At 42.0% G+C, this 893397-nt stretch carries 976 protein-coding genes, 15 tRNA genes, 3 rRNA genes, 2 other RNA genes, 8 pseudogenes and 2 CRISPR repeat arrays (2 of these 1006 only partly in view); of the genes and pseudogenes, 422 read left to right on the forward strand and 582 right to left on the reverse strand.

The window, feature by feature from the left end; genetic code table 11:
* Positions 1-585, forward strand: partial view of a replication factor C large subunit gene (locus VFC49_RS02755; RefSeq protein WP_324736082.1) — the final stretch only. Its footprint begins 927 nt before the window's first position; 585 of the gene's 1512 nt are visible here — the last part of the coding sequence; its start codon lies off the left edge, out of view; it ends in the stop codon at positions 583-585.
* A gap of 33 nt (positions 586-618) precedes the next feature.
* Positions 619-984: a hypothetical protein gene (locus VFC49_RS02760; RefSeq protein ID WP_324736083.1), complete on the forward strand. Its 366-nt coding sequence runs from the start codon at positions 619-621 to the stop codon at positions 982-984.
* Here VFC49_RS02760 and taw22 read toward each other — a convergent pair.
* From taw22 to moaA, 3 genes are read right to left on the reverse strand one after another with little or no spacing between them, the layout of a single operon-like run.
* Complete coding sequence (gene taw22, locus VFC49_RS02765; RefSeq protein WP_324736084.1) at positions 971-1981, reverse strand: tRNA (guanine(37)-N1)/4-demethylwyosine(37)-methyltransferase Taw22; 1011 nt, start codon at positions 1979-1981, stop codon at positions 971-973. The genes VFC49_RS02760 and taw22 overlap by 14 nt on opposite strands.
* Positions 1982-2001: 20 nt before the next feature.
* Positions 2002-2874, reverse strand: a complete 873-nt coding sequence (locus VFC49_RS02770; protein ID WP_324736597.1) for a DUF835 domain-containing protein — start codon at positions 2872-2874, stop codon at positions 2002-2004.
* Positions 2875-2926: 52 nt separating this feature from the next.
* Positions 2927-3850 carry a GTP 3',8-cyclase MoaA gene (gene moaA / locus VFC49_RS02775; protein ID WP_324736085.1) on the reverse strand — a complete coding sequence of 308 codons (924 nt, stop codon included), beginning with the start codon at positions 3848-3850 and terminating at the stop codon, positions 2927-2929.
* 121 nt (positions 3851-3971) lie between these two features.
* Here moaA and VFC49_RS02780 point away from each other — a divergent pair, with 121 nt between their 5' ends.
* Together VFC49_RS02780 and VFC49_RS02785 are read left to right on the forward strand one after the other, a co-directional pair.
* Entirely contained in the window at positions 3972-4730 is a 759-nt protein-coding gene (locus tag VFC49_RS02780) for a hypothetical protein (protein ID WP_324736086.1), read from the forward strand.
* Entirely contained in the window at positions 4696-6111 is a 1416-nt protein-coding gene (locus VFC49_RS02785) for a ribonuclease E/G (protein ID WP_324736598.1), read from the forward strand. The genes VFC49_RS02780 and VFC49_RS02785 overlap by 35 nt, the downstream gene beginning before the upstream one ends.
* 39 nt (positions 6112-6150) lie before the next feature.
* On the opposite strand, the gene radB is transcribed toward VFC49_RS02785, so the two are convergent.
* Together radB and VFC49_RS02795 are read right to left on the reverse strand one after the other, a co-directional pair.
* Positions 6151-6816: a DNA repair and recombination protein RadB gene (radB, locus tag VFC49_RS02790; protein WP_324736087.1), complete on the reverse strand. Its 666-nt coding sequence runs from the start codon at positions 6814-6816 to the stop codon at positions 6151-6153.
* A gap of 11 nt (positions 6817-6827) precedes the next feature.
* On the reverse strand, positions 6828-7463 hold the full coding sequence (locus tag VFC49_RS02795) for an MBL fold metallo-hydrolase (protein ID WP_324736599.1): 636 nt from the start codon (positions 7461-7463) through the stop codon (positions 6828-6830).
* A 144-nt stretch (positions 7464-7607) separates the two neighbouring features.
* Here VFC49_RS02795 and VFC49_RS02800 point away from each other — a divergent pair, with 144 nt between their 5' ends.
* The 8 genes from VFC49_RS02800 (at position 7608) to VFC49_RS02835 (ending at position 15864) form a co-directional block, all read left to right on the forward strand.
* Positions 7608-7961: an ASCH domain-containing protein gene (locus VFC49_RS02800; protein WP_324736600.1), complete on the forward strand. Its 354-nt coding sequence runs from the start codon at positions 7608-7610 to the stop codon at positions 7959-7961.
* Positions 7958-8656: a DUF1614 domain-containing protein gene (locus VFC49_RS02805; RefSeq protein ID WP_324736088.1), complete on the forward strand. Its 699-nt coding sequence runs from the start codon at positions 7958-7960 to the stop codon at positions 8654-8656. Before VFC49_RS02800 ends, VFC49_RS02805 begins: the two co-directional genes overlap by 4 nt.
* 12 nt (positions 8657-8668) lie before the next feature.
* On the forward strand, positions 8669-9523 hold the full coding sequence (locus VFC49_RS02810) for a ribose-phosphate diphosphokinase (RefSeq protein ID WP_324736089.1): 855 nt from the start codon (positions 8669-8671) through the stop codon (positions 9521-9523).
* A gap of 364 nt (positions 9524-9887) precedes the next feature.
* A 16S ribosomal RNA gene (locus tag VFC49_RS02815) occupies positions 9888-11387 on the forward strand.
* 52 nt (positions 11388-11439) lie between these two features.
* Positions 11440-11516, forward strand: a tRNA-Ala gene (locus VFC49_RS02820).
* A gap of 120 nt (positions 11517-11636) precedes the next feature.
* Positions 11637-14666: ribosomal RNA gene (locus tag VFC49_RS02825) — 23S ribosomal RNA — on the forward strand.
* The 16S and 23S rRNA genes sit together here with 1 tRNA gene alongside, the layout of an rRNA operon.
* A gap of 158 nt (positions 14667-14824) precedes the next feature.
* Positions 14825-15298, forward strand: coding sequence for a magnesium-dependent phosphatase-1 (locus VFC49_RS02830; RefSeq protein ID WP_324736090.1), 474 nt, complete (start codon positions 14825-14827; stop codon positions 15296-15298).
* Positions 15298-15864 (forward strand): DUF366 family protein, encoded by a 567-nt coding sequence (locus VFC49_RS02835; RefSeq protein ID WP_324736601.1) that lies wholly within the window; start codon positions 15298-15300, stop codon positions 15862-15864. The genes VFC49_RS02830 and VFC49_RS02835 overlap by 1 nt, the downstream gene beginning before the upstream one ends.
* On the opposite strand, the gene VFC49_RS02840 is transcribed toward VFC49_RS02835, so the two are convergent.
* Together VFC49_RS02840 and VFC49_RS02845 are read right to left on the reverse strand one after the other, a co-directional pair.
* Positions 15865-16464 carry a hypothetical protein gene (locus VFC49_RS02840; protein ID WP_324736091.1) on the reverse strand — a complete coding sequence of 200 codons (600 nt, stop codon included), beginning with the start codon at positions 16462-16464 and terminating at the stop codon, positions 15865-15867.
* Between the two features lie 68 nt (positions 16465-16532).
* Complete coding sequence (locus VFC49_RS02845) at positions 16533-17432, reverse strand: PhoI (RefSeq protein WP_324736602.1); 900 nt, start codon at positions 17430-17432, stop codon at positions 16533-16535.
* Positions 17433-17553: 121 nt separating this feature from the next.
* Here VFC49_RS02845 and lysS point away from each other — a divergent pair, with 121 nt between their 5' ends.
* The 6 genes from lysS (at position 17554) to VFC49_RS02875 (ending at position 24048) form a co-directional block, all read left to right on the forward strand.
* Positions 17554-19134 carry a lysine--tRNA ligase gene (gene lysS / locus VFC49_RS02850; protein WP_324736603.1) on the forward strand — a complete coding sequence of 527 codons (1581 nt, stop codon included), beginning with the start codon at positions 17554-17556 and terminating at the stop codon, positions 19132-19134.
* A gap of 124 nt (positions 19135-19258) precedes the next feature.
* On the forward strand, positions 19259-19840 hold the full coding sequence (locus tag VFC49_RS02855; RefSeq protein WP_324736604.1) for an indolepyruvate oxidoreductase subunit beta: 582 nt from the start codon (positions 19259-19261) through the stop codon (positions 19838-19840).
* A 146-nt stretch (positions 19841-19986) separates the two neighbouring features.
* Positions 19987-20901: a phosphate uptake regulator PhoU gene (locus VFC49_RS02860; protein ID WP_324736092.1), complete on the forward strand. Its 915-nt coding sequence runs from the start codon at positions 19987-19989 to the stop codon at positions 20899-20901.
* A gap of 62 nt (positions 20902-20963) precedes the next feature.
* Positions 20964-21884: an isoaspartyl peptidase/L-asparaginase family protein gene (locus VFC49_RS02865; protein WP_324736093.1), complete on the forward strand. Its 921-nt coding sequence runs from the start codon at positions 20964-20966 to the stop codon at positions 21882-21884.
* A 2-nt stretch (positions 21885-21886) separates the two neighbouring features.
* Positions 21887-23092: an MFS transporter gene (locus VFC49_RS02870; protein WP_324736094.1), complete on the forward strand. Its 1206-nt coding sequence runs from the start codon at positions 21887-21889 to the stop codon at positions 23090-23092.
* Positions 23092-24048: a radical SAM protein gene (locus VFC49_RS02875; protein WP_324736095.1), complete on the forward strand. Its 957-nt coding sequence runs from the start codon at positions 23092-23094 to the stop codon at positions 24046-24048. The genes VFC49_RS02870 and VFC49_RS02875 overlap by 1 nt, the downstream gene beginning before the upstream one ends.
* Here the strand turns inward: VFC49_RS02875 and VFC49_RS02880 are convergent.
* Positions 24035-24562 carry a hypothetical protein gene (locus VFC49_RS02880; RefSeq protein ID WP_324736096.1) on the reverse strand — a complete coding sequence of 176 codons (528 nt, stop codon included), beginning with the start codon at positions 24560-24562 and terminating at the stop codon, positions 24035-24037. The two genes, VFC49_RS02875 and VFC49_RS02880, sit on opposite strands and share 14 nt — an antisense overlap.
* A gap of 28 nt (positions 24563-24590) precedes the next feature.
* Positions 24591-25526, reverse strand: coding sequence for a serine/threonine-protein kinase RIO2 (locus VFC49_RS02885; protein ID WP_324736097.1), 936 nt, complete (start codon positions 25524-25526; stop codon positions 24591-24593).
* 90 nt (positions 25527-25616) lie between these two features.
* On the opposite strand from VFC49_RS02885, the gene VFC49_RS02890 reads away from it, so the two are divergent.
* The gene (locus VFC49_RS02890) at positions 25617-26729 is read left to right on the forward strand and encodes an MFS transporter (protein ID WP_324736098.1); all 1113 of its coding nucleotides are present in this window, start codon (positions 25617-25619) and stop codon (positions 26727-26729) included.
* On the opposite strand, the gene VFC49_RS02895 is transcribed toward VFC49_RS02890, so the two are convergent.
* Positions 26716-27912, reverse strand: a complete 1197-nt coding sequence (locus tag VFC49_RS02895; protein WP_324736099.1) for a proteasome-activating nucleotidase — start codon at positions 27910-27912, stop codon at positions 26716-26718. The genes VFC49_RS02890 and VFC49_RS02895 overlap by 14 nt on opposite strands.
* A 197-nt stretch (positions 27913-28109) precedes the next feature.
* Between VFC49_RS02895 and cas6 the strand changes: the two genes are divergently transcribed.
* Positions 28110-28859 carry a CRISPR-associated endoribonuclease Cas6 gene (gene cas6 / locus VFC49_RS02900; RefSeq protein ID WP_013467226.1) on the forward strand — a complete coding sequence of 250 codons (750 nt, stop codon included), beginning with the start codon at positions 28110-28112 and terminating at the stop codon, positions 28857-28859.
* On the opposite strand, the gene VFC49_RS02905 is transcribed toward cas6, so the two are convergent.
* A complete protein-coding gene (locus VFC49_RS02905) occupies positions 28816-29721 on the reverse strand; it encodes a UDP-N-acetylglucosamine--dolichyl-phosphate N-acetylglucosaminephosphotransferase (protein ID WP_324736100.1) in 906 nt (301 codons plus the stop codon). The two genes, cas6 and VFC49_RS02905, sit on opposite strands and share 44 nt — an antisense overlap.
* Positions 29722-29776: 55 nt before the next feature.
* Here VFC49_RS02905 and VFC49_RS02910 point away from each other — a divergent pair, with 55 nt between their 5' ends.
* Both VFC49_RS02910 and VFC49_RS02915 read left to right on the forward strand, forming a co-directional pair.
* On the forward strand, positions 29777-31099 hold the full coding sequence (locus VFC49_RS02910) for an HAD hydrolase-like protein (protein ID WP_324736101.1): 1323 nt from the start codon (positions 29777-29779) through the stop codon (positions 31097-31099).
* Between the two features lie 6 nt (positions 31100-31105).
* A complete protein-coding gene (locus VFC49_RS02915; protein WP_324736605.1) occupies positions 31106-31471 on the forward strand; it encodes a DUF2304 domain-containing protein in 366 nt (121 codons plus the stop codon).
* Here the strand turns inward: VFC49_RS02915 and VFC49_RS02920 are convergent.
* Genes VFC49_RS02920 through VFC49_RS02930 form a run of 3 tightly spaced genes read right to left on the reverse strand, consistent with a single transcriptional unit; the run spans position 31468 to position 33215 of the window.
* Positions 31468-32013 carry a cytidine/deoxycytidylate deaminase family protein gene (locus VFC49_RS02920; RefSeq protein ID WP_324736102.1) on the reverse strand — a complete coding sequence of 182 codons (546 nt, stop codon included), beginning with the start codon at positions 32011-32013 and terminating at the stop codon, positions 31468-31470. The genes VFC49_RS02915 and VFC49_RS02920 overlap by 4 nt on opposite strands.
* Positions 32014-32064: 51 nt before the next feature.
* Complete coding sequence (locus VFC49_RS02925; RefSeq protein ID WP_324736103.1) at positions 32065-32844, reverse strand: M48 family metallopeptidase; 780 nt, start codon at positions 32842-32844, stop codon at positions 32065-32067.
* Between the two features lie 5 nt (positions 32845-32849).
* On the reverse strand, positions 32850-33215 hold the full coding sequence (locus VFC49_RS02930; RefSeq protein WP_324736104.1) for a BlaI/MecI/CopY family transcriptional regulator: 366 nt from the start codon (positions 33213-33215) through the stop codon (positions 32850-32852).
* A gap of 156 nt (positions 33216-33371) precedes the next feature.
* On the opposite strand from VFC49_RS02930, the gene pyrH reads away from it, so the two are divergent.
* From pyrH to VFC49_RS02945, 3 genes are all read left to right on the forward strand, one after another.
* The gene (gene pyrH, locus VFC49_RS02935; protein ID WP_324736606.1) at positions 33372-34055 is read left to right on the forward strand and encodes a UMP kinase; all 684 of its coding nucleotides are present in this window, start codon (positions 33372-33374) and stop codon (positions 34053-34055) included.
* Positions 34056-34095: 40 nt separating this feature from the next.
* Positions 34096-35415 (forward strand): NAD(P)/FAD-dependent oxidoreductase, encoded by a 1320-nt coding sequence (locus tag VFC49_RS02940; protein WP_324736105.1) that lies wholly within the window; start codon positions 34096-34098, stop codon positions 35413-35415.
* 134 nt (positions 35416-35549) lie between these two features.
* Positions 35550-36059 carry an RNA 2'-phosphotransferase gene (locus VFC49_RS02945; RefSeq protein WP_420719625.1) on the forward strand — a complete coding sequence of 170 codons (510 nt, stop codon included), beginning with the start codon at positions 35550-35552 and terminating at the stop codon, positions 36057-36059.
* A gap of 1 nt (position 36060) precedes the next feature.
* Here VFC49_RS02945 and VFC49_RS02950 read toward each other — a convergent pair whose 3' ends face one another.
* Positions 36061-37296 (reverse strand): MFS transporter, encoded by a 1236-nt coding sequence (locus tag VFC49_RS02950; protein ID WP_324736106.1) that lies wholly within the window; start codon positions 37294-37296, stop codon positions 36061-36063.
* A gap of 61 nt (positions 37297-37357) precedes the next feature.
* Here VFC49_RS02950 and VFC49_RS02955 point away from each other — a divergent pair, with 61 nt between their 5' ends.
* Positions 37358-38641, forward strand: a complete 1284-nt coding sequence (locus VFC49_RS02955; protein WP_324736107.1) for a C69 family dipeptidase — start codon at positions 37358-37360, stop codon at positions 38639-38641.
* A gap of 1 nt (position 38642) precedes the next feature.
* On the opposite strand, the gene VFC49_RS02960 is transcribed toward VFC49_RS02955, so the two are convergent.
* From VFC49_RS02960 to VFC49_RS02970, 3 genes are all read right to left on the reverse strand, one after another.
* A complete protein-coding gene (locus tag VFC49_RS02960; RefSeq protein ID WP_324736108.1) occupies positions 38643-39725 on the reverse strand; it encodes an ATP-binding protein in 1083 nt (360 codons plus the stop codon).
* Positions 39726-39842: 117 nt separating this feature from the next.
* On the reverse strand, positions 39843-40832 hold the full coding sequence (galT, locus tag VFC49_RS02965) for a galactose-1-phosphate uridylyltransferase (protein WP_324736109.1): 990 nt from the start codon (positions 40830-40832) through the stop codon (positions 39843-39845).
* A 62-nt stretch (positions 40833-40894) separates the two neighbouring features.
* Positions 40895-43084: a hypothetical protein gene (locus VFC49_RS02970; protein ID WP_324736110.1), complete on the reverse strand. Its 2190-nt coding sequence runs from the start codon at positions 43082-43084 to the stop codon at positions 40895-40897.
* Between the two features lie 137 nt (positions 43085-43221).
* On the opposite strand from VFC49_RS02970, the gene VFC49_RS02975 reads away from it, so the two are divergent.
* Positions 43222-44472 carry a glycoside hydrolase family 1 protein gene (locus VFC49_RS02975; protein WP_324736111.1) on the forward strand — a complete coding sequence of 417 codons (1251 nt, stop codon included), beginning with the start codon at positions 43222-43224 and terminating at the stop codon, positions 44470-44472.
* Here VFC49_RS02975 and VFC49_RS02980 read toward each other — a convergent pair.
* The 5 genes from VFC49_RS02980 to VFC49_RS03000 are packed head-to-tail and all read right to left on the reverse strand — an operon-like array spanning position 44469 to position 50078.
* On the reverse strand, positions 44469-45776 hold the full coding sequence (locus VFC49_RS02980) for a hypothetical protein (RefSeq protein WP_324736112.1): 1308 nt from the start codon (positions 45774-45776) through the stop codon (positions 44469-44471). The two genes, VFC49_RS02975 and VFC49_RS02980, sit on opposite strands and share 4 nt — an antisense overlap.
* Complete coding sequence (locus VFC49_RS02985; protein WP_324736113.1) at positions 45776-46600, reverse strand: PIG-L deacetylase family protein; 825 nt, start codon at positions 46598-46600, stop codon at positions 45776-45778. The genes VFC49_RS02980 and VFC49_RS02985 overlap by 1 nt, the downstream gene beginning before the upstream one ends.
* A complete protein-coding gene (locus tag VFC49_RS02990; protein ID WP_324736608.1) occupies positions 46587-47930 on the reverse strand; it encodes an MFS transporter in 1344 nt (447 codons plus the stop codon). Before VFC49_RS02990 ends, VFC49_RS02985 begins: the two co-directional genes overlap by 14 nt.
* A complete protein-coding gene (locus VFC49_RS02995) occupies positions 47917-49014 on the reverse strand; it encodes a hydrolase (protein WP_324736609.1) in 1098 nt (365 codons plus the stop codon). Before VFC49_RS02995 ends, VFC49_RS02990 begins: the two co-directional genes overlap by 14 nt.
* A gap of 5 nt (positions 49015-49019) precedes the next feature.
* A complete protein-coding gene (locus VFC49_RS03000; RefSeq protein ID WP_324736114.1) occupies positions 49020-50078 on the reverse strand; it encodes a galactokinase in 1059 nt (352 codons plus the stop codon).
* An 89-nt stretch (positions 50079-50167) separates the two neighbouring features.
* On the opposite strand from VFC49_RS03000, the gene VFC49_RS03005 reads away from it, so the two are divergent.
* Positions 50168-50255, forward strand: a tRNA-Leu gene (locus VFC49_RS03005).
* A 112-nt stretch (positions 50256-50367) separates the two neighbouring features.
* Here VFC49_RS03005 and VFC49_RS03010 read toward each other — a convergent pair.
* From VFC49_RS03010 to VFC49_RS03050, 9 genes are all read right to left on the reverse strand, one after another.
* The gene (locus VFC49_RS03010; RefSeq protein WP_324736610.1) at positions 50368-51537 is read right to left on the reverse strand and encodes an FAD-binding oxidoreductase; all 1170 of its coding nucleotides are present in this window, start codon (positions 51535-51537) and stop codon (positions 50368-50370) included.
* Entirely contained in the window at positions 51527-51820 is a 294-nt protein-coding gene (locus VFC49_RS03015; protein ID WP_324736115.1) for a (2Fe-2S)-binding protein, read from the reverse strand. The genes VFC49_RS03010 and VFC49_RS03015 overlap by 11 nt, the downstream gene beginning before the upstream one ends.
* On the reverse strand, positions 51817-52323 hold the full coding sequence (locus VFC49_RS03020) for a 4Fe-4S binding protein (RefSeq protein ID WP_324736116.1): 507 nt from the start codon (positions 52321-52323) through the stop codon (positions 51817-51819). Before VFC49_RS03020 ends, VFC49_RS03015 begins: the two co-directional genes overlap by 4 nt.
* Positions 52320-53756 (reverse strand): FAD-dependent oxidoreductase, encoded by a 1437-nt coding sequence (locus VFC49_RS03025; RefSeq protein ID WP_324736117.1) that lies wholly within the window; start codon positions 53754-53756, stop codon positions 52320-52322. The genes VFC49_RS03020 and VFC49_RS03025 overlap by 4 nt, the downstream gene beginning before the upstream one ends.
* A 174-nt stretch (positions 53757-53930) precedes the next feature.
* Positions 53931-55070 (reverse strand): FAD-binding oxidoreductase, encoded by a 1140-nt coding sequence (locus VFC49_RS03030; RefSeq protein ID WP_324736118.1) that lies wholly within the window; start codon positions 55068-55070, stop codon positions 53931-53933.
* Entirely contained in the window at positions 55060-55356 is a 297-nt protein-coding gene (locus VFC49_RS03035) for a (2Fe-2S)-binding protein (protein WP_324736119.1), read from the reverse strand. The genes VFC49_RS03030 and VFC49_RS03035 overlap by 11 nt, the downstream gene beginning before the upstream one ends.
* Entirely contained in the window at positions 55353-56567 is a 1215-nt protein-coding gene (locus VFC49_RS03040) for an FAD-dependent oxidoreductase (protein ID WP_324736120.1), read from the reverse strand. The genes VFC49_RS03035 and VFC49_RS03040 overlap by 4 nt, the downstream gene beginning before the upstream one ends.
* A 109-nt stretch (positions 56568-56676) precedes the next feature.
* Positions 56677-58284 (reverse strand): sodium/proline symporter, encoded by a 1608-nt coding sequence (locus VFC49_RS03045; protein ID WP_324736121.1) that lies wholly within the window; start codon positions 58282-58284, stop codon positions 56677-56679.
* A complete protein-coding gene (locus tag VFC49_RS03050) occupies positions 58281-58457 on the reverse strand; it encodes a hypothetical protein (protein ID WP_324736122.1) in 177 nt (58 codons plus the stop codon). The genes VFC49_RS03045 and VFC49_RS03050 overlap by 4 nt, the downstream gene beginning before the upstream one ends.
* 180 nt (positions 58458-58637) lie before the next feature.
* On the opposite strand from VFC49_RS03050, the gene VFC49_RS03055 reads away from it, so the two are divergent.
* Positions 58638-59093: a hypothetical protein gene (locus tag VFC49_RS03055; RefSeq protein WP_324736123.1), complete on the forward strand. Its 456-nt coding sequence runs from the start codon at positions 58638-58640 to the stop codon at positions 59091-59093.
* A gap of 5 nt (positions 59094-59098) precedes the next feature.
* On the opposite strand, the gene VFC49_RS03060 is transcribed toward VFC49_RS03055, so the two are convergent.
* The gene (locus VFC49_RS03060) at positions 59099-60262 is read right to left on the reverse strand and encodes a GTP-binding protein (protein ID WP_324736124.1); all 1164 of its coding nucleotides are present in this window, start codon (positions 60260-60262) and stop codon (positions 59099-59101) included.
* A gap of 141 nt (positions 60263-60403) precedes the next feature.
* On the opposite strand from VFC49_RS03060, the gene VFC49_RS03065 reads away from it, so the two are divergent.
* The 5 genes from VFC49_RS03065 (at position 60404) to VFC49_RS03085 (ending at position 63797) form a co-directional block, all read left to right on the forward strand.
* A complete protein-coding gene (locus tag VFC49_RS03065) occupies positions 60404-60856 on the forward strand; it encodes an Lrp/AsnC family transcriptional regulator (protein ID WP_048159929.1) in 453 nt (150 codons plus the stop codon).
* Between the two features lie 97 nt (positions 60857-60953).
* Positions 60954-61454 (forward strand): deglycase PfpI, encoded by a 501-nt coding sequence (gene pfpI, locus VFC49_RS03070; RefSeq protein ID WP_324736125.1) that lies wholly within the window; start codon positions 60954-60956, stop codon positions 61452-61454.
* Between the two features lie 111 nt (positions 61455-61565).
* Positions 61566-62027 carry a PspC domain-containing protein gene (locus tag VFC49_RS03075; RefSeq protein ID WP_324736126.1) on the forward strand — a complete coding sequence of 154 codons (462 nt, stop codon included), beginning with the start codon at positions 61566-61568 and terminating at the stop codon, positions 62025-62027.
* 4 nt (positions 62028-62031) lie between these two features.
* The gene (locus tag VFC49_RS03080; RefSeq protein ID WP_324736127.1) at positions 62032-62901 is read left to right on the forward strand and encodes a hypothetical protein; all 870 of its coding nucleotides are present in this window, start codon (positions 62032-62034) and stop codon (positions 62899-62901) included.
* 5 nt (positions 62902-62906) lie between these two features.
* Complete coding sequence (locus VFC49_RS03085) at positions 62907-63797, forward strand: triphosphoribosyl-dephospho-CoA synthase (RefSeq protein WP_324736128.1); 891 nt, start codon at positions 62907-62909, stop codon at positions 63795-63797.
* On the opposite strand, the gene VFC49_RS03090 is transcribed toward VFC49_RS03085, so the two are convergent.
* Entirely contained in the window at positions 63787-64071 is a 285-nt protein-coding gene (locus tag VFC49_RS03090; RefSeq protein WP_324736129.1) for a family 4A encapsulin nanocompartment shell protein, read from the reverse strand. The two genes, VFC49_RS03085 and VFC49_RS03090, sit on opposite strands and share 11 nt — an antisense overlap.
* A gap of 63 nt (positions 64072-64134) precedes the next feature.
* On the reverse strand, positions 64135-64530 hold the full coding sequence (locus VFC49_RS03095) for an OsmC family protein (RefSeq protein ID WP_324736130.1): 396 nt from the start codon (positions 64528-64530) through the stop codon (positions 64135-64137).
* Between the two features lie 61 nt (positions 64531-64591).
* On the opposite strand from VFC49_RS03095, the gene VFC49_RS03100 reads away from it, so the two are divergent.
* On the forward strand, positions 64592-65434 hold the full coding sequence (locus tag VFC49_RS03100; RefSeq protein WP_324736131.1) for an SPL family radical SAM protein: 843 nt from the start codon (positions 64592-64594) through the stop codon (positions 65432-65434).
* Here the strand turns inward: VFC49_RS03100 and VFC49_RS03105 are convergent.
* Positions 65400-66251 carry a gamma-glutamyl-gamma-aminobutyrate hydrolase family protein gene (locus tag VFC49_RS03105; protein WP_013467265.1) on the reverse strand — a complete coding sequence of 284 codons (852 nt, stop codon included), beginning with the start codon at positions 66249-66251 and terminating at the stop codon, positions 65400-65402. The genes VFC49_RS03100 and VFC49_RS03105 overlap by 35 nt on opposite strands.
* A 90-nt stretch (positions 66252-66341) precedes the next feature.
* Complete coding sequence (locus VFC49_RS03110; RefSeq protein ID WP_324736132.1) at positions 66342-67694, reverse strand: cyclic 2,3-diphosphoglycerate synthase; 1353 nt, start codon at positions 67692-67694, stop codon at positions 66342-66344.
* A gap of 213 nt (positions 67695-67907) precedes the next feature.
* On the opposite strand from VFC49_RS03110, the gene VFC49_RS03115 reads away from it, so the two are divergent.
* Positions 67908-68363 (forward strand): alanyl-tRNA editing protein, encoded by a 456-nt coding sequence (locus VFC49_RS03115; protein ID WP_324736133.1) that lies wholly within the window; start codon positions 67908-67910, stop codon positions 68361-68363.
* A gap of 14 nt (positions 68364-68377) precedes the next feature.
* On the opposite strand, the gene VFC49_RS03120 is transcribed toward VFC49_RS03115, so the two are convergent.
* From VFC49_RS03120 to VFC49_RS03130, 3 genes are read right to left on the reverse strand one after another with little or no spacing between them, the layout of a single operon-like run.
* Positions 68378-69130, reverse strand: coding sequence for a hypothetical protein (locus VFC49_RS03120; RefSeq protein ID WP_324736134.1), 753 nt, complete (start codon positions 69128-69130; stop codon positions 68378-68380).
* Between the two features lie 39 nt (positions 69131-69169).
* Entirely contained in the window at positions 69170-70318 is a 1149-nt protein-coding gene (gene thrC, locus VFC49_RS03125; RefSeq protein WP_324736135.1) for a threonine synthase, read from the reverse strand.
* Positions 70311-71429, reverse strand: coding sequence for an eCIS core domain-containing protein (locus VFC49_RS03130; RefSeq protein WP_324736136.1), 1119 nt, complete (start codon positions 71427-71429; stop codon positions 70311-70313). The genes thrC and VFC49_RS03130 overlap by 8 nt, the downstream gene beginning before the upstream one ends.
* 61 nt (positions 71430-71490) lie before the next feature.
* Between VFC49_RS03130 and VFC49_RS03135 the strand changes: the two genes are divergently transcribed.
* Positions 71491-73116: an acyl CoA:acetate/3-ketoacid CoA transferase gene (locus VFC49_RS03135; protein ID WP_324736137.1), complete on the forward strand. Its 1626-nt coding sequence runs from the start codon at positions 71491-71493 to the stop codon at positions 73114-73116.
* Between the two features lie 17 nt (positions 73117-73133).
* Here VFC49_RS03135 and psmB read toward each other — a convergent pair whose 3' ends face one another.
* From psmB to albA, 4 genes are all read right to left on the reverse strand, one after another.
* Positions 73134-73733: an archaeal proteasome endopeptidase complex subunit beta gene (gene psmB, locus VFC49_RS03140; protein WP_324736138.1), complete on the reverse strand. Its 600-nt coding sequence runs from the start codon at positions 73731-73733 to the stop codon at positions 73134-73136.
* Between the two features lie 123 nt (positions 73734-73856).
* A complete protein-coding gene (locus tag VFC49_RS03145; protein WP_324736139.1) occupies positions 73857-74396 on the reverse strand; it encodes a cyclic nucleotide-binding/CBS domain-containing protein in 540 nt (179 codons plus the stop codon).
* Positions 74397-74453: 57 nt separating this feature from the next.
* On the reverse strand, positions 74454-75131 hold the full coding sequence (locus VFC49_RS03150) for an ArsR/SmtB family transcription factor (protein ID WP_420719619.1): 678 nt from the start codon (positions 75129-75131) through the stop codon (positions 74454-74456).
* Between the two features lie 116 nt (positions 75132-75247).
* Entirely contained in the window at positions 75248-75523 is a 276-nt protein-coding gene (gene albA / locus VFC49_RS03155; protein WP_013467275.1) for a DNA-binding protein Alba, read from the reverse strand.
* Between the two features lie 175 nt (positions 75524-75698).
* On the opposite strand from albA, the gene purB reads away from it, so the two are divergent.
* The 7 genes and pseudogenes from purB to VFC49_RS03190 all read left to right on the forward strand — a co-directional run bounded on the left by purB (position 75699) and on the right by VFC49_RS03190 (position 83043).
* Positions 75699-77060 (forward strand): adenylosuccinate lyase, encoded by a 1362-nt coding sequence (gene purB / locus VFC49_RS03160; RefSeq protein ID WP_324736140.1) that lies wholly within the window; start codon positions 75699-75701, stop codon positions 77058-77060.
* 315 nt (positions 77061-77375) lie between these two features.
* Positions 77376-78774: pseudogene (locus VFC49_RS03165) on the forward strand (RsmB/NOP family class I SAM-dependent RNA methyltransferase).
* Between the two features lie 57 nt (positions 78775-78831).
* The gene (locus VFC49_RS03170) at positions 78832-79164 is read left to right on the forward strand and encodes a hypothetical protein (protein ID WP_324736141.1); all 333 of its coding nucleotides are present in this window, start codon (positions 78832-78834) and stop codon (positions 79162-79164) included.
* Positions 79165-79342: 178 nt separating this feature from the next.
* A complete protein-coding gene (locus VFC49_RS03175; protein WP_324736142.1) occupies positions 79343-79708 on the forward strand; it encodes a hypothetical protein in 366 nt (121 codons plus the stop codon).
* A 399-nt stretch (positions 79709-80107) separates the two neighbouring features.
* Positions 80108-80968, forward strand: a complete 861-nt coding sequence (locus tag VFC49_RS03180; RefSeq protein WP_324736143.1) for an ATP-binding protein — start codon at positions 80108-80110, stop codon at positions 80966-80968.
* A gap of 5 nt (positions 80969-80973) precedes the next feature.
* Positions 80974-81861: an ATP-binding protein gene (locus VFC49_RS03185; RefSeq protein ID WP_324736144.1), complete on the forward strand. Its 888-nt coding sequence runs from the start codon at positions 80974-80976 to the stop codon at positions 81859-81861.
* Positions 81862-81945: 84 nt separating this feature from the next.
* Positions 81946-83043 (forward strand): radical SAM protein, encoded by a 1098-nt coding sequence (locus tag VFC49_RS03190; RefSeq protein ID WP_324736145.1) that lies wholly within the window; start codon positions 81946-81948, stop codon positions 83041-83043.
* Here VFC49_RS03190 and VFC49_RS03195 read toward each other — a convergent pair whose 3' ends face one another.
* On the reverse strand, positions 83044-83397 hold the full coding sequence (locus VFC49_RS03195; RefSeq protein WP_324736146.1) for a DUF134 domain-containing protein: 354 nt from the start codon (positions 83395-83397) through the stop codon (positions 83044-83046).
* A 118-nt stretch (positions 83398-83515) separates the two neighbouring features.
* Here VFC49_RS03195 and VFC49_RS03200 point away from each other — a divergent pair, with 118 nt between their 5' ends.
* The 4 genes from VFC49_RS03200 to VFC49_RS03215 all read left to right on the forward strand — a co-directional run bounded on the left by VFC49_RS03200 (position 83516) and on the right by VFC49_RS03215 (position 84985).
* Positions 83516-83866, forward strand: a complete 351-nt coding sequence (locus VFC49_RS03200) for a hypothetical protein (protein WP_324736147.1) — start codon at positions 83516-83518, stop codon at positions 83864-83866.
* The gene (locus VFC49_RS03205) at positions 83832-83987 is read left to right on the forward strand and encodes a hypothetical protein (protein WP_324736148.1); all 156 of its coding nucleotides are present in this window, start codon (positions 83832-83834) and stop codon (positions 83985-83987) included. The genes VFC49_RS03200 and VFC49_RS03205 overlap by 35 nt, the downstream gene beginning before the upstream one ends.
* Positions 83988-84049: 62 nt before the next feature.
* Positions 84050-84505: a 6-carboxytetrahydropterin synthase gene (locus VFC49_RS03210; RefSeq protein WP_324736612.1), complete on the forward strand. Its 456-nt coding sequence runs from the start codon at positions 84050-84052 to the stop codon at positions 84503-84505.
* A gap of 57 nt (positions 84506-84562) precedes the next feature.
* Positions 84563-84985: a PPC domain-containing DNA-binding protein gene (locus tag VFC49_RS03215; RefSeq protein ID WP_324736149.1), complete on the forward strand. Its 423-nt coding sequence runs from the start codon at positions 84563-84565 to the stop codon at positions 84983-84985.
* Positions 84986-84999: 14 nt separating this feature from the next.
* Here VFC49_RS03215 and VFC49_RS03220 read toward each other — a convergent pair whose 3' ends face one another.
* The 5 genes from VFC49_RS03220 to VFC49_RS03240 all read right to left on the reverse strand — a co-directional run bounded on the left by VFC49_RS03220 (position 85000) and on the right by VFC49_RS03240 (position 87415).
* The gene (locus VFC49_RS03220) at positions 85000-85572 is read right to left on the reverse strand and encodes a DUF998 domain-containing protein (RefSeq protein ID WP_324736613.1); all 573 of its coding nucleotides are present in this window, start codon (positions 85570-85572) and stop codon (positions 85000-85002) included.
* An 86-nt stretch (positions 85573-85658) separates the two neighbouring features.
* Positions 85659-85958, reverse strand: a complete 300-nt coding sequence (locus VFC49_RS03225) for an antibiotic biosynthesis monooxygenase (protein WP_324736614.1) — start codon at positions 85956-85958, stop codon at positions 85659-85661.
* 101 nt (positions 85959-86059) lie between these two features.
* Positions 86060-86536, reverse strand: coding sequence for a NifB/NifX family molybdenum-iron cluster-binding protein (locus VFC49_RS03230; protein ID WP_324736150.1), 477 nt, complete (start codon positions 86534-86536; stop codon positions 86060-86062).
* Positions 86537-86600: 64 nt separating this feature from the next.
* Complete coding sequence (locus VFC49_RS03235; protein WP_324736151.1) at positions 86601-86819, reverse strand: hypothetical protein; 219 nt, start codon at positions 86817-86819, stop codon at positions 86601-86603.
* Positions 86820-86851: 32 nt separating this feature from the next.
* Positions 86852-87415: a NifB/NifX family molybdenum-iron cluster-binding protein gene (locus VFC49_RS03240; protein WP_324736615.1), complete on the reverse strand. Its 564-nt coding sequence runs from the start codon at positions 87413-87415 to the stop codon at positions 86852-86854.
* A gap of 123 nt (positions 87416-87538) precedes the next feature.
* Here VFC49_RS03240 and VFC49_RS03245 point away from each other — a divergent pair, with 123 nt between their 5' ends.
* Together VFC49_RS03245 and VFC49_RS03250 are read left to right on the forward strand one after the other, a co-directional pair.
* On the forward strand, positions 87539-89851 hold the full coding sequence (locus VFC49_RS03245; protein WP_324736152.1) for a DEAD/DEAH box helicase: 2313 nt from the start codon (positions 87539-87541) through the stop codon (positions 89849-89851).
* Positions 89852-90382: 531 nt separating this feature from the next.
* On the forward strand, positions 90383-90622 hold the full coding sequence (locus VFC49_RS03250) for a hypothetical protein (protein WP_013467292.1): 240 nt from the start codon (positions 90383-90385) through the stop codon (positions 90620-90622).
* 2 nt (positions 90623-90624) lie between these two features.
* On the opposite strand, the gene VFC49_RS03255 is transcribed toward VFC49_RS03250, so the two are convergent.
* From VFC49_RS03255 to VFC49_RS03265, 3 genes are read right to left on the reverse strand one after another with little or no spacing between them, the layout of a single operon-like run.
* The gene (locus tag VFC49_RS03255; RefSeq protein ID WP_324736153.1) at positions 90625-91467 is read right to left on the reverse strand and encodes a M55 family metallopeptidase; all 843 of its coding nucleotides are present in this window, start codon (positions 91465-91467) and stop codon (positions 90625-90627) included.
* A 56-nt stretch (positions 91468-91523) separates the two neighbouring features.
* Positions 91524-92285, reverse strand: coding sequence for a geranylgeranylglyceryl/heptaprenylglyceryl phosphate synthase (locus tag VFC49_RS03260; RefSeq protein WP_324736154.1), 762 nt, complete (start codon positions 92283-92285; stop codon positions 91524-91526).
* Positions 92282-92725 (reverse strand): GIY-YIG nuclease family protein, encoded by a 444-nt coding sequence (locus VFC49_RS03265; protein ID WP_324736155.1) that lies wholly within the window; start codon positions 92723-92725, stop codon positions 92282-92284. Before VFC49_RS03265 ends, VFC49_RS03260 begins: the two co-directional genes overlap by 4 nt.
* Before the next feature lie 61 nt (positions 92726-92786).
* Between VFC49_RS03265 and VFC49_RS03270 the strand changes: the two genes are divergently transcribed.
* Positions 92787-93185, forward strand: a complete 399-nt coding sequence (locus tag VFC49_RS03270; protein ID WP_324736156.1) for a DUF2095 family protein — start codon at positions 92787-92789, stop codon at positions 93183-93185.
* A gap of 11 nt (positions 93186-93196) precedes the next feature.
* Here VFC49_RS03270 and VFC49_RS03275 read toward each other — a convergent pair whose 3' ends face one another.
* The 6 genes from VFC49_RS03275 to VFC49_RS03300 form a co-directional block, all read right to left on the reverse strand.
* Entirely contained in the window at positions 93197-94708 is a 1512-nt protein-coding gene (locus VFC49_RS03275; protein ID WP_048159765.1) for an AMP phosphorylase, read from the reverse strand.
* A 136-nt stretch (positions 94709-94844) separates the two neighbouring features.
* Positions 94845-95096: a hypothetical protein gene (locus tag VFC49_RS03280; RefSeq protein ID WP_324736157.1), complete on the reverse strand. Its 252-nt coding sequence runs from the start codon at positions 95094-95096 to the stop codon at positions 94845-94847.
* Between the two features lie 128 nt (positions 95097-95224).
* Entirely contained in the window at positions 95225-95470 is a 246-nt protein-coding gene (locus tag VFC49_RS03285) for a hypothetical protein (RefSeq protein ID WP_013467299.1), read from the reverse strand.
* A complete protein-coding gene (locus VFC49_RS03290) occupies positions 95467-96249 on the reverse strand; it encodes a septum site-determining protein MinD (protein WP_013467300.1) in 783 nt (260 codons plus the stop codon). The genes VFC49_RS03285 and VFC49_RS03290 overlap by 4 nt, the downstream gene beginning before the upstream one ends.
* Before the next feature lie 305 nt (positions 96250-96554).
* Complete coding sequence (locus VFC49_RS03295; protein ID WP_324736158.1) at positions 96555-97379, reverse strand: slipin family protein; 825 nt, start codon at positions 97377-97379, stop codon at positions 96555-96557.
* Between the two features lie 3 nt (positions 97380-97382).
* Entirely contained in the window at positions 97383-98732 is a 1350-nt protein-coding gene (locus VFC49_RS03300; RefSeq protein ID WP_324736159.1) for a nodulation protein NfeD, read from the reverse strand.
* A 144-nt stretch (positions 98733-98876) separates the two neighbouring features.
* Here VFC49_RS03300 and VFC49_RS03305 point away from each other — a divergent pair, with 144 nt between their 5' ends.
* The 6 genes from VFC49_RS03305 (at position 98877) to VFC49_RS03330 (ending at position 103806) form a co-directional block, all read left to right on the forward strand.
* Positions 98877-99164, forward strand: coding sequence for a hypothetical protein (locus VFC49_RS03305; protein WP_324736160.1), 288 nt, complete (start codon positions 98877-98879; stop codon positions 99162-99164).
* The gene (locus VFC49_RS03310) at positions 99161-99982 is read left to right on the forward strand and encodes a DNA-3-methyladenine glycosylase (RefSeq protein ID WP_324736616.1); all 822 of its coding nucleotides are present in this window, start codon (positions 99161-99163) and stop codon (positions 99980-99982) included. Before VFC49_RS03305 ends, VFC49_RS03310 begins: the two co-directional genes overlap by 4 nt.
* 5 nt (positions 99983-99987) lie before the next feature.
* Positions 99988-100314: a hypothetical protein gene (locus VFC49_RS03315; RefSeq protein ID WP_324736161.1), complete on the forward strand. Its 327-nt coding sequence runs from the start codon at positions 99988-99990 to the stop codon at positions 100312-100314.
* Positions 100292-100687 carry a hypothetical protein gene (locus VFC49_RS03320; protein WP_324736162.1) on the forward strand — a complete coding sequence of 132 codons (396 nt, stop codon included), beginning with the start codon at positions 100292-100294 and terminating at the stop codon, positions 100685-100687. Before VFC49_RS03315 ends, VFC49_RS03320 begins: the two co-directional genes overlap by 23 nt.
* A 94-nt stretch (positions 100688-100781) precedes the next feature.
* Positions 100782-101891, forward strand: coding sequence for a hypothetical protein (locus tag VFC49_RS03325; RefSeq protein ID WP_324736617.1), 1110 nt, complete (start codon positions 100782-100784; stop codon positions 101889-101891).
* A gap of 22 nt (positions 101892-101913) precedes the next feature.
* Complete coding sequence (locus tag VFC49_RS03330; protein ID WP_324736618.1) at positions 101914-103806, forward strand: alpha-mannosidase; 1893 nt, start codon at positions 101914-101916, stop codon at positions 103804-103806.
* On the opposite strand, the gene VFC49_RS03335 is transcribed toward VFC49_RS03330, so the two are convergent.
* A complete protein-coding gene (locus VFC49_RS03335; RefSeq protein ID WP_324736163.1) occupies positions 103793-104284 on the reverse strand; it encodes a type II toxin-antitoxin system VapC family toxin in 492 nt (163 codons plus the stop codon). The two genes, VFC49_RS03330 and VFC49_RS03335, sit on opposite strands and share 14 nt — an antisense overlap.
* Positions 104285-104343: 59 nt before the next feature.
* Between VFC49_RS03335 and VFC49_RS03340 the strand changes: the two genes are divergently transcribed.
* Genes VFC49_RS03340 through VFC49_RS03360 form a run of 5 tightly spaced genes read left to right on the forward strand, consistent with a single transcriptional unit; the run spans position 104344 to position 107371 of the window.
* Positions 104344-105108 (forward strand): 5-oxoprolinase subunit PxpA, encoded by a 765-nt coding sequence (locus VFC49_RS03340; RefSeq protein ID WP_324736164.1) that lies wholly within the window; start codon positions 104344-104346, stop codon positions 105106-105108.
* Between the two features lie 33 nt (positions 105109-105141).
* Positions 105142-105333 (forward strand): antitoxin family protein, encoded by a 192-nt coding sequence (locus tag VFC49_RS03345; protein WP_324736165.1) that lies wholly within the window; start codon positions 105142-105144, stop codon positions 105331-105333.
* Positions 105320-105697, forward strand: a complete 378-nt coding sequence (locus VFC49_RS03350; protein ID WP_324736166.1) for a PIN domain-containing protein — start codon at positions 105320-105322, stop codon at positions 105695-105697. The genes VFC49_RS03345 and VFC49_RS03350 overlap by 14 nt, the downstream gene beginning before the upstream one ends.
* Before the next feature lie 4 nt (positions 105698-105701).
* On the forward strand, positions 105702-106379 hold the full coding sequence (gene pxpB, locus VFC49_RS03355) for a 5-oxoprolinase subunit PxpB (protein WP_324736167.1): 678 nt from the start codon (positions 105702-105704) through the stop codon (positions 106377-106379).
* Positions 106376-107371, forward strand: coding sequence for a biotin-dependent carboxyltransferase family protein (locus VFC49_RS03360; protein ID WP_324736168.1), 996 nt, complete (start codon positions 106376-106378; stop codon positions 107369-107371). The genes pxpB and VFC49_RS03360 overlap by 4 nt, the downstream gene beginning before the upstream one ends.
* A gap of 9 nt (positions 107372-107380) precedes the next feature.
* Here the strand turns inward: VFC49_RS03360 and VFC49_RS03365 are convergent, their stop codons facing one another.
* Positions 107381-107809: a UPF0179 family protein gene (locus VFC49_RS03365; protein WP_324736169.1), complete on the reverse strand. Its 429-nt coding sequence runs from the start codon at positions 107807-107809 to the stop codon at positions 107381-107383.
* A 29-nt stretch (positions 107810-107838) separates the two neighbouring features.
* Positions 107839-108879, reverse strand: a complete 1041-nt coding sequence (locus tag VFC49_RS03370; protein ID WP_324736619.1) for an NAD(P)-dependent glycerol-1-phosphate dehydrogenase — start codon at positions 108877-108879, stop codon at positions 107839-107841.
* Between the two features lie 96 nt (positions 108880-108975).
* Between VFC49_RS03370 and VFC49_RS03375 the strand changes: the two genes are divergently transcribed.
* The 4 genes from VFC49_RS03375 to VFC49_RS03390 all read left to right on the forward strand — a co-directional run bounded on the left by VFC49_RS03375 (position 108976) and on the right by VFC49_RS03390 (position 111448).
* Positions 108976-109782, forward strand: coding sequence for a DUF63 family protein (locus VFC49_RS03375; protein ID WP_013467319.1), 807 nt, complete (start codon positions 108976-108978; stop codon positions 109780-109782).
* Between the two features lie 2 nt (positions 109783-109784).
* Positions 109785-110540, forward strand: a complete 756-nt coding sequence (locus tag VFC49_RS03380; protein WP_324736170.1) for a bifunctional fructose-bisphosphatase/inositol-phosphate phosphatase — start codon at positions 109785-109787, stop codon at positions 110538-110540.
* A 230-nt stretch (positions 110541-110770) separates the two neighbouring features.
* Positions 110771-110878 (forward strand) — tRNA-Met (locus VFC49_RS03385).
* 78 nt (positions 110879-110956) lie between these two features.
* A complete protein-coding gene (locus tag VFC49_RS03390; protein WP_324736171.1) occupies positions 110957-111448 on the forward strand; it encodes a hypothetical protein in 492 nt (163 codons plus the stop codon).
* Here the strand turns inward: VFC49_RS03390 and VFC49_RS03395 are convergent.
* The 10 genes from VFC49_RS03395 to VFC49_RS03440 all read right to left on the reverse strand — a co-directional run bounded on the left by VFC49_RS03395 (position 111400) and on the right by VFC49_RS03440 (position 119601).
* Positions 111400-112056, reverse strand: coding sequence for a ScpA family protein (locus tag VFC49_RS03395; RefSeq protein WP_324736172.1), 657 nt, complete (start codon positions 112054-112056; stop codon positions 111400-111402). The genes VFC49_RS03390 and VFC49_RS03395 overlap by 49 nt on opposite strands.
* Positions 112040-112405, reverse strand: a complete 366-nt coding sequence (locus tag VFC49_RS03400) for a DUF86 domain-containing protein (RefSeq protein WP_324736173.1) — start codon at positions 112403-112405, stop codon at positions 112040-112042. The genes VFC49_RS03395 and VFC49_RS03400 overlap by 17 nt, the downstream gene beginning before the upstream one ends.
* A complete protein-coding gene (locus tag VFC49_RS03405) occupies positions 112402-112692 on the reverse strand; it encodes a nucleotidyltransferase family protein (protein ID WP_324736174.1) in 291 nt (96 codons plus the stop codon). Before VFC49_RS03405 ends, VFC49_RS03400 begins: the two co-directional genes overlap by 4 nt.
* Positions 112693-112697: 5 nt before the next feature.
* Positions 112698-113105 (reverse strand): nucleotidyltransferase domain-containing protein, encoded by a 408-nt coding sequence (locus VFC49_RS03410; protein ID WP_324736175.1) that lies wholly within the window; start codon positions 113103-113105, stop codon positions 112698-112700.
* Positions 113080-113496: a HEPN domain-containing protein gene (locus VFC49_RS03415; protein WP_324736176.1), complete on the reverse strand. Its 417-nt coding sequence runs from the start codon at positions 113494-113496 to the stop codon at positions 113080-113082. Before VFC49_RS03415 ends, VFC49_RS03410 begins: the two co-directional genes overlap by 26 nt.
* 1 nt (position 113497) lies before the next feature.
* Positions 113498-117025: a chromosome segregation protein SMC gene (smc, locus tag VFC49_RS03420; RefSeq protein WP_324736177.1), complete on the reverse strand. Its 3528-nt coding sequence runs from the start codon at positions 117023-117025 to the stop codon at positions 113498-113500.
* A 75-nt stretch (positions 117026-117100) separates the two neighbouring features.
* Positions 117101-117556 carry a DUF835 domain-containing protein gene (locus VFC49_RS03425; RefSeq protein ID WP_324736178.1) on the reverse strand — a complete coding sequence of 152 codons (456 nt, stop codon included), beginning with the start codon at positions 117554-117556 and terminating at the stop codon, positions 117101-117103.
* 210 nt (positions 117557-117766) lie between these two features.
* On the reverse strand, positions 117767-118168 hold the full coding sequence (gene mce, locus VFC49_RS03430; protein ID WP_324736179.1) for a methylmalonyl-CoA epimerase: 402 nt from the start codon (positions 118166-118168) through the stop codon (positions 117767-117769).
* Positions 118165-119124 (reverse strand): methylmalonyl Co-A mutase-associated GTPase MeaB, encoded by a 960-nt coding sequence (meaB, locus tag VFC49_RS03435; protein WP_324736620.1) that lies wholly within the window; start codon positions 119122-119124, stop codon positions 118165-118167. Before meaB ends, mce begins: the two co-directional genes overlap by 4 nt.
* A 45-nt stretch (positions 119125-119169) precedes the next feature.
* Positions 119170-119601, reverse strand: a complete 432-nt coding sequence (locus VFC49_RS03440) for a cobalamin-dependent protein (RefSeq protein WP_324736180.1) — start codon at positions 119599-119601, stop codon at positions 119170-119172.
* 249 nt (positions 119602-119850) lie between these two features.
* Here VFC49_RS03440 and VFC49_RS03445 point away from each other — a divergent pair, with 249 nt between their 5' ends.
* On the forward strand, positions 119851-120516 hold the full coding sequence (locus tag VFC49_RS03445; RefSeq protein WP_324736181.1) for a PHP domain-containing protein: 666 nt from the start codon (positions 119851-119853) through the stop codon (positions 120514-120516).
* Here the strand turns inward: VFC49_RS03445 and VFC49_RS03450 are convergent.
* From VFC49_RS03450 to VFC49_RS03460, 3 genes are all read right to left on the reverse strand, one after another.
* Entirely contained in the window at positions 120502-121062 is a 561-nt protein-coding gene (locus tag VFC49_RS03450; protein WP_324736182.1) for a Maf-like protein, read from the reverse strand. The two genes, VFC49_RS03445 and VFC49_RS03450, sit on opposite strands and share 15 nt — an antisense overlap.
* 94 nt (positions 121063-121156) lie before the next feature.
* Positions 121157-121384 carry a hypothetical protein gene (locus tag VFC49_RS03455; RefSeq protein WP_324736183.1) on the reverse strand — a complete coding sequence of 76 codons (228 nt, stop codon included), beginning with the start codon at positions 121382-121384 and terminating at the stop codon, positions 121157-121159.
* A 67-nt stretch (positions 121385-121451) separates the two neighbouring features.
* The gene (locus VFC49_RS03460) at positions 121452-123260 is read right to left on the reverse strand and encodes a PINc/VapC family ATPase (RefSeq protein WP_324736184.1); all 1809 of its coding nucleotides are present in this window, start codon (positions 123258-123260) and stop codon (positions 121452-121454) included.
* 105 nt (positions 123261-123365) lie between these two features.
* On the opposite strand from VFC49_RS03460, the gene minD reads away from it, so the two are divergent.
* The 5 genes from minD to VFC49_RS03485 all read left to right on the forward strand — a co-directional run bounded on the left by minD (position 123366) and on the right by VFC49_RS03485 (position 128947).
* Positions 123366-124103 carry a cell division ATPase MinD gene (gene minD, locus VFC49_RS03465; protein WP_013467338.1) on the forward strand — a complete coding sequence of 246 codons (738 nt, stop codon included), beginning with the start codon at positions 123366-123368 and terminating at the stop codon, positions 124101-124103.
* Positions 124103-124846 carry an ATP/GTP-binding protein gene (locus VFC49_RS03470; RefSeq protein ID WP_324736185.1) on the forward strand — a complete coding sequence of 248 codons (744 nt, stop codon included), beginning with the start codon at positions 124103-124105 and terminating at the stop codon, positions 124844-124846. Before minD ends, VFC49_RS03470 begins: the two co-directional genes overlap by 1 nt.
* A gap of 129 nt (positions 124847-124975) precedes the next feature.
* The gene (asnB, locus tag VFC49_RS03475; protein ID WP_324736186.1) at positions 124976-126418 is read left to right on the forward strand and encodes an asparagine synthase (glutamine-hydrolyzing); all 1443 of its coding nucleotides are present in this window, start codon (positions 124976-124978) and stop codon (positions 126416-126418) included.
* Positions 126419-126565: 147 nt separating this feature from the next.
* Positions 126566-127852: a hypothetical protein gene (locus VFC49_RS03480; RefSeq protein ID WP_324736187.1), complete on the forward strand. Its 1287-nt coding sequence runs from the start codon at positions 126566-126568 to the stop codon at positions 127850-127852.
* A 60-nt stretch (positions 127853-127912) separates the two neighbouring features.
* Positions 127913-128947, forward strand: coding sequence for a glycosyltransferase family 4 protein (locus VFC49_RS03485; RefSeq protein WP_324736188.1), 1035 nt, complete (start codon positions 127913-127915; stop codon positions 128945-128947).
* Here VFC49_RS03485 and VFC49_RS03490 read toward each other — a convergent pair.
* Positions 128928-129239: a hypothetical protein gene (locus tag VFC49_RS03490; protein ID WP_324736189.1), complete on the reverse strand. Its 312-nt coding sequence runs from the start codon at positions 129237-129239 to the stop codon at positions 128928-128930. The two genes, VFC49_RS03485 and VFC49_RS03490, sit on opposite strands and share 20 nt — an antisense overlap.
* Before the next feature lie 60 nt (positions 129240-129299).
* Here VFC49_RS03490 and VFC49_RS03495 point away from each other — a divergent pair, with 60 nt between their 5' ends.
* Both VFC49_RS03495 and VFC49_RS03500 read left to right on the forward strand, forming a co-directional pair.
* Positions 129300-130325: an L-threonylcarbamoyladenylate synthase gene (locus tag VFC49_RS03495; RefSeq protein ID WP_324736190.1), complete on the forward strand. Its 1026-nt coding sequence runs from the start codon at positions 129300-129302 to the stop codon at positions 130323-130325.
* A gap of 83 nt (positions 130326-130408) precedes the next feature.
* The gene (locus tag VFC49_RS03500; RefSeq protein WP_324736621.1) at positions 130409-131605 is read left to right on the forward strand and encodes a hypothetical protein; all 1197 of its coding nucleotides are present in this window, start codon (positions 130409-130411) and stop codon (positions 131603-131605) included.
* Here the strand turns inward: VFC49_RS03500 and VFC49_RS03505 are convergent.
* Positions 131595-131783, reverse strand: a complete 189-nt coding sequence (locus VFC49_RS03505; protein ID WP_081452204.1) for a helix-turn-helix domain-containing protein — start codon at positions 131781-131783, stop codon at positions 131595-131597. The two genes, VFC49_RS03500 and VFC49_RS03505, sit on opposite strands and share 11 nt — an antisense overlap.
* 97 nt (positions 131784-131880) lie before the next feature.
* Positions 131881-132300 (reverse strand): hypothetical protein, encoded by a 420-nt coding sequence (locus VFC49_RS03510; protein ID WP_013467346.1) that lies wholly within the window; start codon positions 132298-132300, stop codon positions 131881-131883.
* Positions 132301-132391: 91 nt separating this feature from the next.
* Here VFC49_RS03510 and VFC49_RS03515 point away from each other — a divergent pair, with 91 nt between their 5' ends.
* Complete coding sequence (locus tag VFC49_RS03515; RefSeq protein WP_324736191.1) at positions 132392-133099, forward strand: nucleotidyltransferase domain-containing protein; 708 nt, start codon at positions 132392-132394, stop codon at positions 133097-133099.
* Here VFC49_RS03515 and VFC49_RS03520 read toward each other — a convergent pair.
* A complete protein-coding gene (locus tag VFC49_RS03520) occupies positions 133096-133662 on the reverse strand; it encodes a cyclase family protein (protein WP_324736192.1) in 567 nt (188 codons plus the stop codon). The genes VFC49_RS03515 and VFC49_RS03520 overlap by 4 nt on opposite strands.
* A gap of 55 nt (positions 133663-133717) precedes the next feature.
* On the opposite strand from VFC49_RS03520, the gene VFC49_RS03525 reads away from it, so the two are divergent.
* Positions 133718-134983, forward strand: a complete 1266-nt coding sequence (locus VFC49_RS03525; RefSeq protein ID WP_324736193.1) for an adenosylhomocysteinase — start codon at positions 133718-133720, stop codon at positions 134981-134983.
* 48 nt (positions 134984-135031) lie between these two features.
* Here the strand turns inward: VFC49_RS03525 and VFC49_RS03530 are convergent, their stop codons facing one another.
* Positions 135032-136414, reverse strand: a complete 1383-nt coding sequence (locus VFC49_RS03530) for a hypothetical protein (protein ID WP_324736194.1) — start codon at positions 136412-136414, stop codon at positions 135032-135034.
* 129 nt (positions 136415-136543) lie between these two features.
* On the opposite strand from VFC49_RS03530, the gene VFC49_RS03535 reads away from it, so the two are divergent.
* The 3 genes from VFC49_RS03535 to VFC49_RS03545 are packed head-to-tail and all read left to right on the forward strand — an operon-like array spanning position 136544 to position 139090.
* Positions 136544-137314, forward strand: a complete 771-nt coding sequence (locus VFC49_RS03535) for a lysophospholipase (protein ID WP_324736195.1) — start codon at positions 136544-136546, stop codon at positions 137312-137314.
* 49 nt (positions 137315-137363) lie between these two features.
* A complete protein-coding gene (locus VFC49_RS03540) occupies positions 137364-138296 on the forward strand; it encodes a hypothetical protein (RefSeq protein ID WP_324736196.1) in 933 nt (310 codons plus the stop codon).
* Positions 138296-139090, forward strand: coding sequence for a DUF5700 domain-containing putative Zn-dependent protease (locus VFC49_RS03545; RefSeq protein ID WP_324736197.1), 795 nt, complete (start codon positions 138296-138298; stop codon positions 139088-139090). The genes VFC49_RS03540 and VFC49_RS03545 overlap by 1 nt, the downstream gene beginning before the upstream one ends.
* On the opposite strand, the gene VFC49_RS03550 is transcribed toward VFC49_RS03545, so the two are convergent.
* The 3 genes from VFC49_RS03550 to VFC49_RS03560 all read right to left on the reverse strand — a co-directional run bounded on the left by VFC49_RS03550 (position 139087) and on the right by VFC49_RS03560 (position 143504).
* Positions 139087-140106 (reverse strand): adenylosuccinate synthetase, encoded by a 1020-nt coding sequence (locus VFC49_RS03550; protein WP_324736198.1) that lies wholly within the window; start codon positions 140104-140106, stop codon positions 139087-139089. The genes VFC49_RS03545 and VFC49_RS03550 overlap by 4 nt on opposite strands.
* An 80-nt stretch (positions 140107-140186) precedes the next feature.
* A complete protein-coding gene (locus VFC49_RS03555) occupies positions 140187-141872 on the reverse strand; it encodes a M1 family aminopeptidase (RefSeq protein WP_324736199.1) in 1686 nt (561 codons plus the stop codon).
* Positions 141873-141875: 3 nt separating this feature from the next.
* Positions 141876-143504 carry a DUF4932 domain-containing protein gene (locus tag VFC49_RS03560; RefSeq protein WP_324736200.1) on the reverse strand — a complete coding sequence of 543 codons (1629 nt, stop codon included), beginning with the start codon at positions 143502-143504 and terminating at the stop codon, positions 141876-141878.
* Positions 143505-143603: 99 nt separating this feature from the next.
* Here VFC49_RS03560 and VFC49_RS03565 point away from each other — a divergent pair, with 99 nt between their 5' ends.
* Both VFC49_RS03565 and VFC49_RS03570 read left to right on the forward strand, forming a co-directional pair.
* Positions 143604-144530 carry an SDR family oxidoreductase gene (locus VFC49_RS03565; RefSeq protein ID WP_324736201.1) on the forward strand — a complete coding sequence of 309 codons (927 nt, stop codon included), beginning with the start codon at positions 143604-143606 and terminating at the stop codon, positions 144528-144530.
* Positions 144527-145300 (forward strand): hypothetical protein, encoded by a 774-nt coding sequence (locus VFC49_RS03570; RefSeq protein WP_324736202.1) that lies wholly within the window; start codon positions 144527-144529, stop codon positions 145298-145300. The genes VFC49_RS03565 and VFC49_RS03570 overlap by 4 nt, the downstream gene beginning before the upstream one ends.
* Here VFC49_RS03570 and pfdA read toward each other — a convergent pair.
* The 7 genes and pseudogenes from pfdA to VFC49_RS03605 all read right to left on the reverse strand — a co-directional run bounded on the left by pfdA (position 145290) and on the right by VFC49_RS03605 (position 150364).
* Positions 145290-145736 (reverse strand): prefoldin subunit alpha, encoded by a 447-nt coding sequence (gene pfdA / locus VFC49_RS03575; protein WP_324736622.1) that lies wholly within the window; start codon positions 145734-145736, stop codon positions 145290-145292. The two genes, VFC49_RS03570 and pfdA, sit on opposite strands and share 11 nt — an antisense overlap.
* Before the next feature lie 86 nt (positions 145737-145822).
* A complete protein-coding gene (locus VFC49_RS03580; RefSeq protein ID WP_324736203.1) occupies positions 145823-147841 on the reverse strand; it encodes a NosD domain-containing protein in 2019 nt (672 codons plus the stop codon).
* 292 nt (positions 147842-148133) lie between these two features.
* A complete protein-coding gene (gene rpl18a / locus VFC49_RS03585; RefSeq protein ID WP_324736204.1) occupies positions 148134-148370 on the reverse strand; it encodes a 50S ribosomal protein L18Ae in 237 nt (78 codons plus the stop codon).
* Between the two features lies 1 nt (position 148371).
* Positions 148372-149064 carry a translation initiation factor IF-6 gene (locus VFC49_RS03590; protein WP_324736205.1) on the reverse strand — a complete coding sequence of 231 codons (693 nt, stop codon included), beginning with the start codon at positions 149062-149064 and terminating at the stop codon, positions 148372-148374.
* A 152-nt stretch (positions 149065-149216) separates the two neighbouring features.
* Positions 149217-149486 (reverse strand): annotated as a pseudogene (locus tag VFC49_RS03595) (50S ribosomal protein L31e); the annotation flags it as partial.
* Between the two features lie 6 nt (positions 149487-149492).
* The gene (locus VFC49_RS03600; protein WP_013467366.1) at positions 149493-149648 is read right to left on the reverse strand and encodes a 50S ribosomal protein L39e; all 156 of its coding nucleotides are present in this window, start codon (positions 149646-149648) and stop codon (positions 149493-149495) included.
* A 110-nt stretch (positions 149649-149758) separates the two neighbouring features.
* Positions 149759-150364 carry a DUF7411 family protein gene (locus tag VFC49_RS03605; RefSeq protein ID WP_324736623.1) on the reverse strand — a complete coding sequence of 202 codons (606 nt, stop codon included), beginning with the start codon at positions 150362-150364 and terminating at the stop codon, positions 149759-149761.
* Between the two features lie 83 nt (positions 150365-150447).
* Between VFC49_RS03605 and VFC49_RS03610 the strand changes: the two genes are divergently transcribed.
* Positions 150448-150864, forward strand: coding sequence for a YhbY family RNA-binding protein (locus VFC49_RS03610; RefSeq protein WP_324736206.1), 417 nt, complete (start codon positions 150448-150450; stop codon positions 150862-150864).
* Between the two features lie 2 nt (positions 150865-150866).
* A complete protein-coding gene (locus tag VFC49_RS03615) occupies positions 150867-151319 on the forward strand; it encodes a 30S ribosomal protein S19e (protein WP_013467369.1) in 453 nt (150 codons plus the stop codon).
* A gap of 46 nt (positions 151320-151365) precedes the next feature.
* On the opposite strand, the gene VFC49_RS03620 is transcribed toward VFC49_RS03615, so the two are convergent.
* Positions 151366-153054 carry a hypothetical protein gene (locus VFC49_RS03620; protein ID WP_324736207.1) on the reverse strand — a complete coding sequence of 563 codons (1689 nt, stop codon included), beginning with the start codon at positions 153052-153054 and terminating at the stop codon, positions 151366-151368.
* Between the two features lie 105 nt (positions 153055-153159).
* Here VFC49_RS03620 and VFC49_RS03625 point away from each other — a divergent pair, with 105 nt between their 5' ends.
* The 3 genes from VFC49_RS03625 (at position 153160) to VFC49_RS03635 (ending at position 154811) form a co-directional block, all read left to right on the forward strand.
* A complete protein-coding gene (locus VFC49_RS03625; RefSeq protein WP_013467371.1) occupies positions 153160-153498 on the forward strand; it encodes a DNA-binding protein in 339 nt (112 codons plus the stop codon).
* A gap of 83 nt (positions 153499-153581) precedes the next feature.
* The gene (locus tag VFC49_RS03630; protein WP_013467372.1) at positions 153582-153860 is read left to right on the forward strand and encodes a hypothetical protein; all 279 of its coding nucleotides are present in this window, start codon (positions 153582-153584) and stop codon (positions 153858-153860) included.
* A gap of 51 nt (positions 153861-153911) precedes the next feature.
* Positions 153912-154811, forward strand: coding sequence for a transcription initiation factor IIB (locus VFC49_RS03635; RefSeq protein WP_013467373.1), 900 nt, complete (start codon positions 153912-153914; stop codon positions 154809-154811).
* 82 nt (positions 154812-154893) lie between these two features.
* On the opposite strand, the gene fen is transcribed toward VFC49_RS03635, so the two are convergent.
* Positions 154894-155922 carry a flap endonuclease-1 gene (gene fen, locus VFC49_RS03640; RefSeq protein WP_324736208.1) on the reverse strand — a complete coding sequence of 343 codons (1029 nt, stop codon included), beginning with the start codon at positions 155920-155922 and terminating at the stop codon, positions 154894-154896.
* Positions 155922-156341 (reverse strand): phosphate-starvation-inducible PsiE family protein, encoded by a 420-nt coding sequence (locus VFC49_RS03645; RefSeq protein ID WP_324736209.1) that lies wholly within the window; start codon positions 156339-156341, stop codon positions 155922-155924. Before VFC49_RS03645 ends, fen begins: the two co-directional genes overlap by 1 nt.
* Before the next feature lie 228 nt (positions 156342-156569).
* Between VFC49_RS03645 and acs (VFC49_RS03650) the strand changes: the two genes are divergently transcribed.
* The 4 genes from acs (VFC49_RS03650) to VFC49_RS03665 all read left to right on the forward strand — a co-directional run bounded on the left by acs (VFC49_RS03650) (position 156570) and on the right by VFC49_RS03665 (position 160413).
* On the forward strand, positions 156570-157958 hold the full coding sequence (gene acs, locus VFC49_RS03650) for an acetate--CoA ligase alpha subunit (RefSeq protein ID WP_324736210.1): 1389 nt from the start codon (positions 156570-156572) through the stop codon (positions 157956-157958).
* A 146-nt stretch (positions 157959-158104) separates the two neighbouring features.
* Positions 158105-159154: a hypothetical protein gene (locus tag VFC49_RS03655; protein ID WP_324736211.1), complete on the forward strand. Its 1050-nt coding sequence runs from the start codon at positions 158105-158107 to the stop codon at positions 159152-159154.
* Positions 159154-159594 (forward strand): hypothetical protein, encoded by a 441-nt coding sequence (locus VFC49_RS03660; protein ID WP_324736212.1) that lies wholly within the window; start codon positions 159154-159156, stop codon positions 159592-159594. Before VFC49_RS03655 ends, VFC49_RS03660 begins: the two co-directional genes overlap by 1 nt.
* 120 nt (positions 159595-159714) lie before the next feature.
* Entirely contained in the window at positions 159715-160413 is a 699-nt protein-coding gene (locus tag VFC49_RS03665; RefSeq protein WP_324736213.1) for a metallophosphoesterase family protein, read from the forward strand.
* A gap of 12 nt (positions 160414-160425) precedes the next feature.
* Here the strand turns inward: VFC49_RS03665 and VFC49_RS03670 are convergent, their stop codons facing one another.
* The 3 genes from VFC49_RS03670 to VFC49_RS03680 form a co-directional block, all read right to left on the reverse strand.
* Entirely contained in the window at positions 160426-160731 is a 306-nt protein-coding gene (locus VFC49_RS03670) for a PRC-barrel domain-containing protein (RefSeq protein WP_324736214.1), read from the reverse strand.
* 113 nt (positions 160732-160844) lie between these two features.
* Positions 160845-163349 (reverse strand): CDC48 family AAA ATPase, encoded by a 2505-nt coding sequence (locus VFC49_RS03675; RefSeq protein WP_324736215.1) that lies wholly within the window; start codon positions 163347-163349, stop codon positions 160845-160847.
* On the reverse strand, positions 163327-164112 hold the full coding sequence (locus VFC49_RS03680; protein WP_324736216.1) for a hypothetical protein: 786 nt from the start codon (positions 164110-164112) through the stop codon (positions 163327-163329). The genes VFC49_RS03675 and VFC49_RS03680 overlap by 23 nt, the downstream gene beginning before the upstream one ends.
* 115 nt (positions 164113-164227) lie before the next feature.
* Here VFC49_RS03680 and glp point away from each other — a divergent pair, with 115 nt between their 5' ends.
* Positions 164228-165430, forward strand: a complete 1203-nt coding sequence (gene glp / locus VFC49_RS03685) for a gephyrin-like molybdotransferase Glp (RefSeq protein ID WP_324736217.1) — start codon at positions 164228-164230, stop codon at positions 165428-165430.
* 7 nt (positions 165431-165437) lie between these two features.
* Here the strand turns inward: glp and VFC49_RS03690 are convergent, their stop codons facing one another.
* Together VFC49_RS03690 and VFC49_RS03695 are read right to left on the reverse strand one after the other, a co-directional pair.
* Positions 165438-165821, reverse strand: a complete 384-nt coding sequence (locus VFC49_RS03690; protein ID WP_324736218.1) for a HEPN domain-containing protein — start codon at positions 165819-165821, stop codon at positions 165438-165440.
* Complete coding sequence (locus VFC49_RS03695; protein ID WP_324736219.1) at positions 165814-166119, reverse strand: nucleotidyltransferase domain-containing protein; 306 nt, start codon at positions 166117-166119, stop codon at positions 165814-165816. The genes VFC49_RS03690 and VFC49_RS03695 overlap by 8 nt, the downstream gene beginning before the upstream one ends.
* Positions 166120-166215: 96 nt before the next feature.
* Here VFC49_RS03695 and serS point away from each other — a divergent pair, with 96 nt between their 5' ends.
* Complete coding sequence (gene serS / locus VFC49_RS03700; RefSeq protein WP_324736220.1) at positions 166216-167583, forward strand: serine--tRNA ligase; 1368 nt, start codon at positions 166216-166218, stop codon at positions 167581-167583.
* On the opposite strand, the gene VFC49_RS03705 is transcribed toward serS, so the two are convergent.
* Entirely contained in the window at positions 167574-167963 is a 390-nt protein-coding gene (locus VFC49_RS03705; protein ID WP_324736221.1) for a ribonuclease P protein component 4, read from the reverse strand. The two genes, serS and VFC49_RS03705, sit on opposite strands and share 10 nt — an antisense overlap.
* Before the next feature lie 10 nt (positions 167964-167973).
* The gene (locus VFC49_RS03710; protein WP_324736222.1) at positions 167974-169488 is read right to left on the reverse strand and encodes a hypothetical protein; all 1515 of its coding nucleotides are present in this window, start codon (positions 169486-169488) and stop codon (positions 167974-167976) included.
* A 55-nt stretch (positions 169489-169543) separates the two neighbouring features.
* Here VFC49_RS03710 and rrf point away from each other — a divergent pair.
* The 8 genes from rrf (at position 169544) to infB (ending at position 176166) form a co-directional block, all read left to right on the forward strand.
* Positions 169544-169665 (forward strand): 5S ribosomal RNA (gene rrf, locus VFC49_RS03715).
* A 165-nt stretch (positions 169666-169830) separates the two neighbouring features.
* Positions 169831-170202 (forward strand): 50S ribosomal protein L7Ae, encoded by a 372-nt coding sequence (gene rpl7ae, locus VFC49_RS03720; RefSeq protein ID WP_324736624.1) that lies wholly within the window; start codon positions 169831-169833, stop codon positions 170200-170202.
* A 91-nt stretch (positions 170203-170293) separates the two neighbouring features.
* On the forward strand, positions 170294-170503 hold the full coding sequence (locus VFC49_RS03725; RefSeq protein ID WP_013467393.1) for a 30S ribosomal protein S28e: 210 nt from the start codon (positions 170294-170296) through the stop codon (positions 170501-170503).
* A 5-nt stretch (positions 170504-170508) separates the two neighbouring features.
* Complete coding sequence (locus VFC49_RS03730; RefSeq protein ID WP_013467394.1) at positions 170509-170718, forward strand: 50S ribosomal protein L24e; 210 nt, start codon at positions 170509-170511, stop codon at positions 170716-170718.
* 161 nt (positions 170719-170879) lie between these two features.
* The gene (locus tag VFC49_RS03735) at positions 170880-171299 is read left to right on the forward strand and encodes a hypothetical protein (protein ID WP_324736223.1); all 420 of its coding nucleotides are present in this window, start codon (positions 170880-170882) and stop codon (positions 171297-171299) included.
* 16 nt (positions 171300-171315) lie between these two features.
* A complete protein-coding gene (locus VFC49_RS03740; RefSeq protein ID WP_324736224.1) occupies positions 171316-172035 on the forward strand; it encodes a hypothetical protein in 720 nt (239 codons plus the stop codon).
* 80 nt (positions 172036-172115) lie between these two features.
* Positions 172116-172622, forward strand: coding sequence for a nucleoside-diphosphate kinase (gene ndk / locus VFC49_RS03745; protein ID WP_324736225.1), 507 nt, complete (start codon positions 172116-172118; stop codon positions 172620-172622).
* 109 nt (positions 172623-172731) lie between these two features.
* Positions 172732-176166 carry an intein-containing translation initiation factor aIF-2 gene (gene infB, locus VFC49_RS03750; RefSeq protein WP_324736226.1) on the forward strand — a complete coding sequence of 1145 codons (3435 nt, stop codon included), beginning with the start codon at positions 172732-172734 and terminating at the stop codon, positions 176164-176166.
* Positions 176167-176171: 5 nt separating this feature from the next.
* Here infB and rlmD read toward each other — a convergent pair whose 3' ends face one another.
* Together rlmD and VFC49_RS03760 are read right to left on the reverse strand one after the other, a co-directional pair.
* Positions 176172-177434, reverse strand: coding sequence for a 23S rRNA (uracil(1939)-C(5))-methyltransferase RlmD (rlmD, locus tag VFC49_RS03755; protein ID WP_324736227.1), 1263 nt, complete (start codon positions 177432-177434; stop codon positions 176172-176174).
* 42 nt (positions 177435-177476) lie between these two features.
* On the reverse strand, positions 177477-178694 hold the full coding sequence (locus VFC49_RS03760) for a PLP-dependent aminotransferase family protein (protein ID WP_324736228.1): 1218 nt from the start codon (positions 178692-178694) through the stop codon (positions 177477-177479).
* 95 nt (positions 178695-178789) lie between these two features.
* Between VFC49_RS03760 and gyaR the strand changes: the two genes are divergently transcribed.
* On the forward strand, positions 178790-179800 hold the full coding sequence (gene gyaR / locus VFC49_RS03765) for a glyoxylate reductase (RefSeq protein ID WP_324736229.1): 1011 nt from the start codon (positions 178790-178792) through the stop codon (positions 179798-179800).
* Between the two features lie 104 nt (positions 179801-179904).
* Here gyaR and VFC49_RS03770 read toward each other — a convergent pair whose 3' ends face one another.
* Complete coding sequence (locus tag VFC49_RS03770) at positions 179905-180624, reverse strand: DUF72 domain-containing protein (RefSeq protein ID WP_324736230.1); 720 nt, start codon at positions 180622-180624, stop codon at positions 179905-179907.
* Between the two features lie 56 nt (positions 180625-180680).
* Entirely contained in the window at positions 180681-181358 is a 678-nt protein-coding gene (locus tag VFC49_RS03775) for a TIGR00289 family protein (protein ID WP_324736231.1), read from the reverse strand.
* Positions 181359-181456: 98 nt separating this feature from the next.
* Here VFC49_RS03775 and VFC49_RS03780 point away from each other — a divergent pair, with 98 nt between their 5' ends.
* A complete protein-coding gene (locus VFC49_RS03780; protein ID WP_324736232.1) occupies positions 181457-182743 on the forward strand; it encodes a bifunctional L-myo-inositol-1-phosphate cytidylyltransferase/CDP-L-myo-inositol myo-inositolphosphotransferase in 1287 nt (428 codons plus the stop codon).
* Here the strand turns inward: VFC49_RS03780 and VFC49_RS03785 are convergent.
* The 4 genes from VFC49_RS03785 to VFC49_RS03800 are packed head-to-tail and all read right to left on the reverse strand — an operon-like array spanning position 182740 to position 187287.
* Positions 182740-183822 (reverse strand): ABC transporter ATP-binding protein, encoded by a 1083-nt coding sequence (locus VFC49_RS03785; protein WP_324736233.1) that lies wholly within the window; start codon positions 183820-183822, stop codon positions 182740-182742. The two genes, VFC49_RS03780 and VFC49_RS03785, sit on opposite strands and share 4 nt — an antisense overlap.
* A 10-nt stretch (positions 183823-183832) precedes the next feature.
* Positions 183833-184702: a carbohydrate ABC transporter permease gene (locus VFC49_RS03790; protein ID WP_324736234.1), complete on the reverse strand. Its 870-nt coding sequence runs from the start codon at positions 184700-184702 to the stop codon at positions 183833-183835.
* Positions 184702-185649: a sugar ABC transporter permease gene (locus VFC49_RS03795; RefSeq protein ID WP_324736235.1), complete on the reverse strand. Its 948-nt coding sequence runs from the start codon at positions 185647-185649 to the stop codon at positions 184702-184704. Before VFC49_RS03795 ends, VFC49_RS03790 begins: the two co-directional genes overlap by 1 nt.
* Positions 185650-185661: 12 nt before the next feature.
* Positions 185662-187287 (reverse strand): extracellular solute-binding protein, encoded by a 1626-nt coding sequence (locus VFC49_RS03800; RefSeq protein ID WP_324736236.1) that lies wholly within the window; start codon positions 187285-187287, stop codon positions 185662-185664.
* 394 nt (positions 187288-187681) lie between these two features.
* Here VFC49_RS03800 and VFC49_RS03805 point away from each other — a divergent pair, with 394 nt between their 5' ends.
* Complete coding sequence (locus tag VFC49_RS03805) at positions 187682-188833, forward strand: inositol-3-phosphate synthase (protein WP_324736237.1); 1152 nt, start codon at positions 187682-187684, stop codon at positions 188831-188833.
* An 8-nt stretch (positions 188834-188841) separates the two neighbouring features.
* Here the strand turns inward: VFC49_RS03805 and VFC49_RS03810 are convergent, their stop codons facing one another.
* A complete protein-coding gene (locus VFC49_RS03810) occupies positions 188842-190770 on the reverse strand; it encodes a helicase C-terminal domain-containing protein (protein WP_324736238.1) in 1929 nt (642 codons plus the stop codon).
* A gap of 71 nt (positions 190771-190841) precedes the next feature.
* Between VFC49_RS03810 and VFC49_RS03815 the strand changes: the two genes are divergently transcribed.
* On the forward strand, positions 190842-191126 hold the full coding sequence (locus VFC49_RS03815; RefSeq protein ID WP_324736239.1) for a hypothetical protein: 285 nt from the start codon (positions 190842-190844) through the stop codon (positions 191124-191126).
* Here the strand turns inward: VFC49_RS03815 and VFC49_RS03820 are convergent.
* The 19 genes from VFC49_RS03820 to VFC49_RS03910 form a co-directional block, all read right to left on the reverse strand.
* A complete protein-coding gene (locus VFC49_RS03820) occupies positions 191116-192162 on the reverse strand; it encodes a M42 family metallopeptidase (protein ID WP_324736625.1) in 1047 nt (348 codons plus the stop codon). The two genes, VFC49_RS03815 and VFC49_RS03820, sit on opposite strands and share 11 nt — an antisense overlap.
* 124 nt (positions 192163-192286) lie before the next feature.
* Positions 192287-193849 carry a proton-conducting transporter membrane subunit gene (locus VFC49_RS03825; protein WP_324736240.1) on the reverse strand — a complete coding sequence of 521 codons (1563 nt, stop codon included), beginning with the start codon at positions 193847-193849 and terminating at the stop codon, positions 192287-192289.
* Between the two features lie 11 nt (positions 193850-193860).
* Positions 193861-194346 carry a Na+/H+ antiporter subunit E gene (locus VFC49_RS03830; protein ID WP_324736241.1) on the reverse strand — a complete coding sequence of 162 codons (486 nt, stop codon included), beginning with the start codon at positions 194344-194346 and terminating at the stop codon, positions 193861-193863.
* On the reverse strand, positions 194343-194756 hold the full coding sequence (locus VFC49_RS03835; protein WP_324736242.1) for a sodium:proton antiporter: 414 nt from the start codon (positions 194754-194756) through the stop codon (positions 194343-194345). The genes VFC49_RS03830 and VFC49_RS03835 overlap by 4 nt, the downstream gene beginning before the upstream one ends.
* Positions 194749-195519, reverse strand: a complete 771-nt coding sequence (locus tag VFC49_RS03840) for an MnhB domain-containing protein (RefSeq protein ID WP_324736243.1) — start codon at positions 195517-195519, stop codon at positions 194749-194751. The genes VFC49_RS03835 and VFC49_RS03840 overlap by 8 nt, the downstream gene beginning before the upstream one ends.
* Positions 195520-195774, reverse strand: coding sequence for a hydrogenase subunit MbhD domain-containing protein (locus VFC49_RS03845; RefSeq protein ID WP_324736244.1), 255 nt, complete (start codon positions 195772-195774; stop codon positions 195520-195522).
* Positions 195767-196126 carry a monovalent cation/H(+) antiporter subunit G gene (mnhG, locus tag VFC49_RS03850; protein WP_042681184.1) on the reverse strand — a complete coding sequence of 120 codons (360 nt, stop codon included), beginning with the start codon at positions 196124-196126 and terminating at the stop codon, positions 195767-195769. Before mnhG (VFC49_RS03850) ends, VFC49_RS03845 begins: the two co-directional genes overlap by 8 nt.
* Positions 196123-196407, reverse strand: coding sequence for a monovalent cation/H+ antiporter complex subunit F (locus tag VFC49_RS03855; protein WP_324736245.1), 285 nt, complete (start codon positions 196405-196407; stop codon positions 196123-196125). The genes mnhG (VFC49_RS03850) and VFC49_RS03855 overlap by 4 nt, the downstream gene beginning before the upstream one ends.
* Positions 196397-196975 (reverse strand): NADH:ubiquinone oxidoreductase, encoded by a 579-nt coding sequence (locus VFC49_RS03860; protein WP_324736246.1) that lies wholly within the window; start codon positions 196973-196975, stop codon positions 196397-196399. Before VFC49_RS03860 ends, VFC49_RS03855 begins: the two co-directional genes overlap by 11 nt.
* Positions 196968-197486: a 4Fe-4S dicluster domain-containing protein gene (locus tag VFC49_RS03865; protein ID WP_324736247.1), complete on the reverse strand. Its 519-nt coding sequence runs from the start codon at positions 197484-197486 to the stop codon at positions 196968-196970. The genes VFC49_RS03860 and VFC49_RS03865 overlap by 8 nt, the downstream gene beginning before the upstream one ends.
* A gap of 3 nt (positions 197487-197489) precedes the next feature.
* Entirely contained in the window at positions 197490-199103 is a 1614-nt protein-coding gene (locus tag VFC49_RS03870) for an NADH-quinone oxidoreductase subunit C (protein ID WP_324736248.1), read from the reverse strand.
* Between the two features lie 2 nt (positions 199104-199105).
* On the reverse strand, positions 199106-199987 hold the full coding sequence (locus VFC49_RS03875) for a respiratory chain complex I subunit 1 family protein (protein WP_324736249.1): 882 nt from the start codon (positions 199985-199987) through the stop codon (positions 199106-199108).
* On the reverse strand, positions 199984-201891 hold the full coding sequence (locus VFC49_RS03880; protein ID WP_324736250.1) for a proton-conducting transporter membrane subunit: 1908 nt from the start codon (positions 201889-201891) through the stop codon (positions 199984-199986). The genes VFC49_RS03875 and VFC49_RS03880 overlap by 4 nt, the downstream gene beginning before the upstream one ends.
* 215 nt (positions 201892-202106) lie before the next feature.
* Positions 202107-202301, reverse strand: coding sequence for a CooT family nickel-binding protein (locus tag VFC49_RS03885; protein ID WP_324736251.1), 195 nt, complete (start codon positions 202299-202301; stop codon positions 202107-202109).
* On the reverse strand, positions 202302-203108 hold the full coding sequence (locus VFC49_RS03890) for an ArsA-related P-loop ATPase (protein WP_324736252.1): 807 nt from the start codon (positions 203106-203108) through the stop codon (positions 202302-202304).
* Positions 203109-203183: 75 nt separating this feature from the next.
* Positions 203184-205085: an anaerobic carbon-monoxide dehydrogenase catalytic subunit gene (cooS, locus tag VFC49_RS03895; RefSeq protein ID WP_324736253.1), complete on the reverse strand. Its 1902-nt coding sequence runs from the start codon at positions 205083-205085 to the stop codon at positions 203184-203186.
* 10 nt (positions 205086-205095) lie between these two features.
* Positions 205096-205731: a 4Fe-4S dicluster domain-containing protein gene (locus VFC49_RS03900; RefSeq protein WP_324736254.1), complete on the reverse strand. Its 636-nt coding sequence runs from the start codon at positions 205729-205731 to the stop codon at positions 205096-205098.
* 103 nt (positions 205732-205834) lie between these two features.
* Positions 205835-206953: a winged helix-turn-helix domain-containing protein gene (locus VFC49_RS03905; RefSeq protein ID WP_324736255.1), complete on the reverse strand. Its 1119-nt coding sequence runs from the start codon at positions 206951-206953 to the stop codon at positions 205835-205837.
* Entirely contained in the window at positions 206953-207513 is a 561-nt protein-coding gene (locus tag VFC49_RS03910; protein WP_324736256.1) for a V4R domain-containing protein, read from the reverse strand. The genes VFC49_RS03905 and VFC49_RS03910 overlap by 1 nt, the downstream gene beginning before the upstream one ends.
* A gap of 78 nt (positions 207514-207591) precedes the next feature.
* On the opposite strand from VFC49_RS03910, the gene sfsA reads away from it, so the two are divergent.
* From sfsA to xerA, 3 genes are all read left to right on the forward strand, one after another.
* Entirely contained in the window at positions 207592-208287 is a 696-nt protein-coding gene (gene sfsA / locus VFC49_RS03915) for a DNA/RNA nuclease SfsA (protein ID WP_420719620.1), read from the forward strand.
* Between the two features lie 72 nt (positions 208288-208359).
* Positions 208360-209223, forward strand: coding sequence for a toprim domain-containing protein (locus VFC49_RS03920; RefSeq protein ID WP_324736257.1), 864 nt, complete (start codon positions 208360-208362; stop codon positions 209221-209223).
* 27 nt (positions 209224-209250) lie between these two features.
* Positions 209251-210081: a site-specific tyrosine recombinase/integron integrase gene (xerA, locus tag VFC49_RS03925; RefSeq protein ID WP_324736258.1), complete on the forward strand. Its 831-nt coding sequence runs from the start codon at positions 209251-209253 to the stop codon at positions 210079-210081.
* Positions 210082-210101: 20 nt separating this feature from the next.
* On the opposite strand, the gene pfkC is transcribed toward xerA, so the two are convergent.
* Together pfkC and VFC49_RS03935 are read right to left on the reverse strand one after the other, a co-directional pair.
* Positions 210102-211484, reverse strand: coding sequence for an ADP-specific phosphofructokinase (gene pfkC, locus VFC49_RS03930; RefSeq protein WP_324736259.1), 1383 nt, complete (start codon positions 211482-211484; stop codon positions 210102-210104).
* Positions 211485-211595: 111 nt separating this feature from the next.
* Positions 211596-212309, reverse strand: a complete 714-nt coding sequence (locus VFC49_RS03935; RefSeq protein ID WP_324736260.1) for an aspartate/glutamate racemase family protein — start codon at positions 212307-212309, stop codon at positions 211596-211598.
* Positions 212310-212405: 96 nt separating this feature from the next.
* Here VFC49_RS03935 and VFC49_RS03940 point away from each other — a divergent pair, with 96 nt between their 5' ends.
* From VFC49_RS03940 to VFC49_RS03970, 7 genes are all read left to right on the forward strand, one after another.
* Positions 212406-213011 (forward strand): nitroreductase family protein, encoded by a 606-nt coding sequence (locus VFC49_RS03940; RefSeq protein WP_324736627.1) that lies wholly within the window; start codon positions 212406-212408, stop codon positions 213009-213011.
* Positions 213012-213055: 44 nt separating this feature from the next.
* Positions 213056-213376, forward strand: coding sequence for a hypothetical protein (locus VFC49_RS03945; RefSeq protein WP_013467437.1), 321 nt, complete (start codon positions 213056-213058; stop codon positions 213374-213376).
* Between the two features lie 5 nt (positions 213377-213381).
* Positions 213382-214527: a tRNA uracil 4-sulfurtransferase ThiI gene (gene thiI, locus VFC49_RS03950; RefSeq protein ID WP_324736261.1), complete on the forward strand. Its 1146-nt coding sequence runs from the start codon at positions 213382-213384 to the stop codon at positions 214525-214527.
* Between the two features lie 20 nt (positions 214528-214547).
* A complete protein-coding gene (locus VFC49_RS03955) occupies positions 214548-215141 on the forward strand; it encodes a hypothetical protein (protein ID WP_324736262.1) in 594 nt (197 codons plus the stop codon).
* A gap of 67 nt (positions 215142-215208) precedes the next feature.
* Positions 215209-215334 (forward strand): hypothetical protein, encoded by a 126-nt coding sequence (locus tag VFC49_RS03960; RefSeq protein ID WP_256381350.1) that lies wholly within the window; start codon positions 215209-215211, stop codon positions 215332-215334.
* Positions 215306-216127, forward strand: coding sequence for a PLP-dependent cysteine synthase family protein (locus tag VFC49_RS03965; protein WP_324736263.1), 822 nt, complete (start codon positions 215306-215308; stop codon positions 216125-216127). The genes VFC49_RS03960 and VFC49_RS03965 overlap by 29 nt, the downstream gene beginning before the upstream one ends.
* A complete protein-coding gene (locus VFC49_RS03970) occupies positions 216124-216417 on the forward strand; it encodes a hypothetical protein (RefSeq protein WP_324736264.1) in 294 nt (97 codons plus the stop codon). Before VFC49_RS03965 ends, VFC49_RS03970 begins: the two co-directional genes overlap by 4 nt.
* Before the next feature lie 62 nt (positions 216418-216479).
* Here the strand turns inward: VFC49_RS03970 and VFC49_RS03975 are convergent, their stop codons facing one another.
* Positions 216480-217421, reverse strand: a complete 942-nt coding sequence (locus VFC49_RS03975; RefSeq protein ID WP_324736265.1) for a zinc ribbon domain-containing protein — start codon at positions 217419-217421, stop codon at positions 216480-216482.
* Between the two features lie 243 nt (positions 217422-217664).
* Here VFC49_RS03975 and VFC49_RS03980 point away from each other — a divergent pair, with 243 nt between their 5' ends.
* From VFC49_RS03980 to VFC49_RS04005, 6 genes are all read left to right on the forward strand, one after another.
* The gene (locus tag VFC49_RS03980; RefSeq protein ID WP_324736266.1) at positions 217665-218675 is read left to right on the forward strand and encodes a zinc ribbon domain-containing protein; all 1011 of its coding nucleotides are present in this window, start codon (positions 217665-217667) and stop codon (positions 218673-218675) included.
* Entirely contained in the window at positions 218672-218959 is a 288-nt protein-coding gene (locus VFC49_RS03985) for a hypothetical protein (RefSeq protein WP_324736267.1), read from the forward strand. Before VFC49_RS03980 ends, VFC49_RS03985 begins: the two co-directional genes overlap by 4 nt.
* 13 nt (positions 218960-218972) lie before the next feature.
* Complete coding sequence (locus tag VFC49_RS03990; protein WP_324736268.1) at positions 218973-221729, forward strand: hypothetical protein; 2757 nt, start codon at positions 218973-218975, stop codon at positions 221727-221729.
* 85 nt (positions 221730-221814) lie between these two features.
* The gene (locus tag VFC49_RS03995) at positions 221815-222924 is read left to right on the forward strand and encodes an MFS transporter (RefSeq protein WP_324736270.1); all 1110 of its coding nucleotides are present in this window, start codon (positions 221815-221817) and stop codon (positions 222922-222924) included.
* Positions 222921-223976 (forward strand): MBL fold metallo-hydrolase, encoded by a 1056-nt coding sequence (locus VFC49_RS04000; RefSeq protein WP_324736271.1) that lies wholly within the window; start codon positions 222921-222923, stop codon positions 223974-223976. The genes VFC49_RS03995 and VFC49_RS04000 overlap by 4 nt, the downstream gene beginning before the upstream one ends.
* Positions 223977-224107: 131 nt before the next feature.
* Positions 224108-225118: an HNH endonuclease signature motif containing protein gene (locus tag VFC49_RS04005; RefSeq protein WP_324736272.1), complete on the forward strand. Its 1011-nt coding sequence runs from the start codon at positions 224108-224110 to the stop codon at positions 225116-225118.
* Here VFC49_RS04005 and VFC49_RS04010 read toward each other — a convergent pair whose 3' ends face one another.
* From VFC49_RS04010 to VFC49_RS04040, 7 genes are all read right to left on the reverse strand, one after another.
* On the reverse strand, positions 225119-226114 hold the full coding sequence (locus VFC49_RS04010; RefSeq protein ID WP_324736273.1) for a hypothetical protein: 996 nt from the start codon (positions 226112-226114) through the stop codon (positions 225119-225121).
* Between the two features lie 81 nt (positions 226115-226195).
* Positions 226196-226903, reverse strand: coding sequence for an acetate--CoA ligase family protein (locus VFC49_RS04015; protein WP_324736274.1), 708 nt, complete (start codon positions 226901-226903; stop codon positions 226196-226198).
* A gap of 4 nt (positions 226904-226907) precedes the next feature.
* Positions 226908-228329 carry an acetate--CoA ligase family protein gene (locus VFC49_RS04020; protein WP_324736275.1) on the reverse strand — a complete coding sequence of 474 codons (1422 nt, stop codon included), beginning with the start codon at positions 228327-228329 and terminating at the stop codon, positions 226908-226910.
* Positions 228330-228496: 167 nt separating this feature from the next.
* The gene (locus tag VFC49_RS04025; RefSeq protein WP_324736276.1) at positions 228497-229258 is read right to left on the reverse strand and encodes a sugar phosphate isomerase/epimerase; all 762 of its coding nucleotides are present in this window, start codon (positions 229256-229258) and stop codon (positions 228497-228499) included.
* A 4-nt stretch (positions 229259-229262) separates the two neighbouring features.
* On the reverse strand, positions 229263-230438 hold the full coding sequence (locus VFC49_RS04030; RefSeq protein ID WP_324736277.1) for a magnesium transporter: 1176 nt from the start codon (positions 230436-230438) through the stop codon (positions 229263-229265).
* A 76-nt stretch (positions 230439-230514) separates the two neighbouring features.
* On the reverse strand, positions 230515-231225 hold the full coding sequence (locus tag VFC49_RS04035) for an endonuclease III (RefSeq protein WP_324736278.1): 711 nt from the start codon (positions 231223-231225) through the stop codon (positions 230515-230517).
* Complete coding sequence (locus VFC49_RS04040; protein WP_324736279.1) at positions 231188-231622, reverse strand: ATPase; 435 nt, start codon at positions 231620-231622, stop codon at positions 231188-231190. Before VFC49_RS04040 ends, VFC49_RS04035 begins: the two co-directional genes overlap by 38 nt.
* A 123-nt stretch (positions 231623-231745) precedes the next feature.
* Here VFC49_RS04040 and VFC49_RS04045 point away from each other — a divergent pair, with 123 nt between their 5' ends.
* Genes VFC49_RS04045 through VFC49_RS04065 form a run of 5 tightly spaced genes read left to right on the forward strand, consistent with a single transcriptional unit; the run spans position 231746 to position 234735 of the window.
* The gene (locus VFC49_RS04045) at positions 231746-232210 is read left to right on the forward strand and encodes a PadR family transcriptional regulator (protein WP_324736280.1); all 465 of its coding nucleotides are present in this window, start codon (positions 231746-231748) and stop codon (positions 232208-232210) included.
* Entirely contained in the window at positions 232203-232607 is a 405-nt protein-coding gene (locus tag VFC49_RS04050; protein ID WP_324736281.1) for a ferredoxin family protein, read from the forward strand. Before VFC49_RS04045 ends, VFC49_RS04050 begins: the two co-directional genes overlap by 8 nt.
* Positions 232608-232612: 5 nt before the next feature.
* On the forward strand, positions 232613-233605 hold the full coding sequence (locus VFC49_RS04055; protein ID WP_324736282.1) for an ATP-binding cassette domain-containing protein: 993 nt from the start codon (positions 232613-232615) through the stop codon (positions 233603-233605).
* Positions 233602-234417 (forward strand): ABC transporter permease, encoded by an 816-nt coding sequence (locus VFC49_RS04060; RefSeq protein WP_324736283.1) that lies wholly within the window; start codon positions 233602-233604, stop codon positions 234415-234417. The genes VFC49_RS04055 and VFC49_RS04060 overlap by 4 nt, the downstream gene beginning before the upstream one ends.
* Before the next feature lie 9 nt (positions 234418-234426).
* The gene (locus VFC49_RS04065; protein ID WP_324736284.1) at positions 234427-234735 is read left to right on the forward strand and encodes a hypothetical protein; all 309 of its coding nucleotides are present in this window, start codon (positions 234427-234429) and stop codon (positions 234733-234735) included.
* On the opposite strand, the gene VFC49_RS04070 is transcribed toward VFC49_RS04065, so the two are convergent.
* The 8 genes from VFC49_RS04070 to VFC49_RS04105 form a co-directional block, all read right to left on the reverse strand.
* Entirely contained in the window at positions 234721-235971 is a 1251-nt protein-coding gene (locus VFC49_RS04070; RefSeq protein ID WP_324736285.1) for a phosphoglycerate kinase, read from the reverse strand. The genes VFC49_RS04065 and VFC49_RS04070 overlap by 15 nt on opposite strands.
* A gap of 104 nt (positions 235972-236075) precedes the next feature.
* Positions 236076-236690, reverse strand: a complete 615-nt coding sequence (locus tag VFC49_RS04075) for a hypothetical protein (protein ID WP_013467460.1) — start codon at positions 236688-236690, stop codon at positions 236076-236078.
* A 90-nt stretch (positions 236691-236780) separates the two neighbouring features.
* The gene (locus tag VFC49_RS04080) at positions 236781-238760 is read right to left on the reverse strand and encodes a metallophosphoesterase (RefSeq protein ID WP_324736286.1); all 1980 of its coding nucleotides are present in this window, start codon (positions 238758-238760) and stop codon (positions 236781-236783) included.
* A gap of 95 nt (positions 238761-238855) precedes the next feature.
* Positions 238856-239467 carry a DUF447 domain-containing protein gene (locus VFC49_RS04085; RefSeq protein ID WP_324736287.1) on the reverse strand — a complete coding sequence of 204 codons (612 nt, stop codon included), beginning with the start codon at positions 239465-239467 and terminating at the stop codon, positions 238856-238858.
* A 33-nt stretch (positions 239468-239500) separates the two neighbouring features.
* A complete protein-coding gene (locus VFC49_RS04090; protein WP_324736288.1) occupies positions 239501-240562 on the reverse strand; it encodes an ABC transporter ATP-binding protein in 1062 nt (353 codons plus the stop codon).
* Positions 240563-240572: 10 nt separating this feature from the next.
* Positions 240573-242414, reverse strand: coding sequence for an iron ABC transporter permease (locus VFC49_RS04095; protein ID WP_324736289.1), 1842 nt, complete (start codon positions 242412-242414; stop codon positions 240573-240575).
* Positions 242411-243814 (reverse strand): ABC transporter substrate-binding protein, encoded by a 1404-nt coding sequence (locus tag VFC49_RS04100; protein WP_324736290.1) that lies wholly within the window; start codon positions 243812-243814, stop codon positions 242411-242413. The genes VFC49_RS04095 and VFC49_RS04100 overlap by 4 nt, the downstream gene beginning before the upstream one ends.
* Positions 243815-243904: 90 nt before the next feature.
* Entirely contained in the window at positions 243905-245032 is a 1128-nt protein-coding gene (locus tag VFC49_RS04105; protein ID WP_324736628.1) for a CGP-CTERM sorting domain-containing protein, read from the reverse strand.
* A gap of 222 nt (positions 245033-245254) precedes the next feature.
* Here VFC49_RS04105 and VFC49_RS04110 point away from each other — a divergent pair, with 222 nt between their 5' ends.
* Positions 245255-246382, forward strand: coding sequence for a tyrosine--tRNA ligase (locus tag VFC49_RS04110; RefSeq protein WP_324736291.1), 1128 nt, complete (start codon positions 245255-245257; stop codon positions 246380-246382).
* 2 nt (positions 246383-246384) lie between these two features.
* Here VFC49_RS04110 and VFC49_RS04115 read toward each other — a convergent pair whose 3' ends face one another.
* The 5 genes from VFC49_RS04115 to VFC49_RS04135 form a co-directional block, all read right to left on the reverse strand.
* The gene (locus VFC49_RS04115) at positions 246385-246744 is read right to left on the reverse strand and encodes a DUF86 domain-containing protein (protein ID WP_324736292.1); all 360 of its coding nucleotides are present in this window, start codon (positions 246742-246744) and stop codon (positions 246385-246387) included.
* Entirely contained in the window at positions 246707-247012 is a 306-nt protein-coding gene (locus VFC49_RS04120; RefSeq protein ID WP_324736293.1) for a nucleotidyltransferase family protein, read from the reverse strand. The genes VFC49_RS04115 and VFC49_RS04120 overlap by 38 nt, the downstream gene beginning before the upstream one ends.
* Before the next feature lie 143 nt (positions 247013-247155).
* The gene (locus VFC49_RS04125; RefSeq protein ID WP_324736294.1) at positions 247156-247530 is read right to left on the reverse strand and encodes a type II toxin-antitoxin system PemK/MazF family toxin; all 375 of its coding nucleotides are present in this window, start codon (positions 247528-247530) and stop codon (positions 247156-247158) included.
* Positions 247520-247798: a ribbon-helix-helix domain-containing protein gene (locus VFC49_RS04130; protein WP_056933993.1), complete on the reverse strand. Its 279-nt coding sequence runs from the start codon at positions 247796-247798 to the stop codon at positions 247520-247522. The genes VFC49_RS04125 and VFC49_RS04130 overlap by 11 nt, the downstream gene beginning before the upstream one ends.
* Before the next feature lie 240 nt (positions 247799-248038).
* Positions 248039-248126 (reverse strand) — tRNA-Leu (locus VFC49_RS04135).
* A gap of 99 nt (positions 248127-248225) precedes the next feature.
* Here VFC49_RS04135 and VFC49_RS04140 point away from each other — a divergent pair.
* A tRNA-Lys gene (locus tag VFC49_RS04140) sits at positions 248226-248303 on the forward strand.
* Between the two features lie 42 nt (positions 248304-248345).
* Positions 248346-249494, forward strand: coding sequence for a DEAD/DEAH box helicase (locus VFC49_RS04145; RefSeq protein WP_324736295.1), 1149 nt, complete (start codon positions 248346-248348; stop codon positions 249492-249494).
* 6 nt (positions 249495-249500) lie between these two features.
* Here the strand turns inward: VFC49_RS04145 and VFC49_RS04150 are convergent, their stop codons facing one another.
* The 4 genes from VFC49_RS04150 to asnS all read right to left on the reverse strand — a co-directional run bounded on the left by VFC49_RS04150 (position 249501) and on the right by asnS (position 253585).
* The gene (locus tag VFC49_RS04150; RefSeq protein ID WP_324736296.1) at positions 249501-250643 is read right to left on the reverse strand and encodes a transglutaminase-like domain-containing protein; all 1143 of its coding nucleotides are present in this window, start codon (positions 250641-250643) and stop codon (positions 249501-249503) included.
* 96 nt (positions 250644-250739) lie between these two features.
* Positions 250740-251810, reverse strand: a complete 1071-nt coding sequence (locus tag VFC49_RS04155) for a hypothetical protein (RefSeq protein WP_324736297.1) — start codon at positions 251808-251810, stop codon at positions 250740-250742.
* A 341-nt stretch (positions 251811-252151) separates the two neighbouring features.
* Positions 252152-252228: transfer RNA gene (locus VFC49_RS04160), tRNA-Arg, on the reverse strand.
* A 64-nt stretch (positions 252229-252292) separates the two neighbouring features.
* On the reverse strand, positions 252293-253585 hold the full coding sequence (asnS, locus tag VFC49_RS04165) for an asparagine--tRNA ligase (protein ID WP_324736298.1): 1293 nt from the start codon (positions 253583-253585) through the stop codon (positions 252293-252295).
* A gap of 260 nt (positions 253586-253845) precedes the next feature.
* On the opposite strand from asnS, the gene VFC49_RS04170 reads away from it, so the two are divergent.
* From VFC49_RS04170 to VFC49_RS04250, 17 genes are all read left to right on the forward strand, one after another.
* Positions 253846-255075 carry an amidohydrolase gene (locus tag VFC49_RS04170; RefSeq protein ID WP_324736299.1) on the forward strand — a complete coding sequence of 410 codons (1230 nt, stop codon included), beginning with the start codon at positions 253846-253848 and terminating at the stop codon, positions 255073-255075.
* 121 nt (positions 255076-255196) lie between these two features.
* Positions 255197-255517 (forward strand): helix-turn-helix domain-containing protein, encoded by a 321-nt coding sequence (locus tag VFC49_RS04175; protein WP_048159772.1) that lies wholly within the window; start codon positions 255197-255199, stop codon positions 255515-255517.
* A 10-nt stretch (positions 255518-255527) separates the two neighbouring features.
* The gene (locus VFC49_RS04180; protein ID WP_324736300.1) at positions 255528-256493 is read left to right on the forward strand and encodes a class I SAM-dependent methyltransferase; all 966 of its coding nucleotides are present in this window, start codon (positions 255528-255530) and stop codon (positions 256491-256493) included.
* Between the two features lie 158 nt (positions 256494-256651).
* Positions 256652-257311 carry a flagellin gene (locus VFC49_RS04185; protein WP_324736301.1) on the forward strand — a complete coding sequence of 220 codons (660 nt, stop codon included), beginning with the start codon at positions 256652-256654 and terminating at the stop codon, positions 257309-257311.
* Positions 257312-257372: 61 nt separating this feature from the next.
* The gene (locus tag VFC49_RS04190) at positions 257373-257864 is read left to right on the forward strand and encodes a flagella accessory protein C (RefSeq protein ID WP_324736302.1); all 492 of its coding nucleotides are present in this window, start codon (positions 257373-257375) and stop codon (positions 257862-257864) included.
* The gene (locus VFC49_RS04195; protein WP_324736303.1) at positions 257865-258665 is read left to right on the forward strand and encodes a FlaD/FlaE family flagellar protein; all 801 of its coding nucleotides are present in this window, start codon (positions 257865-257867) and stop codon (positions 258663-258665) included.
* 9 nt (positions 258666-258674) lie between these two features.
* The gene (locus VFC49_RS04200; protein WP_324736304.1) at positions 258675-259190 is read left to right on the forward strand and encodes a flagella; all 516 of its coding nucleotides are present in this window, start codon (positions 258675-258677) and stop codon (positions 259188-259190) included.
* Positions 259191-259192: 2 nt separating this feature from the next.
* A complete protein-coding gene (locus tag VFC49_RS04205; RefSeq protein ID WP_324736305.1) occupies positions 259193-259654 on the forward strand; it encodes a flagellar protein G in 462 nt (153 codons plus the stop codon).
* Positions 259655-259659: 5 nt separating this feature from the next.
* Positions 259660-260355, forward strand: a complete 696-nt coding sequence (locus VFC49_RS04210) for an ATPase domain-containing protein (RefSeq protein ID WP_324736306.1) — start codon at positions 259660-259662, stop codon at positions 260353-260355.
* A gap of 1 nt (position 260356) precedes the next feature.
* Positions 260357-261982 carry a type II/IV secretion system ATPase subunit gene (locus VFC49_RS04215; RefSeq protein ID WP_324736307.1) on the forward strand — a complete coding sequence of 542 codons (1626 nt, stop codon included), beginning with the start codon at positions 260357-260359 and terminating at the stop codon, positions 261980-261982.
* Positions 261983-261991: 9 nt separating this feature from the next.
* Complete coding sequence (flaJ, locus tag VFC49_RS04220) at positions 261992-263701, forward strand: archaellar assembly protein FlaJ (protein WP_324736308.1); 1710 nt, start codon at positions 261992-261994, stop codon at positions 263699-263701.
* Entirely contained in the window at positions 263698-265635 is a 1938-nt protein-coding gene (locus tag VFC49_RS04225) for a hypothetical protein (RefSeq protein WP_324736309.1), read from the forward strand. Before flaJ ends, VFC49_RS04225 begins: the two co-directional genes overlap by 4 nt.
* Positions 265636-265691: 56 nt before the next feature.
* Positions 265692-267584 (forward strand): phosphoadenosine phosphosulfate reductase family protein, encoded by a 1893-nt coding sequence (locus VFC49_RS04230; protein ID WP_324736310.1) that lies wholly within the window; start codon positions 265692-265694, stop codon positions 267582-267584.
* A complete protein-coding gene (locus VFC49_RS04235) occupies positions 267536-268468 on the forward strand; it encodes a helix-turn-helix transcriptional regulator (RefSeq protein WP_324736311.1) in 933 nt (310 codons plus the stop codon). Before VFC49_RS04230 ends, VFC49_RS04235 begins: the two co-directional genes overlap by 49 nt.
* Before the next feature lie 48 nt (positions 268469-268516).
* Positions 268517-269122 carry an HVO_0476 family zinc finger protein gene (locus VFC49_RS04240; RefSeq protein ID WP_324736312.1) on the forward strand — a complete coding sequence of 202 codons (606 nt, stop codon included), beginning with the start codon at positions 268517-268519 and terminating at the stop codon, positions 269120-269122.
* A gap of 40 nt (positions 269123-269162) precedes the next feature.
* Entirely contained in the window at positions 269163-269828 is a 666-nt protein-coding gene (locus VFC49_RS04245) for a protein-L-isoaspartate(D-aspartate) O-methyltransferase (protein WP_324736629.1), read from the forward strand.
* A 1-nt stretch (position 269829) separates the two neighbouring features.
* A complete protein-coding gene (locus VFC49_RS04250; RefSeq protein ID WP_324736313.1) occupies positions 269830-270468 on the forward strand; it encodes an HAD-IB family phosphatase in 639 nt (212 codons plus the stop codon).
* A gap of 131 nt (positions 270469-270599) precedes the next feature.
* Here VFC49_RS04250 and VFC49_RS04255 read toward each other — a convergent pair whose 3' ends face one another.
* Genes VFC49_RS04255 through VFC49_RS04265 form a run of 3 tightly spaced genes read right to left on the reverse strand, consistent with a single transcriptional unit; the run spans position 270600 to position 272122 of the window.
* On the reverse strand, positions 270600-271727 hold the full coding sequence (locus VFC49_RS04255) for an A24 family peptidase C-terminal domain-containing protein (RefSeq protein WP_324736314.1): 1128 nt from the start codon (positions 271725-271727) through the stop codon (positions 270600-270602).
* A gap of 9 nt (positions 271728-271736) precedes the next feature.
* Positions 271737-271910, reverse strand: coding sequence for a class III signal peptide-containing protein (locus VFC49_RS04260; protein WP_237702784.1), 174 nt, complete (start codon positions 271908-271910; stop codon positions 271737-271739).
* Between the two features lie 26 nt (positions 271911-271936).
* Positions 271937-272122, reverse strand: a complete 186-nt coding sequence (locus VFC49_RS04265) for a class III signal peptide-containing protein (protein WP_013467494.1) — start codon at positions 272120-272122, stop codon at positions 271937-271939.
* A 136-nt stretch (positions 272123-272258) separates the two neighbouring features.
* Here VFC49_RS04265 and VFC49_RS04270 point away from each other — a divergent pair, with 136 nt between their 5' ends.
* Both VFC49_RS04270 and VFC49_RS04275 read left to right on the forward strand, forming a co-directional pair.
* The gene (locus tag VFC49_RS04270) at positions 272259-272612 is read left to right on the forward strand and encodes an ASCH domain-containing protein (protein ID WP_324736315.1); all 354 of its coding nucleotides are present in this window, start codon (positions 272259-272261) and stop codon (positions 272610-272612) included.
* Positions 272609-273181 carry an ASCH domain-containing protein gene (locus VFC49_RS04275; RefSeq protein WP_324736316.1) on the forward strand — a complete coding sequence of 191 codons (573 nt, stop codon included), beginning with the start codon at positions 272609-272611 and terminating at the stop codon, positions 273179-273181. The genes VFC49_RS04270 and VFC49_RS04275 overlap by 4 nt, the downstream gene beginning before the upstream one ends.
* Here VFC49_RS04275 and VFC49_RS04280 read toward each other — a convergent pair.
* Positions 273178-273462, reverse strand: a complete 285-nt coding sequence (locus VFC49_RS04280; RefSeq protein WP_324736317.1) for an Lrp/AsnC ligand binding domain-containing protein — start codon at positions 273460-273462, stop codon at positions 273178-273180. The two genes, VFC49_RS04275 and VFC49_RS04280, sit on opposite strands and share 4 nt — an antisense overlap.
* Before the next feature lie 86 nt (positions 273463-273548).
* A complete protein-coding gene (locus VFC49_RS04285; RefSeq protein ID WP_324736318.1) occupies positions 273549-273836 on the reverse strand; it encodes a hypothetical protein in 288 nt (95 codons plus the stop codon).
* A gap of 200 nt (positions 273837-274036) precedes the next feature.
* On the opposite strand from VFC49_RS04285, the gene VFC49_RS04290 reads away from it, so the two are divergent.
* Positions 274037-274735, forward strand: coding sequence for a TIGR02253 family HAD-type hydrolase (locus VFC49_RS04290; RefSeq protein ID WP_324736630.1), 699 nt, complete (start codon positions 274037-274039; stop codon positions 274733-274735).
* 61 nt (positions 274736-274796) lie between these two features.
* Here the strand turns inward: VFC49_RS04290 and pgsA are convergent, their stop codons facing one another.
* Genes pgsA through VFC49_RS04310 form a run of 4 tightly spaced genes read right to left on the reverse strand, consistent with a single transcriptional unit; the run spans position 274797 to position 277924 of the window.
* Positions 274797-275357 carry an archaetidylinositol phosphate synthase gene (gene pgsA, locus VFC49_RS04295; protein WP_324736319.1) on the reverse strand — a complete coding sequence of 187 codons (561 nt, stop codon included), beginning with the start codon at positions 275355-275357 and terminating at the stop codon, positions 274797-274799.
* On the reverse strand, positions 275347-275886 hold the full coding sequence (locus VFC49_RS04300) for a tRNA (cytidine(56)-2'-O)-methyltransferase (RefSeq protein ID WP_324736320.1): 540 nt from the start codon (positions 275884-275886) through the stop codon (positions 275347-275349). The genes pgsA and VFC49_RS04300 overlap by 11 nt, the downstream gene beginning before the upstream one ends.
* Positions 275883-277487 carry a transglutaminase-like domain-containing protein gene (locus VFC49_RS04305; RefSeq protein ID WP_324736321.1) on the reverse strand — a complete coding sequence of 535 codons (1605 nt, stop codon included), beginning with the start codon at positions 277485-277487 and terminating at the stop codon, positions 275883-275885. The genes VFC49_RS04300 and VFC49_RS04305 overlap by 4 nt, the downstream gene beginning before the upstream one ends.
* 5 nt (positions 277488-277492) lie before the next feature.
* Positions 277493-277924: a RecB-family nuclease gene (locus VFC49_RS04310; protein WP_324736322.1), complete on the reverse strand. Its 432-nt coding sequence runs from the start codon at positions 277922-277924 to the stop codon at positions 277493-277495.
* A 59-nt stretch (positions 277925-277983) separates the two neighbouring features.
* Here VFC49_RS04310 and VFC49_RS04315 point away from each other — a divergent pair, with 59 nt between their 5' ends.
* Positions 277984-278751 carry an S-adenosyl-l-methionine hydroxide adenosyltransferase family protein gene (locus tag VFC49_RS04315; RefSeq protein ID WP_324736323.1) on the forward strand — a complete coding sequence of 256 codons (768 nt, stop codon included), beginning with the start codon at positions 277984-277986 and terminating at the stop codon, positions 278749-278751.
* Positions 278752-278755: 4 nt separating this feature from the next.
* Positions 278756-279319, forward strand: a complete 564-nt coding sequence (locus VFC49_RS04320; RefSeq protein ID WP_042681308.1) for a nicotinamide-nucleotide adenylyltransferase — start codon at positions 278756-278758, stop codon at positions 279317-279319.
* 12 nt (positions 279320-279331) lie between these two features.
* On the opposite strand, the gene VFC49_RS04325 is transcribed toward VFC49_RS04320, so the two are convergent.
* The 4 genes from VFC49_RS04325 to VFC49_RS04340 are packed head-to-tail and all read right to left on the reverse strand — an operon-like array spanning position 279332 to position 282910.
* Positions 279332-280132, reverse strand: a complete 801-nt coding sequence (locus VFC49_RS04325; protein ID WP_324736324.1) for an ABC transporter permease — start codon at positions 280130-280132, stop codon at positions 279332-279334.
* A complete protein-coding gene (locus VFC49_RS04330) occupies positions 280129-280884 on the reverse strand; it encodes an ABC transporter permease (protein WP_324736325.1) in 756 nt (251 codons plus the stop codon). The genes VFC49_RS04325 and VFC49_RS04330 overlap by 4 nt, the downstream gene beginning before the upstream one ends.
* A complete protein-coding gene (locus tag VFC49_RS04335) occupies positions 280884-281711 on the reverse strand; it encodes an ABC transporter ATP-binding protein (RefSeq protein WP_324736326.1) in 828 nt (275 codons plus the stop codon). The genes VFC49_RS04330 and VFC49_RS04335 overlap by 1 nt, the downstream gene beginning before the upstream one ends.
* Positions 281712-281746: 35 nt before the next feature.
* Entirely contained in the window at positions 281747-282910 is a 1164-nt protein-coding gene (locus tag VFC49_RS04340) for an MFS transporter (protein ID WP_324736327.1), read from the reverse strand.
* Between the two features lie 109 nt (positions 282911-283019).
* On the opposite strand from VFC49_RS04340, the gene VFC49_RS04345 reads away from it, so the two are divergent.
* The 3 genes from VFC49_RS04345 to VFC49_RS04355 all read left to right on the forward strand — a co-directional run bounded on the left by VFC49_RS04345 (position 283020) and on the right by VFC49_RS04355 (position 284978).
* Positions 283020-284327 carry an ATP-binding protein gene (locus VFC49_RS04345; RefSeq protein ID WP_324736328.1) on the forward strand — a complete coding sequence of 436 codons (1308 nt, stop codon included), beginning with the start codon at positions 283020-283022 and terminating at the stop codon, positions 284325-284327.
* A 70-nt stretch (positions 284328-284397) separates the two neighbouring features.
* Positions 284398-284691 carry an ArsR/SmtB family transcription factor gene (locus tag VFC49_RS04350; RefSeq protein WP_324736329.1) on the forward strand — a complete coding sequence of 98 codons (294 nt, stop codon included), beginning with the start codon at positions 284398-284400 and terminating at the stop codon, positions 284689-284691.
* Positions 284688-284978 carry a hypothetical protein gene (locus tag VFC49_RS04355; protein ID WP_324736330.1) on the forward strand — a complete coding sequence of 97 codons (291 nt, stop codon included), beginning with the start codon at positions 284688-284690 and terminating at the stop codon, positions 284976-284978. The genes VFC49_RS04350 and VFC49_RS04355 overlap by 4 nt, the downstream gene beginning before the upstream one ends.
* Positions 284979-284987: 9 nt before the next feature.
* Here VFC49_RS04355 and VFC49_RS04360 read toward each other — a convergent pair whose 3' ends face one another.
* From VFC49_RS04360 to VFC49_RS04370, 3 genes are all read right to left on the reverse strand, one after another.
* Positions 284988-286088, reverse strand: coding sequence for a GNAT family N-acetyltransferase (locus VFC49_RS04360; protein WP_324736331.1), 1101 nt, complete (start codon positions 286086-286088; stop codon positions 284988-284990).
* Between the two features lie 5 nt (positions 286089-286093).
* Positions 286094-286942: a hypothetical protein gene (locus VFC49_RS04365; protein ID WP_324736332.1), complete on the reverse strand. Its 849-nt coding sequence runs from the start codon at positions 286940-286942 to the stop codon at positions 286094-286096.
* 83 nt (positions 286943-287025) lie between these two features.
* The gene (locus VFC49_RS04370; RefSeq protein WP_324736333.1) at positions 287026-287448 is read right to left on the reverse strand and encodes a hypothetical protein; all 423 of its coding nucleotides are present in this window, start codon (positions 287446-287448) and stop codon (positions 287026-287028) included.
* Positions 287449-287484: 36 nt separating this feature from the next.
* Here VFC49_RS04370 and VFC49_RS04375 point away from each other — a divergent pair, with 36 nt between their 5' ends.
* The gene (locus tag VFC49_RS04375; RefSeq protein ID WP_324736334.1) at positions 287485-288210 is read left to right on the forward strand and encodes a GNAT family N-acetyltransferase; all 726 of its coding nucleotides are present in this window, start codon (positions 287485-287487) and stop codon (positions 288208-288210) included.
* Here VFC49_RS04375 and VFC49_RS04380 read toward each other — a convergent pair.
* Complete coding sequence (locus VFC49_RS04380; RefSeq protein WP_324736335.1) at positions 288207-289385, reverse strand: MFS transporter; 1179 nt, start codon at positions 289383-289385, stop codon at positions 288207-288209. The two genes, VFC49_RS04375 and VFC49_RS04380, sit on opposite strands and share 4 nt — an antisense overlap.
* A 78-nt stretch (positions 289386-289463) precedes the next feature.
* Here VFC49_RS04380 and VFC49_RS04385 point away from each other — a divergent pair, with 78 nt between their 5' ends.
* On the forward strand, positions 289464-289940 hold the full coding sequence (locus VFC49_RS04385; protein WP_324736336.1) for a hypothetical protein: 477 nt from the start codon (positions 289464-289466) through the stop codon (positions 289938-289940).
* Here VFC49_RS04385 and VFC49_RS04390 read toward each other — a convergent pair.
* From VFC49_RS04390 to VFC49_RS04410, 5 genes are all read right to left on the reverse strand, one after another.
* Entirely contained in the window at positions 289917-290735 is an 819-nt protein-coding gene (locus VFC49_RS04390; protein ID WP_324736337.1) for a GNAT family N-acetyltransferase, read from the reverse strand. The genes VFC49_RS04385 and VFC49_RS04390 overlap by 24 nt on opposite strands.
* Before the next feature lie 134 nt (positions 290736-290869).
* The gene (locus tag VFC49_RS04395; RefSeq protein WP_324736338.1) at positions 290870-291610 is read right to left on the reverse strand and encodes a class I SAM-dependent methyltransferase; all 741 of its coding nucleotides are present in this window, start codon (positions 291608-291610) and stop codon (positions 290870-290872) included.
* 21 nt (positions 291611-291631) lie between these two features.
* Positions 291632-291778, reverse strand: a complete 147-nt coding sequence (locus tag VFC49_RS04400; protein ID WP_324736339.1) for a hypothetical protein — start codon at positions 291776-291778, stop codon at positions 291632-291634.
* Between the two features lie 32 nt (positions 291779-291810).
* Complete coding sequence (locus tag VFC49_RS04405) at positions 291811-292641, reverse strand: hypothetical protein (RefSeq protein WP_324736340.1); 831 nt, start codon at positions 292639-292641, stop codon at positions 291811-291813.
* A complete protein-coding gene (locus VFC49_RS04410) occupies positions 292638-293351 on the reverse strand; it encodes a class I SAM-dependent methyltransferase (protein WP_324736341.1) in 714 nt (237 codons plus the stop codon). The genes VFC49_RS04405 and VFC49_RS04410 overlap by 4 nt, the downstream gene beginning before the upstream one ends.
* A 71-nt stretch (positions 293352-293422) precedes the next feature.
* Here VFC49_RS04410 and VFC49_RS04415 point away from each other — a divergent pair, with 71 nt between their 5' ends.
* Together VFC49_RS04415 and VFC49_RS04420 are read left to right on the forward strand one after the other, a co-directional pair.
* The gene (locus VFC49_RS04415; protein ID WP_324736342.1) at positions 293423-294043 is read left to right on the forward strand and encodes a class I SAM-dependent methyltransferase; all 621 of its coding nucleotides are present in this window, start codon (positions 293423-293425) and stop codon (positions 294041-294043) included.
* Between the two features lie 401 nt (positions 294044-294444).
* Complete coding sequence (locus tag VFC49_RS04420; protein WP_324736343.1) at positions 294445-295119, forward strand: DUF257 family protein; 675 nt, start codon at positions 294445-294447, stop codon at positions 295117-295119.
* A 16-nt stretch (positions 295120-295135) separates the two neighbouring features.
* Here VFC49_RS04420 and VFC49_RS04425 read toward each other — a convergent pair whose 3' ends face one another.
* The 3 genes and pseudogenes from VFC49_RS04425 to VFC49_RS04435 form a co-directional block, all read right to left on the reverse strand.
* A complete protein-coding gene (locus tag VFC49_RS04425) occupies positions 295136-296254 on the reverse strand; it encodes an MFS transporter (protein WP_324736344.1) in 1119 nt (372 codons plus the stop codon).
* A 101-nt stretch (positions 296255-296355) separates the two neighbouring features.
* Positions 296356-296918 (reverse strand): annotated as a pseudogene (locus tag VFC49_RS04430) (nitroreductase family protein).
* 105 nt (positions 296919-297023) lie between these two features.
* A complete protein-coding gene (locus VFC49_RS04435) occupies positions 297024-297776 on the reverse strand; it encodes a DUF2202 domain-containing protein (RefSeq protein ID WP_324736345.1) in 753 nt (250 codons plus the stop codon).
* 118 nt (positions 297777-297894) lie between these two features.
* Here VFC49_RS04435 and VFC49_RS04440 point away from each other — a divergent pair, with 118 nt between their 5' ends.
* The 4 genes from VFC49_RS04440 (at position 297895) to VFC49_RS04455 (ending at position 300376) form a co-directional block, all read left to right on the forward strand.
* Positions 297895-298584, forward strand: coding sequence for a carotenoid biosynthesis protein (locus tag VFC49_RS04440; RefSeq protein WP_324736346.1), 690 nt, complete (start codon positions 297895-297897; stop codon positions 298582-298584).
* Positions 298581-299258 carry a carbon-nitrogen hydrolase family protein gene (locus tag VFC49_RS04445; protein ID WP_324736347.1) on the forward strand — a complete coding sequence of 226 codons (678 nt, stop codon included), beginning with the start codon at positions 298581-298583 and terminating at the stop codon, positions 299256-299258. The genes VFC49_RS04440 and VFC49_RS04445 overlap by 4 nt, the downstream gene beginning before the upstream one ends.
* Positions 299259-299343: 85 nt before the next feature.
* Entirely contained in the window at positions 299344-300138 is a 795-nt protein-coding gene (locus VFC49_RS04450; RefSeq protein ID WP_324736348.1) for a hypothetical protein, read from the forward strand.
* A gap of 4 nt (positions 300139-300142) precedes the next feature.
* On the forward strand, positions 300143-300376 hold the full coding sequence (locus VFC49_RS04455; RefSeq protein ID WP_013467533.1) for a DUF4405 domain-containing protein: 234 nt from the start codon (positions 300143-300145) through the stop codon (positions 300374-300376).
* A 66-nt stretch (positions 300377-300442) separates the two neighbouring features.
* On the opposite strand, the gene VFC49_RS04460 is transcribed toward VFC49_RS04455, so the two are convergent.
* The gene (locus tag VFC49_RS04460) at positions 300443-301165 is read right to left on the reverse strand and encodes a DUF2202 domain-containing protein (RefSeq protein ID WP_324736350.1); all 723 of its coding nucleotides are present in this window, start codon (positions 301163-301165) and stop codon (positions 300443-300445) included.
* 109 nt (positions 301166-301274) lie between these two features.
* Between VFC49_RS04460 and VFC49_RS04465 the strand changes: the two genes are divergently transcribed.
* Positions 301275-301730, forward strand: coding sequence for a protein-tyrosine phosphatase family protein (locus VFC49_RS04465; protein ID WP_324736351.1), 456 nt, complete (start codon positions 301275-301277; stop codon positions 301728-301730).
* Here the strand turns inward: VFC49_RS04465 and VFC49_RS04470 are convergent.
* The 4 genes from VFC49_RS04470 to VFC49_RS04485 all read right to left on the reverse strand — a co-directional run bounded on the left by VFC49_RS04470 (position 301720) and on the right by VFC49_RS04485 (position 304184).
* Positions 301720-302478 (reverse strand): hypothetical protein, encoded by a 759-nt coding sequence (locus tag VFC49_RS04470; RefSeq protein ID WP_324736352.1) that lies wholly within the window; start codon positions 302476-302478, stop codon positions 301720-301722. The two genes, VFC49_RS04465 and VFC49_RS04470, sit on opposite strands and share 11 nt — an antisense overlap.
* 167 nt (positions 302479-302645) lie before the next feature.
* Positions 302646-303392, reverse strand: a complete 747-nt coding sequence (locus VFC49_RS04475; protein ID WP_324736353.1) for an MBL fold metallo-hydrolase — start codon at positions 303390-303392, stop codon at positions 302646-302648.
* Positions 303393-303426: 34 nt separating this feature from the next.
* Positions 303427-303783, reverse strand: a complete 357-nt coding sequence (locus tag VFC49_RS04480; RefSeq protein ID WP_324736354.1) for a nucleotidyltransferase domain-containing protein — start codon at positions 303781-303783, stop codon at positions 303427-303429.
* Between the two features lie 2 nt (positions 303784-303785).
* Positions 303786-304184: a HEPN domain-containing protein gene (locus VFC49_RS04485; protein ID WP_324736631.1), complete on the reverse strand. Its 399-nt coding sequence runs from the start codon at positions 304182-304184 to the stop codon at positions 303786-303788.
* A gap of 47 nt (positions 304185-304231) precedes the next feature.
* On the opposite strand from VFC49_RS04485, the gene VFC49_RS04490 reads away from it, so the two are divergent.
* Together VFC49_RS04490 and VFC49_RS04495 are read left to right on the forward strand one after the other, a co-directional pair.
* Positions 304232-304687 carry a Mut7-C RNAse domain-containing protein gene (locus VFC49_RS04490; RefSeq protein WP_324736355.1) on the forward strand — a complete coding sequence of 152 codons (456 nt, stop codon included), beginning with the start codon at positions 304232-304234 and terminating at the stop codon, positions 304685-304687.
* Positions 304687-305433, forward strand: a complete 747-nt coding sequence (locus VFC49_RS04495; RefSeq protein WP_324736356.1) for a 6-hydroxymethylpterin diphosphokinase MptE-like protein — start codon at positions 304687-304689, stop codon at positions 305431-305433. The genes VFC49_RS04490 and VFC49_RS04495 overlap by 1 nt, the downstream gene beginning before the upstream one ends.
* 70 nt (positions 305434-305503) lie before the next feature.
* Here the strand turns inward: VFC49_RS04495 and VFC49_RS04500 are convergent, their stop codons facing one another.
* Entirely contained in the window at positions 305504-306328 is an 825-nt protein-coding gene (locus tag VFC49_RS04500; protein WP_324736357.1) for a hypothetical protein, read from the reverse strand.
* A gap of 63 nt (positions 306329-306391) precedes the next feature.
* Here VFC49_RS04500 and VFC49_RS04505 point away from each other — a divergent pair, with 63 nt between their 5' ends.
* Together VFC49_RS04505 and mobB are read left to right on the forward strand one after the other, a co-directional pair.
* The gene (locus VFC49_RS04505) at positions 306392-306604 is read left to right on the forward strand and encodes an LSm family protein (protein WP_013467542.1); all 213 of its coding nucleotides are present in this window, start codon (positions 306392-306394) and stop codon (positions 306602-306604) included.
* A 5-nt stretch (positions 306605-306609) separates the two neighbouring features.
* Positions 306610-307338, forward strand: a complete 729-nt coding sequence (mobB, locus tag VFC49_RS04510) for a molybdopterin-guanine dinucleotide biosynthesis protein B (RefSeq protein ID WP_324736358.1) — start codon at positions 306610-306612, stop codon at positions 307336-307338.
* Here mobB and VFC49_RS04515 read toward each other — a convergent pair.
* The gene (locus VFC49_RS04515) at positions 307325-307726 is read right to left on the reverse strand and encodes a M67 family metallopeptidase (protein WP_324736359.1); all 402 of its coding nucleotides are present in this window, start codon (positions 307724-307726) and stop codon (positions 307325-307327) included. The genes mobB and VFC49_RS04515 overlap by 14 nt on opposite strands.
* Positions 307727-307872: 146 nt before the next feature.
* Here VFC49_RS04515 and VFC49_RS04520 point away from each other — a divergent pair, with 146 nt between their 5' ends.
* Positions 307873-308019, forward strand: a complete 147-nt coding sequence (locus VFC49_RS04520) for a hypothetical protein (RefSeq protein WP_324736360.1) — start codon at positions 307873-307875, stop codon at positions 308017-308019.
* A gap of 32 nt (positions 308020-308051) precedes the next feature.
* On the opposite strand, the gene VFC49_RS04525 is transcribed toward VFC49_RS04520, so the two are convergent.
* The 3 genes from VFC49_RS04525 to VFC49_RS04535 form a co-directional block, all read right to left on the reverse strand.
* The gene (locus VFC49_RS04525) at positions 308052-308759 is read right to left on the reverse strand and encodes a 2,3-bisphosphoglycerate-dependent phosphoglycerate mutase (protein WP_324736632.1); all 708 of its coding nucleotides are present in this window, start codon (positions 308757-308759) and stop codon (positions 308052-308054) included.
* Positions 308760-308837: 78 nt separating this feature from the next.
* Positions 308838-311252, reverse strand: coding sequence for a CDC48 family AAA ATPase (locus VFC49_RS04530; RefSeq protein ID WP_324736361.1), 2415 nt, complete (start codon positions 311250-311252; stop codon positions 308838-308840).
* A 77-nt stretch (positions 311253-311329) separates the two neighbouring features.
* Positions 311330-311833, reverse strand: coding sequence for an Hsp20/alpha crystallin family protein (locus VFC49_RS04535; protein ID WP_324736362.1), 504 nt, complete (start codon positions 311831-311833; stop codon positions 311330-311332).
* Between the two features lie 159 nt (positions 311834-311992).
* Here VFC49_RS04535 and VFC49_RS04540 point away from each other — a divergent pair.
* The 3 genes from VFC49_RS04540 (at position 311993) to VFC49_RS04550 (ending at position 312930) form a co-directional block, all read left to right on the forward strand.
* A tRNA-Phe gene (locus tag VFC49_RS04540) sits at positions 311993-312069 on the forward strand.
* A 7-nt stretch (positions 312070-312076) separates the two neighbouring features.
* Positions 312077-312154, forward strand: a tRNA-Gly gene (locus tag VFC49_RS04545).
* 29 nt (positions 312155-312183) lie between these two features.
* Complete coding sequence (locus VFC49_RS04550) at positions 312184-312930, forward strand: 5-formyltetrahydrofolate cyclo-ligase (protein ID WP_324736363.1); 747 nt, start codon at positions 312184-312186, stop codon at positions 312928-312930.
* A gap of 15 nt (positions 312931-312945) precedes the next feature.
* Here the strand turns inward: VFC49_RS04550 and VFC49_RS04555 are convergent, their stop codons facing one another.
* The 6 genes from VFC49_RS04555 to cgi121 all read right to left on the reverse strand — a co-directional run bounded on the left by VFC49_RS04555 (position 312946) and on the right by cgi121 (position 317911).
* Complete coding sequence (locus tag VFC49_RS04555) at positions 312946-314277, reverse strand: leucine/methionine racemase (protein ID WP_324736364.1); 1332 nt, start codon at positions 314275-314277, stop codon at positions 312946-312948.
* A gap of 68 nt (positions 314278-314345) precedes the next feature.
* Positions 314346-314672, reverse strand: coding sequence for a hypothetical protein (locus VFC49_RS04560; protein ID WP_324736365.1), 327 nt, complete (start codon positions 314670-314672; stop codon positions 314346-314348).
* Positions 314669-315862, reverse strand: coding sequence for an MFS transporter (locus VFC49_RS04565; RefSeq protein WP_324736366.1), 1194 nt, complete (start codon positions 315860-315862; stop codon positions 314669-314671). The genes VFC49_RS04560 and VFC49_RS04565 overlap by 4 nt, the downstream gene beginning before the upstream one ends.
* Positions 315863-315874: 12 nt before the next feature.
* A complete protein-coding gene (locus VFC49_RS04570) occupies positions 315875-316138 on the reverse strand; it encodes a TMEM165/GDT1 family protein (protein WP_056934073.1) in 264 nt (87 codons plus the stop codon).
* Between the two features lie 40 nt (positions 316139-316178).
* Positions 316179-317354, reverse strand: a complete 1176-nt coding sequence (locus VFC49_RS04575; protein ID WP_324736367.1) for an aminotransferase class I/II-fold pyridoxal phosphate-dependent enzyme — start codon at positions 317352-317354, stop codon at positions 316179-316181.
* A 134-nt stretch (positions 317355-317488) separates the two neighbouring features.
* Complete coding sequence (gene cgi121, locus VFC49_RS04580; protein ID WP_324736368.1) at positions 317489-317911, reverse strand: KEOPS complex subunit Cgi121; 423 nt, start codon at positions 317909-317911, stop codon at positions 317489-317491.
* 214 nt (positions 317912-318125) lie between these two features.
* Here cgi121 and VFC49_RS04585 point away from each other — a divergent pair, with 214 nt between their 5' ends.
* Genes VFC49_RS04585 through VFC49_RS04600 form a run of 4 tightly spaced genes read left to right on the forward strand, consistent with a single transcriptional unit; the run spans position 318126 to position 320735 of the window.
* Complete coding sequence (locus VFC49_RS04585) at positions 318126-318317, forward strand: ribbon-helix-helix domain-containing protein (protein ID WP_013467557.1); 192 nt, start codon at positions 318126-318128, stop codon at positions 318315-318317.
* A gap of 47 nt (positions 318318-318364) precedes the next feature.
* Complete coding sequence (ftsZ, locus tag VFC49_RS04590; RefSeq protein ID WP_324736369.1) at positions 318365-319597, forward strand: cell division protein FtsZ; 1233 nt, start codon at positions 318365-318367, stop codon at positions 319595-319597.
* A 42-nt stretch (positions 319598-319639) separates the two neighbouring features.
* Entirely contained in the window at positions 319640-320416 is a 777-nt protein-coding gene (locus tag VFC49_RS04595) for a ParA family protein (RefSeq protein ID WP_324736370.1), read from the forward strand.
* Positions 320397-320735: a hypothetical protein gene (locus VFC49_RS04600; RefSeq protein WP_013467560.1), complete on the forward strand. Its 339-nt coding sequence runs from the start codon at positions 320397-320399 to the stop codon at positions 320733-320735. The genes VFC49_RS04595 and VFC49_RS04600 overlap by 20 nt, the downstream gene beginning before the upstream one ends.
* A gap of 37 nt (positions 320736-320772) precedes the next feature.
* Here VFC49_RS04600 and VFC49_RS04605 read toward each other — a convergent pair whose 3' ends face one another.
* The 5 genes from VFC49_RS04605 to VFC49_RS04625 all read right to left on the reverse strand — a co-directional run bounded on the left by VFC49_RS04605 (position 320773) and on the right by VFC49_RS04625 (position 324754).
* Positions 320773-321225: an adenylyltransferase/cytidyltransferase family protein gene (locus VFC49_RS04605; RefSeq protein WP_324736371.1), complete on the reverse strand. Its 453-nt coding sequence runs from the start codon at positions 321223-321225 to the stop codon at positions 320773-320775.
* Positions 321222-321740 (reverse strand): RNA-binding protein, encoded by a 519-nt coding sequence (locus tag VFC49_RS04610; RefSeq protein ID WP_324736372.1) that lies wholly within the window; start codon positions 321738-321740, stop codon positions 321222-321224. The genes VFC49_RS04605 and VFC49_RS04610 overlap by 4 nt, the downstream gene beginning before the upstream one ends.
* Entirely contained in the window at positions 321727-322356 is a 630-nt protein-coding gene (gene pyrF, locus VFC49_RS04615; RefSeq protein ID WP_324736373.1) for an orotidine-5'-phosphate decarboxylase, read from the reverse strand. Before pyrF ends, VFC49_RS04610 begins: the two co-directional genes overlap by 14 nt.
* The gene (locus VFC49_RS04620) at positions 322353-322952 is read right to left on the reverse strand and encodes a DUF4443 domain-containing protein (RefSeq protein ID WP_324736374.1); all 600 of its coding nucleotides are present in this window, start codon (positions 322950-322952) and stop codon (positions 322353-322355) included. The genes pyrF and VFC49_RS04620 overlap by 4 nt, the downstream gene beginning before the upstream one ends.
* Positions 322953-323065: 113 nt before the next feature.
* Positions 323066-324754, reverse strand: coding sequence for a methylmalonyl-CoA mutase family protein (locus tag VFC49_RS04625; RefSeq protein ID WP_324736633.1), 1689 nt, complete (start codon positions 324752-324754; stop codon positions 323066-323068).
* 130 nt (positions 324755-324884) lie between these two features.
* On the opposite strand from VFC49_RS04625, the gene VFC49_RS04630 reads away from it, so the two are divergent.
* From VFC49_RS04630 to VFC49_RS04655, 6 genes are read left to right on the forward strand one after another with little or no spacing between them, the layout of a single operon-like run.
* Positions 324885-325754 carry an MBL fold metallo-hydrolase gene (locus tag VFC49_RS04630; protein ID WP_324736634.1) on the forward strand — a complete coding sequence of 290 codons (870 nt, stop codon included), beginning with the start codon at positions 324885-324887 and terminating at the stop codon, positions 325752-325754.
* 23 nt (positions 325755-325777) lie between these two features.
* Positions 325778-326194, forward strand: coding sequence for a hypothetical protein (locus tag VFC49_RS04635; protein WP_324736375.1), 417 nt, complete (start codon positions 325778-325780; stop codon positions 326192-326194).
* A 46-nt stretch (positions 326195-326240) separates the two neighbouring features.
* A complete protein-coding gene (locus tag VFC49_RS04640) occupies positions 326241-327599 on the forward strand; it encodes an ATPase domain-containing protein (protein ID WP_324736376.1) in 1359 nt (452 codons plus the stop codon).
* Complete coding sequence (locus VFC49_RS04645) at positions 327592-327891, forward strand: NitrOD5 domain-containing protein (RefSeq protein WP_324736377.1); 300 nt, start codon at positions 327592-327594, stop codon at positions 327889-327891. Before VFC49_RS04640 ends, VFC49_RS04645 begins: the two co-directional genes overlap by 8 nt.
* Positions 327892-327893: 2 nt before the next feature.
* Entirely contained in the window at positions 327894-328604 is a 711-nt protein-coding gene (locus tag VFC49_RS04650; protein ID WP_324736378.1) for a hypothetical protein, read from the forward strand.
* Between the two features lie 46 nt (positions 328605-328650).
* The gene (locus VFC49_RS04655) at positions 328651-329622 is read left to right on the forward strand and encodes a deoxyhypusine synthase (RefSeq protein ID WP_324736379.1); all 972 of its coding nucleotides are present in this window, start codon (positions 328651-328653) and stop codon (positions 329620-329622) included.
* Positions 329623-329854: 232 nt separating this feature from the next.
* Here the strand turns inward: VFC49_RS04655 and VFC49_RS04660 are convergent, their stop codons facing one another.
* Entirely contained in the window at positions 329855-331102 is a 1248-nt protein-coding gene (locus tag VFC49_RS04660; protein ID WP_013467572.1) for a PLP-dependent aminotransferase family protein, read from the reverse strand.
* Positions 331103-331390: 288 nt separating this feature from the next.
* On the opposite strand from VFC49_RS04660, the gene VFC49_RS04665 reads away from it, so the two are divergent.
* The gene (locus VFC49_RS04665; RefSeq protein WP_013467574.1) at positions 331391-332359 is read left to right on the forward strand and encodes a ribose 1,5-bisphosphate isomerase; all 969 of its coding nucleotides are present in this window, start codon (positions 331391-331393) and stop codon (positions 332357-332359) included.
* A gap of 63 nt (positions 332360-332422) precedes the next feature.
* Here the strand turns inward: VFC49_RS04665 and VFC49_RS04670 are convergent, their stop codons facing one another.
* Both VFC49_RS04670 and VFC49_RS04675 read right to left on the reverse strand, forming a co-directional pair.
* Positions 332423-333103: a fibrillarin-like rRNA/tRNA 2'-O-methyltransferase gene (locus VFC49_RS04670; RefSeq protein ID WP_324736380.1), complete on the reverse strand. Its 681-nt coding sequence runs from the start codon at positions 333101-333103 to the stop codon at positions 332423-332425.
* Positions 333104-333108: 5 nt separating this feature from the next.
* Positions 333109-334350 carry a C/D box methylation guide ribonucleoprotein complex aNOP56 subunit gene (locus tag VFC49_RS04675; protein ID WP_324736381.1) on the reverse strand — a complete coding sequence of 414 codons (1242 nt, stop codon included), beginning with the start codon at positions 334348-334350 and terminating at the stop codon, positions 333109-333111.
* Between the two features lie 154 nt (positions 334351-334504).
* Between VFC49_RS04675 and VFC49_RS04680 the strand changes: the two genes are divergently transcribed.
* On the forward strand, positions 334505-334933 hold the full coding sequence (locus VFC49_RS04680; RefSeq protein ID WP_324736382.1) for an OsmC family protein: 429 nt from the start codon (positions 334505-334507) through the stop codon (positions 334931-334933).
* 43 nt (positions 334934-334976) lie between these two features.
* On the opposite strand, the gene VFC49_RS04685 is transcribed toward VFC49_RS04680, so the two are convergent.
* The gene (locus VFC49_RS04685) at positions 334977-335645 is read right to left on the reverse strand and encodes a TIGR00266 family protein (RefSeq protein ID WP_324736383.1); all 669 of its coding nucleotides are present in this window, start codon (positions 335643-335645) and stop codon (positions 334977-334979) included.
* Between the two features lie 155 nt (positions 335646-335800).
* On the opposite strand from VFC49_RS04685, the gene VFC49_RS04690 reads away from it, so the two are divergent.
* From VFC49_RS04690 to VFC49_RS04700, 3 genes are read left to right on the forward strand one after another with little or no spacing between them, the layout of a single operon-like run.
* Positions 335801-336853 (forward strand): hydroxymethylglutaryl-CoA synthase, encoded by a 1053-nt coding sequence (locus VFC49_RS04690; RefSeq protein WP_324736635.1) that lies wholly within the window; start codon positions 335801-335803, stop codon positions 336851-336853.
* 10 nt (positions 336854-336863) lie between these two features.
* Positions 336864-338024, forward strand: coding sequence for a thiolase domain-containing protein (locus VFC49_RS04695; protein ID WP_324736384.1), 1161 nt, complete (start codon positions 336864-336866; stop codon positions 338022-338024).
* Between the two features lie 2 nt (positions 338025-338026).
* Positions 338027-338434, forward strand: coding sequence for a Zn-ribbon domain-containing OB-fold protein (locus tag VFC49_RS04700; RefSeq protein WP_324736385.1), 408 nt, complete (start codon positions 338027-338029; stop codon positions 338432-338434).
* Here the strand turns inward: VFC49_RS04700 and VFC49_RS04705 are convergent, their stop codons facing one another.
* Positions 338435-338959: a GNAT family N-acetyltransferase gene (locus VFC49_RS04705; protein ID WP_324736636.1), complete on the reverse strand. Its 525-nt coding sequence runs from the start codon at positions 338957-338959 to the stop codon at positions 338435-338437.
* Between the two features lie 90 nt (positions 338960-339049).
* On the opposite strand from VFC49_RS04705, the gene VFC49_RS04710 reads away from it, so the two are divergent.
* A complete protein-coding gene (locus VFC49_RS04710; RefSeq protein ID WP_324736386.1) occupies positions 339050-339583 on the forward strand; it encodes a multiprotein bridging factor aMBF1 in 534 nt (177 codons plus the stop codon).
* Positions 339584-339592: 9 nt separating this feature from the next.
* Here the strand turns inward: VFC49_RS04710 and VFC49_RS04715 are convergent, their stop codons facing one another.
* Positions 339593-339997: a DUF356 domain-containing protein gene (locus VFC49_RS04715; protein WP_324736637.1), complete on the reverse strand. Its 405-nt coding sequence runs from the start codon at positions 339995-339997 to the stop codon at positions 339593-339595.
* 264 nt (positions 339998-340261) lie between these two features.
* Between VFC49_RS04715 and VFC49_RS04720 the strand changes: the two genes are divergently transcribed.
* Positions 340262-340834, forward strand: a complete 573-nt coding sequence (locus tag VFC49_RS04720) for a TATA-box-binding protein (protein ID WP_013467585.1) — start codon at positions 340262-340264, stop codon at positions 340832-340834.
* A gap of 30 nt (positions 340835-340864) precedes the next feature.
* Complete coding sequence (locus VFC49_RS04725) at positions 340865-341869, forward strand: histone deacetylase family protein (RefSeq protein ID WP_324736387.1); 1005 nt, start codon at positions 340865-340867, stop codon at positions 341867-341869.
* Here the strand turns inward: VFC49_RS04725 and VFC49_RS04730 are convergent.
* The 4 genes from VFC49_RS04730 to acs (VFC49_RS04745) all read right to left on the reverse strand — a co-directional run bounded on the left by VFC49_RS04730 (position 341864) and on the right by acs (VFC49_RS04745) (position 346989).
* Positions 341864-342955: an ATP-binding protein gene (locus VFC49_RS04730; RefSeq protein ID WP_324736388.1), complete on the reverse strand. Its 1092-nt coding sequence runs from the start codon at positions 342953-342955 to the stop codon at positions 341864-341866. The two genes, VFC49_RS04725 and VFC49_RS04730, sit on opposite strands and share 6 nt — an antisense overlap.
* A 109-nt stretch (positions 342956-343064) precedes the next feature.
* Positions 343065-343676, reverse strand: coding sequence for an indolepyruvate oxidoreductase subunit beta (locus VFC49_RS04735; protein WP_013467587.1), 612 nt, complete (start codon positions 343674-343676; stop codon positions 343065-343067).
* Position 343677: 1 nt separating this feature from the next.
* On the reverse strand, positions 343678-345615 hold the full coding sequence (iorA, locus tag VFC49_RS04740) for an indolepyruvate ferredoxin oxidoreductase subunit alpha (RefSeq protein ID WP_324736389.1): 1938 nt from the start codon (positions 345613-345615) through the stop codon (positions 343678-343680).
* Positions 345616-346989 carry an acetate--CoA ligase alpha subunit gene (gene acs, locus VFC49_RS04745; RefSeq protein ID WP_324736638.1) on the reverse strand — a complete coding sequence of 458 codons (1374 nt, stop codon included), beginning with the start codon at positions 346987-346989 and terminating at the stop codon, positions 345616-345618.
* A 285-nt stretch (positions 346990-347274) separates the two neighbouring features.
* On the opposite strand from acs (VFC49_RS04745), the gene VFC49_RS04750 reads away from it, so the two are divergent.
* Complete coding sequence (locus VFC49_RS04750) at positions 347275-347952, forward strand: metal-dependent hydrolase (protein WP_324736390.1); 678 nt, start codon at positions 347275-347277, stop codon at positions 347950-347952.
* Between the two features lie 46 nt (positions 347953-347998).
* Positions 347999-349012, forward strand: coding sequence for a cell wall-binding repeat-containing protein (locus tag VFC49_RS04755; RefSeq protein ID WP_324736639.1), 1014 nt, complete (start codon positions 347999-348001; stop codon positions 349010-349012).
* Between the two features lie 100 nt (positions 349013-349112).
* Here VFC49_RS04755 and VFC49_RS04760 read toward each other — a convergent pair whose 3' ends face one another.
* The 5 genes from VFC49_RS04760 to VFC49_RS04780 form a co-directional block, all read right to left on the reverse strand.
* Positions 349113-349256 (reverse strand): C2H2-type zinc finger protein, encoded by a 144-nt coding sequence (locus tag VFC49_RS04760; RefSeq protein WP_324736391.1) that lies wholly within the window; start codon positions 349254-349256, stop codon positions 349113-349115.
* A gap of 218 nt (positions 349257-349474) precedes the next feature.
* Positions 349475-350023, reverse strand: coding sequence for an HNH endonuclease signature motif containing protein (locus tag VFC49_RS04765; RefSeq protein ID WP_324736392.1), 549 nt, complete (start codon positions 350021-350023; stop codon positions 349475-349477).
* A gap of 233 nt (positions 350024-350256) precedes the next feature.
* Positions 350257-350334, reverse strand: a tRNA-Val gene (locus VFC49_RS04770).
* Positions 350335-350376: 42 nt separating this feature from the next.
* The gene (gene dph5 / locus VFC49_RS04775) at positions 350377-351177 is read right to left on the reverse strand and encodes a diphthine synthase (protein ID WP_324736393.1); all 801 of its coding nucleotides are present in this window, start codon (positions 351175-351177) and stop codon (positions 350377-350379) included.
* Positions 351178-351196: 19 nt separating this feature from the next.
* Positions 351197-351274: transfer RNA gene (locus VFC49_RS04780), tRNA-Arg, on the reverse strand.
* Between the two features lie 113 nt (positions 351275-351387).
* On the opposite strand from VFC49_RS04780, the gene VFC49_RS04785 reads away from it, so the two are divergent.
* The 3 genes from VFC49_RS04785 to VFC49_RS04795 all read left to right on the forward strand — a co-directional run bounded on the left by VFC49_RS04785 (position 351388) and on the right by VFC49_RS04795 (position 355514).
* Entirely contained in the window at positions 351388-352506 is a 1119-nt protein-coding gene (locus VFC49_RS04785) for a tungsten cofactor oxidoreductase radical SAM maturase (RefSeq protein ID WP_324736640.1), read from the forward strand.
* Between the two features lie 226 nt (positions 352507-352732).
* Positions 352733-354550, forward strand: coding sequence for an aldehyde ferredoxin oxidoreductase family protein (locus VFC49_RS04790; RefSeq protein ID WP_056934097.1), 1818 nt, complete (start codon positions 352733-352735; stop codon positions 354548-354550).
* Positions 354551-354611: 61 nt separating this feature from the next.
* Positions 354612-355514 (forward strand): hypothetical protein, encoded by a 903-nt coding sequence (locus VFC49_RS04795; RefSeq protein ID WP_324736394.1) that lies wholly within the window; start codon positions 354612-354614, stop codon positions 355512-355514.
* Here the strand turns inward: VFC49_RS04795 and VFC49_RS04800 are convergent.
* Positions 355504-355956, reverse strand: a complete 453-nt coding sequence (locus tag VFC49_RS04800; protein WP_324736395.1) for a flavodoxin domain-containing protein — start codon at positions 355954-355956, stop codon at positions 355504-355506. The genes VFC49_RS04795 and VFC49_RS04800 overlap by 11 nt on opposite strands.
* A gap of 112 nt (positions 355957-356068) precedes the next feature.
* Between VFC49_RS04800 and VFC49_RS04805 the strand changes: the two genes are divergently transcribed.
* Positions 356069-357241, forward strand: a complete 1173-nt coding sequence (locus VFC49_RS04805; protein WP_324736396.1) for a nicotinate phosphoribosyltransferase — start codon at positions 356069-356071, stop codon at positions 357239-357241.
* Positions 357242-357292: 51 nt separating this feature from the next.
* Here the strand turns inward: VFC49_RS04805 and VFC49_RS04810 are convergent, their stop codons facing one another.
* The 11 genes and pseudogenes from VFC49_RS04810 to VFC49_RS04860 all read right to left on the reverse strand — a co-directional run bounded on the left by VFC49_RS04810 (position 357293) and on the right by VFC49_RS04860 (position 364777).
* On the reverse strand, positions 357293-357475 hold the full coding sequence (locus VFC49_RS04810) for a ferredoxin (protein ID WP_013467603.1): 183 nt from the start codon (positions 357473-357475) through the stop codon (positions 357293-357295).
* 353 nt (positions 357476-357828) lie between these two features.
* Positions 357829-358035 (reverse strand): ferredoxin, encoded by a 207-nt coding sequence (locus VFC49_RS04815; protein WP_324736641.1) that lies wholly within the window; start codon positions 358033-358035, stop codon positions 357829-357831.
* 132 nt (positions 358036-358167) lie between these two features.
* Positions 358168-358374, reverse strand: a complete 207-nt coding sequence (locus VFC49_RS04820; RefSeq protein ID WP_324736642.1) for a ferredoxin — start codon at positions 358372-358374, stop codon at positions 358168-358170.
* Positions 358375-358555: 181 nt separating this feature from the next.
* Positions 358556-358861: pseudogene (locus VFC49_RS04825) on the reverse strand (metal-sulfur cluster assembly factor); the annotation flags it as partial.
* Positions 358862-358958: 97 nt separating this feature from the next.
* The gene (locus VFC49_RS04830) at positions 358959-359699 is read right to left on the reverse strand and encodes an ATPase (RefSeq protein WP_324736397.1); all 741 of its coding nucleotides are present in this window, start codon (positions 359697-359699) and stop codon (positions 358959-358961) included.
* Positions 359700-359701: 2 nt separating this feature from the next.
* Positions 359702-360511 carry a hypothetical protein gene (locus VFC49_RS04835; RefSeq protein ID WP_324736398.1) on the reverse strand — a complete coding sequence of 270 codons (810 nt, stop codon included), beginning with the start codon at positions 360509-360511 and terminating at the stop codon, positions 359702-359704.
* A gap of 44 nt (positions 360512-360555) precedes the next feature.
* Positions 360556-361209: a hypothetical protein gene (locus VFC49_RS04840; protein ID WP_324736399.1), complete on the reverse strand. Its 654-nt coding sequence runs from the start codon at positions 361207-361209 to the stop codon at positions 360556-360558.
* Between the two features lie 11 nt (positions 361210-361220).
* On the reverse strand, positions 361221-361931 hold the full coding sequence (locus VFC49_RS04845; protein WP_324736400.1) for a creatininase family protein: 711 nt from the start codon (positions 361929-361931) through the stop codon (positions 361221-361223).
* Positions 361932-361942: 11 nt separating this feature from the next.
* On the reverse strand, positions 361943-363079 hold the full coding sequence (locus VFC49_RS04850; protein ID WP_324736401.1) for a glycosyltransferase family 4 protein: 1137 nt from the start codon (positions 363077-363079) through the stop codon (positions 361943-361945).
* Entirely contained in the window at positions 363076-363981 is a 906-nt protein-coding gene (locus VFC49_RS04855; protein WP_324736402.1) for a lysylphosphatidylglycerol synthase transmembrane domain-containing protein, read from the reverse strand. The genes VFC49_RS04850 and VFC49_RS04855 overlap by 4 nt, the downstream gene beginning before the upstream one ends.
* 1 nt (position 363982) lies before the next feature.
* Complete coding sequence (locus VFC49_RS04860; protein WP_324736403.1) at positions 363983-364777, reverse strand: UbiA prenyltransferase family protein; 795 nt, start codon at positions 364775-364777, stop codon at positions 363983-363985.
* A 91-nt stretch (positions 364778-364868) separates the two neighbouring features.
* Between VFC49_RS04860 and VFC49_RS04865 the strand changes: the two genes are divergently transcribed.
* A complete protein-coding gene (locus VFC49_RS04865; RefSeq protein ID WP_324736404.1) occupies positions 364869-365192 on the forward strand; it encodes a helix-turn-helix domain-containing protein in 324 nt (107 codons plus the stop codon).
* On the opposite strand, the gene speE is transcribed toward VFC49_RS04865, so the two are convergent.
* Positions 365189-366025 (reverse strand): polyamine aminopropyltransferase, encoded by an 837-nt coding sequence (speE, locus tag VFC49_RS04870; RefSeq protein ID WP_324736405.1) that lies wholly within the window; start codon positions 366023-366025, stop codon positions 365189-365191. The genes VFC49_RS04865 and speE overlap by 4 nt on opposite strands.
* A 108-nt stretch (positions 366026-366133) precedes the next feature.
* Between speE and VFC49_RS04875 the strand changes: the two genes are divergently transcribed.
* Positions 366134-366625 (forward strand): hypothetical protein, encoded by a 492-nt coding sequence (locus VFC49_RS04875; RefSeq protein WP_324736406.1) that lies wholly within the window; start codon positions 366134-366136, stop codon positions 366623-366625.
* Here VFC49_RS04875 and speD (VFC49_RS04880) read toward each other — a convergent pair.
* From speD (VFC49_RS04880) to VFC49_RS04890, 3 genes are all read right to left on the reverse strand, one after another.
* Entirely contained in the window at positions 366622-366996 is a 375-nt protein-coding gene (gene speD, locus VFC49_RS04880) for an adenosylmethionine decarboxylase (protein ID WP_013467617.1), read from the reverse strand. The two genes, VFC49_RS04875 and speD (VFC49_RS04880), sit on opposite strands and share 4 nt — an antisense overlap.
* 45 nt (positions 366997-367041) lie before the next feature.
* Positions 367042-367515 carry a pyruvoyl-dependent arginine decarboxylase gene (locus VFC49_RS04885; RefSeq protein ID WP_324736407.1) on the reverse strand — a complete coding sequence of 158 codons (474 nt, stop codon included), beginning with the start codon at positions 367513-367515 and terminating at the stop codon, positions 367042-367044.
* Between the two features lie 225 nt (positions 367516-367740).
* Positions 367741-368877 (reverse strand): cation:proton antiporter, encoded by a 1137-nt coding sequence (locus VFC49_RS04890; protein WP_324736408.1) that lies wholly within the window; start codon positions 368875-368877, stop codon positions 367741-367743.
* 149 nt (positions 368878-369026) lie between these two features.
* On the opposite strand from VFC49_RS04890, the gene VFC49_RS04895 reads away from it, so the two are divergent.
* The gene (locus tag VFC49_RS04895) at positions 369027-369434 is read left to right on the forward strand and encodes an ACT domain-containing protein (protein WP_324736409.1); all 408 of its coding nucleotides are present in this window, start codon (positions 369027-369029) and stop codon (positions 369432-369434) included.
* On the opposite strand, the gene VFC49_RS04900 is transcribed toward VFC49_RS04895, so the two are convergent.
* The 8 genes from VFC49_RS04900 to VFC49_RS04935 are packed head-to-tail and all read right to left on the reverse strand — an operon-like array spanning position 369417 to position 373279.
* Complete coding sequence (locus VFC49_RS04900) at positions 369417-370934, reverse strand: proton-conducting transporter membrane subunit (protein WP_324736410.1); 1518 nt, start codon at positions 370932-370934, stop codon at positions 369417-369419. The two genes, VFC49_RS04895 and VFC49_RS04900, sit on opposite strands and share 18 nt — an antisense overlap.
* Complete coding sequence (locus VFC49_RS04905; RefSeq protein WP_013467622.1) at positions 370931-371224, reverse strand: cation:proton antiporter subunit C; 294 nt, start codon at positions 371222-371224, stop codon at positions 370931-370933. The genes VFC49_RS04900 and VFC49_RS04905 overlap by 4 nt, the downstream gene beginning before the upstream one ends.
* Complete coding sequence (locus VFC49_RS04910) at positions 371217-371639, reverse strand: Na(+)/H(+) antiporter subunit B (protein ID WP_324736411.1); 423 nt, start codon at positions 371637-371639, stop codon at positions 371217-371219. Before VFC49_RS04910 ends, VFC49_RS04905 begins: the two co-directional genes overlap by 8 nt.
* Positions 371636-371881 (reverse strand): hydrogen gas-evolving membrane-bound hydrogenase subunit E, encoded by a 246-nt coding sequence (gene mbhE, locus VFC49_RS04915; protein ID WP_324736412.1) that lies wholly within the window; start codon positions 371879-371881, stop codon positions 371636-371638. Before mbhE (VFC49_RS04915) ends, VFC49_RS04910 begins: the two co-directional genes overlap by 4 nt.
* Entirely contained in the window at positions 371878-372126 is a 249-nt protein-coding gene (locus VFC49_RS04920) for a hydrogenase subunit MbhD domain-containing protein (protein ID WP_324736413.1), read from the reverse strand. The genes mbhE (VFC49_RS04915) and VFC49_RS04920 overlap by 4 nt, the downstream gene beginning before the upstream one ends.
* The gene (gene mnhG / locus VFC49_RS04925) at positions 372107-372421 is read right to left on the reverse strand and encodes a monovalent cation/H(+) antiporter subunit G (RefSeq protein ID WP_013467626.1); all 315 of its coding nucleotides are present in this window, start codon (positions 372419-372421) and stop codon (positions 372107-372109) included. Before mnhG (VFC49_RS04925) ends, VFC49_RS04920 begins: the two co-directional genes overlap by 20 nt.
* The gene (locus tag VFC49_RS04930; RefSeq protein WP_324736414.1) at positions 372414-372698 is read right to left on the reverse strand and encodes a monovalent cation/H+ antiporter complex subunit F; all 285 of its coding nucleotides are present in this window, start codon (positions 372696-372698) and stop codon (positions 372414-372416) included. The genes mnhG (VFC49_RS04925) and VFC49_RS04930 overlap by 8 nt, the downstream gene beginning before the upstream one ends.
* Positions 372674-373279 (reverse strand): Na+/H+ antiporter subunit E, encoded by a 606-nt coding sequence (locus VFC49_RS04935; RefSeq protein ID WP_324736415.1) that lies wholly within the window; start codon positions 373277-373279, stop codon positions 372674-372676. The genes VFC49_RS04930 and VFC49_RS04935 overlap by 25 nt, the downstream gene beginning before the upstream one ends.
* Positions 373280-373482: 203 nt before the next feature.
* Here VFC49_RS04935 and hypF point away from each other — a divergent pair, with 203 nt between their 5' ends.
* Together hypF and hypE are read left to right on the forward strand one after the other, a co-directional pair.
* Positions 373483-375795, forward strand: coding sequence for a carbamoyltransferase HypF (hypF, locus tag VFC49_RS04940; protein ID WP_324736416.1), 2313 nt, complete (start codon positions 373483-373485; stop codon positions 375793-375795).
* A gap of 86 nt (positions 375796-375881) precedes the next feature.
* Positions 375882-376892 (forward strand): hydrogenase expression/formation protein HypE, encoded by a 1011-nt coding sequence (hypE, locus tag VFC49_RS04945; protein WP_324736417.1) that lies wholly within the window; start codon positions 375882-375884, stop codon positions 376890-376892.
* Here hypE and VFC49_RS04950 read toward each other — a convergent pair.
* Entirely contained in the window at positions 376849-377586 is a 738-nt protein-coding gene (locus VFC49_RS04950) for a P-loop NTPase (protein ID WP_324736418.1), read from the reverse strand. The two genes, hypE and VFC49_RS04950, sit on opposite strands and share 44 nt — an antisense overlap.
* A gap of 133 nt (positions 377587-377719) precedes the next feature.
* Between VFC49_RS04950 and VFC49_RS04955 the strand changes: the two genes are divergently transcribed.
* A complete protein-coding gene (locus tag VFC49_RS04955; protein ID WP_324736419.1) occupies positions 377720-378043 on the forward strand; it encodes a NifB/NifX family molybdenum-iron cluster-binding protein in 324 nt (107 codons plus the stop codon).
* 17 nt (positions 378044-378060) lie between these two features.
* Here the strand turns inward: VFC49_RS04955 and VFC49_RS04960 are convergent, their stop codons facing one another.
* Positions 378061-378534, reverse strand: a complete 474-nt coding sequence (locus tag VFC49_RS04960) for a GbsR/MarR family transcriptional regulator (protein WP_013467633.1) — start codon at positions 378532-378534, stop codon at positions 378061-378063.
* A gap of 135 nt (positions 378535-378669) precedes the next feature.
* Between VFC49_RS04960 and VFC49_RS04965 the strand changes: the two genes are divergently transcribed.
* From VFC49_RS04965 to VFC49_RS04995, 7 genes and pseudogenes are all read left to right on the forward strand, one after another.
* Positions 378670-380277 carry a radical SAM/SPASM domain-containing protein gene (locus VFC49_RS04965; protein WP_324736420.1) on the forward strand — a complete coding sequence of 536 codons (1608 nt, stop codon included), beginning with the start codon at positions 378670-378672 and terminating at the stop codon, positions 380275-380277.
* A gap of 82 nt (positions 380278-380359) precedes the next feature.
* A pseudogene (tdt, locus tag VFC49_RS04970) lies at positions 380360-381361 on the forward strand (tellurite-resistance/dicarboxylate transporter).
* Positions 381362-381442: 81 nt separating this feature from the next.
* Positions 381443-381859, forward strand: a complete 417-nt coding sequence (hypA, locus tag VFC49_RS04975) for a hydrogenase nickel incorporation protein HypA (protein ID WP_324736421.1) — start codon at positions 381443-381445, stop codon at positions 381857-381859.
* Entirely contained in the window at positions 381856-382581 is a 726-nt protein-coding gene (locus VFC49_RS04980; protein WP_324736422.1) for an Mrp/NBP35 family ATP-binding protein, read from the forward strand. The genes hypA and VFC49_RS04980 overlap by 4 nt, the downstream gene beginning before the upstream one ends.
* A 26-nt stretch (positions 382582-382607) precedes the next feature.
* On the forward strand, positions 382608-383075 hold the full coding sequence (gene hycI / locus VFC49_RS04985) for a hydrogenase maturation peptidase HycI (protein WP_324736423.1): 468 nt from the start codon (positions 382608-382610) through the stop codon (positions 383073-383075).
* Between the two features lie 100 nt (positions 383076-383175).
* Positions 383176-384225 (forward strand): N(4)-bis(aminopropyl)spermidine synthase, encoded by a 1050-nt coding sequence (bpsA, locus tag VFC49_RS04990; protein WP_324736424.1) that lies wholly within the window; start codon positions 383176-383178, stop codon positions 384223-384225.
* A 92-nt stretch (positions 384226-384317) separates the two neighbouring features.
* The gene (locus VFC49_RS04995) at positions 384318-385049 is read left to right on the forward strand and encodes a helix-turn-helix domain-containing protein (RefSeq protein WP_324736425.1); all 732 of its coding nucleotides are present in this window, start codon (positions 384318-384320) and stop codon (positions 385047-385049) included.
* Position 385050: 1 nt separating this feature from the next.
* On the opposite strand, the gene VFC49_RS05000 is transcribed toward VFC49_RS04995, so the two are convergent.
* The 3 genes from VFC49_RS05000 to VFC49_RS05010 are packed head-to-tail and all read right to left on the reverse strand — an operon-like array spanning position 385051 to position 387904.
* A complete protein-coding gene (locus VFC49_RS05000; RefSeq protein ID WP_324736426.1) occupies positions 385051-385845 on the reverse strand; it encodes a 4-phosphopantoate--beta-alanine ligase in 795 nt (264 codons plus the stop codon).
* Positions 385838-387394 (reverse strand): CGP-CTERM sorting domain-containing protein, encoded by a 1557-nt coding sequence (locus VFC49_RS05005; protein ID WP_324736427.1) that lies wholly within the window; start codon positions 387392-387394, stop codon positions 385838-385840. The genes VFC49_RS05000 and VFC49_RS05005 overlap by 8 nt, the downstream gene beginning before the upstream one ends.
* Before the next feature lie 45 nt (positions 387395-387439).
* A complete protein-coding gene (locus tag VFC49_RS05010) occupies positions 387440-387904 on the reverse strand; it encodes a hypothetical protein (protein ID WP_324736428.1) in 465 nt (154 codons plus the stop codon).
* 229 nt (positions 387905-388133) lie between these two features.
* Between VFC49_RS05010 and VFC49_RS05015 the strand changes: the two genes are divergently transcribed.
* Entirely contained in the window at positions 388134-388724 is a 591-nt protein-coding gene (locus VFC49_RS05015; RefSeq protein ID WP_324736429.1) for a SagB/ThcOx family dehydrogenase, read from the forward strand.
* Here VFC49_RS05015 and VFC49_RS05020 read toward each other — a convergent pair whose 3' ends face one another.
* Complete coding sequence (locus tag VFC49_RS05020; RefSeq protein ID WP_324736430.1) at positions 388725-389030, reverse strand: thioredoxin family protein; 306 nt, start codon at positions 389028-389030, stop codon at positions 388725-388727.
* Positions 389031-389064: 34 nt separating this feature from the next.
* Entirely contained in the window at positions 389065-391470 is a 2406-nt protein-coding gene (locus VFC49_RS05025) for a heavy metal translocating P-type ATPase (RefSeq protein WP_324736431.1), read from the reverse strand.
* Between the two features lie 119 nt (positions 391471-391589).
* Between VFC49_RS05025 and VFC49_RS05030 the strand changes: the two genes are divergently transcribed.
* Complete coding sequence (locus VFC49_RS05030; protein WP_324736432.1) at positions 391590-392210, forward strand: TRASH domain-containing protein; 621 nt, start codon at positions 391590-391592, stop codon at positions 392208-392210.
* 261 nt (positions 392211-392471) lie between these two features.
* Here VFC49_RS05030 and VFC49_RS05035 read toward each other — a convergent pair whose 3' ends face one another.
* Positions 392472-394922 carry a hypothetical protein gene (locus VFC49_RS05035; protein ID WP_324736433.1) on the reverse strand — a complete coding sequence of 817 codons (2451 nt, stop codon included), beginning with the start codon at positions 394920-394922 and terminating at the stop codon, positions 392472-392474.
* 149 nt (positions 394923-395071) lie between these two features.
* On the opposite strand from VFC49_RS05035, the gene VFC49_RS05040 reads away from it, so the two are divergent.
* Both VFC49_RS05040 and VFC49_RS05045 read left to right on the forward strand, forming a co-directional pair.
* Positions 395072-395236: a hypothetical protein gene (locus VFC49_RS05040; RefSeq protein WP_324736434.1), complete on the forward strand. Its 165-nt coding sequence runs from the start codon at positions 395072-395074 to the stop codon at positions 395234-395236.
* A 133-nt stretch (positions 395237-395369) separates the two neighbouring features.
* Positions 395370-395740, forward strand: a pseudogene (locus VFC49_RS05045) (TRASH domain-containing protein); the annotation flags it as partial.
* Here the strand turns inward: VFC49_RS05045 and VFC49_RS05050 are convergent.
* The 3 genes from VFC49_RS05050 to VFC49_RS05060 are packed head-to-tail and all read right to left on the reverse strand — an operon-like array spanning position 395681 to position 397142.
* On the reverse strand, positions 395681-396415 hold the full coding sequence (locus VFC49_RS05050) for a cytochrome C biogenesis protein (RefSeq protein WP_324736435.1): 735 nt from the start codon (positions 396413-396415) through the stop codon (positions 395681-395683). The pseudogene VFC49_RS05045 and the gene VFC49_RS05050 overlap by 60 nt on opposite strands.
* 9 nt (positions 396416-396424) lie before the next feature.
* Complete coding sequence (locus VFC49_RS05055) at positions 396425-396772, reverse strand: hypothetical protein (protein ID WP_324736436.1); 348 nt, start codon at positions 396770-396772, stop codon at positions 396425-396427.
* Between the two features lie 37 nt (positions 396773-396809).
* A complete protein-coding gene (locus VFC49_RS05060) occupies positions 396810-397142 on the reverse strand; it encodes a hypothetical protein (RefSeq protein ID WP_324736437.1) in 333 nt (110 codons plus the stop codon).
* A gap of 153 nt (positions 397143-397295) precedes the next feature.
* Between VFC49_RS05060 and VFC49_RS05065 the strand changes: the two genes are divergently transcribed.
* The 6 genes from VFC49_RS05065 (at position 397296) to VFC49_RS05090 (ending at position 403235) form a co-directional block, all read left to right on the forward strand.
* Positions 397296-397913, forward strand: coding sequence for a class I SAM-dependent methyltransferase (locus VFC49_RS05065; protein WP_324736644.1), 618 nt, complete (start codon positions 397296-397298; stop codon positions 397911-397913).
* 1 nt (position 397914) lies between these two features.
* Positions 397915-399036 (forward strand): ABC transporter permease, encoded by a 1122-nt coding sequence (locus tag VFC49_RS05070; RefSeq protein WP_324736438.1) that lies wholly within the window; start codon positions 397915-397917, stop codon positions 399034-399036.
* Positions 399029-399817 (forward strand): ABC transporter ATP-binding protein, encoded by a 789-nt coding sequence (locus tag VFC49_RS05075; RefSeq protein WP_324736439.1) that lies wholly within the window; start codon positions 399029-399031, stop codon positions 399815-399817. Before VFC49_RS05070 ends, VFC49_RS05075 begins: the two co-directional genes overlap by 8 nt.
* Before the next feature lie 363 nt (positions 399818-400180).
* Positions 400181-401353 carry a PLP-dependent cysteine synthase family protein gene (locus VFC49_RS05080; RefSeq protein ID WP_324736440.1) on the forward strand — a complete coding sequence of 391 codons (1173 nt, stop codon included), beginning with the start codon at positions 400181-400183 and terminating at the stop codon, positions 401351-401353.
* Complete coding sequence (locus tag VFC49_RS05085; RefSeq protein ID WP_324736441.1) at positions 401350-402507, forward strand: cystathionine gamma-synthase; 1158 nt, start codon at positions 401350-401352, stop codon at positions 402505-402507. Before VFC49_RS05080 ends, VFC49_RS05085 begins: the two co-directional genes overlap by 4 nt.
* Complete coding sequence (locus VFC49_RS05090; RefSeq protein WP_324736442.1) at positions 402504-403235, forward strand: class I SAM-dependent methyltransferase; 732 nt, start codon at positions 402504-402506, stop codon at positions 403233-403235. Before VFC49_RS05085 ends, VFC49_RS05090 begins: the two co-directional genes overlap by 4 nt.
* Here VFC49_RS05090 and VFC49_RS05095 read toward each other — a convergent pair.
* The 26 genes from VFC49_RS05095 to VFC49_RS05220 form a co-directional block, all read right to left on the reverse strand.
* Positions 403232-403786, reverse strand: coding sequence for an SRPBCC family protein (locus VFC49_RS05095; protein ID WP_324736443.1), 555 nt, complete (start codon positions 403784-403786; stop codon positions 403232-403234). The two genes, VFC49_RS05090 and VFC49_RS05095, sit on opposite strands and share 4 nt — an antisense overlap.
* Before the next feature lie 56 nt (positions 403787-403842).
* Entirely contained in the window at positions 403843-404136 is a 294-nt protein-coding gene (locus tag VFC49_RS05100; RefSeq protein ID WP_324736444.1) for an SHOCT domain-containing protein, read from the reverse strand.
* 116 nt (positions 404137-404252) lie between these two features.
* The gene (locus VFC49_RS05105; protein WP_324736445.1) at positions 404253-406400 is read right to left on the reverse strand and encodes a heavy metal translocating P-type ATPase; all 2148 of its coding nucleotides are present in this window, start codon (positions 406398-406400) and stop codon (positions 404253-404255) included.
* Between the two features lie 109 nt (positions 406401-406509).
* Positions 406510-407076: a hypothetical protein gene (locus tag VFC49_RS05110; RefSeq protein ID WP_324736446.1), complete on the reverse strand. Its 567-nt coding sequence runs from the start codon at positions 407074-407076 to the stop codon at positions 406510-406512.
* A 5-nt stretch (positions 407077-407081) separates the two neighbouring features.
* Positions 407082-407816, reverse strand: coding sequence for a PP2C family protein-serine/threonine phosphatase (locus VFC49_RS05115; protein ID WP_324736447.1), 735 nt, complete (start codon positions 407814-407816; stop codon positions 407082-407084).
* The gene (locus VFC49_RS05120) at positions 407813-408994 is read right to left on the reverse strand and encodes an ATP-binding protein (protein ID WP_324736448.1); all 1182 of its coding nucleotides are present in this window, start codon (positions 408992-408994) and stop codon (positions 407813-407815) included. Before VFC49_RS05120 ends, VFC49_RS05115 begins: the two co-directional genes overlap by 4 nt.
* A gap of 2 nt (positions 408995-408996) precedes the next feature.
* Entirely contained in the window at positions 408997-410697 is a 1701-nt protein-coding gene (locus tag VFC49_RS05125) for a serine/threonine-protein kinase (RefSeq protein ID WP_324736449.1), read from the reverse strand.
* 137 nt (positions 410698-410834) lie between these two features.
* Positions 410835-411440, reverse strand: coding sequence for a hypothetical protein (locus tag VFC49_RS05130; RefSeq protein WP_324736450.1), 606 nt, complete (start codon positions 411438-411440; stop codon positions 410835-410837).
* Positions 411440-412036: a chromosome assembly protein gene (locus VFC49_RS05135; protein WP_324736451.1), complete on the reverse strand. Its 597-nt coding sequence runs from the start codon at positions 412034-412036 to the stop codon at positions 411440-411442. Before VFC49_RS05135 ends, VFC49_RS05130 begins: the two co-directional genes overlap by 1 nt.
* Positions 412037-412046: 10 nt before the next feature.
* Positions 412047-413870: a hypothetical protein gene (locus tag VFC49_RS05140; RefSeq protein ID WP_324736452.1), complete on the reverse strand. Its 1824-nt coding sequence runs from the start codon at positions 413868-413870 to the stop codon at positions 412047-412049.
* Between the two features lie 9 nt (positions 413871-413879).
* Positions 413880-414398 (reverse strand): hypothetical protein, encoded by a 519-nt coding sequence (locus tag VFC49_RS05145; protein ID WP_324736453.1) that lies wholly within the window; start codon positions 414396-414398, stop codon positions 413880-413882.
* A 148-nt stretch (positions 414399-414546) separates the two neighbouring features.
* Positions 414547-415086 carry a DUF302 domain-containing protein gene (locus VFC49_RS05150; protein ID WP_324736454.1) on the reverse strand — a complete coding sequence of 180 codons (540 nt, stop codon included), beginning with the start codon at positions 415084-415086 and terminating at the stop codon, positions 414547-414549.
* Positions 415087-415372: 286 nt separating this feature from the next.
* Positions 415373-417451 carry a heavy metal translocating P-type ATPase gene (locus VFC49_RS05155; protein WP_324736455.1) on the reverse strand — a complete coding sequence of 693 codons (2079 nt, stop codon included), beginning with the start codon at positions 417449-417451 and terminating at the stop codon, positions 415373-415375.
* A 2-nt stretch (positions 417452-417453) separates the two neighbouring features.
* Positions 417454-417801, reverse strand: coding sequence for an ArsR/SmtB family transcription factor (locus tag VFC49_RS05160; protein ID WP_013467675.1), 348 nt, complete (start codon positions 417799-417801; stop codon positions 417454-417456).
* 74 nt (positions 417802-417875) lie between these two features.
* Positions 417876-418955, reverse strand: coding sequence for an SLC13 family permease (locus VFC49_RS05165; protein ID WP_324736456.1), 1080 nt, complete (start codon positions 418953-418955; stop codon positions 417876-417878).
* A gap of 28 nt (positions 418956-418983) precedes the next feature.
* Positions 418984-419472 carry a hypothetical protein gene (locus tag VFC49_RS05170; protein ID WP_324736457.1) on the reverse strand — a complete coding sequence of 163 codons (489 nt, stop codon included), beginning with the start codon at positions 419470-419472 and terminating at the stop codon, positions 418984-418986.
* Between the two features lie 89 nt (positions 419473-419561).
* Complete coding sequence (locus VFC49_RS05175) at positions 419562-420464, reverse strand: DMT family transporter (protein ID WP_324736458.1); 903 nt, start codon at positions 420462-420464, stop codon at positions 419562-419564.
* Positions 420465-420550: 86 nt separating this feature from the next.
* Complete coding sequence (locus VFC49_RS05180; protein ID WP_324736459.1) at positions 420551-421492, reverse strand: FAD-dependent oxidoreductase; 942 nt, start codon at positions 421490-421492, stop codon at positions 420551-420553.
* Positions 421493-421496: 4 nt separating this feature from the next.
* A complete protein-coding gene (locus VFC49_RS05185) occupies positions 421497-421685 on the reverse strand; it encodes an FAD-dependent oxidoreductase (protein ID WP_324736460.1) in 189 nt (62 codons plus the stop codon).
* 139 nt (positions 421686-421824) lie between these two features.
* On the reverse strand, positions 421825-421950 hold the full coding sequence (locus VFC49_RS05190; protein ID WP_324736461.1) for an FAD-dependent oxidoreductase: 126 nt from the start codon (positions 421948-421950) through the stop codon (positions 421825-421827).
* A 53-nt stretch (positions 421951-422003) separates the two neighbouring features.
* A complete protein-coding gene (locus VFC49_RS05195) occupies positions 422004-422222 on the reverse strand; it encodes a YHS domain-containing protein (RefSeq protein ID WP_324736462.1) in 219 nt (72 codons plus the stop codon).
* Positions 422223-422429 carry a heavy-metal-associated domain-containing protein gene (locus VFC49_RS05200; protein WP_324736463.1) on the reverse strand — a complete coding sequence of 69 codons (207 nt, stop codon included), beginning with the start codon at positions 422427-422429 and terminating at the stop codon, positions 422223-422225.
* 94 nt (positions 422430-422523) lie between these two features.
* Positions 422524-422901 carry a DUF302 domain-containing protein gene (locus tag VFC49_RS05205; protein WP_324736464.1) on the reverse strand — a complete coding sequence of 126 codons (378 nt, stop codon included), beginning with the start codon at positions 422899-422901 and terminating at the stop codon, positions 422524-422526.
* A gap of 9 nt (positions 422902-422910) precedes the next feature.
* A complete protein-coding gene (locus tag VFC49_RS05210; protein ID WP_324736465.1) occupies positions 422911-423276 on the reverse strand; it encodes a CoA-binding protein in 366 nt (121 codons plus the stop codon).
* Between the two features lie 78 nt (positions 423277-423354).
* Complete coding sequence (locus VFC49_RS05215; RefSeq protein WP_324736466.1) at positions 423355-424209, reverse strand: FTR1 family protein; 855 nt, start codon at positions 424207-424209, stop codon at positions 423355-423357.
* Between the two features lie 271 nt (positions 424210-424480).
* On the reverse strand, positions 424481-425050 hold the full coding sequence (locus VFC49_RS05220) for a peroxiredoxin (RefSeq protein ID WP_324736467.1): 570 nt from the start codon (positions 425048-425050) through the stop codon (positions 424481-424483).
* A gap of 139 nt (positions 425051-425189) precedes the next feature.
* Here VFC49_RS05220 and VFC49_RS05225 point away from each other — a divergent pair, with 139 nt between their 5' ends.
* Positions 425190-425756 carry an NAD(P)H-dependent oxidoreductase gene (locus VFC49_RS05225; protein WP_324736468.1) on the forward strand — a complete coding sequence of 189 codons (567 nt, stop codon included), beginning with the start codon at positions 425190-425192 and terminating at the stop codon, positions 425754-425756.
* On the opposite strand, the gene VFC49_RS05230 is transcribed toward VFC49_RS05225, so the two are convergent.
* Positions 425753-426319, reverse strand: coding sequence for an Lrp/AsnC family transcriptional regulator (locus tag VFC49_RS05230; protein WP_324736469.1), 567 nt, complete (start codon positions 426317-426319; stop codon positions 425753-425755). The genes VFC49_RS05225 and VFC49_RS05230 overlap by 4 nt on opposite strands.
* Before the next feature lie 92 nt (positions 426320-426411).
* Between VFC49_RS05230 and VFC49_RS05235 the strand changes: the two genes are divergently transcribed.
* Positions 426412-426609: a DUF2892 domain-containing protein gene (locus VFC49_RS05235; protein ID WP_324736470.1), complete on the forward strand. Its 198-nt coding sequence runs from the start codon at positions 426412-426414 to the stop codon at positions 426607-426609.
* A gap of 9 nt (positions 426610-426618) precedes the next feature.
* Positions 426619-427242, forward strand: coding sequence for a cytochrome b5 domain-containing protein (locus VFC49_RS05240; protein WP_324736471.1), 624 nt, complete (start codon positions 426619-426621; stop codon positions 427240-427242).
* Positions 427243-427275: 33 nt separating this feature from the next.
* On the opposite strand, the gene VFC49_RS05245 is transcribed toward VFC49_RS05240, so the two are convergent.
* The 9 genes from VFC49_RS05245 to VFC49_RS05285 form a co-directional block, all read right to left on the reverse strand.
* Positions 427276-429273, reverse strand: a complete 1998-nt coding sequence (locus VFC49_RS05245; protein ID WP_324736472.1) for a hypothetical protein — start codon at positions 429271-429273, stop codon at positions 427276-427278.
* 137 nt (positions 429274-429410) lie between these two features.
* Positions 429411-429944, reverse strand: coding sequence for a DUF998 domain-containing protein (locus VFC49_RS05250; RefSeq protein ID WP_324736473.1), 534 nt, complete (start codon positions 429942-429944; stop codon positions 429411-429413).
* A 72-nt stretch (positions 429945-430016) separates the two neighbouring features.
* On the reverse strand, positions 430017-431117 hold the full coding sequence (locus VFC49_RS05255) for a SufD family Fe-S cluster assembly protein (protein ID WP_324736474.1): 1101 nt from the start codon (positions 431115-431117) through the stop codon (positions 430017-430019).
* Complete coding sequence (gene sufB, locus VFC49_RS05260) at positions 431117-432544, reverse strand: Fe-S cluster assembly protein SufB (RefSeq protein ID WP_324736475.1); 1428 nt, start codon at positions 432542-432544, stop codon at positions 431117-431119. Before sufB ends, VFC49_RS05255 begins: the two co-directional genes overlap by 1 nt.
* Positions 432522-433265, reverse strand: coding sequence for a Fe-S cluster assembly ATPase SufC (gene sufC, locus VFC49_RS05265; RefSeq protein WP_324736645.1), 744 nt, complete (start codon positions 433263-433265; stop codon positions 432522-432524). The genes sufB and sufC overlap by 23 nt, the downstream gene beginning before the upstream one ends.
* A 108-nt stretch (positions 433266-433373) precedes the next feature.
* Positions 433374-434471 (reverse strand): tRNA uracil 4-sulfurtransferase ThiI, encoded by a 1098-nt coding sequence (thiI, locus tag VFC49_RS05270; protein ID WP_324736476.1) that lies wholly within the window; start codon positions 434469-434471, stop codon positions 433374-433376.
* A gap of 2 nt (positions 434472-434473) precedes the next feature.
* The gene (locus tag VFC49_RS05275; RefSeq protein ID WP_324736646.1) at positions 434474-435433 is read right to left on the reverse strand and encodes a ThiF family adenylyltransferase; all 960 of its coding nucleotides are present in this window, start codon (positions 435431-435433) and stop codon (positions 434474-434476) included.
* An 89-nt stretch (positions 435434-435522) separates the two neighbouring features.
* Positions 435523-436047: a ferritin gene (locus tag VFC49_RS05280; RefSeq protein WP_324736647.1), complete on the reverse strand. Its 525-nt coding sequence runs from the start codon at positions 436045-436047 to the stop codon at positions 435523-435525.
* An 89-nt stretch (positions 436048-436136) separates the two neighbouring features.
* Positions 436137-436628 (reverse strand): NAD(P)-dependent oxidoreductase, encoded by a 492-nt coding sequence (locus VFC49_RS05285; protein ID WP_324736477.1) that lies wholly within the window; start codon positions 436626-436628, stop codon positions 436137-436139.
* An 89-nt stretch (positions 436629-436717) separates the two neighbouring features.
* Between VFC49_RS05285 and VFC49_RS05290 the strand changes: the two genes are divergently transcribed.
* The 3 genes from VFC49_RS05290 (at position 436718) to VFC49_RS05300 (ending at position 438565) form a co-directional block, all read left to right on the forward strand.
* Positions 436718-437071: a DUF302 domain-containing protein gene (locus VFC49_RS05290; protein WP_324736478.1), complete on the forward strand. Its 354-nt coding sequence runs from the start codon at positions 436718-436720 to the stop codon at positions 437069-437071.
* Between the two features lie 74 nt (positions 437072-437145).
* Complete coding sequence (locus tag VFC49_RS05295; protein ID WP_324736479.1) at positions 437146-437808, forward strand: SprT family zinc-dependent metalloprotease; 663 nt, start codon at positions 437146-437148, stop codon at positions 437806-437808.
* A gap of 1 nt (position 437809) precedes the next feature.
* Positions 437810-438565, forward strand: coding sequence for an MBL fold metallo-hydrolase (locus VFC49_RS05300; protein ID WP_324736480.1), 756 nt, complete (start codon positions 437810-437812; stop codon positions 438563-438565).
* 9 nt (positions 438566-438574) lie between these two features.
* Here VFC49_RS05300 and VFC49_RS05305 read toward each other — a convergent pair whose 3' ends face one another.
* From VFC49_RS05305 to VFC49_RS05315, 3 genes are read right to left on the reverse strand one after another with little or no spacing between them, the layout of a single operon-like run.
* A complete protein-coding gene (locus tag VFC49_RS05305; protein ID WP_324736481.1) occupies positions 438575-438988 on the reverse strand; it encodes a secondary thiamine-phosphate synthase enzyme YjbQ in 414 nt (137 codons plus the stop codon).
* A complete protein-coding gene (locus tag VFC49_RS05310; protein WP_324736482.1) occupies positions 438939-439265 on the reverse strand; it encodes a VanZ family protein in 327 nt (108 codons plus the stop codon). The genes VFC49_RS05305 and VFC49_RS05310 overlap by 50 nt, the downstream gene beginning before the upstream one ends.
* Positions 439262-440167: a thiamine-phosphate synthase family protein gene (locus tag VFC49_RS05315; RefSeq protein ID WP_324736483.1), complete on the reverse strand. Its 906-nt coding sequence runs from the start codon at positions 440165-440167 to the stop codon at positions 439262-439264. Before VFC49_RS05315 ends, VFC49_RS05310 begins: the two co-directional genes overlap by 4 nt.
* Positions 440168-440273: 106 nt before the next feature.
* Between VFC49_RS05315 and pyrB the strand changes: the two genes are divergently transcribed.
* From pyrB to VFC49_RS05335, 4 genes are all read left to right on the forward strand, one after another.
* Positions 440274-441206, forward strand: a complete 933-nt coding sequence (pyrB, locus tag VFC49_RS05320) for an aspartate carbamoyltransferase (protein ID WP_324736648.1) — start codon at positions 440274-440276, stop codon at positions 441204-441206.
* Positions 441203-441658 (forward strand): aspartate carbamoyltransferase regulatory subunit, encoded by a 456-nt coding sequence (pyrI, locus tag VFC49_RS05325; RefSeq protein ID WP_324736484.1) that lies wholly within the window; start codon positions 441203-441205, stop codon positions 441656-441658. The genes pyrB and pyrI overlap by 4 nt, the downstream gene beginning before the upstream one ends.
* A 62-nt stretch (positions 441659-441720) precedes the next feature.
* Complete coding sequence (locus VFC49_RS05330) at positions 441721-443268, forward strand: D-glucuronyl C5-epimerase family protein (protein ID WP_324736485.1); 1548 nt, start codon at positions 441721-441723, stop codon at positions 443266-443268.
* A gap of 8 nt (positions 443269-443276) precedes the next feature.
* Entirely contained in the window at positions 443277-444380 is a 1104-nt protein-coding gene (locus VFC49_RS05335) for a D-glucuronyl C5-epimerase family protein (protein ID WP_324736486.1), read from the forward strand.
* Here VFC49_RS05335 and VFC49_RS05340 read toward each other — a convergent pair.
* A complete protein-coding gene (locus VFC49_RS05340) occupies positions 444360-444944 on the reverse strand; it encodes a hypothetical protein (RefSeq protein WP_324736487.1) in 585 nt (194 codons plus the stop codon). The two genes, VFC49_RS05335 and VFC49_RS05340, sit on opposite strands and share 21 nt — an antisense overlap.
* 133 nt (positions 444945-445077) lie before the next feature.
* Between VFC49_RS05340 and VFC49_RS05345 the strand changes: the two genes are divergently transcribed.
* The 7 genes and pseudogenes from VFC49_RS05345 (at position 445078) to VFC49_RS05375 (ending at position 449855) form a co-directional block, all read left to right on the forward strand.
* On the forward strand, positions 445078-446268 hold the full coding sequence (locus tag VFC49_RS05345; RefSeq protein ID WP_324736488.1) for a cysteine desulfurase: 1191 nt from the start codon (positions 445078-445080) through the stop codon (positions 446266-446268).
* A gap of 72 nt (positions 446269-446340) precedes the next feature.
* Positions 446341-446616 (forward strand): hypothetical protein, encoded by a 276-nt coding sequence (locus VFC49_RS05350; protein ID WP_324736649.1) that lies wholly within the window; start codon positions 446341-446343, stop codon positions 446614-446616.
* On the forward strand, positions 446616-447416 hold the full coding sequence (locus VFC49_RS05355) for a hypothetical protein (protein WP_324736489.1): 801 nt from the start codon (positions 446616-446618) through the stop codon (positions 447414-447416). Before VFC49_RS05350 ends, VFC49_RS05355 begins: the two co-directional genes overlap by 1 nt.
* 14 nt (positions 447417-447430) lie before the next feature.
* Positions 447431-447994 (forward strand): annotated as a pseudogene (locus VFC49_RS05360) (AAA family ATPase); the annotation flags it as partial.
* Positions 447995-448560: 566 nt separating this feature from the next.
* The gene (locus VFC49_RS05365) at positions 448561-449016 is read left to right on the forward strand and encodes a flavodoxin family protein (RefSeq protein WP_324736490.1); all 456 of its coding nucleotides are present in this window, start codon (positions 448561-448563) and stop codon (positions 449014-449016) included.
* A 70-nt stretch (positions 449017-449086) separates the two neighbouring features.
* On the forward strand, positions 449087-449668 hold the full coding sequence (locus tag VFC49_RS05370) for a hypothetical protein (RefSeq protein ID WP_324736491.1): 582 nt from the start codon (positions 449087-449089) through the stop codon (positions 449666-449668).
* 7 nt (positions 449669-449675) lie between these two features.
* On the forward strand, positions 449676-449855 hold the full coding sequence (locus VFC49_RS05375; protein ID WP_324736492.1) for a hypothetical protein: 180 nt from the start codon (positions 449676-449678) through the stop codon (positions 449853-449855).
* Between the two features lie 10 nt (positions 449856-449865).
* On the opposite strand, the gene glmM (VFC49_RS05380) is transcribed toward VFC49_RS05375, so the two are convergent.
* From glmM (VFC49_RS05380) to VFC49_RS05390, 3 genes are all read right to left on the reverse strand, one after another.
* Positions 449866-451215: a phosphoglucosamine mutase gene (gene glmM, locus VFC49_RS05380; RefSeq protein WP_324736493.1), complete on the reverse strand. Its 1350-nt coding sequence runs from the start codon at positions 451213-451215 to the stop codon at positions 449866-449868.
* 108 nt (positions 451216-451323) lie between these two features.
* Positions 451324-452028 carry a hypothetical protein gene (locus VFC49_RS05385; RefSeq protein ID WP_324736494.1) on the reverse strand — a complete coding sequence of 235 codons (705 nt, stop codon included), beginning with the start codon at positions 452026-452028 and terminating at the stop codon, positions 451324-451326.
* A 306-nt stretch (positions 452029-452334) separates the two neighbouring features.
* On the reverse strand, positions 452335-453120 hold the full coding sequence (locus VFC49_RS05390; RefSeq protein ID WP_324736495.1) for a BtpA/SgcQ family protein: 786 nt from the start codon (positions 453118-453120) through the stop codon (positions 452335-452337).
* 357 nt (positions 453121-453477) lie between these two features.
* Here VFC49_RS05390 and VFC49_RS05395 point away from each other — a divergent pair, with 357 nt between their 5' ends.
* Positions 453478-456495: a PKD domain-containing protein gene (locus tag VFC49_RS05395; RefSeq protein WP_324736496.1), complete on the forward strand. Its 3018-nt coding sequence runs from the start codon at positions 453478-453480 to the stop codon at positions 456493-456495.
* Here the strand turns inward: VFC49_RS05395 and VFC49_RS05400 are convergent.
* Positions 456472-456780, reverse strand: a complete 309-nt coding sequence (locus VFC49_RS05400) for a hypothetical protein (protein ID WP_324736497.1) — start codon at positions 456778-456780, stop codon at positions 456472-456474. The genes VFC49_RS05395 and VFC49_RS05400 overlap by 24 nt on opposite strands.
* On the opposite strand from VFC49_RS05400, the gene VFC49_RS05405 reads away from it, so the two are divergent.
* Entirely contained in the window at positions 456779-457351 is a 573-nt protein-coding gene (locus tag VFC49_RS05405) for a PH domain-containing protein (RefSeq protein ID WP_324736498.1), read from the forward strand. The genes VFC49_RS05400 and VFC49_RS05405 overlap by 2 nt on opposite strands.
* Positions 457352-457394: 43 nt before the next feature.
* Here the strand turns inward: VFC49_RS05405 and VFC49_RS05410 are convergent, their stop codons facing one another.
* On the reverse strand, positions 457395-458003 hold the full coding sequence (locus VFC49_RS05410) for a class I SAM-dependent methyltransferase (RefSeq protein ID WP_324736499.1): 609 nt from the start codon (positions 458001-458003) through the stop codon (positions 457395-457397).
* 238 nt (positions 458004-458241) lie between these two features.
* On the opposite strand from VFC49_RS05410, the gene VFC49_RS05415 reads away from it, so the two are divergent.
* Complete coding sequence (locus tag VFC49_RS05415) at positions 458242-458430, forward strand: hypothetical protein (RefSeq protein ID WP_324736500.1); 189 nt, start codon at positions 458242-458244, stop codon at positions 458428-458430.
* Here the strand turns inward: VFC49_RS05415 and VFC49_RS05420 are convergent.
* The 4 genes from VFC49_RS05420 to VFC49_RS05435 all read right to left on the reverse strand — a co-directional run bounded on the left by VFC49_RS05420 (position 458404) and on the right by VFC49_RS05435 (position 464001).
* Positions 458404-460536: an alpha-amylase family glycosyl hydrolase gene (locus VFC49_RS05420; RefSeq protein ID WP_324736501.1), complete on the reverse strand. Its 2133-nt coding sequence runs from the start codon at positions 460534-460536 to the stop codon at positions 458404-458406. The genes VFC49_RS05415 and VFC49_RS05420 overlap by 27 nt on opposite strands.
* Positions 460537-460595: 59 nt before the next feature.
* Entirely contained in the window at positions 460596-461267 is a 672-nt protein-coding gene (locus VFC49_RS05425) for a DUF257 family protein (RefSeq protein ID WP_324736502.1), read from the reverse strand.
* 65 nt (positions 461268-461332) lie between these two features.
* Positions 461333-462637, reverse strand: coding sequence for a TldD/PmbA family protein (locus tag VFC49_RS05430; protein ID WP_324736503.1), 1305 nt, complete (start codon positions 462635-462637; stop codon positions 461333-461335).
* On the reverse strand, positions 462634-464001 hold the full coding sequence (locus VFC49_RS05435; protein ID WP_324736504.1) for a TldD/PmbA family protein: 1368 nt from the start codon (positions 463999-464001) through the stop codon (positions 462634-462636). The genes VFC49_RS05430 and VFC49_RS05435 overlap by 4 nt, the downstream gene beginning before the upstream one ends.
* Positions 464002-464122: 121 nt before the next feature.
* On the opposite strand from VFC49_RS05435, the gene VFC49_RS05440 reads away from it, so the two are divergent.
* Entirely contained in the window at positions 464123-464641 is a 519-nt protein-coding gene (locus tag VFC49_RS05440) for a winged helix-turn-helix transcriptional regulator (RefSeq protein WP_013467733.1), read from the forward strand.
* Positions 464634-464894, forward strand: a complete 261-nt coding sequence (locus tag VFC49_RS05445) for a hypothetical protein (protein WP_013467734.1) — start codon at positions 464634-464636, stop codon at positions 464892-464894. The genes VFC49_RS05440 and VFC49_RS05445 overlap by 8 nt, the downstream gene beginning before the upstream one ends.
* Here VFC49_RS05445 and VFC49_RS05450 read toward each other — a convergent pair.
* From VFC49_RS05450 to VFC49_RS05460, 3 genes are read right to left on the reverse strand one after another with little or no spacing between them, the layout of a single operon-like run.
* Positions 464891-465340, reverse strand: coding sequence for a universal stress protein (locus VFC49_RS05450; RefSeq protein WP_013467735.1), 450 nt, complete (start codon positions 465338-465340; stop codon positions 464891-464893). The two genes, VFC49_RS05445 and VFC49_RS05450, sit on opposite strands and share 4 nt — an antisense overlap.
* 2 nt (positions 465341-465342) lie before the next feature.
* Positions 465343-466620 carry an ArsB/NhaD family transporter gene (locus VFC49_RS05455; protein ID WP_324736505.1) on the reverse strand — a complete coding sequence of 426 codons (1278 nt, stop codon included), beginning with the start codon at positions 466618-466620 and terminating at the stop codon, positions 465343-465345.
* Positions 466621-466630: 10 nt separating this feature from the next.
* Positions 466631-467176 carry a universal stress protein gene (locus VFC49_RS05460; protein ID WP_324736506.1) on the reverse strand — a complete coding sequence of 182 codons (546 nt, stop codon included), beginning with the start codon at positions 467174-467176 and terminating at the stop codon, positions 466631-466633.
* Positions 467177-467307: 131 nt separating this feature from the next.
* Between VFC49_RS05460 and VFC49_RS05465 the strand changes: the two genes are divergently transcribed.
* The gene (locus VFC49_RS05465) at positions 467308-469236 is read left to right on the forward strand and encodes a S16 family serine protease (protein WP_324736507.1); all 1929 of its coding nucleotides are present in this window, start codon (positions 467308-467310) and stop codon (positions 469234-469236) included.
* Here the strand turns inward: VFC49_RS05465 and VFC49_RS05470 are convergent.
* Complete coding sequence (locus VFC49_RS05470; protein WP_324736508.1) at positions 469233-470504, reverse strand: phosphoadenosine phosphosulfate reductase family protein; 1272 nt, start codon at positions 470502-470504, stop codon at positions 469233-469235. The two genes, VFC49_RS05465 and VFC49_RS05470, sit on opposite strands and share 4 nt — an antisense overlap.
* Positions 470505-470650: 146 nt before the next feature.
* Here VFC49_RS05470 and VFC49_RS05475 point away from each other — a divergent pair, with 146 nt between their 5' ends.
* The 4 genes from VFC49_RS05475 to VFC49_RS05490 all read left to right on the forward strand — a co-directional run bounded on the left by VFC49_RS05475 (position 470651) and on the right by VFC49_RS05490 (position 472740).
* Entirely contained in the window at positions 470651-471358 is a 708-nt protein-coding gene (locus tag VFC49_RS05475; RefSeq protein ID WP_324736509.1) for a SagB/ThcOx family dehydrogenase, read from the forward strand.
* Positions 471358-471540 (forward strand): hypothetical protein, encoded by a 183-nt coding sequence (locus VFC49_RS05480; protein ID WP_324736510.1) that lies wholly within the window; start codon positions 471358-471360, stop codon positions 471538-471540. The genes VFC49_RS05475 and VFC49_RS05480 overlap by 1 nt, the downstream gene beginning before the upstream one ends.
* Positions 471541-471574: 34 nt before the next feature.
* A complete protein-coding gene (locus VFC49_RS05485) occupies positions 471575-472111 on the forward strand; it encodes a ferritin family protein (protein WP_324736511.1) in 537 nt (178 codons plus the stop codon).
* A gap of 122 nt (positions 472112-472233) precedes the next feature.
* The gene (locus VFC49_RS05490) at positions 472234-472740 is read left to right on the forward strand and encodes a ferritin family protein (RefSeq protein WP_324736512.1); all 507 of its coding nucleotides are present in this window, start codon (positions 472234-472236) and stop codon (positions 472738-472740) included.
* Here the strand turns inward: VFC49_RS05490 and VFC49_RS05495 are convergent.
* The 28 genes from VFC49_RS05495 to VFC49_RS05630 form a co-directional block, all read right to left on the reverse strand.
* A complete protein-coding gene (locus tag VFC49_RS05495; protein ID WP_324736513.1) occupies positions 472737-473195 on the reverse strand; it encodes a 4Fe-4S dicluster domain-containing protein in 459 nt (152 codons plus the stop codon). The two genes, VFC49_RS05490 and VFC49_RS05495, sit on opposite strands and share 4 nt — an antisense overlap.
* Positions 473196-474164, reverse strand: a complete 969-nt coding sequence (locus VFC49_RS05500; RefSeq protein ID WP_324736514.1) for a complex I subunit 1 family protein — start codon at positions 474162-474164, stop codon at positions 473196-473198.
* Positions 474161-475390 carry a nickel-dependent hydrogenase large subunit gene (locus VFC49_RS05505; RefSeq protein ID WP_324736515.1) on the reverse strand — a complete coding sequence of 410 codons (1230 nt, stop codon included), beginning with the start codon at positions 475388-475390 and terminating at the stop codon, positions 474161-474163. Before VFC49_RS05505 ends, VFC49_RS05500 begins: the two co-directional genes overlap by 4 nt.
* Positions 475383-475937: an NADH-quinone oxidoreductase subunit C gene (locus VFC49_RS05510; RefSeq protein ID WP_324736516.1), complete on the reverse strand. Its 555-nt coding sequence runs from the start codon at positions 475935-475937 to the stop codon at positions 475383-475385. The genes VFC49_RS05505 and VFC49_RS05510 overlap by 8 nt, the downstream gene beginning before the upstream one ends.
* Complete coding sequence (locus VFC49_RS05515) at positions 475934-476380, reverse strand: NADH-quinone oxidoreductase subunit B family protein (RefSeq protein WP_324736517.1); 447 nt, start codon at positions 476378-476380, stop codon at positions 475934-475936. The genes VFC49_RS05510 and VFC49_RS05515 overlap by 4 nt, the downstream gene beginning before the upstream one ends.
* A gap of 2 nt (positions 476381-476382) precedes the next feature.
* A complete protein-coding gene (locus tag VFC49_RS05520; protein WP_013467749.1) occupies positions 476383-476724 on the reverse strand; it encodes a hypothetical protein in 342 nt (113 codons plus the stop codon).
* A complete protein-coding gene (locus VFC49_RS05525; protein WP_324736518.1) occupies positions 476721-478274 on the reverse strand; it encodes a proton-conducting transporter membrane subunit in 1554 nt (517 codons plus the stop codon). Before VFC49_RS05525 ends, VFC49_RS05520 begins: the two co-directional genes overlap by 4 nt.
* Positions 478271-478642: a sodium:proton antiporter gene (locus tag VFC49_RS05530; protein ID WP_324736519.1), complete on the reverse strand. Its 372-nt coding sequence runs from the start codon at positions 478640-478642 to the stop codon at positions 478271-478273. Before VFC49_RS05530 ends, VFC49_RS05525 begins: the two co-directional genes overlap by 4 nt.
* Positions 478632-479102, reverse strand: coding sequence for an MnhB domain-containing protein (locus tag VFC49_RS05535; protein ID WP_013467752.1), 471 nt, complete (start codon positions 479100-479102; stop codon positions 478632-478634). Before VFC49_RS05535 ends, VFC49_RS05530 begins: the two co-directional genes overlap by 11 nt.
* Positions 479099-479374 carry a hydrogen gas-evolving membrane-bound hydrogenase subunit E gene (gene mbhE / locus VFC49_RS05540; RefSeq protein WP_013467753.1) on the reverse strand — a complete coding sequence of 92 codons (276 nt, stop codon included), beginning with the start codon at positions 479372-479374 and terminating at the stop codon, positions 479099-479101. The genes VFC49_RS05535 and mbhE (VFC49_RS05540) overlap by 4 nt, the downstream gene beginning before the upstream one ends.
* Positions 479371-479634, reverse strand: a complete 264-nt coding sequence (locus VFC49_RS05545) for a hydrogenase subunit MbhD domain-containing protein (RefSeq protein WP_013467754.1) — start codon at positions 479632-479634, stop codon at positions 479371-479373. The genes mbhE (VFC49_RS05540) and VFC49_RS05545 overlap by 4 nt, the downstream gene beginning before the upstream one ends.
* Positions 479631-479981 carry a monovalent cation/H(+) antiporter subunit G gene (mnhG, locus tag VFC49_RS05550; protein ID WP_324736520.1) on the reverse strand — a complete coding sequence of 117 codons (351 nt, stop codon included), beginning with the start codon at positions 479979-479981 and terminating at the stop codon, positions 479631-479633. Before mnhG (VFC49_RS05550) ends, VFC49_RS05545 begins: the two co-directional genes overlap by 4 nt.
* The gene (locus VFC49_RS05555) at positions 479978-480253 is read right to left on the reverse strand and encodes a cation:proton antiporter (RefSeq protein WP_013467756.1); all 276 of its coding nucleotides are present in this window, start codon (positions 480251-480253) and stop codon (positions 479978-479980) included. The genes mnhG (VFC49_RS05550) and VFC49_RS05555 overlap by 4 nt, the downstream gene beginning before the upstream one ends.
* Entirely contained in the window at positions 480250-480753 is a 504-nt protein-coding gene (locus tag VFC49_RS05560; protein WP_324736521.1) for a Na+/H+ antiporter subunit E, read from the reverse strand. The genes VFC49_RS05555 and VFC49_RS05560 overlap by 4 nt, the downstream gene beginning before the upstream one ends.
* 326 nt (positions 480754-481079) lie before the next feature.
* Entirely contained in the window at positions 481080-481652 is a 573-nt protein-coding gene (locus VFC49_RS05565) for a 4Fe-4S binding protein (RefSeq protein ID WP_324736522.1), read from the reverse strand.
* Positions 481649-482638 carry a respiratory chain complex I subunit 1 family protein gene (locus tag VFC49_RS05570; RefSeq protein ID WP_324736523.1) on the reverse strand — a complete coding sequence of 330 codons (990 nt, stop codon included), beginning with the start codon at positions 482636-482638 and terminating at the stop codon, positions 481649-481651. The genes VFC49_RS05565 and VFC49_RS05570 overlap by 4 nt, the downstream gene beginning before the upstream one ends.
* Positions 482635-483921 (reverse strand): nickel-dependent hydrogenase large subunit, encoded by a 1287-nt coding sequence (locus tag VFC49_RS05575; protein WP_324736524.1) that lies wholly within the window; start codon positions 483919-483921, stop codon positions 482635-482637. Before VFC49_RS05575 ends, VFC49_RS05570 begins: the two co-directional genes overlap by 4 nt.
* Positions 483918-484436 (reverse strand): NADH-quinone oxidoreductase subunit C, encoded by a 519-nt coding sequence (locus VFC49_RS05580; protein WP_324736525.1) that lies wholly within the window; start codon positions 484434-484436, stop codon positions 483918-483920. The genes VFC49_RS05575 and VFC49_RS05580 overlap by 4 nt, the downstream gene beginning before the upstream one ends.
* Complete coding sequence (locus VFC49_RS05585; RefSeq protein ID WP_324736650.1) at positions 484433-484888, reverse strand: NADH-quinone oxidoreductase subunit B family protein; 456 nt, start codon at positions 484886-484888, stop codon at positions 484433-484435. Before VFC49_RS05585 ends, VFC49_RS05580 begins: the two co-directional genes overlap by 4 nt.
* Before the next feature lie 50 nt (positions 484889-484938).
* Positions 484939-485286: a hydrogenase gene (locus VFC49_RS05590; RefSeq protein ID WP_324736526.1), complete on the reverse strand. Its 348-nt coding sequence runs from the start codon at positions 485284-485286 to the stop codon at positions 484939-484941.
* A 3-nt stretch (positions 485287-485289) separates the two neighbouring features.
* The gene (locus VFC49_RS05595) at positions 485290-486825 is read right to left on the reverse strand and encodes a proton-conducting transporter membrane subunit (protein ID WP_324736527.1); all 1536 of its coding nucleotides are present in this window, start codon (positions 486823-486825) and stop codon (positions 485290-485292) included.
* Entirely contained in the window at positions 486822-487184 is a 363-nt protein-coding gene (locus VFC49_RS05600; protein ID WP_324736528.1) for an NADH-quinone oxidoreductase subunit K, read from the reverse strand. Before VFC49_RS05600 ends, VFC49_RS05595 begins: the two co-directional genes overlap by 4 nt.
* Entirely contained in the window at positions 487181-487627 is a 447-nt protein-coding gene (locus VFC49_RS05605) for a Na(+)/H(+) antiporter subunit B (protein WP_324736651.1), read from the reverse strand. The genes VFC49_RS05600 and VFC49_RS05605 overlap by 4 nt, the downstream gene beginning before the upstream one ends.
* Entirely contained in the window at positions 487617-487919 is a 303-nt protein-coding gene (gene mbhE, locus VFC49_RS05610) for a hydrogen gas-evolving membrane-bound hydrogenase subunit E (RefSeq protein WP_013467767.1), read from the reverse strand. The genes VFC49_RS05605 and mbhE (VFC49_RS05610) overlap by 11 nt, the downstream gene beginning before the upstream one ends.
* On the reverse strand, positions 487916-488182 hold the full coding sequence (locus VFC49_RS05615; RefSeq protein ID WP_042681650.1) for a DUF4040 domain-containing protein: 267 nt from the start codon (positions 488180-488182) through the stop codon (positions 487916-487918). The genes mbhE (VFC49_RS05610) and VFC49_RS05615 overlap by 4 nt, the downstream gene beginning before the upstream one ends.
* Positions 488179-488553, reverse strand: coding sequence for a monovalent cation/H(+) antiporter subunit G (mnhG, locus tag VFC49_RS05620; RefSeq protein ID WP_148221122.1), 375 nt, complete (start codon positions 488551-488553; stop codon positions 488179-488181). Before mnhG (VFC49_RS05620) ends, VFC49_RS05615 begins: the two co-directional genes overlap by 4 nt.
* Positions 488554-488558: 5 nt before the next feature.
* Complete coding sequence (locus tag VFC49_RS05625) at positions 488559-488822, reverse strand: cation:proton antiporter (protein ID WP_013467770.1); 264 nt, start codon at positions 488820-488822, stop codon at positions 488559-488561.
* Positions 488819-489319 carry a monovalent cation/H+ antiporter subunit E gene (locus tag VFC49_RS05630; RefSeq protein WP_324736529.1) on the reverse strand — a complete coding sequence of 167 codons (501 nt, stop codon included), beginning with the start codon at positions 489317-489319 and terminating at the stop codon, positions 488819-488821. Before VFC49_RS05630 ends, VFC49_RS05625 begins: the two co-directional genes overlap by 4 nt.
* A 368-nt stretch (positions 489320-489687) precedes the next feature.
* Between VFC49_RS05630 and VFC49_RS05635 the strand changes: the two genes are divergently transcribed.
* From VFC49_RS05635 to VFC49_RS05680, 10 genes are all read left to right on the forward strand, one after another.
* Complete coding sequence (locus VFC49_RS05635; protein ID WP_013467773.1) at positions 489688-489915, forward strand: TRAM domain-containing protein; 228 nt, start codon at positions 489688-489690, stop codon at positions 489913-489915.
* A gap of 90 nt (positions 489916-490005) precedes the next feature.
* Positions 490006-490212, forward strand: a complete 207-nt coding sequence (locus VFC49_RS05640) for a hypothetical protein (RefSeq protein ID WP_324736530.1) — start codon at positions 490006-490008, stop codon at positions 490210-490212.
* 55 nt (positions 490213-490267) lie between these two features.
* Positions 490268-491542, forward strand: coding sequence for a tRNA (N(6)-L-threonylcarbamoyladenosine(37)-C(2))-methylthiotransferase (locus VFC49_RS05645; protein WP_324736531.1), 1275 nt, complete (start codon positions 490268-490270; stop codon positions 491540-491542).
* Between the two features lie 53 nt (positions 491543-491595).
* A complete protein-coding gene (locus tag VFC49_RS05650) occupies positions 491596-491826 on the forward strand; it encodes a hypothetical protein (protein WP_324736532.1) in 231 nt (76 codons plus the stop codon).
* 84 nt (positions 491827-491910) lie between these two features.
* Positions 491911-492186: a hypothetical protein gene (locus VFC49_RS05655; protein WP_324736533.1), complete on the forward strand. Its 276-nt coding sequence runs from the start codon at positions 491911-491913 to the stop codon at positions 492184-492186.
* The gene (locus tag VFC49_RS05660; RefSeq protein WP_324736534.1) at positions 492187-492657 is read left to right on the forward strand and encodes a DUF2178 domain-containing protein; all 471 of its coding nucleotides are present in this window, start codon (positions 492187-492189) and stop codon (positions 492655-492657) included.
* Position 492658: 1 nt separating this feature from the next.
* A complete protein-coding gene (locus VFC49_RS05665; RefSeq protein WP_042681714.1) occupies positions 492659-492856 on the forward strand; it encodes a helix-turn-helix transcriptional regulator in 198 nt (65 codons plus the stop codon).
* A gap of 1 nt (position 492857) precedes the next feature.
* Entirely contained in the window at positions 492858-493040 is a 183-nt protein-coding gene (locus VFC49_RS05670) for a hypothetical protein (protein ID WP_324736535.1), read from the forward strand.
* The gene (locus VFC49_RS05675; RefSeq protein ID WP_324736536.1) at positions 493021-493752 is read left to right on the forward strand and encodes an ABC transporter ATP-binding protein; all 732 of its coding nucleotides are present in this window, start codon (positions 493021-493023) and stop codon (positions 493750-493752) included. Before VFC49_RS05670 ends, VFC49_RS05675 begins: the two co-directional genes overlap by 20 nt.
* Positions 493749-495038, forward strand: coding sequence for an ABC transporter permease (locus VFC49_RS05680; RefSeq protein ID WP_324736537.1), 1290 nt, complete (start codon positions 493749-493751; stop codon positions 495036-495038). Before VFC49_RS05675 ends, VFC49_RS05680 begins: the two co-directional genes overlap by 4 nt.
* Positions 495039-495051: 13 nt before the next feature.
* Here the strand turns inward: VFC49_RS05680 and VFC49_RS05685 are convergent, their stop codons facing one another.
* Positions 495052-495459 (reverse strand): RNA-binding domain-containing protein, encoded by a 408-nt coding sequence (locus tag VFC49_RS05685; RefSeq protein ID WP_324736652.1) that lies wholly within the window; start codon positions 495457-495459, stop codon positions 495052-495054.
* A 94-nt stretch (positions 495460-495553) separates the two neighbouring features.
* Here VFC49_RS05685 and VFC49_RS05690 point away from each other — a divergent pair, with 94 nt between their 5' ends.
* Positions 495554-496363, forward strand: coding sequence for a ZIP family metal transporter (locus VFC49_RS05690; protein WP_324736538.1), 810 nt, complete (start codon positions 495554-495556; stop codon positions 496361-496363).
* On the opposite strand, the gene VFC49_RS05695 is transcribed toward VFC49_RS05690, so the two are convergent.
* Complete coding sequence (locus VFC49_RS05695; RefSeq protein ID WP_324736539.1) at positions 496349-496909, reverse strand: dephospho-CoA kinase; 561 nt, start codon at positions 496907-496909, stop codon at positions 496349-496351. The two genes, VFC49_RS05690 and VFC49_RS05695, sit on opposite strands and share 15 nt — an antisense overlap.
* A 92-nt stretch (positions 496910-497001) precedes the next feature.
* On the opposite strand from VFC49_RS05695, the gene VFC49_RS05700 reads away from it, so the two are divergent.
* Both VFC49_RS05700 and VFC49_RS05705 read left to right on the forward strand, forming a co-directional pair.
* On the forward strand, positions 497002-497229 hold the full coding sequence (locus tag VFC49_RS05700; protein ID WP_324736540.1) for an AbrB/MazE/SpoVT family DNA-binding domain-containing protein: 228 nt from the start codon (positions 497002-497004) through the stop codon (positions 497227-497229).
* Entirely contained in the window at positions 497217-497630 is a 414-nt protein-coding gene (locus tag VFC49_RS05705) for a PIN domain-containing protein (RefSeq protein WP_324736541.1), read from the forward strand. Before VFC49_RS05700 ends, VFC49_RS05705 begins: the two co-directional genes overlap by 13 nt.
* A 4-nt stretch (positions 497631-497634) precedes the next feature.
* Here VFC49_RS05705 and VFC49_RS05710 read toward each other — a convergent pair whose 3' ends face one another.
* Complete coding sequence (locus VFC49_RS05710; RefSeq protein ID WP_324736542.1) at positions 497635-498732, reverse strand: ATP-binding protein; 1098 nt, start codon at positions 498730-498732, stop codon at positions 497635-497637.
* A 27-nt stretch (positions 498733-498759) separates the two neighbouring features.
* Positions 498760-500982: an ATP-dependent DNA helicase gene (locus VFC49_RS05715; protein ID WP_324736543.1), complete on the reverse strand. Its 2223-nt coding sequence runs from the start codon at positions 500980-500982 to the stop codon at positions 498760-498762.
* 52 nt (positions 500983-501034) lie between these two features.
* On the opposite strand from VFC49_RS05715, the gene VFC49_RS05720 reads away from it, so the two are divergent.
* A complete protein-coding gene (locus tag VFC49_RS05720) occupies positions 501035-501604 on the forward strand; it encodes a hypothetical protein (RefSeq protein ID WP_324736544.1) in 570 nt (189 codons plus the stop codon).
* On the opposite strand, the gene VFC49_RS05725 is transcribed toward VFC49_RS05720, so the two are convergent.
* The 5 genes from VFC49_RS05725 to VFC49_RS05745 all read right to left on the reverse strand — a co-directional run bounded on the left by VFC49_RS05725 (position 501594) and on the right by VFC49_RS05745 (position 507973).
* Positions 501594-502568, reverse strand: coding sequence for an ABC transporter ATP-binding protein (locus tag VFC49_RS05725; protein WP_324736545.1), 975 nt, complete (start codon positions 502566-502568; stop codon positions 501594-501596). The two genes, VFC49_RS05720 and VFC49_RS05725, sit on opposite strands and share 11 nt — an antisense overlap.
* 9 nt (positions 502569-502577) lie before the next feature.
* A complete protein-coding gene (locus VFC49_RS05730; protein WP_013467787.1) occupies positions 502578-503558 on the reverse strand; it encodes an ABC transporter ATP-binding protein in 981 nt (326 codons plus the stop codon).
* The gene (locus tag VFC49_RS05735; RefSeq protein ID WP_013467788.1) at positions 503551-504708 is read right to left on the reverse strand and encodes an ABC transporter permease; all 1158 of its coding nucleotides are present in this window, start codon (positions 504706-504708) and stop codon (positions 503551-503553) included. Before VFC49_RS05735 ends, VFC49_RS05730 begins: the two co-directional genes overlap by 8 nt.
* Before the next feature lie 10 nt (positions 504709-504718).
* Positions 504719-505720 carry an ABC transporter permease gene (locus VFC49_RS05740; protein WP_324736546.1) on the reverse strand — a complete coding sequence of 334 codons (1002 nt, stop codon included), beginning with the start codon at positions 505718-505720 and terminating at the stop codon, positions 504719-504721.
* A gap of 72 nt (positions 505721-505792) precedes the next feature.
* Positions 505793-507973 carry an ABC transporter substrate-binding protein gene (locus VFC49_RS05745; protein ID WP_324736547.1) on the reverse strand — a complete coding sequence of 727 codons (2181 nt, stop codon included), beginning with the start codon at positions 507971-507973 and terminating at the stop codon, positions 505793-505795.
* Between the two features lie 339 nt (positions 507974-508312).
* On the opposite strand from VFC49_RS05745, the gene VFC49_RS05750 reads away from it, so the two are divergent.
* Positions 508313-508555 carry an Lrp/AsnC family transcriptional regulator gene (locus tag VFC49_RS05750; RefSeq protein ID WP_013467791.1) on the forward strand — a complete coding sequence of 81 codons (243 nt, stop codon included), beginning with the start codon at positions 508313-508315 and terminating at the stop codon, positions 508553-508555.
* Here the strand turns inward: VFC49_RS05750 and VFC49_RS05755 are convergent, their stop codons facing one another.
* Entirely contained in the window at positions 508556-508867 is a 312-nt protein-coding gene (locus tag VFC49_RS05755) for a signal recognition particle protein Srp19 (protein WP_324736548.1), read from the reverse strand.
* Between the two features lie 56 nt (positions 508868-508923).
* On the opposite strand from VFC49_RS05755, the gene VFC49_RS05760 reads away from it, so the two are divergent.
* The 4 genes from VFC49_RS05760 (at position 508924) to gltA (ending at position 512827) form a co-directional block, all read left to right on the forward strand.
* The gene (locus VFC49_RS05760; RefSeq protein ID WP_324736653.1) at positions 508924-509559 is read left to right on the forward strand and encodes a DUF257 family protein; all 636 of its coding nucleotides are present in this window, start codon (positions 508924-508926) and stop codon (positions 509557-509559) included.
* Positions 509556-510317, forward strand: a complete 762-nt coding sequence (locus VFC49_RS05765) for a tRNA (adenine-N1)-methyltransferase (protein ID WP_324736549.1) — start codon at positions 509556-509558, stop codon at positions 510315-510317. Before VFC49_RS05760 ends, VFC49_RS05765 begins: the two co-directional genes overlap by 4 nt.
* Positions 510318-510536: 219 nt before the next feature.
* Complete coding sequence (locus tag VFC49_RS05770) at positions 510537-511403, forward strand: sulfide/dihydroorotate dehydrogenase-like FAD/NAD-binding protein (protein WP_324736550.1); 867 nt, start codon at positions 510537-510539, stop codon at positions 511401-511403.
* On the forward strand, positions 511403-512827 hold the full coding sequence (gene gltA, locus VFC49_RS05775; RefSeq protein ID WP_324736551.1) for an NADPH-dependent glutamate synthase: 1425 nt from the start codon (positions 511403-511405) through the stop codon (positions 512825-512827). The genes VFC49_RS05770 and gltA overlap by 1 nt, the downstream gene beginning before the upstream one ends.
* Positions 512828-513080: 253 nt before the next feature.
* Here the strand turns inward: gltA and VFC49_RS05780 are convergent, their stop codons facing one another.
* The 3 genes from VFC49_RS05780 to VFC49_RS05790 are packed head-to-tail and all read right to left on the reverse strand — an operon-like array spanning position 513081 to position 514803.
* On the reverse strand, positions 513081-513422 hold the full coding sequence (locus VFC49_RS05780; protein WP_324734745.1) for a DUF7132 family protein: 342 nt from the start codon (positions 513420-513422) through the stop codon (positions 513081-513083).
* A 46-nt stretch (positions 513423-513468) separates the two neighbouring features.
* Complete coding sequence (gcvH, locus tag VFC49_RS05785) at positions 513469-513873, reverse strand: glycine cleavage system protein GcvH (protein WP_324736654.1); 405 nt, start codon at positions 513871-513873, stop codon at positions 513469-513471.
* Between the two features lie 45 nt (positions 513874-513918).
* Positions 513919-514803, reverse strand: a complete 885-nt coding sequence (locus VFC49_RS05790) for a DMT family transporter (RefSeq protein ID WP_324734746.1) — start codon at positions 514801-514803, stop codon at positions 513919-513921.
* A gap of 91 nt (positions 514804-514894) precedes the next feature.
* Between VFC49_RS05790 and VFC49_RS05795 the strand changes: the two genes are divergently transcribed.
* Complete coding sequence (locus tag VFC49_RS05795) at positions 514895-515488, forward strand: regulator of amino acid metabolism, contains ACT domain protein (RefSeq protein WP_324734747.1); 594 nt, start codon at positions 514895-514897, stop codon at positions 515486-515488.
* Here the strand turns inward: VFC49_RS05795 and VFC49_RS05800 are convergent.
* Positions 515485-515760 carry an acylphosphatase gene (locus VFC49_RS05800; protein ID WP_048159796.1) on the reverse strand — a complete coding sequence of 92 codons (276 nt, stop codon included), beginning with the start codon at positions 515758-515760 and terminating at the stop codon, positions 515485-515487. The two genes, VFC49_RS05795 and VFC49_RS05800, sit on opposite strands and share 4 nt — an antisense overlap.
* Positions 515761-515843: 83 nt before the next feature.
* Here VFC49_RS05800 and cutA point away from each other — a divergent pair, with 83 nt between their 5' ends.
* Positions 515844-516149 (forward strand): divalent-cation tolerance protein CutA, encoded by a 306-nt coding sequence (gene cutA, locus VFC49_RS05805; RefSeq protein ID WP_324736655.1) that lies wholly within the window; start codon positions 515844-515846, stop codon positions 516147-516149.
* A complete protein-coding gene (locus VFC49_RS05810) occupies positions 516146-516733 on the forward strand; it encodes a DUF99 family protein (protein WP_324734748.1) in 588 nt (195 codons plus the stop codon). The genes cutA and VFC49_RS05810 overlap by 4 nt, the downstream gene beginning before the upstream one ends.
* Here the strand turns inward: VFC49_RS05810 and VFC49_RS05815 are convergent.
* Positions 516705-517067, reverse strand: a complete 363-nt coding sequence (locus tag VFC49_RS05815; RefSeq protein WP_324734749.1) for a hypothetical protein — start codon at positions 517065-517067, stop codon at positions 516705-516707. The two genes, VFC49_RS05810 and VFC49_RS05815, sit on opposite strands and share 29 nt — an antisense overlap.
* 101 nt (positions 517068-517168) lie before the next feature.
* Here VFC49_RS05815 and ffs point away from each other — a divergent pair.
* From ffs to queC, 3 genes are all read left to right on the forward strand, one after another.
* An RNA gene (ffs, locus tag VFC49_RS05820) (signal recognition particle sRNA) lies at positions 517169-517481 on the forward strand.
* An 82-nt stretch (positions 517482-517563) separates the two neighbouring features.
* Entirely contained in the window at positions 517564-518463 is a 900-nt protein-coding gene (locus VFC49_RS05825) for a dihydroorotate dehydrogenase (RefSeq protein WP_324734750.1), read from the forward strand.
* A 2-nt stretch (positions 518464-518465) separates the two neighbouring features.
* Positions 518466-519194 (forward strand): 7-cyano-7-deazaguanine synthase QueC, encoded by a 729-nt coding sequence (gene queC / locus VFC49_RS05830; RefSeq protein WP_324734751.1) that lies wholly within the window; start codon positions 518466-518468, stop codon positions 519192-519194.
* Here queC and VFC49_RS05835 read toward each other — a convergent pair.
* Entirely contained in the window at positions 519191-519685 is a 495-nt protein-coding gene (locus VFC49_RS05835; protein WP_324734752.1) for a THUMP domain-containing protein, read from the reverse strand. The two genes, queC and VFC49_RS05835, sit on opposite strands and share 4 nt — an antisense overlap.
* Positions 519686-519750: 65 nt before the next feature.
* Between VFC49_RS05835 and VFC49_RS05840 the strand changes: the two genes are divergently transcribed.
* From VFC49_RS05840 to VFC49_RS05860, 5 genes are all read left to right on the forward strand, one after another.
* The gene (locus VFC49_RS05840; protein WP_324734753.1) at positions 519751-520959 is read left to right on the forward strand and encodes an AAA family ATPase; all 1209 of its coding nucleotides are present in this window, start codon (positions 519751-519753) and stop codon (positions 520957-520959) included.
* On the forward strand, positions 520956-521486 hold the full coding sequence (locus tag VFC49_RS05845; protein WP_324734754.1) for a metal-dependent hydrolase: 531 nt from the start codon (positions 520956-520958) through the stop codon (positions 521484-521486). The genes VFC49_RS05840 and VFC49_RS05845 overlap by 4 nt, the downstream gene beginning before the upstream one ends.
* A gap of 72 nt (positions 521487-521558) precedes the next feature.
* Entirely contained in the window at positions 521559-522548 is a 990-nt protein-coding gene (gene trxB, locus VFC49_RS05850) for a thioredoxin-disulfide reductase (protein WP_324734756.1), read from the forward strand.
* A gap of 104 nt (positions 522549-522652) precedes the next feature.
* Positions 522653-523990, forward strand: coding sequence for an ornithine aminotransferase (locus VFC49_RS05855; protein WP_324734757.1), 1338 nt, complete (start codon positions 522653-522655; stop codon positions 523988-523990).
* Positions 523991-524097: 107 nt separating this feature from the next.
* A complete protein-coding gene (locus VFC49_RS05860) occupies positions 524098-524700 on the forward strand; it encodes an ECF transporter S component (protein WP_324734758.1) in 603 nt (200 codons plus the stop codon).
* Here VFC49_RS05860 and VFC49_RS05865 read toward each other — a convergent pair.
* The 4 genes from VFC49_RS05865 to VFC49_RS05880 form a co-directional block, all read right to left on the reverse strand.
* Entirely contained in the window at positions 524697-524978 is a 282-nt protein-coding gene (locus VFC49_RS05865; RefSeq protein ID WP_324734759.1) for a family 4B encapsulin nanocompartment shell protein, read from the reverse strand. The genes VFC49_RS05860 and VFC49_RS05865 overlap by 4 nt on opposite strands.
* A complete protein-coding gene (deoC, locus tag VFC49_RS05870) occupies positions 524975-525637 on the reverse strand; it encodes a deoxyribose-phosphate aldolase (RefSeq protein ID WP_013467814.1) in 663 nt (220 codons plus the stop codon). Before deoC ends, VFC49_RS05865 begins: the two co-directional genes overlap by 4 nt.
* A gap of 110 nt (positions 525638-525747) precedes the next feature.
* Positions 525748-526680, reverse strand: coding sequence for a DUF4349 domain-containing protein (locus VFC49_RS05875; RefSeq protein ID WP_324736656.1), 933 nt, complete (start codon positions 526678-526680; stop codon positions 525748-525750).
* 79 nt (positions 526681-526759) lie between these two features.
* Positions 526760-527986: a CGP-CTERM-anchored Cys-rich protein gene (locus VFC49_RS05880; RefSeq protein WP_324734760.1), complete on the reverse strand. Its 1227-nt coding sequence runs from the start codon at positions 527984-527986 to the stop codon at positions 526760-526762.
* A 110-nt stretch (positions 527987-528096) separates the two neighbouring features.
* Between VFC49_RS05880 and eno the strand changes: the two genes are divergently transcribed.
* Together eno and VFC49_RS05890 are read left to right on the forward strand one after the other, a co-directional pair.
* Complete coding sequence (eno, locus tag VFC49_RS05885) at positions 528097-529389, forward strand: phosphopyruvate hydratase (protein WP_324734761.1); 1293 nt, start codon at positions 528097-528099, stop codon at positions 529387-529389.
* 503 nt (positions 529390-529892) lie between these two features.
* A CRISPR array of direct repeats spans positions 529893-532445; the repeat unit is 30 nt; unit sequence GTTCCAATAAGACTTTAGAAGAATTGAAAG.
* Between the two features lie 138 nt (positions 532446-532583).
* Positions 532584-533462: an ADP-dependent ribose-1-phosphate kinase gene (locus VFC49_RS05890; RefSeq protein ID WP_324736657.1), complete on the forward strand. Its 879-nt coding sequence runs from the start codon at positions 532584-532586 to the stop codon at positions 533460-533462.
* On the opposite strand, the gene VFC49_RS05895 is transcribed toward VFC49_RS05890, so the two are convergent.
* The 3 genes from VFC49_RS05895 to VFC49_RS05905 are packed head-to-tail and all read right to left on the reverse strand — an operon-like array spanning position 533459 to position 536046.
* Positions 533459-534280, reverse strand: coding sequence for an ABC transporter permease (locus VFC49_RS05895; RefSeq protein ID WP_324734762.1), 822 nt, complete (start codon positions 534278-534280; stop codon positions 533459-533461). The genes VFC49_RS05890 and VFC49_RS05895 overlap by 4 nt on opposite strands.
* A complete protein-coding gene (locus tag VFC49_RS05900; protein WP_324734763.1) occupies positions 534267-535070 on the reverse strand; it encodes an ABC transporter permease in 804 nt (267 codons plus the stop codon). Before VFC49_RS05900 ends, VFC49_RS05895 begins: the two co-directional genes overlap by 14 nt.
* A gap of 1 nt (position 535071) precedes the next feature.
* On the reverse strand, positions 535072-536046 hold the full coding sequence (locus VFC49_RS05905) for an ABC transporter ATP-binding protein (protein ID WP_324734764.1): 975 nt from the start codon (positions 536044-536046) through the stop codon (positions 535072-535074).
* Positions 536047-536203: 157 nt separating this feature from the next.
* On the opposite strand from VFC49_RS05905, the gene VFC49_RS05910 reads away from it, so the two are divergent.
* The 3 genes from VFC49_RS05910 to VFC49_RS05920 all read left to right on the forward strand — a co-directional run bounded on the left by VFC49_RS05910 (position 536204) and on the right by VFC49_RS05920 (position 537930).
* On the forward strand, positions 536204-536485 hold the full coding sequence (locus VFC49_RS05910; protein ID WP_013467822.1) for a hypothetical protein: 282 nt from the start codon (positions 536204-536206) through the stop codon (positions 536483-536485).
* A gap of 156 nt (positions 536486-536641) precedes the next feature.
* Positions 536642-537157: a transcription factor E gene (gene tfe / locus VFC49_RS05915; protein ID WP_013467823.1), complete on the forward strand. Its 516-nt coding sequence runs from the start codon at positions 536642-536644 to the stop codon at positions 537155-537157.
* 41 nt (positions 537158-537198) lie between these two features.
* Entirely contained in the window at positions 537199-537930 is a 732-nt protein-coding gene (locus VFC49_RS05920; RefSeq protein WP_324734765.1) for a DUF2110 family protein, read from the forward strand.
* Here the strand turns inward: VFC49_RS05920 and VFC49_RS05925 are convergent.
* The 9 genes from VFC49_RS05925 to VFC49_RS05965 all read right to left on the reverse strand — a co-directional run bounded on the left by VFC49_RS05925 (position 537917) and on the right by VFC49_RS05965 (position 545592).
* Positions 537917-538858: a hypothetical protein gene (locus VFC49_RS05925; protein WP_324734766.1), complete on the reverse strand. Its 942-nt coding sequence runs from the start codon at positions 538856-538858 to the stop codon at positions 537917-537919. The two genes, VFC49_RS05920 and VFC49_RS05925, sit on opposite strands and share 14 nt — an antisense overlap.
* A 132-nt stretch (positions 538859-538990) precedes the next feature.
* A complete protein-coding gene (locus VFC49_RS05930) occupies positions 538991-539869 on the reverse strand; it encodes an Mrp/NBP35 family ATP-binding protein (RefSeq protein ID WP_324734767.1) in 879 nt (292 codons plus the stop codon).
* Between the two features lie 136 nt (positions 539870-540005).
* Entirely contained in the window at positions 540006-540953 is a 948-nt protein-coding gene (gene porB, locus VFC49_RS05935) for a pyruvate synthase subunit PorB (RefSeq protein WP_324734768.1), read from the reverse strand.
* Positions 540954-540963: 10 nt separating this feature from the next.
* The gene (porA, locus tag VFC49_RS05940; RefSeq protein WP_056934408.1) at positions 540964-542148 is read right to left on the reverse strand and encodes a pyruvate synthase subunit PorA; all 1185 of its coding nucleotides are present in this window, start codon (positions 542146-542148) and stop codon (positions 540964-540966) included.
* 10 nt (positions 542149-542158) lie between these two features.
* Entirely contained in the window at positions 542159-542476 is a 318-nt protein-coding gene (porD, locus tag VFC49_RS05945; RefSeq protein WP_013467829.1) for a pyruvate synthase subunit PorD, read from the reverse strand.
* A 76-nt stretch (positions 542477-542552) separates the two neighbouring features.
* Positions 542553-543488, reverse strand: a complete 936-nt coding sequence (locus VFC49_RS05950; RefSeq protein WP_013467830.1) for a 3-methyl-2-oxobutanoate dehydrogenase subunit beta — start codon at positions 543486-543488, stop codon at positions 542553-542555.
* Between the two features lie 5 nt (positions 543489-543493).
* Complete coding sequence (gene porA / locus VFC49_RS05955) at positions 543494-544672, reverse strand: pyruvate ferredoxin oxidoreductase (RefSeq protein ID WP_324734769.1); 1179 nt, start codon at positions 544670-544672, stop codon at positions 543494-543496.
* 9 nt (positions 544673-544681) lie between these two features.
* Complete coding sequence (locus VFC49_RS05960; protein ID WP_013467832.1) at positions 544682-544999, reverse strand: 3-methyl-2-oxobutanoate dehydrogenase subunit delta; 318 nt, start codon at positions 544997-544999, stop codon at positions 544682-544684.
* Between the two features lie 35 nt (positions 545000-545034).
* Positions 545035-545592 (reverse strand): pyruvate/ketoisovalerate ferredoxin oxidoreductase subunit gamma, encoded by a 558-nt coding sequence (locus VFC49_RS05965; RefSeq protein WP_056935045.1) that lies wholly within the window; start codon positions 545590-545592, stop codon positions 545035-545037.
* 296 nt (positions 545593-545888) lie between these two features.
* Between VFC49_RS05965 and VFC49_RS05970 the strand changes: the two genes are divergently transcribed.
* On the forward strand, positions 545889-546851 hold the full coding sequence (locus VFC49_RS05970) for an inorganic phosphate transporter (protein ID WP_324734770.1): 963 nt from the start codon (positions 545889-545891) through the stop codon (positions 546849-546851).
* On the opposite strand, the gene VFC49_RS05975 is transcribed toward VFC49_RS05970, so the two are convergent.
* From VFC49_RS05975 to VFC49_RS06005, 7 genes are all read right to left on the reverse strand, one after another.
* On the reverse strand, positions 546829-548031 hold the full coding sequence (locus tag VFC49_RS05975; RefSeq protein WP_324734771.1) for a hypothetical protein: 1203 nt from the start codon (positions 548029-548031) through the stop codon (positions 546829-546831). The two genes, VFC49_RS05970 and VFC49_RS05975, sit on opposite strands and share 23 nt — an antisense overlap.
* 14 nt (positions 548032-548045) lie before the next feature.
* Positions 548046-549452, reverse strand: coding sequence for a hypothetical protein (locus tag VFC49_RS05980; RefSeq protein WP_324734772.1), 1407 nt, complete (start codon positions 549450-549452; stop codon positions 548046-548048).
* A gap of 146 nt (positions 549453-549598) precedes the next feature.
* Positions 549599-550885, reverse strand: a complete 1287-nt coding sequence (hflX, locus tag VFC49_RS05985) for a GTPase HflX (protein WP_324734773.1) — start codon at positions 550883-550885, stop codon at positions 549599-549601.
* Between the two features lie 65 nt (positions 550886-550950).
* Positions 550951-551283: a nascent polypeptide-associated complex protein gene (locus VFC49_RS05990; RefSeq protein ID WP_324736658.1), complete on the reverse strand. Its 333-nt coding sequence runs from the start codon at positions 551281-551283 to the stop codon at positions 550951-550953.
* Between the two features lie 87 nt (positions 551284-551370).
* The gene (locus VFC49_RS05995; protein ID WP_324734774.1) at positions 551371-552387 is read right to left on the reverse strand and encodes a tetratricopeptide repeat protein; all 1017 of its coding nucleotides are present in this window, start codon (positions 552385-552387) and stop codon (positions 551371-551373) included.
* Positions 552375-552902 carry a methylated-DNA--protein-cysteine methyltransferase gene (gene otg / locus VFC49_RS06000; RefSeq protein WP_324734775.1) on the reverse strand — a complete coding sequence of 176 codons (528 nt, stop codon included), beginning with the start codon at positions 552900-552902 and terminating at the stop codon, positions 552375-552377. The genes VFC49_RS05995 and otg overlap by 13 nt, the downstream gene beginning before the upstream one ends.
* Positions 552889-553605 (reverse strand): RNA methyltransferase, encoded by a 717-nt coding sequence (locus tag VFC49_RS06005; RefSeq protein WP_324734776.1) that lies wholly within the window; start codon positions 553603-553605, stop codon positions 552889-552891. Before VFC49_RS06005 ends, otg begins: the two co-directional genes overlap by 14 nt.
* Positions 553606-553678: 73 nt before the next feature.
* Here VFC49_RS06005 and VFC49_RS06010 point away from each other — a divergent pair, with 73 nt between their 5' ends.
* The 7 genes from VFC49_RS06010 to VFC49_RS06040 all read left to right on the forward strand — a co-directional run bounded on the left by VFC49_RS06010 (position 553679) and on the right by VFC49_RS06040 (position 559189).
* The gene (locus VFC49_RS06010) at positions 553679-554347 is read left to right on the forward strand and encodes a hypothetical protein (protein WP_324734777.1); all 669 of its coding nucleotides are present in this window, start codon (positions 553679-553681) and stop codon (positions 554345-554347) included.
* A gap of 4 nt (positions 554348-554351) precedes the next feature.
* Positions 554352-555257, forward strand: coding sequence for a 2-dehydropantoate 2-reductase (locus VFC49_RS06015; RefSeq protein WP_324734778.1), 906 nt, complete (start codon positions 554352-554354; stop codon positions 555255-555257).
* A 34-nt stretch (positions 555258-555291) separates the two neighbouring features.
* Positions 555292-555939 carry a TIGR00153 family protein gene (locus tag VFC49_RS06020; protein ID WP_324734779.1) on the forward strand — a complete coding sequence of 216 codons (648 nt, stop codon included), beginning with the start codon at positions 555292-555294 and terminating at the stop codon, positions 555937-555939.
* 1 nt (position 555940) lies between these two features.
* Positions 555941-556864 (forward strand): D-2-hydroxyacid dehydrogenase, encoded by a 924-nt coding sequence (locus tag VFC49_RS06025; protein WP_324734780.1) that lies wholly within the window; start codon positions 555941-555943, stop codon positions 556862-556864.
* 80 nt (positions 556865-556944) lie between these two features.
* A tRNA-Ala gene (locus VFC49_RS06030) sits at positions 556945-557021 on the forward strand.
* 132 nt (positions 557022-557153) lie between these two features.
* A complete protein-coding gene (locus tag VFC49_RS06035; RefSeq protein WP_324736659.1) occupies positions 557154-558257 on the forward strand; it encodes a M20 family metallopeptidase in 1104 nt (367 codons plus the stop codon).
* 68 nt (positions 558258-558325) lie between these two features.
* Entirely contained in the window at positions 558326-559189 is an 864-nt protein-coding gene (locus VFC49_RS06040) for a fumarate hydratase (protein ID WP_324734781.1), read from the forward strand.
* Here VFC49_RS06040 and VFC49_RS06045 read toward each other — a convergent pair.
* From VFC49_RS06045 to VFC49_RS06065, 5 genes are all read right to left on the reverse strand, one after another.
* The gene (locus VFC49_RS06045) at positions 559173-561449 is read right to left on the reverse strand and encodes an NB-ARC domain-containing protein (RefSeq protein WP_324734782.1); all 2277 of its coding nucleotides are present in this window, start codon (positions 561447-561449) and stop codon (positions 559173-559175) included. The two genes, VFC49_RS06040 and VFC49_RS06045, sit on opposite strands and share 17 nt — an antisense overlap.
* 169 nt (positions 561450-561618) lie before the next feature.
* Entirely contained in the window at positions 561619-567324 is a 5706-nt protein-coding gene (locus tag VFC49_RS06050; protein WP_324734783.1) for a NosD domain-containing protein, read from the reverse strand.
* Positions 567321-567473 carry a hypothetical protein gene (locus VFC49_RS06055; RefSeq protein ID WP_324734784.1) on the reverse strand — a complete coding sequence of 51 codons (153 nt, stop codon included), beginning with the start codon at positions 567471-567473 and terminating at the stop codon, positions 567321-567323. Before VFC49_RS06055 ends, VFC49_RS06050 begins: the two co-directional genes overlap by 4 nt.
* Positions 567470-568096: a hypothetical protein gene (locus VFC49_RS06060; RefSeq protein WP_324734785.1), complete on the reverse strand. Its 627-nt coding sequence runs from the start codon at positions 568094-568096 to the stop codon at positions 567470-567472. The genes VFC49_RS06055 and VFC49_RS06060 overlap by 4 nt, the downstream gene beginning before the upstream one ends.
* Positions 568096-569697 carry a cysteine protease gene (locus tag VFC49_RS06065; protein ID WP_324734786.1) on the reverse strand — a complete coding sequence of 534 codons (1602 nt, stop codon included), beginning with the start codon at positions 569695-569697 and terminating at the stop codon, positions 568096-568098. Before VFC49_RS06065 ends, VFC49_RS06060 begins: the two co-directional genes overlap by 1 nt.
* 112 nt (positions 569698-569809) lie before the next feature.
* Here VFC49_RS06065 and VFC49_RS06070 point away from each other — a divergent pair, with 112 nt between their 5' ends.
* The gene (locus VFC49_RS06070) at positions 569810-570331 is read left to right on the forward strand and encodes a FumA C-terminus/TtdB family hydratase beta subunit (RefSeq protein WP_324734787.1); all 522 of its coding nucleotides are present in this window, start codon (positions 569810-569812) and stop codon (positions 570329-570331) included.
* Between the two features lie 82 nt (positions 570332-570413).
* On the opposite strand, the gene VFC49_RS06075 is transcribed toward VFC49_RS06070, so the two are convergent.
* Positions 570414-571256, reverse strand: coding sequence for a universal stress protein (locus VFC49_RS06075; RefSeq protein ID WP_324734788.1), 843 nt, complete (start codon positions 571254-571256; stop codon positions 570414-570416).
* Positions 571257-571342: 86 nt separating this feature from the next.
* Here VFC49_RS06075 and VFC49_RS06080 point away from each other — a divergent pair, with 86 nt between their 5' ends.
* Genes VFC49_RS06080 through VFC49_RS06090 form a run of 3 tightly spaced genes read left to right on the forward strand, consistent with a single transcriptional unit; the run spans position 571343 to position 575086 of the window.
* The gene (locus tag VFC49_RS06080) at positions 571343-572038 is read left to right on the forward strand and encodes an ABC transporter ATP-binding protein (RefSeq protein ID WP_324734789.1); all 696 of its coding nucleotides are present in this window, start codon (positions 571343-571345) and stop codon (positions 572036-572038) included.
* Positions 572035-573873: a hypothetical protein gene (locus VFC49_RS06085; RefSeq protein WP_324734790.1), complete on the forward strand. Its 1839-nt coding sequence runs from the start codon at positions 572035-572037 to the stop codon at positions 573871-573873. Before VFC49_RS06080 ends, VFC49_RS06085 begins: the two co-directional genes overlap by 4 nt.
* On the forward strand, positions 573863-575086 hold the full coding sequence (locus VFC49_RS06090) for an ABC transporter permease (RefSeq protein WP_324734791.1): 1224 nt from the start codon (positions 573863-573865) through the stop codon (positions 575084-575086). The genes VFC49_RS06085 and VFC49_RS06090 overlap by 11 nt, the downstream gene beginning before the upstream one ends.
* A gap of 8 nt (positions 575087-575094) precedes the next feature.
* On the opposite strand, the gene VFC49_RS06095 is transcribed toward VFC49_RS06090, so the two are convergent.
* Positions 575095-576453 carry an ATP-binding protein gene (locus tag VFC49_RS06095; protein WP_324734792.1) on the reverse strand — a complete coding sequence of 453 codons (1359 nt, stop codon included), beginning with the start codon at positions 576451-576453 and terminating at the stop codon, positions 575095-575097.
* Between the two features lie 87 nt (positions 576454-576540).
* On the opposite strand from VFC49_RS06095, the gene gcvT reads away from it, so the two are divergent.
* The gene (gene gcvT / locus VFC49_RS06100; protein WP_324736660.1) at positions 576541-577737 is read left to right on the forward strand and encodes a glycine cleavage system aminomethyltransferase GcvT; all 1197 of its coding nucleotides are present in this window, start codon (positions 576541-576543) and stop codon (positions 577735-577737) included.
* Positions 577738-577894: 157 nt separating this feature from the next.
* Here gcvT and taw3 read toward each other — a convergent pair whose 3' ends face one another.
* Positions 577895-578533 (reverse strand): tRNA(Phe) 7-((3-amino-3-carboxypropyl)-4-demethylwyosine(37)-N(4))-methyltransferase Taw3, encoded by a 639-nt coding sequence (gene taw3 / locus VFC49_RS06105; RefSeq protein WP_324734793.1) that lies wholly within the window; start codon positions 578531-578533, stop codon positions 577895-577897.
* A gap of 142 nt (positions 578534-578675) precedes the next feature.
* Between taw3 and VFC49_RS06110 the strand changes: the two genes are divergently transcribed.
* Positions 578676-578752 (forward strand) — tRNA-His (locus VFC49_RS06110).
* Between the two features lie 246 nt (positions 578753-578998).
* Positions 578999-579745, forward strand: a complete 747-nt coding sequence (locus VFC49_RS06115) for a hypothetical protein (RefSeq protein WP_324734794.1) — start codon at positions 578999-579001, stop codon at positions 579743-579745.
* Between the two features lie 122 nt (positions 579746-579867).
* Here VFC49_RS06115 and VFC49_RS06120 read toward each other — a convergent pair whose 3' ends face one another.
* The 8 genes from VFC49_RS06120 to VFC49_RS06155 all read right to left on the reverse strand — a co-directional run bounded on the left by VFC49_RS06120 (position 579868) and on the right by VFC49_RS06155 (position 587035).
* Positions 579868-580077, reverse strand: coding sequence for a hypothetical protein (locus tag VFC49_RS06120; protein WP_324734795.1), 210 nt, complete (start codon positions 580075-580077; stop codon positions 579868-579870).
* A 210-nt stretch (positions 580078-580287) separates the two neighbouring features.
* Positions 580288-581406: an acetamidase/formamidase family protein gene (locus VFC49_RS06125; RefSeq protein ID WP_324734796.1), complete on the reverse strand. Its 1119-nt coding sequence runs from the start codon at positions 581404-581406 to the stop codon at positions 580288-580290.
* 19 nt (positions 581407-581425) lie between these two features.
* Entirely contained in the window at positions 581426-581590 is a 165-nt protein-coding gene (locus VFC49_RS06130) for a hypothetical protein (protein WP_324734797.1), read from the reverse strand.
* A 108-nt stretch (positions 581591-581698) separates the two neighbouring features.
* The gene (locus VFC49_RS06135; protein WP_324734798.1) at positions 581699-582523 is read right to left on the reverse strand and encodes a carbohydrate ABC transporter permease; all 825 of its coding nucleotides are present in this window, start codon (positions 582521-582523) and stop codon (positions 581699-581701) included.
* On the reverse strand, positions 582520-583398 hold the full coding sequence (locus VFC49_RS06140) for a sugar ABC transporter permease (protein ID WP_324734799.1): 879 nt from the start codon (positions 583396-583398) through the stop codon (positions 582520-582522). The genes VFC49_RS06135 and VFC49_RS06140 overlap by 4 nt, the downstream gene beginning before the upstream one ends.
* Positions 583399-583412: 14 nt before the next feature.
* Positions 583413-584732 (reverse strand): ABC transporter substrate-binding protein, encoded by a 1320-nt coding sequence (locus VFC49_RS06145; protein WP_324734800.1) that lies wholly within the window; start codon positions 584730-584732, stop codon positions 583413-583415.
* A 208-nt stretch (positions 584733-584940) separates the two neighbouring features.
* Complete coding sequence (locus VFC49_RS06150; protein ID WP_324734801.1) at positions 584941-585633, reverse strand: phosphatidate cytidylyltransferase; 693 nt, start codon at positions 585631-585633, stop codon at positions 584941-584943.
* A 67-nt stretch (positions 585634-585700) separates the two neighbouring features.
* A complete protein-coding gene (locus VFC49_RS06155) occupies positions 585701-587035 on the reverse strand; it encodes an NADP-dependent malic enzyme (protein WP_324734802.1) in 1335 nt (444 codons plus the stop codon).
* A gap of 187 nt (positions 587036-587222) precedes the next feature.
* Between VFC49_RS06155 and VFC49_RS06160 the strand changes: the two genes are divergently transcribed.
* Together VFC49_RS06160 and VFC49_RS06165 are read left to right on the forward strand one after the other, a co-directional pair.
* Positions 587223-587471 (forward strand): hypothetical protein, encoded by a 249-nt coding sequence (locus VFC49_RS06160; protein WP_324734803.1) that lies wholly within the window; start codon positions 587223-587225, stop codon positions 587469-587471.
* A gap of 1 nt (position 587472) precedes the next feature.
* The gene (locus tag VFC49_RS06165; RefSeq protein WP_324734804.1) at positions 587473-588828 is read left to right on the forward strand and encodes a tripartite tricarboxylate transporter permease; all 1356 of its coding nucleotides are present in this window, start codon (positions 587473-587475) and stop codon (positions 588826-588828) included.
* On the opposite strand, the gene VFC49_RS06170 is transcribed toward VFC49_RS06165, so the two are convergent.
* Positions 588829-589923, reverse strand: a complete 1095-nt coding sequence (locus tag VFC49_RS06170) for an Ldh family oxidoreductase (RefSeq protein WP_324734805.1) — start codon at positions 589921-589923, stop codon at positions 588829-588831.
* An 85-nt stretch (positions 589924-590008) separates the two neighbouring features.
* On the opposite strand from VFC49_RS06170, the gene VFC49_RS06175 reads away from it, so the two are divergent.
* The 3 genes from VFC49_RS06175 (at position 590009) to VFC49_RS06185 (ending at position 594128) form a co-directional block, all read left to right on the forward strand.
* A complete protein-coding gene (locus VFC49_RS06175) occupies positions 590009-591631 on the forward strand; it encodes an iron ABC transporter permease (RefSeq protein WP_324734806.1) in 1623 nt (540 codons plus the stop codon).
* Positions 591625-592626, forward strand: a complete 1002-nt coding sequence (locus VFC49_RS06180) for an ABC transporter ATP-binding protein (RefSeq protein ID WP_324734807.1) — start codon at positions 591625-591627, stop codon at positions 592624-592626. Before VFC49_RS06175 ends, VFC49_RS06180 begins: the two co-directional genes overlap by 7 nt.
* A gap of 137 nt (positions 592627-592763) precedes the next feature.
* Positions 592764-594128 (forward strand): NCS2 family permease, encoded by a 1365-nt coding sequence (locus tag VFC49_RS06185; RefSeq protein ID WP_324734808.1) that lies wholly within the window; start codon positions 592764-592766, stop codon positions 594126-594128.
* Here the strand turns inward: VFC49_RS06185 and VFC49_RS06190 are convergent.
* Complete coding sequence (locus VFC49_RS06190) at positions 594096-594560, reverse strand: metal-dependent transcriptional regulator (RefSeq protein ID WP_324734809.1); 465 nt, start codon at positions 594558-594560, stop codon at positions 594096-594098. The two genes, VFC49_RS06185 and VFC49_RS06190, sit on opposite strands and share 33 nt — an antisense overlap.
* Positions 594561-594658: 98 nt before the next feature.
* On the opposite strand from VFC49_RS06190, the gene VFC49_RS06195 reads away from it, so the two are divergent.
* Both VFC49_RS06195 and VFC49_RS06200 read left to right on the forward strand, forming a co-directional pair.
* A complete protein-coding gene (locus VFC49_RS06195; RefSeq protein ID WP_324734810.1) occupies positions 594659-595249 on the forward strand; it encodes a hypothetical protein in 591 nt (196 codons plus the stop codon).
* The gene (locus tag VFC49_RS06200; RefSeq protein WP_324734811.1) at positions 595246-595809 is read left to right on the forward strand and encodes an aldolase; all 564 of its coding nucleotides are present in this window, start codon (positions 595246-595248) and stop codon (positions 595807-595809) included. The genes VFC49_RS06195 and VFC49_RS06200 overlap by 4 nt, the downstream gene beginning before the upstream one ends.
* Before the next feature lie 16 nt (positions 595810-595825).
* Here the strand turns inward: VFC49_RS06200 and VFC49_RS06205 are convergent, their stop codons facing one another.
* The 3 genes from VFC49_RS06205 to VFC49_RS06215 all read right to left on the reverse strand — a co-directional run bounded on the left by VFC49_RS06205 (position 595826) and on the right by VFC49_RS06215 (position 598407).
* Positions 595826-596086 carry a UPF0147 family protein gene (locus tag VFC49_RS06205; protein WP_013467885.1) on the reverse strand — a complete coding sequence of 87 codons (261 nt, stop codon included), beginning with the start codon at positions 596084-596086 and terminating at the stop codon, positions 595826-595828.
* Positions 596087-596175: 89 nt separating this feature from the next.
* The gene (gene cobO / locus VFC49_RS06210) at positions 596176-596709 is read right to left on the reverse strand and encodes a cob(I)yrinic acid a,c-diamide adenosyltransferase (RefSeq protein WP_324734812.1); all 534 of its coding nucleotides are present in this window, start codon (positions 596707-596709) and stop codon (positions 596176-596178) included.
* 51 nt (positions 596710-596760) lie between these two features.
* The gene (locus VFC49_RS06215) at positions 596761-598407 is read right to left on the reverse strand and encodes a DUF4932 domain-containing protein (protein ID WP_324734813.1); all 1647 of its coding nucleotides are present in this window, start codon (positions 598405-598407) and stop codon (positions 596761-596763) included.
* Positions 598408-598527: 120 nt separating this feature from the next.
* Between VFC49_RS06215 and VFC49_RS06220 the strand changes: the two genes are divergently transcribed.
* Both VFC49_RS06220 and VFC49_RS06225 read left to right on the forward strand, forming a co-directional pair.
* Positions 598528-599613, forward strand: coding sequence for a P1 family peptidase (locus VFC49_RS06220; RefSeq protein ID WP_324734814.1), 1086 nt, complete (start codon positions 598528-598530; stop codon positions 599611-599613).
* The gene (locus tag VFC49_RS06225; RefSeq protein ID WP_324734815.1) at positions 599610-599735 is read left to right on the forward strand and encodes a hypothetical protein; all 126 of its coding nucleotides are present in this window, start codon (positions 599610-599612) and stop codon (positions 599733-599735) included. The genes VFC49_RS06220 and VFC49_RS06225 overlap by 4 nt, the downstream gene beginning before the upstream one ends.
* Here the strand turns inward: VFC49_RS06225 and VFC49_RS06230 are convergent.
* Genes VFC49_RS06230 through VFC49_RS06245 form a run of 4 tightly spaced genes read right to left on the reverse strand, consistent with a single transcriptional unit; the run spans position 599732 to position 603106 of the window.
* Positions 599732-600580, reverse strand: coding sequence for a deoxyribonuclease IV (locus VFC49_RS06230; RefSeq protein ID WP_324734816.1), 849 nt, complete (start codon positions 600578-600580; stop codon positions 599732-599734). The two genes, VFC49_RS06225 and VFC49_RS06230, sit on opposite strands and share 4 nt — an antisense overlap.
* A gap of 42 nt (positions 600581-600622) precedes the next feature.
* Positions 600623-601693, reverse strand: a complete 1071-nt coding sequence (locus VFC49_RS06235; protein ID WP_324734817.1) for a hypothetical protein — start codon at positions 601691-601693, stop codon at positions 600623-600625.
* Complete coding sequence (locus VFC49_RS06240; protein WP_324734818.1) at positions 601662-602786, reverse strand: DUF373 family protein; 1125 nt, start codon at positions 602784-602786, stop codon at positions 601662-601664. The genes VFC49_RS06235 and VFC49_RS06240 overlap by 32 nt, the downstream gene beginning before the upstream one ends.
* A gap of 17 nt (positions 602787-602803) precedes the next feature.
* The gene (locus VFC49_RS06245) at positions 602804-603106 is read right to left on the reverse strand and encodes an MTH1187 family thiamine-binding protein (RefSeq protein WP_324736661.1); all 303 of its coding nucleotides are present in this window, start codon (positions 603104-603106) and stop codon (positions 602804-602806) included.
* A 94-nt stretch (positions 603107-603200) separates the two neighbouring features.
* Between VFC49_RS06245 and VFC49_RS06250 the strand changes: the two genes are divergently transcribed.
* The 3 genes from VFC49_RS06250 to VFC49_RS06260 are packed head-to-tail and all read left to right on the forward strand — an operon-like array spanning position 603201 to position 605074.
* Positions 603201-603824 carry a TIGR00296 family protein gene (locus VFC49_RS06250; protein ID WP_324734819.1) on the forward strand — a complete coding sequence of 208 codons (624 nt, stop codon included), beginning with the start codon at positions 603201-603203 and terminating at the stop codon, positions 603822-603824.
* A 27-nt stretch (positions 603825-603851) separates the two neighbouring features.
* Entirely contained in the window at positions 603852-604316 is a 465-nt protein-coding gene (locus VFC49_RS06255) for an MFS transporter (RefSeq protein WP_324734820.1), read from the forward strand.
* A gap of 50 nt (positions 604317-604366) precedes the next feature.
* Complete coding sequence (locus VFC49_RS06260) at positions 604367-605074, forward strand: hypothetical protein (protein ID WP_324734821.1); 708 nt, start codon at positions 604367-604369, stop codon at positions 605072-605074.
* A 22-nt stretch (positions 605075-605096) separates the two neighbouring features.
* On the opposite strand, the gene VFC49_RS06265 is transcribed toward VFC49_RS06260, so the two are convergent.
* On the reverse strand, positions 605097-606452 hold the full coding sequence (locus tag VFC49_RS06265; protein WP_324734822.1) for an RsmB/NOP family class I SAM-dependent RNA methyltransferase: 1356 nt from the start codon (positions 606450-606452) through the stop codon (positions 605097-605099).
* A gap of 82 nt (positions 606453-606534) precedes the next feature.
* Here VFC49_RS06265 and VFC49_RS06270 point away from each other — a divergent pair, with 82 nt between their 5' ends.
* On the forward strand, positions 606535-611118 hold the full coding sequence (locus VFC49_RS06270; RefSeq protein ID WP_324734823.1) for a DNA polymerase domain-containing protein: 4584 nt from the start codon (positions 606535-606537) through the stop codon (positions 611116-611118).
* Positions 611119-611259: 141 nt separating this feature from the next.
* Here VFC49_RS06270 and VFC49_RS06275 read toward each other — a convergent pair whose 3' ends face one another.
* The 4 genes from VFC49_RS06275 to VFC49_RS06290 form a co-directional block, all read right to left on the reverse strand.
* Complete coding sequence (locus VFC49_RS06275) at positions 611260-612354, reverse strand: hypothetical protein (protein ID WP_324734824.1); 1095 nt, start codon at positions 612352-612354, stop codon at positions 611260-611262.
* A 124-nt stretch (positions 612355-612478) separates the two neighbouring features.
* Entirely contained in the window at positions 612479-613171 is a 693-nt protein-coding gene (locus VFC49_RS06280) for an HAD family hydrolase (RefSeq protein WP_324734825.1), read from the reverse strand.
* Positions 613168-614172, reverse strand: a complete 1005-nt coding sequence (locus VFC49_RS06285; RefSeq protein WP_324734826.1) for a DUF3226 domain-containing protein — start codon at positions 614170-614172, stop codon at positions 613168-613170. The genes VFC49_RS06280 and VFC49_RS06285 overlap by 4 nt, the downstream gene beginning before the upstream one ends.
* On the reverse strand, positions 614173-614649 hold the full coding sequence (locus VFC49_RS06290) for a DUF2391 family protein (RefSeq protein WP_324734827.1): 477 nt from the start codon (positions 614647-614649) through the stop codon (positions 614173-614175). It abuts the gene before it with no gap.
* A gap of 122 nt (positions 614650-614771) precedes the next feature.
* Between VFC49_RS06290 and VFC49_RS06295 the strand changes: the two genes are divergently transcribed.
* Positions 614772-616235, forward strand: coding sequence for an S-layer protein (locus VFC49_RS06295; protein WP_324734828.1), 1464 nt, complete (start codon positions 614772-614774; stop codon positions 616233-616235).
* On the opposite strand, the gene VFC49_RS06300 is transcribed toward VFC49_RS06295, so the two are convergent.
* Positions 616219-616821, reverse strand: a complete 603-nt coding sequence (locus VFC49_RS06300; protein WP_324734829.1) for a DUF998 domain-containing protein — start codon at positions 616819-616821, stop codon at positions 616219-616221. The two genes, VFC49_RS06295 and VFC49_RS06300, sit on opposite strands and share 17 nt — an antisense overlap.
* A 180-nt stretch (positions 616822-617001) precedes the next feature.
* Between VFC49_RS06300 and VFC49_RS06305 the strand changes: the two genes are divergently transcribed.
* The 4 genes from VFC49_RS06305 (at position 617002) to VFC49_RS06320 (ending at position 621952) form a co-directional block, all read left to right on the forward strand.
* Positions 617002-618174 (forward strand): MFS transporter, encoded by a 1173-nt coding sequence (locus tag VFC49_RS06305; protein ID WP_324734830.1) that lies wholly within the window; start codon positions 617002-617004, stop codon positions 618172-618174.
* 64 nt (positions 618175-618238) lie between these two features.
* A complete protein-coding gene (locus VFC49_RS06310) occupies positions 618239-619432 on the forward strand; it encodes an MFS transporter (RefSeq protein WP_324734831.1) in 1194 nt (397 codons plus the stop codon).
* Positions 619433-619457: 25 nt separating this feature from the next.
* The gene (locus tag VFC49_RS06315) at positions 619458-621683 is read left to right on the forward strand and encodes a DHH family phosphoesterase (protein WP_324734832.1); all 2226 of its coding nucleotides are present in this window, start codon (positions 619458-619460) and stop codon (positions 621681-621683) included.
* A gap of 50 nt (positions 621684-621733) precedes the next feature.
* The gene (locus VFC49_RS06320; protein WP_324736662.1) at positions 621734-621952 is read left to right on the forward strand and encodes a hypothetical protein; all 219 of its coding nucleotides are present in this window, start codon (positions 621734-621736) and stop codon (positions 621950-621952) included.
* Here VFC49_RS06320 and VFC49_RS06325 read toward each other — a convergent pair.
* The 3 genes from VFC49_RS06325 to VFC49_RS06335 form a co-directional block, all read right to left on the reverse strand.
* Positions 621949-623136: an MFS transporter gene (locus VFC49_RS06325; protein WP_324734833.1), complete on the reverse strand. Its 1188-nt coding sequence runs from the start codon at positions 623134-623136 to the stop codon at positions 621949-621951. The two genes, VFC49_RS06320 and VFC49_RS06325, sit on opposite strands and share 4 nt — an antisense overlap.
* Complete coding sequence (locus tag VFC49_RS06330) at positions 623129-623437, reverse strand: PadR family transcriptional regulator (RefSeq protein ID WP_324736663.1); 309 nt, start codon at positions 623435-623437, stop codon at positions 623129-623131. The genes VFC49_RS06325 and VFC49_RS06330 overlap by 8 nt, the downstream gene beginning before the upstream one ends.
* Positions 623438-623513: 76 nt before the next feature.
* A complete protein-coding gene (locus VFC49_RS06335; RefSeq protein WP_324736664.1) occupies positions 623514-623903 on the reverse strand; it encodes a PaaI family thioesterase in 390 nt (129 codons plus the stop codon).
* Between the two features lie 102 nt (positions 623904-624005).
* On the opposite strand from VFC49_RS06335, the gene VFC49_RS06340 reads away from it, so the two are divergent.
* Genes VFC49_RS06340 through VFC49_RS06350 form a run of 3 tightly spaced genes read left to right on the forward strand, consistent with a single transcriptional unit; the run spans position 624006 to position 625622 of the window.
* Positions 624006-624638 (forward strand): hypothetical protein, encoded by a 633-nt coding sequence (locus VFC49_RS06340; RefSeq protein WP_324734834.1) that lies wholly within the window; start codon positions 624006-624008, stop codon positions 624636-624638.
* A 45-nt stretch (positions 624639-624683) separates the two neighbouring features.
* The gene (locus VFC49_RS06345; RefSeq protein ID WP_324734835.1) at positions 624684-625082 is read left to right on the forward strand and encodes a DUF2240 family protein; all 399 of its coding nucleotides are present in this window, start codon (positions 624684-624686) and stop codon (positions 625080-625082) included.
* Positions 625083-625085: 3 nt separating this feature from the next.
* Positions 625086-625622: a nicotinamidase gene (locus VFC49_RS06350; protein ID WP_324734836.1), complete on the forward strand. Its 537-nt coding sequence runs from the start codon at positions 625086-625088 to the stop codon at positions 625620-625622.
* On the opposite strand, the gene VFC49_RS06355 is transcribed toward VFC49_RS06350, so the two are convergent.
* Entirely contained in the window at positions 625612-626595 is a 984-nt protein-coding gene (locus VFC49_RS06355) for an AI-2E family transporter (RefSeq protein ID WP_324734837.1), read from the reverse strand. The two genes, VFC49_RS06350 and VFC49_RS06355, sit on opposite strands and share 11 nt — an antisense overlap.
* A gap of 110 nt (positions 626596-626705) precedes the next feature.
* On the opposite strand from VFC49_RS06355, the gene VFC49_RS06360 reads away from it, so the two are divergent.
* Positions 626706-627026: a hypothetical protein gene (locus tag VFC49_RS06360; protein WP_324734838.1), complete on the forward strand. Its 321-nt coding sequence runs from the start codon at positions 626706-626708 to the stop codon at positions 627024-627026.
* Here VFC49_RS06360 and VFC49_RS06365 read toward each other — a convergent pair.
* Positions 627019-627480, reverse strand: coding sequence for a hypothetical protein (locus VFC49_RS06365; RefSeq protein WP_324734839.1), 462 nt, complete (start codon positions 627478-627480; stop codon positions 627019-627021). The genes VFC49_RS06360 and VFC49_RS06365 overlap by 8 nt on opposite strands.
* Before the next feature lie 107 nt (positions 627481-627587).
* Positions 627588-627983: a hypothetical protein gene (locus VFC49_RS06370; RefSeq protein WP_324734840.1), complete on the reverse strand. Its 396-nt coding sequence runs from the start codon at positions 627981-627983 to the stop codon at positions 627588-627590.
* Between the two features lie 70 nt (positions 627984-628053).
* On the opposite strand from VFC49_RS06370, the gene VFC49_RS06375 reads away from it, so the two are divergent.
* The gene (locus VFC49_RS06375; RefSeq protein ID WP_324734841.1) at positions 628054-628737 is read left to right on the forward strand and encodes a DUF4152 family protein; all 684 of its coding nucleotides are present in this window, start codon (positions 628054-628056) and stop codon (positions 628735-628737) included.
* Between the two features lie 9 nt (positions 628738-628746).
* On the opposite strand, the gene iorA (VFC49_RS06380) is transcribed toward VFC49_RS06375, so the two are convergent.
* Positions 628747-630597 carry an indolepyruvate ferredoxin oxidoreductase subunit alpha gene (gene iorA / locus VFC49_RS06380; RefSeq protein ID WP_324734842.1) on the reverse strand — a complete coding sequence of 617 codons (1851 nt, stop codon included), beginning with the start codon at positions 630595-630597 and terminating at the stop codon, positions 628747-628749.
* Between the two features lie 101 nt (positions 630598-630698).
* Complete coding sequence (locus VFC49_RS06385) at positions 630699-630968, reverse strand: hypothetical protein (protein ID WP_324734843.1); 270 nt, start codon at positions 630966-630968, stop codon at positions 630699-630701.
* A gap of 96 nt (positions 630969-631064) precedes the next feature.
* On the opposite strand from VFC49_RS06385, the gene VFC49_RS06390 reads away from it, so the two are divergent.
* Positions 631065-631352: a hypothetical protein gene (locus VFC49_RS06390; RefSeq protein WP_324734844.1), complete on the forward strand. Its 288-nt coding sequence runs from the start codon at positions 631065-631067 to the stop codon at positions 631350-631352.
* A complete protein-coding gene (locus tag VFC49_RS06395) occupies positions 631342-632091 on the forward strand; it encodes a YbaK/EbsC family protein (protein WP_324734845.1) in 750 nt (249 codons plus the stop codon). The genes VFC49_RS06390 and VFC49_RS06395 overlap by 11 nt, the downstream gene beginning before the upstream one ends.
* 8 nt (positions 632092-632099) lie before the next feature.
* Here VFC49_RS06395 and VFC49_RS06400 read toward each other — a convergent pair whose 3' ends face one another.
* The 3 genes from VFC49_RS06400 to trmBL1 all read right to left on the reverse strand — a co-directional run bounded on the left by VFC49_RS06400 (position 632100) and on the right by trmBL1 (position 635056).
* Positions 632100-632549 carry an HIT family protein gene (locus tag VFC49_RS06400; RefSeq protein WP_324734846.1) on the reverse strand — a complete coding sequence of 150 codons (450 nt, stop codon included), beginning with the start codon at positions 632547-632549 and terminating at the stop codon, positions 632100-632102.
* A 102-nt stretch (positions 632550-632651) separates the two neighbouring features.
* Positions 632652-634022 (reverse strand): glycogen synthase, encoded by a 1371-nt coding sequence (locus VFC49_RS06405; protein WP_324734847.1) that lies wholly within the window; start codon positions 634020-634022, stop codon positions 632652-632654.
* 11 nt (positions 634023-634033) lie between these two features.
* Positions 634034-635056, reverse strand: a complete 1023-nt coding sequence (gene trmBL1, locus VFC49_RS06410) for an HTH-type sugar sensing transcriptional regulator TrmBL1 (RefSeq protein WP_324736665.1) — start codon at positions 635054-635056, stop codon at positions 634034-634036.
* A gap of 98 nt (positions 635057-635154) precedes the next feature.
* Here trmBL1 and VFC49_RS06415 point away from each other — a divergent pair, with 98 nt between their 5' ends.
* From VFC49_RS06415 to glmM (VFC49_RS06450), 8 genes are all read left to right on the forward strand, one after another.
* Positions 635155-637134 carry an alpha amylase N-terminal ig-like domain-containing protein gene (locus tag VFC49_RS06415; RefSeq protein WP_324734848.1) on the forward strand — a complete coding sequence of 660 codons (1980 nt, stop codon included), beginning with the start codon at positions 635155-635157 and terminating at the stop codon, positions 637132-637134.
* A gap of 211 nt (positions 637135-637345) precedes the next feature.
* On the forward strand, positions 637346-638695 hold the full coding sequence (locus VFC49_RS06420; protein ID WP_324734849.1) for an extracellular solute-binding protein: 1350 nt from the start codon (positions 637346-637348) through the stop codon (positions 638693-638695).
* A gap of 43 nt (positions 638696-638738) precedes the next feature.
* Complete coding sequence (locus VFC49_RS06425; protein WP_324734850.1) at positions 638739-639632, forward strand: sugar ABC transporter permease; 894 nt, start codon at positions 638739-638741, stop codon at positions 639630-639632.
* Complete coding sequence (locus VFC49_RS06430; RefSeq protein ID WP_324734851.1) at positions 639629-640888, forward strand: ABC transporter permease subunit; 1260 nt, start codon at positions 639629-639631, stop codon at positions 640886-640888. Before VFC49_RS06425 ends, VFC49_RS06430 begins: the two co-directional genes overlap by 4 nt.
* Before the next feature lie 10 nt (positions 640889-640898).
* Entirely contained in the window at positions 640899-644954 is a 4056-nt protein-coding gene (locus VFC49_RS06435) for a glucodextranase DOMON-like domain-containing protein (RefSeq protein ID WP_324734852.1), read from the forward strand.
* A 114-nt stretch (positions 644955-645068) separates the two neighbouring features.
* A complete protein-coding gene (locus VFC49_RS06440) occupies positions 645069-646196 on the forward strand; it encodes an ABC transporter ATP-binding protein (protein ID WP_324734853.1) in 1128 nt (375 codons plus the stop codon).
* Between the two features lie 33 nt (positions 646197-646229).
* Positions 646230-646637: a UPF0146 family protein gene (locus VFC49_RS06445; protein WP_324734854.1), complete on the forward strand. Its 408-nt coding sequence runs from the start codon at positions 646230-646232 to the stop codon at positions 646635-646637.
* A gap of 30 nt (positions 646638-646667) precedes the next feature.
* On the forward strand, positions 646668-648023 hold the full coding sequence (gene glmM / locus VFC49_RS06450; protein ID WP_324734855.1) for a phosphoglucosamine mutase: 1356 nt from the start codon (positions 646668-646670) through the stop codon (positions 648021-648023).
* 16 nt (positions 648024-648039) lie between these two features.
* Here glmM (VFC49_RS06450) and VFC49_RS06455 read toward each other — a convergent pair whose 3' ends face one another.
* The 3 genes from VFC49_RS06455 to VFC49_RS06465 all read right to left on the reverse strand — a co-directional run bounded on the left by VFC49_RS06455 (position 648040) and on the right by VFC49_RS06465 (position 650440).
* Positions 648040-649335 (reverse strand): transposase, encoded by a 1296-nt coding sequence (locus VFC49_RS06455; protein ID WP_324734856.1) that lies wholly within the window; start codon positions 649333-649335, stop codon positions 648040-648042.
* The gene (locus tag VFC49_RS06460) at positions 649332-649487 is read right to left on the reverse strand and encodes a hypothetical protein (protein WP_324734857.1); all 156 of its coding nucleotides are present in this window, start codon (positions 649485-649487) and stop codon (positions 649332-649334) included. Before VFC49_RS06460 ends, VFC49_RS06455 begins: the two co-directional genes overlap by 4 nt.
* Positions 649488-649627: 140 nt before the next feature.
* On the reverse strand, positions 649628-650440 hold the full coding sequence (locus tag VFC49_RS06465; RefSeq protein ID WP_324734858.1) for an MBL fold metallo-hydrolase: 813 nt from the start codon (positions 650438-650440) through the stop codon (positions 649628-649630).
* 325 nt (positions 650441-650765) lie between these two features.
* Between VFC49_RS06465 and VFC49_RS06470 the strand changes: the two genes are divergently transcribed.
* Genes VFC49_RS06470 through VFC49_RS06480 form a run of 3 tightly spaced genes read left to right on the forward strand, consistent with a single transcriptional unit; the run spans position 650766 to position 654287 of the window.
* Positions 650766-652646, forward strand: a complete 1881-nt coding sequence (locus VFC49_RS06470; protein WP_324734859.1) for an OPT family oligopeptide transporter — start codon at positions 650766-650768, stop codon at positions 652644-652646.
* A 54-nt stretch (positions 652647-652700) separates the two neighbouring features.
* Positions 652701-653036: a PqqD family protein gene (locus VFC49_RS06475; RefSeq protein ID WP_324734860.1), complete on the forward strand. Its 336-nt coding sequence runs from the start codon at positions 652701-652703 to the stop codon at positions 653034-653036.
* Between the two features lie 12 nt (positions 653037-653048).
* A complete protein-coding gene (locus VFC49_RS06480) occupies positions 653049-654287 on the forward strand; it encodes a M20 family metallo-hydrolase (protein WP_324734861.1) in 1239 nt (412 codons plus the stop codon).
* A gap of 14 nt (positions 654288-654301) precedes the next feature.
* On the opposite strand, the gene VFC49_RS06485 is transcribed toward VFC49_RS06480, so the two are convergent.
* Positions 654302-654526: a hypothetical protein gene (locus tag VFC49_RS06485; RefSeq protein WP_324734862.1), complete on the reverse strand. Its 225-nt coding sequence runs from the start codon at positions 654524-654526 to the stop codon at positions 654302-654304.
* 127 nt (positions 654527-654653) lie between these two features.
* On the opposite strand from VFC49_RS06485, the gene VFC49_RS06490 reads away from it, so the two are divergent.
* Positions 654654-655379, forward strand: coding sequence for an RlmF-related methyltransferase (locus tag VFC49_RS06490; protein WP_324734863.1), 726 nt, complete (start codon positions 654654-654656; stop codon positions 655377-655379).
* Positions 655380-655471: 92 nt separating this feature from the next.
* Here VFC49_RS06490 and VFC49_RS06495 read toward each other — a convergent pair whose 3' ends face one another.
* Together VFC49_RS06495 and VFC49_RS06500 are read right to left on the reverse strand one after the other, a co-directional pair.
* The gene (locus VFC49_RS06495) at positions 655472-656932 is read right to left on the reverse strand and encodes a hypothetical protein (RefSeq protein ID WP_324734864.1); all 1461 of its coding nucleotides are present in this window, start codon (positions 656930-656932) and stop codon (positions 655472-655474) included.
* A 5-nt stretch (positions 656933-656937) separates the two neighbouring features.
* Complete coding sequence (locus VFC49_RS06500) at positions 656938-658128, reverse strand: class I SAM-dependent rRNA methyltransferase (RefSeq protein WP_324736666.1); 1191 nt, start codon at positions 658126-658128, stop codon at positions 656938-656940.
* A gap of 72 nt (positions 658129-658200) precedes the next feature.
* Here VFC49_RS06500 and VFC49_RS06505 point away from each other — a divergent pair, with 72 nt between their 5' ends.
* Positions 658201-658509: a DUF5748 family protein gene (locus VFC49_RS06505; RefSeq protein ID WP_324734865.1), complete on the forward strand. Its 309-nt coding sequence runs from the start codon at positions 658201-658203 to the stop codon at positions 658507-658509.
* Between the two features lie 2 nt (positions 658510-658511).
* Here the strand turns inward: VFC49_RS06505 and VFC49_RS06510 are convergent, their stop codons facing one another.
* The 4 genes from VFC49_RS06510 to VFC49_RS06525 form a co-directional block, all read right to left on the reverse strand.
* A complete protein-coding gene (locus VFC49_RS06510; RefSeq protein ID WP_324734866.1) occupies positions 658512-659669 on the reverse strand; it encodes a tripartite tricarboxylate transporter permease in 1158 nt (385 codons plus the stop codon).
* Positions 659639-660844, reverse strand: coding sequence for a hypothetical protein (locus VFC49_RS06515; protein ID WP_324734867.1), 1206 nt, complete (start codon positions 660842-660844; stop codon positions 659639-659641). Before VFC49_RS06515 ends, VFC49_RS06510 begins: the two co-directional genes overlap by 31 nt.
* 78 nt (positions 660845-660922) lie before the next feature.
* Positions 660923-661666 carry an RAD55 family ATPase gene (locus tag VFC49_RS06520; protein ID WP_048159974.1) on the reverse strand — a complete coding sequence of 248 codons (744 nt, stop codon included), beginning with the start codon at positions 661664-661666 and terminating at the stop codon, positions 660923-660925.
* A 49-nt stretch (positions 661667-661715) separates the two neighbouring features.
* Positions 661716-662465: an ATPase domain-containing protein gene (locus VFC49_RS06525; RefSeq protein ID WP_013467944.1), complete on the reverse strand. Its 750-nt coding sequence runs from the start codon at positions 662463-662465 to the stop codon at positions 661716-661718.
* 283 nt (positions 662466-662748) lie between these two features.
* Here VFC49_RS06525 and priL point away from each other — a divergent pair, with 283 nt between their 5' ends.
* Genes priL through VFC49_RS06540 form a run of 3 tightly spaced genes read left to right on the forward strand, consistent with a single transcriptional unit; the run spans position 662749 to position 665838 of the window.
* Positions 662749-663945, forward strand: coding sequence for a DNA primase large subunit PriL (gene priL, locus VFC49_RS06530; RefSeq protein ID WP_324734868.1), 1197 nt, complete (start codon positions 662749-662751; stop codon positions 663943-663945).
* Positions 663938-664975: a DNA primase catalytic subunit PriS gene (gene priS / locus VFC49_RS06535; protein ID WP_324734869.1), complete on the forward strand. Its 1038-nt coding sequence runs from the start codon at positions 663938-663940 to the stop codon at positions 664973-664975. The genes priL and priS overlap by 8 nt, the downstream gene beginning before the upstream one ends.
* Before the next feature lie 2 nt (positions 664976-664977).
* Positions 664978-665838: a DMT family transporter gene (locus VFC49_RS06540; protein ID WP_324734870.1), complete on the forward strand. Its 861-nt coding sequence runs from the start codon at positions 664978-664980 to the stop codon at positions 665836-665838.
* On the opposite strand, the gene rnpB is transcribed toward VFC49_RS06540, so the two are convergent.
* The 5 genes from rnpB to VFC49_RS06565 all read right to left on the reverse strand — a co-directional run bounded on the left by rnpB (position 665839) and on the right by VFC49_RS06565 (position 669541).
* Positions 665839-666163, reverse strand: an RNA gene (gene rnpB, locus VFC49_RS06545) — RNase P RNA component.
* A 39-nt stretch (positions 666164-666202) separates the two neighbouring features.
* Positions 666203-667828 carry a hypothetical protein gene (locus tag VFC49_RS06550; protein ID WP_324734871.1) on the reverse strand — a complete coding sequence of 542 codons (1626 nt, stop codon included), beginning with the start codon at positions 667826-667828 and terminating at the stop codon, positions 666203-666205.
* A 41-nt stretch (positions 667829-667869) separates the two neighbouring features.
* Positions 667870-668136, reverse strand: a complete 267-nt coding sequence (locus tag VFC49_RS06555; RefSeq protein WP_324734872.1) for a hypothetical protein — start codon at positions 668134-668136, stop codon at positions 667870-667872.
* A gap of 6 nt (positions 668137-668142) precedes the next feature.
* The gene (locus tag VFC49_RS06560; RefSeq protein WP_324734873.1) at positions 668143-668550 is read right to left on the reverse strand and encodes a DUF61 family protein; all 408 of its coding nucleotides are present in this window, start codon (positions 668548-668550) and stop codon (positions 668143-668145) included.
* Positions 668551-668584: 34 nt separating this feature from the next.
* Positions 668585-669541, reverse strand: coding sequence for an NAD-dependent epimerase/dehydratase family protein (locus VFC49_RS06565; RefSeq protein WP_324734874.1), 957 nt, complete (start codon positions 669539-669541; stop codon positions 668585-668587).
* Positions 669542-669830: 289 nt separating this feature from the next.
* Between VFC49_RS06565 and glnA the strand changes: the two genes are divergently transcribed.
* A complete protein-coding gene (gene glnA / locus VFC49_RS06570) occupies positions 669831-671153 on the forward strand; it encodes a type I glutamate--ammonia ligase (protein WP_324734875.1) in 1323 nt (440 codons plus the stop codon).
* Here the strand turns inward: glnA and VFC49_RS06575 are convergent.
* The 8 genes from VFC49_RS06575 to VFC49_RS06610 all read right to left on the reverse strand — a co-directional run bounded on the left by VFC49_RS06575 (position 671150) and on the right by VFC49_RS06610 (position 680828).
* Positions 671150-671998, reverse strand: coding sequence for a DMT family transporter (locus VFC49_RS06575; protein WP_324734876.1), 849 nt, complete (start codon positions 671996-671998; stop codon positions 671150-671152). The two genes, glnA and VFC49_RS06575, sit on opposite strands and share 4 nt — an antisense overlap.
* 9 nt (positions 671999-672007) lie before the next feature.
* Positions 672008-672772 carry an NAD+ synthase gene (locus VFC49_RS06580; protein WP_324734877.1) on the reverse strand — a complete coding sequence of 255 codons (765 nt, stop codon included), beginning with the start codon at positions 672770-672772 and terminating at the stop codon, positions 672008-672010.
* Between the two features lie 5 nt (positions 672773-672777).
* Positions 672778-673266: a hypothetical protein gene (locus VFC49_RS06585; protein WP_048159809.1), complete on the reverse strand. Its 489-nt coding sequence runs from the start codon at positions 673264-673266 to the stop codon at positions 672778-672780.
* A gap of 38 nt (positions 673267-673304) precedes the next feature.
* Positions 673305-674312, reverse strand: coding sequence for an ABC transporter ATP-binding protein (locus VFC49_RS06590; RefSeq protein ID WP_013467956.1), 1008 nt, complete (start codon positions 674310-674312; stop codon positions 673305-673307).
* A gap of 10 nt (positions 674313-674322) precedes the next feature.
* Positions 674323-675282: an ABC transporter ATP-binding protein gene (locus VFC49_RS06595; RefSeq protein WP_013467957.1), complete on the reverse strand. Its 960-nt coding sequence runs from the start codon at positions 675280-675282 to the stop codon at positions 674323-674325.
* 10 nt (positions 675283-675292) lie between these two features.
* Entirely contained in the window at positions 675293-676735 is a 1443-nt protein-coding gene (locus VFC49_RS06600; RefSeq protein WP_324734878.1) for an ABC transporter permease, read from the reverse strand.
* Positions 676736-676745: 10 nt separating this feature from the next.
* Positions 676746-677807: an ABC transporter permease gene (locus tag VFC49_RS06605; RefSeq protein ID WP_013467959.1), complete on the reverse strand. Its 1062-nt coding sequence runs from the start codon at positions 677805-677807 to the stop codon at positions 676746-676748.
* A 228-nt stretch (positions 677808-678035) separates the two neighbouring features.
* Positions 678036-680828: an ABC transporter substrate-binding protein gene (locus VFC49_RS06610; RefSeq protein ID WP_324734879.1), complete on the reverse strand. Its 2793-nt coding sequence runs from the start codon at positions 680826-680828 to the stop codon at positions 678036-678038.
* Between the two features lie 350 nt (positions 680829-681178).
* On the opposite strand from VFC49_RS06610, the gene VFC49_RS06615 reads away from it, so the two are divergent.
* The 7 genes and pseudogenes from VFC49_RS06615 to VFC49_RS06645 all read left to right on the forward strand — a co-directional run bounded on the left by VFC49_RS06615 (position 681179) and on the right by VFC49_RS06645 (position 685866).
* The gene (locus tag VFC49_RS06615; protein WP_324734880.1) at positions 681179-682402 is read left to right on the forward strand and encodes a dihydroorotase; all 1224 of its coding nucleotides are present in this window, start codon (positions 681179-681181) and stop codon (positions 682400-682402) included.
* On the forward strand, positions 682386-683132 hold the full coding sequence (locus VFC49_RS06620; protein WP_324734881.1) for a dihydroorotate dehydrogenase electron transfer subunit: 747 nt from the start codon (positions 682386-682388) through the stop codon (positions 683130-683132). Before VFC49_RS06615 ends, VFC49_RS06620 begins: the two co-directional genes overlap by 17 nt.
* A gap of 92 nt (positions 683133-683224) precedes the next feature.
* Positions 683225-684094, forward strand: a pseudogene (locus VFC49_RS06625) (radical SAM protein); the annotation flags it as partial.
* A 75-nt stretch (positions 684095-684169) separates the two neighbouring features.
* Complete coding sequence (locus VFC49_RS06630; RefSeq protein ID WP_324736667.1) at positions 684170-684346, forward strand: hypothetical protein; 177 nt, start codon at positions 684170-684172, stop codon at positions 684344-684346.
* Position 684347: 1 nt separating this feature from the next.
* On the forward strand, positions 684348-684710 hold the full coding sequence (locus VFC49_RS06635) for a hypothetical protein (RefSeq protein WP_324734882.1): 363 nt from the start codon (positions 684348-684350) through the stop codon (positions 684708-684710).
* A 79-nt stretch (positions 684711-684789) separates the two neighbouring features.
* Positions 684790-685017 (forward strand): hypothetical protein, encoded by a 228-nt coding sequence (locus VFC49_RS06640; protein ID WP_324734883.1) that lies wholly within the window; start codon positions 684790-684792, stop codon positions 685015-685017.
* 30 nt (positions 685018-685047) lie between these two features.
* A complete protein-coding gene (locus tag VFC49_RS06645; protein ID WP_324734884.1) occupies positions 685048-685866 on the forward strand; it encodes a 7-cyano-7-deazaguanine synthase in 819 nt (272 codons plus the stop codon).
* On the opposite strand, the gene VFC49_RS06650 is transcribed toward VFC49_RS06645, so the two are convergent.
* The 14 genes from VFC49_RS06650 to VFC49_RS06715 form a co-directional block, all read right to left on the reverse strand.
* Positions 685839-686264: a hypothetical protein gene (locus VFC49_RS06650; protein WP_324734885.1), complete on the reverse strand. Its 426-nt coding sequence runs from the start codon at positions 686262-686264 to the stop codon at positions 685839-685841. The genes VFC49_RS06645 and VFC49_RS06650 overlap by 28 nt on opposite strands.
* On the reverse strand, positions 686261-687481 hold the full coding sequence (locus VFC49_RS06655; RefSeq protein ID WP_324734886.1) for an alanyl-tRNA editing protein: 1221 nt from the start codon (positions 687479-687481) through the stop codon (positions 686261-686263). Before VFC49_RS06655 ends, VFC49_RS06650 begins: the two co-directional genes overlap by 4 nt.
* A gap of 58 nt (positions 687482-687539) precedes the next feature.
* Positions 687540-688187, reverse strand: coding sequence for a V-type ATP synthase subunit D (locus VFC49_RS06660; RefSeq protein ID WP_324734887.1), 648 nt, complete (start codon positions 688185-688187; stop codon positions 687540-687542).
* A 27-nt stretch (positions 688188-688214) separates the two neighbouring features.
* Complete coding sequence (locus tag VFC49_RS06665; protein WP_324736668.1) at positions 688215-689603, reverse strand: ATP synthase subunit B; 1389 nt, start codon at positions 689601-689603, stop codon at positions 688215-688217.
* Positions 689604-689608: 5 nt separating this feature from the next.
* The gene (locus VFC49_RS06670; protein WP_420719611.1) at positions 689609-691366 is read right to left on the reverse strand and encodes an ATP synthase subunit A; all 1758 of its coding nucleotides are present in this window, start codon (positions 691364-691366) and stop codon (positions 689609-689611) included.
* A 5-nt stretch (positions 691367-691371) separates the two neighbouring features.
* Positions 691372-691680, reverse strand: a complete 309-nt coding sequence (locus tag VFC49_RS06675; RefSeq protein WP_324734889.1) for a V-type ATP synthase subunit F — start codon at positions 691678-691680, stop codon at positions 691372-691374.
* Entirely contained in the window at positions 691677-692789 is a 1113-nt protein-coding gene (locus VFC49_RS06680) for a V-type ATP synthase subunit C (RefSeq protein ID WP_324734890.1), read from the reverse strand. The genes VFC49_RS06675 and VFC49_RS06680 overlap by 4 nt, the downstream gene beginning before the upstream one ends.
* A 6-nt stretch (positions 692790-692795) precedes the next feature.
* The gene (locus VFC49_RS06685; protein WP_324734891.1) at positions 692796-693407 is read right to left on the reverse strand and encodes a V-type ATP synthase subunit E; all 612 of its coding nucleotides are present in this window, start codon (positions 693405-693407) and stop codon (positions 692796-692798) included.
* 32 nt (positions 693408-693439) lie between these two features.
* The gene (locus tag VFC49_RS06690) at positions 693440-693925 is read right to left on the reverse strand and encodes a V-type ATP synthase subunit K (protein WP_013467973.1); all 486 of its coding nucleotides are present in this window, start codon (positions 693923-693925) and stop codon (positions 693440-693442) included.
* 18 nt (positions 693926-693943) lie between these two features.
* The gene (locus tag VFC49_RS06695; protein WP_324734892.1) at positions 693944-695923 is read right to left on the reverse strand and encodes a V-type ATP synthase subunit I; all 1980 of its coding nucleotides are present in this window, start codon (positions 695921-695923) and stop codon (positions 693944-693946) included.
* 1 nt (position 695924) lies between these two features.
* Complete coding sequence (locus VFC49_RS06700; protein WP_324736669.1) at positions 695925-696236, reverse strand: V-type ATP synthase subunit H; 312 nt, start codon at positions 696234-696236, stop codon at positions 695925-695927.
* Between the two features lie 136 nt (positions 696237-696372).
* The gene (locus VFC49_RS06705; RefSeq protein ID WP_324734893.1) at positions 696373-697053 is read right to left on the reverse strand and encodes a TrkA family potassium uptake protein; all 681 of its coding nucleotides are present in this window, start codon (positions 697051-697053) and stop codon (positions 696373-696375) included.
* Positions 697054-697057: 4 nt separating this feature from the next.
* Positions 697058-698581 carry a preprotein translocase subunit SecD gene (locus VFC49_RS06710; protein ID WP_324734894.1) on the reverse strand — a complete coding sequence of 508 codons (1524 nt, stop codon included), beginning with the start codon at positions 698579-698581 and terminating at the stop codon, positions 697058-697060.
* Complete coding sequence (locus tag VFC49_RS06715) at positions 698578-699504, reverse strand: protein translocase subunit SecF (protein WP_324734895.1); 927 nt, start codon at positions 699502-699504, stop codon at positions 698578-698580. Before VFC49_RS06715 ends, VFC49_RS06710 begins: the two co-directional genes overlap by 4 nt.
* A gap of 152 nt (positions 699505-699656) precedes the next feature.
* Here VFC49_RS06715 and speD (VFC49_RS06720) point away from each other — a divergent pair, with 152 nt between their 5' ends.
* Positions 699657-700073 (forward strand): adenosylmethionine decarboxylase, encoded by a 417-nt coding sequence (gene speD, locus VFC49_RS06720; protein WP_324736670.1) that lies wholly within the window; start codon positions 699657-699659, stop codon positions 700071-700073.
* A 3-nt stretch (positions 700074-700076) separates the two neighbouring features.
* On the opposite strand, the gene VFC49_RS06725 is transcribed toward speD (VFC49_RS06720), so the two are convergent.
* From VFC49_RS06725 to VFC49_RS06745, 5 genes are all read right to left on the reverse strand, one after another.
* Complete coding sequence (locus tag VFC49_RS06725) at positions 700077-701027, reverse strand: transcriptional regulator (protein ID WP_324736671.1); 951 nt, start codon at positions 701025-701027, stop codon at positions 700077-700079.
* Between the two features lie 13 nt (positions 701028-701040).
* A complete protein-coding gene (locus VFC49_RS06730; protein ID WP_013467981.1) occupies positions 701041-701784 on the reverse strand; it encodes a KaiC domain-containing protein in 744 nt (247 codons plus the stop codon).
* A 102-nt stretch (positions 701785-701886) separates the two neighbouring features.
* A complete protein-coding gene (locus VFC49_RS06735; RefSeq protein ID WP_324736672.1) occupies positions 701887-702399 on the reverse strand; it encodes an NIP7 pre-PUA domain-containing protein in 513 nt (170 codons plus the stop codon).
* Between the two features lie 31 nt (positions 702400-702430).
* Positions 702431-702787, reverse strand: coding sequence for a hypothetical protein (locus VFC49_RS06740; RefSeq protein ID WP_324734896.1), 357 nt, complete (start codon positions 702785-702787; stop codon positions 702431-702433).
* Between the two features lie 28 nt (positions 702788-702815).
* A complete protein-coding gene (locus tag VFC49_RS06745) occupies positions 702816-703325 on the reverse strand; it encodes a YkgJ family cysteine cluster protein (RefSeq protein ID WP_324734897.1) in 510 nt (169 codons plus the stop codon).
* A 64-nt stretch (positions 703326-703389) separates the two neighbouring features.
* Here VFC49_RS06745 and VFC49_RS06750 point away from each other — a divergent pair, with 64 nt between their 5' ends.
* Positions 703390-705072, forward strand: a complete 1683-nt coding sequence (locus VFC49_RS06750; protein ID WP_324734898.1) for a M1 family aminopeptidase — start codon at positions 703390-703392, stop codon at positions 705070-705072.
* Between the two features lies 1 nt (position 705073).
* On the opposite strand, the gene VFC49_RS06755 is transcribed toward VFC49_RS06750, so the two are convergent.
* Positions 705074-706843, reverse strand: a complete 1770-nt coding sequence (locus tag VFC49_RS06755) for a tRNA uridine(34) 5-carboxymethylaminomethyl modification radical SAM/GNAT enzyme Elp3 (protein ID WP_324734899.1) — start codon at positions 706841-706843, stop codon at positions 705074-705076.
* Positions 706844-706923: 80 nt separating this feature from the next.
* On the opposite strand from VFC49_RS06755, the gene VFC49_RS06760 reads away from it, so the two are divergent.
* A complete protein-coding gene (locus VFC49_RS06760) occupies positions 706924-707682 on the forward strand; it encodes a Nif3-like dinuclear metal center hexameric protein (protein WP_324734900.1) in 759 nt (252 codons plus the stop codon).
* On the opposite strand, the gene VFC49_RS06765 is transcribed toward VFC49_RS06760, so the two are convergent.
* The 3 genes from VFC49_RS06765 to VFC49_RS06775 all read right to left on the reverse strand — a co-directional run bounded on the left by VFC49_RS06765 (position 707614) and on the right by VFC49_RS06775 (position 711140).
* Positions 707614-708048 (reverse strand): hypothetical protein, encoded by a 435-nt coding sequence (locus tag VFC49_RS06765; RefSeq protein ID WP_324734901.1) that lies wholly within the window; start codon positions 708046-708048, stop codon positions 707614-707616. The genes VFC49_RS06760 and VFC49_RS06765 overlap by 69 nt on opposite strands.
* Before the next feature lie 21 nt (positions 708049-708069).
* On the reverse strand, positions 708070-710805 hold the full coding sequence (gene alaS / locus VFC49_RS06770; protein WP_324734902.1) for an alanine--tRNA ligase: 2736 nt from the start codon (positions 710803-710805) through the stop codon (positions 708070-708072).
* A 74-nt stretch (positions 710806-710879) separates the two neighbouring features.
* The gene (locus VFC49_RS06775; protein WP_324734903.1) at positions 710880-711140 is read right to left on the reverse strand and encodes an initiation control protein YabA; all 261 of its coding nucleotides are present in this window, start codon (positions 711138-711140) and stop codon (positions 710880-710882) included.
* Positions 711141-711465: 325 nt separating this feature from the next.
* On the opposite strand from VFC49_RS06775, the gene VFC49_RS06780 reads away from it, so the two are divergent.
* Entirely contained in the window at positions 711466-713013 is a 1548-nt protein-coding gene (locus tag VFC49_RS06780) for a sodium:alanine symporter family protein (RefSeq protein WP_324734904.1), read from the forward strand.
* Between the two features lie 67 nt (positions 713014-713080).
* Complete coding sequence (locus VFC49_RS06785; RefSeq protein ID WP_324734905.1) at positions 713081-714463, forward strand: acetyl ornithine aminotransferase family protein; 1383 nt, start codon at positions 713081-713083, stop codon at positions 714461-714463.
* A 183-nt stretch (positions 714464-714646) separates the two neighbouring features.
* On the opposite strand, the gene VFC49_RS06790 is transcribed toward VFC49_RS06785, so the two are convergent.
* The 8 genes from VFC49_RS06790 to dph2 all read right to left on the reverse strand — a co-directional run bounded on the left by VFC49_RS06790 (position 714647) and on the right by dph2 (position 719831).
* The gene (locus tag VFC49_RS06790) at positions 714647-714964 is read right to left on the reverse strand and encodes a hypothetical protein (protein ID WP_324734906.1); all 318 of its coding nucleotides are present in this window, start codon (positions 714962-714964) and stop codon (positions 714647-714649) included.
* Positions 714965-715020: 56 nt separating this feature from the next.
* Positions 715021-716334: a histidine--tRNA ligase gene (gene hisS / locus VFC49_RS06795; protein WP_324734907.1), complete on the reverse strand. Its 1314-nt coding sequence runs from the start codon at positions 716332-716334 to the stop codon at positions 715021-715023.
* Between the two features lie 52 nt (positions 716335-716386).
* Positions 716387-716998 carry a MarC family protein gene (locus VFC49_RS06800; protein WP_013467995.1) on the reverse strand — a complete coding sequence of 204 codons (612 nt, stop codon included), beginning with the start codon at positions 716996-716998 and terminating at the stop codon, positions 716387-716389.
* Positions 716999-717040: 42 nt separating this feature from the next.
* Complete coding sequence (locus VFC49_RS06805; protein WP_324734908.1) at positions 717041-717442, reverse strand: type II toxin-antitoxin system VapC family toxin; 402 nt, start codon at positions 717440-717442, stop codon at positions 717041-717043.
* Positions 717426-717668 carry an AbrB/MazE/SpoVT family DNA-binding domain-containing protein gene (locus VFC49_RS06810; protein WP_324736673.1) on the reverse strand — a complete coding sequence of 81 codons (243 nt, stop codon included), beginning with the start codon at positions 717666-717668 and terminating at the stop codon, positions 717426-717428. The genes VFC49_RS06805 and VFC49_RS06810 overlap by 17 nt, the downstream gene beginning before the upstream one ends.
* 117 nt (positions 717669-717785) lie before the next feature.
* A complete protein-coding gene (locus tag VFC49_RS06815) occupies positions 717786-718412 on the reverse strand; it encodes an METTL5 family protein (RefSeq protein ID WP_324734909.1) in 627 nt (208 codons plus the stop codon).
* A 2-nt stretch (positions 718413-718414) separates the two neighbouring features.
* Positions 718415-718792 (reverse strand): hypothetical protein, encoded by a 378-nt coding sequence (locus VFC49_RS06820; RefSeq protein WP_013468001.1) that lies wholly within the window; start codon positions 718790-718792, stop codon positions 718415-718417.
* Between the two features lie 4 nt (positions 718793-718796).
* Complete coding sequence (dph2, locus tag VFC49_RS06825; protein WP_324736674.1) at positions 718797-719831, reverse strand: diphthamide biosynthesis enzyme Dph2; 1035 nt, start codon at positions 719829-719831, stop codon at positions 718797-718799.
* Between the two features lie 98 nt (positions 719832-719929).
* Between dph2 and VFC49_RS06830 the strand changes: the two genes are divergently transcribed.
* From VFC49_RS06830 to VFC49_RS06840, 3 genes are read left to right on the forward strand one after another with little or no spacing between them, the layout of a single operon-like run.
* Positions 719930-721027, forward strand: coding sequence for a DUF3887 domain-containing protein (locus tag VFC49_RS06830; RefSeq protein ID WP_324734910.1), 1098 nt, complete (start codon positions 719930-719932; stop codon positions 721025-721027).
* Positions 721017-721388 carry a PadR family transcriptional regulator gene (locus VFC49_RS06835; RefSeq protein ID WP_324734911.1) on the forward strand — a complete coding sequence of 124 codons (372 nt, stop codon included), beginning with the start codon at positions 721017-721019 and terminating at the stop codon, positions 721386-721388. The genes VFC49_RS06830 and VFC49_RS06835 overlap by 11 nt, the downstream gene beginning before the upstream one ends.
* Positions 721375-722190: a DUF1648 domain-containing protein gene (locus VFC49_RS06840; protein ID WP_324734912.1), complete on the forward strand. Its 816-nt coding sequence runs from the start codon at positions 721375-721377 to the stop codon at positions 722188-722190. The genes VFC49_RS06835 and VFC49_RS06840 overlap by 14 nt, the downstream gene beginning before the upstream one ends.
* A gap of 18 nt (positions 722191-722208) precedes the next feature.
* Here the strand turns inward: VFC49_RS06840 and VFC49_RS06845 are convergent, their stop codons facing one another.
* Entirely contained in the window at positions 722209-723003 is a 795-nt protein-coding gene (locus VFC49_RS06845) for a nitrilase (protein ID WP_324734913.1), read from the reverse strand.
* A 56-nt stretch (positions 723004-723059) separates the two neighbouring features.
* Between VFC49_RS06845 and VFC49_RS06850 the strand changes: the two genes are divergently transcribed.
* The 3 genes from VFC49_RS06850 (at position 723060) to VFC49_RS06860 (ending at position 726161) form a co-directional block, all read left to right on the forward strand.
* Entirely contained in the window at positions 723060-724928 is a 1869-nt protein-coding gene (locus VFC49_RS06850; RefSeq protein WP_324734914.1) for a hypothetical protein, read from the forward strand.
* A gap of 190 nt (positions 724929-725118) precedes the next feature.
* Positions 725119-725772 carry a metallophosphoesterase gene (locus VFC49_RS06855; RefSeq protein ID WP_324734915.1) on the forward strand — a complete coding sequence of 218 codons (654 nt, stop codon included), beginning with the start codon at positions 725119-725121 and terminating at the stop codon, positions 725770-725772.
* Positions 725773-725828: 56 nt separating this feature from the next.
* The gene (locus VFC49_RS06860) at positions 725829-726161 is read left to right on the forward strand and encodes a transcriptional regulator (RefSeq protein ID WP_324734916.1); all 333 of its coding nucleotides are present in this window, start codon (positions 725829-725831) and stop codon (positions 726159-726161) included.
* Here VFC49_RS06860 and VFC49_RS06865 read toward each other — a convergent pair.
* Entirely contained in the window at positions 726158-727840 is a 1683-nt protein-coding gene (locus VFC49_RS06865; protein ID WP_324734917.1) for a DUF4910 domain-containing protein, read from the reverse strand. The two genes, VFC49_RS06860 and VFC49_RS06865, sit on opposite strands and share 4 nt — an antisense overlap.
* Before the next feature lie 57 nt (positions 727841-727897).
* Complete coding sequence (locus VFC49_RS06870; RefSeq protein ID WP_324736675.1) at positions 727898-728962, reverse strand: glycosyltransferase family 2 protein; 1065 nt, start codon at positions 728960-728962, stop codon at positions 727898-727900.
* Positions 728963-729032: 70 nt separating this feature from the next.
* Between VFC49_RS06870 and VFC49_RS06875 the strand changes: the two genes are divergently transcribed.
* A tRNA-Pro gene (locus VFC49_RS06875) sits at positions 729033-729110 on the forward strand.
* A 263-nt stretch (positions 729111-729373) separates the two neighbouring features.
* On the opposite strand, the gene VFC49_RS06880 is transcribed toward VFC49_RS06875, so the two are convergent.
* The 40 genes from VFC49_RS06880 to VFC49_RS07075 form a co-directional block, all read right to left on the reverse strand.
* The gene (locus tag VFC49_RS06880; protein WP_324734918.1) at positions 729374-729727 is read right to left on the reverse strand and encodes a hypothetical protein; all 354 of its coding nucleotides are present in this window, start codon (positions 729725-729727) and stop codon (positions 729374-729376) included.
* Positions 729728-729903: 176 nt separating this feature from the next.
* Entirely contained in the window at positions 729904-730293 is a 390-nt protein-coding gene (locus tag VFC49_RS06885; protein WP_324734919.1) for a hypothetical protein, read from the reverse strand.
* Positions 730286-730468 carry a hypothetical protein gene (locus VFC49_RS06890; protein WP_324734920.1) on the reverse strand — a complete coding sequence of 61 codons (183 nt, stop codon included), beginning with the start codon at positions 730466-730468 and terminating at the stop codon, positions 730286-730288. The genes VFC49_RS06885 and VFC49_RS06890 overlap by 8 nt, the downstream gene beginning before the upstream one ends.
* Positions 730461-730850, reverse strand: a complete 390-nt coding sequence (locus tag VFC49_RS06895; protein WP_324734921.1) for a hypothetical protein — start codon at positions 730848-730850, stop codon at positions 730461-730463. Before VFC49_RS06895 ends, VFC49_RS06890 begins: the two co-directional genes overlap by 8 nt.
* On the reverse strand, positions 730847-731041 hold the full coding sequence (locus VFC49_RS06900; protein ID WP_324734922.1) for a hypothetical protein: 195 nt from the start codon (positions 731039-731041) through the stop codon (positions 730847-730849). The genes VFC49_RS06895 and VFC49_RS06900 overlap by 4 nt, the downstream gene beginning before the upstream one ends.
* Complete coding sequence (locus VFC49_RS06905) at positions 731041-731628, reverse strand: hypothetical protein (protein WP_324734923.1); 588 nt, start codon at positions 731626-731628, stop codon at positions 731041-731043. Before VFC49_RS06905 ends, VFC49_RS06900 begins: the two co-directional genes overlap by 1 nt.
* Complete coding sequence (locus VFC49_RS06910) at positions 731625-731978, reverse strand: hypothetical protein (protein ID WP_324734924.1); 354 nt, start codon at positions 731976-731978, stop codon at positions 731625-731627. Before VFC49_RS06910 ends, VFC49_RS06905 begins: the two co-directional genes overlap by 4 nt.
* Positions 731975-732121 (reverse strand): hypothetical protein, encoded by a 147-nt coding sequence (locus VFC49_RS06915; RefSeq protein ID WP_324734925.1) that lies wholly within the window; start codon positions 732119-732121, stop codon positions 731975-731977. Before VFC49_RS06915 ends, VFC49_RS06910 begins: the two co-directional genes overlap by 4 nt.
* Before the next feature lie 2 nt (positions 732122-732123).
* Complete coding sequence (locus VFC49_RS06920) at positions 732124-732438, reverse strand: MarR family transcriptional regulator (RefSeq protein ID WP_324734926.1); 315 nt, start codon at positions 732436-732438, stop codon at positions 732124-732126.
* Positions 732438-732848 carry a hypothetical protein gene (locus tag VFC49_RS06925; protein ID WP_324734927.1) on the reverse strand — a complete coding sequence of 137 codons (411 nt, stop codon included), beginning with the start codon at positions 732846-732848 and terminating at the stop codon, positions 732438-732440. The genes VFC49_RS06920 and VFC49_RS06925 overlap by 1 nt, the downstream gene beginning before the upstream one ends.
* A 3-nt stretch (positions 732849-732851) precedes the next feature.
* On the reverse strand, positions 732852-733340 hold the full coding sequence (locus VFC49_RS06930; RefSeq protein ID WP_324734928.1) for a hypothetical protein: 489 nt from the start codon (positions 733338-733340) through the stop codon (positions 732852-732854).
* Positions 733337-733618, reverse strand: coding sequence for a hypothetical protein (locus VFC49_RS06935; protein WP_324734929.1), 282 nt, complete (start codon positions 733616-733618; stop codon positions 733337-733339). The genes VFC49_RS06930 and VFC49_RS06935 overlap by 4 nt, the downstream gene beginning before the upstream one ends.
* Positions 733615-733968: a hypothetical protein gene (locus tag VFC49_RS06940; RefSeq protein ID WP_324734930.1), complete on the reverse strand. Its 354-nt coding sequence runs from the start codon at positions 733966-733968 to the stop codon at positions 733615-733617. Before VFC49_RS06940 ends, VFC49_RS06935 begins: the two co-directional genes overlap by 4 nt.
* On the reverse strand, positions 733965-734609 hold the full coding sequence (locus VFC49_RS06945) for a hypothetical protein (protein ID WP_324734931.1): 645 nt from the start codon (positions 734607-734609) through the stop codon (positions 733965-733967). The genes VFC49_RS06940 and VFC49_RS06945 overlap by 4 nt, the downstream gene beginning before the upstream one ends.
* Before the next feature lie 10 nt (positions 734610-734619).
* Entirely contained in the window at positions 734620-734784 is a 165-nt protein-coding gene (locus VFC49_RS06950) for a ribbon-helix-helix domain-containing protein (protein WP_324734932.1), read from the reverse strand.
* A gap of 399 nt (positions 734785-735183) precedes the next feature.
* On the reverse strand, positions 735184-735603 hold the full coding sequence (locus tag VFC49_RS06955) for an AbrB/MazE/SpoVT family DNA-binding domain-containing protein (protein ID WP_324734933.1): 420 nt from the start codon (positions 735601-735603) through the stop codon (positions 735184-735186).
* A gap of 138 nt (positions 735604-735741) precedes the next feature.
* On the reverse strand, positions 735742-736059 hold the full coding sequence (locus VFC49_RS06960) for a hypothetical protein (protein ID WP_324734934.1): 318 nt from the start codon (positions 736057-736059) through the stop codon (positions 735742-735744).
* The gene (locus tag VFC49_RS06965; RefSeq protein WP_324734935.1) at positions 736056-736841 is read right to left on the reverse strand and encodes a hypothetical protein; all 786 of its coding nucleotides are present in this window, start codon (positions 736839-736841) and stop codon (positions 736056-736058) included. The genes VFC49_RS06960 and VFC49_RS06965 overlap by 4 nt, the downstream gene beginning before the upstream one ends.
* Positions 736842-736852: 11 nt before the next feature.
* On the reverse strand, positions 736853-738280 hold the full coding sequence (locus VFC49_RS06970) for a hypothetical protein (protein ID WP_324734936.1): 1428 nt from the start codon (positions 738278-738280) through the stop codon (positions 736853-736855).
* 143 nt (positions 738281-738423) lie between these two features.
* Positions 738424-739248 carry a hypothetical protein gene (locus tag VFC49_RS06975; RefSeq protein ID WP_324734937.1) on the reverse strand — a complete coding sequence of 275 codons (825 nt, stop codon included), beginning with the start codon at positions 739246-739248 and terminating at the stop codon, positions 738424-738426.
* 3 nt (positions 739249-739251) lie between these two features.
* Positions 739252-739689 carry a hypothetical protein gene (locus VFC49_RS06980; RefSeq protein WP_324734938.1) on the reverse strand — a complete coding sequence of 146 codons (438 nt, stop codon included), beginning with the start codon at positions 739687-739689 and terminating at the stop codon, positions 739252-739254.
* A 5-nt stretch (positions 739690-739694) separates the two neighbouring features.
* Positions 739695-740225 (reverse strand): hypothetical protein, encoded by a 531-nt coding sequence (locus tag VFC49_RS06985; RefSeq protein WP_324734939.1) that lies wholly within the window; start codon positions 740223-740225, stop codon positions 739695-739697.
* Between the two features lie 11 nt (positions 740226-740236).
* Positions 740237-741046 (reverse strand): hypothetical protein, encoded by an 810-nt coding sequence (locus tag VFC49_RS06990; protein WP_324734940.1) that lies wholly within the window; start codon positions 741044-741046, stop codon positions 740237-740239.
* Positions 741047-741307 carry a t26-9p gene (locus tag VFC49_RS06995; RefSeq protein ID WP_324734941.1) on the reverse strand — a complete coding sequence of 87 codons (261 nt, stop codon included), beginning with the start codon at positions 741305-741307 and terminating at the stop codon, positions 741047-741049.
* Between the two features lie 6 nt (positions 741308-741313).
* Positions 741314-741658, reverse strand: a complete 345-nt coding sequence (locus VFC49_RS07000) for a hypothetical protein (RefSeq protein WP_324734942.1) — start codon at positions 741656-741658, stop codon at positions 741314-741316.
* The gene (locus tag VFC49_RS07005) at positions 741658-742167 is read right to left on the reverse strand and encodes a hypothetical protein (protein WP_324734943.1); all 510 of its coding nucleotides are present in this window, start codon (positions 742165-742167) and stop codon (positions 741658-741660) included. The genes VFC49_RS07000 and VFC49_RS07005 overlap by 1 nt, the downstream gene beginning before the upstream one ends.
* A complete protein-coding gene (locus tag VFC49_RS07010; protein ID WP_324734944.1) occupies positions 742160-742672 on the reverse strand; it encodes a hypothetical protein in 513 nt (170 codons plus the stop codon). The genes VFC49_RS07005 and VFC49_RS07010 overlap by 8 nt, the downstream gene beginning before the upstream one ends.
* Positions 742673-742680: 8 nt before the next feature.
* On the reverse strand, positions 742681-744768 hold the full coding sequence (locus tag VFC49_RS07015) for a hypothetical protein (RefSeq protein ID WP_324734945.1): 2088 nt from the start codon (positions 744766-744768) through the stop codon (positions 742681-742683).
* Positions 744769-744774: 6 nt separating this feature from the next.
* Positions 744775-746745, reverse strand: a complete 1971-nt coding sequence (locus VFC49_RS07020; RefSeq protein WP_324734946.1) for a hypothetical protein — start codon at positions 746743-746745, stop codon at positions 744775-744777.
* Between the two features lie 3 nt (positions 746746-746748).
* On the reverse strand, positions 746749-747111 hold the full coding sequence (locus tag VFC49_RS07025) for a hypothetical protein (RefSeq protein WP_324734947.1): 363 nt from the start codon (positions 747109-747111) through the stop codon (positions 746749-746751).
* The gene (locus VFC49_RS07030) at positions 747108-747275 is read right to left on the reverse strand and encodes a hypothetical protein (protein ID WP_324734948.1); all 168 of its coding nucleotides are present in this window, start codon (positions 747273-747275) and stop codon (positions 747108-747110) included. The genes VFC49_RS07025 and VFC49_RS07030 overlap by 4 nt, the downstream gene beginning before the upstream one ends.
* Before the next feature lie 120 nt (positions 747276-747395).
* Positions 747396-748910: a transporter gene (locus tag VFC49_RS07035; protein WP_324734949.1), complete on the reverse strand. Its 1515-nt coding sequence runs from the start codon at positions 748908-748910 to the stop codon at positions 747396-747398.
* Positions 748907-749113, reverse strand: coding sequence for a hypothetical protein (locus VFC49_RS07040; RefSeq protein WP_324734950.1), 207 nt, complete (start codon positions 749111-749113; stop codon positions 748907-748909). Before VFC49_RS07040 ends, VFC49_RS07035 begins: the two co-directional genes overlap by 4 nt.
* A 6-nt stretch (positions 749114-749119) precedes the next feature.
* Complete coding sequence (locus VFC49_RS07045; protein ID WP_324734951.1) at positions 749120-749389, reverse strand: hypothetical protein; 270 nt, start codon at positions 749387-749389, stop codon at positions 749120-749122.
* Positions 749386-750156 carry an integrase gene (locus VFC49_RS07050; protein ID WP_324734952.1) on the reverse strand — a complete coding sequence of 257 codons (771 nt, stop codon included), beginning with the start codon at positions 750154-750156 and terminating at the stop codon, positions 749386-749388. The genes VFC49_RS07045 and VFC49_RS07050 overlap by 4 nt, the downstream gene beginning before the upstream one ends.
* A gap of 210 nt (positions 750157-750366) precedes the next feature.
* A CRISPR array of direct repeats spans positions 750367-751923; the repeat unit is 30 nt; unit sequence CTTTCAATTCTCTTGAAGTCTTATTGGAAC.
* Between the two features lie 486 nt (positions 751924-752409).
* Entirely contained in the window at positions 752410-753477 is a 1068-nt protein-coding gene (locus VFC49_RS07055; RefSeq protein ID WP_324734953.1) for a thiamine ABC transporter substrate binding subunit, read from the reverse strand.
* Positions 753478-753563: 86 nt separating this feature from the next.
* The gene (locus VFC49_RS07060) at positions 753564-754478 is read right to left on the reverse strand and encodes a calcium/sodium antiporter (protein WP_324736676.1); all 915 of its coding nucleotides are present in this window, start codon (positions 754476-754478) and stop codon (positions 753564-753566) included.
* 42 nt (positions 754479-754520) lie between these two features.
* On the reverse strand, positions 754521-755048 hold the full coding sequence (locus VFC49_RS07065) for a TIGR00288 family NYN domain-containing protein (protein WP_324736677.1): 528 nt from the start codon (positions 755046-755048) through the stop codon (positions 754521-754523).
* Positions 754999-755556 carry a TIGR00288 family NYN domain-containing protein gene (locus tag VFC49_RS07070; protein WP_324734954.1) on the reverse strand — a complete coding sequence of 186 codons (558 nt, stop codon included), beginning with the start codon at positions 755554-755556 and terminating at the stop codon, positions 754999-755001. The genes VFC49_RS07065 and VFC49_RS07070 overlap by 50 nt, the downstream gene beginning before the upstream one ends.
* A gap of 73 nt (positions 755557-755629) precedes the next feature.
* Positions 755630-758083: a tRNA(Met) cytidine acetyltransferase TmcA gene (locus VFC49_RS07075; protein WP_324734955.1), complete on the reverse strand. Its 2454-nt coding sequence runs from the start codon at positions 758081-758083 to the stop codon at positions 755630-755632.
* Between the two features lie 143 nt (positions 758084-758226).
* Between VFC49_RS07075 and VFC49_RS07080 the strand changes: the two genes are divergently transcribed.
* Together VFC49_RS07080 and VFC49_RS07085 are read left to right on the forward strand one after the other, a co-directional pair.
* Complete coding sequence (locus tag VFC49_RS07080) at positions 758227-760134, forward strand: S9 family peptidase (protein WP_324734956.1); 1908 nt, start codon at positions 758227-758229, stop codon at positions 760132-760134.
* A gap of 265 nt (positions 760135-760399) precedes the next feature.
* Positions 760400-760654 (forward strand): hypothetical protein, encoded by a 255-nt coding sequence (locus tag VFC49_RS07085; RefSeq protein WP_324734957.1) that lies wholly within the window; start codon positions 760400-760402, stop codon positions 760652-760654.
* An 18-nt stretch (positions 760655-760672) separates the two neighbouring features.
* Here VFC49_RS07085 and VFC49_RS07090 read toward each other — a convergent pair whose 3' ends face one another.
* Both VFC49_RS07090 and ppcA read right to left on the reverse strand, forming a co-directional pair.
* Positions 760673-761134: a DUF1931 family protein gene (locus tag VFC49_RS07090; protein WP_324734958.1), complete on the reverse strand. Its 462-nt coding sequence runs from the start codon at positions 761132-761134 to the stop codon at positions 760673-760675.
* A gap of 49 nt (positions 761135-761183) precedes the next feature.
* Entirely contained in the window at positions 761184-762614 is a 1431-nt protein-coding gene (gene ppcA / locus VFC49_RS07095) for a phosphoenolpyruvate carboxylase (protein ID WP_324734959.1), read from the reverse strand.
* A gap of 115 nt (positions 762615-762729) precedes the next feature.
* On the opposite strand from ppcA, the gene VFC49_RS07100 reads away from it, so the two are divergent.
* Positions 762730-763335 (forward strand): NTP transferase domain-containing protein, encoded by a 606-nt coding sequence (locus VFC49_RS07100; protein ID WP_324734960.1) that lies wholly within the window; start codon positions 762730-762732, stop codon positions 763333-763335.
* Here VFC49_RS07100 and VFC49_RS07105 read toward each other — a convergent pair.
* Entirely contained in the window at positions 763332-763847 is a 516-nt protein-coding gene (locus VFC49_RS07105) for a biotin transporter BioY (protein ID WP_324734961.1), read from the reverse strand. The genes VFC49_RS07100 and VFC49_RS07105 overlap by 4 nt on opposite strands.
* A gap of 243 nt (positions 763848-764090) precedes the next feature.
* Here VFC49_RS07105 and VFC49_RS07110 point away from each other — a divergent pair, with 243 nt between their 5' ends.
* The 3 genes from VFC49_RS07110 (at position 764091) to VFC49_RS07120 (ending at position 767105) form a co-directional block, all read left to right on the forward strand.
* A complete protein-coding gene (locus VFC49_RS07110) occupies positions 764091-765467 on the forward strand; it encodes a pyrolysin (protein ID WP_324734962.1) in 1377 nt (458 codons plus the stop codon).
* Positions 765468-765555: 88 nt separating this feature from the next.
* On the forward strand, positions 765556-766350 hold the full coding sequence (locus tag VFC49_RS07115; protein ID WP_324734963.1) for an energy-coupling factor ABC transporter ATP-binding protein: 795 nt from the start codon (positions 765556-765558) through the stop codon (positions 766348-766350).
* Positions 766347-767105, forward strand: coding sequence for an energy-coupling factor transporter transmembrane component T (locus VFC49_RS07120; protein ID WP_324734964.1), 759 nt, complete (start codon positions 766347-766349; stop codon positions 767103-767105). The genes VFC49_RS07115 and VFC49_RS07120 overlap by 4 nt, the downstream gene beginning before the upstream one ends.
* On the opposite strand, the gene VFC49_RS07125 is transcribed toward VFC49_RS07120, so the two are convergent.
* From VFC49_RS07125 to VFC49_RS07135, 3 genes are all read right to left on the reverse strand, one after another.
* On the reverse strand, positions 767097-767747 hold the full coding sequence (locus VFC49_RS07125; protein WP_324734965.1) for a hypothetical protein: 651 nt from the start codon (positions 767745-767747) through the stop codon (positions 767097-767099). The genes VFC49_RS07120 and VFC49_RS07125 overlap by 9 nt on opposite strands.
* A 171-nt stretch (positions 767748-767918) precedes the next feature.
* A complete protein-coding gene (locus VFC49_RS07130; RefSeq protein ID WP_324734966.1) occupies positions 767919-769100 on the reverse strand; it encodes a transposase in 1182 nt (393 codons plus the stop codon).
* Positions 769090-769254, reverse strand: a complete 165-nt coding sequence (locus VFC49_RS07135; protein ID WP_324734967.1) for a hypothetical protein — start codon at positions 769252-769254, stop codon at positions 769090-769092. The genes VFC49_RS07130 and VFC49_RS07135 overlap by 11 nt, the downstream gene beginning before the upstream one ends.
* A gap of 244 nt (positions 769255-769498) precedes the next feature.
* Here VFC49_RS07135 and VFC49_RS07140 point away from each other — a divergent pair, with 244 nt between their 5' ends.
* Entirely contained in the window at positions 769499-770293 is a 795-nt protein-coding gene (locus VFC49_RS07140) for a DUF63 family protein (protein WP_324734968.1), read from the forward strand.
* Here VFC49_RS07140 and VFC49_RS07145 read toward each other — a convergent pair.
* The 4 genes from VFC49_RS07145 to VFC49_RS07160 form a co-directional block, all read right to left on the reverse strand.
* A complete protein-coding gene (locus VFC49_RS07145; RefSeq protein ID WP_324734969.1) occupies positions 770290-772794 on the reverse strand; it encodes a DUF5814 domain-containing protein in 2505 nt (834 codons plus the stop codon). The two genes, VFC49_RS07140 and VFC49_RS07145, sit on opposite strands and share 4 nt — an antisense overlap.
* Before the next feature lie 5 nt (positions 772795-772799).
* Positions 772800-773300, reverse strand: a complete 501-nt coding sequence (locus VFC49_RS07150; RefSeq protein ID WP_324736678.1) for an Lrp/AsnC family transcriptional regulator — start codon at positions 773298-773300, stop codon at positions 772800-772802.
* A gap of 35 nt (positions 773301-773335) precedes the next feature.
* Positions 773336-774013, reverse strand: a complete 678-nt coding sequence (gene upp / locus VFC49_RS07155) for a uracil phosphoribosyltransferase (RefSeq protein ID WP_324734970.1) — start codon at positions 774011-774013, stop codon at positions 773336-773338.
* 75 nt (positions 774014-774088) lie between these two features.
* Positions 774089-774460 carry a cupin domain-containing protein gene (locus VFC49_RS07160; protein ID WP_324736679.1) on the reverse strand — a complete coding sequence of 124 codons (372 nt, stop codon included), beginning with the start codon at positions 774458-774460 and terminating at the stop codon, positions 774089-774091.
* Between the two features lie 74 nt (positions 774461-774534).
* Between VFC49_RS07160 and VFC49_RS07165 the strand changes: the two genes are divergently transcribed.
* The 4 genes from VFC49_RS07165 (at position 774535) to VFC49_RS07180 (ending at position 778435) form a co-directional block, all read left to right on the forward strand.
* Complete coding sequence (locus VFC49_RS07165; protein ID WP_324734971.1) at positions 774535-776184, forward strand: metallophosphoesterase; 1650 nt, start codon at positions 774535-774537, stop codon at positions 776182-776184.
* Between the two features lie 72 nt (positions 776185-776256).
* On the forward strand, positions 776257-776421 hold the full coding sequence (locus VFC49_RS07170) for a hypothetical protein (protein WP_324734972.1): 165 nt from the start codon (positions 776257-776259) through the stop codon (positions 776419-776421).
* A gap of 171 nt (positions 776422-776592) precedes the next feature.
* Positions 776593-777759, forward strand: coding sequence for an inorganic phosphate transporter (locus tag VFC49_RS07175; protein WP_324736680.1), 1167 nt, complete (start codon positions 776593-776595; stop codon positions 777757-777759).
* Between the two features lies 1 nt (position 777760).
* Entirely contained in the window at positions 777761-778435 is a 675-nt protein-coding gene (locus VFC49_RS07180; RefSeq protein ID WP_324734973.1) for a TIGR00153 family protein, read from the forward strand.
* Between the two features lie 12 nt (positions 778436-778447).
* Here the strand turns inward: VFC49_RS07180 and VFC49_RS07185 are convergent, their stop codons facing one another.
* Positions 778448-778675: an Lrp/AsnC family transcriptional regulator gene (locus VFC49_RS07185; protein WP_010884736.1), complete on the reverse strand. Its 228-nt coding sequence runs from the start codon at positions 778673-778675 to the stop codon at positions 778448-778450.
* 162 nt (positions 778676-778837) lie between these two features.
* On the opposite strand from VFC49_RS07185, the gene VFC49_RS07190 reads away from it, so the two are divergent.
* Positions 778838-779488 carry a serine/threonine protein kinase gene (locus VFC49_RS07190; protein WP_324734974.1) on the forward strand — a complete coding sequence of 217 codons (651 nt, stop codon included), beginning with the start codon at positions 778838-778840 and terminating at the stop codon, positions 779486-779488.
* Here VFC49_RS07190 and VFC49_RS07195 read toward each other — a convergent pair.
* Positions 779468-779782 (reverse strand): hypothetical protein, encoded by a 315-nt coding sequence (locus VFC49_RS07195; RefSeq protein WP_324734975.1) that lies wholly within the window; start codon positions 779780-779782, stop codon positions 779468-779470. The genes VFC49_RS07190 and VFC49_RS07195 overlap by 21 nt on opposite strands.
* A gap of 72 nt (positions 779783-779854) precedes the next feature.
* On the opposite strand from VFC49_RS07195, the gene VFC49_RS07200 reads away from it, so the two are divergent.
* Positions 779855-781756 carry a S9 family peptidase gene (locus VFC49_RS07200; protein WP_324734976.1) on the forward strand — a complete coding sequence of 634 codons (1902 nt, stop codon included), beginning with the start codon at positions 779855-779857 and terminating at the stop codon, positions 781754-781756.
* Positions 781757-781769: 13 nt separating this feature from the next.
* Here VFC49_RS07200 and VFC49_RS07205 read toward each other — a convergent pair whose 3' ends face one another.
* From VFC49_RS07205 to VFC49_RS07230, 6 genes are read right to left on the reverse strand one after another with little or no spacing between them, the layout of a single operon-like run.
* Positions 781770-785186, reverse strand: a complete 3417-nt coding sequence (locus VFC49_RS07205; protein ID WP_324734977.1) for an Eco57I restriction-modification methylase domain-containing protein — start codon at positions 785184-785186, stop codon at positions 781770-781772.
* Positions 785187-785221: 35 nt separating this feature from the next.
* The gene (locus VFC49_RS07210; RefSeq protein ID WP_324734978.1) at positions 785222-786094 is read right to left on the reverse strand and encodes a class I SAM-dependent methyltransferase; all 873 of its coding nucleotides are present in this window, start codon (positions 786092-786094) and stop codon (positions 785222-785224) included.
* A 1-nt stretch (position 786095) separates the two neighbouring features.
* Positions 786096-786575, reverse strand: a complete 480-nt coding sequence (locus tag VFC49_RS07215; RefSeq protein WP_324734979.1) for a PIN domain-containing protein — start codon at positions 786573-786575, stop codon at positions 786096-786098.
* On the reverse strand, positions 786566-786766 hold the full coding sequence (locus tag VFC49_RS07220; protein WP_013468053.1) for an antitoxin family protein: 201 nt from the start codon (positions 786764-786766) through the stop codon (positions 786566-786568). Before VFC49_RS07220 ends, VFC49_RS07215 begins: the two co-directional genes overlap by 10 nt.
* A gap of 48 nt (positions 786767-786814) precedes the next feature.
* Positions 786815-787750: a dipeptidase gene (locus VFC49_RS07225; protein WP_324734980.1), complete on the reverse strand. Its 936-nt coding sequence runs from the start codon at positions 787748-787750 to the stop codon at positions 786815-786817.
* 41 nt (positions 787751-787791) lie between these two features.
* The gene (locus VFC49_RS07230) at positions 787792-788871 is read right to left on the reverse strand and encodes a hypothetical protein (protein WP_324734981.1); all 1080 of its coding nucleotides are present in this window, start codon (positions 788869-788871) and stop codon (positions 787792-787794) included.
* An 83-nt stretch (positions 788872-788954) separates the two neighbouring features.
* Here VFC49_RS07230 and VFC49_RS07235 point away from each other — a divergent pair, with 83 nt between their 5' ends.
* The 5 genes from VFC49_RS07235 to VFC49_RS07255 all read left to right on the forward strand — a co-directional run bounded on the left by VFC49_RS07235 (position 788955) and on the right by VFC49_RS07255 (position 792487).
* Positions 788955-789497, forward strand: a complete 543-nt coding sequence (locus VFC49_RS07235; RefSeq protein WP_324736681.1) for a DUF531 domain-containing protein — start codon at positions 788955-788957, stop codon at positions 789495-789497.
* Positions 789482-789955 (forward strand): signal peptidase I, encoded by a 474-nt coding sequence (locus VFC49_RS07240; RefSeq protein ID WP_324734982.1) that lies wholly within the window; start codon positions 789482-789484, stop codon positions 789953-789955. Before VFC49_RS07235 ends, VFC49_RS07240 begins: the two co-directional genes overlap by 16 nt.
* A 297-nt stretch (positions 789956-790252) precedes the next feature.
* Positions 790253-791002, forward strand: coding sequence for a biotin/lipoate A/B protein ligase family protein (locus VFC49_RS07245; RefSeq protein ID WP_324736682.1), 750 nt, complete (start codon positions 790253-790255; stop codon positions 791000-791002).
* A 13-nt stretch (positions 791003-791015) separates the two neighbouring features.
* Positions 791016-791843 (forward strand): radical SAM protein, encoded by an 828-nt coding sequence (locus VFC49_RS07250; protein ID WP_324734983.1) that lies wholly within the window; start codon positions 791016-791018, stop codon positions 791841-791843.
* 11 nt (positions 791844-791854) lie between these two features.
* Positions 791855-792487, forward strand: a complete 633-nt coding sequence (locus VFC49_RS07255) for a hypothetical protein (protein WP_324734984.1) — start codon at positions 791855-791857, stop codon at positions 792485-792487.
* Here the strand turns inward: VFC49_RS07255 and VFC49_RS07260 are convergent.
* On the reverse strand, positions 792484-792777 hold the full coding sequence (locus VFC49_RS07260; protein WP_324734985.1) for a DUF2103 domain-containing protein: 294 nt from the start codon (positions 792775-792777) through the stop codon (positions 792484-792486). The two genes, VFC49_RS07255 and VFC49_RS07260, sit on opposite strands and share 4 nt — an antisense overlap.
* 96 nt (positions 792778-792873) lie before the next feature.
* Here VFC49_RS07260 and VFC49_RS07265 point away from each other — a divergent pair, with 96 nt between their 5' ends.
* Entirely contained in the window at positions 792874-794151 is a 1278-nt protein-coding gene (locus VFC49_RS07265) for a PEGA domain-containing protein (protein WP_324734986.1), read from the forward strand.
* Between the two features lie 27 nt (positions 794152-794178).
* Here VFC49_RS07265 and arcS read toward each other — a convergent pair whose 3' ends face one another.
* From arcS to coaD, 5 genes are all read right to left on the reverse strand, one after another.
* The gene (gene arcS, locus VFC49_RS07270) at positions 794179-795888 is read right to left on the reverse strand and encodes an archaeosine synthase subunit alpha (protein WP_324734987.1); all 1710 of its coding nucleotides are present in this window, start codon (positions 795886-795888) and stop codon (positions 794179-794181) included.
* Positions 795889-795891: 3 nt separating this feature from the next.
* A complete protein-coding gene (locus VFC49_RS07275; RefSeq protein WP_324736683.1) occupies positions 795892-796794 on the reverse strand; it encodes a coiled-coil protein in 903 nt (300 codons plus the stop codon).
* A 240-nt stretch (positions 796795-797034) separates the two neighbouring features.
* The gene (gene arcC / locus VFC49_RS07280; RefSeq protein WP_324734988.1) at positions 797035-797985 is read right to left on the reverse strand and encodes a carbamate kinase; all 951 of its coding nucleotides are present in this window, start codon (positions 797983-797985) and stop codon (positions 797035-797037) included.
* Positions 797986-798106: 121 nt separating this feature from the next.
* Complete coding sequence (locus VFC49_RS07285) at positions 798107-799366, reverse strand: NAD(P)/FAD-dependent oxidoreductase (protein ID WP_324734989.1); 1260 nt, start codon at positions 799364-799366, stop codon at positions 798107-798109.
* A 4-nt stretch (positions 799367-799370) separates the two neighbouring features.
* The gene (coaD, locus tag VFC49_RS07290; RefSeq protein ID WP_324734990.1) at positions 799371-799838 is read right to left on the reverse strand and encodes a phosphopantetheine adenylyltransferase; all 468 of its coding nucleotides are present in this window, start codon (positions 799836-799838) and stop codon (positions 799371-799373) included.
* Positions 799839-799908: 70 nt separating this feature from the next.
* Here coaD and VFC49_RS07295 point away from each other — a divergent pair, with 70 nt between their 5' ends.
* From VFC49_RS07295 to VFC49_RS07305, 3 genes are read left to right on the forward strand one after another with little or no spacing between them, the layout of a single operon-like run.
* Positions 799909-801015 (forward strand): CGP-CTERM sorting domain-containing protein, encoded by a 1107-nt coding sequence (locus tag VFC49_RS07295; protein WP_324734991.1) that lies wholly within the window; start codon positions 799909-799911, stop codon positions 801013-801015.
* Positions 801016-801019: 4 nt separating this feature from the next.
* The gene (locus VFC49_RS07300) at positions 801020-802351 is read left to right on the forward strand and encodes an acetate--CoA ligase family protein (RefSeq protein ID WP_324734992.1); all 1332 of its coding nucleotides are present in this window, start codon (positions 801020-801022) and stop codon (positions 802349-802351) included.
* A gap of 35 nt (positions 802352-802386) precedes the next feature.
* Positions 802387-802902: a flavin reductase family protein gene (locus VFC49_RS07305; protein WP_324736684.1), complete on the forward strand. Its 516-nt coding sequence runs from the start codon at positions 802387-802389 to the stop codon at positions 802900-802902.
* On the opposite strand, the gene VFC49_RS07310 is transcribed toward VFC49_RS07305, so the two are convergent.
* Positions 802899-803396: a DUF257 family protein gene (locus tag VFC49_RS07310; RefSeq protein WP_324734993.1), complete on the reverse strand. Its 498-nt coding sequence runs from the start codon at positions 803394-803396 to the stop codon at positions 802899-802901. The genes VFC49_RS07305 and VFC49_RS07310 overlap by 4 nt on opposite strands.
* A 166-nt stretch (positions 803397-803562) precedes the next feature.
* Positions 803563-804234, reverse strand: a complete 672-nt coding sequence (locus VFC49_RS07315) for a DUF257 family protein (protein ID WP_324734994.1) — start codon at positions 804232-804234, stop codon at positions 803563-803565.
* Positions 804235-804411: 177 nt separating this feature from the next.
* Here VFC49_RS07315 and VFC49_RS07320 point away from each other — a divergent pair, with 177 nt between their 5' ends.
* Together VFC49_RS07320 and VFC49_RS07325 are read left to right on the forward strand one after the other, a co-directional pair.
* Complete coding sequence (locus VFC49_RS07320; protein WP_324734995.1) at positions 804412-805386, forward strand: bifunctional N(6)-L-threonylcarbamoyladenine synthase/serine/threonine protein kinase; 975 nt, start codon at positions 804412-804414, stop codon at positions 805384-805386.
* Positions 805380-806129 carry a DUF835 domain-containing protein gene (locus VFC49_RS07325; RefSeq protein WP_324734996.1) on the forward strand — a complete coding sequence of 250 codons (750 nt, stop codon included), beginning with the start codon at positions 805380-805382 and terminating at the stop codon, positions 806127-806129. The genes VFC49_RS07320 and VFC49_RS07325 overlap by 7 nt, the downstream gene beginning before the upstream one ends.
* A 6-nt stretch (positions 806130-806135) precedes the next feature.
* Here the strand turns inward: VFC49_RS07325 and VFC49_RS07330 are convergent, their stop codons facing one another.
* From VFC49_RS07330 to VFC49_RS07365, 8 genes are all read right to left on the reverse strand, one after another.
* Entirely contained in the window at positions 806136-806972 is an 837-nt protein-coding gene (locus VFC49_RS07330) for an NAD(+) kinase (RefSeq protein WP_324734997.1), read from the reverse strand.
* Complete coding sequence (locus tag VFC49_RS07335) at positions 806941-807120, reverse strand: Trm112 family protein (protein WP_324734998.1); 180 nt, start codon at positions 807118-807120, stop codon at positions 806941-806943. The genes VFC49_RS07330 and VFC49_RS07335 overlap by 32 nt, the downstream gene beginning before the upstream one ends.
* Positions 807095-808120 (reverse strand): lysylphosphatidylglycerol synthase transmembrane domain-containing protein, encoded by a 1026-nt coding sequence (locus tag VFC49_RS07340; protein ID WP_324734999.1) that lies wholly within the window; start codon positions 808118-808120, stop codon positions 807095-807097. Before VFC49_RS07340 ends, VFC49_RS07335 begins: the two co-directional genes overlap by 26 nt.
* Positions 808117-809271 carry an RsmB/NOP family class I SAM-dependent RNA methyltransferase gene (locus tag VFC49_RS07345; RefSeq protein WP_324735000.1) on the reverse strand — a complete coding sequence of 385 codons (1155 nt, stop codon included), beginning with the start codon at positions 809269-809271 and terminating at the stop codon, positions 808117-808119. The genes VFC49_RS07340 and VFC49_RS07345 overlap by 4 nt, the downstream gene beginning before the upstream one ends.
* 9 nt (positions 809272-809280) lie before the next feature.
* A complete protein-coding gene (locus VFC49_RS07350) occupies positions 809281-809793 on the reverse strand; it encodes a DUF3201 domain-containing protein (RefSeq protein ID WP_324735001.1) in 513 nt (170 codons plus the stop codon).
* Between the two features lie 43 nt (positions 809794-809836).
* Entirely contained in the window at positions 809837-810730 is an 894-nt protein-coding gene (locus VFC49_RS07355; protein WP_324735002.1) for an LEA type 2 family protein, read from the reverse strand.
* A 69-nt stretch (positions 810731-810799) separates the two neighbouring features.
* The gene (locus VFC49_RS07360) at positions 810800-813550 is read right to left on the reverse strand and encodes a hypothetical protein (protein ID WP_324735003.1); all 2751 of its coding nucleotides are present in this window, start codon (positions 813548-813550) and stop codon (positions 810800-810802) included.
* Complete coding sequence (locus VFC49_RS07365; RefSeq protein WP_324735004.1) at positions 813547-815805, reverse strand: hydrophobe/amphiphile efflux-3 (HAE3) family transporter; 2259 nt, start codon at positions 815803-815805, stop codon at positions 813547-813549. Before VFC49_RS07365 ends, VFC49_RS07360 begins: the two co-directional genes overlap by 4 nt.
* 74 nt (positions 815806-815879) lie before the next feature.
* On the opposite strand from VFC49_RS07365, the gene VFC49_RS07370 reads away from it, so the two are divergent.
* From VFC49_RS07370 to VFC49_RS07390, 5 genes are read left to right on the forward strand one after another with little or no spacing between them, the layout of a single operon-like run.
* Positions 815880-816107 carry an Lrp/AsnC ligand binding domain-containing protein gene (locus VFC49_RS07370; RefSeq protein WP_324735005.1) on the forward strand — a complete coding sequence of 76 codons (228 nt, stop codon included), beginning with the start codon at positions 815880-815882 and terminating at the stop codon, positions 816105-816107.
* Between the two features lie 5 nt (positions 816108-816112).
* Positions 816113-816640 (forward strand): GbsR/MarR family transcriptional regulator, encoded by a 528-nt coding sequence (locus VFC49_RS07375; protein ID WP_324735006.1) that lies wholly within the window; start codon positions 816113-816115, stop codon positions 816638-816640.
* 33 nt (positions 816641-816673) lie between these two features.
* A complete protein-coding gene (locus VFC49_RS07380; RefSeq protein WP_324735007.1) occupies positions 816674-817180 on the forward strand; it encodes a CDP-2,3-bis-(O-geranylgeranyl)-sn-glycerol synthase in 507 nt (168 codons plus the stop codon).
* Between the two features lie 50 nt (positions 817181-817230).
* Positions 817231-817494, forward strand: coding sequence for a ubiquitin-like small modifier protein 1 (locus VFC49_RS07385; protein ID WP_324735008.1), 264 nt, complete (start codon positions 817231-817233; stop codon positions 817492-817494).
* Position 817495: 1 nt separating this feature from the next.
* Positions 817496-818194 (forward strand): ThiF family adenylyltransferase, encoded by a 699-nt coding sequence (locus VFC49_RS07390; RefSeq protein ID WP_324735009.1) that lies wholly within the window; start codon positions 817496-817498, stop codon positions 818192-818194.
* On the opposite strand, the gene VFC49_RS07395 is transcribed toward VFC49_RS07390, so the two are convergent.
* Positions 818191-819129, reverse strand: coding sequence for a hypothetical protein (locus tag VFC49_RS07395; RefSeq protein ID WP_324735010.1), 939 nt, complete (start codon positions 819127-819129; stop codon positions 818191-818193). The genes VFC49_RS07390 and VFC49_RS07395 overlap by 4 nt on opposite strands.
* A 253-nt stretch (positions 819130-819382) precedes the next feature.
* Here VFC49_RS07395 and VFC49_RS07400 point away from each other — a divergent pair, with 253 nt between their 5' ends.
* The 4 genes from VFC49_RS07400 (at position 819383) to VFC49_RS07415 (ending at position 823728) form a co-directional block, all read left to right on the forward strand.
* Positions 819383-820549, forward strand: a complete 1167-nt coding sequence (locus VFC49_RS07400; RefSeq protein ID WP_324735011.1) for an NAD-binding protein — start codon at positions 819383-819385, stop codon at positions 820547-820549.
* The gene (locus VFC49_RS07405) at positions 820546-822015 is read left to right on the forward strand and encodes a TrkH family potassium uptake protein (protein WP_324735012.1); all 1470 of its coding nucleotides are present in this window, start codon (positions 820546-820548) and stop codon (positions 822013-822015) included. Before VFC49_RS07400 ends, VFC49_RS07405 begins: the two co-directional genes overlap by 4 nt.
* Positions 822016-822247: 232 nt before the next feature.
* Entirely contained in the window at positions 822248-822682 is a 435-nt protein-coding gene (locus tag VFC49_RS07410) for a molybdenum cofactor biosynthesis protein MoaE (RefSeq protein ID WP_324735013.1), read from the forward strand.
* 113 nt (positions 822683-822795) lie between these two features.
* On the forward strand, positions 822796-823728 hold the full coding sequence (locus tag VFC49_RS07415; protein WP_324736685.1) for an SPASM domain-containing protein: 933 nt from the start codon (positions 822796-822798) through the stop codon (positions 823726-823728).
* Here the strand turns inward: VFC49_RS07415 and VFC49_RS07420 are convergent.
* Entirely contained in the window at positions 823717-824619 is a 903-nt protein-coding gene (locus VFC49_RS07420) for an Lrp/AsnC family transcriptional regulator (protein ID WP_324735014.1), read from the reverse strand. The two genes, VFC49_RS07415 and VFC49_RS07420, sit on opposite strands and share 12 nt — an antisense overlap.
* Positions 824620-824678: 59 nt before the next feature.
* Here VFC49_RS07420 and VFC49_RS07425 point away from each other — a divergent pair, with 59 nt between their 5' ends.
* A complete protein-coding gene (locus tag VFC49_RS07425) occupies positions 824679-825167 on the forward strand; it encodes an adenosine-specific kinase (protein WP_324736686.1) in 489 nt (162 codons plus the stop codon).
* Here the strand turns inward: VFC49_RS07425 and VFC49_RS07430 are convergent.
* Positions 825157-826050 (reverse strand): hypothetical protein, encoded by an 894-nt coding sequence (locus tag VFC49_RS07430; RefSeq protein ID WP_324735015.1) that lies wholly within the window; start codon positions 826048-826050, stop codon positions 825157-825159. The genes VFC49_RS07425 and VFC49_RS07430 overlap by 11 nt on opposite strands.
* 58 nt (positions 826051-826108) lie before the next feature.
* Here VFC49_RS07430 and VFC49_RS07435 point away from each other — a divergent pair, with 58 nt between their 5' ends.
* Together VFC49_RS07435 and VFC49_RS07440 are read left to right on the forward strand one after the other, a co-directional pair.
* Complete coding sequence (locus tag VFC49_RS07435) at positions 826109-826663, forward strand: XTP/dITP diphosphatase (RefSeq protein ID WP_324735016.1); 555 nt, start codon at positions 826109-826111, stop codon at positions 826661-826663.
* A gap of 63 nt (positions 826664-826726) precedes the next feature.
* Positions 826727-827179 carry an Lrp/AsnC family transcriptional regulator gene (locus VFC49_RS07440; protein ID WP_013468101.1) on the forward strand — a complete coding sequence of 151 codons (453 nt, stop codon included), beginning with the start codon at positions 826727-826729 and terminating at the stop codon, positions 827177-827179.
* Positions 827180-827306: 127 nt separating this feature from the next.
* Here the strand turns inward: VFC49_RS07440 and VFC49_RS07445 are convergent.
* Positions 827307-827446 (reverse strand) — tRNA-Trp (locus tag VFC49_RS07445).
* 97 nt (positions 827447-827543) lie between these two features.
* Between VFC49_RS07445 and VFC49_RS07450 the strand changes: the two genes are divergently transcribed.
* The 3 genes from VFC49_RS07450 to gor all read left to right on the forward strand — a co-directional run bounded on the left by VFC49_RS07450 (position 827544) and on the right by gor (position 831143).
* On the forward strand, positions 827544-827777 hold the full coding sequence (locus tag VFC49_RS07450) for a hypothetical protein (RefSeq protein ID WP_013468102.1): 234 nt from the start codon (positions 827544-827546) through the stop codon (positions 827775-827777).
* Between the two features lie 159 nt (positions 827778-827936).
* On the forward strand, positions 827937-829061 hold the full coding sequence (fbp, locus tag VFC49_RS07455; RefSeq protein WP_324736687.1) for a fructose-1,6-bisphosphate aldolase/phosphatase: 1125 nt from the start codon (positions 827937-827939) through the stop codon (positions 829059-829061).
* Between the two features lie 123 nt (positions 829062-829184).
* Complete coding sequence (gor, locus tag VFC49_RS07460) at positions 829185-831143, forward strand: glyceraldehyde-3-phosphate:ferredoxin oxidoreductase (RefSeq protein WP_324735017.1); 1959 nt, start codon at positions 829185-829187, stop codon at positions 831141-831143.
* A 13-nt stretch (positions 831144-831156) separates the two neighbouring features.
* Here the strand turns inward: gor and VFC49_RS07465 are convergent, their stop codons facing one another.
* From VFC49_RS07465 to VFC49_RS07475, 3 genes are read right to left on the reverse strand one after another with little or no spacing between them, the layout of a single operon-like run.
* Positions 831157-832401 carry a hypothetical protein gene (locus tag VFC49_RS07465; RefSeq protein WP_324735018.1) on the reverse strand — a complete coding sequence of 415 codons (1245 nt, stop codon included), beginning with the start codon at positions 832399-832401 and terminating at the stop codon, positions 831157-831159.
* The gene (locus VFC49_RS07470; RefSeq protein WP_324735019.1) at positions 832332-833579 is read right to left on the reverse strand and encodes a DUF5711 family protein; all 1248 of its coding nucleotides are present in this window, start codon (positions 833577-833579) and stop codon (positions 832332-832334) included. Before VFC49_RS07470 ends, VFC49_RS07465 begins: the two co-directional genes overlap by 70 nt.
* An 11-nt stretch (positions 833580-833590) precedes the next feature.
* Entirely contained in the window at positions 833591-834985 is a 1395-nt protein-coding gene (locus VFC49_RS07475) for a hypothetical protein (RefSeq protein WP_324735020.1), read from the reverse strand.
* Between the two features lie 253 nt (positions 834986-835238).
* Here VFC49_RS07475 and tpiA point away from each other — a divergent pair, with 253 nt between their 5' ends.
* Positions 835239-835916 carry a triose-phosphate isomerase gene (gene tpiA / locus VFC49_RS07480; RefSeq protein WP_324735021.1) on the forward strand — a complete coding sequence of 226 codons (678 nt, stop codon included), beginning with the start codon at positions 835239-835241 and terminating at the stop codon, positions 835914-835916.
* Between the two features lie 38 nt (positions 835917-835954).
* On the opposite strand, the gene VFC49_RS07485 is transcribed toward tpiA, so the two are convergent.
* The 7 genes from VFC49_RS07485 to VFC49_RS07515 all read right to left on the reverse strand — a co-directional run bounded on the left by VFC49_RS07485 (position 835955) and on the right by VFC49_RS07515 (position 843284).
* Entirely contained in the window at positions 835955-836980 is a 1026-nt protein-coding gene (locus VFC49_RS07485) for a TrmB family transcriptional regulator (RefSeq protein WP_324735022.1), read from the reverse strand.
* Between the two features lie 8 nt (positions 836981-836988).
* Positions 836989-838095, reverse strand: coding sequence for an ABC transporter ATP-binding protein (locus tag VFC49_RS07490; protein WP_013468107.1), 1107 nt, complete (start codon positions 838093-838095; stop codon positions 836989-836991).
* Between the two features lie 9 nt (positions 838096-838104).
* Positions 838105-838938: a carbohydrate ABC transporter permease gene (locus VFC49_RS07495; RefSeq protein ID WP_324735023.1), complete on the reverse strand. Its 834-nt coding sequence runs from the start codon at positions 838936-838938 to the stop codon at positions 838105-838107.
* Positions 838935-839780 (reverse strand): carbohydrate ABC transporter permease, encoded by an 846-nt coding sequence (locus VFC49_RS07500; protein WP_013468109.1) that lies wholly within the window; start codon positions 839778-839780, stop codon positions 838935-838937. The genes VFC49_RS07495 and VFC49_RS07500 overlap by 4 nt, the downstream gene beginning before the upstream one ends.
* Positions 839781-839789: 9 nt before the next feature.
* Entirely contained in the window at positions 839790-841127 is a 1338-nt protein-coding gene (locus VFC49_RS07505; protein ID WP_013468110.1) for an ABC transporter substrate-binding protein, read from the reverse strand.
* A 127-nt stretch (positions 841128-841254) separates the two neighbouring features.
* Positions 841255-842259: a Gfo/Idh/MocA family oxidoreductase gene (locus VFC49_RS07510; RefSeq protein WP_324735024.1), complete on the reverse strand. Its 1005-nt coding sequence runs from the start codon at positions 842257-842259 to the stop codon at positions 841255-841257.
* Positions 842256-843284, reverse strand: a complete 1029-nt coding sequence (locus VFC49_RS07515; RefSeq protein ID WP_324735025.1) for a Gfo/Idh/MocA family oxidoreductase — start codon at positions 843282-843284, stop codon at positions 842256-842258. The genes VFC49_RS07510 and VFC49_RS07515 overlap by 4 nt, the downstream gene beginning before the upstream one ends.
* 90 nt (positions 843285-843374) lie before the next feature.
* Between VFC49_RS07515 and VFC49_RS07520 the strand changes: the two genes are divergently transcribed.
* Positions 843375-844517 (forward strand): glycosyltransferase, encoded by a 1143-nt coding sequence (locus tag VFC49_RS07520; protein ID WP_324735026.1) that lies wholly within the window; start codon positions 843375-843377, stop codon positions 844515-844517.
* A gap of 63 nt (positions 844518-844580) precedes the next feature.
* Here the strand turns inward: VFC49_RS07520 and VFC49_RS07525 are convergent.
* The 8 genes from VFC49_RS07525 to VFC49_RS07560 form a co-directional block, all read right to left on the reverse strand.
* Positions 844581-844656, reverse strand: a tRNA-Gln gene (locus VFC49_RS07525).
* A gap of 82 nt (positions 844657-844738) precedes the next feature.
* A complete protein-coding gene (locus VFC49_RS07530) occupies positions 844739-845422 on the reverse strand; it encodes a hypothetical protein (RefSeq protein WP_324735027.1) in 684 nt (227 codons plus the stop codon).
* A 39-nt stretch (positions 845423-845461) separates the two neighbouring features.
* Positions 845462-849808 (reverse strand): DNA-directed DNA polymerase II large subunit, encoded by a 4347-nt coding sequence (locus VFC49_RS07535; RefSeq protein ID WP_324735028.1) that lies wholly within the window; start codon positions 849806-849808, stop codon positions 845462-845464.
* 6 nt (positions 849809-849814) lie between these two features.
* Positions 849815-850603, reverse strand: coding sequence for a TdeIII family type II restriction endonuclease (locus tag VFC49_RS07540; protein ID WP_324735029.1), 789 nt, complete (start codon positions 850601-850603; stop codon positions 849815-849817).
* A gap of 10 nt (positions 850604-850613) precedes the next feature.
* Positions 850614-851909: a DNA methyltransferase gene (locus VFC49_RS07545; RefSeq protein ID WP_324735030.1), complete on the reverse strand. Its 1296-nt coding sequence runs from the start codon at positions 851907-851909 to the stop codon at positions 850614-850616.
* A 15-nt stretch (positions 851910-851924) separates the two neighbouring features.
* On the reverse strand, positions 851925-853958 hold the full coding sequence (locus VFC49_RS07550) for a DNA-directed DNA polymerase II small subunit (RefSeq protein WP_324735031.1): 2034 nt from the start codon (positions 853956-853958) through the stop codon (positions 851925-851927).
* Complete coding sequence (locus VFC49_RS07555) at positions 853958-855223, reverse strand: ORC1-type DNA replication protein (RefSeq protein ID WP_013468145.1); 1266 nt, start codon at positions 855221-855223, stop codon at positions 853958-853960. Before VFC49_RS07555 ends, VFC49_RS07550 begins: the two co-directional genes overlap by 1 nt.
* A gap of 291 nt (positions 855224-855514) precedes the next feature.
* Positions 855515-856129 carry a DNA-binding protein gene (locus VFC49_RS07560; RefSeq protein ID WP_324735032.1) on the reverse strand — a complete coding sequence of 205 codons (615 nt, stop codon included), beginning with the start codon at positions 856127-856129 and terminating at the stop codon, positions 855515-855517.
* 686 nt (positions 856130-856815) lie between these two features.
* Here VFC49_RS07560 and VFC49_RS07565 point away from each other — a divergent pair.
* From VFC49_RS07565 to nucS, 3 genes are all read left to right on the forward strand, one after another.
* Positions 856816-857826 (forward strand): potassium channel family protein, encoded by a 1011-nt coding sequence (locus VFC49_RS07565; RefSeq protein WP_420719612.1) that lies wholly within the window; start codon positions 856816-856818, stop codon positions 857824-857826.
* A 186-nt stretch (positions 857827-858012) separates the two neighbouring features.
* A complete protein-coding gene (gene radA, locus VFC49_RS07570) occupies positions 858013-859080 on the forward strand; it encodes a DNA repair and recombination protein RadA (protein ID WP_324735033.1) in 1068 nt (355 codons plus the stop codon).
* A gap of 48 nt (positions 859081-859128) precedes the next feature.
* Positions 859129-859896 (forward strand): endonuclease NucS, encoded by a 768-nt coding sequence (gene nucS / locus VFC49_RS07575; protein ID WP_420719613.1) that lies wholly within the window; start codon positions 859129-859131, stop codon positions 859894-859896.
* Here the strand turns inward: nucS and VFC49_RS07580 are convergent.
* Together VFC49_RS07580 and VFC49_RS07585 are read right to left on the reverse strand one after the other, a co-directional pair.
* A complete protein-coding gene (locus tag VFC49_RS07580) occupies positions 859886-860266 on the reverse strand; it encodes a DUF473 domain-containing protein (RefSeq protein ID WP_013468149.1) in 381 nt (126 codons plus the stop codon). The genes nucS and VFC49_RS07580 overlap by 11 nt on opposite strands.
* A gap of 10 nt (positions 860267-860276) precedes the next feature.
* Positions 860277-860999, reverse strand: coding sequence for a proteasome assembly chaperone family protein (locus tag VFC49_RS07585; protein ID WP_324735034.1), 723 nt, complete (start codon positions 860997-860999; stop codon positions 860277-860279).
* A gap of 118 nt (positions 861000-861117) precedes the next feature.
* On the opposite strand from VFC49_RS07585, the gene VFC49_RS07590 reads away from it, so the two are divergent.
* The 4 genes from VFC49_RS07590 (at position 861118) to VFC49_RS07605 (ending at position 865501) form a co-directional block, all read left to right on the forward strand.
* Complete coding sequence (locus tag VFC49_RS07590; protein WP_324736690.1) at positions 861118-861891, forward strand: S-methyl-5'-thioadenosine phosphorylase; 774 nt, start codon at positions 861118-861120, stop codon at positions 861889-861891.
* An 80-nt stretch (positions 861892-861971) separates the two neighbouring features.
* On the forward strand, positions 861972-863249 hold the full coding sequence (locus VFC49_RS07595) for an amidohydrolase family protein (RefSeq protein ID WP_324735035.1): 1278 nt from the start codon (positions 861972-861974) through the stop codon (positions 863247-863249).
* A gap of 4 nt (positions 863250-863253) precedes the next feature.
* A complete protein-coding gene (locus VFC49_RS07600) occupies positions 863254-863835 on the forward strand; it encodes a [protein ADP-ribosylglutamate] hydrolase (protein ID WP_324735036.1) in 582 nt (193 codons plus the stop codon).
* Positions 863836-864058: 223 nt separating this feature from the next.
* Positions 864059-865501, forward strand: a complete 1443-nt coding sequence (locus VFC49_RS07605; protein ID WP_324736691.1) for an NAD(P)H-hydrate dehydratase — start codon at positions 864059-864061, stop codon at positions 865499-865501.
* A gap of 7 nt (positions 865502-865508) precedes the next feature.
* On the opposite strand, the gene VFC49_RS07610 is transcribed toward VFC49_RS07605, so the two are convergent.
* The 3 genes from VFC49_RS07610 to VFC49_RS07620 are packed head-to-tail and all read right to left on the reverse strand — an operon-like array spanning position 865509 to position 866987.
* Entirely contained in the window at positions 865509-866066 is a 558-nt protein-coding gene (locus tag VFC49_RS07610) for a winged helix-turn-helix domain-containing protein (protein ID WP_324735037.1), read from the reverse strand.
* Positions 866067-866074: 8 nt separating this feature from the next.
* On the reverse strand, positions 866075-866380 hold the full coding sequence (locus VFC49_RS07615; RefSeq protein ID WP_013468156.1) for a DUF211 domain-containing protein: 306 nt from the start codon (positions 866378-866380) through the stop codon (positions 866075-866077).
* Between the two features lie 28 nt (positions 866381-866408).
* Positions 866409-866987 (reverse strand): winged helix-turn-helix domain-containing protein, encoded by a 579-nt coding sequence (locus VFC49_RS07620; protein WP_324735038.1) that lies wholly within the window; start codon positions 866985-866987, stop codon positions 866409-866411.
* A 163-nt stretch (positions 866988-867150) separates the two neighbouring features.
* Here VFC49_RS07620 and VFC49_RS07625 point away from each other — a divergent pair, with 163 nt between their 5' ends.
* From VFC49_RS07625 to VFC49_RS07645, 5 genes are all read left to right on the forward strand, one after another.
* Positions 867151-868542, forward strand: coding sequence for an acetate--CoA ligase family protein (locus VFC49_RS07625; RefSeq protein WP_324735039.1), 1392 nt, complete (start codon positions 867151-867153; stop codon positions 868540-868542).
* 155 nt (positions 868543-868697) lie between these two features.
* Positions 868698-869855, forward strand: a complete 1158-nt coding sequence (locus VFC49_RS07630) for a tryptophan--tRNA ligase (RefSeq protein ID WP_324736692.1) — start codon at positions 868698-868700, stop codon at positions 869853-869855.
* A gap of 121 nt (positions 869856-869976) precedes the next feature.
* Positions 869977-871134, forward strand: coding sequence for an ATP-binding protein (locus VFC49_RS07635; protein ID WP_324735040.1), 1158 nt, complete (start codon positions 869977-869979; stop codon positions 871132-871134).
* Positions 871135-871184: 50 nt separating this feature from the next.
* On the forward strand, positions 871185-872534 hold the full coding sequence (locus tag VFC49_RS07640) for a hypothetical protein (protein WP_324735041.1): 1350 nt from the start codon (positions 871185-871187) through the stop codon (positions 872532-872534).
* Between the two features lie 17 nt (positions 872535-872551).
* Entirely contained in the window at positions 872552-873229 is a 678-nt protein-coding gene (locus VFC49_RS07645) for a fumarylacetoacetate hydrolase family protein (RefSeq protein ID WP_324735042.1), read from the forward strand.
* Here VFC49_RS07645 and VFC49_RS07650 read toward each other — a convergent pair.
* From VFC49_RS07650 to VFC49_RS07665, 4 genes are read right to left on the reverse strand one after another with little or no spacing between them, the layout of a single operon-like run.
* On the reverse strand, positions 873215-873607 hold the full coding sequence (locus VFC49_RS07650; protein ID WP_324735043.1) for a hypothetical protein: 393 nt from the start codon (positions 873605-873607) through the stop codon (positions 873215-873217). The genes VFC49_RS07645 and VFC49_RS07650 overlap by 15 nt on opposite strands.
* A gap of 40 nt (positions 873608-873647) precedes the next feature.
* On the reverse strand, positions 873648-874745 hold the full coding sequence (gene trm14, locus VFC49_RS07655) for a tRNA (guanine(6)-N2)-methyltransferase (RefSeq protein WP_324735044.1): 1098 nt from the start codon (positions 874743-874745) through the stop codon (positions 873648-873650).
* Between the two features lie 5 nt (positions 874746-874750).
* A complete protein-coding gene (locus VFC49_RS07660) occupies positions 874751-875821 on the reverse strand; it encodes a GTPase (RefSeq protein WP_324735045.1) in 1071 nt (356 codons plus the stop codon).
* Positions 875775-876110, reverse strand: a complete 336-nt coding sequence (locus VFC49_RS07665; protein ID WP_324735046.1) for a TIGR04076 family protein — start codon at positions 876108-876110, stop codon at positions 875775-875777. The genes VFC49_RS07660 and VFC49_RS07665 overlap by 47 nt, the downstream gene beginning before the upstream one ends.
* Positions 876111-876211: 101 nt before the next feature.
* Between VFC49_RS07665 and VFC49_RS07670 the strand changes: the two genes are divergently transcribed.
* Genes VFC49_RS07670 through VFC49_RS07690 form a run of 5 tightly spaced genes read left to right on the forward strand, consistent with a single transcriptional unit; the run spans position 876212 to position 882492 of the window.
* Positions 876212-877627, forward strand: a complete 1416-nt coding sequence (locus VFC49_RS07670; RefSeq protein ID WP_324736693.1) for a DUF515 domain-containing protein — start codon at positions 876212-876214, stop codon at positions 877625-877627.
* Between the two features lie 6 nt (positions 877628-877633).
* Complete coding sequence (locus VFC49_RS07675; RefSeq protein ID WP_324735047.1) at positions 877634-878674, forward strand: hypothetical protein; 1041 nt, start codon at positions 877634-877636, stop codon at positions 878672-878674.
* A complete protein-coding gene (locus VFC49_RS07680; RefSeq protein ID WP_324735048.1) occupies positions 878610-880505 on the forward strand; it encodes a CpaF family protein in 1896 nt (631 codons plus the stop codon). Before VFC49_RS07675 ends, VFC49_RS07680 begins: the two co-directional genes overlap by 65 nt.
* Positions 880506-880516: 11 nt before the next feature.
* Positions 880517-881578 (forward strand): type II secretion system F family protein, encoded by a 1062-nt coding sequence (locus VFC49_RS07685; RefSeq protein ID WP_056934564.1) that lies wholly within the window; start codon positions 880517-880519, stop codon positions 881576-881578.
* Positions 881579-881583: 5 nt separating this feature from the next.
* The gene (locus VFC49_RS07690) at positions 881584-882492 is read left to right on the forward strand and encodes a type II secretion system F family protein (protein ID WP_324735049.1); all 909 of its coding nucleotides are present in this window, start codon (positions 881584-881586) and stop codon (positions 882490-882492) included.
* 4 nt (positions 882493-882496) lie between these two features.
* Here VFC49_RS07690 and VFC49_RS07695 read toward each other — a convergent pair whose 3' ends face one another.
* Positions 882497-882976: a peptidylprolyl isomerase gene (locus tag VFC49_RS07695; RefSeq protein WP_324735050.1), complete on the reverse strand. Its 480-nt coding sequence runs from the start codon at positions 882974-882976 to the stop codon at positions 882497-882499.
* Between the two features lie 102 nt (positions 882977-883078).
* Between VFC49_RS07695 and VFC49_RS07700 the strand changes: the two genes are divergently transcribed.
* Positions 883079-883402: a hypothetical protein gene (locus VFC49_RS07700; RefSeq protein ID WP_324735051.1), complete on the forward strand. Its 324-nt coding sequence runs from the start codon at positions 883079-883081 to the stop codon at positions 883400-883402.
* Here the strand turns inward: VFC49_RS07700 and VFC49_RS07705 are convergent.
* The gene (locus VFC49_RS07705) at positions 883399-883896 is read right to left on the reverse strand and encodes a DUF2118 domain-containing protein (RefSeq protein ID WP_324735052.1); all 498 of its coding nucleotides are present in this window, start codon (positions 883894-883896) and stop codon (positions 883399-883401) included. The genes VFC49_RS07700 and VFC49_RS07705 overlap by 4 nt on opposite strands.
* A 73-nt stretch (positions 883897-883969) precedes the next feature.
* Here VFC49_RS07705 and VFC49_RS07710 point away from each other — a divergent pair, with 73 nt between their 5' ends.
* Genes VFC49_RS07710 through VFC49_RS07730 form a run of 5 tightly spaced genes read left to right on the forward strand, consistent with a single transcriptional unit; the run spans position 883970 to position 887830 of the window.
* Entirely contained in the window at positions 883970-884809 is an 840-nt protein-coding gene (locus VFC49_RS07710) for a DUF4129 domain-containing protein (protein ID WP_324736694.1), read from the forward strand.
* Complete coding sequence (locus VFC49_RS07715; RefSeq protein WP_324735053.1) at positions 884799-885233, forward strand: hypothetical protein; 435 nt, start codon at positions 884799-884801, stop codon at positions 885231-885233. The genes VFC49_RS07710 and VFC49_RS07715 overlap by 11 nt, the downstream gene beginning before the upstream one ends.
* Complete coding sequence (locus VFC49_RS07720; protein ID WP_324735054.1) at positions 885211-886164, forward strand: MoxR family ATPase; 954 nt, start codon at positions 885211-885213, stop codon at positions 886162-886164. Before VFC49_RS07715 ends, VFC49_RS07720 begins: the two co-directional genes overlap by 23 nt.
* An 11-nt stretch (positions 886165-886175) precedes the next feature.
* A complete protein-coding gene (locus VFC49_RS07725; protein WP_324735055.1) occupies positions 886176-887414 on the forward strand; it encodes a DUF58 domain-containing protein in 1239 nt (412 codons plus the stop codon).
* Positions 887411-887830: a hypothetical protein gene (locus VFC49_RS07730; protein ID WP_324735056.1), complete on the forward strand. Its 420-nt coding sequence runs from the start codon at positions 887411-887413 to the stop codon at positions 887828-887830. The genes VFC49_RS07725 and VFC49_RS07730 overlap by 4 nt, the downstream gene beginning before the upstream one ends.
* Here the strand turns inward: VFC49_RS07730 and VFC49_RS07735 are convergent.
* Positions 887827-888657, reverse strand: a complete 831-nt coding sequence (locus tag VFC49_RS07735; protein ID WP_324735057.1) for a carbohydrate kinase family protein — start codon at positions 888655-888657, stop codon at positions 887827-887829. The two genes, VFC49_RS07730 and VFC49_RS07735, sit on opposite strands and share 4 nt — an antisense overlap.
* A gap of 150 nt (positions 888658-888807) precedes the next feature.
* Here VFC49_RS07735 and VFC49_RS07740 point away from each other — a divergent pair, with 150 nt between their 5' ends.
* Complete coding sequence (locus tag VFC49_RS07740) at positions 888808-890307, forward strand: carboxypeptidase M32 (protein ID WP_324735058.1); 1500 nt, start codon at positions 888808-888810, stop codon at positions 890305-890307.
* On the opposite strand, the gene VFC49_RS07745 is transcribed toward VFC49_RS07740, so the two are convergent.
* The 4 genes from VFC49_RS07745 to VFC49_RS07760 are packed head-to-tail and all read right to left on the reverse strand — an operon-like array spanning position 890300 to position 892317.
* Entirely contained in the window at positions 890300-890623 is a 324-nt protein-coding gene (locus tag VFC49_RS07745; protein WP_324735059.1) for an ASCH domain-containing protein, read from the reverse strand. The genes VFC49_RS07740 and VFC49_RS07745 overlap by 8 nt on opposite strands.
* A 10-nt stretch (positions 890624-890633) precedes the next feature.
* Complete coding sequence (locus VFC49_RS07750; protein WP_324735060.1) at positions 890634-890981, reverse strand: DUF5615 family PIN-like protein; 348 nt, start codon at positions 890979-890981, stop codon at positions 890634-890636.
* Positions 890965-891189: a DUF433 domain-containing protein gene (locus tag VFC49_RS07755; RefSeq protein WP_324735061.1), complete on the reverse strand. Its 225-nt coding sequence runs from the start codon at positions 891187-891189 to the stop codon at positions 890965-890967. The genes VFC49_RS07750 and VFC49_RS07755 overlap by 17 nt, the downstream gene beginning before the upstream one ends.
* A gap of 12 nt (positions 891190-891201) precedes the next feature.
* Positions 891202-892317, reverse strand: coding sequence for an NAD(P)/FAD-dependent oxidoreductase (locus VFC49_RS07760; RefSeq protein WP_324735062.1), 1116 nt, complete (start codon positions 892315-892317; stop codon positions 891202-891204).
* A 63-nt stretch (positions 892318-892380) separates the two neighbouring features.
* Between VFC49_RS07760 and pcp the strand changes: the two genes are divergently transcribed.
* Together pcp and VFC49_RS07770 are read left to right on the forward strand one after the other, a co-directional pair.
* On the forward strand, positions 892381-892980 hold the full coding sequence (pcp, locus tag VFC49_RS07765) for a pyroglutamyl-peptidase I (protein ID WP_324735063.1): 600 nt from the start codon (positions 892381-892383) through the stop codon (positions 892978-892980).
* 87 nt (positions 892981-893067) lie between these two features.
* A protein-coding gene (locus VFC49_RS07770; protein WP_324735064.1) for a DUF460 domain-containing protein crosses the window boundary here: on the forward strand, positions 893068-893397 show its beginning. The gene runs 1656 nt beyond the window's last position; 330 of the gene's 1986 nt are visible here — the first part of the coding sequence; its start codon is at positions 893068-893070; the stop codon falls past the right edge of the window.

Below are 893397 nucleotides of genomic sequence, written 5' to 3' on the forward strand. Positions count from 1 at the left end.
GTTTCAGGAATGAAAAAGAAGGGCTTCCTCAAATTCTATCCTCCAAAGACTCTTAGAATGCTTAAGGATACAAAGGAAGAGAGGGGAATTAGGGATTCAATTATCAAGAAAATCATGAAGCAGATGCACATGAGCAAGCTTGAAGCTATCGAGACGATGCAGATATTCAAAACAATCTTCGAAAACAACTTAGACGTCGCTGCTCATATAGCTGTTTTTTTGGACTTGGGAGACAAAGAGATAGAGTTCTTAGCTGGAGACAAAGAAAAAGCAACGAAAATTAAGGGCAAAACACTCTCAATTCACAGAAAGCTCAAAAAAGCTGGAATTGAGATAAAAGTTGAGATAGAAGAAGAGGCCTCCAGAGAGATCGAAGAGGAAGAAATTAGAGAAGAACCCGAGGAAGAAACTGCAGAAGCAGAGAGTGAAGAAGTTTCTGAGGAAGGGGAAGAAAGCAAAGAAATCGAAAAGGAGATAGAAGAGGCAGACTGGGAGAAAGAAGAAAAACCCAAGAAGGAGGAGAAGATCGACAGAGCAAAGAAGAAAGGCAAGCAAGCAACACTGTTTGACTTTCTAAAGAAATGAGCTCTCTTTTATTTCTACTTCACGGTGGAATTCATGAATAAGCTCCAAAAGGTTTTTCTCATTTGTGGAATCATCGAGGTTCTTCTGGGAGCTGTAGCTATTTATAGTGCCTATATTAATACAAGAGAGAATCCAGAAGATTTTGATGAGGCTGGAGGTACTTGGGGACAGATGATGGTCTTTTTGGGAGCTTTAACGCTGTTTTCTATACCAGCCTATGATAGCAAGTTTGTTGTTTTTGTAATTCTCGGCATTGCAGGGCTAATTGGGGGTATGTTCTTTTATCTTGTCATTCAGGAGTTGTTAAAGGGAAGAATCCCATATACACCTTTTGTAGCCCATGCACTGCTGTTTTTCCTCGCCATATATGGCATCTTATTGAGCTTTAAAAAAGCTTAATATCAGCGCAAACCTTGTAAACATGCGGTTTATAGTCTGCTATTTTCTTTATCCTCACTTCGCACTGCTTTCCAAGCTTTTGACATTCCTTCTCAATCCGTTTCTTAAACTCATTAAATCTATCTTCATGAACAAAGTCATAATAGTGAACCCACTTCTCAGCTTTACTTAAAGCCAAACTCAGGGCATCAATGCCCTTCGGGGTTGGACTTATCACCCTGTCAAAAGTCCCAAGCTTGGGAACAACTTCAAAAACATCCCCATGAATTACCTTAATTTTACCCCTAAGTTTGTCCTTATTGAGTTCAATATTTTCCAACCCGAGTTTTACTGCATCCTCGTTAAGCTCTATCGCAACGATTTCAACGTTCCTAAAGCGGGCAATAACGAGTGCATAAGGCAATACACCTGCAAACATCAAAAGAATTCTCTCACCATCTTGAACAAGCTGAGCCAGTCTGTATCGTTCGCCTTTCATTCGTGGGTTGAAAAAAACTCTGCTTAAGTCAACCTTAATTTTAACACCATTCTCTTTATGAACTGTTGCCAGCCTTTTCTCACCCCAAATTACCTCATACTCTCTCACTCTGAACTTTCCTTCATGGACTCCTCTTTTGGCAATCACCTTTACAAATGGGTGAACGATCAGAAGAGCTTCAATAATATCTCTTTGTCTATGTTCGAGCTCCTTTGGGATCTGAATAACAGCTATATCCCCTATTATATCGTATCTCCTTAAATATGCAAGCTCCTCTTTTGTAAGCCTCTCAGCCAGAACATTCTCAAGGTTTTTGTATATCTGCCTCTCAGGTCTAAATGGTAATTCCACATCTATGACTTCAAACCCAAGCTCCATAAGCTTCGGGGTACTAACAACAGGCAAAAGAACAAAGTTCTCTTCACGTTTGGGCTTTCTTTTTCCATCATATAACCCAAGTTTCTTCAGAAGATTCTTAACTTTCTCTGCTTCATGCTTTTGAACTCTCACTGCTGGCATGTTCTTTTCTATTTCCTTTCTCATTTAAAGGCTTTTTCAGTTGTTATTCTCTCAACCTCCTCTCTGGCGACAGCTCCAAACAGTGCAGTTCCCATGATCTCTTCTAAGAACTTTTCTGGATCCAATACCTCAAGCTCCCTTCTCAGGATGTTATAGTGGGACTTTTCCAATGCGCCGGGGGATATAAAAATCAGCAGAACTGACTTCTCAACAGTCGCATAATCTTTTAACGTGAAGAGAAATTTTGCCACAGACCTAAAGTCATTATAGAGCATCAGATATTCGATCCCTTCGATGTAAATAACACTGTTCTTCCTAATTCTCATAAACCTAACTGCCTCCTCTAAGATCACATGCAAATTGCTGGGGCTTACAGAGTGCTTCTCCTCCACTCTACTCAGCCAAAGATACTTGGTTGGTTTTATCCCAAATTCTTCTTCCCATTCATCCTGTGGACGTCGGCTAATTACAAATAAACCACCTGATTTTGAAGAGAGATATTTAAGGAGCGTCTTGATTCCTTCCAAACTTTCAATGATGAATCCTCCAACCGGAATGTGTTTTCTCTCCTCTCTTGAATTAACTTTAGAGCCGAACTCTTCATATAGCAGTCTTAAGTAGTGAAGGGAGGAGAATGCCAAAATTAAAAAGCCAGACATTGTAAAAAGTGCAATAAACGGCCACCATATCCCTTCAAAAAACGCAGATCCTACTACAGCACCTCCCCCAAGAACCCCAAAGAAGATAAAGGCAACCATAACCTGCAGTGCAAACTTATCAGCAGGAGAATCAAGAAAAATGTAAAATCTCCAAGCTATGACAGTTCCATATATCCCAATAATAAGCAGGGCACTCCCAAAAATTAGTGATAAAGTGACACTTTCCATGCACATCACTCTATGTTATATGGATCAACATGTTATATTAAAATTTCCTGACCAATGGTCATACCCAATATGGCCGTCTTAACATTATTGCTTGCTTAAAGATTTCAATGAGCTCTTCATCTGTGGCCCCATTTCTGATAGGGGTCAGAATATCAACTAAATCGTCCCTCCTCAAAAGGCATGTCTTTAAGTACCCATCAGAAGTAAGTCTTATTCTTGTGCAATTTGCACAAAATACTGTGTTGTGCATTGAGCGAACAACTTCAACTTCAGCAATTCCATTTTCAGTCGGAATAAAGTACTTCTTCCTTCTGTGCATTCTCCTTTCCCTTATCTCAACAGCTTTTTTTGAGAATTCGTCTTCAAGAGGCTTTAATGGATAAAAGTACCGTTTAAAGAACCAAGATTCAGTCATTTCACGAGGAACTTCAATCTCTATGAGTTGGAGAACTGCACCAATTTTAGCTGCATAGTTTATCATATCCCATATCTCCTCATGATTTAAGTCCCTCATGACCACCATATTGAGTTTAACCAGCTTAAACAGTTTGACAGATTTTTCAATACCTTTTAAGACCCAGGGAAGAACATCAAATCCAGTTATTTTTTTGTACTTTTCTCTATCCAAGGTATCAAGACTTATGTTTACTCTATCTAAGCCCGCCGCTTTAAGCTCTTCAGCAAGCCTGTGCATGACAGTCCCATTGGTTGTCATAGATAGATCAACAACGTATGGCCGTATCCGCTTAACAATTTCTACAATGTCACTCCTTATTGTAGGTTCTCCACCAGTTAGTTTTACCTTCTTTATACCCAGATTGGAGGCAACTTTAACTATTCTTTCAATTTCTTGGGGTGTCATTTGTCTTTTTCCTTTCATTTGACCCTCTCTATGACAGTAGAAACAACTTAAATTGCATTCTTCAGTTACAGATATTCTGAGGTTTGTCACTGGTCTCCCGAATCTGTCAACTAAAACCATGATTTCACCTTCGTTATTTGATTAATTCATCCACTTAAAAAAAGATTATGGGAAAACACTTCTATTTAACAACGAAAAGTAAAAGTATGATATATGAGCATAGATTATTAGGGGGGCAGATGTGGATGTGGAAAAATTAAAAGAGCTAATTTTGAAGGCAGAAGACATTCATAAGAACTTTGAAAAACTGTTCCTGAAGCTTTATGAGTACGCAAGTCAAAACCATCCTGAAAGAGTTGAGGAAATTATTCTCAAGCTTCATGAGCTGAGTGAGGAAAAATTTGAGATTGCATCTCAGATTTATAGAAAAACAGCCTCAATAGGAGGAGAAATTGAAAGAGTCGGAAAAGAACTGCAGAAAAACGAGCATCAAATGAAATTTAGACTTGAGGAAATAATGGGTCTCGTAGGGCATGCAAAAGAGAGTTTTAGCGAAAAGCTCAAAACAAAAGCCGCTCTTCAGAGATTATTCCAATTTCACAGGATTTATGATTATTCGGTGACTCAATCACTACAACGACTCAGTGCAGAAATTGAGGGACTGATTCTTATAAGCGAAAAAGAAAAAAAGCCACCAACAAGTATAATTGAGAGACTCAAAAAAATTGAAGAACTTGAAGAAAGATTAACAACCCTAACAAATTTAGTCTTTCATCTTTACTCTCATCCTTCCTGGGTTTACAAAATTGAAGAATCCTTAAAAGAATGGCATTCCAAAGGATTACTGTGGGTCGAACCAAGAAACGTTGAGCAAAATACTGGGATTGATAGAGAACATGCCGCTCAAATTTTAGACGGTTTAACGCTGATCGGAGTTGTGGAAAAAAGAAAAAGAGGTGGTGAAAGTGTCTACAAACTCAGGGGTTTCGGTGAGGATTAGAGGGATATACAGCACAGCATTGACAAAGCTTCTGTTAGATAAAGGGTTTAAAATCAGCCAGCCCAGTCAGAAGATTGCAGAAAGATTAAGAATTGAAAAGACATACAGTGAATTTGATGTTGATATTTACGACAGAAAAGACGGTAGGGGCGTTATTTTAGTTGGAACCAAAGTTGATGATGTTAAAAATGTTTTTGAGGAGGAATTTATAGACGTATTTTTTAGAAAAATGCCATACCAACTCTATGGCATCTACAAGGGAATAGTGGTCAAAAGGGATGAGCAGTATCTATACGTTGACATAGGGAGTGCCATTGGGACTGTGCTTATAGAAGAAATGCCTGATGCTGCAGAAGGCGATGAAGTTTTAGTCCAAGTTAAAAAGCACAATCTGCTTCCTCATCTCAGTACATTACTGACAATCCCCGGGGATTATGCTGTGCTGATACCCAAACCAATTGGTGCTCAGAGGCATGTAAAAATCTCAAGAAAGATAAGAGATCCAGAAGAAAGAGAAAGACTCAGAATTCTGGGGTTGAGTGTTGACCTAGGTGAATGGGGAATACTCTGGAGAACCGCTGCCGCATACAAAGACTGGAATACTCTAAGAGACGAGCTCGTAAATCTGTCAAAAATTGCGGATAAGTTAAAGGATGCTGATAAATACTCTGCACCTACAAGAATAATTGAGGGAAGGGACATATATGAAGTGGAGTTCGGAGGAGGCACAAGGAAAAAACTTGACAACATTAGAAATGAGGTTCTGCCAACAATAGAAGGTCATCACCAGTTTAAGGCATATGATCCAGAGTTTAGCTTTGCCGTTGAAATCGCCGAAGGGATACTCTCCAAAATGCCATCTCAAAGGATTAAGGTCAGGGAGGGCTTCATGGAGGCATTGATCGATAATAAAGGACCAAAAATAGGATGGCTATTTACCTTAGAACACATAAAGCCAGATGGGCAGAAGGTGAGAATAGGGCCAGGAGAGATCTTAGAAGTGTCAATAAATCCCCTGAAGATAAAGATAAAGAGAAGTCTCAAACCAGGAAAAGTGTACGATGGACTGGAGCTACCAATTGAATATGGAGACTACGCAATAACTGAAATAGAGGAAGGTAAATGGTGGTACAAACACAGCTACTATGACAAAGACGGCAATCTAAAGGGCGAGTATTACAACATAAATACGCCAATTGAAATATATCCCGACAGGGCAAGATACATAGATCTCGAAGTTGATATTGTAAAGTGGCCTGACGGGAAGAAAGAGATAATTGACAAGGATGACCTACGCAGGCATTACGAAGAAGGCATAATAAGTGAGAAGCTGTATAAAGCAACACTACGCATAACTCAAGAGGTCTTTGAGAAGATCTAATTTCTCACTTTTCTATTTTGTTGGATTTGCATTCAAAACTCAAACATCCTCAATGCCCTTATCCGTGATTTTAAAGTAAACTATCCCACCTTCAGGTCTAAAACGATGTCTTTCTAAAACAGCTATTCTTATGCCCGGCTTGCTGAGCTTTTCAAGTCTAAGTATGTCCTTGCATTTGTAGCCCAAAGTATGTTCTGCAATTGGCTTTAATGAGCCGGAATTTGAATCAAAATAGACCTGATTAATAACTATGGTAGCAATATTGTACTTCCTTGCAAGCCACAAGAGAACTTGAAGTTGTTTTCCCAGCTCCACATTTAAACTTTGCCGATCTTTTTCTATCCTATAATGAGATGTTACAGAATCAACAACAATAAGGGCAAAGCGGTTATTTACAATAGTCTTAAGTTTTGATATGACTCTCTTCTGCTCTCTAAAATTATGAGGTTCAAAAATTATGAACTTTTGAAGGGTCTCTTCGGGATCAATGCCCCTTTTCTCTGCCATCAGCTTAAGCCTTTCTGGTGAAAAACCTCCTTCCGTATCTATGTATACCACTTTGCCCTTGTTCAGCATGCCGATCTGCATTGCCAGCGTGGTTTTTCCAGTGGCAAATGCACCATATATCTGAGTTAGCACCCCTCTTTCAATACCTCCTCCCAAAAGCTCATCCAAGCTCTTGCTGCCTGTTGTTAATTTCTCCATAGAACCACCGGTCATACATGAAAAGCTTCCCCGATACTCAAAGGTTTTACCAACACCCAGACTCTCCTCTTTCTAAGTTCCTGCTGAAGTTTTTCGACACTTCCCGACCCATAAACTCCATAGTGCATCGGTATGACTATTCTTGGTCTCACGGCTTCAATTATATCAGCAGCTTCCCGCTCACTGGCTGTGGAGCGACCGCTTATCGGGACAAGGAGTATATCTACCATCCCTCTAAGTTTATTAAAAAGTGGTGTATAGTAGGTGTCTCCAGTATGCCAGACCCTCTTATCTCCAAATATCAAATACCCGAGGGGGTACTGACTTGAGGGATGTTCAGCATATGTCCCCCTAATCCTGATCCCGTTTTTAAGCTGAAGTTCTTCTCCCTCCTCAATAGCTTGAACATCGGTTATTCCATCACTGATTGCCATTAAATAGACAGTTTTTGGCCCAATAACCTTTGCCTTTCTCAGTCTTGCCAAAAGAGGTGTTTTTCCATAGTGGTCACTGTGCTCATGAGTTACGAGAATGTAATCAACTTCCCCAATTTTATCATCGTCAACATCCGGATAGGGGTCTATCAGAATTCTCACTCCACTTGTCTCAATGAGAAAGCATGCGTGACCATACCACACAATTTTCATTGGCTCTGCCTCCAAAATAAGACTTCGTTATCCTTAAACTTAAATCTTTCCATTTGCTGCTTATTTCATTAAACAATCCAGTAACACTCGATAGTAAATAGTTGAGTTTATAAATGATGTCCAGAAGTAAAAGTAATGAGGGAAATGAAGGGATTGATAGTAAAAGAACCATTTGCTTCGTGGATCGTTGAAGGTAAAAAAGTTTGGGAGATCAGAAAGAGCAGAACAAAAATTAGAGGAGAGATTTTTATAATAAGCAAAAAGAAGGCAATAGGGAAAGTTAAGTTGGTTGATGTCCTTGGGCCATTTACGCCAGAAGAACTGGCATATCACAAAGATAAGCACTTGGCAGACTATGAATTTTTAAAGAGATATGCAAAGGGAAAGAAGCTTTATGCCTGGGTATTATCAAATCCCCAAAAATTTGAAGAGCCCAAGGAAGTCATTATGGCAAACGGTGCCCAGATATGGGTCAACATCAGGGGGTTTAAAACATGAAAAAGTTCTTCTTCCTTCCAGTAAGCTTGCCCTTCCTTATACTCCTCCTGCTGCTAATACCCATATTGTTTCTGCTTTTTGCAGGAACTATAACACTCGCATTTCAAAAGCTTGGACTTCCTCTCCCAGTTGCCTATACCTTATTCTGGGCATCACTAATTGGCAGCTTTATAAATATCCCCATAGCCGAGACCAAGACATATGCACCAATTTTAAAGATTAGAGAAGTCAGCTTCTTTGGCATCAGATATCCAGTTCCCTACATTGATTGGGGAGAGCAAAAAATGGTTATTGCAATAAACGTAGGAGGAGCCCTTGTTCCTTTGAGCATAGTTACTTATGAACTTCTTAGATTCGCCATTGCTGGGAACATGGAGTTAATTATTAGGATCCTTGTAGCAATATTGATAGCTACAATATTCAGCAATTTTTTCTCCAAGCCTGTAAAAGGACTTGGAATAGCAATTCCAACATTTATCCCACCTTTAATAGCTGCATCCTTGGCTTTCCTTCTTGGAGGCCCTAACAAGCCAGCTATAGCATATGCAAGCGGCACCATGGGAGTTTTAATTGGGGCAGATCTACTTAACTGGAATAGAATCAAAGAACTTGGTGCTCCCATGGTAAGTATTGGAGGGGCTGGAACATTTGATGGCATTTTCCTTGCCGGTATAATTGCGGTATTGCTGGTTTAGGAGGTGATAACAATGAAAGTTGTTCTTGGTAGCGGTGCCCAGCATTTAAAAGAGGAAATCAGAAAAAAAATTCAAAACTATGGGAAAGAACTTCTCGAAGTAGAGATCAAGAAATTTCCGGACGGAGAGAAATACGTCAGGGTGCTTGGGGAGGGAAACAGAGCTATTGTTGTACAGTCAACTCACTTTCCTCAAGATGAACACATAATTGAGCTTCTGCTATTGGGGGATGCGCTCAAAGAAAGGGGATTTGAAAAGCTGATAGCAGTTGTTCCTTATCTTGCATATTCACGACAGGACAGGGTTACAAAGGATGGAGAACCAATAAGCGTTAGAGCTGTTATGAAGGCGATGGGCATTTATTATGATGAACTCTATGTTTTTGACTTGCACAATCCAAAAACACTCGAATTTTTCCCAGGAAAGGCAGTTAACCTTAGTCCAGCAAGAGCAATAGCCGATTACTTCAAAGACAAGCTTGGAGAAGGAATAGTCCTGGCACCAGATAAAGGAGCTTTGGAGAGGGCAAAATCCGTTGCTGAGATTTTGAATGTCGAATTTAGCCATTTTGAAAAGAAGAGAATTTCTCCAACTGAAGTCCAAATGACCCCAGTTGACATAGATGTAACTGGAAAAAATGTACTCATAGTAGATGACATCATAAGTACGGGTGGCACAATGATAAGAGCAGCAAACATACTGAGGAGAATGGGGGCAAAGAGAATATATGTTGCAGCAACCCATGGAGTCTTTGCTGGGGGGGCTATAGAGAAAGTCAGCAAAGCTGTCGATGAACTCGCAGTAACAAATACCATTCCAACCCCAGTTTCAAAAATCAGCGTTGTTGAAGATATCTTGATGATTTAAATTTTAACATTTTTATGTTTATTTTTGTGCATATCATGACATTATTTAGCATTAATTTGGAAATTTTTCAGATATATAAGGATTTTGCAAAAATTTTTTATTGGTGGTGTTGCTAAGTATTGGGTGGAGCCCCCGAATAAGGGGGCACAAGCCCAGGCACAAGACGGCGGCGTCGGGGGGACTGGGTGCAAAGCACCCAACATGAACCCCGCCCTCCAGCCATGGGCACAACCAATGCACTCCCGAGGAAAACCCGAAAGGGGACCCCTCGGGGGTAAGGCAGGCCCAACACCCCGACTAAACCCCGGATGGGATTTTGGTACTCCCCTTTATGGGGAGTCCCACCGGCCGTACTCCTATAGCAATTCCGGTTGATCCTGCCGGAGGCCACTGCTATGGGGGTCCGACTAAGCCATGCGAGTCATGGGGGTGTCCCTTCTGGGACACCACCGGCGGACGGCTCAGTAACACGTCGGTAACCTACCCTCGGGAGGGGGATAACCCCGGGAAACTGGGGCTAATCCCCCATAGGTGTGGGGTACTGGAAGGTCCCCACACCGAAAGGGGCCTCGTGCCCGCCCGAGGATGGGCCGGCGGCCGATTAGGTAGTTGGTGGGGTAACGGCCCACCAAGCCGAAGATCGGTACGGGCCATGAGAGTGGGAGCCCGGAGATGGACACTGAGACACGGGTCCAGGCCCTACGGGGCGCAGCAGGCGCGAAACCTCCGCAATGCGGGAAACCGCGACGGGGGGACCCCCAGTGCCGTGGCAACGCCACGGCTTTTCCGGAGTGTAAAAAGCTCCGGGAATAAGGGCTGGGCAAGGCCGGTGGCAGCCGCCGCGGTAATACCGGCGGCCCGAGTGGTGGCCGCTATTATTGGGCCTAAAGCGTCCGTAGCCGGGCCCGTAAGTCCCTGGCGAAATCCCACGGCTCAACCGTGGGGCTTGCTGGGGATACTGCGGGCCTTGGGACCGGGAGAGGCGGGGGGTACCCCTGGGGTAGGGGTGAAATCCTATAATCCCAGGGGGACCGCCAGTGGCGAAGGCGCCCCGCTGGAACGGGTCCGACGGTGAGGGACGAAGGCCAGGGGAGCGAACCGGATTAGATACCCGGGTAGTCCTGGCTGTAAAGGATGCGGGCTAGGTGTCGGGCGAGCTCCGAGCTCGCCCGGTGCCGTAGGGAAGCCGTTAAGCCCGCCGCCTGGGGAGTACGGCCGCAAGGCTGAAACTTAAAGGAATTGGCGGGGGAGCACTACAAGGGGTGGAGCGTGCGGTTTAATTGGATTCAACGCCGGGAACCTCACCGGGGGCGACGGCAGGATGAAGGCCAGGCTGAAGGTCTTGCCGGACACGCCGAGAGGAGGTGCATGGCCGCCGTCAGCTCGTACCGTGAGGCGTCCACTTAAGTGTGGTAACGAGCGAGACCCGCGCCCCCAGTTGCCAGTCCCTCCCGTAGGGAGGGAGGCACTCTGGGGGGACCGCCGGCGATAAGCCGGAGGAAGGAGCGGGCGACGGTAGGTCAGTATGCCCCGAAACCCCCGGGCTACACGCGCGCTACAATGGGCGGGACAATGGGATCCGACCCCGAAAGGGGAAGGGAATCCCCTAAACCCGCCCTCAGTTCGGATCGCGGGCTGCAACTCGCCCGCGTGAAGCTGGAATCCCTAGTACCCGCGTGTCATCATCGCGCGGCGAATACGTCCCTGCTCCTTGCACACACCGCCCGTCACTCCACCCGAGCGGGGTCCGGATGAGGCCCCGTCGCCGGCTCTGACCGGATGGCGGGGTCGAGTCCGGGCTCCGTGAGGGGGGAGAAGTCGTAACAAGGTAGCCGTAGGGGAACCTACGGCTCGATCACCTCCTATCGCCGGAAACCCATCCGGGGGGTTTAAGGGGTGTTGGGCCTGCTTAGCGTGGGCCGGTAGCTCAGCCTGGGAGAGCGCCGGCTTTGCAAGCCGGAGGCCCCGGGTTCAAATCCCGGCCGGTCCACCACGAAGAGGTGCACATCCCGAGCAACGCTCGGGGTGGAAGGGCCCTAGACCCCGAACAGGGGTCACGATGAGGGCCGTGCATAGGCGGATTGGCCCAAAAAATGCCCAGCCCCTTGAGTAAGGGGCAAGAAACCTAAGCCGCCTGGTGGATGGCTCGGCTCGGGGCGCCGACGAAGGGCGTGGCAAGCTGCGATAAGCCCCGGTGAGGCGCAGGCAGCCGTCGAGCCGGGGATTCCCGAATGGGACCTCCCGCGGCTTTTGCCGCACTCCCGTCAGGGAGGGGGAACGCGGGGAATTGAAACATCTTAGTACCCGCAGGAAAAGAAAGCAAAAGCGATGCCGTGAGTAGGGGCGACCGAAAGCGGCACAGGGCAAACTGAACCCTGGGTGGAAACACCCAGGGGATGTGGTGTTGTAGGGCCCTGCGTTGGAGCCTCGGGGGTGAAGCCGAAGTCCGCTGGAACGCGGCGCCGGAGAGGGTGATAGCCCCGTAGGCGTAAGCCCCCAGGCTCCTGCAGGGTTCCTGAGTACCGTCGGTCGGATATCCGGCGGGAAGCTGGGAGGCATCGGCTCCCAACCCTAAATACGTCCCGAGACCGATAGCGAACTAGTACCGTGAGGGAAAGCTGAAAAGCACCCCGGGAGGGGGGTGAAAAGAGCCTGAAACCAGGCGGCGATAGGTGGGTGCGGCCCGAAAGGAGTGAGCCTTCCCGAAGGAAACCCCGGCGACGGGGGAGTACGAGGGAAGGGGACCGGGGTTGCACCGTCCGTCTTGAAACACGGGGCAGGGAGTTCACGGCCGTGGCGAGGTTAAGGGGGTAAAACCCCGAAGCCGTAGGGAAACCGACAGGTCCGCAGCCCGTAAGGGCGAGGGACGGGGTGTGAAAGCGCCCGGAGTCACGGCCGTGAGACCCGAAACCGGTCGATCTAGCCCGGGGCAGGGCGAAGTCCCTCAACAGAGGGATGGAGGCCCGCTAGGGGTGCTGACGTGCAATTCGCTCCCGTGACCCCGGGCTAGGGGTGAAAGGCCAATCGAGGCCGGAGATAGCTGGTTCCCGCCGAATTATCCCGCAGGATAGCCTCCCCGGAGGTAGGCGGTGGGGTAGAGCACTGATTGGAGGTTTAGGGGGAGAAATCCCCCGGCCTCCTGTCAAACTCCGAACCCACCGCCGCCGTAGATGGGGGGAGTAGGGCGACGGCGTAAGTCGTCGGCCGAGAGGGGAACAACCCAGACCGGGGTTAAGGCCCCAAAGTGCCGGCTAAGTGTTACTCCAAAGGGTGTCCCTGGCCTTAGACAGCGGGGAGGTAGGCTTAGAAGCAGCCATCCTTTAAAGAGTGCGTAACAGCTCACCCGTCGAGGTCAGGGGCCCCGAAAATGGACGGGGCTTAAGCCGGCCGCCGAGACCCCGGCGCACGGACCGATTGGTCCGTGATCGGGTAGGCGGGCGTCCCGGTGGGGTAGAAGCCGGGCCGTAAGGTCCGGTGGACCCGTCGGGATTGCGGATCCTGCCGGGAGTAGCAGCATAGCCGGGTGAGAATCCCGGCCGCCGAAGGGGCCAGGGTTCCACGGCAATGTTCGTCAGCCGTGGGTTAGTCGGTCCTAACTCGGCCCGTAACTCGGTGCCGAGGAAAGGGAAACGGGTTTATATTCCCGTACCGCGGAGGTAGGTGCGGCAACGCAAGCCCGGAGGGTGACGCCTCGGGGTAGGCGGACCGGTCGATAAGGCCGGCTAAGCGTATAAGCCCGGGGAGTACCGTAATGGTGAGAACCGGGTGAAAGCGCGAATGGCCTCCCGTAAGGGGGGTTCCGCCGATCCCTGGGGCCCGTGAAAAGCCCTCCGGGAACGATCCTCCGCGACCGTACCGAGAACCGACACTGGTGCCCCTGGGTGAGAAGCCTAAGGCGTGTCGGGGGAAACCCAGCCGAGGGAACTCGGCAAATTGGCCCCGTAACTTCGGGAGAAGGGGTGCCTGCGGGTGCGTAACCCGCAGGTCGCAGTGACTAGGGGGGCCCGACTGTTTAATAAAAACACAGGTCCCAGCTAGCCCGAAAGGGTTTGTACTGGGGCCGACGCCTGCCCAGTGCCGGTATGTGAAGCCCGGGTACAACCGGGTGAAGCACCGGTAAACGGCGGGGGTAACTATAACCCTCTTAAGGTAGCGAAATTCCTTGTCGGTTAAATGCCGACCTGCATGAATGGCGTAACGAGGTCCCCACTGTCCCCGGCTGGGGCCCGGCGAAACCACTGCCTGGCGCATATGCCAGGGACCCCCGGTGGGAAGCGAAGACCCCATGGAGCTTTACTGCAGCCTGCCGTTGCCGTACGGCAGGGGGTGCGCAGCGTAGGCGGGAGGCGTCGAAGCCCGGTCTCCGGGCCGGGTGGAGCCGTCCATGAGACACCGCCCACCTCCTGCCGTACGGCTAACCCCCGAACGGGGGGACAGCGGTAGGTGGGCAGTTTGGCTGGGGCGGCACGCCCCTGAAAAGGTATCAGGGGCGCCCTAAGGTCGGCTCAGGCGGGTCAGGAATCCGCCGTAGAGTGCAAGGGCAAAAGCCGGCCTGACTGGACCCGTAACAGAGGCGGGTCCAGCCCCGAAAGGGTGGCCTAGCGAACCCCAGTGCCTCCCCGGTGGGGGCCTGGGATGACAGAAAAGCTACCCTGGGGATAACAGAGTCGTCTCGGGCGAGAGCCCATATCGACCCCGAGGCTTGCTACCTCGCTGTCGGCTCTTCCCATCCTGGCCCTGCAGCAGGGGCCAAGGGTGGGGGTGTTCACCCATTAAAGGGGAACGTGAGCTGGGTTTAGACCGTCGTGAGACAGGTCGGATGCTATCTACCGGGGGTGTTGGCCGCCTGAGGGGAAGGTGCCCCCAGTACGAGAGGAACAGGGTGCCGCGGCCTCTGGTCTACCGGTTGTCCTACAGGGCATAGCCGGGCAGCTACGCCGCGTCCGATAAGGCCTGAAGGCATCTAAGGCCGAAGCGGTCCCCGAAAATAGGCGGCCACTCCCTGGCACAGGGCCTGGGTGACCGGCCCATGCCAGGGACGAGGGCGCCCGCAGAAGACGGGTTTGATGGGGCGGGGATGTAAGCGGGAAGGGAAACCGACCCGTTTAGTCTGCCGCTCCCAACAGCCCGAGTTTCTTGCCCCTGAAAGAGGGGCTGGGCATTTGATAGGCCAATCCGCCTATGCACGGCCCTCAAAAGTTTGACCTTTTCTGGGGAATTTTCTAATGTTATTAGAATAAAACCTAAGCGTTTGGAGAATGTCTTATAACCCAAAGCCCATAAATATGTTAGGGTGGTTAAATGAGGCTACTGATTTTAGATTTGGATGGCACTTTATGGGATCACGAAGATGCTTCTCAGCTTGTACCACCTTTTGAGGTTCATGATGATACTGTGATTGATGCTTATGGCAATAAGCTTTCACTGTTTCCAGGCGTTAGAGAATTCCTAAACTGGGCAAAAGACAGGTTTATCCTGAGTATAGCAAGTTGGAATATGGAAGAACTCGTCAGACCAATTCTTGAAGCTCTTGAGCTCTGGGACTACTTCATCTTTCCTAAAATTGAGAATCATCCAGATAAAGCAAGTATGATTTTAAGAACAGTAGAACAGCTCAAGAGCATAGGGTATGAAGTTGATGAAATAGTTTACATTGACGACAGGACAATCCACCTTAAAGACATAAAAAGGGAAATCCCAAATGTTAAATTCATTCAAATGTGGATTGATGTAAAAAGTTTTGAAGAGCTGGAAAAAGTCTTGGAGGGTTTATGATGAAACTCTTAGTTATTAAAGACAAAAGAATTGATTACGATGGCTCGGCAATAAGAAGCCACTGGGCTTATAGAAATTTTGGTATTCTTGGAAACTCCATAGTTGTTTTTAGAGGTAGGTGTGATGTGAAAGTCGAAGAGATGATTGACATTGAAGATGTGAGAGCTCAAAAAGAAATCAAAAGCAACGATATGGTTCATTACATAATCGAGGTTTTTGACTTTCCCAACGTTCTACTTGCATCAGCATTGCAAAAGCTGTTCATAGCAAAGATTTGTGAGCTCCTATCTGAATATGATGTGAAAGCCAGACGAAAGGGGGATGACATATATGTTGAAGACAGAAAGCTCAGCATCTCAATAGCAACCGTTTCTCCAGTTAGCATTAAAATCCACATAGGTATAAACGTTGAAGCTAAAGGAATACCCAAAGATGTCAATGCTATTGGCTTAAAGGAGATTGGAATTAGGGATGTTGAAACTTTTATGGAAGAGAGCGGGAAAGCTTTACAAGAAGAGTTCAATAAGGTGAAAAAGGACAGCTTAAAAGTTAGATGGACCGAGTAATTACAAGATCCCCTTTATTAAAACCCCAACAAGAGGGACTGCTAAGTTATCGTCAAGAAACCTTTGATACTCCGCCAATGTAAGTATCCCCGCCCAGATAACCTTTGATACAATCGAAGACTGTGGGAAAATAATCGCTACTATTATGACCGCGGAAATTAAGTATCCCAAGCTACCAATCCAATGCTTTCTGAGCCTAACATTGAATCCCTTTGCCTTAAAGTAGAAAAATCTCAGTATTCCAGTGACACCATCACTTATTGCCATCACAAGAAGAATTACGACGGCGTATTCCTTCTCAATGAACCAAGCAACAGCTGCGGCTGAAAATGCAAAGAAAACTTCACCATAATTATTTTTTATTTGATACCACGACAGCTCATCCTTTTTTATATGTGTGAACAGCTGAAAAGCCCCAAACAAAAATGCTGCAGCTGCGAAAATTTCTCGAGCAATTAGCCCAGCATTATAAAACAATACAGCTGGAACAATGCTGAAATGAATTATCTTCCTGTTCACCCATGCATATTCCTCTCCAAGATACCTCGTTATCCATATTGCAAAGAGGATAGTTGCCGCCGCAATCCCCGCATAGAGCATGATTCCACCAAATGAAAAATTGAAAATGGAACTAATATATTTTTCGTCTGACGCCTAATATTGAGTAGCTAAAAGCCGAAAGCATTTTTAGCATTCAGAAGAGCCCAATAGAAGTCATTGGAATGGACTATAATGAAATGATCTTTTTCATTACTGAGCTCTCCTCTTGACTTTCCTTCCAGCTTCCCATAAAGCCCGATAATCTTAATTTTTGGATATGTTGTTGAAAGCTTAAGTGTTACTCTCTCTGCCTTTCCTTCCCTCCACACTATGCCAACTTTTAAGCCAGCTTTTGTTTCCGTTCTCTTTTTCAAACCCAGCTTGAGATATTGTAAAACTTCTTCATTTACTCTATTTTTCTCTGCCTTTTCATTTAGGTACTCCTTAACCAGTTCAAATGACTCCAAGCTCATATTGTAGCCAAAAACAGGGATGCCAAGATTTTTGGCCTTCCGCCCCTTATAGGAATAAACCTCAATCTCTTTTCCATTGCTTTTTGATGCAAAATACATGCCTTTCGGTCGTTCATTAGCAAATCCTCCAAGTTTTTCAGTTATATTTCCAAAAGCATCGATAGGTAACGAAAAGCTGGCCCAAGTACTCCAGATTCTCGGAGGCACCCTCACAAAGCCTAAATCCTCAAGATGATAGTTTTTAACTTCAAACTCCAATTTCAAGAACCCTTTCTCATTTATTAGCAGTTTCAATAGTGCTCTTTCTGGGCTAATTTCAGCAAAGTTACCGTTCTCTTTAATTTTCCTACCCTTTAGCAGCTTATCTTTTCTGAGTTTTCTACCAGTTTTAAAGGCTGCCACAACTGGTATTGGAGTTGCAAAGCCTTTTTCTTTGTCATAAGGTACTTTAAATCCTGCTTTTAGAAGCTCTTCTTGGATTTCCAAAGATGCTGGAAAGAACACTTGAAAACTTTCAAGCTCATAACTTCCTAATTCGTGCCAACCCATTTTCATCAACACCTTTGTTTTTGCTTTTACTTTTCTTATTAGTTATACATCAACAACTTTATAAAGTTTTCGAAGAAAGAGCCAAAGCTTAAAAAGTGTCTCTCATATTTACCAGCAGGTGGTGAGAATGGTTCATTGGGCAGATTACATGGCTGAAAAGATAATACGAGAGAGAGGTGACAAAGAGGAATACGTCGTTGAAAGCGGCATAACTCCGAGCGGATACGTCCATATTGGCAATTTTAGGGAGCTTTTCACCGCTTACATTGTCGGTCATGCGTTAAAAGACAAAGGGAAAAAAGTTAGGCACATTCATATGTGGGATGATTACGATAGGTTCAGAAAAGTTCCAAAAAATGTTCCAAGCGAATGGAAAGAATACTTGACAATGCCGGTCAGTGAAGTGCCCGATCCTTGGGGTTGCCATAACAGCTATGCAGAACATTTCATGGAGCTCTTTGAAAGTGAAGTTGAAAAACTCGGCATAGAAGTCGATTTCCTGAGAGCGAGCAAGCTTTACAAGAGTGGGGAATATGCCAACGATATAAAAAAGGCTCTTGAGAATAGAGACAAGATAGTTGCAATCCTTAACAAATTCCGCGACATGGCAAAACAGCCTCATTTAGAAGAGAGTTGGCAGCCAGTTCAAATTTACTGTCCAAAGTGCAGAAAAGAGGCGAATTTTATTCAGTGGGACGGTGGATGGAAGATAGAATACAAGTGCCCACATTGTGGAAGCGAAGGAAAGACAGACATAAGGGAAGGAAATGTAAAGCTGAGATGGCGTGTGGATTGGCCCATGAGATGGGCGCACTTTGGAGTTGATTTTGAACCTGCAGGGAAAGATCACCTGGCAGCTGGTTCGAGCTTTGATACTGGGAGAGAAATTATCAAAGCAGTTTATGGCAAAGAGCCTCCACTAACACTCATGTACGAGTTTGTTGGAATAAAAGGACAAAAAGGTAAGATGAGCGGCTCAAAAGGCAACGTTATCCTACTCAGCGACCTCTATGAAGTTCTTGAGCCTGGAGTAATAAGGTTCCTCTATGCCAGACACAGGCCAAATAAGGAAATTAAGATTGACCTCGGTTTGGGTTTGCTGAACCTCTACGATGAATTCGATAAAGTCGAGCGCATATACTTTGGCCTTGAAAAGGCAAAAAATAAGGAGGAAGAAATTGAGCTCAAAAGAACATATGAGCTCTCAATGCCAAAAATTCCCAGGCGGTTAGTTGCCCAGGCACCATTTAGATTTCTCGTTGTCCTTGTGCAGATGCCACACTTGGATGAAGATAAAATTATTGAAATCCTCAAAAAGCAAGGTCATATCCCCCAGAATCTTACCGAAGAAGATACCGAAAGAATAAAACTCAGGATTATGCTCGCAAAGAACTGGGTAATCAAATACGCTCCAGACACAGTGAAATTCTCAATCCTCCAAGAGCTTCCAAGAATTGAGATAAGCGAAGAAATTAAAGAAGCCCTCAGAGAAGTTGCCAACTGGTTGGAAAGTAGAGAGGAATTCAGCGTTAATGAGCTTAACAATATAATTTTTGATGCTGCAAAGAAGCGCAACATTCCAAGCAAACAGTGGTTCAAGATTCTCTATCAGCTGTTCATCGGCAAAGACAGAGGACCAAGATTAGCAAGCTTCTTGGCTTCTCTTGACAAAAAATTCGTAATCAGAAGGCTTAGGCTTGAAGCTTAATTCCCTATTTTCGATTATATTTTGTCCAAAGATAACCAAAATCTCAAAATTTTCAGAAAATCTTACATTTAGCTCTGCATTATCTTTTTAACATTTCATTCTCCAAAGTTCTATGGTGATAATGGTGGAGTTTAATCTCATCATCGCTGGAGTTGGGGGTCAAGGAGGATTAACTCTTTCAAGAATAATTGGAAATGCTGCAATGCATGAGGGTTACAGGGTCAGAATAGGAGAAACACTTGGTATGAGTCAGCGATATGGTAGTGTTCTCTCATATCTGCGCTTTGGTGAAGAGGTTTATTCTCCACTCATTGAAGAAGGTGAGGCTGATTTAATGTTCGCTTTAGAACCAGCAGAAGCCCTAAGAAACGCACGCTTTTTAAGCAAAAAGAGCCATGCAATTGTAAATGCCTATCCAATACACACAGCAACAACGCTGGTAGGAAAGGAAAGGTATCCCAATTTAGATGAAATAAAAGAAGCGCTCCTAAAGATTTGTCCCACTGATATGCTCAACTTCCAAGAGGTGGCAGATAAAATAAATCCAAGAACTTTGGGTGTTGTAATGCTTGGATATGCCTATGGAAGGGGTCTCATTCCCCTTAAAAAAGACAGTTTAAGAGAAGGAATAAAAGAGACTCTTAAAGAAAAACTCTGGGAAATTAACTTTAGGGCTCTTGAAGAGGGTATAAAATTAGTTCGTTAACTTTGCTCTTCTCACAATCTTTATATATTCTGCACAATCTATATAGGCATTGACTGTCAGTAATTTCAACACTGGTGAGAACTATGATGATATATACCGGAATAGATAAGAGGGAATGACCTTTGGCATTCTTGAGGTGGTAAAAGATGGAATTCAGAAAAATTCAGTTTACTGGTAGGAGCTCCTATATAATCTCCCTTCCAAAAAAATGGATTAAGGAAAATAATTTAAAACAAGGGGATGTTGTGCCGCTGGTCATTAATCCGGATGGCTCAATAACGATCCTTCCAAAAGAACCTAAAGAAATTAGCGAAAAGAAAGAGTTAATGATTTCAGAGGAATATTCACCAGACATGGCCATCAGGCTTATTATCTCGGCGTACATCCAGGGCTATGATGTTCTTGAGATTAAATTCACAAAGGAGTTGCCCCATTACAAAGTCAAAATTAGAAAAGTGATTCAAAGCCTGCCGGGAGTGGAGATAATACTTGATGAACCCACAAGGATAGTCGGTAAAAGCCTGCTTGCTGATGAGGAAATAAACCTTAGGGAGATTTTAGAAAGAATAAACTCAATAATAGTTTCCATGCTTGAGGATCTATACTTCATGAAAAAATCTCAGACGAAGGAACTAATTAGAGACATCAACGACCTCGAAAACGAGCTTGATAGATTTTATTTCCTTACAATTAGGGCTGTCAACAAAATACTTTCTAAGAGGAGTTTAATCGAAGAAAGTGGAATCGTCAGGAGAAGCTTTGATCTAATTGGAATCTTGTTCATAGTTCGCAACATTGAAAGAATTGGGGATCACATCATCAGGGTTGCCGAAAACTTTGACGATGACATTGAGGTTGAATATATAAGGAAGATGTACACAGAAATGCTCAGCCAAATAACCAAGAGAGATTTAAAGAAAATAGATACCCTTATGCTTGCTTTGAAAGAAAAAATCAGACAGATAGACTACAAAAAGTCCATCGCGATGGACAGCTATCGCAGAATTCTCGAATATTTGGAAAACATAGGTGAAACGATAATTAACATGGCACTAAGCTAATCGTCTTCTCGCTTCCACAACTTTTTTAACATTCTCAAATTCATTAAATAAAGGTGGTCTCAATGGTCGCGATTATCGTTCATGGAGGAGCTGGGACTATCAAGAATGAGGAAAAAATACCAAAAGCCATTAAAGGCGTAAGGGAGGCTGTTTTAGCAGGATGGAAAGAACTTAAGAGAGGCTCCGCATTGGACGCTGTAGAAGAGGCGGTTAAAGCTTTGGAAGACAATCCTGTTTTTAACGCTGGGACAGGGAGTGTGCTAACTTTAGATGGTAGAATTGAAATGGACGCTGCCATTATGAGGGGCAAAACTCTTGAAGCAGGAGCCGTTGCCAGCATATGGGGCGTTAAAAATCCAATAAGCGTCGCAAGGAAAGTCATGGAGAAAACTGATCATGTTCTTTTAGTGGGAGAGGGAGCACTTAAATTTGCCCGTATAATGGGTTTTGATGAGTATGATCCAATAACCGAAGAGAGAAGGGAACAATGGAAAAAGCTCAGAGAAAAACTGCTAAAAGAGGGCACGATTCCATACTGGAAAAAGATCAGCGAGCTGATCAAAGAACACCCCGAAGTTCTAAGGAGCACAGTAGGTGCTGTTGCATTTGATGGAGAAGAGGTTGTGGCTGGCACTTCAACTGGAGGAGTTTTCTTGAAGATGTTTGGCAGGGTTGGTGATACTCCAATAATAGGCGCTGGCACCTATGCAAATGAACTTGCCGGAGCATCTTGCACTGGGCTTGGAGAAGTTGCAATAAAGCTCTCCTTAGCAAAGACCGCAGTTGATTTTGTCAGACTTGGATTGAGTGCACAGAAAGCAAGTGAAGCTGCAATCGAGATGGCAACCAAATACTTCGGAAAAGATACCATGGGAATTATCATGATTGACCGAGAGGGAAACGTTGGGTTTGCGAAAAACACAAAGCACATGAGTGTTGCATATCTGAAAGACGGTATGATTGAACCCTTCGCAGGGATATAACCATGAGAACAGAAGATTTTCCGGGAGATATCTGGATACTTCACATTTCGACATTTTTCTTCTTCCTTGGTATTGCGTTAGTTTCACCCCTAATATCCCCATTAGCAATTCTGTTAGGAGCGACTCCCCTCATAGTAGGTTCAATTGCTTCAGTTTCTTCAATTGTCTCATTTTTCTTAAAACCCCTGGGAGGATTTCTTGGGGACAGGGGCTGGAAGTTTCAAGTTATGATGCTTGGAAGTGGTTTAGGTGCACTTGCCGGAGTTTTTTACATGATGTCTATCTCATTTGGAAATTTGGCACTGTTTGCAGTTGGTAGGGGCATTCACGGCTTTGCTATGGCACTGTTTTTCCCCTCCTCGCTTGCAACGGCAATTGAACTCGCTCCAAGGGGCAGAGTGGGTGAGACCTTGGGCTGGCGTGGGATGATGTTTTCCTTCAGCAACTTAATTGGACCAGCGATTGGAGGCTTTGTTGCTGAATATTTAGGTTTTCAATCAGCTTTTGCTTTTACAGTTGTTTTCTCGTTAATTGCACTGTTTTTTGTATCGATCGCATACAACAAGGACAAAAACAAAATTAAGACAAAGAGAGAGGAAAAACATGAACATGTATCATACCGTCAGCTACTGAATGCATTCTTCATCGCGGCTTGTTTTTCATTGCTTTTCATGTCTCTGGCATATAGCGGGACATTCACTTTCTTACCTGCATTGTACAAAGTCTTGGGATTAGGCACAAGCGCCTTTGGGATATATGCCAGCATAATGGGTGGATTCAGCTTACTCACAAGAGTCTTTGGGGGAAGAGAAGCCGATAGGAGGGGCCCAATTCCTGTTGCAACTTTTGGATTTCTGCTACTCTTACTCGCATATATCATGCTGTCTTTACATCCAACTCCACCCCTGGCATATCTAAGTGCAATTCCTCTTGGAATGGGCTTTGGCTTTGCTGTTCCTTCCCTCCAGATGATGGCATTGGCCAAACTCCCGCAAAAAATCAGGACTTTTGGTTCGAGTATCTACACAATGTTCTTTGATCTCGGCTACTTAGCAGGACCCCTGGTATTTGGGTACATTGCTCAACTTAAAAATAGCTATGAAGCAGTTTTTCCAATGTTCCCGCTGGTTACAATTTTATCATTAATCATTCTCCAACTCCCAAGGTTTTTAAAGAGAGATAGCCAAAGCAAAAAGGGTGTGAGCTAATGCTCATTAGAGTTTCATATGGAACGGCCATCGCAATGGGACTAATAAAGGCAAAGATGCTTGCAAGGCCAACTACAGCCTACCTGATGATCTATCATAATGGAAGGTGCATAAACAATTGTGCTTTCTGTCCACAGGCAAGAGAGAGCAGGGCAGATTTAAAAAAGCTCTCACGGGTAACATGGCCTGTCTTTGACCTCAAGACTGTTCTTGAAAAGTTAGAGAACGGAAAGTTTGCAAGGATATGCCTACAAACTGTTGATTATGAAGGTCTGGAGGAGGATGTATTGACACTCCTTGGAGCTTTTTACAGTCTAAACTTGCCAATATCAGTCTCCATAACCCCAGTTGATAGAAGGTATCTCCAGAAGTTTAGAGAGCTCGGCGTTGATTATATCGGTGTTGGATTAGATGTTGCAAGTGAGAGGCTCTACAACAAGATCAAGGAATCTTTATATTCTTGGGATGAAATGTGGAGATTCACAAAGGATATCATTGAACTCTTCGGTGAAAAGAAAGCATTTGTCCATTTGATAATTGGACTTGGTGAAACAGATAAAGAGGCACTTGAAACTATTCAAAAAGCTTATGATATTGGTGCGGAGGTGTCACTTTTTGCCTTTACACCAATCAAGGGAACAAAGCTCGAAAATCTTAAACCTCCCGGTTTAAATAGATACAGGAAAATCCAGATTGGACATTATCTCATTAAAAATGGAATAAAACGTGTTGAAGAGTTTAAATTTGATGACAAAGGAAATGTACTTAGCTTTGGAATAAGCAAGGAAGATCTCATGAGAGTTCTCCAAGAAATTGCAGTAATGACCCATGGATGTCCGGGATGCAACAGGCCATATTACAATGAAAGGCCGAGCAATGAGCCATATAACTTCCCTGTTAAACCAAAAGAGGAATACTTAATAAAGCTCATAAAGAAAATCTTTAGTGAGATTTGATCAACATTCCAAGAGCTTTTTTTAGCTCTGGAGTGCTGATTGATTCTAAATATTTTGTTATGTCCTTTTCCCCCTCTGCTATTGCTATTAATCCTCTCACAAATGCATATAACTCCTCATTACTCTCAAGATATCCGCACATTGATTCCATGTTCTCTTTAAACACTTCCAAATTTCCCCGTTCTTTCAAGATAAAGAGCATATCCCGGATTCTCTCAATACCAACTAAGTATAAATCTCTGTTTGGGGCATTATAGAGGGCTCTTAATGCACACTTTATACTTCCCCTGTAGTTGTCCTCCTCAAAAAAGACTTCAGCCAGCTTAAAGCATGCTTCAAAGTAAATTTCAGGAAAATAGTCTTTTGAAAGCTCTAATACTTTATCAAGCTTTTTCTTCGCTGTTTCAAACTCTCCCTTATTCTCAGCTTCCAATGCCTCTCTAAAAAGCTCAGCTATCTTACGTCTCTTCTCCCACATTTCAAACTCTTTTAAAAACCTCGGCTTCTTCTCCATTCTATTTCGCCACATTATTGATACCTACTTAATCCTTATTATCTTTTTCTCCTCTACTTTCTAACCAAGCTTCATAGAAGTCATTCCAAACCTCACTAAAGTCCTTTTTAACTCGCCATCTTCTGTGAAAAGCATTCAGTAAAACTGATATATCCCTTCTTAGGTACTCCAAACTCTCTGGATATGCAGTTGGCAGGTATTGAGGCCAGTCAATAATCAAGATATCATCATCTTCTGTTAGAACTATGTTGAACTCGCTCATATCAGAATGAACAATTCCAAAGCGCACTATCTTAAGATATTCGTCTAAAACCTTATTGAGAATATCCTCAGCCTCCTCCCTTGTCAAATCATCATCCCTAAGTTCGCTCAGCTCAACACCCTCAATGAACTCCATTACTATGGCATGTCTGTTCCATGCTATCGGCTTCGGAACTTTGGCTATGGGAGAAAGCAACTGCAGAGCCTCATGCTCTCTCTCAGCAACTAAACGTGAGATGTAGAGCCAGCTTATATGATGTTTGTCAATAAAATCCCTTCTGTAGAGTTTAATTCTGGTAAAACTTGTCCTCCCAATACGGTTGAACTTGACTGCGACTTTTTCTCCTTGTGGAGTTATTCCAACATAAACATCAGCTTCTTTTCCAACACCAATCTGAGTTTGACTTATTGCCTCGATAACACCTTTCCTTGCAAAGGCTCTAATCGCTAAAACATCATATCCATGAATAGTGAGCTGATAGCCAATATAACCAATATCACTTCTCCTCCTTACGAGCATCCAGTTATCAAGTTTCCCTAAGCGATAAGAAGCAGTCTCAACATCGGTTCTCGCAAACTTGGCAATATCCTCTAAAGGTACCCATTGGTGATGGCGCATATTCAACTCTACCCCTCTCAATATCCGAAAATCTATGTCTTTGAGATTGTGATAAACTTCAAGTGCTATTAGTTTGCTGACCATTTTTACCCCAGTAAGAGTTTGAAGGTTCATTTTTAAACCCTTACCTAATCTAAGATAAATTTTTAAACGCTTAACTCTTTATCTAAAAGCATGCGGAAGAAACTATTATTGCTCCTCTCCCTCGGATGGATATTTAACTATGCCCATAGAATGGCCATCCCACCTCTCATCCCTGTAATAAAGACAGAGCTTGGAATCAACAACGCCCAAGCAGGTCTTCTGATGACTTCCCTTCTCTTACCCTATGCTCTAATTCAGGTTCCCGCAGGATATTTGGGGGATAAACTTGGAAGAAAAAAGCTTGTTGTGATCAGTATTCTTGGTTATTCCCTTGCAAGTGCACTCATAATCTTTGCAAGAGAGTATTGGGAATTGTTAAGCATAAGAGCTCTTTACGGCATTTTCGCAGGTCTTTACTATGCTCCAGCGACAGCTCTAATCAGCGACATTTATAAAGAGAAGAAAGGTTCAGCTCTTGGTGTTTTTATGGTTGGCCCGCCAATAGGAAGTGGGATAGCTCCTCTGATTGTTGTTCCTATTGCGTTGGCTCTGGAGTGGAGATATGCATTTTTGGTTCTCTCTGCTATGAGTGCGATAATTGGCATTACATTGCTTCTATCCATAAAAGGAGAACTTCATGAAGTTGAACATGCAAAGCTTAGAATCCCAAAGCATGTCATTAGGCTGAGCATTATGAATTTCATAAGTATGCTGGCATTCTTTGGCATGCTGACATTTCTTCCAGATTTCTTTGTAAACAGGGGGAGAAGCTTAGAGGAAGCTTCATTATATTTTTCTATCCTCTCAATAGTTGGGATTGCAGGCTCTTTGGTAGGTGGTACAATTTATGACAGGCTTAAAAAGAAAAGCTTAATTCTGTCCCTTGGATTTAATGCCTTTCTCTCATTCCTGTTAGCAAAAACAGCAATGCCCATAATAATGCCAATTCTGGGTTTGTTTTTCTACTCAGTTGGTCCGATAGTTACAGCGTATACTGCAGAACAGGCAACAAATGAAAATAAAGGATCAGTAATGGGTTTTGTCAATATGATGGGATTCTTTGGAGCAACTCTCGGCCCATATCTCCTTGGAGTCCTAATTGACACCTTGGGTTATGGGGAGGCATTTTATTTTATTCCACTGACGTATGTGGCTGCAGTGATAATAATAGGGACACAAAAGAAAAAGATCAACCATACATAACTTCATGCATAGCTATCTGCTGTGCTAATCTCTGTTCTGAGCCAAATACCTTCTCCACAGCCTTCAGGAAATCTTCCTGTGTTACATACTCCCTCCTGTCTCTGATGGCGAACATTCCAGCTTCCGTTGCTATGGCTTTGAGATCTGCACCGCTTGCCCCTTCTGTCATCTCTGCAATAACTCTAAGATCGACGTTCCTGAGGTTCATCTTCCTTGTGTGAACCTTGAGGATTTCCAGTCTACCTGCAAAGTCAGGTAACGGAACTTCAATCAACCTGTCAAATCTTCCTGGCCTAAGAAGTGCTGGATCTAAGATATCAGGTCTGTTAGTTGCTGCTATTACCTTAACGTTACCCCTTGGATCAAATCCGTCAAGTTCTGCTAAAAGCTGCATTAAGGTTCTGTTGACTTCTCTTTCTCCCCCAGTGGTTTCCTCTAATCTTTTAGCCCCTATGGCATCAATTTCATCTATGAAGATTATAGTGGGGGCTTTTTCTTTTGCCAGCTCAAACAGCTCATGCACCAATCGAGCACCTTCTCCAATGTATTTTCTTACAAGCTCACTGCCAACAACCCTGATGAATGTTGCATTAACCTCCCTTGCAAGAGCTTTGGCCATCAATGTTTTTCCACATCCCGGTGGACCATAAAGGAGAACACCCTTAGGCGGCTCAATTCCAACCTTTTCAAACAGCTCTGGATGTTTAAGCGGAAGCTCAACTGCCTCTCTGAGTTCTTGTAACTGCTTCTTCAGCCCACCAATGTCGTTATACGTTACGTTTGGTCTATCAATAACTTCAAACCCAAGGACAGAAGGATCCTTCGGTGATGGCAGTATTTCAACAACAGCCATTGTCCTCTGGTCAAGTGCCACTCTACTCCCCGGTTTCAGCTTTTCCTTCTCAATCCATGGGGCTATTCTGACCACAAATCTCGGACCGTTGTAATTCTGAACTATCGCCCTGTCATCGTCGAGTATCTCAAGCAAAGTTCCAGCAAAAGCTGGTGGCTGTCTTAACCTTGACATCTCCATTCTTAAGCGTGAAAGCTCCCTCTCAAGTCTCTCCTTGTCTGCCTCAAGGGTTCTCACTTGAAGTTCAAGCTGTCTAATTCTTCTTTTTAGATAAATGATGTAATCATCATACTCATCATGAGATTTGACGACATCATTAATGTCACTCATAACCTATCCCTCCATAACTAATTTGGTGAGAAGAACTTTTAACTCTATTCCCGATTACCATTAGATTCGCCTAACCTTCACTTCTTAAGCTTCTTTATAAAGTTTTGGTACGATTTTTGATATGTACTAACTCAACTCGAAATTCTTATTAACGATGAATGCGTATATTTTAATGCTTAATCAGGAGGGTGGGTTTAATGAGAATAGAAATCAGGCTCAAACCCAGAGATGAAGGAACAATTCTCCCCTTTAACTACAACTATGATGTCTACACTCAAATTATTCAAAAAGTAGCCATAAACTCCCCCGAGCTTGCAAGATTGCTGGAAACTACCCACAAGGACTACTTTACATTCTCCAGAATAATGGTAAGAAAAAGAGAACTTATACCCGATAAGGGAATTAAAATTCTGTCCGATGAGGTATGCCTTTACATCTCTTCTTCAGTTGTTGATGTAATAAAATCCATAGTTGAGGGATTCATTGAGAATCCTGTGCTTCAAATTGAAAATTCAACATTCATCATGGATGGTGTTAAGGTTCTCCGAGAACCCAAGATAAAAGATGGTACTCTCTTCTCCACTCTGAGCCCTATAATAGTGCGGACGGTAAAGCTTGAAGGTAATAGAATGAAAATTTGGGATTTATACCCCAGTGAGGAAACATTTCACGATAAGCTCAGGAAAATAATGCTAATGCGCTTTTCTGAAATTGAGGAGAGAATGCCCGAGGACAAAGATTTTAGAATCGATGTTATAAAGTACAAACCTGTTAGGATTAAAGTCAAGGATACATACTTCCGGGGTTCTCTCATGGTATTCAGGTATTACGGATCAAAAGAAATAGCAAAATTTGCCTATGAAAATGGATTTGGCGAAAAAACGAAATATGGGTTTGGAATGGTCAAAGTAATTGATGAAGAAGAAGCACAACGAAGCCGAGAATAGCCTCAATTGCCCACACAATCGCAACAAGCTCATACTCCTTTACCCTTTTTGCCCTCATTATTAAACCTAAAAAGCTTAGATACGGTGGTGCTTTTAAGGTACCATCTTCCAAGATCTCCGTTCTGCCCAGCGGTCGCCCCTTGAATTTTATTTTTGTCTTTAGAAGAAAATCAATTATATGAGGGACAAGGAGAATTACTGCAAACATTTCAGCTTTGCCGAGTATCCCCACTAATCCTATAAGGGCTCCCAGGCTAAGAGTTCCAGTGTCTCCAGGGAAGATCCTTGCTGGATATTTGTTCCACCACAAGAATCCAATAGCAACAGCAAATCCCACAAAAGCCAACGCTTGAGCATCTCCAGACGTTATCAATCCCAAAAAGAGCAAGGCTATCGCAGAAGTTCCAACTTCAAGCCCATTAAAACCTGCAAGCATATTAACAAGATTTGCAGAAGCTGTCACAAATAGAACAGCAAACAGATAGTATAGTGTCTTCAAATTAATCGTAAAGAGCAGAAGATTAAGACCACTGCTTACCTTTAAGCTCAATAGAGGTAAAGAGACCAGCAAAGAGAGCAGAACTTTGTGAGACTGCCTGAGATTCGTTAAATCATCAATGATTCCCACCACTCCAAAAAGGAGAAATACCAGCAGCACTGTTGACAGATTATCAGTTAAAACAGGTGTCAAGGCTACTGAAAGAGAGATTAAAATTGCAATTCCTCCCATTTCAGGAATTTCTGGTTTATCCCGCTTATGTATGTCCTTCCCAACTATTCCCGCTTTTTTCATTATATTGGCAGTGTAGAAGGTCAAAATCAGCGAGAGGGATAACCCTATAAATGCCAATGCCCAAATCATCTCTGATCCCCAAAAGAATGAGACAGCATAAAAGATAAACCCTTCGGTGATCTCAATGGACATAAGATTGGCAATATTTGATCTCGACGGAACTCTCATAGGTGCCCCCATGACTTTCATGGAAATCAAGGAGAAGCTGAGAGAAAAACTTCTCGAAATTGGTATTCCCCAAGAAATAATAGGCGATCTCACACCCATGTATGAAAGCCTTTTCAGGATTGCAGAAGAGACCGGAAGAGATGTGAATGAACTGAAGAAGTTGCTTGAGGAGCTGGAAGTTAAAAGGGTGCATGAAAGCTTTCTGTTCGAGGGCACAAAAGAGGTTCTGGAGTTCCTAAAGAGCCAGGAAATAAAATTGGCAATTATGACAAGAAACTGCAGAAATGCAACACTTAAAGCTTTAAAGATGCATGGGATAAAGGATTATTTCGAGCTTATCCTCACACGGGACGATGTCTCCTGGAGAGAAGTTAAGCCGAATGAAATGCACATTAGAAGAATCCTCGAACATTTCAAAGTTCCTTCCACAAAGACCGTTGTTATTGGTGATCACGGATACGATATTATTCCAGCAAAAAAAGTCGGGGCTTTGAGCATTCTGATAACAGAACATGAAAGTGGAAGAATGAGCTTTTCCATCGAAGAAAAAGCAGATTTTGAAGTTCCAACTATGAAGGAACTCTTATCTCTCTTTCGCAGAATTTTAAATGCATATGTTGTTGTTCCAGCATACAATGAGGAGCACACAATTGGAAAAGTCCTTGATGACCTTCTTATGTACTTTAAGCCAGAGCACATCATTGTAGTTAATGATGGCAGCAGGGATAAAACAGAGGAAATAGCAAAAAGCAGAGGCGTCAGGGTTCTAACACATCTCGTTAACAGGGGACTTGGAGGGGCACTCGGAACGGGAATAAGATATGCTCTCCTCAAAGATGCTGAGCTTATAATAACCTTCGACGCAGATGGACAGCACTTAGTCAAAGATGCACTAAGGGTCATGAAACCCGTAGCTGAGGGCAAAGCTGACTTAGCCATTGGTTCGAGACTTAGAGGAGATATAAGTCAAATGCCCTTTATAAAGCGTTTTGGAAACTTTGTTCTCGATGCAATAACTGCGGTCTTTGCTGGCAGATATGTCAGTGACTCCCAAAGTGGATTAAGGTGCTTTAACAAGGAGTGTGCTTCCAAAATTAAGATAACATGTGACCGCTATGCAGTATCAAGCGAAATAATAATTGAAGCAAGCAAAAACAAGTGCAGAATTGTAGAGGTCCCCATTAGAGCCATTTATACTGAGTATGCTATGAAGAAAGGGACAAATGTGTTTGAAGGCATTAAAATAGCTTTAAATCTGCTTTTTGATAAATTGAGGTGAGTGGAAATGTTAGCGGTTCAGTATATAGCAATTGTGACAATCCTCGGTTTAATGATTTATGTTTTAAGCAAATATGGAAGAAGGGAATTGGAGTGGAAGGATTTTCTGTTCTGGGAAATCCTGCTTGTGGTAATGCTGATAATTACCCTCAAACCAATTGAAATTTCACTTGAGATCAAGAGAGTGCTTGGACTCGGCAGGGGTTTAGATGCCCTCTTTGTTGTAGCGATTGGAATAAGCTACTTGATGATCTTCAAGATATATTTAGCAGTTGATAGAGCAGAAAGGGAAATAACAGAGCTTACAAGAAAGATTGCAATAGAGCTGAGGGAAATAAATGAGAAGTTAGAAGAGATAAAGAAAAAAAGCTAATCCTTATCACAGAATTCATTTGCAAACAGTTCCTCTAAGAAAGCCTTAACTCTTTCCTTAGAGAGCTTGAACTGCCTAATTTTTATCATGCCTTTTTCCTGAGCTTCTTTAAGCAGAATCTCCGTAGCTTTGTTCGGATACATTTCCTCATAAACAATCTCCTTTATCCCAGCATTTACCAAGAGCTTAAAACAGGTGTCGCATGGAAAGTGGGTAACGTAAAGCGTTGCTCCCTCGAGGCTTATCCCTTTTCTCGCCGCCATTGCTATGACGTTCTGCTCAGCATGAACTGCTCTGTGACAATGCCCATCCACTATTAAACAACCAACATCAATGCAGTGATCCATGCCCCTTGGAGCTCCATTATAACCTGTTGCAAGAATGTATCCATCTTTTACAGCAACAGCACCAACTCTTAACCTTGGACACGTTGCCCTAAGTGAAACAAGCTTTGCTATCAGCATGAAATATTCATCCTTTGTAGGGCGGATTTTTTTAATTCGCTCTGCTTTTTTCTCATCCAGAACAATCTCAACTTTCACACTCTCACCCAAAGAAGGATTAAGAAACAAAATCTTAAAAGAATTTTTGAATCATTTAAGGGTATCCCTAAACATCGCTCCCTCAATCTCTGCAAGTATTCTCCATATCCTCTCATCATAGCTTGGATGAGTGTCCATAAAACTTTTCTTTTGTTTTCTTTCAATATTGGGCTCTATTCCTGGCAGAGCTGAAGCTCTAACGTTTATTCTCAGGTCTTCATAATACTTCAGCTCCTCAAGGGCTTCTTTAAGAGAAAAAGGTCTATCCAAGAGATACAACGCTGTTTCATCAGCTTTGAACTCTCTCTCTTTAAGAAATTTAAGTCTCTCAATTTCATAAAGCACATAAAGCCCCAGCGATGCAAGTACAGCAATTGTGTTATGAACAACTAATGAAACTGCTCCAGCCAAAAAAAGCATGAAATACCTACCATATGCTATAATGGGGAATATTACTGTGTCCCCATTTTTAATATGTCCGATTTCATGGGCAGCCACACCTAAGATCTGCTCTCTGTCCAATACTTCAAACAACCCCAAAGAGAGCACAATTGAATTGCCAAAGGAGTAGGCGTTCGGGATATAATCATCGAGGATGTAAACATAGGGCATCCCAATTCCCGCTTTATTAGCCATTCTGGCAATCCCATCATACAGCCAAGGCATGTCCTCCCACTCAAGCTTGGAGTGTTCCCTCTTAAGAGAGTGCCTGGTTACCCACAAATACATTAAGAGAAGCATAGAAACAGAGCCAAATACAACAACTAACCCAAATTTGCCCAAATATAAGACAGTTATCAAAATCTGAGCCAAGATTATGAGTCTCAGCATCTAAATCACTTCTTTATTTTCGAAAGGTATGCAAATGTCGCCTCTTTGAAATTATTCATAAGCGCGTTTAGTATTGTCTCAACGATCCTCTTTTCAAATTCCTCTCTTGTCGTTGTTATGCTGTACACATACCTCATCCCGCCCCTGCCAGTTTCAACACTTCTCTTCAAAAGCCCGCGTTCACAAAGACGGTTCATAAGTATGCTGACCGTTGAGCGCCTCATTTCTGGATGTTTCTCCTTCATGTGCTCATAGACCTCCCCAGCTGTGGCTATCTTTACCTTCCACATATACTCCATAATCTCCGCCTCTAACGGTGGCAGAACTGCTCTCAGTCCCTCTTCATTTAGCTTAAATTCATGGGGCTCCATTCTTTATCACTCTCCCGAAAATTATTTCGTATAGAGGATAAATAAACTTTATGTTTATATAAGTGAGCCAAGAATCTTTGTCATTCTGACAATTTGACAAATTTAGGGCTAAGAAAAAGTTATAAAGCCTGCTGGATTAACTTCGTGAGGGTCGTCATGAGGATAGTCTTTGATATTGGAGGCTCTGTTCTTGTTCCTGATAAACCCGATATTGATTTTATCAAAAAGCTTGCTTACCAGCTCGTCAAGATAAGCGAAGATCATGAGGTTGCCGTTGTTGTTGGAGGTGGAAGGGTTTCAAGAGAATACATTAAAGCAGCAAAAACATTTACCCCCAACGAGACATTCAAAGATTACATAGGGATCCACATCACACGGGCAAATGCTATGCTCCTTATAGCGGCTCTTGGAGAGAAGGCTTACCCTTTCGTTGTTCAAGACTTCAGAAAAGCCTGGGAAGTTATACAGCTCAAAAAGATACCAATCATGGGAGGAACTCATCCAGGACATACAACAGATGCCGTTGCTGCTCTTTTAGCTGAATATCTGCAGGCAGACCTTTTGGTTGTGATAACAAATGTTGACGGCGTTTACGACAGCGACCCAAGGGATAATCCAAACGCCAAAAAGCTCAGGAAGATTACAACCGCTCAGCTCGTAGAAATTGCCATGCAGGGAGAGAGCAAAGCGGGAGGAAGCAGCGTAGTTGATGCCTTGGCAGCAAAGTTCATCCAGAGGGGAAAGATCAGGACATATGTTGTTGGCAAGAATGATGCGATAAACCTCTTTGATGTCATCAGAGGAAAGCACAACGGAACGATTGTTGAGCCTGAACCTTAGATTTTTATACCCTCTTTTCAATTTTTCTTTGGTGGTAGTGATGAGAATTGTTGTCATTGGCTCTGGAACTGCTGGAAGCAATTTTGCACTTTTTGCAAGGAAAATTGACAGAAAGGCTGAGATTATTGTCATCGGGAAGGAAAAGACCATGCAGTACTCACCCTGCGCTCTGCCCTTCGTTCTCAGCGAAAAAATACCAAAGCTCGAAGACATAGTTGTCTTTCCAAACAGCTTTTATGAGAGGCAGAAAATCCAGCTGATGCTTGAGACAGAAGCAAAGGAAATCGATATGAAAAGGAAAGTTGTAATAACAGATAAAGGTGAAGTTCCCTATGATAAGCTCATCCTTGCAACGGGTTCAAGAGCTTTTGTACCTCCAATAAAAGGAGTTGAAAACGAAGGTGTCTTTACACTTAAAAGCATGGATGATGTGAGAAAAATCAAAGCCTACATTGAGGAGAAGAAGCCTAAGAAGGCTGTTGTTATCGGTGCTGGTCTTATAGGGCTGGAGGGAGCTGTAGCATTTAGGGAGCTCGGTATGGAGGTTCTGGTTGTAGAGCTTTTGGAGCATTTACTGCCAATCATGCTCGACAAAGATATGGCAAGGATTGTGCAGCAGCACTTAGAAGAGAAGGGCATAAGCTTTAGATTCGGTGTTGGAGTAAACGAGATAATTGGAAGCCCAGTCAAAACTGTCAAGATTGGAGACGAAGAAATCGAAGCCGATCTCGTTCTTGTAGCTACTGGAGTCAGGGCTAACATCGATTTAGCTAAAAAAGCAGGTCTTGAAGTCAATAAAGGAATAGTTGTAAACGAGTATCTACAAACCAGCGATCCAGACATTTATGCCATAGGAGACTGTGCAGAGGTCTTTGATGCAGTAACCGGTAAAAGAACCCTCAGTCAGCTCGGCACCACTGCTGTGAGGATGGCAAAGGTTGCTGCTGAAAACATCTTCGGCAAAAACGTAAGGTTCAAGCCCGTGTTCAACACAGCAATAACAGAGCTTTTTGATCTCGAAATTGGAACCTTTGGAATGACAGAAGAGAGAGCTAAGAGAGAAGGTATAAACGTTGTTGTTGGGAAGTTCAAAGGTTCAACTAAGCCAGAGTATTATCCCGGAGGAAAGCCAATCCATGTTAAGCTGATTTTCAGAAAAGAAGACAGAAAACTAATTGGAGCCCAGATAGTCGGTGGTGAGAGGGTTTGGGGCAGAATAATGACCCTCTCTGCTTTGGCACAGAAAAATGCCACAGTTGAGGACATCGTTTACCTTGAAACTGCTTACGCTCCGCCGATAAGCCCGACGATTGATCCAATAACCGTCGCAGCAGAGATGGCATTAAGGAGATTTAAGTGATTTCCCTTCTTTTTACACTCTCTTCTGGTGAACCTTCAATGAGGGACATCTACATCCACAACGGCAAATTCACAGAAGAGCATAAAGGCAAGCTGTTCTTGGACGGTCGGAGAAGGGTAAAGTTAAGCAAGCTCATGACTTACATTTTGAGACACTCTCCGTGGGAGTTCGATCTCAATCCAGACGACTTCGGATTTATTGAGCTTGACGAGTTCATTAAAGCCCTTAAAAGTGTTTATCCTTGGGTTGCAGAAGATCACGTCAGAGCTGTTGCTGAGCTTGATCCAAAGGGACGCTTTGAGATTAGGGAAGATAAAATCAGAGCACGCTATGGGCACAGCTACGAAGTGTTTTTAGACCACGAGGAAGATACGGAAAGCAGAATCCTTTATCACGGAACACCACGGAAAAATCTGGACAGCATTCTGAAAGAAGGATTAAAGCCCATGAAGAGGAGGTTTGTTCATCTAACAAAGGATAAAACCGAAGCATACTACACAGGCTTAAGACACGGAAAAAATGTCGTGATTCTGGTCATTGATGCAGAATGCTTAAGGAGAAAGGGCTACAGGGTATACAAAGCCGGTAAAAACGTTAGAATTGTTAAATACGTCCCACCCGAGTGCATAGTGCTGTGGGAATGATCTATTCCTGAAGTCTGAGCGTCAAAAGAAGGGCAAGACTGAGGGGAACCAAAGTCGAAAGGAACATCAGTTTAAAGTTAATTCCAGCCAAATACCCTCCAAGCATTGGTCCAATTGCCCATCCAAGGCTCATCATAGCATTTAGAAGTCCCATTGCCTGAGCCTTTTCACTTCTCTTGACCTTTAATGCCACATATGTCGAGGCAGAGCTGATGGTCATTGACCACTTAATTCCAGAGAACACACAAACCGCAACCATAAGCCAAAGACTTGTAGCAAAAGTGTAGCTAACAAAAACGGCCATATAACCAGCAATTGACAAAAGGTAGAAAAGCTTTGCCCCATACCTGTCTATCAGCCTTCCTATGAAGACAGCACTTACGGCAGCAGCTAACGAATCAATTCCAAAGAGCACCCCAACCCATTTTTCTCCAAAAAGCTCACCAAAGTAAACCGATAAAACTGAATACACTTCTCCCGACGCTATCATCACCAAAAGCACGGAAATATAGAAAAATTTCAAGTTTCCACGCATAAACTTTCTAAAAGCTGCACCTTCAAAGACAACCTTATCGCTTTCCCTTCCCTCTTGGACTGCTATTATACCGAAGTCCCTCTTTTTAGGCCTCACCCTTTCTGTTATCATCAAAACAAACAGCGTTCCAAGGATAGCAAATAAGAACGCAACAAAAAATGCTCCTCTAATTCCAAAATATTCTACGATAAAGCTCCCAAGAAAGTTCCCAAGCATGTATCCAGCGTTCTCAACTGAACTAAAGAACCCAAAGGCTGAGCCAACTTTAGTTGAGAGCTCCGAGATTAGAGCTGAATGAGCAGGCATCATGGCTGAAGTCAAAGCTCCCTGAAAAGCTCTCAAAATTAAAAGCAGGATTGGTGAAGAGACCAGAGCCATAAAAACATAAATCAAACCAGAGGAAAAGACTCCAAATGCTATGAAAGGTTTTCTCTTTTGAGTTCTATCCGAGAGATATCCAAATGGGTACTGAAAGACTGTTGAGGTGATATTGAATACCACACTCAAGAGACCAACGAAGAGCATTGTGCCCCCAATTATCCTCATATAGACGCTCAGGTAGGGAAAGGCTATGCCCCAAGAAACATTTGCAAGAAACATCCCGATAGCAAATAGGACAATATTTTTCCTTCTCTTCTGCTTTGTGTTAAATTTGCCCACTCTTTCTCTTAGCGCTTGCATCACTGCCTTCTCCCTCTTCATCGCTCTCAACTTTTCAAAAACGTTTTATAAACCTTTATCTAAACATTCAGAGGGGAATCTTATGTGCGACATATTAGTTGCCGCTCCAGATGCCACTAAAGAGGGAATAATGATTTTTGCCAAAAACAGCGATAGAGACCCAAATGAAGCTCAAATTCTGGAGTTTCTTCCAAGGCAGAAACATGAAGAAGAAAAGGTTAAGCTCACCTATGTTGAATTTCCGCAAGTTAAGGAAACCTACGCCGTAATCCTCTCGCGCCCCTGGTGGATGTGGGGAGCAGAGATGGGAGCCAATGAATTCGGTCTTGTAATCGGAAACACAGCTGTATTTACAAAGCTGAAAGTTCCTGAGAGGGGAATTTTGGGCATGGATATTATTCGCTTAGCTTTGGAGAGAACAAAATCAAGCAGAGAAGCTTTGGATTTTATAACTTCACTAATTGAAGAGTACGGCCAGGGAGGAAACGGAAGCTACGAGCATAAACTTTTGTATCACAACTCCTTCATAATCGCCGATAAAAACGAAGCGTGGGTTCTTGAAACCGCAGATAAGCACTGGGTTGCCAAGCAGATTAAAGATGTTTACTCCATCTCAAATGCCCTCACCATAGGGAATGAGTGGGATTTGGCATCGGAGAGCATTGAAAAACTTGCAAAGGAAAAGCCAAACTTCAACTTTGCTAAATATTTTTCCGACAGATTTTACACTCACTTTGCTCATGGCAGGGAGAGGAGAACTTTCACATACAAAAAGCTCAGCGAGAAAAAAGGGGAAATAACTCTTGAATATATGATGCAGATTCTTCGCTCTCACCAGGCTGAAGACTTTGAGCCTGCCAAAGGTTCTATGAGGGATATATGCATGCACTTTGGAGGCTTAACGAGGCCGTCTCAAACTGCCTCATCGCAGATATCGGAGCTTTACGACGATTTACCTGTGCACTGGTTTACAGGGACTTCACTTCCATGTTTAAGCATCTTTAAGCCAGTATACTTTGAAAGCGGAATCCCAGATTTGGGAGAGGAGCCGACGAACAAGTACAATCCAAACAGCTACTGGTGGAGATTTGAGCTCTTCCACAGAAAGTTTCAGATGAACTACAAAGCCTACATAGAGGAGTTTGCTGGGGAGAGAAACAAGCTGCAGAAAGAGATAATCGAAAGGGAGAGGCAAGTTAGAGAAAATCCATCTCCAGAAGACCTCAAGGCGTTAACGGAGTGGGCTTTCAAGGAAGAAAGAAAGCTAGTGGAGAATTGGAGTTCAAAGATTAAGTTAGGGAAGACACCATTTTTGTACAGCAGAAATTGGAAGAAAGTGAATGTGAGGGCTGGGATTAATTTATAATCTACAGTACTCTAAAGACCTTTGCTAATACCGGGTCAGCTATTTTATATCTGCCATTCTTCTTTTCAACATAGCCGTACTTTACAAGATTCTCGAGGAGATTTGAGAAGTTTGAATCATTGATGTAACCAAGCTTTAGAGTTACATAGTCTTTTATTTCGCTCCACTTCTCATAACCCAAAGCAATACTTTTAAGAATCATCCTGTATCTTGGACTGTATGCGAAGAGTCTCGACATTTCACTACCTATTGCTTTGTTTGCCTCTTTAAAAACTTCATCAAGAGCTTTTTTGTGACTGAGTCTTTGTGAAACTCTAAGGTAGCCATATAAGGCAAGCCATCCAACAATTCCATCAAGCTTTTCAACAGTGTCTTCAAGCTCAGATTTCTTAACTCTCTTTCCAGCCTCTTTAAATCCAGTTCTTAAAAATGAAAGACTCGTTTTTTCATCAAATCGCTTTAAAGCTATGTCTCTATGATATCTCCCAAAGAGTGGAGCCTCTGGGTTCTCAAACTTGAGGAAATCAAAAAGCAAACCAACTTCACTTCCAATAAGTATAAAGGTCAAGTTCGGTAGATTATCAACAGCATAAGCTAAAATGCCGTCGTACCTTGTAGCTCCCCCAAAGCGCAGATACTGGGCTTCATCAAAAGCAATAATAACCCTTGTTCCGTTTTTCTCTCCATAATCGTCAAGTGCTTTCAGGACATCAGTTAGGTTGAAGTCCTTTGAAAAACTGAAACTGAGCCCAGAGATTGTTAAACCTTTAACATTCTTTAAGAACATCTTAGCCTCTTCAAATATCTTTCTCTTTCCACTCAACGCTGAGAGGAAATAGCGTGCAATTAGGTAGCGGTTCACAGAAGAGTGTTCAAAATAAACCTCTCTAACGTCAATTTTTACACTTGGAAAGTCAATTTCATTAAGAGCAGCATTTAGTAGGGAGCTTTTTCCGAGTCTTCTAATTCCTAATAAGAGTATGAGCCTCTCACCATCCTCTATGGAAGATATAAGTTCACTAAACTCTTTATCTCTGTCAAAAAGCTCTTCTTTTTTGGTCTTTGGATATGGTGAAAATAACATAACTTGCACCCCTACAAGTAACTATTGGGGGTGCAAGTATATAACATTATCTCTGCCAAAGGGAAAGAATTTAGCTCAGTTAGTATCTTCGCATTGGGTAAAATAATCTTTAAAAAGCTAAATCTTTTCATAGCATTTCCCCTTAGCTCCAATCCTCTCTACTATTTTCTTGCAGGCTTCTCTTAGCTTTTGAGCATACTCCTCCGGAACTCCATCGTAGGTGAACTCCCAGGTGCCGAGCTCAATGCCTGCGGCATATTTCAGCTTATCCCTGTCTCTAAGCATCGGATAGAACTCAATGTGAAGGTGATAAAAATCATAATGACCTTTAAACGGTGCCTGAAAGACGTTCATCACATAGGGCATCTGCCTCTCAAAGAGGGCGTTAAGCGTTGCCGTTGTCATTCTCAGAATGTCGGCCAAATCTTCAATCTCCCCATTATTCAATTGCGTCAGCCACTGCACATGACGCTTGGGATAAATATGCACCTCAAAAGGCCAGTTCGCAAAGAAAGGCATGAAGAGAACAAAACTTTCATTTTCATAAATGACCCTCTCCCCTTTCATCTCTTCCTCCAGGATGCGGCAGAAGAGGCACTCGCCAAAGCGCTTGTAATGTTTCCTCGAGTTCTCAATTTTCAAACGAGCCTTTAGAGGGATAAATGGTAGAGCATAGAGCTGTCCATGTGGATGTGTTAAGCTAACACCGATCTCCTCACCCTTATTTCGAAAGATTGCAAGGTATGTAACATGAGGATTATCCTTTAATTCCATAGTTACATTTTTCCATAATTCAACAACCTTAACCATCTGCTCCAGAGAAAGTTCGTCCAAATCCTTCAGATTATGCTCCGGAGTTTCCACTATAACGCTGCACTGCCCGATAGCTCTGGCTTTTTTGTAGAAACCACCATTTTGAGGCTTTTCCGCTTTGAAATCAAGCATCGGAAACTTATTCGGCAAAAGAAGAACCTCCCAGCCAAAACCAGTTTCCTCACCTCCCGGACAGAAAGGACAGAAATTCTTAGGACGCCAGGGTCTCTTTTTTCTCACGGCAGAAACCATTATCCATTGGCCTGTTAGGGGGTTATAGCGGAGCTCCCTCATTCTCTCACCAGAGAAAAATGTCAGTTAAGCTTAATTTTTCTTTCGGTGCAAAATAAAAAAAGTCAGCCGAAGAGGTCTCCTATGACCTCCACCACCCTGTACACTTTTATGACCACCTTCACTGCAAAGATTCTTAGGGTTCTCCCAAACCCGACGCCGCTGTATCTTATCTCGCCCATTTTTAGGGCGTTTGCTCCCGTGCTCACGGGGTCTTCAGAGTTTATGATCCTCCTTGCAACGTCTTCGCTTGTCCATGCCCTCATCGTCGGCTCTGAAGTTCTGCCTTTTGAAAATTCCGTTATATAACCCCCTTCCGTCACGATGCCTATGCTGAGGACGCTGCCGTTTTCAAGGGATATCTCAAGGTCTATCCTCTCATTTCCGGTCATTCTTTTAATGAACCCGGGCAGATTATCAGCATTTTCATTGTACTTAGGTACATACTCCCTGAGAAGGTCAAAGAGAGTTTGCTCCTCAAGAATTTCGGCGGGTTCGGCTTCAAGCTCATTTATGCCGCCCGTACTTATCATGAGCCCCATTATGTTGTACTTAACGAACATTTCCGCATCCCCTGCCCATCCAACCTCAATGAGGTTTTCCTCCCCGAGAATCCCCTCATCCACGGGATACACAAGCTCGAAGGCATCAAGGTCAGGCTCATCGTCATAGGCAATAATGGGCTCGACCATTGTCAGCTCCAGCATTTCTCCGTTTATATAGAGCACTATGTTCCCAAACATCTTTTCCCCGTACTCCACGATCTCAGGTGTCGCCTCAACGAGTATGCTCACGTAGGGCTGATTTTTTGGATCGAGCTTTATAACCTTTAAAAACTCCTCATCGAGATCCCATGAAATCTGTCCCGGTCTTTTGGCTGTTCTTTTTGGAGGAACCGGCTGCCTTACGGGGTCCTTTATCGCTTTATCAAGGGCTGTTTCTGTCCTTTCTCTATTCCCGTGATCCGACACCCAGAATATGAGCTGCTCATTTTTGTTCATTTTCTTGCTGACATTTACAATAGCCTCATAGAGGGCTTTTTTGGTTCCGGGCCCGTCCACATAACTCGGCACATTCGTACCGTTGGGCAGCGTTTTTCCATTTCCAGCCAGAGCTATTATGTCTCCATCGGTAAAGCCCTGCTTTTTAAGTGCCTTATATATCCTATCAAGGTTGTTCCAGTGCCTCTTGCTGTCAGCATCTCCAGCAAAAAGGATGGCATGCTTGCTTGCCACATCAGAACCGTCAACCTTCTTTCCAATCTTTATATTGCCCCCCTTTCCAATCGAGGTGTACTGGGGGGTTTCCTTAAAGTCCAACCCGTAAGGGCCGCGTGGATCCTGCTGCTCTGCTCTTCTGGCAATCTCTCTCACCGTTGGGGCATCCTTACCCGTCCTCGCCAGCTCCTCCCCAACTTCCTTCGGGTAGTAACCTTCAGGTTTTTTGAACCCTCTTTTTGCCATCTCTGGCCAGCTTGAAGGGGTGTATCCATCGGCGAGACCCCAAGATGTTTCGTTATGCCTGGAAGCGCTCAAAAATGCCGCATCCCCGGTCCCTTTCAGCTTTTCTTTAAGGTCATCAATCATTCCTCCGCCAAAGCACTGGTTGAAGATGAAGACCATGTTCGCGTAGCCCGTCCTGTTGGCTATCCACATCCTCATCATGTTTGCAAGCTGCCAGTCGTAGACATAGCCACCGGAGCTCGTCACGATGCTGCTCGCATAGTCCTCCGGCTGGTCGTAGAAGTAGGAGCATTTTTCAGAATACAGAACCGCGGGAGTTATCTTGACCTCTATGAGGGCCTTCCCCTTATCCAGCTTTATCTCATATACTCCGGACTTTGTGACCGTTATGGAGCCCGAGCCGAGCTTCGTGTTTGAAAAGATGGTGTTGTACTCCTCCATGCTTACCTCAACATTTATCGGCTTTACCGGGGAGCACTCCTTGTGGCTGTAAAGCAGCCGCTTTTTTATATATCCATTTCGCCCCTTCAGCGTGTCCCAGTCGTAGTAGAACATGTTTATCTTTCCGTCTTTAGTATTGTGTTCGCTGTGCGTAACCTTATATGTGCCGATTATGTCCGCGTATCCGTTCGCCCCGTCATCCATATCCTTGCTCAGGGACATGCCTATAAAGTACACATTTATCTGAACCGCGGGCTGACCAGGCGGGTCAAAATGGGCTCCTATTGGAGATGTAGCCATTGAAAATATGACCAGAATGGCAAACAGCAAGCGTTTTTTCAATATTACCACACACCCAAACAGTTTTCATTAGACAACTAAAGTTCCAAGTTCTTTCACCAAAATAGGAACTTTAGCTTAATATATGTCAAGATTGACATCAAAGTTTATTAACATGCCGCCACATATTTGGGTAATGGGGAGTTGCAATGTTAAAATTTCCTGACAACTTCATATTTGGCACAGCCACATCTTCTTACCAGATAGAAGGAGACAACATATGGAGCGACTGGTGGTACTGGGCTGAGAAGGGAAAGCTTCCTAAAGCCGGGAAAGCCTGCAACCATTGGGAGTTGTATAAAAAGGACATAGAACTGATGGCATCACTCAATTATTCCGCCTACAGGTTCTCAATGGAGTGGGCAAGGATTTTCCCAGAAGAAGGAAAGCTCAATGAGTCTGCTCTTGAGAGATATCAAGATATTATAGACCTCCTCAACAAAAAAGGAATAACTCCAATGCTCACGGTTCACCACTTCACCCTTCCAACGTGGTTTGCCCTAAAGGGAGGTTTTGAGAAAGAAGAAAACCTCAAGTACTGGGAAGAATACGTTAGCGTCATAGCTGAGCTTAAAGGTGTTAAACTTGTAGCTACGTTTAATGAGCCGATGGTTTACGTTGTCGCTGGTTATCTTATGGGAATGTGGCCCCCTTTCAAAAAGAACCCCTTAAGGGCAGGAAAAGCTGCTGTTAACATGATAAATGCCCATGCAATAGCTTACGAAATCCTCCACGGAAAGTTCAAGGTTGGGATTGTTAAGAATTATCAGCATTTCATTCCAGCTACGAACTCAAAGAAAGACAAGGAAGCGAAGGATAGGGTTGATTATCTCTTCAACTGGGCTTTTATTGATGGTATTTTCCACGGAAGCTACGAGAGCTTCATGAAAAAATACGAAGTAAGTGAAAGCAATTTGGATTTCATAGGGATAAATTACTACAACATCCAGAAGGTCAAGAAAAGATGGAATCCACTGAATCCATTCATAGTTGAAGATGCCGGCGTGAGCAGAAAGACCGATATGGGATGGAGTGTCTATCCAAAGGGAATTTATGCGGGAATAAAAGCCTTTTCAAGATACGAAAAACCAATGTACATAACGGAAAACGGCATAGCAACGCTTGACGATGAGTGGAGGATAGAGTTCATAATCCAGCATCTGCAGTATGTCCACAAAGCTATTAGAGAGGGTCTTGACATCAACGGCTACTTTTACTGGTCATTTATGGACAACTATGAGTGGGCTGAGGGATTCAGACCAAGGTTTGGACTCGTTGAGATTGACTATGAGACTTTTGAGAGAAAGCCAAGAAAAAGTGCATACATTTATGGTGAAGTTGCCAAGAGGAAGGAAATAGGTGATGAGCTGTTGGAGAAGTATGGTCTCAGAGAGCTTTAACTTTTTACCATTTTTCTGATCTCTTCTGCATCTTCTTTGCTGAACTTGGGAAGTATGTCTAAATTGAGCTCAATTAGCTCAGCTATAGCCCTTAAACCACTCTCCGCATCATTTACAACGGGGTCAAGGAGAACCGCTTGTACAACTTTTTCTATATTGCCTTCCGCTGCAGCCTCAGCTGAGAGCTTCTGAATCTCCGCTTGAGTTCTCAGCATCGGTATTACCTCCTTCGTAAGCTTAACTTTCAAAGGCTTGATTCCTTTGGGAGAAACTTCAGCCGGCACTTCTACTACAGTTCCATAGGGCAAATCAATGTAGCCTTTATTAGGGACATTTATAGCCTCCTGAAGCTTTTTGTTGCCTTCAAGCCCTTCAACAATATTCATTGCAATATCCGGGAACTTAATGAACTTGTTAAATGCAAACTTGGGTACGAAACCTTTAAGGAACAGCCGCAAAAGCTTCCTAACTTCCTCTCCCTCTTTTTTCGTCCGTTCGATCCACTTCAAGCCTTTCTTCTCTTCGGGAATTAAGTCCCATGCAAAGCTGAGGTATTCTCCAATGTGATTGTCACTTGGAGAGGGGAACAAGCCAAAAGCTCTGTATAAGAGCTGGGACAAAGGTTCAAATTTTGGATTCTTCTCTAACGCAGAATCAAGCTTTTTATAACTTTCTTCTCCATCAATGTAAAGCTCCATGATCCATGTGAAGTGATTCAGACCAGCTGCAATGAAAGTTATTTGATTTTCTTTAACCCCTAACAAGGGAGCTAATGTTTCTTTCCTCTCAAGATAACCCGTGCACAGTCCATAGACATTTCTCAGCTTGGTGTAGTTTAAGACAGCATACGTAACTCTTGGCTCTGGATTTGAGTAGATGAAAACACGAGCATCACTGTTCATGTCCTCAATCTTTTTTGCAATATTCAAGACTAAAGGAACAACCCGTAAGGTGTGGCTTAAGCCGCCGATGCCGCCGTTCTCCCCTAAGACCTGCTTTATACCGTATTTATGGGGGATCTCAAAATCCAGCCTCCAGCTCTTGTAGCGCTCTTTTTCAACCGATATAACTGCATAATCGATACCAAAATCCTCAAGCTCTCGGATGTCCTGGAAAGCCCGAATTTTCAGCCCCTTCTTAAAAACTTTGCCAATTTTTCTCCCTACAGCCTCAATAAATTCCAGCCGCTCTTTGTCAATATCAACGAGGTAAATCTCTGCCTTATTCAAAATTTCGCTGTTCGCTATTGTATAGAGGGCTAAAGGAGTAAAGATGCTCCCAGCACCTATAAAAGCTATTCTCATCAAACCACCTCTGCAAAGGGGGTGACATGCAACAGCAGCTTTGGAAGAACTTTAATACCTTCTCCGTACATAGCTCCAATTTTCTTCCCATAGAACATCCCAACAATTCTAATAAAGAGCTCCCATTGTTGCCAGTTCTTTTCAAACTGACTTCTATGCTCTTTTAGAGCTCTGAGTTTTACATCAAAAACATCTGTCACATCCTCGATGTAGCTGGGTCTCGCAGTGTAGTATAAGGCAACCAGTGGGACTTCGTAAGGTGTCAAGCCCTTTTCAAGGTCATCTTTGTTTATATAAGGAAATGGAGCAAAAAAGACAGCTTCCAAAGCCAGAAAGCCAGCGTTTCTATGATCCGGATGGGCCTCATATGGAAGCCAAGGATCAGGGGCAAAGACGATATCGGGCTTCTCTTTGCGGATCACGCTTATTATTCTGTTTCTTACTTCAGGAGAGTAAGGAAGCTCTGTATCTTTATAATCGAGCCATATCAGCTTTTTAACTCCAATGACCTTTGCTGCTTTTTCCTGCTCCTTCTTTCTAATCCCAGCGAGCTCCTGAGGAGAAATCATAGGATCCCTGGTTCCCACAGCCCCATCTGTCAACGTTAAATACACAATTTCTTTTCCTTCCAAGAAAAGCTTAGCCAAAATTCCCCCAACTGCAAGCTCACAGTCATCTGGATGTGGCTGGATGCACAGAACTTTCTCAACATTTTCAAAGGGATTATCCAAATCAATCCCAAGTATGTTCTGAAGTAAAAACTTAACCGCTTTTTTCTGATCTAAGCTCCCAAGCATTTGATTCAACATTTCAAATGACATCATAATTACCCCTCCTCAAAATTTCTTCGGCTCTTTTCTTCAAAATCTCTTGGATCCTACTTCTATCTTCCGGGTATTGCTTTCTAATCCACAGCCAGACAAGAGCACACGGAATCCAGAAGAGCGAGCCGATTATGAGAGCATATTCATATGCCAAAGCATTTGAGTAGCCGGCACTTCTGAGCGTTTCTATCAGGAATCCCCCGAAAAGAGGGCCAAGAGCTTTTCCAACGTTATCTATTATGTTGAAGACTCCGAAGACGGTGCCTCTGTCCTCGGGAAGATTAACTTGAGAAATTATTGCCGTAACGTTCGGCCCAGCAAAGCTCACCAGCTGGAGAAAGAGAAATGAATAAAGTGCAAGAGCAATCCAGCCTTTAATACTGAGCTGACTTGGAAGGGGATATATAATAATTCCTATCGCCGCAAGCATGCCTAAGAATATTGCCAAGCCCGTTACAATCGCTCTGCCCCCTCTCATCTTTCCTTCAAAGTAATCCCCTACAAAACCCCCGATAAGAGTTCCTATAACTGTCGCAATCCCTAAAATTAGCAGAACAAACGTCGCCGTGTCTTTTGCCATTCCTCTTGTGACGATAAGGAATGAAACCAGCCAGTACATTAAAACACCCCACGGAACAGTCCCACTTAATCCCTGGAGGAATATCAGGAGATTCGTCTTTGTTTGGAACGATTTTTTAACAGCATCCCAGCTGAGTCTGTAGGTGTATTCGTAGCCCCTCTCGAGAACTTCTTTTAGGACTTTTTCCCCTCCTCCCCTCTTAGGTTCTTCTGCTATCAGGTAAAACAGGGGTGCGAGAATAAAATTTGGAACAGATGCTATTATAAACGGCGGCCTCCAGCTCGCTATTAGTCCAGCAATTACCATTCCAAAGAGCGTTCCAAATCCAAAAGCCGTCTGAATATATGCATACCCCCGTCCTCTGTGCTCTTCCTCAAACATATCCGCTATCAGAGAATATCCTATCGGAATTATTGAACCAACTCCGATTCCAGTAAAAAGACGCATGAGCAAAAGCTGCCAATAGCTGTGAACAAATGCAGTTAAGAAACATGGAATTTCCCCGATTAGGACTCCAATTACAAGAAGCTTTTTCCTGCGTCCAATGTCTGAAAGGAACCCCCAGATAAGGGTTATTAATGCACTTGTTGCAACAAAGATCGTCGAAACTAATCCCATTTGGGTTTCGCTTATGCCGAACTCCTGCATAATCTGCTGATAGTTTGGGGGCAGAAGGTTTTGATCTGCCATCAAAAAAGCAGCCATCAAAATAAGGAGCACAATAGATACCCTACGTCTAATGTTTTCCATAACCCTCCCTCCAGGCTTGATAAATAGCCTTAAACGCATCTAATCTCCTCTCAGCCAGGGGTTCCCAACCGCGAGCATCACTGTTTTCAGCTAAAAACGCATGTTCCCACTTCAACTCCCATGAAAGCATGTTCAATCTTTGATTTCCCCAATCTTTTGTCCAAATATCCAAACCTTTGTCCGGTGCCCAGCTTGAAGTTCTCAGATAAAGGCTCCTTCCGCTGTGTTTCAGCCTGCTTGGGAGAACAATCTCATTGTTAAGCTCATTTATTAACTCTCTGAGCTTCTGGATGCTCAAAATATAACCTGCCAAATTCCTGTATCCGAAAAACTCCAGATCAGTACCGTATAATATTATTTCATCCAGACCTTTAATCCACTTCACGGCTTTCTTAACGTTCATCAGCGGGAACCCGCCTATTCCGAGCATAACGGCGGTATTAACTGCTACCCACACTGGGATACCCGTAATTTCTTTTACAGCTTTGAGAATAACCTTTCCACCAAATACAAGCTTTATTGCACTTTTTAGTTCTCTCAGACCAAGAAGGTAATTCCAATAGACAAATTTCTCTCCTCTTTGAGCTTTAATTAAATGAGGATAAAGAGGCTTTATGGGCTTAATTGCTGAATTTAGATGATTTGAGAAAAGCAACGCTTCCCCATCAACAAAGACTTCATCATAGCCACAGTCTCTTAAAATGGCAGGTATTATAGGATCGTAAGCTAATTCGGGAAGCCAGAAGGTCTTCGGTTTCACTTCAAAGGTTCTCTCTTTAACTGCTATGTCTTTCATTATCTGTGCCTCTACCCTATCCAAAGGAAGGAGAGGCAGAATAGCATGAGTGTAAGCTGTACCGGTAATCTCAATTAGATCGCTTTCAATACCTTCTTTTATGAGTGTTATTAGGTCTTTTGGCAAATACTGGAGAGAAAAACCCGTAATATTCAAAGCAAAAGGAATCTCGCTTTTTATTAGCTCGAAAATTGTTGGGATGTATGACTTTTTAACAACTTTTGGAATCTCACTTTTTGGAATTTCAGCATACTGAAGGTTTGCATGAAATACCAAGGCATTTGCCATTTCACTCACCTAACCATCTTCACCCCATCGGAAGCTTCAACTAAAAAATACTGGGCTTTCCAGTTGAATGCCTTAGTGTATTCTCTCAAAATTTTCTCCCCAATTTTCTTAGCCTCCTCTCTATCCACTACAGCTATCGCGGCTCCTCCAAACCCTGCCCCAGTTAGCCTTGCCCCATAGGCTCCAAGCTTGACAACTTTTCTTACAAAGAAATCAAGCTCTCCGCAGCTCACGCCATAATTCTCAGCTATGTCCCAGTGAGCCCTTGTCAAAATTTTTCCAAATTGTTCTATATCCCCTTTTCTGAGGGCTTCTTTTGCTTCTAAGACCCTTTCATTTTCCCTTATAATGTAGGCAAAGCGCTTTTTGTAGATTCCCGGCAATCCTCTTAAATCTCTCTCAGTTACTTCTTTTGAGGATTTCTTTCCTATGCGCTTGAGAATTGTTTCTGCTATTCTTCTTCTATCAGCATAGGCAGAAGCCGCCAGCTTACGCCTAATGCCTGTGTAGAAGACCAAAATCTGCATATCCTTGGGAAGAGCTATATACTCATAGTGAAGAGTTTCAGTATCAATGAACACTGCATGCCCCTTTTTTCCAAGGGCAACTACAAATTGATCCATTATACCACAAGGAATACCAACAAACTCATTCTCTGCCTTTTGTGCAAGGAGTGCCATATCTTCTCTTGAAATTCCCAAGTTGTAGACTTCATTCAGAAACTGCATTATTGCAAGTTCAAAACTCGCCGAGGAACTCAATCCGGCTCCAATCGGTAAGTTACCATTAATCCTCCCTCTAATCCCCCCAAGCTTGAAACCCGCCTCAAAGAGAACCTTGTAAATTCCTTTAACATAGTCAATCCATGAATTCTCCTTTTCAAGGTTATTTAGCTCAAAAGCCCTTGTCTCTTTAAAGTGTTCCGAATACAACTCCACAGATTCACTTTTCTTACCCTCAATAACTGTGTAGAGATTCACAGCCATTGGCATAACATAACCAAAAGTGTAATCCGTATGCTCACCAATCAAATTAACCCTTCCCGGAGAAATAACCCTATGCATGGAACTACCCAAAGAGTAGTTTTGTATCTTGTTATATTTAAGCTTGCCTCAGAAACCTTTAAATATTGCAGGTAGCTGATAAAATTCGGGCGGGGGTTGCCGAGCCTGGTCAAAGGCGCGGGATTTAGGGTCCCGTCCCGCAGGGGTTCCCGGGTTCAAATCCCGGCCCCCGCACCAGAAACTTTTCTGACAATTTCATTCAAAAAATCAAATGGTCGTGTAACGCTTTAGGAGATTATACCAGAATCATGAGAGCAATTAAAAAATAAACCCAAAAAAGAATCAAAAATCAACCAATCTGGAATGCTGCACTTCTCAGTTCTCCACGCTCAAATCTGTGTGGGTCGTACCAGTCCCAATCAAGTGGAACTTTGCTCTTTCCTTTCACTATCAGCTCTGCGATTGCCTCACCAACTCCTGGTGCCATCATAAAGCCATGTCCGCTGAAACCTGCAGCTATATAAAGCTCATCTACATATTGAATTCTTCCTATTGCAGGATTGCTATCGGGAGTTTTGGCATAAAACCCTGCCCACTGCCTAACAACGTGAACATACTTCAAAGCAGGAATAATTTTTGTTGCCCACTTAAGTACCTCCCTCATGAAGTCATATGTAGGTTGAACATCATCTAAATGAGTGAGCTTCTCAAGCCCAGTTCCGCAGATAACACCGCCATCTTCACCATCTTGGATGACATAGGAATCATTCCATGCAGGGGGACACGTCAATGGTTCAATTTGTCCCTCTGCTATTGGCTCAGTTTTGACAAGTTGATGTTTGTACGGCTTTATTGGGATAAAATCCCTTTTCAGTCCAGCCATTTCATTTATTATTGGTGCCCAAGCATTTGCAGCGTTAATTACTATTCCAGTCTTTATTATGCCTTTTTCCGTTTTAACCCCTTTTATTTCATCCTTTTCCACCAATATATCAACCGCCGGTGTATATTCGCAAATCTCAACACCAAACTCTTTTGCTTTCTTTGCAAACCCGTAAACAACGTGGAATGGACTTGCCTTCCCATCTTCGGGGTTCCATGCACCCGCTAAGAAAGGCTCTGTATTAAGGGGTGGGACAATTTCTTTTGCTTCATCCATGCCAATGAGCCTTGTAGGGACTCCAAGCCTGTTCTGGAGTTTTATGTTTTTCTTAAATACTTCAACTTCCTCCTCACTTGTTGCTAAGAATAGGTATCCACTCTGTTTGAAATTTATATCATGCTCAAGCTCATCACTAAGCCTCTTCCATCTCTCAATGTTGTACTTTTGAAGCTTTATATTTGCTTCATCGGTAAATTGTGCCCTGATTCCAGAGGCACATCTGAAGGTTGAACCTGAACCTATGTATTTCTTCTCAAGGACAACAACGTCTTCAACACCAAGCTTTCCTAAATGGTAGGCTATTGAGAGTCCAATGACGCCTCCACCAATAATGACAACTTCAGCTCTACTCTTCATTTCCATCACTCTCCATCTCACCCACCAATACTCCGGCTGGAACGGGTCTCACAGGGATTCTTGTTGCAGGAAGCGTAATTTCATCTGGTCTTTTACCGGTTTTTCTTGCAAGGATCGAGATAACCATCGGAAGACATGTCCTTCCTTGACACGGCCCCATGCCTATCCTTAAAAGCCTCTTTATCATCTCGATGTCAGTGACTCCCTGGTCTATTAGAGCCTCGATTTCCTCCTGAGTTACTTCATTACAGCGGCAGATTATGATGTTTTTCTTATCGCTCATTCTCTCACCACCCTGACAGCCCTAACATCCCACGCAAGCTCAATTGGCATTTCAACCGTTATTATTGGCGTATCCCCTTTGCTCTTCTCCCTTGGCACCACTGTAATCACTTTTCCTTTCCCCACTTCTTCTCCGACCCTGTTGAGCAAAACCACCTCCTCCCCAACCTTTGGGACCGGTAAAAGCTCATGCGGCATAGTAACCCTGGCTTTGTCACCAACGTAGTGAACCATGAAGAATGCCAAGCCGGGACAAATCTGCACACAGAGAGAACAGCCAATGCACTTCTCGTAATCAACGATCGGAATTGCATTTGGATTTTCCATAAGAACAGCGTTTGTGGGGCAGATTTCTTTACATGGTGTACATGGAATTTCCTGAGGACATTCAGGAATTGCAACAGGTCTTCTCCTCAATCGCTCCTCGCTGGGAAGCTCTATGACTTGCCTGAGCTCTTCAACTGTTATGAATCCCTCTCTGAGGTAGTGCGGGATTTCACTCATTCTACCACCACCTTCTTAATACCCTCAAGAACTTTCCTACCAAATGGTCCGGCTCTAAACTCGTCAAGCTCTTTCTGGGCTTTCTCTATCTCTTTGAGCCATTCTGGTGAAGCAGAGCTAATCTCCAGAGCAGCAGCAATTCCAGCTATCTTTCCTTCAAGCATTGCCGTTGTTGCCTCCTCAATTCCCGCCGAATCTCCTGCAACAAAGATTCCCCTAATTGTCGTTTCCATTCTGCTGTCTCTAATCACAACATGCCCCCCAAGCTCTGGGACGTATTTAATCTGACAGCCGACCTGATGAAGGAGCTCTATGCTTGGCCTTAGTCCAACGGCTAAGGCAATTACATCAACATCAAATACTTTCTCGGTTCCCGGAATTGGTCTCCATCTTTCGTCAATCTGAGCAACAACTGCCCTTTCAACCTTTTCTTTCCCTTCAGCTCTAAGGATTGTGTGTCTCGTCAGAATTGGAACACCCAATCTTCTAACCTTTGCTGCGTGAACGAAATAGCCTCCAATCTTTGGCATAGCCTCAACTATTGCCCTTACTTCAACACCAGCTTGGATTAGCTGATAGGCTAAGATTAATCCAACGTTTCCGGCGCCAACAATGAGAACCCTATCTCCCGGCTTGACTCCATATGTGTTCATTAATGTCTGAATGGCTCCCGCTCCGTAAACACCGGGTAAGTCGTTGCCCTCAAAAGGTATCATCTTTTCCATTGCTCCAGTTGCCACAATAACAGCTTTTCCTCTGAATTCCACGAGCTCTTTATTTTTCCTGACCCCAACTACGAGCTTTTCATCTCCATCTTGGAGAAGCATTATCGCTGAAGTTTCAAGGAAAATCTCTATGTTTTCCCTTTTTCTAACTTCTTCCTCTAAAATTTCCGCTATCTTGATCCCTCTAACTCCTGCAAACTGCTCTCTCTTTCCAAAGAACTTATGGGTCTGCTTTACCAGCTGGCCACCAAGCATTGGATTCTCATCAAGAAGGATGACCTTAGCTCCGGCATCAGCAGCATTTATTGCAGCCATAAGTCCAGCAGGTCCTCCACCAATAATCACTATATCACCAGAAACTTTTTCTGCCTCCCTCCATTCTGGAGGTTTTGCATTCTTGGGCAGTATTGGCTTCTCTTGTTGCATTCTTATATCCATGCCCTCTTCAACGAGTGTTATGCATGTTCTTACGTTTGGAATTCCGTTCACTGTCATTAAACATGAGGAGCACTTTCCAATTGCACAGAACAAGCCCCGAGGTCTGTGTTTGTGAACACTGTATCCAAGGACTCTTATACCAGCAGCATGTAATGCCATGACTATTGTTTCTCCTTCATATGCCTCAACTGGTTGTCCCTCAAAATAGATTGTAATTTTTCTGCCACGCTTTTTTTGAAAATCAAGAACAGGGTGTTCAGTGAGCCTCATAAGTTTCACCAGCATGAAATATGTAAAAACTTGTTTATGAGGATTTTCTGATAAAAAAGTTTTGCACCTTTGGTTGCCTTTCTTTTGTCTAATTAAGATTTCAGAATATAACAATGTCCAATTAATCTGAGAATAGACGAAAATCTTTCAATAAAAAGGATTATAAGGTAAAAATCATCCCATCTGAAGTGCGGTTTCCCTTAACTCTCCACGCTCAAAGCGATATGGGTCATACCATTCAATTGGCAAATCAGTTCTTCCTTTTGTTATCAAATCTGCAAGCATCTCAGCAACAGCTGGAGCCATCATAAAGCCATGTCCACTAAAGCCGGCAGCAATGTAAAATTCATCAATCTCCTCTATCCTGCCAATTGCTGGATTGCTGTCTGGGGTTTTGGCATAGAACCCAGCCCATGTTCTAAGGATTAAAAGCTCACCAAGAACTGGAATTATCTTTGTAAATGCTTTACTAACTTCTCTTATAAACTCATAAGTGGGGGTTAAATCGTAGGTAGGGCCGTATTCAACACCTACTCCCCCAATAATACCACCATGTTCTGTTTGAGTTAAATATGCATCATTATACTTCAAGGATATCACCATTGGGTCGATCTGTCCTTCCTTAAGTGGCTGTGTAATAACTCCCTGATGTTTATATGGTTCAATCGGGATTTTAATTGGAATTTTAGCCATTGCGTTAATCAGCTTAGCCCATGCATTTGCGGCATTTACAATAATCCCGGTTTCAATTATACCTTTATTTGTTTTAACTCCTTTTATCTCACCTTCCTCAACTATTATGTCCTTTGCCTCGGTATACTCTAAGATTTCAGCACCAAGCTTTCTTGCTTCCCTTGCAAACGCAGTTGTGGCAAAGAATGGGTCAGCTTTTCCATCAGTTGGATTCCATGATGCTGCAATAACCTCACTCGTATCCAAAACAGGGACAATCTCTTTAGCCTCTTCTGGAGTTATCAGCCTTGTGGGAACTCCAAGACTGTTCTGGAGCTTTATATTTTTCCTAAACTCCTCCACTTCCTCATCGTCATAGAGAAGAAATAGATATCCCGTTTGCTTAAATGGAAAACCGAGTTCTTCACTGTATTTCTTCCACAGCTCAACTGAACGCTTCATGACCTTAATATTGGCTTCATCAGTAAACTGCTGTCTTATTCCAGTCCCACATCTAAAAGTTGAGCCCGAACCAATATACTTCTTTTCCAGCACTGTAACCTGCTCTCCTCTTTTCGCAAGCTCATAGGCAAGTGTAACTCCAATAATCCCCCCACCAATGATAACAATCTCACTCCTCATCTGCCATCACCTTCATTTTCACTGGTCTGATTGGCGTTCTGGCAACCGGCAGCTTTATCTCCTTCAAATCCTTCCCTGTCTTCCATGCAATTATCCGAGCCACCGTGTCAATGCAGTATCTCCCCTGGCAGAAACCCATACCAACATGGGTCAACCGTTTAATTAATTGGATGTCTGTAATCCCCTGATCAATTAAGTCAAGAATGTCTTTCAGCGTAACATCACATCCACAGATAAAAACTTCTTCTGGATTGATCTTTTCCAGATCAATGTTGAGCTTAATCATAAAATCACCTCCTCAAGAAGAGATGCTTTGTCCCCAATTTTCTTGAGAAACTCCTCTTTTATTTGATCAACATTGCTTTTGAATCCAAATTCCTCAAGGATATAAGCTCCAACCAATCTGCCCTCGAGATAGTTCTCGTAACTTCCTTTAATCCAAGAAGCGTTTCCAGCTATATAAACTCCGTCAACAATCTCATTTCTTTTGTTCCTAAGGGGAAGATAACCACCCAGATCTTCCACATACGTTATCTCAGCCCCCACCTGCTGTGCTAAATGAATATCAGGTCTGTATCCCTCGGCGATTATCAAAGCATCTGTCTCATAAACATTCCCTTTTACATCTACAACCCTCTCAACCTCGTTCTCACCTTCTGCTCTTACTATCGGATTTTCAATAAGGATATAATTTAAACCATGATTCTCAAATTCTCTGGCAATATTTTGAGAATTGCTGCCGTAGAGTGTTATCTTGTTCCCAGGTTTGACGCCCCAGATGTTTAACAATTCAAGAACAAAATCCTCTCTAAATACGCCGGGCATTTCGTTGTTCTCAAACAGTGCAAATTTTGCTATCCCTCCTGTTGAAACGACAACCCTCTTAGCTGTAACCTCTATTAAATCATTTTCCTTATTTGCAACTACAACAAAATAATCCCCGTCACGAAAGACACCAAGAACTGGCGTCCTTGTAAAGGCTTTAACCCTGAGCCGTTCAACAAGTTCCTTTCTAAATTCTTTTGGTTTCTTGCCATTACTGAGAGGCACGCTCCTCTTCAGTAAGCCCCAGCCTAATCTTCCTTTCTCCTCAAAAATCACAACATCAAGACTGTCTTGCATTTCCAAAGCAGCCCCTAATCCCGCAGCACCGCTGCCAACAATCACAACATCAGTATAATACCTTTCAACTTTGCCCATTTCTCCCAAATGTTCCGGCAGGGGCTCCATATAGCTCTGCATTTCAATTTTCATCCCATCCCAAACCTTAGTCTTTCTGCCATCATAGTTCCTGACACCATTAACAGTTACGAGAACTGGACCGAAAGTAAATGCCCCCCTTTTTCGTCCATGTCCGCTCAGTGTAATCCACTTTATCCCATTTGCGAGCAGTGCAACGTGAATCGGCTCTCCTTCGTATGCTTCAAGAGATTTCCCCTCAAAATAAATTGTAACTTTCTTAGAAGAATCCTTCTCATACAGATCTAAAGGGCGCATGATATCACCTTCTTTAGCTTAATCCCATATTGTAGAACTCTTTGAGGCTTATAAACCTTAATGTTGAAACTAAAGGTTTTAAACAAAAAGTTAAAAATAGAATGAAGAATCAAGCAAACCCTCTGGCTTTGATAAACTCTGCGACATTTTCAATTTGGCTCTTTGCCCTCGCCTCCATGACTTTCTTGCCGCCTTCTTGCACTGGAACCTTCTTGAAAATCTGCTCATGAAGCTTAACAACGTCTTCTGGTGGCTTCGTTAGCAGGCTGATAATGATTATTATAAACAGTGTGACAAAGAAGTTTATGAAGAACACTGGAACGCCATTGAAGATCGATCCAAGGGTCCCAAAGAATCCCGGGGCATTTGGATTGAATGCCCATCCGTAAATCTTTGACTCAAGAATGACCTCAGAGATTAAACCGTATGCCATTCCTATAATTCCAGCCTCTTTTGTAACCCTCTTCCACCATAGACTCAGGGTTAATATTGGGCCAAATCCAACAGCCAAACCGCCCCATGCAGTCGCAACCATGCCATAGATGAACTTACTTCCCGTTAATGCTCCATAGAGAGCAAAGATTGCAACGCCTAAGACAACTATTCTACCAATGTTGACTATCTGCTTCTTCCCAAGCTCCTTTCCAAGAACTTTGTGATACAGATCTCTCGTAACCGCTGAGGAAGCAACCAGCAATTGAGAGTCAGCAGTACTCATTATTGCTGAAATTATACCTGCAATGACAAATCCTGCTAACCAAGACGGCATGAGCTCAACAGCCATTGCAGGAATGACTCTCTCTGGATCACTGACTTGTAAAATCCCCGCCTTCACCATAGCATATCCAAGGAATCCAGCAAAGAATGCACCCCAGAGGACGATGATTGTCCATATGCCACTGATGAATATACCAGGTCTCCTAAGCTTCCTTGGATCTTCAACACTCATGTATCTTGTGACTATGTGAGGCTGACCAAGATATCCAACGATCCATGAAGCATAACCAATGGCAAAAATTAATGCAGCAAACCCAACAGCACCTCCGAAGGGATGTAGCTTTGCGGGCTCCATGTATTGGGTTGCCTTTTCAAGCCCGCCAATCTTTGCAAGGGCTAAAATGGGCACTATAATAAGTGTCAGTAGCATAAACAGCGCCTGCACTACATCTGTCCAGACAACTGCAAAGAATCCTCCCGTAATAACATAGGCGGTCAGTATAATCACAGTTATTAAGATACCAGTGTTTACACTGATATCAAACGCCTGAGCTAAGGCTTTTCCACCCGCTGCAAATTGTGCTGCTACATAAGCTGTCATGAAGACCAATATAATCGCAGCACCAAGGATTCTAATCAGCTTTGTATCATCCTTAAGCCTCGCCTCCAAGTAGTCTGGGACTGTAATTGCCCTGAATTTACCCGCATAAATTCTCAATCTTGGCCCAATTAGCACATAGTCTGCCAAGGTTCCAAAGAGACATCCAATTGCCGCCCAAAATGCACCCAAACCTGCTTTAAATGCACTCCCCGGATAACCAAGCATCAGCCAGCCAGAGAAGTCGCTTGCTTTATCACTGAGGGCAGCAGCAAGAATGTGGACTTTTCTTCCACCAACGAAATACTGATCTTCGGTTTTTGTGAACCTGTTTGCCCACCAGCCGATGTATGCCAAAAGGACTAAGTATGCCAGGAAACCAATCAGTATGCCAGCGTTCATCTCTTACCCCCCTCAAGCTCTTTTAGCAATTCCTCGTCGTATGCCAGTATTTCATCGTCTACATAGTATTCCTTGCCTGTTATTTTGTCCCAAAAGCCATACAGCACCATCACTAAAATCCCTAAAAGAGTAGGTACAATCAATGTTGCCCAAGCAGCACCACTAAGGCCCATTTTTTCACCTCCAGTAACTTGATGCAGCAACAATGTACTGCAATTTTCATTTATACACTTTACGTATATAAAACTAACGCCGCACAAAATTTGGATATGTGCAACAGATTTTTATGAATTATACTTCATCAATTAGTGTTATAAGCAAGGAGTATGTTAAACTGTTATGGGGAGGGTCAAATGGGAATCGCGACGGTTAAAGTCATGAAGCCAGTATTTAAACCAAAAGATGAAAAGAATGCAAAATTTGTACTCTATCCATATAGAATATACCACATAAAACTCTTTTACAAACGTCTAAAAATGTCCGATAGAGTCATGGACTATTTTGCATATGTTGACTGCTACCGTTTTGGAGTTGAAAGAGGAGACGGTATTATAGACATCCAAGAGTGGAAAGTCCCAGAAGATGCAATTATGCCATCGAATATAACAGAGGAGGAAGCAAAACAAAAAGCAGTAGAGAGTGCATTTAATTGGGGGAACCTGATGGTCATAAGCTGGTGGACGCCAAAAGTGGAGGTAGTAAAAGAAGTGGAAGCATACAAAGTATTCTGGATATTTAAAGAAGACGGAGAAGTCTATGTGATGGATAGCCTAACCGGAGACAAGTTTAAATTCAAAGACTTAATGTAACGATGTCACCGTGCATGAATCTCAACTATATCCCCATCCTCTAATACATGGTCAGCTCCGACCCTTTGTCCCGGGAATTTCACACTCTTACCCCATACCCTTGCATATTTGAATTTCTTGGCAAAATCCTTGTGGATTCTCTTTGCAACATCCAAAACAGTTGCACCTTTCCTAAGAGCAATTGGAGGATAAGCCGGTTCTTCTCCCGGAGATTTTGTGAAAACCCTAATTATACCAGCCAGCTCATAAAGAGCATCCTTAACTGCATCAATGTTTATTCCCTTCTTTGCCGAAACGGGAACTATTTTAAAGCGATTTCCATATTCTCTAACCAATTTTTCATAGTTTTCTCTGCTTCCGGGGGCATCTCCCTTATTTGCAATAATTATTGCTCTCCTCCATACTAAGCTCTCATCCAAAGCGTCAGCAAACTCTTCAAGCGTTACCGGTTCTTTAACTGTTATCTCAGCCGAGTGAATTTTCTCTTCCCGGAGCATTTTCATGACTTCTTCGATATCACCTTTAATGTTCTCCTGCCCGTTAATTACAATTCCTCCATATGGCATCTTCTTGATCTCAATCCTAGGCCTTCTCTTGTTGATTTTAATCCCTGCTCTTTCAAACTCTTTTAGAATTATCTCCATCTGTCTGATGGGGTCCTGAGAGAGATCAATGACAATAGCAATTGCATCAGCATTCCTAATCACGGCCAAAAGCTGAGTTCCCATACCTTTTCCCAATGACGCACCTTCAACTAAACCAGGAACTTCAACCAGCTGGATTTGAACGTCATTATGTTTCATCATTCCAGGAATCGGCTCAACAGTGGTGAATGGGTAATCGGCAACATCTGTATCTACCCCAGTAAGCCGCCTTAAAAGAGAAGATTTACCTACATTCGGCAGACCAGCGAGAACTATTTGGGCTGCACCTTCTTTTTTGACACTGAAAGAATAACCTCCTCCCTTTCTCTGAGCTTGTTGCTTTTCAAGCTCCTTCCTAAGCTCTGCTAATCTTCGCTTTATTTGGAGTCTGAGCTTTTCTGTTCCTTTATGCTTTGGAACAGTTGCATACATTTTTTCAAGTGCTTTGATTTTTTCTGCGATTGTTTTTGCATTCCTATATTCCTCTTCTGCCGCAAGATACTCTGCTGTAACGTTGGTCGGCATAAAAGTCACCTCTTTAAAAACGCTACTCTCGCCATTAGATGTTAATGGAGTGATTTTATAAAGATATGGTTCCCATGTACCTCGTTCAAATATCATCAAATTTATATACTTTGCCGAAAAATTTTAGAAGGGTGGAAGATGGTGAGGGCTACTCTTGATGATACTGACAAAAAAATTTTGGGAATACTTCAGAAGAACAGCCGAACTCCCCTGAGAGAAATATCCAAAGCAGTTGGTCTGGCTGAATCGACGATTTACGAAAGGATAAAGAAGCTTAAAGAAAATGGCGTGATCAAAAAGTTTACTGTAATTCTTGACCCCGAGGCACTTGGATTCACAATGCTGTCGTTTATCCTAATTAAAGCAAAAGCTGGAAAATACGCTTATGTTGCCAAAGAACTCGTCAAATACCCTGAAATTGTGGAAATCTATGAGACTACCGGGGACTATGATATGATAGTTAAAATTAGAACAAGAGGAAGTGAAGAGCTTAATGAGTTCCTTGACAAAATTGGAGAGATTGATGGCGTTGAGGCAACACACACAATGGTAGTTCTGAAGGTACATAAAGAAACTACGGAACTTCCCCTCTAATTCAAGTTCTTTACCCATTTTTGTCCATTTTTGAGTGAAAATGTTTATAAAGATGCAGTTCTAATCTTATCTGAACGTTACTATGGAGGTGTCAAAAATGAAAGTGCTGTTTCTGAGTGCGGATGACTTTGAGGATATTGAGCTAATTTACCCCCTTCACCGCATAAAGGAAGAAGGGCATGAAGTGACTATAGCAAGCAACAAGAAAGATTATATAACCGGGAAACATGGATACAAGGTTAAGGTTGATTTAACTTTTGATGAAGTCGATCCAGATGAGTTTGATGCCCTTGTTCTACCGGGAGGAAAAGCGCCGGAGAGAGTAAGGATCAATGAAAAGGCTGTGGCAATAGCAAGGAAGATGTTCAACGATAGAAAACCAGTGGCAACAATCTGTCATGGGCCTCAAATTCTGATATCAGCGGGAGTTCTAAAAGGAAGAAAAGGAACATGTGTAATAACAATTAGAGATGATCTTATTAACGCTGGAGCGGAGTTCATAGACAAAGAAGTTGTAGTCGATGGAAACTGGGTAAGCTCAAGACATCCCGGCGATTTATATGCCTGGATGAGAGAGTTTGTTAAGCTGTTAAAGTGATTCCTCTCCTGTTTCTTTGTTTCTTTGGATGATAATTTTTATATATCTCTTCTTGGACTTTAGTAACGGAAACACCATATGTGAGTACTAAATTTACATGAGGGGGTAGGAATGGAAAAGAAAAGGCTTTATCGTTCAAAGGATGAGAAAATATTTTTGGGAGTTTTAGGAGGGATAGCAAAGTACCTTGATGTTGATCCTACACTTGTGAGGATAATCTATGTCATCCTGCTCTTTTTGGCCCCTGTAACGGCGATACTGATGTATTTCGCCTTGGCCCTCATAATGCCGGAAGAGCCTGAGGAAGAGATATCCCTTGATAAGCTTCCTGAAAAAGCGGAAAAAATTGCAAAAGAGATTGATGAAACACTGACACAAGCATTTAGCTCTAAAAAGCCAGCCCCAACGGTTAAAGATCACAGCAATGAAAAGCTCCTCGCAATAATTTTAATTATTCTTGGTGGAGTTCTGATTTTAAGAAAGATAGCCCCCTTCATGTGGTATCTTCAGGGGGATGTTCTCTTAGCAGTCCTGCTGCTCCTATTTGGAATATACTTGCTGATTAGGGGGTGAAAACATGGGAAGAACACTTGGACTTTTCCTTTTGTTCCTTGGAGCATTAATACTCCTCAAAAAGTTCTACCCTGAGACGCTAACATATTTAGCACCATATGCTCACTACATAAAGGCATCATTTTGGGGTGTTGCTCTTATCTGCCTTGGTTTATACTTGCTCTCAAAGAACAAAGCTTGGAGAACTACAATTAGTGCAATCTTTATTCTCTATGTTGCCCTTTACTTAGTGGTTCCTGACGTTGGCACCACTTCCTGGTACTCAATAGGAGAGTGGTTTGGGGAGAAAATGGAAGGGGAAATGCATGCCGTTGGAGAATTCCAAGCCTCTGAGCTGATTATTCAAGACATTGTAGCTGAAACTAAAATAATAAGCACTGATGGAAACTCAATAAAAGTCACATCGAATCTTCCTGTTCAGGCAGAAATAAGTGGGAGTACCCTTATTCTGAAATGCACTGAGGTATGTAGCAGATATAAAAATGGCAAGCTGACTGTGGAGGTAGGCAAAGGACTCTTAAAAAGCCTTGAAATAAGCAATACTGTTGGGGATTATTACATAAACCTCGAAGATAACCTGAGCCAAATCATGATAAAAAACACCGTTGGAAGATTCAGCATTTCACAAATGAAAATTGAAGAGCTTTATCTGAGCGACTTCGTTGGGGATTTCAACATAGAGATTGAGGAATGCTCTCAGATTACCATGGAAGATGGAATCGGCGATATAACAATTGATGTACCCTCGGAATATAAAGTTGTACCTATCATAAGGGATTCAGCAACAAAAATTGAGATTAACTCCAATGAAAGTGGCACAAAAACATTAAAGCTGATAGTTGACAGCGTAATAGGAAGAGTAAAGGTGAGCTGAGAGACATGGAGAGGTGGAAGATAATAAAAGCTTTCACGCTTGGATCTTTGCTTGAGGTTATGATTCCAAAGCCTGGCAATGTGAACCGCTTTAGAGATTTCGAGGATTTGACCCTTTATCATTTTCTCTTTGGAAATGTTGCTGTTGTTGATATCCTCTATGAGGCAACGGAGGTCGGCAGATTAATTAAGCGAGGGGATTATCAGCTAAGTGAAGCCAATATCGGAGAAATGATCAAAAGGGCAGTCCAAAATGCAAAAGCTGCACAAGATGCAAATCCCAATTTTGGTATAATAGCACTGGAGATCCCTCTTGTAATTGCTTTAACTATCTCAAAAAACCTTTATGATGCCAGAGAACTTGTAAAAAGGTTAATTGAACATTCAACAGTTAGAGACGCAATGGAGTTATATAAAGCCATAAGAATCGCCAACCCCAAAGGAATAAAGAGCGGGGTTAAATACGACGTTTATAATGAGAATGTTTTTGATGAGCTTTTCAGAGATAGAATCAACCTCAAACGCTTAGCTGAAATAAGCTGTGAAAGAGAGCTTATTTTTTGTGAATGGTTAAATGGATATGAGCTCAGTTACAAGACATTCCTGAGGCTCAAAGAATTAACCAAGAAATTCAGCCTTGAAGAAGCTGTTTTAAATGCGTTTATTGAGCTCTTAGCATCAACCCCAGACACCCTTATTATCAGAAAAGCTGGAAAGGCTGAGGCTGAACTTGTAATGAGGAAGGCAAGAGAAACACTGGATGGAACTCTCAGTATTGATGAACTGGATAAATTCCTAAGGGAAAAAGGGGATTTAAGAAATCCTGGGAGTTTAGCAGATATAACGGCAATTGCTTTGAGTTTGCTGATTCTTGATGGCTACAAACTTAATCTCTAATTATTCTTATCCTCTTCGCCCCTCCAAGTCCAATTCCAAGCATCTTAGAATCTATAACGACAGCGTCCCTACCAAGCTCTTCAAGGACTCTTACCTTTAAGCCCGAAACTTCTGTGATTCTCTCATCCCCACCAAATTCTTCATCCACCTGAGCCTTTAAGAACTCATAGGCTTCCTTTCCAAAGAGAACAATATCAGGTTCAAAACCGTCCATTTTGAGCTCGTTGGCTTTTTCTTCAACTGCACTTAGGATTCTAATTAAATCCCCTCTCATTTAGTTCACCTTGAAATGAACTATGATGCCAATACATTTAAAGTTTTTCATGCTTGTAAAACTTCATTCATTGATGACCTCAAATGTGTATGTAACTTCAGTTCCGCTGAGCTTCAAATGTGCCGAGGCTGAGCAATATTTGTTTTGACTAAGTTCTATTGCTCGTTTAGCCTTTTCTGGATTTACATCTCCATAGATCTTATAGTGGATGTGAACCTTTTTGTAAATCCTCGGATGTTCTTCCCTCCTTTCCCCGCTTATTTCAACTTCGAGGTCTTTGATTGGTTCTCTCATTTTCTGCAGGATCATGACAACATCAATAGCTGTGCATCCGGCAACAGCTAAGAGGAGGGTTCTCATTGGAGAGATGCCCTTTTCTCCAAAGATTATTTTCCCTCCTTCTTCAACACTTGCCTCAAATTTTTCATTCCCAAGCCATCTAACTTTCCCTGTTATCATTTTACCACCCGGATATCAATTAGGGGCAATTCTTTTTAAATAGCTTTGTAAACTTTATCCCATGTATATACGACCATTCGATCCATGGAAATCAAAGCTCTGCACATGTCCCTTTAAATATACACTAAACGTTTATACAGGCTGCGATCATGCTTGTATTTACTGCTACATAACGGCATACATTCCCAAAGCTTTTAAGGTTAGAATTAAAGAGAACCTCCTTCTTAATCTTGAGAAAGAGCTTAGAAAATTTGATAAGAGGTTTATGATTTCGCTTTCCTATTCCTCTGATCCATATCCAACAGTTGAGAGGCAGTTGGGCATTACACGAAAAGTTCTTCAGCTCTTCAAAAGATACAATGTAAGATGCATGATCTTAACAAAATCAGATATTTTTGAGCGTGATTTGGACATTCTAAAAGAACTCAAATGCGCCGTAGGGATAACGGTGACAACAATAGACGAAGAAAAAGCTAAGGCATTAGAACCAAACGCTCCCTCACCTAAAGAGAGAATAAGAGCTCTAAGAAAAGCAAAAAAGAGCGGAATTCCAGTCTATGCAAGAATAGATCCAATCATACCCTTTTACACATGGGAAGATTTTGAGAAAACGGTCAATGCACTGAGCTTTGTTTCACATATAACAGTTTCTACTCTAAAGCTCAGACCAGATTCATGGAAAAGAATGAAAGCAAAATTCCCAGAGCTCATGAAAAAGCTTGAACCACTGTACAAAAGAGGAGAGAGATTTGGGGGATATTATTATCTTCCCAAAGACTTCAGAATGAAAATCTTAAAGGAGGCAAAAAAGATCATTGAAGAGAAAAGGATCACATTCGGCTCATGCAGAGAGGGGTATTATTCTTACCCTACCTGTGATGGCTCTCACTTAGTTCCTCTATAATTTCTTCAACTATTTCTTCTGCCATTTTTCCTGTTTCACTTTCTTGTCTTATAATCTCCTCCTTTATTTCCTCCCTGATTTTGCCTTTCTTATACTCAAGAGCTTTTTCAACTAAGGCATCAAAAAGGGGCTGCATTTCATCCATGTATTCTGCAAGCCACTGAACCCCGATGGCAAACTTCTCAGGAATTTCAATGCCTTCAATTATCCCATCATCAGCATAGGCAACGGGTTTGATACCATCTCCAAGCTTTCTGATAGCCTGATGATGGAAACTGTTAACGCCGATAAAAACTTCATTTGTCCCTTCAATGTTCAGCTTTTCCTTTAGAATCTCAAACAGCATTGAATTGGTTTTTATCCTGACTTCATGAACTTTACAGCTGGGATGAACTAAGAACCTGCCTCCACTTGTCCAATCATGCTTTATAGCCTTTGGAATTTCACTAACGACATCTTGGTAGAGGGTACCTCCAAGGGCAACGTTTAGGGCTTGAGCACCTCTCCCAATTCCCAAGATTGGAAGGTTCCTTTCAAGAGCTGCTCTAATTAAAGTAAGTTCAAACTCGTCCCTCTGAACATCTAAATTCCTTATTTTTGTCGTTAGCTCTCCCCCATAGTATTTAGGATGAATATCTGGCCCCTCAGGGAAAATCAGACCATCCATTGCCTCAAGGACATCTGTTATCCCAACGAGGGGAGGAATTGCTACAGGTATTCCCCCAGCTTTTTTAATCCTTTTAACATACATATCATTTATAGTAAGGGCACCTGTTTCCCAGTCAAATTGTGCCACAATGCCTATAATGGGTTTCATAGCTACACCACCAGATGAAGATTACATAATTATGCTATAAAAACTCAACTGCATAAAATGTATTTAGAAAAGTGAAAAGAGCAAAGAGGGTCACTCCTTCTTTTTAAGCTTCTCGCACTTCTCGACGAAATCCTTGAGGATGTCGTAGAGCTTTGGCTGTCCAATCTCCTCGAGCTCATACCTAACACGAACAGCTGGCTTGTTGATGTTGAGAATTCTTCTCAAATCAATTGGTGTTCCGATGACAACAACATCAGCATCTGCTCTGTTTATTGTCTCCTCAAGCTCCTTAATCTGCTTCTTGCCGTATCCCATTGCTGGGAGGATAACATCTAAGTGTGGATACTTCTTGTAGGTCTCAACGATAGAGCCGACGGCATATGGTCTCGGGTCAATAATCTCCTTAGCACCGAACTTCTTGGCAGCAACGTAACCTGCTCCATACTTCATGCCGCCGTGTGTGAGTGTTGGTCCATCTTCAACGACAAGAACCCTCTTACCCTTGATCAATTCTGGCTTGTCAACGAAGATTGGGGAAGCTGCTTCAATAACGATAGCATTTGGATTAACCTTCTCGATGTTCTCTCTAACTTTCTGCACGTTCTCTGGATAAGCTGTCTCAACCTTGTTAATAATGATAACATCGGCCGAGCGGAAATTCGTCTCACCTGGGTGGTACTTGAGCTCATGTCCGGGTCTGTGTGGATCAGCTACAACAATCCAGAGATCTGGCTCATAGAACGGAAAGTCGTTGTTCCCTCCATCCCAGAGGATTATATCGGCTTCTTTCTCTGCCTCTCTGAGAATCTTCTCGTAGTCAACACCTGCATAAACCACATGACCGTAGTCAATGTGTGGCTCATATTCCTCTCTCTCCTCAATTGTACATTCGTACTTGTCAAGGTCCTCATAGGTTGCAAACCTCTGGACAATCTGCTTCCTCAAGTCACCATAAGGCATTGGGTGTCTTATGACGGCAACCTTGTATCCAAGCTCCTTCAAAATCTTAGCAACTTTTCTTGATGTCTGGCTCTTTCCAGAACCAGTTCTGACAGCTGTAACAGCTATAACTGGTTTGCTTGACTTGAGCATTGTGCTCTTAGGTCCAAGAAGCCAGAAGTCGGCACCAGCAGCATGGGCTCTTGAGGCTAAGTGCATAACGTGTTCGTGTGATACATCGGAGTAAGCAAAAACTGCAATGTCAATGTCATGCTCTTTGATGATTTTCTCTAAGTCATCTTCGCTCCAGATTGGGATACCGTTTGGATAGAGAGGACCAGCCAATTCTGGTGGGTAAATTCTACCCTCAATATCTGGGATCTGCGTGGCTGTAAATGCTACGACTTCATAATCGGGGTTGTTTCTAAAGAAGACGTTGAAGTTGTGGAAATCTCTTCCAGCAGCTCCCAGAATAATAACTCTTTTTCTTTTCTTCTCGACCATTTCAATCACCTCAAAAATTCCATACCGGCAAAAAGGTATCAATTTTGGCATTTATAACCATTTTCGTTGAATAATGAAAGAGTTTGACAAAAATTCTTTGGATGTGCATTTTTAAATTGGAAGAAGCTTCGAAAATCAAGTGGCAATCTTTGATTCACAATTACCAGCAAACTTAATAATTCCAAATGCCAATTCAATTTTCGGTGTCTATAGATGAACGAACTTGAAGTTAGAACTCACACTGCTCTCCATGTTGTTAAGGGTGCAGTTGTCAAAGTGCTTGGAGAAAAAGCAAAGTGGACTGCAAGCGTTTACGTTAATGAAAATCATGGAAGATTAACAGTCAAATTTGATCGAAAACCCACCCAAGAGGAAATTGCTGAAATTGAGAGAATGGCAAACGAGAAAGTTAAGGAAAACGTCCCCATTCATGTATATGAACTGCCGAGAGAAGAAGCTGAAAGGAGATTTGGCGAAGATATGTATGATTTATTTCCAATTCCTCCAGAGATTAAGACACTAAAAGTAGTTGTTATTGAAAACTGGAATATCAATGCATGCAACAAACAGCACACAAAAGCAACAGGGGAAGTTGGAAGGATAAAAATCAAGAAGGTGAGGTTCAGAAAGAGCAAAGAGTTGCTCGAAATTAGCTTTGATATTCTATGACTTAAGCCCATGCCTCACTTCCCAGAGCTCATCATTTTATCAACCCATCCTGGCTTTGTGAAACCTTTTTTCACCCCACTGTAAGTGATTATATACATCAGCGGTTTTTCAACATTAGGTGTCTTATAGATAAGATAATGCCTCACTGTATTGAGTTTACCATCCCTGTAAACAACTTCAACTTTGTATTGAAAGCTTTCAAGTTTCTTCATATCCTCTTCTGTGACCTCAGTGCCCATGATTTTTGAGAGATCTTCCTTATTTGTGACATTCATTATAGCTGTGTACTCATTATTTCCAGTTTTCTTGAATGTAAGTTTTTTGAGGATGTCGCTGTTAATTATCCAACCCTGATGACCTTTCGGAACAGTTAGCATTATGAACGTGCCAACCTCCTTCAGGAATTTCCCTTCTGATGTATATATAGTAACGTTCTCTGGTTTACCAATAGCAAAATACCCTCTAAAGGTGCTCTCATTCTCAAAGTATATGTATCCGTGAGTTTTTAGGGTGAACATTGTTACTGTAAAGTTTATCGCCTCTCTCACAATCTTACCGTTTTTAGATTCAACGCTAACCCACATGTCAACCATGTCATAAACTCCAGCACTGTTAGGATCAAACATTTTGATTGAAAAACCTGTTGTTAAGCTATCCGCAGAGTTAAGCTCCATAAGATCAGCCTTTGGGTCAGGCTCACCCATACAGCCCGCAGAGAATACAGCAAGCAACAACACTGTAATCAAGACAGTGCCAATTTTTCTCATAGCTACCCCTCCTTGGTACTCAATATTCTTTTTGACCACTCATACCAAACAATCTTCCAGCTTTTTCATTTCACATTCTCTAACTTCAAATCTCTCCAACTGATGCAGTGTTTTAAGCCCAGCTCCCGTTAGTATGCTGACAACTCTCTCCTCTCTCTTAATTCTGCCTTCTTCTCTGAGCTTTTTTACAGCTGCTATGCCAGTTGCAGAAGCTGGCTGGGCAAATATACCGTCTTGAGCCAGCACCCTCTGAGCTTTAAGGATTTCCTCATCACTAACAGCAACACACATGCCGTTGAGCTTTCTCAAAAGCCTCAATACAACATTTCCGCTCGGCGGGTATGGATTTTCAATTGCATGCGCTATTGTGTGCGGATTTTCAAATCTCTCAATTTTCTCTTTCCCTTCAATGAAAGCTTTGTAGATCGGTGAGCAACCTTCAGCTTGGACACAAACAAACATTGGTAACTTATCAATAAGCTTACTCTTTTTGAGCTCAAGGAAGCCCTTTATGATTCCTCTAATCAGACCACCAGAGCTTGTTGGAACTACAACGTAATCTGGCATGACCTCTTCAACAATCTCAAAGCTGATACTCTTATATCCCTCTATACGGAATGGATCGTCAGAATTTATGAAGTAGATGCCAAGCTTCTGTCCAAGATTAAGGCTTTCATAGTAGAGTTTTCCGTAATCACCTCTAACTTTTATAATCTCAGCTCCGTAAACAGCAATCTGCTTAAGCTTTTCCTCTGCTATGTTTGAAGAAACGAGAATGTAAGCTTTCAGCCCTGCTCTCGATGCATAAGCTGCAACACTTGCAGCCATATTGCCAGTTGAAACAGTCCCAACTTTGTCAAAGCCAAGCTGCAAAGCCCTGTGGATTCCCAAAAATGTTCCCCTATCCTTAAAGCTCCAAGTTGGATTAAGGGTTTCGTTTTTTAAATAAAGCTGAATTCCGAGCTCTTTTGAGAGCTTCCTTGCTCTTATAAGTGGAGTATCCCCCTCCCCCAAGCTTAAATCCAAGTCAAGTTCAAAAGGAAAGAACTGAACAAAACGTTCCCAAACACTTTTTCCGATTCCAGCAAAGCCTTCAAAAAGCTCAAGCTCTAAAGGCTCTCCACATTCACACCTCTGATATGGCTTTCTCAGAGAATACTCTTTACCGCAAGCTGTACATCTAAGCATTCTTCAGCCTCCTAACCGCTGTAAACATAACATATCTACCTTCCTGCTTAATTGTAAAGGATAATCCAAATTCTGGATGTGCCTTAACGTAGTTATCTCCAATTGTCTTGAGTGCATTATAGAACTTCTCAGCGCTGCTCTCATCTCTCCAAGCAGTTTTCCAAGCTAAGATTAAGCTTGTAGAGTTTTGAGCCAAAATTAACTTATCCCCCTTCCACCCATCCGCAATCTCCTTCGCCTCTTTTTCCTTATAATTGTGAACAAGTAAGAGCAAATAAACATAGAATTCTCCCATCGTGTCTTCATGAATTACCCCACCATTTCTAACGCTTAAACTCACATTTTCTGGCAATGTATAGCTCAGATACATTTCTGGGTTCATTACCTGCTGAGTCGTGACTGGCAACTTTGAGTATGCCCTATTAACCAAACCCCAACCACCTTTCTCGTAGAGATACTGCACAAATTTATCGCCAAAAACGTAAGGGAAAGCGTTTAAGCTCCAAACGGGGTCTTCGAGGTATAGAGCTGTTATCTTCTCTATTGGGATGTGGTGCCTTTTGCAGTATAAATCAGCGACTAAGTCAGCATCCCCTTCAACCAAAGCCCTTATAGCGAGTGTTGAATCTAAAGTTGGCCCAGAATAAGGAGCATTAAAATTCTGCTTCTGCAAAACATGAGTTAACTCATGAGCAACAACTCTATAAGCAGTTTCTCCACTTTCCAAGAAGTTCTCTTCAATGATGTAGACTTTATTCCCTATGGTTGCAGCAATCCATGAAGCTGTTTGCTCTTTTTTCTCTTTTGTTAAATTATAGCTTGGAGGGACAAGAAAAGTCATCTTATAGATTGCCTCCCACATCCTAAGTTCATATATATTCTCCTCTGAAGGACCCCATTTTTCTAAAGCCTCTTGTCTTGTGATCACAATTATTTTAGGCGATTCTTTGAATGAGAGATTTCTAATCTCCTGAACTTCACCCTCAATCTCCTGAACCTTTTGGAGTACTTGTTTTGCCCTCTCATCTATTGAACTAACTCTAATTTGATAAAATGATGCAATAAGAATGACGATTAATGTCAATGTTATTAACCCAGATTTCTTTCTCACATCTTCCACCTTCGAAAGGTTATTTAGTGGAATACGCTTATAATACATTTGGTGCCGCTACATGGGAAGGATTGTGGAGGTAAACGAGGCAGTTGATGAAATTCCAGACAATTCAATAATAGCTGTTTCAGGATTTAACTTACTTGTTGCCCCGGAGTATCTGCTTCTTAAACTGTTCGAGCACTACAAAGAGACAGGACACCCGAAGAATATTTTCTTGGAAGTCAATCCAATTCCAACAGCCCCAAACGGTGTTCTCGATAGTATAATGAAAGAACTTTACAATGATCCAGATCAAGATTTCCTCTCGGGAATCCTTGTTACATATCCAGGCTGGTCTCCCTATCTGCAAAAGCTGATTCAAGAAAATAAAATTGAAGGATACACATGGCCTATCGGAACGGCTTCGTGGTTTTTCAGAGAAGTTGCGAGAGGTTTTCCAGGAGTTATAACAAAAGTCGGAATAGGGACGTTCCTTGATGGAAGACAAGATGCCGGGTATTTAAATGACCTCGCAAAAGAAAAGAGGAGATGTAAGGTTCAGCCGATCGAAATTAACGGAGAGGAATATCTCCTATACACCGCTCCGAAGCCAAATGTTGCATTCATAAGGGGAACAACGAGCGATGAGATTGGGAACATAACAACAGAGAGAGAAGGAGCATTTACAGACATTTTAAATATGGCTCAGGCTGCTAAATCTCTGCCAAGTCCGGGAATTGTAATAGCCCAAGTTGAAAGGATTGCAAGATTCGGCTCTCTACACCCTCAAGATGTGAAAGTTCCGGCACCTTTAGTGGATTATGTAGTCATTGCTCCAAAGGAATACCATAAGCAGAGTGCAAACATTCAGTATGACCCAAGAATTTCCGGTGAGATTATCCCTCCAGCTAAGCCAAGAGTCCCAGAGATTCCGCTAAATATTCGAAAAGTCATTGCAAGAAGAATTCTGCTTGAGATGGTTGGGATCATCAAAAAGCTCGGCAGACCAATCTTAGTCAACTTAGGAATCGGCGTCCCATCAGAGGTAGCAGCAATTGCAACCGAGGAAGGCATCCAAGATTACCTCTTCACCACAGTTGAATCAGGACCCTTTGGGGGTGTTGCATTAGGCGGACCAGATTTCGGAGCCTCAATAGGACCATTTGCTATAATTTCAATGGCAGATCAGTTTGCCAATTATGAAGGTGGTGTTATTGATGCTGCGAGCTTAGGATTCATGCAGGTGGATAGGCATGGAAATGTTAATCCTTCAATCTTGCCGGGCAGATTGCCCGGACCTGGGGGTTTTCCAGTGATATCATTCGGTTCTCCGAGAATAATCTTTGCTGGAGGATTTACTGCAGGAAAGAGGGATATCAGAGTTGAAAATGGACAATTGAAAATCATTAAAGACGGCAGCATTATCAAATTTGTAAATCAAGTTTACAAGATAGTTTATAATGGTAAAATCGGCTTAGAAAGAGGTCAAGAGGTCATATATGTAACGGAGAGAGCAGTATTCAAACTGGCGAAAAAGGGATTAGTTCTTGAGGAAGTTGCTCCAGGTGTAGACGTAGAAAAAGACATCTTGGCAAAAATGGAATTTGAGCCTAAAATGAGCTCGAAGTTGGAAGAAATGGACAAAAGGTTGTTCTTATCAGGAAAAATGAGACTGAAAGAGGAAATCAAAAAAGCACTCAGCTAAGTGCTTTTGTTCTATCTTTATTCTTTGAACTCCACGAACTCCTCTCTCATCCCTTCTTTTGTAATTACAACCACTTGGATTTTCCTATCCCCCGTGTAAACGTCTCTCTTGCCAGCTGTTCTAACAGCCCTAATTGCCAATTCTCTTGCCTCTTCAATGCTCATATCCTTCCTATATCCTTCTTCAAGAATCGCTATTGCAAAAGGCGAACCTGAACCCGTTGCTGTGTAGTCGTCAAATATCAAGCCTCCAAGTGGATCGAGATTCGCCAAAGTTGGTTCCTCGACGTATCCACCGATAATTATCTGCACAAGGTAAGGGAACCATTTATTTTCATTTAAAATATTGCTCAAGAGATTTGCCATTGCTTTTGCAGTCATTGGCCTTCCCCATGTGAACTGGTAATATCGAGCTTCTGCTTCAAGCATCCTCGCAAGCATTTGGACATCTCCAACGCTTCCTGCAGTCGTTATTGCAATCCTATCTGTGATTGGGAGGATCTTTTTGATGTTAAGGGTTTCGACCATATGGTCGAGAGAAGCCTGAGTATCAGCTGCTAAAACAACACCTTCCTTAACTTTAATTCCAACGGTTGTGGTTCCAGTCTTCTTTTCCATATTCTCACCTCCTAAGGTGAAAATAATCTGGAAACTTTTTAAAGTTTGGCTTAAACACAACACTCAAAAAGAAAAGCAACAAATCAACTAACCTTAAAGCGGTTAAAAATTAATATTTGAAATTTACTGCTCTATGGAGTCTTTACAGTTCTCACAGACCCATTTCTCCTGCCCACCAATGTACACCTTGTAAAGCGGCCCATACTGTCCACAAACTTCGCAGATACCATAGACCTCAGTTTCGCTTTCCACTGATTCCACTTCCTGCTCTTCACTGTTGTACATTGCCAAAGCTGCAAGCAGGTCAGCTGCAGTTACAAATCCTATGGGCTTGCCCAATTTTGTAACAAGTATTCTCCTAACACCTTTGTCCATCATGAGTTCAATTGCATCTTGGATGTCATAATCGTATTCAATTCTGACTGGATTCTTAGTCATTATCTCTCTGACTTTAATATGTTTTGGATTTTTACCCTTGGCAACAATCTTATCCAAAATATCTCTGTCCGTCACTATCCCAATGATCTCCTCATTCTCAACAATCACTGCACTGCTAACCTTATTTTTGGCCAGAATCTTCGCAACCTTATCGACACTATCATCTGGCTTAACAACCACTGCCTTTCTTTTAAGCACTTGCTCCACAGTTATCTTTGGCATCATTGCTATTCCCTCCTACTCATGTGGAGATATGAGAAGAAACTTAAAAATGTTTTGGGATTAGAGGTTTCTTCTTGCAAACCAGCGTGTAAACGCTAAGAAAAGTATTACGAACGTTATAATTCCAATTATGTGAGGGAGATGTGTCAGCTGCGGAGTTACAGCCTTCTGGAGTGCAGGCACGGTGGTAGAAGTCACAGTGGTCGTTGTAGTTGTTGCTTCAGGAGCTCTCTGGATCGTCATTACTTGGGTAACATTTTCCGCTGCAGTTTGAGTAACGTTTTTCATTATTTCTCCCTTTATAACCTTTGGAGCTTGTTCGGTAGGAGCAAACGCAGCTTTTGAAAGAGTATAGACTCCATAAGCAATTAAACCCGCAATACTTAAGCTGATTACCTGAATTTTCTCAAAAGTTCTTAATATCCTCTCTTTCACAGACATTTTTCTTGGAAGGAGGAGTATAGGTTTAGGGGATGCACGGTAAAGTTTGACTTCTTGTAACCTTTTTCCATACCTCTTGCCTGCAACTTCGACCAATCCAACTTTAAGCATCTTATCAATATGATACGAAACCGTTGAAAGAGGGAGATCTAACTCTCTGGCAATCTCAGAAAGAGAAAGTGTTTTCTCTTGAAGAAGCTTCAGAATGGCCAATGATTTCTCGTTCATAAGTATTTGAGCAAGCTCTTTAGCCTTCTCATCATCAACGCTGATCGTCTCAAATTCCACAAAACCCACCAATAAAACTAAGCAGGCAATAAATATTAAGATTTTCTTTTACTTCAAATAAGCTGGAATTAAAACTTAGAAATCTGTAAAGTGATGAAAAGGAAAGAAAAGTTAAACTGTTAACTTCATGGCTTCTCCAAAATGATCTCAATTGTTGAGGTGTTTGCTGTTCTTCCGTCTGCAGTTGGAAGCTCTTCTGTGCCTATCTTGATCTCCTTAACCCTAACCTCTGGCAAGAACCTGTTCCTGACGATTTCTGCAACGTCAACAGCTCTGCTTATAGCTCTCCCTCTTGCTTTGATTGAGACCTCCTTTGCACCCTCGTTGAACTGGGTTATAACGGCAAGGACGTAGTTCATAACAGGCTTCTTTCCGATGTAAACAACATGCTCTTCTGCCATCTTTGGCACCTCCGAAAGTTTTGTCATAGCCTTTTCGTGAGTTTTACGTTAAATACTTTTCGGTTGGGTTGAATATTCAGCAAAAATGTACCATGGATTTCTCCATCGCTTAGACACAAAGATGTTCATGGCAAATGCTTTTAAGATAAAATTATTACATCAATTTGGTGATATCATGGCTGTTCATCCAATCGATTATCGCTATGGCAGTGAAGAAATGAGAAAAATCTGGGAAGAGGAAAACAAGTTACAGAAACTCCTTGACGTTGAGGCGGCTTTAGCGAGAGCACATGCGAAAGTCGGAAATATCCCCAAAAAAAGTGCAGAAGTAATAAGCGAAAAGGCCAATACAAAATACGTCAAGCTTGAACGAGTGAAAGAAATTGAGGCGGAAATCTATCATGATATTATGGCTGTAGTAAAAGCTTTAAGCGAAGTCTGCGGTAAGCATGGCAAGTACGTTCACCTTGGAGCTACTTCAAATGATATAATTGATACTGCAAATGCCCTCCTTATTAAAGACTCTCTGGAGATAGTTCTTAAAGATCTGAGGGAGCTAAGAACAATCCTAAAAGAACTCGCAAAAGAGCATAAACACACCGCTTGTATTGGGAGAACTCACGGACAGCATGCCGTTCCCACAACATACGGGATGAAGTTTGCTATATGGCTTGATGAGATACAGAGACACATTGAAAGGATAGAGCAAGCAAAAGAAAGAATTTTAGTCGGACAGATGAGCGGTGCTGTTGGGACTATGGCATCTTTCGGAGAAAAAGGATTGCAAATCCAACGTTTAGTTATGGAAGATTTAGGATTAAGACCTGCAAGAATAAGCAATCAGATAATCCAAAGAGACATTTATGCTGAGCTCGTCATGATTTTAGCTTTGATCGCATCCACTCTGGATAAAATTGCTCTTGAGATTAGAAACCTTCAAAGAACTGAAATTCTTGAAGTTAGCGAACCTTTTGGAAAAAAGCAGGTTGGCTCATCAACAATGCCTCACAAGAGGAATCCAATAAGGAGCGAAAAAATATGTGGACTTGCAAGGGTTATATATTCTAATGTTATCCCGGCACTTCTAAACAACCCACTATGGCACGAGAGAGACTTAACGAACTCTTCAGTGGAGAGAGTAATCCTCCCAGAAACATTCATGCTGTTGGATGAAATGCTAAAAAATATGAAAAAAGTGCTCTCTGGCTTGGAATTTTTCCCTGAAAACATAAAACGTAACCTCTACTTAACAAATAACCTCATAATGGCAGAACCATTGATGCTGAAGTTAACAGAAAAAGGAATGGGAAGACAAGAGGCTCATGAAATTGTTAGACAAATCGCCATGAAAGCATTCTATGAAAAGAGGGACTTAATCGACGTTGCTAAGGAAAATGAGGTTGTGAGAGAATACTTAGATGATGAGGATTTTAAGGAGTTAAGACCAGAGAACTACATTGGACTTGCTCCCCAGATAGTAGATGGTGTAATTCATTATATAGAGGAAATTGAACAAAAAGAAACTCAAAGGTCTTAGGTCTTTGTTTTTTGGTGTGTTTATTTTATTAACTTTTTATTATTTTATAAATGCATTATTGAGCATCTCTCAATATTTTCAGAGAATTTTTACTTATTATAATTATATGATTTATACTTTCATAAATTTTAATTCAAAATCTTTGTTTAGAGTATTTGTTAATCTTTATTAGCTATAAAAAACCAAACTTTAATAGTTTATAACAACATATTAAACTAAAAATAGTAAAAAATCTAAAAAAATTACAACATAAAATATTAAAATTGACGAAAAGATTTAATAACATGCCCCATAACCCAAGAAGGGGAGAATAGTATGGAAGAGATTTCAAACGCCATAATACAGCTCATTGAGGGAGAAAAGGAGAAAGAAAAGAAGCTATCCATCCCCCCAAAAGGAGTTAGAGCTCTAATTGAGGCAGTTAGATTGGCAGAGATTATAAAGCCCAGCCAATATGCAAAGAGAGAAGCATTTAAAAAACACCAAATTGATGAGTATTATTTAAACAGAATGCTCACAATGCTCTTTTATGACATTATGAAAAAACAAGGATTAATAGATAGGGTAATTAAGGATATTGTTGGTGTTAATCCTCTAATTCTGGATCCCTGGTTAAGGGCGGCCCTGAGGGTTGTAATAGATGTGTCACTCTTTCATCCTTCTAAACCCGGTACGCTCAAGGCTTTAAAATGGAAAGGATCCGACTTTATATCCTCCAAGACACATCCCTACGTTGGCATGTATTACTGGGACATCTTTGATAAAGTCGTTAGCTATAAGCTAAGACTCAAGAATAGGGATGAATTCCTCGAATGGAAGTATATTGCACCTATTTGGTTTATAAAAAGGATTAAGAAGTTATTGGGTGAGGAAACGGAACAGTTCTTCCAAGCTGTGAACTCAAAACATAACTGGACAAGCATTAGAGTAAATACCCTCAAGGCTACTGTGGATGAAGTAGTAAAGATTCTAAGAAGCGAAGGAAAGGAAGTAAAAGTAAGCGAAAGAGTTCCAACCATAGTGAAAATAAAGGGGCCGTACGATTTTGATAGGAGCAAACTCTTCAGAGAAGGGAAGATTTTGGTACAAGAGGAGGCAAGTGCAGTAGCTTCCCTAATTCTCGACCCCGAGCCAGGAATGACTGTTGTAGATTTAGCCGCAGCTCCGGGGGGTAAAACAAGCCACATTGCAGAACTTATGAGGAATAAAGGAAAAATCTATGCTTTTGATATTGATGAATTCAGAATAAAGCGGATGAAAGAAATTCTAAAAAGAATGGGCGTAAACATAGTTAAAATAATCAGGAAAGACGGTAGAAAAGCTCCCAAAATTCTTGGGAAAGAAATTGCAGATAGAGTTCTATTAGATGCTCCATGCACGTCATCCGGGACCATAGGCAAGAACCCCGAGTTCAAGGTGGAGATTGAGGGAAAATAAGATCTCAGAAATTGCCGAGTTGCAAAAAGACCTGCTTAAAGCTGCTGCTCATCTCTTAAAGCCAGGAGGTAGGTTACTATATGCAACATGCAGCCTTTTTCCTGAAGAGAATGAAGAGAACATAGAATGGTTTTTAGGGACGTATGATAATTTCCGATTAATACCTCTAAACGGCCCATACGATGAATCTCCTCTGCTAAAAGGTACCATGAGGGCATATCCACATAGACATGGTACTATAGGATTCTTCTACGCCCTCTTAGAGAAATCGGAATAACCCATATGACAAAAGTTAAAAACACACCATACCATAAAATTTGAGGTGTACCAAAAAATGCTGGAGATATTGGGCTTCATATTTTATGCAGGAGCTGCTTTAGTGATTCTTTTCATTGGAGCCTTTTCTGAGGGAATATCAAGGATATTGGCGTTACCAGCAGCAATAGGGTACATGCTACTTGCTTTTTGGTCAATAGAACAAGTAGGATCAGATATTGTCTCAAAGGGTCGGAATAGGGATAAAAGGCTAATGCTTGCATTGAACATAATTTCCTTCACTCTCGGAGCAGTGGCATTCTATATCTATATGGAGAGCATTGCAACACCAGCTTTACTCCTTGGCCCTGCATTTGTCATTGGGCTTTGGAAGAGCTATAAAGGCCATTGACCTGTTTTCTTTTTCTTTCAATGCATTGCTTATTCCATGGCTCTCTGTATTCATTTGTTCAAGAATTTTAGATATAATGAACCTTATATGACAATTATGTATAGTGGTAAAATTAACAAAGTTTAAAAAGATGTAAAAAATCATCATGAATTAGAGGGATGTGTACCAGGTGAGTACCATGACCAGCACTGTAAAGTATACCCATCTAAACCCTCTTGCAATGGAGATAATCATTACAAAACTTCAACAAGCTGTTCTCCACCGAAATATGAGCCAACCATTCTTCAGAGAAAACCAAAAAAATGGATACCTCGAACTTGTGATCCCGGTTAATTGCCTCTCCCCACTGGAAAAGTACGTTTTGGAAGAGGCTGGTTATCCTGAAAAATCTGTGCGACTTGGAGATAGCATCATCAGAGCATTTGTAATAAATGTCCATCACATAGAACAGAACAACCCAGAACTATCGAAAGAGATAATCAATATTTATAATAAACGTCTGGGAGAGAGTTGTATCGGCCCATGCTACAAATATGAAAAGTAACCACCACAAATCGTAATCAATTTTTGTGCTGTTAAAGCGGGGTTAGAGAATAAAAATATGCAATTCAACTAATACTAATGCTCGTGCAGGAGACAACTGACATTGTCTAAAACTTTAAAACGTAAAAATATTATTATCATAAATTGTAAAATTTCTGTAATTTCTACTATTTAGATAAATAATTTTATAATTTATTGCAATTAATTAAATATTACATATTTAAATGTTAATTTAATGGACATTATATAACATACAAAAGACTAAGACTATTACAAATTCTAAATATTACTTATAACTAACGTCAAAATTCTCATAAAATTCTGAGGGATGGTTTCACAATTTTTGCATACGCACAAAATTTTTAAACTTTTAGGTTCCCCTAATTCAGGAGGTGTTGAAATGCAGATAGCAGTTAGCGGAGGAAAAGGAGGAACTGGGAAGTCAACAATCGCAATTAACTTAGCTATTGCTCTGAGGAATTACTTTGACCTGACTTTGGCGGATTTAGATGTGGAAGCTCCCAACGACCATATACTCTTAGGAATAGAACTTCAAAATGAAGAACCTGTCGAGCTTTTTATGCCACACTTTGACTACTCCAAATGTATTAAGTGCAGGAAATGTGCTGAGGTTTGTGAAGAACATGCAATAATCACTATGAGAGATGGAACACCGTTCTTAATGCCAACACTATGTTCCGGTTGTGGTGCCTGTCGGATAGTCTGCCCCGTTGAAGGGGCAATTTTGGAAGGTAAAAAGCTGATGGGCTACACATATCTAACCGAAACTCCATATGGGTTCCAGTTGGTTACAGGCAAACTGTTGGAGGGTGAAGAGAGAGCGATGCCTATCGTCGTTGCAGCAAAGAAAAGGGCAAAAGCACTCAATAAAGAGCTTTTGATTGTTGATACTGCCGCAGGAACGAGCAACACTGTTTCTAAAGCTTTAGAGGATTCCCAGCTTATTATTGCTGTCACTGAACCTACGCCATTAGGTCTTCATGACTTAGAGCTAATTCTCAAGCTCGCAGATATTATGGGGATTGAGGCATGGGTTGTTATCAATAGAAGCGATTTAGGAAAGAAGGAGGATGTAAAAGAACTCGCCAGAAGATATAATGCCAGAATTATTGCTGAGATTCCCTATAGTGAGAACATACTCAGGAGCTACGTTGAAGGAAAGCCAATTGTTTTGAGCGATTGTGAGGAAGCGGAAATTCTCAGAAAGCTTGCTGATAAGGTTGCCAACTATTTGAGGTGATTAAAATGCAGATTGTCATTGCAAGCGGTAAAGGGGGAGTTGGGAAATCAACAGTTGCGGCTTCACTCATATATCTGCTTAAGGACAAGTACAGGATTATAGCGGTTGACGCCGATGCTGATGCTCCAAACCTCCACCTGCTCTTTGGAGTCAGAAAGTGGGAAGAAGAGAAAGAGCTAACAGGGGTTAAAGTTGCAAGGATAAATCAAGATACGTGCATTAGATGTGGTATTTGCTATGAGAGATGCCCCTATGAAAGCATAAAGCTTGTGAATGGGAAATATGTTGTGAATGAGCTCACATGTGAAGGCTGTGGAGTCTGTAAACTTGTGTGCCCGGTTAGAGGGACAATAACTCTTAAAGAAGTTCGCTCTGGAGTGATTAGAAAGGCAACAACGAGGTATGGATTTCCATTGATTTCGGCTCAATTAGATGTGGGAAGACCAAACTCTGGAAAGCTCGTTACAGAGGAAAAAGAGTGGGCAAAAAAGATAATGCATGAGCAGGAACTGGATCACATGATAGTCGATTCAGCGGCAGGAATTGGATGTCAAGTGATTGCCAGCGTTGGCGGAGCAGATGTTGCTATCCTCGTTGCAGAGCCTACTCCAGCATCACTGAGCGATGTTAAAAGGGTTTACAAGGTTGTCCAACACTTCAGGGAGCCAGCTTACTTGATAATCAACAAAGCAGACATAAATCCCGGCTTTAAGGGGCTTTATGAGTTCGCAGAGCAGGAGGGAATACCAATTTTAGGTGAAATACCCTACGATAGGGCAATTCCATATAGCATGACTATGCTCAAGCCTTTTGTTGAAGCATTTCCAGAGTCAAAAGCCAGCAAAGCACTTAAAGAAATTGCAAAAGCTGTGGAGGATGAAATCTTGGAGTAGTCTTAAGTTCTATTTTTATCTTAAGTCTCAGTTGTTAGACATTACCGATAAACCTAAAGCCATGTTATAGCAATATCACATGAAATGACAAAGTGCAAGATGTGTGGTTATGAGTCCGAAGATATAAGCAAATCAGTTGGAGTATGTGTTAACTGCCTTAGAAAAAACGATCAAGCTTTGAGAACAGCAATGGAAAGTCACTTCAAGTGGCGTAAGCTTATAAGACTTCCTCCAGAGCCGCCAAAGGACGGGGAACTCCAATGCAAAATCTGTGTTAATGAGTGCAAAATTCCAAGAGGTGGTCCAGGTTACTGTGGAATAATATGGAACAAAAATGGAAGGTTAACCACAATAACCGGGACATTTGACAAAGCATATCTCCACTGGTATCTCGATCCTCATCCAACAAACTGTGTTGCTGAGCCCATCTGCCCTGAGCGGGAGCATTACGGCTTTTACAACTTAGCTGTATTTTTTGCCGGATGCAACTTGGACTGCCTCTTTTGCCAGAACATTCACCACAAATACATGATAAAGGAAGGTAGAATTGACCTTAGGGAAGGCATTGTATTAAGTACAGATGAGCTTGCAAATATCGCTATGCAGAGACGGGTTACTTGTGTCTGCTACTTCGGAGGCGATCCAACACCGCACAGCATTTACGCTCTGAAAGTCTCAAGAAAAATTCTAAAGCGGGCTGAAGAAGGTAAAGAAATGAAAAGAATCTGCTGGGAGACAAACGGCCTGGAAAATCCAGAGATTATGATGAAAATGGCAGAGCTCAGCCTTAAAAGCGGAGGGATTGTTAAGATCGACTGGAAGGCATACACACCAAGTGTTTATCAGGCTCTGACAGGGATAAACGGGGAAAAAGCTATTAAAAGGATAAAAGAGAACGTTAAGCTTGTCTTGAAGATGAGTAAAGGAAGAGAGTTACCCCTTTTGGTTGTCAGCACTCTTGTAGTTCCCCATTATGTTGATGAGCATGAAGTATTTAATATTGCAAGGTATATAGCTGGAATAAATCCAGAAACCCCTTATGTGCTGTTGGCTTTTGCCCCCCAGCATTTAATGTATGATGTCCCAACAACAAGCAGGAGGCAAATGGAAAGCGTTTACAAAGCAGCTCAAGATGCTGGGCTAAAAAACATTTACATCGGAAATCCATGGCTACTGAGATAACTACTCCTCGTTATCCAAGCTTTGGGTTTTTGGCACCTCATTTCCCTGTGCCAGAATTATCAGCTCCCTCCCCTCAACGAGCATTTGTGCAACTTTCTTCCTCGCTGAGCTTAAAGCTCTCCAGACCGTTCCCCTCGAAACGCCCATCCTCTTTCCTGCCTCTTCCTGAGTTAGTCCTTCATAATCCACCAATCTCAACGCCTCAAACTCCTCGTATGTCATGAAAATCGGCGGCTGAGGTGGTCCAATAGGTGGGCGTGCTGGATAGAAGTGCTTAATCTCTGGGATAAGACCAATAAAGCGCATCTTCCTTCTTCGCCCTCTGCCTCTACCTCTTCCTGTTCCCCAAGGCATTTTAACACCAAGCAAGAATTTTTCATTCAGACTTTATAGGGATTTCCCTTCAATCCAACTTGAAACTGTCAAAGGGTTTTTTAGGAAAGTTATGCAGAACTTAATTTCAGGTGGGACAATGAAAAAGATAGTGGTAATTATTGTTTTGCTTATTGTTGGTGGAGCAATAGCCACTTGGAGCCATATCAAGGAAGAGAAGAGAGTAGTGGTATTACAAGCAACGTTTAAAATGGGTGGCATAACTTATGAAGGGTATGAAATACAAGGAGATACGTTGATTTTTAAATTCAAGCGAACTGGGGATGTTTTTACTCAGGCAATAGTGAAGAAAGAGGTTAAGGTAGGAATTGAAGATTTTCCTGCTAAAGTTGTTGTGGAGGTTAACACCAACGGAAATATTAAGAGATATGAGGCAGAATTAATTTTTGATGGGGATGACGAAAGAGTATATAAAGCCTCAGAGCTTTGAGTTTGTGTGTCCGTTCTGCGGGTACAGAGCAAGGAGCCTCGAAGAGCTTAAGCAGCATATCTTTGAAAAGCATACCTTTAACAGAGAAGACATCAGAGGTTCACGGTTCATCAAGATCTAAAAATGTGGGGTGCTTAAGAAAGATTAATAACTTCTCATAAGGAACTCTCTGTGGTGGGTGAGATGGAATTTAAAGTTGTAGAGAGAAAGATAGGATGGCACAAAGACTTTGACAGTTCGCATTTTTTGGCTCTGCCTTACGACAGCAAATGTTTGAGAATTCATGGGCATACCTACAACGTCGATGTTGAGATTTGGGGAGACTTAGATGAGAGGGGCATGATTTTTGATTTCAATCACTTAAGCAATCTCATTAAGGAAGTCGATCACCGCATTTTAACGAGCATTAACTGGATCAAGGAAGAGGGTGACTATATAATCATAGCTCGAAATGATAAAGAGCTCAAACTTCCAAAAAAAGAAGTAGTCATAGTCGATGCTCCCAATGTTACTGCTGAGCTTATAGCGGAGTGGTTTGCAAAGAGGATAGCAGAAAAAGCCGGGAAAAATGTAAAGCGAATAAAAGTTAAGGTCTGGGAGGATCCAAGAAGCTATGCTGAGATAGTCTTAGAACGCTAACGTTTGTTCCAAAAAGATTAAATCCTGTTCACCATATCTTTTTTAAGGTGAAGGAAGATGAGATTCTCAAGAGGAAGAAACTTTATGTTTAGAATCCCAGAAGGAGAAGAGTTCCTAACATTCATTAACAAATTCGCAGAAAAAAACAACGTTCTTATCGGAACCGTGAGTGCAATTGGGACACTAAGAAACCCGAAAATCGGGTATTTTGAAGAGGAAAAGGGCAAATATAAGGTAATTGAGTTAAGCGGTACTTATGAGCTCCTTTCTGCGCTGGGCAACATCAGCCTGAAAGATGGGAGGCCTTTTGCCCATATCCATGTAGCTTTAGGAGACAAAGAAGGGAAGGTATGGGGTGGCCACTTAATTGAAGGAGAAGTATTTGTCGCTGAAGTCATCATTCACGAACTGCTCGGAGAACCCCTGGAAAGAAAGCTTCAAAAGAATGGATTAGCACTTTGGGATGCAGAAAAAATTTAAAGGAGCAAAACCCCTCATACTTTCTTCTCTTCCTTTAAGATTTTTGCAAGTACCATGTAATGCCATCCCATTATCCCAAAGATGCCTATGAACTCTGAAACTGCCACTCCTCTAAAGACTTTCATTGCCCAAAGACCAAGGATCCAGCTGAGAACGAATATTATGGCAGTTATCATCCCAAGTTGTTTCTCTCCTCCAAGATATAACCCAACCCCAGCCACCAGCATCCCAAAACTTGCCGTAATGAAGAAACCCCAGCTGACATAGTAGTGAAGGGAAGTCCCTTCAGGAAAAATTCCAATTCCCGCCAGGAATATCAAGCCAAGGATAAAAATCCAGATTCCAAGCTTCATTGTAGGGTGTTTTGCCTTCTTGAAAAGCCCTAAAGCATAATAGATACCCAAAATCGCCGCAACTATAAGTGGAACATTCATCACCCAGTTATAAGGCAGACCAACTTTTCCGAGATCGCTTATAGCATTATTTGTGATGCTCCACCAAGAGCGATGTATGACTATTGCTGTGAATATCCCACCTAATCCGATCAACGGTGCACAGAGACCAGCCAGTTGTTGGCTTCTTCTCATTGGTATCACTGGTTTAATATTCACCTTCTACCTATAAACCCTAACGCCTATTAAAACTCCCAACAGGGGTTTAAGTTCAGCATACACTACTTCTCATAAAACACCCTATACTGCTGAACGTATTTCTCCTTTTCCAGTAGAAAGTCGTCGTCTTCCGGATAGTACTTTGCGAGTTCAGGATTTTCGCCCGCGAACTTTTTAATTGACTCCATTGAGTCCCAGATGGTTACGAGAAGGAAATGTGCCACCTCTTCTTCATCTCTCCGCGTGAAATAAAGTTTTATCAAACCATCAACAGAGCTATAATCTGGTACCGCTCTTTCAATCAAAAACTTCTCATATTCGTCAGCTTTTGCAATTGGAACTTTTCCATGCCACAACCTCATAATAGCCAAAAATATCACCCAGTTTACCTATAGGCTTGAGGTATTTAAAACTAATGCCACAACGTTATTACTCTCAGTAAAAAGAAAGAGAAAAGCTTGTTTCACCACTCGTTCACACCACGTCCTCTACCCATACCACGTCCCATTCCTTTTCCTCGACCTTTTCCCATTCCTCTACCGTAACCTCCACCCATGCCTCTTCCTGGACCAATTCCACCACCTTCAGCTCCAAGAATTGGCTGTGTCAATTCTCCTCTGAGATAAGCCTGAACAGCTTGTTCGACTGTCATAGTTGGTGGTGCTGAGACAAACTTTATGCCCGCAGCTTGAAGAACTTGTGAGGAATTTGGACCAAACTGCCCAGCTATAACAACATCCGCACCTTCATTTATACAAAATTGAGCTGCCTGAATACCCGCACCTCTTGGAGCACTGTAAGCGGGATTTTGAACCACCTGAATATTCGTTACGTTTCCGTTCTCATCAACATCAACAATCGTGAATGTTGGAGCTCTCCCAAAGGCTTGGCTTACAGAGTCATCCAGTCCACCTTTTATGGTTGCTACAACAATTTTCATATTCTCACCTCCGCTCCAAATTAGGACAGCCTAACTTAAAAAGTTTTGCATATGCAAAAACATATTAAACCCACATTCTCAGTCTTAAAAGCTCCCTCAGCAGAAGCAGAACTACCAGGGCTATCACATACGGCGCTGCAACGAGGAACAGCTTAATTAAGACGTACAGTATCGCAACTATGAACAAAAAGTCCACAATTCCAAAGAATCCACCAAATCTTCTAAAGCTCCATAAGCTTCTTCTATACCCCCTTCCATAGCCTCCACTTATCCATCTCGGCATTTTATCACCTCAAAATATGGAAAAATAGGAAATCACCACCAGCCATAAAGCCACCTAAGTGCTCTCCTGCTGGGCATTCCCGTCCACGGGCAGTATCCTAAGCGAGCACCCCAGCCTCTTCCGCCTCTTCCCCATCCTCTGCTCCAACCACGGCCTCTACCCCAACCGTAGCCAAAGCCATAAGCTGGCGGGTAAGCTGGCCCATAGGCTGGTGCTGACGGAACTGGATATGTTGGTGCCGTAACTTGAGGCTGAATCGTTTGAGGAGCGCCCTTGATTACGCTCTCAACGGCTTCTCTAATTGGTATTCCTGGTGGGAATGTGTAAATCTTAATTCCTGCTGCTTGGATTGCTCCTAAAGCGTTTGGCCCAAGCTGGGGAACAATAACTGCATCAACGCCTTCATTTATGAGCATTTGCACAGCCATTGGACCCGCTCCACTGGGAGCACTAACTGCTGGATTCTGAATCGTTTTTACGTTCTTGATTTCACCATTCTCAACTTCAATTATAGTGAAAACTGGTGCTCTGGCGAAAACTGGTGCAATTGTGTCCTCTAATCCACCATTAGCTGAGCTTGGAACCGCAATTTTCATACTCACCATGCTCATCACCTCCCAATTTTCTATTTTGTGCATATGCACAAAATCTTAAAAGCTTTTCGGTTGACCTAACATACTGGTTTATAAATACGAAGAGAGAAGATAATTGAGATAGCCATGTACTTGCGGAGAGATTTAATCCAACCTCGTATCTACCAAGAAGTCATCTATGCAAAGTGTAAGGATAAGAATAGCCTAATTGTTCTCCCAACCGGTTTAGGAAAAACACTCATTGCAATGATGATTGCTGATTATAGACTGTCAAAATACGGTGGGAAGGTTCTAATGCTTGCTCCCACAAAACCCCTTGCTCTTCAGCACAGAGAAAGCTTCGTTAGGCTTTTTAACCTGCACCCTGAGAAAATCAACGTTTTAACTGGTGAGCTCTCCCCAGAGCAGCGAGCCAAAATCTGGGAGAGGAGCATAATCATCACGGCAACTCCCCAGACGATTGAAAATGATCTCCTCGTTGGGAGAATAAGCTTAGAAGATGTCGTTCTGCTTGTATTTGATGAAGCCCATAGGGCTGTTGGAAACTACGCATATGTTTACATTGCCAGAGAATATATGCAACAGGCAAAACATCCCCTCATTTTGGGTCTAACCGCCTCACCAGGTAATGATGAGGAAAAAATAAGACAAGTTCTAAAGAATTTGTACATCGAGCATGTCGAAGTGAGAACTGAAAGCTCTCTAGATGTTAGACCTTATGTTCAGGGCATAAGATTTGAGTGGATTAAAGTTGAACTGCCCGGGATTTATAAAGAAGTTAGAAAGCTCCTGAGGGAAATGCTTAAAGATGCCCTAAAACCTTTGGCCGAAGCTGGCTTGGTGGATTCCTACTCTCCAGACATACCAAAGAAAGACGTCCTCAAAGCGGGGCAAATAATCAATGCTGAAGTTGCAAAAGGCAATTATGAAGTTGGAAAACTCATGCTCTATCAAGCTAAAGCTATGAAGCTTCACCATGCCATTGAGCTTTTGGAGACGCAGGGATTAACAGCACTGAGAGCTTATCTAAAAAGGCTCTACGAAGAGAGGCAAATGAAATCAAACAAAGAGCTCATGAGCGATCCAAGAATGAAGAAGGCAATATCACTTTTAATTCAAGCCAGAGATTTAGGATTGGATCATCCAAAAATGGACAAGCTAAAGGAGCTTATAGAAGAGCAGCTTGAGAAAAAACCCAACTCAAAAATAATTGTTTTCACGAATTATAGGGATACTGCAAAGAAAATAGTTAAAGAGTTAGTTGATATGGGGATTAAAGTTTCACGCTTCGTTGGACAAGCAAGCAGAGAGAATGACAAGGGAATGAGCCAGAAGAAGCAGAAAGAAATCCTTGACCTCTTCTCTCAAGGAATATTCAATGTTCTGGTAGCCACAAGTGTTGGTGAAGAAGGTCTGGATGTTCCAGAAGTAGATTTGGTTGTATTCTATGAGCCGGTACCCTCAGCAATTAGAAGCATACAAAGAAGAGGAAGAACCGGAAGGCACAAACCTGGCAGAGTTGTGATTTTAATGGCAAAAGGAACGAGGGACGAAGCATACTACTGGAGTTCAAGACACAAAGAAAAGCAGATGATTGCCGTCCTTAAGAAGGTGAGTGAGATGGTTAAAAAAGAAAGACAAGCTTCCCTTTTGGGATTTGTCAAGCCCAAAAAGGAGGAAGGAAAAGGGGAGATTATTGCTGAAGAAGAGAAAGAACATCAGAAAGCCGAAGTTTCAAAGGAGGAGGTTTATGAGAAACTTCCAGTTAAGCCAATTTTTGTGAAAAAGCCTAAAGGAATTGTTATCTATGTTGATTCCCGTGAGCTGAAGAGTCAAGTGCCTAAGTATCTTAAGGAACTTGGCGCCCATATTGAAGTCAAAACTCTGGATGTCGGTGATTACATAGTCAGCGAGGATGTAGCCGTTGAGAGAAAGTCAGCGAATGATTTCATTCAATCTATAATTGACGGTCGTCTCTTTGACCAAGTGAAGAGATTAACAGAGGCATATGCGAGGCCTGTGATAATCATTGAGGGGCAGCTTTATGGGATTAGGAATGTTCATCCCAATGCAATTAGAGGGGCTTTAGCTGCCGTAACCATTGACTGGGGCGTGCCAATCCTATTTTCTACTGATGCTAAGGAGACAGCACAGTTCATATACTTAATCGCAAAGAGAGAGCAGGAGGAGAGGAAAAAAGAAGTTGCTGTTAGGAGCGAGAAAAAGGCATTGACTTTAGCGGATAGGCAGAGGCTGATAGTTGAAGGCTTGCCCTATGTTTCAGCAACTTTAGCGAAGCGTTTGCTTAGGCATTTTGGAAGCGTTGAAAGGGTTTTCACAGCAAAAGAAAACGAGCTCATGGAAGTTGAAGGCATTGGAGAGAAAATAGCAAGGGAGATTAGAAAAGTAATAACAGCTCCGTACCTGGAGGAGGAGTAGCGTTTGATCAATAATGTCTAAGTAGCTCTAAAAGAGATAGAATTTCAGTGCATTCCTCTTAGTGTAGCGGGCTTACGATGAATTTCACCCCAAGTAGAGTTTTACTTGAGTCCGCATTTTTAGATGCACAAAGGGCGTCAGTTTTCAGAAACTCTACCTAAAAATGGTACGAAGAAGTAAATTCAAACAAAATAAGTCCTACTGAAACTCGAATGCAATCTTAAAATATGTCACTTAGACAGTTTGAATATTTCCGCCAGCGCTTCGTGGGAAGCGAAGCTTCCCGACGTGTTGGGACTTTGTCCCAACATGCGAAGCAAAGGGCTGAAAATGTGCCCCGGGGGAGCGGAGGGAACTCACGGCTCGCCTTCGCGCTCATTCCCCACGGTTGCCCGGGGCATTATAAATTTCACACATTCAAACTTAAGCTTTTTTCATAACCACTGGGAATATTCATAAGGGAGGGTAATAATCACGGTTTATGAAAAAGATTATATAAGGCTTTTCTCTTAGAATAAAGTGGTGGTATGTATGAAAATCGTTGAATTAGACATCAGGTTACCATATGACAAAAGAGGGAAAGTTCTAAGCAGATTATGTGATAGGGTTAGGGGTAAAATTAAGGATATACACTTCTTCCCGCCCACAGCCTCTGGAATAAGTGAAATAAGAATGGAAGTTGAGACTGAAAACGTTCAAAAACTTCTTCAAGACTTAAAGAGGATCATAAAAGAAGGGAAAATAAGCTTCAAAGTCTTGGCTGAGGCTTAACTTTAACGCTGAACTATCGCTCTAATCCCTGCCGCTGCAAACACTAAGAGCTCAAAGAGCTTGTATGCCTCTTCTACATTCTTTGCTTCAAACTCCACAGTTTTTCCATCAAGTCTCTTCACAGTGGGCAAAAGCTCAGCTGCATCTGCCATCTCACTTCCCAAGAAGCGAAGCTTAGCCCTTACTGGTTTTTCTGTTTTTAGCGGTTTAGCTTCTCCACGCTTAAACTTTTCAACAGCTCTATCTACTGCTTCCCTTAACTCCTTTTCAAGCTTCGCCAAGCTTAGGCTTTTGGCTGAGTATCTTGATAGAGCGTTTTTAAACACAACGCCCTCAGCCCAGGGGGTGAAGCTTTTCACATCTTCTTCAATCAGCTTTGCGTCTCCACCAACAAGAACAACTGGAATGCCCCATTCGCCCAAAAGGTAGCTGTTGAGCAAAAACTCACTCACTTTAACTCCGTTTATCTCGAAATAATCAACTGCCGCACCACTGTAAGTGTGATCAAAGGTTGCATAGGAGGTTCCAGCTTTTGCATGGTAACCCAAGAACATTGCTATATCACTCCCCTTAGCAAAAGCCACCATACTTAAAGGTCTTGGAAATCCTCTCACAAGTTCAACATATTCTGGCAGTTCTTCAACTAAGAGGTTGACCATAGGACCATGACTGTCTGCTATTATAATTTCCTCAAAACCTTTTTCATGAAGCGCTTCTGCAACAATCAACGTTGTTTTGGTTGCTATCTTTCTTGCCTCATTATATAAGGCTCCTTTAACAAAGAGATGCTCTCTGCTGACGACAAAAGGCATGCCCTCTAAATCTATGGAGATAAAGGCTTTCATTTGCATCACCAAGATAAATATCGAAACGGTAAAAGAAAAGTTTTGTGGTAATAAGATTAGCTCTTGATCCCCTTGATTAAACTCTCAAGCCTCTTTCTTGCTTCTTCCAAAGAATCAGCCTTTTCAATAGCTGTCCCAGTAACAATGATATCTGCTCCGCTCTGGGCAACCTCTCTGGCATCTTCATAAGTTCTTATCCCACCTCCAACGATGAGTGGGACATCAATAACGCTCTTGACAACTCTGATCATCTCATTTGGAACATGCTTTGGTGCACCGCTTCCAGCCTCGAGGTATACTAATCTCATTCCCAAATATTGGCCAGCCAAAGCATAAGCTGCAGCTATTTTTGGCTTATGTCTGGGAATTGGTTTTGCATCTCCAACCCAGCCAACAGTTTCACCCGGCTCTATGATGAGATATGCCATGGGAATCGGCTCAATTCCATACCTTTTTACGGTAAATGCACCTAAAGCTTGAGCACCCGTAATAAAGAATGGATTTCTCGAATTGAGAAGGCTCATGAAAAAGATTGCATCAGCGTATTTAGTAATCCCCCCATGAGAACCAGGGAAGAGTATTACGGGCAGAGAGGAGCTTTCTTTTATTGCTTTGACTACTTCATCAAGAACCTCGCCTTCAGCACCAGTTGAGCCCCCGACCATTACTGCATCTGCTCCAACTTCTTCACACATCTGAGCTATTTTTGAAGCTTCTTCTGGTGAGACATCATCCGGATCAAGCAAAACAAAGTGCAGCTTTTCTTTTTCAAGCTTTTCGTGAATGTATGATTCAACCTTTCCGAGCTTGAGCTTCATTTCTCTCCCTCCAATTTTCTAACTTCATTGGGACTTTTAACACTTTTCCACTTCAGCCCCAATTTTCGGAGGATACTGGTTAAGATTTTATCCGGTTCATCTTTGAAATAATAGAGATTTGAACCTATTCTTAAATCACTTGCTCCAAATCCTTTAATGGGCTTTCCAAATTTAGAGACCTCCATTGATAGTTTTTCTTCAATTTTTGCATCACTTGGAATTAAGTAGGCTCTCAGAAGCTCGGATTCTTTAAGAAGAAAATCAACATGCCAGTGAAGATTTTTATCTTTTCTAAAGTGTCGCTCAACTCTTTTCTCAAGGGAATTCATTGCAGAGCCTACATAAACATAATATCCTGCTTTAAGAGGGAACTCTTTTCTTTTGGTTCGTACAATTATGTCTCTTTCGACTTTAACGACTAAGAAATATGAACCTCTCATAATACCACCTTACAAAGAAGGTTTTATAAACCAACCTCCAACCCATTATTAGGTGGAATTAATGGATAAGAAAAAGAAGAAACCTGTGGATGAATTTGCTTGGCAAGAATATGATAAGGAGGAGTTTAGAGAAAAATTCCCTGCCTTAGCTGAAGAGCTCGAAGAGAGGGAGGGCATTGTTATCGAAGGTTATCGTGTAGACGAATTCCAAGTTCTTGAAGAGGAGGAGTTTGAAGAAGAAAAGATAGACTTTTCAGGATATAATCCTACAGTAATTGATTTCTTAAGAAGGTGCGAAACCGATGAAGAGGCTTTAGAGATTATTAACTGGCTTGAGGAAAGAGGCGAGATAACTCATGAGATGGCTAAAGACTTAAGGATTACCCTTGTTAAGAAAGGAGTTAGGGCTTTCGGGCCAAAGAAAGAGTGGGGCTGGTACGAAAGACACGGAAAGCATTAAAAAGGGGAAAGTTAGATATTCCCTATTCGCTGTAAGACCATACCCTCAATTCTTATTGGCTCTGTTCTTCTTGCGTAGACAATTGCCTGCTCAAGTCTTGCCTCACTTTCTGCGTAAATTTTGAACAATGGATCTCCTTCCCTTACTTTCTCTCCGACCTTAACATAAAGCTCAAGTCCAGCTCCCTTGTCCTCAGGTGCTCCAGCTGCTCTTGCAATTCCTGTTATAGCTTTGTTGTCGATAAATGTTATATATCCGCTTGTTGGTGCTGTGAATGTGTATGTTTTGTCTCCAATTGGGATTTCCTCTGGTTTAATATCTGGATTTCCTCCCTGTTCTTCGATGATTTCCCTCATCTTCTGATATGCTTTTCCGCTCTCGAGAATTTCTCTTGCCATCTTCTTACCCATTCCAGCTGGTGCAACACCACCCATTTCTAAGAGAATTCCAGCCAGACCCGTTGCCTTCTCAACGAGGCTTCCAGGACCTTTTCCGGTCATAAGTGTCTGCAGTGCTTCCTTAGCTTCAAGGGCTGGGCCAACTGTGTGTCCAACTGGCTGTCCACCATAGGTTATTGCAACCTCAACATACTGTCCCAATCTCTTTCCAAGCTCAATGAAGTCTCTTGCTAATGACCTTGCTTCTTCCATTGTCTCAACTTTGACTCCCTTACCGGTTGGAATGTCAATTAAAATGTACTGAGAACCCATTGCATACTTCTTTGACATAATACTCGCAAGCATTAATCCTCTTGGATCAATGCTTAGGGCTCTCTCTGCTTTAATTGTTATGTCATCAGCCGGGGCTAAGTTCAATGCTCCTCCCCACACGAGGCAAGCACCAATTTTTTCAACGATTCTCTTAATCTCATCCAGGCTAAGAGAGACATTTGTAAGCACTTCAACAACATCAGCTGTTCCTGCCGCACTTGTGATAGCTCTTGATGATGTCTTTGGAATTGTTAATCCAGCGGCGGCAACAATTGGAACAACAAGGATGTTTGTCTTGTTTCCTGGGACTCCACCAATGCTGTGGACGTCCATAATTGGTTTTCTGTCTATGTCCAACATATCACCTGTCTCTGCCATTGCAACGGTGAGCCATGCTATTTCATCCATATCAAGTCCATTGACCTCAAGGGCAGTGACAAATGCACTGATTTCAATTTCTCTGAGCTTTCTATCAACAATATCTTTAATTATGCTCTCAATCTCAACTTTTCTCAGCTTTGCTCCATGCATCTTCTTCTTTATGTAGCGTATGCTTTCTGGAGTTCCCGCTGGGGCTATGTTGACAATTTCACCCTGAGAAAAGCTGTGCACTTGAAGAACATCCTTGCTCAGTCCAATTTCTCCTTCTTCAACCATGTTGCTTATCACAACGTCTCCATACACTGTTTTCTTGCCAGTTTCTATTTTAACCAAATCTTCTGGATGCAATTTGACTCTCTTAGCGTCCTTCTCGTTGATGACAACCACAAACCTCCCAGTATACACATCGAGAATTTTTATTTTGGCTTTCATGCTCCTCCCTCCAAAAGGCTGGCAATACTCCATATTGAAAAAAACACTACTTAAAGATTTTTAACTAACTTATGAAAAACTTTGAAGCTATTGAAAAGAATAGACACAAGAATCTGTAAAGAAACAAAGACATGCTCTAAGCAGTAATGCTCTTTGAAAAGTTCGGCAATGCAAATTTTGAGAGATTTGATCCTGCTGAGAAGAGGGTAAATGCCCTTAGCACGTCATGTGCCACTTTTTTTAACTCTTCTGGAAGAACGGCATCCTTTCCATATGCATAATATATCACCTCATCGAGGGGGGCGCTTATAAGCCTGCCATTGAATAGATACACCTCTTTTTCTGTTATCTCTATCTGATATTCAGGATATACCAGTTTTACTTTCATAGCGCCCCACCTCCAATATATAATAACAGCAAAAGCATATTTTTAAAACTAACGCCGTAAAATTTTTAGTTACATAATTATAAAAATTTTAAAGTATCGAAAAAATAGAACTAAAATAGAGACATGGACTATAGATTTTTAATTTCCTCTTCAATTGACTCTTCGAGAGTCTTTTCCCATTCGGCAATATCAAAGTCCACAAGTTCGGATTCTAAGTCCTCTTTGAGATGAAGAACTCTTCTTTTCAGTGCATTCTTTGTTTCTTCATCATAGACCACATAGTAAGGGCTCCTTCTAACTGAGAGATAAAGAAGTGCCAGTACAATATTGAGCATCAAGAGAATAACAATGATCCCGTAAATTATTACGTTCATCTTCTCTTCCCCCCAAAGAGTGCTCTAAACACCCTTTTAATGGGGCTTTCGGGTTCAGGTGGCTGCCATCTTATTCCAGCGAGTTTTGCTGCCAACTGTTTAATGGCTATAGCTGCTGGTGAGGTGGGATTTTTAACAACTAATGGAACTCCATATGCCGATGCCCTCTTAACTTCTGGATCTTCCGGTATTATTGCCAGGACCGGTACTTCAAGAATTGCTTCTATTTCTTCCTTCGTGAGCTCAGTTTTTTCGTTGGTAACTCTATTGAGAACAGCTCCAAGTGGAAGTGTTCCAAGCTTCTCGGCAACAAGTTTTGTTTTGAGTGAATCGGTAATAGCAGAGATTTCAGGATTTGTAACGACTATCAATTCCTTACCAATAAGCAAAGCTGTAACTGACGTAATCTCCAATCCGGCTGGTGCATCAATGAGAATAAAATCTCCCATTTGAGATATCTCTCTAATTAATTCCCTTAGCCTTTCGGGCTTTGCTTTTTTAATTTTTTCCAGACTTAATCCTCCTGGGATGACCTTAACTCCTGCAGGTCCTTCGTATATTGCATCTCTAAGATCGGCTTCTCTTGCCAGAACATCATGCAACGTTACTGGAATGTCTTCCATTCCAAGAATAAGGCTCAGATTTGCCATTGTAATATCTGCATCTATCACTATAACCTCCTTTCCAAATTGTGCCAAAGCAACACCCAAGTTCGCAACCACTGTTGTTTTACCTGTTCCTCCTTTACCAGAAGCAAATACAATTGATCTTCCTTCCACGGTTACACCCCCAATCTTTGCCGTTGATATCAAAACCCTTCCTACTTATATGCGCCATGTCATTAAATAGCTTTCCCTTTATTGTGGATGTTACAATGGAAACCCTTGGACTTTTTCTCAGAGAAATATGATGAGGCAGTGTACTGAGGCAATTTCTGCTGCTTCTGAGCTACATTACCCTTTCGCACCTCATATATATTAAGATAACGGTTGAAAAAACCTAATCCCAGAAAGGAGTTGTGAATTAATACGAAAAATATCAAAAGAGAAACAAGAGAAAGACACTAAGACACTACATGATACAGTCATGCTTTTTCTTTCTCTTCTATCTCTTTCTCAAGCTTCTTCCTGGCTACCTCCGATGTATCAGCTAAACTCCTGAAGAGTTTGAGCATTTCCATAGGAAGTGTTAGAACTATAACATTGCTTTTGTCACTCGCAACATCGCTTATTGTCTGCAGTGTTCTTAATTGCAGTGCCATTGGGTGTTCCGAAATTATTTCAGCGGCTTCTCTGAGCTTCTCTGCTGCCTGCCTCTCCGCCTCAGCAAGTGTTATCCTTGCTCTTCTTTCTCTCTCTGCCTCAGCCTGTCTTGCCATTGCCCTCTGCATTCCACTCGGCAACTCAACATCTTTTATCTCAACTGTTGTCACCTTGATTCCCCATGGATCAGTTGCTTCGTCTATAATTCTCTGCAATTCTCTGTTCAGCTTTTCCCTCTCACTCAGGAGCTCGTCCAGATGTGCCTGACCGATTACACTCCTCAAGGTTGTCTGGGCAATTTGGGAGGTCGCCATAATGAAGTTCTTAACCTGTGTGACAGCTTTAATTGGATCAACTACCCTAAAGTAAACGACTGCATTAACCCTAACTGGAACGTTGTCTTTAGTTATTGTCTCCTGCACTGGAACATCTAAAACTTGAGTTCTTAAGTCCACTATGACTGCCTTTTCAAATATTGGGATTATGAAGAACAGACCAGGACCTCTTGCTCCAACGACCCTTCCCAAACGGAATATCACTGCTCTTTCGTACTCCTTGACTATCTTCAGTGCCGACCCCAAAAATACCAAAACAAACAACAAAACAATTGCTGTTACGATAAAGTTTCCACCAATAAAGCTTACCATTTTTCATTCACCACCTTTACTTTCTTCTTCAACATTTTTCTCTTTTTCTCTAACAACAATAAGCTTTAGCCCTTCCATTCCTACAACCCTGACTTTTTCACCAATGTTTATTTCTTCCCCAGTTTTGCTGACCGCTTTCCAGAGTTCACCCCTAATCTTTATCATTCCTTCAGGAACAAGAGGTTCAACGACTTCTCCGGTCAGACCTATCATTTCCTCTTTTCCTGTCTGTGCTTTTCTTCTGTGTGCCCTTATCACTGCAGCCATTCCAAATGCAAAGAACACTGCCAGCAGGATACCTATAGTTATTATCACCAGTCTAAGCTGACTGTAGACTTCTCTGCTTACTAAATAATCCACGCCACCACCTCCACTGAATAGGAATATGCTTCCGATAACAAACGATATGAAACCAGCAACCGTAAAGAGACCGAAGGTCGGAGTTAACGCTTCAGCTATGAAGAAGATGATTGCGAGGAATATTAACAAAAGACCGGCACTTCTATATCCAAAATATCCCAATCCGATTATGGCAAGAGCGATCATTATTGCCCCAGCAGTTTCTGGAACATGCCATCCTGGGCTTAAGAATCCCAGAATCAATGCCCATATTCCAAGGGTCAAGAGCACATATGCAACTACTGGATCAGTTATGTATGTAATGAGCTGATCCTTGAATGTTGGCCTTAGGTAAACTACCTGAGCACCTTTTAGACTAAGTGTCACGTATTTGCCGTTAACAGGTAGTTTGGTTTTCATTCCATCAGCTTTGTTAAGAAGGTCATTTAAGTCATATGCTATAACTTCAATCACATGATATTTCAGCGCTTCCTCAGGAGTCAAGCTTAAATCTTCGGTTATGAATTTTTCAGCGATTGTTGCATTTCTTCCGCTTGCCTCAGCGAGACTCTTAATGTACGCAACATAAAAATTTGTTATCTTAGCTGGTGCCTCAATTATGCTTCCATTTTGAGAATAACCGAGAATTGGTCTGCATGCTCCGATACCTGTCCCTGGTGCCATTGCTATTAAATGGGACCCCAATGCTATGTAAGTTCCAGCAGAAGCAGCCATGGCCCCAGAGGGATAGACATATATTATTACCGGGACTCTTGCGGTTTGGATTCTCTGTATTATGTTCTGCATAGCGTCTCCTCTGCCTCCGGGGGTATCAAGCTCGATGATTATGGCATTTGCATTAGCTCTTTCCGCCTCACTTATGTATCTATCAAATTGATCATAAGTATATGAGGTTATTTGACCTTTAATTTGAGCCACATAAACAGTCTTCGCCTGGGCAAGTGCAGGTGTTAGGAGAATGAATAATGCCACGATCAGCAAGACTTTTCGCATTTATCACCACCTTGTATAAAATTTGTTTCTTCAACCTAATTAAAGTTTTCTCTCAGATTTCCGCACTAACGTTTAAATCTATATTGAAGACCATGGATCTCAAAAAACTAATAAGGAAGGAGCGAGATTTTTTACTGATGGATTATGAGAGAGGAAATCAAGAAGTTTAGGGTTGTTAGGGGGTATGAAAAAATTAAAATCGCATGGAAGGTTATACGAGGTGCGGCAAAGTATTCGAATAAAGAACCATTTTGGGAATTCCTAAGGAAAGAGTTTGGAATAAAGGACAGAGAAATCAAAGAGATTATGCTGTTCTTAGAGGAAGTGGGTGAGTTAGAGATCAAACGTTCTCAAGATGGGAAACGCCTTTATGTGTCTACCCTAAAGGATATAAAGGAAAATCCAGTCAAACTTGATCAATGGTTGAAATGATAGACCTCAAAAAAGTAACTCACGAGATGATAAAGAACAAAACTTGGAGATATGAGAGAGGAATATTCTGGCAGGCTTTAGATTATGGCATAGTTGGTTTTGATGGGGAAAACTTTTACCTGCCATATTATCTTTCATCCAAAGAAAAGAAGGACGCAAAAGAGAAAATTAAATTCATTCTTGGACTTAATACAGATTTAGAGAGATTTTATGGCGAAATTCAAGATTCAAAGTTTGCATTCCTTATTGAGGAATTCTATGGGCTAACAGTTCCAGCTGCTCCTTATAAGTATCAAGCTCTGGTTGAGACAATAGCTCAACAGCAAGTCAGCTTTGAATTTGCAATGAGGACAATTAGGAACTTAGTTGAGTTGGCTGGCAGGAAAATTGGAAGCTTGTATGTTTTTCCAAAGCCAGAAAATATAGCAGAGCTGAGTGTTGAAGAGCTAAAGAAAGCGAAGCTCGGGTATAGAGCAGGGTACATTAAAGAACTTACTGAACTTCATTTAAAAGGAAAGCTTGATTTAAGCCTTGAACAGTTTACAGAACAAGAAGCAATAAAATATCTTACAAAATTCCGAGGGATTGGAAAGTGGAGCGCTGAGCTTTTTCTTTTATATGGGCTCAGAAAGAATGTTTATCCGGCTGGAGATTTGGGATTGAGGAGGGGCATTGCCAAAATCTTTGGGAAGAGGACTAAAGAAGTAAAAGAAAAAGACGTGAGAGAAATTATAGAGCCCTATGGAAAGTGGAAGAGCCTATTAGCATTTTACATCTTATGTTATGACAGGAAAACTGAAATGGAACGAAAAAGGTGAATCCAATGGAAATAATCCTTCCAAAAGAGAAGTTCAAAGAGCTTAAAAAGCTCGACGAGACGGGAATCATGAAATTAATCGAGGAGAATCTTGAAAAAGCTGAGGAAACCCTAAAAGCTGAACGGGAATCCTTTCTTAATGAAAAGAAAGCTAAGCTTGAGGAAAAGCTAAAAGAGATCGAAGAGCAGCTTGAGGCTTTAGAGATGTTTTATGAAAAAGCTCTGAAAGATAGAGAGTTCATGCGTGAGATGAGTGAAAAATTAAGAAAAGAAAATGCAGCTTTGAGAAGAGAGCTGGAGGAGAAAAAGCGTGCGCTTGAAAATAAAACCTGAAAGGGGATTTGGAAAAATTGAGGTTGAGATTAATGAAGATCTTTGGAAGAAAATAGAAGATCTCAGCGAAAAATACAAGGTTAGTGAGGATTACATCCTAAGGATAATCCTTACTGGGGAATTTAAAACCCCCAATGAAGACGTGCAGAACCTTGAGAAAGAAGTGCAAGAGCTCGAAAAAAAGGTATATGAACTTGAAAAGAAGTGGGCACCCCTCAGATATAAAGCCTATGGAGTTAGTGAAGACAACAAAATTTTGGCTATAGAGCTGAGCGGGCTTTTGGCTGAAAACACGCAGCTTAAAAGGTTTTTAAGGAAAAAGGTCAAGCCAAATTTTGAGCTTAGAAAACTTATTGAATACTACATCCGATAAAATTATAGCGGATGATGAGTAAATTTAAGCGGAGCGATGAAGAACCCTATGAGCGCTGACGCTTTATTTTCTTCTACGGGGGAGTGTGGTAGCTATGATGGGATTAGCCGAGATTGAGAGAAAGGCATTTGATTTGATGGCTACTTCTATCAGAAAATACGAATTTATAGAGAGATGGAAATTTGAAGGAAAAACCATAAGGTTACCATTCCAGAGAGAAGCTGAGCCAGGTGCATTGTTTGTTTTCTCAAGAGAGATTGAAGTCCCCAACGATGGCCTTAAATGGTTCCTAAAAGTTTCTATGGAAGGAAATGCTTTAGTAAAACTTGACGGAACAGCATATGGAACAATAGATGATGTTCACACTTACATACCGATTCGTCCTGGAAAGCATAAGCTTGAGCTCATAGTATCTCCTCTAACAATGTTTGGATACCACAAATGGCGTATTAAAATTGATTATGCAATGCTCATTGGGATTATGTGGGAACCTTATGTCTTAGCTCAAAGACTTCTTGATTTAGTGAGCTTCATTGAAGTAATACAGGAAGAAGATTTGAAAGAAGCTTTAATGAAGGAACTCTCAGATATCCTTATTCGGGTTAAGAGCGTTCCGAATATTAAGCAGATAACTCTCCTAAGGATGCTCCTTCATGATGGAGGTTTGGGGATTAAAGAGCTCAAAATTGGACGCTTTGATGTAAGGGATGTCAGACCTGATTACATGTTTCTCTCTGCGGTGTATGGAATTGGTGCTATGAAAGGAAAAATTGAAGATATTCCCAAGCCGAGAAGAGAACACTATCTAAAGGAAATTAATAGAATACTCGAAGAGCTTGAAGATGCACTTACCAGACTGAGAAGGATATTCCCAAAAATCGGCAAAGCTTATGCTTTCGCGCATTCTCACATAGATGCTGCTTGGCTGTGGACATATGCCGAAACAAAACAGAAGATTTTGAGAACTTTTTCGACAATTGAGAGACTCATGAGGAGATATGGAATAACATACATCCAAAGCTCAGCCCAGTACTATGAATGGCTTGAGGAACTTGACAAAGAACTCTTTGAGAAAGTTAAAAAGTATGTCCGAGAAGGAAAGTGGATATTGGCTGGAGGAATGTGGGTCGAAAGTGACGTTCAGCTTATAGATGGTGAATCCCTTGTGAGACCAGTTCCTGTACGGCCAAAGATATTTTCTTGAAAAATTCGGGAGAATAGCAAAGATAGGGTGGCTCCCTGACACATTCGGCTTCTCTGCTTCCCTGCCGCAAATAATGAAGAAGAGCGGGATTGAAGTCTTTGCTACGTATAAGCTCCTGTGGAATGAAAGGAATGAGTTTCCATATCATGCCTTCATATGGAAGGGAATTGATGGGACAGAAATCCCTGTTCACATTATGATGAGCTACAAGTCTTCAATGACTGCTAAAAGTCTCTACAAGCAGTGGAAGCGCTATAAAAACAAATACGAAGTTCCCTTCCTGCTTTATGCTTACGGATATGGTGACGGTGGCGGAGGAATTACATGGGAAATGGTTGAAATGATGAAGCACATGAACAAAGTGCCCCACATTCCCAAGGTGGTCAAAGGGTATGAGGATGAATATGTAGCAGAGCTCAAATCATGCATTGATAATATGCCTACATGGGAAGGCGAACTTTACGTTGAGGTACACAGAGGGACATATACAACCAACCTTAAGATGAAGAAGTACATGGCTGATGCTGAGTCAGTTTTGAGAAGTGCTGAAATCTGGAGCACAATAGCTGAAATGCTTGGACTTGTTGAATATCCAAAAGAAGAGCTTGAAAAGCTCTGGAAGAAGATTTTGCTGCATCAGTTCCATGATGTTCTGCCTGGCTCATCAATAAGGGAAGTTTATGATGAGGCTATTGAGGACTTAAAGAAGGTAATCAGAGAAGCGGAGGAAATAATTCACAGTGTATTGGAGAGAATTGCTGAGAAGGAAGGCAATGACTTAGTCTTCAATGACCTGCCCTGGAAGAGGAGAGAGGTGGTTGAGGTTAATGGAGAATACCACCTCCTCGAGGCTCCACCTCTGGGCTGGAAACTCTTTGAGCCTATTGAAGCTAAGGAAGGGGTTAAGGTTAGAGATGAGAGGGATAAAATAATACTCGAAAATGAGTATCTAAGGGCAGTTATAAACAAGGATGGGGAACTAATTTCTCTCTATGACAAAGAGAATAAGAGAGAGGCATTAAGAAGCACAAGCAACGTCTTGATGGCACATATAGATACGCCAGGTATGTGGGATGCTTGGGATATAAATGAGGACTTCCTGATTCAGGGTGAGAAGCTCAAGACTCTTGAAGAAGCTAAGGTGGTTTACCAGAGTCCATTAATTGCGGTCATCAAAGTGGTCAAAGGCTATGGCAACTCAGGAGTAACTCAGTTTATAAAGCTCCGCAAGGAATCAAAATTATTAGAGTTTGAGACTAAAGTCGACTGGAAGGACAAGGAAATTCTGCTTAAGGCATGGTTCAACTTCAACACACACAACTGGAGCTCTTTCTATGATATCCCTTATGGTGTAATAGAAAGACCAGCGGTAAGAAACACTCCTTGGGAGCAGGCCAAATTTGAGGTTCCAGCTCTGAGGTGGGCAGATGTCTGCGATGGTGATTATGGAGTTGCTATAATCTGCACGTCAAGGCATGGCTATACAAACTGGGACTCAAAGATTGGACTCAGTCTGCTCAAGTCGCCAATTTATCCAAATCCATGGAGCGACTTAGGAGAGGGTGAATTTACATATTACATCTATCCTCACAAGGGAGATTGGTTTGAGGGAGAAGTTTACAAGAGGGCACTGGAAGTTTGGTCAAAGCTTAGGGTTGTCAAGGCAAAGAGAGTTGAAGGAAAAGCTAAGGAGTTCAGTTTTATGAGGACGGATGCGGTAGTTGGAGCGTTGAAGAAAGCAGAAGATGGAAACGGATATATCTTAAGGCTGTACAATCCATCAAAAGAGGAGCTTGAGGTTGAACTGCCAAGGGAAGGCATTGAGATGGATATGATTGAACTCAAGGAACTTGGAAAGGTCAGTAGAAAAGTCAAGCTAAAACCCTTTGAGATCAAAACGATTAAGATTTCTTAGTCTTTTTTCTTCTGCTCTTCCTTCTTGGGAGCAACCTAACAGGACTCCCACAGTCAGGGCAGATGCCCTCTGGCGGCTCGCGTTTAAATTTCTTGTTGCATCCAATGCATACATATCTCCAGCGGATTACTTTCTTTATGCCTCTTTTAAGGGTTTTAAACCTTATTCCAAGGATTTTGGCAATATTCTGGAGATTATAGTCATCAGTAAAAAGGACAGCTTTTAGTTCATAAGCAAGGGCAAGAACTTCAATATCCGCTTCGCTCAGCTCATCTAATTCCCCGGTCTCGAGGGCTTTCGTCTTAATAACCTCAATGCTTTCCTTTGAAGGTACCAAAACTTTTACCTTGCCAGCACTGATCAAACTCTCCAAAAAAAGCTTTGACTCTGGGTCTTTAACTTCTTCAATCACCTTAGGGGTTGTGTATCCTTCGACATCGATTCCCTGAATGAATATTGCAGCATCAATGATGAGCATGATAAAAGTTCAACGTTAGGGTTAAAGCTTTATCCCCCAATATATTTTTGGTGATGCTTATGAAAGTTGACCTCAATTCTGATCTTGGTGAAAGCTTTGGGAGATACAAACTCGGCATGGACGAAGAAGTTATGAAATACATCACATCAGCCAACGTTGCATGCGGCTGGCACGCTGGAGACCCATTGGTAATGAGAAAAACCGTAAAGCTTGCAAAAGAAAATGGCGTTGAAGTAGGTGCCCATCCGGGCTATCCTGATTTACTCGGCTTTGGCAGAAGATATATGAAAATAACAAGAGAGGAAGCGAAGAACTATATTCTCTATCAAATTGGGGCTTTGTATGCGTTTGTTAAAGCAGAGGGCTTAACTCTGCAGCATGTTAAACCCCATGGAGCTCTCTACAATGCTTTAGTCAAAGATGAAGAGCTTGCAAGGGGGGTTCTTGAGGGAATAGCAGATTTTGACAAAAAGCTGATTTTTGTAGGGCTCTCACTCTCAAAGCCCTTGGAGATTGCTGAAGAGATGGGGCTTAAAGCTGCCCACGAGGTCTTTGCCGACAGGGCTTACAACCCAGATGGAACCTTAGTTCCAAGGAGCAAGGAAGGTGCAGTAATTCACGATAAGGAGCTTATAGCAGAAAGGGTAATCTCAATGGTCAAGGATGGTGGCGTTAAAGCAATCAACGGTGAGTGGATTGAGCTTAAAGCCGACACAATTTGCGTCCACGGTGACAATCCAAAAGCCCTCGAGATCACAGCATACATCAGAAAGCGCTTAGAGGAAGAGGGAGTCAAGATTGTGCCAATGAGAAAGGTTATTTAAGCATCAACAATAATAGGGAATGGAGGGAAAAAGATGGGGATAATAGAGGCAGTTTATGAAAATGGAGTGTTTAAACCTCTAAAGAAAGTAAAAGCTCCAAAGAGGGTTAAACTGGTGATAATCAAGGATTTTGAAAGGGATTTGGAGGAGGTATTTGGAATACTCAGCGAGGATATTGATGTCAGAGAACTGAGAAAAGAGTGGGATAGAAATGTATCTTATTGACACCGATATAATAATTGACATCCTTAGAGGCATTAAGGGATCAAAGGAATTCCTATTAGACTTATCAAAAGATGGACTCTTTCTCTCAGTTATCAGCATGGCAGAAATATTCTCAGGGAAAGAGACAAGAGATCCAGTAAAACATGAGAAAATCTTAAGGTTTCTGTCTCATTTTGAGGTAATACCCCTAACCCAAGAAATTGCCATTCTGGGAGGAGCAATAAGAAGGGATTATCAAATTGGCCTAGCTGATGCGTTGATCGCTGCAGCTGCAATTCACAATGGATTAACAGTGGTAACTTACAATACAAAACATTTTGAAAAAGTTGAGGGTTTAAAAATTCTAAAACCAAACTACAGGTGATTCTATGCAGTTCAAGCCTGCAGGAGACTCTGCTTTGGTTATTATTTTTGGGGATAGAATAGACGAGGGGATTAACAAAAAAGTCCATGCAGTTGCCAGTGCCATAGAAAAAGCCTCTCCAGATTGGCTTGTTGAAGTTGTTCCCACCTATACAAGCATCTATGTGTATTATGACCCACTCAAGCTCAGCTATCAAGAAGCCCTCGATGCCATTAAGCCCTTCCTCTCAGCGGAACCAAAAGGGGAAAAGCCAAGGATTGTAGAAATCCCAACAGTCTATGGTGGAGAATTTGGACCAGATATTGAGTTCGTAGCAAAGCACAATGGATTAACTGTTGATGATGTCATCGAAATTCACTCAAAGCCGCTCTACAGAGTTTACATGCTTGGATTTACGCCAGGATTTGCTTATCTTGGGGGAATGGATGAAAAAGTTGCAACTCCTCGTTTAGAAAAGCCACGCTTGAAAGTGCCAGCGGGGAGTGTTGGCATAGCTGGAAAGCAAACGGGCATTTATCCCATAGAAAGCCCCGGCGGATGGAGACTGATTGGGAGAACACCTCTGAGACTTTTCACTCCGGAGAAGGAGCCACCAACTCTGTTACAGCCGGGTGATTACGTCAAGTTCGTGCCGATAAGTGAGGAAGAGTTTTGGGAACTCCACGGGGGCGAGCAGAAATGATTGAGCTCATTGATGTTCCCTCCCTCATCACAATCCAAGACCTTGGAAGATACGGCTACCAGAAGTTTGGAATCCCCGTTAGCGGAGTCATGGACGAAGTGAGTGCGCGCTTGGCTAACTACCTCGTTGGGAATCGTGACAACGCCCCTTTAATCGAATTTGTCTTAAAAGGTCCCACCATAAGATTCCACTCCTCAGCAGTTTTTGCAGTTGCTGGGGATGTTGATGTAAGGTTAAATGGAATTCCGATTGAACCCTGGCAGAGCCACTGGGCTAAGCGGGGAGATGTTCTTGAGATAGGAATCCTAAAGAGCGGTGTTTATGGATATATAGCATTCGCCGGCGGGATTTTGTGTGACAAAATCCTCGGAAGCTGCTCAACTTATTTAAGGGCAAAGCTTGGGAGAGCTTTGAAGCAGGGAGATAAGCTCAAGCTCGGATATGCAATTCTGACAGGAAAAGAAGGGAAAGTTCTGCCAGAACCATTAATCCCGCGCTACTCAAACGAAGGCGAGATTAGGGTTATTCTGGGCCCCCAGCTTGAACATTTCACAGAAAAAGGTATTGAAACTTTTCTAAGCTCAACCTATGAAGTCACGCCAAATTCAGATAGAATGGGTTACCGTTTGGAAGGTCCAGAGATAGAGCACTCCGAAAAAGGGGCAGATATAATCACTGATGCAATCCCTTTGGGAGCTATTCAGGTTCCAGCCAACGGGAAGCCGATAATCATGCTCGCCGACAGACAGACAACAGGAGGCTATGCAAAAATTGGGGTAGTTGCGAGGGTTGATGTGCCAAAGGTTGCCCAAACAAGAGCAGGAGGAAAGCTGAGATTCAAAGCAATAAATGTGGAAGAAGCCCAAGAGCTGCTTAGAAAGAGGGAATTTTTATTCAGAAGCATCAAGCGCCTTCTTGATGGAGAAGTGAGAGGTTACAAGATAAAAGCGCTTGGAGAAGAGTTCATGGTTTTTGTGGAAAAAGAGAAATAGAAAAGAGAACTACTCTTTTTCCCTCATAACTTTGACCACTTTGTATTTTTTACCGTTGCACTCGATTTCACCGACAATTTCGAGGATTTTAACAGCATCGCCCTCAAAAAGTCCTTCTGGTCTGATTACATCCTTCTTTTCTGGGTCATCGCATTCAACAAAGTTAATTTTAATCTTTGAACCAACTATTGCAAGCCTGGGCTCTATTGCCACCTCTATGGAAGGCTCAACGACCTCAACGACTCTGACTTTTCCTTCATGAAGGGGGCAGGAGTGCTCTATGTTCCTTACTCGTACCACTTTGTACCTCCTTCCCGGCTCCAAGTTCCCAACGCAGACCCTTGCGAGCCTGCAGGTTTTGCATGGGTCAGCTGGGCCGTAATAAATGAATTCAACACCAGGTTTAGCTAACTTTTCACCAACTAACGTGATTACCATTCTGACACCTCCTATGTGAATGGTGATAGTCAAATAACTCCAGTGATTTTAGCAGCTTTTTCAGCTGCTTCTCGCGTTAAACCATCCTTTCCCAAGATGGTGTATCTCTCAGGTCTGATTGTATGTGCAATGGTTAGAGCTTCAATAATATACTCCGGATCAATGCCTAATTCATATGCATTTGTTGGAGCGTTGACCTTCTTTAAGGTTTCTCTAATTTTCTGCCACTTCAGTCCGTGGAGGTAAGCCATAATTATCGTTCCAACACCACACTGCTCACCGTGCAGAGCTGGCTTAGGGGCAATTAAATCCAAGGCATGGCTGAAAAGATGCTCAGCTCCGCTTGCTGGTCTTGAAGAGCCGGCTATGCTCATGGCAACGCCGCTTGAAATTAACCCTTTTATTACTTTCCTAACGCTTTCTTCATTACCAAGTCTTATGATGTCAGCGTTCTTTATCACCATTTTGGCACTCATTAAAGAAAGAGAAGCTGCATACTCGCTGTAATACTCTCCTTTGAGTTTATGTGCTAACTGCCAGTCTTTTACTGCCGTTAAGTTGGAAATCATGTCCCCAACTCCCGCCGCAAGATACCGGTATGGAGCAGTTTTGATGACTTTTACATCGGCAATAACAGCTATCGGTGGCTTTGCCTTTATCGAAGTCTTGGCATTGAGATCTTTAATTGAAGCATTTGCGCTTGCTATGCCGTCGTGAGAAGCAGTTGTGGGGAAGCTGATAAACGGAATATCACTCCTGAATGAGGCAAGTTTGGCAACGTCAATTATGCTTCCACCGCCGACAGCAACGACCCATTGAACATTCTCATTTTTTATCTTCTTGATTGTTCTTTCAACTTCTTTCATTGAAGCTTTTTTGATTGTTAAACTGTGAACATCAAAGCTCTCTTTTAAGTGATGCCTAACCTCCCTTCCAGCAATCTCTTTAGTTTTGGGCCCGTAAAGAATCAGCACTCTTTCGCCTAATTTTAGCCTTTTAGCAACTTCCCCGACCTTATCTTTCAAATTTTCTCCAAGAAGAACCTCGCGAGGTAATTCCATTAAGTGCATGACCATCACCTTTGCTTATATTTCTCTCTCGAAGCTTAAAAATTAATTGGAAAGAAAAGCTTTAATTGGAAAGGGCAAATTCTTAGTGGTGATTAAATGGGAGTGAGTGAGATATTCCAAAAGTACTTTGTGAATCCGATAAAATACAATACTGGCTATAACGTCGTTAACACACTAACCTACGCGATCATTTTGGGAATAGCAGCCTTAGGAGTTTATAAAATCCTGAAACGGCTGGGGATAAAATATGACAATGCGTTTTTTAGAGCGTTAATCCCTTACATGATATTTGGAGCATTTACAAGGGCATTAACTGATGCCACCATATACCCGAGAACATATTTAACAGTGACCCCCGGAATATATGTGGTTACTTTTGCAATAACCTTCACTGCCCTGCTTATTACACATAAGCTCTTTGAAGACTGGAGGAGGGTATTTCTCTACTTTGGCTGGGCACTGGTAGGCTTTGATTTTGTCATGTTGCTGACGCATTTAGATAAAGTTCACTTCACCTGGATTGTGCTGAAGTACTTCATTCCAGCCCTGATAATAGCAGAGAGCGTTATCTATCTAATGACCAAGAAAATTGAGCTCGTCAGAGAAAACAGCTACCTCTTCTATGCCCACTTTTATGATGCAACGACCACTTTTGTTGGAATCCAGTTTATGGGCTATTGGGAGCAACATGTCCTCCCAAGATTTCTGATGAATCTTACAGGGACAGCGGCGGTTATGTATCTCCTAAAGTTTGTAACCCTGATGGTAGCACTCTATCTCATGAAAGAACTGCAGGAAACCGAAAGCGACAAAGAGCTTATGGACTTCATCAAAACGGTGATTTTTATTCTCGGATTTGCCCCGGGAACGAGAAATCTATTAAGAATGCTCATGGGGGTTTGAAAATGTATGAATGGAACGAAATAGCCTTGAATATTGCAAAAGAAGTTGAAAAGGAAATACTCCCCCTTTTTGGGAAGCCCGAAGGTGGAAAAGTCATTGGAGTTAGCCCCAGCGGAGACAAGACCAAGCTCATCGATAAGATTGCCGAGAATGTTGTTCTTAACGCTCTAAAACCCCTTGGCGTGAATATTGTTAGTGAAGAAGTGGGGAATATTGATGTTGGAAGTGATTATACAGTTGTAGTTGATCCAGTTGATGGTTCGTTCAACTTCATCCATGGCATTCCAGTTTTCGGCTTCAGTTTTGCCGTGTTTAAAGGTAGCAAGCCAGAGTATGCAATGCTCTACGAATTCATTACAAAGAGCGTCTATGAGGGAATTTCTGGGGAAGGTGCTTACCTCAATGGCAGACCCATCCATGTTAGGGAACTCAACGAGAAATCAATAGCGATAAGCTTTTACACAAGGGGGAGGGGAGTAGGGCTGATAAACAAAGTTAAGCGCATTAGGGTGCTTGGAGCTATTGCAATAGAGCTTGCCTACTTGGCAAAAGGTTCTCTCGATGGGGTTTTAGACATTAGGAACTACGTGAGGCCGACAGACATAGCGGCGAGTGCTTTAATAGCCAAAGAAGCCGGAGCAATAATAACTGATGACACCGGGAAGGAGCTGAAATTTGAATTAAGCGCCTCTGAAAAGCTGAACATCATAGCAGTTAACGATGAAAGATTGCTCAAGCTGATACTGGAGAGTATTTAGGCAATATTGTTCCAAGAATTAACTCTTTTTCCCTTGAGGGGTTAATTATATAGGAGCGAGGAGTGTTAACCCCAACAGATGAGAGGAAAGGAAGAGTGTAGGAAACGTAGTTTCCCCGGTAGTGAAAAAGAGTGGGGGAGTAGGTAAGATAGGAGAGGGGGAGATTCTTCTCCCCCTCTCCTGCTAACGAAAGATTTAAAAATGCATCACAAGGAGGTATATGCGGGCGTGCCGGGGTAGCTTAGCCTGGTCAAAGCGCCCGGCTCATAGGGCGACTCCCCTTCGGGGGAGCCTGAGAAACCGGGAGATCCGGGGTTCGAAGCCCCGCCCCGGCACCATAACAAACTTTTCTCGTGAAAGTTTGACTAAAACTCCAGACACGTCACATTTTTAAGCTTGTCTTCTAAACTTAACCCATGCTTCTAACGAACCACGCAAAGCAGAGAATTGTTAAAAGGCTGTCGAAGAGAAGAAAGCTTGAGCGAGTTTATTCTGCACTTTTAGATTTCCTTAAAAATGCAGAAAGAATTGAGATTAATGAAAAAATAACCATCTTCACAGATAAAAGGAAATCCCTTGTATGTACCAAGCTCAATGCCGAGCTTTTGGACTTCAATGAAGTTTTGAAAAGAGCCAAAGGTATTAATGAGGCTTATGAGTGCGTTTTCTGGGGAAAAGAGAAATTTGCGAAAGTTACAACACCCAAGAAATTCCTGAAGCAAATTCCTGAAGGTAGATACTACTTCTACATCAACAAGGAAAAGAAAGTCCTCTACATTGGAGATGAACCTCCGCTGTTGGCAATAACCTTCAGACCAGCAAGGAGGAAAGAGAGAACCCTAAAGGGCAAAACCACCCATCAAGCTTCCACTGGAACGACGTATATGTCCCCAAACGGCTCCTCCTGAATAAGCTCAACCTTCCCCATGTTTGCTAAAAACAGCAGATAGAGGAAAGTCCTTGCAACTATCTTTGGACTTGGGTCAAACACAAGCTCCCAAAAGCTTATCTTCTCCTTAGTCTCCTCATAGAGTCTCTTAACAATCGCATACAGTCTATTCACGTGCTTTTCGATGTCAACTCTGAAGTCATCAACAACAAAGATTTCCTCTTCAATCTCTACCTTCTTCTTTGCCTTCGGCTTCCTCTTCTCTACATCTTCGAGAGCATCCATGAGAGCCTCTATGAGATCATCCAAGGTATAGTAGCGCTCGACTCTTCTAAGGGGCGGCACATAAGGCTCAACGTCAACCCTTATGCGCTCCCCCTTCTTCTCTTCCTCCTTCTCCTCATCCGCATAAAGTAAAGCCTCTGTCTTCATTCTCAAAAGAATTGACGCTGCAAGGATAGCTCTCGCTGAAAGCCTCAGGTCAAGTTCTTTCATCTCCCTTAAGCGCTCAATGTATTTCTCTGTTAAATCAACTATGTCAATGTTCCAAGGGTCTACCTTGCCCATTGTGACGAGCTGTAAGAGAATATCAATGGGAGTTATCTCCTCTTCATATCTGCGCTCCATTTTGGTCACCCTTGAGTTCGGATAATATCTCAATTAGTCTCTTTTTGATTGCTGGGATTCTCACAGTAACAGTTCTCCAGACAAGTTCATAATCAACACCAAAGTAGAAGTGAATCAATTTGTCTCTCATACCAGCCATCTGCTTCCATGGGACATCATCATATATTTCCCTGATATGTGGTGGAATGTGTTTAGCAGCCTCTCCAATTATTTCAAGCTTCCTTAAAACTGCGCTCACAGTTTTATCATCTGCTACAAAGTCCTCAAAACTCATACCTTCAATGAACCGTCCAATGCTTTCCATTGCTTCAATTATATCCCTGAGGTATAGAGTATAATTCCTCTTCATACCTCAATAGCCTCCCTAAATACGGATTGTCTCAGCTCTTTTCTAAGAGCATTTTTTGGCACAACATCAACTTTTATTCCCAACCTTTCCGTCAGAAATTCCTCCAGAGCTATGAGGTCAAATAGATCAGCATCTTCTGAGAATTCAACGAGAACATCCACATCACTGGTCTCCCTTTGTTCTCCCCTAACATAAGAGCCAAAGACTGCTAAACTCTTGACCTTGTATCTGCTTTTCAGTTCGGGTTTGAGCTCTTCAAGAACTTTTAATATACCTTCAAGCTCCATTTTGGTCACCGCTCAATCCTCATCCAGCCTTTTTCAATCCTCTTAAATTTCTTTTTTGCCTGAGTAAACAGCTTCTTAATTTCTCTCAGATAATTCTCATCAGCAAAAAGCACAATACCCTCTTCAAGAGCATCAAGAGCCAAGGGATGTCCTTTTAGTATCATTTTTTGAAATTCCTTGGTAGTATAACCTTTAATATCCATAGGGGCAGACGTCTCATCGAGCAGATAGAGGAGTTTAAGCCGCTCATTGAAGTTTTTAGGTAACTCATCAGAGATCACTAAAATATCAACATCACTGCCAACTCCAAAAGTTCCCTTAGCAATTGAACCATGAAGGACTATGAGCTTCGGATTGAGCTTTTCTTTAATGGTTTGCGTGTATTTGTCAATCTCTTTTTTGTATGGAAGCATTTGCAATCTCCCTCACGAAATTTAAGATTTCTCCAGCAGCTCTGATTGCTTCCTCAGCATCAATCTTATCGTAATATTCGTAAGGTGAACCTTCAATATACGCATCTGGATAACGTGGAGGTATGTAATGTCTGTCTAACACTCGAGCATTTCTAAACAAATTCTGTGGTACTTGAACTTCCTTAGATAAAATGTCCAAAAGTTTCTTAATGGAGTGCCCATACGTCATTATTCCCAAACCATACAACAATGCTTTGACCGCTAATTCAGCAGCTTGTTGCGCTTTAAAGCATGCCCAACTATAATCCCCACTGTCCTTATCTCTAATTGCACTTTTTAGTGTATACTCAGCATGCTTAAACCATCTTATGAACTCTTCTCTATCGAACATTTCAAACACCCAAAGCATTTCTCTGTCTTGCTCTTTCGAGATACTCCATTGCCTTCTCCAAGCTCAAGCTGACGACCCTTGAAATTCCCTCTCTCATCGAAACACCGATTATCTTTTCAGCATTTGCCATCATAACATCTCTGAGAGTTATAACTATAAACTGACTGTGCTGTGATGCCTCTTTTATTAAATCAGCAACTCTCTTGACATTTGCGTCATCAAGGTGTGCATCAATCTCGTCAAAGAGATAGAACGGGGCTGGCTTATATCTCTGGATTGCAAAGACGAATGCCAAAGCCGTCAAAGCTTTCTCTCCACCGCTCATTGCTTCGATTCTCTTTACCTCCTTTCCAGCAGGCTTTGCTTCAATTTCAAGACCTCCACTGAATGGATCATCTGGATTCTCAAGGATTAATCTTGCAGAACCTCCTGGAGAAAGCTTGGCAAACAGCTCCGAAAAGTTCCTGGCTATTGCATTAAGCGTCGTCATGAAGACATTCTTCTTCTGAGCTTCAATCTCATCTATGAACTCCAATATGCTTTCCTTCTCTGCCTCAAGTCTTTCTCTCTTTGACTTAAGCTCCATGTATCTCCTTTCGACAATTTCAAAGTCCTCGATGGCTTTCATGTTAACTGGCTCAAGCTCCTTGATTTCCTCTTCCATCTGATCAATCTCTTCCCTCAGCTTCTCAAGGTCAAGTGGGATTTCCTTTACGAGCTTTGTATCATGGTGCTTAAGCTCTCTGTTCCTCTCTTGAAGCTGGGCATTATACTGGGCAATCTTAATCTTGAGCGTATTTGCCTCAATCCTAAGCTCCTGCAGTCTGTTATTGAGCCTGTCTTTCTCCTCTCTAAGCTGGATTATCTCTTTCTTCAACTCCTCTCTCTTATCCCTTAATGCTTTAAGCTCCTCTCTGACTTCACTCTCTTGCTCTTCTAACTTCTTCAGCTCTTCTTGAAGCTTTGCTATATCCTCTTCGTTCTTCGCTATGCTCTGCTTGAATGCATTAATCCTGTTCACAAGCCCTTCAATTTCCTCCTCAAGATCCGCCTTTCTTGGAAGTAATTCTTCGTTAATTCTCACATCAAGGCTTTCGAGCTTTGATTCAACTTTGCTTAACTCTTCCCTGAGCTTGCTTATTTCATGTTCAACTTCCCTAATCTTTTGGTTAAGCTCCCTCGCCTCTGGATTATCTAAAGCCTTCTTTAACTTGTCTTTCTTCTTTTCCAAGCGCTCAATCTTTCCTTTGAGCTTTGCAAGCTCGCCTTTTGTATCATAGATTTTCTTTTCAAGAGCTTTAATCAGCTCTTCACTCTCTTTAATCTCTTCACTTAGAAGTTTGTCTTCTTTCAGCAATCTGTCCATTTCCTTTTGGAGAACATCTAAATCCTTGCTGACGTTGCTCTTCTTCATCCTGAGCTCAAAGAGCTCTCTCTCAAGACCTCTGTATTCAATCTTTAATGCATTAATCTCAGACTCAAGTTTCTCCTTTTCCCTTTCAAGAGCTTCTACCTTCTTTTTCAGCTCTTCAGTGTTTACAGCCAATCTTGCCCTGGGCTTATAGTAACCGCCAACTATGGCACCGCTCTTTTCAAGGAGTTCCCCACCAAGTGTCACCATTCGAACTTTTCCTATTCCAACACCCCTTGCTTCGTCCATATCATTGACTATCAGGGTATCACCAAGGGCAAAAGCAACTGCATTATGGAACTTGGGATCATACTCCACAACATCCATCGCTGGAATTCCAAGAGGAGCTTCCTTAAGGGAACGGGGCTTTATTTTATTTAAGGGCAAGAAGGTCAATCTTCCAAGTCTATTCTCTTTTAGGAACTTGATTGCTTTCTCAGCTACTCTATCATCCTCAACAATGACATTATCTGCATGAGAACCAAGGGCAACATCAATGGCAACAAAATAATTATCATCTTTGATCCTGATTAATTCGGCCAAAGATCCGTAAACTCCTGGAATGTTTGCTCTCCTTAAGGCTTCAAGTGCTTTATTTTTGCTTACTTCTCTCTGAGCCTCTGCTCTAATTAACTCTTGTTTGGCTTTTTCCAGCTCTGGAATGACTTTTTGGAGTTTCTGCTGTTTTTCCTCAAGTTCCTTTTCGACTTTTCTGAGTTGTGATTCTCTCTTTTGCATCTTGCCTTCTATTTCACCAAGCTCAGCTTTTTTTTCATCAATCCTTGTCTTAAGATCTGCTATTTTGTTTTTCAGGGTCAATCTCTTTGCATTATTTTGAACAATTTTGCTTTTCAGTCTCTCTATCTCCTCCTCAAACTTCTTTATGTCACTTTCCTTCATGTAAAAGTCGCGCTTTGCATTTTCAAGCTCTTCTGTAACCTTATCAAACTCCTGCTTTGCTATAGTGAAGTTCTTATCAATTTCGCCGAGTTTTACAATTAATTCATTTCTTTCTTTCTCTTTCTCTTCTATCTCCTTAAGCAGCTTTTCCTTTCTCTTGCTCCACCTCTGTATTGCAGACTTGCTCTTTTCGATTTCTTCTGAAATTCGTTTAAGCTCTTCTTTGCTCCTTATGAGTCTTCTCTGGCTTTCTTCAATTTCTTTCTTGGCAAGCTCAATATTTTTCTTAGCCATCTCTATCTTTGATTTTACATCACTTATTTTTCTTGTAAGCTCTAAGATGCCATCTTCACTCTTCTCCTCCAGCTCTCTTTCTATTTTAGCCAGCAGGTTTTCTTTTTCAAGTATCCCCTTTACAATTTCCTTTAATTTATCCTCAACCTCTTTAGCTTCCTTCTCTATCTGTTTGTCTCTTTCTTCACTTTCTTTAATGAGCTTTTCAAGCCTTTTGATCTCTCCTACAAGGAGAGTAACTTTGGCCTTTTCTAACTTCTCTTTCAAGTCCAAGTACCGTAGTGCATCGTTTCTTTCTTTCTCCAGCTTGTCCAATTGCTTTTTCACTTCGTGTATAAGCAAATCTACCCTTGCAAGATTTTCTTCAGCCTGCTTGAGTTCTTCCATAGCTTTCTTTTTCTTTGCATCATATTCTGCAATTCCAGAAATCTCGTCAATTATCATTCTCCTCTCTACAGGACTCATCTTGATGAACTTTGTAATATCACCCTGAAGAACTAAGTTATACCCTTCTGGAGAGATCATTGCGGCACTCAGAATGTCGAGAATGTCGCTTCTGCTTGTCCTTTTACCGTTAAGCCAGTACGTACTCCTCCCGTCAGGATACACTCTTCTCTTTATAACAACCTCATCCTCATCCACTGGGAAACCTCTGTCTTCATTGTTAAAGTAAATCGTCACTTCAGCATATTTGGCAGGAGGCTCCTTTTTTGTTCCTGCAAAGATTAGGTCGCTTATTCTTGTAGCACGCATAGCCTTAGCAGAAAGTCCTCCCAGAACAAAGAGAATAGCATCACCGATATTGCTTTTACCACTGCCATTGGCGCCTACGATCGCTGTAAATCCTTTAGAAAAGGGTACAACAACTTTCCTGCTGCCATATGATTTGAATCCTTTCATTTCGAGTTTCTCAATATATGGCATCTCATACACCTAAGGGGAAAGATTGGATATGAGGTTATATATAAGTTACTGAGGTGCAAGAAGAATCGAAAAGCACTATCCTTCCACAATTCGTTTAAGAAGAGCAACGGTTTTATCATCAAGCCCCTCACTAATACTAACAATAAATCCTGAGTTATTCAAAAGTGCTATGTCTCTAAGCTTCCCTGTAAATCTTAACGTTGCTTCAAGACCTTGCTCCATCATCAGATATTCAAACGCATCCAAGACTATTATTGGTGATTCTTTCTTTATTATTTCCCAAACTTTTTGTTCAATAACATATAGATCTGTGGGAGAAACAGCGTTGGGATGGTCTATCTTGCTTATCCAGATATAGAAAGTTGCATTGTCATTTACAGTTGGAGGTGTCCTGGTAATTAAAATCTTCTTTTTATGAGAAAATTTCTTTAAGAGATTCCGCATTTTGGAATAGTGAACAACTTGAAAAGGAAGCTCTTCCTTCTCAAACTTCACGTTAGCAGACATCATATCTTTAAGCATTTTAAACATCACTCATCCCCCAAGATATGGGTCCCAAGATATTTACTGATTTTAGTCTTAGGAGTCCCGTACTTATTAGAACAGTGTATACCGAAAATGTAACCACTTTACTGATATCTGATTTGACTTTAAATTTATAAAGTTTTGCCTTATTTTTATGTGAAAATATGACCAAAAATATAGGAAAAGGTACAGAAATCAGTTATAACCCGTGGTTAATTATTCCGTTCTTTCACATAATTCCAACAAAACTCCATTGACACTTTTTGGGTGGACAAACGCTATTTTTGCACCACCAGCACCAATTCTTGGCTTTTCATCAATCAGCCTAAATCCTTGCTCTTTAAGCCTCTCCAAGTGCTCTTCGATATTCTCAACACCAAGAGCAATGTGATGAATTCCCTCTCCTCTCTTGGCAATGAACTTTGATATCGGTGAATCTTCGCTTGTCCCTTCTAAGAGTTCAATTCTGCTTTCGCCGACTTTAAACACAGCAACTCTGACTTTCTGCTCCGGCACCTCTTCAATCTCAGCAACTTTCAATCCAAGACTTTCCCAGAGCTTAATTGCTTCGTCTAAATTTTTAACGGCAATTCCTATATGATCAATCTTCTTTATCATATCTTCACCCCCAGAGTTTCTTTCAAAACAACTTCAGCAGCAGAATAGGGATCCATTTCCCTTTTCACGATTTTATCAATAAGTTTTGAAAGTTCTTTATCCTCCAGCTTTTCACTAATTTTCCTTGCAACAGAATCAGAAACAATTGTTTTTACTTCCTCTTCTGCCCTAAACTTCTTTTTCTTCTCAATTTCTCCGCTCTCTTCAAGGAACTTTCTGTGTCTTTTTATTGCTTCCCATAGGTCTTTAATGCCCTTCATAGTGACAGCCACAGTTTCAACAATCGGTGGCCTCCAGCCTCTCTTCTCCCACTTCTCCTTTTCAAGGTCAAGCAGTAGGTTGAGCTCAAAGAAAGTTGCATCTGCACCTTCCTTATCAGCTTTGTTTATGACGAATATATCTGCAATCTCCATTAAACCTGCTTTGATTGCCTGGATATCATCTCCTAATCCAGGAACTGTGACTAACACTACGGTGTCAGCTGTTTTGACGATATCAACTTCAATCTGTCCAACACCAACAGTTTCAACAAAAATAACGTCACATCCATAGGCGTCAAGGACTTTAATGGCATCATTCGTTGCCTTGGCCAAACCTCCGAGTGATCCACGAGTAGCCATACTCCTTATGAAAACTCCGGGATCAGTCGAGTGGCGTTGCATTCTAATCCTATCACCAAGCAATGCTCCACCAGTAAATGGTGAGGTTGGATCAATGGCTATGACCCCAACTATTAATCCCTCATTACGAGCTTGTTTTATAAGTTTGTCAAGAAGGGTTGACTTTCCAGAGCCTGGGGGACCTGTAATCCCAATGATGTAGGCTTTTCCAGTATACTTGTAAATTTTTTTGACGATTTCGCGAGCCATTTCTTCATCATTTTCAACCAAAGTAATTAACCTTGCAGTTGCTTTTTTGTCTCCCGTGAGCATTCTCTCAATTAGGTTGTCAATCATTGGCATCACTTGGTTTAATTATCCAGCCTTGAAATATAAAGTTTATTAACCCCCTCTGAACTTCTTAAGTTTTGGGACGTTCTCATCAATGAAATTGATTATCTCATTAATTGGACTTCCCGGGCCAAAAACTTTTGCAACTCCCATTTTTTCAAGTTCTTGGGCATCATCTGGAGGAATAATGCCCCCAGCAATCACAAGAACGTCTTCATTTGGCTTAAGTCCCTTCTCTTCAAGTAGCCTGAGTATCTTCGGAATTAGAACCATGTGAGCTCCAGAAAGGATGCTGATTCCAAGAACATCAACGTCTTCTTGGATAACACTCTCAACAATCTGTTCAGGCGTTTGTCTAATCCCGGTATAAATGACCTCAAAACCTGCATCTCTCAAAGCTCTTGCAATAACTTTAGCACCTCTATCATGACCATCCAAACCGGGTTTAGCTATGAGAACCCTAACTTTCGAGCGCTCAACCATTCTCCACCACCAACTTTCCTAAAGCACAGATAGTATTTAAATATTGTCAAAACTAAAGGTTTAACTTTACATTGGATATTTTATCCAGAACTTTGAAAAGTTTGAGGTTTACAAAACTTAAATTATTTACGTCCAAAACAGAGCGATAAACAAAATACACGAATTTCATTTCTAACGTAAAGCTCTACAAATATTCACCAAATTCTGACTCTAAACCAAAAAACATTTAATTGAGCAGAGTGCTAAAGTATGAAGGTTTTTAGGATGATAGATATACATACACACACCCAATATTCTGATGGCATTGGTATGATTGGAGATAATGTTGCTGAAGCCGAGAAAAAGGGACTTAAGTTAGTCGGCATAAGTGATCATGTCCACTATTTTACTCCCAAAAGACTCAATACATACATATCGGAAATTCGACAGATAAAGAAAGATAGTGAAATTACTGTTCTGGCTGGAATTGAGGCTAACATTCTCGCAACAGGCGTTGATATAACCACAGAAATGGCAAAAAAGCTTGATTATGTTATTGCTTCTGCCCACGTATGGCTTGATCCTGGAGGGATCGATGCGTATCTTGATCTAATTAAAATAGCAATCCGAGACGAGAATGTGGACATAATTGGACATTTTGGTAATGTTTTTCCCTACATCGGGTACCCAAGCTATGAGGAATATCTGGAAATTGTCAAGCTTGCTGAAGAGTACGGCAAAGCCTTCGAAATCAGCTCCCGCTATAGAGTTCCAGAGCTGGATTTCATTAAGCTATGCATTAAAAGGGGAGTTAAACTGACATTTGCAAGCGATGCTCATATGCCCAGTGACGTAGGAGCTATTAGGTGGAGCGAAAAGGTCTTCAAAAAAGCTGGTGGAACAAGGGAAGACCTACTCTTCTCAGAATTGCTTTAAGGGAAATCCTAACTTTTTAAGCTCGAGCACAACTTTAATTGGCAAGCCAACGACATTATAAAAATCCCCATAAATCCACTCTATAAAAATGGCGGCTTTCCCTTGAATAGCATAGGCTCCAGCTTTGTCTAAAGGCTCTCCTGTGCTTACATACCACTCAATTTCTTCCTCACTGAGATCCCTAAACTTAACTTTTGTAACTTCAAAACCTGCAATCTCTTTTCCTTCGTGAATTATGCAGTAACCAGTGATAACTTCATGAATCTTCCCGCTTAATAGCTTGAGCATTTTCTCTGCTTCTTCTTCATTTTTAGGCTTTCCAAGGGCTTTGTTCTCAAGGACAACTATTGTATCAGCTCCGAGAACAGTACCCCCCGTTCTGTTGTACACTTCCCATGCTTTCTTCCTTGCAACTTCAACTGCCTTTTCTCGTGGGTTTTCCGTAATAACACTTTCATCAGCGTTGCTCGGCACTACCTTGAAGTCCTTAAAGAATCTCTCCAAAATTTCCCTTCGTCTTGGACTTTGGGATGCTAATATGAACATCGAAAGGGACTTAAGAACTTAGGATAAAAACCTTTCGGGCGATGATGACAATTTCGCTAGCTGAAGGTGATGACTACCCTCGCAACTGAGCTTTTCAGCTTCTTTTAATTTCTTTCAATGACTTCTTTATCTCCTCAACATCTCTTTCAATCGTGGAAATTTGGCCAAAGAGTCTTTCAATCGTCTTGAGAACTAAATATATCAACGCCAACAAAAATGTCATATTTCCGATAAAGAAGATATCGTTCCCTATTATCAAGCCAATGACCATTAAGATTAGAGAACCAATAGCCAGAGACCAGAAAATTTTATCCTTCCACATATTACCACCAGAAATTAAAAACACGAGAAATTTTAAAAAGTTTTCCAAATGTTAAAAACATTAAAATTCAAAGGGAAGCCCAAATTTCAATTCCCGCTTCCAGCAGACGTTTAAGCTCCCTTCCAATTGGCGTGTTTTTGCTCACCTTAACTATGCCCTTCTTTGATGGCGTTGCTGTGAACACATACTGCTCCCCACCGAAGAACTTCAAAGGCTTCTTTGCGTAATCTGGTGAAACTCTCAGAACAATCTGCTTCTTCTTTTCTTCTACCTCAACCGGTATCCTCTCTTTTGGCATCTCCTTCATCTTCTCTTCAAAGCTCCTCACATCAATGCTTATGCCAAGTCTCTTCTCAATTTCTGTAATCCTCTTGCCTTTCTTTCCAATTATTGCAGGAATATCGAACTCATCTGCATAGATCACCGCTTTGTGCGGGCTCACAAGCTCAACCTCAGTATAAACGTCGGGTAAGAATTTCTTTATTTCTTGCTTTAACCTCTTCTCAGCCAGCTTCATTGCAGGCGGCTTTTCCTTCTTTTTCACTGGAACAACACTTATCTCCTCGCCGTATGTGTAGATCTCATATTCAAGTTCTCCTGTATCAAAGTCTCTAACTTCAATTACTGGTCTCGCCAGGTCCTCTTCGGTCATCCCAGTTGGCACTTTAACTTTATACTCGAGGGTAAGAACCTTATCAACCCTTCCCGCTTTGATGAAGATCACCGTGTCCACTATCTGGGGGATCATGCCTAATTCAACCCTTCCAATAAAACGCTGGATTGCATCTATGGGCTTAGTTGCGTGAACCACACCGATCATGCCAACACCGGCTAATCTTAAATCTGCGTAAATTTTGAAGTCACTTGTCTTTCTCATTTCGTCGAATATTGTGTAATCAGGTCTAACCAAAAGCAGAACATCACCAGTTTTCTCCATCCTGCCACCAAGTGCTGTGTACTGGGTGATCTCCTCACTAACCTGCAGATCTCTTGGTTTTTCCATCGTCTTCACTATTTTACCCATTGAAGCATAGTATTCAGCCAATGCCTGAGCAAATGTTGTTTTTCCCTCTCCAGGAGCTCCTGCAATCAAAATTCCCTCCGCCTTATCAGTCAGCCTCTCCAAGAGCTTTTCGCTCAGCTCATAATCCTCAATGCTGAGCTTAGTGATTGGTCTTACAGCTGTAATTTCAATTCTGTCAGCAAATGGGGGCTTCGCTATTACAATACGATAGTTTCTGAGCTGAACAACGGTCGCTCCTGGTTCATCAAGTTCAATAAAAGACTCTGGATCCCTTTTTGCTCTCTCAACTATATCATCAGCTATTTCCTCAAGCTCCTCATCCGTTAATGGTTCATCCCTAATTGGAACTAAGTGCCATTCCCCGGGCTTTCCTTTCTTGGCTAATGGCTTCACACCAGCCTTAAGGTGAACGCTCATGGTGTGTTCATCAAAGAAGTCCTCCAAACGGTGTTTTACCTCCTTTCTTCCTGTGAGATACACAACTTCAATCCCCTTGGCTATTGCTATATCCCTTTGAACCTGATCGCCGGTAATGAGAACTGCGTTGAGCTCTCTCGCAACTTCTCTCACCATATGGTCTATTTCTCCGGCTTTTGCCCTTCTGATTTGCCAAAGCTCTGGTCTCTCACCATAGAATTCAAGCAAAATTTTGTCTTCATCTGCCATTTTTCTTAGCTTTTTAAGCTCTTCTAATCCCACATGTCCTATTGCTTTACCCTCATTAGCTTGATGCTCAATCTCAGCTATAACCGCCTCTGGAATGACCACCTTAACCTTCTCACCCAGAGTCTCTAAGTATTGAGTCAGTCTCCCATCAACGATCACACTTGTGTCTGCTACAAACACTTTCATAATCTCACCCCACAGCCCGTAATTAAATTGATTTATAATCTTTGTCATTCTCTACGGCTAAAACTTCATAAAGGTTTAGGGACACAAGAAATTAAGGTGGGAAAATTGGGAAGGTTAATCTCAATAACCTCCGGTAAAGGGGGGACAGGAAAAACTACCACAACTGCTAACCTCGCAATTGCCCTTGGGAAGCATGGTTATAAAGTGTGTGCGATCGATGCAGATTTAACGATGGCAAATTTGAGTTTAATTATGGGTTTGGACAACGTTAATATCACAATCCATGATGTACTCGCTGGAGAAGCAAAGATAGATGACGCAATATATACTACCGAGTATGAGAATGTCCATGTTATACCTGCGGCAGTCGACTGGGAGCACGTAATAAAGGCAGACCCAAGAAACCTTCCAAGCATTATTAAACCTCTGAAAAGTAGGTTTGACTTTATTCTAATCGACTGCCCAGCAGGTCTTCAAATGGATGCCATGAGTGCAATGCTCAGTGGGGAGGAAGCTGTAATTGTAACAAATCCAGAAATCTCATGTATAACTGATTCAATGAAAGTTGGGATTGTCCTTAAAAAGGCAGGACTTGCCATTTTAGGGTTTGTATTAAACAGATATGGGAGAAGTGAAAATGATATACCCCCAGAAGCAGCCGAAGAAGTTATGGAGATTCCGCTCTTAGCAGTAATTCCAGAGGATCCGGCAATTAGAGAAGCCACACTGGAAGGAGTCCCAGTTGTGGCATATAAACCTAAATCAGAAGGGGCAAAAGCATTTATGGAGCTTGCAGAGAAGATTACGCGTATAGCAGGCTACAAAGCAAGGGTGATGTATTGATGATTCTAACCTTTGTAGGAACTGCAGGAAGTGGCAAGACGACAATAACCCACACATTTGGAAAATACTTAGAAAAAGAAGGATACACAGTTGGTTATGTAAATTTGGATACAGGGGTTAAAAAACTGCCTTACAAACCAGACATAGACGTCAGGAAAACCATAACTGTCGAGGAGATAATGAAAGAAGGTTATGGGCCCAACGGAGCTATTGTGGAAAGCTACGATAGATTAATGCCACATATTGAAAGATACATCACTAAAATTCTGGAGCTTGAGCAGGGAAAAGATTACGTTCTCATCGATACTCCTGGCCAAATTGAGACATTCCTTTTCCATGAATTTGGGGTTAGACTTATGGAAAATCTTCCAGCGCCCCTTGTTGTATACCTATTTAGCCCCGAGGTTCTAAGAAAGCCCCACGATTATTGTTTTGTCCGTTTTTTTGCTCTTATGATTGATTTAAGGCTTGGCTCAACCACAGTTCCAGCTTTAAATAAAGTGGATTTAGTTGATAATTTGGACAAGCATAAGCAATATCTTGAGGACATGGAGTATCTAACATCCCGTCTAAAGCTTGATTCCTCAACACAGGGGTTGTTGGCGTACAAATTGTGTACATTTTTACCAGATGTCTCTTCACCTGTTCGAATCCTTTATCTATCGGCAAAAACAGGAGAGGGATTTAACGATTTGGAAACTATTGCATATGAACACTACTGCACCTGTGGGGATTTGACTTAGTTCAATCTTGCTCCAGAGTTCCACACGCTTTTTCAGAGTATGCCTTGATTTACTGAAAACGTTTGCAAATAGAAAGGAAAAAGTCTTTTCTATTTTTGGCTATATCTTACCATTCCAGAGGTGAAGAAAATGTGCCTAATAGCGGGAGGAGTGGGAAAAAACCTCAAGGGAAAGATCATCAGCATGATCTTAGCTGGCAAACATAGGGGAAAGGACTCTTTTGGTGTGTGGACTGATGAGGGAGTTTTAAAAAGTCGAGATTTCTCCAAAGTTTATGAAATCCCGAACGGTAATATAGCACTTCTCCAGTGCAGATTAGCAATGACAGGCTCAAAAGAATTCACTCAACCGTTTTACAACGAGTTTGTTCTTGTCCATAATGGAGAGATTTACAATCACGTCCAAATCAGGGAATATCTGGAAAACACAGGAATTTCATTTGAAAGCAACGTTGACAGTGAAGTCATTTTGAGACTTTTAGAATTTTTAATTCATGAAAAAAAGATGCCTTACATTGAGGCAATACAGAAAAGTATGAGAATGTTGAACGGTGATTACGCTGTTGCCTTTTCTAATGGAAGAGAAATTTACCTCTTCAGGGATCCGATTGGAATCAGACCCCTATACTATTCACAAAATGGATTCTTTGCTTCTGAAAAGAAAGTTTTGTGGAGTATTAATGAGAAAGCCATCCCAGTGAACCCTGGTGAAGTTGTTAAAATTTCAAAAGGGAAGGTTGAGAGATTTAAGGTCTTTGATGTCCTTGAGCTTAAAGGCTCTGTCTTCTCTTATGAAACAGCAAAGAAATCTATAATTAAAAGTCTGGAATACTCTGTAAAAATGAGAGTTGGAAAAAAGACTGGTGTGTTGTTTTCTGGAGGATTGGACAGCTCGCTCTTAGCTTTGCTTTCATCAAAGTATTCTAATGTTACCCTTTATGCTGCGGGGGCAGAGGGGAGTCAAGACTTAGAGTGGGCACGCAAAGTGAGTGATATGCTGGGATTGGGGCTGAAGGAATATGTTTTTGACATTAGTGACGTTGAAGAAGTCATTCCAAAGGTGGTCTTTGCTATTGAAGAACCTAACCCCATGAATTTAGCAATAGGAATTCCTCTCTATTTTGCAACAAAACTCGCAAAAGAGGACAACTGCAAACTCCTGCTTAGTGGACAGGGGGCTGATGAGCTCTTCGGGGGGTACTTTAAGTATCTGGAAAATCCAGGGCTCATGGAAAAGGATCTGATTGAACTTGGAGAAAAAAACTTAGCAAGGGATGACAAAATAGCAATGCTTAATAGTGTAGAAGGGAGGTTTCCATTTCTGGATCTAAATGTTGTCAGAACAGCGTTGAGAACCCCCACGGAATTCAAAATAAAGAACGGAATTAGGAAAGCAATTTTAAGAGAAGTGGCATTTGAACTGGGGCTGCCAAAAGAAGTTGCATACAGAGAAAAGAAAGCCTGTCAATATGGAACAAATTCGCAGAAAATACTACAGAAAATTGCAAAAAATAGGGGGATGAAGACCAGAGAATTCGTACACAAAGTATTCAATGAAGTATTTAAACACTGATAAACGATCCTAAACTCTCTTTAACATCTACAGATATACGGAGCCATCAGCTAACACTTTGGTAAACAATTTCAGAGTTAAAGCTACGATTTCATGAAAAAAGCTTAAATATTAGACCTCCGTACAAATTAACGAAGGTGTAAAGTGATGATGAGAAAAAAAGTCTTAACAACATCCTTAGTCATGATCTTCATGCTTTCACTAATCCCAATATCACACGCTGCAGATGTTAACATAGTGATACTTGTGAGTGATAATGAGGCAGATTCAACTTTAGCCGATAGTGTCGCAAACATTATTAATGCTTACGCAGTTATTAAAGTCCCTTGGGGAATCTACAACCCAAACTATTCTGCTGAAGTATTAAAATATGCCCCTGATAAGGTTATAATAATTGGAGGACCCACGGCAGTTCCAATTGATTATGAAAAAGATCTTGAAGAGATGGACATCCCCTTCGAGAGATGGTACGGAAGGAACAGATATGAAACCAATCTGGTGGTGGTTCAAAAGCTTAAGGAAGAATTCCCCGAAGAATTTTCCCAAATAGAGACAGTCTACATTGTACATGGTAGGGATGTCCTTAGCATGCTTATGCAGAGGTGGCTTGATGCATTACCCAATGTAGCTGAGTACAAGTCAATTTGGGTATTTACTGGAGAAGGGTACGAGAATTTAAGCCTTCAAATTCTTGATGAGATACTTGAAGCATCACAGAGACGCCCATGGGTTGAAGTGATAGTAACTTCAAGATGGATTCAGCTGGAGCATAAAAAAGTTCCAAAACCTCTATTCAATATTAATACAGATGAAATTGCCAATTTTCTAAGGAAGAAGGGATATGAAGTAACTGTTGGTAATTATACGCGAGGAACGTACTTTACTATCAAGTATGCAGGCACAGTGGGTCAGGTTGTCTTAGAAACTCTGAAACTTGTGGACAACAAAACGCAAGTAGCAGAAAACTTCCTTGATGGTCTCGATATACCCGAAGCGAAGAAGAGACTCAACATGGCAAAAGAACAGATCACAAAAGCCTGGAAACTTTACAGTCTGGGCAACTATCAGGAGGCTTATCTTCTTGCAGTTGCAGCAAACAGAAATGCTGACTTCGTAATAAGCATGTCCGCTAAAGAGTGGAACAAAATTGCCCAGATGTCTCTGAACTATGCACTTAATAGGGAGGTTTTAAGGCTCGAGGCGAGAATCAACGCACTAAAAATCCTCGGCATTAATACCGAGAGCGTGGAGGAAGTTTTAGCAGAGATAAAATTAGCGATAAAATCCAAAAACTACTCAAAAGCCCTCAAACTTATCAAAGAAGCAAAGGAAGAGCTCAGAGAAATGTTTATCAACGAAAAAAGACGTCTTCCCCAAGTACCACCAGATCACAGAGAAGAAAGAGGAAGACATGCTGAAAATCCAAGACCATAATTGGCATTTAACTAAAACTTTTTAATTTCTTGTTCTTTTATCTGAGCAGAGGATGAAAAGATGAGGATTCTCATGGTTGGGCATTACCCTCCACACACGGGTGGAATTGCCAGACACCTTGATAATTTAGTTAGAGAACTTAGAAAGAGGCACGAGGTACACGTTCTTACATATGGCCCCATAATCCCCAGAAAATTTGAATCAGGATTTGTCCATCAGGTTAAACCTCCGAGTATTTTTGGAATCAGGGGTGTAAGCTTTACGTTTTTAGCCTCTAAAAAAATTAAGGAGCTTCACAAAAAATACAGATTTGATATCATACATGCCCACTATATAGGAACAACAACATATGCTGCAATATTAGCCAAGAAACATGTTAAAGTCCCAATAGTTATTACAGCACACGGCAGTGATCTTGATTTCATGTCCAGACTGCCTTTAGGCACATATTATGTGAAAAAAAGCCTGAGTGAAGCAGATAGAGTTATAGCTGTTAGTCATTATTTAGCTAAAAAGGCACTCTCTCTTGGTGCAAAAAAGGTTTATGTTGTTCCAAACGGAGTCGGGAAACTTCAATACGGCAAGAAGAAGAGGACGTTCACAACATTTATTGGAGCACTGAGGCACTATAAAAGTCCAGAAACAGTGATTAAACTTGCTGAAGTTTTCCCGGATGAGCAGTTCTTAATTGTCGGAGATGGTCCTCTTAAAAAGGTTTTAGAAGAAAAAGCTCCTTCTAATGTCAAATTTTTGGGCTATAGAAGGGATATAGAAAATATTCTTTCGAAAACTAAAATCTTAATCTTGCCCTCCAAACGAGAAGGTTTTGGACTGGTAATAGTTGAAGCAAACGCCTCAGAAGTTCCAGTAATTGGAAGAAAGGTAGGGGGCATTCCAGAGCTAATCCGAGAGGGCAAAAATGGGGTCACATTTGAAAAATTTGAAGAGTTGATTGGAAAGTTTCAAGGAATGCTGACTCCAAAAAAACAGCGTAAAATGGGAAGTTTTGGAAAAAAGATTTCTGAAAAGTATACGTGGAAAACCATTGCAAGACAAATTGAAGAAATTTACAAATCTACACTACACTTTCCTTGAGCTCCCTAATCCTGCTAACAGCTTTGTAAAACTCGTTAATATCGATCTCGTAAACCAATGTTCTACCCTGATATTTTGTTAAGAACCTAACGCTTCCATTCTCATCATCAACTGAGTACTCAACTAAGAGTCTCAGCTTATCACAGACATCGATGAATTCTTCCAAAGACTTCACTCTTACTTCGTCCCCCTCCAACTCCTGCATCTTAACCTCAAGAAAAGGCGTGTTGGGGAATAATCTTTTTAGCTCTCTCATCGAGTATTTAAATGCATAATCTGACCTGTTCACCATGGGAAACACCAAGAGTAATTAATATCATAAGATTAAATAAAGATGTTGGAAGTGAGGGTTATGACAATTGTAATAAATATGAGAGACGGAGTTGATAATAAAAAAATCAAAATTGCCGCAAAGTTCATTAGAGAGGGTAAACTTGTTGCTTTTCCAACTGAGACAGTGTATGGACTTGGAGCCGATGCATTAAACGAGAAAGCAGTTAGGAGAATTTTCGAGGCAAAAGGCAGACCTGCTGACAATCCACTAATTGTGCACATAGCTCGGTTTGAGCAGCTATACGAGTTGGCAAGAAACGTTCCCAGAGAAGCCGAAATTTTGGCAGAGCACTTCTGGCCGGGGCCTTTAACTATAGTGCTGCCGAAAAAAGACAATGTCCCCAAAACTACAACAGGTGGGCTTGATACTGTGGCAATAAGAATGCCCGCTCATGAAATTGCCCTCAACCTAATTAAAGCGAGTGGAAGACCAATAGCAGCACCTTCAGCCAATATAAGTGGTAAACCCAGCCCTACCTTAGCAGAACATGTAGTGGATGACTTTTATGGGAAAATAGAGTGTATAATTGATGGAGGAGAAGTGAAAATTGGAGTTGAGTCTACGGTTTTAGATCTAACGACAAAACCACCTACTCTTCTGAGACCGGGAGGCTTACCCTTAGAGGAGATAGAAAGGACCATTGGAAGAATAAAAATCCATCCGGCTGTAAAAGGTAAAACTGTAGATATTGCAAAAGCTCCGGGAATGAAGTACAAGCATTATGCTCCAAATGCCCAAGTGATTGTAATTGAAGGGGATAGGGAAAAAGTTAAAGAGAAAATCAAGAAGCTTTTGAAAGAGTACAAAAAAAGAGGAATAAAAGTCGGCATTATGGCTACTGGAGATTTTTATGAGGCTGATGCATATGTAAATCTGGGAAATAGTGAAGAGGAAGTAGCGAAAAATCTCTTCAGAGCCCTGAGGGAACTTGATAAATCTGGAGTTGATGTAATCCTTGCAGAAGGAATAGAAGAAAAAGGGCTGGGACTCGCAGTAATGAACCGTCTCAGAAAAGCTGCTGGATACAGAATAGTTAAAGCATAACCCTTTTATCTAATGAGAGATAATGCTTAAATAATGCGATGGATATAAAATTAAGGCTTGAAGGGAATTGCAATCATGAAGAGGTGAGAATCTTGCCGTTTAACCCATTCACTTCAAGTCCAGAAGACTTGGAAGGGATTGGTTACAAGCGCATTACGGATGGCAAAATCAAGGAGGGGCTCAAATACCTTATTAAAGCCGCAAAAGGATATGAGGAAATCGGAAAGCTCATGGATGCGGCAAGACTTTATAAGTATATTGGAGTTTCCCTTCTGAACAAAACCAAAACCCCACAAAAAGCACGACCGTTTCTTCTCAAAAGCGCTTATATGTACCTGCACCTGATTGAAGAAGAAATTGAAAAAATAGAGATAAACCTCATAAAACTTGAGGATTTCTGCTTAAATGTGCTTGAAATCTTTACTCTCCTGAATGATGAGAAGAACCTGAAAAAATACACCAGGGAATTTGCGGTAATGTATGAGGACCTCGCCAATGCATACCTTGATACTGATGATATAGAATCTGCAATCGCAGCGTATGAAACATCATACAGATACTACAAGCTTATTGGAGATTTAGATGGGGTCCATATAGCTGCAGAGAGACTTATAGATCTGTATGGAAAGTTAGCCGAGCAGTACCTCGAAGATGGTTATTACAACGAAGCGGGGGACACATTTTTCAGGCTGGGATACTTTGTTAAGGATCTCTTTGATTACGATTCCCATTTTATAGAGATCCTTGATACTGCTGGAAAAAACTACGAGAGAGCAAGCAAGGAAGCATATGCTGAAGGAGATCTCGATCAAACCACAGAAAGGTTGCTTAAAGCAGAATACGCCTATCTCTTAGCAAGAAACTTCAATAGAGCAAAGCTGATAGGGCTGAATGTTAGCAGAATGCTGTATCAGCTTGTGAACAGTTACAGAAGCAAAGGAAAATTTGAAAAAGTTGGGGACAAATTGTTGCAACTTGCAGAAGCATTAATTGGTGTAGGAAAAATTGAAAACGGACTGGAGGTATATAAAACCGCCCTTGAAGAGTCCAAGGGCAAGATAAATTATAGAGTCAGAATTAGAACCGCACTGCTTCGGTATCTTGCAGCTAAGAAAAAGGATGTTGCAATACTTGAACGGATAGAGCAGATAGAATTCTACTCAAAACGTGCGGATTATATAAAAGCTTTAGAAATTGCAGAGAAGATAATTAGTGAATATCCCGAGCTAAAAGAAATTAAAAACAAATTGTACCATGCGGAGGGTATAGTCACTGGTTGATCCCCGCCCTTCTGTACCCCCTCCTTCTTGTGTCTCCCAAAAAGAAAACCTCCTCAACAAGTCCCTTCTGCTTTAAAATCCTCAATGCGTAGCGAACGGTTCTTTCCGAAAGAGACGTCAGACGAGCAATTTCCTTAGAAGAGAGCGGTTTCTCACTTAAGCTCTCAAAAACTCGTATTGCTGAGGTAGGTAAAGCAAACTACATCCCCCCTCATTGTCACCACCACTAAAAAGTTTAGAGGAGGGGTTATAAAGTTTCCGATTAAGGCAAAGGTTCACTCCCTTGGCTTAAGTGCAACCCTCGGGAGGGGAATGTGGTATGGAATCTTCATGTCTTTTGCAGCGATCATTAAAAAGGGGCTGATCTCATTTGTTATGAAGTTGACAACTTCAGCAAATACCTCCGGTCTAACTTTTTTCTCCTTCTCCCAAAGATCAAGGATCCCATCAATCTGCTCTTTCTGAGGAGGCAAGTAGAACACCATTCCCTCAACCACAGCACTTGCGACCTCAGGACGATAATTTATTCTGTATTCAAAAAGAATCTCAATTCCGTTTACCTTTCCCGTAGGCATTCTCAGCTCCCCAAGTCTGACTTCTTTAATCTGCGGGGAAAGGTTAACTTCAACCCTGCCGATTACTCCTCCTTTTTTCTCAATCTGTATTTTGGTAATGTTTATTCCCAACACTGGCATCTTTTTCACCACTCCAACTTCAACTGATGCTTATAAAACCTTATTGGTTCCCCCAGCTAAAAGTTAAAAGTCCACATGAATAGTTTAAATCATGCCGAGAGAAAAAGTTGTTCGTGTGTGGGATGAGCGAGAGATAGTGTATTCTCCGAAAAGATGGCGCTATTTGTGGGAAAAGCGAGAAAAAGCATTACAGATCATGGAGCGCTTAGCTCAGTTTGACCCCCACGTTTATGGAAGCGTTGCAAGGGGAGATGTTAGAAAAGATAGCGATATAGATATTGTTATTCCTTACAAAGTGCCAAGCTATCTAATTGAGCTTGCTCTTGAAGGAATACCAATTCAAGCAAGAAGAATTGTTATGGCAACCCCATGGCATCTCATAAAGGGACATATTGAAATTGATGAAGAAACAACTGTAACATTCTTTTTGACGAATCCCACAGATAAAGAGCTTGAATTCTACAAATGGGGTGGAATGGTCGATATCTGGGGAGTAAAAACCAAGCAAAGGGTTCCGGGAGTTAATAAAAAGCTGATTCTGATTATTCCGACAGAAAAGGGACATATTGAGAGGGAAGTTGTTGGAAGGGAAAGTGAAGTTGCAAAGATTATCGGTGTAAGTGTTGAGCTTGTCAAAGAAAGAGTGCATATCCTGACAAGAAGAGACGCAATTGGAAGAACCGGAATTTACCTCAACGAAGAAGTTCCAGACTGGATGAGCTTTGAAGAAGCTTTGAAGATGATAGCTGATAGGGATCCCAACATTAGGAGGAAGGTCAGAGAGAGCGGAGGAATTTAAAGCAAAACAACAGCCCTAACGGGACTTCCGGAACCGTTTTTGATTTTAAGCGGGAATGCTATGAAAGTAAAGTTTTTCCCAACCAGCTTTTCAAGGTTTGTCAAGTTTTCAAAAATTGGAATCTCAGCAGAGAGGAGCACTCTGTGGACTTCCTCGTTGCCAATGCTCATTCCATCAGTCCCAACAGCCTTAACCCCAGCATTGACCAAAAACTCAGCAAGTTCTACACTTAGCTCTCTCCCTCCCGAATAAAACAGCACAATTTTTCCTTCTAAGTCTGTTTTGGGAACTTCTTTAATAGTTACTTCACCCTGACCATCAGAGACATCAACGACGATAGCTCTTCCAAAGAACTTCTCCAAAGGAAGCCCATCTACAGCTTTTCCACCTTTTATGAAGTGTGCTGGAGCGTCAACATGAGTTCCGCTGTGCTCTCCAAAGCAGAGAAGATTCATGTAGTATCCGTCCTTTTCAAGGCTTGTCCACTCTTTAATTTTGATCTCTGGATCACCTGGATAAACTTCAAGCTCTTCGCTCAAAGTTTTTGTTAGATCAACAATCATTGCCCCCACCAATTGATTTTTAACACCTGAGCCTTAAAAGTAAACAGGTGGTAACATGGACTGCACGAAGGATTATTGCGTTAAGGATATTAACTTGGCTCCAGAAGGAGAGAAGAAAATTGATTGGGTTTCTCGCTTTATGCCTGTCCTCCAGAGCATAAGAAAGGATTTCGAGAAAGAAAAACCGTTTAAAGGTATCAGGATCGCTGCCTGCCTGCATTTGGAAATGAAGACTGCTTTTCTCCTTCTCACGCTGAAAGCTGGAGGGGCAGAGGTCTCAGCAACTGCAAGCAATCCTCTAAGTACCCAAGATGATGTTGTTGCGGCTTTAGCAAGAGCAGGAGTGAAAGTGTACGCATGGAAAGGGGAGAACACGGAGGCGTATTACGAGAACATGCACAAAGCCCTTGACATAAAGCCCAACATTCTCATAGATGACGGAGCGGACATGATCAGCGTTGTTCACAGAGAGAGGCAAGAACTCATTGACGATATTTGGGGAGCCAGCGAGGAAACGACAACTGGAGTTATCCGCTTAAGGGCGATGGAAAAAGATGGAGTGCTTAAATTCCCAATCATAGCTGTCAATGATTCATATACAAAGTATTTATTCGACAATCGCTATGGGACTGGTCAGTCCACATGGGACGGCATAATAAGAACTACCAACCTTCTTGTGGCGGGCAAAAACGTCGTTGTCGTCGGTTATGGCTGGTGCGGAAGGGGAATAGCAATAAGAGCAAGAGGATTAGGTGCTACAGTTATAGTGGTTGAAGTTGATCCAATTAGGGCATTGGAAGCAAGGATGGATGGCTTTTTAGTCATGCCGATGAGAGAGGCAGCTAAGATTGGAGATATATTCATAACGGCAACCGGTGACATAAACTGCATCCGCAAGGAGCATTTTGAAGTTATGAAGGACGGAGTAATCTTAGCCAACGCCGGGCATTTTGATGTTGAGATTTCAAAGCCGGATTTAGAGTCCTTAGCTGTTGAGATCAGCAAACCAAGGCCCAACATAACTGAATATAAGCTCAAAGATGGGAGAAGACTGTATTTGCTTGCAGAAGGGAGGCTTGTTAATTTAGCGGCAGCAGATGGACATCCAGCTGAGATAATGGACATGAGCTTTGCCCTGCAAGCTATGGCGGCTAAATATATCAGGGATAATCATGAGAAGCTTGAGAACAAGGTCTACGTTCTGCCGAGAGAAATTGATGAGATGGTGGCGAGGATTAAGCTCAAAGCCATGGGAATTGAGATTGAACAGCTCACGGAGGAGCAGATGAAATACTTGGAAAGCTGGGAGCATGGAACGTGATTTCCAATATTATTTTTTCTTTTCCCCATTAGGAACTCGCAAACCCGGTCAGCTGACTTCAATTCTCTCAACGAGTTTTCTCCGGATTTCGTAAATTCTGTTCCTGAAGTGTTCTGAATGTTCTTTAAGCCTGGCTATTTCAGAAAGCTCAAGACCTTCTTTGTATTCTCTCGCAGCCCTCTCCAAATTCCCCTCTTTGGCGCTTTCTTCTGCATTTTGCACCTTTCTATTGAGAAAGTCCAAGAGCTGATTTCTGAGGTTCACCGTTGCCAATCTGAGCGCGATATCAACGAAAAGCTGGGAGCGTAGCCGCTGATTTTTAATGGTTTTTGCCTCTTCTATTGCCTTTTCAAACAACACTTGATATCCATCTCTTCTCCTGTTGAAGAGCTCCAAGCCGATTATAGAAAATGCCCTCCCCCGATAATAGCCATCCCGTATATGTCCAACGACTTGCAATGCCCTTTCAAATTCACCTTTCTCCGCCAACGCTATGCTCATTTCGCTTAAAGCTAAATCTTTATGGATTTGATCTTTAAGGCTTTCAACGATTTTTAACGCCTCCTCATAGTGACCAGCTTTTATGAGTGCACTAACGCTCAACGCTCGAAGCTTAAGTTTCTTTTTTCTGTCATCAATTAGCACTATGAGATTTAGAGCCTTGGTCAGATTTCCAGCGCTTATAAGCCTCAAGATAACTGATTCAAGAACCTGGATCTGAGCTTCTTTTACCCTTAACTTCTCTATAAGATTTAAACTTTCATCAACTCTTCCAGCTTCTGCAAGCTTTGAAATTATTTCTCCAAACGTCATCTCTCTCATGACGAAGTTCTCTATCTCTGAAGCACTTTTTAATGCCTGAGAGAATACCGACAGATATAGTTGAATGCCAGCTTCTGCGAGGGCTTTCCCTATCTCGCTAAATGCTATTGCCCTATAATAGGGATCTGAAATTTTCTTTGCGACTTTAATTGCCCCTTCAATGTCTTCACTCTTAAGCAAATCCTTTAGAAAGTACATTACCGCTGCAACTTTGTCTTCCTTGAGTTCTATTTTGAAGATCAAAGTCAATATCTCCTCAACGAGCTTAAGGGCAAGTGTTTCATCAAATGTGACAACCTCCACAGCTATATCGGATAATGCCATCGCCTTTTCTTTAGGATTGGCAAGCTTCTTTGCTTCATTTATCGCCATTTGAAGGAGTCCCTTGTAGAGACCAACATCTGCATCTTTAACCGCAGTAGCTAAGCTCAGGAGCGATTGAATTCTCGTTAAATCATCCTTAATTGCCTCAACAGTGTCGAATCCTAAAGATAACAACTGTTGATCTCCGTGAGAAATCCTTAGAAGAGTGCTTATTATTTTCATTTTCTCACTGTTGTTATCAATGAATGGTAGCAACTCCAAGATTTCATTAATTTTCTCTTCCATCCCAACTCACGAATTTATCTATCCCTCCGGAGTTTATAACGTTCTCGGCTTGAGCCTATCAATATTAAACTTGTCTGCCTAAGTAACATTTTTATTCCTCTTTCCCCAACTTTTTATCTGGTGTTTTCGATGATATACCGGGCTAAATTTGGAACTCCTGAAAGAGGATGGGTTGTTCTTGTTCACGGTCTTGGGGAGCACAGCGGCAGATATGAGAAGCTGATAAACATGCTTGTAGATGAGGGATTTGCCGTCTATACCTTCGACTGGCCCGGACATGGGAAAAGCGGAGGGAAGAGAGGACACGCAACAGTTGGACAGGCTATGAGAACAATTGACGAGATTATCGAGGAAATCGGGGAGAAGCCATTTCTCTTTGGACACAGCTTAGGTGGATTAACGGTCATCAGATATGCACAAACACGACCAGATAGGATTAGAGGAGTCATAGCTTCTTCACCAGCCTTAGCAAAAAGCCCCAAGACCCCGAGCTTTATGATACTCTTAGCAAAGGTACTGGGGAGCATTGTTCCCACTCTAACTTTAAGCAACGGAATTGATCCAAATCTATTGTCTCGAAACAAAGAGGCTGTTAGGAAATATATTGAAGATGAACTCGTGCATGACAAAATTTCAGCAGCTTTGGGAAAGAGTATTTTTGAAAATATGGAAAAAGCACATAAAGAGGCTGGGAAGATCAAAGCCCCCATACTAATCCTAATAGGCACAGAAGACGTCATAACACCACCAGAAGGGGCGAGAAAGCTGTTTGAAAAGTTGACAGTTGAAGATAAAACGCTCAAAGAGTTCAAAGGGGCATATCATGAGATTTTCGAAGATCCGGAATGGGGAGATGAGTTCCATAAGACGATAATTGAATGGCTGAGAATCCACTCTTAAGAAAAGGAAATATATTTATAATTCCAATTCACTCTGTGAGGGAGTTGGAATGAAAACAATTTTCATCAAGCCTAAAGGTGGGCGGATTATCTCAGCAATTCTCGTAGTGTTCTTTATACTCTTTTTACTCCCAGTAGTTTTCGTTTACACCCATACTTCAGGAGGCAAAATTTTCTTGTTAGCATTTATGGGATTTGCAACCTTGCTCTTTGTTGTAGGGTTTTATTTCCAGCATACCATTCTAAAACAAGCAAAAAAAGCAGAACGCCTATTCTCCATAGTGAGCATCTCAGAAATCGGTATTTCATTCCCAGAAGAACTTGAATTTGAGTATGGGATTTTAAACATGAAAGCATGGTGGAGCAGCAGCGGGAAGAGTAGAAGCTACCATGTATCAAGAGAGTTTACTCCAGCTGGGAGTGCAAGGGCTTCAAATATTCCCTTCATAAATGCCGAATTCAGGATGGCAATATTGTCCGATGGTTCAGGATTTGTAAGCGCTCCGGCTGTAAGAATACTTAGCGAGCCTTACAGGGATGTCGTCTTCTTGTTTTTAACTGAGAAAGGAAACGTGGATGCAAATGGAACCTTGGTTTTATCAACAGACAATGACTCTGCCCAAGTTATAGTTAAGGGTGTTGAGGAGAACATAACCGGTAGGGTGTACTCCACACTCAACAAGGCAAGGAAGGTTAAAATTACAATTTCCGCTCCAGAGAGTGCCTATGAAATCCCAATTGCAGAGGGAGACAACTTTGAGTTCTCTTACAGGATGCTTCCAGAAGAGAACATAATTATCGCTGGAGGGTATGAAAGCATTGATCCAAGAGTAATCAAAAGGAAGTTAGGTAAACAGTATGTGGCTATGGGTCACGGGGAGTTCATTTTGAAGGGCACACTGGATTTGCCGTTCAGGAGAGATGTTTCTGAAAGCATGAGCTTTACCGTTACACTGGAAGAGAAAGATGAATGGGGATTTTAATGCTCATTGACACCTTTCCAACATTTCTTAAGCACTGGGATGGCACTGAAGAAAGCTGGTTGAGGTACATTCAAGAGTACCCAGAACTTTTTGAGAAGATTAAGCGGGACTATGAGCGCTATAAAATGGACTGGAGGGAATATCTAGAGCTCCTCACCAAGAGAAATACCGACGAACTTAAGCTTGCGTATGAGAATCTGCTGAAAGTTCTCCCACAGGTAGAGAGGAAAATTAAGATACTCTTTGACGTCAAAGACTACAACATTGTAATCTACGTTGGTCTTGAGAACGGTGCTGGATGGGTAACCGAGTTCATGGGGAAACCCTCAATTCTTTTTGGTCTTGAAGCTATTGCAGAGCTTAAATGGTATGACAAGCTTGAAGGGTTAATTGCTCATGAGTTTGGACACTTGGTTCACTGGCTTTTACGAGGGGAAGACATAGAAAAGCTTGAAGATGAGCAGATGATGTGGCTCTACACAGAAGGATTCGCCCAGAGGATTGAAGATTTAATTACTGGCAGACCTTGGCACTTTGAGGAAGAAGGATGGTTTGAATGGTGCGAAGAAAATGAAAAGCTTCTCAAGAAAGAGTTTTTAAGAAGGATAAAGAAGAAAGAGCCACTGAATCCATTCTTTGGCTCATGGTATCAGCTCTTTGGAAAGCAGTTTTTGGGCTACTATCTTGGCTACAGATTCATTTTAAATCTTGAGGAAAAGTTTTCACTTGGAGAAATAGCAAAACTTGAAAAGGGGAAAATTAAAGAAGAAATCCTAAAGTTTTTGGAAGATTAGATGTTCTCCCTCAGGTCAATTATATGCTCAAGCTCTGGACCGGTCTTTATCAAGCCAACTGGAACTCCAACTTTGTCTTCAATCTCCTCTATGAACTCCTTAGCCCTCATGGGCAGCTTATCATAATCTGTTACGCCAAAGGCTTCTTTATCATATTTGTCAAGCATCGTTATTGCAAGCATCGTAGCGCCGTTAATCTTTGCAGAGTATCTTGCAAATTCGAAGTCAAACCAGCCAACTCTCCTCCTTCTTCCAGTCACTGTGCCATATTCAACCAACCCCATTTTCTCTGCCTCTTCCATTGGCATTTCTGTTGGAAACGGCCCAGCTCCCACCCTCGTTGGAAAGCTCTTAAAAACAACTATGACATCATCAACCCTCGTCGGTCCAATTCCAACGTCGCTTGCTATTGCTGATGCTGAAGTGTCTTTTGAGGTTACATAAGGATATGTGCCAAAATACAAGCTCAGTCCAAAGCCCTGTGTGCCTTCAACCAGAACAAGCTTTCCTTCATCCAAGGCATCATTAACTTCCCGTGCAACATCAGTAAGGTAGGGCTCAAGCTCTTTGATGTCTTTAGCTTGTCTTGCCTTCCTCAAAGCTCTGTCAGCATTTGCCGGACCACAGCCACTTCCTGTTGTGCCTATCTTTCCATGCAAATAACCGTTTTTCCTATCCATCTCCTTGTGGTGTGGCTCAATTATTGCACACCTGTAATCTATACCTACCCTCTTGGCAACATCAAACTCTTTGAGATGCTCAAGCTCATGGAAGAAAACCTCTGGGTCAACCAAAACTCCAGCTCCAACCAAAAGCCTTGCTTCCCTGTTCATAAAACCCGTGGGCAGCTGTCTAACTGCGTATTTTTTCCCGTGTATAAAAACGCTGTGTCCTGCGTTTGTTCCCACGCCTCCGCGTGCAATGACTTCTGGTTTGTCATGCAGAGCGAGATAGGCAATTACAGAACCTTTTCCCTCATCTCCCCATTGTCCACCAACAACAATAACACTTGGCATGGCTCTTACCCATAGATAAGTCAATAACACCCTTAAAACAGTTTCGGAAAAAGGAAAAATTAACAAGAAAATGTTAAAGTTCATTCAACCACAATTTTAACGCCATCTATTTGGTACTCTTTGTTTTCGTTTATCATCCACTCATGGGGATCAAGAATTACAGCTAATGGCTTTCCTTCACACTCAATGGTTATTCTGGCTTCTCCTTTTATCCAAAGTACCCTTACAATGTTTTCTCTATCTGTCTCTACTTTTACCTCCAGGGGCATTGTGAAGTTGTTTCTATCAATGAGTTCAAAGCTCAAAAGATACTTTCCGTTATTCTGAACAATGGTGAAGTTTTTAACCTCATAATCGGGCACCTTTGCTGAATAAAACCATTCCTCGAAAAACCAATCCAAATCTTGATTACTTACATTCTCGAAAATTTCTTGAATTCTCTTCAGCCCACAGCTTGTATAATGACATTCCCTTACGATTTGCCTAAGACCTTCAAAGAACGTTTCATTGCCGAGAACAAACTGCAGAGAGCGGAACACAAAGCCCCCTTTGCGATAAACTATTGGATACATCTTCTGTAGGCTCAAAGAGCTTTTGTAAGCTTTAGCCAGCGAAACATTCCGCTCCATCATGCTGAGATTTTCAGATATATCTAAAAAATTGGATGGCACATCTTCGGAATGGGTAAGGACATAAGCCATGGCAGAAAATGTGGCCAGGGACTCGGAAATTTTTCCCAAATCAGCGTATGACCCGAACCATGAATGGGAAATCTCGTGGGATAACAGCCACACATCAAAACCTCTGCCAGAAACTATAATGACGCCCTTGCCAATATTTAAGCCAGCATGAGGCTTAGCAAGCCTCGAGACCACTATATCAAGATGATCATAAGGGTAAATCCCGTACCATTGAGAAAATGTTCTTACTATGCTTTCGACCTGTAAAAGTGTCACATTACCCTTTTCGCTTTCATTTACTGGCATATAAATCGTGATATTTACACTTTTTTCATGAAGGCGGACGGTTCTTGTAAACCTATTGAACTTCCCAATAAAAATGAGGGGAAAATTCGAATTTCTCTGTTCAAAATGTAGAATTCTTTGTTTGCCAGAAAGTTTTGAATCCACAAGCTCCCATGGAGCGTATGAAGAGGAATCCACAACAAAAGCCCACCACTCCTTTGGCAACTTTATGAGAAGTGTATTGCCTCTCTTTGTCCCCCTAATTGCCACAGAAGGGAAATACATTGGTGCCAAAAGAACTTCTTCCTTGTTTTTTGTGCTTTGATTAATCAACAGTCCAAGAGATCCCAATCCGGATGGTAGGATATCTCTCCAGTTAAGTTCATACTCAAGCGTTATTTCCACTTTGTCCTTCTGAGGCTCAAATGTCAGGTAAATAATGTCTTTTCCTTGGGAAATTGAGGCATTCACCAGCTCCGCATTTTCCAGCCTTAGGTTTCTGATTTTTATGAGAGGGTAGAGATATGAGATTGCCACTTTTGCAGTACTTGCATTTCCTACAGTCTTTAATATTAGAGTTTCATTTGTCCTTATTGTGCCATTTTCAAGGAAAAGCATTTCAACAGCGGAGCTGTATTCAAAAGCCGCAGAGTTCTCCAGATAAGAGGTTAGGGAGATGTTAGAAGAAGATAAAGTTGAAACATCAATTACCAGTTCTTTGGTCCTTTTACTGCTCTTATACCCTACAAAAAATGAAGCAACTAAAATCAGAAGGATAAGCAGAGAGACAATCCGTTTCATGAATCATCCCTCTTGGAAATAGAATCCCTCCTCGAAAAAAGTTCTCCCTTTAATCAGGTAGCTACTGTTGTAGTTAAAATATCGGAGCATTTTTCTTGTGCAGTACCTATCAACGCCAGCAATTACAATTATGAACTTCTCGTTGTTCCATGAATTTCTTAAGGTTTGAACAACTCCTAAGGGATATTCTTCGGGAGCTATATCATCAGACTTAGCCACTTTAATGCTACCGTTTGAAAAGATGAACGAAATTGGATTTTCAACAGCCATGAAGTTTCTTACAAGCTTCCACCTGCTATCAAAAGAAAATCTCACCACAAGTTCTTTGGTTAGGTTCTTAGTTAATTCATTTGCTACCGGTCCTCCAATTATTATTAGATTACTTTCCAAATCTTCATTTGTGAGTTCTTTATCTCTCTTGACTTCAACCGATATCCCCGCACTTCTCAACCAATCAGCAAGCATTAGTGCAGACTCTTTATCATATTCATTTCCGCTTTCATCTGGATTTTGCGTTCCATAAACTATGATAACTCTTTTCTCTGTGTAAATTCTATTTGCTGCCCAAAACCCATTTACAGGCATTTTTGAATTAAAGTATCTGCTTAGGTTGTCTTTCGTTACCAGCTTTCCCACAACCTCCGGTATCTGACTGAATGAAATGTTCTCTTGAAATGCTTTAGCCAAATCCCCAACAAGAACATAGCCGATAGTTGCATCTTTTAGAATGAGGTACTCTGCGATGGTATCGTTGTAGTGTTCCCCAAGATAATAATGGGTAAAAGCCTCAACCAAGTTTTCATTTAGATATGCCCCACTTGTGGAAAAATCCCGATTATATGCTTCAAGTGGAAGCTCTTCCAAAACTTTTTGGTAGATGAAGCGGTACTCTGATGACATGCCAAGCCTATCAGAATCCAGAAAAGCGTGGGCAAACTCGTGGATAAAGAAGGCCCTGAACATGTAGTCTTTGATTGCTTGAACGTTTGGCAAGCCAGTATATTTCAGATTTTCAAGATAGCTCCTCGGTATGGATCCAATCATGTAAGCTTTGGTTAGTACGTGGCGTGAGTGAAGGTGAATGAAGAGAGAATATGAAAGTTCAACTCGATATTCGGCATATTTCTTTCCAGAACGATGCTCAAGCTCCTCAATAAAGTCCAGCTCTTTAAAAATATCCTTAATTGGAGTAAGCGCTTTCTCATATTCCCCCCTGTGAGTATTGTAGAATTTCATGAAGTTACTCTCTTTGGCAAAATCTGAAAGCTCAGCATAAAAATCTGACAAGTTCTCTTGATCTCCAAGATAATCTCTAACTGCCAAGCTACTTGCCCAGTTCCAGATGTTTTCATCTTTGACATAGTTGGGTAGCTCCTTAGGGAACATTTGCCTCATTGATTTCACTGCCACATAATCTCTGTAAGGAGCAAAATACGTCAGAACATCATGCACATAGCTCTGAGGGGCAATAATAAAGTAATCACTCCCATTAAAAGCTAAAATATAAACCACAGCAAACAGTTCAAGGTTAGGGTTGATTTCTACCACAACCTGAGGCTGCTCTTCAGCTTTGATAAAAGATGTCTGTGACATGAGCAAGAGAAAGCACAAAATTAATGAAGCCCTCTTCACATTTACCACCATATCAAGTTTAGAAAGTTAAAAATAAAAGTTTTATTGCAAAGGGTAAAGGATAAAACTCGAAAATACGAATGGTCTTAGGTGTTTAAAATGATAAAAAACAAGCTCATTGTGGTAACTGGTGGAGCCGGCTTCATAGGCTCACATATCGCTGAAGAGCTTAGTAGAGATAATGACGTTATTGTTATTGACAACCTCTATTCGGGAAAAGTTGAGAATGTGCCAGAAAACGTAAAATTCATCCAAGCCGATATTAGGGACTATGAAAGCATAGCCGATATGATAAGCCAAGCGGATTACGTCTTTCATGAGGCAGCACTTGTGAGTGTTGTCGAAAGCGTGGAGAAGCCGATTTTAACCGAAGAAATCAATGTTCTGGGAACGCTGAACATCCTAAGAGCCTTAAGCGAAGGACATGGCAAGCTTATCTTTGCATCCTCTGCCGCTGTATACGGCGACAATCAAAATCTGCCTCTGAAGGAGGAGGAGAAGCCCAAGCCCCTGTCACCTTATGGAGTAACAAAAGTCTCTGGAGAGTACTACTGCAGAGTCTTTTACGAGCTCTATGGAGTTCCAGCAGTGACTTTGAGGTATTTCAACGTCTTTGGTGAAAGACAAGGGTACAACCAGTATGCTGGAGTTATAAGCATCTTCATCAACCGTGCTTTGAAAAATGAGCCACTGATAATTTTTGGAGACGGAAAACAGACGAGGGACTTCATTTATGTTAAAGATGTAGTTAAAGCGAACATTTTAGTTGCAGAAAAGGAGAGAGCAAACGGAGAAGTGTTTAATGTTGCCCGCGGTGAGAGAACGACAATCCTTGAGCTGGCTATGAAAATCATCGATGCGACAAATTCATCAAGCTCAATAATCTTTGATAAACCAAGACCTGGCGATATAAAACACAGTCAAGCCGATATAAGTAAAATCAAGAAGCTTGGGTTCAAACCGGAGTACTCTCTTGAGGAAGGGCTTTTGAGGACGATTGAGTGGTACAGGGGGCAAAAAGCATGAAAGTCTTGAGCATAACCCTAAGCTCCAAACTGTCGTCCTTTCTGAGGAGAAAGCTTGTTAAAGCCGTTGAAGAGTTCTCAAACAAAATTGAGGCTGAAGAAAATTTAATTATTCTGCCAAAGAAAGAAAAAGCCGAATTTGGAACATTCCTATGCTCAAGCAGCATAATAGCGGGGAAGCATATAGGGAGAACGTACTATGAAGGACTCATATTCTCCACCTCACGGAGATTTGAAAAGGAAGCAGAGATTACAGCAAAGGAACTGCTCCTTGAACCAAAAGAATACAGAGTAGAGGTTGACGTAAACGGAGCTGGAACCCTAAAATTGCCTGGCTTCAGATTGGAAAATGGCATTTTAATCCTCTATATACTGCCCAAATACATTTTTGAATTCTCACAAGAGAATCTAACACTGGCAACTCAAGAAGATTATGTCCAGATAACATTTTCTCCATTAGAATATGGATTTAGAGGGGAAGTTTCTCTGAGCCTGAATAAGGCGAAAGAGGTTAGAGTTCTTCTCAAGGGAAACAAAGCCGAGGAATTTCTGTTCTGGGATAATGAAAGCGGCTCGTTTACTTACAACTTTATAGATGAACCGCTGGTAATTATCTCACATGAGAAGCTCATAACACCAAAAGAATTTGCCAGAAGTCTTGGAAAAGTCTCAATAATTAGCGGACACGGAGAATTTGGGATTGTAGGAGAAATGGTGCTGCCTCTAAAGAAAGAGGTAATGGAAAGCATAAATCTGACGGTTACTTTTTAGGAACCTTAAACCCCATTGCCTGTTCTTGCTGTATCTTTTGAGCTTTCTGTGCCAAATCTTGGAGTTTTTGCTCAATTTGCTGTAATGCCTCTTGAGTTCTCTTTATAGCGTCTTCATATTCCTTGATTCTTATGTCAAAATAGGTAACGGCGTCATCCAAGCTCTTTTCAACTGCATATCCAGCTCCAATGCTGACAATTGCATGCTCCTTGTCAACTATCATGCCCCTGAGAAATGATCCGGCACCAACTGGAACAAGTATCTCTGGCGTCTCGTCTTCAACCTTTTTAAGCTCTTCAAGGGTTTCCTTTACTGCTCTAAATTCATTCATTCCGAGAGTTAAGAGTTCTAAATTTTGGGCTAAAAGCTGAGCCTGAGCCTGTAAGAGCTGATATTCATAAGCTAACCTTTCAAGTTGTTCCTGATTCTGTGCCATTTTCACCACCAAAGAAAAATTGGAGAGTTGCCTTTTAAGGGTTTGCATAATGCGAAATTTAAAAAGAAATAAAGGATCAAAGAAGACTACGAACCTGCAGATGCCAAGAATTCTTTTAAGATTGTCTCAGCCACTTTAAGATACAGATACGCTTTCCTTAAGTGGATAAATGCTCTCACGTCTGAAGTTATCACAGGACTTCCCTTCTGCCATGCAAGTTGCCATTCCTCCTCTGCTAAATTCTTGAGGTTTATAACCTTAGACAAGGTCTCATTGCCTATTCCAAGTTGGATAGCCTGCTCATAACTTTCGTTGAATACTTTGAGAAGCCTAATGTACCTTAGATAATAGAAGTATGTAAAGCCCAAGAATTGGCTTTCTTCCGTTCTTTGCGGTATTTCCACAGTGAAATAAACTGTCTCCGTCGAATTAACGTTCCCAGCCACATCATAAGCATAAATTCTTACCCAGTGGTGTCCTTCCCCCATATTTACGGTGGTGTTTACATAGTACGTGCCGTCGAATATTAGCGTAACATTGTACTCACCATCAACTTCAGCAATTACCCTGGCTATTTGAGAATTATCTGTGACGTTGACTTTTATTGATGTGATGCCCTCTGGATAGGTGGTATTTTGCGGGTAAACAATTTCCACTTGTGGAGGGACTTTATCCCCAGAGAGCGCAAGAGGCAGGTAGTCTATGTTAAGGCTATTGATGATAAACGGCTCATCACAAATCCCATCGCCATCTGCATCTGTACACGTCTCGCTGAATCCGGTTCTATCGGGCGTAAACCATGCATTCCCACCTATATATGAACCACCGATTATGTTTGTTCCGGAGGTTTTCGTTGTGTTCCACATGTTTGAGTATGATTCGTCAAAATACACATTAACGGTGTTATTGAAAAAGTTGTTGTAAATTAAATTGTTTGAAGCTCCAATGCGTATTCCTCCGTGATAGGCACTATTAGCCAAGTTGTTGCTGTATATGTAGTTACCAGCTACGATGTTTCCGCTGGTTCTTAAAATAATCCCTGAGTATTTGCTGAAGGCGATTGTGTTGTTCGTTATCATGTTACTTCCACTTTGTATATCAATCCCAGACGCCCCGGAATTGGTTATGACATTGTTGATGAGAGTATTAAAGCCAGAATCATATAACTGGATTCCATAATCCCCAGAGTTTGTTATAACATTCTTAATTAGAGTGTTTTCTTGACTGTTCCTGGATAATCTAACTCCTGTGTAAGACTGTATTTCGTTTCCAAATATGGTATTATAGCTCGAATCTTTAAGGTATATTGCAAGAATGGAACCGTGGACTGTATTGTTGGCTATTGTATTGTTGTTTGAATAGGAATACAGATACACACCCCACGTATTATCTAAAATTGTGTTATTAAATATACTATTTTTGGATGACGCACTCAGTAAAATGCCCCAGTCACTGTCTAAAACAATATTATTGACTACTGTATTATTGAGAGAGTTTGCTATACTAATTCCAGTACCATCGTTTGATCTTACTGTGTTTCCAATTAGGGTGTTACCATGGGACATAAATAAACCAATGCCACTTGTTGCTCCATAGTTGTTTGAGGCAGTGTTATTAAGGAGAGTGTTGTAATTAGAGCAGTACAGCCAAAAACCCGATACCATGTTATAATTACCAGTGTTGTTGACGAGTGTGCTATAATTGGAATATGCCAGCACAATGCCATTGTAAGTGTTGGAGTTTGCAGTGACGTTTATTATGTTTCCATTTTGGACATATTCATAGTAGATGCCATAGTGCCAGCCAGTAACTATAACATTCTTCACAGTGACATTCACTGCTGACTGAACGTAAATCCCATACTCAACTCCTTCTTCAGCTCCATCAATCGTGTGCCCTGCTCCATCCAGCACAACATTGCTTGCATTAATTTTTATTGCATAATTCACCCCATAAGCCATTGGATCAAAGTCGATGACGCTGACATTAAGAATGTAATAGCCAGGAGCTGTTATTTCGTAGGGGAGGGTGTTTATATACGTTGTATCCGCTTTTGTTATCCCAGCAATCCCTACAAACACTAAAATTCCCATTAGCAAAAGCAATTTTCTCATCCCAAACACCTTCTGTCATTATATTCCAAGATACCTCCAAGAACAGCGCATTGATAAAATACTAAAGGGGGTAATCAAACATACTCAGCTTTGCTGTTCTTGGGGTACGAATTCATGGATCCTGATTTGATGAAGTATGTTTCATCAATTATGTAGAGGGTAGGTAAGTTGAAGTATTTAACTATTTTTCAGAATTTTGTAGAAACGCTATAGAAAGAATTTGAAAATAACCAAAAAATGATATCATAAGCTAAAAGGTAATAAAAAGAACATATTACAAAAGTCAAGCAAGCTCTAGGCTAAGTCTCCTAACTACGGGATCTTCAGCTTCCTCAGGGTTAATCTCTTCAATCTTCTCGATCCATATCTTTGTTCTCTTTACCCTGTGCTTGCTTCCAATTTCTGAATAGACAAGCTCAACAACGTCCTCCGGTTTCACTGCCCTGTACTCCTTTGTAAATTTCTGCTTCTTCCCTTCTCTTTCAAAAATGCCCTTGACGCGATAAACCTTAACCTCCATCTTACCTCACCCCCAAAAAGCCCAGTGCTTCTTCAATCTTAACAATCTCAGGACCAGTTGTGAGATGTCCGACAACAACTCCAAAGGAATTGGCTAACATGCATGAACCAACAAACGGAACACCCTGATTTGCAGTGCCAAGGTAGATGTCAACTTTAAATAGGTCTCTCAGCCATTCAAGTTCTTCTTCAGTTGTCTCGGGATGAACCAAGCCTCCTTTGTTTGTAACGACACCGACACTTCCAACGGCATGGAATTCAGCTATAATACCTCGCTCCACTTCCACTCCTAAGATGTCTTCAAGTTGCTTCGCTTCCTCCCTTGTGAACTTCGCACTCACAAGGGCAGCTTTGTCGTTGGCTAAAATTAAGTTACCTAAGGCGGTCAGCTTGCTCAGGAATGGTTCAATTCTAATATCAATGCCATATTCCCTTAGGGCGGCATTTATTCTCTCAAGCTCGGTGTCCCAGATGTAATAGGGGACAACAATTGCATTTGAGTTTCCAGCAGCAAAGATACCAACTATCCTGGATTTCATAATGCTCGTTTCGATAATTGGGACTTTTAAAACTTCTCTCAGAACATTGAGCTTCTTTTCTTGAAGGCCCTCTCTAACCAAGAGAACTTTATCCGTAGCAACACCAAACACGCCCAGATAGGGAGAATTTTCAAAATCAAGTCTTTCTATGTGCATTTTTCACCACTCACGAAATAAAAATTGAGAGATCAGCTCTCCGTTGCCTGTGCTTCGGGTTCCTTTTCTTCTTCCTTCTTTTCCTCAGTCTTCTTTTCTTCTTTTTCTGCTTCCTTTACTGCCCTCTTTGCCTCTGGTGGAAGCTCAACATAGGCGACCCTGACCTTACCTTTTCCTTCAACCTCTTCCTCGACCACCTTAACTTTAACCCTGAGCTTGCTTGGAGGCTTCTCAATGCCTCTCTCCCAAATCTTTTCGTTGACTTCTGGAGCTATGATGACCTCTTCAGCTTTTGCATGTCTTGCAATGAACTCCCTAACGAACTTAGCTGCTCTTGGTGCTCTCTTCCACCTTGGAACGATCTTTTTGATCTTCCTTATTGGGACAGTGAAAATAACCTCATCTCCGACCTTAATCGCCATTTTTCATCACTCCTTAAGCTTTGTCCTTCTCCAGTATCTTCTCTTGGGGTGAGTTATAACTCTTCTATTTGTCTTCACGATAACCCACACAGGAACTCTCCTATTCTGCTTAGCAGCCTTTGCCAAGCGGAGCTTCTTTGCAAGAGGCTTGTACCTTGCCATTCTTATCCCTCCTAAAGTTATCGTAATAATTCCTAACCAAGCTTCAAGATTAAGCTTATTTAAATCTTCCCCTTAGGTTCCACATTCAGAGCTAACATTTCAGTTCCCTTTTATAAATCTTGCTTCTTCCATCCCAGAACTCTCGACTGATAGTGCCTCTTTGGGAATATTGTCAGCGGGTCTATTCCCTTAAGCCTTAAGAGATGTCTCAGCTCCACCTCATAATCGCTCTTTTCCAGCTTTTCACTCTCTTTAATTTCAACGATAAAGAGTTTTTCTGTAAGCTCTCTTATTGTTTTGTAGCCCAACCCAAGCAAAGGGCGTATATACTGAACGTTAAATCTATCTTCAAGGCTCCTTGTCCTTCTCAAATCTAAAAAAGGAACCCTATCATCTCTCCTTGTGCCGTCGCTTATTCTCTCAACCCCTTTATGACTTGCAATATCTTCAAGAGCCCTTTCATGGATAAACTGAATTGCATTGCTTGGATGTCCATCCCTAATGCACATCTCAACAGCTCTTTCTAAAATTTCCCTATCCAAAACCACGACCTCATGATTAAAGCCCAACCTATCGGCAGTTTCCTTTGCGTATTTCCAATTATCGAGAAGATCAAAGCTTATCGTGACTAACTTTACTTCATACCCCAATTTTTGCAGAATCCAAGCCGCTAAAGATGAATCCTTGCCCCCACTGTAGAGGTGATAGACTTCCATCTTCCTCACGGCAACCTTTAAAAGCCAAACCCTTATAAACTCTTTTGCCTCTTTGCGAGAGGTTGAGATTTGAGGTGAGAGATATGGAAAAACGCCTACCTGGAAAGGTGAGAAGGGCTATAAGGGCCAAATATTACGATATTCAACCTAAAGCGTGGATTGGAAAGAAAGGGTTAGGGGAGAGTGTGATTAACGAAATCAACACCCAGCTCAAGAAAGACGGTATTCTCAAGGTGGAAATAAGGAAGGGAGCGCTTATTGCAACGGGAATGGACAGAAAACAGATAGCTGAGAAGGTTGCCGAGCTAACTGACAGCGAGCTGATTGAAGTTAGAGGCAAAAGATTTATATTATTCCGTCCGAGAGAGGGATGGGAAAAGTATTTAAGGAAGCTTAAGCTTAAGGAACTCTCAAAGGAGAAGCGGGAGGAGAAGCCCGTTAAAAAGGTCAGGCTCGATATCGCTCAATTCAGAAAGAAGTTCAAGAAAGGGAGGGATTAAAGATGGCGACAGTTTATGATGTTCCCGGTGATTTGCTCGTTGAGAGGGTTGCTCAAAAGTTAAAGGAGATACCTGAGATTAAACCACCAGAGTGGGCTCCATTCGTCAAAACAGGAAGACACAAGGAAAGACTTCCAGAGCAAGAGGACTGGTGGTATTATAGAGTTGCTTCAGTCTTTAGAAAGATATACATCGACGGCCCTGTCGGTATTGAGAGGCTTAGGACTTGGTATGGTGGAAGAAAGAACAGAGGACACGCTCCAGAGAAGTTTTACAAGGGAAGCGGAAGCATAATCAGAAAGGCTCTCCAGCAGTTAGAAGCAGCAGGATTCATTGAGAAGGTTCCAGGTAAGGGAAGAATCGTCACACCTAAGGGAAGAAGCTTCCTTGACAAAGCAGCAACCGAACTTAAAAAGGAGCTTGAGGAAGTTATTCCAGAGCTTAAGAAGTACTGAACTTTTTGAATCTTTTTATGTCCATGAATTTTTCACCGCAAAATCCTCACTCCTTTTTCTTCCAAAACCTCCAGAGTGTTACAAAAATTACAATTGTGGCAATTCCTGTAAGAAATGTGATGCCTTTTGTTGTTCCATCTGAAACCCCGGTTTCCTCTTCTAAACATTTTCCATCCATCTCGCGATACAACTCTAGCATTCTGTTCACACTTACCGGCTTCATCCATGGAGGCAGAATGAATGCTTCATAGTATGTTATAAACAGGAAAGTACTATTTCCAACAACGACACTTTCAGTTTTCTTAGCTACAGTAAAGTTCACTGGGATTTTCTCCTTATCTGTTATGAGAAAAGCCGTTTTGTTTGGAATGTTAACTATAAGCGTTCCTGTTACGTTGTTCCATTTGCCCATGAGCACGCTTGAGGGAATTAGATTTTTACCCAATTCTTTCTTGTCAGTCGTGTTAATTATTACAAAGCCCCTTTCAGTAATCTCATAAGCAAGGTATCCTTTTTTCCCTTTCCAAGTCTGATTCTGCCATATTTCCCAAGGAAACACTATCACCGGGTGTCCATTCTTCTGATAAAGTTCCAGCGAAACATACCCTTTACGCCATGGATAATCCGTATTGTGCCCAAAATACATCCTCATTGGCGTTTTTACAGTGTAGTTTTTCCAGCTTAGCGTCCCATTGCCAAGGACAACATAATATCCCAGATAGCTGGCAAGGGGCAAATAATCAATCTCAAGAGGCACTGTGCAGTTTCCTTTGACTTCATAAGCCAGAGGAAGCCCGTAGAGATCATAGACAACAACCCATTCCTTCTCATCCTCATTCCAGAAGCCTATAAGTGAATACAGGGGCTCAACGCTTTCAGCAAGCTTCTTTATCTCATCTGTAACGTCCTTCCTTCTATCATTTTCTATAAGGATGTAGCGAGTCGGACCGTATACAGGAGGAAATTTTGGAAGATAATACATTAAGCCCCTCTGAATTTCAATTTTAAATGGTCCGTTCGGCGGCTCATATGGGTGAAGCTTTAGTGTTTCGTTGGTCATGACGAAATTTGTCCCATCGTAAAGATAGTAAACGGTTGTGTTTGGAAATATCATATCAACCTTTGCCCACAACTTTCCGTTATCATCCAATCCAAGATGGACCCAAGCATAGGGAGTATTACCAGCGTTCTCTGGAGCTATGGTATTTCTAGCGTTCCAGGCAAGACTCCACGTTTTCTCAACTTTGAGTGTTCTTGGGTTCAACTGAAAAACCGAATCGCTCGCATAATGAGGTCCGCTGCCTGTTTCAGCCACAAAGAAAACACTGCCACTGTAGAATACAAAATCTCTTGGCTTCCAAGAATACCACCCTACAACAGGCTTCATCCTAATCTGAATACTGCCGTTATAAATTCCCATGTATATGGAATCGTGGTAATTGGAATAGACTAAAACCACATCCCCAACAGTAGTAACTCCTAAGTTTGAAATGAACTCCCGAATGTCCGAAGGATCCCTTATTCCAGCTTCCAAGTGCCACGTTAAATCTATAAAATCACTACCATTGTAAGCAAAGAGTCCTTCATTTGCAACGAGGACCTGATGGCAGTCTTCACACCATGCCGTTGAATGCGCACTCACTGGTGACAGCAATAACATGGAAAGCAAAATCACTATCATACATTCCTCTACTACTTTTCTATTTTCCATAATTACCTCTTTAAACTTCTTCATTTTTTACCCCAACCTATAGTGTGCACCAACAGTTTAAATCTTTTGCAATCTCTGCAATAACTTTTTAACTATCTTATCATAAATCCTCTTGGCGAGGTGATAGAAATGGCTGAAGACATTGAAGAGATTAGAAAGAGAAAGCTCATGGAACTACAGAGAAGGCTTGCCGAGCAGCAAAAAGCTCAAGAAGAAGCTGCAAGACAGCAAGCTGAACTTGAAGCCCAAATACAGGCAATTTTAAGGAGAATTCTTACTCCAGAAGCAAGAGAAAGGCTTTCAAGAGTTAAACTTGTCAGACCAGAACTTGCACAGCAGGTTGAGCTTATACTGGTTCAGCTTTATCAAGCTGGACAGATCAGGGAGAAAATAGATGATGCAAAGCTCAAGAAAATTTTGGCTCAGATTGATGCGAGAACAAGGAGAGAATTTAGGATTAAGTGGTAGTGAGAGACATACTTTCCCAATTTGACATCCTTAAAATTTATATACCTTTTGTGTGTAAATAAACAAAGGCGAGTGAGAAGAGTATGGATATCAAGAGGGTCATAAAAGAGCTGAACGAAAAAGGTGAGATTAGCTTAGAGACCTGGAAGCCACTCTCCGCCAAGAAGAATGGTGATGGTACTGTTGATATTCTATACCGCAATCTACTGCTTGGAGATGAAAACGATCCCGTATTCCTCTGGGTTTATGTTAACATCATAGAGGAGGATGAAGAGGATACAGAAGTTAGAATTTTGGAAAGGATGACATTTAAAAAAGAGGACCTTGCATGGGTGGCAAAGTTCGTATCAAAGTTTGGTTAATTTTATATAGTATAAATTTATTAACCGTAACCCGCAGATGGGGGTGTCAAAGTGGAAAAGCGTAGGGTCTGCCCAGTTTGTGGTTCAACTGAATTCATTTATGATCCCGAGCATGGAGAAATTGTTTGTTCCAAATGTGGATTCGTCATAGAAGAGAATATAGTTGATATGGGACCAGAATGGCGTGCTTTTGATGCTTCTCAGAGGGAAAAGCGTTCAAGGACTGGCGCACCTGAGAGCATTCTGCTCCACGATAAGGGTTTATCCACAGACATCGGGAGCGACAGGAATATTACCGGTCTGATGAGAGAAAAGATGTACCGTTTGAGGAAATGGCAGTCTCGCCTGAGGGTTAGCGACGCAGCAGAGAGAAATTTAGCCTTTGCTTTAAGCGAACTCGACAGAATTGCCTCACAGCTTAAACTCCCAAAGCACGTTGAGGAGGAAGCAGCAAGGCTTTACAGAGAAGCCGTGAGGAGGGGGCTTATCAGGGGGAGATCCATTGAGAGCGTTATTGCCGCCTGCGTTTACGCTGCATGCAGGCTTTTGAAGATTCCAAGAACTTTGGACGAGATTGCTGACATTGCAAGGGTTGACAAGAAAGAGATTGGAAGGAGCTTTAGATTCATTGCAAGGAATCTTAACTTAACTCCAAAGAAGCTTTTTGTCAAGCCAACTGATTATGTGAACAAGTTTGCTGACGAGCTTGGCTTGAGCGAGAAGGTCAGGAGAAGAGCGATTGAGCTTTTAGAAGAGGCTTATAACAGGGGATTGACAAGCGGTAAAAGTCCAGCTGGATTAGTTGCGGCAGCATTGTACATTGCTTCCCTTCTTGAGGGTGAGAAGAGAACCCAGAGGGAAGTTGCTGAAGTTGCAAGGGTTACTGAAGTGACTGTCAGAAATAGGTACAAAGAATTAGTAGAAAAGCTTGGATTGAAAATAACACTCTGAGCACTTTTACTTTTTTGAGCTTACAAGTCGATTAAATGCTCAAATACTAAACCGATGTCATGCTCAAAGGATAAAAGGGAAATTATTTCTTTCTCATAAACCAGCTCTCCAAAGTTGACTGTTTTCCAGCTCTTATTGCTTTCTTCAGCCTTTCAAGACCGTTCTTTACTCTTTCCTCGCTGAAATCATGCTCATCACAGAGGAACTTTAAAATGCCTTCTTCATCTGGCATCTTCCAGACGAGCTTGTAATCATCTGTAACAGGCGGATTTAGGAAGAACTCCTTGATTGCATATAAATCAACGTCGCTCATCTTCTGATACTTTTTCAGTGGATCTTTTGAATATTTAACTATCTCCAGAGCTTTCTTTGGACCAACCCCCTTGATTCCTCCCGGATTATAATCGGTTCCAACCAGGATAGCAAGTTCTATGAGCTTTTCCCTGTCAATCTTCAGTTCTTTTAGAACTTCTTCCAAAACAATTAGCTCTGGCTTTACTTCAACATAAACATCTTTTCCGGGAAGCTTTCTTCTGCCTGTTATCGTCAAATTCCTAACAAGCCTTGGTGCTCCAAACAAAAGTGAGTCATAATCCTGAGAAGCTGAAGCCCAGACTTTACCCTTTGATGCCATATAAGCCGCTTGGGCTTCACCTTCACTCGGAGCCTGCACCCATGGAATGCCCATAAGATCTAACAATTTTTTAGCATCCTCTATCAGCTGCTCATTCACCCTTGAAGCTCTCTGAGCATATTTCTTTGCCTCCTCCAGATCACCTCTCGCCAAAGCCTCCTGCCACTTTTCCTCAGCTTCTTCCCTTGCTTCCGCTCTTTTTTCAAGCTCTCTCCTCTTGAATTCTGGTGGCTTTCCATCAAAGACGTAAGCTGGCTTTATCCCTGCTTCCATGAGGTTTATCGTCCTGTAGAACAGCCCAGAAAGATGTGAAGTTATCCTCCCCTTAGAGTCCATAAGAGGAGTTCCATCTCTTTGTCTGATAATGGAGAGGAACTGATAAATTGCATTCAGGGCATCGATGGCTATCTTCCTTCCGTTTAGATTTTCAATCTCAATTTCTTTTCTTGGAACAAGCTCACCTATCTGAACTCCCATCACTCCTCACCTATCTTAATGTATAGATATCCTAACACAAATATAAGGCCTGCGATTGCAAAAAGCTTTATAGCATCCAGCTCCCTAAAATCGGAAGCAACAACAAGCTTTTGAATTAAGGCAACTATTCCAACTTCCAATATGTGGGTCAGGCTAACGCGGTGCTGTCTTAAGTAGATTATCAGAATTCTGTAAGTCTCTATGAGGATTATCGTAACGAGGACATTTGCAATCAACAGCTTAGGCTCGACAACTTTGTATGTGAGCTTGAAGTTCAAATAAATGGAATACACGGTAAGGTAGAGTATAAAGAACAGGAATACCATAACCACCATATCAAAGCATATCTCAAGGGTCTTTCTGAAGGCTTTGTGAACCTGCGTATATTGGGCGACTTTCTCTTCTTCCATCTTCGCCATTTTCATCAGCCTACCGGTGTGCTCATCACCCCTCAGATGAGGGGAAGGGTCATCATCACTTTTGTTTCGATGTTTGACTTTAAAATCTTCTCCTCTTATTATCCAACAATCGTTCAAAACCATTAGTTCTTTTAACGAACGCCGATACTCAAGTCGGCAAATCAATAAGAGAAAAGTTATAACTGATTTTTCAGATTAACCTTTGTAAAGTTTATTGGGGTGAAGGAAATGAGTATTGAGGCACTATTCAAGCCAAAAAGCGTTGCCGTCATTGGAGCTTCTGGAAAGCCAGGAAAGATAGGCTATGCAATCATGAAGAACCTCATCGAGTACGGTTACGAAGGGAAAATCTATGCAGTTAACATCAAGGGGGGAGAAATTGAGATAAGCGGGAGAAAATTCAAGGTTTACAAGAGTATTCTTGATGTTCCCGATGAGGTTGATATGGCTGTTATCGTTGTCCCAGCCAAGTTTGTTCCACAGGTTGTCGAGGAATGTGGAAAGAAAGGGGTTAAAGTATTACCTATCATAAGCTCAGGATTTGGTGAACTTGGGCCAGAGGGCAAGAAAGTCGAAGAACAGCTTGTAGAGACAGCTCACAAGTATGGAATGAGGATTCTCGGTCCAAACATTTTCGGTGTTGTTTACACACCAGCAAAGCTCAACGCAACCTTTGGACCAACAGACGTCATGCCCGGCAACTTAGCGTTAATCAGCCAGAGCGGTGCTCTCGGTATAGCCCTTATGGGATGGACAATTCTTGAGAAAGTTGGTCTCTCAGCAGTTGTCAGCATTGGAAACAAGAGCGATATTGACGATGCCGATCTCTTGGAGTACTTTAAGGATGATGAAAACACAAAGGCAATCCTCATCTACATGGAAGGTGTCAAAGATGGTAGGAAGTTCATGAAGGCAGCAAAAGAGGTCAGCATGAAAAAGCCAATCATAGTCATCAAGGCCGGAAGAAGTGAGAGGGGTGCAAAGGCGGCAGCATCACACACTGGTTCATTGGCAGGTGCTGACAGCATCTACACTGCAGCATTCAAGCAGAGTGGTGTTCTGAGAGCATTAACAATTGGCGAAGCCTTTGACTGGGCAAGAACACTCAGCAACTTACCGGAGCCACCAGGGGAGAACGTTGTAATTATCACAAACGGCGGTGGAATTGGAGTCATGGCAACAGATGCAGCCGAAGAGGAAGGATTAAAGCTCTACGACAACCTTGAGGAGCTTAAAATCTTTGCAAACCATATGCCACCATTCGGAAGCTACAAGAACCCAGTTGACTTGACCGGTATGGCGGATGCAAAGGCTTATGAAGGTGCTGTTAGAGATGCTTTAGCTCATCCAGAGATGCATGCAATAGCTGTTCTCTACTGTCAGACCGCTGTTTTAGACCCAAGAGACCTTGCAAGAATAGTAATTGATGAGTACGAGAAGAGCGGAAAGAAGAAGCCAATAGTTGTTGCAATCGTCGGTGGAATTGAGGCAAAGGAAGCAATTGACATTCTCAACGAGAACGGAATCCCGGCATATCCAGAACCAGAGAGAGCCATCAAGTCATTAGCCGCTTTGTACAGATGGAGCAGATGGAAGGCAAGCAAGAGGAAAGAGTGATCTTCTTTTTCTCACTTCCTGTTTTTTTCTTCTGTTCTTTAGATATCCGACACTCTTTTGTCTATCCTTCGTTGGAGCCTCAGGATTTCTTGACAGAAAGTTTTAATATAATGACGAACATATGTTGTATGAGTGAGGGTCAGTAAATGAAAGGGAAAGTACTCAAGATACTCTTTGTCTTAGCAGTCCTTATAACTATTTCATTCCTCTTCCTAAAGCCCAACAACATATATCTTGAGGTGTACTATCCCGGAAACTTAGAATACTTAGGATACAAACACGGATCTTTTGAATTCAAGTTAATAGAGGGAAGTGATGAAATTAATATAATAACAGTCAATGACAAAATATGGACACTTATAGGGGAAGATTTGAAAAATAAGCAAATGTATGTGAAAGTTAATGGAGATGAATTCAGAGCTGTTCTTCGCTTCTGGCATGAGTTGCCAATAAAGGGAGAAGATTTGATTTACATTGCCTCTCCATACAACCTCACAGAGCTTGCGGTTGTTCATCTTCCCGAAAATTATACTCTCAAAGGCTGGAAATTCGAGAGAGGAGCGTTAATCCTTGAGATTGAACCAGCAGATAGAAATGAAGGAAGAGTCATTATACACGATGAAAAACTCAAAGAAGTACAGACAAAAGTAAAGTACCAGCACGCTCCAGTATTCTACACATACAGGGGTAGAATAATCGCAAGGGGAGAAGTTCACGAAAGAGTTCCCGGGATTCCGCTTTACATTTACCCCGGAGAGATAACACAGGGTGTTTCTCCTAAAAATGAACTTTATGATTTAATAAACGTTAAAAACATCCTTCTGAGCCAGTATGAGGTCAGATTAAAGCAAAATGAAACGATAACAGTTGAAGGAAGAATTCTCCCCGCCCCGTGGGAGTTTAACCATACAAGAGGTGTAAATGCCGGCAAAGTAAGGCTTGAAGCTTATTGTGGACCGGATAGAGAAGAGTGGGAGTGGTCATACTTGAGGAGAAGCCTTTATGAACCGGAAGGTCTGAAAATCCAGATTACACCAGAAACACTCGAAATTCCAGTTAATGGAAGTGCAGAGTTTAAAGTTCAAATAACGGCAGAGAAAGATTCTTTGTTCTGCCCCCTTTTCATAATAGCTTTTGCTGATGAAGGATGGAAAAGCTGGGAAAGAGTCAGAGTTATAGTTGGGGAGGGCGAATAATGAACTGGGAAAGGACTTTAAGAGATCATGAAAAGGCAAATCGGAGAATAGGGCGGATTTTTATTTTACTGGGAATTGCAATTGTCATATTTGGAATTATAAACGTCTACCTAAATTTTGAGTACCTCTGCATTCAAGCGTTTGGGACGGTGTATCCAAACACCAGCAGTGCTTTAGTTTTTACGGCATTTCTACTTCCCTACCTTTTCACAGGCACTGGGCTTGGATTGTTAGGAATAACAATTGAGAGAAAACTAAACTTAAAAAATGCAGAAGTTCCTTTAGTTGTGTTGATACTTCTCCCCATAATGTATTCTACAACAAAATTTCTGCTGAGCTCTTTAATGGAAACATACTACTCCCCAATTAGTATGAGTGGAAGCGTTCTGATTAGTGTGTTTTTGATTGCGGGATACATGTTTATGAGTAGGAAAGAATAAATGCAAAAGCTGAAGTATTTAATTCATGTTTACTCTAAATCCCCTCTGCCACTGTTTCAATAGTTGATGTGGTCCAAACTTTATAACATCTCATCACATAAAAAATTCTTGGTGAAGTAAATGCTTATTGGCTTAATCTCAGACATCCACTCCAACTGGGAAGCTCTTCAAGCCGTATGGAGAGAAGTGAAGAAAGCAGATGTGATCTTCTGCATGGGTGACTTAGTTGGCTATGGGGCAAACCCCAATGAAGTCGTTGAATTCTTCAAGGAGCAGCTGAAAAAGAGAGAAGTTCTCTGTGTGAGAGGGAATCATGACAATGCTGTTGCTTTTGGCATGGATTGGGGATTTAATCCATATGCAAGAGGGGCTGTGAGATGGCATCAACAGGTTATGAGTATTGAGAACCTTGAATTTTTAAGGAGATTGCCGATAAGACAGCTCTTTACTGATGACACTGGAAGGAGTTATCTCATAATCCACGGTTCGCCAAGAGCACCTTTAGATGAATACCTCTTTCCCTGGTTCCCAGACAGCGAGCTTAGAGACATTTTAAGCTATGTGAAGCAAGATGACTTGGTTGTAGGACACACTCATATGCCGATGTTGAGGGAAATTGACGGAAGGAGAATAATAAACCCGGGAGGAGTTGGACAGCCGAGAGATGGAGATTGGAGGACTGCTTATGCTCTCATTGATACAGAGACCCGAGAGGTTATTTTTGGGAGGGTTGAGTATGACATTGACAAAGCCGTTAGAAAAATAATTGAAGCTGGGCTACCCAAGTTTCTGGCTTACAGACTTTACGAAGGATATTAAACAGGAGAAAGATCAAGGAGACTGAACTTTTTCTTTCACAGTCCTCAATCTTCTGAGCTTAGATTTAACTGCCAATTTTGAGGAGTCAATTATTATCACTTCTCCAATGCTCTTGACGGCACTTATTGGGATTAAAAGCAGACCCTCATGATCAGTGACAAACTCACTTGTATCTAAATCTTCATCCGGTTCAGCCACAATTACAAGCAGATCACCAGTTTCTTCATCAAAGCTCAAATCATAAACCCATCCGAGTCTTATTCCTGTGTCTGTAATGAGCTCAACATCCCTAAGCTTTGAAGCCTTTATCTTTACCATCTTTGCCACCTCAGAATTTTAAACTATACTATTAGTCGGGTTTTTTGTATAAAAATCTTTTCTGCATGAGCAGAACTGAAAAGTGAGATGGAAAATAAAAGGCAAATCCCCATTCAGCCTGTGATGTAATCCATCTCCTTTCTCTCTTTAGGTGCTTTTCTGCTCTCTTCAAACTGTTTATAGTACTCGATCATGTATTTTGTAACGCTTGGCCTTATCTTCTTCATGGCTTCTTCAAAGTCCTTCCGTGAAACTTTGAGTTTTTCAAGGAACTCTTCACTTTGCTCTTCAATGAGCTCTCTGGAAGTTTTTGCAACAGTTCTCCTTAAAGCGTTCATTGCTGCTTCTCTTACAAGAGCTGCTATGTCCGCTCCTGTATAACCTTCAAGCCTCTTGGCAAGCTCTTTTAAGTTTACATCTTCCGCTAAGGGCACTCTTCTCGTGTGAACTTTTAGAATTTCATATCTTGCTTTTTCGTCTGGTGCTGGAACCAAGATCAACCTATCAAACCTTCCAGGTCTGAGCAAAGCTGGATCCAAGATATCCGGTCTGTTAGTTGCCGCAATAACAACAACCCCACTGTTCTCTTCCAGTCCATCCATCTCTGTCAATAGCTGGTTAATTATCCTATCAGTAACCCTGTTGACATCGCTTCCTCTCATCGGAGCAATTGCATCAATCTCATCGATAAACACCACTGTTGGTGCCGCCTGTCTTGCTTTCCTGAAGATTTCTCTTATTCTTTTTTCGCTTTCTCCTACCCATTTGCTTAAAACTTCTGGACCTCTGATTCCAATGAAGTTAGCCTCGCTCTCGGTTGCAACAGCTTTAGCGAGCATGGTTTTGCCTGTTCCCGGTGGTCCGTAGAGGAGGATTCCCTTTGGAGGATTAATTCCCAAACGCTGAAACGCCTTTGGATATTTGAGCGGCCACTCAACTGCTTCTCTGAGCGCCTGCTTCACATCTTCTAATCCTCCAATGTCCTCCCAGTGAACGTTTGGAACCTCAAGCATAACTTCTCTCAAAGCTGAAGGTTCAACCATTTTCAAAGCTTCGTAGAAGTCTTTCTTAGTAACCTTCAGCTCCTGAAGAACTTCTGGTGCAATCTTTTCCTCTTCTGGATTGATCTTACCTTCTTGGATCAGCCTCCTGAGAACGACCATTGCAGCTTCTCTCGCCAAAGCCGCCAAGTCTGCACCCACGAATCCATGCGTCTTTTCGGCTAACTCATCAAGCATCTTATCAATCAGCTTAGTCTTAACTTCGCGGTAAATTTCCCCATCGCTCTTGAGAATTTCCTTTATCTCTTCTTCATCTCTGGCTTTCTCAACTTTCTTGATGATCTCCTCAAGCTTCTTTTTATCGAAGCGCTCTTCTTTGAGGAATTCTTTAAGAACTTTCAAAACTGACGGTTTATCGTAGTCCGGCTCGAGAGGCATTCCTCTTGTGTGAATCTGGAGGATTTCCTTTCTTCCCTGCTTGTCTGGAACACCAACTTCAATTTCTCTATCAAATCTTCCAGGTCTTCTCAGAGCTGGATCAATTGCATCAGGTCTGTTTGTTGCGGCTATAACTATGACCTTCCCCCTCTTCTTCAGCCCATCCATTAAAGTTAAGAGCTGACTAACAACTCTCTTTTCAACTTCTCCGGTAACCTCTTCTCTCTTTGGTGCAATCGCATCGATCTCGTCAATAAAGATTATGCTCGGAGCGTTTTCTTCAGCCTCCTTGAAGACTTCTCTCAAACGCTCTTCACTCTCACCGTAGAATTTGCTCATAATTTCTGGACCGTTAATGGCTATAAAGTGAGCGTTGGTTTCATTTGCAACAGCCTTTGCGAGCAGGGTTTTGCCTGTTCCCGGCGGTCCGTAGAGCAAAACTCCCTTGGGCGGCTCAATTCCCAAGCGCTCAAAGAGCTCTGGGTGCTTCAACGGTAGTTCAACCATTTCCCTGATCTTCTGAATCGCATCCTTGAGACCGCCAATGTCCTCATAAGTAACCTCTGGAACCTTCTCTTCTCTAACTTCAACCGCTTGAGGAAGAACCTCAATTTCGGTGTTGTATGTTATCTGAACTATCCCCTTGGGATTTGTGTTCACGACAATGAACTTCAATTCACCAAAAGCTAATGGGAGTGCTTCAAAGAATCCTCTAAAGAATTCATCGAAAGGAGAACCCGTGTAGAATTCCTCCCTCCCACTTGCAACTATAATGTCGCCTTTCACAACTGGTCTGCCAAGAAGGTTCTGCTTGATCATATCACCGGGAATCTGAATTAGGACTCCTCTCTGGGCAGGTGCAAGAACAACCTTCTTTGCTTCTTTAACTTCGGCTCTTCTAACAGTCACATAATCCCCGATGCTGACCTTAGCATTCCTCCTGATGTAGCCGTCCATCCTGATTATATCCAGCCCTCTGTCATCTGGATGGGCATTTGCAACAATTGCTGCTGTACTCCTCTCTCCTATGAGTTCAACTATGTCCCCGGGTTCAACACCCAACTCCCGCTGGTATTTTCTGTCAAATCTGACTATCCCTCTCCCAACGTCCCTTTTCAAAGCTTCAGCGACTCTGAGTTTAATCTCATCTTTAACCTCATCTCTTTTTCCTAAAATCATCTTTATCCCTCCTTTGGTGAATCTCAATTGCTTCCTCCAACGTTAAATTACCTTTAGCAACTTCACGTGCAAGCTCAGATGAAATTGTAATTCTACCTCCACTCATAATCCTACTTTTGCTTTTTATATGCTCAATCTCCCTTTTAGTCGGCTCGTTTGTGTAAATCAATTCTCCAATTTTAACTTCTCTCCCTTCCCTTAAAGCTATGTTGATTGATGCAACTATATCTTGAACCTGAGAGCCTTCAACTCCACCTACTTTGGGTGTTGTTCCTCTCTCGTTTACAATGATCACTGGATAACTCTCACCCAAAATTCTTGCAAGCGCTTTAAGCATTAATATGCGGTGCCTTTTTGCTCCGTGCCCAATCTTAATCCTCGCTTTTGGATACTTCTCAAGGAGATCAAGAATCACATCCACGTCTTTGGGGCTCTTCAGATGGTAGACCTCAACCACCCTGTTATCTCCAACGACTGCAACTCCGGGCCTTTCTCCAGGATCTATTGCAATGAAGACCTTTTTGAATCTCTTCCTTCCCTCAAGTCTCGCCAAAAGTTCATCTATGAAGTTTTCGTTCTTAACGATTATCTTAACTGGAAAGTTGATCTTATCGTAATCTTCCTCACTTGTCAGAACAACCTCAACGTCAAAAGGGATCTTTTCATCTAAGCGGAGGCTGTAAAAAGGGATTCTATATTCTTTAAGCACCTTTGAAGCGATATAGTAAACGCGAGCATTTCTTGTTACAATTGCAACTCTCATGGTTTGTGATACGCAGTTAGGTATTAAAAAGGTTGAGGCTTGGAATGAGGAGGTAAATTAAAGTGCTTACCTAAAGCTTTTTTATTAAAGTGATTGAGCTTTTTAAGGTGGTGACATGGCATTCCTGAAGGTTGTTCCACTCGAAGAGGCTTTGAAGGTTATTAATTCATTTTCCTTAAAGCCCAAAATTGAAGAGATCAAGCTTGAAGAAGCCTTAGGAAGAGTCTTAGCTGAAGACATAACCAGTCCAATAGATGTTCCTCCGTTTGATAGGTCAACCGTTGATGGATACGCTGTGAAAAGCAAAGATACATGGGGTGCAAGTGAAACAAACCCTGTAAAATTAAAAGTTGTTGGGGAAATAAACGCTGGAGACATGCCAAAGATAGAGATAAAAGATGGAGAAAGCGCTTACATTTCGACAGGTGCACCTCTGCCAAAGGGAGCAGATGCCGTCATTCCTTTCGAGGAAGTTGACAGAGAAAATGAGTGGGTAGTCGTATATAAGCCAGTGTATCCCGATTATGGAGTTATGAAGGCGGGGATGGATATACCAAAAGGAAAGCTTCTGTTGAAGAAAGGAACAAAGCTGAGCTTCAAAGAAACCGCCCTGCTTTCTGCTGTCGGTTTTGAAAAAGTCAAGGTCTTTGCAAAGCCCAAAGTTGCCGTGATAAGCACGGGAAATGAGGTTATTTTGCCGGGCAGAGAGCTGAAATACGGTCAGATTTATGACATAAATGGCAGGGCGATAAGTGATGCCGTAAGAGAGCTTGGTGGGGAAGCATATTTCTTGGGAATAGCAAGAGATGACAGAGAAAGCTTAAAAGAGAAAATACTTGGGGGACTAAAGTACGATATGATGATCCTTTCAGGGGGGGCAAGCGGAGGAATTAGGGATTTAACGGCTTCAATAATTGAAGAACTCGGTGAGATAAAGGTTCATGGCATAGCTATTCAGCCGGGCAAGCCAACAATAATTGGACTCATAGATGGAAAACCAATCTTTGGTCTGCCGGGTTATCCAACTTCATGCCTAACGAACTTCACTTTGCTGGTCGCTCCCCTAATTAGGAAGCTTCTTGGTCAGAGTCTGGAGTATAGAAAAGCTAAGAAAAAGCTTGCTCACAAAGTTTTCTCTGTAAAAGGAAGAAGACAGTTCTTGCCGGTGAGAATTGAAAATGATAAAGCCGTGCCAATACTAAAAGGAAGCGGTGCTGTCACAAGCTTCATCGATGCTGATGGGTTCATAGAAGTGCCAGAGAACGTTGAGATACTCGACGAAGGAGAGGAAGTTGAGGTGATATTGTTTGGTGTTTGAATTTCTCTCATTTTCTTAATTCTTCCACAGCTCTCTTTACACGCTCTAAAAAGAGTTCTGCATTTTCAACGAGCTCCTCTGCAACTTCTTTACTGATAACAAATTCAACACCGTAATCCGCTTTCTGTCGCATATCGAAAGCATATTTGAAAGCTTTTGCGTACACTTCCTCTAAGTATCCTTTGCTGACAAATTCCAACCCAAGTACTCTTACAATCCCAGAATGTTTTCTCGGGGAGAGATTTTTAGTCAACAGCAATGCCTTTGCAGAATGAAACATTGAGTAATAAGCTCTCGATACTGTACCTCGGTACAGACCCTTTTCCAATAGAATTTTAGCTTCATTTAGGCTTTCTTCTGCTGCTACCAAATGCTTTTCAATTTCATCCAATCCTAATTCCCTCCTTCAATATAATCCTGTGAAATGAGTAGTCCCTGTACTTTTCAAATTCACTCTCCTCCTCAACTATGGCAGATATAACCTCACCGTATTTCATGAGAATCTCCCATGTAATCTCAGAAATTTCTTTCTGTGAAATGTTCTTTGCCACAATCAGAACATCAATATCGCTTTCCTCGTCATAATCTCCTCTGGCAAAAGAGCCAAATAGTATTATTTCCTTGATCCTCTTTCCATACCTCTCCTTTAGAATTTGCACAAATTCTTTAAGTGCCTTTTCTTTGCTCATGATTTAATCATATGCTCATAAGGTTAAATAAATTTCCATACCTAAAACAAATGATTTTTAAACTTCTTCTTCGCTTTAAATTCTTAGGTGAATGCTATGCTTGACATAAAGCTCATTCGTGAAAACCCCGACATTGTTAAAGGTGACCTTATAAAGCGCGGTGAACTTGAAAAGCTCAAATGGATTGATGAAATTCTTGAGCTTGACAAGAAATGGAGAGAAAACCTCAGAAAGATTAACCAGCTGAGAAGGGAGAGGAACAGAATAGCCGTCGAAATAGGCAAAAGAAAGAAAGCGGGAGAAAGCGTGGATGACCTACTTACAAAGAGCAAAGGGATAGTCAAGCAGATTGAAATACTGGAGGAGGAGAACGAAGAAATAAGGAAGAAAATTGACTTCTACCTCTGGAGATTGCCAAACATAACCCATGAAAGTGTCCCAATTGGAAAGGATGATACCGAAAATGTTCCGATAAAATTCTGGGGCAAGGCAAGAGTCTGGAAAGGTCATCTTGAGAGCTTTCTTGAGCAGAGTCAAGGAAAGATGGAGTATGAGATTTTAGAGTGGAAGCCAAAGCTTCACGTTGACCTGCTTGAGATTTTGAGAGGCGCAGATTTTGAAAGAGCTGCAAAGGTCAGTGGTTCAAGATTTTATTATCTCCTCAATGAGATTGTAATCCTTGACTTAGCACTAATCCGCTTTGCTCTTGATAGGCTGATTGAGAAAGGATTCACACCGGTTATTCCTCCCTATATGGTCAGGAGATACGTTGAAGAGGGTGTTACAACTTTTGACGACTTTGAAAATGTTATTTATAAGGTCGAAGGCGAAGACTTGTATCTGATCCCGACAGCAGAGCACCCATTAGCTGGAATGCATGCCAACGAGATCATTGATGGTAAAGATTTGCCACTCCTTTATGTTGGAGTCTCACCATGCTTCCGTAAAGAGGCGGGAACTGCTGGAAAGGACACAAAGGGAATTTTCAGGGTCCACCAGTTCCACAAGGTTGAACAGTTCGTCTATTCAAGACCAGAAGAGAGCTGGGAGTGGCATGAAAAGCTCCTCCAGAACGCTGAAGAGCTGTTCCAAGAACTTGAGATTCCGTATAGAGTGGTCAATATTTGTACTGGAGATTTGGGCTATGTTGCCGCCAAAAAGTACGACATTGAAGCATGGATGCCGGGCCAAGGAAAGTTCAGAGAGGTTGTCAGCTGTTCAAACTGCACCGACTGGCAGGCGAGAAGGTTGAACATTAGATTCCGAGACAAGACTCATGAGAAGCCGAAGTTCGTGCACACCTTAAATTCAACAGCGATAGCAACCTCAAGAGCGATAGTTGCCATTTTGGAGAACTTCCAGGAAGAGGATGGGACGGTTAAGATACCAAAGGCACTGTGGAAGTACACAGGATTCAAAGAAATTGTACCTGCGGATAGAAAAGAGAAGTGCTGTCAAAGTTGACTCTTATTTTTAACCCTCTCTTCAAGTCTTCTCCTACGCCTTTCTTTCTGCTCTCTTAGATATGGATACCTCATAATATGTCCGCATTCAAGACACTTGATAACAACATGCGGCATCCTCTTCTGCCTCAGCCTAACTTGAGCGTTAACCCCCGGCACTAAAAAGGAATGACATTTTTTGCAATACCGCCGCTTCCACTTTCTTGGCATCCTCACTTTAGCCTTCTGCTGCACAGCCAGGGCGATTTCAACATATCTATTAGCCAACTCCTTATCATAAGGAAAAACTCTCTCAGCTAATGTAAAGAGTATGTTAATTCTCTCCAGAGCAATTTTCCTCTTCTCTCTCTGCTCCTTCTTCCTCAAAAACTTCTTTGACATTTCAACCACTTCACTCTGGCTTTATCATTTTAAGCTTTCCAAAGAAAGGTTCATAAAGGTGCCCTTCTGCAATTAAACGCTCTATGATCTCTTTGGCATATGCCTCTTTAAATCCATATTCAAGCAACGCTTTGTAGAACTCTTCTCTGGTAACCGTTCCATCAATAGAGGTTGCCTCCAAGTCCATAAAAATATTCAGTGCAGTGTTTGCCCTTTTATCCCCACTAATATATCTCTCGTAAGTTTCCACGGCCCTCAATATGACTTTCTCTGGCAGTTCATTCATCCACAGGTCGAGGATTTCCTGGTTTATGAGCAAGACATCATGGATAATGCCCGTATCAATCTTCCCCTTAAATCTACCAATCGAACCCAAAATATGAGCGCTCAGCAGATATCTTGTATTTGTCTCAAATATCATGCCCTTGAGTATCAATGCGTCAAATTTTTCACCATATTCATGACGGTTTTTCATTATCCAATGCTCAAATCTGTTTCTGAATTTCTGCATAACCTCATCCCCAGCACTAAGCGATGCTATTTTCTCCCTTTCTTTGAAGATTGTTATGATAACATTTGGAATCAGCTCTTCAAGTTCCTTATTCCTCTCATAGCCAATAGGTTCATTGAGAATATATGGAGTTTCAGAAGAGTAAGCCAGTGGATCGTCTGGTGATAACCGGCTGTATCTCTTTGGCGTCAAAAACACAGCATTTTTGTTCTCAAAATATTCAACAGCCCAATTTGGAGCTGGAATTTCTTTGCTGAGGATCTTCTTGTTGTATGGGACATAGTATTTCAGATTCGTATTATTAGGATTAAATAGAACGAAATCCAAATCAAGCTCTGGATCAACAAAAGAGTCCTTGTTGTCCTTTCTTAAGTGCAGTTCCATAGGGAAAAGTAAATAAAGATAGCGAACAGTTTCCCAGACTGACAGGATGATTTTCTGCTCATTCTTGAATACGGAAAAAGTAATCCCTTCCCCCCAGTTCTTTTTTGTGCCCACAATTATTGGAGAGGCAAAGAGGGAGTAAATTACAGCTTTCTCAAGGTCGTAGTTGGCATATATTGTTTTCATAAATAGATCCTCAAATTCTTTCTTGCTTAATGCCATATCTTCGTATTCGAGCCAGTAATCAGAGTAATCCGCACTCTCAAGAGATACAACATGAACCATACGTAGGTTTCCATAAGGATAACCATCAACAATTCCCTTAACCCTTACATACTCTCCACTCTTAAATTTAGCACTAATATTGCTTTTTTCAGTAATCCTGAGGACAAGATACGCTCTCAGCCCAGCTTTTTTAAGTTCGCTTGGAGAGAGGGGCGAAAGGATGTAGTAGAGGGCATCCTTTGGAGCATAAGGGGGCTGTCTGAGGAGTAAAAAGCCCTGGACTTCAACAAGCTCACCATTCTTTGAACTCTGGATCTTACTCTGGAAATCCCTAACCCTTTTAGCTGGTGTAAGCTTTTCTCGCCTTCCTGCAAGCCTCAGAAGTTTAAACACGTAATCCTCCATCAAACATAGCATCTACCGAAATGTTTATAAATCCTCCTTTGAAGGTATGTATCGGTACGGCGGTCATAGCGGCGGGGCTACACCCGGTCTCGTTTCGATCCCGGAAGTTAAGCCCGCCAGCGATCCCGGTTGTACTGCCCTCCGAGAGGGGGCGGGAAACCGGGGACGCCGCCGGCCACTCAAACTGTTTTTCTGTTGAGATTTTAAGAAATCAGTACACTTTAGTTGGTGAAGATTTTTAGTTTCGAGCAAACAGCGTCTGTTAGGGAAAGGTTTAAAAACTAAATTCTCCTTTGCTATCTTGACAGCTCGATGAACGATGAAGTTTTGGAGGGATGTGAAATGGCAAAGCCAAGTTACGTGAAGTTTGAGGTTCCAAAAGAGCTGGCTGAGAAAGCTCTTGAGGCTGTTGAGATTGCAAGAGACACCGGGAGAGTAAGGAAGGGTACAAACGAGACAACAAAGGCCGTTGAGAGAGGGCAGGCAAAGCTTGTCATAATCGCGGAAGATGTTGATCCAGAGGAAATCGTTGCACACTTACCACCACTCTGTGAGGAGAAGGAGATTCCATACATCTATGTTCCAAGCAAGAAGGAGCTCGGAGCTGCTGCTGGTATTGAGGTTTCAGCCGCAAGCGTTGCTATAATCGAGCCTGGTAAGGCTCGTGAGCTTGTTGAGGAAATCGCTATGAAGGTTAGGGAGCTTATGAAGTGAGCTCCCCCTCCTTCCCTTTACATTCACACTCATCGAAAGATTTAAAGGTCATTGGGTGAGGTTTTTTATAGCTATCATAGAGGTGTGAGGAATGAGCGACGAAGGATACGCTGCTGAGGTTATTGAAATCGTTGGAAGGACTGGAGTTACAGGTGGCGTTACTCAGGTTAAGGTTAGGGTTTTAGAGGGCAGAGATAAGGGAAGAGTCATCAGAAGGAACATTAAGGGCCCAGTGAGAGTTGGCGACATTGTCATTCTCAGAGAGACTGAGAGAGAAGCAAGAGAGATTAAGGCAAGGTGATGTAAATGGCAAGGTGGAACGTCTGCTCATACTGTGGAAAGGAGTTCGAACCAGGAACAGGAAAGATGTTCGTCAGAAACGATGGCAGGGTTTTCTTCTTCTGCTCAAGCAAGTGCGAAAAGTACTTCCTCATGGGCAGAAATCCAAGAAAGCTTAAGTGGACAAAGGCATTCCAAGAGGCAAGGCTCCAGAGAGCAAGAAGCAGAAGAAGGTGAGCTTTTTGTTCTTTATTTTTTAAATCGTTAGCAGAATTACTTTTACTGATAGTTTTAAAATTTTACAGTTATACTGTGGCTTTATTGTCTAATAACCAGCCGAAAATCTTAAATATTATTAGTGGTCTATGTTAAATTGAAATCCTCCTTGGGGGGGGCGAATGCGAAGATGGGTAATTTTGTTTGTAATTGGACTGTGGATACTAAGTATTTTTGAAAGTGTAGTAGCATACTCTTCTACATACGATGTTGTTCTATGGGACGATGGACCATCATTCTATGACACAAGGACAGTGGGTTCTTGGCCAGCAAAATGTACATTTGTAATTAGGGGAGAGCTTGTAACCTACTCAACATCATGGTATCAGGGAGAAGGATGCACCGAACTGTTCATACCATTTTTAGGATACTTTATTTTCAGCCAAGCGATAGGGACTGTAGAGAACAGCGATGGATTTCGTGATGTCTCGTATTTCAGCAAAGTATCTTTTGTAAAAAGTTTCTACTATCCATATCCCAGAGATGGTCCAAGCTCTACACTAACAGTAGGATGGCACTACAAACACTATTACTACGGATGAAAAATCTGAGGAGGTGATGACAATGAGAAAAAGTGTCCTTATATTGTTGCTTACTATTTTAGCAATCTCGGGAACTGTGGCAGTTACATTGGCGTACAATCCTATGCCTGCTTCCGAAAAAATAGCTGAACGAATCAATACAATAGAGAAATATTCATTCACAGAAATTATTCAAAGCAATCAGTATTTCGGCGAAATTAAAGAAGTAAATGGCTCGAGGGAAGCGATCATGAAGTTTGCATATAAAAGTAGTGGAAAGAGATGGGGATGGATAGACCTAAAAACAATGTCAGCTGAAGTATTTGAAGAGTACTACATAAATGACACGCTTGTTATGAGAACATATGCAAAAGTAGAAAACGGCAAATTAAGCGGATATGTCGAGTTAAAAAATGGCAAAAAGTTGCCTTTAACTCAAGTACTTGAGGAAAACTATGGTATCCCACCAGAAAAAGCTGTTGAAATGTTTATGCACAACCATCCACTAGCTGCACTTAACTCTAAGCTTAAGCACAACATATTAATACCAGTAGAACCATCTCTTAAAGACAAGCTATTAATGACATTAGGATTAAAAGAAACAGTCTACATGTACAAGTTGCCTTCAGAGGGGAACAGAGAATGGAAAATCATTGTTAAAGGGGATGGTACCCCAGAAAAAATTGAACTGATATCCAATGATTCTACAGCTCCAGGTGTTGTAAAAGCAATTATCGAAATTAATCCTGCAAATTAATGAGTTTTTCTTAAGCTTTTTATTATTTTTAGACCAAAAAGCATTTTAACACTTTATGCTAAGCTTTTCTGGTGTTGCCAATGGCTGACAATAAGGTTGAGAGAACTCTAGTTATAATAAAGCCAGATGCCGTTGTTAGAGGATTAATTGGAGAAATCATTTCAAGATTTGAAAAGAAAGGCCTTAAAATCGTTGGAATGAAGATGATTCATATTGATAGAGAGCTGGCAGAGATTCACTATGCTGAACACAAAGGGAAGCCATTCTTCAATGCTCTCATTGACTACATAACAAAGGCTCCCAGTATTGTTATGGTCGTTGAAGGCCGTTACGCTATCGGCGTTGTGAGAAAGATGGCTGGTGCAACTGATCCAAAAGACGCAGAGCCCGGAACAATTAGAGGTGATTTGGGCTTGGATGTTGGAGATGCAATTTACAATGTTGTCCATGCAAGTGACAGCCCAGAGAGTGCTGAGCGCGAGATAAACCTCTACTTTAAGCCTGAAGAAATTTTTGAATATTCAAAAGCCGTTGACTGGTTCTATAAGACACACTGGGATAAGGAGAAGGGCGAGTGGATTGAGTAGTTTTTCTTTTCTACCAAACTTTTAAAAGTCAATTTTTTAAATTAGCTTGGAGCTTGCATTAAGTTAGCACTCATTTAATAATTGACAAAACGACAAGAAGGTGGGAAAAATGAAAAGAATTAGACAACCAATTATAGCTGTTCTTGGTCATGTTGATCATGGGAAGTGCCTTTTGCCAGATGAAAGGATAGTGATCCCAGAGCTTGGTGAGATTACCCTAAAAGAGCTGTTTGAACTTGGAGGAGAGATTGTCGTTAAAGATGGGGAAAAAGAAATCAGAGAACTCAACATTGAGGTCCATGTTGTAAGTCAAGATGGAACTATTCGGAGAGCTAAAAGTCCCTATATCTGGCGGTTGAGGCACAGGGGTAAGGTTCTTAAGGTAAAACTCAAAAACTGGCACTCTGTTAGTGTAACCCCGGAGCATCCGTTTCTAACGAACAAAGGATGGAAACGTGCTGACCAGCTTAAGCCTGGAGATTATGTTGCAGTTCCAAAGAGAATCGATGGGAACGAGAGTCATGAGCGTTTTATGAGATACGTTTACTCAAAAATTCTAACTGAAGAGCTAATCGCAAAGCTAAATGAGAATAAGCTCGAAGAAATCAGGAAGCACTTTAGAGGATATAAGATATACAAGATCCAAAAAAATGTCTTCAGAAAAGAGGACATTGAAAAATTAAATCTTAACGATAGCATTGAAAAAATAGCTTTTACTCCAAGGGGTCACCGTTCTGGAAAGCCTCTATACTATCTTAAAATGCCAAAAAGTATAGATGAGTGGAAGGCTGTGTTCTACTTTGCTGGAGTCATGTTCGGTGATGGAAGTCAAGAAAAAATAGCAAACAACGATGTGGAAGTTTTCGAAAGGCTCAAAGGCCTTAAACCCCTTGGTGTAGAGCTTGTCAGAGTTAAGAGAAGAACTTCTTATGAAATAGAGCTTAGAAAAGCGAAAAATGCTCTGCTCAGATTTATCAAGCTACTGTTCGAATATCCAGAAGAGAGGAAAGCTCACAGCATTAGGGTTCCACAAGTCCTCTTCATTGCTCCAAAGGAGCTTGTGGCTGAATTCATTAGGGGCTACTTTGATGCAGATGCTTATGTCAGTTTAAAGGATGTAAGGATTGAAGTAACAAGTGCATCAGAAGAGTTCGTTGAAAAGCTAACTCTCGTGCTTCTCAGGTTTGGGATTCTGTCGAAGATTTATGATAACAAGGGATATCGGACACTGATAATTTCGGGAAGAAGGAACCTAATTGAATTCAAGCAACATATTGGATTCACGGTAAAAGTCAAGACGGAGAGACTCGATAAGATAATTAAAAAGAGTAAAAAGAGTGAGCTCTATCCAATTCAGGAAGAGCTCAAACGGTTAAGGCTTTTATTCGGCTTTACAAGGAGCGAGCTCAACAGTGAAGTTCCATACTACTCAAAATATGAAAGTTCAGAAATTCCAAGTTATGAAATTCTCAAGAAAATCCTCCAGACAATCAGAAGAGGATCAAAGAACCTTGATGTAAAGCTCAGTGCGCTTGAAGGTTCACGAAGCGATCACAACTATATCAAAGCCTTTGAAGCTGATGGTTTAATGAAGAACGGAAAACCTACGGAACTTGGTAGGGAACTGATTGAGGTCTGGAGGAACAGAGAATTTGACTCAAAGGACGTTGACTACATTGAAAACCTCATTGAAAACCTGGCTTTTGTTCCAGTAGAAAGCATTGAGGAGCTTGAATATGACGGTTATGTTTATGACCTTACAACGGAGACACACAACTTCATAGCCAATGGGATTTTAGTCCACAACACCACTCTGCTTGACAAAATCCGTAAAACGAATGTTGCCGCTAAAGAAGCTGGTGGTATAACCCAGCACATAGGAGCAACGGAAGTTCCTATCGATGTTGTTAAGCAAATTGCTGGACCTCTCTTAAAGCTCTGGAAAGGCGAGATAAAGCTTCCTGGCCTGCTGTTTATTGATACTCCCGGTCACGAGGCATTCACAAGTTTAAGAGCGAGAGGGGGCAGTTTGGCTGATTTAGCCATCCTCATTGTTGACATAAATGAAGGCTTTCAGCCCCAGACAATTGAGAGCATTGAGATCCTGAGAAGATATAAAACACCGTTTATAGTTGCTGCAAACAAGATTGACCGTATAAAGGGCTGGAAAATTCAGGAATGGGAACCGTTCCTGGTAAACATCAAAAAGCAAGACCAAAGAGCTGTGCAAGAGCTTGAGACAAAACTCTGGGAGCTTATTGGAAAGTTCTATGAGATGGGCTTCCAAGCGAACAGGTTTGACAGAGTTCAGGACTTTACACGTGAGCTGGCTATCGTTCCAATTTCAGCCAAATATGGAATAGGTGTTCCAGAGCTTTTAGTCCTCATAGCTGGTTTATCTCAGAAGTATTTGGAGAAAAAGCTCAAGATTGAGGTTGAAGGTCCGGCAAGGGGTACGATCCTTGAAGTTAGAGAAGAGCCGGGATTGGGGACAACTATTGACGTCATAATCTATGATGGAACACTCCACAAGGATGACATCATAGTCGTCGGTGGAAAGGACAAGGCAATAGTAACAAAGATCAGAGCTTTGCTCAAACCGAAGCCCTTGGATGAGATTAGAGATCCAAGATTCAGGTTTGACCAAGTTGATGAAGTCGTTGCAGCAGCGGGTGTTAAGATAGCCGCACCAGATTTGGAGGAAGCCTTAGCAGGTTCACCAGTGATAGCATGCAGAAGTGAAGAGGAAATCGAAAAAGCAAGGCAGGAGATTCTTAACCAGATTAAAAGCGTCGTCATAAGCACAGACAAGGTTGGGGTAATAGTTAAGGCTGACACTCTTGGAAGCCTTGAAGCGTTAAGCAAGGAGCTCCAGGAGAAGAACATCCCAATCAGGAAAGCTGATGTCGGAAACATAAGCAAAACTGATGTCATGGAGGCTCTAAGCGTAAAAGAAGAAAAGCCTCTCTACGGTGTTGTTCTTGGATTCAACGTCAAAGTCAATGAAGATGCAGAGGAGATTGCAAAAGCCAAGGGAGTGCCAATATTCGTTGGGAACATCATCTATAAGATAATTGAGGACTATGAAGCATGGGTAAAAGCGGAAGAAGAGAAAAAGAAAAAGGAGCTGTTAGCTAAGACAACTTTCCCAGGAGTTATAAGGCTGTTCCCAGATGAGCGTTACGTCTTCAGGAGAAGTCATCCAGCAATAGTCGGTGTTGAAGTCCTTGAGGGAAGAATTAAGCCTGGCTACACTCTAATAAAGCAAAACGGACAGAAAGTAGGAACGATAAAGTCTATCAAGTCGAAGAACGACTTCCTCCAAGAGGCCAAAAAAGGTGAAGCCGTTGCCATTGCCATTGATGGTCCAATAGTTGGAAGACACATTCATCCGGGAGAGATTCTCTACGTTGATTTGAGCAGAGACGATGCAATAAGGCTTGTGAAAGAGCTTAGAGACATGCTTGACGAGACCGATATAAAAGCTTTGAAGATGATTGCAAAAGTTAAGGCAAGAGAAGATCCGTTCTGGGCGGCGCTTTGATTATTTCATCTCTTTACTTTTAGATTTATAACAGCCTCAACATGCGGTGTATGGGGGAACATATCAATTAAAAGGGCATCTTCAATCTGGTAAGCCTTTTTCAAGTGATTCTCATAGTCAAGCTTGAAAGCCTTTGGATTGCAGGAAACATAAATAATATTCTCAATGCTGCTCTTTGCCAAGAGTTCTGCCGTCTCTTTCAGCCCTCTCCTTGGAGGGTCAACTACAGCAGTATCGTAATCTCCGATTGCCGTTTCTTCTGCCTTCCCAATTCTAAAAACCGCATCAACACCGTTGAGTTCAGCGTTTTTGTTCGCCATCTCAACTGCAAAGGAATTAACTTCAACTCCCTCAACCTTAAAGCCCCTCTTAGCAAGCCAGATTCCAAAGGTTCCAACTCCCGAATATAAGTCTAGAACTTTCTCACCTTCCGTGAAGCCCTCAACAGCTTTCAACAACAGAGGCAGGGCATAAGAGTTTGCTTGGAAAAAAGTATTTGGGTGAATTAGATAAACCACATCCCCAATCTTTTCACTGATGTAAGGTTCCCCAGCTATAAGCTCAGCCTCTCCTCTTGGGTCGTCTCTTTCATCAGCTTTAAAGCTCCAGTAGAGGGAATCTGCAAAGTGGAAGTAGTCCCTAAAAGCTTCTGTAAACTTTTCATTCAGCTTAATGTGGGCTATAAGGCTTATCATAATCTCCCCAGTAAACTTGCCCTCTCTAACGCTCAAGTAGTGGACATCCCCTCTCTTCCTTTTTAAATTCCAAGCTTTAAGATTCTCCTCCCTCATAAACTCCTTTAAAGTCCTCAAGTATTCCCAAGTTTTACTTGAAAATACAGGGCACTCTTTGACATCAACGATGCTTAAGGGTCTGGAATATTCCTTAAATCCAATCCCTTGAGTTGTCACAATGAAGTTGCTCGAATTCCTGAATCCAAAGAGCTTTGGTGAGCCTTTGATATCGGTTGCAATTCCTGTAATTTTCTTAAAATTTTCCTGCTTAAGCTTCAGCTGTTCCTTATATTTGATATGCTGCCACAAGCAGCCTCCACACTTTCCAAAATGCATGCATCTTGGAGTCTGTCTGAGTTGAGAAAACTCAACAACTTCAAATTTCTCAGCAATATATCTTCCAAATCTTCTTCTTGTTTTATGCACTCTCACAAAGTCTCCAACAGCAGTATAAGGGACATAAACTGGTTTTTCAGCCTTTAAAACACCTAAACCTTCATCGCTCATCTCTTCAATGTAGCCTTGAGCTTTCATGAGGAAAAGTTGAAAAGAAAGCTTAAAAGAATATCGAAGACCTTAGAATCTCTCATTGTAAAGTTCTGCAAGTCTCTTTATGCCTTCTTCGATTTCTTCTTTGCTTGGTCTTGAGAAGTTGAGTCTTATTGTATTTCTTCCACTCTCATCTGTGTAAAACGGCTTTCCTGGAACCACAACAACACCTTTTCTCTCCATCAGCTCATTCGCAAATGCCATTCCATCAGCATTTTCTGGAAGGAATAGCATAACGAACATTCCGGCTATCGGCTTCGTGAATTCTGCATTAGGCAGATATTCCTGGAGAGCATTTATCATGGAATCTCGCTTCTCTTTATAACCTGGGAGGGCTCTTTTTAGGTGGTACTCCTTGAAATATCCTCTCTTCAAATATTCCAGAGCAATATATTGAGAAATCGTTGGAGCACAGAAGTCTATTGGAGACTTCTCCATCAGGACTTTATTCCTGATTTCTCCTTTTGCTATTACCCACCCAATTCTAAAGCCTGTTCCAAGAACTTTGCTCAGTGTTCCAGCCACAATGACTCTTCCCTCCGTATCAAGCGCCTTCAATGGTCTTATTTCCCTATCTTCGTATTTCATAAAATTATATGCTGTATCCTCAACTATCAAAAGGTCATGCTCACTTGCAATTTCAAGGAGTGCTTTTCTTCTCTCCTCACTCATTGTTACCCCCATGGGATTCTGACCTGTTGGAATTGTGTAGATGAACTTTATCTTCTGACCCTTTGACTTAAGCTCTCTGATCTTTTCTTGGAGAGCGTCTGGTTTCATTCCTTTGCTATCGACAGGAACCCCTTCTACTTTTGCTCCAAGCTGCTCAAATGCCAGTATTGTATTGATGTAGCTCGGATTCTCAGTGATTACAACATCTCCAGGGTCGATAAGAACTCTTCCAAGCAAATCAAGAGCCCCAGTACCCCCTACAGTTATTACTATCTCCTCCGGAGAAACTTCCACGTGCTCATACTTTTTGAGGAACTTAGCAACCTCTTCTCTGAGTTCAGGAATTCCATTTGCTGGTGTGTACATTACAGAGCTTGGAATATTGGCTAAAACGTCCTTTGCAAGCTCTCCTAAAACCTCTCCTGGAATTAAATTAGGATCTGGATCTCCAGCAGCTAAAGAGATAAGGTTTTTCCCTTTGCTCTGAAGCTCTGCAGCTTTTTTCATAACTTCTGCCAGTGCTGATCCTTTAATCCAGTTAGCCCTTCCAGCCAAAAATTTATTATAGTCCATGAAAATCCCTCCTCCAATGAGAATCTTAGCATTAAGATATATATCATCATGGATATTAATATTTTGTTCACACCAAGGTATAAGATGGTGATACTATGAGGAAACCCAAAGTGTTCATTACAAGACAGATCCCGGAGACCGCGATCAACGTTATCAGAAAGTACTATGAGGTAGAAGTCTGGAGAGATGAAAAAGAGCCCCCGAGAGAAGTGCTACTTGAGAAAGTTAGAGGCGTTGATGCCTTAGTAACTCTGCTGAGCGACAAAATTGATAGGGAAATCCTTGACAATGCCCCAAGACTTAGAATCATCGCTCAATATGCAGTCGGCTACGACAATATTGACATTGAAGAGGTTACGAGAAGAGGAATCTATGTAACCAACACGCCAGACGTTTTAACCGAAGCCACAGCAGATTTCGCTTGGGCTCTGCTTTTAGCGACAGCGAGGCATTTAGTTGATGCTGATAAATTTGTGAGGAGTGGAGAATGGAAGAGAAAAGGCGTTGCGTGGCATCCGCTTATGTACCTCGGCTATGATGTCTATGGAAAGACAATCGGAATAATAGGCTTTGGGAGAATAGGGCAGGCGATAGCAAGAAGGGCTAAAGGCTTTAACATGAGAATCCTTTATTATTCTCGCACAAGAAAGCCTGAAAAAGAGAGGGAACTTGGAGCTGAGTTTAGGCCGTTAGATGAGCTACTTAGGGAGAGCGACTTCGTGGTTTTAGCAGTTCCATTGACAAAGGAAACCTACCATATGATAAACGAGAAGAGGCTTAAGCTCATGAAGCCAACGGCAATACTTATCAATATTGCAAGAGGAAAGGTTGTTGATACAAAAGCCTTGATTAAAGCTCTCGAAGAGGGCTGGATTGCCGGAGCGGGCTTAGACGTCTTTGAAGAAGAACCCTACCATAATGAGAAGCTTTTCAAGCTGAAGAACGTGACTTTGGCACCACATATAGGTAGCGCAACTTACGGTGCAAGATATGCAATGGCAGAGCTTGTTGCAAGGAATTTAATAGCCTTCGCTAAAGGTGAAGTTCCGCCGACACTTGTGAATAGAGAAGTGCTGAATGTTAGGAAGCCTGGATTTGGCCGATGAGGAGCTGGATCCGACCTGAAGGGTGATGATCCAAAGATTCCGAGGCTTCAGATGATGACCCCACCCTTGGCTGATATGATGATGAAGCCTCGTGGTTCTGATTTTCACTGCCCCGCTATCAGCCTCTTAAACCTTTTCGCATCGTCACACATATAGATGTTGTTAAAGTAAACGTAGCTTTCCTTTTTGTTCCACTCTTTTATCCGTTCTGCAATCTTTTCAAGCTCCTCATCATTATATCTGTGCTTGTAAATTATCCTCCCGTTCTCATATGCCCCATGAAGGCGATAGTAATTGATGTCTCCTCTGTGGAGCGGCTTTCTGAGGAGAGGGTCTGCTACATCAATGACATCAAATTCTCTTACGAATTTCTTTGTTCCCTTTTCGCTCCAGCCTCTAAGCTCAACAGCTATCTCGATGTCCCTGCTTATCTTTGAGAAGAACTTTTCAGCATTGGCAAAGCTTTCCTCGGTTTCCTTAAAACTCTTGGGAAGCTGGATTAAGATGAACCTTGCGTTCAAAATTCTTGCTTCGTTAAGTGTTACCTCCCAGTACTTAAAGACCTCATTGGTAGGCTTTAAAAATCCAACATCTCTGCTTGGCTTAACGTTGCTTCTCCTCCACGTGGGACTATTGGTTGGATGTGTTATTCCCTGAAAAGCTTTGATTGAAAATATAAAGTCCTCGGGTGCTTCGCTTCTCCACCTTTTAAGAGTCTTTTCTTCCAAAATTCGGTAAAAAGTTTGTTGAACTTCAACTGTCTTAAAATCTTGGAAATATCTTTTGCGAGCCTCACAAAAGCCACAGGTACCAACAAAAATCATGGAGTCTCACCAAATTAGAATCGAAATTTCAAAAAATAAAGTTATTGGCAGGCTCCTTATTTCCACTCCAAATGTGCTCTTTTAACGACCAAAACTCCCGAATATGTGTATTCATTCCAAATTTTTTCAACTTCATCAAAAACTATTCTTGCTTTAAAAAACGGTGCATCCTTAACGAAGGTCTCAAATTCCCCGCCCTCTCCTCCAATGTGAATGCCATATTTTCTGTTCAGCTCTTTAAGCTCCTCAATGGCTTTTTCATCAACAATCCTTCCAAGCCACCTCTTATCCAGACCGTAAGCAGACACTCCAACCATCACAATCTCAAAGCCGGCATGCAGCATATCCCTCAAAAGCATCTCTGGGTTCTTGTGCCACAGTGGAGTGTAGCTTCTTAGCCCAAGCTCATGACAAACCTTCTCAATCCTAACTCTCTGGTATTCACTCTCCAAAGCTCCAGCAACAACTCCATCAATGTCCAATCCTTCAAGAACATTCTTCAAATCCTCAACTTCCTTTTCTTTTTCCCCGGTGGTATATCCTTTGATTAGGGGAATTCCTATCGCCTCAGCCTGCAAATCCGTCAGATGGATGTTTGGGACATGGTACATATAGCTCTCTTCACTTTTAGAGTGAATGCTAACCAGATATTTCACATCAAATCCCTGCTGCATTGCCCAGTATAAGGCGTATGTTGAATCCTTCCCTCCCGAAAACAAAGCTGCTATTTTCATGTTCCCACCCGAAAGCTTTAAATTAACCTTTAGTAAATTTAATATTGGTCTCAAAATAGGATTCTCAATACATCTTAAAAAAGCTTGGGGGTGATTCAATGCTCCCAGAGAAGGCAGTAATTCTTGCAGCTGGATTTGGAACGAGGCTAAGAAAGCTGACTGAAGAAACCCCCAAAGGTCTTCTAAAAGTTGCTGGTAGGGAAATCCTCTATAGAACCATGAAAGTTCTCCAAGAGCTTGGTGTTGAAGAGTTTATAATCGTTACAAATCCAAAATACGAGACTAAATTTAGAGAATTCGCTAAGAAAAACAGTTTTAAGGTTCAGATTGTGATAAACGAACATCCAGAGAAGGGCAATGGGTATTCTCTTTACTTAGCCAAGGATTTAGTTGGCGGAAAGTTTATCCTTGTCATGAGTGATCATATCTATGGAAAAGCTTTTCTTGAGATAGCTGTGAAAGGGGAAGGGCTCATTGTTGATAAAGCCCCGAAGTATACCAGCATTGAGGAAGCAACAAAAGTTAGAATCAAAGATAGCCGCGTGGAGGACATTGGAAAGCACCTTAAAGATTTTGACGCCATCGATACTGGATTCTTCGTCTTGACTCCCGAGATATTCGAGGTTGCTGATGAGATTCTGTCAGAAAAAGGAAAAGCTGAGCTGAGCGAGATCGTGAAAAGGGCAAAGCTTAAAGTAACTTCTGTGAGCGGATTTTTCTGGATGGACATCGACACTCCAGAGGACATCAAAAAAGCAAGAAAGCTTGTAATCCAGACCTCTGTAAAGGGAAGTGGAGATGGCTTCATATCAAGGCATTTAAACAGAAAAATCTCCACGAGAATAAGCACTCTCCTCGTTGATTACGTTACTCCCAACCAGATGACAGTTGTAACTTTCTTGCTTGGCATTCTCTCAGCTTTACTGAATTTTATCAGCGTCCCCCTGGCTGGAATTCTGTATCAAATAAGCTCCATCCTTGATGGTGTTGATGGAGAGATTGCACGTGCGAGCATGAGGACGAGCAGATTTGGTGGCTATGTGGACTCAATTCTTGACAGATACGTGGACTTTGCATTTTTGTTGATATTAGCTTACGTTACAATTAAAGAACCGCTCTGGTGGGCAACAGCTGTGACAGCAATCTTTGGCTCAGCGATGGTAAGCTATTCAACGGAGCGTTATAAGGCAGCGTATGGAAGCGACATTTATAAGGATATTCCAGTAATGCGATACCTTATCGGAAAGAGGGACGAAAGGATATTCCTAACAATGTTACTATGCTTAGCCGGGCAAATAAAAGCCCTCTTTGCTCTATTAGCAATCTTGACAAATCTTAGAATAGTGGCGACAGTTTGGCTGGTATGGAAAAATAAGAAAGACTAAACCAAAAACTCCAGAGCTTTTTCTGTCTTTTTATCAAACAGGACAATCCTATCTTCTCTGATCTTCACCGTCACCTTCTCTCCAAATGTGAAGTGCTCTCCTTCTGGTGCAAACACTTTAACAAATGCCTTATCAACGGAAACAGTGACTATCTGCTCCCTCCCAAGAGGTTCGAAAGAGTATACCTCTCCAACCAACCCTTCACTGATGCCCTTTACAACCTCTGCATCATGCGGTCTAAATCCAAGGAGCACTTCCTTTATGCCGAGCTTTTCAATCAGCCCCCTATACTGAGCAGGAACTGGTATCCTGCTTTCATAAATCCTTAAGTGGCCATTTTCAACCTCCGCTTCAACAAAATTCATGGGTGGATTTCCAAGGAATCCTCCAACGAACTTGTATTTTGGCTTGTAGTAGACGTCATCTGGAGTCCCCACCTGGAGTATCTTCCCTTCCCTAATCACAGCTATTCTGTCAGCCATTGCTAACGCCTCAGCTTGATCATGGGTAACGTAAACTGCCGTAATGCCCAACTCCTTCTGCAGTCTCTTCAGCTCAGCTCTGACCTCAATTCTAAGCAAAGCATCTAAGTTGCTCAGAGGCTCATCCAAAAGCAGGACATCGGGTTCTTTGACTAAAGCTCTCGCTATTGCAACTCTCTGCTGCTGACCACCGCTGAGCTGCCATGGATATCTGTCAAGCAGGTTTTCGATGTGAAGCATCTTTGCAACTTCTATAACCTTCTTCTCAATTTCCTGCTTGGGAGCTTTTCTCAGCTCAAGAGGAAACGCTATATTGTCAAAAACCTTCATGTGAGGATAAAGTGCCCAGTTCTGAAAAACCAATCCCACGTTTCTGTCCTTTGGAGGAACTTCTGTAACGTCTCTATCATCAAAATAAATTCTCCCACTTGTTGGTTTGTAAATCCCGGCTATTGTGTAGAGTAAAGTGGATTTTCCACTTCCTGAAGGACCTAACAATGCCATAAACTCTCTATCATCGATTTTTAGATTAATATTGTCCAGAGCTGTGAAGTCTCCAAATTTTTTGGTTATATTTTCAAGGGTAATCTTAACCATTTCAACCACCTCACCCTTTGATTCCACCTGAATAACCCTGCAGTAATATCTGCTGAGCCGTAAGGAAGAATATTATTGTTGGAAGCAGGTAAAGAGTTCCAGCCGCAGCTATCAGCGGCATGTGTGTGTATTCAGCTTCGATGTTTGCCTCAATAAATGTCGCTAAGGTCTGGTCAATGAGGAAAGTTCTCACGTAGATTATGTCCTGCCAGCCAGCCAAGAATGCAAAAAGTGCAACAGCCAAGATTCCCGGCTTAATTAAAGGCAGCATGATTTTCCACCAGACTTTTATCCTTGATGCTCCGTCAATTATGCCCGACCACTCAAACTCCCAAGGTATCGTGTCAAAGAAGCCCTTCATCAACCAGACGGACATCGGAATCTCAAGAGCTGCCCTTGCCAGTATCACGTAGAAGAATGAGTAAAGCCTTATCAAATCTGGGCTCTGTGGAAATGTCAAACGGTAAAGCAAGTAAACACCAACAATTAATGCAACTCCCGGGAAGGCGTGAAGGATTAAGAGCAGAATCATCATATGCTTTCTTCCTTTAAAGTCAATTCTTGAAAGTGAGTATCCAGCCAAGGCACTTATAAATGTTACAACTCCTGAAACCCCAAGAGCAACCACAAGGGTATGGAATGTAACTTTCAGTATGTTTGTCTTGATCCCACCTGTCGTTGCCAGTTTTCCTTGAAACACATTAATCCAGTTCTCTAAAGTGAAGTGGAATGATTTTAGATCTAAGTTGGTGACCATCTCCTTGCTGAAGCTTGAAAGCACTAACAGAGAAAAGCCGAGGATCAAAGGCAAGCTCGCGAATAGGATTGCAAGAATAATTACCCACTCATATCTGCTCGGTCTTGTTTCTACGTCTTTCATCAGAAGTCACCCCTTGGTCTTTTCATCATTTTCTCAAATTGTAGAACTTTCAAGGTTACAAATCCTCCAATTACGCCAATGATTGACAATATCACTGCTGCCGCTGCCGCTAATCCTTGATCTTGCTCTCCTCTACCAAAGGCTGTGTTGAACACATACAATGCAAGAGTTGTTCCGTAGTCCCTGTTTACCAAGTCCCACTGAACAAGAAGGAATAGGTGGGGATACGTTGTAAGCAGGCTTAGGAACTGCCATGTTAAAACATAGAGGAAGTGCCACTTTGTAAGGGGAATTAGGATTTTTCTTGAAATTTCCCAGGCTGATGCACCATCAACCCTCGCGGCAATTACAAGCTCCCTTGGAATCTGATTCAAAGCTGATGTGAAGACTATCATACCAAAGCTCACACCAACAAGACCATTCACAAAAATGATTATGCTCCATGCCCCCCAAGGTACAGTTTGACCCCATGGAATTGGCTGAGAAATCACTCCAAGCTTCATTAAAATTGAATTCAATGTCCCAATTTCACTTCCATGGAAGAAATAATACCAAACCAGACTGTAAACAGCTATTGGAGACATTCTCGGCAGAAGCCAGAGAAGCCTAAAACTTGAAGCTGGCTTTTCGCTTATGAAGAAAGTAGCTAAGGCTAACGCTAAACCTCCAAAAACGTTAATGATGAGCGTGATTCCAACAAAAACTATCGTGGTTAGTAGCACGGCTTTAAAAGTTGGATCATGCTGGAACATATAAAACAATCGCTCATAATTGTAAAGCCCAACAAAGTCTTTAAGATACCTCTCAACATTCCAGTTCCGCATCTGGGTGAAGCTTATATAGACCGTCATAATGAGCGGAATTAGATAGAACAGCACAACCATCAGAAGCATTGGAGAAAGAAAAAAGGAAAGAGCTGTAAACTTCTCCTTATTAATTTTATTCATGCTCCCACCTCTTCACTGTGGAAACTTCCAGTTCTTTGGAATCTCTCCCTGTATCTCAACATTCTCCTTGAGCTCTGGATCAGCATTGACCTTCTGGATAATGTAATTAACGGCATCTTCTGGTGTCATTTCACCTCTGAGGACCTTATCAACCGCTTCCTTGAAGATATCTGCCAGTGCTGGATACTTTGGATGTGCCGGGGCTAAGTGCGTGTATTCAAGCATGTAGCTGACATCTGCCAAGAACTGTGCATTGATTGGATTGACAGTCGCTTGGACAATGTTCTTGATGTTATCCTTAACTGTCGGATCCAGGTCAAGGTTGAGGTTCTTCAAGTCATTGAGCCACTTCTCGTCTTTAATAAGCTTTGCTGCCTCTTTTCTAACTGGGAGGTGTGCTGAGATAACGCTGTGAATTGCATTGATGTCTGGATCGCTCGCCTTTATGATCATGAGGAATGCAAGCATGTGGTAAACATCTTTAAGCTCGTCGTACTTCGGATTCTGGGCACCGGCTTTTGAGTTTATCATCCAAATGAAGGGCTGGCTGAGTGTCACTGGCTTGTCTCCCTTTTCTCCAGCTGGGAATAAAGTGTAAGCGAACCACTCTTTCACTTCCTCAGGTTTCAGACCCCTGCCGTGATAGTACTGCTTTGTCTGCCACTCTGTCCAGTACCATGTACCGCCTATGTCGAAGAGGGTTTTTCCTTCAACAATTGTTGGGTGAATCTGCTTGGCCCAGTCCCAGCTCATTATGTCTTTTGGAAGCAAGCCATCTTGGGCAAACTTCCACTCAACGTAGAGCCACTTATACACAGCTGGAACATCGACGACGAGCTTTCCGGTGTTTGGATCGTAAAGCTTTCCGCCAAAGGCGAAGATGAACTGTATCAGGTCTGGGTGAGCTGAACCCTTTCTGTGGATCAATCCCCATTCAGCAGCACCGCTCTCTTTTGCCTTCTTTGCCCAGTAGTAGACATCGCTCCATGTGAACTCCCCACTTTTCACCTTTTCGGGAAGGGTGTTTACGTCAAGTCCAATCTTTGCGGCAACGTCTTTTCTAACGTAGAGGGGTCTTGCTTCTGTATCCTGAGGCAAACCATAAAGCCTTCCCTTGTACTTTGAAGCCTCTATGAGTGATGGGTAAAAATCATCAATAACGCTCTTGTAGGCGTTTGCATAGTCCGTTATGTCAAGAATGTAGCCTTCATCTGCCAGTGTTGGGAGGAATGCATAAGAGTTCACGAAGAAGTCTCCAGCCTGTCCAAGTGGCTGCTTGCTGAGGTATTCCTTATAGGCATCTTGGAAAGAGGCAACGTAATGAGTGTCTGTAATCACAATTTTCACTTTAATTCCATTGTCTGCCCAGATTTTGTTTATCCTTCTTGCTGCTTCAACAATACCATAGACTCTCATGACACTGTTTGGATCACCTGAACCCCATGCAGAGAACTTGACTTCACTAATCCCATTCTGCTCAAGAACCTTACCTATTGCCACTACATCTTTTGTAAAGTCTCCAGTAAGCTGAACTTTACCCGCTGTCTGAGTGCCTGTTTCCTTCTCACCACCGATACAACCGCTGGCAATCACTCCGAGAAGCAATATTGCAACCAACCATACGGCTTTTGCCTTCATTGTCCCCACCTACTATCGGTTTTTAAAAGTCAGAGCCGAAGAGGCCCCAAAGAAGGTTATTTAAGAAAGCAGATCAGAGTCATATTTTAGTTAGCTTTTGTTATTTATAAAATTTGTGGACTTCTAAAGGGTTAAAAAGGAGTTATGTCCACTTTTGTGAGTGGTATTGAGAGTAGAACGTTCGAAATCTTTAAAAATCAAACTAATATTAATAAATATTTGGAAGTTTTTCCTCGCTGTATTGCGGCCATACCCTGCGCAATTCCGAGTTTTAAGGCTCCCAGTATTTGCAGCTCTGCCAGACAAAGGCTTCCCATATTATACCATTATAAAAATTTTTATAAGCAAAAAATATTTAACATATATAAAACATACAAAAACGGAGGTGGCGATGATGGCGAGGGTTGTCATACTCGGTCAGGGATATGTGGGAAGCATATTTGCAATAGGAGTTGAGCGAATCAAAAGAGGAGATCTCGGCTATTATGGAATTCCGCTGGCAAATGAGCTGCCAATAAAAGTGGAGGACATTGAGATTGTTGGTTCTTATGACGTCGACAAGAGCAAGATTGGGAGACCCCTTTACGAAGTTGTCAAGAGGTACTGGGAAGATGAAATCCCAGAGAGCCTCGAAAACGTTGTAGTGAGGAAAGGCATCCACTTAGGAAGCCTCCGCAACCTGCCAATTGAGGCGGAGGGCTTGGAGGACAAAATGACCCTCAAAGAAGCTGTAGAAAAGATTGTTGAAGAGTGGAAAGAGCTCAAGCCAGATGTCATTGTTAATGTCTGTACAACCGAGGCATTTAAGCCGTTTAACAGCAAGGAAGAGCTGATCAAAGCTATAGAAAACGACGACAGAGAAAGACTAACAGCAACACAAGTTTATGCTTATGCTGCTTCACTGTATGCAAAGGAAGTCGGTGGAGCGGCTTTCGTAAATGCAATCCCAACATTGATAGCAAACGACAATGCATTCCTTGAACTTGCAAAGGAGAGCAACTTAGTCATCTTTGGAGACGACGGTGCAACTGGTGCAACACCATTGACAGCCGACATCTTGGCCCACTTAGCTCAGAGGAACAGACACGTTAAGGACGTTGCCCAGTTTAACATTGGTGGAAATACAGACTTCTTAGCTTTGACAGACAAAGACAGAAACAAGAGCAAAGAATACACAAAGTCAAGTGTTGTAAAGGATATTTTAGGCTACGATGCACCACACTACATCAAGCCAACTGGATTCCTTGAGCCTCTCGGCGACAAGAAATTCATCGCAATGCACATCGAGTATATCAGCTTCAACAATGCAAGAGATGAGCTTGTCATAACTGGAAGAATCAATGACAGCCCAGCTTTGGCTGGATTGTTGGTTGATCTCGCCAGGTTAGGCAAGATTGCCATTGAGAGGAAGGAGTGGGGAACAGTTTATGAAGTCAACGCGTTCTACATGAAGAACCCAGGACCAGCAGAGAAGGGCAACATTCCAAGGATTATCGCCTATGAAAAGATGCGCCAGTGGGCAGGGCTTAAGCCGAGATGGCTGTGATTCTCCTTTCAAGCCTTCTCTTCTTTCAAATTTCTGTAAAATCTCCGCAGATACAGCTTCATTCTTGGCAGATTAACGGGTCTCATTGTTTCGTTCATCCAGTCGGGTAAATCTTTTCGTATCGAGCTCCAAAGAACGCGGTAGTCCAGAATAATTATTGCCCCTTTCTCTTCGGCACTTCTGTGAACCCTTCCAGCTGCCTGAACAAGCTTTCTATGAGCCGGCAGATAATAACCGTAGTATCTCCCCTTTCTTGGGAACTTCTTTTCAAAATACCGTATTTGAGCCTGAACTCTTGGGGTAGGTCTTGCATATGGGATTCCAACCAGAACAACGCCGTTCATTTCATCTCCCGAATAGTCCTGCCCTTCGCTGTTCCTACCACCCATAACCCCCAGCAAAACTCCACCCTCTCTTTTTGCCTCCTCTTTAAATGCTCTAACCAAGATGTCATTCTCTTTAGAGCTTGCATTTTTCTTCTCAATGAAAACTTTTTTGCCAACTTCTTCTTCAATTCTCAAATGAACGTTGGCAGATAAGAGACCCTGAAGAACTTCATATGAAGCTGTAAAAACGCCGACATTCTTGGGAATGAGCTTTGCCGCTTCAACAATATATTCGGCCATTTTTCTGTATAACTCCAGGTTTCTCTCCTCTCCCCTTGTTGAGACATCCTTAGCGACTAAGACAAGGGCATTTTCTTTCTTGACCATCCTCGGGAACTTTTTAAGCTTTGCATTCTCAATTCCCATAATGTCTTTAAAAGCTTCAAGAGGCGTCAGCGTTCCGGACATGAAAATAGCCGATTGAACATCGTTTATGAAATTCAAAGCTTTAGAAGGATCTAAAGCAACTAATTCAAGGGAAAATCCCTTATCCTTGCTCATTATGAAGAGATAATCCTCCCTATCAATTAGAGAGAGCCAGTTCAACAAAAATTCCCCTACTCTTCCAACATAAGAACGCGGAGGCTTGTTCTTCTCAATTTTGTCTTCTCTAATTGCATCTCCTACTTCAACCATCTCTCTCAAGATTCTGACTAAAAGCCTCTCACTGATGTTAAGGATTTCAAAAACATGAGTGAATATGCTTTCCGGAAGAATGGGAGCTTCTTCAACTTCCCTATCTTTTAAACGCTCATTGTAGAGATTCTCCAGTCCTTTTAGGAAGATACTCAAAAAGTTTGCAATCTCATGCTCGTTATACTCTTCGGCCTCTTTTATCGCCCTAGTTATGCTGTTAACAGTTATCTTATCGCTTAAAACGTCGATAGCTTGATTTGGTAAGTTGTGAGCTTCATCAAAAATTACTATCAAGTCCTCATAATCAACTCCCAAGCTTTCAATGAATGCATCTCTAATAGCTGGGTTGAGCATATAGAGGTAGCTCGCAACAATCACATTCGCCTTTTCTCCCACTTTCCTTGTAACTTCATAAGGACACAGCTCCAAGAGGTTAGAATAGCTGAGAATCTCAATTGGCTGGGAAGGAGAGTTGAGGAAGTATTCAACAATCTCGTTAAATTCATCTTTCTTTTTCTTAACGTTCTCAAAATAATCACATTTGTGGAGCTTTTTGAGGTTTTTACACACAATCATGGCATTGTAAGCATCAGGAGCAAAGTTTTGAATGTAAGAGTGAAGGCAGAGCTCTTTTCTGCTTCTAAACTCCACACCACTGATGGAATTTATCTTATTTATCTCCTTGAGCTCCTCTATAACCCTGTCCATCTGTTTGTGTGTTCTTGCTAAGTAAACAACCTTGAAACCCATGCTCAAGGCATAAGGTAAAACCCCAGCAAGAACGCTTATCGTTTTTCCAAAACCAGTTGGGGCTTCAATTATCAAATTCTCTCCTTTTCTAACCGCCTCATCGACTAAGCTAATGAACTCCTCTTGATTTGGGCGCAGTGATTTATAGGGGAAGTAATCGCTCATCTTGACTCATCAAAAAAGTTATTAATGCTTCTTTTTAACTTTTCTCACAGAGATTAAAAGAGGGAGCTAAAATGGAGGAAAAAGATAAAAAGCTCATTGAAAGTGGCATTGAGGCGTTAATCCTTGGGTGGCTGGCATATCTGTTCTTTTATCAGAACTTCCTCCTTTATAAGTGGCACCGCGGACTATTGCTGCCTTCAAAGCTTCCATTCTTGGTTGCAGGAATTCTTGTGGGTCTGGCATACTTCCTCTATAGGTGGGAAAAGATAGAGAAGGAGATTCCTAAAGAAGTTTCAAAAGGAACTTCCGCTCCACAGGAGATTCCAGAGGAAAAAGAGAAAGAAATCAAATCTTAAGCCCGTGGATGTGTTCAAGAACCTTAACCATTAACTCAACGCTTGCATCAACATCTCTTTCATCAACGACTTCTGCATTTGAGTGAATGTATCTTGAGGGAACACTAACGGCACCCGTTGGGACACCAGCTTTATTGAGGTGGATTGCTCCAGCATCTGTCCCCCCACCGAGGAGAATGTCCCACTGGTACGGGATTTCGTACTTCTTAGCAAGCTCTTCCATCCATCTAACGATTGTTGGGTGGCAGATAACTGAGCGGTCCATTATTTTAATTGCGGTTCCCTTTCCGAGCTGGGTAACCTGCTTGTGCTCCGGAGTCCCTGGAACGTCAGCTGCTATGGTAACATCAATTGCAAAGCCGTAATCTGGGTCAATGCCAAAGGCACTTGTCCTTGCACCTCTAAGACCAACTTCCTCCTGAACTGTGGCGACGAAGTAAATATCTGCATTAGTCTCGCTGAGCTTTCTTGCAGTTTCAACTAAAGTATAGACTGCAATTCTATCATCAAATGCAATGCTCACAAGTCTGTGCTTTCCTAATCTCTCCAAGCGACCGTCCCATGTGATAATTGTGCCTATCCTGACACCCATTTCTTCTGCTTCTTCCTTGCTCTCAGCACCGATGTCAATGAAAACCTGATCCCAGTCTGGAGCTTTCTTCCTATCCTCTGGCTTCTGAATGTGAGGTGGAACTGAACCGCCAACACCGTAGATGAACTTATCCTTGCCAATCCAGACCTTGAAGCGCTGGGCAATTAAAGTTCTCGGGTCTATGCCACCTATTGGTGCAACCCTCAAAAATCCGTTCTTTTCAATGTGGGTAACCATTAGACCAATTTGATCCATATGTGCCGCAAGCATGACCTTCGGACCATCGCCTTTCTTGTGGGCGATAACGTTGCCAAGTTTGTCAACTTTTATCTCGTCAACATGATCTTTGAATGCCTCAATAACAACATCTCTGACCCCTAAGAACTCGTATCCTGAAACACCGGGAGCTTCAACGATTTTCTTTAAAAGCTCGTAGTCAACCATTTCCATCGCCTCCGTTTAGATGTCCATCTTAATGATCTCAGCAGGGATATTTAAGGTTTTAGGTAACAAACATCTGGACTCTGGATTTTAATCATGCAACAAAACTTGAAGAAAAAGGATAAAATCAGTGGAGAACTTTTGAGGCAAGGTTTAAAATTGCATTCACGTAGCTGTTGTAGTCCATTGTTTGAGTTGCTGCTGGGGTTATGAGCTTATCTGTGATGATCGGCGCCATCAGTCCAATGACAATCACTGTTAAAGCTAACAATAGGCAGATTAGGCTCATACTTGTTGGTTCTTTGATTTCCAAGCCTTCTTTTGGTTTCCCCAGCCAGATAACATAAAACACGCGCATGTAAGCAATTAAGGCAGTTGCTGAGCTGAGGACAAGAACTAACGCTAAGACCAAACTCCTATCAAGGAAAGCATTGAAGAGTAAGAGTTTGCTGAAAAATACGTTGAGTGGTGGGATTCCGACCAGGCTTAGCGTTGCAATTGCCAGTGAAAACGTGGCAATCGGCATTCTTCTTCCAAGTCCAGACAAATCGTCAATATTCCTAGAACCAACAGCATGAATGAAGACTCCAGCTGCCAAGAATAATAACGCCTTTGCAATCGCGTGATTAACCAAATGGAATAATGCTGCCTGCAAGCCTAATTCTGTCCCCAATCCAACAGCCATAAAGAGGTAACCCATGTGCATTATCGTGGAGTATGCAATGAGCTTCTTAACATCCCTCTGAACATTCATCATCAAAGCACCAAACAAAGCAGAGACGGCACCCAAGACAATTACAATCGTGCTTAACATACTGACTACATGAGCCAATCCTGGAGCTAAAGAACCACCATAAACCGTGTACAAAAACCTAATCAAGGCATAAACACCAACATTAACGACCAAACCAGAAAGCACTGCTGAGATAGGACTTGGTGCCGCTGGGTGAGCTTCCGGAAGCCAGAAGTGGTTTGGCACTATGGCTGCCTTAATGAGGAAAGCCCATGTTGCCAAAGCCAAAGCAACACCCGAAGCAATTACAACATTACCAACTGGAGTGCCAGTCACTGGAAAACTCAAACCATGAACTTTTGCCGATAAATCAGCAAAATTCACTGTACCAAACGCTCCATAAAACACTCCTAACGCTAAGAAGTACATTGTCGTTCCAACTGCTCCAATTAAAGCGTATTTAAGCCCAGCAGTGACTGAATCACCCCTATCCCTGTAAAACATTACCAAGGCATAAGCTGCAATACTCGTGACCTCAATCATGACGAAGAGGTTGAAAGCATCACCCGTCAAGAGAACGCCTAATAATCCAGCCTCCAAGCCCAAATAAAGCGTGTAATACCACTCCAAGCCCTCCTCATGCTCCAAGTAGTGGTAACTGTAAATCGCAATTAAGAACATTAACCCAGCAGTGACTAAGGCAATCAAAGCACTCAACTTGTCCACTTCATACACAATTCCAATTGGGGCAACCCACTTGCCGAAAGTGTAAACTAAGGGAGTGCTTGAAGAGTAAGCCAACTCAAAGAGCTTGAAAACACTGATTAAAGTCAAACCAGTTCCAATTAACGCGTAAGCTTGAACAATTTTTCTGTCCCCCTTAATGAGGATTGAGAATAATGGCAGTGCAAAAGCGAATACAATTGGAATGATTGGAGTTAAACCAACAACGTCCATTTCTCACCACCTCAGTCGAAAATCTTCTTTGCGTACCTTTCAAAATCCTCACAGATTTCTTTCTTCGCTTTTTCAGGCTTTGTAGTAGTCACGTTAATCCAATTTACGTACATGTACTTATCATCCAAGTCCACAACCACCGTACCTGGCGTATTAGTTATAGAGTTTGCAATGAGAGTCTTTGCATAATCTGTCTTCACCTCAATTGGCACTTTAACAATTCCAGGCTCGTACTTTCCACTGAGTATTCTAACCATCACGTCCAAGTGCGCTTTCACTTCTGCCACAAGCATGTACCAGATGAAGTAAATTATACCCCAAAGCCACCTGGCTGGGTTCAAGGCTTTGGAATCACTCTGAACAAGATATTTACCCATAAGCAAGCCAACACCGATTGCTACAATTAATCCAGTAACTAAATCAAATGGCTTAGTTGAACCCGTGAAGAGAATGTAAGTGATGAATGCTAATAATGCAGTTGGAATTATCCCCTTCATTGACTCTCACCCCTTAAAATTGCTGGAAGTTTCTTTCCTAATTCTCTAGTGTCCACAGTTCCGTACAAGCGGTAGATTTGGATTATTGCAAATGCAATAAGTACATTAACAGCCATTCCAATGACTACAGCCGTAATCACCAAAGCCTGGGGCAAAGGATCAACTGCCGTTGAAATGAATTGCCTCAAAGCGTCCTTTGAGAGTGATGGCAAAATTGGTGGTGCTACTGGATAAATCAATCTATAGCCCAGCAAAACTACAATCAAATTTGCTGTATCTCCAAAGATTGTTAATGCAATGAGTTTTTTAACTAAATTAGGCCTCCTCGCAATTCCATAGAGGCTTATTACGATTGTTGCGATCAGGGATAATATAATGACTGCCCAGATGAATGTTACAACTTCACTCATTCTCAACCCTCCTCAAGAACCTCTTGAACACACTTTCGGGAATTGCTAGCAGTAAAAACACTGCCGTGAATCCAGCTCCTACTGCTAAGAATTCGAAGAAGTTGTAGTAAATTAGTGAACCTCCAATTAATTGTCCTCCAAGTTCTGCTGGAAAGATTGGTTGATTCTGCATAATGAAACCACTGCTGAGCAAGGGGACTAATGCCACGAGAGCAATTCCTAAGAGACCAATAGAACGGAGGATTAATGCTCTTGTTTTGTCTAAACCACTTTCCTCCAAGGTATACTTGGAGTAAGCGGCAATGATTAACAATGGAGCAACAGCCAAAGCTGAACCACCCTGAAAACCACCACCAGGTGTGAGGTGACCGTGCAAAGCAATCGAGGCCGAGACAGCAAGAATCATTGCAACAATAATCTTCGTCACTGATTTAATTACTAAGGTCAAACCGCCAGAGAATTCCTCCGTCTTCTGTTTAGCCTCTTTTTCTTGCTTCTTGTTTAATCTGAAGAGTGTTAAACTACCAATGATTGCGAGGAAGAAGACTGAAGTTTCAAAGAGGGTATCAACACCACGATAATCCCAGAGGATTGAAGTTACAACTTCAGGACTCTTTGCTGAATAATCACCAAAGTAGCTGTTCTCCAAGTAGAATTCGCCCAACGGTCTTAGCTCAGTTTGTGGAGTAAGCTTTGGCGCCATGAGGTAAGCACCGATGAAGATGATTGCCAAAATTAGTGCAAGTGGAAGTAGCTTCCTCATTCAAACCACCTCGTAGCGAGTTGTTTTACTAACTACGAAAACGAGCAATGCAGTGTAAATTCCAACTGCAATTGCTATGTATGCTAGGACTATGTCTGGAGCCATGAGGATGTAAAAGGCAATGGCGTAAGCAATTGCTTGTACCGCTGAAAAACCGATGGCCTTGAGGAGGTCTTTTTCAATGATTGCGAGATAAGAAAATATTAGTCCAATGATTACTGTGATGAGGAGCATTAGCAAGTGGATTTCAATCATTCTCCCTCACCTCTGCCAAGTGATCCACCTTAGGCTCCCACGTGACAAGCTTAGCCTTGTGGGCAGCGTATGCTAAGGCATGTGCTCCTGCTGGAGCCGCTAGAAGAACTATAACTCCAGTAACAAAGCTTGCACCAGCAATGGCATACTTGTTTGGCAGAAAATCAGAGCCTAACGCAAGAAAGCCAACGCCGAATAACGGCACTACTGCTCCTCCAATAGTTCCTACCGTAGCAGCGTGTAAGCGAATGTAAAAGTTCGGGAATTTAAGCAACCCTAACGCCCCAAACAAGTCGCAAATCCCACCAATGACTATCATGATTGCTCCAATGTAAAAGAGGATTTCGTTCATGCGCCCACCTCCTTGCTGACCAAATGTTTAGCAATGTAAATGTCCAACAAGTAAGCCCACAATGCCAGAGTTATTGCTGCACTAATTAGGAATGCTGACTTGAAGTAAACTGCAAGAATTGCCATGAATGCTGCAATATCAAAAGACATACAGTCAACTGCTAGGATTATATCCACTATCGTTGGACCCTTAAATGCCCTGATAGCATAGATTATGAACGCCAACAGGTAAAGCGGAATGACAAATTTCATCAAAAGAAAAAACTGGCTCTCAAGGCTCATCAGCACCACCATCCGTTTTAACAACTATGTTGGGAACAAAGTGCCTTGTCTCCTTTGCTTCTCCAAAGAGAATTTCAACTATGTCTCTTTCTGTCTTCTCGTCGAGTTCTTCGATGTAAATTTCTCTTTTCTGCTTCTGCTTTACCAAGCCCCTTGCCATCGCTACAGCGTAAATAATAGCTTCGGGCTTAGGAGGACAGCCCGGAATGTAAATTGTAGTCGGCGGTTCAATACCGTATTCCTCCTTGAGGATTTTGTAGAGCTCTTTCACGCCGCCAATCACTGCATAGGTATCATACCATATCCCGCCACCACAGGCACATGAGCCGATAGCTAAGACTATCTTCGGCTCTGGAACTGCCTTCAATGCCTCAATGACCTTTGGCAAGCACTCTCTTGTGACTGGACCCGTAAAAGCTATTGCATCAGCATGTCTTGGTGAACCAACGAGCTTAATTCCAAATCTTTCAACGTCTTGCTTGGGAGCAAATATATTGAGTATTTCAATATCACACCCATTACAGCTTCCACTGTTTAAATGAAAAACCCATAAACTCTTCTCAAACATATCCCCCACCACCTTTTGCAAAAATCAACTGCTCAGAAATTCTCCTAGCCCTGCATTCTGGGCACAAGAACATCATCTCCCTTTCCCAAGGTTGAAGTTCCTTTGCTGAGTAAAGCAAATGCCTAAAGGTGTCAAATGGCCTGCCACACTCCTCACAGCGAACCATCTTTAGCTCAACAAACTGGTGCAAATCCTCTTCAGAAAGAGTTGCCAGCTCAAATTCTTTTGTGAGCTTTATTGCTCCCGTTGGACACACATCCTGACAGCGGGCACAGAAGATGCATCTTCCTATGAAAAGATGAACTACCCTGACCCCCTTTTCTAAGTCATCATAAACCTGCAGTGCTTGAGGAGGACAGGCATTTGAGCATGATGTGCACCCGATGCATTTCTCTGGATCAATTACAGGTTTTCCTCTGAAGCCCTCTGGAACTTCAAGCGGGACAAAAGGGTACTTCTCCGTTACTCTTCCAATGCTTATAGCCTTGGCAATAAGCTTAAACCTCCCCATCGCTCACAGCCTCCTGAGGTAATCATCAAGAGAGCATCTGCAGACTTTTTCTCCATCAACAATGACCATATGGTCTGTACACGAAAAGCACGGATCTATTGAGGCTATGATTATTGGGGCATCTGCCAATTTTTCTCCCATAAGCATTATAGGAACAGCGGGCAGGTTGTTGTAGGTTGGCGCTCTTGGACGCCACCTGTAAACTTTGTTGCCGCCCTCAGTAATCACAAAGTGCACATCTTCCCCTCTTGGGGCTTCAGTTGCTCCAATGCCGACTGCATATTCTGGAAGCTCATAATCCTCGCTTAAAATGTCTCCCGGTGGGAGCTGATCTAAAGCCTGTTCAATTATCCAGAAGCTTTCAAATGTCTCCTCATACCTCACCAAGAACCTTGCAAGGACATCTCCCTCCTTGTAGACAGGCACCTTAAACTCCAAATCCCCATAGGCTGCATATGGATGATCCCTCCTTACATCGGTGTCAATGCCAGATGCCCTCGCAACAGGTCCGACTACACCTATTTCCCTGCCCTCTCTCTTTGGAAGAACACCAACCCCTTCCATTCTGCTTATGAGCTCCTTCATCTCAGCAGCGTTGTCAAGAACTTCTTTTGTCTCCTTTTTGGTTTTTTCAAAAATTTCAAGCACTTTTTTCTTCTTTTCTTCATCAATGTCTCTCCTGACGCCCCCTATGAGGTTCATCCCGTAGGTCTTTCTATTTCCGGTCAAAAGCTCTGCCAAATCCATAAACGCTTCTCTTATACGCCATGTGTGCATGAAGCCAGAATCAAAGCCAAGTAAATGGAAGGCAACACCAAACCAGAGCAAATGGGAGTGCAGTCTCTCAAGCTCAAGGAGTATGGTTCTTATATAAAGTGCCCTTTCTGGAACCTCAATTTTGGCGGCATCCTCAACGGCCTGAGCGTAGGCGCAGTTGTGAGTGTATCCGCAAATTCCACAGATTCTCTCAGCTAAGAATGGAATCTGATTTATTGTCATCCTTTCCTCTGCCAATTTTTCCAGACCTCTGTGGACGTGAAATCCCCTATAGACTGCCCCAACTATTTCCTCGCCTTTGACATGGAGCTCAAAAACTTCCGGCTCGTGAAGCGTTGGATGATAGGGCCCAACTGGAACCTCCATAACTCCAGGCTTTTTCTCCTTTTTTGAAGGCTTAAACTCAATCCTTGGTGGTCTTTCATTGTAGTGGAACTCCTTCCTCAATGGGTGAATTCCTTCAGGCCAGTCGTCAGGTAGAATAAGCCTCAGCGGCTCTGGATGTTCATCAAAGAAAATTCCAACCATATCCATTGCCTCTCTCTCAGCCCAGTTTGCACCGCTTATGACCGGTGTAATTGAAGGAATCCTTAAGTTGCTTGCAACTGCTTTGAGAACTACGTATCTCTTTTCAGACTCACAGTTGAAGATGTGATACATTGAAAAGCCTACTCCCAGTAAGCGCTCATCAACACCAACTCCCGTTGCATAATAACAGCCCGCTTTGAAAAGCAACTCTGCAGTACTCCTGAGCTTATCATTTGGAACCAAAGCCAAGATTACTTTTTCATCATGCCTGAGGATTTTAGCATCATTTCCTTTTAGAATCTCAATTATCACGGCTACCACCCCACCAAGGCTATAATCCACACAACCAAAGCTACAGCGGAAAGCTTCTTCATCAGCTTGACAGCTTGGTCAATCCTGAATCTTCCATAGTAAGCTTCGAATGTTGAATAAATCACTGAGAGAATCATTATGCCAAGGAGATAACCAATGAGTCTTGTTGGATTTTGAACTGGAAGGATGAAGTTCAAAAGCAAGCTGTAAAGGAGAAGGCGCTTCAGGAACATCGAGTATTCAAGTAAACCGAGATGTTTTCCGCTGTATTCGATTAGAGGGCCCTCAATTATTTCAGGCTCAGCTTCAGCAATATCAAAGGGCAATCTGGCACTTGCAACATATATCACAAGGAGAAGCAGGAGTAATGCAAGGACTGAGGAAATCCTCAAAGGTAGCGGGAACAGCTGATCAAAACTCAGGCTTTTGCCTATTACAGCTATCGTACCTACTATGAAAGCCAAGAGTAGTTCTTCACTCATAAAAAGGGAAACCTCTCTGTTTGAACCTATCTGGGCATAAGCATTCCCTGAGGAAAACGCTCCGATGACAAAGCTCAAAGTTGCCAGGCCAAGGAGATAAACCACAACTATAAAGTCTCCAATGAAGTTTATTGAGCTGGGCAAGAGAGTCGGAACTATTAAGTAAGCTGTCAGAACAGCTGTGAAGGTCACATACGGAGCGAGCTTGTAGAATGATTTAACAGAATCCTGAGGTTCAACTGTAGGTCTCTTGAAGAGCTTTATCAAGTCCCACCACGTCTGGAGTATTGATGGTCCCTGTCTGTTCTGCAGACGTGCTCTGATTTTCATCTCAAAACTATCTACTACTGGAGCAATAAGCAGGGCAAATGCTAAGTTGATTGCCATGAAAATGATGTTCATAGGCTTACACCTCCTAAAAGTGCCACTAAAATTACTATCAGAATCATTGCAAGGGAAAGCATAGAGTCCAAGTCATAGGACAGGACTTCAAACTTGGTTCCAAGCACTTTTCCAATCTTAGTGACTTTTTGCACAATGTCTTTACTGGCGTCACCTAAGAGATAAACCTCATTGAAAGCTTCTTTAAAGTCCCGATAATAAGCGTCAGCAGGCATACTTACATTGAGGTCTTCACTTCTCCCGGTCTTCCAAGTTGACACAACACTGCCCTTCGATGGGATAAGCAGAAAAGCTATTAGTGTTGAAACCAGCAAAAATGCAAAGACTATTATCGGTGAATAACCCCCTGTTTTTGGCACAACGAGGGAGGGATAAACTACAAGAGAAGCTAACGGAACGCCTATTGAACCCAAGGCTTGGGATATCATTTTTAATGGAACGAAAGGATAAACTCCAAATGCTATACAAAGCAAAGCTAAGACAATCTGAGGAGCAGACATTAAAAGCGGAACTTCCTTTGCATCGATTTCCTTAACTGCAGGTTTTGTAAAGATTGCCGTGAAGTATTTTACAAAAGCCCCAAGGGTTACAGCACTTATGAAAATGGCAATTATTCCAAAGAGTGAAGTTGCTGGAGATGAGAGGGTTGAGATGTAGATCATCCATTTGCTCACAAAGCCATTAAGGGGGGGCATGCCAGCTATTGCAAGTGAGCCTATTAGGGCGGCAAAAGCAGTCAGAGGCATCTTCTTTGCTAAACTTCCTAAATAATTCAAATCTCTTGTCCCCGTTTCATACATCACTGAACCAGCCGTAAGGAATAGAAGTCCTTTGAAGAAGGCATGATTCATCGTGTGAAAAAGTGCAGCAGCTAAGGCTACACTCCCCAAGAGCTGATCTCCGTTCGCAAGGAAGTAAATCCCAGCCCCCATGGGTAAAAGGATGTATCCAATGTTGTCTATACTTGAAAAAGCCAATAAACGCTTTGAATCTTCTTGGAGTAAAGCGTACATCATACTGAAGAAAAGTGTCAGGACTCCAAATACAGCTATTATCAGCCCAATTTCGGGCTCCAATGGGAAGAAGCTTATGAAGAATCTGAGCAGCATATATATCGGCAGTTTAATCATGATACCACTCAGTAAAGCTGAAACATTGCTCGGGGCTTCTGGGTGAGCATCGGGAAGCCATGAATGGAATGGAATCATAGCCGCCTTAACCCCAAATCCTATGAGCAGTGCAAATGTCAGGGCATAAAGCATTCCCGGATGAGCTGAGAGATAAGCCGGTAGAATATTAGCAATTTCAGAATAGTCGGCGTTAAAGCTTGTTGCTTTAAGAATTATCAGCACAACTGCCAGTACAAGAAACTCTGCCCCAGCTTTTGTCATGCAGAAGTACTTGAATGCTGCCTTTACGGCTTTCTCTTCGCTCTGCTCAAATGCCACTAAGAATTGGGAAAACAGGCTCATCAGCTCCCAGAAGAGTATGAACCACAGTAAGTTCCAGCATATCAAGACGAGATACATCGTCAACAGGAAAATTGGATAGTTGAAGGTGTAAATCCGCATGTCTTCTTTGCCGAGGTACTTTTCCATGTATTTGATACCGTAAACTGATGCGCAGAGGCTTAAAATACCGAGCAGGAGCAGGAAAAATGCCGAAAGCGAGTCAACTCTAAAGACAAGCCAGTTGAGGGTTGCAAAAAGCGAAGATGAGTTGAACAAGCTGTATTTAAGCTCAAGGGTCGTTCTAAACCCTAAGACTCCAATGTATATCATCACTACCGATGCTATTGCTGATAGTGTACTTACTATCTTGAGAGCCATTTTTGCTTTTGACAACCCCACCACTGCCGCTATAATTAATATACCAACAGGTATTAACAACATCTGAGTCTCCATTGCTGTTCACCCAAATTTTTCTTAATTTGTCTTGATTTTAGCAAAGTATCTGTTTACACATCACATTGCCCGAAATATATTGAGTGAAATTTTTATTCATGAAATTAGACTCATACATCTGTGAAATTTTCTGGCGAATTTTGTTTATATATTTTGCCTAATGTATCCATTCTAAACCTTTGGTTAAAACATACATTATGGAACAAAAATGAGCATCAAAGGGAAAGTCTCAAATAAATTTTGTGGGAAATAAAATCGATATAATCGATCTCATATCCCTCAAGAATCAACTCTTTACCGAGTAGATTCTTTACAATGATTTTTCCATCTTTAACTTCAAGCAGAGTTACATCTGTCATAACAACTTCTGCTTTTCCATCTTCAAAGACTATGACTTTTGACTGACACATTTACAACACCTTAGAACGCTTTTTTACGTTCAATATCCTTCTTGCAAGTGCTTCGACATCTTCATATATCGGAGAATCCTTTGGAATAGAATCAACTCCCTTCCCTTTATTATCCACATTAATAACGCTTTCATCAAAGCTTACAAGATGGTAGGGCGTTGAATCCGAGAAGACTTTTGCATAAAGCTGGGAGGCTTTTAAGGAGTTGCGAACTTTGTTTATTACAAGGAATATATTTGATATGTTGAGCTGCTTCCCCATTTCTGTGAGCTTCCTCGCTATCAATAAAGATTTCAGCGTTGGTTCTGCCACACATATCATGGCATCAAATTTTTCTGCCAGTCCTCTTCCGAAAATCTCCGCTCCAGCTTCGCTGTCCACAATAACGATATCCTTTTCAGATAGCAGAACGTGCAGCAAAAATGCTCTTGCGAGAGCTAACGCTGGACACAGACAGCCTTCTTTACTCTGCTCTATGCTTCCAACTACTACAAGCTTCAAATTTGGCTTTATTGTTATGCCGTATCGCTCAGCCAAATCATCAACTTTTGGAGTCAGTGAGAACAGAACTCCCCAGCCTTCACCTGGTCTTGCTCCAGTTCTTTCCTCTGCAAGCTTTTCATTTCGTGAAAGTGGAACAATTTCTAAAGCTTCTTCAAATGGAATTCCCAGACTTTGAGCAAGATTGGGAACTGAATCTGTATCTAAAGCCAGTATATTATACCCTTTATCGGCTAAGATATGGGCTAACAAAGCTGAAATTGTAGTTTTTCCAACTCCCCCCTTTCCAGCGACAAGTATCTTCATTTTAGTACCTCCAGTGATTAAATCACGCTTCTCCTATAATTGCTTTGTTTTTCAAATTAAAGATAAAAGGAGAGATCAAACAGGCCATTTGAGCTTCTTCCTCTTCTCGATTATCACATTGTAAATTGTCTCTGCTGCCTTTACTGGATCCGGTTCGACGTAGAACTTTCCTCCGAGGAGGTCTTCAATGTCATCCGTAAGGAGCCTGGTAACCTTCTGGCTTCCGAGCACTGGTGGAACTACTCCCAAGTGGGTGAATACACCGCTTGCAACAAAGTAAGTTCCAATTGACACTGCTTTTTCACTCATCCATTCTGGAGCAGAGCCAGCTACTGGCAAATCGGGAATATCAACACCTAAAGCTTCAGCAAGTGCTCCAAGAACAATCAGGATTCTTGAGCAGTCAACACAGCTACCCATATGGAGGCATGGCGGAATTCCAAGTGTCTCACACACTGCTCTAAGTCCATCTCCTGCCATTTTTGCCGCTTCAGGTGTTAGTAAACCGCCCATTGCTGCTGCGATTCCCCAGCAACCAGTCCCAACTACCAAGATATCTCTCTTTATGAGCTCCTTAGTTAGTGTTACATGACTGTGGTTGTGCTTAACCTTTGGATTATTACATCCAACAACTCCAACGATTCCTTTAATTGTACCTTCTCTGAGTGCATTGATGAGAGGTTCAAGCGTTCCTCCAAGGGCTTCAAGGATTGCTTCAACGCTGAAGCCTGCAACAACTTCACTCTTGTGTTTTGGAATATAGACCCTTTCTTTTGGCCTGTTCTGGAAGTTTTCAATTGCAATCTTGACTATCTCCTTGGCAATTTCATCTGCTCTCTCCGGTTTGAACTCTATGTGCACTGCTCCGGGTATGTGTGCCTTGGGTTCGGTTGTAATTATCTTGGTGTGATAACAGCCGGCTACATCAATCAACGATGGCATTAGACACTGGTAATCAACGACCATAGCTTCAACGGCACCTGTTATTATTGCTAACTCTTGCATCAGGAAGTTTCCAGCTGGAGAGATGCCGAGCCTCACTAAGACCTCATTTCCAGTACAGCACATTCCCGCAACATTCACCCCCTTGGCTCCATATTTCTTGGCCAATTTCTGCATCTCTTCACTTTGGGCAACTTCGGCTATCTTCATTGACAGTATTGGATTATGACCGTGGACAATTATATTCACGTAATCTTCCTTGAGAACACCCAGGTTTGCAGTAGTCTTAATTGGCTTTGGTGTTCCGAATAGGATGTCGCTCAAATAGGTAGCCATCATTGAGCCGCTCCATCCATCGGCAAGTGCTGTTCTAACACCGTGAAGGAGTAGCGAAGCTGGATCTGCATCAACACCCATATGGGTTCTGTGCATACACTCACAGATTTCCCTGTCAATTGCCCTTGGCATGACTCCAAGCCTCTCCCAGACTTTAATTCTCTTCTTGGGAGCTGTTGCCACGAGCAACTTCAACGGTTCATCGTCGGGTTTTCCAAACTCCAATTCCAAGATATGTGCAACTTCCGAGGCTATTTCACTTTCACTCTTCCCCTCGATATCAATGCCAAGAATTTGAGCCAATCCTTTAAGCTTCTCAACATCTGTCAGCCTGTACCCTTTAAACTCTCCTGTTGCTACTCCTTTAAACACGTGGACGATGTCCCTCGCATGATCGCTGTGTGCTGCTGCTCCTGCAGCAATCATTCTCAAAATGTTCCTTGCAACTATTGTATCAGCATCTGCTCCACAAACACCTTTTGTTGGCCCAGCGCCAAATGGGTCAATCCTACATGGACCCATGTTACAGTTTCTACAACAGACTCCCAGAAGACCGAAGCCACATTGGGGCTGCTGCTCTAAAAAGCGGTGCCAAGCAGTCTTCACGCCCTCCTCCTCAGCCTTCTCAATTAGGTCACCAACGCCCTTAGTCTCAGAAACCTGCTTTGCAGGAACCTTAAACTTTATGTATTCCGCCATCACAACCACCTCAATACCACTTAACCTCTAAATAGGCTGTATAAACATCCATCGGGCTGATTCTCTCTTCCTTTTTCTTTTCCTCAACAACTGGCTTCATGTATACAATGCCTGGAACTTTCAAGCCCGAAATTAGTTCTCCCGCTCTTTCTTTTCTAATCTCGTCAAGAATTTCTTCAAGGGTTCCAAACTTCAATGCCTTGGTGGGGCAAGCTTCTACACATGCCGGCTCTCTGCCCTCCCTAACTCTCTCAATGCATGAATCGCACTTCAGAACAACCTTGTACTCCGGCTCATATTTAGGATGTCCAAATGGACATGCCATGACACACATCAAACAGCCGATACACTTGTTGGCGTTGAGCACTACAAAGCCTTCTTCGCTCTTCTTTATTGCTCCAGTTGGACAGACTTTCATACATGGAGCATCTTCACAGTGCTGACACCTCAGTGGAACATTGAAGAAATCTGCAACTACAACCTTTAGTCTCGGCTTGGGCGTTGGTTTTTCAAAGATTGCTCCGGATAATGTCTTGCTCATTGAATGCTCTACTGCACATGCTATTTCACAAGATCTGCATCCCATGCACTTCTTTGGATCAATGTAAATTGTTGGTCTCTCTAAACTTGTCTCAAGAAGCGACATTGTTATCACCTCAAAACTTAGGTAAACAAAGGAGATTAAAAGGAGACCGTGTTCGGCAAATAACTCAAAAACTCCTTAATTTGTTCATGCACAAGAACACGTTTCAGTATTCATAAAGTGATACTATTGCTTTTTCTCTTATTTCCCTGTACTCTTTTAGAAGATCTTTAGCAAACTCTGTCAGAATCGTTATTCCTTTTTTCCTGCCCCCTCTGACGGATATAATTAAAGAAATGCCCAGTTTTTCTTCGAGACTTCTTACTTTTTCCCAATATGTCGAAGGAGAAACTCCGAGAGCCTTACATGCAGCTCTAAATGAATTAACCTGAGAAATTAGTTCCAAAAGTTCCAAGATCTCCCCAGGGATCTCAACACCCTCTTTTGTCACGAATGAGACCCGTATTTTAGGTGAAAGTCCAACAACGTTTCGATTTATTGTACAGGGTGAAAAGAGCATTTTTCTAAGGTCATCCTTAGTGATTCTCTTATAATTCACTTCAAATCTTGAAAGCGGACATTTTGAGAAGTTCCCATATGGATTCAAGTATAGAGTTTTACAGTTCTCAGCACTTGGAGAGGTCAGCAACGTTACTGGGTAATTGTCTATGAAGACCTTAATGGCATTGTAGAAATACTTCCTTCCATAATGAAGACCAATTTCAACGTTTTCTTTTTTCGCAATTTTTTCAAGAAATTTATCTGCATATGGAGATGCGTAAAGCTTTGGTCCTAACGTTATCTTTAACCCGTAACTTTTGCACAGTTCAATTGTTGACAGGATTTCGGCAAAGTCGGAGTTGGAATCCAGCAAAATATACGCCTCAAGATTGTCTATACCCTGAGAAAGGAGCATTTTTACTGTCTGAAGGTTTGACTTTATGTCCTTATAAGAGGGTATTATTAGAGAAATAAAATCAACGTTTTCAAGGGAAGTTTTGTTGAGAAAATTTCTCGAGACTGATACTGGAATGAAGAGGGTAAGCTTTCTACAGAGTTCCATAGTTTGCCGGATTATGATGTTAATCTTTGGATGGAGGAGAGGATTTGGGCATGTCAAAAGTCCTTCCTTAAATTTAAAATCCCCAAGATGAGAGCTGAGTATTTCCAATGCCTCAAGAGGAAGCATTATTCCAGCACAGCCAAATTTCTCTTTCCAAGGACATATCAGACAACTACTGTCACATTTGCTTGAAGGTTGAACTGCTAAAATGCTCATATCCATCACTCGAATATCACTTCAAATCCACAGAAAGAATTGCCAAGTCCCCAGCAGTAGATTTCACGAGTTACGTTCTTTCCAACGAGTTCTTCCATGACCCCTTGAATAAGCCCTGCTTCAAAGTCACATAGGGTTCTGCCAATAGGAGGTGCTCGGTAACAACTGATGCATTCATATATATTCACTTTCATCTTGCTAAATGACTCGTCCACAATGTCAAGAAGCCCTATTTTTTGATTTAGGAACACCTTCGGTAGGTCATCAATGCTCCTAATCTCTCCAGTTTCTATTAACCTGCGAGCCAAATTATACCCCGCACCTCTCAAAATTAGAGTCCTCAAAGATGGGCTGTATTCAAGCATGCCATAAGAAACCATTCTGAATGTCCTCACGTATTCCCTATCCTCTGGGGAGATTTTCACGAAAAACGGACGTACGACATTGAAGTAATTTTCCGGGGTTAATCTAATCCCTTCTCTATGTTTCCTTTTGCTTCTAACCTCCTCTTTGTAAATTTTCCTCCACTTTTCTATTAGAACACTAACATCTTCCATACCAACCATCTAATGAAATTATTTGCATATATCACTTTAAGATTTTTGGTCACAAATCTTTTCAATGAAGAGATTCAACTGATTTCTATGATACTCCTGAAGCTTCCTATTGTTGAGGGAGAGTTCATTGAAAGAATAAATAGATTTGTTGGGTTGGTTAGAATAGATGGTGAAGTTAAGCGAGCCCTTATAACGAACACTGGACGCTTGGAGGAATTTATGGTCAAAGGTAGAAAGTGCTTCTGCATTCCCAAGCAGGGAGGAAAAACAGACTTTGTTTTGATAGCTTTTGAAGATAAAAACTCTAAGGGGGCTATAATTGATACAAGAATCCAAGCGAGGGCATTTGAGAAGGCTGTAGAGCTTGGATTAATTTCATGGTTGAAAGATTGTCATATTAAAAAGAGGGAAGTTAAAATCGGAGCTTCTCGGCTGGATTACCTTTTAGATTGCAGTGGGGAAGAAATTTGGGTTGAAATGAAAAGCGCTGTTCTCAGGGAGGGAGAATATGCAATGTATCCCGACTGTCCAAGCTTAAGGGGTCAGAAGCACATCAGAGAGCTCATAAAACTCCGGGAGAGAAGCAAAAGAGCCATGATTATCTTTATTGGTGCTCTGCCAGATGTTAAGAGGTTTAAGCCTTATGTTAAAGGTGATCCGGAAATTGCAAGACTTTTAAAGGAAGCAAAGGATAGAGGTGTTGAAATAAAAGCTTTGAGTATAGCTTTATTACCCTCCGGAGAGATCATTTTAGAGAGGGATAATCTCGAGATTGAAATTTAGGAGGGTTTTTAAAGCCCATGGGGCTTAACACTTCTTAGGGGGTAACACCCCAATCTTAAAGAGGTGGCTGGAATGACGATTGTGGATGTTAGAATTTTAGTTGAAGGTGCGAGCGACGTTGAGGTTGTTAGCAAAGCATTGCAGGGTCTTGCATTGGGGAGTGAATACAACATAACGATTTCCTCAATAATTCCAACGACGAATTTAGAAATTGCAAAAAGCGCAGCGGCTGGGGCAGATTTGCTAATAATAGCAACTGACGCCGATAGGGTTGGGAGAGAACTTGCAGACAGACTTTTCAGGGAGCTCAGCGAATTAGTTGGACACGTTGAAAGAATGAAAATACCGCTTGGGCATGACTTAGAGCACATAGATGTCGAGCTTGTGAGGAAAGAGCTCAAAAATACCCTTGTGAGAGCGGGGTTAAAGAGTCTGCAGCTTCTCCCGGAGTATATGGCACTCAGGAACCAGTTGCTTGACTTAAAAGGAAAATACGATATGCTTGAACAAGAGAAGCACAGCCTCGAAAGTCAGCTCCAGGAAATTGAGCAGAAATATGAGCAGCTTAGGCAGGAATATCAGAGGTTAAAGGAGGAAAATGAAAACTTAAAAATACTCCTTGACAAGAGAAGCAACTTGGTGAAGATTGAAGAGGCTTGGAAGCAGATTTTTCCGGGGGAAGAGGTTCCAAACGAGGAAATCATAGGGAAAGCCGTTGAAAGGCTCGGGTTACAAGGTAGGGTAATTGTCGGTCAAGGATACATTTACGCAGAAGAGGAAAGACTGATTGAAGAGCTCTTAAAGATTGTATATCTTACCATGACAATTGCAAAACCAGAAGGACGAGAACCACCAGAAGAAAGAGTTGATGAAAGTGAGAGAATAGAAGAGACTAAAGAAACCGAGGTCTTTCATGAAAAAATAGAAGAGCTTTGATCTCTATATTTTCTTTTGTGATGCTCTATGGACATTGAAGAATTTGAAATGTACCTTGAGCTGGAGGGCAAGAGCCCGAACACCATTAGAATGTATTCCTATTACGTGAAGAGGTTTTTAGAAGAGGGAAATGACTTAAATGCCCGTTCTGCCCTTCGCTTCTTGGCAATGCTTAAAAAAAGTGGGTATTCTAACAAAAGTTTAAATCTCGTTGTTCAAGCATTGAAAGCCTATTTTAGATTTGAAGGACTTGAGGAAGAAGCCAAAAAAATAAAATCTCCGAAAGTCCCGAGAAGCTTGCCAAAAAGTTTAACAAAAGAGGAAGTGAAGAAACTTCTAAGTGCAATTCCACCAACAAGAAAAAGGGATAGACTTATTGTGTTACTGCTCTACGGCTCTGGACTTAGAGTAAGCGAGCTCTGCAATTTAAAAATCAACGACGTTGACTTTAAGCGCTCTTTAATTATCGTTAGAGGAGGAAAAGGCGGAAAGGATAGGATAGTACCAGTCCCGGGAGCTCTCCTCAAGGAGATTGAAGATTACTTAAAAATGAGAAAGGATAACAGTGAATATCTGCTTGTCGAAGAAAGAAGAAATAGGAAAGACAGGCTCTCACCAAAAACAGTGTGGTACATTCTCGACAAATATGGAAAAAAAGCTGGGATAAAGGTCACCCCCCATATGCTCAGGCACAGCTTTGCCACCCATATGCTCGAAAACGGAATTGATATTAGAGTCATTCAGGAAATTCTGGGGCATTCAAACCTTTCAACGACCCAAATTTACACCAAAGTCACCGTTGAACACTTAAGGAGAGCACAAGAAAAGGCAAAGTTAATTGAGAGTTTGATAGAATGAAGTACTTGGGTCAAACAAACCTAATACATGCCCTTTCTTCTCAATAAGGCGAGGTAGCTCGTAAATGCTCCCGCTGAAATGGTATCTCCAAGTCCTACTGTTGATACTGGGTTTTTAACCAGCCTTGTTGGGATGATAACAATCTTATATTCCCTCGTTCTCAGTTTTCTTTTTGCCTCCTCAAACCTAAGTTTCACAAATTCACCATATTCATTATAAGGCACTCTCAAGCCTACTTTAAAGTCATCTGGACTTTTAATGTCTCCAAGAGAAGCTCTTGCTGCTGCAAGTGTTGTTGCAATCTCCAAGCTCTGCCTGAGCTCATCTTCGCTGAGTGGATTGTCTTTATAGGTGATGTACATAAGATAGTAGATCGTATGAATCTGCAAAATTTCAAGATTGAGCTCATCAAGAATGATCTTACCGCCTAAAACGGTATCTTCAATTCTGTTGTAGTTAAAAATCCTATCTGCAAGCTTTGGATATCCAAGGGAATTTAGAATGTGAGCAATCTCTGACTCATCCATTCCAACGCTATCTGCTAAGGGAAAAATGTTGTAGATAACCTTCTTTCTCAGCTCTCTGTCCTGAATTGATGCAAACTCCACATGGATTTTGATGTCCTTGTTTTTCTTAAGAAGTCTTATATCTTCTTTTGCCTTTCTCAGATAATAGTTGGCATCTTTTCCATCAGAATATCGTTTTTTAATTCCCTGATATCCAGATAAAATGGCACCATCTACAATCTCACCAATTTCTGGTAAAAATGGCTTTAAGTCTTCTTTGGTCTCGATCCGAATGCTCTCGAAACGAGAAGCAACAATAAAGCGACCAGAGTGAGGAACTTCTATAACCTCATTACCCAGTTTAAATCTTGTTCCTTTTCTAAATTCAAAAATCCTGTTCACTTTTACGGGATCATTCTCACGATAAGCTTCAATCGGCTTCTTCAAAACCAGCTTTCCATTCTCAACAACAGGATAAAGAAGATTTGGCTTGTTAACAAACATTTGAGCCTGTCTCTTAGCTAAAATGGGGGAGTATGCTATAACTTTTTTAAAATCAAGATTAGCAAGAAGGTTGGCAATGATTCCAACTTGACCTCCCATTCTCTCCACGTCGTACTTAAATCTCTCATCAAACCATGTGTGCATTTCTTCATTTACAAGAGGAACAGCCATAGGCTTTCCCGTTTTTAGAGCATGAATGAGACGAGCAACAAAATCAATAGGTTCATTGATTTCCCTTGGATAATCTTCCATTCTACTCTTTATGTTCTCTGCCCCAAGCTCTCTGATCAGCTTTTCAATGTGCTCCTTTCTGAGGTAAACTATTGCATCCACGTTGACATTGTACGCTAAGTACAAGCTGAGCTTTTGGGCATCTTGAAAAACATCAATCATTGGTATCACCCTCGGTGAATACTAATCCAAAGTTAAGGATTCTGTTTAAAATGTTTTCGCTGTAATCACTGGATAAATGTCAAATCGAACCGGGGGAGAAATAGAAAAAGTTCAATATTCCATGAAGAGCCTTCCAAGCCATGGAATTCTCTCCCGAATGTCCAATTCTCGCAGGACAAGCCACAGTGATGCCTGATTGCTTGTAACAACTGGTACACCCAAATCTTCCTCAAGAGGCTGGATTATTTCAAAAGTTCTCAAGTTGGTGCAACTTATGAAAACTGCATCCACGTCATCAATGAACATTGCTTTTGCAATACGATAAGCTTCATAGGGTTCAAGCTTTCCCACTTGAACGTTATCAACAATTCCGAGTCCCCTAATATCAAGAACCTCAAATTCGTTAGCCTCAAGAAATTCCTTTTCTCTCTGATTTATTTCATCAGTATAGGGGGTTATTACCATAATCTGCTGGGCATCCAATATCTTCAGTGCCTCAATAACAGCTGTGCTTGTTGTTACAACCGGAATGTTAACCTCCCTTTCAATTTTTTCCTCGAGTTCAGCCTCAAAATTAATTCCGCCTATAAAAGAACCACTGGTACATCCATAAAGGATTAAATCAACATCCGCATCTTTTAAAAGTCGTGCACTATCAACCGCAAGGGAGCTCATTTTTAAAAGTTCTTCCTCTGTAATGCCTTTTAATGGCATCCTTGCTGTGTGAAGAGAAACACCCTCAGGCAGGGCAGAGTGAAGCTCCATCTCCATCGTGGTGTTTGATGAGGGAACAATCAGCCCAATTCTGCCTCTCCATCCATACATGCATTCCACCTAAAAGAAGTTCTCAGGGCATTACTTAAACCTTTGGTTCACAAAAGGTTAATTAGCTAAAAACATAACGTTAAGATGGTGATTTTCATGGAGCTAAGTGAGGCTATAAACAAGAGAACATCAGTAAGATTTTATGAGGAGAGAGAAGTTGATGAGGAAACTTTAAGAGAGCTAATTAAAGCCGCCATAAGAGCACCGACTGCAAGCGGACTGGAGAACTGGCTTTTTGTAGCATACAAAAGTAAGGACATTCGGGAAAAACTCTATGAGCTCATAAAGCAGGGGCATATCGAATATTTTACTGAAAGAGGATTACCAGAGGAAAAAATGAAGAAACTTCTCAAGAGATTCGAAGAAGGGATGTACAAGGCACCGATTTATTTGGGAGTATTCATTAACAAAAACGTTAAAGCACTGAAAGATGAGAAATACAGAGAATTGGAGTTCTGCTTTGCATTAGAAAGTGCTGCAATGGCGATTGAGAACTTAATGCTAAAGGCTGTTGAACTCGGATTAGGGACTTGTTATATAGGAGTAGCATGCTTCGAACAAATAGAAAAGGAGCTCAAGAAGATGGCAGGTCTGGGAGAAGAGTACTTCCTTGTGGGGTTGATAACAATAGGATATCCGAAGGGAGGGATTTCTCCGAGAGAAAGAAAGAAAAGTGTCGAAGAGGTGCTAAAAATAATTTAGGAACATTTTTATTAAACTTATGCCTATGAGCATACGGTGAAAAAATGATCGAGTTTGTAATACTGCTCGGCATTATTGGTGGATGGGTCATTTTCGCATCTACTCTATTTTTGATGCTTGCTCTGGGCAAGATGTGGGGCTTATTAGGAATCGCTCTTTTAATTGCCGGAATTGAAATAAACCACAAACTGAAGGCAAAGTATATGAAAGCTGTTATGGACTACTCACCAAGAGCAAAAGAGCTTGCAATGCATATATTTGAAATGAATGAGCTCATATTAATGTCATCATATGTAATAGCCCTGGCACTTTATGCAGTCATCCAAAAATACATAGAGATAATGATAAAACTTCCTGTGGTGTGAGAGCTATGTTTAACTGTGTGATAATTCGATATGGAGAAATTGGAACAAAATCAAAGCAAACAAGAAGATGGTTTGAGAACATATTAGTCAATAACATTAGAGAGGCGTTGGTCAGCGAGAGAATTGAGTACAAAAGTATCTTTGCAAAACATGGAAGGATAATAGTCAAAACAAATAAAGCAAAAGAGAGTGTGGATGTTTTAAAGCGTGTATTTGGCATTGTTTCCCTTTCTCCAGCGATGGAAGTTAATGCTGAATTAGAAAAAATCAACAGGACTGCTCTGAAGCTCTTCCGCAAAAAGAAGAGAGAGCTTAACCTGGAAAAGCCCAAGTTCAGAGTTACAGCGAGACGAATTACAAAGGAGTTTCCTCTGAAAAGTCCAGAAATCCAAGCTAAAGTTGGTGAGTATATCCTGGCGAATGAAGAGGCTGATGTTGATTTGAAAAACTATGACATAAATGTTGGGATTGAAATTATGGAAGGCAAAGCCTATATCTTTGTTGATAAAATAAAAGCCTTTGGCGGCTTACCCATAGGGACACAAGGGAAAGTTGTCACTCTGCTTAGCGGCGGGATAGATTCTCCTGTGGCAGCGTTTCTCATGATGAAGAGGGGCTGTGAGGTGATTCCAGTTCATATATACATGGGAGAGAAAACCCTTGAAAAAGTCAGAAAAATATGGAATCAGCTGAAAAAGTATCACTATGGTGGAAAAAGTGATTTAATCGTGATCAAACCAAAGGAAAGAGAAAGAATTCTCCAAAAGCTTAAGGAGCTTGGGAGGGAAAACTACACCTGCATTTTTTGCAAGTTCATGATGGTGAAAAATGCCGATAAGATAGCGAGAGAATTTGGAGCTAAAGGCATTGTCATGGGGGACTCCCTCGGACAGGTTGCATCCCAAACGCTGGAAAATATGTATATAGTCAGTCAAGCGAGTGATTTACCTATTTACAGACCGCTCATAGGACTGGACAAGGAAGAGATAGTAAGAATAGCAAAGGAGATAGGTACTTTTGAGTTATCAACACTTCCAGAGGATGAAATCCCATTTATCCCAAAGCACCCAGTGATTAGAGGTTCTTGGGAGGAGTTCAAAAAGCTCTACAGAGAAATCTTTGGGGAAGAACCCAAAAAGAGAGGATGCTAAAATAAAAAGGTGATGAGAGGGTGAAAGCCGTTGCTTTGCTTAGCTCAGGAATAGATTCACCTGTAGCTATTTATTTAATGCTTAAGAAGGGGTTAGAGGTCATTCCAATCCACTTCAAACAAGATGAAGGCAAGCATAAAAAAGTCCAAAAAATTTGGAAGCGACTGAAGGAACTTTACCCCGAAAGACTGAAAGAATTAGTCGTCGTAGATGTTTATGAGTATCAAGCTCCTGTTTTTGAAAAGATTATTGAGATGAAAAAGCATAAATGGATTTGTGTCTTTTGTAAATTCACTATGTACAAGAAAGCCACAGAAATAGCAAGAGAAAACGGGGCATTGGCAATTATAACGGGGGATTCCCTGGGACAGGTTGCATCTCAAACCCTTGATAATCTGTTTATAATTTCGCTGGCAACAGATCTACCGATCTTGAGACCACTTATTGGCATGGACAAAGAAGAGGTCATAAAAATCGCCAAGAAAATTGGAACTTTTGATACAAGTATTGAACCTGAAGAAGGTTGCCCCTTTGTACCAAAACATCCAATAATCAGAGGCTCGCTGGGGGAATTCAAGAAAATTCATAAAGAGGTTTTTGGGACTTCCTGTTAATTACACAGTTTTGTATAATTTTGCCTTAAAAGAAACACTTATATAGGAAACTTCTTACATATTGACGGTGATAAAGATGAACGTATTTTCAAATACACTCGAGCTTTATGAGAAGTTTAAGCCAACCCCCCTGGTTAGACTTTCGCTTTCAGACGAAAGGGGGGATGTATTTTGCCAAGTTAGAGTTCTTTAACCCCTTCAGCAGGAGCATAAAAGACAGAGCTGTTTTTAACATGCTTATGAGAGCCAGAGAGCGGGGAGAAATAAACGGAACAAACAGACTTTTTGAGGCAACTTCTGGAAATGTCGGGATTGCAATGGCTTCTATATCAAACATTCTTGGAGTTAAGTTCAGAGCATACATTCCAAAGCCAACTCCAAAAACTACAGAGATCATAATGAAAGTCCTTGGTGCAGAAATAGTAAGAACTGAATTTGAAACAATAGACCCTTCGATGATTGAATTTGTAAAAAAGGAAGCAAGAGAGAATAATGCTGTAAACCTCAACCAGTTTGAAAATGAAGATAATTTTGAGGCACATTACAAATATACAGCAAGGGAAATAGACGAGCAACTGAAGAGCATAGGAAAAAAACCGGATGTCATAGTGGCTGGAATTGGAACTTCAGGGCACATAGCGGGCATATCCAAGTACCTTAAAGAGAAGTACGATACCAAAATAATAGGGGTGGTTCCGGCAAAAGGAGAGAAAATCCCAGGGATAAAAAGACTTGAGACAAAACCAAAGTGGGTGCCCATGGTAGAGATTGACCAGATAGTTGAGATAACTTTAAAAGAGGCAATTGAGGGTGCCATAAAAATTGCCAGGAACGATGGTATTTTGATAGGTTTAAGTGCAGGAGCAACTGTGAGAGCTCTTGAAATGCTCAGGGATGAATACAAAGGCACAGCAGTATTGATGTTTCCTGACGATGGATTTAAATATGTTGAGATATTTGAAAGATACTTGAGTGGCAGAATATGAAATTGGCTGTGTATCTGCTGTTTCTCCAAGCTTTCTTTTTATTGTACTATTATGTTAGTGAAAACTCCTTAATATACCTGATATTTGGTTTGCTAAATTTTGTTTTGGCATGGGCAATTCTTAGGGGAGAGAGCAGGGCAGTTAAAATTACTCTGGTTTACAAAGGCTTAGACCTGTTTTTCTCCATTTTAATGGTCATGAGTGGAGTTTTAAGTGCTGGGATTAGTGGATTGATAGACTTTTTGATTATCCATGACTTAGTTGGGCTGTTTGGGAAAAATACCAGATAAGAACTTTCAAGCTGCCACTTAACTTTACTTTTTCAGCTTATTGATCCCAATAATATCCGCTTCTATAATATTCCCCTTTTAACCTTTACTTTTTCGGGAACTATACTCATGAGTGCATTCTTAACATCATGATATCCTTCTTTTGAAATGCTGAACACGACCTTTCTAATTTTGCCCTTCTTAGGGTCGCGGTACTTAATATCAACTACTGAGGAAGTCCAACCTTTGTCCAACTTAATTTCTGTGATCATGTCATATGGATAGAACAGCACTGGGAAAACCACATCGTTCTCATCTACTAATCCCTTAGCTATGCCATCTCTAAGCACGCAGAGATACTGATCAGGTCCATAGTATTCATCTTCAAATACCAGAGCTTTACCAAGTGCTCTGTGTTTCTTTTCCTCCTCCCTGGCTCGCTCTATTGCTTCAGTCCATTCTTCAAATATTTTCTCATCAGTGTAAAACCTCTCAATAAGGTTCATAACTTCTGTGTAGCTAGCGTTTAGGGATATATCAAATGCCAAGCCAAGTGCCCTAACACCTCCTTGAAGAAGGTAAGTACCGTCAGGCGTCAGATACATGAACAATGCTCCTTCTTCTCGATCAATTATCATTGTAACCGGTATTTTCTTACCCTTTTCAATGTCCTTCTGTTCTTTTTTTGAATACTTCTTGGGGAGTTTTGCAAAAACATCTAATGCCTCTTCTAACGTTAATTTCCCGAGCTTTATCTCTTTGTCGTTTCCTGTAAACCTTTCCAAATCAATGGAAACTCCATTAACTTCTACTTCGCATTTAACTTCTTTCTTGAAAAGTTTTTTACCAATTTTCAGTTCTGCAACTTTCAATTCTTCTCCATGTTCTTTTTGTTCTTTCCCGGATTTTGAAATTCCCCCTCGTAGTCCAAGCTTTTCTTTGACTTTCCTCAAGTCATAGCCACAGACAGGGCAGAAATCAAACTCCACATCAACCTCTGTGCCGCACTTAGGGCAGAACAACATTTATCCCTCCCAAACCAAAACATCCTTTGATATAGTTTATAAGCATTTTATATTATTTTCAAAAATGGACTTTATATAATAATATTTTTTAAACAATAGGTTTTGCAATTATTGTTAAAAACTTTTGGATTATGTAAAGTTTATTAGGATGCACTTCATCAACTAACCATTGAATAGTGTAATGCATTATGGGTCGGAAACCTCTTCTGAGAGGTTTTCGGCTCATGAGTGGAGGGGATATTGTTGTCCCATAACTTTAGATTTTGTCCCTATTGTGGAGGCGAGCTTAGGGGGGACTTTAGATTCTGCCCATACTGTGGAGCATCCCTTGAGAGCACCAGGACCGCTCAAAATGCTCCAGAGCCCAGAACTCCCGAACGAAAAGCTCCCGTAATGGAGAGAGTTTCCACCCCTCAACCCATAATCGAGCCGGAAGAATTTCAGAGAGGATTCTCTCTGAGCTATATCCCAGTTGGCAAAGTTACATCAAAAGAGAAAAAGTTGAATATCCATATTGGAGGGGTCAACAAAAACTTTGCTTTTGACGGCTCAAAGGGTATAAAACTGGGAAAACTGAGACTCACCGAGGCTCTAAGAGCTTTTGAAAAACTTCCAAAGTCATATCCACGATCACTCTCGGAGAATGACAATCTCATCCAATTTGAAGTTAATCACCGCCTTTACATAGGGCTGAGTCCTATAGATGAAGAAAAATACAGAATCGTTGCAATTATAGGCTCAGGACATGTTTATGCAGGAGCAATTGTGTTCACAGTACTTGAAGATGCAGATTATGATGAAGCAGTTGAAGCGATAAAAAGATATTATAGGGAGGGGGATGAATTCCTCAAAAATGCTTACAAAGCCAAAGAGAAGTTCTTGGAAGAAAAGGAGACATCAGAAGGCAAATACCTTCTCAAGATACCAGGAGTTTTTATAAGGTACGACACAGAAGCATACATCTCTTCGGTTCTATATCTCGTGAAGGAAGGGCTTAAGTTTTATCCGCATGATGGAAACTATCTCCATATGGAAATGCCAGAAGATTTGCCGTATTTTGCAAGGGAAGGCATAGAAAAGATAAAATTCAACAAAAAGTACACCGAGATGGAGATAACTTATAGAGATGACAACGGCAGAAAGAAGACATTCACATATGCCTTTCTTATACCAGAAGAAGGAAGACGGTATTATCAGATTCTCTCGTCTGAATTTCCCGGAAGAGTTAAAGTTAAAGGGGGTTGGTTTGGATGAGCAAACTGTCCTATATCTTTGCTGCTATGCCCGGATTGGGCCTTATGCTAAGCTCTTGGGGTAAGAAAGTCCTCTGGGAAAGAGCTGCAGGAACGAGTGGAGTTACGTATACAGGATTTCCAGCTTATGCAATTCTCATTGGATATATAATTGCCCTTATTGGAGCAATAATTTGGGTCATTGATTTAAAGTTCAACACACCCAGTGATGAATACAAAAAGACTTTCCTGATTTCATTTGGAATCTTTGTTCTTATGGGCATTCTGGCAATTGGAAGCATTTAATGGGGGCAACGGCATGAAAAAGTCTCTCACGCTTTTGATTTTAGTTTTTTTGTTAACCCTACCACTTAGGACGCCAGAGGGTAGAGGAGAAGAAAGATACGGAATAAGACTGTATTTTTACGGAGAGGACTCAATAGAGTGGATCACTGGTGCAGTTGCTGAGAATGGTGATATTGTGGTAGCTGGACTCATAAAGCTCAAGAATTCCCGACATGATGTGGTAATCGCACGCCTGAGCTCTGAAGGAAAAGTGAAATGGGAGAGAGTGTATGGGAGTGAATACAGTGAATACGTTAAAGCACTTCGAATAAACACAAATGGAGATATTATCCTTGTTGGGACGGTTGATAGATACGATACCACTCGGTTCGATGCATGGATTTTATGTTTGGATCCTGAAGGTAATGTAAGATGGCAGAGAACTTTCACAGGAAAAAGTTCTGACAAACTTGTAGACGTTGCCCTTACCGAAGATGGTAGCATTGTGTCTGTTGGTACCACCAACACCGAGACAGAATGGGACAGCGTTTGGATAGTTAAACTGCGTCCCAATGGAGCTCTCGAATGGCAGAGGATGTATGAACTCTATCAGGGGCAATATCAAGGAACATCAACAGGAAGGGCAATCGCCATAATGAAGAACGGGGACATACTTATCGGAGGAGGGACAAGGGATTTTGCGCTTGTAATGAAACTAACTCAAAATGGCAGCATTGTCTGGAAAAAACTATATGGTGCGGGAATAATAAACTCCATCTCTGTTGCAAAGAATGGCGACATACTTACTGCAGGATTATGTTATGGGGAGAAAATCAGCGGATGTGTTATGAAGCTCGATCCGAAGGGAAATGTAAAATGGCGGAAAACTTATGGGGCAAAATACTACAATGATATTGGACTTGAACTGTATTCCATAGATTTAGCCGATAACGGAGACATAATCACCGGAGGTATAGCAAACAGAGAGTTCCCCTCTTCATTGATCCTTGTTCTTGATCAGAATGGGAATCTTAAGGGGCATTGGATATGGGGAGAGAAAACTAAGGATTCCACATCAAGATTCTCCAAGATTCATGAAGTATATGCGAATAAAAGGTACATAGTGGGAATCGGAAGTGCTGTTATGATTCTTCCTCCCGATGGCAGATTTACATGTTTGGGTAGCATAGAGGAGTATAAAGTCTACACTGAGAGCCTCAGTGTTAGAGCTGACAGGCCATCATTCAAGATCAAAACTTCAAAAATTGAAGTTAAAAGAGGGGATATGAGTTCCAAACAGACAATGGATATTCAAGAAAAAGTTCTATGTACAATGTTTCCCTCAACAAAAACAATCCCAACAAAATCAAAGCCTATTGGTAAAGAAAGTTACTGGATGGTCAGTTACGGAGGAGGCAAGAAGGATCAGATTAGAGATGTAGCAGTGCTCCCAGACGATAATATCATTGCTGTAGGCACAACAGAGAGCTTTGGAATTGGGGGTAATGACGTCTGGGTTTTGAATCTTAATAAAAATGGTGATATAGTGTGGCAGAAAACATACGGTGGAAAAGGTGATGACAGTGGACATGCAGTTGCAGTTGCTCCAAACGGGGATATAATTGTTGCAGGCTCTACAGACAGCTTTGGAGCTGGAGATTATGATATTTGGATATTAAGATTAGACAAAAACGGAAACATACGCTGGGAAACAACCTATGGTGGGGAATATGGGGAAGGAGCCCTTGATATAGCTGTCATGCCCAATGGTGATATAATTGTTGTCGGATATACTGGAGGATTTGGAGCTGGGGGTTTTGATGCATGGATTCTCAGGCTTGATTCCGCTGGAAATATCAAATGGCAGAGATCGTACGGAGGGTCTGGGGAGGATCTTGCCCTTGCGGTGGACATCGTAAAGAGTGCTGATATCGTTGTTGCCGGCTATACCACCAGCTTTGGGACAGGGGGAGAAGACGGCTGGATTCTGTACCTTGATGGCAATGGCAACGTGAAGTGGGAGAAAACGCTCGGAAATGAAGGGGACGATGAGTTCTGGGGAGTATCTGTGGATGAAAATGAAGATATAATAACAGTGGGATTTCTTATGGGTGCAAATGGATATGAAAAAGCTTGGATAGTCAAGTTTGACGATAATGGGAATGTAAAATGGCAGAAAACCTATGAAGGTGAAGAATACGGAGACGTTGCACTTAATGTAGACACGAACAACGGTTACATAGCCGTTGGAGGAGCAACCCAAAACTTTGGAACAGAAGAGGCAGGGACTTGGATCCTGTATCTGGACAACGAGGGGAATATTATAAGCGAAACTGTTTGTGAAGAAGGAGAATCCTGGATCTGGAGCATTGCTTTGACTGATACATCCCTTGTAGCTGGCGGCTTTTTCACGTCAAAAGGAAGTGATGCAGCCGTTCTCAAAATGTCTCCTGATAAACCGCCGGAGTGCTCAATATGCTGGAAATCCACCGCCACTGTAAAAACTGCTATCACGCAAGTAAGAAGCTCGAAGGCACAAAGTGAGAACACAAGGGGTGAAATGGCGGGCTCAATGGCACAGGTAAAAGTTAGTAATGCGGAGATTAGCAGCCATTGTCCCGTAGAAAAGGAAAACGAAAAAGAAACAACAAAAACCGAAATTTGGAGTTCTGAGAGCACAACCATATACACTCACCCGTCTTCCGAATCTGAAGAAGAAAAAGGTGGGATATGCGGTACTGGAGCAATAATTGTCCTTTCACTGTTTGCAGCAGCATTAAGGAGGAGATAATACCTTTTTTATTTTTATCCCTTTGCAGAGATTGTATTGAGAAGTTGAAGAAGGTTTTTTATTCAGCAACGTTTGATTTCACAATATGAAAAGGCTATATTTAATCTTAATCGCAGGATTCTTCGCAATACTTAGTTCAACTATGAGCAAATCTCCCACTTTACCTCTCTATGCACAAAGTCTGGGGCTAACAAAAGGAGAAATTGGATTGGTGGCTTCAGCATCAACGGTAACAGGAATTTTCGTTAACTTTGCTTCAGGTTTTCTGAGCGATATGTATGGGAGAAGAAAGCTACTGAAAATTAGCGGATTTGTCTTTTTGAGCGCTCCCCTTCTGTATTTCTTAGCAAAGGATGTCCCAACCTTAGCTTTAGTTAGAGCATACTATGGAATCGCCACCGCTATTTTTGTCCCCGTTTCATTGGCATTGATAAGTGACCTGTTTCCAGAGAAAAGGGGAACATTTATGGGGCTTCTGAGTTCTTCAACTTTAGTTGGGAGGGCTTTGGCACCTCTCTTGGCCGGAACTCTTATTTATTTCGCGGACTTTTGGATTATTTTTCTTCTTTGCTCATTCTTCGGCTCCATTGTCTTTGCTTTAACCTTCACATTTCCAGAGACAGGAAAAGACCTGGAAAAATTTGAGTTTTCTTTCAGTTCTGACTTGCTCCTATTGGGAATTTTGGATGCTTCAGTTTACATGGCATATCAAGCTATCGAGACCTTTCTTCCTCTTTTCTACTTTCTTCAAGGTAAATCTTGGCTCTCTGGGCTAATCCTGACAGTGGAAGTTTCAATAATGGCAATTGTAAAGCCATATGCCGGCTATTTAGGCGACAAAATTGGAAGAATAAAGCCAATAATCTTTGGTATGGGATTGGTAAGCTCAGCAATGTTGATCTTTGCATTTTCAAGATCCTTACCTTTGGTAATCCTTGGGGCTGTGCTGTTCTCACTTGGCGCTTCAATAAGCGAAGCCTCAACAAAGCCTTTAGCAACAGAAATCTCAAAGTTCAAAGGTACAGCTTTGGGTTTTTTGGAGAGCATAAAAGATATTGGGCAAGCTTTAGGGCCGATAATAGTTGGATTCCTTGGATTTAAGCTTGGCTTTACTTTTGTGGGCATTTTTGGAGCCTCAGCTCTGGGAATTTTCATCTTAAAGTTTAAATCGATAAAAGCAGAAAAGCTACCATGAAGCTATCGTTTAAGCCTGTGTGGTTTGACTCCTTAGGAGCTAAAAGTTCATGTGTGTTTGTTAAGACATCCGATGTATCAATCCTAATTGACCCGGGAATTGCCATTATGCAGCCAAGCTTTCCCGCAAGTGAGGAGGAAAAGATTAGATGGCTGACTAAGGGAGAAAGAGAAATAATAAAAGCGAGTAAAAGAGCAGATGTTATTGTAGTTTCCCATTATCACTATGACCACTACTTCCCGGATAATATGGAGGTTTATGGAGGGAAGATACTCTTAGCGAAGAACCCAAACAGCTACATAAATGATTCTCAAAGGAAAAGAGCTGAGTATTTTTATTCAAATCTTTACAGTTACTTTGGAGGGATAACCCTCGAAAACGTTTTGGCAAAACCAGAGACAAAAGAATATCCCAACCCTATAAAAGAGCTCCCAATTGCATCTTCAAAGGACTTTGGAGAGTATAATAAAAGGAGGAAACAACTGCTCAAGAAAGGCTTTAAGTGGTTTAAAAATAGAGCCAAGAAATGGAACTCCACTCCAAGAATCCCGGAAATGGTATTTAAAGATCTAAAAGTTTTCTTCGCTGATGGAAAGGAGTTTCGCTTTGGAGATACAAAAATTGAATTTACAAGACCCCTTTTTCATGGAATTGAGTTTTCAAGAGTTGGATGGGTTTTTGCAACTGTGATTGAGCGTGGAGATGAAAAGCTAATCCATTCAAGCGATTTAAACGGCCCGATAATAGAGGACTATGCGGAATGGATAATTAAAGAAAACCCAAATGTTCTCATTTTAGATGGCCCTATGACATATATGCTTGGCTATTTATTAAACAAAACTAACCTAAAAAGGACAATAGATAACGCTGTTAAGATCGTGAAAGAAATTGACGCTGAAGTTATTATCTATGATCATCATCTACCAAGAGAGGTTCACTTCAAAGAGCATACAAAAGAGGTCTGGGAGACTGCGGAAAAGCTTAATAAAAATCTCCTAACTGCCGCAGAATTTTTAGGGAAGAAGCCAAAAGTAACAGAATGTAAAAAATAAAGGCTGAAAAATAAAGCTTTTTGTATCCCATTGAAGAAGATATTAAACTCTCAATTAAAACTACAACTAATACAACATAATAGCAATAATTAAAAACATCAACAAGAACACTAATCTTTGGGGCAAAGAGTGTGGGAAATGAAGGAGTGTCACCCCACATTAGGAGAAAGATATTGAAAAGAGATGGCTACAAGTGCCAGAATTGTGGTTACGATTATCTTGACGTCCACTATATGGATGGAAATATTGAAAATAAAAATTTAGAAAATTTGATTGTTCTGTGTAGACAATGCCACTACAAACTTCACCAAATAGAGAAATTAAGGAAGATTAAACCTGTTCTTGAGAATCTCCTTAATGAACTCTTTGAAAAACCAATTGAAATATTTATGGATGTTAACTTTGAAGAAGTCGTTGAGAGTTTTAAAAATAGAGTCCAGAGAGAAATTATTCGCGAATTTAAATTTTTTGTTAAAAGTAGAATTTTAGCTAAATTAGAGGAAAAGACGCTAAGAGAAATTGAAAAAGAGATAGAAAAAGAACGTACAAGCACTACTGGGTCCCTCCGCAAAATCATTCTTGAAAGATACAACTACAGATGTTCAGAGTGCGGATATGGGTATTTAGAGGTACACCATATAGACGGGGACAGGCTGAATAGTAATCCGGAAAATTTAATTACTTTATGTAGACGATGCCATCGTAAGACTCATTCGTCTATGTATTCTTGGACTAAAGTTGAGGATATGGACAAAGGTACTTCGAGATTTTATCGTGAGTTTTATAAATTGGCTCATAAAATAGCAAAAGATAAAGAAGATAGGTTTAAAATGACGATAAAGTTTAAGCAAGCAGGTAAAAGTATGAAAATCAACAGAGAACAATTTAAAAAGTTTTATGAAATTTTTGGACATGACATAGTAGAGGATATTCTCGTTCAATGGGAAAGGGAGATTAGGCGTTATTTAAATCAGCTTGAATGGGAGCAACAAAAAGAAATGTATAGGAACGTGTATTTCCTATTGGAACATGTCTTGCCCAGAAACTCATTTAGAGTATTCGTCAATCTTGCAAAGAGTGGAAAATTTGACAGAAAAACATTAAGAGAAGCAAAGAGAATACTAAAAGAATCACTTAAATAATTAAATAATTTTGCGCATTTTCCTTCCTCCATGGATATAACTTCTAAATGTGCTTAAGTTTTCCAAGAATATCTCCTTAGCTCTTTCATTAACAAACGGGTTTTTCTTCGGCTCTTTAACAACTCCTTCATACGCTGAGAGTAATCCTATTGGTGTAAGTTCCATTACTTTCTTGAAGTCTTCAAAGTCTCGCCTATATGGGTAGCAGAGCCAAACTACATCAAATACGCTTCCTTCTACCCTTTCTCCTCTGTACTTTATGTATGGATTCACAAGATACATCATAGCCTCGCCAATCGCTTCATATATGTTCGCCTTTTGTGCAAATCCCCTGTTGGAGCGATATCCCTTCACTTCTATCCCTACTATACGATTCTCTCCTTCATTCACTGCTATTATATCTGCATCTGGCGAAAAATGGATAAAGGGATCCCACCTATCTCCAGTTGGAGCATTTTGCTTCACATTCATAAAAACATAATCAAAATCTTTTGAAAGAGCGAAGATTAAAGTCTGTTTTATTTCCTTCTCTTTTTCTGTAGGTTTGATAATCGCTTTTGGCTTTGCTTTTTCCAGCACCTTTAATAGACTCCAACCTTCTCTCAATACTGCTTCTAAAAATTCAAAAATTTCATTTTCATACTTCAATGCTAACAAGACTGCATCATTTTCAACAACCGCGATTGTTCCTGCCACGTAAATATTCCCAGATCGGCTCTTAAATTTAGAGGAAATTGCATCACAATGTAAATCAAGACCCATTTGGATTAGCTTGTTGCAATTAAACAAAATCAAATGTGAATACGGTTTTAGGTGGTATTCGTATACATAAGCCTCAGACATTTTAGCTTCTTTAGAATACCACTCCAGAAACCAACGCCTTACTGGGATTTCTTCATATTCGATTTCATGTTTCCTTTTTATATCTCCTAGCAATTCGAGTATCTTATGATGAACCTTTTCATTATAATACGGGGCGTAATACCTTAGGTGCATTGTCTACCCCTCAATACAATATTTCAAAATAAATCACATAATTTTTATTGAGCAATGAAGAGACAGGAAAAATAAAAAAGCTCACTTTAAAATTATCCTCGCATCAACTACAACTGCTTCTTCGCCTTCGTTGTAGACGAAGACTGGGTTCAGATCCATTTCCTTTATGTAGTCTTTCAGATCGTCAACAAGCTTTGAGACTTTCAACATCATGTCAACCAATGCTTTCATGTCAGCTGGTGGCTCTCCTCTTGCACCAGCCAGGATTGGATAGCCTTTAATGCTCTTTATCATTGCCCAAGCATCCTTCTCCTCAATTGGAATAATCCTAAATGTAACATCCTTGAGGATTTCGACGAAAATGCCGCCAAGACCGAACATTATTGCATGTCCAAACTGCGGATCTTCAGTTACACCAATGATAACTTCTCTCCCAGGTTTAAGCATTGGTGCAACAAGAACACCCAAGATTTCTGCATCTGGGCGGTATTTTTTGGCATTTTCATGAATTTCCTCCCACTTCTTTTTCAGCTCTTCCTCATTTTTGATGTTCAGGGCAATGATTTTTGCGTCACTCTTATGAAGTATCTGTGGTGACATCAGCTTAAGAACAACGGGGTAGCCGATCTCTTTGGCATATTCGAAGGCTTCATCAAGGGTCTTTGCAAGCTTTTCATTTGGAACAGGCAGTTCATAAGCCTTCAAAACTTGCTTTGCCTCATATTCAACTAATGCTTTTCTGCCTTTGCTCAAAACATCTTCAATAACTTTCAAAGCTTCATCCTTCATAAAATCACTCCCCTTCAACCTTCTTCAAATATTTTGCATATTGCACAAGACCAGCCAAAGCCCTAACTCCCCTTTCAGGCGTTGGATATACCGGAACTCCCTTCTCCTCAAGCAGCTTTGCATAATACTCTGTCTTTTTACCGCCCATTGCAACTGCTACAATTGGTTTCTCGCTCTTCTTTGCATACTCTGATAGGATCTCAATTATCTCCATCTCATTTAAGAGCGGCACCTGGAAGAGTACTATTACCAGAATAGCATCAACATTCGGGTCATTTACAAAGCCTTCAATTGCAATCTTGTATCTTTGAGCGTCTGTGTCACCAACAACGTCAGTTGGGTTGCCAGCGACTGCATGTGGTGGGAAGTTCTCCTTAAGGAACTTGAGAGTCTCTTCGCTGAGCTGCGCCATCTTCAAGCCGAATTTGGCAACTGCGTCACTTGCCATGACTCCAGCTCCACCGCCATCAGTGATTATCCCAATCCTATCGCCTTTTGGAAGCTTGCACTTTGCAAATGCCTTAGCAACATCAAACATGTGCTCAAAGTCTTCAGCTCTGATTATTCCAGTCTGCTTGAATACCGCATCGTAAATAACATCTGCACCTGCCAATGAACCAGTGTGTGATGAGGCAGCCTTTGCTCCATACTCAGTTCTCCCACTCTTCAGTGCAATGACGGGTTTTACTTTTGTTATTCTCTTTGCAGCTTCGATGAACTTTCTACCGTCCTTAACTCCCTCAATATAGAAGGTAACAACTTTAATTTGGTCGTCATAAATGAAATAGTCCATTAAATCAGCATCGTCGACATCTATCTTATTCCCATAGCTGACCATTTTTCCAATTCCTATCCCAGCCAATGCAGCCCAGTCAAGCATTGCTGCTGCGAAGGCTCCGCTTTGAGAGACGAAAGCTATTGGGCCGCTCTTTGGCCTGTCCATCTTTTCTTCAGGTAAAAATACAGTATCTACACCTGTGTCTGGAACATAGACACCAACACAGTTTGGTCCAATAACTCTAATCCCGTTTGCCTTTGCTATTTCGTAGATTTCTCTCTCTAATCTCTTTCCTTCTTCACCAAGCTCTCCAAAGCCTCCCGTGATGATTATAACTGCTTTGATGCCCTTTTCCGCAATGTCCTTCATTGTGGCTGGAACAAATGGTGCAGGAATAGAGATGACAGCTAAGTCTGTGTCGTCAGGAAGTTCCTTAACGCTCTTATACACCTTATACCCCTCGATTTCATCAAGCTTTGGATTCACAGGATAAATGTTGCCCTTGAAAATTCCCTGCTCCTTATTCCTTTTAAAGTTCTCAAAAATAACATTCCCGACCTTTCCTTTTTTGTTCGTCGCTCCGATGATAGCGACTGCCTTTGGTTCAAAAAAAGGCTTTAATTCTTCAACGATTTTTGGCATTTCCATTTCTATCACCTTTAGTTAAAAACTTTCGTTGAATAAAGCTTTCTTTCGAAGCTTTTTCCAATTAACTTTCTTCCTTTCGCTGTATAAAAGTTTTATGTATGTCAAATAGAATCCTTGATGAATTAGAAACTACATTGATGATAGTAATTTGGAAGAAATGCCCAGAACTATTTTAGGTAACCTTTCAAAAATTCAAAGCTCTTTTTTAAATCATCCAAACTTCTAACCTCCAGACTCCAAGTAACATTTTTGGGCAATAACCTAAGCACATCGTCCCACGGAATTGTACCCTCCCCCAATGCCAAGTGAGAATCGTTTTTTCCATCATTGTCATGAAGGTGAACATGGATTATCTTATCTTTCAAGACTTCAATGAATTCAGCAAAATCATTACTCACTGTGTACAAATGCCCCACATCGAAAGTAACGTATAGATTTGTACCGTCAATTAACTCATGTATCCTCCCAGCGGTTTGACCGTCTAAAATTGGAAATTTTGGCATATTTTCAAGAGCCACCTTAATTCCAATTCTCTCAGACACCTTGTCAATTTCTTCCAAAGAGCGTTTATGGACTTTTTCATAGGCATTGGAGAATTTAAGGCTCAGAGGTGAATAGTGTCCCGGATGAAGAACAACCAGGAGGGAGCCCATTTCATGTGCAATTTCAAGAGTTTCAAAGATTATTTCAAGCGTTACTCTTCGAAGCTTTTCATTGAGTGCGGCAAGATTTAAATCGCTGAAGGGAGCGTGAATAATGTTTTTCATGCCATAGTTTTCTAAATATTCACGATGAAACCGGTAGTTGTACTTATCTAATACGTGATACCCCTCACTCATTATTTCAACGAAGTCTAAGGGAAATTCCCCAAGTTTGTATATAGCAACACCCAAACTTCTGTCAAACAGGACATATGTTGAGACACCCATCAATTTAACCACCTACAATGAGCTTTGCTATTAAAACAGCGTATATCGTGCCGAATATATCGCTGTTGTTTGAAATTAATGGAATCGCAACGTTGTCTGGATCTATATCCCTCTTAAAGAGGAGGTATGAAATAGTATAGGAGTAGAACATTATGAAAAGTGCCATAAGTGGATACGTAAGAGCAAGCTCTAAGGAAAAAGATACGTTGCTTCCAAGAATAAGTTTTGCAAGCATGATGCTGAAGATGTTTATTAAACTGCCTATTACAGGAGTGGTTGCAAACAGAGAGAGTATATCTAAAAACGGTTCCACAGAAAAAAACTTTTCAATTTCTCCAAGATGCAGCTTTGTTGAAGTTTTTGCTGCAATAACAGAACCATAGTTTCCAAAGCTGCTGAGCAGAGAAGGATAAGCAAATCCGAGAATTACAGAGGCTTGGATTAAGTAGCTAAATTTCTCCAGCGTAAATCCGGAGATTAGGGAAAAAAGAGCCAAAAGGGTTATTATCACAAAAAGCTCTTTGAACTCCAAAAGCTCCGTTCTTCTTACTTTGCTGATTTCAACAAGAAATAAAAGAAGGAGTATAAGACCAATATTCGAAGTCCAAAACACTGTTCTGGAATGTTCCAGGATGAGAATAAAAGCTATAAGAGATGGTATTGTCAACAGATCCCCCATCGAAGCAACTAAAGGGGCGGCAACACTGTCTGGGTCTGTTCCCTTTTTAAAAGAAAATATCGTCACAAACGCTGTAAAATATCCAAGTAATAGGGATACAAAAATCGTGGAGCTTATGACTATCAGCAAAATCTGAAAGGAATGATAGCGTATCCCCTTAATTACCCCAATCATCCAAAGGATTGTAACAGGAATGAGAGAAAGCATCATTGCAATCACAATGTTCCTTAAAACCCTTTTCTCTCTAATTTTTGGCTCTAAATCACCCAAATAAAGCATCGTTGAAAACCGAGATGCCATGGAACCGAAAACATTTCCTCTCAATCCCATCATTCCCGGAAGAATAACCAAAATGCCGGGATAGGCAGAGCGAATCTTATTAAAATACTTGCCCAGAAAAGTCCCTCCAAAAAACCCAATTATCAACGAGATTACCAATGAAGCCAATGTTGCTGTATATGCCTCTTTTAGTCTCTCTTTCAGATCCAAAAGGACTGCCATCGCTCTCACCCTCCATCTCTGACACCTCCTTCCTTCTCATCTTGAAATCAACAGTTAGGTATATAAAATTTCCCAGCTAAGTCTTTCTTATCTCTCCATCACTAATAAAACCCTTTGCATATGGGCAGAGTGCCTTCAAGGGACATTCATAGCATCTTGGACTTATCGGACGACAGATTGCTTTTCCATGATCCACCATTGCATGGTTCACATAGATCCAAAGCTCCTTAGGAATCAGCTCTTTTAAGTATTCCTCAACTTTTTCAGGTGGAGCTTTTGGTGGAGCTAAGCCTAAACGCTTGCTTATCCTGTTCACATGGGTATCAACAGGGATTGCCTGTTTACCGAATCCATAAGCCAGAACTATATTTGCACATTTCCTACCGATACCTGGCAGTTTAACAAGCTCCTCTAACATGTTGGGGACATTTCCACCGTATTTTTCCAGGATTATCCGAGAGCATTCCACAATCCACTTTCCCTTATTTTTCCATAAACCAACTCCATTCTCCCTTAGCAATTTCTGAACATCCTCGATTTTAGCATTTGCCAGGGCATGAACTGTCGGATACCTATTAAAAAGCAGCTCGCTTACCCTGTCAGTCACTTCATCTCTATTCCTCTGGGAGATTATACACCTTATAAGGGTGAAGAAAGGGTCCCCATGTAGAATTCTATCCCTTGGATACATCTCAATTAACTTTTTAACAATTTTCAACGCCCGATCTTTCTTTTCTTCCCAGCTCTCATTAAATGTGAATGAGTCTGAGCTTTTTACCTTCTCCATGAACTACCACCAGTATATTTTTAGTCCCCCTAACTTCTTTAAGCCCTTCGAATTTTTCATTATAAATTTTGTGTCCATCCTCAGTTAAGACTAAAACCTCATCTTCAAAAATTAGTACAATGCTTTTTTCGAGAAATACAACATTTCGGATAGTCTTATTAAATTCAAAGTCCAGAGCTAATGGTTTTTCTGAGGAAAGCTCTATTTTTGTGTCCTCTCTAACTCTAAATTCTTTAGGTTCTGCATAAATGACCTCAAATTTCAACGGCTTCCCTAATAGGTCAATCTCAACAACTTCCCCCTCTTTAATTTCTCTACCCTTTATTTTTGCCTTTAAGATATCAACAAACTCCGGAGGGAGATCTACTTCAAAGAGAGGTTTGAGAATGAGCCTCATTTAGCATCCCCAATTAAAATAACCTTTACTGCACTTAAAAGGATATTCATATCCTGGATACTCCATACATCCAAAAGGTTTATAACGGCTAATATATCTATCGATATATCGAGGTGAAAAGCATTGGAGCGACCGAAGTTTAAAGGACATCTCAAGTTGCTCGTGCTTCATCTGCTAAGCAAGAAGCCAATGCATGGGTATGCTGTAATGAAGGGACTTGAAGAAGAGTTCAGGATTCCAGCTCCAAGTGCTGGGGTTATATACCCAATCCTGTTCAGCCTGAAGCGCGCTGGACTTATTGAAACAGCGGGGAGTGGAAGGAGAGAGAAAAAAGTCTACAAAATAACAGAGGATGGTGTGAGATACCTAAAAGAGCATGAAGAGGAACTGAGGGAAGCAATCAAACTCGCAAGAATCTATAGGGAATTTTCTGAGATGGGAGGGAGAGAACTTAGAGAAGCCTTCAGACTACTTTTTGACAGATTTGACAACCTTACAGAAAAGCAGAGAGAAGAGCTTTCTAAGGTAATAAAAGAGTTTGCAAAGAAAATTAAATTCATCGTTGAGTTTGGTGATTCATATGAGTGAAACAAAAAGCTGGAAAGAATATTATGACCATATGAATCAAAAAGCTCCATTGACAATTTACTATCCAATATGCGGTGGAAGGGAGGAGTGTATAACTGCCTGTCCCTATGGTGAAAAAATCTGGGATGTTGAACATATGAAGGTTTCCCTCTTTGGCTTCAATGAAAAAGTCCATCTGAGGCCGGTTATGAAAAATCCAGAGCTGTGTAAAGAGTGTTATTTATGCGTTGACGCCTGCCCAACGGGCGCGTTGAGACCTAAAGATAAGCCAGTTAAACATCCATTACTGACTCTTGTCTACAACACATTAAAGCTTCCGTTTAAGAAGAAATACAACATCAAGTTCGTTTTTCGCCCAGAACATGTTGAGAAGTTCAGGCGCAACAATGGGAGGTGAATAAGATGGAATATACAATAACAGCTGACAATCTTGTTAAAAAGTATGGAGATTTCACAGCTGTTAAAGGAGTGTCATTTAAAGTTAAGAAAGGAGAGATATTTGCTTTCTTAGGCCCTAACGGTGCTGGAAAGACAACAACAATTCACATGCTCGTCACACTGCTCAAACCAACCTCAGGAAATGCCACTGTTGCTGGATATGACATAATCAAAGAACCTCACGAAGTTAGAAAAAAGATCGGAATTGTTTTTCAGGATCCAAGCCTGGATAGAGAGCTAACAGCTTACGAAAATATGTACATTCATGGAAAGATCTACGGGCTGAGTGGAGACAAACTGAAGAAAAGAATTATGGAAATGCTGAAATTTGTCGAGCTTGATGAGTTCAAAGACAGGCAGGTAAAGTTTTTCAGCGGTGGGATGCAGAGGAGGCTTGAAATTGCAAGGGCTTTGATCCACGAGCCAGAAGTTCTCTTCTTAGACGAGCCAACGATAGGATTAGACCCACAGACGAGAGCTCACATCTGGGAGTATATAAAGAAAATGAAGGAAGAGCATGAAATGACGATTTTCCTAACAACACACTATATGGACGAAGCAGAGCAGTTGGCAGACAGAATAGCAGTCATTGATCACGGGAGAATCATAGCGGAGGGGACATCTGAAGAGCTCAAAAAGCTCGTCGGAAATGATGTCATTTACATCAGAATAGCGAATGGAAAAGAAGGAATAAGATGCCTAAATGCTGATTTCATAAGGGGATGTAAGGTTCTTCCTGACGGGAGGGTTAGACTCGAAGTTGTCAATGCTGCCGAAGCTCTGCCAAAGCTCTTTGAGCTTGCCCAGCAAAATAACCTCAAAATCTTGGAGGTTACGTACCACAGACCAACTCTCAACGATGTGTTCTTGTATCTAACGGGGAGAGAGCTGAGAGAAGAAAGCGCAGGCGGTTTTGATATGGCAAAAATAGCAGTCAGAAGGAGGTATATGAGATGAAGGCATTTACGACAATGGCGTATAGACAGATTAAGAGATTTTTCAGAGCGAGATCGAGAGTAATAGGAATGTTCGTAAATCCTCTGATGTGGCTTATATTCTTCGGACTGGGATGGAGCAAGGTCTTCAACTTCCCGGCGGCAAGTGCACTCTTTGGAGGAGTTGACTATCTCTCATTCCTTGCACCAGGTATAACGGCAATGACCATCTTCAACGCAAGCTTCATAGCCGGGATAAGCGTTATCTGGGACAAGCAGTTTGGATTTCTCAAGGAGATTTTGGTTGCTCTTGCATCAAGGAAGGAAGCTATAACCGGCAGAATAGTAGGAGATTCAGTAATGGCTGTTCTTCAGGGATTGATCATCCTCCTATTAACCTTCACCATAGCAAGCAGCCTCAAGTTTTCCGGTGTGCTGCCGATGATCCTCATAGGCTTCCTGCTCGCAATAGCATTCTCAAGCTTCGGTGTCAGCCTTGCATTGAGGATGACAAGCATGGAAGGATTTCAGATGATAATGAGCTTTCTAATGCTCCCGCTCATGTTTCTCAGCGGTGCATTTTACCCCGTTGAAACAATGCCAACGTGGATGCAGTATTTAGCATATATAAACCCGCTAACCTATGCCGTTGATGCAGCAAGGCATGTATTGGTTAATGCTCCTGCAACTACAGCAACGGCTTCAATACCTGGCATACCAACGGTCTCATTAACGAGATTTTCACTGATGACAGACATCGGTGTTCTTGCCGTATTAGCTTTGGCATTCCTGGCAATTGCTATGATTTCCTTCGAGAGAGCAACGATTGAGTGAGGTAGTAAGATGAATAAACAAGAACTTACAATGCTTTGTGTTGCTCTGGCTGGGCTGATTTTTATTCCCTCAGTCTTTTTTAATAAGCCCCTCTTTGCATTAATTGGGGCTTTCTTTGACTGGCTTCCATTGCCAACAGGATGGATGAAAGCAGAAAAAGAGATCAACAGAACATTCCTCAAGCTTCACGTGGTAGTGACATTGATAGCATACGTCATCTTTATAGCGTGGCTCATCAAAGGAACAGCAGCAATTGGCTTTACATTCCTCGAAATCTGGTGGCTGGCAGTGATTTTTGGAGTTCTAATGAATTACTGATTCTCTTTTTACTTTGTCCTTAAACTTTTCATAGCTTATCTTGAAAGCTTCCAAAACCGGCAATTTTTCTCCTGCAAAAAATGTGAGCATTGCACCTCCCCCTGTTGAGATGTGGGTGATTCCCTGAATATTGTATTTATATATGCTCGCTATGCTGTGCCCCCCACCAACGATTGAGAACGCTTCACTCTCTCCAATTGCTTTAAAGACCCCTATTGTGCCCAACGCAAATTCCTCAATTTCAAAGACGCCCATAGGACCGTTTGCCACTATTATTTTTGCTTGATTTAGGATCTGAGAATATTTTTCAACGGTTCTTGAACCAATATCTAAAATTGGATACTTGTCAAACAGCCACTTTTCATCACTCAGCAAATCCACCTCAAGCCTCTCCCCTCTGTAATCAATGGCAAAGTCAACAGGAGTCCTGATGTATGGATAAAACTCATCTAAGAGCTTCTCAGCCAAATCAACAAACTTCAAAAGTCCTTTCCTTTCGAGAAATTCAATGTTTGCGACTCCAAGGTTGTACCCCTTTGCCAATGTAAAGATGTGTCCAACCAATCCGCCAGTGAGAATTAAATCTGCTTTTTCTTGTTTTAACACATTTTCTGCCACCCTAAGAGAATCCTCAACTTTTGCACCACCCAGTACATACACCTTCGGCTTTTCAGGGCTTTCATATGCTTTTGTCAATGCACGAACTTCTTTTTCCATCAGGAATCCCATTATCATAGGTTTAATTTTCGCAAAACCTACAAGAGAGGGTTGAGAGCGATGAGCTGCGGCAAATGCATCATTAACAACATAGTCCAAAAGCGGGGCAAGCTTCCTTACAAAATGCGTTCTTTCACATTCCTCAATCGGTTTCTGCTTTATCTCTTCAGCGGCAAAGCGGAGGTTCTCCAAAATTACAGCATCACCTGGCTTGAGGGATTTTATCTTTTCCCTGGCATATCTGCCGAAAATATCCTCGACATACTCCACTTCTCTGCTAATTAGCGAGCTTAGAATTTCAGCGTGCTGTTCTGTTGTTATGTAGTCCTCGTTATACGGCTTGCTTTGATGAGTTGCTATCACGACCTTTGCATCATGTTCAAGAAGGTAAAGTAGAGTAGGCAGGATAGCCTTAAATCTCGCATCACTTATTATTTTCCCGTTCCTTACAGGAGAGTTTAAATCCACTCGCAGAAAGACTGTTTTGTTGTGATAATCGAAATCAGGAAGTCTAAACATTTTATCACCAAGAATATGTCAATCAAAAGCCCATTAAAAGGTTATCCTATACACTTCAGGTGATAACACGTAATGAAAGAACATTGTAAGAAAAATTCAAAAACTCAAGTCATCAGAAGATTTTCAATAAGCCTTATCGCTTCAATGATTTTTGCCTCGGGTTTTTCTTCCCCCCTTGGAAGTTCAAGGTTTATAACAAGTCTCTCTTCCCTGCCATCCTCCTCAAGATCGTATACCTCAAGCTCCTCTATATCGACATCTTCAAAGAGGCTCTCAACCTCTGGTCCAATTATCTTCTTGTCGTTTCCGTAAACCTCAACCCTCACAATGTCATCCTTTGATGAGGTTAGGACAACTATTTCATAATTCCCAACTTTTTTTGTAAACCGTATCATGCTGCCGTACCCTACTATTTCTTCCTTGAATCCGAGTCTCTTCATGGTTGCCCTTATGCTGTCAACTTTTGCCTTCATCTTTCTCAGAATTCTCTCCTTGAGTTTGTAGCTCTCCTCAAGAGCCTTTTTAATACCTTCACCAGCTTTTTCAATCTCGCCTTCCCATATACCGATGATCTTCAAACCTGAAGAAGTAGATCTAAGCTCAATCTTAAGGTTATCAACATCAAAGTCCCTCAGATCATCTATTTTAAGCTCACTAAGCCTTAAGATTTCAAATTCAATCCTCACCATATCACCAAAAGCTTTTCCCTTAAATTTCACGGGCATCACCCAAAGGAGGGAAAGAGATAATAGTTTAAAAACTCTTCTCTTCACAATATTGTAGAAAAGACAAAGAAAGAAGGAAAAAGCTCACTTTCTTTTTCTAAGGAGCAGTGGGATCAATGCCAATCCAACGAGAACTGCTGGACCACATGTTGAAGCTTGGGTAGCTGTTTGGGTCGTGGGTGAGCTTTCACTTGGTGTGGTCTCGGAAGTTGTTGTGGTTGTGGTCTTTGTAGTTGAAGTGGGGGTTGGCTTGCCCATGACTTTTTCAGCAACAGCCTTGTTGCCGTAGAAGTCAACTGCAACGACTCTAATTGTGTACTCGTCTGCATTCACCCCTGGAATCTGTGCAAGGAAGTAGTCCACGTTTGGTCCACCTTTAGTTGGCTCCGCTGGATATTTCTTAACTTCACCGTTGGCCTCTATTTCAACATATAAGTCTTTGATTCCCAAATTGTCGCTTGCCTTGAAATAGACCTTGAACGGCTTTCCTTTTACCGGCTTGGCGGGTGAAGTGTATGCAATACTCACCTCGGGCTTTTCAGTGTCCTTGCCCTTTGTAATGACAAGCTGACTGACACCCTTTGGAACAGTAACTTCAAGGAGCATGTAGTGCTTATCTCCGATGGTCCTTTCTCCCAAGACCTTATATTTGACGGTTGTGGCACCTGCATCCACTTTTGCTCCCTCTGGCACAACAACGGCCAATTTTCCACTTGCCTCTTTAAACTCGTTCACAAATTTGATTGCCGAACCGAAGTCAGTTGTGTGTCTGAAGACTATAAACTCTTGGGGAATTGGGAACGAACTTATTGGACCGAATATTGTGCCGAACATATCCTTAATTCCGGGCAGTCTGACATTTCCGTTTTCATCGATTTCCACGATTCTTGAACCGTACCAGTTGTCCTTCTCTCTTTTATCTGGTGCACCTGTTGTGGTGGATGTTACAAACCAGTGTTCATTGCCCTTCTTATCAACATAAACCTGGACGTAATCTGCGTGAACGTGTCCGCTTAAGACGAGCTTTATGTTGTACTTCTCAACATCCTCAAGGAAGCGTTTTGCAAGATCCTCCGTCTTTCTTTCTTTACCCCCTATCCAGTACCAGCTTACAAGAGGGGCAATTTTATCCCAGTCCTCAGAGACACTCATTCCTTCTATTTTTCCGCTTCTCCCCTCCGGTGTCTTGTACCAGTATGGATGGTGGACCAAGATTATGGGTATTTTATCTGGGTTCTGCTCAAGTATCTTCTCCATCCACTCAAGCTGCTCCATCGTTGGATGTGATCTCTCGTTGTCTGAGTCGAGTGCAATTATTATGAACTTGCCTATTGTGAGATAATAAACCGGCGGAGCGATTAACTTTGAAAAGTACTTTGGCGGGTCATCATGGTTTCCTTTAACTATTATGGTTGGCTTTCCTGCGGCAATTGCGTTTTCCATCAGCCCAAGAAGATATCCGTAGGCTTTGCTGTCACCTGCGGTATCAACTACATCACCTGTTGCGATTATGACATCAACATTTGGATTCATCGCCCAGTATGTGAAGAAGCTGTCATCGGCCACATAGCTGTGAAGAGGAATTGCTCCTTCACCACACTTGAAGATACTTCTACAGAACTTCTCTCCATTGACATAGCCAATCTTTGCACCGCTTGTAACGTGAAGGTCGCTTCCATGTGCAATTCTGAGAACCTTTGGATACTCCTTAAGAACCCAGACACCATTAGGGACAATGACTTTACCTTTGTTTGATTGAACGATAAGGAAGTAGTCGTCTGGAGCAACATTCTCTGGGATTTTAACCTTAAGCTCATCACCGTTCTTCTCAACTATTTGCAATTCATAAGGCCCATGGAGGATTGAAACTATTGAAAGCCCAGTGATTTCAACCCCAGGTTGTGCTTTAACGGTAATTGTATCCCCTGGAACTGCCACTGCTGGTGCTCCAGGTGCCGGGTACTGAAGGACGTCAAGGGGATAAAGTGTTGCTGCCTCTACCTGTACAGCTTGGAACATGGAAACTACCATCAAAACCAAAAGTAGTGCTATCCCCTTCCTCATGCCATCACCGAATAAAAAATTGCTCTGTCTCTCTATAAAACCTTATCCAACATAAACTTGTGTAACAGTAGAAGAAAATAGAATTGGATTTAACACTATGAGTTCCATCTGACGGAAATTAATGCCAACCCAATAATTTTCTCCGCAAACTCGCTCTTTCCGCCCAACCGTTTGTATTCCTGATATCCCTGCCATATTTTTGAATACAACCTTTGAGCTGCATCAACTTTGTGCCTTCTTGTTGCAATAAACAGCCTTGTTAAATGAACTGTCATCTCCAGTAAAACAAAATCTGCTCTGCTGAGAGGTTTTGTAATTGCAGGAATTGTCTCACCGTAAAGAGGGATAAATTTGCATTTCAACACTTTGCTTTTTCCGAGCTCATCTTCAATTTCATCCTCCTTGAACTCTATTCTACCCTCAACCCAGCTCAGGTTTTTGATTCTTTTCAGTGGTATTACCTTTGTGTTTTCAAACTCTACATTAATTGGAATGTTCAGCGCAGCTTTTATCAGAAGTTCCACGTCTTGGGTAATGTGGATAACTCCAAAAGGATGCTCCTTGATTTCCTGAAAACTTTTTCCCTCAAAAAGCTTGAAATATAAGCTATCTCCTCTCCGAACAACCCCTATTGGGGTAACATTAGATTTTGTTACCAGCAAAACCTCGTATGTCTTCCCTTCTTCAAATAAACCCAAAATTTCCATGCTCTCACCAAGAAGGAAATTAAGAAAAGAAAGTTAAAGCTGTTTTGGTAAAACGAGAATATCGTCCTTGTTTATGTAGAAGGTAACCGGACCTTGGGGTTTTAGGCTCATTACATCTTTGTCACTTATTGTTCTTGCTATGATTCTGGTCTCTCCAAACATTCCAACGACCTCAATGAAGAATCCATAGTATTCAATGAGATCAACCTTGCCTTCAAGCTTCACTGCGTTTTCAATTGGATGCAGGCTGATACGCTCTGGTCTTATAACAATGACAACTTTGTCGCTCTTATCAGTGTATGTTAGTCCTTCAAGTCTGAAGTGCTCAAATTCCACCGTAACCTTGTCTCCCTCTCTCTCAACAACTTTTGCTGGAATTACGTTTGTCTTACCCATAAATGATGCAACAAATTCAGTCTTTGGCTTCTCATAGATTTCTCTCGGCGTTCCAACTTGTTCAACAGTTCCAACGTTCATGACGGCTATTCTATCGCTTATTGCCATTGCCTCCTCTTGATCGTGTGTAACGTAAAGCACCGTTATTCCCAGCTCACGCTGAATTCTTCTGATTTCCGAACGCATTTCAAGCCTGAGCTTTGCGTCAAGGTTCGAGAGAGGCTCATCAAGGAGGAGCAATTTGGGTTCAACCACTATAGCTCTTGCTATTGCAACTCTCTGCTGCTGACCACCACTGAGCTGAGTGGGATATCTGTCCTCAAACCCCTCAAGCTTTACCAGCTGAAGTGCCCATCTGACTTTTTTCTCGATTTCATCCTTTGGAAGCTTCTTGATCTTGAGACCATAGGCAATGTTGTCATAAACTGTCATATGGGGCCAGAGAGCATAGTTCTGGAACACTAAGACTGCTCCCCTTTCGCTTGAGCTTAGGTATGTAACTTCTTGATCATCAAAGAATATCCTTCCCTTGTCTGGAAAGTCGAGACCTGCAATTATTCTCAGCGTTGTGGATTTCCCACATCCACTTGGACCAAGTAGAGTAAAGAGCTCACCATGCTTTATGTGAAGATCTATTCCCTTCAATGCCACAGTTTCCCCAAAGGTCTTAACAATATTCTCAAGTTTGACTTCAACCAACTTTCTCACCTCATGTCAGTCCTATGAATGCATACCTCTGCTTGGTGATTATGTTAACCAACACAATTGATAGTATCTGGACTGTAATCAACAGCACACCCAATGCCGCAGCAAGCTGGGCACTTCCGGCAGCAGACATCATGATGTCCTTCATGAACGCTGTAATCGGTGCATACTGCATGTTGAGTGAACCCAGTGTAATACCAACGCTTGTTTCGCTCATTGAGTAAACGAAGCTGAGCATTGCACCGCCAAAGACGTTAAGTGATATCAGGGGCAGCAAAATACCGGTTACAGTTTTCCATCTGCTCGCTCCAAGGTTCATTGAAGCTTCTTCAAGGGAAACATGAACCTGCTGAAGTCCTGCATATACAGAACGAGCTGAGAACGGCAGCCTTCTTATTGAATATGCCAATATAAGCACAAAGGCTGGGTTGAAGCTGAAGATGTTCGTTGGATCCAGTGGAGTGTTGGGGAACACTTGTGAGAAGAAGTAGAAGTAGCCCATTGCCACAACTATACCCGGAACGGCTATTGGGATTATGACCAAGCTTTCAAGCACTGGGGTTAGGACTCCCTTGAACCTGCTGGTTGCGTATGATGATGTTACAGAGAGGAGCACGATAAGCACGACAGCAGCAGCTGAATACATAAGGCTGTTTATGATGTATCTCCTGACATCAGGGTTGAAGAGCATCTGCTTGACGTATTCCGTTGTAAACCCTTGGGGCATTACAGTGACGCTCCACTGCTTGGAGAATGCCAGCAGGATAACACCAATTTGTGGAAATATTGTTAGGAGCAACAGGGGGAGTAAAACAACATAAATTATCGCAGCCTGCCATGGTTTTGGCTTGCTAACCCTTGGCTTCCATCTCCCGCCTTTGCTGAGCATGGCGTACTGCCTCAAACTGACATACTTCCTGATCCCAAGGAATGCGAGTACAGCTAAAGTGAGCATTATAATTGACAATGCCGCAATTTCAGGACTCCTTTCACCCAGACCATAGAGGAATTTGCTGAAGATTTGATAAGACATCAGCTTCTTGGCCAAGGGGTCACCCTGAAAGACAATTGGTGCTGCCAAATCTTCAAGGCTGAAAATGAATACCAGCGTTGCACCAGCCGCTATACCTGGCAAAGCTAATGGAAATGTCACTGTTCTAAAGAGGTGGAATCCTTTGCTTCCGAGATTCTCTGCTTGCTCCTCCAATGTGGGGTCAATGTTGATAAAGCTTGCATATGCGTTGAGATATACTATTGGGTAGTAGGTCATTGCTTGGGCTAAAACAACACCTGCCAGACCATCAATTTTAATCCTAAACGGCAGGATATGGAGGAGCTCATAGAAAATGTAGTTGATTAAACCCGTATCAAGGAACATCTTCTTAATGACATATGCATTGACGAATGGAGTAACCAGCAGGGGAATAAATAGGGCAATTCTAAAGAAGTTTTTCCCTTTAAACTCATATCTCGCCATTATAAAGGCGAAGATCGTCCCCATCAAGGAAGCTAAAAGCGTCACAAGGGCGGCAACCACAAGCGAATTAATGACAACTCCAAAATCTATTCCCCTGATTAAATACACGGTCTCTCCAGTCGCAGTAACTGTTTTTATTGCAAAGTCTCCCTGGGGTGGGAATTGCACATAATAACTTGAGGTTAATATGCTCTTAAACCAGTAGAGGGAGAAGTGTCCCTCATGGCTAAATGCTATTGCAAGCATAGCCAAAACGGGTATTATTAAAAACACGACTATATACAGTAGGGGGAAAAGGTAGGAAAAGGAAACGAGAGGTTCAAAAAGCGGTGTTCCAAAAAGCTTTTCACTCCACTTGCTTACCTTCATCCTTGCACCTCCGATAATACTTTGTTATACTTAGCCCTTGCGGCATCTCTCCACTCCTGCATGAGTGTGTCTTTAAACCCGGGATCCTTTATAAGTCTTTCATTTATTTTCTTTGCATAGTCTTCAGTAAAGGTAACCATTTTTCCTGTATCCGGGTCTTTAAACTGTATCGGAGCTAAAAGCTGTGCTTTAAGCTGTTCATATTTGTCTTTACTTATCTTACCTTGCTTGTATGCTTGGACAAGGGCAACCCATGCCCTGTGGAGCTCTTGGTTTGCATCAACCAACGTAGCCTTGAAGTAGAACTGCATTGCATATACTGTTGCCAATGCCCTTGCATCGTCAAACTGAATACCCTGGGTCTGAAGAGCCAATTCATAAGCCTTCTTTAAATCTGGTCTCTTCTGTCCTTCAGGAGTATCGAAGACTGCAGGGTTTACTGGAAGCCTGTTGACATCTTCATTGAGCCAAATCTTCTGTCCTTCTGTGAGCACCCAGTAGATGAAGGCCTGTGCAGCCTCCGGGTGCTGAGAGTTCTTAAGCAAAGCGATGGGATCACCATTGATTATACTCTCTCCTTTGGGTATGATATAAATACATGCAGGGTTAAGCTTCATCGCAGTATACCCATAGAAATCAATTGTATTTCCAACGGCTATGTCACCAGCTATAACTGCCTCTCTAACAGCGTCACTTGCGTCATAAATTTTTGAGTTTGCAGCTATGATTGTAAGAACCTTCCATCCCTCGTCCCAGCCAAAAGCTTGAAGGATGATCTGATAGATTCTTGTGTTTGATGTACTTCTTGTTGGATCTGCGATACCAACCTGTGGCGGATCCAATGCAAAAGTCTCACTTGCTATATCCTCCCACTTTTCGGGCATTGGAAGGTTCCACCTTTTCAGGACATCCTTGTTCACGGTGAAACCGAATGATGAAAGCGCAGCTGCAATCCAGTAAACTTTTCCGTCATTTCCTTTCCTTACCATTGGCATTCCAGCAATATCTTCTTTTATCTGTGTTCCAAGGAGACCAAGAACCTTCTCATCTGTAATTGGAGCTAAATAACCCTGCTTGAAGAGATCATCAAATAGTGTTGGTCCTCCTCCCCATCCGATGTCAGCGCCCCTCTTAATCAATGCAGGCCACTGCGAGTCGGGAGCCTTAATAAATTTAATGTTTACGATGTTGTACTTCTTTGCAATGTCGCTCTTCAGAAAAGCCTCTTTCGCCAGCATCTGAATTGTTGTGTCATGTCTTGTCAGAACGATTAAGGTTATCCCCCCACTGGGTTTTGATGTGCTTGTTGCAGTAGTGCTTTGTTCTCCACCACCAATACATCCGGCTGCTATGCTAACAAGAAACAGCAGTACAAGCGAAAGAGCAATGGTTTTTTTCATTTTGACTCACCTCTGAGGGAGTTTTACAAAAGCTTCTTTAAATTTTTGCCACAAAAAAATGTCAAAAATTAAAGATTTAAAGAGAAAAATTCACTTTCTTTTTCTCAAGAGCAGCGGGATCAATGCCAACCCAACAAGGACTGCTGGACCGCATGTCTTGCTGGTTGTGGCTGGAGCTGAAGTGCCTGTTTCAGTTGGCTTTTCGGTCTCGGTTGGCTTCTCTGTTGTTGTCTCTGTCGGCTTCTCCTCCACTTTGCTTGCTTCTTTAAGTGCCCAGTGGATGAAGTTTGTGACGAATGTCGGGCCGTCAAGTGGAACTCCGTGGTACTTTGGTGCCCAAGTTGGCTCGTAGTCACCGTATGGTGATTCACCGCTAACTATAAGCAAACTCTGCTTTCCATTGTCGAACTTGACAAACTCAACTGCTAAGAGTGGGAATACACCAGTGTCACCAGCCATATAGGCGTTTGCTGGTGGGTCGTTGTTTTCAACGATTGTACCATCCTTTGAAGTTTTGACGATTCTGTAAACGTTCTCTGGGATGTTATCTGTCAAGGTATGCCAGTTCCCTTGGTCATCGACGTAAGCAACAACGCCAGGACCGTGGTATAGGACTTTTCCCCCATGCTTAAAGCCTTCAGTGATCATGCTTGCGTCTGGTGTGTTTGGATCTGGGTTAACGATACCAACAACTCTGTATCCTGCTCCAGCGTTGCTTACTGGGTCCTCAACAGAACAGAGGTCCAATCTAAGGTGACCGATTCCAAGCTGGTCAAGAAGAGCATTGACTGTCTCCTGAACCTGCACACCGCTTCCGTAGTCGCTGTCACCAGCAATCCAGAGGACTTTGCCACCCTGCTTGAACCATTCTGCAATTGCTTGTATTTCATCTGGCTCAAATGGACTTGAGGGCTGACCGATAATAAGCATGTCAACGCCCTTGAGGGCATCGGCGGTAATTTTATCGCCAAGGTGTGGGATTCCCAGTGTATCGGCAGCAGCCGGGTCACCAAAGTATGCCCACTTCACATCTGTAATTGTCTTTACAATCCCATGTGCCAAAGTTTCATTTGTATCCCTGTCAATAACATCTCCTGCAAGGTACTTGTCGTTTTCACCGTGTGCCAAATCCACAGCAACTGTTGCTGCACTGGCAAAAGCGACTCCAAACAGCCCAAACAGAACAAAAACTGACAACAGTACTGCAAGCTTCTTCATGGCGTTCACCAAAAATGTTTAACGTATAAGGGAGTTATAAATCTTATTGAATCTCCATTAGGTAACAATGTGTACCAAGGAGCCCGAATTTATATTGGTAAATGTTTAGATAATCAGCATTGAGAGACAGCATCGTACATCTGTAGCTGTTTAAATTGTATGACAGACCTCAATGCGTAAATGCCTTAAAGGATAATATCATTTTTGGCTTAGGTGGTGCAAATGGACATAGAGAAGAAGATCGAACTGATAACAAGAAAGCCAACTGAGGAAGTATTGACCGTAGAAAATTTGAGGCAGCTCCTGGAAATTGGAGTTCCTCTTCAGCATTATATCGGATTTGAAATAAGCGGTTACATTCATCTTGGCACTGGATTAATGGCAGGTGCGAAAATCGCTGACTTCCAGAAAGCGGGTATAAAAACAAGGATATTCTTAGCAGACTGGCACAGCTGGATTAACGATAAACTTGGCGGAGACCTCGAGACGATTCAAAAAGTGGCTTTAACTTACTTTAAAGAAGGAATGAAGCAGAGCATCAAAGTTATGGGCGGGGATCCAGATAAAGTAGAGTTCGTCTTAGCGAGTGAGATTTTGGAGAAAGGCGACTACTGGCAGACCGTCATTGACATTTCAAAGAACGTTACTTTAAGCAGAGTTATGCGCTCCATCACAATCATGGGTAGACAGATGGGAGAGGCAATAGACTTTGCAAAGCTGATCTACCCGATGATGCAGGTTGCTGACATATTCTACCAAGGAGTTAACATTGCACACGCTGGAATGGATCAGAGAAAGGCTCACGTTATCGCAATAGAAGTCGCTGAAAAGCTGAAGTACCACCCGCTTATCTGGGAAGACAAGAAATACAAGCCCGTTGCAGTTCACCACCACCTCCTGCTCGGATTACAGGAGCCTCCGAAGTGGCCGATTGAGAGCGAAGAGGAGTTCAAGGAGATAAAAGCAGCAATGAAGATGAGCAAGTCAAAGCCATACTCCGCTGTTTTCATACACGACACCCCCGAAGAGATCAAGCAAAAGCTTAGAAAGGCATTCTGTCCTGCAAGAGAAGTCAGATACAATCCAGTTCTTGACTGGGCAGAGCATATAATCTTCCGTGAGGAGCCCACTGAATTTACCATTCACAGACCAGCCAAGTTTGGTGGTGATGTAACTTATACAACGTTTGAAGAGCTCAAGAAGGACTTTGCTGAAGGAAAGCTGCACCCACTCGACTTAAAGAATGCTGTTGCTGAGTACCTGATAGAGCTCCTCAAGCCAGTCAGAGAGTACTTTGAAAAACACCCAGAGCCTTTAGAGCTGATGAAGGAAGTTAAGATTACGAGATGAGCTTAAATCTCTTCTGACAATTTCTCTATTTTCTCTTTTAAATCGGGGAGCTTATTTTTGATGATATCCCATATTAACTCCACGTCAATTCCAAAGTATTGGTGTATCAAAATGTTTCTGAGTCCAATTATCTTTCTCCATTCAATTTCTGGATGCTTTTCTCGAATTTCTTCTGGGATTGCCCGACAAGCTTCCCCGATAATCTCGAGATTTCTAACAACAGCATCAATAACCATTCTGTTTTTGGCAAACTCCTCAAAGGAGAGTCCTTTTGTGTACTCCTTAATTCGGTCAACAGCTTCAAGAATGTCTTCAATGTAAAGGCTATAATCCCTCAATCGGTACAGCCTCCTCCCATACATACTTTCTTATTTTCGGTTTTAAAGCTTCAACTGTTATCAGATCAACCCCCACTCCAAACAACTCTTCAAGGAAGAACTTCAGCTCCATGTAATTATCGAATGTTTTCTTACCTTTTTCAAATTCCACAAGTATATCCACGTCGCTGGTCTCCTTAGCTTCTCCCCTAACATAAGAGCCAAAAACCCAGATACGCTTAACCCCAAACTTTTTTAATTCACTCTTATGTTTCTGAAGCAGCTTTAGAATGTCCATCACATCTTTAGACATGAGCCCACCTAATAACAAATTTGCATCAGGAAATTAAAAGGTTTCTCAGGCGAAACCAAACATGAAAATAAACATGGGTGGATATCATTAAATTTCTTCGGATCAACTACTAAAACTTCAAACATAACAGAAGACTTCAACATCTACAAACGATAAAGCTTCCGAATAACCCTTTTAACATCTTCAACTTTTTCGCTTGAAAGCAATCCTACCCGAGCTCTCACCATTCCCTTTGCCACAGAGAAGACGATATACGGCTTTATAATGCTTTTCTTCTTAAGGTAACCTCCAGGGTAAAGATTTATGTCTTCTTCAGTTAGCTCCACATTGTATTCCCTAAATCCGCTGTTTAGGTTTGTGCTTATTTGAACCACAACCAAACTGTTGCTGACCCGGTTGAAATCCGTATTTGAGATAACCAAAACTGGTCTGGTCTTCTTTTGGGTTTTATCGATAAAAGGGAAATCCATAGTAACTACTTCCCACTGCTGGATTACCTTTGGAGGATCAGGGCTCATAAGGTACTCCTCCCACGTAATCATCTGGGTCATTATTCCAGTCCTCGGCGAGAATTGGCTCGATCACCTTGAGCATGCTTTTTATAAACTCCTCGTCCTCATCCTGAGATTTAGCGTTAGGAATCTTCTTTGAAAGTACGAACTCCCTTAAGGCTTCTTTGACCACCTCACTTCTGTTGGAGTACAGTCCAGCCTCCACAAGTTCATCTATCATCTTTGCTATTCCAGCGGGAATTCTTACGGTTATCTTTACACTTGAAGCAGACATTTAGACCACCTTGTAGCCTTATTGTCAGACACAAATATAAAGCTTTTGGAGACAGTTAAGATTAGACACTCTGTTTAAAACAAAACTCGTAAATACTTCCGTGAACACATCTTTACTCTGGTGGTGCTCCTTGAACGCTAACGTCAACTTAGATGCTCTTTTCCAAGGGAATGGCACAGCAACATCAGCACTTCCAAACAGTCAGAAACTTTTGATAAAACTTTTCGTCAGAAAAGTTTCTGGTGCGGGGGCGGGGATTTGAACCCCGGAACCCCTGCGGGACGGGACCCTCAATCCCGCGCCTTTGACCAGGCTCGGCAACCCCCGCTCAAGCCAAAATATTTCGGTTAAAATCAGCTTATAAAGTTTTCTGTTTGCTGTTACCGAAAAATTTATAAAACTCTCAACTCCCAATGATTTTGGACGCGGGCCGGTAGCTTAGCCTGGTTAGAGCGGCGGACTCTTAATCCGCAGGTCGGGGGTTCAAATCCCCCCCGGCCCGCCAACAAGCTGCACTTCTTCTGGAGTGCTTTTCGGAGACAAGAAAATGAGTTTTGAAAAATTAGGACTCTCAGAAAATACACTGGGAGCAGTCAGAAGAAAAGGGTTCTCGGAACCTACAGACATTCAGAGGGAAGTTATCCCTCTTTTCTTAAGAGGAGATGCAGACATAGTTGGACAATCACAGACAGGAACTGGAAAAACAGCATCATTCGCATTACCGCTTGTGGATATTATCAATGAGTATGAAAGGGAAGTCCAAGCAATAATTTTAACGCCAACAAGAGAGCTTGCTCTTCAAGTAGCTGACGAGATAAAGTCGCTTAGAGGCAAGAAAAGGATAAAAGTTCTTTCAGTGTACGGAGGACAGCCAATAGGTCCTCAGATAAGAGCTCTTAGGAAAGGAGCTCACATAGTGGTTGGAACTCCTGGAAGAGTTCTCGATCACATCAGAAGAGGCACGTTGAGGCTTGACGGAATTCAATACTTCATCTTAGATGAAGCTGACAGAATGCTCGATATGGGTTTCATAGACGATATAAGGGCAATATTCAGAGAAACACCAAGAGATAAGCGTGTTCTCATGTTTTCAGCAACGATGCCCCGTGAAGTTTTGAAATTAGCAAAACGATACATGAAGGAATATGACCTGATAAGAACGAGTAGCGACGAGCCAGTTCCAGACCTTGTGGAGCAGGAGTATATTGAGGTCGTACCAGCAAGAAAAATATCCGTGTTGAAAAGAATACTAAACAGTGAATTCTATGGGATAATCTTCTGCCAAACGAAGAGGGAGACCAAGACACTGGCAGAAAAGCTTGCACGTATGGGATATAGCGCCGAAGCTTTAAACGGAGATATGAGGCAAAGAAGCAGAGAAAGGACTCTGATGCGCTTTAAAAGGCGAAAGATAAACATCTTAGTTGCCACAGATGTTGCTGCAAGAGGAATAGATGTTCAAGACATCACCCACATTGTAAACTATTCTTTGCCACAAAATGCTGAAATGTATATCCATAGGATTGGCAGAACAGGAAGAGCGGGCAAAAAAGGAAAAGCAATAACTTTCATCATGCCGGGAGAGTACAGGAGGTTAAGGTACATTGAAAGCGTTGCAAAGGTTAGCATAAAGAAATCAAAGCTTCAAGAAAGCATAGACAGAGAAAAGAGAAGAGACTCAAGAAAGAGATACTGAGATTTGTCAAGACTTGGCAATATCGAGAATTATTTTAAGGTTCTCCCCCTCTTCTCTTATCTCAATCCAAAACGCTGAATACTGTTCTAAGTCAGCTCCAACTTCTGGGTCTGAGACTATGCTGTCGTAGAGATATTCGATCAGCTGTTCATGGAACAGAGGGTTATAATATTCAACAAACTTTTCAAATCTGAACGTCCAAACTTTTCCTTCAGAGTAACCCCTTGGCAGTGTGCCTTGGGAGAGTGACTGAAGTTTCTCATCAAGCCTCAAGTTTGGGAAGTTCTTCAAAATTATTGAAGACAAGCTCCCAGAAATTGCCTGTGCATCTGAATCAGTGAACTTGTAATCTTGCTTTAGAAACTCTATCCCAGAAACAATTCCTAAGTTTTTTACTTCGGCACTGCCATTTACAAGCTTGATTTCGTAAATTGTTGCATTTGAGATTGTTTTCCCTTTCTCCTTCCAGTACCGGTAATATGCCCCCAAATCCATGGCAGGAGGATGCTGATCTAAGACAAAGTACCATCCGTCAATTTTTATTACCGCCGCTGCATGCCCGATATCACTATTCGTGAAGTTAATGCTGAAAATATAAACCGGGGAGTAGTTCATGTCCAAAAGCAGTCCGGCCGTTAGGATTGCATAGTCAGTGCATATTCCTTTTCCCTTCATTATTGTTTCATAGGGAGTTTGTATCGTATTGTCTTTTCCCCTTACGACCTTAAAACTTCCATTACTGTATATTTCAATTTCTGGAGCGGGGAGGGATGCCTTTTTCCAGTCATATTGGATATGCTCCTTCTCCCACTCTAAAATGTTCCAGGCACTTTGCTGTAAGCTGTCACCTTTAAGCTGCTCAGCTAAGGGCTTTATTTTAGCAAGCTCCTCTTTACTCAAAGCACATGGAATTGCCCTTTCAAGGACATATCTCCAGAGAGGGTCTGAGCAAGAGGAAGTGGTATTAACTTGGGGCAATACTGCCGTTGAAGAGGTGGTTCGAGTGAAAGGAGTAGCTGTTGAGGAATGGGTAGAAAGAGTTTCAGAAGTTGCTTTTTCTGTTTGAGTAATTGTCTCGATTTGAACGCATCCGCTTACAAATACGAGTGCTATTATGAGCACTGAGAGCATGAATTTAAGCAGCTTCATAAAATCTCACCTCGAAAGTTGTTATGTGTTAAGGATTAAAAAAGTTCCAAGAACACTGAGTAGATGTTATCTGTAAAGTTTCCTTAGTCTAGCTGTTTATTTTATATATTCCTCTTCTAGCTGTTTAATAGCAAATTCGATCTTCTTTACTCTTTTATCCCTTTTATCCTTTGCATCTTCTTCAGGTGTTAACACAAGCGCAAGCATTACTCCCCACAATTCTTGCAAATACCATTCACCCAGTTCTTTCATCTTTTCATCATTACTACTACGAAGTAAGCCTCTAAATGTCCAATAAAGTTTCTCAGCGTCTTTGTTTCCGTAAGCCATCTCACGGGCCAAACCGAGGATAATTGCGTATATGTCTCCTCCAGAGCCTTCTGGAAGGACAACACTTCCCTCACCATTCACTACTGCATTCCCTTCAGTCTTGTTAATTTCAATTCCTGTTTCCTTTTGAACTTCTTCAAAAATGCTCATAAGTTTTGTCTCTCCAATATCTTCAATGAGAGTTTTCAGGTTTTTAGAATATTTCTTAAGCTTCTCAACATTCTCTTGGTAATCTTCTAAGTCCCTATATAATTCCAGTCCAAGAAGGCTATCCACAACAAAGAGTTCAGGCCTTTCAATTTCTTCCTTTATTTCAAGTAAATCCTCTGGATATTTGGAATTTACAACTCCTTTATCTATTAGTTCGAAGTTCTTTTCGAGCTTATCTTTGATTGAGTGAAGTATTCCCAATGCGTTGACAACAATTGGGGTGAGTCGTTGTTTTTTCATTTCTTCTAAAGACTGTTTTGTAGCATGTGTCTGGAGTGCCACATAAAACACCATTAACACTGTCGCCATTGCAGACAATCCCAAAATAATATTGCTCGCATCGGGGGATGTACTCTTTTCTGGATTGGCTGACCGTCCTATCCAATATGAAATTAAAATTATAAGCGAGATAGTTACCCCTGAAATTACAAAAGTATACCAATCCTGTATTTTCCAGTCAGATTCAGCGAGAGAGAGCACAAGTATTGCACCACCAATCAAAACTCCAACTAGCCAATAGGGATAATTCCAAGTCCCAGTACCTAATACTATTATCACGCCACAAAATATTATGAGTACAAAAACAAGCAGTATATCCTGTGTCTTCGAATTATTTTTCTTATCCATATTTTAAAACTCATCAACAGGATTATTTAAGATTTTCCAAATCTAAAGTTTTGTAGATTGTTATTCAGAATATTTAGTCCAGAGTAGCATGTCTCTGAGCTAATACTTATAATGAGACTTTGATTCAAAACTTCTCGTGAGGAATGAACTTTTTAAAATCAACAACGCTTTTAGAAACAGACTTCGTCCCCGTCAATGTTTTACAAAGCAAAAATTCTTGTGGGTCGTGGGGGCATTAGCCCCCAGTAGATGAGAAGAAAGTGAGGTGTGGAGCGAAGCTCCACTATGGGGGTTTGAGAGTACAGAGAGATAAGGGGGCTTTGCCCCCTTGTCTTTCGTTGTGGCGGGCCCGGCGGGATTCGAACCCGCGACCTCCGGCTTAGAAGGCCGGCGCCCTATCCTGCTAGGCTACGGGCCCTCGGGAACTAATCACCAGAAAGGTGTTTATAAAGATTGCGGTAGTTAAAAGAAAGAGAGAAAGCTCACGGATAGAGCCTTGTTGGGGTCCTTGGGAACAGGGTTGCCCATCTAACGTGGTCAAGATTGAGAATCCATGCAACTACTCTCTCGACACCAAGCCCAAAGCCGCTGTGCGGAACGCTTCCATACTTTCTGAGATCAAGATACCACTCGTAGTCCTTTGGATCCATGCCCTCTTCTAAAATACGTTGCACAAGTTTGTCGTAATTATCTTCTCTCTGTGAACCACCAATTACTTCACCATACCCCTCAGGTGCAAGCATGTCAGCTGCCAAGACCTTTCTTGGGTCTTCTGGGTCTTCTTTCATGTAGAATGCCTTGATGTGCTTTGGATAGCCATAGACAAAGAACGGCCTGTCGAATTCTTCCGTCAAAACTCTCTCTTCATCTGCACCCATGTCTTCGCCCCACTCTATGCTGACGCCTTTGCTCTGGAGGATATCAATTGCCTCATCGTAACTTATTCTCGGGAATGGCGGCTCCGTGTTCTTTAAGGTTGTGAAGTCTTTTCTGTATAGTTCAATTTCTTTTCTTCTCAGCTCTAAAGTCCGCTGAACCATGTAACTCACAAGCTCCTCCTCAACCTTCATGATATCCCAGAGGTCCATCCATGCAGCCTCAAGCTCGAGGTGCCAGAATTCTGTTAAGTGCCTCCTCGTTCTGCTCTTCTCTGCTCTGAAGCTCGGCGTTAGAGACCAGACCTTTTCAAGACCAAATATAGCTGCTTCAAGATAAAGCTGAGCTGATTGGCTCAGATAAGCGGTTTTATCAAAGTACTTTAGCTTAAATAGAGTAGCCCCACCCTCCACAGCGCCTGTGACCAATATTGGTGGGAACACCTCATACCAGCCGTCTTGAAGAAGCCATTCTCTTGCAGCTTGAATTAGAGTCGCTTTGACTTTCATTATTGCCGCAACTTTTGGGGATCTTAGATGGAGATGTCTTACATCCAGAAGAAATTCTGGACTTGCGTCCTTGGTAATCGGGAAAAACTCGACGTTTTGGATGACCTCAATCTTATCTGCCTGAATTTCAACTCCTCCAGGGGCCCTCTTATCTTGTTTAACGGTGCCCTCAATTACTACGCTTGACTCTATTCCGGTTTTCTTTGCAGTCTCATAAGCCTCTTTGCTAATTTCCTCTTTGAACACGGTTTGAATAATTCCACTTGAGTCTCTAAGTACTATAAACACCTTGTCTTTAATTTCTCTCTTTCTATACACCCAGCCAGCCAATCTAACTCTTTTTCCTTCCATCTCGGGTTTAACTTGAGCACAGTAAATTTTCTCAATCATAATCATCACCCCACAACTTTTTGAAAGTTGAACTGAGGGTTTATTAAACTAACCGTGAGCAGTGAAGAAAAGCCAACCCTCAATTTATCCACAGTACTAACGCTTTAACTTTCAATCTAAGCTCAATCAACATCGGCATTGTGCATCGAGTTTTCTTCAGATAATCATTATTTAAATTCTTTGCTATTTTAATTGGCAGAATGACAAAAAGCTTTAATATACTGTTAGCTGAAACTATTTCCCCCGCTGGAGGTGATAGGATGAAGGCAATACTTGCAAAGTACATTCTGGATGTTAACGGAGTAAGGGAGGACATGGCAGTTTTGATAGAGGGTAATAAAATCTATGATGTCATTCCGAAGGATAAGCTCAAAGAATATGATGTTGATGAAACTTTTGGTGGAGAGGGCTATCTCTTAATTCCCGGGCTTATTAATGCCCATACCCACGTAGCAATGACAAAATTTAGGGGAATCGGGGATGACTTGCCTCTGGATAAGTGGCTGAATGAAGTTATTTGGCCCATGGAAAAGGAGTGGAGCAAAAAGGAAATCCATAAATGGGCACTTATTGGAATTGCAGAGGCTATCGCCAACGGTTCAACAGTAATCAACGACCATTACTTCTTTGCGGATGAAATAGCCAAAGCAGCTCAAAAGCTTGGCATTAGAGCGTTCATTGGACAGACCATGATGGATTTAGTTGAATTTCCAATTGCAGAGCCAGAAGAGGGATTTAGGTTTTTTAAGAGATGGAAAGACAGAGATAAACTTGTTAAACCAGTATTAGCCCCACATGCAACTGACACGGTTTCTCTTGATCTTTTAAAAGAAATCAAAGAGTTCTCTGAAAACGAAAAGGCGTTAATTCATATGCACGTTTCCCAGAGCAGGGAAGAAGTTTTGAGAGTCAAAAGGAGAGAAGGAATCTTGCCCGTTGAATACCTCAAGAAAGCTGGAGTCTTAAATGAGAGCTTCATCGGCGTTCATGGCGTCTATCTGAGCGAAAAAGAAGTTGGGCTTTATGCAAAAAGTGGAGCAACGTTGGTGCATTGTGCAGTCAGTTTGGCAAAGCTTGAGGGAAGTATCGCACCAATAATTGATTTATGGGAAAAGGGAGGCAACATTGCACTTGGAAACGACTGTGCGGCTTCAAATAATTCACTTGACATGATCCAGGAGATGAAGTTTGCAGCGATACTAAATAAAGTCAGGAACCGTGATCCAACCAAAGCCTCAGCAAAGGACGTATTTTACTGGGCAACAGTTGGAGGAGCAAAAGCATTGAAAATTAAAGCGGGGCTGATAGAGAAAGGATATCTTGCAGATTTAGTTCTTATAAATATAAATAAGCTGCATTTTCTACCGAAGGCCAATATATTGTCGCATCTGGTGTACTCCGCCAAAGGAAGTGATGTTGAAATGGTCTTTGTGGACGGAGAGTTAATCTACCAGTTGGGAAACTTTACAAAAGAGCAAATCATTTTTTAAAATTATAGTTTTTTGTTTAATATATTAAGCAGTAAACCTTATATAGGATATTCTCCAAAAGATTCTGGTGCTCTTTGGATAAACTATAAGTATTTGGCATTATTATTTGGGGGGATTATAGTTGTTTATAGATCCCTTTGTAATCCGCTCTATTAACAGAAGTGAGCTCCGAAAGCGAATTCTCTTATATTTATACAACATATACCCTTCTTTTACGTATCTTGCTGAAATCGCAAGAGTTGTTCGTTCTGATCCTTCAAACGTAAAAGGTGCTCTTGTGGGGTTGGGGAATAGGTATAATGGACATAGTTCCCTTGTTAGCTTAGGATTAGTTGAAATAATTGAAGAAAATGGATTCAAATATTACAGACTTTCTGAATATGGGAAAAGAGTTGTTGAAATGCTGAAGTCATATCAATCATATTATAGGAAATTTATGTGAGGTGTAAAAAATGGAGTCGCTTGTCAAGAAAATTGATAAAAACATCTCAGCGATGATTCAGGTAGCTGTGCTAAACATACTAAAATTGGGAATGGAATACAGGATATTTAATAAACTAACTTCAAAGAAACATTATCTTGACATTCTAAACATGAGCTCCATCAAGAATAAACCTCTGCTAAAAGATCTCTTGGATACCTATGTTGAGATCGGAATAGTAGAGAGAACTCTAAATGAAATAAGAATGCGGGATTTTTCTTACACCATTACATTCAGCAGGGAGAGCATCAGCTATATACAACCAGATTGGATATCAGTATTCGAAGAAATGTATAAAATGACCACATACTCATTTATCAGCCCAGAGCATCCTAAGATTTTAATGGACTTTGATAAAGATGCAGATTTCTGGGATATGCGGCTTTCCCTAGAATTCAACAGTACTTACAGAAAGTTAATAGCATCCATAGGAAAGCTAAGAGACGAAATGACAGTTCTGGATTTGGGCTGTGGTTCTGTTTCTCCTGTAGAGATTGGAAAATTAGTAGGACCTAACGGAAAATACGTGGGTGTGGACTTCTCTCCGGGCATGTTAAGCATAGCAAAGAGTAGAATAAAAGAATTAGGACTCGATTGGGTAATCCTCAGGGAACTTGACATTAGGACAATGATCCCCCGCAGCAAATATGACATAATCATAATGAGCTTTGTTCTTGAGTACCTCCCCACGCTTTCACTTTTAAAAGTCATAGATACTGCCATGGCTGCGTTAAATGAGGGTGGGAAATTGATTATTATAGAGCCATTTAGAGAGAATTACCCGCAGATTGCCGCATGGGAGTTTTTTGAAAAACTAACAAAGGAGTTTACCAAATTTCCCAGCAAATCTGCGATAATAAATTCCCTCGAACAAACAAACTATAATTTTAGGCTTCATGAAATTGGAAAATCTGTTCTTGTTGTAGAAAAACTCTAATTTTATTTATTTTTCTAAATCTTGTTATTTACTTAATTTTTTGGTAAATACCTACATATGTAGGTACATCGCTATATGCTTATGCAAAAACAAAAAATTGATTTATATTCAAGACATAATATTATAAATTGCAAACTTTCCAAGGGAGGTGCCAAAAGATGGGATACCTCATAAAAAAGAGGAGAGGTGCCGTTGGTATCGGCACTTTGATTGTATTTATAGCCATGGTACTAGTAGCTGCAGTTGCTGCAGCCGTTTTGATTAACACAAGTGGGTACCTACAACAGAGAGCTGAAGCAACAGGAAGGCAAACGACAAAAGAAGTAGCAAGTGGGTTGAAAATTGACAGTGTTACAGGATATGCAAATGCTTCTAACACTATAAGTCACCTTGCTATCCAGATTTCACTCAATGCAGGAAGTGAACCCATTGATCTCACCCAAACCAAAATCTACATCAGCGATGGTAGCAACCAGATGGTTTATGCCTACGAGGGAAATGCCAAAGCATCCTTAACTGGACAACTGTTTGACTTTACTCTCAAACCATGGAGTGACCTAAAGACCAACTATACCAAGTTTGGTATTATAATTGTTCAGGATGCTGACAACTCCCTTAGTGGCAATGTCCCAACTTTGACCCCTGGAGACATAGTCATCCTCACGATTGACGCTTACAAGTCCCTTGGAGGCATTGGTCCGAGGACAGAAGTCACAATTGAAGTTAGGCCTGAGTTTGGTGCCCCAGGATTTACAAAATTTGTTACTCCAACTGCCTACGGGCTCAGTACTAATGACAAAGTTGTTGAACTCAAGTGATGCTTAATGTTTCTTTCGGCTTTTTACTACTTTTTTCATTAACCTTCCGGAGGGACAGAGAATGTCATTCTCATATCTAAAAGACAAATTCAAGAAAAAAACGGAGGGGAATGGAAAAGATAGTAATGTAGAGATAATCAAGTTAGATGAGCTCAAAGAGAACGAGATTAACGAAGAAAGGAAAAAAGAGGAAGAGGAACTACTGAACCAAGTTATGACAAGAATAAATGAAATCGAAAATGACATCCCAAGAATAAAAGTCAGCATAGATACCCTGAAATCTCAAATACAAGAAGTCCAAGAAGAAGTTGAAAAGTTGAACAAGACTATCAAAGATGTGATGATGCTTTATGAAGTGGTGTCTCAAGAAATCAATCCATTTAAAGACCAAGAAAAAGATAATCCTCTACTTAATGAAATCCAAGAACTCAAAAGACACTTGGAGGGACTAAGAACCGAGATTGTTCAACTAAAATCAGATTTGAAGTTGTTGGCAACACATGGAATTGATCTCGACGAAGTTATATATGAAGTAATTTCGGAGGGGAGATAAATGATTACTGAGATAGAGATCGAGGAGAGACTCAAAAAACTCCGAGGAAAAATCCCCAATGTACTCATAGAGGATTTAAGAGAAAGGTTACTCAGTAAAATGGATATTCTTACTCCAGAGCAAGTCGACAAAATAATCGAGAGAATACTCCAGACCTATTCCGGACAAGTAGAGAGGCTTATCAAGCTTGACAAACGCGTTGAAGAAATTGGCAAACATATTGAGGAAATTCGAAGCTATCTAATAGGAAAAAAAAGCATGAGTAAAGATCAAGCAACTCTTGAGAAAATAGCTGTTGAAGAAAAACTCCTCTCTAATTATGAAGAAATCGACATTACAAACTCTGAGAAAGTTGAAAAGGAGGAAGAGGTTATGGAGAAAAGTTTTGAGATACCTCAAGAAATTAAAGATGTATTGGCTGTTTCATCAAATGGTAAGGCTCGGCTTGAAAGGATTCCTCAAGACATGACATCCACAATGGTGGCTCTAAAGTGGTTAGGATTCCTAATAGATCGTGTTGGTATGCAGAATCTCGAAAATATACTGGAGTTCTACTATGAAATCGGCTGGATATCCGAAAACGTCCTGAATACCTTGCTAAGATATGCCAATGGGACTAAACCGCATCATAGGGAACCTAACTGGAGACCCGAAGATAAGTTAACTATTCAAGACCACTTAATTTCACTGTTGTTCATAGAAAGGCTTAGAGGCGTTAGAATAACTCGAGAAATTCTTGACTCAATAGAACGCGAAATGAAGGTGATAAATAGAATCTTAGAGGAAGTGTACGGCGTATAGGGGATTCCAATGGGTTTCAGTGTCTCAGCGTCATTCGCACTTATGTTCACAGTAGCTCTAATTTCCTTTGCTATAATGTACACAGCTATAGACAATACTTATAGTAATGTACTCGATGCAATTGAAGATCATGCCAATGATATAATCATGACTAAATCCTCACAGCTTTATGTATCGCTTTATGATTATACTACCCAGCTTAATGTGTCTGTTTATGATGTTACATTTAACATTACAAATAGCGGCACAACACTCTCTCCACCTCGCTGGAACTTTGTATATGATGGAGTACTAACCTCAAGTAACATTGACATTGAGAACAAACAGTATATTGTACCTGGAGACTCTTTGCTCCTAACAGTACTAAACGTTCCAAAAACTACAGATGTCCATGCTTTAGTTGTGGTTACAGAAACTGGATGCAATCTGAAATTCAAATGGCGATGGATATGGTTGAATCAAACTGCAGGCACGGGAACTGTGGAGGTAATTAATAGTGCATGGTATTGTCCAATGGAGGGATAAACATGGCAAGTAACGTTGCATCAGAACTTATACTCTTCATAGCATCTCTGCTGGTAGCAGGGATGGTTGCTGGAGGATTATACGTTGTAACACAGGATATTTCTGATGGAATAACGGTTAGAGGAAAAGACTTGGCATATAGTCTGAGACTGAATTTTGAGATTATAAATGATCCCGAGAACATCCCCACTGATAATACTGGAGCTTATATCTTTTATATCAAGAATATTGGAAAAGTGCCATTCACATTTGAATCTAACTCCATTATTGTCTTTATTGATGGAAATATGATACCTTCTTCAAATCTGACCTTCGTTAACTTAAATAATCCCACATCAAATCAGCTCTATCCCTATGATGTTGGCGAGATTCATGTTGCAACTTTCCTCTCATCAGGATATCATAAAATTGTTGTCATTCTTTCGAATGGAAAGCAGAGAGCACTAATATTCAGGATAGGGTGAGAAGCATGGGGACACTCCTTAAGATTCAAATTCCAAACGACGAACTACATAGAAGATTAGGGGGAGGGATACCCTCGGGAAGTATAATGCTAATTGAGGGAGATAGAGGTACTGGCAAGTCTATTTTCTCTCAAAGACTTCTCTATGGATTTTTAAAGAATAATCATACTGCTTCTTATATTTCGAGTCAATATACAACACCTGAATTTATAAATCAAATGGAATCCTTAGGTTACAGTATTATTACAGACTTAATTAGACGACGTTTGATTTTTGTATCTGTGTATCCTCTTTTAGTCGGAGTTTCAAAAAGAGAGAAGTTCTTAACAAGATTTTTAAGTGAATCAAGAATCTGGGATAGGGATGTTGTAATTATTGATTCAATTTCTTCCCTGCTACCAGCCACTCTCGATGAAGATGAGTTGAGGAGATTGGCAGACCATATTAAAAAATTAAGCTCCTTGGGTAAAGTAATAATGCTAACAGTCAACCCCAACGATATTGATGGGGACATCTTAAGAATCTTGGAAGAAATCTCTACCATATTAGTTAGACTGCAAGTGAAAGTTTTTGGAGGGGACTTGAAGAATTCTGCGACTATTGTGAAATATAACAATGCAATGGGGATATTCCAGAAGATTATCCCATTTAGAGTAGAACCAAGAGTAGGATTTATTGTAGAAATTGCTGCGGTGGTGTAAAATGGCTGAGAAATTCAGTGACAGCTTAGAGATTGCAATGGCACGTAATCCCCATTTAAGGAGGTATATAAACAGTTTTGTCAAACAAACAGGTAAATTCCCAGAGTTTCATGTCCAGCTTAGTAGGAGCATGAAAGAAATAAAATATCCAAACATAATCTATCCTGTTGGAGATCCGATTTTTATCCATATATACGGTGATCCAAAAACAGAAAGGAAGTATATAGTCATAGAACCTCGCATAACAAGTCCCCAAGAGGAAGAAAAGTACGAGCTTATCAAGGATAAAATCTTAGAAATGGCACCTACAAAGAGAATACCCGAGGACAAAGAGGAATTCGAAATGTTTCTTGATTCCCTATTTGATGAGGCACTAAATAAAGTAAGCAAAGGCGGACTGTTTAGAAGAAATACTGTAAATATCACAAGAGAAGAAGCAGAGAAATTTAGATATCTCCTAAAACGAGACATTGTTGGCATTGGACCCTTAGAACCCCTAATTCGGGATCCGTACATTGAGGATATTCACATAATTGGCGCAAATTACGTTTCTTTAGTTCACAAAATTTTCGAGTCCTTACCTACTAACATCACATTTGGGGACAACATAAGATTAGCTGACTATTTCAAAAACTTAAGTGAAAGAATGGGAAGACCTGTAAGTGATAAGAATCCTATAGTCGATGGTACCCTTCCGGATGGATCAAGAATTAACATCATATATAGCCCAGATGTCAGTATAAAAGGCCCCAGTGCTACTATAAGAAAGTTCTCAGCAACGCCCTTGAGTGTTGTACAGCTTGTTAATTGGAACACATTCTCTGCAGAAATTGCGGCATACTTATGGATTGCTCTTGAATATGGCATGAGTATATTCGTATGTGGAGAAACAGCAAGTGGAAAAACTACAACGCTGAACTCTATCATTCCCTTTATCAAGCCTAATGCAAAAATTTATACCGCAGAGGACACTCCAGAGGTTGTAGTTCCACATCCTACTTGGCAGAGGCTAACCACAAGAGAAAGAGGCCCAGAAGAGTCAAGGGTTACACTATTTGATCTTCTAAAGGCAGCTTTAAGATCAAGACCAAATTATATTATTGTCGGTGAGATTAGAGGTGCGGAAGGTGCAATAGCATTTCAAGCAATGCAGACAGGACATCCCGTGCTCTCTACATTCCACGCAGGGGATATAAAAAAGATGATTCAGCGCTTTACGGGTTCGCCTATTAATGTTCCTGTCACCTTTATAGACAACCTAAATATTGCCATTTTCCAACAAGCTGTTTATGTTAGAGGGAAATTCCTGAGAAGGGTTGTCAGTGTTGTTGAGATTGAAGGTTACTACGAAGAACTTGGAGGAGTTGCTACAAGAAATGTGTTCGAATGGGATTCTGTTTCAGATAGGCACATTTTCAGAGGTATGAACAACTCATATATCCTCGAAAGGAAAATAGCAGAAGTTGCAGGATATGAAGATCCCAAAGATATATACAACGAACTGTTCTTGAGGGCAAGAATAATCAAGAGGATGATAGAATTAGGCATAATGGACTATTACTCAGTTTACAGGGAGATTAAGAATTTCTATGAGAGGGGAATAGAGGGATTAAGCTTTAGGCTATGAGGTGATAATGTGGGAAGGAAGAAGGCTGGAATATTTACCCAGTCAGATTTGACAATAAGAAGTTACCTAAAAGCAATATTAGTGCCGAGCATAGCTACTTCAGTGGTTCTCTTCATTATAATATCAATTGCTCCACGCTTTGTAAGTATTCCCCGCATGGTAAGCATAGCCCTCTATGCAATACCGTTATTGCCTTTGATTTATGCTGTCTCGTACCCTTACGCAAGAGCAAGCAGTAAAAAAGTTAAAATAAACTCAAAGATACCATATTTTGCTACATATTTCGCAGTTCTATCCACAAGCGATGTAAGTAGAAGTGATTTGATATGGAATTTATCTACAGAGCAAATCTTAGAACCCATTGCAACGGATATGAAGAAAGTTTACTACTTAATAGCCAAGCTTCATCGTGGAATGCCCGAAGCACTGAGATTTCTTGCAAAGAGAACACCAAGCAAAGTTTTTTCTGATTTTCTTGAAAGGCTGGCATATTCATTGGACAGTGGTGTTGAACTAAAAGACTATCTGCTCCAAGAACAGAAGACTGTTATGGATGATTATGAGACATTCTATGAGAATGCCCTCTATGATTTAGATGTATTTAAGGAAATATACTCGTCACTTATAATTTCTGTTGTGTTTATGGTTACATTTATCATAATTGGTCCGATAATAACAGGCCAAGATATTGTGAGCCTTAGCATTTTTATGTTTGTACTTATTTTGGCCACTGAAATTGGTGTTTTGGTAGTTATAAAGCATAAAATGCCCGAAGACAAAATATGGTCGGAAACTGCAATGATACCTATTCGCAAGTCAAAAATAATTAGAGCAGCTGTAATATCAATTACTGGAATGATAATAATGGCAATTTTATATATCCTTGTAATAAAGCCAAGGTTTGACGTGCCTCTTCTTATGAGTATTGCAGTAGTCTTAACCCCTCTGGCATATGTTGGTAAAGTTATTGGAAATGAAGAGGAGAGCATAATTATAAAAGATGAAAACTTCCCGGCATTTATAAGGAGTTTAAGCTCGTCATTGGCAGCAAGTGGTGCTTCTCTTCATCTCGTTCTCAAGTATCTCAGCTCTCATGACTTTGGAACATTAACCCATGACATACGAAATCTTTACCGCAGAGTTGCTATGAGAATAAATGATTCAAGGGCATGGGATTATTTTGTTTCAGATACAGGGAGCTGGCTTATAAGCATATTCTCAGAGATATTTAAAAAGAGCATAAAACTTGGAGCAGAACCAGATTACGTGGGTATGGTAATTTCGAGAAACTTTGAGCGTCTTGTTAGACTCAGAAGGAAGAGACAACAAAATGTAGCCAGTTTCAAAGGTGTGATTTATGGGATTACAGGAGCTTTTGCATTTTCAGTTGCAGCAGCATTCCAAGTTGCTGTATACATGAATTACCTGTTCTCAAATATACAGGTCAGCGGAGAGTTTCTACAAAGCATAATATTTGTACCATCTTCAAGCGGCTTACGGCTAACGAGTTATATTTTAGTTGCAATTCTCTTGCTTCATGCTTTTTTATCTTCCTTCTCAATAAAATTGGCAGATGGTGGACATTTAGGGATCTCAATTTATCATTTTGTCATATTAACATGGATTGCTGCTCTCTCCATGTATATTGGAGAGCTTGCCATGAAAAAGATGATGACATTTGCAGGGATAATCTGGCCACTTTTGGGGGTGATTCTGTGAGAAAGGTCTTTTTTGCTGTTGTAATCTTTCTTATTTCCCTTCCACAAACAATAGCAGACTCTGTATTCTATGGATGGGTACAAATACCAACGACAATAATGATTGGAAGCACACAGATAATGCTTAAAGATATATCTGGGGCAGATGGTTCAATTTTTGTCGTATTTAAGGATGACAAAGACTCCAACATAGAAATCCTTCCACTTAGTAACTATATCCATTGGGAGGAATATAATCTCAGCTCCGAATATGTGCTACTAAATGAGAAAGGATATGCAAAACTGAAGCTCAACTTCCCGTACCTACTTGAGGGAGAAACCATGCGCTTTGGAGATTACAAAATATATTTGAAGTCTGTGACAAAAAAGCAAGCACAGTTGGAGCTGAGTTATAAAAATATTACAAAAGAATTCACATACAAGGGAGGGGAAATAAATTTCGAAGACCTAAAGCTTTCTTTGATATTAGCTCCGACAATTTTTGATGGGTATATATCTAGAGGGTATCCAAAGAAAATAGGTGAATGGAGCATAACTTTTGTGTCATATAATATCACAAAAGAAGATGGCACATTAAAGGAAATTGTTGAGCTCAAAATTAATAAAAAAACTTACTGGAGTGAAGTTGGAGATGTCCTTGATGCCGAAGGACTTAGAATAGAAATAAAGGATTTAGTTGGATCTACCTATTTGAGGATGGAGGTAGAAATTAAAGGTGCCTACCTTAACATTAGCTTAACTCCCTATTTTGAAAGCTGGCTAAGTGAAGGAAAAACAACTAAAATTGGATCCTATATTGTAAAAATAGAGAAAATATTCTCTGATCAAGCATATGTTTCAATTAAAAATCCTTGTGGGATGCCACTCAAAAGCGGTTTAGTTAAAATTGACAAGTTTTCACGCATGCTTTCATATGACGGAATTTCAGTAGGATTCATTGAAACAAAGGAGGAAAATGGAGAAAAAAAGGTCAAGACCGTAATTATTATAGATAATGAAAAGATACCAAAAATTGAAGATGTTGCCTTTCTTAATGTTTCCTATGAAGTTCCAGCCAAGATTACCCAGTACAGCACTTTTGAGACTAAGGTTATATTAGAAAACACTGGAAAAGGCGATCTTAGATATGTCGAGATACTTCCAAATCTCTCAAAAATATTCTCTATTGTAAATGACTATCCGAGATACATTCCCACAATCAAAAGAGGAGAGAAAATTGAGCTTACCCTCGTACTACAATCCCAAGCTTATGGAAATTTAACAGTAGGGAACATCAGAGTATTGGCACATGCTCCTTACGAGCTTTCATGCTATGGTTTAGGAGAAGTTGAATTTTCTTCAGAAAGAAAAAGGGTAGAAATTCTAAAAGCAGAGCCAAACTACAGTATTGATGTAAAGACTCTAAACGGAACAGTCGGGAGTCCTATTCCACTTAATATTACGATAGCAAATTTAGGTAATGTAGATAGCCCGTTTGATTTGACTGTTGCGCTCCCAAAGGAATTCGGTGTTGTCGCAGAGAACTTTACGATATACGGAAAGTGGCTTCACTTAAGGGATACCTTAAAACCTGGTACCTCAAAGACATATAAAATGTTCTTAATCTCCACAAAAGAGGGACAGTACGAAGTGGAAGTTTTAGTAAAGAGCTTTGGAAAGTTATTCCAAAAATCTACAACATTAACAGTAACCTCATTAGTAAAGGAACACACTGAAAATATTTTATTAAATCAAAATGTCACATGTACCCCAAAAGTCATAGAAAGAGTTGTAGAGGTTCCCAAGATTATCCAACAAAACAACACTGTTACCGTGGAAGCTGTTTCACTGAAGTGGAAAATTGTGTATGGTGGAGGATTCTTCGTAGGTGGAGTAATATTTATTTTAGCCCTGGCATGGATAGCAGCGAAATTGGAAGAACGGAAGGAGAGGTAGTATAACTCAACCTAAGTATTATAAACCCTCCCCCTTTCTTTCCTTTAGGTGAGAAGATGAGAAGAGGTCCAGTATTTTTAGGGAAAGCTTATATTCACTGGTGCGAGAAGTGCAATGTTCCTCTAATCAGCGAAAAGTGTGACGTTCATGGAAAAGAGGGAGTTTTCAAATTAGATTTAACTCCCCCAGCAGATATTAGATTCGCTTTTGAAAAAGATTTGGAGTTCATCAGGAGGGAATTTAAAAAGCACTATAGCGTTGATATTGGCGAGATAATTGATGGAAAAGTACTTCTTCTCAACAAAACTCCGGGAGAGGATGATATCTACGAGATAATACTTGATGGTTACATTTTTGGATGGCTCCGCTTTGACCCGCTAGAACTTAAATGGAAGCCAGGGCTTAAGGTTGAAGGAGCGATTGCACTTTGGAAACGCTTTGGAAAGAATATGAGAAAATGGGTCATTGTGGATAAAGGAGCTGTGGAGCCAATAAAGGAAAGTGCAAATGTTCTGCCTGTGGGCATAATTGAGGCAGATCCTTCAATTAAGATAGGGGACGACGTCATAATTGTAAGTGAAAGTGGAGAAGTAATTGCCACAGGGATAGCAAAGAAAGGTTATGAGCAGCTTATAGACCCAAAAGAGAGAGGAACGGGCATTAAAACGAGGCACCAGAGAAACATTAAGTACAGAGAGGGAAAAAATGCCACTATTGACGATGTAATTAAAGCCAACAAATCAGCACTTGAAGAAAGGGTTAGAGAAGCAAGAGAGTTTATAAGAAAAACTGCTGAGAAGATAAAGCTCCCAATGGCTGTTGCATTTTCTGGGGGCAAAGATAGCCTGGCTGTTCTTGGATTAATGCTTGAAGAATTTGGAGATGGATTTACAATTTTCTTCAACAATACAGGGATAGAATTCCCTGAAACTCTGCAGTACATTGAGGATATGAAAAAAGAGCTTAAGGACAAAAATATTGAGTTTATAGTCGCCGATGCTAAAGACGCTTTCTGGCATGCTATAAATGTCTTTTCTCCGCCTGGAAGAGACTATCGCTGGTGCTGTAAGGTTACAAAACTCGGTCCTATAACGCTGACAATCAAAAAACACTACCCTCAGGGTGTTTTGATGTTTGTGGGACAGAGAAAATATGAGAGCATTCAGAGATACAAGCAACCAAGAATTTGGAAAAATCCCTGGGTGCCCAATGAGATAGGAGCATCTCCAATATTTCACTGGAATGCCCTTGAAGTCTGGCTTTACATATTCTCAAGGAAGCTAAAATATAATCCACTATATGAACACCGTTTGGACAGAATCGGATGCTTCCTATGTCCGAGCTCATCTTTAGCTGAAATTTATACTCTTAAAGAGGAGAAATCAGAGCTGTGGGATAAATGGGAAGGAGAACTCGAAAAATGGAGGAAGCGTCTTAATCTTCCTAAAGAATGGGTAACCTATGGGTTCTGGAGGTGGAAGCAGCTTAGCAGAGGACAGAAGATGTTGGCAGAGCAGCTTGGAATTGATCTCCCGGAGAAGAGAGTCTGGGAACCTGTGAAGTATTCAATTGAAGAGCACGAAAGTGGGTATTTAGTAAAGCTAAACACAGCAATAAACTTGGAAAGGATTAAAGAAGTTGCCCCCATTCTTGGTGAAGTCGAAATAGGGGAAAATTACATAAAGGTCAGCGAAATAGTTTTCAGAGAAGAGGGAATATTTGCTCCTGAACGGAGAGAAGGCATTCAGGCATACTATTTAGTCAAGAGAGCCTATGAATGTGTTGGCTGTGGAGTTTGTGTCGGAAAGTGTCCAGAAAATGCACTGAGCATAAATCCAAAGACGAGAAAAATTGTCGTTGATTATGGGAGATGCATTCACTGTGGGGAGTGTATGGAGGTATGTCCCCTGTTGAAAATCAAAAATCCAAGAGAAGGAAGTCAGCTTTAATCATAATATTAGTTGTTATTTTCCTTCTTCCGTTTGCTTCTTCCCAAGGGGAATATGACTACAACATTGAAAGCTACTCAATTTATTTTGATATAGTTAATGACAACACAATAAAGGAAACGATTGAAATCAGTTTAACAGCAAATACAAACTTCAGCAGGTATGTCTTTTACTCGGACTACCCCATAGAAAACCCTGATGCAATAGTTAAAATCAATGGAGAGATGAAGATTGTGAATGTAAGCGTGAGTAAAATAGTCGGCGGGATAAATGCCGTGTATGTAAAATTTCCACCAGTTAAAAAAGGGGATCGTATTACAATCAAAATAAGCTTTTATTCTTCTGGGATGCTGCAAAATGTTCAAAATAAGAAGCAATTTGCTTATTATATAAGATTCAATCAGCCCGTCAATCTTTTCTATGTAAGACTGTTTATCCCAAAAGGATATGCAATTCTCTCCCCGATAATACCATCTCCGGACATGGTAGAAAGCTCAGAAAACAGACTTGTCTTGGAATGGAGAAGAGAGAACATTAAGGCAGGGGAGGAGTTCTATTTCATAGTTGGATTTTCCGGTGAAATCAAGGGATTTTCCCCTCTGTGGCTTGTGGTGATATTTGTATCTGCATTTGCAGGAGGGTTCTTTGCGGGAATGCTATATAAGGAGAGGAAAGGTAAAGAGAAAGTGGAGGTACTTAGGAGCGATGAAGAAAAAGTCATTGAACTCTTAAAGAATGGGCCTGTTTTGCAAAGTGAACTCGTTAAAAAGCTTGGTGTTTCAAAGGCAAAAGTCAGCCTTCTCCTAAAAGATATGGAGAAAAAAGGACTAATCGAGCGTGTTAAAGAGGGCAGAAGTTACCTCGTTAGACTCAAAGAAAGCTAAGGTTTATAAAGAATGAAAATTAGCCCATAAAACTGCGAGGTGAATGAAATGGAGTTTGAATGTCCAGAATGTGGGAGCGAAAATATTGAAGTGATTAAAGAGAGAGGAAGGGAGGTTACACTTAAGTGTCTTGACTGCGGCAATGTCTGGATAGTTACTTTGCCAAAACTTTTGAAGATTCCCCTTATCGTCAGCAAGCACGAGAGAAGCTTTAAAGCTGAGGCAGAGCTTCCAGAAGATGAGGAGATCAAGGTTGGAGATATAGTTGAGATAGAAAATGATGAAGTCAGGATTACAGGCATAGAGCTTGAAGGAAATAGAAGGGCAAACAAAGCAAAAGTAAGTAAAGTCAAAACGCTCTGGGGAGAAAGCTTGAGGTATCCAAAAATCATTGGCGTCTCAATTTATCTGCCCAAAGGAATTACACAGTCATTTAAAGTTCAAGTGGACAGAGATGAGGAGTTTGTCGTAGGTGAAGTCCTTGAAGTTGGAGGCTATACATTCAAAGTCGAGAAGATAAAAACAGAGAGAAAGATGCTCACACATGGAAAAGCAAAGGCAGATAAAATAGTACGGTTAATGGGACACCAGGTAAGGGCAAGAGCAAGCAGAAAGCTTAAAATTTATAGGGGCTATGAAAGCGTGGAGAGATAAGCTAAAATACTTCCTCTCCAAATTCTTTTTTGTGAGAGCAATGAGTGAGGAAAAGCTATATGAGAGATGGGTAAGGCTTGTTAGGCAGCTTGAAAGGGAGGGAATAATTAAAAACAAGCAAATTAAGACAGCTTTTCTAAAAGTCCCACGATATAAGTTTGTTCTTGACAGATACAAGCACTATGCCCATGTTGATGAGCCTCTGCCTATTCCTGCGGGACAAACCATTAGCGCCCCTCACATGGTAGCTATAATGTTGGAAGTCGCCGATCTAAAGGAGGGCATGAACGTCCTTGAAATTGGAACCGGAAGCGGATGGAATGCCGCCTTAATATATGAGCTTGTCAAGAGAGATGTTTACACAATTGAACGAATCCCCGAGCTGGTGGAGTTCGCAAAGAGGAACTTGGAGAAAGCTGGCTACAAAGATAAAGTTCATGTGATTTTGGGAGATGGAACAAAGGGATTCCCCCCTAAAGCCCCATATGACAGAATTATAGTTACAGCAGGTGCCCCAAAAGTTCCAGAACCCCTTATAGAACAGCTCAAAGTTGGTGGAAAGCTGATAATACCCGTTGGAAGTTATCATTTATGGCAAGAGCTATATGAAGTAATAAAGCTTGATGAAAAAGGGAGAATAAAGGTGATAAATCACGGGGGAGTTGCGTTTGTTCCACTAATTGGAGAGCATGGATGGAGGGAATAAAGTGAGAATTAGGCTAATAGCTTTTGATTTAGAGGGAACATTAGTAAAATCAAAGTCAAGCTGGGTAGAACTGCACAAACGCTTTGGTACTTGGGATAAGGGAAGAGAATATGCCGAGAGATTTTTTAAAGGAGAGTTTAATTATCAAACATGGGCGGATTTGGATGCATCTCTCTGGAAAGGACGTAAGAGGGAGGAAATACTGGAGTGGGCAAATTCTGTTGAGTACATGAATGGAGTTAAAGAGCTCTTTGAATTTTTGAGAGAGAACAACTTTAAAATCGCCATAATCAGCGGAGGTTTAATGTGTCTTGCAAAAAGGGCTGCAGATGAGCTTAACGCAGATTATGTGTTTGCAAATGAGCTCATTTTCGATGAAGAAGGCAGGGTAACGGGAAAGGTCATTGCAAGGGTTGATTTCCAGAATAAAGGAGAAATTTTGGCAAAGCTAAAAGAAGACCTCAAGCCTTCATTAACGATAGCTGTGGGAGATGGACACAACGATATTGCGATGTTCAAAGTAGCTGATGTCAGCATAGCAGTAAATCCTCACGAAGGTGTTGAATGGGACTATATTGCAAAGGATTTGAAGGAAGTGAAAGAAATCATCAGAAAGATTTTAGAAGAAAGAGATCAGTGAAGGGCGTGTTCATCACTCTTCAGCAAAGCAAAAGCTCATCATCCCTTTGAGTTATTTATTTCTTCACTGTTCCGCGGAGAGGGCGGGAGCTGGGCCTACCAGTAAAGCATTAGCAATGAGAGTTTAAAAATCTAAAGCCCGCTCATCTTTTGGAGCAATAGCCAGAACAAATCGCCATAAAAGACCGAGATTAAAAATCCCAAAAAGAGCGCCGGTGCAAAGGGCATGGCTTTTCTAACGATGAACTCGTTTTCGAGCTTTCCTTCATCAACAAGCTTTTTGAGCTTTTCTATTTGCTCTTTTGTTAAGCCTTCAGCAGTAGGAGATGCTATAACATTTTCATAACTGAGCTTTAGGAGACTTAAATTCCCGGCAACTAAAGCTTTTTTGAATTTATCTGTGAAGCTTTCTCTATCTCTTAGAATTTCTCCATTCTTTTCGTAAATCCATTCTCCCAAAATGTCCCATTCTTTTAGCTCTTCAATAGGTTTTCGCTCTATGAGGATTTCCTCCCTGAGTACTTTAGTAAGAGAGAAGAAAACTTTGAAAATGTAAAATATGACTAAAAGCTTAACAAAAGACCTCAAAAAGACAGATCCCGTAATATAAGTGAAAATTGCCAGTGATGCAACTCCAATTGTGTTACCAACTTTTTTATATTTTCCAAGTATTCCCACCAGTACCAAGGTCCCAATCCACCTAACCAGAGGATGCAATGCAACACCAAGGTAATATTGCAAAACCACAAAAAACCCCAACGAAACCATAATCCAGAGAGTTAGTTCAACAGTTAGCACCACATTTTCAGTAAAAACAGCCTTCAGCCTATCGGTTTTTTTCTTTACAATTAAGCTTGCAAGGGCATATATGAAGAGAAATGGAAAGACTCCGATTATGCTGTTAAAAAAGAGAGTCAAAGCATGCAGGGGATAATAAACGGCATAAGGAGCTTTTATTTTTGCATATTCCGAAGCATAAGGAAAGAGCGCAGAATATCCGGCCAAGATTATGACATCTCCACTTGCCCATCCTCCCATTAGATACATGAGATATCCTATTAAAAACCCCGCCCCGAGACCGATCAATCCTGAGGATGCATAAAAGAGGTTTCCAACTTTAAGACCACTACAGATATAATAGACTATTCCCAAAGCTACAAAAGGAAAAATATGCTTGTCGTCAATAAAGCCAGTTTTTATGTCAGTGTAGGAAGTTAGAACCCCCATAATAACCCCAAGAGCAATTAATAGAAATTGCACTATCTCACCTCAAAGGTTTTGTATGATTTCCTCTCTGATCGTTGCTGTATAATTGGAAATCACTCCATTTATACTCCTCACACTACTTAAAATAACCCGAAGAGTTATAGCAACAAGTATCAAAGCTACAGCAACCATAAACAGATATTCTAAGGCACTTTGAGCTCGTCTCAACACTCCCACCAAGATAATTTACATTACCAACAAATTTAAAGATTGCTGTACTCATTCTTTACCTGATTTGTAAGATTTGAAGTCACATTGGAGATTGTTTCTCCCAATTGTTCTGCATTTCCTGAAGTTGATTGGGGATGAACACGATAAATTATGATGATCACCATAAGTGCTATTGCCATCATAAAAAGATACTCAAGTGCCCCTTGTGCTCTTCTCATCTATGCCACCCCACACTACTTTTTACAGTGGAAGGAAGATATAAACATATTTCCCCAAAATTGAGCGATGTTTACCAAAAATTGTGGGATTATAACATTTTTAAACATCCTGAGCATGGTATTGAATGGTGAGATAATGAAAATATACAAGCTTTATGTGAGAGATGAATACTTGGAGATGATAAAAAGTGGAAAAAAGAAAATTGAAGTCAGAGTGGCTTATCCACAGATAAAGGGCATTAAACCAAAAGATAAGATAATCTTTAATGATCTTGTGCCTGCCGAAGTAATCAGTGTAAAAAGATATGAAACATTCAGGCAAGTGCTCAGAGAGGAACCAATTGAAAAAATTTTTCCGGACAACCCAAGCTTCGAAAAAGCCTTAGGGAGATTTCACGAGATGTATCCAAAGTGGAAGGAGAACCGCTACGGTGTAATTGCAATTAAATTCCGCATTCTGAGACCAAAACCGGTAGGTGAGCAAAAGTGAAGAACCTAAAATTCGACGGACGCTATAAGGATATGCTACTCAGCGGAAGAAAAAGAGCGACCATAAGATTAGGAAAAAAGATAAATCTAAAGCCTGGTGATGAGGTTTTGATACATTCTGGGGGATACGTATTGGGAAAAGGCATTATAAAGAGAGTTGAAACAAAGAAAGTTTCTGAGCTCACTGACGAAGATGCTCGTTTGGATGGATTTAAAAACAAAGAGGAGCTAATAAAAGCCCTGAAAGAGCATTACAAGCACCTAACTCCAAATACACCAGCAACAATAATAGAATTTGAGATAACCAAGCTCTTGGAGAAACCCATCCTTTCAGCGGACTTCCCATATGAGGGTAACAATCCAATAGAAATTGCCGAAAAGGCACTCAAATACCTTGACAATCTAAGCTTTGAAGAAATTGCACTTTTGAACCTCTTCCTGAAAGAGGGAAGCCTCAGGAAAGCAGCATATAAGCTTGGAGGGTTAAACAAGAGATATAAAATTAGAGAAGTTTTAAGAAAGGCATACGAAGAGCTCAAAAAGAAGGGTTTAATGGAACCAAAAATTTAATACACCCATATTTGCTGTCTTGAATTCCAGTATTCTTTTAACTCCTCCTTTGTATGATGTTCTGCCACTGGATAAATTCTCACCGAATACACACCCCTCATTTGAGATATTTCAAGGGCAATGTCTCTTAAGCTTCTTTCGTTTTCAACGTTTATAACTGCGACCATATTTGAATCTCCTACAGTTTGGTATATCTCTTCTATTAGCCCTCTCTTCCATAGTTGTCTCTCAACTTCGGTAGCCTTTTCCTCAGCCGCACTTATGAACAGTATAACTTTCATACTCTCACCTCCATACTATGATATCTCTAAAACAATTTATACGCTCTATGCTAACTCTAAGTGGTGAAAAATTGCAAAATAAGACCTTAGAATACATAAAAAATGCTATCCTCCCGTATTTCATTGAACTGATGCTTTTCTGCAGAGTTTTTAAGTGCGTTGCTTGACAGTTTAACCGGGAAAAGTTTGAACTTTCCGCTTCCTATGAGTCTTATTAACTCCAAACTGAACTCTTTAAGCTCATTTTCGTCAGTAAATTCAATCTTAGCTATGAAATCGTACTCCCCATAGAGCCAGTACCCATTCACAGGGAGCTTTTTAAGGACTTCATCTCTTACCCCCCATACCAGCAGTATAGCCTCGAGCTCAACCACCCCCAAGAGTTTTCAGCTATCAGATGCGGTAGGTGTATAAATCATTTTCGTATGCTTTTCGGATAAAATGGCAAAATTTAGAAAACTTTTTGGCAACTCTCCGTCATCTATGCAACATCGTTTTCATAGGCTCTAAATATTTAATCCATAAATAACAAAGAGTTTTAACCTGAGAATCGGAGATAAACACGGTGGTGTTAATGATCAAGGCTGTGTTCTTCGATTTTGTTGGAACTCTTTTGAGCAAAGAGAGCGAAGCTGTTACCCATCTCAAAATCATGGAAGAAGTTCTGAAGAATGCGAATGCAGAAATTAGCACAAAACAGCTTTTGGAGGAATATGAGCAACTCACAAAAGAAGAGTTCAGCAAACTGGCAGGAAAACCTTACAAACCAATACGCATTATAGAAGTTGAAATTACCGAAAGGCTTGCCAAAAAATACAATTTTGAAGTTCCAGAGGATTTCTGGCAAATCCACTTGAAAATGCACCAACTCTATGGAAAGCTTTACCCAGAGGTCGTTGAAACTCTAAAAGAGCTCAGAAAGAGAGGCTATCACGTTGGGCTTATTACGGACTCAGATAATGACTATTTAAGGGCTCATTTAGAAGCATTGGGAATTTTTGACCTCTTTGACAGCATAACAACAAGTGAAGAGGCAGGATTCTTTAAACCGCATCCGAAAGTTTTCGAAACTGCACTTAAAAAAGCTGGAGTTAAAGGAGAGGAAGCGGTTTATGTTGGTGATAACCCTCTCAAAGACTGTGTTGGTGCAAGGCAAGTTGACATGATAAGCATCTTGCTTGACAAAACAGGAGAAAAGAGAGAGCTTTGGGGAGAGTGCGAGTTCATAATAAGCGACTTGAAGGAAGTTTTGGACATAGTATCTGAGATCTGAGGTCAGCAACGGCAGGGTTCATCACAACTCAGCCAGCGAAATTACCATCATCCCTCTCTTTTCAGCTCAGCCTTTTCTTCGCCTCCCATAGCCTTTGAAAGGCTGTAATCCAAGCCAAGGCTGCAACAATGTAAACCCCCACATCCACTCTGTTAAAGAGTGCTGCAGTTATTAAAATCAGCAGTCTCTCAGCTCTCTCTGCAATACCCACAGCTAAAGTTCCACTTCCAGCAAGCTCTGCTCTGCATCTTTCGTAACTTACCAGATATGACCCGATTAGAGCTATGAACGCAATTTTCCAATCAACCAGATCACCATAAGAAATTCCAAATAAAACTGCCCCATCACTGACTCTGTCAGTTGTTGAATCTAAAAATGCCCCAAAACGGGAAGTTCTGCCAGTTAGTCTTGCTAAAGTGCCGTCAAGAGCATCAATTAGTGAGCCAAAGACTAAAGTCAGTGCTGCTAATCTCTGCTCTCCTATAGCAAAGAAGTAAGCAGCCAATAGGGAGATCAGCATCCCAATGAGGGTGAGCTGATTTGGAGTCAGACCGATTTTCGCCAGAGGCTTGACAATTGTTTCCAAGTAACCTTTGAAAATTGATCTGTATTTATTGAGCATTTTTCCCGACCTCTATCACTTTTTTCCCCCTCTCTTGGGGTATTATCTTAAGTTTAGCATTTTCGAATTCCTTTCTTAGTCCTTCCCCTTCTAAGAGTCTGTCCAAAAATACTGCTAACGCTGCAACCTCACTGTGAGGCTGGTTCCCAATTGCAACGTTGTAGTGAGCAAGCTCGTAAACTTCCCTCGGGACTTTCTCTGCTCCTACAACAACTAAGATGTTTTCTCCATGTCTTAAATGCTCCCTGATTTTAGGCAGTGCATCATCCACATGAATTCCATACATCGTGAGGTGGACTATCTTCCCTTTCCATTCCCGCATTACCCTCTTCCAGTGAGGGTCAAATTTTATAAAGAACGGCCCTCCCCAGCGCTTTATAACGTCCTCAACACTTTCCCTTACATGTTCGTCTTCATCAGCTGCAATTATTATCCCATCCGCTCCAAAAGCCCTTGCTGTCAACGCCACATGGGTGGTTATCCTTTTATCTCTCTCAGGTCTGTGTCCCAATCGTAACACTACTATCATTTGTATACCCCCCTTAGAATGTACCAGTACTTTCTGAAGTTATCGGGCCAAGGTTTATCCTTATAAAACTCATAAAGCGCTGTCATACTCCTTTCAATATCTTTATAGTTGTACTTCAGAAGCATCTCATTAAGCTCCTTTTCAGGAGCTGATGCAAATATAAAGAGAGCAAATATCTGCTCATTTTCATTCATCCTGTTGAGCATTAGAGTCAGCTTTGTCTTCAGCATGGGATTAAGTTTTTTCTCTACTTGTGTCATGAGCTTGTCCTTAAGATTTGCAAGGTAGTCAGGGCCAACATCAATATGCTCATGTCCCTTCAGCTCTTCTGGAGCCTGTGCAACAAGTTTAAAGTTTCCTTGAGTTAGGAGCTGATACACTCTTGGAAAATACGGAGTTGCAATGTACTCATCCCTTGTGCCAATAAAGCCGTGTTTGAAGTCAACAACATACCATCTTCCTCCAGAGTAGAATTCTGAGAGCGGATTTATAATGCAGTCTGTACCGTTGTATAGGCTGACGATTCTTGAGGGGACGTTTATCGATTTCATCATTGCTGTAAAAAGGAGCTGCCCTTCAGCATAACTAATCTTATTCTGCTGAAGTATTTTCTGTGGGTCTATTGATGCTGTCGTATCCCCAAATTTGTAGTGGGTTAGAATCCACGAGTATATTTTCTCCGCAGCTTCAACTTCGGATTTCGATTTAAGGACAAGCGGCAAAGCATAGTTCCTTAAAATGCTAACATTTGCATAAGGAGTGGAATTGAACCGTTCAATCCAGTAACCATCAACCAGGTATTTGTTTTCGATCCAGTAATACTTATCACCATATGCCTTCCTTAAAGTTTCATTATTAGCAAACCACGGAGCCCAGGTGATCTCAATGTATCTGCTGACAATTTCCTTCTTTTCATTTCCATTTTCAAAGTAGTTTACAATAACTGTCACATATCCGGAAACATACCTATACGGAGCATCTATTTGGTAGACTATCTTATATGACTGTCCTCCGTATATTTTCTCAGGAATTCTATTCCTGTTAATGATTTTCAAGCCATCAAGGAGATTAACGGAAACCTCCCCTATTTCTATTGGTGTCATACCACTGTTTTTTAGTTCAACAGTTATGTTGAAGATTTTTCCACCGCTGACAGTTGAAGGGAGCTTTATATTCATGGAAAGCTCTCCAGGCGTCATTTTTGTTTCTGTTTCTTCTTTAACAACAGTTATTGTGAACTCATGGTAGAACCCCTTCCACGTTCTATGAAGCTCATCAATGAGCTCCAGGGGAACTCCTATTGTATACACCCCGGGTTTATCCGGAGCTTTTACTATCCAAACAAGCTCTACTTTCTCCCCCACCTTTAACGGGGAAGGGAACTTAGGATTTTGGAGAATTTTAAAGTCTGGATTGTTAATCGCCAGATCTGCTCCAATGAAGGCAACTTTCCCTGTGTTGTTGATGGTCACAATTATATGGAACGTCCCCCCGGCTTTTACAACAGTCCTATCAATTTCAAAAGTCACCACAGCCGGTTGCTTAATCAGGCATCCCGATGCAAAAATAACTAAAATTAAAAGGAGAGCAAATTTTTTCAACTATCTCACCTTTTTAGCTCATGAAGGAGGATTGCCAATTCTCCAAGCTCACCAATCTCCCACTTTACATTAATTGGCGTTCCCATTTCAATTTCTTTCTTACTAAGCCCCGGCTCAGTTCCACCAAAGATAAACATCACCTTCTTTTCTTTCGATCTTTCCCTTAACCCCTCCCAATTAGCTGGTTCCCCAAACTTCGTGATTGTATAGATTTCGTCGGGCTGAACTACCTCAATTGCGTCTGGCAGATCTCCCACGATTAAGACATTTTTGCCTCTTTTGAATGCTTCCTTATGTATCTCGGGCACTCCCATTTGTGCCGCAGTACCTGTAGGCTTTGAAATCACTAATAAGTCAACGTCAAAGCCAAATGCTATTTTAGCAAACTCCTCAAGCTTCCTTGTTGCATTGATGTTGTGATACACAACGATTATCATTCCCTCACCTCCAAAGGCTCTTTAAAGGATTGAACCTTAATAACCTTTAGGTGGTTGCAATGATTACGCTGACTACGGACTTTGGAATCAAAGGGCCATATGTCGGAGAGATGAAGGGGGCGATATTAGGCATAAATCCAAAAGCGATGCTCATTGATATCACGCACTCAATTACAAGACACAGCGTTCTTGAGGGCTCTTTTGTGATGGAGCAGGTTGTAAAGTACTATCCAAAAGATACAATTCATATTGGAGTAATTGATCCAGGGGTTGGTACGGAGAGAAAAGCACTAATCATAGAAGGCGATCAGTTCTTAGTGGTTCCCGATAACGGCTTGGCAACTCTTCCACTGAAACATATAAATCCAACGGCGGCATATGAAATCGACATCAAAAAGATGGAAGCAATAATTGGGAGAAAGATCAGCTCGACCTTTCATGGAAGAGATGTATTTGGCCCTGCTGGTGCCTTGCTTGAGCTGGGTTACGAGCCCTCACGCTTAGGAAAGGAGATCAGCCTTGATGAGATAATAAAGCTCGATCTGGAGCCAAAGCAGAAAAATGGAAAATGGATTTTGAAAGTGATTTACATAGATGACTTCGGCAATGTAATCCTAAACTTAGAAGACTATAAGAGACCAAAGTACGTTGAGGTTGAAGGGCTCAAAATCCCCTACCTTGATACCTATGGTCAGGTTAAAAAAGGTGAGCTTTTAGCTCTGCCAGGGAGTCATGACTACTTGGAGATAGCCGTCAATCAAGGCTCTGCTGCTGAGGTTTTGGGAGTTAAGGTTGGTGATGAGCTGGAGGTCAGGTTGTGGAGGTGATTGGATGCCAAAACGCGGCTTATTTGTGGGTCGCTTTCAGCCTGTTCATAACGGACACATAAAGGCACTTGAATTCGTTTTTTCTCAGGTTGATGAGGTGATAATAGGTATAGGAAGTGCGCAGGCAAGCCACACCCTGAAAAATCCATTTACAACAAGTGAAAGGATGGAGATGCTGATTAGAGCATTGGATGAGGCGGGGTTTAAAAGAAAGTATTATCTAATTCCTCTGCCGGATATAAACTTCAACGCAATCTGGGCAACCTATGTGGTCAGCATGGTTCCAAAATTTGACGTGGTGTTTACCGGTAATTCCCTGGTGGCCCAGCTTTTCCGTGAGAAAGGTTATGAAGTCATAGTACAGCCAATGTTCAGGAAGGACATCCTTTCGGCTACAGAAATAAGAAAAAGAATGATCGAGGGCAAGCCTTGGGAAGAACTCGTTCCAAAGAGTGTTGCCGAATATATTAAGGAAATAAAAGGAGTCGAAAGGATAAGAATGCTGGCGACAAATCTTGAAAAAAATGAGAAAGAGCTTCAGGCGCCGATTAGGATTCCTGAGTTTTAGCTCCAGCTTCTGCTAAAATCCATGAATTCCCCTCTTTCTCATCTTCCTCTCAAGCAGTATATAGCTAACTGTGCCTAAGGTAAAATATCCAAAAGAAAGCAGTAAAAACACTTTAATTTCAGATCCAATGTTGAGAATTGTTTTAGAACTCAACAACAAAGCTCTCAATAAATCAAGGCTCCATGTGAATGGCAGAGAGTAGGCAAGGTATCGGAGGGGAATTGGAAGAATCGCTATTGGAAAATAAAGCCCACTTAAGAGGGGTGCAGCATTGCCAAGAAGTGAAACTATTTCATCTCCTTCCTTAACAACAAGTGTCAGCCCAAATATAAGAAAAGCAAAGCCAAAAGAAGCTATCAAAGAAATTAGAAAGATTAGAATTGCCAAAATAAGCTTTTCTATATTTAGATGCTGAACGTTTAAAAGCAAAGCTATGAGAATTAAGGGCAAAGAGCTCACTGTTGTTAGAGCAAAAGAAAGAAATGACCACCCTAATATGTACTCCCAAGGTTTTAGTGGGGTTAATATAAGTTCCTCAAGCTGTCCAATTCTCATATGCTCTCTGAGAGCAAAAATCGAACTCCAAACTGACTCGATGTAGTTCCAGTACGCTATCCCTAAAACGTAATACTCCAATAGATTTTCTGTCCCAATAATGCTCGAAAAATTCAAAAGTCCAAGCTTATTTCCAAACCACATGGCGATTATTACAGGGAGAGCTCCCAATATGGGCATTAAAACGTTCCCATACCAGTCAATTTTGTACCTTTTTGCCGTCAACAGAGATGCCTTAGCCAAGTACAAAAACCTCACCAAGCCTCCCACTCTCCATAAATTCTCAATTTCTGCTCAGCTTTTTTCAGCATTAAAGCACCAATTATGAAATAAATAATCGTTACAGCTGTTAAAATGCCTAAATCCTTTATAATATCGCCGAGAGAGGCTCCTTTAAAAATCATTCTTCCAATCTTTATTGTGTAAGTTAATGGAACCGCATATGCAGCAAAGCGGATGAACTTGGGATAAGCACTCACATCGGCAGTGATTCCAGATGTTAGACCTAAAACCTCTTGAACGATGAAATTTATTCCACCAATTCTCCTAAACCACAGAATCAGAGCTCCCCAAAGAATTGAGAATACAAACATATACAGTCCTGAGACTACATAGAGGAGGAGCATCTTTAGAGATAAAGCTTGAGAAATCCCAAGCATCCAAAAAATTAGCATTGTAACAGCCGTTATGTATACACATTCAACGAGCATCCAAAGACCTTTTCCAGTTAAAAACTCAAGGAGGGAGATGGGAGACAAAGCGATACTTACCAATGTTCCCTCTTCCCGCTCCTCCTCAAAAGCTTCCTGCACACCAAAAAAGTACTGGTTAAGCCAGTACCACATAAGGGATCCTATTAAAACAGCCTCTCCAAACTCTACTGAAAAGGACTTAGCCGTAAGAATCCAGGGAGATATAATGAAAAAAGGTGTCAAAGCAAAGTTCAGCCAGACTATTCTATAGCGAAGTTGAATCTTAGCCTCCTTCTTAGCAATTGCCAATATTCTCATTAGAGAATCCTCCTCAAAATCGCATACAGATCATCACGTTCAATCATGATATTTTCTGCTCCAACTTCCGTAAGCTCCTTAATAACCTTAGTCAGCTCACTTTCGTCAACCGTCTTTTCAATTTTTTCTCCTCCAATAACAGCTTTTACTTTAACAGTTTTCATGTTTTTGAAGTTTCTAAGGGCATCATCAAGAATTATCTTGCCATCTTTCATAACTATTAACCTTGAATTTGAAGGCAGGTTATGGAGTATGTGGCTCACGAGAACAATTGTTATTCCATCCCTGTTTAGCTCTTCAAGGAAGCTTACTATTTCAATCATTGACTTTGGATCAAGTCCGTTCAGAATTTCATCAAGAAAAAGGATTTTTGGAGAATGAATAAGAGATTTTGCAAGTAGAAGCTTTCTCCTCATACCAGTTGAATAGTTTTCAACCAGCATGTCTTTGACATCAATTAAGTTCAATCGCTCTAAAAGTGCCGAAGCTTTCTTTTTTGCATCTTTAACCCCATAAATACCACCAAATATTTCAAGATTCTCCATACCTGTGAGCTTCCAGTATAAGCTCCTCTCATTAGCCAAAGCTACACCAATGTGTTTAGCTAGTTCTTTCCATTCCTCAACAACATCAAATCCCAGAACAGTGACTTCACCATTGTCTGGGATTAAGAGCCCAGTCATAATTTTAAGCAGTGTTGATTTCCCACTTCCATTTTCTCCTGCTATCACCACAAATTCACCCTGTTCAATTTCAAGATCAATATTTCTAAGTGCCACAACATCTCCAAAGCGCTTTGAGACATTTCTGATCTCGACAATCGGCAAGGGTGACACCCCAAATGAATTTTTCTTTCACTTTTTTAAGGCTTACGAGCAGCTTTGATAAATAATACTCCTATCAGCAAGAACAAAAGGAAGCTCGCCGCATAGGGTAATGTAGCGTGGATGCTTGCCAAAGCTCCAGCCACAAAAGGTGTAAAGAGACCTATAAGCCTGCGGTAGCTCGATATTGCTGCATGAAACTCGCTTGCCTTTTCTTTTGGAATGAGCTTAAACATCCAAGAGCGGTAAAATGGAAAAGCCAATGTGTCTCCAAAGCGTCCTATAAAATAAGCAGCCAACACAAACCAAAATGAAGGTGAAAGTGACATAATCAAGGCATAGATGGAAAGGAGAAACATCCCACTTCCGATAGCCCTAAAGCCTTTATCTTTTGGAATCCTTTCGCTTACGTATGTTGCTATGATAGTTGCTACCGAAATTGCTCCTTCAATGAGCATTACTTCAAAAATTGTTTTGTGAAGCTTAAATATGACATAGTTGAGGAGGACAATTTCTGGAGCCAAAGACCATGCTAATGTAAACAAAGCTTCAATTAAAAGCAAAAATTTGAATTCTTTGTCTATTTTGAAAGTAAACTTCTCTGGACTTATCCTCTCCTCCTTGCTAACAGAAGGAAGGAATTTCCAAAGATAAGCGATAGTGAGGACGGAGAAAAGACCAAAGGCAAAGAAGGCTTTTCTGTAGTGTTCCACTGTGTTCCAAACATAGCCGAAGAGATAGCCGAGGATAAGAAAACCAATTAGTTGGCTGATTTCCGGTAAGCGAAGATGCCACGCGAAGATTTCCTCGTATTTGTCCTCCGGATAGATTATCTGCTCATAGGCTTGGTAAAGGGGGTAAAAGAGAGCTGAGATTTCTTCAATGGTGTAGCCCAAAAAGAGCATAAGAGGAGCAATTGGCCCTTTGGCAAAGCCGTAGAGGACGTAAGCGACACCATCGAGGGCATCTATCAGAATTAAACCAGTTTTAAGAGGATACTCGTTGAAGAAGCGACCAATTAGATAGGTCAAAGGAATTGAGACAATATTAACAGCAGTGAAAAACGCTCCAACCTCTAAGACCGAATAACCTGAGTACATCATGTAAAGCGGAAGCAGATACCAGACTATAAGTTGTGGAGCTATGATTGTATGGTAAATCATGTAGGCTTTAGCATCCCTGGGAATTTCGCTCCAGCGCATTAGGAGCACCTTCTTCAAAGCTATCGTGCTCCTGAATTTAAAAATTTAAAGGAAACCTGTCGCAAAATATTTATAAGTTGGTCATTCTAATGACTAAAATGGTGGTATTATGGTTCATCCAGATGACTATATTACAGAACATCTGCTTAATCTTCCAACCCTTCTCAAGCCATACAACAAACCAGAAAAGCGAGAGCTCTATGACTGGCTTGTCTCTAAGATTAATTCATATCTGAAATACGGGAAAGCTGATACAATCTTACTTCTTGGCATAAGAGGAGTTGGAAAGACAACGCTTTTAGCACAGCTCTACTTTGATGCAATTTCAAAAACGAATCCAAATCAAGTGCTCTATCTACCTCTTGATAGGCTCCAAGCTTTTGGGCTAAGCCTCCTGGATGTAGTAGAAGCTTATAAAAGGATGATAAAGCCAGAAAAAGCTGTGATGCTCCTCGATGAAGCTCAGTATGAGGAAAGATGGGACTTGAAGCTCAAACTACTCCACGATGAGAAGAAATTTCTTATTGTTGTAACGGGTTCCTCGGCGATGAGGCTCAGAGAAAGTCCCGATTTGGCAAGAAGAGCTCTTCATAGAGAGCTTTTCCCAATGACTTTCAGAGAATACTATCGCCTCAAAACTGGTGAGTCCCTTCCAGAACTCATGTGGAAGATCCTTAATTTGGAAGAAACTGAGCTCCCACCTCTCAGGAAAGAGATTGCCGAGTACGTAAGAGTTGGTTCCATGCCGCTTTCGCTTGAGATGGAAGAATGGGAAGTTTATGAGAGGCTCATCACGATGCTTGATAGAGTTGTTTACCGTGACCTTAGAGAAGTCCATGAATTCGACGCTGAAACGCTTGACAAAGTCTTCAACCTGCTTTACTTAGTAGCAAATCCAAAGGCGGAAAGATTCAGCTACGAGAGACTTTCCAGAACACTTGGCTTAGCTAAAGGAACTGTTATAAAGCTTGTAGATGCTCTTGAGAAAGCTGGAATTGTTCAAAAAATTCCAATTCATGGCTCGCTTTCTAAGAACATCAGAAAAAATCCGAAGATAAAGTTTCTTGCAGTTCCGATAAAATCTGCCCTTCTTTACAAAGCTGGCATAAGCATCAACAAAGAAGAAGTCTTCGCATCTCTTCTTGAAGATGTCGTGGCATTCTACCTTTATTTGATTGCAAAGGCAAAAAGGGGAAGACTGAGCTACGAGCCAAGTAAAGGAAGTGCTGATTTTGTGCTTGAGCTTGGTAGTGAAAAAATTGTTATTGAAGTTGGACTTGGAAAAGAAAAGAAAGGTCAAGTTGAGAGGACAATGGAAAGAGTTGGAGCAGAGAAAGGCATTGTAATCGGGAAAAGGTATCAGATTGATGAGAGAGTTGCCTTTTATCCATGGCAGGTGTTTGTGGTAGGGTTGTAGGATACAAAATGCATAATCCATCCAAAAAATTTTTAAGTAATCAAATGATTACATGTTATTAAGTGATAACATGAATGCTGAAGAACTCGCCAAAATGCTTGATGGACTCGGGCATCCGCTCAGACTCAAGATAGTTGCACTGCTTGCAAGGGAAAACAGGGCAATGTACTTAAATGAGATAGCAAACGGTCTTGGAATAAACAGGGCATTGGCTAAAGTTCACCTCAAAAAGCTTGAAGCTGCAGGAATTGTCAAGAGTAAAGTGGTGCTTGATGAGGAGAGAGGAAAAGCCCTGAGATTTTATGAGCTTGTGCCGTTTAATATTCATCTTTCACCTGATGTCTTGAAGGAGGTGATAGAATGAGAACCCGAGACATTGTTATTTTAGCAAGCTGGGTAGCCGCAATAATTATCTCAGCTGTCATAATTATAAAAGGTGGGGCAACATACGCAAACATAGGAATAGCGTTGCTTCTTTTCCTTATGGCAAGCGGAATATCTTTTGCAGTCGGATACTCACTATACGATACTGAAGAGCTAAAACTGTCCAGAGAGCTCTCAGCATTGACTTCAAGGCTTGAGGAAATTGAGAAAAATATCAAAAGCATAGAGGAAAAGGTTGAAAAGATCGAGAAGTTTTTGGAGGAGTAATCCTTGTTTTTATTTTAAACACTTCACATATATTAGCGCAGGCTCGCCCCACTCGGGATAGGGATCAATGAGCGCGACACTCACGAAGCCGGTCTTTTCGTAGAACCTCCTCGTTGCATCGTAGGGTTTGTATGAGAGATCGCCGGATGTCTTGACGACGAGGACTTCAAATCCATGCTCCTTTGCCCACTCCTCGATGAAGTTCAATAGCTTAGAACCAATACCTTTCCCTCTGTGTTCTCTTCTTACCGCCATCCAGAGGATTTCAAGGGCTTTTTCATTAAGAGGCTTGATAGTTATGAAACCAAGGACTTCTTTGTCGAGGGTTATGAATGTGATCTCACTTTTTAAATCCTCTTCAATAGCCCTGAGTCCAGCTTCATTGAACCACTCTGGCAAATTGCGGGCTATTTCAAGACATGTCTTTCTTTCGTCATCGATCTGTAGAGATTTGATGATCATATCCAACACCCTTAGTTTTTTTTCCAGCCACAGCCAGCCAGTCATTCCAACCAAATTAGCCGCTGAGTGAAGGGCATAGGCTGGAATCAAAGAACCACTGATGGCTCTGAAGTAACCAGCAACAAGACCCATTAAGAATGCATCCAGCACAATGAAAATCCTGAATCCTTTGGGAGCATCACGAAAAGCCAGTATGTGAACGAGACCAAAGATAATCGCTGCGAAAACTATCGCAACCCAGAAACTCGTATGGCAAAGGAGATAACCTTCAATGAGGCCTCTGTAAAGTGTCTCTTCGCCGAGAGGTGCGAGGACGAGCATTAAAATGGCAATCTTAAACGTAGTGTCTGGTAAAAAGTCTGGTCTGTAGTTTTGAACCAGCTTGTAGGCTATTGGAGCTGTGATTGCAGATAAGCCTAGTCCAGCAAAGAAGGCTTTTGGAACGTACATCAAGTTGAATCTGAAACCGTATTCACTCAAGTTTCCAATGAGGGAAATCACAGCTACTGATAGCAGGAAAAAGCTCGCCTGTGTTACCACCCCAATTATAAACGGATCATCTTTTTTCTTTGAGACTTCCCCAGCTATTATGAAGCTTGGTATTAAAACAAAAAGCCAAAAGGCGAGAGCTGTAACCAGCTCAAGCATTTCTATTACCTCTCAAAATTTATCTCAATAAGCTTTCCACCAGTCATTTCAAGAATTTTGTTTTCAAAATCTTCGAGAGTCATGTTCCTAAACTCCAGTTCGGCTGAAATTTTCATGACATACTCTTCTTCACGCTTATCACAGCTTCCCTCGAATGGTTTTGTAACAATAATCTTCTTCAATTTGCCAGATCTGTCGTCAACTTCTCCAATTAGAATCCAGCATAATGACTGCCTTTCATTGCTCATGCACTCAAGTTCAGCATTTAACCAAGTGTTGTTTTTAAGAGTTAACACCAACAGCCCTCCACAGGATTCCCTTGTCATGCTCATATTGAAGTTCAGCATTTTTTCGATTTCTTTGCTAACATTTCTATAGTATCTCAAAACAGTCATCTGAGCCATTGAATCAGAAATTCCAAAAACTCTATGGGATGTATGATTAACGCGGTATTCAACCCAAAAATTCCTGAGCTTTGTTAAGTTATTGCGATAATATGCCTGAAGTTTTATATATACAATGTCTTTGTCTTTTGGTCTTGCATAGTCTTTATGCCATACCCAGAAGACCCTTGTTTTTACATCATAGCTTGCATCTAAGTTCCAAGCTGAAATGGATCCAACAGTTATAAAAGCATTTTTACCTCTCAATTTTTCAAAGAGTTCTGTACTGGTCTGCTTAAAATAGTCAATAGCGGCATATACATCCATACCATATTCATCCCATAAAATCTTAGTGAACTGTTCCTGCTGGTTTTTGTAGTAAGAAAGCTCCCGTTCAAAGTCTTGAATTTTGGAATACATTTCTATTGGGAGGATTAGTAGGATAAGCATGACAATCCCAACTAGTACCATTTTGTATCCCCTGCTCATAGACTCACCATTAGTTTTAATGCTCCAAAGTTTATAAAATTACACACGTATGTGGTTATGCTTGCCTATTGAGCAAATTCTTTAAGAATCCTTACAACTTCATCCCTCAAATTCCTCGGCAAGTACTCATCATTAAGATAGCTCTCAACATCTTTAAGCCTCTTTTTAATCCACTCAACATTGCATTCTTTGAGAGCAAACTTAAGCTCCTCTTCGAGCGCCTTTAGATGGCATTCATAGACTGTTTCAGGGTTTTCGACTATAACGTTCGACGTTACTTCTAGGCCTCTCTTCTTGAGACACTCAATTTCAACGAGTTCATGAAACAGTAAGTATTCATTTGACAAGATGTCCCCAGGCGTGTATTTATCGTCCTCATAACTCTCTGCAGTTAGGTAGGTGTAAAGCTCTTCAGGGGAGACATTGAACTCTTTTCCAAGCTTTTTTGACAGTTCATTTATTCGTTTTTTGATTTTGGTTCCCATCATCAACAAATATTTTTAAGGCGTTGGATTTAAGCTTTTTTGATAATAAGAAGAGCAAGAATTAAAGATGAGGATATTTTGAAAGAAATACACTCTGGAGAACCTCCATGGGAAAACTTTGAAACTTACCTAAAAGCTATTAGAAACTCTGGTGGAGACATATTTCTTTACGAAAATAAAGGGGAAATTGAGCTTTTACCATTCAATGGGAAAGCTCACATCCATGTTCTCTGGGTTCAAGAGGGATATAGAGGCAAAGGTATCGGTTCAAAGCTTTTAGCATTCGCCGAGGAATGGGCAAAGAAACGAGGTCTGAAAGGACTAAGCGTCATTCCAGAAGACAAGAATGCCATGAGATTTTATGAGAAAAATGGATTTGAATTTAAAGACTGGCAAGTGAAGGGTATAAAGGATGTTGAAGGATGCGATGTAAAAGTAGAGTCCCATTATGACAATCCTCCAAAGTTTCCGAACATTTCAGCCGTTTATACTTCCGGTCTTTTCCTTTGGAACCTCCACAAAAAAGCTCCCCGAGTTAGATTTGGGGACTTTACAATACTTCTTATTGATGAAGGAAACTGTGTAAATGCTGTTATCTATGGGAAGATACTCAACAGAAGAATTGTGAAAGTTGCTGAGTGTCTTGCTGGAAAAATCAGGAAAAGAATGTTCCTTCAGGTTTGGATGAAAGATTGGAAGATTTTAGAGGAAGAAGGGTTTAAGAGAATCGGTAAAGTTGAGTGGATGGAGAAGATTTTCACTTAAGTGCATCTATCAATTCTCTGCTCACTATATATTAAGATGAAAAAGCCTACTGCATTCAAAACACCCAATCCACACACTCCTGCAGCCAGCATTGAAACATCAACGCCATGCTCAATCAACCATGCAAAACTCAGCTGTGATAAGGGAATTATAAGGGTAGCCAATGCATCAAAAGCTCCTCTGTAAGTGCCGAGCTTTTCAAGCGGGATTATCCTCTGAAACAGACTGTCAAAGGAGACGTTTAGAATCCCTCCTCCAAAGTTCAAAAGCAAAATTCCAGCAAAGAGCAAAACTAACGAAGGTAAGCCTAAAAGCAAGACTGCAACACTTTCAAGGAGCATCCCTATGAAGAGAGGTTTTGAGATCCCAATTTTACGCTTGTGAGCAAAAAGAGCTATTCCAGCAGCACCAGCCAAGCTTCCTAAACTCCCAACAGACTTCAGCAGACCATAAATGGCTTCCTTTTTACTCAAATTTCTGAGAGTGTTAAAGACAAAAATCCTTGCTGGGGCTATTGCAAAGTTGAAGAGCAGGATTAATGCGATTCCTGCAAAAACAACTCTATGAGAAGTTTTGGGCTGGGCTGATCCACTTCTCTCTCCAATTGTCTCTTCTCGTCTCACTGCAACGTTGATGTATGGAATGAGAAGCAGAGCCCCAATTAAAAGGAAGAGCACATCCAGAAGCATAAGCTTAATCCCAAAGAGGTAAGCAAGATAACCCACAACAGGAAACGCAAGAAGAGAAGTTACCTCCCCGACAGTTTGTACTTTTGCGTTGAGCTTTTGAAGCTCAGACTCCTCAAAAGTCATGGAAGCTATAAGCGTAAAGCCGAAGTATCTATGAAGAATATCAAGAGCCGAGATTAGTGAAATTAAGAGGTAAAATGCCCAAATGTTTGAGGCGAACTTTATTATTGTTAGAGCAAAGAAAGACTGAAGGAACAATGCGAGAAAAGCGAGCCTAACTTTTTTCTCAGTCTTATCAAGAAAGCGACCCATTAAAGGTGGTGCTATAACCCAGGGGAGCATGGAGGCTAAAGAATAGCCCGCCACGCTGAGGAGGGAACTCGTTTGGTTAAGGAGATGCCAAGGTAGGGCTATGCTTTCAATTGCATCTCCAGTGATTCTGAGCACAGTTGTGAGAAGTAAAAGGGTGTAGAGTTTAGATTTCATCGAAGCCACCAGTGAGTTCTCTTTTACTTTTGAGATTACCTCAGATAAAAGTTATAAGCTTTCTGGAGAACTCTGAATATGCCGTTCACTCCTTTCCACTTCGGACCAGCACTATTGTTTGCAGCCCTTTTTGGATATTTAGATTTCTGGACTTTCATGATTGCTAATGTGATTGTAGACTTTGAACCCCTCTTGGTTTTGATCCTTGGCTTAGATTTGCGCTATGGCTATCCGCTTCACGGCTTCTTCCACACTTTTATTGGAGGCTCTCTGGTTGCCTTAGCTCTGGCAGAGGTTATGACAAAAGTTTACAAACACTTAAGAAGAAAGACGGACATCAGAAAGCTTAGAATTACAGCCTTAAGCGGGGTCTGGCTTCACATAGTTCTTGATTCATTCCTCTACACGGACATAAAGCCCCTCTTCCCTCTGAGCTGGAATCCGTTTTATGGAGTGTTTTCAGCTTTTGATGTCTACAGCTTTTGTGCATTGGCTTTTCTCCTGGGGATGCCGCTATATTCGCTGATGAACCTAAAGCTCCATCCTAAACACTAAAACGTCAGGCTCCCTAAAGTCAGTCCAGTTCTTAAAACCGAGCTCCTTTAGGGGCTCGATTAAATCATCTCTATCCTCGGGGAGCATTATATCAATGCTGTCATAACCGATTTTCTTGGCTTCAAAGCTCATTGCGGGCAAAAGCGTTTTTATGCTCTCAGTTGAAAGCTTGAAAGGTGTGAATGTCGGTTCATTTTCGTATATTGGAACATAGAAAAACTTAAGCCCTTCGTATTCCCTAATTTCTGCCTTTTTGTTCAGCCACTTCAGACTTTCCTCACATCTGTGCAGGAACTTCCAGCCGTAGGGGATGTAATCTTTATAGTCGAGCTCTTCTAAAGAGTGAATTTTTGAAGGTTTTGGGTGTTCTCCCTCCCCAAGTGCTCTCTGAATGTAATAAAACCGCCCCACAATCTTAAAACCATCCTTCTTCGCCATTGCAATACTCTCTTTGTTGAGGAAGTATGTTGAAAACTCCAGTGCATCTATAACACCTTTCTCTGCGAGTGCCTTCCCTTTTTGTAGCATAAAGTTGTGCAAAACTCTTCCAAAGCCACGCTTTTGATAGCTGGGATGAACCCTAAGACCTTCAAGCCAGCCGACTTTGTTGGGTAGGATAGTGAGCTTTGCCGTTCCGATAACTTTTCCTTCCAGCTCGAGAACATAGAAGTTTCCGTCTTTTAGCCAGGTCTCAAAAACTCGAGCAAGATAATCTTCACCTTCCCAGGTTAACTTTGCAATTTCCTCGATGAATGGCTTATCTTCGGGTTTAACTTCCCTGATAAGAGGCTTCATTCGTATCCCCAAACATTTTTATGAATTTCGAGATATAAATCTTTGAGGTGCTGAGATGATTCCTCGGAGGGTTGAAAAAGCGAGGATGCTGAAGAAGTTTTTTTAGAAAAAAGATAAGAGCAAGTCATTAAGATCTAAACTTTCCTTGCAACCACTATTATCCTTGGGGCGTTTAGTGAGAGTTCCCTTCCATCAAAGCCTCCATAAACCTTTTCTATCTCAAAACCCGCTCTTTTTAGGAGTTCTTTTAGTTCCGTGAACGTGTAGATCCTCACTGAAAAAGAAAATTCTCTCCTCTTGGTGTCTCTAATGAGTATTCTTTTCGTGTTTGCTCTGCCGGAAAAAACATCAAAGTCCGTTATGTCGATCATCATATCCTTTCCTTTCTCGAGCACATAATACCGTTGCATGTTCTTTACAAAAAAGTCCCTGTTTGGAACATCAAGAACAAAGAGCCCGCTGGGTTTTAGAGCAGCATACACATTCTTCAGCACTTTAAAGTTTTCCTTGTCACTAAAGTAGCCGAAGCTGGTGAAAAGCAAGAGTACATTATCAAACTCATTCTTGAAGTCGAGCTCTCGCATATCCCCTTTCATGAACTTAACGCTCACTCCCCTCTCTTCCGCAGTTTTTCGCGCAATCTCGAGAAAGCCGTCCATTATGTCAACGCCAACTACTTCATGTCCCAGCTCTGCCAGCTTTATTGCATGCCTCCCAAAGCCGCAGGCCAAATCTAAAATCCTCTTTGGCTCCTCCAATTCAAGAGCTTTTACCAGAAACTCGACTTCCTTTTGTGTTCTCTCCTCAGTCAGCTTTTCAGAGTAGAAGTACATGTAATCGTCAACGTCAAAGACTTCCTCAATATTAAATGTCATCCTGTATTCCCCCTAAGATGTTCACAACTTCCATAATCCGCTTGCTAAATAATCAACAAGCATTTGTGTTTTTGAGCTATTTACAGTTTTCTCTTTTTCTTGATATCCAGGCACAACAGCAACACCAGCCACAAAAATCCTATCTTCAACCCGCTTGACAACCTCCACCCATCCGTTCTCCCAGAGTTCCTTTTTCCAGACTAACTTTCCATCAAAGTCCAGCTTGGCAACAATGGCATCCCGTTGAGTTCTCCACCAACAAGTATTCCGTCATTGAGGATTTGAATTGCCGTTCCAGTACCCTCTCCGAGCGTTGCTTCCCACTCTCCAATTAGAGAAATCCAGAACTCCCCGTTCTTGTCGCCCGTAATGAGAATTTTGCCGTTTAAATCCGTGACATCAAGGGCTATTCCTTCTCCAAGGTGTTTTTCTCCGAGTGTATTTCCTTCCCTATCAAGCTCAAAAGCTATTACACTCCAGCCAGTATCTTTCACGCTCCCTATCAGATTGAAGCCTCTTTTACCCTTAATAATGCCTCCAAAAATTGCATCCTCCCATGTACCGAGCGTTCTCTTCCAGAGCAGATCACCCATAAGGTCTGTTTTCATTAGAAAAAAGCTCCTTTTGCTGCCGTCCGAGGCTTCACCGCCCAGAAGAACACCGTTACTAAGGGGGACTATGGAATACACGCACTCGTTGCCCAGAATGCGGTACTTCCTCTCCCAGATTTTGTTTCCATTCCCATCTACCTTTGCAAGGTAAGCCTTCCAGCTCTCCCCGCCGTCTGGAGTAGCTATTCCTTCAACAGCGCCGCCTATGAGGTAGCCATCGTCCACCTTGGCTATCGAATGCCCCTCCCAGTCATCTTTGCCGCCAAAGAGCTTGAACCACTCAAGCTTCTCTTCATAGTTCAATTTGATGAGCATAATATTGTAGTTCTCATTCTTCACGCTACCAATGATTAAAATGCCATCTTCCATAGATATTCCAGCTACTGGAACGGTTTCTTTTCCGAAGGTGTAGGTTTTCATGGTTTGGCCCCCACAGTTACAACACTAAAAGTCCCCAGATAGTGCGTTTCCACTTCAAAACCGACTTTTCTAAGGATGAACTCCACAATCCACGGTGACCAGATGTTAATTTTCACCCTGAAGAAGTAGCCCTTCTCAAGGTTAATGAAAAGCCGCTCTACCTGTCCTTTCACGGTGTTGAGGGAAACGTGGAACTGGATAAACGGCTCCTCAACGAGCACGTGCTTATAGCCCTCATGCAAAAGCTTAACCCAGTCCGCATAGTCAACAAATAAGATGCCATTTGGCTTTAGCACCCTGAAAGCCTCTTGGACAATCTTATCGAAATCATAAACACTCAGGTGGGGTAGAGAATTTCCCAAAAGCGCAACCAGGTCAAAGCTTTCATCAGGAAAATCGAGCTTCTTGGCGTCCATAATCCGGAACTCTGCTTTATATCTGAGCTCCTTTGCGATTGCTTTTGCCTTTTCCACGAGTTCTTCTTGGACATCGATTCCAACAACCTCAAATCCCAGCTCTTCGAGAGCAAAGGTCGAGATTCCCATGCCACAGCCGATGTCCAAAGCTTTGCCGCTTTTTATTGGGAGAAACCTTTCAAGCAGTTCTTTCTGCTTTTCCATTCTCTTTTTTCCAACTTCAGTTCTTGGATCATACATCCAGAGCTTTTCCTTATAGGTTGGCTCAAATGTGCAGCCGAGGTTTCTGAACATAGCTTCACCCGAAATTACTACATGAGAAAGTTTTAAAACTCTTTTGGATTAGTTAGAAGAGGTGGACTTGAGTGGAATTCCTCAAACTCTACTACGATGAAGCCCTCAAAGTTTTTTATGAAGCTGGCGGGAGTGAAGAGGAGCTTTACTGGCTCGTCAGCAGTATGTTAGTTAGATATCCAGCATACAGAGATGAGCTTAAGGTTAGGAGAAAATTGACGGATTGGATAGTCCAAGAGGTTAAAGGGAAAATTCTTGACGTCGGTTGTGGTCTTGGGATTTTGACGTTCAGGATAGCACTTAAAGAGGAAGTTGAAAAAGTTATGGGTATTGATAAGAGTCAGGAATTAGTAGATTTCTGCAACCGTTTGAGAGACAGAATCACCAGGAAAGCTGAGTTTTTATATGGCGATTTCTTAGAGGTTAAGCTCGGAGAAGAATTTGACTTCATTGTTTTTCTCTACACGCTTCACGACTATGAGCCAAAGCCTTTTCTGGAGAAAGCGCTTGAAATATTGAGTCAAGATGGAAAGATTATTATCGGCGATTTTGACATAGATGGACTTAGAGAAAAAATCAGAACATTTGCACAAAAGAATGAACTGAAAATCGCTAAGGATATCACCGTTGGAAAGACAAAGACGCATGGAGAGTTTTATGAAGCATTTTTAATGGTCATTGAAGGTGGTTGAGATGTGGCTCGGAAAAGGTCGTGAAATAATAAACCCACAGGAGGCAAAACTGAAAAAGAACCTTACGAGAAGTATTTAATAGTCTTCACAGATATCGCCGCAAATTATGCCAAGCAATTGCTGAATGATGCGGAACTTAAAGAAGAGTGCACTTATGTTCGTCGAGCTTTTGTCGGTGAGTACAAAGGGAAGAAAATCTATGTCCTAAATCCCTACTTTGGGTCGGATTCGGAAATAGAAAACTAAAAAGAGCTGAAAGACTCTTAGTCAAAGCTGCTTTGGAGACATTGATATCATTTTGAAATATTGGGTTAAATTTCTTCGAATTTTCGTTCATTTCAATTTCCATCTTCAAAAAACTAATAAATCAAAAGATAAGACAGAATATAAGGGTGGTATTCGTGGATAATGGCGTGGAAAACCTTATCAGGCTTTGGGAGTCCCTTGCCCCAGGAGAGAGCATTTTGGCTGAATATGATTCTCTGGTGCTTCCTTACAAAGGATTTCACTATCTAATCAGCTGGGCTGAGAAAAGAGGACACTCAATAATGATTATTGATGTCCTTGATACGTTATATCTCTACAAAACCCAGCTCAAGCTTGCCGGAGTTGACACCGGCATCATTGACAACGCATCAGTGGTTAAAATTGGGGGCAGGCTCAACGTTGGAAACGTGTTGAAAAGGCTTCCAGCAAATGATATCCCCAAACTCCTCAAAGATTTTGAGGGATTTTACAGTGAATACCTCCGGAAAGTTCAAAATCAATCTGGTATAGTTATAGTATTGGGGCTCTCAAAACTTCTGCTTCTTGCAGAATCCAAGTTTGAGGGGCTCATGGTAATTGATCTCTTAATCAAATACACGGGAGCCATAAATAGAATAGCGTTTTATTTTGTAAATGTTGATGTGCTGGAGAACAGCTCCCGCTATTTAATTCCGCTTTTAGAGGAACTTGCAACCACCGTGATAAGGGTGGAAAGAGCAAGAAAAGAGGAGGATATAGAACCTTATGTCTATGTTACCGTTGCAAAGGCTATTAATGCGGAGCTTGAAGGGTTTAAGATTAAGCTTTAAATTTTCTTTTAAACTTCTATTCTTCCCTACTTAGAGAGACTTTAACCAGAACAAAACAGAAGAAGTTTGTAATAGCTTTAAATACAAAAGGCACTCCAGCTCCAGAGCCCAGTAAAAACCCACCAAAAGCTGGTGCCGGAATTGAAATTAGTGTTGTCATTGCATTGATGGTTCCAAATGCTGACGCCCTCATATCTTTGAAGTATTTTTCAATTATCAATGGGAGAGCAGCAAAGCCAACCATTCCAAAAGCTTTCCATGCTAAATAAGCCAAAACAAGAATCCAGCCTTTTCCAAGTGAAAATGCCAAAAGAGATGTTGCAACAACCAAATAGCTCAAACTCAAAGCATTGACAGGTTCAAATCTGTCCACAAAAATACCAGCAAAGGTTCCTCCAAATGCTATTACCAGCGTTTGAGCTGAAATTAGGAATCCGTAATCAAGGACAGAATATCCAAGTTCTCTCAGGTAAAGCGGGACAATCCATTGCACTGCTTCGGTGGAGAATGCATTAAGGGAGTATAAGAAGAGTAAAGCTGTGAAAGATTTTGATCTTAAAAGGTTAAAGTTAAATGAATTTTGAACTCGTTGTCTCTTGGTGTCTTCCAAAAATACCAGCAAAAGGAGAGAAATTAACAAACCAAGAAAGCCCATGAAGACAGCAACATCGTATTTACCCATCTCATAGAGCTTGGCACCTGCTGGAGCCGTCAATGCTGGAGGAATGGAAGGCAATACTCTTTGAACGAGCATATAAGTTAAGCCTTTTCTCCTTTGAGCTTGCTCCACTATGAAGAGAGACTTTGCTGGTATGCCAATACCAGAGCCAAGACTCATAAGCGGATAAACCAAAGACACAAGGAGGGTATTATGGAGTAGAATTAATAGTGGGGGAAAAGCATAAATGCCATATCCTATGAGCAAAGTTCGTTTATATCCGAGTATGTCAGCTATTTTACCTCCAATAATGTTCCCAAAGGCTCTCATCAAAAGTGCAAGGGTAAAAATTAAGCCTATTTGAGTTTTGCTAATTCCCAAATCGAGAAGAAAGTACTGGATGTACATAATCCAGAGCGCATTCGAGAAAACTAATATTATGTTTGAAAGCGTAATTAAGGAGAGATTTCTGTTCATTTTGCTCTCCTTTAGAGAGTTTTAAACACTTTGCTATTTTATTTTTTCTTTTGAAAGTCTTACCCTTTATGGAAAGGAAGTCAGAAAAAACTTAAAATCAATTAAAACCCATTAAAACTGACAACTTCTTCCAGCTTCTTTCTTTCATATTTCGGCTTTGGATCTGCAGGATAGCCAACTGGAAGGATTACTTGAAGCTTGTATTCTTTGGGAGCATTGAGTAGCTTTTCCACAGCTCTTGGATTTGGCGGTGTGTATGTCACAGTTCCCAAACCAAGTTCTTCCAGTGCAAGAAGGAGGTAACCCACAGCAATCCACGTTGAGTGCAGCCAATACGGGGCTTTGGTATAACCGAAGACGAGGATAAGATAAGGCGCTTCACTTAAAAAGGCTTTTCTGGTGAGAATCCCTTCTCTTTAAGCCACTCTCCAAGCTTTCCGCTTACTTTTTCATAGAACTTCTTCTCTTCAATCTCACATACTTCTCTAACCCTCTCCTTAATCCAAAGATCATCTACAATTACAAAATGCCACGGCTGGGCATTCATACCAGATGGGGCCTCTTTTGCAGCCTCTATTGCCTTCAAGATATCTTCAAAAGGAGGTTTCTCTGGGAGGAACTTTCTTACAGTCTTTCTTCTTCTTGCAAGCTCCAAAACTTTCATCCAATCACCATAAGTTCCTCAATAACTCAAAGATAAAACAATAACGGTAATGTCATGCTTCAAGTAGCTATTGAAAATAATTAAGTTAAGAAAGAGAAGCAACGATCATCCAATGTGTCCCATTTCCATTGGTGTATTTATTATCTGCTCATACTGATCCTGAGGCAGCACCTGAGGCTGGTATGCTATGCCATAGTTCTCAAGGGTTCTGACGAATGCCCTGAGGTGATTTCTTGAGCCCATCATGAGGTTCTCATAAACGAACTTTATATCTTCGTTGTCGCTCTTTGCGAGCCATTCTTCAAGGTCTTTAATGTCCACTTCCTCTATAAGGGCTCCAACTTTTAGGGCATCCTCAACACTTTTGCTCCCCTCAGCGACGAGCTTGTCATAAAGGGCTTGAATCTCTGGATTTGTAAACTCGCCGATGCCGTTGTCTCCAACGGGGTCAGTTAGATTATACTTCTCGATCAAAGCCAGCACCATGTCCATATGCGTCTGCTCGCTCCTTGTGGCGATGTTGTAAAATATCTGCAATCCCCACTTTTCATAAAGCGTCAAGTAAACGTCCCTTGCAAGCTTCTCCTCCTCACGCATCCAGAGGATTCCATCAATCTCATCTTGCGTAAGCTCTTCAACCGGATATGAACTAACCAGATCAGCAACTGCTTGATAGCCTGCAGGTGTTGTAACCGCTCCGCCTCCAGCACCAGCATTTTCAAGATTTGTCGGTTGCTGAGTTGCAGTTTTGGTGACCGTTATTGTCTGAGTGATTGTTTCTGTGGTGGTTAAACAGCCAGCCGCTATTGTAAGCAGCATAACTCCAACCAGCATCAGACCAAACAATTTCTTTTTCATGTTCACGACCTCCATCCATATGTAACTTTAATATTACATATGTAGTTCGACTTTATAAATCTTTTGGTTCACAGAATTAGACAATATCCTTATATTCTCAAACATAGAAGGTTTAGCTATGAAAGCTGGTACCAAAATCGCCTTGATATTCATTGTTCTTGCAAATATAATGAAAAAGTCGCCTGTGTACCTTCTTCTCTATCTTTTTGCTTTTGCAATATTGTCTCAAAGAGCCTGGAAATCTCTTCCTAAACTTCTTCTCTGGGCGTTAATAGTTGGGTTTTCAGCTGAAATTGTCGGCACACATGCATGCTTACCTTTCGGATGCTATGAATACGTAAATTTGAGACCCCAAGTTTTTGGTGTTGGGTTGTTTGTCCCCTTTGCGTGGGGAATTTTTGGAGCAGTTGCATATCTAACAGCAAGCTATTTCTTCAGGAACTGGAGTAAGAGACTCCTTTTTGCTGCTCTTCTGATGGTCATTATTGATCTCTCTGTTGACCCAATAATGACCTCTTGGAAAGCCTGGATCTGGAAGAGAACAACAGCCATAAACTGGTTCGGAATCCCGTGGACAAATTATCTGGGCTGGTTTGTGGTATCATTGATGTTTTTCTACCTGTATGAACGTTTTTCAAGGGTTGAAGTTGAGGATGCGCTTTTAAAGCTCGGCCCTCCGATTTATCTTCTGGAAATGTTAACATTCATGATTTATGCCCCACAGAGCGTAAGGTTTCCTACAGAAATTGCATTTTTGATCTCTTTAGCTGTGATTCTTCCGCTGTATTTATGGAGGCGAATGAAATGAGGGTGGCTCTAATTCCAATGAAAGTTGAAGCTGGGAACTTTGATGCCAACTGGAAGGAGTTTAAAAGGAGGTTCGAGAAGGCGCTGGAGCACAGCCCTGACATCATGGTTTTCCCAGAGTACTGCCTCACAGGCTTTGATGAGTGGGACTTCAGCGGAGCAGAGCTCTATGATGAGATTGTAGACAGGGTGAGCGCACTTGCAAAGGAGAACTCTGTCTATGTAATACTCGGTCTTCTTGAGCCATACAAGCGTTGCGTTTACAACTCTGCGCTGCTCTTCAACCGAGAAGGTGAGGTTATCTTAAAGCATCGCAAGTTTCAGGAGCCAATGAAGTTCTGCACTGGCAACACAGTAAGGACCGCAAGAACAGAGTTTGGTAAGGTGGCAATAATAATCTGCGGCGACCTCTACAATAAGAGAATAGCCAAGTGGATCAAACGCAAAAAACCCGACTATATATTTGTACCAATGGACCGCTCTCCATGGGGCAATTTTAATTTAGAAGAAGAGATTGAGTGCATGAGCAGAAGGGTTAAGCTATTAGGAGCCAAGACTTTTATAGTTAACTCATACGGCCACTGGGGCAGCTTCGGCGGCACATGGATCTTTGATGAAAATGGAAAGCTTCTGACATCATCCAAGGGGAAAGAAATTCTGGTGGTAAAAATTTGATTCCATTTAGGGTTCTATTTTCAATCAATATTGGTTGGAGACATAACCTAAAAGTTTAAAATTTTCAATTTCACACTTCTGTACCATGAAACGGGGAATAGTTGTAGCATGGATACTGTTCATAGTGTTTGCTTCAATGCCGTTTATCGTAAACTGGTCACTGAAAAAAAGCAGTGAAGTTTCTCCCGTTCCGAAAGCACCTTCAGAAAACATCACAGTAGGGGGTGTCATTTATGTGGGCTATGTTACATCGCATACTGGCTCGGATATGCTCTGCGTTGTTCCGGGTGAAGCCTATGTTCCAAATGCTGGTAAAGAGGTCACCCTAAATGTCACCGTAAAGTTCAAGCATGCCCAGCCGTGCCCATATTCAGACTGGAAGATAGTGGCTGAAAACTTGAAGAATGTTGAAATCGTCAAAGAAACCAAGACGGAACTTAAAGATCCTTACACCGCTTTCAAACAGTACATTGTAAAAGTCCTTGGCAACGGAAGCATTGACATTGTCTTCAAATACGGAACCGGGTGTCCATACGGAACGGAAGAGAGGGTAACAGTGAAGTTCTACATTGGTACACCTCCAGAAAATGTTAATGTAAGTACCTCAAATCCTGAAGAACTGCTTGCAACAAATGTCTTTAATATAACGGGGATTGTAAAGGAAATTAACCTTAATGGTAAATACGTGGTTGTTGGCAATACAACCGTCTACATAAAAGGCAGATGGCACGATGAATACGGAGAGGAGTATCAATGGAAAGTTATGCTCGGAGAAGTTCTAAAGGTCGGAGAAAATGTCAAAATAGTCGCAACTGAAGAGAATGGCAAACTCGTTGCCAGCGAAATCATCGTAAATGGACATAAATACACCAAGGGGTGATGATATGAGGATGTGGGTCTCTCTTGCGCTTTTCGTTACATGGCTCATCACGGGGATAACAGGGGTAATACTCCTTGTTGCCCCGCTGGCAGTGCAATATGGAATAAACCTGCCCGTTGATACGGCAGATACAATACATTCTTATGTCGGCTTCATGTTCTTCGGTCTCTCTTTCGTGCACCTGGCACTTAACTGGGGAGCTATGAAAACCTACTTCCGGAGGATGTTCAAGAAGTAATTTAATTTCTTTTCAATATTTGTCCATATTCTGAGAAATCCAAAAAGATTAAATTGAAAGCCAAAATTAGGGTTTTCCACCCATTCCTTGACCCTTTTCCATTGGACTGCTGATTATTTGTTCATATTCATCCTTCGGCAAAACCTGTGGCTCGTACGTTACTCCTCTGTTCTTCAGTTGACTTACAAATGCCCTGAGGTGATTTCTTGAGCCCATCATAAGGTTCTCATATACTGTTATTATGTCAAGCTTATTCGTTTCCGCGATCCTTTCTTGGAGGTCGATGATATCGACTTCCTCTATTAGGGCACCAACTTTTAGAGCATCAATTTCGCTCTTCATGCCCTGCTCTATCAGTTTGTTGTATAAGTCTTGGAGCTTTTTATTTTTGAACTCTCCTATCTTTGAATCTGCTGTTGGATCGGGCAAATTGTACTTCTTAAGCAGCATCCTAACGGACTCAACATGGGTTGTTTCACTTTTGGCAATATTGCTGAATATCTGCAATCCCCACTTTTCGTAGAGTTTAGTGTAAACATCATGAGCGAGCTTTTCTTCCTCAACCATATACAGAAGACCATCCTTTTCAGCTTCAGTTAGCTCTCCAGCCGGTAAGGACTCAATGTAAGACTGCAGCTCCTGGGTATTTACATTGCCATTTGTGTCAGCGGTTAAAGGAATTGTATCAGTTACCGTTGCAGTTTCGGTCTTTGTTTCCCCTATACAGCCAGAAGAGCTCACTACTCCAAGCAAGATCATGATAACAAACAATGCCAGTAGCTTTCTCATTTTAATCCCCAATTAAGTAAATTATCCCTGGAACTTAAAAGGATTTCTTTACTTCCAACAAAAAGTTAAAATTCTGTCTACAAGAGAAGAACACTGAGGGGTGATTCAAATGGTCGTTCCAAAGTTCATAACCGACAAGGTTGCCTTTTCCCCTATGCCATATCCTGAAGAGATTGCAGAACTTGCAAAGGAGTTCCAAGCCGTTGTGGTGCTTACATACGAATATGAGCTCTACTATGATTTGAAGGAGTGGGAAAAACATGGGGTGGAAGTCCTTTACAGTCCCATTGAGGATTTCTCAGCTCCTACACTGGAGCAACTGATCAATATCGTCAGATGGATAGATGAAAAAGCTAAAGATGGAAAGAAAGTCCTGATTCACTGCTTTGGAGGAAGTGGGAGAAGCGGAACAATTGCAGTTGCTTATTTAATGTATTCTCAGGGTTTGAGCCTGAGAGATGCCCTTACAAGGGTTCGTTCACTTAAGCCCTCAGCAGTCGAAACTTGGAGCCAGATGGACATCCTCAGGAAGTTTGAAAGATACCTAAAGGGAGTTACTGGGTAACCTTTTTAAATGAGAATTTGCCACCTTTTTCTTCCTTTGTCTCTCCGATAAGGAACTCGAATATCTCCGGACTGAATTCTGGTGTTAGGGCTTTTGATATAATTACGTCTTCAACCATACCTTTTTTGGTCACCTGACTCTTGAAATCGATTACATAATCACTTATATCAACAACCCTTGCAACAAAATGCTTGGAGACGGCATCTTTATTCACCAAGAGAATCGTTACAGAATTAGGAAACATATCCATGAACTTTGCCAAATCAAAGTATAGCAGCTTTAGTGCAGTGTTCTCTCCAAAGAAAAACGCCAGTCCATCAAGAGTGTATATGACCCTAACCAGCAGCCTATCACCCAAGTTTGGAAGGATTTTTTCTTGATATATCAGGAATGTCTTTGGATTAAGTGTTTCCTCTCCGACATGACCTGAAAAGGTATACACGAATGGGTACCGTGGCATAATACCGTATCTTGATGAGAAGTAATCTATAACGAAGAGATTTCCCTCTTTTCCCTCAGAAACCAAGTCCAAACCCGCGAATTGAGCTCCTCTTATGAGCCTGCCGATGGGATAGCTGTAGTTTGAGATTATTCCCAAATCGCCTTTTTTGATCCTTTTTGCAAGAATGTGCAATGCAAAGTACTGTGCAAATGAATATGTGTCATATAATATTGCCATTGCAGAACCTTGTGACAATCCTCCGCCCATAACTTCATCCAACTCGTTATACAGAGTTTTAACCATCATCTGCCTCACCTACATCTCTCTTAATAGAACTGCAGTTTCTAAGGATAAAAAAACTTTTTGTAAAAATAACTTCAATCACTTAAAAGATATGCGAAAATTAAACCGGATATCAAAAATTCATTTTAAATTTTAAAAAATCGATCAGCATAAGGATTAGGGCAAAAAATTCAAATATTGACTATTAATCCATCATAAGCAACCTTAACTTTGTTCCCATATCTTTTTTTAACATACGCCAAGAGCTGGAGAAAAGGCATGTTTTTATGTGAAATATGTGAAAGATACACATCCTCTGCAATCTCACTTCCAACTTCAGCTCCTTCATCAACGTTATTGTGATATGGATCATCAACACCTGGGGCATAGGTAGCATCAACAACGGCAACATCCGGGGATTTCTCCCTTAAAATAGCCATAGTTTCTGGAGGTATTCCTTTTGTGTCATAAAGCAGGGCAAACCTCTTTCCATCCTCTTCGATTAAAAAACCCAAAGTCTCAATTTCATGATTCAGCCTGAGAGCAGTGATTTTCAGTGAGTCAATTTTTAGGACATCACCAGCCTTAATTGTCTTCGGCTTTAAGTTTTTGGGATCATTTAGAATTAATGCGTCCGCATGACCCTTAGGAGCGTAGAGCTCCGTTTCTTGTGCTATCCATCTGAGCTTATACAGTCCATAGATGTGATCATGGTGCCAGTGTGTGAGAAGGATTGCCTTTAGAGGAACATGGAGGAGATCTCTTATGTCGGTCCCTACATCAATCAAAATCGCTTCGTTGTTTTTGGTTATTACCGCCAGTGTTGAGGGCTTTCTTTGAGCAAAACCTAATCTACGAGCTTCTTCACAGGTTTTACACGTGCAGAGGTGGGCTGGAATCCCTTCGGATCCTCCTGTCCCTATGAAATAGACTATCATTAAATCACCTATTTCATGACCATGAAATAGTTATTTAAATCTTTCTTAGTTTAGTCTTCAGTGCTTTTACATACCACTCAAAGCCGTTTTCATCAACTAAGTGAAGCTCAAAAGGATGATCATAGGGCAAACCAGCTTTTTCCTCTATCTTAACAATGATAGACGCTCTTTGTTTTACGTTTTCAGGCATTTTTTTAACTTTTATTAAGATATCAACATCACTTCCAGCCGTAAACCTTCCTTCAAGCACGCTACCAAATACATACACCTCGCATTCACCCAAAATTTCTTCACATGCTCTTTTTATCAGGGGAAGGTAGTGTTTGTAATTTTTTATCATCTCGTACCTTTGCTTTCCCTTTTTAAGCAACCAAGATCTTATGCTGACCATATTTATCCCACCAGATCCCTCACAAATTGAAGAATTAGTTCAGCCGCAGCTTTTATAGCTTCGGCATCATAATCTTTGTACACAACAGGCTCATATCTTGTGTCTATATACGCATCTTCTAATGCCTTAATATCATTTCTGTGCTTCCGTATGAATTCCCTAACTTTCTCTTCCTTTCCAAATGCTTCTCCCAGTGCTTCAAGTAAAAGTCGAATTGAATGAGTTTTAAGTTTCTCTCCGGTATATTCAAGTAGAACCGCCTTCAATTCAAGCTGAACAGCTTGTTCGAAGTTAAAAGATGCTATGTCATATTCGCCCTTCTTAAATAAATATTCCCCAGATTCCCAAAGTGCCTTTGCCCTCCTCTTCAGAATCTCAATCTCCTCGTAGTGCAATAACATCACCAAAATGGCTTTTAACTTCTAAATCTTAATAACTTTTGGTTAAAATGAAGCCAAAGCTTATAGCTGATATGATGCTTGGCCGCTTAGCAAGGTGGTTAAGACTTTACGGCTATGATACAGTGTATGGGGTTAAAGATGATGACGAAATCATTGAGATTGCTAAAAAAGAGGGGAGAATAATTCTTACAAGAGACGAGGAGCTGGCAAAGAGAGCAAAAAATGCCATTCTGATAAGCTCAAATAAATTTGAAGAGCAGATAAAACAGCTCATGAAGCTTGGATTCACATTTAATGAGCTGTTTCCAGAGAATGCAAGATGTCCAAAGTGTAATGGACTGATAAAGGAAATATCCAAAGAGAAAATAAAAAATAGGGTTCCCCCAAGAGTCTACGAGAAATACAACGAATTCTATATCTGCACTAAATGCGGCCAAATTTACTGGCCTGGAAGACAATGGGAGGAGATGGTAAAAATAGACAAGAGATTGAGGGGAAGTTAATGAGGTTTGAAGAATGGGAGCCCTTTTATAACGAGATTGTTCAGATAATGGGCTATGATATAGAAAAGGACAGGGAATCAGCCAGAATACTTCAGGATTTGCTCCTCAAGAACAAAAACTACATAAAACCCTATTATCTGAGAGAAATGATTGAAAGCAAAAAGGTGTACATTTTTGGAGCTGGGCCAAGTTTGGAGCTTGCTTTGAAGTACCTGTCATTTAAAGATGGGATTAAGATTTCTGCAGACGGGGCAACTTCTGCGCTTTTAGAGTTTGGATTAGTCCCAGACATCGTCGTTACAGATCTTGACGGATGTTTTGAAGACATAAAGAGAGCTGACATACTTGGGGCATACATTGTGGTGCATGCCCATGGAGACAACATTGAGAAACTAAAAGAATACGTCCCACAGCTTGAAAAAGTTCTCGGAACATGCCAGACAGAACCTTTAGACATAGTTTACAACTTCGGCGGCTTTACTGATGGAGATAGAGCCGTCTTCCTGGCAGAAGAATTTGGAGCAAAAGAAATAGTTTTGGTTGGATTTGATTTTGGGGATGTTGTTGGAAAGTGGAGCAAGCCACATCTAAAGGAACACACACATATCTGGGAGTCCAAAAGGAAAAAGTTTGAATTTGCCCAGAAGCTCTTAGAGTGGCTGAAAAAGAATGGAAGGGCGAAGATAAAGCGTATAGTGTGTCATCCAATTGATTATGCGATATCTGAATGCTACATTGAAAGATAGCTCAGCCACTCCCGTACTCATCACGTATCAGATGGTCAAAGTGTCATCATCGCTAAGACCGCTTTTAAGATCACAGTTCCTTGATCTTTCTGACTTTGTTCCCCTTTATGTCAATATACCCAACCTTCTCGAGCTCCCTCAGAATGCTGTAGAGAGACTTCTCGGTTGCATTGATTACCATCACACCTTTTTCCGTTGGAATTTCAAATGGAAATATCCTCAAAAACTCCTTAATGATAACATCTACAGGGACTTTTTCATTTCTAAGAGCTTTCAGAATTTCGTTGGCAACTATTGATTTCCCAATCAAAGCGAAGTATACATTCATTACATCTTTTTCTGGGAAATACTTTGCCGCAATCTGCAGGGCTTGATTTACCCTTTCAATTCTGAGTTCCTTTATCTCAATCTCCCACTCAGGAACTAAATCGATAAAAGCAAACTGCTTTGCAACTTTTTCGATGACATCAACCTGCTTTGCCAATTCATAAGGGAAGCGGAATTGAAATTTTAGCTTTGTGGCATCAATCCCCTCCTTCAGCTTTACCTTGTTCTCCCTAATATCCAGAGCAGAATTCTTCATGAGCTGGTCTATTATATCCCCCATCCAATAGCCTTCGCTCAGCAGAGTCTCAAAGGTCTCTCCTTCTTTTAAGTGCTCAAGTGCATGGAGGATTTGCTCCTTAAACGACTGAAACCCCCTCACGATGACCTCTTTTTCCTCACCACTTAGAGCATCGATCTGTGCTCTAATCTCTTCGAGAGTCCCCTCAATCATGTAGCCAATAAAAGTTTCATAGCTGAGCCTTTCTTTAACTTTAAATCTTATCCCATTATTTTTCAGTTCGTTAATGAAGGCATCTTTCACAGCCTCATTTTTAGTTGCAAACCTCATGTGATCACCAGAAACGGAAAGGATAAAAAGGCTTATAGACTTTTGCATGATAGGTGAGCAATTATGAGTGAACCCCTACTTGACGAGACCTTAAAAAAGTGGAAAGATAGGAAAATCGCGCTGGCAGTTAATGGAGAGCATTCATTCATCGGGATTCTCAGGGAATTTGACGGAGAGTCTCTCCTCCTCGAAGATGTTACAGATGTTGTTGGAAACAAGGGAAAGCAGCTTTTAGTCAGAATTGACGATGTGAGCTGGATAATGCTCATGGAGTGATAAATATGAAAGCTGTTGCATTTGTGGGATATAAAAAGAGCGGAAAGACTGCAAGTTTACAAAGGGTTGCTAAAGTGCTAAAAGAGAGGGGTTACAAAATAGGCATAGCAAAAAGCATGCATGCAGATCTTGACAAGGAGGGAAGTGATACATGGAAGTTCAGGCAGATGGCAGACTATGTCCTCGTTAAAGCCCAAGATACCGATGCTCTTCTGTTCAAAGCAGATGATATAAATGCATTCTTCTCAGTTATGCCGGAAGTGGATTTCCTTTTACTTGAAGGATTTAAGGACATAAAGCACGTACCTAAGATTATCTGTGCCAGGGATGGGAGGGATGTCGAAGAGCTGAACGAGGGGCTTGCCATAGCCGTGAGTGGGATTATAGCCAATGAAGAGAGGGGAAGGATTGATGGTTTGCCAATAATAAACGCTTTTGAAGAACCAGAGAAGCTCGCTGACTTGATTGAGAAAAAAGCATTCATGCTCCCCAACATTGACTGCCATATGTGCGGATTCACATGCTATGAGATGGCAAAGTTCATCATTAAAGGCGAAAAAACTCTCAACGACTGTAAGGTCATAAGCTCGAAGCCAAAAGTTGTTGTCAAGATTGATGGAAAGACTCTTCCAATGAAGGACTGGGTGCAGGAAATGGTGGAGAAAACAATAAGAGGTCTGCTTTCCTCGATGAAGGGATACAGAGACGGAAAGATCGAGATCAAGATCGAATAACCTCAACTTCCACCTCCTTAATTTTCCCGTCTTTTAAGATGAACGCCCCATAATTCCCTTTGTTGTCCACGATAAGCCATACATTTCTCCAGAGCTTCATTCCCCTAATATCCCTCTCGCTGGGAATAGGTTTGCATAAATGGGAGTGAAAGATTCCTACAGGCTCAAGGTTCTTCTCATCTGCATAGTCAAGAACCTCAACAATCTCAAGAGGATTTATTTCAAAAGCGGTTGGAGAATTCAGCTTGTTCTTTGTGAAAATAACTTCTTTAACGACGATGACATCATTTTGTTGTTTTCCCAACAGGAAACCGCATATCTCAATTTTGCTTTCCTTAGCCCTCTCTAAAATCATGAATAGATGTTCATATTTGATGATCAGCCTCATGGATGTTCATTTTTCGTCAATGACAGTTAAGTTTTTCTGTTCATTAATGATCGTTTTAATACAAAAACGTTTAAATATTTGACACACTCATCAAATGAGGACTGCAATGTCATAACACTAATGGTGATATACAGGAGGGTGAAAGCATGCTGGCAAGAATAGTCTACTACAAACCAAATTCGCTTCCAGAAGAGGAAATTGTGGTTGTAAACAGCTTTGAAAAAGCTGTTGAAATTGCGAGAAGGAAGATAAGAATGATTGGAGCAGTTAAAGTCGAAGTTGAGATCATATAACGCTCCGCTTTTGCCTTCTTCTCCCCACTTTTTTATCTAATCAGCTTATTTATAAAGCCCTTTTCTGTAAGATACCCTTTCCTAATGAGCTCCCTGTTTTTGTACTCATAAATTAAGGGTATCCCCGTAGGTATATTGAGTCTAAGCACCTCCTCCTTTGTGAGATTTTCAATATGCATTACAACTGACCTTAGACTGTTTCCATGGGCTGAAACCAAGACATTCTTACCTTTCTCAAGCTCTGGGATTATTCTTTCTTTTAGGTAAGGTATCGTTCTCTTAGCGGTATCTTTTAAACTCTCCCCTCCCGGTGGTGCTATGTCATAGCTTCGCCTCCAGAGCAGAACTTGTTCATCCCCATAAACCTTTCTTGCATAATCCTTGTTCCAGCCTTGGAGCTTTCCGTAATAACGCTCATTAAGCTGCCAAGCCTTATAAACAGGAATGTAATTTCTTCCGTGTTCTCCGTAAACAGTACCCCATTCCTTCATCATTCCATTTTCATGTTCAATCTTTGCAACTCCGTGCTTGTTTCTGCTCATTATCAGCATTGCCGTCTGAATAGCTCTCACAAGCTCAGAAGTAAAAATCACATCAAACTTGTAATCCTTCAGAAGATCGCCAGCCTTTAATGCCTCTTGAATACCATTTTCGCTTAAAGGAATATCCACCCAGCCTGTAAAAATGTTCAGCTTGTTCCACAAGCTTTCGCCATGTCTGACTAAAACCAATAATGCCATTAAATCCACCTAACAAAAATTCGAGAGAAAGGTTAAAAGGGTTTTGAAGTAACCCACAAAATTAAATTAAGAGGAGAATCAGAATACGTCTCTTCTTTGAGTGTTTGTCTTGCCCTTCTTGAACTGCTCCTCTATCTTCCTATAGTACTCCATCGTTTCCTTGCTAACACTTGGCCCAACTTTCTTCAGCGCTTCTTCGAAGTCCTTCATTGTAACTTTGACTTTCTGCTTAACTTCATCCATCTTAACGCCTGGCTTGATAATCCCTTCCTTGAGTGCTCTCCTCATTGCGTTCATTGCCGCCTCTCTGCAGACCGCTGCGATGTCTGCACCTGTGTAGCCCTCTGTTTTCTTGGCCAACTCTTTGAGGTCGACGTCTTCAGATAAGGGCATTTTTCTTGTGTGGACTTTGAATATCTCGTATCTTGCTTTTTCGTCTGGTGCTGGGACTAAGATTAACCTGTCAAACCTTCCAGGCCTGAGCAAAGCTGGATCCAAGATATCAGGTCTGTTAGTTGCCGCAATAACAACAACCCCACTGTTCTCTTCGATACCGTCCATCTCCGTGAGGAGCTGGTTGATTAGTCTGTCTGTCACTCTGTTCACGTCGGTTCCTCTTCTTGGTGCTATAGCATCAATTTCGTCAATGAATATCACCGTTGGTGCAGCCTGCCTTGCCTTCCTGAAGATTTCCCTGATGTTCTTTTCGCTCTCACCAACCCATTTGCTCAAAACTTCTGGACCCCTGATTCCAATGAAGTTAGCCTCGCTCTCCGTTGCCACTGCCTTAGCTAACAACGTTTTACCTGTTCCCGGCGGTCCGTAAAGGAGGATTCCCTTTGGTGGGTTAATTCCCAATGCTTGGAATGCCTCAGGATACTTGAGCGGCCACTCAACTGCCTCTCTCAAAGCCTCCTTAACCTCCTCAAGCCCACCTATGTCGTCCCATCTTACATTTGGAATCTCAAGGAGTACTTCTCTGAGTGCTGATGGCTCAATCATCTTCAATGCCTCATAGAAGTCTCTCTTAGTAACTTTCAGCTCCTCCAGTACTTCCTTTGGAATGTGCTCCGCCTCAAAGTCAATCTTACCCTCTTTGATAAGTCTCCTCAAAGCTGCCATTGCAGCTTCTCTCGCCAATGCTGCTAAGTCTGCTCCAACAAATCCATGCGTCTTATCTGCGAGCTCTTCAAGCAGTGCATCAATCAAGCGGTGCTTGACCTCATCGTAAAGCCTCTCATCGAGTCTCTTGAGGATATCTTGGATCTCCTTTTCATCCTTGGCCCTCTCGACTTTCACTATTGCTTTATCAATGACATCTCTGAACCTCTCATCTCTTCTAAGTCCCTCCAAGATTCTCTTAACATCGCTCTTCCTGAACTCCGGCTCAATTGGCATCCCCCTTGTGTGAATCTGGAGGATTTCCTTTCTTCCTTGTCTGTCTGGAACACCAACTTCAATTTCTCTATCAAACCTTCCAGGTCTTCTCAGAGCTGGATCAATTGCATCAGGTCTGTTAGTTGCACCTATGACAATGACCTTTCCTCTGCTCTTGAGACCATCCATTAATGCCAAGAGCTGTGCAACTACTCTCTTCTCAACCTCTCCAGTAACCTCGCCTCTCTTTGGAGCTATTGCATCAATCTCGTCAATGAAGATTATGCTCGGAGCGTTTTCTTCAGCCTCCTTGAAGACTTCCCTCAGTCTTTCCTCGCTTTCTCCATAGTATTTACTCATGATTTCCGGACCGTTGATGGCTATAAAGTGAGCGTTTGCTTCATTTGCAACAGCCTTTGCGAGCAGGGTTTTACCTGTTCCCGGTGGACCGTAGAGCAAAACTCCCTTAGGCGGCTCAATTCCAAGCTTTTCAAAGATCTCTGGGTGCTTAAGCGGGAGTTCAATCATCTCCCTGATCTTCTGGATTACATCCTTAAGGCCACCGATGTCCTCGTAGGTAACTCCCAATGCTACGGTCTTTGCAACCTCTTTAACCGGTTTTTCACTAACTGTGAAGTCTGTGAACTCTGTAATCTGGACGATTCCGGCTGGTGTTGTTGCTGTTACAACGAAGGTAAGCTCCTGTCCAAGGACGCCGATCTTGATGTAGTCCCCCCTAACCACTGGTCTTCCAATGAGCCTTGAGTGTAGCCAGTCAACGAAGTCTGCTCCAAATCTGATTGGCTCCGTTGGAGCCAAGACAACTTTCTTTGCCTCTTTGACCTCAGCCTTTCTTACAGTTACCTCGTCTCCAAGTCCAACCCCCGCGTTCTTTCTGATTGTACCGTCCATTCTGATGATGTCCAATCCTTCGTCCTCTGGATATGCTGGCCAGACAACTGCCGCTGTGTTCTTTGTCCCAATTATCTCTACTATATCACCTGGTTGAACGCCAATTGTGCGCATAGCCTTTCTATCAATCCTAACTATCCCCCTACCAACGTCTCTCTGGTAAGCGGAAGCAACCTTAAGCTTAATTTCCCTTTTATCTGCCATTAACACCACCTCACTTCTTTTTGATGAGCAGATGATCGTGAGTAGCTAAAACAAAAATCTGAAAAAATGAAACTCCTTCACTCCACTTTAACCTCAAATCCTTCTCCTTCCTTCTTTGTTGGGTGCTTCTTTGGAATCCTGATCTCAAGGACGCCGTTGTTGTACTTTGCTTTTGCTTTCTCCGGAATAACTTCCTCTGGAAGTCTGATGACTCTTCTGTAACCGCTGTAGTACCTTTCAACCCTTATTGCCCCTTCTCTCTCAAGTTCCTTCTCTCTCCTTACTTGAGCTTCAATATAGACAGCGTCATCAGTTACCCTAACCTTAATGTCTTCTTTCCTTACACCTGGGAGCTCAGCTGTGATTATGAACTCGTTGCCGTTGTCAAAGATGTCAACGAACGGCTCTCTCCAGACCCCTTCAATTCTCTCCTCAAAATACTCTGGCTCGCTCCATCTTCTGTAGCTCCAGAGCCTTGGGCCTCTGAAGAACTCGTTGAAGATGCTGTCAATTTCCTCCTGAATCTCTCTCATTATGTCAAACGGATCCCAGATGTCCCACCTTCTCACCCTTCTCACCATACCTCTCACCCCCATTATTTTTGGTTACCAATAGTTACTAAAATATTCAATCTTTATAAAGTTTTCGTGCCAGGGGGCAACCATCGGTGAACTTAAGTGTTCATCTCCCTAAACCGCAAGGTTTATAAGCCAGAATCTTTCCTTTATTCTTTGGACGGTGGGGCGGTAGCTCAGCCTGGGAGAGCGCCGGACTGAAGATCCGGGTGTCGGGGGTTCAAATCCCCCTCGCCCCACCACTTTTGTGCGGTGGTAGTCTAGCCTGGTCCAGGACGCCGGCCTTCCAAGCCGGCGACCCGGGTTCAAATCCCGGCCACCGCACCACAATCTGTTCTGAGGTTTTGGTGATCCAAATGGATATAGATGGTATTAGAGCTGAAATTAGGGAGAAAATCTGGAGACTGCTGGAGGAAACTGGAGAAGCAATGCCACCAAAACCAATTCGAGGGAGGATACCCAACTTTAGAGGTGCCGAAATTGCTGCAAAAAAGTTATCTTCACTTGAGGAGTGGAAAAAAGCTGAGGTCGTTAAGATAAATCCTGACAGTCCACAGAGACCAGTAAGGGTGCAAGCACTGAAGGAGGGAAAACTGCTCATCATGCCAACTCCAAGGATAAAGAGAGGGTTCCTCCTTATAAATCCAAGTTTAATTCCTAAGAGTTACTACTCTTTTGCTTCCACAATTAGAGGCGCTTTTAAATTTGGAAAACTGCTACCCACTCTAAGGGACATTGAAAAAGAAATTCCAAAAATTGATCTTGTGGTTGAAGGCAGCGTTGCCGTTGATAGAAACTGCAACAGGCTGGGAAAGGGAGAGGGGTATGGGGACATAGAGTGGGGGATTCTTTCTCTACTGGGCAAAGTGGATAAGAACACCCCAATTGCAACAACGGTGTCTGAGATCCAGATAGTGAAGAATATTCCAAAGAAGCCCCATGATCTTCCACTTAACATAATTGTGACTCCAAAGAGAGTTATAAGATGTAACCGATGCGATAAGCCATTTGGAATAATTCCGGAAAGTTTGAAAAAAGAGAAAATCAATGAGATACCTCTGCTTGATGAACTGATAAGACTCGGCTACTTCAAAGTAAGATGAAGTTTACATCGGATCTCACCAGCCCTGCACTATTTTCAAAACTTTGTCATCAACTTTCCCGTTTTCAACGTCTTCAATTGCTTGTTCCAGTTTATCCAAGCCCTCATCCAGAAGCTCCTTCTCTATCGTCAAAGGTGGCTGGATTCTGAGGACATTCCCATGGAGAAAAGCCAATATTAGACCAAGCTCATAAGCTCTCCAAACCACTTTCTTAGCCTCATCGAAAGCCCTTTCCTTTGTTTCTCTGTTTTTCACTAAATCTATACCAATCATCAGACCTTTTCCCCTGACATCACCAATAAGTTCATGCTCTTTCTGCATTTTTTTGAGTCTTCTCATGGTGTACTCTCCAAGCTCTTCAGCTCTTTTGAGCAAATTCTTTTCTTCAATTTCTTCAATAACTGCTAAAGCTGCTCTGCTTGTTACTGGGTTCCCACTGAGTGTAAACGTATGCCCCAAAGCCGGTAAAGACTCCATGATCTCTTCTCGTCCAATGATAGCGCTTATTGGCAATCCTCCACCCAAAGGTTTTGCAATAGTTATTATGTCTGGTGTAACTCCAAAGTGCTCAATTGCAAACCATTTTCCTGTCCTTCCTAACCCGCTTTGAACTTCGTCAACAACTAAGAGAATTCCGTATTCGTCAAGAATTTTCTTCAGCTTTCTAAAATAGTCATCAGGCGGGACTATCATCCCAGCATCTCCCTGGATAGGCTCAGCAAACAAAGCAGCGACCCCTTCTGCATACACTTCACGTTCAAATTTATATTCAAGGTAGGATATGCACTCAAAGTGACATCTTTTTCTCTCCTGTCCGAAGGGACATCTGTAACAGTCAGGAAATGGGATGTAGTGGATATCACTTAGCTCACCAACCAGTGCCCTAATTTCAAAATCAAGCCCAGTTATGCTCATAGCACCATACGTTGCCCCGTAATAGCTTCCTAAATATCCCAGGAGTGTCCTCCTCCCTGTGTATGCTCTTGCAAACTTTATTGCACCATCATTTGCATCACTGCCACTCAATCCCAAGACGACTTTAGCACTTTTTATTGGTGAGATCTCAACAAGTTTCTCCGCCAACAAAAGGGGTTCTACAGGAAAACCATAGATGAATGTGAAGTGAACCAATTTGTCCGTCTGCTCTTTTATAGCTTTTACAACCCGATTGTTGTTATGCCCGACGTTTTGGACGGCAGCATCAGAGAGAAAGTCTATGTATTCTCTTCCTTCAATGTCCCAAACTTTGGCGTTTTCCGCTTTAACACCAACAATGGGGGCATAGGTAACACGGGCTGCTTTTGGAAACACTTTTAAATATCGAAAGATAATCTCGTCTCTTTTCATAATTATCGCCACAGCATAAGTAAGATTAACATCTAAATAGGATTTTTGGCTATGGGTTTGAACAAATGTCAAACTTTTAAATTCATACGAACGTCTTCATCCAGCAGGAGAAAAAGAGCCAATGCCGACAGTATGGCAAGTGTAAAGGAAGATAGTGTAAGTCCCATTATGCCCCACAACAGACCAAACAGAAAATCCAAAAGAGCCACATAAGTGGCGGTTGTTATTGCGATATCTCTTCCAAGAAAAATTCCAAAGCTAATCAGGAGATGAATTGAACCAATACCCCAAAATCCCAGAAACATGAGCTTGTCACCAATGCTTAGCAAGCCCAACCCATAGAAGTATATGCTCATTAAAAGAAAGAAAAGAATTAAGATGGGCTTTGGTTTCATTCTCCGAACTCCTCCACGGGCATCTTCATTCTTGAAACCGCAATCAATGTTAGTATACCCACCAGGGGCATGAATGCCAGTTCACCAAATGCCAATCCAACGCTATGCCTTGCCAGTAGATCCGTAATTGAAGGTGCTACTATGTTTGCCGTGTTTGAAATAAGCCCCAATGCGAATGAAGCCCTTGGATAAACACTCTTTGGATATGTTGCCGGTGCTGATGTCCAGAATGCTGGACCCGTTCCTTGAATTGTTCCAACAAGCCAGACTGCCGCTAAAGCAATAGTATAGTTTCCGCTGAGCATTGCTTTGGCGTAGACAATCAGTCCCACAAAAGATAACATATATGATATTACCATAACCTGGACAATGGCCCTAAATAGACCTCTTGAGGTTGGATTCTTCCTTGAAAGCAGATATCCTATGTATCCAAATACAATTGACCAAATCGCTTTTGAAATATTGAGGTTCGTGCTGAGTGTTGCTACATGAGCCTTTGTCCAGCCCATGTCATAGGCGATTGATGCCGAGAAGCCAACAATCGTGAAGATTACCCACAAAGCCGGGAAGAACGTGAATCCCAAAACCCAGGTAAACTTGAGTTTCCAGACGTTTATCTTTGCTTCTCCCCTTTCATGGATTATTTCAAAGTCCTCTGTAAAGAGCCACCATATCAGTAGAACTGCGTACATTATGAGGACTGTAACTAAAAAGCCACCCTTCCATCCAAATGCATGGATTAAATATTTAGCACTCATTGAGCCAAAAACACCGCCCCAGAAGATTCCAGAGAGGATTATACCCTTTGCAAATGGTCTTTCAGCAACAAAGTACCTTGCTATCTGAGTGCTGAAGAGTGGAACGAGAGTAACCACGAAACCTTGGATGAATCTTAAGAAAACTACAACATACCAGTTTGGAGCGTAAGGAATGAGCAGTTGCGGAACTGCAGCCCAGCTTAGGGCTATTGCAACGCTCCTCTTAAAGCTCCCTTCATAAATTCTTGTGTGCCCCAAAAGAAATGCGACAAAAAGACCAAAAACATAGGCTATGTGTTGCAGATCAAAGGCATCGCTGCTGATTCCAAAATGGGCAATCACATCTGGCTTAGCGACGCTCATCATGGTGAGCGTTCCAAATCCAGCGGTCATGACAATTGTATTCAGGATTACAGACCTCCAGCGATTCATTTTCTCACCCCACTAAATTTTTCCAAAGAACATCAGCAAGCCAAATATAATAAACAGCACTCCTGCTCCTTTGTGGATCATCTCCACGGGTAGAGCTTCTCCAATTTTTTCACCAACAAAAGCACCTATCAAATTCACCAGAGCGAGTCCCAAAATAGCGCCGGTAAAAGCTTTGGCCCATCCATATTTTGATGCAAATGCGATTGTAGCCAACTGTGTTTTATCACCAAGCTCGGCAAGGAATATTGCAACAAAGACATAGAGCACTTCTTTCATTTGACCTCCTCCCAAAGATGTGAAAAAGGGAAATGAAACTTCAAAGCTCTTCCAAAGCTTTCTTCATCCTTTTCATAGCTTCAATGAGCTTTTCTTTCTTTGTTGCATAGCTTATCCGTACGTATCCTTCTCCATTCTTTCCAAACGCCGTTCCCGGGATTACAACTACCTTAGCTTTCTCCAAAAGCCATTCACTGAACTCCTCACTTGTCATTCCAGTTTCTTTTATGTTGGCAAAGATGTAAAATGCACCTTTAGGTTCGAATGCAGAAATATAGGGCATCTCTTTAATTGCATCGAGAACTATCTTTCTTCTCTCAGCATATTCTCGTCTCATCTTCTCAACAGCTTCCCAGCTCTTTGGACTCCTTAGAGCTTCAATTCCTGCAACCTGAACAAAGGATGAAACGTTTCCGATAACATATGCATGGAGCTTTATCATGTCCTTAATAATGTCCTTTGGTGCGATTGCAAAGCCCAAACGCCAGCCGGTCATTGCAAATGTTTTGGAGAAGCTATTTGCCAAAATCGTATTGTCCGGGGCATATTTAAGCATTGGGTAGTGCTTTGCACCCTCATAAAGAAAGTGCTCATAAGGTTCATCGCTGAGGATGTAGAGATTATAGTCTTCAGCAATATCCGCAATAGCTTTTGCGGTTTTTTCATCTATTGTAGCACCAGTTGGATTGTTGGGATAGTTAATCACGATCATCCTTGTCCTCTTTGTTATGAGCTCCAAAAGCTCGTCTGGATCAGGCTGAAAACCATTTTCCTCTCTTAATGGAAGCCTTACTATTCCCGCCTCGGCAAGCTTAGCATCTTCAGCGTAACAGACAAACGCAGGATCTGGGATTATGACCTCATCGCCTCTTTCAAGAAGCGTCTCAAATGCCAGATAAGTTGCTTCATAAGCACCAGCAGTTACTATAATGTTGTCAGTTGGAACACCTAAGTTGTATCTTTCTTTGTAATATTCACTTATGGCTTGTCTAAGCTCTGGGATTCCAGCGTTTGGAGTGTAATGAGTCCATCCTTCATCTAATGCCCTCTTTGCGGCTTCCTTAATATTATCTGGTGTGTCAAAGTCAGGTTCTCCAATTCCAAGAGAAATTACATTTTCTATTTTTCTTGCTTTTTCAAAAAGCTCTCTGATCTTTGAGCGTTGAATTAAGTTGACACGCTCCGCTATAAAATATCTGTGTCTCTTATAACGCATAATCATCCCCCCGTGGCATTTAGAGGGTGAATTAATATTCTTATAAACTTATCGAGAAGGATTTTCTGCTTTTTGATATATTAGTGAAACAAAATTCAATAAAATACAGACATTATGGCAAATTTTCAGAAAAGTCAAAGAGCCTCAACTATGGCTGCCTGTTCAAAAAGCCTCTTCACCTTTTCCACGTCACAGTCAACAAAGTGAATCTCCTTTAGTGAGTTCTTTTTAAGAAAGTCTTCAAGGGTCTTCCGGGCATTTTGACCAAAAGCCACAATGAAGTTTTCACCCTCTTTGGCTCCAACTTTTTTTATTGCTTCTCCAATTTGCAGAGTCCCTGCAAGCCTGAGAAGAATTTCCCCCTTCACTGTTTTTGCTTTATTTGTTCCCCGCTCAAATGACTTTAACGCCAAGATAGTAGCGAACACGAGTTGTTCCCAGCATTCAACATTTGCTATTTGCATATTATCACCAAGCTCTTCAAAGATCCACGAAACATCTCCGAGCACAATTTTACTAATTGCGATTTCATGCTTGCCCAATTTTACTACCTTCAACCTTACACCTCCAGTTTCAATATAAATGCAAGATATTAAACTCTTTCCCTCGCACTCAATAATATCCAATGATAAAAAATCCTCAATTATTCTGCCAGTTTTTTAAAATTTTTTGAAATTTATATTATTATAATATTAAGACCAAAGCAAAAAATATTTAACTACTTAAAGCAAATGAAAAAATTAGCAGCTTCATGTACTTGGAGGTTCAGCGATGACAAAGATGAAAATAATTAGCGTGCAGATACCGCAAGGTCTTCTGAATGCTATTGATACCCTCGTAAAGAGGGGGGTTTATCCCAATAGAAGTGAGGTTATAAGAGAAGCTATCAGGGAGCTGATAAAGAAAGAGCTCTACAAACTTGAGACAGAAGAAAGAACAACTCCTGAGTACATACTCGAATAAGGGTTTGTGATCAATTAGTTAACAATTAAGCCCGGGGGTTAAAGGCAATGGTGTGGAAACTCTTGGAACAGGCGGGTATTAACTTGGACTTTGATGAAAACACAAAAGAAAAATTTGGGGAATATGAGGAAAACTTAGAGGGTCTGATTAAGATTGCAATCATTGGAGTTGGAGGTTCTGGGAACAATACCATAACACGACTCTATGAGCTTGGTGTCCAAGGTGCAGAATTAATTGCGATGAATACCGATGCCCAACACTTGGCGAGAACTAAAGCTCATAAAAAAATCCTTCTCGGGAAGAACATAACTCACGGCAAGGGTTCTGGTGGAGATCCAAGAATAGGATACTTAGCAGCTGAAGCAAGTGCCCAAGAAATTGCCGAGGTAGTTAGGGATGTTGATTTGGTCTTCATAACAGCTGGAATGGGTAATGGTACTGGAACTGGAGCCGCACCAGTTGTTGCAAGGATAATCAAAGAGGTAGCAAGAAACAATGGACGATATCAAGAACCGCTTGTTGTGAGTGTTGTAACATTTCCATTCTCAACTGAAGGAACAAGAAGAATAGAGAAGGCAAAAGCAGGTATACAAGCTTTGCTCCAGTATTCGGATACTGTGGTAATAATTGAAAATGATAAGCTTTTGGAACTCGTTCCAAATCTGCCACTCTCGGCTGCATTTAGATTTGCGGATGAGATTATAGCGAGAATGGTCAAGGGCATAACGGAAACAATAAAGCTCCCTTCTATAGTCAATATAGATTTTGCTGACGTCTACAGCGTCATGAAGAATGGTGGCGCTGCTTTGATAGGTATAGGCGAGAGCGACTCAAAGAACAGGGCTGTTGATGCTGTAGTTAACGCTCTTAACAACAAAATGCTTGAAGTTGAGTTCGGAAGCGGCGAAGCGGCATTAATTCACTTTACGGTTGGCCCAGATGTAAAGCTTGGTGAAGTCCATGAGGCAATGAAGATAGTTTATGAGAAGTTAGGTACGAAGTCAGAGATAAAATGGGGTGCAATGATTGATGAAGACTTGGGCAAAACCGTTAGGGCAATGGTTATAATGACCGGAGTCAACTCCCCTCACATTTTAAGCGGTGAAGTTAACGCGCTTCAAGACAGCAACAGAATTCTTATGCCCACAGATACCCTAAGGATGATCACGAAGGATACCAAGCTTGAAAGGATCTTCGAGAGGACGATGAAAAGTGAAAAATCTAAACCACCCGTAAATGAAGATGTAGAAAGGATCTTTAGAGATATTTACCAGTTTTGATGTTTCTTCCTCTTTCTCTCTATTAGATTACAAGGTGATAGCATGGCAAAAGTCATTAGTATAGCCAATCAAAAAGGTGGAGTCGGAAAAACAACAATAACAATGAATCTTGGCTTTGCTCTCGCGAATATGGGCAGAAAGGTTCTCTTAGTCGATATAGACCCACAATTTAACTTGACTTTTGGATTAATAGGGATGGAGGTTCTTAACTATGAGGACAACAACGTTGGGACATTAATGACAAGGGAAAGCAGAGTTGAGGATTCCATAGTTGAAATCAGAGAAAATCTGCATTTGATACCCTCTCACCTGAATCTCTCTGCCAAAGAGATTGAGATAATTAATGCATACAATCGTGAAAGGCGCTTAGAAAAAGCCTTGAAATCAGTCCTCCCAGAGTACGATTATGTTTTAATTGACAACCCACCAAGTATGGGGATATTCCTTGTAAACTCACTCACAACTTCAGATTATGTTTTGATTCCCCTTGAGCTTAGCTATTTTGGAGTTATCGGGATGCAGCTTATGTTCAACCTTATGAAAATGATTAAAGAGGAGACCAACGAGAACCTTACACTTCTTGGATTGATTCCCAATAAATTCACAAGACAGACAAAAGTCCCAGCTACACGGCTGAAAGAGTTAAAAGAGACGTATCCAAATGCTCCATTGCTGACAACCATACCTAAGTCAGTTGCTCTTGAAAAAGCTCAATCTCAAGGGGTCAGCATATTTGAATTCGAGGGTGATGGGAGAGCAGCGAAAGCGTTTTTAAAGCTTGCAAAAGAGGTGATTGCTCTTGTCGAAGGAGAAAGGTAAAATTCCACAGCTATTTTCTGGCTCAATTGACGAGCTCACAAGACCTAAGACAAAGAAAGCTGATAAAAGAAGAGAGGAGCTTAAGAAAATCAAGAAGCAGAAAACATTATACATCAGCCAAGACACAAATTTAAAATTAATTGAGCTTTACGCTGAAGAAAGCAGAAGACAGAGCAATATTGTGGAAGATGCTGTAAATCTGTACTACTATCTCAAAAAGGCGATGGGCGAAAAGAACTTTGATGAGCTAATGAGCGCTGTGCTTAGAGAGGATCCAGAGTTTTTAAGAAGCTATCTGGAGAAAGCCAAGCTCATTTAATCACCACTAACCCAGCAGCTCAAATCAGGAGATAAAATCACTCACAGAATATTTCCACTATCCTCTTTATTATTCTGCTTGTTTTTGCGACGTCACTTTTGTAGAGATAGGGAATTCTTATAACCTCCGCATTTATGCCGTGCTGCCTCAGTTGTCTTTTAAGCTCTTCACATTTAAAATCCTGATCAGGCCCCAAAGCTACAACGTCCGGGTTTATCTTCTTCACGAGCTCAAAACTTATCCCATCAGGCTCCCCAATGTAAACCTCATCCACCATCTTTAAGGCTTTCAAAACTTCAGCCCTTTCGTGCATCGAGTTTATTGGAGGTCTTCCTTTCCTCTTAACGACAGTTTCATCATGTGCCACTATCACAATGAGTTCATCTCCAAGCTGCTTTGCTTGACTCAAAAAATGGATATGCCCAACATGAAGAATATCAAAAACTCCCCCGACGAGGACTCTTATCTTCTTTTCTCTCTCCGTACTCATGGTCTCACCGTCAGCTCCCAGATTTTGTCCTTTGCGTGGTGGATTACCTTTACGGCTTTTCCCCTGTTTTTTTCTTTCATCTCTCTGCCGCTCATCAACGCAATTCCAATGGCAAGGGGTCTCCCATAATTTTCTTCAACAACAAATACAAAATCGCCTTCTTCTATCTCTTCATCGACATCAACTATTCCGGGAGCCATTACATCGGCACCTTTTAGGATGAACGGGACAGCACCTTCATCAACAACAACTCTTCGCTTCCATTTCCTCAAGTCTTCCTCATTGGACAGCTCATATAGGGCAATTACAAGCGGAAATACCAAGTTCTGACGTTTTATAAACATTGGCTTCCCATTTACAAAAAGTATTTGGGTGGTTTTATCAAATTCTGCAATTTGAACATCATCTTTTTTATTTATCAGCTTCTTAGCAACTTCCTCCCCAAAAATTGAACTCATCTCCCGTATTATCTCTTTAATTTCCTTCTTGCTTAAAGGATGCTTAATCTTCAGCATTCAGCTCACCCCAAAGGCTTTTAACAGCTTCTCTCGGATTATCAGCATTATAAATTGCTCTCCCAACAATTATGTAGTCAGCACCAGCTTTTAAAGCTTCTTTAGCTTTCCCACCCTGAGCACCTATTCCCGGAGTGAAGATTTTTATATCCCCATCAAGCTTTTCTCTGATGTATCTTATTCTTTCAGGCTTCGTCCCGGGAGCTATAACTCCAAAAGGCCTAAGCTCATTTGCCATTTCTATAAGTCTGTCAGTAATCGGCTGCATGAATTCCTCAGCTCCAGGATGGCTCATCTCCACAACGATAATCGTATTGCCCTCCTCCATAACCGCCCTGACACTGTCCCTTCCAACAAAGCCATGAACAATTATATAATCTGCTCCATTATCAAAAACTTTCTTTGCAATGAGTTTGTTTGTATTTGGAATATCAGCAACTTTTAAGTCAGCTATAACCGGTAAGCCCGTTTTCTCTTTTAGCTCCCCGATTATTCCAACCCCGCTTCCAAGAATGAGAGGCCAGTTGATCTTTATCGCCCAAAGGTAGTCCTTAGTTTCCTCTGCTATTTTCAATGCCCTCTTTCTCTCATAAACGTCCAATGCCAAGATAATCATTTGCCCACCTCAAGGATTTCCCTGGGGAGTTCATTCTTTTTAAGTGTTAATGCAACATGAATTGCGCTTTTAATTGCATCTGCTCTATTTTCAGCCCATGTAACAACGATCAGATCCCCCTCTTTTGGACTAAGTTTTTTTAAGTCTTCAGCAAGCTTGGGGAGAGTTTCCTTTAATGGCCTTTCATCTTCGGGGAATACAATTTCACCCGCTTTGTAAACCAAAATCATAGCACCTTTGGCAAAATAGCGAATAGCTTCGTCTCTGAGTTCTATGCTTTTAAATTGGGGTGGGTTCTTAACAAGGACAGCATAAGTGGGCATGTTTTCAACTTTTTCAACTTCAGCCGGCTCAGAGAACAAAGTTAGTATTTGGGACAGAACATTAAGACCTTTTTCATTCAAATAATGCCCTTTTTGTTTTGACTCAATTAATTCAAGCTTTGCAAGCTTCTTCAAAAGAGTTCTAACGCTTCCTTCACCGAGATCAAGACCCTCAGAAATCTGTTTTCTTCCCCTCGGAGTCTTTAATAGAAAAAGTGTTGCAACTGCATCTTCAAGGGTAAACTCAGGATAAGCTCCTCTTTTCCAGCTCATTTCCTCACCTCTCAGAATTGTCTCGCTCAGCTGATAAATAAATGTTTTTATCACCAAACATGCTTGATAGTAGTACTACCTGAGAACAAAGTTAAAATAAAAGACAAAATGCCTTAGAATATTAACGGTGCTCTGTATTCACCCCAAACTTCTCTTAAAACATCAGTGACTTCTCCGAGTGTCGCCAAGTGTCTGTGTGCTTCAATTATATATGGCATTAGGTTAACATCCTCCTTCTCTGCAGCATTCCTCAGCTTATCCAAAGCCTCCTCTACCTTCTTGTTGTCCCTCTCACTCCTCAGCTTCTTCAAACGCTCAATCTGCTTGTCCCTAATACTTGGATCAACCTTGAGAATCTCAACCTCAATTGGCTCATCCACAACAAACTTGTTGACACCAACGATAATCCTCTTGCCCTCCTCGACTTCTTTCTGATACTTGTAAGCAGAATCTGCAATCTCTTTCTGGATATAGCCGCGCTCAATAGCCCTCATCATTCCACCCATGCGCTCAATCTTCTCAATGTACTTCATAGCTTCCTCCTCGATATGATCGGTAAGCCACTCAATGTAATACGCTCCACCCAACGGATCAATCGTGTCAACAACACCGCTTTCATAAGCAATAATCTGCTGCGTTCTTAATGCAATCCTAACGCTCTTTTCCGTTGGAAGAGATAGTGCTTCATCATAACTGTTCGTATGCAAGCTTTGGGTTCCACCCAACACAGCGGCTAAAGCCTGAATCGTGACCCTAATGATGTTGTTCTCCGGCTGCTGAGCTGTGAGAGTTGAACCAGCAGTTTGCGTGTGGAATCTAAGGAGCATTGACTTTGGATTCTTTGCGCCGAATTTCTCCTTCATTATCTTAGCCCACAACCTTCTCGCTGCCCTGAATTTAGCAATCTCCTCAAGGAAGTTGTTGTGAGCATTGAAGAAGAAGCTCAATCTTGGGGCAAACTTATCAACGTCCATTCCCCTCTCAATAACAGCCTTTACATATTCGATACCATCTGCCAATGTGAAGGCAACCTCTTGGACTGCATTTGCACCAGCTTCTCTGATGTGATACCCACTAATGCTGATTGGATTCCACTTTGGAACATTCTCAGCACAGTACATGATAATATCCGTAGTTAAGCGCATTGAGGGCTGTGGTGGGAAGATGTAAGTCCCCCTCGCAATGTACTCCTTGAGAATATCATTCTGCACAGTTCCCCTTAAAACGTGCTGCGGAACGCCCTGCTTTTCAGCAACGAGGATGTACATTGCCAAAAGGTTTGCTGCAGTTGAGTTTATTGTCATTGAAGTTGAAACCTTATCAAGAGGGATTCCATCAAAGAGAATCTCCATATCCCAGAGGGAGTCAATAGCAACTCCAACCTTACCAACCTCACCCTCAGCCATTGGATGGTCGCTGTCATAGCCGAGCTGAGTTGGCAAGTCAAAGGCTACACTCAAACCTGTTTGCCCTTGTTCCAAGAGGTACTTGTAACGTTTGTTTGACTCCTCAGCGGTGGCATAGCCGGCATATTGTCTCATCGTCCAGAATCTTCCCCTATACATTGTCGCATAAACGCCACGAGTGAAGGGGTACTGTCCCGGAAAGCCCAGCTTCTCCATGTAGTCCCAATTTTCTCCAAGATCAGCTGGGGTGTAGACTCTTTTAATTTCAAAGCCATCATCAGTCATAAACTTCTCTTTTCTCTCTGGTCTTTTTGCAATAAGTGGCTTAACCACATTTTCTTCCCACTCTTGTTCAGCTTTTCTAATCTCTTCAAGCTTTTTTCTATCAAAGGTCATCGGGATCACCAGATGAGCTTTTAGCTCTCAACATATAAAAACCTTTTACATAACTAAAGGTTGAACTTGATATTGGATATTTTATCCATGTGCAGAAAAACTTAACTTAATGCAAGTGAATCTCATTATGATGATAATTTACGGAATAGGTCTTGACAGCTCAGCAAAGATTACTTTTCAAAGTCACGCTCACAGTGATCATTTTGTTAGTGGAAATACTATATTCTCCACGAAAGCTACCAAATTTCTAAGCCATCTAAAGAAAAGTGGACTTTATAAAGTTGTAAAGTTTGGAAAAACGTTTTACTTAGGTGACTACAAAGCCAAGCTTTATCCCGCTGGTCACATCTTAGGCTCCGCTCAAATTTATATTGAATTCGATGAGTTTTCTCTGCTTTATACTGGAGACGTCAAGTGGTTTAAGCTGAGAACTGCTGAAAAGAGCAAGTTTAGAAAGGCCGATGTTCTAATAATCGAAGCAACTTTCGGTGTTCCTATGTATAACTTTCCTTCACCAAAAGAAGCAGAAAAAAAGCTTATTGCTTTTGTTGAGAGTGCTCTTGACAAGCGAAAAACACCCACCCTTTATGCAAACCAGATAGGCAAAGCCCAAGAGCTTTTGAAGATTCTTGAGGTTCACGGCTATACCGTGAAAGCCTCAAGGAGCATAATTAAAGTCGCAAAGATTTATGAAAAATTTGGAATTAAATTTCAAAATATAGATAGGGACGGAGAAGTGCTCTTGAGAGGCTTCACACGCCCCAAGCCCGATGATTCAGCTTCCTCCTATGAGCTTCATGTTTCTGGATTTGGCAATTTAAAGCTCAGCAACCATGCTGATTTTTGGGAACTTATCAAAATTATAGAGAAAGTCAGGCCAGAAAAGATCTACACTGTTTATGGATATGCGGAAAATTTTGCAAAAATTTTAAGAGGTTTGGGGTATGATGCGACTGCCATAGACAAAGATTGTTGTTTATCATGTTACAAAAATATTTAAGGGCTAATGTGTAAACCTCTATCATGAAATATAGCAAATATAAACGGTACAATCCTCGCAAGCACATCTTCCTGAACTACCTCCTCCTTACGCACAAAAAGAGGATTATTCGGAAGAAAGAGCTTGTTTACGATATGAAGATACAAAAGCTTCAGGACATAATAGATGCTTTAAGTGGATGGGTGGAAGCTGCAGAGATTGAAAGAAATTTAAAACATGCTTTTCTGCATGATCTGGAGATGTTCAGGAAGTTTCTACTAACTTTCCTCACTCGATCTACACTAAACAGCATTAATTACTATACCCTGAAGGCGTGGGAAAGCAGAATTGATACACTTGCAAATGAAATTTCCAGACGAAAAAATCCATTTTTTAAGCTCCTATATTCAAGATTTAAGCTTTCTTTGGATGAATTCTACAGAGAGCTGGGCATTAGATGATTATGTTTAAATATCTCAACAACAAAATTCTGGTAGGGTGAGAAATATGAAAACGGGAATAGAGTTCTTTGATGAAACTATCATCAGAGAGGGGTTTCCAGAAGGCTCCTTGATCATAGTGGCTGGAGAACCAGGAACTGGAAAAACGATTTTCACATCAACTATAATACACAATGGACTTGAAAAATTCGGAGAGAAAGGTATGTATATCTCGCTTTCAGAAACAAAAGAGGATTTTTATGACGAGATGAAAAGGCTCGGCATGGATTTTGAAAAGTACGAGAAAAGTGGACTCTTTAGGTTTATGGATTTGGTTACTGTTACACCTGATGTCATTGAAAAGGAAATTGAGCTGATCATGAAAGAAATCTTGAGCTTTCGTCCAAAACGTATTGTCATAGATTCAATAACTGCACTTACACAGCTTTTAGGCACAGAAAAAACAAGAATCTTCTTGCATACAACATTAGGAAGATTCATTAAGTCCTTTGGAGCAGTTGCGTTCCTGATTGCAGAAAAGCCTTTGGGAAAAGAAACAATCGGGCATGGTGTTGAAGAATTCGTGGTGGATGGCGTTATAGTGCTCAAGTACATAAGCCTCGGAGAAGTCAGGAGGAGAGTAATGGAAATTCCAAAGATGAGAAAAAGAAGTATTGAGAAATCCCAGTATGAATATGTAATAACAGATCGTGGAATTGAGTTTTTAGCAATCCCCGATCTCATTAGGGGGGAGGAAGATGCTTCAGAAGAAAAAGTAAGCACCGGCATTAAGGAACTCGACGCAATTTTAGATGGAGGCGTTTACAGGGGATCAATAACATTAATTGTCGGGATGACTGGAACTGGAAAAACTACTTTCGGCTTACACTTTGCAATAGCAAATGCTCTTCAGGGGAGAAAAGCGATATACATCTCCTTTGAAGAATCTGTAGGGCAGCTAAAGAGGGCAGCAAGAAGGTATGGAATGCCAGTTGATGAAGTTTTGGATAAGACATTGAAGATGTTCAGCTGGGTTCCCGAAGCAAAAACACCAGTTCACACATTCCTTAAGATTAGAGAAATTATTGATGAGCATATGCCAGAAGTTCTTGTGATTGACAGCCTGACCTCACTCAGAGAGCATATGAACGAAATAGAGCTTGAAAAGATGCTTAGATACCTAAGTCTTATAATAAAGCAACACAAAGTAGCTACCTACATAACCCTTAATGCAGAAACAGACTTTGAAACAGTGCCATTCACCAAAGCAAGCACTCTCTCAGACAACATCATTGGGCTGAAATATGTCATAAAAAACGAGCTCATAGAAAGACGGTTGGCGGTTATTAAGGCCAGAGGATCAAATCATTCCAGGAAAATCCACAAATATGATATAACCGACAAGGGGGTGATGATCTATGAGTAGTGCTGAGGAGATAGTGGTCAGAGCTGTGACCTACGCTGTGGAAAAAGCTAACCCTACTCTCAAAAATCTTTTGGAGTTCCATCTAAAGACCACGACAGGAAAAGGCTATGAGCTTGCGTATGAGGATCCAAAAAGATTTAAAGAAGCCGTTTCAAAGCTTTTCGGAGAATACAGCGGAAGATTACTTGAAATGCTGATCATAAGCTACTTCAAAGAGAAGGTCGGACTAAAGGAGAACATAGAGGACCTTGAAGATCTTGTAAGATACGTTAAGAGAATTTATGGGGAATAAAAATGGAAGTCAATCCTCTTGAAATTTTAAAGGAATCTTCCAAAAGAATAAGCCCAACTCTCATTGAATATGAGATCGGAAGCGAAATCGAGATAATTCTCTATACTCTAATAAAAAAGCTCAGACAAGAATACCAGAACTTCATAATAATATCGTTCCATGATGCATACCTTGTCCTAAGGAGATATCTTGAAAATGTGTTCTCAGAGACGGAGGTGAACACAGCATTCGATGGTGTCCACTTGATTTCAGTGAATCCCATTCTTGAGACTGAAGAAAATCGGCCACAGGATATAATTAAAAGCACACATCACGATATCATTGTTGGACGAATCCTTGAGGCAACTTCAAAGATAAATGGCGAGTCTTTATTCATAATATTGGGACTGGACTTTTTTGGAATAAGAATAGGAAAGGATGAGCTCATAGACTTATTCCCGGCATTAGTATCGACCATAGGACGAAAAAAGAACAACAATGTAATAATGACGCTCAATGTTAAGGTCTTTCCTCAAAGCCTTGTAGAGATTGTGAACAGCTTTGCATTCAACGTAGCCCATGTTGGGATTGAACTTCAGGACAAGGAGATCAGGAGGTATATAACCCTTATTCGCACGGTATTTTTAGAGTATAACCTCAAGAAGTGGTACTACACACTCCTTGGAAAAAAGCTTGTGTTTAAGAGTGTGAACTCTGAGGGGCTAATTTTTTAAGCCCCATCTTTTCTTTAGTTTTAAATCCACAAAGAAGGTGATAATAATGGAGATCAACTTAGATGAGCAGAGGGTTGTGAAGGATATAACGCTAAAACATGGAATGAGTGTGAACGAAATAACAAAACAGCTCTTCGAGAGTGGCGGCTTCGTTGCAAAGAAGTTCGCAATAGCGGTTGACATACTTGAGAGGATGATAAAAGATAAAGATACATTCAAGTTTCTGAGCTTTCCAGCATGCATAATGGCAACAGGAACAAGAGGAATAATTGTAGATCTGATTAAAAATAAGCTCTTCGATGCCGTAATTACGACCTGCGGAACGTTAGATCACGATTTAGCGAGACTATGGAAGCCCTACTATCATGGAAGCTTTCTGATGGATGATAGAGAACTTCACAAACAGGGAATAAACAGATTGGGAAACGTCTTAGTCCCCAACGACAGCTACTGGATTGTCGAGGAAAAATTGCAAGGAATCTTCCAAGATATCTATGATTCGGGCAAAAGAAGATTAGCAACGTATGAGCTTGTGTGGGAAATTGGAAAACGTTTGGAGAATGAAGAAGGCAAAGAGAACAGCTTCACTTACTGGGCATATAAAAATAAAATTCCAGTTTTCATTCCGGGCATTACTGATGGGGCAGTTGGCTACCAGCTCTGGCTTTTCATGCAAGATAAAGAGGACTTCATCGTCGATGTTTTCAAAGATGAAACAAAGCTCGATGAGATAATGGCATCGCTGGCTTCAAACAACAAGAAGAGCGGTGCCTTGATGATTGGTGGAGGGATTTCAAAGCACCACACAATATGGTGGAATCAGTTTTGGAAGGAGGGTCTTGACTATGCTGTCTATATAACGACAGCAGTTGAATGGGATGGCTCATTGAGCGGTGCAAGGATGAGAGAAGCAGTTTCATGGGGCAAAGTTAAGGAAGATGCAAGGTACGTTACCGTTGAAGGTGATGCGACGGTTTTACTTCCCTTTATGATTGCATCTCTACTGGAAAGGCTTTAATTTTGATCCCAACTTTTAATTTTTAATGCACTTAGGTATCAAAACATTATTAAACTCCAAAAGCCAATTCTCTAATGCCCGGGGAGCACCGCCGAAGGCGGAGTCTATGAACTTGGGCGGGTTATTGCCCCCATCACTTCTCGGAAATTAGTCTAAAGCTGGATAGACCCCCAAAGTGCCAATAAATGCATGTAAAAAGCTGAAATTAAAAACGAGAAGAAAAGAAAAGGGCTCACATACCAAGCTCTTCTTTAATTGTCTCAGCAAGCTTTTGGATTCCAATCTTAATCTTCTCTTCGTCAACGTATGTGAAGTTCAAACGCATTGTGTTCTTGACATCTCTGTACGCAAAGAACGCCTCTCCTGGGACATAGGCAACTCCTTTTGCAACTGCCTTTTCAAGCATCTTCTTTGTGTCAATGCTTTCTGGAACCGTTGCCCAGACGAACATGCCACCCTCAGGTTTTGTCCACTTAACCCCCTCTGGCATGTAGTCCTCAAGGGCGTCAAGCATTGCGTCCCTCTTTGGCTTGTAGAACTTTATTATCCTCGGTATGTGCTTTTCCAAGAGCCCCTTTTCAAGGAACTTCCATGCAATAACCTGACCAAATGGATTTGTACAGAGATCGACTGCCTGTTTGGCAATCTCAATCTTCCTTATGAAGTGCGGCTCCCCTGCTATCCAGCCGAGTCTAAATCCTGGAGCAAGAATCTTTGAGAATGTTCCAAAGTAGAATACCCTTCCCTCGGTGTCAAACTTCTTTATCGGTGGAACTGGTTTGCCTGAGTAACGGAGCTCACCATATGGATCATCCTCAATGACCAAGAAGTCATATTCACTTGCAAGCTCTACAAGGTACTTTCTTCTCTCTTCGCTCATTGTTACACCTGCTGGGTTCTGGAATGTTGGAACAGTGTAAACAAACTTAACCTTCTTATTCTCTGCTTTGAGTTTTCTCAGTTTTTCTTCAAGAAGGTCAACCCTCATTCCCTCATCGTCAAGGGGGATCTGAATGAAGTTCGGCTCATAGTACTTGAAGGCATTTAAAGCTGCTAAATATGTTGGCGCTTCAACAACTATCAAGTCTCCAGGATTAATGAAGGTCCTTCCAATTAGATCCAAAGCTTGCTGTGAGCCAGAGACAACCATTATATCCACTTTTGAAATCGGGATTCCGTATCTATCCCGTAACCACTCTGCGATTTTAAGCCTTAATGGGGTGAACCCCTTTGTTGTCCCGTACTGTAAAGCCTTATCGGCATGCTCCTCAATGACTTCTTGAGCAATCTGCTTAATTTCCTCCTTTGGAAACGTTGCGGGGTTAGGTAATCCTCCCGCCATAGAGATTACATCAGAAGTCTCAACGAGCTTTAAAAGCTCTCTAATTTCAGATGCTTTCATCTGCAAAGCTTTTTCTGAGAAGTAACTCTCATAATCCAGTACTTTGGATTCCAACTTTTTTTGAAGCATCTCTTCCATAGTATAACCCCCACTTTGTTATGATGTACAAATTTGAACATATCCCCAGTTTTATACATGGAAAACTTTGTGGCGATTAAATATAAAGCTTTCGGCATTGGTCGTGAATGCCTTTTATGTTTGTAAAGAAAAAAGTGATCTTTTTTTTAAGTACATCAAAGTCCCATTACGAACATCAATGTACAGAAAAAGTGAAGAGAGTGCAAATATAAAAAGTGCTGGTCAAAGGGTGAAATATATAAAGCCCCACGAGAAAAATAAGCCTTAACAAAAACTGGAGGGAGCAACATGACGCTGGTTAAAGAAGTCTATGAGATTGCTGAAAAAATCAAGAATATGGAAATTAGAGGAGCAGGAAAGATAGCCAGATCCGCAGCTCTTGCCCTGCAAATACAGGCTGAAAAAAGTAAGGCTAAAACTGCAGAAGAGCTCTGGAAAGAGCTGAAAGAGGCAGCAAAACTTTTACACTCAACAAGACCAACCGCTGTTTCTCTGCCAAATGCTTTGAGATACGTCATGTATAGAGGTAAAATTGCATATCAAGGAAGAGCAGACTTAGAACAGCTAAGATTTATTGTCATAAATGCTGCAAAGGAGTTCATCCACAATTCAGAGAAAGCCATAGAGAGGATAGCAGAATTCGGGGCAAAAAGAATCGAAGATGGAGATATAATAATGACCCACTGCCACTCAAAAGCCGCTATAGGGGTTATGAAAAAAGCGTGGGATGATGGGAAAGACATCAAGGTTATTGTAACAGAAACAAGACCTAAGTGGCAGGGCAAGCTGACGGCAAAGGAATTGGCAGAGTATGGAATCCCAGTAATTTATGTCGTTGACTCAGCAGCGAGACACTACATGAAGATGACCGATAAAGTCATCATGGGGGCTGACAGCATAACAGCCAATGGGGCTGTGATAAACAAAATTGGAACTGCTTTGATAGCTCTAACAGCTAAAGAGCACAGGGTCTGGGTCATGATAGCCGCTGAAACCTACAAATTCCATCCAGAGACAATGCTCGGTCAGCTGGTTGAAATTGAGATGAGAGATCCCCATGAAGTTATTCCAAAGGAAGAGCTTGAGACATGGCCAAAGAACATTGAAGTCTGGAACCCTGCATTTGACGTTACACCTCCCGAATATGTAGATGTCATCATAACTGAGAAAGGAGTAATCCCGCCGTATGCAGCAATTGACATATTAAAGGAAGAGTTTGGCTGGGCTTTCAAGTATACAGAACCTTGGGAAGACTGACTCCATTATTTTCTTTATTTACATCAGTTCTCAGAACAAATAAAGAGACAAGAAAAGAAAAACTCAGGGTTTTCTGACCACAAAGAGTGCATGGTCTTTTTCATATGGCTCCAGAGAAATGCGCTCAACAATCTCAAAGTACTCGCTCAGCTCTTCCTCAACCATCTTGAAGACTTCTTCTGGCTCCTTCGTAACGTCAATGCTTCTGCTCTTAACGGCGATCATTCCATACCCTCCGCTCTTGAGGTAAGCCTTTGCATTATCAATCAAGATTTTTGCCTGAGTTGGCTGGGCAACGTCCTCAAAGATAACATCAACCTTCGTAACCAACGCTCTGTATTCTTCAGGCTTCGTGGCATCTCCAAGGATTGGAACTATGTTCCTTCTCTCCTCAACAATTGGAACTAATTCCCTCAGAACCCTTGGTGAGAACTCAATTCCAAATATCTTGCCTTCCCATCCAACGATGTCGCTCACGTGAGAAGCAGTTGTACCGCTTGCAATCCCCAAATAGAGAACGCTCATCCCAGGTTTAATTGGGAAGTTCTTTAATCCATTCATAATTGCAGCAGCAAGCTTTGATCTCCTTGGGTTCCAGATTCTATATTCTTCCCCTTCCCACTTCACTATACGCTCGCCGTAAACCTTCTGTCCCGGAACTAAATTCTTGGTTGCGATTTTCTCGCTTCCATCTTCATCAATGAATACGTAAACGCCAGGGAATTTGTGCTTTTTAATCTTCATCTACCTCACCTCCTTCTCTTACCTTTCTCCTTTTTGCCTTTGAACTTCTTTCCTTTTTCCTTCCCCTTGAACTTTTTGCCCCTCTTGAACTTCTCTTTCTTTTTCTTCTTTGGTTTTTCCTTTCTCTTTGGCGGGTTCGGATACTTCTCTTTAATTTCTTTGATCCTTGCCTCAAGCTCTTTCTTCAGTTCCTCAGCTATGTACTCACCCGAGAAGTAGTCCACACGAGCGGCGATGGCTAACTTACCAGCCAATGCCCTTGCAATTTTACCCCTTTGCCACCATGGAGACTTGTTAATTGCTGGATACTGGTAGATAACACCGTGCTTTGGCGGCTTTGCACCAGTCCTTAAGTGCCTGAAGAGAGCTTTTTCAGCACCAAGAACCTGGATTGTTGATGACGGCATCATTGCCAGCTCCTTCAACCCGCCAGCCAAGCTTATCAAACGAGCGGCAAGCTTTGCACCAACGAGACCCTTGAGGTTAGGTGCAACATCATCCATCGCCCTGTCAATGTAGTCTTCAATCTCTTCTCTAAGCTTGTAAAGGTCATCGATTTCTTTAGCAAAATCTTGAATTATTTTGATGTCCTTTTCATCCATCCATGCACCCATGGTCTTTTCCTTAGCCTTGAGAATTCTCTCAATTTTGCCCTCGCTAAAGCCGAGCTTTTCAAGGTTCTCTTTAGTTACATTCTCCCTATGCCCTATGTTCTTAACAAAAGCAACATACTGCGGGTGCTTTGGTAAGATCTCATCAAGCTCTGGGAAGTGAAGTGAATACCACTCCCTAAGCCTTGAGACGAGCAGGTTTATGACCTTGTCAATGTCATCCAAAGCTTCAATTGCTTGAATCACCATCTTGTCCCTTGCTCCGCTCTGCTCCTGAATCCTCAAACGAGTCAAAGCTACACCAACAGAATAATAGCGCTCAAACCATTCCCTACCAAGAAACTCTTCTGGCTTCTCTCTAAGTATTTCTCCAGCCAAATTTGGGAATTCCGCATCTGCATTAAAGCCAAGCTCTTTTGCTTTTCTGCTTAAATCTGGATGCTCAAAAATAAACTCCTCATAACCTTTCTCTTTAAGCTCTTCAAGAAATGCTATTAGATCATCAGTAATCTCACCAGATAAGAGTTTATCCAGGGCTATCTCAGGCTTTTCTCTGTACTCTCTCTTGGCGATTAGGTTGCCGCTCTCATCAAAGGCATAAATCCCCTGAACGTTTTCGCTTATGTAAGCTTTCATCAGCATCACCTTTTATCATTTTGCTAAAGAAATATAAAAGGATTGAGCTTTTAAACCTAAGCTTCTGAGCTTGGGAAAACTTTCACCACTTTAGAATACTGTTAAAAACCAAAGGTTGAACAAAGCCTTTTATACTGTAGTTTTCTATTTGTAAATGGTGGTATTCATGCCCACGATTAAGGTTTCCGTAATAGGTGAAAGCGTTTCTCCAACAAGAATGATAGTCAAAGGAAAGAAAACTGAATACATTGTTGATAAAGATGAGTCAAGCCCCCTTGAATACATTTTAGCAGCATTTGCAGGTTGCATAAACATTGTTGGGTTTATGGTTGCAAAAGATATGAACCTTGATATAGAAAAAATCATCGTTGAAATTAGTGGAAAGCTCAATACAGACAAGCTCATGGGCAAAAACGTTGAAGATAGAGCGGGATATAAGGAGATTAAAGTCAAAGTCAAGGTTCAAGGGAACGTCGAAGAGGGGAAGCTCAAAGAATGGGTTGCCAAAGTTGAAGAGAGGTGTCCAATAGGAGACAACATAATGAACGAAACCCCCGTTTGTGTTGAAGTCGAAAAAGCTTAGCTCTTTTCTTTTTCATTATAAAAAATTTAAAGAGAAAACAATTTCAGTCCTTTGTTGGCAGATGAGGAATAATCCAGCTTAAAAAGCTGTCTAAGCTCCTTGTTTGAATATAAAGAGTCCCTGTTCCATAGAACTCCGCAACCAAACCTTCCCCACTTAGGAAGGTACTTTTTAATCCACCTACCCTTTTAACCCTGAAGTCTAATCCTTCGCTGAATGCAACCAAATGGCCCGTGTCAATTATGAAGCGTTCATTGTTCAGCTCAACTTTTTGAATTGCCCCATAGCTTGAAAGGAACACAACACCGCTTCCAGTCATTTTCAGGAGGAACAAACCTTCTCTGGCAAAAAATGTCTTTGCGCCCCCCCATTTTGTATCAATCTTTATATCTGCTGAACTTGCCAAAAATGCCCCGCTCTGAGCATATAATGTTCCGTCAATCTCAAAAGCTTCGATGTCTCCGGGATAAGGCGGTGCAAATCCCACTTTTCCCCTATCTCTTTCAGCTTTAAATATATTTATGAAAAAGCTTTCCCCAGCCAAAAGAGATCTCTTAAGTGCTCCAAAAATACCACCTTTTGCCTTCGTTTCCATCTTAATGCTGGGACTCATAAACACCATAGCCCCCGCTTCCGCTTGCACTGCTTCTCCCCTTTCCAGCTCAACTTCAACTAAGCTAAAACTTGGTCTATGCTTTATCTCATACCTCACAAGGGTCACCTAAAATTTAACTATGAGTGGTGGTATATATCACTTCCTATCGCCAATTGACGAAAAACAATTGACCTTTTACCGAAAGACTTTTATAACTCCCCCTTCTACTTCCCAGAGAACATTTAGGTTCAACGCTTTTACAGGTGATGACAATGAAGAGACTGCTGAAACCAGCCAAAGAAGTTGGTATTGTTGGATACGGTGCCTATGTACCCATGTTCAGAATTAAAAATGCCGAAATAGGCAGAGTATGGGGGGTAAATGGATTCCCAATTGAGGAAAAAGCTGTTAACAACCTCGATGAGGATGCATTAACAATAGGGATTGAGGCAGCAAGAAATGCTCTGAAGAGAGCTAAAATTGATCCCAAGCTTATTAGAGCAATATGGTTTGGCTCTGAATCAAAACCCTACGCAGTTAAACCTTCTGCAACTGTTATAGCTGAGGCAATTGGGGCAACTCCAGATTTAGACGCTGCAGATTTTGAATTTGCTTGTAAAGCTGGAACTGAGGCTTTGCAAGCAGCAATAGGCTTTGTCGGCTCTGGAATGGCAGAGTATGCAATGGCCATTGGAGCAGACACTGCTCAGGGGAGACCCGGTGACCATCTTGAATTCACAGCAGCTGCTGGAGGCGCTGCTTTTATCGTCGGGGAAAAGAGCTCAGAAACCTTGGCATATTTCGAAGGGAGCTACTCCTACGTTACAGACACTCCAGACTTCTGGAGGAGACAGCATGAGCACTATCCAAGACATGGGAACAGATTTACCGGTGAGCCAGCTTACTTCCACCATGTGATTAGTGCCGCCAAAGGATTGATGGAAGAGCTGGGTTTGACAGTCAATGATTTCGACTACGCCGTTTTCCATCAGCCAAATGTAAAGTTTCCGCTCACAGCTGCAAAAATTTTGGGCATTCCAATTGAGAAGGTTAAACCCGGTCTTCTCAGCGGAATAATTGGTAACACATACAGCGGTGCGACTTTAGTTGGAGTTTCCGCTGTTCTGGACATAGCGAAGCCGGGCGAGAGAATCCTCTGGGTCAGCTTTGGCTCGGGAGCGGGAAGCGACGCTTTCAGCTTAGTTGTGCAAGATGCAATTGAGGAAAAGAGGGACTTGGCACCAAAAACCTGGGACTACATAAACAGAAAAAAGTACATTGATTATGCACTGTACGTAAAGCACAGAGGAAAGTTGATAATGTGAGGTGGTTGAGATGAAGAAGGCTGTAATAATTGGAGTTGGCATGACCCCTGTTGGGGAGCACTGGAAAACTTCACTTAGAGACTTAGCTGTCGAAGCTTTGCTGAATGCAATGGATGACGCTAACCTTGATAAAGTTGACTCTCTCTATGTGGGAAACATGATTTCCGGACCATTCGTTGAACAGGAGAATCTCGGAGCACTTATAGCTGACTGGGCTGGTTTAGGACACATCCCAGCTGTAAAAATTGAAGCCGCTTGTGCTTCTGGAGGAGCAGCAGTTCAAGAAGGTGCTAAAGCAGTCATGAGCGGTCTTGAAGACGTTGTTGCCGTCGTTGGAGTGGAAAAGATGACTGATGCATGGCCAAGTGACGCCACAAGATATTTAGCATATGCCTCTGATGCTGAATGGGAGCTCTTCCACGGAGCGAGCTTTGTAGCTTTAAATGCACTTGTCATGCGCTACTATATGCACACATACGGCTATACGGAGGAGGATTTAGCTTTATTCGCTGTTAACGCCCATATAAATGGCGCAAAGAACCCATATGCAATGTTTAAAAAGCCAATAAAGGTTGAAACTGTGCTTAGGAGCCCATATATAGCTGACCCGCTTAAGCTGTTTGATGCCTCTCCAGTCTGTGATGGTGCCGCCGCTGTGATAATCACAACTCCCGAAAAAGCTAAGGAGCTTGGAATTCCAAAAGAAAAGTGGGTTGAGATAGCCGGAATGGGGAGGGCAATTGATACAATTAACTTAGCAAACAGAAAGGAACTACTTAGGCTTAGAGCAGCAGAAGTTGCAGCTCAAAAAGCGTACAAGATGGCAGGAATTGAAGCTAAAGATGTAGATCTCTTTGAGGTTCACGATGCATTTACTATTATGGCTGCTTTGAGCTTGGAAGCAGTAGGTGCTGCTGAACGTGGCAAAGGTGCCGAATTAGCAAAAGAAGGACAGATCGCAATTGATGGCGACTACCCAATCCAGACGATGGGTGGGCTCAAATCAAGGGGACATCCAGTCGGTGCAACGGGAGTTTATCAAACCGTTGAAGCGGCTTTGCAGCTCAGGGGAGAAGCACCAAATCAAGTGCCCGATGCAGAGATTGCACTAACGCAGAACATTGGAGGAACAGGTTCAAACATAACCGTGACAATCCTTAGGAGGGTTTGAAAATGGGGAAGCCAATGCAGGTTTCAAGATTTTGGAGGCACTTTAAAGAGAAGTACCGCTTAGTTGGGAGCAAGTGCAAAAAGTGCGGGAAGATTCACTTCCCTCCAAGACAAGTGTGTAACGAGTGTGGAAGCAGAGAGATGGAGGAGATTCAGCTCAGCGGAAGAGGAAAGGTCATCAGCTGGACTATTGTGAGAAACCCACCAAGCGGCTTTGAGTATTACAAACCCTATCCTCTGGCATTGATTGAGCTTGAAGAAGGGCCCATAGTCTTAGCACAGCTCACAGATGTTGATCCGGAGGAGATTACCTTCGGCATGGAGGTTGAGATGGTCACAAGGAAGATAAGGGAATTTGACGAAGATGGAATAATTCTCTATGGATACAAGTTCAGACCACCGATTAAGTGATTAACAAGGGATGGCTTGTCTCTTATTCTCTTTTTCTGATTTTCCAGTTTGAACATCTTTAACCATCCTCACCCAAATTCCGCTCTGCCCAACAACTCTGAAGCCATATTTTTCATAGAATTTAATCGCCTTCTTATTCTTCTCACCAACCCAGAGCTCTATTCTGTCATTGTATTTGCTCAAGTAGCAGAGACACTTCTCCATGAGCTTTTTCCCAATGCTCCTACCCTGGTACCGCTTATCAACCACGAACTCATGAATAGCTCCGACAACTCTCCCCTCATATTTGCTAAACCAGTCTCTATCGCAGACTATAAACCCGACGATTTCATCGCCGATTTTAGCAATAAAAAAGCCATCTCTGGCTTTATCCCAGCACCACCGTAAATATCTCCGCGCATATCTTCTACCTTCCCCGCCGTACTCCGGCATGTCTTCATAACCTCTCATATAGACATCAACAAGCTTTTCTAAGAGTTCTTGGTCAAATTTATCCAGCTTTTCTATCTTTACTTCCTCTTCCATACTCATCACTATTAAGTTAAGAGATGGGCTTAAAAAGCATAGGGTTTTTATGGTTTGAGGGAGAGAATAGAGCAGGAGAAGGTGGTTTTAATGGGAAAGGCAAAGCCAAAAATTTGCGAAGTTTGCGGTGCTGAAATCAGAGGACAGGGGCACACTGTAAAAATTGAAGGTGCAGAGCTCTTAGTTTGCTCTAACTGTTACAGAAAATATGGAAGAAAGAAGCCTGGAACGTTCAGCATAATGCCAACTGGAAGAGAACCGAGAAGGACATACAAACCAAAACCAAGACCTCAGAAAAGACCCTACCGGGAAAGACCTCTCTATACCGAGGATATTGTTGAGGATTACGCTGAGAGAGTTTACCAAGCGATACAGAAGAGTAAGATGAGTTATGAAGAGCTTTCCCATAAAGTGGGACTTTCTGTCAACGTACTTAGGAGAATCGCCCACGGCGAGTACATGCCAACCATTGAGGAAGCCAAAAAGCTGGAGAGATACTTCAAGATAAAGCTCATTGAAAGAGTGGAAGAAGTGCATGAGGAAAAGATCAGCATACCCAAGGATTATGAGCCAACACTCGGTGACATTGCGAGGATAAAGATCAAGAAGAAAAAGAAGAAATGAGGGAACATTTCAGTAAAACTCCGCTCCTTCCTCTTTCTCAACTTTCTGCTCAATTCTCTTAACCTTCGGCGGATGAAAGCCTTTAAGCTTCTCAAAAGTCCCCCACAAGCGCAAAAGCTCCTTATGAACCGGACTTTCCGGAGGAATCACAATTATATGAGCAGGAGGATGAATGTCCCTTAACCGACCGATTGCCTTAGCTGGAGGCAAATCAATCTGAGCAACGACATGAGCCCTGTATCTCTTTCTCGGCTTTTCCCCAACAATTTTTTCAAATGCCCAATCTGAAAGTGCAGGGGGTATTATCTTTGGGTCTCCCCTGATCTGCATTCCGCCATACCTCACAAGATCTGCCAAAGCCACCATTGCTTTGTCAAAGTTGTCTGTCCTTATCAATACAATCGTGTTTAGCATTGCTTTCACCTAAGGTCTGCTCATCTTTTGAGTTTTTAAAGGTTTGGCATTTTTAATAACTATAAGTTCCAAAAATATTCTGACAAACAAAAACTTCCCAGAAAAGGGACAAACAACCAATCATGTAGACAAAATGAGTAGCATAGTTTTAGTGGAAGCTTACGTTAGGAAATCCACTACTCTTCAAAATTTCCTAAACCTTTAAAAACCTAAAGTGAGGTATTTATAAAGGGTTTTTAAGCCCACTAACTGGGGGTGTAATTTATGGTAGATATGAGCAAGGTAAAGCTTAGGATAGAAAACATCGTTGCTTCTGTGGATCTTTTCACACAGCTCGATTTGGAAAAGGTAATTGAAATATGTCCAAATTCCAAATACAACCCTGAGGAATTCCCCGGTATCATCTGTCGCTTCGATGAGCCTAAAGTTGCCCTCTTGGTTTTCAGCTCAGGTAAGCTCGTCGTTACAGGTGCTAAAAGTGTTGAAGATATTGAAAGAGCTGTCTCAAAGCTTGTCCAGATGCTCTCAAAGATTGGAACTAAGTTCCAAAGGGCTCCTCAGATTGATATTCAAAACATGGTCTTCAGCGGAGACATTGGAATGGAGTTCAATTTGGATGCAGTCGCTTTAGTTCTGCCAAATTGTGAATATGAGCCAGAGCAGTTCCCTGGTGTTATCTACCGTGTTAAAGAACCAAGGGCTGTTATTCTGCTCTTCAGCTCAGGAAAGATTGTCTGCTCAGGCGCAAAAAGCGAGCATGATGCATGGGAGGCCGTTAGAAAGCTCCTCAGAGAGCTCGAGAAGTACGGTCTGATTGAAGAAGAGGAGGAATTCTAAAGTTTTTATAATTTCCTTTTTGTGGTGCTCATGCTTAGGATTCTCTACTCCTCCATTTTTAAAGAGCACAAATCCCTTGATTATCATCCAGAAAATCCCAACCGCTTGGACTTTGCAATTGAAGGGTTAAAAGCCAAAAATCTATGGCAGAATGTTGTTGAGCCCAATCCAGCAAACATCGAAGAAATTTTAGAGGTTCATTCTGAGAATTACGTTGAGAGAATCAGAAAAGCTTCACAAATGGGATTTCACTACATAGATCCAGATACTTATGTGGGCGAGAAAACATGGAATGCAGCACTTTACGCATTTGGGGCGGCAAGAGAAGCCAGTTTGATGGCTTTGGAGAAAAAAGGAATTTACTTAGCTTTAGTGAGACCGCCTGGACATCATGCTGGAAAAAGCGGTAGAGCGTTCTATGCCTCCACTTTAGGTTTCTGCATATTCAACAATGTTGCCGGAGCAGCTAAGCTCCTTGAAAGTCTTGAAGGAAATGCATTGATTATAGACTTTGACGTTCATCACGGCAACGGAACTCAGGAGATCTTCTGGAATGATGAAAATATAATTCACATAGATTTGCATGAAAGGGACATTTACCCGTGGAGCGGCTATGAATGGGAAGTTGGTGGAAAAGATGCAGAAGGGACAAAGATAAACATCCCAATGACCTCCTATTCGGGCGACGATGATTACATATACGCTTGGAAGGAAATAGTCATGCCCATTGTAGATGTAATTAAACCAAAGGTTATTTTGATTTCGGCAGGGTTTGATGCATTCAAAGGTGATGGCTTAGCAACGATCCAGCTAACAGAGGAGTTTTATAGATTTGCCGGGGCGAGTCTTTCTGATTACAGCCTCGGTGTGGTTCTTGAAGGGGGTTATGGTATAGGGCTCGAAAAAGGGCTGCCCGCTTTTGTTGAAGGCTACCTCAAAGGCGAAACTGGGAAAGAGACTATAAGGCCAAGTTATGAAGCACTTAAAGTCGTTGGAAAAGTTAAAGAGATTTTGAGGGAATGGTGGGAGTTATAACGTTTTAACTACTTCTGAGACTACCGGATCTGGAATCTCATAACCTCTTTCGGTTTTTATCAGGTATCCGTACTTCACCAGATTCTTTAGCAAAGCGGAGAACTTTGCGTCGTTTACGTGGCCGCTTTTAACCTCAACGTAGTCTTTTATCTCGCTCCATCTGTGGTTCCCGAGGGCTACCGCTTTAAGGATGAAGCCGTATCTTCTGCTGAATGACAGCAGTGAAGAGAGTTCATCCCTTACAAGTGCATGTGCCTTTCTAAAGAGCTCATTCAGGGCATCTTTTTCAGAGAGCTTTCTAACCCCCCTCAGATAGCCATACATGGTTAGCCAGCCAACTATGCCATCAAGTCTATTAACTGCGTTTTCTATCTCGCTAAGGGTTACTTTGAAATCAAGCTCTTCAAATCCCTTTCTCAGAAAGTCTTCGCTCTGTTCTCTGGTAAACCTTTCTAAGATTATCTCCCTTGCATATCTGCCAAAGAGAGGTTTTTTAGGATTGTCCAGTCCAAGAAAGTCATGAAGCATTCCCACCTCAGAACCCGTAAGAACAAAGGTTAAATTCGACAAGTTGTCCACCGCGTAGGCTATCATGCCATCGTACTGGATTCCAGATAGGCGAAGATACTGGGCTTCATCAAACGCTAAGATAACTCTTGTTCCTTCCTTTTCTGCCCAAGAATCAAGTTTTTCAAGGAGCTCTGCAAGATCAGGCTTCTTCTCGAATTCCACGTGGATACCTGATATTCTAATACCTTTTATTGAGCTGAGAGCCTTTTCAAGCCCGAGCTGGAGTTTATGTTTGGCAGAGAGTGATTCCAGTAAGGAATCAAGAATCCTTTTGGCGAGGGTTTCTTGTGGTATTGAGCCGTGTGTAAAGTAGAGAGAACGTACATCGAGTTTCGCGCACGGAAAGCCAGATTCTCTCAGTGCAACATTCAAAAGGGAGCTTTTACCAAGACGCCTTATCCCCAGAAGCAGAAGCAGCCTCTCACCGAGCGATAGGGCATCTCTAAATTCCAGAAGTTCTTTCTCCCTATCATATAAATCCTCTCTTCTGGTCTTTGGTTGCAGATCAAACAGCAACTTACCCCACCGTAAGTAACTTACCCGGGGGTAAGTTATAAAGGTTTCGAAAATAAAATCAGCAGGAATTTCCAAATCCCTCAATCAAAACAACAAAAAAGAAAGGACATCAAAGCCCAAGTAATTCCTTGGCAGCTTTAACGCCAAGCTCGAAGGCCTTCATATTGACATCAACTGCCTTCTTTGGAACGCTGAGCCTAATGACTTCCTTAACGTGTTCAGCACTCAACGGGAACCCTGGCGTCTGTGTGAGTGCTCCAATGAGGACAACGTTTGTCGTGATGACATTTCCAGCTTCCAAAGCCAATTTTTCAGCATCTAAGGTTATGAGCTTGCCCTTAAAGTCCTCCTCGATGATCTTCCTGATTTCCTCCATGCTTGGATATGTCGCTAATCCCATTGAAACTTGAACCGGTGGAATAGGGTTTGAGTTTGCTATAACCAATCCGCCTTCTTTGAGGTAGTTGATGTATCTCAAAGCTTCAACTGGCTCAAAAGCCATTATGACGTCCGCTTTTCCCTCGGGAACCATTGCTCCATAGACATCTTCACCAAATCTGACGTAAGCAATGACTGAACCGAAACGCTGGCTCATTCCATGAACCTCGCCAACCCTCACCTTGTAGCCAGCATGAAGGGCAGCCCAGCCTAAGAGGTTGGCAGCTGTGAGAATTCCCTGACCGCCAACACCAGTGATGACAATGTTGTACTCCTTAACCATCTCACTCACCCTCCTTCATGACCTCAAACGCTCCGAATGGACAGACCTGTGCACATCCACCACATCCCCAACACATAAGCGGATTCACTTGGGCTTTCTTCTTCTCTGCATCCCAGTAGATTGCTGGGCATCCATAGGCGTTAATACAGATCTTACAGCCTGTACACTTATCTTCATTTACTGTGTATATTGGCCACTTCTCGCCTCTTCTCCTCAGCTGGCCTATATGGTGCAACGCACATACCCTTCTTGCGACAACAACGCTAACTCCTTCTGTCTCAATGGCCTTCTTCATGACTTCATATGTCGCCTTTATGTCATACGGATCAACTACTTCAACGAAGTCTGCACCCATAGCTCTTGCAACCTCTTCAATTAGGATTCTCTTGCCCGGGCCGTGGGGAGTATCGCCCGTTCCCGGGTTGGGCTGATCTCCAGTCATTGCCGTAACAAGGTTATCGACAACCACTATGACAACATTTGAGCGGTTGTAAATTGCGTTTGCCAAAGCTGGCAGTCCAGTGTGGAAGAACGTTGAGTCACCAATCGTGGCAACGATGACTTTCTTCTTTTCTTTTGTATCTTTTTCACCAGGAACTCCATTCAATGCAACATCCAATCCATGAGCAACGCCTATTGATGCACCCATTGCAACCGTCGTGTCAACGGTCTTAAGCGGAGGGAGGACGCCGAGCGTGTAACATCCAATGTCGCTTGGGAATATCGCTTTTGAACCAGCCGCTTTTCTTATAGCATAGAAGGTGTTCCTGTGAGGACATGCCGGACACAGGCTTGGAGGTCTTGGTGGAACGATGGCTGAAACTTTCTTATACTTCTCGTCAACACTTTCAAAGTCAATCGGGGTCTCAAGACCAAGGAATTTTGCTATCGCAGTTACAGCTCTCCTTGTTGTCATTTCATAAACTCTCGGAACGTAGTCTTTTCCATGAATCGGGATTCTTATGCCGTTGTCAAAAGCCCATACCTTAACCTGCTCCTCAACAACAGGCTCAAGCTCTTCAACTATGAGAACTCTTTCCAATCCATCAAAGAACTTCTCAAGCAGTTTGTATGGAACAGGGAAAGGCGTGCCAAGCTTTAGGATTTTCACCCCATCAACGCCAAGCCATGCTAAGGCCTCTTTTACATATGAATAAGCCAATCCGGGGGCTATGATACCTACTTTAGCGTCTTCTTTGCCCTCAATCCAGTTAAATGGGCATTTGGCAAGCTCTTCCCTGATCTTTTCAATCTTCTCCAGAATTTGTGGGTGGAACTTCCTTGCGTTGGAGGGAACATCAACAAACCTTGATGGGTCTTTCTTGAAGTCACCAAATTTCCTCTTTGCCTGCTTAATCTCCTCTGGGAGCTCGCCTAAAATGACATCTCCCCTTGCGTGTGAAATTCTCGTTGTGGTTCTCAAGATAACCATGTGCTTGAACTTCTCGCTTAGTTCAAAGGCATATTTTGTCATTTCCTTTGCTTCATGCGGACTTGAGGGCTCAAGAACTGGAACATTAGCAAACTTCGCGTAAACCCTTGTATCCTGCTCGTTCTGTGAGGACCACATGCTTGGATCATCAGCAACCATTATGACAAATCCACCTTCAACACCCATACCAACGGCGCTGAGAAAAGTATCTGCTGCAACGTTCAATCCGACGTGCTTCATTGCTGTCATAGCCCTCAGTCCAGACCATGCTGCACTTAGGGCTGTCTCAAATGCAACCTTCTCGTTTGTTGAATACTCCATATAAACGCCCGCTTTTTCTGCAACAGCAGCCATCGTGTCCGTAAGCTCAGAACTTGGTGTTCCAGGATAAGCTGCGAAAACAGCTATGTTTGCCTCAAGGGCACCTCTTGCTATTGCGTGATTTCCCAAAAGGAGAACCTTCTCTCCAGGCTTATCCCATAAAACTATGTCAGTAACCTTTGCCATCTACAACACCTCATCCATTTTTCTTCTTGCGATTTCCCAAAGGGCGTATGCCGCTATTCCCACATCTTCAGGCCTTTCATAAACCGGAATGCCTTCTTTCTCAAGGAGCTCTTTAGCTGGCTCACTGACATAGCCAGCCATGAATAATGCCAAAACAGGCTTTCCGTTATTAACTTCCTTCACAGCCCTTATGACGCCTTCAGCATGCTCCGTTGGAGTCATTCCAGCGAATGTTGGCACGACACAAATTGCAATGAGCATATCAACATTTTCATCTTCCAGAAGGAGCTTGGCAGTCTTGTAGTACTCTTCTCCCCTTGCACTTGCTATCATATCCACGGGATTCTTAACGGCGGCCATTGGAGGTAAAAACTCCCTAAGTTTCTGCATTGTTTCCTCTTCAAGGTTTGCCAATTTGAGTCCGTGTTTGTCAATTTCATCGGCCGTTAATACTCCAGGACCGCCAGCATTTGTCATAATTGCAACCCTGTTGCCCTTCGGAAGAGGCTGGGTAAATGCTCTCGCCATGCTGAGCATCTCATCAATCGTATTTGCAACCAAAATGCCTGTCTGCTTAAATGCTGCCTCATAGATCCTGTAGCTTCCAGCTAATGAACCTGTATGGCTTGAAGCAGCCCTCGCTCCGCTCTCACTCTTTCCAGCCTTGAGAACAATGACAGGCTTTTTCTTGGTGACTTTTTTAGCGGCTTCCATGAACCTCCTTCCATCCTTAACACCTTCGATGTACAGCGCGATTGCCTTGCTTTCTTCATCATCTGCTAAGTACTCCATGAGCTCTGAAAAGTCAACATCAGCCATGTTCCCAATGCTTATGAACTTAGAAAAACCAATTCCTTCCTTGACAGTTTTATAAACAATTCCAGCTCCAAGAGCACCGCTTTGAGAAACAAATGCTATATCACCTTTCTTTGCATCCATGATGAATGTTGCGTTCATATCGTTGTGGGTGTTCATTACCCCGACACAGTTGGGGCCGATGATCCTCATGCCGTATTGGTGAGCGATCTCAACGAGTTCTTTTTCCTCCTTCTTCCCTTCTTCTCCAGTTTCCCCAAATCCAGCCGTGATTAGAACAATTCCCTTCACGCCCTTTTCACCGCAATCAATTACTGTCTGCTTGACAAAGCGCTTTGGAACAACGATTACCGCCAAGTCCACTTCATCAGGGATTTCTTTAACATTCTTGTAAGCTTTAACTCCTTGGACAACTTCATCTTTTACGTTTACTGGATAAACTCTGCCCTCTTTGTATTTCTTGAGATTTTTAAAAACTTCATAGCCGAGCTTTAAAGGATCATTAGAAGCGCCAATTACAGCTATTGCCTTAGGTTTGAAGAAATAATCGAACATCATTTTTACAATCACCGAATTTTACATCGGTAAAAGTCTATATAAGCTTTCCGAAAAGAGACAGTTAGACGTTTTTGAGCATAAATAAAGGAAAATAGTCGTCAATGGGATAAAAGCAGCACCAATGTCCAAATATATGTAAAGTCTCAACTACGAACCTTGTATTACAACAAAACCCCAAAATTTAACATTTCAACTTGAGTTCAGCGGGGATGGGTAGCAACCTCTTCGAAACATTTAAGTAATCTTTTGTTATTATTCCAAATGTAGCTTCTGGAGGTGGTAAAGATGGTGAAGATAAGGTTTTTAGGGCATGCGGCATTTGAGATCGAAGGAAGCAAGAGAATTCTCATTGATCCGTTCTTAACAGGAAATCCTGCTGCAGCAGTAAAACCCGAAGATTTTGACAAAGTCGATTTAATCTTAGTCACCCATATGCATGGCGACCACGTTGGCGATGCTGTAAAAATCGCACAGAAGACTGGAGCAAAGATTGTGGCAATGTATGACATAGCAAATTACCTTGTTGAAAGGAACAAGGGTATAACGACTATTGGGATGAACTACGGCCCAACTGAAATAGAGGGAGTTAAGATCGTCCAAGTCCCAGCCTGGCATTCAAGCGGGGCAGAGGAGGGCTTCATGGTGGGCAATGCGTGTGGATTCATAATTGACATTGACGGCGTAACAATTTACCATGCTGGAGATACCTATGTCTTTAAGGACATGGAGCTGTTCGCCGAGCTTTATGGAATTGATGTTGCCTTACTCCCAATCGGAGGACACTTTACAATGGGACCAAAAGAGGCGGCAAAGGCAGTTGAACTGTTAAAGCCCAAATATGTGATCCCAATGCACTACAACACCTGGCCGCCGATTGCTCAGGATCCAGAAGAATTTAAGAAGCTTATTGGAGACAAAGCGGAGGTTATAATCCTCAAGCCTGGAGAAACCTTCGAGCTTTGAAAAACCTTTTAAACTCTTTTCTTTTAGCTTTATTCTGGTGGTAAGATTGAAGAATAAAGTCTGGATTTCACTTTCATTGCTCATATTGCTGGCAGTGTCCTTGGTAAGCTTCACTCTTCTTCCTGTGAATGCACAGGAAAACAAGCAGCAGTACGATTTAATAATCGTTAGGAATGATGATTTAATTGACTACATTGTCGCTCTTCCCTATTCTAAGCTTATAAATGCTCCTATCTTACCTGTAGATCCCCAGATGCTTGATGATAAAACAAAAGCCCAGCTTTATTCCTATGCACAGCTTGGGTGGAGGAAGATACTTATAGTGGGCAACTCGAATGCTATAAGCAAAGAAGTTGAGGATGAACTTCTCTCCCTTGGTTTTAGTGTTACAAGGATTGGAGGAGCTGTAAGAACGGAAACGGCAGAAAAGTTAGCAGTTGCTTTTTATCCAGAGGGAAGCAACACCGTTGTCTTGGCAAGTGCAATGGATTATGGATCTGCACTGGCTGCGGCAAAGTTCGCAATGGAGTATCAGCTTCCTCTGCTTTTAACTTTGGAGAACGATCTATCAGAGTTTACCATTATCGGGCTGAAGAAGCTCCATCCAAGATTAGTTATTATGGTCGGCACCGGATTAAACGAAACAATTGAAAAAAGGCTGCAGGAGATGGGTTACGAAACCTACTGGCTTGGACACCAGATTGGACCTCCTCCAGTCTCAAAACCCGAAAAAGAGTCTCCAATCCCATGGGTTGTCATTGGTGCTGTGCTGTCTCTCGCAATTGCAGTTCCGATAATTCTCTATTGGGCAAAGAAAAAGTGGGCAGCAAACAGAGTTCCAATTGAAGTTTTAACTGAAAAAGAGAGGATAGTTGTTAAGGCAATACTTGAAAAAGGCGGAAAGGTCAAACAGGAGGATCTGCCAGAGCTGACTGGATATTCAAGACCTACTGTGAGCAGAATAGTTCAAGAGCTTGAAAAGAAGCAGCTTGTAACGAGGGAAAAAATCGGAAAAACATTCATAGTAAAGCTGATAAAGGAAATAAATCTCAAAGAATAGGTCGGATAAGCCCTCCGCTCATCACAGCTCAGGGTCCTGGCTGTCTCCTCATCCCCTTTGGATTTTTGCTTTTCCCTCAATAAAATATTAAGAAAAGGACTCACTTTCTGAAGAGATGGCCGTGTGCCCTGTTTATGTGCTTGATATAATCCTTGCTCCTCTTAAATACCATCCCACATCTTGGGCATCTGAAAAATATCTCACCGTCTCTGTCCCTGACCTTTATTGCCTTCAACACCGCCATCTCTCCACCCCCGTGCTTTGATTTTTAGGCTCAATTTTTAAGCTTTACTAACAAACTTTGCTTGCGCAAAGTTTGATCAAAATTAGAGTACTATTCAAAATACCTATCTCAAAGAGATATTCTCTAATCAGAATACTGTCAAATCGAAATATTCAGAAACTCCACTCCTAGTAGTGCATAAAAAGAAAACTAGGATTAATCAGAGAATTAACGGAAAGCTAACGTTTCTTTCTTTTACGTTTCTTAGATTTTGGAGAAAATGGATCCTCGAACTCCCATGTTGGAATTTCTATATCAAAAGGATTCTTTTCCTTCTTCCTATGACCCTTTCTCTTAGAAGAAGACGATCCAAGGAGACTGGATATGCTAAATGTAGAGATTTCTGCATCGAAGAGGCTTCTTGATTTGCTTTTGGTGGATTTCTTAGATTTATTTCTACTCAAGATTTGTCTAATTTGTTCCTTAACTTTTTTACTCCTATTTCGGGCTATTTTGCGCAATTTCTCTCGTGGGTATTTGTTCGCTCTGTGTATCAGATTATGACAATTAGCACAGACAACGATAATGTTGTCCACCCTGTTTGTTCCACCTTCACTTACGGGAGTAATATGGTGAATATGTAATGCAGAGGGGGGAAGTTTTTTGCCACATACCTCACATTTAAAGCCTACAGCTTCCATTATGGCTCGTTTTTGAGAATCGGTCAAAGATCGGGCTGCCTTCTTACGCTCTCCCTCATCACGTTCAAAGAACCAAAATATATCCATAGGAAACACCAAACTGTAAGTTTGCATTTATCCCTAATATATGTTACTATTCTCTGTTCTGTATAAACTCTCCTGTTATGTCCTCGTTAGGAAATTGTGTCTTCGTTATACTGAAACAAAGTCTATGAAAAACTACTATATAGACCTCTACAAAGCTAATGGGGAGGTCATTCGCCAACTCGGGCAGAAAAGGTGGGGCTTATGAAGATATAATCCGCAGATTGCTCGATTTCTGGTGGGCCCGCGGGGACTTGAACCCCGGACCTCCGCCTTGTGAGGGCGGCGTCATAACCAGTCTAGACCACGGGCCCTTCCCGGCAATAATGAACAGAACGAAAAATATAAAGCTTTCGCTATAAATCTCTTCGCCCAAGTATCTCTTCCGGAGCATCGGCGAATGCTACGAGATACTCTTTCTCGACTATATGCAACCTTCCTGGGACAACCATTATGTGAGGCTGCTTTCCAAAGTCCTCCTTTATCATGTCCTTCACGTAGCCAGCTTTGAGCGTAGGATTGAGCGAGCCGGCCCTCGCTAAGACTACCACAAGAGTTTCAGGCGTAAACACATTCTGTCTTTTCATCTCCTCAACTTGGAGAAGAATGTCCATCGCTTCGTTCGCTGTCATGTATCTCCCTTGATCTGCTTTTATATCGAGGAAAAGCAATGTGTGTAATCCCCTTTCCTTGTTCTCCTTTATTACGTCATAGTGGCTCGTTGGAAACCAGTTCTTTTCTGGATAAGCAACTGTTGCGCTTTTACCAAACTTGTAAATCTGCAAGCCCGTAATGGAAACAGCCGAATAAATGGAGGGGGCATGGATTACATAGCTTTCAATTCCCATCTGCTTTGCCCTGATTCTTAAATCGGCATGCGTTGTTGCCACCATTGGATCACCCGCTGTTAAAAATGCCACATCTCTGGTTTTAGCCTCATTTAGGACAATTCTTTCAAAATGCAGTTCTACCTCCTCCCTATTTAGAACTTTGATCGGCTTTCCAATCAGCTTCTCGATTTTCTCGATTTTTGTTCCTGCAAGCAGAGATGTGTAAAATTCTGCAAAGATCAAATCACATTTTCTCGCTATCTCAAGACCCTTGAGCGTAATATCCTTTTCATCGTACAATCCAAGCCCTATGAAGTAGATCGCCATTACGATCACCACAAAATGCTGGCGGGCCCGGCGGGATTCGAACCCGCGACCTCCGGCTCCGGGGGCCGGCGCTCTATCCAGACTAAGCTACGGGCCCTCAGCACAAGTTATTAGTTTCAGCTTAAAAATCTAAGGGTCAAATTTGCTGCCCAAAGTTTATATATTCAAATGAATCTTTTTTCTATTCAGTGATGCAATATGGAAGACAATATGCACAGGTTTACCTTTGATAACAGTCTGATTTTAATTCCAAAAGAACCCGATTTAAAGTACCTCTATATTGAAATAACAAACCGATGTAATCTAAGATGTAAAATGTGTTTTAAGCAGTACTGGGAAGATGAAGAGGGCGACATGGACTACAGCCTCTTTTTAAAGATCCTTGATGATGCAGAAGATTTTCCGGAACTTGAAATGATATACTTCGGCGGCATTGGAGAGCCAACAGTACATCCACGTTTCATGGATATGGTAAGGGAGGTTAAAAAAAGAGGTTATGCGTTGGGAATGTCCACTAACGGCTTTCTGCTTACAGATAAAGTCATCAAAGAGCTTGTGGAGCTGGAAACTGATTTGATATACATCTCACTTGACACAATACCCACTCAGGAAACCCGAATTGGGCATATAATGCCGAGTGTAGCTGTGGATAGAATAAAGAAGATAGTTGAAGAAAAAAGGCGTCAAAAGAAAGACTTCCCCCATATTGGAGTTGAAGTCGTTGTGACGAAGGAAAACTACTGGCAAATGGCTGAGATAGCGGACTACCTTGGAGAACTGGGTATTGATGTTCTGCTGTTTTCTAACATAATTCCGATTGAGAAACATCAAGCAGACCAAATAGTTTACGATGGAAGCGTTGATATGCAGCACTACATTGATGAGCTCCATGCAAAAGCATACAAGCATTTCCTCCTCAAGCTTCCAGAGTTTGAACTTAGGACTGAAAGACACTGTGACTTCATTGAAAAGAAAGTTGCAGTGGTAAGATGGGATGGAGAAGTTGCCCCATGCTATCGTTTCCTTCACACGTATCCGGAGATAATTTTTGGCAGGGAAAAGAAGGTTTATGCATATTCCTTTGGGAATGTTAAGCAAAAACCTCTCAAAGAGATATGGACGAGCAGAGATTACACTTGGTTTAGATTTATTGTCAAAAATTCCATTTATCCCTCATGTACAGACTGTCAGCTTGCAGATTCATGCAGTTTTGTCGAAGACACAAACGCAGACTGCTGGGGAAACACACCAAGCTGCGGTGACTGTTTGTGGGCAAGAAGGATAGTGGTGTGCCCAATACCCGAGAAGGGAATAAAAGGATTCTGGTGATTCGATTTTTAGTATTGCCAAGGAAGCTACGTCATGCTAAGCATCAGTGTACATGAAAATAAAAGCCGTCATTTTTGCAATTTCTCAAATTTTTATACATCAATGTTCATATGTGCAAATATGTATATTTAACGTTTGCTAATGTTGATAATAATTTTGCTTTCGTCAAGTTTATTAGCCGTAAAATATCTAAAATTATTCTGAGAGCATTCGGGAGGTTCCAAAGATGTTCGGATACCAAGGAAAGATTTTGAGGGTAAACCTGACCACAGGGAAAATCAGCGAAGAGAAGATCGATGAAAACTTTGCAAAGAAGTGGCTCGGAACAAGAGGATTTGGTATCTATTTCCTCCTTAAAGAGATGGACCCCAAGGCTGAGCCATTCAGCCCGGAGAACAAATTGATCTTTGCAACGGGTCCATTAACAGGAACTACAGCCCCAACAGGCGGCAGATACATGGTTATTACGAAGAGTCCTCTAACAGGATACATTGCAATGGCAAACTCTGGTGGATTCTTCGGTGCAGAGCTCAAGTTTGCTGGATGGGATGCCATAATATTCGAAGGAAAAGCAGACCATCCTGTGTATCTCTACATAAATGACGACCAAGTTGAGCTCAGGGATGCTTCACATATATGGGGCAAAGTTGTCAGTGAGACAGAGAAGATTCTCATGGAGGAGGTTGGCGACAAGAGGGTGCAGATAGCATCAATTGGACCAGCTGGTGAAAACTTGGTCAGATTCGCAGCTGTGATGAACAATGGACATAGAGCGGCAGGTAGAGGAGGAGTAGGAGCTGTAATGGGATCAAAGAACCTCAAGGCAGTGGTTGTGAGAGGTCACAAGAGAGTTGAGGTCGCTGACAGGCAGAAGTTCACAAGTGTTGTCAAGGAGAAGATTGAGAAGCTCAAGAAGGATCCAGTTGCAGGTGGGGGACTGCCAAAGTACGGAACGGCTGTTCTGGTCAATATAATCAACTCAAATGGACTGTACCCAACAAGAAACTTCCAAGACAGCCAGTTCGAGTACGCAGAGGAGCAGAGCGGTGAGGCATTGGCTGCTAAGTATCTCAAGAGAAACAAGCCGTGTTTTGCATGTCCCATTGGATGTGGAAGGGTAACTTACCATCCAGCTCTTGGAGAAACCGAGGGGCCAGAGTACGAGAGCATCTGGGCACTTGGAGCTAACCTTGGAATAAACGATCTTGCAAGCATAGTAATAGCAAACCATCTCTGTGACGAGTACGGTCTTGACACAATCTCAACAGGTGGTACCTTAGCGACGGCAATGGAGCTTTACGAAAAAGGTCTCATAAAGCCTGAAGACTTAGGCGATGCTCCACCGCTTAGGTTCGGAAACACAGAAGTTCTGCACTACTACATTGAAAAACTGACATTCAGAAAAGGATTTGGTGACAAGCTTGCAGAAGGTGGATACAGGCTTGCTGAGATGTACAATGGTGTTGAGTACTTCATGGGCGTTAAAAAGCAAGAACTGCCTGCATATGATCCAAGAGGTGCCGAAGGTCATGGATTGGCATACGCCACAAACAACAGAGGAGGGTGTCACATTAAGAACTACATGATCAGCCCAGAAATCCTTGGATACCCGTACAAGATGGATCCACACGACATAAGCGACGAAAAGATAAAGATGGTCATTCTCTTCCAAGACCTGACGGCATTAATTGACGCTGCTGGGCTCTGTGTATTCACGACCTTTGGACTTGGTGCAGACGACTACAGAGACATGCTCAATGCAGCCCTTGGCTGGGACTTCACAACCGAAGAGTACCTCAAGATCGGTGAGAGGATCTGGAATGCAGAGAGACTCTTCAACCTCAAAGCTGGACTTGATCCACTCAAAGAGGACACACTGCCAAAGAGACTTCTTGAAGAGCCCGTCAAAGCAGGACCAAACAAGGGACATGTCGTCAGGCTCAAGGAGATGCTTCCGAGATACTACGCACTCAGAGGATGGACCGAGGAAGGTAAGGTTCCAGAGGAGAAGATCAAGGAGCTTGGACTTGAAGAGGTTGCTTGATTTTTCCCTTTTCCACCGTTGCCTTTTTATTTTCCTCTGCAGTTCTTTTCTTGGTGATCTTATGAAAATCGTCCCCTTAGCCTCTGAGAGCTTGGGAGTAAGGAGTTTGGCAACTTATGTTAAAATTGATAAAACTGGAATTTTGATCGATCCAGGTGTAGCCTTGGGACCCAAGCGCTACTCTTTACCTCCAGCAAAAGCTGAGCTCGAGGCGCTGATGAAAGCGAGGAAAAAACTCCAATCCTATGCCAAAAAAGCGGATATAGTTACAATTTCTCATTACCATTATGACCATCACACGCCCTTCTTTGAGGGAATCTATGAGAGCTCATCCCCAGAAAAAGCAAGGGAGATTTATAAGGGGAGAATCTTGTTAATTAAACATCCAAAGGAAAACATAAACTTCAGCCAGCGGAAAAGAGCTTGGAATTTTCTTAAAGAGGCTGAAAAGATTGCTAAAAAGATTGAATATGCGGATGGGAAGTTCTTTGATTTTGGAGATTTTATAATGGAGTTCTCTCCAGCGGTTCCTCATGGGAGTGAAGGAACTAAGCTCGGCTTTGTTATCATGGTCATGATTGATGATGGAACGAAGAGATTGGTTCACGCAAGCGATATTCAGCTTTTAAATAGAAAAGCCGTGGAGTGGATAATAAAGCAGATGCCAGACATTTTAATTACTGGGGGTCCTCCAACGTATTTAGAGGGATACAGAGTCAAAGACGCCTGGAATACGGGCTTAAAGAACCTAAATGAGATTATAAAGGAAACCAACGCCCAGATAATCCTTGATCATCACTTGATCAGAGACAAACGCTACCCCGAATTCTTTGCCCAGCTTGAGAAAGAACCTTTAACTTTTGCACGCTTCCTCAAAGGAGAAGATAAACCACTGGAAGCCTACAGAAAAGAGCTTCACAAAATCGAGAAGGGAGAAGATGCAGATTTGCCCTTCAGGATCTAACACCTAAATTTTTGAGAAGCTCCTTAATCCAATTTTGAACCACCACCTTTTGGGAAAAATCAGGCTTTCTAATCCATCCTTTGATAACAGCTGTCCCAATGATCTTTCCCGGGACCCTTTTAATCAAAGCCCCAACATAGCGCTTTTCGGCATAAGCTCTACCGGCATGTCCAAAAATCTCTGCTATGCAGACCACAAAAACAGCAATCCTCTTGTTTCTAAGTTCCTCTTGATGCTGCTTCAAAAACTCAAGAACGCTCTTCAATGGACGTTCATAGTATATGGGGCTTCCAATTACAATTAGGTCACAGTCTTTTAACGTATTTACCTCACCAATGTGCATGAGTCTAACGTCGCACACATCCTTTATCGCTTCCCCCATCCAGCTGGCTATAATCTCAGTTGAGCCCCTTTTTGTGTCATAGATAATACAGACCTTCATTTCCTTTCCTCAACTATAAAAATGAAATCAAGGGTATAACTATCTTGTTATGCCCATAACCAAAAACCCTAAATTTGCCTAATGTAAAAGTTAAAGCATCGGAGGTGAGAAAATGAAGAGCTTTTACATTGCCCATGAAGATGACATCAAAGCCGGAAAAACTACCGATGTTTACTTCATTCGGACAAAGAAGATACTTGAGGCAAAAGGCATCCATAAGAAAGTTCTTGCAGATGTCTCAACAACTTCTCTTCCGAAGGGCTGGAAGTGGGGAGTTTTGGCTGGAGTTGAAGAGGTTGCCAAGCTCTTAGAAGGGTTGCCGGTGAACGTTTATTCCATGCCCGAAGGAACTATATTCCATCCATACGAGCCAGTTATGCAGATTGAGGGTTACTACGAGGAATTTGGGATTTATGAAACCGCTTTGTTGGGGATGCTAAGTCAGGCAAGCGGAATAGCCACTGCAGCATTGAGGATAAAAATAGCAGCAAAATTCAAGCCCGTCTATTCCTTTGGAATAAGACACATGCATCCTGCTATAGCTCCAATGATTGACCGCTCGGCGTTCATAGGCGGCTGCGACGGTGTTTCCGGCGTTCTGGGAGCTGAGATGATGGGCGAAAAGCCCGTTGGGACAATGCCCCATGCCCTAATTCTGACAGTTGGAGATCAAGTAAAGGCATGGAAATATTTTGATGAAGTTGTTGAACCAGAGGTCCCGAGAACCGCGTTGGTTGATACCTTCTGCGACGAGAAGTTCGAGGCGTTAATGGCGGCTGAGGCGCTGGGTGAGAGGTTGTTTGCTGTCCGATTAGACACTCCAAGCTCAAGAAGAGGAAACTTTAGAAAGATAGTAGAAGAGGTTCGCTGGGAGCTTGACTTAAGAGGGTATAGCCATGTTAAGATTTTCCTCAGCGGTGGGCTTGATGAAGAAAGCATAAAAGAGCTTGTCGATGTTGCTGATGCCTTCGGGGTAGGCGGCTCAATAGCTTCAGCAAAGCCTGTCGATTTCTCACTTGACATAGTGGAGATAGAAGGAAAGCCAGTGACAAAGAGGGGCAAGTTGAGCGGAAGGAAGCAGGTTTACCGCTGTAAAAACGGACACTACCATAGAGTCCCAGTCGAAAAGAAGCTCGAACGCTGCCCAACATGTGGGGCAAAAGTGGAACCGCTCTTAAAGCCTCTCATTGAAAACGGTGAAATTGTTGCTGAACTTCCAAAAGCCAGGGAAATAAGGGAATATGTGCTTGAACAAGCAAGAAGATTCAATCTCAGCTTAGAATAGAATTCTTACCCTTCTCTTCTGTTTTTAGATATGAAGAAAATAAAAAAGAAATCACTCCTCGATGGTAATTGATCCTGTTGGGCAGCTCTCAGCTGCCTCTTTTGCACACTCAAGGTCTGTCTCTTCCATAATGACCTTTGCCTTTCCATCGTCGTCCATTTCAAAAACGTCTGGACAGATGCTTGCACAAACTCCACACCCAATGCATGTGTCCTTATCGAGCTTAACCTTCATTTTTGGCACCTCCAAAGCAGTTTCCAAGAGAAAGAGGGAAATATGGGCTTAAAAGAGTTTTTCCAACCAAAGGTGTATAACTACTTATTAGCAGGTCTCTCCGGTAGTTAAGACTTTAACTTTGTAATACTAACATTGCCACGAAACAAACTGTCAAAGGATTTACTTAAATCGAGAAGAAGGCAAAAACACTTTATCCATGTTTAGTGATTTAGTGGCTTGAAAAAAGTTGCAGGGGACACGACGTCGACATTGTGACTATAGGGAAAGTTCTCACATTTTTATGAAGGATCAAAATAGCATTAAAAACTTAAAAAATATTGAAATTAAAAACTTAAAATACAATCCAGAGTTCACTCAATTTGTTCAACATGGATACAGCTGACTGGACAGGCTTCAGCTGCCTCGTTGACACAGTCTATGAGATCCTCTCCTATGATTTCAACCTTTGCAAAGCTCTTTCCTTCATCGTCCATTTCAAAAACGTCTGGACAGAGGCTTGCACAGATGGCATCCCCAATACATACATCTCTATCAACCCAAACCTTCCACTTGGCCATTGGCATCACCAAGGAATATTACAAACCTTTAGATATAAACCTTTTGTTTGTAATGTAGAATCTAAGACGCTAATATTGCTTATGTAGGGGATTCTATCAGTGTTGAACTAAAACATGTAAAAAGAAAAGCGTTCAATCTATCTGCTCCATATATATGCAGGCAGCAGTGCAGGCGTCAACAGCTTCCTTTACGCAATTATAGAGGCTTTCATCTATTATCTCCTTTAAAACAATAGCTTTCCCGTCTTCATCAAGCTGAAAAACCTCTGGACAAAAGCTGACACAAACTGCGTCCCCAACACAAAGTTCTCTATCAATCCAGATCTTCCATCTGGACATTGCAATCACCAAGATTTTTACATAAACCTTTTGTTATAAACCTTTCGTTAACTTTTCCAAAAGTAACAATATCTTGATAAAAGTAATAAGAAAAGTGAAATAAATGACAAATAAAACCTTTATTTTTATCATGGTTTAAATATTAATAATACCAGATAAAAAGCAAAAAATTGAATAAAAGTCAAATAAGTCCGAGCTTCTTCTTATATTCTTCGCTTATTCTTTCCGGTGACCATGGAGGATCAAAGGTGAGCTCAATTTCAGCATCCTTAACTCCTGGGATTTCGAGTATTTTCTCTTCAACGGCTTTTAAAAGCCACATGGTCAGAGGACAGCCTGGTGTTGTCATGGTCATCTTAACATACACGGTATTGTCAGGCCTTATTTCCAGCTCATATATCAATCCTAAATTAACGACGTCAATCCCTATTTCGGGATCCACAACTTCCTTAAGCTTCTCCAATATAACTTCTTTGCTGAGCTTTACCTCTTCAACTTTCTTCTCTTCGTCCATTTTCTTCACCTAAACTTTCCTTTTAGATAACAAATTTAAACCTTTTGGGTCATTTTTGAGTAATGCTTGTTTATTTTTGAAGTATATCTAATATAAGCTTTCTCGCAATCTCATCGTCAATGGCTCCCGCTCTTAGCTCCCTCAGGACTCTTTGAATGGCAAATTTTTTCAAAACTGGTGACTTACGAGCAGCAGATTTCCATAGCGAACATCCGAATCCGAGGGCATACTTCCTCCCAAGGATAGCTATGGCTTCTTTTTTATCCATAGCAAGAAAGGCAGGAAGATTTAGCCTGACAACTTTTCCCTTTGGATATATTGAGATGCTCCCCACGCTCAGCAAATCTCCAGAAGCAACTATTTTAATTTCCTCCTTAATTGCGTACTCCTCAACAGCCGCCATTATCATTGAGTGACATTTACCACAAATTGGAGCACCTTTCTCGATCTGTTTGCTTATTTTTTCCATGTAATCTGGGATTTCAACAAAAACAGCACCATACGACTGAGCATTCCAAAGAACAGGCTCTCTTATTTGAGGCAGCTTCACCATAACTGGAACAACATCAAAGCCAGCCCATCTAAGAATCTTCACTGTTGCCGTACTGTCACTACCAGCAGAAAATGCTACAGCTATTTTTTCATTGATAGGGGCTCTATCAAAGTCCTTGCCAAAGAGCCTATACTCAACTAATGCCTTTAATCGTTCATAGGTTTGTTCACCAATTATTCCTTTAACCCTCTCAAGGGCTTCAAGAGATTGCTGTAGTCTATAACGTCTTACAAAATCATTTCCAACAACTTTAAGCAAGGTCACCACCAGATTCTGTTGCCCTTGACCTTGATGTACCCCAAACTTTGCAACTCTTTAAGGAGATCCTCCAGAGCTTCTTCGTCAAAGTAAATGTTTACCTTCTCTCTCCTTCCTTCTATTGGAATTGGCTCCCTTTCAAGCAGGGCCTCAATAAGCTCGTTTTTTCTGTTCTTCCTCTTAACCATCTCAAGAATTATCTCTGCCAATGCTGATTTTGCAACTCCTACAAACATTGCATCCACTAAAGACTCTTCAGTTGCATATTTCTCTGCTATCTCAAGCGCCTCTTGGATCAACTCCTTCTCAACTTCAAGAACCTCAACATAGTATCTCTTTACAAACGTGAACTCTGTTATGAGCTTTGCATTCATCTTCTCCTCAAGCTCATCCAAAAATTCCTCAACTTCATCTATCGGGAACCTCAGCTCAATAACCAAATCATCAAGCTTGGGTTTTTTGGTAAGCTTTAATTTTTCTTCTCCAACAACATACCCTCCTTCAATCAGCGCTGACAGCACTACAAGCCTGTTTATGTCAACCTCGTCAAACAGCTCATCAATTTTCTTTTCATCTCCAACCTGCCACTTTTGCATAAGCATTTCAAAAGACTGCTGAATCTCACCAAGCTTTTCATCAATCACATCAAAACCTTCGCTTTTTACAACCAGCTCGGAGTACCTTCCTTTGATCATGATAAAATGCTGGATTTCCCACCCAAGTTCTTCTTTTGTTTTGTTCATAATCCCAGCTTTGCTAAGCTCCTTTGAAAGTTCGATCATATCGTTCTTACTCAAGACTTCAAATCTCATTTGTATCCCCAAAGGTACTCCAGAATATCTGGTTATAAAGTTTCTCAACTTTTCTCAAGGAGAGACATCATCAGAGCTTTTAACGGCTTGTTTCTTAAAAGAGCCACTGCTTCCTCTATGTCATCTTTAAGATTGGGGTATTTATCCCTGCTAATATACAGATAAAGAGCATACGCCATTATTTTTGGATTTCCTTCATTTATATTCTCTATTGCTTCCGCCAAGCTCAGATTCGTGAGCAGGGTATCTGCAAGAAGACGAAGCCTTTCCTTGTCTTGCTTTTTTAGAGCTTCCTTTAAAGGGAGATAGAATTCATTCAGAACAATGCGTGCACTTTTTTCCCTTTTATGAAGATAATCCAATGGGCTTTCAATAGCCTCCCTGTGCATAGATTTCCAAATGAGGTAGCCTAAAGGGAAGGAGATCAATATAACAACGAGAACCACGTATGGGGTGAGGGAAAGGGGTATCCTCTGAGCATACCGGCTTTTAATGTAATATAAAAACATCATACCAACAACTAACCATAATGCAATTAAAATTAGGTAGTACTCAGAATAGTCCTTTCTTTTCTCCCAGATCCTATATTTATGGGCTGCTCCTGTTTCTTCAAGTAATTTTAACCTCTGTTCTGCCAGTTCAATCTCAGCTTCCAGCCTCTTTATCCTTTTTTCTATTTCTTCAAATACTTCCTCCATGTTCCCTCATCTCAATCTTCCAAGATGAAGCGGGCAATTTTTTTGCTGACAACCTCTAAAATTGCCTCACCCTTCTCTTTTGTTGCACCTCTTGGATCATCATTTACGCCATTTGGAAACAGTTCAAGGGCTATATCCTTTCTGATTTTTCTGACTTTCGAAGTTCTCTTTTCACCTTCGGCCTTTTCCATTTTGACCAGTTCCGGCTTTATTGCCAGAATAACGGATGTCTCGTCTTCTCCAGCGTGACCTTGAGAAGAGCATATGCTCAAAATGTCTTCCCTAAAGTCAATCCACCAGTTTATCAGCCACACTTCAACATTGTGTCTCCCGGCAACTTCTTCAGCAGCTTCAACAAGCGGATAGTAATTCCCACCATGCCCATTCAGCAAGATGATTTTTCTGAAACCCTCTTCTGCAAATTCTGCCATAACGTCTCTAACGTATCTCCTCAGGGTGTCTGCTTTAACGTTTATAGTTCCTGGAAAGACATCAAGAACAAAACTATGCCCATACCAGATTGGAGGTGCAATTAGGACTTCTTTTCCTTTCTCCCTCAGCTTAGCTTCAACCCTCTTTGCTATTTCAACTGGAGCAAAGACATCAGTGCCAAGAGGCAAATGCTTTCCATGAGCCTCAACACTCCCAATCGGCAGAATTACAGTGTCGATTTTCTTCTTGATCTCATCAAATTCATCCCATGTCAAATTTTCCATGTGCATTTTCCTCCCCCTCAGATTTTTGACAGAATATCCTCATAAGTTTTTTCCATCTGCTTTGCAATCTTGTCCCAGGAATACCTTTCCTCTACAGCTCTCCTCCCGTTATTCCCAAACCATTCTCTAAGACTATCATCAAGGAGAAGCTTTTGAATTGCTTTTCTCAGCTCAAGTTCATTACCCGGAGGTACCAAAAGCCCACTTTCACTCTCTCTCACAATTTCAGGAATTCCTCCCACATCTGTTGCGATAACCGGCAAACCCGATGCCATTGCCTCCAAGATCACAATTCCAAATGCCTCAGCTGTTATTGAGGGAAGAACAAAAACATCTGCCATCCCAAAAATCTTTGGTAACATCTTGCTATCCACGTATCCCAAAAACCTAACCCTATCTTCAATCCTCAAGAACTTTGCTTGTGCTCTTAAGAAAGGAAGCATCTCCCCAGAGCCCACCATGACCAAAGTTGCATCTTCAATTTCCGAGAAGGCATTGAGAAGAACGTGGGGACCCTTCCGGTAGCTCATCCTGCTTACATACAGCACAACCTTGTTATCAATCCCAAATTCAGCTTTAATCCTCTCTTTATCCCATTTTGGGGTAAAAAGCTTATCATCAACGCCGTTTGGGATGATCTCTATTGGAGTATCCGTGAAATGCTCTATAAAGGCTTTGGCAGCCTTGCTAACTGCAATTATCTTATGGGGATACTTCAGATAACTGCTGAACATAGGGAACGTTAAGCCCAAAGCCTCCCAGAGCTTTGATTCATGGGCAAAGGAGATGGTATGGGTTGTCAGTATTGTCGCCTTTCCCATCTTTCTCCCAGCCTTTGCCGCTTTTAATGCCAGTGGTGTAAATGCATGATGGGAGTGAACAACGTCAAACTCTTTTAGAAATTCATTGAGCTCCCTTGTTGATTTTAGACTGTATGAGATATTCACCTCAAGAATTGGACTTACTACACCGGGAATTTTTATAAGTTCAATTCCTTTCTTTGTTAATTCCTCTTCTCTGCCTGTCTCTCTGTTGTTTGTAATAATCGCAACCTCATGTCCCATTTCTCTAAGCTTTAATGCCAGATGGTGCATATGGCTTGCAACGCCACCGATTTTTGGATAATACCAATCGCTAACAAGGGCTATCTTCATTTTTTACCACCTTCACTTAAAGCCCCATAAAACACCACTGCGCCTATTATCGAATACATGTACTGAAAAAGAAATTTATAAATAAATGCGGTTATTGTTGCCTTAGTGGAAGCGCCGATTCCAAGAACAAGCCCAAACTCATTTGCTCCAAAGCCTGCGGGAATGCCGCTGACGGAAGCAAAGAGGACGCTCATCAGGAACCCATATAAAGCCTGCTTCACTGAAATTTCTAAATTGAACGCTTTTCCAACTGTGATAATACCAAAAACCTGGAGGAAAATTATCACTGCAGAGAGCAGAAAAGATATTAGAAGAACCACTCTGTTCTCTTTTGCTTCACTCCATCCCATATGTATCCGCTCTAAATAACTTCTCAGAGTCAGGACTAATCCTTTAAGTCCGACACCTTCCCAAAACTTCAGCAGGGAATCAAGAACTTGGTATATACCCTTCTCATAAATGAGAGCAACCAAAATAAGAATCAATCCCAAAATTCCAAGCTTTGTAAAGCCAACAAAAATAAGTGCAAATGAAAGAACTACCAAAAATTCTGTGCTCAGCCCAATTACAAGAGAAGAGAGAGCCTTGAAATAATCTCCCCCAACGAGTTTAACTTTTGCCATATGACCCACACTTGGGGGAAGGATAGTCACTAGGTAATAACCACTCAAGAAAGCTTTAAGGGTTTTCTTAAAATTCGTTCCTTGAACCTCCCTTAAAAACAAGTACCATCTAAGAGAAGATAGAAGCAGAGTAAAAACCGAGAGCACAAATGCTATGAGAAGATACCTGAGAGAAGCAGCTTTTAGAGCTGACCCAAGCTCACTGACATTGATGTTTTTGTATAGGTATGCGAGTGAAATTAAGAGAGCAATTAGAGTAAACAGCCTGCTTTTATTCATATCACGCACCCAGTAATGTCCTTAAAGCATGCAGAGCTAAAAGAAAAATTACAACTGCATCAAGGGCTTTGTAATTTGCCCTAACGCCCACAATCATGATTCCAAGTGCTCCAAAGGGAATATTTAGGGCAGCTAAGAGCAGGGCTATTGAAATACCTGAAAATACCACAACAAGCTTTTCTGATAAAGTTTTGCCAATGACAATTGGGGTTGTTTTTAGATTTGCCGCTAAATCACTTTCATAATCTTCAAGATGATTTCTCAGCTCCATCGCAAACGAATAAAATAGCAGAGCAGAGCCTATTACAATTTCATACTTTGTTAAAATACCATCGAAATATGCACCATAAAAAAACGGCATTGCCCCGAAGAATACCCCATGAGACACTACATCCAAAATGGGCTGCGCCTTGAGTCTCGGCGGTACTGAGTAAAGGGTAGCTAATATCACCATTGAAACATAGATTATGAGTTCCCCATATCCAAGGAAAGTCGCAAATAATATCCCCAAAAGCCCAATTACAGCTGAAGATATGACCCCATTTTTAAAGGTAAGCTCTCCACTGGCAATTGGGTTTTTATCTCTCTTCTGAGGATTCACTAAATCGGTGTCTACATCGAAACAGTTATTGATGGCAAAGGCATAAGCAACATACAGAATCAGGGATATTAAAACCAATACAGCATCTTTGAAGTCAGGATTATACTTGAAGCTCATCACCAATCCAAGCAATCCCATTCCCACGAATGATTTGCCATCAATTATTCTGGTGTTTTTTATCATGGCTCGTAACATACTCTCACCATCAGACATGCCCCAAAAATGTTTATAAGTATTTCCACTAAATTGTGAATAGGTATGAACAAAAAGCTTCATAGGGATTAAAATGGAGGATGTGCTGAAAGCCTTCACAAGCACACTTGAAAAATTCAAACTTACTCGCTCGGAAATTAGGATATATTCCCTCCTCCTAAGAGAGCAGTTGACACCAAGACAAATAGCGAAAAAGCTCAATTTGTCTGAAAGAATCGTCAGGGAAAAGCTTCAGCATCTCCTTGAGCTTGGACTGGTGGAAAGAGAGCTTATAAACAGGGGATGGATTGGATACCTATACAAATCAAAGGCTCCGAATGAGGCTCTTGATTCTCTCCTTTCTAAAATGGAAGAGCTGATAAAAAGTCTTAAAAAAGAAGCTAATAGGATGGTCTAAAGCTTGAGCTTTCCTTCAAGAAGCTCTTTAACATATTTTGGCATTTGGAACAGGGTTTCATGCCTTTCTGGGTCATAATAAACAAGCTCAAGCTCTTTTGCCCTATTCACATCTATTTTCTCAAAGTCAATGCTGCCTTTAATCCCAACTAAGAAGCTCCACGGGGAGGCATAACCTATAACTGGAAAACTGAAATAATAAACCCTATCAAACACTCTCTTCATGGCACTGTAGGCATCCAAAAGTTCATTTGTAAAGAGATAAACGCTACCTGATTGAGTTATTAGTATTCCTTCAGAATTCAGCACTTCGTACGCATGTCTGTAAAACTCTTCGCTGAAGAGCTGTTTTGCTGGCCCAACTGGATCAGTTGAATCAATTATTATCACATCAAACTTTTCTCCTGTCCTTTTGATGTACTCAACTCCATCACCAATGACAACCTCTGCCCTTGGGTCGTCAAATGCTCCCCTATCAATGCCGAGATAAATCTTTGAAATCTCAACAACCATTTCGTCGATTTCAACCATAATGGCTTTTTCAACAGTTCTGTGCTTTAAGACCTCTCTCAAGGTTCCCCCATCGCCACCTCCAATGATAAGAACTTTCCTTGGATTGGGATGAGCGAGCATTACGGGATGAACGAGCGGCTCATGATAGCTCTCTTCTCCCTGCTCCACAAGCTGAACTGTTCCTTCCAAAACCAGAAGCTTCCCAAATCCTTCAGTTTCATAAATCTCAATTCTCTGATATGAGCTCTGGGTCTCAAACAGTTTCTCCTTGATTTTGAATGCAACTCCGTAACCTCTTGGGTACCATTCTATGAAATGCATCTGAACTCACCTGATAACATATCTTGGGGTTTAGTTTTAAAGTTAATGACAACGATCAAGGTTAAGATTATAAATCTCTCCTTCTTGTAAAGATATAAGTGAGCAACAATGACAGAAATAAGCTTTCGAAAGCAGTTATTCAAGGCAATAAAGGAACTTAAAAATGAGCTTGAAGAGCTTGGGAGATATGGAACACCATATTTGATAGGGGAGATAAAAAAGGTTAACGGTAAATGGGAAGTTCATTTAGCAGTTTCTGTGATTGAGGAGAAAATAGAAGAATTCTCAATAGAAGAAAACGAGACTCTTATGTTTATTTGTCCGGTAAGGGATACTCGGCCATATAAGGTGTACATGGATGTTATATCCCTTATATCTAACAAGAGGCTACAACAAGAAATCAAACCTGGAAGTGTAATAAAGGGAAACCCACGGAGAGCTTTAAAAAGAATGGGGTTCGAAATTCTGTGGATGCATTCTCAGAACACATCTGAAGGAACCTATATCACAGTATGGGCATCTAAAAGGGGAAACAGATACACAATAACCATGAAGGTTGTAGGGGAAGAAACCAAGATAATAGAGGTAAAAAAGATTTAATCCTCAAAAAGCAAACCTCTATCAAGTTTAACAATTGTCGGTCTTTTGCATTTGAGTGCCCTAATTATATACTCACTTGCCTTTAATGGCATCGTGTGATCCCCACAGGTATAAACATCAACTGCCGCGTAACCGTGCTCTGGCCATGTATGAATTGCAATGTGGCTTTCAGAAACCACAACGACGCCAGAAACGCCCTGGGGAGAAAACTTATGAAAGCGCTTATCTATAATTGTGGCATTAGCTATCTCAGCCGCCTTAGTCAAGATTTCTTCTATCCTCTCTATATCGTCCAAGATTTGTGGATCGCATTCGTATAAATCCAAGACAACATGCATTCCAATTGGGTTGTCCACAGTGACTTGGGTCATCACACTCACCCCCCTCCATTCCCGCTTCACCTCCTCACACCTGGATCAGTAAGGGAACATAACCACAGCGGCAACAGCGGCGGCAGGCTTATTCTTCACCGTTATTTCTGCTGCTGCTACTTTGAATTCCTTAAGTTTCCACCCTCTGGTTCTAAAGCCCTCTTCCACCATTCTCTTGACCATCTCTGTTGCCTCCTCTTTTGTGCAGTATCCGCTGTACTCATATATGAGCCCTCCTTGGTTCCCCTCACTTATTCCAACACCCAACGCTGCACTTATTGTCGTACCGGGTTCATCACTCTCGATGTGAGCATAGACTGTAGGAAGGAGCATTCCAATTGGGATCTCTGGGACTTTTTCAATCCACTCTATATGCGATGGAATAACACTGCTGAGCTTTACAAGATTAACATTTCCAATCCCCATTTTAAGCAGGGCATTATCAAAGGCATTCAGCTTGGTCCCACCTTCAGCACTCGCAGCAAGCATAATCGCTTTTTTTGGAGTTGTCCAGCTCATCTCTCTTTACCCCCAATTTTGACTATTATTAACAACTCAATTCCAATTTTAATAAAAATTACTGGAAAATTTTAAGTTCAATTAAACCATACTTGATGGTTTGCTTATAAGCATTTCGCTTTCAGGCAGAATTTGAAATAACCAATTAATAACCGATCACTCCAAAAATGGTCTAAAATAAGCAGTTAAAAACAAAAACAAACCTTCAAAAATCAGTTTTCATCCTCACGTTTCTTTATTGTTTATATGGGAGATAATCCTACCAATTGTCGCCGAGACAAAAATACCCATTATGCTGGCAAGGGATGCAAGTGCATACATGTGCTGGCTTAAAACTCCATAGGTATATCCAATTTCTCCAACTAAAAGTCCCAAAACACCAAAACTGGCAATTCCTGCTCCTCTTGCTAAGGATGTCTTGAGGTCATGCTCCCAGACGAGAACTGTCGTAAGAAGAACCCTAACCAAGTAAATCACCACAAAGAAGTATACAACCTCAAGAGAGAACTCTGTTTCAAAGTTTATTCCTCTCCAAGCGAAGAAAATTGGTGCAAATATCCCGTATGTAACCCCGGATATTATGGTGTAAAGCCTTTCGTACTGTTTTGTTCCCACAAGATCACTATGGAGAATTAAACCTACCAGAAATGCTCCAATGCTAAAGTGAAGACCTATCTGTTCGCTTATTAATGCAAGAGATGTTGCGAGAATCATGACTATTCCAAAAACAGCCTCATCGCTTTTCAATCTTCTCAACGCTCGTATTATCCAGACTTTATGCTGAATCCCAATAAAATAGTTTAGTCCAAGCACGGTTCCCAAGAACACTATGTCCTTAACAAACTCAAAAAACAGTTCCATATAGCTTAAATGGTGGAGCTCAAAATTTATCAAGAGGTAAAGAATAACAAGACTTCCAACTTCACTTATAACGGCATATGAAAGTGCAACATGGAGAAAATCGTGACCAAAGAATCTCGTAAATCTTATTACAATTGGTGCGGATGCAACGGCAAGTATCGATGCCACTATAAGATTGTCCGTAGAAAAACGGTAGTTTGTGAATGGCAGAGTTAGAAATAGCATCACTACATACGTCACAATGTACATCGGCAGGCTCTTCTTCCCTCCAAGATGAATCTCCTCAGGAGTTAGCTCAAGGCCCGCATAGATCATAAGAAAAAATATGCCCAGCTCTGCAAGGAGAACCATTTCTTCCCTTGGAAGATTCTTTAAAAGCACTCCAAGTAACAATCCTGCACTTATTTCACCGAGAAATCCCGGATACCCTAATCTCTCAAAAATTTCAGCCAAAATCCTTGCCACTGCAATGATTATAAAAACATACCCTATAACATCCACGCGAATCCCCCTTTAGTTATAGAGAACATTATTTAAAAATTTTCGGAAAATTTCAAAGAGGTAGAATTAATTTTTAGATTAATGTCAAACTTTCGAACATTAATTCGCAAAGTTTATTATTGTTGTATCCTAACATGCTTTGATGAACCATGAGACATTATGAGATTGTTAGAATAAAAGAAAACGGAAAGATCGAGATACCATTAGAATTCGCATATGAGATTGGGCTATTGAAGGATGCCTATTTCTTAGTTGAAATTGATACTGATTTAAAAGAACTGCACTTGGAAAGGGTTGCCCTTCCTGGCAAGAAGCTTGTTGAAATTGAGCTTGTAGTCGAGGACAAGCCGGGAGTTCTTGCGAAGATAAGCGGAGTTCTTGGGCGAAATCGGGTGAACATTCTCTTCAGTGAAGCAGAGGAACTTGAAGGAATAGGGCTTGCCGCAATTGTAACCGTTGTAGATGTTAGTGAAGCAAAAATCAGTGTTGAAGAGCTCAAAGATGCACTGAAAAACATTGGGGAAGTGAAAGAAATAACACTAAAAATTCTGGAGTAGCAGGAATAAGGTAAATAACAAGAAAACAGCCATAAAGATGTTTATCTCCTCACCAACGGTTTTTGAAAATCTGTATCTGATGTCTCTTTCGATGATTCCGCTTCTCCTAAGGAGCACAAAACCCATAACTGAGGAAACAATCAAAACAAAATCCATATAATCAATCCTCTGACCGTAATACACTCCTAAGGCTAACACCAACAAAGAGAGCAAAAATGGGGAAATCCTCTGGAGTAAATAGGCGTTGAAGTTCTCACGAGACTTCAGGAGATAGTAGTTGAGCTTTGTGAACGCAACGAGTGTCCCAATGCCTGCGATATAAAGAATGTACCCTAAGGGCTTTTTGATTCCATTGAGTAAGAGGCTTTTTCCATAAGCCCCCACAAAAGGCGAAACACCTCCTATCGCTAAGCTGAGCATAAGAATGCTAAGCATTAAGATTGCGTCTCCTCTATAAGACAGATTTCTTATTTCTTTTGATTTCTGTGCTCTTATCAGCGCCCCGACACTTAGAAACAGTGCCCCTTTAATGAGAGCGTGGGCAAGGGCATAGTACACACTCCCGAGGATATTTAAAGTCGATACTCCTAATACCACATACCCCATCTGGGAAACCGTGGAGTATGCCAGAAACTTCTTGATATTCCTCTCAACAATCATCAGCACAATACCGAAGAATATAGATGCAAATGCCACAACCATAAGAACAGTTAGAAACCTTTTAGTTAGGGGGAGGGAAAGATACAGCAACAGCATGCCATAAACTGGGACTTTAACCACAATTCCAGAAAGCAAAGCAGAAACAGGATCCGGAGCTTTTGAATGAGCATCCGGAAGCCAAGAATGCAGGGGAAAAACACCTGCCTTTAACAGCAGTGCGGAGAACGCTATACCTGCTGCAACATCTATCTCCCGAGAAGGCAGTATACTGCCACGGATAAGTTCGGTGTTCAAGTAACCTGTCTTTAGATATATCATTCCAACCGCAAAAACAAAAAGGTAAGAGGCAGTGAGGGATAGAATCAGATACTTATATGCTGCTCTTTTGGCACCTTTCTCTTCTGAAATAGCAATTAAAGCAAACGCTGAAACAGATGCAATTTCCATGTAAATGTAATAATTGAAGAGATCCCTTGAGATAAAAGCCCCTAAAAGTCCCGCATGCATCAGAAGTAAGAGGGAGTATATTTTGCCGTTCTTCCTGTGTTTTGAAAAGTATTCAATAGAGTAAATGGAGACTGCAAAAAACAATATCAGCTCAGCAAGTACAAAATAGACGTTAATATAATCAAGGGAAACCTGAATCCCAGCTGTTTCTGCATATCCCCCTACAATTTCATCCAGAGGTATTTTTCCTCTTATCCCAAAGAAAACAATCCACGGTGAGATGGCACCTGTTAAGAATAATAAGCGAGTAATCTTAGCCCTAACACCAAGAACATCAAAAAGAGAAACCAAAAATGCAAAAAGCAGAGGGTATGCCACTAAGAGTGGAATCACATCTCATCCCCCCTCATCCTTAAGATAATAGCCAGAGCGAGGGATGTTATTGCAACGTCAACAACAAGAGTTGTGAGCATCAGAGTAGCAGGCAGGGGGTCAACAACTGTCTGCTGAGGCATTATTGGAACTTCTCCTCCTTCAACGTATCCCGTTCCTACAAAAAACAACACCAGACCAGTTGATGCAACATTAACCGATAGAACTTGTTTGATTAAATCTTTCTTTGTCATCAGCCCGTAGAGTCCAATCAGCATGATCAGTATGCCCGCAATTTCAGCGTTAATCACTTTCGACCCACCTCAGCAGGATATAAAACACAAATGTAAACGCTGCACCAACCTTCAGACCAACCGATATGTTAAACAACGGTATGATCCCACCGCTTATCACAGATCCAAATTGTCCCTTGGTTAAGAAATTATAGAAAAAGCTCCCGAACATAAACCCAATCAACCCAAGAGACACCAGAAACACTGCTGAGATGTTCTCAATCATACCAACTTCTTTAAATTTAAAGCGTTTTCTAACTTTTTTATATCCATGCGATGTTATAAGGAGAATTACGCTAACTGCAAGGACTACCCCAGCCTGGAATCCTCCTCCCGGGCTTAAATGTCCATATATCATTAGATACACGGCATATGTCACAAGAAAGGGACTGATGAGCTTTGTTGTTGTCCTCACAACAGTGCTCATTTTCACTTTTTCTTCCCCCCTAAGAGAAGATAGAAACCGATAACTGCCGTAAAAAGGAGGGTCGCCTCACCAAGAGTGTCGTATGCACGCCAGTCGGCTAAAATGGCAGTTACAAGATTTGGAATGTTCACCTCTTGCCAGTGTGAAATGTAATATTCATAGCTTCCCCCTTCAACCTTAGAGTAATCCAGCTGCAAAAAGGTAAATGCCAATGAAAGAACGATTAGGATAGCAGTAATCTTTCTCACTTCTTTGTTCCCCCCGACTTTTCTACCTCTTCTATCGTGAACAGAAAAATTCCAATAATCACAGCCCCCACAACTATAGCAGATAAGGCAACGTCCGGTGCTTTAAGCTGGAAGAGCACCAGCACAAATATGAGGCTTAGCAAAGCATATTTAACCACTGCAGCCACCAAATCCCTTTCCTCAATAACCGCAAGTGCTGTGATAACCATAAGGACAAGTAAGAGCTCATGGATTATCCCAAGCATACATATCCACCACCACTTTTGGTTTTATTCCATATTTGTATGCCCCTTTTGCTATTGCGTGCGAGACCATGGGATTTATCAACGCTATCAGAAATGCCAAGAGAAGAAGCTTAAGTTTGATGAAAACAGACGCATCAGTGTAGAGCGCCAAAGCTAAGAGAATTGTCATTGCACCTCCAGTATCACATTTTGTAGCTGCATGCAATCTCGTATAAACATCAGGAAAGCGGAGTATTCCTAAAGCACCAAACACCATTACAACCTCTCCAAATGCCAAAAGCATATACTCAATCACTTCTGCCCCTCCTTTCGAGATACTTTGCCAGAATTAATCCACCAACTGCATTAACCATTAAAAGAACAACTGCCAAGTCTACCAGAAAGTACTGCTTGTTTATAACGGAGAGAATTGCTATTATAACAACGACTTTTGTAGTTATTGTGTTGAGCCCAACTACCCTGTCAGGCAACGTTGGTCCAAATAACACCCGGTACATGAGCATAACGCTTGTGGATATCAGCACTATAACCCCCCATCCAAAAGGATTCACCAGAATATTTTCTTCAACCATTCCTCTATGTCCCCCTTAATTTTTTCTCCCGCCTTTTCCCTGTTGAGGGTTTCAACGTCAATCCAGTGCACATACAGATAAGTTTCCCCCAGCCTCTTTGAGACATCAAGTGTTAATGTACCTGGAGTTAAGGTTATTGAGTTTGCAAGTATCGTGACGCCTGTATCTGAATGCAGGTCTGTTTTTATCTTTATTATTCCAGGGTTTATGTCCATGAGGATGACATTCTTAGCAACTTTTATGTTGCTTTCAATCAGACGAAACGCCATTATTATAAGGTATTGGGGAGCGTACAGCAGCAGAAAATACACAATTTTCTCAATTAGGTGTCCTCTATGCCTAACATCCTCCATAAGCATATCCCTCATAAATGATGCAATAATGAGTGTTGCAATCGCACCTATGATTAGATTGTCTAAAGAAGTATTTGCAGTGATTACAATCCAGAAAGAAAATAGAAGTATCCACGTCAAAACTATTCGCTCCCACACGGGGAGTTTCTGAGCATCATAACTTTCATAGAGTACCCTCCTTTGAACTTCTTCTAATCGTTCTTTGAGATAGAAGGGAATCCTGCTCATGGTTTAATATTTAGTTTTTGGAAGTTATAACCCTTTTTGAAACTTTCAGTGTGAGTAGATCAACGGAACTTTATGAGCTCAGTACCCTTATTCCGTTGCTCTTTTAATTTTAATCTTTTGGTTAAAAACTCCTCTTTAGTTTTCAACTTTAGGTTTTGGAAAGATATAAATTATCCTCTTCCAAATTTGAGATAGGTGAGAAGATGAAAGCATATCACATTCACGTCGAAGGCATAGTTCAAGGGGTTGGGTTCCGACCTTTCGTTTACAGAATAGCCCATGAGCACAACTTAAGAGGTTACGTCAAAAACCTTGGAGATGCAGGGGTTGAAATTGTAGTCGAAGGGGAAGAGCATGATATTAAAGCTTTTCTTCATGACCTAAAATACAGGGCACCACCTCTTGCTAAAATCGAAAAGGTTAAGAAAAGAGAGATACCCCCTCAAGGATTTGACAACTTTTACATAGAGAAGAGCTCTCAAGGTGGCTCCGGTGGTGATTCAATAATTCCTCCCGACGTTTCAATATGTGAAGATTGCATCAGGGAACTTTTTGATCCAACCAACAAGAGATATATGTATCCCTTCATTGTGTGTACAAACTGCGGGCCGAGATTTACTATAATTGAAGATTTACCCTACGACCGCATCAATACGACAATGAGAGAGTTTGAGATGTGTGAATTCTGTGAGAGCGAGTATAAAGACCCGCTAAACAGAAGATACCATGCTGAACCCGTCTGCTGTCCTGTTTGTGGGCCATCTTACAGGCTCTACACAAGAGAAGGGAAGGAAATCATCGGAGATCCAATAAAAAAGACGGCAGAGCTGATTGATAAGGGATACATCGTGGCTATCAAGGGAATCGGCGGAATACACATTGCTTGCGACGCAACAAACGAAGATGTTGTTGAAGAACTGAGAAAGAGAATCTTAAGACCCCAGCAGCCTTTTGCTTTAATGGCAAAAGACTTAGAAACTATTGAGAGCTTTGCTATAGTTAGTGACGCTGAAAAAGAGGAGCTTTTGAGCTACAGGAAACCAATAGTTGCGCTGAGAAAGAAAGAACCTTTCCCGCTTCCAGAAGCTTTAGCTCCAGGTCTGCACACGATAGGTGTCATGCTCCCATATTCTGGCATTCATTACCTGCTCTTCCACTACTCAAAGAGCCCCGTTTATGTCATGACATCCGCAAACTATCCTGGCCTGCCGATGGTCAAAGATAATGACAAAGCTTTCAAAGAGCTCAAAGATTTAGCTGATTACTTCCTCCTGCATAACAGAAAAATCCTGAATAGAGCAGATGACAGCGTTATAAGATTTGTAGATGGAAAAAGAGCAGTCATTAGAAGGAGCAGAGGTTTTGTGCCTCTGCCAATAGATATTCCATTTGAGTTTATTGGTTTAGCCGTTGGTGCAGAGCTCTTAAATGCCTTTGGCTTCGCCAAAAACAGAAGGGTCTATCCAAGTCAGTATATAGGTAATACTTCAAAGGTTGAAGTCCTTGAGTTCATGCGTGATGCCATAGCACATTTCCGCAAAATTTTGAGGATTAGGAACCTTGATTTGGTAATATCAGATCTACACCCCCTCTACAACACAACAAAACTCGCCATGGAAATAGCTGAAAATGAGGGAGTCGAGTTTCTGCAAGTGCAGCATCATTATGCTCACATAGCCTCAGTGATGGCAGAAAACAAATTAGATGAAATAATCGGAATAGCTGTTGACGGTGTCGGATATGGGGTTGATGGCAACACTTGGGGAGGGGAAGTCATCTACATGAGTTATGAAGACGTGGAAAGATTAGCACATATTGATTACTACCCGCTCCCTGGTGGGGACTTGGCAAGCTACTATCCTCTCAGAGCACTGGTGGGCATTTTAAGCAAAATATATGACATAGAAGAAGTCAAAGGAATTATTCAAAGATGCTGTCCAAAGGCCATTGATAGCCTAAAATATGGCAAAGTCGAGTTCAATGTGATCCTAAATCAGCTTGCGAGAGAGATAAATGTCAGCTATGCATCTTCAACAGGAAGAGTCTTGGATGCTTTTGCCGTTATGCTGAATGTCGCATACAGGAGAACATACGAAGGAGAACCAGCGATGAAGCTTGAAAGCTTTGCATTCAGGGGTAAAAATGATTTAGGGTTCAGTATTCCGATTGATGGTGAGAAGATTAAAGTTGAAGAGATGTTCAGGCAGGCTCTTGAAGTGAAAGCAAATCCCGCAGACATTGCTTACTCTGTCCACTTAGCCCTTGGAAGGGCTTTTGGGGAGATAGCAGTTGAAAAAGCAAAGGAATTTGGAGTAAAGAATGTTGGAATAAGCGGCGGTGTTGCATATAATGAGCTGATAGTAAAAACCATAAGAAAAATTGTCGAGCGCAACGGGTTGAAATTCTATGCTACCCAGGAAGTTCCCAGAGGAGACAACGGTATAAACGTTGGACAGGCATTTTTAGGTGGACTTTACCTGGAAGGTTATCTAAGCAAGGAGGATTTAATGCTTTAGCCATTTCTCTCAGATTTCTATTACCCAAAAATGACCCAAAACAGCTTAAAATATCTGACTCCATTAAAGTTTCAGAGGTGGCCAAAATGAAAATTAAGCTTGAATATGGAGCTGGTGGAGAGCTGATGGAGGAGTTCATTAAAGAGTTCATCCTAAAGAACCTAAGTCTAAAATCAGCAGGAGGAGTTGGACTGGAGGCATTAGATGATGGTGCAACAATTCCTTTTGGAGACAAGCATATAGTGTTCACAATTGACGGACACACAGTTAAGCCCCTCTTTTTCCCTGGTGGGGATATTGGAAGATTGGCTGTCAGCGGGACAGTTAATGATCTGGCAGTTATGGGGGCAAAGCCCTTAGCTTTGGCAAATTCCATGATCATTCAAGAAGGATTTGACAGTGGAGATTTTGAAAGGATCCTACAGTCAATGGATGAAACTGCTAAAGAGGTTCCGGTTCCGATAGTTACTGGAGATACAAAGGTGGTTGAAGACAAGATTGGGATCTTTGTGATTACAGCCGGACTCGGAATAGCTGAGAGGGTCATCACGGACTCTGGAGCAAAGATTGGAGATGTTGTTTTAGTCAGCGGAACGGTTGGAGATCATGGAATAGCCATAATGAGCCACCGTGAGGGAATAGCATTTGAAACTGAGCTCAAGAGCGACGTTGCACCAATTTGGGAAGTCGTCAAAGCAGTTGCCGATGCAATCGGATGGGAAAATATCCACGCAATGAAGGATCCAACACGTGGTGGTTTAAGCAATGCCTTGAACGAGATAGCGAGAAAAAGCAACGTTGGGATTCTCGTGAGAGAAAGTGATATTCCAGTAAAGCCAGAAGTTAGAGCAGCAAGTGACATGCTTGGAATAAGCCCCTATGAAGTGGCAAATGAGGGCAAGGTTGTTATGGTTGTTGGAAAGGAGTATGCTGAGGAAGCACTTGAAGCCATGAGAAAGACAAAAAGAGGAAAAGACGCCGCAATAATTGGAGAAGTTATCAGCGAATATAAAGGCAAAGTTATCTTGGAGACAGGAATTGGCGGCAAAAGGTTCATGGAACCCCCTGTTGGAGATCCTGTGCCGAGAGTTTGCTGATGCAATCCCATAGCTCCTCTATTTGCGGAACTATCTCTATTTCTTTACCCTCCAAACTGTCGTAAATGAACTTCTGATTAAATGGAATGACCACATCGGGCTTAACATTAACTTTGTCCAAAATTTCCGGTAAAGCCTTATTTAGAACAAAAATCTGCTTTAAGCCAGCTTTTTCAGCCAGTTTTTCAATCTTTCTTGAAAGCTCAATTGATTCCAAGTTGGGCTCTGCAACATTTACTATAACATCAACTTCTAAGTCTATTCCTCTTCCAAAGTGCTCTATTCCAGCTTCAGTATCAACCAAAACAATCTCTCCTTTCTTTGGTTGTAGACTCTTTAAAAATTTCTTTGCTAAGACCCCATATGGACAGGCACATCCTTCGCCAGGTTCTTCAATCTTACCAATGCTCATCACACTTAAGTTTTCTCTTTTTGAGAGAATTTCCTCTGGAATTTCCTCAAAGGTCTTAGGCAGTTCTGGATTATTTAGAATTGCTTTTACTTGCTGCTTTCCACCTAAATATTCCGCCAAAGTTTTTGTTTTGGACAAGCCTAACATTCTGTATAGGCCAGGATTTGACTCATCCGCATCCACTATTAGGACTTTATAACCCTTATTCGCTAAGTACTTTCCGAGCATTGCTGTAATTGTGCTTTTCCCACAACCACCTTTTCCGCATATTAAAATCTTCATTACTATCTCACCAAACTCAAAACCAGTAGCCTGATTTATAACACTTTCTTGATAATTAGTATTACAAAAGATTTATGTGCATATGCACAAGATTTATATGAAGAAGAATTCAACAATGTGCTGGTGGTTAATAATGAGAATTACAATTCCAGCAAAAGATGACAAGGGGCTGAAAAGTGAGGTCTGTGAACATTTTGGAAGGGCAAAGTATTTTGTTTTTGTAGATGTTCAAGACGACAAAATTGAAAACGTGGAGATTGTAGAGGTTCCATTTGAAGAGCACAGCCCAGGAGATTTGCCAAACTTCATAAAAGAGCATGGAGGCGAACTTGTCCTGGCTTATGGTATAGGAAAGAGAGCAATGACATACTTCCAGAGCTTGGGAATACAGGTAGTTACAGGGGCACATGGGAAAATAGAAGGTGTGGTTAAGGATTTTATGCAAAGAGGGGGATAGAAAAGCAAAGACTTGACTTATTTTTTAAAACACTCCACTTCCTCTTCTTCCATTTTGATAATTTTTGAAAGCACGCATTCAAGTGCATTAAGATCAGATAGAATTTCTTCGAATCTTACTTTCTGCTCAAAGGATTGTTCCTTTTTCATCAAAATAGAGACTATATTCTTAAGGGGTTTTACTTCTTTTTCAAGAATTTCCTTGGGTTGCTTTAGGAACTTCTCGAGAAATGCGGGGATAGGATAAAACAACTTCGTTTTACCATTCTTTCTAACGATTACAAGATAATCCCGGGCAAGTTTGTTTAAGGACGTAGAGACTGAAGAACGACTCAAACCTGTCAATTGCACAAGCTCGTTTATTGTAAGGGGTTTTTCATTCAATAGAAGGAGGGCATATACTTTACCGTCAGTGTGAGTATAGCCCCATCTTATCATCATCCTTTCAACGATTTCAATGAATTTTTTACTTTCTCTATCCTCTCCCTTCATCTTACAAACACCTAATAAAATAAAGTCGAAGGCATATTTAAGCTTTTTTCAGTTGAATTTGATATGACAGTTATAACAGTTATATCGAAAATTTTATACAGAAGGGTATCCAATCATATAATTGGGGGGAGGAAGATGAAAGGTAGTAGTAAGAGTAAAGGGAACCAACTCACGACAGCTCTTATGGCATTTAAAATCATTTTAGGGAACCCCCTTGCGAGACTCCTCATCAGACCTGCCTTGAAAAAATATGAGATAGAAGGCAGGGAACTCCCAGCACTCTACTGGGCTCTCAGCATTTATGCAGGTGAAAGCATAAACTGCCCACTCATGATACGCTTCCAGGCAGAGATTATAAAAACTCTCCTTAAACTCGGCATAAAAATTGCAAAGGGTGATGAAGAAGCTGTTAAGGAAGCCCTTCTCCGGGATCCGCATATAAGGCGTGGTATTTGGGTCGTCCTTGAAGGTATTGCGAGATATGGAATTACAGCACCTCAACGTTTAGCGGGACCATTTCTTATAGTATGGAACTTCACCAATATGTGCAACCTCCGCTGTCAACACTGTTACCAAAGAGCTGACAAACCGCTTTCAAGCGAACTTTCACTAAAGGAAAAACTGAACCTTGTTGAACAGCTTGATAAAGCTGGAGTTGCAGCTGTCGCCCTTAGTGGGGGTGAACCAACAATTCATCCACACTTCCTGAGAATTGTAAGGGAACTCTCAAATAGAGGGATACACACCTCAGTCGCTACCAATGGCTGGACTTTTGCTAATAAAGAGGAACTTAAGAGAGCCATTAATGCAGGCATAAAGTACGTAGAGGTTAGTGTAGACTCAGCAAACCCAGAGAGGCATGACAAATTCAGAGGAATTCCTGGCTCATGGGAACATGCTATAAAAGCCCTTGAGAATGCTGTAGAGCTTGGAGTAAGCCATGGAATGGCAACGATAATGAGTAAGGAAACATTCAATGAAATAGATGAAATTCTTGACTTAGCGGAGAGCATAGGTGTGAAACGGGTTATCTTTTTCAACTTCGTGCCAACTGGGAGGGCTGAAAGGATAGTGACAAAGGATCTTTCGCCTGAAGAACGCGAGGAATTCATGAAAGAAATTTACAAACAGATGAAAAGAAGGAAGATTGAGATATTGACAACTGCTCCTCAATATGCCCGTGTCACTTTTTTAATAAGTGAAGGCAAGAGTATAACACCAGCTCACTTCTATATTGGAGAAACGAACTCCGTGAAGACCTTAGCAGAATTCATAGGTGGCTGTGGTGCCGGAAGAATATATGCAGGTATAGAGCCCGATGGAACAATTGTTCCCTGTGTGTTTCTTCCATTACCTGTAGGCAACATTAGAATTAAGTCTTTCAAAGAGATATGGGATACAAGCAAAATATTTAACATTCTTCGAGATAGGAATAACTTCACAGGCACATGTAGGAGTTGTCCCTATAGGAACATCTGCGGTGGTTGTCGTGCCAGAGCCTACTACTATACCCTTAATCTCATGGGAGATGATCCAGGCTGCATAATAAACAGACGAATATGGGATGATATCCTTAAACACAAAAAGATAAGAGGAACTACTGGGATAAATTGGGTTGATGAGAATGTTGCTATCCGTACTCCTGTGCTCCATCTCCCAAGCTATTATGAAACCCCTGGGATTGTTGAAGAAAAATCTTTTAAGAGCAATTGGGAAAAGACAGTAAAAGAAATTCATGCCTAATTTTCTTTCATTTTAATTTTCAACCTAAGGTTCAAGAAAATTTTAAATTTTCTCAAATGGAATTTTTTTCAAGTGAATAAAAATGAAAATGAATGTGAAAGATTTTGCGCCTTCTTGGTTTGCAAGTGTCATGGGAACTGGAGCACTCGCTCTGGTTAGTCTGGCATACTCGAGCAAATTTTCAGTACTAAAAAGCGTTGCAATTGGATTGACATATTTAAATGTAGCGTTGTTCTTCATTCTTTTAATCCCATGAACTTTGAGATGGCTCAAATACAGAGAAAATGCTTTAAAGGATTTATACCATCCAGTAATCTGCCACTTTTATGGAACAATAGCAATAGCTCTGCTCGTTCTTTCTGCTGATTATCTGCTGATACTGAAGAATATCACCCTCGCAAAAGCTTTTTGGCTGATCGGTGTGGCTCTAACGATATTCTTCGCATTTTTGATCCCATACCTAATGTTCATACAAGAGAGAATCGACATCAAGAACGTTACTCCAGCTTGGTTCATTCCCCCTGTTGGTTTAATAGTCATTCCTCTGAGCGGAGGAGCTTTAATGAACACGTTCGCTGGGATCTGGAAAGAGGTTATGGTATTCGTAAATTACTTCGCATGGGGCGCCGGATTTTTCCTATATTTGGCTCTCTTTGCAGTAGTTATGCATCGCTTCATTGCCCACGAGCCTCTACCATGTGGAATTGCTCCAGCAATTTGGATTAATCTTGGTCCCATTGGAGCAGGAACCTCAACATTATATATGCTCGTGAAGAATTCAGAGTTTATAACGATGAAAGAAGCTTTCTTTGCTTTTGGGCTGATATTCTGGGGCTTCGGTGTATGGTGGTTTGTAATGGCCATTATCTTGACACTTCATTACATTAGAAAGCTCAATTTACCATACAGCTTGGCTTGGTGGGCGTTCATATTCCCACTTGGAGCTTATGTGAGCGCAACGCATAATGTTGCCTTAGCTTTTAAAATAAGCGTCATAGACAGCTTTGGATTTGCACTTTATTGGCTGCTTTTTGCTCTATGGTTGATAACAGGAATCAAAACTCTAAAACATACTGCCTTTTAGGTGAGTTTCTTTTTCTCTTTTTAATTGCAGACTGCATAGTTTATAAACCTCAGTCACACTAATTCTCTGGGAGGTGTGAAGATGCACGAATGGGCTTTAGCGGATGGAATTGTGAGAACTGCTATCGAATTCGCCAGACAGCACGGGAAAGATAAGATTCTTGGAATTAGAATCGTTCTTGGTGAATTACAAGACGTTAACGAGGAGATCCTCAAGTTCGCCATAGATGAGCTTAAGAAGGGAACAATAGCTGAGGATGCAGAGATTGAGTTCGTGATTGAGGAAGCAGAATTTAAGTGCAGAGACTGTGGCCATGTATGGAAGCTCAAGGAAGTTAAAGATAAGTTCGATGAGCGCATAAAAGAGGACATTCACTTCATTCCCGAGGTTGTCCACGTCTTTCTCTCATGCCCAAAATGTGGAAGCAGAGACTTTGAAGTTGTGAAGGGTAGGGGAGTCTATGTTGCTGCAATAAAAGTTGAGGGTGAAGAACAATGATCGACCCAAGAATAAAAGCAATTGAAGCGAGACTTGAAAAGGTTAAGAGGATTATTCCAGTCGTGAGCGGAAAGGGCGGAGTTGGAAAGTCATTGATTTCAACAACTTTAGCGTTAATCTTGGCTGAAAAAGGATACAAAGTTGGCCTGTTGGACTTAGATTTCCATGGAGCAAGCGACCATGTGATTTTGGGATTTGAGCCAAAAGAGTTTCCAAAGGAAGATAGAGGAATAGTTCCTCCAGAAGTTCATGGGATAAAGTTCATGAGCATCGTTTTTTACTCAGAAGATAAACCAACACCTTTGAGAGGGCATGAAATTAGCGATGCTTTAATAGAGCTTTTAGCAATCACAAGATGGGAGGATTTAGATTTCCTAATTATAGACATGCCCCCCGGAATGGGAGATCAGTTCTTGGATGTTCTGAGATTTCTAAAGAGGGGAGAATTTCTGGTTGTTGCTACACCCTCAAAGCTTGCTGTAAATGTTGTTAAAAAACTGCTTGAACTCCTCAAGGAGCAGAATCTCAAGACAATCGGTATCATTGAAAACATGAAACTGGACGATGAAAAAAACATTCAAAAACTCGCTGAAGAGTTTGGAGTTCCATACCTAATCGGTATTCCACTTTACAGGGACTTGGACGCAAAAATTGGCAACGTTGAAGAGCTTTTAAAGAGTGAATTCACAAAGAAGATCAGGGAAGTTGCTGAAAAGCTCTAATTTCATTTTATTTTTTGGTGATAGAAATGCTTAAGGAGTTTCTCCAAGGAGCTAAAAAGGTTGTAATCTGCGGCATTGGGAATGAGGTTAGGGGAGATGACGCTTTTGGAGTCATAGTGGCAGAAGAGCTTAAAAGTAGGCTGAAAAGTGAAAAAATCGTTATTCTCAACTGTGGAGAAGTCCCAGAGAGCTATGTTGGTAAAATAATCAATGAAAAACCTACACACGTTATATTCATAGATGCAGTTGACTTTGGGGGCAAACCTGGAGAAATTGTAATTGCAGACCCTGAGGGAACACTGGGAGAAAGTTTTTCAACACACAAGCTTCCGCTTAAGCTCTTAGTTGGCTATTTAAAGCAGAATATAAACGCAAAGTTTATCTTAATTGGATGTCAGCCAAAGCACCTGGGTCTGTTTGTAGAGATAAGTGAAGAGGTAAGGGATAGTGCAGAAAAATTAATTGAAATCTTAGCTCAAGAACTGGAGTTCTAACTTCTTTTCTCCAAAATTTTATCCAAAAAACTTTAAAATAAGCATGCTCAACACACTTTACGGGCTTTTTAAGAGCTTAAAAACTTGGGAGGTGCTTAAGGTGAGAGAAATTATAGCCAAAGTAAAGGAGAAAACAAATATCCCCGTTTATGAGAGAACAATAGAGAACGTTGTGAGCGCAGTTCAAGCGAGCAGTGACATATGGAGGATTGTAGATTTAAGTGAGGAACCTCTACCTTTAGTCGTTGCAGTTCTTGAAACGCTGAACGAGCTTGGGTATGTAGAGTTCAGAGATGGTGTATTTTTGACAGAAAAGGGCAGAAAATTTGCTGATGAGTATGGTATTGGCAAAAGAGAAGACTACACATGTCCTCACTGCGAAGGAAAAACCGTAGATATTAAGGCTTTTGGTGACCTCCTTGAGCAGTTCAAAGAGATAGTTAAAGATAGACCACAGCCAAAGCATGAATTTGATCAAGCCTACGTAACTCCAGAGACTACGGTGGCAAGAATAATCCTCATGCACACAAGAGGAGACCTGGAGAACAAAGAAGTCTTCGTTCTTGGCGATGATGACTTGACGAGCATTGCTTTAATGCTTTCGGGCTTGCCAAAGAGAATAGCTGTTTTGGACATTGATGAGAGGCTTATCAAGTTCATTGAAAAAACTGCGGATGAACTCGGCTACACCAACATTGAGATTTTCACATTCGACTTAAGAAAGCCTCTACCAGATTATGCACTTAGAAAGTTTGATACCTTCATAACAGATCCACCAGAGACCGTTGATGCCATAAGAGCCTTTGTCGGAAGGGGAATTGCTACACTCAAAGGCCCAGGCTGTGCTGGCTACTTTGGAATAACGAGAAGGGAAAGCTCACTGAACAAGTGGAGAGAGATTCAAAAGCTCCTCTTAAATGAGTTCAACGTTGTCATAACTGATATAATCAGGAACTTCAATGAATATGTAAACTGGGGTTATGAAGAGGAGACAAGGGCTTGGAAATTGCTTCCAATGAAAGTTAAGCCAAGGTACAACTGGTACAAGAGCTATATGTTCAGAATTCAGACTCTTGAAGGCTCAAAGGGTTATGAAGAGGAAATAAAGGATGAAGACATCTACAACGACGAGGAAGCCTCAACTACTTGAACTTCTTATTGCTTTTTCTTTGCTTTACACACATTAACTCTTCTTAGGCAATTGCCGAAACATTTATAATTACAGAAAGAGAAAAATATACCATGCTTGAGAAGGAAAAGGAAGCTCTGGCTAAGAGAATTGCAGGGGAGATTACACTTTCTTCAGACCCTGGAAAAACCATGCGCAAGTGGAGAGAGATTTTTGGGATTAGTCAAACGGAATTGGCTGAGTATTTAGGGGTTTCCTCTTCGGTAATTAGCGATTATGAAGGTGGCAGAAGAAAAAGCCCCGGTGCTTCGACAATAAGAAAGTTTGTTGAAGCTCTGCTTGAAATTGATGAGAGAAGGGGAGGGAACGTAATTAAGGCTTTCAGCAAGACCCTTGGAAGCGAGTTCCCAACCAGTGCAATCCTTGACATTAGGGAATTTGCCCTTCCCGTAACTGTACGGGACATAGTCCATGCCGTTAAAGGAGACGTTGCTGCCAACATTGATCTGCTTGATAGACCAATTTATGGATATACCGTTGTGGACAGCATTCAGGCAATCCTCGAAATGAGCAGCGAGGAATTCCTCAAGCTCTATGGATGGACTACAGAGAGGGCTTTAGTTTTCACAAAGGTGACAACCGGGAGGAGTCCTATGATTGCTATCAGAGTCCAAGGACTGAAGCCAGCCGTTGTAGTGCTGCATGGAGTTAAGAAACTCGATGAGCTGGCAGTTAAAATAGCCGAAAAGGAGAGGGTCCCATTAGTGGTCTCAAAAGTTGAAACCGAAAGTGAGCTTATAATGAATCTCAGAAAGCTTGTGGAAAAGAGAGAAAAAGAGCTCTGAATCAGAAAGGTAACTCCTTCATTCTCCATATATTTTGGTTAGCCAGTTTTTCTAATCTGTTCTTCATATGAAGCAGAACTTCGCTGAGTATTTTCCCGTTGTCATAATTGTTCACAATTGCCTTAAGCTCCTCTTTTGGTTTTTTCTTTAGCTCTTTTGCAATTTCAATCATTCTTGGATACGCTCTTATTATGTTGTCTACAACTGTGATATCTGCCATTCTGGCACTCCTTGAGAGGGGATTGAGGTCAATTGTAATGACAAACTTACCCATTGCAACCAATGCCTCAGTTCTGTCACCATCTTCCAATGGCACAACAACTACGTCAGCTTTCCATATGCCTCTCTCATCAACTTTTCCCCTCTCGCTTTCAAGATTTGGGATCCTCTTAGTTGGATTTATGCCCAAAAGCTCAACATCTGGGTCAATTTCCCTCAACGCTTCTGCTATCGCTTTAACCCTTTCTTCCGTGCGGTAGAAGAGGTTTATTTCAATCTTTGCGTTAAGGAGTTTTGCCAGTTCAATGGTCTCTTTAGGGACCAATGCCGCAACATTGCCGTTCACAGAAAGGACAGGATGTTCAGCGAGCAAAAGCTTAGCAACAGCTGCCCTCATAGCTCTTTCTGCTGGCTCAATTGTTTTTTCCCCAATTAAATAGTCAAAAGCCTCTCCCCTGCCATGGGCTATTAGTCCAGCTGTTGCCAGAATTCCGTTCTCTAAGGCTTCTTCAAGTTTATGCCTATAGTATAGGCTCCAATATCGGGGATGAGATTTAGGCACTTTGAATTCAGCCATTTTTCTGCCTCCTTCTTATTAGTAATGTTCCTACAAAGAGCATCAAGAACGAAGCGGGCCCACATATTCCACCTTTTTCGGATGTCGTTGTTATTGGGGAAGATGACGTAGTGGGGGCTGAAGAAGGAGTGGTGGTTGTCGTGGTAGCCGTCGTGGTTTCTGTCTTTGTGATAGTAACAGTAGTTGTTGCGGATGAAGAAGTCGTGGTTGTTTTTGTTGGAACTGGTGTAGTTGTAGTTGTCGTCATGATTGTTGTAGTTGTTGTGGTAGTAGTTAGACTTGGTATTCCCTTCTTTGGTTTTGTTCCAAAAGTGAAGAACCATGCATCACCGGCATGAGGTGAGTTGAGTATTCCTTCAACCTGCATCACTTTAACAGAGCGAGGTTGTGAAGCAAGTGCAACTTTAGTAACTTTCGGCGCATAATTACTCCAGGAAATCTTAAGTGTCCCGTAGAGTGTCTTTTTAGTAACCTCTGATACGTTTGGGATCACAAATTCCCAAGAGGAACTCTCAGTGTACCCAGCGACATAGATGACGGAGTCTTGCATGAGTGCACTTGTTATAAGGTCAGAACCAGCCCCAATGAACTTTCCAAACCACAATAATTTATCATCTCTTGTGAATTTTGCAATAAATGTGTCTTTATTTCTTGTCTCAAAATTCCCCGTATTTCCAACTAATATAAGCTCCGTGTTGTTTGGAATCACTGAGACTATCTTATCTTGATAACCAAGCCCAAAATTCATTGCATTTATTAGAGATCCGTCAGGAGAAACTTTGAGTAGAAATCCATCCCCAAATGCTAAGCTTTCACCTGTTGATCCACTTACATACAAGAGACCATCAAAAACTATATCTCCCACATCCTCCCTTTCATCCGTTGTCCATATTTTTGCCCATTCCAACTCTCCCTCTTTGCTGAGTTTTATAACAAAGACATCATTATCGTCCGTGCCAGCAACGTATACAGCATCTAAAGACACAGTTACAGCTTTTGCTTCGGTATTTCCTGTTCCAAACTGAACAAACCAAACAATATCCCCTCCAGGAGTTAGCTTTGCAACAAAACCCTCTTTGGTCTTTCCTGTTGGCTTTGTGTAACCCACTACATACAGATATTTATTGTCAAACGTAATATCATTTGCCTCATCATTGAAGCTCCTGCCAAATGTTTTGAAGTACTCTAAATCACCATCTGTGTCCAATTTTGCAATAAAAGCATCTGAATTTTCAAATGCCGTTGACCCCACTTGTCCAACTAAGTAAATGTTTTCTTCCCAGAGTATCGCCTTCTTGATCCAGAGCCTTTCTGAACTTTCTATTATTTTCTGGAACTCAAACTTGTCCCCTGTCATTTTCACAACAAAACCTACCCTATTTGAACCAAAACTGTCGCTTGAACCTATCATGAAAACGCTATCATTGTAAGGAATAAACGCTACCCCAATGTCATAAGCTGACCCGCCCCAAGTTAAGTAGTGGATTTCTTGAGCCAGCGAAAATGGCAACAACACTAATGCAACAAACAGCACAATAATTCGCTTCATGAACATCACCAAAAATAGTTGAGTTCAAGATTTAATAGGATTTTGTTACCATTCCCTCCTTCTGTCCCCAAAGAAAAATTTCATAAAACCAGAGAACTCTTCTCCCCTGAAGTCTTCATAAAGTTGGTTTGTCTCTTCGGGAGTCAGCCACTCAATATCATCAGGTATTCCCTCAGTAAAAAGGTATTCAATTTCATCCCCTTTTCTCGCAATATTAAGCGTGTAGATTTTCTTTCCAAGCTCCTGAGCTATCTTGATTTCATTTACAACTAAAGATGTAAATTTGCCGATTATTGCAACTGCAACAAAAAATTCTGCGTCTTTTATCATGTGACTTGTTCCTCTAAGCCCATAGTCTGAAGGCAGAACAATATTATTTGAACCAAGCTTTTCTTCAAGAATTTTAAGGATGACTTTTTCTGTCTGAGTATGATAAATTATGGTGGGCTCGCTTAGATAAATCAAAGGTCCGAATTTTTCCTTTTTCTTTCTTTTCAGAAATCCGAACATAAAATCACCTCAGGTGGGGATAAAACGTCGTCATAGCTCTCTAAGGCTCGGCTGGGATGACACTCATCATCGGTTATAGTTGAGCTTGATATTTGCTCTGTGGAGTACTTTATGAGAACGCTTAATAATTTTTTGTTTTTCCATTCTATACTTCACAATACAAACTAATTCATCCAAGCCACCAAAAGCTTGATGTATGAAAAAAGCATCATAGGTTGTGGTGGTGATTATGAAGGTCAAACTGCCCGCCCCCAAGCGCGAGGGGAGGATGAGCCTGGAAGAGGCAATAGACAGGAGAAAGAGCATAAGGAAGTATAAAGACGAACCCCTGACTCTTGAAGAGGTTTCTCAGGTGCTCTGGGCGGCTTACGGAATCAACAGGTGGGGAAAGAGGACATCGCCGAGCGCCGGGGCGTGCTACCCCTTCGAGGTTTACGTTGTTGTTGAAAACGTTGAGGGCCTCTCCCCGGGAATCTACCGGTACGACGGAAATGCCCATGCACTGGAAACTGTCCGGGAGGGACGCTTCAGAAAGGCCCTTGCAGAGGCATGCCTTGGTCAAAGGTGCGTTGCTACTGCTCCCCTAAACATCGTCATCGTTGCCCACTACGAGAGAACCACGAGGCGGTACGGCGAGCGCGGAGTGAGATACGTCCACATTGATGCTGGCCACATGGGGCAGAATATCTACCTCCAGGCCACTGCCCTGAACCTGGGCACCGTTGCGGTCGGAGCCTTCAGGGACGATGAGGTAAAAAAGGTGCTGGCGGTTCCGGGCGAACCGCTCTACATCTTCCCGCTTGGGATTCCGGGGGAGTAGTCAGAGCCTTTTAAGTTCTTCAAACCTTATGAGAACCTCCTCCTTTCTCCTTATGAGGTTCTGCCTGGCCACCTCTTCCCCGTCCTTAAGGTAGACCAGTGTCGGGACGTTGAGGACGTCAAAGCGGTTCACGAGGTCGTTCCATTCCTCGGCGTTGATGTGGACGACCTTTATCTCCGGAAACTCCGCACTGAGCTCTTCCATGAAGCTCTCGACTATTCTGCACGGCGGACAGCCAGGGATGGAGAACCACAGCACGACTTTTCCGTCCATGAAGTTGATCTTTCCATCATACTCAACTATCAATCTCCTCACCTCCTGGAAATAAAAATGAAAGGGCTCAGATTTTGGCCCTCTTCAGGAGGAGCGAGTTGCTCACGACGCTGACACTGCTTATCGCCATTGCAGCGGCAGCCCACTCCGGCCTGAAGATTATGCCGAACAGCGGGTAGAGGGCTCCAGCGGCTATTGGAATGAGGATTATGTTGTATATCATCGCCCAGAAGAAGTTCTGCTTGATCTTTGAAAGCGTCTTCTGGCTGAGTTTTATTGCCTTGACGACGTCCCTTATGTCGTTCCTCATGAGCACAATCTCGCCGCTCTCCATTGCTATGTCCGTTCCCGAGCTTACAGCTATGCCTATGTCCGCCTGGGCCAGTGCCGGAGCGTCGTTTATTCCGTCCCCGACGAAGATCACCACTTCTCCCTTCTCCTGGAGTTTCTTGACCTCGTTGGCCTTGTCCTGCGGGAGCACCTCGGCCAGAACGTAGTCTATGTTCAGCTGCTTCGCTATCGCATTCGCGGTTCTCCTGTTGTCGCCCGTTATCATGCCGACCTTCTTGCCCATCCTGTGGAGCTCCTCGATGGCCTCCTTTGCGTTCTCCTTTATCGTATCGGCTATGCCGATTACTCCCACTATCTTACCGTCTATGGCTATGATTATGGCAGTCTTCGCCTCGTCCTCAAGCTTGTGGAGGGTTTCTTCAATATCCTCAATTGGGTACCCTGCCTCCCTAAGGAGCTTCCTGTTTCCGGCGAGGATTTCCCTGCCCTGCACCCTGGCCCTAACACCCTTGCCAGTGATGGCCTCAAACTCCTCCGGCTCTTCAAGCTCAAGGCCGAGCTCCTGTGCCTTCCTCACTATGGCCTCTCCAAGCGGGTGCTCGGAGCGCTTTTCAGCCGAGGCGACGAGCCTTATAAGCTCCTTCTCGTCCATTCCAAAGGTTATTACGTCAGTCACTTCAGGCTTGCCCTTTGTGAGCGTTCCAGTCTTGTCGAAGAGCACCACCGTTGCCTTCCTCGCTACCTCAAGCACTTCACCGTTTTTGATGAGTATGCCCATCTCAGCCCCCTTGCCCATTCCGACGGTTAGGGCCGTTGGAGTTGCTAAGCCGAAGGCACACGGGCAGGCTATGACGAGGACACTGATGAGCGTCGTGAAGGCGAAGAGCAGGGGCTCCTTTGCTATGAAGTACCAGTACACGAAAGATACTAATGCAACCGTCAGCACTACCGGTATGAAGTAGGTTACTATCTTGTCCGCTATCCTCTGAATTGGAGGCCTGGTGTTCTGAGCCTCTTCAACGAGCTTGATGATCTGCGCCAGAACCGTGTCGCCGCCGACCCTCTTTGCCTCGATCTTGAGCACGGAGTTCCTGTTTATGGTTCCGCCGATGACTTCATCTCCAGGTTTCTTGAGGTTGGGTATGGGCTCTCCGGTTATCATTGACTCGTCGACGTAGCTCTCCCCTTCGATTACCACACCGTCAACAGGTATCTTTTCACCGGGCTTCACTATCACGATGTCGCCGACCTTAACCTGAGTTATGGGAACCTCAATCTCTTTTCCATTTCTAATTACAGTTGCCTTTTTAGCTTGAAGGCTCATAAGTTTCTTGATTGCCTCACTCGTCCTGCCCTTTGCTACGTGTTCTAAGTATCTTCCAAGAAGCAGGAATGCCAATAAGAGTACGCTTGCTTCGTAGAAGTTGTACTCTTTAGGGAGTACGCCAATTGTCGCGAGCACGCTGGCTATGTATGCTGAACCGACACCCATGGAGTACATGACATCCATGTTGAGCGTTTTGTGCCTCACAGAGCGGATAGCTTTGAGGAACACATCCCTGCCAGAATACGCTATCACTGGCGTTGCCAGAAGGAACTGTATCCAGAGCATGTAGGGGATTTCAAAGTCAAGTCCCAACACCCATCTATAAGTCATGAATGTTATTATCCCTCCAAATGTCCAAGCCACTATAAGCTTTCTTTTCATGTCTTTCAGATGCCTTTCCCTTACTTCTTTTTCTATATCAACACTCTCTTCGCCCTCAACGCCGAGGAACTGATAGCCGAACTCCTCAATGGTCTTTTGGATGTCTTCCATATCCACTAACGTTGGATCATAGCTGATGGTTGCTTTTTCAGTTGCAAGATTTACCCTAACGTCCAATACTCCCGACAGCTCTTTTAACGCAGTTTCTATTGTCCTAACACATGATGCACATGTCATGCCACCAATTCTAATAACTGCGTCCCTTCTCTCTCTAACCACACCGTAGCCAACACTTTCTATTGCCCTAATTATATCCGTTATGCTGACCTTTGATTCATCAAACTTAATGTAAGCGCTTTCAGTCGCTAAGTTCACCTTGGCTTCCTTTACTCCCTCCAGCTCCTTAAGTGCCATTTCTATCGTTTTGGCACATGATGCACAGCTCATTCCGGTAATCTTAATGTTCACTTCCACTGGAGCTCACCTCCATTACATGCTTTGTTGAAAAGATTATTGAAGTTATTTTTTGCCAAAATGTAAATTCTCATAGGAAAATTTTTATAGTTTGAAAGCACAATGTTAGTGGTGGGAAAATGACGAAGCTCGATGAAATTGATCTAAAGCTTATCTACCTCCTAATGGACAACTCCAGGTTAAGCATTTCAGAGCTTGCTGAACGCCTGGGAGTCAGCAGGCCGACGGTAAAGTCGAGACTGGACAGATTGGAAAAGGAAGGAGTAATCCAACGCTACACAATAAAACTCAATCCCGAACTTCAAAGGGCCAGCAATGTTGTTGCCCTGATAATCAAAACAGACGAACCAGAAAAGCTTCAAGAATTCGAAGAAATTATTGAGATTAACCGATTTACAAGTAAAAAATATCTTATAAAAGTGGCTGTCGAGGATATGGAAGGACTAAGGAATGTCATAGAAGGGGCAGGTTTTGAAGTGCTTGAGATAATGCCCATCCTTGAAAGCATTGAAAAAGAGTACCCACCAAAAGTTAAAGTATCCTTCAAATGTGACTACTGTGGTAAGGAGATAACCGGGGAACCAATAGTCTATAAGTACCGCAACAAAGTTTACTTCTTCTGCTGTGAAACCTGCTTCAGAGAGTTTAAAAAAGCAAGGGAAAATTTAGAGAAGGTTAAACTATCCAAGGAACAAAAGGTAAAGAATACCCAAAGTCACCAAGATCACGCCCATGGTTAGGCCCCCTTTTCTTAATTTGACACTCAGACATAATGAGCGTTTCCTTTTTTCCAAATAGAGGGAAGTATGTTGGTGTACTTGGAGACAGTGAGAATAGCAGGTTCTTGCCCTTGGGGCTATAAAGGTTATAATCGAGGAGCAGTTCACGACAAAGGTTTCGTCCGCAAGAACGTTTATGGTTTTGAAAAATTCAAGAACTAATCTTATCCCCCCAGCCCTGAAGGACAGAGCTTTTCAAAAGAAAAAATAAAGAAAAAGCCTTCAGCTCCCTATGCACTTCATGAAGGCGTCCCACATCTTGAACGGCCCGAGGAAGCAGGTAACGTAGCAGTTGCAGTCGAACTTAATATCGGCGCATTCGAGGGCACTGCAGATTGTACTTGGGTCGGCGGGATCAAGGCCATCCAAAGGCGACAGACAGGGATGTATGCTCCCCCAGCCAGGCTTTGGAAGGCTGTTCTCCAGGTCATCGGCATAGCTGTTTATCGCCGCCCCTCCAACGACGGAATTCGTTTCTGGCATCGGCGGCCAGGGAGTTATGCAGTCAAAGCGCTCTATCGCCGCCCACACGAGGTGGAAGTAGTAGTTGAAAACAACTGCGGGCCCAAAGTTCTTGCTCTGGAGGCAGCAGAGCTTGCAGGCCTCACCCTCGACCGCACCGACCATCGCCGCCTTAAGCTTGCAGAGGTCGCACCGGCCGGAGTCGAGTTCCCCACCAGTTTCGCCGCCTTTCATAGGCCCCAAAGGATATGTCCCAGGATGCATCGAGCTGAGGGTGACGCTTCCAACCGAGGCCGAGAAGCCCGCGTAGCCGGGACCGTTGGTCAGCGTCGCGTTTACTCCCGGGAAGAAGGGGACCACCAAGGTCCTGTTTTCGGCCATAGCCACCTCAAACCTCGTCTCCGCACCCCCGGACAGAAGTCTAATCTCGTGAAGCCCGTAGTCGATGGGGACCTCAAGCCTGCCCGTTGAATTCGTCCTTCCGGCATTCTCGCCATCAACGATTACCGTGACGTTTGATGCGTAGAAGCCAGGGGGCATGACCACGAGGAGGGAAAGCGTTAGGGGCTTTTCTTCTCCAGCCTCTCTCGGAGCCCTTGGAACGGTGAAGTACAGAGCGGCAAGGACCAGCGCGATTATCAGGAGAGCATAGCCCTTCCGCTCCTTTCTTCCAATCAGCACCGCGCCGGCAACTCCGAGTGGAAGGGCGAATATGAGAAGGGCAATACTCCAGTGGTTGGGCTCTCCTTCTTCTTCCAGGGGTGCCGTTTCGGTCTCCGTGGCGTTCTCAACGAAGAACGAGAAGTAGCCCCTCCCGTCCGTCCATACCGTTCTACCGGACACGTTTACGGGCACCCCTGGATGGCTGGCCATCCCGTAGATCACGGTTCCACCCTCAACTTTCAGAGACTGGCTCCAGACGAGCCTCGGTCTCAGGTCGCTCACCACGGTGGTCGTGTTCATGTAAACGTCTTCACCGTCGAAGTAAACGGCCGTAAGGTTGTACCGTCCCGCGAGGAACGTTGCGTTCCAGACTATTTCCTTGCTCCACCTCACGAGCTTTTCGTTGACGTAGAGAAAAACGGGGGCTGTGAATATGTCCTCGGGCGTTACCCACGCCCTGACGGTTCCGTTCTCGTAGATGAGATGAACCTTCGGTCGGAGTTCATCAACAAGGACGAGTGCGCCACCTTCTCCCACATACCCACCACCGAAGTCGTGGGTCCCCAATATGTTGTAAAGGATGATCCCGTTGAATTCCTCCTTCACCACGTCTCTGTACTCTGGTTTTATCTCCCGTTCTTCCCTTGTTACGTTCTCAGTCTTGGTAGGTTTTCCAAGAAAGGCCGTTTCAAACCGGTATTCTCTGCCCTCAAGGACGCTTTCAAAGGTCCAGTTAACATTTGATGGGTCTACAAGTACAAGGAACCCCTCAGAAGCCATCAGAAGAATCCTGTTTCCAAAAGCCTTTACGTGCAGGGGCCTCCCACCCTGCTCTTTAAAGAAAAAGCTGCCGTTTTCCGGGGAGAACCTTATCAGTCCGGTCGCATCACCCTCCATTATGGCCGCATACAGAAGACCGTCGTGGCCAAGGACGATGCCGTCCGGTATGAGCCTTGAATAGTTGGAGGGAAACCGCCAGAGGATAAAGGTTTTGTTTTCGGGCTGAAGAAGGCCTATGCCGCCGTAGGGACTCTCATTCAGCTCGGCGGTGAAGTATATGCCCTCTGGAGTGGCGTAGGTGTCGTAAACCTTCACAATTCCGGCGGATGAGAGGTCGTAGAAGACGAGGTCGTTTCCAGTGAGAACTCCTATTCCACCGCTCTCGTTGATTTTTCCAGCGTAGTACGCCCTTCCGGGGACGGCAAAGACGTGGACAAATGATACCCCCGGATAACTCCATATGTAAATTGCGTCCCTAATGGGGTCAAAAACGGCCGGAGGCCCCCAGTCGGCTGAGATGTATACCCTATCACTTACAGACATTCCATTTGGCATAATCGGTAGACGCCAGAAGATGAAGTGAGTTTCGCTGGTCTTCAGACCTAATCTTCCGCTGTAATCGCTGAAATAAAGGCCGTCTGGAGAAAACCTCGGGTGAAGTATCCAGCCCCCAGTGTTCCATACTAAAACTTTCGAAGACAAGACCGGGGGGGCAGTCAGGAGCAGGAGAAGTGCAATCCCAAGAAGGGATTTCTTAACAGCGGACATGTTCCCACCGCCCTGTATTTAAGACACTTCTACTTTGGAATTTATATGGGTTTTGTTTGAAATTTGTCCATTTTGGCAGCCCAGGACGTTTCCCTGATTTTGAAATGGCACCAAAAGCCTAATGTATGAAAAAAGCATCATAGGTTGGGATGGTGATTATGAAGATCAAACTGCCCGCCCCCAAGCGCGAGGGAAGGATGAGCCTAGAAGAGGCAGTAGACAGGAGAAAGAGCATAAGGAGGTATAAAGACGAACCCCCAACTCTTAAGGGAAAATCACTCTACATCTTTCTGCTGGGCATTCCAGAGGGATAGTTAGAGTCTTTTGAGTTCTTTAAACATAATGAGGGACCCTCCTTTTCCTCATGGGGTTCTTATTGCCTGTCAAAACAGCTCTTTAAGCTTAAGACCCATCTCTTAGGCACTCCTCACTATGGCTCCCCAATCTGAGGAGATAATAGAGATAAACTGCTTCACGAGCAGGAAGTACCTCATAAAGGTCGCCGTTGAGGACATGGAAGAGCTGAGGAAGGTTATAGAGGGTGCCGGATTCGAAGTCATCGAGATAATGCCAGTCCTTGAGAGCATTGAGAGAACCACCCCCCGAAGGTCAAGATACCCTTCAAGTGCTACTACTGCGGTAAGGAGATAGTGGGAGAGCCGATAGTCTACAAGTACCACAACAGGGTTTACTTCCTCTGCTGTCCCACCTGCTTAAGGGAGTTCAAGAAGACGAGGGAGAACATAGAGAAGTTCAAATTAAAGGAAAAAGACAAAGTAGAGCATGCTCACGAGCACAAGCACCACGCCCATAACTAGATCTCCCCTCCCGCTTACCGAGGATAGCCTATCCACGGCCCTTCCAAGTCTCGCGTATCTGCTCCCGTAGTGGAAGCCCAGAGTGACGATGGCAAAGGGGAGCACGGATATTCCAATGAACACCACGAGCAGCGCCCCCGTGATTGCCGGGGGATACTGGCCGGAAAGCAGGGAGCTCACCAGTAGGTAGGAAGGGAGCACGCAGGACAGCGATAGAAACGCCATCACGCCCCCAACAACAAAGGCTGCCGGCGGGGAGGTGGCCTTTTCAAGTATTATGTTGCTCTTTTCCCTAAGCGGGCTGGAGACTGGGAGCGACACGTAGCCCAGTGCGGAGAGTATCTTGTAAGCCCCCACTGTTATTCCAAAGGCGACCACAAAGTACCTGAGCAGGGGTATCTTGGTGTGCAGGTTCATGAGGGCAACGGCTATTATCGAGTATCCAAGAAACGCGCCGACGGTGAACGCCAGGCCGACCCTCAAAACCCTCTTCTCGTCCGTCAGCGCTATCATCGAGAGGAGAAACACTATCATCAGGAATATTGACGGCCGGAGGGCGTTGAGGATCCCGAGGGCGATTATTGAGAACGTTACCCCAGTGAACTCCGTCACCTGGCTCAGGGAGTCCAGCGATATATCCGCGGCGGTCATCAGGATTGCGTCTGAAATTGCCATTTTGATCACCTAATGTTCCATTAACGGCTTTCCCAAACGTATAATTTCTACAGTTGAATCATGCTTCATGATTATATTAACCTTATCCCCTCTGGAAAGGCATGGAGTTTCGATTGGATGGGTGTAACGGACTTTTATTATCTCACCGTTTGCTTGTATTATCGCTGTACATGTGAGCGTGGTATATGCCTCATTGGGCATACAATCTGTATCAGCTAAGACATTAGCATTTTCAGCATTAATTACTCTCCCTTCAATCAAAACACCAACAAAAGCATCTTGCCCACTCTTTTGATTTACAGAGAAAAACAAAAATAGGACGAATACTACAACAAAAAGAAAAAGGAGTCTTTTCATCTCCTCACCTCATTATCAGCCGCCTAAAGCAGTGGGTTCATTCATCTTCCTCAATGCCCATTGCTTTTTCGCAGTACTCATGCATTTCTTTCCAGTTTTCGCCCATGTACTTCTCCATTATTGGCTCCATTTCCTCATGCATCTCTGTAAAGTTCCCGCTTTCCATGTACTTCTCCATCTCCTCATGCATATCCTCATCCATTACGCCATGTCCCATCATCATGCCATGTCCAGTTCCCATCATGGGAGCAAATCCTCTCCAAAGGGCTTTTTCCTCACTGGTATTAAACGTCCCTGTATGAGCCATGCCTATTGGAATTGCTATGAGCGCTCCTATTATAAATCCGATTAATATTGACTTCCACTCCATCTCAAATCACCTCTTTTGTTGCTTCAGATTGTACTTATGAGCAAAATGCTAATAGGCTTATTATTTTCAACATGTAAACCACGACTGATAAAGTTTCACAAGATGAAAGGACAAAGTTAATTGGAAGTTTACATATTATAAATTGTGATGGAAATGGCTGAAACCGCCAAAAAATATGATAGGTTTTCAAAATTCTACGACTTATTTGAAGCGTTAATAGAGAGTAGGGCTTTCTCGAAATACAGAAAGAAAGCTTTAAGCTTAGCTAAAGGCAAAGTTCTTGAAATAGGTGTTGGAACAGGTAAAAATCTGCCCTACTATCCAAAGGATGTTGAAGTTATCGGAATAGACTTCAGTAAAGGAATGCTTGAGAAGGCCGAAAAAAGGAAGAAAGAGCTTGGCATTAAAAACGTCAGGCTTCTTTTAATGGATGCCCAAAATTTGGAGTTTGAAGACAACAGCTTTGACACCGTTGTGAGCACTTTCGTCTTCTGCACCGTGCCCGACCCGATAAAGGGGCTGAAAGAGGCTTACCGGGTGCTGAAACCCGGAGGGAAAGCCATACTCCTTGAGCACATGAAGAGCAGGTCAAAGCTTCTCAACGTCCCCCTCTACCTCATGGACCCTGTAATGAGAGCACTAACGGGGACGTCCATGATACGGGAGACGCAGAAGAACATCGAAAAGGCAGGCTTTAAGATAGAGAAGGTGGAGAACCTGTTTTCTGACATTGTAAGGCTGATCATTGCAACAAAGCCTTCGGGTGATTGAGATGATAGCGAGGAAGAATTTGTTCCATGACAAGGGGAGGGTCCTGATAAGTGTGGGTGGAGTTGCCCTCTCCGTAACGCTGGTTATAATACTCCTTGGAGTGTACTACGGCATGACGACCCTCGGCACGAACTACATCGTGAACACAAATGCCGACCTCTGGGTAGGGCAGGAGGGCATACACGACCTGTGGCACACTTATTCCCTCCTCCCAAGAGGACTTGGCGATGAAATTAAAGGTGTGGATGGCGTTAAGAGCGTCCACGAGCTCATAGGAAGGGCGGTTCAGATAGAGGTCCCAAGGAGCGGGGCGAAAAAGACGGTCTATATAGTCGGCTTTGATCCCACCAGCGGAGTGGGCGGCCCGTGGGACATCATGAAAGGTAAAAAAGAGATAAAAAATGGAGAGGCCATCGTTGACCACGTCTTCTTTGTCAGGAACAATTTAAAGCTCGGCGACACCATTAAGGTAGGGGACAAGGAGCTCAAGATAGTCGGGGTCTCAAAGGGGACGTTTGCGGTTGTTTACCCGTATATTTTCGTTACCACCAAAGATGCCGCCGAGATTTTCGGGACGACCCAGTACGTGAACTACTATCTGGTGGAGCTCTCGGGGGACAGGCCAGCGGACGAGGTGGCGAAGGATATCACTGACAGGCTGAAGGAAAAGGGAGTATCCGTGGAGATACTGACGAAGGAGAGGTTCATACAGAACCATAAAGATGTGATAAACGAGAGCTTCAACTCAATACTCTTCCCGCTGGTGTTCATAGGCTTTATAATCGGAGCGGCGGTCATAGGGCTTACGCTCTACACCATGACCATGGAAAAGATGAGGGAATACGCAATACTGAAGGCTATTGGGGCACAGAATAAATTTTTGAGGAAGATCGTCTTCCAGCAGGCGGTTATAATAACATTCCTCGGCTTTATCGTGGGTATAGGGCTCTCCCTGCTCGCGACCACCTTCGTCCCGAGGTTTGCCCCGGAGTTCTTTGTGGAGATGAACTCCGCCACGGTCGGGATAACATTCGCCGCCGTCGTTGGTATGGGTTTGCTGGCACCTCTAATCCCAATAAGGAGGCTCAACAAAGTTGATCCGGTGGTGGTCTTCAATGCCTGAGATTTTGATTAAAGCCACCAATTTGACGAAAATCTACGGTTCGGGGAGGACAGCGGTTAAAGCTGTGGACAACGTTTCACTAACCCTGAGAAGAGGGGAGGTTGTTCTACTCATGGGTCCCTCGGGCTCTGGAAAAACGACCCTCTTAACCCTGCTGAGCGGACTTTTAAGGCCCACCTCCGGAAGCATAAGGATATACTTCTCCTCCCATGCGTCACGTAAGGTGTTCCAGTTCCCGATTTCGGCACATGGATGGGTCGAGCTGACCGAATTGAGCCAGGATGAGCTCGCAAAGCTCAGGCTGGAAAAGATGGGTTTCATATTCCAGCACTTCAATTTGCTCTCCTCACTGACGGCGCTGGAGAACGTCATGGTGCCCCTCCTAATAAAGGGAGTAAAAAAGAAGGAAGCAGAGGAGAGGGCAAAGCGTCTGCTCGTCGAACTCGGGCTGGAGGACAGATTGAACAGCAAACCGGAGAAGCTTTCAGGAGGGGAGCAGCAGAGGGTTTCCATCGCGAGGGCACTTATAACAGACCCGGACATCATAATAGCAGACGAGCCGACGGCAAACCTCGATTCAAAGAACGGGAGGGAGGTAATCGAGCTGATTCATGATAGGGCAAAGAGAGACGGCAAAGGCGTCATAATCGCCACGCACGATCCGAGGATAGTTGACTTTGCTGACAGAATACTCTACATGGAAGATGGAAAAATATACGAAAAGGACAACTCACAGGCGAGGAAACTGCTACTGTTCACAAAGGAAGAGCCCGAGGAATGAGGTGCATTTATGCAAAGGGATCATAAGATCCTGGTAATTTCAGGTGAGCTTTTGGTTTTTGTTACCCTGCTCACCCTCATTTCTGGATTTTCCACCACCAAAAACTCTTTCATAAGCTGGGGATAAGCTACTCCACCGCATACTGACTCCACACAAAGATGCCGACATTATGATGCAAAAATCCAATTGAATGCCTTGCGAGTGTCCGAATGAGATAGCTCAGCTGGAGGAGGCAATGCACCTTTAGTTTCAAACCTTTTGTTAAATAAATACGAGCTATCCTTGATTTTCTAAAAAGGAGTTTTGCCACAACCGAAAGATATATATGCATTTTTATTCATTAATGAGTATGGAGGGGTTAAGATGGTAGAAAATTACACAAAATTGGGTATTTATGATAACATATTGCAGACTATCGGAAAAACACCATTAGTGAGGCTGAGGAAGATAGAGAGATACTTCAACCTTAAAAACGAGCTCTACGCCAAGGTGGAGTTCTTCAACCCCGGAGGAAGTGTAAAGGACAGGATAGGTAAGTATATGATAGAAGGAGCAAAGGAAGAAGGAAAAATAACCCAAGGGGCAGTGATAATTGAGCCCACATCAGGAAACACAGGTGTGGGGTTAGCTTTAGTTGCAGCCGTTGAGGGATACATGACGGTCTTCACGATGCCGGACAAGATGAGCACAGAGAAGGAGCTCCTCCTAAGGGCCATGGGCGCCTTCCTCATAAGAACCCCCACCGCTGTGGCTCCAGACGACCCGAACTCTTACTACAAGGTGGCAGAAGCTGTGAGGAACCTCATCTGGAAGAAGGGAAGGGCGGTAACAAGGGAGGAGCTCAGGGAGATAGTTGAGTACGTTCAGCGGCTCGTTAATGAAGAGAGGCTCGACGAGCTCAGGGCGATCCTTGAGGAGGAAGTCGAGGAAACGCCCTATGCCTACATCCCCAACCAGTACTTCAACAGGTACAACCCCCTTGCCCACTACGAGACAACCGCGAGGGAGATATGGGAGCAGACCGGAGGGGAGATAGACTACCTCTTCGCGGGGATAGGCACCGGGGGGACGATAACCGGAATCGGGCGCTACCTCAAGGAGAGGAAGAAAGAGGCGAAAATAATAGGCGTCGACCCGGTCGGCTCGATATACAGCCTGGTTAAGAAGGGAATGAGCCTTGAGGAAGCCCTCAAGAAGGCCCACCCCTACCTCGTGGAGGGTATAGGGGAGGATCTGCTCCCTGAAACCGTTGACCTAAGCCTCGTTGACGATATGGTTGTCGTCAATGATCAGGAAGCCTTCGCAATGACCCGCTTCCTCGCGAGGAAGGAAGGGATTCTGGCGGGCGGTTCATCCGGTGCGGCCCTCTACGGGGCGGTGAAGTACCTCAAGGAGAAAGGAGTGGAGGACAAGAAGGTCGTTGTCATATTCCCGGACACGGGGAGGAACTACCTCACGAAGGTGTTCAACGACGAGTGGCTCATCGCGAACGGCTTTGAGGTCGACGACGAGAAGGTTCTGGAGGTGCTGAGATGAGGTTCTCAACCAAAGCCATCCATGTCGGTGAAGAGCCCGAGAGCATGCAGCACGGCGACGTTGTTTTCCCCATCCACCTCTCAACCACCTTCGCGAAGAGGAGCATAAGGGAGGTCGAGGAGGGCTACGTCTACTCAAGGAGCGGCAACCCCACGAGGGACGCACTTGAGAGAAAGCTGGCGGCGCTTGAGAACGCAAAGTACGGGCTGGCGTTCTCCTCAGGCCTCGCCGCTGAATCCACGATACTCCTGGCGTTACTGAAAAAGGGTGACCACGTTGTGGCATTTGACGACCTCTACGGCGGGACGAAGAGGCTCTTCAACCAGGTGATGGAGCGGTTCGGCATCGAGTTCACATACGTTGATGCGAGGGAGCCCGAGAACGTGAGAAGGGCGATAAGGGAGAACACGAAGATGGTCTGGCTCGAAACGCCAACGAACCCCCTCCTCAAGCTCGCGGACATAAAGACAATCTCCGAGATCGCCCACGAGAGAGACATCATCGTGGTCGTGGACAACACCTTCGCGAGCCCCTACTTCCAGAACCCCCTTGATTTGGGTGCCGACATAGTCCTCCACAGCGTCACCAAGTACCTCGGCGGGCACTCCGACGTCGTCGGTGGAGCTGTGATGGTAAACGACGGCGAAATCTATGAGAGGCTGAAGTTCCACCAGAACGCAGTTGGGGCAATCCTTTCGCCCTTCGACTCCTGGCTCGTTATGAGGGGCATCAAAACGCTCGCCGTCAGGATGGAAAGGCACGAGAAGAACGCCATGACGATAGCAAGGTATCTGGAAGAGCATCCGCTGGTTGAGAAAGTTTACTATCCTGGTTTGGCGTCGCATCCACAGCACGAGCTCGCGAAGAGGCAGATGCGCGGCTTTGGGGGCATGCTGTCCTTCGAACTCAAGGGCGGCCTTGAGGAGGCGGTAAGGTTCGTTGAGAGCCTTGAGATATTCGCCTTGGCTGAAAGCCTCGGCGGCGTCGAGTCGCTCATAGAGCTCCCCGCCATAATGACCCACGCATCTGTTCCAAAGGAAGAGAGGGAGAAGGTCGGCATAAGGGATTCGCTCATTAGAGTCTCCGTGGGAATAGAGGACGTCGAAGACCTCATCGAGGACCTTGAGAGGGGCTTTGAGGCGGTGAGAGCATGATACCCGACATCGAGGAGATTAGAACGTTCTTGGAGAGGCTTGGCTTTGGCGAAGAGGAGGTCAACGAGCTGGTGGAGCAGATAGAGTACTTCGAGACGGAAGCTCCTGAGAGGGACGACATTGTGCGGGACTACCTCAGAGACGAGTGCATAGAGACGATAGTTGAGGAAATAGTCGAGGAAATATTAAAGCTAAACAGGAAAAGCATCAAGCTTCTTGACGTCGCGGCCGGCTCGGGCTTCTTCACGGAGCGCGTAAAGGAAAAGCTTGAGGAAAAGGGCATAAAAGTTGAGGTCTACGGCTTCGACATAACGCCCAGCATGCTGAGGAGGCTCAAGGAAAAGGGAATAACACCCATCTGGGGTGTTGCCGAGAAGATCGGGGAGTCAATAAGGATAGCCAACGAGCACTACGGCATAAATGCTCCAAAAGAGTTCGACGTTGTTTTGTCGACGCTTGCATTTCACCACTTCCTAAAGCCAGAGGAAGTCCTCAGAAGCATGAAGAGCGTTTTAAAAGAGGGCGGCAAAGTCATAATAGTCGACGTCCTCAAGCACGAGCACGAGGAGTTCAAAGAAACGCTGAAGGACACCCATCTTGGATTTCCACTTGAAGAAATAAAGGGGATGGGCTCAAAGGTGTTCAAAGAGGTGGAAGCGGGCTATATGGACGTGTACTGTGAGGTTGGAGACATTATAGTTGGTCTTTATAAAGCGGTGTTTGCTTAACTAGAGCTCTTTTTTTCCGCCACTTCTTTTAGCTTTAGATGAGCATTTAAAAGCCTCTTCTTGATGACGCGCTCTGCTATGAGGAGGTTCAGGAGTTTTTCCACAAGACCATAGCGAGGGGAGTAGTATACGCTCTCGATGCTCATGGTCATATCATCCACGGGGATGAAGTGGTGTTCATACCGCAGCTTCTTTAAAAAAGCGTCCTTCCCCATCATTTCCCCCGAATAGAAAGAGTTCTCTTTAAAGTCAACAATCCGGTATTTTACCCATCTTTCCGCTCCTTTTTCACGGGTGAGGTATATCAGCCCTTTCTTTAATTTCCCGTCACCCTCAGATTTGAACTCATATTCGGGCCAGAAAAGATAGTGATTGTCGATGCTGGACACGAGAGAAAAAACTTCCTCCACTCTCGCATCAACGAGCACCGCTATCCTAACACAGTGGAGAAAATCCTCCGGTGGTTTGCACTCCAAAAACTCAGCCTGAGCCTTTTTAAGCCTCTCAAGGATTGCACGGATCTCCTGCTGGCGGTATCTTTTCGGATTCATTGCCCACCGCCCTTGTGGAAAATAAAAATCTAAAATTCTAAAGACAAATGGAAGGACTAACCTTCCAGAAGCTTCCTTTTCCTTCTCTCATATTCTTCGTCGTCTATTTCTCCTCTTGCATACTTCTCATCCAGTATCTCAAGGGCGCTCTTTCTGCTTCCGCTCGAGCTCTGCTCGATTATCCACTTAATGAACCACACCACTCCGACTATTATCGCAATCCAGAATAAGAGCATGAGCAGTGCTCCAAAGATTCCGAAGTATCCGAATCCCATCATGTCGTGCCACCCCCATCCAGTTTCTCCAGTGTGAGCTGAAAGTCTCACCAGTTCAGTGCTTTCAAACATCATTTTGATCTCCTCACATGCTACTCAGTGATAAAGACTATAGGGCTTATCATTAACAAAATGAAAAGAAGTATTAAAAAATCTTCGCAAAATGCAAAATACAAAATAAGAATAAGGAGTCAGACCTTCAAAAACTTCGCATTTATAGCGACGATAACAGTGCTCAGGCTCATTAACAAAGCACCTACGGCTGGACTTAACAGCACCCCATAGTTGTAGAGCACACCCGCAGCCAGAGGAATAGCAAAGGTGTTGTATCCTGTTGCCCATGCCAAATTCTGAACCATCTTTTTATAGGTGGCCCTTGCGAGATGTATCGCGGTTATGACATCCCTCGGGTCGTTCTTGACGAGGATTATGTCGGCGCTCTCTATCGCCACGTCTGTACCGGCTCCGATGGCTATTCCAACATCGGCTTGAATCAGAGCCGGGGCGTCGTTTATGCCGTCGCCCACCATCGCCACAGTGTAGCCCTGCTCCTGGAGCTCCTTGACCTTCTCTGACTTCTGGTGAGGTAAAACTTCAGCGAAGAAACCGTCGAGGCCGAGCTCCTCGGCAACCCACTTTGCGACCTTGGCGTTGTCGCCGGTAAGCATGTAAGCCTTTATGCCCATCTCGTGGAGCTTCTTCACAGCCTCTCTTGATTCAGGTCTTATCCTATCGGCCAAAGCCAAAGCCCCGACAAGCTTACCATCAATAACCAAAAACACCACAGTCTTACCCTGCTCCAAGACTTTGTTAACGCGCTCGTCCTCCCTCCACAGCCCGTTCTCCTTCAGGAATCCCGGGCTTACAACGAGGACTTCCTTTCCGTTGATGACACCCTGGACACCCTTGCCAGGAAGAACCTTCGACTCACTGACCTCGTAGATCTTAAGGCCGAGCTCCTTGGCTTTCTCAACTATTCCCTGGGCTATCGGGTGACTTGAGTGGGACTCAAGTGCCGCCGCATATTTCAGGATTTCCTCTTCACCGAGCTCATCCAGCGCTATTATGTCAGTTACTTCGAACTTGCCTTCGGTCAGCGTTCCGGTCTTGTCGAAGACGACCACCTGAACGTCCTTCGCTCTTTCAAACGCCTCCCTGTTCCTTATGAGGATTCCCTTCTTGGCCGAGATCGACGTCGAGACCGAGACGACCAGCGGGACAGCCAGGCCTAAAGCGTGCGGGCACGTTATGACCATGACGGTGACCATCCTCTCAAGGGCGAAGACGAAGGGCTTGCCGAGGTAGAGCCATGCCCCGAGCGTTATCGTTCCGGCGGTTATGGCTATGAGCGTGAGGTAAAAAGCAGCCCTGTTAGCTAAATCCTGCGTCCTTGACCTTGTCTCCTGTGCCTGCCTGACGAGCTCAACGACCTGCATCAGGTAGGTGTCCTTTCCGGTCTTCTCTATCCTGACCTTTATCGCTCCCTCAAGGTTTATCGAGCCGCCTATTACAGTGTCACCAGGTTTCTTATAGACGGGCTTCGACTCACCTGTCAACATAGCTTCGTTTACGCTGGTTTCTCCTTCTATTATGATACCATCAGAAGGTATTTTCTCACCGGGTTTGACAAGGACTATATCACCTTTCTTCAACTCACTGACTGGAACATCTTTTATTCCCTCAGGGGTCACAAGATGAGCCTCAGTAGGCATGAGCTTTATGAGCTCCTCTAAGGCTCTTGAAGCGCCGAGAACGGAGCGCATCTCGATGTAGTGGCCGAGAAGCATGATATCGATAAGCGTAGCCAGCTCCCAGTAGAAGGTCTTACCCGGCAGGCCAAAGGTTACAGCTACACTGTACGAAAATGCAACGGTGATTGCCAGCGCTATCAGCGTCATCATTCCGGGTAATTTCTTTTTGATCTCCTCTATCATGCCATTAAGGAACGGCCAGCCACCGTAGAAGTACACCACTGCTGAGAGTGCAAACAGAACATACTGATCCCCTCTGAATGTAAAAGTGAATCCTAAAAACCTCTGTATTAGAGGAGAGAGTAGCAGTATCGGGATCGTAAGTATTGCGGAGATTATAAAGCGCTTCTTGAAGTCCTCCATCATCATCTTGTGATGCTCCGCGTGGGAGTGTTTGTGTTCTTCGTGCCCCTCGTGCTCGTGTCCGGCGTGTTCTTCATGGGCGTGTTCGTGCCCTTCATGCATCTCATGTTCCATCCCGTGCTCCTCATGCCCACTTTCGTGGGCGTGCTCCATGTTCTTCATCTCGGGAGCTTTTTCAGCTCCATCGTGCACGTGTTCGCCGTGCACCATCTTTTTCTCATCCATATCAGACACCATATGCATAATTTCTCCAAGATAGTATTTAACCATTTTCATTTCAAATTTGAAAGATTACGAAAACTAAATCGTGACTAAAAAGAAAAAGTAATTGAGTTCATTCCTTCATCATGTTCTCGATTTCCTTCAGCCTCTTTTCAGGTTCGAGATCCTCACCAGCGGATGAGATCATAAGACCCTCGGCCATCTCAACGGTTTCGAGGTCGAACTCACCGGTCAGGATGCTCTCGCTGGTGAGGTCTATCATCGTGTTCAGCGCATCCTCAAGGTTCTCGACCTTGCCCATTGCCTTTTCAAACTCGACCTGCATCTTTGCCACGTCCTCTGCTCCCGGCCCTTCGGCTATGCTCTTAACAACGTCTTTGCTGAACTGAATGAAGTCTGCAGAAACCTTCACAAGCTCCCTCTGAATCTCGGCCTCCTCCATGAGGAGGAGTAGCCTCTTCGCCTGCTTTATCCTTTCCTCAAGGGCAAGGTACTTCATGGCGCTCCTCTTGAGGAGGGCCTCGTCACCGAGCTTCGCCGCCTCCTTCCCCTGGAGAAAAATCTTACGCTTCAAATTTTCGAGGTTGCTGATGTACTGCTTCAACGCCATCTTGGCCTTCCTCATGCGTATCTTCCTCTCTATCTCCTTCTCTTCCTTCGACTTCCAGAGCTTGACCATAACCTTCACACCTCCCCAAACACGACGACAGTCACGTTGTCTTTGGTAACCTTCAGGGCTTCCCCGATCAGCGCCTCCGCTGCCGTCCTGGGGTCTGATTCAAAGACGAGCTTTCCTATAATCCCCTCATCGATGTAGTCGTGGAGGCCGTCCGTGCTGAGAAGCAGGACATCCCCGGCTTTCAGCTCCCACACGTAGGAATCAATCCCAAAGTCAACGCCGAGGGCCTTTGTAACGACGTGCCTCATGGGATGTTCTCTGGCCTCCTCCTCCCTAATGACTCCGCGCTCAATGAGCTCCTGAACCACCGAGTGATCCCTTGTCCTCTCAGCTATCTCTCCACCCCTCACAAGATAGGCCCTGCTGTCGCCGGTGTTTGCTATTATTCCCTTTCCGTTTCTCACGAATGCGGAGGTAAGCGTCGTGCCCATCTTCCCCGGCCCGGGCGACATCTCCACCATCCTGCGGTGGGCATCCTCGTAGGCCCTTAGAAGGAGGTCCTTTACTCTCTCCACTCCCATGCCGCGTGTATAACCCCTCTCAAAGGTCTCACGGAGCAATTCAACGGCCACCTTCGAGGCCAGCTCTCCCCCCTCATGCCCCCCAAGGCCGTCGGCAACGGCCAGGAGGTAGGCGTCGCCGAGGGGCAGGATGAGGAACGCGTCCTCGTTCTTCGCCCTGCCCCCGGGGTGCGAGATGCCCCAGACGATCCCATCAACGCCACCGGCTTGCCCGCTCATCCCCCGAACTCCTCCGCCCACTTTTCATAGCGCTCGATGTCCTTCTTTGTCAGGGGGCTCTTTATCTTCCTGAACGCCTCCTCGAAGTCCCTCATCTCAAGCGGGCGAGTTCTCAATGAGCGCTTCCTCAGCTCCTCGAACGGAAGCCCAGCAAGCCTGTGGAGGTCTCTGTTCTCCTCACGGATCATGTTCCATATGGCCTCCTGACACAGGTTCCTGATGTCCCTGCCGGAGTATAGACGCCTCACGCTCTCCTCCGCTATCGCGTCGAGGTCGAGCCTCGAAATATCAAGCCCCTCAGTGTGTATTCTCACTATTGCCTTGGTCGCCTCTTTGTCCGGCAGGGGCACGTAAATCCTCTTGGGGAAGCGCGAGAGCACCGCCTCATCTAAATCCCAGGGTGTGTTTGTGGCGGCAAGCGTGAGGACGAGCTTCTCATCCCCTCCCCCATGGAAGCCCTCAAGCTCCGTGAGGAGCGTCGAGAGCATCCTCCGGGTGGCTTCGCTGGTGTCGTTTGAACGCCTCGTGGTCAGGGCGTCTATCTCGTCGAGGAACACTATGCTCGGGGCTTTTTCTCTCGCGACCTCGTAGAGGGCGGAAATTATCTTGCTCGACTCGCCGAAGTACTTGCTCAGGACGTTTGACGCTTTGACGTTGAAGAAGGTGGCGTTTAAGCTCCCGGCGGCGGCCGAGGCGAGGAGCGTCTTACCCGTTCCGGGAGGCCCAAAGAGGAGTATGCCCCTCCACGGCTGAACCGCGGCGGGTTTTTTGAGGGCCGCTATCACGACCGTCTCCATCATGAGGAGCTTGACGTCCTCAAGGCCACCTATATCGTCCCACGTCGTCCTGGACTTGGATATAAGCCCCAGCACGTACTCCCTGAACTGGTCTTCCTCGTCTTTCTCCTGGGCCGTGCTCTTTCCTTCGGCGCCGACAACGGCCTTTCGGCCGTATTCGCCCCTCTCTATCTGCCCAGCTACATCTTCCCACTTCTTCGCCTTCTTAAGGTAGAGCTCCCCGTTGTAGGGGACGTGCCTGGCCAGCTGTCTGAGTATGGAGGCGCACCGGAGGGCGCTCTTTTTCGCCCTCTCTATGTCTCCCGCGGCGACAGCCCTTTCAAACTCCTTCTTGGCCCTCTCGAACTCCGTAAGGAGGGGTCCCGAAAGGTCAACAGGCATCCTCACACCCCCTCGAATCCAAGCTTTATCTTGTGGACGATTATCTCGGCCTTCTCGACCAGCTCCTCGGGAACATCGAGGCCGTTCTCAAGGCGGAGCCTGAGCTGCTCCCTTAAAGCGAGCAGTTCTTCCCTCACCTCTCCCCTCGCGTAGTGAGCCAGGTCGTCGGCGTACTTGAGTGCATTAACAAGGTCGTTGAGCTTCAGGTACAGGAGGAACAGCTCGCCCGCGTAGTAGGCGCTCCTTGACATGTCGTTGATTGAAACGCTTTTGCTGAGGTTCTCGCGGTAGTTCTTCCCAAGGAACTCGGCCAAATCCCTCTGGAGCTCCTCAACCGACTGGTAGCGCTCCTCCTTGTTCTTCGCGAGGCACTTCATCACGACCGGTTCAAGGGGCTTCGCATCGGGGTTCAGCTGACCCGGCGGCACTGGCTCCTCAAGGGTTATCTTCGACGCCACCTCGACGAAGTCCTCCCCCTCGAAGGGAGGCCTCCCGGTAAGCAGCTCGTAGAGAACCGCCCCTATCTGCCAGATGTCAGTCCTCTCATCGGTTCCGCCGAAGCGGGAGCTTATCTGCTCCGGGGCAGCATAGAGCGGTGTGAAGCTGACCGTGTGGGTCGTCCTGCTCTCCTTGAGGAGCTTGCTGAGCCCCCAGTCGCTCACCTTGGCCCTCCTGCCCTTGAGCAGGATGTTGCTCGGCTTGAGGTCGCGGTGGACTACGCCTTTGGAATGGGCGTACTTCAGCCCCTCCGCAACGTCGAAGATTATCCTCGCGGCCTTTTCGGGACTGAGGGGCTTTTCGAGCTTCGCAAGACTCGTCTCGCAGTACTCCATCTCAAGATAGGGGAGGGGGAATATGTTGTAGTCGTGGAGCTCGACTATGTTCGGGTGGCTGAGGAGCGACCAGTTCCTTACCTCCCTGAGGAATGTCTTGCCCCCCTCCTCCGTCAGACTGAGCGGGACTTTTAGGGCGACAACGCTCCCATCGTGCTTCTCCGCCCGGTAAACCCTCGCAAAGCCGCCCTCACCGATGGGCTCGACCTTCCTGTACCTCGCGAAGAGCTCCTCCAGCGGGGTGCGGGGAGTGCCGCCGGTAGAGTCCTGTCTATTCCCTGTGGGAACAGGGACTGGGGCAGGAACGGGGGTTTTGCGTTCTGTCATAGGTCTCTCGATTATTTCGGTTCGCACTTTCACCTTGGCGCTTACCATGCCTGAGCGAACCAGGACCTTGGCGCTGACCCTGCCCCGTCCCCTCGGAACGGCGGTGACGGTCTGAGAGACGTACTCCCCGGGCCCGACGGCCCTGAAGTACACCCTCGTGGAGCTGAGGTCGAGGTGCCTGGAGAGGTCGCCGAGGTCTATCTCGACGTTTATGGTGCCCCTGAGCAGGTTCCTAAAGCCAATCCTGAGGGGTATCTCCTCCCCAGCGTGGACCTTGGGTGGAAGCTCGATTATCACCGACTTGCGGAGGAGCTCCTTCATGTCCTCCTTCGGTACCGGAGGAACTGGCGGAACCGTTTTGGGATACCGCCTCTTGTACCTTCTGGACTTCGAAACGTCCTTGAGCAGGTGTTTTATCAGGTGTCCAAACCACATGACCATCACGATGAATATTATAAATCCGGCCGCCCTCCCGAAGATGGCGGATACTATGACTATAAACACGAAGAGCTTGACGAGGCCCTCCAGGATGTCGTCGTCCATGAACCAGTGCCCCATGTGCACGCGTATCCCTCCACTTCCTGGTGAAACAGGCAGATTATGCCATTATTTAACCTCTTTTGATATCGTTTTGTTCGCTTAAGACAAGTTCATGAGGGAGGTTCATGCCGGAGTGGAGGTCACTCAGTGACTACCTCCTCCCCCTTATCCTTCTCCCCCGTGACCTTCTCGGCCGCGCTCTCGGGCTCAAGCTCGCCCTCCTTCACAGCCTGTATCGTCCTCATTATCTCCGCCAGCTCCTCGTCCTCCTCGAACTCGACGCCGGCACCAATGGCCTGGTCTGTGTAGCCGAGCATGGTGTTGAGGTTCTCGTTGAGGTTCTGGGCGTCGAGCTGCATGCTGACGAGGTTCTTTTCGAGCTCCTCAGGGGACATCTTCCTCAGGAGCTCCCAGGTCGGTGTGCCCTTCAGTATGGCCTCGTTCTCCTTGATTATCAGCAGGTTCGCCACGAGCATGAGCTGTTTGTTGAGCTGGGCGTGGGTGTTCTGGAGGCTCTGCTTTTTCCGGTTCAGTGTCTTAATCTTGGTCGCTATGGTGAGCTCCTCGCTTTTGCTCCTCGCTTCCTTTGCCCTCTGGAACAGCGCCGCTATCTGGGCGTCTATCTCGGCTATCTCGTCCTCTATCTTCCTTATCTGCATGTCGAGCTTGACCTGGTTCTCCCTGAGCTGGTCAATCGGTATGTCCAGGGGGTTCTTCCTCCCGAAAAACCTTGAAAGGAGGCCCATCACAGCTCCTCCTCCGTCTCCCTCTCAAGCTTGGGTGAGGCTATCTTCTCCGTCACTTCCTCAACGTCCGCTTCGCCGGTCTCGACCTTGGCCCAAGCCTCCATGAGCTCCCTCTCGGTCTGGTCCTCCGTTCTCTCAAACTCGGCTATGTCCATCTCGAAGACCCTGTTCAGGTTCTCGACCATCTCGTCGAACTCCCTGCCGTCGAGGCTCACCTTGACGAGCACGCTTTCCAGCTGCTCGGGCTCAACTTTGGAGAGCTTGTCCCAGAGGCCTATCTTCCTGAGCTCCTTCTCGTACTTCTTGACGACTATCAGGTTCTTGACGAAGGTGTACTGCTTCTGTGCCGTCGTGAAGTCCCTCAGCCTGAGCTTCTGCTCCATGTCGAGGCTCTTGATCTCCTGGGCGAGCATCTTCTTCTTGAGCACGTCCGCCCCGATGCCCTCCTGGAAGAGCTGCTTCTTTTTCTTCTCTATGCGCTCTATCTCCTTCTTCGTCCGCTCAAGCCTGTTTCTCAGCCTTATCTCCTCTTCCTGAAGCTCCCTAAGGGAGAGCTTTTCAATCGGGTTCTTCCTAAACCTGTCGAGTATTCCCATCACCATCACCTCACTTCCGTATCAGCACGAGTCCAAATCCATCTATGTATTTCACCAGGTTGCCCTCACGGGCGATTTCATAGAACGCCCTCCTCACGTACTCCTCATCACCGCAGTCGAGGCACTCGCTGAGCGGCAGGTAGTCCCTGCCCTCAAGCTTTTTCCTCACGCACTCCCTGACCTTCGCGTACATCTCCTCGTCGAGCTCAAGGCGCACCAGGGGGACGAGTGCCTTGGCGTAGCGGTCGTTGGGGTTGTGGATTACCTCGCCGCTCTCTGTGTCGAGGAGTATCAGCGAGACGTTCTCCGAGTAGAAGTTCCTGTGGAAGTCCTCCGACGAGACGTACCTCCTCACCCTCTCCTCGAAGCCGAGGGGTGAGGCGATAACGAGGACCGTCCTTGCGTTCTCCTTTGAGTCCCTCGCATCGATGAGGTGCACGTTGACCTCCGCCAGGGTGAGGGGGTCGGTGTCGAAGCCCAGCTCCGCCAGCCTTTCGACCCTCGTCAGGTAAATCCCCCTGACGAGTATCCTCTCCTTCCTTCCGAGGAGCTTCTTCTCCTTCAGGACTACCTCAACGTACCTGTTCTCCGGCAGGTTCTTGAGGGACTTCTCGTCAAGCTTTCCCGCAAACCTTGACGTGTCCTCGCCCCTCTTCTCTTCAATCCTCTCAACGGAGTAGGTTTTGCCGAGGAGCCGCACTTCACCCGCGAATTTGCTCTTCATCCTGCCCACGAAGTTGAGCTCACCGATCCTCGCTTCGTCCCTGAGCACCAGGCGGGAGCCCTTCTCGACCTTGCCCGACATCGTGAGGATTTCTTCTATCTTGCTTTTCAGCAGGCTCTCCTTCTCGGAAAGCTCAAGCTCTCTCTTCCTCAGCTCCATCTCCTTCTCCCTGAGTTCAAGCTCCCTCCTCCTGAGCCTCTCCTCAAGGAGCCTCGCCTCGCGCAGGGCCTCTTCCTTCGCCTTTGCAAGCTCCTCCTCCAGCTTTTTCCTCAGCTCCTCGTCCTTAAGCTCCATGAGCCTCCTGGCGAGCTCCTCCTTCTCGCGCTCAAACCTCTCGATCAACTCCTCCTTCTCCCTGCGGAGCCTCTCTATCTCCTCAATACCCGATGACCTGAGCTCTGTCTCAAGCCTCTCACGCTCCTCCTCGAAGAACTCCACCATCTCGGCTATCCTCTTTTTCAGTTCCCTTACCCTGGCCTCGTAGCTCTCCCTGACTGCTTCAACTTCCTCCGTCTTTTCGCGCTCCCACTCCTCCATGAGCGTCCTGAACCAGCCGTATTTGCTTGCCTCGTTTATTGCGGCATCGATTTTCTCGCGGTAGCTCTTCCATGTCCTCTTGAGGTAGTAGCGTAGGGGGAGCTTTACCTCGGGGTCTTCGAGCTGCTCATCTATCCACCTGTCCATGCCGAGGTAGTAGGTCTTTAGGAGCTGGAGGGTCTCCTCGTCCCTGCGGTAGAGCTTTTCAAGGATGTCCTCCTTCGTAGTTATCTCAAAGACGTTGTACTTCAGTATCTCATCTATCAGGCCTATCTCGCGTTCCGAGAAGCGCTTTTCCGCAGGTGAAAACTCCTCCCCCTTCTTCCAGAAGCTCCACGCCAGCACTGCCAGTGCCGCCTCGAACTTCGCCCTGAACGTGCTGTCAAGGTCCTTAAGGAAGTCCCCGCATTCTCCTTCGAGATAGCGCGAGTATGCCTCCTGAATCCTCTCCCACAGGCTCTTCCGGGTCTCGAAGTCCTCGACGGTAACGTCCCTGCCCTGCCGCAGAACCCTCTCAGCCGGACGGAGCAGGTTCCTCACGCATTCGGGGTTTCCCTCGTTGAACACTACCATGGTACCACCTCACAGCAGGAGGGAGAGCTCCCTCTCCAGCTTTCTCGCCATGTCCTCAACCGCGGTGCCGTAGCCCTCGATGGCTATGACGACGGCGGTTCCGTTATCCCTCTCTTCAACCAGCACCTCAACCTCCATCCTCCCCTTTTTGGTGTACGCTCTGTATCGGGAGACGTTTCCCTCAGAGGAGACGTAGTATGCACCGAATTTTGAGAGGACGTACTTCAGCAGTTTTTGAACCACCACTGGCTCTTCCCGGGTCAGATACTCAATCTCCCTCCTCGTTGGGGAGACCCTTGAGCCTATGTCCTCGGGCTCCACGCGGTACACCCTCACCTTCCCCTCGGTCGGGGGGTCGAGCTTTGAGAGGAGCTCCTCCGCGAAGCCCTCAACGTCGCTGGAGTCTATTATGAAAGATATCCCCCTGACCTTGGAAATCCTGGCGCGGTTTGACCACTTGTCCAGCAGGTATTCAACGCGCTTTCGCTCCGCGTCGTTCTCGTAGCCGACTATGAACAGGTGCGGCATGACGGTTCACCCTCCACTTTCACTCACTTGTTGAGTTGATGGGACTTTGGAGTATATAACATTTTCGGCAATTTGGAGAAAAATATAGTATTGCAAAATTTTCCATTCTGTAAAATACCGGAAAATAGGAGGAATGCACAGGGAAAAATCAAACCCTGTCAACGACGCCCTTCAGTATCTCCTCGACCTCTGAGGCGACCTTCAACAGCTCGTCGTTCCCGGTTATGCTCATGGCCCGAGTCGGGAGCAGAAGCCCCACGTAGGTCTTTCCGCCCTTCACGTAGACTATCAGGTTGCACGGAAGGAACGAGCCGCTGTTGATGTCGATGCCTATGAGCTGGCTTGAGAACTTCGGGTTGCAGGCACCGAGGATAACGTAGGGCTCCATGTCAAGGTCGAGCTTCTCCTTGAAAAGCCGGTCAACCCTGACCTCGCTGAGGACACCGAAGCCCTCCTTCTTCAGCTCTTCCTTGACCCTCGCCACGGTCTCGTCAAAGCCTGTCTCGACCTCGCGGAGGTAGGAGTACTCCTTCTGCCCTTCCATTCCTTTCATCCCGTGCATGCCGTGGTGGCCCTTGCCCTTACATCCTCCTTTCATTTTTCCTTTGCCTTTCATTCCCTTCATGCCACCCATTTTCCCGTGGCCCTTCATTCCGCCGTTTTCCATTTCATTCATTTCGCCTTTCATTTTGGATCACCTTTTTCTTCATTGATACTTACTCTGTTGAAAAGGGTAAAAGGCTTGTCCTTAGCAATTTAGAAATCTTGGATGGCAAAAATTGTCAGAATTAAAGTGATTCCTTAAGCTCCTTATAAAGTGCATCCAAAAGGAGAACTGTTGTGATTCCGGAAGTGGGCGTTCCACCTACAAAATACTAACCACTCCGTTGAGAGGGACATTTCATGGAGCTTAGGGAAAACTCACAAGGTCTACAGAATGTTGAGGGGTTGGAAAGGGAAAGATAAGGAAAGCCTCACCTCAGAATCCTCATCGCGTTGAAGACCGCTATTAACGCTACGCCAACGTCGGCAAAGACCGCCTCCCACATCGTCGCCTCTCCGAGGATCCCAAGGCTTATGAACGCTAACTTTACCCCGAGGGCGAAGATTATGTTCTGCCATACTATCCTCTGCGTCTTCCTGGCTATCCTGATGCCCCTCGGCAGCTTGGATGGCTTGTCGTCCATTATAACGACATCTGCAGTCTCTATTGCCGCGTCGCTACCCAAGGCTCCCATGGCAACCCCCACATCAGCCCTTGCCAAAACAGGAGCATCATTTATGCCGTCTCCTACGAAAACTATTTTCTCGTTGGGTGCTTTTTCCTTCTCAAGCGCCTCAATGACCTTTACCTTGTCCTCCGGCAGGAGCTCTGCATAGAAGCCGTCCAACCCAAGTTGCCTCGCTATCTCAGCCGCAACATCTTTGTTGTCTCCTGTAACCATAACGACCTTCCTAACACCAAGGCGTTTGAGTTCCCTCACCGCAACCGGAGCATCTTCCTTTATCTCGTCTGAGATTATTATATAGCCCGCATACTTTCCGTTTATTACAACGTGAGCTACTGTTCCCTTAACGCGGCACGTGTCGTGCTCGATGTTAAAGCGGTGCAAAAGCCTGTCGTTGCCCACCATGACCTCAATGCCGTCTATCTTTGCCCTGACACCGTGCCCCGCTATTTCCTCGTACTCGACTATCTCCGCCCCGTTGATTTCCTTTCCATAGGCCTCCTTTATCGCCTTGGCTATCGGGTGGTTTGAGTGCGCCTCCGCCAGAGCTGCGAACTTTATTATCTCCTCCTCGCTGAAGCCGTTCCTTGTCTCGATTTTTGTGACCTTAAAAACGCCCTTTGTCAGCGTTCCGGTCTTGTCAAAGGCAACTATTGAAGCACTGCTCAGGGCATCGAGGAAGTTGGAGCCCTTGACGAGTATTCCATCCCTTGCTGCTCTTCCAATACCCCCGAAGTAGCCGAGCGGAATTGAGAGGACAAGCGCACACGGGCACGAGATGACGAGGAGCACCAGTGCTCTGTATACCCACTTCGAGAAGGGCTCGCCGAAGACAAACGGGGGAACTAAAGCTATAAGCACCGCGAGTCCGACGACAGCTGGCGTATAGTAGTGGGCAAAGCGTGTTATGAACTTCTCCGTCTTCGCTTTTCTCGCGCTTGCGTTCTCCACAAGCTCAAGAATTCTCGAAATGGTTGATTCCTTGAGCTCTTTTGTAACTTTGACCGTCAAAAGACCGCTCAGGTTTACCATTCCCGAGAGGATTTCCTCCCCTTCCTTCACAGTCCTCGGAACGCTCTCCCCAGTTAAAGCAGAGGTATCAACGCTTGAGCTTCCCTCGATGATAACTCCATCAACAGGAACCCTCTCACCTGGCTTTATGACAATTATGTCTCCCACTTTAAGCTCTTCGGGCTTGACTCTTACTATCTTATCGCCCACCTTGAGGTTTGCGTACTCCGCCTTTAATGCCAGCAGTGCCCTGATGGAGCGCCTCGACCTGTTAACCGCTAAGTCCTGGAAGAACTCACCCACGATGTAGAAGAGCATAACTCCCACAGCTTCGGGATATTCATGAATGGCAAACGCTCCCAGCGTGGCTATGGCTATGAGGAAGTTCTCGTCAAAGACGTTGCCGTGGATTGAGTTCACAAAGGCGTTCCTGAGAACCTTCCACCCAACGAGGAGGTAGCTCACCACAAATATCCCGAACACAAAAGGGTTGTCGTAGTTGTAGTAGTACCTCAGGACTATCCCTACGGCAAACAGCAGGAGCGAGGGGATTATGAAGTAGAGCATCCTCTTCGGGTCGTCGTGATCGTGATGATCGTGTTCATGCTCATGCTCCTCCTTTTCGATGATCTTAACCCCGGGCTCAACCCTCTTTATTATCTCCTTTGCCTTTTCGATGTCCCCTTCTATTATGGCTTCTTTGGTGGTGAAGTTGACCAGGGCAAACTCGAAGCCCTCCTTCTTTAAAGCCTCCTCTATTTCATAAGCACAGCTTGCGCAGTCAAGTCCCTCCAATTTAAGCTTCTTCGGCATGATTATTCCTCCATGTGCTTTAACGCGACCTTCAAAATCTCCCTTATATGCTCGTCATCCAAGCGATAAAAGACGTTCTTACCGTCTTTCCTGTAGGTCACGATTTTCCTGTCCTTCAGGATTCTCAGCTGGTGAGAGATAGCTGAGACTGAAAGGCCTGTGATGTTGGAAAGATCACAGGTGCAAAGCTCATCTTCAAGGAGAGCGAAGAGTATTTTAAGCCTCGTTGGATTCCCCAATGCATCAAAAAAATCCGAGATTTCCAAGATTAACTCCTCCTCAGGCAGTTTTTCTCTGGCTTTGAGAATTTTATCAAGATGTTCTTCATACACCTTACACACTTCTGTCATTTTTCATCACCTCTACATTTGAGCAATTGTGCAAATGTTTTATAAACCTTTCCATTTCGAAACATATCGAAAGACTACACAGAGACTACCAGAATAGAAATCCCCAGAGCAATCGGGAAGTATGGAATAGAATATTTATGGAAGTCCCTTATACCAATCCCAGAGATGCGGAGGGCTATAAGATTGGCGAGAGAACCAATCACTATTCCAGTACCACCGAGATTTACACCAAGTGCCAAAGGGAGCCATTCTGGTTTTCCTGCAGAGATCAAAACCACAGTTGCAGGAACGTTGCTTATCAATTGACTTAACCCAGCAGAAAGTAGAACTACACTTATGGAACTTTTTAATGGGGGCAAAATATTAAAAGCACGCATGAGCATAGAGAGCTCTTTAAAATCGATGAATATAAAAGCAAATGTAATAATCAATGCAATATCAATAGAGAGCAAGATCCTTCGCTCAGCAATTGCTAAGATGGCAATAGTTAAAGGAAGTGCCCACAGTGCATGTCCCAGTTGAATCAACACGACATCTACAAATAACAATGTTGCGGATGAAAACATTAGAGTTTTGTTAAGCTTCACATCTGGCATTGTGAGTACTCGAAACGATTTCTTACTCTTCCCCATAGACACAAACAGAAGCAGAATAAACACCCACAGGGAGACATAGGGAAGCATTGTTAGAATAAATTCATGTACAGAAATCCTATACACCCTCCACATGATTATGTTCTGCGGATTTCCGATAGGGGTTAATGCTGACCCTACATTTGCAGCAATTGCCGTTAAGCTAACTGCTTTTTTCACGTCTACTTCTGCAATTTTAGACATGGTCATGATAAGGGGAATAAACACAAACATGGCAGTATCATTCATTATAAGTGAGGATGAGAATGATACAATGACTATCATGATAAACAGAAAGCGTTTTTCGTCACCATCTGAAAGCTGTATTATGTAAGGAGCGATTCTTGTGAAAACACCAGAAAGTTCAAGACCTCTTGATACCATAATGAGGGATACTATCGCTGAAAGACTTTCATAATCAACGAGTTTTAGGGTTCTTCCAAGCAGGGAGTTATCTACAATTAATAGCAATACATATAGTAATAACAAAAGAGCAAGGAACAACTCTCTTTTGGCACACAATGCTATGACCCTAATTAGTCCCCTAATATTAAATGACGTATCTCCTTACCTCCTCTGTAAGGCCGTAATCAGGTATGAGCTCCCTACCATCGTAAGAAACTTTAACATGCATTATTATGAGTTTATTCCATGCCACTGGAATTGCCCATGCATCTTCTGGCTCCCTAAATTCTGCAGCTTCAATGACATATGCCTCCTTTAATGCAGCCTCAATTATTTGTCGAACTTCTTGGGGGTCAATTTCAACATTCCACGCTCTAACAGGTCTCCCCTTAGGAGATGGGGCTTTTAAATATGGATCATAGTGTATTCTGTCTATGGCAACATCCATGTACATTACTGGCACATCAACATGTGTTTCACCGGCTGGTCCCCTTCGTATCAAAGGAACCCCTACAGTAAAAAGAGATAGAGCAGTTTTAACAGCATCAATGGCTCTATTTATGAGTTCTGGATCAAAAACTTTTCTATACTCTTTCCCGCCACCTTTTATTGGAGGAGGTGTTGGGGCTACCATTTCAGCAACCTCCGTTATGATTGTTGATTGAGTCATATAAACCCCTAAATAATCTTTTCCTTATAACAGCTTATGTATTCTAACCGACTTTACTCCAAAGAAAGTAAATACACTCCAAAAAACATCAAAACGCCAAAAAATAATTTAATCGCAGTAAAGCTCTCCCCAAGGATTAGAAAGGCAAAGAGAGCGCCGATTAAAGAGGAAGTCGAAAAAATTGCCCCCGTCTTCATGGCGCCAATCTCTCTTAAGGCGAACAGGAACAGCACGATGGAAAAGCCTATGCTGAAAGCACCGACCGTTAAAATGTACGGAAGGCTTTGAAGCGGGATGTGGAAGGGAATTCCAATTAAAGAAGCCAGAGTTAATAGCGCGCTCCCTCCAAACAGCCCTTTCAGTGAGGTTACCAGTAGCAGATCCCTCTTAACGCTTAACAGCTTGCTCAAATTGTTGTCCACCGCCCATGAAAAACCTGCCAAGATTATTAAAATGTTCCCAAGGATGCCCCTGCTCAGCTCCACTTCCCTAAAGTTCTCCGTCGAGATCACAGCGGCTCCAATTAGGATTAAGAGAATTCCGGTAATGCTTCTTCTTGAGACTTTTTCTTTAAAAACCAAAAGGGCTATTAAAACGGTGAACAGCGTCTCGGTGTTGAGGAGCAAAGATGCGTTAACAGCTGTTGTCTTATTCAAGCCAAACATGAACGAAAGAGGTGCCAAAAAGGAGCCAAAAAGCACTATAAGAGTCAACAGCAGGAGGTCTCGCCCTGAAAAGTATTCCTGAGTTTTAACCTTAAATTCAAGCCTTCCGAGGATTTTGTCCTTGAGCGGCGTAAAGCGGAGGAGCATTAAAACTATCCCCGCTGTTAGATAAATGCCTCCCGCTATTATCATCGGATGAACAGCTCTAAGAGCGATCTTATTCAGCGTTGAACTTATTCCAAAGAGCAGAGCCGCTAAGAGAGCGCTCACATAGCCATAGTGATGGGTCATGCTATTAATTCCTGTGCAGAGTTTTATAAGGCTAGCTCACACGAAAAGAAAGAAGATAACACAGGATTACACGATTCAAAGATTTTTCACATCGCACAGCACGGCATTTTTGATACGTCCCCCTTGAAGGAAAGTGCGGCAAGCTTTATGGCCTCGCTCATCGTCGGGAAGACGTGGAGGGTATCTACAACATCATCCACCGTCATCCTGCTCCTCAATATCATCACCGCTTCGTGGATTATCTCGGCAGCGTTGTGGGCTAAGATGTGGACTCCGAGGATTTCGCCGGTTCCGGCATTTATGACCATCTTTATCAGCCCCCTCTCCTCGCCGGTTATAATGGCCTTCGGGACGTTTGAGAATTCCACCGTGCTGCACAGGCACTTTGTGACTTTTTGTGCCTCTCTATCTGTTAGACCAACGCTGGCAAGCTGTGGGTCCGTAAAGACGACCCTCGGCACCACCCTGTAGTCCATCTCAACGTTTTTACCCTCCAGAGCGTTTGTCGCGGCGGTAAAGCCCTCCTTGGCGGCGACGGTTTCTAACATGGGCTCACCTATCACGTCCCCGGCGGCATAGATGGTTTGACCTGCTCTAAGCGTCTTATCCACGATCACAAAGCCCCTCCCATCTGTTTTAACATCGGTGTTCTCAAGACCGAGACCGGCGGTGTTGGGCTCCCTCCCCGTTGCGAAGAAAACGTATTCCCCTTCAAACGCCCTTTCCTTTCCCCCAACTTCGGCATGAACCTTAACTCCATCCCCCGCCCTCTCAAGGGACTTTATTCTAACGGAGGTGTTTACATCAATGCCCTCCCCCCTCAAGATGTCCTCAAGCTCTATTGCCAGCTCGGGCTCGGCATGAGGCATTATCCTGACGCTCCTCTGTAAAACGGTCACCTCGCTCCCGGCCCTCGCGAAGATTTGGGCAAACTCCAGCGCCTGGATTCTCCCTCCGATAATTATGACGGACTCAGGAAGTGTCTTAAGCTCAAGGGCCTCGACGTGCGTTAAAATCCTGTCCTTCACTTCTTCAACCCCCTTTTATGGGGAGGATTCTCGCCTTCGCCCCTGTCGCGATGAGGGCCCTCTTGAACTCAACCCTCTCGCCGTTCACCAGGGCCTCATGGTTTGATTCGAACCTCGCGGAACCGCTGACGTAGTCAACGTTATCAAGACCCTCCAGAACATTCTCATACTTCTCTCTCCTGAGCTTCCTCACGAGCTCGTCCTTCCCCTTTAACAGCTTTCCAAAATCGAATTCTCAATCCCAAAGCTCAGACCGGAGTAATGGTTCATCAATGCCCTTTTCTTGAGCTCCAGAGCGGTTAGAATATACTTCGTTGGGACACAGCCGACGTTTACGCATGTCCCCCTATTGGGCCCCTGTTGACCATGAGGGTTTTTACTCCAAGCTCATTGGCTTTTAAAGCCGCGGCAAAACCTGCAGCACCTCCTCCTATTATAAGAAAGTCGTACTTATCCATTTCAACTGCCTCCACTAAAGAAAATGCTCTCAGAAAAGAGGAAAAAAGAAAAGTCAGTGGCAACAGCCATGCCTCTTGTGACCGTGGCCATGTCCGTGGGAGTTCATCTTGTGTCCGTGCTCCATGTGCCCCTCCTTGATAAACTTCTCCGGGTTTGCCTCAAACTGGGCTTTGCAGTGAGGGGAGCAGAAGTAGTAAACCTTCCCTCCATATTCCACTTTAAATTCCGTCTCTTCACCAACTTCCATCCCACAAACTGGATCTATAGGCATTTAAATCACCTCCGCTTCGTAACCAAACTTTGCAACGGCATTAATCAAATCCTCAACCCTGAGCTTTGACTCATCATATTCAACTACAGCCATTTTTTCCTCAAGGCTTACATCAGCTTTAGCCCCAATTTTTTCCAAAGCCCTCTTAATTGTCATTGCACAGTGTCCGCAGCTCATGTTCTTGATCTTTAAAACAACCTTCGCCATTTGAATCACCAGTTTAAACTAAGTATGAAAGTTTATTGCCCTTATCTTTTTCAAAATGGAAATTTATTACGACAAAAACTTTAAAAATTGAAAATTAGAGGGAGTCGATTATTTTTTTGAGCTTTTCTTCCATAGGTTTCATGAGTTCAACAACTTTCTCCCCTGCGATTTTCCAAGCAACGCTCGGAAGTCCAATGCCAATGTAAACTCCATCCTCCCTGACATAGCCAAATGCAGTACAGGGCATTAGTGCTCCAATATTGGGATCAAGCCTGACGAGTTCTGCAACTACTTCACGGTCGCATATGAAGAGCACATGGTAATCCGCTATAATCCCGTCTTCCCTTTCCACTATGCTTACCGGGATTCTCTCTCCCACTATAAGGAAACCTTCTTCTTCGATTTTCTTTTTAAGCTCTTCCCAAAGCTCATCCAAATCTCTTTCGAATCTTCTAACGTAGTAAAACTTCATGGATACCACCTATGTCTCCACCATTATGCATCTGTAAAAGCTATAATCTACATTGTGACTCTCCAAAAATTCTCTGATTTCCTCACTCTCAGCGCCTGGCTGGAACCACAGCTTTTTGAAACCAGTTTCAACGGCTCTCTTTACAGCCTGAAGGCATGCCTTTGGAGGAATCACAAAAACTATTACATCAACATCTTTGGGGAGCTCCTCGACACTTTTATAGCACCTAATTCCCTCTATCTCGTCATAGTTTGGATTTACCGGCAGCACTTTAAAACCTTTCTTTAAAAGATCTTTGAGTATTATATTCCCGTATTTAGCTGGATTTTTCGATGCTCCAACCAAAGCTATCTTCTCAAATTCCTCAACTTTCACTTAACTCACCAAGTTTGAATATTCCTTCATCCTTATTTGTCTTTTGGCATTACCGTTTTTGATAAATAAAAAAAGAATTCATCCCACTGTTTTGAGCCTTTCCCTTTTGGCATTTAATTTAGGCTCTTTGCCATAAGCTCTAAGGACAAGATAAAGTCCGAATATGAGATAGCCAAATTGAACAATAACCCTCCCCCATTCCATTTTTGTAGAGTAACCAAAAAGCACTGCGAATACTGAACCTATTGCGCCTTTGTGAGACCATATGCTATCGCCTGGGATCCCCAAGTCATATGCCTTCTCCCCAAGAAAGCCAAGATTAAATCCTTCCTCCTGCCCCCATTCAATGAGCTCATGTGTTCCATAACCCGCTAATCCCGCTGCCACAAAGACCAATAAAATTGAAGTGTAGTAAAAGAATGTTCTGAGATTTATCTTCATACCAACCCCATATATAAGATAAGCCAACACTAAAGCGCCAATGAGACCTGTTACGATGCCGGCTAAAGTACCGCTTAAATCTTGAGTGGCAAAGGGGGTTAAGAACAACACCGTTTCGAGCCCTTCCCTAAAGACCACTACAAAAGTAAAACCGATTAACGCAAGGGGACTAATTGCCTTACTTACCTTGCTTTCTATCTCAGCTTTGATGTTTTTCCCTTTAGTGGCCATCCAGTATATCATACTCGTAAGGACTACCACCGCTATATACGACGCAACACCCTCGAAGAGCTCCTTCTCTTCAAAGCCTCCATAAAACTTGAGAATCATTACACCCAACATAGTACTCACTAAAAGAGAAAGTCCAACACCAGTCCAGACATCTTTGATTTGATTATTTCTGTTGGTTCTTTTTAAGTATGCGATTATCACAGCCACTATTATTGCCGCTTCAAGTGCCTCTCTAAACGTTATAAGGAACTGTCCAATCATCTTTATACACCTCGTAAATTCTTAGGTCAACCTAATCTAATTTTGCTTACTTATAATGTTTATCTTTACCAAATTGGAATTTCGAATCGTTAGTTAGAAACATTGGTATAGAGTACATTAAAATAGTGATTTCGAAATTTGGAGATAAGATTTCAAACTATTCTCTTCCACAATTTAAAGTCAATACTCATTCCCGAATATGCACATATATGTTACTTACCATTTCAAGAGAAAGCCTTGCAAAAATTTACAAAATGGAAAATGATAGAGCTCAGATTTTTCCCACTAAGTCTAAGCTCACTTTGAGAGTTTCTTTTCCGGGCTCCCAACTTGCAGGACATACTTGCCCAGGATGTTCTCTCACATACTTGGAAGCCCTGAGCCTCCTGAGGATCTCCTTTGCGCTCCTCCCTATGCTGAGGTCGTGCATCTCCATGTGGACGACCTTTCCGTCGGGGTCTACTATGAAGGTGGCCCTCCATGAAACGCCCTCGTCCTCGATGTAGGTTCCGAAGAGCCGGCTTATTTTTCCCGCCGGGTCGGCGAGCATGGGGTATCTTATCTTCTTTATAGCTGGCGATGTGTCGTGCCAGGCCTTGTGGACGTAGGCGGTATCGGTCGAAACGCTGAGGATTTCAGCCCCTTCCTTCTTGAACTCCTCGTAATAGTCGGCCAGCTCCTCAAGCTCCGTCGGGCAGACGAAGGTGAAGTCAGCCGGGTAAAAGGCAACCACAACCCACTTGCCCCTGTAGTCTGAAAGCTTGATCTTTCCGATGTCGTCCTTCTCTGGAAGGTACGCATCGGCCTCGAAGTCCGGAACGATTTCTCCAACCTTCACCATTTCGGTATCACCGTCTTTTATTAGGTCAGTCTAATTTATATGGGTTTGCCTAACAAAATGAAAAGTTCCGAAATTCAAAGCATGTCATTTTGAAGGGCAAATTTAAAATATCGTCGGGATAACTTTCTTCGGTGATAATATGAAGGTTAAGATAATTCTCGGAACGGCAAGGGAAGGACGGAAGAGTGAGAAAGTCGCGGAATACCTCGTGAAGAAGGCCGGGGCACTCGGCTGGGAGGCCGAGCTTATAGACGTCAGGGACTACCTCCTGGCCTACACCCACCGCTGGAAGGTAACTCCCGAGATGGAGAGGTACAGGGATAAAATCCTTGAGGCCGATGCCCTCGTCATAGTTGCCCCCGAGTACAACGGGAGCTATCCGGGGGAGCTGAAGATCCTCCTCGATACCATCTACGACGAGTACGAAGGACTGCCCCTGGGCATCGTCACAGTCTCCAGCGTTACGGGGGGAGTACGGCTCCTCATGGAGCTCAGAACGGCCGCGGTGAACTACCGCATGCTACCGGTCGGGCAGGTTCTCTTCTATAACGTCGACGACCTGTTCGATGGTGAAGAGCTGAAGGACGAGAAGTACAAAGAACGGGTTGAACGGCTTTTCAGGACCCTTGAGAAGTACGCTAAAGCTCTTAGGCCAATAAGGGAGGAGGTAAGGGAGAAGCTGAGGGAGAAGACAGAGGGAGTCTAATCCCTATCCCCTCCCCCCAGCCCCATGAAGTAAACCGTCGCGGGACAGCCCGAGCACTTCTTGCCGTAGATGTAGCACTCCGTGCAGACCTTCCCGCAGGGGGCAACTTTCCTCGTCGGCTCCAGCTTGAAGTCAACGAACTCTGGATAGGCCGGAGACGAACCAAGGGAGACGTCCATTTCCTTGACGGACTCCATAGGCCGTATAGTGTTCTCTATGGTGGCCTCAAGGGCGGAGTAGCTCTCCGCTATGAGTGCCAGGTTTAGGTTGTACTTGCCGGTCGTCGTGGCGACGAAGACCGTTCTCGGGCACTTTGCAAAAACGTCCGCCAGCTTCTCAGCCTCGTCCATGCTCCGAACCTTGAGGTTCACCACCGCGGAGACAAAGTTCCTCTTCCTGATGTTCAGCAGTGCCTGAACCCTTAAGTCCCCCCGCCTCTCCAGCTTTTCAAGCCTCTCCCTCGCGGAGGGGTGGCTTATCCCCAGTTCCCTCGCTATCTCGGACACCTTCATCCTGCCGTTCTTCCTCAGCAGGCGGTATATCAGCAGGTCGCGTTCGTCCATAAAACCACCTTCATTTTGAAGGTTTTTGCCTTCAATTTCCTGGGAAATAAATATAATCATTTCGAAATTTTCTAAAAATTGAGGTGATTTCGATGGAGAGAAACGAGGGAGCCCTCGACAGGCTTTTGAGGATAGTTATAGGAATAGTACTGCTCGGCATATGGGCAGGCATGAACGTGCCCTACGAGACCGTGCTTTTGATAGTCGGACTTATTGCACTGGTGACCGGACTTACCGGCTTCTGTGCAATTTATAAACTCCTCGGCATAAGTACATGCAAAGAATGCTGAGGTGAAAGGGTGAAGCGCGTAATCAAAGCCTTGATAATTTCAGGTGAGCTGCTCATAGCGGCCAGTCTGGCACTGATGGTAACCGGCCTGGCAATGAACGACCCGACATCAACCCTTGGGTCGCTGATGAGCTATGAAACGGCCAGGAGAGTCCACACCATAGCGTCGTACCTCTTCATCCCCCTCTTTTACGTCCACACGGCGGCGGGCCTTCTCGTTATTGCGAACAGAACAGAGAGGCTGAAAACAGAAAAGGCCAGGAGGACACTTGTCGGGGCCTGGACAGTCCTCACGGTGCTCCTCGTGGTGGCAGGATTTACCGCCTTCGGCACGGGGCGGTCGGCGTTCGGAAGCGTCCAGGCCACAGCGGTGCTGACCCTCGAAGAGGTCGCGAAGCACAGTACCGAAAACGACTGCTGGATCATCGTCAAGGACAGGGTTTACAACGTCACCTCCCTGATAGACACCCACCCCGGCGGTAGGGACGCAATACTGAAATACTGCGGCACAAACGCGACCGAGGTCTTTTTCAACGAGCATACTGAAAGGGATTATGAAGCACTCCAGCAGTACTATATCGGCACAATCAACGGGTCGATCGTTAATCAAGGAAACAGCACAGAAAAGGGCTGATGGGGACGGCTGACGTCCCCTTTTAAGGTTTTATCAGTTGCTTTCCCCGTTACCCGGGGCGAAGACGCCGATTCTGACTGGTTTGTCCATGACCACCGTCATTGCCCTGATTGAGACCTTTCCGTTCTCGTCGAGAACCTTGAGGGCAATCACGGAAATTTCCTTACCCGTCTGAGGGTTTCTGCCGGTCCACACCTCAAGGAACGTTCCTCCGAGGTACTCCGGCGGCATCTTTGATGCCATAGCTGGACCGGTCACAGCCACGAAAACCTCTCCGCCCGAATCCATGACCGCCAGCTCAACGGGCGGGATGAACGGGCCAGTTCCAAAGTCCGTTACGTTGATGTACCTGAACTCTGGAAGCGGCGCGGGGTTAAAGGGCCCGGTGCCAAAGTCTCCAAGGATGCCCCTGAGGAACGGGGCCGTGTTTCCGCGCTCCATGCGGAAGGCGGTGTACTCACTGGTTCTCATCGGGGTAACCCCTCTGATGTCGTTCACCCGCTCACCCACGGGTGCATCCTTTACCCATCCTGCCCCCGCGGCTCCTGCGGCAAACCTTCCGGTCTCGGCCCTGAAGTTCACGAGCTGCTCCGCCAGCTGTTTGAGGTCTGCCCTCTGGCTTGAAACCGGTTCAAAGGTCTCGTTGGTTGACGGCTCAAAGATGATGGGCATCATCGTGAACTCCTCCTCGCAGACCTCCATGGGTTCAAGCGTGACGTTGATGTTGAGTTCAAGCGGCCGGTAGCAGAAGCCTCCGTTCGGAGGGTCTGCCTTCGCCACAAAGCCTATGACCTCTCCATCTATTCCAGGTATCCGGTAAATTCCCTTCTTGTCGGGCGTTATCCTGTCTATCTCCCTTCCGGTTTTGGGATCCATGAGCACCATGACTCCGGGCTTTGATGAGTTGCTGAGAACCCGTATCCCAGTCTTGTTCTCCGGAACACCCACGAGTAGCACGGTTCCGTTCCTTCCAAGCATTCCAATGGGTGCCACTGCAAGCTCAAAGGTTATCCCGCCGTAGGTCTTTCCGGTGAGGTAGGCATCCTCGAAGGGAACAGGCTCGACGGTAGCGTTCCCGGTGCCGGGCTCAAAGATGAAGGGCGCCAGTCCCGGTGATGGACACACTGGGGGATCCTCCGGCTCTTCCGTGAGGGTGGTTAGCGTGTAGGTGTCCAGGGGGAGAGGCCTGTAACAGAAGCCTTCGTCGTCAACCATGCCAACAAGCGTGGTATTCACCGGCGGAATCCGATAAACTCCGTTTCTATCGGGCTTGACCCGCAGGACAGTCCTTCCGGTGCCGGGATCAATGAGGCGCATGACTCCAGGAGAGTCTCCCATAGCATAGATCATGAAGCCCTTCTTTGGAACACTTATCCTGACAACTGCCAGCTGACCGGCTCCCACGGTTCTTCCGCCCTCACGGATTCTGACGAGCGAACCGCTGCCGAAGTGATATATCTCTATGCTCTGGGTTTCATAACCCTTGGTGAGCTCCATCATCCTGGCCACCATTTTGTCTCTGCCCAGGGGCACCATCTTTCCGTTATCCACGATGAAGAGCTTCCCGTCTTCCCTGTAAAACCCTTCTATCGGCTCGCCCGTGGTGGCATTCTCCCAGTAGGCCGTCTCAACGGCGCTTATGACCATTAAATTCCTGAGCTCTGCCAGCTGGAGGTACTTTGAATATGCCAGCTTTTCCAGCAACAGAGTCTTTTCCCTTCCGATCGAGTGCGTCGCATCGCGCTCAAGTGCCTTGGTCTCTTCAACCAGACCGCTCAGCATAAAGGGATTAAGTTTGCCTTTGAGTTCTCTGATCTCCCCGTTGTATGAGGAGATCGCCTTTAAAAGGTCGTCTTGATGCTTTTCCTCTTCAGAGATTTGAGGAGACATTGTGGTGGGTTGAGACATAGTCTCGTCCGTTTTAGTCTGGGTCTCGGTAACGTTTCTTTGGTCGATACAGCCTGAAATAAAAATCCCGACCATTACAATTCCCAAAAGCAGTGCAAAGCCTGCAATTTTCCTTTTTTTCATTTTTAAACCCCTTTCTGTCACGAAACACTGAAAAATCAAAAGAAAATTTTATGGCAAGTGACTTATAAATTAAGTTAGATGACAGGGTATATAACAGTTATGCTTTACAAAATTTAAAGGATTAAACAGAAAGTGTATCACCTTTTAATAGCAATAAGAGACGTAAACACCGCCATCAGTGCTATTTCGTATGTCTCTATCAGCGCCACCGAGGGCCAGGGGATGAAGGTTCCCAGCAGGGCGAGTGCAAAGAGTGCCACAGAGCCATAGCGGATAGCCCTGTCCTTTGAACCCGCTCCGTAGATGAGCATCCCAAGGAAGAACTGCACGAAGAAGTAGGTCGAGACGAAGCCATGGGGCCGTGTCCCGGCATGAAAAACGCCAATGAGCGCAAGGAAGATGGCGGAGATGCTGACGTAAGCCCCTCCAACTGTCTGGAGCTTGTTTTCCGCGGAGAGCATTAAGTACACCGAAAACGCAAGCACGAACACCGCTGTGACCATCAGCCCGTAGTTGTATATCCATGAAGCCCGCGCCATCTCCGGCGAGCCAAGGTCGCTCAGGGCGTTGCTCCAGAAGGAAAACCAGGGGTTTTTGCCTATACTCCATGCGACAAAGAGCCAGTATACTACAACGCCGGCTATTCCGGAGTACTTGAGGTGCCTCATCATGATATCAGTTTGACTCAGAGAAAATAAAAGTTTTCCCAAAACCGAAAATAATATTTAAAGAGTTATGAAACATCAGAGAAGTCCCTCTATGAGCTCCCTGACGTTGCTTCTTGCCTTACTGCGGAGCCTTTCGAGGTGACTGCTCAAAGCCTCTCCAATGCCGTGGACGAAGAGGCTCATTGCCTCGTCGCTGTCGAGTCCCCTCGACCTCAGGTAGAAGAGCGCATCTTCGTCGAACTGCCTCACCGCCGAGGAGTGGAATGCTGATTCGATTTCTCCTGTATCTACCTCAAGCATCGGCACGCTGACGCCGAGTGAACCCTCGTCCATTATGGTTATCTGGGAGACCACACCGCTCGATGAGTTCCTGGCACTCTCAAAGACCTTCGCAACCCCCCTGTGAACCGTCCAGCCGTTCTCGTATGAAAAGCCGTGAACCCTCGTCTCGCTCACGGTCTTTTCCCCGTACTGGAGGACGTTGGTGAGGTAGTCCACGGCTCTTCCGATGGCTATCGGCATGCCCCTGAGTATCAGCCCGCTCTTTGCCCCCTCAAGGGAGTAGTCCTCGCGGTGGTGGCTCATCTCCCCGGCGCTTATGACCGTGAATGCCCTGACCCTGGTTCCTTCCCCGAGGCTCGCCCTGAGGAGGTAGTGGGATAAAGAGCTGTGCCTTCCAACGGTCAGAACCTCAAGCTCGGCGTTCCTGGCCTTAAGCTCGACCACGAGGGACTTCGTCCCTTCCTCGGCCATGTCGTAGATTATTATCGGGGCCCTGACGTTCTCGGCCTCGATGCTTATGTGGTGGCTGATGAATGCCTTAGCCGAGAGGTGGGATACTATGACGAGGGGCTCCACCAGGTCTCTGGTAATCCTCAGTCTGTACGCTTTCCTGAGGGCGTAGAAGTGGAAGCCGAGGATTCTCGACTCCTCCGGCTGGGAAAGGCCCAGCATCCCCTCGCTCAGCTCAACACCCTCCGGAAGGCCGAACTCGACCTCGCTTCCCGATAGAACAACGTGCCCCCTTATCGGAACCTCACCGGCGTTAGCCTCTGTCGGCAGTTTGAGCGGCGAGTTCTCCTCGAAGAGCTTCCACTTGGTGTAGCTCTTTATGGTTGGGCTGTCACCGTACTTCTGGTAGGTTAACCTTTCGAGTGCTTCCCTCTCAATGAACATCAGCCAACACCCCCGACCTCGCTGAACTCAAGCTCTATGACCTTCTTGAGAACCTCGACGTACTCGAAGGGCAGTCCCTCCAGTATCTCGCTGATGAAGCCGAGCACGATAAGGCTCTTGGCCTCTTCCTCACTTATACCACGCGAGTTCATGTAGAAGAGCTTGTCTTCGCCGAGCTTCCCGGTCGTTGCCTCGTGGATTATGCTCGCTGTAGGCTCGTCGCTCTGGTTGTGCGGGTATGTGTATGCCCTGCTCTCCTCGTCAAGGATTAGCGAATCACACGAGACCGTGGCAATGGAGTTCTTCGCGCCCTTAATAATCCTCACCAGCCCGCGGTATATGTTTATGCCGCCGTTGGCGCTTATGCTCTTGGAGACTATCTTCGAGCTCGTGTTTGGAGCCAGGTGCCAGGTTTTAGCGCCGGTGTCCTTCATGAAGGGCCCGTTGCTCAGCGAGACGACGTACTGAGCTGTCCTTGCCCCTTCGCCCTTCAGGACGCTCGACGGGTAGGTGTAGGTTATTTTGCTCCCGATGCTGCCCTCTATCCACTCGACGTAGGCGTTTTCCTCTATTATTGCCCTCTTGTTGTTGAAGTTGATGACGTTCCTGCTCCAGTTCTGTATCGTGGTAAACTTGACGGTGGCATTTCTGTGAGCGTATATCTCGACCATGCCGTCGTGGAAGGAGAAGCCCTTGTACATCGGTGCCGAACAGCCTTCAATGAAGTGTATGTAGCTCCCCTCGTCCGCGACCAAAAGCGTGTGCTCGAACTGTCCCTCCAATGCAGAACCTATGACGAAGAAGGCCTCGACAGGGAAGGGGATTCTGACACCCTTCGGTACGTAAACGAAGACCCCACCGCTCCAGAGGGCGTGGTGTAAGGCTGAAAACTTGTGCTCTCCAGCGGGGAATACCCTGCCGAAGTACTTCTTCACAAGGTCAGGGTACTTCTGGAGGGCTTCCTCCATGGGGAGCATTATTATGCCCTTCTTCTCGAACTCCTCTTTGAGCTTCGAATAGACGCTTTCGCTGTCAAAAACTGCCGTTAAGCCGGAGAGAAACTTTTTCTCTATCTCTGGAATATTTAAGCGCTCAAATGTTCTCCTGATGTTTTCTGGCAAATCGTCCCAATCCCTAACTTCACTGCCTATCTCAGGCTTGGAGTAGAGGGTAAGGCTCTCAAGATCAAGCTCCTCAACACCGACAACCCACTTGGGCATCGGGAGCTTGTGAAAAAGTTCAAGTGCCCTGAGGCGGTGCCTGAGCATCCACTCCGGCTCGTTCTTTATCCGCGAGAGCTCCTCGATCATATCCTTTGTCAGCTCTCCCTTCAGCTCTATCTCCTTGGGGTATGGTACCGCCGTCCCGAGTATCTCCTCAAGCGAGCCGGCCTTGAGTATCTCCTCAAGCCTTGACTGCTGTCCCATTTTCCTCCACCGCCGCGAAGCCCTTCTCCTCTATGAGCTTTACAAGCTCCATCCCGCCGGAGACGACGAGCCTGCCCTCCTTCAGCACGTGCACCCTCTGGGGGTTCAGGTACTCCAGTATTCTGCCGTAGTGGGTGATGAGGAGTATCGCCGTCCCCTCGCTGTGCAGCTTGGCTATAATCCCTGCGATGACCTTGAGGGAATCCACATCAACTCCGCTGTCCGGCTCGTCGAGGATGAGAAGCTTGGGCCTCACGAGATATGCTTGGAGCATCTCAAGCTTCTTCCTCTCACCGCCTGAAAAGCCTACGTTGAGCTCCCTGGAGAGGATTGAGCTGTCAAAGCCGAGCTCCTCCACAGCATTAAAGATTATTTCATAGGCTTCAACCTCGTCCACGCCCCTTAAATTTTTCAGTACCCTCTGGAGAAACTGGAGGACCTTAACTCCCTCAACTTCAACCGGATGCTGGAAGCTGAGGAATATACCGTTTCTTGCTCTCTCTTCCGGCTTCATTTCAGTTATATCCCTGCCAGCAAAGATTATTCTTCCCGAACTTACTTTATACCTTGGATGACCTGCTATAGTTAAAGCTAATGTAGATTTTCCACTACCATTTGGACCCATAACAACGTGAAGCTCGCCCTCGCCAATGCTGAGTGTGATACCCCTAAGTATCTCTTTATCCATAACTTTGACATGTAAATCTTCCACTTTCAACATGTTCATCACCGTCCTTTAACTACACGGAATTGGGTAGAAAAGTTCACTTTTAAAACCTTTCTTCACAAATGTGTGTAATGAAAATTAAAGATGCCACAATCCAGAAACTCACAACATGAATTTGTTCATCTCCTCAAGAGCATCAAGAATTCTTTTGAACTCCTCCGGCTTCCCCTGAGTTACAACTCTCTCAGGTCTGAATGGACAGTCACAATATGGGTACTCCAGAAACGCTTGATACGTTCCGATTTCTCTTGCAATCTTAATTATCTCCTCTTTGTCCATTCCTAAAAGAGGCCTGTGTATTGGAAAGCGTACACTCATGGTCTCAAAATAGAGGTTAGTCAGCGTCTGTGAAGCAACTTGCCCAAGGGAATCACCGGTCACAATACCCAGTGCGCCTTTCTCCCTTGCTATCTCAGCAGCCCTCCTCAGCATTGCTACCTTGCACACAACACATGTCCATTCTCTCATATTGAGCCTGTTCAATGTCACAACATATGGCTTCAGAACTTCAAAGTGATTCTCTATGATGAGCTCAATATCCCTTGGAGAATAGTCATTGAGTATATTAACGGTCTTTTCTACAACTTTTCTTGCATTCTTTCCTTGATCAAAGTGAACCGCTATGATCTCGGCTCCCCTTTTCATCATAAGAAATGCAGCCACCGGTGAATCAATGCCGTCGCTTAAAAGGGCAACGACTTTCCCCTGGGTGCTTACCGGCAAGCCACCAACACCTTTGATCTTTTCAAGGAAAACATATGCCTTTTTCTTTATAATCTCAATACCTATTGTGAGCTCTGGATTCTCCAGATCAACTTTCCATCCAAATTCCTTAACAATGAAGGCACCGATTTCTCTGTTAACCTCAACGGAAGTTTTGAGAAAAGTCTTGTCCAACCGCTGGGTTTCCACTTTGAAGCTCTTTGGATTCAGCCCTTTCAAGGCTTCTCTTAAATAGTTTGGAACTTCTTCATAACTCATCTCTCTCGCCGGTGAAACAGAAACAACTCCAGGAACTTTTGCTATGATTTTTGCAGCCTCATCAGGGGCATCAACTAATATCCTCCCTCGAATTAGCTCTGCTCTTGCTTCAATACCCTTTCTCCTTAATGCAGCTAAGATATTTTCCATCAGCTTCCTTTCAAATTCTCTCCGCCTTCCCCTCTTTACTGCTATTTCTCCGTATCTAACCAGTATCATAATTAACCACCCAAATAGCGTGCGAAGAAGTTTTTGGCTTCCTTTTCGTCCTCTACTCCCCTGACTACCATCCTTCCGCTCTTAAAGATTAGAATTTCAGCATAGTCGTCCTCAAACTGTATGAACTGTGAGGTCTTGAGGTATTCCTTGCCCAGAGCTTCAAGCCTCTTGGCAAGCTCATCAAGGTTCACAGACATTTTTTCAGGTGGTGTTACTTGGATTGAGCCGTCACACATCCTCTCAATTTTCATCTGCTTTTCCAAGAACGTGAAGTTGTGCCTAACGCAGGCTTCACAGTCATCTCTTCTTGGAATCTCTATCTTCTCAAAATCCAAGGTCTTTGTATCAAAGAAAATCATTTCACTTTTCACTTCCTCTCCCAAGAGTATTTTTACCGCAAGTGCAACCGCAAGTGAGGCAGCCAAAGGGGGAACATAGCTCATTATCCCAGCAACGGCGCATGTGGGCATGGGTCTTGAGGGTAGTTTGGGCATCAGACAGCGGAAACAGGCAGTTTTCCCGGGAATTATTGGCATTATGTTGCCATACGTGCTTAAAACTCCAACATAAATCCATGGCTTTCCAGTTTTTACCGCATAGTCGTTTATGACCTGGCGCGTGTAGATGTTGTCTGTTCCATCAATGATCAAGTCAGCCTCATCCAAAAGGTTTACGGTTGACGGATTTAAATCCTCAAAATAACCCTTAACCCCAAATTTTTCCTTTAAAACTTCGACCTTTGGTTTTTCCACATCTTCTTCGTCATATATAGTTCTCGGCAGGTCATTGTAGTCCACAAAATCCCTATCAACAACTATAATCTCACCAACACCAACTTTTTTCAGAAAATAAACCTCCCAGCTCCCAAGTGCTCCAGCTCCCACTACTGCAACCTTAGATTTCATGAGCTTTTTCTGACCCTCTAAACCGATGATTGGAAAGTGTCTTGAAAATATCTCCATTCCTATCACCAAACTTCATTACACTCCCACTATTTATGAAGTTATCCTCAACAAATAAATCTGGGAAAAATAGGGGAGATATAGAAAATTCAGCCTCCGGCCTGGAGGAGAAGTCCCGGAAGCTGGGGCTGTCTCTGGCCGAGCTCCTGATCGAGCATGAATATGACCTGCGGGCTGTCCTTGGCGAACTTGAGCTTGTCCACTATCTTCTTGACGTTTGCCTCCTCCTCGACCTGCTCGTTGATGAACCACTCAAGGAACGCCCTCGTTGAGTAGTCCTTCTCCTCCTCAGCAAGGGCAGCGAGCTCGTGTATGTGTCTGGTTATGAACTGCTCGTGCTCGTACGCCGCTTCAAAAGCGGCAAGCGGTGAGTCCCACTCCTTAGGTGGCTGCTCTATTGCTTTCAGCTCGACCCTGCCGTTCCTGTCGTAGATGTAGTTGTAAAACCTTAGGGCATGTCCAAGCTCTTCTTCAGCTTGTGCCTTCATCCAGTTAGCAAAGCCTTCAAGGTTGAGATCCTCGAAGTAGGCTGCCATTGAAAAATACAGGTATGCAGAGTACAGCTCCCTATTGAGCTGTTCATTTAGTGCCTTCAACATCTTTTCGCTCAGCATTTTCATCACCAAACTATAGTTACGAGGAGTTACTTAAAAGCTTTCGCTTTATACCTTACCAGCCAATTATTTAACCCTAAAAGGAAAAATTAAAGCGCTTTCAGGAGCTGATAGATAACTGAGAAGTCCTCATCTTCAATCCCCCTGGAGAATGCCATGGTGTAGATTTCTTTTACCTGAGCATTTAAGAATACCGGCTTTCTGACACTTTTTGCCAGGTCGTAGGCATATGTTAGATCCTTTAAAAGGTTTTTAACTGAGAAATGGGTTGAGAAGTCCTCCTTAAGAAGCTTTTCCTTCTTGGCTTTTAAAACAATAGAATTCCCAGCACCATTCTCAAGGATTTCGATAAGCTCACTCTTTTCTATTCCTGCTTTTTCTCCCAGTGCAACGGCCTCCTCAATGGCAACCATAAACGCCCCAAGTACAAAGTTATTTATGAGCTTCAGCTTGGTGGCCTTTCCAGGCTCTTTAAAGTAAAATATCTTTTTTCCAAGCCTCTGGAGATAGGGAAGTACAATCCTATATGCCTCCTCGTTGCCGCTGCGTAAGTTGCTCGTTCCCTGCGGCGAGCATTTCAAAGATTGAAGTTGCTTAGTTTCATTATGAAAATTTTTTCAAGATAAAGCTTATTTAGTGCCAGCATGCCAGAACTCCAAGGGTGAGAGAAATGTTCAGATACAGAAAGAAGGTTGGATTAAGCTTTGAAGAGGCTGAAAGGAAGTTCAAAGAAGAGCTCAAAAAGAGGGGCTACAAAGTTGTCTTAGAGATGAACGCAAGTGAAGTCATAAAGAGAAATGTTGGAGCGGAATTCGAACCGTATAAAATCTTCTACATCTGCAATCCCAAGGTCTTCTATGAAATGACAAAGAGAGAATACGAAATTGGATCTTTTGCTCCATGCCCAGTTCTCCTTTACAAGAAGGAGGACAACGTTTACTTTGCAATAAATACCGCCGAAGAGATCCTTGACATCATCAGAGAGCCTCTTGAAGTTGTTAAAGACATTCTAAAGGAGCTTTAAGCTCCCCTACACTTATCCCTTTGTATTGCCCCCTATTTTCAATATTTATAAAGTCCAAGGTCGAACTACCAAATATGCACGAAGTTGAAATCGACGGCAAGAAAATCAAATACGAATTAATTCTACGTCCTGTTCGGTATATGAGAATTTATGTTCACCCTGAAGGTTATCTAAGAATAGTCTCCCCAACTCGGAATGTAAAGCCCATTCTGAAATCAAAGGAACGCTGGATTTTAAAAAATCTTGAAAAAGTTGAAAGAGGAAAGACGTTGGCATCCCGTGGATTCCCGCTTTTTGGAAGATTCTATGAAGTTCGAGAGTGCGGAAAGACTGAGATTTTTAATGATGTCATTTGTGTTTCAAACCTTGAAAGCCTGAAAAGAAAAATCAGAAGGGAGCTTAAAAAGAAAATTGACAAAATAATTGAGAAGAGAGCAGAGGAAATTGGAAAAAAGCCAAACAAGGTGTTCATCAGAGTTCAGAGAAACAAGTGGGGTAGTTGCTCCTCAAAAGGAAATCTAAGCCTGAACATAGCACTTGCAGCTCTTCCAGAGGAGCTTTTGGATTATGTCATGACCCATGAGCTTGCCCATCTGTTGGAGCTGAACCACTCCAAACGCTTCTGGAAGCTTGTGGCAAAAATCCACCCAGATTATAAGAAGAAGAGGAATGAGCTAAAGCTGTGGTGGGTAATCGTTAATAACAACGAGCTGTGGAAAAAGATTTTGGGTGAGTAAAATGAAGGTGATAATCCTGGGCTCTGGCTCATATAGTGGAACTCCTAAACCCCTGTGCAGCTGTGAAAACTGTGTTAGGGCAAGGAAATATCCTCAATACAGAAGAACCAGATTTTCAGTCTTCATTCCGGAGATAAAAGCGTTGATCGATCCATCACCCGATCTGCACTACCACTTGGAACATTTGAACATGGATGTGAAAAGGGTTTTCATAACCCATGCCCACTTTGATCACATAGCTGGACTTCCAGAACTGCAGATTTTCAGGGGAGTTAAGTTTTACTCCCACGAATATGCGGTAAATACTGCAAAGCACCTTCAAGAGCTTTTCTTAGGTGAGAGAGACTGGGAGTACATACCCTTAGAATTCAACCGCTGGTATGACTTTGGATTTAAAGTTTATCACTTCCCAACGATACATCAGCCAATAAAGGCTGCCGGAGGATTTGTTATTGAGATTGGAAAGAAGAAGATTGCAATTACTGGAGATACTGGGCCGGAGATTTTAGGTGATGAGAATGCTATAGAGATTATGAAAGGCGTTGATCTGCTCATAGCAGAAATGACTAAGAAACAGTCCGTACCAAAAACCCATCTTGGAGTTGAAGATGCAATAAAGCTGGCACAAAAAGTTGAAGCTAAGAAGACGGTTTTTGCCCACATAAGCCACAGCAACTACACTCAAGAGAAGCTTGAAGATATGGTTAGGGATCATGGCTACATGATTGCAAGGGACTTTATGTATGTGGAGGTTTAAAAAGGAAAATCATTCTCCAATAGCCTGCAGGATTATTCTCCTCTTTCTTGGTCTTACATCAAGCTCAACGAAGAATATCTGCTGCCATATCCCTCTGACCAGCTCCCCATCAATGATCGGCAAAACCAATGATGGTCCGAGCAGGGAAGCTCTCAGGTGGGAATGAGCATTGTTGTCAATCAGATCATGCTTATAGCCCTGCCCTTTTGGAACGAGCTCTTTTAATATCCTTTTGAAGTCCTCAAGAAGCCCGCTTTCATGTTCAATCGTTACAACTGCACCTGTAGCTCCCGGGACAAATATTAAGACCTGCCCATTGGTTATTCCGCTTTCCTCTACAAACCTCTCAACTTCATGTGTTATGTCAACGAGGTCAATCTCTCCCCTTGTGGAAAGGTGAAGCTCCCTTCTTACCACTCTCATACCACCACCCCACGGTAACTCCAACTCCAAAGCCTATTAGGTTTGCGATCATATCATAGTACGAAAAGCATCTACCTGGAACAAATAGCTGAAAGTATTCAAGGACGATAGGCAACACAAGAAGAAAAGCTTTATCATATCCCAGAATTCCCAAAATGAGAAACTCCAAGAAGTGTGCAATTTTATCCCCTCCGCTTATTGGAACTGTAGGAACTCGGGGCGTTAGATTAGCATAGAAGAGAAAAACCAAATATGCAAAGAGGATTTTGTCCCTCATAGGTGACTCTCCAGCTTCTTCACCTTCTCAACAACTTCAATTGGATCCCTTCCGAAGATGTAGACACATGGCTCAATTCCAAAAGCCCCCTTGTCTATCACTGCATCCAGGACTCCTTTCCCTTTAAAAAGCTGGACTATCAGCTCAACGGTTTTATCCTCATCCCTCTTCTTCTCTTCAATACTTTCCACTTTGAATCCTGCTTTTCTGAGTGCGTCTTCTATTTTCTCATCGAATTTTATATTAATGACGCTCCTTATCTCTGGGACAACCTTTGAGAGCTCAAGAAGAATCTTCGCTGTATGCCTGCTCACACCAAATTCTGGGGGTAAAGCAAAAGCTTTTCCTTTTACAACTGTTATCCTCCCAGGAACTGCTGCTACATCACTGAAATCTTTAGGCTCGGGCAAAGCATAGGCTATGTTGCTCCTAATTTCTGGAATCAGTTGAAGGAACTTTTCATCTTGCAAGAGCTCACTTAATGCTAAATTCAGCCTTTCCAGTACGTCACTTCTTGATGGTGTTGCTATAAAGATCTCCCTGCAAATAGATTCTTCAACTCCAGCATATTCTGCATAGTATTTGCAGAGAAATCCGCTCCGGAAAAGCTCAAAGAACTTCCTTGATGTGAACTTTATAATCTCACCCCTATCTGCTCCGTAGAGAATGAGATTTGCAATTTCCTCTGCAATCTCCTCAAGCTTGTCCTCCAACTCTTTTTCCAGCTTTCTATACTTCCCTGCCAAATATTTGCTAACCATAGCTTGAGTTATTCCTAAGTACTCCGCTATTTTTGCTTGAGTAAGCCCTTCCTCGTAAAGCTTTTGGGCAACTTTGGCCCTTAGAACCGGCATTATTACCTCAACCCAAAAGACACATGGTGTTTTCATCTTTTCTCCCATTCTTGATTTTTAAAACCGGATTATAAATTTATCCCCCACAGTTATAGACAAATTTGTGTTAAAAAAGGTTTAAATAATGGTAAAAATTTACACGAGAAGGGCTTTTATGCAAGGATGGAAAGGTCGGGATGTTATTAGCATTAGGGATTTTTCTAAGGACGACATTGAATATGTCTTGAACACTGCAGAAAGGCTTGAGAAAGAACTCAAGGAAAAGGGCTCTCTTGAGTATGCCAAAGGAAAAATTCTCGCAACGCTTTTCTTTGAACCATCAACAAGAACGAGATTGAGCTTTGAGAGTGCAATGCATCGGTTGGGTGGCTCAGTTATTGGATTCGCGGAGGCATCAACAAGCAGTGTGAAGAAGGGGGAAAGCCTTAGAGACACAATCAAGACAGTCGAGCAGTACAGCGATGTTATTGTGATAAGACATCCAAAGGAAGGAGCTGCAAGATTGGCGGCTGAAGTAGCAGAAATCCCAGTTATCAATGCAGGTGATGGAAGCAATCAACACCCAACACAAACATTACTTGACCTCTACACAATAAAGCATGAATTTGGGAAGATTGACGGGCTTAAAATTGCTCTTCTTGGTGATTTAAAGTATGGAAGAACTGTGCACAGCCTGAGTGAAGCTTTAACTCATTATGATGTGGAGCTCTATCTGATATCCCCAGGTCTCCTCAGGATGCCAAGACACATAGTTGAAGAGCTAAAGGAGAAGGGAGTAAAGGTTTATGAAACAAGCGACTTAGAAAGCGTAATTGGAGAGCTTGATGTTCTTTATGTAACAAGAATCCAGAAGGAAAGATTTCCAGACGAGCAGGAATATCTGAAAGTTAAAGGGAGCTATGTCATTGATTTAGAGATTCTAAAGAAAGCCAAGGAAATGCTGAAAATCATGCATCCACTTCCAAGGGTTGATGAAATACATCCAAGCGTCGACTCAACAAAGCATGCCATCTACTTTAGACAGGTCTTCTCTGGAATTCCAGTGAGAATGGCTCTCTTAGCTCTTACCCTGGGGGTGATTGAATGAGCGAGCTTAAGGTTTCTGCAATTAAAGAAGGAACCGTCATCGACCACATTCCAGCAGGAAAAGGGCTCAAAGTTATTGAGATCCTCAATTTAGATGCATTAAACGGTGGAACAGTGCTTTTAGCTATGAATGTCCACAGCAAAAAGCTTGGGAGAAAAGATATTGTGAAAGTTGAGGGGAAGTACCTCAGCGAAGAAGAGGTTAACAAAATAGCACTAATTGCTCCAACCGCCACTGTAAACATCATAAGAGATTACAAGGTTGCAGAGAAGTTTAACGTCGAAGTTCCAGAAAAGATAAGCGGGATTCTAAGATGCGCAAACCCGAACTGCATAAGCAATCATGAATATGTGGTTCCAAAGTTCTACGTTATATCAAAAGAGCCGCTAAAGGTTCGCTGTCACTACTGTGAGAGAACTATGGAAGAGGAGGAAATTCTGACAAATCTCTAAGCTTTCTACTTTTATTCTTTTTAACCACCAAAAGCTTTATATTAACCCTCATCTTTTTTCCTATGGGGAGTAGTATGAAACAGGTAAGGATTTTTACCTTCTTGGTAATTGTGATCCTCTCCTCAGGATGCATCTCCGTCGAAACGTCTTTTCATTCCCACAACCACAACTATCCAATCAAGGTTTTTGTTCAAATCGAGGAAGAAAATGCTATTTTTGAGATTGCAAAATTTGAACTGACGGTTGGTAATGTGACCATTGACAGGTTGGACACTCCAATCTTTGTTGGAAGGGTTGGAATAGATAACGGAAAAGTCCCCATAGTGTTCACAGTAAAAGGAACTCTCATAAACTGGTATGGAAAGAGTTTCAAAGTAAAAGAACTCCTCTCTGCAATTTTCAATGCAACAAGCAATGATGAAATTTTGATAACCCTAAAAATCTACAAGGAAGATGACACTTTCAGAGTTGGGATTGATGAGAAGAAATCTGGAATCATCGGAAGAGACGTACCAGAAGACGTGTTCTTAAGCCCAGAAACGGCACTTTTGAAAACAGCTAAAGGAACAAAATTTTATGAAGAGCTGGCAGAAGAAATAGGGAAAAATGAGAAAATAAAGAGCAAACTGCTGGATGAATACAAGAGAACCGGTAATTTAACGTACCTTAAGAGCTACAGGGACTCTTTTTATACCATTAGGGTTTTTGGAGAGCTTGCAAAATGGAGAAGACTAAGTAAGGTTGAGTACAGGATCCTCTTAGCAGAACTGAAAGCAAATAACGCCTACTACTCCCACTACACTTCTCCGACAAAAGATTTCTCTGCACTTGTCTTTTCAGATGATTCTCCATATTATTCAACGTTTAGGATGAAGGATTCGTTAAATTCCTCCCTGCCTTTTGTATATTACACGGGTAGGGGATTCAATCTTTATCCGGTAACAGCCATCCACTGGGCTGAGATGTACTTTCAGAGAGGACAGAATGAAAAAGCCCTGCAAATACTAAAGGAGCTCAGCCAATATGCCCAGTACGGAGAATATGGAGGGAAGGAGTACGTGCTCTTCAAGAATTATTTCCACTTTGAGAACTCCTCCATCCCATGGGTCTCCGGGTATGCCCAAGGAATGGGTGCTGGAGTTTATGCAATCGCTTACAACCTGACGGGCAATGAAACCTACTTGAGGATAGCTAAGGGATTGGTGAATTCCTTTGATTTGCCTCCGAGCATGAACGGCTTTGTCTCACATACAAAGTATGGAGACTGGTACCTTGAATACAACTATAACTCAAATGAGCTCGTTCTAAATGGACACATCATAGCTCTGCAAGGACTTTACTATTACTGGCAGGTAACCAATGACGAAAAAGCCTGGCTGCTTTTCCAAAAGGGAGTTCAGGCTGTAAGAAACGCACTTCCTATATTTGATACAGGCTCGTGGTCAAGATATTCAAACATTCACGGAGACGCCAGCGAATTCTACCACCGTCTGCATATTAGACTCTTGAAGTGGCTCTATGATGTTACCGGGGACAAATACTTCCTTGAATATGCAAGAAAATGGAACGACTATCTCATGATTAGGGGCCTGAAACCAGAAAAGATTTAGGTGAGCAGATGAGAGAGGAAGCTTTAATTTTGGTCTTTATGCTGCTGATTTCTTCTCTCTTTGCTATATATGAAAACGCAGAAAACCGAATTTTAGCTCAAACAGGAGATCCAGGGATTATCGCTCTTCTGCAAGAAAACGGGAATGTTGTGCTTGGCAACTTCATCTCATTTCTCAGCACCGTGAATCCTCTTTACTTAATCTCGAGTTTTGAGGCTTCTTATCCCCTTTTGGTGTTTTCAAAGGTAAAGCTAACTCCAGAGAGAAATAGAATTTTAAAAGCAACACTAAGAGCCAACAACGAATTCTATTCCCACCATTTATCCCCACTCAAAAGCTTCTATGCAGTCTCATTTGCAGATTCCGCACCATATAATAACGTATTTCTTGTAAACTCAAGTTTCAAAAGTACCTTACCCTATGTACACTACAACTTTAGGGGATTGGCTCTTTATCCTGTTACAGCACTCCACTGGGCTGAGATGTACTTTCAGAGAGGTAAAGAGGGAAAAGCTCTGGAAGTATTAAGGGAACTTCAGTCATATTTGATCATAAAGAATTACCAGGGATTAGAATATGCAGTTTTTGAGAACTACTTCCACTTCGAGAACTCTTCAATTCCCTGGATTTCAGGTTATGCTCAAGGATTAGGAGCTGGCTTGTATGCAAGAGCTTACAACATTACAAAAAACGAGAGCTACCTAAAAACTGCTCAGCTCTTAATGAACTCATTCAGAGTTCCTTACAGCAAAGGGGGATTTACTGTGAATTCAACTTATGGACTTTGGATTTTAGAATATGCCTACAACTCAAACGAACTTGTGCTGAATGGGCATATAATAGCCCTCCAGGGTGTTTACTACTATTGGGAAATTACAAACGACACCTATGCAAAATGGGTTTTTGATGAAGGAGTGAGAGCTGTTGAAAAGGCTCTTCCAGATTTTGATGAAAACGGATGGAGCCTGTACTCAAACATTCATGGCAGAGCTATGGAAAATTACCACGAACTCCACATCCAGCTTTTGGAATGGCTCTATGAAAAAACAAAGAATGAAAAATTTAAGGAATACGCAGAAAAATGGAGAGAATCACTCCAAAATGTGGGGTAATGCTCTAATCACTGGCAGGCTTATTAGGATTCCTCCAATTACATCCACGGCACTTTGAATTGCATTTGGGATCGCTATCACAAGCCAAAATGGAATGTGGAACCACTCTTCAATCTTTGGAATAACCTGCTCCCTCGGAATGCCGAGCCATATTGGAAGCGCATAATAGTAGTTCAGTCCAACCATGAGAGGTATCCTAATCGCAATGCTGATCAGATAAGCGGAAATGATAAATGCAATGAGCTGCTTTTCTGTATAACTGTCGGGACTGAATTTTGTAAGTTTTTTCGCAGTCTCAAGACCTAAGATCACGCTGAGCGTTGCAAAGAACTTCATGCTGGCACCAAGCCATGATGCTGGGGACACTATGCTGAGTCCAACGAAGAGTAACGCTAAAGATACTAAGGAACTTGCGAAGCCCAATAAGAGATAAACAACAACTATTGGTATTGCAACTAAGTCTATCGTCATTCCCCACTGAGTTGGCACCTTGAGTGGAGAAACATTTAGCATTAAACTGAGAGCCAGCATTATTCCGATTAGAGCTATCTCCCTTGATTTCATCAGTCCATCACCATTACCAATTTTGTTCCATAATTTATAAAATTTTGTTCCAAAAATAGAACAATTAAATGGAACATATTTGAGAAGCAAATCCTTTATAGTCCCTTGAACGAGTTTTCATAGGTGGTTCGAAATGAGAATTCCAGAAGATGTTAGAAAGGACATTCCCCTTACACAGGAAGTTATATATTTCGACAATACCGCCACAAGTTTGACACCAATTCCTGTTGTCAAAGCTATGGACGAGTACTACCTCAAATACAGGGCAAACGTTCACAGAGGGGTTCACAGGCTGTCCCAGATGGCAACGCACAAATACGAGGAATCAAGAAAAATCGTTGCAGACTTCATTGGTGCAAAATTCGAAGAGATAGTTTTCACAAAAAACACAAGTGAAAGCCTAAACTTGGTTGCCCTCGGACTGGAGTGGAAGAAAGGGGATAAAATAGTGACAACACCCTATGAGCACCACTCCGATCTGCTTCCATGGCAGAGGGTTGCAAGAAAGTATGGAGCAAAGCTCGAGATCATCGAAGGAGACGATGAGGGAAACCTCGACTTAGGGGATGCTGAGAAAAAGATTAAAGGTGCAAAGCTCGTTGCAGTTCAGCACGTTTCTAACGCTTTAGGGGTCATCCATGAGGTTGAGGAAATCGGTAAGATGGCAAAAGAAGAGGGAGCGATATTTGTTGTGGACGCGGCACAAAGCGTTGGACACATGGAAGTTGATGTAAGAAAAATTCATGCAGATTTTTTAGCCTTCTCAGGTCATAAGGGGCCCTTAGGGCCAACGGGTATTGGTGTTCTGTACATTAACGAAGAGATGTTTGATATCTTTGATCCTCCACTGGTGGGCGGGGGAACCATTGAAGATGTTGACCTCTGCTGCTACAAGCTTACGGCTCCTCCGGAGAGATATGAAGCAGGAACTCCAAACATCGGCGGAGCAATAGGATTAGCGGCAGGAATTAAGTACATTGAAAAGATCGGACTTGATAAAATTGAAAAACAGGAGCACAAGCTCGTTAAGAGAACTACTGAAGGTTTAACAGAGCTTGAAATTCCATGGTATGGGCCGAGAAACTTGAAAAAACACGCTGGAGTTGTTAGCTTCAATGTGCCACCCTTGCATCCACATGACGTTGCTGCCATACTGGATGAGCACAACATAATGGTTCGCTCTGGACATCACTGTGCCCTGCCAGTGATGAAGCGCCTGGGAATCAACGGAACGGTGAGAGCTTCATTCCATGTCTACAACAGCATTGAAGAGGTTGAAACGTTCCTAAGCGTCATGGAAGAGCTCGTTAAAAGCTTGCGTTAGCTCCTCTCCTCTGATTTTTCATTTAGCGCAAACTTTTTTATCCTTGTGTTCCAACTTTATTCGGTGATTCTTATGCTCATTGCAAGACCATGCACAAGCATGAAAGCCATAAACATAACCCCAGAGGAAAAATACAACATCGATATGGAAGAACTCTGTGAGTGCTTAGCTGAAAGGGGTTTTCAAATTAAGAGGGTCACGCGGTTTTTAGCTTTAGTTAAGAAAAAGTACGATATAAGCGTATTCCCAAGCGGAAAGGTAATTGTAAAAGATACTGACGACAAGGAAGAAGCACTGAAAATAGCGAAGGAAATTTACGAGTGCATGGAGCCATACAGGGTGATGTGATGTTCACAAAAGGACTCATTGCAGAAAAAGTTAGAGAAATTAGAGAAAAGCACGGCTTTGAGAACGTTCCCTTTTTTATTGATGATGTTATCTATGACAGCGAAGGGGATAAGCTGTTCATTATAGCGAGAGATAGGAGCGATAAAAGTGCAATCATAGGGAACAGCTTTGTGATTGGGAAGCTCAGGGAAGAGCTTGGGGTGAAACAGGTTACCGTATATTCCAAACTTGATCTGCTGATTAAGAGAAAAAAAGTTAGGGAGAACATTGAGAGGATTAAGGGCACATATTTGGAGTTTTTAAACCCTATACTTGAAGCGGAGCTTAAATTTCCCCCAAGGAAATGGCCAGAGCTTAAGAATAATGGGGAAGCTCTGGTTTTCTTAAGCTTCAATGCTAAAGCAATGGTTGGCTTTGCCGAAAAAGTCGGATTGATTCCTGTAAAAGTCGGGATCAAATATGCTTTTCCGAAATGGGAGTATGAAGCGATTGAAGGCTCACCGAGAGAAGTCCTGTTTCCTGATGAAGACAAGCTGATAGAAATCGCAAAGGAGAGAGGTCTGAGTATTATAATTTCCGACTTTCCCTTTGATTTGAAGTTTAGAGAAAGCATTGCACTTTTAAATCCGCTCCGATTTTTGCACATGGGGTTCTTTGAGGCGAAGTACTTCTTTGGCTTTGAAAAGCCTGTGATTCTTGATAAAATGGCATTAATAGACTTTGTAGTCAGCTATGTTTATGAGGGCCTCATGGAGTCAACCGATGGTGCAAATTTAATTTGGAGAGGGTGGAGAAGATAATCCGGGGTGGTAAAATGATTATTGGTGTTGTTGGGAAGATAGCGGCTGGAAAAACCACAATTGCAAAGTTTCTTGAGGAAAACGGCTTCTGCAGAATTTCATGTAGCGATCCTCTTATAGATTTGCTGACCCATAATGTTGATGCTTACTCCTGGTTCCCCGAACTTCCAGAGAAAGCTGAGCCAACAAGGGAAAAGCTGATTGAATATGGGAGATACCTAAAGGAAACTTATGGGGAGGACATTTTAATCAGACTGGCTCTGGATAAAATGAGGCATTGCAAAGATGTTGTCATTGATGGTGTCCGCTCAAGAGGGGAAATTGAAGCTATAAAGCGTAGAGGAGGCGCCATTATTTACGTTGAGGCAAAGCCCGAGCTTAGATACGAAAGATTGGTTAAAAGAAAGGCAGAAAAAGACAAGGCCATTAACAGCTTTGAGGACTTCAAAAGGATGGATGATGAAGAGGAGAGGCTTTACCATACAAGCAAGCTTAAAGACCTGGCAGATTTTGTGATTGTGAATGAAGGAACTTTGGAGGATTTAAGAAAGGAAGTTAAGAAGATCCTTGAATTTCTGAACACACTTGTAGTTATTGCTCCCTGCCTGCTTAGCCCTTTCACGGTTTACAGGGGTCCAAAAGAAAAGGAATATCGGACAGCTTCCGCCCTAATGAGGCTCTTTGGGAAGTATCACTACCTTAAAATTTTGGCTTATCCGTGTCCAGAATTTATTCTTCTTGGTTTTCCAAGGCTGCCGGCAAGCAAAGAAGTTTATGAAAGGCTTGGCATGAGAGAACATGCCAAGAGAGTTGCTGAGTTCATAATTGGGAGCATTAAGGAAGAGCAGCCTTCACGGGTAATTCTCATTGGGGTTAAAGGATCTCCAACATGCGGGGTCTTCCACACGACCTCAAGCGACCCGGAAGAGTACCCCTATGAGAGGATGGAGGAGTTTAAAAAGCTTTCAAGGGTAGAAAGATTTAAGGCAGCAAAGGATATCATTAGAGGATTCAAGCTTGTTGAAGGGCAAGGAATCGTGTTTGAGATTTTAAAGGGGAGGATTGAAGGAATTTATCTGGAGTTTGATAAAGATGATTTAGAGGAAAGTTTGGAGAGAATAGAGAAAGTACTTAGGGATGCATTATGAAAACCCTTGTAATTTACGTGTCTATTCATCATAAAAACACAGAAAAGATAGCGAAGGTCATCGGGGATGCTCCAAATGCCCGGCTTGTTAAGCCCTGGGCAGTTAAGCCAGAAGAACTTTTAGACTATGATTTGGTAGGTTTTGGTTCTGGAATATACTGGTGGAGGCATCACTGGGCGCTCCTCAAGCTTGTTGATGATCTTCCAAAAATGGAAGGGAAAAAGGCGTTTATTTTCTCAACAGCAGGAATGAACATTCCGTGGTACAACCACAGAGCTTTGAGGAAAAAGCTCAAAGAAAAAGGCTTCCAGATAGTTGGTGAGTTCTCATGCAAGGGCTGGGATACAAACGGCTGGCTTGCAAAGATTGGAGGAATAAACAAAGGACATCCAAATGAGAGGGATTTAGAAAGAGCCAGGAGGTTTGCTGAAAGGCTTAAAATGATTGATTAATGGGGGAGTTTAAAAGAACCGTCGGGAAAATGATAAATAACACTTCCACCAAATGCAGATAGGTGGAAAAATGGGAATGGAGATAAGTAAAGGTGGAGCGTCCATTTCAAAAGAGCTTACGGACCTGGATAAATTTGTCCTCGACATCGTAGGACTTATCAAAAAGTTCTTTCCCTATGTCATTGTCAGTGGGTATGTTACGATACTCTTCGGGCGATCACGCGGTACCGAGGACATAGATATCGTGATACCGGAGATTGAGAGGGAAAGATTTAAGGAATTCTGCAGGGAAGCTCTCAAAAGCGGTTTTGAATTTATAAACCCCGAAGACTGCGAGGGTCTTTATGAGATGCTTGAAGAGAGGATGGCAATTAGGATGGCACGGAGAGGAGAGATAATCCCCAATGCGGAGATAAAGTTCCCAAAGGACGCCTTTCATAGGGATGCACTTGAGAAGAAAATCCCTGTAAGGCTCAATGATAGCACCATCTACATCTCCCCGATAGAGCTCCAGATCGCCTACAAGCTCTATCTTGGAAGCGACAAGGACATAGAAGATGCCTTCTTTCTGTATGAACTGTTTAAGGAAGTGATTGACTGGAGGGCACTGTATGAATATGCGAAGAGGCTCGGGGTTGAAATTCCGTTCTAGGCGCGACATGGAGGAGAGGCTATCCTTCATAAGGTTCTATGTCAAGAAGCTCAAGGAGGATCCCGACAGGATTTTCAAACAGCAAGCCAGACTTGTGAATTCCTTCCTCAGGTCTGCCAAAAGCTTCCCGCTGACAAAGGAGGAATACCTAAGAATGAAGGGCGAACTCAGGGAAAAGAAAAACTAAACTGCAAAGGTCACGCCCTCATTATTGCCCTCTCTACTAACTCCTTCGCTTTTTTCATCAGCTCCTCTGCCTTCTCCCTTGTGTGAGCCTCAAGTGTAATCCTCATTATCGGTTCTGTTCCGCTCGGTCTAAAGAGAATCCACCAGTCAGAGTTCTCAATTCTTATTCCATCTATGTCGATTAAATTTTCATACTCAAAGCTCTTTAATGCCTCTCTTTCAATTATCTCCATGGCTTTCCTCTTTTTCTCATTGGGACATGGTATCTTCGCCCTCATTGTAACATACCTTGGCACTTCCTTGGCTAATTCGCTCAAAGGTCCAAGCTTGTCAATCATCTCTAAGACCAAAGCCCCCGCAAAAATTCCATCTGGAGTTAAGTTCCACTGGGGTATTATCCAAGTTCCGCTTGGCTCACCGCCAAAGACTGCATTTTCCCTAACTATGCCTTCCGCAACAGCGACATCTCCAACTTTTACCCTAACGACTTCTCCCCCCAAAGGCTTAACGTAATCGTCCAAAGCAAAGCCGGCATCAACCGTTGTAATTATTTTTCCTTTCCCAAACTTCCTCAGCATGTAGCCAGAGATTAAGCTCAGCATAACCTCATACTCAACAAAGTTCCCATGGTCATCAATGACGCCGATTCTGTCGGCATCTCCGTCATGGGCTATGCCCACATCAGCCTTCATAACCTTCACAGTTTTGGCAAGCCACTCAAGGCTTTTCGCATTGGGTTCCAGCTCACGGACAAAGTATCCGGAAGGATGAGCATTGAGGCTTATAACTTTGTTTCCGAGCTCCCTCTGGAGATATGGACTAACGAGAGAACCTGCGCCATTTCCCGTATCAACAACAACAGTGTAGGAGTTTTCAAGCTTAATTACATCCAAAATCTTCTTAATATATTCTTCCTTCGGGTCTGCATAGCTCAGCTTTCCAATTTCATTCCAGGCGACTTTCCTAAAGCTCTCACTCTCAAGGATCTTCTCAAGCTCATTCTCCATCTCACTTGTGTATGCCATTCCATTGGGCTGCCAGACCTTGATTCCATTGTATTCAGGCGGATTGTGTGATGCCGTGATTGTTACTCCAGCATCTGCTTCGTAAAGCTTTATCGCAAAGCCCGTCAAAGGGGTAGGGGAGAGACCAATATCAATGACATCAATACCGGTACTTAAAAGCCCTGAGATCAGTGCATTCTTCAACATTTCCCCTGATGTTCTTGTATCAATCCCAACGACAACTTTCCCTCCTCCAAGAAAAGTCCCCAAAGCCTTTCCAACTTTTAAAGCAAGCTCCGGAGTCAGTTTTTCATTGACAACTTCCCTGATCCCGCTTGTCCCAAAGTACTTCCCCATGATGATCACCCAAGAGAGTTATGTAACTAACTTAAAATTCAGAGTTAAAAATTTTGGCTTTAATGGCACCTTGAAATTCCAAGTCTTAAAAAAGATAGAGAGAAGAATTTACGGGAAAACAGCTATTTCTTTTCCTTCTGGGCTGAGGACATGCAGAACAACCTTTCCATTAAGCTCTGGGCTTAAGTCCTTCACCATCTGCCTGTAGGTTGTTTCAGCTGTTCCTATATCATCAGCACTTTCAAATGAGCTCACGGCACTGATGTGATAAATGCCGTTGTTCTCTTCCATTATTATGTCCCATGGACCTTCTCCAACCAGGGAAACCGCGTAGTCGAGAACCTTACGGGCGTTTTCTTCAGGGGTCCCGGAATACCATACCACTATTCCACTTGATTCCACGTAGGAATACTTTGATTCGCTCGAATAAAGGACGTTCTTATCAGTATCGAGGATTTCCAGCTTAACTTTTGCGCCGTCAAAAAGATCCTGCGACATCTTCGAAGGTAAAAGCGAGAGGTAGAACCTAAGTCCCGGATCGATATCGCTTTCGCTTGAGTAAGAGCTGACAATGCCAACCCTGTACGAATTTCCATCCTTTTCAAGGTACACATCCATCTCCTGGCTCCCGAGTTCATTCTTCAAAAAGCCTATCAGGTTTTTTGCCTCACCTAGCGAAACGTCACCGGAGTAGTAAACTGTGATCCCGCTCAGAGTGAGGCTCTTCTGGGTTTTTACCTCACTTTTCGTTTCACATCCACTTGCAAGTACAACAATGCCCACTAAAAAAAGGGCAAAGATCAGTTTTTTCATTTTTTACACCTTCCAAATTTCTTTTGATTTAACCACTTTCGTTAGAGTTGAGGAAGAACTCATAGCATGCCCTCGCATAGAGGTAGGTTAAAGAGTGTATCCAAGGAAGATTATAACCCCTGCGAGTATAAGCAGAGCTAATGGGCTGAGACTCATCGGCGGATGTGTTTGAGTACCCATTCATATCACTTCACCATCCAAACCCATCTCGCAGAAAAGGAAAGCGGGACAGGCTTTTTGGTTTCTACATGTTACACATTCATGGGTAATAAACCTTTCGGAAAAGAAAATTCGGAATTGAAACAGTTAAACTTCATCTGCCCGGAGGTTTTTCACAAGTTCAGCAATTTTTTCGGCCCTTCTCGGATCAATATCATTCTCGGTTTTTCTCTCTCTCTTTATCCATGTCCCCACTATGAAGCCGTCCGCGTATTTCCACAGCTTCGGGAGGTTGTCGTAGGTTGTCCCTGAGCCCACTATTACGGGAACTGGTGAAATTTCCTTTGCTTTTTTAAGTTTCTCAACATCAACTTCCATTCCAGTTGCCTTTCCACTGATAATTACAGCGTCAGCTAAGCCCCTCTCAACTGTGTCTCTCAATGCATCTCCAAATTCCCCAAAGTGATACGCGTGCTTAACGTGCACATCGGCAAAGACCTTTATTCTGCTTGGCAAGAGCTTCCTCAGCTTTGCCAGCTCATGGGCTATGCCCTCTATTATTCCCTGGTCGGTATAAGCTACACCGCTCAGCACATTCACCCTTATGAAGTCCGCCTTTACCGCATAGGCTATGGAATAAGCCGCTATCGCATCGTTCCTCAGGACATTTATGCCGATAGGAAGCGAGATTTCATCGCGGATTGCCTTAGCTATGACGCTCATCGCTGCAACTGTTATGGGCTCAACGGTCTTTGGAAAAGGCACATCTCCAAAGTTCTCCACCATCACCGCATCAAAGCCTGCCTTTTCGAGCTTCTTAGCTTCACCCACCGCGTGCTCGATGACCCTATGAAAGTCCCCATCGTATAGGTAGGAGCCCGGCAGGGGTTTGAGGTGAACCATCCCAATGAGAACTTTTCGGTCGAAGTTCATTGTATCACCTAAAGATAAAAGAAACAAAGGATAGTTAAGGATTTTGGATGTCAAAAAGAGAGGTGGCTAAACAAAGTTGAGGTAAATTTCATAAATTTCAAATTTACTCCAGGATCATTCCGTTATGTTTTTTATTTGTCAGAAATTTAATAGAATCTGTTTGCGAATATTATTAAAAATCCGATATTTTTTCCAAATTTTCGCTCGAAAATTATAAATATCTCAACAGCAATAATGAATTAATAAATATCAGAATTCTTAGAATCATCCTAAAGGTTCAAAAGTAGAATCTAACCTATCTGCAAGAGTTTGCTATTCTGGCAAACCCTTGCAGACATTGATATGGAGTGTGGTATTATGAACCTTTGGAGAAAACTAACTGTATATTTGGTATTTTTAGCGTTATTTAGCTCTTTTGCTCCAGAAGCCTATGCAGGAGACGCAGACCTTACGGAAGCAATTCCAGGTGCTGTTATCAAGGACGAAGAAATAATAGTGGGGGACAGAGGAGATCATCTGCTTATGTATGAGGATGAAAAAGGGGATCTACTTTACCAGTTTAGCCGAAACTATGAAATGTGGGACGAGATCACTGCGGGGGATGTGAACGGCGATGGGAAAGCAGAAATCATTCATGGCGATAGAGATACTGACAAACTGTACATTCTAACCCGAAGTGGACAAATGTTGAGAAAGAAAAATGTTGGATTTGAAGCAGGAGATGATATAGTCTGTGGAGACGTCAATAAAGACGGAAAAGATGAGATAATTTTCGCTGACAGAAATGACTGGATTAAAGTTTATGACGAAAACTTCAATGAACTGAGCAAGTTTAAGATCGATTTTTCTGATGAAGATGCGATTGCTTCAGGGGACATAGACGGAGATGGAAAGGACGAGATAATTTGGGGGGATCATAGTAAAAACCTCATAATAGTATACGACATGTATGGGAACTCAATAATGAGCTTCTCAACAGATGATTACTTCGACTTAACAGGAAGAGACGAAATTGCAGTAGGGGACGTCAATCTTGATGGTATTGGAGAAATTGTAGTAGCAACTCAAGATAAAGACAATTACGGAAAATCGAAAGGAATTCATGTGTTCAAGGTAGCTGAAGGGAAAGCTTATGAAATTTCATCCTTTAGAATTGAATATGCCAAAGGGGACAGAATGGTTATTGGAGATGTAAACAGAGATGTTGTTGATGAGATAGTATGGGCAAGTCGAACCGGAAAAATAAAAGTGTACAACTATCAGGGTGAATTGATAAATGGACCGAATGGGTTTTCATCACGCTTTGAGTATGGAGCTGGCTTAGCGGTTGGAGACGTTGATGGCAATTCAATAACAGTTGGTCCGCCAATACACAGCACCATGAGTATAACAAACAAGGTTATCGCAGTTATAAATGCACCCCCTGTAGATTTCGACGTTATAAATGAAACCGGCGTATTTTATGCCACATACATGACCAAAAATACAAGAGCATTATCAGTATCTGTAAAGGCAGTAAGTGACTTCTCTTTTTCACTTGGAGTTAAACTTGGTGTAGGATTGAAAGGAGTGGCAGAGTCAGAAGTTAGGCTCAAAGCAAAGGTGCAACAGAAATTTGAAGCAACCAGAGGAAATGAACACATGTTTTCTGAAACCTATGATGTAACAGCAGACATGGCGGATGGCATTCTTCATGTGAGCACTGATTATGATGTTTATGAGTTTCCAATAATAAGCCCTCCAGAGCTGGCAGTTATCAATGGAGAACAGCAATATATACTTGTAACGGTACCGAAGGGGAAACCCCATATCCATCTAAGCAACTACAACTCAGATATTCACAGAATTGGGGATATAACCACATATCCGACAAGACCTGAAGACCTTCCAAATTATGAAGTAAATAATGAACTCTTCCATTACACAATTGAAGTTGGCAAAGTAAAAGGAGGCGGAGGATTCTACATGAAAGATGCTAACTGGAGAGAGACAAAAAATACATTCTCGGTTTCAGTATCAATGGAGGCAAAAGCCTCTGGAAAAATTGGGCTTTTTGGAAGTTATGAGGTGAATCTCCAAGGAAACTATGGAAAAAGCAAGATAACTACCCACAAAGTGTCAATTTCCAATGAAACCAGGGTGCATATAGAATACAACGGAAGAATCGAAGATCGGGATAAATGGTACAATGCAACTGCCATTGCTTACTTGGATAGTGAAGACGGACATTTAGTTCTTGAGTTCATAGTGCCAAGTATGGGTTCATATTACAAAACAAGAAGTCTCAGTCCCTTAGGATTTAGCTACGATCAGATAAAACTGATCTCCAAACCACTTCCAAGGAACATTATAGTACCACCTTTAGTGCTGAACATGTTTGGCTCAAGCTGTAAGATAGATGCCTCCCATTCTTCAGGCAAAGCACCATTGAAGGTTGATTTCCAAATATCCACATCAGGAGGGGGAGGAGTAAAGAACTGGACGCTGAATTTTGGAGATGGGACAGTTTTAAGAAATACCGGAAATGTAAGCACCCTGCTAAGCCACACGTATTCGGAGGAGGGCAACTATAGAGCTACTATGAACATTGAAAATCTATGGGGATACAAGGCAAACTGTAGTAAAGAGATCACAGTTCTTCCGAACAAAGCACCCAAAGCCATGTTTAATATTTCTCCTTCACCAGCAAAGGTTGAAGATGAAATTGAGTTTATGGACAGTTCCAAAGATGAAGACGGCAGTATAGTGAAATGGAACTGGAACTTCGGGGATGGAACAACATCTACAGAGAGAAACCCAAAGCATTCCTATTCATCACCAGGAATGTACACAGTGACACTCACAGTTGAAGATGACTCAGGGATGAAAGCAAGTTACTCGAAGAGCATTACTATAAATCCCAAGAATCAACTCCCAACTGCAGACTTTACATTTCTCCCGAAGGAGCCAAAAGCTGAGGAAACCGTTAACTTTGTTGACAAATCCTACGACAGTGATGGAAACATTGTAAGCTGGAACTGGGACTTTGGAGATGGAACAACCTCAACAGAAAGAGAGCCCACTCACACATATTCTTCTCCGGGAAACTACACGGTGAGGTTGGTTGTTAAAGATGACAAAGGAGGAGAAGACGAAATAGCTATCAACATTGTGGTAAAGGCTGCTCCAACACCCACCGAAACCGAAACAACTTCAAGCAAAACCGAAACACCTACAGAGAGTATTCCAACATCACCTACCACAACTTCAACATCAACAACATCCTCTTCAAGTGCGAGTTCTCCATTACCAACAGAGACACAAACGGGCACATGTGGACCGGCCTTTCTGGTGGCATTAATGCTCCTTTCATTATTTAGCAGAAAGGAGGGGTAGTTTCCCCCTCTTAATATTCTTATTTTTCAGGTCCGTTGATTGTGGCTTTATGGTCAATTCCCACTGGGAATGGATCTGCTGAACTACTAGGTTGTTTGTCCCAAATTCAGTTAAAATATTGCATCCAAAAGCACCAACTATGTCGATGACTATGAGCAGAACGGACCTGAAAAATAGCCTTTCAAACAGTTCCATCTTTATCATACCCCAGTACAAAAATCTCACATTTTCAAGCACAAAGGTTAATATACACTGCTGACCAATAGCAGAGTTGGTGAATCTCATGAGTGAAAAACTCCCAAAAGGTATTTTAGAAAACCTTTATCCAGATGAAGATGTTCTCTATGCCATAAAAAAGAAGTTCAGCTTGGAAGCAAAGCCTAAATGGTTGGTTGTGACAGATAGAAGAATCCTGTACGTGGATGAAAAGCTCTTAGGAAGATATGAGCTGACAGCTGTTCCATATGAAAAGCTTGAACTTGTTTATGTGAAAGTGGGCAAAATATATTCAGAGTTCTTGATTAGAAAAGAAGATGGGAACGAAATTAAATTGACAAAGATGGACAAGGAAGAAGCAAGAAAAGCTATAGAAGCCATAAGAGATGCTCTAAACGAGATTGCAGTTGAGCCTGTAACTATTGAAAGAAAGAAGCACCTAATGAGTGAGGAGTGGGTTATCCACAAGCCAAAGGAAGCTGTGAGCAGGTCAATTAGAATGGAACCAAGGAAATTTAGGGAAAGGAAAGAGGAAGATCCTCTTGAGAAGCTCAAGAAGCTAAAAGAACTCTATGACATGGGTGTTATAACCCAAGAAGAGTACGAAGAAAAAAGGAAAAAGCTCTTAGAGAAGATTTAAGCTTTTCTTTTAATCCAAATTCTAAGCTTTTCTAATGCGAACATCACGCAGCCTTTTTAGGTTTATCAGCTATCACCATTATTTCGATATCGTCAAAATCTACTTTCCTCTTTCTCCATCTTCCAGCAGTGCCTCCCCAGATAGCTTTTACTTCAAACCCAACCATTTTGAACATTAAGTAAAGCTCTGTAGGGATGTAAACGCGTTCTCTAATCGGAATTTTTGTGCCATCAGATGCCTCAATTTCTTCAAAGAACGTCATGGTGTTTGGGTCAAAAGTTCCTCTGGTTATGTCCTTGTTTGATGCCCCTTTAATTCTTGAAAGAGCACTTAGGGCAGTCAGAACAAATTTTCCACCCGGCTTTAGGGATTCATAAATATTCTTGAGTATCGCTAAGTCGTGCTCTATTGGGTCGTCACTTGAACCGATTAACGAAAAAGCACCTTCGCAGAGGCATATGGCAGCGTCAAATTCCTCCTCACGGTTAAACTTCGTAGCGTCTGCTTTTATGAACTCCACTTCAACACCTTCTTTTTGAGCTCGTTTTCTTGCTTCTTCAAGCATTCCCTGGGATATGTCAATTCCCGTAACCTTGTATCCTCTTTTTGCAAGTTCTATCGAATGTCTTCCAACACCGCAGCCAACATCCAATATTTTGGCCCCCTTTTGGTAGCTGAAACTCATTTAATAGAAACTCTACTTCCTCCTTTGTGTATTTAGTAAACGGCTCTTTCAAGTAGTGACGTGCCTCTCTATCAAAAAAGTCTTCCCATTCATGTTTTTTCATTGTTATCACATCCGGAAGATTTCTTTTTTCGATAATTAAAAAGGTTTGCGGCATTTTAACATAGCCTGAAGCTTAATATACCTGTGAGGTCAAAGCAAAGATATGAACGAGAAACAGAAAATCATCCTTACTGGACCTTTCGCTTTTCTTTGGTTAGCAAGTTTTATGCACAAGGAAAAACCTAAGATTGAGATTGGGCAACCCGAGGAAGAGATGAGAAAAGAAAAAGACCCATTTGAATGGAAGAGCATTTGGTATGAAGAATCAGCGCTTTTTGAAGAGGACTACTAAAGACAGTATCAAAACTAAGCCCATTCCACAGATGGATGTCGAGGGAGATTGAGCTGCAGATTCTGTGACTGTTTGAGTGTGCTTTGGAATCGGCTTTGTCCTTGTTAAAATTATCGTTTTGCTGGTTGATTTCCCATAAAGAGTTACGTTTAAAGGCTCAAGCTTTTCCCAGGGCAAACCAGAGTACAAATCTACGCTGAAGCTTGTATTCACGGGAAGGCTGACAACTTGGAAATAATAGCCAGTTTTAGACATCATCAATGGAGTTGGTTCGGCCAATTCGGAGATATTGCCTTTAATCCATAGCTGACCCGTCAAATTAGATGCATTTAAAACGAGCAAAAATGCTTTTTGATTTCCGTTTAAATACCGGAGCTTAATTCTGTTGCTTCTCTTTCCATTTGTTTCAACGTAAACCTCAACCCAAGCTTTTTGAGTGTCCAGCTTGGGCATCTTAAAAACTATCATCTCATCGCTCCATTCAAGGACTTCTGCTCTTACTCCTTCAATAAACACATTTCCACTTTTTCCAAATCCAGCTCCACCAAGAATGAGTTTCTGACCTGGTTGAGCGATATATGGAGTTATGGACCCAATTAAAGGCTTCTCCTGCTTGCTCTCATAACTGAACACAAGCACTTTGTTTTTAGGGGCTGAGATTTCAGCTTTTCCAGCTTTAATCTGCATCTTAACTCCATAAAGAACATCTCTGTAAATTCCGTCGCTCCAGTTTAAGCTGAAGGTTAAGTTTTTGCTGTCCACCTTGTTCGCAACAACCAGAACTTTCTCGCTGCCAAATTTCCTCTCAAAGACCCAAGTGTTGTAATCAGCATAAACCGTCTCAAAATCTCCATAAGCGAGAGCGTTGTTCTCTTTTCTGAGCTCTGCAAGAGTTCTGATTATTCTTGCAGCCTCTGTTTGGTTGTTAAACTCCATCATTGGCCTGTTATACGGGTCACCTTTCCCTTCTTTGCTGACCAAATAGCTCTCATCGCCATAGTAAATCACCGGAATGCCAGGCAACGTCATTACCAAGCTCAATGCCATGTGATACCTATCGAGATTTTTACCTTCGCTTAGGTATCTGGGCAGATCATGATTGTCAAGGAAGTTAACTGCCTTATTCGGATAAACGAAGTGGGAGTAATATCTCTCAAGTTCTCTTGCAAGGGTCTTAAGGCTCCCACCAAAGGCAAACGTCCTCACAATGTCGTTCCTTATTGGAATGCTGAGCTGGGAAGAAACATTGGAATATTGATAAAAGTAGAACATGTCGTCATCTTTTTCAAAGTTACGCTTGTAGTACTCACCAAAGATAAAGAGAGGCTCTTGAATGTACAAATAAGCATAGAACTGAGTCAACCAGCCTAAGTCCATGTGTTTGACTGCATCAATTCTAAACCCACAAACACCGCTCCGAACAAACAAACTTGCACCATCTTTAAGATATTCATCAACCCAAGGGTTTAACTGGTTAAAGTCTGCCAGGCCAAAAAGATTTCCATATTTGAGCTCAAACCGCTCCCACACCTTAATGTTGCCGTTGTGGTGGTAAATATTCTCCAAGCTTCCCGTGTAAGGGTTCAACGTTGCATTTTTGCTGTCGGAATAGTAGTTTGTAATAAAGGTTCCGTTGTCATAAAGAGAACCAAATTCGCCATCAGTTGCTGGGTTCGAATGATTTGGAACAAAATCGACAATTATACAAATCCCCCTCTTCCCTGCTTCTTTGACTAAGGTATTAAAAACTCTCCAGTTGCCAAAATGCTCTTCTATTTTCTTGTAATCTCTTGTCCAGTATCCGTGATAGGGTGCAGAGCCTGATGCCATGCGGTTTATATTGTTGTTAACTGGAGACAGCCACACCATAGAAATCCCCAAGCTTTTGATGTAGTCAAGGTTCTCAATTATGCCTTCAAGGTCTCCACCCCAGTAAAGACGATAGTTGCTGTGAGTAGGATCGTAAAAAGGCTGATTATTGCTCTTATTTCCATCGTAAAAGCGATCCACTATTATCTGGTATATTACACATTTTTCTGGAATTTGATAGGCATAAACAGTTGGCAAAATTAGTAAGGGGATAAGTAGGACAGCCAACTTTCTCATTGTATCACCAAAAGTGATAGAAAAATGGACTTAAAAAACTTTACATCTAACCTGAAGCATCAGATTCTCTTGATGTCCTCGAACTCTATTGTCGCAATCTTTTCAAGAATGTCGTCGTTTGCAGATTTGATAACTTTTAGTTTATAGGTACTACCACTTCTCTCCCACTGCATAACTGATGTTGCCATTTCCTCAAACAAATGTAAGAACTCCGGAAATTTAGACTGCACCAAACTTTTGTTGATAAAATAGAATGCTATCCTCGTTTTGTTCCCAACATATTTAGAGATGTTCCTAAGCAATCTTACGCCTCCTCCGTATTCTTTTATTGAATTTATCAGTAAGAGCTTGTGAAGTCCTAATACAGGATTATATGCCATTTTAGATGGGCGAACTTTCTCATAAACGGGATTGTAGTACTGAAAATCCAGAGAGTATTTTTCAATATCGATTCTTCCAACTATTTCCCCACTTTCTCTATGACCCCCTATTTTTATAACTGGGATACTGCCAAATCCTTTTATAGGCAAGCCTATGAGCTCCAGCCGAGTTAAGAATTCAGGCAAAGTGTCAGCAATGTCATCAATTATCATTGGAATGTCGTTCTGCCTGCAGTACCTCTCCATTACATATAACAGGATTTCAGGAGATGAGACAGAGGCATATTCGATGAGCACTGTTTCACCGGCTCTCATTTTAGAAAAGATGAATTCAAACCCATGCTCAGCCACCAGTTACCACCGGAATTAATTTTTGAATCCAAAATATAAATAGTTTGCTAAAATTAACAAGAAATTTATACAATTTTGCCAAAGACAAGTACTCTTGGAGATAGAAAACTGCCAATCTGTTCCTTTTTCTTTCCCACACTTCCAATTGAGCTTATTAACTCAAATATATTGCCCACGAGCATATTATCCTTGAACGGTTTAATTTCTCCTTTTTCAATTATATAACCGAGTTCAACTGTCAATGAAAAGTCTCCACTTACCGGATTTGCTGTGTGCTCTCCAAAGACACGTTTCACAACTACAGCCTTTTCCAGATCCTCTAAGTTTTCTTTTTTCCCATCAACAATCACATTGCTGTTTCCAATATGTGGTGTTGTCCTGAAATCCCTAACGGCATTTCCAGTACTTTTCGTATCCATGAGTCGAGCATAGGTTTCATCGAAAAGAAAGTTCTTTAAAATGCCTCTCTCAAGTAACACAGTTCTCTGAGACGGATTGCCCTCACCATCAAAAGAATAACTGCCAAGCTTACCCTCAAGAGTGGCATCGTCTATCAGTGTAAATGCCTCACTTGCAATCATATCACCCAGCTTTGAAAATCTCGAGCGTTTGTAGTACACATTGTCTCCATAGAGATTAACCATTAAAATGCCCACAAGAGATACCACTGCATGGGGTTCCAAAATAATCTCCCCTTCGTATGGACTGCTCTTTTTGGCATTATAACTCAGTTCTGCTTCCTCTAAAGCTTCTTCAAGCCCCAGCGAAAGTTCCTCTTCGAGGTCTGGCATTAATCGAAAGCCTTTGTAATAGTTTCCACTTCCACTCCTCTCCGCTCTTTTGATGATATGGATACTCATGCTCAGCCCTGTTGTTTTTTCGGTTTTTTCCACCCCATTGGAGTTTGCTATCCCATCTACAGATACACCAAAAGCCATGCCACCAGAAAGGGCATATTCTGAACCAAGCCTCTCCTTTAGCTCCCCCTCTTTTTCAGCTAAAAGGAGAGCAGCTGAGTATGCATCGTCAAAACTCATCTCCTCAATTCTTCTGTCATAAAGGGCTTTGACTTTTTTATGTTTATTATCAGTGGAGAAACCATAAAAAGGCACTTCACTAACTTTTGCAAGCTTTATCGTCCTGTTCACGAATCTTTCCAAGCTGTTCTTGTCGTGGTTTACCCCCGTTATGTAAGAGAAGCCAACTTTTCCCTTATATCCAATTCTTAATCCAACGCCTGAATGGTATTTGCGCTGAGCTCTCACCAATTCACATCTCTCAACCTTAAAAGAACTGCCTCTCCCTATTTCCCAGTAAATTTCCCATTCAACGTCTTTGTGATTGAGAATTTTAATGAGCTCATCTATCATAGCAATCCACCCACCAAAGCTCTCGTCAATACATGAGGTCCCCCATCATCCACGGGCACCCACTGACCCTTTCCGCAATAGCCGGGGAACTCAACTTTCAAATCTTTACCAATAGCCCTAATATTCTTGAGAATATCAAGAATTTTTCCGGACAATGCAACATCCCGTATATGCGCCTTAATCTCACCATTTTCAATTAGGTAACCCTCTTTTGCTCCAAACATGAATGTTCCATCGGCTATGTCGACCTCTCCACCTTTATCTCCAATCAAATAAAGACCTTTTTTCACTTCACTAAGCATTTCTTCAAAGCTCCAGTCACGAGGTTCGATATAAGTGTTGCTCATCCTGACTAAGGGCTGATAGTTGTAGCTCTGAGCCCTTCCATGTCCATTTGGCTGCATATTAAGGTAAGCTGCTGTCTCTCTGTCAAGAAGGTACTCATTTAGAACACCATTTTTGATTATCTCAACCCTTTTTGCTTTTATACCTTCATCATCATAAATGTATGAGCCAAATTTTCCTTCTATGGTTGGATCATCAACAACAGTAAGCTCCTCAACGGCTATTTTCTCTCCAAGTTTCCCCTCTAAGATGCTTTCTCCATTCTTTATTGCATCACCTTCGCTTGCATGTCCCAAGGCTTCATGAATGAACACACCGGCAAGCTCTGGATCCATTATCACATCGAACTCTCCAGAAGGTGGAAGCTGGGCATTCAGAAGAGACTTTGCTTTTTCTTTCACAAAATCTGCCCAGTATCCTAAATCAATTCTATCGATTATCTCCCATCCACCAGTTCCACCGAATATTTTCCAGTAGCTCTGCATGTCCTTCCCTTTTTTAGCCGTTGCAGAGAAGCTGAGCCTTATCCTTGGGACTGTAGTTTCAATTTCACTTCCCAGTGAGTTGAAGTAAAACTGCCACTTTAAGCCATCGCCATAAGTCACTTTTCTGTTTACAATTCCATCTCCACTCAGAAACTTATCCATCATTTTCACAAGCTCAAGCTTTTCCTCCAAATCAACATCTGTGAAAGGCTTTTTCGCCTCAATTTCTGCCTTGTCCTTTATGGGATCATCCAGATAAACTTTTGAACCTCCTTTCATAAGTTTCGCTATTTTCATCGCCGTCTCAATTGCTTTTTCAGCCCTTCTCATGTCGTTGGCTGAAGAAAATCCCCATGCTCCTTGAAATGCTCTCACACCAATACCAATTTCCATATTTGAGGAAAGTTCTTCAAGGTGAGAATTTTGCATCTCCAGATGGGTGGCATTTATTTTAACTATCCTCACTTCATAGTAGTTGATTCCATACCGTCTCGCGAGTTCCTCTGCTTTCTTCATCAATCTCTCGATTTCCATGTGTATCACCCTGCAAATCACAGAAAGGGACACCCATTCATAAACCCAAATCAATTTATATCTCTTTCTCCGTGTAATTTATAGAAGAGTGTACCAAAAGGAGAATAAGGCAAGTGGTAGCATGACCCATAGAGAAGAAATACTCCAGTACATCTATAAAAATCCAGGAATAACGTTTCGAAGACTTGCAGAAGAGCTTGGGATAGGGATAGGAAACCTTCAATATCATCTGTATCAGCTTGAAAAAGAAAACAAAATAGTTTCAAAGAAGCTTGGGGGAAAAAGATACATATTTCCCAAGGAATTTGAGAAAGAATACGAACCGTTGCTAATAGCAATCTCCAATGAAACCCAGAGAAAGATACTGCTGTTGCTGGCAGAGAGAGAAATGAACCAGCGGGAAATTGCAGAAAGATTAAAGCTGACTCAGGCAACGATAAACTATCATATGAACGTCCTAAACAAACTGGGCTTGATTGACAGGAGAAAACAGGGGCGAAATGTTGTGTACAGCCTGAAGTGTGACATCGAGGTGATAGTCAGGGTGATCAGCGAATACAGGCCGAAGCTGTGGGATAAGCTGGCAGATAAGCTTATTGACCTAATGCTAACCCTAAAGGGTGGTGAATTAAATGATTGATATAATACTCGATGTCGCAATAATTGGTATCGCACTTTTCCTATCCTTCGTCTCGTGGATAGCGTATAAAAAAAGCGGTATGAAAAGCATCTTATTCCTACTTCTTGCCTTTCTGCTCTTTGGAATTAAGAAAACCTTGGAAAACCTTCACATAATAGCGGGAATAAAAGAGAGCACCCTTGATATAGTGGCAACTGTGCTTGAGCTGATGATACTCCTGCTGTTTTTCATAGCGGTCGTAAAGATGGATTAGCGGACTATCAGCAGGGGAGGTTTTATAATTCCGGCAAGCTCCTCTAATAAACTCCCAATTCTTGTTTTTCCACTCTTCCCGTAAGCCCCCATAACAACCAAGGAATATGCCCCACTATTTGCCTCTTTTAGGATTTCATCCTTTGCTATTCCTTCTACGATCTTCATGGAGCAGTTCACATTCTCCTCATGGCAGAGCTCAAGCAGACCTTCCATTATCTCCTTAACACTTTTCTTCATTTCTTTCCATATCTGCTCTTCAAACTTTTTTATTTCTCCAATTTTATCACTTCGCATGCTTAGGTTAAAAGCAATAGCCTTTGCCTCCCTTCGATCGAGAACAGAAAACAAAATTACCTTGGCGTTTTTCTTCTTGGCTATGGCTATAGCGTGAAGTGCAGCTTTCTGACTCCATTTTGATCCATCTATAAGCACCAGTATTCTCATATTCACCACCCGATGTATCTAACCCAGAGTATTCCAACACCCACAGCAACCGTTACAATCATTATAACCATGCCAACTTTTAAAAAGTCCCCAAATGTTATTCTAATCCCTTCTCTCTCAGCAATTCCAATAACGACAACGTTTGCAGATGCTCCTATTGCAGTCCCATTCCCTCCTAAACAAGCCCCCAAACTGAGAGCCCACCAGAGGGGATAAACGTCCATTGAAGTTCCCATATGCTTTATCAAAGGTATCATTGCAGCTGTTAATGGGATGTTGTCTACAATGGCTGAGGAAAAAGCTGAAAACCACGTAATTGCAAGCAGAGCTTCACCTGAAGTATGCACGTGATTTAACACCCACTCTGCAACTTGTGCTATTGTCCCTGTTTCCTCCAATGCTCCAACGATTATAAATAATCCCCCAAAGAAAAACAGAGCTGGCCACTCAATTTTTTCAAAGATGCCCTCTGGGTCTTCTCGTGTCCACAACAGTATTAGAGAAGCCCCAAGAAGAGCCACAACAGCAGGTTCTATGCCCAATTTGTCATGGAAAAAGAACAAAGCTACCACAAACAGGATTATCGCCACAGACTTCCTAAAAAGCCTTATATCCCTAATTGCAGCTTTTTCATCCAAGCCACGAAGGGTTTGTTTTATCATAACCTTCTTTTTAGGAGTTACCTTAAGGGCGCTGTTGTATGCAAGGTATATTATCAAGATGGTTACAATCAAATCAACTGCCGCTATGGGTCCCATATTACTCAGAAATTCATTGAAGCTTAATTTTGCCGCAGACCCTATCATTATGTTTGGAGGGTCTCCGATCAGGGTTGCAGTTCCACCAATATTCGAAGCGAAGATCTCAGAAAGCAGGAAAGGAACTGGATTCAGCTCCATTAAGCGGGAAATGTAGAGAAGCATTGGGGTTAACAATAGTACAGTTGTGACGTTATCCAGCACAGAGCTGACTATCGCGGTAACAACAGAGAACAACAACAGAACCCTAATAGGGCTTCCACGTGCAAGCTTTACAGTCTTTATTGCAACATACTCAAAAAGCCCACTGTTTCTGGCAGTGTTTACAATAATCATCATCCCCATTAAAAGGAACAAGGTGTTTAGATCTAAATATTTGGGAACCCTTTCCCATGGCACTATTTTCAAGAACAGAACCGCCGATGCTCCGAGCATGGCAGCGACTGCCCTGTGGATCCTCTCACTAACTACCAGCGCGTAAGTAAGGAGGAACACTGCAATTGCCACTGCTTCAGGGTTCATTCTTGCCACCTCAGTACACTATAACCGGAATATCAACATGCTGGACTATCTTTAAAACTACAGGGCTTAGCGGGTGAGTTTTTGTAATCTCAGAGCCGTAAGCTTTAGACAATACAAGCATGTCGTGCTTTTCAGCAAGCTTTATAACATCTTCCCCTTTATCCCCAAAGAACAATCTGATTTGGGGACTTATGCCGAGACCTTCAAAATTTTTAGCAATTTTTTCAAGCAGTAACCTTCCATCATTTTCCTCTTTCCTTCTGAACTCCTCACTGGTATCTTTGCCGAGAGTTTGCTCGATCACATGGAACACATGAGCATCAATGATATAAACAAGGATCACCCTTGCATCATTATAAGCCGACAGAGTTTCGTAGATTTCAGGCGGAATTTCACCTATAAATCTATCAAGAGGCATTAAAATTGATTTAATTTCTGGAAGCCTCATCTCTTCCTCAGTTAATAGAAATTCCCTGTATTCCTTGAGAATTCTTTCATACCTTCTTCCAGCGATGTTTTTAAATTTTCTTTGAATCAGCGATGAAAACAACCCCATCCATATCCCCTCAGCATTTTATTACAACGACTTAAAGATATTAAATTTATTTGGTGCAATCCTCTAATCTTAGATTCATGAACCACAAGAGCTATTAAATTAAAAATCTTTTTGGATTTGGGGGTGAAATAATGAAAAAGCTGTTGCCGTTCTTGGCATTAATTCTGCTTATTTCGCCACTGGCACTTGCTCAATGCCCGGCTCAAGGGCATACAGTAGTCTTAAAAGCTCCAGCGGTCTCAAAAACTGCCAACGGAGAGTTAGTTGGTGTAGCCACGGAGTTCGTAATTACAGTAGCCCCGGGAAGCGGACACGTGTACGTGGAGACATGGCCATTAGCGGAAGTTGACATGCAGGCAAGTGCAAGATTGGCTGCCCAAGTAGCGGGTAGGGTTCTTGGGGTCGATATGAGCAAGTATGATGTCTTCATACAGGTTAAGGCTGACTCACCCATAATTGGGGGACCATCTGCTGGAGGAACCATGACCGTTGGGATAATCGCCGCATTAAAGGGTTGGAAGCTCAGAAATGATGTTATGATGACCGGGATGATAAATCCAGATGGAACAATTGGTCCTGTTGGCGGAATTTTGGAAAAAGCATCGGCAGCCCACAGTGTTGGAGCGAAGCTGTTCTTAATACCTGAGGGACAGAGAATCCAAGTTGTCCAAAAAACTGAACAAAAGCAAATTGGGCCTCTTGTCCAAATAACAACAAAAGAAGAAAAGGTAGATGTTGTTCAATATGCAAAGGAAAGATGGGGACTGGAGGTAAAGGAAGTCAAAGACATCTATGAGGCTGTGTATTACTTTACAGGACACAAAATAGAAAAGCCCCAAGCTCCGGAAAATATCAAAATTGATACATCCTTCCTCAAAGAAGATGCAGAGAGGGATTACAAAAACACCACAGAATACTACAAACAAGTTGAAAAGAAGCTCAAAGAGAGCGATGTTAGTTATACAACATACTCCTATCTCAAAACAGCGCTTGAAGATGCAAACCAGACCCTAAAAGACGCCAAAGATGCCTTGGATTCCGGGATGTACTACACAGCCCTAAGCAAGGACTTTCAAGCGAGAATTATTATCAGACACGTTGATTGGTATCTGGATATGCAGAATGAGAAGGATATTGAAAAACTACTCAACTCTGTCAATGACGATATAAAAAATACCGAAAATTACGTTTCTAACTTGACAATTAGAGGCACAACAATGCTACAAGCTGTTGCAGCAAGTGAGGAAAGGATAGAACAGGCAAAATCTCTTCTCAAGGATGCATGGAGCGATTACTACAAAGGTGACTATTGGAATGCTGTAAGCAATGCTGCATTCGCATATGAAAGGGTGCAGACAGCAAAGTTCTGGGCTAAATTGGGAGAGAGATATGCGAAAGGTGATGTGATCAGCAGGGATGTGATCAAAGAGACAGCGAGAGAGTACCTGGATAACGCCCGTCTGGTTGTTACCTATATAACCTCAATGTTTGGGGAAAGCTTGATGCAAGGACTCGTTGATGAGCTGAATAAGGGAGAGCAGTATTATGAGGATGGGAAGTATTCTGCAGCATTATTTTCAGCAATGGAGGCAAGAATTAGGGCGGAAGTTATACTCGACACCCTTGGAATAGACAACGAAACAGTTCTCATGGATAAGCTCCAGCAGATGAAGGAGGATGCAAAAACAGCAATAGCAATAGCCCAGAGCAAAGGCGTCTATCCAATCCTTGGAATGGCGTACTATGAGTTTGCTCAAAGCTACGAAAAGCAAGGAGGGATTGAAAATATCCAAACGGCTATGATATTCTACCAATATGCAAAAGAGACCGCAATGATGTTCCTTCCGAAAACTGTTCCAAAAATTACCGAGAGCACAATTACTCCTCAGATAATCCACCCATCAAATACACAGACACCTACGGACACACAAACAGCCAGCACAACTACAACATCAACAGTTCCTGAGAAAAATGTCCCAACATCACTCTTGGGTGGAATTGGAACGCTTGGTGTTCTGTTTGGGTTGATAATTGGAATTGTGCTTGGAAGAAGGCTTTAATGGGGAGGTAAATTTTTCTCCCCTCTCTTCTTCAACAACGTTATTTCCCAATCAGCCAAACTGGGGCAGATTGTGCATCCCAAGCGGTAGAATCCTTCATAATATAGGGGATGCAGATCAAAACCGTTCATTAATATGTAGAGCTGCACCATCATTCCAGACCAGAATTTGATCGGCATTACTTCCAAGAAAGTACCAAGTACTTCATTTTTCCTTTCAATTGCAGGAGGCTTCAGTCTTCTCTTGGCACTTTCACCATCTCTATCACCTATCACCAAAACTGGGCTATCGAACTCCTTTATAGCGTTATAAAGAGCCTCAACCTTCATCCTGGTGCACCAGCGGTTATTGTGGGTAGGAAAACCGTACTTATCAACTGGCATTTTAACAAAACTTTCAATAACATTGACCTTAAGCTTTTTAGCAAGTTTTTCAACGTACTCATCAGTTTGAGGCATCTCATATTCCATTTTGACATAGACGGCAGTAACATCTCTGAAAACCTTGCTTGCCAAAATTAATGCAGCAGTTGAATCCTTTCCCCCGCTCCAGGGCACTATTATGTCATAACCTTCAAATTGTTTAAGGAAACTCCCACTTGCCTCTTCAAAAGCTCGGATGTATGATTCATTTGCCTTAACAATGTCCTCTAAGCTAATTTCCTCAGTGTACGGGATTCTCCAGAGCACTTCTGTTTTCTTTCCAATGCGCTTGCTCACTTCAGCTATTTTCATGCTTCCGGAGTAGTACACCTCTTGGTTCATTAATTTCCTAAGAACAAGAGAAACACTCCCAATATTTATACCCAAAATATCCCTCATATTTTCCCCAAACTTATCACCGAATGCCAAGTAGATGTCATAGTCTGGGTTAATTTCAATGCCAAGAGGATTTTCTGGATTGAGTTTGTAAGTCCCATCCCACTCTATCCCAAGTCTAAATCTTGCTTTAATCTCTTCCAAGTGAGCATAAAGCTCGTCAACTCGCATATTTCTGACCTTTTTTGTCCTCAAAACTCGAGAATAGAATGGTTTTCCTGTCTTTAAAAAATATCCACTAACATCGTTGGCTAATTCTCTCTCCTTTTCTCCGAATAGCAAAATCGGTATGTATGGGGTATCCTTTAACCCTTCAAGAATATCTTCAACCTCATTAAACTTTCTACCACCACCAAGACTCGAAACTTTCAAAAAGCCACCATAGTTGCGCTTATTTATATATTGCAGGGCTTTAGCATCTTTCCTTGCTCTCACAATCACGTGGAACATATTGGAAAATTAGAAAAAGGATTAATAAAGTTTAGCTGTACAAAAAGTTTAGATCAAATGATGAAAACTCCCTGGACTGAGTTGGTGATGATGACCGGTCTGCTGATGCGAAGCTCTAAAATACCTGAAGCACATAATTAACATTTATGAAGTATCAGAAAATTAGTTACCTGGTAGTGATCTTGGTAGTAGTGTCATCCCTTCTTATTTTGTTTAAGCCCTATTTCTATTCTTTCAGGGGGTATGGTGTCAAGTATGAGGGTGAAGAGGTAATGCTACCTGAACCCAACTTAAAAGGCGAAATGAGCGTTGAAGAGGCAATAGCAAAGAGGAGAAGCGTTCGATATTATAAAGATAGACCCTTGACCCTTAAGCAGCTTTCTCAGCTGTTATGGGCCGCTCAGGGCATAACAGAGGAGAAGAAAAAATTCAGAGCAGCGCCAAGTGCTGGAGCTACCTATCCGTTTGAGATTTATGTAGTCGTTGGATATGTTGAGGGACTAAAACCGGGAGTTTATCACTATGACCCCTTTAATCATAGCCTAACGCTGATTAAAGAAGGCGATTATAGAACAGAGCTCCAAAAAGCAGCATTGAATCAGCAATGGGTTGGAAAAGCTGCGGTTGATATAGTTCTTGTGGCATTTTATGAGAGGACAACAAAGTACTACGGTGAGAGGGGCTATAGGTATGTCTACATGGAAGCTGGTCATATTGGGCAAAACATATACCTGCAGGCGGTAGCACTGGGTCTGGGAACTGTTGCAGTCGGTGCATTTCACGACAAAGAGGTTGCTAAAATAATTGGTACTGATGGAGACCCAATCTATATATTTCCTGTGGGGGTTCCATAATGGCTGGTTTTGATCACTATACCCTCGGTTACCTAACATTTGTACTTATGAATCTGACGATGCTCAGTGGGGCATTTATATTTTTGAACAAAAACAGAAAAAGCTTCTGGGTAAAAATGCACATAATGTTAAGTATAGTTACATATATCCTGATGGTTCTAACAATTTTGCTGGTGAGATAAGATAAATAAGTTTGAACCTAAAAGAATACCTTTGGTGACGCCAATCATGGACAATATTCATTTGGGAAAATTGGACATTGAAAAATTCATCAAGGGGCTTGAGAAACTAAGTGACAGAGAGATTCTAAGTTATTGGATTAAAGGTGAACTTAAAGAAGCGGAGCTTTATAAGAATCTCGCCATAAGGGCAAAAAAATTGGGACTTGAAGACAGGATTGTGGAAACGTTTATAATTCTCTCAAAGGAGTCAAAAGGCCATGCGACCCGTTTATGGGAGATATACAAACGTTTATTTAGAACAGAAAAACTCGAAGAAATAGATTTGCCTCTTATTGAAGTTGAGCCCCTTATCGACAAATTCAAAGAAACAAGTAATATCTTGGGAATACTTGAGTTAGCAATGCAATCAGAACTTCTTGCGAAAAGAATTTATGAGATTCTTGCCAAAAGGGCAAAAGACGAAAAAATGAAAAAAATTTACGAATATCTGGCAGCTGTAGAAGATGAGCACTATCACAAACTTAAGGTTGAATATGAGTATTGCAAGAAAAAGGCACAAATAAACGAATAAAATATCAAGAACATCTTATTTTTTTAAATTCTTTTTTAGCTTTCCATTATTTCCATGAAAGAGTTTCTTAGAGAGTTATACCAAAACCAGTATTAAGTAGGATACTCAAGAATTTACTGGTGGTGAAAGTGGATGGAGATGATGTCATACCCAATCTTAGGGAACTCGACTATAAGTTGGTTTTGAGCTACTGGATTAAAAGTGAGGACGATCTTTCAAAATTCTATAAAGAACTTGCTCGCAAATCAAAAGAAGTAGGACTGGAAGAATGGGCATTTGACATGTTCATACTCCTCTCAGAGGAGTCAAAACGAGTTGAAAAGAAACTTAAAGAAATATATTCCAGAAAATTTGGCCCCATAGATGTAGAAAAACTCCCAGATTCCCCAATAAAAATTCCAGCATATATCAAAGAGTTTGACAATCCCCACAGCATCCTTGACATTTTAAAAAGTGCAATATATTGTGAGGAACTCGCTGAAAACATCTGTCAGGTTCTCTCTCAAAAAGCTCCAACTGAATACGAGAAAGAACTTTTCAAATACCTTGCTTCTTCAGAAAGATGTCACCTGAGAATTCTCACGGAAAGATTCAATTATTATAAAAAGAAACTTAAAGCGGAAAGCTAAACTCCCATCTCCTTAGCTTCAGGAGGCTCTTCGATTAGATTATCGCTGTACTTGTTGTAGTCAGCCAATAGAAATTCATCGCTCATCCTCAGTGCCTTTACTGCCTTTTCCTCCCCTGGAAACTTCTTCCCCGGACACACATCCACACACAGGGCACAGAACATGCACCTCGAAACATAATGCCTGATCTTCTTAAGCTCCGGGATCCACTCCATAGCATTAGCTGGACACACCAGTATGCACAACCTGCAGCCTATGCACCTTTCGGGGGTGTACTTCAGCTTTCCCCTGAAGCCTTCAGGAACTGGAACAGGAGGATTTATCTTTGCCTCTCCTCTCTGAACCTTCTCAATGAGGGCTGTCACATTCTTAGGAGCATGCTTTATCGGAAACGGATTTGTGAAGGGTCTTTCCATAAGCTGTTTAAGGAACAGGAACATTGCCTTTGTTGGCATTCACCTCACCCCCAGCCAAACAAGTGCTAAACCGAGCAATGCAATTAAGTTCACATGAACCCAGAAAATCCGTGATGCCTGTTCAATTCTGAATCTTCCGAATGATGTTCTTACGATTGTCACTGCAGCTATGTAGATTATCAGTACTTTAAAGAGGAACCACAAGCTTTCAACAATGTAAAGCATGGCACCATTCAAGCTGATCCCGAAAACATAGCTGAATGTGAACGGTATGAATAGAACTGCCTCAATGGCTGCCATTGCAAACCCTCTCACAGCGTCAGAGAGATAAAACAGAGCCAAGTTCCTGCCACTATACTCTGCGAGCATACCCTCTGCTATCTCCGTTTCAGCCTCTGCGATATCAAAAGGAAGCTTGGCAAGTTCCGCAGGAGTTACAACTAACAGTGCTATGAAAAGCAAAACAACTCCCAATGCTGCCACTGGAGAAACCATTGTCCAAACTGGAGTCGATGCGATCGTTGTGAGGGAGAAACTCTTGTACAAAAGTGCAAACCCAATAATCACAATGGCCAAAGGCATTTCATAGCTCATCATGAGCACCATTTCTCTCTGTGCTCCAACGGAGGAAAACGGACTTCCTGAAGAAAATCCTCCAACTGCCATAGCTAAAGACTGGAGTGTCAGCAGATATAGTATCACTATCAGGTCTCCATATCCCTCAAGGGGCGCCTTAAGGATACCAAAGGGGATGTAGAGCAGTAAAGTCATTGAAGATGCAAATGCCAAGATGGGCATTGCATTAAAGAGCCACTTTACGGCGTTTTCTGGTACAACTGTTTCTTTGAGCAACAATTTCCCAACGTCCCAGAAAGGCTGCCTTATAGGGGGACCAATTCTTGATGTCATTCTTGCTGATATCCTTCTGTCGATACCTTTGTAGGTCAGTCCAAGAAATATACCAAGTACTGGGAAGGCAACTGCATAGAATAAAGTCTCAGGGGTCATCCTCTCACCTCCTTCTCAATTTTCTTTGTCTTTTCAACTGCCTTTTTGTGGATGTATTCGTAGCCGAGAACTTTGCCTTCTGGTGTCTTCAATAAAGCAACCCTGTCGTTACAGCACATGCATGGATCGATGTATGCTACAACTATTGGGATATCTGCAACTTCCGCCCCAAGCAGGAGTGGAGCCCAGCTGTTAATGTTATTGTAACTTGGGGCAATCACCTTCCAGACACTTGGCCCATCTCTACCATCAAACTTGAGGTAGTGAACAACTTCTCCTCTCGGCGCCTCATGGGCACCAATTGCTTCGCCTTTAGTTCTTCTAATCTTCGCCAAAAGTGCCGGATAATTGGGAATGGCAAGTATCTTGCCCTCTGGAAGATTGTCAACACAGTACTCGATGATATCCAAGCTCTGCTCTATTTCATAAATCCTGACCATGGTGATATCGTAGGCATCTCCCTTAGCCTCTCCTACTATATCCTGTGGGACCACTGCCCTAACATCAATGTCAGCGTAGGCGTCGTACGGCATATCCTGCCTGATGTCCATTCTGATTCCAGCAGCCCTTGCAACAGGACCAACAACATTCAGCTTAAGTGCCATCTCTTTTGAAAGCTGGGCAACTCCTCTTGTTCTTGCTTTATAGACAGGGTCTGAGAGAATTATCTCCTTCATCTGTTCTGTAAACTTCCAGTAGTAGGTAATTGCATCTTTAATTGCCTTTATGTGCGATTCCTTAAGATCTCTCCTTACACCTCCGATCATATACACCGAATAATTAATTCGGTTTCCAGTGAGAAGCTCCAGCAAGTCAAGAACTTTTTCCCTTCCTTTCCATGTCCAGAATAAAAGTGAGTCAAATCCCATTTCGTGGGCAATAACTCCCAGCCAAAGAATGTGTGAGTGTATCCTTTCAAGTTCTGCTATTATCGGACGTATGTACTGGGCTCTTGGAGGCGCCTCTATTCCAAGGGCCTTTTCGGCTGTTACAACGAAAGCATATGGGTGGGAGATGGAACAGATGCCACATATCCTTTCCGATAGGTATAGAGTCTGAATGGCGTTCCTCTTCATCCCCATATACTCTATTCCTCTATGAGCAAATCCTCTTTTAACGTCAACCCTGACGATTTTCTCGCCCTCAACCTCTGCCTCAACGCGTATAGGCTCTTTGAGAGCAGGATGGATGGGCCCTATAGGAATATAGTAAGCAGTCTTAGGCATTCCCCTCACCTTTCTTTCTTATTTCCCTAACGCTCTTGTGTGTGTGCTTGATCATATCCTCAACACCATATTCATCCCTTCTCCATGGATACTTCCCCTCTGGCCAGTCATCAGGCAAGAAGAGGTGTCTCTTGTTCTTTAAGCCTTCAAACTCAATGCCGAGCATTTCTCTAATTTCCCTCTCATTTGTTTCCGCACCAGGCATTAAGTCCGTTATCGTAGGGAGTATTAGACTGTCTTTCGGCAGGTCGAACTTCAATGTTATGCTTATTTCGCCCCATGGATTGGAGTAGAACACACCAAATGAATATATCATCTTTATGCTGTCCCCACCGTTATCTTCCCCAGATATAAGATGCAGATGAGGGTAATCGAGTGAGAATATTGTTTCAACTGCTTTTCTAAACGCCGATCTGTCAATTTCTGCCCAAACTTCATAGAGTTTTCTCTTTCTTCTAATTCCCATCTCATATTCCCTGATTTCATAGTTAAGCAGTGCATCACCAAGTGATTTTTTCAGTTTTTCAATGACCTCTTCAATGTTCATTCTTTCTTCCCCTCCAGTTCTTTTTCTAACTTCTCCAACTTGAGCCACGCCTTAACAACGGCATCTATGATTGCTTCTGGCCTTGGCGGACATCCGGGAACATAGACATCAACAGGTATTATCTCATCAATTGGACCTGCTATGTTGTAGGAATCATAGAAGACCCCACCGCTTGTTCCGCAGTTTCCGACCACAATTACAGCCTTTGGGTCTGGCATCTGCTCATATATTCTTCTCAGTTTATCTGCAAAGTCTCTTGGGATTGCTCCGGTGACCAGAAGCACATCTGCATGCCTTGGACTGCCAGCAAGCTTTATCCCAAATCGTTCAACATCGTATCTTGGCGTCAGAAGTGCAACAATTTCAATATCACATGCATTGCATGAACCTCCGGATGCATGGAAAACCCAAAGAGAGCGTTTAAAGTTTGTCAGCTTACCCACGTTCACGCACCTCCCACCAGAAGGAAGAGTATTACAGTTCCAACCCCAAGGTACCAAAGGATGTAATCCCTAACATCTCCCGTATGAATAGCCTGAAGAACTCTATAGTACTCTTTAAGTGCCTCTATGAACCCCCAGTAGATATCGCTTGCTCTTACCTGAATCTTTTCTTTGGACGGTTCTGCATTACCGCTTAAATATGGCTTTACCTGCTCGCTTTCTTTCTTATAACTTGGATTGCCCCTCGAATAAATTATGTAGCCGATTAAAGCAAAGAGTATAAGGAAAGCAAGCCATAACAATGGGCTCCAATATCCTGAGCCAGTTACAAGTTTTGATATCATGCCAGACCACCCCATGACTGATATTGCGCAACGTTGATGAGGGCATCCACAGCGGGATACACGATTTTATTCAGTACAACGTCCGGGAATAGACCAAATAGTATACAGAGTAATGCTAAGATCACCATCGCCACTATCATCGGTCTTGGGACTTCTCTTACGTTCTCGAACTTCTCCAATGGTGGCCCCAAGAACGCTGACGCAAACACTTTAACGAATGAAGCAAGAGTCAATATACTTGTAACCATTGCAAATACCGCCAATAACGGATTCAATCTGTAAGAGCTCTCATAGATTAGGAATTTGCTTGCAAACCCGTTGAAAGGCGGCAAACCAGATATGGCTGCAGCACCAACAATGAAGCACAAAGTTGTAATGGGCATCTTCCTCGCTAATCCTCCCATCTCATTGAGATTTCTTGTCCCAGTTACGTAGAACAGTGCGCCAGCAGTCATTAAGAGCAAGCTCTTGTAGATTATGTGGTTTATTATGTGGAAGATTCCTCCAGCCATTGCTGTTCTCCCGAACTCTGCCAACGCATCGGAATTATGGAGAACCGTTAAGCCGACACCAACACCAAGGAGCATGTAGCCAGTTTGTGAGATAGCGTGGTAGCTCATAAGCCTTTTTACATCTTTCTGAACCAGAGCCATTGTGACACCAATGAACATCGTCAAAACACCAAGAACTGACATTATCCATCCAACTCTCTCTAAGCTGATTGATACGTTTGCAAAGAGTGTGAAGCTGACTCTAAAGAGAGCATAGAGGCTTGCATAGGTAGATACCAGCAAGACTGGGTTTATACCCGCCGGAACTTCGGTGTATGCATCGGGAACCCAGTAGTGCATTGGAACTGAACCGCACTTCATGGCAAACGAAGCAAATAGCAGGCCAAAGGCTATCATGTCAAGAGTACTGAGGGAGACCTGTCTGCTTATATAGGCTAAGTTTAAGTTTCCATATTCGCCATAGAGGATTCCAATGGCAAAGAGAACCATCAAAGATGCAACGGCACTTACTATAAGATATTTAATTCCAGCTTCACTCGCTTCGCCGCGGTAGTTTCTGAATCCAACCAGCGCTGAGCCAGCAATTCCAGCTATTTCCAAGAACACGAAGAGATTGAAGAGATCTCCTGTGAGAACCATGCCGAGAATGCCCACTTCTAACAGAAGCAGCAATGCATAGTATTTTTCCAAACCGCTCTCCGCTTTAACATGACTGTATGAATAGAGAGCACCGACAAAGCTCATCAAAGTCGCTGAGATGGCCATGAAAGCTCCAATGCCGTCAATCTCGAACATAATCCTTATCGGCACTTTATAGCCTGAAGGCAGTACAAGGGTTGGCTTATCCGCGCCGAAAACATACACTATGATGCCATGCAGCCTGACCTGATACATCAGCATAAGAGAGAGGACTACAGTAACGGCAGTTATCACTATAGCCCATACCGCTACAATGCTCTGTTTTTTCTTGAACAGAGGTGCAATAAACGCTCCAAAGAGAGGAACCGCTATCATCAACGCCGGTAAGTGCTCAATCATCCCCTCAACCTCCTGATCTTTGTAACGTCAAGGGTTCCATAGCGCTTGTAGATGTTCACAGCAAAGGCAAGCATTAAGGCTGAGACGGCAACACCTATGACGATGCTCGTAAGTGTTAATGCCTGTGGAGTTGGCAGAACCATATTTTGCGGATTTGCAGCCTCTGGGGGTGCCAAAGTATAGATCGGAGCATAGCCACCTTTTACATATCCAAGAGCGACCAAGAACAAGTTTACTGCTCCTTCCAAGATTTCAATACCTATGACGACCTTGATTAGATTCCTTTTGAACCCTATTGTGTAAAACCCTATTGCCAAGAGGAGTGCGACAACTATGAAGGGAAAATTAACCCAGATGCTACCATTCATCCCTCTCCCTCCTCATGATTAGGAAGAACACCAGCACTATGCTTGTAAGACCTGCAAGAACCTTCATACCGACAAAGATGTTCATGTACGGAAGAGTGCCACCTGTGTTTAGATAACCTGGATTTATTCCAACTGGAGTTTTTCCTCCAAATAATGGGAATCCGCTGTTTGCAATTACGTTTTTGAAGAATGTGTAGCCAGCAAACCCCAGACATGCCATTCCAAGGAATCCCAGTGCTCCAATGCTTTCAAATACACTGAGGGGAGCTTTCTCAAAGAGGCTTTTAACAGCATCGTATTTGTTCGCCACTATGAGCAACGCTAAACCACTTGCAAAAACTGCTCCCCCCTGAAAGCCTCCTCCCGGTGTTAAATGACCATGGAGTATAATGTAGCTACCAAAGACAAGTATTAGCGGTGCCAGTATTTTGGTCGTGGTCTTTATGATGGTTGTCGTCATTTTTTCGTCCCCTCCTTTCTCCGCAGAACCATTAAAACCCCAGAAACTGCCGTAAACAGAACGGTCGCCTCGCCAAGGGTATCGAAACCTCTGTAGTCAAAGACTATGCTTGTGACAACGTTGTTAGCTGACGCTTCAATCTGAGCATGTGTTATGAACCAGTCGTCCATTTCTCTGTGAGGCGGCTCTCCAAAAGGCCTTATGCTAATCATTGCGGCAAGGAGGAAGAGCGTGAACCCTATGAAAGCAAGCAATCCAAGAGAAGTCCTCATTCTATCACCTCCTCATCTGTGGTGTTTTTGATGGCAAGAAGGTACATCGCAGTTGTTAAACCGGCACCAACACCCGCTTCAGCTATTGCCACGTCTGGAGCTTGGAGAACATAGAACTCAAGGGACAAGATGAGGCTAAAAACTGCCATGGCTATGACTGCCATAATTAAGTTCTTGAATCTGATGGCAACTATTGCACTCACCAGCAGGCCGATTCCTATTAAAACCTGAAGAATCCAAAAGAACTCCATAAAGTTCATAGCCTTCCCTCCAGCTCATCTATTACAGCACCATAGGGTCTAATTCCGGATTTTCTTGCAGCTCTTCCAATTGCATGGGCACCCACTGGGTTTGTCAGTACTAAGAATATCACCACGAGAGCTGAGTGAATGCCTATTGTAACCCATCTCGGATCATGTGTCGGAAGCCAGTTATAGAGTGAATACACCACCGTGGCAAGGACTATGAAGATCGTTCCAAATGTTGTACATTTTGTTGCTGCATGAATCCTTGTGTAAACGTCTGGAAATCTGAGAATTCCAATGCTTGCAAGAAAGTTGAAAATCACTCCAATTGCCAAGAAAATTGTGATTACATACTCGATCATGCTATCCCCACCTTCTTCTTCACCAAGTATCTTGCAATGTACAGCGTGGCTATGTAGCTCAAAACAGCATATACCAACGCAACATCAATGAAAACTGGTTGCTTTGTAACAACCCCATAGAGAACCATTGCACCTGCTGTTGTTGTTGTCATTGAATCCAGAGCAACCGCTCTATCTGGAATCGTTGGTCCCAAGATAAGCCTGATTAAAGTTAACATCGCTGAAAACAGTAGCAGAATTAGAGCCACCATAAATGCACTAACCACATTCATTCCGCAATCCTCCTTGCCCATTTTGGAAGATACCCACAAAGCTCTTCGGGGGTTGGTTTTTCTTTTCCAGGCGGGACGTTAATCCAGTGAACGTATAAGTTACCTTCTTCGTCAATTTCAAGGGTAAATGTTCCCGGGGTTAAGGTTATTGAATTTGCCAAAAGAGTTCTGCTTTCATCCCTCGTAAGACCTGGAGATATTTTAACAATGCCAGGTCTTATTTTTCCAGTTATTACTCTATACGCAACGTCAAGGTTAGCTTTTGCCATTGCAAAGAAAAATGGACCTATTGCATATACTATGAAAAGAATCCATCTTCTCGGACTGAAGAAGTATTCAAGCTTCTCGTCCATTATGTTCCTTGTTAGATACCCTATTACCGCTGCAATAATGAATCCAGCGATTAATTCTTCCTTGCTCCATGCGATTATATTCCCTGAACCCGCTGTAAGCAGTAAGTATACAATCAAAGACCACAGGAAAGAGGTCACAAACGCCATTCTTTCACCTCAACTTTAAGTTTTAAACCTATATTAAGCGTTTTTGAGGATAATATCATTTAGAATTTGCCAAAAATTCTTAAATACGTTTCTAAAACGAAAGGTTATAAACCAATATTTTGACAAATGAAAAAGTAACCAAACTTTACAAATTATCTAACACATTAGATTATTAGTGAACACACATTTTCACTGAGGTTTATGTAAGTTCACAGAAAATGTTGAAAATAGTTATACCTTTGTAAAGATTTACAAAAAGCAAAAACGTATAACACTAAGTAAATCATTGATGGCATCAAATAAGAAAAATTAAAGAAAAGATAACACTATTCTTCATATTCTTCAATTGCACCAAATCTACAGACGCTTGCACATATGCCACAGCCAACACACTTGTTTGGATCGATTTTATGCACTTTTCCTGGAGCCCCCGTTATAGCGTTCTGAGGACAGTTTCTTGCACATAAGGTACATCCCTTACATTTATCCGGGATTATGCGGTATTTCTTAACTTTTTTGCTATTTTGAGCCTCTATCATCTGTTCGATTTCTTCATTTTTGAGCCACCTTAAGTTGTCGTCATATTTATCATAAGTAGCAAGGAGGAATTCTTTGCTCATTTCTAAAGCATTTACTGGACATACATCCACACACTGGGCACAGAACACACATCTGCCGAGCCAGAAAGTTACTTTTTTAATTTCCGGCACAAACTCTATTACACCAGCAGGACAAACCGTTACACAAAGTCTGCAACCGATACACTTGTCAACATCATACACAAGTTTTCCTCTGAATCCTTCTGGAGTTGGAACTGGCTCAGTTTTTGGAAACATATTTGTTGCTGGCTTCTTGAAAAGATTTGAAAGCACAGTAGAGAGTGTTGGAGGTATCTTCATGCTATCACCCCCAGCAGATCAATGGCAAGGATTAAGGAGCCGATTATTGCAGCAGGGAAAAGCCTCAGCCAGAACACCTGAACCGCTTGTGTTATTCTGAGTCTTCCCGTTATCGCCCTAAAGATGCTCATGCTGACAAAAAGCACTGCAAAGACCTTGATTGTGTGGAAGAGCACATCAACAACGAGAGCCAGTATTCCGTTAAGTCCAACGTAAGCACTTATGCCCCATGGGAAGAATATTGCAACCACTAAGCTTGCACTCACAAACATCTTTATGGCATTGCTGAGTTCAAATAATGCAAGATGTCTTCCGCTGTACTCTGCCATAGGACCTTCAGCGACTTCAGTCTCAGCCTCTGGGATGTCAAAGAATCCGACCTCGATTTCACTTGCCAGCCATGCCAAAAACACCACAAGGAGAATGAATGTGCCGATTAGTGCCAGGGGTGTTCCAAGCTCCCATATGTTACGCTGATAGAATGCTGCCAAGCTGAAGGGCTTTTCAACGCCAATGTTGTTCAGTCTCCAAAGGATTGTGAAGAGTGCAAGCATCATTGGAACTTCTCTTGAGACCAAGATTATCATTTCTCTCTGGGCACCTATCTGAGCGTAAGGTGAGCCAGAGCTTATTGCACCTAAAACTCTAATGAAACCAATAAGAGTCAGCAGATAAATGAACACAATCACGTCACCTTTCGTGGCAAAGAGAGGTGCAAAGCCCATTGGAGTGTAAGCCAACAAAGCTATTGATACAGCTAAAGCCAAAACTGGTGCCAGCTCATAGAACTTATTTGCATGCTTCGGTATTATTGACTCTTTGCTCATAAGCTTCAGGAAGTCATAGAACGGCTGGAGCAAAGGAGGGCCTACTCTGCGTTGCATTCTTGCGACTAACTTCCTGTCAATTCCTTCCCATAGGAGTGAAGCAAATGAAACATAAATGTAGAGGGCAATTAAACCAAGGGTAGCATATAGAAGGTTCATAGCATGCACCTCCCTATCCCAATCCTCTCGGGTCTCGCCTTGATGTTTGGATTGATCTCCTTGGTTTTCTTTATCGATTCTTTGAGCAGATCAACTTCAGTTAAGATTCTTCTTTTTCCTGTATTTGCGTCAATTACAGCAACTCTATCTGTACAGCTCAAACACGGATCAATTGAGGCTATAGCGACCGGAACATCAGCTAACTGCTCACCAACCAGGGCCCTTGCAACTGCAAACAAGTTTGGAAACGTTGGTTCCCTCATCTTCCACTTTGCTGGACCATCTTTTCCTTTCTCAGCCCTTACATAGTGGATCAGCTCGCCCCTTGGTGCTTCATACCGTCCAATTCCTTCGCCTTCCGCTTTCTTGAGCTTAACAAGAATTAGATTGTCCTTTGGAAATGCCTTGATTTTCCCCTCTGGCATTTGATCCAACGCTCTTTCGATTATCTCCATGCTGTTCCAGATTTCTCCAACCCTAACAACCATTCTGTCAAAAACATCGCCCTTGACCACACCTGTGAACTCCTTTGGCGTCACTGGTTTAACTCCCAAATCTGGATAAACTCCAAGCTTTTCATTGTAGCGAACATCCTTCTTAATGCCGCTTCCTCTTGCTGTTGGACCTTGAGCACTGTATTCAATTGCTATCCTCTTTGGAATAACCCCCGAATCCCTCAAACGTGCCTCAACGGTTGGATCATAGAGGAATATCTCCTCAACCTTTGGCATGACCTCTTGGCGGTAATATTGGATCATGTCAAGTATCGCCCTCTTATGTCTATCTTTTATATCCCTCCTAACACCACCGATCATGTTGCCAGCATAGTTAACCCTATTGCCTCCAATATCCTCAAGGATGTCCATGACCCTTTCTCTTGCCAGCCAGCTCAGGTGGAGAACCGTGTCATAGCCTATTGTATGAGCGACAACGCCTAAGTTGAGCAGATGGGAGTGTATTCTCTCAAGCTCTCCGATGATGACCCTAATGTACTCTGCCCTTTCGGGCACTTCAATACCTGCCATTTCTTCAACGGCTCTTGCATAGGTGTGGTTGTGTGAAAAGGAACATATCCCACAAATCCTCTCGGCTAAATATAGCACTTGAATCCAGTTCCTTCTTATTGCAATCCATTCAAGACCTCTCAAGTTGTAACCAAGCTTGACATCGACGTTGATGATGCGCTCACCATCAAGGGTGATTATGAACTTCTCGGGTTCTTCCAATGCTGGATGAATAGGACCTATGGGGATTTTAACCCAGTATTCTATTTTTCCATTCATCTTGACTCCCTCCTGTATGGGTGTCCCGCATTTTTGACCATTTCAGGTTTAATCCCTGTCTCATCAAGCCTAAGCGGATAAATTCCTTCCGGAAAGTCATCGGGCAGGAACAGTCTCCTTGGATCTGGAATCCCTTCGTATTTGATACCAAGGAACTCCTGCACTTCTCTTTCATACGGCAGAGAGCTCGGGAAGATATCAGTTATCGTTGGCAGTACAGGATCATCCTTGGGGCAGGAGGTTCCAACTATTACAGACAAACTTTCTCCCTGCTCCCAGAACATCTCCCAGTGATATTTAGCAGTAAGCCTGTCCCCTCTATCCTCAGCTATTATAATGGAAAACTGTGCAGCTGGGTCAACTTCTTTAAGGAACCGGACGAGCTCTTTAAATCTCTCCCTATCAACTTCAATCCAAACTCTCTTTCTCGGATGAGGGAGTTTGTTTTCAGTTATCTTAACCTCTACATCTTCAAATCTTGCTTTTATTCTCTCAGCAAATTCTTCAGGTGTCATTCTTTCTCACCTTCAATCTTTTTGATCAGCTTCTCTAATCCCAAGACAACTCCATAGAGGATTGCTTCTGGCCTTGGTGGGCAGCCGGGAACAAAGACATCAACTGGAATGTGCTTATCAAGTGGGGCATTTGTGAATGGACTTTCGTAGAACACACTTCCACCAGTGGGGCATGCTCCAACAGCAACTACCACCTTTGGATCTGGTGTCTGTTCGTAAATCAGCTTAACCCTCTCAAGGCTCTGGTCTGTTATTGGGCCTGTGACAAGCAGAATGTCGGCATGTCTTGGCGTCCCAACAAGCTTTACCCCGAATCTCTCAGCGTCGTATCTTGGAGTCAGTGCTGCTATGATTTCAATGTCACAGCCGTTACATGAGCCGCTGTTAACGTGAAACACCCAAGGTGACCTTCCGATGTATTTACAAAGCTTTGCAATCCTTTTCTCAAGCATTTCTCTCTCACTGACTCGTGATCGGGCATTATTTTTTTCTTTCACCTACATCACCCCCATATTATCAGCACTCCGAGTATTATTGCAACTGTCACGAGCAGATATGCAACGTAATCCGTGAGCAAACCTGTGTGCTCTCTTCTGAATGTGATAAACATCCTGTTGATACCCCTGATGAGTCCCCACATGACATGTCTTCCTGTGAAGTATCCGCGAAGGTGCTCAAATTGTGGAATTACTTCGTCCTCATCCTCACCGCTTAAGTAAACCTTGGTCCCATCTCCAACCCTTCTTGTACCCATGCTCGCCTTCTCTCCCCACTTCATGAGGATATAGCTGATGACCAGACCAATGATTAACACGTAAATGAAGTAAAGGGCATCCCAATAGCCGAACATTTTTCATCCCCCCAGTACCGCCAGTACGTATTTTCCTGACTCCTCCAGCATTTTTGCCGTTGGTAGCATAACACTCTCGTTTATCTGCCACGGTAAGAGACCCATGACGATTATTGCGATGATGAGGAGTATCATTGGTATCACCATAGCCCTTCCTGGATCTTTTGCTGCCTTCACTTTCTCGCTCTCCTTTCCAAAGAAGGTGAAGAGCACCCTAATGTAGGCGGCAGTACAGAATGCTGTTCCAAGAATTGCTATTGCCGCTAAGAACGGGTTATACAAAGTGGAGCTTTCATAGATGAGCCATTTGCTCGCGAATCCATTTAGTGGGGGCAAGCCTATTATAGCCGCAGCACCAACCAGAAAGGCAAAGCTTGTCAGCGGCATTCTCCTTGCTAATCCGCTGAGCTCATTAAGGTTCTTTGTACCCACCTCATGCAGAACTGCACCTGCAACAAGGAAGAGGAGTGCCTTCATAATTGCGTGGTTCACCGTATGATATATAGCCCCCGCCAGTGCTATGTCCCCCACTTTTGTTCCGTATGCCGCAATGCCGATTCCTATGCCAAGGAGGATGTACCCTATCTGACCAACACTCGAGAATGCAAACAATCTCTTCATGTCAGTCTGCACTACAGCCATGGCGTTTCCAACTATTAGCGTTAAGCAGGCAAAGAATATCACGATCCAGCCAATAGCTTTGATGTTCAGGCTTATGCTGTAAATGCTGAATAGTATTCTTGCTATCGCGTAAACACCACCCGCCTTAATAACCAGCCCAGAAAGCATTGCCGAGATTGAGCTTGGTGCTGCTGGATGAGCATCTGCAAGCCACATGTGCACCGGAACCGCACCGCTCTTGAAGAGCAATCCACCGAGGATGAAAGCCAATGCAACTTTGCTTACAAATGTTGGCTCCCTTGTGATGTACTGGCTCAGATAAGCCATTGTTAAAGTACCATACTGGCCATAAAGCAGAGCTATTCCCAGGAGAATGAACGAACTTGCCAGCGAACCAACAAACATATACTTAATACCAGCCTCAATGCCCTCCCATGTGTCATTTCTGAATGCAACCAAGGCATAGCTCGCTATGCTCATTATCTCAAGGAAGACATAGAAGTTGAATATATCCCCCGTTATGACTATACCGAGCATTCCCAGTTCCAAGATTAGGATCAATGTGTAATACTTATCAAGTCCGGTGTCGTGCTTCATGTATTCGAGTGAATAGATTATCGCCAGCAGTGAGACGAAAGCTATCGTTACTGCTATCAACGCTCCAAGAAGGTCAACTTCCCAGACAATTCTGATTGGAAAGCCAACCCCTTTTCCTAACGGTGTTGTCGCACCAAGCGTGTACACGATTATTTGATTTGTCTTCCAGATTGTGTAAAACACGTCAGCTGCTACGCCTAAGGTTACTGCACTGATTATTACCGCCCAAATGTCCCTAAGTTTCTCGCCGATAAGCTTGACTATAGGCATTGAGAATGCCCCGAAGAGGGGGATGATGATTAGGAATGGCAGCACATTCATCCCCTCAACCTCCTTAACTTGTTTATGTCCAAGCTTCCGTAATGCCTGTAGGCGTTAATCGTAAGTGCCATCGCCAAAGCTAAGACACAGACCCCAATGACGATGCTCGTAAGCACTAAAGCTTGAGGAATTGGGCCAACCATTGGAGTGCCTTTTAGTGTTTCATAACCGGTATAGATTGGCGCAGTTGGTAGAACTCCATTCTCCAAACGGTAGCCAAGGCTTATCAGGAGTAAGTGGATTCCAGAGTCAATGATGTTCAATGCCAAGATCAGCTTGATAAGATTCCTTTTATAGAGAAATGCATAGATCCCCATGAAGATCAAGAGGAATGCAGTTATGAACTGAAACGGAATCATTTCTTCCACCTCCTAAAGAGAGCTATTGCCATCATAGCGCTTACTAATCCTGTAAAGACCTTTAATCCTACAGCCAAGTTCATTATTGGGAGAAACCCAGCGGAGAGCAGAGTTCCCGGCTGACCTGCGAAAGCAATCTTATCACGCCAGAGTATGTTGTAGAAGAAAGCTATGCTTAACCCAAGCATTGCAGCCCCTAAGAAAGCCAAGCCGCCAAGTCCCTCAAGAACAGAGTATAAGTTCTTGTCGTACCTCTTCTTGGCTTCATTTAACCCGAATGCAACGAGGAACAATATTCCAGCACCAGCTATCGTGGCTCCTCCCTGGAAGCCACCACCGGGTGTGAGGTGACCGTGGGATACAACATAGGCTCCAAATATCCCAATGAGCGGAATCGTAGCTCTCGCCATGGTCTTAACGATTAATCCCATGTCATTCTCCATCTTCATCCCTCCTCCAAGGTCTGAGCAGTGCAACAGCACCCGCTATAGCAGTAAAGAGAACGGTGGCTTCTCCAAGGGTATCGTAACCTCTGTAATCAAACACTATGTCAGTTACAATGTTTGTTCCACCAACTTCCTCAACGCCATGCTCGATGTAATACTGGTCAGTGTAGCGGTACTTCTGCCAGTCGCTACCGCCAAGACCAAATTTAAGTCCGTATTGCGGGTTAGCTACTATCAAGAGCACACCAAGGATGAACAGCAAAGCCAAAGCCCCAAACGTCCTGTTCATGGTCCCTCACGCTCCCATCTCTCTGTTTTGGCTATTCCATACACAACTATTGCAGTAACAACCCCTGCACCAACCGCTGCCTCGGCTATCGCAACGTCTGGGGCATGGAGCATGTAGAACTCCAAGCTCAGCAGAAGGCTCATTGCTGCTGAAGCCAAAGCCGCTGAAAGCAAATCCCTAAAGCTGATTGTGAGATATGCAGCGATAAGTATTCCAATCAAAATTCCAAACTGAATGATCATGTCAACTGTGAGAACGTTCATTCTTCTCCACCCCTCTCCCTCTTGAGTTTTACTTCATAAGCATCAACAACAGCTCTCACAGGCTTTACACCGCTCAAATGGGCAGCTTTTGCAATTGCGTGGGCACCCGTCGGGTTGGTAAGCAGCAGTGCTATCAATGCAACCAAGCTGTGAAGTGCCATCTGAAGGTATTTTGGATCTCCAGTTATGTGGAGCTGATTCACTGCATGGACAATTACAGCAAGAACAGCAAAGATTGTTCCAAAGGTTGTGCACTTGGTTGCTCCATGCAAGCGTGTGTAAACGTCTGGAAATCTGTGAAGGGCAAAGCTACCGAGCAAGTTGAAAGTTATGTTGATACCGAGGAAAGCATAGATAATATACTCAACGATAGTTGTCACTTCAATCCCCCCTGGAGATATTTTGCTATGACAAGCGTCCCAATGTAGCTCAGCAAGGCATAGACAATTGCAATGTCAATGTAAATTACCCTGTCATATGCTGCACCAAGGAGAATCATCCCCGCAACTATCAGCGTATTCAGTGTGTCAACTCCAACAACCCTATCAGGAACAGTTGGTCCAAAGAGAACCCTCAGCACGCACAGAAATGCACCAATCATTATTATCAAAGCTGAATAAAAGAACTCAGGTGCAATCATCTCCCCAACCTCCTCGCCCATTTTTCAAATGAGCCAGAAACAGGCTCCGAACTTTTTGGCTCTTCCTCCTTCACATAAATCCAATGAACATAGAGGGCTTTTTCTTCCGGACAGGCATCTATTGTGAGCGTTCCTGGGGTTAGGGTTATTGAGTTGCTTAGAATGGTGTATTGGACATCATTTTCAAGCTCAACAGGAACCCTAACTATTCCTGGCCTTATCTTCCCTGTTATCACCCTATAAGCAACATCAAAGTTTGCTTTGACCATTCCCCAGAAAAGGGGCCCAATTGAGTAAACAATAAACTCAAGCCACCTTATCGGATTTAAAAACCTTGCAGTTTTTTCGCCTATGATGTTTTTTGTTGAATAGCCCACTATTGCAGAGAACATTATACCTGCAACAACTTCTTCTGGGCTCCACAACATTCCTTTGGTACCTGCTGTAAGTACCAACCAGAGCATGAATGACCATACAAATGCAGCAATGAAACTCATTTTTCTCACCTCATCTCTTGATTTGCAACGTTCAATACTTAGTTTTCACTAAATCTCAATATATGTTTCGTTTATTACTTTTAAAAGGGTTTTGGAAAGTCCTAAATTCACAATGGAGGTATAAAACGGCTCTTTTTAAACAAAAGATTCTCAACAAAAAGTTTGTAAAAACCAAGGGACGAATGTATACAAATTTGTTAATGCTTGCTTTTAGATAGTTCCAAAATTTCCAATGTATACTTTTGACATAATCGGACCCCTCTCAGCACAATAGATGGGGTAAAATGCAAACATTTATAAACCGTGAAGCATAGTGAAAGTGACGCTCTTCTAATGAGCGTTGAAATATTTGAAAGGAGATATTGGAAATGTATGGAGATAGATTTGGTGGAAATAGAGACAGATTTGGCGGAGTAGCTCCAGTTAAGGTTGGAGAAAGATACACTGTTAAAATCGAAAGTATAGGAAAAGGCGGAGACGGTATAGCCAGGATTAAGGGCTTTGTAGTGTTTGTTCCAAACACCAAAGTCGGTCAGGAAGTTGAGATTGTAATCAACTCTGTCAAGAGAAAGTTCGCTTTTGGAGAAGTTATTTGACTTCACATTCATAGTCCAATTTTTGGACTTCAAACTTTTCTTTTGTTTTGAAATTGAAAAACTTATAAGATTGAATGAGAAATTTCACTCATGAGAAGATTAAAGCTTATTCTTGATGAATTTAGCACCTTGATTTTTATCCTTGCGATATTTGTTACTGTTTTGATGATTAGGTTCCTAGTAATAGGCATTTACAGACTTACAGGAAGTCCATTACTAGCTATCATTATCGCCTTTGGCATGCTCATTGTGATTGGCTTTTTCCTGTTTTTGAAGGATAAAACAAGAAAGATATAACACTTCACACATTCAGCCAATTAAGTTTTTAAAGCGCTAAGCTTAGCAATTTGCGATGAGAGTTCACATTGAAACTTATGGATGCACGAGGAATAAAGCGGATGCAGAAATCATGGAAGCCCTCTTGGTTAATGCGGGTTATAAAATAGTTGATTTGGATAGCGCAGACTATGTAATCGTGAACACCTGTGCTGTGAAAGACCCAACAGAAAATCACATGAGAAAGAGAATTAAAGAGCTCCTTGATGCTGGCAAAAAGGTTATTGTTACCGGTTGTTTGCCCCATATTAACATTGAGGCAATAGATGAAAGAGTATCAGCAATCTTAGGCGTTAAGAGCATAAGCAGAATTACCGAAGCTATTGAGCTGGCAGAAAGAGGGGTAAAGCTCATTGATGTGGATCAGAGGAAGATAGACAAGCTTGAACTTCCCAGGATGTGGAAGAGCAAAGTAGTCTTTGTTGTGCCGATCAGTGAGGGCTGCTTAAATGCATGCACATACTGTGCAACACGCTTTGCAAGGGGAGTTCTGAAGAGTTACTCCCCAGAAAAAATTGTCAGATGGGTTAAAGAGGCATTGGCTAAAGGATACAAAGAAATACAGCTTTCAAGCGAAGATACTGGCTGCTATGGTTTTGATATCGGAACAAACTTAGCTGAGCTTTTAGACGAGCTAACATCCATTGAAGGAGAGTTTAGAATTAGAGTCGGCATGATGAACCCAAATCATGTCATAAAGTTCCTTGATGAGCTAATTGATGCCTACAAAGATGAAAAGATTTACAAATTCCTGCATTTGCCCGTTCAGAGTGGAGATAATGAAATTCTAAGGAAAATGGGCAGAACGTACACAGTTGAAGACTTTGAGGTCATAGTCAAGGCTTTTAGGAAAGAGTTCCCAGAGTTGAACCTAAACACGGATATAATTGTTGGGTTCCCCGGAGAAAGCGAAGAGGCTTTCCAGAATACCGTTGAGCTCATAAAGAGGGTTAAGCCAGATAAGATAAACGTTTCAAGATTCTCTCCAAGACCCGGAACTTTAGCGGCAAGAATGCCAAATCAGATAGTTGGCTGGCGTGTTAAGGAGCGCTCCCGCTATCTTCACCGCTTGAGGTTGGCTATAAGCTATGAGATAAACCAGAAGTATGTTGGAAGGGAACTCTTAGTTTTAACACACGGGGAAGGGAAGAAAGGAGGAGTTGAAGGCAGAACGATGAACTACAAGGAGATAATTCTGCCAGAGGCTCCAATTGGAGAATTCGTAAAAGTAAAAGTTACGAAGGCAACTGCAACTTATCTGATGGGAGGTCTTGTTACATCCCTTCTTTGAAATACGAAAGCCGTATTAACCTTGTAGAAAAAGTCTCTTTTGGATGAAGAATAATGAAAAGCATACTACTTATTCAGAGCTGCAGGGGATGTGAACGGCTGATTAATTATTATTTAAAACTTCACAGCTTTTCCAGAGAGCTCTTTCTTGTCAGAGGTGAATATAACATCATTGCAGAAATAGAATATGAAGACTACGAGAGCTTCAAAAAGTTAGTTTCTGAGCTCTGCAGGCTTCACGAAATTTTCAAAATAGAGATCCTGAATGTAAAGAGCATCTTCTAATCCAAGTGCAGTCTAACATTAGCACAAAACTTATAAGTGATGTAAAGTAAACTTTACGTAAAGGAAACTTTACATGGAGGTAGTATGATGAGAGTTGCGGGCATATTGGGGATAGTAGCAATATTCGGCTACGTTTATTTAGTTCTGAGATTCGAGAACAAAGATGAGAGATTTAACATGATAAACGCAAAAAGCCATGTATGGGCAGTAAGCTTCCTTCTCCTCGGAAATTTGCTTGTGCAAATTCTTGATTATCTTGATAAAACCGATAAAATGTTCGTATTGGGATTTGCAACCGCAGTGATATTAGCGAGCCTTGGATACATTCTGGCGTTTGTATATTATTTGAAGGTGATGTGAATGACCGAGCTGATAGTTAATTTCCTTATCTGGGCTTTTCTGGCTACAATAACTACCCTAATTCTGCTCTATCTTTCAAGAGGAGATGAGAAGAAGAAAACACTCATCCCCGCAATGCTTGTGGTATTAACTATGGGTTATCTAATGGGCTATGCTGTCAGCAACGGCAACTTATCCCTTGCATTCTCCGTATTTTTGGTCGGCGGTATTATGCTTAACCTATACTACGCTTCACTAAAAAGGAAAGGCTACGTGCTCGAAGACGAAAGAACTCTGAGAATTGAGGAGATTTCAGCGAGAAGAACCCTTCAAGTGTTCATGATAACCCTCGCTTTTATTGTGATTTATCTCTCAATAGTCCAGCAGAGAAATCCAGCGCTTAAGAGTGCCTTCATTTTGGCTGAAGCTTTGCTTGTAGCTGTGATGCTCCTTCACATGGCGTTCAGAGCATATTACAGCAGGGTGATGTAACGTGAAAAACAAGCTAAGAGAGCTTAGAGAAGCGAGAGGTCTAACACAGGAAGAGCTGGCAAAGATATTGGGGGTTACAAGGCAGACGATAATAGCGATTGAAAAGGGTAAGTACGATCCCTCATTAAGGTTAGCCTTCAAGATTGCAAGGTTCTTTGGGGTTAAAATCGAGGATATCTTCATCTATGAAGGTGATTGAGATGTTTAGGAGCAAATACAGAGAAAGGGCTTGGTGGTCGATGTTTGTTGGACTTCTTTTTGCATTTTCTGGTGCTTATGGGAAGCTCAAGCCCATGATCATTGTTGGAATACTGTTTGCGACCTTTGGAGTTATACTTCTCGAATACGATCGGAGGGTTGCAAATGGCGGCGGTAAAAGTTGAAAATCTCGAAAAAGACTATGGAAAAGTTAAAGCTCTAAAAGGGATAAGCTTTGAGATTAAAGAAGGAGAGATTTTTGGCTTGATTGGACCTAACGGTGCTGGAAAATCAACAACCCTCAAGATCTTAGCTACCCTTCTAATACCAACCGGAGGAAGAGCTGAGGTTTATGGGTATGATGTTGTGAGTGAGGCTGATGAGGTCAGAAAGCTCATTAGTTATCTCCCAGAGGAAGCTGGGGCATACAAAAATCTCACCGGATACGAATACTTGGAGTTCATGGCAAAGCTTTATGCAAAGACTGGAAAAAGCGTTGAAGAAATGCTGAAGTTTGGCGTCAAAATAGCGGGACTTGGGGAAAGAATTCACGACAAAGTCGCAACTTATTCAAAAGGTATGACAAGAAAGCTTCTGCTTGCAAGGGCCTTAATGGTCATGCCAAAGCTTGCCATTCTTGACGAGCCTGCAAGCGGTCTTGATATAGTAAACGCTTACGCAATTAGACAGACAATCAAAAGATTTGCAAGAGAGGAGGGAGTTACATTTCTCATCTCAAGCCACAACATGCTCGAGGTTGAATTCCTGTGCGACAAGGTGGCTTTGATAAACAAAGGCGTCATCGTTGATATTGGCACTCCCAAAGAGCTGAAAGAGAAGTACAACGCCGAAAACCTCGAAGAAGTCTTCATGAAAGCCGTGGGGGTGAAATTATGAGCGACTTTTTTGTAATGGTCATGAAGGAGCTTAAAGACTTAATGAGGAACAAACAAATTATAGTCGGAATGATAATCGTACCGCTCATCCTCTTCCCAGCTTTAGGAAAAATGATAAGCTTTGGAATGAGCGAAGCAAAAGAAGAGACCAAAGTCATCCTCGTCAACTTTGATGAAGGAAAATACGGCAATGTGTTGATCAGTGCTTTAAAGGCAGCTCCAAACGTTACCGTAACGCTCATTGATGCCCAAACAGTGCAAGAAGCAATTCAGAAGGCCCAGGCAGAGGGATATAATGTCGTCGTAATAATTCCAAAGGATTTCTCCAAAAACATTGAAGCAAACCAAAAGACGTATGTTGAGGTTTACGCTGTATTCAAAGGGATAAGTGCTGGAATCAAAGAGAGCGTAAGTGAAGGAAGAATTAACGCTGTTCTACAAGTCCTTAACGAAGAGCTGGCAAAGCTGAAGATAAGTGAGGTGGAGAAAGGTAATCCAGAAGCAATTTTACATCCAATAGACGCAAAAAGCTACTCAGTGATTCAAGGGAGAATTGTAAATGTCCCTCCCTCAATCGTCTCTGGAATAATTTACTCTCAGGCATTCTCCATTCCGCTGGTGCTCTTCATAATGATAAGCTATGTCTCACAGATGGCAGCAACAACAATGGCAGCCGAAAAAGAGAACAAGACACTTGAAACTCTTCTAACCCTCCCAGTTAGAAGGGTAACGATAATAACCGGTAAAATGGTGGGAACAGCAATAATAGCCCTTGTTGCGTCAATTGCTTACATGATTGGTCTGAAATACTACATAAGCTCATTTACTCCCGAAAACATGGCTCAAATCGGGATTACCCTGAAAGACCTTGGACTTGAGATGACGCCCAAAGGAGCTCTGCTCTTCGGGATTTCGCTGTTCCTGAGCATAGTTTTCGCCTTAAGCTTGGCAATGCTCATCTCGGTGTTTGCAGAAGACATAAGAAGCGCAAGCACGATGGTCAGCATGATTATGATGCCTCTCCTCTTCTCAATCTGGATTCTAATGTTCAAAGATGTTTCAACCCTCCCACCGGCAGTTAAATACTTCCTCTATGCAATTCCATTCAGCCATCCGGTGATAGCTTCAAGGGCAGTTCTTTTGAAGCAGTACGGCATAGTTTACGCTGGAATAGCTTATCTTCTCTTCATCAGCGGGGCAATGCTCTACATAACTGCAAAGTTCTTCTCAACGGAAAAGGTGCTTACGGCAAAGCTGAAGTGGGGGAAGAGGAAAAGAACTGAGTAGCTTTTTCTTCTTTTCACTCTATCGGAACTCCATCCTTCGTTCTTGGAGCCAGCCATTTCATAAGCCTTTGGGGATCCTTGGTTCTTATTGTAATTGTTATTGGTCCCAGAGGGGATTCCTCATTGAAGTTCACCTTTCCAGCATAAGCCACCTGCTTGTGGACTTTGATTATAATTTCTTCACCAAAGTAGCCATCCTCAAGAAAGGCCCTTGCCGTGTCGAGAATAGCCTGCCCTCTAAAAAGCTCATACAGCCTTTGTAAGGCTTTTTTGTTCTTTGTTTTTCCAACTAAGATTATGTAATCTCCTTTATCAAACGCTTCAAACTCCAAACCCGGGACTAAATTAAGCATGGCCTTCTTTACCTTCTCAATGTCCTCAGTGGGATAAACATAAGCTTCAACTTCAACTTCTTCAAACATCTCTCTCACCATTGCTGCTCTCCTCCATGGCGGTTTTAAAGTTTTGGGCAACGTTTATAAGTTTAGGAAAACCTAAAATATTTAGGTGTAATGCATGCTGGAAAACTTCATCCAGAATATGGCGGGCTATATACTCTCAGCATCAAACGGAAACATCATTATCATTGCCTTCTATGCTGGACTGTTCGTTGCTTTAATGACATCTCTTGGCTCGTTAGTTGCGATATTTGCTAAAAGCCTTCCAGAATGGAGTGTTGAGTTCAGTCTAAGCTTTGCCGCTGGAGTCATGATTGTTGCAAGCTTTACAAGCTTAATTCTGCCAGCGATAGAATCAACCAATAGCTTTTCCCCATCTGGAATTGGAGTATTTTTGGGTGTTGTTTTGATCTTTGGAATAGACAAGCTTCTCCCACATGAGCACATCATTAAAGGCTATGAGGGCCCAAAAGAGCTGAAGGATAAGCTAAAAGTTGTCTGGTTAATCATCTTTGCAATGGTAATCCACAACCTCCCAGAAGGACTGGCCGTTGGGACCTCGATAGTTTACAACCTTGAAACCGGACTTGTTACAGCCTTAGCAATAGGAATCCAGGACTTCCCGGAGGGTATCGTCGTTGCACTGCCTCTGGCTGTGCTCCAGAAGAGAAGATTGCAACCAATACTCATTGGAGTTCTGAGCGGAGTCGCTGAAATGGTTATGGCAGTTCTCGGGGCATTGCTGTTTGTTAAACTAAGCTGGCTTCTCCCCTATGGTCTGGGCTTAGCTGGAGGAGCAATGCTGTACATAACGGTTAAAGAGATGATCCCTGAAATTTACAAAAAAGAGGAAAACGAAACCCTCATAACAGTTGGCTTCTTCTTGGGCTTTTACGTGATGCTGTTTCTGGATTCAATGCTTGGCTAATCCAAGCTTCTTTGCCAGTTCCTCAATTTCTTTTCTGTAATCATCAATGTGGTTGTCGTTCACTATCATGTAATCTGCAAGAGCTATAACGTTCCCGATGCCGAATTTAAGCTCCTTCCAGTCCCTTGCCTCGAAGTCTGCCCAGGTTTTTGGGTCATCACTCCTGCCTCTCCGCTTTAAGCGCTCAAACCTCTTTTTTGGGGAAGAATGGACTGCTATAATTATAATCTCTTGGTCTGGAAAGGCATCTTTGAACGTTTGGATTTCATCCAAAGAACGGACACCATCAATAATAACTGCCTTATGTTTCTTTAAAAGCTCTTTAACCCTCGGAACCGTCAGCTTTGCAACAGCGTTGTCTCCTAGCTCTTGCCTCAGCTGAATGCTGATTTTATTCATTCCATCTGGAGTCCTTGGAATTCCTCTCTTGTCTGCCTCTTCCCTCACAATATCCCCCATTGAAACGTGAGGAACGCCATATTTTGAGAAAATCCTTACAACTTCACCTTTACCAGAACCGGGCATGCCTACTACACAGATTATCATTGCCCATCCTCAGATAAATGGGGAGGGTTTAAAAGATTATCCGTTAGATTAATATAGTACATTAGCGAACCTACTACTACGGTGAATCTACTATGGCAATAACTAAGGTAACTCGAAACTATCAGGTTACAATTCCCGCTGAGATAAGGAAGGTACTTGGCATAAAAGAAGGTGAATTGCTCGAAGTTAAACTTGAGGGCGACAGAATAGTCCTTCAGAGGTTGAGAAAGAAAAGAAAGACCTTGAAGCTCGGGAAGGGCATGACCACAGAGGAGATAGAGAAGTCAATTGAGGAGGGTATGAGAGAATGCATGCAGTAATAGATACCAACGTTTTGATCTACGATACATTTGAAGACCTTGAGTTCCACACCAAGGCAAGAAAGCTACTTGATTCACTCGATGCATGGTATGTTCCCACGATAGTTTTGCAAGAATACGTGTGGTTCTTCAAAAACAACGGGCTTTCGGTTAAAGAGGCGAGAAGTATGTTAGACGAATACTTCAGTGATCCGAGATTCAGAAATCTAAGAGAAAACGCCAGTATCGTTAAAAGAGCTCTTATTATGCTGGAAGAGGAAAAACTTTCACTGTCAAGATTCAACGATGCCATGATACTTGTCCATGCAATTGAAAGAAGATATTCGCTGGCAACGTTTGATAGAAAGCTTAGAAAACTTGCAGAAAGGAATAGTGTTAAGATTGTCCCCGAAAAGCTATAAATTGCTATTTAACAAATGCATGCTTCAAAACTGGGTCAGCAATTTTGTAATAAACATTCCTTCCTTCCACAACCTTTTCAATGAACGAAGAATCAAGCAGAGCATTCAGCAGTCTTGCGAGTGTTGAATCTGTAATGTGCTTTTTCTCAGCTTTTTCAAGCTCCTCCTTTATTTCACTCCACGTGTTTTTTCCAGAGGCTATGCTTCTCATGACCACAATGTATCTCCTCTTGGCGAGGGGTCTTTTCTCCAAGAAGCGCTTAAATTCGGAAAATGCAAGCCTGCTCGCTTCTTCAAGCACTTCATTTACAATTTCTTTGCTTATTCCTTTCCTCCAACTTAGCAGACCGAATTTAACCAGCCAGCCAACAATCCCGTCAAGCTTGTCTACGGCAAGCTCAAGGATGTGCTCGTCAGGATAAAGGTCAAGCTGCTCAAAGCCCTTCCTCAGAAAGTCTAGGCTTCGCTCCCTACTGAACCGTGTTAGTTCAATTTCATAGAACATCCTGCCGTACAATGGAGCATTTGGATTTTCCACACCTATGAAATCATAAAGAAGGCCGATTTCACTTCCGCTTAAGATAAAGCACAAACTTCCATAATCATAGAAGTGAGCTATCAGATGAGAAAGCTCTTTACCAGCTGGTCCTCTAATTTCCTGCACCTCGTCAAAGGCAACAACAAAGCCCTCATTGTCCAAGAGTGAAAACAGCGAATAAAGAGTGTCTGGAGTTCTCCATGAAAGTGATATTTTCATGCCAAAAAGCTCAACTCCATCAATGAGTTTGAGCTTCTCTTTCATCTTCTCAAACAGTCTCCTGTTTTCTTGGAAATATCTGTTTAGAGCATGCTGAATTCTTTCATAAAGTTCTTTTCTTGAGTTTGGATTTACTCCCCTCAAATCAACTATTATAAACGGAAATTCGCTTTCATTCAAAGCAACCCTTAGTAGAGATGTCTTCCCAAGCCTTCTTATGCCTTTTATAACTATAAGCGGCTTTCTCTGTGAGAGTAAATCCAAAAGTTCATTAAGCTCCTTTTCCCTATCATACAAATCCTCCCGCCTTTCCTTAGGCCTCTCGTCAAAGTACAAAGCTACCACCCTGGTAGTACACTACCACCCAGATAGTTATAAGCCTTTCCCAAAATAGTAATCCAAAGTTCCTTTCTTTGGCTTGGATTTCTCCTTAGGCTTATCCTCTGGCTTGTCAGAATCTTTGATATTTTTCAACAATGGAAGCTCAACCCCAAAATGCTTGTAAATTCTCTCCAAAACTTTAACACCAATACCTTCAACGGCTAAAAGCTCACTCGGCTTAGCCTTTACAATGTCATTAACGGTTTTAAAGCCCGCATTGTACAAGGCTCTTGCCCTCTTCCTCCCAATCATTGGAAGCTCCACCAGTTCTAACAGCTCCTCTCTAACGCCATGTTTAAGCCTCAGGTGAAGCCTCCTGAGGTATCTGATTGTCTCGCCCCTTGCATTGAGAACCTTCGCAAGCTCAATTAGAGAGTACATTAACCAATCTGCAAGCTCAATAATCCTATACAAGTCTCCGGTATCAATTCCATAAGCCTCAATCAGCTTTGCTTCACTTACTTCATTGATCCAATCCAAGAGCAGCTTCGCCGTCTTGATTTCACTCAAAAACTTCTGAAACTCATAGTCCTCCCAGTAAGGAATTGAACGGTACAAGTAATCTTCCATCTCATAAGCATAATCGAGATAACTTTCCTGCTCCTTCCTCTTTATGCTGAGCGTTCCCATGTCTGGAGTTGATGCCAAAAGCTGGAAGATGCCAAGAGGATTTGGATTTTCCTCTATCTGGGGCAAGGCATCTTTGAATTTTTTAGCTGTGAGGGGATCAAGATAGAGCTGGGAAGTCCTTATACCAAAGGGCAACGCTATAAAGCGGTCATTTAGGTCAATATCTATGAACTCGTTCTCAAGGAGGAAGTAAACTATGCTCTTCGCTTTGCCTTCAAGAATCTCTAAGTCTTTTCTCTGATGATAATAGAAGGTCTTCTCCAAAAACCTTATCAACTCGCGGAAGCTTTCAACTCCAAAGTTTGTAATCAAAGCTAAAACTTGGCTTCTAAATGCAGCATCGTTGGAGAGCATGGAGAACAGCTTTTCAGGCTTTCCAAATATGTATTTCCCCATGAGTTCTTCCGGCTTTTCTGTTTTTGCAACGATAATAGCCTCACCTTCTTTATCGTATTTTGGCCTTCCAGCCCTTCCCATCATCTGCTGGATTTCAAGAACGGGGATATCAGACCAGCCGAAAGTTGAGTACCTCTTCGTATCGCGGATTATAATTCTAAAGGAGGGGAGATTTACACCCATAGCTAATGTCGGCGTCGCAGTTAAGACTTTTATCAGTCCTTCCCTAAATGCATCCTCAATCAAAGTTCTCTCCGCTCTTCCTAATCCAGCATGATGAAAGGCAGCACCGTTAACTAAAACCTCCTTAAGTTTATCATTGGTTGGATTGCTCTCCAATGACTCAGCCAGCTCTTTTAATCTCCTTGCTTCGGGCTTTGTTAAAAGTCGCCTGACTTTCTTGCCAAGCATTGCCGCTTCTTTTTCCGCTGATCTTCTCGTGTTCACAAAAACCAGAGCTTGTTTGCCCTTTTTGACAGCATCAATTACGAGAGAGTCCCACTGAGGTGGAAACTTATCAACTTTGCCATCTTCCCAAATCAGCTGACCGTGAGCAAAGACACCCTTCCTAAGTTTCACAGGGCGCCACTCGCTAACCACAAGCTTTGCGTTCAGCCATTCAGCCAGCTCCTCGGCATTTCCAACGGTTGCGCTCAATCCCAAAATCTGGGCTTTACCAAGCATATGCGATAATATCATCTCCAAAGTGGCACCCCTATCATAAGAACCCAAAAGATGAATTTCATCTGCAACAATAAGCTTTACATCCCTAATCCATCTCGATTTATGCCTCAAAAGGGAGTCAAACTTCTCTGACGTTGCTATGATCATGTCATATTTGCCCAGCCATTCTTCACTGCTGTCATAATCTCCAGTCGTTACAGCAACCCTAACCCCCAAATCTTCCCATGTTTTAAACTCCCTGTATTTTTCTTCAGCCAGAGCCTTAAGAGGGACTAAATAAACCGCCTTCCCTCCTTCAGTAAAGAGCTTGTGGAGCATCACAATTTCAGCAACGAGGGTTTTTCCGCTCGCTGTTGGAATTGCCAAAAGCAAATTCTCTCCATTGAGAACACCGCTCTTCAGAGCTTCAGCTTGAGGAGGATAAAACTCGCTAATGCCACGCTCTTTAATCTTCCCGATTATCCTCTCATCTACACCAAATTTTGAAAGCTCATCAACCTGCATTGCATATCCACTAAGGGAAAAGCGTTTATAGGCTTTTGGTTTAGATAATGGCATGAAAGTTGAAGTACCTTATCTGGTATTTGAAGTAAATGGAAAGGAATATATGATTGATGCCCACTTTTCAAGGAAGCTTGAGCGGATTGAAAGAGTCAGCACTTTAATCCGACCGATAGATAGAACTCTATCAAAAACTGCAGAAGCACCTCTTCCAATACTCCTACAGAAAAATGAAATTGAGGGATTCCTAAAAAATCTGTTTGTTGAGGTTTATGAACGCTCCGGAGAAAAGCTGAACAAAAGATTGGCACACATGAGAAAATGGAATATCCTCAGGCTCATTGGAATTCCAACTGGTTTTTCAAGGCATGTAGAGAAAGACGAACAGCTTGCAAAAGAAAACAGAGAGGCTATGCTATCCCTGGCGATATTAAGAAAAATTCTTGGAGTTAAAACCCCCACAGAACTTGATAAGATCAAGATAGTTCCAAAAGAATACCTCTACTACAGGATTGAACTCAAAAATAGAGAAATTTTCAACGAAAAAGGAGAAAAAGATGGCATATATACACAGCTCTTGGAGATCGATGGAGGTTTTAGGCATGCTCTGCTTTCTATGATTTAGCATAAAGCCAGCAGGCAACATGATGGTCTCTCTCAACCTCAACCATTGGAGGTTCTTCTTTTCTGCACACATCCTTTGCAAACGGACATCTTGGGTGGAACCTGCACCCAGCCGGTGGGTTTATCGGGCTCGGAGGTTCACCTCTAACAATCTTGCGTTTTGCCCTAAGCTCTTTAGCCATCTCCGGATCTGGAACCGGAATAGCTGAGAGGAGCATTTGGGTGTAGGGATGGAGTGGATTTTCGAATATTTTATCAGCTGGACCTACCTCGACAAGCTTTCCAAGGTACATAACTCCCATCCTGTGGCTCATGTACTTGACGACACCCAAATCGTGGGAGATGAAGAGATAAGTGAACCCATGCTTATCCTGCAAGTCCTTGAGAGTGTTCAGGATGTTCGCCTGGACTGAAACATCCAAAGCAGACGTTGGCTCATCAAGTACTATGAACTCTGGTTTAAGAGCCATTATTCTCGCTAAGGCAATTCTCTGTCTCTGACCACCGCTGAACTCGTGGGGATATCTGTAGAGGTGCATCTCGTTGAGCCCAACGCTTTTCAGGAGGTTTACTACAAATTCCTCAGGATCATCGACTTCAATGCCATGAAATCTCACGGGCTCCATGATTATTTCAAACACCGTCTGTCTTGGATTTAGGGATGAGTACGGATCCTGAAACATTATCTGGGCTTTCCTCCTGAACCATTTGAGCTCATCACCTTTAAGCTCCATAACGTTCTTGCCTTCAAAGAGGATTTCACCAGCAGTTGGCTCTATCAAACGAAGGATTGTTCTTCCTGTCGTTGTCTTACCACAGCCGCTCTCGCCTACTAAGCCAAAGGTTTCACCCTTGTATATCTCAAAGCTTATGTCATCAACTGCCTTAACCCAGCCCTTTGTGAAAAATAAGCCTTTCACGGGAAAGTACTTTTTGAGATGTTTAACTTCTAACACTTTCTCCATGCTCTCACCTCAGTAAAGGTGACATGCTACAAAATGCCCATCTTCCATTTCTTTCAGCTCAGGTACTTTACGCTTGCACACCTCTGTTGCAAATGGACATCTCGGATGGAATCTGCAGCCACTCGGCGGTGTTATCAGATTCGGCACTGTTCCGGGAATAGCCTCTAAGCGCTCAATCTTTGTCATTGGATTTGGCACAGCCTTAAGAAGACCCTTGGTGTATGGATGTAAAGGATTCTTGAAGATCTGCTCCACTGAACCAATCTCAACTATCTTTCCAGCATACATCACAGCTACTCTGTCGGCAGTTTCGGCAACAACACCTAAGTTATGTGTGATCAAAATGACCGTTGCTTTGTATTTTTCCTTAAGCTGGTTAATCAAGTCAAGGATCTGGGCTTGGACTGTAACATCCAAAGCCGTTGTAGGCTCATCGGCAATGAGAATCTTTGGATTGTTTGCGATTCCAATTCCAATAACCACTCTCTGCTTCATTCCACCGCTCAGCTCATGAGGATAATTCTTGACCCTATTTTCTGGATCGGGGATAAGAACGGATCTTAAAATGTCAACAGCTTTTTTAATTCCCTCTTTTATGCTCTCAACCTTTCCATGAACTTCCATTGCCTCGGCTATTTGATAACCTACTGTGTAAAGAGGATCAAGTGAAGCATGAGGATCCTGGAAGATGTAAGCTATTTCATTCCCCCTAATTTCCCTGATCTGCTCTTCATTAAGTTTGAGGAGATCAACGACTGTACCATCTTCCTTATGATACAGTACCTCACCCTCAACGATCCTTCCTGGACTCTCAATCAGCTGAGTTAATGCCCTTGAGGTTACGCTCTTTCCACAGCCTGTTTCTCCAACCAATGCGAAAGTTTCACCCCTGTACACATCAAATGAAACTCTTTCTATTGCCTTAACTATTCCGGCGTAAGTGTAAAAGTGAACGGTTAGGTTTCTAACTTGCAAAATTGGTTCAGGCATTTGCCTCACCCTCCTTCTTGCTCTTCTTCACTTTGAACTCAATGCTCCTTCTTGTCTTTGGATCAAGTATGTCTCTGAGACCGTCACCCAGCAGGTTCCAGCCCAATGCCACAAGCATGACAACCAATCCTGGATAGAACACCAGCCACCATGCCTTCGGGAAGTACTGAGCTCCATCATAAACTATTCTACCCCAGTCAGCTATTGGGGGAGTTGCACCTAATCCAAGAAAGCTCAATCCAGCTTCCATAAGGATTACTCCACCGAAATCAAGTGTTATGTACACCAGTATGGGCCCAATTATGTTTGGCAGTATATGTTTGAACATTATTGTTCTCGCTGGCAGTCCTATAGCCCTTGCTGCTTCTATGTACAGCTTCTCCTTTTCTGTTAGAGTTGACCCTCTCGTTATTCTTGCATAAGCTGGCCACCAAACGATGATCATCGCCAATATGACCGCCAAAAGTCTTCCGAGGTTTCCAGCTTCTCTAACATCTAAGGCAAATAACCACAACACAAATTTTTGCACAGCCTCGTGTGTGGAAATAAAATTCTGGATTCTTTCGGGGAGCACTGCAGACAGTGCAATTGCCAAGATCAACGCTGGAAATGCAAGAAACATATCTGTTATACGCATTATTAGCTCGTCAACTTTTCCCCCGTAATAACCTGCTATGAGTCCAAGGATTATCCCAAGAGGTACCCCAAGGGATATGACTATTATTGAGATTACAAAGCTTGTCCTGGCACCGCTCAGGATTAAACTCAGCAGATCTCTACCATAGTGATCCGAACCAAGGGGGAAGGTTATTACAGTATTATTGTAGTAGTCAAGGACAAATTTGCTTCCTGGTGGCGCTAAGACGATTTTATCATAGCTCTTTGTATAGAGCATCGGGAAGAAGTTGTACCTCCAGTGTGCTAACCTTGGTCCAAAGATTCCTACTAAGATGAACAGAATCACAAGGAACAGCCCAATCAGGGCAGGTGGGGATCTGTTAAGAGCGTAAAGCATTAAGCGCCATTCTTCCATCTTTGATTTGTTCTTTTCTTTCCAGCCCTTTTTGAATAAGCTTATGAACGAACCCAATCCATAAACAATTTTGTCTGCAAGCTTATCCAAAATGCTCTTTTTGTATTCCTCTTGCATCTTGACCACCTCAGTATCTAACCCTTGGATCGATTACTGCATAGAGTATATCAACCACCAAATTCGCGGTAACGTAAATTATTGCGTAGATGAACGTTATTGCCACAACTGCTGGAAAGTCAAGGTTCTGAATTGAGAGTATAGCATACCTACCCATTCCTGGTAGGGCAAAGACAGTCTCTGTGATTGGTGTTCCAGCCAATAAGCCTCCAAACTGAAGACCAAGAACTGTAACGATTGGAACTAAGGCGTTCTTGAGGGCATGTCTGTACATCCTCAGCTTTGGAACCCCCTTAGCTTTCAGGAATTGGATATAATCACCGCTAAGGGCTTCAAGGAAGGAGTTTCTGACAAACCTTGCCAGCACACCCGTACCCATAAATCCAAGCACAAACCCTGGAAGCCAAAATCTTGCCAAATGTTGCTTGAAAAGGGTGAAGTTTCCAGTAAGGAGGGAATCAATTATAGGTATGTGGGTAATTTGAACTGGCGGCGCTGGGGGAACTCCAGCTAAGTTCGTTATCCTAAACTTCACAAAGAACACAAACAGAAGTAGATAGCCCAACCAGAAAACTGGTGTCGAAACTCCAATGAGGGCAAAAATCCTAACAAGGGTATCTATCCATGTGTTACGCTTCAATGCAGATATCAAACCAAGAGGAATTCCAATTAATATCGTGAATGTGAACGCAATTATAGCCAGCTGAAATGTCACGGGAAAACGGTCTTTAATATCATCAAACACGGGATTTGAAGTTCTTGGATCAATCAGGGTGTTTGTTGCCAAACCTTTTATCAAAAACCAGTACTGATCATACCACGGCTCATTTAAGTGATATCTTTCCTTGATTCTTTCAACAGCCTCTGGAGATGCTTTTTCACCCCCAGCCCAAGCTTTAGCGGGATCTGCTGGAATTACATATGCTATTAAAAATACAATTATTGTGACCCCAACTATTGTCGGAATGAATGTTAGAATCCTTCTGATTAAGAACTTCTTGAGATCAGCCATTTCCGTCCCTCCACTTAAGCTTTTTGCAGTTTATTGGGATAGCTGAAATTTAAAATTAAAGAAAAGAAAGGCTCAGCCTGAAACTTCAACATTAAGCTCTTTGAACTTGGTTGCACCGTAGAGGAATGGCCCAACCCAGTTGTCTGAGTCAAGGTAGTCTGGAACCCAACCGACGACGTAGACATCAAAGTCGCCCTTGCTGACCTTTCCTAAGTAGACTGGCCACTCATAGCTTGCCACTGTAACTTGGAAGCCAAGCTGGCTCCAGACGTTCTGGAGGAGGGTCATTATCTTTTCACGTGCTGAGTTTCCAGCGTTGTAGATGAGTTCAATCTTGTATTTGGTTGGATCAATGCCAGATTCCTTCAGGAGCTGCTGCGCCTTTGCCAGGTTGTAATCATATTTGATTATTCCCTGCTCTGTATAGCCTGGCCACGGCTTTGGAATTGGGCCCCAGTTCCTCTCAAGCAAACCTGAGTAGACCGTCTGGGCAATCTGATCGTATGGGATTGCATAAGCCAAAGCTTGCCTGACCTTAACGTTGTTGAAGGGCTCCTTATAGGTGTTGAATACTATGAATGTGAGGATTGGCTGCAGTAAGTCAGTCTGCACTATTGATTCAAAGCCATCAAGCTTCAAGCCCTTAACATCGTTTATTCTTTCTGGTGGTGTTGCAACCGTATCAACTGTTCCTGTCTGGAAGAGCTGGATTCTTGAAACGGCATCGTTGTTTATGACGTAGATAACCCTCTTGTGGAGGGGCTTTATGTTGTTCCATATGTCCTTATTCCAGTAATATGGATTGAGCTCAAGGACGATGTATGAGTTCTCTTGGTACTCTTTAACATAATATGGCCCAGTTCCAACTGGCTTCTTGTGCATGAGCTGGTGTGTTGGATCCTGTTCTCCCTCTTGCACGTACTTTGCCCATGCACTTGGGTTCTTACCGTTGTCTGATGCTTTTAATGCCTCTTCATACTTGTCACCAAGCAAGTACTCCATTGGAACCACTGAGAGGAACGGATCTGCAAGGATGTTAAGGACTGGAGCATATGGATGCGGCAGAACAAGCTTGAATACTCCCGCAGTCTTTCCGCTGTAGCCAAACAGCTTAAGCAAATCATCCAGTGACTTCACTTCAACGGTCTTACCTTTGTATTCTGCAATGAGCTTCTCACTCTTGAGAATATTCTCGAAGTCCTGCTCTGTCAATGCTTGTGACTTGTTGACATCCATAAACTCTGAAACCATCCATGAAACGCTGTGCCCCAATCTTTGGACACGCCAGAATGTAAATGCAACATCTGTTGCGTCAATTGGATAGGTCTTGTCGTTCCATGGGTCGTAAGCCTTAACACCGCCCCTAATGACAAAGTACCACTCTGTACCATCTTCGTTGTGTGCCCATGCAACTGCCAAATCTGGTGAAACCTCTTCTGTCTCATCCTTCCAGTATGTAACAAGAGTATCGCCAATTTCGTGCCAGATTTCCCATCCGAAGGTCTCATAGGTCCAAGCTGGATCAAAGCTCTCTGGCCATCCAATCGTTCCTATGACATATGTCTCGGCATCGTTCTTATATTCTCCAATTCCTATGCTGACACTTGGGGCATTTGGATCCTCCCAGAGGAGATCATACCTTTCTGGAAGGGTTGGGTGGTAGTATCTTCCCTTAACCCAGCTCCAGTAAACACGAAGCTGTCTGTTCTGCCCGATAATTACCTCGGGCACATAGTAGTTCCCCAATATGTAGAGAGCCTTAAACAGCTCGGTTCTTATAGCAGGATCGGTTTGCCTTCTTGCGGCAATAACAAGAGCATCAACGTTTGTATTTCTAAAGAATGCTGGGTCTATTGCTCCAAAACCCTGTCCCTCTTCCATAAGCTTCTTAATGTCAGGAGTGTTGGCTTCATCAACAACGTAGCTTACCCTAATTACCTTTTTACCGCTTGGCAATGAGACAGTTGGGTTCTCACCCTTTGGACCAACAACAATTACTGATTTATCAGTCTCAATCACTGCTACCTTATCAAGCTCAAGAATCGCAGGTGTTATCCCCTTCGGCTTTGGAGCTTGAGTCTGGGTTGTAGTTTTAGTCGGAGAGGATGCTGTTGAGGTTTGTGTTGTGGTCTGGGTTGTAGCTTGAGTTGAAGTGGGGGTAGTTGTTGTTTTTTCTCCCCCAATACAGCCGCTGGCAACTACTGCAAAACCCAAAATTGCAATTAAAAACAATGCTGATAGTGCCTTCTTCATGGGTATCCCCCCAAAGTTGGCAATAATCTATAGAGAATATTCCAGTAATAAAACTTTCGATTACTTAGACAAATTTATGACTAAATAATTATCTCGCTCTCAAAATGTCTCACACAATGTTATATATTTTTCAAAAATTGTTATCAAAATGAAAACATTTAAAAAAAGTTGATATTCAATGTACCTCTTAAACGCTCAATAGTGCACATTTTGTGATATTGCCATGGAAAGACGTGCAACACTGTTCTGATTTTTGAATTCAAATAGAAAGTAACTACGAAAAGCTTAAATGAGATAAAATGCAAGTATCATCTGTAAAAAACTGCTCTGGTGGTGTAAATGGTTAGGGCATATGTTTTACTGACAGTTGAAATTGGAAAAGTTGAGAAAGTTATAGAAGAGCTCAAAAGGATTCCCGGAGTTACAAAGGCAGATGCTGTCACTGGACCATATGATGCAATAATACACATTGAGGCAGCAGACCTTGGAGAACTCACGAGAAAAATCCTACATGATATACACAACATTGATGGTGTAATTGACACCACAACAGCGATAGTTGTTGAGTTAGAGGAAGAGTGACTACTTTTTCCTCCTCTTAGACTTCCTAAATTCCCTAATCTTTTGAGCAATTAGCCTTAGGCTTTTTGACTTTCCATACTTGCTTTCAATAACGAGCATCCCCTTTGCTCGAAGGGTCTCGTCTAATCCTGATACACGGGGATTTAGCTTGTCCCATTCAACTTTAACGATCTTCATACCAAGGGTTTTAGCTGCTTCAATAATCTCATCAAGTTTGGGGGACTCAACTGCTAAGTTTTTAGAAACTTCCCTTCCATATTTCCTTGACAACCTTGCATCCAGTTCACCTGCCCATACCACGAACTTTCTCATTCTTAACACCTAAAAGGTTTAAAAGATAAGATATTAAAAATTCTTTGGTGGGTAAAATGGAAATTCACTCAATTGGAAAGTTTCTAAAAGGGCATGTGAGAGGAGGTGACGTTGTTTTAATAGAATACCCTAGTGCTTATCCCTTTGAAGACCTCGTGTGGGGAGAGATTATCCCCGAGATTTCTCACGACAATCAAATAGTTGTTGATGATTTCTTTGGTATTGGAGATTTAAGCTTTAGAAATTATATCAGGAAAATTTCTCCAAAGGATTACAGAAGAATCATCGAGATAACAAAGCATATAAAAGTGATCAAAATAGGCCCAGGAAGAGCAAGTTATGGATCAATCGTTGATGAAATTCCCCTAACATATGAAATATCCGAATTCATGAAAAATTATTACGACGCAATTAGAAAAGCTCTTGTAGATTCAATAAAACCACTTTATTTCCTGAGCTTTGGATTATCGGAGTACTTCTACTTTGGAAAGGAAAGGGCAATTCAGGCTATTTTATTCAGTAGAAGCAACCTCCCAGTAGAGGATTGGACCTCGATTTATTTGATAAATAAAAACTTGGTGGAAATGCCCCAGTTGGCAATTTTAGAAGACATCTCAGCATGGATCATCGACATAAACCAAGAAGAAGAGTACATAGTCAAGATCAAAAAGGGAAATGGTGAGAAAAAGTGATAGCAGAGGATGAAAAAGTTCTGCTGGTTGATCCAAGAGGAAAAAGATATCTAATAACTGCAAAGAAGCAGGAGTTTCATACTGATCTGGGGAAGATAAACCTTAGTGAAATAATTGGGAAAAAGTTTGGGGATGTTATCGAATCACATAAGGGATATAAGTTCAAAATTTTGAAGCCCAGAATAATTGATTTCATTGATAAAATGAAGCGCGGCCCTCAGATAATCCATCCCAAGGATGCAGCCCAAATTGTTGCTTTTGCAGGAATCTCCCCAGGGGATTTTATAGTGGAAGCTGGAGTCGGAAGCGGTGCGTTGACTCTTTTCTTGGCAAACATAGTTGGACCTAACGGAAAAATAGTCAGTTATGAGGTTAGAGAGGACTTTGCAAGGCTTGCATGGAAAAACATTGAATGGGCAGGTTTTGATGACAGGGTTACTATAAAGCTCAAGAGCATTTACGATGGAATAGACGAGAAAGATGTTGATCACATAATTCTTGACTTGCCTCAGCCAGAGAGGGTTGTTGAGCACGCTGTAGAAGCATTAAAGCCTGGAGGATATTTTGTGGCATACACTCCATGTATAAACCAAGTTGCTCGCCTTTATGAAAAGCTGAGAGAGTTCAGGGAGCATTTCATGAGACCCAAAACTATTGAATGCTTAGTTAGAGAGCAGGAAGTTAGGGAAGAATGCATAAGGCCAAGAACAAGGATGATTGCACACACAGGATACATAACATTTGCGAGAAAGATTTAGTCAGCAGAGAGGGAGGTTCATCACCACCTCAGCGTACCGTGAGGCTCATCCCCAATTCTGAAATTTAGGCTCCTTTTTTTAGGATTTTTGGTTAAGTATGATTATTGCAAAATTTTCTTCAATGTTGTTAACCTTTGGTTAACAATACTTTTATAAATACCTCATGTTCACAACCTTTGTAAATGCTCAAGAATGAGCACATGTACGGGGGTGTTCATTGTGTACAAGATCTTAGAAAGAAAGGAAATTGCAATGAGAAATGTCTGGTTTAAAGTTCACGCTCCACACATAGTTAGAAAACTCCAACCAGGCCAGTTTATAATTGTTAGAGCTTTCGAAAATGGGGAAAGGGTACCCCTTACGCCAGTCACGTGGAGCAGGGAGGAGGGATGGATAGGGCTTATTGTATTCACAAGAGGAAAAACAACGATGCAGATAAACACTGAGCTCAAAGAAGGGGATTATTTCCTTAACATTGCTGGTCCGCTTGGTAACCCAGCTCCGATGGAAAACTACGGAAAAATACTTGCTATAGGCTTGTATACGGGTATAGTCGAAGTGTTTCCAATAGCAAGAGCATGGCAAGAAATTGGAAATGAAGTTCATACCCTTCAGGTCACCTTCGAACCCATGATCCTCTTAAAAGATGAACTCGAAAAGACTGTTTCAAAACACACTGCTGTAGGTGTTCCGCTTAATCCAGAGAGGAGCTTCCCCGAAAACATGAAAAATGTAACCGCCAAGGCAAGAGAAATAGTCAGAGACATGATAAGAAAACTTAAACCAGATTTAGTGTTTATGGTTGGGCCAGTTGGTGATCAAAAAGTGATTTTTGAAGTTGTCAAGGAATTCAATGTTCCAATGCTTGTTGATCTACATCCGATTATGGTTGACGGAACTGGTATGTGTGGCGCTTGTAGAGTAACAGTAGGAGGGAAGGTGAGATTCGCTTGTGTTGATGGTCCAACTTTCAATGCATATGAAGTTGATTTTGACGAGCTGATCAAGAGGTCTGGCTATTATAAAGATTTGGAGATGAGAGCTATGCAAGAATATATGCAAAAGCTTCAAGGGGGTGCACAGTGATGGCAAAGAGAAAGCTCATAAAAAACAGAGTCCCTACCCCCGAAAGATCGGCTTATGAGAGAATCAAGAGTTTTGAAGAGGTCAATTTAGGATACGATTTTGATCTTGCTTTAATGGAGGCTGAGCGTTGCCTGCAGTGTCCAGAAAAATACGCTCCATGTATTAAAGGTTGTCCCGTAAACATAAACATTCCCGCCTTCATAGCCAAGATTAAAGAAGGGGACATTAAAGGAGCCTTAGAAGTCATTTGGGCTTGTAATTCTTTGCCTGCCATAACTGGTAGGGTTTGCCCCCAAGAAGACCAATGCGAAGGCGTCTGCGTAATGGGCAAAGTAGGCGACCCAATAAACATAGGAAAACTCGAAAGATTCGTAGCAGACTACGCAAGAGAAAAAGGGATAGACGACGAGCTTTTAATGGAAATCATACCCAAAATCGAAAAGAAAGAGCAAAAAATAGCTGTTGTTGGAGCAGGACCAGCAGGCTTAACCTGTGCAGCAGAACTAGCAAAAATGGGCTACAAAGTTACAATCTTCGAAGCCCTCCACAAACCCGGAGGAGTCCTAATATACGGAATCCCAGAATTCAGACTACCAAAACAAATCGTGAAAAAAGAACTCAAGAAGCTTGAGCTTTTAGGTGTTAAGATAAAGACAGACCATATAGTTGGAAGAACCGTAACAATCCCAGAGCTCATTGAAGAATATGATGCAGTGTTTATTTCTACAGGTGCTGGAACGCCCAAACTTCCAGAAGTGCCTGGAATAAACCTCAACGGAATTTATTCAGCCAACGAGTTTCTTACAAGGGTTAATCTAATGAAAGCATATAAGTTCCCAGAATACGACACCCCAATAAAAGTGGGCAAAAAGACAATAGTGATTGGTGCCGGAAATACAGCGATGGATGCTGCAAGGACTGCTCTAAGGCTTGGAAGCGATGTCACAATAGCGTACAGGAGAGGAAGAGAGGATATGACAGCAAGAATTGAGGAGATCCATCACGCTGAGGAAGAAGGTGTGAAGTTTATGTTCTTTGTGAGTCCATTAGAGTTCATTGGAGACGAACACGGCAATGTCAAGGCTGTTAAATTCATGAAAACGAAAGTGCTTGATGAAAAAGAATCCAATGGAAAGAGAAAAATTATCCCAACAGGTGAAACAATAACAGTCGAAGCTGATACGGTGATTATAGCAATTGGACAAGTTCCAAACAAGATAATCTGGAAGACAACGCCCGGCTTGGAGATTACAGAGAAAGGGACTATTGTAGTGGATGAGAATTTGATGACTTCGATTCCTGGTGTTTTTGCGGGTGGGGATGCAATAAGAGGAGAAGCAACCGTAATCTTAGCAATGGGAGACGGAAGAAAAGCAGCAAAAGCAATACACGAATACTTGCAGAGGAAAAGCGAAAATGCTTGATTTTTCTCCCATATTTTTCTGAATCTTAGGAGATAAATTTATCAGGTCCCAGGAGAAATAACCAAAGGCTATGAGGATCCTCACGATAGCTGAGATGTGATGACGGGCATACTGGCCGAGCCTATTTGTGGGGGCTGATTTTTTCTACTTACCTTTGAATTCCAATAGCTTTATTTTATCAGGAGGCAATAATAAAAATGGGCGATGACGAGCTCTAGGGTATCTGAAATTATGATGAAAAAGGAAAGCCGAGCTATTCCTTTTCTTCCTCTTCGATCTCCTCAAGGATGTGCTCGAACTTCTTGAACTCCTCGCTTTGTGCAAGAAGAGTTATGAATTCGTCAATTTCCTCTTTCTCAAGGAATGAACCAACTAAAAGCCTTCCAGTATAGCGGTTATTCTTAATCTCCCAGAACATGTAGAATTCGGGGAATTTGTTTTTGATTTTCCTATAGGCAACGCCATACTTAGAATCCTTAAGTGGGTTCTGCTCAAGGAAGAAATGGTTTTCAGAAAGCTCGATCTTATGGAGGATTGCTCCGCGCTTAGTTCTCACAAGCTTGACTTTAACATCCCATTCTTTTAGAGTTCTCACTAAAAACACCTCCAAGTGGAATATGAAAAGACAAAGTCAGACAAAATCAGAGGCTCTTCAAGTATTCTGCATACTGCTCGGCAGTCATGAGATTCTTTAAGTCCTCTTCAAGGTTTGACGGCTTAATCTTTGCGATCCATGCCCCGTATGGATCCTCGTTGATTTTCTCCGGAGAATCCTCAAGCTCTCCATTAACTTCGACAATTTCACCGCTGACTGGAGCGTAAACTTCGCTCACAGCCTTGACGCTTTCAATTTCACAGAGAACATCCCCTTGTGAAACTTCTTTTCCAACTTCTGGGAGCTCAACGTATGCAACATCACCAAGCTCTTTTTGAGCGTAGTCACTTATTCCGACAAGAACCGTCCCGTCGTCTAAAACCTGAGCCCATTCGTGCTCCTTTGTGTAGTATAACCCTTCTTTAACCTTATATTCGCCTACCTCAATCATGAGAACCACCAGAGTGTTTTACGGCTGAAAAACATTTAAACCTTTCTACATTGTCCCATTATTCCTTCCAGCACCGCCATAAATAATCCCAGCCACTATTAAAGCAAGGCCAATTATGGTTGAAATCAAAATCTTCTCACCGACTGCAAAGTGTATTATAATCAGGGAGATAAAAGGTGTTAGATAAACAAGATTTGCCATTTGAGCTGTTGTTTCTGAAAACTCCAGAGCTTTGAGCCACAAGAAGAAGGTAATGCCCATTTCAAAAGTTCCGACATATAGCGCCCCTGCCAATCCTTTAGCAGTGGGTATTACAATATTACGAGTGAGAACCACAAAAAAGAAGATGTATATAATGCCAAAAGCGAAATTAAAGAACATTTTAACCACGGCATCTCTCCTATCTCTCAGATTCAAAATCCAGTAAACCGCCCAGATCAAGGCACTCATTAACCCAAGAAAAGCCCCATAAGGATTAGCGAATTTAAGAGCGGTTATATCTCCCCGCGTTGAAATAATCAAAACTCCAGAGAAGCTGATAAAAATCCCAAAAATGTTTCTAAGCCGAATCCTCTGGTGAAGCAGAGGAATTGAAAGCAAAGTCAGCATTATTGGCCAGGTGTAGTTCAATGCCTGTGCCTCTTGGGCTGGAAGAATCGAATACGCCTTAAAAAGAACCAGATAGTAAAGAAACGGGTTGACAAATCCGAGGATTGCAGAATACTTATTAGAGGACAGCTTTTTCACAACATAGAGTTTGTTCTGAAGAACAAGCAGGATAAAGAAGATGAACAGCGATGTAAAAGAAGCATAAAGTAAAAGATTTAGGTAGCTCAAATACCTGAGGGAGAGCTTAAATGCTGAAGCAACAGTCGACCAGAGAAGTACGGTAATGATTCCATAAACATAGGCGGATTTCTGCTGATGCATGTACTACCCTCCATAGGCATGATTAAAAATCTTCCGAAGAGAAAGATTTAAATATGCATTTCTACACATTTATGAGTAAGAGGTGGCAAAAATGATGCTCATATTAGAGGCTTACTTTAAAAATTATCCGGCAAGAAGGAAGGTTGCAGAGTTTTTATTTGAAAATGGACTGAGTGTCAAAAAGGGAAAGATATATTTGAGAGATGTTGAGGTTCCAATCAGTGAGTTATCAAGGGTTATTGGTGTAAACAGGAAGATCATCTACCATACGATTGAGTACATTGAAAAAACGTATCCCCTAAAGTTGATCTTTGAAAGATTAACTCCTCTACCCAGCCTGATTGATGTTGCTCCAATAATGGGATGGGAAGTCCTTGAAATCGAATTTGATAAAGAGCTGTACTCCAAGGCAATTTCAAGTGTTCTCCAGATACTTTCAGAAAACGGCGTTTCGATAATGGAGATTTTTAGCAGAAACCTCAGACAAGAGGAAAGCAAGGCATATATTGTTATAGACGGAACCTTACCTGTGGAAGTATTTGTAAAAATAAAAGACATACCTGGCTTCAAAAAACTGATCCTCCACACACCCGAGAAAAGGAAGGAAAAATTTGTATGTGCATATTGTGAAGTTAGATACTGTCCAAAAAAAGTTGCTTTGGAAAATATAAGTGCAAAAACTTAACCAACAACCCTAAACCCTTTCTCTCCCTTTGGTTCTTCCCACTTCACCTCAACTCTCGTAACCCTTGCAAATATTGGACCTTGATGTGCCCAGCCAATTAAAGCTTCAACTCTCTCCCTTTCTCCCTCTATCACCGCTTCAACGCTGCCATCTGGCAGATTTCTGACCCATCCACTTACTCCAAGCTTTCTCGCTTCACGCTGCATGCTCCATCTAAAGCCAACCCCTTGAACTCTTCCATAGATTCTTAGATGTGCTCTTACGATCTCCATCCCGATCCCCGATAAAAATAACCCAACGTAAGATTTAAGTTTATCCTTGGGAGGTTATAAACGGAGGTGTGAAAATGAGTGAGATGATACTCGTGTATACGACATTTCCGGATTGGGAGAGTGCAGAAAGGATAGTCAAGGAGCTGCTTGAAAAAAAGCTTGTAGCGTGTGTCAATTTAAGAGAGCATAAGGCGTTTTACTGGTGGGAAGGCAAAATAGAGGAGGATACCGAAGTAGGTGCAATCCTTAAGACAAAAGTGGAGCTTTGGGATGAGCTTAAAAAGGAACTCAAAGAAAAGCACCCTTACACAGTTCCAGCAATAATTAGAATTGATGTCGACACCGTAAATAAAGAATATCTCAAGTGGCTGTTAGAGGTCACAAAATGATCAGAAAGGTAAAGCCCCAGATCAGGGTCATTGGTTTTGATGACGGTACTTTTTCTTTTAAATCCAAGGTGGGAAGAGACAGGACCATCCTTATTGGAGTTGTTATGAAAGGTTCTCAGGATGTTGTTGGAATTCTATGCAGATGGATTGAAGTTGACGGGAGAGATGCAACAGAAAAGATGATTGACGCTATTGTGAATTCCCGCTTTAAAGATTTGAGAGTAATAATGCTGAAGGGCATAACATATGCCGGCTTTAATATCGTTGACATCGAGAAGCTCGGCAAGGAGACAGGTTTACCTGTTATTGTTGTTATCAGAAAAAGACCAGAGTTAAAAGCCATGGAGAACGCCTTGAAAAAGCATTTTCCAGATGCTGAAGAAAGAATTAGGCTGCTAAGAAAGGGTGGAGAGATAAGAGAGCTAATCCCCGGGAAGTTGTTCTACCAAGCTTATGGAATTGAACCAAAAACGGCAGAGGAAATAATCAAAATAACTCAAAAAAGCTCTCTAATTCCGGAGCCTCTAAGATTGGCTCACATGATAGCTTCAGCAGTTATGACTGGGGAGTCGAAGAAGGAGTAGATTTTTCTTTCCGCATTGGCTGAACTTTTGTTCTGAAAAGTCCTTCGATGAAGTCGGTCCCAGAGTAACCAATTGCAATCAATCCCAGAGCCATTTCCCTGGTTATCTCCTGCTCACCCCAATAGAGGCTAACAATCCCTAAAACTCCAGCGGTTGCGCCAATTAACATGCTGATAACAAGCCTCTTCATGTCGAAAGCTTCTTTGAATTCTCTTCCCTCTGAAACAGCTTTCTCTTGAACTTTCTTGACCCCAATAATCACCCTTATCATCTGTCCAGTCATTCCCAAGAACATACCCAGCAATATATAATACAAAGCCTCAGGTGGTGTCATTTTTAAGCCCTCGTAAATATATGGGTTCCTTCCTAATAAGATTGTTGAATTTTTGGATTATACCAAACCTTTATATAACCATCATCTCTACTTTTAAATGGCGGCGGACTAGGCTGGGGGGTTCGGCGTCCCCTGTAACCCGAAACCGTCGATATGCGGGGGCCGAAGCCCGAGGGGCGGTTCCTGAATCCAGCGGCGGAAGCCGGGGTAAACGATGAGCCCTCGTCCCACGGGGCCGGCGGTGGGCGGGGCGGAGCTGAAGGGCTCCGCTAACGCCCTTTGCCCGCCGAACCCCGCAAGGCCCGGAAGGGAGCAGCGGTAGGCGGGACGTTCGGCGCTCGTGGGGTAGCGGGGGCGAGGGAGTCCCGGTGGAAGCCGCTGGAGGAGGGTTCCCACCCTCGGGCGCGTCCGCCGCCGTAAGAATTTTTGTGTTTTACAATTAGTGAGGCAAAACTTATTAAACAATAGCCCCTCCTTTAGCACTTAGGTGTAAAAAATGCTGAGCATTGAAGTTGCCAAACTTAAACTTGAGAATCCCCTCATCTTAGCTTCTGGTATCGCAGATATGACTCCAGACTTACTTAGGCGAGCACACAAGGAAGGGGCTGGAGCTGTTGTGACAAAGTCAATTGGGATTGAACCGAGAAAAGGCTACGAAAATCCAACGATAGTTGAGCTTCCTTACGGTCTGATTAACGCTATGGGACTTCCAAATCCTGGATGGGAAGCGTTTTATGAAGAATTCAAAAATGAGAAATTTGATTTCCCTGTAATAGTCTCAATCTTCGGAAAAGATGAGAGAGAGTTTGCTTTTCTTGCTGAAAAGCTGGACGAAGTTGCAGATGCTTTTGAGCTCAACTTAAGTTGCCCTCATGCTAAGGGCTATGGCATGGAAATTGGACAGAACCCAGAGATGGTGTACAAGGTCGTTAAAGCCGTCAAAGACACCACGGATAAGCCAGTAATAGCGAAGTTAACCCCAAATATTGATGATATAACAAAAATCGGGCTGGCAGCAGAAAGAGCAGAAGCTGATGCCGTTTCAGCCATTAACACAGTCAAAGCTGTTGCAATTGATATCTACGCAAGAAGACCAATTTTGAGCAACAAAGTGGGTGGCTACTCTGGGCCAGGAATCAAGCCAATTGCCCTGAGAGCTGTGTATGATTTGGCAAAATCTCTTGATATCGATATCATTGGAGTTGGAGGAATAACGACATGGCAGGATGCCGTTGAGTTCTTAATGGCGGGTGCAAAGGCTCTGCAGATTGGAACTGCAGTCTCATTGAGAGGATTTAAAGTTTTTAAAGAAATTAATGAAGGAATAGGGAGATTTTTAAATGAGGAAGGGTTTAATAGCATAGAGGAGATAGTAGGGATAGCCCTGGAGGGATAAAAATGAGGAGAGCAGTTGTCTTATTCAGCGGCGGTTTAGATTCAACAGCTTGCCTGTACTGGGCAAAGAAAAATTATGATGAAGTTATCATGCTCACGATAAATTATGGCAGCAACGAGGAGAAAGCAACAAACAAGGTAGCAGAGTTTTTCTCAAAAGAGCTGAACATCCCACTCAAAATTATTAAACTCGACTTCTTAGAGGAGTTCTCTAAGCTTAGGGGGACTACATTAGTTGGAGGAGAAACGCCAAGAGTTACAGCAAGAGACTTAGAAAACATGGAGAGAGCTCAAGAAACTGCTAAAAGTGTTTGGGTTCCAGCGAGAAATGTAGTGTTGATCTCTGTGGCGGCATCACTTTTGGATGCCCTTGGAGGAGGGGACATTATAGTAGGATTCAACGCAGAAGAAGGTGCAACTTTTCCAGATAACACACCGGAATTCGTTGAAAGGATGAACGAGATGCTGAGATATGGGGCGTTGAGTGAAGTCAAAGTCGTTGCACCGCTGATAAACCTTGATAAAAAAGGCATTGCAAAGCTTTTGAAGGAGCTGAATGCAAAATACGAATATTCAAACTCATGCTATATGCCAAAAGGCTTCACAGAGGATGGAAAGCCAATCCACTGCGGAGAATGTGAAAGCTGTGTAAGAAGACACCGTGGTTTAATGGAAGGCATAGGGGAAGACAAAACAGTATATGCAGTCAAACCCAAAATTGAAATTGCTTAAAGCTCAACTTCTTTTTTAATTATCTCATCTGGCTTAATGACACTAATCGCAGTTCTGTTCCCCAAAACCTCGATCCACACATACCAGTCAGGATTGTCCAAGTTTACCACAGCATTCAAGTTTTCCTTGATCTTTGCACCAAGCTCAGTCTCTATTTCCTTGCTTGAGCGTATCCAGTTTCCTCTCCTTTTACAACGAACGGCAAAGCTTTCCCCTTCCTTAATCCTGGCCTTTGCAAGTTTGAAGCCTTCCTCAATTATATCCTCCTTCCTGCTCCTGACAAACTTCTCAAGGGGGATAATCTTGAAAATCGCAGTTGTTTCAAAGCCCTTTAAAATTTCCAAAGCTTCCTCCTTTTTAAGGTTAGTTTTAACGATTAAAACCCCTCTCCATCTTGTTCTCCTTATCTTGACATCACCCAATGCCCATTCGAGTTCTAAACTTGCATCTCCCTCCCTGCCCGAAGGCACAGTGACGAGTAACGTTGTCATTTTTTCACCTCCCATGAACAAGCTTTTATATTTATACGTTCCAAAATTTAAACTTGGTGGGTAAAATGGAAAAGCCAAGCACACTTAAAGTTTATCCCTCTCCTTCCTATGAGGTATACGGCTTGTCAAGAAATCCATTTGGAGAACTTGCAAGTGAGGGAATCGAGGACATAGAGAGCATTCATGTTTACCAAGAGGTCGATATGAAGCTGTCGATGATAATATCCGAGGTAATCGGCAATAAAAGCTCAATCGCATTTTCCATCGTTGGGCCCTTGGGAATGGGAAAAACCCAGAGGCTGAAAAGTATTGCCAAGGCAATAAGCGAACGGGGAGGGAAAGCAATCTACGTCAAGGTGGACACCAATGATATTTTAAAAATTACACGAGATCTTTTTAATTCAATGAAGCCGCCAAAGAGCAGAACAAACATATTCTTGGAAAATTTGAGCAGAAAGCTTGGTTTTATTGACCGCTTAGAGAAGATGTTATCCTCAACTCAGGAGTATAAATCAAGGGATATAGCAGAAATGCTGACAAAGGAGCTCAGCAAATATCCATATTCTGCCCTCCTCCTCGATGAGCTTGAGAACATGCAGAGTGCAAGGGAGCAGGAAAAAATCCAGTTTTTTGAAATGCTGAGGCACTTCATAAGCAACATGCCTCCCGGATGCATAGTGGCTTTCGCGTGCATTCCGGAGGCTTACGAGGAGTACACAAAAATTTTTCCTGCATTCTTTATGCGTCTACACTATGAATTCAAGCTCAGACCTATGAGTCTTGAGGAGACATTTGAGCTTGTCAAGAAGAGGTTAAATAAAGTCAGAATCAGGGACACAGACGATCCCATTTATCCCTTTACTGAAGAGGCAATAAAACTCATTCACGAACTTGGAAAAGGTAATCCCAGACAGATTTTAAGGCTGTTGCATTACGTGCTGAGCGAAGCCAGCAAACACAAATTTGACCCCATTGATGATTACGTTGTTACAACAATTCTTGAAGAGCCAAAGAACTTAGAGGAGTACCTAACAAGGATTCCAAAAGACTACAGAGATTTGGTTGAAGCGATAGTCTACAAGTTTAACGGAGGACCAGTAAGCTATATTCAGGTTGCAAAAGAGGTTAAAAAGCCAGGCATTCAGGTTTATGAACATCTTGAAGAACTGATAAGGTTGGGATTCCTCATTGGAGATCCAAAAGGCAACTATAAAGTCCCAGACTATGTTAGAAGATTCCTTGAGCAGGAAAAGAAAGAGGAGGAAAGTGGATGAACTATGATGAGCATGTGCTTGGGGGGATTATTACATACCCCCTTGCTGTTTTGACTGCATCTCTCCTCAGAACATACCTAAATGTGCCCTTCCAGCTTAGTTTCATGGCAATGGCACTTGGTTATGCATTCTACGTCTTAGGAAGCGACTTACCGGACATGGATCATCCAGATGCCCTTATTCACAGAGGAACAAAACCAATCGTGGCGGTTGCAATTGGAATTTCAGCTTTTCTGAAGTTCAGCGAAATTTCAATAACGAAATATGAATGGGCAAATTTAACGATAGCCTGGGGAATTGCTGTGCTTTTTGCATTCGCCTCCTGGTACATTTTCTCCACAATAATGCCCAAACACCGGGGCATAGTCCATTCAGTGGGCTTTGCCTGTGTATACGGTCTGCTTGGATTTGCATTGCCAGTTTATGGTCTTAGACTGCATTGGGAAGAGGGATTGTTTGTAGGATTTGCGGCATTTATGGGATACCTACTTCACTTGATTTTAGATAAGCAGGTTAAGTTGCTTTGAAATTATTACACAAGTTTGCCCAATAATGCTTTTAAATTGTTCAATCGGATGTAGGGTTGGGGGTGAGTCAAGATGTTCAGTTTAACAGGCTTTTCAAAAGGAAAGGAAGAAAAAACAACTTGGGATGTTGTAATCATTGGTGCTGGACCAGCTGGATATACAGCAGCAATCTACACAGCGAGATTTGGACTTGAGACCATAATCATAAGCAAAGACCTCGGAGGGAACATGGCATTAACAGACCTCATTGAAAACTATCCAGGATTCCCGGAGGGAATCAGTGGTTCAGAGCTCAACAGAAGGATGTACGACCAGGTAAGGAAGTACAACGTTGATGTGATATTCGATGAAGTGGAGAAGATTGAAAAAGGAGAATGCCCGTACTATGAAGGAAAATGCTACTGGATGATTTATACAAAGAATGGTAGAGTTTACAAGGCAAAAACCGTTATTATAGCCGTTGGAGCAGAACCAAGGAAGCTCAACATCCCAGGAGAAAAGGAGCTTACTGGCAGGGGAGTGAGCTACTGTGCAACATGTGATGGTCCCCTTTTTGTCGGGAAAGAAGTGATAGTTGTTGGCGGTGGGAACACTGCACTGCAGGAAGCATTATATCTCCACAGCATTGGCGTTAAAGTTACACTTGTTCACAGGAGGGACAAGTTCAGAGCTGACAAGATTCTCCAAGATAGATTCAAAGAAGCTGGCATTCCAGCAATTTTAAACACTGTCGTAATTGAAATAAAGGGAAAGGAGAAAGTTGAATCTGTTGTGCTTAAGAACGTAAAGACTGGAGAGGTTTTCGAGAAGAAAGTTGATGGTGTGTTCATATTCATCGGCTACGAGCCAAAGACGGACTTCGTTAAACATCTTGGCATTACAGATGAATGGGGTTACATACCCGTTGACATGTACATGAGGACAAAAGCTCCCGGTATATTCGCCGCGGGAGATATAACAAATGTTTTCAAGCAGATTGCCGTAGCAGTAGGTCAAGGTGCAATTGCAGCGAACTCTGCAAAGGAATTCATTGAGAGCTGGATGGAAAAGAATGGTGCCTAATTTCAACTTTTTCTGCTTTTTCTCGAAACTTTTTCGAACAAAGCTGTCCACTAATGAGCATAGAATTATATAGCATAACTGCAACTCTTCTTTGGTGAGCTAAAATGGTGAAGAGACCTGTTGTTAAAGAACTTCCCGGGCCGAAGGCAAAAGAGGTTATTGAGAGGAACTTTGAGCTTTTAGCAGTTACGACCCAAGATCCGGATGCCTTGCCAATTGTTATCGAGAGAGGAGAAGGAATTATGGTCTACGACGTTGATGGCAATGCTTTCTATGACTTTGGAAGCGGTGTTGGTGTTCTTAATGTTGGACATGTACACCCACGGGTCATTGAGGCTATAAAAAGACAAGCCGAGAAGTTCACGCACTTTGCCTTAAACGATTTCTTCTATGAAAACGCTGTAATCCTGGCTCAAAAGCTTGCTGAGCTTTCTCCAGGAGACTTTCCAAAGAAGGTAGTCTATCAGAACAGCGGTGCTGAAGCTAACGAAGTTATGATGAAGCTTGTCAAGTACGGAACAGGAAGGAAGAGATTCATAGCATTCTACCATGCATTCCACGGAAGAACACAGGCTGTTCTCAGCTTAACGGCAAGCAAGTGGGTTCAGCAGGAGAGATTCTTCCCAACAATGCCCGGCGTTGAGCACGTTCCATACCCAAACCCATACAGAAACCCGTGGCACATTGACGGTTATGCCGATCCTAAGGAACTTGTAAACAGGGTCATAGAGTTCATTGAGGAGTATGTCTTCAGGCACGTTCCACCAGAGGAAGTTGGAGCAATTGTCTTTGAGCCGATACAGGGTGAAGGAGGCTACGTAGTTCCACCAAGGGAGTTCTTCAAGGAGCTTAAGAAGCTTGCAGACAAGTACGGCATTCTTTTGGCAGACGACGAAGTTCAGATGGGCGTTGGAAGGACTGGGAAGTTCTGGGCAATTGAGCACTTTGGAATTGCACCGGACACAATTCAGTTCGGTAAAGCTATTGGTGGAGGAATTCCATTAGCTGGTGTCGTGCACAGAGCTGACATAGCTTTTGACAAGCCGGGAAGGCATGCATCAACATTCGGTGGGAACCCAGTGGCTATTGCTGCTGCTCTTGAAGTCGTCGAAATTGTCAAAGAGCTGTTGCCTCACGTTCAGGAAGTTGGCGATTACCTCCACAAGAGGCTCAAGGAGTTTGAGGAGAAATACGAAGTTATCGGCGATGCAAGAGGTCTCGGATTAGCTCAAGCGGTGGAGTTTGTTAAGAACAAGGATACAAAGGAGAAGAACCCAGAGGTCAGGAACAAGGTTGTCAAAGAAGCCGCTAAGAGAGGTTTAATCCTCCTCGGCTGTGGTGACAACTCACTGAGATTCATTCCACCATTGATCGTTACCAAAGAAGAGATTGATATCGCCATGGAGATTTTTGAAGAAGCCCTCAAAGCAGCCCTTAAGTGACCCCCATTTCTTATTTTTTAATTTCTAAACCGCTTGGATGCAAAATCTTTATAAATATCAATTTCAAGTTTTAACTTGAAATCACTAATAAAGCGGAGGTGTGAAATATGGAGTTTGAGGCTATTGGAACATACGCTAAGCCAATTCTTGCACTCGCCGTTTTGGCATATTTTGCGTACATCTTTGTAATTAAAAAAGAAGAGTTCAAAAAAGCCCAAGTTGTTGCAATTTCAGCTGTTATGACAGCTTTAGTCACAGTTGCGACAATTGTAATTCAAGTTCCAACACCTCCAACAAGAGGATACATAAACCTTGGAGACACAATGGTCATGCTGAGCGGTGTGCTGTTTGGTCCCCTTATAGGAGCATTTGCAGGCGGCTTTGGTTCAGCTCTGGCAGATGCGATTACAGGTTATGCCCACTGGGCACCTTTCACACTGATTATAAAAGGACTCGAAGGGCTGGTTGTAGGATACATATCATACAGAAGAGAAGATTTCACTGGGATACTCATAGGGACTATAATCGGCGGATTCATAATGGTCTCCGGATACTTCCTTGTTGAAGTGTTCTTCTACGGTTATCCAAGTGCACTCGTTGAAGTTCCAGGAAATACACTTCAAGCAGTCAGTGGCATAATTGTGGGTGGAGGAATTGGATATATAATAAAGAGAGGATATCCAGACATAATGAACCTCATCCAAACTTAAACCTTCTGTATCTCCTCCCACATATCCTTTTCTTTAAAAAGAAGCCCGATTGATATCCTCCTTGATGCCCTTTTCAGCTGTCCCAGATATTGGGAATCAGCTATCACAGCATCAGAGTTGAGCTCTTTTATCTCATAAACGGCAAGATGACAATCTTTAAGCACTTCGGATGCATGCTTTAGGAACTCTGGACCTGCGAGCATTATATCCGGATTTAAGCCTTCTTCCCTGAGCTCATTGATAGTTGTTTTCACAAGCTCGTAGATTTCTTCCTTCACCTCTTAGCACCCTCCACTATCTTCACTCCGCTCGATGTGCCGATTCTGTTTGCACCCGCCTTTATCATTTCTAAAGCCTGCTCGTATGTTCTGATGCCACCTGCTGCCTTAACTCCAAGTTTATCGCCTACAACTCTTCTCATAAGCTTAACATCCTCTACTGTAGCTCCCCCAGTACCAAAACCCGTTGAGGTCTTTACAAAATCTGCTCCAGCTTCCATTGCCAGCTTACATGCTATTTCCTTCTCTTCATCGGTTAGATAACAGGTCTCAATGATCACCTTGACTATAGCCCCTTTTTCGTGAGCAACTTTGACAACTTCTTCTATGTCTTTCCTAACATAATCGTAATCCCCGTCCTTCAGTGCCCCGATGTTTATGACCATATCAAGCTCATCTGCTCCATCTTCAAGGGCTTTCTTTGCCTCAAATACTTTGACCTCCGTTGGTGTTGCCCCCAATGGGAATCCAATAACAGATGCCACTTTTATGTCCGTGCCTTTTAATGTCTCCTTTGCAAGCTTTACACGGTAGGGGTTAACGCAGACAGCATAAAAGCCGTACTTTTTGGCTTCCTCGCACAGTCTGATTATATCCTCCTTTGTTGCATAAGGCTTCAAATTGGTGTGATCAATGTACTTGGCAATATCAATTTCCATTCACATCACCAAAAACTAAGTATTCTTATCATATATTTAGAACTTTTTCCTCAAAAATGGGTAGGTTAACCAGGAATTTGGAGAATACTAAAAACAAAAAGAAGAGCTCTTTACTTCTCCCCAACATCTTCTGAAGCTCTGATTCCATACTTTTTGTACAGCTTTCTTCCAACCAGATAAAGCACTGCAAATGGAGATATTATTATCAGCAGGGCAAGAATACCCCTAATTATCATGATCAGTATTGTCACGGCTTGGTATATGGTCTTTCTAAAGTCTAAATCAATTTCGAACACAGGCTTTTCTTTGCTCTCTATTGTAATGTGATACGTTATATAATCCGTGACTTTCTCATAGTAATCCTTCTGGAGGTAGAGGTAATTCAGACGGGAGTTTATTTCGGAAATCCTGTATTCAATTCTTAAGAGATCATCGACATCTTTTGAAAGGTTGTAAAATTCCAAAAGCTTCTTTTTCTCAGCCTCAAGGCTCTCAATTTCAGCAAGAATCTGGTTGTATTTGCTTGTCACATCTTGAGTGTCCAAGCGCAGGCTTTTAATTTCATATTTCCTCAGAATCATTCCCACTTTATTCTCATTTTCTGCAGTATTTGGAATCCTGAATTCAAGATAATAGACAGTTCTGTCCTGCCCTCTTGTAAGACGTTCGGAAATTACGTATCCCCCCAGCGAGTAAATCTCAGCTTTTACTTCACTGGCAACCCTTTCCGGATTCTCATCTTGGATAACGACATAATAGTCCTTCTTCAGTCTTTGAATTCCTCCTCCAGTATTTTCATTATTTGTAATTCCCACTGAAGTTTGGGTAGCGGTTGGTCTTGTATAAGTTGGGGCATATGCCATCGTTTGTGTGGATGTAACCCTTTTAGCTTCAATATCCCAACTTTTTTCCTCGTAAAGCGGAGGCTGATACTCACTTCCAACCTTAAAAGAAGCCCCGCTATGAAAAACCTTTGAGACAACAAACCCAGCGACGATTATCACAACAACCAAGAGAACTATCCCAATATTTCTTTTATCCATAGCTCTCACCAAAAATATTACTCATGATTACATTTAAGGGTTGTTAAAGCTTCAAAATGATTTGAAGTGAAGGAAAAAGCTAATCCTTTCTCCTGAGAGGCAGAGGCAGTAAAATTCCCAACATTACAATGCCGGTACCACAAATTTCACTGCCGGCATGACCTTCTGAAGTTGAGGGGACTTGAGTCGTTTCACTTTGTTGAGGTTTCCCAAGTTCAACTGTACCTTTTGGCAATTGGTATGTCATTGGCTTCCCAAGGCATTTTACAAGCTTAGCGTCTTTGCTTTCATAATAGGGAATCCATGCATATTTGCCATCTTTGGTTTCATACCACCCTATATGGGAGTTGTAGCCGGCATAACCCCTCTTTGCAACTTTTACGATTTCTTCAATGTCTTCATCGCTTATCTTTAAAATTCCACCCTCTTTGAGCCATTCAATTTCAACTCTCAGCGCTTCTTTAAAGTTGAATGTGTATGGATTAACAACCCCCTCCGGCATGCTGGTAACCCTCTTTTCAAACTTTATGTTCTCTAAAACACAGCTTATTCCCAAAACTGAAAACAGTTCCTTTATCTCAGCTCTTTTTTCCTTACTTAATTCTTTCTGCCCGTAAACTGCAATATAAACATCCGCTTGTGGCATCTTTATAACTCTACTCGGATCAATCCCATGCTCCTTAAGGCATTGTTCAAAAGCATCATTAGGCTTCCAACTGCACACACCACTCACACAGCCGCAACTTGTAAGCTTCAAACAGTCATACCAGTCTCTATAAACACAAATTGAGACTACTTTTGTTGCGTTTTCTCTATTTGTGCATATTTCCCCAGAGCAACCTCCAGTGGAACAGTCAGAATCTTTTGAGCACTCTCTTCCTTTTTGAGGAGTTATTTGAACCAGAATGTTATCTTTCCTAAAGGCATATTTTCCTTCAACCTCCCATCCAAGCTCCTTAGCTTTCTCGATGCTGTTTTCTGGGAACATTATCGGAGTTGTGAACTTCGCAGAGAGAACAGTTGAGTTCCAGCTTTTTACTGGGATTTCAATTCTTAAATGAAGTCCTTTGTCTTCCCAAAGCATAACAGCAACCCTTTCGTCGTAATGAGAACGGTAAATTAGTCTTCCATCTTCAATTAAGACATTTTTGGCATTCTTAAGCGGCTCAAGATTGTAGGTAATTCCAGGCTTGTTGAAATAAACCTCTACAGCCAAGTTATCAGTTGGGCTAAAGCATGCCTGAGCAAAGGGGAGCAATGCTAAGATTAAAATAAAAGCCACGGCATATCTTTTCACAATGCTCACCTATTTTTAACCATCGCTCTCAAAGTATTTATCTTTGCTCATAGCTTCAAACCAGTTTGAAGTGCAAAAGCTTTAAGTCTTAAAGATCAACATCACTCGAGGTGATTGAGATGGAGAACCCGTTTGAAATTACTGCAATTGTAGCAAGGGAGATCTTGGACTCAAGAGGGAACCCAACAGTAGAAGTAGATGTCTACACCCCAGTTGCCATGGGGAGGGCTGCTGTACCAAGTGGGGCATCAACAGGAACTCATGAAGCCTTAGAGCTTAGAGACGGTGGAAAGAGATTCCACGGAAAAGGAGTTAGGAGAGCTGTTGAGAACATCAACAAGATCATTGCCCCAGAGCTCATAGGCATGGATGTAACACTGCAGAGAGACATAGACATGCTTATGATTGAGCTTGATGGAACCGAGAATAAGTCAAACCTTGGAGCAAACGCTATTTTGGGAGTTTCGTTAGCAGTTGCCAAGGCAGCAGCAAACACCTTAGGTTTGCCGCTTTACCAGTACATCGGTGGAACTAACGCTTATGTGCTCCCAGTTCCAATGAGCAACGTCATCAACGGTGGAGTTCATGCCGGAAACGACCTTGACTTCCAGGAGTTCATGATAATGCCCGTCGGTGCTAAGAGCTTTAAAGAAGGCATTCAGATGATCAGCGAAACATACCACACGCTCAAAAAGATTCTCGTGGAGAAATACGGAAAGTTGGCAGTTAACGTTGGTGACGAAGGCGGATTTGCGCCGCCAATGAAGGAAGTTACAGAGCCACTGGAAGCTCTCGTCAGGGCAATTGAAGAGACCGGATACAAAGTTGGAGATGAAATCGCATTTGCATTAGATGCTGCATCAAGCGAGTTCTACAACGCTGAAAAGGATAGATACATCGTTGGAGGCAAAGAATACACAAGGGAGGAGCTCATTGACCTTTACAAAGAATTAGTCAGCACTTATCCAATAGTCTCAATTGAGGACCCAATGCATGAGGAAGACTTTGAGGGTTTTGCAATGGTAACAAGAGAGCTTGGAAAGAAGATACAGATCGTTGGCGACGACATCTTTGTTACAAACGTGAAGAGGCTAAAGAAGGGCATTGAAATGGGAGCAGCTAATGCTCTGCTCTTAAAAGTCAACCAGATTGGAACCTTAAGTGAAGCAATCGATGCAGCTTACTTAGCTTTCAGAGCTGGTTACGGAGTTGTTGTTTCACACCGTTCCGGAGAAACCGAAGATGCAACAATTGCAGACTTAGCGGTAGCAATAAACGCTGGGCAGATTAAGACGGGTGCCCCAGCAAGGAGCGACAGAAACGCAAAGTACAACCAGCTCATCAGGATTGAGGAAGAGCTTGAAGGCATTGCATTCTATCCCGGAAAGAAGTTCCGGAACCCTCTCCTATGAGTTCTCTTTCTTAATTTTGTCGAAGAGTTTTCGGTTCCTATTTATTTTGCTCTTTCTGTAATTTTCAGCTGTAAAAAAATGTTAATTGTAAAACAGCAGCTTATGAGTTCTTTGGGTGCTTTTAGTTATTGTTTGTTAGAAAATTACGTCATGTTGCAAATTTTATCGAGATTGTAACGTTTTGGATGTGTGCATTTGGATTTGAGGTTTTCGAGAGGTTCTTTGGTATGTCTTCCCGATGGAAAGTTGACCATTTTTAGTTTAGAAGAGTTTAAGGTCAAATTTTTAAAATTGGGAGTTTAATTGAGTGTTGGAAGTCCTTTGAACATTCTTGTACTCTGGTAAATCAGGGCAAATTGTGGAATAATTTTGCCATGAAAAAGCGATAATAACATTCAAATCTAAGGCTTATCTTGGCTTTGTTATTGTCCCTTTGGAGAAGAGCTTTTATAATTCAAGCGTTTTTATAGTCTTATTGGGGAAATAAGGCAAAATTGCGCCCTGTTCCAATAAGACTTTAGAAGAATTGAAAGGTACATACGAGCCTCTACCCTTTTGCCGCTGTCATGCAGTTCCAATAAGACTTTAGAAGAATTGAAAGATACACAAGACCAGTAGCAACCTGCTTGGGCCTCTCAACCTGGGGTTCCAATAAGACTTTAGAAGAATTGAAAGTGCAGTGATTGAGGTTGCTTGCATGGGAAAGATGTGTTCCAATAAGACTTTAGAAGAATTGAAAGCAAACTCTGAAATGCCATTCCTTGAACGCTTCACTTTTCCAGTTCCAATAAGACTTTAGAAGAATTGAAAGGCACTAAGCACTTGTTGAATAATTTGTATATTGTAAGTTCCAATAAGACTTTAGAAGAATTGAAAGCAAGCAATGGCTGGAACACTTCATGTCTATAGCAATAAGTTCCAATAAGACTTTAGAAGAATTGAAAGATCAATTTCTTGTTCTTGGATTCCTGCAAAGATGGCTGTTCCAATAAGACTTTAGAAGAATTGAAAGTGATTCTCGGGTGAAATTATTGTTTTACAGAATTGTGTTCCAATAAGACTTTAGAAGAATTGAAAGCAAAACTGAGTTGGTACATTACCGAGGCTTATATTGGGGGTTCCAATAAGACTTTAGAAGAATTGAAAGGCAAGTGCCTTGCACTGATGAAACACTCAAAAACTTGGTTCCAATAAGACTTTAGAAGAATTGAAAGTGCTTTTGTGAGAGTGCTTTGTTTACTTCATATCTCAGTTCCAATAAGACTTTAGAAGAATTGAAAGTTTGCATCTATCCCAATGTTGTCCGAAATCGTTATGCTTGTTCCAATAAGACTTTAGAAGAATTGAAAGTTTAAGATTAATGTGAACCAAGCGGACATAGTGCTACCCGGTTCCAATAAGACTTTAGAAGAATTGAAAGTCTGCTGTTATGGCGTAGAACAAGACAATGTGATCAATGTTCCAATAAGACTTTAGAAGAATTGAAAGAAATATCTCAAATTAACCGGGAACGCTCCGCTTGAATGTTCCAATAAGACTTTAGAAGAATTGAAAGATGCTAAGAGCATGGATCAAAGGACACTACGGCATAGTGTTCCAATAAGACTTTAGAAGAATTGAAAGGTATAGACAATCCATTAGTTAATACAGATTTACCAGGTTCCAATAAGACTTTAGAAGAATTGAAAGTTTACTATAACTCCAAAATCACTTATATTTACTGAGTTCCAATAAGACTTTAGAAGAATTGAAAGACTTGAACAACTCCCTCTCATCAACAACCCTCATACCCGTTCCAATAAGACTTTAGAAGAATTGAAAGAAGCCAACCTTGACTTAGCAACGCCAGGATCACCAGGTTCCAATAAGACTTTAGAAGAATTGAAAGAGTGAATAGAGCAATTCAGAATGCAAAATTCAGTTATTCTCGTTCCAATAAGACTTTAGAAGAATTGAAAGAGGTGTTAGGAATATTCATATCCTCAAGGATTGGACGTGTTCCAATAAGACTTTAGAAGAATTGAAAGTATTCAAGAGCATGAAGCTCAACTAAGGGTCATAGCAAGTTCCAATAAGACTTTAGAAGAATTGAAAGTCTCCCGACTTATTGTCAAAGACTCTAAGCTTTATTTTCTGTCTGAGTTCCAATAAGACTTTAGAAGAATTGAAAGGTTGCAAGCTTTGCAGGACTTGTCATTGGGATTCTCTAGTTCCAATAAGACTTTAGAAGAATTGAAAGTCGTATTTGAAGTTAAGAGGTGATCAAAATGGAGGAGTTCCAATAAGACTTTAGAAGAATTGAAAGTTTTTTTCACACCCCCACGCTAACTTTTCCCAAAATGCTTAGGTTCCAATAAGACTTTAGAAGAATTGAAAGAACAAAAATTGCGTTAAAGTAAGCCGTGTCTAATGAGCGTTCCAATAAGACTTTAGAAGAATTGAAAGCGGACTTGATTACTCTTTCTTTTTATCTTATTATACATGTTCCAATAAGACTTTAGAAGAATTGAAAGATTTCAGATGCCTGTATGGTTACAGACGTGGTTAAAGGTTCCAATAAGACTTTAGAAGAATTGAAAGGTTTTTGAGCTAAGCAGATATGAGCAGTTTTTCAGTGAGTTCCAATAAGACTTTAGAAGAATTGAAAGGATTTCCTTTCCATCTTCCGTTATAGCGTAGATTTCAAGGTTCCAATAAGACTTTAGAAGAATTGAAAGTCAGCTCGTCTAATATTTCTTTAACTCTATTTTCAATGGTTCCAATAAGACTTTAGAAGAATTGAAAGTTGCAACTTGTATATTCAAATAACACAGATGCAGACCAGTTCCAATAAGACTTTAGAAGAATTGAAAGAATTCTTGTTTCGTTTCTTTCTTCAAAAACTCTGTCTGTTCCAATAAGACTTTAGAAGAATTGAAAGCAAGCTCTGAGGATGAGGCTTTAGTCCTCCTTCCAGCAGTTCCAATAAGACTTTAGAAGAATTGAAAGTCATGTATTTTGAGATATTTTTACAATTTGAAAGATCAGTTCCAATAAGACTCTAAGAGAATTGAAAGCATGTTGAAGATCTTTAAGAGAACTTTTGTGCCCAGTAGAAAAGACTAAACTGTTCTCAGGTATTAACAGAAAATGGAGAAAACCTTAAAGCTTTTTAGTGTGCAACATATGAAATAAAACCCACCGGAGGGATGGCAATGTTTGACGTAGTTGCAATAGGAAACCTCAACTACGACATAATAATGCTCGTTGACCGCTTTCCAGAATTCCATGAAAAGATTCCAGCTAAAGACGCCCACTTTGGACTTGGGGGAGCGGCAGGAAACACAGCAACGTGGTTAGCCAATATGGGCCTTAGAGTGGGATTCATAGGGGCTGTAGGAAAAGACGAAATTGGAGAAGCACACATAAACTTCTTCAAAAGGATTGGTATTGACACTAAGGGAATAAAAATTGTTGATGTTCCTTCAGGTGTCGCCGTGGCGATAATAAAGGGCGAAGATAAGAGGATCGTAAAATACTTAGGAGCCAACAAATACAGAGAGCTTGACTATGAATACCTATCCAAAACAAAACACATTCACCTTTCTTCAAATCCAGAAAAGCTCATAGTTGATGCAGTAAACTTCGCCCACAGACATGGAATTACAGTCTCACTCGACATTGGGGAGGCAAAAATCCCAGAAGAAATCGAGGAAAAAATAACGTATCTTCTCATGAACGAGGACGAATTTAAGAGGAAATTCGGGAGCCTGGGTGAAATCAGTGAGGTCAAAGCCAAAAATGTGATTGTAACACTGAACGGAGGGGGGGCATTGGTAAGGGACGAAAAAGGAAACATATTTGAGGTCAAAGGGCTCAGCGCTGAAGTCGTTGATTCCACCGGAGCGGGAGACTCCTTTGATGCTGGGCTCATTTATGGAGTTCTCAAAGGCTGGAGTTTGAGAGATGCCGCAAAGCTTGGAATGCTCCTGGCTTATCTCACCGTTCAGAAAGTTGGTGCAAGAAGTGCAGTAATTCCCCTTGAAGAGATAAAAAAGAGAGCAGAGGAGCTAAATCTCAACCTGCCTTTTTAATAGCTTTTTAACCCAACTATTCTTGCCTGCTTTTCACTCCATTTATACACAAGATAGCCAAAAAGAGCATATATCGTTGAAATAAAAAGGAGATAACCAATCTCATTAATTGAATTTGAATATCCAAAAGCAACAACTTTTCTCACAGCTTCACTCGTTGGAGCATATGGCATTGCCTTAGCCAAGAGCTGGAGGGGCTCGGGAAGAATTTTTATCGGATACATTGCTCCGCTTAGGGCAAAAACAAGCATTTCTAAGATGTTTATAAAAGGTCCAGGATCCCTTAAGTAGAGCACAATTCCAGCAGCCGTCATTCCGAAGCCAATCATCCCCACTGTCCCAAGGAGAAGAACCGGTATGCCCTTGAAAAAACCAGCAGAATTGATATGAACATCAAACACAATCACAAAGAGCGGAATGTAAACTGCCATATAAACGAACGATAAGAAAATTCTAACCAAAACATTGCCCAGAAAGAATGTTATTCTTCTCATTGGAGCCGCAAAGGAATATTCGAGAGTTCCGGCATAGAGCTCATCAACAACACTCCACACAAAGCCGCTCATGAAGGTTAAGCCAAAGCCAAGAACCATGAAGCCCAAGACAGCAAAAGTCAAGTAGTCAGAATAACCCGTCATTCGCTGTAAAGCTGGTGAGTTTCTCTGTCCCGTTAGTCCAATTCCTATTAGCAACGCCTGTCCCACAAAGAAGAACCCAAGCATTATATCGCTGATCATCCACAGCTTATAGCTCAAAAAGATTCGCCAGCTCTTAACTGCAACTCCGTAGAGCGCTCTAAGCTCTTCAGTAACCGCCATAACCCATCACCCTTGTTATTCCTTCAGCCCACTTAAAAAGAGCATAACCAATTAACCAGTACACAATGACCAAAAGAAGAAGCCACTCTACTGAGGGTGTTATCTCCGCATAGGTTTTCCCAATGAAAATTGCCCTAATGGCATTTACTGAATGGGTTAGAGGGAGAATATTTGAAAACTCTATTACCGCTTTGGGCATTACCTTGAGCGGAAAGAACACTCCTGAGAAGAAAAGCATTGCAAATTCAAAGATCTGAGCAAGAGGCCCTATGTGTTTGAGCATCATTACCAATCCGGCGAAAACAAAGCCAAAGCCCAAGAAGGCTAAAAAAGAAAGTAATAAAACGGGTAAAGACTTCAGCAAAATTGAAAATGTTAAAGAAATATTGAATATCAAAACTCCAAATGCAAAGACTACCATCATCAAAACCGAATCCATGAGAAGCCAGCTCAAAGCCAAGCCAAGCAAAAGCTCGATGATTCTTACTGGAGCAGCTATGTTGGTTTCAAAAGTTCCTCTCTGGAGCTCTCTTCTAATTCCCCAAACGTAAGCTTCCATTGGAGAAACAGAAAGCCACCACAGAACGTATCCCACCAGTGCATAAGTTGGGTAGTCTCCAATTCCAGTTGAAGATGCTAAAAGCTGAGAATACCTACCACCAAGAACAGCCTGCCCAAAGAAAACAAACTGAAGAAGAAAAACAATACCAACTAAGACTGCACTGAAAACCCTTAATGGGTAGCGGAAGAACATTCTAAGCTCTTTCTCAATTATCGCAAGTAAAGGCATTTTAATCCCTCAGTGCTCTGCCAGTGAGCTTTATGAATACATCCTCCAATGTGGGCTCTTTCTGCTCAACACTCAAAATCCTCACACCTCTTTTCACTAAAAGCTCGACAACCTTTGGCAGATCCTCTTCATCAATTTGACCTCTGAGTGTCGTTATCCCCCTTTCGGCATCTTCTTTTACAACGACAAGCTTCCAAGGAAATCCTTCCATCTTCTGAACTGAAAATTCTCTGACCTTTATTTCTACAACATCCTCTCCCTTTACGAGCTTTTTCAAGCCTTCCGGAGTATCGAGGACAATTATTCTCCCCTGATCGATTATTGCAATTCTATCGCAGAGCTCTTCAGCCTCAGCCATATAGTGTGTTGTTAAAAGGACGGTCTTTTTCTGTTTATCAACGAGCTTTCTTATGAATTCCCGCACAAAAACCGCACTTTGGACATCGAGTCCTAAAGTAGGCTCGTCAAGGAAGAGAACCTCCGGATCATTTATCAGGGCTTTTGCAATGGCCAACCTCTGCTTCATCCCTCTGGAATAATTCATTACAAGATCATCCTTCCTTTCCCACAGCCCAACGAGTTTCAAAAGACTTTCAATTCGCTCTTTCTCTTCGCTCTTAGGGACGTAATAAATCCTTGCAAAATATTTCAAGTTCTCATATGCCGATAATCGCCAATAGAGAGTTCTCTCCCCTTCAGCAACTAAATTAATCCTTTTCCTAATTTCTCTCGCGTCTTTCCTGATATCAAATCCAAGAATTTTTGCTGTTCCTCCGCTTGGTTCAAGAAGTGTTGTGAGCATCTTAATCGTGGTGGTTTTTCCTGCTCCATTAGGTCCTAAAAGTCCAAAAAGTTCCCCCTTCTTCACCTTAAAACTGATGCCTTTAACAGCCTCAATCCATTCAACTTTTCTAAAAGGAAGGGGGATTTTCTTGGGGTACTTTTTTCTGAGCTCACTGACTTCAATTGCATGCATTTTACTTCCCTTAATTTTATAGCACTGGTCAGGAGATATAAATTTAGTGCTCACAAGTTTTAAAAGAGACCAAGAAGAAATACTTAAAAATCAAGAAGCTAAAAGATTTAGAATGACCAAAAACTTTTAAACTCTCAGCATTTCGGAGGTGACCTCATTGGAAATCATAGTTGAAAAGTTCAAACCAAAAATAACAAGACCATTCAAGAGAAAAAATGAATACTGGGTTAAGCTCATTGATGAAAGCGGCGAGTATATTATGAAGTTTAAAAGTCCATTGGAAGCAGAAGATGCTGTTTACGGCTTGTTAGATCTTCAGGTTTATGGTGGCAAGGTGAGACTTAAACTCAGGGAAGGGAACGTCATTGAAGATATTGAAATTCTGGAGCTTTACAAGCCTTCAGCAAAGGAGCTTGTTGATGAGTACTTCACCGACTGATTTTCTTAATTTTCGATACTCACTAATGTACATTACTAAGCCATTTTTGACAAAAACATATATATATTATGTTGGACATAATACCGTATTGAGGCACCATAATCAGCGTTATAAAAAGCAAATTTTGCTAAAATACGCTGTTGAGGAGGTCTTTTCATGCCAAGACGAAAGAACAAAGAGCTCATAGAATTTGCAATGGACATTGGAGGGGAGGAAGCTGTTGAAATAATTAAGGCTCTTGAGAAAAAAGGCGAAGCCACAGATGAAGAGCTTGCCGAAATGACGGGAATAAGGGTGAACACAGTTCGCAAAATCCTCTACGCCCTCTACGATCATCAACTTGCAGAATTCAGAAGGACAAGGGATAAAGAAACCGGATGGTACTACTATTACTGGCATTTAGAAACAAGACGACTGCCTGAAATAATTAGAGCAAGGAAGATGCAGGAGCTTAAAAAACTCAAACAGATGCTTGAAGAGGAAACCAGTGAAATCTACTATCACTGCGGAACCCCCGGACATCCAAAACTGACTTTCGATGAAGCCTTAGAGTATGAATTCCAGTGCCCAATTTGTGGCGCCATGCTGATGCAGTATGATAATACGAAGATTGTGGAAGAGCTCAAAAAGAGAATCGAACAGCTTGAAAAAGAACTGGGAATAAAGAAATGAGTCTCTTTTGATGAGACTTATGAACTTCGGGGATGGTATATATGAAGGAATTGGTAATTTTAGAGAAGATTTATGGAGATAGAAGCGGTTTTGAAAAGCTTGATCGGAAATTAAAGTCTCTAATTGGAGATTTAGAAGTTACGTGGAAAATAGGAATTACGCAAAAGCAGTGGGTCAAGATAAGGATTGAAGGAGAAGACGAAGAGATATCTGCAAACCTGATAAGGGAGGAATTTGGAGAAGTTCCCTACAAGCTGAGCAACGTGAAAGAAGGACAAAGATACAGGGGAAGGTTTATTGATCTGGGAAAAGTTGGATATGGCGTTTATGTTGATATTGGAGTTTTCTCTCCAACACCAAAAGACGCCTTGGTGCCTTTGTACTATCTAAAAAGGGAATTTGGGGAAAAGCCCGTAAGGCAGATGATCAGAGAATTCGGATGGATTGACTATTTACCGGTTGAAATACAGGTAGAGAGAGTAGAATTTGGAACAAGAGAAGTTGAGGCGTATTTCACAGATAGACAGCTGAAAAAAATGAAATCTTGGATAAGCGATGGATACGACAAGCTTTTCATTGTAGGAACAATCAGCGAAAGGATTGAAGAGGCACTAATAAAAACCGGCCACTCAAGAGATGTGAAAAAACTGGAAGAGCTTGGGCTCATGGAAACCCTCCTGATACTCAAAAGAGGTACACAAGCACCGGGAATAATAAAGGAAATTGGGCCATACATAAAGCCCGCAGTAATCGGGGCTATTAAGTTTGGGTAACAACATACAGCTTCTGAGTCAACCTGATGGAGAGGGCGGACACAATAATAACAAGCGGGGCAAAGAGGGTCTGATCAAAAGTCAGCAACAGGAGGTAAAAGATACTTAAAATCAGCAGAAACAGTGTGTGCCCTCTCATTCTGATTGCAATTCTGAAATTAGTAGCAAAAAGGTAACCTATCAAAATCAAGGGGACAAAAGCCTCTTTTCCAAATGTCCCAATTGTATAAAGATGGAAATTATCGGGAGCTCTAAGGAATATGCGCTGTCCCATAATGTAGAAAAGGAGGACGACTCCGATGGATGATAAACCTATGTATGCATAATTCCTTTTGTGCCTTTTTGGAAAGGAGAGTATGAATGCGGGCAGGATAGCGGAGAAGTAAACATTAGACCCAATGCTCAGAACGGTAAATAGTGTGAGTAAAGAAGTCTCCAGAGCAGCTTTAAATGTTCGGGGTGTGAAAGAAAAGTTCATGATAAAAGACAGGGTAATGACAAAGAAAAAGACTGCAAAAAATTCTCTATCAAGAGATTTAACAACTTCCCTAAAAGTAGGTGACGCAAAAACAAGACCATATATAAGAAAGCCGAGCTCCCTGGACTGTCTCGGAGCCAAGTAAAAGATAAAGCCTGAGAGGAGAACGAGAAGCAGAAAGTGTATCAAGGATGAAAAGAAAGGATCAAAAAACAAAAACTTCCCCTTGAACTGGGTTGAGTTGAAAAACCACAGGAGGGAGAGAATGATAACCAGAAGATAAAGGACAAAAGCATGACGGCTTTCTTTAAAAAGTCCGTATGCTAATGCGGCAAGAACAACAAGGAGCAGACTAACTACAGCAAGTGGAGCTGTATCCGGGTAGCGGGAAATTAAATTGGCTATGCTTTGAGAAATGTAAGTGAGTGCAACGGCCGCTTGAATAATCACCACCACTTAAGATTAACTTCCGATGGGATTAAAAAAGTTATGTAGCCCGGTCCAGCGCGGCATCACAGTTTCGGGTTTCCCCGACCTCAGCCGCGCATGCCAGTAGTATGTAATATGTTGAAAATTTAAGCTTTACTGCTCTTTTTTCATTTCTTCAAGCTTTTCAACTAACCTCTGGGTAATTTCCATAAAAGCCTTAGCTGCTGGAGTATCATCATATAGCACTATTGGGATTCCCAAATCACTTGCCTCTCTCGCCTTTGGGTCTATTGGAATCTTACCAAGAAAATCAACATTCTCTTTTTTAGCAAGCTTTTCTCCACCGCCCTCTCCAAACAGATCGATCTTATTTCCACAGTGGGGGCAGATTAAGTAGCTCATGTTCTCAATGACCGCTATGTAGGGAACTTCCATCTGCTTCATCATGTTAACAGCTTTGCCCGTATCAAGCAAAGCTACTTCTTGAGGTGTTGTCACAACTATTGCGGCATCAAGTTTTAGAGTTTGGGTAACGGTTAGTATCTGATCGCCCGTTCCAGGGGGAAAGTCGATTATCATGAAGTCAAGCTCTCCCCATTTCACATCCCCTAAGAGCTGCTTGAGTGCTTTTGTAACAAGAGCACCTCTCCAGATAATTGGCTGATCTTCGGGAACCATCATTCCCATGCTCATGACTTTGATTGGTGTTACTTGACCCATGAAGTCCACTACGGGTGGGATCATCTCAAAATGGTCATTGACCTTTTCAGCAAGGATTTCCGCTTTCTCAACACCAAACATCTTAGCAACATTTGGCCCGTGTACATCTGCATCCAAGACACCGACGAAGTAGCCAAGCTTGGCCAAGGCAGTTGCCAGGTTAACAGCTACCGTACTCTTTCCAACTCCTCCCTTTCCGCTGAGCACTGCAATCTTATATTTCCACTTTTTTTCCTTTTCCTTAATTCTTTGAGTTAACGGGTCAACTCCAAATCCCGGGATATTTAATGAAGGTGGGGTTTTTATGGTCATCGTAATCACCTCTTGAATAATGCTGAAGTTAGGTTTATCTAAAACTTTATAAGCTTTGTCATAAATAAATACATTTCGGGACAAAAATGTGTAATGAACTTCAAGAATAGGGAATAAAAATCAAGCAAAGAAAAGATCAGGGAAGTTCAACTTCCTTTCCGAGGACCTTCCACATTGCTTTGATTTGCTCTTTGAGCTCTTGTATTGCCTCAGGTCTCTTGAATAGGTGCTTGAATCTTCCTTGGAGCTTAAGGTATTCTTCAATCGGCTTCTTGAACTTTCCATCCTTGGGGAATCTCTGGAACTTGATGTTTCTTATGTCACCATTTTCAATTTCAAAGAGTGGCCAAACGCCAGTCTCAATTGCTAATTTTGCAACTTCAACTGTCTTCTCTGGTGGGATTCTCCAGCCTGGGACACACGGACCGTGTATCTGCAGGAAGGCTGGACCGTCAATCTTTGCCGCCTTCTTGACTTTTCTATAGAGGTCATATGGGTCTGCAATGCTCGCTGTTGCAACGTATGGGATCTGATGAGCTGCAGCTATTAAGGCAACCCACTTCTTCGGCTTGTCCTCACCTATCGAGTACTTCCCTGGTGGTGAGGTTGTTGTCCATGCTCCGTATGGTGTTGAGCTCGAACGCTGAATACCAGTGTTCATATAAGCCTCATTATCATACATGATGTAAACGACGTTGTGCCTTCTCTCGAGCATTCCAGAGAGTGCTTGAAGGCCTATATCCGCAGTACCACCGTCTCCACCGAATGCAAGGATTTTTCCTTTGTAACCAAGCTTCTTCCAAGCTGCCTCAACACCACTTGCAACAGCTGCGGCATTTTCAAAAGCAACATGAATCCATGGGGCCTTCCAAGCAGTGTATGGGAAGACTGCGGAGACAACCTCCATACATCCAGTTGCATGGGCTATTGCAAAAGCATCAGGATCGCCGTATTTCTCTTCCATGGCTTCGCTAAATGCTTTAGTGGCTAAACGCATAATTATTGCACATCCACATCCAGCACATGCAGCATGACCAGGTGCCCAGTACTCGCGAGTTGTGATGGGGGGCTTTCTTACGGCCATTTCAATCACCTCACAAAATCTCCTTCCTCAATCCTATCCAGTAAACCTCCTCTTCAACACCTTCTTTCATGGCTTTTTCTGCAATGCTCAATGCTTCCTCAAGCTGTCCAAATGTTACATCCCTTCCACCAAGACCTATGATGAAGTCAAGGACTATTGGCTTCTCCTTCTCGTTGATGAGTGATCTTGCGACATCTGCAAAGACTGCTCCACCTGAGCCAAAGCTGATATCCTTCTCAAGAATTGCCAAGACCTTTGCTTTCTTAGCCAATGCTCTAATCTCTTCAATTGGGAACGGTCTGTATACTGTAATCTTTGCCGCTCCAACTTTTACTCCTTCTTCTCTCTTCTTGTCAACGAACTCCTTGAGTGTTCCGGCAAGTGAGCCCATTGTTATCATGATGATCTCAGCATCATCCGTTTTGTATTCCTCAACCATCTGGTACTTTCTTCCAAACTTCTTCTCAAACTCCTCAAAGACCTCCTTGATGACTTCTCTCGCGTTCTCCATTGCCTCCCATACCTTATACCTTGCCTCCATGTAGTGAGCTGGGAATCCGAGTGTTCCCTGAGTAATGGGTCTCTTTGGATCGAGGTAGGCGTGCTTTGGCTTGTATTCACCCAAGAACTCGTCAACAAGCTCCTGGTCTGGGATTTCGACAGGCTCGACTGTGTGGGTTAGGATGAATGCATCGAATCCAGTCATTGCTGGCAACAAAACACGCTCGTCCTCAGCAACCTTGAATGCAATTAAGATCAAGTCCAAAGCCTCTTGGTTGTTCTCAGCATAGAACTGAATCCATCCAGTGTCTCTCTCACTAATTGTGTCCTGCCAGTCATTCCAGATGTTAATTGGGGCTGAAAGTGCTCTGTTACCAATGGCCATGACGATCGGCAATCTCATACCAGCCGCAATGAATAGAATCTCGTGCATCAAAGCCAAACCTTGTGAAGCTGTTGCTGTGAATGTTCTCACTCCAGCGGCTGAAGCACCAACACACGCTGAAATTGCAGAGTGCTCGCTCTCAACTTTAATGAACTCAGCATCCAGTTCGCCGTTGGCAACAAATTCACTAATCTTCTCTGGAACAAGTGTTGACGGTGTAATTGGGAACGCAGCTATAACTTTTGGCTTAGCCAACTTTGCAGCCCAAGCAGCTGCCTCATTTCCCTTCATAACCTTCCTCATGGGCATCTAAATCACCTCACTTAACCTCTCTAACCATCGTGATTGCCTTAGTTGGGCACTCATTAGCACAGATACCACAACCCTTACAATAGTCATAGTCAAAAACTGGATAGTTTTCTTCGTCCAAGTAGATTGCCGGCTCTGGACAGTATGTGTAGCACAAGAAGCATCTTATACATTTGTCCTTGTTGAACTCGGGCTTAAATACTCTCCAAGAACCTGTTTTGTTTATTACACTGCTTCCTGGAATGTATGCTATAGCTCCCGGGGTCATTTTCTCAGTCAATTCTTTTTCTACCCTCTCTATATCCGCTTTAAATGGGCTTTCCGCCATATGTATCACCTCAGGTGAGTTCTACATTTGGAACTTAAACTTTTTCGACATCAATCCGTCAAATAAGGAAAGTAAATCAGCCGAAAACTTCGGCTTTCTTCTTGAGCTCCTCCCACTCTCTGAGCACCCACTCTTGGAGTATTTCAATGTCCTCTTTCGTCATGTACTTGAATCTTCCCTGAAGCTTGAGGAATTCTTCAATTGGCTTTGGCTCCTTCTTTGGATTTGGCATGTTTATCTTGTACTTCCCGTTTTCATACTCGAAGAGCGGGAAGTATGCCGTCTGAACAGCCAGCCTTGCAAGCTCTATGCTCTTATCGGTTGGACTCCTCCAGCCTGTCGGACATGGGGCAAAGAGCTGTATGAAGCTCGGTCCTGGGATCTCTTGAGCCTTCTTGAGCTTTCTCATGAAGTCCTCTGGAAATGCAATGCTCGCTGTTGCCGCATAGGGTATCTTATGGGCTATAACAATGTCAATGACCTTCTTCTTGTGCCTCTTCTCAAGGAAGTGCTTCTTTCCTCCAGGTGTGTTCGTTGTCCACGCTCCGTATGGTGTTGAGCTCGAACGCTGAATACCAGTATTCATATAAGCCTCATTATCATACATGATGTACAACGCATCGTGTCCTCTCTCAAGGAATCCGCTTAAAGCCTGCAGACCAATATCGGCAGTTCCACCGTCTCCAGCCCATCCAACTACCATTATGCCGTCTTTTCCTTTAACTTTGTATCCCTTAGCCTTAAGAGCAGCCTCAATTCCGCTTATAACTGCCCCTGTGGTTTCAAAAGCTGTGTGGAACAGCGGAGCACCAAAAGCTGAGTATGGCCATGGGCCAGCTATAATCGTCGAACAGCATGCAGGGATTGTGAAGATCGCTTTCTTCCCATATGCCTTGAGCACATATCTTAACCCTAAGGCAGCCCCACACCCTTGGCACGCTGTGTGTCCCGCATAAAAGTTCTCCTCAAACGGAATTGACAATCTCTTCTTTATGTTTTCGGGAATCTCCATTCCTCTCACCTCTTCAAGTGGTACCACTCTATCTCCCTATCAAGCTTGCCCTTCTCGATGATCTCCTTCATGTTCTTAGCTATTGCCCTGATGTCATTGACAGTGAAGTCCCTTCCGCCAAGTCCAACGATGTAGTTTTTCATTATTGGCTTTGCATCAGTATTGTAAAGAACTCCCTTTGCCTCGTTGAAGAGTATCCCTTCCTGTCCAAAGGAGAAGTTTCTGTCAAGGACTGCTATGCCGTCCACGTTCTTGGCTAATTCATAGAGTTCCTCCTTCGGGAACGGTCTGAACCATCTGACTTTAGCTGCACCAACTTTGTATCCCTCTTTTCTGAGCAGATCAACGGCTTCCTTAACTGTTCCCATCAATGAACCCATTCCCATAAAGACGAATTCTGCATCTTCCGTCTTGTAAAGCTCAATCATCTGAGAGTAGTCCCTTCCGAATCTCTCGCCAAATTCTTTTCCTACCTCCTTGATGACCTTTCTTGCCTCTTCCATTGCTTTTTCAATCTTGTATCTGAATTCATAGTAGTCAGCTGGAGTAGCCAGAGCACCAACGGCAATTGGGTTGTCAAAATCCGTCAGTGTGTACAACGGTTCCCTTGGCGGTAAAAATTCGTCAATTTCCTCCTGTGGGGGCATGTCAACTATATCGTATGTATGGCTCAGTATGAATGCGCTCTCAATGATCATGACGGGAAGATTTACCTTCTTGTGCTCTGCAACTTTAAACGCCATCAAAACGCCGTCATACACCTCCTGGTTATTTTCGGCGTAGAACTGCATCCAGCCTGTATCTCTTTGAGCTAAGCTGTCAGTCTGATCATCCCAAACGCTCCAGGGTGGAGCCATTGCTCTGTTGACATCAACCATGACTATTGGCAGTCTCGCACCGCTTGCCCAGTGGAGCATTTCGTGCATCAAAGCCAAACCTTGGGCTGATGTGGCAGTGAAAGCTCTTGCACCAGCAGCTGAAGCGCCTATACATGCTGCCATGGCAGAATGTTCGCTCTCAACAGGGACATACTGGATGTTTGCTTCTCCATTGGCTATGAACTCAGCTATCTTTTCAATTATGCTTGTTTGCGGTGTGATTGGATAAGCAGCAACAACCTCGACTCTTGCATGCTTCGCAGCATAAGCAGCTGCATAATTACCGCTCACGACTTTCTTCGGCATGTTATCACCTCACTTTTCTTCTCTAACCATTGTAATTGCCTTTGTTGGGCACTCATTGGCACAGATACCACAGCCCTTACAATAGTCATAGTCCACCGCTACATATCCGTCTTCTTTGATGTATATCGATGGCTCTGGACAGAACTTCCAGCAGATGTAGCATTTGATGCACTTGCTCTCATCAATTACTGGGATGAAAGTCCTCCAGTCTCCAGTGAAGTTTACAAGAGTCGTGCCAAGGGTAAGTGGCACCTCTGGGTATTCATCAACAGATTTAAATACCAACCTCTCCGCTTTTGCCTTCTTCTCCCCAAATAAAGTGTTCAAATTATTCACCCCTAAAGGATTTTAAAGGAAAGAAATTAAAGCTCATAAACAGCAGTCTTCTCAAATGCTTCCCTTGCGGCCCTTGCGTTCTTCTCTCCGAGCTCTCCGGAGAATGTCTCCTTAATTGCAGTTTCAACGCTCTCGATTTTAACTATCCCAGTTGCCTTTGCAACTGCACCGAGAATTGAGGTGTTCGTAATTGGCAATCCAAGCACCTCAAGGGCTATTGTGGTTGCATCAACTAAAGCCAGCTTTGCTGGCTTCTTCTTGAGCTTTGCAAGAACTTCGTCTTTGCTCTTTTCCGTGTTGACAATGACAATTCCTCCTTCCTTAAGACCCGCTGTAACATCAACGGTCTCTAAGAGGGATGGATCCAGAACAACAACAATGTCGGGCTCATATATCTGGGTCTTTATTCTGATTGGCTTCTCATCGATTCTTGTAAATGCTGTAACTGGTGCTCCTCTTCTCTCGACACCGAAGAACGGAAATGCCTGCACATATTTGCCCTCTATAAAAGCTGCCTCAGCTAAAATGTTTGCAGCGGTAACTGCACCTTGTCCACCTCTACCATGAAAACGAACTTCTATCATCATCTTTGCCCCCTAAAGTTTTTCGGTATTAGTTTTGAGAGAATGCATTTATTTAGTTTTCGGTATAGAAAGAAGAAGCTTTCGGCAAGTGTCTTTGGGTAAGAATGAACATGCTTTGTGGTTAGTGTCTATAAAAGAACACCAAACATCATTGGGAGAATACTTTATATTTGTAAAAACACAATGGGACGAATTCTTGGGACAGTCATTATCCTCACTGATGAGAACAATATTTTTAAATGCGATCCTCCACTATATAGACTATATACTCTATAGATGCAGAGGGCGGTGAAATCATGGACGGAATAGTGATAGCAGCACTTGCCGTTGGCTTTTACATCGCTTGGAACATAGGAGCAAATGATTCAGCCAATGCTATGGGAACCGCAGTGGGGGCAGGGGTTCTAAGCTTCAGACAAGCCACCTTTACGATTGCAGTATTTGTTCTCCTTGGAGCTTATCTAAAAGGCTACAAGGTCATGAAGACCGTTGGAAAGGGAATTGTGCCCGAAGGATACCTAACAATTGAGATGGCAATCATAGCCCTTTTAGCTGCTGGGGTTTGGGTAACAATTGCAACGATTAAGGGACTTCCGGTTTCCACAACTCAGGCTATAGTGGGGGGAGTTGTAGGAGTTGGTCTGGCAATCCATGCCCCCATAAGATGGTTTACCCTCTCTAAAATTGCTGCAGCATGGGTAGTTTCACCCATCGTTGCTGGAATTCTTGCAATGATTTTGTACAAATTTTATGGATATCTAATCAATCAGATGAAAAGCCTCGGACGTATTGAGCTTTTGTACAAATGGCTGGCTGTCCTTGGTGGTTCATACATGGCTTTTAACTTTGGGGCAAACGAGGTGGCAAATGCCACTGGACCACTGGTCGGAGCAGGATTTTTGGAGCCAAGGGTTGCTGGGATTTTTGGAGCTTTGAGTTTAGCTCTGGGTTCTTTAACCTTCAGCTATGCTGTAATGTACACCGTTGGAAAGAAGATAACAGCTTTAGGACCGGCTTCAGCTTTTGCCGCCCAGTTTGGCTCAGCCATTGCCGTGAGTTTAGCTAATATATTAGGATTGCCTGTTAGTTCAAGTCAGGCAATTGTGGGTGGAGTCGTGGGAGTTGGTATAATAACGGGAGAGGGTATAGACAAGTCGACGATAAAGGACATTGTATTTGGCTGGGTTGCAACGCCTACGACGGCAATAATAATTGCCCTGATAATATTCCACATCTTTAGATTTGCGGGAATGATTTAACTTTATAAACTTCGATTAATCCACTGTTATACTGAACAGCGAAGTATCTTTCCCATGCTCTGATTTTCTTAACTGGAATTTTAAACGTTGAACTTAGGTGACCGATACATTCAATTTCCTCATTATGTACAAAGTAGACTCCAAGTTCTGAAAAAGGATGCCCACTCCACCAGAACCATCCCCATACTGCAAAAACTATAAATCCGTTTTCTCCAGAGCCGAGAGAACCAGCAACGTAGATATCCCCAGGTTTGTACAAACATGGGATCTCAAGTTTTTTGGAAGTTCCATTTATGTAGAGATAATTTGAGTAAATTGTGTATGTTCTGTCATTATATGAAGTAAAAGCAGAACCTGCTTTCATACCCAAATATGAAGAGTTCTTTATGCTGAATTCATGCACTCCCGCAAAAGATATGTAATCATAATAAACTTTCTTATCTGGATTCGTCTGATCATAAAAATAGTCCCTTTTTAATTTTATAGTGACAACATACAGCTTGTCATTAAAAATCTTCCAGTCCCAAAAAATTCCATCTAATGTATGTACCAATGTTTTATTACCTTCAAAGAGCAAGATTTTGGTTTCTTGAACATTTATATCCCATGCAATAACTGCATACTTATTCTTTAGAATCTTCAGGATTTTAAACTCATTTCCGTGTAATGATGCAATTTTAGTTCCATTAAAGTTCACCAAAATATTAGTGCCATTTATCTTTATCTCAACACTATCAAAGTAGTATTTAAAGGGGACTTGTTTTACCTTTAATGTATTGTAGAATAGGTTATATGAATGCCCACCTTTCTCAAAGTATGCAACATAATTTGAAAAGGATACATTTCTAACGTTACTAATTCTAAGTATCTCATCACCATTTTTAAGATCAAATACTCGTAGAGTATCCTGAAAATCCCACACAATAATTTTGTTATCAAAAGGCTGGAAATCCCTTATAATAAGAAACGTTGCATTATACAATGTTATTTGCTCTACATTTATTTTTACGCCTACACTTTCATTATTTTCATCTATTGTGGTCGCTGTGGTTGTTTCATTTAGAATAAATTTAGATGAAAGACTTTCTGAGTCAGTAGGAGTATGGGAGTAAGGGGATAAACAACCCAAATGTAATATAAAAAGAGAAAGAAGAAATATAACAACCAATTGTGCTCTCATATGACATCACCAAACTATCCGATAGTAGCAAAGTTTTGTGAAGTCGATTCATCTGGAGCAAAACATCCATTACAATGTCCATTAGCCCATTTGGCATAGCTACATCCATATCCCCCACAGTCTCCATAACATTTACAAGCTAAATAGTATGGAAATACTGTCACTTCTGTTTTGATAATCCCTGGATTAAGAGGATTTAGTGGTAACTTAGTACCTCCGTATCCAGGAGATGGCCAACATCCAACAGTTCCTGCCGAAGTATAATAGCACTCATACTGGTATATTAAGTTAGCCTCCTGGATATCACCACTATCTGGATTTTGGGCATATGCCTTATAAAAGAATTTAATTTGAATTGACCTTAATGGTTCTCCTAAACTCCTAGCAAGTTCATATGCTGTATCCCAATATAATGTCTTTATAGTATTTTCATCATTATCTGATGGAAAAGTATAGGTACACCAATCTGCAAAGTGAAACGAAATGTCTGGATTTTGGGATGAGTACATTCCAATCCATACTACTGTTGGCTCGACATTTGTGAATGTTATCTCAACATTTTCTGGCAAAGGTTGTTTAATGCCATAATATGTCAGACAGCATTCTTCATCTTGTAAGTATCCCTCTCGAATTTCACTGCAAATCCATATTCTCCCATTGTAATAACAAAAATCCGGGACATCCAAGATTTTTGGTTCAATTTGGTAGTTTTGAGTATCCCACAACCTACTAAGTGTATATAGTTCATCTCTTTTTGTCAAATACTCGTATATTTTATTCCACAGATATTTCCTCTTTTGAAGTAACTGCACTACTAAAGTCATATTATACATGTCGCTTTCGAATTCAGATGATATTTTCAAATCAATTAATGCTGTTTTATAGAATGTCAATTCACTTGCTTGCCTATAAAATGTTATTAATTCTTCAACACTTGAGGCATTAAACTTTGGATTTATCTTTTTGATTTCTTGAACATGAATAGCTATTACATGTTTCTTTGGAGGTAGTTTGTAGTATAATACCTTTAAGCCATAAAGGGTCTTCACAGTATATTTCTTAATCAGTTTTAAATCATTTTTACGTCTCTTGTAAAATTCTCTTTGGCTCTTTAAAAGCTGAACTTCATCCTCAAGTTTAACAATTTTCTCAAGAATTTCAACGCTTTTAGTTCTGTTGAGTTCAGCATAAAGCTTCTGCAATTCTACTTCTTTTTGATTAATCACTTTAGTCAAGTTTTCAATCTTTGCATCGACTTCACTTAAAGCCTTATCAACATCAAAACCCTGATAAGGACAGGAATCACACTTCTCAGTCTTAACTTGCAAACCCTTGACTTCTTGAAACTGTTCAGCAAAAACAAAACCCAAATTCCCAAAAACCAACAACACAAGGATGCCCAAAACTACCCACTTCTGCACTCCGCCCCCCCCAAACAAGATGATCATTAATACTATAGGCGAAAGTAGTATATAACTGTTTCCATTGTCATACATTAACACTAAAAACATAACACAAATGAACACAATTATCATAAAATAAACCAAATAGACAGAGTAAAAACAAATTACTCAACTTCAACTGGTGAATACTTTATCTCAACCCCCAGCTTTGTCAGGCTCTTAATCATTCCAACCTGGATGTAGGCTAAAATCTTTGTAGCTTCCCCATATTCGATATCAAGAATCTCCCCAATTGAATTTATTAAGGCAATGACCTGTGAGACCTTCTCCTTCTCTTTAACGACTATCTCAAAGGACTTGTACTTCGGCAAGGTTAAAATTGCCCTTTCCAAGGCTCTGTAAAGTTCTTCCAGCCGATTAAGCTTTGCTGATATGCTGACAACATCAAAAATAACAACTCCCCTTTTATCTGCAAGCTCTTTAATTGCTCCTTTTTTATCTTCAACATCAACATTTGTCGTTAAGTCCTGCTTATTTAAAACAACAATTATCGGCTTGTCTAACGCTTTAAGCTCTCTCAGAATTTTAAGAGAAGCCAAAAACTTCCTTTTAATTTCACTCCATGGTTCGCTCACGTCCAAAACAAGAAGAATTATATCAGCTTTCGTTATCTCTTCAAGTGTTGAGTGGAATGCCTCAACAATAAAAGGCGGCAGATCATCTATAAATCCAACTGTATCCGTTACCAAGACTCTCTTCTGATTAACTTTAAATCTCCTTGTTGTGGTGTCAAGGGTTGTAAACATTTGATCTTTAGCTGGAATTTCTTCTCTCGCCAAAGCATTCAAGAGCGTGGATTTTCCAGCATTGGTGTATCCGGCTAAAGCAATTAGGATGAATCCAACTTCTTCTCTTCGTTTTCTTTTGACTTCCCTGTCCTCTCTGATTCTCTCAAGTTCCTTTCTTATTTTACCCATTCTGTAGCGAATGTGCTTCAGATACTGGTGAATCTGATACTCACCCATACCTTTAAAACCCGGCTGTTCGCCCATCTTTGCCCTTCTAATTGCCTCTCTAACGAGAGGCAACTCATATCTCAAATTAGCAAGCTCAACTTGTAGCTTTGCCTCTTTAGAATGTGCTCTCTTTTCGAAAATTTCAAGGACAAGCTGCCACTTGTCTATAATATCCACCCTGAGTTCCTTTGCAATATTAAAAGCCTGAGAGGGTGTGAGCTGATTTGCAAAAATCACTTTGTCTGGTTTAAGCTCTTCTGCCAGCTTTTTGATCTCTTGAAGCTTTCCAGGACCAATATTGTACTTTGGGTGTTCCTCCCTAACCTGCTCAACTATCGCAAGAACTTCATAACCCGCACTACGCAGAAGCTCTTCAAATTCCGCTTTGTTTATCCTTCTTCTTGGTGAATGTCTAATAACACCAATTGCCTTCATCGAGTTGAGCTAATATATGGAGGTTTATATTCTTTTGGAATAAAACATGATATTAAAAAGAGCATCTAAGTCTCTTGAAGCTTTAGAATGGCCTCTGCCAAATCTCCCTTTGTTTCCTCTAAAGCTTTTTTAGCGGTTTCGTAATCAACACCAGTTTGCTCCATGACAAGCTTAATGTCCTCTTCTGGAATATTAACGACTTCTCTAACCTCTTCCTTGCCCACTATCTGGTAACTTTTCTCCCCCATTGCAACAATCGCAGTAACAACTGGCTCCCTGATTATAATTTCCTTATTTTCAAACCGTATCACGACTTCTCTAACCCCTTCAAGCTCCTCCATCTTTATACCAAGCTGCTTCATCATCCTCTTCATCTGCTTTGGGTTCATGCCTTTCATTGGAAACATTCACACCACCTACAAAGGCTCATAGATAGATGTATTTATAGTTAGCGTGAAAAAGTTACTGAAAAGGAGCAACTTTTTTCATTCCGGAAACTTCGATGTCTCTTCATTAGCTTTCATTATCTTTTTTCTGTATTCCTCATATTTCTTCCTTGCCTCTTCTGCCTTATCTTTCTCACCAAGATACTCATAAGCCTCTGCCACATGCTTCCACCACATTGGATCTTCCTCTGCCTCTTTCAAGCAGTATTCGAGGAACTTTTGATAAGCTTCTTTCGCAAGTTCTTCTTTTCCAAGCTTTCTTGCTATGTTTCCAACATCTTCCCAAAACACTCCCTCTTCTTGAGCTTCCTTCATGTAATAGTCCAAAGCCCTCTGCCATGCTTCCTTAGCCTTTTCCTCGTTTCCAAGTTCCTCATAGAGCTTTGCAACATCCTCCCAGAACCAGGGCTCCTCCTCAGCATAGCGCTCCAGTGCTTTAGCCGCTCTCTCCATGTTTCCAGCTTTCTTCCAGTACTCATGAGCCTCTTTTAGATAGTATGTGTCCTTTTCCTTCTCATAGAGCTGCTCATAAATCTCAGCAGCTTTCTCGTATTTCTCAGCTTTCTCGTATGCCCACGCTGCGCTCTCCATCCAACCGAGCTTTTCATACATTTCAGCAGCCTTTAAGTAATTGCCCTTCTTCTCGTACTTTCTGGCAGCTGCCTTATATTTGCCCATCTTTTCAAGCTTCTCTGCAGAGCGGAATCTGTCTGCCAAACTCAAGTCAGGCTCGCTTATGTACCATATCCCAAAAGCCAATCCCAAAATGAAGAGGAGGATTATTCCTCCAACAACCTTAAGCTTCTGCCAGGTTATGCTCAAATAAGTTGCATAAGCACTGAGAGCTGTTGGTACCAGCAGATAAACTGCGTACTTCCAGCTTTCTGCATAAAGAGTCAGCACAAGGAAGAAACCAAGCATCAAAGTCAGTCCCAAAAATCCTAAGCTGAGAACAATCCTGACAAGCATCCAGAAACCCCATTTGTAAACTATCCCTCCAGCTATTGCGATTATCAGTGCCAAAAATCCTATTATGTAAAGCTTTAGCTTGTCCATCCTTTCACCCCCTCTATCTCAAGTAAAAACTGCTTATACTCCTTTTTTGGTGTATAATTACCTAATCCTGATTTTAAAACAACCCTGTGACATGGAACGATTATTGGATATGGATTTCTTTTCATAACATTCCCTACAGCCCTTGGAGATGTTGACAGCATTTTAGCGAGTTCTCCATAGGTTATGACGCTTCCTCTTTTAACTTTTTTTGTCAAGACTTCATAAACTTTCTTTTCAAAGGATGTAACCCCTCTGAAGCTCAGGAATCTCAGAGCATCCTGGTTTTCAATATCACCAACCAGCACATTATAAACAATCTTTGGATAATCACTTTTTTCTTCAGTTAAATCTACCGAAACATTTCTACGCTCAAGAAGGGCTTTTAATGAGTTTATTCGCTCCATAAGATAGTCATAACCATCCAAAGAAAAAGTTATTCCATCAATTTTCTCCTCCAAGACTACAGCGATCCAGATTTCTCGCCCAAAGATTTCAAACTTCTCAATGCTTATCATTTTCACACCTCTTGATTTTTTCGATTGCCAGCCTTAAAGGTCCATATAGGGAGTAGATCTCCCTTGCATATATGAACGACCTGCCAATGACGCGGCGGAACATTATAGTAAAGTATTTCCGCCTTATTGGGTCTTTTGGATAGTTTAGAGTCTCCAAAAGCTCGCTCCAGTATTTAACCAAAATGTCCTTCTCTTCTCTGGTAGCTTTTCTTAAATGCCTGTTCTCTTCTGTGGGGGTTTCCGCTTTTATCCGCTGCTTGTAAATCTCGTAGAGAACAACGGCAACAGCGTGGCTTAGATTCATCACAGGATATTCTTCACTTGTTGGGACTGTCACTGTGAAGTCCATTTTTTCAAGTTCTTCATTGCTTAAGCCTTTACTTTCCCTGCCAAAGAAAATCCCAATTTTGCCACCATATAAAAAGGCTCTCTTTGCAAACTCCTCAGGACTTATAGGCGTCCTCTCGGGAAGATAAACCTTACCACTTATCCCTGTTGTTCCCACAGCCACATCAACGATTTTCAATGCTTCATCTACGGTTTTGACTATTTTTGCATTTTCTAAGACATCTTTAGCATGCATAGCAAATTTGTACGCCTCTCCTTTCAATTCTGGTGGATTAACCAATATAAGCTCCTTAACTCCAAAATTCTTCATTGTCCTTGCAACAAAACCAATGTTCATCTGATACTCCGGCTCCACTAAAATCACTGCGACTTTCATTTTTATCGGAAAGGATTTAAGGGAAGGGATTAAAAATGCTTGCGGTGGGAGAATGAAAAGAGAAAATCTTGCATTATTGATTTACCTTTTAGCTTTTATAATATCGCTTTACATGTTACTCGGTATTGGGATGATAATTTTAGCAAATGAAGCAATAGTTTTGGGAAAAAGTGTAGAAGGAAATACCCTGCTCATGATGGAGATACCAATTATTGCATTAATTCTCTTATCCCTATCATACCTCAAGAGAAAAGCGAGGTTTTTTGCCGGCATCTCTCTATTTTCAGCCTTTGTTCTGATGATTGTTCAAAGAGCGGAGATTACCATCTATGTAATTCCACTTGCTGGGCTCATGCTCTCAATGCTTGCACTCATGGTCGGTTTTCCAAAAGACAAGCAGCAGGTCAGCTTAAGTGAGAGGATAATAAATGGAGTTATAGGGATAGCATCCATATTTGCACTTGTAAGGGCATGGAACTTTGTCTGGCCCAATGAGGTAAAGCCATTAATATTCCTACTTGGAGCAAGCGGGACATTGTTGATGCTTTTCAAGAACAGGGTAATATCAAGCGGGGGAATTCCCCTCTTGGTAACTTTTTACTGCTCAGCCACATATGCTCTATATGCACTCAACTACAATTTGTACAGGCAGATTTTTTGGACAGCCTCAATTGTTCTGATTGCATATTCCCTAATTCCCTTAAGAAAGCTTTTGAGGTGAGAAAATGAAAATTTGCATACTTGGGGCAGGTTCAATCGGTTCTCTTTTCGGTGCTCTATTAGCAAGAGCTGGAAATGATGTAACACTTATAGGACGGGAAGAACACGTGAGAGCAATAAATGAGAAGGGGCTAAAAATCGTTGGTGTTGAAGAGTTTACAGTCCATCCAAAAGCTGTAACTTATGCTCCTGAATATGAACCGGATTTGATAATACTGGCAACAAAATCATACTCCACAGCCTATGCCTTGAGCTGTGCCAAGCACTGCATCGGAAAGAAAACATGGATTTTGAGCATACAGAATGGGCTCGGCAATGAAGACTTGGCATTAAAATACACAAAAAACGTTCTTGGAGGGATAACGACAAACGGGGCAATGCTTGAGGAATGGGGAGTTATTAGGTGGACAGGCAGGGGGATAACAAAAATCGGGGTTTACCCTAAAGGAAAGAACGAATTTGTCGAAAAAGTTGCCAAAGTGTTTAATGAGGCTGGCATTGACACTCAAGTGAGTGAAAATATAATGGGATGGAAGTGGATTAAAGCATTGGTGAATTCTGCAATTAATCCCGTTGGTGCTCTGCTTGAAGTTAAAAACGGATTTCTGCTTGAGAACGAGCATCTGCTGGCAATTTTAATGGAAATTGTAAAAGAGGGTTGCAGAGTTGCAATGCAGTGGGGAGTTGAGTTTGAGGAGCATCCTCTTGAAGTTCTTATAGACACACTTGAGAGAACCCGCGAGAACTACAATTCAATGCTCCAAGATTTAAAGAGAGGCAAAAGAACAGAAATTGATTATATAAACGGCAAAATAATCGAATACGCAGAAAACATTGGGCTTTCAGCCCCAATGAACAATTTGTTATGGAGTTTAATAAAAGCAAAGGAGCTGTTAACGCAAAGTAAATAAAGTAACCCATAAATATTAATGTGGGGGATGAAGAATGCCAATATTTGGAGGAAAAGAGAGCAATGTATTTGAGGCAATAAACAGGCATTTAGAAATGGTAGGGCTCACACTGGAAAAATTTAAAGAGATGATAACGGTTTATCTTGAAGGAAACTTTGAAAAAGCGGAGGAGCTAATGAGAGAAGTTGAGAGGTATGAAAGAGAAGCAGACACTCTCCGTAGAGAGATAGAAACGATGCTTTATCAAGGAGCATTTCTGCCCGCAAACAGAGGAGACTATGTTAGACTTTCTGAGCTGATAGACAATACTGCTGACGCTGCTGAGAGTGCAGCCCATGTCCTAATCTTGGCAAAGCCAAAAATTCCAAAAGAGCTTAAGGAGGAGATTATGCAACTTGTAGAGGCATCATTAAAAACATACGACTATGTTAGAAAAGCTGTTGAAATGCTGAATGAGGATGTTAACGAGGCACTCGAATATGCAAAGAAGACAGAAGAGCAGGAAGAAAATGCTGACAAGCTTGAATATGACATCCTTAAAAAGATGTTTGAAAGCGAAAAGATCACCACCTACGCAAAGCTGATATGGAATCAGGTCATAACTAAAATCGGAGACATTGCAGATAGGGCTGAAGACGCTTCAGACCAGGTTATGCTGATGGCAATAAAAAGGAGGGGTTGAGATGAAGGTTTTGGTTGCTGCTCCATTACATCCAAAGGCTATTGAGCTTTTGAAGAATGAAGGGTTTGAAGTTGTCTATGAAGAGTACCCAGATGAAGAGAGACTCATCGAACTTGCGAAGGATGTTGATGCTATAATCGTTAGGAGCAAGCCAAAAGTTACAAGAAATGTCATTGAGGCAGCGGAAAAGCTTAAAGTGATCGGAAGGGCTGGAGTTGGTCTTGACAACATTGACCTTGAAGCTGCCAAAGAAAAAGGAATTGAAGTTGTAAATTCACCAGCGGCATCAAGCAGAAGTGTTGCAGAGCTGACTTGGGCTCTAATTCTGGCAGTTGCAAGAAAAGTTGCCTTTGCTGACAGAAAGATGAGGGAAGGCACCTGGGCAAAGAAGCAGTGTATGGGAATTGAGCTTGAAGGCAAGACTATTGGAATCATAGGATTCGGAAGAATTGGCTACAACGTTGCAAAAATAGCAAAGGGCTTTGGAATGAAGATTCTCCTCTATGATGTCATTAAGAATTACGAGAGAGCTGAAGAAGTGGGAGGAAAGTTCGTTGAGCTTGAGGAGCTTTTAAGAGAGAGCGATGTCGTGACAATCCACGTTCCACTATTGGACAGCACGTACCATTTAATCGATGAGGAAAAGCTCAAGCTCATGAAAAAGAACGCAATCCTGATTAACCCAGCGAGAGGGCCAATAGTTGATACAGAAGCATTAGTTAAGGCGCTCAAGGAAGGTTGGATTTATGGGGCTGGATTGGATGTCTTCGAAGAAGAACCACTTCCAAAAGATCATCCGCTCACAAAGCTTGATAATGTTGTCTTAACACCGCACATCGGAGCAAGCACTTGGGAAGCTCAAGAAAGAGCTGGCGTCCAAGTTGTAGAAAAGGTCATAGAGATTCTCAAGCAGAAAGAAGAGTAATGTTCTATGAGACTCTCTTTTTATATCTTTGCTTTGGCGAAATCTTTAAATAGACAGCTTTGTTTCTCATCAATGGGTGTGGGCCGGTAGCTCAGCCTGGGAGAGCGCTGCCCTCGCAAGGCAGAGGCCGCGGGTTCAAATCCCGCCCGGTCCACCAATACCTGCTTCTCAGCGTACTTCCCAGTTATATTCTTTATCACAACAAAATATATCAAGGATCAACCTTCCTCATGAATATCGTACACAAACATTAATAAACTTAGTAACACAATAACACATGGTGATATTTGTGGAAATTGAGTTGTTGAAAAAGCTTGTTTCTATGCCATCACATTTTGGTGAAGAGAAAGAAATTTCTGAATTTATAACATCGTTTCTTGAGTCGTATGCTAAGGTTGAAACTCAAGAAGTTGAGGGATTTGGAAGCAATGTAATTGCATATTTGAAAGGTGTTAAGAATACGGTCGTGCTTAATGGTCATATGGATACCGTTGGATTAAGCGCTGGGTGGACGAAAAACCCGTGGGGTCAAATCGAAGGGGATAAATTTTATGGCATTGGAAGTGCGGACATGAAAGGTGGACTGGCAGCATTAATGAGCGTTTTTGCTGAAATCGCTGAGCTTTCTCGGAGAGAGAGACCTAACATAATATTCACCGCCGTTGTTGATGAAGAGGGATACTCTCGAGGTGCTTGGGAGCTGATTAAGAGCAAAAAGCTTGAAAAGGCTGATGTGGTTCTTGTGGGTGAACCCACAAATGAAAAGCTTATGCTTGGTGCAAGGGGAAGGTTTGTAATCCAAGTTAAGGCTTTCGGCAAAAAAGCCCACGCTGCAAGACCCGAGAATGGTATCAATGCGATAGAGGAGCTCTCAAAGCTTCTTGCAAATTTAAATAAGGCAAAGCTGAAGAAACATCGGAAGTTGGGAATGGGAAGTTTCTGCACTCTTGAAATAAAGGGAAAAGCAGATGGATTAAGCGTTCCGGAATACGCAGAGGCAATAGTCGACAGACATACTGTAGTTGGAGAAGACTGGGAATTTGTTAGAGAAACACTTGAAAAGCTTTCCCAAAAACTTGAAGTAAAAGCCAAGCTGAAAATTGAAAAATTCAAAAGACCCACCCCAGAGATGCTCCCCTATTACGTCAAAGAAAATCTCAAAGTGGTGAAGACATTTAAGCGAGTATTCAAACAGAAAACAGGCAAAGAGGTTGAAGTAACTTATGGGAAGAGCGTTGGAGATTTCAACTACTTTGGCACTTACTTGGGAAAACCGACTCTGGTTTTTGGTCCAATCGGAGGCAACTGGCATTCTGCCGATGAGTGGGTCAGTATAAGCTCAGTAAAGAGGGTTAAGGAGATATACAGAAACTTTTTGAAAGCTCTGGTTTAGTGTCCTGTCTTTCTTTTTTGAATGAACTTATTAACCACACAGCTGAAGGTTGATATAAGGTGGTGTCATTGGAGGAAAAGCTTACTGAGGCAGTTATTGAGGCAATTCGATTAGCCGTTACAAACCTTCCTGAAGATGTCATCAACGCAATTAAGCTGGCATATGAAAGAGAAGAAAGCAGAATTGCAAAATTTAATCTTGAGAACATTCTTAAATCAATTGAAATCGGCAAAAATGAGAGAATTCCTATCTGCCAAGATACTGGAACAATAACTTTTTTCGTTGAAGCCGGGATTGGAAATCCATATCTTGGTAAAATTAGGGGAATTTTAGTGAAAGCGACAAGAAGAGCTACACAAGAAGTCCCCCTAAGACCCAACGCTGTTGATGTTCTCACGAACAAAAATTCCGGAGATAACACTGGCAGGTTCGTGCCAGTAATACATTGGGAGCTTGTTGATGGGGACAAGATAAGAATAGCAGTCCTGCCCAAAGGTGGAGGGAGTGAGAACTGCTCAGCTTTGGCAATGCTCAACCCAATCGAAGGCTTTGAAGGCGTCAAGCGTTTTGTTGTGAAAAGGGTGAGAGAATGCGGAGGTAAGCCCTGTCCGCCAGTGATTCTTGGTGTGGGAATTGGAGGAAGTGCTGATTTAGCTTTAAAACTTGCCAAAAAATCACTTTTAAGGCCTCTTGGAATAAGGCATGAAAATGAAAAAATTGCCCAATTGGAGAAGGACATCCTTGATAAAGTCAACTCACTTGGAATTGGACCAATGGGCATGGGAGGAAACACAACCGCTTTGGATGTTAAGGTAGAATACGCCCACAGACATCCAGCTTCTCTACCTGTAGGATTGATAGTTCAGTGCTGGGCCCACAGAAAAGCATTCATTGAGGTTGATGAAAAGGGGAGAGCTAAGATTTGGCAGTGATCTTTGAGACATTGAATACCTTCCCAAGTTCCTCCAAAACAGCATCATAAAGCCAGGAATAATCTTTCAGCTTTTCTTTTCCAAGCTCAAAATACTCTTTTCCGCTCTCTCCTTTAAGCTCTTTAATTGCCCCCAAAAAGATATATCCTGCCCAGCCAAGAGGATAGTTAGTGCTTTGAGCAATTCTTATCATTTCCTCAGCATCTTTTTCGGCTTCGTCAAGGTCTTTCAACCCAATGTAGGATACGCATCTATATGCAAGAGTGTCAATTGCCCTACGGTAGTTTCTGACTTTTAAAAAATATTCCACAGCTTTGCCTGAATATTCAACCGCTGTTTTATAATCTCCCAGGGAATAGTATGCCTTCATGAGTTCCATATAAGAGATGTGCCCCATAAACGTCAAGTTGTAGGCTTTTGCAATTTCTAAAGCTTGGAGATAGTACTGAACGGCATTTTCAAGTTTCTTCATAGCAATGTAGATATCTCCAACATGAAGAAGAGCAAGACTTTCAAGCTCTGGGTAAGGCTCCATTTTCCTTATTACCTCAAGTTCTTTAAAAGCACTCCTGAGGGCATCGTCAGACCTCTCTGTATAGAAATAGAACTTTGTAAGCTCAACATAATACCAGAACTTGATCTCTAAGTCATCGCTGTTTTTTGCAATGCTTTCGAGCTCTTTCAGGTATTTTTCCGCTTCCTTGAAGTCATTGAGCTCCATGCAAACATCTGCTAAGGAACTTATTACATCTGCTCTGTGAATCCCATCAAGGTCATCTTTAACTTCAAGCCAAAGCTTTAGAGCTTTTTCAAAGAAGCCTCTCTGAAAGTATATATGACCCAATTCCTTCTTAGCGTAGGGATTTCCTTTGATCTGAATTAGAATCCTCATGTATGCATCTGGGAAGTCCTGAACGACTCTCTTAAATTTTCTTAGTCTTAACTCAGTCAGATCTTTGATTATCTTTTCATCACCAAGCTTAGTTGCATATCTGAATGCTGTTAGAAAGTTTTTGGCGGTTTTCTTTTTCAACAGATAATTCAAATATCTCAAATAGTATTCCCTCTCATCTATCTCCCTCACTTCCTTTGCAAATCCTTTGAGCAAATCATGGAGGAAGTAAATTTCTCCCCTCTTTTCGATTATTCCTTTGTTCAATAGAGAGTATAGAACAACAAAGGAATTTTTCCTTCCGTACAGTGTCTTAATTGCATCGTATTCAAGAGGATCATCAAACAGAGAGATTACCTGAACCATCAGCTTTTCATCCGGACTTAACTGCTGATACACCTCACTGAAAAGAAAATCAAAAAAGTTGTCCGTTCTTACCTTTTGGTTTTCCTTATATGCCCCCGCAAAAAGAGTTAAAGCCAATGGATGCCCCTTTGTTAGGTTGTAAATCTCAACGAAATCCGATATATCGAGATTCAAGCCTTTTGCCCTTAAGAGGGTATATGCATCTTTGAGACTCAGGCCCCTTAGGTGGAAATACAGAATGTTTTCATCAGCGCCAAGACGCAACTTTTCTCTGGATATCAAAACAAGCTTTCCATCTCTTATTCTCAGCGCTAAAAATGAAAGCAATCTAAGTATCCTTTCATCGGAGCATTTATGAACATCATCAATAACAATTTTAGCTTTTGTGTTTTCTATTCCCTCCAGTATCAGCTCGAATAAGTCTCTCTCCTCCCTACCCCCACTCCTCAGGTACTCCAAAAGCAACGAATAGTCAAAGGTGTTTAAAAACAGCCCAATCTGCCAGACAAAATAATCGAAGCTGTCAACTTCGCTCATCTGGTACCAGAAAGCATCTTCAAAAACTTTTGCTGCCAAAGCAGTTTTTCCAATCCCAGCTATCCCATAAATCACTATCACAGGCTTTTTTGATGAGGATAGAGTGCTTATCTCAGCTTTTCTTCCAAAGAATGCCTCAACTTTTGGCATTTTGCTTTCAAGAAGGGAAATCTCATAACTTCTATCCTTGGAGGTTTTTATTATAATTCCTCCAGGTTCAAAGCTGATCTTAACTTCTCCTACCTTTAAAGAATAAATCCTGATGTTCTTATTCCTAACCCTCATCCATTTTCCTTCAACCAGACCTACTCTCTCCAACATCTTCAAACGTCTTGAAACATCGGTCTCATCCCTTTGGAGAATCCTCGCAAGCTCTCTTGGATTAAACGAGCCAGACTTAAGAATGGACAAAATCTGAAGGTTCACCTCATTAGAGAGAACTTTCATTAGTTGCGGAACGTCCATCTGGTGACACCTTCTTTATCTAATCTATGCATTCTACATTTTTATATTCATCGCTGTACAATTTTGAAAAATTGTTAGAAGTTTGGAATCCAAGCACATGTTGAAGATTTTATTTTACAATTAACAAAGTGTGATGAATGTTTAAAAGTAGAAAGGGAGGATGGAACCCCTAAGTGTTTTGTAGTAGTTCTACGGCTTGTTTTATGTAGAGGTATGCTTTTCTCATGTGCACTAAAGCCCTGATGTCCGCCTGCAAGAGTGATTGGTAATGTTCTTCAACCCAAGTGTATTCATTCCTTGCCTGGTCAAAAAGGCTTTGAACAGTGTTTAGAGTCTCGTTATCAATGAAGTCAAGCGATTGATTGTAAAGTTTGTTGAACTTCTCCAAAGTTTTATGATACCAGAGGTAGTACAAGTACGTTAGGAGTGTAATGGATGGTTGGCTGGATGTAGTGCTCTCATTCAATTCTTGAAGAACAATGGTAAACTCAACGGCATCACTTGCAGAATTTCCGGCAATATCGTAAGCATAAACCCTTATTACGTGATGTCCTTTGCCAAGATTCACTTTGCCCACATAGTACTCCCCGTCAAACTCCAGGGTAACCCATGTTGAATCATCCACTAATGCTTTGACCTCTCCAATCATATGGTCATCACTTGCTTTCACCTTAATTTCAGTGACATTTTGATAATAGGTTGTGTTCTCCGGATATAAGATCGCTACCTCCGGCGGCGTCGTGTCAAATGATATTGTCAGTGGAAGGTAGTCAATGTTGTTCTCGTCTATTATGTAGGGAACATCACAGAATCCATCTAAGTTATTATCTTCACAATCCCCCAAATCGCTCCAGTAGTTTCCTCCAAGATAATTTCCTCCAAGAATGTTTCTACCCAGAGTTTTAGTAACATTCCAGTAGTTAACCCCACCCAAGACTTTTGCGTTTCTCTCGTTGGAGAGATAGTTGTTGTAGATTAGATTGCCGCTTGAACCAGCTATGTACACTCCAAGGAGATTGTCCACAAGATAGTTGCCCCTTATTGTATTGTTTCCACTTCCGGGCCTCAAGTAGAAGCCTACTCCTCCCTTCTCAATCCTGTTGCCCTCAATTGTGTTCTCAGCTGAGTTTGAATCAAGCTCAACTCCCGAGCCCTTTGCATTCTCTATTACGTTTCCTCTGATGATACTTAGCCTTGTTCCCTTAAGGTAAATTCCGTCCCCCTCTATTGAATAAATGTGGTTTAATGAAATCTCAGCATTCACTGAATTCCTCACATCAATCCCTTCAGCAGTCTTCCCAGAAACTGAAATTCCTCCAATTGCCAAGTTCTTTGTGTCTTCAGCATAAACCCCGGCAAGAAGCCAGTTGCTCAGATTAAAGCTGACAATGGTAATGTTTTCCACGTTGATGGCTTTTATTCCGTAGAGTGCCCAATCACCTCCGCTGAGAACACTTCCGGATCCATCGAGGAGGACGTTGCTTGAGTTGATGAGTATTGCATACTGGCTTGTAATGCCGCTTGCGTTGATATTGAGCCTGTAATAGCCGGGTTCATTGAGTATTATTGGAAACGTTTTGTTTTCAATTACCTTTACCCTGTCCTCGAAGAAAACGAGGGGCTGGTAGTCCATGAACCCCTCAGCCACTTGATAGGGATCATCGGCTATGCCATCCATGTTTTTGTCCTCAGCATCTGTGTATTTCGCCCAATAGTTACCTGCTATGAACGGCCCTCCAACGATGTTTTTTCCTATTCTCTTGGTTGTGTTGAAGGCTACCCCATCTTCAGTAACGTAATATGGGATGTAAACATCAACATCATTATCAAAGTAGTTGTTGTAAACGAGGTTTCCTTTAATTGTCCTGCCCAAGAAGGATAAGCCACGGGAATTGTTTATCAGTATGTTGCCTGTCACAACGTTGCCCTCAACGCTCTTAAATCCCTTATACATCGTCTCTGTCCTTACCCATCCTATTCCGACAATGGAAGCATTTATCACCGTGTTGTTGGCTATTATGTTATCCCTTGAGCTCTGGGCATAATAGAAGTATCCGCCGCTGAAAACTATTCCTCCTCCCACATTGGCAATGAAGTTTCCGGCAATGGTATTGTTGAACATTTGGAATTTTGCTATCATGGTTATTCCATGGGTACCGTTGATGAGTGTATTGTTGGCTACAATTATTCCATCCAAAGTACTTCCGCCAATCGTTATTCCCTTCCCTGCATTCTCAAGCACGTTGTTTGAAATTGTTATGTTCCCAAGCCTTTCGATCATATAAGCCTGTACTCCCCAGGATGTGTTCACTATCACGTTGCCTTCTATAAGAACATCCTTAATGTGAAAGCCCCCTGAAATGGAGCTTATCCCTATTCCGCTAAAGGAATTCAGTATTTTGTTGTCAACAATCTTACATTCGTCGCACTCTGGCAAGAATATGGCGTAACCAGAGCAGTTCACGAATGTAGTTCTTATGATGTTCACTTCCGATGGTTCTCTCACTAAGGCTCCAGCCGCTCCACTAACTCCATCGAACTGGTGCTCAATCTTTGAATCAACTACAGTTAGGATGGGGTAATTATTTCCGCCAAAAGAAACGTAAATTCCAACACTGACATCTTTATAAGTGAGGTTCCTCCCAACTATTTCGGTTCTTATCAGGGCTGAATTCCCTCCAACTGCCACAAAACCTCTGGAATTTGAGATCGTGTAAGTTTCATTAGTTATCATCCACCTTCCATTGACTTTCTTCTCATACCTCTCACTTAAAACCCCACCGTATCCATGGATTATCCTGGTGTTTACTATTGTTGTGTTTGAGTAAAGGACAACAATTCCGCTTTTGCCTTCAACGCTTGAATCCTTAACCGTGAGGTTCGAATTGAAAGCAAAAACCGGTAAATCAGTGTCTTTAATCTCTGCATTCCTAATCACCAAAGAGCTGTTTACTGCTATTACCTGACCTGCTTCATAAATCACCTTATTCCTTGCATTTTCAAGGTAAAGGAGTGGCTTATCATTTACCGTGTTGTCCCTTATCTCAATGTTTGTAGCATACAGCTCTACAGGAGGACTCAAAAGCCTACATTCGCCGGTGAAGCATATTCCATTGTTTTCGAAGGTATTATTAATTACCGTTAGTCCTTCAATCTTGTGAGGTTCTTGTTCAACCGTGGCATAATATCCAAATCCGAATCCGCCTCTTGTATTGTTTGATATGAGGTTTCCTTCGAGTGTAACGGCTTTTCCGTAGGATATGAAAATGCCGAGGAGATTGTTGTTTCTTATTGTATTGCCTTTTATTGTCAAATTCTCGCCGTAAGCACAGATTCCGGTTCCAGCTCTACAGAAGGATTCACCTTCTGGCATGTAATAAACTGTATAGTAACCTGTGGGGTCAGTATATAGCCTGGGGATTACTACCTTCTTGCCCCAAACCTCATAATACCTCAAGTACGCAATTGACGACCTCACTGAGCTGTTCTCTATGATGTTGCTTGAAACATCCATATTTGTGACGTTCCGTCCCTCTATCCCAATGTAGCTTTCTTTTATTACGTTGTTCGCTATTCTAATATCTTTGTTTTTTAAGAAAAGCATAGCCCTTCCAAAGCTGTGGATGAACTTGCTGCTTTCAATTGTTATGTCATTGGAGTATATGGAGAGCAGAACACTCGCTGGAAAATCAATGAACTCGCTGTTTCTTATGGATATCTGGGATGAATTCCTTATGTAAATTCCGCTCGCTGCTTTAGGCTCTTCGGCTTTTACATCGTTAACTTCCACATCTTTGGAATTCATTATTACAACCGGGGAATCGAACGACTTTCTAACGCTCAGTCCGCTGATCTTCACACTGCTGGAATTCACAACTATTACCTGATAAGAAACGGTGTCCACGGTGATACCAGAGGAATTAACTACGAAAACCTGAGAGGCATCGTTTATCACAACGTTCTTTTCGTTTTTCACCATAACAACGGGCTTACCGTTTATGGTGGTGTCCTTCACAGTGAAGTCAAACCAGTAGTTTAAAGGCTTTGAATAGTATCCTACTACAACAAAACCTCCCCAAGAAATTGGATATATTATGGGCTTAGGAGGCAGATCTATGTTCGAGATGTAGTCATTGACGAGAATGTTGTCCTCTATACTGCTCTTTGAGTGGATCCATATCCCTATCCCGGCATTATCATGTATGTAGTTGCCTTTGATCACGTTATTGTTACCGTAAACATCTATTATTCCGCCGCTTGCATTGGCCACAAAGTAGTAAGGGTAATAGTATGGGAAAAGCTCCTGGCGCGTATCTATTTTCTCAAAGTATGAATTTGTTACATCCGTAGCAACTGGACCGATTCCGTTTCCTGCCACTTCGTTGTTAACTATAGATGAATCGGAAACGTTGTAGAATACTATTCCCGCTCCCCAGTCCCTGTAACTGAACTCATATCCGATTCTATCGTCATCCAAATAGTGAGTTACATAGTAGTCCGTGTTGTCCTTTATGAGGTTGTCTGAAACTGTTATGTTGTCAGAACTGAGAACTTTTATGCCAATGCGGTTTTTGGATATCCTGTTGTTAGCTATCCTGGCATGGGAGACGTTGTAAAACATCACTCCAACTCCCCAATCGGGGAAATTTATGAATTCAGTGGCTCTATTGTTGCTATTTATAACGTTGTTCGCTATTGTCACGTTCTTAGAATGAGGTACGATGACTCCCATGAGATTTTTGGATATGGTATTGCTCTCAATGGTAAGATTCCAAACGTTAGGTGCAATTATCCCCTCAAGGTTTTCAGAGATTACATTGTTTCTAATTGTTATATTCCATGAAAGATTCTGGAACACTGTGATGGCATATCCCAAATTCGACACTGAAACTTGAGGGTCAGTAGGTGGATTTATTGCAATTCCAATTGAATTATTGGTTATGTTATTTCTTTCGGCGTTTAGTTTCCCTGAGCCTGTAATTAAAATTCCAACAGCATTGTTTTTTATAACATTTTCCTTGGCTGGTAGGGATATTTCATCTGGTGCTGGAGAACCACTGGCATAGTAGTTTATCCCAAGGGTGTTATTTTTTATAACGTTTCCAACTATCTGGGGGCAGCCCAAGTATCTGTCGCAAATTACTTTCCCATAATGGATGTATATTCCACTGCCACCATTCATATAAAGGCTGGAGTTACCATTGTTCTCGAAAGTGTTGTTGGCTATTACAAAGGGGAATAGCTCATTGTGGTAGATGTCGAATAAAAAGTTGCTGATGTAACCTCCTACTACTATCCCGTATCCATTGTTCCGAAACGTGATATTGTAAATCGCAATACCACTTACAACAACATTTGCACTAGCATATATTCCTTTTTTTGTAGTGTTTGTTATAGTGTCCCGCCGTTCAATAAAATATGAAGTGGCTAAGTCGATTCCTATGTCCCATCCTTCTATTTCCATATTGCGTATAATCACCCCCGGTGTAGAATGTACAGCAATATCGTGGTCAAGGTACACTGCACTGAAACTTAGATTGTAAGAAAACTTAGATTTGTCCAGCTTAAGGACTATTTTGTGCCCACTCCCATCTATAGTGCCCAAACCAACTCCACGTGGCATATAAAAGCAAGTATATCCCACAAGCTTCTTCACTTTGGATCCGTTTATTGTTACATAGTCATATACAGGAATTAGCTGATCTGGATCAGTTATCACTATGTCCTTTGTCAGAACTACGAGTCCGGGTGTGCCAAGAATAGCACACGAGCTTACAAACGTAGGAGGAAAATCCAATCCAGATATGAACTTGAAATTCCCAAAAAAGCTTGAAACCAAAAGGAAGGAGAGAAGGAACACCAAACCCTTTCTCATAACTTTACCCCCTCCTTCTCAAGGGCTTTTTTAATCTGCATCATAAAAAAAGCTTCTTCAGCCCTCAACACCTCAACAACGGTTTTCTTATCTATTCCAGTGCTCCTGCTTATGTATTCCACAAGCTCCTTCCTTATCTCCCTGATCATTTCTTTTCCCTCTTCAGAGGGACGTTAAGAGCAACAAGACCCACTATCGAAATCCCGGCAAGGGCTAAGAAAACAGGATTTTTGCCGCTCTCTTTGTATGGGAGCTCGTACCTAATCACATTATTTTCAAATCTGATGTTCTTTGCCTTCTCTGGGAGAACAACGGTTATCGTCTCAACCAACCTGCCCTGTCCCCCGAAGAGTGGCTGAACCGCCGTTAAAACAACCGTATTTCCTGTCTGGGTTGAGAGAGTCAGGTCTCCCTCCCCCAGTTTCAGTTCCCAATAGGAGCCTTTATTCACTGCCGCTCCAAGCATTACATATGTAGCTTTAATCTGGTTGTTGGAGTCATCCCACTCAATCTTCATGTTCCTGTACTCCGTATCGCTCCTCTTGTTCTCAAACTCCCTCTTCAGCATGTATGTAGTGGGATAAGCCTGCTTCATCTGGAGATAGAGGTTTGGGGTAAACTTCCACACCTCGGTAACCTTAGCATTTCCAACTTCATCAACCGTGATCTTCATTGTGCCGTCTATCTTGTACTCAACTATCTTTATCTCCTGCGCAACTGCCAGCGGAAGGAGTAAAAGGACGAGTAAAACCACAGCCCTCCTCATCTCCATCACCCCAGCCTGAAGGTGCTTACCATATATTCACCCAACTGGTTGTATTCGCTCATCCCGGCTGGAAAGTCATAAACAACCGCAAATCCAATGCCGTTCGCTGTGAAATACCTCGCAACTGCGGAGTACTCTCCATAGCCTGTGTCAAGAGTGTAAAGAATTGTGTAAACTGTCTGACCGGCTATGCTTGCCTGGGTTTCCTGCCTGTCTTTTATCGTTGCTCCCATGTCAGTTAAGCTCTGCTCGAAGGCATAAACCATGTCCTGAACGCTCGCACCCGGCAGATAAATTACTAGAAACTCAAATTCTCCGTCAGGGCTCAGCAAGTAGACGTAGCCACCGTAGTCCTCCGGCGCACCCCACTCGGCAGGGTAGTCAAAGGAGAAGTAAGTCCCATGGTAGGTGTCCCACTGGGTTTGAGTCCCACCGTTCTCTCCGTTGTCACCCCAATTGTTGTCTCCACCGTTGTTGGTGTTCCCTCCATTGTTGTCCATATTTCCTCCCTGTAGCTTTATCCCCCACTTTGCGAGAATATCAGCGGGCAGAGTTGGAAGTTCAGGAGGCACAATGCCTTTTGCATGCTCCCCTGCAATATCCACTATGATGTAAGGCCCCTGCATGGCTTTCTGCCAAGTTTCCACACCGACCTGAACCGCCTGCTGGAACGAAACGCCCGCATTTATTGCGGTTGCCTCAACTGGAATTATTGCACCGCTGGGTAGCTCTATTAGGGGGAAAGCATGACCAGGCATCAGAACTATATAAGCTTTGAGACCCTGAGACATTGCCAGAGAAGCAAACCACAACGCCAAATCAACACAGGTTCCGCTCTTATCCCTAATTACGTCACGTGGAAACATTATATGCTCGGAGAACTTGCCAGTCCAGTAGCCTTCAGCCTCCGTCTTGTATGAGAAGCCGTTCATCACAGCCAAAGTCCACATGCCACTTAGGCTTTTAATGGCTTCATCGTCGCTTAAGCTTGCTCCCGCTCCACCCGCTAACTTGTTTCCCATGTCAGCAAATTCTCTAACAACTGGATCGCTTGGGGTAACCCAAGCAGCTAAAAGCGGAGCATTGCTGAAGGTGTCATAAAAGCTACCGGTGCTTTCCTCAGGGCTGAGCGATGAAAAGACGAAGTCGTTGACGCCGAGAATGTTCAGAGGTTTTGTCATGCTCTCTTCTTTAGTCTCTCCGTTCACTTCATAGGTTATGGTTATTCTGAGGTTTGAAGGCGTTGAAGCCGAAAGCTTGGTGACTTCACTTGAGAGAATCGGGTAGTAGAGATCAACTATCGTCCCGTTGGGCACGAGAATTGGGTAGCTTTTCTCGGTCTCAGAGGCATAGTTGTCAATTGAGTATCTTATCTTTATGTTCCTTATCGCCCCATTCCCTGAGTTATGGAGAACAACTTTTGCGACCCAGAAGCCAAGCTTTGGATTGCCGTAAACTTTGTATGCTCCAGACATTATCTGCTCCTTTGCATAAACTTTATACTCAAGCTTTCCCTCTCCTCCGCCTCCAAACGCTCCGACATATCCTACTATGGAAAACACAAGCAGTGCAACAAGAATCCCCGAACCAATAATCTTGGTGTTCATACCATCACCGAAGTTAAATTGGCAAAACAGATACTTACAGGCTGGGTTTGAGAAAATTAATCAAACCCAAAAAAGCTTTAAAGAAAGAGATAAACCCCATCATGGTGATGTTATGGAGCTAAAAGCGCCTTTGAGCAAGAAAGATGTCCTAAAACTTAAAACTGGCGACATTGTTCATCTTTCTGGAGTCATATACACGGCAAGGGATTTAGCCCACAGAAAGATTGTTGAGCTTGCAAGAAGGGGAAAGCTACCCTTCGATTTAGAGGGTGCTGTCATATACCACTGCGGACCCATTGTCCGAAAAAACGAAAGATTTGAAATAATATCAGCAGGCCCAACAACAAGTGCAAGGATGAATCGTTATCTCGATGAAGTTTTATCTTTAGGAGTTAAGGGGATTATCGGAAAGGGAGGAATGAATCCTGAACCCTTTAAAAGACACAAAGCTGTTTATTTCGCATTCACCGGCGGAGCAGGATCTTTAGCGGCTAAGAGCATTAAAAGAGTAAGAGATGTTTTCTGGCTCGATGAACTTGGCACTCCCGAGGCAGTTTGGGTGTTGGAGGTTGAAAAATTCCCGCTTTTGGTTGCTATTGATGCATATGGAAATTCGATTTACAAAAAGAGTTAAAAGCTGAAGGAAGTTACTCACTACAGCCGATGATGGCAACAGGGTAGCTGCCGATTGATGACGAAGCCGTTCCAGTCTGAGGCTATTCACACGGCACCAAAAGCACAGGCAGCTTTGAATCCCTTATGACCCTTTCTGCCGTGCTTCCGAGGAGTAAATCTTTAATAACACTCCGCCCCTTCTTGCCCATTACAATAAGCGTTGCACCTTTTGCTATTGAGAGACCTATTATCCCCTGAGAGGCAACACCAGCCAGCACCTCCTTTTCAACTGGAAACTTCACGATCTTTGCATACCTCTCAAGGTTCTGCTTAGCCTTTGCTATATTTTCTTCAAGCTCCTCAGCTTTGCCGTAGTCAACGACGTGAAGAAGGATCCCTTCCTTAGCGAGCTCTTCAAACCTCTTAACAGCCTCCATTATCCGTATTGAACACGGTGAAAAGTCTAAAGCTACCAGTGGTTTGTCAAAAATTCTTTCACAGTCATGTAGGCATTTTATCTTCTCTTCCTCTTCATCCCATTCATACCTAATCAACAGAACGGGTTTCTTGGTTGCTCTTACAAGGTTTGAAGCTGTGCTTCCCAAAAACATCTGGCGCAGAATGTTTTCTCCTTTTGAGGGGCTTATAATAAGGTCAACGTTCTTTTCTTTGGCAATTTCAGCTATTTCCAACGAAGGAATTCCAAGCTTTACAATTGGTTCAACATCTATTCCCCTTTCTCTAAGCTCATCCGCCAAGTTGTCTATCTGTTCCTCATCAATCTTCATGAGCTCAAGGGCTTCAATATCGGTTGCAGTGATATCAACTATGTGTACAAGGTAGAGCTTTTTAGCCCCAAGCTCAAAGAACTTCGGGACACAGTTCCTTAACGCATGCAAAGACACTTCAGAAAAATCCGTTGGAAAAAGTATCTTCTCAAACATCAGCTTCACCAATAATATTTTATGCGGTTGAAGTATTTAGGTATTGCCGAAGGGAATATAAACATCCACACATACTATACTTTGCAATGGAGCGAAGGATTGTCTTAGAGACCGTTGATCTTGTCAAGAATTATTACATCGGCAGAAAGATAGTGGTTCCAGCTCTCAGAGGGGTTAGTCTGAAGATTTATGAAGGAGAGTTTGTTGCAATAATAGGACCAAGCGGAAGCGGAAAAACTACGCTTCTCAATATGCTCGGTTTGTTAGACAGACCCACAAGCGGAAAAGTGTATATTGATGGAATTGATGTTAGCAATCTTAATGATAATCAGCTTTCTGAAATCAGATTGAGGAAAATTGGCTTTGTTTTTCAATATTACAACTTGGTTCCAATACTAACAGCGCTGGAAAACGTTGAGTTGCCGATGCTCTTAGCCGGTGTTCCAAGGAGGAAGAGGATAAAAAGAGCCAAGGAGCTCCTCAAATCCGTTGGGCTGGAAAAGTTCATGCATCACAAACCAAATGAAATGAGCGGAGGGCAGCAGCAGAGGGTTGCCATAGCAAGGGCTTTAGCCAACGATCCAAGCATAGTCTTGGCAGATGAACCGACCGGAAATCTTGACACCCAGACATCGAAAGAGATAATAGCTTTAATGAAGAGGATAAATCTTGAGAGAGGAACTACCTTTGTGATAGTGACTCACGATGTCGAGGTTGCAAAAGAGGCTGAGAGAATTCTTCAAATAAGAGATGGGAAGATTAACGAGGTGAAAAAGTTATGAAAAAGCTTGCCATAGTGTTAATTCTCATGCTGATAATCCCAAGCACAATAAAAGCCCAGCCTCAAAAAGAAGAGTATCTGCTGACATTTTCCGGCTATTTAGGAATTGGAGATGTCCTGACTTTTGGAAACTACACCTTAACGGTTGAGGATATACTCACAAGCCCAAGAACTGGAATAGCCAATACTGTGCTCTTCAAACTCAGGGACAACATAGCGTTCAACGAGAGCGAGTTCTCCCTCCAAGAAGGTCAGGAATACCAGTACAAAGACGTGAAGATCAAGCTTGTTGTTATAACCCTTGAAGACAATCCTCGGGCACTAATCAGAATTTATTCAAAAGCTGTTGATGTGTTCTATGGAGATGCCTATGAGAGGTCAATCTTTAGATACGGGCCCATAAAATTCATAATTCTTGAGATAAAAAACGGTACATTTTTGGCGAGATATGAGAAGAAAGGAGAAGTTGACTATCGTTATTTTGGAACTGGTTATTATCACTGGAATGAGCTTTCCATCTACGTGGAGAACATCACAAACAAGACAGTAAGACTGAAGATTAAAGCACCAAAATATGCCCAATATGCGATTATCAGGGGAGCGGAAATAACTATTGAGAAAGTTGATTTCGGAGAGGTTGAAATAGGCTCGCCCTTCAAGCTGACTATAACACTGAGAAACGTAGGAAACAAAAACGCGCGATTCATAAGCGTCTATCTATATTCCAAAGAGCAGATTCAAGAAGAGCAAACCCAAACTCTTCTTCCAACAATTACGATTCCACAATTTGAATCTTCTTTGCCTTTCGCTGCATACAGGGAGAGCCCAATTAAGTACCTTGAGGTTTTGGCTCCAGGGGAAGAGAAGACAGTTGCATTCACACTGATATCTTCAAAAAACCTCAAAGAAAATGTTTATCCGCTCTACATTAGGATCGAATATCAGGACGAAGATGGTGCAAAGAAAAGCAAGGAAGTTCAGGTTGGAATTCCCGTCGAAGACAGGATAAGACCAAAAGTAATTATCGATGAATTTAAGATAATTCCTTCCATCGTTCAGCCTGATTCAAACTTTACGGTTAGAATAAAGCTCAGGAACATTGGAAATTCAGTTGCCAAACATGTTAGGGTCAGGGTCACAGGAGAAAAACCTGAGGAAGAAAAACAAACCGCATATCCATACTTCCCCTCAGGAGGAGAAGCAGTGCAGCAGGAAGTTGACATATTCCCAATACGCAAACAGAGTCTTCTCTACTTCTCTGAAGTCAATACAACAGCTGAAGGAGAGCTGTACTTTAAGATAAAGCAAGTTCAAAGAGGAATTTACCCACTCTATGTCACAATTACCTACGAAGACGAAAACGGTGTTGTTTACAAGGAGGAAACTATGTTTGGAGTTGAGGTGAGTGCTTATCCTCTCCTTGACCTATATATAGGGAACATCTGGGAGAGCGGAGGAAAATACAATTTTGAAGTGTATGTTGTTAACGAAGGCAAGGATGTCGCAAGGGGGGTAACCCTCGATGTGACTTCAAAGCAGCTTGAGCTGTTTCCAATCGGGCAGAGATACGTGGGAAGAATTGCCGGATTGGATTATGACAGTGTAAACTTCCAGATTCTAAATAAGACAATTCCAAAGGGAGAATACGTTATCCATGCCAAAGTGTACTATAAAGATGAAAAAGGTCAGGAAAAAACTTTTGAGAAAGATTTGGTCATCAGAATTCCCGAAACTCTGAGCTATTCAGAGAGAAAGCCTTATGAGTACTACATCAGTGGAGGAATTCTTCTGCTGTTTATAATAATTCTCCTGTGGAGGAGAAAAAGTGTGGAGTGAGCTAATTAAAATTGCCATTAGGAATTTAACAAGGAGGAAGCTCAGGACACTTTTCACAATGCTGGGGATTATAATAGCCGTTGGCTCAGTTACCGCTTTAGTTTCCATAACCCAAGGTTCCCGGATGGCAATAGAGCAAGAGCTTGAAAGCACAAGCAATGTTCTCATGATAATGCCCGGAGTTAGCGTTTCCATAATCAGGGCAGCAACGAGCACGATGAGTGAAGACATAGTAAGGAAGATAGAGAAAATTGATCATGTTGAAGCTGTAAATCCAGCTCTGATAAAGTTTACAACCATCAAATACGATGACTGGATCCTCGAGCTGACAATAATGGGTGTTGATCCAAAAAAGGCCCAGAAGTTCTTCTCATTGAGGGGGCTCCACTTGGAAAGAGGGGTATTCTTGAGGAAGAACGACAGATATAAGGCTATTCTCGGCTATCTGTTAGCTCATGGGAAGTTCGCAACTTTTGAGGGCAAACCCCTAAACTGGGATATCACACCAGGGCAGAGGATAATAATCTACGATGACCAGGGAAATCCCTACGAATTCAAGGTTGTTGGCAATTTGGAGGAAAGCGGACAATCCTTCTTGGCGGGTTTCTTAGATATGATGGTAGTAGTTCCGTTAGATACTCTTCAAGAGATGTTCCACGAGGAAGGGAAGATAAGCATAGTGGATGTATGGGTTGATGATGTTGCATTCATTGACGAGGTTAAGAAGGAAATCGAGAAAGAGATTCCGGGGGTTACTGTCATCACAGCAAGACAGAGCGTTCAGATGGTGCTTATTATTCAAAAAATGATGCACAACCTTTTAATTGGAATTGGCAGCATTGCTCTCTTTGTAGGAGCCCTCGGAGTTATGAACACTCTTTTAACTTCAGTGATGGAGAGGACAAGGGAAATTGGAACCTACAGGGCGATTGGGGCAAAGAAGAGCTTTATTTTAAAGATGATCTTCATTGAGGGTATAATATTGACAAGCATCGGAGGAATTTTGGGCTTTTTCTTTGGAATAGGAGCTGCAAAGATGGTGGTGTTCATATTCAGACAGAGAGGTCAGCTGTTACCTGATCCTGTGGTGGATATGAACGTTGTTGCGATAGCATTCGTAATAACGCTATTAATTGGAATAATCTCAAGCTTATATCCGGCAAAGAAGGCATCTGACTTAAGCCCGGTTGAGGCCTTGAGATATGTTGAATAAGCCCGGCATTATTTTATTTTCTCAAAATCTCGCAAATCGAGTGCTAAAATATTTTCTCCCAATTTATCTTTTTTATTTAATCTTTTGGCAACTATGCCAAAGTAGTTTTCATAATCTTTCAGACCTACAAGTTCAGCTTTCTTTCTTAAATCATTTAAAATACGCTTTGTTTCCCTCAGCGTCAAGTCTTTCCACTTAACCTCAACAAACAATACCTTCTTCTCATGTTCATTCAAAGCTATTAAATCAACTTCTTCTCCTCTATGCCACCATCTTCCAATCTTTGTAAAGTTGAAAGGTAGTAGATTCTTTTTGCTGAGCTCAATTAAAAGCTCTTGAGCCAATCTCTCAAAAGGTTTCCCCAAAAACTGATTGAAGTTTGCTCTGAAGTCTTCCAACGCTGCATTAATAAAGCCACTCTCAATTTCTTCATAGTACGGGTTAACAAACCGTGACCAGAACAAGAAATAGTTGTCAGCTATTTCATAGATTCCTCTTTTTCCGAAAAGAGGAACTATTCGCTTAACAATCCCCAACTCACTCAAAACTCTCAGATATGGTACCACTTGGTTTTCTTTAAGATAACAGAAATTCGCTATCTGCGTGACCTTTGTGTTTCCTTTTGCTATTGCTTCTAAGATAGCAAGATAAATAGATAACTCTCTAAGCTCTTCACTAAGCAGAGCTCTTGCCTCTCTAAATAGAAATGAGGATGAGTTAAAGAAGTTGTCAACGATTTCCTTTTCAATATTTTTGCCACTAAAGAATTCCAGATACTTGGGAACCCCATTAGTTACCCCATAAATTTTGAAAAGATCCTCAATCTTTGAACCTTCAAACCACTCAAAAAGATGTTTAAATTTTAAAGGTGTCACTTTAATATTCGCATCTGTACGACCATAAATAGGACCCGAATACCTAAAGAACTCCTTTTCCATAAGAGACACATAGGAGCCAGAAACTACAATAAGTGCATTTAAATCTTTGTTTTCTTCAATAGCTCGTGATATTTCACTTAAAATTCCTTCTTCTCTGCGGATTAAATAGGAAAGCTCATCGAGTATCAGAAGAAGCCTTTCTCTTTTGAGGGTCTTTAGTAGACTAAACAAAGATGGGAAATCTCTAATTTTAATGTTAACACCTAAAAGTTCTGAAATTTTCCTTGAGAGTAAATCAAAGTTGTATTCTCTCGGTTTATCCTCAAATATTACAAAAATTCTTTCCTTGTCTTTTGAAAACTCCTCCAAAAGTCTTGTCTTCCCAACTCTTCTTCTACCATAAACTAAAACAAACACCAAGCCTTCCTTTTTCCAAAGGTTTTCAAGCAAGTTCAACTCTTCTTTTCTATTTACAAATTTTCTAATCATAATTATATAATCATGATTATAGTTTTTAAAAATTTCGGCACAATGAAAAGGGTTATATTATCATCGAAGCAATTCAATTTGGGTGGTATCATGAAGAGGGTTCACCTTTTTGACTGGCATAAAGCAAATGCTAAGAAGGTTGAGGAGTTTGCTGGCTGGGAGATGCCAATCTGGTATTCAAGCATAAAAGAAGAACATTTGGCTGTTAGAAATGGCGTTGGGATTTTTGACGTCTCACACATGGGAGAAATCATCTTTAAGGGTAAAGATGCCTTAAAGTTTCTCCAGTACGTTACAACAAACGATATCTCAAAACCCCCAGCTATAAGCGGAACTTATACACTCGTTCTGAATGAAAGAGGAGCTGTTAAGGACGAAACTTTGGTCTTTAATATGGGCAACGATACATATATGATGGTCTGTGACAGCGATGCCTTTGAAAAGCTCTATGCGTGGTTTATGAGCATTAAGAGGGCAATTGAGCAGTACACCGAACTGGATTTGGAAATAGAGAACAAAACCTACGACATGGCAATGTTCTCAATTCAAGGGCCCAAAGCAAAGGACATAGCCATGGAGCTCTTTGGAATTGACATAAACCAGCTCTGGTGGTTCCAAGCTAAAGAGGTTGAACTTGATGGGATAAGGATGATTCTCTCAAGGAGCGGCTACACAAGTGAGAACGGATTCGAAGTTTACTTTGAGGATGCAAATCCGTATCATCCCGATCCAGAGAAGAGAGGAAAGCCGGAGAAGGCTCTCTACGTTTGGGAGAAGATTCTTGAAGTTGGAGCTAAATACGGCATAAAGCCAGCTGGGCTCGGAGCGAGAGATACACTCAGATTGGAAGCTGGATATACACTCTATGGAAACGAGACGAAGGAACTGCAGCTTTTGAGCACTGACATTGATGAAGTTACCCCACTTCAGGCAAACTTGGAGTTTGCGATCTTCTGGGACAAGGAGTTCATAGGAAAAGAGGCTTTACTCAAGCAGAAAGAGAGAGGACTGCCAAGCAAAATGGTGCACTTCAAGATGGTTGACAGAGGGATTCCAAGAGCCGGCTATAAGGTTTACAAAGACGGAAAGGAGATTGGAGAAGTTACAAGCGGTACAATGTCACCGCTCTTGGGCATAGGAATTGGAATTGCATTCGTCAAACCAGAATATGCCGTTCCTGGAGTTGAGATTGAGATAGAGATAAGAGGACAGAAGAAGAAAGCGGTAACTGTTTCACCTCCGTTCTATGACCCTAAGAAGTACGGAGCGTTTAGAGAGGAGTGAGGACGGAGGGGAAAGAATTCCCTTCCTTCTCTCTGACTTTCTCCCCTTCTTTTTATTACAGGGGAAACTACGTTTCCCACACCCTTCCTTTTCTCTTAACCTACTGGGAGGACTACCCCCCTCACCCCCGGTTCATACTTGATCTTATATAACCCCATTATAGCTCCGATTCTACCATATTTCTCAAAAACTTCTCTTTAACCTCATAAAACAGCTCATCTTCTCCAAGTTCATCTTTCAGCTTTTCAAAGTTTTCTTTAAGCCTCGGAAGGCGGGATTTTGCCCTGATGAGCATTGAATTGCCTAACTCAACAGCAAACTTGAGATACTCATCATCAACCAGAACTCTACCGTCTTTCCCCAAAGGTGCCGTCAGATACTCGGTTCCGTTTATCTCTACAAGAATTCTCTCTTTCACAGCTTTGAATGTTGTATACTTGAAGCCAGAGGCTAAACCAAGCTCATGGAGCTTTTTACCTATCTCAAGGCTCTCCGCAACTATGTGGAATATCGGTGGTTGGGATTTTAGAAAGATGAAGCCCTTTTGGGCTTTCTTTAGACTCTCTTTTGCCTCTTCAAATGTTATTGGTCTGTGCTCCTTTATGAGCCACCTGCTTAGTGGTTTGGCCCCTAAATCAGGCTCCTCTATAATTCCAATTCTACCGGAGCATGAGCTCGTGGTGTAAACGCCTTTGATTGAATTGATAAGCATGAGTAAATCAACAATATCTTCATCAACTTTTTTCTCTCTTATCGCTGTGAACAGGCTTTGGAGTGCTTCTCTCTTGGCTTTCATCCCAATTTCACCCCTCATAACTCAACTGAGTTAAAACTCCATAAATTCCCGGTTAAATTAGATTAAATGCCCTGAGATTTGTTCTTTGATGTATTTTGGCGAAAACTTTATAAAGATATCCCAAAAAGCTAAGTTGGAAGTGGCCGGGGTGGTGTAGCCTGGTTAGCACAGGGGACTGTGGATCCCCTAGCCCGGGTTCAAATCCCGGCCCCGGCCCCATAACGATTTTTACCTGAAGTATAGTTGCCTTTTCTCTCAAGAGAATTTATTCAAGATTAACGATGATGTAACGTATCGTTTGCTTTTAGCAAATCCTTGCACTATGGAGAGAACATGATAAATCATTAAATCCCTTTTCAGAGTCTTGTTATTTTTTAGAAGCCTTACAATTGTTGCAAGTTTTTGAAAAAATCAGATAAATAAATTTTTATGTGATAAATTACAATAGTAACAATAGGTGACTTAATGATGAAAAAGGTAATTAAGACAGGATTGCCCGAGATAGATGCCGTCTTGGGAGGAGGGTTAATTAACAGAGGAAATCTGCTGATTTCCTATGACAGGAGATCCTTGGGATGGGTGCTTGCATTAAAGATATTCAAGAATTTGTTAAATCAGATTGGGGTTGGAGTGATATTCAATACAACATTACCACTCTCTAAGCTTAAATTAAGAGCAGGGTACCTTGGCATTGATTTTGATGAGGAAGGAAGTAAAGGGAATCTCTACATAATTGACATACTCGGATCAAAATATGACATCCCACAAAATGAATCATATGTTTATCAGATAAAAGACTGGAGCGACGAAACGGCTCTTCCAAAGTTAATACGGCTTTATCAGGAACTTGCAACCAAAATTCCGAAAGATAAAATAATCATAGGGCTCGTAGCAACATTAGAAGGTCTCTATCACGAATTTGGAGAGCGTTTCATGAACAATACAATTAAGGCATCATTGGCAAGTTTCGAAAAAGGGGAATTAAAGAAACTGAATATGGTGACGATTTCACTCCTGAACAGGGAGGCAGTTCCACACCACATCACCGCATGGCTGTACAGTCTAAGCGATCAGATTATAGAGTTTACATCACAGATGACACCTGAAGGTCTTAAAGAGACCGTAGTAATACCAAAGTCCCTACTTCCAGGTTTCAGGACAAAATGTTATACAATGAAAATCTCAGAAAAAGAAGAAGTTACTCTCTTTTGAAATTCTTTTTTCATTTGCAGACTACGAGAATTTTGAGTAAAAGACTTTCCAAAATATTTCAAATGCCTAAGTCTTGTTTTTATTATTCTTTATCCAATCACTTACAAACTTCATCAACAATATTAATGCCTCACAACCCTAACCAAACTGTAAACTCCTGCCTCTTCTTTGATAAGTCCCCTCTGCTTGGCAATCTCCAGCAAAGGCTTTAAATCAAGGAGAGGAATCCCATACCTGCTGCAGTTGTTCACAAGGACTGGCCAAGAGGCGCTGCCCCCAAAATCCCTAATCATCTTTAGCAAAGCTCTCAACTCAGAAGCTTCCCTATCCATAACCTCACCTCCTCCGTAACTCTGATTTGAAGAAAAGACAAAACAAATTAGTCAAAACTCATATTTATAACTTATCATAGAGCAAGAAGTATTTAGAACTTCACTTATAGCAGAGCAGGTTTTTGTTTCTATATTTATTTAGCACTATAGTTGCCAACTTATTTCACAGAGAACATTGACTCATTTCAAGCTAAAAAGAAAAAGTTCCAGTCAGAATGGCAAGCCATAATGCTTAACAACGAGTTCATCAATGCCAAGTTTCTCTAACAGCCGAAGCGGAACTTGCATAGAAACTTGAACTATCCCTGGTAATCTTCCGATTTCAACTGCCCCGCTTATGGTAACCCTGTTCCTAACTTCTTCAACGCTCATACCAAAGAGCTTTGCAGCCCTCTTAAAGCCATCCATCGCAGCATCATTTATGTTCGGGCCCGATCCAATTATCTGCACCGGAGCAACTGGTTCAACTTCAATGCCGAACCTCTTTGCGAGCTTTTGAACATTGTCCCATTCATCCTTCTTCCACGGTTTAGCTAATGGAGGCAGATCTTCTTCTGGTGGGAGGAGTATTGGGCCGTCAAGGTTGATGTTCTTCACAACTGATACCTCTACAACACTCTCTGCAGTTACGTCGGTTGTATGTCCAGCAACTTCTCCATCCCCCTGCATTGCATGAGCATCTCCAGCGTAAACTCCTCCTCCATTCACTTTCACTGGGGCTATTACAATGGCACCTTCTCTAACCGCATCAACATCCAGGTGTCCATCAGTCAATTTTGTCTCATAGTCTTCTTTTGTAATTGCGTATGGATGGGGTGCATCTATTAGGAAATACCCAAAGTCACCAGCATTATGAGAATCCGGAATATCCACTGCAGGCACTGTTCCCAATTGGCCTAAAAATGGGCGAATTCTTGAAGGCACTCCAACAATGTCTGCTTTTGCAAAGATGAGAATTGGGACTTGTTTTGAATTTTTAGGCAGAGCATGCCATTCCCAAGCATTTTTAGCTATCTCCTCGGCAGTCTTTTTGTCAACAGTGACTCCGATTCCTAATCCATGGTCGAAGACCATTGTATAGCCGTTCACCATTTTGAATGGCGATGCAGGAGAGCCGCAGTGCTTACATCTTACGGCATCTTCCCCAATTCCCTCAACTTCAAATTCTGGCCAAGGCTCGTTACAAGAGGGGCACTTCTTTGCAACGTATGGATCTCCTACAAAGCTCCCCTCCCTTGTCGTGTCAACACCAGAAGAGGCTGCCTTTGACAAAACCTTTATGCTTTTTATTTTTATGACAATGCCGTCCCCAACCTTTGCACCTTCCACTGCAACTGGGATGTTAACTTCATGCCCCCCCTCTAATGGTCGGCGTTATCATTGGGCCCCAGCATCCTGGGGCAGTAAGGAAGACTATTTTTCCTCCATCAGCCACTGGGCCAAGCATTTTGGAATGTGGCCCAATAATGCCGTTTGTTTGTAGGTCATTAAAAACCTCATCTTCAACGACCATCAAAACACCTCCATCATTGACTCTGATTTAAGAAAAGACCAAAATAAAGATCAGCAAAGGATGTATTTATAGATTGCTACGCCCCATTAAAAATCAAAGCTAAACTGCTCATCCCTTAACCGCACCGCTCGTATATCCTCTTATGAGGTATTTGCCCAGAGCTATCATGATAATCAGTGTTGGAAGAGCAACCATTAGAGCTCCAGCCATCTGAACGTTCCAGTTTGCAACGAAGCTCCCCTTAAGGTTTGCAAGCATAACAGTTGCGGGCATCGCCTCTTCCCCTCTTGTGAGGACCACACCAAAGAGATAGTCGTTCCAAATGCTTGTGAACTGATAGATAGCTGTGACGACGAATGCCGGCATCGAGAGAGGTAGAATGATCTTCGTGTAGATCCCAGCGGCACTTGCCCCATCAACCTTTGCCGCTTCAACCAGCTCGTCTGGAATTTCATAGTAATAGTTCGTGAAGAGCAGGGTAGTTATCGGAATTCCATACGCGGTGTGCGTTAAAACAAGGCCCGGAATTGTATTGTACAGTCCAAGACGTGAAATCAATCTAACGAGAGGAATAAGGATCGACTGGTATGGCAGGAATACCCCAAACGTTATCAGAATCAGCAATTTCTTTGAAACACTGCCCCTAAGAAGCTTTGCCAACGTAAAACCAGCCAAAGAGCCAAGTGCAGTTGAAAATATGGTTGCAAGGGTTGTGAATACTAAGCTGTTTATAATTGGCCTCTTAAGGCTCTCAAAAGCGATTTTATATGCCCCAAAATATGGGGGAAGAACCAGCTGTATTGGAGTTGTCAAAGCTACCTGCTCTCCTGTCTTTGTTGAGGTTGTTACAGCACTCCAGATTGGGAGAAGGTATCCAAAAGCCAAGAAGATCAGAACTGCATACATGAGAATCCTCAGCGGCTTTACCTTCATTCTTCCTCACCCCTGTAACTCCAGTACAGATAGGGCAACACAACGGCAAGTGCCATTAAGAGGAGAATTGTTGCTATTGCAGCACCATATGCAAAGTTTGTCTTTGCAAAGGTTTCCTTATACATCTGAACAGCCAAGATAAACGTTGAGGTTCCAGGACCTCCGCGGGTGAGCACCCAGATGAAGTCGAACGCTTTTAACGAGAACACCATGAGAACCACGAATGCACTGAGCGTTGGCTTAACCAGCTGGGGAATTACAACATACCTGTAAAGCTGCCATGTACTTGCCCCGTCTATTACAGCAGCCTCATAGTGATCAACTGGAATTGACCGTATCCCTGCCAAATAGATTATCATCGTATAGCCTGAGAACTGCCATATCAAGGCTATTATTATGCAGTACATTGCAATTTTAGGATCAGTTATCCACCTGCTCTTCAAAAATTCTAAGTGCAGCTTTCCAAAAAGAGTATTTAACACACCGCTTGAGGGGTCATACATCCATGCCCACAGAGTTGCGGTAACTACAAATGACAGGGCAAATGGAAGGGCATAAATCGTCCTGAATCCGCTTTCAAATCTAATCCTTCTGTCAAGCATGATCGCAAGGAGAAGGCCCATTAAAATCGAGCCTGGCACAAAGAGAAGCAGGAGAAGGATGTTATTTTTCAAGGAAGTCCAGAAAACGGGATCATGAAAGAGCTGCCTATATTGAAGCAAGCCCACAAATCTATAAGATGGCAACAAACCTCTCCAATCCGTAAATGAGATGTAGATGTTCCACAAAACCGCAACATACACAAAAACTCCCACAAGAATCAAAGCCGGAGACAAAAATAAAAGGATGTAGGGGAGATCAGGGGATTTCCTCATTAAGTCCCCTCCATTCAGCTGAGCTTCCACTCTTTTATCTTGTTTGGAATCAGGTCTTTCTTCATGGCATTTATGATCTCTGTCATTGCCTTGTTCACATCTTTGCTTGTTGCGAGTTCAGAAATTATGTCGTTGAGATCAGCTGCAAATGCTTCTGGAACTGCACTTCCGTGAGCAATGCTCGGGATCATCTTTGTGTCCGGTGACCTAAGCTCCTTCATGAAAGCTTTTTGTATTGGGTCATACGGATCAGCGGGAGCGTCCATTCTTGGTGGTATCGATCCTTTTATTGGGTTGAACGTGTTCTGAGCTTCAACTGTTCCTATAAAGCTGAGCCACTTCTTAGCAGCGTCTGGATGGGCAGCCTTAGCTGGAAGAACGAATGTATCTATAACAAGGTCATAAACTCCAGCTGGTATTGGAATTGCACCATAGTCAACGTTTGGCTTCCAGCCTTTTGCTTTGAAGTAACCATTTGCCCAATCACCCATTAGAGTCATGGCAGCCTCCCCTTTGTAAACCATTGCACATGCTTCATCCCATGTTTTTGCTGCATGATCCGGATTTGAATATTCAATGTATTTTACAAAGTACTCAAGAACCTTCTTGAGAGTTGGATCGTTGTCGCTTATCTCGCCGTTTATGAATTTCTGGTAGTAGTCAATTCCTCCCACTGCAACAAGCATGACTTCAAAGACCTGAGTCGCTGGCCACTTGTTTCTGTCACCGAGGGCAAATGGTGTGACACCGTTCTTTTTGAGCTTCTCAGCAACGGCAAAGAGATCATCGATAGTTTTTATGCTTGCAGGGTCGATTCCATATTTCTCAAATATCTTTTTGTTGTACCAGATTACATTGGCCCTGTGAACGTTGATAGGAACAGCATAATAGTGGTTGTTGAAGATCACCATCTGCTCAATGACATCTGGATAGTTCTTCTTCATGTCATCTGTCCAAATGTCATCAATTGGAGAAAGCTGGTTGGCTTTAATGTATCTCGCCATTTCGTAACCTGCGTGAACCTGGAATGTGTCGGGGGGCTTTCCAGCAAGCATTAAAGACTGGAGGATCATCTTCATGTTAACTCCAGCCCCACCGCTCACAGGATTTGCTTTTATTTCGATGTTTGGATATTTTTCTTGGAACTTTTTAGCAAGAGCATCAAAAGCTTCCTTTTCACCACCGGCAGTCCACCAGTGGTAAATTTCAAGAACTTCTTTTTGTGCCTGAGTTGCAGTGGGAGTTGTCTCCTTTTGAGAGATACACCCAGAAACTACTGCGGTTGCTAAAATTCCGATTATCAAATATACAAATAGCTGCCTTCTTTTGGACATAGAGAACCCTCCATAGAGGGATTTCATGAGATTTTACGAAACTCAGCTTTAAATATTTATCGGTGATAGATTAGAGAGCTTTTGGTGTAAAAACCTGGGCTTTTGTGTTTTTGATTTTATTTCAATATGTGTCACTTAGGTTCCTTATTATATGTGAACTAATATCTGGAAGTTTACAAATTGTACGGTTTCTATTTAGTCAAAGCACTCACCACACCACACTCAGCAACTCACCACCATAGAACAGCCACAACAGAATTGCGGTGCTCATTGGAACTGTGAACTCATCCCAAGCGGAGTAAATGGGTAAACTCTCCATGAATGTAGCAACTGAGGCAACAAATGTCAACAGTCCGAGCCCATAGGAAGCCCCAACCACTTTGTGGGCACCTATCAATGCAAAGATTGACACAACAAACATCGTTAAGCTGCCGATTACTGTTTTATTCTTGTTCCATGGGATTCTAATCCCACCAACTGCCTGCCCAACAACGGCGTTGAAGCAGTCGCCAAACGTGGAGACCCAAAGAGCCGCCAAAGCTATAAGCTTCGGGAAAACTGTGCATATCATTCCCATAGTCACCCAAAAGAGAAAGCTCCCCATGTAGTGATTCCCCTCGAGCTCATCCTCTCTCGCCATCTGCCTGTAGCTAATCTCAGCAATTGGAACCGTAATTTTCCAGCCCTTTCTCAGCTTGAGATGCTGCAGGGTGTAGATGAATGCCAAGAACCATACAACGAAAAGGGTGATATACTTTGGTGTGAAAAGTATTATTGGCGCTCCTAAAATGCCAGGGGAAATATGCCAAAGCTTTCTAACCAGTTCACGTCTGCCAATTCTGTTTTCAATTTTACTGAAAACCTTTGATTTAAATTTCAGCGGCATAAATCTCGCTTCCATATAAATATTTAGGAAAAAGACAATATTTAAAGTTTTCTACAAATGTTCATGAAACTTTCGACAATTGTTAATCTTTCCATTTCTTTCTATCTTCATTTACTGGAGCAATGACATTCTCATAAAACTCCCTAAGCTTTCTCGTATGCTCCTCAACCCATTCTCCGCTAACCTTCCTCCTTGCAACCCCCTCTTTCATAGCCTGCTCTGCCACAGCCCTCGCTTCTCTCGGATAGACTTCTGGGTTTAAAGGAGATGGAATTATGTATTCCTCGCTGAGCTCCTCATCGCTTACAACACTTGCTATTGTCTTTGCCGCCTCAATTATCATCGTGTCAGTTATTGTCTTTGCCCTAACATCCAAAGCTCCTCTAAAAATTCCTGGAAAGCCGAGGACGTTGTTAATCTGGTTGGGATAGTCACTCCTCCCAGTTGCAACTATTTTAGCCCCAGCTTTTTTAGCTTCATCAGGAAGAATTTCAGGAACCGGATTAGCCAATGGGAACACAATGGCATCATCGTTCATTTTTGCAATCCACTCGGGCTTTATGACCCCCGGACCAGGCTTTGTGAAGGAAATTAGAACATCAGCTCCATTTACAGCCTCCTCTGGACCACCTGTGATTCCTTCAGCATTCGTTTTGCTCAAAAGCCAGCCCCTGTAAGGGAACAATTTTTCCAAATCCATGTCGCTTGTTAAAACAGTTGGCTTACCATCAACGAGCTCAACTACTCTAACATCTCCTGGCTTTACTCCAGCTTTTGTCAGAATCCTCAAAGTTGCAAAACCTGCAGCGCCGGCACCAAATAAAGCTATTGTAATTTCACCAATCTTCTTTCCAACAATCCTTAGGGCATTCAAAAGTCCAGCTAAGACAACAGCCGCTGTTCCCTGCTGGTCGTCGTGAAAGACTGGAATGTCAAGCTCTTCCCTAAGCCGTTCAAGAATGTAAAAGCACTTTGGTGAAGCTATATCCTCAAGGTTTATGCCCCCAAAAGTCGGTGCTATTGCTTTGACAATTTCGATGAACTTGTCTGGATCCTGCTCGTCAATCATTATTGGAAACGCATCAACGCCGCCAAAGTGTTTGAAAAGCAGAGCTTTCCCTTCCATGACAGGCAAGCCTGCCAAAGCTCCAATGTTTCCCAAACCCAAAATCCTGCTCCCATCACTCACAACTGCTACAAGGTTGCCTTTGCTTGTGTATTCATAAACATCATCTGGATTTTTAGCTATCTCTTTGCAGGGCTCAGCAACTCCAGGTGTATAGGCTAAGCTCAAATCATGCTTATCTTTGAGAGAAACCTTTGGAATAACCTCAATTTTGCCATTTCCAGGAAAATTATTTTTGTGAAAAGCCAAAGCTTCTTTTTTAAGTTTTTCTCTTTGCTCATAATCAGCCATGTTAATCCCTCCAACATGTAACAATGCATTTCTAATCCTTTAATCTTTCCCACTCATTTCTTTGGTTTCACAACTTTGCAAAACTGGCTTTACAAAATGTGTTGTTTTATCGGCAATTGCCTATGCATTCAGTTCCAATCAACGTAAAAATTAAATACAAAATAACCCATCTTTTTAAGGTGATGCCATGGCAGAGGGTCAGCTCTACGAAATCTTCGGGGAAGTCATCTCTTCAAAGCATTTCCTAAAGGCATTCATAATAACTGTAACGGCAACTTTCCTGATGTACTTTGCTGCTCCGACCATAGTAAAAGCACTTGGCAAGGAAGACCTCTTGAAGGCTTTGAGAGTAACTTTAAGTGCTTTGGGAGCTTTTGTAGGCTTTATAATCTCCAGCGCAATAATTGAGCCAAAAAGAATAGTGGAGGAGGAGTAAAATGGATATTGGCATCTTACTGCTCCAGGCCACATTCTTAACAGTTCTCTCAGTTCTCATGTACATCATAATTGGAATGATCCCCGGAACTGACGAAACTGCTACCATAGCGCCAATAACTTTGGCCCTTCTTGCGGCGGGTTTTGATCCGTTATTGGTTTTAGCCTGGTTCATGGGAACGATAGTTGCATTTAAAGCTGCAGATGCCGTTCCTACAGCCTTAGCGGCAATACCAGGTGGAGTTATGGCGGTCCCTCAGGTTCCAGATGCATTAGTTGCAAGGAAATACGGTTATTCTGAGATAATCTTGAGAAAAGGTATAACAGCAAGCGTGATTGGAACAGTTGTTGCTATAGCAATTGCCTTGCCTCTCTCATTCTACTTAACACCGTTGGGAGATCTGCTCAAAACACAGATGGGACCCCTAAACTGGCCAGGATGGGTTTACATAATAGTTGCTGGAATAATTGTGCTTGCCGTAATGTCAAAAGCAAAAATCTTGGCATTACTTGCAATATTTCCATTTGCAATGCTTGTTCAAGGAATTAGAGCAGTTTATGGAAAACCAGTCTTCATAAGCATTTTCTTGGCAATCACAATTGGTCCAATACTCTATGAGCTCCTCACACTGATTTCTCCACACAATCACCACTTAAAGCGCGATAGCTATGCAAGAATAAAGCTTGTAAAAACCGGCAAAATAACCCTAAACCCACTCCATCATTTGGACAAGCTTGAAGTTACATTATCCTCAATTTTTGCTGGAATAAGCAGCATCCTCTCAGCCTTCATGAGTCCGGTTGGATTAACAATCCTCTTTGGAGACCTCATAAAAGAGGCAGAAAAAGACGAGCTTAAAGGGTCTTTAAGGGCATATGCAGTTAGAGATGCAATAAAGAACGCCACTTACATAGGAGGAACACTCATTCCGCTGATAGCAATTGGAGTTCCAACTGGACCAATGTCCGCTGGTCCAGCGGCGCCGTTCTTTGCAAAGCTCGATGCCTTCAATGGACTGAGTCCAAGGGACGTGCTCCTGCAGAGGTATTCAACCCCCACAATAATGCTGGTAATAGCATACGTCACACTATTGGCAGCACTGCTAACTTATGTAATCTTGGTAAAGTATTCGAAGCCACTAACCCGCTTTGTATTCAAAAAGATACCAGCTGAGGCTTTATACAGCACATTTTTAGCAATAGTCTTAGTTCTGTCATACATGGAGGCTGGAATTGCTGGAATCTTTGGTTCAATACTTGTGGGGTTAATTTCAGCAACCTTTGCAAGGAACGGTGTTTCAATAGGTGTTTTATTCATGGTTCTGGTTGCGGCTCCATATTTGGTAGCTTTGCTCTGATTAACCTTTTACCTTTAATTTTTCCACTCCCACCATTTCAGCTATTTGATCGAGCTCTTCCAAAACTTTCTTGTAAATTGGAATGCCAATCTTTAATCTTGTTTGCATCGTAAGAAAACCCTTCTCACCATGAATCCAAATCCTATCAAAATCCTTATGCCTCCTTGAACTCTTCAACTCTTCAATCATCCTGCTCATCTTCTCCTTAAACTCCTCAAGCGGAACAAAAGCTTCAATGTTAATCGCCATGAAAAAGTGATCAACCTCACTGTGCTTTTCACTCGTATTCTTCACATGCTTACTCCAAGTTCCACCACTCAGAATTCCGGCCAAAATGTCAACCATTACGCTAAGCCCATAACCCTTATGCCCACCAAAAAGCTCTCCAAAGCCCCCCAAAGGCAGCAAAGCACCACCATTGAAAACCTTCTCAACATCTGTGGTTATATTGCCTTCACTGTCAACCGCCCAGCCTTCTGGAATCGGCTTTCCCTTTCTGCGATAAACCTCAAGCTTCCCAATTGGAACAACACTCGTAGCCATATCAAGCAAAAACGGCTTATCCTTGGTTGGAGCAGCCAAAGCAATTGGATTCGTTCCCAAGAACCTCTCCACCCCACCAGTTGGTGCAACCAACGGACGAGAATTCGTCATGCTGATACCAATCATCCCCTTCTCAGCAGCCATCAAAGCATAATACCCGGCTATGCCGTAATGGTTGCTGTTTCTCACCGCCACAACTCCAATGCCGCTTTCTTTAGCCTTCTTGATTGCTAACTTCATTGCCTTGTAACCAACAACCTGCCCCAACCCTTCGTCTCCATCAATCAACGCATAAGAAACTCCTTCCCTGACAATTCTAATGTCCGGCTTCAAATTTATTCCTCCGCTGAGAATTCCATCAACGTATCTTTTCAGCCTCTGAACGCCGTGACTTTCAATCCCCCTCAAATCAGCCATGATCAAATTATCAGCGACTATTTCCGCACCTTCTTTAGATACTCCAAGCTTCATGAGAACCTTCACGACAAACGAAAAAAGCTCATCCCTGGAAACCCTAACATAATTTTCATCGATATAACCCTTCTCAAACATAACATCACCGAAAAATTTTAGGCTTTGTGAGTTAAACGCTTTGTGCTAATCAAAGTTTATAAAAGAACAAAACTAAGTTTTGAGCATGAAAACAAAGCTCATCCTGATACTCCCCATAACATTCCTAATCCTCTTTTTCTATCTTCCCCTCATCAGCATAATCCATGAAGGACTCTGGGACAATGGATTTACGCTCAAGTACCTCAAAACTGTTCTCTCAAACAGCTATCACCGAGGAATAATCCTTTTTACCATTAAGCAGGCTTTAGCCTCAACTTTGCTCACCTTAGCTTTAGGTCTGCCTGGAGCTTACATCTTTGCAAAATATGACTTTCCAGGAAAGAGCTTTGTGAAGGCAATTCTCACTGTCCCATTCGTGATGCCGAGCATAATGGTCGCCCTTGGTTTCATCCTACTCTTTGGAAAGCAGGGCTTCTTTACACAGCTCATTGGACGGGATTTGGGAATCCTCTACTCCTGGAAAGCCATTTTGATAGCTCACGCTTTTTACAACTTTCCCATTGTAGTTCGAATGGTCTCCTCCCTTTGGCAACGCATAAACCCCCACTATGAGGAAGTTGCAATGAGCCTTGGAGCCAAGGGATTCACGCTTTTTAGAAAAGTTACTTTGCCGATGCTTTTGCCCGGAATCTTTGCGTCATCAATGCTTACCTTCATCTTCTGCTTCCTTAGCTTTTCAATTCCGCTGATTTTAGGAGGCTACAAGTACGCCACAATTGAAGTCGATATCTTTACTTCAATCATGACCCTGCTGGATTTCAAAGTTGGCTCTGCTTTAGCTATAATCCAAATCGCCCTAAGCTTTGCATTCATGTACGTCTACATCAAAAGCCTTGACATGTATGCAAAAGCTGAGGAGCAGAGAATTTTTAGACAACCTCAAAAGCTGACGTTGGGAGAGCTGGCGAGCTTAAAAGGTTTATTAATTGGAATTTACTCCTTGATTGTCTTTATTTTCATAATCTCCCCCCTCTTGGCAGTCCTCTATGACTCCCTGATTTTCCAGGGAAAATTCAGCCTTGAATGGTATAGGAGGGTATTCAGTGCAAAATACAACCCAATCTTTGGAGCTAACACTTTAATTGCAATCAAAAACTCACTCCTTTTCGGATTTTCAGCTGTTCTGCTCTCAACAACAATCGCTTTAATCATAGCCTATGCCTTACATAGATGGCAGTTTAAAGGCAAAAACATCTTTGAAGCTTTGGTAATGCTCCCCCTTGGTTCCTCAGCAATAACCCTTGGTTTGGGCTACATAAGAACCTTCCACAAGCCGCCGCTTGAGCTTCTTGGCACTTGGTACATCATAGTCTTTGCACACACAATCATAGCTTATCCCTTCGTTTTAAGAGCAGTCTCAGCCGTATTGAGAAAAATAAAGCCAAACCTAAAAGAGGCTGCATTGAGCTTAGGAGCAAAAGAGTGGCAGGCTTTTCTTAAGGTTGAATTGCCTCTATCTCTGGGGGGAATAATCATTGGAGCCATCTTTGCCTTTGCAATAAGCATAGCGGAGCTTGGTGCCACTTACATGCTTTATCAACCTGAATACACGACAATAACCATAGCAGTCTATAGATTTTTGAGTGCAAGACAGTGGGGAAGTGCCTCAGCTTTATCCGTCATTTTGATGATTGTCTCAGCAGTGAGCTTTATGATAATTGAGAAGATTGGTGAGGAGATATGGTGAGCGTTGAGCTTAGAGGAATCCTCAAGATACTTGGGGATTTCAAGCTTGAAATAGAAAGCTTAAAAGCTAAGGATGGAGAATTCCTGACGCTTCTCGGCCCTTCAGGCTGTGGAAAGACAACGACCCTTAGAATAATAGCCGGTTTTGAAAAGCCAGATAAGGGGAAAGTCCTATTTAACGGCAGAATCATGAATGAAATCCCACCATATGAGCGGAACATTGGAATAGTTTTCCAGGACTATGCCCTCTTCCCGCACATGACTGTTTTTAAGAACATTGCTTTTGGTTTAGAGCTTAGAAAGCTCCCAAGAGAAGAAATAGAAAAAAAAGTTCGGCAAGCTTTAAAGCTGGTCGGCTTGGAAGGACTTGAAAACCGTTATTCAGAGCAGCTCAGCGGAGGACAGCAGCAGCGTGTAGCTTTGGCGAGAGCTTTGGTAATTGAGCCGGAAGTTCTGCTTTTGGATGAGCCATTGAGCAATCTTGATGCAAAGATTAGGGAGCGTTTAAGAGGGGAGATAAAGCGCATTCAAAAGGAGCTGGGCATAACAACGATCTACGTTACTCATGATCAGGAGGAGGCGATGGCAATAAGCGACAGAATCGCAGTGATGAACAATGGAAGAATTGAGCAAGTAGGAAATCCCCTGGAGCTCTATTACCACCCAAAAACAGAGTTCGTTGCTAAGTTTTTGGGACTGTCAAACATCCTTGAGCTTGAAGCTGAAAATGGAAAAGCTTGTCTTGGAAAGCTGTGCTTCAACGTTGGCAAAGAGGGGAAAGTTAGGATATTCTTCAGACCTGAGAATGTTTACATAACCGAGGGGGACTTCGCTGAGATACTGGGGTATGAGCTCCTTCCTGGAAGGATTAGGCTGAGGCTTTCCATTGAAGGGAAAGAGATAATAGCCGAGCGCTTTTTAGATGAGCTGCCATTTAGAGTTGAAAATATTCCAAAAAGGGTCGGTGTGCGAGTAAAATCGTTTGTTCTTCTTTAATTTTGCAAATTTTATAGTATTAAACTCTTGGTACATTATTCCCCCGCTTCATTGTTTAACATTTTTTGTTGAAAAACTTTAAATATTTTGCCGATTTTTAACAAATTGATGCAAATAAATAGCTCAAGGTGATTTAGATGGATGCCGTTAGGGATGTAGATATTGGAGTGAAGAGAAACAAGAACTGGTTTGAGGAGTACTTTGACTTCGCTTACCACAACACTGACTTGAGAACGGAGATTTTAGCCGGGATAACAACCTTCATGACAATGGCATACATCCTTTTCGTTAACCCAGCAATTTTAAGCGATGCCATTGGTAAAGATGCAATTCCTTCACTGGTCACAGCAACAGCCCTATCAGCTGGTCTGGCAACCATCTTCATGGGGCTGTATGCAAAGAAGCCATTTGCATTGGCTCCTGGAATGGGGCTCAATGCTTACTTCACCTATGGTGTTGTCCTCGGAATGGGCTACTCATGGCAAGTGGCTTTGGCTGCCGTTTTTGTAGAGGGGTTAATATTCATCGCACTGACCCTTACAAAAGTGAGAAGCGCTATTATACACGCAATTCCACTTTCACAGAAATACGCAATTGGTGCTGGAATTGGTCTGTTTCTGACAATCATCGGAATGCAGGAGGCTGGTTTTGTAGTTGACAGTCCCGCTACGTTGATAACTTTCGGTGCCCAGAACGTTGCAAAGCCAGAATTCTGGTTGGCCATATTCGGCCTGTTCTTTGCAGCAATCCTTATCTCAAGAGGCATTAAGGGAGCTTTGCTAATTTCAATCCTCACAACAACGGTAATCGGAATCGCTTTTGGAATCACACCAGCTCCCGATAGGCTCTTTGCAATGCCAACGCTAAGCCACACGTTCCTCCAGATGGACTTAAGGGGCCTCCTGAGTGTTGGAGCCATTGGGGTTGTCTTCGCATTCTTCATGGTGGATTTCTTCGACACGTTGGGCACGATTACCGGATTAAGCGCGAAAGCTGGCTTCCTGACAAAGGATGGAAAAGTCCCAGATGCTGAGAAGGTTTTGCTAACGGATGCAATAGGAACAACAGTTGGTGCCGTCTTGGGAACCTCAACAGTCACAACATACATTGAGAGCGCTGCAGGTATAGAAGAGGGCGGAAGAACAGGAATGACGGCATTAGTCACTGGAGCACTGTTCTTAGTTATTGGTCTTTTCATTTCACCAATTGCCGGAGTTATCCCAGCCTATGCAACCGCTCCTGCATTGATTATAGTTGGCTACTACATGCTGAGCGCCATCAGAGGAGTTAACTTCAGCGATCCAACAGAAGCTATTCCAGCATTCTTAGTTCTCGTTACAATCCCATTCACATACTCAATAGCTGATGGAATAGGCATGGGATTCATAAGCTATGCAGTTGTAAAAACATTAAGCGGGAGATACAAGGAAGTGCACCCACTGCTGTACATCTTAGCTGGCATATTCGTCTTATACTTCCTCTACCTTGGAGGCGTCCTTTGATTTCTTTTCTTCCTTCTCTATATGCTCCTTTATGAACTGCTTGATTACATAAGGACACTGCTCCTGAATGTACTTCGCAAATTCTCTGATTCTCTCTGCTGTAATCTCGTGGACATAGTGTTCAAATTGACAGGCATCTTCTTCAGCTATCTCTGGAGGAATGCCGAGGATGTTTATAAAGAACTCCGTCAACAGTAAGTGCTTAGAATAAGTCTTTTCTGCAATCTCTCTTCCTTTTTCAGTTAGCAAAATCCTATCATACTTCTCATACTCCACCAAGCCTTTCTCACTGAGCTTTTTAAGGGCATCGACAACGCTTGGAGGCCTTACCCTAAGCTTTTTGGCAATATCCTTGATCCTAATTATGCCTTTTCTCTTATATAAGAGGTACATCGCTTCAAGATATTCTTCTTCTCTTTTACTTATTTCCATTCAACCCACCTAAAGTTAGAGTCCCCTAAAGAATTTAAGTGCTTTTTGGTATCACAGATATTAAAAACTCCAAAGCGGAACTCCAAATGGTGGTGCGTATGAAGATTTATGAACCATTGATGCTGGCAATGCCCTTGGCAAAATGGATGAGCAAGTTTATAATCGAAAACAAAAAGCTCCCCACAGGAGATGACGTTAGGAAGTTCCTGAAAGAAAACAAGCTTGAAGAAATCTGCTTAGATGAAGGATTAGTTCTCCATAGGGGAAAATTCGTTTTATCATTAACCTTTCCAGCAAGAGAACATGTTATCATTGATATAATCTCATCAAGTGGAGAGCTGAGCGATGCTCTTGAAGTGATAGCCTATCATGACAGAAAGCTTGAAGCTTACGTTATCGAAATCATCCCGGCAAATGAACTCGAATTTGAGGGCAACATCGGGCTTGAACCAGTAATTATCGATGACAAGGGCTTTGAGCTGAAAAGCTACCCAGTTCTTGGATATTTTGAGGAAGAAAAAGATGGAGTGTTTCTGGTTATTGACAGTGAAACGTATCAAAGATGGGAGGAGAGCGGAAAGCTTGGCATCTGCCCAATATGCGGTGCTGAAGGATTGGCCTGGAGAAAAAATGAAGCCTACTGCGATTCCTGTGGGTTTGGAATTAAAGTTAAGGAGGAGGAGCAATGAGCCAGCTCATAAAGTCTATTCTCGTCAAGTATTCGCACTTAGCTCATGAGAGAGGATTAACTGCTGCATTTGGCGGAAATCTGAGCATTCTTTTTAACGGAAAGATATTCATAAAAGCCACAGGAGCTGTTATGGATACCATGACGGAGCAACAGGTGGCAGTCATTGACCTGAATGGGAAGCAAATCTCAGCTGTTAAGCCCTCATCAGAATGGAGACTCCACTTGTTCATTTACCAAGAAAGAGAAGACATAAGGGCAATAGCCCATCTTCACCCCCCATACTCCATTGTTGCCTCAACCATTTTAAGGAGAGAACTTCCGATAATAACTCCAGAAGCAGAAATCTACCTCAAGAAAATCCCAATTGCAGAGTTTAAGCCAGCAGGAAGTGAAGAACTCGCAAGAGAGATTGCAAAATACATTAAAAAGCATGATGCAGTTTTAATGGAGAGACACGGAATTGTCACAGTGGGAAAAAGCTTGAGAGAAGCGTTCTACAAAGCAGAGCTTGTCGAGGAAAGTGCAAAGCTTTGGTATTTAATAGAGGGCAAAAGGTGAGCGTAAAAAACAAAATTCACTGAATCTGCTCCAAGGCACCTAAAACTTCCCAAATTATGGTTCTTGTGTGGAGAGGCATGTTTGGATCTTCACTAATCTCCTCAAGGATTGCAATAGCATCGGCTGCTCTAACAGCAGGCTCTTTACTTCTATCCATTAAGTGCTCAATTGCCTCCTCAGCGGCCCTTCTAATATTTCTTGGGACAATTGTGTCTTGAACAACTTGTTCCTTGAGAACCTGAATAATCTGGTTGATCCTCTCCTCAACATCACTCATTTGTATCACCCCCTTTTACTAAGAATTGGTAACTAAAAATTTTCCAGTGGTATATTGCACTTTTGTAACTAAAAAGTTTTCGGTTGAAATTAATACTCGACCCCTCTTCTGGCTGTGATCCCTTTTTGATAGGGATGTTTTATTTCTCTCATCTCAGTAACATAATCTGCCAGCTCAAAGAGCTCTTCCGGACAGTAGCGACCCGTTAAAACAAGCTCGGTGTTTGGAGCTTTGCTTTTTATCAGCTCCTTTACTTCTTCAACGTCAAGCATTCCAAAGCCGAGGGCAACGCATATCTCATCCAAAATTACCAAATCCCACTCGCCGCTTTTAACGACTTCCTTAGCTCTTTCCAGAGCTCTCTTTGCTGCCTGAACATCGTCCTCTTCTGGTTTTCCATGAACAAATTTGGGTAAACCGTAGGATTCTATCACATAACCACACTTTTCAGCCATAAAATACTCCCCATAAACCTTCGGAGCCTTCATGAACTGAAGTATAATCACTCTACCGCCATTGCCAAGCATTCTTAAAGCTAAACCTAAGGCAGCTGTAGTTTTTCCCTTCCCATTGCCTGTATATATGTGAACCAAGCCAAGCTTTTTCTTCCAACTTTCACTCATTTAGATCACCAAAGAGAGTTGCCATTGGAGTATTTATCCATTTTGTTGAATTCACTCAAGAGCATTAACTTTCACCAGCATCTTATCTTCTAAGTATCCTATCTCTTTCCAGTCCTCATTATAGATGCAATAATGGAGTATATCAGGGGTGTAAGGAACAAAGGTTCCGTCCCTCGTGATTCCTGCAATCAAGGTCAAGAGCTTTCTTTTATCCCAAGGATTCCTCACAATTTCAAAAACTCCAACGTCATTGGAGAGGTATGTCCTGTTAGTATATTCACTATAAAGCACATATTCTCCATCCTTTTTTATGAATCTAACTTTTAGGAGATCATTAACCTGTCTTGTAATGTTATTAGCCACCGGACCTCCAATCAAAATTAAGTAAGACCTTAGATCTTTCTCTGTAACGTTTATATCTGCCCTTACAGTTACGTTATAGCCCCTATGGACGAGACTTCTCCAAATAAGCTCAGCAAGCTGCTTGTCATGTTCGTTGCCACTCCTATCAGGGTTTATTGTCCCATAAACTATAACAATCCTGCCGCTTTTTGAATGCTTCATAAAACTGTACACATATTCCCCATTTTCAAGCTCATTTATCTTATCTCCAAAGGTTCTGTTATAAACGCCTCCAATAACTTCAACAAGCTCTGTCATGAAGTCCTCAAAAGTCTTATATCTATCCCTATTCTCAGAATACCTAAGGTATGCATCATAGATATCGTGGATAAAGTAGAATCCTAATGCTCTCTGTTGGGCAAGAAATCTACGAGCATAAAAATCTCCCTTCGTCATATGGATATAGTATGCCTCAAAAGCTCTAACAAATGTCTCATCCAACATAACTTTCCAGTTACTGTATCCCATCTTTTCCATTTTAAGCCAAACAGGTTCATAAAGAAGGGAGTAGTTTTCAAACAAATCAAAATGTTTCTCAACAACAGGATTTACGAAGGAATGAGCAAATTCATGCACCAAAGCATCGCAAAACTCAGGAGTGTTATTATAGGTTATACCGCAAACTCCCAAGAGACCGTAAACAATCTTCCCATCGGGAGTCTCAAAATGGGCTCCATAGCTGTTGCCCCACTGAGCAAACTGAAGAACCACATGCCATTCTTTAACATTTTCACCAAAAAATTCTTCCTCAGTTTTTGTTATATTTTCAAGGTTTACTGAGCTTAAATAGCTGTTAATTGTCCTCTCATAAAGATGTTTATGACGTTCGTAAAACTCCCAAAAGTTGCTTTCCTCGGCAAAATCTTTAACTGCCTCTGCAAGCTCATTTAAGAGAGTTACATTTCCACCTACCCTCGATATGATGTAATCGTCCCACGGCTTAGCTTTCTCAAAGGTCTCCTTGTCCAAGAAAAGAGCAAAGTAGGGGATTGCATCATATCCCATTCCACTCTCAAAAGCTTTTTGAGCCAACTTTACAGCTCTGTGAAATTTATAATTTGAAAAATAGTTGCTTATATCTTCCAAGTACTGGTACCCCTGTTCATATCCAGTAGGAAAACCTCGCATCTTTTCCCAATCTGTAAAGTAGAAAATTATCTCAACCAGCTCTACCCTTAGATCAACCTCAACAAAAATATTGGGAGTGACTTTTTGAGAAATCTCCCCCGCAATTACAAATGAATTCGATATTGTGGCAAAAATGAGCAACATCATAAGGAGTAATGTTCTTTTCATAATAGTTCACCATAATAGAAAACTTCCTACCAGAATTTAAGATTTACGAATAAATAAAGTTACCCGACAAAGCAAATGTTTTTACCACCCTAAAATGCACAAAATAATTAGGTGTTCCCGATGAAAGCTCCAGACTTAGGAATTAAAATCGGATTCTACGAGCATGGAAAAAGGAACTCAATAACTGACGTTAAAGGCATTAAAGTCGGCCATGTAACTCTAATCAAAGGGGAGGGAAAGCTCATCCCCGGGAAAGGCCCAGTTAGGACAGGTATCACTGTCATTTTACCACATGAAGGGAACATCTTCAAAGAGAAGCTCTTGGCAAATGCCTTTGTGATGAACGGGTATGCAAAACCTGTGGGATTGACCCAGATAAGAGAACTCGGCACAATTGAAACTCCTATAGCTTTAACAAATACTTTAAGCGTTTACACTGTTGCCGATGCCTTAACAGACTACATGCTTGAGCAGAATGAAGACATAGGGGTTACAACTGGTTCAGTCAATCCTGTCGTTTTGGAGTGCAACGATTCCTATTTGAACGACCTCAGAGGAAAGCATGTGAAAAAAGAACATGTCTTTGAGGCAATAAAAAAAGCAAGCGAGAACTTTGAAGAAGGCTCAGTGGGAGCTGGGACGGGAATGGGCTCCTTTGAATTTAAGGGCGGAATAGGTTCTTCTTCAAGAGTCGTTGAGATTGAAGGCAAGAAATACACGGTAGGTGCTTTGGTTTTGAACAATTTTGGAAAGAGAGAGGATTTAACAATTGCCGGAGTCCCCGTCGGCTGGGAGCTTAGAGATTACCCGGGAAGGGCAAAGCCAAGCAAGGGGAGCATCATAATGATCCTCGCAACAGATGCTCCGCTGACAGCAAGGCAACTCTACAGGTTGGCTAAAAGAGCAGTGGTTGGCTTAGCAAGGACTGGAGGTTACGCCTATCATGGAAGCGGGGATATAGCTCTGGCATTTTCAACAGCCCAAAGGATAAAGCACTATCAAAGAGGAGAGGTTGAAATAAAAATGCTCCCCGATGCAAGACTCAACCGTCTCTTTAAAGCAGCTGCTGAAGCAACAGAAGAGGCGATAATCAACTCCCTGCTCCAAGCAAAGACAATGACTGGAAGAGACAGCCATATACGCTACGCTTTGCCGCATGATAAGCTGATCGAAATTATGAAAAAATACGGGAGATTAGAAGGGTGAACCTTGTATTATATGTGATCTCAGCGGCAGTGCTCATAGCAGTCCTCTATGCAATGGAGAAAAGAAAAGAGCTTTCAGAGTTCACAAACAGAATTTTAAAGTTAGTGTTCAGGCTTGATTAGATCTTTATCCTCTCGTATTTCTTCTTCATTAAAATTGCGTCCCCCTCAATGTTGGGGCTTTCACTTATTACAACACCTTTCACCCTGAACTCTTTCAGCACTTTAAGCAAGTCCTCCCATCTCAAATCGCTCTCCTGAAGGTTCAAATGATGCTTTTCACCCTTCTCGGTATAGTGGATTCCACTTACATGAATGTGCATGTTAGCTAAAGCCTCTCTTCCAAGTTCCTGCTCAATCAGTGAAAGCATTTCACGCCATTCTTCTTCAGTGTTCAGTTTTCCTTTGTCTCTCGCATGTGCATGGGCAAAATCTATAGCGGGCAGAACCATCTCCACATCCTGACTCAGCTTTATCAGCTCCCTGAGCTCGCCAAACTGAGTTGGTTTTCCTGTGAGTTCTGGCCTTATCCAGATTTCTATTCCCCTGTCTTGGAGTTGTCTGACAATGTCTTTAATTTCATTTTTAATCTTCTCATATACAGTTTCTGGAGGTTGCTTAAGGTAATAGCCAGCATGAAACACAACGCTCCAGCCACCGGCTTCATGCAAACGTTCAGCACTCTGAATAATCCTCTTCTTGCTTGCCTCAACCTTGCTTTTCTCTGCAGCGTTGAGGTTTATGTAGTATGGGGCATGGGCTGTTAAAAGGACATCGTGCTTCTGAGCAACGTACTTTATCTTCTTCGCCATTTCCGGGGAAATGTTTACACCTCTTACAAACTCAAGCTCCATTGCATCTAAACCAAGCTCCCTAACCCGCTGAATTCCGGTGATAGTTGAGGGTTTTGGTGTTGAGAGTGGAATTCCAGCAGTTCCAAACCTTAATCTGTCTATCCTAATTTTCATCTTCCCTCACCAGTAAAGAATTAGGCTTTCCTAATTATAAATCTATGGTCTATCTATCCTTGTGTTTAGGATTTTCTCAAGCTTTGAGAGTGATTCGTCTAATTCTTTTTCAAGTTCAAGTAGCTTATCCTTCAAACGCTTTATCCTTCTTTCTTTTTCCAGAATGTGCTTTTTGATAGCCTCAATTTCGCTTTCAAATTTTCTTTTCTCACGAAGAATTTCGGCCCTTTTATTTTCTAACTCCCTCAGCTTTCTCTTTCTCTCTTGGATTTCTCTCGATTTGGATTCTAAGTTTTCCAAGATCCAGTCTGCAGTCTGTTTGTATTTACCTTCCAGTCTTCCCCTGATTTTAATTAAAAAGCTCAAGAACTCTTCCGGATGCTCGATTCCATATGAGCTGTCTTTTAAAATTTCATTGGCTGTTTTCTCTCCAGTACGCATTCTCTTTATGGGTTTTTGAAGCTTTGATATTTTGGATCGAATTTCAATCTCGTCTTTTGCAATCGAAGAGTTCAGAGTTCTGATTTCAGATTCAATTTTTTCCAGTTCTTCCTCCAGTTCGGCAATTTTTGATTTGAACTCCCTTTCCTTTTCCCCAAGTTCATTTTTTAAAAGGTTTAAATCCCCTTCCTCGCTTTCAAGCTGCCTCTTGGCATATTCAATGTCACTTAGAATAGAATCAAGTTCAATTGGTTCAATGCTAATCTCGGATACCTTTCTAATGTATTCGGAGTACTCCTCAGAAACGGCTTTCAAAAGCTTGTTTATTGCATATACCTCCTTTTCAAATACTAAAAGGAGATACTTCCCATGGGAAATATGAAGCTTAGAAAGCTCCGAGAGAAATCTACCCAACTCCTCAATGTTCTCAATTCTCTCAAGTGTCCTTCTTAGTGTATCAACGTAACTCCTTCTTTCTCTTTCCACGATCTTCTTGATCCTGTCATCAACTTTCTTTGAAATCTCCTTTTTTTCAAGCTTTTCAAGATTTTTTAGGATTTCTTTTTTCTTTTTTAAAAATTTAGAAGTGTATTGTTCTTTAAGCCTTTTCCGCCTATCTTCAGCTTCTTTTTTTCTTTTTTCATACTCCTTCAGGGCTTTTTCCAATTTCAATTTTCTCCCATCCTTTAACTTTCTCCCTAAGATAAATCCCAATTAAAGTTCCAACAACAACATCCCCCACTGCCATAACGATTTTTTTGAAGAACTGTAGCAGGTAGGGAGATACAGTAGACATTGCATACAAAGTGGTCAGGTCGATGGTGATCCAAAGAGCCGGAAGTAAGAGCAGACCAGTGATATAATACCAAATATGCGGATCCTTCCTTAAATATGACTGAAGGACTTTCCCAAGCACCATAACGCCTAATCCCACCACAAAGGGAGTCTTTAAGATGTTCAGATAAAGCAAGACCGCAATTAATTGAGTGCCTGGCAATCCTCCAAGCTTTTCCATCGCTATGTATTCCAGATTGAGGTATGCATTTATAGCCCCTGCAACCATAACCAAGAAACCTGCAATAACTGAGATAAACTCAATAAAGCCCTTTGTTATTGTTTCCTTTAAAGATACGTGTATCCTAAAGCCCTTCGAGAAGAGATATGTCCCAATTATAAACAGTATTGTTCCAGTAACTGTTGCAGAGACTATCTGGACACTCTGGGGATACTTGACAGAAATAAGTTTTGCAACTCCATAAAGGAGCATTACAAGTCCAGTAAGTCCAAATACAACCTTTGCAACTTCCGGTTCGCTGAGTATCTCCTTAAGATACCTGTAAATAATGTAATATGTTGTCTCAATGCTCTCACTCTGCTTAACAACAACTCTGCGCGAGCTTATTATCGGAACCTTAGAAGTTATAATTGGGAAAATCTGCTCATCTTCAGCCCCATCTGTGACCGGGATAATTCCATCAGCTGGAAACACCTTCAGAACTTCATCAAGCTGTTTGCTTAATTCTAAATCACTCTTTACACCAACGTCATGGTGACCTGTAATGAGAGCAACCTCGACATCTTCAAACTCACCGCTTTCTTTAAGCTCATCATGAAGCTTAACAGCAGCATAAACAACGTTGGCATCACTATCCTCTGGATCCGCCAAGCTAAGCTTAAGGGCAGCGTCTATACATGCATCTCGCCCAATGACTGGGCCTTTTACTCCAGCTTTAACTCCAAAGTCGTCATCTCTGTCAATTGCCAAAATCAAAACCCTAATTTTTAACCCTCCCGGGCTTTCTCCAACACTGACTTAACTTTATCTTCCATCTTAACCTTTTTATCTCTTCTGTCATCAATTCGAATCGTCGTTGAAACTCTTTTTGCTCCAAGCTTAAACATGAGCTCATGAGCTTCTTCAATTATTTTAAGACCCTCTGAAACTGTAGGGACTTCAATTATGGTACCCATAGGTGTCAGCTGATACTTTACACCCTTCTTCTCTAAAAGCTTTATTACCTCGGCAACGTACTTGCTCAGGCTGAGCTCTCCAAGGGGTACTATGACAAACTCCATAATTACCATTTTCGACACCTAACTAAGCTAAGCTCGACAATTTTTTAAGCTTTGCGCAACACCTTAAAATACTCCAAAGACGTAAGAAAATGTGGTGAGGGATATGCACAAAATCAAAGATGAATGGGGGGAGTTCTTAGTCAAGCTCGCGAGGAGAGCAATTGAAGAGTATTTAAAGAGTGGAAAAATTATTAAGCCTCCAAAAGACACTCCAGAAGAGCTTTGGGAGAAAATGGGGGTTTTTGTTACCCTCAATCGACATAGTGTTCCAAAGCAGACAGCACTCAGGGGGTGTATTGGATTTCCCCTGCCGATCTACCCACTCGTTGAAGCTACAATCAAAGCTGCCATATATGCAGCTGTTGATGATCCTCGCTTTCCTCCAGTAAGTTTGGATGAGATGGACAATATAATAATTGAAGTCAGTGTTCTAACTCCTCCTGAGTTAATTGAGGGCCCTCCAGAAGAAAGACCGAAGAAAATTAAGGTTGGAAGAGATGGTTTGATAATCGAAAAAGGCATCTATTCGGGGCTTTTGCTACCTCAAGTGCCGATTGAATGGGGTTGGGATGAGGAAGAGTTTTTAGCAGAAACCTGCTGGAAAGCTGGCCTGCCTCCAGACTGCTGGCTCGATCCAGATACAAAGGTTTACAAATTCACGGCGGAAATATTTGAGGAGGAATACCCAAGAGGACCAGTGAAGAGGAAGCCCCTTAGCCAAACTTAGCAATGTTCGTAACAGCAGGGGAGTTAAATGGATTTAATCAGGAAATACAAGTTGCTTTATGCTTTGATGAACGCGGGCTTTGTGGGTGGGATTATAACCATTTACTACCTCACAAAAGGCTTAACATACTCCCAAATCGGAATAGCAACCGCAATATCAACCATCGGCTTCTTCCTCTTTGAAGTGCCAACAGGAGTAGTCGGGGATAAAATAAGCCGAAAGAAAAGCGTCCTAATCGGCTTAACACTCTTTCCAATCGGAACACTAATTCTCATATTCCTAAAAAACTTCCCCATGCTAATAGCCTACGCAATAATAACATCCCTCAGCCTAACATTCATCAGCGGAAGCCTTCAAGCATGGCTATACGACAACCTAAAACACTTAGGCAAAGAAAAAGAATATAGAGAACTCATGAAAAGCATAAAAACCATAACCCTACCATTATCAGCAATAACAATCGTAATCGGAAGCTTCTTAGCCCAAAAATAAAATACGGCTTCAAACTACCACTAATCCTAACCCTAACACTCGAAATCCTAATGCTCATGGTTGCCCTAAGCATTCCCGAATATGAGTTCAAGAAGCCCGAAGTTGCCTACCACATCCACATCCTACACTCAATCAAGGAACTAATGAAACCAAATCTATTTTGGTTAATCATCATGGCAATAACAGTAACCATGTCAATCAACCAATTCCGACAATACTTCGAGCCTTACTTGGGCAACATCTTAGCCCAAAGCCTCAAAACCACTATAATGGGAACGCTGGGTATTCTCGGACTAATCGAAGCAATAATAAAAGTTATTCCAAGACTGATTGGAGTTAGACTTAAGGAAAAATGGAGTGCCTTCGCTTACTCAATAGCACCCGTGAGCATTCCAATGCTAACGGCATTATCGGTAATCTACCAGAATCCAATCTTCATTGTGATACTTGGGGTTATTGCAACGATAATCAATACTGCCTTTGCCTTCAACTTTGGCATTGAACTGCAAGTAAGAATCCCCAGCGAAAAAAGAGCTACTATGATTTCACTCTATTCAATGATTTCATCCCTAATAATGGCATTTTTCTACGGAATCTACGGTTTTGTAGTTGATGAATTGGGCTTAGCAGAGGCAAGATTGGTATTCGCACTAATCCTCTTTGGCATTGGCTTAGCATTCAAAGGAGCACAAACAATCGGAACCCTAAAAGAACCATTAAAACTAAAACATCTCCAACTTCATTCAAAAGAGAAATAGAGATATCACGAACAAACACAGACTATTCTTTCCTCAATTTCGCAATAAAAAAGCTGTTGCAGTCATGCAGATGAGTCCAAGCTCTGAAAACTTTATCTCCAATCTCTAAAAAGCCCCTTTCACCCCAGCTGAATGGATAATCAACAAGCTCAAAGCCAATCTTATTTATTGCATATTTAATATTCTCTTCGTTTTCATCGATTCTGATTGAGCACGTCGAGTAAGTCATCTCCCCACCAGCCCTTAGGTTGCGATAAGCATTCTTCAGCATAGCTTTCTGCACTTGGATAACCTTCTTGATTTTCCTCTCGTCAAAGCGCCACTTCACCTCTGGGAACTGCCTGTAAGTGCCCGAACTTGAGCACGGAGCATCAAGGATAATTCTATCAAACCCCTCTTTGTCCTTGAACTTCATCCCATCAGCATGAACAAGCTTAACATTCTTAACCCCCAGAATCTTCATTTTCTCGCGCATCTTGTTGAGTCTCTCCAGAGAGTAATCAACAGCTATTATTTCACCAGTATTTTCCATTAGATGAGCAACGTGGAATGTTTTACTTCCAGGAGCAGCCGCCAGATCCAAAATCCTCTCTCCTTTTTCTGGGCTTAAAACATGAGCAACATAAGCTGAAGCTAAGTCTTGAATGACAAAGTAGCCCTGCTTGTACCATTCAAGCCTTGTAATTGGAGTCTTGTATTCTAAGATCTTGAGAACATCATCAACTGGAGTTCTGGCAACCCTGACGTTATGCTCCTCTAAATAATCAGCTAAGCTGTCAACGTCGGTTTTGAGTGGATTCACCCTTACATAGTAGCGCTGAGCCCTGTTGTTGCTTAGCAGAAGCCTAATAGCATCATCATAACCGAGCAGCTCGATTGCATACTCAACGTACCATCTTGGATGAGAGAACTTAACACTCAAATACTCAATTCTGTCCTTCTCTTTCAGCTTTTTCAAAGCTTTTTCGAGGTTAAAATTCTCCACTTCTCTAAGCAAAGCATTCACAAACTTAGCCTTTGACAAATCATACTTCTCCTTAACAACCCTAACAACGGAATCAGTGGCAATTGCTGGGCTTACTCCTTTAAATTTCATTTCAAAAACGCCGATTCTGATTAAATTAGCCAAATAGAACTCTAAATCTTCAATTTTTGAACCCTTGAGAACAGAGTTCACTATGAAGTCAATTTTCTTCCTCCATTTTTCAATTTCAAATACATAAGCATGAGCCAGCCCACGAGCTTTTTCCCTATCTTTTCCGCTAACTCGCTTAAAAACCCTCTCAAGAGCATTTTTTGAAGAGAGTTCGCGCTCATCAATTAATGTCAGTATGTCAGCTATGAGCTCGTGAATGGTTATGCGATAAAACAGCTCCATGCTCCTACCTTCGATGGAGGGTTTAAAAATTTGGTGGAAAATTTTATCTAAAATGGGCATGTATTTTTAAAAGGGTGAAATTATGATTCTCGATACTGACTACATCACGAAAGATGGAAAGCCCATAATCAGGATTTTCAAGAAAGAAAATGGCGAGTTTAAGATAGAGCTTGATAGAAACTTCCAGCCTTACATTTACGCTCTTCTTGAAAGTGATGATGCTATTGAAGAGGTTAAAAAGATAACAGCAAAAAGAGGAAACAAAACTGTCAGAGTTCTGAAAGCTGAAAAAGTTCAGAAGAAATTTTTGGGAAGACCAATAGAGGTGTGGAAGCTGATTTTTGAACATCCACAAGATGTTCCAGCGATTAGAGAAAAGATAAGGGAGCATCCAAAAGTAATCGACATTTTTGAGTATGACATACCTTTCGCAAAGCGTTATCTCATTGATAAGGGCTTAATTCCGATGGAAGGGGATGAAGAGCTCAAACTCCTTGCCTTTGATATAGAAACATTTTACCACGAGGGAGAGCAGTTTGGAGAAGGCGAGATAATAATGATTAGCTATGCGGACGAAAATGAAGCAAAAGTTATAACTTGGAAAAAGATTGATCTGCCGTATGTTGAGGTTGTTTCCAGCGAGAGAGAGATGATAAAGCGCTTTGTTCAAATTGTCAGAGAGAAAGATCCAGATGTTCTCATAACCTACAACGGGGATAACTTCGATCTGCCGTATTTAATCAAGAGAGCTCAGAAATTAGGACTGAGACTATTCATATCAAGAGATAAGGAACATCCAGAGCCAAAGATACAAAGGATGGGTGATAGATTTGCCGTGGAAATCAAAGGGAGGATCCATTTTGATCTGTTCCCCGTTGTAAAGAGAACAATAAATCTGCCCACCTATACCCTTGAGGCCGTATATGAAGCTGTCTTAGGCAAGAAGAAAACCAAACTTGAGGCTGCGGAGATAACTGCAATATGGGAAAGCGAAGAAGGTATGAAGGAACTTGCAAAATACTCAATGGAAGATGCTAAAGCAACCTATGAATTGGGCAAAGAGTTCTTTCCTATGGAAGCAGAGTTGGCGAGATTAATCGGGCAAAGTGTTTGGGATGTTTCCCGTTCGAGCACAGGTAACTTGGTTGAGTGGTTTTTACTGAGGGTTGCATACCAGAGAAACGAACTTGCCCCAAACAAACCAAGCGACGAAGAATATCAGAGAAGGCTAAGGACAACATATCTCGGAGGCTATGTTAAAGAGCCTGAAAGAGGACTATGGGAGAACATTGTCTACTTAGATTTTAGATGCCATCCAGCCGATACAAAAGTCGTCGTTAAAGGAAGAGGCATTGTTAACATAAGCGAAGTCAAAGAAGGAGATTATGTCTTGGGAATAAATGGATGGCATAAAGTGTTGAAAGTATGGGAATATGACTACGATGGCGAACTGATAAATGTAAATGGGCTTAAATGCACTCCAAACCATAAGCTACCGGTGGTTACACAGAAAAAGCGACAAACTGTGATACGGGACAGCTATGCGAAATCTATGTTAACAAATAAAGTTAGGGGAAGGATCATCACTACAGATCTCTTTGAATCAATAGGGGGAATTGAAAAACAAAGAGCAAATCTTTCTGAGGAGTTCATTCTAAAAAGTGAGCTTGCTGGCATAATTTTAGCTGAGGGACATTTGCTAAGAAAGGACATTAGATATTTTGACTCTTCACGGAGAAGATACAGAGTATCTCATCAATATAGGGTCGAAATAACTGTCAATGAGGATGAAAAAGAGCTCATAGATCGTATAAACTACATCTTTGAAAAGCTCTTTGGTTGTAGACCTTCAATAAGAAGAAAAAAGAACAGCAAAGCCCTGACATTGCAGTGCGCTAAGAAGTCAGTTTACTTAGAGATCGAGAATATCATGAGGGAAATTGAAAATCTTGATGCTTCTTCAGTACTTAGAGGCTTCTTTGAGGGAGACGGCACTATAAATACAGTTGGGAGAACAGTTGTAGCAAATCAAGGAACAAGAAACAAAAAGAAAATTGAGCTCATATCCAAGTTATTGAATAAACTTGGCATTAGGCACTCCATATATACTCACACAGACGAAAAGAATGGGAAGAGATACACACGTTACATAATTGAAATCCCATGGCGGGGAGAGCTTGTTAAATTTGCTACTCTGGTAGGATTTATAAGCACGAGAAAAAAAGAACTCTTAAAGCGGATTATTGAGCAGAGAGAGATGTATCAGCTGGAGAACAGCGGCTTCTACAGGTTAAAGGAAATCCACGCAACAAAAGAATACTATAAGGGCAAAGTTTATGATTTAACCCTTGAGGGTGCCCCCTACTATTTCGCAAATGGGATCTTAACTCACAATTCGCTGTATCCCTCAATAATAATCACGCACAACGTTTCGCCTGATACCCTCGAAAGAGAAGGTTGCAAAAACTACGACGTTGCCCCGATTGTCGGTTATCGGTTCTGTAAAGACTTCAAAGGATTTATATCATCCATACTTGAAGAGCTCATTGAAACAAGGACAAAGATAAAGAAAGAAATGAAAGCTACAATTGACCCTGTGAAAAGAAAAATGCTTGATTACAGGCAAAAAGCTGTGAAGCTTTTGGCAAATTCTCATTACGGCTATATGGGCTATCCAAAGGCAAGATGGTACTCAAAGGAATGTGCCGAGAGCGTAACGGCATGGGGGAGAACATACATAGAGACAACGATTAAAGAAATAGAGGAAAAATTCGGATTTAAAGTCCTTTATGCAGACAGTGTTACTGGGGACACGGAGATAATCATAAAGGAGAACGAGAGGATAAAATTTGTCAAGATAAAAGACCTATTCAAGAGAACTGATTACAGTGTTGGCGAAAAGGAATACTGTATGCTTGAAAACATTGAAGCTCTGACTCTTGACAACTATGGAAGGCTTGTCTGGAGAAAAGTTCCCTACGTGATGAGGCACAAAGCCAAAAAGAGAGTATATAGGATTTGGTTTACCAACTCATGGTATCTAGATGTTACTGAAGATCACTCTCTAATCGGCTACCTTACGACAAGAGAGCTGGGTGGAAAGAAACCCCTCAGAGAGAGACTTATTGAAGTAAAACCCGAAGAATTAGGAAGGAGAATAAAATCCTTGATAACTCTTAATGGAGCATTTGCAAGAAGTGCTTCGACTACAGAGGTAGGAACAAAGTTATGGGAGTTAATTGGACTTTTAGTTGGCGATGGGAACTGGGGAGGCAATTCCCATTGGGCAAATTACTACGTTGGTCTCTCAACGGGAGAAGACCTAGCAGAAATTGAGAGGAAAATCTTAATACCTCTCAAGGAGGCAGGAATAATATCAAACTACTACCCAAAAGGTAAACCAGGGGACATTTCAATACTTTCCAAGTGGTTGGCAAAGTTTATGAACAAATACTTTAAGGAAAATGGCAGAAAGAGAATCCCAGAGTTCATGTTCAGGTTACCCAGAGAATACATAGCGGCATTCCTTAGAGGACTGTTTACCACAGATGGAACCGTTAGTGTACGCAAATCTCGTGGAACTTTGGAAGTTAGACTCACAAATGTGAATGAGGACTTAATTAACGATGTTAGAAGGCTCCTTTGGCTTGTTGGGGTTTCAAATTCTCTCTTTAGGGAAAGCAATCCAAACCGCTACAAAGGAAAGTCCAGTGGAACACACTCATTCCACCTCAGAATTAAGGATAAACATGCTTTCATCAAGAAAATTGGGTTCATAACTGACCGTAAGAACAAAAGACTGGAGAACCTCAAGGAAGCTGTGCCAAAAAGTGGAATTAGAAGATACCAGTTTGATCTCGTTCAGCCCAAAAAGATTGAGGAAATTAAATACGATGACTACGTATATGACATCGAAGTTGAAGAAACTCACAGATTCTTTGCAAATGGCATTCTGGTTCATAATACAGATGGTCTCTATGCCACAATACCTGGAGCTGACGCTGAGACTATCAAGAAGAAGGCTAAAGAGTTCTTAAAATATATCAACTCTAAACTCCCAGGATTGCTGGAGCTTGAGTATGAAGGCTTTTACTTAAGAGGGTTCTTCGTTACAAAGAAGAGGTATGCAGTAATAGATGAAGAAGGCAAGATAACCACAAGAGGACTCGAGGTTGTGAGGAGAGACTGGAGCGAGATAGCAAAGGAAACCCAAGCAAAAGTTTTGGAGGCAATTCTGAAGGATGGTAGCGTCGAGAAAGCCGTTGAAGTAGTCAAGAAAGTGGTTGAAGACTTGGCAAAATACAAAGTTCCGCTTGAAAAGCTTGTGATACACGAGCAGATAACAAAAAGCTTGGACGAGTATAAAGCCACTGGGCCGCATGTTGCGGTTGCAAAGAGGCTCAAAGCTAAGGGAATTAAAGTGAGACCAGGTATGATAATCAGCTATATAATCCTCAAGGGGGACAAAAAGATAAGTGACAGGGCAATTCTATTGAGCGAATATGACCCAAAGAAGCACAAGTATGATCCGGATTATTACATTGAGCACCAAGTTCTGCCAGCAGTTTTGAGGATTTTGGAGGCTTTCGGATACAGGAAGGAGGATTTGAGGTATCAGAAGACCAAGCAGCTTGGATTGGGAGCCTGGCTGAATGTGAGGAAGTGAGGCATGAGAGGGGGAGAAGAATCTCCCCCATCTCCTATCTTACCTACTCCCCCACTCTTTTCCACTACCGGGGAAACTACGTTTCCCACACCCTTCCTAAAAATTCAGTGAATTCAAAGGAGATTTGCTAGCTAAAATTAATTAGACTACTAGTATCTTACGAGAAATTGAAACAAGTTCCTCTACTGCCAACGCTAACTCTAAAGGAGTTTTTCTGTAATATGTGCCAACCTCATAGTTTCGTTTAAGACTCGTAGCTAGAAGGTTCGCAGAAGATTCAATAGCAGGCCCCTTATAGTTTATAGTTACCTTTGCATGCAAATTATTATATTCAAAAACATTAATAGGAATCGAAACAGATTTTATGAGCGTCTTCAGATTTTCTTGGTTTCTTTGAGTGTTTCGTATAATGATGGTTAACTCTTCTAGGTTGCTATTAATTCTCGCAACGTTTTTTATCAAAGTTTTTAATGTTCCATTCACCCAGGGAGATACTATTATAGGTTCTTTTGCATCATAAAGCACATCAGCTATTGCAGAATAAATAGTGTAATCCCCAGGCATAGTTCTAATAACATCAATATCCTTTTCTAATTCAGTGTATTTTAGGAATTCTTTTCCTTCTTTGGTTAGGTGATAACGTGAGCTTTCATTTTCAATTAACCCAAGTTGAAGAGATAAGGGAAGAAACAACGCACTTACAACGAAATTATTGTATGGCTTAGATATGTTACCTTTCTTTGTTATCCCAAGATTGTGAAGAATCGAGGTCCATTTGCGCATGATCATTCCAAGGTCTTCTACAATATCCTTTTTACGCACGTTGTTATGCCTGCGGATGTATTCTAAAAAGACTACAAGAGGATACCACCGTTTGAAGACATTTCTAATTATTTCAGCTTTTTCTTCCTTGGTTTTAGCAGAAAAAAGTGATGTAACAACTTTTCTTCCGTAGGTACTTAAAGTATAGTACTTCTTTCGATGTTCCTTTTTAGTAATTACAATCCCAAGATGCCATAAGAGCTTATTAAAATAGTAACCTTCTCTTCCTGTAGTTGCTAACTTATTTTTACTTAGCCTCATCAATACTTTATTAAGCTCTTCATTACTGCTTGATCCTTTTAAAGATAGATACTCCAAAATTTTGATGAATGTATCTAAATCAAACCATGCAATCCCATAACTTGAGAAGTAAATCTTAGCTGCTTGATAAGGTCTTTCAATAATTATTATCACCCAAAATTTCAAAACTCAATAACTGTTAATAAATTTTTATCCCAAAAAGAAGAATCTTGAGCCAAATTTTTACATTTACGATGATAAGCAGTTTGAAGTAGCCAGAAATTACATAAAAACAAAGCTAATCTAACTGGTCCAAAACCTCCCCTAACTCTCCAGCGTTCTTCACAACAAAGCCCCTCTCTGCTATCCTCTCAACCTTCTCAGCCTCCGGATTAATCCAGACCGCCCACAGGCCGGCATTTAACGCCCCTTCAAAGTCCTCCGCATAGGTGTCGCCTATGTGGAGTGCTTCCTCCGGCTTAACTCCAAAATACCCCAACGGCTTCAAGAAGACTTCTTTCATAGGCTTGTAGGCTTTGAGCTCGTCGGAATAAAACTGCCTATCAATAAAATCCGCCAGCCCAAACCTCTCAAGAATTAAGCGCGTATAGGCGGAAGGCCAGAACATTACGTTGCCTGTTGTGATTATGATTAAACCCCTTTCTTTTGCCGCTTTCAAGCCTTCAATTGCTCCTTCAATGACAATTCTCTCATCAACTCTGAGCGTTGCCTTAGCAGTCGCCCTCTTAATGATTTCAACATCACAGCCGAGCTTTTTTGTGAGAAGTTCTTGGCTTTCTTCGAGAGCTTTCTCTGGGTTGCCCCTTTTGCTCTTTCTCAGCTCCTTGATTTCTCCTCTTGCTTCCATGACTTTTTCAAAAACCTCTTTATACTCTTTCTTTGTCAGCTCAGCCAAGGCTTTTGTCAGTTCCTCCAGCATAACGTTGATATCCAAGAGGGTGTTCCAGACATCAAAGCTCACAAGCTTCATTTAATCACCTCCGCCAGCTTATCCAAAAGTCCAGCAGCAGAGAGAATTTCTTCAAGGTTTTTCTTCCTCGAACGCATCACAAACATTTCATAGAATCCTTCGAGGTTTCCCCAAAAGCCATAGGATGCCAAAGCCAAATAAATTACCTCCTTCGGCTTCAGCTTTCTCTTTAGATCAATGCGCAGAATGTTTATTGCCCTTTCAATTTTCCTCAGCACTCCTTGCTTTTCCAAAAGCTTAAGCATCAAATCCTCAACAGTTGGCTTTTTCCATTCCACGCACGGGTGCTTAAAGTGATAACCAATTAAAAGCGGTATTATAAAAACATCTCCAACTCTAAAATCCTCTCCCTCTCTTGTGAATTTGAATGAAGAAAGCTTGCCCGTTATTGATTCTATTACCCTCTCAGCACTCTCATCAATATCAATGGCCAATCCTATCTTGTCAACTTTGAACTCAAAAACGTCCATAGCTTTCAAAAAGTTTCCTAAGTTCCTTATAACCCCAGCGTTGCCTTCACTTGGGATTATTGCCAGAAATACATCATCTTTTCTCAAAAGCTCAAAGTTGTCCCTCTCAAAGACCTTCTCAATCAGTTTTAAATTTTCAGGCGTTGTTCTGCTTTCTTTAAATCCGAACAGCTTTTTGTAAACCCCTTTAAAAAACTTCGAGTCAGTTTTGCCCTCACAGAAGATAACGTTAACTTTGGAAAATTCACCAAATGATGCACCTCTTAGATCAAAATCGAGGTATTTTCTGAGCTCATGGGCTTCTTTCAAAGTTAAGCTTTTCATTGTATCAGAATACAGAAGCTCCCCATTTTCTGTTCTCTTAAACCGCTCTAAGATAAGATCAACTAACTCCAAACTCGCTGTAACCACTGTTTCTTCTCCCTCAAGTGAGCTCACAAACTCCTTCAGCTCTTCACTGTTCTTTCCATGCTCTGGGAAAAGCACCGCATCTTTAAAATTCTCATAACGCTTTCCTGTCACAATTCTCATTTACTTCACCATATCAACGGCTATTGCACCAATCACGGCAAAGGTGCTTATTATGATGGTCGCACTTATGTATTGAGTCAAAGAAAACTCAGCAAGTCTGTTTATACCATACAGGTATATCAAGCCCGCGGATATCAGATATGAGATTAAGACTACCGTTAAAAGGCGTTTTGGTATGTGGAACAGTTCCTCCCTCTCAATGTTTGAAACTTTTGCTTTTGTTATGAAAAGATAAGCAATTGAGAGGGTCAAAATCAGAATTCCAACCGCCCGTTCCATAGTTAAAGACTTTGCTATGTCCCAGATTTCTTGTGTAAAGAGAAATGGGAGAGAAAACGTCAGGGCACCAATGATTTCCTGAGCTATATCATCCCACCCCAGTTTATCAGGTTTCTTCTCAAACCTCTTCTCTAACCCTTCAATCTGTTCCGAGAGCTTTTCAAAACGTTCGTTAAGTTGCTTTAGTTCCTCACTCATTTTGCTCAGCCACTCTGGGGCCAATCATCAGTTCAGCATTGGATTCATTCATCATCGCACATTTAAAAGGTCTTGGGACAAGGTTATAAACTTTGAGGACTACAAAATTTAGGTGAGTAAGTATGAGAAAAGTTTTGAGCGTAATACTATCTGTTTTGTTTTTAGTATCTGTTGCAGGAGCAGTGCAGGGGTTCAATTTTAAAGTAAACTCAACAAACAGCATTATTGTTTTACCAACGACGAAGATAGTTAATGGACAGCCCCTCCATATAGGCGAGGATGCCATCACTGGATCAAAATTGGGAGCCCTCCTTGTGCTCAAAGGCATAAGAGAGGTAACATACTCCACATACGTTGATGTACCTATTGAGTACCACAGCGTTCTAATTCAGGATAACAATCAGTACTACAAGCTGAACAGTGTGGATATGCCAGATGTAGGAATCAACGTCGGGAACTCTCCAGTAGGGGACGCAATTGTTGTTGCAGTCAACTTTTCGAGGGTTTTATACAACGATACAATTAAAAAAGCACAGTTCAACGACAGGAGCATTAAGATAATCTTCAATGAAAATACAACCCCCCTGAATCTTGGAGGAGAAACCGCTAAAATAGTTTCCACAGTGGTTGATGGAAAGGACACCATGTACATCTACTCATATGAGGAAAACTCCGGTTCAAAGGCTCTGGGTGAAACGCTGACAATAAATGGATGGAAGATCAAGTTCAGAGATATTGACACCGAGCAGGAAAAAACCCTTGTGGACATATCCTTCCCGAGCGGATTCGTGAGGACAGATACGCTCTATAAGAATAAGTACTACATCCTCTACGTTGATGCCAACGGAGATGAAGACTTTGAACCCTTTGACTCTTATCCCTCAGCAAGGATTCAGGAGCTTTTGCAGGCTGGAATTAAGAAGATGCTGATCATCTCCCCAACAGACTTCTTTGTTGGTATAGGAGGCACAAGACAGGTCACATACAAATACGAATATTACGAGAAAGTTAGAATGTATCAGGATGGCGAAGTCTACGAGGGACAGTGGGTTTGGGACATAGACCCAACCAACAATTTGTTCGTACTGTATCTCCATGTCGATCCAGACAACAATTTCCCCAAAGTTGTACTCGATGACGGTCAAATGCTGAAACTTCCAATTGATGGGCTTAACATTCAGCCGGTGTTTGCAAAAGATGAAAACGGCGAGATAACTGGAATTGCAGGCTACAGATTTGTCAGAATTGATACCGTGAAAAAGAAGGTAACTGTAAAAACCGTTAAAGCTGACGTTATCGACGATGTAAACAAGCTAATAATAGAGGACATTCAACTAACAAAGCTGCCCAGTGATAAGAATGTGATAATTGTTGGAGGGTGGGTCAGCAATAAAGCATGGAAACTACTGGAACAGGTTTATGGTTCGAGCACAATCCAGAGCATAAAGGATGAAATAATGAGCAAGGGATACATTGTCAAAGTCCTGGACAATCCAAACAATCCAGAGTATAAAGTTATAATACTTGCGGGCAAGGACTACACACTGACAAGGAAAGCTGTTGAGGAGTTTATGAACGAGATTTGATGTTTGACTCTTTCCTTTTTGTCTCTTTTAGCATTTTATGGCTTATCACAACGATCCAAGAAAGTATAAAAACGGCACCTATCATTTCTGGCACAGCCAATCCAGATTTTCCAAGTGTTGCTATCATTAAAGCAAATGTGCCAACACTACCTATCATGCTGAATAAGGAGAGCTTTTGTTTCCCACGTTTTCTAAGGATAACCCCAGCATAAAAGATTCCAGTAAGAGACAACAAATAAAACAGAATCGCAGGGATCGAATGAATTTTTCCGTACTCCTCTGGGAAAATCCCTACGGCTATTAAAAATGCCATTGCAACCGTAAGGATGTGCATCATATTTGAGCCAAAATACCTAACAGCTGCCAGAGAAAAGACAATGCCAAGGAGACCCATGATGATTAAGCCTGAATTGAAAACATACCGGGTTTGGACTTTAAGAGAGCCCAAGTCGCTCAGGGCATTTTTATGGAAAGAAAACCAAGGGTTAAGAGCTATAGCTATGCTTAACATTATTGCAAAGATTATGGGCAAGAGGAACCCAGACGCCGCCCCTATCTCCAAGAGATCCTTTGACTTCACCTTCATTCCAGACACCTAATGAATTCAGGAGCTAAAACCTAAACATTACAAAAAGATTTGAGCGTATAACAGAGGCTTGTGCATTATGGCATCAAACAACATCTCCCAACGATCATTAATAAGCTTTGTGTCCCCCCATGTTATCATTTCGATAAATTTATAAGCGTTAAGACATTAGGTTAAACCATGCTCCAGAAGTTCAATAGGGATGCCAAAATACTCATTGCATTGAACGCAGTAGGACAGCTGTTTCTCCAGTTTTCCTTCTTCATAATCCCGTTCTATTTGAGAGCGCTTGGATATTCAATGAATGACATGGGAGTGTTCTTCTCACTGAGAACATTTATCGGTGCTCTGTTCTTCTTGTTTGCTGGTCAAATCTCATTGAAAATCGGCTATAAAAAATCTCTCCTTCTTGGAGCGGTTTTAGGCTTTACTGGGAGGATACTTCAGGTTACTGCTCTAAATTACTACGTTCTCCTGCTCGGATTTCTCCTTGTTGGAGTGAACATGGGCATAAGACAGCCAAACTTCTCTGCCCTCTTAAGTGAAGAGGTTGGAGATGAGCTTAGGCATCATGCGTTTTCAATAAGCTTTGGTCTTGGAACCATATTTAATGCTGTGGGGGTTTTGTTAGCGGGTTTTATGCCAAATTTCTTAGAGAATGCTTTTGGAATTACTGCCCAGTTGGCATATAGATTGGTTTTAGCATTTTCCTTTCTGCAGTTTTTAATCACCATCCCTGCGCTTTTGATAATAAAGGATGTTCCGGTGGAAAATCCAAAAATAAGGTGGAGGAAGGAGCTGATAATAAGGATCCTCAAGTTTTCAATCCCCTCGGCGATAATAGGTCTCGGTGCAGGCATAACAATCCCCTACATGCAGCTTTACTTTGATATGCGGTTTGGAGTTACTTTAGCAGCTATAAGCGGTGTTTTCTTCTTCCAGCAGCTGGTTATGGGTCTCGGATCATTCATACTTCCAAAGCTTGTGGATAGAATAGGCCCAGTAAAAACAATAACACTGTTCCAAAGCTCTGCGGCTCTGCTTTTTGCTGTGTTTCCATCAATTAATATATTCACATTAGCGGCTTTCTTCTACATCATAAGAAGCATACTAATGAACATTGTCTGGCCGATTAACGATTCTTTCATGCTTGGGTTTTTCTCAACTGAGGAGAAAGCTACGGCTGTTGGGATTAGAAGGGCATTTTCAACCTTCATGAGGGGGATAGGAAACTATATAGGTGGGTTCCTCTTTGGAATATCCCTCAGCTATCCATTCTACACAACCGCAACTTTGTACATAATTGCCACCTTTACGTTTTACTTCTTCTTTGCCAAATACAACAAAGCTTAACTACTTTACTAACATTGTTTAAGCGCTTCGACATGCTTATAAATTGACACCCCAACTCTCAACCATGAGCCTTGAAAAATACAGAGGATTCAGCAGGGATGCAAAGTTAGTTGTAGCCTATTCTTTCTTTGGCTGGTTAGGGGGCAACATAGCATGGTTTATTCTGCCGTTCTATCTTAAATCCCTTGGAATGGACTTTACAAAAATTGGGATTTTGTTCTCCCTATCAACAATAGTTCAAGCTGCTCTTTTACTAATTTCCGGGCAAATCAGCATTAGGCTTGGCTACAAAAGGACAATCTTGCTTTCATTATCCCTAATTTTCATCGCTCGCTTGATTCAGGTCTCTGTTCCAGTATTCTGGGCTTTGGCACTGTCATCCGTAATTGCTGGAATAGCTATGGCACTTGAATGGCCTTCTTTGATGGCTCTGCTCAGTGGAGAGGTAAGCGAAGAGAAGCGGCACTATCTGTTTACTCTAAACAGCGCTCTCGGAACAGCGGGAGCAGCCTTTGGAATGCTCTTAGGAGGGATACTGCCAAAAGTTCTGGATGGAACAAACCCATATAGGAGAACTCTGTTCTTTGCAGCTCTTCTAATTTTGATCCAAATAATATTGATGTCCTTCGTCTCTCCAGTGCTTGGAAAAGAAGAGAGGAAGCTTAAGCTCAGGAGAGAGCTGTTGGTAAAAATAGCAAAGTTTTCACTCCCATCAGCTTTAATTGGTTTGGGTGCGGGAGTGACGATCCCATATATGGGACTCTACTTCAACTTGAAGTTTGGGACGAGCTTAGAGAGCATAGGTGGACTCTTTGCACTACAGCAGCTTGTCATGGCACTGGGAATGTTCTCCATGCCCCTCTTAGCTGACAAAATTGGAAGTGTGAAAACAATAGTGAGCTTTAACGGAAGTGCCACAGCTTTGATAATTGCCCTCCCGCTTGCTCCAAGCTTCCCGATAGCTTCGATCATTTACATAGTTAGAACAATCCTCATGAACATCGTCAACCCAATATGGGATGCCTTCATGATGAAGTTCTTCACAAGGGAAGAGAGAGCAACTTCAATAGCACTGAGAAGCTTTGCTTGGACCTCAACCTTTGGACTCGGGCAGTATTTGGGAGGAATCATCTTTGACAGATCTTTAGTATTCCCTTTCCTCATAACCGGGTTTCTGTATGCGGCATCCATAGTTATATTTTGGATGTTCTTTGCTGGATATGAGGAAAGAGTTATAAGCAACGGCACATCTCTTTAAATGACTGTTCTAAGGGGTGAGCAAGATGGCAGTTAAAGACTGCCCAGAGTGCCATGGAACTGGGAAAGTGAAAGTAGGCGAGAAGGAGTGTGAGGTCTGCAACGGATGGGGCTACGTTCCAGCTGATTTTAAATTAGGCGAGCATTTAAAGGGCTACAAAAACCTTGATTATTTTGGTGTTGACGAGGAAGTTGACGAGATCCCTTGCCCAGAGTGCCATGGAAAAGGCGTCGTGCCAGTTTATGACACATGCCCAACCTGTGGGGGGACTGGGAGGGTTTTAGCCTGTGATATCTGCGGGAAAGTGAAAGAGCCTTGGGAACCTGGTATGGAGACAACTTGGGTGTGTCCAGAATGTGAGAGGAAGTTTAAAATTGTATACATTCTTGACAAGACATGTGATTATGAAGACGTTGAAATCGGAAGGATTTACAAAGGTGTTATTGATAGAGTAGAGCGCTTTGGGGTTTTTGTTAAGCTCAATCCTCACGTTGTTGGTTTAATCAAGCGTAAGGATCTGCTTGGAGGAAAAGAATACAAGCCCGGAATGGAAATTTTGGTTCAAGTTTTAGATGTCAGACCAGAGAAGAGGGAAATAGACTTCATTGAATCTGCATTAAGACAGTACAAGGAAGTAGTTGTGAGAAAGGAGTTGCCTGTCACTCCAATCGAACAGCTCAGCGAAGAATTAGCGGGAAAGACTGTAAGAATTAGAGGAAAGATAATCCAAGTGCAAGTTACAGGTGGGCCAACGGTATTCACAATAACAGATGGAACCGGGATAACTTGGGCAGCGGCTTTTGAAGCCCCGGGCGTTAGGGCATATCCCAACATAAACGTTGGGGATATTGTTGAGATCATTGGAAAAGTGTCATTCCACGCTGGTGAGATTCAGATAGAGATAAGCGACATGTCAAGACTGTGGGGACCTGAGGCGGCTGAGGTCAAGAAGAGGATTGAAGAAGAGCTTGACAAAAAAGCACAGCCAGAAGATGTGGGATTTTTAGTTGAAAGTGAAGTTTTGGAGAAGCTTAAGCCAAAAATTATGAAAGCTGCTTTCATGATCAGGAGAGCAATCTATGAAGGTAGACCCATTTTGCTCAGGCACCACGCAGATACAGATGGTTATGTCTCGGGATTGGCTCTGGAGAGTGCCATAGTTCCTCTCTTAAAGGAGGTATCACCAGACCCAGAGGCTGAGTGGCATCTCTTCAAGAGAAGACCATCAAGGGCACCGTTCTATGAGCTTGAGGACGTTTTGAAGGACATAATCTTTGCTGTCGAGGATTCGATGAAGTTCGGTGAACCTCTGCCGTTAGTTGTGATAGTTGACAACGGCGGAACAACCGAGGATATTCCAGCATACAGGAGGTTAAAGGCATATGGAGTTCCAATCGTTGTCATCGATCACCACGATCCAAGAGATTTCATAAGTGAAGACAAAGCGGCAGTTGATGAATGGGTTGATGTTCACGTCAATCCTCACCTTGTCAAAAGAGGCTACTATGAGCTGACAGCTGGAATGCTTGCAACTGAGCTTGCAAGGTTCATTAACCCAAAGGTAGAGGATAAGATAAAGCACCTCCCGGCCATAGCTGGAACTGGAGATAGGAGCAAAGCTCCAGAATTTGAGCAGTATTTAAAGATCGCAAAGGAAACAAAAGGGCTGGAAGAGGAAGATTTAAAGAAGATTGCCGAAGTTATTGATCATGAAGCTTATTACTGGAAGTTCATGGATGGAAAGGGGATAATTGAGGAGATCCTGCTATTAACCGGAAATCTCCAAAGACACAGAAAGCTTATTGACGCAATTTACCCTGAAGTTAGGGCAAAACAAGAGAAGGTTCTCAAAGCTTCCTTGCCGCATGTAAAGAGCATTCTTCTGCCGAATGGGATAAGGTTCAACACAATTGACATTGAGCTTTATGCTCCAAAGTTTGAGTATCCATCACCAGGAAAGCTCAGCGGTTTAATCCATGATCACTTCAAGGAGAAGTACGGGGAGGATTCACCAATATTGACCTTGGCATATGGCCCGGACTTTGCAGTGATTAGGGCAAGTGATGGCATGGCAGCTTATGGATTCGACCTCAATGGAATTATTAAGATCCTTCAGGAGAAGCTCCCGGATGCTGGGGTAGAAGGAGGAGGACATAGCTATGCTGGCTCAATAAAGTTCTTTGAGGGCAAGAGGAAGGAAGTTCTTGAGGAGTTTGCAAAGCAGGTTGTTAAGTTAAAGAAAAATGCTTAACTTCCTTAACCCTTTTATACCCTCACCCATAATTTTCTTTGGTGATGTCCATGTTCATGGCGGAATTCAAACTTAGATACGGTTCTATGAAGTGGTATGTTAGGAGAATCGTTGAAGCCGAAACTTTTGAAGAAGCAAAAAAGCTGGCAGAGAGATATGTAAAAGCAATAAACAGAGGAGAAGTTAAATGGGAGCTAAATGATATCTATAAGGTCGATAAACCGCTTACAATAACAAAAGAACTTGTGGAAAAACTTGAGAGGTCTTAACTTTCCTCTTCTTTAACTACTTCTATCATCAAAATCATTGCCAATGTACTCATTGCTGCTGCATAAAGAAAGCTGTATTTCAGCGAATAGCTCTGCCACAGCCAGCCAGCAATTACCGATGCCGGAAAAACAAATACTCCGAAGACCGTGTGATATGCTCCGATTATAGTTCCCTTCTCAAAGTCTTTAGCCAAATCAGCCATATAAGCTCTTGGAATTGTATCCTCAATTGCCAAGTAGATACCGTATAGGATAAAACCTGCCAAGAGCATCCACAGGGTTTTTGCATATGCAAACATTAGAGCTGCCAGTGTTGCAACACCAAATCCAGCTGTAATGATAATTTTTTTGCCAATTTTATCAGAGTAAACGCCTATTGGGTAAGCTGACAGTGCATAGATAACATTAAAGAGAGCATAAAAGCCTAAACTCTGAACAATTGAGTAGCCAAGCTCCTGAGCCTTCCACATTGTAAAGGCATAGCTATATCTCCCAAGAGCCCCAATCGCAACAACAACCAAAAACAGCTTCAAATTCCTGTTCCTTAATGCTGAAATACCCTTGATCTTCTTTTTAACCTCCTTCCCAGTATCCTTTACTAAGAAAATTATTATCAAGATGCTCAACGCGCCTGGGAGAGCAGAGAGGAGAAAAATCCTTCTATATGCAACATCAGCTGGATACTTCACGAATAAAGCCAAGAGACCTATGGCAACCAACGGCCCAGCAACAGCCCCCATGGTGTCCATCATCCTGTGAAAGCCAAAGGATTTGCCTGTTTTCCCTTTTTCAGTTGACTCCGCTATTAAGGCGTCTCTCGGAGCTGTCCTAATCCCTTTTCCAACCCTATCAACGATCCTCAAGCTCAGAAAGTCCCACCAGGAGTGTGTAAAAGCTAAAGCACCCTTGGAAATCGTTGAAAGGGCATAACCCAAAGTTACAAAAACCTTCCTTTGCCTGAATTTATCACTGATGTATCCAAAAACGACCTTAAAGAGGGAGCTCAGGCTTTCAATGAGCCCCATTATTGAACCACTCGCAAGCTTCCCAACATTTAACACACCGGTCAGATATGCCGGAACAATCGGTGCAATCATCTCACTGCTCATATCGTTGAGAAAGCTTACAAGTCCCAGCAAGAATACGTTCCAGCTTATTCCAAAGATTTTCTTTTCTTTATCCATTGCAATCACCTAAGATTTCGTTGCAAAGCTCTTTAACTTTCTTTTTTCCCTCTTCCAAGACTTCCAGGCCTTTTGGAGTTATCTCGTAAAGCCGGATTCTCCTTCCATCCCTAACTTCCCATCTGCTCTTTAAAAGTCCAGAAACCTCCATTTTATGCAAGAGCGGATATATCGTCCCAGGACTAACCTTATAACCATGTTTTTTCAGTTCTTCAATCATGAACGTCCCGGTTATCGGCTCTTTGCTTGCGTGATGCAGTATGTGCAGTCCCATGAAGCCAAGCAAGATGCGGCGTATCATATCGAACACCGATATCGAATTCTGATATCATATCTTAAAAACTTTGCCCCTGTATAAAACCAAAATCAAGAGAGAATCAAAGCTCGAGCACATGCTTTTCCAAAACGTAGCAGTAAAATTTTCCTCCCAGAACCTTTTCATTTTCCTGATTGAAAACTTCAACATGAACCACTTTCTTTTTCCCTAAATCCTCTACAACTTTTGCTTTAGCTAAGAGCTCATCCCCAACCTTCACAGGCTTCGTAAACTTCACCTCAGCCTTTCCCAAAACAACTGTTGGCTCATTTACAGCAAGCATTGCAGCGTAGTCTGCCAGTCCAAACGTAAAGCCGCCATGAACTAAGCCGTGTTCGTCAACTTTCATTTCATCAATGGTCTTTAACTTGACCTCCGCATATCCCTCTGTGATTTTTACTGGTTCTCCCACCAATCGTTTGGAAGTTAAATTATGTGTTCTCTGCATGATGCTCACCAGTGTATTGTAATACAAATGAAAAATATAAACTTTTACACCCATGAAAAACTTTAAATATTCAATGTTATCATCATTATCACAGGTGGTTGGAAAATGGCGTATTATCAGCATGCTCCCGAATATGGTGCTTATATCTTCATGATGCTCTCCTACTTCATTTTCTCATGGGCAATAATCATCTTAGGAGCCTACATTAACAGGGGAGTACTAATAAAAAATCCCAAGTTTGAAGACATCCCACATGGAAAGAAGGTGTTCCTTAAAAAATGGGCACCTTGGCTAATTATTGGCCTTATGCTGTGGTCTTTCTCAACATTTAAATTGACTGACTACTATCTTTCAACCTATTCATTTGAGTTTACTGGAACCCATTTTACAGCATCCTCACTTCTTGAGGATATGAGGGGCAATGAAAGGTACAGATTCGATGTTGAGGGAATCCAAAAACTTGGAATGCCTCACTATGGATTACTCAAAGGCTACAAGCTCCAAGATAGCGTTAGAGAGGGTCTGATTGTGAAAAGGATTAATCAGGTTGTTATCCTACAGGGATATCCTTTTCTCCCAGTTGCAAAGCTCTACATTTATGACATGGAGGGAAAGAATGTAAAATCATTAAGGACGGCATACATTTTCTTTCCGCAGTCTCCAGGTGGAAAGCTGTCATCAATTTTCAACTTCCCATTCGAAATGTTCTTCTGGGGTAGCGGAGGAGTTGGAGCTTAGTAAAGCTTTTCTACTTCTTTTACTTAACTTTGTATGGTGGAGTGGGTGAAGGAGCTAAAAAATGCCATCCTCTACAAAGGCTCAAATGAATTCACAAAACAAGAGTTAATTGGAATTCTTGTTGTTAAACTCAGACTGATGAGCGTTAAAGAAGCCAAAGAGCTTATAGAAGACAGCATAGAGAGAGGCATTATTGAAGAGAGGGATGGAAAGCTTATAATCAATGAGGAGATACTCGAAAAGGAAGAGAGGGAGGAAGACATATTTACAAAAATGATTGCCCATATTGCCCGAAAACTTGGGTGGAGTGAATTTGAAGTACTCGAGGACATAAAGAAATTCTCGGAGAGATATGGCACCTTAGATAAAAGGATTGTGGCTTACCTCTACGGGATAGACAAAGGAATTGATATGTCCAAATTTAAAGACAAGCTGGAGGTGTGAGAGATGGAGGCTCTTATAATTGTTGACATGCAGAAGGACTTCATGCCTGATGGAGCTTTGCCAGTCCCAGATGGAAATAAAATAATTCCAAAAGTCGAAGAATACATTAAAAAATTCAAAGAAAAAGGAGCATTGATAATTGCTACAAGAGACTGGCATCCCCCAAACCACATAAGCTTTACAGAGCAAGGGGGACCATGGCCAAAGCACTGTGTTCAAAATACAGAAGGTGCTGAGTTTGTAGTGAAACTCCCAGAAGATGCAATAATAATTTCAAAAGCTGATAAGCCCGATAAAGAGGCATACTCAGGTTTTGAGGGAACAAATTTAGCAGAAACTTTGAGGAAAAGGGGCATTAAAAAGGTCTACATCTGTGGGGTTGCAACTGAATACTGCGTCAGAGCAACAGCATTAGATGCTTTAAAATATGGATTTGAGGTGTACATACTGAAAGATGCAATTAAGGGAATAAACCCAGAAGATGAAGAAAAGGCTCTAAAAGAACTCGAAGAACAAGGTGCAAAAATAATCACGTTGTAATTTTTCTCCATTCTTTTAACAGTGCCACCACCAAGTTCAGCACGATCGGACCTATTATCAATCCTTTAACCCCAAAGCTCCATGCTCCCCCTATCATTCCAACGAGGACCATGACCTCATCGAGCTGTGCCCCTTTTGCAACGAGCTTTGGTCTCACTGTAAAATCCGGGAGTGGAGACACGAATACAAACCCATAAACGGCTAAGAGAATTGCCGTTATTACATCTCCATTCTTAAAGAGGTATATGGCACCAGCTAACCATATCATCCAGCCTTCAAAAAGCGGGACAAAGCTAAAAAGTACAGTTAAAAATCCGGCAATTACTGCGGTTGGGACATCTGAAACCTGAAAGGCTATGAATCCAAGTGTCATCAAAATGCCCTTAGCAATATTGAGAAGAAGCCAAGCCCTAATGAGCGCCTGAAGTGTTAAATCTGCTCTTTTCAACAGTTTATCTGCTAATTCTTTATTCTCTTGAGGCAAAAGCAAAGAAATTTGTCTCCTAATGGCTTCAGAACTCACAAGAAAATAATAGAACATGACAACAAATATGACAAGCTGTAGAAGGTATTTCGGAATCGAGAATGTGTATGATAGTATGTACTCGGAGAACTTGGGGGTAAACTGTGCATAGAATTTCTGAATCACGTTAGTTAGCCCAAAAGGAAAGGTGAATGTCTGGCTCCAAGATATAAAGGCAATGACATCTTCATAGAAGGACATTAACACATTTTTGAATATTAGAATTAACTCAATTGTAATGCCCGTTGCAATAAGAATTAGAAAAGCAGTCAATATCAGTGCTGATTTCTTGATACTTAGCCTGCTCGAAAGGCGCTTATGAATAGGATAAACAGCATACGTAAGAATCGCAGCAAAGAAAATTGGGGACAGCAACTGTGAGACTGTGCTCCATGCCAAGTAAAGTATTGCTATGACAATACCTCCCCAAACTAATAATTCTGCCTTCATAAAGCTCACCAATAATATCATTACTGTCTCAGAGCTTTTTTAACTTTCGGCTTCTTGAGAAGATAATGGTTATATCCTTCCATTGCCAATTCATAAACGAGGGGTAACAAATGGAGGAAGAGATGCTCAGGAAAATTGATGAGTACATAAAGTCAGGGGATGAGTACTTTAAAGAAGGGAACTACCGGTTGGCATTTAGATCCTATCTTGAGGCGATGTACAGTATAAGCGTTTACGTAATCTATAGGGATTTAGGACTGCTCATGCCTCCAGGTCCCGCATTGGGCATGATGAAGACAAGGTATCCGGACGTTTACGGAGTGATAGAAAAGTATATTCCATATGAGACCCGAATATCTGGAATTGACGAGGAACTTGTAAGGATAATAAAAAGTGACGTTGAAAAGATTTACAGAGATTTCATTAAGTAAACAGGTATGAGGAATCTATAATCCCGCATTCATCCTCATCCTCTGGTTCACCCTCCTCTTCCAATAATCTGAAAAGTGTCTTCTTAAAACCGGGGACTGTAAGTAAGAGTATCAATACATACACATTGGCTTTTATCATATGGCCATGAGGTTCTACGGCAAGTAGCAGGTAGTCCCTCTTCTCCTCCAGAACTTTAACTCTCGATACCGCAAACTTCGCATATCCATACATATTTTTCCCGTCTTCTCTCCAAAATGATATAAACTCCAAACACGGGAACTTATAGAACACATCAATCAAGGGGAGTACAGCTTTTGATGACACAATGGGATATTTCCTCTCTTTATAAATTAAGAACACCGCACCCCGGGTGGTACCAACATGAACTGCCTTGCAAAGATTATCAAGATACATTCCAAGTGCCCTTTCTACATTAGACTGCATATCCTCCAAGCTAAACACCACCTTTTGTATATAATTGTGCATAAAACTTGATCCAAGTAATTTCCCTCAAATTTTTGAAGTTCTGAAGTACAGCTATATGCCATTTCCCCATATTTTCACTTTCCTTCAAATTCAATCACCTTGAGGAGTTTTTCCTTAATTATAGGTTCAGGATACAAATTGAGTCTAACAAATCCTATGCTATCTTGAGTTCTCTTTTCAGAGAAGACATAGAGTATAAGTTCATCATCGATCTCCCCTATCATCTCTATGCGGCTGAGGGGTATTTTCAAGTACCCATACTCCGCTTCTTCACCATGTTTCCAGAATCCAAAAAGAATCAAACTATTCTCACTGCAAAAAATATCGAATGTCGTAGTCGAAACGGGAGATATGAGAGGGAACTCTCCCTCTTCTGTGACGGCAGTAATACTTCCTCTCACATTGCCAATATAAAAGCCACTTGAAAGCATGTCCAAGTAAAGGCTTAAAATATCATCGCTCTTCTCCATACGATCACGTCCCTTAAATATACTACTCTCCTAATCCTTTTAGGTAATGAGAAATTAACGGGGTGAAAGCATGAGAATAGTTTCAGCCGACACTGGAGGAGCTGTGCTTGACGAAGCCTATGAACCAATAGGACTGATAGCAACTGCCGCCGTGCTCATTGAAAGACCTTACAAAACGGCAACAATGAGCATAGTGAAATACGCTGACCCATTCAACTATGATCTAAGCGGGAGAGAGGCGATTAAAGATGAAGTGTTCTTAGCCATAAAGCTCGCTAAAAAAGTTAAACCAGATGTCATTCATTTAGATTCAAGCTTGGGCGGAATAGAACTCAGAAAACTTGATGATCCAACAATAGATGCGTTAAGAATCTCGGATAGGGGCAAAGCAATATGGCATGAGCTGAGCAGAGATTTACAGCCTTTGGCAAAGCGCTTTTGGGAAGACACTGGGATAGAGATTTTAGCAATTGGAAAGGACAGCGTAGCTGTTAGGATTGCAGAAATTTACGCCGGAATTTACTCAGCAAAATGGGCAATAGAATATGCAAGAGAAGAAGGGAGCATAAGGATTGGTTTGCCAAGGTACATGAAAGTTGAAATTCATGAAAGCAGAATTTACGGTGAAAGCTTAGATCCCAGAGAAGGTGGATTGTATGGAGAAATAGAGTCGAATAATGAAGGAATTGGCTGGGAGCTTTATCCCAACCCGATAGCAAGGACTTTCATGGTGCTGGAAGTGTGGAGAGAATAAAAAGAAAGCTTACTCCTTCTTTCCTATTTCACTTGGGAACTTTATTGCATCAAACGGACAAAGCTGGTTGCATATACCACAGCCCGTACATATCAGCGGGTCAATTCTGACTTTGTTGGTCTCTGGGTCATAAACCAGTGCGGGACATCCTGTCAGAAGAATGCAAGCCTTACACCCAACACATTTATCCTCAATTACTGTCGGCAGTTCCCCTATCTCTCCTCTCCTAATCACTGGAATTATGCACTCCCTCTTAGCTATGATAACCGCTGGTCCCTTAACCCGCATCGCCTCTTTTATTGCCTCTCTCATTGCCTTCAAATCATACGGATCAACTGTTTTAACGTATTTGACGCCTAAAGCTTTGACCAATGCCTCAATGTCAATCTCATTGAATTTCCTCCCCGTTTCACTTCCACCAGTTCCAGGGTGAGGCTGGTGTCCAGTCATTGCCGTTGTTCTGTTGTCAAGAATCATCACGAGGACATCAAGATTCTTATACACAGCATCCACTAAGGGCTGTATTCCGTTGTGAAAGAATGTTGAGTCTCCAATTGTGGCAACAATTTTCTTGCCAAAAGCTATGCTCTGGCCGTTTGCTAAGCTTATGCTTGCACCCATGACGTATTCTGTCCAGATAGCCTCGAGGGGAGGTAACAATGAAAGGGCATAGCACCCAATATCCCCATGTATTGGTATCTCATCCCTCTTGAACTTAAGCTCCCTAAGAGCATCGAGCAGAGCCCTATAAGAGCCGCGGTGTGGACAGCCTGGACACATGGTTGGGGGTCTCGAGGGTGCAAGTTTCTCTGCTTCCTCCACTTCCTTGGGCTTCCCGTAGCTTTGAGCTTCCCTTCCAAAAAGTCTCAAAAGGGCGTTTCTAACCAAGCTTGGCGTTAGCTCTCCTTCGAGGGGCAAATGTCCTGTCCTCTTCCCATATATTGGAACGTTAAGCCCTTCCTCATATGCCACAATTTTAACCTCTTCCTCCAAGAAAGGTGCCCCCTCCTCAACAACTATCGCCATGTCAACGCTCTTAAGAAAATCGATTATCAGTTTCCTTGGAAGAGGATGCGGGGTTGAGAGCTTAAGAATCTTAAACTTCTCGCCAATCTTTGGAATCACTTCTTTTACGTAGTTGTATGGAGCCCCTTCAGTGATAATTCCTATTCTTCCTTCACCTTCAACCCAGTTGAATTCTAAAGTCTCAAATTCTTTTTCAATTTCTCTAAGCGTCTTGTTTAGCCATTTATGCCTCTCCAAGTTGCCTTTCATTGAAGCTCTCACATACCTCTGTATGTCCTTCTTGAACATCGGCTTTCTCTCAAGCTTAATGAACTCATCAACTTCAACGTCAGCAGTTGTGTGGTTTACCCTTGTCGTGGTCCTGAATATTACAGGGATCTTGTACTTTTCACTGAGCTCATAGGCATATTTGATCAAATCATGAGCTTCTTGGGGATCATAAGGCTCAAGAACCGGTAAAAGGGATAATTTTCCGTAATACCTATCATCCTGCTCCGTTTGAGAAGTGTGCGGTCCAGGATCATCTGCGACTAAAATTACTAATCCACCTTCAACGCCAGAATAAGCCAAGCTCATGAGAGGATCGGCGGCAACGTTTAAACCAACACATTTCATAGTTACCAAACTTCTAAGCCCAGCATAAGAAACACCAGCTGCTTCTTCTAAAGCCACTTTCTCATTGGGTGCCCACTCGGCAAAAACTTCAGGATTAAGACGTGCTATCGTTTCGATGACCTCGGTTGATGGAGTCCCGGGATAACCAGTTGCAAAAGAAATTCCGCTCTCCAAAGCTCCATAAGCGATAGCTTCATTACCCATCAAAAGTTTCCTCATTCTCACCACCAAAAATTAATCGAGCTTCATGTTAAAAACCCGTATTTCGGAAAAATATCGGATAAAACGAAAAAGATTCACGAAGAAAACAAAGATTTCGACTACCTTCTCCTGTACCACTTATCATCATAGAAGTACTTTCCATGTGCTTGGGCATAGGCATCCATGACCTTTCTCCTAACCGAGAAAGCGTAAACCACCACTATTATTAGCATCAACCCCCCAATTTCCCAGCTGTATCTCCGGAGGAAGTATATATAGCCAAGTATCGGTATTCCAACGACAACTATTACCACAAGTGCCATTAATCCGAGAAGCAACTTATACCCATATCTCTCCATAAACAGTTCAAAGTCCATGAAAACCACCATGATAAATTTCCCATCAAAGTTTAAAAGTTTTTCATTTATTGCAGTTGCCGAGCATCTTAAATACCCCCATGGAGTATTAATCAGCGGTGCTAAAAAATGAGGGTTAAAGAGCTTTTAGAGCTTCTTGAAGAAGCAATAGCAAACGTCAAAGTTGCCATAGTAGTGAGCAAGCAGAGAATTTTTGAGAGCCCCCATACAAGCTGGGAATTTACACAACGCTCTTTAGAGCTGGAGGATGAACTTGATAGACTGAATAAGATAAAAGACTATCTCCTAAAATTCGATCCTGATAAAAATGTTGAGAAAATTTTCTCAGAAGAAGAGCTCAATGAGCTTTTAGAGTATCTAACAGCCCTAAGGGAGATGAAGGAGCATGAATTTTAAAGAGCTTGAAGAAAAGGCAGTTAAGTTTCGAGATGAAAGGCTGTGGAGGAAATATCACACCCCGAAAAACCTTGCCATTTCAATAGCCGTGGAGGTTGGGGAGCTTTTAGAGCATTTCCAATGGGAAACAGATAAAGAAATTCTTGAGAAAGTTAAAAATCCAAAGATTAAAGAAGAGATTGGGGATGAAATTGCCGATATAATAATCTACCTCACGCTTTTGGCTCATGAGCTCGGCATTGATTTGGATGAAGCTGTTGAAAGAAAGCTGAAGAAAAATGAGGAAAAATATCCAGCAAAGGAAATAAGACTACAAGAGATCGTTGAAGAACTTGGAGGAGAAATAATTGAAGTTGGAAAAGAGGTTAGAAGCGTTAAGCAGGTTACAAAGCTCTTAGGAGTCAAACCAGAGCAGGTTGTCAAATCCCTGGTCTTTATCAGTGAAAAAGAGCCAATTTTGGTCATAGTTGATGGAAAGTCCAAAGCCAGCGTAGAAAAGCTTACAAAATATTTTGGCAGAGTTAGAATGGCGAATAAAGAAGAGGTCAAGAAAATTACAGGATACAAAGTTGGAGAAGTTCCACCGGTTGGGATTTCAATTAGGACAATAGTTGACAAGAAAGTCCTTGAAAAAGACGTCGTAATAGCCGGTGGTGGAAGAATTGACCGCTTAATAAAGATAAAGCCAGAGAAAATCCTCGAATTTCAGAAGGGTGAAGTGCTGGATATTGCGGAATAAAATTGCAGTTAAGGAGTAAAGGCTTGCCTTAGCTTTTCAATTTCCTCTTCACTCATTCTGTTCTTAATCCAGCGTTCTTTTAGCTCTAAGTTCTCGTCTTCAATATCAAGGACGGCCTTTCTGACGCCTCCTCTCGGAAAGTTCGTATCCCCTTCATATCTCGGGATTACATGAATGTGAAGATGTGGAACAGTCTGCCCAGCAGCTTTTCCCAAATTTACACCCACATTAAAGCCATCCGGATTTAAAGTGTGCTTTAGCTTTTCTATTGCAAGTTCAATCCCTCTGAGCAAGGCAACTTTTTCCTCAAAGCTCAGCTCTCCCCATTTTTCCGCATGCCTCTTTGGGACAACCAATAGATGACCTTTATTGGCTGGATAAGAGTCAATAAGGATCTTAATTAGGTCGTCTTCATAAAGCAGCACTTCAGGGCTTGCATTGCAGAAGGGACATTTCATTTAACACACCCAAAATTATAAAGTGGGAGGAAATAAAAAGTTATGGCAGATGATGAGCTTGGCCGCTCCTGAGCGGTGAGGATAAACCTCGGTCCTGATGCCTCATTTTATGAAGCTTATTGCCTTGTCTATGTCATTTTTATAAGCTCTGAGATATCTCTTACATGCATTTTCCCATGTAAAGACTTCCTTTGCTCTCCTCTTCCCATTAACTCTCATTTTCTTCAGCAGTTCTGGGTTTTCCTCTCTAAGCTTTGCCATCCTAAGCATTGCCTGAGCTAAAGCAAAGGCATCCCTTGGAGGAACTAACAGACCAGTTGCATTTTCTTCATCCTCATCCAAGCTCACTATAGTATCCTTAATACCCCCAACCGCTGAACCTATTGGGATTGCTCCCAAACACATTGCTTCCATCTGCACAAGACCAAAGGGTTCAAAGTATGAAGGAATCACAACAAAATCCACACTACCGTAGAGCTCTCTCGTAAACTCCCTCTTGAGCATCTTAGTGATAACCTTCACATTGTTTGGATATTTGCTCTCCATTGTGTGAGCCCAGTTCTCAAGCTCTGGATCACCTTTTCCAATGATGATAAACCTCATCTTTGAGAACTCTTGAGGATAGCTTTCAGCTAAAATTTTGATAGCCCTTAAAAGGGTGTCAACTCCTTTCTGTGCCTTATCAAATCTACCTATGAACATAAAAGCAATCCCATCGCTCAAGTCTAAGCTTTCAAGTATCTTTTTCCTTCTCTCTTCTCTTGGTAAATCCTTGTTTTCCAAAAATTCTTCGTTCCAGAAGTCACAGGCTATACCATTGAAGACATGTGTAACTTTGCCTTCAAACATACCAAAGAATGCCCATTCCTCCCAAAGATAACTTTTGCTAACTGTTGTAACAAGATCAGCGATATAGCAGAGCGTGTGTTCTGGATCTATGTCTGGATAAGGAGCTAATTCTCCCAAATTAGCCATGTGGAAATAATAAGCTGGAACCTTGGATTTGTTCAGGCGGTGAATGGTTGCAACAAGATGTATTTGGAAATATTTTTTCAAAAGACCTGCAGCAAAGACGGTGTGCCAGTCGTGGGCATGAATTACTTCAGGCTTTCCTTCGTTCTCTATGATTTTGTTCAGCAGTCCAACGCTTGCTTTTCCAAAGTGCACAGCTTTGCTCAGCATGCCCTCCCATCCTGGACCATAAACATCGGGGTTGTCTAAAAGAGGATCACTAATTGAAAAGACCCTAACTCCATTTTGTTTCCTCTCATAAACCTTGACATCCCACACATGGCCTGAGACGTCTATTTTAAAACTTGTGTATTCTTTTCCCTCTTTGAAGCCGTGAGATGGAGTAAAGACAAGCACTTCGTTGCCAAGCTCTGCTAAGGTTTCGGCTATGCTGGTTATCGCCTCAGCAAGTCCCCCAACTTTCACTGGTAGATACTCAAACCCAAGCATTAATATTCTCATTTCCAGCACCTCTAATCCAATAGTATGAATTTCTCCCCCTCGACATCTTCAAAGTAACTGCCGAGCCCTCCAACTTTCCACTTTTTATTTCCATCATCAACAACCACACTTGCTATGAGTGGGGTGTACTCAAACTCTATGACCTTTCCTCTTAGTGTTATTGTGTCCTTGTTTTCTACAAGCTTTCCAATTACTTCAATCTCCCTTGGGAGACTTGTTTGCTTAAGCAGGGTTATCAGCGTTCTAATATTCACAAGCTGAAGAGGCTTTTTCAGTTTGTCATAATTCACAGGCTTGATTATTGTGCTGTTATCAAGGTAAATCGTGTAGAACCAGTGCATGTAGTTCTGAATGAGCTTCGCCGACTTCGCCCAGAAGGAATAGAACTTCTCTTTTCTTCTGTCCCTTGGAAGGGCTCCAAAGAAAAGCGCATAGTCAATATCCCCGATAATCCAGCTTGCCATAAGCCACGGTGCGCCCCCGCTTCTTGCAAGAATTATGTTATCCTTTTCGAGCCACTCTGGAATCTCTTCAAAATTGCTGATTATAACAAAAACCACATCTTTCCTCTTTTTGATCTCCTCCTTAAGTAGCAGGAGAAACTCAAAAGGAGTGTTTATTAAAACCTCATATTTTGCAGTTCTTATTATATATTCAGCCCTCTCGAGGGTGTTATCAAAACCGTGGATCGTCCATATTTCAGGCAAATCTTCTCCATGAACAGATCTATACAGCTCCAAAAATGCCTTCTTAAGCTCTTCAATGTCCGCTATCAGATCTTCTTTAATTTTTTCAAGAACAACCTCGGGATTCACGGGCTTGTATAGTCTCGGTGTGCCGTGCATTATATCAACGAATCCCTTTCTGTGAAGAGAGCTCAATACATCATAAACTCTCGTGTGTGGGATGCCGCTCTCCTTTGTTATATCCGTTGCTTTGCTCGGGCCAAGCTTAAGAAGGGTTATATACGCCAAACTTTCATATTTTGTCAACCCGAGTTTCTGAAGCTTTTCGATGATCTCTTCCTCCTTCATCTCCATACCCCCTCAAATTTTTAAACATATCATAACTAATCTTCACTGGATAAAGTTTAATCATTATTGGTGATATACTCCTACTTAAGGTGTTTTGCATGTATAAGATTTTCGGCTTTAAAGAAGATGAGTACCTCGGCAAGGTTGCAGAAGTGGAGTTTAGCATACCCAAAAGCGGAAGTTATGCCTATCTCCTCGGAAATTTTAATGCCTTCAATGAGGGAAGCTTCCGCATGAAAGAAAAAAGAGGCAGATGGAGTGTAACAATCGAACTTCCAGAGGGGATTTGGTATTACGCCTTTTCCATTGACGGTGTTTTCACATTAGATCCAGAAAACGAGGAAAGACATACATACAGGAGACATTCGTATAAATTTGAACGGACTGTTAATACTGCCACGATATTTTCAGGAGAAAAATTTTATCACAGCACATCCTTAATCTACGTCTATTCGTCTGAAGGTGCAACACATATCCGTCTTAGAGCTATAAAAGGTGCAGCCAAAAAGGTGTTTCTGATTTCTGATCAAAAATATGAGATGGAAAAGAAGGCGCAAGATGACCTCTTTGAATACTTTGAAGCAGTCTTGCCCGGAAAAGACGAACTTGAGTATTATTTCCAAATTCATACGGCAGATGGTATTATTGATTATGGAGACTTTAAGGTGGATTTCAATGAGCAAAAGGGAAGGTTTAAGCCCCCTGTCTGGGTTTTTGATAGGGTCGTCTATCAGATAATGCCAGATCGCTTTGCCAAGGGCAATCCAGAAAACGATCCACACGATTGTATTGAGTTTGGTATCGGTCATTACGGCGGCGATCTTGAGGGAATCATAAAGAAACTTAACCACATTGAAGAACTCGGCGTTAATGCCCTTTACCTAACACCAATATTTGAGTCCATGACATATCACGGCTACGATATCACCGATTATTTCCACGTTGCTGAGAAGTTTGGGGGGGACGAGACATTCAAACAACTGGTTGACGAGCTGAAAAAGAGAGACATCAAACTAATCCTTGATGGGGTTTTTCACCATACAAGCTTTTTCCATCCATACTTCCAAGACATCCTTGAAAAAGGAAAAGAAAGCAAGTACAGAAACTTCTATCGTATCCTTAACTTCCCTGTGGTTTCTGAAGACTTCTTGAAAGCTATCCACTCCAATGAACCTTGGCTTAAAAAGCATCGGGAACTTAAAAAATCCAAATGGAACTATGAAAGTTTCTTTTCAGTCTGGTTAATGCCTCGCTTAAATCATGAAAATCCAGAGGTCAGAATGTTTATACGCACTGTGATAAAATACTGGCTTGAGAAGGGAGCAGATGGGTGGAGGTTAGATGTCGCTCACGGTGTTCCACCAGAAGTATGGCGAGAGATTAGGAAAGACATTCAAGAAGGTGCATACCTTATAGGAGAAGTCATGGACGATGGTCGTTTATGGCTCTTTGACAAGTTCCACGGAACAATGAACTACCCTTTGTATGAGGCACTTTTGAGATTCTTTGTTTACGATGAAATTACTGCCGAAGAATTCCTCAACTGGCTTGAGCTTTTGAGTGTTTATTACGGACCGGCAGAATACACCATGTACAATTTTCTTGACAACCATGATGTGGAGCGCTTTTTAGGACTCGTTAGAGATAAAAGGAAATATCTCTGTGCCCTAACATTTCTGATGACATACAAGGGAATTCCAGCTATATACTACGGCGACGAGGTTGGCTTAGAGAACATGAACGTTCCCTCTATGGAAGTATCAAGGACACCCATGAAGTGGGACGCAAATAAGTGGGATAAAGAGCTCCTCAAAGCTACAAAGGAGCTGATAAGCCTAAGAAAGACAAGCAAAGCTTTGCAGAAAGGTATTTTTAAACCGGTTAAGTTCAAAGATAAACTGCTTGTCTATAAAAGGACATTAGACAATGAAAGCATTTTAGTGGCAATCAACTATTCAGAGAAAAAGTATCATCTAAGTCTACCGTCTTCCTTTGAGCTGCTCTTCCAAAATGGATCCTTTAACGAAGCAAACATGCAATTGGGCCCATTTTCCAGTATTGTTGCTAAAGGATTGTAGTCTGCAGCTAAACTTGATGACAGCGCTTAGTTCTGGAAAATACTACCGTGAAATTCAAGCTGAGGCTTTTTCCAACCAATGCCTTATCTTCCTATTCTTGACATTATTGCTCCTTTTAGTGCATATGTCAATTCACAGACAATAGAGCGTAAGGTATATATATCACTGAGAATGATACCTACTTTGAAATGTTCAATTGGGGTGAAGGTAGATGAAAAAAGCACTATTTGCTTTATTGTTAGTTGCTGTATTAGCAGTTGCTGTTGTAGCGAGTGGATGCATTGGAGGCGGAACAACCACTCCAACCACATCGAGCCCTACCCAAACCACTACTTCTGAAACAACATCATCTCCTACCAAGACCACTACAAGCTCCCCAACTGAAACTACTACCACAACCACAACTGAAACTGAAAAAGTACCAAGCGGAAAAGTTGTGATATGGCATGCTATGCAACCAAATGAGGCGCAGGTTTTTGAATCGATAATTGAAGAGTTCATGGCAGAGTACCCAAGCATCGAGATAGTTCTTGAGCAGAAACCGAATCTTGAAGATGCCCTTAAAGCAGCGATTCCAGCTGGTCAAGGCCCTGACTTATTCATTTGGGCCCATGATTGGATTGGAAAATTTGCAGAAGCGGGCTTACTTGAGCCAATCGATGAATACATAACCCCAGATATCCTTGATAAGTTCAGCGGAATGGCAAGGGGAGCAATTGACTATGGTGGGCACTACTACGCGATGCCATTCGCAGCTGAAACAGTTGCAATCATATACAACAAGAAGATGATCAGCGAACCACCAAAGACTTTTGACGAGATGAAGGCAATCATGGAGAAGTACTACAAACCAGATGAAGAGAAATATGGAATTGCCTATCCGATAAATGCCTACTTCATCTCAGCTTGGGCTCATGCATTTGGAGGATACTACTTCGATGACAAAACAAAGCAGCCAGGATTGGACAAGCCAGAGACAATCAAGGGATTTGAATTCTTCTTCAAGAACATCTTCCCGTACATGGCACCCACAGGCGACTACAACACCCAACAGGCAATATTCCTTGAGGGAAGAGCTCCAATGATGGTCAACGGTCCATGGAGCATTGGAAGCGTTAAAGATGCAGGAATCGACTTTGGTGTTGCCCCACTTCCACCAATAATTGAAAATGGGAAGAAGTATTATCCAAGACCATACGGTGGAGTTAAGCTCATTTACTTCGCAAAAGGCATAAAGAACAAGGATGCAGCATGGTTCTTTGTCAAGTGGTTCACAACAAACCCAGAAGTTGCTAAAACATTAGCAAAGGAGCTCGGTTATATTCCAGTCCTTAAGGAAGTCCTAAACGACCCAGAAATTCAGAGCGATCCTGTTCTATATGGATTTGGTAAGGCAGTTGAATATGCAATTCCAATGCCAAAGAGCCCAGAGATGGGAAGTGTCTGGGGACCTGTTGATACTGCAATCACAGAAATCCTCAAAGATCCTCAAAACGCCGATATACCGGCAATTCTGAAGGCGCAAAACGAGGAGATACTAAAAGCAATTAGCGGAGGCTGAGACTCCTCTTTTTTGTTTAATTTTATGAATGAGGTGAAAAATGATGAAAAAGACAACAGTAGTTGCACTGTTTCTAATTCTTCCGGGCATAGTTGCATTCCTCACATTCAACTTGTGGCCGATAGTTTATTCAATATATATTGCATTCACAAATGCCCAGCTTGGAAACTTCCCCATTGAGTCCACTAAACAGTTGCAGTTTGTTGGATTGGAGAATTTTAAATGGGCGTTGAGTGACGAAAAATTTAGACGAGCCTTTCTATGGACATGGTTTTTTGTGCTTACAAGTGTGACACTGAAAGTTTCTTCTGGGATATTCCTGAGCATTTTGTATAACAATAAATATGTGAGAGGCAGACTTTTTTATAGATCTCTTCTAATAATCCCCTGGGCGTTGCCTTTGCTCTTTTCAATCACCGTTTGGAGATTTATGTTCGATCCTGTTTTTGGACCAATAAATATTGTACTAAAGTCACTTGGGATTTCAAATCCTCCAAACTGGATCAATGATCCATGGTGGGGGTTTATAGCCCTTAACATAATCGAGGTCTGGCTTGCATATCCATTCATGATGACGGTAATCACAGCTGCTCTGCAATCAGTTCCGGATACCCTAATTGAAGCAGCAATAATTGATGGAGCAACATACTGGCAACGTTTGAGACATGTTGTAATCCCGATAGTTAGCAAACCCATAGCCTTTGCCACAATTCTAACATCAGCAGCAAGCTTCCAGTACTTTATGGTACCCTATCTCTACAACGCCGGGCTCTTCGAGGACAAGTTCCTCCTGCTATACGGATTCAGAAAGGCATTCGGAGCATCACCACATTACGGAAGAGCTGCGGCAATAATGGTAATTGCAACCCTTGTCTTAGCGGTTTACATGTACGTCAACGTTAAAATAACAAAGCTACAGGAGGGTGCCAAGGGATGAATATCAGATTGCCAAAAAGGAGGGGCGAAGTCATTAAGGCATTCGCAGTAACTTTAGTGGCCATTCTTATAATGTTCGTTATTCTCTTCCCAGTCTACTACATCTTTACAGTCTCTATAAAACCGGTTTCAACTTTAGCAACTACTGAGCTTACACTAATTCCCAAAAACATAACTGCTGAAGCGTATAAAGAAGTCCTCTTTGGATTTGAAGGTAGCAAAATTTCAGCAAACTTTACTGGAAAAATGGAAGGAAATGGAAAACTTGATGGAAACATCTTGTATGTGACAAACGGAAGGATAATAGGGACAGTAAAGGCAGGACCATTCACAGCGTTAAGATTTGAAATTCCTTTTAAGGAGGTCAAATTTAGAGTCGGACAGAACGGCTCCAAAGAGGGGCCGTTTAATGGAGAAATCACCGGTGCCTTTAGATTAACGAGGATCAACAAAGACGGCTCTATAGGTTTCGCTGTGGTGAAGAATGTCAAATTGGAAAATGGAAGAATCAATGGGATTACAGTTAGCGGGACAATGGAAAGATACATAGTAGCACGAAACACAGGAGCTGTAGAGATAACCGCAGTTGGGAAGTTTGTTAACTCAGTGTTCTTTGGTCACCTTAAGAACAGCCTGTTCATAGCAGGATTTACAGTGATACTAACATTGTTCTTTGTGATCCCTGCAGCATATGCCTTTTCAAGGCTTAAGTTCTTCGGAAGAGAGCACGTCCTGTACTTCTACTTGATGTTCACCCAAGTAGCTGGAGGTCTGGGGATAGCGGGATTAATAGCCCTCTACGGCATGATTGTCAAACTTGGACTATACGACAAACTGCCCGTTCTGTCCCTTATATATGCAGCAGGAAGTGTTCCGTTCAATACATGGCTTCTTAAAGGATACATAGACTCAATAAGTCCAGATTTCGATGAAGCAGCTCTTGTGGATGGAGCGAGTTACCTACAGATCATCAGGTATGTTCTCCTGCCCATGGCGCTTCCTGGAATAGCCACTGTAGCAATTTTTGCATTTATCGGGGGATGGACAGAATTCATCTTGGCAAATCTTCTACTTACAGAGGCGAATCAACCACTTTCAGTTTGGATTTACCTCCTCATGGGAGGAATTGGAAGAGGGATTGACTGGAATTATTTTGCAGCTGCTGCATTGCTGTTCGCGTTACCGGTATTTATAATGTTTATGTTAGCTCAAAACTACGTCAGAAGTGGTCTGACAGTTGGAGGATTAAAAGAATGAGGTGAATGGAATGAGGAAGGTGTTTTCCATACTTGCAATTTTTTTAGTTCTCTTCAGCACTTTGGCAGTTCCAGCCAAGGGTGAAGAACCAAAGCCGCTAAATGTTATAATAGTGTGGCACCAGCATCAGCCATATTACTATGACCCAATTCAAGATATATACACAAGACCATGGGTTAGGCTTCATGCGGCAAACAACTACTGGAAGATGGCGTATTATCTGAGCAAGTATCCCGAAGTACACGCTACAATCGATTTGTCCGGTTCATTAATTGCTCAATTAGCAGATTACATGAACGGTAAAAAAGACACATACCAGATAATCACAGAGAAGATTGCGAATGGAGAGCCATTAAGCATAGACGACAAGTGGTTTATGCTCCAAGCACCTGGAGGATTCTTTGACCACACCATTCCATGGAATGGAGAACCAGTTACAGACAAAAACGGAAACCCAATAAGGAGCTTCTGGAAGCGCTATACAGAACTCAAAGACAAGAGAAACAAAGCATTTGCAATGTATGGGGGCTTGCCATTAGATGAGCAAAAAAAGAAAATTACCTCTGAATTCACAGAACAGGATTACATTGATCTTGCAGTTCTCTTCAACTTAGCCTGGATCGACTACAATTACATAATGATGCACGATGACCTGAAAGCAATCTATGAAAAGAGAAACACTGGAGGCTACACGAGAGACGACGTTAAGACGGTATTGCAGCATCAGATGTGGCTTCTCAACCACACATTTGAAGAGCACGAAAAGATAAACCTCCTTTTAGGCAATGGCAATGTTGAAGTCACAGTCGTTCCGTATGCTCATCCGATTGGACCAATTCTCAACGACTTCGGCTGGGAAAGCGATTTTGATGCCCACGTTAAGAAAGCTGATGAGTTATACAAAAAATATCTTGGTGGAGGGAAAGTCGAGCCAAAGGGCGGATGGGCTGCTGAGAGTGCTTTAAATGACAAAACACTGGAGATTTTAGCAGAAAATGGCTGGCAGTGGGTCATGACGGATCAGCTTGTTCTTGAGAGAATGGGAATTCCCTACAGCATTGAAAATTACTACAAGCCTTGGGTCGCCGAATTTAATGGAAAGAAGATTTATCTCTTCCCAAGAAATCACGACTTAAGCGATAGGGTTGGTTTCAGGTACAGCGGAATGAACCAATATGAAGCTGTTGAAGACTTTATCAACGAGCTCTTGAAGATCCAAAAACAGAACTACGACGGCAGCTTGGTATACGTTGTAACGCTTGATGGGGAGAATCCATGGGAGCACTATCCATACGATGGCAAGATCTTCCTTGAACAGCTGTATAAAAGGCTCACTGAACTCCAAAAGCAGGGGCTAATTAGAACCCTGACACCAAGCGAGTACATACAGCTCTATGGCGACAAGGCAAACAAGCTGACTCCAAAAGAGCTCAAACGCTTAGATTTGTCAACAGAGAACAAAGCGAAGAAGCTCCTTGAGGCCAAAAGTCTGAACGAGCTCTATGACATGGTCGGCGTTACGGAACCACAGCAATGGATTGAGTCAAGCTGGGTTGATGGAACACTTTCAACTTGGATAGGTGAGCCGCAAGAAAATATCGCATGGTATTGGCTCTACTTGGCAAGAAAAGCCCTCTTTGAAAACAAGGACAAGATGTCTCCAGAAGAGTGGAACAAAGCTTATGAATACCTGCTGAGAGCCGAAGCAAGCGATTGGTTCTGGTGGTACGGGAACGATCAGGACAGCGGTCAGGATTACACATTTGACCGCTATCTTAAAACATATCTGTATGGGATTTACAAGCTCGCAAATATCAAGCCTCCAAGCTATCTTTACGGAAACTACTTCCCAGATGGACAACCATATCGCGTGAGAGAACTCTCTGGGCTCGGAGAAGGAGAGAAAAAAACATATTCAAGCCTCTCAACTTCCGCAAAGGAAGTCGAAGTTTACTTTGACAAGGATGGAATGCACTTTGTAATTAAAGGAGCTCCAGAGCAATTTGAGATAAGCATTTACGAAAAAGGAAAAATAATCGGAAATACATTTACGCTACTTCAAGGAACACCAAAATATGAATACAGTTTGTTCCCATATATCAAGGACAGCATAGGGCTCATGATTACCAAGCATGTGGTTTACAAAGATGGAAAGGCTGAAATTTACAAAGCAAAAGACTACGAAACGAGCGAAAAAGTTGGAGAGGCAACAGTGAAAAAGCTCAGCGACGGTGTTGAGATAGTTGTGCCCTTTGACTACATTGAAACGCCAGAAGACTTTTACTTTGCAGTTTCGACGGTTAAAGATGGCAACCTTGAAGTCATAACAACACCTGTTGAACTTAGGCTCCCAATGGAAGTTAAAGGGATTCCAATAGTTGACATAACAGACCCTGAAGGCGATGACTACGGTCCAGGAACCTACACATATGCCACAGATAAAGTGTTTGTTAAAGGAGCGTTTGACCTGCTTCGCTTTAGAATGCTCGAACAAACAGATGCATATGTCATGGAATTCTACTTTAAGGAGCTTGGGGATAATCCATGGAACGGTCCAAATGGTTTCAGCTTACAGATAATTGAAGTGTACTTCGACTTCAAAGAGGGTGGAAACACATCAGCAATCAAAATGTTTCCAGATGGACCGGGAAGCAATGTGCAACTTGACCCAGACCATCCATGGGATGTGGCATTTAGAATTGCTGGGTGGGACTACGGAAACATAATCGTGCTATCCAACGGGACTGCTATCCAAGGAGAGCTTCAAATTTCAGCGGATCCAGTTAAGAACGCAATAATCGTAAGGGTTTCCAAGAAGTATCTTCAGATTAATGAGGATTATGGACTTTATGGCGCTGTACTTGTAGGTTCTCAGGATGGCTATGGCCCAGACAAATGGAGACCAGTGGCAGTTGAAGCAGAACAGTGGAAGATTGGTGGAGCTGAGCCAGATGCCGTGATAAACAATGTTGCTCCTCGCGTCATGGATCTCCTTGCTCCAAAAGGATTCAAACCAACACAGGAAGAGCAGTTAAAGAGCTATGATGCAAAGAACATCAAGCTTGCCACAGTTAGGATGCTCCCACTGCTCAAAACAGGAATCGTCATCAAAGATCCAGAAGGAGATGACCATGGTCCAGGTACTTATACCTATGCAACAAACAAGGTGTTCGTTCCACACCACTTGGATCTTCTCAAGTTCAAGATGACGGAAGAGGATGAGTACTGGAAGCTTGAGTTCTACTTCAAGGAGCTTGGAGACAACCCATGGAACGGTCCGAATGGATTCAGTCTGCAAATCATTGAAGTTTATTTTGACTTCAAAGAAGGAGGGAACACATCAGCAATCAAAATGTTCCCAGACGGACCAGGTTCAAACGTTGATCTTGATCCAAATCATCCATGGGACGTTGCACTGAGAATAGCCGGCTGGGACTACGGAAACATAATCGTTGTGCCTGGTGAGAAGCCAATTCAAGGAGAACTAAAGATATCAGCGGATCCAACAAGAAATGCAATCATTGTCGAGCTACCTAAGAAGTACCTTCAGATTAATGAAGATTATGGTCTCTATGGGGCAGTGCTTGTAGGCTCTCAGGATGGCTATGGCCCAGACAAATGGAGACCAGTTGCTGTCCAAGCTGAAGAGTGGAAAGGAGGCGGGGCAGAACCCGATGCAGTCATAAACAACGTTGCACCAAGGGTTTATGATCTTTTGGTTCCAGAAGGATACAAGCCAACGCAAGAGGAAATGCTAAGCAGCTATGATGCAAAAGCCGGAAAAAGGGCTGTTGTTCTCATGATTCCAATAATAAAGGGAACAAAGAGTGAAGAAAAGCCGACGCCAACTGAAACAAAAACGGAAACAACTACCACTAAAGCGACTACTACCACAACACAAACCACAACTACCAAAGAAACAAAAACAACTACAACAAGCACTCCCAGCAAAACAACAACTTCACCAACTCCAAGCGAGACTTCACCAACTGAGAGCGGAATCTGCGGACCAGCATTGATTATTGGGCTCGCATTGCTACCAGTATTGCTTAAGAGAAAGAGATAACGCTTTCATTTCTTATTTCTTTATTGTGGAACCTTAACACTAAACATCAAAACTTATTTATATCATGACACCCTTCATGTTTACTAAAAGTAAACACAAACTGAGGTGGACTTGATGGCAGAGGTTAAGTTGATAAATGTGTGGAAAAAGTTTGGCGAAGTAACTGCAGTTCAGGATATGAGTCTTCATGTAAAAGATGGAGAATTCATGATTCTTCTCGGTCCAAGTGGTTGTGGAAAAACAACGACACTCAGAATGATCGCTGGATTAGAGGAACCAACAAAAGGACAGATATATGTTGGGGACAAATTAGTGGCTGATCCTGAAAAGGGTATCTTTGTTCCCCCAAAGGATAGAGATATCGCAATGGTTTTCCAGAGCTATGCTCTGTATCCTCATATGACTGTTTATGATAACATAGCATTTCCACTTAAACTTAGAAAAGTTCCAAAACAGGAGATAGACAGGAGAGTCAGAGAAGTTGCAGAAATGTTGGGTTTAACTGAGCTTTTAAAGAGAAAACCCAGAGAATTAAGCGGTGGACAAAGACAGAGAGTCGCCCTTGGAAGGGCAATAGTAAGGCAACCTCAGGTTTTTCTTATGGATGAGCCATTAAGTAACTTGGATGCAAAGCTTAGAGTCAGAATGAGAGCTGAATTAAAGAAATTGCAAAAGCAACTCGGTGTTACCACAATTTACGTGACCCACGATCAAGTTGAAGCTATGACAATGGGGGACAGGATAGCTGTAATTAATGCAGGTGTTCTGCAGCAAGTTGGAACGCCAGATGAAGTTTACAACAAGCCAGCAAATGTTTTTGTTGGTGGCTTTATTGGCTCACCAGCAATGAACTTCCTTGATGCATCAGTTGTTGAGGATGAAAGAGGAGTTTGGGTGGATTTTGGTGAATTTAAGCTCAAACTTCTTGAAGATCAAGCAGAAGTGCTGAGAGAGCTGGGTTACATAGGAAAAGAAGTCATCTTTGGTATAAGACCAGAAGACCTCTACGATGCAATGTTTGCCCAAGTTAAAATTCCAGGAGAAAACATGATCAGGGCAATGGTTGATATCGTAGAAAACTTAGGCAGCGAAAGGATTGTTCACTTAAGGGTAGGGAATCTAACATTTGTTGGTGCATTCCATGCCGAATCAATGGTAAAAGAAGGTCAAGAAATTGACGTAGTGTTTGACATGAAGAAAGTACACATCTTCGATAAAAAGACTGAAAAAGCAATTTTCTAAAGATTTTTAAGTTCTTTTTCTTTTCTCTTAATCATGTACGAGAAACTTGCAGAATACTTTGCGCAAAAAGTTAAAAGAGGAAAAATCATAGAAATCGGAATTGGCTTTAATTTTAAAGTTGCGTTAAAGTTAAAAGAGCTGGGATTTGATGTCGTAGTCATTGACTGGAACCCGAAAGCTGTTGAAAGGGCAAAAGAGATAGGACTAAACGCCATTGTTGATGACATTTTTAACCCTCGGCTTGAAATTTACAAACAAGCGAAAGCCATGTACTCAATCAGACCAACACCAGAAATGATGCCCTACTTATTAAAGCTCGCTAAGACCATTAAAGTCCCCCTATACATTGTGCCTTTTTCCACAGATGTTGTTCCAATAGAGATGAGGCTCGAAAATTATAGGGGACTGGCAATTTACAAGTGGGAGGCTAAAGATATATAAAGCTAAGCCATACATTAACTTGGTGGTGTTATGAAGCTCTTTGGAACAGCTGGAATTAGGGGCCCTATTGACTCCAAAGTAACCCCAGAACTGGCATTAAACGTTGGAAAAGCCTTGGGGACATACATTAATTCTGGGAAGGTTGTAATTGGTAGGGATGCCAGAACTTCAAGTGTAATGCTGGAGAATGCCCTCATAAGCGGGTTGCTGAGCACAGGATGTGATGTGATAGAGCTGGGCTTAATACCAACTCCCATGCTTGCTTGGGCAACTAACAAGTTAGGCGATGCAGGGGTTATGATAACTGCCTCACATAACCCCCCAACAGACAACGGAATCAAGGTATTTAACGAAAATGGTGTTGAATTCTACCTGGAACAGGAAGAAGAGCTTGAAAGAATAATCTTCTCCCAAAGCTACAAAATAGCAAAATGGGATGAAATAGGGGAAGTTAAAAAGCTGGATTTAAAAGAAAGATACATAAATGCAGTGCTAAAATTTGTGGAACATGAAACGAATCTCACGGTTCTGTATGATGGGGCGAATGGAACCGGCAGTATGATAGCCCCATACCTCCTAAGGGAAATGGGGGCAAGAGTAATCTCAATTAATGCTCATTTGGATGGACACTTTCCGGGTAGAAAACCAGAGCCAAGGTATGAGAACATTGCATATCTTGGAGATCTCGTTAGACAACTGGGTGTTGATTTAGCAATAGCTCAAGATGGTGACGCCGATAGGATAGCAGTTTTTGATGAAAAGGGAAACTACATTCCAGAGGATACACTAATCGCACTCTTTGCCAAACTCTATGTGGAAGAAAACAAAGGTGGGGTCGTTGTTACATCAATAAATACGAGCTTTAGAATCGATAAGGTTGTCCAAGATGCAGGGGGAAAGGTTTATCGTGTACCATTAGGTCAGCTCCATGATGGTATAAAGAAATATCATGCAATTTTTGCTGCCGAACCTTGGAAGTTCATTCATCCAAAATTTGGAATGTGGATTGATAGCTTTGTAACGATGGGGCTTCTAATCAAGCTGATTGACGAAGAAAAGAGACCTCTTTCAGAGATCGTTAAAGATATACCTCAGTATCCGTTGATAAAGAAGAATGTTAAATGTCCAGACGAGCTGAAGCCAAAAGTTATGGAAGTTGCAAGAAATGAGCTTGAAAGAAAGCTGAAAGACGAGATTAAAGAAGTTCTCACAATTTCTGGAGTAAGGTTCAATCTTAAAGATGGATCATGGGTTTTGGTAAGACCCTCTGGAACAGAACCGAAAATCAGAGTTGTTGTGGAAGGACAGACAGAAAAGAAAATGAGGAAACTATTTGAATTAGCCTATGGCATAGTTTCAAAGGCTCTGACCTCCTCCCTGCCGTGAACGGCGAGGGTTCAGCTTAATCCCTCGCCAGTGAGGGGGAGGTTTGAGGAGCTTCATAGCCTAAATTCAGCCCCTCTGGCTCGGTCTTGAGCCAGTTACCCCTACCTGCCGTTAAACCCGGCAGGCTCGGGGTTATGGTTTTCACGATCTTCCTCAGAATATTAAACGCTCCTACCAAATCAGCATTCATTACAACACCCTCTCTGCGACACTTAAACAAACCTCTAAAAATACGTCCGTTTGGATGGCGTTGGCCACAGAGAGGGCAGGATTGAGAAGTAAAAGCCTCATCCGTAATTATAACAGAAATACCATACTCCTCAGCAACTTCCCTAAGTCGTTTAATGACGTAATTAAAACGCCAAACATGAGAGAGGAGAAAGTTTTGCTTTCTGCCCTTATCGGAATTTCTTGCAATTTCTTTGGGATAACCGACCACGATTTTTGAGACTCCCAAATAGTAGAGTCTTTCAACAGTCCGCCTAACTGCAGTATTAATGTAATGCTTCGCCTGGAGTTTTATCTTCTCATGCATTTTCTTAAGTCTTCTACTCTTTTTTGAACCTGACTTATTGATTTTAGACTGATACTCAGCAATCCTCTTCTGCCAGTAAAAGGCTATGCTTTTTAGTGGTCTGCCATTCACAAGAAAGCTTTTACCGTTCTCAACGTAAACAGCCATTAAATTGTTTACGCCCAAATCTACCCCAGCAGTTAAGTTACCTTCTGGTTCTCTTGGTTGTTTAACCCATTTTCCTCCGATTAGTTTCTCCTCTACGTTAAAGTTAATGTGAGCATACCACTTTCTCTTAGCGTCATCGTAAACGATTTCTAACCTCCCCTGCCTGCCCTTCCAGTGAATTCTCCCCTTGAATTGAATCCTCAGTCTACCAAATTTTCCGAGCCTCCTCAGCTTGATAACATTTCCTTCAATCCGATACTGGTCGTTCCTGAGAGGAATGATGAAAAGTTTTTCGCCGTTTTCTTCCTTGACGAATTTCGGTGGCTTGGGCTTGAACCACCCGGGAAGTTCTCTGGACTTTTTCTTCTTGTTAAGTTTGAAGAAGCTTCTCCAAGCTTCGGCATTCTTTCTTGCCAATTGCTGAACTGTTGAACCACCAATCCAATCTTTAAAGCAGTAATAAGCCTCTTTTTCCGTTCCGTTAAAGTCTATTTTCCCGAATTCCTTGAATTGCTTTAGTCTCTGGTAGTTAATTTTGTTCCAGATTATGGCTGTAGCTTGAGCTAACTCGAACAAAATCTTTTCTTGTTCCTTTGAAGGTTGAAGTTTTACCGTTACTGTTCGCCTCATTCCTCTTCCCGTTCGACTTTTTTAATCCAGTCAAGGATTGCCTGTTCGGCAGCAATGCTCAAAGCTCCCCTTCTATCCCCATAGAGTTTTTTGACAAGTTCTCTGAACTTTTTCTCTACATCATCTCGGAGATAAATATCTATTCTACCCACTATTAACCACCCAATAGTGAGTATGAGTGTTAAACTATTTAAACTTTAAACTTTTTGACTTTCCTCCAAAAGTGCTGAATTTTTAGTTTTTATGTCCCACCCTAAAGGGCGAGGCTTGAAAAAAGAAAAAATCACAAAGTTCAAACCCACCTAGCTGGTCTCAATGTTTTCAATCTTATTTCTTTTCCAATTGTGACTCTAAAACCCTCTTTTGCAACAAGGGTTTTCACTCCAGTAACATTTTCGATAAACTTTGCTTCCTTATACGGATTTGCAAAGTGCATCTTCATGCCTATGTGGTTCATAATCAGCAATTCCGGCTTATCCTTCATGCCCTTCAACATGTAAATCACATCCTCTGTGCACAGATGGTATGGAATTCTCATGTCTTTGGGTCGGGTTATAGCAGCTATCATGACCCTTGCGCCCTCATGCCACTTCTTGAGTTCATCAAAGTACTGAGTATCGGGGATGTAGGATATGTCTCCATGCTTAGTCCTAAGCCGAAAACCAATGGTTGTGGGGTCTGCATGCATCGCAGGCGTTATTATCATTTCTTCCTCCCCAAGGATGAATTTATCACCGGGATTTGGAGTGTGGATTTCTTCCAATGAATCGAGATGGTACTGTGAAACTGCAGGTGTGTGACTTTCATCTCCATGGACAACGCTTTTAGATGCTATTAAAATTCCCCTTTTTCTTGTCACTCCCATAGTTATGCCCTCAAGCATAACCTCAACATCATTGCAGTGATCTGTATGCCTGTGGGACACAAAGAGAACATCAATTCGTCTTGGGTCGATTTTGTACCGCCAAGCCCTTACAAGTGCTCCAGGACCTGGATCGACATAGATTTTCTTGCTCGCTTTTATGAAGAATCCGCCTGTAGAACGAGTTTGTGTTATTGTTATGAATCTGCCTCCACCACTGCCCAGAAATGTTATCTCTATCATGCCTTTACCTCCTATTCTTTTTTCAGATGTTAAATGTTTGCATCAGATAGTATATAAGACATTCTACAGAATTCTCAATATACTAATTAAGAAAACAAGATCTCACTAATGAAGTAGAGAGTATTACACAAATTAACACTTGCTTTTTGTTGTTTTCCATTTTGAACATATAGTTTTAAAGCATGAAATGTAATTTGAAACATGATGTTCGATTTAGGTGTTTAGATAATAAAGTATAGTGTTAAATCTTTGCAGTTTCAGAAACATTTTTATATGAAATTTAATTTATTAACTTATGCAAAAAAACTTTTGGAGGGTGGCTTGAATGGAGCAAAAACCATATATACCTCCCGAAAAATCACTACCGGAGTACACAATAAAAGCATTTATTTTGGGTGTTGTTCTTTCCATAATAATGGGTGCAGCAAACGCATATCTTGGAATGTATGCAGGTATGACTGTAAGTGCAAGCATTCCAGCAGCAGTTATTTCAATGGCAATTCTAAGACTCTTCAAAGATAAGAACATTTTGGAGAACAATATGGTTCAAACAGCAGCATCTGCAGGAGAATCATTGGCTGCAGGTATAATCTTCACACTTCCAGCATTAATAGTCCTCAACTACTACACTGAATTCCCCTACTACCTTGTCACAATAATTGCAGCCCTCGGTGGTTCATTAGGTGCTCTCTTCACAGTTGTCCTCAGAAGAGCATTTATTGTTGAAGAAAAGCTCCCATATCCAGAAGGAACAGCCTGTGCAGAAGTGCTAATCGCTGGAGACAAGGGTGGATCACATGCAAAGCCAATCTTTTACGGTGGACTCTTTGGAGGTCTCTATAAGCTTCTTGGAAGCTCTGGTCTTTGGGCAGGGACTGTTGAAACAGCAAAAATGGTTGGCTCAAGAGTACTCTACATAGGAAGCGACCTTTCAGCGGCTTTAATAAGCGTTGGTTATATTGTTGGATTAAATATTGCATTCCTCGTTTTCCTTGGTGGAGCTATTGCATGGTTTATTGCTATTCCTATCTATGCCGCTAAAACTGGAAATCCAAATGGACTAAGTGCAATCGATCTCGCATGGACAATCTGGAGCACCAAGATTAGATACATGGGAGTTGGCGCAATGGTAGTCGGTGGGCTTTGGAGCCTTGTAAAGCTCAGAGGACCAATCATTAGGGGAATAAAAGCCGGTCTTGAGGTTGCAAAAAGGAGACAAGCTGGAGAAAGCGTTCTCAGAACAGAAGAAGACTTGCCACTTAACTACGTTATAATACTTATTATTGCATTCGTTGTGCCTTTGTTCCTGCTCTACTTACACATCATAAACTCAGTTGGGATTGCTGCAGTCATGGCAATAATACTCCTAATAGTTGGATTCCTCGGAAGCTCAATAGCCGGTTACTTGGCGGGTGTCGTTGGTTCATCAAATAATCCAGTTTCAGGTATCACCATTATGAGCCTTCTCTTTACAGCTCTAGTGCTTAAAGCTCTTGGACTCAGTGGAATTGAAGGAATGGCAGCAACAATTTTAGTTGCGGCAGTTATCTGTACAGCAGCAGCAATTGCTGGAGATACCATGCAAGATTTAGCAACAGGTTATTTAGTCGGTGCAACACCAAAGAGACAGCAGATATTTGAGATTATTGGCACTTTCTTCGCTGCATTAGTCATGGCCCCAGTCCTTAACCTACTTATTAAAGCCTATGGTATAGCAGGAACACCCACTGCAAAAGCAAACGCACTTCCAGCTCCTCAAGCATTCTTAATGGCCAAGGTTACAGAGGGTGTCTTCAAAGGAACACTTGAGTGGAACATGGTTTACATCGGTGCTGGAATTGCAATTGTTCTTATAATTCTCGATGAAATTTTAGCAATGAAAAAGTCAAAGTTCAGAACACCAGTTATGCCAGTTGCAGTTGGAATTTATCTCCCACTCAGCTTAGGCATTCCAATTTTCATCGGAGGTATCACAAGACACTTAGTTAACAAAGCAAGAGGAAGTAAAGTTGAAGAAAAGCCAACCGATGCAGGAGTTCTTGGAGCAGCTGGTTTAATAGCCGGTGAGGCAATAATGGGAATATTCTTTGCAGCACTCATCGTCGCAAACAAAGCACCATCAATTGGCTTTAGCAGCAACATATTAGGAATTCTGCTCCTCGTAGGGCTCTTAATCTGGCTCTACATAACAGGCAAGGAAGAGTAACCGCTTTCTTTTTCTTTTCAACTTTTAGATTTTATAACGCTGGAGGAAATTATCATGGAAGACTATCTAAACCTTGTTCCAGTACGCAATGAAAAGGTCGAGCTCAGAAAGGTGGAGGGCAGGTACTACCTCCTCATCCCGATGGACTCGAAGCTCGACTTTCTCGCGAGGAAGCTCCACGGAGACTACAGGAGGATCGAGCTCGACGAAATAGGCGCCTACACGTGGGAGCTCTGCGACGGAAGGAGAACCGTGAGGGAAATAGGGAAGGCCCTGAGGGCCCGCTTTGGGAATGAAGTCGAGCCCCTCTACGAGCGCCTTGTGACGTTTCTCATTAAACTAAGGAAAAGATATTTAGTTGAGTTTAAAAGATTAGACGAGATAGTTTAGGTGGTGGTCGAAATGAGCGAAACCCTCGAAAAAGTTTCCCTGGAGATAGAAAAGCTCCGTGATGAGATGGTCAATACTCTCGTCGAACTAATAAAAATTCCCGCCATAAGCCCCGACTACGGCTACGAGGGAGAATATGACAAGGCTCAGAAGCTGCTTGAAATAATAAAGGGCTGGGGTTTTGATAGGATTGAGCGTTATGATGCCCCGGATGAGAGGGCTAAAAACGGAGTAAGACCGAACATTTTGGCTTATTATTATGGAGAAAACCAAGAAGCACCGCGCTTATGGATTCTCACCCACTTAGATGTAGTCCCGCCCGGGGAGGGGTGGACTGTAACGGAACCATTCAAGCCAGTCATTAAAGATGGGAAAATTTATGGAAGGGGAAGCGAGGACAACGGGCAGAGCATGGTTGCCTCACTGTATGCAGTTAAAGCACTAATGAATCTTGGCATAAGACCAAGGAGGACAATAATCCTTGCATTTGTAAGTGATGAGGAAACAGGAAGCGAATACGGAATAAAATGGCTCATGAAGAACCACCCAGAACTCTTCAGAAAAAACGACCTCGTATTAGTACCAGATGGTGGAAACCAAGAAGGAACATTCATAGAAATAGCAGAAAAGAGCATACTCTGGATGAAAATTAAATTTAAGGGAAAGCAAGTCCATGCAAGCATGCCTGATAAAGGCATTAACGCTCACCGTATTGCTTTAGAATATGGCTATAAGCTCGACAAACTCCTCCATGAGAAATATGATGCAAAGGATGAAATCTTTGACCCACCTGAGAGCACTTTCGAGCCAACTATGGGTGGAAATCCATCAGATGCCCCAAACATAGCCCCAGGGGAGCATGAGATAGTATTTGACTGTAGAGTTCTGCCCAAGTACAATCTTGATGACATTTTAAATGATTTTAGAGAGCTTGCAAAAGAAATGGAAGAAAAGTACAGAGGGGCAAAAATTGAGATTGAAGTTATGCAGAGGGTTGATGCCCCAGAGCCAACACCAAAAGATAGCGAAATAGTGAAATTGCTCCAAGAAGCGATTAAAGTCCTAAGAAACAAGGAAGCCAAAGTTGGAGGAATCGGGGGAGGAACTTTTGCAGCTTACTTCAGAATGCTTGGAATCCCTGCAGTTGTGTGGTGTACATGCGATGAAACGGCACACCAGCCAAATGAGTACGCTAAAATAGACAACATAGTTGAGGACGCAAAAGTTATGGCAATTTTAGCCCTATTATGACTTCCGCTCATCTTTCACTTTACAAATTTTGAAGCAATACACACATTGATCACAAAACCAAAGTCAAGGATTATTCTATCCGCATAGGGGCATAACAAGCATTCAGCATCATCAATAGGGATGCCACCATAGTAGTGCTCAAACATCTCAATAACATCTTCACTTAAATGATCGACAACTTTCCCACAAGGGAGCACTAATCGTGAACCATATATGTTTTGTGTCTTTGTTCTCACCATGCAGTTCACCATTTTGTTATATTATCCTCATCATATATAACTATTTTTATACATATTTTGCAAACTTCTGTTAATGGTAAGCAAAATTTGAAAAACCCAAGATATAGCAGATAGTGAGAGTGAGAACATGAAAATGATAGGACTAAAAATAGAGGAAGCTCTGAAAATCTTCCCCGAGCTTCAAAAATATATAAAAAATGGCAAGCTTGACTTCAGCAGCAGAGAAGCGCGGATTCTATACAATAAGGCAGTTGCGAAAGCCGTTTTTGACCTCAAGATAGAATATCATCCAAAGGGCTTGATAACCCCTCCAATTTCACGATACATTTTTCTAAAGACATTTTTGAGAGGTGGAGAAAAAGTCCTCGAAATTGGAACTGGTCATTCTGCATTGATGGCAATTATTGCAGCTAAGCTATTTAACTGCGAAGCTTGGGCCACAGAAATCAATGAGGAATTCTTTGAGTATGCAAAAAGGAATATTGAGTGTAATAAGGTTCAAGTGAAGCTCATAAAAAGCAAAGGACAGATCATAAAAGGCTTAATTCCAGAGGGGGAAAAATTCGATGTTATATTCTCAGCCCCTCCTTACTATGAGAAGCCCACAAAGGGGGTTTTAACTCCTATCGAAGCTGTAGGCGGAGGCAAATATGGAGAAAAATTCTCACTCAAGCTCTTGAGAGAGGCAAAAGACTACTTGAAACCTAAAGGAAAAGTTGCTCTGTTTTTGCCTGACAAAGCTCCTCTGCTTAATGCTATAACCCAAGAAGCCGAGAAGATGGGCTATAAAATCAGAGACATAAAATTTAAAGCAGGAACAAGAGTTAGACACTCTTTAATTTTCACTCTATAGCGTCAGACCGTGGGCGTATCTTCATTGCAGTGCTCAGAGGAGGTGCTTTCTCTTCATTCGCCAAAGAAATTATGCTCCCCCAACTTATAAGGTTAAGCCTCCTTGTAAAGTACTATTATTAAAATCCCTTCCAATGCCAAGAAAATAACTCCAGCAAAAATTCTGATATAACCATGGAGAAGATAGAAAAGAGACGCTGGAAAATTGACCAGAAAGAATGCTAAGCCAAAAATTACTAGCGTATCTCCAATTGTGAGATATGCAGGCATTAGCGTGTATTCATCCTTCATGTTTCGAGTAAGCCAGAAGGTTATGGCTTTAGCCATTAAAAGATTAGTAAAAGCTCCAAATATAAAAAGGAAGAGAGAAGAACCTGATATATCAACTTTTGCGACAACCACAGAAACTAATAAGACTGGAGCAAAAAGGATAAAAGATGTCAAAGCTTTCGCGTTTCTAAACTCTTTCCACTTTACTGGAAGAGAGAACATGAACCAGCCGCTTTTATATTCTTCCATAAGCAAAATTTGAACGTTTAATGACGTTATAACTGCAAAAGAGCCTATTATCATAACCCAAGTTACAAGTCTGTCGTCTCTGAGAAATGTGAGAGGTACTAAGAAGATAAAGGGCATAAGAAGAACAAAGAGAGATGAACTTCTCCGCAAGGCAAGTTTGACATCTTTAGCTATCATTGAAAGCATTTTTGGCAGAAGTTTTGCTTCAAATGATTTTTCAATTTTTGAAATTTGCCTTTCCTCAATCAGATGAAGCATTATTAAATGATTACCAAACAACAAAATTAGAAATGAAAGAGTTGCATAGGCCATAATTACTTTCCATTGCAAGATTCCTTGGAAAGATAAAACGAGAGTTGTCGCCTGAGCAATTGGAAAGAGATACGTTGACAGTGCTCTAAACTGAAATACACTTTTAAATATTTCGGGAAATATGACACCATAGAATATGAAAAGAGTCAAAAAGAGAATAAAGATAACTCTCAGTGTTAGACTAAAGATATCTCTTAAAATTCCGGTTTTCCTCATCCTTAAAGAGAATATCGCAATAAGACACCCAAAACCCCAGCCTATAGCTATCGAGATTATGAACCACATCATCGCCACAAGAAGTGCCATCCAATGATACCTCAGCATTTTCAAGAAAAAAGGTAGAAACAAGAACATAAGAGGAAGAGTGTAATATTTGAGCCATGTCTTAATCGGTAGAAACTCAACATTAATCGGGAGAGGTAGCAAAGGCTGAAGTGCTCGGGTTCGTACAAGTGAATATAGGAATTCTACAACCAGAAAAGACGAAATGACCACAACAAAAATCAATAAGGCAGAAACCAATGAAGCAAAAACAATTTCACTTTCTCCAAGCAATTTCTCAGCTCTGAGAAATACAAATGAAAAAATCAAGAACACTGTAGAAGTAAAAGAGAGCTGTACTAAAGGTGCTCTCTTGAGGAATCTCCTAAACTTTTCGGTTCCATACTTGTCCAGTCTATGTCTGAATTCCTGAAAAAACAGCTCTCTAATGAGAGCTTCCATTTTAATCACTTCATGTCCTCAACATATAAGAACAAACATTTGAGATATTCAGTATCCTTTGAAGCCATTAGTATCGGGTGATCCGGAGCTTGCGTTCTATAAGGCTCAAGCATCTTGAGGAATTTGCCAGCCTTTGCCGCAGCAGCAATAATCATGTCCTTAAAAGCTTGCAAATCAACGTGCTGAGAGCATGAGCAAGTTACCAAGATTCCTCCATCTTTTACAAGCTTAAGCCCCTGATAATTCACATTGAAATAAGCCCTTAATCCTCTCTTTAAGTCCTTTTCATGTTGAACAAATGCGGGAGGGTCGAGAATTACTATATCAAACTTTTCTCCTCTCTTTTGGAGTTTTTCCATTTCAGGAAATGCTGAACCCACTATGAACTCCATTTTGTCTTCAACACCGTTGAGCTTTGCATTTTCCTTCGCCTGTTCTATTGCTCTTGGAGACTTATCAATGGCTATCACTTTCTCAGCTCCAGCAACTGCCGCATGAATTGCAAAGCCTCCGGTGTAAGTGAATACATCAAGAACCTTTTCACCGCCCCTAATATACTTCTCAAGAGCTATCCTGTTTTCTCTCTGGTCAAGGAAAAACCCAGTCTTTTGTCCACGCATGTCAACTATGAATTTAGCCCGTCCCTCTTCAATTATCGTTCTGTATTTCTCTTTACCAAGCAATACACGCTCAATCTCTGGTAATCCTTCTCTTCTCCTTGACCTTCCAGTGTTCTTTTCAAAAACGGTCTCTATATCTGGCTCAACTTCCATTATCGCTTCCGCAACATCAAGCTTAAATCTCTCCATACCAGCACTTGAAATCTGAATGGCGGCTATATCATTAAAGCGATCGACGATTAATCCTGGCAGATAATCTGCCTCACCATATACCATCCTGTAAACGTTGCCATAACGGAGAACATTTTTCCTATATTCGTTTGCTTTTCTAATCCTCTCTTTGAAGAGTTCTTTGTTAATTTCCACATCTTTTTCTTTTGTCAACAGACGAACCATTATATTAGAATTTGGATTCGCAAATCCTTTACCTAAGAACTTCCCACCACGAGAATACACCTCAACTATATCTCCCGGCTTTATATCCCCCTCAGTTCTAACAACACCTTTTTTAAAGATAATCATAGCTCCCTTCTGAAGTGCTCGTGAGGCTTGAGCATCAACATAAACTCTCGCCATTCTCACCACCAACCAATAGTTAAAGCGATAGGTATTTAACTCTTGAGATGAAAGTATATAATGGTGAGTTCTATGAACTTAGAAGTTATAAAAGAGTTTCTGGAGGATATCGGAGCAGACTATACAGAAATTGAGGGAGAAATTCACCTCGCCCCAGAGGTGTTCTATGAGGTTTGGAAGTATGTGGGGCAGCCTGATTTAAAAACATATATCATTGAAGATGAGATTGTAGAACCCGGTTCCTATGATCCCCCTGAAATGAAGTACACAACTGCAAAGAAGGTTAAAATCAAAAAGGTCTACTTCGAGACCCTTGACAATGTGAAAATAGTCACAGATTATGCTGAGTTCCAAAGGATTTTGAAGGAAAAATCAGCTTAATTCTATCTTCTAACCATTATTTTTACCATTAAAACTCCCATACAGTTTGTTCTCTTTATGTTAAGAAGAAGGGGAAGAGAACCTATTAGTGATGCTGTTGCCAAAACTAAGATACCAAGGACCCTGTCGAAATATAAGGACAGGACAACAACAAAAGATAAAACAAGGAAGTTTAGGAGCTTATAATTCACCTTAAAGAGAACACTGCTAATTATTTTAGCTATTTTCAGCCCGTAGAGGCTTATAATTAAAGTCGCAGCAATAGTAAGTAGTGTTAAAATTAAAATCTCATGTGAACTCAACAAATAGTACTTCTCTTTAATCAAAACCATTATTCCATTTCTCGTTCTCCCCGTTAGGTAGAAATTAAAAAGTGAAAAGAAAAAATTCGATGTGTTCACAGAGAATGCCACCGTCAAAAACGACCTTTCATCCCTTGAAAAGAAGCTTCCAATTAATGCGGCCTGAGAAGAGGTAAAGGTAGGAAGCAGGGATGCAAGCATTCCTAAAGCAGTTCCAAGAAGGGAAAAACCAAATAAAGACTTATAGGACATTTTAATTTCATAATCTCCAGCTTCAATGGTGGTAATCCCACTACGCAGAGAATAAAATATTGTGGGAACTCCAAATAACCCAACAAAAATATGAAAATATGGCTCCCGGAGAGGTAAATAGTCAATCAGAATTCCAAGAATCCCAGAGATTAAGAAAACAAGTAAAGCAAAAGCCTTCTTTATTCCTTTTTCTATTAAAATCAAAAAACAAGCCAAAAAGAATACAAATACTCTACCAAACCCGGGTGTGTAGTTAGGGGCTAAGGAGAGATAAACAGGTAAGAGGGGAAAAGCAAAAATTACTGCTAAAAGACTTGCCTTCAGGGAGATGTTAATTACCTCAAGAGCCCTCCCCTCAAGAACCAATTTATGGGCAGGCAAAGTATTCAATACCGTATCTTCATCAGGAACTCCAAGAAAAGTTGAAGGTATAGAGTCCAAAAACGTATGAGTTAAACCCATTGTATAAATGAGTATCACAAATCCAAATCCATTGGGCTTATTATTTAAACCATTCAACAGTGATGCTAAAGTATTAACGTGTAACGCTGGTGTTATCCCTGTCATAGTCCCAGCTATGAGCCCAAACAAGAATTCTCTAAGCATACATCATCCCTCGAATGTACTTCAAGGGCGGGCTTCCCTCTATGTGTTGTGTAAATTCCAAAAGCTGTAATCGTTTGGTTCTCTTTAAGCTCAAGATTTAGAGACTTTCTAAGTTTTAGAAGAATCCAACATTTGTTATTAGTAATATTTGCCAAACCGAACCCATTTTTGTAAATCCTAATCCAAGAAATCCTTCCTTCAATTTTAATGACGCCCTCATGTTCAGGATTGCATATCGAATTTTCGAGTTTTTCTCTTGGGAGCTTAACAGAACAGTTCAAACATACAAGAGAGTGCTCTCTTCGGAGAGCTTCAAACTCTACAATATCCCCAGTTCTTGCAGAGTATGCGTATAGCTTTAAGTCAGTACACTTCAAGCTTAGACCTTTACCAGCTTTAGTGACTTGGCAACTTCCATATGCTATGTCTCCAATTTCCTCTTCTCCAATAGCTTTTCTTTCTGCTTTTCCAGTAATTTTAACATCATCTATGCTGTTTACGTAAAGCGTAAGCGTCGAATACAGTCTTGCAATCCCCAAAATTTCAACTTTGTCTCCAAGCTTCAGAGAAAATCTGTAGGGTAAGTAAACTTTAATCTTTTCTTTTCCGTTCCATATTATTGTTGGTGTTCTGTTATCTAAAACTACTCCAACAACTCGATAGGGAAAATTATCCTTGGGCTTTGCCAAAAAATCTCCTACTTCAAAGCTAATGACATAAAATGTACCACCATAAATCACGCCTTTTGCCTGTATCTCTGCGCCTTTCTGAACATTTAAACATCTGTCAAGTTTTACTTTTTGGGGAGTGAGAATATAGCAACTGTGATCATTCCAATAAACCCCCGATAAGTAGGAGAGATGCAATTCTTCAGTACTTCCATTTGTGATTCTTAAAGGATACACAGATTTTCGCTTTTTGTTGACAACTTTCCCCTGAATCGTGTATATCTTGCCTTCAATTAGACCTTTATAAACTGTGACAGTTCCAAGTCCATCAGTGAGCACACTAAAGTCACCCTTAGAATAAACACAAATACCAGTAAAAACTACAATATCGCCCTTTTGAGCATCTTCAATGTTACTGTATTTCTCGGAACCAATAATATATGCAGCACCCAACATCATTAAAGATGCTGATATTAATACCACAGCGTATACTCTATCTTTAACCATGATTATAAGTAATTTAAAAACTTTAAAAAGTTTTCTATTGCTGGATTAAATACCTTATACCAGAACAAAGGGTAAGAATCAGACTTGAAGCTGAATTCCTGTTTCAGTTATCTCATAAGGCACCCAAGACAGAACATGTTTGGTTCTTCTCATCCCATAGACCCTTAGATATCTTCTGAGGGTCATATTTTCTTCTATTAACCTCATCTCGATTATTCCATCAACAATTGCCTTAACCATCATTTCAACATGAGGTTCCTCAATTCCAGAATTCATCTCAACCAACCACACCTGCTTGTTTCTGTGAGCAAGTTCTTTTAAATCCTCCAAAAATTTGTATATCTGCTTTTTATCTGTTTCAAAGAATATTGGAGTCAAAGATGATATTATTCCCGTTATCATTGGAGGGTTCTTTTCAGATAAAATCTTCAAGGTTACATCCTTTATCGCATCGATAAGTTGAGTGGTGTCTCTGATATCAGTAACAACCGCTTCATCAAAGGAGAACTTAGGAGTCCCCCTTAATCTCTGACTGTAGGCATCGAGTATGAAGAAATTCTCCTCAAGATATGGCATGAAATCCCATCCAAAGTCAAGAGCATTACTTACAAACTCATATTTTGGAATATCAACGAGAATCCCAATTGTGGAGTATCCTCCAGTTAGCTGTGTGTGAACGAACTGGCTGATAAACGTTGTTTTTCCTGACTTGGGGTCACCAATTAGCAAAACAACGCTACCTTTTGGAATGCCCCCCATTATGAGGTCATCTATTATCCCAGTCGGAACTCTTTCTACTCGTTTTTCAATATCCTCATACATTTCAAAGATATTCTGAACCAAAGCGAGACACCCCGTGCAGAATTCGAAATTAATAAATCTCTCCACTTGGATAGACAACTATTCCACTGTTGGTTATTTCAAATGGGTATTTTCTCATCGAATGCTTTGTCTCACGCATCTTCCTGATAAGCAAGTATCTTTTTAGCTCAATGTTTCTTTCTTGAAGATCAAGAATCACGACACCCCTTGCTATATATTCCTCAATCCCATATCTGCTTATTCTCCCAGCACTCGGGTCTGGAGCTTCGGTTGTCAGGATTGTTGTAACTCCCATTTCAAGAAGTATTGTGTTCAACTTTAGTAGCACTTCTCTGATTTGTGTCTCCTCTTTAAGTCTAAATGCTATCGAAGGAACAGAATCAATAACGAGACGTTTCGCATTTATTGCTTTTACGACCCTATAGATGTATCTAAGAAAATTATCAATGTTAAACCTATCCTCAAGAGCAAATTTTTCTTCGGAAGGCAATCCAACGCTTGAGCTAACGCCATCCACAATGGCAATTAAGCCTTGCTCTTCATATTTTCTAAAATCCCATCCAAAAGAGAGCATTTCCCTCCGAAGGTCTTTTGCCCTTTCTTCTAACGTAACAAAAACACCTGGCTCTCCATATTCTTCTGCGCCTTTATATATAAATTGAGCTCCAAAAGTAGTCTTACCAGTACCAGTACTACCAGTTACCAGGATAGTTGTATTCTCAGGGAAACCGCCCTCAATCAGCTCATCAAAACCCGGGATTCCGCTTTTAACCCTCCTTACTACATAAGACTCAACCATCGTGATCACCTGATAACATTGATAAGTATAACATCCAGGCTTTTATTAAATTTATCCTTTCTCCATTTCGTTATGACCAATTTATTTTTGAGTTATTAACCAATATAAAATTTTTGGGGTGAGGTTTCCTGTTTTCTGCAATTTCCGCAACTCTCGTTGCTAATTCTTCAAATTTAGAGAATATCTACAAAAAAGAAAGCAAATAGATCAGATCACAGTACTCTGCTTGCTATGTGGCATAAGAGTTTTAATATCAAAATCAACAATTCCCTTAGGTGAGGTCATGCTCGATCCCTTTGGGAAAAAGGCAAGGGAATTACTTAAGGAATTTGAAGACATTAACAGCTTCTTAGAGATTATTCCAACGTATTTGGATATAAATTTAGCATTAGAACGGGTTAAATGGCTAAAAAATGATGCAATTCCAGAATATATTTTAAATGCTAATGATTGGAAAGATTTAATGGGATTTTACGCCCTTTTAGGTGCACTCGCATTTTCTCCGTATGGATTTGAAATGGAGCTTGTAAAAGAAGCCAATTTAAAGATATATCTTACCAGAATCAAAAAAACCAAGAATTTTGAAGAGCTTTCAATATCTATTGCACCCGTAGCAGATAATGAAATACCTCAAAGAGATCTGACGATAATTGAAAAAAGGCTTTACAGTGAAATTTCTCCAGAAGACAGAGAAAAAATCACCCTCAAATACAAAGTTAAGCTAAAAGATTTTCTAAGCTTAAATGAAGGTAGCTTAAAAGACGTGTACATTAGAAATGGATATGCATATCTGAATAGAAGCCAACTTATAGAGCTCTGGAAAAAATCCTTTGAAAAAAATCTTGAGAGAGCCGTGAATCTGTTGTATGAACTCAGAGATGAGCTTCCCCAGTACTATATCCAGCTTTATAACCGGTTAAGTGAGATTGCAAGAGAGTACTTTAAGAAAAGGCTTGAAGGGGTCGGAAGAACCACCGCCCAACCATTGAGATTCGATTTATTCCCTCCATGCATTAAAATCGCCTTGGGAGGCGTACCCAGCGGGTTGAGAAATTATGCCATAACTGTTCTATTGACATCATTCCTGAGCTATGCAAGGATATGCCCCAATCCCCCAAGCAAAAATGTGAAAATCAAAGACTGCATAAAGGATTTAAGCATAATTGAAAAAGAAATCCTGCCAGTGATAATTGAAGCGGGGAACCGGTGCTCTCCCCCACTTTTTGAAGATCAGCCAAATGAGATCAAAAACATATGGTACCATCTTGGATTTGGTTATACTTCAAAACCTAAACTGGAAGACAGTGGCACATCCACTTGGTATTTCCCACCAAACTGCTCAAAAATTAAAGTGAATGCACCTCAGCTCTGCAAACCCGATAAAGACTGCAAGTACATCAAAAATCCTCTCACCTACTATCTGAGAAAGCTATACTTAGAAAGTAAGAAAGAGAGTCAAGGAGAGGATAAAAATGAATGAGCTTTTCAGGGAAGTTACAAAAAGGGAGAGGCAGCTTTACTATGAAAAGGAATGGAATGCTGAAAAACTTCCATCATTTATTGTGGATACTCTCGAAAATAGAGAATTTGGTTTTGATCATACTGGAGATGGACCAAGTGATAGGAAAAATGTATTCCATGACCTAAGAGACTTAGAAGATTACGTTAAAGCAACAGCACCTTATGCAATATTTTCAAGTGTTGCATTATATGAGGAGCCCAAAGAAATGAGTGGGTGGCTTGGAGCAGAGCTTGTTTTTGATATAGATGCCAAGGATCTGCCCCTAAGAAGGTGTAACCATGAAAGTGGAACTGTTTGTCCAATTTGTTTAGAAGATGCTAAAGAGCTTGCAAAAGATACGCTAATTGTTTTAAAGGAGGATTTTGGATTTGAAGATATCCACATTGTGTACTCCGGTAGAGGATATCACATAAGGGTACTTGATGAATGGGCACTTGAACTTGATTCCAAGGCGAGGGAGAAAATTTTAGCATATATATCTTCAGCAGAAGAGGTTACATTCGATGACATCCAAAGCAAGAGGATAATGCTATCTTCTGGATACTTCAGGATTTTTCGTCTTCGCTTTGGATATTTTATAATGCGTGTTAGATATAACCACCTCAAAAATATTGGATTAAATAAAAAGCAGATTAGTTTGATTCTGAACAACAAAGAAAAAATCTACCAAGGATTTGTTAAAGAGGCAAGACTTACAGCCTTTCCACAGGGAATAGGGTACAAAACTCTCCTTAGACTCTTCGCATTGTCAACTACATTCTCAAAAGCATACTTCGATGGCAGGGTCACAGTTGATGTTAAAAGAATCCTCAGAGTTCCCTCAAGCCTTCATTCTAAAGTCGGATTAATCACAACTTATATTGGGAGCAAAGAAAAGGAGCTTGAAAAGTTTAATCCGTTTAGAGATGCAGTGCCAAAGTTCAGAAAAGAAGAAGTCAAGCAAGCATATGAGGAATGGCTCAAGAATAATGAGCTAAAGAGTGAGTAGAGATGGAAATTTCAGGGAGAATTAAAATAACAGTCTCAATGCTAATCTGGGGAAGTGTTGGGATTTTTGCGAGGTTCACAAATTTAAATGGATTGGGAATCGCATTCTTTAGGGTTGCATTAGGAGCTTTAATTTTAGCACTGTTGTTCAGCATAAAAGATAAATCTTGGTTTCAGAAGGTTAGTGATGCTACCAAACAAAAGTTTGGATGGATGATCCTCCTTGGCATTGCACTTGCCTTAAATTGGGTGTTTTTATTTACCGCTTTTCTATACACTTCAATAGCAAGAGCAGTCCTTATTTATTATTCAGCTCCAGTTCTTGCAACGTTAATTTCAGCTAAGTTCCTTAAAGAAAAAATCTCGAAATTTCAAATTTTGCTGATTCTTATGGCTTTTCTTGGCTTGCTGATAATAATGAGCGAGCAAAAAATGAATTTTGAAAACAGAGATTTTATAGGAGCCGTATTCGCATTCATAGCAGCAGTTTTTTATGCGATGATTCCAAATCTGGGTAGATTTTTAAAAGAAGTGAAAAGTGACATACTAACATTTGTTCAGCTGTTTATAGCCTCTGTAATCCTTATTCCTTTCGTCCTCTATGGTAAAATATTCGTTGGAAAGATTAACTGGCTTGCCGTTGGAATTTTAGTAGCTGTGCACACTGTTTTTGCACTCTTCCTATATATGGACGGATTAAAAAGCGTTAAAGTGAATGAAGCCGCCTTGCTCAGCTATCTTGATCCTCTAAGTGCGGTGGTTTATGCGTTTTTAGTATTCGGAGAAGTCCCTACTGTCAGAACAGTGATAGGGGGAGTTCTGATACTATCAGCATCTCTTTTAGATACATTAAAGCGGAGATAGGCGAGAGGGCTATAGCCCGCCTTCTGTATTAAGGAAGCATTCGACTGAGCGGCCAACCACGGGGCTCACACCGGGAACTCATCGCCCCTCTTTCGGCCTTGCACCCCGCGGGACGGCCGTTTCACCGATCCCCCCGAGGTCGTCTGCGGGTTAGCTCGGGAGCTGTCACCAGCTCCCTTCACCGCTTTCATTCCCATCCCTCGGAGGACGTGTCGTTTCTGCGCCGTTGCCCTCCCTCTCGGGAGGTGCCTTGCGGCACCGCGGCCCCGGTGCGGTGGGCGGAACTTCCTCGGGCTCAAGGCCCGGCAACTCCCAGCCCTCTCGCCTAAAAAGGGATTTAAAAGAAGATATTATAAAGATTTGGTTACTTATTTTTTGGGAGTTCTGTTTTTTCTCTAAATTTCGGAATTTTTGGTTTCTTATACTTACCGAGAGGAGACTTTCTCTTAGGCCTGGGCCTTTTTCTTTTCTTTTTCTTGTCAGATTTCACAAGTCCTATAAAAACCGCCGTTAATACAGCCGCAATTAATATTCCTACGAAATACATTGTCCATGTTTTCTTTTCCTTATGTTCTCCCTCTATCAATTGAGAAGTTGTTTCTTTTGTCTTAATTATGCTACTGGAGGATGTTGAAGATAGCGTCTGTGTTGGAGTCCGCTTCTCAATGTAAACAGTTCCCTCCTTAATGATATTCTTCCCGAATGCAGAGAGCACAAACTGGTACTTTGCCTCCCCCTCTGGAAGGGTGTACTCAAGGCGTATTTTGTTCTCTCCCGGAAACAATGTAATATCCTTTAACCCCTTGTATAGGGTTTCATTTGCTGCAGTTATCTTATAATGCAACGCCCCCTCAATTTTCTTTGAATTTTCGTTCATGATTGCAACTGTAAACTCGACCTTTCCATTGTAGAGGACGCGATACGTTACGCTGTCTATCTTTGGATATGCTATAACATGATATGTTGCCGATCTCTCTCCAAGAGAGACGCCATCATAGGCTACTTTCACAAGAACCTTGACTTCACCAGGAGGTGCTGAAGAGAGTGAAAAACGAACTATGTTTGTACCTTTTTGAAGCTGAACAGTCTCAGTATATTTGTGAAGCAGTTCGCCATTTTTATCGTATGTCAAAAGCGTGACATTGACTTTAATATCTCTTTCAGATGTTAGTGTGATATAAACTTCATTTTCAGAATCTTCCATAACTTGGGTGCTCTTTAAAGACAGTGCAGAAAGCTCAACACCAAACTGAATGTAATATTCCTTCGAAAAACTATATGTCCCTCCAGGATATTCCAATAGATATACAAGTTTGTAATTGCCAGATGGTAGATCATAAGGAATCGGAATTTCAAACCGGACTATATTATCTCCCTTTGTCAGATTAACAGTCTTTGTTACGAGCAGATATTTCTTTCCGTTTCTCTCAAGATACGCAGAAGCCTTCAGTGGGATTATACTGTTCTTTAAATTCTTAATATGAGAAGACACAACCACTGTTTCTCCATTAAGTACATAATTAGAACTAAAAGGTCTTTCTTTTACATAAGTTATCGCCTCCTCAAAAATGAGGGGTTTGTCAATGACTTTTACTGGAATTTTTGCTGTTATAATGTATATATCCCCAGATTCTAAAAAGCCCCAGAATGTCAAAACAATCTGATAATTACCAGGTTTGACGCTTTCATTCACAAAAAGCTTGTAGCTTATTTCCTTGGTCTCCCCTGATGTCCATTCATTATAAATGGTTTTTTGAAGTTCCAGCCTAAATCCTTCAACCCTATTAAGCCTTTCATCCAAGACAACATACTTCCGGAAGCTTACAATCTTAAAATCAAAGTTTTGATCATTCTTCAAAATAAAAGTACCTTCTGTATAATCCCCAGAAAGCACTAAAATTTCACCCTGAGATGAAAAGATTATAAATTGTGCAGATGCAAGGGGCAATAAAAACAGTGTTATAGCAATGATAAGTGTTACTCTTTTCATCAACATCCCCCAAATATTTTTGCATTTGAACAATATAAATTTCATGTTAAGAGAAGAACTATCCCAAGGAGTGTAAATCCAAAAAATAAGATCAAGCTTAACTTGTAAAGAGTAAGTCTTGAAAAGTGTCCCCTAACCATGAGAGCAAGTATCGTAAGCATGCTACCATAAAAGACTGCAAAAATTCCAAGAGCTTTCTTTATATCAACCTTCAAGAGCAGAAGCAACCCAAGAACTGCTCCAGCCAATACTGTTATGTGAGGCACTGTGAACAGATAGTAGTTAAGCAAAACTTTGTTTTCGTCCATTGTTATTCACTCCATTATAAATGCATAAGTTGTAGTTGTGGGCAAAGTTCTTCTTATTTTTGGTAGCAAATACCGAGGAAGGATAACTTCTACTTTTTCCTCTAATATGTCATACGTCCCAAGTACTTTTTCAATTACCTTAACTTCAACCCTCCCCCTAACCCTAAAATACCCATGCCAGGCAGTCGTTATTTCAAGCACGATTGGGAGGTGAAGCTTTTCAAGTTCCTCTACATCTAAGAGAGATTGCAAATATTCAAGTTCCTCCTTTTTGAAATAATGAAAACTCCCATCTCTAAGCTGAACTTTTGGAACATCTTCGTTCAAAAGCTTTGCTAAGCTTTTTCTCGCTCTGGGCAGGTGTATGTTAATTCTTGCTATTTCTTTGTTTATTATTTCATCTGGTTGAGACATGAATTAAACTAAGATAAAGATGATAAAAAGGTTTTCACTCCAATGTCCTTAAGAGTTCTCGAACGGTCCTTTTTACAGCATCATAACTGTTCATTTTTGGCTTCCATCCCTTGCCTTTAGCTTTTTCAATGCTTAAACGCATGAACTTCACGTCTCCTTTCCACCCTCTCCCGCCATCAACTCCACCTGTAAAATAGAACTCCGGATTAAGTCCCATCTCTTCGCTGACAATTTCAGCAATTTCCTTAACTGTAATCCAATCCTCGCTTCCAAGGTTGTAGACATCATAGGTTTTATTCTCCTCCTTAAACTTCTCAAAAAGGAACAACATCCCTTCAACAGTATCGCTCACATGAAGATAGCTCTTCTTTTGAGTTCCATCTCCAAGAATTTCTAAACGATTTGGGTTTGCCTTCAGTTTATTTATGAAGTCATAGATTACTCCATGATTTGAGCGCTCTCCTATTATATTTGCTAACCTGAAGACCAAACTTTTTATATCAAAAGTATGGGCATAACCACTAATTAAAGCCTCAGCTGCAAGCTTTGCCCCACCATAGACACTTATCGGTTCAAGAGGAGCATAATCTTCCGGAGTTGGAATAACTTTAGCATCCCCATAGACAGTGGATGAAGATGTGAACACAAGGTACTGGACTTCCTCCCCCCTCATGGCATCAAGAAGGTTATACGTTATCAAGACATTTGTTTCATATAAAAGTCCCGGGCTCTGTGCCCCAATTCTAACCTCCGGATTAGCCGCCAGGTGGAATACAACCTCAACATCTCTTACGGCTTTTTTCGCAACTTCCTTACTCCTCAAGTCACCTTTGAGAAATTCAAACCGTTCATGATCAAGCCACTGTTTAATATTATTCAAGCTACCAGCACTTAGGTTGTCAACTACTCTAACTTCGTACCCTTGTTCCATCAATCTGTCAACTAAGTGGGAACCAATGAAACCTGCACCTCCAGTAACAAGAACCTTCATTTTCATCCCCTCCCAATTATCTGAACGACCATTATATATCCTTTTTGTAGTTAGCTGGTTACGAGGTAGATCATCAAAATGAAACCACTGTTTCTCAGAATTCTATCAACATAAATTTGTAGAAATAGTCAAGTAGTTCCATAAAATTTGGCATATTTTTGTCACAAAAATAGACTCTGGGTGGACATTTGTCAAAATGACAATTGTTCAGACAAAAACCTTATATTATATAAATTGTTCAAAGAAAAAGCGTTTATAATGAACATTCAAACAATAATAGGTGATAAAAATGAACGAAATAAAAAGCATGACAACGATGGAGAGAAGAAAAATAAAATTCCTTCAGCTGATTTTTGTTGACATAAACGGTGTTCCAAAAGGAATGGAAGTGCCAATAGAAAGATACGAGGAGGCTATAAGTGATGGAATTTCTTTTGATGGATCGTCCATCCCTGGATTTCAGGGAATAGAGGACAGCGACTTAATATTTAAGGCTGACCCTTCAACATATGCAGAAATCCCATGGGAAGGAGTAGCAAGAGTCTATGGGTTCATATATAAAGATGACAAACCCTATCATGCAGACCCAAGAGGAATTTTAAAGAGTGTGAGTGATGAACTTGCGAAAGAAGGACTAAAAATTTATATCGGGCCAGAACCAGAATTTTACCTCTTCAGAAAAAATGGAACATGGGAACTTCAATTACCAGACGTTGGGGGATATTTTGATATCATAAACCTTGACAAGGCTAAGGATGTAAAGAGAGAAATTGCACTCTACATGCCCTACTTTGGTCTAACTCCTGAAGTGTTACACCATGAGGTGGGGGCTGGACAGCACGAAATAGATTTTAAGTTCTCAGATGCCCTCGGAACAGCAGACAACATCATAAGCTTCAAATATGTTGTCAAGGCAGTTGCAGAGAGTCATGGATTATATGCAACATTCATGCCAAAGCTCATCTATGGCATGCCTGGCAATGGAATGCACCTTCACATAAGCCTGTGGAAAGATGAAGAGAATTTATTTGTCGGGGAAGAGGGACTCAGTGAAACAGCACTATACTTCATTGGCGGAATATTAAAGCATGCCAAGGCACTGGCAGCTTTGACGAACCCAACCGTAAATAGTTACAAACGTTTAGTCCCAGGATATGAAGCCCCTGTTTATGTAAGCTGGGGTTACAGAAACAGGAGTGCACTGATAAGAGTTCCAGCATACAAAGGAAAGGGTGCAAGAATTGAATACCGCTGTCCAGATCCAAGTGCAAATCCCTATTTAGCATTTGCCGCAATAATCGAGGCAGGCTTGGATGGAATAAAGCACAAGATTGAACCTTTTGCATATGTCGAAGAAAACGTTTATGAAATGGATAGAGAAAAGAGAATTGAAACAGGTATTGAGACCCTGCCATCAAGCTTAAAAGAAGCCTTAGATGAGCTCAAAAAGGACAAAATTGTTAGAAAAGCCCTTGGAAAGGCTTACAGAAACTTCAAAGAATATAAAGAAAGGGAATGGGAAGAATATATCGAGTACCTCAAGAAAAGAAATATCCCATTAGAGACCAAAGAAGTAACAGAATGGGAGCTCGAAAAGTATTTCTACGTTTAATTCTTTTTCCCAATTATATCATCTAAATGAATAAGCACTGAGCCTCCAATTATTAAAGCCGCCCCTAACAACTGTTTTAATGTCAAGACTTCATTAAATACCAGATACGCTAAAATTAGAGCTACGACTGGTTCTATCGTCGCTATTATTGAAGCTTTGCTTACCTCAACCTCTCTCAGAGCAGTGTTATATAATATGTATGCCAGAAATGTTGGAAAAAACGCAAGTGCAAAAATATAGGGAACTGCATTTAATGGAATTTTAAAATTAGAAAAGGGGATTAAGAACAGAGCTCCAAATCCAAGAGTATATAGTAATGCCTCTTCAGGGTTCTCGTTTCTAACTGCCATTTTACCTAAAACACCATATAATGCATAAGTAACTCCGGATAGAAGTCCCAATATTATTGCAAGAATGCTTATTCTTTCATCATTCGGATTTACAACAAATAGCACTCCTGAAACTGCCATTATCAATGCTATTGACTTTGTTGGAGTTACTTTTTCTTTAAAGACAAGGTATCCAAGTATCATAGAGTGAATTGGGGCAGTGTATAAGAGTAAAACCGCCAAAGACACTGAAGATATTCTTACAGTATAAAAATACAGCACATAAAACAAAAAAATACTAAAAAACCCATAGAATGCGTAAAATGGGAGACGTTCTTTCTTAATCTTCAAACCTTTTGAGGAGTTATATATTAAGAGGAGAAAAAACGCAATCATCACCCGATAAAATACCACAGTAAAAGTGTCCAAGTTAAACTGATACAGCAGTTTGGCAAATATTCCAAGAGTACCCCACATACTGGCAGCTAAAAAAACTAAAAGATATCCCCTCTTCAAGCTCCCACCTCAGATCTCTGGACCTACTGGTAGACTTCTCTTGTGTTCACTATTCTTTATTAAATTCTCAACGTATTCGATTTTTTCAATTGGAATACCTAACTCCTCAGCAATTTTTTCTTTTGGCAGTTTCAAGTCAACTAATCTGTAAAGGATCTCATCCAGGAGTTTGTAACTTATGCCGAGTTCATCCTCATCCGTCTGCCCAATCCAGAGCCCAGCAGTGGGTTTCTTCTCAATAATCCTCTCCGGAACACCCAACCTCTTGGCAATCTCCCAGACTTCCGTTTTGTAGAGGTTTATCAGTGGAGCATAATCACTTGCACCATCACCCCACTTAGTATAATAACCCGTCAAAAGCTCACTCTTATTGCTTGTTCCCAAAACGAGGAGGTTGTACTGGTTTGCATGAGCATAGAGGAGAACCATCCTCGTCCTCACCATTATGTTGCCCTTGGTAATCTTGTCCGGCTCGAAGTCAAGGCTTTCCTCAAAAGCATCAACTATTGGCTTGATGTTGATGATCTTATAGTTAATTCCAAGAGTTTCACAGACTAATTTCGCATCCTCAACGTCCTGATTCTCGTAGTATGGCATTATCAAGCCAAGAACTTTCTCCTTTCCCAAAGCCTTCACCGCAAGAAAAGCAGTAGTAGCACTATCAACACCACCACTAACACCAACCACAACACCACCTACATTTGTTTCGTCTACCTTTTCTTTAATGAAGTGCACTATTTTCTCAATAACCTCCTCGTAGTTTAGAGTCCTCATTGAGATCACCTTCTTCTCTTCCGTGTTTTTTCAACAGCACCTTCCATAAATCTAATATATCCATACACACTTAAAGCACTTCCTACAATCATGAAAACAAAAGCCAAGAGTGATAAGAGGGAGTAGGGATAATCAACACCGTAAACTCTATACGAATAGCTCACATTACCACTCTCGACACGTATTTCAGGTTGGGAAGTTGGGGTTAGACGAACAGATTGATTATTGAGAGTGTAAGAGTTTATCTTCCCCCTCTGAATAACAACAACACTTGCATTTTGAGAGGAAATGATAAGAGTTCTATTTATTACGAAATAGTTGCTTTCGAACTCTTTGTCTCCAATAATGTGATGCCCAACACCTAAGGTTCCCTGGGAAAAATAGGATTTTTCAACACTATACATTGATACCAGGGATAGAAGAAGAGCAAGTGCTAAAAAAATTAATCCCCCCTTTATCAGCGGATAATTAATGGCTTTTCTGAATGTAGTCATGGTATCACATCCAAACAGAGAAATAAAGAAGGAAAGGCTCAGATTTTACCTGCTAAATGGCACTCAACCCAATGGTTGTGTTCGTATTCAATGAGCTGTGGATGCTTAACATCACAGAGTCCTTTCTCCATGTAGACACATCTGGGATGGAACCTGCACCCTGGTGGAATGTTGACAGCACTTGGAACTTCACCTTTAATTGGCAATTCTTTGATGATGTTTCTCCTCTCTGGAATTGGCTCTGGAACAGCAGCCAAGAGAGCTCTTGTATATGGATGTATTGGATTGTCAATTACGACTTTAGCGGGCCCCATTTCAACTATTCTCCCCAGATACATAACGGCTATCCAGTCAGCAAAGTACCTTGCCGTTGAAAGGTCGTGGGTGATGTAGAGATATGTAACGCCCATCTTTTCTTTAAGCTCCTTCATCAATTCAAGGATTTCTGCTCTAATTGAAACATCAAGCATTGAAACAGGCTCATCTGCAACGATAAATGTTGGATTCAAGATGAGTGCTCTTGCAATAGCAACTCTCTGTCTCTGACCGCCTGAAAGCATGTGCGGATGTCTTCCAACATAGTCCTCCGGTGGAACAATTTTGACCATTTCCAGTGCTTTGTATATGAGTTCTTCTCTTTCCGCCCTTGTTTCGCCTATTCCGTGAATTAAGAGAGGTTCTTCGAGCACGTCATATATCCTGAATCTTGGATTCATTGACGAGAAAGGATCCTGGAATATCATCTGAACCTTTCTTCTGTAGGCCTTAATTTCCTCTTGAGTTTTGAGTTCAGTAACATCTTTCCCTTCCAGATATATTCTGCCATCTGTAGGCTCAAGGAGCTTCATGACAAGCTTTCCTGTTGTTGTTTTACCACAGCCACTCTCACCGACTAAAGCAAAAACTTCCTGCTTGTGCACTTCAAAACTGACCCCATCAACAGCCCTAACGAATCGTGGGGGTTCTCCCCTGAGTGCCCCAAGTAATCCTCTCTTGATCGGGAAGTACTTCTTAAGATTTTCAACCTTTAAAATTGGCTCAGCCATCTTTCATCCCTCACAACAGCCAGCATGCTGCATAGTGATCTTTATCAATCTCCTTTAGCTCTGGTTCTTGTTCTTTACATACCTGCATCGCATAGGGGCATCTTGGATGGAATCTGCAGCCACTTGGGGGTTTAATGAGGTTCGGCGGTTGTCCTGGAATGAATTCAAGCTTATCAACGTCCTCATGCAATCTTGGGATTGCTGCAAGCAACTTTTGAGTATACGGATGGGCTGGCTCATAGTAGATCTTCTGGCTGTCACCGATCTCGATTATCTTTCCAGCATACATTATCGCAACACGGTCGCTGATCTCTGCAAGAATGCTCAAGTCATGTGTGATGAATATCATTGAAAGTCCAAGTTCCTTCTTAAGCTTCTTCATCAAATTGATGATCTGCGCCTGAACAACGACGTCAAGAGCTGTTGTTGGCTCATCGGCAATAACAACCTCTGGCTCAAGGATTAATGCCGTTGCAATGACAACCCTCTGCTTCATTCCACCGCTCAGCTCATGTGGATATCTGTAAACAATCTCTGGCGACAGACCAACTAACTCGAGATATTTCATTGCTCTGTCAAGGGCTTCTTCTTTTTCCATTCCTTTGTGATAGATGAGGGGCTCAATCATCTGGTAGCCAATTGTATAAACTGGATTCAAAGCATTCATTGCACCCTGGAATATCATTGATATCTTCTGCCACCTTATTTCTCTTCTCAAAACGTCCTCTGGAAGTCCAACTATTTCTCTGCCGTCAATTTTAACACTGCCTCCCACAATTTTTCCTGGAGGAGTTGGCATTCCCATTAAAGTAAAGCCAAGAGAGGACTTGCCACATCCACTCTCTCCAGCGAGTCCTAATACTTCTCCCTTTTTGAGCTCAAAGCTGACATTGTCGACTGCTTTGACGACACCTCTGGATGTGAAGTAGTACATTTTGAGATCTTTAACTTCAAGGACAGTCTTAGCCATCTTCCACACCTCACAATCTCCTGAGTCTTGGGTTCAACACTCTATCCAATGCCACACCAATAAGCACGAATGTCAATGCAACTAATGAAATTGCCAATCCTGGTGGAATGACCCACCACCAGTACCCGTTAATTGTTGCACTGTTTGTCTGAGCATCATAGAGGATTTGTCCCCATGTAACTGCTGTTGGGTCACCAAGTCCAAGGAAGCTGAGTGATGCTTCAGTGAGAACGGCTCCAGGAACGCTTAAAGCCATGACAGCAAATGCATAAGGCATGATCTGTGGCATGATATGCTTGAATATAATCCTTCCAGTCCCAGCGCCCAAAGCTTTTGCTGCCTCGACATAGGTCTGCTCTTTAATCTGGAGCGCCATACTCCTTGCAACCTTGGCAATTCCAGTCCATCCGAACATCACCAGCAGGAAGACTATTGTCCACAATGTAACGTGTCCCTTGAATGCTGCACCCAAAAGGATAAGGATCGGCAACGTTGGGATTGAAGCAACAAACTCGTTAACTCTCTGCATAAACTCGTCCTTCCAGCCACCAAGGTATGCGCTCGTGACACCGTATGCAATTCCGATTAAAACGCTCAAGACTGCTACTGACACACCAACGACAAGTGAAACCCTTGTTCCCCATACTAAACCTGCCCAAAGGTCTCTCCCTTTGTAATCCGTTCCCATCAGCCCATAAGTTCTTCCAGTGAGGATGATTTGGACAGGCTTTAAGTCAACTTTATCTCCCTTGTTAAACGTGAATATCTCAACCTGGAACTTGTAGTCCCCGTGGAGAGGCTGTGGGTTTATTAGTATACCTGGTTCAGCTTTTGCAAATATGACCTCCATGACGTCCATTGTGCTTTTTATTGTTTCAACTCTACCCTGAAGGTTCTTTGGATCTTCAAACTGCGACGCCCAGTTAAACACATTGTTCCTAACAGCACCCATTTTGGCAAGTTGGTATATTGATCCCTCCACCAAGTCAGCACTCAAAAGCTCGATCTTTTTCCCATCTGGTCTGTAAACCGTGATTACGATCTGAGCTGGAGTGTTGAGATCAGCAAGCTGAACCCCAATATTCTTTATTATCAAATCTTTTGGAGGCAGATCGTACCTATTATTGTAGTCAAATTCAAAAGCGTAGTATTTTATCCCTCCCCCTAAATCCTGTCCTTCAGCTGTAACCTTCAAGTCATTATAGGTAAGAACCTCGTGGGCTGCAAGCTTTTTTGCAGTGAAATAGTTGTACCATACTGGGGGAACATTTGTAGGATTGCCCTCCCAGTATGTGGTCCATTTCTTTGGAATGTCTGGTTCAGTTATGTAAGGGGCTGCTATGGCTGTGAAAACTAAGAGGGCAAGTAAGAATAATCCAAGCAACCCACCTTTTTGCCTTCTAAATTCAAACCAGAAATCCTTAATGCTCTCCTTTACATCAACCCATCTCATCTGCCTCACCTCATGTTTGCTGGGATGCACCAACTTTAACTCTTGGATCAAGGTAACCGTATGCCAAATCCGCAAGTATCATGCTTATCAGATAAAGGGCAACTGTAACAAATGTAACTCCCATGAGAAGTCTCGTTTCGTTTTGTTGTAGAGCAGTCCAGTAGAGTCTTCCCATTCCCGGCCAGTTGAAGACTCCCTCTGTAATGATTGCACCACCCAAGGAACCGAGAAGGCTGAAGATCGTCATTGTGATGATTGGTGGAGCAGATGCTCTCAGAGCATGTCCGTAAATAACTTTTCTTTCCGGAACACCTTTAGCTCTTGCAGCCATGATGAAGTCTTCCTGCATTGTGCCGATCATGATGTTTCTGGTTGTCCACGCCCAACCTCCAAAGAGGACAAACACTATCGTCCCCACAGGGAGTACCATATGATAAAGGATGTCAGTGTAGTAGGCAAATCCTTCCTTAGGTGGAGTGGATGTCATACCACCACTTGGGAACCATCCAAGTTTGAACGAGAATATTAAGATTGCGATCATTCCAAACCACCACATTGGTATACTGCTCGTTAGCATTGCAATGATGGAAACTGCTCTGTCCAATGCACTACCTGCAACCTGAGCTGCTTTAACACCTAAGAGAAGGCCAATCAGAATAACAATTATCTGTGCTGTCGTGAAGAGCAAAACTGTTCTTGGAATCGCAGCTGCAATAATCTTTTTAACGTTAGTCTCACCGAATATTGGAGTTTTTGTATTACCGAAGTTTAGAGTTAGAGTGTCCTTTGTTCTCTCTAAGACCCTAACCCAGAAAGGCTTATCCAGTCCGTAGGCACGAATTAATCTGTTGTACTCATTTTGATACCACTGTTGAAACCTTTCAGGATCGGCTGAAAGCTGCTTCATAAGTTCCGGATTTGCCCTTAGCTTCATATTTATCTGCTCCTGTATGCTTGACTTTAAGTCCTCCTCTGCAACTTTTGTAAACAGAACTGAAACAAGTAGCGTTACTAATGCCAGAACTAAAAGCGCATTTAAGAGTCTAATTGCCAAATAACGACCGTATCCCAAACCTCACACCTCCCTGTTCAGACATGTTCATTCGGGACATTTCTCATTCATCAACATTTTCAATCTTGTAAAACTTTTATATATTTTTCTATAACGATAAGTGGGATACGTATATTTCAAGAAAATGAAGTGGCAAAACCCACAGTATACCAAGTTGTTTGTATATGGAGAACGGAGAAAAACACCAAGTTCCAAAAACAAAGTAAAAGTTAGAAAGAAGGAAAGAGTTCACTTCCTCCTTCTCAGGAGCAGTGGAATTAATGCTAATCCAAGGAGTGCTGCTGGACCACAGACACCTGTCTTAGTCTCGGTTGGTGATGGTGACGGACTTGGGCTTGGTGATGGACTTGGTGATGGAGATGGGCTTGGAGATGGTGATGGACTTGGTGATGGGCTTGGGCTCGGGCTTGGTGATGTAACCTGCTTCTTGATTACAATCAGAGTCTTCTTGTCAGTGAATGATGTAACACCCTCCATCAGTCCGCCTTTGACATAGATGTCGTATCTTCCAGCCTCCCACTTTGCAGTCTCTGAACCTGGAACAGTTATCTCGAAGACTCCTGCCTTAGTGAGTTTAGCCTCGCCGGTGTAAACTGGATTGCCGTTCTCATCTCTTATCTCAATGTAGACGAATCCCTTGTCAGCCGGCTGGGTTCCCTCTGTTGGATACTCAACGACCATGTTTGCCCTGACCTCAATCTTCAGATCATCTCCTGTAAATACCCTTGTTGGAACATTGACACCAGCAAGCTCAAGCTTTGCAAGGATGAGTTTTTGCTTCCAGTAGTCAACGCTGAACGGATAGGTTGGGTCTCTGAATGCCTTGAGTTCAACGAATATCTTGTCTGGATCGTACTTCTCAATGTAGAATGGACCGTTGCTGACTACAGCGTTGCCGTGCTCGTCAATCCACTTGATGAGTGCGTCGTAACCTGGTGTTGGGTCTTTAACATCGTTGGCAATTGAAGGTGGAACCGCCTTCTTGGCCTTGAGAGCCTCAATAACTTTCTTCAAGTCTGCAACGTGGTCTTTGATGAGCAAGTCAAGCTGTGCAACACCCTCTGCCTCTTCACTGAATGAGTACTTCTGTGATGCTCCATATTCTTGTCCCTTTGCAACGAGTTCGCTCATTGCATAGAGGAGCTGCCATGGGAGCGTTGGCCAGACAGCGTTGTTTGCAGCGATGACATCATCAGCAATTGGGTGGATGTAGTCTGTATAGACTGCAATTGTGTCCTCATCGACGAATTCATAACCCTTTATCTGCTTGGCGATATCAACGAATGCGTTTGCGATCTTCTCATCGTAATATGGATCGTTGTCGCCATTCTTGTAAGCCCATTCATAGTTGAATGCTATTGCATACTTAAAGTCTGCCATTGTCATTGGCTGTCCATCGTGCCAGTTGCCAAGCTTACAATCGTAGGTAACCTTGGCTTTAGCCTCCTGACCAGCGTATGGTGAAACCCACTTCTTCACAGTTGCGTTCCAGATGACTGCGGTCTTGGGCACCTTAATTGGTCCTCTCTCAACCTTGAAATCACATCTGACTGGGATGTATGTTCCGGTTGAGAGGTCTGTGTAAACTGGGTAGTCTCTAACAACCCTCCAGATTGCACTTGCATAAACGTCGTCGATACCACCGACTGGGTTGAATGCGCTCATGAAGAGTGCACCGGTTGCTGAGTACTCGGCAACGTTGACAACCTTGTCAGGTGTTTCAGCAGTTATCAGGCTCCATCTTGTCCAGAGACCGCTTGAGACATCTCTTGCAATCGCTTTAACTCTGTTCTTGTTGACTGGGAAGTACTCCCATGTCTCTGCTGTAAACATTCTTATGCTGTCCATTATACCAAGTCCCATTGATATCTTCTGGAGATCCCAGTACTGGTCGGCATTTCCTTCTTCAAGCTTGTACTCCTTACCATTGACTTTAACACTTGTAAGTACAAGAAGCTTGGTGACATCATCAATTGTCCAGTCGTAAAGCTCCTTAAGCTTGTCTCCAACATAGTACTTGAGACCAAGTGCCTCAACTGCCTTGTCTGGGCCTCCTATATAGTCAATGAAGTCCTTGACTGTGAGGGTTGGCTTGTACTCCCATCCAACTGGAGCCGGAAGCCATCCATACCAGTCAGCATACCAGAAGGCTGTGTAGTCATCTGGCCACTTGACGTTAACTGTTGAAACCCAACCAGCAGTGTAGAGGTTCCATTCATAGTTCTTTGGATCGCTCAGGTAAACTGTTGATGAAGCCTTTCTCCTATCCCAGAGAAGTCTCTCAACCTTGAAGTGGAAGAACTTTTCAATTAAGTCAGCAACATAAAGACCCTCGTCTTTTCTTCTATCTTCAATTCTTATGATGAACTTAACCGTAACGGGCTCACCATCAAAGTACCACCACTGTCTTCCGTTCTCATCGGTCTTGAGCTCGAGTTTGTGCCCCTGCTTTGCTAATTCGTCAGCAGCTTTCTTCATAGCTTCTTCAACCATCTTCTGTGCCTTGGCAACGTCAGCTGTAGCTGAGATTCCAAGAGCCTTATAAACTGGCTCAAAGTATGGGTTGGCACCTGTGCTTGGTCTAATACCACCAATCATTGGAGCTCCGCTACCTTGGAGGATGTTCTGAACAATGTACTGCCTGCTGACGAGCCAGTTCATTGCAAATCTGACTTCCCTAATTGCAAATGGGTTGAAATACTTCTTCTCACCTACTGTAATCAAGTATGGGCTGTCATCGTCATGGACGGGGTTCATGGTAATTTCCCAGTAACCGCTTGCTGTTTTGATGAGCTTTAAGTTGTTTAAAACATCTGCTGGTAAGTCCTTGAACTTAGCTCCGCTGACTGACCAGAGGAATATATCCAAGTCTCCTTTTGCAACGTCTGTTATACCAGTTTCCTCATTAGTCCTAATTGAGATATACACAGTGTCAGGGGCTGGCCCCTGCTCTGCTGCAGCTAATGGTCCTAAAAGCATAACAAAAACAAACAACAAGGCCAAAATTCCAGACCTCTTCATGGTTTAGTCCTCCCTCATTTTCTTAAACACTACTGCATTTCTTAGGGTATAAAGGCATAAGATTATACATACGATTCCTATTTAAGAGTTACGTTTTTGTAAAACTTTGAGAATGTTCACTGTACTCCTGCAAGCCCATACACAAAGAAGAGCACTAACATTGGAACTCAAGCTTAATGCGACAATATTATTGGACAGTTCCAGCATTAATTTAATAAGCAAGCATATTTTATCAGATCATCCAGATAAAATTTTGTAGAAAGCCGAGAAAATCGTCTGAAACCTTATTTCATGACATCAATATCGAAAATCTTAAAAACATTGGGCATTTGACGTTTAAACGGGCACTTATGCATGAGCTTGTTCTAAAGGGCAAGTTTTTTGTTGAAAAGCATGTCATAAATGGATACATTGGGGTTGATAATGGTAAAATTACAAAGTTCTCAAAAAAGCCTCTCAATGGGGAAAAAATCATCGAAACAAAAGCTCACGAGATCATAATGCCTGGAATAATTGACGTTCATGTTCATTTAAGGGATTTCAATCAAAAGCATAAAGAGACAATAAAAAGCGGCACGATGGCTGCTCTTCATGGGGGAATAACAACAGTATTTGATATGCCAAATACAGATCCACCAGTTATGACTAAGGAAATTTTTGAAAAGAGGACAGAGCTCTTCAAGAGAAAATCTTATACAGATTACGCATTGGGCTTTTTAATTGCAGGAAACTGCAGTGAGGTTAAAAATGCAAAGGCAGATTTTTATAAAATTTTCATGGGAGCCTCCACAGGAGGAATCTACTCGGAAAATTTCGAAGAAGATTATACATGTGCTAACAAAAGGGTTAGTGTCCATGCCGAGGATTATGAGTTAATCCAAAAATTCCCAGAGAGGCCCAACATTGTGGAGGTCAAAGCTATTGAGAAAGCTCTGAATATTAGCAAAAAATTAAGGAAACCTCTCCACATTTGCCACGTCTCTACAAAAGAAGGGTTAAAGAGAATTTTGGAGGAAAGTCTTCCATGGATAAGCTTTGAAGTTACTCCTCATCACTTATTCCTGACTAAAAAGGACTTTAAGAAAAATCCACTTTTAAAAGTGTACCCTCCACTAAGAAGCAGAGAAGATGTCATATATCTTTGGCAGAACTTCGAAAAAATTCCAATCGTTGCAAGCGACCACGCGCCCCACACTTTGGATGAAAAAGAGGAAGGTGCAGCAGGTTTACCCGGATTAGAGACAGAATTATCTCTTCTCCTGACAGCATACAATAGAGGCATGGTTTCCCTTTGGGGTATAATTGAAAAAACATCTCTAAATCCAGCCAAGATTTTTGGAATAAAGAACAAAGGTTTCGAGGTTGGGAAAGACGCTGATTTAATAGTTGTGAACTTAAAAGAAGAGTGGAAAGTTGAGCCTGAAGAGTTTTACACAAAAGCAAAATGGAGTCCATTTGAAGGATGGAAGCTGAAAGGAAAAGTTGAAATGACTCTGCTTAGAGGAAAGATTGTTATGGAAGACAATGAAATCGTAGGAAAGCCAAGGGGGGAGAGAATTGTTATCAAGGGTTGAGCTAAGTGAAGTGTGGGAAGAAGCCAAGAACATTAAAGCCTTCCGCTTTAACAGAAAGCTCGATTTTGTGCCGGGTCAGTTTATAATGGTCTGGCTCCCAGGCTTTGGGGAAAAGCCGTTCAGCTTAGCTGATAGAGACCTAATCCTTGTAAAGAGAGTTGGAGCATTTACATCAAAAATGTTTGAGCTGAAAGAAGGGAATTACGTTTGGATTCGCGGTCCCTATGGAAGGGGATTTGAGCCAGAAGGTGAGAACATTGGAGTGATTGCAGGTGGAATTGGAATTCCCCCGCTGTATGCCCTTGTAAAGCATTATAGAGGGTATTTTGAGAGAATCACTTTAATTTATGGATCAAAAAGCGGAGATGAATTTGCACTGCTCGACATTGAGAATTATGTTGATGAAATTATTTTAACAACTGACGATGGAAGCTTAGGAGTTAAAGGATTTCCGACGGATGTTTTAGCAGAGAGAAAGGATGAATTTGACTATGTTTATACCTGCGGTCCCGAAGTCATGATGGCAAAAGTCCTCGAAATTATGAACTTTAAGAACGTTCAAGTTTCAGCTGAGAGGTATATGAAGTGCGGAATTGGTGTCTGTGGAAGCTGTGCCCTTGGGGAATATTTAGTGTGCAGAGATGGACCTGTGTTTTATGCAGAACAGCTCAAGAACGCAGAGCTTGGAAAATTCAGGAGACTGCCAGATGGGAGGATTGCAATGCTTTAACTATTTTTGTCCAATTAAATTTTTAATACCATCACAAACTCTCTTTTAAGGTGAGAAAAGTGAAGTACACGTGGGAAGAATTTGCGAGAAAAATGGGGATTGAAGTCGAGAGACTGGAAAATAAAGAAGCCAGAGAGCTAAAGAAGTTTGTTGATGAGTTAATAGTTCCAACCCACTGTCAGTTCTGCCAAGGATTGGATTTAAGCATCGATAATCCCGTCCATCATCCTTCCTACGAGCTGACTCCAGCATGCAATCATGACTGCATCTTCTGCTATTCAAATGTGGCAGTAAAATTGGGAAAAGCCCCAAAGCCCGGCTATTATGGCTGGGAGAATCCAAAGGCGATAACAATTTCCCAGTATGGAGAACCCTTGCTTTCACCAAGAATTGTTGAAGTTAATAAGATGCTCCGTGAAAAGTTTCCAGATGCCAGATTGGACTTGCAAACTAATGGGAGTCTTCTAACGGAGGAGCTCTGGCAAAAGCTTGATTTCGATTTAGTTATGATAAGTTTGGATGCCGCAAGCAGAGAAAAGCACAGAATGATTACGAATGCTGACACATTTGATAAAGTTGTAAACGCCCTCAAAATAGTTGGTTCTGATAAATCGGTTCGTTCAATTGTGAGGACAATCTTTATGCCGGGGATAAATGATGAGGATATTCCAAAGATCGCAGAGCTTGCTGCGTCACTCGGAATTGACGAAATGATGCTCCAGCCTTTGACAATTCATAAACTCAACGAAAAGAGGCTCAGAAAAGCAGGCTTGGACTTTGAAAGGGCGGAAAGTGTTAGAGAATTGCTTAGAATTGCAATGAAAGCCAAAAAATACATAGATGTCAGAATAAGAGGATGCCTGCTGGTTCAGCTCAAGAAAATGGATGCCTTAACACTCTACAACATCTACAAGGTATCAAGGGATGTTGCCCCTTTGGTTAAAAGAGAGAGAAAAGAGTTGGGTGAAGTTGAGGAAACCTGTGATGGTGGAGTTAGGATCAACATGGGAGAGAATGTGAACGTAGAAAAAATAGAGATGTCTCTAAAAAAACGTAAGGTAAAATACCTCAAAACAAAAAATTTGATTAAATTTACAAAAGATGATGTTGAAATAACCGTGTTTAAGAACGGAAAAATTTTGATAAGAGGAACTAATGATAAAGAAGAGATAAAGAGAATTATAAGTGAGTTTGGTCTCTTAAGGGGGGATTGAATTGGATATTTTCCAAGTACTTGCTTATGTTCTCATTATACCATTCGTTTTATTGAATGTCATGATTTCAATGATGGGATTTTTCATTTCAGCAGGAAGCAAATTGATGACAAAGATTTTCAGAATACAAATTCCCAAAAATGAAAAGAGAGAGTACGAAATTTTGTTTACGATCACGTGGATAGTAGCTGGGATATATGCCGTGAAAAGTTTCAAGAACACAAACGTACTCTTAGGAATCCTGACATTTTTGACTTTCAGAAATGGTGCAACCATATCTAAAAAACTCATTTACGGAATTCACGATGCAAATTTGATTAAAGAAAGTGCAGGAGACAAGAAAATTTTAAGGTTTAATAAATAGAGCAGTTGGGCTTGGCATACTGTCCGAAATCCTATTCTTATTTATTTGGGCTCTCTCTTACAGAGCTGTAACAATCGGGATGAACGCACTTCTTAGATTAGGGCTTAATGAGCTGGTTTTATATCTATGGATTGCAGGAGTCGTTTTTGGAGCAGTATTCGGGATGTTTATCTCCCATAACAACAAAGGAATCCTCCTTCAAAATGAAGTGATGCTTGTCCTTTTATTCGCTGGAAAGAAAGGATTTAGAACATTCACGAGTCTAAAACAGAGAACAAAACAGAACTTTCAGAAAGTGGAGGGATAATATTTTAAACCATCAAGATTTCCTTATATCATGCCCACATGCTCAGTTTGTATAAACAATGAGAAAACATCAAAGATCAAGATTGTCAATGGAAAACCCATTTGTAAGGAATGCATAGTGTACCTCAGCCATAAACCGGATAAGAGCAAGATTCAGGTAGAATTGGAGGAGCTTATGAAGGATGTTGATAAAGCAATTGTGGCTTTTTCTGGCGGAAAAGACAGCACAGTTGCACTTTATTTAGCCAAAGAAGTTTACAAGGTTCCAGAGCTTGAAGCAGTTATGATTGACCACGGCTTTATGGCAGGGAAAGCGATTGAAAATGCCAAAAGAATAGCGGAATATCTGAATGTGCAATTTACAATTCTAAGATATGACTATTCAGACATCTTTCGTGAGGCTTTCTTAAAGGCTCAATCTCCATGCAGGAGATGCTCCAAGAGAACCATGGAAAAGCTGAGAAAGTATGCACTGAAGAAGGGAGTCAAATACATAATCACAGGTCACGAATTACCTTTTGGCCATCATCCCTACCGCTTAATGTCTGGCGGGGTAGTTCAGATTAGGCTTTTGAGCTTGATGAGCGAAAGCGAAAGATTTGAAATTCTGAAAAAGCTACCTTTTGAGTTTCCCAAGTTAGCTGGATATACAACGAACTGCCTCATCTTAGGTCCAGCCTTGGAGAGGTACTATGAAAAACACGGCTTCAGCTTTGAGTATAGGAGAATAGCAGCTTTAGTTAGGTATGGGCTTTTAGACAGAGAGAAAGCTTTGGAAAAAGTGAAGAAGCCAGAGATTCCAGAAGAGATAAAGAGAAAGGTCTACGAGCGTTTAGGCATAAGCGAGTAAACAACCAGAGCAACAAGTGTGATAATGGTGGAATCAACGAACAGATTTTTATTTACAAGGAAAACAATCAAATTACCTAAAAATGCTGTATAAAGAGGAATTAACACCTCAAGCTTTTCCCCTCTTGTAAGGGATTTTATTGTATGTCCAAGCATCCTTCGAAGCTCTTCCTCAGTGAGATACAGAACTTCATCTGAGTTGCCGATAATATAAGGCTCCCTTTTCTTAGAGGGGGTTGAGGGTATTAGGAGGAGCACTGAGATGAGTACGAGCATATAAACCCAGCTAAACAGGAAATTTAGCCACAAAGGTGAAGCATCCGGAGATATTTCTGCAGCAACAAAGCCCAAGAAGAAATACAGTGGGGTAAGAAGCAGAAACTTGTCACTTCTCTTCATAACATCTCCCTCAGCTTCTTCTTAGCAATCTCAAGCACCTTCTCCGGCTCAACTCTAAATCCTCCACCCTTAGCTAAAACTTCACTGCCTCCCCCACCGCCACCCGTCTCCTTGAGGACTTCCCTCAAAAGCTCCTTCATTGAAACACCTTCAACACTTCTATTCTTTGCAAATATCACATAGTTCCTCCCAACAACTAAAGCAATTGTGTCTGGATTCTTATCTACCAAATAGACCACAAAAGCTTGAGCATCTTTCATATCAAGCTCTTCAACTGTGCTAACGATTTTAAGTCCTCTAACTTCTTCAGACTCTTTTAAAAGTGCTTTAGCTTTCCACTCCCATAATTCAAGCCTCAGAGCTTTTTTCTCCTCTTCAAGCTTTACAATCTCGCTTTTAAGTTCCCTAATCCTCTTAATCAAAGGCCTGTTCTTATTTGGCATCTCATCCAAGCTTTCCCAGTAATCTTCCAAGAGCTCATCTAAATATCTCAAAGCTCTATTGCCGCAGACGAACTCAATACGCCAGATGTTTTTGCTCTTCTTGTAGAAGTTCACAACTTTAATAAAGCCGACCTCCCCCGTGCTTTTTACATGAGTTCCCCCACAAGGGATTACGTCAACACCCGGAATGCTGACAATCCTTATTGGGGGCTTAACCCTATCAGAAAGATCTTTTCGGAGCTGGTTTCTTAAATCCTCCGGAAGCTCATCGTAAAATTCAATTTCGACAGGCAAGTCTTTGCTAACAATTTCATTAGCCCTAATCTCAGCATTTAAAATATGCTCCCAAGTCAGCTTTCCATCAAAATCAATCTCAATCTTGTTGTAGTTTTCAAAAATTTGAAAGCCCGTCGTGTTGCTGTCGTACAAATCTTTTAGAACTGCTGAGAGAATGTGCTGACCCGTATGCTGCTTCATGTTTTCGTATCTCCACTCCCAGTCAAGCTTAAGGTCAACTTCTTCTCCAGGCTTTGGTTCCCTGCCTTTCAAAGTTCCCTCATGCCATATCTCATCTTTACCATAAACTTTCTCTACTTTAATTTCAAAGCCATCCCCTCTGATAATTCCTTTGTCGCTCGGCTGACCGCCACCCTCAGGATAGAAAATTGTCCTATCAAGCTTGAGTTTGACTCTATTTCCCTTAACTTCAAGGGTCTCAATTTTTGCCTTTGCTTCCTTGAGATAAGCATCCTCATAAAAGAGCTTAGCAGTCATGGAATCACCCAACAGAGAATAAAAAGGGACAATATAAAAATGTTATTAGATGAAAAGCTCACTCAGCCTCAGCTCTCGCTTCAAGGATTGCTTTAACCCTTTTAAGCCTGAAGAAGTTTTCTCTTTCCATTTCATCCAAGTGTTGGCTGATGAACTTTACAGTGTTCTTCATTCTTGGGATTATTATGTATTCGAGGGCATTTACCCTCCTCTTTGTCTTTTCAATTTCCTTTGCCAATCTTTTGAGAGTCTCCTCCACTTCAGCCAAGCGAATAGCTAATTCCAATACCTCCTCAAACTTCTCTGCTGCCAAATCAACCCTCGGAGAGCTTGCAACAAATGTATATCCCCTTTCATCTGGCTTTCTCTTGAAAGATTCTGCCTCAATCAGCGGTACTGAAACACCCATGATGTTTCTCTTCCTTATTTCGACTTCCTTGTTTGGCTTAACACCAAGGGCAATCTCCTTAAGTCTTAACACTCCAACGTCAATCTCAGCCAAACGTAAAGTTTCAAAGGCTTCCCCTATCTTCTGGTTAAGCTCTCTCCTCAGGTTCAATGCCTCGTCATAAATTGTAAAAAACTCCATAATCAAAGCATCTTGCTTCTCCTTGAGAAGTTTATGTCCCTTTTCTGCAAGCTTAATGCGCCTTTTTAGTTTGAGCAACTCCATACGTGTTGGCTTGACTTTAAGCATCTCTGGCATCTCAGCTCACCTCAGAAAATAATGGAATCAAGAGGAGCGCCTGTACTTTGGATGGTACTTCCTGATGTACTTTGGCTCAATTCTCTTAAGCTCGCTCTCTGGAAGCATTGCAAGCAATTCCCAGCCAAGGTCAAGTGTTTCTTCAATGCTTCTGTCCTCATCATATGCCTGAGCAACGAATTCCCTCTCAAATCTGTCAGCGAAAGCCAAGTACTTCCTATCGGTCTCAGATAGTGCCTCTTCACCGACAACTGCAACCAAGTCTCTTAAGCTCCTACCCTCAGCATAAGCGGCATATAACTGCTGGCTTAATTGTGGATGATCCTCTCTTGTTCTTCCCTTACCGATACCGTCCTTCATCAATCTGCTCAATGATGGCAGAACGTCAATTGGTGGATAAATGCCTTTTCTGTGCAGGTCTCTGCTGAGAACGATCTGACCCTCTGTAATGTAGCCTGTCAGGTCTGGAATTGGGTGTGTAATGTCATCGTCAGGCATCGTGAGAATTGGCATCTGTGTGATTGAACCCTTCTTGCCTCTAACTCTACCGGCCCTCTCATAAATTGTTGCCAAGTCTGTGTAGAGGTAACCGGGATAACCCCTTCTTCCTGGGACTTCCTCTCTTGCTGCTGAAATTTCACGCAAAGCTTCACAGTAGTTTGTCATGTCCGTAAGAATGACCAAGACCTGCATATCGTAGTCGAAAGCTAAGTATTCAGCAACTGTGAGAGCCATTCTTGGGGTAATGATACGCTCAATAGCCGGGTCATCTGCAAGATTGAGGAAAAGCACAGCCCTCTCAATTGCACCCGTCTCTTCAAAGCTCTTTTTGAAGAAGTTTGCCTCCTCATATGTGATGCCCATGGCTGCAAAAACGACAGCGAACTGCTCTTCTTCCCCTAAAACCTTAGCTTGCCTTGCAATCTGAGCAGCTAACTGGTTGTGTGGCAAACCAGAACCGCTGAAGATTGGCAGCTTTTGACCCCTAACGAGGGTATTCATTCCATCGATAGCAGAAATACCCGTCTGAATGAAGTCCCTTGGGTATGCTCTCGCGACGGGATTGAGTGGGGCACCGTGAACATCTCTCCTGTCCTCCGGAATTATCTCCGGACCTCCATCAATTGGCTTACCAATACCACTGAATACCCTTCCAAGCATATCCATGCTCACTGGGACTTTCAATGTCTCGCCGGTGAACCTTACGCGTGTGGTTTTAACATCCAAATCCCTTGTTCCCTCGAAAACCTGAACAATTGCCATGTTTTCCCTTGCTTCCAGCACTTGACCTTTTCTCTTCTCCCCGCTCTCTGTCTCTATCTCAACGACTTCACCGTAAGCTACTCCTTTGACTCCCTGAACAATCATGAGAGGACCATAGATCTTGCTAATTGTGGAGTATTCCCTTCCTGACATTCTTATCACGCCCCATACTTCTTAAAGAGTTCCTCAAACTGTTCCTTTGTCTCATCAATAAGCTTGGCAATCTCATCAATGTTTGGTTCAAACTTCATTCTACCAATCTTCTCCCTCACTGGAAGTTTGGCAATCTCTTCAACCGGTATCCCCCTGTCAATTGCCTGCATGGTGTAGTTGTAGAAGTTGAGCAGAACACGCATCATTGTGACCTGCTTCTTTGGTGGACAGTAAGTGTCAACCTCATGGAACGCATCCTGCTGGAGATAATCTTCTCTGATCATTCTTGTGACCAAAAGAACTGCTCTCTCCCTGTCTGGCAGAGCATCTGGGCCAACAATTCTGACAATCTCCTGGAGTTCAGCCTCCTTCTGGAGGAGCTTCATTGCAGTATCCCTCATCTCTTTCCACTCTGGATCAATATTCTGATGCCACCAATCCTTAACTGCATCAACATAAAGCGAATAGCTCATAAGCCAGTTGATTGCTGGGAAGTGTCTTCTTCTTGCTAAGTCAGCATCTAATGCCCAGAAAACCTTTACAACTCTCAAGGTGTTCTGAACGACAGGCTCTGAGAAGTCACCTCCGGGTGGTGAAACAGCCCCGATAACTGAAACGCTTCCAACTCTGTAGTCGCTTCCCAGTGTGACAACTCTACCAGCTCTCTCATAGAATTCAGCAATTTTTGAAGCTAAATATGCTGGATAACCCTCCTCACCGGGCATCTCCTCTAAACGACCGGAGATTTCTCTCAAAGCCTCAGCCCATCTTGAGGTTGAGTCTGCCATCAAAGCTACATCATATCCCATGTCCCTGAAGTACTCCGCAATTGTGATTCCCGTGTAAATTGAAGCTTCTCTCGCTGCGACAGGCATGTTTGAGGTGTTTGCAATTAAAACTGTTCTCTCCATTAACGGTTTTCCACTTCTTGGGTCTTTGAGCTTTGGAAATTCTTCAAGAACATCCGTCATCTCGTTGCCTCTCTCACCGCAGCCGATGTAAACCACAACTTGAGCATCACTCCACTTTGCTAACTGGTGCTGTGTAACCGTCTTTCCGCTTCCGAAAGGACCTGGAATTGCTGCAGTTCCGCCTTTGGCTTGTGGGAAGAATGTGTCAATTGTTCTCTGGCCAGTGATAAGCGGAACATGCGGTGGGAGTTTCTCCTTGTAAGGTCTCTTCTTTCTGACAGGCCACTTCTGATACATTTTTAATTCTTTAATCTCACCGCTTGGTGTCTTAACTTTCGCAATTATTTCCTCAATCGTGTAGTCTCCTTCTTCAGCGATCTCAACAATTTCTCCCTCGATTCCAGGGGGAACCAGTATTTTGTGGACGATTAGACTTGTCTCTGGGACTTCACCGATAATGTCTCCAGAAACTACTTTGTCACCAACTTTAACCTTCGGTGTGAAGTGCCACTTCTTGTCCCTTGGTAATGCTGGAGCTGTCAAACCTCTTGCAATGAAATCACCGCTTTTCTCTCTGAGAACCTCAAGGGGTCTCTGAATACCGTCATAAATCGAAGTCAGCAAACCAGGACCGAGCTCAACGCTAAGTGAGGCACCCGTTCCAATAACCGGTTCTCCCGGCTTAAGGCCTGCGGTTTCCTCATAAACCTGGATGACAGCTTTATCTCCCTCGAGCCTAATGATTTCCCCTATCAGACCAAGTTCACCAACCTTAACGACTTCGTACATCCTTGCTCCTCTCATGTTATCAGCAACAACCAGAGGTCCGGTAACTCTAATTACCTTTCCCATTTTTTTCACCTCTTTAACTCAACACCAATCGCTTTTCTTACAATTTCCCTCAGCTGTTCTTCACCAAAGATTGAACCAAATTTATCAGGAATTTGAAGGATGATTGGAAATGCAACATCAGGTATTTCAATTCTCTGAGCCAAACGTTCGGTAATCAGTATTATACCCACATCTTCCCTCTCTATGAGTTCCTTTAACTTATTCTTTGCTCGTTCGTTTTCAAGCGGAGTTTCTTCAAAAGAATAAACCTCATGAACCCCAGCGAGTTTAAATCCTAAAGCAGTGTCCCTGTCACCCATTAAAACTATCTTCATGGCAGTTCACCCACAATAGCCTTTATGCTCTCTGGCTTTATTTTGTCTTCAATAAGTTTGGCTATTGCCTTAAGCTTTCTTATTTCACTCTCCTTTGCGAGAATGTAGTTTAGTGGAATTGCAACACTCAATGGGTAGAACCTTGTCAGTTCGTTGATTTTTCTCTTTATATACCTCTCAAACGCTTTGTTAAACACATCCAAGTCGCCGCTCTCAAGGCCTTCTCTAACCTCTCTGAGCACCCCACCATATTTAGTTGAGTCAAGCTCAGCCAGTGCCATACTCAAGTCTTCAACGTGCATTAGAGCATCTAAAACCCTCTGGCTTAAGCTCCCCCCAGGAATCAGGAATGATCTTATCTTATCCGCACCCAGACCATGGAGCTTTGCCCTCAAAATTGTCATCAAGTTTATCTTGTCGATTTTGAGTCTAACGAACTCCTCAAGGATTTTTCTCTCTTCATCCTTCCTTGACTGTGCATATTTCAGCAACTTTGCATAATGCATTTTGTAAAGCTCTGTTTCAAATTCTTCGATAGTGATTTCTTTTAGGAGAAGCCCCTGATAAACTTCCTCATATTCTGTTCCCTCGAGGATAACAAGAATTTCCTCCAATGTTTTGGCTTCAGCCATGGCTTTAATTTTCTCAACCATGGTTCCAAGCTCTGCTATGTAATCCCTTGCAACCTCACCGTAAACCTTAGCTTTAACAATTGCGGAGATATTTCTAATGTCCCACTCTTCAAGGAGAAGCTTAAAGAATGGATTTATCCTTTTGGGCAGGATCTTAAACATCAACCTATAAGTATCTGCAAGGGCTTCATCAAATGCCCTATCAATTGTTTCAGCCGTATATATCGAGAGCTTACTTAGATAAGGCTTGTAATCACTATCCTCCAGATTCATAACAAACGTGTTAAGATCTTTTGATTCTGCAAGCTCATTAAACCTTTGCTCCGTAAACAGTCTCGCCTCCATGGCCCTGATTCTTGCATTTGGATAGGAGTATGGAGTGTATTTGTAAATAATCGAGCCTGTTTTGTAAGCTATCCACGTAAAGACAACGGCAAGGGTTGTGTCCAAGATGCCGGTTATTGTGCTGATTTCCACTTTCCATCACCCAAAGAGCACTTTTGCTATTCTTGACCTAAGTTCGCTTTCCAGACGATCAATTCTTGCTTCAAAAGTATTGTCAACTCTGATAGTCCTATCGGCATTCTCAACCAAAACCCCACCAATGGTGCTAATTTTGTCTCCAAGCTCAATGCGTATCTCCCTACCAGTTTTCTCGTTCAAGAATGCCTTAATTTCCTCAAGTTTCTCTGCTATTAACTGCAGAGTCGCTTCATTTGAACTGACCCTAATCCTATCTTCACCAAGTTCCTTAACAGCCTGAAGCATTAAATCTTTAACAACCCCAAGATACTCATCTTTTGGAAGATTCGCCAGCCTTTCTTTGAGGCTTTTAAGAACTTCATTTATGAACTCTTCCTGAAGAGCCAGCCTTTTCTTTCTAATTTCAAGCTTAGCATTCGCTATAATTCTCTGCTTTTCTATTTCAGCTTGTGTTTGTGCTTTTCTTAAAATCCACTCTGCCTTGGCTCTTGCTCTTTTCTCTGCTTCTGCTTTAATGTCTTCAGCCTGCTTCTCTGCCTCGCTTAAGATATACCTTATCTTCTGCTCTGCCTCTCTGTTTATCTCTTCGATGATCAGCTTTGCTCCTTCCATTGCTCTGCCTCCCTAAAGGAAAGTTAGGGGGCTCAGAAGCCCACTCCCGTGACTATCAATATCAAAGCACCGACAAGACCGAAGATTGCCATTGTCTCAGCCATAGCAGCAAAGATGATGCCCTGTGTGAAAGTCTTGGGATTCTTTGCAACTGCACCAATGCCTGCTGAGGCTATTATACCCTGAGGAATTGCTGAAAGACCTGTGAGACCAACTGTAAGACCAGCTCCTAAGAGAATTGCGCTCTTAATTATGTTTTCCTGAGTTGTTGCAGCAAATTTGAAGCTTCCACCAAGTATTCCCGAGACCAGCGCTATAAGGAACAGTGTGATCAAACCGTAAATGCTCTGTGTCATTGGAAGACCTTCGAGTATCAGAGCATTTTTAAAGTTCTTCTCATCCTCCGCAACTGCACCTGCTGCCGCAGCACCCGCTATACCAACACCAAATGAGGATGCTGCACCAGCTATACCTGCCGCCAATGCCATTCCCAAAGCAACATAAACTATTGGATCCATTTTTCAACACCTCCTACCTCAAATTTCAAGTTCCGAGACTTCCCTTCTTGATTTGAAAGGTTCAAACCTTTTACCTTCTCCAGAGTAAAATGTTCCGAAAAATTCAACATAATGCAAACGGAGAGCATGAACGAAAGCACCTAAGGCATTTATTGCCGTTGAAAATATCTGCCCGCCAATGAAAACTACCAGGCCCACGGCTATGCCAAGAGGAACTGAACCTATTTTTAAACCCCATATCATCTGGACAATTATGTTGACAACCATGGCAATTCCCGATGTTGCCAAAGCCAAAGCCATCAATCTTGCATAGCTGAGCCAGTTTCCAACAAAGCCGAAAAAGTCAGATATTGTCATCAAAAGCTTCATTGGAATTGGAAGGTCATTTTGAAACTCAGACACTGCAAAGAGAACAAACCCAGCCCCAAAGACAATCTTTGCAGCTTCAGCACTTCCCATGCCTACCATTGAAAGCGCAAAGAGTATTACTCCAAGTATTATGAGCATCCATGACAGCTGTTCAAGTACTGCCTCTTTAATTTGCCTGTTCTTAAGTTTGACAATAAAGCCAAGGGTGTATCCAATAAACAGATGAAGGATACCTATTGCTAATGCTATCTCAAGAACGATCAGTGCATCTCTCATTGCATCCAGCTTACGCCACACATGGAACCCTGCAAGGTCAAGAATATTCCCGAAGTAGCTGCCAAAGAATATTCCCATAAGCATCGTGAAAAACGCACTCCACAGCAGTATGTTTGCGAATTTCCATGTTCCATCTTTCAAGTGCCTATGTCCCTTAACGAGGAGCGCCGCAACGGTTCCAATTAAAAGTCCATACATGAAATCCGTGAGCATGAAACCGAAGAAGAATGAGTACGTAAATGCCAAAATTGGTGTTGGATCAATTTCATTGTACTTCGGAACCCCAAACATCTCCGTAAGCATTTCAAATGGGGCTATGAGCTTCGGATTTTTGAGTTTGATTGGAACTTCCTCAAGCTCTTCTTTAGTTGGTTCCTTGATATTGATGTAAACTTTGCCCTCTGTAATTCTCTTTATACCCTCCACAACCCTTGGAACATCTTTCCTTGGAAGCCAGCCGAGCATAGCAAAGGTCATGTTTGTTCTGACGAGATTGTTTAAGATGTTCGCTTTATCCCTTTCATTTTCCATGAGCTCCTGATAGAACACTACATCATCATAATACTTTCTTGCAAGTTCTTTTGCCTCTTTCTCTGCTTTTGCCAACTCCTTCTCCTTTTCAGCCAATTGGTGCTGATACTCTCTCATAACTTCCCTCGGGGTACCTTTTCCTTCCGGAACCTCTATACGCTCAAAAGCGTACTTGGCCAGTATTGGATTTGCTCTCTCATAGTCTCTCTTGAGAATAGCAAACACAACCAAATACCTGGCTTTAAGCTGCTTTGAAACATATGCAACTCTACCCTCAAGAGTTTTCGTCAATTCTTCTATCAGCGGAGAATACTTGTCCCTATCAACAAAGCCAACAACGATTTCAATCTTCTCGGTTGGTCTGAGATATGAAATATCAATGTCCAGAGCAGATAAAAGCTCAAGAACTGCCATATTATTTTTTATTCTTTCTATTTCCGTGTTAATCGAACTTATTCTGCTCTCAACCTGTTTGATTTGCGGCTCAATGTTCTCTAAGAACCTCTCAACATCCTTTACAAGATCCTCAATGCTCTTGTATTTGTATTTCCTTTTAGATTTCATTGGTGGAAAGAAAAACTCCTTAATGCCGCTTTTTTTCTCTTCCCTATATGTTTCAAGAAACTCAACCAAGCGGGATATCCCAATGCTGTAAGAAGTTGCTTTACGATAAAACTCATTGGGGACATCTTTTTGCGCAATTTCAACGTCAAGCTCCCTTATTTCAACCACACCTTCCTCATGAAGATACGTTAAAAGCCTATCCTTATATCTATTAATACTTATGAGCTCAATCTTGACCATCTCTTCGGGCCTAAACATTTCAGCCCCCTCTTATGAGTTTTATGCTCTCATCAATTGCTTTTTCGAGATTTTCAGTTGCTCTCACTTTAAGTTCTTCAAGCTCCTTAGTTCCCTCTTCAATAAGCCTATTAGCTTCAATTTCTCCCTCTTTCTTTTTCTGTTCAATCACCATCTTTGCTTTCTCTTGAGCCTCAGCAATTATTTTACTCTCAAGTTTTTTCGCTTCTTCTTTTGCTTTTTGAATGATGAGCTTTGCCTCCTCTTTTGCTTTTTCAATTCTCTCCTTAGCTTGTTTTTCAGCTTCCACGATTTGCTTAATAATTTCTTCCATGAGTATCATCTCCTGATGATGGATGAAAATCAGGCTCATTTTTGGCTACTCTAACTGGTTTAAATAGTTTATGCTCGTGGGATATGGCAATATGCTGAAAAAAGAAAGGGAAAATTTAAGGATAATACTTTACTTCTCATTCTTTTTTCTTTTCAATGAGTGACTTAATCTCTTTAAGCGCATTATTTTTAGCAAATATTACAATCTGTCCCTTCTTTGGAAGTTTGGTGTCACCAGATGGGATAACCAAATTGCCTTTTTCATCATAAATTGCAACTATGAGGGAATCTTTTGGAAGGCCGAGATCCTTTACAACTTTCTCAGCAACTTCGCTGTTTTCATCGATCTTAAACTGGACAATTTCAGCACCTTCTTTTGGGAATAATACCCTATCAAACCCCGGAGTGACTATACTCCTGAAGATATAATTCGCCGCTATCTCCTCAGGACTTATAACAAAGTCAAAGTACCTTTTGAGGTCCTCAACTCTCTCAAAGACTTCTTTGTTCTTCGGATTGCTGACCCTTAAGATCGTTGTGACTTTTGGATTTAGGTGCTTCGCCAAAATGCAGGCAAGGAGATTTGCATCGTCCCTTCCAGTTAAAGCAGCAAAAGCATCAGCCTGCTTTATATTCGCCTCCTCAAGAGTTTTTTGATCAGTTGCATCCCCCTCGATTACAAGACCATTAATTAAGAGGGAAAGTTCTTTGGCTCTCTCTTTGTTCATTTCGATTATTGTGACATCATGACCCTCTGCCTCAAGCATTTTTGCAACAAGATAGCCAACCCTGCCTGCTCCCATTATTACAACGAACATCCAATCACCTCTTTTCCCCAATGAGGAACTTCGCTATCTCCGCATATGCTGGTCTCGTTATGAGTATTCCAATCATTACACCAAGTATTGTTGTAAATGCAAATCCTCTCAGTCCTCCAACGAAGAACTTAAAGAGAAAGCTCATTGCTACGACTGTTGTTGTTGCCGATGCCAAAATGACAAAGAACGCCCTTCCCATTCTTTTGAGTATGCTACTTCTCTTAACGATCTTCTCCCTTCCCCTTCTTCCCAAGAGTTCGTCAGTTATAACTATTTGCTGATCGACTCCAGTTCCTATGGCTGCTATTATTCCCGCAATACTTGGGAGATCAAGATTCCATTTGATCAATGCAGCAATTCCAAGGATTATTATTACCTCGCTCAGACTTGTAAATGTTACGGGTATGGCTATCTTAAGCCTCCTGTAGTGAAGCCAGATTATGAGTCCAACAACAATCAAAGCCGCTATACCGGCAATTAGAACCTGCCTCTTGAAATTCTCACCAAGCTCTGGGGAAATATACTGGGAACCTTCCACGTAGACCTTAACAGGCAGAGAACCACTGCTCAGGACAACCGCTATTACCTGAGCCTCCTGCTGGGCAAGATACTGATTTGGGGCAGTTCCTGTTATTCTCACATTGGTTTGGGGGACTCCCTGAGCAAGACCTGATCCAAGAGAGTATGGACCATACAGTCCCAGGGCTCTTGTTATCACGTTCTTTAAACTCTCCCCCTGTTGCGGCTCAAAGTACCTAACCTTTATTCCCCTTGCTTCAAGCTGATCCTTAAGGTTTTTATCGACACCAACAAGAACCACAAGCTCCTTGTTCTTCGCAAGGTTTGCTATCTCTTCAGCACTTTGATTTGTATAGGCAATTGTGTCAATGTTGAAAGCTTTTTTGATCCTTTCAGTTAGAGGCATGGCATTTGGGGCTTCAGCTTTAAAATCTGTTGTCATAAGATTATAACCATCCCGGGAAACCACAAACAGGGAATTCACTGGAGGATCAAGGAACATGTCCACAGGGTAGCCTGCTTTACCCTTAGCCAGCTCTGCAAATTTTTCTGCAGCTTGCTTTGATATCCTGAAGGGGACAGACCATTCATAGTAAGTTCCCTTTGGCTCTATCTGAATTGAAAATACCTGAACAATGTCTTTACCGGTTGCAAACACAACTCCCTCAAACTCAGCATAGAATACACCCTGTCGCTCTATCGTTTCTTTTACGCTTCTCGCCTCCTCTTCAGTTACACCGGCAACCTTTACAATGAGATACTGATTGCCCCAAGGCTCAACTTTAATATCTTTCACACCAAGCTGGTTCAGCCTCTTCTCGAGGGATATTTTAACCTGCTCCATGGTATTTTGATCCACCGGCTTTTCAAGTTTAACCGTGATGGCAGTTCCACCACTTATATCAAGACCGAAGGTTAAACCATACGTCAGGAGAGAGGCTATTGAGCCGAGTATAAAAATTGTGAGCAGCAAAATCCTCCAGTTGAGAAATAGTTTTTTCCAGTTCATCTTCTACCCCTCCTCTTCTTCTTGGAAGCTCTTGAAGCTTTAGATGTCCCAGAAGATTTTCTCTTTTCCCTTTCCTCCCTCTTTGCTATGAACCACCTCAAGACACCTGCATTCAAAATCCATGTGTTCATGAAGTCCGCGAGCAGACCGAATATAAGCACTATCGCAATTTCATCAATGACCTTAGCTGTTGAAAACAGCCAGAGTGAGGCTAAAGCCCCTAAAGTAGTTGTGCTCATTGTAAAACCTGTTGAAACAGCCGAAAAGTATGCTTCCTCCACAGTGTCTTCTTTCCTCTTGAGCAGTTTGGTTGTCAGAAGAATGTTGCTGTCTACAGAATAACCAATAAGCATCAGCAAAGCGGCAATTGTTGCTTGGCTGAGTTCAATACCGAAGATGCTCATTAAAGCTAAGGCTATCACCATATCTGAAAAGGCTGAGAATATGACTGTGAATGAGGGAACTGGGACTCTGAAGAACAGGAACACAACAATCGCCATTCCAAGGAATGCCAAGGAAATTGCCTTTATTCCCTGTTCCCTTGCCATTGCTCCAAAGGTGGGTCGAACTTCTGATATGGCGTACTTTGCATTCGGAAAAAGTTGCCTCAGAGCCTCTCTTATTTTTTCGGGATCAACTTCGGCAGGGGCATAAACATTTATTCCACTGCTCTCTTTTCCAATCCCTGTGAACTTCTCCACTCTGACATCAACCCCAAGTTGCTGAGATAAGTATTTAGCGACCTCATCTGGATTTGTATCTACACCGTAGGCAGTTACAACAACACCACCTTTGAGGTCAATTCCAAGTTGCGGAAAGTGAACAACAAGTATTAAAAGTGCCACAAAGAATACAACAAGAGGGTAAACTATCATCTTTCTGGTCTCAATTTCGGTAAGCTTTTTAAGCTTGTCTTTGATCATTCTTTCCACCTCTGGATAATTTTAAAGACTTTCGATTAGACTCTTTTCCATTACTTCGGCGAAACTATTTTAAAAGTATGTGGTATTTAAGTTTGCCCTTGAGCACTCAACTTTAAAAGGTGAAAGCTTAAAGGTTATGTTAGGTGATGCTCATGGACACCATAGGGTATCACTATGTGGTCGAGGCTTCAGGCTGTGATCCCGAAATTCTGAGTGACGCTAACAAAATAAGGGAGATCTTCTTAAAAGCCGCAGAAGCAGGGAACATGGAAGTTAAAGCAAGCTATTTCTTTAAATTCTCTCCCACAGGGGTCAGTGGCATGGTGATTGTTGCAGAATCACATATATCAATCCACACATGGCCCGAGAAAGGTTACGCTGCCATAGACGTTTACACATGTGGAGAAAAGGCTGACCCCGAAAAAGCAGTTGACTACATCCTTGACGCAATAAAAGCAGAATATGCCCACGTCTCAGAGGTTAAGAGGGGAATCGAAGAAGAGGACAGCACATTTACACACATGATCTTAACATGGGAAGAAAAACTCGAAAGGAAAAATAAGAAATAAGAATCACTCCAGGAGCTTTTCAATTTCTTCCTTCAGCCTTTCAATCTTTTCTTTGAGCTCCTCGAACTTAATCTTGTAGGGCTCAAGTTCATTGATTTTCTTTTTAAGTTCCTCGTTCTCTCTGCTTAGTTCCTCAACTTTCTTTTGGAGTTCTTCCTTCTCCTTCCTGAGCTCATCGGCTAAGCCTTCCATCTCTTCAACTTTCTTCTCAAGCTCCTCTTTTGCCAATGTTAGCTCCTTGACAACTTTTTCTAACTTCTCTATTTCCTCCTCTTTAGCCTTAAGCTTCTCCTCAAGCTCCTTAATCCTACCTTCGTCCACTCTCTTCGCCTGCAATTCCATGAGCTTAACCTTTGCCTCACTGAGCTCTTTTTCTAACTCTCTCTTCTCCCTCTTAACTTTCTCAAGTTCTGCCTTTGTCTCCTCAAGCTCGCTCTTTAATTTTTCAATCTCCTCCCTTGCCCTCTCCAAGCTTCCCAATTCAACGGTCTGCTTCATCTTCTCAAGCTCTTCCTTAACCTTCTCGTATTCAAGCTTAAGCTTCTCATATTCTTCCATCAGCTTTTCGTACTCTTCCCTGGCAATTACTTCTTTCAGCCCACCTTTCTCAATCATTTCAATTGTCCTAATGAGCTCATCAAGCTTGCCTTGCTTAATGAGTTCATAGGTTTCCCTGACAAGCTCTCCAGCTTTGCTCTCGCCTCTGAGGTGCTTCCTGATTGTTTGCTCAGTCCTCCCAAGCTCTCTGGCTATCTCACTAACCGTCATCCCAGCCTTTTCCCTTGCAATAGCGCCAGCGGCAACTGCTAAGCTGTCAACCCACGTTAATCTTTCGGCTGGGTCTTTGATGAGCTCAATTACCTCTGGTCTGAAAAGCGTTGCAAATAAGAGAATGCTCTCAAGCTGATGAATTTCTTGTCTTCCAAGGGGGTTGAGTGGAACCTCAATTGTCATCTCCATCACCTCCTCACAGATCTAAAATCCTACCTCTCTTCAGTATCTTATCATGGTAAACAATTATCCCCTTGTCTGTTATATCAAATGGATGCCTCCTCATTGAATGTGATGTTCCTCTCATCTTCCAGACGATCAATGATCTCTTAAGCTCACCATCAATTTCATCAAGATCGAGCCTTATGATACCATCAACACCATGTTCAACTCCGGGTCCACCGAATCCTCTCTCACCAACACTGATCTGGCTCACAAAGATTGATGTACATCCTGTTCCGGCTAAAACTCTCTTGAGCTGCAGGATTATACTTCTTGCCATGGCCGGCTTGTTTATGTAGAGTGTTGTAACAGAATCGACGACAACTCTCTTTGCCCCAATATCTCTAATTGCTTGTCTCAAAACATCGATGAACTCCCTCAAATCTGTCAAGTCATGGACGATGTATTTTTCATACTCCTTTGATCTGCCAATTCCTGCTGTGAATGCATCAACCATTGCAAATAAGCCCTCCTCCTCATATTTTTTCACATCCCAGCCAAATTGAGCCATGTTCTGCCTCACTTGGACTGGATGCTCTTCCAAAGCAACATATATGCCTGGCTCACCCATTTGGAGACCGTTCCACAAGAACTGCTGGCTGAAAATCGTCTTACCAGTTCCTGGCCCACCGCTCAGTAAAACAACGTTTCTCTCAGGTATTCCTCCGTGGAGTATTTCATCCATTCCCGGAATTCCCGTCTTAACACGTTTAACCATCTTCACCACCTCCATCATCAAAATTAGGTTATTTTAACTTAATCAGAAAAAGCCCCGATTTTAATTACCGAAAGATACTATAAATATTGAGGTATATAAAAGTTACGCTTTTCTATGACGCCGTATAAACTCTCCAACGTCTGTAATGTTTTTGATAAAAGCTCTCTCACTGTTAGGCTGAATTCTGCCAATTCCCAAAATTATCCCATTCTCATCGAAGAGAACAAGCTTTTTTGTGCCTTCCCATATGTACTCCTTAATGCCCCTTTTTGGAACATCTTTGCCTGTTGTGAAAAGGAAAGCGGCCTTTGGCTTCAAGATGGCATAGTTCTTTTTGATATCAACGAAGTAGAAGAACTCAATGTTTGGATAGAACTTCTCCACCAAATTTTCATCAACTTTTATCGTTCCAACAAAAGTCCCAAAGGAATAGGGCTTGAGCTTTAAATTTTCAATCTCTCCCCAAACTTTCTCGTTCACAGCATAAACATCTCTGAATTTGCCCTCAACAACTGCAAAAAAGCTGTGTCTAAGCTCGCCATATTTTTCTGCTTCTCTCAAAATTAAGTCAAACTCCCATGAGGAAGCCCTTCGATATCTAAGCCCCTGCACCATTTTCACTCAAAATTAACTAACACAATGGCCCTTAAAAGGTTAGCTTGAGGTCGTGAGATTTGGGGGAGGCACTTAATATGGGAGTTTCCACGGGAGTCCTCATAAAATAAAACAAAGCCCAGAGAGACCCAAATAAGCCAAATAGGAAGTAAACTGCTCCAAACTTCTTTGCTCTTTTGAAATTCGTAGCAATTCCCAAGTAGTAAAGCGAAATCGTTCCTAAAGCAAAGTAACCAAGTATAAGGAACGGTAAAGACCATGCAATATGCCGATAAGCATAACTTGGAACAATTGTAGAGAACATAATTGGCACAAAGCCGTAGAACGCAAGGTTGACAACTGCCTGAATCATAAAACATGCCAACAAGATGGTGGACTTCCACCTCATACCAAAAATTAAGGGTGGAGCGTTATATTTACTTTTTGGCTTCGTCTAAAATCTTGCTCAGCCCATCCAAATCACTCTTATCAAACTCCTCCTTGAATTTCAAACCAAGCTCAGCTATCTCTTCTCTTGTGATGATTTCTTTTCCTTCCCCTATTCCCGGACAGCTTTCATCATAATACAGCCAGAGCTTTTCACCTTTATATTCAAAAGGCTCTTCCCCTTCAACGCCCAGAGGTCTGTGAGAGACCATAAAAGGATAAATCCGACAAACTAAGGGATTGTAATCATGGATTTTGCATTTGCCCGTTTCTGGATCATGAAAGACGCAACCCAAATCCCACTCCCTGTAAGCCAGGACAAACCTGATTTTCCTGTTTTCAGCTGTGAAGAGAACGAAGTCTTGAGGATCATGGCCATGCTCCGCTATCCTTTTGATGTCGTAAAGTGTGAGGTAGATAAAGCGCCCTCGGCAACAATCTACACAGAATTTGCATTCAAATTTAACGTCACTTTTGAGGGGTTTTGGTTTAAAGCGCATTTTTAACCCTCATGAAAACCTGTCTCCAAAACTTTTAAATCTCTCGGAATGGAAAAATGAACATATGGCGGCACGTTTTATCATCGTGATAATTTTAATAACCCTTATAGTTATGTGTATCAGTCCCCATAGAACCGAGCTTAGAGAATTCCAATTCTCAAAGACTACAAACGCCAAACGTCTTTTTGAAATGAACTGGAAGAATAACACCGCTAACGAAAGCATATCCCTCAATATAATCTTTGATGGATGGAATGTCACAATTAAAGGAACTCAAGAGATTGAGCTTTCCTTAAGCTCTCCCTCTGTAATACCTTTTCTCTTTGAGAATTCGTCCATTTTAAGGTTTGATCTTGAGAAAATAGAGGTCTATGGTGCAAAAGTAAGTGTAAAAGCATTCTATGATGGGAAATACGGCCTTTTGCTGCTCAACGTGACTCCCACCAAGAGCACACAAAAGATTAGGCTCCTCTATACTTCGCATTATCAGCCTCTGCTCGATATCAACATGGGAGACCCTATTGAGTGGCACATGAAATCAACTAAGGATTACTTTTACATTCCACCGGAGGCTTATATGCTTCTCTCCAAGCTGAGGGGAAATTTTACAATTAGAGTTTCTCATTATCCAACAAATTACACTCTTGCGGGTATTTTGAAACTCCCAAATGGTAAATACAAGCCACTCCTTCCGGAAGAGAATACGTTCCACACAGACAGCAGAAGATTCTACATCCTGCTTGGAAGATGGGACGTTTATGAGAAAACAATAAAAATTAATGACAGAAAAATAAAGATCATAGCCTTCACTGATGAAGAGGATGTAACGGATGAACTCTCAAAAATACTGGAAATCTATTCCTCCCACCTCATTCCATATCCTTACGATGAGCTGATCTACATAAGGTTCAAAGGGCATAGAAGCGAGTATGAAGGATATGGTCTGTATGGAGGAGCATTGGGGACACAATTCAAAAGTGTTATTCCTCATGAAGTTGCCCATAACTGGTTTGCGATATATGCTGACCTTGGGATTCTAAACGAACCTTTTGCCACATATGTATCAGTTTCCCTGTATAATCTGACACCTGAGAAGTTAAATAAATGGGAAGCACTCTGTTTTAGCTCAAAAAAGAGAACACCAATAGTAGAGATAAAAAATATTGAAGCGTTCCGGATGATAAAGATAACCTCGAATCTCTATTATCGTGGTGCTTTCATTCTCCGCTCCCTTCAGTTTGTCGTAGGAAATGAGACATTTTTTAAAGGGCTCAGAGAGCTCCTTGAGATTTGCCACGCTAAAGAGTGTACCAAAACCGAAGAAACACTAACCCTGATAGAAGAAATCTATGAGAACATGACTAATAAAGACTTAAATTGGTTCTTCAAAAAGTGGTTCTACACAGCAGATTACCCAAACTTCACGGTCTCCAGCTTGAAAGTCATTCAAAACGGCAACAACTATAGGTTAATACTCAACATAACTGAGAAAAACGGTTTTACGATGCCGCTTGAAGTAAAAATTGTAACTCCCACCGAGAACATCACGAAGAGGATCTTTGTAAATGGCTCAGCTATTTTGAGAGTTGAGTTAAAGGAAAAGCCACTCAAGGTAATCATCGATCCAAATGACTGGATTGCCAATGTTGGTGGTTCCTCGTATAGAATAAACTGGGAAAAACAAAAATTTGAGAAGATTGGGAAGGAAAAGATGGAGATAAATGGGATTGAGATAGTTGTAAACTGATTCAGGTATTCAAATGCGCATCGAACTCTCTGCTCTTTCCAAAGTCAGCATAGCTTTTATCTAAGCGTTTGCTCACATAGGGGCCGTCTTTTCTATAACCGAACTTTCTGTAATATTCTCTAACTCCAACGCCGCTGATGACAAGCATCTTCTTGACGTCAAACTCCTCCCTTGCTATTCTCTCCGCCTCTGCCAAAAGCTCCCTGCCGTAGCCACGGTGCTGCCACTCATATTTAGGTCTGCCCCCAATTGGCACCAATGGACCGTAAACGTGAAGCTCTCTAACAATTGCAGAGGGACAGCAGTTAATCTCTTTGCGGTGGGCTTTTTCGCTCGGAATCCTCAACCTAAGGAATCCAATTAGAATGTCGTTCTTAACATCTTCAAAGCTGAGGAAAAGTTCTCTGCCCTCGCTTGCCTCATACTCTTCCCTCAAAAGCTTTATATGCTCCACCTCAGGCTGAATTCCAAACTTCTGCATCACATGACCGACTTCTCTGAATCTAATCTCTCTTGGCCTTATGCCCCTCCTGATGAGCTCGTTGAAGACAAGCTGTCCCAAGTTGGAGTGCTTAACTCCAGCAGCAATTAGAGGAACGGGAATGTCTCTTTGGATCCTCATAACGCGAACCCACTTTGGAATTATCTTGTAAACCTCCACTAAGAGCTCAACTGCTTCTTCAGTAGTGTATGGTCTGTATTTGCCCTCTTTGTACCACTTGTACAGGATTGTGTCCTCAGTTACGAGCGTCGGATAAATCTTCAGCATATCTGGTTTAAAGCGAGAATCTTCGAAAATTATCTGAAAGGCTTTTAAATCCCTCTCAAAGTTGCTTCCCGGCAAACCGGGCATCATGTGATAGTTTATTTTAAGCCCAGCATCCTTCAAAAGCTGAGTCGCTCTAACAACGTCTTCAACGGTATGTCCCCTCTTAACCCTTTCATATATGAAGTTGAAAACAGTTTGGACACCAAGCTCTACTCTTGTAGTACCAAAGGCAAGCATTCTATCAATATGCCTTTCAAAAGACCAATCTGGACGGGTTTCAATGGTCAAGCCAACCATTCTGACCTTTGCCTTCTCATTCTTTCTCTGCTCGTCTTCGAGGTGGTAGTACTTTTTCTTATGGGTTCTCTCCCAAGCGGCTTTAAACTTTGGGTCTTCGTCAAATACCGAGTGGTCTTTTTTAACTAAAACCCTAATCAGCTTCTCTTCAAGGTTCTCTATGTCCCTAAAGTAAGGAAAGTCGTTCATCGCCTTAAACGCATTTTTTATGAACCATTCCTGATAATCCAAGTCCATTGCGGGAAATGTTCCGCCTTGAACAATCACTTCGACCTTGTCAATGTCATGCCCTATATCATAGAGTTGCTTTAAACGGCGGAGCATGATTATGTAAGGGTGATAAGCACTTTGAATTGCTCTCAAAGCTGATGGTTCTTTTCCAGTGTAGCTCTGTGGCGAACCTTCACTCGGCCCACCAGGACAGTAAATGCATCTGCCGTGAGGACATGGAAAAGGCTTTGTCATCATTGCAACAACTGCAACACCGCTTATTGTCCTCGTGGGCTTCTTCTTAAGGAAGTCTTTGAACTTCTCCCTATCATCTTTGCTCATAACCCTTAAGATGTCAGCGTTACCGGGAAGCTTGCTCAAATGATATTTTCTCGCAACTCTAACCTTAACTTTGTTCAATTCCTCTCTGCTTTTAATCTCACCCGAAATTATCATTCGAGCGATTTCCTCGCAGGCTTTTCTATAAGCATCCATCTCTCACACCTCGGTTTAAGGAAAGCAGGTTAGCTTAAAAAGGTTGTCAGTTTATATTCACTTAGGGAGGGTGAATAAAAATGGCGAGCAGAGACGAGATTGTAAGCTTTCTCGATGAATATTTGAATATAAAAGCCTTCCCGGACAAATCGAAAAATGGCCTCCAAGTTGAAGGAAAGGGCGAAGTCAACACAATAGCCTTTGCCGTCGATGCGTGCTTAGATACTTTTGTGAAAGCAAAGGCATTCAAGGCTGACATGGTAATAGTTCACCACGGCATAGTTTGGGGCGGGGTTGAGTATGTAACGGGGCTCATTCAAAAGAGGCTCAAGTTCCTTCTCGAGAACGACATAAACCTCTACGTTGCTCATGTCCCCTTAGATGCTCACCCAGAAGTTGGAAACAACGCTCAGATCTTAAAGCTTCTCGATTTAGAGCCCAAAGAACCTTTCGGAGACTATGGAGGAGTTACAATTGGATTTATCGGCGAATTTGAAGAGCCAAAGCCTCTACCGTTGATAGCACAAATTTTGGTGGAAAAGTTGAAAATTGACTATGTGAAGAGCTATGAGTTCGGGAAACAGGAAATTAAGAGGGTTGGAGTCATAAGCGGAGCTGGAGGATTTGCAATTGAAGAAGCTGTAAAGAAAAACGTTGACCTCTTCATAACGGGCGAGTTCACCCATGGAAGCTATAGAACGGCTGAAGACTTAAGGCTGAGCGTTCTCGCAGCTGGACACTATGCAACAGAAACTTTAGGTGTTAAGGCACTAATGCCTCTCTTGAGAGAGAAGTTTAGTGTTAAGACGGTTTTCATTGACAACCCAACAGGTCTTTGATTTTAAGCTTTCTTTTAATGCCGAAAGAAAGCCATCAGGCTTAACAAGAATTAGTTCAACCTTTAATTCTTCTTTTGCATATTCTTCAACCCAGCTTCTGCTTAAAGGGTCATTGTTAAAGGGGTAAACTATCATAAGCCTGCTGAACCCAGCTCTTTTAGCTTTCACAGCATTGTATAGGATGCGCTGCTTTATCCACTTGTAGGAGTTTTCAAATTCAATTGCGAGGACTTTCTCATCCTCTCTAAGAATTACCAAGTCAATCCTGCTCCCATCTTTACCTTGGAATTCCTTAACTGCCCTAAGCCCATGGAGAGCACAGAGTTCTTCAGCTTCTTTTAGAAGAGATTTAATCTTAATTTCCAAAACCTCCAAAATAAAGATGAATCAAGAAGAGAGCCTCCTCCTAAGCTCCTCCAGAGCTTCTCTTGCCTTTCTTACATCTTTTATCTTTCCTTGAGCTAAGTCCTTCTTTCCTCCACCGCCGCCGCCGGCTATTGATGTTATTATTCTTATAAGCTCACCAGCTTTGAATGGAACTTCGTCTCCCACAGCAACGACAACAGCGTTTGTGTCTTCGCTTATGAGTGCAGTAACTCTCTTGGGTTTCTTCAGCTTGAGTGCTGCCTCTCTTAAGTGGTCCAAGTCCCCTTCAACAACCTCTCCAATGAACTCGATTTCGCCAATCTTTTCGACTTTGTTCTCAAGCTCGTAAACGAGGAGCTTAGCCAATTCTTTCTTGAGCTTCTCAACCTCTTTCCTTGCCTGCTTCCACTCCTCGAAGAATTTCTCAGCTGTTTCCGGCAGCTTTTCAGGTGGAACTCTGAAGACTTCACTTGTTTTCTTTATTATGTCTCTCTCCCTCTGCCACTCCTTTATTGCAGCTTCACCGCAGGCGAAAATAATTCTTTCAACTCCATCCTGAATCCTTTCAGTTCTAAGTATCTTTATTGGACCAATCAATCCAGTGCTTGGTAAATGAGTTCCACCACATGCCTGAACATCCCAGTCTTCAATGTTAAGTATCCTAATGATTCTCCCCGGCACAATGCCACCTTGATAAAGCCTAAAGCCATACTTCTGCTCCGCCTCTGTTCTTGGCAACCACTCCCAAGCGACCTTCCTGTCTTCCATGACGATCCTGTTGGCGAGCCTCTCTATTTCCTTCAGCTCCTCTTCACTAATGCGCTTGTAGTGGGAAATATCCAGCCTCGCCCACTCTGTGCTAAGCTGTGAGCCAGCTTGCCAAACGTGTTTACCGAGAACCCTAACTAAAGCCCCCATTAAAACGTGGGTTCCTGTGTGGTGCCTCATATGCTGAATCCTTCTCTCCCAGTCAATTTTTCCGTGAACCCTCATTCCCTCTTTGAACTTCCCTGGCTCCTTGACCCTGTGAAGTATCACCTTTCCAACCTTCTGAACCTCAAGGACTTCAACACCGTTAAGCTCACCAGTGTCGTATGGCTGTCCACCACCTTCTGGATAGAATGCCGTTTTATCAAGAACGACCCAATCATCAATGACCTTGAGAACTTCAGCGTCGAACTCCCTCATGAACGGGTCTTCATAGTAGAGAGTTCTCGTGTCTGGCAAGTCCCTCACAAGCTCAAAATCTACGATTTGCTCTTCTTTTTCCTCTTTTGCCGTCTTCTCCGCTTCCTTTGCTACCAAGCTATAGAAGTTGTCGGGTATGTGAACCTTTATGCCCTCTTTCTCTGCTATCTCCTTAACAATTTCCGGCGTTAAGCCGTGGCTCTCGTAGAACAGTATGAGCTTCTCCAGCGGTATTTCGTCTTTGCCTTCTTTCCTGAGCTTCTTAATTTCTCTTCTGACCAAATCAGAACCTCTCTTAAGGGTTTCTTGATATCTCTTCTCTTCCACATTAACCATGTCCAAAATGACATCCTCCATCTCCTTGAACTCTGGGAAAGTCTTGTGGAGTGCTTTTATGTGCATGGCAACGATTTCGCTGAGCGGAATTTGTAAGCCAAGCTCTCTCAAATGCCTGATGCTCTTCCTTATCAACAAACGGGCAAGGTAACCGGCTTTAACATTTGAAGGAACAACACCATCAGCCAGCATGAAAGTTAACGCTTTTGTGTGATCGGCTATTGCATAGATAAGTTCGTAAGGCCTTATTAATCTCTCAAGTTCCTCAACGCTTATCCCTACTCTGCTCGCAACTTCCCTTCTCAAAACTTTAAGGTCGCCCATGTCCTCAATGTCAAACATTCCAGCCAGCCTTGAGTTTTCCATTAGAATCCTGTCATCAATCTTCTCAATGCCAGCCATCCTCTTGAGGGGTTCAACAACATAACCTAAGACAGCGTCATAAGCCGTTGGAGTGCCCTGACTCATCCAGACCAATCTCTCAAGACCGTAACCTGTATCAACGACCTTAGTATCCATTGGAACGTATCTATCCCCTTTGATGATTACGACTTGATCATCTGGAGTTCCCGGTGGAGCCAACTTGTACTGCATAAAAACAAGAGTAGCAACCTCCAACCCTCTGTAAAGGACTTCAAAAGCAGGTCCGGCGTTTCCTCCACCTGCCCATGGGTTCTCCTTGAACGTTATGTCTTCAGGCTTCATCTTTAGATCCTTAGTGAAGAACTCAAAAGCAAGCTCAACAGTTTCATCCATCCAGTATATCGGCTTACCTGGATAGTTGAAGGCATGATGTGCCATCATTTCAAAGATTGTGAAGTGTCTCCCGGTTATTCCAACGTTGTCAATATCCGTGAATCTAATTGATGGCTGGGAAATTGTGAGAGGATTTGCTGGAGGATCAGCTTCCCCGCTGATGACCCAAGGCTGAAAGTCCATGATGCTTGCCCCTACTAAGAGCACGTCATCTCTCCATCTCGGCAGAACTGGATATCTTTTCACCCTACCATGTCCATGTCTCTCAAAGAAGCTTAAGAATGCCTCTCTCATTTCTTCAAGGGTGTACTTCTTTGGAATACCTGGTTTTCCAATAAACTGATATTCATCACATGGAGGGTCTCCACAGGTCTCTCTATCTGGATCAAGTGTCCAGAAAGGTTTTCCACAGACTTTACATGTTTTCCGTATCCAGCCTTCCTCTTTAAACATCTTCGTAGTCATGTCCATTGACATTTTGATCACCTTCCAAAATTGACCGTGAAATGAACTCACCTTAAAAACAACAGAAGGGTGAAGTTATATTAAGTTTACTCATCTTCGTTCTCATTGATTATGATGATCGGAAAGTTCATCTTCTTGAGCATTTCTATGAGCCGTTCGTGAGTTCTCCTCAAACGCTCAAGCTTGTACCTCAGGTTTTGATTTTCAATTGCTAAACTGGTGACTTCTTCAGTTTTGGCTCTAAGCTGTGCCTTAAGCTCTATTATCTCATCCTCAAGCTCAATTATTGAACGTTCAAGTCTTTCAATTTCCTCATACAAGTCTTTGCATATCTTTTCTTTGAGCATGAACAACACCGGTCAGACCCGCGAAACTTCATCACAGATTTTCAGGGGGCTCCAGACTCATCATTCCCTTAATATGATCCTAAGCCCACACTCCAATATATAGTTTATCCTTCTTGAGGTTTACAATTGTTCACAAAAATATCCGTCATATCTAATTTGACATGAGCAATGTAAAAATTACTTGAGCTCAATTTCAACAAATAGCCAAAACTCTTAAATATTTTGTCGATACTAAGATAAGTTTGTAAAGTACACTGATGCAGAAAATCCTACCCTACAGCACAGTACAATGCATGACTAATAAACTATGTTTGGAGGTGTCTGTATGGGAGCAATAATGGAGTTTATTAACTGGTTGGATGGTATGGTCTGGGGTCCACCCATAATGATTTTGCTTTTGGGCACAGGTCTCTTCTTAACAATAGTGCTTAGGGGAATACAGTTCAGAAGACTTGGATGGTCTATTAGATACACCCTATTTGAGGGTAGAAAGAAGCAGGGTGAGGGAGACATTACACCCTTCCAGGCACTGATGGCAACTATAGCCGGAACTGTAGGTATTGGAAACATCGCTGGTGTTGCAACTGCAATTCACCTTGGTGGTCCTGGAGCACTCTTTTGGATGTGGATGACAGCACTTGTCGGTATGGCAACCAGATATTCGGAAGGTCTCTTAGGTGTTGCTTTCAGAAGCAAGTTGCCAGATGGGACAATGATAGGTGGTTCATTCAACGCATTGGAGAGGGGATTTGCGGAAGTAAAGGTATCTAAAACCGGCAGAACTATAGCAACAATTTTCATGCTGATATTTGCAGCTTTTATCGGATATGAAGCAACAAAGCTCAGCGGCGGACTGATGATACTTGCCGTAATAATAGCTATCTTGTTTGCAATTCTCGCATTGTACCTCCAAAAGGAAAGCTCTCTGCCCACCCTTGGAAAAGTGCTTGCAATTCTCTTCGCACTCTTTGCGGCAATCTCAGCATTCGGTATTGGAAACATGACACAGTCAAACTCATTGGCACTTGGTATGGAAGTTGCATTTAACGTCCCACACTGGGTTACAGGAATAATATTCGCAATCCTTACATTCATAGTTACAATAGGAGGAATTAAGAGAATCGGTGAATTTACAGAGGCGTTAGTGCCATTCATGGCAATAGTGTACTTCATATTTGCAATTGGAGTCTGGATTAAGTTCGCCGGACAGCTACCAAGCGCAATTTCTCTGATCCTCAAGGATGCATTTACCGGAAGTGCAGTTGCTGGTGGTGCAGTTGGTACGACCATAAGATGGGGTGTGGCAAGAGGTCTGTTCTCCAATGAAGCAGGTCTCGGAACAGCAAGTATGGCACACGCCGCTGCAAGAACAGACAACCCCTCAAGACAGGCGCACGTTGCTATGCTTGGACCGTTCATTGATACAATCATAATCTGTTCTCTGACAGGAATTTCAATCGTTGCAACAGGAGCATGGCAAACCGGCAAAACGAGCACTGCACTGACACAGGAGGCATTTGCAAGGGCCTTTGGACACATCGGTGAGATAATGGTCGTTATAGGCGTCATACTCTTCGCCTATTCAACGGTCCTTGCATGGAACTTCTACGGCAGACAGAACATCATGTACTTAGCCAAGTGGATTGAAGGAGATCCAGAGAAGTTTGCAAGGCTGTATCCAAGGCTTCACTTAGTCTACAACATTCTCTTCGTGATCTTCATCTACATAGGTGCAACAACAGTTCTTGAGAGCGTGTGGACGTTCTCAGACATGATGAACGGACTCATGGCAATACCAAACTTGGTTGGTCTGCTGGTGCTCTACAGTGTTATCAAGAAATACACTGACGAGTTCATAAAGGAGAATCCATGAGATTTTGCTTCTTTTTAATCTTTGTGTTTTTCTATTTACTTTTGAAAAATCTGCGAGGTGATTTTTAATGAGTTTTAACGAGTTTCCAAAGATAGTTGTTAAGCCTCCAGGATCAAAGGCGAAAGAGCTCATTGAGAGAGAAAAGAAGGTTATCTCTTCTGGTCTTGGTGTTAAGCTTTTTCCCGTTGTACCCGAGAGGGGCTATGGTGCGTTAATAGAGGATGTCGATGGAAATGTTTTCATCGACTTCTTAGCCGGAGCAGCTGCAGCATCAACAGGCTACGCCCATCCTAAGCTTGTAAAAGAAGTTCAAGAGCAGGTAGCAAAGATCCAGCACTCCATGATAGGCTATACCTACAGCAAAAGAGCCATAGAAGTTGCAGAGATTTTAGCAGAAAAAGCTCCAATTGAAAATCCAAAGATACTCTTCGGTTTGAGCGGGAGCGATGCGATGGATCTGACCATGAAGGTAGCACGCTTTGCCACAAGGAAGCCATGGTTCATAGCATTCATCGGGGCTTATCATGGGCAAACTTACGGTGCTACATCAATAGCAGCATTCCAGAGCTCCCAGAAGAGAGGGTTCTCGCCATTAGTTCCCAACGTAGTCTGGATCCCATACCCCAATCCCTACCGAAACGTCTGGGGAATCAACGGCTATGAAGAACCAGATGAGCTGATAAATCGCTTTTTGGATTACCTTGAGAGCTATATTTTAGCCCATGTAGTTCCCCCAGATGAAGTTGCCGCTTTGATAGCGGAGCCAATTCAAGGCGATGCTGGCATAGTTGTCCCGCCGGAGAACTTTTTCAAAGAGCTAAAGGAGGTCTTAGACGAACACGGCATTCTCTTGGCAATGGATGAGGTTCAGACGGGCATTGGAAGAACCGGAAAGTGGTTTGCAACCGAGCATTTTAAAGTAGAGCCAGACTTTATCTCCTTTGGAAAGGGAGTAGCAAGTGGAATGGGGCTGAGCGGGGTTATAGGGAAGGCTGAGCTGATGGACATGACGAGCGGCTCAGCTCTGTTGACTCCAGCGGCAAATCCAGTGATTTCAGCAGCAGCCTATGCTACGCTGAAGATAATTGAGGAGGAAAAGATCATTGAGAACGCCCAGAAGGTTGGAGCATTCATAATGAAACGCTTAAAGGAAATGCAGGAAAAGTTTGATGTCATTGGTGACGTTAGAGGAAAAGGACTAATGATTGGCGTTGAAATCGTTAAGCCAGATGGCAAACCAGACCCGGAGCTAACCGGAAAGATATGCTGGAGAGCCTTTGAACTCGGCTTAATTCTGCCGAGCTATGGAATGTTTGGAAATGTCATCAGAATTACGCCCCCATTGGTTATAACTGAAGAGATAGCAGAGAAAGGATTGGAGATCATGGAGCAGGCTTTGAAAGATGCATTGGCTGGAAAAGTGACTCATAAAGTCGTTACTTGGCACTGATGAATTTTTCTTCATGATTTAATTTTTAAACCGCTTTTCAGTTCATTAATTGGGTGAAAGCATGGGGCTTAAAGAATTCTTTGCCGAGTGGAGAAGGAGATGTCCATTCATAAGAGCGATCGAGAAGTGGCGCTTTGAAAGGAAGAAAAATAAGTTTGAAGTTAAAAGGAAGAACAGCTAAAGTTATGGGTTTCGAGAATACGATATGGCAAACTTGACACCTACAAATAGAGGGGTTATTAGGAAAAGAAGGGCATTTTTAAGCTGGGCATTCAGGAGGTAGTAAAATTCAATTCCAAGAGACAGCAAAAGCGACAGCAAAAACATTCCGTAAATTACTGCCTTCTTAACGCCGTAGAGATGCAGGCCAAAGAGGAGAAAAGCTGAGAAGAATATTGGGTTAATCGGGTTTGGTGGGTAAAATCCAGGATATAGTAGAGTTGCTGTTATTCCCACCACGCCAAATAAAATATAGAGAGGAGCGAGGATTTTTCTGCTCATGTTAATCCCGTCAGCTAGTCAGTCCTCTCATCACCGCTCAGCAACGGGTTTAATCATCACCCAAGCATTTCCTTAACTTCCTCAACTATCTTTTCAATTGCAACGCTCCTCTGCTCTCCAGTTGCCATATCCCTAATCGTGGCTTTCCCTTCAGCCAAATCCCTCTTTCCAAGTATCACAACAACGGGTATTTCAAGCTTATCCGCATACTCCAAAGCTTTCCTGAGCTTTCTGCCCTGCAAGTCATACTCCGCCTTTATTCCAGCTTTTCTGAGGGCTTGGGTTATCTCTATAGCCTTGGCTTTAACCTCAAGCTCCTTTCCAATGTAGACCACAAAAACGTCTGGACTTAACCTAAAGCTGGGCAAAAGCTCTTTGCTTTCTAAGATTGGAATCAATCTTTCAATTCCAATAGCGAAGCCTGTAGCTGGTGTCGGCTTTCCACCGAAGACCTCTATTAGGTTGTCATACCTACCGCCGCCCCCGATGGAGCCTATGCCCAGATCGTTGGGAGCTATTGCCTCAAACACAATGCTCGTGTAGTAGTCAAAGCCTCTTGCGATCCCAAAGTCGATTAAAGCGTAATCATAAACGCCATAAGCTTTCAAAAGCTCAAATAATTCCTCAATTTTTTTCAACTCATTCTTAGCTGCTTCACTTGTAAACAGCTCATAAGCTTTGGGCAAAATTTCATCGGGCTTTCCTTTAAGCTCAATCAAAAAGAGAACTTTGTCAATGGCATCATCACTCAGTCCAAAATCCTTGAGTGAAGCGATGAAATCTTCTCTGCTCATCTTGTCTTTCTTATCAATTAATCTCATCAATCCAATGTCATCCTCAACACCAAGCATTTTAGCAAACTCATCCAAAAGAACTCTGTCACCTATATTAACGGTGAACTCCTTAAGACCTGTTGCAAGATAGCTTTCAATCATTAGGGCTATTACCTCAGCATCAGCCTCGATGTTCGCTGAACCTATCAGCTCAACGCCAGCCTGCCAGAACTCCCTCAAGCGACCGCTCTGAGGTTCTTCGTAGCGGAACATGTTTGTTATGTAGTACCACTTCACAGGTTTCGGAGCGTTCTGGAATTTATTGACAAATAAGCGAGCTACGCTTGAAGTCAGATCTGGCCTAAGAGAGATGTCCCTCCCACCTTTGTCCTTAAATGCATAGAGCTGCTTTACAACTTCCTCTCCGCTCCTAAGCTGAAAGAGTTTGGTGTACTCAAATGTTGGAGTGAGGATTTCTTTAAAGCCATAAACCTCAAAGACCTCTCTTATCCTCTCGAACACCCATCTTCTTTTAGCCATGTCCTCTGGAAGCAAATCTCTCGTTCCCTTTACTCTTTCAATTCTCTCCTTTACCATTTTACCACCTTCCTGCCATTAAAGATGCAAAAAACCTTAAAAGTTATTTGCCTCAAGCAGAGCTCTCAAGCAGTCTGAGGAAAATTCCGCCAACACCTTCAACCATCATCTGCGCACCGATTGCCATAGTAAAGAGACCAATTATCCTGATGAAGACACCCAAAGTTGTCTTGCTTATGTTCTCTATCATGTAGAGAGTCACAAACATCAGCAGAGCAGTCAGCAAAATCGCTATCAAGATTGCCGAGGCGGAGACCTTTATACCATACTCCGCTGTCAGGGTGATTGCAGTTGTTATCGCAGCAGGTCCTGCTATAAGGGGAGTCGCAACAGGAACGGCAGCCAAGGCTAAGATGTTCTTCTCCTTCTTGAGCGTTACCATACCGCCGCCTTCCAGTGCCTCAAGACCTATTTTAAACAGAACGAATCCTCCAGCAATCTTCAAGGCGTTCAAATCAATGTGAAAAATGTCCTGGAGGATTATTTTACCAGCCACTGCAAAAATTATGAGCAGGATAAAGCCGATTAGGTTTGCCCTGATGATGAGCTGCTTTATGTCCTCTATATGAAAGTCCTCTCTAAGTAGGCTGACCAGGAGTATCTTATCGCTCGGATCAATCATAATTAGCATCAGCAGTGAGGCGCTAAGGATTTCTCCAATCATCGACATCAACCTTTTGAACAATGGTCAGCTTATAAAGTTATGCTACTTGTCTTTCATTAGCTTCATGAATTCATTGGGAGTGTAAACTTTGCTGTACCATTCAAAGTCTTTCTTGTTGTTTGTTATCAACGGGGCGTTAAGCTTCACTGCCAATGCCCCTATCATGTAATCTCTTGCGTTTTTTGAAAAATCCCATCTACCAAGAGCATTTTTCACAACGATCTTGGCACACTCATCATCAAATGGATAAACCCTTATTCCCAAGACATTAAGAAAGGCATCAACATAGGCTTTACCTTCCTCATAACTACCACGCTTTTTTGCATGATGATAGAGATATTCTGTATACGCCACTGCGCTCAGTATAGGTTCATGAGGACTTTTCTTAAGCCATTTGAGGAACTCTTTATCATGAAGAACGTTTGTGTCAAGAACTACCTTCATCTGCTTTCCTCCTGAAAAGTTTGCTAAGTCCTTCTCTCATCTCTTCAATGGTCTCATCAATGTCCTTTGAAAGCTCAGTCATTTCTTCAAGAAGGTCTTCGAATTTCATGATCACATACCCTTCTTTAGTCTTGACAAAAACAACCTCATCACCAGCCTTTATATTGAGTGCCTCCCTAACCTCCTTGGGAATTGTTACTTGGTATTTCCTTGTAACAGTTACCATTACACTCACCAAAATGTAATACCAAAATGAAGTTAATAAGACTATCGCCATTTATTTTAATATGCGTCGCGAAGAATAAGGTATGCGATGATGAAACCGGCACTGGATGATTGGTGATTAGCGCTCGGTTGGCTGAGCCCTTTCAAAACGGTATATGTCAACCTTTATTCTCTCCAATCTCTTTCGATGGAAAAAGAACTGAGCTGGAATTTCAAAGTCAACTGTTAGTCGGTGCGTTATTGTAAAGCCATTATCCCTCACAAAGGCCTCGATGAATTTCCTAACCTCCGGCTTTGCCAGATGGATTGAGTATACAACTTTGCTTATTTCAAAAGCCTTTAGAAGAAAAGGTCTGTCCGCTTTTGGATTTTGAGAGCCAAATGGAGGATTCATGATTACAGTATCAGCTCGCCTATCAAAAAAGCTCACATCAGATAAAATCAACTCAACACAGGTTTCTACATTCAATGCCTTTACGTTTTCTTCTGCTATTCTCAAAGCACTCTCATCTATTTCAACGGCATATACCTTTTTTGCCCCCAAAAGGCAAGCTCCCACACTTAAAACTCCCGTGCCGGCACCCAAATCAGCTATAACTTTGCCTTCAACATCGCCCAAAGAATAAGCCAGCCATAACAGCTCAGCTGCAACGTTTCCCGGAGTTCTATACTGCTCCAGCTCTGCTTTAGGATTTCTAAACCCTTTGAGCTTTGAGAGGAGCATTGCAAGATGCTTCTTCTTCATAGCTAACCCCTCATGTAGCGGAGCAGCTCCTCAAAGCGTATCTCAAATCTGAAGCCCGGAATGTTGTAAATTGTGCCAATTGTCGTTAAGATGAACATTACAACAACGAGAGCTATTATAAAGCCAAACTCCGCTGTTAAAGCCGATACAATAGCTTCCCTTGAGTTTAAGCCTGTGATGAGCAACATAATGAAAAGGAAGAAAAAGCCAAGGAAGATATCAATGTAAAGAGAAATAAAAACACCAAATATTGAAATGGTTAGGAGCAGAAGCTTTCTTGGCTTTTTATACGTGAAAACTTCTATAGCGGTCTTTAAGAAGCTGTAGTACATGAAAATTAGCAAAACGTGAAGCGCAGAGTCCAGCATTATTCTAAGCATCATTTCACCTCTTTGGAAGCTTTAGACTTATTCCAAACGGCTCGTCTTTTTCTCTCTTACCCCCAAGAATTTCATCAAACTCATACTCCTCTCTCAAGCCAAGCAACAGTTCAACTTCAGGAGGAGTTAATATGGGCTTTCTCCATCTCTCTGCATCGTCTATTGGAACTCTCGGACAAGCAACCACAACATAGGCATCAAAATCAAAGCCTTCCAAAGCTTCCGGGTTTATGTAGTTCATTGCTATCAGTTGTGCTTCTCTCCCGTGCTCTTTCAAGAGTTTCATTATTCTCTTAGCTTCCCCCAAGCGTAGCTGTCCCCTCTTGATGCTTATTATTACACCAAATTTTTTGGCATCATAAGCCTTAGCAATCATTCCCCATCTCTTTCTCGCGATCCTCTCCGTATTTATCCAAGCGAAGTCTCCACTGTAAGGGTTGATGGCTAACGTTGGCTTTTTTGTAGCTAAAGCAACACCAATTGGATGAAAATAGCCAGCACCAATGAATAAAATCCCATCAACATCTCTTCCAACCCTTGCCGCTGTAAAGTTGCACCCCAAAATCTGTCCAGCAAATGAAACCCTATTATCTCCTTTGCCAATGAAAACTTGGAAGCCTTTCCCTTCTAAAAACTGCTTTACTCTTTCCAAATCCCTTATGTGCTGAACTGTGGTTACGAGAGCAATTTTTCTGCCAAGCTTTTTAATCTCGTTTAAATTCTTCTCCAAAGCTTTCACAACATCAGCCTTGGCAAAAGCAGGGACAAAAAGGGTTGGAACTTCCAGATTGAGCTGCATGTAAGAGTGACCCAAATGGATCAGAGCATCACAGCCGAGCATCTTAGCATCTCTATCCGCTAAATCGCAAGCTCCATAATTTACATCCCCACTTATTATTCCCTCAATTCCGTTATTTTCCAAAAATTCAGCTAAAGCCTGGGCTTCTTTCTTTAACCCTTCTGGAGCCTGAATCAACACTTTCTTAGCATTCAGCTCTCTGATCTTTTGAAGTATCTCTTGGAAAGGAATCTCATGCAAGATACTCACTTTAACCCCTCTGTGGAGAAGCTTTGACCACAAGCTTTATATTTCTAATGCTCCCATAATACATCGAAGTCCGAGGTATGGTGATTAAGATGAGAAAGGTTGCACTAATTTTTATCATAACAATGCTCGCTTTTTATGCTCTTGCCCAACAGCCTTATGATGAAGTTGCAAAAGCAGTTTTTGAAAGCCTAAAAACTGGAAACTACTCAATTCTTGAGCCATATTTGGACGAAAGGATGAAAGAGGCTTTTAATGAAAAAGCCTTCAATGCTTTAAGGGAACAAATGAGTTCAAAATACGGCGGTCTTAAAAGCTTTGAATTCATTGAAGAGGAAAAATCCGGAAAATTTGTAGTGGCGTATTATCGTTTTGAGTTTGAAAAAGCTGACGTTACACTGAAACTCGTTTTTAGTCAAACCAATGGAGAATATAAACTTTCCGGAATCTGGATTCAGAAAGTTGTCTGGCGGGAGAAGGGAATTCCCCTTCCGTTGGCAGTCGGTTTACCTATTTTAGGTGGAATTTTAGCTCTGTTAACATTCTACACTGCCGGATTCAAAAAAATCAAAGGAGCAGAATTAATTTTGGGCTTCTTTTTGGTTGCAATAACACTTTTCATTCAGCCAATAATTCAGCAGGCTCCATTCTTGGCTTTAGGGATTAAATCAAACGCAGATATAATTGCTAAAGGGTTTGCCTTTACAGTTATCACAAGTGTCTGGCTTGGATTTGTTGCAGGGTTCTTCCAAGAGGGCCTGAAGTATGCCTTTGTGAGGAACAAAGGACTTAAAGAGGTACTTTTTGTTGGAATTGGATTTGGGCTTGGAGAAGCGGTTTTAGTACCCCTGATTCAGATAGTGCAGAGCTTTATGATTGGAGTTCCTCCAATTCAGCTAACACAAGCACTGCTTAGCTCATTTGAAAGATACATGGCAACTCTTTTCCATGGAGGAACCACTATTACATTGGCATACGCTTATAAGAATGGATTTGGAAGGAAAGCGTTGGTTGTCCTAAGCATTGCTCACGGTGTTATCGATACGTTTGCATCATACTATCAGCTCACGAACTCCCAGATAAGCTTAATAATGACTTACAGCACAATCACCGCTATTACTCTCATACTACTGCGGTATGGCATTCCAAAAGCAAAAGTAGAAGGGGAGGAAGAAAAGGTTGTTTGGTGATCCAAAAGAAAAAGCCTTAAAAAAGCTGAGGAGGGAGCTCAGGGCTGGTACTTATTCCTTTATTATCCTATCCATTCTGGAAAATAAAGGGGACATGCATGGCTACGCAATTAGGAAGGAGTTTGAAAAACTGAGTAATGGTAAAATAGTGCCCAGTGAAGGAACTCTCTATGATCTGCTCAAGAGTTTGGAAAGATACAAGCTTATAGAAGGGTTTTGGGCTGAAGTTGGGGGGAGAGCAAGAAAATATTACCGGATAACTCCCCTTGGAAAAGACGTTCTTGAAGAGCTTAGGAAAGAGATAGAATCAGTCAGCAGAATGATGAAAAAGCTGACAGGTGATGAATATGGCTGGGATTGAAGTTTTCAACATGATGTTTGAGATATTTATTGCCTCCTTAATGTTTGTAAGCGGTTTGCTGACCTACATTTTCAGAAACAAACCAAACACAGCAATAGGCTTTCGTTTTGGCTATACGTTTTCATCCAAGGAAGCATGGGTGAGGGTAAATACGTTTGGAGGGAAGGCATTCATGGTCTTTGGTGTTCTGCTCTTTGTTCTGAGCCTAAAGGTTCGCAACATCCTAATCTTTTTCATTGTGATGATTGCCGGGGTTTTATTGATTACTATCTATGCCTATAAGATGGCAAGAGAAATCGTTGAAAAAGAAAGCCTTAAAGAACCCGCTTTTGGTGAGCCCAAACCCATTGAAGGTATAAACGTAAAGCCGTATCTCGCAATTCAAATCGGAGCATTAACCTTCAGCCTTATATTTTTAGTTTTCAGCTGGGATAGGCTCCCCGACATAGTTGCAATCCACTTCAACATCGCTGGTGAGCCGGATAACTTTGCACAGAAGACCCTTGGAGTGTTCCTATTTCCTCTGGCAGCATCTCTGCTTCCAATTGCTCTCACATACATGGCCAAGGATCCTATGATATTGAGAACAGCTCCAAAAATGAGTAAAAAGGGATTAAAGATACTTGCTGAAATGATGACGATAATTGCGATAATGCTGGCTTGGGCAAATGTATACTTGATTCTTTATAACGCTTACAATTTCCATTCTAATGCCTTACTGTCTGCAACACTGCTCGGCGGCATTGGACTGCTGTTAATTGAAACTTTTAGACTCCTACTTGCCGCTGGAACTTCCGAATAAAAAACAAACAAAAGAGGATCAGACAAAATAGTACTTAGGTTGTCTATCCTTGAATATATCATTGTAATCGTTTATCTTTTTGTTTCTTGCCTCTTCTATGTTTATCTCAACAATACCAACTTCTTCCCTGTCTTCACTCGCTCTGAGCAGAATTTCAGCCTTTGGTGAATTGATTTGGCTCATCCCAATGAACCTGAGCCCTCTCTCTTCCCCAATCCTATTGGTAGTAATTGAAAAGACCCTGTTTTCCAAGCTTCTAATCGGCATTGCCCTTGGGGCATACGGCATCACAAGATTTGCTGGATGAGCCACTATGTCGGCACCTTTTAATGCCAGTGTCCTCATGGCTTCTGGGAAGAACCAGTCAAAGCAAATCATTATGCCCACTTTTGCCACTCCGATGTTAAACACATGGAACCCCAAATTTCCCGGCTCAAAGAACAGTTTTTCTCTGTAGAATAGATGAATCTTGCGGTATTTTCCAATGTATCCCCACCCAATTGGCCCAACAAGGACAGCTGAATTATAAAGCCTTCCTTTTTCATCTTTTTCTGCAGTCCCGGCAACAATGAACATATCATGCTCTCTTGCCTGCTCAATTAAGAACTGCGTCGTCTCCCCATCTGGTATCTGCTGGGCAATGCTTTCAACTTCTTCCCTGCTCTCGAAGTTATAGCCAGTATCAAAGAGTTCGGGAAGAACAACCAATTGAGCCTCTTGCTTGGCAGCATCTTTTAAAAGCTTCTCAGCCCTGCTCAAATTAGCGTTTAAATCCAAAAGCTTAGGCTCCATCTGAATGAACCCGACCCTCATACCTATCACCAGCAAAGAATTAATAAGAATTGAACCTAATAAAACTGGTGGCAAAAATGAAAAAGGTCGTTGTCATTTTGATGTTACTTCTTTGTTTCTCCCTTCCCGTGAGTGCCCAAAATGAGAGTAAAATTTTTGTGTGGCTCAGAATTGGAGAAAGCGTGACCATTGGTACTTACACTATAAAAGTTGTTGATGTTGACAAAGACTTTACAAAAGCCCTAATACAAGTATACAGATACGGTCTGCTTTATAGAATGGGAACAATTTCCTTTAATGAGGGGCTGATGGTAGATAATATCCAAATTTATCTGGAAGATTCCTTCAAGTCCGAGATATATCCAGCAGTTCTTCTTGAGATCGATGTTCCGTATTTCAAAGTTGGGGAAAGTATAGTTCTCAAGAACAAGCAGATTGAAGTTATTAAAGCTAATGAAAGTTATGCAGAGCTTGATTTAGGATATGCAAATGTAACCCTCTCTAAAGAGAGAACATACTATAAGGACAAAAACTTTGAAATAAAGCTGAATCCCCTCAATTATCTCTTCAGAGAATACATATACAAAGACCAAAGCGGAGATATTATATACAAAGGTATCAGCGATGGAAAAGCCCTCTTAGTTATCAAGAATAAAACATACGAGCTTTCCAAAGGTGAAAAAATATATGTAGATGACGTAACGTTGTTAACTTTGCTTGAATTTGATGAGAATCGCGCATTAGTTCGTTTGGATTTGGTAAATGCCACGTATTTAACAGTAAAAGAAATGCCATATTTTGAAGGATTCATCGCTGAGCATGAGAAGGTCAGATTATCAAAGCTATATGAGCTTGAGGTCTCTAAGTTCATTGACGAAAATCATGTTGAAGTAGCCCTCTACAGGGCTGGGAATATGGTTGAGAAAAAAGTTCTAAGCACAGATAGCCCCTATTTAGTATATTACCCATTAGCAATAAAGTTCAAGTATGGATTTGCAGGCGTCAGGAATAATCTTGCATACTTCGTTATATTTGCTGATGAAAAAGCTTTGAAAAAAGAGGAAGAGGGTATTAGGATTCCTATATTGGATATTAAAGCTAAGCTTCCAGAAAAAGTTCACCTCGGGGAGAATATACCCCTCAATTTGACAATAAGAAACATCGGAGATGCTCCTGCTAAAAACCTGGAGATATTGATATTCACAGATGATATGAAATCAAGAACCTTAACCCCCTCATTTTTACCGAATGCAACCATCATAGACAACTCTACGATCACAATCGAGAAGGAAAACCAAAGTCTCATAATCGAGATTTTATATGATTACAATGGAAAAGCATACCGTAGAATCATTAAGCACAAATTTGAAGTCTTGGATCCGGAGATTACCTTTTCCGCAAAACTCAATCTTCCAGACAACGCAACATTAGGCGTTCCATTTAACGCCACGATAACCTATACTGTCTATACGAACTATTCAAGCTCTTTTGTTTTGGCAATAGAGGGAGAAGGAATTACTTATTTGTCATCCCCGATAATGACAGCAGAGAGTCCTTCAGAAGGAACATTCACAGTGGAGATAGCTCCAGTAAAAACTGGGAACTTAACATTGAAGCTTGAAAGTTCATTTCCAAAGAAACAAATCCTTGACACTGCCACAATTCCAGTTTACCAATTTAAGAAAGTTCAAACAGTTGAAAAAGTTGTCGAAAAATACATAAACTGCGAAAACACAACTCAGAATATCACAACACAAAATCCGCCTGCAATTCAGTGTCCAAATGAAACAAAAATCATCTACACACCAGTAGAAAAAGTAGTTGAAAAGGAAGTGCTTCCAATCGGTAAAGCAAGCTTAATAGCGATAATCTCGCTTCTTTTAGGCATTGTTTTAGGTTCATTGCTTTTAGGAGAAAAGCTTAAAAATATACTTGAGAGAGCTTAGAGCGGAGCGATCATAGGAGGGATCATCATGAAGAGGAGACCAAGGAAGTGGAAAAAGAAGGGCAGGATGAGGTGGAAGTGGATCAAGAAGAGGATTAGGAGACTCAAGAGACAGAGGAAGAAGGAAAGGGGATTAATCTGACATCTTCAGTTCTTTTTCTATCCCTTTCATTATCTGGGGGTTCTCCAACTTGGAGGTTGAAAGAACCTTTGAGAATCTTTCTATTGAACTTGAAACATCAAGAGGAAAAGTTTTGGTGTTTGCTGATCCACACATAGCTTTTGAGCTTTCAAGGGGATTAAGAATAAGAACAAAATTTGAAAGGAAGCTTGCTGAGTTTGTAAAGGCTAAAAAACCCGATTTTATAATTATTCTTGGTGATGTTAAAGAACCACTTGGAATTAACACGTTTACAAAAAGGCTCCTCTTAGGGTTCTTTTCCGAGCTTAGGGACTTTGAGGTAATAATAACAAGGGGAAATCACGACGGAAAAATTGAAGAGGTTTTAAAAAACTTTGAAAATGTGAAAGTGGTTGGATACTATACAATAGACAATCTCCTTTTCCTTCATGGTCATCAAACTCTCCCTCCCGAGGCAAAATTTGAAAAAGCCTTTCTTGGCCATATTCACCCTGCGGTTATCATAAAATTTGGTAGCACGGCAAAAAGAGTAAAATGTTTTTTGAGGATTGAAAAATTTCTAATTCTCCCCACAATAAACCCTTACATAGAAGGATTTGATGTAAGAGAAGGAATTAAAATGATACCTTTCCTGAAAAATAGTAAAGAAGGAGATGCATATTTACCGGAAGGAACCTATATTGGTAGAATAAATTTCATCTAAAACCGCAACATTTATGAAGTTTAAATATGAAGATAAATTTGCAGAGGTGTGAGAAAATGAGCGAGATACATGAAAAGCTTGAAAGCTTATTGAGATCACTGGGGATTAAAAAAACTGAAATCAGAATTTATAGGTTGCTTCTCGAGAAGAAAGTTCCTATGAGGATTACAGAAATCCAGAAGGAGCTGGGCATAAGTGAAAGGAGCGTAAGAGAGCACGTGCTTAATCTTTATAGAAAAGGGCTCCTAAAAAGAGAATTAATTCAAAAAGGATGGCTTGGCTATGTTTATACAGCAACTTCTCCAACAGAACTCCTTGAAAAGCTGAAAGAAAATATCGTCAAAAAAATAAACGAGCTGGAAAAGGAATTGAAAGAGAGAGAAATTTAACACTCAATAAAGCCCAGCTTTTTCAAAATTTCAAGGGCTTTGTTGAGCTTTTCCCTGTCAATTTTTCCGAATTCTTCTTCAAGGGTTTTAAACGCCTCTTCCTTTGGTAAGATTTCTCCCAGCATCAGAAGCTCATGCAGATGGATTGAGAACTTTTTGTCTTCCATAAATTCTTCAAGCTCCTTTGCCGCTTTTTCATCAAACTCCTTAATTGTCCTAACTGAGACTAATCCCTTCTTTTCCCAATTTATCCAAGCTTTAAACTCAAAATCATGACCTATATTAATTCCCAAAAACTTCCCATCCCTCGCAAGACCCTTCATAACAAGCTTTTCTGCAACTTCAACCTCCCTATCCATGCCAAGTTCTCCCAGATATTTCATAGCATAGCCTCTTGCAAATCTCTGCAGTTTTTCTTTCTCAGCTTTCGCCAGCGCTAAGGCTGTAGCTAAAACAGCCTTCCCAATTACTTCGAGAGAATCTTTGCTTATCTTCTCTATGCTATCTTCACTTGAGTGATAAAACTTGTCAGGCCAAGTTATTGGCATGACTCCGGGAACTCCAAAGAAGTTGAAAATGTCGTGGTCGCTTCCCATCTGATAAGAGTAGCTTTTAACTTTCAGCTTGGGCATCCCTTCACCGCCAAAGCTCTCACTTTGAACGTTTGCCAGATTGAGGTAGTACTCCAAAAGCCCGCTAACAATTGAGAACCGTGATAGCGGTGTTCTTACAATCATTATTGTTGAATTTGAGCGATCTTCACTTCCTCCTACCATGTCGAGATTTATTACCACATAATAGTTCTCAAGCTCAGCGAACTTTTCAATGAATGCTTGTGTTCCATGATACTCTGGAACCCATAAGAATGCAAAGCCGAATCTGAAATCTTCGCTGTATTTTTCTTTCAATGCTTTTGCCAGCTCTATGAGCATTGCTGAACCGCTTGCGTTGTCATTTGCCCCTGGCTTTGGATGACAGATGTGAGCTGTGAAGAGAATATACGGTGGCTTTCCAATTTTTGCATAAACCATTGGCAAAATTTGTTTATCTTTAATCTCCGTTTGAACTTTCATCTTGACTTTTACGCTTTCCCCTTTCTTTAACTTGCCAATTATTTTATTCGCAATCTCTTCACTCACGGCAACAGCTGGAATCTTCGCCCACTCTAAATCTTTCTTTGAGAGAAACAGCCCCATATATGGAAATGCTTTCCCAGTTCCTTTGCGATAGGCTATAAAACCAATGGCACCGCTTTTGTTAGCTTTTTCATAATTATCCTTCCATTTCTTGCCAACTAAGACTATTTTTCCCTCTGCTTTCTCCCAGTCCTCTTCTCTTTCAACGTGAACTATCTCTCCCTCAGCTTCTCCGCTTGGTGAGTGTGCCATCACAATGAGGGGAATTTCCTCAGTGGTGAATTTTTGGTGAAAAATCTCAATTTCACCGTAAATTAGATCCCATGCAATTGGAGATCTCAATGTTAGATGCCAGGTTTCTCCATCATAGACATCTTTCAAAAGCTGGGCGTCAATTCCAGCTTTTTTAAGCTCCCCAATAACATACTCCGCTGCATCAACGATTTCTTTTGAACCCTGGATTCTATGGAACTGAGAGATGTTCATTATGTGCCTCAAAATTTCATCAACATTTATTCTTGCTTCCTCAAGAAACTCCTTCATAATATCACCAAAAATAATTTCGCAATGCTTATTTAAGTTGCTCGCTTAGTTGGAGCATCAGCCCCAAGTAATGTGCCTGTTAACCAGAAACCTAACGATAAACGAGAATCCAATTCCAATTAAGTTCGCTATTAGATAATGCATGCCAAGGTAAACAAGGGCTCCAAATATTACCCACTGGACAACAGCCCCACTTAAGGCAGCCAAGTGGAAGCTGAAGAGCCTCCTATAAAGCGGTTTGTTCTTCAAATCCCTAAACGTCCACAGATCATTCCATGTGAAATTGTTGAGGATTGCAAGCTCAGTCGCAAAGAAATTAGCAATCATTAAATTAGCAATCCCCCCACCGAGAATGTTTGCAAAAAGCCAGAGGAAAAACTGATTTACAACTATTCCGCTCATTCCCACAATTGAGAACTTAATCAAACGGTCAATCTCACCCTCCCATTTCATCAAACGATAGAGATGCCTCAAATAGTTGAAAATCTGCTTTTGGCTGAGTTTGCTTTCTCCAGCGTGTCTTAAACCAAAAGCGTATGGAACCTCAACTACCCTGCTGTATTTCCCCTTTATGAGAATCTCAAGGAGGATTTTAAAGCCCACTGGGTTCAGCTTAACATTCTCCACAACTCCTCTTCTGAGAGCAAAGAATCCGCTCACAGGGTCTTTTATGTTCCTAATTTTCGGCAGCGCAACACGACCAATCATTATTGCACCTTTTGAGATTAACTTCCTCCACCAGTACCAGTTCTCAACCTTTCCACCCTTTACATAGCGGGAGCCAATTGCAATGTCAGCCCCACTCTCGATTGCCTCAATGAGCCTTGGAATTACTTCCGGAGGATGCTGTAAATCAGCATCCATGACTACAAAAATATCACCCCTTGCCTCTTTAAATCCTCTAATCACAGCAGAAGAGAGACCTTTCTCTTTTGTCCTCCTGATAACTCTAACTGGATATTTTTGCGCCAATTCTTGAGCTTTCTCCCATGTTTTATCTGGAGAGTCATCATCAACGATTATAATCTCAAACTCATAGCCTTCTAATGCTTTGCTTATTCTACTCACAAGCTCCTCAAGGTTTTCCCGCTCGTTGTACGTTGGTACTATAATCGAAATCATGACAATCCCTTCCTTGTCCAATTTCTCGTTGCGAAATCTTTATAACAGTTTCCTTAAACTTCATTCTCGAGGGGCCGTGGGGTAGCTTGGCCTATCCTTCCGGCTTCGGGAGCCGGGGACCCGGGTTCAAATCCCGGCGGCCCCACCAAATTTAACTTCTTGAGCAATTCTGGTGGTTCCTCATCAAAGAAAACCCATCTCGCCATTTGATTGAAAAACTGCGACTTGTTAATGGCTAAGGCATTCATTTCCTCGACCACCTCTCTATCTAGAGTGATGTGTAAGCGTTTCTTTCGCTTCTTTTGCGCCCTAACTCCTTTGTGAGAGCCGCTATTTTTATGCCCACTCCTACGCATATAGACCCACTACTTGGAGTATGGCCGAGGATGTTAATATTTGTTGGCATTAGAATCACCAGATTTCTTCGACTTTGCCTATTTTGAATAGCCAGAGTTTGCTCAAATGTTCCATTCTATCGCAGAATTTCTTGCTGAGGATGTAAGTGTGGTAGGCTCCTCTTGAAATGAAGCCAAGGGCTTCAAGCCTTTTGATGACTCTAAAGTACAAGTAATGCTTTTCTGGTGGAAATAGTTCTTTGTACTCATCCCATCCCATGCGACCATTCTTCTTAATGTACTCAATGATTTCCTCAGCCATGTTCTTGGCTTCCTCGCTCTCAAAAACAACATCAAAGACGTCATCCGGTGGTTGGTAAACGGGTATTTTAATACTCACAACATCGGGCAAACGCCTTTTCCTCGGCATAATTACACCCCCATAGTTATTAGCTTCCACTAAACATGTAATTATTCTTTGAGATCCACTCACGAAGTTGGGGGAAGATACTGCACAAGGGTGCAAGTATTTTGGTTATGTTGCTTGCAAGCTTGCTTGTGCTGGAAAGATGTTTAGGGAAAAATGATAATAACATGAAGTTGTTATTATTCATCTTTAGCCACCTCTTTGACTGCCTTCACAATGCTGTAGAACTTCTCAGGTTCCATGGCGCACTTTATTTCCTCATAATAACGTTCTCCAGTCTCAGTTAGTCCAACCTTATAGTTTACAAGCTCAAAAGCATCTTCAAGATAGAGTGGAGCATCTATGATATCATAGACTTCATCAAAAGTCCACTTGGGGCTAAAATACCTTGCGAAAATTTCATGCCTCTCTGCAAGCTTTCTAACAAGTGTCACTAGCTTTCTCCGTGACAACTTCCTCGGAAGACTACCTACCACAAGAACCATAAGAATCTCCATCGCAAGCAAATCCTCATTACCATCCCTCTTTGCCATTTCCACAGAGTCATAAACAGTAATCAACTCAGCCACGGCCCTCACGCTCCTCTTCGTCATTTTGTTTTGCAAGTTCCTCGCAAACCTCTCTGAATTCACAGACCTCACAAATTTCCCCGTATGCTATGTTGATTAGTCCCAAGCACTCCATTTCTTCCCATTCGTCTTCCTCTTCCCAAAATTCTTCTTCCTCAAACTCTTCCTCAACCATGGCTCTCACGCTCCTTCAATTTCTCTTTTGCAAGTCTAATTGCAAGGATAGGGTTCCTCTCCGCTTCCTCGAACAATTCCTTTGTTATGACGACACTAAAGAACGTCAAAGCACGCTCATACTCTTTCCAGTCCCCATAGTCTCGAACCCACGTTTCAATTAAATGCCCTTCAATGAGAATCAGCCCGTCCTTACCCTCAGCATACCAAGCGCTCTCCCCCCACTTCTCATAACGCTTTGCCTTTTTAAGAAAATCAATAGCATCCTTGAAACCAAGCGCCCTGTATATTGCCTCCTTATCTTCATCACTTACTCCTAACTCATTCACAATGGGCACGATTGCAACCTGAAAATAAAGAACATCAGAGACCATCCTCGTCAAGCCTCCTCTAACTTTGACAACTTGTCAAATATCTCAGCAGCTTTTCTCCTTGACGTTGAGAGTGCAACTAAAGTTCCCCTTCTAACAACTTTGTACATATCTGAGATGCCATCGTTGAAATGTACCCACAGCTCAATACCCAAACTTCTTTTACTTGCAAGTATATACCAACCCTCCAACCTAAACGCCATCAAACCACCTCCTCGGCGAATAATTGTTGGAGGGTGGGGATTACTTCGTAAGGCTTCATTCTAACAACTTCATCCTTTCTTATGACTGCATAATTGTCCTTGGAAATGCCCTCCCCACGGTGTTCTTTTTTGGGTGCAATGCGAAAAGCATTGAATGCATAAAACTCCCTCCAGCCAACGTTGATAATGTACCACAAGTCCTTATCGAGGATTTTTGAAAAGTAATACAGCGTCTCAAACTGCATCCAATTAATTAAGACTTCAGAGCCCTTAACAGTCCAAGGCTCCTTATACTTTAACTCAAAAAAGCCAAGATAACGCTTTCCTCTGCCATTACCAAGAATAAGCACTGGAATAGCATCAATGTCATAGATGACAAGACCCCTCGGATAAAGCCTCCTCATCAATGCCGAGAACAACAGCTTATTCTGCGCATCATTCAACTGATTAATCAAGAACTTCCTGAGCGTCAAATCCCGAACAGTACTCCTCACATGAGCCTTCAAAGCCTCAATCTCCCGAATCGGCCTAGGAGTATTATACTTAGAAAGCTGAGAATAATAAACAGAAAGAACCTGCTTCCTCATCTCCTCCACCTCTTCACTACAATTGCTCTTTTTTCCCTACTCCACTCCGCCTTAACCCAATGCCCACGCCTCAGAAAATCTGAGAGGGAGTAAATGAACTCCTTAAACTCCTCATAAGGCACGTGCTTCCTCAACCGGATGAGGTAGTTCTCTCCAGCAATGTGAACCCTCACCGGAATGGGCTGCTGCTCAAGGAACTCAATCAAAGATTCAAGAGGAAGGTACTGAGCATCAGAGGGAATCTCGTCATCGTCAATGAGAACCTGAACATGCTGAGCATTCCACTCTGCCATCGCTCTGGCAACAATGTCCTCCTCTTCGGGAATTGTCAAGGTGTTGACTTCGCTCATGCGCTCACCCCTTTCCTCAGCTCTTCAAGCTCATCGTAGAGATCCCTCAACAGCTCAGTCAACATTCTGATAGCCTCCTCCTTGCTGTACCTTGCCTCAATCTTTACCTCCCTCAGCCGAGCCTCAAACTCAATCCTGTCCATCCTCAGCCCTCCCTATCCATGTTTGAGTAAAAGTCAAGCTGAGGATCAACATCAATAGGCAGCACATCATTAGCCATGTCTATCAGCTCTTCTTCACCAAAGAAGCCCTCCACTGGCTTTTTGATATGCTGCATATCAACCAAGTAGTAGAACCCACTCTCGGCCCTATCCACAACGCCCTTCCTCCTGAGTGCTTCCAGCAAAGCCTTGACCTCCTGCGCCGGCATTCTGAGCTCTTGCACGAGGTCGCTAACCAAAGCCGGAGCCCTCTCCAAAGCCTCCAAAACCTGCAACACCTCAACACCCCTAACCTGCATCACAAATCACCCCCAATGCGCTTGAAGTCAGCCAAATCGTTCATTATGATACAATCCTCTCTCCTGAAGAATTCAGAAATGTCAAGATACCAGCCTTGAGCTGGAGCATTCTTGAATTTAGTCTTGCCCAAGGAGTGAATGAGGACTGTTCCAATTGGAATGCAAGTGTCCTCCATTTTCTCTGGATGCCAGTCAACGACCAACGGGAACAACAGAGCCTGAGCTTTTGGAGGACTGCCTGCAAGGCTGACAACAATAGTGTAATACTTATCATAGGAGTCCTTAAGGAAGGCTACCACGAGCTTCCTGCTCTCCAAATCATCACTTATACACCTTGGATATTTGCCACAATGCAACCGAGCCATCCACAACTTCAAATCATCAACACTAATACGAACACCCCTCTGCATGGCTCAAACCTCCAAGTATTCCTCAGTTAGGCGTGAGAAGAGTTCGTAAATTTCCAACTCTTCGTTAGTGAGACGCTTGAGGATTTCGGCACTGTTGGGTCTAAAATATGCGGCTTGGAACAATTTTTGATAGCGTACAGCTTTCAATTGTTTGTACTTGCGCTTTAAATTTGCAAGCGTTATTAACTTAACATTCAAGATTTTCGGGCTCAGAATACTGTTCTTAACTATTTCTTCTGCAAGAAGAATATAGTCCTCGATTTCTTTGTAAAACTCTCTCTTCAACTCCTGTAAAACCCTTTCCTCCTTTTCCTTGAACAATGCCATGTCAACCTCAGCAATCAGTCTCTGCACACCCTCCCAAAACGGAGTCAAATCAATGAAACCCTTCTTCCACAATTCCCTGGCACTTTCAACAGAATCAAGGAGCACATAATCACCCTCTTTGTAATTTTCAAACGGCTTGAGAACCTTAGCCGGAATCAAAGTCATGCAAACACCTCCCTCAGCATTCTCTTAACATCTTCAAGAGCGTCCAAATAGCCGTTCCAATACTCGATGTCCTTCTCAACCTTCTCCAGCTCGGCTTTCTGCTTCTTTGCCTTCAAAACAGCGGCTTCTCTTTCCAGCCTTGCCTTAGTCTCCAAGGCCTTCTCAATTTCCTGCTCAAGCCATTCTTCCAAGGTGGTGGGCTCTTCCTTAACAACACGGGCTTGCGCCCGCTCTTGGGCGACAAAAGCCCAAAACGCCTTTTCAGTTTCCAAACTCATGCTTTCACCTCCTTTAACAAACATTGAGAGATTTGAGATGTGAGAGTAAGCAGAAAGAGGACATCATAATCAATAGTTTTCTTTGTTGTTTCCTTGTGGAGGGTTATTCCAAAAGCCTCCAACCCTTTAACCTCAATCCAATAGACCTTTACCTCAAGCTCCGGTGGCTTTCCTCGCTCCCATGTATATGAAATCTGAATATTCTTACCAGTCTTTAAATCCTTCAAAACAGCCCAATCAATGATGTAGCTCCTCCTGTACTTCTTTGGAGAGGTGTGTATTTCTTCAATCTCAAGCTCCGGAATTTCCCGAACGACCTTTTTGACTAAACGCTCAATCAAATAACTCATTCAACCACCTCCATGGATGTGGGATTAGAAGAGGATGGAAGCCTCCTAACTTCCCAAGCAAGCTCCCCAAACTTATGATGCGGAATTATCACCAGCCCAAGCTCATAAGAAACGTAAACCTTGCCTTCCTTCACAAACCATTGCTCCAAGAACTCCTTAGCATGCTTAAGCAATTCGCCAGAATAGCCAAGCCTTTTCATTAGTTCAACCATCTTTATCTTGCCATCCCTACTATAACGATCAATAACCTCGTAGATTTCCTTCTTGAAGTCCTCAGCCCTTCTTTCTCTTGCAGACATCTTGAGCTGTCTCTCAAGCTCCCTAATTCTCTGCTTGAGTTCTTTGTTCTCCTCCTTGAGAGCTTGATTTTCAACACAGAGCTTTTCATTTTCTTGTTGAGTCTTAAACAGCTTTTCTTCAAGATTAGAAACAAGCTTTTCAAGTTCAACAACGTGCTTTTTCAGTCCCTCATACTCAGCAACCATGCGAACAACTCTTTCTTCTTTCGTTAGCCAAATCTCGATCAAATCTCCTAATGAAAGACCTGTCTCTTTTGAAATCTCCACTACTTTTTCCAATGCCCATCTTTCGAGATATACTGTTGTGATTTTGCCGTCCTGCTTTTTCCTTGGTCTTGGCATGGTTGTTCCCTCAGTGCCTGTAGTGTTCCAGAAGAAGGCTGATGAACTCACCTCTTGAAAGAGAAAGAGCCTTTCTTTCCCTGTCAAGCTTCTCAAGAACTTCTTTTGGTAGGGTTATGGTCACTACAACAACTCCATGCGGATATTTTCGAGGCCTTCCCGGACCTTTCTTCATAGACATCACCTTTGGACGATAATATTGGATTGGACAATATAATTGTCCATATTTAACTATTTAACTTTTTTGGAAAAATCGTTGAACAAACATTCAAAATTGGACAACATTATTGTCCACTCAATGAACATGCGTTCAAAAACTGTCCCAAAATGTCTAAGAATCAAAGTCTGTCTCAGAATACTACACTACTGTTCTATATTTCAACGAGTTTTTTATTTATTTTATAACAAACCCTGAGAAAAGCAGTAAGATCACTGATTTAATACAAATACACTGATTAGCGAAGAGTTTGAGAAAATGCCTTATTTTTTAATAAAAAACTCCATAGGTTTTTAACTACGTTGTGTAAAACGAGCATGTTTTTTATTAAAAAACTCGAAGCTTGTTATTTAATAATTAACCAACCCTCCTCACGTGCATGTTAAGTATTTCCCTTTCTTGGTGTTCATCTATGATTTCAAAACCATTTTCAACAAAGTGGAGCAAGTGCTTATATTCATCTTTAACTAAATCCTCAAGGGTATAATAATTTATAAGTAGGATTTCTAATATATCACCAATTTCAATGTCCAATTCTTGCCTTATTTGTTTGTTTATCGTAAACATTCCCCTACTTGTTAGCTTTACGAGAGTGTGAACACGTTTTAATGGCTTAAAATTAGAAGGATTGATTTTGCGAATGATTATTTCAATATAAGTTCCCTTATTCAAGCCAAACAGCTCTTTTTCACCCTCAGGAATAACTACCCTAAACTTAGATATCACAGGAACATGAAATTTCGCTAGTGGTTCGATGATTTGCTGGTTTTCTGGCATTGTGGTCGCCTCTTATAGTTAATGCATTGCTTATATATGGAGGTTTCGGTGGACATTTATTAGGTTTGCGAAATTTTTGTTTGTTTGTGTAGCGTGATAATAACAAAAACAAAAGAAAAAGTGAGAATTGTTATCATGCTAACTTTTTGGTTTTAGGATTCCTGGAAAGAGGTCTTTGTTCTCGGCTATTATGACTTTGAGGAATCTTGCTGCTCTTTCGGCGCTTTTAACAATGTCTGGCTGGTAGCTTGTGCTGGCAATGTACTTCAGCTCTCGCAGAACTTCTTTCATTAGTTCTGCATATATTGATGTTGGTGTATGTTTGTTTTCCGCGTCCGGGATTTTTGGTTTCTCTTTGTCTGTTGGTTTTTTGGTGGTATTTTGCAGTAGCTCTTCTTTATTGATGTTTGTTGCAAGTTCATTGAAGGCTTCTTTTGCAACTATGGTCTCGCTCATAGGTTGAATTCCTCCCAAATTCCTTTTTCTTTTTGTGGTGGTTGGTTGAATGTTATCTCTTCGCCTTCGGCGTATTTTATGAGGCTCAGCTTCTTTCTTGGATCTTTCTTCTTTTCGAGTACGTTGTATGACTTGAGGTATGGGTTGATATTAAGTGCTGCGTCAATTAATCTGTGTAGTTCGTCTTCGAGGAGTGTTCTAAGTGTTTCTTCGAGTGCGTTTGCCTTCATGTAAATTGCTTCGAACAGTGCCTTCTCTTCTTCTGTCTCAGCTGGTGGAAATGCAAATTGCCCGTATTCTGTTTCTCTTATTTCTGATGCCTCGACTATGACGGTGTAGTCAAGCGCTGGTATTGTTACGAACTGTTCAAATGCCCACAGGACTTTCAGGTGTTTATACCTTGCGACTGTTCTGGTTATGCTCAAAAACACTTCATCAAGCCAGCTTGGTGCTTTGGGTAAGTATGCGATTGCGTAGAAGCCGTTTGGAGCCATTGCAATCCCTTGGATGTAGCCAAGGGTTATTATTTCTCTGCGTTTGGTCTCTGGTCGCTTGAACATAATCTTTAGAACTTCGTGCTGTGTTTTCTTAAAGTTGAGTTGTTTGAAAATGTCTTCATAGCTTTGTTTTGCTGGTTTGTATTCGTCAAGTGGTGTTTCTTCGAATGATAGTGTTTCAACTCTTTCCTCTGCTTTGGGAACTATTTTCTCTTCAACAATGTTTCGCTTCTTTGGTATTCCTCCGCTTCTTTTTCTTTTTCCAAATAAGTTGAATTTTAACATTCTCTCACCTCCTAAAGGGTTTGTGAGGGTCGGAAGAATATTCTCTCAGTGTAAAACTTGTTGTAAGAAAAATATCCCCTACCACGGTACTTTTTCTTTAACTTTTCAAGCTCAAGTGGGCTTCTTGCAACAATTTTCTCGTATTTTTCGTCAAAATCCTCGATGAGGTTGTTTAGAATCTGGAAGTCTGTTTTGCTGGCTAATGCTCCCATGATTGCTATGTGTGTTGCTCCGTAAACGAGATCGTGGGGTAGTCTGTGCAGGTATTGGGTTGCTGTTATTAATGCTACTTGGTTGCTCCTCCCCTCACGGAAGAGTTTATTTACTGCATACCAGCCCCATTTGTCTCTGAGGTAATTCTGCACCTCGTCAACAAAAACAAAAACTGCAGTGTCTCTTTTTCTTGCGAATTCGTCTATTGCATAGTCTATTACTTTCTTGAAAATTAACAGTTCTTCCTTTTCTGTGAGCTGGCTGTTTTGAGAAAAGTCTATGACGTTGATTTTGTCATTGTCGATGATTTGGAAAATATCTTGTCTTTTGTCATCGTTTTTAATCAAGATTTTGCTACGTTTTAACAGGGTCATGACGCTTTTAACGCCCATGTAGGTGCTCTTTTTTGCATCTTTGCCAGCTTTTTGGATGAGTTCTATGTATGCATCCCTTATGACTTCATCTGGATCTCTCATTCTCCTGTAATCCCACCGTTCTTCGATTTCTCTTCCATAGATGCTACTCAATGGGATTGTGGTGAAACGGGCTACTTCTCTGTAATTTAGATGTTTATATCTGAGGTAGCCGGTGGTTACTTCTGCTGTTGGCCCGCTGTCGAGTGCTATGTCTTTTAGATCTCTTGTTGGGTTGAAGACTATTCTTCGCATTGGATAAGCTTCTGGTTTGAGTCCGAAGTGGCCGAGGAGTGTGTTCCCCTTGCTTCTTTTCTTTAAGCCAAGGATGTTGGGCCAGGCCAATGCAAAGTCTCCCATTAAGCCTACTCTTACTGTTCTCTCTTCATTACCAACGAGTATTTTCTGTCCTGAGTGTTCGAGCAGGTATATGTATACTAGAAAGTCTTTGTAGTTAGGGAGCCTTTTCTCTAAACCTGCCTCGCTGTATTTGTCAAGTAGTTCATAAAATGTTTCTCTAACGAGGATTGCTTTACTTTTGTCGTATTTTCTTTCAAACACTAAGATAAGGGGTTTTTCATTATGTTGTCCCCATGTTGTGTGCCAAAGTTCTTGGATTAGCGCCCTCATGAACGCTGTCTTCCAGAATCCCGATGGTCCTAAGATTAGCATGTGCGTTGCCTCATCTGGTTTGAGTATCAGGTGTCTTTTCACGCCTTCTTCCTCTTCTTTTGTGTTCCCATGTCCTATGAATATCCTCTGCTCAATATTGTTATGTAGTTGTATGTTTGGAGTTTCAACAGCTTCAGCCATTTTCCACACCTCTATATCTCAAACTAACCCGTTCATTTTACTAAAACAAAAATTATACCCTCTCAGGTGATTTTTAATATTTTCAACTTTTTCGGCAATCATCCAGCTTCTTTTTCAAAATGAACATCTTTCCCACCACCTGATTATGTTCTGAGATATTTACGGCGTTTTCTTTCGAGAATAAGCCCTAACCCGCCGACAAATAGCCCGCTTAGGATTAATGCTCCCCACAATCGTTTGGCACTCTTTTTTTCACTCTTGGCTTCGTCAATGTAGTTGCTCTCTGATTGCTGCTCAATTTGCTGAACAAGCCCGGAGAAAACAGCCTGATATGTCTTCAATTGTTCTTTGAGATACTGACTTTCCCCTTTTAATGCATTGTATTTCTGCGTGAGGTTTGCTAACTTTTCTTTAAGCTTTCTGTTCTCTTTCGTTAGATTTAGAAGCTTTAACTGTAGTTTATTAAAATCTGTTTGTTGGGAAGGCTTTGTTTTGCTCTGCTGCGGTTTTTGCTGCTGGCTTGTTTGAGAAGTTAAGCTCTTGATTTTCTCTTTCAGTTGCTCGTTCTCTTTTGTGAGCTCTGCAATCTTGTCCTTGAGTTTTGAAATCTCTGCAAGGTATTTGCTAATTGAGAATTTGCCTTCTTTGGGATTTACTGCAACACTCAATGCTTGGCCGCTTTGGATTGAGACAACAGTATAGTTGTTGAATTCCGTGAAGGAAAGTTGTACGCCAACTAAATTTACACTCTCAGTTTGATTTATTACAAGAAAATCTCTCCTGCTTGGTGTTTCAATTATTGCAAAGTAAACGTGCTTGTTCTTGTCATAATCAACTGTCACAGTAATGTTCTCATTGATTACAATTTTATCTCCAGCCTTGAGATAGCCAGTGTATGACCAAGTTGCAGCCTCAACAGTTCCTATTAATATTAATAGGAATATTAAAGGAATAAGAGAGCGCTTCATGCTTTATCCCTCCGGGTTGTTTACGGTGATTGTAAGCTCTCTTGGGCTGACGATGGTGATGTTCGCAATGTAAACGCTAGTTCCGGCGAAGTACTCTTTTCCAAGAATCGTTATGTTATCGATTGTGATGTTCATAGGCTCCCAAAAGATTCCCTTTGGCGTGATAAAGAAGAACTTGCCCTTGCTTACGTCATAGTCGGGCTTAATCGTAAAGTCTAGCTCCTTGATTGTTAAGTTACCTCCAACGTAAACAAGCTCTTCGTAAACATGTAACTGTGTTTGATTGCTGGTCTGATTTCCGCTTTCTGTCTGATTGCTTACTTTTTCTGTTAAATTACTAAGTTCGCTCAGGTCAATGATTATCAAAGAGCCTTCCTTTCTTATGCATCCGGCTGATAAGACCATTAATCCAATTAAAACAAATACGAAAGCCCTCTTCATTCTCATCACCCCAAGCTTATCGATTCAAATGGACTTTCAACAACAACGGCTCCGGTTTGTCTGTTCACGCAAACAACATTGTATGTGTTCAGTTTCGTGCCTTGAACCTCCTGCCAGACCTCAAAACACCAGTACCAGCCTGTTTTCTTTTCTTTCTCTGTCAAAGTTTCTGGCTTAACAAAGAACCGAATATCAATGTTCGCTTCTTTCAGCTTTTGATTTAGCGGAGCAAAGTGCTGTCTTGCAAGAGTGTAAGCCTCTTCAGCCGTGACATTGTAGAATTCTAAGTGCTGTCCGGTTTTGGCAACTAACAAGCCGCCAGCATACTTTAGAATCAGTGTTGAGTTTTCTTTGTATGCAATGAATCCTTCTTTGGGATAGCCAAGCTCCCACAATCGCTTTTCAATCGGGTTTGGACGATTGTCGATATACTCTTTAGCGGCGTAAATGATGAGCGTTGAAAAAATGAAGAGTGCTAAGAGGATTTTTGCTAAGCTCGGTTGTCGTGGAGAATAAGTGTAAGGGGAGAGGCTCATTCACCTCCCCCCTAACCGGATTCAGAAGAGACTGTTACGGGCCATGTGGAGGAGGCATTGGCTTGGAGAATGAGTGGACTTGTCTCGTTGAACAGCATTGCTGTATTGCCTGATAGATCCTTGACCTCGAACCAGAATGCGTAGTAGTTGCCTTCAGTGATGTTGCTTAGTGTTATTGGGCTTGTAGTGCTGTTTACAATGCTAAATGTAACATTGGCAAAGTCGTTAACGCTGTTCCCGGCGTAATGAACTATGTACTCGGCAATTGCATCGTTGTCAGTTGCATTGAAGCTGATTGTGAATGTTTGTGCAGTTGCATTGTAGTCAATGCTAACGCTGTTGATTACAGGATCAAATGTGTCTTTAACTGTCAGGCTGTAAACGTCAGTCTTGTAGGTTTTGGTCTCGTTGTTGGCTAAATACATGACTTCAATGTAGTAATAAACAACATCACCGTATTGTGTTGGAATTGTTGCCGTGTAGGTTTTATTATTCTCGGTAGCTTGAACAGCTGTGTAAGTTGCATTGGCTGGATCGGCAACATTAAGTGCATAGTAAACGCTGACATTTTGCACTTCAGCACCCTCTGAAGCTACAACAACAAAGGTAACTGCAACGCTTGCGTCAGCGTTAACGGCAGCTGATAAGTTTTCAACAGCAACGGTTGGCTCTGAAGTCTGCTCTTCTGTTGTGTTGCTGTTTAAGATGTTGTTAAGGTCAACTACTGAACCAATGTTGGGCTTTGCCACGATAAAGTACCCCGCAACTAACAACAGCACCAAAAACCCCGCCACAATCCAATTTTGCATGCTTTTCTTCATTCAAAACACCCCCTTAAACGCGTTAGCAATATCTTCTAGGAGCGAGGGGATCGACTTGAGGAGATTCACAAAAGCATCAAACAACGAAAATTCCTTCATAAACGCAAATGCCGCTAAAATGCCAAAGGTAAGTTTGAGTCCTCTGCTCCCGCTGGCGAAGCTTAGAACTAAGAAGACAATGCCTAAGATGAGGTAGGGATGAGTTCCTGCCAAGTTCTGCATTCCATTGATGATTGCATTAATTGTTCCAGCGTCCACCATTGCCAATCACCTTCCTTGCCTAGATGCAAGTCCCATGAGTATTCCAGCAGTTGCAAAACCGACAACGCTCTTGAGAAGTTCTGCAACAACTTGAGTTGGATTGTTGTAAATTGCAACAAGGTAGACTCCTGCAATAGTTCCAAGAGCTAAGAGATCTGCAAGTCCCCACTGCGGGCTGATGAATCTTAAAAACGCTAACGTGAGCAACACTGCAAGCCCAACGACATAATACCACTCAGCGCCAAACCCAAGTATTGTGAGAGTAGTTTTCAGCGTATTCTGGAGCACTGTAATGTTCAAGAGATAAAAGATGAAAGCAGCTGCAAGCCTCTGCCAGTCCTTCATTGTCATCACCCGAGTAGTCCTGCTGGCAGAATCACAACATTGTGGAAGCCACCAATGAGCTGTGCTGCCAACCAGATTATTGTCATCCAAGGTTCATCGCCAGTCTCTGGAAGCATTGCGTAAGCACTCATTATGCCAACCCAAACCAAAACGCCAGGATTGTATTCTCCAAGATTTAGCGTTACTGCCCCACCAAGCATTGCAAGCATGCCAAAGAATATTGCCGCACTAACTATCACTGGAGCAAAGATTGCGGCAAGATCATTCCTTTGCCCGCCAGTCATTCTCTGGTAAACAACGTTGTACATGCGGTAGTATGCCGTCTTGTCAATGAAGTAGTCCATTGCATCAAGAAAGAGCACTACTGCTAGTGGGGTTGCTCGGACTGCTTCAACAAAATTACCTGCTGTTACTGACTTATCAACTGCATACTTCATAATGAATGCAAACATGCCTATTGCAATTGCTGTTCTAATGAGAACTCTCCCAATTGCGAGCTTCTTGTAATCAGCCAACGCCAACACCTCCAAACAGGGTCAGGAATTTGAAGCCCGTAACAAGTTGCACGGCAAGCCAATACAAGAGGGAGAATTCGCTTGTTCCAGTCTTTGGCCAGAGCAAGAGGAGCGTTAGGACTCCTGCGACGACATAAGTTATTGGGCTGATGATGGCGAAGTTTAGGGTGATTGCTCCAGCGAGCAGCCATGTAACGACGATGAAAAATAGCCCGGCAACTGCAAATGCTGACAGCACTCCAGCAAAACTCTTCTGCCTACCCCAAACTTTTTTGTAAAGGCTGCCTGTGTCAAAGAGGTAATCCATGATGACGACGAATCCAATTATTGGCAATGGGATGCTTGCAAATGCTTGGTTGAACTGTGCTGCCGTAATTGAGTGCTCTTGCGCATACCAAGAGATGCCAGCCATTATCAGTGCTATTACTGCTTTGTAAATCAAATTTGGAAGGAAAGAGCCTCCAAAGAGGCTCTTATTTTTAGATGCGTTTTCAGCCGTTTTCACCACCTCCACTACCAGAATTTGAGTTTGCTGATTAATGGTCCCAATAAGTGCTCTCCAACAAACTTGCCAGAGAACCATCCCACGAGGATCACCAATCCAAGGAAAGAACCCATAGGTCCAAGGAATTGTCTGCCGAACCAAGTAACGGCTGCTGCAATCATTATTACAACCAAGTCAGCCATTGTAAGCCCGAATGGAAGGCTGATGCCACTTAAAAAGTTTGAAAAGTCCCAATGGGGTTCATATTGTTTTGCAAGAGCCTCAATGTTTTGTGCTTGTTCTGCGTTCCATTTTGCCTGTTCTTTGAGCCCGTTGGTTGCTTTTATTGCCGCATTAAGCCAAAAGTCACCAGCGTCTTCCATTTTTCTTGCATAATTTAACCAGTTGAGGGCCCATTTTTTATCTTTGCCCTTCTTTACCTCTTCGAGATATTTGTCGAGGCCCTTTTCTGCTTTGTCGTAAGCTTCTTTCGCCCTCTTTGCATATTCAATGCCTTCAGGAATGTTCATTGTCTCGGCCTTTGCTCTTAGCTCGTCTGCTTGTAGTTTTTTCTTTTCAAGTTCTTGCTTGATTGTGTTGACAAGCTGTTGTGCTGCTTCTATATCAGCCGCAGTTACTTGTGACTTATTCGTTAGTTCAACAAGGGGCTTAACCCTCGAATCCTTGAAAGCAATCTCAATGTTCTCTTGCACGGAAACTTTTGGAACGACCATAAACCATATTGGAATCTTGACCCCATCATCACGAGTCAATTCAAGATAGGCAAGTCCAGCAACAACATAGTCAATAGTATCATTCGTTGAAGTGTACTTGACTGGTAAACCAAGTTCATAAGAAGTTGTGAAATCAGTCATCTTAGTTGACTTCGTGTAAGCTATCTCCCATTCTCCTCCTTTAATAACTCTCGCAACAATGATTCTGAAGTCATCGCCGAAAACTGGAGGTTTTCCATTGACTTTTATCAGCGGATCAAAGTACTCAGGAACCGCTTGGAAAATGAACTTCCAGTTTGCTGTTGAATCCATCACATGAATTGGTGTCGCCATGCTGATGACTTCAAAGTTTGATAGGGCTCCATAAAGCCGTTGTTGGAATATTTGATACATGTCAACATACTCAGAATTCAACATACTTTTTGGAGCGCTGGCAGTTAGGTTTCCAAACTGTCCAAAATCTGGAACTCCAGAAGTATGCATGTAAGCGCTCGTGGTTTCTCCAACAACGTCAGTATCAGCCATACCAGTGAAGATATAACAGGTCTTCGTAGTATTATCGTAAACGTATTTGCTACCTCCAGCAAGACTGCTACACTCTTCTTGACTGTCTGCTGTCTTCCACTCCCACATCTCCCTTTGAGCCTGAACCTCAACGCCTATCTCAAAACGAGGAACAACCGCATTGGTGAGGTTATGGTAAATATTTCTGTTAAAAGTACCAGAGTAAACTGCATCTCTCACCATGTAAACGTAATCATCTGGAACTTTCAGCACTGTTCCAAGAACAAATTCTTCACCGTTTAACAGTGGGACATCATCACCGCTCCAAGACCACGTCCTTGTCCAGAGCTTTTGACCTGTTTCCGTATCAATTACATAAACTTTGACGCTGTACAAGTGCAGATAAGCCCAATCCGGGTTCTTCTTTGCAACAGTGATCTTGACCTGAACAGGGAAGGCACTGAATCCATAAACTTTATCGGGCCCATACACTTCGACCTTTAAATCTCCAAGAGAGCCCTGCTGCTGGTAATCATAGCTCACAAAATCGCTCATCAGCATCTGAGTGTACTTTGCAAGCTGCTTGTACGCCTCCTGCTGTGCTTCCTTGGAAAGCTTTAGCCACTCCTCATAATCCTTTCCCTCTAAAACGTCTTCCGTTGTTGCATTTTTATCTGCAGTTTCTGTTTCTCTGGATGTAGGTGCTTTCTCTTTCCCCCCTCCCCCATGAGTTACAACATATGTAGTTCCGGCTCCAGCAATAAATGCCAATATTAAAGCCACAACAACCCATACCGCAAACCTGTAAACTACGAACCTCTTGAGCTTTCTTGGATTCATATTAACAGAAATAAACGGAAAAGGAAAATTCACGTACACTATGCATCACCTCCTTGCCAGGGCTGCCAAAATAGCAATTATGATTAAACCCGCAATTGCGTAAATGAGCCAGCTGTTGTCTCCAGAACCGCCACCAAGCAATGAGAATCCTGAATCCTCGGAAATCGTGACGGCAACCTTGTCGCTGAAGACTACAGCATCCCCTTGGAGAACTTGGACGTTCAGTTCATATGCGTCATAGGTAAGCTCGGAAGGCACGGCGAAGGCTATCGAAACGTCCTTCTCAGTGAACGGAGCGACGCTGATACTCTGGTTGATTTCCTTTGTCAGGAAGCCACCACTCACTTTGATGGTGTAGTACTGCACGCTACTCGACGGGTTCTTGAAGTGGAGCGTTATCGAGCCCTCGCCACCCTTCTGCACTGTTATCTGCTTCGTGACGAGCGTAATAGCAGGATTGACTTGAATGTCAAAGACTGCAACAGTTGAGAGGAATTGGAACTCTAAGGTGTAGCTTCCCTCTGCAGGAACATTGACCTGGAATGTGTAAGCCTCATAAGGCGAGAATGCATGAGAATCGCTCCAGACCTCGTTGCCTTGACTGTCCTTGAGGATTGCAGTTACCACGATGCTTTGCCCTGAACTTTCACTTACTCTCACTTCATTCGCTCCCACCGTCCACTCTGAAGGCATTTGCACCGAGAAGGGAAGCGGAACAACCTCATAAACAACTTGCTTGCTCGTGGTATAGGTTTGGCTCATGATGGCGTCATTTGAGGTAAGAGTGAGTGTGAATGAGTGAGTTCCAACGCTTCCAGCCTTAAATTTGATTGTGATTTGAGTATCTCCGCTTATATCACCTAGATAGTATTTTCCTGATTCTGGAGAGATTGTTTGTCCATCCTTGCGGACTTCGAAGACGTCAGAAAGCCCGCTAAGACTTAGGTAAGTGTTGTAAGTTGCTTGGGTTGAAATTGGACTTAGCGTGAACGTTAGCTCGTAAATAGAGTTCTCATAAACTTGAATGTCGCTTGGGAAGTTCAAGAACTGGAATGCTGCTGATGAAGGATACATTACAACGCTAACGCTCATATCACTTTGAACGTTGATAGTTTTCGTAACGCTCCAATAGCCTTGCTTTTCAAAAGTTAGAGTGTGAGTGCCTTTTGTGAGCTCCAAGCTTTGCCCGTCGTCAATCGTTCCAATTGTAGTATTTCCTTCCTTTATTGTTACACCAGTAAGAGATTGACCGCTTAGGGCATCTTTTAAGTTAAATATTACAATACCTGTTTCTTCTTTCACTGTTACGCTTTTCAACCATACCTGTGCATTCACATCATACAACACAAGACCAAAATACACTCTGATATATGCTATATCATTTGGATTAAGTGAAACTCCCTTTGAAGCCAAATCTTGTATTGGGTTAACGGTTACATTAGTAAATCCAGCTTCTATCGCAGTTTTATCAAGCACATAAAACCTATACTCCGTATCTGCAGCAACAGAAGCATAATACGTAGTTCCATCTCTTGAGCCGGGTTCCAAGTTTGAACCCGCCGTGGCATATCTCAAGCCCACAACTGTTCCATCTTTTCTGAAAATCAAAACACCAACAACATACGCCCTATTTGCTCCAGAGCCAAAGATCTGAAACGTTACAGTAAAATTAGTGCTTACTTCTATTGACTGATTAAGAACAGCAACAACACCCCTAGCATGCCCTGTTGATCCACCATAACCCTCCCAAAGCTTCATAGCACCCTTTGTGCTATCATACCCAAAAGACCATACGGGAGGATTACTTGTTTGTCCTCTAATATACCAATAAACACCGTCTTTACTGTTCAACCATGTTCCACCACTGTCCATGCTTTCCCTCAAATAAGACCATGTGTCTTGTGAAAAATCAATCGTAAGCCCTGCTCCAGCTATTAGTTCTGCCCTAGTTCCTACTATCAAAATGCTAAAAAGCAACAATAAACCAAACAAAACGCTTAACGCCCTTCTTTTCATTCTTCATCTCCCCACAGCATAGTCAGTAATTATGCCAGCCACAAGAGCTACAACAACGAGAGCAGTTTTTTCATTCAAAGCAGCCAAAGAGCTTAGAAAAGTGCTGAAGCTTCCAGCCTGCTGAAGTAACGCTATGAGAAAAGTGCATAGCAGAATGTCGTAAATTAGAACTCGCCAGCCTGCCGAGAGCGGTCTTATATTAATAATATTCCTGTTCCCCTTGTTCGTGAGTGCCCAATGAAGAATAAGCCCTCCAATAGCTCCAAAGAATGCTGCTTCTTTTGTAATAATGCTCCAACCAAACTTTGCAAAGATTCCAATGACAGTTATGAATAGAATCAGTTGAATCAAGCTCTTGCTCTTCATACTGCAACCACCTGCCTTGCTCTCCTCAAATCCTCAAGAACCTGCTTCAGTTCCCTTTCTACCCTAATCTTCTCTTCCAGAATCCTATGATACTCCTGCTCAAGCCTTGCCTTCCTCTTTTTCAGCCTCCTAAGCCTCTTCTCCAGCTTCTCAACAGAATCCATACCACCGCCTCCCAATCCGAAATAGTTCAAGAAAAGTTGGAAGAACTCATTTAAGTTCATATAAGCTAAGATTTAGCTAAAATTTAGCTAAAACCAAAAATTGATAAAACAATTAGAGTGTTACTTCTTTGTCTCCAGAATATAGAACTCGTCCCATTGGAATACAATCCTAAATTCGTCCCTTTCAAAATTTTCAACAGTTACATTATAATATTTTTGAGTAAGGGGGCATAAGATTACATATTTGATGCCATATTTTTGTATTATTTCTTTTCTTTTGCTAGGGGTCATGAAGAATTCCTCAGTATCAATTCTTCTTCGCCTCATATCTAAGAAAGGATTCCCATGCCCATAAGTTACAGCAACAACTGGTCGTCCTGTAAACGCTGCTATGTACTCTCCAATTGTTAAAGGATGACCAATTAAATAGTCATCACGTTTGGAATTTTGAATTAACCATTCAGAGACTTTAATTACCCCTTTACTATAATTTTGGAGCCCTAATAATGTCAACTCTTCAAAATTGTGGTATGTGGAAAGAGAGTAATAGGAAGAGTAATTATATTCAATAAACGTAATAGAGCCATAGATTATAAAAATAAAACTAAATAGAAGGGCAAAGACTTTCTTTGGTAAAGATTTGGGAAGATAGCTAAGAATAGACTGAATTCCATAAAAATAAACAATTAAATATGTATATTTTAGTGGTATAAAGAAACGCCGTGAAAATATAAAGATTTTGAAAGATTTTAGGAGCTCTGGAAATATTATTGATATTGATATACCTAACATCATTGCAAGAACTATTTCAGAATTCTTATCTTTGTCTTTTCCTCTATACATGGAATACAAGCCGAACAACCACAATGGGACAAAGTATAATGAAGGTACAATACCCCTTAATTTTGTAAATATTGTATCCGTTTGTTCATGAAAGTATATATCCTCAATCGCTTTTGGAGTGACTTCTTTGTTTATTATTATGTTAACATAAAACGGCAAGCTAATTATCAATCCAAGAGTAGCTACTTTCAATAACTTGCGATCTGTTTTTAGTAAACCATAAATTAAGACCGAACTGAGTAGTGCTATTGCAAGAGAGTGCGTCAAAAGTGTTAAACCTAGAATCATGCCTGCCAGTAAAGTATATCTCCGAGAGCTCTTATATCTTTGAGAATTAAGCAGCTCAAGATAAAATAATGGCAAAAATATAGTAATAAGCTCTTTTGGATTCGGGAATAAATGCCTCTTCAATATCAGAAATGATAAAGAACCTAATACTAGTCCACCATACTCCTCGTTTAGTGACTCCCCGAGTTTATACCAGGCATATGTCATAAATACAGAAAATACTAATGGTGTCCATATCATCAAGTCCCAAATACTATATCGAGTAATCTTAGCTAAAAATGCTATTAGTATATGATATAGAAAAGGATACCAGTTGGGGAAAACATTATAATGTTGATCCAGGAATGGATTTCTACCAAGATAAATCCCTCTAATCATTGCCATATGGATTAAGGTATCCCCTCCAGTACCCCCTACTGGAAATTTTCTTCCATGGATAACTGCAAAATTTACGATAAAAGCAATTAATAAGAGCCAAAGCAAATCTGCTTTCACTCTTTTCATATCTCAACCCCTAGCTCTTTAATTACTTGTTGGATGCTCTTATTTCCAAATTCTTCTCTAAATAGTTTTGCCACTGCCTCCCTATAAATTTGAGCTTTAGATGACCTTTTTACTATTGCTAACAACTTTGCCATCATCTCAGTGTCTATATCTGTGGAAATTCCTCGAACAATGACGCCTTTTTCACCAACCCTTTGTGCCAACCTTCATCACCTCCTTAAAAGGGCATAAATTGCGAGTTCCCTCTGTTTCAGGCTTTTTCTCATTCTCAAGAACTCCTTTGTCTTCTCAACATTTCCTTTGAGCCATGGCGCAATCATAAAAGCGTGTAATCTTGCAAAACGCCCATTCAAGAGTTCTAGCTGCTTTTCAATGTCCTCTAATTCCGTCTTAACAAACTTCCAAGGTCTAAAAAGTGCATCATACGCAACCAACAAAAGTACCCCACCAACAAGAATTACGCCGAGAACCTCAATCATCCTCCCACCTCCAACACATTCTTTAACTCATCAACCACCCGAGAATAAGCCTCGTCTGCCTCGAACTCTAAGTCAAGATAGTGCTCCTCGAGAACGGTCTGCCCAACTTGCCCAATGATAAATTTGATAACGTGATCCTTCACTCCACGTCTTGAGAGAAACGTTGCAAACCATCCTCTTATTGAGCGAGCAGAAACTTTCTTGTATGCTACTTTCTTGTGTAGAGTTCCATACTTGATTTTCTTAACTTTCCTCAATTCCTGTAGAAGTTCTTTAGGCATGTAAATAAATGGCGTTGATTTCTTACCGAGACGCCTGCCAAGATGGTACTTAATGAAGTTCTCATGCACCTCAACCCTATCAGGGTCAAACTCCTCAAGCATCGCTTGAATTGCTTTTAAGCGTGCTCCACTAAAGACCAAGATTTTGAAATACAGTTGGATAACTTCATCACTATGCTCGAGGTGATACCTCCAAGCTTCTGCAATTTCATGATCTTTTGGCTTTGGCTCAGCTTTCTCCTTCCGAGTTTTCTTTAGCGGCGTAAGTTCATAGTAAAGTTCATACTCATCCCTCGAGATTATGTTACGCTTTTTGAGAAAAGTGTAGAACTTCCTTAATGCTTTACACAAATTCTTTGCATAGTTCCTTTTCCTTAGAGCTTTCTCCAAATCCTCGTGAGTTCTGACTTTGAATTTGTCAAAAAAGCTCTCCAGCAACCTGAGATATTCCTCCGCAGTTTCTTTTCCCAACTCTCCAAGCTCCACTTGCCCCGAGAGCCACTCTAAGAACTGCGGCCTAAATAAGACCCACAAATCGGAGAGACTGGAGGCTTCGGGAGCCGGGGACCCGGGTTCAAATCCCGGCGGCCCCACCATCACTACTTCTGGCTGTTCTTTGTCAAAGAAGAGAAAATTTAAGCAGACAAGTTTTATTGAAATTGTCCAACAGATCAAGACTGCACAATCAGAGCAGTACTTTCAATTCTCTTGAAGTCTTATTGGAACTTTAACTTTATTTTATTCCAGGAGGTGGAAAAATGAAACTTTCAATTCTTCTAAAGTCTTATTGGAACCAGGACTGGAGCCTGAGACTGAAGAAATAGTGAGCTACTTTCAATTCTCTTGAAGTCTTATTGGAACACGTGAGGCATACCCGTCAAGCCTCCTCTTCAATGCCTTTCAATTCTCTTGAAGTCTTATTGGAACGTAGCTTGACTCAACGCTCTCAACTGTAAAGCCATCAGAACTTTCAATTCTCTTGAAGTCTTATTGGAACGGCATTCTGAGCTCTATTGCAAGGTCACTAACAAGGGCCTTTCAATTCTCTTGAAGTCTTATTGGAACAATCCGCTTATCCTCACTTAATATTAGTGAATCAATTCTTTCAATTCTCTTGAAGTCTTATTGGAACTCTTAATTTCAGAAAATACAGAAAATAAGCCAACTCTTCTTTCAATTCTCTTGAAGTCTTATTGGAACCAGCCTTTCGTTGAACCAATTTTCAGACCCGCTCAGTTCTTTCAATTCTCTTGAAGTCTTATTGGAACCAAAAGAAGTTGTCTCTGGAGGAATGCTTAGTAATCCAGCTTTCAATTCTCTTGAAGTCTTATTGGAACCTCTCATATAGGCTTGTGCACAGGCTTGACGATCTGTTTGCTTTCAATTCTCTTGAAGTCTTATTGGAACTTGGTTAGACAGATTAGGGTGGTGATAAAGATGAGGAAAAATATCTTTCAATTCTCTTGAAGTCTTATTGGAACCATTAAGCGGGTGATGTAATCAGTTGAAAGCTTTTCATGCTTTCAATTCTCTTGAAGTCTTATTGGAACCCGTGAGGCAGAACATAGTAACAAGACAAGCGATAACTAACTCTTTCAATTCTCTTGAAGTCTTATTGGAACGCTTCTTTTGAAGCTCTGAATAAATTCTGCTGAGCATTAAGCTTTCAATTCTCTTGAAGTCTTATTGGAACTAAGCGACATCATCAATAAAGCGACTGCTAAGACATTTCTTTCAATTCTCTTGAAGTCTTATTGGAACCAGGAGTGAAAGCTTTTCTCTGCTTTTTACATAATTTGCTTTCAATTCTCTTGAAGTCTTATTGGAACTTTGCGTTTAGTTATGACAACCCGTTATACATAATATATGCTAACTTTCAATTCTCTTGAAGTCTTATTGGAACCCAAGTTTCATGACAGCCTCAAGAAGAGGCTTAAACTGCTTTCAATTCTCTTGAAGTCTTATTGGAACAGGCAAAGCCTCGATGTCCACCATAAGCGTGTGTTCGTCTTTCAATTCTCTTGAAGTCTTATTGGAACACACAGCATGGCCAAGAAGGTCGCCGATGAATACGGCTCTTTCAATTCTCTTGAAGTCTTATTGGAACTCGTCGGGAGGAAAGCCGATATCAAGGAGATAAGCTCTGATGGCGCTCTTTCAATTCTCTTGAAGTCTTATTGGAACGCGTTATTGATGTTTACATTAACATCACTCTCCTGGCTTCTTTCAATTCTCTTGAAGTCTTATTGGAACAGGGCGCAATTTTGCCCCATTTCCCCAATAAGACTATAAAAACGCTTAAATTATAAAAGCTTTTTGCTAAAGGGTTAATAACAAAGCCAAGACAAGCTTCAGATTTGAGTGCTGTTGTTGCTTTCCATGGCAAATTAATTCCACAACTTGCTCCAATTTGTTAGTGCACAAAAATATACAGAAGACTTCCAACGCCTAAACAAACCATTAATTTCAAAAATCTCGTCTTAAATTCCCTTAAATCCAAAATGGTCAGATTTCGATGAGGAATGCCCACAAAATAAGTCCTAAAAATTCCCAAATCCAAATGTACACATTTAAAACGTTATAATTTTAAGAAAAATCTGTAACACAAAGTAATTTAACAACAAACAATTACTAAAAACATCCAAAGAACTCACAAACCCCCATTTTGAAATTAGCTCTTTTTAACAGCCAAAAACTGCAAAAACAGAAAAATAAACAAAAATCGAAAAATCTTCAAAATCAGCCTTGCCTCTCTTTAATTATTTCCTCCGGAGTCTTGCCCTCAATCATGAGCTTTGTCCACTCTTCAAGCCACCTTGAGTAGTTCTGCTCAATTTCTTTTGGATCAAGGCTCACAAGCTTATCTGGCTTAACTGCATACTTGAAAACATCTGGAAGCTGGACGTTCTTGTTCACTGGAAACATCCAGTTTGTTAGCGGTATCTCCTTCTGGAAGTCCTCACTGAGAACGAACTCAATGAACTTCTTAGCCAGATCCGGATGCTTTGCTCCTTTAACAAGACCAATCCCCTCAATCTGTGGGTAACCCCCCTCCTTAAAGATTATTGCCCCAATATCCGGTTCTTTACCGCTTTCATAAGCAGAATAAGCCGGGTCTGTTGCATAGCTGACAAACAGCGGCGCTTCACCTTTGTCCCACATCTCCCATCCAGCATCCCATCCCTTGGTTATTTGGTAGATGTTCGGCTTAAGCTTCTCCCAGAAGTAGAGCCATCCCGGATCTCCATAAACGGCAATTGTCCACAGCAAGAATGCCGCTCCTGTTGAACTTGTTCTTGGGTCTTCAACAATTAAGCTCTTCTTCCACTCAGGCTTTGTTAGGTCATCAAAGCTCTGCGGTGGGTTTGAAACCTCACTCTTCTTGTACACGACTGCAATGAATCCATAGTCGAATGGAACTACATGATAAGTCGGATCAAGTGCATCTATTAGCTCCTTTGGAACGACATCAATGTTCTTTGGCTTGTATGGTTCGAGAACTCCAGCTTCAATAGCCTTTGCTATGAGGTTGTTGTCAATTCCGATTACAACATCCGCTCTCGGATTGTCCTTTTCCAAGATGAGTCTGTTCAAAACCTCTCCAGCATCTCCCACTGTAATTATCTTGACTTTTACATTGTACATCTTCTCGAACTTTGGTATCGTTGCATTTGCTAATCCCCAGCTGACGAAGCTGTCATAAGCATAAACAACAAGCTCCTTGGATGTCTGCTCTTTATTACTGCTGATACAACCCAATCCACCGGCTACAATCATTAAAGCCAGGATTAAAGCAAGCTTTTTCATTTTCACCACCTACAACCAATTTTTAAATTCCCATGAATCAGTAATAAAAAGGTGTTTAAAACTTTATTGTGCACATAATTGGGAAATCAGAATTGGGAGTAAAGAAAGTAGGCGTATATAGCAAGAAGTACGGCACTGACTGTTCTGCTGATTTTGTTGGTCATTCTTAGGGATAGGGTTAGAATCCCCATAACGAACAGTGTGAGGGGCATTGTAAATGAGAAAATACTTGCATCAACTGTTATTGGCCTGATCATGGAGGCTATGCCGATCACCATGAGAATATCGAGGATGTTTGCTCCCACTATGTTTCCAACGCTTATATTTGGTATCTTTTTTAGGGTCGCTGCCAGAGAGTTGGCAAGCTCAGGAAGTGAAGTGCCGATTGAAACAAGGGTCAACCCAATAACAACTTCCGAAATGCCCAATGACCTCGCTATGGTAACGGCACTCGTAACTACCATTCTTGCCCCAATCACAACGACTGCACCGCTCAAGAACAGGATCACAACATCTCTCCTAACACTTCCGCCTTTTCCTCCCTCAATGTCTTCAATGGCAATATGCTTCTTGTAAAGATAATACAGAAAACTGAGATAAATTAGAATCAGGGTAAACCCTTCAAACCTTGAAATTACTCCATCCCTCATCAAAAACCAAGCATAGAATGTGACAAGAAGCATGAATAAAGAATTTCGCCAAGCTATTTCATCAACCTTAAGCGGCATTATCATTGCAGAAATCCCAAGAATCAGTGCTATATTTGCCAATGCACTACCAACAGCATTTCCCAGCGCAATTCCACTGTTGCCCTCAAATGCTGCTATTGCCGAGACTGTCACTTCCGGAAGTGTTGTGGCTATACTTGCCAGTATCAGTGCAATTAAAAATTCACTTACTCCAAATCCCTTAGCCACCCTGCTTCCAGCCTCAACAAACTCGTCGCTCCCTTTAATCAGCAGAATCAAGCCCACTATGAACACAATGAACTCCTGGATCATTGGCATCGCCGTTACTCTGTAAGTGGTGCGGGGCTTAAAAAACTATGCCCCATGGATTTTATGGTTTTTTCCATAGCCTACTCCTTCCCCTCTGCCCTCCATTTTTATAACATAATCAGCTGCATTTTGAAGGGCAACGCTGAAACCTGGCTCAACCCCTATGACAATTGTCTCCTTTCCCTTCCTTTTGGCTTCACTGATTATGGGGAGAAAATCGGCATCTCTTGTTGCCAGGGCGATTATGTCAACATCTGAGTTGTATATTAGCTCCATAGCCTCTATGGCAATTCTAACATCCGCATCCCCGGCGACGATTATCGGCTCAAAGCCTTGGTTTACAACAGCCTCGATTAATCCCTGAGGAGCGTACTGATTCAAAACAACCTTCGCAACTCTGATCTTTCCAATTCTTTCAAGTGCTTCTTTAATGTCCTCTAATCTAATCCCAAATTCCTTCCTGAGGATGTTCGGTCCATCAATGATAAGCCCAATTGTCTTTTTTGGCTCCTCTTTTTTTTCTTTAACCTCTCTTTCTTCTCTCTTTAAAATTCTGAATATCTTTTCTTTCACCACTCTCTCCACCTCTTGGAGTCAGGACTATAACATAATCAGCCCCATGTTTTAAGGCAGCGCTAAATCCGGGTTCAATGCCAATTATCACGGTTTCCTTACCCTTTTCCTTTGCTTTAAGGATTATGGGGAGAAATTCGGCATTCCTTGTTGCCAGAGCAATTATGTCAATGTTTGGATTGTATATCTCACGCATAGCTTCAACTGCCAGCTTAACTCCCGTTTCTCCAGGAACAATTATCGGCTCAAAACCTTGGTTGGCTACAGCCTCGATTAATCCCTGAGGAGCATATTGGTTGAGAATAACCTTCGCAACTCTAATGTTTCCAAGCTGTTCAAGTGCTTCAACAATGTCCTCAAGATGGATGTTGAATTCCTTTCTCAAAATGTTGGGACCATCAATCAGAAGAGCAATCTTCTTGCCCCTCCGCATTTTGCGCTTCATCATTGCTATGCTCCGCATTCCCTCCTTTGTAATCGCCATAATCCTCTCCCAATTGCTGGGCATTCCAATCACCATCGTTGCGATCAGGCATCGCTAAAATCTTACTTTTAAATAGCACACTTGAAGTATAAAAAAGTTAGCCGGAAAAGCCCTTGATTATGTGCTTATAGTAGTACCAAAGACCCCGAATTATGTCCCTAACCTCTATCATTGTGAAGAGAGGTGTTCTGTCAATGAACTTGGCAGTTTCTTCCCAAGTGTGTGCTTGAAGAACACGATAGATCAGGAGCAAAATTTGACGCTCATCTAAATATGGCCTCATCCAGCCATCAAGGAAGTAGAGCTTTACTATTGGCTTCACAGCATCAACCACGGTATCGTAAGTCAGGACTTTGCCAACGAACATTTCTAATCTCCTTATCTGGGTCTTTGTCAGATGTACTGGATAATCAACCGCCTCACCGAAGGGACTTTCAAAGAGCCATCTTGCAATCTCCGGCTCTAAATCCCTGTGAGTGTCTCCAAGCCAGTCTAACAGTCTGATCCTGAACTCTGCATTTGCCTGCTTCACAATCTCCTTGGCCTTTTCACTTATTGGCTTAATCACTATTGCCGTATATTCACCGCTAACTGGGTTTCTTGAGGGACTTAGATGAACAACTGCAAAGCCGTTTCTAATCCAGAACCTAATCAGCTCTTCGCTTGCCCCAAAGCCTGAGCCAACCCAGTCGTAGCCTTTCTCTTCAGCTTCCTTTATGAGCAGTTCAAGGGCTTTGCTTCCAAGCCCCATGTCCATGGCATCTGGATGAGTGGCAATTCTCACAACCCTATATCCTTTAAGCTTTGCGAATTCTTTGGCATAATGGTGTTTGACCATCATATCCGGGATTATGTTTCCTCTCGGTTTGTAGCCCTTCGCCATCTTTTCAATTACACCCTTCGGAATTCCTCCTTCCTTTGCAATTTGAATGGCACACACTATCTTCCCGTTTTTCAGTCTCAGTACACGGGCTTCATGGTGGGGAGCATCTGCAAGCAAAGCTACATCGCTTGGCCTGTTGCGGTAGTGAGCCAAAACATAAATCCCAACGAAGTGCTTCAAGTCCTCTCTGTCATTCTCGAACCAGTCATCCAGGTCTGGCTCTTCAAAGTAAACTTCCTTTTTCCTAATCAGCTCATAATCTTCCTTGGTTAAAGGAGCTGGCTCAGCATCAAGCAAAAGCACATCAAAGAGCCACTTTTCAATTGGGTCTCCGCTGGAGTACCTGATTGGAACTGAGAGGTGGATTTCTTTAAATTCTCGCTTTTCCTTCGCTTTCTTTAGGAATTTAACAGAAAACCCTCTTCCCGCACCCTCGTAGCCATGAATGGTTGAGGAATAAATAACTTTTGGCTTTTCAAGGTATTTGTGGAGGATTGGAACGTGAATACCGGCAGCTTCGTCGAGAACATAAACATCAGCATTTTTCTTGTATCCCTGAGTCGGCGGGTAATATCTCAGTCCGATGCCTTTGGCATAGAGCTCCTTTATGAGGTTCTTCTCAGTAACGACTTTGACTTTATAGCCGAGAATCTCTAAGCTCTTCTTTGCAAATCTGAATAAGCTCTGGACATTCTCTAATTCTGGAGCCGTTATTACTGCTCTGAATCTTCTCCTCTTTGAAGACAAAGCTAGGCCAACGATACCAATACCAACGCTCACACTTTTTCCTCTTCCCCTGTCTGCTGTCAGAACGACCATACCATCATCCTCTATCAGCTCCTCGAGATTCCTGAGAACCTCAACCTGCCCATTTGTGAGGCACATTTCATAAAGCTCTCTTGGAAATCTAATTTCCTCAGGAACATCAATTTTTTCCCTCTCTGGAAGCTTTGCCTGGCTCTTGTTTTTCTCTGGCTTCTTCAGAAGCTTTTGATTTTCGGCATTCACTATGTATATTCCTTCATGCTCCTCAAATTTTCTGATTAATCTCCTGTTAAATCTCTTTTTCACGTCATCAATGGTGTATGGAGGAGTTACAAGGTTCTTGTGGAAGCCAGTCCACATATTTTTCCACTTTTCAAATGGGTTTGTGAGGACAAATATTAATCCCCCACCCCTGACGGTCTCAATTATTCTGCCCAAATCATTAGGAGAGAAGTCATAGCTCAAATCGAGAATTAGCAAATCAAACGTCCTGCCAAGAATATCGCTCGTATATTTGAACGTAACCCGAGTAAGCTCAGCATTTTCACCTGCCAAAATGTCAAAATGCTTCCTGAACTCTTCATATCGCGCCCTTCCAAACGTTCCCTCTCCAAGAGCATCTGTAGCATACAACACCTCAACCTTTTCCTCACTCTCATCTCTTAACTTTCTCGCAATTAATTCATCAATTAGGGAGGATAAAACCTTTGCAGAAGCTCCAGCCAAAATTCCAGCCAGCTTTGCTTTGTTCATGCTCTCTCCTTGAAGAACGATCATCCTTCTGTGAAAGTTCCCCAGTGCCTCAGCCAGAGCTGTTTCGGTGAGCTTTAACAGTGAATCCTTAACCTTCTCTCCCTTTGCATACTCTCTCACTTCTTTGTCAAATCTAATTTTTACCGTCATTCTCTCACCTCCGTAAAAAGATGGGAAGGAAGTTTAAAAAGTTGTTTAGCTCATGCATTTTCAATTCGCCAGCATATTTTAAAACAAACATCGAAACGCTAAATTTTTATATAAACGACTTCAAATTTTTTGTGGTGGTTTTAATGAAAAAGCTTGACATCAAGGACTTGGGAAAATTCAAACTCATTGGCGGGTTGGATGTCCACAAGAACAAGACGGCGTTCACAGTTACTGAAATAAGCCTTGAAAAAGACGACTACTTCAGCAAAATCTACCTCTATGATGGTAGAAAGATCATGCAGTTCACAGCCGGTCCTAAGGATTCGAATCCAAAGTTCTCGCCAGATGGAAAGTTCATAGCATTCACTTCAAAAAGAGATAAAGAAAGCAAGGAGAGTGAACTTTATTTAATTCCAACGGGCGGTGGAGAAGCCAAGCTTTTAACGAGGTTCAAATACGGGATCAACGACTTTGAATTCTCCCCTGATGGAAAAACATTAGCTGTTATCTCACCAGTAGAAATTGAACGCAGAAAGGAGAAGGATGATGTCCACATAATCAAAGAGATACCCTTCTGGTTCAACGGGATAGGCTGGATTTACGGAAAGAGAGCTCAAATTTTCTTAGTTAACACAGAGAGCGGGAGAAAGAGAAAGCTAACTAAGGGAAAACTGAACATTCTAACTCTCAAGTGGAGCGGCGATGGAAGCAAAATTTACTTCGTTGCTCAAGAAGACAGAGAAAGGAAGCCAATGATAAGCGACCTTTACGTTTTAGATGTTAAAAGCAAGAAGATTGAAAAGCTCACCGATTCTAAGTGGCGCATTGGAGACTTTGTGGTAATTGATGAGAAGCACTTTGTTTTAAGGATGAGCACCCTTGAGAGGGGAATACCAACAAATACCCACATTTATCTCTTCAATGTCGAGACAAAGGAGATTAAAAAGCTTACTGAAAAGCTCGATCGCTCAGCTTACAACTCACTTAACTGCGATGTGAGAGGAAAGTCGAGAAATCCGCTGATTTACAAGAATGGCTGGGTTTACTACATAGCAACAGATGGACCAAGGGCGAACCTCTTTAGGGTAGATTTGGAAGGAAACATTGAACGTGTTATTGCCGGTGATAGGAGTATTGAAACTTTTGGAATTGGAAACTACATAGCGTTTATTGCTCAAGATGCTGTGACTCCAACGGAGCTTTATATCTTGAGAGACGGCAAAGAAAAGAGGGTCACAAACTTCAACGAGTGGATCAAGGAGTATACGCTCTCAAAACCCGAGCACTTCAAGGTTAAGGCAAGCGATGGCGTGGAAATCGATGCATGGATAATGAGACCGGTGGACTTTAAAGAAGGCAAAAAGTATCCTGCCATTCTCGAAATCCACGGAGGGCCAAAGACAGCCTATGGCTACTCCTTCATGCATGAGTTCCACGTTTTAACGTCTAAGGGATTTGCAGTGATATTCAGCAATCCAAGGGGAAGCGACGGCTATGGGGAGGAGTTTGCCGATATAAGAAAACACTACGGCGAAAGGGATTATCAAGATTTAATGGAAGTCGTGGATGAAGCTTTGAAAAGATTCGACTTCATTGATGCTGAAAGAATCGGAGTTACCGGCGGTTCCTATGGCGGCTTCATGACGAACTGGATAGTTGGGCACACAAATAGATTTAAGGCAGCGGTCACTCAAAGATCAATTTCTAACTGGGTGAGCTTCTTTGGAACGACTGATATAGGCTACTACTTCGCTCCAGATCAAATCGGAGAAGACCCATGGAGCAATTTTAAAGAGTACTGGGAGAAATCGCCTCTGAAATATGCTCCCAATGTTGAAACACCGCTTTTGATAATTCACAGCGTGGAAGATTACCGCTGCTGGCTTCCGGAGGCTCTTCAGTTCTTCACTGCATTAAAGTATTTTGGAAAAACTGTTGAGCTGGCAGTGTTTCCGGGAGAAAATCACGACTTATCAAGGAGTGGAAAGCCGAAACATAGAATCAAGAGGCTTGAGCTGATTGTTGGGTGGTTTGAGAGATGGCTTAAGTAAATGCCTCATATCCGTCTCTTAAATTTTTAGCAATGAAGGACTCAATTCACAGAATATAAAACCTTAAAAATTCCTACAGTACAAATTATCCTACGTATGACACTAAAAAAGCAGATAATGAAAGTCCTGTTAACATTTGGACAAGAAAGCGACTATATAAGTGCAAAACTCGGAGAGATGTTTTTTTGTTATTGTCATAATATGGGTAAGTTTAGGGGTTATAGGGTACACCTCATTTAATGAGCTTTCTACTGCCATGACTATAATGACAATTATAATGGCTATAATTTTTGTAATAGTGGTTTGGGCATATTCTGGACTCGCAAACACAGAGGAAGAGAAAGATAGGATAAAAGCAACATTTGACATGCTTTTAGGAGGTATGGTATGGATTTCAATATTCATTCTTGCCTTGGTCTCTGCGTTTAAGTCAGATAATGTCTTAACAAGAATCGGAGGAGTTATACTCGGACTCCTCATTATCGTTCTGCCTCTTATAAGTACAAATACAAAAGAATAAAGCAAGAGGACATCGTTTTTATAGTGTATAATCCAGAACCCTCTTAGCCTCTTCAATGTGCTCTGGGTAAACATTCTTAACCTCTGGGTGCAAAGCCTTGATAACCCTTCCAACGAGCACGAACAGCGTTCCTGTTATAATGGGCAGCTCGTTAACAACCTCCTCGTCAAGCGGCAGATCAGAGGGTATCTTCTTAAGAACGAACTTCCTTATCGGCTCAATTTCCACTTTTTCATCCTCAATGACAGCTCTAAAGAGATTCATCGAATTCTTGAATCCTTTTGTTAGCGGAAGGTGTCTGAGCTTTATTATTCCGGTATTTTCAGCTTTTGCGTTCTCATAGGCAACTTCAAACAAATCACTGAGCTTCTTCTCAACTATCTCCATCATATCTTCAGCTCTTGGCTTTATTACTGCCAACTCACATGTTCTCTCAAGAATCTTTTGAAGCTGTGGATATGGGATTATCATCTCTGCCATTGTTCTCACCCCCAATAATATTTTAGTAACTAAGAGTATATAAAATTTTCTATCCCAAGAATTCCCTAATGCTCGCTGCTTTGATTATTAATTCCTCATTAATCTCGCCATCCAGTATTTTGCTTGTAATCTCATAGTGCTCCTCATTTCTCTCAAATTCGAACAGTTGGCTCATTTTCAAAATTCCCCTTAAAAATTTAAATTTCTCAGCTGATTTAGGGTTGAAATAACTGAATGCGAAGCTTAAATCTTTGTAAATGCCTTTGTAAACATCACTTATGACTTCAATGTCCTTTTCGCTAAGTGCATTCAATCCAAGAACCTCTGGAGGTATGCCAAGAGAATAAAGAGATGCAGTGAACTTTATTGCCCTTGGAAGTGCAAAACCATTGACATCCCTGGCATAACCGAACAACCCAATGTGGAGCTTTCTCTTTCTTCTGGAGGGAACAAACTTTGCAATTTCTCTTATTGAGCTTGCCAAAGCCTTAATCTGCCTGGAATATTCAATTTCATATTTTCTGAGAATTGAGAGGATTTGCCCATCAATCGGCTCAGCTTCCTTGCTCTTTGAGCTTTTAATTTTCTCAACGGCTTTTATAGCTTCCCTTGGTGGATTGTCATATTTAAATGAGCTTTGAATTGTAAACGTCCGAACTCCTCTATACTCTTCCAAAACATTTTCAACATTTTCAGGGACGAGGTGGCCTCTAAAAGGCGCACTGCCAACACCAATAATTGGGTAAATACTAACACTCTCCAGCTCTTCAAGCTCCTGAAGCTTAAAAAGGGCATATTTATCATATACGACAGCGCTTATTAGCCCATAGTTCATGGCAGGGTCGCTCCTTGCCAAGAAAACACGCTGATATTCAAAGTCCTTCCCTTGTAAATATTCTCTCAGTAGTTCAGCTGAGTTTAGTATTGCCTCTTTTGTCTCAAAGAGAGGTATTACGCTGATCTCCTCAGGAAAGAATTCCCCAATCCACTCGTAGAGCTTTACGTCATAGACTCTCTTATACTGCTTTCCAACAATATAGTGTTTATACAGCTCGTAGACTCTGTTAATTTCGTTTGCTGAAGTTGTCATCGGAAGAATAACTTCAAATATCGGGGCAATTTCTTCCTCATAGAATATCTTTGAATAATCAGCTGAACGGGAAATGCTCTCAAGCGTTTCAAGTAAAAGTTTTGCTTCAGCCTTCTCAACGGTGGGATTGGGTACTCTTGGGGTCAACCTAAAATCCTCTCCAAGCTTATGCTTTTGAAAGAAGTGAGGATACCTCTCCAGAAGCTTTTTAACAACAAACTCATCGACCTCTTTTCCCTCGAAATCCCACATCTGCTCTTCTATGCCGAGAACGCTGAAAGCATAAAACGCTTCAATTATTTCATCCTCACCACCTACCTGAGGTTCCCGAGCAAAGAAAGGTATGTATACATTGTCAGGGTGTTGAGTGCTCATAGTTCTTGGTATCATTTAGCCCACCAAGGATGCAAAAAATACAAATAACTTAAGTTTTTTGCATGAATTTTCGACTAAATGACAAAAATTAGCAAAAATCTTTTTAAAGCTACCTTAGTACCAATATCCCATGCGTGCTTACATTTTAGCATTCCCAGAAAAAAGGTGGGAGAGCTATCTCACACCTTTGGATGAAGATCCTCTCGTTAAGATAGTTGAGCAAAGGCTCAGAATGGCAAAGAGGATTGATAAAGTCTACACAATCATAAGAAAGGGACAGCTGAAGCGCTTTTCTCTTCACGTCTCAAACCCCGTTGAAGTTAAAGCCAAAAACAAAATCGAAGCGCTTTACAAAGCTTTACCAGCTTCTGGAGAGCTCCTCCTTGTTGAAGGAAATATGCCGCTGATAATGCCCTTTCTGGTAAATTACCTCTCAACACTGTTTTTAGATTCAGACAGCGAAGCATTAATTCCATCATGGAGCGATGGGACATTAGAGGTTACACATGCGTTTTATGACGCAAAAGCATTAAAGAGTGCCTTAGAGGCTTGTCTGGCAGAAAACGAGAAAAAGCTGAGCTGCATTAAGGAATATCTGGATTATGAAACAGTGAGCATTGAAGAGCTTGCTAAGAAAAATCCCAAGGTAACGCTGAGCTTCTTTAAAGTTAAGAGCAGCTTTGATTTAAGATTCGCTGAAGAAACACTCAAAAAGATTGAAAGAGGGGACATTTAAATAATCCCAGATTTTTTCACCCTGTCCGCAACCACCACAGCAACCCCAGCTTTAATCAGGTCAATAACAACAAAGGGTGCAACGCCCACTGCAAAGGCTTTTCCGAAGTTTCCTCCGAAGTAGAAACCCAGTCTAAGCCAGCCCAAGAGATAGATAACACCAATGCCAGTTAAAGAACCCAGGATATAGCCTTTTAGATTCTCATATCTCTCACTTATCAGACCAACCAAAAATGCGGCTACTGGGAAAGCTATTAAATAACCTCCCGTTGGACCATAGAGGTAAACAAATCCCCCTTTAAATCCCGCAAAAACAGGGAGTCCTATAGCACCCATCAGGAGGTATATCGCCTGACTTAGGAAACCCAAACGCGCTCCCAAAATCAATCCGCTGAGCAGGACGAAGAGAACCTGCAGAGTTACCGGTACTTCCCCAATTGGAATGCTTATTTGAGCTCCAACTGCAGTTAATGCGGCAAATAAGGCTGAGTATGCAATTTCCTTTGCCTTCATTTTAGCATCCTCCAGTGTTTTATTTTGGTTAACTTTTAAAATTTTAACTTCTCTAAAAAAGAACTCAGAAAAGAGATCAATCTTCTCGAATTCTCAAAGAAACTGTTTGCTAATCTAATGAAAGGAATGAGAGAACAGAGATTCTGAGGTTATTATAGCTGAACAGTAACCAAACAAGGTAATCTGACATTACTAAAATAGGTCGAGAGCATAAAGTATACCATACAACTCGGAGGGAAGTTTATGAAAAAAATAGCAAGTTTAGTGATCGTATTCTTATTTCTAGCGAGCAGCATTGGATTTGGTAGTTTTCCAGAAGTTTCTGCTCAAAGTAATTACAGCAACCAACGAGTTTTATTGTTGAAAAATGTTGATGCTTGGGGCTCAAATGCCGTCGAAGAAATGTTAGATGAAATCGGTGTTCCATACGATGTCCTTTCATCTTCTGAGTTCGCGCCTTTAACGGCTTCAGATCTCATAAATAAATACGACGTGATCATCATAGAAAGTGATCAGCCCCAAAATTTCTATGACGAACTTGCCCCAGAAATGGGGGACATTGAAGAGTTTGTCAAAGCAGGGAAAGTCCTACAGGTACATGCTGCAAACTGGGGATGGCACGGAGGAGTATGGAAAACCCCTCTGCCAGGAGGAGTTGAAATAGTGAAGAGCTACTCAAACTATGACTACAACGTCGAAAAAGATTTGTGGTATTACAGCACCTTTGCCAGCCATGGTTACCTTACAAACCTGCCGCAGGATGCCAAAATTATAACCGTGCAATCCGATACAAGATACTCCCAAGGAAATCCAGACTACACAAAACCGAGTGCAGTCACATACACATTTGGAAAGGGACTTGTGTTTGCAACCGGGCTTACTTTGGAATACAGTGCAGAATATAGGGGGGCTATGTGGAAAGAATTCCTTAAGGAAATCATTATCGGCAGCCTTGAGTTTAAACCAGCTAAAAAAGTTGAATATTTTGACTACGCAATGATGAACTACATATGGTACATGCTCTACAACAGGTATACTGAGAAATTTGATGAGATGTACAAGGAAACTGAACAATATAACATAACAAACTCAACAATCCCCCAAGTAGCTGAGTACAAATCACTTGCAGAAAAGCACTATGAACTGGGCTGGCAATACGGACATCCGATTAAAGGCCACATACAAGCGTTGCCACATATGAGAAGGGCATACATGAACATAAAGAAGGCATACGTTCTGCTCGACTACTCTCTGAAGGGATTGAAACATTGGCAAGCACTTGAGAACAACAACTTAACTGCACTGATTCAACAGAACAATGATGCATCGACGCTTTACTGGGTTGGAGGACCACTCAATGGCACATATAAAGGGATAGAGAATGCAAAAGCGACATGGAGCAGATTCTTGGGTGGCAATAACGTGACTAAAGTAGATGTATACAACATAACACTTGCAAAAAGTGAAGAGGGTATGACAGGCATACGTGCCGTTGTGATAGTATCAACCAAGGAAGGCAAGAGGATTCCGCTGAGATATGAGATCTACTTCAAAGATGACAGCATAATTGAGGAGTGGTGGATTATCGATCCTTCAGTCCTTGAAATGGCAAAAGACTGACTTATCGTCCCATCTTTTCTATTTTATTGTCTAAAGTTGTGAAAGCAACGGGTCACATTTTTAAAGCATTTTTCTTAACCCAGATACGATGATAGAAGTCAAAAATCTCTGGCACATCTATGAGGGAAAAAGAATTGCTCTGAAAAATGTTAGTCTGAGCTTTGGAAACGAGATAATTGCATTAGTTGGCCCCAATGGCTCCGGAAAGACCACCTTGGCAAAACACTTCAATGGGCTTTTAAAGCCCACAAAAGGAGAAGTTTTCATTGACGGCATCAACACCAAAAACGCCAGTGTGGCGGAGCTTTCAAGGATTGTTGGATACGTTTTTCAGAATCCAGAAAACATGTTTTTTGAAGAAAACGTTTTTAAAGAAGTTGCATTTGGGCCAAAAAATCTTGGACTTAGCGGAGAAGCTCTTGAAAAGAGAGTTAAATGGGCACTCAGGATTGTGAATCTAAGTGGATATGAAGACAGAAGCCCATATTCGCTCAGCGGTGGGGAAAAGCAGAGACTGGCAATAGCGTGCATACTTGCAATGAAACCCAAGTATGTAATCTTAGATGAACCGACCACGGGCCTGGATGAGAAAAGCTCGGAAAGCATAAAAGAGGTTATAAAGAAGCTAAGAAAAGAAGGACATGGGATAATGCTGATAACCCATGACATGGAGCTCGTTTTAGAGCTGGCGGAGCGAGTAGTTCTGCTATATGATGGGATCAAAGTTTTTGATGGCTCTGTTGATGAATTCTTCCAGCTTGATCTAAGAAATTACGAAATGGAAATACCCGAACTCCTCAGGATCAGTAAATCCCTTGGAATGGATTTTGTAAGGAGTGTTGATGAGTTCGTAAATCTGCTGTTGAAGAGGGTGGTAACATGATGTACACCCTTTACATTGAGCGCGATTCCTTCCTTCATCACTTAGATCCAAGGGTTAAAATAATTTCCTCCCTCCTTGGAGTTTTAGCCATGATTCTCTTCAACTCTCCCTATCTGCTCTTTGCCCTCTTTGCCATTCTTTCCCTTTCTCTTAGATTCCTTGGAAAAATTAGTTTTAAGGAGCAGATAAAGGTATTGAAGCCACTAACCCCACTAATACTCATAACAATTGCAATCTGGCCTTTCATTTTAGATCCAAAGACATTTGGACTGTTCATCGGATTAGGATATGCTTTAAGACTTGCGTCCATGGCTATGATAACTTTTGGTCTTTTAATGACAACAACTCAGAGAGAGCTAATTTTAGGCTTCATAAAACTCAAAATGCCTTATGAGATTGGACTAACTCTCACAATAGCCCTTAGATACATACCAACCTTATTCGGCTTAGCTCAAACAATAATTGACGCCCAAAAATCAAGGGGTCTGGAGCTCGAAAAAGGCAGCTTTTTCTCAAGGATTAAAAAAACGGTACCCATCTTAATTCCACTGATAATTGCATCCATAAAAACCGCCCATGAGCTTAGTATAGCCTTAGAAAGCAGGGCTTTTGGTGCAAATAGGAAGAGAACGTTCCTTCATACAATCCAAATGGAGAAAAAAGACTACATAGCACTCATTTTTGTGCTTCTGTTGTTTGGCTTAGCATTATATGCAAGATACCAGCTTGGAATTGGATATGTGAAGCTATACTAAGAACATTTTGGCTTTCTTATCAATGGGAATGCTATGCTCTCCAATATTTTTTACGAATTCCGGTGGAGCTTTGAGAACGCTGATGTTCATACGATAATGCCCCCTGTATCCGCTCGTCCTCAGAACCAAGAGATGTTCAAACAGTTCGGGAATTACAAACAGCCTCTTAAATTCGGAATTTAAGTCAAGCTCATTTATTTCAAGGGTATTGTGGGATAAAACTAAAAACAGACCTTTTTCATCAACAACCCTTCTCATTTTAATAAGCTTTTCCCTTGACTGATTTTCAAGAATAGAGAAGTTTGAAACAAAGATAAGGGAATTATCCTCAACAAGCTCCAAAGCTGAGGAGAGCTCATCCAGAGTATAGACTTTACCCAAAAATAAGTTCTCATTGTTTTCAGAGAGCTTATTCAAAAGCTTTAGCGAGAATCCATTAGTCGGCTCAAGATAATAAGCGGTCATTCCAGAATTAAGGGCATTTGCAAGAGTTGAATACTGAAGGATAGTTTGGGATAGAGCATCTGTAGTCACTACAGCCACCATGCTACCTTCTTCTACCTCACCCACCAACGGTGAGAGCTCTTCAATGAGCGGCACTTTTCTCTTTTCCTCACCAGCTGGTCTGAAGAACATCGGCATCAAAAAGTTAATTCCCTGTTCAAATATTTATAATTTGCGAAAAATATGAAAGGAAAAGCACCTCAAAGAACCGCCATGATAGAAAGTCCGACCACAATCATGATAATTACCATTAGAATTATTGCTATCACTATTGCAAAGAGCCATGCTATCACTGCTTTGCCGTTCTGGTTAGCCGTAACTTTTGTAAAGTTCGTAAATGTCGTTACGGCTAACCTTCCCCACTCCCGTCTTCATTGGAGGGCTTTCGGGAGGAACGGGAACTCCCCACATCTTCAAGGCTCTCAAGCGAATGTTCCAAGAGCCGACAACATCACGGTCGGCCTCAAAACCACAGTTTGAACACTTCAAAACCCTGTGCTCATTCGGGCTTAATTTCTCCCCACATATCGGGCACAGGGAGGAAGTAAAAGCCGGATTAACGAAAACAACCCTAACGCCCTTTAATTTCGCCTTGTATTCGATAATTGACTGGAGTTTCCTAAAACTCCAGCGGTGCAAACGACCATTCATCTCGGCGGAATATCTAATCGAATCCCTAATTTCCGTCAAATCTTCCAGAGCAAGACCACCGTATTTCTTTGCTAACTCCACGATGTTATTCGCAAGTTTATGATAAAGGTCGTTCAACCTGTTCTTCTCCCTCTCCCCGTACTTCTCAAGGAGTTCCTTCCTCTTCCTTCCAGCCCTGATTTTCTGCTGTATCATTCTCCTCTTCACGAAGTAACCAGTCCTAATCTCCCGCTCGTGAGTAATGATTTGGACAAACTCGCCGTTTGGGAGTGAAATTGTTACGTTATTCTCGTTCAAATCCACTCCAACGAAAGTAAATGACCCTCTTATTTCAACCTCCTTGGAGAATACTACGTTAATGAATACCCCTTTTGGCGTTCTAACTAACCAAGCTTGTCCGACCTTCCAATTTCTAAACTTCTCGTGATACTTTGCAGGATAAAACTTCAACTGAATTCTCCCGTTGGGAGTGGAAACCTTCACTACTCCCTCCTCAAGGTCAAGTTTGAAGAGATGGTCATCCAACATTACGACATCCTTCTTGAAAACAGGCTTCCCATTAGCTTTCCCTTTCCTTTTCCTCTTCCTGTAGCTCTTGTAAATTGCGACAGCCATTTGACAAGCCGTGTAAAGATAATGACTTGGTAATTGCGGGTATTTCTCCCTTAACTCTTTGTAAGTTCCCTTCTTCAGGCGATAAAAGCTTGTTACATTGTTTTCAAAAGCGTGAGTGATGAGAAAGTTCACAATTTCCCGATAAGTGAGGAAGAGGTAATCTAATCCTTTGGGTGTTTCCTTGAGTTTAAATTTTGCCGTGAGTTTAATTGTTTCACTCGGCATTTTCCAGCTCCTTTTTTGTTTTCTTAATCCAATCTTTCATTGCCTCTTCAATTGCAACACTTAGAACTCCCCTCTTATTCCCATAACGTTTTTTGGCGAGTTTTTTGAACTCTTCAAGAGTTTCCTCACTAATGACGAAAGTCGCCTTAGGCATTACAAACCACCATCAAAGAAATACTAAGTTGAGTATTTAAACCTTGTGCTAACAAAAACCAACAAAAGTTACGAAAGTTACCATTTATGAAACAGCCCGAACACAGCCATTGGCCCAACTGGCGCCATTACGGATCACCTTTTTTAAGATAAACACTTAAAGTTTATTAAGTTTTCCTATTCATTGAAGAAAGTTTTTGCGAAAAAGCTTTAAACATTTTTCCTTAGGTGTTGAGGGGATCAAAATGCTTGAATCAATAAAGGAATTCTTCTGGATTTACTTCATAAGACCTATGTACACAAGAGAAGGCTACAACCCATACAATACGCTCGTATATGCGTTTCTCCTTGGTTTGGGCGTCATATATTCCTACAAATACATAATCAAACCCTTAAAGATCAAAGTTGATGAAAAGCTTTTCTGGGCTGTTACCCCCATGGTTGTCTTTGGAGCAACTGTCAGAGCGTTAGTTGATGGTGGAGTACTGAAGCCCAACCCTCTGATCTTAACACCCGGAATATTTTTCACAGCATTTTTCCTGATTGTTCCCGCTTTAATAGCCGATGCAAAGCTGAAAACATACCCAAAAGTTACGATAGCTTGGGGTACGATGTTGGCATTATATGCAAATTACCTTCTTGTAACACACGTTAAAAGCTTCAAACCTTATGAGCTCACGATTTTCTGGACGGTAATTTTTATACTCCCGGTTCTGATTTTCTACAGGTTTAAGCCTTTCGAGAAGCTCTATTTATATCCCGTTTTGGCACATCTATTCGACATAGGCTCAACGGTTGTAGCAATACACTATTACGGCTACAGAGAAGTCCACTGGCTTGAAAACATCCTCGTTACAAAATTTGGGGCATTCATTTACTACCCATGGATACTGTTCATACTCATAGTGGTTTATTACGGCCTAAAATACCTGGTGCCAGACGAAGAAGAGAGAAGATACTGGTATCTGGCAATTTACATTCTCGGCTTGGGTCCAGCGATAAGGGATCCAGCGCAGATGATTTTACAGCTTGCTGGTTAGTCTCGCCTTAACTTTCTCCCTTCTTCGAGCTCTCTTCTCAAAGTCCTTGCCTCAAACTCTGCATCCTTAACCCTAAACACCTTTGCAATCCTCTCAACTGCCTCAAGCTTTCTAATTATGCCGTCAAGCCATGTAAATATGTCCCCGGGATAAAGAATTAAGCCGTACATCTTTCTGAAATACTCGCTTATCTGGGTTGGATGCTTCCCCTCCCTCCTCAGCTCCATGATGCGGTCGCTTATTCTGTGCATCGCATACTCAGTGCACTCTTTTTCTTCACACATAAAGAAATCCTGATAAATCGTGAAGAGCCTCTCTTGAGCATTTGGGCTGAGCTCTGGGATAACTTTTTCAAGTTCCTCTAAGATGGAAGCAAAGCTTGGAGAAAAGATGTTAGCACTCAGCCTTCCCCTAACAGCCCCTTCCAGCTCCCTCTGCAAAGTTCCGCTGAGATAAACATTTTCAAAAGGTAAAAGCGTGATTGCAATCTCTCTTGGACTTTTCTTTGTGAGGTTTTCTCGTATGAACTGAGCTTCACTTGGCAGCAAAAAGCTCATGCTGACGGCTCTTCCGTAAGGAGTAACATTCACGAGCTTGCCTTTGAGTTTAATGAAATCATATTCCTCAAGCTTCTCCAAAACCTTTTCAGCACTTTGATTTGCGCCTAAACATTTACTCTGAACTTCTTCTATATCGTCCAAGTATGAGAACACACATGCATGAGCCAAAACCTGATCCTGCTCCATCTCATCGCTCCACTCAAGATAAACGGGTTCAATAGGTGCTGTTAACAGCCTAAATGCAACTTCATCTTCGCTTTGCTCCATTTGAGCTGAGTACTTCTTTCCAGGTTCAATTATGAGGTAAACCTTTCCTTTTTCATGATAGAGAGGTCTCCCAGCTCTTCCAAGCATTTGATGAAACTCCCTAACGCTCAGCCACTTATTTCCCATTGCCAGGCTTTCAAAAATTACCTGACTCGCTGGAAAATCAACTCCCGCCCCTAAAGCAGCCGTAGTTACAACAACATCAAGCATCTGAGCTTGAAACTCCATCTCTGTGAGCTTTCTTTGATGATAAGGCAAGCCAGAGTGATAGGGCTTTGCCTTCAATCCTCTGCTTGTTAAAAACGCAGCCAGCTCATGACATCTCTTCCTTGAAAAGGTGAAAACTATGGTCTGACCTTTATAGCCTTGCTTCGATTTTCTCATGGCCTCAGCTTTAGCTAATTGAGCTATGTAGCGCCATTTCTCACTCTCGTTTCTTGCCAAAATGACATGCCTCTCCAGAGCCACTGGTCTTTCGTCATAGACAACCAACCTAAGCCCAAGCTCTTCTGCAAGCTCTTCGGGATTTCCAATTGTAGCACTCAGCCCAATGAACTGAGCTTTTGGATAGAGCTCCCTTAATCTCGCTATTAAACCATCTAATCTTGCCCCTCTCTCCTCGTCATCAATCATGTGAATTTCATCAATGACAATAGTTCCAACTCTTCCAATTTTTCTGCCAGCCCTTAACAAGTAGTCGATTCCCTCATAAGTTCCTACAATTATGTCGGCATCAATTCCAGTATCCACAACGACGAGCTCGTCTTTGGTCTTAATTCTGCTCATACCAACTCTTATGGCAACTCTTAAGCCAAGCCTGGAATATCTTCTCTTAAAGTCTTCATATTTTTGATTTGCCAAAGCCACAAGGGGGACCAAAAAAAGCATTTTCTCCCCTTTTAGTGCCTTAGGGACTCCAGCCAATTCCCCTATGAGGGTTTTTCCGCTCGCTGTGGCTGAAACAATGAGAAGATTTTTTCCTTTTAACAGACCATGCTGAATAGCCAAGCTCTGAACCGGTAAAAGCTCCCTTATGCCCTCACTCTTTAACACATCTTTGAACTCTTCTGGAATTTCAAGCTCGTCAATATTCAGTTTTTTGACTTTAATCTTCTTCGGCTTAAGCTCGTCCCATTTTGTAACTTCAGGATTCTTGGTCGGATCAAATCTTGGATCAAAAACCATTAGAACCTTATCTAAATCTCTAAATCGCTGCAAAAGCTTCTTTGCCTGGTCAAACATTCCCAAACTCCTGAAGCGATACCTTAACTCGTTTTTGAGCTCTTCCTCCGCACATCTCTCACAAATATACTCATTATGGAATTTTACCCTATTTCCTTCAGTTAAGACGGTTATCTCCCCATTGAGGAGACAAAAACGGCAGAGATGGGCTTTTTCAACCCTCTTGTTTTGAAGTCTCACTTTAAAATAATTTTCCCATTCATCTGCATCTACCAAAACAACCCTCGCCTGTCTCAAAAGTTTCTCAATCTCTTTGGGATTTCTGTACTGACTACCTTCAAGAACTTTAAACAAACGGTTGTCTCTCATAATCAATCGATAAATTTTATCAGCCTTCAAATTCTGCATCTGAGAAAGTTTTTCAGGTTCCTTCTCAATGTAGTATGCTTCAAGCTCATTCTTTTTTCTGCCTTTCCTGATTACAAACAGCATTGAAATCACCTTAGCTGTCTTCTCCGCCTTCTTGTTTTTCTCTCCTGCATTATTACACCGCCTTCCTTGAAGGTATCCATAATAACCGAAACCTTCGCTCTTTTCATGTTCTTTCCAAGATACTTTACTGAGAGACTTTTTACGAATTCCTTAAGCTGAGGGACATCCTTAAAGTTTGCCCGTATCAAAATCTGAAATTCTCCAGTTTTTCTGTAAACTCCAATGACATTGTCAAGCCTGCTTATGTTATAGAGCATTCTATCAACAGCTTCATTGTCAACAAGGAGCTCGACTTCAATTATTGCCTGAATAAACTCATTTAGAAAGGTTGGATCAACTATTGCAGAGTATCCTTTGATGGCACCCAAGCTTTCAAGCTTTTCAATTCTGTTCTTTATGCTTGCAGGTGAAAGTCCAATTTTTCTTCCCAACTCGGTCAGAGTAGCCCTACCGTTTTTCCTGAGCTCTTTGAGAATCTCCTCATCTTTTTTATCAACGCTTGCCATTTTCACTCAAAGGAAAATAGTAGGGGGAAAGGTTATTATTTTTTCGCTGTTTTAATTGGTGCACCAAAAGCCCTATCTCCGGCATCCCCAAGTCCTGGAAGGATGTAACCGTGGTCGTTAAGTTCCCGGTCAATCTTTGTCACAAATACCTCAACTTCTGGATATGCTCCTTTAATTCTGCTTATCCCCTCTGGCGCTGCTAAAACTCCAAGAACAATCAAGCGCTTTGGAGTTCCGTATTTCCTGACTTCCTCAATCACTTTCAGCAACGTTGAACCAGTCGCTATCATGGGGTCCGCAATTATTACGGTGTCCTCAGGCTTAATCTCTGGGATCTTAATGTAATTCATTTCTATCTCAAACTTTGGCGCTTTGCCTCTTGATGCTGAAACTATGCCGACTCTTGCATGCTCGAAAACCTTTATCAGACCCTCCATAAGAGGAATTGCTGCTCTGAGAACAGTCACAATCACAACATTCTTTCTGTCTTTAGCTATTATTCCTTCTGTCTTTTCTAATGGGGTCTCAATTTCGACTTTTTCAAACTCCATAGTTTTTGTCAGCTCATAGCCCATATATCTGCCAAGCTTTACTAAGCCCTTTCTGAACTCTATTGCACCCGTATGCTTATTCCTGAGCTCTGTAAGAATTTCCATTAAAAATGGTGAGTCTTCAAACGAATAAACACCTTTCCATCTCTTGTCAGCTATCATTAAAAGCCCGCCTCGAGTTTGAAAAAATCTGTTTAAAAATGTTGCGGAAGGAAGGAGAAAATTTAAACAAATCTGTCAATCCCCTTTTTCCTCGGGAGGAATGCTCTTCTCGGTTACAGGAATTATGCAGAGGAACTCAAAGGTTTCCGAATCTGGGTTCTCATAACCATGAGGTTCATTTGGCGGAATGTATAAAAAGCTGCCCGGAACAACCTTTACAGTCTTTCTACCGTTTGTTATGTATCCCTCTCCTTTGATCACAAATATTTCATGCTCCCAAGGATGCTGATGCGTAGGAATTTTCCCTCCCTTTTTAATTACAAAGTACCTCATTGCAAAGTTCTTTGCCCCAATTTTTGGAGAAATGAGCCATCTAATTGTTGTTTTCTCAACTCCTTCTATCGTAACTTCCTTTTCCTCAACATCAAGATAATGCCCAACGAACACTTTTGCCACCCAAAGAATCTTAAACCTCAAGATACTTAAGGATTTTTAAAATCAAAGGGGGCTCCACTATGGAAATGAAAAAACTCATGGTGCTGATTCTGATAGGATTTGTAGTTCTCTCAATGGGATGCACGCAGAAAGGAACAACTCCAACAGAAAGTCAAGAAAAGCCGAGCGGAACTCAAATAACAACTTCCACGCCAGCACAGACTCAAGCTCAGGGAATTAACTTCAAAGAGTACAAGCGTGGGGAAATAATCGGAAATTGGTGGAAGCTTTTTGATACAAGTGTAGTTTATGTCAGCAAGGGATATGAGGACTTAGCGAAGCACTATTTCCCAAATGCTCAGATAAAACCCGCAAATGAATTTAAGAGCGGAATTGCAATTTTAAGCCCAAAAGATGCAAGAGAGCTTTTGAGAGGAAAGCCAATGCTGATAACCATCAACGATTATTTCGGCTATGTGGTTTACAAAGTTGGTTACAAGTTCGTTGGGCAAGATATTGGCATGATAGTGGCATACAAAGAGGACAACAGAGACAGGCTGATCTTTACAGGTAACGGAAAAGCCGGAGCTGGGGCTGCATTGAAATATGCCTTAGAAATTAAAGAGGGAAAAAGAAAACCGAAAACAACATACATCTTAAGAAGAGGGGACTTTGAGGGCGTTGTGCTGAAGGAAATTGGGGACAACAACTGGAACGGAATTCCAGAAAATGGCGAATACTGGACAATTGGGGAAATTTACTTTAAGGAGCCATTTATTTACAACTGGCGTATTGTAAATGGAGAGAACATAACGGTCAGTGGAGGATTCATCAGATACGTAAACGGCTCAAGGGTTTATATCTATGCTTTGGGCTTTAATGTGAGCGTTGAAGTTAAAAACGGAAACGGAGCTAAGATAACATACATTGTTGAAAACGTTAATCCAAGCATTATGAGAATCCCAGAAAATGCAGAAACAGGGGACACATGGATTAAGTTCACGACAAGTGAAGATCATTTTGCAGTTCAGGCAAAAGATCTTGAAAACTTCACTTTCTTAGCCTTTGGTGATCATAGACCTGGAAGTGGGAAAAAAGTTCCGGAAATGTTTCTGAAAGTTAGAGACGCCATGAATAAAGACAACGGGGTTTTCATAATTGACGGCGGGGACTTAGTGTATTCAGGAAAGGTTGATGAATGGGGAGAGCTGTTCAAAGCCTGGAAGTTCAACAAGCCCGTTTTCATAGCCGTGGGCAACCACGAATATCAGGGAGAAGGTATCAATGTATACCACAAATACTTCGGACCAACCGACTATTCCTTTGTCCTTGGGAACTACTACTTCATCTTCATGAACAATGTCGAAAAGGGATACTCTTTAAGTGCCTCACAGTGGAAATGGCTCAAAAATGAGCTTGAAAAAGCAAAGAAACTCAACAAAAAGCCAATAATCGTCATGCATGCTCCACCAATAGACCCCAGACCCGGTGGGAATCACTCAATGAAGGAAAGTGAAGGGAAAAAGCTTCTTGAACTCATGAAAGAGTACAATGCATTTGGAATTTTCAGCCACATCCACATCTACTGGTACGGAGAAAAGGATGGAGTCAGCTATGTGGTTACAGGGGGAGGTGGAGCTCCGTTATATGCAAAAGAAGGCGAGGGTGGATTCTACCACTATGTAAGAATTTCTGTAAATGGAGGAATCCATGTTGAGCCTATAAAAGTCAGTTGACCTGTTTTCTTTTCTTTTATTAACGAAAAGTTCTTAAAGTTATGATGCAGAAAGACAGTAGGGGGTGAGAACATGCAACCTCCCAAGAAAAAGAAAGTTGAAGAGATAGAAGAGGAAGAGTTCTTTGAGGAAGAAGAGTTCGAAGAATGGGAGGAGGATTGGGAGGAAGAATGGGAAGAAGAATCATGGGAGGAAGATTGGGAAGAGGAAGAGGAGTGGGAAGAAGAGGAGTGGTGAGCTTTTTATTTTTACGCTTTTTCTATATAGTCTATATAGACATCTGTGCTTAGATATATTCTATTTCGACAAACTATTTATATCCGCCAAGCAACGCTCTTCTGGTGGTGGCAAGTGATTGAATCGCTCACGGATCCATGGCTTTTCATAACCATTGCTGTTGGTCTTTTTATGGCATGGACAATAGGAGCAAATGATGCCGCAAATTCAATGAGCACGGCAGTTGGTGCTGGGGCAATAACTCCAAAGCAAGCTGTTATAATTGCAGGAGTTTTAGAGTTCACTGGGGCCTATTTCTTTGGAAAGAGCGTCACAGAGACAATAAGAAAAGGCATAATTGATCCCTCCAAAATAACCGAGCCATCTGTTCTGATCTACGGTTCGATAGCAGCTCTGCTTGCAGCAGCTTTGTGGCTTCTCATGGCTACAAAATTTGGACTGCCGGTGTCAACAACGCACTCCATCATAGGCGGAATAGTAGGATATGGAATTGTGTATGCAGGTATTGATGTAGTTAACTGGGGAAAGATGGCTCAAGTGATAGCAAGCTGGATCCTTTCACCAATTTTTGGAGCAATAATGGCATTTATGGTCTTTAAAGCAATTTCCAGGACAATCCTGCAGAGTGAAAATCCAGTGAAGAGCGCCAAAAACTACTCACCGGTGTGGATTGGGTTAGCGTTTGTTGTTATAGGGTCGATGTTCTACATAAAAGTACTTCACGGAAAATCACTGCTGATAGCAGTAATAAAGTTTGGAATTCCAGCAGGTTTTGCCGCATTTCTCGTGAGTTTTATGCTTCTGAGAAGGAATTTCAAAACAGCAGATCCCTATCTCGGTGCAGAATCCATCTTTAAGAAAGTTCAGGTTCTAACATCGGCTTATGTTGCTCTATCCCATGGAGCCAATGACGTTGCCAACGCAATCGGCCCGGTGGCAGCTGTTTATGCTGTTGCCACAATGGGACTTGCTGGAATGAAGGTTCCAGTGCCGAGATGGATCCTGGCAATGGGTGGTTTGGGGATTGCAGTTGGTGTAGCCACATACGGCTACAAGGTTATGGAAACCGTTGGAAAGAAAATCACGGAGCTGACGAACACAAGAGGCTTCAGCATTGATTTTTCAGCCGCAACTGTCGTTTTGATAGCTTCATGGCTTGGACTCCCAATTTCAACTACACATACAGTGGTTGGAGCGGTAATTGGCGTGGGATTGGCAAGGGGAGTAAAGGCAATAAACAAAGACATTGTTAAAAATATAGTAATTTCATGGTTTGTTACCGTACCCATAGCCGCTATTATCAGCGGAATAATATTCAAGATATTGATGGTGGTGTGAAATGCAGGTTTGGACTAAGCTCTTTGCAAAAAGTCCGTTTAAGTCCTTAATAAAGCATGCCGAAGTTGTACTGGAAACTGTTGAAACCCTCGAGAGAGCCCTTGAGCTGTGGCATGAAGGAAAATACCAAGAGATGGAAAAGGTTGCCGTTGAAGTTGATAACTTGGAGGATATCGCCGACAGGATTAAAGAAGAAATTAGAGACAGTCTAACGACAAAGCTCTTCATGCCTGTAAACAGAAATGATATCTTAGAGTACCTCCACATGCAGGATAAAATAGCGGATGCTGCTGAAGACACTGCAAAATGGCTCCTCATAAAGAGACCCAAAGAAATTCCGGAAGAGATTAAAGGGATAATCTTAAAAATGGGAAAGGAAAGCATTAAAGCTGCGAAGCTTGTTCACAATGCAATACTCCAGATGGACACTGTGATCGAGAGCGGCTTCAGTGAGAAGGAGATTGAAAGGGAATATGAGCTAATAAAAGAGATAGAGAGTGTTGAGAACAAGATAGATGGACTCGACACGAAGCTCATGAAACTCGTTTTCGAAAATGAAGACAAGCTCAGCTGGGGGGATGGAATTTACATTTTAAACATAGCAAGAACGCTCAGCAACATATCAGACAAGGCTAAGGACTCAGCAGAGAGAATAAGGCTTATGATGAACAAATGAAGAAAGAAAACTTCAGATTGCAATCATCGTTGATGTCATCTGTATTTCAGGCATTTTTCTTATTTTTTCCGTTATGAACTGGTCTAAGTCCTTGAGCGTGTCTGTCTCAACTTTAACAATTAGATCGTACTCTCCGTAAACAACGTAAGCTTCCTTAACTTCAGGCATTGCCAAAAGCTTCTCCATGACTTCTCTTTCCTTTCCAGCGGCTGTCACCATCAAAATAAATGCTGTCACCATGCTTACCACCAGTTTATAGTTTGTTTCAGAGATATTTAAGACTATCGGAAAAGTGAATACAGATTTATGAATCAGGCTAAAACCTTGCCAAACAGAGACTAACAAGTGGCAATCCAAAAAATATATCAAAAGCATGCTGGCATTTAAAACTTGGGAAGGCTCATGATTGAACATTTGATCAGCAGAAATGAGCTGAGACAGTTCAAAGAGTTCATGAAAAGAAAAGGTGTAGAGAATTTGACATTTTATTCAAAAGGGACAACAAGCCTGATTTTTATTGGAAGATATCGGGAAAAGAGGGTTATTGTAAAACTTGAGAGAAAAGACACCCCCCGCAAAAATTTCAAAAGAGAGGCAGAGATTTTAAAACTGCTTGAGGGACATGACATAACTCCAGAACTTATAGACTACGGGAGTTTTGAGGGGAAAGAGTACTTGGTGAGAGAGTTTGCTGAGGGGAAACCTCTGCTGTATGCAGATGTCAAAAAGCATCACTTAATCGAAATTGCAAAAAAGACTCATAAACTCGATGTTCTTGGTATAGATCACGGACAGATTCAGGGCGGAAAGCACATTATAATAGGAAAATCCATATGGATAATTGACTTTGAAAAAGCAAGCACGAGAAGAAAGCCAAAGAACTTAACGTCCGCTATGGCAATGTTGTTTTTGAGTGAAAACGCTATATCGAAGAGAATCCGAGAGAAATTTGAGATAAACACAGAATTCCTCTCAGAATTAAGAAAAGCATTAAAGGAGTACAAAGAAAACAGGGACATTGAAAGAATCCTATCACTTCTTAGAAGCCTTTAACCTATCCATCCAGTATATCACAAGGGGAATCACGATTGCCATCACAATCAATCCCAGCCTTGGATCCGCAAAATACTCAAAAGCCAGTATCACAAGAACCGTTAACCCCATCATTAAGAACAAATCCCTGTCAAACAGCCTCGACTTGGCCAAAATGTTCTGTTCTCTTGCAGTATATGCAAGATAAAATGGTATTCCAAGGGCAGCAATGAGAATTCCGGCATAACTTCTTAGAATGACCGAAGCTATAAGACCTATGAGGAGAATTAAGCCGATCCTATACTCCACCTTCATGTTTTTTCACCTGTAAAAGATGGTTAAATTTTAAATACTTTTAAAGATTCTCTAAAAATTGGTGGTAACGTTATGAGCAAAATCGAATGGAATGAAAAAACCTTCGCTAAATTTTCCTATTTGAGCGATGTGAGAATTTCTAATGATGGAAAACAGATAGCCTATGTTCTGACAAAAGCAAACCTCAAAGACAACAAATATGAAAACACAATCGTCATTGAAGAGCTTGAAAATGAAGTTAGAAAGTTTATAGAAAATGCCTCAATGCCCCGCTTCTCCCCAAGCGGAACAAAGATGAGCTTTGTAAGACCTAATGAGGAGAAAAAGACAAGCGAGCTATGGCTTATTGATTTAAGGTCAATGAGCGCCAAAAAGCTTATGGAGACTAAGAACATCCTCAATATGAGCTGGAGCAGTGATGATAGGCGTTTACTAATTACCGGCTTCAAGAGAAGAGAGGATGAAGACTTTATATTTGAGGACGATGTTCCGGTGTGGTTTGACAGCAAAGGTTTCTTTGATGGCGAAAAAACAACCTTCTGGATTTATGACACTGAAGGAGAGGAGATTTTAGACGAGTTTACAGCCGATAAGTTTTCATCTGGAATTTGGCATGGTGAGGAGATAATCTACAACGTTCCCCACAGGGAAGACAACAAACCTCAGTTCTTCAAGTTCTACGACATCTACCGCTATAAAGATGGAGAGAGCGAGAGAATATTTGAAAAAGTATCATTTACAGCGATTGACTCCAATGGAAAAGAAGTTCTGCTCATAGGGAAGCCAAAAAAGGAGAAAATAAGCGAGCATGACTACCTATACCTTTGGGATGGCAGAGAAGTTAAGTCACTGACAGAACGCTTTGTTTACAACAACTGGGATGGAAAGCTCGATGCTGAAGGAAACCTATACTTCATAATGGCAAAAGAGGGGAGATTTTCACTGTATAAGCTCAGTGAAGATGAGCTGATTCCAATAGTTGATGAGAACGCTTGGGTCATGGGATTTGATGTGAGCGACGATGGAAAAGTTGTCCTCCTAAAGCAGACAGACACAAAGCTCAGCGAAGTGTTCCTCTGGGATGGAGAGCTCAAGCAGATAACTGATTACAACGGCCCAATTTTAGCGAAGCTCAAAACGAGGCCAATAAAGCACTTCCGCTTCAAGAGCCTTGATTTGGAGCTTGACGGCTGGTACATCAAGCCAGACATCAAAGAGGGCGAAAAAGCTCCCGTTATAGTCTTCGTCCATGGCGGTCCAAAGGGGATGTACGGCTATTACTTCAAATATGAAATGCAGCTAATGGCTGACAAAGGATACTACATAGTTTTCGTCAACCCAAGAGGAAGCAACGGGTATAATGAAGACTTTGCCTTGAGAGTTCTTGAGAGAACGGGCTTAGAAGACTTTCAAGACATAATGAACGGAATTGAAGAATTCTTCAAACTTGAGCCTCAAGCCGATCGCGAAAGAGTGGGAATCACGGGAATAAGCTACGGCGGCTTTATGACGAACTGGGCATTGACACAGAGTGATTTATTCAAAGCTGGAATTAGTGAGAATGGCATAAGCTACTGGTTGACAAGCTATGCCTTCTCAGACATAGGCTTATGGTTCGACAAGGAAGTTATCGGCGACAATCCACTTGAGAACGAGAACTACAAAAAGCTCAGTCCATTGTTCTATGCAGAGAACGTTAAAGCACCGATACTAATCATCCACAGCCTTGAAGATTACCGCTGTCCGCTTGACCAGAGCGTTATGTTCTACCACGTGCTCAAAGACTTAGGAAAAGAAGCCTACATCGCAATCTTCAGGAAAGGAGCACACGGACACAGCATAAGGGGTTCACCAAGACACAGGGCAAAGAGGTACAAGCTTTTCATGGAGTTCTTCGAGAGAAAGCTGAAGAGATATGAGGAGGGCTTTGATGTCGAGAAGATTTTAAAGGAGGAGAAGAAAGAGCAGTACTAATCTAAATTGTTAATTAAGAAACAGCCCTCCAGATTTCCATTTCTATGATTTTCCTTTCTTCTTCACTCAGTCCATACAGCTCATAGATTATTTCATTTAATTTGTCCTCAAGGTCTGCTATTCTTCTTAGTCTCTTGTTCCTTTCATCTTCTTTGAGGATGGCCATTCTATCCACTGCCTCTTTTATGTTCTCAGGAACAGGGATTTTTGTTAATTCTTCTCTTCTAAGTTCGCTTTTTCCTTCCTTTTTGAGCCACAGGAGATAAAGGAACACGTATTCTCTTAGAATGTCGTCTTTTATCCTAATACTGCCTCCGTTGAATTTTATTTCATCATCTTTTATTCCAAGTAAATCCAACCTAACTTTATCCTTGATATGAAATTGAACCCCCGGCTTTCTGAGGAGGGGAATCCCCTGCGTGATGGCTTCAAAATCTGGATTGAGGCTTTCCACAAGTTTCATCAATTTGAGAACTATCTTTGCTATTGCCCTGATAGTTCTTTTATCCGCTTTCCTGAGCGGAAGCCTGCTCAGATATTCGTTTGTGTAGCGGTAGTACTTGCCGGAGGCATAGGGGCTTATCTGTTTCAGGTAGAACTCAAGAACCCGGGAGTTCAGGAGGGCGAGGAGGTAAGGATAGGGGAACTCCTTGAGGGCTTTTTTCTTGAGCTTTATGCCGTAGCTGTCGTGGTCGAGGAAGACCCCATCGGTGTCGAGGGCGAATCTGCTCTCCTTTGAGAGGTTCGGGGTTATGAGCTTTGGGGGTTCAAACATTTTGGAACTTCTCGGGTTCCATAGTTCGTACCAGTATTTTCTCTGCCCCTTTTTGATGGCGTTCATCATATATTCTCTCTTCTTTAGCTTTGCCTCATGCTCCTTGAGGTATCTGTAAACGTTCGTGTCCCTGAACCTTTTCTCGCCGATGAGTTCATCTTCCCCTATTGGACTTCCGTCATCGTGGTGGGGGTAGATTACATATCTGCTCACTTTGAAGCCCCATCTTTTGATCTCCGCACCTTTGGGAACTGGCTTCAGCAGTTCTTCCTCAAGATTCAGTTCTTTAGCCTTTTCTTTTGTAATCAGATAAACATCGTTGGCTCCACTAATGAAGCCTTCATACATTGTTTCAATGATATCCCCAAGTTTTACACTATCCTTCTCGATTTTCCTCATGATGTCCCTAACCCTGTCCGGCACAAGGCTCCACGGCTCTCTTGAAAGGGTGTCCTGCCTCTGCAGGAAAACCCTGAAGAACCCTTCCGGGTCTTCATAAAGGCTATCACCGAGGTGAGCTTTTACCTCTTCAAGGAACCTTCTCCTGCTTCCGAATTTCGCCTCTATTTCCTTCCTCCCCTTAAAGACCTCCCCAGCCATAATCTCCCAGTTCTCAGAGGGGGGCGATTTCTCCACGATTATAATTGCCGGATAGTTAGTTGCATCCTCAAACACTTTCGAGTCCCCGAAGTCCAGTATGTGAACTATCCTAAAGTTCAGCAGATATTCCCTTATCCCCGCTCCGTATTGGCGCGTCATGAACGTGTTGGGTACTATGTAGCCCAGCTTTCCATTATCTTTAAGCCACCTCAAGCCCCTCTCAATGAATGGGATGTATATATCGAACTTGCCTGAGACTGTTTTATATGCTCTTCTCAGGAACTCTCTCGTATCTTCGTCAAGGTTTTGAACCCTGACATAGGGTGGGTTTCCAACCACAAAATCGAACTTCATCTTCTTTATGTTATCCACCCGTTTCTTCTCGTCAAGAAATGAGTATTTGCCAATGAACGCTGTTAGGTCTCCCTCTTTGGGTGTCCTCAGAGAATCTGTCATGTATATGTTAAAACGCCTGAGCCTATAGCTTTCATATTTTTCGCGGGCTTTCTGATAGAGGTCTATAACCTGGAAGAGCATGTTCATCTCCGCTATGTGGCAGGCAAAGGGGTTTATATCCAGCCCGTAGACGTTCTCCCTGACAGCTTCGAGGATTTCTTTGGCTTCTTCCGGTGACAACCTGTTAATAAGGAACTTCCACTCAACTTTTTCTAACTCCTCCTCGGTGGCCTTTCCAAGCTTCACGAGAAACCTCGCGATTAACCTCCTTGTCGCCCTGACGAGGAAACCTCCGGAACCACACGCAGGATCGAGGATTTTCTTGTCTTCTATATCCTCCCCCACCTTATACCCCACACCGTCGAGAATGTAGTCTATGATTTCCACTGGAGTGTAGAACTCGCCGAGTCTCTTCCTTTCTTTTGGATCCAAATACTTCTCGTAGAGGTTTCCGAGGATGTCCCTGTCAACCTTTGAAAAGTCGAACCTATTGAGTATCCAAAGGACTCTGTTTAACCTTCTGTTGAGGTCACCGTCTCCGCTTGAGAGCCAGTCGAGTATGCCCGTTTCGTAGAAATGGGAGTAAAGGTACTTCGCGTTTTCAAATGCCCAGCTCATTATTTGATTGTAGGCAGAGTTTGGATCGGCAACATGTTTCCTGAGTTCTTCTATGCCACCGTTGGATATGTTCTTGGGAAGCAAACCTTTATCCTCGCATATCCTGATGAAGAGAAGCTTATTCAAAAGAACGTATATGCTTTCCCTTATGAAAACATCCTTCAGCTCTTCGTTTTCTTCTTCCTTCCCAAGATGCTTTTTCCATAGTTCATACCCAGAGAACAGTTTATAGCGTTCGTATTCAGCTTCTAACTTCATCAGGTCGTTGATGGCTTCGGGATTGTGTTTTAGGGCTTTCTCCAGTTCCTCTCTCTTCTTCTTATATTCCCTGAACTTTTCCCGGTATTCTTCAAAGGCATTTGCCGCGTATGGATACAGTATTTCATTAACGATGAACTTGAGCTTCTCTATCAGCTCATTAAAGCCCTCCTCCGTACTGATGTCTATCTTTGCATAATCCTTGGAGAAGGCAATGTACTTCTCGGGACTGAATATAACGTCCTTTTTTAGCTCGGCTAGTTTGTACAGATCAATTTTCTCTTTTGAAGTTAGCAGGGTTTCTTCAAACGTCTTGTGCTTCTCCCTTTCGAAGACGTTACCAAAGTCAAAATCAAGCACAAGCCTTTTTCCCACCGAGACATCCCATAAGAGCAGTCTCTCTATGTTCGTCAGAATAATGTACCGCGTCCCGGGTTCTCTGTATTTAAGGGCCTGCTCCATATCATTTTGTCTCAAGCGGTGTCCAATTCTTTTAGTCTCAATCTTGATGACAGGGAATCTGTTTTCATCAAACACCGTAAGATCCGCTTTCTTCTTTTCCCATTCGATATCCTTCTCAGAATAGCCGAGTAAATCTTCAAGAAAATATCTCTTAAGAAGATCTCTCGTATGAAACTCGGATTTCCCAATGCTCTTTGTATAAATCTTTTTGAAAACATTAAACACCATGTCCGGAAACTCGTTCTTTACTTTGGGTGACATTATTCTCCCACCACTTTATCATTCAAGCCAGCTGATTAAATTCCTTTTGGTTCTCCGAGATATTCCTTTTCTGACTTTCTCCCCACAACGCCCAAAGCTTCCTTTATCCTTTTCACATTTTTGAATCCAACTTTTCTCAACCTTTCCATAACCCCTCTTTGCAGGTCTTTTCTCCTAAATTTCTTTCCAGGGTTGCCTACATAGTGGAAGATCCTCCCTCCAGGCTTAAGGACTCTGAAGAGTTCAGCATAAAACTCCTCGCTGTAAAGCTCACCAGCCAGTGAAAACCTTGGAGGATCGTGGATAATTACATCAAAGGTTTCATCCCTAAACTTCCTGATAACATCAAAAACGTCCCCTTGAATTACTTGAATGTTTTGGGAGTGAAAAACCTCATAGCTCCAGGGATTCAGCTTAGCAAGCTCAATAACGTTTGGGTCTTTTTCTACAGTTATTACATAAGCTCCCCTCTTTGCGCTCTCTATTGCTGTGTAGCCCAATCCCATGCAGGTGTCAAGGACAAATTCGCCTTCCTTCGGCTCAACGGCTTTAATCTTAGCTCTCGTGTCCCAGAGAGGATTCGTATCCTTAGTTCGGTGCATCCTTATTCCGTTAATCTCTATCGTTGGCGGGATCGTTGGAACAAGCTTGTAGAAGTGCTCGCCAGCAATAGCAGCTTTAAAAACATGGCCATTCTTCACGAAATAAACTGTGCCATCATCTTTTGCTATCTTCTCGATGATTTTCTTCTCAACTTCACTCCCATCAGGAAAAATTATCTTATCCTCCTCGACTTTTATTACAAAAGTTCTGTTTGTTTTCCTTAAATCGAGGTTTAACCTAATCTCGCCCTTTGAGAGCAGAATCCTACGTGCCTCTCTGAAAGTTAGAAAATACGCAGACTTCAAGTTAATCACCGAATAAGCCTTTAATGTCATCTATCGTCAATTCTCTGATTAAATATGACTTAACGCCCACACCCATTGCTTTAATGTGCATACCTTTGTCATCGGTGAATAAAGGCAAATTTAGCAGATTAGCAAGAGCAATAAAATATGAGTCAAATCCACTGGCACCAGTAGATAATGAAATTTCAAGGGCTTTTTCAATTAGCTCCACATCATAATGTAAGTTGTAGTTTTCAGAAATTGTTATCGCTGCTAATAATGCTTTATCAGCATCTCCAGTTACTCTTTTTATAACCCCTGCAACTTCAACTTTAGCGACTGCTGGAATGTGAACTTCAATATTCCTTTCCTCAATAAGTCTCATCAAATATTTACATTTTTCATGTGTTTGTTTTTCTCTGTTGTACACTTTCTCCGGGAGGTTTCGTGGTGGTGAAAGAAGTGCCTTTAAAATAACAGAGGAATCAAGAATCACTCCCATATTTTTCTCTCCCTGCCTTCCTTTAGAGCTCTTTCAACATCTTCTTTGACTTCAACATTCTCAAATGCTTTTAAAAGCTCCTTAATTGAAGGCTTTATAATTAGCTCTACTTCCATTCCTTCTGGAAGATTAAGTTTTTTCTTCGGCTTTAACACTCCATTCTCATAAACGGCTACAATTTTTGTGACCACTAAGCTCACCATATTAAACTTAAAGAGGGGAAGTTTAAAAATCCACCCCTAACCAACGACCCTTTCAAAAACCCTCTCGAAGTTCTTGAAAGCTATTGCTTCAACTTCCTTTTTGCTGAACCTCTCATTTAGCTTTTCTAAAAGTGCTGGGATTTTACTCTCATCCTCAAATCCTTCAACGCTCTCTCCTTTCCAGCCTTTCAGATAATATACAAAGTCAAAACCTAAACCCACGTGCTGATAGCCAGCTAAATCAGCCATGTAAGCAATGTGATCAAGGTATTTATCAAGCGTCGGCTTTTCTTTGTCAACAAAGCTTGGAATCGCCACAGCTCCTATGACTCCGTCCCTTTCAGCTATCGCTTTAATCTGCTCATCTGTTAAATTCCTCTTATTGTCACAGAGAGCTTTTGCATTTGAATGCGAAGCTATAACCGGAAAGGCTGTGGTTTCAAGGACATCCCAGAAGCCTCTCTCGTTTATGTGGCTTAAGTCAACTAATATTCCAAGCTCCTCAGCTTTTCCAAGAACTTCAACTCCAAAATTGGTCAAGCCGCCATTGGTTCTCTCAAAGACACCATCTCCTATCGCATTCCTTAAGCTCCATGTTAATGTTAGAACCCTCAATCCAAGCTCATAAAACACTTCAAGCAGGTCCAGGCTGTCCTCTATTGGCTCCCCACCCTCCAAGCCAAGCCATAGAGCAACCCTACCGTTTTTTATGGCATTTCTCATCTCCTCAACACTTGTTACAATGGCAAACTTCTCGCTTTCAAGAACATCTTTGTAGAGCTGATTCGTAACCTCAAGCCCATACCTCAAAGCTTGAGCCCTTTTGTCCTGTCTCGTCCAAACTGCCATGACACGAGCCCTTATGTAACCTCCAAAGAACCTTTCAAATTCACTGTCGAGAACTCTATTCTTTCCTTCTTTCCGCATATCATAGACGTAAGTGGGCAAATCAGAATGGGCATCAAAGATCATATCATCACCAAAAATAAGAGCAAGCTTAAGGTATTTAATCCTTACAGTGTTGCTTCAATTTCAACGATCTCCTCAAGAGCCTTCTTTTTGATTTCATTATCTGGAATTATCTCAATTATTTTATATGCGTCTTTCAGTTCTTTCTCTCTGGCGAGTTCAAGGGCAATTGCTTTCAATGCCTCACTTTTCTTTTCAACATCCTCAATCTTATTTGCAAATACAAGAGCCTCTTTGATGCTTCCCAGCTCTGTGAGTAGAGTTGCAATATACGCCACACCTTCCTGCGAATAACTGAAGGCATCTATCTGTTCCAAAATCTCCCTAACGATCTTTTTATACTCAAAAACATCAAGCTTTTTCATCCAGAGCGCTATCTCCAAACGTCCGATTGCTATTTTTTCTCCTTTTAATAAATTTTTCACCTCAGCGACAGCATGCCCATACCTACCTTCTAAGAGTGCACTTCGGATCTCAGGGTTGCCACAAACCTTAAGGGTTTTTGCAAGCAGTATCTTTTTCTCAAGAATTGCGGCTTTAAAATTCACATGGAGTTTGTCAAAGAGATCATACGCCCTCTCATAAAAGGGCAAAGCATCAGTTGAATTAAGGGAGTCACCAGTTTCCTCAAGGATTTCACCAAGTTTTATTAGATAATCCGTTTTTTGAGTGTAATCAATCTTAGACCTGATTACTGTGTCAAAAGCGACCTCAAAGGTCTCCAACGCACTGTCTATAAGCCCAGATATACCCATATGGTAGGATATCTTCCCAAGAGCAATAGCCCGTTCTCCGCTGTTTTCTATGTGCAATGCCTCATCGAGAGCCTTTTCAAAAAGCTTGACTCCTTTTTTTCTGTTCCCAATTATCAAATAAGCAGAAGCAACGTTGCTCAGGGCTATCGATTTTTTGAACGGATCTTTAATCTTTTTTGCAATATACTCAGCATCTTCCATGATATCTAAAGCAAGATTAACGTCTGAGAACTTTTCATATATATCAAGAGCAATCAAACTAACCGCATGAACTTTATCCAAATTATCTTCCAACTCATCAACCTTAAGCAGGGCATCTTCATATAACCCGCCTTTTACAAGAAGTAAAATATCCTCTATTGTTGTCATACATTTCAAATTCTCCCCAAATCCTTATAAAGCCTTTGTTTAATAGCCTTATTTGGTGCCTAATGGCGTAAACGGTGATAAGAATGCTTACTTTGGCATTATATAATTCATATGACCCAAAAAAAGTTCATGAAGCCCACTTAAGGGCAATCGCAAGGGCTGCTCCTATTTGTTATGCATTCGATTTCCACTTGGCTCTAATTGGATTCCCATTTAATGAGAAACCTCTCGATTTGGCAGAGAAAATATCTGAAAACACAACAATTGGAGAAGGCGGGAAATACCTCCTCGAACTTGCCAAGAAAAACAAGTTCCATCTGTTGGAATTTCCAAAGAGGGGATTTCCACCCCAGTTTGGAACCATAATAGCAACAACCAGAAAGCCTGATGAACATAAGGAAATAAGTGCCATAGAAGTCGCTAAAAGGGCTTTGAAGGGAGAAAGCTTTATGTTGATTGTTGGCTTGGGAAGACATGGCCTTCCAGAGGAAATCTTTAAGTTAGCTGAGTACCACTTGGACATAACGGATGGCAAAAGGATAAGCTTAGAAACATGTACCGCTATAGGATCAATACCAACTAAGATTAGAACTTTAATGGAGGCACTAAAATGGAAGAAAAGATAAAAAGCTGGAAAAATGACCTTGTGTTCATTGTAATCTCCCTAATTGTCGTATTTGCAATACACAACGGGTTAAAAATAGCCCTGCACACCGATTCCCCCCTCGTCATTGTTGTAAGCGGTTCAATGGAGCCTGTGTTTTATAGAGGTGATGTCGTGCTCCTCAAAGGTGTCAAGCCAGAGGACATAAAAATAGGCGATGTGGTTGTCTACAAAAGACCATACACCAAATATCCGATAATTCACAGAGTTAGGGAAATTGAGAAAATTGTTTTAAACGGAAAGGAAGAGCTCTGCTTTGTAACATGGGGAGACAACAATCCTGCACCTGATCCATATCCCTATGATGGGGAAATCCTACCGTGTGTTCCCCAGGAAGCTGTTGAGGCAAAAGCATTGCTTGTCTTTCCGAAAATTGGCTTAATTCCACTGGAAATAAGGGAAAGACTCGGCTTAACCTGAGGGATGATGTAAGGGTAGGTAGCTGAGCTGTGATGATCTAATCGGCCCCTGACCCCACGAAAGACAAGAAGGCGTGTGAAGCCTCCCGAAGTGAGATGAGAATTCCCTTTCAAAGGGCAGTTCAGAAGTGTACGCCATAGTTTTAAGTTCAAGTTGGAAGAGAAAAACTTTGATCAAGCTTTGCTTGTGCAAAGCTTGCTCAGTGGTGACCGCTTTCATCACCCTTCAGGAGGGCTTAGGCATCATCATTGCACACCTTTTTAAGCTCTAACTCCTTTTTAATCTTTGGTGGATATCATGAGGTTTATCCCGCTGATCATTGCCCGTCCTGAAGTTCAGATGGCAATTGACGAAGCAATCTTAAAAGCGAGAATTGAGGGCAAAGTCGAAGACACAGTTAGATTGTATGTCTTCAAGCCAAGCTCGATAACCATTGGAAGGTTTCAAAGTATTGAACATGACGTCAACTTGAGGAAATGCCAAGAGCTCAACATCCCAGTTGTGAGAAGGATAACAGGTGGAGGAAGTGTTTTCCATGACGCCTACGGGGAGATAACTTACAGCGTTGTTCTCGGAGAAGAGTTCCATCCGGATTTAAAGGATATACACAAAAGCTACCGCCTGATTGCTTTCCCCTTAGTTGAAGCTTTGAAAGAACTTGATATCAGGGCTGAATTCTCTGGACTAAATGACATCATAGCAAATGGAAAGAAGATCAGCGGTTCCGCTCAAACGAGAAGAAAGGGGATAATTCTACAGCATGGAACCTTCATGTATGCAACAAGGCTTGATATATTGGCATCTGTGCTGAAGGTCTCAAAGAAAAAGCTCGCCGATAAAGGGGTGAAGAGCATCTGGGAGAGGGTTACAACACTTGAGAGAGAAGGGATAAAGCTCAGCAGAAACGATGCATATGAACTGTTGAGAGAGAAGTTTTTCGAAGAGTTTTCACTTGAAGAAGGCGAGCTTACAGATTACGAGCTTGAACTGGCTGAAAAGCTCATTGAAAAGCGTTATGGAAGAGACGAGTGGAACTTTATGAAATAAAGAGGTATGCTGTATGAAAAAGCTTAAAATTTATATTCCCGGCATTAAATTTCCCTCAATTTCACTCACCGGAAACTATTGCTCATTGAACTGTGCTCACTGCGGAAAACATTACTTGGAGGGAATGCTGAAGGTTACCCGCTCATCTTTAGTTGAATACTGCAAAAGCCTTGAAAGGGAAGGCTATGTGGGCTGTCTTCTCAGCGGAGGACTTGACAATCGGTTAAAAGTTCCGCTTGACAAGTTTGCTGAAGAAATAAAAGCCATTAGGAGAGAAACTAAGCTGAAGCTCAATGCTCACGTTGGTTTCATTGATGAAAAAGATTTAGGGTGGATTAAATACGTTGATGCAGTGTCTCTAGATTTCGTCGGTGCTGATGAAGTAATAAAAAGGGTATACAAAATTGACAAAACTGTCAAAGATTATCTCAAAATTTTAGACATCTTAACAGAAAACGGCGTTAGAGTTGCACCGCATATAACCATCGGGCTCGACTTCGGAAAAATTTGGTGGGAGTATAAAGCAATAGACATGCTCGTTGAGTATCCAATAGATGTCCTCGTTTTGGACGTGCTGATTCCAACAAAGGGAAGCGAAATGGAAAATGTTGAAAAACCAAGCGTTAAGGAAAGCTTAGAAATCGTCAGATACGCAAGAGAAAGGTTTGACGGAGAGCTGAGCATTGGATGCATGCGCCCTCTTGGGAAATGGCGCTTAGAATTTGACAGAGGTGCAATTTTGGCTGGCGTGGATAGGATAACGAATCCCCCGAGAAAAGTTATTGAATGGGCAAAAACCGTAAGAAAAGTCGAGATAATCTACGAATGCTGTGTGATGTAGGAGGTGGAAGAATGCCATATCTAATCATCGAGCACCTTGAGGAGATAAGCGAGTGGCTCTGGCTTGAATACAAGCACGTAAGCGAGTGGTGGAAGGACAAGCTGATTTTCACAAATGTTAGAGAAGATGAAAGGGAAAAGCTCGCAAAATTGGGAAGTGTTCTAACGGAGAGCGTCACAAAGTTTCCCTTTGAGAGGTCAAAGATAATAGTCCTTGACCTGCAGGCTGAGGAAGAGCTCAAGCCCGAAGATATAGAGGAGGATACAATAATCGTTGTCGGAGGAATTTTAGGAGATGCAGTGCCGAGGGGAAGGACAAAGGAGTTCATAACTTCGAAGATGGAAGGTGTAAAAGTCAGGCACATCGGAAAGCCGCAGTACTCTATAGACGGTGCAGCGATAGTTGCAAAGCTGATTGCTGACGGCAAACGCTTGGAGGAAATAGAGTACGAAGAAAATCCGACGATAAAGCTCGACGATTTCAGTGAAATCACTCTGCATTACGCTGTTCCAAAGCTGAATGGAAAGCTTTTGCTCACACCGGGGTTGATAGAGCTGCAGAAGAAGGAACTTGGATATTTTGAGGAAGAAGAAATTAGCGATGAAGAGCTTGAGGAGTTCTTTAAAGGGAAGAGAGAGCTTTAAGATTTCTTCCACTTCTCACTAATCTTCTCTATCTCTCCCCTAACCCGCCCCCTGTCAGTTTTATCAACAACCAAGAAGATTTCCTGAACACTGCCGTCACTCTTCGCCAAAAGCTTTAATCCCGTCAGCGTTTCTCTGACAACCTTGATCTCAAAACCTCGAGAATCACTGGCATAAATCCTCCCCGGAATTACTTTCTTAACTCCCTCTACCTCCGCAATCTCTTCAAGAGCTGGCAGAATTCCTTTAAGGAGATGATGCTCAAGCTTTACCTTGGATTTTCTTTTCATTTTCCCCACCTTCGGGTAGTAAATATAATTCAAATTGATTTGAAACCAGCGACACTTTTATAAATTATAAAGCGAACTCATCTTATGGTGGTCTAAATGTTCCGAAAAGAGCATGTGTTTACAGCATTAATAATGTTTCTGCTCACAATATCTGCATTTTCCAGTGTAAGTGCCTTCGGTAATGAGAACATAGTGCTCCAGATAGACTCCAGACCAAGTAATGCAACCATTATCATTGAGGGCATTAACAAAACGTTTAAAACTCCAGCATTAATTGAGCTGCCTGCAAAAAACTGGATTATAAGAATTTCCAGCGGCAACTATACCGTTCTATACAATTTAGTTCCACCCGAGAATGAAAGGTTTGTTAAAATAGCTGTTTACTTTGGAAGGATAGATTTGGCAGTGAAAGGTCCTTTTAAGAATATAACCGTAGAATACGGCTTCAATTCAACTGTACCGACAAAGGAAGACGAGTATGTACCCCCAATTGCCGCTCCCTTCTGGGATGAGGAAGTGTGCGGCGGAATAATAATGTTCGGACCAAAGAATCCTCCAATGGTCATCTACAAATACGACGATAAAGATCCTTACTACCAGCTCTTCCTCAACAGTACGCCTTCAGTCGAGGAATATAGAGGAAGAAAAGGCTGCAAAATGATGGAAATGATATTCTACTTCGACAATGATAGCGCAATGGCAAGGGGCTTCCCCTACCGCAAGGCAAGCTTCATAGTCTCCCACTCCCTTCTCTCCATAGATAGTCAACCTGAAAATGCCACTGTCTACATCTTCGACTTTCACCGGTTTGGAGAATGGTTTACTCCTTTTGATGTTTTAGTTCCTGTGGTAATGGAACCACAGCGAAATGTTAGCATAGTCCACTATGACTTTGAACTCGGAAATCTCACTACCACAGTAATCCCCTATATCCCAGAACTCCATGCCTACAAGGTTTCCATGGGTCACAATGGCTATCCCTTCCTTGAGGGATGGCTGGAGCTAAAACCCAACCAGAGCTACAGCATAAGGGTAAACTTCAATATTCTCAGGTCCGCCTTAACCGTGAATGGGGAGGAAGTAAAGGTACAAGTTCCAAAAACAAAGAAAATCAACTATTATCTTCCAAACACTACCCTGCTGATTATCAATTCCACCATTGCATTGGACGTGTATATTGACGGAAGCTACGTTGGGAGAACACCATTTAAAGATGAAGTCCCCAGCGGAGAGCACGACATCCTTCTGAAATTTGGAAGCTATGTGGTATATCACAAGAAACTTGATATCGGCTATGGAGGACGGTTCAGGCTCACTGTAATTCCAGTTAAATTGCTAAAAATCCTCAATGTTCCCAAGATAAGAAGCGTGTAAATCCTTAGCTCAATCTTTTAATTTATTTTAAGCCCTCTTCTTAACTTTCACGGCAACTCCACGCTTAGCTTTAACCATCTCTTCCCCGCTTAGGAGGGCTTTTCCAACGGCAACAACCTGTTCATCTCTCACAACGGCAACCAAATCCTCCGGTCTTATTTTGCTATCGGCATCATTCACACCCACAGCAAATACGTCTCCCCTCAAATCGAAGTCAATCCTAACGTAATAGCTCTTTGTTGCCTCATAAATGCGCTGCATTCCGTAAGGAGTTACGCTTATCACACCATCTTGGAAAGTTCCGGTTTGCTTGCCATCAACAAAAATCCTCAGCATCCTTGAGCCCTTAATTCTGGCATCATCTGGGAGAACAGCATGCCCAGCTCCAATACCGAAGTAGAAGTCAAAGATTTTCCTGATGTTCTCATAGAAGCGATAAGTTCTGTCCTCTTTTCCAGCCTTTAAATCTAAGCCGAGTTCTTCAAGGGTTTTCTTCAAAGCAGCTATGCTTTCTCTTGACGTTGTGCCATTTTTAACGGGGACAAAGATTATTTCCTTTCCGCTCATTTCGCTTGCTCTTTTTGCAATTTCAACATAAGCCTCATCAAGGTGGGCAACTATTGGGATATCTGGATACTTCTCAAGGGTTTTCGCTAAAAGCTCTGCTGCCGAACTTATCTCCTCCTCACTCCAGTGCCCAGTTACAACTATGTCGTACTTAGCCAGCCACTCCCACTCCCTTGGAACAACACCAAAAGGAGATGTTAAGATGAGCTCGTGAGCCTTATAAATCCCAGAGCCCAAAGCTTCCTGCAGAGCTTTTCTGTAGAGGATGTGGCTCCTTGATCTCGAATAAGGCTTTTTAGCCGAGCATGGAAACAAAAGCAGAAGCTCGGCTTTTGGTGGAACAAACCTTTCTATTACTCTCTGGTGCCACCTTTTAACTTCGGATCTGTTTTGGGAAGCATCACTGATGAAATAGACAGTATCTTTCTGAATTGGCGTGTACTTTTCAAGATAGTCGCCATGCTCCTTATCAGCTATCCTCAAGATTCCCGCATGGCTCTGGGTGTAGAAGAAGTTCTCAACTAAATACCTCAGCTTGCCCTCTTCAAGGGCTTTTCTCACGAGGGAGACAACTTTTTCAGCAAACTCCAGAGAGTTCCCTCCCTCATCCCAGAGAAGAGGTGAATACATGGTGAAAGCTTTTTTGTGAAAATCATACAGCTTTAGAGAGCGAGTATCAAATGCATCAACGCCAAGATAAACGGCCAAAGGATAAAAGAAAGGCTCCAGATCGGTGATTATCATTAAATTGGGGTCTTTTTCCCTAATCATCCTCAAGGTCTGCACAAACCTGCGGTAGTCTTTAACCAAGACCTTTGAATTGCCAAGATAGAGGGCGTCAAAGCTGTTGTTAGATAGAATTTTATCCAAAAACCTCTCAAGTCTTCCAACATCTCTAATCGCTGGGAGATAAAAAGCGTTGAAGTTTGAGTAGTCAACTCCAATTAGTCGAGAAAACGCTTTTTCCACAATTTCGCTCGGCGTGTAGAAGCTTATCGGTATGGAAGGGGCCAAATTAAAATCATACTCAGAAAAATCCTTTGGATAGAAGTAGGAATTGAAGGGAGATAGGGTAAAGTCTACATTCACCAAAGCGGGTGTTCTAAAAGATTTATCCTTTAACCTAACTAACCCCAGTCTTCCAGGGCCTTCGTGTTTGAGTATCTCCATGAATCACACCAAGTTGTATCTCTGCAACAGCAGAATTTCATCAAGCGTAAGCTTCTCACCGCGCTTGAACTTCTCCAATGCTTCAACGGCTTTTTCAAATGTTGCGTCCCTCTTTGCCCTCATCCTTGCAACGAGTTTGTAAGCAATTAACTCCTTGTGCTTTTCATCATATTCCATTATCTTCCTCTCAATCTCACGGAGCTGTCTCCTTACTTCCCTAATCTTCTCCCTAAGCTCAACGACTTTCTGGTGATATTCATCGGCCTCCTTCTTTATCTCGTCTGCCTGCTGGTATGCTTTGATCATCTGCTCATGGAACTGCTGGCTCTGGTTTGCGAGCTTTTGGATTTCCAAACTTATAGCTCTTCTTGCCTTCTTCAAACTTTCAACTTTTTTCCTGGTTTCTTGGAGCTTCTGATGGAATCTTTCAGCCTGCTGGATTATCTCAAGCTCCGTCGCCAAAACCTGAATCTGATCAACAATCTGCTTCTCTCTCTCGGGAGTTATGTTGGGATTGGTCTGCAACTCCCATTCAAGCTTGTCAATTCTCTCCTCAATCTTTTCTTTAGGCATCCTAAGCCTTCTCAGCTGATTATATTCATCTCTCTTGGTTCTATATTCAAGGATCTCTTGATAGAGAAGGTCAAGCTTTGCATTGATGTCTTCCCTATTCTTTTTGAGCTCCTGTATTTGTTTATTCACCTCATCTCTTTTCTGCTTATATTCTCTTGCTTTTTGTCTGAGTTGCTTAACCTCATTGTTCTTCTCATCTCTCTTCTGTATCCAGATATTCAACTCCTTCTGAAGCTCCTCAAGCTTAGCTTGAATTTCTCCTTTCTCCTTTTCAAGAGCTTCAATCTCTGCTTTTATCCTCTTAATTTCTTCTGGGTCTACTTTTACTTGCATGGTATCTTCCCCTTCCCCAATTTTAGAATAGTTACTCATTCTCTCACCCTTATTTAAGCCTCGCTATGTGAAAAAGTAAGAAGTAAATAAAAACTTTTTGGCTCTAAATAAGGAGCTCATAAATTTGAGTTAATTCAAAACTGCCAGAGTAATGTTTGTTTTACATTATTTATTCTGAGCTTTCTATTGTCAAAAGATGGGCAGAAATAGTGTTCTAAAAAGTTAAAAACTCCAAAGAGATCACATTTTGATTACTTGGGTTCCAGTTTTGCCTTCCAGTGCCTTAACAGCTCTATCAAGTGCAGCAATGACCGCTCTCTCCCCACCCCATTCCACAAATCTTATCGCTGCTAAGACCTTAGGCCCCATGCTGCCTTTCTTAAAGTGCCCCTCTTCATAATACTTTTTGAGCTCATCCACAGTAACTTTGTGAAGCCACCTTTCATTCGGCTTTCCATAATTTATTGCAGCTCCATTTACATCAGTGAGAATCATGAAGATGTCAGCATTAACAACCTCAGCCAGCTTTTCTCCAGCCAGATCCTTATCAATGACAGCCTCAACGCCTTTAAGCTGCCCATTTTCCTCTATAACCGGAATCCCCCCACCACCCGACGCTATGACAATGAAGCCCTTCTCAACTAAATCCCTGATTATGTCCTTCTCAATTATATCCTTTGGGTCGGGGGATGGAACAACTCTACGCCATCCTCTGCCAGCGTCTTCCACAACAACCCACCCTTTCTCTTTGGCGAGCCTTTTTGCTGTTTCCTCATCGTAGAATGGTCCAACTGGCTTAGAGGGGTTTTGGAAAGCCGGATCGTTTTTATCAACCAAAACCTGGGTTACAACTGTTGCAACAGGCTTGTAAATCCCTCTCCGCTTAAGCTCGTTGGTTATAGCCTGTTGTATCATATAACCTATCTGCCCCTGAGTCATTGCCCCAGCAACATCCATTGGCTGAGCCGGAATTCCATACAGTTGTTGCCCAGCATCCATGTGGAGAAGCAAAGCCCCAACCTGAGGACCGTTTCCATGAGTGATTACAACCTCATAATTGTTGTCAAGAATTATATCAACAATCTGCTTTGCAGTTTTTCTTACATTTTCCATTTGTTCTTCATAAGTTCCCTTTTGACCCCTCTGAAGAATAGCGTTTCCGCCCAAGGCAATGACAACCCTCTTCCTCATGTTCCCTCACCTCTGAATTGACTTTCACAAATATTTGATAAAAGGCTTTCTTAGTAATAAAATGTTTTATTCAGAAAAAAGTTCGGAAAATCCGCAGAAAGCTTTACAAAGGTAAGAAAGCTCAGAGGTACCACTCATCAAACCTCCCAACTCCAAGCTCCTGAAGAACTTTCATAACTCCAAGGGCAATTCCTTCGACCTCTATTCCACCCTCCCCCTTGTTGGCGTCTCCAACAATGTAAACGTTCTCCATCGGAAAGTCCAAATGCTGTCCTGAGGCTACTCTGTTGACGGGGTTTCCGTCAAGATAGGTCTGTATGAGCAGAATCTCTCCATTTTTATCAAGTTCAGGGAACAGGTAATATAAGTCTTCAACGCCCAATCTCTGCTCCTTCTTTATGTTTCTGCTCCTCAGCGCTTGATGTGCCATAATCAGGGTGTAGCCTTCCTTAGCTAATTCCGGACTCAAGGCTGAAGGCTCGTTGTAGCCGTTAATTCTCTTTGTGTCAAGGGTGAACACCACTGTATTTCCGATTCTTGGCTTTCCTTTTAGCGCAATGTTAATTTTGATTCCCTCAGCAGGTATTAAAGAATCGAGTTTTTTGAGATATTCCTTATCAAAGTTCTCTCTTCCAAAGAGCTCAACAGTCTCTTTAATCCCAATGTTCGAAATTAAGATGTCATAAGAGTACTCTTCACCATCTGCTGTGAAAACTTTTCCCTCTTCAGCCTCAACAACCTTTTTTCTCGTTATTATTTCTCCGCCGTTTTCTCTAACAATCCTCGCTAACTCATCTGTCACAGCTTTGCATCCACCCTTTATTAGTCCTGGCCCTCCCCACTTAAGCGTAGCTTTAATTTCCCTGGCAAATTCGATGGCTGGAATTTCCTCAGGGGTCAAGCTCACAGCCCAGCCGAGAAAGCTCTTTATGAAGAGATAAGCAAATTCATTTTCCCCAATTTTATCGGTCAGCCATTCCCAAGCATTCATCTGGGCATCTTCACCTTTTGGCAGACGGTTTGCTTTTATTTCTGCCAAAAGCTTCATTGCCCTGGCTTTCTCCTTAAAGCTGAGATACTTCCATCCTTCTCTGTAGTGATAGAGCGTTCCATCAATGAAGAATTTCCCTTTTGGGTTTGAGTTAACTATCTTCACATTGGCATTGAGGAGCTTGAGGAGATGAGCTAACGGTCCGTCTTCACCGTGAGGAATCATGTGCAGAGCGCCAGTTGAGAGCTGAAAATCCTTGTATCTCAAATTCGTGAATCTGCCCCCAATAAAAGATGCCTTCTCCAGAACTACTACTTCATGACCAGCCTTTGCCAAAAATGCTGAGGTCAATAAACCTCCGAGACCAGCACCAACTGTTACAACTCTCATTTTATCACCTCTTGGGGTTCCCAAATGGATCTATGAGACCAGCTCTTATTAGAGATGAGCTTATTTTACACCCCAATTTACTCTTAATTATCCCTATTTTTACAATTTTCAAGGGTTTTAGACCTTTTTCCTCTCTCGCTTTATTAACTATCAGGGCGCCTTTATATGTTTCTTCACTGACAACGATAGCCTCCAAGCCCTTTAATCTATCAGCAAAACCTATTGCATTGTGAATTTTTATTATGCGATAATTCTTATATCCATTAACTTCAAAAAATTTAATTAAATCCTTCAGCCGAAGCTCATAGGGAAGAATTTTTTCGGCATAGGGCTTGTTTTTAATCATTTCATCAGATGTCAAACCAATGTAGACATATTTTCCAACTTCAAAGGCTTTCCTAAGTAAAGCTTTATGCCCCAAATGCAGTCTATCGAAAGTCCCACCGACTACAACTTTCTTGTACTTCCTCATGCTCATCACTTCAACACTTGCACCAATAAATTTTTGTATCCACTTACAAAAAGTTTAGGGAGGTGAGAAAATGAGTGAGAGAATCAAAGCAGGTGCCATATTGTTGATATTCTTCTTTTCATTAGGTCTAATAAATCAGGCAGTTGCATATCCGCCTCAGCAAATCTTTGACATTCAAATTTTTATGACAATTACTGAAAGTGGAACTGCTTCTGTCAAGATGACAGCTAAGCTTATAGATCCGTATCTGCTTTCTTATCTGAACAATCTTCAGAAGAATGATCCTCAAAAAGCCCAAAAAGAGTTTCATGATATGGTATTCTCTTTGATATTCCTAAATCTTCAGGAATTCATACAGTCACAGACAAACAAAACAGTCATCATAACCCCCCAAACAGGATTTATTGAGCTTCATCCAAATTGGACTACTACACTGAACTTTAAAATATACAACTATCTAACTTTAAAAAACGGAACCCTAAAAAGCGCTGTTTATGGCCCAATGAGGTTCATTTTTAAAAATAAAGTTCTTTCATATCACTGGAAGAGGCTCACAATAATATTCCCGAAAAATGCTTACATCATTAACCTTGCCCCAGTACCAAAGGAGATGACCGAGAATGTCGCAGTTTGGGAGAATGGCGACTATCTCCCCATAATTGCGCTCACATTTAACGAAACAGTGTTCCAAAAAGAGAGAGCAAAGAAAACCAAAATAATACCGTTTAAGGAGTTTTTAGACAACAGCACCAAAGTCATAAATCTGAGATATGATCCCTTTGCTGGAACTGTGACATTTAATGGGAGCATTACTGGGATGAAGCCGGAGCAATATCACATTGCAAAGCTCATTGATGAGTTTAACATGAGCATGGACTTAATCAAATTCGATATAAAAAGCACGGAAAACGGTGTAACATTTTCAGGAGAAGCAAAGCCAATGCTCCAGTATAAGGAGACCCTCACAAAGAAGGTGTGGAACATCACAATTAGGTTGCCATTCAGATTTGATAAAGTGAACATTAAAGCCCCCAAAGACCAGGGCGTTCAGATGATTTACGGAAAAACAGACAACACAATTGTAAATATGGTGTTTGAAGAAAAGAAGATCTGCGGTCCAGGAGTTATCGTGGGATTGACACTATTTCCGCTGCTTCTGAGAAAACGCAGGAGGTGAATTAATGGATTTAGATTTCTTCTTTTACCCTTCCTCCGTTGCGATATTTGGCTCTTTCAGAAATGGAGCAATAGCATATGAAATTCTGAGAAATATAGTGGAGGGGGGTTTTGGAGGAAAAATAACTCCCATCAATCCAAGGGGAGGGGAAGTTGAGGTTTCAGGGAAGAGATTCGAAATAAAGAAGAGGCTTGATGAAAAGACAGATGTGGCGATAATAGCGATTCCCGCAAAGCTTGTTCCTGGATTAATTGAGGAAATTGGAGATAAAATTAGGGGTGCTGTCGTTATCTCTGCCGGTTTCAGCGAGATTGGAAATGTTGAACTTGAGAGAAAACTTGTTGAAAAAGCGAGGGAGAAGGGAGTTAGAATTATTGGGCCTAACTGCGCTGGAATCTTTGGAGTCCATGCTAAATTCTTCGGTTCATTTGAAGTTAGAGTTAAAAAAGGAGGCTTAGCTTTAATCTCCCAGAGCGGAGCCTTTGCTGGAGCAGCTTTAGCAATGGGGAATGAGGAGGGAATTGGATTTTCCGCATTTGTATCATATGGAAACGCCGCAGATTTAACGGAAAGTGATTTCCTGAGATACTTTGCAGACGATAAGAACACTAAAGTAATATCCCTGTACATTGAGGGGGTCAAAGATGGAAGAAAGTTCATTGATGCTTTGAAGTATGCTACATCCAAGAAGCCCGTGATTATCTTAAAAGCCGGAAAAAGCAAGAGTGGTTCAAGAGCTGCTCAGAGCCACACGGGTTCGTTGGCTGGCAGCTATGAAATATACAAAGCGGCATTCAACCAGTTCGGTGCAATTGAAGTTGAGGAGATGGAGGAGCTTTTTGACGCTGCTAAGGTCTTTGAGATGTACGACAAAGCTGGAAGAAGAATAGCGATTATAACGAACTCCGGCGGACCTGGAGTTTTGGCAACGGACAAAGCCGAGAGCCTGGGTTTAGAGATTGCCCAGCTCAGCGAGAAAACTATAAAAGCCCTCAGAGAATTTTTACCTCCCCAGTGTTCCATTAAGAATCCCATAGACCTGATTGCAGATGCCGATTATGAGAGATACAAGAGAACAATCGAGATCGTTGGAAAAGATGAAAACGTTGATGCCCTGCTTGTAATCTGTGTTCCCCCTATTTTTATCCCAAGTGAAGAAATAGCAAAAGCCATAATTGATGCAAAATGCGAAAAGCCAATAATAGCGAATTTCATGGCTGGAGAGCTCGTTAAGGACGGAGTTAAACTTCTGGCAGAAAAAGGCATTAAGAACTTTCCAACGCCTGAAAGAGCAGCAAAAGCACTCTACTGGCTCAGCTTAAGGGAAAAAGTTTAATACACCCCTTTGCCAACCTATACCCGGTGATGGGAATGGATGCCTACAGATTGCTGTACCCCATGAGAACATATCTGATAGTCTCAGGTCATGGCGAAGAGGCAAACGTTATGGCAGCTGACTGGGTAACTATACTCTCACATGAGCCATTCATGGTCGGGGTTGCTGTTTCACCGAAGAGATACACCCACAGGTTAATCAGCAGGTATAAGGAGTTCGTTGTAAGCGTTCCAAGCCTGGATATGCTTAAAGATGTCTGGATAGCCGGAACAAAGAGCGGTCCATCAAAGCTTAAGGAGATGAGCATTACCTTGGTTCCCTCAACGAAAATAGAAACACCAAGTATAAAGGAAGCATTGGCAAACATTGAGTGTAAAGTAATTGATGCAAGGGACTACGGAGATCATACCTGGTTTGTCGGTGAAGTCGTTGGCTGGAGCTACGATGAGGGGGCTTTCAAAAACGGAAAGCCAAACTTGAAAGCAAAGTTCCTTGCACATGCAGCATGGACGGACTTCGTTACATTTGAGGAGAAAATATACAGGGCTTAAATGTCAAAAACAACATCCACTCCAAGCAGCTCGGGATATATTGTCTTCTTAATTCTCACCCTTTTCTGTCCGATGATTTCGGCTATAAAGAGCATTGACTCTTCAATAAATCCAGGCACAAATGGTCTAAGCTCATGCCATACTTCCCTGTTCACAAACCACACCTTTCTCATATTCTCATGACTAAGGGTTACACATTTCGTTAAGAAGAGAGCCGCCCGGATGCGCTCATGCAGCTCAAGTAGTGCGAGGTATTTTTCAATTCCCACGGGAATAACAAAAACCCCTTTTTCCTCTGAAGCAACAACACTGTTAATCGTTTCACACACTTTTCTTAGATCAATCTGGTATGTCCTTGAGGGGGACATTCTCTTCACTATCTCTCCAACTTCAATTTCCCCACCTATCTTCACAACTTTCAGCCCTTCAGGTATTTCCGAATCAAGGATTTCTGCCTGATACTTCATCAAAGATAAGGTGTCAAAATAATCCAAAAGTAGGACAGAGAATCCTCCAGAGAGTAGAGCTTTTAAAAATCTAAAAAGAATGAATCCTGATGAACCCTCGAATCATAGAAAACTATTCCACTGCTCCTTGGCACAAAAAATTTAAGCACATCCCTAATCTTTATCTCCTGAACTGTCTCCATGAGCTCCACCCTTAAAACTCGACCACCTTTCCTTTGAAATCCGGGATAATAGTCTTCAAGATTTTCACATGATGTGGATCGACAACTTCTCCTATGAAGAGAACTGCCTCTTCAAAGTATTCTGGAACATAGGGCTTGAGATGCTTCCAGAGGTCAGTGTTTATACAGATTATGTCCCTGATGTCAAAAGGTTTTGTCGTGAGGTATCTCACTAAGTCGTGTATCTGGAGGAGCCTCTCCCTCTCATCGAGTAACATCAGGAACTTGTCGAACCCAAAGGTTATCTTTACAACAAACTCTCTATCTTGAAAATCTTTCATGAGTGCGTCGATCTTTTCCCTAAACTTCTCCCTGTGGATCAGATAGGAAGTGCTTATTTTGAGCCTCTCTTTCACGTTGCTAATATCTATCGAGCCGCCAATTTTTAAAACTGCTACATCGTTTAAGAGCTCCTCGAAGTCTATACCAAATGCCTCAGCCTGGTATCGGATTATGCTCAGATTATCAAGTGTGTCAACTATAATTATCCCAATTCTGTCCCCATACTGCTCCCTTAAGCTTTTCACAAAGCTGCAGAAAATGATTCCAGGATGTGAATAGCTCGAATATTTAATCAAAATGGTATCCCTTGGAATCATCATCTCAAGTACATTCTTAATGTCTATTGTACTGACCTTCTCCATATCATCTCACCACTCCTAAGACATTACTCACAGCTTAATAATTACCAGGTCATATAAATACCTTCTGCTCCGACTGAAGACAAAAAATATAACCTTATTACCACGAGCGAGTATTTTCGTGCTTCCAACTGCAAAAACGGCATAAGATTTTTAATCTCCAATTACCACTTTACACCAATGATCGCCCTTGGAATTGAAGGAACGGCTCATACTCTTGGCATAGGTATAGTTACTGAAAATGAGGTTTTAGCAAACGTATTCCATACGCTAACAACTGAAAAAGGGGGCATCCATCCCAAAGAGGCTGCTGAGCACCATGCAAAGCTCATGAAGCCGCTCTTAAAAAAAGCCCTTCAAAAGGCTGGGATTTCTATTGAGGATGTAGATGTCATAGCCTTTTCCCAAGGCCCTGGATTGGGACCATGCTTAAGGGTTGTTGCAACCGCAGCAAGAGCTTTGGCGATAAAGTACAGCAAGCCGATTGTTGGAGTAAACCACTGCATCGCACATGTTGAGATAACAAAGATGTTTGGAGTTAAAGATCCAGTGGGCTTATACGTAAGCGGTGGGAACACTCAGGTTTTAGCCCTCGAAGGCGGAAGATACAGGGTCTTTGGAGAGACCTTGGACATTGGGATTGGAAACGCCCTGGATACTTTTGCAAGAGAGCTCGGGCTGGGCTTTCCGGGTGGACCTAAAATTGAAAAGCTCGCTCAAAAAGGAGAAAGATACATTGAACTTCCCTACGCCGTCAAGGGCATGGATCTGAGCTTTTCGGGTCTTTTAACCGAAGCTGTTAGAAAGTTCAAGAGCGGAAAATACAGAATAGAGGACATAGCATATTCCTTTCAAGAGACCGCATTCGCTGCACTGGTTGAAGTCACCGAAAGGGCTGTGGCACACACAGAAAAGGAAGAGGTTGTTCTGGTTGGCGGTGTTGCGGCAAACAATCGCCTGAGGGAAATGTTAAAGATAATGGCTGAGGATAGAGGGGTTAAGTTCTTCGTTCCGCCTTATGATTTGTGTCGTGATAATGGTGCAATGATAGCATATACTGGTCTGTTGATGTACAAAGCTGGCGTAAGATTTAAAATTGAAGACACAATTGTTAATCAGAGATTTAGAACGGATGAGGTTGAGGTAATATGGTAGGTGCAATTGTTCTCTTTTACAGGCTTTTCCTGTTCTTAATGATCCTTTTCTTAACCATCTTTATCAGCATTCGAATCATGAAATACCCAAAGAACCTCAGGAAGCTAATGCTTCTGGCAGCAATTTTTTCAGGAATTGGAGCATTCGGCAGGCTTATTGATGTGCTGGTTCTGTTTGTTCCAATACCTTTTGCATATGAAATTCACCTCATAACTCATGTCGTTTCAATAGGGGGAGTAATTTGGGTGTTCATTTCGTTAATGCTCAACTTGGAAAGGTACTACATCCCCCTCACTTCAATTTCACATGCAGAAGAAAAGAGAAAACCTGGGGCATCATATGTCGTGTTATCTTCGAATACTCTTCAGGATGTTGTTGAGTTCCTTCAAAATATTGATGGACCAGTGCTACTCTTTACACGTTATCCAAACCTTTATGGGAATGAAAACATCAAAAAAATATGGATAACAACAGCAGACTCTAAGGGAGTCTCTCCCACTGCCCTTCACGTTCTGCAAGATATCGCCATTAGATTTGCTTCTGAAAACAATGGTGCTACTATTGTTGTTGACTGTTTGGAGTACCTTATTCTTTACAATGGCTTTAAAAGCGTTTTTAAGTTCCTTGTGACCTTAAAAGATCATCTAATGACACGGGGTGCGACTCTTATAATATTCGCCGACCCAACAGCACTGGAGAAGTCCCAGGTTGCACTTCTGAAAAGGGAGTTTAACCCCCTGTAGAGATCCTCAAAACTTTTTCTTAATTTTGAGAGTGTATTTTGGATAAATCTCTTCAGAAAATCGTATAAATTTTGTCTTCCTTGGGGATTTTTTTATTGTTATTTCAATATCTGGAGTGAGATATGTGTAAAACTGACCGTCTATTGCCAGTATCACGCTTCTTGTCAAAGTTAAGATTCTTACATCAATCTTAGATGTTGCGGGAACAACCATCGGACGAGAGCTCAGAGCTATGGGGGCAAGAGGTGCTATAACAACACCATCAATTCTTGGATCTAAGAAAGGACCACCTGCAGACATAGCATACCCCGTTGAGCCCGTGGGAGTTGAAATTATGAGACCATCAGAACGAACCTCATCAGCCAATCCCTCATCAACGTAATACTTCAAATGCACTATTTTACCAGGGACTCCTGTTAAAATAGCCACTTCATTCAGAGCATCGGGGACCGTATTTTCTCCATTTAGATACGTCCTCAGCTTTATTCTCTCGTCAATGTGGTAATCCCCCTCAATGAGCTTATTAATTGCAAAAAATGCCTCATTGGGCTCAACTTCCGTTAAGAATCCCAGTGTCCCCATATTGATCCCAAGGATTGGGATGTCCTTCTTGGTGCGGTGTTCAATTCTCAGTATCGTTCCATCCCCTCCAATTGCAATTATAAAATCCACGTCCATGTCCTCAAGTTTTACGACGTCTTCTACATTAAAGTGAGGAAAATGCTGATATGTCTCCTCATCAACGAAGACTTCAAATCCGCTAACCTTAAGAAAATCATAAACTCTATACGCAAGCTTCAGAGCAGCTTCCTTATCTCTTCTCGCCACTACACCAAACTTCATCAACACTCACCACAAGTTGGGGAATACCATCAATGACAGGGTATTTTAAATTACAGCGCTTACAGAATAAATAGTTTTCCTTAAGCTCCAGACCATCTTTGCAGCGGGGGCAAGCTAACACATCAATATTTTTCCTTAATCCCTCCACTTTTAACACCCAGATAAACGCTCAAAGCTCCCCCCACTATACTTGGAAGCCAGAAGGAAACAAACCTATCTATGACCGTTGCTGTAACAGCTAAGCTCTTGTCTATGCTCAAGCTTAAATAGAGTGCCGAATTTACGGCTTCCGTTATGCCGATACCTCCGGGAAGGATGCTCACCATTCCCAGCGCTATCCCAGCCATCTGAACCATCAGAATCTTGTAAAGCTCAAGGGGATAATCTATGCTTCTAAATACAAAATATGTCCTGAGAAGCATAAATACCCACAGGGCAAATGAATAAAACAGCGTTTTCATTAGAACTGATTTATCCGTTGACAGTTCTTTTAACGTTTTCCTGAATTCAAATATTGATTTTTTAAGTTTCTCCTCAAGCTTTTCCTCAATTCCCTCAAACTTCTTAGGAAAAACCCTTTTCAAAAGCATTATAATTGCTTTGAGAAATCTCATTGCAAGCCTTTCATTAAATGATAGAAGTATAGAGATCACCAAAATTGATACCAATGCCACTGTTGATACAGAAAGAACCAAAAGCAGGATGTGTATCTTCAAGATTAAGGCATACTTAAAAGCGATAAACGTAAACACCATAACAGGGATGACATCAAGAATTCTATCTGCCATTATGGTTGCAAAAACCTGCCCATAGGTGCTTTTTGATCGAGAGGTTTTGCTTACGACGACCATTCTTGCAGGTTCTCCACCAGCTCTCGCTCCCGGGGTTATGTTGTTAAAAAACACCCCTATGAAGGTCGCCACCATTATGCTCCAGAATCCTATCTTAACTCCAGCCCTCTTTAGAAAAACTTGCCATCTAAGTGCCCAAGCAAGCGTTGCAAACAGCTGCATTGTTAATGCCAAGAGAAGATAGTTAATTTTAGCACTCGCTATAATTTCCATTGTCTCATCTATCCCTGCCCACCAGATGAGAGCAAATATCAGCAGAACTCCAATGATTATCATTGGAATTCTTTTTTTCTTCATTCTCTCACCTTCCTCAGCTTTGCTATAAAGAAGCCCTGCGTCAGGTGTTTGTGGGGATAAAATCGCTGCACTTCTTTAAGCCCTATTCCCGGAGAACCTATGAAGAACGATTGTTTTTCAAGCCTCAACCCCTTTTTGATCATGTATTTAACATTTCCCTCATTTTCTTCATAGCTGAGTGTGCATGTTGAGTACACCAAAATCCCACCCTTCCTCAAGCTCTTTATTGCAGCATTTATAAAGTGCCTCTGATAGCGGGCTGTTGCGATGATGTCCTTCGGCGTTCTGCTCTCCCAAAGCTTAGGTCGAACTCCCAAAGCTGTGCACGGAGCATCGAGCAGAATCTTGTCCGCTTTTATGCCAAGCTCCGGCAGATTCCTTGAGTCCATATGAGCTAATTTAACATTTTTAACCCCCAATCGCTTTAAGGTTTCCTCCATTTTCTTGAGTCTGTTTTTGGACTTATCAATTGCTATTATCTCCCCCCTGTTCTGCATGAGCTGAGCTAAGTGAGTAGTTTTGCCCCCAGGAGCAGCTGCCATATCAATGATTAAATCCTCCTCATTAGGTTCAAGAATTCTCGCAGTTACCATAGAAGGCAGGCTTTGAGGGTAAAAGTAACCTTTCTCAAAGCTTTTAAGCTCACTCAGGCTTGGAAGCTTGAACTTCGGCAGAGTGACTTCAACGGCAATCCCTCTTGTGGCTTTTATCATTTCCTTTGCACTCATCTTTGCTGTTCCAATTCCAACCAAAAGGCCCTTCGGGTCCCTTATTTGGACTTCATCACCTTCTTTAATACTCTTATCTGCCTTGAGAACACCGGGAGCGTAGAGCATGGCACCTTGATACACACTTTCAGCTGCATATTTGTTCGCAACAACAGTGGGAAGCTTGGGATTGTAATCATCAGGAAAATTTGGACCCTCTCTGTCAAAATAAATGCCCTCATCAAGGTATGGGCTTCTCTTAGGCTTAAGACCTTCTCTTTTAAGCTCATCAATCAATTTGTCTCTGCTGATCTTAACGGTATTAACCCTTATGTAGTATTTTTCGACAGGTTCTCTCAGCTTCTGCATTATTATCTCAGCTTCTTCCCCAAAGAGCTTTCTGTAGTACTCCTGGAGTTCCTCTGGAAATGCTTCAAGATACATGATATCACCTTAAAGGTCAAAGAGGCTGTATTTTTTGATAAGTTCGATAAAATCAAAGAGATGCCTTTCCAGTTCTTCAACGGTCAGCTCACCAACTTCAAAGTTTATAATCTTCTCTTCGCTCTCCTTTATTTCCTTAAACACTTCATTTGGTTCTTTCGGGTGTTGGTAGTTGTAAAAATCCTCAAGAAAATTCTCGCTTCCATAGATGTAGGATTTTCTGAATTTTTCAATAAATTCCTTTACAAACTCCTCGCTTATTTTCTCCTTAAGAATGCCAAACACAAAATAAAATCCCTGCAGAGTGGCTCCAACCTCTCCACCAGGCTTAATCTCAAACGCTGGATGAGGGTAAAGCATCTCTCTCCATTCTCCGTCAAGATATATATAAGCGTTGAAAACCTCCTCAACAGGCTCAACCTTAAACCCGAGAGGCTTAAGCTTCTCTCTGAGCTCTTCATTAAGTCTGAAAGTCTCGCCCCAGATGAAGTTGAGTAAGTTGTGAACATCAAGTAGATTCATAACCTCACCTCCAGAGAAAGAAAAGAGGGAGAAAATTTAAAGTTTAGGTTTTAAGCTCAAGCATTGAATTTATCTGTTCAATTATATTGGTTTTAATTTTCTTCTCAATATCGGCAACCTTGATCCTAAACTCCTTATTAAGGACGTTGGCTTTCAGGTAAATAACTACTGAAACATCGCTTTCTTCGCCGCGCTTTATGTGTTCTGCCCATACCTTTGGCAGAACGGACGTATCAAGGAGCGTTTTAACCTTAACAACCCCATATCCATTTGCCGGAAGTACTGTATTCTCAACCAAGGTGCCCGTAGCAACAGGATAATTATCTATGTTGACATTAAATTCCACTCCAGATACTGGAATCGGAAAGCTGTTGGGGTTGTATAGCTTAACATCACTGTATACTGTAATGTACTTATCACCAACTGGCCCCCATCTCGAAGAAATTCCCTCCACAGCGGGCGTTTTAATTAAATCTCCCGTGCTTTCGGTCTTTATATTAAACTGGGACAGTATATCTGTCTTAACTTGCTGAGTAAATTCCTTTTTAAATACTGATATTCCGAAAATAGAAACTCCCAGAGTTATTTTTACATAGCTTTTCTCTCCGTCCCTAATGTGGTTCTTCAGAGCTTCAACAGCCTTGTAATTGTCCAGAATTAAAACACCGTCAACCTTATCTTGCATAAAGCCAAGCTTCAGATTTTCAACCTTTCCAATCTTTACCCCTGCCCACTCAATTGTAACATTATCAACCCTGAGGGATATCGGTAGCTTTTTTCCCAAGTCTATGTGAAGCCAAAGTTCAGTTGTTTTATCATCAACGTATCCCCATTCTGCCGTAATTTTTGGCTTCAAGTTCAAAGCAGCGTAGCCCAGATAACCAAGCCAGAGTATAAAAATAAGAAACAAGACTGCTATTATTTTAACGATCCTCATTGTTCCCACCCCATCAAATATAATGATCTTCAAAACCGTTTAAAGTTTTCTGAAAAAGAAAAAGAGAAATTATCTGCGTCTTTTCATGTAAGTAGCAAGAATTGCCAAAACAACTAAAAAACCAAGCCCTATTCCAGCATACTTCAGGGTGTGTGCCTGCTTTATGTTTTCCTCAACTGGTATTTTTATGCTGTCCTCAAAAACGTAAACATTATCGTCTCCACTTTCTTTATCCCCAACTGCTCTCATCCTTATCTGGATGACATAAGTCTTCGGCACTGCATCTTTATCTATGCTGAGCTCTACAACTCCCTCTCCACTCTGTCCAGGTTTTAGATTTCCAATGTAGTCAGTCCTCTTTGTTAATGTGAAAGGCTGGGAAGACTTCACGATGCCTTCAATCATCACACTGCTTGCTTTCTCTCCACCAACGTTTTTCACAGTGATGTAAACTTTTATTTCTTCACCTTGCATTGGAGTTTTGTCAAAGCGAACATTTTCAACAACAAGCTTTGGCTTTTCGTGGAGTATTATTGGAACATTCAGTACGATTTTCTGAGTGTTTCCAAGAGAGTCTTTATACTGAATCTCCACGGGAAGCCTATAGCTCCCTCCTTTTGCATCCTCATTAACGTTGATCCTAAAGACAGCATTTGCTGAATCTCCTTGCCTCAGCGTTCCAAGGTTTATTATCTGCTCGCTTGTGTCGCTAAGCTCAAAGGGGCTTTGGGGCTTCGGAATAAGAAGCACATACTTAGCCTCCCCACTTCCAATGTTCTCAACGCTTAAGCTTACCTCAACGTTGTGCATTCCTGGGTAAACTCTGCTCGGTGAAGTTGAGACCTTTGAAATTATGAGCTGCTCCTTTCCGAGAACACTGATGCCAATTAAGCGCTCATCACTAATCTTTGAATCGTCTGGAGATGAAAGGTATTCAATGCCTATCCTCAATGGATAAATTCCATTTTCAAGTCTATTGTTTGCCTTTAAATGGAATGTCAACGTTACCTCTTGATTTGGAGCAATCTCTGGAACATACTTCACATTATCTTCTCCAATAGGCAAGAATGCATCAACATTTCTCTTTGCAAGCTCTTTTAATATTTGGTTTAATGCCTCCTGAAGGTTCTCACTTATGGCTTGACTCCCTTGAATCGGCAGGTTTTGAAGCGATGAAAGGTCAACTTTTTTAATTTCTCCCTGAACTGGAACTTGAGTGGGAATTATTTTCAGTGCAAATGCCCTTGCATTTTCTTCTCCAACGTTTCTGAGCTTTATCGTAAGAGTGAACTCATCTCCTGGGTCAACTTTCTTTGGCTCCATATCAATGCTTTCAATTTCTATGAATGCTTCCCTTTTTCTAAGCACCTGAACCGAGAACTCAAAGCTTTGGCTCTTTGAGTCCTTTGAATCCCCACTGTAGTAGGTGAGCTTTAGGGTTACAGGATAGCTTCCAGTCTCTGCATCTTCGCTCACATGAAGTCTAAAAGTAAGTTCAACCTCATCATTTGGCTCAACAATCGCCCTATAGTATTGGTCAGTCCTATTGGCTACAAGAATTGGCGTTTTTGCTTCCATTGGCAGATTGCTTTGAGGTAGCTGGGCATTCTGAATCTTCTGCTCTTCGATATTTAAAGAGCCTTTGGGTTCAATGGTTGCTAAAAAGTCTTTGGCAGTATCTCCTCCCATGTTTTTAAGTTTTATTTTAACTTCAAAGTCTTCACCGGGATGAACTATTCTTGGCTTCTCAATGCTCTCAATTACGAACGATGCATCGTTATCCCTTGCTACAGTGATTCCAACAAAGTTGAAGCTCCGCATCTGCTGGATATTTTGCCCCACACTGAAGAAATAGATTACAGTTACATACAATGGATAAACACCAGGCTGGGCATTCTCATTAGCTTTGAACTTGAACTCCAGTGTTGCACTCTCCTTTCCATCAAGAAATTCGACATACTTTATTGAGGTATTTACCGACATTAAAGCAGACTGCACAACCCCGCTTTGGCTTAAAGCCTGAGCTAAAGCTTGTCCCGCTGAACTCTGATTTTCCCCACTTCCAACGTTCAGCATAACCGGAGAGACCATGACGGTTATATATTTTGCTTTCAGCGCACCTTCATTCTTCAGATGAACCTTTACGGTAAATTCCTGCCCCGGATTCACACTTTTAGGAGCTTCTATGCTCGTGGTTATGAGTGCGGGTATCAGCGAAGCTTTCCACTCATATGGACCGCTTATGCTTATCCTTGCTCCGTTTGGGTATATCTCAAGCGCAGTTATGGTAACCTTTTGCCCATCAATGTTAAGCTCAATGGTCTCATTCTCGCCAATGTACGTAAATTGAGGAACTCTCATTGGCATTAGAATGTCTTCTTTGTTTATACCCAACTCAGGATGCTCATTAATTGTCTTAAAAACAGCATCTGCAATTTCTTCAGGAGAAGCTGTAGCAAGCCAAGCCAAAAACTGGGCGTAGGAGAGTGGATTCGTGGCATTGTAGCCGAGAGTTTCCGCCATCGCTCTCAGGAACTGTGGATCCTCCAGCAGGGACTGTATCTTACTGGGGTTTGGCACATAGATCACGGTGTAGTTGGCATTGATTATTTTTCCATCTTTTATTATCACAAACATTGCCTTGTACTGATTCGTAAGATAGTCCTTCTGAACATCGTTCAGCGTGATTACGAGGGGACCAACTAAGATTGCATCCCCTTTATTTAAATATCCCTCAAAAAGCACAGTGTCCTGAGCCAAAGCCATGTTAAAAGTGGCCACGATAATCATTACACCTAATAACATTCCAAATTTTTTCATTTCTCTTCACCTCTTTTCTTTATTTGTTTACCGTAAAATATCTGAAGCAAAGCAGGGGTAACAAGATATGACGCCAGCATTGATGCAAATATTCCAAATGCAAGGGTTTTTCCAAAATCGTGCATAGGTGTGAGCTCACCAAAGAGTAAAGCCAAAAATCCTCCAGCGGTTGTTAATGCACCGATGAAAATGCCAGGACCTACACTTTTAACAGCCGTAACAATCGGATAAGGATTGCCCTCTTCAAGCTCCTCCATAAATCTGTGGGTGAGATGCATCCCATAATCAACACCCAAACCAACAATCATTGAAATGGTCCCAGCCAGAACTTGGCTGAAAGGTATTCCAGCCCAGCCCATAAAGCCAATTGTCCATAAAGCTCCAAGGAACATGGGAGTTGCCATTGCAATTGAAAGCTTCGCACTTCTAAAGAGCAGTATCACTATAAGCACTACGAGGAGAGTTCCATAGGTAGAGATTCTTTGAAGTTCAGTGTTTGTAAGCTTATCAAGTGCATAGTTAAGGTATGTATCTCCAGCCAATGAGACCTCAACCCCCGGAGGGAATTCTGAATTCTGGATTTCCTCTTCAAAAGCTCGTATGATTTTCCTGAACTCGTCCTGACTAACCCCCATGAAGTTTCCCTTGAAGCGAATTAGAGTCATGGAGTAATCAGAGCTAACGAGAGGTGTTCCTTGATATCCTTCAAGAGCTTGCTGTACCTTTTCCTTATCCTCTGGAATGTAGCCATATTTCTTGATCACAATATCAGCTATGCTATCAGCCTCTACGGCATTATTATAATAGGAATCCGAGAGAACACTTTGCTCAAAAATATAGATTGCTTTTACGACATTCGGATCCCTAACATCATCAGCCTTTACGAGGACATCAAGCTCGTCTTCACCTCCAAATTCATACCTAACATCGTTCATGACTTGGATTTCAGGGATGTTCTGGGGTATCATTTTTTCAAATCTCACTTCTGTTGTTACCATTGTGAGACCATAACCAAAGAACAGTGTTATAACAAAAACCAAAGCCAAAAATTTCCATGGATTGTCTCTAACTGTTTTCCCCATCAATTCAAAGACCTTTGCTATGAATCCAGAGTGGGATCTTGTTTCTGGTATTTCATAGTGTCCAGTAATGAGTTTTCTCAAGTCCTCCTCAAGGATTATGATTGCCGGAGTTATAACAACAGCATTAAGTGCCGCAAGTCCAAGACCCATGATAAGGGCCAAGCTGAGTCTCCTAAGTCCAGGAAGAACTGAAATGCTGAGAGCAGAGAAACCGGCTATTGTTGTAAGTGCCGCCCCAAGTAGGGCTTTACCGGTCTCAGCTATAGACTCTTCCGCAGCTTCCTCTATACTCCTCCCTTTTTTCCTTTCTTCATAATACCTGTTTGTTACATGAACCCCATAATCGATACCCATACCAACCAGCATTGCCCCGACAGTTGTGGTTTCAATATCAAGGGGGATCCTCAAAATTCCCATGAATCCAAGGGTCATTATAACCCCAAATATCAGGGGTATTAACGGAATAACTGCTTTTATTGGAGAACGGTAGAAATAAAGGAGTAAGGAAGCAACAAAGAGAAATGCTATCGCCATAGTCAAATACATGTCATGCTGCATGAATAGGAGAAATTTATACAGTATCCCAACCGTCCCAGTCTGGACAACCTCAACATTCTGGGGAAATTTAACACTATCAATATCATTTTGGATTTCATTGTAAACCCTAACCAAAGCTTGAGTATTCTTCTCTCTGTTCATTGTGGCGATTATCAGAGTAGTGGTGTAGTCCGAGCTTATAAACTGATTTCTAACTCCTTCAGGGAGCATATTAAGAACGAATTTGGATTCTTCCATATTCTTCGGCAACCTTCCAAGAACATTTATGTAAACATCAGCAATGCTCATTGTGTTGGTTATATACTCATGCCGCCTCAATTTTTGCTCAAGGTCATAGATTCCTTGAATAACCTGTGGATCCCTAATATCATAAACTCCCCCTTCTTTAATATCCTTAATCTTGACAACAACTATCAAAACCTCATTACTTTGAAACTCATTCTGAACAGTGAAGTAATCCTGAACAGCCGGCAAATTTTCTGGAAGCTGATTTGCCAGATTGGTTTCAAATTTAAGCTGAGTTATGCCATAGAAGGAGACAACTAAGAGGAACACCGCCACCAATCCAAAGGCAATTCTGTATTCCACTATTATTTTTGCAAGTTTCTTGAGCATATCTCTCACCAACTTTCGGAAATTTCCGAAAGTTTTATATGTATGAAAATTTAAAAATCTTTTGGTGATCATTGATGATTGCCTTTATCTTAATTACAACTAAAACCGGAAAGGAGAATGAAGTTGCAAAGAATCTCAAGAAAATTCCGGAGGTTAAAGAGGTGTACACTCTTTATGGGAACTACGACGTCATCGCCAAAGTGGAAGTTGAAAATCTGCAAAGATTAAACGAGCTTGGAAACGAAATCTTAAAAGAGAATAAAGGAATTTTATATACCGAAACTCTAATCTGTGCGAGGTGATCCTGTTGGGGATTGAGGAGGCAAGAAGGATTATGATGAATCACTTTGCAAACGCCGCAAGAAGGTTTGGACTAAGCGAGCTCTATGGGTACATCTATGGGGTTTTGTTCTTTGCAGATGAACCGCTAAGCTTAGGAGAAATTGCGGAAAAGACAGGATACTCTATTTCTCATGTAAGTTCCGCCTTAAAGCTCCTTGAAAGTGTTGGCTTAGTTACAAGGATTAAAAAGCCAGGAGACAAAAAAGCATACTTCACAGCAATAAAGAATCTGAAAGAATGGAGAAAAGCTGCATATTACAACAAGCTTCTTGAAGATGTACGACAAACAAGGGTAAACGTCCAAAAAGCTCTTGAAGAAATTAAAGAAGACAGAAGTGAAGAAGCCGAGAAAATAAGAGAAAAGCTGAAATTTATGCTTAAAAGAAATGAGATAACAGAGAAAATTATAAAATTGCTCGTAAGGAGTGATGAAGAGAGGCTCCTCGAAAAATTAATCCTCTGCCTGCATGAACTTGAGAATGAAAGAGCTTAAAAAGGAAAGCGAGAAAACCATGCAGGTGATTAAATGAATCCACTGTTTGAGGCACTTTGGTACATTCTCCCAGCATATTTCGCAAATGCATCCCCTGTGATATTTAAAGGGAAGACTCCAATGGACTTTGGTAAGAAGTTCATTGATGGAAAGCGTCTATTAGGGGATGGAAAAACCTGGAGAGGGTTCTTCGGAGGACTATTCACAGGTATTTTTATAAGCATTATCCAATATCACATAACCCCAAGCTTCTATGGCTCCTTTGTTGTGGCATTAAAACTAGGATTTGCCCTTTCTTTAGGAGCCCTTGTTGGTGATTTAATTGGAAGTTTTGTGAAGAGAAGAGTAGGAATGGAGAGAGGTTATCCCGCTGTGGGATTGGACCAGTGGGGGTTTTTAATCACAGCCCTAATTTTTGCATATCCTATAAAGACACTCTCAACTGGGCAAGTTTTGTTTTTACTGGCAGTTACGCCTTTTATTCACTGGTTTGCCAACGTATTTGCATATAAAATGGGATGGAAAAGTGTTCCCTGGTAGTGCCATAAATCTTTTTATAAAAAGAAATTATTAAATTTCTTGGTGATAGCATGAAGGTTAAAGTAAAATATTTTGCTCGCTTCAGAGAGCTTGCTGGAGTTAGCGAGGAAATTGTAGAGCTCCCTGACGGGGCTAAAGTTAAAGATCTCATTAAAATCATAAAAGGGAGACATCCAAAGTTCAAAGATGAGGTTTTTGAACAAAGTGAGGATGCTGACGTTAACGTGTCAAGAAACGGGAGCTACGTGAACTTTGACGAAGAATTAAAAGATGGAGATGTTGTTGCTCTCTTCCCGCCAGCGAGCGGTGGTTGAGATGCTAACCGAAAGAGAACTTGAGAGGTATGATAGACAAATCAGGATTTTTGGAGTGGAAAGTCAAGAAAAGCTCAAAAAGGCTAAAGTAGCTGTTGTTGGTGTTGGAGGGCTTGGAAGTCCAGTTGCCTATTATTTAGCTGCAGCGGGTGTTGGGACTTTACTCTTAATTGATGAGCAAACACCAGAGCTGAGCAACTTAAACAGACAGATACTCCACTGGGAGGAGGACATAGATAAAAATCCCAAGCCCCTCTCAGCTAAATGGAAGCTTGAAAGGTTCAATTCAGACATAAAAGTTGAAACATTTGTAGGAAAGCTTACAAGAGAGAATATTGAAGGAGTTCTGGATGATGTAGACGTTATAGTTGATTGTTTGGATAATTTTGAAACAAGGTACCTTTTGGATGAGTTTGCCCATAAGAGAGGAATTCCGTTGGTTCATGGGGCAGTTGAAGGAATGTTCGGACAAGTTACAACCATAATCCCTGGAAAGACAAAATGTCTGAGGGAAATATTCCCAAAGCCGCCAAAGAAAAAAGAAAAGTTCCCAATTTTAGGGGCAACTGCTGGAGTTGTTGGAACCATCCAAGCAGCTGAAGTCATTAAGCTGATTACAGGCTATGGGGAGCCATTAGCAAACAAGTTATTGATAGTTGATTTGGCACATGGAAGCTTTGAAGTTCTCAACTTAGATTAAGCCCTATAGGATACAGGCTTTTTCACATTCTTTTTCACGTTAATATCTTTAACGACGAATTCTTCATACTCCCTACCAGTTTCAAAAACTTCAACTGTTCTTCCCTGAGGGTCTTTCGTTAAGATTTTAATTTCCATATTGTATGCTACTCTCCCACCAATGAGATTTCCATTTCTAAATTTAACCTCCAGAATCCCCTTGCTGACGTTAAATGTTACGTTTGTATCTTTAAAGCCAATGAAAAACCTCGCCAGTTGAGTTAAGTCCTCTGTTGTTACGTTGTAGTAAAAAATCTGAGTGCCGTTCTCAATGGTTTTATTAAATGGCTCTTTTTGAAGGTATTTTTCGACAAAGCTAACAACATTATATCCCCAGGTTAAGTTTAGGACAGCCTTGGGGGGAAGTATAAAACTCTCATTTGTGAGCTTTTTCCATACACCGTTTGAGTACAAATAAACCTCTCCATCCTTAATGATCTCCCTTGTAAATGTCGTTGCACCGCTGGGAAAAGTTGTTGTAGTCGTGTTTATGTCAGCTTCCTTATTTATCAAATCCACATAACCTACTTTCTTTGAAGTTATACTGACCTCACCAGCGTTAAAAGTAAGGTTTCCTTGCTTAATCTTGACGTCAAGAGTTACGCTTACGTTTTCAAGATACGTAAACTGTTTAATTTTCCTTAAGTTATTCAACAGCTCTTCACGAGAATAAATCCTCGGTTGTATTTGTGTTTTAGTTTGGGTTATTGTTTCTGAGGGAGATGAAGTTGTGGTTGTTGGTATATTTGTTATACTCGTCGAAGATGTCATTGTCTGAGGCTGAGTTGTTGAAGTTTGGGCAGTTGTTGAGGTTGTAGAGGTGGATTTACCACCAATACAGCCAGCAACTAAACCAACCGCAAGTATTCCGACCAACAAAATTCCCAGCTTTTTCATTCCTTTGCCCCCAAATATTTTTTAGTTTGTTCTTTACAATGGAAGGAATAAGCTATTGGAGCTTTATATTATTTTCCAGATACTCTCAACTTCATAAATGGGCAAAAGATAAATCACAATTAGTCTTAACAATTTAGGAAAATCCAAGCCAAAAGGATATATACCCCATATCCAGACTGGAATGACTGATGCTTTGTAATTAGGGATTAACTTTTTAGGGGATGATCTCAAATTAATCATTAAGGTGGAATTATTGAAGGTCATCGTGGTTGGTGCCGGAAGAACAGGATTTTTAATCGCAAAGTGGCTCTCAATGAAGCATGAAGTAACTGTTGTCGATAGAAATCCGCGAATTCTTGATGAAATATCATATGGTCTCGATGTGTTTGCCATACCTGGAGATGCAACCCTTCCAGAGACCTTGAAAAGGGCGGAAGTTGAAAATGCCGATTACGTAATTGCAACAACCGACAATGATCAAACAAACATAATTGTGTGTTCTCTTTCAAAAACCCTGGGAAGCCCTTTCACAATAGCAAGAGTGAAAAGGATAGAGTATCTAAAAGTCTGGGGCCATGGGAGAAGAACTCTTGGTGTGGACTTAATGGTCTGTGCTGCCCCCCTTGTAGCCGAAGGTATAGTCCGAGTCATGGAGTATCCCCAATTAGTGTTCTTTAGAAAACTGTATGGGGACATCTATGTAGGGATAAGCTCATCAGATATCAAAATCCCCTGGTCATTTAAAATTGACGATAGAAACGTTATTATAGCGACGAAGGATATGATAGAGAGGTCATTTAAAAAATCAAAAACCAAAAAAGTTTTAATACTTGGAGCGGGGGAAACCGGAAGAATCGTGGCAAAAATGCTCTCAGCAAAGGGAAAAGAAGTTAAACTTGTAGAGGACAATTTCAAAAAAGCAAATGAAATTGCAGATGAGCTCGATGGAGTTACAGTTATTGCCGGAAACCCTTTCAGCGACTTTTTGTGGTCTGAAGAGAATCTCAGTGAAGCTGACATTGCAGTCGTGGCGTTTGATCAAGACTATAAGTGTTTCTTTGCATCAGCACTTGCAAAAGAAAAAGGCATAGATAGGGTTTTTTCAATGGTTCACCGGAGCTCACATATCTCCTTGTTCGAAAAGATTGGTGCTATTTCTTTCAGCCCGGAGCTCGAAACTGCAGGGAAAATAACAGCAGCAGTTAGAGGAAAAGCTGTCCTTGGAGTTGTAACAAGACCCGAGTTCCAAGTGTATGCTCTCAGCGGAGAGTTCCTTGAGGGAACTCCCTTAGAGAACCTTTCCGGAATACCTGGACCTCTCTTCAGAGATGGAAGACTCGTACTCCCTACACCAAAAATGAAGATCAGAAAAGGTGATATTGTCACTGTAATTACCGAAGGAGGAGGCATGATCCTGTGAAGCTAAAGGAAACACTGGCACTTCTCGGGGAGATAATGCTCCTCTTTAGCATCTCATTTCTTGCACCTTTAACAGTTGCTCTTTATTATAAAACACCCATCTCATCATTTTTGATTCCAATGATAATGAGTCTGATTATTGGAGGCTTTCTTCGCTCCCTTGGAACCGGAGAGGAAATAGGAATTCGAGAGGCATTCTTTCTTGTTTCCTTGGCATGGCTTAGTATAGCGGTGTTGGGAGCTTTACCATACATCATTGCTGGAGAAGGTTCAATTGCCAATCCTCTCAATGCCCTTTTCGAAAGTATGAGTGGTTTCACAACAACCGGGGCAACAGTTATGGCGGATTTTTCCATCCATTCAAAGGCAATTCTGTTCTGGCGCCAGCTAACACAGTGGCTCGGCGGAATGGGAATAGTGGTTCTGGCGATAGCAATACTTCCGAGGCTGAGTGTTGGTGGTTCAGAGCTTATGAGCCTTGAAGCACCAGGGCCGCAGCTTGAAAAACTAACGCCCCATATAAAAAACACTGCAAGGATATTCTGGGGAATATACGTTGGACTAACTGCCATGGAAACCCTAATCTTAAGTACCCTACACTATATAGGCATCGCGCCAAAAATGACACCATATATGGCTCTTGTTCACTCCTTCACTACCATGAGCACAGGTGGATTTTCGCCTCTTTCCCAGTCCATCAAGGCATTTTCTCCAGCTGTTCAGTGGATTATAACAATCTTCATGATACTTGCGGGAGCAAATTTTGCCCTTTTCTGGTATCTCATGAGAAAAGACTGCAGAATAATCAGAAATGAGGAGTTCAGATGGTATATTTTTGCTATCCTTGGCCTTTCACTCCTAACTGTCCCGTATCTGGAACATCAGTTTAACCTTAATTTCACTACAGCCTTCAGGTATTCTATCTTCCAGGTAGCATCAATTGTAACAACAACGGGGTATGCAACGATGAATTTTTACAAGTGGGTTTTCCCTGCTCAATTTATTCTTTTCTTTGCCATGTTTCTTGGAGGGTCAAGCGGCTCAACAGCAGGCTCCATAAAAATAGTCCGATGGGTTATAGCCCTAAAAGCCATAAAAAGAGAACTTTCCTTATCATTCCATCCAAAATCCTTGATGAACGTGAAGCTTGGAGGGATTGTTGTCGGAGAAAGATCTATAAGGAGTGCTCTTGCATTCATAGCACTTTATTTTATCATATTCTCTGTATCATCCCTTTTTGTAATCCTTAATGGAGCCTCTGTTAACCTAAATCCCACAGATGCCATGAGTGCAGTTGCCGCGACACTTGGAAACATTGGACCAGGAATTGGAAAAATAGGCCCCATGGCAAACTATCTTATATTTCCCCCCCAGACAAGGGCTCTAATGATAGTTCTCATGTGGTTCGGCAGGCTGGAAATATTGACTGTTCTTGTGCTTTTCACGCGCTCATACTGGAGATGGTGATCAGCTTTAGCTTTCCAGCATCTTTATCAGTTCACCTTTGACTGGATTTTTGACAATCCCGATTTCAAAAGCATGATTGAGTAAATATTCTGGGAATTCTGAATCTTCAAAGAATGCTCCAACTTTTCAAGATAGTTTTATAGGTTTCTTTCAAAAGAACAAAAATTGATAAGTACAAAAACTCAAAATTCGTTAAGATATATTTCTCAAAAATTCCGTAAGGTGGGTAAAGATGCTCGCAAAACTATTCAAAAAGCCAGAAGATTTTGATGTTAATAAAGCCATTGAGCTGGTTTCTTCAAGAAAAGCTGGAGGTATTGCAATCTTCTTAGGTAAAGTTAGAGAGGAAAGTCATGGACGAAAAGTGAAAAAGCTGATTTATGAAGCCTACAAGGAGATGGCACTTAAGGAGATGGAGAAGATAAGAAAAGAAGCAAAAGAGAAGTTTCCAATTGAAGAAATCCTGATATGGCATCGTTACGGAGAACTTGAAGTCGGGGAGAATACAATATTGATCGTCGCAGCAGGAAAGCACAGAAGAGAAGCATTTGAAGCCTGTATGTGGGCAGTTAATGAAGTTAAGAAGAGAGTTCCAATATGGAAGAGAGAAGTGACTGATGAGGGTGAATTTTGGATAGAGGGAGACAAGATTATACCCGCAGGATAGTTGTTGTACACTTCTGTACTCTCCATTTTTTGCAGACTAATATAAGTAGTAAGAAAAATCCGAATAGGAAAAGTATATATAGTCCCTTTTTGAACTATTTTTCGGTGAAGCTGATGGAAAAAATAGCCAGTGCAAACATCTCTCAACCCGAGATACAGAGATCATGGAACATTGCAACCATTGCAAAACCGCCATGGGCAAACTACTCTCACTCAGGAAAATTAGAACGGCTTATCTTACAGCTTGGACAAGGAAAAGGAAAATTTTCCGAAATTACCGGTATTCCGAGATCTATTGGATGTATTGGAAATAACGAATTCATACTAAGGCGAGAACCACTGAGTGTTGAGAGGATAAAAGAGATAATTCGGGAATTTTACTTCGCCAATGGAAGGGAGCTATACCTTACAAATTACGACAGCGTCGAATATCTCATCAGCGTTGCAAGGCATGCAGCTGCAATTGGCATTAAAGAGGTATACGCAGTCGTAAGAATCGAAGATATTGAAAAAATAATTCCAGAAGATGATGTTAGAATAATAGTAGAGCTTGAATACTCCAAAGAAAACTTGAAAAAACTGAAGGAGTTAAAGTGGGTGCATGGAGCATTAATAATGATGGAACCAGAACAATATGCAGAATTCATCAAAAGCAGACCAGAATTTGATGGGGAAGTTTATGTGGATCTTCTCTACCCCGGATCATTAAGGCACCTCAACTTCAATGTAATAGAGGTGAAGAGAGTACATTCTGCAACTGCGAACATGTACCATGACTGTCTTGCTGGAACGCTCGCAATAACGGCCGATGGTTATGCTCTGCCTTGTCCCCTCTTAAGGAACTTCATAGTTGGAGATGCAAAAAAGGAAACAGTTAAACAGCTCCGGAGAAAGAAGAGACTGAAAAACTTCTGGAAACTCACAAAAGATGGAATTGAAGAATGTAAAATGTGTCCATTTAAGTATCTCTGCCATGACTGCAGAGCTCTTGAGTATCAAGCAAGCGGAGACATCTTTGGCATTGAATACTGCAATTTAGAATTCTAAAATCGATCTATATCCACTTCCATCCTTTTTTACTCTTTCTGCAAACTTATAACTTGGTTCAATTCCTTCCAATAAATCAAAATAATAGATTGCAAACTTTTTAACATATCTGCTGAATTCAAATATTTTAGCTCCAATATCCTCTTTTGATGAAAAATACCATTCAACAAGATACCCCCGAGGTTTTAAAACACCGATGAGAATCTCATAGTTTTTAAACTTTTCAAGAAGCTTTTCAGAAAGTTCATCAGCTATCCCACAAAAACCCCTATCGTATGCAGTCATGTCAACCAAGGCAGAATATCTTCGGATTATCCCTGTTTCTTCAAGTCTCTTAATCATATATCTTATTGTAGGTCTGGACTTTCCAAGAATTTCTGACATCCTTGTTGGGCTCGTTCTGGCGTCATATTTCAATATATCCATCAGAATAGCATAGTCATAACTTAGATTCCACTCGCCGAACTCCTTGGGCTTTTCAGGATAAGCTCGCACTTCATAGTACTCATAGTCATCTGAATATCTTGAAAGCAACTCATCGATTAATCCCGTTTGGTCTTTTGGTATATGAAGAACTGCAGAAATTCCATTCTTGAATCCAAATATCGCAGCAATCGATGGTATAAATGGATTTTTTGACATCTCTGAGGCAACTCTTCTTAGCTCCTCTCGCGGAACTGACAAGAATGCGACATAGCTTTTTAATCCAAGCTTTGCGATATCATAGATAGCAGAAACATGAACGTATTTGCCGTAATACTTGTTATAGAGCCTTTTAAGTTTATAATAATCTATTCCTTCCCTCTTTGCTATCTTCAGGAGGCTTTCTCTTGGAGACTTCTCCAAGATCTCAGCAAGATACTCAACTTCCTCGATCTTTACCTCACTCATCTGACCCCACTAAGAAAAAGTTTTATGCCCTCGGAATTAAATTATTTTTGGTGATGGTTATGGTTAAGATTGAGGTTGTTGACATCGAAAAACCAGAAGGTGTTGAATGTATAATCGGACAAGGCAACTTCTCAATATTCACAGTTGATGATTTAGCGAGAGCATTATTAACAACCGTTCCCGGGATTAAATTTGGAATAGCCATGAACGAAGCAAAGCCACAGCTGACAAGATATACCGGAAATGACAGGCAACTTGAAGAGCTTGCTGCGAAGAATGCTGTAAAAATTGGAGCTGGACACGTCTTTGTAATTTTAATGAAAAATGCATTTCCAATAAATGTCCTCAACACTGTTAAGAGCCATCCTGCAGTTGCCATGGTCTATGGAGCAAGCGAAAATCCAATGCAAGTTATTGTTGCAGAAACAGAACTGGGAAGAGCTGTGCTAGGAATCGTTGATGGTAAAGCGGCAAACAAAATTGAAACAGAGGAACAAAAGAAAGAGAGAAGAGAACTCGTAGAAAAAATAGGATACACTATCGACTGAAAATATCTGTCCTGTATGTAAATTTTATGTCAAATATTTTCCCTCTTTTTGTTATCCCAAGATACTTTATCGCCCCCTCCATTGATATTTCAAACACTGTTGTTTCTCCATTCGCAAAATGTAAAAACAAGAACTTTTCAATATTTTGGGTATCCATAACCACTTCACTTTCAACTGTGCTCTTACCGGGAATTAGAATTGAATCAGTAACAGTTGTTCCGAGGGTTATGCTATTTGCCCTAAATTCATAAGTTGGAAATTGGACTAAAATAGGAGACGTGGAATTGTTGATGTATGTGAGTTTCATTCTGAGCGTTCTCCCATCCCACGTAACTCCTGAGAACTTTACCAAAGGATACTGAAGCCTATAATACCCAACATTTTCTTCTCTTCCCAAAAACTCTCTATTGATGATTTCAGCAAATGGATTTGAAGACACTTCTTTGATCTTTGAATGAACGTAGATAGGAGCCTTTACTGGTCCAAATTGAACAACAATTCTCCCTTTTATATAGAGTTCGGAACGCCATCCACGGGCTGCATGATAGTAAAACCATTGTTTTAATGCTTCCATAGGAATCTTCCCTTCATATATAATTGTATTTTTAGAACCCCCAGCCAATACTCCAGAAGATGTATTGACAACAGCCAAGAGATGGTCATCATAGTATAAACCGAGATTATGGGAAGCATATTTGACATCCAGAGTTATGGGATTAGGAACAATTACAGCAACCGTAAAAACAAGGGAATCATCAGAGACTTCAATAAGATTTAACTTAGCTCCTAAAACATAAGCTGACCCTATGTACTCCCCGACTTTGTGGTATATTCCAAAGGACATCACCAGCAAAAAGATAAGCACCATCGCTACCTTCTTCATTTTAATACCCAAACTTTTATTTTGGAATTAGGATATTTAATCGTTATTGGTGGTAGGGGTGGAGATAATATTCATAACATCAAACAGCGGAAAACTCAAGGAGGCCCAAGGATATTTTGCTCCTATGGGAGTTAAAATTATCCAGCAAAAAATTGGGTATCCAGAAATTCAGGCAAAAGAGCTGGAAGAAGTCGTCAAATTTGCCATTGAATGGCTCAAAGACAAGATTGACAAACCCTTCTTCATAGATGACTCGGGGCTATTTATTGAAGCATTGAACGGATTTCCAGGAGTTTACTCCGCGTATGTCTTCAAAACTCTCGGAAATGAGGGTATTTTAAAGCTTATGGCGGGAGTTAAAAACAGAAAAGCGTACTTTAAAAGTGTTATCGGATATTATGATGGGGAGATACACATTTTTAAGGGAGTAGTAAACGGGAGAATTGGATATACAAAAAGAGGAAATCTCGGTTTTGGATTTGACCCAATATTTATTCCCGAAGGATTCACTAAAACTTTTGCCGAAATGACAACAGAAGAAAAAAATAAAATATCCCACAGGGGCAGAGCATTAGAGGCATTTTCAAAATGGCTAAAGGAAAACCTTATATAATGGTTAAACGACAAATGGAATAGCTCATGAGTTGAAGAAATGACAATACTGCGAGGGGTTAGGATGGGGGAGGTTTTGGACAAAATAGATTTGAAACTTTTGGAAGAATTAAAAAAGAACGCAAGAGAAAACATAGCGGCACTGAGTAAAAAGCTTGGAATACCCAGAACAACTGTCCACTATCGCATAAAGAAACTCGTTGAAGAAGGAGTTATAGAGAAGTTCACTATAAAACCAAATTACAAAAAGCTTAACTTAGGAACAACAGCTTTCATTCTGGCACGCTATGATCCAGATTCTGGACTCACCCAGCGAGAGGTAGCTGAAAGAGTTGCAACCATTAATGGAGTTTATGAAGTCCATATAATTGCCGGAGAGTGGGATCTATTAATAAAGGTTAGAGCGGCATCAGCTGAAGACATCGGAAAAATAGTAATCGACAAATTGCGGGAGATAAAGGGGATAGATCAAACAGTTACAATGGTTTCATTCGTTACAGTAAAAGAAGATGTATGAGGGCGATGATTAGCGTTCTCCTTTCTGATTTTATGATGATGCGAGGAATTGTATGAGCCCTATACAAACTTGGTTAACAAACTCATAAAAGCGTGTAACTTTGTCAGTAAAGCTTCTATTAAAATTGTGGTGGGGGCGCGGGGATTTGAACCCCGGTCCGCGGGTTTCTCCGGGTCAGAGCTCCAAAGGCTCATCCCCAATCAGCAAACCCGCCTGTCTTCACACCTCTGGAGCCCGCGATGATGGACCAGGCTACACCACGCCCCCATGTTCAATACTCCTTTACCAGTGTACCAACTTATAAGCTTTATGCCTGGGCGGAAATTTTATTAACTTCAACTTACAAAAATATTTGGTGGATACCATGAGTGCCATAATGATTGGTCAAGACAAATTTAAGATCAGCGAGGATGAGGTAGCAAAGAGAGAGCTTAAAGTCATTAAGGTCAGTGACGACGTTATACAAGTACAGGAAGAGATTCATGGGATCATAGCTCTTGTGGGCGCAACAAGCACCGTTAATATCAAGAAAGAAGAGCTCAAAAACCTGATCAAAGTAGTGAAAGAAGAATTTGGATGGACTGATATATGCGAGTAAAGCGTTGTAAAAATATCTATTATGTTTTTGTTTTTCTAAATTATATCTTGCTGAATATCCTGTTTTTTACTGATTCTTTGTATCATTTGTAGTGATACATGTTTGCATTAACAAAATTTTATAAGCTTAAAATAACTTATAAATTACTTGGTGATGAAAGTGGCAGTTGGAGAAAAGATAACAATTAGCGTAATAAAAGCAGATATTGGGGGATGGCCAGGACACCACAAGGTTCATCCAGCATTGATAGAGAAAGCCAGAGAAATATTATCCAAAGCAAAAGAAGATGGAACAATCATAGACTTCCACGTCACATACTGTGGCGATGATCTACAACTGATAATGACGCACAAAAAAGGAACCGACAGCCCAGATATCCATGGACTTGCATGGGAAACATTTAAAGAGGCAACAAAGACAGCCAAAGAACTCGGTCTTTATGGAGCTGGCCAAGATTTGCTTAAAGATGCATTCAGTGGAAACATCAGGGGGATGGGACCTGGAGCGGCAGAAATGGAGATAACAATAAGGAAAAGCGAGCCAATAGTAACTTTCCACATGGATAAAACTGAACCAGGAGCATTTAACCTCCCAATATTCAGAATGTTTGCAGATCCTTTCAACACTGCAGGACTTGTGATCGATCCAAACATGCATATGGGCTTCAGATTTGAAATTTGGGACATCAGAGAGCACAAAAGAGTAATAATGAATTCTCCAGAGGAAATGTATGACATTCTGGCATTGATTGGGGCAAAATCCAGATATGTAATAAAAAGGGTATTCCCCAAGGAGGGACATAAACTCCCGAAGGATGAACCGGTTGCTGTTGTTTCTACAGAGAAGCTTTATGAAATTGCCGGCGAGTATGTGGGAAAAGACGATCCCGTCGCAATAGTGAGAGCACAGAGTGGTTTGCCAGCTCTTGGAGAGGTTCTTGAGCCCTTTGCATTTCCGCACTTGGTAAGTGGCTGGATGCGTGGAAGTCACAACGGACCAATAATGCCCGTACCCCTCAAATACGCAACCCCCTCAAGGTTCGATGGACCTCCAAGAGCTGTAGCTTTGGGGTGGCAGATAAGCCCAGAAGGAAAGCTGATCGGCCCAGTTGATCTCTTTGACGATCCAGCATTTGACTGGGCAAGACAAAAAGCATTGGAGATCACTGAATACATGAGAAGGCATGGACCCTTTGAACCGCACCGCTTACCTCTCGAGGAGATGGAATACACCACATTGCCAGGAGTTCTTGAAAAGCTCAAAGACAGATTTGAACCCCTTTAAGGCTCTTGCCGCTTTTTTATTTTACGTACTTATCTGTACATGCTCCCAGAATCTTTTTTATGACAAAAACCTTAAATAACTCTTTTTTTAAATTAACACCCAGAGTGATACGGAGGGATAAGAATGAAATTCACAACCCTCAAAATTAACCTGAAAACCAAAGAAATCAGCATGAATGAAATACAGCAGGAAGGAATCTACGGAATAATTGACTATGCCCTCTATCTTCATGATGAAGTCTATAAAACATATGAACTCGATCCCTACGACCCAAAAAATGTTACCGTCTTTGGGAAAGGGCCATTCGCAGGATCAGTTTTGCCTGGAGCCCACAGACTTGTATTCATCTTCAGATCACCACTCTATGGAGCCCTCTTCCCATCAACAATGGGCGGGGCAGCATACATTTTTCAGAGAGTTGGTGTGGACTTCGTAGTTCTTGAAGGAAAAAGAGAGAAACCAACCATTATCCTGTTGCAGGGTGATGGAAAAAACGTTAGCGTTGAGCTTCATGAGATGGAGCTTGAAAAGCTCTTACAAATCTGGCGTAGCTATAAAGGGGAAGAGGGAGTCTATGCACTAACTGAATACCTTATTGAAAACTTCAAAGACAAATTTGACGAAGAATTTAGAATCGCCTGTGTAGGACCGGCATCTCTTAACACCAACTTTGGAGCAATATTCTCACAGACTTTAAAAAATGGAAAGCGTGTAGAGGGAAGCGAAGACTGGGCAGCTCGCGGCGGTCCTGGAAGTGTTCTGCTCAGGGCACATAATGTTGTGGCAATAATCTTTGGAGGAAAAGCCAAGAAAAAGTTCCCAGGTGAGAACATAGGAGATATAAAAGTTGCAAGACCCATAGTTGAAGGAGTTCATAAAAAGCCCATGTTTCAAATTATCGGAGAAAAAACAACCAAGTATCGCTATAATCCAAAGCTGAAAACCGGCGGAACGTTTGGAGGAAACTATCCAGCTGAAGGGGACTTTGTCCCAATTTTAAACTGGCAGATGCCCTACATTAACAAAGAGGATAGGATTAAAATCCACGAGAACATAATGAAGCACTACTGGGAGCCTTTCAACAAGGAAGCAATAGAAACCAAAAACTGGACAACCTGTGGAGAACCGTGTCCAGTTGTATGTAAGAAGTTCCGCAGAGGCCACCACGTTGAATATGAGCCGTATGAAGCCAATGGACCATTAAGCGGGAGCATTTACATCTATGCAAGCGATATAAGTGTCCATGCGGTCGATGCTATGGGTTTTGATGCCATCGAGTTTGGTGGCTTAGCCTCATGGGTGCTTGAGCTTGTCTATAGGGGGCTACTCAAGCCAGAGGAAGTGGGATTAAGCGGCAAACCAGACTTTACAAAAGATGATCTGATTCTAAAGCCCGTTGAAGCCAGTGAAAAGAACGCAAGACTTGTTGCAGAATTGGCTCATAAGGTAGCTTTTGCAGAAACAGAAATTGCCAAAATCCTCGGCTTAGGAAAGAGGAAAGCAAGTGCAATACTTGATGAGAAGTTCAAAGATAGGCTGAAATATGGGGAAAGCTTCAAGGACTATGCAGTCTTTACACCTCTTGGCGAAGATGGAGAAATCTGCCCGACAATGTATTGGGCTATAGGAAATTACATTCCACTGCCAATCCAAGGGAGGTACTGGACATTTTATCAGTTTGGCGTTTTCCTTGAGCCAGAAGAGTTAGCAAGCAAAATAGTGGCAAGTGCCCTGTATGAGTTCTGGTATGACAATGTTGGATGGTGCAGATTCCACAGGGGATGGATGAAGCCAGTTCTTAAAGCTCTCTTCCTCGAAGCCTATGGCGAGAATGTTGACATGGAGGAACACGCAAAGAAAGTCATAAGAAAGCTCATAAACTATGCAAAGAAAGCTGGTTATGAGCCTGTATTCTGGGACAGCATGAGGGTCGTTGATTTGGTTGCCGCTGGTGCTGAAGAGTTTGGAAACGAAAAGTGGGCAGAAAAGTTCAAAGAAGACAAAGTTGGCACTGCAAAAGAATACCTCAAGAGAGTGCTTGACACTTACAGTGAAATTTTGGGAGTTGATTGGACGATTTAAGGTTCCTTATTTCTTATTTTACCCTCAGGATACTTATGAGGTTTTGCTCCTCTAATTTATAAGCCACCACTATATAATTTCTATAAACTCCAATTTTGAGAGTTTGTACATTAAGAGCCTTTTGCTCGTCAATAAGGCTAATGCAGTTAATTCTCTTGGTTTTGTAATTCAAAACACATATTCCATAGATTGTTGACGGATTTTCTTGACCTATGCAGGGATTTGTACCTTTATAGGCAAATGTAAAGAAATGTTCATTTCCATTTCCTTTCACACTTTCAATGAACAAGCAGCTACTCATGTTCCAAATTGGGATCCTTCCCAAGATTGAGCCATTATAGGAGATTTCTACTATGTCAAAATTCGTTAGACCATAAATTATGCCATTTGATACGGCAATTCCATGAAAACCAGATTTTCCAACATGATAGAAGTTTCTGTTATCGGGGAGTCTCCAGACAACTGAATCATTTTTGAGAGCCATTATGTACCCACCTGTAGGGTAGTAGTGGACTTCTTTGATTTTCCACTGCTTGTTATCTCTCACAACCCGCTTGTAATCACCAACACTTACAATCACTGTATCGTTAACAACCGCGATTCCGCTTATTGTTCCGTTAATTTGGAACACCCTTATTCTGTCCGTAAGACTGATCAATTTAGAGGTATTTTTACTAGTATGCCCGAATATAAGGAATTCCTTATCTGTTTTCAAAATGTGGGGTGTCTCACTAAAAGAGAACCTCAAGTTATTGAGGAGTATAACAGTCGAATTCTGTAGTTCCATCTTCCATCCGTTGAATTCAAACACAGGTGCCGATAATCTAATGAGTTCTCCACTGGGACATTTAACTTTATAATACTCCTCATTGATCCTTAGAAACATGAAATTGTCTAAGAAGTAATATCCAGAAACTGTCAGCTGTTTCTCAACGGTACCGTTCCCCATACTTAAAAATTTCACCATAGAATCTTCAAGGACAAGGAGTGAGCTATTACAATAGAAAAAGTTTTCTCCTTTTGCAGTCCACGTTAAGGAAATGTTCCCATGAAAATTCGCTAATGACTCGTTGGTATTTTCCAAGAACCTCTTTTGATTCCTTTCATGAGTATGATTAATGCCTATAATTAATGTTAGCACAACAAAAATAATAAATACATGGGGGAAAATGTGCTTCATATTTAAGGTCATGATGCCGTCCCCCGCCTTCTCGTTAGGATTATAAGAGAAAGTAAAATTATAAACCCATCCCCGCATATGACCCTCCTTGTAACGCTCTTTGTTTCAGTTACAGTTACTGTACTTGTTTTCGTTTTAACTATGGTTTTGGTTACTGTTTCAGTTTTTGTCAAAGTTCTTGCATACTTATTAAAAAGGAGCTTAATTTCACCATTTTGTGAACCAATCACGATATATTTTCCATCTCTTGAAATTTCAACACTTGACCATTCTCCAACTTCAGATTCCCAGAGAATTTTGCCCTCGTTATTAAAAAGATAAACCCTGCTTCCAACGACAGCTACAACGAATTCACCATTTTGAGATGTCGAAACATCAAAATAATAAAACACTCCACTTGCATCACTAATTCCACTACCAAAAGAATAGTACGAGATCGGACTTAAAACTTGAGACCACAGAACATTCCCACTCTTATCAAAAAGATACACATGGGTTGTTCCAACTGTTGTACTCCCCAAAACTTCTCCAGTCTCAACAGATTCAACAGCTATATAGTTGTTACTTTCAGATATCCCCACGTCCAATATGTTACCCTCTACAGAATAACTCCAGAGCAACTTCCCATTATTTTCAAAAACGTGTAGCTTTGAGCCCACACCGACGACGACATAGTTTCCATCAGCTGACACAGAGAGAGGATAAATCCTCCCGCTGAGCCTTTGAGTCCATATTAGTTTCTCATCTTCAAAGAAATACAGAATTCCGTTTTCTGTACCTACCGCTATGTAGCAACCACAAGAAGATACTGACGCCCCAATTGATTCATTAAACATCAATCGGGCGATTAATTTTCCATTTCTATCAAGGATGTAGAGTTCTTTCTTCCCTACTCCGATAACTTTTTCCCCATATTCTGAAATTAAAATTCTCTCTATATTCGATATATTTTTGTACTCCCACAAAAGTTCTCCATCTCCAGCAAGCAGGGCAATATCCTTTCCTCCCACAGCTACATAATTGTTCTTTGAGAAGGACAGGGAAGACATGCCTTCACGTTTCCAAAGCAAGCTCCCATTTCTATTAAACACATAAACTCTTTCTCCGTTAGATGTTCCAATTGCAGCTATGTAAGAACCATCAGGTGACATTTTCACTCTATCAATAAAGTCCTTTGTGTTGTACATCCATTGAGATTCAAGTTGAACCAGAGACATAAAAACGAGAAACAAAATGATAGAGGAAAAAGCCTTCATTTAAAATCCCCCTATTTTTTTGCAAAATATTGAGATGCAGTGTCATCTGGTGCAAAACATCCTCTACAATGTGCATTCGCCCATTCACATGCCAAGCCACAATCCCCCCTATATTTGCATGCTAGTACGTAAGGCCATACCATTAAATTAGTTACCATCGAATATGGTGGATTCTGTGGATTTGTAGGTAGCTCTCTAAGCCAACTTTTTGAGGGATGACAGTAACCTGTGCTCATATAACAGTTATACTGAAAGATTAGATGAGTTTGTTGGTAGGTATGGGCCTCTCTATTATATGCGGTAGCAGTATAAAAGAATTTTATTTGGATTGATCTTATATTGAGGTTGTATTTTCTGCTCATATAATCAACGTAAGGTTTATATGTTTCGAAAATCGCACTTGGGCTATTACTAGAGGGGAATTTGTATAAACAGTAGTCCGCAACATGGGAGCTTCCACTGGGATATGTATCGGAATACATTCCTATCCATACCACAGCAGGTCTAAGATTTACAAAACGAGTTCCATCACCTAATGGATGCCCAAGGGGATCTGGACAACAGCTCACTACTTCACCCTTTCTAATTTCTCTACAAACATACACAATATTGCCGTTCTCAGTCTTTTTCCAACATTCCCACGGAGAAGGCGTGGATCCTAAGGGAGCTATGCCAAACATTGTACTATAGAGTATTTGCTTCTGTCTGGTTCTCTCCAGCGCCTCATATGTGTACAGTTCATCTCTTTTCCTTAAATATTGATAAATCTCGTTCCAAAGTTTTCTTTTTTCCTTGATTATTTGTAGAACATTATTGATCGAAGCTTGGTTGTTCTTAATTTTTTTGAATGTTGTTTGAAGCTCATATTCTAAGTCCATTATTTTATTAAACGTATCTTCCGCTAGATACCAGTATAGTTCAGCTATGTCACTTGGAGTTTTTATCTTTCTATTTATTCTATTTGTTGGTAACAATCTCTGAATATCCATAGTATAATTATTAACAATTGCTTCAGTGTCGTAAGTAGTGTAAAGGCTTCTCTGATACCTCTTTAGAATCTCCTTTACAGTTTTTCGTCTCTTGTAGAACTCAAGTTCACTCTTTAAAAGCTGAACTTCATCCTCAAGCTTAACAATCTTCTCAAGAGTTTCAATGCTCTTAGTCCTGTTGAGTTCAGCGTAAAGCTTCTGCAATTCCTCTTCTTTTTGATTAATCACTTTGGTTAAATTCTCTATCTTTGCATTAACTTCACTTAAAGCTTTATCAACATCAAAACTCTGACAGCAAGAATCACACTTCTCAGTCTTAACTTGCAAATCCCTGACTTCTTGGAAGTTCTCTTGAGCAAAAACTAAATTCCCAAAAACCAACAACACAAGGATGCCCAAAACTACCCACTTCCGCATTCTGCCCCCCCCAAACAAGATCATCAATAATACCATATGCAGAAGTAGTATAAATACTTTTCCAATTACGAACTAAACAAAAAACAAATTACAACCACCAACATCAAAATACAAAATTCCCAAAACAACAAAGTAAAAACAAATTACTCAAAACTTTTGATTGGATATTTTTAGCAAGAACTTAGGGACTTAGATTGTTAAGATAGACAAAACCATTTAAACCTCAAGAACATATTCACCATAGGTGATATTCATGAAATTGAAGGAACCGATTATTGCAATCAATTTTAAAACATATGCCCAAGCTACTGGAGAAGGGGCTTTGAGAATAGCTAAAGCCGCTGAAAAAGTTTACAAGGAGACGGGGATAACAATTGTAGTTGCTCCGCAGTTAGCTGACCTCTACAGAATAGCCCAAGAAGTTGAGATTCCAGTCTTTGCCCAGCATATTGATCCAATAAAGCCCGGCAGTCATACGGGTCACGTTCTACCAGAGGCCGTTAAAGAGGCTGGAGCTGTCGGAACTCTGTTAAACCATTCAGAAAACAGAATGATTTTGGCTGATTTGGAGGCCGCAATCAGGAGAGCTGAAGAAGTTGGCTTAATGACAATGGTCTGTTCAAACAACCCAAAGGTTTCAGCCGCTGTTGCTGCATTAGACCCAGATTATGTTGCTGTTGAACCCCCAGAGCTCATAGGAACCGGCATACCGGTGAGCAAAGCAAAACCTGAAGTTATTACGGACACTGTTGAGCTTGTTAAAAAGGTCAACCCAGAGGTAAAAGTTCTCTGTGGTGCTGGAATTTCAACAGGTGAAGACGTCAAAAAGGCGTTAGAGCTCGGAACAGTTGGAGTCCTCTTAGCAAGCGGAGTTACAAAAGCAAAAGATCCAGAAAAAGCAATTTGGGATTTAGTTTCCCTGATTGTCTGAATCTTCTCTGTTTTTAATGCTTATTTCCTTGAAACAGGTTATGTTCCTTCAATAACTATCAAATCAGCCTCAATATCTTCAAGAGAGGAATTCCAGCCACCAACCACATACCTTTTCCCATCTTCAGTTTCAACTGTGATATTGGAAATAACCTTAGCCTTGTCCTCATAATAATCCACGATCCTGCCTTCAATCTCTACAGGCTCCTTGCTTTTAACAAACTTTCCTATGATTCTAACTTTTGAGTTCACTAAGTTGAAGAGTCGTATATCCCTGACCAATTTTCTTATGTGAATGTATTCCCTTGGAAGGATGAGCTTTCTTTCTTCTTCATACACTGTCCTTCCAGTGGGCCAGAGAGCATGGTAAAAGTACCTGTCAAACATGAACAGCAAATTCTCGTCTTTGATTATCATGGCATAGCCATGGAGGCCAGAAGTTTTTGAGTTTAATGCTTCACTTGGAGCATAAATCCCAGTTTCCTTATCTTGGATCAGGATAAAGGGATCCGGAACTTCTCTAATCTTAATTTTATGAGCAACTGGGGGTACTTCACCAACGCCGTATACAAATAGATCTATCTCAACCCCCATTTTTTTCTTTTTTATTAGATCGTCTTGAATTCTCTTCAGGAAAGGAAGAGGGAGAGCAAGAGAAATGTGTCTCTTAGCGTTTTTGATCGCATCCTTTACATATTTTTCAAATGTTATCTTGCTTTTTACAACGATTATATTGCCTATTTCCCCATCCCTCGGATTGTAAATCTCTTTCAACATTTCTTTTACCAGGCTAACTTTTCTGACATATTTACGTTCAATTTCGGAGAAGACCTTTTCCGGATTAACTGCAACCACTTTTTTAGGTCTCCCACCGATTGTTATCACAAATCCCTTCCCCATAAGAGTTCTAATCACGTCGTATATCCTCGGCTGGGGAACTTTTGATAGAGTTGCAAGCTCCCCAGCCGTTAATGGACCTTCCTTTATCAGAGTAAGGTATGCACTAACCTCATACTCGCTGAATCCAAGTTCTCTGAGGAGTCCTTTAAGCTCCTTTTCGCTCATAGTATCCCTCAGATTATCGCTTTTTCAGTGCTCTTATCAAAAACATGAATGTTGTCAAGGTCGATGATTATATCAACAGGCCTTCCAAGCTCAATTGGTACATGTCCTGGTATTTTAATTTTTATAATTTTCCCTCCAACTTTAGCATGAATTATTGTGTCTGTTCCCAATGCCTCAACAAAGTCAACTGTACCTTTAATCTTAGCTTTCCGTTTAACATGAAGGACCTCTGAAATTCCCTCAACGGTCATGTGTTCGGGCCTTATTCCAAATACGACCGTTTTATTCACATAATCCTTCAAAAATTCTCCCAAGTCCTCTGGAAGCAGAATTTCAAACCCTTCCCCTTCAAGGGCAATGCCCTTGTCAGTTTCTTTAACAGTTACATCCATTAAGTTCATCTCTGGAGCTCCGATAAAAGTCGCAACAAATATTGAATTAGGCTTAGAATAAACCTCAACAGGAGGTCCAACCTGGAGGAGCTGTCCTTTGTTCATAACCGCAATTCTGTCTCCCATTGTCATTGCTTCAACCTGATCGTGGGTAACATAGATAGTTGTGACCTTAAGCTTCTCTTGAAGCTTTTTGATTTCAGCACGCATCATGACCCTAAGCTTTGCATCCAAGTTCGAAAGAGGCTCATCCATTAAGAGAACATCGGGCTCAACAACGATTGCCCTTGCAACTGCAACCCTCTGCCTCTGACCACCACTTAGCTGTGCCGGATACCTGTCCAAAAGTTCCTCTATTTGAAGAAGCTCGGCAGCCCATTTTACTCTCTTGTCGATTTCTTCCTTTGGATACTTCTTTATCTTCAAGGGGAAAGCGATGTTATCATAAACAGTCATGTGTGGCCACACAGCATAGCTCTGGAAGACCATTGAGATGTTCCTGTCCTTGGGTGGCAAATATGTAACGTCTCTATCCCCAAACCATATTTTGCCGCTTGTGGGTGTTTCAAGACCCGAAATCATCCTGAGTGTTGTGGTCTTACCACAGCCACTTGGTCCCAATAAAACCAAAAATTCTCCATCTTTTATCGTTAGGGTTAACTCATTTACTGCCGTGAAATCTCCAAACTTCTTCGTTATTTTTTCCAACCTTACTTCAACCATGGTAACACCTCACTTGAGCGTTATACCCCACATGCTTACGAGGTATTTTCTTGCGAAGAATATGAATATCATGGCTGGAAGGGTCATTATGAAGGCTGCAGCGAATTTATAATACGGAGGTGCCGCCCCTCCACTCGAACCCGCCATTATTGACAGTATCTGAGCAGGCAAAGTCCTGTTTTTAAGAGTTAATATCGACGCAACAAAAACCTCGTTCCAGCTCATCACAAATGTAAACATTGCAGCGGCTGCCAAGCCGGGAAGTGCTAATGGTAGTGTAATCCGGAAAAAAGCACCAAGCCTTGTCACACCAAAGACCATTGCTGCCTCCTCAAGCTCTTTGGAAACACCTGCAAATATGCTTGAGGTTATCAGCACAACGAAAGGCAATGCCATTGCAGTGTGAGCCAATGCAACCCCAAGGAGAGTATCTATAAGATTGAGCTTTATGTAAAGCACAACCAATGGAATTGCCATAACCGGAATTGGAAACATTCTGAGGGCTATTATTGACAGCTTTATTGTATCTTTTCCTGGAAAGATGAACTTTGCTATTGCATAGCCAGCGGGTATACCGAGGGAGAAGCTTATGATGATGGTTAATATGGCAACTATAACGCTATTTTTAATCCCATCCCATGCTCCAAGAGTAAAGAGCAGGGTCTTGACCCACTGGGTTGTGTAATGCGTTGGAATAACTTTGTGGGGATCATAATAGTCAAGTTTTGAAGAAAAGGCATAGAGGATTGACACAATTATTGGAAGGACTATCCATATAACGACTGTAAACAGGAAAGAGTATAAGAGCAGTTTCTTCAGCATAAATCTTGTTTTGTCGTTCATGTTCTCACCTCCAAGTACTCAGCCTTGAGGAACTTAACGTACATGGCACCCAAGAGGATTGAGAGAGCCGCTATAGTAAGGGCATATATTGATGCCACCCCGTAGTCTTTTATGAAAGTGAGCTGATAGAATCCTTCTCCTGCTAAAACCGGTATGTCTCTGCCCGCAAGTATCCATACTACACCGAACACCTGCATTGCGAAGAGGGTTCTTATGATCAGAGCACTCTGAATTGAAGGTTTAAGTAAGGGAATTACTATTTTTCTCATTCTTGTCCAGTAATCAGCACCAAAGACTTCTGCTGCCTCCAAGTATTCCTTGCTTATCATTTGCAGACCCGCAAGGATAATAACGAAGACAATTGCCGTTGCCCTCCATAACTCCTCAATAACTATTGCAAGGAACTCCATATTTCTATATTCATATCCAAAAAAGTGTATGGGCTGGGTTATTAAACCAAGATTAAGAAGAAGTTTGTTCAAAAATCCAGCATCGGTAAGCATGGTATACCAAATCAGACCCCCCGCAACATCACTTATTGTGAGGGGGATTATCAAAGCATAAAGGGCAAGATCTTTACCCTTAAATGTCCTATTCATAACAACAGCCAATATAAGAGCCAAAAAGAGCTGAATAGGTATGATCACAACAGCAAGGGCGATTGTATACTTTAAAGCTTGCCAGAAATAGGGATCACCGATGGTTCGTCTAACATTGTCAAGGGTAAAATGTCCATTTTGAGTAAACGCCAAATACAACGCCTGAACAAGCGGATATCCAATGAAAAAAACGAGATACAAAACGGCAGGCAAAAGTAAAAGATAGGGGAGGCGGAGCTTCATGCCAACACCTCACGGCACTTCTATTCCTTTCTCCTTAAATAACTGCAACAATTTTGGTCCAAGTTCGCTGATAACTTTCTGTGGGTCTTCTCCCTGGAGGACGATTCTTCTGAAAGCTTCTTTATAGATGTTCTTGAATTCACCGCCCTTGTCTCCAAGGTTCGGTATCATCACAATCAGTGCATCTGGAGTTGATGATTGGGCAGTAACACCTTCTGCAAGTATCTTAAGTGGGCCTTCCGGAATTGCATTCGTTGCTTCCTTAACGGTTGGGAAGAACCCAACATTCTTAAGTACTTCAACTTGAGTTTCTGGCTTTGTTAGGTAGTCAATTAACTTCCATGCAGCATCTGGGTTTGGAGCACCTTTTGGAATCGCAAGACCAGCAAGAACAACTATGAATCCTCTTCCCTTCGGTCCTCTTGGCACTGGAACAACCACAAATTCATCGGGTTTTGTCTGGATTGCGTTCTTAATTCTCGCAGTGTGATCCCATGCAATCAAGACTTGTCCTGTCAGCAGTGGATCGCTCATTGCATCCCAAGTTGTGGATGCTGGGTTAACGTATTTCCACAGCTCCTTGAGGTAGTTCCACATTGTTACTGCTTCTGGGCTGTCAAATGCCTTAGCCTCATATCCAGTGAAACTTGGATACAGGTAACCGTGCAGGAATCTAACAAAGAGACCATTTGGCCCTGCTGGGAAACCAACCTGTGGCTTTCCGGTCTTTTCATAGAGGTTCTTTGCCCATGCAAGGAATGCATCGTAAGTCCATTTGTCAGTCCCCTTAATGACATCGTCCTTTGTTAAGCCAGCAGGAAGATAGTCGAAGGCTTTCTTATTGACTACCATAACGTATGTGGCACTCATCCAGGGAACATAGACCTTCTTTCCGTTAATTGTTGCATACTTTTCAAAGCTTGTGATAAATGTTCTGCCTTCAAGCTTTGGCATTTTACTGAGATCCATGAGCCAGCCTTGGGAGTTGAAGTAGTCAAGTCCACCGTGTAGGTCTCCAATTACATCAATAGTAACTTTTCCAGTTTTTTCTTCACCAGCAAGCCTTGTTGAAAGATCAGTGTAACTCATTGGGATGAAGTCAACATCAATCCCATACTGCTTTTTAAAGTTCGCAAGAAGTGTTTCCTTAACAAAAGCCCTTTCTTCAGGAGGTGCCAATTGAGTTGAGACCCAAACAATCTTAGCGGGAGTTGTTGATTGTGTCGGTGTTGTTTGGGTTCCAGTAGGTGTGGTCGTTTTTTCTCCCCCAATACAGCCGCTTGCTGCTACTGCAAAAACTATCAAGCCAACCAAAAACAAACCAAACATTGTTTTTACTTTTTTCATTAGCCCCCACCTCAGTACGCTAAGTCACTAAAATTTACTTAAAGGAGATATATAAACGTTATGATAAAACCACTTTTAGTTGTTGTATTTTGTAAAGAGAAAAGAGAAGAAAATTAGAAAATTTATGCTATAGCCGCACTATCTTCCCAGTTTTTGAAGATTCATAAGCAGCCAAAACTATCTCCAAGTTTTTCCTGGCATCTTCTCCAGTTATTGGGGGTTCCTTATCCTCAAGTATAGCTTCGATGAAATACTTAACTATACTTTCGACGTCAGGCCTCTCCCAGTATATCTTCTCAGCCCTATCCTGATAGACTGTGAAATCCGGATAGGCTGTCCTTACGTCCAAAAAGCCGTCCTTACCGAGAATGTAGTATTTCATCTCCAACCCATATGAATACCCCTTTGGATTGCCCCAGCCAGCATTCAGAACAGCAGTGACACCATTTTTAAATTCAAGAACTGCGGTTCCAATGTCATCCACGGGGAAACCGTAGATCTTAGATCCAATATCCGCATAGACTTTCTCAACGTCACTCTCCGTCAGCCAGAGAAGTGAATCAATGCCATGGGGGGCTGTATCCATGAAGCCTCCTCCACCTGCTTTATCTTTGTCTAAAAACCAGCTCATATCAAGACCTTCAAGGAATATTGGCGGTTTAACGTATTCTGAGATTGCATAGACGTATTCAAGAGTTCCAATTTCCCCATTTTCAATCATGCTCTTTGCCTTTCTGAGAGGAATTGTAAATCTTGGATTGAAAGGCACCATCAGTTTAACTCCAGCTTTTTTAGCTGCTTTAATTATCTCATCGGCATCCTCAAGCGTCAGAGCAATTGGTTTTTCCAAGAGAAGATGTTTGCCTTCTTCAATAACTCTAAGGGCAACCTCTTTATGGCGATAGGTTTCAATTGCAACATAAACCGCATCGATTTTTTTGTCTTTTAACAGCTCATCATATGTCTTGTAAAACTTCGCCTTAAACCTCTGAGCTTCCCTCTTTGCAACATCAGAATTCGAGCCATCTCCAGAAATTGCATGGAGCTTAACCTTGGGATTAGAGGCAAAAGTCGAGCCATACCTTAAGGCATGGGGATGAGCATAGCTTATAATCCCTACATTAATCTTCATGAGACCACCCCCAGCTCAATGGGCTCTCCTTTTTGGGCAGATTTTATTGCCGTTTCAGCAATTTGAAGTGCAATGAGAGCATCTTTTGCAGTTATCACTGGTTCTTCCTTGCCAAGAATCACATTGAAAAAGTGCCTCAGCTCTCTTTCAAAGGCATCTGGGAACGTTGAAAGCATTGGTGAAAAGCGGGGCATTTCAAAGTGGCTTTTGACAACACCAACAACAGGAGTATCCATTGGCGTGAACCTTATCCGTCCATTTTTGCCGAGGATGTCTAAGTGATGATAGAACACTCCATAGCGCGCTGGATAGGAGTAAGCCCAGCTTACTTCAGCAATTCCGGTTTTACCCCCATCGAACTGGATCATCATGACAAAGTGATCGTAAGTGTTGTTAACTTTTGCCTCCTTCCTTATTGCTTTCCCGATTCCCAAGACTTTAACCGCTTCACTTTCAAAGAACCATCTCAGGAAATCTGTAACGTGAACTCCTAAGTCAATTGCAACGCCACCACCTTTGTGGGGCTTCCAGTACCATGCTGTCTCCGGGAAGGGGAGCCTCTGGACTTCAGCTTTTCTTATTTGCATGGGCAGTATATTTCTCTTTTTGATAATCTCCTTAATCTGCATCCACCGCTTATCAAATCTTCTTGTATGTCCAACTAAAAGCCACAATCCCTCTTTCTCCGCAACCTTAATCATTTTTTCCGCTTCCTCGCTCCTCAATGCAATTGGCTTTTCAACTATAACATGCTTTCCAGCTTTTAGGGCTTTGATTGCAATATCAGCATGAGTGTAAGTAGGGGTCAATATTTCAACCACATCCAAGTCAAAATCAAGAAACTCATCCAAGCTTGTAAAATACTTGGCGTTAAATTCTTTTGCTGCCTCTTTTGCTTTTTTTATCCTAATATCCATAAAAGCAACGGGCTTTACTGTTTCAAGGTTCTTAAGAGCGTTTTTGTGTGCTAAATTGAATATATTTCCGCAACCTACAACGCCTACCCTTAATTTGCGGTCTGGCATAGGGCATCACTATTAAGGGGAGGGAACAAAAAGTATATAACGTTTTTCATTATAAACCACTTTAGATGGTTGTATTTTTGGGTGATAAAAATGAAGGTTATGGTGGGGATACCAAGCTACAACAACGCCGACACAATAGGCTTTGTAGTCAAACAAGCAGCTGAAGGATTGAAAAAGTACTTCGGGGGAGGAATAATAGCCAATGCTGACGGTGGAAGCAGCGATGGAACAAGAGAAGTTGTTATGGAAACCAGAGTTCCAGAAGGAGTGGAAGTAATGAGCTTCGTTTACAAGTGGCCAATTCCCGGCAAAGGTAGCGCAATGAAAGAGCTCATGGAGCTCGCAAAGGAAAAAGATGTTGATGTTCTGGTTTTTGTTGACAGCGATTTGAGGAGCATAACCCCCGAGTGGATTTACAAATTCGCCAAGCCAGTTGAAGATGGATATGATTTTGTTGCTCCGCTCTACATAAGACACAAATATGATGGCACGATAACAAATAACATCGCTTATCCAATGACAGCATCCCTCTATGGATACAATGTTAGACAGCCAATTGGGGGGGACTTTGGAATCAGTGCGAAGCTGATTGATGTTTACTTAGCGGATGAAGAGGTTTGGAAAACAGACGTTGCAAGATTTGGTGTTGATATATTTTTAACAACAACAGCCTTAGCTGAGGGGTTCAGGGTAGTTCAAACAGCTTTGGGCTTAAAGATTCACAATCCGAAGGATCCAGCTGCCTCTCTCGGTCCAATGTTCAACCAAGTCGTTGGCACTTTGTTCATGTTGATGAAAAAATATGAAGAGAAATGGAAGCCAGTTAAAAACATTAGAGACGTTGAAGTATTTGGGGAGATACAATGGAAAGAACCAGAAGAAGTGAAGGTTACACTTGAGCTTTTGAAGCAAAAAGCCAAGGAACTTTTCAAAGAAAATGAGGGCACTTTAAAGAAGGCTTTAAGTGAAGAAACATTTACCCAAGTCACAAAAGCCCTTGAGACCTTTGAACTTGATGATGTTCTCTGGAGTCATATCCTATTTGATGGAGCAGTTGCATACAAGAGGGGAATCCTCAAGAACGCTGAACCACTGATTCCGCTCTACTTTGCAAAGACCGCCGATTTCGTTGAAAAGACAAAGGAGTTAACAACAGCAGAGGCAGAGAAGATAATCCAAGAGAGGGCAAAGATCTTCTTAGAGGAAAAAGACTATCTGCTTGAGAAGTGGTGAGCTTTTGTTCATTCATCTTTTTCTTGAAGTTTTCAAGAGAAGAGAAGCTGGAGCCCGTTTGTGTGGTAGCCCCGCGGGGATTCGAACCCCGGTCGCGGGATCCAAAGTCCCGCATGCTTGGCCGCTACACCACGGGGCTGCCCGATAGATTGAAGTGAGGGTGAATTTATAAACCTTACCTTTATCCTTATTCCAAAAAGTTTACGACAAAACTCCCGAGATCAAAAGATAATCTCTTCCTCCCCAACCCCCAAAGAGAACTCCGAAAGTACTTTATCAAAGTCGCCCTCCGCTGTAAATATGAATCCGCAAGTGTCGCACTTTAATGCAGGACCTTCCACTCTGAGCGGAGAAAAGCATATGGGACATCTGTACTCCTTCTCCTCCAGCTCTCCAAAAACTTCATCAAGCATAACCAAAATTTTCAGCTCATTTTCCCAATCTTCATGAACCATTCCCCAGTAAGGGATTGATATTGGAACCCTATCCTCCAAAATCAATGCATTTATTCCAATACTCCTAATCCTTGGAGGCAGTTTCTGTGCAGGCTCAATTGAAACAACATCTTGGTCATAAAACTCAATGTGCTGGGCTCGAATTGTTATACCAGAAGAGAGCCTTTTGTTCAGAGGATAAAGCTGGACAAATAGAGCATTCTCTGGCTCAAAGTAAGCGGTTAAGCCGAGGTTTTTCTTCGTGAAAAAATAGACATAGGTTTCATCGTCAACACTTTCTCCAGCCAATGAGAATCCAAGCTTAGCCAAGGCCCTTTTCAAGAAGAGAGGCTTAGGAAAAGAACCTCTAATCAAGAGATGCTCTCCTATCCAGCCGGCTAAAGGCATTGAGTATCCTATAAAATACTGCCTCTGCACGCGAAGATAAGCAATGCTTGGAATTAGCTTCATAACAAAAATAAAAAGGTGTTAAACTTTATAGCACTTTCGCTAAGCTCCAAAGAACTCATCCAAACTGACGACCTTCTTTTTCTTCTTGGGTTTATGCTTCTCGGACTTTTCGAATTTATGGGTCTGTATTTTAGTAGGTTCCGCCTTCTTCTCAACTTTTTTAGGAGCTTCTACTTTCTTTTGGACTTTTCTCCCATTTCCATGGAACTCATCAAGATAACCATTCTTGGTAACAATTTTTCCTGTCCTCTCAGCAATCATTCTGTCGCAGATGTCATTCGTGTTCAACGCCAACAGAGTTCTCTGGGTTTCAGGGAAGACATTTGCAAATAAACTCTTAATGTCCTTTTCCGTTAAGCATATACGCTGTCTCGTGTATGTAAGGACATCGTAATTAGTAACTAACAATTTTGCTGTGGGAAGGTACTTTTCAATTGCCCCCTTGCTGACCGTCAGTACTATCTTTCCCCCACACTTTGGACACTTCCCACTTAAAGGCGGTCTTCTGTACTTAGTGTTGCACTTCACACATCTAAACTCCTGCCTTGTGAAGCTCCTTAAGTTGCCTCTCAAATCTGGAATTAGATGAGAGTTAATTATCGTCTCAGCGACATGATGCTCGTTAACTGCTCTGATTTTTTCAGCTAAAGCCAACTGCTGCCTAACTTTTTCCTCCATATCTCCCAACTGTTTGTATTTGCTCAGCTTTGGCCCGAGAGCTATGTCATCGGTGTCATGGGTGAACTTTAAGCCTTCATACATCCCCGGCTTCCCTAATCTGTCCTCAACCCTCTCAATAACTCCGATAAGTTCCTTCGGAGATTTGAGTTCATATGTTGCTTCGTAGAATTCGAGCGGATAATAACGGGCAATGTCCATATTGTGGACTTCGCTGTCAACTTCTCTTGGGTCAAGCCTCGTAGTTACAACGAGAGGAGCATCCATTTTTCCTCCACGCTTCTCGGGCAGATAATAACGGGAGAAGTTCAATAATGCATCAAGCAGGAGCATGACAGCGTCCTCGTCGCCATCGCACTGATGTGTTACAATATTTTCATTTATTATGACGTTATGATATATTTTAGCGTTTAAAGAGAACACAAACTCTTCTTTTGGTTTGATATATTCAACATGCTTAACTTTCACGTTAAGAGGTTTTTCATCCACATCAGAGATAACTATCATTACATCGCCTTCCTTTACTTCAAAAGCTCTCTTCTTAATGAACCTCCCATTTTCGTAGACGAGCACTGGATGGTCAACCGTTGTTTCAAAACTCCTGCCCAGCTCAAGCTCGAACCTTATGAGGTGATCAGTCGAAGGCAGTTTAACCACGTCTTCAATGTCAGTTAAAACTACTTTTCCGCTCTCTTCGTCAAAGGAATAAACTTTGATATCTACTTTTGGCTTCTTTCTTACATATGCCATGTTTTCATAACTTTCTTCTTCAAATAGCTCATACAGCTCTCTGAGCGTTATTCTCTGAGGCATTCCGTTGATCTGAACAAATATTCTGGTATCACCGGGGAAGCAGTTCCTCCTCTTTGCAGCATGATAATACGGATGGGCATAGCCTACAAGAGCATCAACAAAACCTATAATCCTTCCAATGATTCCAGCGGATGTGTGGGGAGCTAAGCCTATGACAAGATGCCCAATCAAATCTTCCATCTTCTCGACATTGTAGAACCTTGGCAATCCATAGAATCTCTCAAGCAAATCGTCTATGAACTTTGCAACCCTTACAAGATACTTTCCAGCCTCTTTAGAAAGGATAACATCCTGAACTTTGAGCTCAACTATTTGATCTTCACTCACTAAAGGCTTTCCTTCAAAGTCATGAGTATATCCGAGCTCTCTTAACTTCTCAACGCTTACTCCAATCTCTCTCGGCTTGAAGTGAGTTATTGGGGCATCTGTTGCATCAAAACGAATCGTACCATCCTTGAACACGTAAACATCGTTCTTAGCCCTTAAAATCCCCTTCTCCAAGGGCTCTGGCACCTTATGTGCCGAGGTCATACCCATGACGCCCTTGAGCTTATCAAGAGTATTCACTCTCACATTCTGCATTGCCTGTTTTACAAGATTGGACGGATTTATGGTCTTTTTGACATAGGCCCTCATCTCAATGCCGCACTTTGGACAGATCGTTTCCTCAGTTGAGCTATAGTTACATTTTGGACACCTGTACAGCAGTTTAGCCTCAGCTCCACATACTGGACAGGTTGGGAAAATATCAATATGACCACAGTTGATGCACTTGAACTGGGCGATTTCAACCTCAGCAAGCTTCCCTTCCTGTGCCGCTTTGTAGATGTCTCTTGAGCTACCCCCAGCCAAACCAATCGGGAAGAGGACGTGAACCGGTGGCTTCATCTTTCTCTCTTTAGCCTTTTCAGGCCTTCCCATTCTCGCACCAATCCAGCTTATCCCTCTGTCCCTGAGCTTTACTTCACTGACCTCATTGATTATGTCTATGGTAGTGTGGAATTCCTTCGGCTCAAATTTCTTCTCCAAGTTAGCCAATGGAGTAAGCAGAGCAGCACTCCAAGGATACTCAATGATCACTCTTTTATCTTCAATTCTGTGGGGCAGGCCGAGCAGTTCAAGATAGCGCTTTCCTTTCCTTCCAAGCACTTCAAGGCTTATCACAACCTTTTTAGCATACTTTGTTCCAAGGTACTTATCCCACTCAATCTCAGCATTGACAAGAAGGCTTTGAAGTTCAGAAACTTCCTCTGGCTTGAGGGTGTTCCAGTAGAGGGTGTAGTATGGATGGAGGGGAATGTCAAGAACCTTTGAGAGGTGTATTGCCTCCTCGACTTTAGGTCTGATTTTCAGAGGGTCTTTCAGAAGCTCTGCCAAGAATTCTGGTTTTAAATCGAGATAATCAGCGGCTTCTTCAACTGCCTCGTTATCATTTTCAGCAAAGGGCTTGAGGGGAACTTCATATATATCTTCAACTGCTTTCACAAACTCCTGAATCCACCATTCTTCAACATAATTAGCTGGAAGTAAAGTTTGATTGTTCTCCACAAAGTCTCCAAATGCTATAACTGCATCGCCCAAGTAGAGTATTTCTTCAACCTGATCCCTAATTTGTAAAGCAAGATAGTAATCATCAACCCTAATGACGGAGCCATCCTTGAGCTTAACTATTGGACCTTCAGCTGTTGTAGCAGGGGTAACGATACAGCCCTTTCCGGGCCTCTCGGTCTTCATCTGTGTACCCACAGCCAAGAATTCATCAACAAGAATCATGACGGCAGGATTTATGCTCCAAGTCGCAAATCCGCTCACCCTCGAACGACCATATCTTAAACGGAAGCCACCATTCTCTGATGGCTCTGCAAATAGCGGTCTTCCACCAATAATTTCCTTTGTGTATTTGTTGTTTGGAGCAATATTGGTCTTGAATTTTTCGTAAAGTTCATAGTAAAAGCCTTTTTTGACCTTTACAGAAGTTCGTACCTCAGCCTCTTCCCCCTTTGATTTTTCAGATTTCTCTTCTGTCCCTTCCTCTGTTTTGCCCTTCTCCTTTGCCTCAACGAACTCCTTGAGCCAGCCCCAGCCTTCAATGCCCATTTTATCAATGTATTTAACCAGCTTCTTCGCTTTTTGAAGTACACCTTCAGCTAAAACGAGAATTGCTCCACCCCTTAGCTGGTTCGTCTCAACTCCCGGAACATCTCTGTGAGAAACTTCAACATCATCAGTCGCTTCACCGGTTATCTCGACTGGAATATTCTGCATAGCTAATCTTACCTCATCTGCCGAAGGGTGATATTGCAAACGAGTAACTGCTCTGTGATACAAATCAACTTCTTCAACCATTCTCTCTATGTGTTTCTCTGTGGGTTTAAACCTATCCAATCCAAGCTTTTTCCTAACATAATCACCAACGAGAACACTCAACGCCTGAGCGGTTCCACCAGAACTTCTGATTGGCCCAGCGTAATAGAGAGCTAAATACTCCGTCCCATCTGGATTCTTCTTGATCTTAACCTGAGCTATACCTTCAATCGGAGCAGAAACTATACCTTCTGTCAGAATAGCCAATGCAGTTCTAACAGCCTGCTCCGCCAGCTTTTCTTTACTTTCAAACTCCCCAAATTTACCTTCAATGATTTCATCAACAATTTTAAGGGCGGCAAGCTCTTTACCATACTCTCTTGCAAGCTCCCTAATTCTCTCGGCAACGCCTTTTGGACCAACCAAGCTTTCAACACGACCAGCCATGTCCGTTGCTTGAGGAATCTCAACATCCCTAACAGGATCTTTTCCCTGGGCTCTTGCCTTCTTAGCTATCTCATAAGCCTTATCAATTTCTTTCTGCAACATTTCAAAATAAGCCTTCATCTCTTCGCTGTAAAGCTCGCTCATTCATGTTCACCTCTCTCCAGTAATTAATCTCTTTGTGATTTCCTTGCCTCTCTTCTCGCCAAATTCTCTAAACAGATCGAGTAACTCGTTATATGTGCCCTCCCCACCAATAAAGTCCCAGAATTCTGAACCTATTAGGACCTCATTGTTTAAATCAAAATACATTTTAGTGAAGCTCCACTTATAATTCGATTTTTCTTCACCATAGGGGTTATATGGAAAAGCGTAATAAGTCTTAGCATTTTCATATGTTGCAAGTAGGTAAAGGAACTTCTCCTTAGTTCTACGTGTTTGATCCTTGTTCGGCTTTGGTGATTTGATTTCAATAAAGTAATGAATCTCACCATCATAAAGATACAAATCAACAACTATCGTCTTTTTTGCATTGTTCATTGGTTTCGGAAGGGAAATAGGATACGGAGGAACTTTTTTAAAAATCACATCCTCTAAAAATTTATCAACGAAAGATTGAACATTTGAAGATGCCGTTGCCTTGAATCTTGCATTTCTTAGAACTTTCTCCCATTTTCCACTGTCTTCTGCTATTATCTTCGCTATATACTCAAAAACTCCCTGTCCTAAAGAAGTTGAAAATGATCTGAAAAAGCTTTGCATCCTAAGCAATTCTTTTGGAATTAATGCCATATGAAATGGTTTATAATTTCCCTGTTTTGGATCAAATAGTATTTTTTCTAAGACTTCATCTTTCAATACTTTGGGATCATACTTATTTATTAAGCCTTGCATAAACCCCTCAAGATATGTCCATATCTTCTCCTTTGTTGATTTCTTCATTGGTCATCCCTCATTTCTGAAGGAAAATCAGATATTCAAATCTTAATCTAGCAAATCCTCCCAAAATTGCCCTTTCGAGAGCAAAGGTTTCCTGACATCCGAGTTCCTTACCCCAATTCAGAATCTTTTCTTTAAAGTTAGTTCTCGTGCCGTTTATGCTTATATCGCCAAGGACTATAATTGCCCATCCTCCAGGTTTAAGGACACGAATCATTTCCTCAATGCTCTTTTTTAAATCCTTCTCGTACAAAATTAGCTTTTCCTTACCTTTCCCTTTCAACCCAATCATTTGATCCCTCAAAGCGCTTATATCAATTCCAAAATACGTAAGCAGGTGCTCATCGTTTTTTATGTAATCCAAAGCGATGCTATACGGGGGAGAGGTAACTATCGCTTTGACAGTGTTATCCCTGTAAGGAAGGCTGAGCGTGGAACCTATTATTACTTCATACTTTCCAAGCCTTATTCCAAGACGGTTTATAATTTCATAAGCTCCGTTGAGAGTTTTTAAATAGTCTTTAAGATTTTGATGGAAAAACTCTTGGAGTGTTTTTTCTTTCCGTGTTCCTTTTAGATAAGTATAGTCGGAGAGTGCATGAAGGTAAATCAGCATTAAGATGTTTCTCCATTCTACTGGTAAATCATGAAGAAGTGATTTTGGAAAGTATGAGTCCCACAACAATTCCAAGAGCTCCTTAGCGTGCATATGTTCCTCAACCGTTGGCTTTATGGAGTTCTTAGGAACTTTCAGATTTTTGAAGTATTTAAAGGCTTCGTTTATCAAATTAGGAGTTAAAACCTTTGAAAACTCCGGATAATCAATTTTAAGGGCATCTAACTTTATCTGCGATATAACAGCCAATGCAGGATTAATCTCAACTCCCCACCCTGGCAATTCCAGTAAGGTACTCTCAATTAGAGTTGTTCCCGAGCCAAGATAGGGATCAAGAACTACATCACCATTGCGAGCATTTGCAAAGTTTATTAATGCTTTAATCATCTGCCCATGAAACTTACCTTTGTACGGGTAAAACCAGTGCGTCATGTACTGATTTGTATGCCCAATCTGGCCCTTTCCTTTAACAGAGCTGATGTAGTAGTGCCAGCTTTTTCTTCCGAAAATTTCTTCGAAATATGCTGCCCTTTTTACAAATTCATCCAAATCGGATGAGAAATTGAGGAACTCCATTTTAGCTAACTGAAGTTCATAAAGTTGTTTGGCATCATCAAAAAGCCTAAGCTCATTTGATGAGTATACCCCCTCCGTAATCCATTTCATTATGTCAATTTTGCTGTATATAGACATCTTTAACACCTCCCATCATTCACACCACCTGCTGAAGTCAACAATGGTCTTTAACCTTGCAGTTTCAATATCAATTATCGGAACTCTCGCTGGAGTTGGAACGATATTGACCATCTTCTGGAACTCAGTCTGAGCTTGCCAAGTGGCCGAGTTAATCAAAAACACACCGCGATAGATCTGGTAATCAAGAACATGAACATGTCCCATCTGCACCAAATCCGGTACCCCCTCGATGACAAGCAGATCTTCCGGGTCTGGTGCAATTGGAACTTTTCCGCCAAATGTAGGGGCGACGTGCCTGAGCTTTAGCAGTTCAATCATCGGCTCAACAGGGCGGAGATGACTCTTACCGGGAATGTAGCTCACAACATCCTCAATGCCCCTCCCATGGACAATTAAAAAGTCCCTGCCGTGGAGGTTGATAACGGCTGGATTGCTTATGATCACTGCATTTTTTAGCTCATAGAGGGGTTTTGCATATTCTCTGTAGAATTCGGGCTGAGGTAAAGCAGTTCTTGCAGCATCGTGATTGCCTGGACCAATGAACATGGTTATATGATCCGGAACATTTGCCAAGAGGTTTGCCAAAGCTTCATACTGGTCAAATATATCGGGAATTGCAAGCTCATTGTACTGACCCGGATAGATACCAATACCATCAACAACATCGCCAGCAATTATCATGTACTTTATTCTGCTCACAATTTCCTCTTCTTCTCTGCTTTCAACGTTGCCATTGAGCCATTCAAGGAACTTCATGAAAGCTTTTTCACAGAATTTTGTGCTTCCAACGTGGATATCGCTGATCAAAACAGCATAAACCTTTTCCTCAAGGGGAGGTTTTTCTCGCTTGTAGAGTGGAACATCAGGCAAATAAAGCTTGCTTGCAAATAAGATTCCGCGTTTTGAATAATATCCTCTAAAAGCGACGACGCTGTCTGGAAGGACTTCAAATGCTTTCGTATAATCTTCGTTATCACGTCCCAAGAAAACCTTAACAATGCCAGTCATATCCTCAACTTCAAAGATAAATCCCTTTTTAGTTTCCCTCTTTGAGTTGACAAGGCCGATGATCGTAACTTCCCCATCGGGATTAATGTAGCTAAGCTTTCCAATATCTATTACCCCACTAACCTCCGGATTTTCCCGCAGAATTCTTCTCAATTTCTTTAATCTACTTTTGAAGTAGTTCTCATAGACCTTGACTACTATCTCTCCTTCTTTACCATTTGCATTCTTAGCTTTTGGGGGTTTTAGCTTAACATTTCTTACGTCGAATTTAATCTCATACTCTGCCTTTATCCTCTTTGCAACAAACTCAAAGCTTTCATTTGGTTCAACCTTAAAATCCTCATAAATCGAATATGCCCTCTTTTCTTCAGCTGAAATCTCTTCCTCTTCCAGTGGAACCAAGACTCCATAGTCCCCATAAACTGCCTTCATTTTGACACCATTTTCTTCATCACCGACACCATTGTACTCTTCAAGAGAAGGAGCTCCAGTGGAAATGAAACTCTCCTCCCCCCCAATTGTGGATTCTTCTTCCACTATTTCCATAGAGATGGTTTCAGAAACCATATTTTCCATGGGTTCTCCAGTGGAAATAGAGGTTCCATTTTCTGATGATAGTTCTTGGATATCATGGGTTATTTCAGCCTGATCAGATGCTTGAGGGGGAATTTCTACCATTTTGCCAAGTTTTGCCGTCTTTTCACCACTCACAGCACTCTGAATTGAGACTTCTTTTGAGCCCCTGGGGATGCCAATTTCCATTGGAACCTCAGGTATAGAGGGAAGGGTTTCTGCTTTAGTTTCCACTGAAGCTTTCGGAATGTATTTTGCAAAATTCTCCAGTGGAGATAACAACCCCTTAGATTCAAGAAACTCTTTGGCAAGCCTTTCGTCAATTACAAATGTATTTTTCGTTCGTGCAAATTTTATGAGCTCCGCCAAAGTAAAGTTCTTCTTATAATATTCTGAAAGAATAAAGTAAGCGGGTGGAGTGATGAGATAGCGATTAGAAAGCAGGTCCTTCACCAGCCCATTCATCAAAACAACCTCCTCTGCCGAGCAATGCTTACAGTGAGGAGAGGCTGAAGGGAATAATCAAAGCGATAGATGTTCTTAACTTTATATGGAGTGACGTTTAGTCTTATTTCTTTTGTCCGCCCATATCTCCCCTTGCTGACCACTTTAGCATTGATGATGCCTAACATGTCGAGCTCATTTATTAGATCACTGACCCTTCTCTGGGTTAAGGGCTCAATATCCATGTAATCACAGAGCTCCTTATACACAGCATAGACATCACCGGTGTTTGCTGGTAATTCTCCATTTTCATCAAGAAGAACTATGGCATAAAGAAGAATTTTTGAGTGTAGTGGGAGAGTCTTAATAACTTCTTCCATGGTGTCCTGCTCAATCTTCTCCTGAGCCTTCCATACATGCTTTTCAGTAACTTTTGAAGCCCCTTCCCTCTCAGCAATTTCGCCACTCACTCTAAGCAAATCCAAAGCTCTCCTCGCATCCCCGTGTTCTCTTGCTGCTAAAGCTGCACAGAGAGGAACAACAGCTTCATCAAGGACATCTGGATAAAATGCCTCTTGGGCTCTCTGCATCAATATATCCCTAAGCTGGTTTGCATCATATGGGGGAAAAACAACCTCCTCCTCGCTTAGGCTCGAAAGAACCCTTGGATCAAGGTAGTCCTTAAATTTCAGATCATTTGAAATACCAACAATGCTGACTTTTGCATTTTTTAACTCACTGTTTATTCTGGTCAGCGAATATAAAACATCATCTCCACTTTTTTTGATGAGCTTATCAATCTCATCAAGAACTATTATAACAAATCTCTCCTTTGCATCGATAATTTGCTTTAGCTTTGCGTACACCTCATCTGTTGGCCATCCAACCAATGGAACCTCAAAACCACTTTCATGCTTGAAATGATTAACTATGTTTGCAAGAACCCGATACTGGGTATCGACAATCTCACAGTTGAGATATATAACGTCCACAGGAACGTTATACTTGCGAGATATTCTCTTTAGTTCTTCAGTTACAAATTTTACGGTAACTGTTTTACCAGTGCCTGTTTTCCCATAGACAAAAACATTGGAGGGTGTTTCTCCCCTCAACACCGGAACCAGTATATGTGCCAATGCCTCTATCTGTTCCCTTCTGTGCGGCAGTTCTTTTGGGGTATAGCTATGTCTAAGGACTTCTTTATTTTTGAAAATCTTTTTTGCATTCAAATATTTTTCAAAAATCGAATCAAGATACGTCTGTTCATTTTCCCTTCTTTTTTCCATCTCCCTGACCCTCCAGTGGAAACATAGCCCCCATTTATAAAGGCACTCCTCATTTAATGCATTTATACATTACATTATGTTATATTATTGCTGATTTTTAGCTTATTCTGGAACATTTCATTTCCAAATGTGTTCTCATGAAAGCATTTTCCAGAGGAAACATAAGATGCAGAGGAAGCAATACGATAATATCTTTTGGGGGTATATATGCTTTATTGGGCAAGTTTTTGTAAAAGCCCATTAAAAGTCCACCAAAATATTAATGAACAAGTAAATTAGAAAATGTAAAATTCAGATATAGCCAATATCCATCCCTTTCTTTTTAGATATGCCTTGAGATCTGAGTATCTCATCAATAAACTTCTCTGCTTCTTCTTTTGACATCCCGACTTTGATAACCAAGAACTTAATTAAATCATCCCTTGTTGCACCACGTTGGATTCTGTCAATAAGCATCAGGACTATTCTTTCAAAAACAGCTTGAGCAAAGTCTTCTTCCACTTTAAGTGCTCTTACAAGTTCATTTATTCCAATGAGTAAAGCAGTCAGAGCATCGTTAAACTCTGCTTTCCCAAGGGTTTTTCTGTCAAGATCAACCCTAAGGATAATTTCATCATTAATGCCACTTAGCGTGAATTTCAATAAATTTATTTTGTCATTTAGGACAAGCATTGCATGATATATCTTTAACCGTTCCTCCAAAGGAAGTGCCGTTGTTTCCAAGCCAAATGGCACCATCAAATGAACGAACTCCTCACTGAACAGTATATTGAGGACAAAAGGCATTTTTGGGTATTCTGCAATATAAAAATGCTCTTCAATTTTCTTAACATTCCACGGCAGATCCACAATGTCCTGAGCATCATCTCTTCCTTCCCTCAGCCACTGAATGACTTGTTCTTCCACAGGAAATCACCAAGGAAATATTAGCATTTGTCCTTTAAAACATGATCGTTCCACAGGAAAGGAAACTGTTAGATGCGCAATTTTGGACATTGAGTATTGATATTCGCAAACGATTAGATGGCAACAGCTGTACATTTCAAATGGAGAAAGAATGAACATTACTGTTCATTAAAACTTGTGCATTAGTGAAAATATGCGGACATCATGTTAAATAAAAGTTTTTAACAATCATTTAAGAAATTAACAGAATATATCCCCCAGGGAGTTGTATTTCCAGTGGAGACGGGCGCAACACCTCTGTCACATTTATTGTTTTGGTGATAAACACTCCCACTTTCTATACGCATCATAGTATATAAATTTGTCTATGAACATTGTTCATAAATTATGATAAAAATTAGTACATTAATGTGAACATGTTACCAATGCTTAAAAATAACATAGACACATGATCAATGTATTATGTAAAAACCTTTTTTAGAATTTGTTGACATTGTATGTATCCGTTGTGACTGCTGAACTCCCAAAAGTGAGTTCCAGTGGAAATAAAACTCTGGGGGGTCATTTCGATAACCATCTTAAGAGACTTTTATTTCCACTGGAACTACTTTGGCATTCAATGTTCAATGATATTCACTGTTCATCAATACCTGACTAAAAGCTTATAAATAAGATACTAATCAAAAATGATGAACATGATACCCGTACCCCTGGTTAGACACCTAATGAAACTTAGAATTAAATTAAGAAGAAACAAAGTTATTGTTCTTGCCGCTGTAGTGTTTTTACTGGCACTGATGTTTTCTATAATGTTCATGTATTTTGAAAAGGTTGGATTCTTTACGGCATTTTACTGGGCAATAATAACCATGGCGACCATTGGTTATGGAGATGTAACCCCCAGCACATATGGCGGCAGGATTGTTGCAATAGTTGCCGCAATTGCAGGTATTTCAACTTTTACTGCTCTGGTTTCAATTCTTGCCGAGTATTTTATTGAATCATCAATGAGGAGGATGATGGGTATGCACAAGATAAAGTACAAGGGACATTATCTTATTATTGGTCAAGGAGGAAGCGTTCTAAGCTGTTTGGATGAGCTCAAAAGAGCCATTTCCACGGGACAAGCTGAAGATAACCCAATTGTTGTTGTCTTACCGAGTGAGGAAGAAAAAAAGAGGCTTCCTTTGGAGGATGTTGAAGTTCTTGTGGGTGATCCAACGAATAAAGATACTTTACAAAGGGCAAGAGTTGCAGAAGCATCTTATGTTCTTTTAACACTTGAAGATGACTCAAAATCCGTCTTTTTGACTCTGATGGTTAAGCAGATGTCTAACGCCAAAGTGTTTGTGGAAGCCCTTAAGCGGGAAAGCTTCTCCCTATTAAAGCAAGCCGGGGCTGATAGGGTAATATTGAGTAGAACTTTAGCGGGTCGGTTACTGGCAAGTTCAATTTTCGAGCCAGAAGTTGTTGATGTAATTGATGATTTGACCACTTCCACAGGAAATTATGATGTTACAGTATTGACTTTCCCAGAACTTAGTGGGCTTAAATTTGGTGAGGCGTGGCAAATATTGTATGAAAAAGGATATTTGCCAATCGGGTATGTTGATGATGGCATCAAACTTATGCCTCCTCTGGATTCTCAGCTTCCACAAAACCCCAAAGTAATAGTGATCACAAGGGTTTCTTCATAGCATTGATGGATGGAGTTTCATTTCCACTGGAAATTTAGCTGTTTAGGAATTCATTCGCTCAAAATCAACTTTACTTCTTTTGTATTTTTTATTTTGGAATATATGGGGCTTTTTTTGGAAAAAGAGAAAAGTATATAACCTCTTACATCTTACACCTACCAGTGATCATGCTTATGGGTGGTAATGATGGCGAGAAAGAAAAAGGTTGAGACTGTTGACGATGAAATAAAAGAGCTTGAAGAGTTTGAGGAGCTTTCAATTGATGCTGAAGTTGCCAAAGCTTCAAAGAAAAAGAAAAAAGAAATCAAAACGCTCGAAGACTTGCCCGGCGTTGGTCCTGCAACTGCTGAAAAGCTTAGAGAAGCGGGATATGATAGCTTAGAAGCTATTGCCGTTGCATCACCAATAGAGCTCAAAGAAATTGCTGGAATAAGTGAAGGCGCTGCTTTAAAGATAATTCAGGCTGCAAGAGAAGCAGCTAATATCGGAACATTCATAAGGGCTGATGAATACTTCCAACGGAGACAGACAATAGGTAGAATTTCCACTGGAAGCAAATCTCTTGACAAGCTACTTGGTGGGGGAATAGAGACCCAAGCAATCACCGAAGTTTTTGGAGAGTTTGGCAGTGGAAAGACCCAGATAGCTCATACTTTAGCTGTCATGGTTCAATTGCCACCTGAAGAAGGCGGTTTAAATGGAAGCGTCATCTGGATTGACACTGAGAACACTTTCAGACCAGAAAGAATAAGGCAGATTGCTGAAAATAGGGGTTTGGATCCAGATGAGGTTCTCAAGAATATATATGTCGCAAGGGCATACAATACAAACCATCAAATGCTTCTTGTTGAAAAAGCAGAGGAGATAATCAAAGAGAAGCTCAACACTGATAGACCAGTCAAGCTTATGGTTGTTGACTCCTTGACAAGTCATTTCCGTTCTGAATACGTTGGTAGGGGGGCTTTAGCAGAGAGACAGCAAAAGTTAGGGAAGCATTTGGCTGATCTACACCGATTGGCAAACTTATATGATATTGCAATATTTGTTACAAACCAAGTTCAGGCAAGGCCAGATGCATTCTTTGGCGACCCAACGAGACCAATTGGTGGACACATCTTGGCGCACTCAGCCACACTTAGAATATACCTCAGAAAAGGCAAAGCTGGAAAGAGAATTGCAAGGCTCATTGATTCACCCCATCTACCAGAAGGGGAAGCAGCCTTCAGAATCACAGATAAAGGAATTGAGGATTAATTCCTTCCTTTCTTAATCCTTTTAAATGGTGCGATTTATTCTTAGTTGATGAGCATGAAAGTTGAAGCTAAGGTTGAACCCTCTCACGAAGAAATAATTGAAATTTTGGACAAAGCCCTCTCTGTTGAGGCTATTGTAACCCTTTTTGCTTATTGTAGGGTATTCTATGAGGGGAGAGCCAAGAGTGAACTTGGTCCAGGAGATAGGGTCATTATAATCAAGCCAGATGGCTCTTTTTTAATTCACCAGAAGAACAAGAGAGAACCTGTTAACTGGCAGCCGCCGGGAAGTGTTGTCAGCATCGTTCTTGAGGATGGGAGGATAATGCTGAGAAGTGTTAGGAGAAAACCGAAAGAAACTCTTGAAGTTGAGCTCATTAAAACTTATCTTGTAAGTTATTTTCAGGCTGAGGATTATGAGGAGCTGACATTAACTGGAAGTGAAGCAGAGATGGCTGATTTGATCTTTGAGAATCCCTCATTAATTGAGGAAGGGTTTAAACCGCTCTTTAAGGAAAAGCCAATTAAACATGGAATAGTTGATGTGCTTGGAAAAGACAAACATGGCAATTTGGTTGTCCTTGAGCTTAAGCGCAGGAGAGCAGATCTGCATGCGGTCAGTCAGCTTAAAAGATATGTGGATGCCCTGAGGGAGGAGCATAAAAATGTTCGTGGGATTTTGGTTGCCCCTTCTCTCACGGCTGGGGCTAAAAAATTACTTGAAAAAGAAGGGCTGGAATTTAAAAAGCTGAATCCACCAAAGCGTGAAAAGGGGAAAAAAGGCAAGCAGAAAACCCTTGATTTTCTCAGCCCATAGCCATTTCGTGAGGAAGCATCTCTCTGACTCTTGCTTTGATTAAATCTCCCTCTCTTCTGATTTCGATAACTTTTCCAAGCCCTACCAAGCGAAGCTGAACTCTGCACACCATCTGCTCTCTCTCATCACTCTCCTCCCATAAAATCCTCTGCTCCATCTTCTCCATCCTTAATATCTGGGCTATTATTCCCTCAGTCCCTTTTGTTATGTCTTGCAAGGTTTCGTATGTTAGAAATACCCTATCACCCTCCTTAAGGTGCTCAAGAACGAATACATTGCTTGCACTCCTAATTTCCAATGTGCGGTATGGATTCCTCAGTAATTGATCAAGGGTTCGCCTTGTAATTCCCGCCAAAATTAGGACTTCCATAGGCACCACCTCACAGATAAATGCTCTCATATTGCTTCTCTGCCTTCTTTCTTGCCATTTCCATCTGTTCATGCATCTTTCTGAGCTGCTCTTCAATCATCTCTGCCTCCTTTATGAGGGGCTCTGTGGATATCTCAATCGGTGTGAGCTTCTTGATGACCTCAATAACGTTTGCCGCTGCTCTTGGATCGGGTCTGTCTCCAAAGGTTTCCCCAAGCAGCACATATCCGTTAATCTTTTCTTTTGAAGCCTCCCATAAGAGTTTCCCGCTCATGCCCATTATTGAGCCATACTGGAGTATTTTAACTCCCAAACCTTCAAGCTCTCTGTTGAGCTCCTCGTTTGCCCCAACACCCCACACTTCCATCTGTTCCTTGAAAAAGCCAATCCCCATCCCGCCAATGGAAATGAGCTTTTGGGCATTTGTTTCTTTCAAATAACTGATAATTTCTTTGGCTATTTCATTTACAAGGGTTGGTGGAACATAAATGTCAGCGACGGCTATGATAATGTTATTTTTCCCGTAGAATCTTAAAGGTGGGTTGGGTTTTCCTTCGAGGATTAAGCTCATTGGCGGTATGAACGGACTCTCGATGTATCCAATCATCTCCATGTTGAGCTCTTTTGCCAAGAAGTTAGCGGCAATGTGTCCGACAAGCCCAATTCCCGGGTAACCTTCGATGAAAATGGGGTTTTCTATCTTTGGTAGAACTAATCTCACTGGCTTTTCCATCCTCTCACCTCAAGGCTTAGTTTGGCTTTCAAAGGTAATTAAGTTTTTGCCGCTAACTTGTAAATGCCGAAGTTAAAGTTTAAATAAACATAAATCGAAGATTAACAAGGTGATGTCCATGCCAAAGATTGGAATTATCGGCGGTTCTGGTGTTTATGGTGTCTTTGAGCCAAAAGAGACGATAAAGGTTCACACACCTTATGGAAGACCATCAGCACCTGTGGAGATAGGAGATGTTGAAGGCGTTGAAGTAGCTTTCATTCCAAGACACGGCAAAAACCATGAGTTCCCACCGCATGAAGTGCCGTATAGGGCAAACATTTGGGCTCTTCACGAGCTTGGTGTTGAAAGGGTCATAGGAATCACAGCCGTTGGCTCCCTCAGGGAGGAGTACAAACCTGGAGACATTGTAATTACCGATCAGTTCATTGACTTCACGAAGAAGAGGGAATACACATTCTACAATGGTCCGAGAGTTGCTCACATAGGCATGGCTGATCCCTTCTGTCCAGAAATGAGAAAGATATTCTATGAAACTGCCAAAGAGCTTGGCTTCTCAGTTCATGAGAAGGGAACATATGTTTGCATCGAAGGGCCTCGCTTTTCTACAAGGGCTGAGTCTGCAATGTTTAGACAATTTGCCCACATAATTGGAATGACTCTCGTTCCTGAAGTGGTCTTGGCGAGAGAACTCGGAATGTGCTATGTCAACATCGCAACGATTACGGACTATGATGTCTGGGCTGACAAGCCTGTTGATGCTCAGGAAGTGCTTAGAGTTATGAAGGAGAACAACTACAAAGTGCAGGAAATCCTCAAGAAGGGTATTCCAAGGATTCCTGGAGAGAGGAAGTGCGGCTGTGCCGATGTGCTTAAGACGATGTTTGTTTGACTTCTTTTCTCTTTCCTTGTTGGCAAAAACCTTATAATTCTCCATTTATTAGACCCGTTTTAAAAAGAGAAGGTGATACCATGAGCATATTGATCAAAAATGGCTACGTGATTTATGGCGAGAATCTTGATGTCATGAAAGCTGATATCTACATTGAGGACAACAGGATAACTAAAATTGGTAAGAATCTCAACATTTCAGCAGATTATGTAATAGATGCAAAGGGAAAAGTTATCTCTCCCGGGTTCATAAATTTGCACACTCATTCCCCAATGGGACTCTTCAGAGGGTTGGCTGATGATCTGCCCCTCATGGACTGGCTTAAACACCACATATGGCCAATGGAAGCGAAGCTTACAAGAGAATACACAAAAGCCGGAGCATATCTTGGAGCATTGGAGATGATTAAAACGGGAACTACGGCGTTTTTGGATATGTACTTTTACATGGATGCTGTTGCTGAGGTCGTTCTTGAGTCGGGTCTTAGGGGATACCTCAGCTATGGAATGATAGATTTGGGGGAGCCTGACAAGACGGAAAAAGAGGTTAAAGTGGCTTTAGAAACAATGGAATTCATTGAAAAGCTGAAGTCTGAGAGAGTTGAGTTTGTATTTGGTCCCCACGCACCTTACACCTGCTCAATAGCTCTTCTCAAAAAGGTTAGAGAGCTTGCTAATGAACACAAAAAGCTCATAACAATTCACGTAGCTGAGACGATGACTGAAATAGGTCAAATAACATCTCGCTATGGAAAGAGCCCTGTTGTTCTGCTCGATGATATTGGCTTTTTGGCTGATGATGTTATAATAGCTCACGGCGTATGGCTTGACAGCAAAGATATACACATTTTGGCAAGGCATCGCGTGAGCATCGCCCACAACCCAGCCTCGAACATGAAGCTTGCAAGCGGTGTCATGCCCATTGAGAGACTTTTGAATGCTGGGGTAAACATAGGTCTTGGCACTGATGGAAGTGCAAGCAACAACAACTTGGACATGCTTGAAGAGATGAAAATCGCCGCATTGCTTCACAAAGTTCACAACTTGGCTCCAACGGTTGCAGATGCAGAGACAGTTTTTAAAATGGCAACTCAGAACGGTGCAAAGGCTTTGCGCTTGGATGCTGGGGTAATAAAAGAAGGTGCTTTGGCTGATTTGGTGATTATAGACTTTAACCAGCCGCACTTGAGGCCAATTAACAACGTTATAAGCCACCTCGTTTATTCTGCAAACGGCAACGATGTGGAAACAACGATAGTTGATGGAAAGATTTTGATGCTCGATAGAGAAGTTCTCACATTGGACGAGGAGAAGATTCTGGAAAAAGCTGAAGAGGTCGTGGAGAAGCTTGCGGGGTGAGGTTATGGAACTCCGCTTTGGGAATTTAATTTTTAAGATTGCTCAAGGGGATATAACAAAGTTCCCTGCTGAAGCAATTGTAAATGCTGCCAACAAGTATCTGGAGCATGGCGGCGGGGTTGCTTATGCCATAGCAAGAGCCGCCGCTGGAAACGTTCGGGAGTATATAAGGATAAGCAAGGAAGCTACGAGGGAGCAAATTGGAAGAGATTGGATTGAGCATGGCGAAGTCGTTGTAACTCCAGCTTTAAGGTTGGAGCAGTATGGGATTAAATACGTCATCCACACAGTGGGTCCCTACTGCGGCGGCAGGTGGGATGAGGATAAGAAGGAGAAGCTCAAGAAAGCCATTCTCGGAGCTTTGAGAAAAGCCGATGAATTAAAAGTTAAAAGCATAGCTTTTCCAGCCATAAGTGCTGGAATTTATGGCTGTCCTTTTGGGGAAGTTGTGAGAACTTTCCTTGAGACAGTTGAAGAGTTTTCAAGGGAAGCCAAGAACGTGAAGGAAGTCTATTTGGTGCTTTATTCGAGGGGGGATTATGAGAGGGCTTTGGAGGTGCTGGAAGTTGGGAGACAATTTAAATGAACTTAAAAAGTCAATCTACATTGTGGGTGGTGTCCTATCCCTCCTTATAATTGGAGGAGTGCTTTCTGTTTATTCTAACAGTGCCTTTGTTATAGCCTCTTATGTATTTTTTGGCCTGGTATTGACTTTGCTCCTGTTCACGTCTGCTTTCCAGAAAAGTTAGCTTATTATATTAAGGAAAAGGTCTTAACCTTCTTTTCCCAATTTTCTCATGGTGATGCTTATGAAAATTGAAGATGTCTACATTTGGGATATCAACGCTAAGTGGCTCGCCATCTCACCGTTTCAGCTTATGGAAAACGCTGGTGCTGGAGTGGCAAGAGCAATAGAAGAAAAGTTTGGAAAAGGACTTAAAGTGGCGATATTCTGTGGAACTGGAAACAACGGTGGAGATGGCTTTGTTGTTGCCAGGCATCTTAGCTTTGAGAATGATGTAACGGTTTTTTTGGTTGGTGATGAAATAAAAATCAGAAGTGAGGAAGCTAAGCACAACTGGGAGATTCTCAAAAAGCTTGACTTTGTAAAAATTAAAATCCTTAAGGACTCAAGCCAGATAAAGGGTCTCAATCTTGAAGAGTATGATGTCATTGTTGATGCCCTTCTTGGCGCTGGAACTAAAGGAGAGCCGAGAGAGCCTATACGCTCAGCGATTGAAAAAATCAATGAATATTCTGGAAAGGCTAAGATTGTGAGCGTTGACTTGCCAAGTGGTTATCCTTCGAAAGTTCAAGTCAAATGTAACTTTGCCGTAACTTTTCAGTGGGACAAAGAAGAGTTTGAAGGTTTTGAAAGAATTGTTGCCAAAATTGGTTATCCAAAGGAGCTTTATCACTTAGTGGGTCCAGGAGATGCAAAGTTCGCTCTGAGAAAGAAAGGTGAGCATAAAGGACAGAACGGAAGGCTTTTGATAATTGGTGGAAGTGAGGACTACTTTGGTGCTCCCTACTTAGCAGCAAAAGCTGCCTCATACCTTGTAGACTTAGTTTATTTGGTGATGCCGGAATATTCAGCGAAGCGCATAACTGACCCAGACATGATTTTGAGGCCTGTTGAAGGAAAGAACTTCACAAAAGAGGATCTTGAAGAAGTTTTGGCATTGGCGGAAAAGGTTGATGCCGTCATCATAGGTCCAGGTATTGGACTCAAGGAAGAAACTGCAGAGTTCGTTAGAGAATTTGTAAAGCGCTGTGAAAAGCCTTTAGTTATAGATGCTGACGGATTAAAAGCCATAGCCGAAGATTTAAGCGTCCTCAATGGTAAAACATTCGTCTTAACGCCGCATGCTGGAGAATTCAAAACGCTCTTTGGAAAGAAACCAGAAGGCTCGCTGAAGGAGAAAGCTGGGCTTGTCATGAAGAAAGCAGAAGAAATTAACGGTGTAATTCTCCTTAAGGGGGTTTACGACATCATCAGCGATGGAAAAGTCTGGAAGTACAATAAAACAGGAAATAGAGGAATGACAACTGGGGGAACTGGAGATGTTTTGGCTGGTATTATTGGAGCATTGCTTGCTCTTGGAAATTCGCCGCTTAGAGCAGCTTCCGTTGGAGCATTCCTCAATGGATTAGCTGGAGACATGGTCAAAGAAGAGCTTGGCGAGAACTTCACAGCACTGGATGTTGCTAAAAAAGTCCCCCATGCAGTTAAGTGGGCTTTGGAGTTTTAATTTATTGTTATAGCTCCAGTAAATTCTTCATCTTTTCTGCTTTTTCGCAGAACTCACATGATTGAAGAAACACAAGCAAATTTAGCAGGTGGAAAAGTTCGATCTCTTTCAGGTCTAAATCTGCTTGGGATACTTTTTGAATAATTGGTCTTGAGTTGTCTTCTATCTCTTTTAAAATCTGGGCGGTTAATCTGAGAAATTCAGTCTCATTCTTTATCTTGATCCCAGATTTTTTGAGAATTTCAAGGAGTCTTGATGCTTCTATCCGGAGATACTGCTTTCTAAATTCCTCGATGCTTTCATCTGGCTCAACTTTGAGAAGGAAGAGTCTTGCTGTTCGGGCATAAATTCTTTCGTTTCCTTCTTGTCCTATTTCTTCAACAAAGCCTGCATTTTCAAGAACTTTGATGTGTCTGTATACTGTCGAGCGATCTTTTTTTAAAAACGAACTCAGCTCAGCGATGCTCATTGGGTGCCTTCTAAGAAGCTCAAGAATTTTAAAACGGGTAGGCTCTGCAAGTACCTTCATTTTGTCTATTTCTGTTATTATGAGAACTTCCCTCATAGTCATCACTAAAATTCGTCTAATTTGTCTTGTGGGGTTTCACTTTCTTCAATTATCCTTTTTCCTGCAGCAACCATGTCTATGCTGTGCACAACGCCACCAAATTCCTCTATTGTCCTGACTATTTCGTCGTAGTCTAAGTTATCGCCAACTATTGTTATTTTTATATTCTCCGTTTCTTTGTCAATTTCTACGAGTGTTATGTTAACCCCTTCAACTCCACGAATTTCGCTCAGTCCCAAAGCTAATTCCGTGACCATGGGTTGATGTGGTTTAAGCACATCAAGGACGAGAAGTCTGATACCTCTTGCCATTTTCTCTTCCCCTTCTCACCTCAAGTATTCACTTTTTAAGGATTTCCCCAAGTTTTTTCAGCAACTTTAATGCTTCTTCATCTCTTCCTATCTCTGCCATGCTGAGCCATTCAATGGCATGGATTATGTCCTCATTTGAAAAGTCCTTAAGTAGCTCTTCGTTTTCTTCGATCTCCTTGGAGATTTTCATTTTGTACTCATGTTCCTTTTCAAGTATCCTGTCCATTATGTTGAGCAGCTCTTCTTCATCGAATTCGTACCCAAGAGCTTTGAATATATCAAGCTTTGTTTTTAATCTTGATCTTGCAAAATACCTCAGCTCTTCATCACCAAGGTAGAGGTTTATGTAAAATGCGTCGGCTGTTCTGCCGTAATACTTTTCAACGAGGTTCCCTTTCATCTCTGTTCTTTTAACCTCAACCAGTCCAGCTTCTTTAAGCTTTTCAATGTGGTGATACACTGTCTGTGGTGTTTTGCCGAGAATTTCAGAAAGCTGGGAAATCGTCATTTCCCTGTTCCTTAGGAGTTGAAGTATTTTCCTTCTTGTGTCTTCAAGCATAAGCTTGATGACCTTTGGATCGGTAATCACTTTGACTTTCTTACTCATTTCGACCACCTAATTTTAACGTTCTAATTTTTGTTTGAACGTTTCTGCAATATAACCTTTTCGGGTTTTCACATCCAACGAGTTTGCTAACCACTAAAGACTATATTTTGACTTAGGTAAAATTTAAATTTAAAGTGAGAGAAAGCAGAACGGAGGTGGAAAAATGAACTTAGAATTTCTATTTTATCCTAAGAGTGTTGCTGTGATAGGAGCGTCGCATGTTCCGGGCAAGATAGGAAATGCGATAATGAAGTCAGTAACACGGCAGTTCAATGGAAAGATTTATGCTGTTAACGTTAAGGGAGGAGAAATTGAAATTAATGGACGAAGATTCAAGGTCTACAGAAGTATTCTTGAGATTCCAGATGAAGTTGATGTTGCTGTCATAGCTGTTCCAGCCAAGTTTGTTCCTGATGTCATAGACGAGTGTGGGCAGAAGGGAGTTAAGGGGGCAATAGTTATCTCGGCTGGATTTAAAGAAGCTGGTAGGGCGGATTTGGAAGAGGAGCTTGTAAAGAGAGCAAGAAAATGGGGTATTCGTGTGGTAGGTCCCAACTGTCTTGGAGTTACAAACCTTGAGAACGGCTTTGACTGTAACTTCAATCCACCAGAGAGACAGGCAAGGCCAAAATTTGGTGGTATTGCTTTTATGAGCCAAAGCGGTGCTTTTGGTGCTGCAATTCTTGACTGGGCTGCAAAGCACAATGTGGGAATGAGCAAGTTCATCAGCTTAGGGAACATGGCTGATTTAGATGAGAGCGACTTTATGAGCTATTTAAAGGATGATCCCAAGACAAAAGTCATAACTGCCTATCTTGAAGGTGTTAAAGACGGTAGGAAATTCTTCAAAATCGCAAAGGAAACAACCAAAACTAAGCCCGTAATAGTTTTAAAGGCTGGAAGAACTGAGGCTGGAGCTAAGGCAGCTGCTTCTCATACTGGCTCACTTGCGGGAAGTTATGCAATATATGAGGCGGCATTTGAACAGACTGGTGTTTTATCAGCTAAGAGTATGAGACAGCTCTTCAACTATGCAAAAGCCTTGACCATGCAGAAGCCAGCAAAAGGGGACAGAGTTGCCATAGTCACAAACGGCGGCGGTGCTGGGGTTATGATGAGTGATGGTTTGCTTGAGAAAGGGCTTAAGCTCGCTCAGCTCAGCGATGAAACTAATGAGAAGTTTGCAAAAGCCATAGCGGAAGGAAAGCTGCCTCACCACATGAGCTACAAGAACCCAATTGACGTCATTGGGGATGCTCCATCAAAGAGATATGAGTTGGCAATGCGCTATGCTTTGGAGGATCCAAATGTTGATGTCCTCGTCGTAATCGCTCTGTTCCAGAGCCCAGCATTGGATGAAGGTATCGTTGACGTCATGGAGAAGGTGCAGGAGTATGGAAAGCCAATAGTCTTTGTTGCTCCTGGTGGAGATTATCCAGAGAAAATGGCGCGCAGAATTGAGGAGAAAGGAGTTCCAGTGTTTGAGACTGTCGGGGATGGAGTAGATGCAGTTTATGCCCTGGTTAAATATGGAAAGTATTTGAGTGAGGTTTGACTTTTTATCCTTTCTTAACAGATAACAGAAAACTTTAAATTCTCCTCTTGCATTTTTTAAACCATGTTCGGTGATTGTTTTTGGCTCAGCTGATGCTGAAATCAAAACTCTTTTACTTGGGTTAGTCTATTTTACCAAAGCTTTTGGAGGTGCTTTTGATGGCTGAATTCAAGGTTACACCATGGGATGTCGAAGGAATGGTGGATTACGACAAGCTGATAAAGGAATTTGGAACACAACCGTTAACAGATGACCTTTTGGAAAAGACAGCCGTGTTAACAAAGAGCGAACTGCCGCTCTACTTTAGGAGAAGATTCTTCTTCTCCCACAGGGATTACGACTTAGTCCTTAAAGACTACGAAGAGGGGAAGGGCTTTTTCCTATATACGGGGAGGGGTCCAAGCGGGCCAATGCATATCGGACATATCATTCCTTTCTTCGCAACAAAATGGCTTCAGGAGAAGTTTGGAGTCAATTTGTATGTTCAAATCACGGATGATGAGAAGTTCCTATTTAAGCCAAACCTAAGCTTTGAAGACACCAAGAGATGGGCATATGAAAACATTTTGGACATAATTGCGGTTGGCTTTGATCCGGATAAGACTTTCATATTCCAAGACAGCGAATTCACGAAGATTTATGAAATGGCTATTCCAATAGCGAAAAAAGTGACGTATTCAATGGCAAAAGCCGTTTTTGGCTTCACGGAGCAGAGCAAAATTGGGATGATTTTTTACCCAGCAATTCAAGCTGCTCCAACGTTCTTTGAAAAGAGGAGATGCTTAATTCCAGCTGCTATAGACCAAGACCCGTACTGGAGAATTCAGCGAGACTTTGCCGAGAGCTTGGGATACTACAAGACGGCCGCACTCCACAGCAAGTTCGTTCCTCCTTTGACCGGATTGGAAGGTAAAATGAGCGCATCAAAGCCCGAAACAGCTGTTTATTTAACAGATGATCCAGAAGAGGCAGGCAAAAAGATTTGGAAGTTTGCCTTAACTGGCGGTCAGCCAACGGTAAAAGAGCAGAGGGAAAAAGGTGGAAATCCTGAAAAATGTGTGGTCTTCAAATGGCTCGAGATATTCTTTGAGCCGGATGATAAGGCTCTGCTTGAGAGGTATCATGCATGCAAGAGCGGAGCGTTGCTTTGTGGAGAGTGTAAGCGCTACCTCATAAAGAAAGTTCAGGAGTTCCTTAAAGAGCACCAGAAGAGAAGGGAGAAGGCTAAAGATGAGATTGAGAAGTTTAAATATACTGGAAAATTAGCTCAGGAGAAGTGGAACGAGGCAATCCCAGAGCCTTTGAGGATGTGATTTTTTCTTTTGTTTTAACGTAGTTTATAACAGCATGAGAATTTTAAGTTCTCAAGGTTTATAAATCTTTGAGAAATATAAATTCGCAATCTTTATAAATATATGAGAACTAAAAATTCTCATGATTGAGGAAGTTGCCAAATTTAACCCATGGTGGCAAGATAGAGAAGATTATCACGTCAGGCTGTGGAGGACTCAAAGGTATAGATGGAGACCAAACTGGATTGATGAGCTTTCTTTGGAGCCTTTTTCCCTCAATTTTGTCCTTGGGCCGAGGCAAGTTGGAAAGACGACAGGGATAAAAATCCTGATTTCAGAGCTTATTAAAAAAATTGAGCCTGAGAGGATCCTTTATCTCAACTGCGAAATTTTTCCTGACTTTATAACACTTAGAAAGCTCATTGAAGAATTCCTCAAAGGGGAAAAAGAACCCTTTATATTCCTTGATGAGGTCACAAGCCTAAGAGAATGGTGGAAAGCAGTCAAACCATTGATAGACGCTGGTGAGCTTGAAAATGCCGTTATTACAGTGACTGGTTCAAGTGCTTTGAAGGTTAGGCGAGATATGGAACTGTTTCCGGGGCGGAGAGGGAAAGGGAAGACTCTTGAAGTCCTGCCCCTCACCTTTAGGGAGTTTGTTGAGGTTTATGGAATTAAAAAGTGGAGACTCCACTATGATAAAGTGCTGGAGCTTTTTAATAAGTATCTTGAAATTGGTGGCTTTCCTGGAAGCATAAATGGCATGCCAGTTGATGACATTCTGGGTTCATATGTAGGGGAATTTGTTCGCTTTGATAAGAGCTTGGAAATAATGAAAGAAGTGTTCTCCTCTTTAATGCTTACTATTCCCTCTGCAACGAGCTTTCGTTCTTTGGCTGAAAAAACCTCAGGATACTCATACAAAGTCGTGCAGGATTATCTCGAATTTCTCAGAGATTTATATGTTCTTGAGTTTGCTTATCTCAAAGAAGGTTCTCGGGTTCTGTACAAAAGAGAAAAGAAGATATTCTTCAGAGACCCTCTTCTCCTAAGACTGTTTTCTTTATGGGGTGGAACTAAGCCTGTAGAATCTGCGATCTATGAAAATGTCGTTCAGGAACATCTATACAGAAAATTTGGTGAAATTTACTATTACAGAAATAGGTATGAGATTGATGCCATTGCCGATGGGGTCAGGATTGAGGTCAAGGCTGGAAAAGCCCACCGCAGGTATCCACGAAACGTCGTTGTGCTTGAGAAAGAGGACATTCCAAGATTCTTGATTGAACTTTTCTCCTGAGCAAAAACTTTTTATTTTTGTGAACTTCTTTATTATCTTGGAGAGTAACGATGAAGAAGCTTCTTTTTGTTCTCATACTTCTTGTTCTTCCCTTAGCTTCAGCTGATTATTATGTCATCTTAGATGAAGACTTGGCATATTTAAAGCCCTATGCTCAAAACATTGCAAATTTCCACAATGGAACACTCATTATTTCGGACTTTTCAAATCTTGATTTTCTTCAGGCTGACGATTATGTCCTTTTTGTTGTAAATTACTCAAAATTTAATGCAGGCTTTGTTTATTCGCTCTACAAAACACTTGATTTTGATGGTGATGGAGTTTATAATCCAATTATTGGTTTTTACCCCATGAAAAATGAAAAACAGTTTAAACTGTGGGTCGATGCTCTTGTGCACTCTACCTTTAACCACAAAGCTCTGATAGTGGAACAAGGAACAATGAACTATGAAGAGTACTTGAGATTATCAAAAAACGCCACTTTAATTTGGATTTCTGGACATGGAGATCCATACGGAGTTAATTTGCTCGGCTGGAACTTTGATTCAAACCACATGGGCAATCTAAAGGGGAAAATCTTCATCTTTGAATCCTGCAGTGTGGGACAGATATGGGAAGCTGAGAGTCCTTTGGTTCTGAATCTTTTAAATAATGGTTCTCTTGCTGTGGTTGCATCAATTGACATGGGTGGCGTTTCCTATTTGCCGGCTGAATTCTGGTTTTCCAACTACTCCATTGGAAAGCTTGCCCAGATAAGCAACGCTTACTTAGTTAAGGTTGGGGTAAAACCTAAGGTCGTCCTTTTTGGAGACCCTGCATCGAAGGCTGGGAATAAAAGCTACATAATAAAGACACCCGCAAAGGGATTCTATGCTTCTCTATTCCCAATAGTCAACGGCTGGCTCTACACTCCCGGAAAGCCAAGCCTGCTTTTGGCATTGAAAGTTTACGGTCAAATTTTCAATCCTATGGATTTATGGAAGAGCATAGTGACTGAAAGCGGAATGATGACTCTTCTACTTGCAGTCCTCTTTCTTCTACTCTTAAAGCATCAGAGGGACATAACGAAGCGCAGGATTTGGATTTCTCTCGTTTCATCTCTCGCCTCATTTCTCCTTCTTGGTTTTCTGACCTACCCTCCTCCAATCAGAATCTCAGTATTTATTTTCGTTATATGGTTCTCAGTTGCCTTGTTCATGCACATTAACAGAAAGCTTGCATTTCTGCTCCTTTTCATTCCTCCATTTGCTTTTGCTTCCATGGCTCTGTTGCTTGGGTTTTCAAGCTTCACTTACTGGAAGTTTGCGGTCTTTGCGATACTACTAAGTTCAGTGCTTGTTTTTCTGATGCTTCTGGTCTTTACCGAGGCATTGAACAGAGTTATAAATGCTGAATCCTAATGTATCACGGTGGTTACATGCTCCGCTTACCATTTAGAGATGGCTTTTATGAGATCAATCCGAGCAAAATAATATGCCTCGGGAGGAACTATGCTGAACACGCAAAGGAGTTAGGTCATGAGGTTCCAAAAGAGCCCGTAATTTTTCTTAAACCTCCTTCCGCTTTGATCGGGCCAAATCAGACAATAATTCTACCAAAAAAGAGCAGAGAAGTTCACCATGAAGTTGAGCTTGCCGTTATTATGGGGAAGAGAGGAAAGAACATCCCGAGAGAAAGAGCTATGGATTATGTGCTGGGCTATACAATTCTGCTCGACATCACCGCCAGAGACCTGCAGTGGAAAGCTAAGAGAAAGGGTCTTCCTTGGACAGTTGCTAAAGGCTTTGACACCTTTGCACCTATTGGGCCAAGAATTGTCCCAAAAGAAGAGCTTGATCCGAGTGACCTTGAAATAGGGCTGAAGGTTAACGGAGAAGTCAGGCAGCTCTCAAGGACAAGCAAGATGATTTTTAAGATTCCTGAAATAATTGAATACATCTCAAGTATAATGACCATTGAGAAGGGCGACATAATTGCAACGGGAACTCCAGAAGGTGTTGGCCCTCTAAGGCACGGCGACACAGTTGAGGCGTGGATTGAAGGGATCGGAGTTTTAAAGGAAAATGTGCTGGCGGAGAGATCAATACTGTGCTGATTTCTTTTCTCTTAGCTTTACAGAAATCCACTGCATCTTATTCTCTTCATTTTTGATAACTAAAATGTAATCTCCCTTTGGAATCTTGACATTGTTGAACTCAACACCTTTTACGTGTTCCCAAGCCTTATAGTATTCGAAGTGCTCTCCCCGCTCCATTTTTTCAAAGTTTTCTCTGGTTAAAATGTAAACGCTTACCTCCCCATCAGCTTTTATGTACCCACTTAGTGTTGAATCCTCTAAAAGATGATACATTTTGTATTCATTGAGATTTGTTTTCCACTGGTATGTATAGCTCCCGTAGTGGGAAATTAGACCATAAACTGCAATCCCGATTATGATTAGCATTGCTAATGTTGCTACAATACCTCTTCTCATTCTATCACCGAAAAGAGTAAAGAAAATCGGCTTAAAAGTTTTATTGTATGATGTAGAGATGAACTCTCAATCCACCATGTCCCACTAATCGGTGATGCAGAATCTTAAATCCATTCTCCTCAAATGCCTCTTCAATCGCTCTTTTTTCTGTTGTTAGAAAAATCCCTCTCTTCTCTAAAACTTTTGACAGCTCAGAGAAGAAGTCCATGTAAAGCTTCGGGATTAGGCTTTTCTTACCTATCTTTAGCCCATAGGGTAAGTTACTTATGGCGAAGTCAACGCTGTCAACGTATTGAGTCAGCTTTGTGGCATCTCCTTGAATGAACTCAATCCTATCCAAAACCCCAGCCGCTAAAGCATTCATTTTGGCTCCTCTTAAGTGCTTCTTGTACTTTTCAATTCCCATTATTCTTCCTTCGTATTCCCTCAAAGCCAGCTCGATCAATATAGTCCCGCTCCCGCACATTGGGTCAATAACTAAACCTGAATCCAACTCAGCAAGCTCAATCATTGCATTTGCTATTGAAGCTTTCAGATGGGCTGGATGGTCATAGACACGCCAAGGTCTCTTGTGTAAAGAAGAATCTCCGGTTGTGTCAATTCCTAAGAAAAATATATCCTCAATGAGTTCAGCTCTAAAAATCACGCTTGGATGATCTAAATTCACTTTGGGCTTTCCATATCTGCTAAGTCTATCATAAATTGCACTTCCAACTGTTTTTGCAATGTCAACGCTTGTAAACTCATGCTCACCTTTTCTAAATGGCCTAACAGCAAAGCTTTCTGTTATTTTCACGTAGTTTTCAATTGGGAGAGAGTACACGAAATCATAAATTTCTTTAAGTGCTTTTTCTGGTTCTTTACTTTCAATTTCTTTAAATCTTAACGATGCTATCTCAACTATTACACGATGCAGAAGTCGGGAATTCTCGTTGAGGAAAGTTGCTGGATTAAATTCTCTTTTTCTGCCTTTCTCATCGATGTAAAAACTCTTCCCAACTTCTGCCACTAAACGACCCTCAACTCCAAAGGGCTTTTCCTCAACACTAACTCTAATCCCTCTGCTCTCAAATAGTCTTTCAACTTCCCTTTTGGCTAAATCTTCAATTCCCTGTGAAGTGGTCAATAAGAGCCTCATCTTGATCACTCCAGAATTGCTATAACTCCTCTCCACTTCTTTCCAAAGCATTCACTCGCTATGACTTTCTTTCCAGTTAACTTTTCCAAAAGCTTTTTTGCTGAGTCGCACTTTTTAAATCCAGTTGCTATGCCCACTGTAAAGCCTTCAATTTCCTTGATCCCAACTCTCTTTACATTGCTTGGTTCAATCTTCTCCCGGAACTTCCAAAGTATTCTTCTTGGGTCAAGCAAAAGTTCTCGTTCAATCTCCTCAAGAATATCCCCATATGCCCATTGAAATTCCTCTTCCCTCTTCTCTTCCTTTCCAAATAAGGTGAATCTCCCTGTCTGCCACTCTCTAAGGAAATATCTGGCAGCTTCTTCAATGTCAATCTCTCCCCCCTTTCTAAGCAAACCCTTCTTTCTACCGATCGCTTCCAAAATCTGCTCCTCATTTTCAAACTGTTGAATGCCGTATTTCTCAGTCAAGGCTTCTTTTCTGGTATCAAGGATACGTCTAATGAGCTTTAATGCTGGCTTTACTGGATCTTCAATCTTGTCTGCTGGAAACCCTCCCTTGATTACAAGTTCATCAAAGTCATCTATCGGTACAACACCTGGGGAATCAATCAGCCAAATTTTCTTGCTGAGCTTTATAAGCTGTTTTCCTTTGGTATATCCAGGAATTGGGGCGACTCCAACGGCATGTTTACCTTTAAGGACATTAATTATTGTGCTCTTTCCAACATTTGGATAGCCAACTAATGCAACTTTAACTTTTTCTTTTCCTTCATCAAACAGCTCTTTTGCTATCTTTTTGATTTCTCTTCTCAGGATTCCAGTTCCTTTTCTTTCTCTTGCACTGATAAAAACCATCGGAACATCACTCTTTTTCTTATACTCCTCAGCCCATTCTTTAGGAACTAAATCGGCTTTATTCATAGCTATGAGCAGTTTTTTTCCGCTTTCCTTCACTAACCTCTCAACCTTTGGGTTTCTCGTTCCAATTGGATCCCTCGCATCAACTACTTCAACTACAATATCAGCCTCATCTATTACCTCTCTTACTATTCTCCACGCTTTTTTCTGCTTCATCTTTCACCACCGTTATCTCGAAAATTACAGTTCCACCCTCAGTATATGGGGGTCCGGGATCGAGACACTGCACGTAGGCTTTATCTTTCTTTCCCAGTCCAAGTTCACTTGGTTTAATACCTTTTCTCAGTGCCACGATATAAGGGATTAGGGAAGCAAATGCATGGGTACATATTGCATCTGTTTCTTCTAACTTCACTTGGGGTCCTTCAATAACTATTCTGTCACCCACTTTGAACACTGGGCATTTTCCTCTAATTTCTATGACATTTATAATCAGTTTCCCCATGATACCACCGAAATGTAAATAAGGCTTTAAGTTCAAAAGATTAATTCAGATGTGGATGGCCGACTGTAATTTTAACGATAATTCTCATGGTGGTGCTCAAGGTGTCAGAGGATATTGAAGCGAAAATTAGAAGGTTGAGAGAGTTAGGAAAGGCAACTGCCGAGCAGGAAACTAGGCCTTCCAAGCCTGCTGTGACAAGACCTCCGAGAAGAGTTTCTAAAATTGGAAGTCTTAGAGAAAGAGAAAGAAAAAGAAGAATTATAATTGGAGCTGCAATCGTGATTATAATACTCTTGGCGATTTCATTTGCCGCTTATACTTATTACCAGAATAGAACCCTCAGGGAGTTAGAGAAAGCGAAACAGCAAAAAATTGCTGAGGTCAATAGGTATTTTACAGGGGAACTTGCCAATGATACTGCCAAATTTGAGCTGATCAAACAAATTCAAGCTGCTAAAAGTATTGAGGAGCTTAACAAGATTGATGTGAAGAAAGTCTATGAGGAACGTTTGGCTGAGTTGCAGAGAAGAAAAGAGGAAGAAGCCAAGAAAAAAGCTCTTGAAGAGCTAAACAAAGCCAAAGCTCAGCAAATATCTGCAATTGAGCAAGCATTTGAACCGCTGTTGGCTCAGCCTCTTCCGGAAGATTTGAAAAATAAGGCAATTAAGAAATTAAATCAACTTAAACAGGAAGTTGAGAATGCTCAAAGTAAGGAACAAGTTCTCGCCGTTGATCCCACCCCATATCTGATGGACTTATGGAAAGAATACTATTATTACTTAATTGATTCTATTCCAACTCAAAAGGTAATTCTGAAGAAGGGTGAGGAGAAGAGAATATATACAAAAATTGAAGCCAAATACGTAATCAGTAAAATAACAGATCTCGGAGAGCTCCTTCAATATACAATTGAAAAAGCGGAAATGGTGCAAATTGCCCTTGTGTTAACAAGAGACAGGATAAACGGGGCATTTCTTTCACCGGGTGATAAGATCAAAATTTATGCTAAAAATGGTACAAAAGGCCAATACATTAAGATTGCAGATGAGGGGTATGTTGATTTGGTGCTCCTCCCTACTACAGCGGGTCAAATTTCACTGAGCGAATCTCAGAGTGAGGGAAGTACGGTTTCGACGTCATCAACTACATCCTATTCAGAATCGCACTCAACAAGCTACACTCCCGGAGATACTACAATAACAAATGCTCAAAATACAAATAACCAATATTCTACAACTCAATCAAGCAGTGACAGCTCCAGTGCATATTATAATTATAATGTCAACTTGGCTGAAGTTCTGAAAGCAATTGCAGCTGGAAAAATCGAAGCTCCAGAGGATGTTAAGGAACAACTCTCACAGTATGGATGGAAAATTATTGATCTCGAAAAAGACTCAGGCATGCTTGTGCTCGATCCTACGGCCAGATTCCTTGTAATAATCGAAGTTCCGGCTGAATTTGTTACGGACATATTAAACCATAAGGACATGATCTATATTGCAAAAATCACGGGGTGACAGACAATGAAAAGGTCTCTCCTTTCATTTTTCCTTGTTTTTTGGTTATTTGGAGCATTCTTAAATGTCTCTGTAACTGGTGAGGATTATCCTCTTCCTGGAGGAGACTACAATAATATTGGGATTAAGGCAAGTCTTTATATTGATCTAAACATAACATTGGTTAATACCGCCCCATTTCCAAAATTTGTAATCGTTAACCCATATTACGATTACATAATATACAGAGAAAATGGGGAAGTTTTAAGGGAAATTGGAAATGTGTCTTATATAACTCCTGCTTTGAACACTCTCAACTACCTTCCAGGCTTTTGGGTCAATCCGTATGAGACTCTGAAAGTTGAAGTAATGGTTAGAGATGATAACGTTATTGATCTACCATTAAAAGAGTACAAATCTGCGTTTCCACATAGCATAACTATTGTTTATCCAAACACGACTTCTGTGGTGTATTATGTTAAGACAGAGAAAGATGTGCAAAACTTTTTTTATGGCACTGTATACCCTCAATTGTTATTAACTCCTCGCTACTATTTCAATGTCCAAACTTCTTTCTTTGGAAGAGACGGGGATATTAAAATACTGAAATATGATGGGGAAGTAACTTTAGTTCTCCAAAATATTCCCAACAAGTATGGACTATTCAAGACATTATTTGCCGTTGGATTGCCGGCTGTTTTTGAGAATGCTAATCATTATGGATTTAGTCCAGAATACACCATGAGGTACAGTGAGTATGTTTCTGAATTTCTACCAAGCTTTTTAGGAGTGAAAGAGGAGCCTAAAACACAAAATGTCTCCAAAAAAGAATTTAATTTATACCCTCTATCAAACAAGCTTTTGAGTGGGAAAAAGATTGAAAACATAAAACAACCAAAAACTAAATTGGAGAGCTTTGATTACCCTGTATGGATTGTGTGGCTTGGAAGTAGTCCCCTTGAAATAAAATATCACGTATCTTGGAACAATGATGAAAAGGTGAATGCAATTGAAAGACAAAAAGAGAAAGCACTCTGGTTTGTCTTGGATAGAAGAAATCCTGAGTAAAGATGCCGCTCCTTTAGAGAATATTTTGGGAGAATCAGACAAAAAGAAGGAGTATAAATCCCGAGAAGCGGCATTTCCATTTGGGGGTGGAGGAGGGTTAGACAGTATTCTATCTGAGAAATCCACAAAAGAAGAAAAAACAAAACCTCCATTTCCATTTTTGAAAGAAGAAAAGAGTGGAGTTAAATTGGAGGATATTCTGGGAGTTCCCGAAAAGAAGCCTGTGGAACAGACATTTCCAAAGGAGGAGAAGAAAGAAACGCCCTTAACACTTCAGGATATTTTAGGAGCACCCCACAAGAGAGGTATAGTTCCTCCTTATGTTGGAGAGGTTAAAGTTCTGGATGCATATGGAAATGTACGCATTCTCAAAGTTAAAGGGGAGCCAGTACCGATATATGAACTCAGGCTTCCCGAGCTTAGTAAAGATGAAGAGAAACTTCTCAAGATGGTGAGAGATAGAGCAGTTGTTGAGATTCAGATTGATCCAGAGAGCATACCAGACATAGAAGAGAGACGGAGAATTTTCCTTAAAGCTGTGAAAAATATGGTAAGAGAGATGGCTCCTACTTTATCTGAGGGGAGAATAGAGATTCTTACTGAGCTTGTTGTTCAAAATATGATAGGGTATGGCAGACTTGACCCATTGGTGAGGGATGATAATCTTGAAGAAATAATGGTCATTGGAACTAACAAGCCGGTCTATGTGTGGCACAGAAGGTTTAACATGTGTAAAACTAATATTGTATTTAAGGATGATAGGGAGATTTTAAACATAATTGAGCGTATCGCAAGGGAAGTTGGAAGAAGGATTGATCAGCAAAGTCCACTTTTAGATGCCCGTTTGCCTGATGGAAGCAGAGTAAATGCTACCATTCCACCAATCAGCTTAGATGGCCCAACAATTACAATTAGAAAGTTTAAAAAGGATCCACTGACGATAATTGATCTTATAAAGTATGGTACACTCAATACTGATGTTGCGGCTCTATTATGGATATTTGTTGATGGATTGGGCATTAAGCCTGCAAATATCCTTGTTGCTGGTGGAACTGGTTCGGGTAAAACAACAACGCTGAATTCTCTTGCAATGTTTATTCCACCAAGTGAAAGAGTTATCTCCATTGAAGACACTGCAGAACTTCAGCTGCCAATAGAACATTGGGTCAGGTTAGAAACAAGACCCCCAAATGTTGAGGGAAAAGGAGAAATTACGATGGATGATCTTGTTAAGAACACGTTGCGTATGAGACCTGATAGAATTATTGTCGGTGAGGTCAGAGGGCCAGAGGCGAGAACAATGTTTACTGCAATGAATACGGGACATGATGGTTGTATGGGCACAATCCACTCCAACTCAGCAAGAGAAACGATTGTCAGGCTTGAGAGCCCACCAATGAACGTTCCAAGAATTATGATACCTGCTTTGGATATTATCATCATGCAGATCAGGTACCATAGTAGAAAAAAGGGAACAATAAGAAGAATCACAGAAATTGCTGAAGTCTCGGGAATTGAGGGCGAAAGTATTCAGTTGAACAAGTTGTATAAGTATGACCCGGCTAAGGATGAACTTGTTGCAACAGGGGTTCCAAGCAGGTTTATGAATATTTTGGCTCAGCACACCGGACTAAGCCTCACTGAGCTCGAAATTGAAAAAGAGAAGAGAAAACTCGTGTTGGAGTGGATGATAGAGAGAGGAATAAGAGGTATTGAGGAAGTCGGACACTATATAAGACAGTTCTACATAGATTCAGAAGAGCTTCTTAAGAGAATTGAGAGAGAAAGTACATCTGCTGAACTTGCAAAGAAAGTTAAGAGCTTTATTTAAGGTGGTGGCTGTTGGGAATTGGTAAGAAAATAACTGATATCTTCGAAAAAATTGGCGAAAAAACTCTGGAACTTAGTGAGAAACCCATTAGACGAATTCCTCAAGGAAAAAGTATTCAAGAGAGGCTTCAGGTACTCAAGAAAATGCAGGAGGAAGTCGAAAAAGAAAGAAAAGAAGAGAGGGAAAAAGAAATTGAGGAGCTTGTAGAATGGAGGGAGAAAGAACTTCAAAAGCCCTTTTCTGAAAGAATTGCAGAAGCAGTATTAAAGTATTTCAGTGGTCCAGTTAGATCTTTGACAAAGTCGTTAAAGGGATTGGAGTATGACCTGTATAGGGCAAACATTAGGATGAGTAAAGACAAATATGTGGCATTGATGATTGGAGTCAGCATCATTTCAAGTATTTTTACATTCTTAGTTGGAGTTCTCCTCATGCTCCCCGTGGATGTTTCAGTGTTATTAGCACTTCTTGGATTCATTGGTGGATTCCTCTATATGAGGAATTACCCCAGAATTGTGTGGAAACACAGGGTTGCAGAGGTAGAAAGAGCAATGCCTTATGTTCTTAGGCATTTAGCATCTTTGTTGAGTGCTGGGGTCGGCATTGCAGAGGCAATATTATCGGTTGCAAATTCAGATTATGGTGTGATTTCAGAGGAATTTGAGCTTATAATCAGGGATATGCGTGGTGGTGCATCCTTTGAGGAGGCGTTAACAAGATTTGAAGAGAGAATGGCATCAGAAAATGTGAGCAGAGTTGTGAAGCAAATGCTGAGGGCAGTAAAATTTGGAGGGAATTTATCGGGAATACTCTACAAGCTGGCCGAGGACTTTTCATTTGAGTACAGAATGAGGCTTGTGGAGTACGTTCAAAAAGTCAATGGGTTAGCATTCGTTTACATGTTTATAAGTGTCGTTATGCCCACAATGCTTGTGGTTGCCGTATTGGCGGCATCAATAATGAATAAAAGATTGATTATGCCTATTCAAGGATTGGCAGTGGTACTGCTTTTTGGCTTTCCAGCAATGGCGTTTCTGATGGTTGTGATGATAAAACGCAGTGAGCCGAGGTGAGTAAAATGGCCAGGGTTAAAATTACCCCTTATCTCGTTAAAATTACGGAAAAAGTTATCCCCAAGAAGCTCTTAAAAAAATATGATCTGCTTTTATATTCTGCAGGAATAGCTTTTAGAGCAAGTGAATACCTGCTGATGTCGTTCCTTATATCTATAATCATTGGGACAGTATTGTCAATGCTTAACTCCATTTATGGAGTTGTAGCTTTTATTGTAACGCTGATTAGCACAATTTGGGTATATCCCTATTGGAGAATCGTCAAAAGGATTGAGGATATGGAGCAGATGCTTCCCGATGCTTTCTTCTATTTAGCAAGTTCTCTTAGAGCTGGCATCTCATTCTCAGAAGCATTGGAAGAGCTCACTACAGCAAAGTTCGGAGCATTAACTGAAGAGTTTAGAAAAACAGTTGCAGAAATCAAAAAGGGCAGACCAACTGTGGAAGCATTAAAAGCGTTTGCCCTAAGGAACAAAAAATCTTCAGTGATATACAGATCAATGATGATTATAATTGAAGCACTCGAAAGGGGTGCACCAATGGCTGATGTTCTCGTTTCGGTTGGCAATGATGTTCGTGAAATTTTGAGAATCAAAAAGGAGAGAAAAGCTTCAACTGGAATGCAGACAATGTTCTTCATAATCGCGAGTGGCTTTGTGGGTCCATTGATTCTTGGAGTTGTGTCCCAGGTAATTGCTGGACTGAGCGGTGTTGGGGGCTCAGTAATCCTGCCAATCTCATCTATAAAAAACATACTTTTGATATTTGTTGCTTTGCAAGCAATAATCTCGGGGATAGGAATTGGAGTAATAAGAGAGGGAAAGTTTTTGGGAGGCTTAAAATACAGTGCAGTGCTGGCAGTTATGGGAGTTATAGTGTTTAACCTTGCTGGCTCTATAAATCTGGGTATTTAGGGTTTTAGGCTTCCTGTTTTTCTTCTGCTTTTTGGATGTCGATTATTTCAACTTCAAAGATCAAGATTTTCCCAGCAAGCGGATGGTTGAAGTCCAATGTAACATTTTCTTCGCCCACCTCTGCGATTCTTGCTATCCCGCTGTCTGTCATGACATACATGTCCTTAACAGGCTCTATTCCCGCGTTTTCGAAATCTGAGCGGGGCACATTGATGATGAGTTCCTCCTTGGGCATTCCATATCCAAGCTCTGGGGGTATTGTTATGGTTTTCTTTTCCCCAACTTCCATTCCAATTAAGGCTTCATCCAGCCCAGGAATCAGTTCGCCAACTCCAACATTGGCACCTATTGGTTGATATTTGCGATCTTCAACGTAAATGCCAGCTTCCTTAGCGATGTCTTCATAACTTGTATCAAAAACTTCCCCATTTTCAAATCTTCCAATGTAGTTGAAAACTACAAAGTCTCCTTTTTCAACTTTCATTTTTTTCACCAAACCTTCTTGATAATCCCCATAGTGATAACACCTTTATAACGTTTTTGGTTAATATTATACAAGTTTGGGAAAAGTATATATACAATGCTGATGACTGATATTTGGAGGTTGTATGTTATGGGATACTTTGCTGAAATGCTTAAAAGAGAGTTTGAAGAGCTCAATGTTGAGGAGATTTACACAACCAAGCTTGGGAACAGGGATATAGAGATTCTGGAAGTCAGCGTTTATGGAACCAAGTTTCTTGCAATGTTTCAGAGTGAGGAAAAGAAGCACGGACTTTATCTTTGGTCGTTGATAATAACAAGTGCAAACAACACAAGGACGATTCAGGGCATGGATAAACTTGATACTTTAAAGATGAGGATCAAAGAGAATGTGAGGGCAATAATGGAAGGCATGGAAAAGAGTTAATCTTCCGGAAGCAAATAGTAGAGATAATGCGGCCTATTTGTGAACTCATCTATAAAGACCACAACGCCGTTCTTTGGCGGCTTTAGGTAGTGAACCTCACCCTTTTTTGTTGTTATGGCGGCAAATGCATCACTTCTTCTTACCCTATTACCAACACCTGCGATTAAAGTTGATACATAACCTTCAACGGGCAGGATCATTAACTCATCGCCTTTGTACAGTCTAATCTCTGTTCTCCTATCTGGCAAAACAATTATAGCATCGCAGAGCATTTTGTGCTCATATTTATCAACATAAAAGTGAAATCTATCATAAACTTCTTTTTTCAAAATTTTTGCCCTTTCTATGTCTATGAACTCTGGAATCCTCTCTCCCTTTTTGAGTCTCACTTCAATGTTTCCCTGAATGATTATGCAGTTAACTTTAGCTCTTCCTTCTTTATCAAAGCACTCTTCATACGAGGACTCCACATATAATTGAGGTATCCTTTCCATACATTAATCACCTAACTTTTTCAACAATGTAAAACTTTTTAAGTTTATCCGTCATAACTATTGTTTGGTCAAAATGAAACGAAAAGGCCTAGCATTGTTCTCAGTGCTGTTTCTCTTGATGGCGCTGATAATGAGCGGCCAGGCCAAAATAGAGGAGATTCCAAAAGGTTCACAAAATTATTATTGGGTTGGTCTGTTTTTTGGAATCACCGTGATAGCCGCGGGCTTTATTATTATCCAGATACTTCTGAGCTGGCAAGATCTGCCTACAAAAGGGAGAAAGGAGGGAATTAATTGGCAAATAATAGTTGCAATTTTTGCTGGAACTCTGGTTTTTGGTTCTCCCTTGCTTTTTATGGCATTCAAAATTCAGTTCTCTTCGATAACAGGAAATAATACTACAACACAAGGGGTGTATGTTGTTAACGGAAGCTATCATGTAACGTATTACGAAAAATACTTTAGAAATCCTGTTTTTCAAGGATCCTCCAATGTGAGAGTTATGCTTTATGGTGTGTTTGGGGTGGTTTCTGCCACTTTGGTTTATCTCTCAATGGCATTTTACAAAGACTTAAATGCCAAGAGAAAAATAAAGAAGCTTAAAAAGGAAGTTCAGGAGTTTGATAAAAGGCTTAAAGAAGATGGAATTTCATTCATCGGAAATCCCAAAGATATTGTTGTCAAGCTATACAAAAATGCTGTCATATGGCTTGAAATTTTGGGAATTCCCTACAGAGAAAGCTGGACCCACTGGGAACATGCGGAGAGAGTAAGATACAAACATGACGCTTATGTTGAGCTTGCACGACTTTTTGAAAAAGCCAAATATGCTCCAGAAAAAGTGACGATGGAAGATGCCAAAAGGGCTTATGAACTTTACCTAATAATTAAAGGTGAGGGACATGAGAGTTAGCAAAGCTTTATTCCTTGCAGTTCCCTTTGCTTTAATGGCATTTCTATCTGGTTCTTATTTGGTGAGATGGCTGGGTGTTATAATTGCCGGTGTTATTCTGAGTGTAGTTCTTTTTGGCTTTGAAATTCAAAGTGAATACATCCCACGAAGAAAGCGAAACTTGATTTCTGGCAAAAGTGATCTTGAAAGGTTGACTTCTGTTGTTAAAAGAGCAAAAAAAGGGAAAATGGCAAGAGAAATTATTGCTGAGGAGATTAGAGAAATTTATGCTCTCCTCTATGATGAATACACCCATTTTGACCTTAAGTCAAATCCTAATGAAGCATTAAGACTTCTCTACTCTGAAGGCGACTTTTATGAAAATTTGAAAAAAGCCTTGGAAATCGTGGAGGCTGATTTGAATGAAGATAGAAGAAGTGCATGAAAAAGGGAAACTGATATTGAATGAAGTTGGAAAAGCAATAGTTGGCAAAGAGGAAGTTCTTAAGCTCATATTGACGACAATCCTTGCAGATGGGCACATTTTGATTGAAGATTTGCCGGGATTGGCAAAAACACTTATGGCAAAGAGCTTTGCAACAGCCTTGGGGGTTAAGTTCAGAAGAGTTCAGTTTACACCTGATTTATTGCCCTCAGACATTTTGGGTGTAAGCGTCTTCAACCAGAAAACATTGGAATTTGAATTCAGAAAGGGCCCGATTTTCACAAACATATTATTAGCTGATGAAATTAACAGAGCTCCGCCAAAGACTCAATCCGCACTATTGGAGGCAATGCAGGAGAGGCAGGTGACGATTGAGGGTAAAACGTATTATCTGGACAGGCCATTTGTTGTTATTGCAACTCAGAACCCAATAGAGCAGGAGGGGACATATCCATTGCCAGAAGCTCAGCTTGACCGTTTTCTTGTCAGACTTAGAGTTGGTTATCCAACAAAGCAGGAAGAAATTGAGATACTTAGGAGAAGAATTGAGAGAAAGAAGGAAGAAGTTGATATTAATCCAATAGTGACTCCAGAAGAAGTTGTTGAAATGCAGAGAGCTGTTGAAGATGTTTATGTCAGTGACGCAGTATTAGAATATATAACCGACATCGTAAAAGCCACAAGGGAAAACAAGAGGGAAATTGATATTGGTGCTTCCCCGAGAGGGAGCTTAGCTTTACTTAAGCTCTCGAGAGCTTACGCTGCTTTGGAAGGAAGGGACTATGTGATTCCAGACGATGTTAAGAAGGTTGCAGTGCCTGCTCTAAGCCATCGTTTGATACTGAAGAGAGAGCTCTGGTATACAAGGGTTAGTCAGGAGAGTGTCATGGAGAGGATTTTAGAGAAAGTCCCGGTTCCGAAGTTTGAATGAAGGGGATTCTTATGGAAAGAAAATTCCAGCCTACAGGAAAGGCAGAGCAGCTGTTGCTTGCCTTATGGCTTTCAGTGATGGTAGCTTTTTTCATGCTACGCTGGGATATGATTTACCTTACACTACCCATCCTATGGCTTTTCTTTGTTGCAATGACTTTTTTCAAACCAAGGCTTGACGTTGAAATCAAAAGAATTTTGCCTCATGACAGAATTCTTGAAGGGAGTGAAATAGAGATAAGGCTGAAGATTAAGGCAAATGAGAGGATCCCAAGCTTAAAAATAGCTGATGACCTGCCAAAGGGTCTTGAGCTCGTTGAAGGCAAAAACGAGTTTTTGCTCTCCTTTACAAGAGGTGAGGAAAAGGAGGTATCTTATAAAGTCAAAGTCAAACGCGGCATTCATGAGTTTAATTTCATTAAGCTCAGCTATCAAGATCCATTTGGCTTTTTCAAGATAGAAAAAACAATAGATTTGTACGATGAACTTATAGGTGTTCCGATAGTTGAAGATGTTGTAACGCCGTACTCAACTAAAGGAACAAAGATTACAGTTGGGCCTCTGCCTTCTCCAAGAATCGGGGAAGGGGTTGAGTTTCACGCGATTAGAGAATACCAGCCCGGTGATCCGTTAAAGATAATCAACTGGAAAGCAACTGCAAAGACTGGAAAAATAATGAGCAACGAGTATGAAAGCGAGAGAAAAGTTGATGTAATTTTAATCGTCGATGCAACATATAAGGGGGAGAGCACCTTTGATCATCTGATAAGAGCTGCTGCTTCATTCATGCTTGACTGCCTCAACAGTGGAACAAGCTTTGGGCTTTTGCTGGCTGAGGACGTTCCATTGTGGATTAGAGTAGATTATGGAAAGAGGCACTTCTTCAAGTGCATTGACTTTTTGAGCATGGCAAAGCCAGATAAGAACAACATGATAGCCTACCAGGTTGAGCATTTGGTTAGGAGCAGATTCCCAGCAAGAGCACAGATCCTATACTTTTCACCGCTTATAACTGAGGAAGGTAGAAAAGCCTTAAATGTGTTGTATCGCTACGGCTACAAAGTAGTTGTCATTAGTCCTGATCCATACTCAGCACTTAAGCCTAAGAGTGTGGAAGAAGCTTTAGCCTTAAAGATACTTCAGCTCAAGAGAAAAGCTCATTTAAGGAAGCTTGCTGCGTATGGTATAATAATAGACTGGGACGTTAATAAACCTCTTAAAACAGCGATGGCGGAGGTAGTTAGGATATGAAAAAGCCAAGGATAAGATTTTCGCCGATACCTTTGATTATTCTGGCATTCCTCTTGCTCAGCTACCCGAAGATTCTGCCTGTTTTAGTCTTGGCTTTACCGGCATTTTTGTCCTACTTCCTTGGAGTGCTCTTTTTAGTGTCTTTCATAATTTTGCTCCTTTACTACAAAATTAGGGGAATGTTTGGTGTTCTTTTAGTTGCTTTAGCTCTGCTCTTTGTGGAATCTGCATATTTGGATAGAGAAAAAGCGCCAAGAGAGCATTATTTAATTTTGACGGTTTCAGTTCTCTTAGCCCTGCCGACTTATTTGTTCATCAGGACTTTAGCAGTAGCAATGCCCCGTTTGGAGGTTACGGCAGTTGCGATGCTGATACTCCTTACCCTCTATGCCTTTTCGAAAGTTGTTACTGACTAAATGCTCCAACTTCCTTTTTTCTTCAGAACTTCCCTTGCTCTAAAGAGCCCCTGAGCAACGCATTCTTTCAATGACTTTCCCTTTGCATAATATGCTAAAAATCCACCAGCAAAGGCATCTCCTGCCCCCGTCGGATCAACGATCTCGTTTATGGGCAATGCCTTAAACTCTGCAAACTTCTCTCCATCATAGACGAGGACGCCTCTTTCTCCTCTCGTTATCACAACAATTTTGGCTCCCCAGTCATGGAGAACTTTCGCTGCTTCTTTGATGTCCTCGGTTTTTGTTATCACTCCTGCTTCTCTTTCGTTTGGAAAAATTATCTCTGTGTTTTCTACTATCTTTTTCAAAAGCCCGGTTTTTGCTTTATAATCCTCCATATAAGTTGGGTTGAAGTCGAGGCTTATCCTTTTGCCCTTTAGGCGTTTAACTAATTTCAGCTGCTCTTCGGGTGGGATTGGTGCTATGTGGAAAACCTTGGCATTCGTGTATTCTTCGGGAATTTCAATTTCACCCATCCTTTGAGCAACACCCATATCAACGGGAGCATCAACAGTTCCGTCCTCATGATATATCATGTAGATGTGAATTGTTCTCCCTTCGAGAATGTAAACTCCCCTAATATCCAAGATTTCGCTCAGCTTTTTTAACCACTCTTCTGGAAAATCCCTGCCAACCTTAGTAACCAACCCAACTTTTGCACCGCTTAGGGCTGCTGAAGTAGCAACGGCAGCAGCAGCTCCTCCCGGTTGCAGAATCTCTTCTCTTCTGGGAAACCTGATATGATCTATTGAGACATGACCAATGACAACCAAATCTAACTCCATGTTGCCCTCCCCTAACTTGACAGATTGCTTTATTTATCTTTTGGCTGTTGAGTAACCCTTTTCTACTCCCCTTATTTCGTTCAGATGATCATCGAAAAGATTTAAAAAGGTCAAAAGAATCTTAAAACTAAAACTTAGTGGGTGATTGAGATGGAAGAAGTCTTCCAAAACGAGGTTATAAAACAAATTTTGCTGAAATACAGAACGATATGGGCAATTGGACACGCTCAAAGTGTTCTCGGCTGGGATATGGAGGTAAACATGCCAAAAGAGGGCATAACTGAGAGGAGCGTTGCTCAAGGAGAACTTTCAGTGTTAAATCAGAAGCTAATCTTGGATGAAAAATTCGTTGAACTCGTTGAGAAAGCAGAAGGAGAAGAGCTTAACGATTATGAAGAGGGAGTTGTGAGGGTTCTCAAGCGCTCAATTAAGATAGCAAAGGCATTCCCTCCAGAATTTGTCAGAGAGATGAGTGAGGTTAGAAGCAAAGCAACGATGGCATGGGCAGAAGCAAAGCAAAAGAACGATTTCAAACTCTTTGAGCCTTATCTTGACAAAATCATAGAACTTTCAAGGAAAGCCGCTGACTATCTCGGCTATGATGAGTATCCATATGATGCTTTACTCGACCTGTACGAAGAAGGATTGAGGACCAGGGACTTAGACCCAATATTTGAGAAACTCGAAAAAGAGCTCAAGCCAATTCTTGATAAAATTCTCGAGGAAGGGAAATTCCCAAAAGAGCATCCGCTTGAAAAAGAGAAGTACGATATTGAAGCAATGAAAAAGGTAAATCTCGAGATACTCAAGCTTTTTGGCTATCCCATAGGAACAAGAGGCCGCTTAGATGTTTCGCCTCACCCGTTCACCACAGAATTTGGGATAAAAGATGTCAGAATAACAACAAGATATGAGGGTTTTGACTTTAAGAGAACTCTGCTGGCGGTAGTCCATGAATTTGGACATGCTCTCTATGAACTTCAGCAAGATGAAAGGTTCATGTTCTCCCCAATAGCAGGTGGGGTTTCTCTGGGTATTCATGAGAGCCAAAGCAGATTCTGGGAAAACATCATCGGTCGCTCAAGAGAATTTGCAGAATTAGTCTACCCAATCCTTCGGGATAGTCTTCCATTTATCTCAAATTACACTCCAGAAGACATCTATTATTACTTCAACACTGTTAGACCTGATTTCATTAGAGTTGAGGCTGATGAAGTAACTTACAACATGCACATCCTATTGAGGTACAAGCTTGAAAAGCTCATGATAAACGAAGGATTAAATGCGAGTGAAGTTGCAGAGCTTTGGAACGATGAAATGGAGCGCTTGTTGGGAATCAGACCAAAAACTTACAGCGAGGGAGTTCTTCAGGATATACACTGGGCTCATGCAACAATCGGCTATTTCCCAACATACACATTGGGCACCCTTCTATCAGCCCAGATCAGGACATACATCACTAAGGACATTCCGGACTTCTATGAAAAAGTTCAGAGAGGGGAATTTGAACCAATAAAAGAATGGCTGAGGGAAAAAGTGCACAAGTATGGTTCAGTATATCCACCAAAAGAATTGCTGGAGAGGAGCTTTGGAGAGGGTGTAAATCCGAAATACTTCATTGACTATTTGAAGGGGAAGTATCTTAGATAGGCTCTATTTCAATAGCCGCAACTCCCCATTTTTTCTCTTCCTCTTCGCTGTAAAACCGTCTGTAAATTTTTACTCCTTCTTCTATGCTTTTAATCCCTGGTAAAACGTTCTCTAAGCCCTCTTTTTTGAGCATCTCTTTGAAGGAGGGGTAAACCCTAATGTCCTTAACTTTGACTTTAAGCTTTCCTTCGAAGATTATGATATCACCTGGCTTAATTTGTCTGCGCTTTTCGTCATACAACCGACCCTCTATTTTTTTCTTTCCTTCGGCTATCAGCTTGAGGTACTCTTCTTGAAGGCCCATTTCCCACTCCATGAAGTTCACCTCAAAGCTTGGAAACTCTCATTTTGTCTTCATGAACGCTTACAACTTTTCCATAGAACTCTACATCACTTTCAAAAACTTTCTTAAGCCTACTGTAGATGTACTCAATATTTTTGGGAGGGAACCGCAGTAAAATTAATCCTGGGACTTTTAAACCCTCTATAAACAATATTCTCCCGAAGTCTTTATCAAAAGTAATAAGGACTCGGTTTTCATTTTGTGACATCTCTGCTACTTCTTCATCGCTAATTCCAGGACTTAGCTCAGTTACTGATATTATATCAAACCCTTCTTCTCGCAGTTTTTTCACGACTTTTAGTGGAATGTTTTCATCAGCCAGAAATTTCAATGTATTCTTCCTCCTTGAGTATCATAGATGCGTATCTGATTGCTTCGTATATGTCCTCTTTTTTCAGTTGGGGATAGTTTTCTAAAATCTCTTCAATACTCCATCCATTAGCTAAAAGTTCCAATATAAAGTATACAGGAATCCGAGTCCCCTTAATAACAGCCTTCCCACCCATTTTTTTGGGATTAATTTCGATTCGCGTAAACATCTCACCCACCTCTCAGAGCAAATACCTGATTATCATAGGCGTAACTTTCAATGCTCTGGCTAAAAGCTTTGGATGTTTTATAAGGGCTTTTATTGTCTTTGCGTGTTCATCAAACTCTGCTGTATTTTCAATGACCTCTACTGCTTCCCTGCTTGATAAGACCTCGAAGAGCTTTTCAATCTGTTCTTGATTGAGGTTCTTGAAAAGCCTCCTTGCTTTTAATCCGAAGGAAATCTCACGCTTTATACTCTTACAGAGCCTTTCATAGTCTTCGGGTTTTCCGTTAATGAGAGAATAAGCGAGAGCATATGCACAGTACATTCCGTATGCAATTCCTCCAGCGGTTAAAGGCTTAATCTGCAAAGCTGCATCTCCCACCAATGTAACGTTTCCTTTAATCCACGGCTTTCTAACGCCCAATGCAACACTTCCAGCTTTAAACTCAATAATATTGGTCTCTTTTAGCATTCTGGCTTTGATGAAATTAAAGAGAGCGTCAAGCCTTCCAAAGGTTCCAACTCTTGCCAGATTTTCATTTATTGGAGCAACCCAGAAGAAAAAGTCTTCATTGAGTTCTTTATTTACCCAAAGCTCAACGAAGTCTGGTCTTTCAAATTCTCCAACGATCTCAACTTCATAACCACTTAAGAATTCCGCATCAGTCTTTGCACCAATTTCTTGAGCCACTTTGCTGTTCACACCATCAGCTCCGATATAAAAGTCAGCGTTTATCTCAAACCTGTCATTAAACCTCTGAAGAACGGCTTTTCCATTTCTGAAGCCCAGAAATCTTGTATTCATATAGTATTCGGCTCCCCTTTTCACCGCCCTCTCTGCTAAGCTTTTTTCAAGAATCTTCCTGTCAACCATGTACGCTTGGGGTCCTTTTCTCTCAATCTCAAAGCTCTGTATCTTTGAGTAGAAAACTGCTCCTCTCAGTTTGTTGATTATGGCATTTTTTGGAAGTTTCAACTCCTCATAACTCTTTGCTCCAATAATTCCAGTACATGCCTTTCCACCAAAAGAGCTTTTTGCCTCAATCACGGCTACTCTGTAGTGTCTCGCAAGCAAAGTTGCTAAATAATTACCGACAGGGCCACCACCAATAATTGCAATATCATACTTCATCTCTCTCCCTCAACTTAGATGAGCTTTTAAATCCTATAAAGTTTAGCTTTAATGGTGATATCAATGAAAGTTTTGGTCACTGGTTTTGAACCATTTGGAGGAGAAAATGTAAACCCCTCTTGGGAAGCTGTTAAAATGCTTCCAGATGTGATAGAAAATGCTGAAATTGTCAAGTATCAGCTCCCGGTCAGCTTCAAAAAAGTTAAGGAGCTTTTGCCAGATATCATCTCAAAGGAGAAGCCAGAGGTGATAATCCTAACGGGTCAAGCTGGAGGAAGAGTAAACGTAACAGTTGAGAGGGTTGCAATAAATGTTATGGATTCAACAAAAGAGGACAATGATGGATATAAACCAGAAGATGAGCCAATCTTTGAAGACGCTCCCGCAGCTTATTTCTCAACTCTGCCCATAAAACGAATTGTAAAAGCTTTGAGGGAAAATAAGATACCAGCAATGGTCTCAAATACTGCTGGAACTTATGTGTGCAACACTGCAATGTTTACAGCCCTCCACTATGTTGCTACAAATGATTTAAATGCCAAGGCTGGATTTATTCATGTTCCTTACATTCCAGAGCAAGTATTGGAGAAAAATGCCCCATCAATGTCGTTAGAAATGATAAAAAGAGCAATAGAAATCGCCATTAGAGAAAGTCTTGACTAATCTTTCTTTTCACTTTTAGGCAATATTTTTAAAATGTATTTTCTTACTATCATTCAAGGCGAGAGCATAAAACCTTGTGAGAAGGTGATGCCTATTCTCATACTTGGGGTTGATGTAATCAGTGAAAATCCAAAGAGGTTTGCTGTGGTTAGTTGGTTCAACGGAAGACTTGAGAAAAAGGGGGAGTTCACATTTTATAGGTTAGTCCGTTTTATCCGGGCAAAAAGGCCGGATATAATTGCAATGGACAACATCCATGAGCTTGGTGATGAATTAAAGAAGTTTCTAAGAGCTTTACCCCAGGGAACTAAGCTCGTTCAGGTCACTGGAAGGCCCGGAGAGCAACGATCTCTCTGGAGTCTGGCAAGGGAGAATGGAATTAGAGTTGGTGATAAGTTTGACCCATATGAGGAAGCT

Origin of the sequence: Thermococcus sp. SY098, from assembly GCF_035621495.1 — an archaeon.
Classification (GTDB): domain Archaea; phylum Methanobacteriota_B; class Thermococci; order Thermococcales; family Thermococcaceae; genus Thermococcus_B.

Bases quoted from the DNA above. Each gene is read 5' to 3' on its own strand.
- VFC49_RS02760 (WP_324736083.1), top strand. From the start codon at position 619: ATGAATAAGCTCCAAAAGGTTTTTCTCATTTGTGGAATCATCGAGGTT.
- taw22 (WP_324736084.1), bottom strand. From the start codon at position 1,981: ATGCCAGCAGTGAGAGTTCAAAAGCATGAAGCAGAGAAAGTTAAGAAT.
- VFC49_RS02770 (WP_324736597.1), bottom strand. From the start codon at position 2,874: ATGTGCATGGAAAGTGTCACTTTATCACTAATTTTTGGGAGTGCCCTG.
- moaA (WP_324736085.1), bottom strand. From the start codon at position 3,850: ATGGTTTTAGTTGACAGATTCGGGAGACCAGTGACAAACCTCAGAATA.
- radB (WP_324736087.1), bottom strand. From the start codon at position 6,816: ATGGAGAAATTAACAACAGGCAGCAAGAGCTTGGATGAGCTTTTGGGA.
- VFC49_RS02795 (WP_324736599.1), bottom strand. From the start codon at position 7,463: ATGAAAATTGTGTGGTATGGTCACGCATGCTTTCTCATTGAGACAAGT.
- VFC49_RS02800 (WP_324736600.1), top strand. From the start codon at position 7,608: ATGAAGGGATTGATAGTAAAAGAACCATTTGCTTCGTGGATCGTTGAA.
- VFC49_RS02805 (WP_324736088.1), top strand. From the start codon at position 7,958: ATGAAAAAGTTCTTCTTCCTTCCAGTAAGCTTGCCCTTCCTTATACTC.
- VFC49_RS02810 (WP_324736089.1), top strand. From the start codon at position 8,669: ATGAAAGTTGTTCTTGGTAGCGGTGCCCAGCATTTAAAAGAGGAAATC.
- VFC49_RS02830 (WP_324736090.1), top strand. From the start codon at position 14,825: ATGAGGCTACTGATTTTAGATTTGGATGGCACTTTATGGGATCACGAA.
- VFC49_RS02835 (WP_324736601.1), top strand. From the start codon at position 15,298: ATGAAACTCTTAGTTATTAAAGACAAAAGAATTGATTACGATGGCTCG.
- VFC49_RS02840 (WP_324736091.1), bottom strand. From the start codon at position 16,464: ATGCTCTATGCGGGGATTGCGGCGGCAACTATCCTCTTTGCAATATGG.
- VFC49_RS02845 (WP_324736602.1), bottom strand. From the start codon at position 17,432: ATGAAAATGGGTTGGCACGAATTAGGAAGTTATGAGCTTGAAAGTTTT.
- lysS (WP_324736603.1), top strand. From the start codon at position 17,554: ATGGTTCATTGGGCAGATTACATGGCTGAAAAGATAATACGAGAGAGA.
- VFC49_RS02860 (WP_324736092.1), top strand. From the start codon at position 19,987: ATGGAATTCAGAAAAATTCAGTTTACTGGTAGGAGCTCCTATATAATC.
- VFC49_RS02865 (WP_324736093.1), top strand. From the start codon at position 20,964: ATGGTCGCGATTATCGTTCATGGAGGAGCTGGGACTATCAAGAATGAG.
- VFC49_RS02870 (WP_324736094.1), top strand. From the start codon at position 21,887: ATGAGAACAGAAGATTTTCCGGGAGATATCTGGATACTTCACATTTCG.
- VFC49_RS02875 (WP_324736095.1), top strand. From the start codon at position 23,092: ATGCTCATTAGAGTTTCATATGGAACGGCCATCGCAATGGGACTAATA.
- VFC49_RS02880 (WP_324736096.1), bottom strand. From the start codon at position 24,562: ATGGAGAAGAAGCCGAGGTTTTTAAAAGAGTTTGAAATGTGGGAGAAG.
- VFC49_RS02885 (WP_324736097.1), bottom strand. From the start codon at position 25,526: ATGGTCAGCAAACTAATAGCACTTGAAGTTTATCACAATCTCAAAGAC.
- VFC49_RS02890 (WP_324736098.1), top strand. From the start codon at position 25,617: ATGCGGAAGAAACTATTATTGCTCCTCTCCCTCGGATGGATATTTAAC.
- VFC49_RS02895 (WP_324736099.1), bottom strand. From the start codon at position 27,912: ATGAGTGACATTAATGATGTCGTCAAATCTCATGATGAGTATGATGAT.
- cas6 (WP_013467226.1), top strand. From the start codon at position 28,110: ATGAGAATAGAAATCAGGCTCAAACCCAGAGATGAAGGAACAATTCTC.
- VFC49_RS02905 (WP_324736100.1), bottom strand. From the start codon at position 29,721: ATGATTTGGGCATTGGCATTTATAGGGTTATCCCTCTCGCTGATTTTG.
- VFC49_RS02910 (WP_324736101.1), top strand. From the start codon at position 29,777: ATGGACATAAGATTGGCAATATTTGATCTCGACGGAACTCTCATAGGT.
- VFC49_RS02915 (WP_324736605.1), top strand. From the start codon at position 31,106: ATGTTAGCGGTTCAGTATATAGCAATTGTGACAATCCTCGGTTTAATG.
- VFC49_RS02925 (WP_324736103.1), bottom strand. From the start codon at position 32,844: ATGCTGAGACTCATAATCTTGGCTCAGATTTTGATAACTGTCTTATAT.
- VFC49_RS02930 (WP_324736104.1), bottom strand. From the start codon at position 33,215: ATGGAGCCCCATGAATTTAAGCTAAATGAAGAGGGACTGAGAGCAGTT.
- pyrH (WP_324736606.1), top strand. From the start codon at position 33,372: ATGAGGATAGTCTTTGATATTGGAGGCTCTGTTCTTGTTCCTGATAAA.
- VFC49_RS02940 (WP_324736105.1), top strand. From the start codon at position 34,096: ATGAGAATTGTTGTCATTGGCTCTGGAACTGCTGGAAGCAATTTTGCA.
- VFC49_RS02945 (WP_420719625.1), top strand. From the start codon at position 35,550: ATGACTTACATTTTGAGACACTCTCCGTGGGAGTTCGATCTCAATCCA.
- VFC49_RS02950 (WP_324736106.1), bottom strand. From the start codon at position 37,296: ATGAAGAGGGAGAAGGCAGTGATGCAAGCGCTAAGAGAAAGAGTGGGC.
- VFC49_RS02955 (WP_324736107.1), top strand. From the start codon at position 37,358: ATGTGCGACATATTAGTTGCCGCTCCAGATGCCACTAAAGAGGGAATA.
- VFC49_RS02960 (WP_324736108.1), bottom strand. From the start codon at position 39,725: ATGTTATTTTCACCATATCCAAAGACCAAAAAAGAAGAGCTTTTTGAC.
- galT (WP_324736109.1), bottom strand. From the start codon at position 40,832: ATGAGGGAGCTCCGCTATAACCCCCTAACAGGCCAATGGATAATGGTT.
- VFC49_RS02975 (WP_324736111.1), top strand. From the start codon at position 43,222: ATGTTAAAATTTCCTGACAACTTCATATTTGGCACAGCCACATCTTCT.
- VFC49_RS02980 (WP_324736112.1), bottom strand. From the start codon at position 45,776: ATGAGAATAGCTTTTATAGGTGCTGGGAGCATCTTTACTCCTTTAGCC.
- VFC49_RS02985 (WP_324736113.1), bottom strand. From the start codon at position 46,600: ATGATGTCATTTGAAATGTTGAATCAAATGCTTGGGAGCTTAGATCAG.
- VFC49_RS02990 (WP_324736608.1), bottom strand. From the start codon at position 47,930: ATGGAAAACATTAGACGTAGGGTATCTATTGTGCTCCTTATTTTGATG.
- VFC49_RS02995 (WP_324736609.1), bottom strand. From the start codon at position 49,014: ATGGCAAATGCCTTGGTATTTCATGCAAACCTTCAGTATGCTGAAATT.
- VFC49_RS03000 (WP_324736114.1), bottom strand. From the start codon at position 50,078: ATGCATAGGGTTATTTCTCCGGGAAGGGTTAATTTGATTGGTGAGCAT.
- VFC49_RS03010 (WP_324736610.1), bottom strand. From the start codon at position 51,537: ATGAAGAGTAGAGCTGAAGTTGTCATTATTGGTGGAGGCGTCATTGGA.
- VFC49_RS03015 (WP_324736115.1), bottom strand. From the start codon at position 51,820: ATGAGCGATAAGAAAAACATCATAATCTGCCGCTGTAATGAAGTAACT.
- VFC49_RS03020 (WP_324736116.1), bottom strand. From the start codon at position 52,323: ATGAGTGAAATCCCGCACTACCTCAGAGAGGGATTCATAACAGTTGAA.
- VFC49_RS03025 (WP_324736117.1), bottom strand. From the start codon at position 53,756: ATGAGGCTCACTGAACACCCTGTTCTTGATTTTCAAAAAAAGCGTGGC.
- VFC49_RS03030 (WP_324736118.1), bottom strand. From the start codon at position 55,070: ATGAGGAGTGAGATTGTTATCATTGGTGGGGGGATTATTGGAGTTACA.
- VFC49_RS03035 (WP_324736119.1), bottom strand. From the start codon at position 55,356: ATGATTAAGCTCAACATTGATCTGGAAAAGATCAATCCAGAAGAAGTT.
- VFC49_RS03040 (WP_324736120.1), bottom strand. From the start codon at position 56,567: ATGCGCCCTTTAGATCTGTATGAGAAGGATTCTTCTAAGAAAGTTACA.
- VFC49_RS03045 (WP_324736121.1), bottom strand. From the start codon at position 58,284: ATGAACGCTGGCATACTGATTGGTTTCCTGGCATACTTAGTCCTTTTG.
- VFC49_RS03050 (WP_324736122.1), bottom strand. From the start codon at position 58,457: ATGGGCCTTAGTGGTGCTGCTTGGGCAACATTGATTGTACCTACTCTT.
- VFC49_RS03055 (WP_324736123.1), top strand. From the start codon at position 58,638: ATGGGAATCGCGACGGTTAAAGTCATGAAGCCAGTATTTAAACCAAAA.
- VFC49_RS03060 (WP_324736124.1), bottom strand. From the start codon at position 60,262: ATGCCGACCAACGTTACAGCAGAGTATCTTGCGGCAGAAGAGGAATAT.
- pfpI (WP_324736125.1), top strand. From the start codon at position 60,954: ATGAAAGTGCTGTTTCTGAGTGCGGATGACTTTGAGGATATTGAGCTA.
- VFC49_RS03075 (WP_324736126.1), top strand. From the start codon at position 61,566: ATGGAAAAGAAAAGGCTTTATCGTTCAAAGGATGAGAAAATATTTTTG.
- VFC49_RS03080 (WP_324736127.1), top strand. From the start codon at position 62,032: ATGGGAAGAACACTTGGACTTTTCCTTTTGTTCCTTGGAGCATTAATA.
- VFC49_RS03085 (WP_324736128.1), top strand. From the start codon at position 62,907: ATGGAGAGGTGGAAGATAATAAAAGCTTTCACGCTTGGATCTTTGCTT.
- VFC49_RS03090 (WP_324736129.1), bottom strand. From the start codon at position 64,071: ATGAGAGGGGATTTAATTAGAATCCTAAGTGCAGTTGAAGAAAAAGCC.
- VFC49_RS03095 (WP_324736130.1), bottom strand. From the start codon at position 64,530: ATGATAACAGGGAAAGTTAGATGGCTTGGGAATGAAAAATTTGAGGCA.
- VFC49_RS03100 (WP_324736131.1), top strand. From the start codon at position 64,592: ATGTATATACGACCATTCGATCCATGGAAATCAAAGCTCTGCACATGT.
- VFC49_RS03105 (WP_013467265.1), bottom strand. From the start codon at position 66,251: ATGAAACCCATTATAGGCATTGTGGCACAATTTGACTGGGAAACAGGT.
- VFC49_RS03110 (WP_324736132.1), bottom strand. From the start codon at position 67,694: ATGGTCGAGAAGAAAAGAAAAAGAGTTATTATTCTGGGAGCTGCTGGA.
- VFC49_RS03115 (WP_324736133.1), top strand. From the start codon at position 67,908: ATGAACGAACTTGAAGTTAGAACTCACACTGCTCTCCATGTTGTTAAG.
- VFC49_RS03120 (WP_324736134.1), bottom strand. From the start codon at position 69,130: ATGAGAAAAATTGGCACTGTCTTGATTACAGTGTTGTTGCTTGCTGTA.
- thrC (WP_324736135.1), bottom strand. From the start codon at position 70,318: ATGCTTAGATGTACAGCTTGCGGTAAAGAGTATTCTCTGAGAAAGCCA.
- VFC49_RS03135 (WP_324736137.1), top strand. From the start codon at position 71,491: ATGGGAAGGATTGTGGAGGTAAACGAGGCAGTTGATGAAATTCCAGAC.
- psmB (WP_324736138.1), bottom strand. From the start codon at position 73,733: ATGGAAAAGAAGACTGGAACCACAACCGTTGGAATTAAAGTTAAGGAA.
- VFC49_RS03145 (WP_324736139.1), bottom strand. From the start codon at position 74,396: ATGATGCCAAAGATAACTGTGGAGCAAGTGCTTAAAAGAAAGGCAGTG.
- albA (WP_013467275.1), bottom strand. From the start codon at position 75,523: ATGGCAGAAGAGCATGTTGTTTACATCGGAAAGAAGCCTGTTATGAAC.
- purB (WP_324736140.1), top strand. From the start codon at position 75,699: ATGGCTGTTCATCCAATCGATTATCGCTATGGCAGTGAAGAAATGAGA.
- VFC49_RS03170 (WP_324736141.1), top strand. From the start codon at position 78,832: ATGCTGGAGATATTGGGCTTCATATTTTATGCAGGAGCTGCTTTAGTG.
- VFC49_RS03175 (WP_324736142.1), top strand. From the start codon at position 79,343: ATGACCAGCACTGTAAAGTATACCCATCTAAACCCTCTTGCAATGGAG.
- VFC49_RS03180 (WP_324736143.1), top strand. From the start codon at position 80,108: ATGCAGATAGCAGTTAGCGGAGGAAAAGGAGGAACTGGGAAGTCAACA.
- VFC49_RS03185 (WP_324736144.1), top strand. From the start codon at position 80,974: ATGCAGATTGTCATTGCAAGCGGTAAAGGGGGAGTTGGGAAATCAACA.
- VFC49_RS03190 (WP_324736145.1), top strand. From the start codon at position 81,946: ATGACAAAGTGCAAGATGTGTGGTTATGAGTCCGAAGATATAAGCAAA.
- VFC49_RS03195 (WP_324736146.1), bottom strand. From the start codon at position 83,397: ATGCCTTGGGGAACAGGAAGAGGTAGAGGCAGAGGGCGAAGAAGGAAG.
- VFC49_RS03200 (WP_324736147.1), top strand. From the start codon at position 83,516: ATGAAAAAGATAGTGGTAATTATTGTTTTGCTTATTGTTGGTGGAGCA.
- VFC49_RS03205 (WP_324736148.1), top strand. From the start codon at position 83,832: ATGACGAAAGAGTATATAAAGCCTCAGAGCTTTGAGTTTGTGTGTCCG.
- VFC49_RS03210 (WP_324736612.1), top strand. From the start codon at position 84,050: ATGGAATTTAAAGTTGTAGAGAGAAAGATAGGATGGCACAAAGACTTT.
- VFC49_RS03215 (WP_324736149.1), top strand. From the start codon at position 84,563: ATGAGATTCTCAAGAGGAAGAAACTTTATGTTTAGAATCCCAGAAGGA.
- VFC49_RS03220 (WP_324736613.1), bottom strand. From the start codon at position 85,572: ATGAGAAGAAGCCAACAACTGGCTGGTCTCTGTGCACCGTTGATCGGA.
- VFC49_RS03225 (WP_324736614.1), bottom strand. From the start codon at position 85,958: ATGAGGTTGTGGCATGGAAAAGTTCCAATTGCAAAAGCTGACGAATAT.
- VFC49_RS03230 (WP_324736150.1), bottom strand. From the start codon at position 86,536: ATGAAAATTGTTGTAGCAACCATAAAAGGTGGACTGGATGACTCTGTA.
- VFC49_RS03235 (WP_324736151.1), bottom strand. From the start codon at position 86,819: ATGCCGAGATGGATAAGTGGAGGCTATGGAAGGGGGTATAGAAGAAGC.
- VFC49_RS03240 (WP_324736615.1), bottom strand. From the start codon at position 87,415: ATGAAAATTGCGGTTCCAAGCTCAGCTAATGGTGGATTAGAGGACACA.
- VFC49_RS03245 (WP_324736152.1), top strand. From the start codon at position 87,539: ATGTACTTGCGGAGAGATTTAATCCAACCTCGTATCTACCAAGAAGTC.
- VFC49_RS03250 (WP_013467292.1), top strand. From the start codon at position 90,383: ATGAAAATCGTTGAATTAGACATCAGGTTACCATATGACAAAAGAGGG.
- VFC49_RS03255 (WP_324736153.1), bottom strand. From the start codon at position 91,467: ATGAAAGCCTTTATCTCCATAGATTTAGAGGGCATGCCTTTTGTCGTC.
- VFC49_RS03260 (WP_324736154.1), bottom strand. From the start codon at position 92,285: ATGAAGCTCAAGCTCGGAAAGGTTGAATCATACATTCACGAAAAGCTT.
- VFC49_RS03265 (WP_324736155.1), bottom strand. From the start codon at position 92,725: ATGAGAGGTTCATATTTCTTAGTCGTTAAAGTCGAAAGAGACATAATT.
- VFC49_RS03270 (WP_324736156.1), top strand. From the start codon at position 92,787: ATGGATAAGAAAAAGAAGAAACCTGTGGATGAATTTGCTTGGCAAGAA.
- VFC49_RS03275 (WP_048159765.1), bottom strand. From the start codon at position 94,708: ATGAAAGCCAAAATAAAAATTCTCGATGTGTATACTGGGAGGTTTGTG.
- VFC49_RS03280 (WP_324736157.1), bottom strand. From the start codon at position 95,096: ATGAAAGTAAAACTGGTATATCCTGAATATCAGATAGAGATAACAGAA.
- VFC49_RS03285 (WP_013467299.1), bottom strand. From the start codon at position 95,470: ATGAACGTAATAATTTACGGGATCATTGTTATTCTCTTGATGCTCAAT.
- VFC49_RS03295 (WP_324736158.1), bottom strand. From the start codon at position 97,379: ATGGTAAGCTTTATTGGTGGAAACTTTATCGTAACAGCAATTGTTTTG.
- VFC49_RS03300 (WP_324736159.1), bottom strand. From the start codon at position 98,732: ATGCGAAAAGTCTTGCTGATCGTGGCATTATTCATTCTCCTAACACCT.
- VFC49_RS03305 (WP_324736160.1), top strand. From the start codon at position 98,877: ATGAGAGAGGAAATCAAGAAGTTTAGGGTTGTTAGGGGGTATGAAAAA.
- VFC49_RS03310 (WP_324736616.1), top strand. From the start codon at position 99,161: ATGATAGACCTCAAAAAAGTAACTCACGAGATGATAAAGAACAAAACT.
- VFC49_RS03315 (WP_324736161.1), top strand. From the start codon at position 99,988: ATGGAAATAATCCTTCCAAAAGAGAAGTTCAAAGAGCTTAAAAAGCTC.
- VFC49_RS03325 (WP_324736617.1), top strand. From the start codon at position 100,782: ATGATGGGATTAGCCGAGATTGAGAGAAAGGCATTTGATTTGATGGCT.
- VFC49_RS03335 (WP_324736163.1), bottom strand. From the start codon at position 104,284: ATGCTCATCATTGATGCTGCAATATTCATTCAGGGAATCGATGTCGAA.
- VFC49_RS03340 (WP_324736164.1), top strand. From the start codon at position 104,344: ATGAAAGTTGACCTCAATTCTGATCTTGGTGAAAGCTTTGGGAGATAC.
- VFC49_RS03345 (WP_324736165.1), top strand. From the start codon at position 105,142: ATGGGGATAATAGAGGCAGTTTATGAAAATGGAGTGTTTAAACCTCTA.
- VFC49_RS03350 (WP_324736166.1), top strand. From the start codon at position 105,320: ATGTATCTTATTGACACCGATATAATAATTGACATCCTTAGAGGCATT.
- pxpB (WP_324736167.1), top strand. From the start codon at position 105,702: ATGCAGTTCAAGCCTGCAGGAGACTCTGCTTTGGTTATTATTTTTGGG.
- VFC49_RS03360 (WP_324736168.1), top strand. From the start codon at position 106,376: ATGATTGAGCTCATTGATGTTCCCTCCCTCATCACAATCCAAGACCTT.
- VFC49_RS03365 (WP_324736169.1), bottom strand. From the start codon at position 107,809: ATGGTAATCACGTTAGTTGGTGAAAAGTTAGCTAAACCTGGTGTTGAA.
- VFC49_RS03370 (WP_324736619.1), bottom strand. From the start codon at position 108,879: ATGCACTTAATGGAATTACCTCGCGAGGTTCTTCTTGGAGAAAATTTG.
- VFC49_RS03375 (WP_013467319.1), top strand. From the start codon at position 108,976: ATGGGAGTGAGTGAGATATTCCAAAAGTACTTTGTGAATCCGATAAAA.
- VFC49_RS03380 (WP_324736170.1), top strand. From the start codon at position 109,785: ATGTATGAATGGAACGAAATAGCCTTGAATATTGCAAAAGAAGTTGAA.
- VFC49_RS03390 (WP_324736171.1), top strand. From the start codon at position 110,957: ATGCTTCTAACGAACCACGCAAAGCAGAGAATTGTTAAAAGGCTGTCG.
- VFC49_RS03395 (WP_324736172.1), bottom strand. From the start codon at position 112,056: ATGGAGCGCAGATATGAAGAGGAGATAACTCCCATTGATATTCTCTTA.
- VFC49_RS03400 (WP_324736173.1), bottom strand. From the start codon at position 112,405: ATGAAGAGGAATTATACTCTATACCTCAGGGATATAATTGAAGCAATG.
- VFC49_RS03405 (WP_324736174.1), bottom strand. From the start codon at position 112,692: ATGGAGCTTGAAGGTATATTAAAAGTTCTTGAAGAGCTCAAACCCGAA.
- VFC49_RS03410 (WP_324736175.1), bottom strand. From the start codon at position 113,105: ATGCTTCCATACAAAAAAGAGATTGACAAATACACGCAAACCATTAAA.
- VFC49_RS03415 (WP_324736176.1), bottom strand. From the start codon at position 113,496: ATGTTCGATAGAGAAGAGTTCATAAGATGGTTTAAGCATGCTGAGTAT.
- smc (WP_324736177.1), bottom strand. From the start codon at position 117,025: ATGCCATATATTGAGAAACTCGAAATGAAAGGATTCAAATCATATGGC.
- VFC49_RS03425 (WP_324736178.1), bottom strand. From the start codon at position 117,556: ATGTTTAAAATGCTTAAAGATATGATGTCTGCTAACGTGAAGTTTGAG.
- mce (WP_324736179.1), bottom strand. From the start codon at position 118,168: ATGATAAAGAAGATTGATCATATAGGAATTGCCGTTAAAAATTTAGAC.
- meaB (WP_324736620.1), bottom strand. From the start codon at position 119,124: ATGATTGACAACCTAATTGAGAGAATGCTCACGGGAGACAAAAAAGCA.
- VFC49_RS03440 (WP_324736180.1), bottom strand. From the start codon at position 119,601: ATGGTTGAGCGCTCGAAAGTTAGGGTTCTCATAGCTAAACCCGGTTTG.
- VFC49_RS03445 (WP_324736181.1), top strand. From the start codon at position 119,851: ATGAAGGTTTTTAGGATGATAGATATACATACACACACCCAATATTCT.
- VFC49_RS03450 (WP_324736182.1), bottom strand. From the start codon at position 121,062: ATGTTCATATTAGCATCCCAAAGTCCAAGACGAAGGGAAATTTTGGAG.
- VFC49_RS03455 (WP_324736183.1), bottom strand. From the start codon at position 121,384: ATGTGGAAGGATAAAATTTTCTGGTCTCTGGCTATTGGTTCTCTAATC.
- VFC49_RS03460 (WP_324736184.1), bottom strand. From the start codon at position 123,260: ATGAAAGTGTTTGTAGCAGACACAAGTGTGATCGTTGATGGGAGACTG.
- VFC49_RS03470 (WP_324736185.1), top strand. From the start codon at position 124,103: ATGATTCTAACCTTTGTAGGAACTGCAGGAAGTGGCAAGACGACAATA.
- asnB (WP_324736186.1), top strand. From the start codon at position 124,976: ATGTGCCTAATAGCGGGAGGAGTGGGAAAAAACCTCAAGGGAAAGATC.
- VFC49_RS03480 (WP_324736187.1), top strand. From the start codon at position 126,566: ATGATGAGAAAAAAAGTCTTAACAACATCCTTAGTCATGATCTTCATG.
- VFC49_RS03485 (WP_324736188.1), top strand. From the start codon at position 127,913: ATGAGGATTCTCATGGTTGGGCATTACCCTCCACACACGGGTGGAATT.
- VFC49_RS03490 (WP_324736189.1), bottom strand. From the start codon at position 129,239: ATGGTGAACAGGTCAGATTATGCATTTAAATACTCGATGAGAGAGCTA.
- VFC49_RS03495 (WP_324736190.1), top strand. From the start codon at position 129,300: ATGACAATTGTAATAAATATGAGAGACGGAGTTGATAATAAAAAAATC.
- VFC49_RS03510 (WP_013467346.1), bottom strand. From the start codon at position 132,300: ATGCCAGTGTTGGGAATAAACATTACCAAAATACAGATTGAGAAAAAA.
- VFC49_RS03515 (WP_324736191.1), top strand. From the start codon at position 132,392: ATGCCGAGAGAAAAAGTTGTTCGTGTGTGGGATGAGCGAGAGATAGTG.
- VFC49_RS03520 (WP_324736192.1), bottom strand. From the start codon at position 133,662: ATGATTGTTGATCTAACAAAAACTTTGAGCGAAGAGCTTGAAGTTTAT.
- VFC49_RS03525 (WP_324736193.1), top strand. From the start codon at position 133,718: ATGGACTGCACGAAGGATTATTGCGTTAAGGATATTAACTTGGCTCCA.
- VFC49_RS03530 (WP_324736194.1), bottom strand. From the start codon at position 136,414: ATGGAAGAGAAAATTAATGAAATCTTGGAGTTGCTACCATTCATTGAT.
- VFC49_RS03535 (WP_324736195.1), top strand. From the start codon at position 136,544: ATGATATACCGGGCTAAATTTGGAACTCCTGAAAGAGGATGGGTTGTT.
- VFC49_RS03540 (WP_324736196.1), top strand. From the start codon at position 137,364: ATGAAAACAATTTTCATCAAGCCTAAAGGTGGGCGGATTATCTCAGCA.
- VFC49_RS03545 (WP_324736197.1), top strand. From the start codon at position 138,296: ATGCTCATTGACACCTTTCCAACATTTCTTAAGCACTGGGATGGCACT.
- VFC49_RS03550 (WP_324736198.1), bottom strand. From the start codon at position 140,106: ATGCCAAGTGTTATTGTTGTTGGTGGACAATGGGGAGATGAGGGAAAA.
- VFC49_RS03555 (WP_324736199.1), bottom strand. From the start codon at position 141,872: ATGAAACGGATTGTCTCTCTGCTTATCCTTCTGATTTTAGTTGCTTCA.
- VFC49_RS03565 (WP_324736201.1), top strand. From the start codon at position 143,604: ATGATAAAAAACAAGCTCATTGTGGTAACTGGTGGAGCCGGCTTCATA.
- VFC49_RS03570 (WP_324736202.1), top strand. From the start codon at position 144,527: ATGAAAGTCTTGAGCATAACCCTAAGCTCCAAACTGTCGTCCTTTCTG.
- pfdA (WP_324736622.1), bottom strand. From the start codon at position 145,736: ATGGCACAGAATCAGGAACAACTTGAAAGGTTAGCTTATGAATATCAG.
- rpl18a (WP_324736204.1), bottom strand. From the start codon at position 148,370: ATGGAGGTTAAGGTTTATCGCGTCAAGGGCATTTTTGAAAGAGAAGGG.
- VFC49_RS03590 (WP_324736205.1), bottom strand. From the start codon at position 149,064: ATGCACATAGAAAGACTTGATTTTGAAAATTCTCCCTATCTGGGCGTG.
- VFC49_RS03600 (WP_013467366.1), bottom strand. From the start codon at position 149,648: ATGGCAAGGTACAAGCCTCTTGCAAAGAAGCTCCGCTTGGCAAAGGCT.
- VFC49_RS03605 (WP_324736623.1), bottom strand. From the start codon at position 150,364: ATGGAAGTCTATCACCTCTACAGTGGGGGCAAGGATTCATCTTTAGCG.
- VFC49_RS03610 (WP_324736206.1), top strand. From the start codon at position 150,448: ATGGAAAAACGCCTACCTGGAAAGGTGAGAAGGGCTATAAGGGCCAAA.
- VFC49_RS03615 (WP_013467369.1), top strand. From the start codon at position 150,867: ATGGCGACAGTTTATGATGTTCCCGGTGATTTGCTCGTTGAGAGGGTT.
- VFC49_RS03620 (WP_324736207.1), bottom strand. From the start codon at position 153,054: ATGAAGAAGTTTAAAGAGGTAATTATGGAAAATAGAAAAGTAGTAGAG.
- VFC49_RS03625 (WP_013467371.1), top strand. From the start codon at position 153,160: ATGGCTGAAGACATTGAAGAGATTAGAAAGAGAAAGCTCATGGAACTA.
- VFC49_RS03630 (WP_013467372.1), top strand. From the start codon at position 153,582: ATGGATATCAAGAGGGTCATAAAAGAGCTGAACGAAAAAGGTGAGATT.
- fen (WP_324736208.1), bottom strand. From the start codon at position 155,922: ATGGGAGTTCAGATAGGTGAGCTTGTTCCAAGAAAAGAAATTGAGATT.
- VFC49_RS03645 (WP_324736209.1), bottom strand. From the start codon at position 156,341: ATGGCGAAGATGGAAGAAGAGAAAGTCGCCCAATATACGCAGGTTCAC.
- acs (WP_324736210.1), top strand. From the start codon at position 156,570: ATGAGTATTGAGGCACTATTCAAGCCAAAAAGCGTTGCCGTCATTGGA.
- VFC49_RS03655 (WP_324736211.1), top strand. From the start codon at position 158,105: ATGAAAGGGAAAGTACTCAAGATACTCTTTGTCTTAGCAGTCCTTATA.
- VFC49_RS03660 (WP_324736212.1), top strand. From the start codon at position 159,154: ATGAACTGGGAAAGGACTTTAAGAGATCATGAAAAGGCAAATCGGAGA.
- VFC49_RS03665 (WP_324736213.1), top strand. From the start codon at position 159,715: ATGCTTATTGGCTTAATCTCAGACATCCACTCCAACTGGGAAGCTCTT.
- VFC49_RS03670 (WP_324736214.1), bottom strand. From the start codon at position 160,731: ATGGTAAAGATAAAGGCTTCAAAGCTTAGGGATGTTGAGCTCATTACA.
- VFC49_RS03675 (WP_324736215.1), bottom strand. From the start codon at position 163,349: ATGATTTTAGGAAAAAGAGATGAGGTTAAAGATGAGATTAAACTCAGA.
- VFC49_RS03680 (WP_324736216.1), bottom strand. From the start codon at position 164,112: ATGAGAGTTGCAATTGTAACAAGAAATGCTCGCGTTTACTATATCGCT.
- glp (WP_324736217.1), top strand. From the start codon at position 164,228: ATGGCATTCCTGAAGGTTGTTCCACTCGAAGAGGCTTTGAAGGTTATT.
- VFC49_RS03695 (WP_324736219.1), bottom strand. From the start codon at position 166,119: ATGAGCAAAGAAAAGGCACTTAAAGAATTTGTGCAAATTCTAAAGGAG.
- serS (WP_324736220.1), top strand. From the start codon at position 166,216: ATGCTTGACATAAAGCTCATTCGTGAAAACCCCGACATTGTTAAAGGT.
- VFC49_RS03705 (WP_324736221.1), bottom strand. From the start codon at position 167,963: ATGTCAAAGAAGTTTTTGAGGAAGAAGGAGCAGAGAGAGAAGAGGAAA.
- VFC49_RS03710 (WP_324736222.1), bottom strand. From the start codon at position 169,488: ATGGAGGATTACGTGTTTAAACTTCTGAGGCTTGCAGGAAGGCGAGAA.
- rpl7ae (WP_324736624.1), top strand. From the start codon at position 169,831: ATGGCAAAGCCAAGTTACGTGAAGTTTGAGGTTCCAAAAGAGCTGGCT.
- VFC49_RS03725 (WP_013467393.1), top strand. From the start codon at position 170,294: ATGAGCGACGAAGGATACGCTGCTGAGGTTATTGAAATCGTTGGAAGG.
- VFC49_RS03730 (WP_013467394.1), top strand. From the start codon at position 170,509: ATGGCAAGGTGGAACGTCTGCTCATACTGTGGAAAGGAGTTCGAACCA.
- VFC49_RS03735 (WP_324736223.1), top strand. From the start codon at position 170,880: ATGCGAAGATGGGTAATTTTGTTTGTAATTGGACTGTGGATACTAAGT.
- VFC49_RS03740 (WP_324736224.1), top strand. From the start codon at position 171,316: ATGACAATGAGAAAAAGTGTCCTTATATTGTTGCTTACTATTTTAGCA.
- ndk (WP_324736225.1), top strand. From the start codon at position 172,116: ATGGCTGACAATAAGGTTGAGAGAACTCTAGTTATAATAAAGCCAGAT.
- infB (WP_324736226.1), top strand. From the start codon at position 172,732: ATGAAAAGAATTAGACAACCAATTATAGCTGTTCTTGGTCATGTTGAT.
- rlmD (WP_324736227.1), bottom strand. From the start codon at position 177,434: ATGAAAGCTCAAGGCTACATTGAAGAGATGAGCGATGAAGGTTTAGGT.
- VFC49_RS03760 (WP_324736228.1), bottom strand. From the start codon at position 178,694: ATGGACTATAATAAATTTTTGGCTGGAAGGGCTAACTGGATTAAAGGA.
- gyaR (WP_324736229.1), top strand. From the start codon at position 178,790: ATGAGGAAACCCAAAGTGTTCATTACAAGACAGATCCCGGAGACCGCG.
- VFC49_RS03770 (WP_324736230.1), bottom strand. From the start codon at position 180,624: ATGATTTTTGTTGGTACCTGTGGCTTTTGTGAGGCTCGCAAAAGATAT.
- VFC49_RS03775 (WP_324736231.1), bottom strand. From the start codon at position 181,358: ATGAAAATAGCAGCTTTGTTTTCGGGAGGGAAGGATTCAACATACGCC.
- VFC49_RS03780 (WP_324736232.1), top strand. From the start codon at position 181,457: ATGCTCCCAGAGAAGGCAGTAATTCTTGCAGCTGGATTTGGAACGAGG.
- VFC49_RS03785 (WP_324736233.1), bottom strand. From the start codon at position 183,822: ATGGTTAAGATTACCCTTGAAAATATAACCAAAAAATTTGGAGACTTC.
- VFC49_RS03790 (WP_324736234.1), bottom strand. From the start codon at position 184,702: ATGAAAGACGTAGAAACAAGACCGAGCAGATATGAGTGGGTAATTATT.
- VFC49_RS03795 (WP_324736235.1), bottom strand. From the start codon at position 185,649: ATGAATAAAATTAATAAGGAGAAGTTTACAGCTCTTTCCTTTTTTCTT.
- VFC49_RS03800 (WP_324736236.1), bottom strand. From the start codon at position 187,287: ATGAAGGCAAAAGCCGTATGGTTGGTTGCAATATTGCTTCTCGGAGTG.
- VFC49_RS03805 (WP_324736237.1), top strand. From the start codon at position 187,682: ATGGCGAGGGTTGTCATACTCGGTCAGGGATATGTGGGAAGCATATTT.
- VFC49_RS03810 (WP_324736238.1), bottom strand. From the start codon at position 190,770: ATGAGCGATTACTTCCCCTATAAATCACTGCGCCCAAATCAAGAGGAG.
- VFC49_RS03815 (WP_324736239.1), top strand. From the start codon at position 190,842: ATGGAGGAAAAAGATAAAAAGCTCATTGAAAGTGGCATTGAGGCGTTA.
- VFC49_RS03820 (WP_324736625.1), bottom strand. From the start codon at position 192,162: ATGGTTGACTACGAGCTTTTAAAGAAAATCGTTGAAGCTCCCGGTGTT.
- VFC49_RS03825 (WP_324736240.1), bottom strand. From the start codon at position 193,849: ATGGACGTTGTTGGTTTAACTCCAATCATTCCAATTGTATTCGCTTTT.
- VFC49_RS03830 (WP_324736241.1), bottom strand. From the start codon at position 194,346: ATGAAGGGGATAATTCCAACTGCATTATTAGCATTCATCACTTACATT.
- VFC49_RS03835 (WP_324736242.1), bottom strand. From the start codon at position 194,756: ATGAGTGAAGTTGTAACATTCATCTGGGCAGTCATTATATTATCCCTG.
- VFC49_RS03840 (WP_324736243.1), bottom strand. From the start codon at position 195,519: ATGAGGAAGCTACTTCCACTTGCACTAATTTTGGCAATCATCTTCATC.
- VFC49_RS03845 (WP_324736244.1), bottom strand. From the start codon at position 195,774: ATGATTGAAATCCACTTGCTAATGCTCCTCATCACAGTAATCATTGGA.
- mnhG (WP_042681184.1), bottom strand. From the start codon at position 196,126: ATGAACGAAATCCTCTTTTACATTGGAGCAATCATGATAGTCATTGGT.
- VFC49_RS03855 (WP_324736245.1), bottom strand. From the start codon at position 196,407: ATGAGCCTTGAGAGCCAGTTTTTTCTTTTGATGAAATTTGTCATTCCG.
- VFC49_RS03860 (WP_324736246.1), bottom strand. From the start codon at position 196,975: ATGTTTGAGAAGAGTTTATGGGTTTTTCATTTAAACAGTGGAAGCTGT.
- VFC49_RS03865 (WP_324736247.1), bottom strand. From the start codon at position 197,486: ATGGGGAGGTTTAAGCTTATTGCCAAGGCTATAAGCATTGGAAGAGTA.
- VFC49_RS03875 (WP_324736249.1), bottom strand. From the start codon at position 199,987: ATGAACATCATTTTCATGGCAATCAACTTAGCATTTGCCCTGCTTATT.
- VFC49_RS03880 (WP_324736250.1), bottom strand. From the start codon at position 201,891: ATGGAGACTCAGATGTTGTTAATACCTGTTGGTATATTAATTATAGCG.
- VFC49_RS03885 (WP_324736251.1), bottom strand. From the start codon at position 202,301: ATGTGTCAGTCAAAAGTCATAGTCTTTGAAGATGGAAAAGCAGAAGTT.
- VFC49_RS03890 (WP_324736252.1), bottom strand. From the start codon at position 203,108: ATGAAGATACTTGTCGCTGGAAAGGGGGGAGTTGGAAAAACTACAATT.
- cooS (WP_324736253.1), bottom strand. From the start codon at position 205,085: ATGGCGGAATACATAAAGTTTAAGGTTCCTGCAAAGCAGGTTTCTGAG.
- VFC49_RS03900 (WP_324736254.1), bottom strand. From the start codon at position 205,731: ATGTCGCTTCTTGAGACAAGTTTAGAGAGACCAACAATTTACATTGAT.
- VFC49_RS03905 (WP_324736255.1), bottom strand. From the start codon at position 206,953: ATGGATATGAGCATTTTAGCAGTTCAACCTTCAAGCAAATGTGACAGT.
- VFC49_RS03910 (WP_324736256.1), bottom strand. From the start codon at position 207,513: ATGGTTGGTATGGAAGATGTTAGTGTTCTAATAGAAAAGTGGAGGAAA.
- sfsA (WP_420719620.1), top strand. From the start codon at position 207,592: ATGATACTCCTGAAGCTTCCTATTGTTGAGGGAGAGTTCATTGAAAGA.
- VFC49_RS03920 (WP_324736257.1), top strand. From the start codon at position 208,360: ATGACGATTGTGGATGTTAGAATTTTAGTTGAAGGTGCGAGCGACGTT.
- xerA (WP_324736258.1), top strand. From the start codon at position 209,251: ATGGACATTGAAGAATTTGAAATGTACCTTGAGCTGGAGGGCAAGAGC.
- pfkC (WP_324736259.1), bottom strand. From the start codon at position 211,484: ATGATTGATGTTTTTCAAGATGCCCAAAAGCTCAGCTTGTACTTAGCG.
- VFC49_RS03935 (WP_324736260.1), bottom strand. From the start codon at position 212,309: ATGTATGGATGGAGAGGCAGAATTGGGCTGATTGTTCCCTCATCAAAC.
- VFC49_RS03940 (WP_324736627.1), top strand. From the start codon at position 212,406: ATGGAGCTAAGTGAGGCTATAAACAAGAGAACATCAGTAAGATTTTAT.
- VFC49_RS03945 (WP_013467437.1), top strand. From the start codon at position 213,056: ATGATCGAGTTTGTAATACTGCTCGGCATTATTGGTGGATGGGTCATT.
- thiI (WP_324736261.1), top strand. From the start codon at position 213,382: ATGTTTAACTGTGTGATAATTCGATATGGAGAAATTGGAACAAAATCA.
- VFC49_RS03965 (WP_324736263.1), top strand. From the start codon at position 215,306: ATGTATTTTGCCAAGTTAGAGTTCTTTAACCCCTTCAGCAGGAGCATA.
- VFC49_RS03970 (WP_324736264.1), top strand. From the start codon at position 216,124: ATGAAATTGGCTGTGTATCTGCTGTTTCTCCAAGCTTTCTTTTTATTG.
- VFC49_RS03975 (WP_324736265.1), bottom strand. From the start codon at position 217,421: ATGTTGTTCTGCCCTAAGTGCGGCACAGAGGTTGATGTGGAGTTTGAT.
- VFC49_RS03985 (WP_324736267.1), top strand. From the start codon at position 218,672: ATGAGCAAACTGTCCTATATCTTTGCTGCTATGCCCGGATTGGGCCTT.
- VFC49_RS03990 (WP_324736268.1), top strand. From the start codon at position 218,973: ATGAAAAAGTCTCTCACGCTTTTGATTTTAGTTTTTTTGTTAACCCTA.
- VFC49_RS03995 (WP_324736270.1), top strand. From the start codon at position 221,815: ATGAAAAGGCTATATTTAATCTTAATCGCAGGATTCTTCGCAATACTT.
- VFC49_RS04000 (WP_324736271.1), top strand. From the start codon at position 222,921: ATGAAGCTATCGTTTAAGCCTGTGTGGTTTGACTCCTTAGGAGCTAAA.
- VFC49_RS04010 (WP_324736273.1), bottom strand. From the start codon at position 226,114: ATGCACCTAAGGTATTACGCCCCGTATTATAATGAAAAGGTTCATCAT.
- VFC49_RS04015 (WP_324736274.1), bottom strand. From the start codon at position 226,903: ATGAAGGATGAAGCTTTGAAAGTTATTGAAGATGTTTTGAGCAAAGGC.
- VFC49_RS04020 (WP_324736275.1), bottom strand. From the start codon at position 228,329: ATGGAAATGCCAAAAATCGTTGAAGAATTAAAGCCTTTTTTTGAACCA.
- VFC49_RS04025 (WP_324736276.1), bottom strand. From the start codon at position 229,258: ATGGGTGTCTCAACATATGTCCTGTTTGACAGAAGTTTGGGTGTTGCT.
- VFC49_RS04030 (WP_324736277.1), bottom strand. From the start codon at position 230,438: ATGGCAGTCCTTTTGGATCTGAAAGAGAGACTAAAAGAGGCATATACA.
- VFC49_RS04035 (WP_324736278.1), bottom strand. From the start codon at position 231,225: ATGGAGAAGGTAAAAAGCTCAGACTCATTCACATTTAATGAGAGCTGG.
- VFC49_RS04040 (WP_324736279.1), bottom strand. From the start codon at position 231,622: ATGAGGCTCATTCTCAAACCTCTCTTTGAAGTAGATCTCCCTCCGGAG.
- VFC49_RS04050 (WP_324736281.1), top strand. From the start codon at position 232,203: ATGAGTGAAACAAAAAGCTGGAAAGAATATTATGACCATATGAATCAA.
- VFC49_RS04055 (WP_324736282.1), top strand. From the start codon at position 232,613: ATGGAATATACAATAACAGCTGACAATCTTGTTAAAAAGTATGGAGAT.
- VFC49_RS04060 (WP_324736283.1), top strand. From the start codon at position 233,602: ATGAAGGCATTTACGACAATGGCGTATAGACAGATTAAGAGATTTTTC.
- VFC49_RS04065 (WP_324736284.1), top strand. From the start codon at position 234,427: ATGAATAAACAAGAACTTACAATGCTTTGTGTTGCTCTGGCTGGGCTG.
- VFC49_RS04070 (WP_324736285.1), bottom strand. From the start codon at position 235,971: ATGTTTAGACTTCCTGATTTCGATTATCACAACAAAACAGTCTTTCTG.
- VFC49_RS04080 (WP_324736286.1), bottom strand. From the start codon at position 238,760: ATGAGGAAGGGGATAGCACTACTTTTGGTTTTGATGGTAGTTTCCATG.
- VFC49_RS04085 (WP_324736287.1), bottom strand. From the start codon at position 239,467: ATGGAAATTTTGGGTTTATTTGAAGAAGGGAAGACATACGAGGTTTTG.
- VFC49_RS04095 (WP_324736289.1), bottom strand. From the start codon at position 242,414: ATGAAGGTAAGCAAGTGGAGTGAAAAGCTTTTTGGAACACCGCTTTTT.
- VFC49_RS04100 (WP_324736290.1), bottom strand. From the start codon at position 243,814: ATGAAAAAAACCATTGCTCTTTCGCTTGTACTGCTGTTTCTTGTTAGC.
- VFC49_RS04105 (WP_324736628.1), bottom strand. From the start codon at position 245,032: ATGAAGAAGCTTGCAGTACTGTTGTCAGTTTTTGTTCTGTTTGGGCTG.
- VFC49_RS04110 (WP_324736291.1), top strand. From the start codon at position 245,255: ATGGACATAGAGAAGAAGATCGAACTGATAACAAGAAAGCCAACTGAG.
- VFC49_RS04115 (WP_324736292.1), bottom strand. From the start codon at position 246,744: ATGTATGGGAGGAGGCTGTACCGATTGAGGGATTATAGCCTTTACATT.
- VFC49_RS04120 (WP_324736293.1), bottom strand. From the start codon at position 247,012: ATGTCTAAAGATGTGATGGACATTCTAAAGCTGCTTCAGAAACATAAG.
- VFC49_RS04125 (WP_324736294.1), bottom strand. From the start codon at position 247,530: ATGAGCCCTGATCCTCCAAAGGTAATCCAGCAGTGGGAAGTAGTTACT.
- VFC49_RS04130 (WP_056933993.1), bottom strand. From the start codon at position 247,798: ATGTCTGCTTCAAGTGTAAAGATAACCGTAAGAATTCCCGCTGGAATA.
- VFC49_RS04145 (WP_324736295.1), top strand. From the start codon at position 248,346: ATGAGTTTTGAAAAATTAGGACTCTCAGAAAATACACTGGGAGCAGTC.
- VFC49_RS04150 (WP_324736296.1), bottom strand. From the start codon at position 250,643: ATGAAGCTGCTTAAATTCATGCTCTCAGTGCTCATAATAGCACTCGTA.
- VFC49_RS04155 (WP_324736297.1), bottom strand. From the start codon at position 251,810: ATGGATAAGAAAAATAATTCGAAGACACAGGATATACTGCTTGTTTTT.
- asnS (WP_324736298.1), bottom strand. From the start codon at position 253,585: ATGATTGAGAAAATTTACTGTGCTCAAGTTAAACCCGAGATGGAAGGA.
- VFC49_RS04170 (WP_324736299.1), top strand. From the start codon at position 253,846: ATGAAGGCAATACTTGCAAAGTACATTCTGGATGTTAACGGAGTAAGG.
- VFC49_RS04180 (WP_324736300.1), top strand. From the start codon at position 255,528: ATGGAGTCGCTTGTCAAGAAAATTGATAAAAACATCTCAGCGATGATT.
- VFC49_RS04185 (WP_324736301.1), top strand. From the start codon at position 256,652: ATGGGATACCTCATAAAAAAGAGGAGAGGTGCCGTTGGTATCGGCACT.
- VFC49_RS04190 (WP_324736302.1), top strand. From the start codon at position 257,373: ATGTCATTCTCATATCTAAAAGACAAATTCAAGAAAAAAACGGAGGGG.
- VFC49_RS04195 (WP_324736303.1), top strand. From the start codon at position 257,865: ATGATTACTGAGATAGAGATCGAGGAGAGACTCAAAAAACTCCGAGGA.
- VFC49_RS04200 (WP_324736304.1), top strand. From the start codon at position 258,675: ATGGGTTTCAGTGTCTCAGCGTCATTCGCACTTATGTTCACAGTAGCT.
- VFC49_RS04205 (WP_324736305.1), top strand. From the start codon at position 259,193: ATGGCAAGTAACGTTGCATCAGAACTTATACTCTTCATAGCATCTCTG.
- VFC49_RS04210 (WP_324736306.1), top strand. From the start codon at position 259,660: ATGGGGACACTCCTTAAGATTCAAATTCCAAACGACGAACTACATAGA.
- VFC49_RS04215 (WP_324736307.1), top strand. From the start codon at position 260,357: ATGGCTGAGAAATTCAGTGACAGCTTAGAGATTGCAATGGCACGTAAT.
- VFC49_RS04230 (WP_324736310.1), top strand. From the start codon at position 265,692: ATGAGAAGAGGTCCAGTATTTTTAGGGAAAGCTTATATTCACTGGTGC.
- VFC49_RS04235 (WP_324736311.1), top strand. From the start codon at position 267,536: ATGTCCCCTGTTGAAAATCAAAAATCCAAGAGAAGGAAGTCAGCTTTA.
- VFC49_RS04240 (WP_324736312.1), top strand. From the start codon at position 268,517: ATGGAGTTTGAATGTCCAGAATGTGGGAGCGAAAATATTGAAGTGATT.
- VFC49_RS04245 (WP_324736629.1), top strand. From the start codon at position 269,163: ATGAGTGAGGAAAAGCTATATGAGAGATGGGTAAGGCTTGTTAGGCAG.
- VFC49_RS04265 (WP_013467494.1), bottom strand. From the start codon at position 272,122: ATGAGAAGAGCACAAGGGGCACTTGAGTATCTTTTTATGATGGCAATA.
- VFC49_RS04270 (WP_324736315.1), top strand. From the start codon at position 272,259: ATGAAAATATACAAGCTTTATGTGAGAGATGAATACTTGGAGATGATA.
- VFC49_RS04280 (WP_324736317.1), bottom strand. From the start codon at position 273,462: ATGAAAGTTATACTGTTCATAAGTGCGGCTGAGGAAAAGGCTACCGAA.
- VFC49_RS04290 (WP_324736630.1), top strand. From the start codon at position 274,037: ATGATCAAGGCTGTGTTCTTCGATTTTGTTGGAACTCTTTTGAGCAAA.
- pgsA (WP_324736319.1), bottom strand. From the start codon at position 275,357: ATGCTCAATAAATACAGATCAATTTTCAAAGGTTACTTGGAAACAATT.
- VFC49_RS04300 (WP_324736320.1), bottom strand. From the start codon at position 275,886: ATGATAGTAGTGTTACGATTGGGACACAGACCTGAGAGAGATAAAAGG.
- VFC49_RS04310 (WP_324736322.1), bottom strand. From the start codon at position 277,924: ATGATAATCGTTGTGTATCACAACATCAATGCAACAAGGAAGCTTGAG.
- VFC49_RS04315 (WP_324736323.1), top strand. From the start codon at position 277,984: ATGATTACGCTGACTACGGACTTTGGAATCAAAGGGCCATATGTCGGA.
- VFC49_RS04320 (WP_042681308.1), top strand. From the start codon at position 278,756: ATGCCAAAACGCGGCTTATTTGTGGGTCGCTTTCAGCCTGTTCATAAC.
- VFC49_RS04330 (WP_324736325.1), bottom strand. From the start codon at position 280,884: ATGAGAATATTGGCAATTGCTAAGAAGGAGGCTAAGATTCAACTTCGC.
- VFC49_RS04340 (WP_324736327.1), bottom strand. From the start codon at position 282,910: ATGCGCTGGAGCGAAATTCCCAGGGATGCTAAAGCCTACATGATTTAC.
- VFC49_RS04345 (WP_324736328.1), top strand. From the start codon at position 283,020: ATGGTTCATCCAGATGACTATATTACAGAACATCTGCTTAATCTTCCA.
- VFC49_RS04350 (WP_324736329.1), top strand. From the start codon at position 284,398: ATGAATGCTGAAGAACTCGCCAAAATGCTTGATGGACTCGGGCATCCG.
- VFC49_RS04355 (WP_324736330.1), top strand. From the start codon at position 284,688: ATGAGAACCCGAGACATTGTTATTTTAGCAAGCTGGGTAGCCGCAATA.
- VFC49_RS04360 (WP_324736331.1), bottom strand. From the start codon at position 286,088: ATGCTTGAGCTGGTTACAGCTCTCGCCTTTTGGCTTTTTGTTTTAATA.
- VFC49_RS04365 (WP_324736332.1), bottom strand. From the start codon at position 286,942: ATGGTACTAGTTGGGATTGTCATGCTTATCCTACTAATCCTCCCAATA.
- VFC49_RS04370 (WP_324736333.1), bottom strand. From the start codon at position 287,448: ATGATGGGAACCAAAATCAAAAAACGAATAAATGAACTGTCAAAAAAG.
- VFC49_RS04380 (WP_324736335.1), bottom strand. From the start codon at position 289,385: ATGAAATCTAAACTCTACACCCTTTTACTTCTCACAACTGTGCTCAGA.
- VFC49_RS04385 (WP_324736336.1), top strand. From the start codon at position 289,464: ATGCCGTTCACTCCTTTCCACTTCGGACCAGCACTATTGTTTGCAGCC.
- VFC49_RS04390 (WP_324736337.1), bottom strand. From the start codon at position 290,735: ATGAAGCCTCTTATCAGGGAAGTTAAACCCGAAGATAAGCCATTCATC.
- VFC49_RS04395 (WP_324736338.1), bottom strand. From the start codon at position 291,610: ATGACATTTAATATTGAGGAAGTCTTTGACGTTGACGATTACATGTAC.
- VFC49_RS04405 (WP_324736340.1), bottom strand. From the start codon at position 292,641: ATGAAAACCTACACCTTCGGAAAAGAAACCGTTCCAGTAGCTGGAATA.
- VFC49_RS04410 (WP_324736341.1), bottom strand. From the start codon at position 293,351: ATGTTCAGAAACCTCGGCTGCACATTTGAGCCAACCTATAAGGAAAAG.
- VFC49_RS04425 (WP_324736344.1), bottom strand. From the start codon at position 296,254: ATGAACAGAAATCTCTCCTTAATTACGCTTTCAAACATAATATTAGTT.
- VFC49_RS04435 (WP_324736345.1), bottom strand. From the start codon at position 297,776: ATGAAAAAGAAATTGTTTGGTCTGATGCTGGTTGGAGTTATGCTGCTT.
- VFC49_RS04440 (WP_324736346.1), top strand. From the start codon at position 297,895: ATGAAAGCTGGTACCAAAATCGCCTTGATATTCATTGTTCTTGCAAAT.
- VFC49_RS04445 (WP_324736347.1), top strand. From the start codon at position 298,581: ATGAGGGTGGCTCTAATTCCAATGAAAGTTGAAGCTGGGAACTTTGAT.
- VFC49_RS04450 (WP_324736348.1), top strand. From the start codon at position 299,344: ATGAAACGGGGAATAGTTGTAGCATGGATACTGTTCATAGTGTTTGCT.
- VFC49_RS04455 (WP_013467533.1), top strand. From the start codon at position 300,143: ATGAGGATGTGGGTCTCTCTTGCGCTTTTCGTTACATGGCTCATCACG.
- VFC49_RS04460 (WP_324736350.1), bottom strand. From the start codon at position 301,165: ATGAGAAAGCTACTGGCATTGTTTGTTATCATGATCTTGCTTGGAGTA.
- VFC49_RS04465 (WP_324736351.1), top strand. From the start codon at position 301,275: ATGGTCGTTCCAAAGTTCATAACCGACAAGGTTGCCTTTTCCCCTATG.
- VFC49_RS04470 (WP_324736352.1), bottom strand. From the start codon at position 302,478: ATGATGGTTAAAACTCTGTATAACGAGTTGGATGAAGTTATGGGCGGA.
- VFC49_RS04475 (WP_324736353.1), bottom strand. From the start codon at position 303,392: ATGATAGTCTATTTCATAGGGACAGGAGGATCCGAAGGGATTCCAGCC.
- VFC49_RS04480 (WP_324736354.1), bottom strand. From the start codon at position 303,783: ATGGTCAGCATAAGATCTTGGTTGCTTAAAAAGGGAAAGCAAAGGTAC.
- VFC49_RS04485 (WP_324736631.1), bottom strand. From the start codon at position 304,184: ATGTTATTGCACTACGAGGAGATTGAGATTCTGAAGAGGAGGGCAAAG.
- VFC49_RS04490 (WP_324736355.1), top strand. From the start codon at position 304,232: ATGAAGCCAAAGCTTATAGCTGATATGATGCTTGGCCGCTTAGCAAGG.
- VFC49_RS04495 (WP_324736356.1), top strand. From the start codon at position 304,687: ATGAGGTTTGAAGAATGGGAGCCCTTTTATAACGAGATTGTTCAGATA.
- VFC49_RS04500 (WP_324736357.1), bottom strand. From the start codon at position 306,328: ATGAGGTTTGCAACTAAAAATGAGGCTGTGAAAGATGCCTTCATTAAC.
- VFC49_RS04505 (WP_013467542.1), top strand. From the start codon at position 306,392: ATGAGTGAACCCCTACTTGACGAGACCTTAAAAAAGTGGAAAGATAGG.
- mobB (WP_324736358.1), top strand. From the start codon at position 306,610: ATGAAAGCTGTTGCATTTGTGGGATATAAAAAGAGCGGAAAGACTGCA.
- VFC49_RS04515 (WP_324736359.1), bottom strand. From the start codon at position 307,726: ATGAGGCTGATCATCAAATATGAACATCTATTCATGATTTTAGAGAGG.
- VFC49_RS04520 (WP_324736360.1), top strand. From the start codon at position 307,873: ATGCTGGCAAGAATAGTCTACTACAAACCAAATTCGCTTCCAGAAGAG.
- VFC49_RS04525 (WP_324736632.1), bottom strand. From the start codon at position 308,759: ATGGCATTATTGGTTTTAGTCAGACATGGCGAAAGCTTGTGGAACAAG.
- VFC49_RS04530 (WP_324736361.1), bottom strand. From the start codon at position 311,252: ATGGCAGATAAAAGGGAAATTAAGCTTAAGGTTGCTTCCGCTTACCAG.
- VFC49_RS04535 (WP_324736362.1), bottom strand. From the start codon at position 311,833: ATGGTGAGAAGGGTGAGAAGGTGGGACATCTGGGATCCGTTTGACATA.
- VFC49_RS04550 (WP_324736363.1), top strand. From the start codon at position 312,184: ATGGATATAGATGGTATTAGAGCTGAAATTAGGGAGAAAATCTGGAGA.
- VFC49_RS04555 (WP_324736364.1), bottom strand. From the start codon at position 314,277: ATGAAAAGAGACGAGATTATCTTTCGATATTTAAAAGTGTTTCCAAAA.
- VFC49_RS04560 (WP_324736365.1), bottom strand. From the start codon at position 314,672: ATGAAACCAAAGCCCATCTTAATTCTTTTCTTTCTTTTAATGAGCATA.
- VFC49_RS04565 (WP_324736366.1), bottom strand. From the start codon at position 315,862: ATGAATCGCTGGAGGTCTGTAATCCTGAATACAATTGTCATGACCGCT.
- VFC49_RS04570 (WP_056934073.1), bottom strand. From the start codon at position 316,138: ATGAAAGAAGTGCTCTATGTCTTTGTTGCAATATTCCTTGCCGAGCTT.
- VFC49_RS04575 (WP_324736367.1), bottom strand. From the start codon at position 317,354: ATGCGTTATAAGAGACACAGATATTTTATAGCGGAGCGTGTCAACTTA.
- VFC49_RS04585 (WP_013467557.1), top strand. From the start codon at position 318,126: ATGACAAAGATGAAAATAATTAGCGTGCAGATACCGCAAGGTCTTCTG.
- ftsZ (WP_324736369.1), top strand. From the start codon at position 318,365: ATGGTGTGGAAACTCTTGGAACAGGCGGGTATTAACTTGGACTTTGAT.
- VFC49_RS04595 (WP_324736370.1), top strand. From the start codon at position 319,640: ATGGCAAAAGTCATTAGTATAGCCAATCAAAAAGGTGGAGTCGGAAAA.
- VFC49_RS04605 (WP_324736371.1), bottom strand. From the start codon at position 321,225: ATGAGTACGGAGAGAGAAAAGAAGATAAGAGTCCTCGTCGGGGGAGTT.
- VFC49_RS04610 (WP_324736372.1), bottom strand. From the start codon at position 321,740: ATGCTGAAGATTAAGCATCCTTTAAGCAAGAAGGAAATTAAAGAGATA.
- pyrF (WP_324736373.1), bottom strand. From the start codon at position 322,356: ATGATTATCTTGGCATTGGACGTTTATGAGAGAAAGAGGGCATTGAAA.
- VFC49_RS04620 (WP_324736374.1), bottom strand. From the start codon at position 322,952: ATGAGCTGGAAAAGAGGAGCTTATCCTGAGTTTACCCTTGAAGATGCA.
- VFC49_RS04625 (WP_324736633.1), bottom strand. From the start codon at position 324,754: ATGACCTTTGATAGAAAAAAGCTTGAAGAGATTAGAAAAGCTGAACAA.
- VFC49_RS04630 (WP_324736634.1), top strand. From the start codon at position 324,885: ATGATAATTTACGGAATAGGTCTTGACAGCTCAGCAAAGATTACTTTT.
- VFC49_RS04635 (WP_324736375.1), top strand. From the start codon at position 325,778: ATGAAATATAGCAAATATAAACGGTACAATCCTCGCAAGCACATCTTC.
- VFC49_RS04640 (WP_324736376.1), top strand. From the start codon at position 326,241: ATGAAAACGGGAATAGAGTTCTTTGATGAAACTATCATCAGAGAGGGG.
- VFC49_RS04645 (WP_324736377.1), top strand. From the start codon at position 327,592: ATGAGTAGTGCTGAGGAGATAGTGGTCAGAGCTGTGACCTACGCTGTG.
- VFC49_RS04650 (WP_324736378.1), top strand. From the start codon at position 327,894: ATGGAAGTCAATCCTCTTGAAATTTTAAAGGAATCTTCCAAAAGAATA.
- VFC49_RS04655 (WP_324736379.1), top strand. From the start codon at position 328,651: ATGGAGATCAACTTAGATGAGCAGAGGGTTGTGAAGGATATAACGCTA.
- VFC49_RS04660 (WP_013467572.1), bottom strand. From the start codon at position 331,102: ATGGAAGAGATGCTTCAAAAAAAGTTGGAATCCAAAGTACTGGATTAT.
- VFC49_RS04665 (WP_013467574.1), top strand. From the start codon at position 331,391: ATGACGCTGGTTAAAGAAGTCTATGAGATTGCTGAAAAAATCAAGAAT.
- VFC49_RS04670 (WP_324736380.1), bottom strand. From the start codon at position 333,103: ATGAAGATTAAAAAGCACAAATTCCCTGGCGTTTACGTATTCATTGAT.
- VFC49_RS04675 (WP_324736381.1), bottom strand. From the start codon at position 334,350: ATGAAAGCTTACATAAGCGAAAACGTTCAGGGGATTTATGCCTTTGAT.
- VFC49_RS04680 (WP_324736382.1), top strand. From the start codon at position 334,505: ATGGTGGTATTCATGCCCACGATTAAGGTTTCCGTAATAGGTGAAAGC.
- VFC49_RS04690 (WP_324736635.1), top strand. From the start codon at position 335,801: ATGAAGAGACTGCTGAAACCAGCCAAAGAAGTTGGTATTGTTGGATAC.
- VFC49_RS04695 (WP_324736384.1), top strand. From the start codon at position 336,864: ATGAAGAAGGCTGTAATAATTGGAGTTGGCATGACCCCTGTTGGGGAG.
- VFC49_RS04700 (WP_324736385.1), top strand. From the start codon at position 338,027: ATGGGGAAGCCAATGCAGGTTTCAAGATTTTGGAGGCACTTTAAAGAG.
- VFC49_RS04705 (WP_324736636.1), bottom strand. From the start codon at position 338,959: ATGGAAGAGGAAGTAAAGATAGAAAAGCTGGATAAATTTGACCAAGAA.
- VFC49_RS04710 (WP_324736386.1), top strand. From the start codon at position 339,050: ATGGGAAAGGCAAAGCCAAAAATTTGCGAAGTTTGCGGTGCTGAAATC.
- VFC49_RS04715 (WP_324736637.1), bottom strand. From the start codon at position 339,997: ATGCTAAACACGATTGTATTGATAAGGACAGACAACTTTGACAAAGCA.
- VFC49_RS04720 (WP_013467585.1), top strand. From the start codon at position 340,262: ATGGTAGATATGAGCAAGGTAAAGCTTAGGATAGAAAACATCGTTGCT.
- VFC49_RS04725 (WP_324736387.1), top strand. From the start codon at position 340,865: ATGCTTAGGATTCTCTACTCCTCCATTTTTAAAGAGCACAAATCCCTT.
- VFC49_RS04735 (WP_013467587.1), bottom strand. From the start codon at position 343,676: ATGGTTAAGGAGTACAACATTGTCATCACTGGTGTTGGCGGTCAGGGA.
- iorA (WP_324736389.1), bottom strand. From the start codon at position 345,615: ATGGCAAAGGTTACTGACATAGTTTTATGGGATAAGCCTGGAGAGAAG.
- acs (WP_324736638.1), bottom strand. From the start codon at position 346,989: ATGATGTTCGATTATTTCTTCAAACCTAAGGCAATAGCTGTAATTGGC.
- VFC49_RS04750 (WP_324736390.1), top strand. From the start codon at position 347,275: ATGGTGAAGATAAGGTTTTTAGGGCATGCGGCATTTGAGATCGAAGGA.
- VFC49_RS04760 (WP_324736391.1), bottom strand. From the start codon at position 349,256: ATGGCGGTGTTGAAGGCAATAAAGGTCAGGGACAGAGACGGTGAGATA.
- VFC49_RS04765 (WP_324736392.1), bottom strand. From the start codon at position 350,023: ATGGATATATTTTGGTTCTTTGAACGTGATGAGGGAGAGCGTAAGAAG.
- dph5 (WP_324736393.1), bottom strand. From the start codon at position 351,177: ATGGCGATCTACTTCATAGGGCTTGGATTGTACGATGAAAAGGATATT.
- VFC49_RS04785 (WP_324736640.1), top strand. From the start codon at position 351,388: ATGCACAGGTTTACCTTTGATAACAGTCTGATTTTAATTCCAAAAGAA.
- VFC49_RS04790 (WP_056934097.1), top strand. From the start codon at position 352,733: ATGTTCGGATACCAAGGAAAGATTTTGAGGGTAAACCTGACCACAGGG.
- VFC49_RS04795 (WP_324736394.1), top strand. From the start codon at position 354,612: ATGAAAATCGTCCCCTTAGCCTCTGAGAGCTTGGGAGTAAGGAGTTTG.
- VFC49_RS04800 (WP_324736395.1), bottom strand. From the start codon at position 355,956: ATGAAGGTCTGTATTATCTATGACACAAAAAGGGGCTCAACTGAGATT.
- VFC49_RS04805 (WP_324736396.1), top strand. From the start codon at position 356,069: ATGAAGAGCTTTTACATTGCCCATGAAGATGACATCAAAGCCGGAAAA.
- VFC49_RS04810 (WP_013467603.1), bottom strand. From the start codon at position 357,475: ATGAAGGTTAAGCTCGATAAGGACACATGCATTGGGTGTGGAGTTTGT.
- VFC49_RS04815 (WP_324736641.1), bottom strand. From the start codon at position 358,035: ATGGCCAAGTGGAAGGTTTGGGTTGATAGAGATGTATGTATTGGGGAT.
- VFC49_RS04820 (WP_324736642.1), bottom strand. From the start codon at position 358,374: ATGTCCAGATGGAAGATCTGGATTGATAGAGAACTTTGTGTTGGGGAC.
- VFC49_RS04835 (WP_324736398.1), bottom strand. From the start codon at position 360,511: ATGAGATTTGAAGTCTTGAGTAAGAACGATATGATCGAACTTTCAAAG.
- VFC49_RS04840 (WP_324736399.1), bottom strand. From the start codon at position 361,209: ATGGAGGAAGTATTTGAAGAAATAGAAAAAAGGATAAAGAGGCTGGAA.
- VFC49_RS04845 (WP_324736400.1), bottom strand. From the start codon at position 361,931: ATGCACATGGAAAATTTGACATGGGATGAATTTGATGAGATCAAGAAG.
- VFC49_RS04850 (WP_324736401.1), bottom strand. From the start codon at position 363,079: ATGAAGATAGCCCTTGTTAGCGATTGGTATTATCCAAAAATCGGTGGC.
- VFC49_RS04855 (WP_324736402.1), bottom strand. From the start codon at position 363,981: ATGAATAAAAGCAGGCTGTTTACTCTAATTGCTCTCTTAATTTCACTC.
- VFC49_RS04860 (WP_324736403.1), bottom strand. From the start codon at position 364,777: ATGTTACGAGCCATGATAAAAAACACCAGAATAATTGATGGCAAATCA.
- VFC49_RS04865 (WP_324736404.1), top strand. From the start codon at position 364,869: ATGGAGGATGTGCTGAAAGCCTTCACAAGCACACTTGAAAAATTCAAA.
- speE (WP_324736405.1), bottom strand. From the start codon at position 366,025: ATGCATTTCATAGAATGGTACCCAAGAGGTTACGGAGTTGCATTCAAA.
- VFC49_RS04875 (WP_324736406.1), top strand. From the start codon at position 366,134: ATGACAGAAATAAGCTTTCGAAAGCAGTTATTCAAGGCAATAAAGGAA.
- speD (WP_013467617.1), bottom strand. From the start codon at position 366,996: ATGACCCAAGTCACTGTGGACAACCCAATTGGAATGCATGTTGTCTTG.
- VFC49_RS04885 (WP_324736407.1), bottom strand. From the start codon at position 367,515: ATGAGCTGGACAACTCCAAAAAAAGCGATTATGCTTGCTGCGAGTGCT.
- VFC49_RS04895 (WP_324736409.1), top strand. From the start codon at position 369,027: ATGAGACATTATGAGATTGTTAGAATAAAAGAAAACGGAAAGATCGAG.
- VFC49_RS04920 (WP_324736413.1), bottom strand. From the start codon at position 372,126: ATGCTTGGGATAATCCATGAGCTCTTACTTGTCCTTATGGTTATCACA.
- VFC49_RS04930 (WP_324736414.1), bottom strand. From the start codon at position 372,698: ATGGTTGAAGAAAATATTCTGGTGAATCCTTTTGGATGGGGGGTTATA.
- VFC49_RS04935 (WP_324736415.1), bottom strand. From the start codon at position 373,279: ATGAGCAGGATTCCCTTCTATCTCAAAGAACGATTAGAAGAAGTTCAA.
- hypF (WP_324736416.1), top strand. From the start codon at position 373,483: ATGAAAGCATATCACATTCACGTCGAAGGCATAGTTCAAGGGGTTGGG.
- hypE (WP_324736417.1), top strand. From the start codon at position 375,882: ATGAAAATTAAGCTTGAATATGGAGCTGGTGGAGAGCTGATGGAGGAG.
- VFC49_RS04950 (WP_324736418.1), bottom strand. From the start codon at position 377,586: ATGAAGATTTTAATATGCGGAAAAGGTGGTTGTGGGAAAAGCACAATT.
- VFC49_RS04955 (WP_324736419.1), top strand. From the start codon at position 377,720: ATGAGAATTACAATTCCAGCAAAAGATGACAAGGGGCTGAAAAGTGAG.
- VFC49_RS04960 (WP_013467633.1), bottom strand. From the start codon at position 378,534: ATGAAGGGAGAGGATAGAGAAAGTAAAAAATTCATTGAAATCGTTGAA.
- VFC49_RS04965 (WP_324736420.1), top strand. From the start codon at position 378,670: ATGAAAGGTAGTAGTAAGAGTAAAGGGAACCAACTCACGACAGCTCTT.
- hypA (WP_324736421.1), top strand. From the start codon at position 381,443: ATGCACGAATGGGCTTTAGCGGATGGAATTGTGAGAACTGCTATCGAA.
- VFC49_RS04980 (WP_324736422.1), top strand. From the start codon at position 381,856: ATGATCGACCCAAGAATAAAAGCAATTGAAGCGAGACTTGAAAAGGTT.
- hycI (WP_324736423.1), top strand. From the start codon at position 382,608: ATGCTTAAGGAGTTTCTCCAAGGAGCTAAAAAGGTTGTAATCTGCGGC.
- VFC49_RS04995 (WP_324736425.1), top strand. From the start codon at position 384,318: ATGCTTGAGAAGGAAAAGGAAGCTCTGGCTAAGAGAATTGCAGGGGAG.
- VFC49_RS05000 (WP_324736426.1), bottom strand. From the start codon at position 385,845: ATGGCTGAATTCAAAGTGCCTAAATCTCATCCCCGATATTGGAGCCTA.
- VFC49_RS05005 (WP_324736427.1), bottom strand. From the start codon at position 387,394: ATGAAGCGAATTATTGTGCTGTTTGTTGCATTAGTGTTGTTGCCATTT.
- VFC49_RS05010 (WP_324736428.1), bottom strand. From the start codon at position 387,904: ATGTTCGGATTTCTGAAAAGAAAGAAAAAGGAAAAATTCGGACCTTTG.
- VFC49_RS05015 (WP_324736429.1), top strand. From the start codon at position 388,134: ATGAAGGTCAAACTGCCCGCCCCCAAGCGCGAGGGGAGGATGAGCCTG.
- VFC49_RS05030 (WP_324736432.1), top strand. From the start codon at position 391,590: ATGACGAAGCTCGATGAAATTGATCTAAAGCTTATCTACCTCCTAATG.
- VFC49_RS05035 (WP_324736433.1), bottom strand. From the start codon at position 394,922: ATGTCCGCTGTTAAGAAATCCCTTCTTGGGATTGCACTTCTCCTGCTC.
- VFC49_RS05040 (WP_324736434.1), top strand. From the start codon at position 395,072: ATGGTGATTATGAAGATCAAACTGCCCGCCCCCAAGCGCGAGGGAAGG.
- VFC49_RS05050 (WP_324736435.1), bottom strand. From the start codon at position 396,415: ATGGCAATTTCAGACGCAATCCTGATGACCGCCGCGGATATATCGCTG.
- VFC49_RS05055 (WP_324736436.1), bottom strand. From the start codon at position 396,772: ATGAAAAGACTCCTTTTTCTTTTTGTTGTAGTATTCGTCCTATTTTTG.
- VFC49_RS05060 (WP_324736437.1), bottom strand. From the start codon at position 397,142: ATGGAGTGGAAGTCAATATTAATCGGATTTATAATAGGAGCGCTCATA.
- VFC49_RS05065 (WP_324736644.1), top strand. From the start codon at position 397,296: ATGGCTGAAACCGCCAAAAAATATGATAGGTTTTCAAAATTCTACGAC.
- VFC49_RS05070 (WP_324736438.1), top strand. From the start codon at position 397,915: ATGATAGCGAGGAAGAATTTGTTCCATGACAAGGGGAGGGTCCTGATA.
- VFC49_RS05075 (WP_324736439.1), top strand. From the start codon at position 399,029: ATGCCTGAGATTTTGATTAAAGCCACCAATTTGACGAAAATCTACGGT.
- VFC49_RS05080 (WP_324736440.1), top strand. From the start codon at position 400,181: ATGGTAGAAAATTACACAAAATTGGGTATTTATGATAACATATTGCAG.
- VFC49_RS05085 (WP_324736441.1), top strand. From the start codon at position 401,350: ATGAGGTTCTCAACCAAAGCCATCCATGTCGGTGAAGAGCCCGAGAGC.
- VFC49_RS05090 (WP_324736442.1), top strand. From the start codon at position 402,504: ATGATACCCGACATCGAGGAGATTAGAACGTTCTTGGAGAGGCTTGGC.
- VFC49_RS05095 (WP_324736443.1), bottom strand. From the start codon at position 403,786: ATGAATCCGAAAAGATACCGCCAGCAGGAGATCCGTGCAATCCTTGAG.
- VFC49_RS05100 (WP_324736444.1), bottom strand. From the start codon at position 404,136: ATGATGTTTGAAAGCACTGAACTGGTGAGACTTTCAGCTCACACTGGA.
- VFC49_RS05105 (WP_324736445.1), bottom strand. From the start codon at position 406,400: ATGGATGAGAAAAAGATGGTGCACGGCGAACACGTGCACGATGGAGCT.
- VFC49_RS05110 (WP_324736446.1), bottom strand. From the start codon at position 407,076: ATGGTCAAGCTCTGGAAGTCGAAGGAAGAGAAGGAGATAGAGAGGAAG.
- VFC49_RS05115 (WP_324736447.1), bottom strand. From the start codon at position 407,816: ATGAGCGGGCAAGCCGGTGGCGTTGATGGGATCGTCTGGGGCATCTCG.
- VFC49_RS05120 (WP_324736448.1), bottom strand. From the start codon at position 408,994: ATGCCTGTTGACCTTTCGGGACCCCTCCTTACGGAGTTCGAGAGGGCC.
- VFC49_RS05125 (WP_324736449.1), bottom strand. From the start codon at position 410,697: ATGGACGACGACATCCTGGAGGGCCTCGTCAAGCTCTTCGTGTTTATA.
- VFC49_RS05130 (WP_324736450.1), bottom strand. From the start codon at position 411,440: ATGGGCCTCCTTTCAAGGTTTTTCGGGAGGAAGAACCCCCTGGACATA.
- VFC49_RS05135 (WP_324736451.1), bottom strand. From the start codon at position 412,036: ATGGGAATACTCGACAGGTTTAGGAAGAACCCGATTGAAAAGCTCTCC.
- VFC49_RS05140 (WP_324736452.1), bottom strand. From the start codon at position 413,870: ATGGTAGTGTTCAACGAGGGAAACCCCGAATGCGTGAGGAACCTGCTC.
- VFC49_RS05145 (WP_324736453.1), bottom strand. From the start codon at position 414,398: ATGCCGCACCTGTTCATAGTCGGCTACGAGAACGACGCGGAGCGAAAG.
- VFC49_RS05150 (WP_324736454.1), bottom strand. From the start codon at position 415,086: ATGAAAGGCGAAATGAATGAAATGGAAAACGGCGGAATGAAGGGCCAC.
- VFC49_RS05155 (WP_324736455.1), bottom strand. From the start codon at position 417,451: ATGCCGAAGAAGCTTAAATTGGAGGGACTTGACTGCGCAAGCTGTGCT.
- VFC49_RS05160 (WP_013467675.1), bottom strand. From the start codon at position 417,801: ATGACAGAAGTGTGTAAGGTGTATGAAGAACATCTTGATAAAATTCTC.
- VFC49_RS05170 (WP_324736457.1), bottom strand. From the start codon at position 419,472: ATGGTAGCCCCAACACCTCCTCCAATAAAAGGTGGCGGGAAAGAGTAT.
- VFC49_RS05175 (WP_324736458.1), bottom strand. From the start codon at position 420,464: ATGACCCATCACTATGGCTATGTGAGCGCTCTCTTAGCGGCTCTGCTC.
- VFC49_RS05190 (WP_324736461.1), bottom strand. From the start codon at position 421,950: ATGGATAAGTACGACTTTCTTATAATAGGAGGAGGTGCTGCAGGTTTT.
- VFC49_RS05195 (WP_324736462.1), bottom strand. From the start codon at position 422,222: ATGCCTATAGATCCAGTTTGTGGGATGGAAGTTGGTGAAGAGACGGAA.
- VFC49_RS05200 (WP_324736463.1), bottom strand. From the start codon at position 422,429: ATGGCGAAGGTTGTTTTAAAGATCAAGAACATGAGCTGCGGACACTGT.
- VFC49_RS05205 (WP_324736464.1), bottom strand. From the start codon at position 422,901: ATGAAGTTTTACTACGTTAGAAGATTCGAAAGAGATTTGGATGAGCTT.
- VFC49_RS05215 (WP_324736466.1), bottom strand. From the start codon at position 424,209: ATGATTGGACAGTTCCTTATAACGTTTAGAGAGGCACTTGAAGCGGCA.
- VFC49_RS05220 (WP_324736467.1), bottom strand. From the start codon at position 425,050: ATGGTGAAGGTTGGAGAAATCGTTCCGGACTTCGAGGCCGATGCGTAC.
- VFC49_RS05225 (WP_324736468.1), top strand. From the start codon at position 425,190: ATGAAGGTTAAGATAATTCTCGGAACGGCAAGGGAAGGACGGAAGAGT.
- VFC49_RS05230 (WP_324736469.1), bottom strand. From the start codon at position 426,319: ATGGACGAACGCGACCTGCTGATATACCGCCTGCTGAGGAAGAACGGC.
- VFC49_RS05235 (WP_324736470.1), top strand. From the start codon at position 426,412: ATGGAGAGAAACGAGGGAGCCCTCGACAGGCTTTTGAGGATAGTTATA.
- VFC49_RS05245 (WP_324736472.1), bottom strand. From the start codon at position 429,273: ATGAAAAAAAGGAAAATTGCAGGCTTTGCACTGCTTTTGGGAATTGTA.
- VFC49_RS05250 (WP_324736473.1), bottom strand. From the start codon at position 429,944: ATGATGAGGCACCTCAAGTACTCCGGAATAGCCGGCGTTGTAGTATAC.
- VFC49_RS05255 (WP_324736474.1), bottom strand. From the start codon at position 431,117: ATGTTCATTGAGAGGGAAGCACTCGAAAGGTTAACCTACCAGAAGTAC.
- sufB (WP_324736475.1), bottom strand. From the start codon at position 432,544: ATGGGACAGCAGTCAAGGCTTGAGGAGATACTCAAGGCCGGCTCGCTT.
- sufC (WP_324736645.1), bottom strand. From the start codon at position 433,265: ATGTTGAAAGTGGAAGATTTACATGTCAAAGTTATGGATAAAGAGATA.
- thiI (WP_324736476.1), bottom strand. From the start codon at position 434,471: ATGATACTGGTTAGATACGGAGAAATAGCAGTAAAGAGGGGAAGGCGG.
- VFC49_RS05275 (WP_324736646.1), bottom strand. From the start codon at position 435,433: ATGGAGATATTTTCAAGACACTTTCCAATCATCGGTTTAGAGGGTCAG.
- VFC49_RS05280 (WP_324736647.1), bottom strand. From the start codon at position 436,047: ATGCTGAGCGAAAAGATGTTGAAGGCACTAAATGAACAGCTCAATAGG.
- VFC49_RS05290 (WP_324736478.1), top strand. From the start codon at position 436,718: ATGTTCAGATACAGAAAGAAGGTTGGATTAAGCTTTGAAGAGGCTGAA.
- VFC49_RS05295 (WP_324736479.1), top strand. From the start codon at position 437,146: ATGCACGAAGTTGAAATCGACGGCAAGAAAATCAAATACGAATTAATT.
- VFC49_RS05300 (WP_324736480.1), top strand. From the start codon at position 437,810: ATGAAGGTGATAATCCTGGGCTCTGGCTCATATAGTGGAACTCCTAAA.
- VFC49_RS05305 (WP_324736481.1), bottom strand. From the start codon at position 438,988: ATGAGAGTGGTAAGAAGGGAGCTTCACCTTTCCACAAGGGGAGAGATT.
- VFC49_RS05310 (WP_324736482.1), bottom strand. From the start codon at position 439,265: ATGAGGGACAAAATCCTCTTTGCATATTTGGTTTTTCTCTTCTATGCT.
- VFC49_RS05315 (WP_324736483.1), bottom strand. From the start codon at position 440,167: ATGGGAGAAAAGATGAAAACACCATGTGTCTTTTGGGTTGAGGTAATA.
- pyrB (WP_324736648.1), top strand. From the start codon at position 440,274: ATGCAAGGATGGAAAGGTCGGGATGTTATTAGCATTAGGGATTTTTCT.
- pyrI (WP_324736484.1), top strand. From the start codon at position 441,203: ATGAGCGAGCTTAAGGTTTCTGCAATTAAAGAAGGAACCGTCATCGAC.
- VFC49_RS05330 (WP_324736485.1), top strand. From the start codon at position 441,721: ATGGGGAGTAGTATGAAACAGGTAAGGATTTTTACCTTCTTGGTAATT.
- VFC49_RS05335 (WP_324736486.1), top strand. From the start codon at position 443,277: ATGAGAGAGGAAGCTTTAATTTTGGTCTTTATGCTGCTGATTTCTTCT.
- VFC49_RS05340 (WP_324736487.1), bottom strand. From the start codon at position 444,944: ATGAAATCAAGGGAGATAGCTCTAATCGGAATAATGCTGGCTCTCAGT.
- VFC49_RS05345 (WP_324736488.1), top strand. From the start codon at position 445,078: ATGAGAATTCCAGAAGATGTTAGAAAGGACATTCCCCTTACACAGGAA.
- VFC49_RS05350 (WP_324736649.1), top strand. From the start codon at position 446,341: ATGCTCATTGCAAGACCATGCACAAGCATGAAAGCCATAAACATAACC.
- VFC49_RS05355 (WP_324736489.1), top strand. From the start codon at position 446,616: ATGTTCACAAAAGGACTCATTGCAGAAAAAGTTAGAGAAATTAGAGAA.
- VFC49_RS05365 (WP_324736490.1), top strand. From the start codon at position 448,561: ATGAAAACCCTTGTAATTTACGTGTCTATTCATCATAAAAACACAGAA.
- VFC49_RS05370 (WP_324736491.1), top strand. From the start codon at position 449,087: ATGGGAATGGAGATAAGTAAAGGTGGAGCGTCCATTTCAAAAGAGCTT.
- VFC49_RS05375 (WP_324736492.1), top strand. From the start codon at position 449,676: ATGGAGGAGAGGCTATCCTTCATAAGGTTCTATGTCAAGAAGCTCAAG.
- glmM (WP_324736493.1), bottom strand. From the start codon at position 451,215: ATGGGGAAGTACTTTGGGACAAGCGGGATCAGGGAAGTTGTCAATGAA.
- VFC49_RS05385 (WP_324736494.1), bottom strand. From the start codon at position 452,028: ATGAAAAAACTGATCTTTGCCCTTTTTTTAGTGGGCATTGTTGTACTT.
- VFC49_RS05390 (WP_324736495.1), bottom strand. From the start codon at position 453,120: ATGAACTTCGACCGAAAAGTTCTCATTGGGATGGTTCACCTCAAACCC.
- VFC49_RS05395 (WP_324736496.1), top strand. From the start codon at position 453,478: ATGAACCTTTGGAGAAAACTAACTGTATATTTGGTATTTTTAGCGTTA.
- VFC49_RS05405 (WP_324736498.1), top strand. From the start codon at position 456,779: ATGAGTGAAAAACTCCCAAAAGGTATTTTAGAAAACCTTTATCCAGAT.
- VFC49_RS05400 (WP_324736497.1), bottom strand. From the start codon at position 456,780: ATGAGATTCACCAACTCTGCTATTGGTCAGCAGTGTATATTAACCTTT.
- VFC49_RS05415 (WP_324736500.1), top strand. From the start codon at position 458,242: ATGAACGAGAAACAGAAAATCATCCTTACTGGACCTTTCGCTTTTCTT.
- VFC49_RS05420 (WP_324736501.1), bottom strand. From the start codon at position 460,536: ATGAGAAAGTTGGCTGTCCTACTTATCCCCTTACTAATTTTGCCAACT.
- VFC49_RS05430 (WP_324736503.1), bottom strand. From the start codon at position 462,637: ATGATAGATGAGCTCATTAAAATTCTCAATCACAAAGACGTTGAATGG.
- VFC49_RS05435 (WP_324736504.1), bottom strand. From the start codon at position 464,001: ATGGAAATCGAGAGATTGATGAAGAAAGCAGAGGAACTCGCGAGACGG.
- VFC49_RS05440 (WP_013467733.1), top strand. From the start codon at position 464,123: ATGACCCATAGAGAAGAAATACTCCAGTACATCTATAAAAATCCAGGA.
- VFC49_RS05445 (WP_013467734.1), top strand. From the start codon at position 464,634: ATGATTGATATAATACTCGATGTCGCAATAATTGGTATCGCACTTTTC.
- VFC49_RS05450 (WP_013467735.1), bottom strand. From the start codon at position 465,340: ATGAGAATACTGGTGCTTATAGATGGATCAAAATGGAGTCAGAAAGCT.
- VFC49_RS05455 (WP_324736505.1), bottom strand. From the start codon at position 466,620: ATGAACCCTGAAGCAGTGGCAATTGCAGTGTTCCTCCTTACTTACGCG.
- VFC49_RS05460 (WP_324736506.1), bottom strand. From the start codon at position 467,176: ATGGGGTTGTTTTCATCGCTGATTCAAAGAAAATTTAAAAACATCGCT.
- VFC49_RS05465 (WP_324736507.1), top strand. From the start codon at position 467,308: ATGAAAAAGCTGTTGCCGTTCTTGGCATTAATTCTGCTTATTTCGCCA.
- VFC49_RS05470 (WP_324736508.1), bottom strand. From the start codon at position 470,504: ATGTTCCACGTGATTGTGAGAGCAAGGAAAGATGCTAAAGCCCTGCAA.
- VFC49_RS05475 (WP_324736509.1), top strand. From the start codon at position 470,651: ATGAAGTATCAGAAAATTAGTTACCTGGTAGTGATCTTGGTAGTAGTG.
- VFC49_RS05480 (WP_324736510.1), top strand. From the start codon at position 471,358: ATGGCTGGTTTTGATCACTATACCCTCGGTTACCTAACATTTGTACTT.
- VFC49_RS05495 (WP_324736513.1), bottom strand. From the start codon at position 473,195: ATGCCAACAAAGGCAATGTTCCTGTTCCTTAAACAGCTTATGGAAAGA.
- VFC49_RS05500 (WP_324736514.1), bottom strand. From the start codon at position 474,164: ATGACCCCTGAGACTTTATTCTATGCAGTTGCCTTCCCAGTACTTGGT.
- VFC49_RS05505 (WP_324736515.1), bottom strand. From the start codon at position 475,390: ATGCCTAAGACTGCTTACTATATTCCTATAGGGCCCATCCATCCTGCT.
- VFC49_RS05510 (WP_324736516.1), bottom strand. From the start codon at position 475,937: ATGAACATTGAAGAGGTCATTGAAAAACTGAAAAAATCACTTGGTGAT.
- VFC49_RS05520 (WP_013467749.1), bottom strand. From the start codon at position 476,724: ATGATATCAAAACTTGTAACTGGCTCAGGATATTGGAGCCCATTGTTA.
- VFC49_RS05525 (WP_324736518.1), bottom strand. From the start codon at position 478,274: ATGATTGAGCACTTACCGGCGTTGATGATAGCGGTTCCTCTCTTTGGA.
- VFC49_RS05530 (WP_324736519.1), bottom strand. From the start codon at position 478,642: ATGAATGGTAGCATCTGGGTTAATTTTCCCTTCATAGTTGTCGCACTC.
- VFC49_RS05535 (WP_013467752.1), bottom strand. From the start codon at position 479,102: ATGACGACAACCATCATAAAGACCACGACCAAAATACTGGCACCGCTA.
- mbhE (WP_013467753.1), bottom strand. From the start codon at position 479,374: ATGAGGACTTCTCTTGGATTGCTTGCTTTCATAGGGTTCACGCTCTTC.
- VFC49_RS05545 (WP_013467754.1), bottom strand. From the start codon at position 479,634: ATGAACTTTATGGAGTTCTTTTGGATTCTTCAGGTTTTAATAGGAATC.
- mnhG (WP_324736520.1), bottom strand. From the start codon at position 479,981: ATGATCGAGTATGTAATCACAATTTTCTTGGCAATTGGAGTGATTTTC.
- VFC49_RS05555 (WP_013467756.1), bottom strand. From the start codon at position 480,253: ATGAATGTGGTTAGTGCATTTATGGTGGCTCTAATTCTGCTACTGTTT.
- VFC49_RS05560 (WP_324736521.1), bottom strand. From the start codon at position 480,753: ATGGCGTTTGTGACCTCTTTCCTGTGGTCTTTGATTGTATACTTACTG.
- VFC49_RS05565 (WP_324736522.1), bottom strand. From the start codon at position 481,652: ATGAAGATACCTCCAACACTCTCTACTGTGCTTTCAAATCTTTTCAAG.
- VFC49_RS05570 (WP_324736523.1), bottom strand. From the start codon at position 482,638: ATGAACCTTCTATATGCTACCCTTGGTTTAATTGCCCTCTACATTTAT.
- VFC49_RS05575 (WP_324736524.1), bottom strand. From the start codon at position 483,921: ATGAATGGAAAAATAGAATACTGGGTTAAAATCCCCATAGGTCCTATT.
- VFC49_RS05580 (WP_324736525.1), bottom strand. From the start codon at position 484,436: ATGACACCTGAAGAATTTGCTGAGAGAATAAAAGCAAGATTTGAAGAT.
- VFC49_RS05585 (WP_324736650.1), bottom strand. From the start codon at position 484,888: ATGCTTGAGAAAAGGATTGCAAAGCTTTGTAAATACATCGGAAGGTCA.
- VFC49_RS05590 (WP_324736526.1), bottom strand. From the start codon at position 485,286: ATGTTCGGCTATTGGGATGCCCTTTACTTCATTTACGTGTTAATCATT.
- VFC49_RS05595 (WP_324736527.1), bottom strand. From the start codon at position 486,825: ATGAATGTGCTGCCATTCCTAATCATCATCCCCCTCTTCGGGGCATTC.
- VFC49_RS05600 (WP_324736528.1), bottom strand. From the start codon at position 487,184: ATGATTCCGTTTCAGTTCATAACTGCATTCCTCTTGATCTTCATGGGG.
- VFC49_RS05605 (WP_324736651.1), bottom strand. From the start codon at position 487,627: ATGGAGAATGACATGGGATTAATCGTTAAGACCATGGCGAGAGCTACG.
- mbhE (WP_013467767.1), bottom strand. From the start codon at position 487,919: ATGAACAGGACGTTTGGGGCTTTGGCTTTGCTGTTCATCCTTGGTGTG.
- VFC49_RS05615 (WP_042681650.1), bottom strand. From the start codon at position 488,182: ATGAACGTTCTCACAGTTGACATGATCATTCAGTTTGGAATTTTGATT.
- VFC49_RS05625 (WP_013467770.1), bottom strand. From the start codon at position 488,822: ATGATTGCACCTGAGTTCTTTTATTCAGCTTTGATAATAATGATTGGT.
- VFC49_RS05630 (WP_324736529.1), bottom strand. From the start codon at position 489,319: ATGAGTTTCATTGCTGCATTTGTATGGTCATTCATGCTCTGGTTGGTA.
- VFC49_RS05635 (WP_013467773.1), top strand. From the start codon at position 489,688: ATGTATGGAGATAGATTTGGTGGAAATAGAGACAGATTTGGCGGAGTA.
- VFC49_RS05640 (WP_324736530.1), top strand. From the start codon at position 490,006: ATGAGAAGATTAAAGCTTATTCTTGATGAATTTAGCACCTTGATTTTT.
- VFC49_RS05645 (WP_324736531.1), top strand. From the start codon at position 490,268: ATGAGAGTTCACATTGAAACTTATGGATGCACGAGGAATAAAGCGGAT.
- VFC49_RS05650 (WP_324736532.1), top strand. From the start codon at position 491,596: ATGAAAAGCATACTACTTATTCAGAGCTGCAGGGGATGTGAACGGCTG.
- VFC49_RS05655 (WP_324736533.1), top strand. From the start codon at position 491,911: ATGATGAGAGTTGCGGGCATATTGGGGATAGTAGCAATATTCGGCTAC.
- VFC49_RS05660 (WP_324736534.1), top strand. From the start codon at position 492,187: ATGACCGAGCTGATAGTTAATTTCCTTATCTGGGCTTTTCTGGCTACA.
- VFC49_RS05670 (WP_324736535.1), top strand. From the start codon at position 492,858: ATGTTTAGGAGCAAATACAGAGAAAGGGCTTGGTGGTCGATGTTTGTT.
- VFC49_RS05675 (WP_324736536.1), top strand. From the start codon at position 493,021: ATGGCGGCGGTAAAAGTTGAAAATCTCGAAAAAGACTATGGAAAAGTT.
- VFC49_RS05680 (WP_324736537.1), top strand. From the start codon at position 493,749: ATGAGCGACTTTTTTGTAATGGTCATGAAGGAGCTTAAAGACTTAATG.
- VFC49_RS05685 (WP_324736652.1), bottom strand. From the start codon at position 495,459: ATGTTTGAAGAAGTTGAAGTTGAAGCTTATGTTTATCCCACTGAGGAC.
- VFC49_RS05690 (WP_324736538.1), top strand. From the start codon at position 495,554: ATGCTGGAAAACTTCATCCAGAATATGGCGGGCTATATACTCTCAGCA.
- VFC49_RS05695 (WP_324736539.1), bottom strand. From the start codon at position 496,909: ATGATAATCTGTGTAGTAGGCATGCCCGGTTCTGGTAAAGGTGAAGTT.
- VFC49_RS05700 (WP_324736540.1), top strand. From the start codon at position 497,002: ATGGCAATAACTAAGGTAACTCGAAACTATCAGGTTACAATTCCCGCT.
- VFC49_RS05705 (WP_324736541.1), top strand. From the start codon at position 497,217: ATGCATGCAGTAATAGATACCAACGTTTTGATCTACGATACATTTGAA.
- VFC49_RS05715 (WP_324736543.1), bottom strand. From the start codon at position 500,982: ATGCAGGTTGATGAGCTTTCAAAATTTGGTGTAGATGAGAGGATAATC.
- VFC49_RS05720 (WP_324736544.1), top strand. From the start codon at position 501,035: ATGAAAGTTGAAGTACCTTATCTGGTATTTGAAGTAAATGGAAAGGAA.
- VFC49_RS05725 (WP_324736545.1), bottom strand. From the start codon at position 502,568: ATGGAGAAAGTGTTAGAAGTTAAACATCTCAAAAAGTACTTTCCCGTG.
- VFC49_RS05730 (WP_013467787.1), bottom strand. From the start codon at position 503,558: ATGCCTGAACCAATTTTGCAAGTTAGAAACCTAACCGTTCACTTTTAC.
- VFC49_RS05735 (WP_013467788.1), bottom strand. From the start codon at position 504,708: ATGCAAGAGGAATACAAAAAGAGCATTTTGGATAAGCTTGCAGACAAA.
- VFC49_RS05740 (WP_324736546.1), bottom strand. From the start codon at position 505,720: ATGGCTGATCTCAAGAAGTTCTTAATCAGAAGGATTCTAACATTCATT.
- VFC49_RS05745 (WP_324736547.1), bottom strand. From the start codon at position 507,973: ATGAAGAAGGCACTATCAGCATTGTTTTTAATTGCAATTTTGGGTTTT.
- VFC49_RS05750 (WP_013467791.1), top strand. From the start codon at position 508,313: ATGGTTAGGGCATATGTTTTACTGACAGTTGAAATTGGAAAAGTTGAG.
- VFC49_RS05755 (WP_324736548.1), bottom strand. From the start codon at position 508,867: ATGAGAAAGTTCGTGGTATGGGCAGGTGAACTGGATGCAAGGTTGTCA.
- VFC49_RS05760 (WP_324736653.1), top strand. From the start codon at position 508,924: ATGGAAATTCACTCAATTGGAAAGTTTCTAAAAGGGCATGTGAGAGGA.
- gltA (WP_324736551.1), top strand. From the start codon at position 511,403: ATGGCAAAGAGAAAGCTCATAAAAAACAGAGTCCCTACCCCCGAAAGA.
- gcvH (WP_324736654.1), bottom strand. From the start codon at position 513,873: ATGATTGAGGTAGGCGAATATAAGGTTAAAGAAGGGTTATACTACACA.
- VFC49_RS05790 (WP_324734746.1), bottom strand. From the start codon at position 514,803: ATGCATCAGCAGAAATCCGCCTATGTTTATGGAATCATTACCGTACTT.
- VFC49_RS05795 (WP_324734747.1), top strand. From the start codon at position 514,895: ATGATGCTCATATTAGAGGCTTACTTTAAAAATTATCCGGCAAGAAGG.
- VFC49_RS05800 (WP_048159796.1), bottom strand. From the start codon at position 515,760: ATGGAGATCGTAAGAGCACATCTAAGAATCTATGGAAGAGTTCAAGGG.
- cutA (WP_324736655.1), top strand. From the start codon at position 515,844: ATGATACTCGTGTATACGACATTTCCGGATTGGGAGAGTGCAGAAAGG.
- VFC49_RS05810 (WP_324734748.1), top strand. From the start codon at position 516,146: ATGATCAGAAAGGTAAAGCCCCAGATCAGGGTCATTGGTTTTGATGAC.
- VFC49_RS05815 (WP_324734749.1), bottom strand. From the start codon at position 517,067: ATGACACCACCTGAGGCTTTGTATTATATATTGCTGGGTATGTTCTTG.
- VFC49_RS05825 (WP_324734750.1), top strand. From the start codon at position 517,564: ATGCTGAGCATTGAAGTTGCCAAACTTAAACTTGAGAATCCCCTCATC.
- queC (WP_324734751.1), top strand. From the start codon at position 518,466: ATGAGGAGAGCAGTTGTCTTATTCAGCGGCGGTTTAGATTCAACAGCT.
- VFC49_RS05835 (WP_324734752.1), bottom strand. From the start codon at position 519,685: ATGACAACGTTACTCGTCACTGTGCCTTCGGGCAGGGAGGGAGATGCA.
- VFC49_RS05840 (WP_324734753.1), top strand. From the start codon at position 519,751: ATGGAAAAGCCAAGCACACTTAAAGTTTATCCCTCTCCTTCCTATGAG.
- VFC49_RS05845 (WP_324734754.1), top strand. From the start codon at position 520,956: ATGAACTATGATGAGCATGTGCTTGGGGGGATTATTACATACCCCCTT.
- trxB (WP_324734756.1), top strand. From the start codon at position 521,559: ATGTTCAGTTTAACAGGCTTTTCAAAAGGAAAGGAAGAAAAAACAACT.
- VFC49_RS05855 (WP_324734757.1), top strand. From the start codon at position 522,653: ATGGTGAAGAGACCTGTTGTTAAAGAACTTCCCGGGCCGAAGGCAAAA.
- VFC49_RS05860 (WP_324734758.1), top strand. From the start codon at position 524,098: ATGGAGTTTGAGGCTATTGGAACATACGCTAAGCCAATTCTTGCACTC.
- deoC (WP_013467814.1), bottom strand. From the start codon at position 525,637: ATGGAAATTGATATTGCCAAGTACATTGATCACACCAATTTGAAGCCT.
- VFC49_RS05875 (WP_324736656.1), bottom strand. From the start codon at position 526,680: ATGGATAAAAGAAATATTGGGATAGTTCTCTTGGTTGTTGTGATAATC.
- eno (WP_324734761.1), top strand. From the start codon at position 528,097: ATGGAGAACCCGTTTGAAATTACTGCAATTGTAGCAAGGGAGATCTTG.
- VFC49_RS05890 (WP_324736657.1), top strand. From the start codon at position 532,584: ATGTTTGACGTAGTTGCAATAGGAAACCTCAACTACGACATAATAATG.
- VFC49_RS05895 (WP_324734762.1), bottom strand. From the start codon at position 534,280: ATGGCGGTTACTGAAGAGCTTAGAGCGCTCTACGGAGTTGCAGTTAAG.
- VFC49_RS05900 (WP_324734763.1), bottom strand. From the start codon at position 535,070: ATGCCTTTACTTGCGATAATTGAGAAAGAGCTTAGAATGTTCTTCCGC.
- VFC49_RS05905 (WP_324734764.1), bottom strand. From the start codon at position 536,046: ATGCATGCAATTGAAGTCAGTGAGCTCAGAAAAAAGTACCCCAAGAAA.
- tfe (WP_013467823.1), top strand. From the start codon at position 536,642: ATGCCAAGACGAAAGAACAAAGAGCTCATAGAATTTGCAATGGACATT.
- VFC49_RS05920 (WP_324734765.1), top strand. From the start codon at position 537,199: ATGAAGGAATTGGTAATTTTAGAGAAGATTTATGGAGATAGAAGCGGT.
- VFC49_RS05930 (WP_324734767.1), bottom strand. From the start codon at position 539,869: ATGACCATAAAAACCCCACCTTCATTAAATATCCCGGGATTTGGAGTT.
- porB (WP_324734768.1), bottom strand. From the start codon at position 540,953: ATGGCCGTAAGAAAGCCCCCCATCACAACTCGCGAGTACTGGGCACCT.
- porA (WP_056934408.1), bottom strand. From the start codon at position 542,148: ATGCCCATGAGGAAGGTTATGAAGGGAAATGAGGCAGCTGCTTGGGCT.
- porD (WP_013467829.1), bottom strand. From the start codon at position 542,476: ATGGCGGAAAGCCCATTTAAAGCGGATATAGAGAGGGTAGAAAAAGAA.
- VFC49_RS05950 (WP_013467830.1), bottom strand. From the start codon at position 543,488: ATGGAGATTCCCGAAAACATAAAGAAGAGATTGTCAATTCCGTTTGAG.
- porA (WP_324734769.1), bottom strand. From the start codon at position 544,672: ATGCCGAAGAAAGTCGTGAGCGGTAATTATGCAGCTGCTTATGCTGCG.
- VFC49_RS05965 (WP_056935045.1), bottom strand. From the start codon at position 545,592: ATGATAGAAGTTCGTTTTCATGGTAGAGGTGGACAAGGTGCAGTTACC.
- VFC49_RS05970 (WP_324734770.1), top strand. From the start codon at position 545,889: ATGGACGGAATAGTGATAGCAGCACTTGCCGTTGGCTTTTACATCGCT.
- VFC49_RS05975 (WP_324734771.1), bottom strand. From the start codon at position 548,031: ATGAGAGCACAATTGGTTGTTATATTTCTTCTTTCTCTTTTTATATTA.
- hflX (WP_324734773.1), bottom strand. From the start codon at position 550,885: ATGAAGGCAATTGGTGTTATTAGACATTCACCAAGAAGAAGGATAAAC.
- VFC49_RS05990 (WP_324736658.1), bottom strand. From the start codon at position 551,283: ATGAAAGGCATGAACCCAAAGCAGATGAAGAGGATGATGAAGCAGCTT.
- VFC49_RS05995 (WP_324734774.1), bottom strand. From the start codon at position 552,387: ATGGACAAGCTAAAGCTTTACATAATAGGATTTTTGGCACTGATAATC.
- otg (WP_324734775.1), bottom strand. From the start codon at position 552,902: ATGATAAGCATTGAGAAGTTTGAAATCTTTGGGCGAGAAATCTGGATC.
- VFC49_RS06010 (WP_324734777.1), top strand. From the start codon at position 553,679: ATGAAAAGAGAAAATCTTGCATTATTGATTTACCTTTTAGCTTTTATA.
- VFC49_RS06015 (WP_324734778.1), top strand. From the start codon at position 554,352: ATGAAAATTTGCATACTTGGGGCAGGTTCAATCGGTTCTCTTTTCGGT.
- VFC49_RS06020 (WP_324734779.1), top strand. From the start codon at position 555,292: ATGCCAATATTTGGAGGAAAAGAGAGCAATGTATTTGAGGCAATAAAC.
- VFC49_RS06025 (WP_324734780.1), top strand. From the start codon at position 555,941: ATGAAGGTTTTGGTTGCTGCTCCATTACATCCAAAGGCTATTGAGCTT.
- VFC49_RS06045 (WP_324734782.1), bottom strand. From the start codon at position 561,449: ATGGACGTTCCGCAACTAATGAAAGTTCTCTCTAATGAGGTGAACCTT.
- VFC49_RS06050 (WP_324734783.1), bottom strand. From the start codon at position 567,324: ATGAGAAAGGGTTTGGTGTTCCTTCTCTCCTTCCTTTTGGTTTCAAGC.
- VFC49_RS06055 (WP_324734784.1), bottom strand. From the start codon at position 567,473: ATGATCAGGGAGATAAGGAAGGAGCTTGTGGAATACATAAGCAGGAGC.
- VFC49_RS06060 (WP_324734785.1), bottom strand. From the start codon at position 568,096: ATGGAGATGAGGAGGGCTGTGGTTTTACTCGTCCTTTTACTCCTTCCG.
- VFC49_RS06065 (WP_324734786.1), bottom strand. From the start codon at position 569,697: ATGAACACCAAGATTATTGGTTCGGGGATTCTTGTTGCACTGCTTGTG.
- VFC49_RS06070 (WP_324734787.1), top strand. From the start codon at position 569,810: ATGGAGCTAAAAGCGCCTTTGAGCAAGAAAGATGTCCTAAAACTTAAA.
- VFC49_RS06075 (WP_324734788.1), bottom strand. From the start codon at position 571,256: ATGTTTGAGAAGATACTTTTTCCAACGGATTTTTCTGAAGTGTCTTTG.
- VFC49_RS06080 (WP_324734789.1), top strand. From the start codon at position 571,343: ATGGAGCGAAGGATTGTCTTAGAGACCGTTGATCTTGTCAAGAATTAT.
- VFC49_RS06085 (WP_324734790.1), top strand. From the start codon at position 572,035: ATGAAAAAGCTTGCCATAGTGTTAATTCTCATGCTGATAATCCCAAGC.
- VFC49_RS06095 (WP_324734792.1), bottom strand. From the start codon at position 576,453: ATGATTAGAAAATTTGTAAATAGAAAAGAAGAGTTGAACTTGCTTGAA.
- taw3 (WP_324734793.1), bottom strand. From the start codon at position 578,533: ATGAAAGCCAAGAGAGAAGCACTCCAAAGCCTGTTCACAGCGATAAGA.
- VFC49_RS06115 (WP_324734794.1), top strand. From the start codon at position 578,999: ATGATGAAAAAGGTAATTAAGACAGGATTGCCCGAGATAGATGCCGTC.
- VFC49_RS06120 (WP_324734795.1), bottom strand. From the start codon at position 580,077: ATGGATAGGGAAGCTTCTGAGTTGAGAGCTTTGCTAAAGATGATTAGG.
- VFC49_RS06130 (WP_324734797.1), bottom strand. From the start codon at position 581,590: ATGGTCGTTGAAGATGAGGTTTTTAATGACCTACAAACAAACGGCATT.
- VFC49_RS06135 (WP_324734798.1), bottom strand. From the start codon at position 582,523: ATGAAGGTAAAGCCGCTGAGGATTCTCATGTATGCAGTTCTGATCTTC.
- VFC49_RS06140 (WP_324734799.1), bottom strand. From the start codon at position 583,398: ATGAGGAAATCCCCTGATCTCCCCTACATCCTTTTATTTTTGTCTCCG.
- VFC49_RS06145 (WP_324734800.1), bottom strand. From the start codon at position 584,732: ATGTCCAAAAGAAGGCAGCTATTTGTATATTTGATAATCGGAATTTTA.
- VFC49_RS06150 (WP_324734801.1), bottom strand. From the start codon at position 585,633: ATGGAAGCGAGATTTATGCCGCTGAAATTTAAATCAAAGGTTTTCAGT.
- VFC49_RS06155 (WP_324734802.1), bottom strand. From the start codon at position 587,035: ATGGCTGATTATGAGCAAAGAGAAAAACTTAAAAAAGAAGCTTTGGCT.
- VFC49_RS06160 (WP_324734803.1), top strand. From the start codon at position 587,223: ATGGCAGAGGGTCAGCTCTACGAAATCTTCGGGGAAGTCATCTCTTCA.
- VFC49_RS06165 (WP_324734804.1), top strand. From the start codon at position 587,473: ATGGATATTGGCATCTTACTGCTCCAGGCCACATTCTTAACAGTTCTC.
- VFC49_RS06170 (WP_324734805.1), bottom strand. From the start codon at position 589,923: ATGTTTGAGAAGGGTTATATCGATGAAAATTATGTTAGGGTTTCCAGG.
- VFC49_RS06175 (WP_324734806.1), top strand. From the start codon at position 590,009: ATGAAAACAAAGCTCATCCTGATACTCCCCATAACATTCCTAATCCTC.
- VFC49_RS06180 (WP_324734807.1), top strand. From the start codon at position 591,625: ATGGTGAGCGTTGAGCTTAGAGGAATCCTCAAGATACTTGGGGATTTC.
- VFC49_RS06185 (WP_324734808.1), top strand. From the start codon at position 592,764: ATGGATGCCGTTAGGGATGTAGATATTGGAGTGAAGAGAAACAAGAAC.
- VFC49_RS06190 (WP_324734809.1), bottom strand. From the start codon at position 594,560: ATGGAAATAAGTAAAAGAGAAGAAGAATATCTTGAAGCGATGTACCTC.
- VFC49_RS06195 (WP_324734810.1), top strand. From the start codon at position 594,659: ATGAAGATTTATGAACCATTGATGCTGGCAATGCCCTTGGCAAAATGG.
- VFC49_RS06200 (WP_324734811.1), top strand. From the start codon at position 595,246: ATGAGCCAGCTCATAAAGTCTATTCTCGTCAAGTATTCGCACTTAGCT.
- VFC49_RS06205 (WP_013467885.1), bottom strand. From the start codon at position 596,086: ATGAGTGATGTTGAGGAGAGGATCAACCAGATTATTCAGGTTCTCAAG.
- cobO (WP_324734812.1), bottom strand. From the start codon at position 596,709: ATGAGTGAAAGTTGGAAGAAAAAGCTTGGCTTGGTTCACATATATACA.
- VFC49_RS06215 (WP_324734813.1), bottom strand. From the start codon at position 598,407: ATGAAAAGAACATTACTCCTTATGATGTTGCTCATTTTTGCCACAATA.
- VFC49_RS06220 (WP_324734814.1), top strand. From the start codon at position 598,528: ATGAAAGCTCCAGACTTAGGAATTAAAATCGGATTCTACGAGCATGGA.
- VFC49_RS06230 (WP_324734816.1), bottom strand. From the start codon at position 600,580: ATGAAAATTAGGATAGACAGATTAAGGTTTGGAACTGCTGGAATTCCA.
- VFC49_RS06245 (WP_324736661.1), bottom strand. From the start codon at position 603,106: ATGGTAATTATGGAGTTTGTCATAGTACCCCTTGGAGAGCTCAGCCTG.
- VFC49_RS06250 (WP_324734819.1), top strand. From the start codon at position 603,201: ATGCACAAAATCAAAGATGAATGGGGGGAGTTCTTAGTCAAGCTCGCG.
- VFC49_RS06255 (WP_324734820.1), top strand. From the start codon at position 603,852: ATGGATTTAATCAGGAAATACAAGTTGCTTTATGCTTTGATGAACGCG.
- VFC49_RS06260 (WP_324734821.1), top strand. From the start codon at position 604,367: ATGCTCATGGTTGCCCTAAGCATTCCCGAATATGAGTTCAAGAAGCCC.
- VFC49_RS06265 (WP_324734822.1), bottom strand. From the start codon at position 606,452: ATGGAGCTGTTTTATCGCATAACCATTCACGAGCTCATAGCTGACATA.
- VFC49_RS06270 (WP_324734823.1), top strand. From the start codon at position 606,535: ATGATTCTCGATACTGACTACATCACGAAAGATGGAAAGCCCATAATC.
- VFC49_RS06280 (WP_324734825.1), bottom strand. From the start codon at position 613,171: ATGAAGCTTGTGAGCTTTGATGTCTGGAACACCCTCTTGGATATCAAC.
- VFC49_RS06285 (WP_324734826.1), bottom strand. From the start codon at position 614,172: ATGAGAATTGTGACAGGAAAGCGTTATGAGAATTTTAAAGATGCGGTG.
- VFC49_RS06290 (WP_324734827.1), bottom strand. From the start codon at position 614,649: ATGAGTGAGGAACTAAAGCAACTTAACGAACGTTTTGAAAAGCTCTCG.
- VFC49_RS06295 (WP_324734828.1), top strand. From the start codon at position 614,772: ATGAGAAAAGTTTTGAGCGTAATACTATCTGTTTTGTTTTTAGTATCT.
- VFC49_RS06300 (WP_324734829.1), bottom strand. From the start codon at position 616,821: ATGAAGGTGAAGTCAAAGGATCTCTTGGAGATAGGGGCGGCGTCTGGG.
- VFC49_RS06305 (WP_324734830.1), top strand. From the start codon at position 617,002: ATGCTCCAGAAGTTCAATAGGGATGCCAAAATACTCATTGCATTGAAC.
- VFC49_RS06310 (WP_324734831.1), top strand. From the start codon at position 618,239: ATGAGCCTTGAAAAATACAGAGGATTCAGCAGGGATGCAAAGTTAGTT.
- VFC49_RS06315 (WP_324734832.1), top strand. From the start codon at position 619,458: ATGGCAGTTAAAGACTGCCCAGAGTGCCATGGAACTGGGAAAGTGAAA.
- VFC49_RS06320 (WP_324736662.1), top strand. From the start codon at position 621,734: ATGTTCATGGCGGAATTCAAACTTAGATACGGTTCTATGAAGTGGTAT.
- VFC49_RS06325 (WP_324734833.1), bottom strand. From the start codon at position 623,136: ATGGATAAAGAAAAGAAAATCTTTGGAATAAGCTGGAACGTATTCTTG.
- VFC49_RS06330 (WP_324736663.1), bottom strand. From the start codon at position 623,437: ATGATACGCCGCATCTTGCTTGGCTTCATGGGACTGCACATACTGCAT.
- VFC49_RS06340 (WP_324734834.1), top strand. From the start codon at position 624,006: ATGGCGTATTATCAGCATGCTCCCGAATATGGTGCTTATATCTTCATG.
- VFC49_RS06350 (WP_324734836.1), top strand. From the start codon at position 625,086: ATGGAGGCTCTTATAATTGTTGACATGCAGAAGGACTTCATGCCTGAT.
- VFC49_RS06355 (WP_324734837.1), bottom strand. From the start codon at position 626,595: ATGAAGGCAGAATTATTAGTTTGGGGAGGTATTGTCATAGCAATACTT.
- VFC49_RS06360 (WP_324734838.1), top strand. From the start codon at position 626,706: ATGGAGGAAGAGATGCTCAGGAAAATTGATGAGTACATAAAGTCAGGG.
- VFC49_RS06370 (WP_324734840.1), bottom strand. From the start codon at position 627,983: ATGGAGAAGAGCGATGATATTTTAAGCCTTTACTTGGACATGCTTTCA.
- VFC49_RS06375 (WP_324734841.1), top strand. From the start codon at position 628,054: ATGAGAATAGTTTCAGCCGACACTGGAGGAGCTGTGCTTGACGAAGCC.
- iorA (WP_324734842.1), bottom strand. From the start codon at position 630,597: ATGAGGAAACTTTTGATGGGTAATGAAGCTATCGCTTATGGAGCTTTG.
- VFC49_RS06385 (WP_324734843.1), bottom strand. From the start codon at position 630,968: ATGGTGGTTTTCATGGACTTTGAACTGTTTATGGAGAGATATGGGTAT.
- VFC49_RS06390 (WP_324734844.1), top strand. From the start codon at position 631,065: ATGAGGGTTAAAGAGCTTTTAGAGCTTCTTGAAGAAGCAATAGCAAAC.
- VFC49_RS06395 (WP_324734845.1), top strand. From the start codon at position 631,342: ATGAATTTTAAAGAGCTTGAAGAAAAGGCAGTTAAGTTTCGAGATGAA.
- VFC49_RS06400 (WP_324734846.1), bottom strand. From the start codon at position 632,549: ATGAAATGTCCCTTCTGCAATGCAAGCCCTGAAGTGCTGCTTTATGAA.
- VFC49_RS06405 (WP_324734847.1), bottom strand. From the start codon at position 634,022: ATGAGAATATTAATGCTTGGGTTTGAGTATCTACCAGTGAAAGTTGGG.
- trmBL1 (WP_324736665.1), bottom strand. From the start codon at position 635,056: ATGAAGGAGGAAGAGATCATCGAAAAGCTTCAGAAACTCGGGTTGACA.
- VFC49_RS06415 (WP_324734848.1), top strand. From the start codon at position 635,155: ATGTATAAGATTTTCGGCTTTAAAGAAGATGAGTACCTCGGCAAGGTT.
- VFC49_RS06420 (WP_324734849.1), top strand. From the start codon at position 637,346: ATGAAAAAAGCACTATTTGCTTTATTGTTAGTTGCTGTATTAGCAGTT.
- VFC49_RS06425 (WP_324734850.1), top strand. From the start codon at position 638,739: ATGAAAAAGACAACAGTAGTTGCACTGTTTCTAATTCTTCCGGGCATA.
- VFC49_RS06430 (WP_324734851.1), top strand. From the start codon at position 639,629: ATGAATATCAGATTGCCAAAAAGGAGGGGCGAAGTCATTAAGGCATTC.
- VFC49_RS06435 (WP_324734852.1), top strand. From the start codon at position 640,899: ATGAGGAAGGTGTTTTCCATACTTGCAATTTTTTTAGTTCTCTTCAGC.
- VFC49_RS06440 (WP_324734853.1), top strand. From the start codon at position 645,069: ATGGCAGAGGTTAAGTTGATAAATGTGTGGAAAAAGTTTGGCGAAGTA.
- VFC49_RS06445 (WP_324734854.1), top strand. From the start codon at position 646,230: ATGTACGAGAAACTTGCAGAATACTTTGCGCAAAAAGTTAAAAGAGGA.
- glmM (WP_324734855.1), top strand. From the start codon at position 646,668: ATGAAGCTCTTTGGAACAGCTGGAATTAGGGGCCCTATTGACTCCAAA.
- VFC49_RS06455 (WP_324734856.1), bottom strand. From the start codon at position 649,335: ATGAGGCGAACAGTAACGGTAAAACTTCAACCTTCAAAGGAACAAGAA.
- VFC49_RS06465 (WP_324734858.1), bottom strand. From the start codon at position 650,440: ATGATAGAGATAACATTTCTGGGCAGTGGTGGAGGCAGATTCATAACA.
- VFC49_RS06470 (WP_324734859.1), top strand. From the start codon at position 650,766: ATGGAGCAAAAACCATATATACCTCCCGAAAAATCACTACCGGAGTAC.
- VFC49_RS06475 (WP_324734860.1), top strand. From the start codon at position 652,701: ATGGAAGACTATCTAAACCTTGTTCCAGTACGCAATGAAAAGGTCGAG.
- VFC49_RS06480 (WP_324734861.1), top strand. From the start codon at position 653,049: ATGAGCGAAACCCTCGAAAAAGTTTCCCTGGAGATAGAAAAGCTCCGT.
- VFC49_RS06485 (WP_324734862.1), bottom strand. From the start codon at position 654,526: ATGGTGAGAACAAAGACACAAAACATATATGGTTCACGATTAGTGCTC.
- VFC49_RS06490 (WP_324734863.1), top strand. From the start codon at position 654,654: ATGAAAATGATAGGACTAAAAATAGAGGAAGCTCTGAAAATCTTCCCC.
- VFC49_RS06495 (WP_324734864.1), bottom strand. From the start codon at position 656,932: ATGGAAGCTCTCATTAGAGAGCTGTTTTTTCAGGAATTCAGACATAGA.
- VFC49_RS06500 (WP_324736666.1), bottom strand. From the start codon at position 658,128: ATGGCGAGAGTTTATGTTGATGCTCAAGCCTCACGAGCACTTCAGAAG.
- VFC49_RS06505 (WP_324734865.1), top strand. From the start codon at position 658,201: ATGAACTTAGAAGTTATAAAAGAGTTTCTGGAGGATATCGGAGCAGAC.
- VFC49_RS06510 (WP_324734866.1), bottom strand. From the start codon at position 659,669: ATGCTTAGAGAATTCTTGTTTGGGCTCATAGCTGGGACTATGACAGGG.
- VFC49_RS06515 (WP_324734867.1), bottom strand. From the start codon at position 660,844: ATGGTTAAAGATAGAGTATACGCTGTGGTATTAATATCAGCATCTTTA.
- VFC49_RS06520 (WP_048159974.1), bottom strand. From the start codon at position 661,666: ATGTATGAGGATATTGAAAAACGAGTAGAAAGAGTTCCGACTGGGATA.
- VFC49_RS06525 (WP_013467944.1), bottom strand. From the start codon at position 662,465: ATGGTTGAGTCTTATGTAGTAAGGAGGGTTAAAAGCGGAATCCCGGGT.
- priL (WP_324734868.1), top strand. From the start codon at position 662,749: ATGCTCGATCCCTTTGGGAAAAAGGCAAGGGAATTACTTAAGGAATTT.
- priS (WP_324734869.1), top strand. From the start codon at position 663,938: ATGAATGAGCTTTTCAGGGAAGTTACAAAAAGGGAGAGGCAGCTTTAC.
- VFC49_RS06540 (WP_324734870.1), top strand. From the start codon at position 664,978: ATGGAAATTTCAGGGAGAATTAAAATAACAGTCTCAATGCTAATCTGG.
- VFC49_RS06550 (WP_324734871.1), bottom strand. From the start codon at position 667,828: ATGAAAAGAGTAACACTTATCATTGCTATAACACTGTTTTTATTGCCC.
- VFC49_RS06555 (WP_324734872.1), bottom strand. From the start codon at position 668,136: ATGGACGAAAACAAAGTTTTGCTTAACTACTATCTGTTCACAGTGCCT.
- VFC49_RS06560 (WP_324734873.1), bottom strand. From the start codon at position 668,550: ATGTCTCAACCAGATGAAATAATAAACAAAGAAATAGCAAGAATTAAC.
- VFC49_RS06565 (WP_324734874.1), bottom strand. From the start codon at position 669,541: ATGAAGGTTCTTGTTACTGGAGGTGCAGGTTTCATTGGTTCCCACTTA.
- glnA (WP_324734875.1), top strand. From the start codon at position 669,831: ATGAACGAAATAAAAAGCATGACAACGATGGAGAGAAGAAAAATAAAA.
- VFC49_RS06580 (WP_324734877.1), bottom strand. From the start codon at position 672,772: ATGAGGACTCTAAACTACGAGGAGGTTATTGAGAAAATAGTGCACTTC.
- VFC49_RS06585 (WP_048159809.1), bottom strand. From the start codon at position 673,266: ATGACTACATTCAGAAAAGCCATTAATTATCCGCTGATAAAGGGGGGA.
- VFC49_RS06590 (WP_013467956.1), bottom strand. From the start codon at position 674,312: ATGGCTGAGCCAATTTTAAAGGTTGAAAATCTTAAGAAGTACTTCCCG.
- VFC49_RS06595 (WP_013467957.1), bottom strand. From the start codon at position 675,282: ATGGCTAAGACTGTCCTTGAAGTTAAAGATCTCAAAATGTACTACTTC.
- VFC49_RS06600 (WP_324734878.1), bottom strand. From the start codon at position 676,735: ATGAGATGGGTTGATGTAAAGGAGAGCATTAAGGATTTCTGGTTTGAA.
- VFC49_RS06610 (WP_324734879.1), bottom strand. From the start codon at position 680,828: ATGAAGAGGTCTGGAATTTTGGCCTTGTTGTTTGTTTTTGTTATGCTT.
- VFC49_RS06615 (WP_324734880.1), top strand. From the start codon at position 681,179: ATGCATGAGCTTGTTCTAAAGGGCAAGTTTTTTGTTGAAAAGCATGTC.
- VFC49_RS06630 (WP_324736667.1), top strand. From the start codon at position 684,170: ATGTCTCTAAAAAAACGTAAGGTAAAATACCTCAAAACAAAAAATTTG.
- VFC49_RS06640 (WP_324734883.1), top strand. From the start codon at position 684,790: ATGAACGCACTTCTTAGATTAGGGCTTAATGAGCTGGTTTTATATCTA.
- VFC49_RS06645 (WP_324734884.1), top strand. From the start codon at position 685,048: ATGCCCACATGCTCAGTTTGTATAAACAATGAGAAAACATCAAAGATC.
- VFC49_RS06650 (WP_324734885.1), bottom strand. From the start codon at position 686,264: ATGAAGAGAAGTGACAAGTTTCTGCTTCTTACCCCACTGTATTTCTTC.
- VFC49_RS06655 (WP_324734886.1), bottom strand. From the start codon at position 687,481: ATGACTGCTAAGCTCTTTTATGAGGATGCTTATCTCAAGGAAGCAAAG.
- VFC49_RS06660 (WP_324734887.1), bottom strand. From the start codon at position 688,187: ATGCCAGAGATGCTTAAAGTCAAGCCAACACGTATGGAGTTGCTCAAA.
- VFC49_RS06665 (WP_324736668.1), bottom strand. From the start codon at position 689,603: ATGTCAGGAAGGGAATACTCCACAATTAGCAAGATCTATGGTCCTCTC.
- VFC49_RS06670 (WP_420719611.1), bottom strand. From the start codon at position 691,366: ATGGGAAAGGTAATTAGAGTTACCGGACCTCTGGTTGTTGCTGATAAC.
- VFC49_RS06675 (WP_324734889.1), bottom strand. From the start codon at position 691,680: ATGAAGATAGTTTTAATGGGTGACAGGGACACTGCTTTAGGATTTAAA.
- VFC49_RS06685 (WP_324734891.1), bottom strand. From the start codon at position 693,407: ATGGAAGGAGCAAAGCTGATCATCGAAGAGATAAACAGAGAGGCAGAG.
- VFC49_RS06690 (WP_013467973.1), bottom strand. From the start codon at position 693,925: ATGGATCCAATAGTTTATGTTGCTTTGGGAATGGCATTGGCGGCAGGT.
- VFC49_RS06695 (WP_324734892.1), bottom strand. From the start codon at position 695,923: ATGTTTAGGCCCGAAGAGATGGTCAAGATTGAGCTCATAAGTATTAAT.
- VFC49_RS06700 (WP_324736669.1), bottom strand. From the start codon at position 696,236: ATGGAAGAAATTATTAAGCAAATCGTGGAAGCTGAAAAACAAGCTAAG.
- VFC49_RS06705 (WP_324734893.1), bottom strand. From the start codon at position 697,053: ATGTTCGTTGTAATAATGGGAGCAGGCAGGGTTGGCTATCTTGTTGCA.
- VFC49_RS06710 (WP_324734894.1), bottom strand. From the start codon at position 698,581: ATGAACTGGAAAAAACTATTTCTCAACTGGAGGATTTTGCTGCTCACA.
- VFC49_RS06715 (WP_324734895.1), bottom strand. From the start codon at position 699,504: ATGATCAAAGACAAGCTTAAAAAGCTTACCGAAATTGAGACCAGAAAG.
- speD (WP_324736670.1), top strand. From the start codon at position 699,657: ATGGACACCATAGGGTATCACTATGTGGTCGAGGCTTCAGGCTGTGAT.
- VFC49_RS06725 (WP_324736671.1), bottom strand. From the start codon at position 701,027: ATGACAATTGAGGTTCCACTCAACCCCCTTGGAAGACAAGAAATTCAT.
- VFC49_RS06730 (WP_013467981.1), bottom strand. From the start codon at position 701,784: ATGGTTAAACGTGTTAAGACGGGAATTCCGGGAATGGATGAAATACTC.
- VFC49_RS06735 (WP_324736672.1), bottom strand. From the start codon at position 702,399: ATGGTGCAGGGGCTTAGATATCGAAGGGCTTCCTCATGGGAGTTTGAC.
- VFC49_RS06740 (WP_324734896.1), bottom strand. From the start codon at position 702,787: ATGAGGTGGAAGTCCACCATCTTGTTGGCATGTTTTATGATTCAGGCA.
- VFC49_RS06745 (WP_324734897.1), bottom strand. From the start codon at position 703,325: ATGCGCTTTAAACCAAAACCCCTCAAAAGTGACGTTAAATTTGAATGC.
- VFC49_RS06750 (WP_324734898.1), top strand. From the start codon at position 703,390: ATGGCGGCACGTTTTATCATCGTGATAATTTTAATAACCCTTATAGTT.
- VFC49_RS06755 (WP_324734899.1), bottom strand. From the start codon at position 706,843: ATGGATGCTTATAGAAAAGCCTGCGAGGAAATCGCTCGAATGATAATT.
- VFC49_RS06760 (WP_324734900.1), top strand. From the start codon at position 706,924: ATGGCGAGCAGAGACGAGATTGTAAGCTTTCTCGATGAATATTTGAAT.
- alaS (WP_324734902.1), bottom strand. From the start codon at position 710,805: ATGTCAATGGACATGACTACGAAGATGTTTAAAGAGGAAGGCTGGATA.
- VFC49_RS06775 (WP_324734903.1), bottom strand. From the start codon at position 711,140: ATGCTCAAAGAAAAGATATGCAAAGACTTGTATGAGGAAATTGAAAGA.
- VFC49_RS06780 (WP_324734904.1), top strand. From the start codon at position 711,466: ATGGGAGCAATAATGGAGTTTATTAACTGGTTGGATGGTATGGTCTGG.
- VFC49_RS06785 (WP_324734905.1), top strand. From the start codon at position 713,081: ATGAGTTTTAACGAGTTTCCAAAGATAGTTGTTAAGCCTCCAGGATCA.
- VFC49_RS06790 (WP_324734906.1), bottom strand. From the start codon at position 714,964: ATGAGCAGAAAAATCCTCGCTCCTCTCTATATTTTATTTGGCGTGGTG.
- hisS (WP_324734907.1), bottom strand. From the start codon at position 716,334: ATGGTAAAGGAGAGAATTGAAAGAGTAAAGGGAACGAGAGATTTGCTT.
- VFC49_RS06800 (WP_013467995.1), bottom strand. From the start codon at position 716,998: ATGATTGGAGAAATCCTTAGCGCCTCACTGCTGATGCTAATTATGATT.
- VFC49_RS06805 (WP_324734908.1), bottom strand. From the start codon at position 717,442: ATGAAGGTAGTTCTTGACACAAACGTTCTTCATGATAAAGAGTTCCTC.
- VFC49_RS06810 (WP_324736673.1), bottom strand. From the start codon at position 717,668: ATGGTAACTGTTACAAGGAAATACCAAGTAACAATTCCCAAGGAGGTT.
- VFC49_RS06815 (WP_324734909.1), bottom strand. From the start codon at position 718,412: ATGAAGAAGAAGCATCTTGCAATGCTCCTCTCAAAGCTCAAAGGGTTT.
- VFC49_RS06820 (WP_013468001.1), bottom strand. From the start codon at position 718,792: ATGCTTAGAATAATGCTGGACTCTGCGCTTCACGTTTTGCTAATTTTC.
- VFC49_RS06830 (WP_324734910.1), top strand. From the start codon at position 719,930: ATGAGAAAGGTTGCACTAATTTTTATCATAACAATGCTCGCTTTTTAT.
- VFC49_RS06840 (WP_324734912.1), top strand. From the start codon at position 721,375: ATGGCTGGGATTGAAGTTTTCAACATGATGTTTGAGATATTTATTGCC.
- VFC49_RS06845 (WP_324734913.1), bottom strand. From the start codon at position 723,003: ATGAGGGTCGGGTTCATTCAGATGGAGCCTAAGCTTTTGGATTTAAAC.
- VFC49_RS06850 (WP_324734914.1), top strand. From the start codon at position 723,060: ATGAAAAAGGTCGTTGTCATTTTGATGTTACTTCTTTGTTTCTCCCTT.
- VFC49_RS06860 (WP_324734916.1), top strand. From the start codon at position 725,829: ATGAGCGAGATACATGAAAAGCTTGAAAGCTTATTGAGATCACTGGGG.
- VFC49_RS06865 (WP_324734917.1), bottom strand. From the start codon at position 727,840: ATGAAGGAGTTTCTTGAGGAAGCAAGAATAAATGTTGATGAAATTTTG.
- VFC49_RS06870 (WP_324736675.1), bottom strand. From the start codon at position 728,962: ATGATTTCGATTATAGTACCAACGTACAACGAGCGGGAAAACCTTGAG.
- VFC49_RS06880 (WP_324734918.1), bottom strand. From the start codon at position 729,727: ATGCCGAGGAAAAGGCGTTTGCCCGATGTTGTGAGTATTAAAATACCC.
- VFC49_RS06890 (WP_324734920.1), bottom strand. From the start codon at position 730,468: ATGGTTGAGGAAGAGTTTGAGGAAGAAGAATTTTGGGAAGAGGAAGAC.
- VFC49_RS06900 (WP_324734922.1), bottom strand. From the start codon at position 731,041: ATGGCGTTTAGGTTGGAGGGTTGGTATATACTTGCAAGTAAAAGAAGT.
- VFC49_RS06905 (WP_324734923.1), bottom strand. From the start codon at position 731,628: ATGAGGAAGCAGGTTCTTTCTGTTTATTATTCTCAGCTTTCTAAGTAT.
- VFC49_RS06910 (WP_324734924.1), bottom strand. From the start codon at position 731,978: ATGAGCGAAGTCAACACCTTGACAATTCCCGAAGAGGAGGACATTGTT.
- VFC49_RS06915 (WP_324734925.1), bottom strand. From the start codon at position 732,121: ATGGACAGGATTGAGTTTGAGGCTCGGCTGAGGGAGGTAAAGATTGAG.
- VFC49_RS06920 (WP_324734926.1), bottom strand. From the start codon at position 732,438: ATGCAGGTTAGGGGTGTTGAGGTGTTGCAGGTTTTGGAGGCTTTGGAG.
- VFC49_RS06925 (WP_324734927.1), bottom strand. From the start codon at position 732,848: ATGCAGAGGGGTGTTCGTATTAGTGTTGATGATTTGAAGTTGTGGATG.
- VFC49_RS06930 (WP_324734928.1), bottom strand. From the start codon at position 733,340: ATGACTTTGATTCCGGCTAAGGTTCTCAAGCCGTTTGAAAATTACAAA.
- VFC49_RS06935 (WP_324734929.1), bottom strand. From the start codon at position 733,618: ATGAGTTTGGAAACTGAAAAGGCGTTTTGGGCTTTTGTCGCCCAAGAG.
- VFC49_RS06940 (WP_324734930.1), bottom strand. From the start codon at position 733,968: ATGAGTTATTTGATTGAGCGTTTAGTCAAAAAGGTCGTTCGGGAAATT.
- VFC49_RS06945 (WP_324734931.1), bottom strand. From the start codon at position 734,609: ATGCCAAGACCAAGGAAAAAGCAGGACGGCAAAATCACAACAGTATAT.
- VFC49_RS06950 (WP_324734932.1), bottom strand. From the start codon at position 734,784: ATGAAGAAAGGTCCGGGAAGGCCTCGAAAATATCCGCATGGAGTTGTT.
- VFC49_RS06955 (WP_324734933.1), bottom strand. From the start codon at position 735,603: ATGCCAGAAAACCAGCAAATCATCGAACCACTAGCGAAATTTCATGTT.
- VFC49_RS06960 (WP_324734934.1), bottom strand. From the start codon at position 736,059: ATGAGCGAGACCATAGTTGCAAAAGAAGCCTTCAATGAACTTGCAACA.
- VFC49_RS06965 (WP_324734935.1), bottom strand. From the start codon at position 736,841: ATGTTAAAATTCAACTTATTTGGAAAAAGAAAAAGAAGCGGAGGAATA.
- VFC49_RS06970 (WP_324734936.1), bottom strand. From the start codon at position 738,280: ATGGCTGAAGCTGTTGAAACTCCAAACATACAACTACATAACAATATT.
- VFC49_RS06975 (WP_324734937.1), bottom strand. From the start codon at position 739,248: ATGAAGCGCTCTCTTATTCCTTTAATATTCCTATTAATATTAATAGGA.
- VFC49_RS06980 (WP_324734938.1), bottom strand. From the start codon at position 739,689: ATGAAGAGGGCTTTCGTATTTGTTTTAATTGGATTAATGGTCTTATCA.
- VFC49_RS06985 (WP_324734939.1), bottom strand. From the start codon at position 740,225: ATGAGCCTCTCCCCTTACACTTATTCTCCACGACAACCGAGCTTAGCA.
- VFC49_RS06990 (WP_324734940.1), bottom strand. From the start codon at position 741,046: ATGAAGAAAAGCATGCAAAATTGGATTGTGGCGGGGTTTTTGGTGCTG.
- VFC49_RS06995 (WP_324734941.1), bottom strand. From the start codon at position 741,307: ATGGTGGACGCTGGAACAATTAATGCAATCATCAATGGAATGCAGAAC.
- VFC49_RS07000 (WP_324734942.1), bottom strand. From the start codon at position 741,658: ATGACAATGAAGGACTGGCAGAGGCTTGCAGCTGCTTTCATCTTTTAT.
- VFC49_RS07020 (WP_324734946.1), bottom strand. From the start codon at position 746,745: ATGAAAAGAAGGGCGTTAAGCGTTTTGTTTGGTTTATTGTTGCTTTTT.
- VFC49_RS07025 (WP_324734947.1), bottom strand. From the start codon at position 747,111: ATGAAGAGCAAGAGCTTGATTCAACTGATTCTATTCATAACTGTCATT.
- VFC49_RS07030 (WP_324734948.1), bottom strand. From the start codon at position 747,275: ATGGATTCTGTTGAGAAGCTGGAGAAGAGGCTTAGGAGGCTGAAAAAG.
- VFC49_RS07035 (WP_324734949.1), bottom strand. From the start codon at position 748,910: ATGAAAAGAGTGAAAGCAGATTTGCTTTGGCTCTTATTAATTGCTTTT.
- VFC49_RS07045 (WP_324734951.1), bottom strand. From the start codon at position 749,389: ATGATTGAGGTTCTCGGCGTAATTCTTGTTGGTGGGGTACTTTTGTTG.
- VFC49_RS07055 (WP_324734953.1), bottom strand. From the start codon at position 753,477: ATGAAAAAGCTTGCTTTAATCCTGGCTTTAATGATTGTAGCCGGTGGA.
- VFC49_RS07060 (WP_324736676.1), bottom strand. From the start codon at position 754,478: ATGATCCAGGAGTTCATTGTGTTCATAGTGGGCTTGATTCTGCTGATT.
- VFC49_RS07070 (WP_324734954.1), bottom strand. From the start codon at position 755,556: ATGCCCAGCAATTGGGAGAGGATTATGGCGATTACAAAGGAGGGAATG.
- VFC49_RS07075 (WP_324734955.1), bottom strand. From the start codon at position 758,083: ATGACGGTAAAAATTAGATTTGACAAAGAAGTGAGAGAGTATGCAAAG.
- VFC49_RS07080 (WP_324734956.1), top strand. From the start codon at position 758,227: ATGAAAAAGCTTGACATCAAGGACTTGGGAAAATTCAAACTCATTGGC.
- VFC49_RS07085 (WP_324734957.1), top strand. From the start codon at position 760,400: ATGACAATTATAATGGCTATAATTTTTGTAATAGTGGTTTGGGCATAT.
- VFC49_RS07090 (WP_324734958.1), bottom strand. From the start codon at position 761,134: ATGGCAGAGATGATAATCCCATATCCACAGCTTCAAAAGATTCTTGAG.
- ppcA (WP_324734959.1), bottom strand. From the start codon at position 762,614: ATGATACCAAGAACTATGAGCACTCAACACCCTGACAATGTATACATA.
- VFC49_RS07100 (WP_324734960.1), top strand. From the start codon at position 762,730: ATGCGTGCTTACATTTTAGCATTCCCAGAAAAAAGGTGGGAGAGCTAT.
- VFC49_RS07105 (WP_324734961.1), bottom strand. From the start codon at position 763,847: ATGAAGGCAAAGGAAATTGCATACTCAGCCTTATTTGCCGCATTAACT.
- VFC49_RS07110 (WP_324734962.1), top strand. From the start codon at position 764,091: ATGAAAAAAATAGCAAGTTTAGTGATCGTATTCTTATTTCTAGCGAGC.
- VFC49_RS07115 (WP_324734963.1), top strand. From the start codon at position 765,556: ATGATAGAAGTCAAAAATCTCTGGCACATCTATGAGGGAAAAAGAATT.
- VFC49_RS07120 (WP_324734964.1), top strand. From the start codon at position 766,347: ATGATGTACACCCTTTACATTGAGCGCGATTCCTTCCTTCATCACTTA.
- VFC49_RS07125 (WP_324734965.1), bottom strand. From the start codon at position 767,747: ATGCCGATGTTCTTCAGACCAGCTGGTGAGGAAAAGAGAAAAGTGCCG.
- VFC49_RS07130 (WP_324734966.1), bottom strand. From the start codon at position 769,100: ATGCCGAGTGAAACAATTAAACTCACGGCAAAATTTAAACTCAAGGAA.
- VFC49_RS07135 (WP_324734967.1), bottom strand. From the start codon at position 769,254: ATGCCTAAGGCGACTTTCGTCATTAGTGAGGAAACTCTTGAAGAGTTC.
- VFC49_RS07140 (WP_324734968.1), top strand. From the start codon at position 769,499: ATGCTTGAATCAATAAAGGAATTCTTCTGGATTTACTTCATAAGACCT.
- VFC49_RS07145 (WP_324734969.1), bottom strand. From the start codon at position 772,794: ATGCTGTTTGTAATCAGGAAAGGCAGAAAAAAGAATGAGCTTGAAGCA.
- VFC49_RS07150 (WP_324736678.1), bottom strand. From the start codon at position 773,300: ATGGCAAGCGTTGATAAAAAAGATGAGGAGATTCTCAAAGAGCTCAGG.
- upp (WP_324734970.1), bottom strand. From the start codon at position 774,013: ATGATAGCTGACAAGAGATGGAAAGGTGTTTATTCGTTTGAAGACTCA.
- VFC49_RS07165 (WP_324734971.1), top strand. From the start codon at position 774,535: ATGAAAAAACTCATGGTGCTGATTCTGATAGGATTTGTAGTTCTCTCA.
- VFC49_RS07170 (WP_324734972.1), top strand. From the start codon at position 776,257: ATGCAACCTCCCAAGAAAAAGAAAGTTGAAGAGATAGAAGAGGAAGAG.
- VFC49_RS07175 (WP_324736680.1), top strand. From the start codon at position 776,593: ATGGCATGGACAATAGGAGCAAATGATGCCGCAAATTCAATGAGCACG.
- VFC49_RS07180 (WP_324734973.1), top strand. From the start codon at position 777,761: ATGCAGGTTTGGACTAAGCTCTTTGCAAAAAGTCCGTTTAAGTCCTTA.
- VFC49_RS07185 (WP_010884736.1), bottom strand. From the start codon at position 778,675: ATGGTGACAGCATTTATTTTGATGGTGACAGCCGCTGGAAAGGAAAGA.
- VFC49_RS07190 (WP_324734974.1), top strand. From the start codon at position 778,838: ATGATTGAACATTTGATCAGCAGAAATGAGCTGAGACAGTTCAAAGAG.
- VFC49_RS07195 (WP_324734975.1), bottom strand. From the start codon at position 779,782: ATGAAGGTGGAGTATAGGATCGGCTTAATTCTCCTCATAGGTCTTATA.
- VFC49_RS07200 (WP_324734976.1), top strand. From the start codon at position 779,855: ATGAGCAAAATCGAATGGAATGAAAAAACCTTCGCTAAATTTTCCTAT.
- VFC49_RS07205 (WP_324734977.1), bottom strand. From the start codon at position 785,186: ATGTCACCCAAAGTAAAGAACGAGTTTCCGGACATGGTGTTTAATGTT.
- VFC49_RS07215 (WP_324734979.1), bottom strand. From the start codon at position 786,575: ATGGGAGTGATTCTTGATTCCTCTGTTATTTTAAAGGCACTTCTTTCA.
- VFC49_RS07225 (WP_324734980.1), bottom strand. From the start codon at position 787,750: ATGATCTTTGATGCCCATTCTGATTTGCCCACTTACGTCTATGATATG.
- VFC49_RS07230 (WP_324734981.1), bottom strand. From the start codon at position 788,871: ATGACAACAATAGAGGATATTTTACTTCTTGTAAAAGGCGGGTTATAT.
- VFC49_RS07235 (WP_324736681.1), top strand. From the start codon at position 788,955: ATGCTTACTTTGGCATTATATAATTCATATGACCCAAAAAAAGTTCAT.
- VFC49_RS07240 (WP_324734982.1), top strand. From the start codon at position 789,482: ATGGAAGAAAAGATAAAAAGCTGGAAAAATGACCTTGTGTTCATTGTA.
- VFC49_RS07245 (WP_324736682.1), top strand. From the start codon at position 790,253: ATGAGGTTTATCCCGCTGATCATTGCCCGTCCTGAAGTTCAGATGGCA.
- VFC49_RS07250 (WP_324734983.1), top strand. From the start codon at position 791,016: ATGAAAAAGCTTAAAATTTATATTCCCGGCATTAAATTTCCCTCAATT.
- VFC49_RS07255 (WP_324734984.1), top strand. From the start codon at position 791,855: ATGCCATATCTAATCATCGAGCACCTTGAGGAGATAAGCGAGTGGCTC.
- VFC49_RS07260 (WP_324734985.1), bottom strand. From the start codon at position 792,777: ATGAAAAGAAAATCCAAGGTAAAGCTTGAGCATCATCTCCTTAAAGGA.
- VFC49_RS07265 (WP_324734986.1), top strand. From the start codon at position 792,874: ATGTTCCGAAAAGAGCATGTGTTTACAGCATTAATAATGTTTCTGCTC.
- arcS (WP_324734987.1), bottom strand. From the start codon at position 795,888: ATGGAGATACTCAAACACGAAGGCCCTGGAAGACTGGGGTTAGTTAGG.
- VFC49_RS07275 (WP_324736683.1), bottom strand. From the start codon at position 796,794: ATGCAAGTAAAAGTAGACCCAGAAGAAATTAAGAGGATAAAAGCAGAG.
- arcC (WP_324734988.1), bottom strand. From the start codon at position 797,985: ATGAGGAAGAGGGTTGTCATTGCCTTGGGCGGAAACGCTATTCTTCAG.
- VFC49_RS07285 (WP_324734989.1), bottom strand. From the start codon at position 799,366: ATGAGAGTTGTAACAGTTGGTGCTGGTCTCGGAGGTTTATTGACCTCA.
- coaD (WP_324734990.1), bottom strand. From the start codon at position 799,838: ATGAGGAAGTACAAGAAAGTTGTAGTCGGTGGGACTTTCGATAGACTG.
- VFC49_RS07295 (WP_324734991.1), top strand. From the start codon at position 799,909: ATGAGTGAGAGAATCAAAGCAGGTGCCATATTGTTGATATTCTTCTTT.
- VFC49_RS07300 (WP_324734992.1), top strand. From the start codon at position 801,020: ATGGATTTAGATTTCTTCTTTTACCCTTCCTCCGTTGCGATATTTGGC.
- VFC49_RS07305 (WP_324736684.1), top strand. From the start codon at position 802,387: ATGGATGCCTACAGATTGCTGTACCCCATGAGAACATATCTGATAGTC.
- VFC49_RS07315 (WP_324734994.1), bottom strand. From the start codon at position 804,234: ATGGAGAAGGTCAGTACAATAGACATTAAGAATGTACTTGAGATGATG.
- VFC49_RS07320 (WP_324734995.1), top strand. From the start codon at position 804,412: ATGATCGCCCTTGGAATTGAAGGAACGGCTCATACTCTTGGCATAGGT.
- VFC49_RS07325 (WP_324734996.1), top strand. From the start codon at position 805,380: ATGGTAGGTGCAATTGTTCTCTTTTACAGGCTTTTCCTGTTCTTAATG.
- VFC49_RS07330 (WP_324734997.1), bottom strand. From the start codon at position 806,972: ATGAAGTTTGGTGTAGTGGCGAGAAGAGATAAGGAAGCTGCTCTGAAG.
- VFC49_RS07340 (WP_324734999.1), bottom strand. From the start codon at position 808,120: ATGAAGAAAAAAAGAATTCCAATGATAATCATTGGAGTTCTGCTGATA.
- VFC49_RS07345 (WP_324735000.1), bottom strand. From the start codon at position 809,271: ATGTATCTTGAAGCATTTCCAGAGGAACTCCAGGAGTACTACAGAAAG.
- VFC49_RS07350 (WP_324735001.1), bottom strand. From the start codon at position 809,793: ATGAATCTACTTGATGTTCACAACTTACTCAACTTCATCTGGGGCGAG.
- VFC49_RS07355 (WP_324735002.1), bottom strand. From the start codon at position 810,730: ATGAGGATCGTTAAAATAATAGCAGTCTTGTTTCTTATTTTTATACTC.
- VFC49_RS07360 (WP_324735003.1), bottom strand. From the start codon at position 813,550: ATGAAAAAATTTGGAATGTTATTAGGTGTAATGATTATCGTGGCCACT.
- VFC49_RS07365 (WP_324735004.1), bottom strand. From the start codon at position 815,805: ATGCTCAAGAAACTTGCAAAAATAATAGTGGAATACAGAATTGCCTTT.
- VFC49_RS07370 (WP_324735005.1), top strand. From the start codon at position 815,880: ATGATTGCCTTTATCTTAATTACAACTAAAACCGGAAAGGAGAATGAA.
- VFC49_RS07380 (WP_324735007.1), top strand. From the start codon at position 816,674: ATGAATCCACTGTTTGAGGCACTTTGGTACATTCTCCCAGCATATTTC.
- VFC49_RS07385 (WP_324735008.1), top strand. From the start codon at position 817,231: ATGAAGGTTAAAGTAAAATATTTTGCTCGCTTCAGAGAGCTTGCTGGA.
- VFC49_RS07390 (WP_324735009.1), top strand. From the start codon at position 817,496: ATGCTAACCGAAAGAGAACTTGAGAGGTATGATAGACAAATCAGGATT.
- VFC49_RS07395 (WP_324735010.1), bottom strand. From the start codon at position 819,129: ATGAAAAAGCTGGGAATTTTGTTGGTCGGAATACTTGCGGTTGGTTTA.
- VFC49_RS07410 (WP_324735013.1), top strand. From the start codon at position 822,248: ATGCTCGCAAAACTATTCAAAAAGCCAGAAGATTTTGATGTTAATAAA.
- VFC49_RS07415 (WP_324736685.1), top strand. From the start codon at position 822,796: ATGGAAAAAATAGCCAGTGCAAACATCTCTCAACCCGAGATACAGAGA.
- VFC49_RS07420 (WP_324735014.1), bottom strand. From the start codon at position 824,619: ATGAGTGAGGTAAAGATCGAGGAAGTTGAGTATCTTGCTGAGATCTTG.
- VFC49_RS07425 (WP_324736686.1), top strand. From the start codon at position 824,679: ATGGTTAAGATTGAGGTTGTTGACATCGAAAAACCAGAAGGTGTTGAA.
- VFC49_RS07430 (WP_324735015.1), bottom strand. From the start codon at position 826,050: ATGAAGAAGGTAGCGATGGTGCTTATCTTTTTGCTGGTGATGTCCTTT.
- VFC49_RS07440 (WP_013468101.1), top strand. From the start codon at position 826,727: ATGGGGGAGGTTTTGGACAAAATAGATTTGAAACTTTTGGAAGAATTA.
- VFC49_RS07450 (WP_013468102.1), top strand. From the start codon at position 827,544: ATGAGTGCCATAATGATTGGTCAAGACAAATTTAAGATCAGCGAGGAT.
- gor (WP_324735017.1), top strand. From the start codon at position 829,185: ATGAAATTCACAACCCTCAAAATTAACCTGAAAACCAAAGAAATCAGC.
- VFC49_RS07465 (WP_324735018.1), bottom strand. From the start codon at position 832,401: ATGCGGGGATGGGTTTATAATTTTACTTTCTCTTATAATCCTAACGAG.
- VFC49_RS07470 (WP_324735019.1), bottom strand. From the start codon at position 833,579: ATGAAGGCTTTTTCCTCTATCATTTTGTTTCTCGTTTTTATGTCTCTG.
- VFC49_RS07475 (WP_324735020.1), bottom strand. From the start codon at position 834,985: ATGCGGAAGTGGGTAGTTTTGGGCATCCTTGTGTTGTTGGTTTTTGGG.
- tpiA (WP_324735021.1), top strand. From the start codon at position 835,239: ATGAAATTGAAGGAACCGATTATTGCAATCAATTTTAAAACATATGCC.
- VFC49_RS07485 (WP_324735022.1), bottom strand. From the start codon at position 836,980: ATGAGCGAAAAGGAGCTTAAAGGACTCCTCAGAGAACTTGGATTCAGC.
- VFC49_RS07490 (WP_013468107.1), bottom strand. From the start codon at position 838,095: ATGGTTGAAGTAAGGTTGGAAAAAATAACGAAGAAGTTTGGAGATTTC.
- VFC49_RS07495 (WP_324735023.1), bottom strand. From the start codon at position 838,938: ATGAACGACAAAACAAGATTTATGCTGAAGAAACTGCTCTTATACTCT.
- VFC49_RS07500 (WP_013468109.1), bottom strand. From the start codon at position 839,780: ATGAAGCTCCGCCTCCCCTATCTTTTACTTTTGCCTGCCGTTTTGTAT.
- VFC49_RS07505 (WP_013468110.1), bottom strand. From the start codon at position 841,127: ATGAAAAAAGTAAAAACAATGTTTGGTTTGTTTTTGGTTGGCTTGATA.
- VFC49_RS07510 (WP_324735024.1), bottom strand. From the start codon at position 842,259: ATGAAGATTAATGTAGGGATTATAAGCTATGCTCATCCCCATGCCTTA.
- VFC49_RS07515 (WP_324735025.1), bottom strand. From the start codon at position 843,284: ATGCCAGACCGCAAATTAAGGGTAGGCGTTGTAGGTTGCGGAAATATA.
- VFC49_RS07520 (WP_324735026.1), top strand. From the start codon at position 843,375: ATGAAGGTTATGGTGGGGATACCAAGCTACAACAACGCCGACACAATA.
- VFC49_RS07530 (WP_324735027.1), bottom strand. From the start codon at position 845,422: ATGAAGCTAATTCCAAGCATTGCTTATCTTCGCGTGCAGAGGCAGTAT.
- VFC49_RS07535 (WP_324735028.1), bottom strand. From the start codon at position 849,808: ATGAGCGAGCTTTACAGCGAAGAGATGAAGGCTTATTTTGAAATGTTG.
- VFC49_RS07540 (WP_324735029.1), bottom strand. From the start codon at position 850,603: ATGAAGAAATCAACAAAGGAGAAGATATGGACATATCTTGAGGGGTTT.
- VFC49_RS07545 (WP_324735030.1), bottom strand. From the start codon at position 851,909: ATGTCTATATACAGCAAAATTGACATAATGAAATGGATTACGGAGGGG.
- VFC49_RS07550 (WP_324735031.1), bottom strand. From the start codon at position 853,958: ATGAATGGGCTGGTGAAGGACCTGCTTTCTAATCGCTATCTCATCACT.
- VFC49_RS07555 (WP_013468145.1), bottom strand. From the start codon at position 855,223: ATGGAAAAAAGAAGGGAAAATGAACAGACGTATCTTGATTCGATTTTT.
- VFC49_RS07565 (WP_420719612.1), top strand. From the start codon at position 856,816: ATGATGAACATGATACCCGTACCCCTGGTTAGACACCTAATGAAACTT.
- radA (WP_324735033.1), top strand. From the start codon at position 858,013: ATGGCGAGAAAGAAAAAGGTTGAGACTGTTGACGATGAAATAAAAGAG.
- nucS (WP_420719613.1), top strand. From the start codon at position 859,129: ATGAGCATGAAAGTTGAAGCTAAGGTTGAACCCTCTCACGAAGAAATA.
- VFC49_RS07580 (WP_013468149.1), bottom strand. From the start codon at position 860,266: ATGGAAGTCCTAATTTTGGCGGGAATTACAAGGCGAACCCTTGATCAA.
- VFC49_RS07585 (WP_324735034.1), bottom strand. From the start codon at position 860,999: ATGGAAAAGCCAGTGAGATTAGTTCTACCAAAGATAGAAAACCCCATT.
- VFC49_RS07590 (WP_324736690.1), top strand. From the start codon at position 861,118: ATGCCAAAGATTGGAATTATCGGCGGTTCTGGTGTTTATGGTGTCTTT.
- VFC49_RS07595 (WP_324735035.1), top strand. From the start codon at position 861,972: ATGAGCATATTGATCAAAAATGGCTACGTGATTTATGGCGAGAATCTT.
- VFC49_RS07600 (WP_324735036.1), top strand. From the start codon at position 863,254: ATGGAACTCCGCTTTGGGAATTTAATTTTTAAGATTGCTCAAGGGGAT.
- VFC49_RS07605 (WP_324736691.1), top strand. From the start codon at position 864,059: ATGAAAATTGAAGATGTCTACATTTGGGATATCAACGCTAAGTGGCTC.
- VFC49_RS07610 (WP_324735037.1), bottom strand. From the start codon at position 866,066: ATGAGGGAAGTTCTCATAATAACAGAAATAGACAAAATGAAGGTACTT.
- VFC49_RS07615 (WP_013468156.1), bottom strand. From the start codon at position 866,380: ATGGCAAGAGGTATCAGACTTCTCGTCCTTGATGTGCTTAAACCACAT.
- VFC49_RS07620 (WP_324735038.1), bottom strand. From the start codon at position 866,987: ATGAGTAAGAAAGTCAAAGTGATTACCGATCCAAAGGTCATCAAGCTT.
- VFC49_RS07625 (WP_324735039.1), top strand. From the start codon at position 867,151: ATGAACTTAGAATTTCTATTTTATCCTAAGAGTGTTGCTGTGATAGGA.
- VFC49_RS07635 (WP_324735040.1), top strand. From the start codon at position 869,977: ATGATTGAGGAAGTTGCCAAATTTAACCCATGGTGGCAAGATAGAGAA.
- VFC49_RS07640 (WP_324735041.1), top strand. From the start codon at position 871,185: ATGAAGAAGCTTCTTTTTGTTCTCATACTTCTTGTTCTTCCCTTAGCT.
- VFC49_RS07645 (WP_324735042.1), top strand. From the start codon at position 872,552: ATGCTCCGCTTACCATTTAGAGATGGCTTTTATGAGATCAATCCGAGC.
- VFC49_RS07650 (WP_324735043.1), bottom strand. From the start codon at position 873,607: ATGAGAAGAGGTATTGTAGCAACATTAGCAATGCTAATCATAATCGGG.
- trm14 (WP_324735044.1), bottom strand. From the start codon at position 874,745: ATGAGGCTCTTATTGACCACTTCACAGGGAATTGAAGATTTAGCCAAA.
- VFC49_RS07660 (WP_324735045.1), bottom strand. From the start codon at position 875,821: ATGAAGCAGAAAAAAGCGTGGAGAATAGTAAGAGAGGTAATAGATGAG.
- VFC49_RS07665 (WP_324735046.1), bottom strand. From the start codon at position 876,110: ATGGGGAAACTGATTATAAATGTCATAGAAATTAGAGGAAAATGCCCA.
- VFC49_RS07675 (WP_324735047.1), top strand. From the start codon at position 877,634: ATGAAAAGGTCTCTCCTTTCATTTTTCCTTGTTTTTTGGTTATTTGGA.
- VFC49_RS07680 (WP_324735048.1), top strand. From the start codon at position 878,610: ATGCAATTGAAAGACAAAAAGAGAAAGCACTCTGGTTTGTCTTGGATA.
- VFC49_RS07690 (WP_324735049.1), top strand. From the start codon at position 881,584: ATGGCCAGGGTTAAAATTACCCCTTATCTCGTTAAAATTACGGAAAAA.
- VFC49_RS07695 (WP_324735050.1), bottom strand. From the start codon at position 882,976: ATGAAAGTTGAAAAAGGAGACTTTGTAGTTTTCAACTACATTGGAAGA.
- VFC49_RS07700 (WP_324735051.1), top strand. From the start codon at position 883,079: ATGACTGATATTTGGAGGTTGTATGTTATGGGATACTTTGCTGAAATG.
- VFC49_RS07705 (WP_324735052.1), bottom strand. From the start codon at position 883,896: ATGGAAAGGATACCTCAATTATATGTGGAGTCCTCGTATGAAGAGTGC.
- VFC49_RS07710 (WP_324736694.1), top strand. From the start codon at position 883,970: ATGAAACGAAAAGGCCTAGCATTGTTCTCAGTGCTGTTTCTCTTGATG.
- VFC49_RS07715 (WP_324735053.1), top strand. From the start codon at position 884,799: ATGAGAGTTAGCAAAGCTTTATTCCTTGCAGTTCCCTTTGCTTTAATG.
- VFC49_RS07720 (WP_324735054.1), top strand. From the start codon at position 885,211: ATGAAGATAGAAGAAGTGCATGAAAAAGGGAAACTGATATTGAATGAA.
- VFC49_RS07725 (WP_324735055.1), top strand. From the start codon at position 886,176: ATGGAAAGAAAATTCCAGCCTACAGGAAAGGCAGAGCAGCTGTTGCTT.
- VFC49_RS07730 (WP_324735056.1), top strand. From the start codon at position 887,411: ATGAAAAAGCCAAGGATAAGATTTTCGCCGATACCTTTGATTATTCTG.
- VFC49_RS07735 (WP_324735057.1), bottom strand. From the start codon at position 888,657: ATGGAGTTAGATTTGGTTGTCATTGGTCATGTCTCAATAGATCATATC.
- VFC49_RS07740 (WP_324735058.1), top strand. From the start codon at position 888,808: ATGGAAGAAGTCTTCCAAAACGAGGTTATAAAACAAATTTTGCTGAAA.
- VFC49_RS07745 (WP_324735059.1), bottom strand. From the start codon at position 890,623: ATGGAGTGGGAAATGGGCCTTCAAGAAGAGTACCTCAAGCTGATAGCC.
- VFC49_RS07755 (WP_324735061.1), bottom strand. From the start codon at position 891,189: ATGTTTACGCGAATCGAAATTAATCCCAAAAAAATGGGTGGGAAGGCT.
- VFC49_RS07760 (WP_324735062.1), bottom strand. From the start codon at position 892,317: ATGAAGTATGATATTGCAATTATTGGTGGTGGCCCTGTCGGTAATTAT.
- pcp (WP_324735063.1), top strand. From the start codon at position 892,381: ATGAAAGTTTTGGTCACTGGTTTTGAACCATTTGGAGGAGAAAATGTA.